Here is a 922,746-nt window from a genome sequence, read left to right as displayed (position 1 = left end):
CATCTGTTGATAGAAAGTATATACGCAGAAATGGGAAGCACAGTTCTTTACGATGTCTCATGAAGCCGATAAAAGCTCTGGATGAGATCGTGACGAATGCGCCTCCTAAGTACTTGATGAGCAACGTTGTGCTTATCTCGATTATGATAAATGAGCTTGTAGTCAATAAGTTGGTTGTTTATCGGGCAGGGCAATATTTTCAGCTTGAGGGCGTCTAGTAATCAACGCGTAAAGTCGTTCACGCTGCCGTTGTCACCACCACAAACCGCTCATCTTGTCCCCATCTTGGTTCCGCATTCATTAAATTGAGCTCCAACGCCGTTTGGTATGGGTCAACGTCAAAATGGTTGCTTACTAAACCCCAGAGCATCCAGTTGATTGCGGTTTCATTCTCGGTAAGCTCTTCGAGTGGCGCTCGGAGGAAAAAGTATTCATCCAAGCCATCGTCACCAAGCCTGTCATAGATAATGTTACGTAGCTCTCGATCCAAATCATGTTGGAGATTGATTGAGTCGTACAGTTGTTCTTCTGTTGGGCCATTCTCATGGCGATAAACATTGCGTTTTGACTCTTTGCATAAAGTACCAGAGCCTGCTTCAATACTTACGTTTTTTTGCGAGTGTTGTTCCAGTGCTTGGATAATTTCATTCTCTAATTGGGCGAGTTTACTCAGCAAAATTTGATCATCGGTGTTGTGCTCGTGAGTAGTCATTTTTTGAAAAGCCTTTACTCTCTCATAGACTGAATTCCCGTGAGTAAGCGCTGCAAAGCACTGCTCTCTGAGTGTTTCATTGGCTTGCCAAATGCCTGAGTAGAGCCCGTAGTCATATCGATACGGTGGAAGATCTTCAGTATCTTCGCCTAATATTTCTCTCCAGTGCCTTTGCCACTTTTCATTTTTTTCTTGTTTTACACTTGCGTATTGGCTAACCCAATGGTTACGAAGTGTTATGCCTACAATGGCAAGAGGCCATGGAGCGAGCAAGTAAAAATAATAGTGAGAAGAGTTATCCCAAAAGTAACCGTAAATATAAATACTAAATGCAATCACCCAAGTTCCCATAGTGCAAACAATAATCCCTGACATTATCGATGATTGGCGTTTTGTTTCTCTTAATGTATTACCTTCCGCACATAACCAAAAAATGCCGCCAAAAACAAAGGCAAACGTCATTAATAAGTAAGCAAACCCCGCTCCTAAAAATCCCCAAAGTGACATGGTTTCTGATCCTTTTAAGTCCCACTTCTTTCTGGTGTGATGGAAGGGGATATGTAGTCCTAGTTCAGTGCCGTGATTTGCTCGATGCAGGTTTTACTCTCATTGATATTACGTTTCGACAAAAAAGGATGATGTCATTATGCAATAGAGTATTAGGCACGACGTGTGGCGAGAATTTACCATCATCCATTGCTTTCAGATATGTGTTTTGATGCTTATTTGGTTCATGTCTCATAATGAAAACTCGTTTTCAATGGTTCTCAGTTGAGCTAATAACTAACTTTTTGGTCTGGTGCGATAAATTTCATTTTTTGAGTCACTTTTGACTCATATTGACTTATTTAGAAAAAGGTAAATTAATGTTTTTATTAATAATTATTGAATCTTCCTGTGTGGGATTGGTCCCATTAAATTAGAGTAATAAGTCTATTTTTGGGATCGGTTTCATAAATTTTATGATACTGATTTCACTGTTTGAGCTGTAAGGAATATAAACCCCACTCAATTTATTTTTATAATCAATGAGTGTTGTTATGTCTCATATCCGTTTTTTCCCGCGTCATCGTTTGGCGCTTGCTTGCATGCTAGCGAGTGTTTCTAGCTTCTCTTTTGCCCAAAATCAGTGTGCTGTTGCTGATTTACAACAATCGCGTGATTTGGCCGCTGCCGTTTCTGGCGCTGAATATGATTGCTACCACGCTTGGTTCTCTGCGCCTTCAGCAACGCTGAATGATATTTATAGCGAAGCAAGTTTAAGCCGTATTCAAGTCGCGTTGGATCAAGAAATTGCACGCTATCGTGGTGAAGCAGAACAAGCTCGCGTTCTGGAAAATCTAGGCGAATTTGTTCGTGCGGCGTATTACGTTCGTTACAACGCTGGCACTGGCACACCTGAGTTTTCAGAAGCATTGAGTCAGCGTTTTGCTCAGTCAACGAACCTGTTCCTTAACAACCCTCATGCTTTGGATCAAGGCCGCGAACAAGTTGGTGCGATGAAGAGCCTGACTTTGATGGTTGATAACGTGAAGCAGTTGCCGCTGACCATGGATAGCATGATGGCCGCGTTGATGCACTTTAACCGTGACACCGCGAAAGATACCCAATGGGTTGATGGCCTGAACAACTTGTTCCGCTCTATGGCAGGTCACGCGGCGAACGATGCGTTCTACCGCTACATGGCAAACAACACTCACCATATTGATACGTTAGCGCGATTCGCTTCTGACAATGCATGGGCGTTAGATACAGATGCAAACTTTATCGTTTTCAATGCATTACGTGAAACTGGTCGTCTACTTGCGAGCCCAGATCAAGAAACCAAACGTAAAGCATTGGCTGTTATGCAGCAAGTGATGCAGCGTTACCCATTGGGCAGTGAGCACGACAAACTGTGGCTTGCCGCCGTTGAGATGATGAGTTACTACGCGCCTGAGGGTTTGAATGGTCTAAACCTAGAGCAAGCGAAGCAAGATCTAGCAGCACGCGTGATGCCAAATCGTTTCGAATGTCAGGGACCTGCCATCATTCGCTCTGAAGATCTCACCGATGCTCAAGCTGCGAAAGCGTGTGAAGTGCTTGCTGCGAAAGAAGCAGACTTCCATCAAGTTGCGAATACTGGCAATCAACCAGTGGCGGATGACTTGAACGATCGTGTTGAAGTCGCGGTGTTTGCAAGCAACGACAGCTACGTTGATTACTCTTCATTCCTGTTTGGCAATACAACGGATAACGGTGGTCAGTACTTAGAGGGGACTCCGTCAAGAGCCGATAATACGGCGCGTTTCGTGGCTTATCGCTACGCGAATGGCGAAGATCTATCTATTTTGAACCTTGAGCACGAGTACACTCACTACTTGGATGCACGTTTCAACCAATACGGTTCATTCAGCGACAACTTAGCTCATGGTCATATCGTTTGGTGGCTGGAAGGCTTTGCGGAATACATGCATTACAAACAAGGTTACAAGGCCGCGATCGACCTGATCCCAAGTGGCAAACTGAGCCTTTCAACCGTGTTTGACACCACATACTCGCACGATAGCAACCGCATTTACCGTTGGGGCTACTTGGCGGTTCGCTTCATGCTAGAAAACCACCCTCAAGATGTAGAGAGCTTGTTGGCGTTGTCTCGTTCAGGTCAGTTTGCACAATGGGCGCAGCAGGTTACTGTGCTTGGTCAACAATACGATGCGGAATTTGAGCGTTGGTTGGATACGTTAGAAGCGGTAGTTGAACCGGAGCAACCAGGAACGGACCCAGAAGAGCCAAGCGAACCAACAGAACCTGAAGTGCAAGTGACGGAGCTGGCGGCGAACCAAAGCCTTCAACTGAGTGGCGAAGCATATAGCGAAAAACTGTTCTACGTTGACGTGCCTGCTAACACCGTTCGCTTTAGTGTCTCTATTGAAGGAGCGGGTGATGCCGACCTTTACATGAGCTACAACATAGTGGCGCATTACTACGACTTCGAAATGAGCCAATACGCGGACGGTAGCAATGAAGAGATTCAATTTGCGCCAGAGCAAAATGGTTACGTTAAAGCTGGCCGTTACTACATCAGTTTAACAGGGCGTGATAGCTACGACTCCGTAAACCTTGTGGCAGCGTTAGAAGTTGAAGCGCAAACGCCACCAACACAAGTGCAAGACGATTTAGCTCCTGTGGTTTTGGAATCAGGAGAAGCGAAAGTGCTAACGGTTCATCAGCAGCGTTATGCCGCTGTTTATGTGCCTGAAGGCGTGAAAGAAGTACGCGTTTGGATGTCGAGCCAATCAAATGCGAACGACCCTTACGGTGCAGGTAATGTGGACTTGTACGCAAGCCGCAAACACTGGCCGACAGCAGAGCAACATGAGTACGCATCAAACTATGCGGGCAGCAACGAATATCTTGCTATCCCAGTGACTGAAGCGGGCTATGTGCACTTTTCTCTTCAAGCCCTTCAACAAGGTGATGATGTAGAGGTGTTGGTTTATTTCTTCTAATCGACGTTAAGTTAGTTTCGTAACACAAAAAAACACGCCGCCATTTTTGGCGGCGTGTTCGTTTTTCCTGCTTTTGGTTGTATTCAAACAGTGTTAAATGCCAAACGTTTGCATGATTTCGAGATGTATCTGTCAATTTTTGTCGAAAGCGTCTCAATTTTGTGTTGGCATATCCTTCTCACATAATCTTTTTTAGCGCCGCGTTCTGTGACCTAGCTTCTGATTTGTGGTTTCTAAACGGATACAATATATATGCACCCCGTGCAATAAAATTAAAGGGAATGGCATGAAAACGCTTATTTATGACACGTTGATTAGCCTTGCAAGCCAAGAACCAGAACAACATGCACGTATCCGACAAAACCTATATGAACAGTTGGATCTGCCGTTCGATAAGCAACTGGCTTTGTACTCTTGTGCCCTTGGGCCTGCGAGTTCAGGTAAGCTTGAGAGTAGTCAAGGTATCAACAACGCTGTGGATTGCGCCGTTAAACTTCTGGAAACACCAGAACGCTAATCTACTTCGTTGTCTTTATCACGGCCCAATACCCCAAGGGCCGTTTTTGTTTTTTCGTTTCCTCAACACACTTTTCGACGCTAATTCCTTCTCACCAAACGTGATCTAGTTGCCAGTTTGCTTTTCTTAACTATTTGTTACGTCAACGCATTTTATAACCTACTCATTTACAGCGAGTGGGTTAGGGCGTACATAAGGTTTTGTTGCTTGGAATTTGTGTTTGGATTTTATATAAATAAAAACAATGACTTAGTTTTGTTTTGTTTGCGGATGGCAAGAGCTGTCATCGACTGGAGGTGATTCACAGACTCTCATTGTGCTAGGCAGGGCGTATCTACGCCTCGATTTTCAGCCTTGAGTTAAGCGCAAAAGGGTGAGGGCGTATCGCGAATAGCTTTTATAATTTCGACTATTGAGTTCATTCACACAAAACAACCAAACAAGTAATCGTGAGTGGAAACGAGTAGGAGAACAACATGAGTGGCTTACAGGAAACGCAATCAGCAGGTGCAAACGTGATTTTGCACGCCTTTGATTGGAAGTACGCTGACATTGCCCAACGAGCAAATGAAATCCACCAGCTAGGTTATGGCTCGGTGCTGGTTTCGCCACCAATGAAAAGCGCCCACGATGAACGTTGGTGGCAGCGCTATCAACCACAAGATTACCGTGTTATCGACAACGCGCTCGGTGACACCCAAGACTTCATCTATATGGTTCGTGAGCTCGAACGCGTAGGCGTTTTGGTATACGCCGATGTGGTGTTTAACCACATGGCTAACGAAGCACATTTACGCCGTGATCTGCAATATCCTCGTCAGGATGTGTTAGATCAATACCGACAAGACGAACAGAAATACCAGTCTCTGAAGCTTTTCGGCGATTTATCCAAACCGCTATTTAGTGAAGAAGATTTTGTTGAAGCGTTTGGCATCAAAGACTGGAAAGATAAATGGCAGGTCCAAAATGGCCGAATTACAGGTGGGCCAACCGATCCTGGTTTACCAACCCTTCGCGTTTGTGAACATGTTGTCGAGCAGCAGCGAGCTTACTTAAAAGCATTGAAAGCGATAGGTGTGAAAGGCTTACGTATTGATGCCGCGAAGCACATGACGCTTGAACACCTAAAACGCGTATGGACAGACGACATAACCCAAGATGTGCACATTTTTGGGGAAATCATTACCGATGGCGGTGCAACAGAAGAAGAGTATCAACTGTTTCTTGAGCCGTATTTACAAGAAACCCGTTTAGGTGCGTATGATTTCCCGCTGTTTTCGACCATCTTTAAAGCATTTTCAAAAAAAGGCAGTTTCAAGTCTCTGATTGACCCTTACTGTTTTGGCCAAGCGCTTTCAAACGGTCGAGCCATTACTTTTGTGGTGACGCATGATATTCCCAACAACGACGTCTTTCTCGACTTGATAATGGATGAAGAGGATGAGTGGATCGCTTATGCCTACATTCTTGGTCGCGATGGCGGCGTGCCTTTGGTTTATACCGATCTGGATACCAGCGGCATTAAGAACAAAAACGGAAAGCCAAGATGGAAAGACGCTTGGAATGATCCTCGTATGGCGAAGATGATCGCGTTCCACAATGTGACTCATGGCGAATCAATGACGGTACTGGAAGGGAATGACGATATGCTAGTGCTAAAACGCGGAGAGAAAGGCATTGTAGTGCTAAACAAATCCACGCGCGCACAATCGCTATCGCTAAAGACAGAGTGTGATTGGTTCGATTTGATGTCAGATCAAAGCGTTAACGCCGGGATAGAACTGAAGGTTCCGGCAAAGTCGTTCATGTTATTGGTGCAAAAATAAAAGCGGCGACAGAAGACAATAAAAATGAGCTCAATAGGAGCTCGTTTTTATTTGGATCGTCAAAGCCGTTATTGGCATTCATTCACGCAACATTCTGCACGAAGAAAGTCGATGACATCGTCCAAACATTCGTATTCAGCGACACAAAAAAGAATGCGGCCTTCACGGCGCTGAGTAATGAGTCCTGCAGAGGCTAAACTGGAAATATGATGAGAAAGTGTGGATGCAGGAATACCGAGTTTTTCTTGCACACCGCCTACCGCAATGCCTTTGTAGCCCGCTTTAACGACTTCTTTATAAATGCATAGACGGGTAGGGTGCCCTAATTCTTTTAATGCTTTAGCGACGGCTTCTAGCTCCATACTGACCTCTAAACTGACCAACGTTAAATGTGTTCCGATAATAGGGAAACTCGCCTTGAATGCCAACTTTTCTGGTTTGACTCTGTGTGATTTCAGGCGAGTTTCATACCGACTCATACTGTGATGACAAAAATTGTCTCCTCCAATGAGACAGATCAATCTTCATTATTATTTCACCCCACGTTCAAACTTCCTCTCCTACACTCTTTGATGAGTTGTTAGTTGGCAGAACAAGGAGGCGGCCATGATTGCAGTTCATCGAGATTATTGTTTGTCTAGCAGTTCAGAGTTACACGCGCACGTTAAAGTAAACCCTGTTGGAAGATTGGAAGTTGAAATTATCGAACTTGAAGAGCGTCATACGACCGAGTTTGATGATTTATCTTTTGAAAGTCGTGGGTGTGAAACTCGAATTTGTGGCAAAGAAGACGCAACCCCGTGGCAGTTCAATCTTGCAGTTACCGACGCGTTAGAGCTTTTTCATTTAGTTGAAGAAGCGAATGAAGAGTATGAGATTTTGATGAATGACCTCATGTAGCTTTCATTATGGATGAAAGTCACTGTGGTGATTTAGGGCGGCGTGCTGACGTACAACCGACAAAAAACCTCCCAATGGTGGGAGGTTTTTGTATTTCTGTTTTGGCGTTAAATCGCTTCTTCTTTTGGTGGCGTAATATCTTGCACGTTTTCACCGTCAAAGTTTTCAGCGTAACCTTTTGGCGGTGGCGTCCAGCCACGTTCAGAACGCGATAACTTATCGTGACGATCTTTGCGCATCTCTTCCGCCATTTTCTCTTCGAGCTGGATGAATAGCTCGCGGAAGTTGTTATCGAAGCGCTCACCTTCCGAATCGTCTTCCCACGCTTGATATAACATTTCAGATTTACGAGCTTCTACGCGCTTGTAAGTGTCTTTTTGCTGTTCAACAAAGAATGGGTGAATGCCCAACGCTTTCATAGCATGCCCACCCATTTCCAGTGCCGAGTGATAAGTTTCCGATTCGATCACATCTGCGCCAGCTTGACGCAGCAAGTAACCATGACCGCGGTCGAAAGCGCGTGCGATGATTTTCACTTTCGGGTACGTGTGCTTCACGTATTTCACCAGTTCCACACTCGATTCCTGGTTATCAATCGCGACGACCAACGCAGCCGCATGCTCGATACCTGCCGTGTGCAGCATATCTGGTCGGGTTGCGTCACCAAAATAGGCACGAGTGCCAATCTGGCGCATGTTATCGACTTGGTTGGCTTGATGGTCAAGCACTACAGTTGTCACGCCGTTCGATACTAATAGGCGATTCACAATCTGACCAAAGCGGCCAATACCAGCAATGATGACTGTGCCTGTTTCTTCAATCGTATCGCTTTCGCGTTCATTCGATTGGGTTTCAAAGCGAGGCAAAATCACCCGATCAAACAGAATGAACAAGCCTGGTGTCAGGAACATTGAAATCGCAACCACCAGTGCAAGAGTTTGCGAGAGTTCAAACGGAATGACGTGGTTTTGCACAGAGAAGCTTAGCAACACAAAACCAAATTCACCCGCTTGAGCCAAGCTTAGGGTAAACAGCCAGCGGTTGCTACCTTTCACTCTAAATATCAGCGCGAGAATAAACAGCACCAAGGCTTTCAATACCATCACGCCAATGGTCAGCGCCATGATCAGCCAGAAATCACCAAATAGAACCGAGAAGTTGATTCCCGCGCCAACGGTAATAAAGAACAGACCCAGCAATAAACCTTTAAATGGTTCGATGTTGGACTCTAACTCGTGGCGGAATTCACTGTTCGCCAATACAACGCCAGCCAAGAAGGTTCCAAGCGCAGGAGACAAGCCCACTAAACTCATCAGTGCAGCGATGCCAATCACCAGCATGAGCGCGGTCGCCGTAAAGATTTCGCGCAAACCAGAGCTCGCCACGTACTTAAGTAACGGGCGGCTTAAAAAGTGTCCGCCAACCACAACAATTGCAATCGATGCAGTGATGACAATTCCGTATGCCCAGCCCGGCAAATCGGCCACGAGGTTTAAATCGTCATGATGCTGCGCAGCAGTTTGAACGGCATTTTGTGCTTGTTCGACTAACTCCGGCAGGGCCAACAATGGAATAAAGGCCAACATCGGGATAACGGCGATATCTTGAAAGAGCAGAACAGAAAACGCGTTTTTACCACCTTCTGTTTTGGTTAGCCCTTTTTCGCTAAAGGTTTGCAGCACAATGGCGGTTGATGACAGCGCGAAAATTAGGCCAATCGCCAGAGCAATCGTCCAAGGCTGCTCAAAGTACAAGGCGATACCCATAATCGCGGCGACAGTGCCGCCAACTTGCAAGCCACCTAACCCCATCAAGCGATTACGCATCGCCCACAGCATTTTAGGTTCGAGTTCTAAACCAACAAGGAACAGCATCATTACAACGCCAAATTCCGCAAAATGTTGGATGGTTGTGGTCTCTTCGCCTACTAGGCCGATAATTGGGCCAATCACCACGCCGGCAATTAGGTAGCCCAGTACAGAGCCTAAACCTAAGCGTTTTGCTAACGGAACCGCGATAACGGCGGCTACAAGGTACACAAAGGCTTGTAAGAATATTCCTGTCATGACGCCTCCTTGATGAGCTCCGGCAATGCACTGTTAAGTTTAATGAGCGAAGCGGCGGCCTCGACATCCAATCGGTCTTCGACCAGCGCCGTTAAGAGCTTTTTATAGCGTTCAATATGGCGCGGGATACGACCTTCTTCGGCTGCGGTACGCGAACCAAACAAAGCAAGAGGCGCAATATAGTGCATGCCCGTGAGTGCGGACATTTGCTCGATAGGAGCGAGCAGTTCCCGAATCGTAAAATGGTTGTAGCCTTCGGCTTTGTAGGCTTCTTCTTTGCCGCCGGCAGAAAGCACGCACAGCATGGTTTTGCCTTGCAGTTCGGTTCCTTCGGTGCCGTATGCAAAGCCGTATTCCAACACCAAATCTTGCCATTCTTTCAAAATCGCTGGTGTTGAGTACCAGTAAAGCGGAAATTGGAAAATCACCACATCATGTTCACGAAGGCGTTGTTGTTCTCGGTCGATATTGATGTTGAAACGAGGGTACTCACCGTACAAGTCAACGCATGTCACGCCTTCGATTTTTTGAGCTTCTTTGAAAAGTGGAGTATTCACTTCTGAACGATGCTGGGAAGGATGAGCAAAGAGAATCAGTACTTTTTTATTTGTCATAGGGATCCTTGCTTTCAGCATGGCCTTATCCGAATGGAGAAGGTGGGTGAAGAGACTGACGCGCTATGTCCGTCTCGGTCAGTTACAAAATGTAACGCATAAACGTTAACCTATCTACCATGTAGGAATAGATAAACTGATGAAGTATTAATAAAAAACCACCAAACAAGTTGGTGGTTTTATAAAATGAGACAAGTTCTCTGAGCCCGTGGGGCTATTTCATGATCACGCCAATTTATTCGTGAATAGGCACCACTAAAATATCAACGGGTGATTTGTTGATTAGGTGTCTTGAGTAAGAAATGATCTTGCTCCAGAAATCTTGGTGGTGACCACAAATCAACAGATCCACTTCTTGCTCTTTAATGGTGACTTCCAATTTATCAGCCAAATCCCCCGTACCTACAAAGAAGTGTTTAAGTGGGTAGTCCATGTAATCACTGAATGTTCTTAAACATTCCATTGAATGCTCATTCAACGGCCTTTGATCCGGGTTCTCTTTAATGTCTACAAGCTCGCGATAGATTTCTCCGTGCGTACCATCAATATGGATAAAGGAGATATCGGAGTCGAGATAGTTTGCCATTGATACCGCTCTGTCGATAAGCACGGTGCTTTCATCTGACAGTTCGAGTGCAACAAGGATATGTTTGTATTTCATAACCACGCCCTTATGTGGATTATCTTTACCCTAAGCATAGTATGGCTTGGGCAAAAATTGTGTTGATAAGATCTCGAAATTGTTCAAAGTTTTGTTAAAAAGTTAATACGATATAACAACTTGCTGTGAAACTTTCTCTTTGTACTCATTTGGTTAGAAAGCTTGCTTTTTGAACAAAAAAGCCGCTACACTTTGCGCATCATTTCTCTAGGAGATTACGCCAACATGAAGAACTAAACCTGTTATCCATATTTTTACTTATTTTTTGGATCTGCAGGGTTAGTAGGCGTAGCTCACTTTCCGATATTTCTTTGCAACAAGACGACTTTTTGATTTGACGTTTATCGTCGAGCTTTACATAGAGCTTAATGCGTTTGTGCACGCGTTTTGTTGCAATCTCAAATCATAGCTACGGCTGTTGTCCCTGTCATACAGGAGGCAAATTATGCCAGTTTTACAAGCTTTTAATGTTAGCCATCAATTTGATAATGGCGAGACGCTATTTCAGTCTATTTCTTGTTACATGACTAAACGACGTGTTGGTTTGGTTGGGCGCAATGGCATCGGTAAGTCGCTTTTGGCTTCCATTTTGGCGGGCGAAACTCAGCCTGCCAGCGGTGTTGTGACTTCTCCCTCTTCTTTCATGATGTATCGCCAGCAGCCGTCTGATCTGCTTTCAGGTCAGCAATCGATCGCCCAGTTTCTGGGAACAGACTCGGTCTTACATGCTTTGAAGCAGATTGAACAAGGTGATGTTTCTGAGCATTGGTTCGAACTGGTTGGCGAACAGTGGGATATTGAACAGAAACTCAAACAGCAGCTTGCTGCGATGGGCTTGCCGCAAGACCCTGATTTCTCTTGTGCTCGGCTCAGTGGGGGGCAGTTGGCGCGTTTGCAGTTATGGCAATTGTTTGAAAACGAAGCGGAGCTTTTGATTCTCGATGAGCCATCCAATCACCTAGATACCGAGGCGAAACAATGGTTGATAGAGTCTATGAAGCATTTCGGTGGCGCGATTTTACTCATCAGTCACGATCGCGAGCTGCTTCGAGCAATGGAGGAAATTTGGGAACTCTCGGGCCTAGGCTTACAGGTTTTTGGTGGAAATTACGATGTGTATGCCGAGCAAAAACGCACTGAGTTACAAGCGGTCGAAAGGCAGTTAGCGCAGGTCGATAAACACAAAAAACGGTTAGCTGAGCAAGCCCAGAAAAATCGCGAAAAAGCAGACCAACGCGCCGCGCAAGGGAACAAACTGCGCAAAGACGGCAGTCAGCCCAAAATTTTGCTTGATGGCAAAAAGGATAGCGCGACCGCCAGCGCCTCAAATCGCAATAAGAATGAGCAACTCAGACAAGCGCATTTACAAGCCAAAGAGCGGGCGTTGCAATCGCGACATGAGCAGCTCAAAGCGCAAAAGTTTTATCTTGCAGATAATCCGAACCGTTCGAGAAAAGTGTTGTCGATACAAGAAGGTATATTGCCTTTTGGGGATTCTACTCCTATCACTTTGCAGATTTTTGCGAACGATAAAGTCCATCTCAAAGGGAAAAATGGCTGCGGAAAGTCAACCTTGTTAAAGACGTTGCTTGGCGAGTTGTCGTTGCTGAGTGGTGAGTTGCAAGTGAATACACCCTTGTATTATCTCGACCAACACTTTGGCGTAGTGAATCCAAATCTTTCGTTACTTGAGAACGTAATGGAGACCTGCCAAGAGATGACGGAAAGTGAAGCGAGAACCTTACTGGCGGGGATCGGTTTTCGTCGAGACGCTGTGTTTCGGTTGGGATGCGTACTAAGCGGTGGCGAGAAGATGAAGCTCGCAATGCTGATCGTCAGCCATCAACACTCCCAGCCTTTGCTGCTGCTTGATGAACCAGATAATCATCTCGATCTCGAGTCAAAAATAATGCTTAGTCAGGCGTTAAATGTATACAAAGGTGGATTTGTTCTGATTAGTCACGACCAAGATTTCGCTTCTGAGTCTGGGGGTTTGCGCCAAATCGAGCTGACTTAGACGAAAGAGAGTAAACGCCATCGTAGCTCTTCAGTGTTGTTCCCAAGTTCTACACTTCCACTTACTAGTTTGTAGAACTGGCAGGAAATGAGGGAGTTAGGATGGCTTTCACAACTCGTTTAATGAAATTAGATTCATTTTGTCGATATATAGTAGAGTTCTGATGTATTGCACAAAAAGACAACAGAAAAATAAAAAGGAATTTCATGAAAAAGAACACCCTAGCGTTCGCAACGGCTCTCGCACTCGGAAGTGTGTTGTCTGTGGCGCATGCAAATGAAGCGGCGCAATCGTCGGTTGAACAGGTAACCCCGAAAGCCATCACGTATCCAACCACACAAAAAGTGGATGTTGTCGATGACTACTTTGGTACAAAAGTGAGTGATCCTTATCGCTGGTTGGAAGACGATCTCAGCCCAGAAACCGCAGAATGGGTGAAGGCACAAAATGCAGTGACGTTTGATTATCTGTCGAAAATCCCTTACCGCGAGCAGATTGAAGAGCGCATCACTAAGCTCATGGACTACGAAAAGCAAAGCCAACCGTTCAAAGAGGGTAAGTTCACTTATTTCTACAAAAATGACGGGTTACAAAACCAAGATGTGCTTTATCGGCAGTTAGGTGATGGTGACGCAGAAATTTTCCTCGATCCAAATACTTTTAGTGAGGATGGCACCACATCGTTAGCGGGAGTGAGCTTTTCACGAGACGGTTCTTTGGTCGCATACAGTATTTCGGAAGGCGGTAGCGATTGGCGCAAAGTCATTGTGTTAGACACAGAAACCAAAAAGCCAGTCGGTGAAACGCTGGTGGATATTAAGTTCAGCGGCATCAGTTGGCTCGGCAATCAAGGTTTCTATTACTCGAGTTATGACAAGCCACAGGGGAGTGAACTCTCCGCGAAGACAGATCAACACAAGCTCTACTTTCATAAACTTGGAACGAAACAAAATGAAGACCAGCTGATTTTCGGCGGCTTTGAGGAAGAGAAATACCGTTATGTTGGCGGCTATACGTCAGATGATGAACGCTACTTGTTTATCTCAGCCAGCGTATCGACATCGGGTAACAAACTGTTCTTTAAAGATCTGAGTAAGCCAAACAGCCCACTTAAAACCATTTTAGATAACACCAGTTCTGATACTTGGGTAATAGACAACCAAGGCACGAAGCTGTACTTGGTTACGAACCTTAACGCGCCGAACAAACGCGTCGTGACGGTGGATGCGAGTCAGCCGCAGCCCAAAAACTGGAAAGATTTGATTCCTGAAACAAAGAATGTGTTACGCGTTTCTACCGCGGGTGGCAATTTGTTTGCGAGTTATATTGTTGATGCGATCTCGATGGTGAAGCAATACGACATGAACGGCAAACTCATCCGAGAAATCAAATTGCCTGATATTGGCAGCGCATACGGTTTCTCGGGTAAAAAAGATGAAACCGAAGTCTACTATTCTTTCACCAACTACAAGATGCCAAGCACTACGTATCGTCTGAACATCAAAGATGGTGATAGCGAGGTGTACTACAAATCTAAAGCGCCATTTGATCCAGCTTTGTATGACTCTCGCCAGGTGTTTTACACCTCAAAAGACGGAACAAAAGTGCCGATGATCATCACCTATAAAAAAGGGACACCGATGGACGGCAGTGCACCAACCATCCTATATGGTTATGGCGGTTTCAACATTAGCCTCACACCATCTTTTAGCCCGACACGTGCGGCTTGGTTGGAGCTTGGTGGTGTTTACGCGGTAGCGAACATTCGTGGCGGTGGGGAGTATGGTAAAGAGTGGCACAACGCTGGCATTCAAATGCAAAAGCAAAATGTGTTTGATGACTTTATTGCGGCGGCTGAATTCCTAATTGATGAAAAGGTAACGTCATCAAACAAGTTAGCCATTAACGGTGGATCGAATGGTGGCTTGTTAGTGGGGGCAGTTATGACGCAACGTCCAGATCTGTTTAAAGTGGCGCTGCCAGCAGTCGGCGTACTGGATATGCTGCGTTACCATACTTTTACCGCAGGTGCTGGTTGGGCGTATGACTACGGTACGGCTGAGCAAAGTAAAGAGATGTTCCAATATCTGAAAGGTTATTCGCCAGTGCACAATGTAAAAGCAGGGGTGGAATACCCAGCAACATTGATTACAACGGGTGATCATGATGATCGTGTTGTTCCTGCTCACTCTTACAAATTTGCTGCTGAGTTGCAGTCAAAACAGGCGGGTTCAAATCCGACCTTGATTCGCATCGAAACCAATGCAGGACATGGTGCTGGCACACCAACGCGTAAAATAATTGAGACAAATGCAGATATTTATAGCTTTGCACTGTTCAATATGGGGATAGAGAAACTGCAATAGTGCGAATCGTTTGCGTTTTTAGTTAACGAAATGCATTGGTGCTTTTGCACTCGATAATAAAAGGGAATCACAGAGTGTGATTTCCTTTCAATTTATTGTGGAGTAACTATTCTAAATTGACCGCAAGGCTAATTAAATTAAGGTATTTGCAATTTATTACAACTCTCTTCTTTACCTTAAGAGTAATATGCGATAAAAATAAAACTTGATCGCGATCACCTAACACCATTGCACTCCTTATTTATATGGTAAATTTAATTAATCATTTGTTCTAATGATAATTGAATTTTCATAAGTTTTAATATTCCCTTCTTTGTAAAGCTTACCAAATTTCAAGTTATATAAGATATAAGTAGCAGTGATTGAACTTTTACGACGCTTTATTTTATTTTAATTAAAACGTCTAATGTTTCGTCATTATTAAATTTGCTTTGATAATTTATATTATCCAAAGCGAGTTGTGTTGCTTGCTATTTATGATGACCTCATGACGTGAATAATTTTATAATCATTAAAATGGATACAGTTTTATGAATTTAGTGAAACCGTCTGTTGTTATCATGGCAGCAGCCCTTCAACTCGCGTCTTCTGCTTATGCTCAGACAAATAATGACGAAGAACTACAAGATATGTCTGACCCACTTGCGGTTTACACCCAAGCGGGCTTTGGTATTACTGACAAAGGCGCGAACATCAAAATCGGTCAAACTTACCAATCTAGCCAGCCTGGCACCATGGCGATGAACATCATCGAAATGAAAGGCATTGGTGGTGAGCTATTTGGCATTCGCGACAATGACGATCCAATGTATGCCAATGTTGATGACAGCATTGACTCTTTCCGACTACGTAATTTCCAAGTAGAAGTCGCAAAAGGTCTAGGCCGTCAATTGGATGTAAACTACGATGTTGATAACGATAAATTAGATGCATCTTACAGCTTTATTCAAGGCCTACCTAAGTTTGGTATGTTGCAGTTATTTCCTTTAGCTGGTGCGGGTGTCACTATTGCTAATGATTTTAGTGATGATGACAAAGGTTATGAAATTCCAGGTACTTTCACCGTTGTCGGTATGTACTCAAAAATTGAATTAACCGATAAAATCTGGATTAACTACAACCCAATGTATATGCATACATTGTCAGGGTCTAGTCAATATAAAGACACTTATTACGCGGGTGAAGATAATATCTTAACTCATGAGTTTGCGTTGTCTTATCAAATTAATCCTCGCGCTAATATTCGTTACTTTGCAAACTGGAATGAGCACGTTAATTTCGGTGATGGTGATCACCGTATCGAATTTAACTACCAATTCTAACTCCCTCGTTTATTTCCAGAATAGAAAGTGCGTTTATCCATATATTTAAATATTTAGGCTAGGGCACTTTCTACATAAAGTAGGTTTATCATGAAAGCCAAATATAAATTTGCGTTGGTATCTATTGCTATATCTTCTGCATTACTATCAGGATGCAAAACTGGCGATATCGCAACGAAAACTGCCCAAGCACCCTCTGTTGAAACCGTTACCCTAACCGAAACAAAAATCACTCCTTATCATACTTTTATCGGTCGAACTGAAGCGGTAAATGACGTTGATATTATGCCTCGAGTCGGTGGCGAATTAACCGCGATTCATTTTAAAGATGGCGATATGGTCGAAAAAGGCCAATTGCTGTTTGAAATCGACGACCGTCCTTACAAAGCGGCACTGGCGTATGCAAAAGCGTCGTTGCAAAAAGCAAAAGCACAACTCGTTCAAACTACGCGTGATGCAGAACGTGTGAAGAAACTCATCAAAGATAAAAGCATCAGTGAGCAGCAATACGATGACGCCATTGCTGCGCACGCCGCAGCGATTGCTTCGGTAGAAGAGGCGAAAGCGACGCTGGTTTCAGCAAGGCTCGATCTTGAATTTAGCTCTGTGCGTGCTCCTTTCTCTGGCCGCGTGGGGTTCAGCAACTTCCGAGTGGGTGACCGTATTTCGAAAATTCAACTCGTTCCTCTTGTTTCGATCACTCAAATCGACCCAATTCGCTTTGGCTTTGATGTGGATGAGAAGCTCTACCGCCGCGTAAGAAGCGCGATTGATGTGGCTCATCGTAACGATGACAAACTGGATGTTGATTTAACACTGACGCTTTCAGACGGTTCATTGTATCCGCTTGATGGCAAGATCTACGCCGTTGGCAACAAGATCGATTTAGAAACAGGCTCAATTCGAGCAGAAGCACAATTTGATAACCCAACTTACGCGCTTATGCCGGGTGAATATGGCAACTTGACCATCAAGCTGCGCAACAAAACCATTGATGGTTTGCTTATCCCATCGGCGGCTGTTCAGCAAGACCAAGCGGGTGACTACGTCATGGTGGTTGGTGATGATCACGTGGTGTCTCGTCGTAACGTTGAACTTGGTCAGACCTACGGTGTGAAACGTGCTGTGCTGACTGGCTTGGCGGCTAACGAAAAAGTCATCGTTAATGGTCTTCAAAAAGTGCGTCCGGGTGCAACGGTGAAAGACGTTGAACTACAGAGTGAACAAGGCTGAGTGAGTACTGATGTTAAGTAAATTTTTCATTCACCGGCCGAAGTTTGCTTTGGTGATCTCACTGGCGATGACATTGATGGGTATGATCGCCCTGAAAGTCTTGCCAATTTCTGAGTATCCTCAAATCTCTCCAACGGTAATTACGGTGAGCACCATGTATCCGGGTGCAAACGCGGACGTGGTTAAAAAGACGGTAGCACAACCGATAGAAGCCAAAGTCAATGGCGTTGAAGACATGATTTACATGTCTTCTGTGATTGGTAACGATGGCTCATACACATTGCGTATTTACTTCCGAGTGGGCGCAGATGGCGATATGGCGCAGGTTCGTGTGAACAACTTGGTGGCACAGGCGACGTCATCTCTACCACAAGAAGTAAACCAAATCGGTGTGACGGTTAAGAAGAAATCTTCCGACATGCTGGGCGTTATCACACTGCGTTCTCCGAAACAGTCTTACGACAGTATCTACCTTTCTAACTACGCGGATCTCAATATCGTTGAGCGTCTAAAACGTATCGAAGGTATGAGTGACATTACGCTGCTGGGTAAGAAAGACTACTCAATGCGTATTTGGTTGAACCCAAATAAACTGGCCACCTTGAAGCTATCTGCTAGCGATGTTATTGGCGCAATTAAAACGCAAAACATCCAAGTGGCGGCGGGTAAGATCGGTGGTATGCCAGCTCCGGGTGACCAGCAATATCAATATGTTTTGCAAACCAAAGGTCGCCTTACTTCTGCGGAAGAGTTCGAGAACATCATCATCCGTGCGAGCAAGAAAGGTTCTTTGATTCGCTTGAAAGATGTGGCTCGTGTCGAAGTTGGCGCACAAGGCTACGAAGCTGATGGTCGTATGAATAACGAACCAGCCGCCGTTCTGGCCTTGTACCAGTTGCCGACAGCGAACGCGCTAGACGTGATGGAACGCGTGAAAGAGGCCATGAAAGAGTACGAGAAATCGTTCCCAGATGATTTGGTCTACGACATCGCGTATGACTCTACCGAATACGTAGAGACATCGATTGATGAAGTGTACGAGACGCTGGTGATTGCGGTACTTCTTGTAACCTTCGTTGTGTACGTTTTCTTGCAGAACTGGCGAGCGACCATTATTCCAACCTTAGCGATTCCGGTTTCCATCATTGCGACGTTCGCAATCATGGGCGTGATGGGCATGACCATCAACACCATTTCGTTGTTTGGCTTGATCCTCGCCATCGGTATCGTGGTGGACGATGCTATCATCGTGGTGGAGAACGTGGAGCGGGTTATCCATGAAGAGCATTTAGACCCGATTCCTGCCACTATCCAAGCTATGAAAGAAGTGACGGGGCCAGTATTGGCAACAACGCTTATTTTGTTGGCGGTATTCGTACCGGTTGCGCTATTGCCGGGTATTTCTGGTCGAATGTTCAACCAGTTCGCGGTCACCATCTGTGTGTCGGTGCTGATCTCTGCGATCAACGCATTAACGTTAACGCCAGCGCTTTGTGCGTTGATGTTGAAATCTACTCACTCACAACCTATTGCGCCTTTGCGTGCGTTTAACCGAGGTTTTGAAGCAATAACGCGCAAATACCAAGGTTTAGTTGGCTTCTTGAGCCGCCGCATTGTGCTGAGTATCGGTGTTTATGGCGCGCTTATTGCGGTGCTGGCATTTGCGTTCATGACCGTACCTTCTTCTTTCGTTCCGAACGAAGATAAAGGCGTGTTCATGGTCGAAATGCGTTTGCCAGACGCAGCAGCATTGCAGCGTACTGCACCATTAATGAAGAAGTACGTTGATGAGCTAAAACAGATGGAAGGTGTGGAGAACGTGGTTTCGGTTGCGGGCTTCTCGGTAATTAACATGGCGTCGATTCCAAACTCGGGCATGTTGATCATCAAACTGGATAACTGGAGCAAACGTAAAGACCCTGAGTTACACCAACGCGCGTTGATGAACAAAGTTAACCAAATGCTGAACTCAACGCCAGATGCCGCTTCGTTCGTTTTCGCGACGCCGGCAATCAAAGGTATGGGTGCGGTGGATGGTTTCAACCTTGTGCTGCAAGACAACTTGGGCCGTTCTCCACAAGAGTTGGCAAAAACAACCGCTGATTTTGTTGCCCAAATCAACCAACTGCCTGAAGTGGCGCGTGCGTTCTCGATTTTCCGTGCGAACATTCCGCAACGTTACATCGATATTGACCGCGATAAAGCGATTTCGATGGGCGTACCGTTGAATGAAATCTTCAGCACACTGCAAGCACAGTTGGGCGGTGCATACATTTCTGACTTCAACTTGTTTGGTCGTTCGTACCAAGTGAAAGTGCAAGCAGAAGAGCAATACCGTGACAACATCGACGACATCGACCATCTGTTTGTTCGCTCAAGCTCTGGAAAAATGGTGTCACTGGCAACGCTAGTGAAAGTGAAGCCGATCTTCGGCCCTGATACCTTATCGAACTACAACATGTTCAGTTCTGCAACCGTGAACGGTGCGCCAGCGCCAGGTTACAGCTCGGGTGATGTTGTAAAAGCCATTGAAAAACTGGCTGCGGAATCTTTGCCAAGTGGTTACTCGTACGAGTGGTCAGGCATGACTTACCAAGAGATGAAAGCAGGCAACATGGCGCCAATCGCGTTCGCATTGTCTTTGCTGTTCACCTACTTGTTCTTGGTGGCTCAGTACGAAAGTTGGACTATTCCTGCTGCGGTAATGATGGCGGTTCCAGTCGCGATTCTCGGCGCAATGGGCACGCTACTGCTGGTGGGACAACCGTTCGATTTGTACGTGCAGATTGGTGTGGTCATCTTGATCGGTATGTCCGCCAAAGTGGCGATTCTTATCGTGGAATTTGCCAAAGTTCTGCGAGAAGAAAAGGGCTTATCCATCATTGATGCTGCCAAAGAAGCTGCTCGAATCCGTTTCCGTGCAGTACAGATGACTGCGTTCGCCTTCATCTGGGGGGTATTCCCGTTGGTGATTGCATCGGGTGCCGGTGCGGCATCTCGTCACTCACTAGGCTTTGCGGTATTCGGCGGCATGATTCTCTCTACGTTTGTAGGCACGTTGCTGACGCCGGTGTTCTTCGTGATGATGCAATCTCTGCGCGAGAAGTTTAAGCGAAAGAAACCCACTGAACTTGAGGTGAGCGAGCAATAACGCTGATTTCAACTGACTCCACAACACCCCCACGCTGTGTGCGATTGGCCAATGCCTTTCATTGATATACAACCACCGTCGCAGCGTGGGTTCCCCCAAACAATAATAGGTTTTAGCATGAAAAATCTTTCAAAAATCGTCGTAGCGAGCTCTCTACTGACGTGTGCTGCTGCGCAAGCGGGTGGGTTATACCTTTACGAAACTACAGCATCGGATATTGGTTTGGCATCCGCTGGTATGGCGGCTCGTGCGCAAGATGCCTCAGTAATGGCAGCAAACCCGGCTGGTCTGGCGAATGTTTCTGGTAAATCTTTCTCTGGTAACCTGATTGGCCTTTACGGTGACGCGCAACTAGACACGATGACTGGCGATGCGGGTAACGTGATTGGTTTTGTTCCTATGGCGTCGGCATTTTACAGCCAACAAGTAAACGACAAATGGACGCTGGGTATTGGTCTGTATGGCAACTACGGTCTTGGCCTCGAGTACGAAGGTCTTTTGAATAATCATTTAGATATTCCTACAGCAACGACGCAAGCCTTAACCATTCAACCTTCCGCTTCTTACCGCATCAATGATCACTGGTCTGTGGGTGCGGCGCTTGGCATTCAGTACGGTATGTATGAAGTGGAAACGAAGGGAGCCCTGAACTTCAATGACGAAGACCAAGATACTCAGCTCAACGGCCGAGTAGGTGTACTTTATGAGGCAACACCAGGCACGCGTCTTGGCCTGTCTTACTCTTCTGAAACCGAATTTGAATTCGACAATAGCAACTCCATTGCTCCGCAACAACTGATCTTCAGTGCTTACCACGAAGTGAATGATGACCTAGCAGTGATGTGGAACGTGAACTGGCAAGACTGGAGCGAATACACAACCACGCTGAACGTAGAGACACAAGACACTTACCAAATCGCATTGGGTACTCAGTACAAACTGAATGAAAAAATGATGTGGAATGCAGGTTTTGCATTCGATACCAGCATGTATGAAAGCCAATCAAACGGTGACATTACCGTTCCTACTGGCAAGGCATACCGCATTGGTACAGGCATTGATTACAAATTGGATTCAGAAAACTCAATTGGTTTCGCTTTTGAAGCGATCTTGATGGAATCGTCAGAAACGCCACGCTTACAAGCTGGTTTTGATGAGCCTGCTCTGTACTTCATGAGCATGAGCTACAACTGGAAAAACTAATCATTCCTAATCGCTAAAACGCCTTCCTTACAGGCCATTCTACCCTAACTACCTGCACTGGATGCTGTCATGCCATCTAAGGTAGTTAGGGCGCTTCTGTCACATCCAGTGAGTGATGATTCAAAAAGTATCTGCGCAGCTAAGTGCGGGTATTCAACATCTCAAAGGACTAAAAAATGAAAAATAAACTAGCGTTAGTGTGTACGACTTTGTTGGTCAGTACGCTGGCTCATGGTGCCGAGCACCGAGTAAAAGACAATAAAAACAAGTTGGCGGATGACCCAACAAAAGTCATCACGAAATTTGGCGCGTCGTACGCAAACAACTACGATTTTGATGATCAAAACATCTCATTCTCGGGCTCACTTGCGCTTGACCAAGCGCGCAAAATCAACCTGCGTATCAATGATGATGCGAGCGAGTGGCGTATTGGTGGCTCGTGGTTGTTTCCGGTCGGTATCGTTAACTTCAACTTCGGTAAAAATGAATACGTAAACGGCGCGGATCAAACCAACTACAGCGTTGGTACCTTTATGCCGCTAAGTTATTTCGGGATTGAGCCAGCAGGCTTCCAAATTTTCCCAATGGCAGGCTATACGTACAACACTGGTGATGTTCCTGTTTGTGACGGTGCAGAAAGTAGCCACTGTAGCGAGCCTAACTTTACGGGCACGCCAAGTGCAGAGAATGGCTTCAATATGATGAGCTCTTCAGGCAGCAGCGGTTACGTTGGTGCATTTGCGCTGAAATCGTTTACCAAAGAACTGACGTTAATCAGCTTCGCAGCGGGCACTTACGGCTCAGAAAACAGTGAAGGAGAGAACTACAAAGGCTTCTTTGGTGGTATCGGCCTTGGTTACCTTGTGAACAAACGCCACTCGTTTAACGTAATGACGTTTGTCATGGACAACAACACCTACCTGGATGAAGCAGACAAGCGTGTTGCGGTATCGTACCAATATCAATTTGAATAATGGAAACACAGCGCTAATGCGTTTGTGACGTCCAGTCCGTTAACACAAGCTAGCCTGTGATTCGAGCGTGTCACTGACATTATTTCAGCCCTTGCTCAGCGATGAATACTGAGGAAATTCTCAAGCAGCAATGCGAGAGATAGCACAGCATGAATTAACGCCAGTGATAACGTTCAATCGGCTTACGATTGTTCTTCAATACTCTTCTGGTATTGATGTTTCAAAACGTACATGCGCTTCACGTCACGATAGCTGCCATTAATGAAGTACTCTTCGATAAGATGGCCTTCCTCAATAAAGCCGCACTTTTTATACAGATGGATGGCAACTTCGTTCTCAACCGCAACCAATAGGTAGATTTTGCGTAAGTTAAGGATGGAGAAAGAGTAATCCAATGCGCGATGAATCATTTCCATCGCATAACCACGGCCTTGATGGTCTGGCGCGATGATGATTTGAAATTCCGCACTGCGGTGGATGTAGTTGATTTCAATCAGTTCCACCAAACCAATCAAAATGCCGTCAGCGTCTTCAACGACAAAGCGTCGTTCTGCGTCATCGTGAATGTGTTTGCGGTAAAGTTCTTCGAGCTCGTCATAGGACTCGTAAGGTTCTTCAAACCAGTAGGCCATGATATTGCGATTGTTGTTGAGTTCGTGGATAAAACGCAAATCAGAGCGTTCTAATGCACGCATTTTTAGGCCTTTTTTCATCCTGTTTCTCCAATGAGTGGGAGGGCAAATCCTCCCCGGTTGATGCTAGAAAATCTTAACGTATCTTAGGGAAAACACCTCGCATATTTTTATCAACTTTGTCATTTGTATCAACGGATATTTGACCTGTGTCAAACTTCGTAAGTTGCTAAAATTATTAATAATACTCGTTAATCCAGACGATAAAAAAGCTGATTAGTAAGGGAGGCTGATTTCATATTAAATACCGCGCAACGACTTCGTGTCTTAATCTAAACAAACAAGGTATTCAATATGTTTTCAATCGGTGACGTAGTGGTAGCGACTAAAGGTGTCGAGCAAGGCGAAATGGTTGTTACAGGTTTAAGCAGCGGCGGTTTTTACGCTCACGTTAAAGCTGGCGAAAAGACGCTAACTTACCCTGCTAAAGATCTTAAGAAAGCATAATTCAATTTGCTGACTTCTTAATCCCAAGTCAGCGCAAGGTGAATCACTCCTCATCTTGAATTTACTTGGGAATCGCAAAGGTAGCGCATCAGTCGCTACCTTTTTTATTGTTGATTCATCATCTCACTCATTGCTCATTCGATACGCCTTGATGCTCGCTGTGGTTGATTTCTACGCGATTTCTCCCGGTTTCTTTCGCTTTGTATAACGCTAAATCAGCACGTTTCACTAACGGCTCAAAAGAGTCATCCAAACCACACACTTGAGTTACCCCAATACTGGCGGTGAATGTCATATCACGCCCTGAATATCGAATCGTCGTGGTTTCTAAGGCATTTCGGATGGTTTCTAACGTATCCATTGCTTCTTGACAAGAGCGGCTTCTCAGGACGATAGCAAATTCTTCACCACCGACACGAGCAAGCAGGTCGCATTCTCGTAAATGCCCTTTAATGGTATTGGCAGCATGGATGAGAGATTTGTCGCCAGCGTCGTGCCCGAACTTGTCATTCAGTTTTTTAAAGTTATCTAAATCCAAAATCGCGACGTGGAATTTGATCCCTTGCGTGCGAAATTCAGAAAGACGATGCTCAATTTGACGCATGAACTCTCTGCGGTTTGGAATGCCAGTAAGATCGTCTGTGGTGGCGAGGTGCTCCATTTTCATGATCTGAATATGCAGCGCAATGTTTAACGCTATCCAGTTGGCAATGCATTGCAACTGTGCGGCTTGTTCCTTGGTATAAAAATGGGTTTGATGATGCGCGACGTTAAGCGTGCCCAAGCACATTTGACCATGCATCAGCGGCGCATCCATACACGTGCCCATACCGCTGGAGGTCAACATGACGCAATCTAGCTCGTCGGATTGAGAAACGTCGTCACAAATGATCAGTTGTTGGTTTTTGAACACACGCCCGACGAAGGCTTGATCAATCGGCACGAGAAAATCGGCAGGAATCGCTTTGTTGCCGGAAAAAGAGTAGACCTTGAGGTAGTCACTGTTTTCGTACAGCGTAATGCTGGTGCGGTCAGATTCAAAAATCCGATTGATCCATTCTGCGACAGTATCGAGCACCTGCTGTAACGTCTGTGATTGAGCTAAAAAGTGAACAAAGCCGATCGGTAAACATATTGGGCTTTCCATGTTTTGCGTCGACAAGTCATTTGGGTCAAAAGTTCTTTCAAGTCTCAATAGCCATCTCCCTAGACATTCCTCTAAATGTAAACAATAAGTAACACGCAGCTATTTTCAAGAAAAATACGTTCCTTTAACAGAGTATGGTTTATTTCTCGCCACTTGTGAGTGTCAGGTTGCTTAATGTGAGCTTGAACTCATGTCTAAACCGATAATTTTTATGCCTAATTAGCAAGAGGTGACCATTCGGTAAAGCGTAGCGAAGACAGCAAGAATAAGAGAGGTTTGTTAAGCATTTGAGAGAACAGGTAAGAAAAAGTAAGAAAAAGCCCCTCTGAATGAGAAGGGCTTGGTTGCTCGAGTTCGAGCTTAACTTTCTTTGTAGTGCTCTAAAATCAGTTGGCTGATTTGCGCGATCAGCTGATCGCGAGCTTGAAGCGAAAGGTCAGTGTCTGTGACGTAAATACTGATGTAAACCGGCTTGTAGTTGTCTTTCCAGATCATCGCGCTAATGCCGCGTGAACCGTAGTTACCTGCGCCAGAGCGGTCTGCAATCGACCAGCCTTTTGGCAGAACAGAGCGCATGAGAGAATCCGATACTTTGTTGTCTTGCATCCAGATTTTCAGCTGTGTGCGTGACTCGTAAGATAGGGCGTTATCTTCCATCAAGGTATGTAGGGTGTTTACCATGGCGTTAGGAGTTGTGGTGTCTCGCTTATCGCCCGGTTTTGCTTCATTCAAACGGGGTTCCAATCGGTCAAGTCGCGTTGCTTTGTCGCCAATAGATCGCAAAAACAGCGTGACCGCTTTAGGACCACCAATTTCATTTAGCACTAAGTTCGCGGCGGTGTTGTCGCTCATCAACATGGCGGCTTCACAAGCGTGTTCGATGCGTGTGCTTTGTCCAGCCAGTTTATCCATCACCGGAGACCAAACCACAATATTGCGTTCATCGATTTTCGCTGTGGCATTTTTGTTGAGTTTGCCGCTATCCATGTCGCTTAGCATGGTGGCACACGCTAACGTTTTGAATGTGCTCATTAATGGGAAACGTTCGTCTCCGCGATAATCCCAACGCTCGTCCGTTTGTGTATCCCAGACTGACACTCCAATTCGCCCAGATGTTTGTTTCTCAATGAGGGAGATGTCTTCGTTTAATTTGGAGGCGTAACTAACAGTTGAGCAAACCATCAGCCCAACCAACAGGAATAACTTTTTCATGCGTGGAGTTCTTCGTTCTTTTGGTTTTGATTCGCACTTTGGCGATGTTAAGCAAACTATAACGAGTGAATACTCTAACCACTGTTAAATCCCTGTCGATTTTCTGTAGGATTCTGCGCAATACCTCCAAGTTTGTTATTGACCTTAGGTATATTGTGGGTTTACTCAACTTTACGAATATTGACGTTGCATTACGCTAGAAAAACTAAACTAGAGTTGTCGTCAATTTGAGAGTGATGTTCATGAAAACTGTACGAAATTTTGTATGGATGATAATTGCCGCCGTGTCTGTGTTGTGGTGGATGAGTGAACCGCAACTGCTGTCCTCGACCCAATTCTTCCAATGGCGTTCCGCGCTTATTCAATATTCTGGTGTTTTGTCGTTAGCTTTGATGTCTATTGCGATGGTGCTTGCGCTGCGCTTACCTGTGATCGAGCAATGGGTTCACGGGATGGATAAGGCCTATCGTGTGCATAAATGGCTCGGCATTACGGGGGTTAGCCTCGGAGTCGTGCATTGGTTGACGTATAAAGTGCCAAAATGGCTAGTGTCGGCAGGAGTGCTCGAAAAACCAATTAAACACACCGGGGTTGGGCCTTCTGGGAACAACTTTGTCGGTTTAGAGCTCTGGGTCAAAGAGCTGCGCGATGTGGGGCTTGGTTTGGGGGAGTGGGGTTTTTACCTGCTCTTAGCATTGCTCGTGGTGTCACTGTGGACGGTTGTTAAATACAAGCCATTTAAGTTGTCGCATCGTTTAATGGCTGCTGTGTATTTGATGATTGCTGTTCACTCCGTTTTGCTGATCAAGCACGCGTACTGGGGTGAACCAATTCATTTCGTTGCTTTGGGCTTTGCCTTGATGGGCTCTGCAGCTGCCGTTTATAGCTTGCTTGGTTTTGTCGGACGAGCGAATCGTCATCCCGCTAAAGTGGTGTCGACTCGCTACTTCCCTCAAGCACGAGTGATGGAGTTGGTTTTGGCGCCAAGCAATAACGGCCAAGGAAAACCTTGGCAAGGACACAAAGCTGGGCAGTTTGCTTATGTTCGTTTTGGTAATGAAGATCCGCATCCGTTTACGATTGTTTCAGGTGAGCATGAACCAGAGGTACGCTTTTTGATCAAAGAGTTGGGTGATTTCACCACGGATTTGTACCACAGGGTTAAAATTGGTGAAGAAGTGATGGTTGAAGGCCCTTACGGACGCTTGGCGTTTGACGTCAATAAGCCGCAGATTTGGATTGCGGGTGGTGTTGGGGTCGCGTCGTTCTTTGCCATCTTAGCGTCACTCAAATCGCTAAAAACGCATCCTCCTGTGCATTTGTTTTACTGCACGCGAGGTTTGGACAGTCATTTAGTGGACGAGTTGTGGAAAATGGCACGTCTTGCGCAAGTGAAGCTGAACGTGATTGATACGGCGGTGTCTCCTCGACTTAACGTAGAGCGTATCGCGAGCGAATGTGGCGATTTAGCGCGTTATGAGTTCTATTTCTGCGGGCCTGAAGCTTTTTCGCAAACACTGAAAAAAGAGTTGAATGCTTATCGCGTCGATACCGAACGTCATTACCATGAAGAGCTGTTCGTCATGCGATAGTGACAAGGATGAACGAAACAAAAAGGAGCTGAGTGCAGCTCCTTTTGTCTTGTTGTATTCATGTCTAACGTATTGTCATCGTTAGATTATCTTGTTTAAGCCGAAGCCTACTTATAACCTTACAACTTCACTTTTTTGACCATGCCAGCTTCTGCGTGGCCTGGAATGTTACAAGCAAACTCTACGTTGTTGTCTCCGTGGAAGTGCCACAAAATCTGTTTTGCTTTACCCGGTTCTACGGTGACAGCATTGCCTGAGTCGTGCATGTGATTACCTGACATGTTTTTCATCATCTCACGGTGCTCAAGTTGCTCTGCTGCAGAACCGATGGTGAACTCATGATCGATTTTGCCCGTGTTCATCACCACGAACTGCACGACGTCGTTCGGTTCGATTTTTACGTCTTTCTTGAAGGTGATTTTCATGTCATCGCTCAAAATTACATGGACGACTTTATCCGGTTTCGCCCCATTCGCTGGCATACCCACTGCTGACATTCCTGCCATGCCTTGCATGTTGGAGTGATCCATTTTTGAATGATCCATCGGCATCTCGCCCATGTTCATGTTATCCATCGACATCGAACCATGGTCCATTTTGCCGTGATCCATGTTGTCGTGGTTCATGTTCGAGTTATCCATTTGCGCGAATGCGCCTGCTGATACCATAGTTAGAGCAAGAGTGATAAGGGTCTTTTTCATGTTGATTTCCTTTACTGTCAATGAGGTAGTGCGCCATTGCAGTTTGTACAATGGCGCTTGTTGTTTATTTCTCTGGGTTTTGAGTTTTGTTGACTTCTCGCTGCTTCCACAGTTTGAAGATTGCTGGTAACACCAGCAGAGTCAGTAGTAGGGCAGAGGCCATGCCGCCAATCATTGGTGCAGCAATACGCTGCATGACTTGAGAGCCAGTACCTGAGCCATACATGATAGGGATAAGGCCAATGATGACCGTGAGAACCGTCATCATGACCGGACGTACACGCAGCCCCGCACCTTCTCGAATGGCATCGGTTAAATCACCAATTTGCAGAGCTTGTTGGTTTTCTTCTGAGTGAAGTTTTTTGTGGTGCCACGCTTGGTTGAGATACACCAGCATGATGACGCCTATCTCCACCGCAACGCCGGCGAGAGCGATAAATCCGACCCCCACAGCGATGGAGAAGTTGTAGTTGAGGTAGTGCATCAACCACAAGCCACCAACCATCGCTAAAGGCAGAGTCAGCATAATGATCAGCACTTCACCCACACGGCGGAAGCTGAAGTAAAGCAACATCATGATGATCACCAAGGTTATCGGCACGACCACACTCAAGCGGTCTTTCGCGCGTTCCATGTATTCGTATTGACCAGACCAAGCGAGCGAATATCCAGCAGGGAGCACCAGTTGGTCAGCCACTGCTTGCTGCGCTTCCACCACGTAAGAACCAAGGTCGCGGCCATCAATGTCCACAAACACCCAGCCGTTAGGACGTGCGTTTTCAGTTTTGATCATCGGCGGACCGTCTTCGTAACGAATGTCAGCGACATCAGCGAGTGCAATACGCGCTCCATTTGGTGTCACTAGCGGTAAGTTTTGCAGCTTAACCACAGAGTCACGGTAGTCTTGCGGGTAGCGAACGTTAATCGGGTAGCGTTCCAAGCCTTCAATGGTTTCTCCAACATTCATACCACCGACAGCGGTTGAGATGACTTGCTGAACGTCTTTGATGCTCAATCCATATCTCGCGGCAGCGCGGCGTTTAATGTCGATTGTTACGTAACGGCCACCGGCTACACGCTCGGCATAAACCGATGAAGTGCCGCGAACGTTGTTCAAGATAGGTTCTAACTGTGCACCAATCTTTTCGATCTCTTTCAGGTCTGGGCCTGCGATTTTGATCCCGATTGGCGTCTTAATGCCCGTCGCAAGCATGTCGATACGCGTTTTTATCGGCATTACCCATGCGTTGGTTAGCCCCGGGAACTGCACGAGATTGTCGAACTCTTTGCGCAATGACTCTGTGGTCACGCCTTCACGCCATTGGTCATGAGGTTTGAGCTGAATTACCGTTTCAATCATGGTGAGTGGTGCAGGGTCGGTGGCGGTTTCTGCACGGCCAATCTTGCCCCAAACCGTTTTAACTTCCGGTACGGTTTTGATCAGCTTGTTGGTTTGCTGAACCAACTCACGTGCTTTACCGATGGAAATGCCCGGGTAGGTGGTCGGCATGTACATCAAATCGCCTTCATCCAATGGTGGGATGAATTCGCTGCCTAGTTGGCTAGTTGGGTAGTACGCCGATGCCAATAGGCCGAGCGCCAGTACGATCATCGCTTTCGGATATTTCAAGCTCAGATTAAGCAATGGACGATACAGCGCAACCAGACCACGGTTAACAGGGTTCTTATGTTCTGGCAGTATTTTACCGCGAATAAAGTAGCCCATTAGAACTGGCACGAGCGTGATCGCAAGTGCTGCCGCTGATGCCATGGCATACGTCTTGGTAAAGGCGAGAGGAGAGAACATCTTGCCTTCTTGACCTTCCAGTGCAAACACTGGAACAAAGCTTAACGTGATGATAAGCAGCGAGAAGAATAGGGGCGCACCCACTTCTTCAGCGGCTTTACCAATCACTTGCCAGCGGTTCTTATCCGTGAGTGGCGTTCGCTCAATGTGCTTGTGGACGTTTTCTATCATTACGATGGCACCATCCACCATTGCACCGATGGCGATGGCAATCCCCCCGAGCGACATGATGTTGGCATTAATGCCTTGAGAATGCATCACGATAAACGCTGCAAGGATGCCTACAGGCAAGCTCAGGGCGATAACCAATGAAGAGCGAATATGGAACAAGAACAGCGCACAGACGATGGCTACGACGATGAACTCTTCCGCTAATTTCTTCCAAAGGTTATCGACAGCTGCATTGATCAGCGTAGAACGGTCGTAAGTGGCGACGATTTCAACACCATCCGGCAAGCTACGCTGTAAATCTTCTAACTTGTCTTTAACTTTGCTGATCACTTCACTTGCGTTTTCGCCATAGCGCATCACGATCACGCCACCCACCGCTTCACCTTCGCCGTTAAGCTCAGAGATACCGCGACGCATTTGTGGACCTAAGTTGATGTCAGCAATGTCACCCAATAAGAGCGGTGTACCTTTGTCGGTCACTTTAAGCGGCAGCGATTTAATGTCTTCGATGCTGGTCAAGTAACCGGTGGTGCGAACCATGTGCTCAGCTTCAGCAACTTCAACTACGGATGCCCCCGTTTCTTGGTTGCCGTTTTGAATCGCCATGTTTACTTGTTGCAGCGTTAAGTTGTAAGCACGCAGCTTCGCCGGATCAATCTGGACTTGATACTGCTTAACCATACCGCCTACGGTTGCGACTTCAGAAACGCCATCGACGGTTTGCAGTTCGTACTTTAAGAACCAATCTTGCAAACTGCGCAGCTCGGCAAGGTCATGTTGACCCGTTTTGTCTTGCAATACATAGCTGTAGACCCAGCCCACACCCGTTGCATCTGGGCCTAAGGTTGGTTTTGCACTTGGTGGTAATTTAGGTGCAACTTGGCTTAGGTATTCCAAAACACGTGAACGTGCCCAGTACATGTCGGTATTGTCGTTGAAAATGATGTAAACGTACGAATCCCCGAAGAACGAATACCCACGAACGGTTTCTGCACCCGGTACGGCGAGCATCGCGGTGGTTAGCGGATAAGTCACTTGATCTTCCACCACTTGAGGTGCTTGACCCGGGTAGCTGGTTTTGATGATCACCTGAACATCAGAAAGATCCGGAATTGCGTCAACAGGCGTATTCTTTACACTGTAAAGTCCTGCTAAAACAAGCATTAAGGTCGCGATCAAAACCATAAAGCGGTTGTTGAGTGACCAGCGGATAATTGCTCCAATCATAGTTAGCCCTCGATCGCTTCAATTTGTTTCAAAACGTAGTCAGAACCTTGTTTTTCAACTAGAAATCGGACTTTCTGACCTTCCTTGAAACCGGATAAATCCACTTCATCACCCACAGAGAAGTTCATTTCACCGGCATCCCAGTTCCATTCTGAAACCGGAAGGTGATTGAGCGTGATCATGCCAAAATCCGCCATTAGCATGCTGATGTCTCCCGTTACCCAAACGTCAGTCGCGAGAACGGTGTCATCGGCTTTGTAGTCAACGATTTCGTATTGACCCGACGCGGCTTTTTGAATTTCGAACTCAATAGCTTGGCCCTTTTGCAGCGAGCCCATATCGACGCCGTCAGCGAGGGTAAAGTTCATAACCATCCCCGGCCAATCCCACTCTGGTACGGGCTGGTGGTTGATGGTCAACATGCGATGGTCTTTCATCACATCAGTGATTTCGCCCTTCGTCCAAGCCGTTTGCGAAGTGGCTTCGGTCGGTGATGAAATGCGCGATAGATCAGCCGTTTGGCTCGATTCTGAATCCAACATAAAGTGAGCTGAGGTTACGATGCGATCGTCTTGAGTCAGGCCTTGTAGTACCTCGATTTTGTCGTCAGCTTCACGCCCGACTTCGATGCGCGTTGAGCGGTATTTGCCGTCTCCTTCAGACAGCACGACGCGAGTCATACCCCCCGAGCGGATAACGGAAGACTTTGGAATGGTTAACACCGCGTTGTCGCTGACAGGTTGTAAGGCAATATTGGCGAACATGTTCGGTTTCAGCTCGCCATTGGGATTAGAGAATTTAAGACGAACACGAAGCGTGCGCGTTTTAGGATCCAAAATTGGATACACATAATCGACGCTGCCTTGCCACTCTTTACCCGGAATCGCATCCAACGTCATAGTGGCGTCGCTGCCTGCTTTCATCCAGTGAGCTTGGCGCTCAAACACTTCGGCATCCACCCATACGTTTTCAAGTGGGCCCGCGCTGATCACCGCTTGAGCAGGGGATAGGTAACCACCTTCACGAACGTTCAAACTCGCGATGACGCCATCTTCCGGAGCTTTAATTTCAATAGTTTGTGATGCTTTCCCACGTTGAGTGATGGCTCTGATTTGAGAACGATCAACACCCAGTGTCACCAAACGTTCTGTCGCGCCTTTCACTAGGCCACTACGCCCAGTTCGGTAGGCGTTCAGCAGCTCTTCTTGTGCTTTGACTAGCTCAGGCGAATACAGCGTGAACAGCACATCGCCTTTGTTGACCTTTTCACCCACGGCATTGATGTAAAGCTTTTCAACCCAGCCCGCCACGCGAACGTTGGTTTGCCACAAATGGCTTTCGTCAAACGCGATGTAGCCAACAGTTTCAATTCGAGGTGAAAGTTGCTCTAAAGAGACTTGAGCGGTTTTTACACCTAAGTTGTTTTCAACTGATGGGTCAATTTTCACCGTGCCGGGTTTGTCTTGTTCACCTGCGAGGTCTTCGGCGTACACTGGGATCAAGTCCATGCCCATTGGCGATTTGCCCGGTTTGTCGCGCTTATAATTTGGATCCATTGGCGCAACCCAATAGAGGGGCTCGTTTGAGCTGCTCGCCGTGCTACCGCCTGTGCCGCTCATGTCGTGGTTTGCACCAGATAGGTACTGATTAACGCCAAACCCTAGTGCCCCGCCAACAAGCAGAGCGATGGTTGCTATCTTGATTGAATTTGAATTCATTCCTAATTCCTTATTTTCCCCATGAGGCATGACAGCGATGTTGATTGTTTATTGGTGTGCATTCGCCATCGTCCCCAAACTTGGGTTCTTTTATGTTTTTGTTTTAGTTCGCGCTTGCTTCAGGCGTGATGTTGGGTGCGGATACTTGATATTCGAAACCACCCAATAAAGCCGCTAAGTTGCTGTTTACGATGTTTAAATCGGTAATAAGACGTTGCTGTTCGAGCTTTAGCGCCAGCTCGTCTGTGCTTGCCATGATCACGTCATTAAACTGTGCGGTGTTGTTTTGATAACCCCTTTCTACCGCGTGAATACGAGCTTGAACTTGGGGAAGTAAGGTGGATTGATAACGCTCTAAACGCTGACTCAAGTTGGCGCGATCAACCAGCAATGTGTTGACCTTCGCGTTCATCTGAGTCAGTAACGTATCTTTTTGTGAGCGAGCAGCACCCACTTGATACTGAGCGGCGGCTAAGTTGCGGTCTTGGCGATTGCCAGTGAACAGGGGAATGTCCATTGTTAGATACGCGCTCACCAAATCCGATGCAGGTTCGCCTTTCATATTGTTGGCTTGACGATAAGCGTACATCACTTCCACACCGAATTGAGGCGTGTAAGCTTGCTCTGCAATGTCCACTTGAGTTTCATTGGCAGAAATACTTACGTCTGCCATTTTCACCATCGGGTGATCACTCAACTGTTGGTAGTGCTTGGTCGTTTCGCTATTTGCAGACAACTTTTGGTTCAATGACGCCCAAGTCAGTGTGTTGCTGGCTTGAAGTGTTGAGCGTCCGTTTTGGGTATAGGTATTGAGCCAGTCAGAGCCCAACCATTCTGAGAGTTGCGAGACCAAACGGCGCTGCATTTGTGCGTTGGCTTGCAGCTTTTCATCCAACTTACTCACTTGAAGCTGTGCATTCAGTAAATCTTGCGCTTCGCTTTTGCCGATTGAGTAATTGGTTTGAATGAAGTTTTCCATTTCCGTCATGAGCCGACGGTTTTCTAGCAAAATTTGCTCTGCCTTCTGCTGATAGCCCAGCTCCAACCAAAGCTGAGTCATGCTGTTTGCCACTTCAAGCTCCCGTGCGTGAACTTGCAGAGACAAACCATCGGCTTGTTGATTGGCTTTCTTTTGTTGGAGATCGAGCGTCGAGCCACGTTCGAACTGTTGCATCAAACCGACGGAGATATTGGTCATCGGATCTTCGTCAAATTTGAAGCTATCGACAGGCAAACCACCAAAACCGACTTTCAGTTTCGGGTCCATCAAAGTTGCGCTGGCTACGCCTGTTTCGCGCATCGCTTCCGATTGAGCATAGAACTGCTTGCGGTTGCCATCGTTGCTCAATGCAACGCTAATGAGGTTTGCTAGCTCATTGGTTGATTGAGCTTGCGCTTCTTGTTGTGCTTTCGTATTGGTTGGCGATTGCGCCACCACATTGAAAGCCGGTAGGGCAACCAGAGCCAGTGAGCATACTGGTGCCACTAAGCGATTTGGGTTGAATTCCATAATTTACATCCAAATTGATACCAAGCTCTTTTGCGTTTCGGGAACGATTGAACCGAGCGGGAGAGCGTTGGTATTTGCCAAACGGATGACGCACTTTTTTATCGCTAAATAGCAGGTAACAAATGGAGTTACGAGCGAATAGCTGAGGTGAGCACGCTATCAGTTGGGCGCAAAGAAACTGCCTGCAAAGGGATGCAGGGTCGAATACTTTGTATGGATTAAACTATCGGAGGCCGATACAAATCATGGGTGACTTGTACCACTGGTGCGGTGATTTCTGAGGCAATGGATGCGCGATAAGCCAGTGGGGATAGCTGGCTGACAGGGGCTGGTAACGGGACGAAAACGAATGAACAAGATGCTGTGCAGCAATTGTGGATCATGCCGGAGCCATCAACACAGCTCATGGTCATTTCTGTAGAGTCGGAGCTCAACGATAAGGCCATCTCCATGCTCATGCTCTGGGAGCCGCAGTGATCGTTCGCGCTTGCCATTTCTGTCATGTGTTCAGGCATCATAGCGCCACTCGACATCATTTTGATACTCATTAAAGGCGCGCTATTAACCACGCTAGATACCAGCAGTATCAGCGTTGTACATAACGTTAGCCAAATTGTATGCAGTGATTTAAGGCGCATACGGAGTCCAGTCAAAATGAGTGTAAATAACGAGTAACCGCTTAATAATAAAGGTTACCCTAGGGGGAAAGTCAAGCATTCACCCCCAAGTAAGCGTGAGATATTTGGTACATCTTGGGAGAGGTTAGACATATTAATCGCCAATAAATATCTCTTTATTGAGTTTTTTGTCACACGAACTTTCCATGGTAGGGGTTATCCTTATAGAATGTAAGGTTTAACATGCCTGCTTCGGGGGTTGTATGATAGAAATTGTCATCGATGGAAAATATAGAATTGTAGAAGAGGGGCTAACCCTTCTGGAAGCAGCCAAAGTGTGTGGGGTCGAAATCCCTTCACTGTGCGGAATGAACAAAAGTAACGAGAAAATTCCGTGTGATTTGTGTGTTGTCGAAGTGGAAAGTGGCGGAACTAAGCGCGCCTGTGACCTCAAAGTGTACCGCGGTCTCAATGTCGTCACGCAATCAGAACAACTGAGTGAGCACCGCAGAAAAGCGCTCAACCGAATCATGACGGACCACTACGCCGACTGTGAAGCTCCATGCAAAACGGCGTGTCCTGCTGGGGTAGACATCCAATCTTACCTCTACCATATCTCGCAAAACGATCATCAAAAAGCGATTGAAGTTATTAAACGCACACTGCCAATGCCGTTGTCTATTGGGCGCGTGTGTCCGGCATTCTGCGAAAGTGAGTGTCGCCGTTCTTTGGTGGATGAGCCGATTGCCATTCGCCAACTCAAACGCCATGCCGCAGATGCAGATCTAGCGGCGCATGAAGCGTATGTCCCAGAGAAAAAAACAGCGAAGCATCGCAAGATCGCCGTTGTTGGTAGTGGCCCCGGTGGCTTAACGGCAGGTTATTACTTGTCGAATGAAGGTTATGACGTCACCGTATTTGAGTCCATGCCAAAAGCAGGCGGTTGGCTACGCTACGGCATTCCTGAATATCGCCTACCCAAAGACATTCTAGACAAAGAAATCGAACTGATGTGCCGCAACGGCATGCAAGTTGAAACCAACAAAAAGCTTGGGGTTGATTTTACGCTGTCTCAATTGAGTGAAGACTACGATGCTGTCTGTTTGGCAGTGGGGGCGTCTCAAGCGGTAGAAATGAATTATTCTGGTAGCGACTTGGACGGTTGTTATCTCGGTGTTGATTACCTGAAAGATTATGTTACAGAACAAAACTACGTTACGGGCAAAAAAGTTGCCGTGATTGGTGGTGGTAACACTGCGATCGACTGTGCGCGTACGGCGCGTCGTGCGGGTGCCGATACCACTTTGATCTATCGTCGAACTCGCGACGAAATGCCGGCCGAAGACTACGAAATCGTCGAAGCTGAACATGAGGGCGTGAAGTTCCATTTCTTGACGAATCCGGCGGAAAACATCGCGGATGAAAACGGCCGGGTGAAGGCAATTCGATTAGAGCGAATGGCGTTAGGTGAGCCAGATGCGTCTGGTCGTCGTAGCCCGAAACCAACGGGTGAGTTCTTTACTGAAGCATTTGATACCGTGATTGCAGCGGTATCGCAAAAGCCGGATCTCAGCTTCTTAGAAAACGATGATTTGTCTATTCCACTAACGCGTTGGAACACATCTGAGTCCGACTCGCAAACCATGCACACGGGTACGGGCAATATCTTCAGTATCGGTGATTTTCGTCGTGGTCCTGCGACAGCGGTTGAAGCAGTGGGAGACGGGCGAGTTGCGGCAAAAGCGATTGATCTGTTCCTCAATGGCGATATGGCGGATATGCCGAAACCTGCGTTCAACTCTCGTAAAGAGAAAAAACTGGCGCAGGTAGACCCACTTCATTTTGAAAATATCCAAAAAGTTGCTCGTTCAATCATGCCAGAGTTGACCCCAGCGCAGCGTGAGCAGAGTTTTGCTGAAGTGGAACTTGGCTTTGATAACAAAGAGGCCATGAAAGAAGCGGCGCGCTGCTTAGAGTGTGGTTGCCAAGCGAATACCGACTGTGCCTTGCGAGATTACTCGACGGAATATCATGCCGAGCAACATTTCGATGTTTCTGTGGACGTTTCCTCTGCTAGCGTGATTGGTCATCAAGATTGGCTCGATTTGCGAGCGAAAGATCTTCGTCACAAATACGAAGTAGACCGCAGTTCTGAGTTCATTGAATTTGATGCTAACCGCTGCATCAGTTGTGGTCAGTGTATTCAAGCATGCCGCGAGCAAGCGGTACATGGTGTGTTGAGTTTTGTGTCGGATAAAAATGGCCGACCAGCTTTACGACCAGATGATCGTCCACGATTCTGCTCCGATGAAAAAGGCGCAAGTTGCAGTGGTTTGACGCTCATGGGCGATTCAAAATGCGTGCAATGTGGTGCGTGTGTTCAGGCATGTCCAACGGGCGCGATGGTGGACAGCCGTGACCGCTCTCAAGGCAGAACCGAACAGTTAAAAGCCGTCGATACCATTTGTACCTACTGCGGTGTGGGTTGTAAGTTGACCATGTTTGTCGATGAGCGACAAAATAAAATCCGCTATGTAAAAGGGGCGGATTCGCCGGTTAACCAAGGTATGCTATGCGTGAAAGGCCGTTTTGGTTTTGATTTCATTAGCAGCGAAGAGCGTTTAACGACACCACTGATTCGTAAAGATGGTTGGTTGCAGCCAGCGAGTTGGGACGAAGCGATTCAGCTAGTGGCTTCGAAGCTTTCGACCATCAAGCAAGATTTTGGTAGCAACGCACTGGCCGGATTCTCTTCAGCGAAAACCACTAACGAAGATAACTACGCGTTTCAAAAATTCATCCGTCGTGAACTTGGTACGAACAACGTTGATCACTGCGCACGTTTGTGTCACGCATCAAGTGTGACAGGGCTTGAAGCATCGTTGGGGAGTGGTGCGATGACCAACGACATTCCAAGCATTAAGCATTCCGATGTGATCTTTATTATCGGTTCTGACACCACATCTGCGCACCCGATCATCGCTTCGCACATCAAACAGGCGATTCGTCATCACGGGGCACGCTTGATTGTGGCAGACCCGAAACGAGTGGACATGGCCGAACATGCAGAGCTGTACTTAGCGCATCGTCCGGGCACGGATGTTATGTTGCTCAACGGCGTGATGCAGCAAATCATCAAAAATGGTTGGTACGATCAAGAATACATCGAAGAGCGCGTCGACGGCTTTGATACCTTGCTTCAAGAGGTAATGTCGCCAGCGTACAACCTTGACAAAGTTGAGTTAGTGACGGGCATAAAAGCGGACGATATTTTCGCGATGGCGCGAATGATTGGTACGGCAAAACGCACGGCGGTGTATTACTCAATGGGTATTACCCAGCATACAACAGGGCACGACAACGTTCGTTCGATTGCAAACCTGCAATTGTTGTGTGGCAACATCGGTATTGAGGGTGGTGGTATTAACCCACTGCGCGGTCAATCAAACGTACAAGGTGCGTGTGATATGGGCGCTTTGCCGAACTGCTATCCGGGATATCAAAAAGTGTATAACCCGATTGTTCGTCAGAAATTCGCGATTGAGTGGGATGCGCCGAACTTACCTTCTGAGCAAGGGCTTACCCTAACGGAAATCATCGATGCGGCGTGCAAACGAGAAGTTCGCGGGATGTACATCATGGGCGAAAACCCAGTACTGAGTGATCCAAACCAAGCACACGTGATTGAAGGGTTGGAAGCACTCGACTTCTTGGTCGTGCAAGACATCTTCCTCACCGAGACGGCGCAGTACGCCGATGTGATATTGCCTTCTTGTTCATTTGCGGAAAAATCCGGTCACTTCACCAATACTGAGCGACGCGTGCAGCGCGTTAATGCGGCAGTGAAAGCGCCGGGTGAGGCGAAAGAAGATTGGTGGATCATTCAAGCGATCGCAAACGCGATGGGCAGCGATTGGCATTACCAGTGCGTTTCTGAAATCACTAGCGAGATCGCGCGTGTAACGCCGCAATATGCAGGGTTGCGTTGGGACGCGATCACGCCGAACGGTGTTCAATGGCCAAGTAACAAGAACAATCCAAACGGTACTCGTATTATGCACCAAACCCAATTTACCCGAGGGAAAGGGCAAATGGTGGGCGTGCCGTTCCGTTATGCAGCCGAGTTGCCTGATGAAGAGTACCCTTTGGTGCTTACAACAGGGCGTGTGCTAGAACAGTTCCACACCGGTACGATGACGCGCAAAACGAAAGGGTTGGATAACCTTGCTGGGCCAAGAGCGATGATCAGTGTTGAAGATGCCGAAGTAATTGGTATCCATAATGGTCAGCGCCTAAAAGTGTCGACTCGTCGTGGCAGCATCGAAATTGATGCGTTTGTGACCAAGCGAATGCAAAAAGGCGTCGTGTTTATTCCTTTTCATTTCGTTGAGTCGCCAGTCAACCGCTTGACGACTACGGCAACGGACCCGCATGCGAAAATTCCTGAATTCAAAGTCGCAGCGGTTAAGATTGAAATCAGTGAAACGGCCGCTCAACCAGAGCCTGTCGAGGAGGCGGTACACCACGTCTAACATCAACGCTTCACGCACTGGCGAGTTGAGAAATTGCATTTAAGCTTATGATATGTAATAGCGAAACGAGCAGTGCGTGTGTCGAGCGTTTTTAAGTGGATCATATTGCTTCTACCCGCTCTTATTTGGCTGGCGGTCAGGCAAATTGAACATATTTGGTGGGCGGAGAATCTTACCTCGATTCCCGCCCTCATTGTGTTCACTTACGTTATTTTAGCCTCGGCGTTTTTTATCGCTCGCATATGGTTGCAAAGTGCATTTTCTGCCTTTGTCGCTATTTTGTTTGTCTTGTTACTTGTTCCGCCGCAGCGCAGCCATGTGGCGTCTTGCTCGCAGTCTTTGAGCGTCATTCAATTCAATCTTTTTTACGAAAACTCAGACATCAATCAGTTCATCAACTATCTGTTGAGGCATCCTGCTGATTTGGTGGTGATGCAAGAGCTGACGCCGCGTGTTGGCAGCCTCTTGCACATGTTGGATGATGTCTATCCGCATTATTATGGTGGCCAACGTGACGTAGGGTACCCATCAAATTTGATGATTCTTAGCCGACACCCGATCACGGAGGTTTCGGTTTATCGTGCGCCAAATGGACAAGAAGTCATCAGAGCAGTTTGGCTGCCTAAAGGTCAAGCACCGATCACTTTGTTTGCGGCTCATCCGCCATCACCAAGAACCAGCGAGCTTTGGCATCAAAGAAATACGCTGGTGCGAACCATAGAAACGCTGACCGCGCTTTATCCCGAGCCAGAGGTGTTGGTTGTGGGGGATTTCAATCTCTCTTCGGTTAGCCCTCGTTTTTCTGCGCTGTTCCCGAGTTTTCAAACCGCGCCAGTGACGAGCTGGCCAACTAACATCAAAGGCATCAACGTGCCAGAGCCGATGATGATAGGCATTGATCATTTGTGGCTAAAATCTGAGCAAGGACAGCGAATCATCTGCTCTCGTGAATCCTCTGCTTTACCACAAGGCTCAGATCACCGCATGGTGACAACCCAGATCGGTGTGCATATTCCATAGTTCAAGCTCTTAGAATTTGTCATGTTTCATAAGTAAAACCTGTGCTGAGCTTGTCATAGAATTGACTGTCTCTGACGATCCTCTGTTATTTGAGCAAGTTCTATAACCTAAACTTTGCTCGCTTCCTATACTGAATTAACGAAGCAGAGTTTTTATAACAACAAGAGGCAGCTTGCATGACAAGAACAACCTCATTTGCACTCGTTCTATTACTGATGTGCGCATACTTTGGTTACAACCGTTATTACGTGTATCCGCAGCAGTTGGAAACACAGGCCAAATCCATGTTGATACAAATGGCAAATCGCGAAGAGTGGATGGATGTGTTTGAAATGATGAACCGCGTAGAGGCTCACAAAGGGCATTTAGAGCTTGCCGCGCATGTTAAATCCTCTGATGGCAAACGTGCTTACAGTGAAGGGTTCATCACCTATACCGACCGAGACGGGATGGTATGTAAAGAAGTGGTTTTTAACTTCAAAATTAACTCGTTGAAGAATTACAGCATTTCTGACTTACGCGATTGTTCTTTTGGTGAATATTACTAAACCGAATCGTGCCATTGAGCATTGTCAGTAAGGCATTCAAATTTCCAAACAAAAATAGCCTCATTGTCGAGGCTATTTTTGTTTCTACGGAAGATAAAAATGAGCAACTTTAATCGAGTGATTTCTTAAACCTTAGTGACGCGACGACCAATCCAAATACGGTAAACCCGAGCAACCAAAGGGTATCTCGCCATAAGTCCATCAGATCCGCTCCTCGCAACACTATGCCTCTAATCATGCGCATAAAGTGAGTGGCGGGCAGGGCTTCTGAAATCCACTGTGCTGCGACTGGCATGCCCTCGTAAGGGAACATAAATCCAGACAGTAGAATCGAAGGCAGAAGAATGAACACCGTCATTTGCATCGCTTGAAGCTGTGTTGTGGCGATGGTGGATATGACCAATCCTAAAGTTAAGCTGGCGGCGATAAACAACAAGGTTCCAAACAGAATTTGGCTGATTGCACCGTTAATCGGTACGCCGAAAATCCAATGTCCCAACCCTAGAATGATGAAAACCTGAATTAAGCCGACAAAGATATACGGCACGATTTTCGCCACCATTAGCTCTATAGAGTGGATGGGCGTGGTGATCAATAGCTCCAAATTTCCCCGTTCACGTTCTCGTACAATCGCGGCACTGGTGAACAAAATCATGGTCATGGTTAGAATCACACCGAGTAAGCCGGGTACGATGTTGACCGCAGAACGCCGACTTGGGTTGTAGTAGAGTGCGACTTCGAATGTTTTGCTTGGCGCTGGGCGAATCTCGAAATCAAAGTCGGTCAATGGCATGGTTTGCAACGACAATATTGCCGAGCTGATCATGGTATCTGACCCATCCACAATCCATTGCCCAAGCTCTCGACCTTGCATCATGCGTTGTGTGAGATCGCTTGGTAAAATCAGCACGGCGCGCACAATACCATCTTGAATCGCTTGTTCAGCCTCTTGCGCGGTGGCATAGGTTTCTTTGATATCCACCACTTGAGTGACTTTTACGGACTGGGTAATGATCCGCCCGGCGGTACTGCCACTTTGGTCGACAACACCTACCGGAATGTTGCGAATGTCCGTATTGATTGCGAAACCGAACAGCAAAAGCTGGATAAGTGGGATCATCACCACCATGCCAAATGTGATTCGGTCACGGGAAAGTTGGCGAATCTCTTTGATCATGACGGCTTTCATGCGAGCGATGGGTTTCATCATTGGCGGCCTTTCCCTGTCACGCTAACAAAAACATCTTCTAAGCTTGGGCGAGCGTGGTTCATTTCAGCGTTTTGAAGTTCGGGAAACGTCTGCTTTAGCCATTCAATCGGCTGCTCGACATGCTGGTGGATAAGGATGCGTAAACGAATCCCCAACTGCGCCGCAGAGCGAACTTCGTCACGTTGAATCAGCTTTTCTTTGAGTTCACGAAGTTTGTCGGCTTTCACCTCAATGATATTAACGCCCATCTGTTCCATTAACTGTTCGGGTTCGCCATCGGCACGAATTTCGCCAGATTCCATGATCGCCAGACGGTGGCAGCGTTCCGCTTCGTCCATGTAATGCGTGGTGACCAAAATCGTCGTACCTTGATCGCACAAGTCGAACAACTGCTCCCAAAAATCGCGTCGATTTTCGGGGTCAACGGCGGATGTCGGCTCATCCAAAAATAGCAGTTCGGGTTTGTGCATGGTCGCCGCGGCGAGTGAAAGGCGCTGCTTTTGACCGCCACTCATGCCGCTTACGCGCTGTTTTCGCAATTGATCCAACCCGTAAGTGGTGAGCTGCTCTTCTATCCGCTCTTTCAGCGACTTGCTGCTTAAACCAAAAATTTGCCCAATAAATTCGAGGTTTTCTTGAACGGATAGGTCATCGTACAACGAGAACTTTTGTGTCATGTAGCCAATTTTGAGCCGCAGTTGTTCGGATTGTTTTGGGATTTCTAATCCAAGCACATCCACACTGCCTTCGCTTGGGCTGAGAAGGCCGGTGAGCACACGAATGGTGGTCGACTTACCACAACCATTTGGCCCCAAAAATCCGTAAATGCTGCCTTTGGGCACGTTGAGTGTGATGTTATTGATAGCAGTAAAGTCGCCGAACTTTTTGACCACATTTTGAGCTTGAATTGCATACTCGGTCATTGGCTTACTCCACCAAATCTACTTGGGCAGGCACACCTGACGGCAAGGATTTTGCAGACTCAGGTAAATCAACTTCTGCTAGATACATCAATCGTGAACGTTCTTCTTCGGTTAGTGCGAAGTAGGGTGTGAATGAAGGCTCACTAGCCACCCAACGTACGGTGCCTTGTAATGGACTCTCAAGGCCATCGACATTTACCGTCACGGTTTTCCCAGGAATAAACCCGATTCGATAATCGGCAGGAACATACACTCGCGCATACGGTACGCGGTTGGCTTGAATCACGGCAACCACACCGTTCACTGGTACGCGTTCGCCAAGATTGTAAGGCAAATTATCGAGCGTACCGTCACGCGTGGCCGTGATGGTGAGTTCTGCCAGTTTTTGCTCTTGCAATGCTACTTCGGCTTTTGCCGCCATTAAAGCGGCTTTAGCTTGTTCGATGTCTTCGAGGCGAGAACCTGCGGTGAGCTTACTGAACTCTTCTTTTGCTGAGTCTAATTCGGCTCTCGCCGAGTCCCTTGCCGCAAGAGCGGAATCTTTTTCGGATTGGCTGATGAGTTTTTTACGCACCAGTTCTGCTTTGCGTTGATAGTTTTTCTGCGCTTCGGTGAGCTGCGCTTCCGCTCGGGCTACGCGTGCCGATGCGGCAGCAATGTCTTCTGGGCGTTCACCATTGGTCAATTTAAGCAAATACGCTCCCGCTTTGGCTTGCTCGGCAACGGCGTGTGCAAGAACTGCTTGTTGATTCTTAGTATCGAGCTGAACCAACACTTCCCCTTCACTGACCAAGCTGCCTTCTTTGACAGGAAGGGCTCTAATTATCTCATTAGATGTGGCGGTAAACGTTACGCGGTCACGCTCTAGGGTGCCAAGCGCTTGGTGCGTGTTATCTTTTGAACAGGCGCTTAAAAGGGCAATAACCAATGTGCCAAAAATGATTCGCTTCATAGTGCGGTGCTTCCTTTGAAGAAGTAATGCATGAATAGATAACTTGCGAACGGGAGCGTGTTGATTGAGCCCGCCAACCCGTCGCTAGCCGCCATCCATAACGATTTCTTTTTAGAGCTTAGCATTTTATCTACAAGCGATTCTTTTTAAATAGAGAGGCTTAGCGTTGGAAGAGGGCAATGAAGGCCTCAATTTAAAGAACCTTGACCAAGCTCCGGTTTTTATCGGCAAATGACATTAAAAAAGCCCAGCGATGAGCGCTGGGCTTGAATAGATAAGAATGACGTGAGTGACTATGCAGTTTTGAATTGACCGACGATCTCTTGTAGACCTACCGCCAGCTCACTTAAATCGCGACATGCAATTGCTGTTTGGCGTGAACCTGTGGCCACTTCACTAGAGAACTGGTTGATGTGTTCCACGTTACGATGCAGCTCTTCTGTTACCGAGCTTTGCTCGCTGCAAGCACTCGCAATTTGAATGCTCATTTCAGCAATGTTATCTGCGCCTTTTTCGATTTGTTCGATGGTTGCACCGGCTTTTTGTGCTTGCGCAACGCACTCTTGAATCAAATCGCTGCTGTTGTTCGTTGCTGAAACGGCACTCTTCGAACAATTTTGCAGTTTAGATATGATCGTGATGATCTCTTCGGTTGAAGCTTGAGTGCGGCTTGCTAGCGTTCTCACTTCATCCGCTACGACGGCAAAACCACGGCCTTGTTCGCCAGCGCGCGCAGCTTCAATGGCAGCGTTAAGCGCAAGCAAGTTGGTTTGTTCCGCGATGTCTTGGATAACGTCAACCACAACGCTAATGTTAGACGCATCTTGTTCCAGTTCTGTCACCATGTTGCCAACCGACTGAATCGCCAATGACGCTTCGTGGATTTGGTTAATACATTCTTGAACGACACCGCGGCCTTCTTTCGCATCGTGAGAAGCACTGTTTGCTGTTTCTGACGCGGCTTCGGTGTTGCTGGCGACTTCATTTACTGTCGCTTGCATCTCGTTCATTGCTGTTGCGATAAGGTTTAGCTGAACTTGTTGTTCATCCATGCCTGTTGAAGTCTGTTCGGAAATCGCGCTCACTTCTTCAATGGCGGTGCCTACTTGAGCTGTGGTTGACGAGATACTGTCGACCAAAGTAAGCAACTTCGCTTGCATATCAACGCAGGCATCTGCCAAGGTGCCAAGCTCATCATGGCCAATTTTGTTACGTGGAAGCTGGTAAGTTAGGTCGCCTGACGCGATTTTCGACGCCATGTTTACCACGTAATTTAGCGGTGTGCAGATCTGTTTGGTTAGGAATAGGCCTAGCGTAAAACTCAATGCCAATAGCGCGACGATAGCAATAATGCTGTAGGTGATTGCGCTGCGCACTGCTTCATGAGCGCTAGCAATATCTTCTTGTACGTAGGTTTGGTTTAGTTCCACTAAATCACGAATCGCATCGGATAATTGTGTGAATGTAGAAAATCCGTTTAACAATGTTTCATTTGCTTCGTCGATTTTATTATTCAATAGCAACTTCGCGTATTCATTGTTAAACGCACTGTATTTAACCCAGGCACTTTTTACTTTATTGAAAGCGTCTCGGTCGCGTTGATCCCATAGTCCTTTCTCATATTGGTCTAGATATTTATCAATTTTCTGTTCAGATTTTTCTAATCCGGCCACCCATTCCATGAATTGAGGGTGATTCACATTGGTTAATAAAGAGAATTCATCCTTTCTTAAAATTCCGAGTTCAATTTCGGTATTTTTTACGAGCAATACGCTAGGTACGGTGGTTTCAGAAAATACGGTAAGCTTTCCTTCTATCATCTTGATTTCAGATGTAAAGAAAACGGAGAGAGCGATAACAGATAACGAAATGATCAAAATCAGCGCACTGATTTTATACTTGATACTTAAATTAGAAAGTTTCATAGACTCACTGATAATGGGGGGTTGAAAGGCTCGGAGTCTATTACTGAGATTTGAAATATAGTGTGATTAATGTCTCAAATAAATTTATCGTGAATAAAATTAAGTCGTAATCTAAATGTTCATAATTAAAATAAATCCTTGTTATTTATAAAATTAATTATATTTTATAAATAAATGGAAATTAATAATGTGTTTCAATTTGGTGTTTATAGGAAAATTAACTGTTACATGATTATTATTTATTTTATCCCGATTTTTGTTTCTTATTATAGCGTTTGCTAATGAAACTTAGATCTTGAACATAAAATACATTCTTCGTCTTTAATATAACGCTTGAAAGTAACCGTAAGTCGAGGCTTTCATGCTCAAGGCTGACATACTGTTTAAAACGCCAAACCACTTTAACTGCAAATGGCGATGTCGTTGCGGTTTTAAATGAGCAATTGCTTCACATTTTAAGTGGCTGATTCGTAAAATGGATTGCGGTCTGCCATGACAATAGGCAAGGTGTTGAATAATACGAATCACTCATATAAGGCCATCCATGACAACAACTGGTCACGTGCATTTTTATATTGGCACTTACACCAACCCACCGAGTACGAGCACGGGCATTGCGCGTCTATCGTTGAACACTGAAACGGGTGAACTGACTCGGCTTGACGATGTTGTAGTTCAACGTAATCCGTCCTATCTCACGACTACCGAACACGGGCTGTATACGTTTAGCGAAATGGATAGAAATGAAGGTGCAGAGCTTGCGTTTTTTCGCGGTAGTGAATCCGTCTCTTTGCCGATTAATGGCGATTATCCGTGTCATTTGGATATCAAAGAACCGTTGTTGGCGGTTGCTAATTATGGCTCTGGAAATGTTAGTGTATTTCAATTGGATCGCGATGGTAAACCGCTTGGTTTATTGGCGGATTTATACGTTGATGGATGCGGGCCGAATTTAGAGCGCCAAACTTCTCCTCACGCTCATCAAGTCACGTTTTTAAAGCACAATCATCAATTGGTTGTCGTAGACTTAGGCAGTGATAGCGTCCTTATTTATGATTACGATGCCCAGCCGCCGGATTTTTCACTGTCGCAAGTGATTCATTTGCCCGCAGGTTCGGGACCGCGCCATGTGGTGTTTAACCAACAAGAGTCGACAGCGTATGTGGTTTGCGAACTGTCAGAAACCATGATTGTTCTGGTTAAGCACCAAGATAAGTGGCTTATCTCGAATCAAACTGAATTATTAGAAGGGGAAGAGAATCAGCAAGCGGCGGCGGCGATTCGTCTTTCGCAAGATGAAACGTTTTTGTATGTCTCTTGCCGAGCTCAGAACAAAATCAGTGTGTTTGATGTGTCTGGCGATACGCCAAAAAGGCGAGCAGCCATTCACTGTGAAGGGGTTTTTCCACGAGATTTTGTGTTGTCTCATGATCAAAAGTGGTTGCTGGTTGCCAATCAACATTCCAACAATGTGGTGAGCTTTCGTCGCCATCCTCAAACAGGGGAAATTACTGCAACGGGTTATGACTGTGAGATAGGCTCTCCAGTGTGTATTGTCGAACAACCTTTGTAACGATTAACGCTGAAACAACAGGAAATAGAAAAGCCTAGCGGGCGGCTAGGCTTTCAGGATAAAAGCAGTTAACGCCAATCTTCAACGTACAGTTAGACGTAAATTTTGCCTTTCATATACAACACACCATCACCAGATACTTTGACGCAATCCTCTTTGACTTCGCAGTACAGAACGCCACCACGTGCTGATGCTTGATTCGCCACTAAAGATGCTTTGCCGAGCTCTTGCGCCCAATATGGTGCTAAGCTTGCGTGGATTGATCCTGTGACAGGGTCTTCATCTCCGCCGTTCGCTGGCCAAAAGTAGCGAGATACAAAGTCGTATTGACTGCCTTTTGATGTGACGACGACATCGTAAGGGGCGAGTTGTTTCAGTTGGTTGGATCGATATTGAACACCGAAAACGGTTTGCTCATCTTCCACGATGACGAAGTAAGCTTGTGGGCTAAGCAGTACGTGTGTTATTTCGCAGTTTAATCCCTCAATCAATTGCGTAGGAATGGCGTTGACGGGGTGTGGCGCTCTTGTCGGAAATGTCATTTCAATCTTGCCAAGTGCGTTCTTAATTACGGTTAAGGTGCCCACTTTTAATGTGTGAAACTCAATACTTCCTGTAACGCCGAGTTGATCGAACAACACCATGGAAGCGGCGAGCGTTGCGTGTCCACAAAAGTCGATTTCTGTAAGTGGTGAAAACCAGCGTATTTCATATTGATTCGTCCCAATCGTTTTAACAAACGCGGTTTCAGAGAGGTTGTTTTCCGCTGCAATGTTTTGCATTAGCTCTGGTTCTAACCACTCTTGCAAGGGTACGACTGCGGCTGAGTTGCCTTTAAATTGCGTGTCTGTAAATGCGTCAACGACGTAGATATCCAGTTCCATTCTGTCTTCCTTGTTTTCTGAGCAATTAGTTAGCATAAACCAGATGCAACTCAGAGAATAAGAAATTTATGCTTGAATCTTAAAGTGTCAAAATAGACGATTATTTTATATTTTGTGATACTTATTGATGTGTCTTGGCTTGGGTTGATGAATAGACTTGATTTGAACTCATTGAAAGGAAGAAACACATGAAAGCGATTCACAAGTCTGTTTTGGCCCTTAGCGTTTTGGTTATCGGCTCTGCCCATGCTTTTGAACTAACGAGCAAAGATATTCAAGAAGGTCATCCAATGGCGAAGACATTTGAATATTCAGGTTGGGGATGTGATGGTGCGAACCAGTCTCCACAACTGATGTGGAAAGACGTTCCAAAGGGTACGAAAAGTTTTGCGATTACCGCGTACGATCCTGATGCACCAACAGGCAGTGGTTTTTGGCATTGGATAGCGTTTGATATTCCAGCCTCAGTTAACGAGTTGCCTCGTGGCGTTGATATCAGCAAGCTCGGCGGTAAGGAGTCTCGTATCGATTACGGTACTACTGGTTTTGGCGGCGCATGTCCTCCAGAAAAAGATGGTATGCACCGCTACCAGTTTACCGTTTGGGCCTTGCCAAGTGACAAGTTGAACTTGGATAAGAACACGCCAGCGGCGGTTGTGGGATTCACGTTGAATAGTGTCGCATTGGACAAAGCGAAGTTAACCGCCACTTACACACGATAATTGAATAAGAAAGGGGAGAAGATGAGCCACCAATATCAAGTCACGTTGTTTCGTGCGGAGCAGCAGCAAAAGCTGCGTAACGTCAGGATTCATTCCCCGAGTATTATCCAGATCATTAAAGGGAGTAAGCGTCTGTTTTGGAAAGACGAAGCGTTCGATATTCTTCATCCTAATATCATGCTTTGTGAAGCAAACGCTTCGCTGAATTTTGAAAACCTTCCTCAGCAAGGGCGCTTTCTCTCTCGAATGTTCAGTTTTCACTGTGTGCCGAGTGATGACATGCTGGAGCTGAGTATGATCAATGCGCTTGGCGAAAATGTACCTGCGGTGGAGACAGATAAAGCATTGCAAGCAACGCTGAATGCGCTGTTTTCTTTTGAGCAAGAGAGCTTGAGTGAAGCGACGCAACGTTATTGGGTGTTGGGGTTGTATCAGCAGTTAGCGGAAAGGGGATTGTTGCATCGACTTTTTACCAGCTCGAATACCTCATTTAGCGAAAAACTCAGCCGCTATTTGTCACGCTCTCCGGGCGATGACCATCCTTTGGAACGGGTGGCTGAGCGTTTTGCTATGAGCCGAGCAACGTTGATACGCAAACTCAAGCAAGAGGGTACTCAGTATCGCGAAGTGCTGGCAGAAGTGCGCTTAAATCACGCACTCTACCTGATGCAAAATGGTTCATACAACGTTGCGTTGCTCGCGCAGTTGTGTGGCTATCAATCGGAAGGGCGTTTTAGCCAACGCTTTAAAGGCAAGTTTGGTTTAACGCCCAGCGAGTACATCAAAACCGTTGCCAGTTAGTACCTAACACTGCTATTTGGCTCGGTCTCAATGTTTCTCATTTTAGCTTTGGTATTTGGTTTTCATCCGCAGTGCGACGTTAACCAAAGCAATCAGAACCGGAACCTCGATCAACGGGCCAATTACGCCAGCGAATGCTTGATCGGAATTCAGACCAAATACAGCAATGGAAACCGCAATGGCCAACTCAAAGTTGTTACCCGTTGCCGTAAATGCGATGGAGGCATTTTTATCGTAGGGGATGCCCATTCTCTTCCCGATAAAGAAGCTGGCAAAAAACATCAATACGAAGTAGATCGCTAGTGGGACTGCCACGCGGAACACATCCATTGGCAGTTGTAAAATCATCTCTCCTTTGAGGCTAAACATCAGCACGATGGTGGCGAGCAAAGCGATCAAAGTAATGGGTGAAATTCGAGGAATAAACACATCGTTGTACCACTTCTCACCCTTTGCAGCGACTAACCACTTGCGACTGAGAAAACCAGCAAGGAAAGGAATTCCTAAGTAAATCAATACGCTTTCTGCAATGTCACCCATGGAAATATCAACCACAAAGCCTTCATAGCCAAAGAACGGTGGAAGTACGGTGATAAAGAGCCAAGCCATAACGCTGTAAGTCAGAATTTGAAATGCGCTATTTAATGCCACTAAGGCCGCGCCATATTCTTTGTTGCCGCCGCCAATATCATTCCACACTAAAACCATAGCGATGCAGCGTGCAAGGCCAATCAAAATAATGCCAACCATGTAACCCGGATGATCACCAAGAAAGGTTAAGGCAAGAACGAACATCAGGATTGGACCGACGATCCAGTTCATAACCAGAGACAGCGTGATGGCCTTTTTATCTCTCGTTACCGTTCCCAATAGACCGTAGTTCACCTTGGCGAGTGGTGGGTACATCATCAAAATCAAACCAATGGCGAGCGGTACGTTCGTACTACCAACGGACATTGCTTCGTTCCATTCTGCTACTTGCGGGTAGACTGCGCCTATCCCCACGCCGATGGCCATTGCGACAAAAATCCAGACCGTTAAGTAGCGGTCAAGAAAGCTCATTTTTTCACTGGCACTATTTAAAACTTCAGTCGTCATAGTGGTCTCTATTCGTTTATCGTCGAAAGGCGATGTATTAAGTTATAGTTTATCTTTGCGCACGTGGAAAGCGCGCAACGTGTCTTAGCTAAATAAAACGGAAAACTGAGCGTTAAACGCGTTCAGTTTTTCACGTTGAATACGGTAACAAACCTTTGGCGGGTTGGGTTCTGCACTGATAAACCCGGCCTGTTTTAGAATGCGTAAGTGTTCTGATACAGTCGATTGCGCTAAACCTAACTCAGAGACTAAATCGCTATTTAAGCAGCCACCCATGGTGTCTAAAGTGTGAAGAATATGCAGAATGCGTAAGCGAGCAGGATGAGACAGCGCTTTCGCTTGAGCGGCGAGTGCTTGTTCTTTATCGAGTTGTTGTTGCGTGGTTTCAAAAGCAATTTGGCACGTTTCGTTGCATTTGTTGCTCATGAGCAGACCTTTATAGTTAATCGTCGAATTACGATTAAGTGTACGTGTGCTTTTTCTAAGGCGCAACTGTTGAAAGGAGAATTGAAGATAAGAGACGTCAAAAAATGGGAAGGGATGATGTCTCGCAAATATTTGGCGGACTAACAAAGAATTCGGTCAAATGGCAGCAAGTAAAAAAGCAGAACTTAAAGATACGACGAATTGGGGGTGTGGTATCAGGAGCTAAGTTCTGCTTGGGGGTTAGGTTGTGAGCAATTTTCTATATTTCCTGCTAGCCAAATCAGTATGGTGAAAAAAGGGGAGGCAAAAAAGAGAGTAGATTTCTTCGCTTTATTCCTGATAAGACCAAATAGGTGGGTTTTTCCTACAATATAGGGACGAAATGCTAGTAAAAGGGGAACAAAGTGTTTGGAAGTTTTCTTATTTTATTGCCGCCAAGTTCAGTAAAATACGCCTATTCAATGACCTCCTAGAGTTAAGGTACGTGCGGTGTCTGATCTCAACTTATTTCGTTATTACCAACGCTTGCTCTCTTTTGGTGTTGGTAATGAAGCAAAAACTACGCTGCAAGAAATCGCCGATTTGTTGTTTACTTCGCCTCGTCATGCGCGCAGTTTGCTGGCGCAGATGCAAGAGATAGCGTGGTTAAGTTGGCGACCAAAACCAGGACGGAACCAACGTTCAACATTGTTGTTAAACGTTGAACTCAGCGCGCTGAAAGAAAGCCTTGCACTAGAGCGGATCAAGCTTGGTAAGTACGAGAAAGCGCTGTCGATTCTGGATGAAGATGAAGCCGCATTTGGGCGACTCCTCAAAACAACGTCGGGCGCATCGGTAAAAGAGGGGCGGCTCAATATTCAGCTGACCTACAAACGCATGTTCGAGCGTGTTGTTCCTCATCAATTGCAGCGAAGCAGTGAGCGCTTTTTGCTACGCCAAATTTATTGCTGTTTGGTATCAAGTGATTATTACGGGCGCGTAAAACCAGAGCTGGCGCACCATTGGCGATACGATGAGCAAAAATTCGAATGGACGTTTTACCTCCGCCCCGGGCTTACCTTCCATAATGGCAACCCAATCGATGCCGACACGGTGGTGAGTTTGTTTGCCAAATTGAGCTCACTAGAATACTACGAGAAAGAACTCGCGCATGTGGCGAACGTGACTGCGCCAAACCCTCTCAAAGTGGTGTTTACACTTAACCGACCTGACTTGGGTTTTGCTGGGCTTATTTCTGGCGTGAAATATGGCATTCAGCCCGTGAGTCAGGTGAACGTTGCGAACAACAAGTTGGTGGTGGGGAGTGGGCCATTTTCCGTCGTTGAACACAGTGAAAACCGTTTGAAACTACAAGCGTTTGATGGCTATTACGCGTGTCGAGTACTAACGGATTTGGTGACGATCTGGATCGTCAACGATGAAAAGATGGAGAACCCATCGCTCGCTGCGAATACTCTGCAACCACAGCCAGTCCTTGTTGATGACATGTGCGGTCACTACATGTCGACACCGAACAGTGAAACCTCCCCAGCGAGTAAACGCAGTCGAACGGAAGACGGTTGTTTGTTCGCACTGTTTAACCATCATGCGAAGCACGCTTTGTCTCAGGCTCAGCGCCGATACATCAGTGATTTGATTCGACCGGAGCAGTTAGCCGAAGTGATGAAGAGCGAAAAGATAAATTTTGGTAGCGTCGCTGCTTATAACTTGTTGCCAAACTGGAAACCAGTGTTGCGCCCCTTTGGAGATGTGGTCAAGTTGCCAAAGCTGATCACCATCGCAGGGTACAATTACACGGCGCTACGCCGGTGCGCGCGAGCGATTTCTTCGCGTTTAGAGCGTGCGGGCAGCCGAGTGGAGATCGTTATGTACTCCTACCGAGAACTGAGCGAGAAAGCCAAAAACGGCACGCTAGATGAGACTCTGGTCGTCACCAATATCAACTTGGACGATAACCGTCATGCGTCTGCGTTTAGCAACTTCTTTAGCAATGCAGTGCTTTACCACACCTTAGGGGCGCAAAATGCGGCGTGGTTGGATGCTCAAATGGAAAATGTCCGTGCATTTTCACCGCTTGAAGATTACCTGAGCGCGTTAGAGCCGATTGCGTCCACTTTGATTAGCGAATATTGGATTGCACCGATGTTCCACCATACTCAGACGCTACGTTTTCAAGGGGTCTTGGAAGATGTCGCACTCACAAACTGGGGATGGCCAGACATACGATCCGTTTGGTCTGCGGACTGATCAAAACCGCCTGAGTGGCGGTTTTTTTGTGTCTGTAGTTTGGTGAAAGCCAGTGACGTTTTTATTTCTTCTAGCCAACAAATGTGATGTTTATCTACGTTTGAGCGTGAGCTATCAATAAATGGCCCGAAATGAACTTTGAAATTAATCACGAATTATATCGAGTCAATAGGTCTAATGTGATCTGATTTAAATAATGTAACTTTAAGAATATTGTCGAGAAAGTGATTGCATTCAAGATTCGTCTATTGACTTGTTGCTCAAATAAAATTTGTAGATTTTTTACGTGCGGGATTTTTGAGATCTGTCCATTTAAACAAATTGACAGGCTTTAAAGTGTGATTCGAAGCGCAAAAGTAGCTCGGTTGCGCGGTTGGGACTCTGTTATTGATAATTAACCCATCAGATGACGAACTGTTGATAGGGTTAAATATGCTGTACGAGTTAATCGACCACGAACTAGTAGATGTAATTAATGATCGCGCTTACCAATGGCAAGATGCGGTTAAAAAGACCACTCAATACCTAGAAAATAAAGGTTACGTCTCCCAGCACTATGCTGATGCGATCATCCGTTCAACGGAAGAAAACGGTCCTTACTATGTGTTATGCCCTGGATTGGCTATGCCTCATGCCCGACCTGAAACTGGCGTTTTAAAAACAGGTTTAGGCATCCATATTTTCCCATCACCTGTTGATTTTGGATCGGATCTCGGTCCGGCCAATATTCTTATTACCTTAGCTGCGAAAGACTCTGATACCCACATTGAGGTGATTCAAGCGTTGAGCGAGATGTTTGTGGATGAAGAGAACATTGCAAAACTGGCACAAGCCTCTTCCAAAGAACAAGTGCTAGACATAATAAAAGCATACTAAAAGGAACATAACGTGAAAGCAAACATGCGAGCCAATGTGCAAGCCTTCGGAGGTCATTTGACCGCCATGGTGCTGCCAAATATCGGAGCCTTTATCGCTTGGGGCTTTATTACTGCACTTTTTATTCCTACGGGCTGGATGCCAAACGAAGCCTTTGGCGAACTCGTGGGGCCAATGATCACTTACTTGCTGCCACTTTTGATTGGTTACACCGGTGGTCAGATTGTTGGTGAAAAACGCGGCGCGGTAGCGGGGGCTATCGGTACGATGGGCGTGATTGTCGGGGCTGACATACCGATGTTTGTTGGCGCAATGATCATGGGCCCACTGAGCGCTTGGGTTGTGGTGCAAGTGGATAAACGTATTCAACACCGCATACCTTCTGGTTTTGAGATGGTGGTCAACAACTTCTCGTTGGGTATCGTCGGTATGTTGTTGTGTTTGTTCGCCTACGAGATTGTTGGCCCTTCGGTCACCGCAGCAAACTTGTTTGTGAAATCAGGCATCGAAGCGTTGGTTGCAACGGGTTTCCTGCCTTTGTTAGCGATCATTAACGAACCAGCAAAAGTGTTGTTCCTGAACAACGCCATTGATCAAGGCATTTACTACCCACTAGGCCTGCAAGCGGCCGCAGAAACGGGCAAGTCCATCTTCTTTATGGTGGCGTCTAACCCAGGCCCTGGTCTTGGTATGCTGCTGGCCTACGCGAAGTTTGGCCAGGGTTTGTCTAAACGTTCTGCACCAAGTGCCATCATCATTCACTTCTTTGGTGGTATTCATGAGTTGTATTTCCCATACGTACTCATGAAACCAATCATGATTGTGGCAATGATTGCTGGTGCGGCGACAGGCATCGCAACCTTCAACCTAATAGATGCCGGTTTGGTCGCGGGTCCAAGTCCAGGCTCTATCTTCTCTTACCTTGCTCTTACTCCGAAAGGTAGCTTCATCGCGACCATCGCAGGTGTGACAAGTGCAACGATTGTCTCTTTCTTGGTAGCAAGTGCGATTCTGAAAGTAAGCAAATCAGAAGAAAAAGAAAGCGAGTTTGAGAAATCAGTTTCTGACATGAAAGAAATGAAAGCAGAAGGCGCAGTTAAGCCCGTTGCGGCAGCTGCGACGACGCAAGAGCCGAGCAAGCCAATTTCATTTGTCGCATTCGCATGTGATGCGGGTATGGGCTCTAGTGCAATGGGCGCATCGACCTTCAAACGCAAGCTGGTACAAGCTGGGATAGAGATTGAAGTGAAGAACTTTGCCATCGAGAAAGTCCCGAGTGAAGCCGATATCGTCGTGACACACGAGAGCTTAGAAAGCCGTGCGGTCAACGCGACAGGTTTACCAGTCGTAACGATCAAGAACTTCCTCAACGACCCAGCGCTTGACGAGCTGATGGATAAGATTAAGCAACAAACGGTCGCGACTGAGCAACCAGCCTAACAATGCAGTTTGGGGCGGCAGGTATCGCCCCAATTAGGAGAAAAATCATGGTAAAAACAACGGCAGCGGTTATCTGTGGTGAGAAAAACGTTCAATTAAGAACCTTTGATTTACCAAACATTTCAGCCGACGAACTTCTGGTTAAAAACATTTCAAACAGCATTTGTCTATCCACTTACAAAGCAGCATTGTTAGGTAGCAAACACAAACGCGTTCCTGAAAACATTGACGAAGTGCCCGTAATGACAGGTCATGAATACGCAGGTGTGATTGTTGAAGTCGGTGAGAATCTAAAAGATCAATTCAAAGCTGGTGACTACTTTGTTTTGCAACCTGCCATGGGCTTGCCTAGTGGTTATTCTGCGGGTTACAGCTACGAAACCTTTGGTGGCAATGCAACGTATTCCATTATTCCTAAAATCGCTATCGACTTAGGCTGTGTACTGCCTTACCACGGCGATTACTTTGCTGATGCGTCTCTGGCGGAGCCAATGTCTTGCATCATCGGTGCGTACCATGCGAGTTACCACACTCCCCAATACGTGTACGAACACGATATGGGCATTAAAGAAGGTGGTGCGTTAGCGCTACTCGCTTGTGCTGGCCCAATGGGCATTGGTGCGATTGACTATGCGATCAACGGCCCTGTAAAGCCAACGCTGGTGGTGGTTACTGACATCGACGCTGCGCGTTTAGACCGAGCTGAAAGCCTCATTCCGGTTGCAAAAGCTAAAGAGCAGGGCGTAGAACTGCACTATGTGAATACCGCTCAAATCGACGATCCGGTCGCGTATCTCAAAGCACTCAACGTTGGCAAAGGCTATGACGATGTAATGGTCTACGCGGCGGTTGCTCAAGTGCTAGAACAAGCCGATGAGCTACTTGGCAATGATGGCTGCCTCAACTTCTTTGCTGGCCCAACGGATAAGAATTTTAAAGTGCCGTTTAACTTCTACAACGTGCATTACGAATCAACCCATATTGTAGGGACGTCCGGTGGTTCAAAGGGTGACATGGTGGAATCTATAGAGCTTTCCTCGCAAGGCAAGATCAATCCATCGTTCATGATCACACATGTTGGTGGTTTACAAGCAGCGCCACATACGATTCTGAATCAGTTGGATATTCCGGGCGGTAAGAAGTTGATTTACCCACATATTGACCTGCCATTGACGGCGATTGATGACTTTTTATCGTTGGCAGACCAAGATCCGTTCTTTGCGGAACTCGATGCGATTTTGTGCGCGAACAACTATGTGTGGAACGCGTATGCAGAAAAAGCGTTACTTGAGTTTTATGACGTGAGCTTAACGGTTTAGTTGCAACGAACATGTGTGGTAGCCTTTGCGCTGCCACATAATGGAGAGGTCATAAGACGTTGTCACGTGAAGACGAGTTACTGGAGAAATTGGATGAGTGTGAAAATGCCACTGCGTTTCTTCAGGTTTCTAACAAAATAATTAACCTCAAGTTAAAAGCATTACTTCCGAGTGTGTTCGTCCAAGACGACTTAGTGAAGGAGTATGCTGTGGATCCGTTATTGAGAGAAGATGGGCCATTGGTCACGACCGATGTTGTCTCCAAGTTGATGTTTGCGATGGGAAAAATCTCATTACAAACTTATGCAGACATTGGCTTGTACGATCAGGTATTGGAGTATGTGGTTACTCAGCCTGAAAAGATCGCGTTTACAGATGATGTGATTTATGACTTCATCAAAAACCAAGCGGTACTCTCTTCTCAGCAAGACTGCTTTTATCTTGAGTCGATCAATCAGCTAAAGTTCTCTTCGTTTGAGTCCTTTTCGCAAATGAGATACGAATCTCTCATCAAAACAGTGCTCAAGCTGTCGTGTGAAATGTTGATAGAAAGAATCGAAGAGGAAATCAATCAGTAAGGGTTCACCATGAAAGTGAATTTAAACGTCAGTGGCTTTGAAACCGAAGCAACCTTTCCCGATGCCGACGTAAAACGAATCCATCAGCCTCTTATCGAAAAATTTACTCGCCTCTATCATGAGAAGCAGGAACGTATAGTAGTGTTCTTGTGCGCTCCTCCGGGCAGTGGCAAGTCGACACTCGCTGCGTTCTGGGAATACTTGTCGGAACAAGATGAAAGCCAAGAGCCTTTACAAGTGCTGCCGTTTGATGGTTTCCATTATCCAAATGAGATCCTCGACAACAATACGATTGAACGAGATGGCGAGCTCGTGTCTCTGCGCAGTATTAAGGGGGCCTATCAAACATTTAATCTGACGGAGCTTATCGACAAGCTCAAACAGCTCAAAGTGAAAGATCCGAAATGGCCTTACTACGACCGCAATTTGCATGATCCAGTCGACGACGCCATTTTAGTGAATCGCAATGTTGTTGTCGTTGAGGGGAATTGGTTACTGCTTAATGAACCGGTGTGGAATGAACTGCATCGTTTGGCAGATTTTACCGTCTTCGTCGATACACAGCCTGAGTTTCTGCAAAAACGCTTAGTAAACCGTAAGATTCGTGGTGGCACCGCACCAGAAGCCGCATTAGCGTTTTATTTAAACTCAGATGCCGTAAATGTAGATAAGGTTTTAAATCATTCAATTCCAGCGGATCTCACGCTGTTTCTCAATCAAAACGGTTCGTTCGAAATTCGATAATTTGTCCACAATTTAGGAGGTCACCATGGATATCGTCGTTGATAGCCACACCCATACTATTGCCAGTGGACATGCCTACAGCACCATTTTAGAGAACGCATTGGCAGCCAAGAATAAGGGGCTAAAACTTCTTTGTACCACCGATCATGCTCCCGAAATGCCAGGAGCCCCTCACTACTGGCACTTCAACAATCAAAGAATTTTGCCCCGCTTTTTGCATGAGGTCGGTATTCTCCGTGGCGTTGAAGCCAACACTTTAAACGTCAAAGGCGAGATCGATCTTCCGCTTTCCTCTGATCAACATCTTGATTGGGTAATTGCTAGCTTTCATGAGCCCGTTTTTAGACCCGCAACCGAAGCGGAGCACACTGCCGCGCTAATTAACGTCATTAAAAGTGGCAGAGTGGACGTGTTAGGGCACTTAGGTAATCCCAATTACCCATTTGATATGGAGCAAGTGTTGCGTTGTGCTAAATCCCACAATGTAGCGATTGAGGTGAACAATACGTCTCTCACAGGCAAGAGCCGAAAGGGCAGTGATGCGCGCTGTGGCCAAATTGTTGCCTTAGGAAAAGAGATTGGCGTGTATTTCAGTACCGGCTCTGATGCGCACTTTTGCGAAGAGATTTCAAAACTGGATCTCGCCATCGAATTGCTGGAAAAACATGGCGTGGAGAAGGACAAAATCCTAACGACTTCAACCTGTCGTTTCTTGAAGTTCTTACTACTCAGAGGTAAACCACGCATTCCTGAGTTCGACGCGTTTTACTGATGTATGTGCATGAATAATCAAAAGTAGACCCCGCCAATCGGCGGGGTTTGTATTAGTTATGTACAAACTTGATTACTTACAAAGGTGACTCAACGACTACATATTTACGATCTGCCCTAAGTGGCGCAAACCATGTGTCTTGGTATTTGAAATAGCTTTGCCCGTCTATCACTATCGTCTGCTTGGTGTGGGGAAGTGAGTCAACAATTTCGCCAAGCTTATAAGGGCTTGGGGTTTTCCTAGTGATGGTTTTGCTTGCCTCTGTTGTCGTAGTGCTCACTTGGTTAGGAGAGGCAGAATAAGAGTTGGGTGAGGTTGTCACAGTACTTAAGCTCGTTGTTGTTGACGCTGAGTTAGGTAAAACATCACTACCACTGATGACTGTGTAATTTCCGGCTGGTGGGTTTTGGACATACACGTAACGACTGCCGCGCTGTTGATAATAGGCGTCTTGCACAATGGCGTAGGTCACCCCAGCGAAAATCGCAAACGTAGCGATGCCAACCAGATCGTTATGGTAATAGTAATAACGACCACGATAAGGTGGATACCAATAACCAGGTCGCACATAAATGAAAGAGGAATGGTATCGCGGCGGTCTTATTACGACGGGTGGACGATGGTAGTAAGGCGGTCTGTAGTCGTGTGAAGGGCGATGCGGCGGCCGAATCGATCGCTCCGGACGATTTACAGGATGACTGTGGTGCTTATTGCCCGGTTGAGTAATGGGTTTTACCGAATGTTGCGGATGAGGTTTTGCCTGTAATGTTGTTGTGCCAAGTATCATGACAAACACACTGGTCGCAAGCCCTCTGAAAATTGATATGTAGTTCATAAAACGCCTCCCCTTGATATTGGAGAGTAGGGTGCTCAAAACATAAGTATAACAGAGCGAAACAATTAGGAAGCGTTAGGATCTGAGCGTTGTTCAAGCACTAGAGACAAGAGGCGCACCAGTAGGGACTGTGCTTCAGGTGATAGCATCCGAGCAACCGTCACCAAATCTTCTGCGGTCACGTGTTCTATCCCTCTAATATCGAGCGCGATATCGAGGTCAGTCAGATTTAGAGAGCGCAAAATAGAGCGGTATTGCGAAAGTTTGAGATCCGATTCGCCTCGCTCGATGCGTTGGTAGGTTTTGACGCTCATCCCCGCGATATTTGCCATTTGTTCACGCGACAAACCGTGCTCTTTTCGTCTAATAATGAGCGCTTCAACGATAGGGTCTACGTGCATGGCTTCTCCAGATAGGACAGTTTTGACCTAATCAACGCAAGAAGTGGACCACTTTAACCACCCTATCTTTACCCGATTTTAAAAAGGGTATAAGAATGGCGTTCTAATTAAATGTGCAATTATTTCAGTCAGTTCTTATAAAAATGGAAAAGCATCAGTCATATAAATCAATTACAGAAAAAGTCTCTATTCGCAAAATGCAACGCATTTTAGATCAGCTGCTGAATGAAATTGATGAGAAACACCGCGCTTCAAAAGAGAATGTTGTGACATTGACTCGGCAGTCACAGCATCGTCTGATGAGCTATAAAGAGCTTTACCTTCACCGTGAGGCTATAGCCGAAAGTGAACTGCTGTTGGCGTATGAAAGCATGAGTGATACCGAGAAACAGATAGCTGATATGGGGCTATCAGAACTAACTTATGCCATTGAAGCGCTAGATAGAGCGTGCTAACGCATTGCACAATATCGTCAACGATTGGATTGTGTTGAATAAAGGGAATAATAAACAAAGAAGGGATGCAAATGCTGGGGAACCACACCCAGCATTCGGACACTCATTTACCTAAATTTTCGAACCGTAAATCAGTGTTTAGAGGTATGTGAACCGAAGCGAGTCGGTACGCAGCGAATAATAGCGATATTGTCTGATCTAGGCTACGTCCTTGGAATCTAATACCTTAATCTAAACTGTAAATTAATTTGTACACACGCCAATAATTGAGCGCTCCAGCACGTTCTTTTTCTCATTAAGCGATAAAAGACTAACTAGCGATGAAAATAGCAACATATCTATTGCTCTAGCAAAGGGTTGTTAAAATATATCGCTGTAAGACTGACCTTTTGCTTTTCAATCGTCCTAGTTATGCCTTACAATCTTTTTCGAACCAAATCCATTCATAAAGAATGGGGTTGATGATTCCAGATGAACGATTTTGCTTCGAACCCAAAGTTGTCACATCTCATCAGCCATTAACATCGCCCAAAACGACTCCCGATTCATTCATGTGCAATTGAACTAACCACCTTTTGCTGCATGTTTCTTGTGACAGGGGTTCTTGTATCCATTTTCTGGCTAAGAGAGAAGTAGGGTCGTTTTGTGTCTGTGCTTTGGATGCTGCACAGCAGGCGAGAGATAAACGGATTGAATTTAGAGGTATTAACCGTGAACCTAAAACTTGTCGGCAGCTCCCTGATCGTTGCAGGTACTGCTCTTGGCGCTGGTATGCTTGCCATACCTATGGTGCTTGCTCAATTTGGCCTCCTTTGGGGCACTCTTCTTATGTTGTTCATCTGGGCTGGAACGACTTATGCCGCTTTGCTTCTACTTGAAGCGAGTTGCAAAGTCGGTGGTGGCGTAAGTATGAACGCAATCGCCCGCGAAACACTTGGTAAAGGCGGTCAGTTAGTGACTAATGGTCTGCTTTACGCGTTGCTTGTTTGTCTATTGATGGCTTACATCATTGGCGCTGGCGATCTAGTGCAAAAAATCACGGCATCAGTCGGCCTTTCTGTTTCCACTGTTTCTAGCCAAGTTGGCTTTACTATCTTAGTGGGTCTGATTGTTTCTGCTGGCACTGGTGTGGTCGACAAGCTGAACCGTGGTCTGTTTATCGGTATGATTGTTGCACTTGTTTTAACGCTGTTTGCCCTTGCTCCTAGTGTTTCATTCGAAGGCCTAAACGAAGTCGTTAGTAGCGACAAAATGGCACTGATCAAAACCAGTTCTGTGCTATTCACCAGTTTTGGCTTTATGGTCGTCATTCCTTCGTTGGTGACTTACAACAAAGAAGCGAGCAAAACTCAGCTGCGCAACATGATCGTTGTCGGCTCTACGATTCCTTTGGTTTGTTACCTATTGTGGTTGTTTGCGGTTGTGGGTAACTTGCCGCCACATGAGCTGGTACAGTACTCAAACGTCACTGAACTGATCTCGGTTCTTGGTCAACAGTACAATGGCTTGGAGTTTATTCTGTCCATGTTTACTGGTTTGGCGTTGCTAACTTCATTCTTGGGTGTGGCAATGGCGCTTTACGACCAAAACGCGGACTTGCTCAAAACCAGCAAGCCAGTGGTATTCGTCACCACATTTATTCTGCCGCTACTTGGTGCTGTATTTGCTCCGGAACATTTCTTAGCAATTTTAAGCTACGCAGGCATTATTCTTGTGTTCTTGGCGGTTTTTGTTCCATTGTCGATGACAATGAAAGTGCGCCGTGTTCCTGTCGAAGACAACAGCGTTTATGAAGCTGGTGGCGGTGTGATGGGCATGAGTATGATCTTCCTGTTTGGCTGCTTCCTACTATTTGCGCAAGCTGTCTAATACAAGCACATTGAATACATGAGCCGCCCGTTGAAAAACGAGCGGCTTTTTTAATGGCAATGACATAAGTTTTACGAGAGATGACGGCTTTGACGTCGTGCTGATAATTGTTCATAAGCTCTGACCGAGAGGTGATACTCCTTAGCAAACGACTGACATGTGGTAAGCAGATGCTGACTAATATGGTGATAGTTATATCGATAAGGGGAATCGTTGTGTCAAAGCAATTATCTGTTGCCATGGTTGGCGTTATGCTGTCTTTGGGTGTGTTCAGTGCGGAAGCGATGGCAGATCCAAAACACAGACACGGTCATAAACACGAGCATCATCATGACCATCACCACCATAAACGTAAGCACAAGCATAAACACCGACATCATGATGTGATTGTGGTGAACCCAAGGCCGCCAAGGCACCAATACTACTATTATGACCGCATTCCTCGTAATAGCACTTATATTCAAATTGGTAACTTTACGTATTTAAAAGTGGATGACCATTATTATCGTCGTTCAAGTGACCGATATATCCATGTAAAACTATAGATACAAAAACAGCGAGCTAGGCTCGCTGTTTTTGTTGATGAAAGACCTAAACCGTAAAGCGATTTAGGATTTCATCCTGCTTGCGTACATTGTCGTGTTGAGATTGCATCGCTTCGTTAGTGCGGTTTGCAGAATCAGCAACTTGAGTGGAGAGGTCTTTAATGTTGACCGTGTTGTTGTTGATTTCTTCCGCGACAAGGCTTTGTTCTTCTGCCGCAGAGGCGATTTGTAAGTTCATGTCTGAGATCCGTTGAATCGCATCACGAATGCGTTGTAGCGCATCATTCGCCAAATCGGCTTTTTCTACCGCTTCTACAGCACTGCCTTTGCTTTGATGCATCGCGCTTGCCACTGAAGACGCGCCAGATTGTAGCTGTTCAATCATGCTGCGAATTTCTGTTGTCGATTCCTGTGTACGTTGTGCCAGTGTGCGAACTTCATCGGCCACTACAGCAAAACCACGACCAGATTCACCTGCGCGTGCAGCCTCGATTGCAGCATTCAATGCAAGTAGGTTGGTTTGGTCTGCAATATCGTTGATAACTTTAAGAATCGTTTCGATGTTTGCTGTTGCTGACTCTAACACCTGAACTTCTTCAACCGCCAAATCAATGCTGTCTGAGAGCATATTAATGGTTTGTGTTGATTCGCTCACGACTGATGAGCCTTCAATGGTTGCTTGATCGGCTTCTTTCGCAGCGCTTGCGGCGCCTTGTGCGTTGTTCGCAACTTCTGTCGCGGTGACAGACATTTCGTGCATTGCGGTTGCCAGTTGCTCCAATTCTTGAAGCTGAGTTTGAATGGCACCAGCGGAGTCGCGTGCGCCTTCTGCCGTGATTTGAGTGCCAGTAAGAATCTGATCAGAGATCGATTTCGATTCAATGATCTGCTGCTGAAGATTTTCCATAAAGGTGTTGAAGTTTTTCGCTAGCTCAGAAAACTCCTGATCGGTGTCAGTTTCTAGGCGTTGCGTTAAATCACCTTTGCCAGATGCGACGTCTTTAATTGCCGTGTTTAGTGTATCTAGCGGGCGCATTAGGGTTCTGATCAGAAGTGTTAATGCGATAACTGAAGCAAGTACAGCGATGATTGAGTAAATGATCGCGCTATTACGTAGCTCTCCAACCACTGAGTAAGCTGCCGTTTCATCAATGATGGCGCCCACGTACCAGTTCTCACTTGGGATATGAGTAAGGCTAACCATGTAAGGATTGTTATCAACTTCGATGTGTTGAGTCGCCTTATTTAAGTCAACTTGCGGTAGGTAGCTATTGAGCTTTTCACCGTTGTACTTACTTTGCGGGTGCGCAATCGTCGTGCCATCGTCAGTGACTAAGAACAAGTAACCAGCATCAAATAGGTTCACTTGGTTAACTAGGTCGGAAAGGGTAGTTAGCTCTAGGTCGTAAAACATGCCAGCTAAGAACTGGCCGTTTTGTTTCACTGGCGTACCAACAGAGATGATCACATTCTTAGATGATGCATCAACATAAGGGTCGGTAACCACCAAATCGCCTTTGTTTTTGGCTGCGATAAACCAAGGGCGCTGGCGAGGATCATAATCAGGCCCTGCATCCCAACCGTCGTCGTTTTCAATCACGAAGCCATTACTTTCGTAACCAAAACCAATCGCTAGGAAGCTCGATTTCGGAGTTGGCTTCTCAAGAATGTCTTTTACGTATGTGCGGTCGTTTGGCGATAGTTCTATGATCTCTGTGATCGAGCGTGCGAGATCTTTCTTCGCGTTCATTTCGGATTGAACGGTGTTGCTCACACTGGTCAAAATCTCTTTAACGCTTGAATTGATGTGCTCCTGAGTTTGAGAACGAATCGTCATAACTTGTTGCGTCGATAGTAGCGACACAGTAATTAGCAGCAAAATTGAAGAGGCGGTGACAACCTTATGTCTGAATTTCATGAGTTTTCCTCTAAGTCTCCCGGATAGTTTTCTTCTGCTTCCACCTCTTTTTGGGTTCGGGTGAATTCGGCAGAAAAAGAAACCTGTTGTGTTTGATTACTTTCTTATCGACATCTTTATCAAAAACATGAATCCATTTGTTGTCTTTTTTAACCAAAATTAAACAAAATGGTGGTTTGAGTTAAAACTTGTGAGTTTGATCTGATTTGTGAGCCATCTTAATGAAAGCGTCATAATGAAAGGAATTGCTTAAAGAGTACTGCTGTTAACAGGTTTGATTGAGGAGTTTAGTAAAGTTTTATGTATTATAAATAAGCGTTTATAGAGGTTTTTTCTTTGTAAATTATAGAGTTTACGTTGGGAGGCGAAGTTAAGTGGGTAAGTAAGCCAAATTTTAGTTGTAAAAAAGGCCCCGACAGAGCGGAGCCTTTGTGTATGCTTTGATTTTAGAAAATCAGATGCGCAACACCAGCAATCACAGGAAGTGTAATCAGCGTACGCAGAATGAAGATAACAAACAGTTCTACGATGTTAACTGGAATCTTGCTACCTAGTAGTAGTGCACCAACTTCTGACATGTAAATCAACTGAGTAACAGACATTGCTGCGATAACAAAACGAGTCATTTCGTTGTCGATAGATGCCGCCAGAATCGCAGGGATAAACATATCTGCAAAGCCAACCACGATAGTTTGCGATGCTTGTACCGCTTCAGGAATTTGTAGCAACTCTAAGTAAGGAATGAATGGCTGACCAAGGATCTCAAACACTGACGTGTATTCAGCAATCACTAGTGCAACGGTACCCAAACCCATAACCACAGGCAGTACGCCAAACACCATATCGATAGCGTTGTGCACACCTTCTTTGAATACAGACTGAACAGATTTTACTTCTGCAGCGCGTTTTAGAGCTAAGTCCATGCCCCAAGAGAATGTCGTGTGACCTTCTGGCACTGCATCTACATCTTCTGCTGGCTTGCTGCCGTCAATGTAGCGGTCTTTTTTCAGGCTTAGAGGCGGCAAACGAGGAATGATAACCGCAGCCACGATACCTGCTAAACAGATAGCTCCGTAGAAAGGTAGGAACAGGTGTTCAAGTTGAACCTGAGCAATAACAACTAAGCTGAATGTGATCGATACCGCTGAGAACGTTGTACCAACAACTGCCGCTTCACGTTGAGTGTAGAACTTGTTTTCGTACTGCTTGCTTGTCAGTAGGATGCCCACACTGCCATCACCCAACCATGATGCCATACAGTCGATCGCACTACGGCCAGGTAGGTTAAATACTGGACGCATTACTTTACTTAATAGCGCGCCAAATAGCTCTAGAAGACCGAAGTTAAGTAGTAGAGGAAGCAGAAGGCCAGCAAAAATGAATACTGCGAATAGCGTTGGTAGAAGACCAGTTAAAACAAGGCCGCCGGTGTTTTCTTCCCAAATCGCTTTTGGACCTACTTGGAAGAACGTCATCAATACCGCAGCACCACCGATTAGGCGAACAACAAGCCAAAGTGGAGACGGGTTGAAAAGTCCGTTTAAGAAACCGTTACGAAGGATCGCTGCTGGCTTGAAAATTTTACAAAGAACAGAAGCGACAGCCATGAAAGCGATAATAGCGGTAACGATAGCAATAAGTGCATCGCCAAGTAAGGCAGGAATGACTTTTGCCATGACTGCAACAGGGATAGTGAGGTCGCCATTGTAAGAAATAGGCGCCATAAACAGCAGAAGACCGATTAGGGATGGAATGAAGAACATCCAAAAGTTGCCCTTAGGTGCTTCAGTAGCATTGGTGTTGTTATGCATAGTTTTCTCGTGTTACTACTAGTCAATACTCGCCATATTCCATGACATAAATATTCACTAAACATCCGTATTTAATCACAGTGATGCGGAGGGTACCCGCAAACTGCATCCATTGCAATACTATTCATTAAATACATGTAGTTATTCAGCCGATTTATCGGATAAATTGCCAAATAACGCCATTGTGTATATGAAAATGTTGCGTGTGTTAGAAAATTGTAGCACGAGAGGCGTGCTGTGCAGATTCTTATGGGGCGCAGTGTGACTGGAATAATAAAAAGACGGGCAAATGTGATTACGATCTCACGTAAATTACCTTGGTTTTTAGGCTTAACCTTAATAGTACTAAGGGCTATAGAAGGTTGTAGTGAGTGTTATATAAAGAAAGTTGAGACAGTCGAAGGTGGATTGGAATGAAGCAGAGTCGCAACGGATTCATGCATTGATGGCTGAATCCGTTGCTTGAAATTAAGCGTTTTGGTTGCGACTGATGGAGTAAAGGTAAGCCCAGTAAATTAGCGCGATACCAAAGGCTAAAATTGCAGGAAATACCAGAGCATACAAGCCATAAGCCATAAATAAGGCAGCGCCGACGCTCCCGCCTAGTAAAAAACCAAAGAAGATGAATAGAAACAACTTAGCTTTACGGCGGTCAAATTGACGTCCTCGTAAGCTCTCACCAATCATAATGCCAAGGTCGGTAATGATCCCCGTCATGTGTGTCGTTCGGACAACTGCGCCACTAAAAGTGGTGATCATCGCATTCTGCAAACCACATGCTGCTGACGCTAAGTATTGGCCGTAGGAGTCGCCCTCGACCAAGAAGCCTAAACTTAACAGTAACAAACTCCCTTCAATACAAAGTGCCACACCATAGCGTCGGCCAAGCTTTAAAGCGCTACTCTCAATAAAGAAGCCGCTAAACGCAGAGCCAATCAAAAAGCTGAATACGATAAAGAGCAGGTGAATGGAATTATCCATACCTGTTAATAGGCTATTCCCTAGCTGAGTTACGGTTCCGGAAAGATGCGTTATCGCTTGATGTTGAAAGCCGAGAAGACCAACGGCATTGACGCAGCCCGCGAGAAGGGCAAGTAGAAACGCGCCATATTCCACCCAACGAGGAAGTCTGGAAATCACAATAAAACCCCACCAAATGTTAGGAGCAGATTATAACGCTCACACTGAGTTACGAAACCTTTTCCTGTTCAACTCGGTTGATCATTCTCAAAAAAATCTCATTTATAGAGCTTTTGCTCAGATAATAACAAGCCAATAAAGGGGGATTCCCCTCTATTGAATGTGTTCCATTGTGCACTCGAAACTCACCCAGCCATGTTTCCTTTGCTCATAAATCGAAACTTTTGGCTCATGAAATTCGGTGTTATTGAAAATTCCAACGGGAACAACAACGATTTCAGGAGCTGCGGATAACAACAGTCGCATCGTCGTGCCACAAGCAGGGCAAAATTCGTATTTCACTTCATTACCATCGTCGCTGATTCTGGTGTAGTTGGTCGTGTCACCATCTAAAATGACCTGCTCCTTATCGAATTTGGCCTGGACACCAAAAACGCTGCCTGTTCGTTTCTGGCATTCAAAGCAGTGACAAATAGAGGTTCGCAGAGGTTCATCTTTACAGCGAAGTTGAACTAAGCCACAGGCGCACTCTCCGGTGTGAATTATGTTTGTCATCGTTATTACCTATCGATTGCCCACTAAACAGTTTATACCTAAATCCGCTCGAGTGATTTCACGATACTTGGTTCATCGAGATTTGAGTGTATGCGGTGATCCTATTGGAATTGGTATATACTCCGAACACAATTTTTAGAACAAAAACAAGGAAGTCGCCATGGCTCGCAGCAGAATTCTGCCAATTCCACTCATTCTTCTTATTCCTATCGTGCTATTAGCGATTGTTATCATTGCTGGTGTGTATCGCTTTAGCTTGTCTGATGATGAAATCATGGCCAAGTTTCCGCAAGCAGAGGTGCAATCTAATCCTATCGTTGCCGAAGTGTTGGGAGTGCAAGCGAAGAATCCGTGGACAATTCAAGTACCAGAGCAAAATGCCGTCTCTTTTTTAGAAGAGTGGGACAAGGAGAATGGCTACCTGATTGGTCAGTATGATGCAGGCGCGACAAAGGGGCAGGTTTTGGTACCGACCGCGTTTATCGCTCAACGTAAAACCAACAAAGAATTTTGGATTGCGGCGCCGATGATTGTTACGACTCAAGGCTCAGGGGCATTTTATTATGTTGGGTTGTTTAAGTTTGATCCGATCCCGAGCCGAGTGGTGTTGCTAGACAGCGTGTTTATTGGTGATCGAGTTAAATTTGCTCAAATCAATTGGCAAACGGATACCAAAATCGCTATTTCATTCCTAACGCATGGCGAAAGTCAATCCATGGCAGATGAGCCAAATCAATCAAATTCAGCCACTCTAACCCGTGTAGGTAATAACCTACATATGCAACAGTGATGAATTTTTTTTGACTTCTGTAAAAATTAAGTGTTTTCTGCGCTAGATCTCGAAATTTCATAGTGATTTCTTATACGGGAATGCATAAGCTATGAGCCTTGTTTGAAAGGAGATAGTAATTCCCGTGTCTACAAATGAAATTACAAAACGGTTGCCGAATCTGACAAGTCGTAGAGCGCTACTGTTATACTCCTTGCCAGTTTTAGTTGCGATAGGTGTTTCTCACTCTCTCAAAGAGTCATCTTTAACTAAAACCATCGCATTAAATCTGCCAGAATCGCAGGTTGTTGAACGAATTCTTGATGCGACGACTGCGGAAGTCGTCACTCCACCTAATTTTGAGTATCAAATCCAAGCTGGCGATAATTTAAGTACTATCTTTAGCCAACTCGGTTTCGGTTACAGTTCATTAATGAAAGTAATGGAAACGGATTTGAACTACCTTGCACTTGATACCTTAAAGCCTGGTAATACGCTGCGTTTTTGGCGCAATGATGCCACAGGCGAGCTAGAAAAAATGGAACTGCAATTTTCGATTGCAGATAAAGTGGTTTACCAGCTGAACAGCGATGGTGGCTATGACTTTACCGATATTTCCATTCCTGGTGTTTGGCGTCAGGAGCCGCTAGTTGGCGTAATTCAAGGCAGTTTCTCTTCTTCTGCGAATCGTTTAGGTCTGAGTTCTGCAGAAATCAGCCAAGTGGTGGGCTTGCTAAAAGAGCAGGTGAACTTTGGGCGTGATCTTCGTGCGGGTGACCGATTTGAAGTGGTTCGTCGTTCACAAACTATCAACGGTGTTTCAACTGGCAAGAATGAAATCGAAGCGATCAAAATCTACAATCGTGGTCGTGAGATAACCGCGTATCTTCATACGGATGGTCAGTTCTACAACGCGAAAGGTGAAAGCCTACAGCGTGCGTTCCAACGTTATCCTGTGAGCCGTAGTTGGCGTATCAGTTCTGGATTCAACCCAAATCGTTTACACCCAGTAACAGGCCGTGTTGCACCGCATAACGGTACTGACTTTGCTGTGCCAACTGGCACACCAGTAGTGTCGACGGGTGACGGTACTGTGATTATGACCCGTAAGCACCCATATGCGGGTAACTACGTTGTTGTTGAGCACGGTAACAAATACAAAACGCGTTACCTGCACCTAAGCAAGATCTTAGTGAAGAAAGGCCAAAAAGTTTCTCGCGGTCAGCGTATCGGTTTGTCTGGTAAAACAGGCCGAGTTACTGGCCCACACCTTCATTATGAATTGATCGAGTACGGACGCCCTGTCAACGCGATGCGCGCGAATATTCCGATGGCGAGCTCTGTTCCTAAGAAGGAGATGGCAACCTTCATCGCGAATCGAGATGAAATGGATAAGCTACTAAAAAACAAAGAGAAAGCGGTTTTATAGCTGTTTAGGCTCTTAATCGAAACAAAAAGACCAAGCAATTGCTTGGTCTTTTTTATGCGCGTTTGACTTGTCTATCGTTAATCATGTGTACCAATTCATCGACGTTGTGTGGGCGAGAATAGAAGTAGCCTTGAATATAATGGCAACCCATGTCGATAAGCTTATTTAACGCCCTGTCGTCTTCTACGCCTTCTGCAATTAAGTCGACATCCAACAGTTGAGCTAACTGGGCTATCAGATATACCACTTGCTCTGACGTTTTGTTCGAGAGCATATTGCGCACAAATGTGGCGTCAATTTTGATGCTGTCGATAGGGTAATTATGAATGTAATTTAAGCTCGAATAGCCAGTGCCGAAGTCATCCAGTGCGACTTTAAAACCAAGATAGCGAAGCGAGTTCAAAACCATCTGCTCGCGTCCACTTTGTGAAAGCAAAACGGTTTCGGTGAGCTCTATAACAAAGTCCGAAGCATCATGACCGTATCGCTCGAGCAAGGTTGTTAGGTGGTTGATGTAGCGGTTTGAATCGACCAATTCGTGTGCAGAGCAGTTGATGGATAGCTTCACGGTATAACCGAGGTGAGCCTCTAACTCTTGCTTCGCAATACATGCTAACTCTATGATTCGCTCACCTAATTCGATGATTAATCCCGATTGCTCTGCCGCTTCAATAAACTCCGCAGGGGAGATGTTGCCATACACACTGCTGTTCCAACGAGCGAGTATTTCAAAGTAATCCCAGCGATCATTGTTTACATCAACAATCGGTTGTAACACCACGTAAAGCTCATGACTTTCAGTAATGCTCGTGCTTAATTGAATGCGCATCGCTTCAATCAGTTGCGTTTGACGATGATAAAGCGCACTTAAGTGCGTGTCGTAATGTTGAACTCGTGTGTCACGGTGTTTTTTGCAATCTTTCAACGCTAAGCTGGCATTTAGGATCAGTTCATCACTGTTGAGCATGTGAACAGGCGCTCGTGCAATGCCAATGCTCACGGTAAACGAAATACGATTGGATTTGTCACTGTAACCAGCTTCAATTTTATCGAGCACTTCCTGACATACAGCCACGGGATCTTCATCGTAAGTAATAAAGGCAAACTCGTCGCCAGCAACGCGAAAAGCGTTATTCGGGGAAGACAAGCTCTGCTGAATCGCATTTGCAGTAAACTTGATGATCTGGTCACCAATGTAGTTCCCGTTGATGTCGTTTATCGATTTGAAGTTGTCGATATCCAGATACGCCAGATTAAAAGGGCGGGTGGCTTGCTGCGTTAATGTTTCTAGCGTATCTGCCAAACAGCTGCGGTTCAACAAACCGGTGAGGTTGTCATGAGAGACTTCGTAGCTAAGTTGGTTTAGGAGTTTGTCCGAACGCTCGCTGACCCATTTTTCACGAAGGCTATGGATAATCACATTGGCATAAAAGCGATGAAGTTCGAGCACATCTTGTGCTTCTTTCGCGTGAATACTTCGAGTAAAAGTAGACAGCAAAATCCCAAGCACTTCGCCACTTTGTGTTTTCAACGGTAGGCCAAGGTAAGCTTGAACGCCATCATCCTGAAACATCTGGTCTTCAGGAAAGCGTTTATAGACCTGATCTTGGTAAAAGATGTGCTCGCCAATGTCTTTCGCGACTTTTTCACATGGAGTGCCCGACAGGTGGTAACTGAGGTTATCTGAGATCTCTCCGCCACTTGCAAAGGAAATGGTGTGCGCAGCATGTTGAAGATGAGCCACTTCAACAACGCATGTACAATGACTCTTCAACTGTTGATGGATATCTAAAGTCACTCTGTTGAGCATAGCGCTCCCATTGAGCTTCAATATTTCATCAAGCTTTTGGACACTGATTTGTACATGATCCATTAAACACGTTACCTAGCCGTTATTAATTTCATATCGTGCTTTGATAGTTGTGCGACACGACGACTTATAATTTGATATGCATCAAGTAAACTATCGTTTACTTAAGGAGATTTTTCAAACTTTGAATCCCAACAGACAAGGAATTAACACTAATAGGTGAGTCTAGTAAGACTAGAGTGTTATCAAAGTTTGAGGCATTAATTTCAAAGTAGTCGCTTACTCACACATTTAACAAGAAAACTATCAAATTAGATGCGCTTTTCTTCTTCTAAACGGGATTTTAGATAGTCGAGGAACAATTGGGTGCGTGTGTGTTGGTAGTCCAGTTTTGGGTAGTACGCATACACCGTAGCCTCGTCGGCTGTAACATCCGGCAAAATAGGCACTAGCGCCCCGGATTTTAAATCGTCTTTGATCATTACGTTGTTGGTCATCAAGATACCCATTCCGCGTTTTGCGCCATGAAACAGAGCTTCTGGATTGGTCGTTGCGAAGTTGCCTGACAAGCTCACTCTTTTCCCACGGTTGGTCTTGATCTCTCTTGCCGGTTTTTCTCCCCAAATCAAAATATTGTGTTTTGTCAGCTCTTCAACATTTTGTGGCGTGCCGTATTTTTCTAAGTAACTCGGCGCTGCATAAAACTGAGCTTTGTGTTCGAACAGCGGGGTTGCTTTAAAGCTTAATGAATTGAGCTGTTCTAAATGACGACTGATGAAGAGATCCAAACTCAGTTCCGGCAGTTGACCGGGTAGCGTCGTGGTGAGTTGCAGAGTGATATCGGGGTATTTTTCTAGAAAATCATCAAGGTAGTGGACTAAAAACTTAGAACCTACCGCCAACGTTGCGCCAATCTTTAACAGACCGGCCGGAGACTGGTTTACTGAGCGAGTTTCATCTAACACGGACTGCCAAGAGTCAAGTTGCACTTTGGCTCGCTCGTAGAATAGGGCACCAGCTTCGGTTTGACTTATTGAACGAGTGGTACGCTTGAGTAACTGGACGCCAATTTTGTCCTCTAACCACTGGATACGCTTGCTGATGGCGGAGCTTGTCGTGTTGAGCTTCCGTGCGGCTGCATTGAAGCTGCCTTCTTCGATAACTCGAATGTAACTTTGTACACTTTGAATCCAATCCATTAAGTCCTCCGAGGAAATAATTCCTTTCCAATTTAGCTGATTATCATCGTTGAGTATCAAATATACACTGTTTGCAATAAGTCTGTAATACAAGTGGGAGGGGACTAGTGCGTAAAACACCGTTGTTACTTGCGATGATGATCATTGCTACTGGCCAGGTTGGCGTCAGTATCTATCTTCCTTCTTTACCGCTCATTGGCCATGACCTTAACTTGCCACAACCTTCGATTCAGAGTTTGGTGACATTATTTTTGGTTGGTTTCGGTGTGTCACAGCTATTTTACGGTCCGCTTTCTGATGCCATTGGACGACGACCGGTGTTTATTCTCGGACAAAGCATCTGTTTAATCGGTACCGTCATTTGTATCGTCTTTGGCGATAACATTTCTGCACTTGAGGCAGGGCGATTGCTGCAAGGATTAGGAGCCGGCAGTGCCTCTGTTTTAGGGCGCTCAGTGCTACGGGACAGTTATGACGGTATGCAGTTAACGAAAGCTTTGTCGTATATCTCTGTCACTGCTTCTGTCATGCCGATTGTCGCGCCTCTTTTTGGCGGATGGATTGCGTATCACTTTAGCTGGCAAGCGGTATTTGTCTTTGTGCTGCTTTATTTGTTGGCGATATTTATCCTTGGCTACTTGGTTCTGCCAGAAACGCTGCCGTATCCAAAACGCAAGTTCGAGGTAAGGCAAGTCATGGTGAATTACTACTACTTGCTAACGAACAAGCAAGTTATCGGGAGTGCCAGTTATAACTGGTTAAGCTACCTATCTGGCTTAGTGACACTGTCTTTATATCCATTTTTGATGCAGCAAGAATTGGGCTTAACCGCGGCTGATTATGGTTCTTTGATGATTATCCCATCAGCTGGTTTGTTGATGGGGAGCGTCGTCCTCAATTTGATCAATAACCGTTATAAAGCACAGCAAATACTGTTGATGAGCTTTGCGATTGTCGCGCTTTCTGGGTGTTTACTGTTGGTGACGCCGTTTACGGTTGCATCGTTACTGGTCGCATTCACGTGTTTGAGTTTTGCGCAAGGGATGTCTTTTCCGGTTTCGATAAGTTTGTTGTTGTCTCCGCATAAGCAGCAAGCCGGGGCAGTGTCTGCATTGTCTGGCTCAATTCAAATGTGTTTAGCGGGTTTGTTTGGTGGCTACTTGGTTGAAAAGTGGGTGACGGATCAGCATCAGCTAGGCATCTTTTATTTATTTATCGCTCTAATTTCTTGCATCGTACTGGTGGTTAGCCAATATCGAAGGGCACCTCGTCAGACTGCGCAGCCGGAAGCTTCCAGTTGAATGTTCTAGCGAAGGGAAATGTACTTGCAAGGTTAGTGGCTCCTTTCTAAAATGCGCAGCTAAATTAAGTCAGGCTTAGTGAATGACTTGAGTCAATCGCGCTGAACTTGTTTCAATCAAGGGAGCAAGGTTTGGCGCGGTACTTTGATTCAAGCTAGCGCAGTAGTTTCTGCAAACTGACAACTCGCTCTCCAATCGTTAGGTGAAAGAATGCAACAAAACGAATTTGAAACACTGGTAAAAGAAATTACCTTGCAAGAAAACATGCCAAAGGCGCTAGAACTACTTAAAGCGTGTGAGGAAGAAGAAGTTGCACAAGCGGCAGAATCCCTAACTGGTCAGTTTGGTCTTGCAGAAGTTGAAGGCGAAAAACGTATTTACCACATCACTCTACAAGAAGACGAGTCCGGGGTAGAGCAAGAATACGTTGAGCATGTCATGAATGAAGGCGACAACATGATTAAGTTTGCAGCTTGGTTTTTCGAAACTTTCTTTGAGATCAAGCAGAAAGACACCTACATGGCTGCAGGTAAAACTTACCAGCAACCGAAGCGATAAGCTGGCTTTCTAAAAAATCAAAAAGCACTTCCTGAAATAAAATTACAAAATAAATGTGACGGGCATCTTGTTTTTGCTTTATTGTGGTGTAAAATTACAACATAGTTAAGTCAATACATTCAGGAGAAGGTCATGGGTAACGAAATTGGTGGTGCTTACATTGGCCAGATGATTGCAAAAGATGCGATGCACAAAGCGCTTTACGGTAAAGCGAAGAAGAAAAAAGCTTCTATTTTTGCTCGTGTTATGAAAAAACTGGCGAATTAATGCAGAAAAGCCCTGATTGAAAAATCAGGGCTTTTTGTTTCTATCAACCAAATATTTATACGGTCTTTATTCTATCGCGATAACGACTATGCCGATTGGCTTGGTATTTCTACGACGTTATTCGGCACCTTGTCTAACCCCTTTGCGGCTAACCACTTTTCTAGGTTATCTGCGCCTCCGACGTATTTTCCCTCTAACCAAATTTGCGGCACGGTCACTGGTGTTTTCTCACCGATGATCGCTTTAACTTCTGGGATCATTCTATACAGGGCAGCGCTGTCTTTGACGACATCGTGATACTCGTACTTAATACCAGCATCGTCGAGTAACTGTTTAGCTTTGACGCAATACGGACAAGTGGCTTTTCCGTATACGATGTTGCCTTTCAGTTCATCACGTTTTACCCACTCCGAGATGACCGATTGCACGAGCACGCCTCGGTTTAGCGCTTCCCCTTGGCTCACGACTTTACCTTCAACCAGAAGAATAGGGGCGTGCCATGCACCGACTTTCAAAGGTTCCCACCAGTGAGATAACCAATCTTTCACTTCGAGTTCGACTGGTACATCCGCCAATTCGTTCGCGAAGGTGTCCACTAAAATATCTTTGGTTAGCGTACATTCGCCGCATGGGATGTTCACTTTGAACGGCCCCCAACTGCCAGCCCAGCGATAAAGTGTGATTTTGATTGGTTGTGTCATAGAATGTTCCTCATTTCCTTTCCTGAAAATATAGAACTTAAAAGCTAGATTTTTCTTTCAACTAACTTTGTCTTTTTTGCTTCCCAGTGCGTGATGAATGCAATCGACGCTACAATAATCGCAGCGCCTAGCCACAAACGACCAGGAGGCACCCATCCAAAGACCATCCATCCAGCCAGCACATTTAAAGGCAGTTTAGCGTGATCGAAGGGTTGAACGAAGGAAGCGTCCGCAACTGCGTAAGCTTTCACAATCGCCCATTGCGCTAATGCTGTTAGTGCACCAGCAAAAAGAAGGATCAGCCAAATAGTCCAGTCACTAGGCATGGTAAAGCTTGGTATCGCTAGCACAATATTGAAAGGCGTGATCAGTAACAACAAGTAAACCACCATGGTAGACGGTGGATCGTTTACCGACATCTTTTTTACCATCAAAGAATACGCCGCCCAAAAGAAGGCCGCCCCAACAGGCAGTAGAGTTGCCCAAGTGAAGGAGTCTGACCACGGTTCTAAGATGATCATGGCACCGATAAAGCCAGTTAGTGTGGCAAGCCAGCGTGCTGTGCCCACTTTCTCTTTCAAGATAAGCCCTGAGCCTACGGTCGCAAACAGAGGAGAAGTCATTAGCAGCGCAATGCCTTGCCAAATCGGAACAGGGTAAGCGAGCGCCCAAAGCCACAGTTGGATACCGATAACAGAGAGAAAAATACGAAAAGCGTGCCAGCCAAAATGTTGAGTTCTCAAAGAGCGTCGAATGCCTAGCGTTCTTAGATAAGGAAGAATAACGAACAACGCGATCGCGTATTGAAACAATGCAAAAGTGGTGGAAGACACACCAAAGTGGATGCTTGCGATTTGGGCAAAGCTATTCACGATGGCGAATGCCAATCCTGCAGTTAGCATCCAAGAAGCACCTTGAACAGGATGATGATTCAATTGAATATTTCCGGTTTGAAAGAGGTAGACGGATAATACGTCCTAAAGCTTTTTGCGCAAATAAAAAAATGCCTCCCAGAGGGAGGCGACATTACCAATTCAAAGGACGTGCCTGTCATTACAGGTACAAAGAACGAGAAGCACAAACGCTGCCATGCATTTGCATTTCTAGTATTGCAGAACACGTGCCAACTTTTATCTTTATGATTTATAAGTATTTTTATTTTATGGCGATGCCAAGGTTAGAAGGTATGCACTAAGTCAGTGATAAATTGCATTAAAAGAGGGCAGAAGTGGTGGCTCTGAGGCTCGTATTTTTTAGTGGAGCAGTGAAGGGGTAACAGAATAAAGATGAAAATTCATTGCTTTATCTGTGAGCACCACAAAAAATGGCCGACAAAAGTGCCGGCCAAGTGGACTCGCTCTTAGGACAAGAGTGAATTAGAAGTCGTAACGTACACCTAGGCGTAGCGTATCTTCGCCTTCAGTCACTAGACCAGATGTTGCGTCTTTCACTTCATCAAGTTGGTTGATGTAGTAAGAAAGGTAAGTACGGAAGTTACTGTTTAGTTTGTAGTAACCAACTAGCTCGATACCTTCAACTGAGTCGTATTTTGAGCCGTTGTCTGGATCGTTTTCTTGTGCCGTGTAAAGTGCTGCTAGCGTTACTTTGCTTGCTACTTTGTAGCTTGCAACCAACTCGTAAGCAGTAAAGTCTTCAGAATCTGTTAGTGAACCTTGAGAGTACGTACCCGCTAGGTATAAGTTATCTAGAGAGTAAGCGATACCACCTAGGATTTGGTCTTCAGAGTTGTTCTTATCTACGTCGCCGCCAGAGTAAGCCAGACCCAAATCTAGCCCCATTGGCAGAGAGTACATACCAGAGATGCCGTATTTGTCTTGGCTATCGCCAGAGTTTGCTTGGTAAGTCGCTTGAAGTTGTAGTGCATCAAACTCACCACGGTATGCGAATACGCTGTCTTGCTTATCAGAAGAAGAATCAATCACTTGCTGAATGCCAGAAAACTCAGTGATATCCGTCATGTCTGAGATGATCACGGCAGCCATGTCTTGACGGCCTACAGAGAATGCGCCAACGTCAGTATTTACACCAGCGTACATGTAACGGTTTTTGAACTCGCTTTTACCTGTCTTTTGTTCTGCTTCGTACACACCGAATGCAGACATGCCGTTGCCGATGTCAGTTTTACCTTTAAGGTTAAGACGAGCGCGGCTTTGGTCTTCCATTGAGCCTTCTACTTCCGCACCATCTGAACCGATGAAGTCGCCACGAAACTCAACGCGACCGCCAACTTTTAGCTCAGTGCCGTCGTTTTTGTAAACTGTTGCTGCGAAAGATGGTGCTGATACCAATGCTGTTAGAATTGCAGTAGTTAGTGCTGCCTTTTTCATTTTCTTATTACCCTAGTTGTAATCGATGGGCTTACTTGCCCGATGTGTTGATGACGCTAAGGTAAACCGCGAAAATGAAAGATAGATTGCTATTAAGTTATGATTTTATTGCATTTTTATTTCTGGCACGTTTAAGCGCCTCTTTAGAAAAGGTGCATAACTAGAAGGGTTTTAGCTTTTTTTAGCTTTTTCGTGCTTGATTACTGACCACAATTTTTCCAAAAAGTTCCTGAAGGTGTTTTAAATTCACAAATGTAAGCAAATATTTCTTAATCATCTGGCTCGATCATTTAAGTTTCAGAGGGTTATGAGATTTCGTGATCTTGCGCGTTACAAAACATTTCAATTTGTAAGGTTATCGACTGAATGAATGATAAGTTAGCAATCTAAACGTTTGCTTTCATTCGGTTTCTTATAATTTTTCACTCGGTTGCCGAAGAGTCTTCAAATAAAGTGGCGGCAGTTGTTGCGCAAAGGTAATTCAGTTTTGGCGGAAAAGATGCCCCAAAAAGCCTTTGTATACACCCGAAGCATTTGGCGTTTATTCGTACATAAATCCAAATGCTCAAGGTGCAAATCGACTAACCGACTAATAAATACATGGACTTAATAAATGAACAAAAAATTCCTAGCGGCAGCAATCGCAGCTGCAACATTCGGTACTCAAGCAGTAGCAGTGGAACTTTACAATAACGATGGCACTACGTTCTCTATTGGTGGCCATGTGTCTGTTAACCTGAACGGTTCAGAGCAAGGTGATACTGACGTAGGCACAAACTCTCCACGTATCAACTTCACAGCAACTCAGGATCTAGGTAATGGCTTTACTGCTGACGCTCGTGGTGAATGGGCACTTAACTACCTAGATGGCGGCGAAAACTCATTCAAAACTCGTCTTGGTTACTTAGGTCTGACTCACGATACATACGGTCGTGCAGTGGGTGGTACGCAATGGGCACCTTACTATGACGTAGCTGGCGTAGCAGATATGCCGATTGCATTTGCGAACGACTTTATCTATGACGACCACGGCAACCTAGGCACTGGCCGCGCAGAGAAAATGATCTCTTACCGCAACGCAATCGAACTTGGCGAAGCAGGCAAAATTAACGTTGGTCTAGGTTGGCAAGGTACGAACGAAGCGACGGCTACGCACAAATACGATGACCGCGTACAAGTTGCAATTTCTTACGCGATCATAGGCGCAAAAGTGGGTTACACGTACAACGGTGGCGACTTCCAAGATTCAGCGTACATCGGTAAGCATTCAGCTGAATCTCACTTAGTATCTGCGGCATACGGTTCTTACGGTCAAGGTTTGTACCTAGCAGCGGTTTACGGCTCGAACGAAAACATGAACTTCGACGGTAAAACTCGTCTAGCTGAAAGCGACGCGTACGAAGCGTTGATCGCTTATGCACTGCCTAATAGCCTAAACCTGAGCATCAACTACGAAATGGTTGAAGGCAAAGACGTGAAAGGCGCGAAGACAGAAACGGCTCGTGAAGAAATGGCGCTGCAAGCAGAATACAACTTCACACCTAAGTTTGTGGGTTATGTGGGTTACCAGTTTGACTTGAACGATGCTAACAGTCGCCAACCTGAATACAAAGCTGATGACAAATGGGCACTTGGTGCACGTTACTACCTATAATTGTCGTTACAGTTATCGATTCAAAAGCCAGCATGATGCTGGCTTTTTTTCGTTTTTTCGAAGAATCAACATGCGTTTCAAACTGATGACACAAAACATAAAACGGGCTGAATGTCTTATTTTCGATACTTCAGAGCGCGTTCTAGTGTTGTTCCATCAAAAGGTTAGATTATGATGATGTTTTTGTTTTGCAGGGAAGATCAATGAGCGTCATTCAAGTTGAAGAAAAGAAAGTAGAAGTTGGAAAAGTGCTGTGTGTTGGGCGTAATTACGTTGAGCACATCCATGAGTTGGATAATGCTATTCCAGAGCAAATGGTGGTGTTTAATAAACCTTCTACCTCTGTATCGACGATCTTACGCTCATTTCATCAAGAACCTTTGCATTATGAAGCGGAAATTTGCTTTCTAATCAAAGATGGTCAATACGCCGCCGTGGGTTTGGGGCTAGACCTGACGAAACGCGGTCTGCAATCTTCTCTCAAAAAGCAAGGCTTGCCTTGGGAGCGAGCAAAAGCATTTGATGGTTCTGCGGTTTTTAGCCGCTTTGTGCCTCTTGAGGGCATTGATATTCATGACCTTAACTTAGAACTATTGATTAACTGTGTTCGTGTGCAAAAAGGCCACGTACAACAGATGCTGTATCCGCCATTTGCGATTTTGGATGAGCTAAGTAGCTACACAACTTTGAAAGACGGTGATGTGGTAATGACGGGAACGCCGCAAGGGGTTGGCGAAGTCCATCAAGGCGACGTCTTCCTTGGACGCTTAAAATGTGGCGACGTCACCTTGTTAGAAATTGAGTGGGTGGCTGATTAAAGCCAAACGCGCAAAAGAAGAAACGCCACCATACTGACAACCGTCGTTAAGAGAACGTTTTTTGTCAAATAGGCGATCAACGCAGCTAATGTCGCAGCCAATAAAAACGGGTTTTGTACGCTGACACTGAGTTCCCCTTCGGGGATGAAGACAATCGGCGCCCAGATCGCGGTTAAAACGGCCGGGCTTGCGTAGTTGAGAATCTTTTGTGTGCGCGTGCCAAGCTTTAATGGCAACTTCGGTTCGAGAAACAAGTATCGGCTTGTGAACACCAACAGCGTCATGAGTAAAATTGACAGCATAATCATTAGTGTTTTTCCTGCACTTGTTCGACAAAATAGCCTGTTAACATGGCTAAAATGCTCGAAATCATCAAACTTCCTTCTACTTGGTAATAGGTCAACGCGACTGAGCCTACCAAAGCCACTACGACGCTAGAAAGTACCGCTGCATTTTTAATCGTGGGTACGACAATCGCGATAAAGGTTGCGGCTACTGCAAATTCCAACCCCATTTCATTCAGTTCTGGGATTAGGCTACCCGCCACGATGCCTGTCAGCGTCGCAAGGTTCCAGAACAAATAGAAGCTCAATCCGGCCCCAAGTGCGTACCAGCGATTAAATTGTTCGTCAGAATGATGGCCAGCAATGGCAAACAGCTCGTCGGTTAACAGAAAACCAAGCGATAGCCGCCATTTAAGCGGAAGTGGTGCAATTTTACTGCGCATGGATACGCTGTAGAGAAAATGTCGTGAGGTGATGAAAAACGTGGTGAGCAACATAGTGGTTAGCCCCGCGCCCGCTTTTATCATTCCCATCGCGACGAGCTGAGCGGAGCCCGCGAAAAGAATCGCGGATAACGCTTGACCTTCTAGCGGGTGAAGCCCTGTATCAATCGCGAACGAACCTGCTAAGAGTCCCCAAGGCAGTACGGCAATACTCAACGGCATCATTGCGAGTGTGCCTTGCCAAAATAAAGTGGTTTTTGATTCTTCTTGTAACGGCAAAGTGTTATCCATTGTTTGTTCTTAATTGTTTTGAAGTCAGGCTATCAACGTAACGTGGTTGAGGCATCTCGCCTTGTACGATATTGCGGATTTAGCTAAAGCGAAGATATTGGCCCGGCGTGACGCCCATGGCTTTCTTAAAGTGTCGATGCAGGTGGCTTTGATCATGAAAACCACATTCTTGTGCGACATCAGAGATTCTCTGCCCTTGTTTGAGCAGCTTTTTCGCCATACGTAAACGTTGCTGGATCTGGTAAGCATGAGGCGGAAAGCCAAATTGCTTTTGAAATTCGCGCAGCAAGTGAAAAGGGCTCAGCCCAGCCAGTTTCGCGAGTTCTTCCAGCGACACATCGGTTTGTGGAAAGTCTTCTAAAAACTCCTTTACAAGCTGTAACTGTCGTTGCGCTTTGGTGGATTCTTTCAGTGGTGCGCGGTGAGTGCTGTGTTTACTCGCCAATTTGATCAACGTGCCGTACACCAAGGTTTCTCGCAGCAGTCGATTGTCCGATTTTTCTAGAGTCTCAAACACCAAGCGCAATTGGCTTGCCAGTTCGGGATCATAAACCACAGGTTGAGGGAAATAAGGCAGCGCGACATTGGGTGAGCCAAGCTCTTGCCCCAAGGTTTGAAATTGTTCTGGCACAGGATACATTGCTTTGTATTCCCAGCCCCCCTCTGTTGCTGAATGGCCGTTATGCACTTCATCAGCGTTAACTAAGATAATGCTGTTTTGTGGTGCAATGTGGTTGCCGCCAGTGCGGAAAAATTGTTGAGCGCCTTTTTCGATCACACCAATGGTGTAGCCTTCGTGGCTGTGCCGAGAGAAGTTCTGCTTTTCATACTTAGCATCTAGCAGCTCCAAGCCACCAAGTTCTTGAGCAATTTTGAATGTCGCGATTTCCTTGTTCTTTTCTTTCATTGTTTCCAATCTGCTCGAGAAGTTCGTCATACGAGTGTAACGTATCCATCGTGCTTATTTTTGTACAAAATTGCTATTCAGTATCGTTAAAAAGGTTAATTGTTTTCATATGAGTGAATTGGTGATTTATCCTTTCTAAATATGGCTGCATTTAAAGGTATTTAATCTGGTCGAGTTTGATTTATTGGTATAAGATTCGCCGCCTTGTTGTAGAAAACCTGTTCCATCATGATCGATTTAGCTGTACTTCCTATTTATCTCACGGCGGTTATCGCCTTATTGCTTTTGCCTGGCCCTGATATGTTGCTGATTGCGAGCTCAAGTATGAGCTACGGCAAAAAGGTTGGCCTATTTGCCAGTCTGGGGAACGCGACGTCTGGCCTTATCCTTACTTTACTTGCTGCGATGGGGGTTTCAACCCTGATTGCGATGAGCCCTGTGGCACTCAAAGTACTTCACCTTTTAGGTGGTGCGTACCTACTTAAAATGGGTTGGGATTGCTTGAGAGCAGAAGCGTCATCTGCTCCAGAGCTTGATCAAAAAAATAAGATGGCATCGACCTACTATCAACGTGCATTAATGAGCAATTTGCTCAACCCTAAAGCGTTGGTCTTTTTTGTGATGTTTTTGCCTCAGTTCGTTTCGAGCAATATTACCGCTTCATCCGGCGAGCAGATGCTGGCGCTTGGTTTGTTGTTGAACGTTCTTGGCCTTTTGTTCAACCTGTTATTGGTAGCGTTGGCTGGTACATTAGGGAAAGGGTTGCTGGAGAATGAGAAGTTCCGCACTTACCAACACAAACTTATGGGGTTGGTGTTTGTGATCCTCGCTTTGTGGATGTTGAGCAGCTTCGTGCTATAAACCTATCAAATTCAATCGGAAAGCCAGCAATTGCTGGCTTTTTGTTTTAGGATAGAAACGTTTTCCAAGGAGAGGATGTATGAAACTTGAATTTTGTTTAAACCCAGACCAAGCCGATCTTGATTGCGTTCGTGATGGCATTCGATCATATAACCGCAAGCACTTACCTGAAGGAGAAGTGAATGCGGTGGGTTGCTTTGCAAAAGATGAAGACGGCAAAATCATTGGCGGCCTTACTGGGGAAATGTTTAAAAATACGGTTTTTGTGGAGTTCTTGTGGGTGGACGCAGAAAGCAGAACATCGGGCTTAGGCAGTAAACTGATGGCAATGTTAGAGCAGCATGTGAAGCCGTATGGCGTGACTCATATTTATTTAGATACTTACAGCTTCCAGGCGCTCGATTTCTACCTCAAATTGGGCTTTGAAAAAGTAGGGCAGTATTCCGGTTATCCGGCTGAGGGAATCCACAAATACTTCCTCCAAAAAGAAATCGCAGAATAGTCGCTACTGATGTTTAGCTTGTTAGGAATCCAGTAAAAGAGGCGCGAACAGCGCCTCTTTTAGTATGTAGTCATGAGCTTTTCATGACAACTTGTTGAGAGAGTTACAAGCTTTTTTGGTGTGCGTCGATCAGCGCGTTCATTTTGGCTTCGGCAGTTTGTTGCGCTTGCTCGTAGCTCATGTCAGCAGGGAAGTCACTGATGACTTCGTAGTAACATTTCAATTTTGGCTCAGTACCAGAAGGACGAACGATTACGCGAGATTTATCTTCAAGATGATAAATCAGCACATCACTTGCTGGTAAATCAATCGTCTCTTCTGAACCATCCTCAAATGTACGAACGGAAGTTTTCAAGTCCTCAGTAACCGATACTTTCTTGCCTGCAATTTCGCTCGATGGATTTGCACGTAACTTGTCACCAATTGGTGGTGAGTTTGGGTCCAACGCAATACTACGCTGAGCGTTAAAGTAAAAACCGTGTTGACGGTAAAGCGCTTCCAACTTGTCCCACAGTGTTTTGCCTTGTGCTTTGAGCTTTCCGGTTAATTGCGAAAACGCAACAATCGCGGACAAACCATCTTTATCCCACACCTTATTGCCAACGGTGTAGCCGAGCGCCTCTTCGTAAGCAAACAAGAACGGATATTGCTCGGTTTCTTGGCTCATCGCGACGTTGGTTAGCCATTTAAAGCCTGTTAGCGTTTGGTAATACTCTGCGCCATGCGCTTTTGCGATGCTGCTCAAGAGGCGAGATGACACGATGGTGTTACCGACCAGTGAGTTCGGCTGTTGCTCTAGCAAGTAATCACCAAACAATGAACCAACTTGGTCGCCAGTTAACATTTGGTATTCACCGTCTGGGCGTTTTACGGCGACGGCGAAACGGTCTGCATCTGGGTCGTTTGCACAGGCGATATCCGCATCTACGGATTTACCGAGCGCCATGACCATGTCCATTGCCCCTGCTTCTTCTGGATTTGGGAAGTTAACTGTAGGGAATGTGCCATCAGGTTCGCGCTGCTCCGCAACACTGGCCACTTTTTTAAAGCCAGCGTCAGCAAGTAACGTTTCTGCCATGTCTGCGCCAACACCGTGCATCGCAGTGTAAGCGATAGAAATATCGGTGTTGCTATCAGGAGTCAGCAGAGCATTTTCGTTCATGGTTTTACGGTAAGTTTGATAGTAGTCATCTTCCAACCAAACCAGTAAGCCTTGTTGTTTAGCATCGTCTAAAGACATCAACGGCAGAGGCTTTGTGGTCGCTTCATCAATTTTTGCCGCGATGCCCGAGTCGTGAGGTGGAATGATTTGCGCGCCATTTTCCCAATACACTTTGAAGCCGTTGTATTCGGGTGGATTGTGGCTAGCGGTTACAACAACGGCCGCTGCAGCATTCATTGTGCGTACACCAAAAGCAACAATAGGCGTTGCCGCGACTTGGTAGGTTAGGTAAACCTTGATACCGAGTGCTGTTAAGACAGAAGCAGTATCGTGCGCGAACTGTTTAGAATCTGGTCGGCCATCGTAACCAATAACAACGCCGCGACTCGCTGCATCTTGCACTTGTTCAAGCAAATAGTGGCCGAGACCTGTGGCAGTTTCTTGAATCACCAAACGGTTCATTCTGTTTGGACCTGCGCCAACTTTGCCACGTAGACCCGCTGTACCAAAGGCAAGGCGGGAGCCGAAGCGGTCAGAAAGTTCTTGTTCATTATTCGTATCAACGAGGTGCTGAAGCTCTTCACGAGTTTTAGGGTCAGGATCTCGCGCTAGCCATTGAGTAATTAGTGCTGTCATATCTTTCATTCCTTAGCAGGGGGAGCCTACTTGTTTGGACACTTTTTCTGAAAAAGTATCCAATGTTTTCTTTTACTTTAATGTAAATGGTTCTCAATTCCATTTCAAAGAGGGCAATCGATAAACCGAACTTATTTTTCCTGTCTGAACAAAATTTAATCACATTTAATTTCTTGAAGAACTTTGGAACTATAACTAGCCTTTTAACATAAATATAACAAACTGTGTCGAAATCGTATTTTTTGTGATTTTTCGTAAAGTTGTTCGATATTTGCAATGGGACGCAAGGAAGCTCGCGCAAGCGTAGCGGCTGAGCAGAGGAGAGATCTTTTGAAAAGATTAGCGACTACTCTAGCCATACCACTGAGTGTGATTTTAATCACATTCTCCTCCTACGGTTGGTCAAAGGACAATGAACTCAACATGACCAAAGGGGTCACGGCGATCAGCGAGCAAGTGTATGAATTACATATGCTCATTTTCTACATTTGTTGCGCGATAGCTCTGGTTGTTTTTGGTGTTATGTTCTATGCCATCATCCGTCATCGCAAATCAAAAGGTGCAGTTGCCGCACATTTCCACGAAAGCACCAAAGTGGAAATTATTTGGACTGTAATCCCTATCATCATTCTTGTCGCGATGGCGATTCCCGCAACGAAAACTTTAGTCGCAATGGAAGACACTAGCCAATCAGATATCACCATTCAAATCACAGGTTCGCAATGGAAGTGGCATTACAGCTACTTTGGTGAAGATGTGGAATTTTTCAGCTTGCTCGCAACCAGCCAAAAGCAGATTGACGGTATAGAGATGAAAGGCGCGCATTACTTGCTTGAAGTGGATAACCCGCTCGTGCTCCCTGTGAATCGCAAAGTGCGCTTTTTACTGACCTCAGACGATGTGATTCACTCTTGGTGGGTGCCTGATTTCGCCGTGAAAAAAGATACCATACCGGGTTTCATCAACGAGGCTTGGACGCGAATTGATGAGCCGGGCGTTTATCGTGGTCAGTGTGCAGAGCTTTGTGGACGCGCTCATGGCTTTATGCCAATTGTAGTCCATGCCATGCCGGAAGATGAATTCGATCAGTGGCTCTCGGGTAAGAAAGAAGAAATCGCGATGCAAAAAGCTGCGGCGCAAGAGGCGCTAACTCAAGACTTGTCGATGGATGAGCTCATGGTGCAAGGCGAAGCGATTTACTCGGCGCGTTGTGCTGTTTGTCACCAAGCCAATGGTGAGGGTATTCCGGGGGCGTTCCCTTCAATTAAAGGCAGTCCTGTCGCGACAGGTGATATCGCCGAACATATCGGCGTGGTTGTTGATGGCCGCGCAGGGACGGCGATGCAGTCTTTTGCTAACCAACTTAGTGATCAAGAAATTGCTGCGGTAATTACCTACCAACGCAATGCTTGGGGAAATGATACTGGCGATACGGTTCAAGCGGCCGACGTCAATGCCTTTAAGGCACAAAAAAGTGCCAAGGAGGAAATATGAGTAAGCCAGCAGACAAAGCCGTAAAATCGGCTCCCGTTGAAGCGCATACCGCAGCAAACGCAACAATTGCGCTAGACGACCACGATTCGCACGACGCGCCAAAAGGTATTGCTCGTTGGTTGTATTCCACCAACCATAAAGACATCGGCACGTTGTATCTTTGGTTTAGTTTCACCATGTTCCTAACGGGTGGTGCGATGGCAATGGTCATTCGTGCGGAGCTGTTTCAGCCGGGTTTGCAGCTTGTCGATCCGCAATTTTTTAATCAGATGACAACGGTTCACGGTTTGGTGATGGTGTTTGGTGCGGTCATGCCCGCGTTCACTGGATTAGCAAACTGGATGATCCCGATGATGATCGGCGCACCTGATATGGCGCTGCCACGTATGAATAACTTGAGCTTTTGGATTCTGCCTTTTGCGTTTCTCATTCTGTTGAGCTCGTTGTTCTTGCCGGGCGGTGCACCGAATTTCGGCTGGACGTTTTACGCGCCGCTATCGACTACGTATGGGCCAGACAGTACTGCGCTGTTTGTGTTCTCTGTGCATATCATGGGTATCAGCTCCATCATGGGGGCGATTAACGTTATCGTGACGATTGTCAACATGCGCGCACCGGGCATGACATGGTTTAAGTTGCCGATGTTCGTTTGGACTTGGTTGATCACTGCGTTCTTACTTATTGCCGTCATGCCAGTGTTGGCGGGTGCGGTAACGATGGTACTGACCGATAAGTACTTTGGTACCAGCTTCTTTGATGCTGCGGGCGGTGGCGATCCTGTGATGTTCCAACACATTTTCTGGTTCTTTGGTCACCCAGAAGTGTACATAATGATTTTGCCGTCGTTCGGGATCATCTCTGCCATTCTTCCAGCATTTAGTGGCAAAAAGCTGTTCGGCTATCACTCTATGGTGTACGCAACTTGCAGTATCGCGCTTCTTTCTTTCCTTGTGTGGGCACACCACATGTTCACGACAGGCATGCCCGTGTTTGCTGAACTGTTCTTTATGTACTGCACCATGTTGATTGCGGTACCGACCGGAGTAAAAGTGTTTAACTGGGTCGCAACCATGTGGCGTGGCGCACTGACCTTTGAAACGCCAATGTTGTTTGCGATTGCGTTTATTGTTTTGTTCACTATCGGCGGATTCTCGGGTTTGATGCTTGCTATTGTGCCGGCGGATTTCCAGTACCACGATACCTATTTTGTGGTTGCGCACTTCCATTATGTCTTGGTGTCTGGCGCGGTCTTCTCAATCATGGCAGCGTCGTATTATTGGTTGCCGAAATGGACGGGGAATATGTACGACCACAAGTTGAGTTTGTGGCATTTTTGGTGCTCAGTCATTTCCGTCAATGTCCTTTTCTTCCCGATGCACTTTTTAGGTTTGGCGGGCATGCCGCGAAGAATCCCTGATTACGCGATTCAATTTGCGGATGTGAACCAAATCGTATCCATCGGCGGCTTTGCCTTTGGTTTGTCGCAACTGATTTTCTTGTGGGTCGTGATCAAATGTATTCGTGGCGGAGAGAAAGCGTCGGCCAAGCCTTGGGAGCGTGCAGAAGGATTAGAGTGGACTGTGCCAAGCCCTGCGCCTCATCACACCTTTAGTACGCCGCCTAAAGTGGATTAACGGAACGAGAGGTGAAGGACATGGCAGACAAATCATCCCACAAAAAGCTCACGATAAAGTTAGTGCTGGCCACTTTTGTCATGTTCGGGTTCGGTTTTGCGCTCGTGCCGCTCTATGACGTGATGTGTGATGCGTTAGGTATCAACGGTAAAACCAGTGATGTTGCAGCGATTCAACCTACGGGGATGCAACCCGATTTGAGCCGGACGATTCGTGTGGAGTTTATGGCACACGTCAACCCAGATATGCCGTGGGAGTTTAAGCCGAAAGTCATTTCGATGAATGTTCATCCAGGTGAGGTCGTGCAAACTGAATACTTGGCATTTAACGAAAGTGGACAAAGGCTGGTGGGGCAGGCGGTGCCTTCCGTTTCTCCCGGCAACGGTGCAGCTTACTTCAACAAAATAGAGTGCTTTTGTTTTACGCAACAGCCGCTGGATGGAAAGCAGCACGCTCAGATGCCATTGATTTTCTATATTGAGCCCGATTTGCCGGACTCAATACATACATTAACGCTGTCTTATACACTCTACAAACTTCCTCCTCCCACAGGCAGTTAGCCTCTCAAGGAGTGAGATACAGGCCAAATAGTGTCTGTAAGGAGAGAACTGATGAGTAATAAACCTGGAACCTATTACGTTCCTGCTCAAAGTAGTTGGCCGATCATTGGCGCGTTTGCTCTGTTTTTAGTCGCCGTCGGTGCGGGCATGACGGTGCAAAGTACTCAAAGCGATGGTGCGGTCGGTGTTGTTGGTCGCATTGTGCTTGCCGTAGGCTTTTTGTTTCTGCTTTACATGTTGGCAGGGTGGTTTAGTAACGTCATCACCGAATCGTTGACGGGCAAATACAGCGCGCAGATCACTCGATCATTTCGTCAGGGGATGAGTTGGTTCATCTTTTCAGAAGTGATGTTCTTTGGCGCGTTTTTCGGAGCGCTGTTTTACGCCAGAATGGTGTCTGTCCCTTGGTTAGGAGGGGCTGATAATAACCTCATGACCAATGAAGTGCTGTGGCCAAGTTTTGAAGCAATGTGGCCGCTCACGACAACGCCAAGTGGGGAAAGCACCCAAGCGATGCCTTGGCAAGGTATTCCGCTCACTAACACCATTATTTTGCTTCTCTCTTCTATCACGTTACACATGGCACACATCAGTTTGGAGAAAAACCGACGCACAGCGTTAGTCGTGTGGCTTGAAATCACCATCGTGTTGGCGGGCTTTTTCTTGTTCTATCAAGCCAAAGAGTACATTCACGCTTATCAGGAAATGGGGCTCACGCTTCAATCGGGGGTTTATGGCAATACGTTCTTTATGCTTACTGGTTTTCATGGCATGCACGTTTGTCTTGGCACCATATTCTTAACCGTATTGCTGTTTAGAATCGCGAAGGACCACTTTTCTCCTACTAATCATTTCGCATTTCAAGCAGGCAGTTGGTACTGGCATTTTGTTGATGTGGTATGGCTATGCCTGTTTGTTTTTGTTTATGTGTTGTAGTGACAGAGTCAGTAAGGACGTGGATTGGGAGCAAGCCAACCCGAGCTTAAAGCAATCAAAAGAAGGATGACCACTAACGCAGAAAACATCACACGACGACCGAGATAGTGGCTCATGGGTTTTGTTGGCTTGTCCGGATTATCTGGGTCTTCTCGAACCATTTCGATAAGCGCTTTTGCGAGGTTGAAGATAATGAAAAGCAGCAAAAGGACCAGCGTTAATTTGAATAGGAATACGGTGGACATAGTACCTCCGGTTTCTTCGTCTTGGTTATCGCACAAGTTATGGCTATCGAAGCGGTTTGGTATTGCAGTTTGCTTAACTGTGGTTGTGTTTTCTCTGTTGGTCAAACTTGGATTTTGGCAACTAGAAAGAGGTCAGGAGAAACAAGCGCTTGAACAAGCGATACTCGCTCGGGCTGATGCCCCGTATCAATCTCTCACTTCTGTCCTTGATAACAATGACTGGCGAGAGGAGAGCGTGATTGGCGTGAAAGTGCAAGCGGAGGCAAAGCCAGAACCGTTGCCAGTAGTTTTGCTCGATAACCAAACCTTTCAAGGCAAAGTGGGTTATCTCGCATACCAAGTGGTTTCTGTCGGTCAGGATCCAATAACCTTAGCGCTTTTAGAATTGGGTTTCGTCGAAGGGCGGCGAACTCGTGATTCTTTACCAACCGTAACGATGTTGAAGAGCCCCACAAACGTAACCGGACGTTTGTATCGCAAATCAATGAATCCGTTAAGCTCAGATCTGATGCCAGAAATGGGAGAGGGGATTCGAGTCCAAAACCTCAATATTTCCGAGCTCAATGAGTTGTTGAATGTAGAGCTGATGCCGGCAGTGTTGCAGCCAGACAACCTAGAAAACTGGGCATATCCATTTCCTTGGAATCCACTTCCACTCACGAGCGCGAAACATTTTGGGTATGCCGTACAGTGGTTTGCGATGGCTGGTGTGTTCTTACTGCTCACAATGGTTGTGAGTATTCGATGGTTTAGAAAAGCGGCATCACAAGGAGGTGAGGCATGACATCTCAAGTTACAAAAGGGCGGTTTGTGCTGATCGCACTGATTTGCTTATTCGCCTTACCAGCGATTGTTGCAAAGTTGATTTTGGCGCAAGGCTGGTACGAAACGGGCGTGACAAACCGAGGAAAGCTCATCGAACCGTACACAACGTTAGCGCAGTTAGGCCAATCTGCTCCATCGGCGGTGCACGGTTGGCAACTGGCTTATGTGGTGCCTGATTCTTGCGACAGCCAATGTCAAAGACAGCTCTATTTACTCAAACAAAGCCATGTTGCTTTAGGCAAGTATCAAGAACGCGTTGTGCCAGTTTTGTGGACTTCTACAACATCAGACACGATAGAAATGCCGATGGAAACCATGGCGATGAATGAGAACGTGGCGGCAAAAGTGCAACAAGGGCAAGTGCTGATTGTGGATCCTCTGGGGCAGCTGGTGATGTCGTACACCGCAGAGCCAAACGAAGATTTGGTCAAACTCAGCAAAGATATGTTGGCGGATTTGCGTAAGTTGCTCAAATTGTCGCGAGTCGGATAGGGAGTGCATCATGACGTTAACAAAGTTGGTTAGATTAAGTTTGTGCCTGACGTTAGTCGTCATCATGTTGGGCGCCTATACCCGTTTGTCGGATGCGGGTTTGGGGTGTCCTGACTGGCCGGGGTGTTATGGTCACTTTTCTGTGCCACACCATGAAGACGATGTTCTGCGCGCCAACATCAATTTTCCAGAACGCGAGATTGAGCATGAAAAAGCGTGGCTAGAGATGATTCATCGCTATTTTGCTGGAACACTCGGCATGGTGATTTTTGCTATTACCGTTATTGCTATTCGAACTGAACGCGTGAACCCATCCATTCCTATTCTGCTCAGCTTTTTAGTTGTGGGGCAGGCGATGTTAGGTATGTGGACGGTGACTCTAAAACTGATGCCTGTCATTGTCATGCTTCATCTGCTTGGTGGGTTCACCTTGCTCGCGCTGCAAGCGGTGTTTTATTGCCAACTGAAAGCGAGAGACAATCTTTATTTTTCCCCCTCCTCTCGGTCGGTTAGGTTGTTTTCAGTGTTTTCCTTTTTGGTTGTGTTCTCCCAAGTGTTGCTCGGCGGTTGGACTTCATCAAACTACGCGGCTTTGATGTGTACAACGTTGCCCATTTGCGAAGGAGATTGGATGAACTACTTGGATTGGAAAGAGGCGTTCTCTTTCTGGCAAACGGGGCACGACAATTATGAATTTGGTGTGTTGGAATACCCCGCGAGGATGACAATCCATGTCTCTCATCGAATCGGCGCGATGGTCACCGCAGTGGTTGTCCTGACGTATTGTGTGGTGTTGATGAAACAAGACTCGCACCATTCTCAGAAAGTCGGCATGTGGCTTGGGATGGCGCTGGCTTGCCAGATTACGCTTGGTATTAGCAACGTGGTGTTTCAGTTACCGATTTACATCGCAGTGGCTCATAACCTGGGTGCTGCAATCATGTTGAGCCTGATTTGTGTCAGTCAGTTTTATTTGTGGCAAGGAAAAGCCGATTGGAATTATGCAGTGAAAGGAGTTCGCTATGAGTAAGGAAATTGCGTTAACACTCGATAGTCGAAAGCGTCTCGGCTCAACGTACTTAAAACTGACTAAACCTAAAGTTGTCGCGCTAATGTTAGTCACCGCCATTGTCGGCATGAGCTTGGCTCCGGTCACTGATTTCCCTTGGATTCAAGCATCCATCGGATTGATTGGAATAGGACTAATGGCTGGTTCTGCCGCGGCATTTAATCATCTTATTGACCGCAGAATTGATGCAAGAATGGCTCGTACTCATACGCGTCCTTTACCGTCGGGAGATACCAATCCCTTATCGGTTGCGATTTTTGCCGTGGCAATCGGCGTGGTTGGTTTTGTACTCCTATATGCTTGGGTAAACGCGCTCACAGCGTGGATGACGTTTTTGAGTTTACTGGGCTATGCGGTGGTTTACACCATGTATTTGAAGCGAGCAACGCCGCAAAATATTGTGATTGCTGGCATTGCCGGTGCGATGCCGCCACTCTTAGGTTGGACAGCGGTGACGGGTGAGCTGCATGGTAACGCTTGGCTATTGGTAATGATCATTTTCATCTGGACACCGCCGCATTTCTGGGCGCTTGCGATTCATCGAGTGGAAGATTACCGCAAGGTCGACATTCCCATGCTGCCGGTAACCCATGGCATTGAATACACCAAAACATCGATCTTACTTTACACGGTATTGCTCACATTGGTGTGCGTGATGCCTGTATTGGTGGGGATGGTCGGTTTTATCTATCTCTTTTCAGCATTGCTGCTAAATGCGGGTTTCATTTATCACGCGTGGAAACTCAAGTTTGCCCCCGAGCCTAATAGCGCAATAGAGACATTTAAGTTCTCCATTTATCATCTGTTGGCGCTGTTTGTTGCGCTCCTAGCCGATCACTATATTGGAATGGTGTTGCAGTAAGCGAATAACTTAATGGTATATCTGCTAATAAAAAACGCCGCGAAAAGTGCGGCGTTTTTTATTGTACGAGAGGAAAGATTACTGAATCTCTAACAACTCAACATCAAAAATCAAAACACTTGCAGGTGGAATTGGCCCCGTACCATTTTTGCCGTAGCCAAGTGTGCTCGGTACAAATAGACGGATTTTCTCGCCCACAACCATGTATTGAAGACCTTCTTGCCAGCCTTTAATTACTTGGTTCAAACCAAATGTAATTGGCTCGCCACGATTTACTGAACTATCGAAAACAGTGCCATCGATAAGCGTGCCGTGGTAGTGCACTTTCACTTTACTTGTTGCGGTTGGGTGAACGTCACCTGTACCTTTTTCTAGTACTAAGTATTGAAGCCCGCTCTCTGTCGTGATCACGCCTTCTTTTTTCGCATTTTCTAGTAGGAAAGCTTGGCCTTTTGCAAAGTTCTCATCTGCCACTTTGTGGTTTGTCCAAGTGCGGTAAATGAAAAATGCAGCTAAAACAAAAATAATGATAGGAAACAAAAATTTAGACACGTTGACTCCTTGTCTATTTAGGTTGCTTAAGCAAATAGTTAATAGTTTCTGCCATTGCCTCAACGCTGTCATGGCCGCCAGTAATCACTTGGTACTTACCGTTTACGATAAACGCTGGCACAGAATTGATTTGGCCACGAGTAGTGATGGATTCAGCTTTAGTGATGTATTCAAACAGTTTTTCCTGTTGAGCTTCATCAAGATGGTATGGGCTGATCAAGTTACGAGATTCAAAAGCTTTCTCTACCGCTTGTTGACGCTCTTCTGCTGTTGCATCTGCGCCCATTTGAACCGCTGCAAATAAATCAGCCATGAAGGCTTTATCTGGTGTTGCGTCGAGCTGCATAACAGCAGTGTAGAAGATAATTGCGCTGATCTGAGCACTTTCATTGAAAGTCACGTGCATCTTTTCAACTTTTTGCTCTGTTAGCGATTCAATTTGAGGGACAAACTCTTCCATTGAACGACAATGGCCGCAAGTTAGGGCAAAAGCTTCGGTTAGTGGCGCCAGATTGTATTCTTGAAGAGAAACAGGCAACACTTCGTATTGCTTACCTTGTTGTGGCTGACTATTGCCGCTGTCACATGCTGACAGAGCCGCAATAGCGGCAAATAAAGCGACGCCTTTTGAGATAGTTTTAAACATAACAACGCTCTGAATGAGAAATTTACGGTAGTTTATCGGTTAACGATAGCGACTAAAACCATTAAATAACAATAAAGTGAGACGATTAGTAACAGATTGGTGTGGATATAACCGAATAGTGACATGGTGTTAGCAAATTGGACGTTTACTGTTTTGCAGCATAGGCGACAAGCCCGAACTGAGAATGGCACGAACGGTGCATATAAAACAATCAAATAGCGAAAAACACTAAAGAATATGTGTTTTTCGTCGACATAGTGAACAAGAATTCTTTCTACGTTGGTAACGGTATGAAGCATTGGTTTTTCATTGTCTGTGGCATTCTTAGTGGGTGTAGCAGCCTTAATCCAGACATGGTTCCGGGTGGGAATATGTTGGATACAGCCCCAAAAACAAACACAGAGCTGAGACACCCTGAGTGGGGGTATGCGAGTGCATCTCACGTTTCGACGGCTCCACGTGTCAACCAGACGGCGAGGGCGGCCGAAAAAAAGTCTAACAACGTGACCTCACTAGAAATGTTCTTGGATAGACACAATATCCCGCATGAGACGATCGGTGGTGGTCACCTTATGATTCGCTTAAAAGAGCAAGTTCACTTTCAGACTGGGTCGGCGCAATTGTCGTCAAACTCACAAGATTGGTTACGAAAGCTGGGGCACTATTTAGCAGGTAGAACCGATGTGGATGTGGTGATTGATGGCCATGCCGATAGCACTGGTGCGGCGAGTTTCAATGATACGCTCTCCGAAAAACGAGCTCGTGAAGTAGAAAAACAAATGCTAGCGAGTAGCATTCCGCGTCAGCGCGTTTTCTCTCGCGGATTCGGCGAATATGTGCCGCAATGTAGCAATGCCACATCAAGCGGTAAAGCGTGTAACCGACGTGTTGAGTTGATGCTGATTGTCGATGAGTAGGCCGCCAGTCGGTTTCGAAACAAAAACATCAAAATAGAAAAGAGGCACCAAATGGTGCCTCTTTTACATCCGCCAATGTTCTTAGGGGGAACTAGGCAAATTCTTTTTCAAGATAAGCGACAATGTCTGATGACTCATAAAGCCATTGCGTTTCGCCATCTTTTTCAATACGAAGACAAGGCACTTTCACGCGACCGCCACCTTGTTCAAGTTCAGCGCGGTGAGTTGGGTCATTCTTCGCATCACGTAATTCGATATTAACGGATTGTCGTTTCATCGCACGTCGTACTTTGACGCAAAAAGGGCAAGCTTCAAACTGATATAACGCGTATTGCTTTGCTTTATCATCGACGTTGCTCTGTGCTTCGTTAGTGCGTTTGATGCCACGAGGAGAAAAGACAGCGTTCAGCAATAAAATGACTTTGCCTAAAATCCAACGGATAAACTTCATAATGATCCCTTGATGCTCAGTGGATGAATGTCCTTAACAATGCAAACATGATGCTTGTTGCATTGGAGACGCAGTCTATCAGTTGTTTCGGATTGATAAAACCATGTGTTTTATGAGGAAAAGAGTCGCTTCAACCAGCCGAAAAAGCCATTTGATGCTGTTGGGTTTGCCTCTTTACCTAAATAGAAGCTTTGCATTAGCTCTGTTCTGAACGCGTCAACATCAATACGTTTAATCACAAGTTCGTGCTGTAATGTGTTTTGTGTCTGCTCCGCGTGATCGTGCGCTAAGCTAAAATCCATGTTCAGATAGCCTTGAGTGAAGAGCCACAAATGGGTGATCAGAACAAGATCTTCTGCCGATTGATTGGTGAATTTGTCTGCTTGCTCATCCCCAAGTGTATCTGCCAAGACCTTTTGCATTTGCTGTGTCGAATGAGCGTGTTGTTCATACAACGCACTTGCTTCGATATGGGATTTCGTCAGGAGCCCGAGTAGGTGAAGCACTGGATTCGTTGCTGGCTTGTTTTCACATACGCGTGCAAACAACGGAGCTTGTTCTTTCAACCAACGCTTCTTGGCAGCTTTATGCTCATCAACGAAGGGAATCTTTTTGATTCCCATTTGTTTAATCAGTTCACTAAGGGGCGTCATGACTTTGCAGTTCCTTCACTGTTACTTCGACGTGTTGATCATTCACATCAACAAAAATAGAGGTGCCGGTAATCATAACAGAAAGGTTTGTACCACGGTCAAGGTGCTGACAAATCATATCGATAGCGTCGTAGTCAAAGCTTTCTACGCTTACTGGAAGCATTGAAAACTTACCTGACATTTTCTCCCACCACACCGGTGCTTTAGTATTGTACGTATAGACCTTGACCTGCTTGGCTAGGCGAGAGGCTTTTTTGATTCGATCTGGTTCGGGTTCGCCGATCTCAATCCAATGCGTGATGCTTTGGTCATCTGCAACATGCCATAAATCTGGCTCTTCCGTGGTTGAGAGGCCTTTGGTAAATTCCAAGTCTTTTTGGGCATTGAGGCAGAAAGCCAAGATACGAGCCAGCATGCGTTGAGGTTTTTCAGAGGGATGCAGAGCGATAGTAAGGTTCTTGGAATCGTAGTAATCGTTATTCATATCGGAAAGAGCGATACGAAACTTATAAATGGTTGGTTTTAGAGCCATGGGTTTATATCGTTTTTATGGGCGACAATTTGCTTTGGGCAAAAAAATAGCCAGCTTAAAAGCTGGCTATCATATCAAATTCTTTAAGAATTAAAGTACTTTGATTTGCTCTGCTTGAGGGCCTTTTTGACCTTGAGAGATAACAAATTCTACTTTCTGGCCTTCAACTAGAGTACGGAAGCCGTCACCAGTGATTGCAGAGAAGTGAGCAAATACGTCAGGACCGTTTTCTTGTTGGATGAAACCGAAGCCTTTAGTTTCGTTGAACCACTTAACTGTGCCAGTAGCTGTGTTAGACATGTCTATTTCCTAAATATCTAAATTTGTGTAATCTTTCGCCTCAACGGCGCTTATAGCGTGGAAAAATAAATTGCTATTGCGTACCACAGGACGACGGAGTTACAAGAAATCCAACGAAATGTGAAAACAAAGAACTTTCTTTCTAGCCGTGTTTGAGTCTAGGTTAAATCCTGTAGGAGTCAACATATATTAGTGCTTTATGGAGAAATATTTGTATTTAGTCACTATTTAACCGGCATGTTTTTGATTAAATTTCAAATAAATGACGTAGAAGTGAAGTTTTTAAGCATAAAATACGAGGAATTCTACAAATTTGACTTCTTTATATAATTATTGTCCAATCTGGTTCGACCATTAAGGAGGATTTATGGCAAAAGCAAAATGTAATCCTCAGCCGAATGAATTTAACAAAGACACCGAATTCGGCAGAGGCGAGATTAAAGACAATGCGCTAAAGGCAGTTGTTACCAGTCAGTTGTTCAGAACCCGAGTCGTCAAAGCGAAAAAAGGTAAAGGCAGCTTCAACCGTAAAATGAAGCACCGAGGCAAAGAGCCCTATTCAAAGTTCTCACCAATGTGGATTTTGAATAGGGCTTTTTCATGCTCAGAGTCAAAGAATTGTTTGACCGAAAAGTTTCTGTTCAGGCCTATTGCTCATAAGAATCAATACTTAGCTGTCAAATTTGCGCTAACCATTTGATGCTGAATTCAAATGGAGATGAGTATCCTGATTGACGATAGCTCTCAGCGCGCTGATCGACTCAACTGTTAGGTGTGAACCTTCATCGATTGATTTCATAAACTCGTCCACTTCCAATAGTTTCGACATCGAACTGAGAAAGCCTTGGTTGATGACCTCGATAAATGAGCGAGTTTCGGTCGTTAGGGATTGGTTGCTCAGAACTACGTGGTTGATTTCATCAATCGACGTGCTGGTTCGAGTTGCTAAAGTTCTCACTTCATCCGCAACCACTGCAAATCCTCGTCCATGTTCACCAGCTCTAGCTGCTTCAATCGCTGCGTTTAGAGCTAGGAGATTGGTTTGTGAGGCGATGCTGTCGATCACTTTGACGATTTCAGTGACTTGCTGAGAGGTTTTAAATAGCTCTTGAACTTTATCATCACAAGCGGTGACGGCACTCAGTACTTCTTCAATCATGGTGCGAAACTCATTCAGAGAATGTTCTGCGCCGCAGACGTTTGATGTGGCTTCTTCGCTGGCATTTCTCGCGATAAAAGAAGAGTCGGCTATCGCTTGAGAGATGTTTAAATCCCTTTGAACTTTATCAGTGATGTCAGATGCAAATTTGACGACTTTGATGACGTTGCCCATCGGCTCGAAGATGGGGTTGTAAGTGGCTTCAATGTACACTTTGTCACCTGAGGCTGAACGCCTTAAAAATTGTCCAGACTTAAACTGGCCGGCGGCGAGATCTTTCCAAAAGCCGGGATTTTCTTGGTAAAAATCGTCAAAGCAAAATAGTTTGTGATGTTTTCCTAGAACATCGCTCAACTCGTATCCCAAGGTTTTTAAGAAGTTTTGGTTGGCGGTCAGAATGTATCCTTCACGGTCGAACTCAATCGTGGCTAGAGACAGATCTAACGCGTTCAAAATGGCTTCTTTTTGCTCTGATTCTAGCCTCTGTTGTGTCACGTCTGACGCGATCTTGACTACTTTTTCAATTTGTCCGTGTTCAGATTCAATGGGAAAGTAACTGGCTTCAAGTACCAGTCTTTCACGTTGTGAGGTTAGACGCTCAAACGTACCTCGCTTATGCTTACCCATTTTTAAGTCATCCCAAAATTGTTGGTATCGAGGGGATTGAACATAGCCTCGGTCACAGAAAATCGAATGATGTTTTCCAACAATCGCTTCTCGTGTGTATCCGACACAAGAAAGAAATAAATCATTTGCATTGAGAATGATGCCTCTCGTATCAAACTCAATCATTGCCATACTATCGGATAAGCCTTTGATGAAGCGACGGTATTCACTTTCTGCTTCTTGGTTTCGAGTTCGCAAGCCAAACATTTTGAATTCCTTTTCTAAATGAGCTTTTCAAGAATTTAGTTTTCGCTATTTGTTCGATGTAAGTATTTGTAAATAAAGTTGTCAGTATGTAAATCTAGGCGTACATGTGCATAAAGCAAATGGCAGCAGAGTCAATTTTGTCGCGTTTTTGGCGAATGTTTGATGGCTTTGATTCGCGTTTGGGAAATAACTGTATGCAAAACAAAGGGGTGGAAGGTCACTTCTTCACAAGATGTATAGAAAATTTCTTTTTAAGAAATTGTTCAATTGAGCTTATTAATGAAGTGCATATAAACAAATTAGTGACTTTGTGTTCAAAGTAAAAATAACAAAAAAGTACCAAATTTGTATTAAAAAGTACTAATTTAGATTCATATCAATAAGCATCTCATTTCGTTATTGATAGGTCTGCTATATCTTTATTCGAATCAAACAGCAGACATTGTTTTCAAAAAAAGACTGGTGAGTAGTGGGTATGGCATCAACAAGTTTTAGTACTTATGGTTACAAGTGCACCAGGGCGTGTACTTCGTTGTTATTACTATGGCTTGCCATGTGTTCGTACAGTTTCGCTCACCAAACTAAAGTCGATACATTGATTGTCACCAATTCTAAGGCTTGGAAGCCGTTCTCATATGTCTCACAAGATGGTGAACCCAAAGGCATTCTGATTGACTTCTGGCGAGAGTATGCCGAAAGAAATCACGTTCGTGTTGAGTTCCTGCTGCTCGATTGGGAAGAGTCTTTGCGTGCAGTTAAGGAGGGGCGTGCGGATGTTCACGCTGGTCTGATTTACTCTGAGGCTCGCGATAAGTACCTTGATTTTGGTGCGGTTATCATGCCTATTCAAACCAAGTTGTACGTCAATAAAGATATGCTAGCCGTTGATATTAAGGGCGTTCTTACTGGAGAGGTAGAGCTTCCTATTGGCTTGGTAAAAGGCAGCTATGAAGCGGAATTTGTGCGTGCCAACTACCCAAGAGCATCGCTAGTGGAATATTTAAATAACGATGCGATGATCCGAGCTGCCGTCGAGAAAAATATCTTGTACTTTGTCGCCGATTTGCAAGTGGCTAACTTCCACATGGCGACAACACCAGATGCAGGCATGTTTGTGCCTACCCTCAATCTGTACAGCAAAGATCTGCGCATTGCGACAGGCGAGCACAGTTCTCTTCCAGTAACGAAAATCTCCCACGACTTTGAAAAAATCATCGACTCAGACAAAGAACGGATCCTCAATCGTTGGAGTTTAGTCAAAACGGTATATCCCATTTACCTGTTGCCAATTGCCATTTTCATCATGGTTATTGCCACGCTTTACCATATCTTCGCCCTTAAGCGAATGGTGACTCTACGAACAAAGCAGCTCACCTTAGCAAATCAGCAACTGCTTGAACTGACGCTGACGGATCCGCTCACCAAACTTTATAATCGCAGGCATTTGATCGAGCGATTGGCAACGCTGAGTTCATTGCAAAAAAACGTAACCGTGATGGTGTTTGATATTGATGACTTTAAATCGATAAACGACAAATACGGCCATTTAATCGGTGACCAAGCGATTGTCGCTGTTGCCGACACGGCAAAATCGCTGACTGACGAACGAATAACCTTAGCGCGAATCGGTGGTGAGGAATTTGCGTTGGTGACTGCCTCTCTATCTGAAAAAGAAGCTGAAACGCTTGCAAAGGCGATTTGCAGCTGTGTTTACGATCGACCTGTTTTACTCAATGGGCAAGCGATCCATGTCAGCGTGAGTTTGGGTTGCGCCTATTATCGCGAGTTCAAAGGCATCATAAACTTGCACGAAGCCGACCAACTCATGTACTGCGGCAAAATGAATGGTAAAAACTGCGCGATGTTCAAAGTGATCGATAAAAGTAAAGTTGAGCCTCTTCTTCGTCAGGTGCCTTAAGTTTTTGCGTAGTGAATCGCTATTTCGATTTTTCCTCTTGCTATACTCAATTGAATTTCAAGTTTTTATTGCCGCTTTTCGTTTCTGAGATTAGCTCAAAGACTTAGAGGAAAGTTATGCCAAAAATTGTCGCCGCTCTGTTTTTCCTGCTCTTCACTTCACTTTCGTATGCCGAAAGTGCTTTCGATATTGTCCAAAAATCAGACCAAGCAATGAGGGGGAAATCCAGTTATAGCGAGGCAACCATGGAGATCGTTCGTCCTGATTGGACACGCTCTATGACGATGAAAAGTTGGACAAAAGGCACGGAGTTGTCGCTCGTGTTGGTAACCGCGCCAGCCAAAGATAAAGGCAGCGCATCGCTAAAGCGTCATAGAGAAATGTGGAATTGGGTGCCGAGTATTGAGCGCGTAATTAAAATCGCGCCTTCTATGTTGAGCCAATCTTGGATGGGGTCAGATTTTACTAATGATGATCTGATCAACCAATCATCAATCGTTGTGGATTATCAACACGCTTTACTCGGCAATGACAGCTTTGAGGGGGATAAAGTCTGGGTCATTGAAGCGACGGCTAAACCTGATGCGCCTGTTGTTTGGAACAAAGTTACGTTATGGATTTCTCAGTCGACGTATTTGCAACGCAAAGTGGAATTTTATGATGAATTCGATGAACGAGTGAATGTGTTGACGACTTACGGCGTTAAAGATCTAGGCGGTAGAAAGATAGCGACGCGAATGGAGATGAAACCCGTCGATAAACCGGGGAATAAAACCATTTTTACCACGCATCAGGCACAGTTTGACTTCGATATAAATGATGACTTTTTCTCGCAGCAGCAAATGAAATCCCTGCGTGATTAACTTGCGGTAGAGACGAACAAAAGAGAGGGGTGAGAAGCGGATGCTCATCAAACTTGCATGGCGCAATTTATGGCGGCAAAAAAGGCGGACGTTACTGACGGCCGCTGCTCTCGCGCTAGTGCTTTTTCTTTCCTTACTCACCAGAGCCTTCCAAGAAGGTAGCTACAGTTCCAACATCAAAAACGCAGCAAAGTTTTATACTGGGCTTATTCAATTGCAAAACCCTGAGTTTGGCGACTCATCTAGTATTGATGATGTGCTTCCTCAAACCGATGCCTTTATTTCAGCATCTAAAGCAAACTCGAATATCGATGTCATTCTTCCGCGTGTTGAATCTTTTGCCTTAGCGGCGAAAGGGGAGCGTTCGAAAGGTGTCATGGTTCTAGGCGTTGATCCTGAATCGGAAAATGCGTACTCCCACATTAGTGACAAACTGGTTCGAGGTGAGTTTATCGCCTCTGGGCAAAATGCGGTTTTGGTCGGTGGCGGTTTAGCGCAGTATCTTCGCTTGAAGATTGGCGATGAGTTGGTGTTGTATGGGGCCGGGTATCGTGGTCAGACGGCTGCGGGGTTGTATCGTGTCGCTGGAATTTTGCATTTCCCGTTACAGCAGTTGGATTCCCAATTGGTTTATATGCCTCTCGATACTGCTCAGACATTGTATTCACTTGATAAACAGGTGACGGCATGGGTGCTCAATACTTCAAATTTACGCGTATTGCCCAGTGTGATTGAGCAATTAAAGCGAGATTACGGCAATAGCGTCGCCGTAAAAGGCTGGCAGGAGTTATCGCCGGAGCTTTCTCAACAAATCGCATTAGACAAAGCTGGCGGCATCTTCCTCATCTACATTCTGTATGGAATCGTTGGTTTTGGTCTATTCGCGACCATTTTGATGACGACGTTAGAACGCCAGCGTGAATTTGCCGTGATGTTGGCCACTGGGATGCTCAGGAGCAAGCTGATTGGTTTAATTTCAATTGAATCGCTTTTCATCGCCATTATTGGCATTGTTTTGGGTTTGATCGTCAGTGCACCTGTGCTTGGCTACTTCTATTTTAATCCCATTGAAATTACTGGCGAAGCTGCTCAAGTCATGTTGGAAAGTGGTTTTGAGCCCATTGTGCCTGTTTCTCTCGATCCTCACTTGCTGCTTAACCAAATTATCGTGGTTCTCATCATCTTATCCTTGTGCCTTGTCTACCCGATGATTCGTCTCCTTCGTTTACCTATCGCCAGTGGGCTGAAAGGGGGTGCGCATGTTGATTAAATTGGCTTGGCGTAATCTTTGGCGGAACAAACTAAGAACGTCCATCATGCTTGGCGCGATGGTGTTTGGTTTGATGGGTGTTGTCGCCATGATCGGATTTATGAATGGTTTAGTGGACAGCATGATCAAAAATGCGATTGCTTGGCAAACCAGCCATTTACAGATTCATCAAAGTGCTTATCTCGTTAATCCTGAACTGAAAGACACCATACCTGACTCGCAAAGCATCGTGACAACGTTAGACAAGCATCAAAGCGTGAAAGCCGTATCGGAGCGGTTTCTCGCCGATGGCATGATAGCTTCTGCTCGCAGTTTTCGCGGTATTCGTATTAATGGTATTTATCTTGAACAAGAGCAGAAGATAACGCCGCTTTCTGAGCATATCATCGATGGTTATTGGTTGGATGAAGAGGGCCGGAATCCCATTCTTGTATCGCAAAAGACGGCGAAAAGATTAAAGCTACGAGTTGGTTCAAAAGTCATTCTGACGCTTTCCGATATCAATGGGGATGTCTCTGGCGCTGCGTTTAGAGTGAAAGGCATCTTCAAAACACCGTCCACGACCTTTGATGACGGCAACGTGTACGTCCGTAAAGCTGACCTAGAGAAAATTGCAGGGATAGCAGGGGCGCATGAAATCGCCATTTTGCTCAACGCCAATGATGACGACGTGTTGCAAAATATCGTGTCGTTTACCCGAACCTTGACCGACGATGGTTCAGGAAAGCCGTTAACGGTAAGAACATGGCTAGAAATTCAACCCCTGCTTTCGACAATGATGAGCTCGATGGATATCTCCAACCAAGTCATGCTGGTGGTGTTCGTGTTGGCTATGACGCTTGGCATCGTCAATATCATGCTTATGTCGGTGTTTGAACGAACCAGAGAATTCGGCGTGCTGATGGCAGTGGGCATGCAGCAACACAAAATTCGTATTTTGATCACGTTAGAAACCATGTTCCTTGGTTTGACGGGATGTGCTTTAGGGTTATTTGGCAGCGCAGCCATGATAAAGCTTCTCAGTGTGACGGGATTGTCGCTTGGAGGGCTGGCCGATGGTTTAGGTGCATACGGTGTCGATACTCTGCTTTATCCTCGCGTTTCGTTTTACGAATATCAAATGATCATTGTAGCGATTTTTATGGCCAGTCTGTTTGCGGCTCTGTATCCCGCACGACAAATTCTCAAGCATCGACCGGCTGATGCCATGGGGGAGAAGACCTGATGACAATTAAACTTGAGCGACTGACGAAAACTTATAATCCAGACAGTGATTTCCCTGTGCATGCGGTACAACACGTTGATTTAGAAATAAAACAAGGAGAATTTGTCGCCATCATGGGGCCTTCTGGCTCAGGTAAAACGACATTGCTCAATATGCTTGGCGGTATTGATGCTCCAACTTCAGGCAGCGTTGAAATCGATGGGTGTTTAATTTCAGAGATGTCGGAGAAAGAGCTGATCGCCTATAGACGAGACAATATTGGTTTTATCTTCCAAGACTACAGCCTTCTTCCTGTTTTGACCGCGTTGGAAAACGTCGAGTTTGTGATGCAGTTACAAGGCAAAACGGAACGAGAATGCCGAGAGCGTGCCATGTCTCTCCTTGAGCAAGTTGGTTTAGCTCAGCAGATGCACAAGCGTCCGAGCAAAATGTCGGGTGGCCAGCAGCAAAGAGTCGCTGTTGCACGGGCACTTGCACCTAAGCCTCGCTTTGTCATGGCAGATGAACCGACCGCCAACTTAGACGCAAAGAGTACTTCGGAGTTACTCGACATCATGGAGCAACTGAGCGAACAAGAGGGCACGACATTTATTTTCTCGACTCACGACCCGAGGGTCATCAAACGAGCCCATCGTATTATTGTGTTTGAAGACGGACGCCTCGCGAGAGATTTCGCCAACATCGGTAGCACGGCAGAGAAGTTTCATGCGTAGCGGCTTACACATTCGTTTTTCTCCGCCATGGATGGTGGTGGTTAGTCAGGCGTTAAGCCTTTCCTTGCTTGGCTTTTTCAGCTTTTGTGCTGTTGCCAATATCCCTGGTTTACAACCTCAAAAATCTTGGGATTTTGATGGTTATATTAAGTATATGGCGACATACAGCATGCCAGATGATCAAAGTAACTCGTTCGATCATCTGCTGCACAATCGTCTGAATTTTGAATACCGTTTTTCTCCAAACTGGCGTGTTAATGTTGGCTTGCGAAACCGAGCTTTGTGGGGCGACGCGTTAGACATTCCTCAATATCCCGAACTTGTCGCGCTAGATAATGGCTACTTTGATTTGAGCAAAAACTGGCGCGAAGACGACGTTATTCTGAATTCTCAATTTGACCGATTGTATGTGAGCGGGAAGAGCGACGATTGGAGTGCCAGTGTCGGGCGTTTTCGTATTAACTGGTCCATGAATACCATCTGGAACCCTAATGACGTTTATAACGCGTACTCGATTTATGACTTTGATTATGAAGAGAGAGCGGGCACCGATGCCATTATGGTCAGCAAAAAACTTGGTTTTGCTGACGGTTTAGATTTGGTGTTTTCTCCTTCACAAGAATCTGGACAAAACAGCGCTTCGCTGCGTTATTTTTCAAATGTTTCTGGGTGGGATTATCAAATTATTGCAGGTCGAGCACGGACGGATTACATTCTTGGAGCTGGATTTGCGACCGATGTTTACGATGCAGGGCTGCGAGGTGAGTTAACTTGGTTTGATCCAATAGACGCTGAATATCAAGGTGAGCCAACGCAGAATAACACTGTAGCGAGCTTAGAAGCGGATTACAGTTTTGGTGGTGTTCGTAACTGGATGACAAGAGGGGCTTGGTTGTTTATCTCGAAACCTCAAGATGCCAACAGCGCGCTTGCCTATCTCAACTTGCCGCTGAACGCTAAAACCCTGAGCTTTACTAAAAATACCTTCTATGCCGATGTGAGTTTTGATTTAACCGCATTGAATCGTTTCACACTGTCAGCCAGCTACTATGACGATGGTTCTTACTTTGCTGGCTTATCAAGTAATTATTCTTTAGCTACCGACTGGCAACTGCTCACTGTATTACAACGTTTTTCAGGCAGTGGAGACAGTTTGTTTGGCGAAACACCAGCCACTTTGTTGTTTGCGAATATTCGATACAGCTTCTAGCTTTGCCATGTGACCAGTCGTTGTATCTGAATACGTTTATCAATGGCGAAGAATGCCTCGTTTTTAAATGCATTTTGATACATTGATTTAACATTTGCGCAAATGTCGTTATATTTAAGGCTCATCGTTGTCAGGAGTTTATGGATGAACCTTACAATATCAGGGAAGTTGCAGCTCAGTTTCGTGCTGTTAGCCGTCGTATTTATCGCATCTGCGATTTTCACTTATCGTAATATAAACATAGTTGAACTGCATGCATCATCATTATTGAGTTCCGATTTGCCGACTGTTGATACCAGTCGTGGAATTCAGCAATCGGTTCAAGCTTCGTTGTCTTCAATCCGAGCGTACATGTTATTGGGAAGTGATGAAGCCGAAGGTTTGCGTTTGAGTTAGGAAGTGCAAAGTATCATGGCATCAACGGACGATGCATTGCCAACCTTACAAGCTCTGATTTCGGAGTCAGATTTCCAGTCGATTCATCAGCAATGGGAAGCGATGAAAGTGTCACTTTCTCAGCTTATTGAGTTGAGCCACAGCGCGGAAAATCTGCCAGCGCATAATCTGTTTATTAACGAAGCTGCACCCATTGCTGAAGTCGCGCTCGACCAAATTCAAAGCCTAATTAATGAAGAGTCAGGCAATGAAATGGGCGGTGAGCGCAAGCGCTTATTTAAAGTCTACGCGGACAGTTACACTTCTCTAGCTAATGCTCTCTCGGCACTGCGTGATTTCCTGTTGTACGGACAGCAAACACATCTGGAGAAGTATCAAGACCTGATCAAATTCCACAACCAATCGGTCGCAGAAATCGACGCTAAACTGGATATGTTGTCAGACAACGACCAATCACTATGGTCATTGTTTAAAGAGATGCAACAGCTGTATTTCCCCTTGGCTGAACAAGTGATTACGCTGCGTCAATCAGATGAATGGAACAAAGCAAATTTGCTAATGGCAAATGAGTTGTTACCCGCGGCAAACGCGTTAAATCAAAGCCTAGAAACGATTGTGTTGGCTCAGCAAGCTAAAGCGGATCAAAGCGGTGTTGGCATCAGTCAATCAATCAAAAATGTGCTTACGTCGATGCTGGTGGCAGCATTACTGGTCGTGATTGCGGCGATTGCGATTTCAAAATACATGGGAAATACCATTGGGCGCAGAGTCCAGCGATTATCAGAACGAGCGAAGATTATAGCCTCTGGCGATATTTCTCAACCACCATTGAACGTTGTTGGCAAGGACGAGCTGGCTGACCTTACGAGCTCTATCAATCGCATGAACGAGTCACTGGCAGGCATTGTTGCAGGTGTAAATGGCAAAGCGAACCAAGTGGACACCAGCATGGGTGCGCTTCTCGAATCGGCACAAGTTACATCCAATAACGTTGAACAACAACAGTCCAATATCTCAGAAATGGGGCGTCAACTCGAAGAGATTGCCTTTGCCGCGAGCAATACGTTGGATCAAGCTAATCAATCGGTGCAAAAGTTGTCAGATTCAAAAGATGAGATAGAACAAGGTCGTGACGCACTTGAGCAAAATAAAGCGACCATGGAAAGTTTACACAACAGCATAGAAAGCGCCAGCACCCAAGTTACGCAGTTAAGCAAAGAGAGCGAAGCAATTGGCCGCGTGACGGAAGTGATTGAAGGGTTAGCAGAACAGACTAATTTGCTGGCACTCAATGCGGCAATTGAAGCGGCGAGAGCTGGTGAACAAGGGCGAGGTTTTGCTGTGGTTGCCGATGAAGTGCGCATGTTGGCGACAAGAACCACGCAGTCAACGACAGAAATCAACGGTATTATTAACGCAATTCAGCGTTCAACTCACACGGTGGTTCAGGAAATTGAACACAGCCAGTCGTTGGCAGAGCAAGGTGCTGAACACATCGATAATGCCGTAACGAGATTGGTTTCAACGACAGAGCAGATCGGTTCTCTAAACGAGCAAATGGCAGAATTGGCCGCTGCTGCCGAGCAGCAATCTCACGCAACGCAATCCATAAATGGGTTAATGGCAGGCATTACACAGTCGGTCGAAATGGTGGCGAGTAACAGTCAGCATGCTTCTGAGACGTCGTTGCAAGTGAAGCAACAAGTCACCGAGTTGAATCAACAAATGGCCATGTTTAAAACGGCTTAGACCCCCCAATGAATGCCCCTCGACCATGAAGAAATACAATGGTCGAGGGTTTCGACTATTCTACTACTCACATAACCTAATTGCTCATTGAGTTTAGTTATTAAAGCTATAGCTAAAACCAAATTTCCTTCCTCACCGCTCAGATCTAATATGACTCCATCGGCAGCAAACACTGCAAAAGAATTTTTAAACTTTACTCTCCAAGGAGCAAGATTATGAGCAAACAAGTAAGCTTAATTGGTCTAGATCGTCAACAATCAGAACAACTAGCACAACAACTGAATCAGCTACTTGCCCACTATCAAGTGCTGTACATGAACACACGTGGTTATCACTGGAACATCAAAGGCCACCAGTTCTTTGAATTGCACGTAAAATTTGAAGAGATCTACACAGATCTTCAAACCAAAATTGATGAACTTGCAGAACGTATTTTAACGTTGGGTTACACACCAGCACACGCGTTTAGCCATTACTTAGAATCAAGCGAAATCAAAGAGCATCAAAACGCGACAGCGGGTGAAGAGTGCGTGAAAGGCTTGGTTGATGGTTTTGGTGTTCTGCTTGTTAAACAGCGTGAGATTTTACAAAACGCTGGTGAAGCAGACGATGAAGGTACTGCGGCACTGATGGGTGATTACATCCGTGAGCAAGAAAAACTGATGTGGATGCTTAACGCTTACCTACAAGGCTAAGTTCAAACATTTACATACGATTCGGGAATAAGCCAAAGGAGCACATGAGTGCTCCTTTTTTTGTCTCTGAGAATTGGCAACCTAATTCGCTGAGCTTTTCGGACAAAGGGATCAGTGCGCTGATTCAAAGTACGCCAGCAAATCGGACAGTTCTCTCACCGTAAGTGACGCCGAATTTTTAAATTGTTCGGTGATGCCGTGATGCACCAAACAAGACGGCATTTGTGCATTGTACGCAGCTTGTAAATCGTAAAGGAAGTCACCGACATACAGCACTTCATTTGGCATCAAACGCCACTCCTTGGCGAGCACTTGTAGCGATAAAGGATCGGGTTTTGGTGGATAACATTCACGCGTGATCACTTGCTCAACGGTGATTTGGTTATGTTCCAATTTTCTTTGTGTCGCAATTAGGCAGTTTCGCGTCACGATGGCGGTTTTAATCGCTTTTTTCTCCAAGTAGTTCAGCAATTCATGACAGCCAATCATCGGGCTAGACTGTTCAGCATCGGAAATCTCGTGGTCAAAAATGACATTATGTGCATGCTCTTTGTGATGCGGGTGATCGATGCGCTCTACGAAATCCAATAAATCTTCTGTTTGAGGGCAACCGAGTTGCTGACGAAGATCTTGAAAGTTCATATCTGAACTGACGAGCGTGTTGTCTAAATCGAAAATGACGGCTTTTATTCTTTCAAGTTCTAGTGGGAAGGGAATCATAGTGGCCTCGTACAACTTAACCAAACTATCGTTATAAAAACAAAAGGTTATTGTTAAGTTTAGATTCTTCTGGCTAAGTTGTACGAAAATAAATCACTGATGCATCACAAATCGAAAAAGCGCTGCACAGTTCTTATTGCTCTGTTAAGCGGAAGATTTTGCCGCTGTCGGTCGAAAAGTAGATATAGCCATCGGGGCTTATCGTTATATCTCTGATTCGTTCTCCAAGCTTTTCCAGTAAGCGTTGCGATTCTGTGAGCTTGCCATCATTAATGCCGACGACATTGATATGAGTGAGCTTTAACGCTCCAACTAATATTTTGCCGTCAAGTTCTGAGTATTTATCCCCTCGATAGAGCACCATATTGCTTGGAGCGATAGAGGGAATGTAAACCAATTTGGGGTCTTCCATTCCTGGCAGTGATTTCGCTTCACCCACATCAAGTGGGCCCCAATATTCTTTCCCTTGTGAGACTCTTGCCCAACCGTAGTTCGCCCCTTTTTTAATTAGGTTAATTTCGTCACCTCCACGCGGCCCATGTTCAATCGACCAAAGTTGATCTGTCTCTTTGTCGTAGAACAAACCTTGTGGATTGCGATGCCCGAAACTCCAGATTTCAGGCTTTGCCTTAGAGGAAGTAAAAGGGTTATCTATTGGCACCGTCCCGTCTAGATTCAAGCGTAGTATTTTGCCCGCATGTGTTTGAGTATTTTGCCCGTTGTCTCGTTCACCGCGATCGCCAATCGTGAAGTAGATCTTGCCATCAATAAACGCGATTCGACTGCCAAAATGTCGGCCAGTATCGGTGATGGCATCGGCGATGAAGAGATCTTTCCAGCCAGTTAGTTGCTCGCCATTTAGCGTTGCGGTGGCAAGTGCGACGGTGTTTCCTTTCTGGGTTCGTTTGCTGTAGGTGAAATACAGCTGTGGATTTTTCTTATCGGTATTTGGGGCGAGTGCGACATCCAGTAAACCGGCTTGTCCACTGGTGTTAACGTTCTGAACAGTATGGATTTTCTGGCGTTGACCAGTCATCACATTGAGTAATGAAATGGTGCCATTTTTCTCGTTCACTACTACGCGTTGCGAATCGATAAATTCAATGCCCCAAGGGACTTGAAACCCATTGGCAACCTCATCAGCGTGGTATTGCGCAGCATGAAGTGAAAAAGATAAACAAGCGAGCAGGGCGATGGTTACAATTCTCATGGGTCCTTCCATGTTGAAGTGCGTGGATGCTTAAAAGCTAACACTAAATGGCGAGATCCCCAAATGATGACAAGCTACAACGAGCGGTGTATGAATATAAAAATCCCCGATACCAGATCGGGGATTGAGTTAAGGTGTTAGAGATGAATCTGTCTTTCTGCGATTACATTGCCGCTTCGAAGATTGCAGAAATCTCTTCGTGAGTTGCTTGTTTCGGGTTAGTGAAACCACACGCGTCTTTTAATGCGTTGTCTGCTAGTGTTGGGATGTCTTCTAGCTTCGCACCAAGCTCTTTAATACCAGCTGGAATACCAACGTCTTTTGCTAGCGCAACGATAGCGTCGATCGCTGCCGCAGCACCTTGCTCTGCCGACATACCTTCTACATCCACACCCATCGCTTTTGCGACATCACGTAGACGCTCTGGACATACTTGCGCGTTGTAGCGTTGTACGTGAGGAAGCAAGATTGCGTTACATACACCGTGTGGTAGGTCGTAGAAACCACCTAGCTGGTGCGCCATAGCGTGAACGTAACCTAGAGATGCGTTGTTAAACGCCATGCCAGCCATGAACTGCGCGTATGCCATTTGCTCACGAGCTTCTAGGTTTTCGCCGTTTTTCACTGCGGTGCGTAGGTGTGCTTGAATTAACTCGATCGCTTTGATTGCAACAGCGTCAGTAATTGGTGTTGCCGCGATAGATACGTACGCTTCAATCGCGTGAGTTAGCGCGTCCATACCTGTTGCCGCCGTCAAAGACGCTGGCTTAGCAAGCATTAATTCTGGATCGTTTACAGAGATAAGAGGCGTTGTGTGTTTATCAACGATTGCCATCTTAATGTGACGCTCTTCATCAGTGATGATGCAGAAACGGGTCATTTCAGATGCAGTACCTGCTGTGGTGTTGATTGCGATTAGTGGCAGCATTGGTTTTGCTGATTGATCTACGCCTTCGTAATCGCCGATTTTTCCGCCGTTAGATGCAACCAGTGCGATGCCTTTTGCACAATCGTGTGGTGAGCCACCACCAAGTGAAATTACGAAGTCACATTCGTTCTCTTTTAGAAGAGCTAAGCCATCATTAACGTTGGTGATTGTAGGGTTTGGTTGAGTGCCATCGAACACAACGGTTGCTACGCCGCGTTCAGTAAGAAGATCTTGAACCTGTTTTACTACGCCGATTTGGTTAAGGATCTTATCCGTAACGATCAAACCTTTCTTAAAGCCTTGAGATTGGATGCTGTTTGCTGCGTCTTTTAGGCAGCCAGCGCCCATTAGGTTTACCGTAGGGATAAAAAATGCACTTGTCATATTGGATTGCTCCGTTGTTATTATTAATAATCTTTCATAATTTGCCATTTAACTGTCGCACACCCCTTTCTAGAACGAAATTGATCCAGAGCAAGTTTACCCATTTAGGGGTACTTTAAAGGAGGAAACTGTGACAGCGATCTTGTTGCACAGTGTGGAGGTGCAACACAAATACAACGTAGCCCAAATATGCAACTATTGACGCAAACGATTGGTAAAAATTGAAATCTGATGATGATTTATATCTCAATTAGACTAAAGTATAAAAAATCCCCATTGATATTCGATCTATCAATGGGGATTTAAAATTGAGTTTTAAGTTATCTATCAGTAATTAGGCGATTTCGACCAATTTTGATACCAATTTATCGATTCCTGAAGCTGCTTGCGAGATATTCTGCGCTAACATGTAAGCTGGCGTAGAAAGCACATTGTGTTTCTCGTCAAACACATACTCATCTACGTTACATTCAACGTGCTCTCCACCCATTTGGTGAAACGCGGCTGCGGTTGCGTCATCATTACCTATTGTGCCTTTTACGCCATGTTCGTAAATCATAGGAATAATGACAGGGGCAATGCAGAGGTAACCGGCAGGCTTGTTAGCATTTGCGAACGCACGGCAAGCTTGTGCAACGTGTGTATTAATCGAGCATTCCGCACCAGAAACGGCAAAGTCAGTCAGATTTTTTGCTGCACCAAAGCCACCTGGTAACAATAGCGCATCAAAGTCTTCAACGTTCAGTCTAGCCACATCCTCAATGTTTCCACGCGCTATGCGTGCCGCTTCAACGAGCACGTTGCGTGGCTCATCCATTTCTTCGCCAGTAAGATGATTGATGACGTGTAATTGATCAATGTTTGGAGCGAAGCAATGCCAAGTAGCACCAGCTTTTTCGATGGCGTGCAGGGCTAGCACTGCTTCATGTAACTCTGAACCATCATAAACACCTGAGCCACTCAAAATAACTGCGACTTTTTTCATTTTAAGATTCCTTTAGTCTGATATTTCCGTTTGTTGCTCTTTTGTATTTGGGGATTGAGATTGAGCATTTGCCTTAATTTCGACGATTTCTTGATCGTCTTCTTCTTCATCATAGTAGCGGACCACAAAAGGTGTCAGCATGACGCTCGATGGTAGAAAGTGTTTCATATCGACTCCAAACGCATAACAGAATCATTTTTATACTGAAATTTATAAAACAGTACGTTGAAGCGGATCATTTTTGAGTTAAGCTGAAGTTTCCTTTGGCATTCATGAGTAGTAGGTCACATGAAATCCGTGCAATTTCGCTTCACACTTTATGGCTGCATTGCCATCCTCTCTTGGAGTTGCTTGCTGGGTATTGCAAGGCTCGTAACCGAAAGTTTAGGGCCAGTAGGTGGGGCGGCGATGTTGTATTCGCTAAGTTCAATCTTTTTATTGATTGTGGTGGGCATCCCAAAGTTATCTTACTTTTCTCCGAAGTATCTGATAGTTGGCGGCGCAATGTTTGTTTGCTATGAAATCTTTCTTGCGCTTGCTCTTGGGTATTCGAATTCGCGAGCTCAAGCGATTGAGGTATCTATCGTCAACTATTTATGGCCCGCACTGACGGTGTTGTTTGCCGTGTTGGGTAGCAACAAAAAGCCAAATTGGCTGTTGTATCCAGCAGTAACCCTCGCGTTTATTGGTGTGGCTTGGACGGTGAGCGGCGATAACGGTTTATCCCCGACGCAAATCATCTCGAACGTAAGCAGCAATCCGCTGGTGTACTTCATGGCGTTCACTGGCGCGGTGATTTGGGCGGTTTATTGTAATCTCACACAGCGACAGCAATCGAAGCACAATGCGATCACGTTGTTTTTTATCGCAACTGCGGTTTCGCTTTGGGTGAAGTACGCATTTGCGGATGAGCCTACAATGACGTTCTCATGGTCAGCTCTTGGGTATCTGTTTGCATCGGCAGCGTTGATGGCGGGTGGTTATGGCTTATGGAACATCGCCATTGTTGGCGGGAACATGGTCTTTTTGGCGACTTTGTCTTACTTCACGCCGATTTTCTCTGCGCTGTTTTCGTCGCTTATCCTTGGTGTGACGTTGAGCAATAGTTTCTGGCAAGGCGTTATTATGGTGACGGTTGGGTCACTCTTGTGTTGGTTGGTAACAAAAGAGAAGCGAGAAGCTGCTGGTTAAACCCTCATTATCTGAGTGATTAATGACTGGTTTGTGGCTTCTTCGGTTCTTGTCGGTGTTGATGAAGGCCTGCTTGAGCCGTCATCGTGTTATCGACAGGTCACCAATCATTTTCTTAGAGTAAGCATCAGTCACCAAGCTGAGATAGGTGTGGGAAGGTAAGTCGCATCATGAGATGCGATGTCTAACTTAAGCTTCGTTCCAGTTTGGTTCCTCTAACGCTGGCCAGAGCATCAAATCATCAATACCAACGTCCTTAAAGCCTATCTTTGAGTAATAGCTTTTAAGCGCTTCTACGCTTTCCTCTGAGCGATCTTCTAAAGGAAGCGACTTTAGACCAATGATGTCGTAAATCGATGTAAAGCGTTCAATAAAGTCCTCAATTAAGGCTTTGGAATACTTATTTCCTCGATGCTCTTTCTTTACCTTTAGTTCGTGAATCACAATGAGACGATCTGGTTCTGGACAGATTCCCCAACGCATTGTTTCGTTACGTTTTGCGATGCTTTCTTTTAGCAAGTAATCATCATCAAGAATTTGGATAAAGTGGGCAATGCTGGCATTAATGTTCAATAATTTATGACAGCTGATAGTACTCGAGGCTCTGGATAAATCTACGATGTAAAAGTCACACGTAGCGACTTCGGTCTCTTCTCCTTGGTTGACAAGAGCAAACATACTCGCTGTCATTACGTTGATACATGATTCAATATCATTTGAATAAGGAGCAGTTGTCAGGGCGTAGTTTATGATCATTGTTCTGTTCCTTTTCACTCGCTAGTAGCACAACGTCGTTTAATAAACGTGACGCGAACACTTAATTTGATGAGGTGTAACAAAGTGACCTCCCTCAGATACTTTAATTAATTCATCGGGCTGTGTTGGCGGAGTGTTGACTCCCGCAATCTTCATACTCACCCCTTTTAAACTTTTTTTAAAATGTTTACAGAGCCAGTATTACTTACAGATATTGGGAGTCAATTTCTTATTATGGTTAGCGTTAATCGGATGGGTGAGTATTCCGATAACGGCCAACTGACAGCGCAGGATTTTTCACGTTTTTCCTATCTAAAACAGTGATCTATTGCACATTTTTATTACCATTATTCCAGAAGTTTGGAATTTTAATGTCGAGTAAAAATGCAAATAAACTGCGTTCTCCACACGACCAAATTTTTCTATTATGTGCAAATTAAAAAAGTGACATATGTCAAAGTTTGCATATTAAGTCGCATTGATAATCGCCATCCCTTAAAGTTTTGACTTAACAACAAAAGGAGTAGATATGTTTGGCTTCTTTAAACGAAAAGCTTTAAAAAAAGAGCCTTTAATCTATACAAAGAACTGGTATTTGGCAGGCTATATGAAGGCAACCGTTTCGGGCTAAATGCAGAAGACTTATGCAAAACAACAGGGCTTAATCTATTCTCGACCCTCAATCTGATTCATAGACTTATAGCGACAGGATTGGTGGAGGAGTATGAGCTTGTTGATGTCGTTTGTTACCGAGCGGTGAACGTGCCAATTTATCTAGATGACACCTCTCCGCCAAGCGTTATTACCGATTATGTAAAACGTGCAATTGGCCGAGTTGATTTTAAAGGACTGGCTTAACCAACACTTTTTAAAACCGCCCCAAAAGGCGGTTTTGTCGTTTTGCACTGTCATTGCGTTTTCAACCATCAAGGCTGTATTGGATGTTTACTAAAAATTTGGAGTAATCCCGAGCGCCCGAGACAAGCTTGATTTGAGGGTTGAGAAGAAAACTGAATATGTGACATTTTGACGTAGCTAAGAAAAGGTTATGTATGCTTGGTTTATTAAATAGAAAGACTTTGAAAAGCATGGCTATGAATCTATATCACGAACTGGTACGAGGTCGTATATATGAGGGTAAGCACTTTGGGCTCAATGCAGATGATATTTCGCAGAGAACAGGGCTCAGTATACATGTGGCTATTGCTCTCATTCATCGGCTTATAGACAACGAATTGGTGGAAAAGTATGGCTTTAAGGACGATGTTAGCTATCGAGCAGCTAACATTCCGAGCCACCTAGACAAAACATCTGCTCCAATGAGCATTTTCCAGTACGTAAACCGCTCAATTGGCCGAGTAGACTTCAAAGATCTAGCTTGAACCACAAAGAAAAACCGCCGTTACTGGCGGTTTTTTCATTTTCGTAAAGACTGAACACTCAATTTACGTGCTTTATGATAGAAATACCTGACTTTTGTTTCGTGTTCTAACAATTCGCTACGTTTAAGTTCAGTTGCAGTTTGAATCTGTGCTTCGACAGACGCGTGGTTAGCTGTTTTCGAGTTTGTTCAAGAGTGTCGAGTTCAATCATGTCATCATCAACGTGTAGATCAATGTTCACGCGAAGCTCTTGACCAACCTTCGTTATACCAGCCAGTTTTAGCTGATGGTCAGATACTTTTTCAATTTCTAAAACGTCGTTACCAACAACCTGACAAAGCTCTTTGCTTGGTGTCATCATTAGTAACTCACGTAATGCGCCACACAACATATCAAATGGTACTTTTAGGAAGTAGAAGCCCATAAGTAGCATCATCATTGGGTCCGCGTAGACTGCGTAATGCGCGAATGGGGTAAGAGATACTAGCCATGCAGCGATAAAACCAACAGTAACTGCCACGCTTAATAGCGTATCCATTTGCCATTGTTTTTTCTCCGCATCGATCAGACCTGATGAGAAACGACGACTTTTTTTCGCCATAAACCACCAAGCGTAACCACAACCGATAACGTTCACGAGACCAAAGATAGTTGCAATTGAGGTATCAACCTCACGACCACCCGTCATCAATGCAGAGATCGCTGAGTAAAGCGAAAAACACACAACAACAAGAATCACGGCCGCTTTAATCGCAATAACGATAGGTTCGAGTACCGCTTTACCAAATGGAAATACAGATTTTGATGGCTTGCTGATGTAGGAAGATGCCGCCAGTGACAATAAAGTTAACAGTAAACTGACTAGCGAGTAAACACCGTCAAAAACGATGACAATCGACCCAACAAGCAAGCCAAGTACCATACCACCAGCTGCAAACCCAGAAGCTAAAAGGGCTGAAATGGTTAGAATACGGTTTTCGTTTTTGCTTGTCCTGTCACACATAAAAGATGCCTTTTGGTTTTAATACCTTACTATTCTTCTCTTCTGAGGCATTTTAGGCAACTACAAACTGAGTGGAAATTAAACGAGAAAGCGACCGTTTTATTATTTTTCTTTAAATACAATGGTTTAGTGTGATTTTGTGGTGTCAAATATATTGACGGTCACTGCCTTTTATTTAGAAGTCAAATAAATATTCGCTTAACTTATCTGCTAACCAAGTCATTGCTGGGTGTTCAATCTGACCGTTTGGGGCAAACATACAGTAGTCTTCTTGAGTCAAACCGTAAGTGTGTTTGATGACGGCAAGTTTTTGTTGGCGCAAGTAGTGGCGAATGAGCGGCTCTGGCAATACACCCCATGCGTCTTCTTCCAAAATGGTGTTGAGCATGTAATCGAAACTTGAGAAGCCAATGTATCGAGTTGAGAACGGCTGTAAGCCTGGGTTGTCTTTCTCGTTGAGGTAAACCATCAAAGCCTGCATTTGGCTGCGTAGATCTTCATCGGATACGCGACGCATCTTACTTAAGCGATGATCAACGCTACACACCGACATCATTCGGATTTTCCCCAGCGGTTTGTAAACAATGTGCGGGTCATCGATGCGTTCATAGTCGACACCGAATGCAAAATCGACTTGATGAGTACTGACTAAGTTAGCCAAGTCACCACTAGAGGCCAAGATGAGGTTAAACGTTGTAGAAGGGAATCGATTGTTGAGTCGGTGAGACAGTTCTTGCCACAAATCGTCTGGCAGTGAGTCATCACGCGCCACCCAGACTTCGGCGTTGAAGCCTTCGGATATTTGCGCGCATGTTTTTCTGATTCGTTGAGCTGTGACCAACAAATACTCGCAATCTTTGTAAATTGCTTTTCCCGCTTCCGAAAGCGTCAGTTGGTTTCCTGTTCTTGTGAACAACTCAACATCGAGCTCTTTTTCTAATGCCTTGATCGACATGCTGAGTTTGGTGCGGTTACAGTCTAACTGCCGCGCAGCTTCGGAGACTGAGCCACACTCTGCGATAGTGCAGAAAGCTTCTACCTGAGTTAAGTTCATGATTTGACACAACCAATTAAGAATTTGCAATAAAGTAGGGCACGATAGAGATGTGCTCCCAAAGCTGTGAAAGATTATCGAAAAAAATAGTAATTCGCCAGATAAGTCTATGGTCTTTTAGCGGTTTTGCGGTACCCTATAGCCTATTAATTTCAAAATGCGCCAACTGCATTTTGACGTCACATAGTGATATGTGGGCTATAAGAAGTGAACATGGAGGCCACGATGGCACAAGATTGGGACGGCTTAGCAAAGAACTGGGAATCGAACCCAGCAACAGAGCAATTTGCGCAGTCGGTGTTTGCACAGTTACAACAGCTAACTCAGCTTGATGGCATTAAAGTTTTAGATTTTGGATGCGGCACCGGACAATTAAGCCAATTGTTGTCACCCATTGTTAAGGATATTGTGGCGTTAGATGCGTCTGAAGCCATGATTGAAGAGCTCGACAAGAAAGAGTTACTCAACGTTGAGCCAGTCGTAGATGCATTATCACGAGGTTTAGTGGCGCAACATCCTGCTTTCCGCGGACAATTTGATCTTGTGGTTGCGTCTTCTGTCCTTGCTTTTGTCGATGATGTGGAATCATCGTTAGACATTGCTCATTCGTTGCTAAATGAAGGTGGTTACTTCGTTCATTTTGATTGGGTTGCAGAATCCGAGCAAGACGGTTTCACCTTAAGCCGCTCCGAGAATGCATTGAGCAACGCTGGTTTTGTCGATGTTGAAGCGAAAAAAGTGTTCGATATCACCTCTGATGGACAAACCATGTCGGTATTAATGGGCGTTGGTCGCCGTTAATTTACCAAAAAGATTAAAAAAAGCGAGCCAAGGTGCTCGCTTTTTTGTGGGTGGAATCTAAGCTGATATCGCGGTTTGAATCTCTTGAAGTATCTCTGGATTGGCAATTGCGCCTAAGTTTTCAACTTGTCGACCATTGACAACCTGCTTGACGGCAAGTTCTACCAGTTTGCCTGATCGCGTTTTCGGAATATCGCTGATGGCGAAAATGGCACTCGGCACATGGCGTGGTGAACAGGCCGATTTCAGCTGCGCTTTAATGCTACCGATTAACTCATCATCCAACTCATCTTGGCTTTCTAATTGAACAAAAAGCCAGATCTGTTCATTTCGATCCACTTCTTTCCCAACTGCGATGGAGTCAACAATGCCATCAATAGCATTCACCTGTTGGTAAATTTCTGCGGTACCAATTCTGACTCCGCCTGGATTAAGAGTGGTGTCACTGCGGCCATAAAAAACAAAACCGCCAACCTCACTTTTTTCTACATCGTCGCCATGATGCCAAACATTATCGAACTTATCCCAGTAGGCGCGATGGTAACGCTCGCCTGAATCACGCCAGAACCCAGAAGGAAAATTCGGCAGTGAATTGGTGCAAACCAACTCACCTCGTTCACCTACGACACTGTGGCCTTGTGGATTAAACACTTGCACATCAACGCCTAAGCCTGCGGATTGACACTCGCCTCGATAGACTGGTGATATCGGATTGCCTAATACAAAGCATCCGCAAATATCTGTGCCCCCAGCAATGGACGCTAAATGTACGTCTTCCTTTAGGTGCTCGTAAACGTAATTGAATTGCTCAGGATAAAGTACAGAGCCAGTTGAGCAAATCGTTTTGAGTGCGGGGAAAGCATCGGCTCTTTTCGGTGAGAATTGCGCTTTTTCAAGCGCTTCCAGATATTTAGCCGACGTACCAAACAAGGTCACGTCAGCATTTTGAGCAAGGTTCCACAGCACCTTGTGAGAAGGATAAACAGGGCTACCGTCAAAAATGACTAAGCACGCTCCGCTTGCAAGGGCGGAAACGTGCCAATTCCACATCATCCAACCACAGGTCGTGTAGTAAAAAACTCGATCGTTCGGTTGAATATCGCAGTGCAGTTGATGCTCTTTGACGTGATTCAGAATGGTGCCTCCGACCGAGTGCACGATGCATTTGGGTTTACCTGTCGTACCGGATGAATACAACACAAAGAGTGGGTCATTGAAGTTAACGCGAGTGTAGGTGAGGGGCTCAGGTGAGTATTGATTAAGCACGTTTTGCCAATCTTGGGTACAAACATCACATTCAAAGATGTGAGGCTTGAGATAGCTGATTTGGCATACTTGTTTGAGGCCATCGAGATGATCGGATATATGTTGGTTTTTCTCCGCCATGTCGAAAGTTTTGCCATTGAATGTGTAGCCATCACAAGTGAACAAAATTTTTGGTTTTACCTGTCCAAAACGTTCCAGCACACTTTCTACGCCAAAATCTGGCGAGGTAGACGTCCATGTCGCACCTAAGCTGGTGGTTGCCAACATCGCGATGACGGTTTGAGGAAGGTGCGGTAAGTAACCAGCAACAACATCGCCTTGTTTGATGCCACAATCCCTAAGCCACTGTTGAACACTCGAGACTTCATCACACAGCTGTTGCCACGTATAGGTCTGTCGTTCGTCGCGCTCATTTTCAAACCAGATGGCGAGCTCATGTGGTTTTTGATAAGCAAAACTCAATAAGTTTTCTGCGTAGTTAATATGAGCGTCAGGAAACCAACACAAATCGCGATTGAGTACTGGTTGTTGCCATTTGCTCTCGGCTTGGCTTTTTACCGTCTCACCTGCATTACCTATTACATCGCAAAACAGCCAGACCTCTTGCCAAAACTGCTTGTTATGATCCAAAGACCATTGGTGCAGGTCTGCGTAGTTTTTTAGGTCAAAACCTTGTCGATTAATATGTTCGATAAACTGAGTAATATTGGCTTCTGCGATACGACTTTCGCTCGGTTGCCATACTTTGTTGCTCTCGCGCATAGGTCCCTCTGTAACAAAGTGATAACAGTTTCAGTCTGAGGGGGAATGCCAATAAAGTCAAACTCCTGCTTCAAAGCTTGTTGTTTTATAAATCATGATGTTACGGTTTGATGTAAACAATATGTTACATCAAACTTTGATTGAGAAAATCGATCAGGGATTGGAAGCTCTTAAGACTCCAGATAGGCTTGATGTAAAGGATTTGTTAATGGAGATGAGTCATGACTCAATATCGTTCAAAACCCGTTAGCCAGGATGGAAGGGTAGAATGGAGCCACGAAGAAGATGCCATTTGGCGTGACCTTGTCACGAGACAAATGAGCGTGATCAAAGAGCGTGCGTGTGATGCTTATCTACGTGGTTTGGAACTGCTGAACTTACCTCAGGATCGTGTGCCTCAGTTGCCGGAAATCAATCGAGTCTTAATGGAAACAACAGGATGGCAGGTCGAGCCTGTGCCTGCTCTGATCGATTTCGACCGATTTTTTAATTTGTTGGGTAACAAACGTTTTCCAGTCGCGACTTTCCTAAGAACCCGAGAAGAGTTCGATTATTTACAAGAGCCGGATTTTTTCCACGAAATTTTCGGCCATTGTGCCATGCTCACGCATCCAGAATTTGCTGCGTTTACGGAACATTATGGTCAGCTCGGACAAGCGGCAACACCAAAACAGAGAGCTTACTTGGCTCGTCTTTACTGGTTTACCGTAGAATTTGGTTTAGTGAAAGAAGGCACGAAAACCAAAATCTATGGCGGCGGCATACTCTCTTCCCCAGGAGAAACCATCTACGCATTGGAAAGCGAAAGTGCAATTCGTGAGTCCTTTGACCTACAAACGGTATTAAGAACACCATATCGCATCGATATCATGCAGCCTAAATACTATGTGATTGATGATTTCTCCCAGCTTTTCCAAATTAGCCAACTGAATTTATTGAAACAAGCGGATCTAGCGATAGATGCTGGATTGCTTCCACCACTTTTTGAACCTAAGGAACCTGCTCATGCTGAATGAACAAAAATGCGAAGCTTGTAGCTTTGATGCCATTGCCCTGACGAAAGAAGAACAGCAATCTCTATTGCTGCAGCTGTCCGATTGGCATCTCATTGAAAGGGACGACATTCCGCAACTTGAGAAGGTCTATAAGTTTAAGAACTTTAAACAAGCGTGGGCGTTCAGCAATAAGATTGCGGAATTGGCAGAAGAAGAATTTCATCACCCGTCAATTTTGCTTGAGTGGGGCAAAGTCACCGTGACTTGGTGGAGCCATTCCATTAAAGGTTTGCATAAGAACGATTTCATCTGTGCGTCTAAGTGTGACGCGTTGGTGTTGAGCGAATAAACACGAATGGGCAGCCGTTGTTTGCTATTCATGCTCTGAAAAGCATTAACACACTTAACCATGAATAAAAAACGCCCGAACTGATATTCGGGCGTTTCCTATTTAGCTTTAGCACTTCTGTTTTATGGCCGCGGTTTTAGCGCCACAGTTGTAGACACTTTGAGATACTACTGTTTTTAGAGTTCGATACGAAAAACTGAGGTTGTGCCTGATACCTCGTTGCCAACGGCAATAAAATGTTGTCCGTTACGAGTAAAGTAGTTAATTGACTCGGGCGCTAGATCGCCCGCTTTAGGATTGTAAGTGTCATTTGCACACTCACCGTCTTCTACCAACGTACATACTGGTTGGGTGTAATCGCGGTGGTTTACATAATGCAAGAACTGCGCTTGTTTTGGTTCGGTGATGTCGTAAACCACAATACCGCCTTGGCGCTCTAAACCGATAAATGCGTAGTATCGCCCATTGATTTTCGCTACTTCGATGGCTTCTGGCTCGATGCCTTTATCATCACTTCTGTCATCACCGCTACTGTTGCTGTCGTTTGTGCTGTTGAAGTATTTGCCTTCGTTCAAGAGGGCAACCGTTGCGAAGTCGTCCCCACTATCAAAAACTAGCTCACCATTTTCATTCCAAATTGAGAATGAACGCGCGCCAAATGCTTGAACGTTTTCTTCTGCGTTTAATGTGTGGTTTGGTTTGATAACTTTGAGTCTAGCTAGCTGTTTGTTGTTTTTTAGAGCTTCAGCAAGAGGGTGGTCGGTCGTAACTTTGAGTTTTTTGCCACGGACTTCGTCGATATGGCTCAAACAGGTGCCTTTGACATTGGTGTAATCTGGCGTACCTTGATAGTCATCCTCGTCCCACATGAATCCTGCTTGATCACATTCAGCTTGAGTGGTTTTAAAACCATATTCGCGACCATCCCCTTCATTGGCCGAAACAATGTAGGTTTTGCCATTGACAGAGTAACTGTCTAGCGTGTCGGGCATGTACAAGCCAACCAGCTGCGGATAGCTTTTCAAATTGCCGATGATCTTATCTTTATTTGAGGCGTCCAGCTTTGAATTCGACCAAGACTTTTCCCCTAAATCGACAATTTTTTCTACCGAGTGGTTTTGCGGATCAATAATCGCCATTGCGTTATTTTCCTGCAAGGCGACATAAATTTTACCGTTGTCGGCAAACGTCAGGTATTCCGGTTCAAGGTCTTGAGCAATTGAGGCATTAGGGCCGGAAATACGCACCGCTTTTGGCAATTCATCTGAGCGCACTCCATCAAATTCGCCAAAGCCAATTTGCGTAACGTCAGCATTGTTAATACCTTTGCTCAAATCGACCAACGTCACGCTACCTTCGGGATCGATACTGTAATCGGAGTTCGGTTCGCCTTCGTTTGCGGTGGCAATGTAACGACCATCTTTAGAAAAACCAACCATATCTGGCAGCGCACCGGTTTTGAAAGTGGTGATTAGAGAAAGATCATCCGAGCGATACAGCGCGATCAAGCCATCTTCCTGCTTATTATTGTTTTCAATCGCGACGGCGACTAAACCATTAAATACAGCAACACTGTTGGCCGCGCCGATTTCAATACCTGCGGAAGTGCCCACATCGGTTAGGTCAATAAAATCGGTTTGTGAAGGCGCACTGCTTTCGTTGAGCGACAACACATCCACACGTTTGGCTTGAGCATTGACCACGTAGAGTTTGTCCGTGCACGCATCATAGTTCACGATTTCTGCGGCAGAAGTATCAAACGGCGCATCGGCGATAGATGACCCAACAAACGTCAAACCTTGGATTGAGGTTTCCCCAACAGCGGGTGAACTGATCGGCTTACATTGTGCACTGAAAGATGCGATAACATCGTTCTGTTGCGATGAACATGCGATGGCGAGCGTCGATAACGCCATTGCACCTATTGCCTTAATTGGGGTGGTCATGATATCTCCTTATCAATCCGATATACTGTCGCTCAATGCATGATTTTCAGATATCTATTCATTCACTGCAGTGGACGATAATAGAACATTGATTGACGTGTGATTTGGTAAGGCTCTGAATATATGTATGATTTATGAATCTTATATGGGCTTTTTATGAAACAAATGTGTCATTGGCGAGATTGCGATGGCATTAGGATTTGGAATGAAAATGGAACTACAACAATTTCTTGATGTGCTGGCATCATCACCTGAAAAGATTGAATTTGAAACGACGATGGCAGTGATTGAAGACAATTACTATTTTACGCCCGCTGCATTTACGAATGGCAATACGCAAAATGGCGCGAATGAAAACAACGGTTCGTGCAAAATTTTTGCATTCGGCTTATTGAACACTCTCGATAAAGAAGCGACGTTGGCGTGTTTTGGTCGTTTCTACCGCGAGGACGTACTGCTTCACCCAGAAAACAACGATCACCAAAATATCCGCAATTTCATGGTGACGGGGTGGGAAGGCATTCAATTTGAGACTTCTGCGCTTACCGCGAAATAGTTATCATTTTAGAATCGCGTTACATGAAGAAGCCAGTCGTATTATGCGACTGGCTTTTTTTCTAAACACTTGCGGCATAAACAAAGTTGATCGGGCTCCGGCTTAGGCAAGTCACGAGGCTCAATGCCAAAACACCAACACGTTTCTTTTCCTGCTGCAATATCGCAGTGAGCTTGCGAATCGCATTCAGGACAGCTGTGGGTGGAATCTTCGCCGGTGATTTGGTCGATAATGGTTTCACGTTGGAGTTCGGTTTTGTCTTTCCACTGGATGATTTCATCCATAGTTCGGTGACAGCCAGAACAAATTCCAGCGTTATTTTTACAGGCTGCTCTACACGGTGACTTCATTGCATTCTCGTTCTAATTTTTAATGTCGCGTACTCTAGCACAAAGCAACTCAAAGCCGTCAAAATAAACCGCCCTAACGATCGTTGAGTTTCTTGCCTTATTTGGTCCTTTAACTGGTGAGGGAGCACCGCTGGTGGTACTCTTGCGTGAGATGTCTTAACCGCGCTTCATTTATGTTAGAAAAAGAAAACCTGATTAAACTGGCAAGAATGCAAATGCCATTTGGCAAATATGCAGGCAGAGTACTTATTGATTTACCTGAGGAATATTTGCTGTGGTTTGATAAAAAAGGCTGGCCGAGCGGCGAGTTAGGTGACCTATTAAAGCTGTGTTTAGCGTTAAAAATTGAAGGGCTAGACAGCGTCGTGAAACCTTTGAAAAGGATGTAACCTGCCTCTGTAACCCTATTTCCCACGACACAGTGTGTTTTACTTCTAAAGAGTCAGACTGCCTGACTCTTTTTTCTTTAAAGTGAATTACCACTGGCCCCATAAATGGTTGTTTATCATGAGGGGATTCACGAATATTAGGCAAAGAGCATTCCTGACCTTTATAGCGCTGCTCCAAACCACCTCTGTTTCGCGCATTATCGCTAACATCCTCGTGCTAAATAGCATAAGATACTCGGCCTTTACCCAGTACTGAGCCTCTCATCGTAATGACAGACAAAACACAGCAAGCGACATTTGCCGATCTTGGCCTGATTCCAACCTTAGTCGAGCGACTAGAAGCGTTAGAATATAACCAACCAACACCTATTCAATCTCATGCTATCCCTCATGTGCTTGATGGCAGGGATATGATAGGCGGAGCCAATACGGGCTCAGGTAAAACCGCCGCTTTCTCGCTGCCAATTCTGCAGAAAATTCTTCAGCAAGGTGAATCAAATGATCGTCGTGGTAACTTCGTTTCTCATCTGATTTTGGTTCCTACTCGTGAGCTGGCGTCGCAGGTGGCTTACAACGTTAAATCTTACTCATACCATCTTAGAGATAAGATCAAAACGGTTGCCGTATTTGGTGGCGTATCCGTGAACCCGCAAATGCTGGCGCTACGTGGCGGCTGTGACATCATTGTTGCAACGCCGGGACGACTACTTGATCTGGTATCGAGTAATGCGATTAAGTTAGACCAAGTAAAAACGCTCGTGCTCGATGAAGCCGACCGTATGTTGAGTTTAGGATTTACCGAAGAGCTCAATAAGATTCTTGCCTTACTGCCAGAGAAGAAACAGACACTGCTATTTTCTGCTACTTTCCCTGAGAAAGTCACAGCGTTGGCTCAGCACTTACTTAACGATCCCGTTGAAGTTCAGTTACAGAGTGCAGAAGCCAGCACTTTGGTGCAGCGCGTGTTTAGTGTCAATAAAGGTGAAAAGACGGCGGTACTCGCACATCTAATCAAACAGCATCAATGGCGCCAGACTTTAATTTTTGTGAACGCTAAGAATGCCTGTAACCACCTAGCTCAGAAACTGTCAAAACGCGGCATCACTGCCGAAGTTTTTCATGGCGATAAAGGGCAAGGCGCTCGTACTCGCGTTCTTGATGGCTTTAAGTCTGGTGAGATTCAAGTACTGATTGCTACCGATATCGCAGCGCGCGGTCTCGATATTGAAAAATTGCCAGTGGTGATTAACTTCGATCTTCCGCGTAGTCCTGCCGATTATATGCATCGCATCGGACGCAGTGGCCGTGCAGGGGAAGTGGGTCTAGGTCTATCTCTTATCGATTACGATGACTACCACCACTTTAAAGTGATAGAAAAGAAAAATAAGTTCCAGCTTGAACGCGAGCAGGTAGAAGGCTTTGAAGTGGAAGATGACCAAAGTGAAGCCTACTTTTTACCGATGAAGCCGCGTGCAAAGCCAGCAGGAACGGGTAAAAAGAAGAAAAAGCGTAATCAGTAGAAGACGTAATCTACAAGTTAGTCGAATTACGAGAGTTTCTTGGGCGGAGATGAACCAGTTGGCCACTCGCTGCCCTTAATCCTTTTAAAGAACAATAGAGCCTTACTGGATCTGTCAGTAGGGCTCTATTGTTTTCCAAGGAAATATACTAGCGACGTGTCGGACGGCCACGAGATGAGCGTTTTTTAAATGAGGATGCTGCTTTCGCTTGTGAATTGAGAATAGAATCAACGGTTAGCGGCATTGGCTCTTTAGGCTCAAGACCGTGAGGGAAAGTACGGGCTCTTGGTGGCAAATTGTATTCTTCTTCACTCGCGCGTGGCATGCGCTTAAAGCGATAAAGATAAAAGTTTTCTAATTTTTCTCTCGCCCATTCAGTTTTCTTTAAATACTTCACGCTACTTGCAATCGAAGGCTTGGTATTAAAGCAATTAAAACGCATGGCTGTATCTAGAATGTCCCAGCCATAAAAATCTACCAACTCTTGCAACATAGTCTCTAGCTTTAACCCATGCAGTGGGTTGTTTTGTTGCAGTTCGATTCTTTCTTCGTCAGTCATCATTTTAGGGGCCTTACTCATCAAAGGGCGGAGTTTAGCAAAGTATACATTACAGAGATATCTATAGTTAGGCGGCGATGGTTTGAATAGAAACGCCAGAAGGCCTAGGCAGCGTAGTTAAGCCACTAAAGCAAAGGTAAATTGAGAGAAAACTACAAAGCCACCTTGTTTTAGGTGGCTTTGCTTTTGTCTGCGCATTGCGATTAAACGTAACTCAGCTCAGTGGTTGCCAGTTAGATAAGCGACTCAATGCCGTATTTTGCTCCGTAGTTTTCAACCACGAAATCGATGTCTTTGTCGCCTCGACCTGAAAGGTTGACAAGAATCGAACCTGATTCACCTTGTTGTGCCAGTTTGATTGCGTATGCGACTGCGTGGGAAGATTCGATAGCAGGAATAATCCCTTCTTCACGAGACAACTCAAAGAAGGCGTCTATCGCCTCGTCATCGTTGATTGACCCATAGTTCACGCGTCCGATGTCTTTTAAATAACTGTGCTGTGGGCCTACCGATGGGTAATCCAAGCCACTGGCGACGGAGTGTACCTCTTGTGGTTCGCCTTGCTCATCTTTAAGCATGTAAGACTTAAACCCGTGCATGATGCCTGGCTCGCCAAGCGTTAGGGTGGCTGCGTGTTCACCCACTTTGTCCAAAGATCGTCCAGCAGGCTCGACGCCGTGGATCGCGACGTTTTCATCTTCTAAAAATGCGCTAAACAACCCCATGGCATTTGAGCCGCCACCCACACACGCGACAAGATTGTTCGGCAATTTGCCCGTCATTTCTTTGAACTGAACTCGCGCTTCGTTCCCGATGATGGATTGGAAATCGCGAACCATTTTAGGGAATGGGTGAGGGCCAACCACGGAACCAATGGCATAAAGCTGAGTTTCTGGATCTTTGAGGTACGCTTCAAAGGCAGCATCAACGGCTTCTTTCAGCGTTTTACGTCCGTGCGTGGCAGGAATCACGTTAGCACCAAGGATCCTCATACGGACAACGTTCGGATGCTCTTTGGCGATATCGACTTCGCCCATGTAAATGTCACATTTTAAGCCAACCAAAGCGGCAGCAGTCGCCAATGCCACGCCATGCTGGCCTGCACCAGTTTCCGCAATCAGTTTCTTTTTGCCCATTTTCTTCGCAAGGATGGCTTCACCTAAACAATGGTTAATTTTGTGAGCGCCAGTATGGTTCAAGTCTTCTCGCTTTAGATAAATGTCGGCACCGTATTTCTTAGATAGATTCGCTGCATGAAAAATAGGGCTAGGTCGACCGACAAAGTGTTTATAAAGGCGAGCTAACTCGTCTTTGAACTCTGGATCTTGGCAACATTCTTCGTAAGCGGCGTTAATGTCTCGCATGATTTGCTCAAGCTCTGGCGGAACAAAGCTGCCACCATATTCGCCAAAATATCCTTCATTGTTGGGCATGTTGTGGTCGAAAGAATTTTTCATTAGTTACGTCCTAGTAAATGAGAGTATTGATACTTTTATACCCAAATTCACAAATAGGTTGTGTGATCAGTTGCTTAAATCGTGATGCTGCTATCATGAACTAGTTAAATAGTACGAGATTGATCTTGTCTGGAGGAAAATGTGAGTAAGAGGAACAAAAAAGGTCCCGAAAGACTCTAGGCTGTCACAAGGGTCTTTCGGGACAAACAGAGTACAAGGAAGTGTACTCTGCGATGGTGTCTGAAAACGAAAGTTAGATTCGCTTCCGTTGGCAGATGTTAGGGATTTCAAGCCATGTTATGTCAGCGAAATGTCACAACTCTTGAATTAACTCAAAAGCTTATTTTTTATTTTTGAACAATGGGTTACGGAGCTTTCTTGTTTTTGGGATTAAAGTTATTTAGAGGGTTTTAGTTATAAAAAAAGCTTGCTAAATAACAGCAAGCTTATCTCTTTTTAGCACACGTGGATGCGCAGAAATCAGTGTTTACGTCCTGAGCCGTTTCTAACGATGTCTTTACCGTTGTCGTAAACGTGTTGTGAGACCCAACGGCCCAACAAAAGTTGGTGTTTGTCGCCTAAAACTGCAACAAAAGGACGGCCGTCAGTGTTTGTTGTCGCTAGTGCAACGCCAGTTACCCCTTCCAAACCTAATGCACCGCTCTCGACTAAATGCAGAAAAGCTTCTAACTCTTCAAGACTTTCAATGACGTGGTTATCAATGTTCATGGTATTCGATCTCTTTGAACTGCCGATATTTTGTGGTCGCGTACTCTACATAAGTTAGGCACAGAAACCAAGTTCCCGCTGAGTTATGGTCGGTTTTGCGCTGATTCACTTATTGTTGGGGGGCACAGGTTAGAGTGGATTCACACAAAACAATGTGGCTTGGTTGCAAGCTGACTTTATGGTTGGAGAGTGAAAGAGGCGATGCAATAATCGGCGAAACAATTTCTCTTTGAAGGTTGCGATGAAAAAGGTTTTGATTACCGGTTTTGAACCGTTTGGTGGTGATGCAATAAATCCGGCGTTGGAGGCTGTGAAAAGGCTAGAAGAAACAAGTCTTGACGGAGGCATTATTGTTACTTGTCAGGTGCCTGTGACGCGTTTTGAGTCCATCAGTGCTGTGATTGATGCGATTGAAGCGCATCAACCAGATTGTGTTATTACCGTTGGTCAGGCCGCGGGTAGAGCGGCAATAACGCCCGAACGCGTTGCAATTAATGTGGATGACTTCCGAATTCCAGACAACGGTGGCAATCAGCCAATCGATGAGCCCATCATCGAACAAGGCCCGGATGCGTATTTTTCGTCTTTGCCAATCAAGCGTATTGCTCAAACTTTGCATGAGAGTGGCATCCCTTGTCAGGTTTCTAATAGCGCGGGGACTTTTGTGTGCAACCACCTGTTTTATGGTGTGCAGCATTATCTGAGGGACAAATCGATTCGGCATGGATTTGTGCATATTCCGTTGTTGCCTGAGCAAGCGACGGATGGCAATCACCCGTCAATGAGCCTCGATATGATCGTGGCTGGCCTAAAGTTGGTGGCACAAGTTGTCATTGATCACGAAAGCGATGTTGGGGTGAGTGGTGGACAAATTTGTTAGTAAGCTACTGAAATAACTAATAAGTTACTAAGCGTATGTTCTGCCAAATGTTAACTTGCTCAAATTTTGCTTGCTTCGAAAGGAGTAGCATTAGAGTGTCGGATTGAAGGTGTATGACTTTCGTTCGGTGCCCTTGTCACAGGAGGTGTCAGGGGCTTACTCTCAAAAAAGGCGAGTTATCATGAAAAGCAACAAAAGTAAGGCTATTGCACTTATCTCTGTCGTTGTTTTCGCTTTGGCTATCGCTGCGCTTAAATTCGAAAACACGCTCGGAATCCTTCCTATCTTAGTCGCGATTATCGCATTCTTTACCTGTGTCATTCACACCAGTATGTACCTGTCGAATGTGAAACGTGCAGAGGCGGTAAGTCATTCTGACTATTCTCAAAACTCAAACCGTCACACATTAAATCAAGACATAAGCGAGCGTGATAAAAAGCGTTGAAGCAAGTCACATTCTCCGTATACTTTGCCCCAGCACTAATGCACGACTGTGTCGGAGAAAAACATGTCAAATCGAGTACCTACCAACATACTGACCGGATTTTTGGGTGTCGGTAAAACGACCACGATTTTAAATCTTTTAAAGAACAAACCTGAAAGTGAAAATTGGGCGGTGTTGGTCAATGAGTTTGGTGAGATTGGCATCGATGGTGCATTAATGACCGACCAAGGTGCGTTGATTAAAGAAGTGCCGGGCGGTTGCATGTGCTGTACCGCAGGCGTTCCTATGTCTGTTGGTATTACGGCATTATTGCGCCAAAAGCCAGATCGTTTGTTGATTGAACCAACAGGCCTTGGTCATCCAAAACAAGTGATTGCGACGCTGACATCAGAGCAATATCTGCCATACGTTGATTTAAAGGCGACCATCGCGTTGGTCGACCCTCGTAACTTGAGCGATGAAAAATACACGTCTAATCAAAACTTTGTTGATCAGCTAGACAGTGCCGATGTGGTGATTGGCAGCAAAGTCGATCTTTGTTCAAGCCATGATATTGATGTGTTCAACGATTGGGTTACCGATCAAACGCCAGCTAAAGTGTTCAGTAAGTTGATTCACAACGGCGAGCTGCCGATTGAAGTTCTGGATATTGAACGCGTACACGGCAGTGCTTCTTCTCATATCGAAATGCATCACCATGAGCATGCACACCAAGAGCCTCAGTTTCAGTTACCGCCGGGTGAAGCATTCATCCGTAAAGAGAACAAAGGGCAAGGCTATTTCAGTTGTGGCTGGCTATTTGGCGCTGAATACAAGTTCGATTTTGATAAGCTGTTCTCGATGTTGTCTGACCTAACCGCCGAACGTGTGAAAGCGGTAGTCAACACCAATCAAGGGTGTTACGCATTTAACGTGGCAAATCGCGTGGTATCGGTCAACGAAATCAGCTTAGAAGGGTTTGAATCACGACTTGAAGTGATTGATTCTCAGCTTCTCCCTTGGGATGAACTAGAGCAAATATTACTGCAACTTGCGGGTGTTGAAGGATAGGGCATTCGGCATTCTTCGCGCAAATGTTGGAATGAAACGGTGAATCGACTGCATGGCAGGGGTCACCGTTTTTTCTTTTATCGAGTTTCAGTGAGAAAAGTGAGATAAATCACTCAAATTCGGGTATAGTGCACGGCTAAATTTTTAAAGCTATTTTAAGTGGTTTGTTTAAGGAATACGCTCAATGTCATTTTCATCTCAAGGTTTTGCGCCAGAAGTGGTTAAAGCACTGGCAGAATGCGGTTATGAAAAGTTAACGCCAATTCAACAGAAGGCGATTCCAATGGCTCGTAAAGGCCATGATATTTTCGCTACAGCACAAACAGGTACTGGTAAAACTGCAGCGTTTTCATTGCCTATGATTCAACAGCTGCTAGACAGCGGTCGTACTGCTTCTCGTAAAACCGCTCGTGCACTTATCCTGGCACCAACGCGTGAACTGGCAGAACAGATTGCTGACAACATTAAAGCGTACACTAAGTACACAGACCTATCGGTTGTGGCTGTATTTGGTGGTCGTAAAATGTCTTCACAAGTTTCTGCTTTAGAAAACGGCGTCGATATTCTGGTTGCAACGCCAGGCCGCTTGGAAGAGCACATCGAACAAGGCAACGTTTCTGTTGCGAACCTTGAGTTCCTTGTTTTTGATGAAGCTGACCGTATTCTGGATATGGGCTTTATTCACGCTGTTCGTAAGATCATGTTGGACGTAGATACTGATCCGCAAATCATGATGTTCTCGGCAACGACTTCAAGCCAGCTAAATCTGTTAGCGAAAGACATTTTGCGTAAACCAAAACGCATCGAAGTAGAGCGTGCAAATACTACCGCGCACACTGTTGCTCACGTACTTTACCCAGTCGATCAAGAACGTAAAACAGAACTGCTTTCTGAACTGATCGGTCGCAAAAACTGGCAACAAGTTTTGGTGTTTGTAAACTACAAAGAAACCGCAAATGATGTGGTGAAAGAGCTGAAACTTGACGGCATCAAAGCAGTAGTTTGTCACGGTGACCGTGCTCAGAGTGCTCGTCGTCGTGCGCTAGAAGAGTTCAAAACGGGCAAAGTTCGCGTCATGGTAGCAACGGACGTGGCGGCGCGTGGTTTGGATATTGAAGATCTACCTCACGTAGTGAACTACGATATGCCTTTCCTTGCTGAAGATTACGTTCACCGAATCGGCCGTACTGGTCGCGCGGGTAAGCAAGGTCATGCGGTTTCGTTCGTAAACCGAGATGAAGAGCTAACGGTTGTTCAAGTAGAAAACCTCATCCAGCAACGCATTCGTCGTATCGAACTTGCGGGTTATGAGCCAAAACAGCGTGAATCTTACATCGAGAAATTGAACTCGAAACCGGCGTTTAAGAACCGTCAAGGTCGTCGTAATAACCCTAACCAGTCTGCGACAGACCAAGGCTCAGCAGAGCGTCGTCTTGCAATGGTGAAGCGTTTGAAAGCGCGTCGTGGCACGAACTAAACACTGTTAGATAATTACATTCGTTTGTAACGAAAGAGCCCCTCAATTGAGGGGCTCTTTTTATTTGCCGTCTAGTGTTGGTTTAAGAGGCTAATTTAAACCGAGCATATTCGGCTCACCACGATAGATAATGCGATCGTTTCCACGGTGAATACCAAACGTGACTATTGTTGGCGGGTTTTCTTCTTCGGGAGTCGAAGTTTCCCAGTCATATTTGAGCCAAGGAAGTTGGTTGCCTGAGTGGTCTAGATTTAGGCTGAACTGAATTTGTTCTCTTGCCGCGTCAATTTGGCTTGCAATGATGTCGTTGGTTCTGCCAACACTCATCTTAGCAACACCAGATAACTGGGCGTTATTTACCGGTGCGTTCGACCAAATAGGCGTGCTGGTGTAGTACGCACCATTTGCGGTTGTCGAGTTGTCATCAAAGTTTGTAACAAATCTACCGTTTTGCCACACCTCTACGTCCAATGGCACTTTGATCTTCATGCCTTGATTTCCGCCAACATCCTTAAAGTTCAAACGACCAAAACGAATGTCTGGTTGTTTCGTCAGAATTTTACCGCCATCGAAGAAGTTCACCTCATCAACCACGTGAGTAGTCACTAAGCCAATTTTACTGCTCTTGCTGTTTGCATCGCGGTTGAACGGGCCATCAGGGTAATGGCCTTTAGTTTTATCTTTCTCCCAACACGGGCTGTTCTGACACGTTGCATTTGTAGATGCTTTTTCAATAACAAACTGACCGATACTGGCATCGCCGATGAGTTTCCATTCTGCCTTTTGTGGTGCTGGTGGCACAAAACGATCTTGGTATCCGCCAAGCTCTCCTAAGTAAAAATGCTGTTGTAGACTTGGTGCAAAATGGGCGTAGTTTTTTACGTCCTCTTTGTTTGCGTTTAGCGCAACCACATCGTAGGTAACTTTCTCAAACGGTTGATTCATGTATACAAAGCCTTGGTTTTTAGGGTAAGTCCAATCTTGACTTTGCACTTTGAAGTACTTCGGATAGAAACGTCCGATATGGCGATAACCTTCGTTAACCTTCATGCCAAAATACGTACTGCCGAGGTTTGCTTTCACTTTCAAGCTGCCGACTTCTGCCCAATACAATCCGCTAAAAACGAAGCGATGGTTCTTGGCGGATTGGTGTCCTTGAGTTAACGCATAATTACTTTTCAACAGCGTCGAGGTTTGGTTTGCCGTGTTTAAAGGCGAGTGTTGCTCGCTCGACAAAACAACCGATGCTGCTGGTGCGCCATCATGCATAAAGTTGGTCGTGACCAAAGCATCACAATAAGCTGATGAGTCGATAGGAGCACTGATAGAACCCCCTTTTTGCCAGATGACGGGTTTCACTGTTAACGAGAAATGTTCGCCAGCGGCAATGAACTTATCACCTTGTTCGGATGTGCCTGAAGGCAAGGTGTTTTGGTTCTCACAGATTGCCAAGGTCCATGGTCGCGAGTACACATTAAACTTGCCTGTTACTTCAACTGTGCCGTCGTCCGGACACTCTGAAAATCCTTTACATTCGAATTGGTCGGATAACGTCACCTCGAACAGTCCGGATTCGTTAGTAATTAAGCCATGTTCCGATAATCCGTCTTTGAACTCAGCAGAATAACTAAAATCACCTTCGCTTCCGCCGAGAGGTTTAATCAAAGGGTGAACTACTTTGGGTCTACCATTGTAATTGCTGGCAACGACGGGTTCTCCTGTGGAGGCACAAGCGAGCAGACGGGTATGAACATTTTCTGGTTTACCAGCGATGACGCGAATTTCACTCAGTGTCCGTCTTTCATTTGAATACGCTTCGAACATAAACGGCGTAAACATGAAGTTGACTGTTTGCTCCTTAGCGGAGTCTCCGACCATCGTGAAAGTCAGATAGTAATTGGCGTCTAATGCGATCTTATCGATGTCGTTTGGAATCACACGAACAACGAGCTCACCACTATCGTTAGATTGAAACTGGTTTTCAGTTGAGGTCGGTTTCCCTTTCACTACTTCTAGCGTGAACAAGTCGGGATCAGACAATATTGCCATCACGGGTGCGCTGACTACTTCATCGTTGTTGGTTGTGATCGCTGTGAATTGCGGGAGATCGTCACCGCACATCAACGCCATGTCATCAGATGGTGTCACCGTCAGGCCCAAGTCATCGTTACTTGGAGGCAACATGCTACACTCGGGCGGCGGAGTTGCGGTGCTCGGACAAATGGAGCTCGAGTAATCGCAACGTGATTGGCCAACACCGCAGAACTGAGAATACTTGCCAGTTACACTATGAGGGTGCGAACTTCCCGGCGTTTGTTGGATTTCGCCGCAAACCTGACTTCCAACACCTTGATTAAAGTTTAATGTCTGGAAGTACTTAATCGCAGTATCTTTCGCGTAGAACGAACCGTTCAGTGCGGCAGATGCACCTTTGGACTCCGTCGTGCCGTAAACCGCCATATCATCAATAAGCAGAGAACTGTGCGCCACAATATCACCGACGACGAAATGTTGTTGGAAAGGGTGATTCGTCTTGAGATGCAATTGATGGCCTTTTGATTCAATGGTGCCACAAACGTTAGTATTGAATATATCGGTCGTACTGTGAGTCAAAATTTTACCAATAATGGTGTTGTACTTACCGTCAATATGAAGCGTCGACCCCGTTAGCTCTATATCCCCATCGATGAGAACATTATGCAGTTTTGTTGGGTAGGCCGACAGAAGGTCACCATAAATAACAGTGTGTTTGTTTTGGTAATCTTCAATGCTAGAAGCTTGCTCATTGTTAACCTTCAACTCGACTGAAAGCGAGCGAAGTGAGATGCGTTTATTAGGTTCACCAATTCGGTTATTGCCCTCTAAAACAATGCCTTGATGAGCTTCTAGTATGACTTCGTTCTCAGGTGAAGAGGAGATGATGGAATCACCAGCGGGTAATACGATCTTGCCATGGCAAAAAAAGGTAGTGTCTGTTCTTTGAATATCAAAAGAACTATGAGTTGAGCATATTTGGTTTAGCTCAGATGGTTTCGCAACGTCATAAACCGTTGCTTGTGCTGTTAACGGCATCAACATGGCCGTAGCAATAACGCAGTAAAGACGCATCATTAAGTATCCTAAATCTCGTGGAACTGAATGACATCAAGCGAGAGAAAATAAGTGTCTCAGAGAAATAGCGGCTAAATATTATTAGAAGAACCGCTTAGTTATTGAACTATGGGGATTTTTATTTCGTATGTCATACCATAGTGGTGTAAGGATATTAGAACTTAGATGGGTTGTTTGTTCAATAGATAAATGTGACATAAGTCGCATTGATCGTGTAAGTATTTGTTAGTAAATGATAATAAAAGGTGAGACTCTGCCAGAATAAGGCTAAGTGATGGCCTTATTCTGTACAATTATTCGCTACGCCGCGTGGTCGAGTAGGGGAGCCATCTGATACAACTCCTCAAGAATGGCTTTGGTTTGTCGTGAATACACCAATCGGTCACGGTCGCCTACAAGTTGAATCGCTTTTACCTTACCAGATACCAAACACAGCCTTAATGTTCTCAGTACCATTTGAATATCCAGCGATGGCGTACCTTCAAGATTGTTTTTCGTTGATAGCGAACCCAAATCTATCGTCACAATGATTTGGTCACAGTGATCCAAATAATTGCTGATTTGCTGCTTTACGTGGTTGCGATGTCTGAACGTAAACTCACGATCCGTTACCCAATCACAGCCTTGATCTTCGGCGTATTCCAAGGTTTCTTGTTTCGTGTCTTGCTCGCTTACGCCAGCAAAAAATAGTCGCACATTTTGATAGCGAGAAAGGGCAAAGTGAAACGCTGAACCCATGCGAGGTTCAAGCGTCGGCTTTAGGCTCATCTTATGGCCGATATTCACAATGCCCACTTCATCGCGGTACGACACAACGACAGGAAGCATCGATAAAATGGCTTCCGTGCAGTTAGAAACCAACACTGGGATAGAGTGGCGAGAAAGCGATAGGCTCAATGCTTCCTGAAATTCACCACTCTCTAATTTTGAGTGAGAAAAATGACCGAAATTCGCTGCTGTCGCGTGATCATGTTGTTGATACAACCATTCGCTCGCGTTTTCCAAACTTTGGTCTGCTAATTCAAACGCACCTTTAGACATAGGGGCTAAGTGTTCGCAAACCGTCATAAAAGAAAAAGGATAATGATGCGGCTGCTTTGGTGTGTGATGAAACTTATAGCGTTTGAAAAAGCTTAACATGTTGAATTACCTTTCTGGTGGTAGTGCCCTTGCCGCCTGCAACACATGCAAAATAATGCGCTGCTTATCCTTTTCTACTCGGTGTGCCGGAGCCATAACCGAAACTGCGCCAACCAGCTTACTTCCTTTCATGACTGGCGCGCTGATACCAGAAACACCAGGGTCAATCTCGGAGGTACTTACGGCATAGCCGTTCTTTCGGATTGTGGCGAGCTCTTTTTCCCATTCGTCTAAGCGATGATCTTGGCTAAAGTAACGTAAGATCTTTTCGCAGCGACTTTGAGGCATAAAAGCCAGCATCACTTTAGATGAGGCGCCACGAAGCAGGGGTTGACTTTGACCCTGGACGAAGCTGCATCGTAGCGCCTGCATACTTTCTTTTTGTCTGACACAAAGCGCTCGATAACCCGATGGCACCATGTACGCCGCCATTTCCCCTGTTTGCTGCACCAAGCGCGCCAAGATGGTTTCAACCATATCAAGGCCGTGCTGAGCGGTTTCATAGCTGTGCATCAACAGTAAGGCTGCTGGTCCAACAACAAACGTCTTGTCATGCACACTTTCTTCAATCAAGTTCCATTCTTTCAGCAGTTTTAGATGTCGATACAAACTGCTTAATGGAACGTTCAATTGTTCGCTGAGTGTTTTCGCAGAGACTGGGAATTGGCTTACCGCAACTTGCATTAATAATTGCAGTGCCTTTTCGTTTACCTGATTAGCGTTGGCTTTGTTTAATGTCATGAGAGAGTTGTAACGTGTTAAAAGATATAGGACAAATATAATTCTTAATCACTGAGAAAAGAAAAATAATTTTTATGAGTAATTCTCACTTAATGAGAAAATGGCAGTGAGCGGTTAAACATTGAAGAAAACTTGGAAAGTGGATGTCTCACCTTTGAGTCTCGTGCCACTAAACTGGAACTTAAACAATTAAGATTTTGTTTTATTTGCGAGAGTAGGAGGTGTCTCGCATACTCAATAAATCTAATGAATAATATTGTAAACGTGAGTTGCTGGTGGGTATCGTTTTCTCGATACCATCTGAGTCAATCGGTTTATAAAAGGTCGCTTTTATATGCTGAATAAAATGCTTCTTAAGAAAGCTGCTATCTTTTTTCTGCCACTTCCTTTGGTATTTGCGGAGGTTTTGTATTTGGCACACGAGAGTGTGCAAAGTAACCTCGATCACTTGCTCGAAAAGAACATACAAATCGCGGATGAAATTCTCTTTCAAATTGAGACTGAAAACCGAACTGCGCTTATTCATCCAGAACGGTGTGAGCAGTTGCAGCAAAACCTGATGTTTGAGCGAGACATCGATGAGATGCTCATTGTCAAAGGCGATGAGATCATTTGCTCATCGAAGCTTGGACACTTATCCAAACCGCTTTCTGAATACTTAACCTTCAGGCCCAATCATGCCTTAACCTTCGGCCAGATAAACGGCTTAGATGAACCATTGCTGCTAGTGGTGACTCAAGGGCAGCAGACATATAAAGCCATCACCATCATTGATAGAGACTATTTTGGCGCGACAATTGGATTTAACAACGATTTACGCCTCAAGCGGTCAGCTTTGTTTATTCATGACGACGTGGTGCCCGCTGGCGCATCCAGAAAAGGTACAAACCCGATTGCTTTTAATGAATCTAAGGTGTTTGAATACCAAGCGCTCGCTGAAGCTAGCGATTTATTTGTCGAGCAAAAATTGATTTCTTACATCATCTATTCAGTGCCTATTATCGCGATGATTTATCTTTGCTTATACGCGTTAAACAAGTTTGTCGATCCACAAAGAAACCTTTTAGCAGAACTAAAAAAAGCACTGAAAAAAAACGAGTTAACCTTGTATTACCAACCTCAGATTGATGTTGAAAGCGGACGCGTGTTTGGTTACGAAGCGCTGATACGCTGGGAGCATCAACAAAAAGGTTTTATTGCTCCAGATGAATTTGTTCCTGCGGCAGAACAGAACGGGTTAGTATCGTTGCTGACCGACTACGTTTTAGAAAAAGCTGCGGACGATTTCTCCAAACTGACGTTTACTCATCCGGTGCATCTTGGTGTCAATGTGCCTCCTGGTTACCTTGTCGGTTCTCATGTAATAAGAAAACTGCAACTCATCCACAGAAAGCTAAGTGAGAACAATGTGTCGCTCGGCATCGAAATTACGGAGCGTCAGTTGATCAATGGGGAAGCAAGGAAGCATATTGCAGCGTTGCGTGTGCACGGAATTGATGTACTGATCGACGACTTTGGAACTGGGCAAACGTCGTTAGCATTTTTGCAGCACATGAAAATTGATTATTTGAAGATCGACAAGTGTTTTGTTGAAACAATAGGCATTCAAAGTGTGAGTGCATCCGTATTGAATGCCATCGTTCATTTTGCGGACGAGCTGCAAGTGAAGTTGATTGCCGAAGGCGTCGAAACGCCGGCGCAAGCAGAGCATTTGAAAAATATGGGAGTGCAATACCATCAAGGCTACCTGTATTCCAAACCTTTACCATATTCCCTGCTTGCGCAGCAGCCGATTTCCTAGCTCTTGTTACGCATTACCAGTGATGAATTTGAGCGCGATAACACTGCGCTTCGTCATCGAAGACAAACTCAAGATCGTTTTTGATGCTCTCAAGGCTGTCTTCTTGGTAATGGGAGACGTAAAGCAATTGGCTGAGATTTTCACGTGCAATCAGTTCCAACGTGTTTTTTACCAAGCGTCGTCCTAAAAAGTCGAGACCTTGATAAGGCTCATCCAAAATGAGTAGCGTTGGCTGCTTCACTATAGCGCGCGCGATCAACAGCAAACGTTGCTGACCGTATTCCAACTGTTTGAAAGACGTCTTTTCGTAGTGACGCATGTGTAAGATATCAAGCCACTCTTTAGCTACGTCAATCTCTTTACGCGAAGGCTGATTATACAAGCCAATCGAGTCGTAGAACCCAGACAGAATGACCTCTAACGCGCTGCAATTCACTCGGTATTGAAGATGCAGTGCAGAGGAGACCATGCCAATATGCTGTTTTATCTCCCAGATGCTTTCGCCAGAGCCTCGTTTCTTGCCGAAGATGTGGATGTCGTTACTGTAGCATTGTGGATGATCGCCAAATATCAGCCCCAATAACGTACTTTTACCACAGCCGTTTGGCCCTTTAACTTGCCAGTGTTGTCCTTTATCTATGCGCCAATTCAGGTCAGTGAAAATACGTTTTTCAGTGTATTCAACTTGGCCATTTTTTAGTTCGAAAATAGGATCATCGAAGTGCGTAGAGTGTTGGTGGCGTCGTATCAACCCCATCATCTCTTCGCTTTGTTTTTGGGATTGTGACTTGATTTGTTCGATTATCGGGTGGTTGTCCCAACTTTCTTTATTCATTGTGCTGTCAAGACTGCCGGCATTAAATAGCGCCACATGATCTATCCATTCTGGCATGTCGGACTCGCGAGAAAACGTAATCAACATCTGGACGGATTGCGAAAGCGAGTGCAAATAGGTTGCGAGTGAAGCGCGGTGGGCAACATCTAGACCGACAAAAGGATTATCCAGAAGCACAAGGTCAGGTTGGGTTGCCAACGCTCTAGCGAGCATGACTCGTCTGGTCTCGCCAGTCGATAAAACACGAAAACCGCTCTGTTTTAAATGGTGAAGGTCGAGCTCTTCAAGCAGTCTTTCCGTCGTTGCTGCATCTTGGCAGCACTCAAAAATCAAAGCATAAACGGTACTGCCTTGGTCGATACGATCGAGAAAATCGGTGTCGTCCTTTTCTAGCTCACGTTCAAGTAGTCGTTGTTGCTCTGAAAGCGATACTTGCGCGACTTTCAATTCACCAAGATCCAAAGTCCCTTGTGTGGGTTTCAGTTCGCCACAAAGCAGATCGCCTAGCAGGGAGCCGATGTCGCCTTCTGCACTGAAGATGCCCCAAGAGTCATTGTTATCGATTGTCCATTCATCAATGGAAAGTGTGGTGGTATGTCCTTGTACAGCAAGCTGACTAAAGCGAATAGCCATTGTGTTTGTCTTCCTTGTTATTGTTGTATTGGACTAGTTATAACAACTAACCAAGGGCCTAAGGAAGGGGATGTCAGTATTAATTTTAACCAAAGCAAAGATTGTTACGACCAGAAACGAAAGACTTATGTAACGAATCTGCTGTTCAATAAGTCGCGGTAATATTTCCATATAGTCATCATTATGCGTATGGATATTATGCTGCTACACTCATATGTGGCACTTATTTATTAAATGTAAGGATGCATGTATATGAGTGAAAAGGAATACGATTATCCTGCGAGCTACAGTCTCGTTTCCATAACCGACCCATCAAGTTACATCAAATATGCCAGTGCGCATTTTAATGAAGTTGCTGGCTTTGAAGAAGGAGAGTTGATAGGAAAACCACATAACGTTGTTCGCCATCCAGATATGCCTAAACAGGCGTTTAAAGACCTCTGGTCTCATCTCAAAGCTGGGAAACATTGGATGGGAATGGTGAAAAACAGACGAAAAAATGGAGGATATTACTGGGTGGATGCGTTTGCATCGCCAATCAAATACAACGGTGAAATTGTTGAATACCAATCTGTCCGTTTTAAACCAGAACGTATTTATGTCAAACGCGCAGAGAAAGCTTACGCGAAACTGCGAAATGATAAAAAACCGCTTCAACTTTACCTACCTCGTACACGTCTTTGGATGAGAGCTGCCTTTTTCCTTTTTATTTCGAACTTTTTGGGCTTGTTACTTCTAGAGATGAATCAATCACCAATGGTGGCTTTCAGCGCTGCAGCGTTACTTTCGGCATTATCCATCTACATGTTGACCAGACCAATTGAGAAGCTGGCTAAACAAGCAAGACAGGATTTCAATAACCCGTTGATGGAATATATATACTGCGGGAAAGTGAATGATCTTGCAGAAATCGAACTGGCTATGAAAATGAGGAAGCAGTTCGCGAACGCCTTGTTAGGCAGAGTAGGAGTTTCGGTAAAAGATTCCTGTGAAGAGACGAAAACGAATGCCGATAGCGCGGCGGACAACAGTGAGCGTGTTACTGAAAACCTAAGCGCGCAAAAAATCGAAATTGATTCTGTTGCAACCGCAGTGAATGAGATGCAAGCCTCGTCTTCAGAGATATCTCATAATGCTCAAGCAACCGCAGATGCAACGCTGAAAGCGCAAAACACCATGACCGATAGCCGCAATGTTATCGATAACGTTAACCATTCTGTTCTCGACCTTGTTGGCGAGTTGGGTGAGATTTCGAAAGTGGTGATGCGTTTGAATCAACAAACGGATCAAATAGGGACGGTTATTGAGGTGATTAATGGCATTGCCGAACAAACCAATCTTCTGGCATTGAATGCTGCGATAGAAGCGGCAAGGGCAGGCGAGCAAGGTCGTGGTTTTGCGGTAGTCGCGGATGAAGTGAGAACGCTTGCCAAACGAACTCAAGAGTCCACAACAGAGATCAAATCTGCGATTGAGAGCATTCAACATGGCAGTAAGTCTGCGGTTTCTGCGTTGGAGAAAGGCAACGAGATGTCTACAGGGACGGTCACTTTGCTTGGAACGGCGCTTGAGAGCATTCAGCAACTAGAGTCGTTGATCCAAGATGTTGTAGAAAGAAATCAACAGATAGCCGTCGCCATCGAAGAGCAGGTCTACGTCACGGATGAAATCAATGAGAACATCCAATCGCTCAATTTGAAATACAGCGAGTCGTATGATCTGATGACAGAAACCAACCAGATGAACAGCAGAGTGCAAAACTGTACGAATGAACTCTCTGACATGATAAAAAAATTCGCATAAGCAGCGGAAGTAAATGGCTTAGTGCTTCTCTAAATAAAGCATAGGGTAGGAGCAAATATGGTTACGCAAAATACCAACTTTTCCCCGGAGCAACCAAAACATGAAAAAGACGAGCAACAGAATGTAGCAATAGTTGAATTCAATAGCAGTGTGCTCAGCAGGCAATCGACGGATTTTTTGACTCATGAAGAGTTAAAAATGTTGGAAGCCGTGATAGGTATCGCTTTTTAAGCTTTTCTCATCAATCGGTTGTATTAAAGCAATGAAAGTGAAAAGAAAGCCGTTGATGAACAACGGCTTTTTTGTCAATAAAACCTGTTGAAAAGTAGGGAGGAATCAATTGATTAAATGATACGTTGTTGATCTTCTAATACTTTAGATTTTATCAACGCTCGCATCGCTCCATGCCTTTTACAGTTCACTTTTCGTTGGTGGTATGCGATTTGATATTGAATAAAGCAAGCGCTAGAAGGGGAAGTAAAATGCTTAATATTAAAGGTTTTCCCCCATTTCTTTGCCAAAGATAGCGGAATGACGCCGATGCAGTCGTTTTGAGCGACGTGGGTGAGAATACCCAAATAGTTAGATGCGATAGAATCGATATTGTTTGATTTGACGATTAAGCCCAAATGTTTTTCAAACTCAGTATCAAAACTCCATTTACTGGCAAGTACGCAATGTTTTTCGTCGCTTAACATCTCGGTGGAGATGTGCTCGTCAATCCTTGGGTGACCGTTTCGGCATATAACAACACAAGGCTCTCGACAAACATCTTCCACTATAATTGACGCTTCTCTGCTTTCAATATCCCCCAGTAGTAAATCCGCTTCATTACTGTAAAGCAGAGAGAATAAATGGTTTTCGCTTAATGTTGACTCATGAAAAAAGACATTTTCAAGCTTGGATTGCTGAGCCGGATAGATATTTGAACAGTAAACATTGTAGGGAGCAGGTTGGTTGATCACGCTATCGATTACACTCAGCGCTTGTTGTAGTTGAGGCTGCCATTTCTGGGCCGTGCTGGTTAGCTCAATATTTCGCCCTCGTTTCGTAAATAACGTTGTGTTTGTTGTGCGCTCTAGTCGTTTAATGGAAGCACTTATCGCTGGCTGAGTTACACCTAATTTATCCGCCGCTTTCGTATAAGAAAGGCACTCGGTCACCACAATAAATGTATTGATTAAGTTTAGGTCAATGGCTTTGGACATCTTGAACTCGAGTAATGAATTGTTGGGGAAATCAACGGGAGTGAGAAGTGACTCCTGAGCCACTATTAACATAATGACTCAGGAGATTTATCGCTATTGAACGATAGAGGTTGTGACTTGTTCAATTTTTTGATTGAACTCGAATGGTGCTTGGTAGTCTTTACTCACCGCGCCACCTTCATCTTCACCAATACCCACGCCATCGTCGAGCGAGAACAAGCGGCTGTTTGTGTTAGGGATAAGTTTCTTCTCAACAAGCTTATCGTTCACGTAGAGATAAACGTTACCGCCTTTACCTCTGCCAGCGGCGTTACCTTTACCACCTTGGCCGTTCTCGTCGTAACGGAATGCCACTTTAATCTCGTTCTTGCCTTCTTTTAGTTTAGAACCAGAGACTTTAGTGTACTCGTAGGTTAACCAGTTATATTCGAAGGTTGGGACGCCGTTTTTCACATATAGCGTCCAACCACCGAAGTTACCGCCTTGCGCGATAATCACACCGTTAGTCTTTGACGCATTGTCTGTTGAAATGTCCGCAACAATATCAAACGATTTATTTTTGATATTTAAGAAGGAGTTTTCAGGGATGCCTCTCGCACCTTCATAAAGCGTTAGGCTCTTCTTACCAAACAGAGCATCAGGTCGGCCCGCAATTTCTGCGTTCACACGTTCCATTGTGCGATCATCGATAGGGTAGACATGGTTTTTCTCTGCTTCTTTATCGAATAGCTTCTTCAGCTCCTCAAGCTTTTGAGGGTTAGATTTTGCTAAGTCGTTGGCTAAAGAGAAATCTTTCGTTGTGTCGTACAATTCCCATTTATCATCTTGTAGGTCTCTAAACTTAGTTGACCCCTCAGTTAAAGCCCAGTGAGTAACACGCGCTAGCCACCCTTCGTGATAGATGGCACGGTTACCTCCCAGTTCGAAATATTGAGGTTTGTGTCGTGTTTGTGCTTTTGTTTCCTTAAATGTATTAGTGAAGCTCACGCCTGCCATCGGGATTTGCTCAACACCATCGACTTCTTTTGGAACTGGTAAATTGGCGGCTTCTAGTACTGTCGGAGCAATATCTACAACATGAGACCATTGATCGCGTAAAGGCTGGCCTTTGTTATCGATTCCCGCAGGCCAACTCACGACCATACCATTTCGAGTGCCACCAAAGTCTGAAGACATTCCCTTCGTCCAAGTAAATGGAGAGTCACCCGCTACGGCCCAGCCTGAAGCGTAGTGTGGGAAGCTATCTGGCCCGCCAAGCTTATCGATGTTTTCTAGCACGCGGTTAGGATCTTCCGTGATGAGGTTATAGAACGCCAGTGAGTTGAAGCTTCCGTTACGGTTGCCTTCTGCGCTCGCACCGTTATCGCCGACAATGTAGAAGATTAAGGTATTATCGAATTCACCATTTTTCTTGAGTGTGTCGATGACTCGACCGATCTCATGGTCAGTGTGTGCTAAGAAGCCTGCATAAACTTCCATTTGGCGTTCGAAGACACGTTTTTCATCAGATGAGAGAGAGTCCCAACGAGGCACAAAGTCTGGCATTGGTGGCAAAACCGTATCTTGTGGAATAATGCCTAACTTCTTCTGACGTTCAAACGACTCTTGTCTTAGTTTGTCCCAGCCCATTGAGAACTTGCCTTTGAACTTATCAATCCATTCTCTTGGGGCCTGATGAGGGGCGTGTGCGGCACCCGGAGCGTAGTAAGCGAAGAACGGTTGGTCAGCATTGTAGCTGTGCTGCAGGTTCAACCATTCAATAGTTTGGTCGGTCATATCTGCTGTGAAGTGATAGTTCTTTTTACGTGGCGTTTTAATGCGCGTATTACCGTCAATCAACACGGGTTGGAACTGGTCGGTTTCACCACCGAAGAAGCCGTAGAATTTGTCGAAACCCACTTCAGAAGGCCAAAGCGTTTGGTTACCTGCGGGTCCTGTCTCCCAAGCTGGAATTTCGTGGTTTTTACCAAACATTGCCGTGCTGTAACCGTTATATTTCAAAATTTTTGGTAGGGCAGCGATGTAGTTTGGTCGAACGCTTGTATTGCCAGGGAAAGCCGTCGATGTTTCGGCAATTGAACCCATATTATTTTGGTGATGATTGCGGCCAGTAAGCAAGGCAGTTCGAGTTGCAGAGCTTACGCCGGTTGTATGGAATTGGTTATAGATAAGACCTTGTTTAGCCAACGCATCAAGTGTCGGCATATCAACAGCGCCCCCAAAAAGGGATGACTGACTAAAACCGACGTCATCTAACAAGATAACAAGCACGTTAGGTGCATCTTTTGGTGCCGCGATTCGGCGAGTGGGCTCGGGGCGCTGAACATCTCGCACGTCGAGTTGAGTGTAAGTTTGGGGCTCAATGTCAGGAATTGGGAGCTTTGTTCTGTCTACCGTTCCTGCCGCAACCAAACACGGAGCGAGCGCTCCGGTGATGGTCACCGTTGTTTTCAAAATATCCATTTATTGATTACCTTTTATTAGAGGGTGTTAGGATTAAAGGGCCGTCTAATGCTTGCATGACATAGCTTGCTGGATAGCCATGAGCTAAGAGCGTCGTCATTGCTTGCAAATACTTTTGTACTGAGCTGAAAAAATAGAAATAACCATCACAAAGGACGTTTTCATGCTCACCAGTGTCGGAGAGATAGCGATGTTTTGGGCAGCCGCCGTTGCAGAGAGACAAGTACTGGCATTGTTTACATCGCATAGATAAGCGGGATTCTTTGTTGAACTGAAGTTCGTGATTCAGTGACATCTCGTGCAACGATGTTTCGAATACATTGCCGAGTTTCGACTCCGGGTAGGCGACATGGTCACAGAAATAAACGTCGCCATTTGCTTCAACGGCATAAGACGAGCCGCATTTTTTTGCATGAATACAGTTTGGAGAGGGGTTGCCAAGGTATTGTGTTAATGCCTGTTCGAAGTTCGAAATGAAGACTTTTCCAACATCTTGAGAAACCCAAAGATGAAATACGTCGGTGAGAAAACGTCCGTATTCTTTGGCATCAACAGACCAAGCGATAGGTTCGTATTTCTGAGGATCTGTATGGCGTTTGTCTGTCGAGAAAATCAGATTGCTACCAAAGTGTTGGCCACGAGCTTGCTCTGTTTCTAACGGAGAAGATTCGACAAGAGGTGAGAACTGAATATGTTTCACCTTATTCTTTCGGAAAAATGAATAGATAGCCTCAGCATGTTTGCAATACTCTTTGGTCACACATGCCAAAACGTTGTATTCAACGTTCATTTTTTGTAGAAGCTTTAATGCAGAAAAGCTTTCTTTAAAAGCACTTTTTCCTTGTTTGGTTCGGTATTTTTCTTGAAGCCACTCAGGACCATCTAAACTTAATCCAACCAAGAAGTTATTTTCTCGAAAGAATCTGCACCAATCACTGTTTAATTTAGATCCATTGGTTTGAATTGTGTTCTTTATTAATTTTCCGTTAGCGTATTGCTTTTGAAACTCAACAGCCTTTTCAAAAAAATCAATGCCTATCAATGTAGGTTCTCCACCGTGCCATGCGAACTCGACAATAGGCGTATCTTGGCTAGAAATATAATTTTTAATATAAGTCTCTAGCGTTTCTATATTCATTGATTTTTTAGATTTTAAGAGCAGGTCCTTCTCTAAATAAAAACAATATTGACAATCATAGTTGCATTTTGAGCCAACAACTTTCACTGTAGTATGTAAACCAGCCATAAGGGATTCTTCTACTCCAACCAAGATGGAACTAGTTTAATTAATATGTTCTTGTCCACAATTGATAATAGTGATACTTGATACTTATCAAAATTGATATTATGTTTTTAGGGAGCGTTGTGAGAGAGTTTAGACATGATATTTAACTATAACTTACTGAAACCGTTGGCGTTACTTTTGGAAACAAAAAGTATCACAGCAACAGCAAACCAAATGTCGACAAGTGCTTCTGCGGTGAGCCGAACTCTAAGAAGCTTAAGGGAAATATTTCAGGATGAATTACTTACCAGAAAAAACGGCAGGATGGAGCTAACGCCAAAAGCAATCTCCATACGTGCCAAACTCAATAATATTATTCATGATATTGATGAATTAACTGAGGATATGTCTTTTGATCCATCGACATCAGATATAAAAATCAATATAGCGATGAATAGTTACATCGCATATTGGCTAGCCCCAGAAATAATTCAATATTTTTCAGAGAACGCGCCGAATATAGAATTAACCATTGAAGATTGGAATGAGTTAACGCCAGATCGAATTAATAATCAGCTCGTTCATTTTGGAATTCATTATTTTCCATTAAATTTAAATAAAAACTTAGTCCAAAGAAAAGTCGGAAAAGATATGTCGGTTATGGTCTGTAGAAAAGATCATCCAATTAATAACGAGTCAATATCCTTGGAGACAATCGCGTCTTATCCTCTGGCTATCCACTTGCAAAAGCATTGGAATGAGCGGCAAGATAAACTCTCAAGATTGCTGTTGAGTCACGGTATCGATTTCAAAGTAAAACTTAAAACGACGCATATCAATGTCATTATTAATGCCGTTGAGACGACAGACTTATTGTTTCCTTGTTCAATCTACATAGCAGAACAGTTGGGTGAAAAATTTAGCTACATTACTTCGAGCGATGAGGTGTTTCTGCCGCTGCAAGAAAAAGAGTTTGGCTTTATATACGACAAGGCCTACAAAAATGATCCTATGATTGTGTGGTTACACAGTACCATTTCTAAGCTGATGAATGACTTTCTAGATGTGTATAACAAGAAGTTTGACAGTAGATACGAAAAAAGCCGTTGATTATCAACGGCTTTTTTCTAAAAGTGGCGGAGAGATAGGGATTTGAACCCTAGATACGCTATTAACGTATGCCGGTTTTCAAGACCGGTGCTTTCAACCACTCAGCCATCTCTCCGTTGCGGGACGTATAATAGGGAGTGGAGTAGTCGTTGTAAAGCACTGAATTACAATTGAAGTGCCGTTTGATGATTTTCTAGACGCCGATGCAATAGTGAGCAACACTGAAAGTGAGTGAAAACAACGCGAAACGCACCTAAATGTAGAGTTTTTACTTTATCCTAGCGCTAATCAATAAAATGGTGTTTTATTGTTATCTTTATGAAAAATAACAAATTATAGGCTTTGAGGATACATGTGTTCGCCCGAAAGTGTTTGCAACAGTTTGTGAACTAATTCAAAATTAACTGGTATAGCCAGTTGTGCTTAATTTTTCTAAGGGTGTTTATGAAGGTCACAAATCTATTTAAAGACAAAGTTGATGCGATTTCTGCTCATCAATCCGAGTTTATGAATTGGATGTCTCCAACGCTACGCGATTACTGGAGTGACTTTTTGGGCAAGGCACAAAACAGCTTTTTGTTTTCTAATGTGCGCGACCATAATCAGCCTGCAGTAAATGAAGAAGTGGCTCCTCAACCTGCGCCGATTGTTCTTCAGCCAGAAGCTCAAAAACTGTATGACGAGTTAAGCGGTAAGATCGGTGAAGTGATCCATACGGGTGATTGGGTTCATGTATCTCAAGAGCGTATCAATCAATTTGGTGCGGTAACAGAAGATATGCAATGGATTCATACTGACCCAGAGCGTGCATCTGTTGAATCACCTTTTAAAACAACTATTGCGCATGGTTTCCTGACGTTGGCTCTACTGCCTAAACTGACGGACTCAGTTGATGCGGATAAGCCAATATTTCCGACAGCGAAATTGGTTGTGAATCTAGGCTTGAACCAAGTACGTTTTCCTTACCCAGTTAAAGCTGGTAACAACGTGCGTGCAGTAAGTACACTGACTAAAGTAACGCCTATCAAAAAAGGTTTAGAGATCGAGCGTGAAATCAAAGTGGAAATTGAAGGTGTAAGACGCCCAGGTGCGGTAGTGGTATCTGTGATTCAATTGCACTTCTAAAAACATATTCGAATCAATAAAAAAGAGAGCATTTCAATGCTCTCTTTTTTTGTTTTTACTGGTTAAAGTTTTTAACCGGTATGTACCCGTAGTCAGCAATGGTTTTTTGTCCCGCTTCCGATTTTAGGAACGCGACAAAGTCTTTGCCGGCTTGATCTAGCGAGTCGACTTTGTAAAGCACCAAGAATGGTCGAGCCAGTTTGTATTTGTGATTTGCGATGTTCGCTGCTGTTGGTTCAATCCCGTTAAACTGAATCGCCTTCACAGAAAGGTCTACAGACCCCACCGAAATAAAACCAATCGCACGTGTGTTATGGTTCACAATGGTTTTAACCATGCTGTTGCTGTTTACAACTAAGTTGTTTGGGCTGATATCAGAAACCAGACGGTCGTTAATGATTTTGGTGAGACCCAACAAACTTTCAAAGCTGTAGCGCGAGCCAGAAGATGCTTCTCGCGTGACAACTGCTATCGGTTGATCCGCGCCGCCGACTTCTTTCCAGTTTTTGATTTCGCCTTTGTAGATGTCAAACAGTTGTTGTGCTGAAAGGTTAGTCACAGAGTTTGTACGGTTCACAACAACGGCAAGGCCATCGTAAGCAATTGGAAACACATTCAAGTCTTCGCCTTTTTCGCTTTCTGTCAGATAGCGAGAGCTCATACCAAGTTTCACGACACCTTTGTTCACCATGGTGATCCCCGCACTAGAACCAATGCCCTGTACAGCGATGTAATTATCTGGATGTGTCTTGTTGTATTCTTCGGCGAGTACGTCCATCACGCGAGCAACGGAAGTTGAACCTGAAATGTTGACTTCTTTCGCCATAGCAGAAGGAAGGGAGACAGCCATGGCTAGTAAAGTTGCCACAGTAAAACGTAACATATTTAAACTCCATATACGGTATAAAGCAGCGGTTATGATATTGCGTTCAGGTTACACTTTTGTGAATCAGAAAAGATTGTTCGAATGTGAAACAGCAGCGTGTTTATCGCGTTATTTGAGCAAAGTGGTGATGTGCGTAGTGTTTCCTCGGAGAGTGAGATGGTAATCTCTGAGAAGTCTGTAAACGGAATGTTGGTGAAGTCAGCCTTAAATGGCGCTTGGGTGTATACTAAAAACTACCTATCAGGAGAACGTCATGTCTGTTTCTCAAATGGCAACCAGCCGCTTATATAAACTGGTTCAGATTCTTTGTTCGGCGCGCAATGCTAATTTGCCAGTAGAGCAAGGAAAATGCCTTTATGAGCCAATTGAAAACGGCGTTGAACTTCACCATGCGCATTTCTTGCTAGATTCACAACATAGTGAATACACCTCGCCAATTGCAAAAATTCTATTTGATTCTCAGACTCAGCTTTGGCGCTTTTATGTTCCCGCCTTTCGCTCAGAAGACATTCGATGGATTCCTTACAAAAAGTTGCCGCATAGTCACACGCTTGAAGATCTCCTTGCCGAACTTGAAAGCGATCCTCAAGCGTGTTTTTGGGAGTAGGGGATTAACCTCTTACTACCTGATTACGAAAGTCTTTAGGGGTGATGTTGTAAATGGATTTAAACGCGGTACTAAAGTGAGCAGCGCTCTTAAATCCAGATTCAAATGCGATTTCTGTTATCGATTTTTGTGAAACGCGCAGTTGTGTTGCCGCGTAGTTAATACGTTTCACTTTTAATATCTGAGAAAAAGAAAGGTTTTCGGCTGCAAGGCGGCGTTTTAACGTCGCAATAGACATGCTCATGTGCGCCGCTAGGCCTTCTAACGTTATATCCTTCTCAATGTTCTTTTCGATGTACTTAATGGCCTTTTGAGAGGCTGTTAGGCTGCTTGCATCGTCAATGATCGAAAGAATGTCGGGCTGAACTTCCACCATAAGAGAAAGTAGCGCCATTGCGATGTGGCTCTGAGTGTAATCAGGAGCATTGCGACTGGCTAAGGCCAATAACGTATTCTTAAGCTGTGTGATTTCTGAATTGGATTCTGGCGAGAAAGGGTAGAAGCGTCGATGTTCTGCTTCTGAATGCAATCCAGGGTGTGCTTTCTTAAACTCGCAAAATAGGCTGATGTCAAAGACTAGCGCGACAGCTTTAAAGCCATTCTCGCCTGATATGGCTTCTGCACTTCTTAAGTCATAAGAGTTGTATAGGGTAAAGTCGCCAGCTTGTAGTTCAAATTGTTCGCCATTTGGCTGGTGGACGACTAATGCGCCTTCTTCTACGACATATAAGCCGTTATGGGTGGCGGTGTAACGTTCACTTTTGCGAGCAGTGAAGTGGTTAAAGCGAATGATCTCAATGTTCGGCATATTCGTTCTTATCGTTTTCCATGACAAATAAAAAAGGCGCCCATTCGAGCGCCTTTAAACTTCATTCGGTATTATTCTTCACTTACAGTTTGTTCTGTTTGTGCTGCTGGTTGATCAGCAAATACCTGTGTTGGCTTTGCAACTAAACTACGGTTTTCTTGGTTAACGTCCGCAAGAACGATTTCCAATGTGTCACCCAGCTTGTACACCACCTCTTTATCGATAGAGATTGTGCCGTTGTCGCCATTGCACTCAATTCGTTCTTTATTATCAAGAATCAGGGCACCAGGAATAAAGGCTGCTGCACCATTTTCGAGAAGTCGAACACGTGCACCAGCACGATTAATATCGAAAATCTCACCTGTGAAACAAGTTTGCTTGCTTGGTTCATCCGCAAGAGTACGTGCGTATAGCCAATCGGACACGTTACGCTCTGCAATTTTGTGGTGCTTACGGTGCAGTGCCAGTTCTTCACCCACTTGATCGTCAGGTTTTTGTACTGGTTCTTTATCTAGAATCACCGCTTTTAGCATACGGTGGTTGATCATATCGCCATATTTACGAATTGGGGATGTCCAAGTCGCATAAATGTCTAGACCCATCGCGTAATGAGGAAGAGGTTGGTTACCCACTTCACTGTATGCTTGGAACTTACGAATGCGGTTGTCTAGGTAAGATGTCTCTTGAACCGCTAACCAACGACGCAGAGCAGCGAAGCCTTCAAGCGTTGCAATCGATTCTGCTGTGAATTCTAGCGTACCCTCAGGGTTAACGAGTTGCACAACTTCTTCGATTTTCTCTGGTTTCAAACCTGCGTGAGTGTTGAATACGCCAGTTTCGAATTTTTCACGCAGTGTACGGCCTGCACAAATGTTCGCCGTAATCATCGATTCTTCAACAAGACGGTTTGCACTGCGGCGCATGTCAGCGTGAATAGCGATAACGTCATTGTCTTCACTTAGCTCAAAACGGTAGTCAGGGCGGTCAGGGAATACGACTGCGTTTTTCTCACGCCATTCTGCGCGAGCTAGAGAAAACTCGTATAGATCGCGTACGATCGTTGCGATTTCTTCTGAAGGTTGCCATGCATCAGAGTTGCCGTTTTCTAGCCAATCAGAAACGTGATCGTATGCTAGGCGCGCGTGTGACTTGATGTTTGCAGCGAAGAATTTGATATCGTCACCAATCACACCGTCTTTGCTCACTGTTACGGTGCAGCAGATTGCTGGACGGATTTCGCCTTCAATTAGAGAACATAGGTTGTCCGCTAGATCGCGAGGTAACATCGGGATGTTACGGCCTGGTAGATAAATGGTGTAACCACGCTCACGCGCGACTTTATCCATTTCGTCTTCAGGTGTGATGTACGCAGTTGGGTCAGCAATCGCGATAGTTAACTCAAAATCACCAGATTCTGTTTTCTTCGCGTACAACGCGTCATCCATATCTTTAGTTGATTCACCATCGATTGTGACGAAAGGAACATGAGTCATGTCGATGCGCTCTAGATCGGCGTCATCTTTTAATTCCCAGTTCTCAATGCCAGCAGGTTCTGAGTTTGGTAGATCGTTTTGCGCTAGCGTTACCCACCACGGTGCGATTTTGTCATCAGCGTCAGTGATTTTCTCTGAAATTTCAACGAAGAACGTGTTGTCGCCTTTTAGCGGGTGACGAACAAGATGTGCTACAACCCAATCACCTTCTGCGAAGTTGTCAGGCTTTAAACCTTTCTTCAGTTTCGCTTTTAGAGACAATTTCTTTAGTTGAGGATGGTCAGGCACGACATTTAGCTTGCCTTTGAACATCTTTACTCGACCGATAAAGCGAGTAAGAGATTGTTCGATCAGCTCTTGTGGTTCTGCGACTTCACGTTCATTTTCAGTACGGATGATGGCCACGACTTTGTCGCCGTGAATGCACTTTTTCATGTACGCTGGTGGGATGAAGAAGCTGGTCTTGCTGTCCACTTCCAGGAAACCAAAGCCTTTATCTGTTGCTTTGATTGAACCTTCTTTTTTAGGCAGGTTTTCTTGGATTTGCTGCTTAAGCTGGGCTAATAGCGGGTTATCTTGAAACATCTTTTCTTAACTTACCAATGGAGTTGGCCACACTATAATCATTGCGGGCTATTATTACTACCTAAAGCACACAAATTCACTGTGAATTATTGAGGAATTAAACAGCTCAACGGTGCTTTTCTCTTCGGAGAAACGGGCGGTAGGTGGATTTTTATGCGGATATTACCATTAGTGAGAATAAATTGTGATGTAATTCAATTTTTTCTAGCTTTTTTTATGCATTTAAGGAATAATCCGCCTCCCTTAGTCGTCCCTAATGGCTTATCGCGGTTGTGTACTGTGCTAACTCCTGTCTGAATGGATTTAGTAACTGGATGAATCAGTATCGAATTGGAAGAGCATATGGGACTGTTTTTTTGTTTAATTAAGTAGGATCCCAATGCAAGATTCTGTTATTCAATTCAGCGATTTATCTCTGAATGATTCTATCCTTTCTGCTCTAGACGGAATGGGTTTCGTGTCACCAACTCCAATTCAGGCTGCGGCAATCCCACACCTATTGGAAGGTGCTGACGCGCTGGGTAAAGCACAGACGGGTACAGGTAAAACGGCAGCATTCTCTCTGCCTCTTCTAAACAAGCTAGATCTTGATCAACGTAAACCACAAGCAATCGTTCTTGCTCCAACTCGTGAGCTAGCGATCCAGGTTGCGGCTGAAATGAAAAACCTTGGTAAAAACATCAAGGGTCTTAAAGTTCTAGAAATCTACGGTGGTGCATCTATCGTAGATCAAATGCGTGCTCTTAAAAACGGTGCACACGTTGTTGTTGGTACTCCTGGCCGTGTTCAAGACCTTATCAACCGTGAACGTCTACATCTTGACGAAGTGAATACTTTCGTACTTGATGAAGCGGACGAAATGCTAAACATGGGTTTCGTGGACGACGTAACTGCAATCATGGAGCACGCTCCTGAATCAGCACAACGCGTTCTATTTTCTGCAACTATGCCACCAATGCTGAAAAACATTGTTGAGCGCTTCCTACGTGATCCTGTAACTGTTGACGTTGCTGGTAAAAACCACACTGTAGACAAAGTTCAACAGCAGTTCTGGGTAGTGAAAGGTGTAGAGAAAGATGAAGCTATGTCTCGTCTTCTTGAAACTGAAGAAACTGACGCGTCAATCGTATTCGTACGTACTCGTCAAGACACCGAGCGTCTAGCTGACTGGCTATCTGCACGTGGCTTCAAAGCTGCTGCACTGCACGGTGACATTCCTCAGTCTCTACGTGAGCGTACTGTTGACCACATCAAACAAGGTGTTATCGACATCCTAGTGGCAACTGACGTTGTTGCACGTGGTCTTGATGTTCCACGTATCACACACGTATTTAACTACGACATCCCATTCGATGTTGAGTCTTACATCCACCGTATCGGTCGTACTGGCCGTGCAGGACGTAAAGGTAAAGCGATCCTTCTAGTTCGCACTAACCAAATCCGCATGCTTCGCACTATCGAGCGCGTGACTAAGTCATCTATGGAAGAAATCCAACTTCCTCTACGTGACCAAGTTGCAGAAGCTCGTCTAAACAAGCTAGCGGCTGAACTGGAAGCTGAGAAAGAGCACAAAGCACTAGACAAGTTCGCAGAGCTAGTAGAGAAACTACAAACTTCTCTAGAAATCGATCCTGCGATGCTTGCTGCAATGCTTCTTAAGCGTCAACAAGGTAAACGTCCTCTTTTCTACATTGGCGAAGACCCAATGGTTGAAGCGATTGAGCGTGACAAGCAGCGTCGTAAAGAACGCCGTGAAGGCGGTCGTGAAGGCGGTCGTAGCTTCAACAACCAAGACTGGGATACTTACCAGCTTCAAGTTGGTCGCGAGCAAGGCGTTCAAGTTAAAGATATCGTTGGCGCTCTAGCAAACGAGCTAGGCCTAGGTAAAGGTTCTATCGGTGCGATCAAGCTAGCGCAAGGTCACACATTCGTTCAGCTACCAAAAGCAATGACTTCTGAAGCTGCGAGCAAACTAAGCAAACTGCGTATCCGTCAACAAGATGTTGGTGCTGTAGTATGTGACTTCGACGATTTCCGCGAGTCTCGTGGTGGTCGCCGTGACGGTGGTCGTCGCGATGGCGGTCGTCGTGAAGGTGGTTTCCGTGGTAACCGCGAAGGTGGCAACCGTGGTGGTGAGCGTCGTGAAGGCGGTCGTCGTGAAGGTGGCTTCCGTGGTAACCGTGACGGCAACCGCGAAGGTAACCGTGAAGGTGGCGAACGTCGTTTCGATCGTAACCGTGGTGGTGATCACCGTGGTAACTACCGTGGCGAACGTGGTCACGGCCGTGGCCGTCGCACTCAAGACGCATAATCAGCGCAGTACTACACAGTTATATAAATTGTTGTAGAGATTGATTTGAAAGCCGAGCATTAAGCTCGGCTTTTTTATGCGCGTCGGGTATGACTTTGTTTGTCGTCGTGCTCGTTAACCCAATTAATCACTTCATTCAGCGGTAGAGCAGGGCAAAATAGGTATCCTTGAATGATGTCGCAGCCTCTGCTTCTTAAAAAATACAGCGTGTCCATGTCCTGAACACCTTCTGCAACCACTGAGTAACCTAAACCATGTGCTAGAGCTATCGTGTTCTCTACGATGGAACGAGAGCCTTCTGTACGGTTTGCTGTGCACAAAAACGAACGGTCGATTTTAATTTGATCCACAGGTAGATCCCGCAATAAAGAAAGTGACGAGTACCCCGTACCGAAGTCATCCAAACTGATTTTAATACCCAACCCTTTAATTTGGTGAATGAGTGGGTTGAGTTCTACCACTCTATCTATTGCCATGGTTTCCGTGATTTCCAAACTGATCAGATCGGCAAATTGCGGATTGTTTTCAAGTAGTTTCTCAAGACGATGGAAAAGAAGGTTCGAAGAGAGGTCTTTGGCTGAAAGGTTCACGTGTACAGGCAACTTAATGCCTTTTTCGATAAAGGTTTTGAGATCTTTTTCTACCTGGCCCAATACCCACATGGTGATGTTGTGGACTTGGTTGCTGCGCTCCGCGATAGGGATGAAGTCGTTGGGTGAGATAGTTTTCCCGTTCTCATCGTGCCAACGGATCACTGCCTCGAATCCGACAGCTAAATTGGTGTTCGCATCAATCAAGGGTTGGTAGTACAACTGAAACTCTTCTTTCTCTAACGCGCATTGAATGCGAGAGGAAATTTCAAGTTGGTACTTGGCACCCACGTTCATATCATCATGATAAAATGCGAATAAATTGCCGTTACGTTTGGCGTGATACATGGCAATGTCGGCATGTTTAATCAAAAGATCATTTGAGATCGCGTCGTAAGGATAGGTGCTTATCCCAAATACGACACGTGAAGATACTTGGAACTCATCTAGGTGAAAGCGTGCAGAGAGGGCGCAATCTAGGCTTTCGATAAGTTCTGTGCCCGTTTTCTCACAGGCGGAAGAGGTGAGAATGACAAATTCATCGCCCCCCACACGGAAGATCTTGTCGCTCCCTTTGAGCTTGTCTTGCAATCGTTGACCAATCTGAATCAGTAACTGGTCTCCACAGAAGTGTCCCATCGCATCGTTCACTTGTTTAAAGTTCACTACGTCAAACAGAATGACAGAGAAAGGGTCGCCAGATTGTATTCTGTCATCAATCAGTTCGAAGCAATACTTGCGATTGGGAAGTCCTGTCAGGGAGTCATGAACCGCATTTCGTTTTTCTCGCTCCGCGACGCTGTGTAGCTCTAAGATGGAATCGTTGCTCCACTTGATGACTAAAACAACAAAAATACTGCCACCGAATAAGAGCAAAGAAACACCAGTTTCAAGCAGTGATGCCACTGGTTTTTTCATGATTGCGTGCAAGAAAGCAGCATAAGCAAAAATGAAGCAACTTATTAACATCAACAGCCATGTCCACCCGGGTACCTCTGTTTTCGAGCAAATATTTTTTGTCATCTGCCATCCCCAGCAGAGCAAAATCAAACCTAAGATCACTAATAAAAAGGCTATTGTGGGCACGCTATTACCCCGAATTATTGATGAGATTGTTATTTTTATACATCCAATAAACAACGTAGCTCATAGGTTTGAATTTGTACAAATTGACCAATTCATAAATTAGCTTTAACAAATCATATTTTTTAGACTTCAAATAAAATCAAAACTTGCTATAGATCAACAAAATTTGTTCAATCAAATCGCTTTCACTAAAAGATTGTTGAAAGATTAAAAAATTATTGAATAATAGGGGAGCAAACAAGAAGTACGCAGCGCGGAAGCGCAATTACAACCTCTGCTCCACAACAGGATAACTACATGTCTAATTCGTTTGTACTGGTGATCAACTCTGGTAGCTCTTCACTAAAATTTGCAGTCATCGATTCCGTATCGGGTGACGCGGTGCTAAGTGGTCTGGGCGAATGCTTTGGTCTATCAGACGCTCGTATGAGCTGGAAATTCAACGGTGAAAAAAAGGAAATCTCCATCGAAGGTGACGATAGCCATCACAAAATCGCTATCGGCAAACTAGTAGGTTTAACCGAAGAGTTAGGTCTAGCTCAAGACATTGTTGCTGTGGGCCATCGTATTGTTCACGGCGGTGAGAAATTCACTAAAACCGTTCGTATTACTGAAGAAGTTACACAAGAAATTGAGAAGCTTGCAGACCTTGCTCCACTTCACAACCCAGCTGGTGCTATCGGCATCCGTGCTGCTGTTGAAGCGTTTCCAAGTCTTCCACAGTTTGCAGTATTCGATACAGCGTTCCACCAAACAATGCCTCAACGTGCGTTCACTGGTGCAATCGCTAAAGAACTTTACACAGATTTCGGCATTCGTCGCTACGGGTTCCACGGCACAAGTCATTACTTTGTAAGTCGCGAAGCTGCGAAGATGATCAACAAGCCGATTGAAGAATCGAGCTTCATCTCTGTTCACTTAGGTAACGGTGCTTCTGTTTGTGCAATCAACAATGGTGAATCTGTAGATACGTCTATGGGCTTCACTCCGCTGTCTGGTCTAATGATGGGTACACGTTGTGGTGACCTTGACCCAGGCATCATTGAGTACCTTCTGAAGAAAGGTTGGTCTCAAGAGAAAGTGTTCAACTCACTGAACAAAGCTTCTGGCTTCTTAGGTGTTTCTGGCCTAACAAGCGACGCACGCGGTATTTTGGAAGCAATGGAAGAAGGCCACGAAGGCGCTGCCCTTGCATTCCAAGTATTCACATATCGTGTGTCTAAATACATCGCTTCTTACCTTGCTGCGCTTGATTCATTCGACGGCATCATCTTCACTGGCGGTATTGGCGAGAACTCTATGCCAATTCGTCGTGAAATTCTGAAAAACCTAAAACTGCTAGGTTTTGTTGAAGATGTGAAAGGTAACGAAGACGCTCGATTTGGTAACACAGGTGTGATTGCTACATCTGAGTTGCTAGGTGCGAAAGCACTGGTTATTCCTACCAACGAAGAGTGGGTAATCGCTCAACAGTCGGTGGAACTGCTGTAAAACGGCAAAAATTTTGGGAACTAAGTCAAAGCTCTTTCCGTAAGGAAAGAGCTTTTTTTGATCTATCACTTCACTTTCCTCATATAAGCGTCTTGCCCGAATCTGATTGCGATTTTGTCGTTCACATTGATTAACAAATGTCCTCTAGTGATATTAATGTAATTAATTGTGAGCCAAGTCTAAATTCCAGTATACTGCTACCTGAGTAATATCGAGCTGTATAGATATAAATAATAAACCTTTGATTAATCAATAGATTGGTCGAGTAAGGGAAAGTAATGTTTTTTAATAAGTCGCTTCAACAAGAAAACCAACGATTAAAACAAGAGCTCTACAGCTTACAACAGATCCAGCAAAGCCTAGACGAAGAAATGTTAAGGCTGACGTTGGATGCGAAAGGCAACGTCACATCGGCAAACCAAAAGTTTTTGCAGCAACTTTCACTGTCAGATAAGGACATCTTGGCGAAGCATATTTCTGACCTTGTACCATCAAACGTTAGAAATACTGACCACTTTTACCGCATGAAACAGTCGGTTCAAGCAAAAGCATTCTGGAATGGCGCGTTTCAAATCACCAAGGGGGATGGTGAAGAGGCGTGGTTAAGAGTGGTTATTCAGCCTGTGCGAAACACAAGTGACCAGGTTGAGAGCTTTTTTGTGTTTGCCTCTGAACTGACTCGAACGATCACGACATCGCGCGAGTACGAAGACATGCTGAATGCTCTGAGCCGCTCGATGGCAGTCATTGAATTTACGTTAGACGGTACAGTGCTTAAAGCAAATGATAACTTCCTCAGCACGATGGGTTACAAGCATGAACAAATCGTGGGTAAGCATCACCGAATTTTCTGTTTGCCTGAAGAGGCAAACTCTTCGGCGTATCACGATTTTTGGAAAAGGCTGGCAAGTGGGCAGTTTGTTACCGACCGATTCAAACGCGTAGACCAATATGGCTCAGTCGTGTGGCTGGAAGCTTCTTACAACCCGATCCATAACGACAGAGGCGAGCTGTACAAAGTGGTCAAGTTTGCGACCAACATTACTCAGCAAGTGCTTCAAGAGCAATCCATGGCGCAAGCGGCGCAGTTGGCAAATGAAGTATCTCAGGAAACGGGCACTCAAACCGTCCAAGGCCGTCAAGTAATCGGTTCTACCCTTGAGAAAATGCAGACCCTTTCAGAGCAAATGCAGCAAGCCAACGCCGCCATTGAAGATTTGAAAGCACACTCATCGAAAATTAGTGAACTGGTGAATAGCATTAGCGGAATTGCTGACCAAACGAACTTGTTGGCACTCAACGCGGCAATAGAAGCTGCTCGCGCCGGCGATCATGGACGCGGTTTCGCGGTAGTTGCCGATGAAGTACGCCAGCTTGCCATGCGCACGAATACCACGACAGATGAGATTGTCTCGATGGTGAAGGAAAATCTAGAGCGCACCAATAATGCTGTTGCACTGATTTCTCAGTGTCAAAAAGAGGCGCTTGATACTCTAGAGCTCTCTGAAAAGGCGGGCAATGTTATGAACGATATCCAAGACGGAGCAAGCCGAGTGGTTGAAGCTGTCGCACAGTTCAACCGCACCTTGTAATTAATCGCTTCAAAAACTCCCGCTTCAAAGAGCCCATTCTTGGTTCTAGTTTTCCTTCCTCGCTTCGCGAATACCGTTTATAGCGAGGAAGGCAACACGCTGTTATTTCTCGATGAAATCTCACCTGCAATGTATAATGCCGACGTTTCGCAAACGTTAACATCTTCCATTCTTACTACACACCTCGTCAGCATTTGCGATACGAATATAAATAACTTTCGTAGATTAAAATCGAATTAAATATCCCCACTGATGACGATTCATCAGGCCTTTTTGTGAGTAATTATGTTTAACTCAGAACGCAAAGCGACCGTGATTCTGGTGGCCACTACGATGATAGCGGCACTGGGCTGGATTTTTTCCAAAGAAACGATACAAGGGCTGCCTCCCTTTGGTTTTATTGGCTTGCGATTTACCATCGCCTCTCTCTGTTTACTGCCATTGTGTTACCGACCACTAAAAGCGGCACGGTTAAAAGACGTGTTGGCAGCCAGTGGTGTAGGTTTACTGCTTGGCGGCGCTGTGATGACGTGGATTTACGCCATTTCAATCAGCGATACGCTAGGCGAGGGCGCATTTATTATGAGCCTCTCGATGCTGTTCGTGCCAATCGTGGCTTGGGTAATGTTTCAACAACGCCCTCAGCGCATCTTTTGGATCTCATTACCTATTGCGGTGATTGGTTTAGCGTGCCTTTCATTGGCTGGAGGTTGGAAGCAGTCTGCGAGTCAACTCTGGTTTCTTGGAGCGGCGCTTATCTTGGCGCTACACTTTAATGTAAACAGCAAATATTCGCAGAAGTTGCCCGTATTACTACTGACTTGTGTGCAGCTGTTTTCAGCAGGCTGTCTAGGTCTGTTGGTGTCGTTCTTGATGGAATCACGACCAGAGCAGGTGGATTCATCCATTTGGTGGTGGTTTGCGCTCAGTACGTTGCTCGCGACGAGTTTGCGTTACGTTATGCAGACGATGGGGCAAAAGTTTGTCCAAGCAGGGAATGCGGCACTGATTATGATCTTAGAGCCGGTTTGGACGGTTGTTCTCAGCATTCTTTGGTATGGCGAAGTTCTGACGGCCAATAAATTTGTTGGTTGTCTGCTGATTCTCTTTTCTTTGGTGATTTACCGCACTGGCGGCAGATTCCGCTTCCCCAAGCGAGCGTAAATACACGCTCTAAAGATGAACGACGATGGCAAATACTGAACATCAAGAAACATTAGATTTTTTAGATAAGCTGAGCGTTTGCTTGTATCGCGCTGGCATCAGTGTGTTTGCCATCGCTCTGTTGGGGTTGGCTGCGTTGGAAAGTCAATGGCTCGACGGGATGGATGGTAGGTATAGAGCAGTATTTGCGGTATTCGCCATTGCTGGTGCAATGTCTGCGAGTAATATTCACGTTTACAGTAAGTCAGTTCGCACTATCATCAGTTGGTCTGGTTGGATAGGGGTGATCTTGATGGTCTGCGACCCAGAGTTAAATCGAGAGTGGCTCGCATTAGGCTTTATCTTTATCACCTTTTCTGGGATCGCGTTGAAAGAGTCGTTCTGTTTCAAAGTTCTTGGTTTGAAATTGGTACCTACGCTGTTGGTTGTGACGACATTTGCGTTGTGGTTCGAACAGTCAACCATTGTTGCAATCTCTGCGCTTCTTGCGGGTTTGATCATGTCCTACTTATCTATAGCAAAATGGCGAATGCCACTGCACTTTGATATCGGCATCAAAGCGAATTATGAAGTCTAACGGGCGGGTTAGTTGAGCCCGTCACGCAAAGTGCGTTATTCCATTCTATGACGTAATGCCTGTGAAACTTTCGATGTTGGTTGGCGTTGCAGTTCATCGCTTATCATCCATCCTGCTTTGGCTAACAGCTCTAAATCCACGCCAGTTTCAATGCCCAAGCCTTGGCATAAATACAACACGTCTTCTGTAGCAACATTGCCAGATGCACCATGTGCGTACGGACACCCTCCCAATCCTGCGACACTGCTGTCTACCGTGGTGATGCCCATACTTAAGGCTTGGTAGATATTTGCCAGCGCTTGCCCCCATGTATCATGAAAGTGTACGGCTAAACGTTGGTTTGGAATGCTCGCTAGCACCGATTCCAGCATTTCTTTTACACGATTAGGCGTACCGGTTCCGATCGTGTCGCCCAAGGACACCTCGTAGCATCCCAACTCGATCAACGCTTGCGATATGTTGGCTACTTGTGTTGGAGATGTCGCCCCATCGTAAGGGCAATCGACGACGCACGACAGATATCCACGAACTGGAACATGGTATTTATCGGCCTGAACCATTAATGGCTCGAAGCGTTTCAAGCTCTCTGCAATTGAACAGTTTATATTATGCTGGCAAATACCTTCTGAAGCCGAAGTGAAAATGGCGACCTGATTGGCGCCAGCATCTAAGGCTTGCTCTAACCCTTGGAGGTTGGGGGTGAGTGCCGAGTAAGTCACCGAGGCTCTTCGCGTGATATTTTGCATGACTTCTTTGGAATCTGCCATTTGCGGAACCCATTTGGGGGAGACAAATGAGCCTGCTTCGATGTGACTCAAACCCGTGTCAGAAAGCAAATCAATCAGCCGGATTTTAGTGCGAGTCGAAACTGGAGATTCATTTTGAAGCCCATCTCTAGGGCCAACTTCAACAATGTTTACGTTAGTAGGCAGTGTCATTCTTCCTCCGCATCAGGTTGATGGACCCAGCTCGGAGGCCGTTTTTCTAAGAAAGCTTGTAAACCGTCTTGCCCTTGAGGCGATACACGGATATCGGCGATCAATTGGCTGGTGTAGCGGATAAGCTGAGAATCAATGGGATTTTGGTGGCATTGTTCGCACAGTGCTTTCGCTTTTCTCATCGCATCTGGGCTATTGAGTAGCAAAGAAGCGACGACTTCGCTTACGCATGATTCAAGCTCGTCATCTTTTTTCACTTCATGCACGATGCCAAATTGTTGCGCTTTAACCGCAGGGATGACTTCACCACTGAGGATGTAACGACGTGCTTGTCGATTGCCCATCGCACGCATCACGTATGGGGCAATGGTGGCGGGCACCAATCCCAGTTTGACTTCACTCAAGCAAAACTGAGCGGAGTGGCTGGCGATAGCGATATCGCTGCAGCAAATTAGCCCCAATGCGCCACCAAAGGCTGAGCCTTGTACGACAGCGATGGTGGGTTGAGGGAAGGCATCCAACGTTTCCATTAAGCGAGCGAGGCTTTGTGCATCGACTAGGTTTTCTTTTCGGGTACTATTTGCCATCGATTGCATCCAAGCTAAATCCGCACCAGAGGAAAAGTGTTTGCCATTACTGCGCAGCACTAAGCAACGCACATCGGTTCTTAGTGCAAGATAATCTAAGCGATGGATGATCAAATCAATCATGCAGGCATCAAAGGCATTGTGTTTCTTTGTCCGATTCAGCGTCAGCGTTGCAACACCGAATTCGTCAACCTGCCAAAGCACATCATTGTGTCGTTGAGCGTTTGGAACAATGCTTGGTTGTCTTTCCTGCATAATGATTTCCTTGTGAACGTTTATTTCAATTGCACGGTTACATTCTAAAGATGCCAAATTCGCTATCAGGTATTGGCGCGTTGAGCGCGGCCATTAACGCATGTGCAAGCACGTTTCGCGTCTCTTTGGGGTCAATGATGCCGTCGTCCCATAATCTTGCACTGGCAAAGTACGGATGCCCTTGGGTCTCATACAAGTCTATGATCGATTCTTTGAAAGTGTGTTCTTCTTGCTCGGACCATTCTTCGCCGCGACGTTGGTTTATCTCTTTGCGCACCTGAGTCAACACGCCAGCGGCTTGCTCTCCGCCCATTACGGAGATGCGTGCGTTTGGCCACATCCACATCATGGTTGGGTCATACGCTCGCCCGCACATGCCGTAGTTTCCTGCGCCGTAAGATCCACCAATGATCACCGTGAATTTAGGCACATCAGCACACGCTACCGCCATCACCAGTTTGGCACCGTGTTTGGCTATGCCTTCTTCCTCGACCTTTTTGCCGACCATGAATCCGGTGATGTTTTGCAAAAAGAGTAGGGGCGTTTTGCGTTTGGCGCACAGTTCAATAAAGTGCGCGCCTTTTTGTGAGGAGTCAGAAAACAAAATGCCGTTGTTCGCGACAATGCCAATCAACTGACCATGAATGCGCGCAAAACCGCACACCAACGTGCGTCCGTAAAGGGCTTTAAACTCATCGAAATCTGAGTCATCGACGATACGCGCGATGATTTCACGTACATCAAACGACAAACGCAAATTGGCATTCACAATGCCGTACATCTCTTCGGCATCGTAACGTGGAGGTAAGATGGCACTGTCCGATTTCGGCGGCTTTGGACGGTTCGCGTTGGCAATCGCCTCGCGCGCCAAGTCTAAGGCGTGCTCATCGTTTTCGGCATAATAATCTGCCACCCCCGATTTTCGACAATGCACATCTGCGCCGCCGAGTTCTTCGCCAGTCACGATTTCGCCCGTTGCGGCTTTTACCAATGGGGGCCCGGCTAAAAAGATGGTGCCTTGTTCTTTCACCATTATCGACACGTCTGCCATTGCTGGGACATAAGCGCCGCCTGCGGTGCACAGCCCCATAACAACGGCGATTTGAGGAATGCCTTTGGCCGACATTCTGGCTTGGTTGAAGAAGATACGGCCGAAGTGATCTTTATCGGGAAAAACGTCTGATTGATGAGGGAGATTTGCGCCGCCAGAGTCGACAAGGTAGACACACGGTAGTTGGCAACGCTGAGCTATCTCTTGTGCTCGAAGGTGCTTTTTCACGGTGAGAGGATAATAGGTGCCGCCTTTGACCGAAGGATCGTTGGCAATCACCATGCATTGAACTCCTTCGATCATGCCGATGCCAGCCACGACACCCGCGCATGGGATGGACTCATCGTACACTTGCCAAGCGGCGAACTGACCGATTTCAAGGAAGTTGCTGCCATCATCGAGCAAATGTGAAATTCGTTCTCGAACCGGGAGTTTTCCTTTTTGTCGCTGATGAGCAATGGCACGTTCGCCGCCACCGAGTTTGATGGTGGCGATGTCTTTTTGCAGCTTTTCAACCAGCATTTCCATCGCGGCTTGGTTAGAAAGAAACAGCTCGTCAGTTGGCTTGGTTTTGCTTTTTATGATGGCCATGATGACTTCCTTTTCCTAGCGAGTGAATCAGGAGCTAGCGTGATTCCTCAAACAATTCGCGCCCGATGAGCATGCGGCGAATTTCGGAGGTTCCTGCCCCAATTTCATACAGTTTTGCATCACGCAGAAGACGTCCGGTTGCGTACTCATTGATGTAGCCATTACCGCCGAGTAGCTGAATGGCGTCGAGCGCCATTTGTGTTGCCAATTCTGCGCTGTACAAAATCACCCCAGCGGCATCTTTGCGTGTGCATTCACCACGATCACAAGCTGCTGCGACGGTGTAGACGTACGCTTTTGCAGCGTTCATACGTGAGTACATGTCGGCCAATTTGCCCTGCACAAGCTGAAACTCGCCGATGGATTTGCCGAACTGTTTGCGCTCATGCACGTAGGGGACGACGATATCCATACACGCTTGCATAATGCCGAGTGGGCCAGCAGCTAAAACAACGCGCTCGTAATCAAGCCCACTCATCAATACTTCGACGCCACAATTGAGTGCTCCGAGAATGTTTTCTTTAGGTACTTTGCAATTGTTGAAGACGAGCTCAGATGTGTTTGAGCCTCGCATTCCCAACTTATCGAGCTTTTGCGCGTCACTGAATCCGGTAAAACTGCGCTCGACGATAAACGCTGTGATCCCGCGCGATCCCGCATCAGCATCTGTTTTGGCGTACACAACGACCACGTCCGCATCGGGGCCGTTCGTGATCCACATTTTTGTGCCATTGAGTAAGAAGTGGTCGCCTTTGTCTTCGGCTTTTAACTGCATGCTGACGACATCCGAACCCGAATTGACTTCGCTCATCGCCAGAGCGCCTATGTGCGAACCATCAACTAATTTAGGCAGATACTTTTCTCGTTGCGTTGGGGTGCCGTTTCGAAAGATTTGATTTACGCAAAGATTAGAATGCGCGCCGTAGCTGAGTGCGACGGAGGCTGATGCTCGGCTTATCTCTTCCATTGCTACAACGTGGGCGAGGTAGCCCATTTCAGCACCACCATATTCTTCGCTGACGGTCACGCCAAGCAAGCCCATTTCGCCAAGAAGTGGCCATAAATGGCTCGGAAACTGATTGTAATGGTCAATATCGGCGGCAATAGGAGCTATATGCTCACTCGCGAACGCATTGACGTGATCTCGGAGCATATCAATGGTTTCACCGAGCCCGAAATTCAGCGGGATGTAGCTCGTTTTCATAACGTCTCCCTGTTGCAGGTGTGTGACTGTGAAAATCGTGCACTGCTTGAGTGAGGGAAATTTGAGTTAGTGGCGTTGTTACTTTTCGTTGTTTTTTAGTGTTTGAAGGCAGCGTTCTTTTGCTGCATTGAGCTCGCCCATGACGACACCAATGTCATTTAACTGCTGTTGCAACACGGCTTGCTTTTCTTCAATGATATTGAGCATTTTGAGCAGCTGTTCATCAGTTTGTTGCATGTCGTAAAGTTCGAACAGTTCACGTATTTCTGCCAGTGAGAAGCCGAGCCGTTTCCCTCTAAGAATCAGTTTAAGTCGGATTTTGTCCCTACGCTGATAAATGCGCATATTGCCTTTTCGCTCTGGCTCAATCAGGCCGACGTCTTCGTAAAATCGAATACTGCGCGTCGTGATGTCGAACTCTTTGGCGAGATCACTGATTTTGTATTTTTCCATAACACACTTACCTCGAATAAAAATCCAGCTTCTCAAAATCTGACCATGACTGAATAAAAATTAGGTTGTTATCAATGTGTTTCTTCACCTCACTGTAAAGGCTAGTGCTATGCTTACGTAAACGTCAAGAAATCACAGTGCGATAATTTCGTTGCCGGATAAGGGATAGAGCTTCATCGTTTGAGGTGAGAAAACCTGAATAGGCAATTGTGGTGGGTAGTTCGTACGCTGTGATACACCGTTAGGGAACGCGAATCATGGGAAACGACATTTGGATTGTCAGTGCGAAAAGAACGCCAATTGGGCGCTTTCAAGGGCTGTTGCAACCGTACTCCGCACCGCAGTTAGGCGCATTTGCCATAAAGGCCGCGATGAAATCGCTGGGTGAAAACGTACTTTCTGAGACCGTAATTGATGAAGTGTTGATGGGCTGCGTACTACCAGCCGGATGCGGACAAGCGCCGGCTAGACAGGCTGCGCTCGGTGCGGGTTTACCACCCAGTACAGGGTGCACAACCATCAATAAAGTTTGCGGTTCGGGAATGAAAAGCATCATGCTTGCTCATGACTTGATCAAAGCAGGCACCATTCGAACGGCTGTTGCTGGAGGTATGGAAAGCATGACGAACGCGCCCTATTTGTTGAAAGAGGCGCGCAATGGCATGCGATTAGGGCATCACTCCACTTACGATCACATGTTTCTCGATGGATTGCAGGATGCCTACGAAGGGCACTTGATGGGCGTCTATGCTCAGCAAATTGCAGATAGGCTCAAATTCAGCCGTGAGAAAATGGATGAGTGGGCAACCATGTCTGCAAAACGAGCGTTGGAAGCGCAAGAGCGTGGTTTGTTTGATGATGAACTTGCGCCAATTGACATCCGGACAAAAACTGCCACAACCCATCTCGATTATGATGAGCATCCTCGCTCCATCGATCTAGAAAAAATTCCTCAGCTCAAACCCGCTTTCGATAAAAAAGGCTCAGTGACTGCGGCGAACTCCAGTGCCATTTCCGATGGTGCAGCCGCGTTGATTTTGATGGATGAAGAGACGGCGCGCCACCAGAATCTTACCCCGCTTGCCATTATCAAATCGCACGCGACTCATGCGAGAAAGCCGGATGAGTTTACGTTGGCTCCGGTCTACGCCATTGAACAATTGTTGTCGCAAATGGATTGGTCGATTGACGAAATTGATCTTTGGGAAATCAACGAAGCCTTTGCGGTAGTGACACAAATTGCGGTTGCGGAATTAGGGCTTGATTCAAGCAAGGTCAATATTAAAGGCGGAGCTTGTGCGCTCGGGCATCCAATTGGTGCCAGTGGGGCTCGCATTTTGGTCACATTGATCCACAGTTTACGACAGCTACAAGCACTGGGGATTGATGGGGATGCAAGCAACAAGAAAGTGATGCGAGGCGTTGCGTCACTGTGTATTGGCGGTGGCGAGGCGACAGCGATAGGTATCGAGATCCCGCTGTAATTTCTGCACAGTTAACAAAGGAGTAAATGATGACTCGTTTGGTTCCCTTATTTATTGATGGTGAGTTTCGTGAGTCTCAAACCTCAGATTGGGTTGAAGTCACCAATCCCGCCACCAATGACGTAATCGCGTATGTGCCATGTTCGACAAATGCTGAGATGAAAGCGGCCATCGAAAGTGCGCAAACGGCTTTTCAATCTTGGAAAGAGGTGGCGGTATCAGAGCGAGCGCGTTTGATGCTTCGCTATCAGCATCTTTTGAAAGCACATCATGATGAAATCGCGACCTTGCTTTCGCACGAAACTGGCAAAATCTTTGCCGATGCCAAAGGCGATGTTTGGCGCGGCATAGAAGTGGTTGAGCAAGCGGCCAACATTGCCAGCAACCTGATGGGAGAAACGGTCGAAAATGTCGCGACTGAGATCGACAGCTACTCTCTCATCCAGCCTTTGGGTGTGTGCTGCGGCATTACTCCGTTCAACTTTCCTGCCATGATCCCGTTGTGGATGTTTCCCATCGCAATCGCGAGCGGTAACACTTTCGTTCTTAAGCCTTCCGAGCAAGTGCCTTTGACCTCGATTCGCTTAGCTGAGCTTTTTGAAGAGGCGGGAGCGCCAAAAGGTGTGTTGCAGATCGTTCATGGCCGCAAAGAGCAAGTCGATTTCTTGCTTGCTCATCCCGATATTCGCGCGGTGTCTTTCGTCGGCTCAGTGCCTGTCGCGCAGTACATTTACACCACGGGAACTCAATACTTTAAACGCGTACAAGCCTTTTCTGGCGCTAAAAATCACATGGTTGTCATGCCTGATGCTAACAAAGAACACGTCATCAACAACTTGGTTGGGTCGTCGGTTGGTGCTGCAGGGCAACGTTGCATGGCGATTTCAGTCGCGGTGTTTGTTGGCGAGTCAAAAGCCTGGATTGCCGATCTCAAACAAGAAATGGCGAAAATCCATCCCGGCGCTTGGGATGATGAGGATGCAGCGTATGGTCCGTTGATCAGTGAGCAAGCCAAGCAGCGAGTTTTGGGTTTGATTGAGCTAGGCAAACAACAAGGCGCGGTGTGTGAACTTGATGGCAGCCAATGTGAAGTTGAAGGGTTTCCCGATGGTAATTGGGTCGGGCCATCGCTGTTTAGCGGCGTAACGCCGAATATGTCGATTTACACCCAAGAGATTTTTGGCCCAGTTTTGGTCTGCATTGAAGTAGAGACGTTGCAAGAGGCGATCGAGCTCGTCAATCGCAATCCTTACGGTAATGGCACGTCGATATTCACCGCTAATGGCGCGGCTGCACGGAAATATCAGCACGAGATTCAAGTTGGTCAGGTCGGTATCAATGTTCCGATTCCGGTGCCTTTGCCATTCTTCTCCTTCACGGGGTGGAGGGGCAGTTTCTATGGCGATTTGCATGCGTATGGCAAGCAAGCTGTGCGTTTTTACACCGAGACTAAAACGGTAACGGCGAGATGGTTTGATGATGACATCCCAACAGGGCCGAATTTGACCATTCAACTGCGCTAAGTGAACAGCAAGGAGCTTTTATGGACTTTGAACTTAATGAAGATCAACGTGCATTTGCCGATACGGCTCAGCAGTTTTCGTTAGAGCGTTTAGCACCAATGGCCGCAGAGTGGGATGAAAAACAGAACTTTCCTAAAGACGTATTGAGAGAGGCGGGAGAACTGGGTTTTCTCAGCCTCTACACGCCAGAAGCACATGGTGGTTTGGGGTTAAGCCGTTTGGATGCGTCGATTGTTTTTGAGCAGCTCTCCATGGGGTGCACGTCGACGACTGCTTTCATGACCATCCACAATATGGTGAGTTGGATGGTGGCGAGTTTCGCGACCGAAGACGTGAGAGCCAAATATTGTCCTAAACTCGTCACTGGAGAATGGTTGGGTTCGTATTGCTTGACAGAGCCCAATGCGGGTTCGGATGCCGCTTCGTTGACCACAACCGCGAGCAAAAAAGGCAATACGTACGTGTTGAATGGCGGTAAAGCATTTATTTCCGGTGCAGGAGAGACGGATGTTTTGGTCGTGATGGCGCGAACGGGCGAAGCGGGTGCCAAAGGTGTGTCTGCATTTGTTGTTCCTGCTCAAGCTGACGGCATCAGTTATGGGCGAAAAGAGCCCAAAATGGGCTGGAACAGCCAACCAACACGCGCGGTTACGTTTGAAAATGTCATTATTCCCGCAAGTCATTTACTGGGCGAAGAAGGGCAAGGCTTCATATTTGCCATGAAAGGATTGGACGGTGGGCGCATTAATATCGCGACCTGTTCCGTTGGTACGGCGCAACAAGCTCTGAATCAAGCTACGCAATATATGCAGGAGCGAAAACAGTTCGGAAAATCGTTAGCGCAATTTCAGGCGCTGCAATTCAAGTTAGCGGACATGGCGACGGAGCTTGTCGCAGCACGGCAATTGGTGCGTTATGCCGCCAGCAAACTCGATCGAGGCGATCCCGATGCGACGACGTACTGCGCGATGGCGAAACGCTTTGCAACCGACATCGGTTTTCAAATTTGCGACCAAGCGTTGCAGATCTACGGCGGTTACGGGTACATAAAAGAGTACCCCATGGAGCGTTATTTCCGTGACGTTCGCGTACATCAAATTCTTGAGGGCACTAATGAAATCATGCGTCTGATCATTGCGCGTCGTCTGCTCTCAGAAACGTCAGCGTTGCTCTAACAAGCTATCGGGTCTACGCCATCAAAAGGGGAAGTCATATTATGCCATCAATGCCAAAAGCCATTGAGCACACCATTCAAAATCACGTCGCAATGATTACGATGAATAATCCCCCCGCGAACACGTGGACGGCAGATAGCCTTCACGCTTTAAAAGTGTTGGTGTGCACGCTTAACCAAAATAAAGACGTTTATGCCTTGGTCATTACTGGTAGTGGTGACAAGTTTTTCTCGGCAGGTGCGGATCTCAATTTGTTTGCTGATGGTGACAAAGCACGCGCGTTAGAGATGGCGCGCTGCTTTGGTGAAGCGTTTGAAACCCTCTCCGAGTTTCGAGGTGTATCTATTGCTGCCATTAGTGGTTATGCCATGGGGGGAGGGTTAGAAGTGGCGTTGGCGTGTGATATTCGAGTGGTCGAAGAGCAAGCCATACTCGCGCTGCCAGAAGCGAAAGTTGGGCTGCTTCCTTGCGCTGGTGGCACACAAAACCTCACCGCGCTTATTGGCGAAGGATGGGCCAAACGCATGATTCTTTGCGGCGAACAAATCAGCGCCTCTCTGGCAAAAGAGCTAGGCTTAGCGGAGGAGTTAGTGCCAAAAGGAGCAGCCTTAAGTAAAGCGATTGCGATGGCTGAGTCGGTTGCAAATCAATCGCCTTCTTCGGTCGCCGCGTGCAAAATTTTGATTCAAAACATGCGCTCTGCGCCACTCAAACACGGCTTAATGAAAGAGCGTGAATTATTCCTCGATTTATTTGATACAGAAGATCAAACCGAAGGCGTACGCGCCTTTCTTGAAAAGCGTCCACCTAACTGGAAGAACCAATAGGAGGCTTCATGGTAGGAACGGTCACCATTACAGAAATGGATTGTGTCGATGGCGTACATCGCATCGGCGTCGCGACGTTGGATAACACGCCATCACTGAACGCATTGACGTTCGATATGTTGCTTCAACTTCACGATCAATTGATCAAATGGCAACATGATCCGCACGTGGTTTGTGTGGTGTTAAGTGGTGCGGGAGAAAAAGCATTCTGTGCTGGCGGGGATGTGCGGGCGATGTATCGCGTCATGCACAATGAGAGTAAAGAAGCGACCGTAGAATTTTGCACAAAATACTTTGCGTTGGAATACGAGTGTGACTACTTAATCCATACCTACAATAAACCCATCATTGGATGGGGTGAAGGCATCGTGATGGGTGGTGGCATGGGGCTGTTTATGGGCACAAGCCACAAGGTTGTTACGCCAATATCGCGTTTAGCCATGCCAGAAATCAACATCGGTCTATATCCAGACGTAGGTGGTACTTGGTTCCTTAGTCAAATCGATCCCGAAGTGGGTTTATTTCTTGGCTTGACCGGTGCGCTCGTTAATTCGAGTGACGCTGTCACTACTGGTCTGGCGGATTGGCTGTTGCTGGAAGAGCAATATCCCACTTTGTTAAAAGAGCTACAAAAAGTGCCATGGGGGACTTCTGGTGCGAAGGAACTGGTTAGTGCGCTGTTGGCGTTGTTGGAAGAACAAATCATCGACAGCAAACCAACCACGCAAATCTGCCCTCATATCGAGCAAATCAAAGAAGCTTGCAAAGGCGTAGACCTAAACCTCATTGCTCAACGCATTATGGCGATGGAAGACAGCAACCCGTGGATTGCAGGTGCGAAAGAAACATTTTCGTCAGGCAGCCCGATTACTGCTCATATCTGCTTTCGACAAGTTAAAGAATATCACCGCTTACCGCTTGCAGACTGCTTCCGATTGGAGCTGAGCCTGTCGGTTCGTTGTGCGCTCTTAGGGGAATTTGAAGAGGGCGTTCGCGCTCGCCTTATCGACCGAGATGGTGAGCCAAACTGGATGTTTAAAACGGTCAGTGAAGTCGATGAAGATGTCATCGACTTATTGTTTACCTCGCTTTGGTCCGACGATGAACACCCGCTCGCCAAGCTCGGTGAACAGCCGCTAGGTTAGCCGTTAGGTCAATAAGGAGAATAATCATGAGTACCATCGCATTTATTGGGTTGGGTCGAATGGGGAATCCAATGGCGCAGAACTTGTTAGCGTCAGGGTTTAACGTGCAAATATTTGACGTAGATGTGGAAGCCGCAAAACAACTGGTGCCATTTGGGGCAGTGGTTGCGAGCTCGCTCGAAGAAGTGGTGGATGGTGCAAGCACTGTGATCACCATGCTTCCTGCGGGGTCTCACGTTCGGTCGGTGTATTTGGGGGACTTACACGGGGGCGTTGGCGTGATGAACCTTGTCGCACCGAATACGCTATTGATTGACTGTTCGACGATCGATCCCGATTCAGCAAGATTGGTTGCCAATGAAGCGGCAAACAAGCGTTTGTTGTTTGTCGACGCACCGGTTTCGGGTGGCGTCGCGGGAGCTAAAGCGGCAACGTTGACGTTCATTGTCGGTGGCTCGGATGAGGCATTCTCAAAAGCGAACGCCATTTTGCAGTACATGGGGAAAAACGTTTTTCATGCGGGTAAAGCTGGCGATGGGCAGATGGCTAAAATCTGTAATAACCTCATGCTGGGTATTTTGATGTCAGGCACGTGTGAGGCGCTGAACTTAGGCATTGATCATGGGCTCGATCCAAAAGTCTTGTCCAACATCATGCTGCAAAGCTCAGGACGAAACTGGGCGTTAGAGCTTTATAATCCATGCCCGGGCGTGATGGATAGCGCGCCAGCCAGCCATGATTATCAACCGGGCTTTATGAGTAAGCTGATGCTAAAGGATTTAGGTTTGGGATTAGATGCCGCATTGCAAACCCATTCCTCGGTGCCTATGGGGGCGTTGGCGCGTAACCTCTATGCATTCCATAACTCGAGCGGTCATGGCGAACTCGATTTCTCAAGTCTGTTTGAATTCTATAAGAACAACAAATGACCATGTGCTGGGAGCAATAAGCTCCCAGTTTCGATATTTCGTGTCTGAGCATCGACAAGTTTGGGAGAGCAAATATGGACATAAAAAATAGCGTTATTGCGATTACAGGTGCAGGGCAGGGGCTGGGCCAAATGATGGCGATTACCCTCGCTCAATCCGGAGCTGATTTGGCTTTGCTCGATGTGAATGAAACCGGTTTACGAGAGACACAATCACAATGTCAGATGTTAAGTGCGAAAGCGTTCACTTATCCGGTTGATGTGACAAATGAATCGGATGTGGAAGCGACATTTGACGCCATTCTTCAAGATTTCGGTCAGCTTAATGGACTCATCAACAATGCGGGAGTGCTGCGAGATGGTTTGCTTGTAAAAGCCAAAGATGGCGTTATCAACAAAATGTCTTTGGAGCAGTTTAATCTCGTCATGAATGTCAATGTCACGGGAACATTTCTGTGTGGGCGTGAGGCTGCTGTAAAAATGATTGAAAGTGGCTCACAAGGGGTCATCATCAATATCTCCAGCGTTGCGAGAGCCGGGAATATTGGTCAAACCAACTATTCCGCCTCCAAAGCGGCGGTCGCTACCATGGCAACAACGTGGGCACGCGAGCTTGCTAGGTATGGCATTCGAGCCGCTGCGATTGCGCCAGGGGTTGTACATACGGCGATGGCTGATCAAATGAAGCCAGAGGCGATCGAACGTCTAGAAAAGATGATTCCGGTAGGGAGAATGGGGGAAGCGAGTGAAATCGCTCATGCCGTCAAATACATTCTTGAGAGTGATTACTTCACCGGCCGCGTGCTTGAGGTAGATGGCGGAATCCGAATGTAAACGCTTTTTTCAGAGAATGACTCCCTCAGGGATGCATATTTGTCTGCTTAGTGACGAGTCGCATTGAGGGCAGGCTCTGTTTTCTTTTTTAATATCAACACACACATTCACGTAATAAATAAAATTCGTGCCATATTTAATTAAGAATAAATACCATTCAAATATTGCGTGAAATCATTAGTTTGATGTTGGTCACAATTCTTTGGTTTGATTTTTAATCATCTTATAACTATCACCGGATTTATGATCAATTCATCCGTCCGTTCTTTCCTGTCTATCTAACACCTTATTAAATATGGCTTTTACTCTGTGGTACGTCAATTTTGCGCAAGAGTTTTAGCTGGTGGTTTACATACCTAAATTTCATTATTGGAAGGTTAGTTTCCAGTTGTGACTAATGAGCTTTAACTTTTTACTCCTCATAATGCGCCAAATGTAACATTGTGTTTCAAAGTGTAACATTAAACTCACACTGTAAGTGTGGTTTTAACCACGCTGCAATCCCGTTTGATACTCGATGATCCCAATGTTGCACATGCTCAACACATAAACATTCTAATGACTATAACAACTGGTTCTTAGCTTGATACCGAACGTAATGGCATTTGCTTTGAAACCAGACAACCATCGAGAAAGTTAATGGAAGCCTCAAGATATAAACGCATCTTGTCGAGGGGGAGTTTGGCGTGCGTCATACTTTTGCTCTCAGGATGTAATTCTGCTTTGCTTGACCCGAAAGGTGCTATTGGTGTCCAAGAAAAAGAGCTGATCATCACCGCTCTTTTGCTGATGTTAATCGTCGTGATCCCTGTGATTCTGATGACGATTTACTTCGCTTATCGATACCGAGCAAGTAACACCGACGAAGAGTACGCACCCGAATGGTCGCACTCGACCAAAATCGAAGTGGTGGTATGGACAATTCCCATCATCATTATCGCCATTCTTGCCACCATCACTTGGCGTTCTACCCACGAACTAGAGCCATCCAAACCTCTGGTGAGTGATGTCAAACCGATGACGATTGAAGTGGTCTCGCTTGATTGGAAATGGCTGTTCATCTATCCGGAAGAAAACATCGCAACGGTAAACTACGTGGCGTTTCCGAAAGATGTGCCTGTGACCTTTAAGCTGACGTCAGACAACATCATGAACGCGTTTTTTATCCCGCGTTTGGGTACTCAGATTTACGCGATGCCAGGCATGGTGACTAAGTTGAATCTGATCGCTAACCACGAAGGGGACTACAAGGGCTTTGCGTCGAACTACAGTGGCGAAGGTTTTTCGCAGATGAAGTTCACCGCATCGGCAATGCCGGATCGCGCGGCATTCCTAAATTGGGTGCAAAAAGTGAAAGCAAGCCCTGATCGAATCGAAGATTGGGAGCAATACAGCTCGCTGGCTGAGCCAAGCGTTGCTGCGCCTGTCACTCTGTTCTCAAGTGTTCCTCCGTTTCTGTTCAGCAACGTCGTGACCCAACATCCGGGTTCCATGAACTGTTTGCCTGAAAACCAAGGATAATCACATGTTTGGAAGATTAACTCTGGATTCAATTCCATATCACGAGCCGATCATCATCATCACGCTGGCTATCGTCGCGTTGGTGGGATTAGCCGTGGTGGTTGCCGTAACCAAAGCTGGAAAATGGCAATACCTATGGAATGAATGGTTTACTTCGGTAGACCACAAAAAACTTGGCTTCATGTACATCGCTGTGGCGATGCTGATGCTTGTACGTGGCTTTGCGGACGCGGTGATGATGCGTAGCCAGCAGCTACTTTCCTCTGCGGGTGAAGCAGGCTATTTGCCGCCGCATCACTACGACCAAATTTTTACCGCGCACGGCGTAATCATGATTTTCTTCGTTGCGATGCCGCTCGTGATTGGTCTGATGAACATTATCGTACCGCTGCAAATCGGCGCGCGTGACGTGGCGTTCCCGTACCTGAATAACTTAAGCTTCTGGCTGTTTGTGGTTGGTGTAATCCTGACGAACATGTCGCTAGGTTTAGGTGAATTTGGCCGCACCGGTTGGTTGGCGTATCCGCCGCTGTCTGGCATTGAAGCAAGTCCGGGCGTCGGGGTCGACTATTGGATTTGGGCGTTGCAGATATCTGGTGTCGGCACCACGCTAACGGGTGTGAACTTCTTCGCCACCATTTTGCGTATGCGCACACCGTCAATGCCTATGATGAAGATGCCAGTTTTCACTTGGGCGTCGCTATGTGCCAACATTCTGATCATCATTTCGTTCCCAATTCTGACTGTCACCATCGCACTACTGACGCTCGACCGTTACTTGGGCATGCACTTCTTTACCAATGATCTTGGCGGCAACGTAATGATGTACGTCAACCTGATTTGGGCATGGGGCCACCCAGAAGTGTACATCTTGGTACTACCTATCTTTGGCGTGTTCTCAGAAGTGACGGCAACTTTCTCGCGTAAAAAGCTATTTGGTTACACCTCACTGGTGTGGGCGACGATTGTCATCACTGTTTTGGCGTTCGTGGTTTGGCTGCATCACTTCTTTACCATGGGTTCTGGCGCGAACGTGAATGCCTTCTTCGGCATCGCCACGATGATCATTTCTATCCCAACTGGGGTGAAGATCTTTAACTGGCTATTCACCATGTACAAAGGCCGCATTCGCTTTACCACACCGATGATGTGGACGGTAGGTTTCCTAATTACCTTCACCGTTGGTGGTATGACGGGCGTGCTGATGGCGGTGCCGGGTGCGGATTTCGTTCTGCATAACTCTGTATTCCTAATCGCACACTTTCATAACGTGATTATCGGTGGTGTGGTGTTCGGTTGTTTTGCGGCGATCACGTACTGGTTCCCGAAAGCGACCGGTTTCACCATGAATGAAACTTGGGGCAAACGCGCATTCTATCTGTGGATTGTCGGTTTCTTGATGGCGTTCCTGCCGCTTTACGCGCTGGGTTTTATGGGGATGACCCGTCGTCTGAGCCAAGACATCAACCCGGAATACTTCCCGCTATTGGCTGTTGCGGCGGCGGGCACGGTTGTGATCGCTCTGGGCGTATTGTCTCAGTTCATCCAAATCTACGTGAGTATTCGTGACCGCGAGCAAAACCGTGACCTAACGGGTGATCCGTGGGGCGGCCGTACATTGGAATGGGCAACGTCTTCACCTCCGCCGTTCTACAACTTTGCTCATCTGCCAAAAGGCGACGTACTGGACGCGTTCTGGTATCAAAAACAAAGTGGCGAGTTCGACCCAATGAAAGAAATGGAATACGAACGCATCCATATGCCGAAGAACACGGCAACGGGTATTTATGTGTCGGCTTGGGCGTTGGTCTTTGGCTTTGCGATGATCTGGTACATCTGGTGGCTAGCGGCAGCAAGTTTGGTGGGTATTGTTGTGACGTGTATTCAACACAGCTACAACGATGACGTGGACTACTACGTTGAAGTGGAAGAGATCAAGGCGATCGAAGCTGCTCGCCGAGCTCAGCTAGAAGAAGCGAAGAAAGGAACCGTGAAAGACAACGAAAACAGCGATGATCTGGAGGTGACCTATGCAAACTAATGTCGCAGCTCATCATGACCACGATCACCACCATGATACGAATGGCAACAAGCTGTTTGGTTTCTGGGTTTACCTGATGAGTGACTGCGTATTGTTTGCGACTTTGTTCGCGACATACGCTGTGCTGTCTAGCAACTCAATTGCTGGTCCTACTGGTAAAGAGATTTTCGAACTGCCGTTCGTGTTTGTCGAAACCATGCTGCTGCTATTTAGTAGTATCACTTTCGGTTTTGGCATTATCGCGATGAAACGCCACGACGTGGCGGGTCTCAAGCGTTGGATGTTAGTGACCTTTGCGCTAGGTCTTGGCTTTATCTGCATGGAAGTCTACGAGTTCCATCACCTGATTAAAGAAGGCTATGGCCCGCAGACCAGCGCGTTCCTATCGGCATTCTTTACGCTGGTTGGCACGCACGGCTTGCATGTGACCTTTGGTCTGATTTGGTTGGCAGTGGCTTATCACCAGCTTTCGACTAAAGGTCTGAACGACAACATGGCGATGCGTTTTAACTGCTTGAGCCTGTTCTGGCACTTCCTAGACATTATTTGGATTTGTGTCTTTACCATCGTTTACTTAATGGGGGTGATGTAATGGGCCAACATGTTGAAACCAGCTCGTCGGATTACGTAAAAGGCTTCGTTGCGTCGCTGATCTTAACGGTGATTCCGTTCTACTTCGTCTGGGCGCAAACCTTGCCAGCGAGCACCACCTACGTTGTGATGTTTACTTGTGCTTTGGTGCAGATCTTTGTGCACTTCAGGTACTTCCTACACATGGAAGCGAAAACGTCAGATGGGCGTTGGAACTTGGTGTCATTGATGTTTACCGCCATTGTTGTGCTGATCCTGATCGCTGGTTCAATCTGGATTATCTACAACATGAACGTCAACATGAAGTTGTAGGCACGGGTATGCTGAAAAGTTATTTGTCTATCACCAAACCGGGCATTATTTTCGGCAACCTGATCTCAGTTGCGGCGGGGTTCTTCCTCGCCGCTAAATCAGAACCGGCGAGCCTGACGTTGTTTTTAACAACCTTGGCTGGCGTGGGGCTGGTGATTGCTTCAGGTTGTGTGGTGAACAATATTTTTGACCGCGATATCGACCAAAAGATGGCGCGGACAAAAAATCGTGAGACCGTAAAAGGGAACATCAATATCGATGTCGCCTTTGTCTATGCTTTGGCGATGTTACTGGTGGGAACGGCGCTGCTGTTCCAATTAGTTAATCCGCTTTCTGCGGTCGTGGTGCTGCTCGGTTACGTCTACTACGTGTTCTTCTACACTATGTGGTACAAACGCAACTCAGTATACGGCACTCTTGTTGGCAGTATCTCTGGCGCCGTGCCACCATTAGTGGGCTACTTGGCGGTGACCAACTTCATCAGCTTAGAAGCGATTTTGCTGTTTACCATGTTCTGCTTATGGCAAATGCCGCACTCCTACGCGATTGCGATGTTCCGTATGCAAGACTATCGAGAAGCGGGGATTCCGGTTTTACCCGTTAAAGAGGGTATTCATAAAGCGCACCGACACATGAAAGCATATGTGGTGGCCTTTGGCGCAGTATCGTTGGGATTATTTTTACTTGGTGAAGCTGGGTATGAATACTTAGCGGTTGCGGCTGTCGTTTGCTTTATGTGGACGAAAGTAACCTTTCGCAGTATTGACGACAGTAATTACGTCGCGTGGTCAAAATCAGTATTTAAAGTCTCGCTGCTGGTGGTGATGGGAATAAGTGGTGTGCTTGGCGTCGAGTTGATACCTCTTGCTCTTTAGCTTCAGGCTAATCTCTTTAGATAAAATCAAAGCTTACCTCCCTGCAAATATAAGAATGGTCTTACTTTACAGTAAGGCCATTTTACTTTTATGAGTTTTTCGCGTTACAGACCTTTTGGAACCCCCTCCAGTTTTGCCATCACGTATTCATATCTAGCCATGATAGAAAAAGTAAAAACGACCAGTGTGTATAACATAGTGGAACGAACGACTTCATCAGACGTGTGATAATACCAGCACATAGCAACATTGAACTTTGCGACGAGAAGGTTTTATATGAATTACAGCTCAGTGAAATTTTAAAGTTGGGGGGGGGGACTAATAAGAGTCAGACAGATGTTTAATTTCATTGGGATGAGTTCCTTGAACATCATCCACTTTAGAAGCAGTAATCCCACCAAACCTTAACCCAGATTAAAGTTTTGTCCTCCCCAAAACAGTAAGGTGCGCCTTGTTGATGTTAAGTCTCAAGGATTCAGAGAAGGAACAGCCATGCATTATGTATCGCTGTTCCTTTTTCGTTCTTGTTGATTTACAAACGCGTCAAACAATAAAAACGAATTAAGAGGACTGGTTTTGAGTATTTTGTTTTCCGAAGCCCGCATTGGCAACATGACCCTAAAGAACCGCTTTGTGCGTAGTGCAACGTGGGAAAATATGGCGACTGAAGATGGCCACATGACGGCAAAGCTGTACGATATTTACGAAGAGCTTGCTAAAGGTGAAGTCGGGTTAATCGTCACAGGTTACGCCAATATCGTTGAAGAAGAAAAGCCCAACGCAGGGATGATGGGTATTTACAATGACTCTTTCATCGGAGAATACAAAAAACTCACAGAACTGGTTCATCAGTACGATTCTAAAATTGTGATGCAAATTGCTTATGGCGGTACTAAAACCACCTATAACGTCGGTGAGCGCGTGATCTTTGCTCCGAGTGATGTGCCTGAGCGCGGCACGAATACTCAAGGCAAAGCGATGACGAAGGATGAAATCGACTACATCGTAAAAGCATTTGCATTAGCGAGTAAACGAGCTCAAGAAGCCGGTTTTGACGGTGTCGAGATTCATGCCGCGCACACTTACTTAATCAACCAGTTTTTAAGCCCGTACTACAACCGACGCGAAGACGAATACGGAGGCAGCTTAGATAATCGTATGCGTTTGCTTTTGGAAATTTATTCTGAAACCAGAATGTTGGTGGGGGATGCGTTTCCAATTCTTGTGAAGCTGACCGCGACAGAATTTTTTGACGGCGGTTTAACATTCGATGAAACACGCATCGTATGTAAGAAACTCGAAGAAGTGGGCGTTGATGCGATCATCGTCTCCGGCAACATTCACGGCAAAGCAAACGAACTTGTCGGTGAAAGATTCGATGGTTACACACTGCAAGAAGAAGGCTATTTTCACGAATACGGGCAAGTGATCAGTCAAGATATTCATACCCCCGTGATTACGGTTGGCGGGTTACGCGATATTGATGCGATCGAGAACATTGCAGAGAATACCAACATCCAGTTTTTTGCTGTTTCACGTCCTCTACTCGCTGAGCCACAGTTGATTAAACGTTGGAAAGAAGGCAATCGCGCACCAGTAGATTGTGAGCGTTGCTCTAAATGCCGAACTAAGCGCGGTAACTTCTGTGTGGTATATAAGAACCGAAACCGCCGCAGTTAGTGAGTTTACATAACCAATGAAGAAGCCTCCTCGTATCTAAGGAGGCTTTGTTTTTATGGCCGTCTTACCGTAAACACTCGACAGCTGAGTTTGGTTTGGCTTTTCTCATCAACTAAGTCCTATCGATTTTTTAATTCCATCTCATTGATAAAAAATGGGAATAATATTAATCGTCAAAAATATCAATAATAAGACAGTGTTTCATAGATGAAACTCAATGGCGTTCTAAACTTTAAGCGTTTTTATTTCAAACTAGGCACGAGGGTAAGGTAAAGGATCTGCAATATTGAACGCTCAATGGATTGCCGATTCTGCACTTTAGGTTTCCAAGCTTGTGCCGGAAGTGAATGATGACGCTCGAATGCGGTTTGTGTTGATGCGTGTGTTGTTTACTAGAAAATGACTACTAAAACGTCACGTTTAACAGTGAGGAAGCTTGTACAAGCTCGTAGTTGCATCACTTTTTACAAGCGCTCATGTAAAACGTGAGAGGCAACTAATATGAAGAGTTTAGAAAACACAACCATTGAACATTTCAAAAGTCACTTTCAAGGTGACGTCGTTTTACCTACCGATTCTAATTACGATGAAGTTCGCCAAATCTGGAATGGCATGATTGATCGCAAGCCAAGTTTGATTGCTCGCTGTAAGTCGACAGATGACGTTGTGATGGCGGTTAACTTTGCGCGAGACAATGGTCAGCTACTTTCTGTACGAGGTGGGGGACACAATATTGCGGGCAACGCTGTCTGTGATAATGGGGTCATGATCGACCTGTCGCTCCTTACCCAAGTCCGAGTCGATGAAAATGCCAAGAGAGCGTTTGTTGAGCCGGGCTGTACCTTAGGCGACTTAGACGAAGCAACTCAAAAATACGGGTTAGCGACCCCGGTAGGAATTAACTCTACCACTGGTATTGCTGGTCTTACTTTAGGTGGTGGTTTTGGTTGGTTGAGCCGTAAATACGGTATGACGATAGATAACTTAGTCTCTGCTAACGTCGTTACTGCCGACGGACGCCAATTGCTTGCCAGTGAAACAGAAAATGAGGATCTTTTCTGGGCGCTGCGCGGAGGCGGCGGTAATTTTGGCATTGTTACGCAGTTTGAATTCCAATTGCATCCCGTTGGCCCTGAAGTACTGAGTGGTTTGATTGTCTTCCCGTTTGATCAAGCTAAATCGATCATCACGCAGTTTGCAAAATTCACCGAATCTGCACCAGAAGAGTTAAGTGTGTGGATGGTGAGTCGTAAAGCACCGCCACTCCCATTCTTACCTGAAAGCGTTCACGGTAAAGAAGTTGTCGTACTGGCGATATGTTATGCAGGCGACCCATCCGAGGGTGAAAAGCTTATTGCTCCACTCAGAGATTTTGGTGACGCACATGGTGAGCATGTTGGCGTACAACCATTTGCTGCATGGCAACAAGCGTTTGATCCCTTGCTTACTCCGGGCGCACGTAACTATTGGAAATCGCATAACTTTAACTCGCTAAGCGAAGGTGTCATTGATGCGGCGATAGAATACGCAGGGAAGTTGCCATCGCCTCAATGCGAGATTTTTATCGCCTCTCTTGGCTGCGCGGCATCTAGACCAGAACCTGAATCTATGGCTTATTCTAGCCGTGACGCTAATTACGTATTAAATGTGCACGGGAGATGGGACTCCGCAGAAGATGATCAAGCTTGTATCGCGTGGGCGAGAGACTTTTTTGCCAAAACCAAACCGTATGCCAGTGGCGGTGCGTACATTAATTTCTTAACGCAAGATGAAGCCGAACGTACTGAATCCGCCTATGGCCCAACGTATGCGCGCTTGCAAGAAGTGAAGAAGAAGTTTGATCCAAACAACTTGTTCAGAATGAATCAGAACATCAAGCCAGAGTGAGTTCAACGTTAGTCTACTTTCGTCAGTTTAGTCACTATGGCTCCATAATCTTATGGAGCCATTTCTAGTTAACTTATTGAATTTTATTGGGTGTTTATTGCTTTTTTAAGTGATGAGATAACAAGTTTGCTCAATTTGCCAGATGCTAATGTGTTTGAATAAAACAGACCCAACGTCATTGATGGCAGATGATTATTAATATCGAAGCTAGTTTTTAACTTTACATGTTCGTGCTCTTGAACTGCTTTCTGAGCAAACAAGTGGTTGACTGGCATCAATGCGTTTGAGTCTTTTAAAGTTGATAAACATAAGTTCGCATTATCGCTGCGAAGAACAATGTTTGATCTCAATTTTAACTTATGCAGCGTGTGCTCTATTTTACTATTTTTAGTCGTGAAATTTGGAATTACAGATACAACTAAAGGGAAGCGAGAAATATCTTCTAAACACACCAACTGTTGGCTTAGCGGGTGATCTTTTCTAGCTATAAAATTGAAGCTAACTGGTAACAAGGGTTCGCGAACAAGATCTTTAGAAACATCGATAGGATGGTAGTTGATACCGATATGAATTTTGGTGTTGAGTATTTGTTGTTCAGTAGATTCGGACCAATTCACGATGCGAATCGTTGCACTCGGGAAGTCATTTTTTAATTGTAGATATATCGTCTCTGACAGAGCGAAATACATCGCGGAGCTAATAGCGATGCTTAACTCTCCTGCATAGTCTTTAGTCAAGAGCTGACTTGAGTCCGAGTAGACATTCTCCAACTCTGTAAGTAGAGGACCTATTTTTGATACTAAATCTGAACATTTTTCAGTAGGTACAAATCCGTCTCGTGAGCGAACAAATAAAGGGTCATTTAACTGTTCTCGTAATTTTCTCAAACCTTTACTAATTGCAGATTGAGTAACAAAAAGCCTTTCTGCTGTTTTCGATGTGCTTTGTTCATCATACAAGGTAACGAGTAAGATAAGTAAATTTAAGTCTTTGTCTATAAATGATTTTTCGTTTAGCAACTGAATTCCCTTTTGGAATTGGTGTGTTGAAAATAAGTCCCTTATGGAATTCTATGATTTGAGCTAATGTAGGTCAACGAACATTAACGAAGTCATTTCTGTATGAGGATTAAAAGTTATGGGTAAATTTATAAAGAAAAAAGATATCTGGTCACTTTCACTATGTACGTTAGCCATTTTAGGTACAAGTCAAGTTCTTGCTGACACGTTAGTGCCCGTAACAGAGAAAAACTATGAGTTTGCAGAATCAGATCTAGCTTTTAAAAATATAACCAAGCTAGTTGGATCTAATCAATGGTTTCATTTTCCTGGCTTAACTCCTCTGGACAACCAAACCGTTGTTCGTATGAATCGTGACACAATTTACTCTGGTTATGTGGCTGATTTATCACAAGGAGGAAGTATCACTATTCCCGATGTAGGTAAACGTTATATTTCCATTATGGTCGTCCAAAACGATCATTATATAGACCAAGTGTTTTCCAAACCTGGGACGCATAAAATTGATAGTCAAACTGACTTTGCAATGATTGTTGCTAGAGTGCAAATTGACCCGAATGATCCAAAAGATTTAAAGCGTGTGAAGGATATCCAAAGCAAGCTTAAAGTCACGACGGGATCGAAAAAAGAACATGTGATGCCAAATTACGACATGCAGCAATTAGTAGCTCTTAGAGAGAAGTTGACTCAAGAGGGGGCTAAGTTAGGCAACCAGAAAAATATGCAAGGTGCTCACGGAAAAGTTAATCCAAGGATGCACATGTATGGCACAGCGATCGGTTGGGGAATGCTACCTGATTCAGAGGCTCAATATTTTTCTTACTACAGTAAGGGAGATGTTGCGAATCCTAAAAATTGCTCACAAGCAACTTATCAAGCGCCCGATATAAGAGGTAACGGTTTTTACTCGCTAACGGTTTATAACAAGCAAGGTTATATTGCTTTCGATAAGGCTGTGCTGAATAAAAATAATATTGAGTACAACGACGATGGATCTTTTACTGTGAATTACGGCAATTGCCCCAAAACAGCAAAGAATGTAATGCCTGTAGAGCAAGACTGGGATGTGATGATGCGCATTTATAAACCGAACCTTGTGAAAACTGCATCTTATGAGCTCCCTAAGCCCAAAGTAGTTTCTAAATAATTTGCTCTGACTATATTGAAGGATAGAAAATATGAAAAAGACGGCCCTTATGTTGTCCGCGATAGCCTTAACAATATCTAGTAGCATTCAAGCTCATGAAGCTACCTTGGAGAATGTCGCTCGTGACTTTGCAGACCAACCGACGAAAGAAACAGATTGGTATATGTCACGTTTGCAAAAGGAGATCCCAGTTAATACATTCAAACACAATCGGATTCCTTCAAATAAAGATCATCAATTCGTGATCCGTGAAAATGAAGATACCATGTATAGTCATGCAATTCTTGATGTGACCAAGTCTGCGACTATATCGATGCCTAAGTATGATGAATATGCCATCGTTCAAGTTATTGATGAGAATCACTATACAATAGCAGAAGTTTATCCAGGTCAAACACTGAATTTGACACCAGACATGTTGAGTTCTGGTACTCATGTTTTTCTAAATACACGAGTAGCTGCTTCTAATAGCCAAGACCTAAAGGCGCTTAAAAAAGCGAATGAGTATCAAGATTCTATAAAGATTAGTTCTGTGACATCAAATCCTTACATATCAAAAGGCTTCAGCGAAAAACAAGTACTAGCAGCGAGAGCTAAAGTGCAAAAGCTTCGTCCCAAGATACCTATGCCATTTGATATGTTTGGGAACAAAGGAACAGTTGATTTAACTTCGTTTGTTATAGCATCTTCTGCTGGTTGGGCTGGTTTACCATCAGATGCAGCTGTCTATTTACCGCAAATACCGGGTAATACCGGAAGTACTGAGTGCAGTTCTTTGACAATTAATCCGCCTCCTTTACAGTACAAACGACATGCATTCTTTAGTATGACTGTATATGACAAAGATGGTTGGATTGCTGATGACGATTTTGCTATTTCCAACAAACGGATGACTCCAAATCAAGATGGTACCTATACATTTCGCTTTAATTGTAAAGGACAGCCAAACAATTTGGACGTACGGAAGGGTTGGAGTGGATTACTGAGAATGTATCTTCCAGACTCTAAGCAAGCAATACAAAACTATGTTTTGAACGACTATTTGAAAAATGCTCGCTTGGTAAAAGGGCCAAGCATCAAGTAGTGCAAGCAAGAGTTACTTATACCAAATGATGAGTCATAGTATCAATCTGTGGCTCTTTTAACACTACATCAGGTCTTCAGTAATATTGATATTTCCTAGCTATTTTGTGGCACAGCGTTTTTATGCAAAAAACAATTGACTTAAACTTAATACATACATTCTTGGTTGTTACTGACACTCTTTCTTATACAAAAGCTGCCGCTCAACTAGGAGTAACACAGCCAGCGATTAGTGCTTCAATAAAAAGGCTGGAAGAAGCTTCCAAAAAAAAGTTATTTGTTAAAAATGGTAGAGGAATTGAGCTAACAAGTACTGGTCAGGAGTTACTGCCAAAATTTTATAATGCTATAAATATTATCAATGACGCTCTCTCTAAATCTGAGTCACTAAAAGTATTCTGCAATGATGTATCCCTACAACATCTAACATCAATGGACAATGTGGTTCTTAATGAGACAACATCGGATGAAAACGCACTTTGTGAGTTACTTCATAACAGAAAGGCAGATCTAATCGTTGGAAATGTTACCAATAACCAGACATCCGTGTTAGTGGAGGAAATCTACCGAGAGCCGTTAGTTGTTATTTGTAGAAAAGATCATCCTAGGATTGGGAATCGAATGGATATAGATACTTTCTACAATGAAAAGCATTGTGTTTTAGCAATGAATTGGGATTTAGATAAAGAAGTCGAGTCTTCACTAAATATCACGTTAAAAACTAGCCAAATAGAATTGATTACTTCTTCTTATTTTGGGGTGCTTTCAAATGTATCACATCGTTATTGCCTAGGAGTTGTCCCATTATCTTTAGTGATCAATTGTGGAAGTGCTTTTGATGTTAAATATTTTCATAGCCCTTTTCCAAATAGTACTTTTAAGTGTCAAATGGCATATCATAAAAGACAAGCTAATTGCCTAAGGCATAGAGAAATACGTGAAAGCGTTAAAAGAGATTTAGTTAATGCCAAATCAACATTTCTCGAAAAGAATTTAACCACTTTTAGATAATCGTGGTATTTCGCCACTAATGATATCTTATCGTAGATAAACGAGTAAAAAGGCCAGCAAGTAAGCTGGCTTTTTTGATCAACAAATTCTGTAAAAACCACACTCATCAAACCAGTCATATTATCTATCTCGCTGTTCATTTCTTATACAAAAAGTTAACAAATTAAATTTTTATACATTTTTATTGCATAAAAACTCCTTGTTGGTAAGATGAATGCCAAGTGACAATTAATGCGGTATTGCAGCATGAGTATTCAGGTAAGCGGAATCAACAAATCCTACGGTGACACACAAGTTCTTCACGATGTGAGTTTCAATTGTGAAAACGGTGAAACGCTAGTGTTACTGGGTCCAAGCGGCGCGGGGAAGAGTTCTTTATTACGTGTTCTAAACCTTTTGGAAGGGGCGGATAACGGCAAGTTAAACATCGCCAATGACGTCTTCGATTTCTCGGCTGAAATCAAAGAAAAGCAAGGTTTAGCGCTTCGCCGTAAAGTGGGCATGGTATTTCAGCAATACAACTTGTGGCCTCACATGACGGTCATGGAGAACTTGATTGAAGCGCCTATTAAAGTGTCTGGAATGGATAAAGAAGAAGCTAAGACCCAAGCGATGCAAATTTTGTCTAAGTTGCATTTGACTGATAAGGCTGACGCATGGCCGATGCAGCTATCTGGTGGTCAGCAACAACGTGTGGCGATTGCTCGTGCATTGATGATGAAACCGGAAGTCTTGCTTTTTGATGAACCGACCGCAGCTCTTGATCCGGAAATTACGAACCAAGTCGTTAAGATTATTAAAGATTTAAGCGAAACTGGCATCACCCAAGTCGTAGTGACGCATGAGGTCGATTTTGCTAAGAAGATTGCTAGCCACGTTCTGTACCTCGAGAAAGGACACATCGTAGAGCATGGTACGCACGACGCTTTTGCTAACCCGCAAACCACACAGTTTGCTGATTATCTAAAGCACTAAAAACAACACCAATAAGTTCAGTCAACTAACAGATAAGCTCGGCTGTCATTGCGAGTGTCAGCCCAAGACGTACACACGGAGTATTGCAATGAAAAAGATTCTACTAACTTCACTAATCGGCCTTATTTCTGCAAACGTGGCAGCAAACGCAGTGGCACAAGATGAAATCAAATTCGCGATGGAGGCGACGTACGCACCATTCGAATACATGGATGAAAACAATCAAATCCAAGGTTTCGATGTGGATCTGGCGAATGCTCTATGTAAAGAAATGGACGCAAAATGTAGCTTCCACAACCAATCTTTCGATAGCTTGATCCCTGCATTAAAATTCAAACGTTATGATGCGGCTATTTCTGCAATGGACATTACTGAAGCACGTCTTGAGCAAGTCAATTTCTCGAATGCTTACTACGACAACTCAGCAGCGTTTGTTTCTATCAAAGACAAAGTCGCTGACCAAAACGCGTTAGAAGGTAAGCGTGTAGGCGTTCAAAACGGTTCAACTCACCAAAGCTACCTTATCGAGCAAATGCCGGGTGTAACGTCGGTTCCTTACTCAAGCTACCAAGATGCTTTCATCGACATGAAGAATGGCCGTATTGATTCTGTATTTGGTGACACAGCGGTAGTGGCGGAGTGGTTCAAGAAGGAAGACAACCTTGCGTACGTTGGTGAGCGCGTTACGAATCCTAAATACTTCGGTAATGGTTTTGGTATCGCAGTAAACAAAGGCAACGATGAACTTGTGAACAAGCTAAACACAGCGCTAGAAGCCGTGAAAGCGAACGGCGAATACGACGCAATCTACAACAAGTACTTCGGTAAGTAATATGGCGTTAACGGGTTACTCTTTATCGCTTGTACAAGCTAGCTGGATGACGGTTCAGCTAGCCTTCACAAGCCTTTTCGTCGGTTTAATTCTGGCAGTGGTATTCGCCAGTGGTGAAATGTCTCGTCGCGTATTCGTGAAATGGCCTACAACGGCGTTTGTTACGGTGGTGCGTGGCTTGCCAGAAATCCTTGTCGTGTTGTTCATCTATTTTGGTTCGACTCAGGTTCTGTTTTTAATCACCGGAGACTTTATTGAGGTTAGCCCGTTTTTGTCTGGTGTGGTGGCGTTATCGTTGATCTTCGCTTCCTATGCTTCTCAAACTCTGCGCGGCGCATTAAAAGCCGTAGGCAGAGGACAGAGAGAAGCTGCAAGCGCACTCGGTATCAGTCAGTTTCACGCGTTTGTGCGCATTGTGTTGCCACAAGCCGTGCGACATGCGCTTCCTGGTTTAACCAACCAATGGTTGGTTTTGCTAAAAGACACGGCGCTGGTTTCTTTGATTGGCGTGACGGATCTGCTGAAACAAGCTCAGCTTACGTCGGCAGCAACGCACGAAGCGTTTACTTGGTATGCGACGGCAGCGGCGATTTACTTAGTGATCACGCTTATCACGCAGCGCGCGGTCAAAGTGATTGATAAGAAATTCTCAATCCAAGGCATGAGTATGGGGCAGGAGGCAAACGCATGAACGAACAACATGTATGGCAAATGCTGGATGGTTTAGGCACTAGCCTTCAATTAACGGCTGCGTCTTTGGCTGTCGGCTGTATTCTTGCACTATTGATGACCTTGACGTTGATTCTACGCACTCCGGGTTTGCACTGGGTAAGCCGTGGCATCATCACGCTGTTTACTGGGACACCGTTGCTGGTTCAGATTTTCTTGGTCTACTACGGTCCGGGTCAATTTGATGCAGTTAGAGAGAGTGTGCTGTGGACTTGGCTGAGCCAACCTTGGTTCTGTGCCATGTTAGCGTTGGCATTAAATACGGCTGCGTACAGTACTCAGCTTTTCAAAGGTGCGTTTAATGCGATTCCTTCAGGTCAATGGCAAGCGTGTCGTGCGCTGGGTATGAACAAAAGTGCCACGTTACGTGTGTTACTTCCTTATGCGATTCGCCGCGCGGTGCCTGCTTACTCAAACGAAGTGATTTTGGTGTTCAAAGGCACGTCTTTGGCAAGCACCATCACCATCATGGACTTGATGGGCTATGCTCAGCGCATTAATGCTCAAACCTACGATACATTAATGGTTTTCGGTGTAGCAGGCGCGTTTTATCTGAGCGTGAATGGGATTCTGACGCTTATCTTCCGCCAAGTTGAGAAGAAAGCTCTGGCTTTTGAAGCCGTATAAATACCAAACCATTGTTGATTTAAGTTCATCACATCTTCAATTTCACCATGCCTCTGCGACTGACTCTCTGGTAGGGGCATTTTTTCTTTCTCTTCTCTTGTTTTACCCGGAAGTGGAAAACTGCGCATCTTTCACCAAACTTAAGTGAGTAGATTTTTCTGGGTAGTAACATGGAACGACGACATTTTCTTGCGCTATGGACATTGATGTTTGCGCCATTTCTTAAAGCGGAAAGCTCGATGCGTCCGACGCCCTCTCAGACCGAAGGGCCATTTTATCCCGTGGTGAAGATTCCGCTTCGCCAAAACCTAATATTGAAACCGGATGCTTTGATTGGAAAGGCGATAACATTGCAAGGTAGGGTGTTGGACGTGTCTGGCAATCCTATTTCTGGTGTTAAAATAGAAATTTGGCAGTGTGATGGCCAAGGGATTTATGACCATCCGAATCAACCCAGCCAAAACAAGTTTGACCCAAGTTTTTCAGGTTTTGGCGCGACAGTAACTGAAGAAGATGGACGCTATTTTTTTCAAACGCTGTTTCCTGTCCCATACAGCTCAAGACCTCCTCACATTCACGTCAAACTGTGGCGTGGCGACCACGAATTGTTGACCACTCAGCTCTACTTGAAAGGACAAACAGGTAACGAATGGTGGGGTGGTAAAGCCCGCGACCATTTACAGTTTGAGCCGGTAAATATTGATCGGCGAATTGTCGGAACGTTCGATTTCGTGATTGCTTAATCTGTTTGATGTTCGCTAGTAAGGCATCAACTCAGCCAGCTGCGACAAGCATTCTGTGTCTAGTATGGGATGAGGTTCGACACCAGTCACCAAAACAATATCCACCGACGGTAGTGGAGGTAGATCTTCTAAGATCTTCAGATCATCTGTGACACTGATTCTTCCCATCGCACCCATCGCCATGCCAGAGCGAACAATGGCTCGCTGCGCAGAAGAGGTGTTACAACAAGCTAAGAGTTGATATGGCGTTCCTCTTTTGGTCAGCGCATTAATAGCGGCGGCGTGGTATTTACAATCGGTTTGAAATAGCGCGAGAGGGACTGGCTGTGATTCGTCGATAGCGAAATCGGGGTGACTGATCCACACGCCTCTATCACTTGCGAGCCAGTATCCTTCTTCGCTATCGGGTGCACGAGTCACGATGGCGGCGTCTAATTTGCCTTCATCTAGCCATTCGCGGAGCGTCACGCTTGGCTCACTGTACACCTGGATAGAGCAGGTCGGTTCGGTTTGCTGCAATACGCGGATGAGTTTCGGCAGCAGACTATCGTTATAGTCTTCTGGACATCCTAAACGCAGTGGGCGTTTGTTTTCGTAGCGTTTTACTTGCTTGACGGCTTGATTGTGCAAACTTACGAGTTGCTCTGCATGCGCACGAAGTGACATACCCGCTTCGCTCAGTACTAGGTTGCGACCTTCCTTTTCGAATAAGCTGACATGGAGTTCATCTTCAAGCTTTCGCATTTGAGCACTAAACGCGGATTGGGTGCGATTGATTTGTTTTGCAGCACGAGTGAAGCTACCTGTTTCAACAAACGCAAGAAAGCTGCGCAGCGCGTCAATATCCATATTCTTTTCTATCCATCGTTTTTGTTGAAGTGTCCCATCAAAACTATCCGTTAGTTTGAAATAAAACAATCAGATATTGTGATTTCACGCTTTAATTAATAACAACACCATTTGGCATGGAGGCAACAATGCAACTCTTTATCGGAAATCAAAACTACTCAAGTTGGTCATTGCGAGCGTGGCTCATTTTTTCTCAATACGATTTAAAAGTGGATGTGACTAAGCTAACGCTGTTTACTGAAGACTTCTACGACAAGCTGGCGAGCGTAACACCAACGGCCAAAGTGCCAACATTGGTTGATGGCGAAGTCACGGTTTGGGATTCCTTAGCGATTTTGGAATATGTGAACGAGCAGTACCTACAGGGAAAGGCGTGGCCGAGCCATGTAGTGGACAAAGCGAAAGCGCGCGCGATTTCGGCTGAAATGCATTCGGGCTTTTTTGATTTGAGAAACGAGTTACCGATGAACTGTCGCGCACGTCGAAAAGTAGATCTGAGCGATGGAGCACTGAAGGATATTGCACGCATAGACGCAATTTGGTCTGAGCAAATGGCAAAGTTCCCAGACGCTTTTTTGTTTGGAGAGTGGTCGATTGCCGATGCTATGTATGCACCGGTTGCGTTGCGCTTTGAAACTTATGGCATTGAATTGTCCCAAGGCGCTAAAGCTTACCAGCAAAAAGTGCTAGCAAGCCAAGCGGTACAAAAGTGGCTAGCGGAAGCAAGTCAAGAAACAGATATTGTGCAAGAAGATGAAGCAGGAGTAGAGGTTTAAGTCCTCGATTTTGCTTCACCCTTTAAGGAGAGAGCATGATAGACACGGTGCTATCATGCTCTATTGACTACATATTCTGATAATTAGGCCCGCCACCGCCTTCTGGCGTCTTCCACGTAATGTTTTGTGACGGATCTTTTATATCGCACGTTTTACAATGTATGCAGTTCGCAGCGTTGATTTGAAACTTCACTTTCCCATCAATTTCGACCACTTCGTAAACCCCGGCAGGGCAGTAACGCTGGCTTGGCTCATCAAACAACCCGAGGTGCACATCGATGGGGATATGAGGATAAGTCAAAACAAGATGGCACGGTTGGTTTTCTTCATGTTGTGTGCCGGATAAAAACACCGAAGATGGTTTATCAAAGCTGATTTCTCCATCCGGTTTTGGATACTCAATCGGCGGGCATTCATTTTTGGGTTTTAACTGTTCGTGATCGTGGGAATGGTCTTTCACTGTCCACGGTATTGGCTTTTTAATCAGAGGAAGCCACAAGTTGTGCTCGAAGGTAGAAAGAGCTCCGCCAAACAGGGTACCGAACTTATGCAGGTTCGCTCCAAAGTTACGCGTTTCGGCGAGTTCATCGTACAGCCAAGAGGCTTCAAATCGCGTTTGATAATCAGGTTCACGCCTTGAGTCTTGTAATGCCTGATGAATGGCTTCTGATGCTAGTAAGCCTGATTTCATCGCGGTGTGGCTGCCTTTTATCTTCGCAACGTTAAGTGTTCCTGCATCACAGCCAATTAATAAACCGCCGGGGAATTGTTGTTTCGGTAAAGAAGATAACCCACCTTTTGCGATGGCTCTTGCGCCATAAGCGATACGCTGCGCCCCTTTTAGGTATTGTTTGATTGCAGGGTGGTGTTTAAAGCGCTGAAACTCATCGAATGGGCTCAAGTGGGGATTGCGATAGTTAAGATCGACAATCAACCCGATTGCAATTTGGCTGTTTTCCATGTGATAGAGGAATCCACCACCAGTTGTGTTGGTTTCGCTCAATGGCCAACCGGCGGAGTGGATGACGTTGCCTGTAAAATCTTTCGCATCAGCCGGCAGCTCCCAAATCTCTTTCAAGCCTAATGCGTAATGCTGAGGTTGTTTGCCTGCATCCAAATCGAAATGACGAATGAGCTCTTTTCCTAAATGCCCATGGCACCCTTCAGCAAACAGCGTGTATTTGGCTTTAAGTTCAATGCCCGGTTCGAAATTGGCTTTCTCTTGTCCGTTTTTATCCAGCCCCATATCGCTGGTGGTGATTCCAGTAACGGCACCTGATTCATCGTAGTTAACGCTCGCAGCGGCAAAACCAGGAAATACTTCAACACCGAGCTGCTCAGCTTGAGTAGCAAGCCAGCGACAAAGATTAGCAAGGCTAATAACGTGATTGCTTTCGTCATTATGCATGGGTTTAGGCGTGAGGAAGTGGGGCACACGTATATGATTAAGCTCCGTTGTTAGATAGAGAAAATCATCATGTTGAACGGGGGTTGAAACGGGCGCTCCCATTTCCTTCCAATCTGGGAAAAGCTCGTCTAAGGCGCGAGTTTCAAACACCGCACCAGATAATATATGTGCGCCGACCTCAGAGCCTTTTTCTACCACACAAATTGACAGCGCTTCGCCTTCACGATCTTGGTTCAACTGTGCTAATCGACATGCTGCACTTAACCCCGCAGGGCCAGCTCCGACGATCACCACATCAAACTCCATGCATTCACGTTCCATTTTTGTGCTTCCTTTTTATTTTCGTCATCTGGGTGACATTTTTCGTTTATATAGAAAACTATAGCTCAGTTAACGTAAACGTGAATTCGATGAGAGGTGGTCAAGGTTTTGAAATATGAAAGAATGACATGAGTATGAAAATCAAACCATTAGTGATGATTGTATCTGTTCGGTTGGTGGGTTTGAATTAGCGCGTAAAGCAGAAAAAAGGCTTCCATTTAGGAAGCCTTATGTCGTTATGACTTAGTTACACTTGGCCTTTGCAGATGTTCTGCAAGCACCTTGGTAAAGCGCGCGGCTTCACCGCCGGTACAAGCTCTGTGGTCAAAGGTAATGGACAGCGGCATCGCTTTTACGGCCACGGCTTGACCGTTACGGATCACGACCCGGTCCACAATTCGTCCTGCACCGACAATCGCGACTTGCGGTGGCGAAACCACTGGTGTTGCGAAAATGCCGCCAATGGCCCCAAAGTTGGATAAAGTAATGGTTGCGTGTTGTAAGTCTTCTCGGCTGATCTTTCTGTCTCGGATGCCTTTGACGGTTTGATCGAGCCAGCGACGAACGTCTTGCGGTTCATACTCATCCGCGTGGCGAAGCACGGGGACATACAGTCCGTGACGGCTATCCACCGCTACACCAAGATTGACGGTAGGATGAACACAGCGCGTCATGGTTTCGGCATCGAACCAAGCGTTGAGAGCTGGCTCTTGTTGACAAGCGTAAACGATAGCTTGTACCAGACGAATGCTGATGTCCTCGTTTGGCAACCAATCTTCCAATAACGCTTCTTCGGTAATGGTCACCGCTGCGACGTTTTGATGCGATTCTGCCATGGTCGAGACCATCGTACGGCGCGCTCCTTTGAGCACTTCAGTGCCAGGAACTTGTTTGCCTGCTTCTTCGTAAACATCGGCATCGACGATCAAACCGCTTGGTCCGCTACCGACCATCGTTTTCAAATCTACGCCTAGCTTTTTCGCTAGCAAACGCGCGGAAGGTAAAGCGGTGATGAGTTTGTCTGCCGATTTGTTGTGGCTGCCGCCCACCCAAAAATCGTCAACATTTACATTATGAGATTGGTGAGATACGGTGCCAACAACGGTTGCGGCATCGGCGGTTTGTCGTTTTTCCGCAGAGACAGTGTTTTCTGCGCCACTTTCGTCGATTTCTAGAAGTAGGGCGCCAATATTAATCACGTCGCCTTCTTCACCATGGCGGCTGACAATTCTGCCTGTGTACGGAGCAGGAACGTCTACGGTTGCTTTCGCCGTCTCAACAGTGAGGATCACTTGGTCTAGTTTGACCATGTCACCCACATTGACATGCCATTTTACAATTTCTGACTCAGCGAGACCTTCGCCGAGATCGGGTAAGTTAAACGTCTTCATTTCCAATCCTCCACGAGCTCGCGCGCTGCGATCACAATGTCTTCTTCCTGAACCATGAAATAATCTTCGTTACGGTAATAAGGCATAATGGTATCCATACCTGTGACTCGTTTAGGTGGCGCTTTTAGCAAGCACATCGCGTGCTCGGCGGTTCGAGCCAGCAGCTCAGAACCCACACCACACGTTTTACTGGCTTCATGTACAACCAGCAGGCGTCCGGTTTTCTCTAGTGAACGGAAAATCGTCGCGGTATCAATCGGCTTAATACTTGCCAGATCAATGACTTCGACTTCGATCCCTTGGCTTGATAGGGTTTGCGCAGCTTGGAGAGATTCAACAACACATGCTCCCCATGTCACGAGCGTAATATCTCGACCTTTGCGCAGCGTAAAACAAGTGTCTAACGGCAATGCTTCCCCGTTATCAATCACTTCGGATTTAACGGTGCGATAGATGCGTTTGGGTTCAAAGAACATCACTGGATCGTTACTGCGAATGGCAGCAAGCAGCAAACCGTAAGCACGCTGAGGGGAAGATGGAATCACCACTTTAAAGCCTGCGGTATGTGCAAACAGTGCTTCAATGCTTTCTGAGTGGTGTTCCGGCGCGTGAATGCCGCCACCAAAAGGCGCGCGGAATACAGCCGGACAAGTGAGGCGTCCACGAGTACGGTTACGCATTCTGGCCGCGTGACACATTAGGTGCTCCATAGCCGGGAAGACGAAACCTTGGAACTGAAATTCTGCAACAGGGCGTAAACCTTGAGTTGCCATGCCCACTGCAACGCCGCCGATTAAGGCTTCTGCAAGCGGAGTATCGATGACGCGTTTTAGTCCATACTTTTGTTTGAGCCCGACGGTTGCGCGGAATACGCCGCCGTTATCGCCCACGTCTTCGCCAAGTACGACGACGTTTGGATCGTGTTCCATTTCATGATGCAGAGCGAGGTTTACTGCTTCAACTAACGTAAGTTCAGCCATGTTTACCTCCTTGCATTCGCATTGCTTTATTGATCAATTCATCGCGTTGAGCGTGAAGCTCTTGAGGAAGCGATTCGTAGAGGTAATCGAATCCGGTTTCAGGCGCTTGTTGAGGCAAGTTTAAGTAGCGTTCAACCGCGAGCTCGACTTGTTCCTTGCAGTCGCTTTGCCATTGTTGCTCTTGTTCATCGCTCCAAGCACCTTGATTGATCAAAAAGGTTTTTAGTCGGCTCACGGGCTCGAATTGCCATGCGGTTTGCACGTCATCTGCATTACGATAACGCGTCGCATCGTCGGCGGTGGTGTGGTCACTTAGGCGATAACTTACCGCTTCGATCAGTGTCGCCCCTTTGCCTTTTCGTGCTCGCTCTAATGCGTTCATGGTGGCGTCGTACATAGCAACAACGTCGTTGCCATCGACGGTAATCCCTGGAATGCCAGCACCTTTTGCTTTTTCAGAAAGAAACTCCGCCGCGCATTGCAAACTGCGTGGTACAGAAATCGCCCACTGGTTGTTATTCACCACAAAAACCAACGGAATGTTCCATGTTCCTGCGCAGTTGATGGATTCGAGAAAATCTCCTTTGGATGTCCCACCGTCGCCACACATGACCAGTGCCGCTTCGTGGTTGCCTTGAATTTTCAACGCAGAAGCAACGCCGACCGCATGTGTACATTGTGTTGCGATTGGGACACAAAATGGCAAGTCTCGGCTTGGGATAGGGCTGCCTTCTGGCGCGAAGTCACTGCCGCGCTCATCGCCGCCCCAATATTGAAGATTTTTTTCCATACCAATGCCACGACACCACATCGCAGGCATATCGCGATAATAAGGGACGAAGACGTCATCGGTTTTTAATGCCCGTCCTACCGCTATACCAATGGCTTCTGAGCCAAGGTGTGAAGGGTAGGTACCTAGCTTACCTGTTCGTTGCAACGCAACGGCTTTCTGATCGTAGGTGCGAGTTAATACCATGTCGCGGTAAAACCCGACCAAAGTTTCAATGTCAGCCCAGTTGGGTAGTTGGCCGACTAGGTTCCCATCATGGTCGATAAACCGATGCATGGGTAACGCCTGAACGTTCATCTCAAGCTCCTTTTGACGCTGCGGGTCTTTTGGACTGCAGCTGTTCATTATTAAACCAAAGTCTGTATGGGTACTCAGTCTTTGATATCAGCGCAAAAGGCCATACCTAGGGTTGCGAATGTCATCGAGCGTTTGAGGCATCTATTTGTCCCTTAAACGATTGGTCTCTCACACCGCTGCTTGTTTGAAAAACACATTGTTTTAAAACGCAAGACCTCGTGTTGACTGCTATTCACTTGGCCCAACCCTCTGATTCAATCTTGGTATAACCAGATACAGTAAGTGTAAACAAAATGTTAAATTGTGCTTTAATTCGACTTTAACCCATCAGTAAAGTTTTGCTTACACCCCATTTTTGCAGAGTAAAATACTGGTTTTTTATATTATTCATTTCAAAATCTGAATTTAACCACTTTCATTTGTTACAAAAATGCAACAAAATTGGGCTGTGAAATTTGACAAACAAAGCTAAAGTATTTGAGTGTCGTAGATTTATTTGTTGCAGAAAGATAACTTCTTCCCAATCAGACGGAATCAAGGTAGGGTGGCAGTCAATTGAAGAAGTTTGGATTCCAACGTGCCTAAGCGGCGTTAATTCGAACCTAGTGTGGCTAAGTGTTTAGATGGCTACACAGGCTTTGAACGACGGGGGAGTGCAACACTTAGAATTCAGATTGGAGAAGTTATGTACCACGTTCACGTTTACTTTCCTTTGCAACAATTGGAAAAAGCACAAGCTCTGAATGAGATCATCCGCCAAGAGCGTCAAGATGTGTTGCGCGTGTATCCATTGGTCGACAGATTAGTCGGCCCGCACAAGATGCCGATGTTTGAAATGCACCTTGAGTCGATCAGTGAAGAGTTTTTGGCTTGGTTAGATACCATTCGTGGGGATTTTTCTGTGCTTATACACCCGGTCAGCGAACGAGAACTGCGTGATCACACAGAGAGCGCGATTTGGTTAGGTCGCGAACTAGGTGTTTTCGAAGAAAAGCTAGAAAATTAACGATTTTTGCCCAAATGGCATAGACGTATGACGTCGATATCATTTGGGCGCGTTCCCTCTCTTCCTATTTCCTTCCCTGCAATCCGTCCCGTAGTGTGCTAGACCTAAAGGTGTGCCTTCGCACGTTTAAAACCGTTAGCGTGCTCGTTTTTAAAACGAACATTACTCGCTGAGTAAACATATAAGATAGAAAAATCATCGCAATTCTAATCGCTTAGAAAGGCTTAAATACGCGTTAAACGATGTGTGACGTTAGCGATGACGATGACAATTAGGGAAGTGCAGTTTACGACCTCAATAGCAACGGCAGTGGCACAGACATTTCTAAGGGGGGAGTATGTTGACGATACTGTTGATTGCATTGGCGCTGTATATTTTCTGGCTACTGTTTCGAAATGGCCCTGCATTTGCCGAGCGACTCCCAGACCACAAACGCAATTGGGTTGGCCCCACCGCTAATCAAGAAGAATGGCGGGGCTATTGTGCGGATGTATTTCAACCTTTTAGTTCCCGCACAACTTTCTATGCTATTGCCTATTTTGCCAATTATATTGCAGTGGCGAATGCGATCTCTTGGTCCATCGTCTACGAAGGCAATTATCCTGTTATGATGAGCCGTTTCGGCAGCTACTTTATTGTTAGTACGCACGACGCCATGCTGGTAGCTGGATTTGTTTCTCTGGCTTTTTTTATCATTAACTGGCAATTGGCGATGCACTGCGCGAGTTTACTCAGCCAATATTTAGTGCGAATCCTCATCATCAATCGCACGCGTTTTGTCGCCATGAGTTTAGTGTTCAGCAGCTATTTTGCTTACTTGTTAACGATAGGAATTTTTTGGCTGTTTCACGACACGTACTCAATTTGGCAAGGATTGAAACTCACGCCTGCTTTTCTTTTATTAGCGTTATTGTTAGCCGTCGTGTTACCTGCCATAAAAAAAGAAACGTCCGAAAGCGAATAAGCGAGAATCGCTCTACCGTTTAAGTAGTAATTCATGTGCCATTGAGTTAGCATTGCCGACCTTTTTTTCGTCAGTGGGAGGACTCATGTATATTGGCTTTGACTATGGCACTGCAAACTGTTCAGTGGCAAAAATGGAATCAGGCAAGCCTGTTTTGCTAAATCTTGAAGGGGATAGCCCGTTCATTCCTTCCACCCTAGCAGCTCCGACTCGTGAGTCTGTGTCTGAGCATTTGTTTCGTCACCGTGACATCAAACCGTTTGATCAAGTTGGAGAGCAGGTACTGCGCCGCGCAATCAACTTGAACCGAGAAGAGAGCATCGAGCTGGAGCCAGAAGACATCGCGTTTGGTCAGGCAGCGTTGAACCGCTATTTAGAAGACCCACGCGATATCTATTACGTGAAGTCACCAAAGTCGTTTCTTGGTGCATCTGGCTTGCGTGATGTTCAGCTGAGCTTCTTTGAAGATCTGGTTTGCGCCATGATGGACAACATCAAAGCTCAGGCAGAAAACCATGCTCAGCAAAGCATTACGGATGCGGTGATTGGTCGCCCAATCAACTTTCATGGTCGTGGTGGAGAAACGGCGAACATTCAAGCGGAGAATATTTTGCTTCGCGCTGCCAAACGTGCCGGTTTTCAAAATATCGAATTTCAGTTTGAGCCCGTCGCCGCTGGATTAGAATACGAGGCGACGCTTAGCGAAGACAAACTGATTTTGGTGGTGGATATCGGTGGTGGTACAACCGACTGTTCTTTGATTCAGATGGGGCCATCTTGGCGAGGAAAAGCAGACAGAACGGCAAGTTTGTTGGCTCACAGTGGTCAGCGTGTCGGCGGTAACGATCTGGATATCGCGTTGGCTTTCAAACAGTTGATGTTCCCGTTTGGGATGGAAAGCAAGATGGAGTCGGGCATTGTGATGCCGACGACTCAGTTTTGGAATCCGATTGCTATCAATAACGTTGAAGCGCAAAACGACTTCTACTCACGTGAGAATTTAGCGGCGTTAAAATTGTTGAAGAAACAGGCACAAGAGCCAGAAAAACTAGCGCGCTTGCTAGAGGTTTATCACGAATCATTAGGCTACAACATTGTCCGCCGTGCAGAAGAAGCGAAGGTGGCACTCTCTGATCAAACGGCTTACCGTACTGGCATCAACTTATTGTCGGAGCTGATTAAAGTGGACGTTCAGCGCGATGAGATGATTGAAGCGATTGAATCACCAAAGAATAAGATGACGGCGCTGGTAACAGAAGCTGTTGAGCAAGCAGGCGTAAAACCGGATGCGATCTTTATGACTGGTGGTTCCGCTCGTTCGCCGATTTTACGTGACGCGGTACAAACCGTGTTGCCAAATATTCCTGTCGTCAGCGGTAACTATTTTGGTTCGGTAACCGCAGGCTTGGCACGCTGGGCGGACGTTTGCTTTAAGTGATCTTTAGTTCTGAGCGAGTTACTGATGTCACGCGCTAAATAGAACCTTTTTCTAATAAAAGAGCCCGGCAGTATGACCGGGCTCTTTTGTATGGAATGAAAGGGACTTAGTGGTGCATGTGTTTTTCCATATGACCTTTCTTTTCCACCGCCATTTCAACATCGATTTTGCCTGCGTTTTTGAACGTCAGCGTCATTGGGAAGCGATCGCCTTCTTGCAATGTTTGCGTTGGGTTGAAGATCATTAAGTGGAAGCTGCCTGGCTTAAATACCACGGTTTCGTGTGCCGCTACACGCACTTCATCGATTTTTATCATCTTCATTACACCGTCTTCGTTCGCGTGAGTGTGGATCTCCACGCGGCCAGCGATTGGGCTTTCTGCTGCGATCAACGCGTCTTCCGTATCCCCATGGTTGGTCAGCTGAAAGAATCCGCCAATAACAGGAGCATTTGGCGGCGCTTCACGACTCCAAGGATGATCGATGTGAATTTTTCCGGTTTCGTAATCGTGAGCAAGGCTCATAGGGCTAGCAATGAGAGCGATAAGTGACAAAGTGGCGATTTTCATTTGTTTAAGCATGTGTATTTTCCTTTTAAATAGAATGACTTCCCGAGTAAATGCTCAATGGGATAGTTGTTATTATTGTTAGCCTGGGTTCTTAAAGAACCATTAGGCAGGAAAAACACAAGGAGGGGATTGCTTTGGTGCGATATGCTGGTAAACCAATCTGCCGCATTGAGCAAAATGGTAGGGCGTGAGCGCGTGTTTAACGCGGCGTAACCACTGAATGGTGGCAAGATAAAGCCCAACCGCGACAAGCAAGAAAAATTGCACGGCTTGCAGCAGTGGACATTCAAACTGGAAACCGTCGTGTAGCTTCAAGTTATCAATAAATTCGGAAGACGGTTGAGCGTTTGCAGCGATGAGTGTATTGATGTCGACCCACTTAAAACCTTCAGCGGTACAGAGCAACACCTTTTCATTCTGAACTTTGTTAAGCCAGCTTTTATTGTGCACTTGCGTGGGATTGAGCGCCGCAGTGGAGGCCAAATACAGCTGAAACAGTACCGCGAAAATAACCGCAAGAGCGGCGACGCGTTGTTTCCTAGGTTGTATTTGAGTGGTTTCCATACGATTTGGTATCTGGCTGATTCGGCGCAGGATACTAACAAATAACCCTAAAAATGTAACTGAAAGATTTCCAAAAAGTGATGCAAGTGTGTTTTGTTTGTGTGCATTACCCACCGCGCGAAAATGTGCAAAAGGAAAAACCAGGTGAGTCGTGAACCCAAGGCTATTAACGACGGGCGATAGCGAAAATTGACTGGCGAGTTAGTGTGCAAAATTTGAGGGATAAAGGATCAAACTGAACACTGATTCTGCACTTGTTTTACGTTAACGGAATTATGACAGTAATTTAATAAAGGATACGGTATTCTCTCGCTCCTTTGTGTATTCCTGAGCGTTTCTTGCTGTGGCAAGAGAGGCGTCATCTTAAGAAATTTCTCCAATGAAATACGAACAACAGATCGAATTTCGATACCCTAAAGGTCGATTCGCGATGGTGAGTGTTTATACATTCACAGGCGCCGCTATTTTAGCGTCGACGATTTTTTCTCTATTGCTATTTTTATCAATTGACGACAACCCAATGATGCAGGCGCTGTTTGGTGGTTTGGCCATCATCTTTGAAGCTGGCAAATTTTATGCGTGGTATGAATACGGCGAGCGTCGCGCCCACAGAAATTACGGTGGGGCAATTACGGCCTTGGTGTTTTACTCTGTGCTTGCCGCTATCTCTATTGGCGGTAGTATCGGCGGCATCAACAGCGCGACTAACAGCGCACAAAGCCATATTTCTGTCGAGCAAGCAAAAATCGAAGCGTTTAACCGCCAGATTGCGTCTATCGATAAACAGATCGAGCTGAACAACATAGCGGCGCAGAAGTACATCGAAATGGAGCGCATCGCAACGGGGGTGACGCGAATTCAAGAGCAAAACAAAACCCTGCGTGAAGAACAGCAGAGATTGGCGATGGAGCGAGACAGCCTGCCTCCGGTAACGCAAGGCTCGGTCATCGGTCTGATCGATAGCCTTGCAAATGCGTTCGGTACGACATCGCAACAAGCTCAGTTATGGCTGGTGGTGTTCTTATCCATCCTGCTCGATTTCTTTGCGGCGTTTTTTGTTGGTTTGATTGGTGAAGAGCAACGTTTCCGTCACTATTACCGTCGCTACGCAGGCATGACCGTGGCATCAATTCGCGATATTGACCCAGAGCCAGCGGGTTATCTACCACACATTAAGGATGAAGATGAACCCGCCATTGAGCAAAAAGTTGAAGAACCGGAAGAGCCAAAAACACTGCTAGAACAGGTGAGCGATGCCCTTAAAACTCATCAAATCACGTGTACGAAAAAAGCGGTAGCGAAGCAATTTAGACTTTCTGCGGAAGAGGTAGACAAAGTCTTCGAAGAGCTGGCAGAGCTTGGGCTGGTGGGTAAAAAAGCCAACCACCATTACCATTGGATTGGTCAAGCTGAAGCCGCTTAATGGTCTAGACTCAGTAAATATTTAAAGAGCGTCGATGGGCGCTCTTTTCTGTTTCCGCAATTTATCTTCCACGCTTAAACTTAATCGCTTAAGCCTTAATCTTTATTGAGCTTTTTGGTCACGTCTTTCACCGTTTTCTTCTCTTTTTCTGGTGTCATCGCATCAACTGCTTTGCCTGCCATCCCTTCATCCGGCAGTTTGTCTTTTCCTGCATCAACTGCGGTATCTTTCAATGCTTCTTTAGGCGTACAGCGACCGCCAACACCAACCACGGCTTTTGTTGCTGCGGCTTTGGCTGCTTTTTCTGCATCGCAGTCGGGGTCCATCACGCTAGCTAAGCTGGTGGTTGAACCAAAAAGCAAGATAAGCAGAGCGAGGTTACGTTTTTTCATGGTAGTCACCGATGTTGTGAAACATAGGTAAAGTGTAATTGAGGGAAAAGAGTTTGGCTGAGAATTTGCTGGTTTAATCTAGGGATGCAAAGTAAGAAAAAGTGCCACCGAAGTGACACTTTTATTGGGCTTTGTTTAAACGTGGTGGTAGACCTAGTTTAGTCGTCGTAGCCTTCTCGCTCGATTTCGCGAGCGACGTTTTGATTATTGATGATCACACCATCGACTTCGACACGAGCACCATTCAAGTTAAGTTCTTCAATGCCTTGGAATTGAGTTTGCGCATCGATAACCACTAATTTGTTATTTAGCCGTTGATCAGCATCATTCTCACAACGTTCGATTTCAAATGTTCTTGCATTCGCATCGTAATTTGACACATAACCTTCACATTCAAATTCTTTGCCTTGCCATTGATGGTTGTCATCAAAATCTGGCGCTTCAAACTCAACGACGGTGGCAATGCGTTTGCCATTTCTCAAGACAGAAGAAACGTCGACTTCTTGGCCTTGTTTTAAACTCATTTTGCTACCGTCTTCGAATCGAGTTGCGTTATCAACAAAGAACGCACCGCGGTAGTTTAGTGAAAACTCGCTGTAATCGTTCGCAACCCAAGTGACGATGCCTTCTACATCGCTGTCGTTTTCTAGGTTGTCATAGCCTTCTATTTCGACGTCAGAGGCGACAAAAATATCCCCCTCCATTTTGCCTTCCGCTTCTACCCATTGACCTACTTTTAGTTGGTCCACACTGTGGTAAGACACGGTGATGTTTGCGCCCAGTTTGAAGGTGCTTTGGTTTGCATCAATGCTTGCGATTCGGCCTTCAATTTCGTACATGTCGCCTATGCTTGGGTAGTGGTCAACGTCAATTTCCACCACAGATAAGACTTTGTAGCCAGCATCAGCAGTTGGAAGTGAAGACACCATCACCCAATCACCTAAATCGATCTCGTTACTTAAGCCATCAAACTGCAGTTCTACACCATTTACGGAGAAGGTTTTCTTTGCGTAATCAATGGCAGTCACTCGACCAGTAATGGTTGGTTCTAGTGACACAACGGCATGCGCATCTGTTGTTTTTTGGATGTTTTCATCCACTTTTACCATCATATTTGGTTGCACAACAGCTAACGCTAATGGAGTTGTACCGTAAACCACCTTTGAAACGCGGTAAGTATATCCATTGACGGTTAATGTGCTTTCTTTAGCATCTACAGATTCAACAGACCCAATAGCCGCACTTGGTTTTGCTGCTGGGAGTGTTGATGAGCTGTCGTTATTGTCGCTGCCAGAACCACCACAACCAGACAATGCCAAACCTACGACAGAAATAAGAGCCAGTTTTTTCATTGTATTAACCTCAATTTACGAGCTAGTTTAGGAATTTGGCGGTATCTTATGAGGCATACCGTGAAGAGATCGTGAAGAAATGTGAGTCGTATGAAAATTTTAATTGTTGATGATAACCACAATGTTTCCGAGACCATTGCTGACTACCTAGAACTCGAAGGTATGACGATAGATTGCGCGTATCACGGAGAGGCTGCGCTGGCGTTGTTGGAAGATAACCATTACGACGTGATCATTATGGATATCATGATGCCAAAACTCGATGGCATCAGTACCGTACAAAAGCTGCGTCAGGAACAGTTTTGCGGAACGCCCATTCTTTTTCTAACCGCAAAAGACACATTAGATGACAAAATAGCGGCATTTAAAGCGGGTGGGGATGACTACTTAATGAAGCCGTTTGCGATGCAAGAGCTCAGCTTACGCATTCATGCTTTAGCTAGTCGTGGTCCACGCCAAGACATTGGTACGCTGACGTTCGCTGATATCTGTTTAGATGCGCGCACTGGTAAAGTCACGCGCGATGGTAAAGAGATCAAGCTAAGTCGCATCCAAACCAAAATCTTAAAGTTGCTCTTGAAGTACGCGCCTGCGTCAGTATCACGAACGGAAGTGATCGAAAGTGTTTGGGGTGACGAACCACCTAGTAGTGATGCATTACGCAGTCATATTTATGGTTTGAGAACTGCGCTCGATAAAGGTTTTGAAGAATCACGATTAGAGACTATTCATGGACAAGGCTACCGACTTAAAGCATAACGAATACCCAAGTATTTATCGCAAGATTCGCTGGGGTTTTGGCGTGATGACGTTCGTCATGTTTACGCTGTTTTGGTCACTGATTTATGTCGCAGAAAACAAACTTGAGGTATTGAGCCTTCATCACTGGCTCGATACAGAAGCGGCGCTCTACACCGAAAATTTTCAAAAGCAGGGTTGGAAGGCCCCGTTACCAAACAAGTTGGAATTTAACTCCTATTGGAGTAAAGCACCGACGCCAAGTTGGTTGCTCGCGTTCAAATCTCCAGGCTTTTATGAATACTTGTTGGGCGAAGAGGATAAGCACTTTGTGGTGTTTGATCATCCTTCTGGCGAAGGTTTGATGTACATCGTCTTCCAAGATGACTCGGACGATTATCTGGATGAATATGAAAGCTCATTGCACCAGTTCACTCTGTTATTGGGCGGGTTGTTTTCCTTGATTATGCTTGGTTACGGTATTTATATGGTGAAAATTTTGTCTCGACCGCTCGCTAAAATCGAGTCAAAAATCAGCCAGATGCCACCCGACCAGCCTGCATTTGAAGTGGAAACGAAGTTCAGTGAAACGCGCCATATTGAGCAGACGTTGTTAGACAGTAAGAACGACATCGCGGGCTATTTCCGCCGCGAACAAGAGTTTAGTCGCTTTGCCTCCCATGAGCTTCGCACGCCTATTATGGTGATCGCAGGCTCAACAGACATTTTATCTCGAGTGCCTGACCAGCCAAGGGTGGCACAAAAAGCGATTGCGCGAATGCAAGCTGCGTGTGAAGACATGCGCGTTTTGACCGAGGCGTTTTTGTTGTTAGGCAAAGAGAAAATTGAGCCGCAGCACTTTGGCGAACAAACGCTTTTAGTTTGTTTACACCAGCAATTGGAAGAGCTTGCTCCGTTGTTTGCAAAGCAAGATGCGCATTATCAGCTTAACGAACAAAATAGCGGCGAAGTGTATGCGCCAGCAAGCTTCGTGACGATAGTCATCAACAATTTAATCAAAAATGCATTCAGTTATAGCGTTGGAGACATCGAGATCGATCTACAGCAAAACACGCTGATTATCACCAATCGTCATGACGGGAACGAAACGTATAATGCGGGTTATGGTTGCGGCTTAGTGATTGTGCAACGCATTTGTGAACGGATGGGGTGGCCGTTTGAATTAAACGATGATGGCGTCCGATTTAGCGCGAAAGTGACGTTTGTTTCTTAACGTCCAAATCTGCCAATGAAGCCAGAGTTAACGTTCTGGCTTTTTTGTCTCACTTTTTACCTCTAACTCATAGTGAAACAAGAAAAAACTGGGATTTGATTTAGAATAAGTAGAGCGAAACAGAAACTTAAGGAATGGCTATGCTTGCTTATCAGGTCAGCAAAAGTATTGAAATCAACAAATCTCAAAGTGAGATCATCGATTATCTAAAGGATTTTAAAAACTGGCCTGAGTGGTCTCCTTGGATCATTTTGGAGCCAAGCTGCGAGCTGACTTACAGTGACAATCAAGGCCACGTTGGTGCTGGTTACCAATGGAATGGGCAACGAATTGGAACGGGGGCGGTTGTTCTGGAAAGCACACAAGAACATCGTTTAGACATGGAGCTGCATTTTTTTCGCCCCATCAAAAGCCACGGCAAGGTGACGCTCATCGTGACGCCGTCACAAGATGGTTGTACCGTAGAGTGGCAAATGCAGTCTCGTGTTCCTTGGTATCTGTTTTTTCTGAAAACGATGTTCAAATCCATGGTTGAAATGGATTACGATCGTGGACTCAAGATGCTAAAAAGCCAGTTAGAAACTGGGCAAATATTGTCGCAGTTGAGCGAAATCGGCACTCGTCATCAAGATTTGATTCATTACGTTGGTTTGCAAGGTTCAGGCACAATTCCTGAGCTTGGTCCAATCATGAAAAAGCAAACTCAAAGTCTATACGAACTGATGCAGAAAGAAAGTCTGCCCGTCAACGGCGAACTGTTCTGCTATTACCTTTCAATGGACATGAAGCTCGGTCATTTTGAATTTGTAACCTGCTTGCCCGTGAGTGAAATGGTAGAGGTACCAAATGGTTTTGTGTTTGGCACGATTCCAGCGTGTGAAACTTTTGTGATTGAGCACAAAGGTGACTACCAGTTTTTGGGCAATGCGTGGTCGTTAGGGATGAATTTGACACGCCAAAACGGCATAAAAGTGAAGAGCAAGCCTTTGGGGATTGAGTGCTACTTGAATAACCCGAATGAGACACCTAAAGCTGGCCTACGTACAGAAGTGATCCTATTTAAGAAATGATTTGGGTTGCAAAACCATGATGTAACACGCGGTTTCATCCTAACTGAATGATAGTATTGATGAATACTTGTAAGCAAAACAGTAATTAAAGTGACGGCTTATACTCGCAGTCACTTTTTCATGGATGAAATATGACAATCAGATACTCTTTACTTGCGGCCAGTTTACTGGCCGGGTTTGTTCACGCCAATGAAACACCGAAAAATATTATTTATATGATCGGTGATGGAATGGGCCCTGCCTACACAACCGCCTACCGTTATTATCAAGATAACCCAGAAACTAAACAGATTGAGCCTACAGTCTTTGACTCGATACTGGTTGGCATGGCTCACACCTATCCCGATGATGATACTTATGTCACTGACAGTGCAGCAGGCGCGACGGCCTTAAGCAGTGGTATAAAGAGTTACAATGGCGCCGTCGCTGTCGATACCCATAAAAAGCCAGTTAAAACGATGTTGGAAGTAGCGAAAGAGCAGGGCATGACAACCGCTTTGGTGGCGACTTCGCAAATTAACCACGCGACGCCCGCAAGCTTTGCCGCGCACAACGAATCTCGTCGTAATTATGATCAGATAGCAGACGACTACTTGGATAACAAAGTAAATGGAAAGCTGCCCGTCGATCTGTTACTTGGTGGAGGTGTTCGATACTTTGAGCGTGAAGACAGAAACCTGATTGAAGAATTTAAAACGCAGGGTTATCAATACCTAACGGATTTTGATACCTTGCCTTCGTTGCAAACATTGCCTGCGATTGGGTTGTTTGCCGACAAAGCATTTCCGTTTGCTTTGGATGAGAATCCCAACCGACTCGAGAAGATGACGAACAAGGCGCTGTCGTTATTGTCGCGCTCAGAGCATGGCTTTTTCGTTATGATCGAAGGAAGCCAAATCGACTGGTGCGGTCATGCGAATGACATAGCATGCGCGATGGCAGAAATGGATGATTTTGCTAAGTCGATTGCTTTAGCCAAGGCGTATGTTGATGCTCATCCTGACACTTTGCTCGTTGTCACCGCCGATCACTCCACGGGAGGTTTAACTATCGGCGCAAATGGTCAATACGACTGGAAAACGGATGTGATCAAAGGCGTGCATCAAACGGCGTGGCCATTAGCAACGTCACTTGCAAAGGGTTCAGACATCAAACAAGTGTGGTCAGAATCAGTAGATTGGGTGCTATCAGATGTGCAATTTGAGCTCCTCATTGACGCGAAGAAGAGTGAAGAGCCCGCGAAAGCGCTTTATCAAGCCGTAAAGTCAATCATCAACGATCAAAGCCTTACAGGTTGGACGACAAAAGGACATACCGCGGTGGATGTTCAGGTGTTTGCTTATGGTAAGGGGTCACAAGCATTCGTTGGCTCTCAGAACAATACCGATATCGCAAACAAGTTGATTGGTTATCTTCAATAAGAGATGTTTTTTAGCCGAAGATAAGTTAGAAGTTACTCTGTAAACGAAAGAACAAAGAAAATGCCTCAGCAATTGCTGAGGCATTGTTTTAGAAGCCAACTTCTCTTGCTAGAGAATTATTGTGCACGGTATTTACCGCTGTTTAGTTCAATTTTAGACGCTTTGACGCGACTGTCAGCATTCAAGTAATCGCTGATGCTAAGCAAGTCTTGTCCTTCAGAAGCTTTTAGCACCGCAGATTCACCATTTGCAAACACAACGTCTAGCTTTAACTCTTTTGCTACTGCTTTGGCATCAGCGGCGTTGTTTACGGTGATGTAGATAAGTCCCGTCGCTTTAGACACATTGCCAAACGCGTTCTTAAACACCTCGTCACCGGCTTGCAGTTTAACCGCTTCAGAGAGATTGCTCACCGTGTTCGTTTGCACTTTACGATACGCTTCACCATTCACCTCAACCGCATCAGAAGGAACAAACAACTCGGGATTTGGTTGTTGCGACAACTGCGTTTCGGCATAGGCTGCGTTGGCTATTAGTGAAAGAGCCAAAATAGAAAATGTCTGATATTTCATGTGATTGACTCCTTAGTGGCCAAAGATACGCATAGACCAGTTTTTGATAACTCCTGGCTTTGCGTTGTTCGCCATCGGTACATCATAGATAGCGGATGAGTTGAAGTAAGCGATAAATGAGAAGACTTCATCACCGTTTGTATCGATAGCTCTCAGTGTCCATTCACCCTTGGCATTCTCGCCGTAGAATTGGTTAGACAACATCAGTTGGTTTTCGTAACCCGTAATGTTTGGATCAAGAGACTGCCCAATAAGGCCGTTACGTGGTGTTTGCAATACGGAGCGAGTGCCTGATGGGGAAACAAGCTCGATTGCCAAATCAGGTAGACGCGAGTGCTCTAGCGTCAGCTGCACCTGTACAGACTCAACGGTAATGTCGTCAGTAATTGCGATGTTTGACGAACCACCAGCAAGGCTTGCATCTGGCACACTGACTTCTGTTGCATTGTTTGCCCACGGTGTGATGATTTGCGCTGGCAGAACATTGTTTGTCATGCGAGCGCGTTTCATCGCTTCATCCAAATCAACGGCACCAAAACCATAGAAGGTATGGAAGTTCACGCCAGCCGCGTTTTTCTGCCAAGGTGAGATTGCTTCGTAGCTCACCAACTCGCCTTTATCATTGGTAAATTCAAGTTGAACACCCGGATGTTCGGCATCGGTAACGCGTGCGGTTTCTGCTAGCAACGCACGAACATCACGGGCAGATAAAGCGTGGTTGGTTGACATGATAGCGGCGATTGCACCAGAAGTGTTCGGCGCAGCCGATGATGTGCCGTTCATGGTGCTGGTGTAATTACAGTTTGGGTCAAGCTCTGTACCACCGTGTAGACCATTAATACCAAGGCCGTCACTGGTGTTTTGTCCTTCTTCACATCCCATCAGGTCAGTGGTGACCATCGCAGGGAAGTCTTGCCCGTATTCCCCTGCTGGCGCGGCAACCCACACGTTAGCGCCAACAGAAGAGTAACTTGCTCGGGTGCCATCTGCGCGTAGCGCGCTGGTGACAAGGTTGAAGTAGCTTGAGTTGTCGTAAGATTGCGCCGAGTTGTGCATCGGTAAACCTTGGTTTCCTCCTCCCGCGAAGAAATCGCTAGGAAGAACGAAGAATCGTCCAGTGTTGAAATAGCGGTAACCATTCCCCGCAGACTTGACAAACAGTGCACCGCGGCCCCAAGCGTTCGTTTCGCTGACGTTCTGCATGACATCCATTTCAAGCTTGAACTCTGGGTCATTCTCATCAAACGCGATTGGGTTGATCGGACTAAAGCCATAGCTTTGGTTAAATACGCGTACATCTCGCGTCGCTGGGTCCATACCGTGAGAAATTAACCAACCTTCTAATGTTTGGTTTGCAAGCCAGTTAAAACCAACAAGCGAAGAGCGAGAAGCAACGCCGCGTCCACCTTCACCATTGTTACCTACCGCACTAATCAAACCAGCAACGGCAGTACCGTGGCCGTTAGTGTCGACGGGATAACTGGATGGGAATAAAGAGTCTTCAACGAAGTTTCTGCTACCTGTGACTACGTTGCCTGCAAGGTCTGGGTGATCGATCTGCACACCAGAATCAATGACCGCAACTTTAACGCCAATACCGGCAATGCCCATGGCTTGCGTAAGTTTGGTGTTTAAGTCATTACCCGCAACAGCAGGGTTTGCTGCGAATGCAGTTTGGCCAGTGTTGTCGAGATGCCATTGTTCTGAATAGAGCGGATCAAACGCCGAGACGGCAGGTGCAAGGCCCACAGCCAACATAGCGGCAAATAGGCGAGTAAAGCGTGTTTCCATTTGTGACCTCATGTCTTTGTTTGGAATTTTTGTCCCTGTTCGATACTCCTTTAAACAGGAATGAATAAAACTAGCGGCAAAGAATGAGGACGCAAACTGTTTACAAATTGTTTACGTTGTTTTTTCGACGGACTGCGTAAATTGATGTTAACTCACTGAAGTAAAGGAAGGTTTTGGCTGATCTTGATCATTGTTAGCTGTAAAAAAGCAGAAAGTTGGTAAGGACTTTCTGCTTTCTATCTCATCTGTTAGCTGGAGAGAGGTGATAGCTACTACAGTTACTATTTGGTGGAGGCCGGCTGAATGGTTGCCATCGGTTTGCGCGGTGCTGGCTTTTTCTTTGGTAGCACGCTATCGACAAACTTCTCCAAATACCACTTATTCAATTCGTTATCGCACCATTTTTTATTGAGTCCACGGCGGTTGAATTCTGCACCAATCGCGACTTTGGTTTGGTTCGTTGAACGATTGTAATACAGCGTCTCACAAAGTTGAGTATTGCTCATTTGTTGAGCATACATGTTCACACTGCTGCTACGCATGCCCATTTGCGACGCTTGTTGATTACTACAAGCGGATAAAACAACAGGAGAAAGCAAGGCGAATATTAATTTTTTCTTCATGGAAGTATCTATTTACTCGTGGACGCCATTAAGACGTCGAGTGAATCTTAAATTGGTTTCTGCCCGCTTGTTTTGCGTCATATAACGCTTGGTCGGCCAAGAAGAACCATTGGTCCCACTCTTGTTTGATGGTTTGGGCTGATAACCGGTCGACCGCACCAAGCGAAATTGTGGCGTTTATTGGCTTAGAGTCAATGATTAATGGCGTATTTTCAATGACATGTCTCAAACGCTCTAGCGATTTCGCACAATCATTTGGATCGTTCACCTCCACCAGCAACACAAATTCTTCACCGCCCCAGCGAATCAGCAGGTCACCTGAACGAGTAGATTCGTTGAAGATAGAGGCAATGTGCATCAACATTTGGTCGCCGATGTCGTGACCATAAGTGTCGTTAAACGCTTTGAAATGGTCGACATCAAGAACCGCAAGCGCGAAGGTTCTATCTGGAGTGCGGCGGGCCATCTTCTCTAACCAGACTTCTAAATAGCGGCGATTGTGAAGGCCAGTCAAAAGATCTGTAGTACTTTCTTGCGTCAGTGCTTTATTGATCTTTTTGACTCGCAAAACATAACGGAAACCCACCACACCAATGGCTGCAATAGCGATAAAGTAGAACATTTCGCGATAACGTTGCGAGCGCAACTCAGAGGCTTGAAGTGCGTTTTTCGTCTCAAGCAAATTCAATTCTTTCTGAGCCAGTTTCGCTTCAAGATCAAACTTAATGTTGATCATTTCTTCGCCGTGAATGTGCTCAGAAAATTCTTCTTCAAGTGCTCTCAACTGAGACAAATAGCGGAAGGCGGCTTCATAATTTTGCAGCACTTGGTTGGCGTTGACCAAAACCGACAACATATCGATACGCTGTTTTAGCTCAAGCTCATTGGTTGATTTGGTTTGTTCTAGGACGAGGAGAGCGGTTCGAATCGCTTTGTCGTATTGCTTGTCGGCGAGATACGCTTCGGCAAACGCTTCATGGCATGGCATCTTAATGATTTCGATGCCGTCTGGGTTAGGTAACTCAACACAGCGTTGTGCGAGCAGTAGGGCATCGTCTGTTTTACCGATGCTACTTAGCATTTGAGAAAAGTTGGACAATGAATGATGTTTAATGACATCCGACCCTGTTTGCATTGAGCGTCGAATCGCCTCATGGAAGTAGTATTCGGCTTTCTCACTGTCTCCTAAGCCAAGATGAACAATGCTTAAGTTGGCATAGATTACGCCAATAAAGAAACTGTTGTCGTACTCATATTCGCTGCTCTCATATACATCGAGTGCTTGTTTTAGATAGTTGCTTGCGCGATTCCAATCGGAGGAGTCTAAATAGACAGTACCGATGTTGTTAAGCGTCATCGCAACTTGAATCTCAAACACTGTATTTTCAAGTAACTCGTAGGCGGTACGATAATGTTTTAATCCGTTGTGGATTTGGTTACGCGCAATTTCTAAATTTCCCATCCAGCGATAAGCGCGGCCTTGCAGCGCCAGATAGCCAATATCACGAGACTCCCCAATTACATCGTGGAGCAAAAGCTCTGCGTGCCAATCGTCATCCAACTCAATCATTCGAATCGCTTTGTTCAATTTTGCTTCTGCGACAACCCAAGGCATATTGTGTTTTCGACCAAACTCGATCAAATCTGGCATGTCGTCAGGTAGGGGAACACCTTCATAGCGTTCTAAATAAATACGAGCAAAATAGTAGAGGGCGAGCGTTTCGGGCGAAGCATCTTGCGGAACCGTGAGCACATTTTCTTTGATTGAGCGAGGCTTACCCATAGAACGGAAGTAGGTACTCAACATGGGTTGGCTTTCGGGCGAAATGTGTTCTTCGAGATAGATATGTTTATCTGTATTGGCGAAGACATAACCAGTCTGGAAGAAGAGTCCAATCACCGCTAATAGAGCGCAAGACAGCGTTTTAATCGGAAAGTGCATGAGCTTATTAATAAATTGTGATCTCGTTAAGTAGCAGTACTTGCTAAGTCTATCACTTCTTATCTATTAAGTGCTTATGGATTCCCCAAGAATAAGGGATTTTAAGGCGAGTATAATTGATTGATTTGATTTAATTTTTTGATTTATAAAGAAAAGTGCTTTTTATAAGTTGGGAAATAATTTTAATCGCAATATAAGGGAACCGGAGGTTTTGACTGAGAAATAGCGATAATCGATGAAGATATTTCCATGTGAATTATGTGTGATACTGCTCCCAAAAGTAATTCCGATCTCCAAAAGATGATTTTGGTGTCATAAATATTTAATGTTTGTATGGGTTGTTAAAAAAATGGATATTCGACATAGTGTTATTAAGCCAAAGTAAATTGGCTGTTCATAACAAACAGGAGATTATTTATGCATAACGAAATGATTCAACCGTCGCACTTCGGCATCATTGCTCGCACTTGTATCGCCTCAGTAGTAATGTTGGCGGGTGTTTTCGCTCTTATTTAGTGGAGTGACGTAAGCTAGATTACGTTTTAGAAAACAAAAGCAAAATTCAGGGAATTACCTTCAGTTGTAAACGGTATTCCCCTGAAAATCACTCAAAGTAACCCCTTCTTAGCTGAGTAAGCTAAAAACCAAAGCACTTACCGCAACAATACCTGTGATCAGAACAAAATAGGTAGAGAGCTTTCCACGATACTGCTTCATCGACTCAATCTTATGTACCGCCAACATCGGCATAATGAACAAGATCATTGCGATAACTGGCCCAGATAACGCTTCCATCATGCCTAAAATACTTGGGTTCATGATTGCTGCAGCCCAAATTGACAAGAAAAGAACCACTACGCTAATACGATCAACACGTGTTTCAGACAAATTTGAGTGCTTTGTGATTAAGCCGTTCAAGCTTTCACGTGCGCCTAAGAAATGACCAAGGAAAGAAGAAGTGATCGCGACAAACGCCACCAAAGGACCAAGTGTTGCGATGAACGGGTTATCCGTTGCGTTTGCAAGGTAAGAGAGTACGGATACGTTTTGCGCTTTTGCCTGTGCAAGTTGCTCTGGCGATAGTGCTAATACGCACGAGAAAACAAACAATAGCACGAATGCGATAAGCATGATGCTCGTGCGACGTAAAATCAGTTCGGCTTTTGCATCGGCATCATCGCCGTAGTGTCGGCGCTGAACATTGGCAAAGCTAGAGATCGCTGCTGCATGGCTAAACGAGAAAATCACAACAGGAACGGCTAACCACATTGTGCTCGCAAACGCACCCATGTCCGGTGTATCAAGCACGGGCATTGTCCAGTTCGGCATTAAGTAGAATGAGAGGAAAGCGAGAATCGCAACAAGTGGGTACACCATAACGGCAAACGCGCGCAGCATCACTTTTTCGCCCGCCATCATAATGGCAATCAAAGCGAACACTAATACGCCCGAAAGTAGCTCGCGTGGTAAGGCTTCCATTCCCGCTTGGTTCACCATAAAGCTGTCTACAGTATTGGTGATGCCCACGCCGTAAATTAACAGGATAGGAAAAATCGATAGGAAATAAAGCAGAGAGATTGAACGTCCCGCTTTTGCGCCAAAGTGTTCTTCAACCACATCGGTAAAGTCGGCATTTTTGATCTTAGAAGACAATACAAAGCGCGCTAAACCGCGATGGGCGAGGTAAGTCATTGGAAATGCCAAAAACGCCATTGCGACTAGTGGCCAAAACCCACCGATGCCCAAGTTGATTGGCAGAAACAAAATACCGGCACCAACGGCGGTCCCGAATAGGCTAAGTACCCAATGTGTGTCATGTTTTGACCAAGAGGTTGTTGTGTTTAATTCACTAGAATTTAACGTATTTCGAGATTCTTTCACTTAAGACTCGCCTTTATAAAAATAATAATGTGGCGGATGGTATCTGTTTTAGTGATTGTTATCACATCAACTATGTGGTGAATCGTGCTGATAAAAAGACAATTTTGTAAATTATCAAACTATGAATATTTTTAAAAACTAGATTTATATTCTGTACTTTGGTGTGTAAATTGAAGTTATTTACCAAATTTTCAATATTTTTTGGTTTTAGATTTTGTGGTTAAAATGTATCCATGGTGGTATTTGCTATGGATGAGGGCAAGGAAAGTGTTCCGCTCCAACTGTTTGAGTTGACAGCAAAAGTTGGGTTTAACGAAGGATTCCTCTATATTGCCGCAAACAAAGGAGTTTAGGAGTAGAGTTGAGATGGACATTTTGTCTGCGCGTAAAGAAGATTTAGCCGCTGTTTATGCTTTAGAAAACAAGTTGTTTGGAGAACATTCGTATCCTCAGTTTTTTATACGACAAGCGTACGATTGTTGGGGTGAAAGCTTGTTAGTTGCAAAGGAAGGAGAAGCAGTTGCTGGTTATGTGCTTTTAACCACCAGCAATGTCGCGAAGCACTATTGGATAATGTCGCTAGCCGTAAATTCCGAATTTCGCGGTCGAGGAATCGCGAGATCATTAGTTGAGCGGGTGATGGCACCTCTGGCCGAAGGTTCTAGTGTTAAACTGACGGTTGACCCTCTCAACCAACCTGCATTGTCTCTCTATCAATCTATGGGTTTTACCGTACTAGAAGAAGAAGCGAACTACTTCGGTGATGAAGAATCCCGTTTGGTGATGGAATTCGTAAAGTAGGCCTGCACAGAAATGAGTCCAATCTGCACTTAAAATGTGCGGATTTAAAAATGTGCCGTTCATCATTTTTCATAATGCCTTGTAATTAAAGCATTTTCATTATTGGCACTTTGTTTGCTATTTGTAGAATGTTCATCGTTAACTCGATGACCGCTCTCCAGAGCAGGCGGAGATGCGGGTTAGGGTATTACTTTTTAAAAATGTACTTACAGCGTTAAAGGCATTGCAGCCTCTCCAGTTTGGAGAGGCTTTTTTTTGCTCGCATGGTTGGGTTTGTAAGTCGTGTTGGTTAATAGCAGGAGGCGTAATGTCGCAAGGATGCAGAAAAACGACCTGTCCTTATTGCGGGGTAGGATGCGGGGTTGAAGTAAACTCAAAAGGAATTGTTGGGGACGATAACCATCCTGCGAACGCGGGAGCCTTATGTGTGAAAGGTGTTGCGTTGGCTGAAAGCTTAAACATGCCATCACGCCTTTTGTATCCGAAGCTTGTCACCAAGGAGCGGCCACAAGGTAAAGAAATTCACTGGTCGCAAGCCACAAACATGATTGCTGAAAAGATCCATCAAGCTAAAGCGGAGTTTGGGCCTGATTCCGTCGCGATGTATGTGTCAGGTCAGTTATTAACGGAAGACTATTACGTTGCTAACAAGCTGATGAAAGGGTACGTCGGCAGCGCTAATATCGATACGAACTCCCGTTTGTGTATGTCTTCGGCGGTTGCGGCTCATGTACGAGCATTTGGCGAAGATGTCGTTCCCGTCAATTACGACGACATTGATAGCACGGAATTACTGATTATTTGCGGAGCGAATACGGCATGGACGCACCCGGTGTTATTTCGTCGTATTCAACAAGCGAGAGAGAACAATCCAAGTCTCAAGTTAGTGGTGATCGATCCACGAGAAACTGTTACGGCGCAGCAAGCCGATTTACATTTAGCGATAAAAAACGACGGCGACGTTTCATTGTTTAACGGTCTACTTAAATTTCTTATCGATCAGCCATGTCTTGATTCTCAATACATTCAATCTCATACCGATGGCTTTGATGCGATAGCGAGAGAAGTAACTCAACAACGTTACGATGTCACTAATTTAGCAACTGATGTAGGCGTTTCACAAGACAAACTCACAACGTTTTTCCAATGGTTTGCCCACAGCCCGACTGCGATTACGCTTTTTTGCCAAGGGGTTAACCAAGCCGAAAATGGTGTCGATAAAGGCAATGCGATCATCAATGCGCATTTAGCAACGGGTAAAATTGGCAGGGTGGGCTGTGGCCCGTTTTCCATTACCGGGCAACCTAATGCAATGGGTGGGCGAGAAGTCGGTGGTTTGGCAAACCAGTTAGCGGTTCATCGCGCTTTTGACGCAGGGTCTATCAAGCAAGTGCAGGCGTTTTGGGAGTCACCAGAAATCGCTACAAAACCGGGGCTAAAAGCGGTTGAACTGTTTGAAGCGGTTGAGCGTGGTGAGATTAAAGTTCTGTGGATCATGGCGACCAACCCCGTTGTCTCTTTGCCAGACAATCAGTTTGTTAAGAGGGCGCTAGAACGCTGTCCGTTTGTGATTGTCTCGGATATTACCGCTGAGTCGGATGTTGCGCGTTACGCCGACTTGGTGCTTCCGGCGGCTGGATGGGGTGAAAAACAGGGGATGGTAACTAACTCTGAGCGTCGACTTTCTAGGCAGCGCCAGTTTCAAACACCTCCCGGTGAAGCAAAGTCAGATTGGTGGGCGATAAGTCAAGTCGGACAAGCTCTGTGTGCATTGGAAAAGACACAAAGTGGCTTTGCGTTTACTTCTGAGCTGGCGGTATTCAAGGAATATGCGGCGATGACAGGTATGAATGCAGATTCACCATTGAAGCTAGATCTTTTTCAATACGCGAACTTAACCGAGCAAGAATACGAAGAGTGGGTGCCAACACAATGGGGAGGAGAGCGTCCTTTTGCTGATGGTGTCTATTCGCACCCAGATGGTAAAGCGCGTTTTGTCGTGGCCAGTGAATCTCCAACGAGTTTAGCCAGAACGAAAGGCTGGTGGCTTAATACGGGTAGACAACGAGATCAATGGCACACCATGACACGTACAGGCCATATTGCACACCTTGCCGCCTCTGAGTTAGAACCAACCGTGTACATGAACACACTCTCTGCCACTCAAAATCGTTTAAAAGCAGGACAACTCACCAAGCTGTTCCAGCCTACTTCAAACACCAGTATTTATGCCAAAGTTGCCATTGATGAAGGTTTAGGTTTTCAGGAGCTGTTTATGTCAATGCACTGGGCGGGTCGATATGGCGGTGAAAGCAGTGTTAACGCGATAGTAAACAGCGCAAAAGACCCTATTTCTGGGCAACCTGCGTTTAAGTCGTCTTATGTTGAAGTGCAAGACGCAGCGGTAAAAACCTACGGTATGTTCATCGGGACACAGTTTGATTCCAGCAAGTTTCTCTACAGCGCATTTCAAGCAGAAAGTAATTTGGGCATCTGGCGCTTTGCGCACGATAAACGACCAAAAAAGCAGAGTTTTTGTCGAACGGAAAAGAGCCGCAGAATTGCGATAGATATTGCCCAAGGTTGGCTAGCGGTGGATTACGACCTTGTTGGAGACGTTCGTATCATTCGTTCGGTTTTGGTGGTGTCTAGCGAACCGATTCAAACCGACTACACCAACTTTACCGGCTTGATTGGCAAGCCGATGGAGCTATCGCAACTGCTTACCATCACTCAATCGCAAAGCAGCGCCAAACTGATCTGTAGTTGTTTCCGCGTCACTGATAAACAAATACATGACGAGATGGAGAAACAAGACTGCACGTCAGTGACCCAACTTCAAAACAAACTCAAATGCGGTACTAACTGTGGCTCGTGCGTTTCTCAAATCAAACAGATGGTCGACAGTCATCAGCATCAAAAGGGCAAACAGCAAGCGAGCCAGCAAAGTCTGGCGATTCAAATAAAGTAAGTCACAAAGAGGATAAGCACATGGAAGCGCCTTATCAAAAGTCTTGGTTTAAGAAAGGACAAGCGGATCAGAATCAAGTACGTTCGTCTCGCTTTTCTAGGCATGACCAAGCAAGCAAACTGAACCAACTTTTAGAAGACCAATCCGTAGATCTAGATGTGAACCACAAAGGTTTTGTGTCGATTGTCGGAGCAGGCCCGCACGATCCAGACTTGTTAACAATAAAGGCTGTAAAAGCGATTATGTCAGCAGAGGTGCTGTTGTACGACCGTCTGGTTAACAAAGATATTTTGGAGTTGGCTTCGCCACAAGCCGATTGGATTTACGTGGGCAAACGATGCGGACAACCTAGTATAGGTCAGGAAGAAATCTGTGACTTGATGGTATCGCTCGCTCAACAAGGAAAGCGAGTTGTGCGCTTAAAAGGGGGAGATCCTTTTGTATTTGGCCGTGGAGGCGAAGAGGCGTTTGCACTCGTCAAACACTCAATCGCTTATGAAGTCATTCCGGGAATTACTGCAGCGATTGGTTGTTCGGCCAACAGCTTGATTCCGCTGACTCATCGTGGTGTTGCTCGCAGCGTTACCTTTGTAACAGGGCAAGTGGTTACGGGCGCATTTGATGCTTGGAGCCAACTGATGCAAAGCGGCCAAACATTGGTGTTCTACATGGGATTAGAAAAGTCATCGCAAATACAAACGGGTTTAATTAGCTCTGGTATGAGAGAAAATTTCCCTGTCGCGGTCATCACTCATGGCTGCAGCCCTCAACAACAAGTTCATGTTACCCAACTCAATCAGCTCAATGAGTTATCGATTACACTCAAAGGCATCAGCCCAGCATTGATTGTGATGGGAGAAGTTGTCAAACTGCGCGAACAACTAATAGAAACCGTACAGTCGGTGACGGAATACGAGGGAATATGAGCAGCATTTTGGAATGTATCAGAACAGTCGGTCGTGGCGAGCGTGGTAGAAAACCACTGAACTTTGACCAAGCGTTTCGAGTTATGGATGAATACCTAAACGGTGAGTGCGGCGATGATCAGATGGCGATGTTATTGATGCTGATCCGCGTACAAAACGAGACTCAACAAGAAATCGCTGGCTTTGTGAAAGCATTCCAATCGCGCATGCCTGCCATTGGCGCAGACATTGACTGGCCATGTTACGCAGGCAAACGTGAGGCGGCAGGTCAGCCTTGGCACCTGTTGGCAGCGAAAATCCTTGCTGACAACGGTCATAAAGTATTGATGCACGGTTATCACGACCGCCAATCTGGTCGTTTACACGCCGAAGATTACCTTGATAAGTTTGCGATCAAGAAAGCGGAATCAGCAGAAGACGCAAAGCGTGTGTTAGAAACACAAAACATCGTGTATCTACCGCTGAGTGCGTTTGCGCCGCAAGCAGAAACCATGATTGGTTGGAAGAATCGTTATGGTCTTAGAACGCCGATTAATACCGTGGTTCGAGCACTGAACCCGGGGCAGGCGACAGTCGGTATTCGTGGTAGCTTCCATCCTGGTTTTCAGCAGCTCCATGCTGAAGTCGAGTACGAAATTGGCCAAACGGCGCATGCTGTGGTGTCGTTTAAAGGCCAGTCGGGTGAGTCAGAATACAACCCGAAAGTGAGCCAGACAGTATGGCTTAGTCAACCCAGTGGCGTGACATCTCACTACTGGACAGAGCAAATGCTGTCAGAGGTGCCAATGCCTACTGTTTGTCCATTTGGTACAGAAGAAACCGACATGAATCAAATGGCGAACACGGTGTTAGCTACCATGACGGTTGTCTTGTTTGCTGAAATGCATGACAGAGAACAAGCTTTTGAACGTGCATTTTCGTACTGGGCGTCGTATTGCGCAGCGAACTGATTGCATGACTGCCTAACGATACAAAGTTGTTGGATCGGAGTCCTTTATCTATTGTTTGTGTATGCTCGTCAGTGATGAATTTATCACCACAAGTCTCTCTTTGCTGGTTAGCATAAACATCACCATTGCGGTGATGGGTTTACTTTTCGATAAGAAATGAGGACATGGATAATGCTAAAGCACACGACGTCAAGTGAAAAGGTGGCTCACCCCATCCCGCAAGAAGCCTTCGATTGGTACGACGAATACGCGCACGGAAAGATCTCGCGCCGAGAATTTCTTAATCGGCTTGGTGGCCTTGCGGTGCTAGGGTTTAGCATGACCGCACTGGTTGACGCGCTGACACCAAATTACGTGCTTGCCGAGCAAGTCTCCTTCAATGATCCTGAAATCAAAGCCACGTACGAAACCTTTTCGTCGCCGAATGGGCATGGTGAAGGGCGTGGTTACTTGGTGATGCCTCAGAAAAAGACCATCAAATCACCAACGGTTTTGGTGATTCATGAAAACCGTGGCCTCAACCCTTACATTAAAGACGTCGCGAGACGACTAGCGAAAGATGGTTTTATCGCCTTTGCTCCCGATGCTCTCTATCCGTTAGGTGGGTATCCGGGAAATGATGATGAAGGGCGAGCAATGCAAAAAGAGATGGACAGAGCCAAGATTGAGCAAGACTTTATAGCGGCCGCTAAATTTATCAAACAGCACGAACATGGAAACGGCAAGCTTGGCGCGGTTGGTTTCTGTTTTGGTGGTTATGTCGTCAATATGCTGGCAGCAGTTATGCCAAATGAGCTCGATGCAGGCGTACCTTTTTATGGAACACCCGCTGCAGAAGAGATTCAAAAACAAGTGAAAGGCCCATTAATGTTGCATTTCGCAGGGTTGGATAAACGTGTGAATGACACTTGGCCTTCGTACGAGCAGCAGTTGATTGCTTCAGGTGCGAAGTACCAAGCTTTGATGTATGAAAACGTCAATCATGGTTTCCACAACGACTCAACGGCACGTTACGCACCCGAGGAAGCGGCTCTTGCTTGGGAACGTACCTTAGCTTTCTTCAAAGAACATCTCATCGCCAGTTAATCGGAGTTGGCACATTCCTTGTTTTATCTCCTTTAGTGAGTGAGATATTAACAAGGAATGTGCATGACTCAATCAACGTCAAAAACACCCATTATCGTCTGCTGTGACAGCCTTCAAGAGCAAGCTCGATTGTCCGGCTTATTGAGCAAAGATTACGACAACATCATCGGTAGCCAATTGGCACAGTTAGAAACGCTGATACGGAGAGAACCATCGGCAAGAGTTGTGGTTGGATGGCAGCAGCCAACCGCAGAGCTGCGTTTGATCGTCGATTTCTGCCGACAAAAATCGGTACCACTTCTTATCGTGCTAAAGCAACTATCTTCTAATGATATCAATCGGTTATCAAGCCAAATGGATTATGTGTTGATGCCTCATGATACTGAGTTTGCTCTTCAACCTTGGATTGACCACGCAACCTTGGTACGTGAGCGGTTCGAGAGAATGAATTCAGAAATTGAATCGCTGACGAACAAGATTGAAGAGCGAAAGCTGGTGGAAAAAGCCAAAGGCTTATTGATGAAAGTGCACAATGTAGATGAGGAACACGCGTACAAAGCAATGCGAAACTCTGCAATGCAATCGAGTCAAACGCTTACTCAAGTTGCGAAGAACCTGATTACGGCATTGCAGTTAATGGATTAACTTCCTCTACTACTTTGGAGTTATGGTGAAAATTCTACCGTGGTGCGTGTTGCACTAACAGTAAGCAAATACAATTGTTTGGTAACTAGGGTCAACTCTAATTTGCTGTATTTAAAGTGAAAAATTAGTTGGCACAGTAATTGGATTAGTTAGAACGGGTTTATTGTTGAATCGCTTATCTCAATTATCAATGGCGGTAATTGCAGACTTAGCAACGGCGCTACTGCTCTTCGGAGTAGTAGCGCTTTTTTTATGGGAGCAATCCAATGAAATGGAGTTCGATGCTGAAAGTGTCAGCAATTTCGTTATCGGTAATCACCACGGTTAGCGCAAAGGCAGAGTTGGGTGAGCCAGAAATTGAAGACCTGAAGTTTGGTTTTATTAAGTTAACCGATATGGCGCCGCTAGCGGTTGCCTATGAGCAAGGCTTTTTTGAAGACGAAGGGTTATACGTCACGCTCGAAGCGCAAGCAAACTGGAAAGTGCTGTTGGACCGCGTTATCGATGGTGAACTCGATGGCGCGCATATGCTGGCAGGGCAGCCGTTGGGCGCGACGATTGGTATCGGAACAAAAGCAGAAGTGATTACCGCGTTCAGCATGGATTTGAATGGCAACGCAATCACGGTTTCCAATGACACGTGGGAACAGATGAAGCCACACATACCAAAGCAGCCAGATGGCAAACCTGTACATCCAATCAAAGCGGATTCGTTGAAGCCCGTCGTTGACAGTTATCGCGACAAGGGCAAGTCATTCAATATGGGCATGGTGTTTCCTGTTTCTACTCACAATTACGAGTTGCGTTATTGGCTTGCGGCTGGTGGGATTCATCCAGGTTTTTATGCACCAGACTCAGGCGATAACAGTGGTCAATTGGATGCTGACGTTCTTTTGAGTGTTACACCGCCACCACAAATGCCAGCCACAATGGAAGCGGGCACAATCAAAGGGTACTGCGTCGGCGAACCATGGAACCAGCAAGCCGTATTCAAAGGCATTGGTACGCCAGTCGTGACCGATTACGAAATTTGGAAGAACAACCCAGAGAAAGTGTTTGGTGTGTCCAAAGCATGGGCAGAAAAGAACCCCAACACGCACATTCGTGTCGTGAAAGCCCTGATTCGAGCGGCACATTGGTTGGATGAAAACAACAATGCCAACCGCCAAGAAGCGGTGAAGATGTTGGCGAAGAGCGAGTATGTGGGAGCCGATGCCGATGTTATCGCCAACTCAATGACAGGCACGTTTGAATACGAGAAAGGCGACAAACGAGACGTACCAGACTTCAACGTGTTCTTCCGTCATAACGCCACGTACCCGTACTACAGCGATGCGATTTGGTATCTGACCCAAATGCGCCGCTGGGGACAAATCTCAAGCGAGAAATCCGATGATTGGTACATGGATGTGGCGAAAGAGGTTTACCGTCCAGATATCTACCAACAAGCAGCTCAAGCGTTAATTGAAGATGGTGTGTTGAGTAAAAAAGATTTCCCAGATTTCAGCGTTGAAGATGGGTTTCGTGCACCACAAACACACTTTATCGACAACATCGTTTATGACGGCCGTGAGCCAAATAAGTATCTAGAGAAGTTCTCTATCGGGCTTAAAGGAAAAGACAAGGTTTAGGATGAGCAATCCTACTAAAAATTCAGGGGGCAGGTGAGTCTGCCCGCAATAACAAGGATGTAGATTTCTTAGGAGTGAGTATGTCTAGTAATGTCATTTCCCTTTTTCCTGCTAAGCAGGTAGTGAACCGAAGTCGGCTGGTGCTTTTGCCCGTCATTGGCTTGCTGATCTTTTTGGCAATGTGGCACTTAGCAGCGAGAGAAGTGCAAACTTCATTAGGTACGCTGCCGGGACCTGTGCAAACTTTTCAGCAGTTCAGCAACCTTGTCGATGACCATTGGCAAGAGCGAGAAAAGGAACAAGCGTTTACCGAACGTCAGGAAAAACGCAATGCTGCGAAGTTAGCCAAGAATCCAGACACGGAAGTGAAGATTCGTCCTTACACAGGTAAGCCTACGTTCTTCGATCAAATCATAACAAGCTTAGTGACTGTGACTGCGGGCTTTCTGTTGGCGACAGTTATCGCGATTCCACTTGGCATCGTGCTTGGTCTTAATCAAGGGCTGTATCAAGCGTTCAACCCAATCATTCAATTGCTCAAGCCTGTATCACCTTTGGCGTGGCTGCCTATCGTAACCATGGTGGTGAGTGCCACTTATGTGAGTGATGACCCGATGTTTGCAAAGTCGTTCATTAACTCTCTGCTCACAGTGGCGCTGTGTAGCTTATGGCCGACGCTGATTAACACTGCTGTGGGCGTGACGAGCGTTGATAAAGACTTAATCAACGTGAGCAAAGTGCTTCAACTTTCGTGGTGGCAGCACATTCGCACCATCGTTTTACCTTCTGCCATTCCAATGATCTTCACCGGTTTACGTCTTTCTTTAGGTATCGCTTGGATGGTGTTGATTGCGGCAGAAATGCTCGCTCAGAACCCAGGGTTAGGCAAGTTCGTTTGGGATGAATTCCAGAACGGCAGCTCGGCATCATTGGGTCGCATCATGGTGGCGGTCATCACTATCGGCTTTATTGGTTTGATGCTCGATAGAGGCATGCTGCAACTTCAAAAGTGGTTGTCTTGGAATAAACAACAAGCGTTGAGATAAGGGAAAAGATCATGGAAAAAGCATTATTAGATCTAACGCGTTTAGGGATGCGATTCCCAACGCCAGATGGCGAATTCATCGCGCTTAAGAACGTCGATTTACAAATCAATAAAGGTGAGTTTGTATCCCTGATTGGTCACTCTGGCTGTGGTAAATCAACGGTTTTGAACTTAGTCGCAGGGCTGTACATGCCAACAGACGGCGGCGTGATAGTCGATGGGCGAGAGGTGGCAGGGCCGGGACCCGACCGCGCGGTGGTGTTCCAAAACCATTCATTATTGCCTTGGTTAACCGTGTATCAAAACGTTGAGCTCGCAGTAAAACAAATTGCCGGCAAAAAGGGCAAAGCGTGGATTCAGGAGCAAGTGAATCACTATTTGGAGTTGATTCAAATGCAGCATGCCGCGCACAAAAAACCGGATGAAATCTCGGGTGGTATGAAGCAGCGAGTCGGCATTGCGAGAGCACTGGCACTTCAACCAAAGGTTTTGCTGATGGATGAACCATTTGGTGCGTTGGATGCGCTAACACGCGCGCATTTGCAGGATGCACTGATGAAGATTCAAGCCGAGCTAAACAACACGGTCATCATGATTACCCACGACGTGGATGAAGCCGTGCTGCTATCCGACAAAATCGTGATGATGACTAACGGACCGGCGGCAACCATTGGTGAAGTGTTAGAAGTGAATCTATCGCGCCCTCGTGAGCGTGTCGCACTGGCGGATGATGCGCAGTATCAGAAGTGTCGACAAGCGGTGCTGAAGTTCCTTTACGAGAAGCAATCCAAAGTCGAGATTCCGGCTTCGAAAGAAGACAAACCCAAAACCGCAGCGCAAACGGCATAAGGAGGCAGCGATGAACAGTCCTTTAACGATTCCAGTAAAGAACGCATTGAGCCACATCGTTGTGGTAGGCAACGGTATGGTCGGGCAACACCTCGTCGAGCAATTAGTGCAGAAAAATGCGCATTTGGAGCACCGAATTACCGTGATTGGTGCAGAGCGTTTTATCGCGTATGACCGTGTACAGTTGTCCTCTTTGTTCGCGGGTAAGTCTCATGATGATTTAATGCTGAGTAACCAAGAATGGTACGACATGCATGGCATCCAACTGGTACTTGGCAGTCAAGTAACAGGCATCGACAGAGAGCAAAAGCGCATTCTGCTTGATGGTGAAGATGTGCTGGGTTACGACCAACTCGTGCTCGCGACCGGTTCGTACCCGTTTGTGCCTCCAATTGAAGGTAAAGACCGAGACAACGTGTTTGTCTACCGCACGCTTGATGACCTTTCACAAATCAAGAAGGCATGTGAAGGCGCAAGAACAGGCGCAGTGATTGGTGGTGGCTTGTTGGGTTTAGAAGCGGCAAACGCACTCAAACTATTGGGGTTAGAAACTCACGTTATTGAATTTGCACCCCGCCTGATGCCCGTACAGTTAGATGATGGTGCCGGCTTAGTGCTGAAAGACAAGATTGAAGCGCTAGGGCTAACCGTTCACACCTCAACGGGTACGGAACGAATCTGCGATGGTGAAACGGCTAAGCATCGCATGGTGTTTAAAGACAAAGATCCTCTCGAAGTGGATGTGATTGTCTTTTCCGCAGGGATTCGCCCCCAAGATGAGTTGGCAAGGCTGGCTGAGCTAGAAGTAGGCGAGCGAGGCGGTATTGTGATTAATAACCAATGCCAAACCAGCGATGAGAACATATACGCGATTGGCGAATGTGCCCTTTGGGAGCAGAAGATCTTTGGTTTGGTCGCTCCCGGTTACACCATGGCTAGAACCACCGCCGATGTCTTGACTGGAATGTCGAGCGAAGGTTTTAAAGGTGCAGACATGAGCACCAAACTCAAACTACTTGGGGTGGATGTGGCGTCTATCGGTGATGCACAAATGCAAACCGAAGGCGCACAGGAAATGGTCTTGCAAGATGCGGTCGCAGGCATCTACAAAAAGCTGGTGGTTGATGCGAGCGGCACCCAATTGCTTGGTGCGATTCTCGTCGGTGACAACAGCGACTACGACGCGCTCTTACAGTGTTATTTGAACAAAACGGTCCTGCCAGACCACTCGGCGAATCTGCTGTTTGATACCGGAATGCTGGATGGAGAGATGCCAGACAGCGCCATCATCTGTTCTTGTCACAACGTCACAAAAGGCGACTTAGTTGCCGAGATTCAAGCTGGCACTACCAACCTGACGGACCTTAAAGCCAACACCAAAGCCGGTACTGGCTGTGGTGGCTGTAGCAATATGGTCAAGTCGGTATTGGATACTCAATTGGCAGCTATGGGGGTAGAGGTTAACAACCACCTTTGTGAACACTTTGAGCTCAGTCGGCAAGAGATGTTCCATATTTGCCAAGTGGAACAGATCAAAGACTTCGACACTTTAATCACACTGCATGGCAAAGGGCATGGTTGTGATATTTGTAAGCCGACAGCGGCATCTGTGTTTGCTTCTTTGTGGAATGAACACATCATGGAGCCGCAGCATCAGTCTCTACAAGATTCTAACGATGCCTTTATGGCTAACCTGCAAAAAGATGGCTCCTACTCGATAGTGCCTCGTGTTCCGGGCGGCGAAATTACACCAGACAAACTCATTGTGCTCGGCGAAGTTGCTCAGCAATATGATCTGTACACCAAGATCACTGGTGGTCAGCGCGTGGATTTATTTGGTGCGCAGTTAGAGCAACTCCCAGAAATCTGGCAAACCTTAATTGATGCTGGTTTTGAAACAGGGCACGCCTACGGCAAATCGGTGCGCACTGTGAAATCTTGCGTCGGTTCTACTTGGTGTCGCTATGGTGTTGATGATTCGGTTGGTTTAGCCATTGAGTTAGAGAACCGTTACAAAGGATTGCGAGCGCCCCATAAGCTTAAGTTTGCCGTATCGGGCTGTACTCGCGAGTGTGCAGAAGCGCAAAGTAAAGACATTGGGGTGATCGCCACTGAAAACGGCTGGAATCTATACGTTTGCGGTAATGGCGGCATGAGACCAAGACACGCTGATTTGTTTGCATCCGACTTATCCAAATCAGAGTTGATCACCATGATTGACCGAGTTTTGATGTTCTACGTCAGCACCGCTGATCGCTTGCAGCGTACGTCGGTGTGGATGGAGAACATGGAAGGGGGCTTAGATTACCTTAAACAAGTGATTTTGGATGACTCTCTGAATCTATGTGATTCTTTGGACGAACAAATGGCGCGAGTCGTAGATACCTATCAATGTGAGTGGAAGAGTACGCTGGATAATCCTCAAAAACTGCAACGCTTCCGTCCTTTCTTGAACAGCACGGCGGGCAGTAAAGTCTTACCGTACCAGCGTGTACGCGGTCAGCGTATTCCGGTGAAACAGGAGGTGTAAATGGCAGCTTTAACCAAAGTGAAATTGTGTCAGCTTGATGATCTAATGCCGTTCATTGGTGCCACAGTGTTGATTGAAGGCGAGCATGTCGCGTTATTCTACATTCCTGATAACGGTGTTTACGCTGTTCAGGATTGGGACCCAATTGGTAAGGCTTATGTGATGAGTCGAGGGATTTTCGGTGATATCGATGGTGAGATGTGTGTTGCATCACCGCTATACAAACAACACTTCAGTTTAAAGAGTGGGCAGTGTTTGGAAGACGATGCGCACTGTCTAAAAACGTGGCAAGTAACGGTCGACGATAATCAGGTTTGTTATTTAGTCGAAGAATGATCCTCGAAATTAGCTTGCTCGATATGAGTAAATTCTTAGCGTAAGAGATAAGCGAATAAAGCTCCAGAGACACCACAGTATGGTTCTGGAGCTTTTTACTATTTGGAAGGATTCACTTGTAGTTCGGTATAGCCGGTCGAGTCGTCCATCGCTCTGGTAAACTCAAGTTTTGAGTAAGAATGGATGATCAATTCTGCGGTAGTATCAATCACTGTGCCTTCCATTAAGTGTCCGCCCCAGACTCGCCCTTCACGATCAGACACCGAGATATGAACGTGCTGATGTTCAGGCGTCAGGGTTCCCATCACAGAGACGATTTCAAATGGCTCTTGTTTGGTTAACGTGCTTTCTGCACCTGCCAAACGAAGGTTGAGGTCAGAGACACAACCAACACATGAAGCAATCGAGCCTGCTTTGACATCGTGCTCCGCGACCAATTTCGCTAGGCTCAGCTTTAAGTCCATGCCTTTGGTAAGACGTACCGCTATCACTTCAATCGACATGTCACTTCCTAATCAAAACCAGCAAGCAGGAAAGCGCCGTATCCAAGTCGGCATAACGTTTGGCTTTGCCAAGCACGCGCATGCCTTGCATGTTGTTGAGAACAAAACGAGCGAGTTCTTCTGGCTTGAGCGTTTTCGGCACTAATGTTTCTTTCTGTGCGTTTTTCAAAGCATCGGTAATGATGTCGATTAAATGATCAAATAAAAAATGCCCTTTTCTCAGTACATCATCGTCTTCGCCTGCATGCTCCACAAGCGCATTTTGGATAAAACAACCACAACTTCGCTTGCGTTGCAGCTCTGCAAAGGACTTAAGGAAAGACTCAAGTTCTGGCAGGGATGCGCCGTCTTTCTCTAAGTCGGTGAGTGAGGGCAACGAGACTTTTTTTAGATAAGCATCCAGTGCTTCGTAGTAAAGCTGCTGCTTATCACCATAGGTGTTGTAAAGGCTAAAGCGGTTGATATTCAACTCGTCAGTGAGATCAGAAATGGATGTATTAGCAAAACCTTTGCGCCAAAAAACGTCCATAGCGACTAAGAGTTTTTCTTCTCGATCGAAGTTGGCTTTTCTTGCCATATGCGTACCTACCTGAGCGGTTTTTCTCAAACCACTCCTAAACTTATTGAACAACTTTTTGGAAATGAAGTTCTTGACTGATCGTTTATAAACTGGCTACAGTATATCCTAACCAATTGGTTAGAAAAAGAAAAAGGATACAAAATGAAGCTCTATGAAACAGCAATGACTCCAAGTTGTAAGCGAGTTAGCATTTTTTTAAAGGAAATTGGTGGAGAGGTTGAGCGTGTCGCGTTGAACGTGCGTGAGGGCGATAATTTGTCTGAATCTTTCAAGCAAAAAAGCGTGAATGGCAAAGTGCCATTACTGGAGCTAGACGATGGCACAACGATCTGTGAAAGCGTGGCTATTTGCCGCTATCTCGATGAAGCGTTTGAAAATGACTTAGCTCTGTTTGGCGCAAATCAATTAGAACGAGCACAGGTGGAAATGTGGCACCGTGTCGTCGAGTTCCAAGGCCTTTATGCGGCATTCCAAGCGTTTCGCAACATTACGGCGATCTATCAAGATCGTGAAAACTGTGTGGCAGCGTGGGGTGAAGAATCCAAGTCTCGCGTCCTCGAGTTTTTGCCAACCTTAGATAAACGTTTGTCAGAGAGTGAATACATCGCGACAGACCAGTTTTCCGTTGTCGATATTACCGGTTATATTTTCATTGGTTTTGCGGTGAATGGTTTGAGTATTGAAGTCTTCGAGAAGTACCCAAGCATCGCTCGCTGGTTTGAACAAGTGTCTGCCCGAGACGCATTCCAAAGCTAATTTTTTCGCAGCGAGCGTTTTCTCTCTCGCTGCGTATTGAATGCCAATGACAAAAAGGTATTCAAATACTTCAAGTTTTCTCTTCTTTTTTTACTCATCTCCTATAATTATTTTTATATACAACAACCTCAATAGGCTTCAATGCGTTTTAGAGCAGAGTGCTCTTAGTCTGTAGACGTTCTTTTCATTTAGAGATGTCTGGCAAGAGACAAGGAGAGGTTATGAATCTTCAAATCAAAACCATCAACAACGTACTGTTTGCTTCGCTCGTTGTTTCTATTTTTGGTTTAGTTGCGATGTACCTGAACTATACGCAGCAAAGTGATCAAATAGAGCAATTGCGCGGACAGCTTATCGAAAAAGAAAATCAGATCGTCATTTCAAACGAAGCATTGTCTTACACCCGTTATCAACATCAACTTTTAGCCGAAGACTACAGTCGTTTTAGAGATGAGCAGTCAATAAATAGAGTACTTCATTAGTCGCTACCAGCGTTGAGGAGAGAGATGAAACCAATCTTATTGGTCGACGATAGCAAAACGGTATTGCTTTACATGACCTCCGCATTGCAAAAGCAAGGGTACGAAGTCATCGCTGTGGAGGACGGTGAGTCTGCACTTGAAGTCCTGACGCACCGAAAAGATATTCAGTTTGTTCTCAGTGACCTGATGATGCCTGGGCTCAGTGGTATTGATTTGTGTCGCGTACTCAAATCTGCGGCGTTTGAGCGGTATATCTTTTTTGTCCTACTTTCTTCACGCAATGATCAGGGCTCGATTGTCAAAGGCATTGACGCTGGCGCGGATGATTTCGTAGATAAAAAAACGTCGGTAGAAGAGCTTCAAGCACGCATACGAGCAGGGTTTCGTACTCTCGATTTGCACAATATGTTACTCGCGAGAAATCAAGAATTAGATATCGCTTACCAAACGATTCGTCAAGATCTAGAATCTGCTGGTGATCTCATGAGGCAGCTTTTACCGGTAGAGCTGCAAATCGGAGCGACAAAATTAAGTTATTCCTATCTTCCTTGTTCTCAGCTTGGTGGGGATATGCTCGGTTATGCTGTGCTTGATGAGCAGCATGTGGCGTTTTATGTATTCGATGTTTCTGGGCACGGTGTCTCTTCTGCTCTGATGTCGTTTTCCATTCAAAAAACGTTATCTCGAAGCTGTGGACCGGAGTCGGTAACGACAGATCTTGTCGAGGGCGAATATGTTGTTTCGGAGCCGAATGTGGTGGTGGAGAGGCTCAACCTTCGATATCAACAAACACCTGACAGCCAATTGTACTTCACAATCGTTTACGCAGTTTTGAATACTCAAACAGGCAAACTGAGGTACTGTACCGCCGGTCACCCTAAGTTCTTATGGCGACATCAATCAGAAGCAACCATTGATATGGTTGGTGATGAGAATTTTATAGTAGGCGCGTTAGCACCAATGCAATACAAGGGCGGGGAAATTACGTTAGAACCAAACGACTCGATTTGGTGTTTTTCTGATGGCGTGGTTGAAGCGCGGTACGAAAATGAGTTTTTCTCTGTAAATCGTTTGATCGCGAACGTACAGAGCGTTTCTGGACTTCCATTTGAAGCACAGGTTTCTTCTGTCGTCGAAAGCATTAAACGTTGGCAAGTGAAGGAAGAGCTAGACGACGATTTGACGCTTTTACAACTTCAATGGTCTGGTCCAAACACGTCGACATGTGAGGGTGAGGATGACTGATTACGAGTTTAAAAAAACGTTTCTTAGCTCACTAAAATCTTCCCGTGAGGCGAGTAAGCAGCTTGCCGAGTTTCTCTTTCAACATCAGGTATTGGTAAGTGATGTCCAACACCTCGAATTGTGCGTAGTTGAGGTGATGAACAATGCCTTTATACACTCCTACGATGAGCAGGAAGGCGAGCCGATTGAGCTCGAATGTGCAATCTTATCTGACTCTAAGTCTACTCACATCGAAATGCGTATTTCTGATTACGGTCGTCCTATTAAAAAATCGGTTTTCCAAGAGCACACGAATAAAGAAATAAAAGCACCAAGCTTGTTTGATGAAGACAGCTGGATGTCGTCAGGAAGAGGATTAATGTTAATCAGTAATCTAGTTGACAGTTTTCAGGTATTGAGAAGTGGTCGAAAAAACACGTTTGTATTGATTAAAAGGGAGGGACGCCTAACAACCAAGCAAAGTTCTGTCACTTTACCTGGTTCTTAGTTTTCGTCCATGACGAATTAGCTTTCTTTATTTGTGATCGGTGGTGGAAGCCGATGACAGAAGCGCTTCTAGTTCTTCTCTGGTCAACAAGTCTTGCGGATTTAGCATCCCGCTCTCGTCGTCCAAGGACATCTTGGTTCTGCTGATCAAATATCGTTTTTGAGTAGGAGTTAAGTCCTTGAGCGACTCAATCAACTCCTTGAAATGGTTGTTGTCCATGTTCATAATTTCCCCGTTCTAAGCCTTAAGGTGTTTTATTTTAAGTTTTCTAAGTAAGCGAAAATCTGCTTTTTAATTGTCACCAGCTCGTTATTAACTATAGTTATATCTTCGCATTCTGGTGCAGTATTGTTTCTTGTACTTGTTTCTATCTTCTCCAGCGCAACAACTGCGGTATCTTCTCCAAAGCCTTCTAGAATACCTTTCAAGCTGTGTGCCATCAGATACAGCTCTGGCCAATTTTTTTGTACGAACATTTCATTTAGTTGTTCTGTCGCATCAGAGTAATCCTCCAAGTACGTTGAAAAGACAGCAATGATGATGTCTACGTCATTGTCCATGTATTGATTGAGCAATTCGAAGTTGATCATTTTCACTCTCTATCGGTTACGTGATAGCTAAACGGTTCGGGTATCTGGCTAGAAAAAGAACCAGAGAGATAATCGCTTAACCATCGCGACCAATTTGGTGGTAATGCCCTTTGTTTTAGGAAGTTAACCACCGACTTTGAATTAGAATGGTATTGTTGGTCCGGAGCTGCCAGAGCGTTCAGTTTTGTCTCTACTGAAAATGGATAGTCGTATTCGTGTGGTACGATATTGCACTCTTGAAGTCGGACTGATGAACACGATTGATTGATGACTCCGAGCAAGCTGCGTCTGATAGAAAACTCACCAAAAAATGCTAATAGCGGAAGGGCTTGTTTCAATAATGCTATCGGCATTTGTGTTGGAATATCGTAAAAGTAACTCAATGACTCTAGCAATTTTAGGTGCGCTTCTGCCGCGCGAGACTCGACGAGAAGTAGCTTGCACTGCATGAGCTGCTTAAAAGCTAATAGACTGACTTGCTGCTCTTTACCCAACTGCTTTTGCGTGAGTAAACAGAGTTCATTCAGTTGAACAAGCACTTTCCTCTTGGTATGAATATGAGTAAGCGTTTTAAAATGGTCGCTGACTAAATCAACGTAAGAAGAAAGGACATTAAGCCATTGGGCATCGGTTTGTGATAAATGGGCTGCATAGGTACGGCCTAGCTCATAGAGATCTTCAAACAGGCCCAACTTGGCAGTAATTCGGGATGCTGAGAGAAAACGAGAACCATTACTTGGCGTGAGCGAAAAAGCTCTTTTTGCCAAACAGAGCGCATGTCGTTGTTGCCCCAAGCTTTCATAAAGACCGATCAAACTGTCAATGGCAGCCAAGCAGAGCGGATTCCGAGTTACATAATCAGCCAGAACTTTGACTGCTTCAGATATGTGGCCTTGATGATGCAACAAAAATGCGGTCGCACATACTTTACTTGCATGCTCTTTCTGACTGCAGAGAGGTAAATAATCCTCAAGTAGTGTGTAGTCACGCCTTTCAACTAAAGTATCGATAATCAGAGATTCAACACAAATACTGGACGCGTGGGTCTTGTGAAGCAAGATGACATCAGATAGTAAGAGAGGTTGTGAAGCCAGCAGTCTTTTTGTTACAGCGGCAATGTGCTGTTGTTCTTGCAGTGCTTGGAGCATTTTCGTGTAAAGTGCTTTTGTTTGAAGGGGTTTTGTTAGCAGGTGACGAACCCGCCCTGAGCTAGAAAGTGCTGTGAGAACTGTCTCTTTTGTGGCATCGCTAGAAATCATAAGCACAGCGGTTGTGTCTGAAATCAGTTGAGCTCTGCTCAGGAGGTGAACGAGATCCAAACCTGTATATTTTTCTGCAAGATGGTAATCAATCACTAAGAAGGAATAAAAGCGAGTTTTTGCGGCGAGCAAGGCCGCTTGCGTGTTAGTCACGCAAGTGATGTTAGAAGCTTTTGCGCCTAATGCAATGAGTTGGTGTTTCACTAGCAGTGATGATGTAGAACAGTCATCAACGACCAGGATATTGATATCACCAACGGCGACTCTTCCCTCGGCCAAAGTCTATCTTCCTTACTACAGCTACACTAATAAGCTAGTCATCTGAGTGCATAAAGGCAAGGCGTTTTTGAGGAAAGGGGCTTAGAAGCCCCTTAAATGAGACAAAATTCGTTAACTTTGCTTGGAATCTTGCTCAATTTGTTTCATCAAATCGTTCGCTTTCTTCATTGCTCGTCTAGCGCTGGTGGTCTTTCTTTTATTCAACAGAATGTCGGAGAATTGTAGATACTTGTCCGCTGTTTGGAAGCGTAGGTCATTGATATCTTGGAATCCAACAGGGAAGTTTTCAGAGAATTTATCGACGTCTTTAACTAACTTATCCAAATGTACAGTGGTTCTTGCTTGCTTTAGGCGATAGTACAGGCCATCAAACTCGTCTTGATACAAGATACGAGCGGCATCGATAGGGAAAGGTAACGGATTGCTCGAATCTATCGCCGTTTCATAGAGCTTCATTTCGAGCACCGCATCTTTCATCGCATTGCTTATCTCTAAGTTAGTTTTATGTTCATCGCTATTGGTGAAGAACGTGTTGCCAACCTTTATCAATGTTACTAATGCCGCTGCATCACGATCTTTCAACGCGTCACTTAAGTGTTTACCAAACACGTCACTAGAAAGTGAGGTCGGTACGAAAGGGTAGTCCTGATGGATCTGGCTTAGTTCTTCTTTTAGCTCATAGATAGACTTCGTATCTTCTTCCTTATCGTAACGTGATTTCTCCAAATGGCTGTTAATCTGACGAGCAATAGAAAGTAGAGTAGAGTGCTTGCTTGATTGAATGTCTAATGCAAGAACTTCGATTTTATGTGAGTCCGGGTAGTAGCCCTTGGCCTTTTGTAAAATAGCCTCAATCTCATCGTAATTCGGATAGCTAGTCGCATCGGAATTGAGTACATCGTCTATTTCTGATTCAAATTGACCGAGTAAATAGGGCTTATGTAGACGGAGCAACCCAGCTTTAATTAGAGGGTGAAGGGAAGCGTCACCATCGATTAAAGAGCGGCTATGCTCCGGCGAGGTACTTAATAGAAGCTCTGCATTTTGGATAACTTCGTTTTGTTGACTAAGCTTTGCTTCTAGATCGGAAATGGCAACTTGCTGTTGGTTGTAGACTAATCCAAGACCTGCCATAAACAACAAGCTGGCTGCGACACCAGTGGCCAAGGGCCAATATTGCTTGTTCAAACGACGCTTAACTGTCTTTGCATTAAAATCAGCGGGAATTGTACCAGTTGAAAAAATCTTCGAGAAAATCGGCCACTTCGCTATTGGCATATTTGCTGGTTTAGAGACCTTAATATTTTTCTTTAGTGCTTCATTAACTGGTGTTCTTGAATATGGATGCTTACAACTCAACAATTCATACGTAATACAACATAAGGCGAACATATCATCGCTTATGTTTGGTTCTTTTCCTGAGAGCAGGTTGAGTGAGGCGTAGTTAGGCGTGTAGCCCAGCGTTTCTAGATCTTCTGTTTTACGTTTTGCTGCATACTGATCATGTTTGATCTGGTGAGTTTTCGACACACCAAAATCCAAAAGCTTTACATGGCCTTCGGAGGTTAAAATTACGTTGGCTGGTTTTAAGTCGGCGTGTACAACACCGAGCGAATGAGCATAGGATAGTGCGTCGAGGATTTGGTTGAGGATAGAAAGCATTGCATGGTACTTCAAACCATTTGGACGAGATCGTTGGATTAAACTTTCCAACGTTTCGCCGTCAATATATTCCATCACTAAAAAGTAGATATCACCGTCGACTCCGAAATCAAAGACCCGGATTACGTTTGGATGACTAAGTCTTTGTGTTTGTTGCGCTTCTCGAATCAACATTCTTGCTGTCTCTGGCTGAGACGCAAACTCTTTCTGTAAAACTTTTAGAGCAACATAAGGGGACTCCGAGCCAGAAGACTCAAGAATTTTGTCTTTTGCTAAATAAACATCACAGAGTCCACCATGACCTAAAATAGACTCAATTTCGTAACGGTTTTTTACTGTTTGCCCAATTAAATTTGAGTTAATAACACTTTTGTTTTTTGTGTTCTTATTATCACTTTTGTTGATAGGTGGTATTGTGTTTTCTTTTTGAGACAGTTTTGTATCCGTTTCATTTATATTTTCAGCGGAGTCTTGTTTATTAACGTTTTTAGCGGGTTCAATTGCGTTTTCTCTTTTTTGAGTCTTTACAATTTTTGTTTTATCTCCGCTATCGCTGCTATTTATAGATTTGTCTTTATTTTTTTCTTCCATCACAAGGACTCCATATAAATGATGGGGTTAATATATATATTCCTGCTAAATGAAAAATACTTCGGTTAGATTTTCTCGGCCAAACTAACATCGGTTTTTTGACGGGTGAAAGTTTGAGTGTCAAAAATTTGAACCTGGTTGGATATTTAAAATTGTTCAACAATTCATGATTGCTTTGATAAAAAAATGATTCATTATGCCGTCAATAGTTTTTATAACAGCTATAAGAACTCTATTAATCTTAATGTTAATAATTAAAGCTTCAAATCTAATTATAAAAATCGATATATAAATATTTAGCAGGTCTTTGGCGAGGTTTTTCATGAAATTGGTATTGACCATAACGAGTTTCCACAAATTTACTCCGGAAATAGAGAGTGAGTTTGTGTTTGAATCAAGTGATGAGCATGCAAAGGTAACCTTCGGACGCTCAGAACAATGTGACTGGACGTTACCAGACCCTGAGAGAGTTATTTCTGGGACTCACGGCGAATTGATTAAATTTGGCGATAAATATCTAATTAAAGATTTATCAACAAATGGCACATTTGTTAATAATGCAGTTACTCCAATCGGCCAAGGGAATGAGCTTGCTTTGTCCCATGGTGACACTGTTGCTTTAGGCGATTATCAAATACAAATTAGTATTAGTGATATCTCTGAAGATAGGACAGAGCATCAATTTACATCTAACCCAGAGGTTAAGACGCCAGTTGGATTCGAACAGCACGTAGAATCGATTCCAGAGATGGAAGATTTTGGTTTAAGCGCTGCCGAGTTGATGGATGAAAGTGTCCCATCAGATTTTCAGTTAGACATTGGTCTAGTAGATGATTTTCTAGAAATTCCGAGTCACGAAACTGAAGTGCCACAACCTAAAGTTGCATCAATGCAGCCTGATACCAACGCTAAAAGCCAAAAACCTACAGTGCATCGAGGTGAACTGGAAGCCTTCATTTATGGCATGGGGATCGACCCCAATATGGTACCAAGCCAAAATCGAGAGCAGTGGTTTGAACAATTAGGTCAGTCGTTTTCTCTCATGCTTATTGGGCTAATGGAGACTCTTCACAATCGGGCTGTATTTAAACAAACCAATCGCGTCAACCATACTGCATTTAGAAAGTCTGAAAATAATCCACTTAAGTTTTCAGCAAATTTGGAAGATGCAATCCACAATTTGTATAACCGTCAAACGTCAAGTTTTTTAAAGCCTAATGCCGCAATAAAAGAAGCATTTAACGATATTGAAAATCATGAGCAGGCTTTAATGCAAGGAGTAGCGGGTACGGTATCGAGTGTCATGTCTCTCGTTGAACCTAATACTATTTATTCAGATGCATTGGCTAAAGACAATGTAATTAACAAGGTTATTCCAGCAAGAAAATATGCTCAGAGTTGGAAGCGCTTTGAAGGTATTCATAGCCAATTAACAGATGAACTTGTCAATAAAGAGTCTCCATTTTATTTAGAAGATTTTGCTAAGCACTACGAATTAGCGCTCAAGAATAAAGGTTAAGGTGGGATTGTGAAACAAATTTATAAATCATTTTTGTTATTTATATTTTTAGTATTAATGGGATGCTCCGCCGCTAATTTAGTGGTCGACCCATATGCGGATTTAGAAATAACGGCAAATCATAATATCAACCCTGACTCGAATGGAAGACCATCACCAGTTGTTGTATATGTATTTGAACTTACATCAAATACACTGTTTGAGAGCCAAGATTTTTTCTCTATTTATGAGGAGCATGAAAAAGTACTCGGTCCAGACTTGGTGAATAAATATGAAATATCTTTGACACCAGGCCAAAAAGAAATCTACCAAGCTAGTATGTCTCCTAAAACAGAATATTTGGGTATCGTAGCCGCGTTTCGCGATATTGAGAATTCAAATTGGCGACAAGTCATTAAAGTAGATAAGACGGGTTACAACACTTATCAAATCTCGTTAGAAGATCTGTCTTTGGTCGTACAATAACGTTTAGTTGGCTAATTATAAATGATGCAATACTCCAAGACGGCTTGGTGCGAGGGGATGTTTCTGCGTCCCCAGCATTTTCAACAGCACGAACGCGCAATATCTAATGAATATAAAGGCTTACACAGTTTAGGTGGCTCATATAACTGGGGCGTTTGGAATTGCCGTGTAAAAGAACATGCCTTAAAAACAGGCTTGATTGAACTTGATAATCTTCAAGCAATTCTTCCTGATATGACGCTGATAGACTTTTCAGCAACGACAAGTTTTCTGTCTCCTTTAAAGGTAAAAAAAGGGACGGAAAATACCTTAGTGAAGGTGATCGTTCCACTCTCAAAAGTCAGCAGTAAAATGATCGCGGATCCAAGTGAAACAACGGTTTCTCGGTATTTACTTCAAGATCTAGACGTTATTGATAACCTGACGGGCCAAGATGAAGAAACGATTCAAGTGGCCTCATTAAATATCGAGCTGAAATCAAGCAATGAGCAGTTAACAGGTTATATAGAGCTACCAATCCTTAAGATTAAAGAAGTTTCTACGGAAGGAGAGGTCATTCTTGATGATTCTTACGTACCACCACTTCTAAACTTGTTAAATGACAAGGTGATGACAGGGTATCTACGTAATGCAATGGCAATGACCAAGATACGCGCAGATGTTATCGCTCAACGACTTGTTAAAGGAAAAGCGGCTTCAGCATCTGCGGTAGATTTCATAATGCTGCAAATGTTGAATCGATATGAAGCCATATTGAAGCATTTTAGTGAGCTGGAGAAAGTACACCCCTTAGAGCTTGCGACAACCTTTAAAGGCTACATAGGCGAGTTGGCAACGTTTTCTCACACCACCAAGCGCTTACCTAATCTCAAAGCTTACGATCACCTTGAAGTTGCAAGTGTGTTTGCTGAACTTAATCAAGTCCTTAGTCAGTACTTGAGTGTCGTTCTTGATCAGACTGCAAGTAAGTTGCCACTAGAAGTACGCCAGTACGGTATCCAAGTGACACCACTTCCAGATAAGCGACTATTGGAATCATGTCAGTTTGTATTGGCGATTAAAGCGGACACAACAACGGATGAGATTAGACGCTTAGTCCCTGCGCAATTGAAGCTTGGTCCGGCAGAACAGATTAGAGATCTAATCAACAACCAGATTAATGGAATTAACGTAGCTCCTTTAAGTGTCGTGCCGCGACAGATTCCATATCAAACCGGGTATGTTTATTTTGAGGTCGTTAAGAAGGGGCCATTCTGGATGCGACTTAAAGACAGCGGTGGTATTGCACTGCATTTATCTGGTCATTTCCCAAATCCGGACATAGAGCTTTGGAGCATTAATCAATAAAAGTGGTAAGTATGGAACAGACGATAGTAAAACCTACTCCTGGCGGAAGAGCGGCTGTATCTAAAGCTCAGCCTCAAAGATCAGCAGACAGTACTGTTGTGATATCCAAAAGCCCTGAGTTGGTTAACAACGATTCAGTTGTTGCTTATGGAGATAATCCACTATTGGCAGAAGCTAATGGTCTACTTTCGATTATTGGACAAATCAGAGCAACAGCTACTCATTCCGATCCTTTATTTCTTAAAGAAACGCTCGCGCAAAAACTTAGGGATTATGAGAATCGTCTGCGTCAACATGATGTTGACCTGGAAACCATTGATACCGCACGTTATTGTCTGTGCTGTTCTTTAGACGAAGCAGTATTGAATACCAATTGGGGGAGTCAATCGTTTTGGACACATGATTCTCTGTTGAGCTCTTTTTACGCGAGCAGCCAAGGTGGAGAGGCTTTTTTTAAGCATCTAGATAGCTGTTTGGCTCATCCGGAATCCCACTTAGATTTACTAGAGCTAATGTACGTATGCTTATCTTTGGGTTTTATAGGCCAGTATCGTTTAGAAAAAAATGGGCTTGAAGCTCACCGTAAATTGAGAAAACAAGTTGTATCAGTGCTTAAGTCACATGGTCGCGGAGTACAGCAAGAGCTTAGTAACAAAGTAGAACAACATATATTGGCAGGTGCTCAGGTTTCGGAACGTGCACCTCTGTGGGTGGTTTGTTCGGTAACTTCCGCACTGCTTGTTTGTATTTTTATGTACTTCAGTTACGAGCTGAACAAAGCTTCCAACCAAACTTTTGCTCAATTGGTAAACCTGATTCAACCAACCCCAACTGTTAGTAATCCTATGGTTGAGTCAAAGTCAGCACCTATTGCCGAAAGAATATCTATGTATTTAGCAACGGAAATTGGCAAGGATCTTGTCACTGTGGAGGCGCTGCAAGATAGAGTTCGCATTTCTCTTAAAGCTCAAGACCTATTTGAATCTGGTAGTGCGAGCGTTGTGGCTTACATACAGCCAGTTATTTCTAAAGTTGCACGTACCTTAGAAGCGACACAAGGGAAGATCATAATTACCGGGCATACCGATGACCGTCCGATATTTACCAGCAAGTACCCATCCAATTGGCACTTGTCTTTAGCTCGCGCAACTTCTCTTTCCGAACAGTTAATCGCCAACAGTGCACTTAAAGGCAGAGTGATTCCTGAAGGGTTGGGTGATGCGAGACCTTTGGTGGAAAATGACAGTGAAGAGAACCGAGCAATGAATCGTCGAATTGAAATCGATCTTATTGTGGGCAACTAACGGTTGGGCAATGAAATGAGTATTAAAGAAATAGGCAGAGTATTTACCCAAAGATGGTTTCTTGGTTTAGTTGGTGTAGCCGCGTGCTCCATTTTTATTTGGGTTGTGGGTCCTCTGATCACGGTTGCAGGTTACGAGCCGCTTAAAAGTGATTTCCAACGTTTAGTTACGATCTTAGTGATTGTTTTTGCTTGGGCGCTTATCAACTTAACAAAGCAGCACAAACAGAAAGTTAGGGAAGACGAAAGTATTCAGACGTTGCTTGAAGTAGACAGTCAGTCAGACAAAGAAGCCGCCAGTGAAATTGACGTAATGCGCGATCGTATAGAGCAAGCGATCAAAGTTGTGACAAAAACGCATAAAGGAAAGCGTAGTTTGTACGATTTACCTTGGTACGTTCTGATTGGTCCTCCTGGAACAGGTAAAACCACGGTTCTAAAGCAATCTGGCTTGGAATTTCCGTTAGCTGAGAGCTTAGGGGCTGACTCTATAGCTGGTGTAGGTGGAACACGTCACTGTGATTGGTGGTTTGCTAATAAAGCAGTACTTATTGATACAGCAGGACGTTACACCACGCAAGATAGTCAAGAAAAGGTTGACTCTAAAGCTTGGCACGGTTTCTTAGGGTTGCTTAAGAAATACCGCACTCAAAGGCCTATCAATGGCGCTATCGTAACAATCAGCCTAGCAAGTATGATGTCTCAAACTCGTACAGAGCGTAGCTTACATGCCAGATCAATAAAATCTCGCCTTCAGGAACTCAAAAATCAGTTGGGTATGCAATTCCCAATCTATGTTCTGCTGACAAAAATGGATCTGGTTGCTGGCTTTAATGAATTTTTTGCTGATTTAAGTAAAGAAGAGCGTGAGGAACTTTTTGGATTTATGTTCCCACGAGAAGTTGATGACGAACGTGGTGTCATTTCTCTCTTTAATAAAGAGTTTCACGGCATGTTGGAGCGGCTCGATGCGCGCATGTTACGTATATTAGAAACTGAAGATGACTTAGAAAAGCGCACGCTAATATTCGAATTTCCAAAACAGCTGCGAGTTTTACAAGCAAACTTAGATGAGTTTTTGTCTGAGATATTTGCGCAGAACACGTTTGAAGAGCCAGCCCTTATTCGCGGTGTTTTCTTGCTTAGCTCTGTACAAGAAGGTATTCCTGTTGATCGACTGATGAGTGAATCAACTAATGGATTGGGACTAGGGAGGTTGCCTTTAGCGACAAACGTTAACAGTTCGCATAGCTATTTTGTTAAGAATCTTTTTGAGCGAGTCATCTTTAAAGAGCAATTACTAGGTACCGTTAACCGCCACTATCAAAAGCAATCTGGATGGATGCGTACGGGCATATACGTGGGTTGTGTTGGTGTTCTTGTTGGTGCTTCTGCTCTTTGGTTCCTGAGTTATCAATGGAATTCAAAGTTAATTGTCGATACCAATAGCCAAGCAAATCATATTGAAGCGATGATAGGTGCAGAGAGCCTTGATTTTGAATCGGACGTTATCAGTGCTGTAGACACGTTAGACAAGATCATGATGTTGCCACTAGGGAAAAATAGTGAATATGGTCATTCTGATGCAGTGAAAAAGTTTGGTCTGTATCAAGGTGACAAAGTTTCTCAAGCAGCAAATAACGCGTATTCAGATGCTCTTTCTCAACACTTTGCTACTCTGCTGTCAGAGAGTTTGGTCTCGGAAATGGAAGCGAATAAGCAGCATCGTGAATACTTATACGAGACGTTAAAGACGTATTTAATGTTGTTTAATCCGGAAAAGTATCAACAAGAAGAGGTAATTGCTTGGTTCAACTTCTACTTTGAACGTCAGTATCCAGGAGAGTTAAACAAAGAGCTACGTGAGCGTTTGCTAGTGCATACTAAAAACTTACTAGAGAACGACGAGAAAGGCTTCTCAATGGATGCGACTGCTATTAGTGCAGCACGAGAAGTTCTAACGCAAATGTCACTTCCAGAGCGTGCATATCAGCGTATGAAGATGCAGTTTGCTAAAAGTCACGTTCCGTCTTTCCGTTTAACAGACGTGTTAGGACCAAAAGGTTTAGAACAATTTGAGCGAGCAAGTGGAAAACCTCTATCGCAAGGTATTTCCGGTTTTTATACCTACAACGGTTTTCACAGCATTTTCCAAATTCAGATTAATCGCACCGTCAAAGGATTGATGGAAGAAAACTGGGTGTATGGGGATGATCTTAAAGCTCATGAAATTGATCATGATAGTGCTATTCAGGGGGTTCAAGCCCGCTATTATCAAGATTATGTCAATGAGTGGAAAACTCTGATAGAGGATATTCAGCTTAAACAAGCTCCAAGTTTGGCTTTAGCAACTGAGCAATCAAGAGTTTTATCCGGTGTAGAAAGACCAATTGAATCACTTCTGCGTGCAATACAAAAGGAAGTGGGGTTATCGAAAGTAACGTTATCGGAAAATCAAAAGGCAGCAACGGAAGTCGCAGGAAAGGTTGCAAAAGTGAAGTTTTCTAATACGGCAGACAAACTCGATATGTATTTGCCTGAAGAGAATGGATTTAATGTTGCTCTACCAGGTAAAGAAGTTGAATCCCATTTCACCGAAATCTTACGACTTAGTGAACAAGACTTTGATGATATTCAGCAAGCGATGGTGAATTTGCGTTCGTACTTATCTGATTTGTCTAGCTCTGGCAACAATCAAAAAATTGCTTACAAAAGCATATTGGATGGAACGGTGACTCAGGATGTTGCTGCCTCCTTTGCTAGAGCAAAAGATCTCTTACCAAAACCGTTTAATCAATGGTTGGGAGAGTTGTCACAGGAATCGGTTAAGTTTGCAGAAAGCGGCTCTAAAGATCATCTAAATCAGCTTTGGGTGACTAATGTAGTGCGTCCTTATCAGCGGACTATAGCAGGTAGATACCCATTTGAACCTAATGCAACGAAGGAAGTTCGTCTAAAGGACTTTCAACGATTCTTCGGGTACGGTGGTACGTTGGACTCGTTCTTCCAAGAATATCTGGAGCCGTTTGTTGATACGTCTAAGAGTCGTTGGAGACTAGAAAAAGAAATTGGTGTAAGGCCTGAGACGCTTGCGGTTTTTCAAAGGGCAAAACGCATTAGACAATCGTTCTTTGAATCAGATAACTCGCTACGAGTCGAGTTTGGTATGAAACCCGTATATCTAGATCAACACATTACTCGATTTGTGCTAGAGCTAGGTGACCAAGACTTGGTTTATAAGCACGGTCCTGCGAGATCGAAGGAACTTCGCTGGCCATCGGGTCAAGATCAGACACGTATTGTGTTTACACCGCCCGAATCAAAACGAGAAATTGCTCATACCTATGAAGGGGAATGGGGCATTTTCAAACTATTGGACCAATCACTCAAGGCTCGACCAGAGTCCCGCAACGACAACATTGTCATGATCGATTTGAAGGGGAACAAGGTTCAGCTTGAGTTGATTCCATCTAGTGCAATCAACCCATTTTGGTCTAATGAGATGGAGAGGTTCAGATGTCCGCAAACCTTGTAACGCCTGAGTGGGGCTACATCGGAAAAATGCCGGCTAAAGGTGACTTTGTTAAGGACGGTATTTCTCCTGAATTTGCAAACCGTTGGCACGACTGGCAGCAAGCTGTTATTGCAGTGAGTAAAGAGCAACTGGGTGACACTTGGAATGATTATTTTTTAACTGCACCAGTTTGGCATTTTGCACTGGATGTGAGTTACATGGACGATGCTACGTATATCGGCAGCATGATTCCAAGTGTAGATGCATGCGGTCGCTACTTCTTTTTTACTGTTGTTCGAGCGGTAAAAGGCAAAGCAGCACAGTATTGGGCACAAAGTGGCTGGACTGAAGATAGCCAGGCTCTAGCACTGTCAGTGTTAGATGATGAATTTGTATTTGATGCATGGCACCGAAGCATGCTGGAAAAGTGTGAGCTTGTTTCTGAAGTATCGATATGCAATGAAGAAATGGCGCTTTTGTACCAAAGCCCGATCTCAACAGTGTTTAGCTTTTCAACTGAAGCAAAGCAAAACACGTTGTTAAATCATCTAATTGAGAGTCAACAGAGAAAACCATGCTTCTGGTGGACAGAAGGCTCTACTCATATTGAATCATGTATGTTTGTTAGCACAGGACTGCCATCTATTGGTCAATTCTCTGCAATGTTAGATGGTCGTTGGCAAAAGTGGAGTTGGTAGGAAGCAAAGAATGAACTGGAATTATTTTACTTTTGCTAAAACTCATGCAGGTAAAGTTCGTCCTTATAATGAGGATGCGTTACTGGATATGACTGAACAGCATATTTGGGTTGTTGCTGACGGCATGGGCGGTCATAGCGCTGGCGATATCGCGAGTCAAATGCTGGTCGACAGAATTGCACGTCATATGCAAGATGTGCCAAACACCAATATAGATGATATTCGCGCAGCAGTGCAGCAAGCGAATTTTGAGATCTATCAATATGCTCAAATGAACTTAGATGGAAAGACAATGGGCACAACATTGGTGCTGTTGTTTATTCAGGATGGTTATTACCACTGCCTATGGGTTGGTGATAGCCGCATTTATCAACTAAGAAACGGTACTTTTGTACAAAAAACTCGTGACCATAGCCAAGTGATGGAGTTAGTTGAGCAAGGCTTGTTGGCATTTGAAGACGCAGAGTCCCATCCATTAGCCAATGTAATTACCCGAGCTGTTGGGGTTGATGAGATGGTGACGATAGACCAAGTATCGGGACAGCTTGCGGATGGTGACCAGTTCTTGTTGTGCAGTGATGGACTTTCCAAGGAACTAAGCTGTGATGAAATGCATAAAACTCTATGTGCAGATTCAGTTAACCAAGCTGGTTTGGCATTGATGCACTCTGCTCTGGTGCGTGGCGCTAGTGATAACGTGACGTGTGCGCTCATTAAAGTGCGTCAAGAACCTAGTGAGTTTGACTCCGCTAGGCGAGATGATGCGACTATTCCTGTGTTTTTGAGGGGGAGAGTATGAGTAACACGATGTTTGATTGGTATGAGCAAGTCCTTGCACCAATTTCGGAAGACAATCCGACTGGCATTGATCCAAGAGAGGATGTCTCTCCTCAGTCTGCTTATTATCGACTTAAAGATCAGCGAATGGTGGCAAGAAACGCAGAGCGAAACGCCATCATCGAAGAAGAGAGTATTCATACACATAACAACTTATGGCGCGTTTTTGTTGAAGAAGTACCAGAAGTTCTCGCTACACAATCAAAAGATTTTGAGTTTGTTGCCTGGCTAATAGAAGCATTAACTCGGCTTTATGGTTTTAGAGGCATGGGCGTAGGCTACAAAATTGCTAGCGCGTTTGTTGAGTCATATTGGGATGAGCTGCACCCAATGCCTGATGAAGACGGCATAGAAACGCGGATTTCTGCCATCACCGGACTTAATGGTATTGATAGTGAGGGAACGCTGATCTTTCCTCTTGCCTCGATTCCATTGACGGATATGGGTGTAGAGCAAGCTTATGCATATTGGGAATACCAACAAGCTATTGAACTCGAGCGCTTGGACGAAGACAAGCGAAGAGCACGAGTAGATCAAGGCGCAATTGAATTGTCGCGTATCACTGACACGGTGAAATCAACTTCTGATGAGTTTTACCAGTCTCTGATTGCAGATCTCGAGTTCGCTACAGGTGCTTTTAATGAGTTCAGTCAGCGACTTGATGACGCTGTAGGGGATGTAACGCCTAGCTCATATATTTCAAAAAGAATTGAATCAATACACGCGGCACTTAAGCACTTGTTGGGTAATCGTTTTAAGGATAAGGCTGAGGTCTCCATTTCTGACGAAAATGGTGATGAAGAGTTAGAAGAAGCAAGTCAACAAGCAGTTACTCACAACTCATCTGCGTTATTAGTTACAAACATGCAATCTCGAGAACAAGCTATTCAACAGTTGCAACATGTGGCGGACTTTTTTAGAGAAAGCGAGCCTCACTCACCAGTTTCTTACTCCATCGAACAAATTATTCGTTGGTGTGGAATGCCTCTGCCTGAATTACTGGCGGAACTAATCTCCGACGGAGACGCAAAACGAAGCTACTTCCGTTTGGTTGGCATAGCAGAACAAAATGAAAATTAATAAAGGGAGAATGGTATGACGAGTATCCACTCGAAACTTTCACGAGTACGGAAGCCTCGTGTTCACATTACCTACGATGTTGAAACCGAAGGAACAACTTTGAAAAAAGAGCTTCCTTTTGTGGTGGGTGTTATGGGCGACTTTGCAGGCCAAAATACCGAAGCATTGAAACCATTAAAGGATCGCCGTTTCATTCAAATCGATCGTGATAACTTCGATGATGTACTTAAAAAGATGAGTCCATCGGTTAAGTTCAAAGTCGCAAACAAGTTAGCAAATGACGATTCTGAATTTGCGGTTGAACTGAGCTTTAAATCGATGCAAGACTTTGAACCAGCAGCGATTGTCAATCAAGTAGAACCATTGCGTCAGCTGATGGAAACTCGTAACAAACTGCGAGACTTGATGACTAAAGTCGACCGTTCGGAAGAACTTGAAAACATCCTAGAAGAAGTTCTCAACAATACAGACAATTTGGCAAAACTAGCTGGTGAGCTAGATCTTGGCAAAAAAGCGCCATCAGAAAGTACTGAGGGAGCAGAATAATGACGACTCAAGTTGAAAAACAACTCGATCCTACAGTGGGTGAACAAACCACTTCATTTCTTGAACAGGCTATTGGTGCGACGAAACAAACAGAAGCATCGAGAGCAGAAGAGCTGATCAAGACACTGACTGAAGAAGCGATGAAGGGGACGGTTTCTTGGAATAAAAACCTAACCGTAACTTTCCGTGAAGCGATTAATTTGCTTGATAGACAGATTTCAGAGCAGCTTTCTGAAGTTATGCACCATCCTGAGCTGCAAAAGTTAGAAGGCTCATGGCGTGGGCTGAATTACTTAGTCATGAATTCTGAGACAAGTTCTACGCTGAAAATTCGCATGATCAGCATCACGAAGAAAGAGCTTCATAAAGACTTAAGTAAAGCGGTTGAATTCGATCAAAGTCAAATCTTTAAAAAAGTGTACGAATCTGAATTTGGTAGCGCTGGTGGTGAACCGTATGGTGCTTTAATTGGTGACTACGAGTTTACAAACCATCCAGAAGATATTGAGTCTTTGCGTTTAATGTCGAATGTTGCTGCTTCGGGTTTCTCACCATTCTTGTCTGCTGCTTCTCCTGCGCTATTTGGTTTTGATGAGTGGACAGAACTATCTAAACCGCGCGATTTAGATAAAGTCTTTGAGTCGTTGGAATATGCGCAATGGCGCTCTTTCCGTGAAAGTGCAGATTCTCGTTTTGTAAGCTTAACGATGCCTAAAGTATTAGCCCGCCTACCATACGGCCAAGCTACGTCTCCTGTAGAAGCGTTTGGCTTTGAAGAGTTTGATGTGGATCCTGTGTCGGGTATCGCCGTTAATGCTGATCACAATGATTATTGTTGGATGAACTCATCGTACGTGCTTGGCGTCAAACTGACGGATGCATTTTCTAAGTATGGTTTCTGTACTGCTATTCGTGGCGCAGAGGGTGGTGGTCGAGTTGATAACCTACCAACACACTTCTTCATGAGTGATGATGGTGACCCAGATATGAAGTGCCCAACGGAAATTGGCATTACAGACCGCCGTGAAGCGGAATTGGGTAAACTGGGTTTCTTACCATTGTGTCACTACAAAAATACGAACTATGCCGTGTTCTTTGGTGCTCAAACTTGTCAAAAACCAGCAAATCATGAATCTCCAGAAGTGGCAGCAAACGCGGCAATTTCAGCAAGACTTCCTTACATGATGGCAACCTCTCGTTTTGCACATTATTTGAAAGTAATGGCTCGAGATAAGATCGGTAGCTTTATGGAAGCAGAAGACGTTGAATCTTGGTTGAACCGTTGGATTCTTGGCTATGTGAACGCTTCTGAAGGTGGCGGTCAAGAAATTCGTGCGAAATACCCTCTTGCCGACGCTCGCGTACAAGTTAAGGAAATTCCAGGTTCGCCTGGTTCTTACAACGCGGTTGCTTGGCTCAAGCCATGGCTTCAAATGGAAGAGCTAACCACGTCTTTAAGACTCGTTGCTAAAATTCCTCAGTCGGGTGGCTAAATAGAGTTAATGGCTGGTCACTTCGACCAGCCATTAAGCCAAGCTTATGGTAGTTATGACGAAAATAGATGCATTGAACTTTCTAGACCCAGAGGAACTCACACACGAGTTTACACCGATGGGCCTGGCTGAGTTTGACAGTCATTGGTTGACTCAATTTGTTGAATGTTCAGATTCAATACTTGCGGCACGAATTTGGTTGGAAGGCACGCAATCTAAAGATTTTGCGAGTTTTCGCCATAGCATTGTGAGCACGATTAATACCATTGACACACTATTACAGAAGCAGCTCAATGAGATCATTCATCATCCAGATTTTCAGAAATTAGAGTGCAGTTGGGTAGGCGTTCGATATTTATGTGAACAAGTTGATAAACCATCGTCTGACTCAGTAAAAATTAAAGTTCTATCTGCAACATGGAATGAAGTAAGTAAAGATGCGCTCAAGGCTATCGAGTTCGATCAGTCTGCCTTGTTTAAATTACTCTATCAAAATGAATATGGAATGGCCGGAGGAGAACCCTTTGGTGTGGTTGTTGGTGATTATCAATTACGTTATGACCCGAGAACAAATTATTTTGATAGAGATATCTCTGTGCTAAGCAAGATATCTCAGTCTGCTGCTGCGGCATTTAGTCCATTTGTAATGTCAGCGTCTCCTGAAATATTCGGTGTGAACACATTTGCCGAACTTTCGTCGACTCGAGACGTTGCTGCGCAATTTGAACAAATTGATTATGTCAAATGGAGACAGTTGCGAGATAACGATGATACCAAGTTTATTGGCTTAACCGCTCCTAACGTGCTTTTTCGACAACCCTACAAAAGTGATGGTTCTCGAAACGATCAATTTGAATTTCAAGAGAATATTGACGATTCAAATAACGATTTATTGTGGGGAAGTGGAGCCTTCTGTTTTGCTGCTGTTTCGATTAGAGCATTCCAAGAGCACGGTTGGTTTACTCACATGCGAGGAATAAAACAGGGGGATTATAGTCAAGGCATTATTGTTGCTCCTACAAGAAACAAAACGCGCATTAATGGCAAAAATGACAGAGATAGATGCCCTTTAAATCTAAAAGTCTCTGAGCGTAAAGAGCAAGAACTGTCTGATTGTGGGTTCATTCCGATTTCACCAGTTCCTGAAACAGACATGGTCGGCATGACTTCCAATGTTTCGTTGTATAAGCCAAAACTGTACGAAGAGAAGCATGTTGCGACTAATGCAAAACTCACCTCAATGCTCCAATACACGATGTGTGTATCGCGTATAGCACACTACGTCAAAGTTATGGGGCGAGACAAGATAGGTGGCTATCAGGACGCGGCATCGCTCGAGAGGGAGTTTCAGACTTGGTTACATCAATATACAACGGCTTCAGACGAAGCTTCGGATGAACTCAGAGCTAAGTACCCATTGAACGAAGCGAAGATCAAAGTTAGAGAGAAACGCGATACGCCAGGGCACTTCTACTCGGTGATACATTTACGCCCTCATTTTCAGCTCGACCAAATGGTCTCAAGTATCAAATTAATTACGGAATTATCACCAGAACATTTGGTGTAAGGAAAGAAAGATGACTCAGTGGAAAAATGCCTTATCGGAAGGGCAGTTGCAACAAGCTTTAGAGCTACTAATCGAAGCAATAAAGGCATCTCCAAAGGATGCCAGTTTGAGAAGCTCTTTTATTGAATTGCTTTGTATTGATGGTGATTTTGAGCGAGCTGATGAGCAACTGATGCAGTCTATTAAACTGTTTCCTGAATATCTTCCAGGCGCTAGCCAGTTAAGACATCTGGTTAAAGCTGCTCAAGCGCGAAAGGATTTCGCTCAAGGTGCGGCAACCGCGAAGGTATTGGGTGAGAACGAAGAACTAACTAAGTCATTGGTTAGCTTCAACTTATCAATGGTGAGTCAAGATTATGAACAAGTTTCTGAACTTGCTCTTCAAATCGAAGAACTGAGACAAGAAAAAGGCTTTTTAGCTAATGATACTTCGTTCTCAGACGTGCGGGATATTGATGATCGTTTAGGTGGTTACATTGAGCTGTTTTCTACCGCAGGCAACTACTTCCTCGTCCCTATTGCTAGCATCAACACTTTAGAAATCAAATCTGCTACCTCTTTGCTAGAAAGTGTTTGGCGCCCCGTTGAGTTTGACATTGACGGTTTAGGTGAAGGTGAAGGCCATATGCCGATGACTTACGTGGATTCAGAAAGTGATGCTCAGAAACTAGGTCGTGAAACGGATTGGAAACAAATAGCTGACAAAGAAGTTTACTTAGGTTTAGGTCTGAAGTGTTGGCTTGTCGGTGAAATGGCGCTGCCGATTTCTGACTTACAAAATCTACAAGTAATAAAAGAGTTGGCGTAAGAGCAATTATGGCTTTAACGGTTTCACTGCTAGACAAGTTGATTGATAGCGACCCAACTACCAGAGAAGAAAAAGATTTTCCCGTCAGTCAGCAACACATGCTCAATGGTTTGTTAAGAGACTTAGAGTCGATGCTTAATAGTCGTATTGGTTGGAAAAATATTCACGAAGACTTTTTAGAAGTTAGATATTCAATTCTGAACTATGGGTTACCTGATTTTTCATCAATGCCTTATAGCAGCCAAGATGGACAAAGTCAGTTGTGTGACATCGTTTATGAAGCTATTCGGGAGTTTGAACCTCGGTTAAGAAATCCGCACGTTCAAATTTCTGATGAAAAAAATGCGATAGATCGAACCTTACGGTTAGAAATTAGCGCAACTTGTTTGATTGATAATGACATCCACGAGTTGAAATTCAATTCGGAAGTCGAGCCAGTGAACTTAGGAATGAAGTTGAGTCGAGCGAAATGAGTGAAGAGTTTCTAAAATACTACAATCGTGAATTGGCCTATCTGCGACACAAAGGGCAAGAGTTTGGCGAGCAATATCCTAAAATTGCGGCTAGGTTACGTATCAGCGAAGAACAAGTTGAAGACCCACATGTTGAACGTCTGTTGGAAGGTTGTGCTTTTTTAACTGCTCGGATAAGACAAAGTCTGGATAACAGTTACCCACAGTTTACGGAATCACTGATGGGACAGCTATATCCGGACTTTCATGCGCCAATTCCTTCGATGTCCGTGATCAAATTGAACTGTTCAGAGTCAACCACTAGTTCATTTGCTATTCCTGTGGGTGAAAGAGTCGAAGTTAGTGCCCCTGGATATCAAGATTGCCAGTTTCGAACCGGTTACCCGACAACAATGTATCCACTCGATATTATCTCTGGTTCATTTGAGAACGCGCCTTTCAAGCCTACTGGCTCTAAGTGGGAGCATAATGCGCACTCTGTACTAAGGTGTCAGCTGAGTGCTCATGATTCAGAGTCCTCTATCAATTCCATGGGTATCGATTGTTTGCGTTTGTACTTAAATGGACAGACGCAATTAACACTCAAGCTATATCAAATGTTATTCCAAAGTTTGATTGGTCTTTCAATCGTATTGGATGGTAAAGAAATCATGCCTCTAACTAAGAGGCATCTTCAATCGGTTGGTTTTGGGGACGAGGAACAAGTCGTCCCTTACAGTAAGAGAAGTTTTTCGGGATCTCGTTTATTGGTCGAGTACCTTCATTTCCCAGAAAAATTCATGTTCTTTGACTTGATCGAGCTCGGCTTAGATAAGTTAGAGATTCAAGGGCAGGTCGAGATTTGCTTTTACTTCGATACAAGCGATGACTGGCTACCAAAGCAAGTAGACGAGGAAAGTGTCATGGTTGGCTGTGTTCCCATTGTAAATCTGTTCAAATCAACCATGGAACCTAAACGTCTCCTTCCAACTGAGTACGAGTATCAATTATCTCCTCAGTACCAAGATGCAGAGAGTAATGAAGTTGTCTCGATTTCTGATGTTACCTTGAGAAACTGGAACAAAACTTACGAGCACTTACCCTGCTACCATTCAGGAGAGCACACGCACTACATGAGCGCGAGTGAAGTGTATTGGTTAATGAGACGAGAGGATAAAAACTGGGCCGGTGGCTACGATGAGCCTGGTCGAGAGACTTATGTTTCTTTTGTTGATAAGCAATACCAGTTGTTCAGCCCTGAAAGCAGAGATAATTGGCTGATGTATGTGGAAGCTGAGTGTTGCAATCGTAATTTGCCACAAAAAATTCCATTTGGTGGCGGGCTACCAAAGGTTCAGTTACCCAATGTTGATGATAATTTTAAATCAATTAGGTGCTTAACGTCTCTCTCCGAAACGCTTAGGCCAGAGATGGATGAAAGCACACGATGGCAGCTTACCAAGCTATTAACATTGAACCATTTTACTGAAGCTGACGGCTTAGCAACGTTAAAACAAACATTGAACTTGTATGCATTTGCAGGCACTGCCGAAACAAAAGCCGTTATAGATGCTCTAGTCAAGCTAGAGTTTGAACATACAACCGGTAGGGTTAGTCAGAAAGGAAAAGTTGGTTTTGCACATGGAGTAAAGCTGGTTCTAACAGTATCCGATCAGATACTGCCAAAAGAGCAGATCTTTTTATTGGGTAGCGTGTTATCTGTTTACTTTGCTCAATATGCGGAGATTAACGTGTTTACGCAGTTAGAGATAAAGTTGAAATCAACCAGCAGCTCCTTTCACGTATGGCCTGCGCTGACAGGTGATAAGGTGTTGTTATGAGCTCAGAGGACTTCTACCGCGAGCTAAAGCAACGTTCTTTGTTTGAAGCTATTCATCTTATTGAGCAAGAGCTTTTGAAAGTTGAATCGCAAATTGGAACAGATGCATTACCCAAAAACGAGAAACTCAACTTAAAGGTCAATGCGTCTTTAGGCTTTGAGAATGCGCAACTCGTTTCTACTAAACCATTAGGTAAAGATAAATTAGCGCTTGAGACAAATTTGATTGGCTTGACGGGGGAGCAGGGTGTACTGCCTCAGCATTACAGTGAGCTTGCATTACATCGACTGAAAGAAGGCGATCATGCGATGGTGGACTTCTATGACATTTTTAACCATCGGCTTTTATCCCTCTATTATCGAAGTTGGCAGTTGAGTCAGTTAACCATACAAGCGCGTGCGCATGCAAAAAATCAGCGCTCCCCATTAACTGATTGCATGTCGTCATTGACTGGCGGTGGGAATGATCTAGCACTGCATTATGGCGGCATGTATGCATCTCCAACACGAAGTAAAGGTGCATTGAAGAGCATTTTGGAATGTTTGTCTGGTTGCCAAATTCGTATTCACGAGTTTCAAGGTCAATGGATGCGACTGTCTAAATCTGAACAAACTCGTTTGGTATCGAAAAGTATGCCCGAAGGCCAGTTTGCACAACTCGGTGCTGGTGCGTCACTAGGGAAAAAAGCCTGGAATATCAATGCAAGTACAACAATTGAGTTTCTCCCAAAGGAAAGTAAGCAAGTCACAAATCTATTACCCAAGACCAATACATTGAAAACGATAAAACAGGTAGCAGGTGACTTCATTGGCAAACACAAGCACGTTAAATGGCAACTCACGACTAAACATAGTCTATTGCCTCAAGTTCAAATATCTAAGCAACAAGGTCAGTTAGGTGTCGGCTCTGTACTGAAAAAACATGAACGTACGGAAGATCGCAACATAACAATTACGGTTTAAAGGAAACATAATGGCTTCATTATCACTTTCAGCGTTGGTCGAAAGATTGTCTCCGCAAGCGAAGGAAACGCTAGAGCAAGCGGCTGCAATGGCAAGTTCGCGTACACATCATAGTATAGAGTTGACCCACTGGTTGTTGACGATAGTTCAACATCCATCCGGTATTTATTCAGAAGTGTTTGAAGCTTTTGATATTGATGAAAGAAAAGTCGAAGAACAACTGCAAGCTCAGCTTGAAAAATACAAAACGGGATGCCAAACCGTCCCAGGCCTTTCTGCTCATACTGTAACCATGATGCAGAATGCTTTGATGTGCGCAACGATAGAGTTTCATGAAGAACAAGTGAACTGTATCCACTTACTGTTTGCGTATCTTTCTGATGACACGCTAGTGAATATGATGAACGCTATTAGCGCGGAGCTAGACAAAGTCGAACCATCTCGCCTGGTCGAAATGAAAGAGCATGTGGGCGATGGTGGAAACAATACTTCTAAGGCGACGAGCAGCTCGAACTCTGCATTGAATCAGTTCACAACGGATCTTACTGAGCAAGCTAAAGCTGGAAAAATAGACCCTGTTATCGGTCGCGACAATGAAATCCGCTTGATGATCGATATCTTACTACGTCGCCGCCAAAACAATCCGATCTTAACGGGTGAGGCAGGCGTAGGTAAAACTGCGGTAATTGAGGGGCTGGCGCAAAAAATAGTGGATGGGGATGTTCCTCCTGCTTTGCGTGATGTTGCCATCAAATCACTCGATCTTGCTTTGCTTCAGGCGGGTGCGGGGATGAAAGGGGAGTTTGAAAATAGACTTAAAAATCTCATTCGAGAAGTTAACGAATCTTCGCAGCCAATCATTCTTTTTATCGATGAAGCTCATGGTCTAATCGGAGGTGGTGGTCAAGCGGGGCAAGGTGATGCTGCTAATATATTGAAACCAGCGTTGGCTCGAGGAGAGTTACGGACCATCGCTGCAACTACTTGGGCTGAGTACAAAAAATATTTTGAAAAAGATGCCGCGTTAACGAGGCGCTTCCAGGTTGTGAAAGTAGACGAGCCGACTCCTGAGTTAGCGGTAGATATGCTTAGAGGCTTGGTTAACATCATGGGGCAACATCATGATGTCTATATCACAAGCCAAGCACTGAATGCTGCGGTACAACTTTCTGCTCGCTACATTAACGGACGCCAACTGCCAGATAAAGCAGTATCGGTATTAGATACAGCGTGTTCGCGTGTTGCATTGAGCCAATCTGCCACGCCGGGCGCGTTGGATAGCAAAAAGAAAAAGCTAAACATCAAAGAAGCTGAGTTTCAACAACTTACCAAAGAGGCTCAATTGGGCGTAAGTCACGATGAACTGCTTAATAATATTCGGTATGAGATCGATGAGTTATCTAATCAAGTCATAGAATTAGAGGCAATTTGGGAACAAGAAAAGCAGTGGGTTCAAGAAGCTAAGTCGTTGAGAGCTAGGGTGATAGAAGAGAATGCCGACTGTGACAAAGAGCGATTACAGGAAATCGAATCGAACTTAGCTCTCAACGCCCAGCCTTTAGTCTTTTCTCATGTGAATGAATCTTTGATTGCTGAGGTGATTTCTGATTGGACAGGCATTCCACTTGGAAAATTGCAAGATGACGAAATTGAAGCGGTTCTTAACCTAAAAGATAGCTTGTGCGAGCGAGTGGTGGGGCAAGATCATGCTCTAGAAATCATGTCCGAAGTGATCAAAACAGCAAGTGCCCAATTGACGGATGAAACCAAACCTAATGGCGTGTTTTTATTAACTGGCCCTAGTGGTGTCGGAAAAACGGAATCCGCTCTTGCTATCGCAGAGAAAGTTTATGGGAGCGAAGACAACGTAACCACGATAAATATGTCGGAATTCAAAGAAGAGCATAAGGTTTCATTGTTGTTAGGCTCTCCACCTGGATATGTCGGATACGGTGAGGGGGGCGTTCTAACGGAAGCCGTAAGGCGTAAACCTTACAGTGTGATTCTGTTGGATGAAATGGAAAAAGCGCACCCCGGTGTGCAAGATATTTTCTATCAAGTGTTTGATAAAGGCTCCATTAAAGATGGTGAAGGTCGAGATATCGATTTTAAAAACACCATCATTATCATGACGGCGAATACCGGCACAGAAACCACAATGTCTCTCTATGCAGATCCAGACTTAGCGCCAGAACCGGAAGCTTTAAAAGAAGCGCTTAGAGATGACTTGCTAACAGATTTTAAACCTGCATTTTTGGGGCGGGTTAATGTATTACCTTACTTGCCTCTCGGAAAAGAAGTCCTAACGGAAATAACTAAGTTAAAACTCAACAAAGTATCTAACCGTATCCGAAAACATTATTCGGCAGGGTTATATTTTGATGAACAACTAATTAATGACATTGTAGACAATAGTAATGAGTCAGGAAGTGGTGCTCGTGTAGTTCAAACCACCATTGAAAATAATTTACTTCCTAAAATTTCTCATGAAATATTGAATGCAATTCTTAATGGTAAGACGTTCGATGAAATTAATGTTAGAGGTTCAATTAAAGAACTAGAAGTCTCACTTATTTAACAAGTTTAACTCTGTAAATAATAATTGAGAGTTGCTTCATAATAACTATTATTAGTTATAAATATCGCTTAATTTAAATCTAATTTAGAGATATAAAGGAGCGTATTTAAAATGAAGTTTTTGATACATCAATCATTAGTTATCATTATTCAGATAATTTAATTAATACGAAATATGTCAATTAATAATGCTCTAGGAGATTAGCATGCAGTCTAATACGTATCTTAAATACGCAGATATTAAAGGTGAAGCGACAGCGGAACAATATAAGGATTTAATTACACTACTATCTGTAGATTGGAGTGTTGGTCGTGAAATTTCTTCTTACACGGGTACAGCAATGGACCGTGAAGCAAGTGCAACACGCCTATATGATTTAACTATCACTAAACTTCAAGATCGTTCGTCTCCTGATCTATTCAAGGAAGCAACAATCGGTAAAGGTAAACCTGCAGTATTTCACATCACTAAGCAGGGTGAAAAAGTTGAAGAAATCATGAAAATCGAACTGACTGATGCGATGATTTCTAACTACTCAGTATCGATTCAAGATGATCGCCCAGTAGAAACTATCACAATTTCATACACTGAAATGATGATGACAGTGACACCTACTGATGACAAAAACAACACTTCTGCTCCGTTGGTTTACGGTTACAGCGGTGTTAAAGGTCAACAAATGTAATTTATTGTGCGGAGGGGTTATCTCCTCCGCCATTTCAAAAGGAAATATAAGTATCCAATGAAAAAAGCAAGTCAAGACAACAACTTTATCCGTATTTCTTCTCCGTTTGGAAAAGATGCTCTTATTCTCAATTCGTTCGAATATAGAGAAGGGATCTCGGAGCTTTTTTCATTGCGTGCTAAAGCTTATTTTAATGATCAAAAAAATGAGCTCAATGAAATCGTGGGTAAAGAAGTAACGATTTCAGTGGAAAATAGTAGTCGTGTTTCTAAAAGTCCGCGTTTTTTCCATGGCATTGTCTCTGCTGCAAAGCTCGAAGGCCAGAGAGTGATGAATTCTCATAATGGAGAAAACTACAAAAATATTGAAATTATTGTTGAACCGAAAGTTAAGTTCGCAGCGTACAGAAATAATTGTAAGATCTTTCAGAAGAAAAATATAAAAGACATTATTTCCGAAGTGCTTTCAGAGCATGGTGTTGCATTTAAATTTGAACTAAAAAATACGTATCCCCAATATTCCTACAAAGTTCAGTATGAAGAATCTGATCTTGCTTTTGTTCAGCGCCTTCTAGCCGAAGAAGGGCTCTCTTTTTGCTTTAGTCACTCTAAATCATCCCATGTCCTAGATATTTTTGATGATGTAAGCTTTTACAAACCCAGTCCTGAATTTATGGTCGATTTCGATACAGGCAGTTCAGAGTCGAGTCACATTTCTGCTTGGAACGAAACACAAGTTTTAACGACTAAATCAAGCCAGAAGTTTGGCTTCAATATGCTAAAACCAGCCTCACAACCCAAAAACGTAGCTGCTGGTGATACTGCACTGTTTACAGTACCTGCGAGTGAGTATTTTGAGTATCTGGGTGAAACAGAAAGTGACGATCAGTACTCGCTTCGAAACACTCACGCAATTCAATCCCTTCAACAGAACGTTTATCTATGTAGCGGAGAGGCGAGTTGTCGAACCTTTTCTGTGGGTAAATGTTTTAAGTTCAAAAAACACGAAGATAAATCGCGAGTAGGAAAAGAATATGTCTTGGCCTCTGTGACGATTTTTGCTTCTGTGTTTAATCAAACTGGTCTGGGTGGCACCGCTTCTCAAGGTGTTCGTGTTGCGTTTAGTTGTGTGGACTCTAAAACCATTTTAAGGCCGGCGGTTACTTACCCTAAACCGCAAATTAAAGGTCTTCAAACAGCCATTGTGACTGGTAATAAAGACGGTGAGGTATACGTTGATAAACATGGCAGAATAAAAGTACAGTTCCATTGGGATCGTTTGGGTAAGTACGATGTAAATAGTTCGTGTTGGATTCGAGTTGCTCAAAGCGTTGCCGGAAATGGATGGGGTGCGGTGTTTCATCCTCGGGTAGGGCAAGAGGTTATCGTAGAGTTTGTGAATGGCGACCCAGATCAACCTATTGTCACGGGTGCGCTGTATAACGGGAGCCAGTTGCCCCCGTATTCTCTTCCAGAGAAAAGTTCTCAAAGCGGTTTTAAGTCCCGCTCAGTTCAAAAAGGAAACGCCAATTTCAACGAGTTACGCTTTGAAGATAAACCTGGCGAAGAACACATTTACCTTCACGCAGAAAAGTTGTTCCAAATGTTAGTCGAAGACTGCGTGGATATTGTGGTTGAGAACAATAAAGTTGAGAAAGTAACCAACGATGTCACTCAAGACGTTGGAAAAAATGCGATGTTAAAGGTGGGAGAGAACTATACCTCTGACACTGGAAAAGTGTTGTCTCTCAATGCAGGGAAAAGTATTGAAATTAAAGTCGGTGGAGCCTCAATTCAAATGTCGAGTTCTGGCGAAATCAACATTAAGGGCAACAAGATTTCTATCAATGGCTCTGCAATCGCATTGAAAGCAGGACAAATCTCTTTGAATTAAGAGGGAACTGAGAATGGGTAAACCAGCTGCAGTGATTGGAAGTTTTCACCTTTGTCCAAAGAAAACAGGCAAGATCCCTCATGTTGGAGGTCCTGTTGTTATGGGTTCTCCAAATGTAAAAATAGGAGGCATCCCTGCCGCGAGAAAAGGTGACAAACTCGTTTGTATCGGGCCGCCTGACAGCATATCTGCGGGGTCTTCTAGCGTTAAGATTAATGGTAAACCGGCTGCTAGATCAGGGGACTCTACATCTCATGGTGGAAAAATTCTCGTCGGTGTACCGACCGTCCTCATCGGGGGATAGATGCGAATTGGTTTTAAGATGCCTTTATGTCTTATTGACGATGAGGAAGTACAAGTCAGCTCTATTCTCGATGCTTCATTTAGGTTTTCCGGTGAAAAAACACCAAACGTTAACAATGAAGTTTATGAAGAACGACTGTTTAAGCTGATTGCGTCACATGAGAGAAGCTTAAAACAAGCAGAAGTATCTGGTTGTGTTTGCGTATTGTTGCCCCAACTCAGCGACAAAACGCTACTGAAAAAAATCATGCTTGAGATATCCTCTGCCTTAGGTGGTCATCCAAGTACAAATATCTACTTGTATCCTTACGGGCAGGCATCCTTTTTGATGGCTCTTGGAAGAATAAAAAGAGAGTTGGTCTCAAGTCGACCTACCTGGGTTTTGGGATTTAATGCCAAAAATGATGACGTGATTGGTTCGCGTAGTTCGGTCGTGGCGGCGAAATGCGAGCCGAGCAAAGGTGGTTTATTCAGCAGAAACGTTTGTGTTGATTTAGATGCCACACAACAGTCAATCGCAGTAGAGAAGGTCATGCAGCAGTTAGGGCTTAACTGTAAATATCCGGTGAGTGACTTTACTGTATCTGTTGAAGGCGAAGAGCCTATTTGGATGCATCATATTCAGAGCTTCTCACCGTGGATTACCTCCGACACTAGATACCATTTTCTGAATGTGAAGTTAGGTTCGCTTGGAGCCTGTAGCGGTATTCTCAAAGCTGTCTGCCTGTATCAACAACAAATGAACGAGATGAGTGAACGCTTTCACGCTGTTCAGCTAGACATCGAGCCAAGTGGGTATGTTGTTGGAGCCTTATTTGGTCGAAATGAGAGCGAAAATTCTTAGATCAATCAACACAAACCACATGAAAAGCTTACGAAGTCACGATATCCTAACGGGATAATAAGATAACGCCATGTTTGTGGCAGAAAGTGAATTCGAATGAAGTTTATCCACACCTCAGATTGGCATCTTGGCCGACAGTTTCACAATGTCTCTTTGCTTGAAGATCAGCAGGCAGTTCTTGAGCAACTTATCCAATATATTGAAAACAATCCGGTTGATGCTGTAATCGTTGCCGGAGATGTCTATGATCGCTCCGTTCCACCAACGATTGCTATCGAGTTGCTTAATCGAGTCGTAAAGCGAATCTGTGGTGAGCGCAATACTCCTATGATATTGATTTCAGGCAATCACGATGGCGCAGAGCGTTTGGGTTTTGGTTCTGAGCAAATGAAACGTTCGGGATTGCATATCATCAGCAACTTTGAAGATATGTTAACGCCAGTTGTGATTGAAACGAAAGCCGCTGGTCATGTCGCTTTCTATGGAATGCCATACAATGATCCTGAACAAGTACGTTATGTGTATAAAGAGCCGGTGTCGACACACGATGAAGCTCATAAACTGCTTGCCGAAAAAATTACAGAGCAGTTCCAATCTGAGCATCGAAATATTCTAATCAGTCATTGCTTCGTAGATGGTGCTATTGAATCTGAATCAGAGCGACCACTCTCTATCGGTGGCTCTGATCGAGTTAGCCACGAGCATTTTTTAAACTTCGATTATGTCGCGTTAGGTCATTTGCACCAACCTCAAAAGAAAGGTGAGGAGTACATTCGTTATTCTGGTTCGTTGATGAAGTACAGCTTCGGTGAACAAAATCAAAAGAAAGGCTTCACATTAGTTGAAATCGGCAAAGATGGCTTTATTGGGGCGGAACATATTGAGTTAACTGCGCCTCATGAAATGCGTATCGTTGAAGGCGAATTGGAACAAATTCTAGAGTGGGGCAAAACGGACCCGAAAAATGAAGATTATTTACTGGTGAGATTAATGGATAAACACGCCATTTTGAATCCGATGGAGAAACTTCGTACGGTTTACCCGAATGTTTTGCACCTAGAGAAGCCAGGAATGCTAATTGGTGTCGAGCAAGAAATGGCGCAAGCTAAGCTCGCTCGCAGTGAAATTGACATGTTCAAAGATTTCTTTGCTGAAGCACAGGATAGTGAATTATCCAATGAGCAAGAGCAAGCAATCAGCGACATCATTAAGCAACTTTCACAGCAGTAAGGGCCAAATATGAAACCAATCAAACTCACGATGCAAGCCTTTGGTCCGTTTGCGAAAACAGAAACTATTGATTTTGAAAAGCTTGGAAGTAATGCTTTATTTTTAATTAATGGACCTACTGGCTCAGGTAAAACCTCGATCTTAGACGCGATTTGCTTTGCGCTATATGGCGAAACCACTAGCAATGAACGTCAAGGGATCCAAATGCGCTGTGATTTAGCATCGCCACAGCTGCTAACCGAAGTAATTCTAGATTTCTCTTTGCATGGCAAAGTTTACCGAGTGACTCGCGCGCCGGAGCAAGAAGCTCCGAAAGCCCGTGGTGAGGGATTGACCGTTCGCAAACACACGGCGTCATTGTATGAATTGGGTGAGACAGAAAAACTCATCACCAGCAAAACGATCCAAGTTAAAACTGAGATCACTAATATTATTGGTTTGAACGAAACTCAGTTCCGTCAGGTTATGGTATTGCCTCAAGGTAAATTTCGCGAGCTGTTATTAGCAACGTCTAAAGAGCGTGAAGAGATCTTTGGCCAGTTGTTCGAAACGGATATCTACAAAAAGATTGAATACGCCTTAAAAGACAAAGCAAGCTCGATAAGCAAAGCAAAAGATGAGTTTGATAACCAAATTCGTGGCGCGCTTCAAGTTGCGGGAGTGACATCAGAAGCGGAATTAACAGAACAACGTGAAACGCTGTCTGTCCAATTCGCGTCAGCGCAAAAGCGAGAGCAGGAATCGCTTGCTCAGTTAAATGCCGTGAAAACAGAAATTCAGAGAGCTGAAACGTTAAGTAATGAATTTAAAAAGCGTGAACAAGCAGAAGCCGCGCTCCATCTGCACTTGCAACAAACTGAAACCATTTCGGCTCGCCAACTGCAGTTAGATAATGCGAAAAAGGCGAGTAGGATTGAACTGCCTTATATCACGCTGCAAAATGCCGCCCAGCAAGTTCAAGATTTAAACCAAAAGGTTACCGTTCTTTCTCAAGATTTAAAAGCCGCTGACGACGTCTTAAAAACGAAGGAACAAGCCTTCCAACAGGCAAAAGAACAAGCTAATCGGGTTCCTACGCTGACAGAGCAGCAATACCAACTTGAAAGTATGAAAAGCAAGTTGGTCGAGAAGGTTAAACTGGATAGTGCCATCGCTGCAGGACTTCAGCAGAAATCAGAATTTGAAGAAACGCTAAAAAAATACATAGTGTTTAGGGAAAAACTGACGCAAGACGCCCTGCAAGAGCAAAAAGTGTTGGAGCAAGCTCGCATTGATGTCGCAAGTATTGGTAGTGTGGATGCAGAGATCAAACAGCAGCAGCGTTTGATGTCGGATCTTCAAAAGTTAGGTAATTTAAATCAAGAGCTTTCAAAGTTAGATGCATTGACGTCAAGTAAACAAGCCTCGGTAACTCAAGCCAAGTCTTATTATGAAAACCTTCAACGTGAAGCGGATGCGTTAGAGCTCAGTTGGCATAATGCGCAAGCGGCAGTTCTTGCTCTTCGTTTACAAACTGGAGAGAAGTGTCCCGTTTGTGGTAGTACCGAACATCCTCAGCCTGCTCAATTTGTTGGTGATGAAGTCACAAAAGAGCAAGTTCAACAGGCTCGTCATCAGGAGCGTGAGGCTCAAATCACGCTGAACCAATTGAGCAACCAGTTGGAACAACACAATATTGCGATTGCTCAATACACGCAGCAAACTGAGCAAATGGTTTCGGAGTTGGGGCAGAACGCGAACCTAGAGCTGCAAGCATTACAGGCATCAATTCATCAACTCAATGAACGATTACAGCATTTGAACGCAATTAATATTGCTCAGCTTGAGCAAAGCGTGAACGAGTTGAATCAACGTTGTGTGGTTGGCGAAGGTAAGATCAACGATTTGCAAAACCAGATGGCTGCAAATGAATCGACGATTAAAGCAAATCAGCAGCAGTTAGCGAAATTGAGTGCGTCATTAGGTGATAAATACACATCACTAGAGCAACTAGAAAACGACTTGACTCAGATACACAAGCAAATTGTTGAGCTGAATAACGGCCTAGAATCTGAGCAAGCGCAGTTACAACAAGCTGTGCTGGCGAAATCAAATGTCGATAGTCAGTTGACGACTCACCAACAGTGGCTGTTGGAAGCGAATAGTAAACTGGAAAATGCTAAAACCGAATGGGAAAGCGCACTAAAAGCGAGTGCGTTTGCTGATGAAGCGCACTTCTTACAGAGTAAAGTGAGTGAACAACAAACTCAAACTTGGCAACAAGAAATAGATAACTTTAAGCAGAAAAAAATTCAGTTAGAACAAACTCTTGCGGATTTAAATCAAGTTTTGAAGGAGGTCGAGAAGCCTAATTTAGAAGCGCTTAACGGGAGTTTAAGCACTGCTCAACATTCGTATCTAGAAATTAGAAATCAGCTGGATAGCACGCGTTCACTGTTTGAAGGCTTGGAAAAAGTTCGCAATGAAATTTCTAATCTGCACGATAAAAACCGTAAATTAGAGGAAGAGTACAAAGTTTTCGGTACGCTTTATGATGTCGCCAGTGGTAAAACGGGCAGCCGTATCAGTTTACACCGATTTGTGTTGGGGGTTTTATTGGATGATGTGTTGATTCAAGCTTCTCAACGACTGAGTTTGATGAGCAAGGGTCGATATATTCTAGCGCGTAAAACAGAGGGTTTTAAAGGTGCTGCAGGGCGAGGACTTGATCTCGTGGTGGAAGACGGTTACACCGGAAAAATGCGTGATGTTGCAACGTTGTCGGGGGGAGAATCCTTCATGGCAGCTTTAGCTTTGGCATTAGGCTTGTCTGATGTCGTGCAATCTTACAGCGGTGGAATTCGTTTAGATACGTTATTCATCGACGAAGGCTTTGGTAGCTTGGACCCTGAATCTCTCGATCTGGCGATTCAAACATTGGTCGACTTGCAGCAAACGGGCCGCATGATTGGCGTAATTTCACACGTGTCTGAACTCAAAGAGCAGATGGCGTTGCGAATCGATGTTGAACCGTCTAGGTTTGGTTCTACCGTTTCGGTTAAATCTCAGATGCTAATATCTAAATAAAAATCAAATAGTTAAATGAAAACAAAAAAGCCCCTTTATGGGGCTTTTTTATCGACTCTGACACTTATTGTTCGCAGAAGTGACCTTCTTTTGGCGATTGAGTAATCGCGTACTCTCCGTCGAGATTACGATACACAATAGTGTTCCAAATCGAGCCATCATCCATTTCAAATTCAATTGCGTAGTTCACACCGCTCACTATTTGTGCATGAACTGTCAGAATTTGTTTGAATGACGAAAGAGTATCCATTTGTTTCAGGACAAAGGCCATTGCCTTTTGTGCATCAGGGGTAGCATCAAATTCGTTCCACCCACCTGGCATGTTTCCCTGTGTATTACATACATCTGCCGAGGCTGTTACATGTGTCGTCTCTTCTTGGTTTTTTGGTTGGCAACCAACAAGCAACCCCAAAATTGCACAAGTCGACACTGTTTTTAACATCATAACCATCACCTCTATTCATATCGGATCGTATTATAGTGGTGATGAAATCACGCCATTGTCTATGTTGTGCAAACTTTTGATATGCACAAAGTTAATTCGATGAGTAATTGGAGCGAGTTTACATAGAAAATAAGCACGATAAATCAAACACTCTGTTCTTGATAAATCAGTTTACAGTGTAAAAACTCGTGATGTTGTTGCCTACGAAGACTCAATTTACTCGAGAGTTGGGGCAGCGTTAAGCGCAATAAATTAAATGTAATATGAGTCATAGTTCACATGTTTGGCGTTTGAATTTCTTATCAATCATACAAAACACTACTATCACCGACCTGTAAAAATAAGCCGTAGTTTGACTAATTGCAGCGTTCTTCGTCAATTTGTTGCCAGCGCCATGGAGGGCGTTATATGAAAAGGATAAATGTCATTGGTAGTAGCGGCAGTGGTAAGTCTACTTTCGCAAAAGCCTTAGCTCAGAAGCTCGACGTTACACATATCGAAATGGACAAATTGTTTTGGAAAGCGGGCTGGCAAGAAAGCACCGACCATGAGTTTTTCAGCAACTTAAAAACGGCCCTCACGCAAAGCGAATGGGTTTTGGATGGAAACTATTCTCGAACTGAAAGCATAAAGTGGCAAGACGTCGACACGATAATTTGGTTGGACTATTCAAGAACGGTGACGTTTTACCGAGCGATCAAACGTGCACTCACTCGTATTTACACAGAGCAAGAGCTGTGGGAAGGGACTGGTAACAGAGAAAGTCTGTATCGACTGTTCACAAAAGACTCCATCGTATTATGGTCTATTAAAAACTACGCAAAACGACGACGAAAATATCTTCAACTGAAACGTGAATTGAGCGGCTCACCCATTCAATTTGTTCATTTGACTAACCCGAAAAAAGCACAAGCTTATCTCGAAAAACTATAAAATAAGTAAAAGCTAAGAGAAAACAAATAGATGGAAATTATTTTTGTGCGACATGGCGTGCCAGATTTTTCATTAGCTGATGAAAGATGCATGACGCAGTTAGAGAAAGATTACGCTCCATTAGATCGAGCGTATTTATCGGAACTTCATCAAAAGCTTACCAACGCCGTATTCGATGATGCGCAGGCTATTATTTGTTCACCATATACGAGAGCGCTCCAAACAGCGGAGATCCTTAACCGTCGTCATGGATTTGAATTGTTTGTCGAACACGATCTGAGAGAGTGGCGGGCGGATACTTCTGGTGGTTATATTTCGTTGGCTGAGCGAGACCGGCGTTGGCACGAATATCGCGAGTTGCTAAAACTAAGACTGCCGATGAGCGACGAGCGCTATGAGCATGTGACGGCGTTAAAAGCACGAACGATGGCGGTTTTGGAAAGGTACAGACAATATGACAAAGTTATTGTCGTCAGTCATTTCAATGTTTTTGAAGCTTTGCAAGGTTATCAGGAACAAGGGTTGGCTTGCGGAGATTCTAAAATCTTTCGTCTGTGATCGATTTTCAATCTTATAGAGTAAAATCAATGAGTAATCGCTATTGGAGTTAAAAATGAAATCTATAAAAGCATGGATGTTGTTATGTTTGATCGCGATGTTTGGTTGTACGTCAAAACCAGATGATGTTGAGCCTGTAAACAACTTTGCACTCCAACCATACCTCGGTAAATGGTATGAAATAGCTCGACTGGATCATTCCTTTGAGCGCGGCCTCTCTAACGTTACGGCTGAATACGAATTGCGTGAAGACGGTGGTGTCACGGTTATCAACCGTGGTTATTCGCAAGAAAATAAAAAGTGGACACAAGCCGAAGGCCAAGCGTATTTCGTTGGAGATGAAAACATCGGCCATCTTAAAGTTTCATTTTTTGGCCCGTTCTATTCCTCGTACATTGTGTTCGAGCTAGGAGAAAACTATGAGTATGCCTTTATCTCAGGTTTTAACCATGATTACTTGTGGCTACTTTCTCGGAAACCAAATGTCGATAAGGCGACGGTGGAGCGATTTAAGCGAGTCGCCAAAGAGAAAGGCTTTGCGCTAGATGAGTTGATCCTGGTCGATCAAAAACAGTAAATTGTCCAACTGCTGACCTTACAGTAAGGTTCGATGCTTCATAAAGCTCAGTGGTGTTTGTCCCGTTTGTTTTTTAAAGAACGCAATGAATGCGCTGTCTGATGAAAACTCTAAGCAATGGGCAACATCACTGACTTGTCTCTCCTCACACAACAGCTCTATTGCCTTTAACAATCGCCATTGCTGGCGCCAATCTTGATAAGACATGCCTGTTTCGGACTTAAACAGTCTTGTAATTGTCTTACCGCTTGCCCCGATTGTTTTCGATAAATGGTTGAGATCAGGAGCAATGAATCCGTCTTTTGTCATCGCGTTTCGAAATGAAGCCAAACGACGATCCGATGGCAATGGTAAAGTGAGCTCGAATTGCTTCGCTTGATAAAACTCTTCCCAAAACAATATGGTTGTCGCATTTGTTTTGGTTTGTTCTATGTCCCACTCCCACAAAGCCATTTTATTGATCAGTGCTTTTAGGAGATCGTTAACTTCAATCATTACGATGCTTTTCGGGCAAGAAAACTTGTCACAATCGAAATAAACAGAACGATACGCCACAACATTCGTCATTACGGCGCGATGTGGAGTATGAGGTGGGATCCACACTGCTTTGGTTGGCGGCAAAATACAAATGGAATCATTTAGGGCAAACGTCATGCATCCTTGTGGCGCGTAAAGTAACTGACCTTTATGGTGCTGATGCATCCCTGAGTCGTGTTTACCAACATCTGCAGCAATGCCGACCACGTTGGCTGTGAGCTTGTCTGCATCAAACTGAGAGTTTTCTTCAATAAGTGCCATTTGTCCGAATTTTGATGTTTTTGGTCTTAATGGTGTTAATGGGTAGAGCATAACGCCTTCTATACTGCGCGCCAAGTTAAGTTTGTTACCCACTTAAGCTTCTGAATTCATCAGGTCGAAGTGGGATAGAGAGGCAAAAATGAAAACGAAACCTTCTATTGGATTAATGGTTGTGATGCTGATGTTTCCACAAATTGTAGAGACGATTTACAGCCCTGTACTTGGTGATATTGCACAGTCATTCTCAATCACCTATTCGCAAGCAGCGCAAACCCTATCGATCTACTTTACAGCATTTGCAATCGGAGTCGTGGTTTGGGGTCTATTAGCAGATAAATGGGGAAGACGTCCAACCATGCTAGTTGGCTTGCTCGTTTATGGGCTTTCTGCATTGGTTGCGATGCAAACTGACCGCTTTGATGTGGTCATGTTGGCTCGAGCGTTGAGCGCCTTTGGTATTGCGGTGGGTTCTGTGGTGACGCAAACCATGTTGCGGGACAGTTTTTCTGGCGAAGAATTGGGTAAAGTATTCGGCGTAATGGGAATAGGAATTTCTGTCAGTCCGGTGATTGGCATGTTGCTCGGCGGCCAATTAACCGCATTGGGCGGCCAATTAACCGCATTGGGCGGCTATCAAACCGTCTTTTTTACACTGTTTTTCATGGCATTAGGCTTGTTTGTTTACAACGCTTTCAAACTGCCAGAGACACAAATTCAGAAACAGCCTTTGAATATTGGTTCACTTCTGGGACGAATGCTGAGAGATGCGCAAATCTGGCAATCGACGTTATTAGTTGCGCTCTACAATATCGCATTGTTTTCTTACTACCAATTAGGTGCTTTCACATTTGAGGCGTTAGGTTTTAGCTCATCGGAGTTTGGATACAGTGGCGTTGTACTTGGCTTAGGTACATTTGTCGGCAGCTTGTTGAATAAATTTTTGTTGGGTAAAGGACGAACGCAAACATCTTTGTTGTGGATCGCATCGATACTGTTGTTGGCTGGTGGGTTTGGTGTCTTTTGGGCTCAAACATCTATTTGGTTTTTAGTTCCAATGTTATTGGTCGTGATGGCGTTTGGCATTGCGATACCTAATGTACTAAGCGCTGCTTTGGTGGATTATAAACAGCAAGCGGGCAGTGCTGGCGCAGTATTTGGGCTGATGTACTACTTACTGATTGGGTCGGGGCTTGGATTGGCAGGAATAATTCAAAACCTAGGTGTAGTACAGACAAGTTGTGCAGTAACCGTATTGTTAGTGACAATGTCACGAATGAAGAAATAGATTTTATTCGTAAAAAGCCCCGCTAAATGAGCGGGGCTTTTTGTTGCAAATTGACCTATCCGAAAAAGTGCTTTCAAATAGCGAACAACTAGGGCTATTTGATTAGGCGAACAACCAATGAACCAGGAGCCCTGATCGACTCAATGTTGTGACTTAATACCGTGCCACTAGTCGGTGCCATGTAGCGCTGAATTTCGTCACCAAAGCTATCGTATTGAATCGCAAGCAATTGACCTTGTTCAACGGTATCCATCATTTTCACTTGTGGTAGAACGAAGCCACCAAACTCGGCTCGAATACTGATGATCTCGTTACCTTCAAGGCAAGGGATGACTGGCGAAGCTTCACCAGAAATCACTTCGTGGCGTTTTAGCACGTTAAAAATCCCCGCAACCGTACGATCAATCAGCGCTTGCTCAGTGTAACGCCCCATGCCCACTTCGATAGTAATGCTTGGAATGCCGCTGTTGTTCCACACGGTTTCTAAAACACCTGCGTCCCCCGGATCGTTTAAGATAGCGTCTGGGTTAATTGAGCGAGCCATTTCTAACGATTGTTCGATACGGAAATCGGCAAACACATACAATGGGTAAGCGGCACCACTGGTTTGGGTGTGCAGATCAATCGCAAGCTCTGCATTTGGCTTAAGCAGATTGTTCCATAATGCAAACAGGTAGCGATTGGCCTCATTGCCGTTTGCGTCGCCTGGGAAAAAGCGGTTTAGGTTTGCTGGTGAGGCATCAGGATCAGCGGAGTAAAAATCGCGGCTGTGGTTCAACATACCCGTTAAGTTGATGGTTGGAACAACAGTGACAGTGCCCGCTAGTTCTTTGCCGATTAGCTCTCGAGCTGTTTTTTGCGCGGCAAGAACGCCGTTGTATTCATCGCCATGAACACCGGCAGTGATCATAATCTTCTTGCCCGGCTTGTCGCCTTTGAATACCAATACTGGTAGGTGTTGCCACTGAGATAGGGCATTGGTTGCAATGCGGAACCAGAATTTATGCTCGCCAGCAGGCAAGTCAGTTACGTCGAGAGATTGAATGACTTGATGACCTTGAATTACGTCATCCAGAAATTGTGTTGCCATTAAAGTTGTCACTCCAAAACATCGTTTTGATGCTTATTTGCCATTTGGCTTGAATCAAAAAAGGCGAGAACTTGTCTCGCCTTCTTATCTGTTAATCAGTTTACGCAAAACCCATCACGTGAGCTGCGACGACGACAATGCTCGATAGGGTAAAGAGTAATAGCATAAAGCGCCAGCAGAATTTCGCCCAGTCACCCCAGTCGATACGACACACGCCAAGCGTTGCCATTAGGGACGCAGAAGTAGGGACTATCACGTTAGTGAAACCATCACCCAGTTGGAATGCCAGAACCGCTACCTGACGAGTTACGCCAGCGATGTCTGCAAGAGGAGACAACAGAGGCATCGTAAGTGCTGCTTGGCCAGAACCCGAGGTCACGAAGAAGTTGAAGATGGATTGGAACACATACATCAACCAAGCTGCGGCAACATCAGGAAGGCCGCTGATCACGCCGCCTGCGCTGTTCAAAATCGAGTTCAGTACGCTTGCTTCATCGGTAGTACCACCACCTAGAATAAGCAATACACCTTTCGCACAGCCAACCAAAAGAGCAGGAGCTAGCATGATTGCTGCGCCTTCTTTGAATGCGTCCGCCGCACAGTTAAGGGTCATGCCGTTTAGGCGGAAGATCGTACCGATAATGGCAACCACAAAGCCCATTGTGAAGAACTGAGAAGCGATTTCTGGGATGTACCATGCTTTGGCTACTACGCCCCAAACCACCCAAATCGTTGTTGCGATAACCGTTAGAATAACGAGCGTGTCTCCGAAGTTCCAACGAGAGTCGTGGCTACCTAGTTCTTTCTGACGGAAGTATTTATCCGTACGGCGGCTGTAAGAGTACTCAGGATTTGCTTTGATGCGAGACGCATAAACCATCGTAAAGGCGATACCGATGAGTGTAAAACCAACCCAAAGTGCCATACGAACCGTCATGCCCGATAGTACAGGAATACCAGCAATACCTTGTGCAATCGCAACCGAGAATGGGTTCATCCAAGATGTCGCAAAACCAATCTGAGTCGCAACGTAAGTCACCATTACGGTCGTAATGCCGTCATAACCTAGGCGAACCATCAATGGAGCGATGATGATGGCGAACGCCACCGCCTCTTCACCCATCCCAAAGACAGCGCCGCCCAAAGAGAACAGCAAGAACAGAACAGGAATGAAGAGCGCTTCGTTACCTTTGGTTTTGTCGATCAGACGAAGGATACCGTTGTCGATAGTGCCCGTGCGCATCACGACACCAAAAGCGCCGCCGATCACAAGCATAAACATGATAACGCCGATTGCGCTGCCCCATTTTGAACCTGAAACCAGACCTTCAAATGGGAAGTTCATCAAGCCGATACCGCCGCCAGAAGCGAAGAGACCCACTTTGTTGTAAACCAGCTCGCCGTTTTCGTCGGTTGCGTACGAGAAAGAAGACGGATCAATAACAGTACGTGTTTTTTCCGCACCATCTACCACGTAAGACACCTGTTGGCTATCAAAGTGACCAGCAGGAATTAGATAGGTAAGAATCGCAGCAAAGATACCAACAAAAAAGATTAAAATGAGAGTGTCAGGCATCTGCCATGATTGCTTTGTTGCAGCCGATTCCGATGGCTGCGCATGTGTGTGAGACATAACTTACTTCACGTCGAATCAAACAAAGCATGAAATATCGATAAAGTAGAATAAAAAGTCAATATTAATGCCTGTAGTGAACTATAAATTCATCAAATATTTGATCTAAAGTGTGTTTGATTGATTTGTGTTCATTTGTTGGTGGAATGTGTTGTTGGTTTTATATTCAGGAAAATAAATAGGCTCGTACTGCTGACGAGCCTTTTCTCACTCATTAATGCATACCGTTTAGTCGCCTGATTGCTCGGAAAAAAATGCAGCAACATCGCGGAGATCTTCATCGTTCAGCATACGTAACTGCGCTTTCATCATCTCTGCCAGAGGCCCGGTTCGCAAGCCATCCTGATAGGCTTTCATCGAGTCATACAAGTATTTAGGGCTTTGACCTGCTAGGTTCGGATAGGCGTCATTACTGCTTAGTCCATTTGTGCCGTGGCAATATACGCAGCTTGGGGCTTTAACTTTGCCTTTCTCAGCATCGCCAAAAGGATTGGCATAGACGGTGGAAGTAAAAATGAGAGACGTTAAAAGGAGGGTTCTTAGCATTATGGATTCTCGATTTAGCGATAATTGACCGTAGAATAAAGCTTCCCCCAAGGGGAAGCTCAATGATCAAAATCAATCTAAAGCAGAGATTTAAGGCTCGATAGGAAGGTTTGAATATCTTCAGCAGAGATGTCTTTGTGAGTGACAAAGCGAATTGGGTTTCCTGGGCTGATGATGATGTTTTGTTGCTTTAGTTGCTCCGCGATGCTTTGGATATCGACTTTAGCATCCAACTTAGCAAACACAATGTTGGTTTGAACGAAGTCAGGATTTACCGAGAAACCCGGTAGTTCAGCTAAACCTTCCGCCAATGCTTTTGCATTGATGTGATCTTGCTTTAACTGCGCGACTTGTTCCGTGATCGCCAGTTTACCTGCTGCCGCTAGAATGCCTGCCTGACGCATTCCGCCACCGACCATCTTTCTTAAACGGCGAGCTTTCGCGATGTATTCCTTGCTGCCAAGCAGCAGTGAACCAACGGGTGCGGCAAGACCTTTAGATAAACAAATCGTCATGGAATCAAAGTACTGACCAATCTCCTTGACGGGAACATCAAGCGCAACGGCTGCGTTAAACACACGAGCACCGTCGAGATGCAGTTTCAGATTGTGTTTATTAACGAATTCACGAGCTTCCGCTAAGTAAGACAGTGGGATCACTTTACCGTTGATGGTGTTTTCTAAACTTAGCAGACGAGTACGAGCAAAGTGCGCGTCATCAGGTTTAATTGCCGCCTCTAATTTGTCAAATGGCAACGTGCCATCTGGATTGTTTTCTATTGGTTGAGGCTGGATAGAACCCAGTACCGCTGCGCCACCTGCTTCATATTTGTAATTGTGCGCTTGCTGGCCGCATAAATATTCATCGCCACGCTCACAGTGCGCCATTAATCCTAAAAGGTTTGCTTGTGTGCCAGAAGTGGTAAACAACGCTGCCTCAAATCCTGCTAATTCAGCCGCGAATTGCTCTAGCTCGTTTACGGTAGGATCGTCACCATAAACATCATCGCCAACAGGGGCGCTGAACATTACTTCGCGCATAGCTTGGGTGGGTTGAGTCACTGTGTCTGAACGAAAATCCATGAATATCTCCTTGGTCCAAATTCCTAAATGTATCCGCAAAGGCGAGCTTTGCTTAAGCAAGCGATAGTTTTGGCATCGGTAATGGTGCCATCAATAATTTTTTCTTCGAGCTGTTTCCGTGACAATGTCACGACTTCAATCACTTCATCGTCGTCACACTCGTAGCGATTGGTTTTGGCTAAGTGTTCGGCGACAAACAAATACTGAATTTCATCACAAAATCCAGCAAGCGGTGTCACTTGGCCGAGTGGGGTAAATTTATCTGCGCTGAAGCCGGTTTCTTCTTCCAACTCACGTTGCGCGCAGCAGAGCGGGTCTTCGTCGCCTTCGCGAGTCCCTGCTGGTAACTCCAGAAGCCATTTATTGAGAGAAGGTCGAAACTGATTCACTAAGACGATATCGCCATTGGCAGCGATTGGCAGTATTACAGCAGCGCCTGGATGGTGAATGGTGGTGTGTGAAATGACTTGACCAGTAGGAAGCTGAACGTCTTCTTCAACCAAAGAAATTTGCTTCCATTTATGAATTGTTTTGCTCATGCAGTTGTAAACCCTAGCAATGACCGCAATTTGACGTTTTTGAACATTAACCACAAACGCTGGGAAACAAAAGCAAAAACTGTTGCAAGGCCACGAAAGCGTTTGCACTTTCAGTGAGCTATATCTCATAAATGGAAACTTTGATTGCTCAGCAAAGAGAGAGATAAGCATCTGTTATAAGGGTGATTCGAACAAATTACACTTGTAACAAAGTGATAACAAATGTATAAAAATAAATACACAGCATCAGTTCAGCAGCCGGAGTACGTATGATCCAACCTTCTTTTGCATCCAATGCCGAAAAAGCACTACTTTCCGAGCGTATTAACAAGCTTGCAAAAGCGTTAACTGATGGCGTTTATGAACGCGAACACACCATCAAACTCTGTCTCCTTGCCGCTTTGGCTGGGGAGAGCGTCTTTCTTTTAGGTCCTCCAGGTATTGCAAAGAGTCTTATTGCAAAGCGTCTTATCCAAGCTTTTGATAACAGCAGTTACTTTGAATACTTGATGACTCGATTCTCGACACCAGAAGAAGTGTTTGGTCCTTTGAGTATTCAAGAGTTGAAGGACAACGGCCGTTATGTCCGACTCACCAAAGGTTACCTACCTACAGCGCAAGTCGTTTTCCTTGATGAGATTTGGAAAGCGGGCCCTGCGATTCTGAACACTCTGTTGACCGTCGTGAACGAAAAAACATTCAAAAATGGCAGTGACATTGAACGTGTTCCAATGCGTTTGCTGGTTTCTGCTTCCAACGAATTACCAGATGAAGACAGCGGCCTAGACGCACTGTACGACCGAATGCTCGTACGTGTGTTCGTAAACCGAATTCAGAATAAGCAAAACTTCAAATCCATGCTGACCGTTGGCACATCGCAAGAAGCGCAAATTCCGGAAGGTTTGGCGATTACCGATGAAGAGTATCACCAGTGGCAGCAACAACTCGACAAACTGACACTCACCGACAATGCATTTGAAAAGTTGTTCCAGCTAAAAACGATGTTGGAAACCAAAGTGGAAGCACAATTTGGCGACGCAGCACATACCGACATGTACGTGTCTGACCGTCGCTGGAAAAAGGCGGTGAAGTTACTGAAAGCGAGCGCTTTCTTTAATGGTCGTGATGAAATTAATCCTCTTGATCTGTTGTTATTGCAAGACTGTCTCTGGAATAGCCCTGAGTCGCGTGATGTCGTGCGTGAAGTGGTACAAGAATTCGCGCTCAAGCACGCTTTTGACCAACAAGACGCAGAGCAGGAAATCGAGTACTGCCGCGAGTCTTTGATTGATGTTCAGCATGAGCTAGAAGATACCTACCGTATGACGCTGACCTCTGAAGCAGCAACCGGTATTTTGCGCAAAGAAACCATGCGTTTCGATACTTCGAAGGCGAAAACCTACAAAGTGGGTGCGGCCGTTAACCTAGTGAAGTTGGTTATCTTGCAAAGCAACATGTCGGTATCGGAATCGGAAAAAGGCGATAGCCGTTGGGTTTATGTACCGAAAGATGAACTGGACCGTGTGATCAAAGATGGCCAAGGTGATGTGTACGGTTACGTAAACCAAAACACCAATATGTGTCGTCTGCGTTTTGATGTGGATGCGGCGAACAACTTGGTGATCCGCGATATTGCTAACCGCGGTATTTTGGTGAGCTTGGTAACGCAACAAGGTTTGGACATTGAGCTGTACCAAAAATGGTTGTCGCAAAGCGAAAAAGCCGTAAACCAACTGAGTGAAGCAGAGCACCACATGCGTAAAGTCAAAGCGAACTTTCATGATGCACTGCCACACAGTTTTGTGGATCCTGAATTACCACGTCTTATGGAGTCGAGTCTGCAACAGGTGAGCCAACGACTTGAGTCTATCCAAGGTGAAAGCGAGAAGATCATTCAACGCTTTAAAAACTTACATCAGTTTTTCTCTTAAGGAGACGACATGTTAGGTGCAGACGGACTCAACTTGGCGCTGATGGTGGCGGACTCAGGCATCATCGACAGTGCTGTAAACGATTTGATGGCTCGCTCTCAAGTCATGATGATGGCAGAAAACCGAGGTGTAAAATCGTCGGTGAAAAACCATTTGTTAAAATGGCGCGGCAACGTAAAGAAACGCATCACCAAAGTATGTGAGACGGAGCGTTTCCAACAAGAGCTCGCTTTATATCAAGAAGTGATTCACTGGGATGAAGACGAGTTTTTTGAGCGCATAGAGGATGTGATCAAAAAGCTTGAGTGGCACTCCGCGTTTTATATGCAAGCACGCCGCATGATGGAGAAAAACAAAGGGGTTAATAACCCGATGTTCCCGCATTACTTCTGTGACCAATGGTATCAAAGCCTTGCTGATGCGATTAAACAGGCGCAAGTAAGTGAGTTAGAAGCCAACAAAGAGAAAGTTCTTAACGATCTGTATCAACGTATGGAAACCATGCGCAATATGGATAAAGTGACGGAATCTGGCGACGCTGAAAGCGTAGGGCGCTTGTGGGATATGGCTTCGGCAAAACTCAGCAAAACCGATTTAACGGTGATGAAGCGCCATGCAGAGTTTTTGAAAAAGCACAAAGGCTTGCAAGAAATCGCAGAACAGCTTGGCCGTATGGCTGGGCAAGTGAATGATCCTGACTTAAACCGTGCACCAGCGGAAGAGCTGCAAATGGTTGAAGAAAAAAGCGACGAAGCGACTGATGATATCGTCGGTATCCATGAAAGTGATGATCTCAACAAGCTGCTGCCAAACGAGACCATGTTTTTGGCCTACCCAGAGCTAGAAGTCGTGTTCTACAAGCATCTGGTCGACAAGCGTTTGATGAACTATCGCACGCAAGGTAAATCTCGCACTTTACGTAAAGTCAAAGCGCATCGTCCAGACAACAAAGCTGTGGATATCGAAAAAGGGCCGTTCATCGTCTGTGTGGATGCCTCTGGCTCGATGAGTGGTTTCCCTGAGCAGTGCGCAAAAGCGATGGCGTATGCGTTAATGCAGATTGCACTGGCCGAACAGCGCGATTGTTACGTGATCATTTTCTCTACTGAACACATTACCTATGAGCTCACCAAACAAGATGGTTTGCGTGAGGCGGCGGATTTCTTAACGTACAGTTTCCATGGTGGTACAGATTTGGAGCCAACGCTTATCAAATCCATCGATTTGATGAGTGGAGATAAATACAAAAACGCCGACATGGTGGTAATTTCTGATTTTATTGCGCCAAAACAGCAAGATGAGTTGTTGGCAAAAGTGGATGCGCTTAAAGCGAAGAAAAACCGCTTCCATGCGATCAGTTTATCTAAGTACGGAAACCCTGCGTTAATGTCGATGTTTGATCATACTTGGTCTTACCATCCAAACGTTGTGGGACGTTTACTCAAGCGTGTAAGTAACGGTTGATGACCTAAAGCGGCGAATTCGCCGCTTTATTTTTAGTTCGTTTACCGGATGAAAGTGTTTGGGGCAGAATCAATAAATACGCAATTGGATCGAATTTTCATCTGATTGATTTAAAAAAAAGCAAACAAACAGAAAATGAAAGATTTTTGTTTGACTATCTTTTCTGAATCCGTAAAGTAGCAACCAACGCAACGGGGGAGACTTCTTAAAGCGTTAAAGAAAGGCGCGTTGGCAGAGTGGCTATGCAGCGGATTGCAAATCCGTGGACCTCGGTTCGACTCCGGGACGCGCCTCCATTTGCGACACTAGCTCAGTTGGTAGAGCGCAACCTTGCCAAGGTTGAGGTCACGAGTTCGAACCTCGTGTGTCGCTCCAAATTGTTCAGATATGGCAATTGCGGTATCTCGATGCTTAAAGCATTAACTTAAAACCAGCGGAAGCTGGTTTTTTTGTATCTGAATATCCGAAAACAGATCCTATTCTTATTTCTCTCTCGTGATTTGTAGGTCTCACCATTGGTAACTGTGACCCTACATTTAGCGCCTCGGCTGATATCGGTTTACAATATCGGCCTCTAAAGGATTTGACGAAGACGCATGAGAAACACCGACGATTACATCATTTTTTACCATTTGGTCGAACAAGGCTCCTTCAGCAGTGCGGCAAGGCACATGGAGCTCACTAAATCGGTGGTTAGTAAACGTATTGCGAAGTTGGAGCAAGAATTAGGTGTTCAGCTTCTTTATCGCACGACGAGAACGCTGACGTTGACAGAGGCGGGGCAATCCTTCTTTGTGCACGCTAAAGCGGTTTATCAAGCTGTTGCTACAGCCGAAGAATCGATCGTTGGATTGGGGAAGAACCTGTCTGGCAACATTAAGATCACGGTACCTACCATTTCTGGTGAGTTGATTCTTCCGGGTGTGATTTCGGAGTTCAATGACAAGTATCCTGACATCAATATCGATATGGAACTTGATAATCGATTTGTCGATATCGTCAATGAGCGTTTCGATCTAGCCATTCGTACTGGCATGTTGCCAGATTCTAGCCTTATTGCCAGAAAGCTGGTGGATGCAAACTGGGTGGTGTGTGCGTCTCCCAAGTATCTTGCCAAGCATGGCATTCCAAAGCTGCCGAGCGAACTTACTAAGCATAACTGTTTGGTTTACTCCTATCAGGAGACTGGCGCGCGTGAGTGGGCGTTTAAATCCGACGATAAGACGTACCAAGTTACCGTTGATGGCAACTTATGCACCAACAACTCTTCCGCGTTACGAAATGTCGCGCTGTTAGGGCAAGGTGTTATCTACGTACCTCGTGTATTGGTGTATGAAGATTTAAAGCAGGGCAGCTTGATCCAGTTGTTCAAAGAAGAAACGGCGAAATGCTTGGGTATCTACGCTGTCTACCCATACACAAGGCAGCAACCCGAGAAGATTAAGATCTTCATTGATCACCTATACAACAGCTTCCAAAGTCAAAATCATCGATTTTAAATCAAGTCTACAACGCCATTGGTTACTTTGGTGTTGTGGTTTTGTTTCCAGTTTTTCTCATAAATAATTCATCCAATTTAGCCACTTACACGGTGTTACTCCCTCATCACTTACTTTGATAACAAGATGTTGCGCACACCTGTTAAAGAATAGTTTTGTTATTGTTTCTTTTTGGAAACGATCTGTTTCTTTCGTTCTAACGTCGGTTTGTGAGCGCTAAGTTACAGAAAAACAACAGATTAATTACGCTATGTGAGTGCTGGTTAAGGTTTGTACGCTTGACCTTGATGGACGCAGGGAAATTGACTGCTTATAGTGAGCCAAACTCAAATCCACACCGTGTCTGGTTGGATGTGAGTGATGCAAAATAACTAGAGATACGGATATGAAACAAAAGCAGCTGATAGAAGAATTTAAAACGATAGTCGGGGAAGAGAATGTCCTGACCGATCAGGTTAAAACCAAATACTACCGCTCAGGTTTTCGCTCTGGTAGTGGTACAGCGCTTGCCGTCGTGTTTCCTAACACTTTGTTAGAACAATGGAAGATCATTAAACAGTGTGTCGAGGCGAATTGCATCATCATCATGCAGGCTGCGAAAACAGGTCTCACAGAAGGCTCTGCACCAAGTGGTAACGACTATGACCGCGATGTCGTGGTGATCAACATTACCAAAATCAAAAAAATTCACCTGCTGGATGGTGGCAAACAGGCGGTGTGCTTACCCGGTGCAAGTTTACACTCACTAGAAAAAGAACTCAGAGCCGTTAACCGCGCGCCGCATTCTATTATTGGATCTTCATCGCTAGGTGCGACAGTTGTCGGTGGCATTGCCAATAACTCAGGCGGTGCGTTAGTGAAACGCGGCCCGGCGTATACTGAGCTTGCCATCTACGCGCAGGTCGATAAGCAGGGCAACCTCCATCTGGTTAACCATCTTGGTATTGATGGCTTGGGTGAGACGCCGGAAGAAATTCTTCACAATCTGCAAGAAGGTAATTTCGACCCAAGCAAGATCGTTCACGATGATCGCATGGCATCAGACAAAGAATATGATGAACGAGTTCGTGACGTAACATCTGACATCCCTTCACGTTTTAATGCTGACGAGCGTCGCTTGTTTGAAGCGAGCGGCTGTGCGGGCAAATTGGGCGTGTTTGCAGTGCGTGTTGATAGCTACCCAGTGCCAAGCAAAGAGCAAGTGTTTTACTTGGGTACGAACGACGCAAACAAGTTAACCAAATTGAGAAAAGATTTTCTGACTCAATTCGATAACCTGCCAGAAATGGGAGAGTATCTGCATCGCGATATCTTCAATATGGCAGAGAAATACGGCAAAGACGTGTTTTTATCGATCGACTTATTGGGTACGGACAAACTGCCTAAGATGTTCGCATTGAAAGCAAAAGTAGAGAACTTTTTAGAGCGAGTGCCATTTGTCAGCAAATATTTGCCAGACACCATTTTGTACTACGCAAGCAAATTGTTCCCGCAGCATTTGCCTGAGCGAATGTTAGAATTCCGCGATAAATACGAGCACCACTTAGTGCTAAAAATGAGTGATAGCGGAATTGAAGAGGCACAAAAATACCTGAAAGAAGTATGGGCTGTTGAAGATGACTGCGATTTCTTCGAATGTACGCCAGATGAAGGTAAAAAAGCTTACTTACATCGTTTTGCGGCGGCTGGGGCTGCGATTCGCTACGAAACGATTCATCGCAACGAGGTTGAAGACATTGTTGCGCTCGATATCGCATTGCGTAGAAATGATGAAGAGTGGTTGGAAACTTTGCCTAAAGAGGTGAGCAAAAATCTGGTTCAGTCGCTCTATTACGGGCACTTCATGTGTTACGTCTTCCATCAGGATTACATCTTCAAAAAAGGTACAGATACCAAATTGATGAAGAAGCTGATGTTAGAGCACCTTAATAGTCGCGGTGCAAAATATCCAGCTGAGCACAATGTGGGTCATTTGTACGAAGCAGAAAACTCATTACAGAAGTTCTACCACGAGCTTGATCCAACCAATACCTTTAACCCGGGTATCGGTAAAATGGACAAATATAAGCGCAACTGTAACTGCTGTGCTTAAGCCCTTGTTTTGATCACTAGAGCCTTAGGCTTATATATCTGAGATTCATCAAACATGAAGAAAAAGCCCTGCTGACGACATTAGAGTCAGCAGGGCTTTGTTGTTTATGAATCGTGATTTTGATGAATATGGCTTTTTCTGAGTCTTTGACGCGATTTAAAACCCAGTTTTAGAAAGCGCGCACTGCGGCGGCAGCGATAATGCCAGCAGCAATAGCAGGAAGCGGTTTTTTAACGATAAACATCACCACAGCGGTTGAAAATAGCGCGGCTCTCGCACCGTTGTCACCTTCGACGGCGAGAGGCGCTAAGAGGGCAATCAGTACAGACCCTGACATAGCGGTGATAAAACGTTGCACGCGTTCGCTAATCGGAATGAATGACATCACATAAACGCCACCCCAGCGAGTTGCCAGAGTTACCAATCCCATTGCGATAATGATAAACAGCGTGCCGCCTAAGCTTGTTTCGATGTTCATGCTTTTTTCTCCTTCCAACAAGCCCCTAAAATACCGCCAGCGATTGCGCCGACAACGACATGGCTGTTTTCTGGCAAATACCAGTAAGCCATCAGTGATGAAGCTGCTGCCATACCCCAAATCGCGAAGATACGCAGATTTTTAGGGCCGCCTGCAACCATAGAAAGTAAAAAGCAACCCATGACCATATCAAGGCCAAGACTGACTGGATCTTTGATGGCGCCACCAAAGTAGATCCCCATCCACGTGCCGACAATCCAGAAGCCCCAAAGCGCAAGCCCTCCGCCGACCAACAAACCAAACCCAGGCTCTTTCTTGCCAAATGCGTTCATCGCCATTGCCCAGTTCGCATCGGAGGCAAGTAACATAATGCCATAGCGCTTATGTGGCGGTAGCTGTCTCAGCCAAGGGTAGAGCGTCGCACCCATCAGAAGGTGTCGAGCATTGATGGCAAACACAGTAATCAAAACCGGTACAAGTGGTACTTCAGCTCCCCACATTTCTAATGTGGCAAACTGAGACGCACCAGCAAAGACGAGCGTACTCATTAAAAGAGTCGGAAAGGCGTCTAAACCGGTTTGCACCGCAGCAACCCCAAAGGCGAGACCAAAGACCACCACAAAAAAGGAAAGCGGTAAAAGCTGAGTAAATCCACCCCAGACGTCGGCCCGAGTGAACTCATGTAGCTCCCCAGAAGATCGAGGAAAAGAGGATGTATTTTCTGTCATAAATGTACCTAGCCGGCAGCAAAGTCGGGATAAGCCCCAAATGGGTATTGTTGTGATTTTGTAAACTGCATGTTTAACATCAATTGGATGGGCTTTCAAACACAACCAAAATGTGGTTTTCGTCGCAGACAACAAGATGACATTAACGTTATCGGTGTTTCAGGGCTTTTTGAGCGAAAAAAGAAAGCGAGCACGAAGCTCGCTTTGAGTTAGGAAGTGTTTAAAAAGGAAGTCGTAAGATTACTTCACGTACACGCGAGGGTTTGATGTGCCCCAAATGGTGTAAAGTTCTGGGAAGATCACGTCGGCGTTCTTCTCGATTTCTGCGGCATTGATGGTTTGAGATTTTTGGTTGCCGAACAGAACGACCTCAGAACCCGGCTTCACGCCTTTGATATCTGAAACGTCGATCATTGTTGTATTCATTGACGTTACGCCAACCACTTTTGCACGTTGACCATTGATCAGCACGTCTGCCGTATTACCCATTTTTCTTGGGTAACCGTCAGAGTAACCGACAGGAAGGTTCGCCATTACGCTTTCTTTAGTGGTTGTAAAGCTGCTGTCGTAACCCACAGTGCTGTTTTTCGGTAGGTGGTGCAGTGATGCTACGCGTGTTTTGAAAGACACGATAGAAGGGTATTCAAGGTTAGTTGGTAGATCACCGTAAAGCACACCACCAGGACGAACCATATCAAGTTGAGCTTCTGGTACGTTGAGCGCTGTGTACGAGTTCGCAACGTGCAGAAGAATATCTTCACGTTTTAGATTCGCTTCTTTAATTAGCCATGCAGAGCTTTCTTTGAATGAACCAAGTTTCGCACGTACTTCTTCTGCGTTGTAATTCGGGAAGTGCGTCATGATACCGACAATCTCAACGCCAGATTGCTTAGCAATCGCAAGGGCTTCTTTTTTGCCGTTTTCTGTCGTCATGTCAATGCCGTTACGACCCATACCACCGTCATTAAGCGCAAGGTGAACTTTGACTGTCTTGTTTGCTTTTTTAGAGAGTGCAGCGATCGCCTTTGCTTGATCAAACGTGCCGATTAGCTCTTCAACATTAAGACCAAGTGCACCTTCAATTTCGCCAATCTCTGCTGAGCGAACACGCATTAATTGACCTTTAAAGCCGCTGTCGCGCACGACTTGTGCTTCTGCATTACTTGCGATCGCTACGCAAGGAATTTGCTGTTCTATGATAGTTGGCATTAAGCCTGCAATACCGTTGCCATAGGCGTCAGCTTTCATCACCGCACAGATTTTAGTCTGGTCACTCATGTGTGACTTAAACTGTTCGATGTTTTGCTTAAACTGACCTAAATCGATTTCTAGCCAAGTGTTGGATGATTGAATTTGACTCTCTTGGTCTAACGTCGTTTGAAGCTGGAGTGGAGCTGCGATTGAATGCATAGCAGGGGTGAACGTTGCTGCAGCAATGGCAATAGAAAGAAGAGTTTTCTTAAGGCGCATAAAACCTCCATACGCGTTTTTTTATTGTTAAAGGAAAGCGTACGAGGGAATGTACGCCAGAAAAACAAAACGCCCCAAACTGCGGAGTTTGGAGCGTTTTTGTTGAGTCGTTTTAGTTTAGCTTAAAGCGGCTCATTACATCTTGAAGAGATACGGATAGCTGGCTCAGTTCGCGGCAAGCTTGTGCAGTTTGCTCTGAACCTTGCGCGACCTCTTGAGACGCAAGATGGATGTTTTCGATGCTACGGCTTAGTTCCTCAGCAACTGAGTCTTGCTGGTTACATGCTGTTGCGATTTGACTGCCCATGTCTGAGATATCAGAAATCGCATGTTCGATGTCATTCATCAGTTGTTTTGACTGAATGCCTTGGTCAGCGCACTCGGCAATGCTTGTGCGAGAAAGCTCAGTCGCTGATTTCGCGTCTTTCGCTAGTGATTGTAGCTGCTCGATGATCGCTGTGATTTCACTTGTTGAATCTTGAGTACGGCCAGCAAGAGTACGAACTTCGTCCGCTACAACTGCAAAGCCACGGCCCGATTCACCAGCGCGCGCTGCTTCAATAGCGGCGTTAAGCGCAAGCAAGTTTGTTTGATCTGCGATATCACGGATAACATCAACCACAACGTTGATTTGGTTCGATTGCTGTTCAAGCTCTGAAACTGTATCACCAGCAGCGCCGATAACATTTGCTACTTCACCAATCGCATCAACCATGCTTTGTGTTTCACGCACACCAAGTTGTGTACGGTGGTTTGCATCGTTTGCTTGGCTCGCTGACTCTTCCGTGTTGCGTGCAACGTCGGCTACCGCAGCTTTCATTTCCGTCATTGCTGTTGCAACGTGCGTGATTTGTAGCTGTTGGTCTTTCATGCCAGAAGCAGAAAGCTCAGAGATTTGGTTCATCTCTTCTACTGCACTGCTCAATTGCGTTACAGCGGCAATAACGTTGTCGATAACTTGGCGTAGGTCGTTTTGCATCTTAGTCGTTGCATCTGCCAACTCGCCCAGTTCATCGTTACCAATCAATTTACGATCGATGTCTTTAGAAAGGTCACCTTTTGCAATCGAGTTTGCTTGTTCCACAACAAGTTGTAGTGGGCCACAAATCAAACGCGTTAGAACAAGCGTCATAACAATCATGATCACTAGAATGGTCACGTTGCTCGCGATGGATGAGTTGCTCAAACCGTTCACTGAAGAAAGGATGTGATTTTTGTTGCTGTCCATTGCGACTTTCAACAAGCGGATTAGCTCGTTTAGATCAGAATCGACGGCTTCGAAGTCGTTTAAAGAGTTAGATAGAACAGCGAGCGCTTCGGTTTTGTTGCCTGCTAACATCGACTCATTGTATTGGTCCATAGTAACCAAGTACTGTTTCCACTGACGCATTAGGCGTTGGAACGTTTGTTGTTCTTCACCTGGCCAAATGGTTGAGCCATAAGCTTCAAGTTCTTTGCTGATCTTTTCGCGTTCACGGATGTTACTTGCGATTTTGTTTCTGATCTTATCTGCGTCCTTATAGGTGTAAGTAGCAAATTGAGAGCGACGCCAGTGAGAAAGATCATCTCGGATCGCATCCACTCTTTCCATTGCTGGAAGAGTGTCATCAGTATAGTTTAAAAGCTCAGATTTGATTTCTTTGAGCTCTTTAGACAAAAACACGCCAAATACAATATTAATAAGCGCAATCAGTAAAAAAGAGAGCGAAATTTTCTTCGCAATAGATAGGTTTCTGATAGACATTGGTGATATACCTTGTTTTTTTTATGCAGTGTCGTCAAAGTAAACCACGTCCTTATATGTGATATTGATCCATTAAATTACTGCAACACATTTAAAGTATCATTAATCGAAACGATTTTCGATAACGCATTGAGCTTTTCAAAAAAATAAATTATGTCAATGGTTTTATAATGGTAAGACCAGGCGTTTTATGCATTTACGTGTAACAAATTGTTGAAAATGAAAGGACGCTTCCATTTTTACGGGGTGTTAACGATGTGCTTAATGCACAAAAGGTGAGGGAAGTACCGGAATTGTTGTGCATGGATATGATAAGAGCGCGATGCGACGCTTGCTGAATTTATTGTTTTACTCATTTGGTGACGAAAATGTGTGCTGATTGATCGTCAATTAAACTTGTTAGCGTGCTTTTTAATCGTTTGAATCAAAAAGGTAAAATTTATTGTTGACCAGATAAATTAATCCGTTAAAGTACGCCTCGTTCTCACGGCACAGGCCGCTGAGAGATGGTGTTACCATCGCAAAGATTTGCGTTGCCCTGGTGGTGGAATTGGTAGACACAAGGGATTTAAAATCCCTCGGCGTTCGCGCTGTGCCGGTTCAAGTCCGGCCCGGGGCACCATCAAAACGATGTATGGATTTCAAATTCAGTTTTAAAGCATCGTTCTCATGACAATGAGAAAACAATCAGGTAAGGCGCGTTGGCAGAGTGGCTATGCAGCGGATTGCAAATCCGTGGACCTCGGTTCGACTCCGGGACGCGCCTCCATTATTTCGAAAGCCAGTCTCTTATGACTGGCTTTTCTCGTTTCTAGTGCTCGCAAATCGCTTCTTCTCTTCTCTTCTCTTCTCTTCGCTTTGTTTCATTTGTATCCGTATCACCAAACTCATTTGATCGTCATTCAATATTTTACACACGCTAATTATTGATTTTATAAATGTTAATTAACTCAATAATTGTATGGGGTGATTGGTGTTAATTTCTCTTCGATTGTAATCCGAACTTTCTGTCTTACAGACAATACGTTAGCAAGTTTTATGTGTTGCTATCGCAGCTGCCTGGTAGGTCAGAAAGCGGGTTTTAGTCCTTTAACGTGAGAGAAAAATAATGAAAACATTCAAATTAAAACGCACTTTTTTACCGCTAACCTTGCTGCTCAGTGCTCCTGCCTTTGCCGGGCAAAATGGCACCATGATGCAGTACTTTCATTGGTACGTACCTAATGATGGCGCATTATGGACGCAGGTTGAAAGCAATGCTCCAGCACTCGCTGAAAACGGTTTTACAGCGCTCTGGCTACCGCCAGCTTACAAAGGCGCGGGCGGCAGTAATGATGTCGGTTATGGCGTCTACGATATGTACGATTTAGGTGAGTTTGATCAAAAAGGCTCAGTACGAACCAAATACGGCACCAAAGCTCAGTACATCTCTGCAATCAATGCCGCGCACAACAACAATATCCAAATCTACGGCGATGTTGTGTTTAACCACCGAGGTGGTGCTGATGGGAAGTCGTGGGTCGATACCAAGCGCGTTGATTGGGACAACCGCAATATTGAACTGGGCGACAAATGGATTGAAGCTTGGGTTGAGTTTAATTTTCCTGGCCGCAACGACAAATACTCGAACTTCCATTGGACTTGGTATCACTTTGACGGTGTTGACTGGGATGATGCCGGCAAAGAAAAAGCGATCTTTAAATTCAAAGGCGAAGGAAAAGCTTGGGATTGGGAAGTCAGCTCTGAAAAAGGCAATTACGACTACCTAATGTACGCCGATTTAGACATGGATCACCCAGAAGTTAAACAAGAGCTGAAAGATTGGGGTGAGTGGTACATCAACATGACCGGCGTTGATGGCTTTAGAATGGATGCCGTGAAGCACATTAAATATCAGTATCTACAAGAGTGGATTGATCATTTACGTTGGAAAACAGGCAAAGAGCTTTTCACCGTTGGTGAGTATTGGAATTACGACGTAAATCAACTGCATAACTTTATTACTAAGACCTCTGGCAGTATGTCGTTGTTCGATGCGCCGCTTCACATGAACTTCTACAACGCGTCAAAATCTGGCGGCAATTACGATATGCGCCAAATCATGAATGGCACGTTGATGAAGGACAACCCAGTCAAAGCTGTGACTCTCGTAGAAAACCACGATACACAGCCATTGCAGGCGTTAGAATCGACAGTAGATTGGTGGTTCAAGCCTCTTGCTTACGCATTCATTTTATTGCGTGAAGAAGGTTATCCATCGGTGTTCTACGCAGATTACTACGGCGCGCAGTACAGCGACAAAGGTTACAACATTAATATGGCCAAAGTGCCTTACATTGAAGAACTTGTAACACTGCGTAAAGAGTATGCGTATGGCAAACAGAATTCTTATCTCGACCATTGGGATGTGATTGGCTGGACCCGAGAGGGCGATGCTGAACATCCAAACTCAATGGCGGTGATCATGAGTGATGGACCGGGCGGCACAAAATGGATGTATACCGGCAAGCCAAGCACGCGCTATGTCGACAAGCTGGGTATCCGAACTGAAGAAGTTTGGACCGATGCCAATGGCTGGGCAGAATTTCCTGTCAATGGTGGTTCAGTCTCGGTTTGGGTGGGCGTTAAGTAACGTCGTCCTGTGATTTTGATACAGAACATGCAAATTTCAATGAAACATTACATTTAATCAAGGTGTTATTTGATATTCATGTAACAAATGCGTAACTTATATTTGAGCATTATCTAGAGGAATATAAAGAATGGAATCTATTGCTGATGTATTGGTTGTCGCCATTGTGTTTGGTGCCATTTTTGGAGGCGGGATCGTCAAGTTGATCTTAAATCATCGTAAAGAAGTTCGAGCGTTAGAGATTTCTGAGCGAAATACGATGAGCCAAGAAGAGCAAGAAAGCCTCAAAAAGCAAATTGGCGAGTTAAAACGACGCGTTGAAGTGCTAGAGAGAATCGTCACCGACAGCAAATATCAACTTGAGAAAGAAATTGCTTCGCTGTAATTCAAATCTTAGAAAAAGCCGGATCAGTCCGGCTTTTTTATGTCTATCGTTTGGTTTTTCAATCAACGTTCATCGAAAAAGTCTTTGTTTCGGATGTACTTACTCATTAAATGGTAAGAAAACGGACGAATCAACCAACTAAACAGTGAACGCCCGAGGCGAATGAGTGTCGGCGTGTTCTCATAAATTCTGCCATTGTACAGCCACAGCATTTTTCCGACGTGCCAGTAAAGAAAAGGCACTGGAGGCATGAACGTCACAATATCGATATCACAGCAAATTCGATAAGTTTTATGTGCCAGACGATAGCGGCGTTTGAACGTCCAGTCACCAATGGCGGGCTGCCCGAAAGTCACAACGCGCTTGATGCTTTTCGGATACTTCTTTTCTATGTAATCCGCAAACACGCTACCAATTGCACCACCAGAAGAGTGGCCTGTCACCGAAATGCGCTTGCCTTGCAGAATAAGCGGGACAACGGTTGCTTCTAGCCGTTCTATCACGCTCAAACCTAAGCGGTCTTCGTTTCTACTAGGTAAACTTTCTTGGAACAATAGGTGATAAAACCCTGCGTGAATACGGTAGTTGAGACCTAATCGACGGCAGCTTCGTGTCCACATTGCAAAGTTGAGCAACCAATCGGTAATGCTGTGAGAACCTTTAATAACGACCACGACTTCATCGCGGTTTTTGCTCCACAGTACGCGAATCATAATCTTGCCGTGTTCGTTTCGGATGATTCGCTGACCATTCGGATCGAAGCCATAACGTGTTTGTTTAAAGACTCTTGGATACGCGAGGTTGCACAGTACGGCGTAGCGTTCGTATTGGTATCGTTTTAGTGGTTTCACGTTGTCTTACTTAAAACTGTCCAACCTTATACTCTAGTGAACGAGTGTGAAGAACACGTGAACATCAGCAGAATGTTTATTGGTTCAATCCTCGCGGTTAACGGTAAATCTCTAACGTTGAAGCGTCATTGATAAATGAATCAAAACTTTTTAGACGAAGTAAGGTAGATTGCCGAGATTGCTCATGAGTCTGTTTTATTTCCTTAATCAAAGATTTGAGTACTTGGCGATCTGGTTTGTTGTAGCGTTTATCTTTGCGGAGCTGGGTGAAAAACGCAATTTGAGTCGAAGTGTCATTGAAGTCGCCGAGCTTGTCTTGAAGCAGCTTAAGTTGCTGCACATTTTCTTTGTGTTGTTGCGCGGGATAGAGAGCAGAGAAGCACTCCAGCAAGTAGCGCAGTGCTTTGCATTTAATGCGTAATGTGTGAATGACATCGTCTTTACTCGCGGGCGAGATTTTTCTTTGTGAGTTATTTACTTTTCTAAACTGGTCGGCAATCTTTTGATTTGCGAACGTCACTAATTCAATGTCGTTTTTTAGCAAGTCGTATTGTTTAGTTCGCTCAAGGCTGTTTCGAACCATAGCGCAATGCGTTTGGTAAGCAAGTGATGCCAACCAACTTGCTACGCGCACTTGTTCAGCATTCTTCATGGCATCAATATCCGCGAAAATGCGCGTTAATGATGAATGCTGTTCTGGCAACATCACAAGATACTGGTTGGTGTCTAAAGTGAACACGTCTAGGTCTCGCAATAAGTTCGTTTGTTTCATTAATGTCTTTAAATGAGGCTTGAGGATGGCTAACTCAAAACAGGGGATGACTTCGCTGAGTAAAATGCATAAAGAGCGCATGCGTCGTAACGTGACGCGATATTGATGTGTAAATTCAGGGTGAAGGTTATCCATGATCCCTTGCTCTAACGAACGAGCATACTCAAGCTCTCTCGTAAGAAAATCAGGCAATACAAAGCAGAGTTCGGAATCGAGATGCAGTGGCAATCGACTTGAAGATTTTGGTGGGGCGCTCATGGTTTTCCTCCAACATACTTAGTCTAAGTGTAGAGGTTGATATTGCATAGACATAAAAGTCGTTCAAATAAATCGAAATCTTACCAAGCAATAAATTAATTGTTTTAAATACATGTCGTTAGCCGATAGTCATTTTATATAAGCATAATATGACTATTTTTTATAACCATATTATTAACCGAATTGACTTATATCGACTCCTTTACAATACTTTTTACCAACTTGAAAGAAATTGCTGTCTTATCGTCAGTGTTAATAGCTATTCGGCATTTATTAATACTCAGATTAGATGGAAATCTGTAGCTTGTTGTTATTACTGATAGTTTAAATTTTCTCTAATCACTTAACAGGCATATTCTGTCAATGACATCTCAGCAAATCTTTTAATAGGGGTAAGTAAAGTGCGAATTTATATTCGTACTATTTCATAGTGAGGGCGTGAGATGTTTATACAAACAGTAAGAATCGTCATACCGTTAGTATTACTGCAGTTTTTAACGGGTTGTCAGTCGGATGATAACGATAAGCTAAAGTCAGAAATTGAGTCATTAAAACAAGAGATCAGTCAACTAACAAAAGAAGTAGGAAAAATAGAAAATGAAGTGAAAGAAATGAAAGGTTTGGCATTTAACCCACCCAAAAAAGAGCCACCGACTTTGCCAAATCAACCTAACTTTACCGAAGATGGCACACTGCCACTTCTTGGAAGTAAAGACGCAAAAATTGCTATTATTGAATTTTCTGATTTTCAATGTCCTTATTGTAAACGATTTACAGACAGTGCTTTTAAACAGATAAAAGAAAATTATATTGATACTGGTAAAGTGCAATATATTGCGCGCGATTTCCCGTTGAGTTTTCACGCGAAAGCCATGGGGGCTGCGATCGCAGCTACGTGTAGTCTTCACCAAAATTCCTACTGGCCAATGCGAGATATGCTGTTTAGCAATGTCAAAGACTTAGGAGATGAGCTCTATCAAAAAGCAGCCACAGATTTATCTTTGAACTTGGAAGAGTTCAATAAGTGCATGAAAGATAAATCTATTGCTAACAAAGTTGAACAAGATTTGACGTTAGGAAAATCCTTGGGCATTCGTGGTACGCCAAGTTTCTTAATTGGTCGCGTCGAAAACGATCAACTTGTAGAACCACAGATAGTAGTGGGCGCGCAGAGGTATGCAGTGTTTGAATCGCTATTAGAGCAGTTATCGAATAGCGATAAAGCAAAATAATATTTTTCATATTGAATAAAAGGCAACTAATGTTAGTTGCCTTTTATTTTATCTAAATTAACCAATTTATTAATTTAGAGCTTGTCTTTATATATTGATATTAGGTGTCGATATTTATAGTTGTTCTGGTGAATTGAAACCACACACATAGATCTTCTTAAATCATCGATGCTTAATAATTGTTTTGTTTGTGTTAATTTTTGGTTATTTAAGATAAATTTCTTATTTTTCATGTGGTAACTTTGAGCATATATTAAAATGGCAAAGTTATATTAAGCTGAATTCATATTGAGATTGGCATTTTACTTGTAATTTAAATCTTCTTATATATTCATGCTTTAAATAAGAATGTTTGATCTTGCGATAAAAATTAATTGTTTTTGGTTGAAATTTAATCACTGTGTTTGTAGGATTTTACCTTCAAAAACCAACCAGAGCTTAAAAAATAGGAAAGAGGGGTAAATTTATTGCATACAAATAAATAATTTGTCTTGTGTTACTAATGCAAGTTTAACCTAAATAATAAATGACTATTTTAGAGTTTTGCTTTTTAATTTTTGTTAAAAGGCACGGCATCTTATTGACTAACTATTAGATGTCTTTGGGGTTCTAATTCTAGCATCTATTGCTTACCTTTAACGTTTATAGCTTTTAGAAATGAATGGCAATTCATACGTTTAGGCTAGTTATTTGCGCTCCCTAACTGTCAAGCGATCGACATGATTGCGGACTTCTGCTGCGCAAAAATTAAGAACCAAAGATAAAAATACATAAGAAATTAAGTATGTTTAATACCCATTTTAATATTGTTACTTCCAATACATTTAAACTATCAACAACGGCTCTTATCGGCCTCTTATCTCTGACATTCAACGCGACGGCGCAGTCGCAAGACATCCCACATGGACATGTGATTCAACAAGAAAAACTGGTTTCACCTACTGCTAAGGGAAAACGCCAACAGGCTCAAGATAATACCAGCGCATTAAAGCAGGCGATGGCTGATTATCGCGGTGCATCGGCGAAAAACAAACATCACTATTTAGAGCAAATGATTTCTCTTGCTCACGGTCGTCAAGCATTGCTTTCCGAGTTGTTTCAGTCAGATCCTAGCGCGGTAGCGCAGGTTGCTCTGACTGCAAAAGCTCGCAAAGGTATGCCTGAAAAAGTACAAGCTTTGCTAGAGCAGGAGCAAACGCTAGAAGGCGAACTGGAAGTCTTCTACGAAGATTATGAAGATCACAGCAAGAGCCGTCTTCGACACGTACTAAACACCTCAGAGGGCTTTATTGAGGTTCACGGTTCTTCTCAATCACCAATCAACGCAATTCAGTCGGGTGCAAAAGTTCGTGCGCGTGGTTGGAAGTTTGATAATCAAAGCGCGCTAGTTCTGGAAGAATCACAACAAAGTCTACTTGTTTTGGCTGATGGCAGCACAGGTAGTGCATCGACGAGCACATCATCTTTCACTTTGTCCAATACTTTAGGTGAACAATCGACTCTCGTGATGCTGGTGAATTTTCAGGACGATGTACAAGAACCATGGACTGTTGAAGAAGTAACCGATCTAGTGTTTGGCTCGGTGAATGATTTCTATAAAGAAAATTCAAATAATCAGACGTGGTTTGCTGGAGATGTTCTAGGTTATTACACGTTGCCTATTAACTCAGTTTGCGATACTGCGCAGATTTACACTGCAAGTAAAGATGTTGCTGCAACTAAAAATGTAGATATCGATAGTTACAGCCGAGTCGTTTTTGTTTTTCCTAAGATTGCAGATTGTGGGTGGACAGGAAAAGGTACAGTGGGGGGGACACCATCGAGAACTTGGGTAAATGGTTCTTTGACACTAAGGACTGTCGCTCACGAACTTGGTCACAACCTCGGGTTACATCATGCTAAAAAGCTTGAATGTGGTGTCGATGTGATTAGTGGGGATTGTTACACGATTGAATACGGCGACAGCCTAGAGATCATGGGAGCGCCTGGTTTTACCGGACATTTCAATGCTTTCAATAAAGACAGTCTTGGGTGGTTTTCTACGGAGTCATCGTCAGTCGCAGGCAAAATTATTGAAGTCAGTTCCGATGGTAGCTACATATTAGAGCCTTATGAATTAGCTCCCGAAGGCGAAGCAAAGGCAATAAAAGTTCAGCGTGGCGTTGATTCGACTGGAAAAAAGCTATGGTACTACTTGGAGTATCGTCAGCCGACAGGTTTTGACAGCTACCTAGAGAGCTATCCATCTCTAACATCGGGTGTAACGATGCGCTTGGGTACTGAGTCTGATATGAATAGCAGCCAAATCATCGATTTAACACCAGCAAGCCAAGTTATGGACTGGAACGATTCTACATTGGCTGTCGGTTCAACCTATACAGATGCCGATGCTGGAATCACGATGACTACAGAATGGGCAGATAATACTGGAGCAAGTGTTCATATCAGCTTTACTCAGCCAGTATGCAACAAGAGTGATCCTGTTGTTACCGTTTCTCCTAGTCAAAATGTTGAAGCGGAATCGGGTAGCACACTTGGCTATAACGTTACGGTCACTAACAATGATGCGGCAGGTTGTGATGCGTCAGAATTTGAAGTTGACGCTTTGGTACCAAGTGGGTGGACTGCAACCTCGTCTACGCTAAATTTAGATCCTGGTGCTAGTGAAAGTGTGTTAATTGATGTGACTTCTGATGTTGCTGCGACGGATGGTAATTATTCAATACTATTTAATGTAACAAACAGCGCTGATACGAACTACTTCACGAAGGCGACAGAAAATTATGTTATCGAAACGCCAGTGGAAGCCTGCTTACGTGGAACGCCATTGTTGGTGTTATCGGCAAGTCAAACTGATGAGCTTGAAGCAGGCAGCACAGCGAGTTACACAGCGACACTGACTAACCAAGACAGTGCTACTTGTGACGCGAGTACATTTACCCTAGCGGCGAGTGTACCAAGTGGGTGGAGCGCCAATAGTGGGGCTATTACTTTGAACCCAAGTGAAACTCAATCGCTCACAATGAACATAACGTCAAGCACTGAAGCAACAGAGGGTACATATGATATTTCTATTACGGCTCAGCACTTGTCGGATTCAAGTCTAAGTGTTAGCAAAAGAGTGAGTTTCAGCATCTCAGCTCCAGTTCCAGTTCCGGTGAACACTGCGCCAACTGCTCAAACTGATCGAGTGGAAGTGACCTCAAAAGATTCAGTGAGCATTAATGTGCTTGCAAATGATAGCGATCCTGAAGGAGATAGATTGACGATAACATCTGTGACTCAAGGTTCGAAAGGTTCAGTACAAATTACGTCAAATGGCCAGTTAATATATACGCCAGCGAAAAGCTTTAAAGGTAGCGATAGCTTTAGTTACACCATCAGCGATGGTTACCTTACTTCGACAGCATCTGTGTATATTAGTATGGCGAGCTCTTCTGGCAACGATTCAAGTAAAGGAAAGGGCCGAAAATAGTTCTGTTGTAAGTAAAGTCCAATCAAATGAAAAGGGGCAGTGGGTGATACCATTGCCCCTTTTATACAAAGATAATTCAAGATCTTCGTGTGGCTACCTAAAGGTTAAGGTGCCAATATCGCTTGTGCGTTGACTGAAATCACTGGCTCTACAGCAGGTCCGCCATCTTCATCGGCTACTGAGATTAGCAATAAACCACCTGAACCGGCAGATCTAAACAAATTATCTACCGAAGCATCAGGTGTTAATAAATCAACACTAAATGTACAGTTCATGTTGCCATTCGCTGCAATAGAGAATGGGAACGCAACCGGACAGTCACTTGCGGTAATCATGTAATGTGTATTACCTTGACCAGCCGCAATAGGTGTACCCGCAACACTAAGCGCATTTAAGTTGACAGCCTCATAACTAGAAGCATTGGCAATGTTGAGGTTCAATGTTAGTGACAGAGCGAAGCTCAAGTTAATGTCAGCAGGTTCATTGATAAATGCTACTTTACCGTTATCGGTGTCTGTGACTATTTCAGGAACCGCGTCATCTGTTTCACCAGTTACTTGAGCGGTGTTCATATGCGGTGCATCTGGCTCACCCGATAGGAAGGAACTAACAGTACAGAATCGAGTATCTCCAGGGGCTAAGATATCACCATAGAAGTCACAATCGCCTTGATAGCTTACTGAGTCGAACAATACACCAAGTTTGTCATCCGTCATTTCTGTAAGAGTGATACTGTCCACTGGGGATGTATTGGTAATAGTAAACGTGAAGTTTACATTGTCACCAGACTCTGTTACCGAATATGGTGGCTCGTCTAAAGCATTAGGAGTTTTTACCAAATCAATAGCACCAGGGCTGTTACTAAAGGACACACTCGCTTGACCAGAGTCTTCATCGGAGTCGTTTTCGTTGTCATAAGCCTTTGCAGTTACCGTGTTTACAAATGCAGGATCACCCACATTACCAGTAACATTTCGTGTGTAGCTGAATTGACAAGATCCACCAGTTCCGAGTACTGCTCCCAGACATGTCGCCGCTTCAGCAGCAATATTGTACTGATCATCCGTTATAGAAGTGATCTCTACCGCGTCAACTGAAGAATTGTTGGTGATTACCACAGTGTATTCGACAGGTTCACCAGCAAGACTCTCTACAACAGTTGTTGGGTTAGCGGATTTAGTAACGGAAATTACCGGAGGTACATTTGTGAGTGTCACGATGACCTCATTACTACAGTTAGGATTTGGCGTACCAGCGGTACTCGCGACGGTACAAGTGTTATCCCCAACAGGTTCACCATATTCATCGACGATAGTAGAACGAACATAGTTTTCAAACGATTCCGCAGTAGGAATGTTTGGTAAGTCGTCATCACTAATCGCTATTTTGAATGTACATTCTAAACCAACGGCTTCTGGTGGGATCTCATAAGGTAGTACGAGATTTTCACAAGCATTCGCTAAGCCACTAGACATGAGAGTGTAGTGACCTTTTGTTATGCCAATTTCATTACCGCCACCAACACTATTTAGCAAGAAGGTTTGTGAATCAGAATCAGTACTAGAAGACACTTCATCTTCAATTTTTGTTACGAAGACACTATTGCCTGTACTGTCAGCTGGAACGATTTTAATCGTATAGATAAAATCGTCACCAGGTTCTGAGCCGGTTGTTTTATTAACAGACTTAGTTGATACCGGTGGATCTGGCTGAATAAAGATTGGGATGTTGTAATCATCATCACAATTACATTTTGATGGAGCGCCAGGGTAGGCGTCATTACCATCCTCACAAACTTCATTTTTACCAGGTTGTCGCCAGCTTACACAGTTTGGCAGGTTGAGTTGTCCGTCACCGTCAGAGTCCTGACAAAGTGTCGTGATAGTTGTTGAGTGAACAACTACTTCAGCTTGTTCTACGTCCCAACAAGAGTCGCCATCTGTGTTCGATGCGTTGGTTGAGTGCTCATCGCTTAACGTGTAGATATTACAACTTCCGTTAAGCGCGTCTGGAGCCCCATTTCTTTGGAAATATAAACCGATGTCGTAACGATCACTTGCGGTTGAGACGACATTAAAGTCAGCTTCAAAGGTAACATCCTTACCTGCGACACAGACTGTGGTGTCTGGATCAACTGGCTGACCATCGATTTCAATTATTTTGATGTTTGAAGCTTCAGCAATGTTTATGTCATTTGCTGTACAGTTCAAACTCTTTCCATATTGATCCTCCATACAAACGCTTTGTATGCCTGGATCTTGAGCTAAGGCTGTTGGCCCATAAAGCGCTGCTGCACCTAATAACATGGCGCTGAACAGCGTTTTATGTGGGTGAAATATTAAATGTTCCATCATCTACCTTCTTTTCTCATTGAAAGTTGATAAAAGGGCGATGTAAGTATCCAATGATGCCAACACTGGACTCCGGCATCATTGAACACACGAACTGCTGTGCCCCCTGTCCCATGACAATTGCTCCACAAAGTGTGTGTTCTGAAACTTGTATGGTGGAGCGCTTGTCGGTGCCCACTAGAGAGCAAAAAACAAACCAACACCTATTGCATTGATTTTTAAGTATTTTGTGTTTTCTAAAACTGTTTCAAAAACACTTTGTGTGAACAGAGTGTTAACTTGTTGGGAAACGGTCTAGGAGGCCATTCCTAGGAATTAAACGGGATATCAGTTGGTTATGGAGGGAAAGAAAAACGTGCCACTTGGGTAGTGTTCGAGTTAACAGGTGGACACTTTGTTGACAGCGAGTGAGAAAGTCATGTGTCTTGCTGTGGTTTTTTGTGCCTAACAAAGTCAATGTAGAGACTGGGGGAGGGGGATTCGAGCAAGATTGTGAGGAACCGATTTGAATGATAGTTGCACTAATTGTGCGTGATTTATGCTGTTGGGATTGCTTTTTAAGCATCTGAATCAAAAAGATAAAATTTATTGTTGACCAGATAAATTAATCCGTTAAAGTACGCCTCGTTCTCACGGCACAGGCCGCTGAGAGATGGTGTTACCATCGCAAAGATTTGCGTTGCCCTGGTGGTGGAATTGGTAGACACAAGGGATTTAAAATCCCTCGGCGTTCGCGCTGTGCCGGTTCAAGTCCGGCCCGGGGCACCATCAAAACGATGTATGGATTTCAGATTCAGTTTTAAAGCATCGTTCTCATGACAATGAGAAAACAATCAGGTAAGGCGCGTTGGCAGAGTGGCTATGCAGCGGATTGCAAATCCGTGGACCTCGGTTCGACTCCGGGACGCGCCTCCATTATTTCGAAAGCCAGTCTCTTATGACTGGCTTTTCTCGTTTATAGCGCCCGCAAATCATTTTCCCCTCTTGTTCTGGCTACAATTAATTATCACCATTCTGTTTGTCACATCATTATCATATTCAAAGTGTATTTCCATTTTTTCTACAGAATAAAACTATTTATCTTGTTCAATTTTTTATTCACAGGTAGGAATTGAATAGTAGAGTGAAGCTTCTATATTTCTTCGAGTGATTTTATTGTTGTCATCATTTTATATCTATTATGTTCATATAAAAGCCACTTTAACGATAAAGTTTACACTTGGTGTTCAATGTAATTAATGTTTTTATTTTGCTTGTTAATTGTTATTCTTTGTTGTTTTTAAAGGTAAGACTTTGAAATGTGGTCAGTAAAAAAACTAATAGCAGTTGAGTGAGAACAGTTTTGCGCTCATTTTCTATTTTTGATATGTATTTTATTGATTCATAGCGATTTTTCTTTTTAAGGGTGCAATCGGTTCATTATTGATGCGATTGAATATTCTCAATTTTGTAGCGAAAAAATGAACGATGTTTAACTGTTTGATGTGATTGAAACTCTTTGGAACTTACAAAGAATTAACGTAATTTGGTGATGTGGTTGGTTGAATTTTAACCTTTTGCTTTGTTATGATGCTGCCTCATTTATTGATGTTGGTGATGTTTTAGAAGAATAAATACATTATGTATAGAAAATTGAGATTATTCATGGAATAAGCTCTGGCTCTATTTTTTCTAAATTTTAACCTCTATCTAATCCTATATATTCTTATCGTTAACTCGGTGGGAAGGATAATTATTATAATTATTTCAGGTGAAGCAGTGATTGATAAACTCCGCATGAATAAGCACGCCCTAAATAAAGGGATCTTTTTCTTACTCGTCTTATTTCTATTTCTACAAAATATCCAGTACGCCAAAGCCGCAGGCAGTTCAATAGGCCAGCAAGATACGTTGGTAATGCTATTAAATTTCAAAGAGAATCCTAACGATCGACCGATCACGTCAGAAGAGGCGCACGCGTTAGTATTTGGTGAAGTTAACGATTTTTACCAAGAAAACTCCTACGGCAAGACATGGCTAAGTGGTCAAGTTGTAGGTTGGTACACATTGTCGGTCTCGAATCAGGTGTGTGATTATCCTTCGGTTCAAGCGGAAGCGGATAAAATGGCGCGTGCTGATGGCGTAGTGCTTGAGGATTATCAGCGCATCATTTACATCATGACGCAATCGGGTTGTGCTGGTGGTGGTTCTGCAACAACAGGGAAAACGTTCCCGAGTCGTGCATATATAGATGGCACGCTGTCAGCAAGAGTGATTGCGCATGAATTCGGGCACAACCTAGGTTTGAGCCACGCCAAGGCGTTGGATTGTGGCGATGCGTCGGTATCGAGTAACTGTAGCGTAATTGAATATGGCGACTCGTACGATGTTATGGGTACTCCTGATATGGGTTACATCAATACGTACTACAAAGAACGTATGGGATGGTTGAATGATGCGGAATCACCAAACATTCTTACGGCAACTCAAGATGGTTTGTATGAAATCGCAGAGTACGAAACCCAAGACATAACACAAAACATCGCGTTAAAAATACCTCGCGGTGTGAACCCTAATACTGGCTTGAAGGAGTGGTTCTATGTCGAATATCGTCAAGCGATGGGTTATGACCAGTTTTTAGATGACCGCTCTTATATGCTGTTTCGTGGCGATGTGACGGATGGTGTGATTGTTCGTTTAGTCGAAGAAGGCGCGGAAGAAAGTTACATTCTGCACATGAAGCCAAATTCGGATTACAGCCAAGTTTATGGCCGAAAGGATTGGAAAGACACCGCGTTACCAGTGGGTGACAGTTTCACCGATCCAGTTTTTGGTCTCACGATTAATCTTGCGAGTGCAGCCAATGGTTTTGCCGGTGTGAACGTATCGTTTGGTGGTTCGGTAACGCCAAGCGTTTGCGAGATGTCTGCGCCAAGTGTGTCTGTGAAAGCGACGTCTGATACACAAGTTAATGCTGGCGACACGGTTGAATATCAACTGACGGTAACAAATACGGCGAATGACGTTTGTGGCACGATTCGTTTTGATGTGTCTGCTCAACTAGAGAGTGGTTGGCAAGCGAGCTCTCAATCTATTTCCCTTGTGTCTGGCGAGTCTAGTGTAGCTACCATCGCGGTGACTTCTGCTCTAAGTGCAACCTCTGGTGACTACCCTGTGACGTTTAATGTGGTAAACACGAAAGATGAGGCTTACAACGTGGCAACACAAGCAACGTATGCCGTTGCTGAGCAGCAAATGGGCAGTGGTGATGTTGTGGCAGTTGACGATAACGTTCAGATGAGCAAAGTTTCAACGGTAACCATCAATGTGTTGGGTAATGACATCATTGCTGATGGTGTGTCTGTCGAGATCTCAGCAATGAGCGCACCGAGTAAAGGAACGGTGAAGCTACTTTCTGATGGGAGTATCCAATACACACCAGCGAAGCGATTCAAGAATCAAGACAGCTTTAGCTATACGATCACCAGCGGTAATGTTACGTCGACAGCAATGGTGACTGTGGCGCTGCAATCATCTCCTGATTCTGGCGGGTCTTCACCTGGCAAAGGTAAGAACAAATAACAAAGCAAAGCCACCTTATGTTTAAGGTGGCTTTTTCGTTATTGTTTACTGTGGATTGCTGCTATCGGGTTTGTCTTGCTTACGGTGCAGGACATAGTGGACAGCTTGCCTCTACAGGCATGCCTGTATCGACAGTGACACCTGTAATGGCGTTAACACCTTCTGCAACGACGGTGTCTTTGAAGGTTCTTACATCATGTGCAACAACCGGACCACCAGAAACGTCACTACCCGGAGCAGGGATGTAGGTACCATCGTAGTTCATACAGCTTTCAGGATTTAAAGTACCGACATCTTTAACGACTGTCATACCGTCATGCATTTCAGTAATTTTCACATCGTTAAGTTTCACTTTACTGTCGTTACATACTTTACCTTCGTAGTTCACTCTTAATCCGTACGCGCCAGATGCGTTTTCTTCAACGTAGGTTGTACAGTCTTTAGTGATACTCAATGCGCCCACTGGAGTAAGTGGAGGACAGCTATCTGTGTCAGACTTAGTAAGCACAGGTTCGCCACCATCTTTGATGGCTGCGCTCGCCGTAGCCTCATTTTCTACACCGTTGATGAGCGAAACAAAGGAACCAGTAAATGTTGCAGTTTCGCCAGCGGCAAGAACGTCAGCAGTGAATGAATCGCCAGCGGTAATATCTTCAACATAAAGATCGTAAAGTGCACCAAAGCCAGTATTGGTTACTTTGATCTCGTAGTTGTAGATGATTGAGTCACCACTTGGTGATAACGCACCAGTTGGACATGTTTTTACAAGTTCCATACCACATAACTGGAATTGACCTAAAACGAAGTCTTTCAAAGATGCGGTGAATGAAGCAGACGAACGGGTTTCAGCCATGAAGCTGCTGAAACAAGACGCTGTGCCGTCGATTCCGCCAAGCAGTTGAGTGAGGTTTACACCACCTTCATAGAAGCTTTCGTATGGGAAAGCGTTCATTGTGCCGTTTTTTGCAGTGTATGGCCAAGGTGATGGGATTGGTGTTTCACCTTTGTTGGTGGTTGCACAACCAAAGTCACCATCATTGACAGCAGAACAGTCAGCAGGGTTTGCACCACTGGTTTCCGCTTGTAGGCGTAAGTTTTTGGCTGCACAATCGCCAGGGGCAGGGTCATTACTGTCCGCTTTTGAACAGGTTGGATCCCAAGTTACCAATGCGGCGTAAGGTTCATCATTCGCACCTTGCGGATAATCAATCAATACCAAAACGTCGCCCACAACGTGTTGACCAGAGAACGAACCGTCATCAAGGGCTTGGACATCATCTTGGAAGAACCAGAAACCCATAAAGGCATCACCTACGTTCGCAAAACGGTCGGCACCAAAATAAATGACCAAATCCGAACCGCCACCGCCGTTATCGACGCCGTAGGCAGCAGCATAAGCATTGGTTAAGTCATCTTTATCTGGTACAGAACCATCTTTGTGAGACCATTCTGATATGTCTTGAATATCTTTTCGACCACCAGTAAATATGGAGACAGGTGACGGATCGGGAAGAATCCCAGTATCGACGTTGGCACTGTCGCTACCATCGTAAATATTTTCCCAATCATCCCCCGCAACGGCTTCGTCTGTTGCATTACCTTCCAGTTCGAAGGTGCCCAGATCATGAACCGCCCAAGTCGGCGAGGCGAACACACTCAATATCAGCCCCAAGCAAAATGCTCGAGCCAATATCACCAGTTTATTAAAGTCCATCTTACTTTCTCCTTTTCCAAACAGAAGATACGAGCCGATTGGTGCTCATAACGGCAAGGAGCGTCTCCAATTAACACGTCATCACCATTGACGCTGGGCTCGTTACGTACGGGAGGGGTTAAGCAAGAAGTAATCCGTTAGTTAACCAACTGAAAAGTTTGACAAAAATAATTTCAAACTGTCGAGGTGAACAGTTTAGATTGCGGTGCTTAGGTGATACGGAACGATAAGCGTATGAATTCGATTGAAAAGACAGAAATCTGTATCAGATGGACAATGTGTAACACACGTGAACAGGTTGGAGAGGCTGGCGAAGAGAGTAGCAAGGCTGCGCGAGGGAAGCCGAAAGTGAAAAGCGATAATGTAAGAAAAGATTCGAGGAGCTCTCCTGGTGCAAAGTCTTGCGATGTCCTTTGCACCGGGACTCCTGAGGGTTAGCGGTTTAGTGCACCACAACGCTCAGGTTGGTATGTGATATCGACAATTTCAATCGTCTTCACTTGTTTGTTTGGCATTGGCCAATCGAGCTTTTGGCCCACAGACAAACCGATTAGTGCGCTACCAACAGGAGCAAAAATCGAAATGTCATCGCTGCTTTTTAGCTCCGATGGGTAGACCAATGTTTTGGTCATGGTTCTTTCTTCGCCTGCAAATTTAAACTCAACGGTTGAGTTCATGGTGACCACATTCGACGGCATCTCTTCTGGTTCTAAAACCGTTGCGCGGTCAAGCTCTGCTTCTAGCTCAACAAGCTCTGCAGCGATGTTTGGCATCTTATCCAGCAGGGCGGTAATTCTGTTCATATCTAAGCTTGAGATATAGATAGAGTTGTTTTCTGACATTTTATGACTCCCAAATAAAATGCCGCCTCATAAACATGGGACGGCGCTCTATATGTCAATTACGGTATAAATCACATGGTTTTCATTCCATATGAACTGCTTTTGATTCTAGTCTTTATGCAATCTGTTAGCTAGTAAAAGATTTTTATTGTGGGGCTTGATTTTTTCTAAAACTATCAAACACTTCGAACGCTGTTCGGTACAAAATTCTTCCTTATAACCATAACTTATCATGGGCAGCTGATTGCTTATAAGAGTTCTTTGTAAAAACTACCAATATTCGTTAATAAATTACCTTATTTTATAGGTAAACAGAGCAAATAGAGCCGACTACCCCTTTAGGGTAGTTTGAATTTGTAATTGATTTACATCATGTATTAATTTTCTTTCACAATTAACAATGCGCTCAGTGATAAGAACCTAACCCTTAGGAAGTACAATGAGCAAGTTGAAGCTAGTAGTTATCGGTAACGGTATGGTAGGGCACCGTTACATCGAAGACTTAGTCGAGAAAACGGATGTCTCGCAAATGGATATCACCGTTTTCTGTGAAGAACCTCGTGTCGCATACGACCGTGTGCACCTTTCCTCTTACTTTTCTCACCACACAGCAGACGAACTGTCTCTAGTTAAAGAAGGCTTTTACGAGAAACACGGCATCAATATGTTGATCGGTGAACGCGCGATTAACATCAACCGTGAAAACCGAATCGTTTACTCAAGCACTGGTCGTGAAGTTCAATACGATAAGCTGATTCTTGCTACTGGCTCATTCCCATTTGTTCCGCCTATCAAAGGTCATGAAAGCAAAGACTGTTTTGTTTACCGCACAATCGAAGATCTTAAAGCGATCGAAGCGTGTGCGAAGAAGAGTAAATCAGGCGTGGTTATCGGTGGCGGTCTGCTAGGTCTTGAAGCTGCAGGCGCACTAAAGGCTCTCGGTGTAGAAACACACGTCGTTGAGTTCGCGCCAAAGCTAATGGCTGAGCAACTTGACCTTGCTGGTGGTAATCAACTTCGTCAAAAAATCGAGCGTATGGGCGTGAACGTTCATACCAGCAAAAACACGCTAGAGATTGCAGCAGAAGGTAAAAATGCTCGTAACGTCATGCTTTTTGCTGACGGCACTGAGTTAGAGACAGACTTCATCGTATTTTCTGCGGGTATTCGTCCACAAGACAAACTGGCTCGCCAAATGGAGCTAGAACTTGGCCCTCGTGGCGGTGTTGCCATCAACGACCACTGCCAGACTTCTGATGAGAACATCTACGCGATTGGTGAGTGTGCGTCTTGGAATGAAATGTTCTACGGCCTTGTTGCTCCGGGTTACAAGATGGCGACCGTTGCGGTTGATCACCTACTAGGTAACACAGAAAGCAAATTCGAAGGCGCTGATATGTCTGCGAAGCTAAAATTGCTTGGTGTGAAAGTCGGCTCTATCGGTGATGCGAATGGTCGCACCGAAGGTTGTAAGAGCTACGTTTATCAAAACGAAGAGCAAGAAGTTTACAAACGTCTTATCGTTTCTGAAGACAACAAGAAACTGCTCGGTGCGGTATTAGTGGGTGATACGTCTGACTACGGCGATCTGCTTCAACTGATGTTGAACGAAATCGACCTACCAGAGCATCCAGATGCCTTGATCCTTCCTGCACACGCAGGTGCTGAGAAACCAGCACTCGGTGCGGATGCCCTACCGGAAAGCGCGGTGATCTGTTCATGTTTCGATGTGACCAAAGGCAAGATCGCTCAAGCGGTTGCTGATGGTCACCACACATTGGGTGACATCAAAGCAGTGACTGGCGCAGGTACAGGCTGTGGTGGCTGTATTCCTCTAGTGACGTCTGTTCTAAATGCTGAGCTTGCTAAATCGGGTATCGAAGTGAAGAACGATGTGTGTGAGCACTTTGCTTACTCGCGCCAAGAGCTGTTCCACCTAATCCGTATTGAAGAGATCAAAACGTTTGATGAGCTTCTAGAGAAATACGGTAAAGGTTACGGCTGTGAAGTTTGTAAACCACTGGCTGGTTCTATCTTAGCTTCTTGCTGGGGTGAACACATCCTTAAGCCGCAACTGGTTAAGCTGCACGACACCAACGATAACTTCCTAGGTAACATCCAAAAAGACGGCACTTACTCTGTTATTCCACGTATGGCGGGTGGTGAAGTAACACCTCAAGCACTGGGTGCGCTAGCGAACGTTGCCGCAGAATACAACCTATACACCAAAGTCACTGGCGCTCAGCGTATTGGTCTGTTTGGTGCTCAAAAAGACGATCTTCCAGAGATCTGGCGCAAGCTTATCGACGCTGGTTTCGAAACAGGTCAAGCGTACGCAAAAGCACTTCGTATGGCGAAGACATGTGTTGGCTCAACTTGGTGTCGTTACGGCGTTCAAGACTCTGTTGGTCTAGGTTCTTACATCGAGAACCGTTACAAAGGCATCCGTACGCCTCATAAGATGAAGTTTGGGGTTTCTGGTTGTACTCGTGAGTGTGCGGAAGCACAAGGTAAAGACCTTGGTATCATCGCGACTGACGCAGGTTGGAATATGTACGTTTGTGGTAACGGCGGCATGAAACCTCGTCACGCAGACCTACTAGCCAGCGACCTAGATAAAGAAACGTTAATCAAGTACATCGACCGCTTCATGATGTTCTACATCCGTACTGCTGCGCCACTACAACGCACATCAGTTTGGATGGAAAACATGGAAGGTGGTGTTGACTACCTACGCGACGTGATCGTGAATGACAAACTTGGCATCAACGCTCAATTAGAAGCAGACGTAGCGAAGCTTGTAGACGAGTACGAGTGTGAGTGGACGGCAACTATCAATGACGAATCACAACTGACTCGTTTCGCACATTTCATCAACTCTGACAGGCGCGATGACAACGTTGTGTTTGTTCAAGAGCGCGAACAGCACCGCCCAGCGACCTTCACGGAGAAACATCCTGAAGCGAAAGGCGACATCCTACACGTAGCGATCACTGAAGCATAAGGGAAGGTTGAACATGTCATTTGAAAAGATTTGCCAAATCAGCGACATCGTACCGGGCACTGGCGTTTGTGCTTTGGTTAATGGTCAGCAAGTTGCGGTATTTCGCCCAACAGAAGCGGAAGAAGTGTTAGCTATCAGCAACACCGACCCGTTCTTCCAATCGAACGTGCTTTCTCGCGGTTTGATTTGTGAGCATCAAGGAGAGCTTTGGGTGGCGAGCCCGCTTAAGAAGCAACGCTTTAACCTGACAACAGGTGCTTGTATGGAAGACGAGCGTTTTAACGTGAAAGCGTACAAAGCGCGCGTGACAAACGGCGAAGTCGAGATTCAAGCGTAAGTTTAATCCCTCCTCTGTGGAGGAGGGATGTTTCTTCGCCTTTCGGTATCCGTTTCATAGATTCAATAGACAAAGGCTTTCCACGCATCATTTCCGGGGGACAGGGAAGCGAGATGATGTCGACAGCAGTGGATGTCAGCGGGAAGACTTTCTCTATTCAATCTTCAACTTTTAACTTTCAATTTTGAATAAGGACACATTCATGTCTACAGACTTTAAACCTGCTGAATTCGTGCAAACCATGATCAACGTTGGTGAAGCAAAAACCAATACAAGCACGCGCGACCTTCTGCTTCGTGGCACGATGGCCGGCATTATTTTGTCGTTAGCGGTAGTTGTCGCGATTACGGCGATGGTGCAAACGGGAATTGGCCTTGTGGGCGCACTTGTTTTCCCTGTTGGTTTTGTGATTCTTAGTGTGATGGGTTACGACCTAGTTACAGGTGTATTTGGTCTTGCGCCTTTGGCGAAGTTTGCAAACCGTCCGGGCATCACTTGGGGGCGTATTTTCCGTTGCTGGGGGCTGGTAGGTTTGGGTAACCTGATTGGTTCTCTGATTGTGGCTTACCTTGTGGCGATTTCTCTAACCGGTAACTTCTCTCTAGAACTCAACGCGGTAGCGAAGAAGTTTGTCGCTGTTTCTACCGCGCGTAGCCTTGGTTTTGAAAACATGGGTATGGACGGATGGATCACGTGTTTCGTACGCGGTATCTTCTGTAACCTAATGGTGTGTCTAGGCGTGATTGGCAACATGACTGCGCGTTCAGTATCCGGTCGCGTGGCGATGATGTGGTTCCCAATCTTCATCTTCTTCGCACTCGTATTTGAGCACACTGTGGTAAACATGTTCCTATTCCCACTAGGTATGATTTTAGGTGCGGACTTTGGTATCGCGACTTGGTTGAACTTCAACTTAATCCCAACCATTCTAGGTAACATCATCGGTGGTCTTGTCATGACTTGTCTACCACTGTACCTAACTCATGCGAAAACAGCGCCTTCTCTAAGTGTTGAAGAGGACGTTATTGCAGAACCTGCAATCGCAAAATAAACCGTTTTATTTGGCCCTACCTTTGGTGGGTAGGGCTATTCAACTCGTTTGACTTTCGATAGATATTGTATTGATTTCGCTATAAAAAGTAATAACTCCTTGGGGTAGTTTGAACCCTAAGCCAATCAAGTGAGTGTTACTCTTTATATCCAAATTTTCCGATAGGCGTTGATATGACTACTGCGAACTCATCTTTAAACAGCGGCTTTGTTTCTCTTGTTGGTGCTGGGCCTGGCGATCCGGATTTACTGACGGTCAAAGGTTTGAAAGCGATTCAAGCGGCTGAAGTTGTGGTGTATGACCGTTTGGTATCGAAAGAGATTCTAGAGTTAGCACAGGCATCCGCAGAGATGATTTATGTCGGGAAAAAGCTCGATTTTCACTGCGTACCGCAAGATCAGATCAACCAAATTTTGGTGGAAAAAGCGCAAGAAGGGAAACGCGTTGTGCGCCTAAAAGGTGGAGATTCATTTATCTTTGGACGCGGCGGTGAAGAGTTGGAAGAGCTTGCAGAATACGGTATTCAATACGAAGTGGTGCCGGGGATCACTGCTGCGGCTGGCGCGACGGCTTACGCAGGTATTCCATTAACGCACCGTGATCATGCGCAAAGCGTTCAATTCATCACGGGTCACGTGCAAAAAGACGGTCGCGAAATTGAATGGCACTCGTTAGCGCAGTCAAACAACACACTTGTGTTCTACATGGGTTTGAAGCAAAGCGGTCACATTATGGACAAGCTCATCACGCACGGCTTAGACCCAGAAATGTCATGCGCAATCATCGAAAATGGGACGCGACCAGAGCAACGTGTGTTCCAAGGTAAACTAGATGAACTGTCTAACATGGCAGAGCAAGCAGTAAGCCCTGCATTGATAGTGGTGGGGAGCGTTACGCAGCTGCATAATAAGTTGGCGTGGTTCGGAAAGTAACGAAGAATCCTGTTTCTTCACGAGTCTTCATTTCCTCAAGTGCTTCAGATTTCGCAGGGGCTACGTTGCCTCTGCATCTCTTGTTTTCGCATCGGCATTTGGTCAATCAAATCGTTAATGTATTGCCAGTCGGTTTCTGCCCCCCAGCGGTATTTTTCTAAGCCATCTTTACCGAGCAAAATCGCAGTGTGCTCGCCTTTTTTCACGCTGTAGATCTCTGCGAGTATCTTTAAATCAAACTCTTCTTTAAGCCAGCTTGGCACGGTGTAGCCGTCTTCTGTGATCACCAGCGTGACGACATCTCTATCAACTAACTCACACTCGTGCATCAATGCTTCAAGCAAGAACTGTTTTACGTAATCATCATTTTCAGGCGCGAAATACAGAACACTGCGATGCGGCCAGTATTGAGTGTGCGCAGGATAGCCGAGTGCCGTCGAGGCAAAGACGCACAAAAGCAGTATCACCAATAACTTTCCATCCATGACTCACTCCTAAAAACGCGATTTTCCGTTTATACGTTAAGTTTAGTGGAATTGGCTCATTGTGCTTTTGGGCGATCTGGCTTAGGGTAGGCGGCAAATTATCGGTATGAGATCACCATGCAATCAGACCACAAAGAAAAAATCGCCATTCTCGTTGACGTTCAAAACGTTTATTACACTTGTCGCGAAGCGTATCGCAGTAACTTTGACTACAACCAGTTTTGGTATGTCGCGACACAAGAAAAGGAAGTAGTAAGCGCAAAAGCTTATGCCATTGCCAGTAACGATCCGAAGCAACGCCAGTTTCATCACATTCTAAGAGGTGTGGGATTTGAGGTGATGTTGAAGCCTTACATTCAGCGTCGAGATGGCAGCGCCAAAGGGGATTGGGATGTCGGTATCACTCTCGATGCGATTGAGATTGCGCCTGATGTTGACCGCGTGATTTTGGTTTCTGGTGATGGCGACTTCAGTTTGCTGGTGGAACGTATTCAGCAGCGCTACAACAAGAAGGTCACCGTCTATGGTGTACCAAGGTTAACCTCGCAAACCTTGATTGATTGTGCTGATAATTTCGTCGCGATTGATGATGATTTCTTGTTGTAATCATTAGACTAGACAAAGAAAAGGCGAGTCATTCAGGCTGTACTTATGCGTACAATGACTCGCCTTCCAATCTTACTTTACAGGTTGTTTATGAAGGAATGATGATTTGTCCTAGTACGTAACCTAAGCAACACGCGCCGATCACACCAATCAAACCTACCGACATAAATGAGTGGTTGAAGTACCACTTACCAATCTTAGTTGTACCTGATGTATCGAAGTTCACTGTTGCGATATCAGAAGGGTAGTTTGGAATAAAGAAGTAACCGTACACCGCTGGCATTAGACCGATAAGCAGTGCAGGATCTAGACCCAAGCCAAGACCAACAGGCAGCATCATACGAGCCGTTGCTGCTTGAGAGTTCACCACAACCGATACAATGAACAACGCAAGCGCGAACGTCCAAGGGTAGTTCGTTACCATCTCTACAATGCCAGATTTGAATTGAGGCATTGCGTATTGGAAGTAAGTATCAGACATCCATGCGATACCGAAGATAGCAATTGCCGCCACCATACCCGATTTGAATACCACACCGTTTGGCACGTCACGCGGGTCAGTTTTGGTTGCAAGAAGAATGATACCGCCGAAGCAGAGCATCATCATTTGAATGACAACGGCCATGCTAATTGGCTTCGCGCCATCCACAATGGTACGAATGTCTGGCCACATCGCGATAACGACGATAACCAAGATAGAAGCGATGAACAGCAACACAGAGTTGCGAGCACTTGTTGGTAGCACTTCGTCAAGAGACGTTGCAGTTGTGTTGAGGATCTTTTCACGCCACACAGGATCTTTCAAACGCTCTTGGTATTCTTCATCGTCTTCCAGTTCTTTACCGCGTTTAATGCTGTAAAGTGACATTAGCAACGTACCGAATAGTGTTGCTGGAACCGTAACGAGCAAAATAGAAAGCAGAGTGATCTCGTGCTGAATATCAGAGAGTTGCGCTAAGTAGTAAACCACGGCCGCTGAAATTGGTGAGGCTGTGATTGCGATTTGAGAAGCGACAGAAGCCGCCGCCATTGGACGCTCAGGACGAATGCCGTTTTTCAATGCAACGTCGCCAATGATTGGCATAATGGAGTAAACCGCGTGACCTGTACCGAGCAAGAAAGTCATAAAGTAAGTCACAAAAGGAGCGATCAGGGTGACGCGTTTTGGGTTTTTACGAAGCACACGTTCGGCAACTTGAAGCATGTATTTCAAACCGCCTGCGGCTTCAAGAATCGATGCACATGTTACAACCGCTAGGATGATCAACATAACGGTGACAGGAGGGGAGGTTGGCGGCATCTTAAAGATAAAGACTTCAATCACCAAACCAATACCAGATACGACCCCGAGGCCGATACCACCATAGCGTGAGCCGATATACAGCATCACGAGCAAAAATAGAAACTCAAGATACAACATGTGGATTTCCTTATTCAAAACAGAGGGCTATATAGCCAAATTACCTAGTTATATTGTCCCGATATTCAGATGGAAAATACTTCATGTTGTTCACATTCCGCTGGATAAGAAACAGCAATATTCAATTATTGGCAATAACTCACGCTATCAGAGCGAACTGTTACAGACCTTTTACCAAGGTGTTTTTATGCTGTGGCATTTTTAAATCGAAATACCTCAAAACCTGCTGATGATTTAATCATTTGTTGAATTTTATAGTGTGTCGTTTTACTCAAGTGGTTGAGCAACGAAATGGATACTGACTTGTCGCGCCAGTCAACGGTATATAAAATGCTCAAATACAAAAGATAATAGTTTGCATTGCGATTCATGGTTAAGTATAAAGGGGGCAGATCTCAAACCGTAACCGCACGCAATCATGTCCGAGTCATTTTTCCCGCAACTCTTTCAAACATCGCAAACCATCACTCCTTATTTACATGGCGATATTGGTCGCATTGAGTCGGATGCCATTCATATCGATAATGATATCAATCCCATCGTCCAAGAGTTGTATCGTCAACTTTCTGAAACGTATCCAGAGGCTGGAAGGGCGTATTGGCTCACAAGAACATGGGATTTGCTCTGCTGGCAGCCAATCTACGTTGCGCTTGTCTCTATCTACGGTTTTCAATCGCTCCCGAATTTGGGAAATATTGCGCAGTACTTACAGCCCTGCTTTGTAAGAGGATTTCGCTTTGCGGATCAGGAATATATTCAAGGTAGTCACACAATATTGATTGCGCAGGCAGGGCGTCAAATTCGAGCTTTGTTCGATTTTTATCAAGAACAGATGAACGAGTGGATTCGCATTCGTCCGGGGTTTACTCATCAGTTGATGTCAGACGGTATTTTGGCGTGCTTGTTAAGGTTACAGCAACATTTCCCTCAACTGACCGATGCCATCATTAAAGAGCATGCTAGCTTGTGGCTTAGTGCTCTGGGGCTAGATGAGCGTCATATCGATGCTTTGCATGGTGTGCCTCACGAGCAACCGCTCAAACTGGTCAGAAAAAGCTGCTGCTTGGTGTACAAGTGTGAAGGAAGAAAGCTCTGCGAGGACTGCCCGAGAGCTGCAAAAAACCGTCAGTTAATCATGCAAAAGAGCAAGATTTAACAACTCGTTAACCTATGTAACAGTGCTCGATTTGTTATTGATAATAAGTATCATTGTCGATTCTTTGGCTACAACAAAAAGATAAATACAATGACAAATAGGAAGTTCTCTTTAAACCTCATCGTATTAGCGATGAGCAGTGGATATGCAGCGCACGCATTGGCTGCGGAACAAGCTCAGCAACTGGCGTCTCAAAACGCAGCAGATGAACAATTAGTCGTGGTTGGCAGCGTCATGCCAAAATCCATCTCTGATATTCCCGGTACGGTTTGGTTTGTTGGGCAAGAAGAAATTGCTCAACAATACCGAGCAGGTAAAACTCTGGGTGATATTCTTTCGGCGACGATCCCTTCTTTAGATGTTGGCACTGGCGGCCGGACAAACTACGGCCAAAATCTGCGTGGCAGAGCCATGCTGGTCATGATTGATGGCGTTTCTCTGCAATCTTCTCGTCCTATCAGTCGTCAATTGGATGCGATTGACCCGTTCAACATCGAACGAATTGAAGTGCTTTCAGGCGCGACCTCCATTTATGGGGCTGGTGCGACGGGTGGTGTCATTAACATCATCACTAAAAAAGCGTACTCAGATGAATTGGCGTTTGAATCTTTTGTCGGCGGTACGTCAGGCTTCAACAGCAGCGATGATTTTGACTACAAAGTCGCACAATCCGTTGCTGGTGGAAATGACATCGTAAAAGCACGTGGCTCAGTGGTGTATTCCGAGACACAAGGTGCATTTGACGGAAATGGTGACATTGTCACGCCAGACATTTCTCAAGGTTCTCTGCAATACAACTCAACGCTTGATGTTATGGGTTCGGCAGAGATCCAAATCTCCGATGCCAGCAAGCTAAACCTAGTCGCGCAATACTATGACAGCCAGCAAGATTCGCCATACGGCTTGTACATTGTTAATAGCAAATTTGTTGATGTGCGAAAAGGGTTCGATTCCGATCGTGAGCATGGTACAGAGCGTGTACTTTTAAGTGCAAACTACGCACACGACAACGTATTCGGTCATCAATTGATTGGTGAATTGTCTTACCGCAGCGAAGATCAAACCTTTACACCGTATTACCAGAGCTCTTCACAACAAGAAACCGAAGTGTTTGCGGGGCGTTTAGCGCTGGCGAAAAGTTGGGGTGCATTCAGTGCCGTTTACGGTGTGGATGCATACCTGGATCGATTCGATAGCAATCAAGCTTTGTTCGACAAAACCATCGCAGACAACTCAGGTAACCTAATTAACCGAACGTATGCGGAAGTGGGGCGCTATCCTGGTGTAGACGTAACCTCTTACGCGATGTTTGTGCAAGGTGATTATCAAATCAATCAAGATTGGTCTGTGCAGGCGGGATACCGTTATCAATATATGGACAACAAGATTGATGATTTTGTCGCATACAGCGTGCAGAAGAACATTGCTTCGGGCAAAGGTGTGTCTGCCGATGCAGTGCCGGGTGGCAGTACTGATTACTCGGTGAGTTTGTTTAATGTTGGGACAATTTATCAGTTGAATGATGAATCTCAATTGTGGGCGAACTTCTCACAAGGTTTTGAATTAGCAGACCCAGCGAAATACTACGGTCAAGGCAGCTACGAGGCCGTTGATGCCAACGGGCACTACGCACTCAAAGACAGCATCAACGTAGCCGATTCAAAAATGTCGGGCATTAAAACGGACAGCTACGAAATTGGTTATCGCTTAGATACCGATACCGTCGCACTGCAAGCGGCGGGTTACTACTCGGTGTCGGATAACTCCATCAAGTACGATAAAAAGACGCTTCTAATTACCAACGTCGATGACGAGCAGCGCGTTTACGGCGCAGAAGCAAACATCAATTATTGGGTAAGCAGTGACATCCTATTGGGTGCTTCTGGTCATTATGTCGTGTCTGAGCTAAAAACCAACGGGAAGTGGGAAGACTTAAGCGCAGGTAAAGCAAGCACATCAAAAGCGAACGCGTGGGCGGCTTACTATCAGGATGATTATTCAGTGCGTCTACAAAGCCAAACGATGTTTGATTACGAAGATGATGCTAACAACAAGCTTGATGGTTACACCACGTTTGATCTACTGGGCAATGTGAATTTGCCAGTTGGTCAGCTTGGCGTTGGTATTCAAAACCTGTTTGATGAAGATTACACCACGGCTTGGGGCCAACGTGCACAGATCTTGTACGCAGCTCACTACGATGCGGCGGCGTATGATTACAAAGGTCGAGGCCGCACGTTTACACTGAACTACAGCCTTGAATACTAAGTTCAATATTCTTTTCTAAAAGTAAAAAAGCCGCATTATGCGGCTTTTCTTTTTAAGCTTGGTCAGCAGTTGCTGTCTCTACAACGTTTTCAGAAGATTGCTGTTGTTCTTCGGCTTCCATTTTCGCGCGCTCAGCTTTAGAGATGTAGCGCGGTTTGTTGCTTTTATGCAGCTTCGCGTTGTGCTTCTTCTGCTTCGCTTTTAAGATCTGATTGATTTTCTTCTTGCGGTTCATGGTGTTGGTCCTTTAATTTAGCGGGGCAGGATAGTGATTTTTCATCCAAGTTACAACCATAATGGAGTTCGTATGAAAACTTTGACCACCGAACGATTGATACTGCGTCTAGTGAGTGTAGATGATGCGCCATTTATATTGGAGCTCTACAACCACCCTGACTTTTATCGCTTTGTTGGGGATAAGCAAATGCGAACCGATTACGAAGCGGCTCGTTACATCAAAGAGAACATGCTGCGTATGGAAGAAAAGAAAGGCGTGAGCTTACTGGTGGTTGAAGATAAGCAGACAAAACAGCCGCTAGGCATTTGTGGGTTAGTGAAGCGTGATACCTTGAACGCTTACGACATCGGCTATGGTTTTCTTCCTTCAGCTTACGGCCAAGGTTTTGCTATAGAAGCAGCAAAGGCAGTGATCGAGTACGCGAAACAAGCGATGCAACTTAGTCAACTGGTCGCGATTACGAATAATGATAATATTCGTAGTATAAGTTTGCTGAAAAAACTCGGTTTCGAATTTGAACGTGTTGAGCAGCAATATGATAATGGCCGAACTTTAGAACTCTACACTCTCCAGCTGTGATTTTGGGCAATACCATGAGCGATATTTTACTTGGCAAACTCGCCACCGAATTTAAAACCGTCAAAGCGATGGTGGAGGTGTATTGCCATGATCATCATGGAACCAAAGATGCGCTGTGCAGCGAATGCCGTGAACTGCTTGAGTACGCGGAAGTGCGATTGGACCGATGCCCATACGGAGAAGAAAAACCGACGTGTAACAAGTGCCCAATCCACTGCTATAAACCCGAACCTAAAGAACAGATGCGTTTAGTGATGCGCTATTCAGGCCCGAGAATGTTACTCAAACATCCGATTCTGGCAGTTCGGCACCTGCTGCACGAGAAACGTGAGGTTCCTGAAAAACCAGCAGCCAATGCATCGAACCGCCACAAAAGAATCAATGCAGAACGTGATACTAAGAAGTCGTAACGACGGTTAGATTCTTTATCCAATACTTTTGCGTGTATCGACGATAACACAACGCCAGCTTAACGACTTCCTCTGCAATCATCAGTGCATACACGTACTTAAACTCCCAACCAAGAACAAACGCAGCGATTGCACAAAGTGGTAAGCCGGTCATCCACATGGCGATAAAGTCCATGCGTAAGCAGAATACGTTGTCGCCACCAGCTCGAATAATCCCGTTAATGATGATCATGTTCAACATACGCAACCAAATCGCGCAGCACAAAATCATCACCGCAGGGGCTGCGAGTGGGTAAAGCTCAGGGTTGTCCAAATTCAATGCTGCAATGATCAACTCACGATTAAGAAGCAACAGTGCGCCGATGGAAATACCAAACACAAAGACTGCTTTGATAAAGAATTTTGCCATGTGCTCAGCTTGCTCAAAGGCATCACGCCCCAAGGATTGACCAATCATCACAGAGCACGCCACAGAAATCCCAAAGAAAATCGAGTAACAGAGTGATTCAAATGGGCCGAGCATGCTAAATACCGCCAATTCGGTTGTCCCCATGTGGCCAAAAATCATCTGATAAACCATAGTGCCGATTGCCCAAAGTAGCGCACCTAGCGTCATTGGCAGCGCAAGACGACGATAAGACAGCCACAGCGAAGGGCGTTCAGAGCCTTCTTTTACTTCCAACAACCAGTGCTTACGCCAACGCATGTAGGCAATCATGGCGAGTACTTGGAACAAACGAGAAATGGTCGTAGCGAATGCCGCACCAGCGACCCCCATTGCAGGGATGCCAAAGCCGCCTTTGATTAACCAGAAATTCAAACCAATATTAAGGACGATGGTCATTGCACCCATTAATAGCGGAGTGACGGTGTCACCCGAAGAGCGCATACTGGCTTCGAGCACGATGACGATATGCGTAAGTAACAGCACCGGAAACGCATACCACAAGTAAGTCGCACCCAACTCAATCACTCGTGTATCGCTGGTTTGTAAACGCATGATGAGTTCGCTACCAAGCGTGATGATCAACGTCACTGGGATAAGCACTTTTAAGCCAAATCGGATGGCGATACCAGTTACGGTTTTGGCACTGACGGCATCATTTCGCCCCCAATATTGAGCAACGAGCGTGCCGTTGGCAGAGGCTAGACCGGCCATGATCATGATCGCCACGAAATGCCATTTTGACGCAATTCCCACAGCCGCTGTCGCTTCTTTACCAAAGTCACTAACCATGAGAACATCAGCCAATGCCAATATCGCGACAAGCGCGCTTTGGATTGCAACAGGAAAGCCTAAGCGAATAATCTGACGTAACAAGTCGCCAGACATAGGATTTGTTTGGTTTTTGATGTCAGTGTTGTTCGTCATAGTCACTCCTCAGTTTGTGGGGGAATATAAAACCAACCGAGGCATAAATACATGTTCGAAAATCGACAAAACCTGTGCGAATCCGTCATCGGTCAATTCTCTCCTCAACATGAGTGGCACGATGACGTCTACCTTGCACCTGCGTGCAAAGAACGTTTTCTTACGCTAACGGAAATTCCAGAATGGCAACGTGCCGATATTTTTATGGCGGGATTGGCTGAGCTGCACGACGGTTATCACGTTGAGCGTGACAAGGTGGGCGTGCATACGTTGTTATTCACGTTGGAAGGCGGCGGTGTGTTGATTACGCCGAATTGCGTTAAGGAGATCGAACCGTATACGCTGACCATCTTGCCCGTAGACACTTGCTTTCGTTTCGAGATCAACCCGCGTTTGGGAAGTTGGAAAATGGTCTGGTTGCTGCCGCAAAATGCACCTGCATGGCATCATCTCAATGATCTTGGTCAGTGCGTGATTCCATTTCGTGGCTCAGAACAGATTTGGTCGTTGATGACCTTACTCTACAACGAAATCGGCGGACGCTCTGGTTTTCGTCAGTTATTGATCAGTGAAGTTCAACGGTTGGTGAAAAGTGTGGAAACGCCAATCAGTACGTCGCTTTCGCGTGTTCAGACCTTGTTTAATGAGATAGAAGGGCAACTGCATTTGCCTTGGACTGTCAGTGAAATGGCCAAGCGATGTTTTATTAGTGAAGAACAGCTAAACCGTTTGTCGAAACAGCTCTTCAATATGAGCCCGAGGAGCAAGTTGATCGAGCTGCGAATGCACAAAGCAGCTGACTTGTTGCAATACCGGGCGTGGTCAATTGCGATGATTGCCAATCGATTGGGATACCGAGACCCGTACAACTTTACGCATCGATTTAAGAAGTTTTACGGCATTTCACCAACACGTTATCGAAAGCAGTTAATGGAAAACGCATAAAAAAACGAGGGCAGATAGCCCTCGTTTTCAATGGTCATTTGGTTGTTTTAGCTTTATAGGCCCGCAGCCATTTGCTGTTTGGTTTTGCTCGCTGCAAGCAACATGTAAACGCATGTCGCTACCAAAGCCGCAAACAAGTAACCCAACAAGCCGTGTACTTGGCCCATAAATTTGTCTGCTACCACTGGGCCTGCCACTGAGCCTACGCTGTAGCTAAACAGCATGACTTGAGTTGCAGAGACAATAAAGCGTTCATCAAGTCCTTCACAGCCGAGGTTGATTGCCACTGGGTATAGAGCAAACGTGGCCATGCCCAATAGGAAAAGCGACGCCGCCAACACTGCGGTAGACGTAGAGATGAACGTCAAACCGATAGAGAAAATACCCAAAATACAGAAAAACGCCATTAAGACTGTTCGGCTCATGTATTTGTTTAATGTGGTCACCATAGGTTGAACCAACATGCCGCCAAGGATCACCAACGCCATAAGCGTACCAATGTCTTGGTGGGTAATTTTACGGTTCGCCAATTCAACAGGCATAAGGCCGTAAATCGCACCCAAGGTTAAACCAGATACGACGCAACCGATGATCGCTGCATGATTGAGTTTTGCAATCTGTTTGAATGACAATGAAGTCGATTCATGGCTATTCGGTTGTTCGCAATCAATAAACATCAGTACCAGCATCGCCATTAGGATCAATGTTGTAATCGCAACAAAGGGTACGCCGCCACTTACGCCAAGAACGCCAATACCAAATTGACCTAGAGCCGAACCGCCGTACAGAGAAAGCATGTATAGGCTTAGGCGTTTTGCGCGTGATGCTTCGTCGCCTGACATCAACCAGGATTCAACGATCACGAATACACCAGCAACCGCGACACCAGCAATAAAGCGCGCAACGAGCCAAACTAGGCCATTCGGGAATGCTGGTAGGGCAACGATGGTGAGCGAAAATGCAGCCAAACAGCCAATAAATGCTTTGCGGTGGCCAACATTGCGAACAATGCGTTCGATAAACATGGCACCAATCAACAAGCCGCCATAAAACACGCTCGCCAACCAACTCGCGTAATCAGCAGAGATGTTGTATTCGCCGAGCATGAGTGGGATCAAGCTCATCAAATAGCCTGAAGCAACCGCGTAAAGAGACAGTGCGACGACTGGAACTGTAACTCGTGGTGATGCTGCAGAAACGACTGTGTTTTCCAATGTTTTGCGCCTATAAATTAAGAGAAATCTGGGGGTTATTCGGCGCGAATATGAGGCTAATTAGTAGGCATGTAAAATGATAAATTTGTGTCGTATCGACAAATAAAATTTGTCGAAATTATATGGCAATTTGCTGCATAAAAAAGCCTGCCAGATTGGCAGGCTCAAGGCTAGAATTATTTTGTAAGTGCTTGATTTAACCATTGATCAAACTGCGATTTAGGCAACGCACCATTCAGCATATCAACGCGCTGACCGTTCTTAAATACCATGATGGTTGGAATGCTGCGAATACCAAATTGCGCCGCAAGCTGTTGTTGGGCTTCAGTATCAATCTTTACAAAACGAGCCGTTCCTGCTTGTTCTTGCGCGACATCCGAGAAAACAGGAGCAAAGCCGACGCACGGATTGCACCATGGAGCCCAAAAATCGACGACAACTGGCGTTGAGCTTTCTAATAGTGCAGAAAAGTTATCGAGTGTACCTTCAATAGGCGCGCCATCTAAAAGCGGGCTCTTACATTTACCGCACGTTGCAGATTCTGCAACACGCTCATTAGGGACACGATTTAAACCGCCACAAGATGGGCAACGAGTTTTAAACGATGACATGACTTCTTCCTTTATAACAACTTGATGAAAACATGACTTATCAGTCAGCTTCATAATGCGTATACTTTCTTTTTACTTGCAAATTTTATGGAATAGCAAGTTTTATAATAGAACCGGATCAGGTTCTTAGATATTTCATTAAAATACAACAATAAATAGGTCTGCGATGACAAATTACTACGCTGAAATTACAGGTTGGGGGAAATGTGTTCCGCCAACCGTGCTCTCTAACGATGATCTTAGCACTTTCCTTGATACTTCAGATGAGTGGATTCGCACCCGAACAGGTATCGAAAATCGCCGTATTAGCCATGTAAATACTTCAGATATGGCGACAGTAGCTGCTCAGCATGCGTTGGCAAGAGCAGGCGTTGAAGCAAGCGAAATCGACCTAATCATTGTTGCAACGTGCTCTCCTGATTCACTAATTCCAAACATTGCGTCTAAAGTGCAGCAAAATCTGGGCATTCGCTCAGCGGCGGCTTTCGACTTAAACGCAGCATGTACCGGTTTTGTATACGGCCTAGAAACGGGCACGCGTTTGATTCAGTCCGGTAACTACCGACACGCCATCATCATCGGTGCGGAACGCTTGTCTTTCTACATTGACTGGGCGATGCGTGATACCGCGGTTCTATTTGGTGACGGCGCGGGTGCGGTGGTTCTATCTCGCACAGAGAAAGAAACGGGCTTGCTGCAATCGCAAATTGGTTGTGATGCCAAAGGTCGCGATATTCTTTCTGTGCCGAAGTTTGGTACTTGTATGGACCGCTTTGCGGAAGATAACGGTTACTGGGATTTCAACTTTGTGGGTCAAGAGATCTTCAAACGCGCAGTGAAAGGCATGGGCCTAGCGGCGAAAACCGTACTGAAAGCATCTCAGTTGACGACGGAACAAATTGATGTGGTGATTCCGCATCAAGCGAACATCCGTATTATTCAAACGCTGTGCGACCTTTCCGGTATTCCTCAAGACAAAGCGTTTGTGAACATTCAAAACTACGGCAATACCTCTGCGGCAACGGTGCCAATTGCATTGTGTGAGGCGGTAGAGCAAGGCCGAGTAAATCCTGGCGATAACATGCTTCTGGCTGCGTTTGGTGCAGGTTTGACGTGGGGTGCAGCAGTGCTGAAGTGGGGTGACCGCGTAACGCCAATTGGTGAAAGTGATGCGGCTCTGCCTGAGTGTGAAAAATCCGCGCTAGAATTACTTGAGCGCGCTATCAAGCTTTGTAACGAACGTCGTCGTGACGAAGTTTAATGAACGTTCGTTAACATAGATGATATTGCAAAGGGAGCATTGCGCTCCCTTTTTGACAATTAAATAAACGAAACTAAGCCGCTTAGCTTAAGCCATAAAGCCAAGGTTAGATGTGGTGAAATTACGGATGTTCGGGAATACGTAGTCCAGTGCGGCATTGTCACTCACGCCCATCCACTGTGCGAGAGTTGAGCCAACTTGGTCTGCGGCAATAGCCGGAATCAACCGACCTTTTGAGTAATCATCTTGCCCTCCAAGTGTTAACTCTGGCCACGTACCGATCGGCGCACTGCCATTTACCGCACCACCTATCAATAACTGATGACCGCCCCAGCCGTGATCGGTACCGTTACCATTATTGGTCATTCGTCGACCAAAGTCAGACATCGTAAACGTGGTCACGTTTTTACTCATACCGAGCTTATCAACTGCGCGATACATGGCATTTAGGTTGGTGGCGAGATCTTCGAGTAACAATGGGTGTCGCGCGAGTTGCGAGTCATGTAAGTCGTATCCTGTATGTTTTACAAAGAACACTTGTCGCTGCTGACTAAGCGCACTCTGGCTGGCGATCAATTTGTACACGGTCTGCATTTGTTTGCCGAGCGTAGAAGAGGAGAATAAAGGCGCGTCGTCGATCAGTTTCAGTTGCTCCGCGAGGATGTTGCTCATCATCATGGATTCGTCGACCATCAAATTAAAATGCCCACTGAACGGGTTATCTGCGCTTTGTGAGAGCAGTTTTTGATAAATCTCTTCGTAAACTGGATTTCCAACCGCCGTTAATTGAACCGCTTTGTCTTTTTTGAGTACGGTCTGACGGTGCTCCATTGCCTTCAACCATAACGTATCGCCATGCACACTATACAGCGGTGTAATTTGAGCGTCTGACGTTAGCACATCGAGCATGCGTCCAGCCCAACCTAAATTCGTAGAAGCATCCATCCCACCGCGCAGCCAAGATGCGGTCTGTGAATTGTGAGAAAACAGCTGCTCTGGCATTGGAACATCACCTTGTTCGATGGCTTGTTTTGTCACAGGTTGGTTGAGAATGCCGCTATTGAGCACCAAATTAGCATCGCCTTGTTGGAATAGTGGAGCAAGTGCCGACAACTTAGGATGCAGCCCAAGCGGAACGGCGTTGTTGTTTGCGTCGTGGGCATTCAATCCGATGGGAATAATGGTATTTTTGGCAACAGAAAGAGATCCTCTCACATTGGCGTACTGGTTGTAGTGAAAATCAGATAGCGGCAATATGGTATTAATCGCGTCGTTTCCGCCAGCTAAGTACACACAGATCAGCGCTCGGAAATCATTTGAAGGCGCGGCAAGTGAATAACCCGGCAACCCGAGTGATGCGATCGCCCCAAACGATGCGGTGCTTTTTAAAAAGTTGCGTCTCGAAATGTCCATAATTCACCCCTAATCCTGAATGTAAAATTCATCGCCAGAAATCGCAGTAAAGATAACGAGTGCGAGTTTTGTTGTTGGTACGTAATCGGTTCGATACTCATCCGACACTTCTAGCAAAAGCGCTTTGAGTTCAGGCGAAGCCGTGCCCGCAAAGAATCGTTCATCGACACGCTCAACGAGAGCTTCGTGATCATCGAGTAGGGAATACAGTTCGCTAAAGTCCAGCGTATAAGTATCGCCACCACCCGAGCGAGTGCTACTGAGCATGAAATTGACCAGATCGGTATACACTGACCAATCGAGCAATTCATATTCGGGTGACACCATGCCTGACTGCACAAACTCATTCGAAGGTTGATAGTCTGGCGAGTAGAAATTAAATACTGAAGGAGAACGCAGTGCGCCTTGTTCTGCGGTGTTCATCACTGTTGTTGCTCCGTCATAGCGCGCAGCGGTAAGTGTAAAGCCTGCGGCTCGGTGGAAGTTAGTGAGCACCAAAATGGGCTCTTTCACTTTCATTGGCGGCGTGTTGGTTAACCCCATGGCTTCGTTATCAAGTAAAACCGCGCGGATCACTGCGCTTAAATCACCTTTAACCCCTTTTCCGTTGTTGTTGAATACGCGAGCAACTCGCGCAACGTACTCCGGGCTTGGGTTAGAAGAGACGAATCGTTGAATCAAAAACTTCGACACAAATGGCGCAATGTTAGGATGAGACATCAATATATCCAGCACTTGTGAGAGCTCTTCTTGGGCGGTCAAACCCGCAGGAATGGTTGTTCCCAACACGGTTTTTTCGTTGGTGTCATGTCGGCTGTTTATCACGCGCATGGGTTCAACAAATGCCGTGTCTGAATTTTTCCAACCAGTTAGCGCACGGGCCAGTTCTTGGATATCAGTTTGAGAGTAGGTCGGCAGCGGTTTTCCGGTTTTAGGATCACGTTTTACACTGCCATCGAGGTTTAGCTCGTAAAGTCCTAACGTAAAAAGCTGCATCAGTTCTCTGGCAAAGTTTTCATCCGGTAGCGCGCCTGTTGAAGTATTTTCCTTAGTGCTGCCCATCATTGATAGGTAGTTACCCATCGCTGGGTGGATAGCCACTTCGTGTAGAAGATCACGATAGTTGCCAAAAGCATGCTTCACCAACACATCGTAGTAGTCCACTAGGGCTGTTGGCTTGCTCGATAGTGCTCCGCCATAGCGCGAGACCACGAGTATTTGGCTTAACGCAAATGCCATTCGCTGACGAAGCTGGTCTTCTGATGTGAGAACAATTTGATACCAAGCATTTTCTCGATTTGCTTGTGCTCCTTTGCTAAAAGGAGTGTCGTAGAGAGGACGATGATAGGTCGCCGGAAGAAGTTGTTGTTGTTTGATCCAACTTTCAATGCCAACTTCTTCGACTTGATCAATCAATGCTGGCGTTGGTCCAAACGTACTTTGATAAAGAAAGCGCGCATTGATGAAGTTAGTGGAATCCTCTTCTGAGGAAACGGGCCCTGCATAGCAGAGCAACATGGCTAAGAATCCTAGCACCCAACAAGAAATTCCATTTTGTTTCTGACGTCTCATAGTTAACTCGCTTACCCAAAGGAACGACTTAAATCCATTTAACGGGAGTAGTGACGCTCGTGTGAGCTTTAAAATAAATTTAGAAAAATCAAGCAGCTGCAGAGGTGAGTATAGTCGCTATAAGTGACTAATAAAAAACACAATTACTGAAAATAGTACGATTTTGTAACGACAGGAATTGGTAATTTGAGATAACTTACTGAATTTTATGTATAGACAAAAAGAAAGAAAAACCGCGTAAGAAAGAGAATAATTGTGAACAGATACGCAGCTGACGGTCAATTTTGCCCAAGGTAAAGAGGCGGCTTTATCGATGAGAGCGAACTCGGTGTTTAAAACGAGTGAGCCATGAAAGAAAATTATCGAAGAGAAGGATCTGAATAAGTGCCCTGCAGAAGTTCAGCGCTCAGAGAAAAACAAAAGGTCTTCTCTGAGCGGCGAGTCAGTTATTTACGCGCTAATTTATGATGAGCTCGGGAGAAGTGATCGGCACAAAATGCGCCAACAATCGAGAGTTCGCCAGCCAGACAAAGCGCAGCTGCGACTTCGGCTAAGGCTTTCGCTTTGCCGTTGCCGTGCAAACCTAAAATATCCAAACATGCTTTTTGCGTAGGAAGGCCAGTGCCCCCGCCAACCGTTCCCACCATGATGTTTGGCAAGGTTACGCACGCGTACAAGTTGCCTTGAGCGTCCACATCCATACGAGTGATACCAATGGCAGACTCTGCAACACAAGCGGCATCTTGACCGCAAGCAATGTACAGCGCGGCAAGAGCGTTTGCGTAATGCGCGTTGACGCCAATTGTCCCGCTGAGTAAACCGCCCACCGTGGTCATTTTGCCAAATTGAACCATAGACTCTGGCGTTGTATGCAGATATTTTTCCACCAACTCAGCAGGAATGGTCACTTCGGCGGATACTTTCTTACCGCGTACCGAGCGCAGTGTGTGCGCGTTTGGTTTTTTGTCGCCTGATAAGTTGCCATCCAAGAATGCTTGAGTTGGTTTGATTGGGCTGGTCGCCAAAATATGATGGAACACTTCGTTTGTTGCGATGGTCACCATGTTTTGTCCAGAAGCGTCACCAGTCACGTATTCAAAGACCAAATAAACGTGGTTTCCTTCGATATTTACATTGATGTCTTTGAGTTTGCCATGTGAGGTGGTGGATTCCGCAATTTGACGAAATACTTCAAATTGGGTCACAACCCAACTGACGAACTGGCCGGCGTCGGCAAGGTTATTAAAGGCGAACACTGGTGTTCTGCTCACCCCTTCACTCAGTAACAATGCGCTCGCACCACCAGCGGCGGTAATAAGATTTGCGCCACGATTGTAGGAAGCGACTAACGCGGCTTCTGTCGTTGCGAGCGGAACCAAAAAGTCATCGTTCGCATACAAACCGTTGACGCGCAAAGGGCCTGCGATGCCGACCGGCACATTGACAGTACCAATGAAGTGCTCGATGTTGTTGGAGTAAGCGTCGCAATGTGACTGCGTGAAAGGATCAAGAAGATGATCTTTATTGGTCACTTGTTCCAATACTTGCCAACGGCGCGCCAAATGCTTATCCGATAGGCCAGGGCTTAAGCAGAGACGCTTCTCTGGCTTGTGAAACTTCGGTTCTAATGCCGATTGAATCTTACTGCTGGTTTCGATATCGGAAAGGGCGGAGCTTTGAACAGGGTTATCTTGGTTTAACTTCGGCATACAAACGTTAACTGAAAAATCGAACCAGAGATTGTAGTGATTGAGGCTTTGATTACAACGTTGATTATACGTTTTGCAACAAATACCACTGTGCAAGCGCCTTTATTATCCAAGTGATTTGATATTGGAGCGGCGAATTTACCGGAAATAAATGGGTTTTGACAATGAATGTTGCAGTGAATATAGGAATCTATGGTTCTCAGAGAACTTAGATGGTTTAGACCGCAGCGGCTTTGAGTCGATAAGGTGTAAGAATGAGTGTCTTAAAACCGGACAGGCTCAATCTATGAGAGGAATAAATTGTCTAACCCAGTCCCTTGGGTCAGACGCTAGCTTGAATCCGTTATTCAGAAGTTAGTTAAAGGCGCGAGCCACACGTCCCGCACTTTGAATACGGTAATGGCCAACGTAAGCAGGAACAAATACGGATTGTCCTTTCGCGGCGGTTAACGTCTCACCGTTATCACTGATGAGTGTCAGGTCGGCATCAATCGCCATCAAAATCTCTGCGCTGTTTGCCTCAACCACTTCATTATTCGGTTGGTTAAGAATGCTGAAACTAAAGTCTGCCACTGGAACGGGGTAAAGGCTTTGGCAACCATTGGCATTGGGTTCTAGTACAAGGCTGTTAAACGGCTTAGGCACAAAGTCTGTGCATTTAACCAGTTCTTCAACATCCATATGTTTCGGCGTGAGTCCTGCACGCAAAACGTTATCTGAGTTCGCCATGATCTCTAATCCCGTACCTTTAATGTAAGCGTGTGGCGTTCTTGCGCTCAGGAACATCGCTTCGCCAGGTTGCAGCGTGATGACATTCAACAGTAATGGCGCAAACAAACCCACATCGCCGGGGTATTGAGTGGATAGATCTAAGATGAGCTGGAAAACGTCGCTGTCAGTGCCTTGCTCCGATTGACGTGAAGCGTGGGCAAGAAGCTGTTTCAGTGCTCGCTCTTTTGTTTCTCCTTCCATGGTCAGAATGTGCACAAAGAAATCGCGTAAACCTTGTGAGTTGGCTTCGTGTTTGAACGCATCTAGCGGTGCGCGTAGCTCATCGATATCGCAAAGGCCAAATGCATCAATAATCTCGTCATACGAACGAAAACCGTTCATGGCTTGGTAACTTGTCAGCGCGTACACCAACTCAGGTTTATGGTTTGGATCCTTGTAGTTACGATGGCTCGCGTTTAGTGGGATGCCAGCATTTTGCTCTTTTTCGAAACCTATTTCGGCATCTTGTTTGCTTGGGTGAACTTGAATCGACAGTGCATGTTCGGCCGCTAAGATCTTAAACAGAAAGGGCAGGTCGCCAAATTTCGCTGCGGTTTCTGCTGATAAGTAAGCGGGTTGGTTTTGTTTGATCAGTTCAGACAAAGGCAGCGTGTTTTGCTCAATCTGAACTTCAGAGCAGCCGTTTGGGTGAGTACCCATCCATACTTCTGCTTGAGGCTCATTCGTTTCGTTAGAAAAGCCAAACAAATCGTGAATAGAAGAGGTGCTTCCCCAAGCGTAGTTTTGGATTTTGTTGTTCATTTGAAAGAAGCTATGCGATGAAATAGTGTTCAAATTCATGAATTTTTCCCATAGTTAACCCTCCGAACTGAATCGGAAGAAAAATTGAGCAGAGATACGTTAAATAAGGATGGCGAGCGCGGTTAGGTCACTCGCCAATTTGCCCGAAGGGCGATAAGTTGATTTACAACCGAGGTTTTGGGTCGAGTGGTTTTCGTGATGGTTGTGCTTGCAAAAATGGCAGCAACAAAAGGCCAATGACGGCTGCACAAACTGAAATGGTGATGAAGAAACCCGTCCAATGATACTCTTCAAGAATTAACGCCAATGGATAGCCAGACAATGCTGCGCCCATGTAGGCGAACAAGCCCACGAATCCTGTTGCCGCGCCGGCAGAATCTTTGTGAGAGCACTCCGCCGCCGCCATACCGATTAGCATTTGTGGCCCAAAGACAAAGAAGCCGATGGAGAACAATCCCGCCGCTTGGAATGCAAAGTTGGTCAGAGGCATCAGCCAAAGCGCAGAGACAGACAAGAAAATCCCAATCGCGAACAGCAAGTTCATTGGCCCACGGTTACCGCCAAAGAGTTTGTCTGAGCCCCAACCCGCAACCAATGAACCAACAAAACCACCGATTTCAAACATCGACAGAGCAGCGTTGGCGTTAATCAGGCTATAGTGATGCTGCTCGGTCAAGTACAGGTTTCCCCAGTCATTGATTGCGGTTCGGACGATGTAAACCAACACATAACTGAACGCGAGCAGCCAGATGTATTTGTTGTTAAATACGTACGATTTCAGAATTTCGCGGTAGGTGAGGCCACGTCCGTAATTTTCTTGCGCAAGTTCTAGTGCGTCGTTGCGCCATTGTCCGACACTTGGTAAGCCCATTGTTGTGGGTTTGTCGCGCAATCGCCAACAAACGAATAGACCGAGTAATACCCCGATGATGCCGGGTAGAATAAAGCCTTCACGCCAGCTGTAGTGCAACGTTAAATAGCCCACCAAAATAGGGATCAGAGCGCCACCAACGTTGTGTGCGGTGTTCCAAATCGCCCATAAGAAGCCACGCTCGGAGCGTGAATACCAAGTGGTTAACAGCTTGGAGCATGAAGGCCAGCCCCAGCCTTGGAACCACGCGTTTAAGATCCACAGAGTAATGAAAGCCGCGAGTGAGCTAGAAAAACCGAACGCGATATTGACCAGACCTGTCGCAATCAATCCTAATCCCATGAAATAACGAGGGTTAGAGCGATCTGAAATCGTACCGGAAATAAACTTCGAGCAGCCGTAAGTAATGTAGAAAAGCGTACCGATAAGACCCAAATCACCTTTATCTAAGCCAAGATCGGTAATCATCGCTGGTGCGGCGTAGTTAAAGGTCTTACGAGTAAAGTAGAAACCTGCGTAGCCGATGTACATCCCCAACATAATGTGCAAACGCCAATGGCGGTAACGCTGGTCGATTTGCTCGTTGCTCAGACACGGTTGAGTAAATTTAGGTGAACGTAAAAATCCAAACATCTTGAGTTACACCATAGGTAAAGTAATGCTGATTTGTGTGCCGATCACTTGATCGCTGGTGGAGTAGATAACCATTTTCCCACCCAATGCGTGCACACGCTCTTGCATGCCGCGAACGCCCATGCCTTTCATGCTGTCCTGAACTTTGAAGCCGACACCATCATCGTGAATCATCAGTGACACCGCAGCTTCTCCAATTGTCAGTTTAATATTGATCAACTGCGCTTCTGCGTACTTGGCTGCGTTATTTAATGACTCTTGACATAAACGGAATAGGGTGACTTTGAGTGTGTCACTCAGGCTGGTGTAATCGCCTTGCCAGTTCAGTTGAACAGTCGTTCCGTGATTGGCGAATTCCATCTCTCGCGTCAGTTGCTCGACGGATTCTTTTAAGTCCAAATCATCCAGCATTTTGGGTCTTAGCTTGCTTAACAGTCGCTTAGTGGTGTCGTACACGTTGAGAGAAAGCCCCTCAATGGTATCTGCGCAATGTGCGCTCATTTCCGCGTTATCGATGCGCTTGATGATGTTGGCTTGAGTACGGATAGCGGTAATGTTCTGGCCGATTTCGTCATGCAGTTCGCGGGCAATGTCGCGTCTCACTGATTCTTCCGCTTCGATAAGTTGACGAGACAGGTTTTGATTGCGGGATAGCTCGCCACGCAGTTTGTGGTTGAGATCTTTTTGCTTTTGAACCGCCAAACCCAGCATGATGCCAGTGATGGTTTGAGCTGAAAGAGACAACAACAAATCGGTGATTTCTAGATTTGATACGCCGCTGCGAGCCGCAATCAGCGCGATGCTGTTGAGCATGGTGGCGAGCAGAGCTCCTTGCCAGCCGTAACGCAGAGCAAGCACGATGATTGGAATCGCCATACAAAACGGCGCAAATCGTTTTAACTCTTCAGGCAAACTCGTTTGCACCAGAATGCTGCCTATAAGAAGTACGGCGTAAAATACTATGTGTCGAATGCTGAACACCACAGTGTTGTTCAAAAGATGCGACGTCAGAGGCGACCATCGGCTTTGAAAGAGGTAGTTCCACAGCAGGTAGCACATAGGAACCAGCATCAGCCCACCAGAAATACTGGCTAACCACACCATGTAAACAGAAGGCACGTGAAAGCCGACCGCCATTACGTTGATGAAGGCGGTAATGATGATCACAACGCCCATGACGGCTAAGTGGCGGTTTTGGTCACCGTAGTAGTATTTTTTCGCAATCAGTGTGACAGGGATGCTGGCAACACTGGCGATCAGCACAGTGAGCCATTGAGGTTGCTCTAATAGGGTCGCAAGTGCAATCGTCAGCGCCCATTCTGATACGTAGATTGTTGGCCAGTAAGCGGTGCGAGTGTGCAGCGCAATCCCCAATCGTAAGGCGAATGGGAAAAGCAGAATGGCGAGCTCTGGATCGTTGACAAAGTAGTAGGCGATCACCCACAAACAGAACCAAGCACAGGCCATAACAAACAGACCACAAATCGTTGTGACAGAATAGGCTCGCATTAAAAGGACTCTTGAGAGAATAGTTTGGCGAGCTCAACGTTGTTTTTCACACCGAGTTTGTCGATGGCATTCGCTCGATGAACGTGTACGGTCTTGTGGCTCAAGCCAAGCTCTGCCGCGACGGATTTTACATCCAGCCCTTTGGCTAAAAGCTGGCAAACTTCATTTTCGCGTCTTGTTAGTTGGCAAAGCGATGCAGCTTTGTCACTTGGTGTTGCCAGTTTGATGGCAATGTCGGAGGTAAGATAGCAGCCGCCAGACGCACTGGTTCTCACGGCTTGAATAAGTTCGTCTGGGCTACAGCGTTTGCTTAGATAGCCTTTTGCACCAAGTTTTAGTGATCTTTCCACCATTGCAGGGGAGTCGTGCACGCTTAGCATGACACAGGCAATGCCAGTTGGAATTTCGCTCAGTAAGTTTAATCCGCTCTCATCGGGCATGGAAATATCTAGGATGACGACGTGTGGGTGTACCGCAGGCAAGCCTGTGCGTGCTTCGGCGACAGAACCAAATTCACCAACAACGGTAATATCACTTTCTAAATTTAATAATTGTGCGAAACCAGAACGCACGATGACGTGATCATCAACTAGAGCAACATGAATCATCATTACAACCAAATAGAGCAGACAACAAACAACAATAAGCCCCAAAACGGAGCTAATAGAAAAACCTTTAATGATACTGAATTGATCAACTCATTTTAATGATCTTGCGCGCTTTACCGAAGTAAAGCGCGCAGAGAAGTTAGGCTTGGTTTTGTGCAAGTTGAAGCTTCTTCGCGTGTCGAATCTTCTTCTCTTCCGCGATAGCAACGAAAGCAAGCAAAACAATACAAATCATGGCGGAGGTATCTAGGGCTGCGAAGGTACCTTTCCAGCCTGTTAGACCGAAGATTGGTGTACCGTCTGCAATCATACCGAGACCAAGTTTCGCGAAGCTGTCACCGATTAGGTAAGCGAATGTACCTTTCACACCGTCAGCCACACTGATTGCTTTTTTAGGAACAAAACCAACCGCTGCAACACCGATAAGAAGTTGCGGACCAAACACCAAGAAACCAAGTACGAATAGAGATGACAAGTACATGAATTCATTTGTTGCGTGTTGGTAGAACTCAAGCGATACGATGATCAAACCAAGAGACACACAAGCAACCAATGCGCGGCGACCGTTTGCTAGGTCAGATAAGTAACCCCACATCAAAGTACCCACAAGCGCACCGACTTCGAACAGGGTAAAGCCAGAGATTGCCGTTTCTTTTGAAAGACCAAGCTCTTGGTATGCGTATACCGTTGACCATTGGTCGATACCGATACGCACGATGTAAAGGAAGATGTTGGCAAAGCAAAGTAGCCAGATAACTTTGTTTTTAAGAACGTATTCAACAAAGATTTCTTTTTTGGTCATCTGGTTTTCTTCAGCGGCGGTGTCTTCTTCACTCACTGCTTCATCGAAAAGTTCTTCTACTTTACCTAGACCGTAAGCTTCTGGAGAGTCGCTACCAAAGCGCATACCGATAAAGCCAACGATGATCGCGATGATAGAAGGGAACACGAACATGCCGATTACGTGGCCGTCGAATAGGTAGTTAGCACCGAAAAGAGCAACACCCGCTGCGCCTGCACCACCAACGTTGTGTGACATGTTCCACAAGCCTAGGTAAGAGCCGCGTTTGTTACGAGGTGTCCATTTTGTAATGGTTGAGTAACTAGAAGGGCCACCAGTACTTTGGAAGAAACCACTCAGAGCGTAGAAAGCCACCATCAAGAACAGGCTTGCACTACCACCGCCCATGCTGAAGCTGAAACCAAGCATTGCAAGACCAGAAAGGATCAGCATAAAAGGGAGGAATTGCTTGGTGTTCTTACCGTCAGCGTAGTAAGACACAACGGTTTTACCGATGCCGTATGTGATTGAGAAGCCAAGGCCAATAAGACCTAGGTCTGTCATGCTCAAACCGTAAGTTGAGATCATGTCGTTTTGCGCGACATTGAAGTTCTTACGAATCAAGTACATGGTTAGGTAGCCGATGAATACGACCAAGTAAGATTGGATGAACGGTTTAAACCACATCTTTCTTCTAACTTCGACAGGAAGATCGAGGGTCGGCTTCCGCACCTGTTCGAGGAATTTTAACATGATGAACTCTCTTGTAATTGTTTTAGAAACACAACGGAGACCGTTATGTGCTCTTGTTACCTTTGACTGAGCGGAATTCTAGAGAGTGGTTTTGTGAGGCACATGAGATGGTTGCCTAGATCGACTAGGAAAAATTCCTAGAAATGCCTAGGCAGGCGGAAAAGCGTGAAAAGAGTCACACAAAATCCTTACTAATTTATAGGTTTTTGACTGAGTTCTTGTCAATTGGAAAGCGTTCAAATGCAAACGGATTAATATGCGTAAGCGTAGTGCTGACAAGGGGTGAGTACGTTTGGTTGGAAGAATAGTGTCTCGTTGCTAGCTATTAATCGCGAACGAGAAGCAAACAACAGAGACCCAGAGGTCTCCGTTAGAAATATTAGGAATTCGGCTAGGTTGACGTGTTAAGGGGCAGGGCTGTATAGACGCGGCGAGCCGTGTTTTGGTAAGTGAATTAGGTTCAAATGGTTTCTTCTTGCCCATTCGACAGTTAACGCTGTAGGTGCAGATAAGCAAACCAGAGTGGGGATACGCGCGCGAACGGCTTTGTGGATCAACTCCAAGCTGCATCGGCTTGTCATGATAGCGAAGCCACTTTGAGGCTCGATGTGATTGTTGGCCAATGCGCCAATCAACTTATCTAGCGCGTTGTGGCGGCCGATGTCCTCTCGGCACAACTTGATGTTGCCTTGTAAATCTGCAAATAAAGCGGCGTGTAACGCGCCAGATTCACGTGCGGCTTCTTGATGCAGTGCGACTTTGTCTCGCAGCCCTTCAAACACATCGGAGCGCGGAGGAAGAGACGGTGTCAGCGGTGCTAAATCAGGCAAAGCTTGTTCAAGAGCCTCGACGCCACAAATGCCGCATCCGGTTGTGCCAGTAAGATTTCGGCGTTGTGTTTTTAACGCCCAGAAAGCGCGGTTGCTGATTTCCACTTCCGCATAGTGAGATTCGTGATCGCCGCCAATTTCAATGTCTTTGATCTCTTTGAAGTCGTGGACGATGCCTGTGCTTAGGCTAAATCCTTTCACGAAGTCTTCCAGATGGCCTGGCGTCACCATCATGACCGCTTGGCTAATGCCGTTGTAGCTGATAGCTAAGGCGGATTCACTCGCCAGCGACATTTGTTGCACTGGGCGGCCATCAATCAATTCTCGGTAATTGAACGCACTTGGTTGAGGTGGTGCTTGATTGAAATCGGACAGTTCAAAATAAGATTGAGTAGTACATCTCATGAAATCACCTCATAAGCCGTTATGTATGCCAAAAATTGACGTGTGGATTCTTGTTATCGATTGAATATGTTTTTTGCTTCTGCGAAGCACTGATCGGTTAGCGCGGAGAAGGGTTCTTGTTTTCGCTTTAACAAACCTAGCGGGGCGTGAACGGCGGCTTCTTCGATAGGGATAATGCGAAGCGTATCGTTCAACTCTTCCAATCCACAATTCAGCGGCATAATGGCGCAACAAAGGCCACTGGTTACTGCTTGGATCAAGTGAAAGGTGGAGTTACTTTCAATGACGGTTTGCGGAACCAGCCCTTTACTCACAAAGCTAAGATCAATGGAGTGGCGATAGTGCATACCCTTTGAAAGCAGCCCTAGCGGAATGTTATTGAGTGACTCCCACAACACTTCAGATTCGGCAAAATCAAAATGACGCTCATCGAATAAAACGCCAAGTTTGGTTGAATCTAGCTCGATAACATCAAAGTAAGCGGTGTTGACTTGATCGACATAACACATCCCCAAATCAAGTTGATTGCGATTGAGTTGGTCTATGATCTGTTCGGTCGTCATGGAGAGTATTTGAAAGCGTAACTCAGGGAACTGTTGAGCTAATGGTTTGAGCAATTGCATAGGGTTTTGGCTGGCGAGTGGCACCATTCCAAGCCGAAGAGAGCCGACCAATTGACCACGGCAGTTGGCGGCTTCGGCTTGCAATCCATCATGAGCTGCTAAGACGGTTTTTGCCCAAGCTAAAATGCGTTCTCCGGCTTCAGTAAATCCCTCAAATCGTTGACTTCTTTGGATTAATTCGAGATCGAGTTCTTCCTCTAAGCTTCGGATTCTCATGGACAAGGTAGGCTGCGTAATGTGGCACAATGCGGCGGCTTGACCAAAGTGTTTGGTCTGTTCAAGTGCGATGAGATATTTAAGTTGTTTGATATCCATAATGGCTTGTTAACCTTGCGTTGTGAGTCACATGTACGGGGGAACTCCCTAAAAAGGGCACAGCACTACCGTATTTTTTAAGCGCTGGAGCGTTTTAACTGGGAATGGAAAACCAAAACCAAGTCAAGAATAAAACCACACTCAAAATTGATCTGAATCAAGGCTATTCCTGATATTAATTAGGGTCAAATTTAAAGTATCTATAGTGTGATAGATATTATCTATTATCAAGAGTGCCGATTTTATTGAGTTCGTTAAGCGAACTAGGTGGAATCGAATAGGAAAACGATTAACCTCATAAATTGTATTGATTAAAAATGTGATAACCGTCAGTGGAAAAATTCGTCATAGATTTTGTTTATCACTCGGTCAGGATTATCAATTGGACGCATATTGAATATCGACTTAATCTTTGATTTAGATCAAGACGCAACAATGCAAATTGAATCTAACAGTCTTAGAAACAGTAGGCGGGTATCCGATATCAAGAATCTAGATAAGTAAACGCTCGGACAAGCGAGAGTATGTTGAGTGGTTACTTATTTGGATTAAAAAATACATGGATTAGAAACTAAGCCCTTCAATACTTCCGCATTATCTCAATAAATAACGCGCTTGTTTTCACGGGCACCCTGCTTGCTGGTATATCTGCGAGGAGTAAAGTCGTGAGCCAAAAAGAACAAATAAAAACATACAAAGGTCCAGCTGGTGGTTGGGGTGCACTGAAAGCCGTAACCAGAAGTTGGTGGGGCAGTGAAAATGCAGTTAAAAACATTCGCACTATGCTCAAAACCAACCAAAATGGCGGTTTCGACTGTCCGGGATGTGCATGGGGCGAGTCGCCAGATAGTGGTAAAGTCAATTTCTGTGAGAATGGCGCGAAAGCGGTAAACTGGGAGGCGACCAATCGTCTGGTTGATCCTGAGTTTTTTGCCAATCACAGCGTTTCATCTCTCTCAACGCAAACCGATTACTGGTTGGAATACCAAGGCCGTATCACGCACCCAATGCGATACGATGCCGAGTCCGACCACTATGTACCTGTCTCTTGGGATGAGGCTTTTTCTCTTGTGGCTAAACATCTCAACCAATTGGATTCACCACACCAAGCGGAGTTTTATACCTCTGGCCGTGCAAGCAACGAAGCGGCGTTTTTGTATCAGCTATTTGTGCGCGCATTCGGTACCAACAACTTCCCAGATTGTTCCAACATGTGTCACGAAGCCAGTGCAATAGGGATGAAAGACACCATTGGCGTTGGGAAAGGCACAGTGATCTTTGATGATTTTGAAGAAGCCGACGCGATTTTTGTGATTGGTCAAAACCCAGGCACGAATCACCCACGAATGCTTGAACCTCTGCGCGAAGCGGTAAAACGTGGTGCTCAGGTTATCTGTCTAAACCCGCTGAAAGAGCGCGGATTAGAGCGTTTCCAAAACCCACAAATGCCGATTGAGATGTTGAGTAACGGCTCAGAACCTACCAACACGGCGTACCTACGTCCTGCTTTGGGCGGAGACATGGCAGTGTTTCGTGGCATCGCGAAATTCTTGTTGCAATGGGAACGCGAGGCATTGCGAAACGGTGGCAAAGCGGTATTTGACCGTGAATTCATCAAGCAACACACGATAGGTATTGATGAGTATTTGGCTGAAGTGGACGCAACCTCTTGGGAACACATCGCGGAACAATCGGGTCTTGATTTAAGTGAAATCGAGATGGTGGCGAGCATGTATCGACGTGCAGAACGTGTGATCATGTGTTGGGCGATGGGGTTGACTCAGCATCGTCACTCTGTGCCAACCATTAAAGAAGTCGCAAACGTGCAAATGTTACGAGGTAACGTTGGTAAGCCGGGCGCGGGTCTTTCACCAGTGCGTGGTCACAGTAACGTTCAGGGCGACCGTACGATGGGCATTGATGAAAAACCTTCAGATCTGTTGTTGGATCGCATTGAAAGTCGATTTAACTTTGCCGTCCCGCGTGGTGAAGGCCACAACACTGTGCAAGCCATTAAAGCGATGGAAGAAGGGCAAGCGAAAGTATTTATCGGTTTGGGCGGTAACTTTGCACAAGCAACGCCAGACACAGAACGTACGCACAACGCGATGCGAAACTGTAATTTAACCGTACACATTTCGACGAAGTTAAATCGTTCTCACCTTGTCACAGGTAAAGATGCGCTTATTCTTCCGTGCTTAGGCCGTACCGAGATTGATCAGCAAGCGACGGGCCCACAAGGTGTGACGGTTGAAGATACTTTCAGCATGGTACATATCTCATTTGGTCAGCTAAAACCGCGTTCGGAGCATTTGCGTTCAGAACCAGCGATTATTGCCGGTATTGCCAATGCTACACTCGGGGCAAAACCAATTGATTGGTTGTGGGCGATTGAAGATTACGACCGTATTCGCGATTTGATTGCCGACACGATTCCGGGCTTTACCGACTTTAACCATAAGCTTAAACACCCGGGTGGATTCCACTTGGTAAACCCAGCTGCTGAGCGTCGATGGAACACACCAAGCGGCAAAGCGCAGTTCAGCTCTAGCGAGTTGCCGAAGCAGTTGATCAGCGAAGCGATACTCGAAAAAGGCCAAAAGCCAGATTTGATTTTGCAAACCATGCGCTCACATGACCAATACAATACGACACTTTACGGCTTGAATGACCGTTATCGTGGAGTATTTGGCATGCGCGAAGTGCTGTTCATCAATGAAGCGGATATTCGTAAACTCGGATTTGAACCGGGCGACAAAGTGGACATGGTGTCATTGTGGGAAGATGGCGTTGAGCGCCGTGTGAGCGGATTTACGCTTGTTGCCTATGATGTACCAGCAGGTCAGGCGGCGGCTTACTATCCAGAAACAAACCCATTAGTTCCTTTGGACAGTTATGGGGATAGAACATTTACGCCAACCTCCAAGTTTATTGCGATCAAATTGGAAAAATCGACATCCGATAAAATCGCTTTGGTGGAAACGGAATAGTTACTAAACTAGCGCTACAATATTCGGGATAAGAAAAAACGGCTGATATATGTATCAGCCGTTTCTATTTCTCAAATCAAACCGATGTAATGTTTGCGAAGATTACATTACGCTTTTGCAAACTTGTAAGTACGGTAACCACCAATCAAGTTACGAGCTTTGTAACCGTTGTTGACGAGTTGACGGTATGCCACGTTACCGCGCAAGCCTACTTGACAGTAAATCACAATCTCTTTGTCTTTTGGTAGTTCACCCATACGATGGCGCAGCTGATCAACCGGAATGTTGATTGCCCCTTCAAGATAACCAACAGACTCCAATTCACCCGGGTTACGGACGTCGAGGAGAATTTGATCTTCAGTCAGGTTGTCGATTTCATCGTAATGAATCGCCGTTGCGTCACCTTTGATGATGTTATTTGCCACAAATGCCGCTTGGTTGATCACATCTTTCGCACTGCCGTAAGGTGGCGCGTAAGTCAGTTCAAGATGCTGCAGTTGTTCAACCGTCATGCCAGCACGTTGTGCAACAGCCATAACGTCGATGCGTTTATCGATGCCATCTTTACCAACTGCTTGAGCACCTAAAATCTTGCCTGATTGTGGGTCGAACAACATTTTGAACGACACCACTTCAGCGCCAGGGTAGTAGCTCGCGTGGCTTGCTGTATGCACGTACACTTTGTCGTATGCGATACCAGCGCGTTTTAGTTGCTTCTCGTTTTTACCGGTAGAAGCCACTGCAAGGTCAAAGATCTTACAAATCGCTGTCCCTTGTGTGCCTTGGTAGGTTTCTTTGCGGCCGAGCATATTGTCCGCTGCCATACGGCCTTGACGGTTTGCCGGGCCTGCAAGTGGCACTAGAGTTTGCTCGCCAGTCACGAAGTCTTTCTCTTCTATCGCGTCGCCGACAGCGTAGATCGAAGGATCGCTGGTTTGCATGTATTCGTTCGTGTAAATACCGCCTAGCGCACCAATTTGAAGGCCAGCTTCTTGCGCCAGTTTTGTCTCAGGACGTACACCGATTGCCATGATCAGAATATCGGTAGTGAGTTTTTCACCGTTGTTCAGTGTTAACTCCAATTCACCTTCTAGGTGTTGGTGTTTCTCACTCTCACCAGAGTCGAAACTTGCAACGTGCTCGTTAGGTACGAATTTCACAGATTCAAGCGCGACGCCAAGTTTGAGGTCGACACCTTTGTTACGAATTTCTGCATGAGCAAAACCTGCCATTTCACGGTCTACTGGCGTCATGACTTGGTCTGCCATTTCGATCAGAGAGGTTTTAATGCCAAGTTGGTGGAAGGCTTCCATCATTTCTAAACCGATGAAACCGCCGCCAACAACCGTCGCATGTTCTGGTTTGTTCATTTGGATCGTTTCGATGATGCGATCCATATCTGGAATGTTACGTAGCGAGTGGGTGAGCGGGTTATCGAGGCCTGGGATTGGTGGAACAATAGGACCAGCACCTGGGCTAAGCAGTAGGAAGTCGTATGATTCTACGTATTCAGACTCATCCAACAGGTTTTTGATCGTAACGGTTTTGTCCTGTCGGTTAATAGAAACTACTTCATTCATCACGCGAACATCAACGTTAAAGCGTGCTAAAAAGCTTTCTGGCGTTTGCAGTAGTAACTTACTGCGTTCTTGGATATCGCCGCCGATGTGATAAGGCAAGCCACAGTTGGCAAATGAAACAAACGGGCCACGTTCAAACATGATGATTTCGGCATCTTCGCTTAGACGACGAGCACGCGCCGCCGCAGATGCACCACCTGCAACACCACCGACGATTAAGATCTTAGTCATTTTTAACTCCAAGTTTTAGGGCGAGCTGACCTTTCACGAATAGCCAGTGTGAAAGGTCACTGCGCTCTAGATTATCTAAAACCAAATTTCTTTAAAAAATAAGCAGCAGGGCAGATTCCCGTGTAAGCACTTTGAATAAGATTAACGCCGATAAACACGGTGAACCAAATGAAGTTACTGTGAACGAACACGGTTAGTATGACCGAGACCAATACCATCGTGCCTGCAAAAACTCGTACTGCATTTTCTAACGTCATAACTCTTCTCCTTCGTACTCTCAAACTGAGAACGCCATCCTTTGATGTTCATCACTATAATTAACTAAATTAGAAATGTCTAATGTTAATTTATCTAAATTCACAGTTGCTAATTTAGTGTTGACTAAATATGTTGTTTTAGTAATATCTAATTTAGTTTTTAATGTAGAGGTGAGTCATGAGCTATACAGATATGGATGTAGCAGCAATGAAAGGCAATGCCAATGAAGCTGCTGATCTCCTAAAAGTAATGGCACATCCGGAAAGGCTAATGGTGTTGTGCCAACTGACCCAAGGTGAAGTTGGTGTTGGGGAACTGCAAAAGAACTCGTTCCTTAGCCAATCCGCCTTTTCACAGCACTTAACGGTGCTTCGCAAGCACAAATTGATCACGGCTCGTAAGGCATCACAGCAAGTGTTTTATTCGTTGTCAGAACCGAGAGTTGAGTCATTAATTAAAGCGCTTCATGGCGTTTTCTGTAACTAATTCGTAGCTAAGATTTTAGAGGTAAATAATGTTAAACGTTATTCCATGGGAATCGTTGTTTGGTGGCATTTTGTTAGGGATCTCCGCCACTATATTGTTGTTGGTTAACGGTAAAATTGCCGGAATCAGTGGAATTATGAATGGCATTATGTCACCGAAAAAAGGTGATTATTCGTGGCGATTGCTTTTTGCGGTTGGAATGATAGCTGGTGGCTTGATTAGCGTTCTGATGTTGGGCGTTGCGGCTCCTAGTACCGCGAACCTTTCTTTAGGGATGGTGATTGCCGCGGGTTTATTGGTCGGAATCGGGACCAGACTGGGTAACGGATGTACTAGCGGACACGGCATTTGTGGCATGGGCCGTTTGTCTAAGCGCTCTATTGTGGCGACCTGTGTATTTATGGCCGTCGCTGGCCTAACGGTATTCGTTCGACTTCACCTAGTTTAAGAGAGATTCCATGAACAAGACTATTTTTCGTTTTTCTGCTCTTTTGAGCGGTGTGTTATTCGGTATGGGCATGGCGGTGTCCGGCATGATCGACCCAGCTAAAGTCATTGGATTTTTAGATATTTCTGGCAGTTGGGACCCAAGTTTGGCTTTTGTGATGGGCGGCGCACTCGCGGTATTCATGCCAAGCTATTTTTTAATCATCAAGCCGAGAAAACAATCAGTTAGCGGTGAAGCGTTTTGCACACCAACCAATAAGAACATCGACGGACGTTTGCTATCTGGTGCGGCGATCTTTGGTTTAGGTTGGGGTTTGGCAGGTATTTGCCCTGGCCCTGCAGTTGCGAGTCTGGCATTAGGCAACGTGAGCATTGTAGTGTTCTTCCTTGCGATGTTAGTTGGATCTCTGTTCGCGAAAGCGATCATTACTCACCGTAACGCGAAGAAGATGAAAACCGCGAACGCGTAAACAATCAATCTGATATGGAGGGGAAAGGATGCCCGACAAACTAAAGCGAAGTTTTGTTCAATCTGTGATGAACAGCTTTTTCCCTCCGATCATGATCTTACTCGCGCTTGTGGTCGGTGCCGCAGCCTTGTGGTTGACCCCGAAAGAGGAAGACCCGCAAATCGTTGTGCCGATGGCAGATGTATTGGTTTCGGCTCCCGGACTCAGCGCTTCTCAAGTCGAAAATCAAATCACTGAACCATTAGAAAAGCTTGTTAGCCAAATTGACGGTGTGGAATACGTTTATTCTTCGTCAATGGAAGGTGCTGCGCAGGTAATCGTTCGTTTCTATGTCGGCGAAAACCGGGAAGATGCTCTGGTCAAGCTGTATAACAAACTCTATTCCAACCAAGACAAAGTTCCTCCTTCTGTCACTAACTGGCTTGTAAAGCCTGTTGAAATCGATGATGTACCCATTGTTGTTGCCGCAATTTATTCCACCGATCCAGACATTCTCGATCGCCATCAGTTGAGACGTATTGCAGACCAAGCCACGTTAGGCATTAAATCATTGGATGCCACCAACAAGGTGGAAGTGATTGGCGGTGAGCCGAGAAAAATCCAGATAGAGCTTGATTCCGTTGCGATGGCAAACTTCAAAGTAACCATCGATGACCTCGAACAGGCCATTCAGCTCAGTAATAGCAAAACCCAAGGCAAGAACGTTCGCGTAAACGGGCAAAATTACACATTGGAGTCGGGACGGTTTCTGACCAACGCCGAAGAGGTTGGCGATCTTGTTATCGCGGTGCTCAATGGCAAACCCGTTTATTTGAAAGATGTCGCGCGTATTTACGACGGTGAAGGTGAGGCAACATCCGATACTTGGTATCGCGATAAAAACCACGATGAAGCATACCCAGCGGTGTTTATTTCTGTCGCTAAACAAAAAGGCTCGAACGCGGTTAACGTGGCTCAGTCTGTTCGGGATAAACTGGCGGAGCTTCAATCCGAGCAGTTTCCTCCACAAGTGCAAGTTGCAGTCATTCGCGACTATGGCGAAACGGCGAATGCGAAAGTAAACAACTTGGTATCAAGCCTTGGCATCTCTATTCTAACGGTCGTGGTGTTTGTCGGTTTGTTCTTGAACTGGCGAAGCGCATTGGTGGTTGGTATCGCGATTCCGATTAGCTATGGTGCCGCGCTCGGGATGGACTTGGCATTTGGCTATTCCATCAACCGAGTCACACTCTTTGCGTTGATTTTGGCACTAGGTTTGATCGTGGACGATCCGATCGCGAGTATCGACAACATTGAACGCTACCTCAAACGAAAAAATCTAACACGAACCAATGCGATTGTTCTCGCCATGGCAGAAATTCGTAGCGCCTTGTTAATGTCGACGGTCGCAATCGTGATCGTGTTTACGCCGATGTTTTTTATCACTGGGATGATGGGGCCTTACATGGCGCCACTGGCGTTCAACGTTCCGATCAGCGTTATCTTTAGTACCGTTGTCGCGTTTATGATCACGCCTTGGCTTGCCAAGAAGCTACTCAAAGGTGCTGAGGAAAACGGCCACTATGACATCCAATCGTCGCCGATGTATCGTTTGTATCGTGGTGTGTTGATTCCGCTACTTGAAAGCCGCAAGAAAGCATGGCTTTTCCTTGGTTTGGTTGCCTTGTTGTTCGTCTTGGCAGCATTGTTGCCAGCACTTCGCTTAGTTCCACTCAAGTTGCTGCCTTATGACAATAAAAATGAGTTCCAATTGGTATTAAACATGCCAGAGTCTTCAAGCTTTGTGGATACCTCCAACGCGCTGTCGAGCTTTACGGACTATTTAATGACGGTGCCGGAAGTGACAAGTGTGTCGGGCTTTGCAGGCACCGCTTCCCCAATGGATTTCAACGGCATGGTGCGCCACTACTTTATGCGTAGCGAACCATACCAAGGCGAGCTTCGAGTCGTTCTTGCAGAAAAGAATCGCCGCGCAATGCAATCACACGAACTGGTGACACGACTCAGGGCGGATTTAGAGCAAATTGCAGATAAGTTTGACGCTGACGTGCAGCTAGTCGAAGTGCCGCCAGGACCGCCTGTTATCGCCACCATTACGGCAGAAGTTTACGGTGATGAAGCGACATCTTATGAAGATCTGATGATTCAAGCAGAGAAAGTCGCGGATAGGCTTCGTAAAGAACAGTTGGTTTCTGAGGTGGATACCAGCGTCCAAGGTGATTTAGAAACATGGCAATTCATCGTTGATCAAGAAAAAGCGGCGCTGTCTGGTGTTTCTGTTGCTGATATCAATAACACGCTTATTACCGCCGCGAACGCCAAAGTGCTCGGTTATATCGCCGATCCAAGAGAAGTGGACCCACTACCTATCGAAGTGCAGCTCCGACGCGAAGACAGAGATAACCTGAATCAACTAGAGCAGCTTTATGTGCGAGGCCGTCCGGGCATTGCAAAAGTAGAATCCAATGGGGCGGTTGTGGATGCTCCTCAGCCTATCGTGCAGTTGTCTGAAGTCGGTCATTTTGTGAAACGCGCAGCGGACAAACCGATTTTCCATAAAAACCTCAAGCCTGTTGTGTATGTCTACGCCGAGGTAGTTGGGCGTGTTCCGGGTGAAGTGATTGCCGATGTGATGGCTGACCAAGATACAACTCACGCGGAAGATGTGCATCGTCACTGGCAAGATCGCACGTACTTGAGCAATGGCGCTGGTGTCACTTGGAGCGTGCCAGACAACATCGAAGTGGTTTGGAGTGGTGAGGGGGAATGGAAAATCACAGTGGACGTATTCCGCGATTTAGGCATTGCTTATGGTGCTGCGCTGCTTGGCGTATTTGTGGTGATGTTGATTCAAACTGGTTTACCTGCGGTATCGGGCATCATCATGCTGGCGATACCTCTGACTGTGATTGGGATTATGCCGGGGTTCTGGATTTTGAATGTGTTAAGCAGTGACATCGGTAATTACCCCAACCCAGCTCTGTTCACGGCGACTGCGATGATCGGCATGATTGCGCTAGCTGGGATTGTGGTGCGTAACTCACTCGTTTTGATTGAATTTGTTCAGCAATCGCTGGCTGAAGGTCGTAGCTTACATGATGCGTTGATTGAATCTGGCGTTGTTCGTATGCGGCCAATATTGCTGACTGCGGGTACAACGTTACTGGGTAATGTCGTGATTACGTTAGACCCAATTTTTAACGGTTTGGCTTGGGCAATCATATTCGGAATTACCGCCTCGACCATCTTTACGTTGCTTGTGGTTCCGGTGGTTTACAACCTTGCATACCAAAACACCAAAGGACATGGATTACCTCAGATGGAGGAAGAGCAATGAAATTAGATACCAAATGGTTAGGCGTGATTCTGTTTGCCATACTCGCGCTTCTTTTTCTCTATATGGCTGGATTTTTTACAGAAAAGTTGCCGACAGAACATGACGCGAAAACCAACCAGATTGATGTAAATAACGCAGAGACACATCAACTGATGTTAACCAGCGAACCGGTTGTTCGAGAATTTCCGGGCGTCGTCGTTGCAGAACAACACGCCGATATAGCTGCACGGTTAACGGCATCGGTGATGGAGGTGTTGGTGAAGGTTGGCGATAGAGTGAGGCAAGGAGACGTGTTGGCGCGGCTAGAAAGCGATGATCTCGACGCGCGAGTTCGTCAAAGTGAGCAGGCTTTATCCTCTGCACAAGCGCAGCTCAATGCGGCGAGAAAGGAGTTTTCTCGTGTCAGAGCGCTTTTAAACAAAAAACTGATCCCTCAATCGCAATTTGACCAAGCGGAAAGTGCCTTGCAAACCGCACAAGCCAACTTCAATAAAGCGCAAGCGGCGGTCTCCGAGGCGGAAACGACCTTTGGCTACAGCATCATTACTGCACCGTTTGATGGCTTGATCACGCAAAAGCCCATCAACAAGGGTGATACCGCGACACCGGGGGCTTTGCTTTTATCAATGTACAATCCAAACTCGTTGGAAATAGAGGTGAACTTTGCTGAGTCTGTCATGCCTTATGTGACTTATGATAAAGAAGTGGACGTTGTTTTTCCGTCTTACAACCTCAACGCGCAAGCGGCTGTAAAAGAAGTGACGCCGTCGGCAGATGCCAACTCGCGCAGTTATACCGTAAAGCTTCAATTTGAGCCGCCAACGGCTATCTATCCAGGTACATACGCCAAAGTCGCGTTGACCTTGACCGACGATGTTGTACTTCGCGTGCCAAAAGAGGCGGTTTACCAAGTTGGCCAATTGGACTACGTAAAAGTGGTGCAAGACAGCGGTGAGGTAGAAACTCGGCTTATTCAGCTTGGAGAGTTGGGGAGAGTGCGAACGGGGTTGAAGCAAGGTGACGTAGTGCTGCTGAATCCAAGAGCGCTTTGATAGAACGGTTTCTCTTGTTAACTAGTTAAACGTCTATCTAGCAAACAACATAAAATAGCCCAGCAACATGCTGGGCTATTTTGTTCGTTTAGTTAAGCGTTACCGTTGCGTTTACAGGGCAATGGTCACTCAGTTTGTAATCCAAAACATCTTGTGAGCTGAACAGCGTTTGATGCGCGTTTTTCGCTTTTATTTGCGGGCTCACAATAATGTGATCAATCAAAGAGCGGAATTGGTGTGTTTTGCTTGGGTTCTTATTTGAGCGAACCTTGCAATCGGCTTGAGTATCTCGCGTTACCAATTGTGCATCGTTACCGAGCGTCATGATCGCCCACAACCAATCACGTTGATACGACAAGTTGTGATTGAAATCGCCCATTACGGCATACTGCTCTTTTTTCTTTTCTCTCTCGCTCATCCATTTCGCAAGTGCTTCTCCTTGTTGACTCAGTGTCTGGCAATCACGACTGTTTTTGTACGCTCCGCTGCATCCTGCTTTTAGATGCACAGAGAGCAGGTGAAGCTCGTCCTTTTGGCTTGGGTTAACGACGATGTAACTGGCAAAGCGCAACTTGCTATGACCACGCGTGATTGAGAAGTCTGCTGGGTCAGACACTTCAATGTCTTTGCGCACAGCAAAACCGGTGTACTGATTGGTATCAGAAAACTGAAGGTGCTTATTGTTTGATTGAGCTCGATCAGAGAGATAAATCGCGTAGCCATCGTCTACAGCTTTTTGAACGGCGGCTTTGGAGTCGACTTCCTGAAAGGCGATGATGTCGGCTTGAGTTTTATCCACATATTGGTTGAGTTTGACGAAATCGTCACTGGTTCTCGAAACCTTACCTCCATTTATAGACAGCCATTCTATATTCCAACTGGTTAAGTTGATGGAGTTTTGAGCAAGTGACGTTGAACTAAAAATTAATAAGGTAGTAACAAATAGTGATCGCATATTGGCTTGTTTCACTCCTGGTTTTTAGCGTATTCCTTTCCAACCTTTATTCTATAAGACATCCCAAAAAAGCAAGTAGATTTAGTTCCAATTTTGCAATTTTCACGGTTTTCTTCGCAACTGAGATCAGTACCAATAAGATCGATTTGTTCTTGTCCGCTAGCCGATCTTTATTGATCAAAATCAATGTTTTCAAGTGGTGCTTTTCGTTAAATACGCCACAATATGTTGTGTTAGCAGAATAAAAAATAACCCCATATAGTGTGTTTGTGGATAACTCTGTGAGTATGCTGGGGTAAGGAGAAGAAAGTGAAACCAATCGTAATCAAGCGTGACGGCTCAAGAGCTCCGTTCAACAGGGATCGTATCCAAGCAGCAGTTGAAGCGGCAGCGGAAAACAAAGATAAAGATGTCGCCATTTATGCTCTTAATGTCGCTCTTGCTGTCGAGTTACAGCTAAAAGATCACGATGAAGTTCACATCCATGAGATTCAAGACTTAGTCGAGAATGAACTCATGCAAGGTCCTTACAAAGCCCTAGCACGTTCTTACATTGAATATCGCCATGACCGCGACATCGCGCGTGAAAAGCAAAGTGCACTAACTCGTGAAATCGAAGGCTTGATTGAAGAAAGTAACCTTGATTTGATCAACGAAAACGCGAACAAAGACGGCAAAGTTATCCCAACTCAGCGTGACCTTTTAGCGGGTATCGTGGCGAAGCACTACGCGAAAACGCACATCCTGCCTCGAGATGTGGTTCAAGCACACGAAGTGGGTGACATTCACTACCACGATCTGGATTACGCGCCATTCTTCCCGATGTTTAACTGTATGCTTATCGATTTGAAAGGCATGCTAACGCACGGCTTCAAAATGGGTAATGCAGAAATCGACACGCCTAAATCGATTTCAACTGCGACTGCCGTAACGGCGCAAATTATTGCTCAAGTAGCTAGCCATATTTATGGCGGTACGACAATCAACCGTATCGACGAAGTGCTTGCTCCGTACGTTATGACAAGCTACGAGAAACATCTAGAGATCGCGAAAGAGTGGAACATTGCCGAGCCAGAAGAGTTCGCTAAAGCGCGCACCGAGAAAGAGTGTTACGACGCATTCCAATCGCTAGAGTACGAAGTAAACACACTGCACACGGCAAATGGTCAAACGCCATTCGTTACGTTTGGTTTTGGTCTTGGTACAAGCTGGGCGTCTCGTCTTATTCAGCAATCGATTTTGAAAAACCGTATCGCTGGTCTTGGCAAAAACCGTAAAACCGCGGTATTCCCTAAATTGGTGTTCGGTATTAAAGACGGTCTAAACCACAAGGCAGAAGATCCAAACTACGACATTAAGAAACTTGCACTTGAGTGTGCTTCAAAACGTATGTACCCAGACATTCTTAACTACGACAAAGTCGTGGAAGTAACGGGTTCATTCAAAACACCTATGGGTTGTCGTAGCTTCCTAGGCACTTACGAAGAGGATGGCGAACTTATCCATGAAGGTCGTAACAACCTTGGTGTAGTTAGCTTGAACTTGCCACGTATCGCACTTCGCGCAAAAGGCAGCGAAGAGAAGTTCTATGAACTGCTTGATGATCGTCTACGTCTTGCTCGTAAAGCACTAGAAACGCGTATTTCTCGTCTAGAGAACGTAAAAGCGCGCGTTGCGCCCATTCTATATATGGAAGGTGCATGTGGTGTGCGCTTGAAAGCGGACGATTCGATTGCAGAAATTTTCAAAAACGGCCGTGCGTCAATTTCTCTAGGCTACATTGGCGTGCATGAAACTATCAACGCGTTGTTTGGTACTGAAGCGCACGTTTACGATGATGCCGTATTGCGTGAAAAAGCGGTCGCGATCATCAAACATCTAAAAGATGCGGTGAACCAATGGGCTGACGAAACTGGCTATGGCTTTAGCTTGTACGCAACACCAAGTGAAAACCTATGTAGTCGTTTCTGCCGCATCGACACCAAAGAGTTTGGTTTGATTGAAGGCGTAACAGACAAAGGTTACTACACCAACAGCTTCCACTTGGACGTTGAGAAGAAGGTAAACCCTTACGACAAGATCGACTTCGAGATGCCTTACCCAGAAATCTCAAGCGGTGGCTTCATCTGCTACGGTGAGTTCCCGAACATGCAACGTAACGTAGAAGCGTTAGAAAACGTGTGGGACTACAGTTACACCCGCGTTCCTTACTACGGAACCAACACTCCGATTGATGAGTGTTACGAATGTGGTTACACCGGTGAGTTTGAATGTACAAGCAAAGGCTTTACTTGCCCAAGTTGTGGCAACCACGATTCAACCAAAGTATCGGTGACACGTCGCGTATGTGGCTACTTGGGCAGCCCAGATGCACGTCCGTTTAACTTCGGCAAACAAGAAGAAGTTAAACGTCGAGTGAAACACCTATAAGGTTAATTACCACTCGATTCAACACTTTGAAAATCAACCTGCTTTAGGTTGATTTTCTTTTTCGCGATAACAAAGAGACGCATTATGAACTACCACCAATATTATCCAATTGACGTTGTTAACGGACCGGGTACGCGCTGCACATTGTTTGTGTCGGGCTGTGTGCATCAGTGTCGAGGCTGTTACAACCAGTCGACGCAACGCTTGGATTCGGGTGTGTTGTTCACGCAAGAAGCGGAAGACAAGATCATCAATGATTTGAATGACACGCGCATTAAACGTCGCGGTTTGTCGTTGTCGGGCGGAGATCCGCTTCATCCTGCTAATGTGCCTCATATTTTAAAGATCGTGAAAAGGGTGAGAGAAGAGTGTCCCGGTAAAGACATCTGGGTTTGGACAGGCTACACGCTGGCTGAACTGGATGACGCGCAAAGAGAAGTGGTGCAATACATCGACGTTTTGATTGATGGTAAGTTTGAACAAGACAAGAAAGACCTCAATCTCGAATGGCGTGGTAGTTCAAACCAAATCATTCATCGCTTTACAGACATCTAACTAAGTATTCTCCAAACATAAAAAGGGCTCACGCGTGCATAACGGGTGAGCCCTTTTGGTGTGAGTTCGTCAGTGCATTTTCAGTTATGCTGTCACCGTTTGGTCATCTTCGACCATATTGTTTATCCAACGTTTAGATTGGATACGATAAGTCGTCAGTACGCCTTTCACAAATTCTTCAGCTAGCAGAGACATTAAGACAAAATGCAAAGGCAACCCGAGTACCATGCCAGTGTAATAGGTAAGGGGAATACCAATAGCCCACTGACCGAACGTATCAATAAAAATGCTGTAGCGAATATCCGCACCACTCTTTAGTACGCCGCCAATCCCTACCATGTTAAACACTCTCAAAATCATACCCAGCGCCATGACTAAGCATGCGTTGAGTGCCATTTCTGCATCGGTTAATGGGCTAAGTACCAATAGATGATGAATCAAAGGCGAGCTCAACCACACTAGGAAAAACAGTAAGGTGGCTAAGATTGCGCTGGTTAACACATACCACCACGCCGTTTTCTCGACCCGATCATAATGTTTTGCGCCAATATCATTCCCAAGAAGGACGGATGCAGCGACCGCAAATCCCATAAAGGTTGAAATCAGTACACCTTCAATTGGCGACAAGAATGAGATGATCGCAAGTTCTGAAACGCCCAATTGACCATAGATGATGCTGTAAACGATCAGTCCACCAGTCCAGAGCGCATCGTGGATCAACATGGGTAGAGAAACCTTAAAGTATTTTTGACGATACTGCTTTAAACGGCCTTGTGCCCAATCGAATTTGGTCGGAATCAGGTGCGCATAACGTTTGCAGAAAAAGTAAATCAATACGGCAGTTTGGAAAAATCGAGAAACAAAAGTACCGACTGCTGCACCAAATACGCCCCATTGAGGAAATCCAAATAAACCGAAAATCAAAACGGAGTTCAGCACGACATTCACAACAATGGCGGAGATACTAACGTTGGTTGCCAGTTTGGTTTGGCCTACGGAGCGCAATACCGCTTCAATCGGTACCACTATCGCCGTTGCAATGAGACTAAAGCCCGTAACCACAAGATAGTCACGTGCATAAGTGACGTATTCAGGAGCGTCTGACATGAAAGAGACGATCTCTTCATCAAAAATCGCATAAAGAACAATAAATGGCAGCGTCACTAAAATGGAAATACACCAAGACTGCGCCAACGTTCTGCGAATTCCCGCCATATTCCCTGAGCCGTAATATTGAGAAGCCAGCACCGTTACCGCACCACACAGGCCAAAAACGACCGCAAGGTTGAAGAAAAAGATGCGGTTTCCGACACCGACCGCAGCTGTTGCGGATTCGCCGAGTAGACTCACCATGAAAATATCCACGACGCCGAGCAACGCAAAAAGCATGGATTGCAGTGAAACAGGGAGGCCAATCGCAATCAGCTTTTGCCAAAATGCTTTATCGATGTATTCGCGTGTTAAGAGCATCGCATTTCTCCTTAAAGATTGATGCGAGTAGTTTATCCCCATGATTTCGCGTTGTATTTTTCAAAGGCATCCAAAACTTTTGCAAAACTCTCAACTAACACCCGCAAATAAATTTTGTCATTGTAAAAACGCGATGACTCACAGTACGAGCCACCGACATGGAAGAAAAGCAAGAGCGTTACAGCATCTCAGAGAAAACCTATCAAGAGTTCATTGATCACACGCGAGTGCTTGCACTGGAAGAACGAGGCATTGTGCAGTGTGGGATCGCGACTTGCCGTGACTTCTTTTCCGTTTATCGCAAGAACCAGAAGAAACACATGCTGCTTTATACTGTGCGTGGTAAAGGTTGGTTAGAAAGTGGGGCGTGCCGTTATGAGCTTGAACCCGGATCGCTGGTGGTCGTGCCTGCGGGGATTGAAAATGGGTTTGGAATGGAAGATGAAACGTGGCAAATCGCTTGGGTATTTCTTTCCCAACATAAAGAGTGGTCGATGGTTGGAGAAAACATCAGCTATCAACTAACACCTGCACCGGAAGTGATGTATTCATGTATTCAGACATTGCTTCGTAGCATAAATCTGTCCATTGATTACGGTAGTGCGGTCGGTGCTCACAGCGTAGCGCAACTGGAATTGATGCTGAATATGCCGTCTTCGGAATCTGTTTCTCGCAATCAGCTTAAACTTCGCCGCGTATTTGACCTCGTTCAGCGTCAATTACATAAAGACTGGAGCGTTGAGCAGTTAGCGGCACTCTATCCATGTTCGGAGCCCCATTTACATCGTTTAACGCAGCAACAATTTGGTCGAAGCCCGATGGCACACTTGATGCGCATGCGAATGGAGTATGCCGCGCGTTTACTTCGTTCAACAGAGTGGCCGATTCAACATATTGGTGAGATTGTCGGGTACCCAACCAGCGCAAACTTTAGTACGCGCTTCAAAGCGTGGTCGAGCATGACGCCAAGAGAGTTCAGACAAAATGGAAGAATAGAGCGAGATCCTGAGAAGTGATTCGTACTTTTTGTGAACGATTGGGCGCACAGAACCTCTTGGCTCTCAGAATATTCTCCTCTAATTGATGAAATAAGTGAAAAATCATTTCGCCATTTTTAACGATAGTGTTAACGTGAGGTTCGATACTTGAATTTCAAAGGGTTATGACTTTCATGTTTTCTAATCTACCAACTCCCGTATTAGATCCAATTTTATCTTTATCCGTTGCATACCGTAACGATGAACGTCCAAACAAGGTTGACCTTGGTATTGGCGTATACAAAAACAGCGCAGGCGAAACGCCGATCATGAAAGCCATTCAAATGGCTCAAGATGTCGTTGTTGAAACTCAAAAAACCAAATCTTACGTTGGTCTTGCTGGTTGTGAAGAGTTCAACCAAAGCATGATTGATCTTCTACTGACGGGAACGTCAGCGATGGATCGTGTTGCTGCAATTCAAACGCCAGGAGCAAGTGGTGCACTGCGTATGCTGGGTGACCTAATGAAGGTCGCACAACCAGATACAACGGTTTGGATTTCGAATCCAAGCTATGTGAACCACAAGCCAGTAATGGAAGCTGCTGGGCTTAAAGTTAAGTTCTACCATTATTTCTCGCCAGAAACGAAACAAGTCGACACTGCAAAAATGCTGGATGATCTTGCTAAAGCAGGGCCGACAGATGTGGTTCTACTGCATGGTTGTTGTCACAACCCAACAGGCGCAGACATCGACTTTTCCGCATGGCAAGCTATTACAGAACTTTCTCAAAAGAACGGTTTTACGCCATTTGTTGATATCGCGTATCAAGGTTTTGGTGACGGCTTAGAAGCTGACGCAAAAGGTCTTCGTTACATGGCGGATAATGTCGAAGAGATGTTGATTACAACTTCTTGTTCTAAAAACTTTGGCTTGTACCGCGAACGTACTGGTGCTGCTATTGTTGTGGGTAAGAACACGCAAGACATCACTAACGCGAAAGGCAAATTGTTAACGTTGGCGCGCTCTACGTACACGATGCCACCCGATCACGGTGCAGCTTTAGTGAAAACCATTCTGCAAGATGCGAACCTGACTTCTGTGTGGAAGCAAGAGTTGAGCGAAATGCAACAACGTTTGGTCAGCCTTCGTCAAAGTTTGTGTAACGAATTGAGAAACAACCATAATACAGATCAATTTGACTTCATTGAGAGTCACAAAGGCATGTTTACTGTGCTAGGCTTTAGTGAAAACCAAATGGCGCAACTGCGTGAAGATTATGGCATTTATGGTGTTGGCGATGGTCGAATTAACATCGCTGGCTTAACCGAAACTCATATTCCATACGTAGCTGACGCAATTAAGAAAGTATCTCAACCTTAATTGGAGTGTGGATGAATAACTGGAAACTGATTCTGCCGCTTATGATGAGCGGCAGTTTAATTGCTTGTACGTCAACTCAAACGACCACAGAGCCTGTTGAGCCAGAAACGCCAAAAGTTGAACAACCGGCGACGGTTGAACCAGAAGTGAAGCCAGAGGTTGAACCTAAGCCTGAGGTGAAACCTAAACCGGAAACAAAGCCTGAAAAGAAACCAGAACCAAAACCAGAAAAACCTGTGAAGGTGCAAAAAACACCTGATGGTATGCTGATTTTGGGTTCAGAAGAGTGGGTTTATGTGCCCGCGATCGACCAGACGTTTAAAGCGAGAGTCGATACCGGTGCGACAACGTCTTCAATCAGTGCGACGGAAATCGTGCCTTTTGAGCGTGATGGTAAAGATTGGGTTCAGTTTAAAATCGACATCAATGGTAAGACGAGCAAAGAGTTCAAAGTGCCTGTTGAGCGTTGGGCTAAGGTGAAGCAGTCATCTTCTGATGAAGTAGATAAACGAGCTGTTGTTGTCGCTTATATCCAAGTTGGCGACTACAAAGAGAAGACGGAGTTTACTCTAGCTGACCGCGATCACATGAAGTTTCCAATTCTCTTAGGCCGAAGCTTCTTCAGAGATATCGCCGTTGTGGATGTGTCTAAAAAGTACATTCAAGACAAACCAACAAAGTCGACCAAAAAGTAAGAGTTTTAATACGACAAAGGCCTCCAAAACGGAGGCCTTTTTATCTTACAGAGAAATCAGGTTGGTCTGAATCAACATTAGAACGCGAAACGGGCAGACATTACGATCTGCTGACCATAAACACCGTTGTTTTTGAAATCTGCGCCTAAAGACAGCTGTTGTGTCGAGTGGAATCGAGCACCAACGTTGTAAATCGTATTGGCATTGTCGTTATCCATGATTTGACCAAGGCGAGCGTGAAGTTCTAAATTTTGCATAAACCAAATGCGAGTACCGATGTTGACCTCTGTGCGCCACTCATCGCCAACTTTATCGCTGCCGTGTTCTTTGATGTTATGTACCAACATCTGACCGTAAATATCAGCAAATTGACCAGCAGGGCCATTGAAACCAATACCACCAGCAACATCCCAGTCACCACTGAATTCACTGTCAGCGCGCGCAACAAAGTGGGTGTTTTCTGTAAAGTACGTAGTGAACTCGCCACCAAAAGTACCAGGGCTAGTGCCCATGCGAAATTCCATCATGTTGTAGTTGAAATTATTTGCATGTGCGGATAGTGGCAAAACAGCACACAAACCAATGGCTGCAACCTTTAGAGCTTTACCTAGCATGGCGTCTCCGGGCAAGATGATTAAAATGAACAAAAAAATGGTCTGCAAAAAGCAGACCAAGAATCGTAAAGCTATCATTTTAAGTGCTTGCCGTCATCTGTTAACAGACACAATTTCTTACATCATGCTGATATAAAGCGAAATTTGTGACTACCTTACATAATGACTAATTGCTCAACCTCGATTTCTGGCTTGTTGCCACCTTCGAACTCACCAAACAGGCGAACTTTGGTGGTTTGGTCAATCGGAGAATTTAGACGAATGTCATCGTCTAACTCGATCATAACTTCACCGGTTCCATCGCTAAAAATGAATGTATCAGCACGAACTTGGCGGAGTAAATTACCTTCTACTACTACGTCTTTCTCTGTGAACATATTGGAATCTTTCAATAGTGTATCTAACTTTTCGACGGTAACTGGGCCGCCAAATTGCACGTTAGATGGGGTTTGGCTGGGATCTTTTGCAAGTGCGATAGATGGGGCAATAGTCAATGCTGCAATTGTTGCGATAATTGTTTTTTTCATGATGTTTGATTCCTATGTGTGTTTGTTTTCGATGGTGCTATTAAAACAAACCGAGTTTGAACCAATGATGATTTCAACATTCATATTCCATTCATTTGCTTGAGTCAGGACTGACGATAACGTTATGATTGTTCATCTTCTTTTACTCCTTACAAATGTTCATGAAATCAGCAATTCCATCGTTAATGGTTCAAGGCACCACCTCAGATGCCGGAAAAAGTGTGCTTGTGGCAGGTTTATGCCGTGTATTAGCCAGAAAAGGGATAAATGTTGCCCCATTTAAGCCACAAAATATGGCGCTCAATAGTGCCGTAACCAAAGATGGCGGTGAAATTGGACGAGCTCAAGCGGTTCAAGCTCAGGCGTGTAATATTGAGCCAACTGTGCACATGAATCCGGTTTTGATTAAGCCAAATAGCGACACAGGTGCTCAGATAATTCTTCAAGGTAAAGCTTTGTCGAATATGGATGCCGCCAGTTTCCATGACTACAAAAAAGTGGCCATGAACACGGTGTTGGATTCGTTTTCTAAGCTGACTAAAGAGTTTGATTCGATCATGATCGAAGGTGCTGGTAGCCCAGCGGAAATCAACTTGAGAGAAGGCGATATCGCAAACATGGGGTTTGCGGAAGCAGCCGATGTGCCAGTGATTATTGTTGCGGATATTGATCGTGGCGGTGTGTTTGCGCATTTATACGGAACATTGGCGTTACTTTCTGAATCTGAACAGGCGAGAGTAAAAGGGTTTGTCATTAATCGCTTTCGTGGCGATATTCGTTTGCTGCAATCAGGTCTGGATTGGCTAGAAGAAAAAACGGGTAAGCCTGTTTTAGGCGTGTTGCCATATCTGCACGGCTTGAACCTAGAAGCCGAAGACGCCATTACTGCACAGCAGGAGTTGAACTCTGAAGTTAAGTTAAATGTGGTTGTTCCGGTGTTAACGCGCATTAGCAATCATACTGATTTTGATGTTTTACGCTTAAATCCCGACATTAATCTTCGCTATGTTGGGAAAGGTGAGAAGATCGATAAAGCCGATCTCATCATTTTACCGGGAACGAAATCAGTACGAGACGATTTGGCATATCTAAAAAGCCAAGGTTGGGATAAAGACATTCTGCGCCACATTCGTTTAGGTGGAAAAGTAATGGGCATTTGTGGTGGCTACCAGATGCTTGGTAAAACGATTGATGATCCAGACGGTGTAGAAGGTGAACCGGGTTCAAGCGAAGGTTTGGGACTATTGAATGTTCATACCGTGCTGACTGGTAGTAAACAGCTCACCAAGACTGAAGCTGTGCTCAATCTCAATAACCAAAAAGCGAAGGTGAAAGGTTATGAGATTCATGTTGGTAGAAGCCAAGTACTTGACGAACAACCGCTTGAACTCGACAACGGAGAATGTGACGGTGCCATTAGTGAATGTGGCCAAATTATGGGAACCTACTTGCACGGATGTTTTGATGAAGCGGAAGCGCTAAACCTCATTACTGAGTGGGTGAATGGCACTCAGGTCAAACAGCAAGATTTTGAAACATTGAAAGAACAAGGTATTAACCGTATTGCGGATGCGATAGAACAACACATGAACCTTGACTTTCTGTTTAAATAACTCGTTAACCAAACGCTATCTTTAACCAAATTTTCTCTCGGCTCCTTATTAGAAAAACGGATCGGGCTGGGAACGCATTCATTTGGCTAGATAGAGTTTTCGCTTGCCTTGTACGGAGTCACTTTATGAAAGCATGGAAAACGCATGCTTGCCTAGCGGCAATATTAAGCATTTCATTCTCAACAAATGCAGCAACGGATCTGAAAGTTTATGCTGCGTCTTCGATGACGAATGCGATTGACGAAATCGCTCAAGATTTTAAAGAAAAGTATGACGTAACAGTTACGCCTGTGTATGGCGGCTCGTCTTCGATCGCACGACAAATTATCAATGGTGCCCCAGCTGATGTGTTTATTTCTGCAAACACGAAATGGATGGACTACTTGGTTGATGAAGGTGTTATAGATGGTGACAATGTCACTAATTTAGTTCGCAATAGTCTCGTTCTTATTGCACCTCAAACGTCAAGCTTAGCCGTATTTAACTTCGCGGATGCAAAAGCTTGGGAAGCGGCGTTAAATGGCAGTCGCCTCGCATTGGGCAACCCTACGTCTGTGCCGGCAGGGATGTACGCGAAAGAATCACTGACTACACTGGGTGTATGGAAAGAGATTCAAACCAAAGTTGCACCAGCAAAAAATGTACGTCTTGCTTTGGCTTTAGTTGAGCGCGGAGAAGCTCCTGTAGGGGTGGTTTATAAGACCGATGCGCAGTTGACTAGCAAAGTGAAAATTGTTGGCGAGTTTGCGAGTGACATGCACGCGGCCATCGTTTATCCAGCGGCGGTAGTGAACGATTCAACGGAATCGAGACAATTCTTCCAGTATTTGAAATCGGAAGACGCGAAGCGAGTTTTTGCTCATTACGGTTTCCAACAATAATGCTGTTTTCAATAATAGGGACAAAGAGTGACAGAACTTGAATACCAAGCCCTAATGTTGAGCTTAAAAGTTGGCGCTTATGCGGTACTTTGGCTTATTCCTTTAGGTGTATTTCTTGCGTGGTTACTTTCTCGCAAAGAGTTCTTCGGCAAATCTATTTTAGATAGCTTGATTCATTTACCACTGGTGCTTCCACCAGTGGTGATTGGTTATTTGTTGTTAGTCTCGTTAGGGCGACAAAGCTTTTTAGGGCGTTGGCTCTATGAGCATTTAGGTTTGGTGTTTAGCTTCAATTGGAAAGGGGCAGTTGTCGCTTGTATTGTTGTCGCATTGCCTTTGATGGTTCGCTCTGTCCGGTTAAGTTTGGAGAGTGTGGACCCTAAACTGGAACACGCGGCATCCACGTTGGGCGCATCGCCTTTAAAAGTCTTTTTAACCATTACTTTGCCTCTGACGATTCCTGGGATCATCACGGGCACTATGCTGTCGTTTGCCCGCAGTCTGGGTGAGTTTGGCGCAACCATCAGTTTTGTGTCCAATATTCCCGGGGAGACACAAACCATTCCTCTCGCTATGTACAATTTTATTGAAACGCCGGGAGCGGAAATGGAAGCGGCACGCTTGTGTATCATTTCTATAGCTCTCGCTTTATCGACGTTGATGATTTCTGAGTGGTTGAATCGTAAAGCATCGAGTAGATTGGGTGCGAAGCGATGACACTTAAAATTCAATTCAAACAAACGCTTGGCGAAACTAACTTTGATATCGATCTTTCGTTACCACGTAACGAAATAAGTGCATTATTTGGACGTTCTGGAGCCGGTAAAACCACATTAATTAATGTGATTAGTGGGTTGGTGACGCCACAACAGGGCAGAATTGCAATTGGTGATCACGTCTTGTTTGACAGTGAACAAGGGATCAATTTACCAACGCATAAACGTAAAATCGGGTATGTATTTCAGGATTCGCGTTTATTTCCTCATTACTCTGTACAGGGCAATCTTTTGTATGGGGTGAAGGAAAAAGATGATGCATATTTTGATGCTGTTACGGACTTGCTCTCCATCAAACCTCTTTTAAAGCGTTTCCCAATCTCACTCTCTGGCGGTGAAAAGCAACGTGTCGCTATTGCTCGAGCACTGTTATCGAAGCCTGATTTGTTGTTGATGGATGAACCTCTCGCATCACTAGATATGCCCAGAAAGCGTGAAGTCATGCCATTTCTGGAAGAGTTGTCAGACAAGGTGAACATTCCCATTATCTATGTAACGCATAGTCTACAAGAGATTTTGAGGCTTGCTCAACATCTTGCGATTATCGATAAAGGACAAGTAACCACATCTGGCAAACTTGAAGAGGTTTGGGCTTCTCACGCAATGCGACCATGGCAATCATTCTCCGATCAAAGCAGTCTGTTTGAAGGAAAGATCGATGCACACCATTCGCAATATGCGCTGACTCGTGTGAAGCTGGCTCCAAACGCGTCACTCTGGGTTCAAAAGATTGATGGCGAGCCCGACACGCCAATTCGTTTACAGGTACGTGCAAATGATGTCTCCATCGCTTTAGAGCAGCCGAAAGCTACGTCAATCCGAAATGTATTGCCTGCCGAAGTTCATTCGATAGAAGCGTTTAACGCGGGAGATGATAAGCAAAGTATTAACGTCTCTTTGCAGTTAGATGATGGATGCTATTTGTGGGCGACTATTACGCCATGGGCGCTTGATGACTTGAACTTGAAAGTGGGTGACAAGGTTTATGCTCAGGTGAAAGGTGTGAGTGTCACGCAGAGAGACGTTGCGCTAGCACCGCATTAAACCTATAAAAGAATTGACTTATTACATGATCAAAAAAAGGCCGCGATGCGGCCTTAATTACTTGTATTCTAGCAATTATTTTGCAAATACTTCTTTGAATTCACGCTTAAGAATTGGGTCGCGACGTGCTTTCTTCAGTTGCTTAACCATGTCTTTAACACAGTTATGAAGAACGTTATCAAGCAGTTGCGAACGGTACTCTTCTTTATCTTCATCTGTCATGTTTTCTGGCAGATTCAGAGTTGGGAACTCTTCCATTACATTAATACCAGCAAACGCTTGGCCTACTGATACTAGAGCATGGAACTGCTCGAAGTTATCTAGAATGTTTTGTGCGCTTGCAGGCATTTCGTCCCAAGACGCACGTACAGCTTCTTCAGACACTTCATGGATAGAGGTAACCATTTCGAACATTTGCTCTGGAACTTCGTCAAATTCGATAACTTTACGTAGTTCTGGAGAAATGGTTTCTAGATCAATTTTTTTGCTTTCGTTGTTAGTTGCTTCTGACATGGTGTGTCTCTCGTTACAAAAGGCGGGAATAGTAATACCAAATGCATCAAATAGCTACCATAAGAACCATTTGAATTCGTGACAAATCGACAAAAAATATAGCACTTAATTCTTAGCGTAATGCAACAAGTCTATGAGTATGGTATATGTTTAATAAAGACAAATAAAAATGGAACGCGTTATGCAGCCTACAGGGACATCAATGCGTATTCTTCTGGTTGATGATGTTCAACTAGACAGAATGCAGTTGGCTATTCGTCTTAAACAGCTTGGACATATCGTCAAAGCCGTCGGTAGCGGTATAGAAGCTTTAAATACTTACGAGAGCTTTGACCCCGAACTGGTACTGCTTGATATTTCCATGCCTGAAATGAACGGTTTTGAAGTCTCCCTCCATGTTCGAGAAACTTTTCCAGACTGGATTCCTATTATTTTCTTAAGTAGTCATGAAGAACCTGAAATGATTGCGAAAGCGATCGATGCGGGCGGCGATGACTATTTGATTAAGCCAGTTGACAAACTCGTCCTGAACTCCAAACTCATAGCGATGCAGCGTATCGCGCATATGCGTCGAGAACTCAAACAAGCAACAGCCCAACTAGAGCAAGTCAACCAACTTCTCACTCAACAAGCCAACGAGGATGGCCTGACCAAGCTTTTCAACCGCCGTTACATTGATCAAAAGTTAGATTCAATGGTGGCGTGGCATGGAAGGCACCATATGCCGATGGCGATGATACTCTTGGATGTCGATTTCTTTAAGCCATTTAATGATAACTATGGACACATAGAAGGTGACCGCTGTTTACAAGCGATTGCCAACCAGCTTAAAGCAACATTCTGTCGTTCTGGTGAATATGTTGGTCGTTATGGTGGAGAAGAGTTTGTGGTTTTACTCAGTAGCACGGACGCGCAAACGGCAGAAAGGGAAGCAGAGCGCATTCAAGAAGCGATGTACTTCCTTGATTATCAGCATGAGTTCTCAAGCGTTGCAAATAGAGTGACGGTGTCACAGGGTGTGTTTGTGTTCCAACCCACTGGAAAAGAGAATCAAGCAGATTTGTATGCCACGGCAGATAGGGCACTTTATACTTCAAAATCGTTAGGTCGCAATACTTATACAATGGTAAACGCAAGTTGAAACAAGCTGTTATCAACAGTTACGCTATAGCTACACTGTCACTTTTGTCCGCGGCTTCACAAGCCGAAACGCTTAATGATTTAATAGTCAAAGAATTTGAGTACAACTTTGCATTGAGTGTGGTTTTAACTGACACCGATGTATTTACATTTGGGTTTCATGATTTCGACCCTAACCAATACTTCAACTTAAGTAACGAAGATATTGGGACGGCAGACTCTTTGGATCTGCGCAAAGAGATCAAAGAATTCACGTTACCTTACAGCTTTGACCTTGCCGAAAACGAAACTGAGAAACTAACGTATCGTTTTAATGGACGCTTTTATCTGCTGGGTATTGATCAAGATGTTTACTTCAATGAAGAACCTATTCCAGATCGAAGTAAAGAGCAGTTTATCGGTGGGTACAACGAGTTTGAAGTGGAAAAGCAACTCACAGAACACTTTAGCTTAAGTGGTGCGCTAGGGGCTCACCTCATACATTATAAAACGGACTATACCTACCGAAGTGATGCAATTACGGCACTCCAACCTATTTTGGATGGTGCATTGATAAATACCAGTGCTTGGGCTTTGCTCGGACAGCTTAACGCCAAGTTAAAATACCTTGAGCAAGAATCATGGGGTAAATGGTATCTCTGGACATCGCCACATTACTTCTATGGAACCGGATGGGGTGAGGCAAATAACGGGAATGTAGGAAAGCCGGAAGGTTGGTATTGGGTAAATGGTGTCAAAGTCTTCTACGACGTCGCTCATATTGGTACGACAGTTCAATCTTTCTATACCAGCTTTAGTCGAATCGATATTGGTGGCGATACGAGCGATCCGCTAAATACTACGAATTATTATGAAGGAAGTATTGGATGGTTGATGACTCCACCGTTTGAGTCCGATTGGATAGACAATATTGGTATCGGTTTAACCATCAATTATGGTAGTGATCTGAAAGGTGGCAGTTTGGTTCTGTTCTTTAATCAGGATTGACGATACTTGCCGTTGAACTGTCTAAACAAAACGACCGCACTTATTTGCGGTCGTTGTATTTCTTTATGTGATTAGTTCTGATTCACTCTGGTGCAATTTCGACCTGCTTTTTTAGCTTTATACAATGCCGCATCCGCCAGTTTGATGACTTCAGCAGGTTCTCTTCCGTTTCTACTGTCTGCAGCACCAAAGCTCGCCGTGACGAACACCGATTCTCTTTGCATGTCTTCGGTACCTCGGTTTTGCTGGCCTTGCTTGTGATCGTCAGGGCGAGAGGCTTTGTCACGGAGGATCATTTCATATTCAGCGATAGCTTTACGAGCTTCTTCTATGTATTGGCGACAATCTTCAACGTTTTTTCCCTTGAAGACCATGGTGAACTCTTCGCCGCCGAAGCGATAGACCTTTGCACCACCACGTGTTTTCATCAATCTTGAAGCCACCATTTTTAGCACATCATCGCCGATGTCATGCCCGTACGTGTCGTTAAATTTCTTGAAGTGGTCGACATCGAGCATTGCAATTGTGAATTTTCTGCCCATGTGTTTTAGATCTAAATCTAATGCTCTGCGGCTTGGAATCTGCGTTAGGCTGTCAGTAAAAGCAAGTTGGTGACTCGCCGAGGTCGAATAGATGATGATGAGCAGACCAGTAAGCGTAAACATGGTGCTGGAAATGTACTGCACATCAAAGAAGATGAATGTTGCGGAAGCCAAAGCCATTGCAGAATAGGTCATCGCATGGATGATTTTGTTGGTTTTCAGCAGCAGAATACCGAGAAAGCACACAATACCAACACAATACAAAACAAGAATAAATGGCAGCTTAGATACGCTAGGCACAATGAACAAAATGCCGCTGGTCCATTGCTCAAAGCCACCATCAACGTAATAAGCCAAGATGATGTAGGACCACAAGATGAACATCACCAGCATCAAAACATAGATGAACATGGCTTTTGAATCGAATCCATCTTTGTTGAACAGAAAGACCGTCAAAAAGGAGACAGGAAGCAGGGTAGCGAGAATAGTGAGTTCTAATAACGCGGTTCCGCTGTTTAGAGGGACTTGCAATCGATGCTGAATAACAAAGTATGCCACCAACATGGATAAGCAGACCATAGACTCTCTGCCTTGCTTAAAGGAGTAGCAAAGCACGAGCGCACAACCTAGCAAGATATAAGGTAGGTTTGCAGCAATACCCCAGTTGGATTGAGTCATCTGAATGATGTTGCCCATACCAACACTCACCATACCTAATAGTGCGATCGGGAATAAAAATCTAAAGCCTGATGACGTCATTAAAGATGAGGACATTTATTAAAAACTGCCTGCAAATAGTTGATTATATCTAGTATGTTACGTTAAGCATTCAATCAATACTGAGTAAGGTGAGTATTTGATTTTCCAGCTTTTTGATTTAAGAAGAATACGTGTATTTACGTATTTTCCCAAGTATTTTGGCTCGCATCGCAACAAAAAGAGAGAGATTGATTAAATTAAGAGCAATCAATGAGTTGTTCAAAACGACCGGCTGCTATACTTGTTCACAATGAACATAGGAGAATCATCAATGCAGATCAGTTCTGACGTACATAACTATATGGAAACCCTCGTTGGTCAAGTGCTCAGTTCAGACCAATACACTTCTCAATTCGATAACGAGCAGTTGGCAGATATTGCCTGTCTCGCGCTGATTCAGCTTAAACCTGTTTATATTCGTCATGATATTGATTTTCTCTCTGCACTACCGGAAAGAAAACTCACTCAGTTCAAGCAAAGCGTGGATGTCGCGGTACACAATGCTGCCGCTATGATTTTAGAAGACAGGCGTAAGAATCGCGATAATGATGTGCCTGTCATTTTCTCTCATACCAGTTATGATGATGACAAAGAGCTGGACTGGTTTGAGAAACCAATCTTAAACGTCAACATTAGGTGATTGGCGTTTGCGCAGAACCGAAACAATAGAGTAATCGTACCCAAGGAGGAATCGTGGGATTCTTTTCACGCTTGTTTGGTGGCAGTGAAAAAACTGCTGAAGTAAAAACGGTAGAGCCTGTCGAATACAAAGGCTTTCTGATCTATCAAGAGAGCATTTCAGAAGGCGGTCAATACAGAATCGCAGGGCGCATTGAAAAGTCCTACGATGGAGAAGTCAAAACGCATCGTTTCATTCGCTCTGATTTGCTCGCCTCTGAGGGAGATGCAAACGAGCTGATGTTGAAGAAATCTCAAATGTTTATCGATCAAATGGGCGACAAAATCTTCGATTAACAATTCGCTGCAACTTGATACGAATCATCATAACGAGGGCCATTAGTGTATATGCTGATGGCTCTTTCTTTTTTTAGCTTAAATGTCTGTTAACTAAGTAGTTACGACGATCTGGTTAGACCTCGGTCTTGTGTGACAAAGCGTTGTTATTTTTCATGGTCAAAGCGAGAATCTTTGATTACTTAGCGTTATATGTAATGAAATTTAGTATTTAAATTACAAAACACTTGAAGTCATAACCCACGTTCGATACAAACAGAATAATAACAGGGCTGTTAGTCAAGGTGTTATTGTGCAAATGGGTGGCCCCAAACACCATCTTTCGTTTGCAGTTGTCTTGCGTGGTAAACAGATAGAAATAAAAAAGAATTAGAGTAGAGCACAGCTCTGTTTTGGGACTAATTTATTGATATGTATACAAGGAGTATGCGTTTTGCAAATCGGTGTACCTAGAGAGATACTCGCGGGTGAATCGCGAGTGGCTGCATCGCCGAAGTCGGTTGAGCAGTTAATTAAATTGGGATTCGACGTCGTTATCGAATCTCAAGCGGGGGTGCTAGCAAGTTTCGATGATGCTGCTTATGAAGCTGCTGGAGCGAAAGTCGTTTCTAGTGACGAAGTATGGGCATCTGGTCTTATCTTAAAAGTGAATGCGCCAATCGTAGATGAAGAAAAAGGCATCGACGAAATCGCGTTACTACAAGATGGTGCAACACTTGTTAGCTTTATTTGGCCTGCTCAAAACGCAGAGTTGATGGAACAACTATCAAGTAAGAATATTAACGTTCTTGCTATGGATTCTGTTCCTCGAATCTCTCGTGCACAAGCCTTGGATGCACTTTCTTCAATGGCTAACATTGCCGGTTACCGCGCGGTAGTTGAAGCCGCGCATGAGTTTGGTCGCTTCTTTACTGGTCAAATTACGGCTGCAGGTAAAGTGCCACCAGCGAAAGTTTTGGTCGCTGGTGCTGGTGTAGCGGGTTTGGCTGCAATCGGTGCTGCTGGCAGTCTTGGCGCTATCGTTCGTGCGTTTGACGTTCGTCCAGAAGTAAAAGAACAAGTTGAGTCGATGGGTGCGGAGTTCCTGACCGTAGATTTCCAAGAAGACTCTGGTTCTGGTGACGGCTACGCAAAAGAAATGTCTGATGACTTCAATAAGAAAGCGGCAGAGCTATATGCAGAGCAAGCTAAAGACGTTGATATCATCATCACAACTGCATTAATCCCGGGCAGACCTGCTCCGAAGTTGATCACCAAAGAAATGGTCGATAGCATGAAAGCGGGTAGTGTGATTGTTGACTTGGCAGCCGCTAATGGTGGTAACTGTGAATACACAGTGAAAGACCAAGTTATCATGACAGACAACGGCGTAAAAATTGTTGGTTACACCGACATGGTCGGCCGTTTACCAACGCAATCTTCCCAGCTTTACGCAACCAACCTTGTAAACCTTCTTAAACTGCTTTGTAAAGAAAAAGACGGCAACATCAATATTGATTTCGAAGATGTGGTTCTTCGTGGTGTTACTGTTATTAAAGAAGGCGAAATCACTTGGCCTGCGCCACCAATTCAAGTATCGGCTCAGCCTCAAGCTAAGCAAGCTCAACCCGTTAAGAAAGAGCCAAAAGTTGAAGAACCAACTTCTCCGACTAAAAAGTTGATTGGTCTTGTTGCAGCCGTTGGCGCATTTGCTTGGATTGCATCGGTAGCACCTGCTGCGTTCCTTTCTCACTTTACCGTATTTGTTCTTGCGTGTGTGGTGGGTTACTACGTAGTTTGGAACGTAACACATGCTCTGCATACGCCACTAATGTCTGTAACGAATGCTATCTCGGGCATTATTGTGGTTGGAGCGTTGTTGCAAATCGGACAAGGAAACGGCGTTGTGTCATTCCTATCCTTTATTGCCGTATTGATTGCAAGTATCAATATATTTGGTGGTTTCACCGTAACCAAGCGCATGCTTGAAATGTTCCGAAAAGATAAATAAGGAGTCACAATGTCTGCAGGATTAGTACAAGCAGCTTACATTGTTGCTGCATTATTTTTCATCATGAGTTTGGCGGGGCTGTCTAAGCAAGAGTCCGCACGTAACGGTAACTACTACGGTATCGCGGGTATGGCGATCGCGTTGATCGCAACGATCTTTAGCCCAGATGCTCAAGGGTTTGGTTGGATCATTATCGCGATGGCGATCGGTGGTGCGATCGGTATTTTCTACGCCAAGAAAGTAGAGATGACCGAAATGCCAGAACTGGTTGCTATTCTACATAGCTTTGTAGGTTTGGCGGCGGTACTTGTTGGTTACAATAGCTACTTAGACGCACCAGAAGCTGCAACGCATGCAGAGCATGTTATCCACCTTGTCGAAGTTTTCCTTGGTGTATTCATTGGTGCTGTAACGTTCACTGGCTCTATTGTTGCGTTTGGTAAGTTACGTGGTGTGATTTCATCGTCTCCACTGAACCTTCCTCACAAGCACAAAATGAATCTGGCTGCGATCGTAGTTTCAACGCTTCTAATGATCTACTTCGTAAAAGCAGATGGCAGCATGTTCGCGCTTATCGTGATGACGTTAATTGCGTTCGCGTTTGGTTACCACCTAGTCGCATCCATTGGTGGTGCGGATATGCCAGTAGTCGTTTCAATGCTGAACTCTTACTCTGGTTGGGCAGCGGCGGCAGCAGGTTTCATGCTTGCAAACGACCTATTAATCGTAACAGGTGCTTTGGTTGGTTCTTCAGGTGCGATTCTGTCATACATCATGTGTAAAGCGATGAACCGCTCGTTTATCAGTGTTATTGCTGGTGGCTTTGGTCAAGAGATTATCATTTCAAGTGATGAAGAGCAGGGCGAACACCGTGAAACCACTGCTGAAGAAGTGGCTGAAATGCTGAAAAACTCGAAGTCAGTAATCATCACTCCGGGATACGGCATGGCAGTAGCGCAAGCGCAGTACCCGGTGCATGAAATTACTGATGCACTTCGTTCACAAGGTATTGAAGTTCGTTTTGGTATTCACCCTGTCGCGGGTCGTCTGCCTGGTCACATGAACGTGCTACTTGCAGAAGCGAAAGTACCATACGACATCGTTCTGGAAATGGACGAAATCAATGATGATTTCTCAGAAACAGATACGGTTCTGGTTATTGGTGCGAACGACACTGTAAACCCAGCTGCGCTAGAAGATCCGAACAGTCCGATTGCTGGCATGCCTGTATTGGAAGTGTGGAACGCGAAAAACGTCATCGTATTCAAGCGTTCAATGAATACTGGTTACGCGGGCGTTCAGAACCCACTGTTCTTTAAAGAAAACACTTCGATGCTGTTTGGCGACGCTAAAGAAAGCGTAGAGGCGATTTTTAAAGCGTTGTAATCGAAATTGTTTTAAAACTATACAGGGTCAGCACTTGCTGGCCCTTTTTTGTTCCGTTTCAATGTTATAGTAATGCAAATCCTTAAGTTAGCTAATGTCAATTGCTTGTAGATTGATGTATAGTTTTCGCTAATGAAACAAGTAACGGTAACAGTTTGATTAAACAGTTTTTGCTCGGTTTTGCATCAATATTGCCACTATTCTCGGCACCTGCATTATCCGATTCACTACCAGAACGCATAGATACGTTTACAGAGCTATTTAACTATGAAGTGGCTCTTAAATCGTATGATATACGCATTCTGCAATCAAATTACCCTACGAAGTTACTTTCACCTGATTCGTTGCTTCCTCAAACTTCTGACTATCCTTTGAAGGATATTCAGCAGCTCTACAGCTTGGCGAATACATGCCGAGGGAAATTACCTCTCAGCCCTCTAATTACTGAGCCTCTAGTATTTACTCGTGCTATTTGTAAGGGCACTCAGTTAACACCGCGTTGGTTCTCGCGTAGCGGATTGGTTCACCCTGGTGGCGGTACTTACGCGGCGCGCTATGTTGAAAAGTATCCCGAGTTGCGTCCTAAACTTGCTCAGTACATGCACATTAAAGAGCGTGACAACGAAGAAGGTGACGAGCTACTAGAAAGCTTGCAAAATATGGACGATGACGCCATTAATGCTCTAATTGCAGGAGCAAGTATGTTTATTGAAGGCAAGGAAATGTGGCTTCGTCGTGGAGACCGTTACTTCGTATTTTCCAAAGATGTTTGGCAAGAAAACGTCGCGAATGCAGGCCTTTCTTATACATTAGCGTCACAAAGCAAAAGCTGTTTCGTAAAACGAGGCAACATATGTTGGGATGTAGAAGATCACTCGCAAGTATTGCGGATCAGCATGATCATCCTTGTCATTGCAAACATCTTGCTTGTCATTGGCTGGGCGGTGTACCGTTGGAACAGTAAGCGTGAAGAACTTCGTAGCCGTATGCTGGTCTTACAGATCTTAACGCATGAGCTTCGAACGCCAATTGCTTCACTATCGCTAACCGTCGAAGGATTTAGACGAGAATTTGAGCACTTACCTGAAAGTGTGTATGACGAATTCCGAAGATTATGTGAAGATACTCGCCGATTGCGTCAATTGGCGGAGGCAAGTAAAGATTATTTGCAATCTGATAACCAAATGCTTGCAACAGATTGGGTTCCATCTGTAGCAGAATGGCTAGAATATAAGATTGAAGAAGAATTTGATAACGCTGTGCTTTTCAACATCAACGAAGATGTAGCGGCAAAAGTTAACGTTTACTGGCTTGGAACATGTATCGATAACTTATTGCGAAACGCACTTAAGTATGGCGTTCCACCGGTTGAACTGAATGTTCAAACCAGTGAAGAAAAAATCGTATTCCAAGTCCGAGATGCCGGTGATTTGACTTCTAAAGACTGGGCAAATTTGAGAAAACCGTTCGTAAGTAAGAGCGGGTTAGGACTTGGATTAACAATCGTTGAATCTATGGTAGGCCGCATGGGCGGAAAAATGTCCCTAATGGGACCACCTACAACCTTTATATTGGAGATACCTTGTGAAACAGACACTGCTTCTCGTTGAGGACGATAAAAACTTGGCTGATGGCCTGTTAGTAAGCCTGGAACAAGCAGGATATGAGTGTTTACATGTGGAGCGTATTGCCGACGTCGAACCTCAGTGGAAAAAAGCGGATCTTGTCATCCTAGATCGCCAGCTACCTGACGGTGACTCCGTACAACATCTCCCTGAATGGAAGAAAATTAAAGACGTTCCAGTTATCTTGTTAACGGCTCTTGTTACCGTTAAAGATAAGGTAGCTGGTTTAGACTCTGGTGCAAATGACTATCTTACAAAACCGTTTGCAGAAGCTGAATTGTTCGCGCGTATTCGTGCTCAATTGCGTGCGCCTGACTCTGCTGATCAAGCTAATGCAGATAAAGTTATGACGAAAGATCTGGAGATCGATCGCGCAACACGTGAAGTTATCTTCAAAGGTGATTTGATCACGTTAACTCGTACTGAGTTTGATTTGCTTCTGTTCTTGGCGTCAAACCTAGGCCGCGTTTTTACTCGTGATGAACTACTAGACCATGTATGGGGTTACAACCATTTCCCTACAACACGTACTGTAGATACCCACGTACTTCAACTTCGTCAGAAATTGCCAGGCCTTGAAATCGAAACGCTTCGTGGCGTAGGCTACAAGATGAAAGCATAATCGATAATGAAAACGCTACTCCCTGTAGTTCTCTCGTTAGCGTTAGTGAAACCAGTCCAAGCGATGGATTGGTTTCAAACCAATACGCCACTGACACAAGCTCATCAACACCTGCTTGAAGATGACCTCGCAGGGATGTTCAACTCGTTGGTTGAGTTATGGCAAACAGAGCCAAGCAAAGATCTAACTCCTCATCTCAATGACTTACTCGGTCAATCTCTTTCGAAAAATTGTGGAAAATCACTGACAGGTGTTACCTTGCCTGATTGGATCAGTGGCGTAAACGTGATTCGTCAAACTATCCAAAGTCCGGGGCGCGACACTTTCCGTTTGGTGATCAAACTTAGAGCGACAACAGATATTGAAGACATATCGTTTCGTCGTTGGGTTGATGAGTCTATATCTGGTGACAGCTCTTTCAGTTATGAAGAGCAAGCTGATGGGACAGAAATAGCAAACGAACGCAGTTTTCTCAAGCGATACAACCTCACAGGTAAACTGGAAGCCGGTTTGTATCACTTGTCCGTTGTATCTAAAGATAAACAAGTTTACCGAACTTGGGTGATACTCGGAGACTCAAACTCCTCCCAATATGTTCGCTGGACATCAAAAGAGAACTGGAAAGTAGAAAAGAGTGCACTTCGCAATCCTCATTGCCCATTACCTCAATTGGAAGTCGGTCTGTACGACTATGTGGATGGCCAGTATGAGCAGATGTGGAAGAAAACCTACGAATCTAATTACCCAAACTCACTTGAATTAGCTGGTGTACCAAACGATAGATATGTTTTAGCGGTAAGTATCAACAGTAGACGTTGGCAAGGGGACATAATTGTTGAGCAAGCTCAAACAATCAGCCGTACTTATGATCTTTCTCAGGAAGAATAATTAAAGAAATAACATTTGTGCCGATATAAGTTCAGGAAGAACTAAAAACACAAGTGTAGTATGAAAACCCAATTCAAAATTTTAGCCACCACCATTACAGCATCACTATTTGCGAATGTCGCTTCTGCTGCGACTTATGCTATTGAAGCACGTAGCGATGCAATGGGTGGTGTTGGTACCGTTTCTGCCTCTTATCTGACCGCTCCATTTTTCAACCCTGCGTTGACTGCAATTTACCGCCGCAATGACGACGCGGGTATGATCATTCCAAGTTTCGGTATAAGTTATGACGATCAATATGATCTTATTGACGAAATCGAGCGCATTAGTAAGCTGACCGATGTTGATGAGATCAAAAAATCCATGGATGCTATTGACGGCAAAAAAATGGATTTTGACTTAGGTGGTGTCGTTGCCGTTGGTATTCCAAATAAATTTTTATCAGCAACTGTTTACGGAAAACTCTACACAGAGTCATTTGTTCAACCTAATGTTGATACATCAGGTGTCGATCCACTGACAGACAGCTATGTTCAAGGTGTTTCGATTGGCGTAGCGGAGGCAGGGGTGTCTCTTGCCAAGTACACCAACTTTATGAATCAGCATCTTTCTTTTGGTATCACCCCAAAACTGCAGCGCATCTATACATATTCGTATGCGACCAGCTTTAAGAACTTTGATACCAAAGATCTCCGTGAACACGAAACTGCTGAAACTATGTTTAACTTAGATGCGGGTGCACTTTGGTTCTTCGGTCCATATCGTTTGGGTATCTCGGCTAAAAACTTGATTGGAAGAGACGTGAAAACCAAATCGTTCCAGTACAACACTGATACGATTCAGTCATACGAATACAGTATGAGACCTGTTTACACAGTAGGTGCGGGTATCGTTGCAGACTACTTTACCATGAGCGTCGACTACGACTTAAATGAAGAGAAACGCTTTTCCTCATTTGATGATAACACCCAAATGATTCGAGCTGGCTTCGAAATAGACATTTTGCGCCAAATGGCACTACGAGGTGGCTATATGAAAAACCTTGCGAGAAGTAATGATGAAGGGACGATTACGGCTGGTATAGGCTTATCGCCATTGAACCTGATTGAATTAGATATTGCTGCGAGATACACAAACGAAAATGCAATGGGCGCATCCATTAATTTCCTTGCGACCTATTAACTGAATCGTTATAGTCGGCTCCTCACATTGAGGAGCCTTTTTTTATGTTTGACGATTTACCACCTATATCGCACAAAGAGCAGCAAGAAGCTGTAGAACGAATTCAAGAACTGATGGCAAAGGGCACAAGTACAGCCGAAGCGATCAAAATCGTGGCAGAGCAGATTCGCGCAGAATACGCAGCCAAACAACAAGACAGTTAATAGAAGAAGCAGGGCACAGACCCTGCTTTTTTTTGCCCCTTTCTTAATCCATTTCCCATCAAACAATTTAAGTCATACCGTTACCGCGTAACACGACCTTCTTAACTACAGCAGTAAAAGAGCTAACCATTTAGACGAAAGCAACAGGTAAAATTTTACCAATTCATCTTTATCCATAAACATGCTTCAGTGGTGATTTTATGGTTGTTTAGGTCAATTTTGGTTAAATCTGATATTAATCAGTGAGTTATCGTAGAATTATTTGCTTTCTTAAGATTGATGAGTAATTTGCATGTAATTAAATTACACAGTGACCATTAAGAGGAATAATTAGCCAGTATAATGTGTTGAATTTTTCATTAAGACACAGTGTCACAAAATCAAATCAAAATTCGGTGCTTATATATACTTCCATATAAAGACAGTAAGTACTTGCAGACGGTGTGTCAGAACTGCTTCTCCAGGGACTACATTATTAAAATTGCGGCAGAGTTTTTGATGATCTTTAATCTAGATTTTCAGAGCGCTTAGAGGCAGGAGCCACTACGGACTTAGTTTTACAGCATCGCTTACAAGTCAACTTAAGTTACGGTGTAATGTTTAGTGAGAGGCTTTTGATGTTTTAGGGTATATGTTCGAACAGCTGAGCTCTTAGAGATGGGGATTTGGATGTTTTCATTTAGATATCGGCGGGTAAGCCGATGTTTAGTGTGTTCGATAAGCTAGACTAAAAGTAGTACCATTCAAAATAGGAGAGCGTAATGAGTTATGGACATATTTTGGTTGCGGTAGACCTTACTGATTCCAGCAAAAAAGTCATCAATAAAGCAGTTTCTTTAGCGAAAGATGAAAAAAGTAAGCTTTCCTTAGTCTATGTAGATGTCGATAAGATTATTCTAGAGTTGAAAGAAGAACGAAAGTTGCAGAATGCATTACAAAAGCTTGCTGACGAGTGTGATTATGAAGTCCATGACAGTAAGGTTGTGATTGGTGATCTTCACATCAAGCTCTCCGGAATTGCGAAGGAAGTAGGGATAGATCTCGTTGTATGTGGCCATCATCATAGCTTGTTGAGTCGTTTCTTTTCTTCTGTCCCCAAGCTTGCGAACGCCATAGAAGCTGATTTGCTAGTCGTGTACTTAGATGATTAAACAATGATGAGTAAAAGCCGAACCAAAGGCTAGTTCGGCTTATATCGTTTATCGAGTTAACGAGAATGGCTTTTTGGACAAAACAGAAACGGATTCAGCATTTGAAGCCATGTCAAAATGTACGTTAACTTGGACGCCTTCTCGCTCAAAAGTAACATCGTCAAAATCTGTCATGGCGATTTTGAACCCGTTCTTTGCAAAAAGGCCAGTAACCATGGTGCGCTGTTTAATTTCTAAAGCGGACGCCAGTAATTTATCCATAGCCAATATCCTTGTTTTTTATGGGGGTCACAAACACCATACCGCTCGCAGATTATGAAATCAATTGATTATTGGGCTGTACTAGATTTGTGTTTTAGTCAAAGTCAATTGATGCACTATTTAACGTGATATGCATTCATTAGAAGCATTTCCGAGGATATGTTTTACCACGATCTCTGTGACGCAAAGCATCATTCCTCTATTGAGATAATTGAATTGACAATATCGTTAACATAATTTGTTACAAATTAACTTTGTTTTTGAGTGTTATTTGTCATTTTTCGGCAGACCTCAAATTAGTAAGTCCAACTGGATGTGACACCGTAATTATAGTTACTTTTCCCCTAAGATCGCTGTGAGCTCTAACCTTATGAAAGATGAAATTTCGGCCAGCTTTCTCGGTAATGGATTTTGATAGGGGTAGGCGACATACATTGACTTTTCTGTGCTGTATGTATGGGTAACTTTTAAAAGTTCTTGATGACTATTGCCTTTTAACAGGTAGTTGGGTATTACGCCCAATCCCACACCTTGCTCAACAAAGTTCAATAAAATTGATGTATTATCGATCTCTATCACATCACAATAACTTTTTCTTATTTCTTCCTTATTCGAATGATTTTTATATATAAGAAGAGTGCTACTTTTTTCATTGCTGTTGTTAGAAATTAGAACATCATTATAATTCCCAACTTTATGCGCAATTAAATTATCATCAACAACATCATTTAGTCTTATTGCAATATCAACATTGCTTTCTAATAAATTCTCAACCTTATTACTAGACGAAATTTCAAAAATTACCGCAGGGTATCTCTCTTGTAATTTTCTCAAAATACTGCCGAAAATTGATGAAGCTATAGAGTTTGGCATTGTTATCTTGAATTTACCGCTAATACAGTCACTCAGTGATCTGGCTCTATAGTTTAGTTCTTGTAGCTTACTTAATGTTTCAAGAGCCAGAGGACTAATACTTTTCCCATGGTCAGTTAAGACGAGCTTTCGAGTCGTTCTATGCACCAATGTTACGCCTAAAGCAGTTTCAAGCATCGCGAGTTGACGACTGACTTGAGCCTTTGATTTTCCAAGTTCCTTAGCTGCTTCAGTTAAAGAGAGGTGTTTGCATATTGCCGCGAAGTTGATGAGTTCGCTATTGAGCCATTCCATGATTGTTACCTATCTGCAACTCTGAGTCACGTTGTCTTTTTGGAGGCTGAACAGTATAACTTGCATCAACGGAGGGGGAAAATGATATTTAAAAGTTACGAAGAAGTGGTTTCTGAATACCACTTGGAGCAGATTGTTAATAATATAAAAAATGGGATTATTAACGTTTCAGGCAGTGACGATATTAAATCTTTAGTCAACGATAGGAACTGTAAGGTTGAGAGTATATCAAAAATAACATCTTTGAATAAAAGTAAAGGTAGCATGTTAATTGAAGCGGCTTGCGTTATCCATAATGAAATTACTGTACCAAAAAATATAAATAAAATTATTTTAGTAATCGATGTTGCATTATCAAATTTAAGTACAAATTATGTTGAGGTTTATGAATATGAAAGTAATAAAACAAAATACGAAACAATTATCCTTGCCAGAAATAAGTTTTTCTAAGTTAGTTGTACAAACCATAAATTTTTATACTAGAGTATTTCGCGTGTTGTTTGGTGGTGAGTTAAGGCATCGTTACTCAAGAAAGCAAAACGTACGGGCATCCGAAGAGCTAAGCGACCATATGAAAAGAGACCTTGGTTTGTGAAGTCATAAATAAAACAACAGCTCAATAAGCCGAACCTTTGGTTATGAGGTTCGGTTTTTACACCTCAAATTTCCTTGAAAAAATAAATTATTACACTGACGTATACACGACATAGTTGATAAGGTTTGGTTTGGTATAGCCATTCCAAACATTTCTTCAACCTGAGGTACCATTGCTGGGTTGAAGCAGTGACAATCAGCAGATAAAAGCAGTATGGGAAGGAATTGCAAAAAAGTTTAATGGGCTGGGATTATCAGGAATCTCAATGGCTTGCACTGGATTAGCCGTCGTGATTGCAAGTCCACAGGAACCACTATTGCAGTGCGCATTATATGTGTTATGTTAAATGAAGTGTAACCATACGTCAGATTCTTTCTACTTTGCTCTCCTATCTCTTTCAGATTTTAAATTTGAGCTAACTTTAGATAGCTGATTAAACATAATCAGTATTTACCATAAAATAGCTAATATCGATCTATCAATCTGCGATTGCTTGTTCTTCAATTAGCAAGTTGTTTATTGCAAATAAAAATGGCGTCTAATCATATAGACGCCGTTTCTAGTTTATCTGAGATTTGAACGTCAGGAATTTAGCCACCGGCTAGTTTTACTGTCATGCCTTTCTTTTCAAGGTGTGTTTTGATCTTATCTCTTGCGTCACCTTGAATTTCGATGGTGCCATCTTTGACTGAACCGCCACAACCGCATACTTTTTTAAGCTCTGCAGCGAGCAGTTTCAAAGGCGCGTCGTCTAGGTCTAATCCTGAAACGATACAAACGCCTTTGCCTTTACGGCCTTTGGTTTGGCGATGAATACGAACAATACCATCGCCTTTAGGACGAGCTACTTTTTCTTCTTCCGGTTTAATGCGTCCGGTTTCTGTTGAATATACCAGGGTCATTCTGTTATTTCTTTTGTTGTTGTGCCTGTACTTGCATCGCTTTCTGCTTTGCAACTAAATAAGCTTCGATGTGTCGTTGAATAGCAGCCTTGCCGCCTTTAATGAGTTTTCCATTAAACATACAGTACCAACCGTTTGGTTCACCAGTGTCGTTTTTAATGGTATATCCGTTAAAAACTTCTGATTGAACACCACCAGTTGGGTGTGCTCTTTGTCCAAGAGACGCGAATTCTTTCGGGTCAATGATTGATGCTGTGTCACACCACCAATCAATGCTCTTTTTCACCGCCGTCAAACTGCCTTGTAAAACGTGGTTTTTGATTTTAACCTTCCAAATACTGCCATCGGGTCCGCCTGACTGCAGGTTAAAACCTCTATAATTTGAAATTGCCATACCACTGAATCATCTGTTTAATGCGTTAATACAATCATAATTGCTACTGAGCATTATTCAAATATCGCTTGAACAAACCGTGCTCTATTCAACTATTTCTAACACAAAACGTATCGCGTGAACGTTAATCACTTTGCACTATTAATACAATCTTCAAGAAACTCATGGAACTTGTGACCATTGTTTTGAAGCATTTTTGGGAACATTGAAATTGGCGTCATTCCTGGGAATGTATTCACTTCATTCAAGTAAATTTCGTTATCTTCCGTAAGGAAAAAGTCGATGCGAGACAAATGACGAAGGTTCATTTGTTTGAATACGGTTTCTGACGCATGACGAATCTTATCGATCTGTTCTTGAGTCAGGTTCTTCGCTTCTACTTCTGTTAATGAATGGCTTGAGCTGCTGTATTTTTCATCGTATGAGTAAAATGCACCATCGGGTGCGATCACTTCACCTGGCTTAGTGATGTGCAGTTCACCGTTCATTTCATAAGCTGCGACTTCTAACTCACGAGGTTTTACCGCTTTCTCTACAAGTACTTGATCTGAATAACCAAACGCATCGTTTACTGCTTTAGCGATAGCTTGTTTTTTAGTTACACTGTAACACCCAACAGACGAGCCCTGACGTGCAGCTTTAACAAACACTTTTCCCCACTTTTCAAAGGCTTGTTCAGCTTGTCTGTGAGCGTGTTCATCATTGCGAGTTAGGAATAAGTAAGGTGTATTTGGAATGTCTAAAGCGTCGTACCAAAGTTTTGATGTGATTTTATTGAAACTGTTGCTGCTTGCTTCTGGTCCACATCCTAAGTATGGGATACCGGCAATTTCGAATAGTGATTGAATGTCACCAGTCTCGCCGGGAAAGCCGTGAATACAAGGCACAATAAAGTCGATCGTTTGATTGGATTCATTCGAGCACAATTGTTTGGTGTTTAAATCAAGGTAAACCAATTCGCCTTGATCTGTAACCCAACCTTCATTTTTTATTTCTACGCGAGTGACTTTGACGTTCTGAATTAGGTTTAGTTGTTGTTCAACAAAGTTAGCCGACAACAGTGAAATTTCGTGTTCAGAAGAGCCGCCGCCGCATAATAGAAGAATATTTTTAATCATGAATCAATCTTTCCGTGACCTACAAAAGATACTAGTTAATATGATAAACCTTTGAGGTGTAACGTACAGTTATTTTAGTGTGAGGAATTCTGTTCGAATAGGATTTGACCAAAGAAATAAGGGAGCGTATTGCTCCCTTATTTTGGTTTGATTAGTTGAGTTTGTTAAGCGTTGGAAATGATGAGTTCTTAATTGCGTCAATGCTTTTAACAAAAGGCTTCAGCTGTTGGAATTGAGTTGGAAGCGTTGAAATCGCTTGTTGAGCTTCGGCGCTTGTTGCGTAGTCACCGTAAAGAACCGAGAACCACTTTGTGCCGTTGACAACTTTGTAATTCTCCCAAATCGGCTGACCGTTTTGAGGCAGTTTGTTTGCAAATTGATCAACTTTAGCTTGGCTACCTACGGCGACTACCTGGATGGTGTAACCGAATCGTTGAATACCTGCTTGCTTCTTGCTCGGAGGGACGATTTTAACGGGTTTTACCTGCTCTTTTGGTGTGAGTTTCACCACTTTTTTCTCTTCAGGCTTTGCCGTCATTTTCACGACTTCAGGCTTAACGTCTTGTTCTACAACTGCACTTTCAGACGCCATTATAGGCTTAGAGACTGCGTCTGATTTGTAGTCTTCTCGGTAGCTTTCGGAGGTGACATCTGTGATGTAAGTTTCCGAAACACAAGCTGAAAGAAGGACTGATAAGCCGATGATTGCGATTTTTTTCATGAAGTAACAAACGCTCTGGATAAATATTACGATAAATCATGCCGATAGCAGGCCCGTTTATCAAGCATCAAATACAATAATCTGCGAATTTGATGTGATGAGTAACACAAACTCTACAAGCACTGTATAGATTTGCTTCAATGTCCGGTTCGTTTATGTTTTCTGGCTTATTTATTCGTTTATGATTGTTGATATCAACGTAGCAGATTGTAAGTAAGTCGCGACAAGCCGCAGGAGTTCACATGAATAAACTACATAAGCTCTTTAAACCTAGTTCCGTAGCGGTAATTGGCGCCTCTCAAAAAGACCTCCGTGCAGGGCAAGTCGTTATGCGGAATCTTCTGCAAAGTGGGTTTGATGGTGCAATCATGCCAGTTACCCCAAGGTATAAAGCGGTATCGGGTGTCATTGCCTATCGCGATGTTGCTTCCCTGCCCTATACGCCGGATATCGCGATTCTCTGTACTAATGCTTCGCGAAATGAACAACTTCTCAAAGAGCTGGATGAGCGTGGCACACCATTCGCGATAGTAATTTCTGATGATGCACAAACGCTAGATTTGTCATCTCTTAATATTCGGGTTCTTGGACCAAACAGTCTTGGAATTATCTTACCTTGGCATAATTTCAATTGTACGTTTTCGCCTGTCGCAGCAAAGCCGGGAAAGATTGCTTTTATCTCTCAATCGGCTGCCGTTTGTACCACGGTTTTAGATTGGGCTAACGACAAAAATATCGGGTTTTCTTCATTTATCTCGATTGGTCGTGGGCAAGATATTGATTTTGCAGATTTGCTCGATTATTTGAGTATGGATGGCAATACCGAAGCAATATTGTTGTATGTCGACTCCATTCAAGATGCACGACGATTTATGTCCGCAGCCCGTGCCGCTTCTCGCAATCGTCGTATATTGGTGTTGAAAGCTGGCCGTTCAAAAGAAATGAATACGTTCGAGCAGCAAGATGGCGATACGCTCGATGTAATTTATGACTCTGCGATACGAAGAACTGGTATGCTGCGTGTTAGCAATACGCATGAGTTATTTGCTGCGGTAGAGACGCTGACGCACTCAGTTCCGTTGCGTGGAGAACGCTTAGCCATCATCACTAACGGTGGAGGCCCTGCCGTCATGGCGGTCGATACACTAGTTGAACGAGGTGGCAATTTAGCGACTCTGGACGAAGTAACAACCGATCAGCTCAGAGCCATTTTACCGTCTAACTGGCGGGGTGTTAATCCGATAGATCTTTCCGGAGATGCAACGAAAAAACGCTACGTAGATGCGATCAATGCGGTAATGAATAATGATTGTGCTGATGCGATTTTGATTATGCACAGTCCTTCTGCCGTGTCTGATTCTTATGAAACGGCTTTGGCGGTTATTGAAGCCATCAAGAATCACCCTCGACATAAACATTTTAATGTCCTAACTAACTGGTCTGGGGAACAAACATCTCGAGATGCTCGACTGGCATTCACTCAAGCGGGGATACCTACCTATCGTACGCCGGAAAGCGCGGTCGTTGCGTACATGCACCTCGTTGAATACAGGCGAAACCAGAAACAGTTGATGGAAACGCCAACAACAGCAGAGCCGCTGCACTCAGGTAGCGTAAATTCTGCAAAAGAATGGGTAGATGAACGACTACTGGATAAAAACACAGTCACACTGGATACACACCAAACTAGCCCATTATTTAAGCTCTTTGGCTTTAATGTTTTGCCTACTTGGATAGCATCGGATGAAATCGAAGCAGTTCACATGGCAGAAAATATTGGCTACCCTGTCGCCGTGAAGCTACGTTCTCCTGATATTCCTCACAAATCAGACGTACACGGCGTGGCGCTTAATTTGAGAAATAGTCGAGAAGTTTCTAACGCTGCACAATCGATTTTAGATACCGTCAAATTCAGTTACCCATCTGCAAACGTACACGGCCTGCTAGTTCAAGGCATGGCGAAGCTTGGCAGCGCGGAAGAGTTGCGAATCAGTATCGCGGTCGACAAGGTATTTGGGCCTGTCATTTTACTTGGTCAAGGTGGATCTGAATGGAACATCGCTCAAGACGCGGTGGCCGCCCTGCCTCCTTTGAATATGACGCTTGCACGCTATTTAGTCGTGGTTGCATTAAAGTCCGGGAAGATCCGTCTTCAGAAACATAAAGATGCGCTCGATATTACTGAGCTGTCAAAATTCTTAGTTCGTATTTCGCAAATGGCGGTTGAGTTACCTGAAATACAAAGACTGGATATCCATCCAGTATTGGTATCTGGAGATGACTTAACCATACTTGATGCTGATGTGACGCTTTGCAAATATGAAGGTGACGCTCAAAAACGACTGGCTATTCGCCCTTTCCCTGCTGAATTTGTTGAAACTGTGACACTGCGTGATGGTCAACCAATCCTTCTTCGTCCAATTCTTCCTGAAGATGAGCCACTCCACGCTCAGTTCATCAATAGTGTATCCAAAGAAGATCTCTATAAACGGTTCTTCTCAGAGGTTGGTGAGTTTAACCACGAAGCTTTAGCTAATTTTACTCAAATTGACTACGACCGAGAGATGGCCTTTGTCGCAGTAGCCTTTGATAAAAGTGGACCGTCGATCATTGGTGTCGCGCGTGCGCTGATCACGCCAGACAATAGTGATGCTGAATTTGCGATTTTGGTTCGCTCAGATTTGAAAGGAAAAGGATTAGGAAAAATCTTGATGGAGAAGATCATCAGCTATTGCAAAATTAAAGGCACGAAACAAATGTCAGGTATGACAATGCCTACCAATCGAGGGATGCTGATGCTTGCTCAACGTTTGGGGTTTGAAGTTGATGTCCAGTTTGCAGACGGAACGGCAGATATGGTGCTACCTTTAAATTAATGAGTGAGGAGCGTGCTCTCTTTCTACCGCTCAACTTCTTAGATTCATTAGACTCATCTGAATCTAAGAAGTAAAAAGTGACGCTGTTACTTTAGTTTCCAATTCTTCTTCAGATACTGAATGCACCAAGATTTCGCTTCACCCATGGTATTTCTTCTCCACGCTAGAATGATATCCATCGGCTGCTCTTCTGTGCCTTCAATTTGTTTAAGTACGCCTTTTTCTATTAACGGTAGCGCGATTTGTCTAGGTAAGGTACCAATCCCTAAGCCTGCGGTTAATGCTTCTACTTTTGCTGTAAAGTTAGTAACAGTGAGTCTAGGTTGCTTTTGAATGATGTTTATCGAAAGTGCTGGCTGTTCGCGTGCGGTGTCTGCAATGGCAATAATTCGGTATTTCTCTCTTGCTGAATCATCAAACTCGCCACTGCGTTTGTGAACGTAATGCTTGGTTGCCGCAACCCAAATCATGGACATCTTGCCAATTTTCTCTGCTTTCACTTCTTGCGGTAACGTATCCAACGAAGGGCACACAAGCAGATCAGCTCTTCCTGTATTCAGAGATTCCCAGCTTCCTGCAAGAATTTCTTCTTGCAACCTAATGCGTGTCGAGCTTACTTCCGCCAGCGCATCCACCATCTGAAAGAAGTTTGAAATTGGAATGATGCCATCAAACGCAACAGTAATATCCAACTCCCAACCGTTAGCAAGTAAAGTCGCATCATTCACTAACTTTTCACTCGCTTGCAGAATTGCACGCCCTCTTTCCAAAATGAGCTTACCCGCCTCCGTAAAGAGCGCTTTGTGTCCTGAACGGTCAAAAATATTGATGTCGAGATCTTGTTCGAGCTTTTGGATTTGGTAACTCAGTGAAGATGGTGCTCTATCGAGCTCATTTGCCGCTGCCGCAAAGCTGCCTCTGCGATCTATCGCATCCAAGATATGGAGCGCTTCTAAAGTGATAGGGCTCTGCACGATAACTCCCTTTGTGTGATGTGAATCACAGCTGTGATATTTGGATAGATTTGTCAGGAATCGTTTTCAACAATATAACACACTGATAAATAAAGACTAGAAATGCCAAGCATTCAAGAATAGACGGCATCAAAACTTGAATATTAAAATGATAATGATAGTAATTATTATTTAGACCCATTAACATTTGCGCGTTGTTATTGCCTATTATGGATTTAAGGTATTGAAACCAATGTATAATAAATCAATTTTATCAGCCTCTATTCTGATTGCACTATCCCAAGGTGCCTACGCTGAAGACCATTCAACCTTCAATGAAGTGGTCGTGACTGCGACTCGTACTAATAGCCAAATCGAAGACACTGCTGCTTCTGTTGCCGTCGTTACTGATAAGAACATCGAAGAAAGCATGGTCACTGGCTTAGATGATCTCTTTGAGTACACGCCAGGAGTCACAGTTAAGACAAACTCGCGCCAAGGTGTCCAGAGTATCAATATTCGAGGTATCGAAGGTAACCGAATTAAGGTTCTTGTGGACGGCGTATCTCAAGGTAACCAGTTCGAATCAGGGAATACGTTCATTAACTCTGCTCGCGTTAACGTGGATACCGACCTAATAAAAGCGGTTGAAATTGTAAAAGGTGCAGCATCGTCTCTGCATGGTTCTGACGCAATTGGTGGTATTGTCGCATTTGAAACCAAAGATCCGGCTGATTTCCTTAAGGGTCGTAACTTTGGGGGCCATGCGAAGTTCAACTACTCTTCCGAAGACAATACATTCAGTGAATTTGTTGCACTAGCGAACAAAACGGGCGATTTGGAATCTCTAGTTGCCTATACGCGTCGCGACGGCAATGAACTGGATAACTTTGGAGATCTAGCAGATGCAAGTACTGAAGCGAACAACTTACTGGTTAAACTTCAGTACCAAGTCAATGATGCACATCGTGTTGAGTTCAATGGGAATTATATTCGCAACAAAGGCAACGGAAAGCAGTCTTACAACGGTTATACGAATGCAACAAGTGAAGATGTAACAGAGCAATATCAAGTTGGTATAAAACATATTTGGGAGATGCAAACGGCCCTAGCGGACTCCCTTACCTGGCAACTAGATTGGCTTAACAAAGAAGAAAACGGCATTACTGATCGTGTTAAAGGTCAGAATATCCAACGTAAAGACTACATCTACGAGGATGAAGGCTACCAGTTTGACTCACAGTTTGACAAATATCTCTCGCTTGGTAGTACAGAGCATTACTTTGTGTACGGTGCATCCTTTAGTGATAAAGACATTAAGAACGTCAACAAGGAGTACAACAGTGCAAGCGCGAACAAAGAAATTTTCTATATTCCTTCTGCGAGCGAGCGTCGTTATGGGCTCTTTTTACAAGACGAGATTACGGTAGGTAACTTTACGATTACTCCGGGCGTACGGTGGGATGCATTTGAAACCGATCCAGGCGACACAAGCAGCAACCCAAGTGGTAACGCGGCTAGCGACTACAAAAAGTTCTCTGATTCTGCATTTACAGGCCGCTTAGGTTCTGTTTATAAGCTTAATGAGCAACATCGTTTATTCGCGCAAATCAGCCAAGGTTTCCGTGCTCCAGATTTCCAGGAGTTGTACTACTCTTTCGGTAACCCAATGCATGGCTACATTTTTAAGCCAAATCCTGATTTAAAAGCAGAAGACAGTATTTCGTACGAGTTTGGTTGGCGACATAACAATGACATTTCTAGCAGTGAAGTGTCAGTTTTCTACAGCGACTACGACAACTTCATCGAAAGTAAAACCGTCTCTGGCACTTGGACGCCAGTGACTGACCCTGCAATTCAGCAGTACGTGAATATAGGCAAAGCGACAATTAAAGGTATTGAGTTTTCAAACCAACTTTCGTGGAACAAGTTCATGCCAATCGAAGGCTTTAGCTCTCGTGTAGCAGCGGCGTATACGGAAGGTGAAGATGGAAACAATAATCCACTAAACAGTGTTAACCCTTGGAACCTTGTCGCTGGTTTTAATTACGATTCAGAACAAAACTGGGGAACCACGTTAACCATTAACTACACAGCTTCTAAAGACAAAAGCGACATAAATGACGATAAAGTGTTGCCTATCTCTGCTGCTACGGTTGTAGATATCACCGCGTACTACAAACCTATTAAAGATCTTACGTTGCGAGCAGGTCTGTTCAACGTGACAGATGAAGAGTACTACAATTGGAATGATGTGCGTGACCTTCAGACAGAGAACAAAGATCTGACTCAAGCTGGACGGAACTGGTCAATTACAGCAAAATACGAGTTCTAAAGCCTCCGAAAACACAAAAGCCAGCGTAATGCTGGCTTTTTTAATTGGCTTTCATTTCAAAAATGTTAAGAAAAGTATGAAAAATGAAAGCTTACTGTTTTGCCATCTCTTTCTTCACCATCACTGCTGCTGCAACGATGAATGCGATGATCAGACCAAGCTCCATGAACTACCCCAATAGCTACAAGAAAATTTACGACCTAAATTAAGAGTCATGGGTAGTTTAGCACTTATCTATTTGGTTGCTACCTTTTAACCAGTAATTTACGATTTTTCCGATTTAGATCAAAAAAGGCGCTGGAATGCGCCTTTTTGTTATTATTGTGTTAAAAGGCTATGCGTCTGGGTAACCTTGTGGGTTATTTGATTGCCAGCGCCATGTGTCTCCTGTCATCTCTTCAAGAGTACGTGATGCTTTCCAGCCTAGTTCATTCATTGCTTTTGAAGGATCTGCCCAACATTCTGCAATGTCACCAGGTCGACGTTCGACCAGCTGGTATGGCACATTTTTACCGCATGCGCTTTCAAATGCTTTTACCATTTCAAGAACGCTGTAACCATTACCGGTACCAAGGTTGTAGATGTGCAAACCAGCTTTACTGCCGACTTTTTCTAGCGCAGCAACGTGGCCATCTGATAGATCCATTACGTGAATGTAATCACGAACACCAGTACCATCTTTGGTTGGGTAATCACTACCGAATACAGATAGAAACTCGCGACGACCAACCGCTACTTGAGAAATAAATGGCATTAGGTTGTTCGGAATACCTTGTGGGTCTTCACCTAACTCACCAGTTGGGTGCGAACCAACAGGATTGAAGTAACGAAGAAGTGTGATGCTCCAGTCTGGGTTCGCTTTTTGGAAGTCAGTTAAGCACTCTTCTACCATTAACTTGCTACGACCGTATGGGTTAGTCGCACTAGTTGGGAAGTCCTCAGTAATTGGCACTGATGCTGGATCACCATAAACTGTCGCAGATGAGCTAAATACCAGTGATTTCACGCCTGCTTCGCGCATTGCATCCACAAGAACAAGTGTGCCATTTACGTTGTTATCGTAATACTCAAGCGGTTTTTCTACTGATTCTCCGACTGCTTTTAGGCCAGCAAAGTGAATAACGGCTTCAATATTGTGTGCTTTTAGTGCCTCAACAAGCGCAGCCTTATCGCGAATATCCGCTTCGATAAAAGTAGGCTTTACGCCACATACTTTTTCAATGCGCTCTAAGACTGTAGATTTGCTGTTGTATAGGTTATCGAGAATAACTGGTGTCATACCAGCTTCGATCATTTGAATACAAGTGTGGCTGCCAATGTAGCCCATACCACCCGTAACAAGTACTTTCATTTTATCAATCCTTCTGACGCGAATCCGGTTAGTGTAAAGCTTTAATGCGACAATTTAAACGGTCTCTTGCAATTCGCATCCCATTAATATTGCTTGCCCTTTTCCGGCTTTCTTCGCTTGGTACATTGCGGTATCCGCACTCTTTAAAATACGGGTTGCGTCTCGTTCGTTAACGCCAACCAATTTCACCCCAATGCTCACGCCGACTTTTAACTCATTACCTTTGTATTCAATAGGCGCGCAGATGCTCTCTAACAATTGCTCGGCGATTCGCGTTACGACTTTTTGATTGGCCGGGTTGACCAGCATAACAAACTCATCGCCAGACAGGCGTGCGATTAAGTCACTGTGCCTAGTCGCCGATGTCAAACGATCTGCTACACGTTTTAAAACTTCATCCCCAGCGTCATGGCCGTATGTGTCGTTGATTTCCTTAAAACCATCTAGATCAAGATACAGTACCGCAAATTCATCGCGCTGATAGCCTGATCTTTGGACTAAATCTTCCAGCTCTAAATGGAACTTAGAACGATTTGCTAATCCTGTAAGCGCGTCATGATGTGCGAGATACTCGAGGCGCTCCATCTCTTTTGCATTGGAGAGATCGGTAAGAATAATGACCAAGTCGTAGAAACCGTTATCCTCGCACTTCACGATGCGATTTACTCGAGCAAACATTGGCACAAGTAAGCCTAAGTGATTTTGCTCAATCACTTCTCCTTGCCACACGCCATAGTTTTCAATGGACTCAATGATACTCGGCATCATTTCTTGTAATTTTCGCCAACGAATAGTTTGAATGAAAGACTGACCAACTAACTGGTCGATTTCTAAACCCACAAGTTTGGTGACTGCTGGGTTAACCATGGTAATGACGCCTTTGTGATTAAGCACAATAAGGCCGTCTTGACTGGCTTCAAACACTCGACCAGCTACGCGCTGGCGATTCATCGCCTCTTCAATCTCTGTGATGTCTTGAATGGCGAAGAGAAGATAACCGTGGTTAGACAAACGACGAGTCGTTAGGCTTAGCTGCTGTTCGTTATCAATGTTTTGAAGGTGGATATCATCACACTCTAAGCATCGACTAAGAATTTGGCTAAGCTCGTTCGGCATTTTTGTTTTTATCAGATCGCGGATATTCGCATTTTCTAATGCTTCCGGTGTTTTCTGAAATATATGCTGAGTCGCAGCATTACTGTGGATAATGGTGCCAAGGTTGTCGGTAATAACCAACGCATACTGAATGGATTCAATGACTTCTTCTGAAAATGCTCTTTTTTGTTCGAGCGTAGCTAACGAATGCTGGCGTTGTTTTTCCCTTTTTCGGAGTTTGGTCATCATTCGGTTGAATGAGTGAATAACTTCGCCCAGTTCGTCTTTAGAATGATGACGAATTTGTACGTGAGAGGCATTACCAAAAGTAACATCTTGAATTGCACCGTTGAGATCGAGCAACGGTCTTAGAATGATACGATCAATGGTAATGTAGAAAATAATGCCACCAGCCGCCAATATCAGCAGAAGTATGCCGGCATCTTTCAAGAATGAATGTTGCGCATTTATAATTGGAATGTGTGACAACGTCACTCGAATTGAACCAATCACATGCCCTTCATGGATGATAGGCTCAAGTACGTACAAAAACTTGGCGGACAACGCATACCCTAATGCATCGAGCTTACTTCTTTCATTTTGATTAGGAACGGGAGCAGACTCCCCACTCCCTTCAAGCACAACAAAAGGTTCATTGGCCCTATCATACAATTTCACTCTAGAAACGTTGGGCTGTTCTAGAAGATCGGCCAGAATAGTTTGTGCTTTTCGCTTGTTCTTTGTTGTGAGCGCATCTTTAATTGAATAAGACACGTTATTGATTAACTTGCGAGTTTGCTCAACCAACTCATGTTTTGACGATTGGTATGCGGTGTACGAGGTATAACCTTTTGAAGCAACAAAGATCGCCGTAATAAAAACCAGAATCGGCCAGATAAGCTTTGCTCGTAATGACATATATATTCCTGTCGCACAACAACAACTAGAAGACAAAAGAGTTGTTATGCAAACTATCACCCAATAGAAGCCGTAAGACTAACATGACGGCAAAGCAAAATAACGTTAAATTCTCAAAAATTGGATTGAAAAGGACCGAATTACCTTAAAATTCGGATCAAATCAAAGAACGATAACGACGTGCTGGACTCTAATGATCTTTCTCAGCTCGAGTTCTAAGTAAAAATCTCATTCTGGTTGTTTGAAGAATGAACTGAGTCACTGAAGATAAAAGGTTTTTCCTGCATCGTGATGTGATTGCTAAGGTAACTATAAATATATGACATTGAATAAACAGCAACTGACATTAAATTGCGATATGGGCGAGAGCTTTGGTTCTTGGACGATGGGCGCTGACGATAGCGTGATGCCTCATGTCGATATGGCGAACATTGCTTGTGGCTTTCACGCTTCCGATCCGAACGTGATGCACGACACTATTACCTTAGCGAATCTTCACGATGTTGATATTGGTGCGCATCCCGGTTATCCCGACTTACAAGGTTTTGGTCGACGCAGCCTCAGTATGAGCAGCGATGAAATTACTAACATGGTGATCTATCAAGTCGGCGCGTTGCAGGCATTGTGCCGTGCGCAGTATACCGATATCGGTTATATCAAGCCTCATGGTGCCCTTTACAACGATATGATGAAAAGCGATGCGGTTTTTCGAGCGGTCGTTAAAGCAGCCGCACTGTTTAAAGTACCGTTGATGATCCTTGCATCGCAAGAGAACGAAAAATATTTAGAAATCGCGGACGATTATGATGTGCCATTGTTGTTTGAGGCGTTTGCCGATCGCCTGTATCAAGATGATGGGATGTTGACACCAAGAACGCACCCAAATGCCGTTTTGAAAGATGAGCTTGCGATTTTAGAACAAGTCAGAACATTGGCTGATTCAGGCCGAGTAAAAACCGCTTCAGGCAGTTATATCTTGTTAGAAGCGGACACAATATGCGTCCATGGAGACAATGAAGAGTCGATCGCTTTGATTCAAAAAATTCGTCAAAGCCTCTACTCCGGAGGAAATTAATGCATCAAACAAAGTTCTCGATTGATTTGGTTTCTGAATGCAGCATTTTGATTCGATTTGATGAAACCATTTCTGAAAACTCAATTGGACAGTTAGCGCGAGCAATGAACCAACATCTGTCTCATATTGTCATGAATATCGTTCCTTCCTATCGAACCGTGTTAATTGATTACTTACCGTTCAGAATCAGTGAATTTCAGTTAGTCGACATACTGCACAATATCTTAGTCGCTTTTGACCCAAATAAAGCCGACAAGGCTGAGCCTAACGAAATTTCGATACCCGTTTATTACTCGGAAAAAACTGCTTTAGATTTGAAGCGTTTTGAAGAACAAGGCATTGATCTCGGCGCACTTATTGATGCTCATACAAAGCCTGTATATACCGTTTCTGCGATTGGGTTCGCACCTGGCTTCGCCTTTCTTTCTGATGTGGAAGAGAGTATCGCCATGCCTAGGTTAAAAACGCCGAGAACGTTTGTGCCATCAGGAAGTGTCGGCATTGCCGATAGTAAGACCGCCGTTTACCCATCAGACAGTCCAGGTGGTTGGAATATCATAGGTCGCTCTCCACTCTCACTCTTTTCGGATACTCCTCCTTTTATTCCTTTTGAAGTTGGTGACAAGGTCACGTTTTATACGGTATCAAAACAGGAATTTCTTGAGTTAGGGGGAGCGTTATGAGCGCATCAGGATTATTAGTTGAAAAGTCAGGGCCTTCGTCACTGATTCAAGACTTTGGCCGTTTTGGTCTTGCTCACATCGGGATAACGCAAGGTGGCCCTGTTGATGATTACGCCTACAGTTGGGCTAATCATTTACTTGGAAATCGTGTGAATTGCTCAGCAATCGAGATTACGCTAGGCAATGCTTGTTTTGTCGCCTTACAAGACTGTCACCTGGCAATTTGTGGCGGCGATCTTAATGCATCAGTAGATGGTCACCCTATTGCTAATTGGTCGGATTTTTCGATAAAAAAAGGGCAAAAGCTTCAGTTCGGAATGGCGAGAAATGGCCTTCGCTCCTATCTCGCTGTAAAAGGTGGCTTCAATGTGCCTGAGCACCTTGGGAGCTCATCGACCGTGCTTCGTGAAGCATTAGGTGGACTAGAAGCCAATGGTAACGCTCTAAAAGCTGGAGATGTTCTCCCTTTTGACGCTCATTCATTACCTAACCATAAACCAAGAATCATGACATTTCGTTTCAAGCCAGATTACAACTTGCCAATTACACTACGCGTTATTGAAGGTTATCAATGTGATGATTTCAGTGTTGAAGCTAAAGAAAAATTCTATTCGGGAAGCTTTGCGATCTCGCCAGACTCTAATCGAATGGGCTATCGCCTTGAAGGAAATACGGTAAAGCCACCTTATGATGGCATCTTGTCTGAAGGGATCGCGCTAGGCGCCATTCAAATTCCCCATGATGGTAATCCGATTGTATTACTCAATGACCACCAAACTATTGGTGGGTATCCAAAGCTTGGTTGTGTTGCCAGAATAGATTTGCCTAGATTAGCGCAAGCGAAGCCGGGTCAGAAAGTGCGTTTCATCAAGGGTGATAGACAAGGTTTGCAGGATGTGTGGTGTCAGTGGGCTCAGTTCTTTGGCTACTGAGCCCTATTCAGTTTTTGGCTGTTTACATCCCGTAGCGTTCAGCTAGAGCTTGCGGATAGCCTCGTTCTTCGGTCAGTTTAATCGCGTATTGTTCGATTTCGTCTTCAGACCAATTAACGGTCACTGGATGTTGCGCTTCTACATTTTGTTGAGGCGTGATATCAAACCAATACTGAAGCATTTTTTGAGCAGCCAACAACGTAGAAGACGCTTTCACAACTTCAATTCGAGCGTAGTGATTTTGTTCGAATGAAACATCTGCCGCGCGAAGCACAGGATCTGTGCCTGGAATCTGTTGAGCACCAAACAATGCTTTGCCACCTTTTTCCGCTGTTTTGTAATCAGGGATAAATTGGGCCATGTGTTGTATTGCGTTATGCGTTCTTTCACCCAAAATTTCTTCACGCCACCCACTGCGAATTTTAGAGAGTAACGGTACAGGTAGCTCAGGTTGAGCAGAGAGTGCCGTGCTTTCAACTAAGCCATCTTCAAACAACGTGATCTCTTTCGTCATGCCGTGCAGCTGGAAATAGCCATCTCCATAAGGCGTTAACTGCGCCATTCCTTTATCTGTGCCACGGGGGCCGTGGAAAATGACTTCTGGCCATTGCTGGTTACATTCGTTCCATTTGGTCACGTAAGCGGCTTTGAATTCAACTAAACGGTCACGCTTAGCGCCAACTGCGTTATCAATAGTTCCCGTCTCGAAACCACATGCGTTGACTAAGTAATCACAAGTAAGCAAACAATTGACGTCATTGTGTTCGTAAGTCAATTGCCAATGATCACCAAGCCAATCTGCCTGATTCAGTGTCGCTTGAGTAATCACGTTTGAATTCGCCAGTTTTGCTAAGGTTAAGTTAGCAATAGCCGCTAAACGGAACACGCTCCAACCATACTCCTGAACGGCAACGACCGGATATTTTAATTGCTCTAAATCAGCGTGCTGAGCAAAAGGAATGCTCCATTCATCAAATGTGGATGGATGTTCTGGTTGGTTTTGTTTTGCCAGTTCCTGCAGTTCTTCTTTCGAATACAGTTTGAAATACTCTTCAGGCTCGCCAAGTACTTTGTTGTGTTCGTCTTTGTCGACCAATGCCTGGTAAGCACTTTTAATCACCTCTAAGCGAGGCAGCAGCGCGAATGGGTCACCCCCATCAGAGTGAGGTACGGCAATAATGGTAGGCCGAATATTCAGTGAGTGAGGATACAGTCTGATCGTATCTATAGATTGCGTAAGCAAATCCAAACATTGTTGTTCAGAAATTTCACGATACAAATTACCGCCCGCATGAAGGTGACAAATTGGTGGGCCGTTGACTAACGAGACGCCCTTTTCAATAACAGAGACTTTGAATCCCAACTCTGCAAAATGAATGGCGGCTGTGGCTCCGGCTACACCACCACCTACAACGGCGATGTGTTTATCTTTATGATTTAGAAACTCAGACTTCATTGCTTCACTAAAAATTTTATAAGGAGAAATCTTTACTAACCGTGATTCTACTCGGGTTTTGGCATGATTAAAATCACAAAAAGTTCATGGGTTTGCGATAACTTTAAAAGTTGCTTTACGGAATAAAAAAATTGCAAAAAAAGTGCTTGACGAAGTGGTTTGATGAGCGAATTTTTAGCCTGTTGTGTATAAGAATCCCACTCTAAGACCCATGGCGTAAAGCTTGCGGAAACACCCCTATTTTTGACCTCTCCAGTTATCCCAAAAGTTATCCACCGTTTTTGTGGATAACTAAAATAAAAATGTCATGGAGTGAGTCCGCGTTAGTTATATAAATGGGTATTAAGTGTTTACTGGCGTTAGCAATCTTTTCAACAAACTCATTACAACAAGTGCCAGTGTAACGAAAGTGGCTAACGGTAAAGCTATCCACAATTCAGGGTGAATTTGAGCATTGAGGTCAAACCCATACTTCATCACTGCTGCAACACAGGCTTCGGCTGCCATAACGGCGACAGAACTTGCGACAAGCGCCATAATTCCGTATTCCGCCCACAAGGTTGTATTAATCCGTTTTTTGCTTGAGCCAAGCGTACGATACAGACGGATTTCTTGCTGACGTTGAGACAAGCTCAAGCGTAATAATGTAAAAATGAGCAATAGCCCTGCAACTACGCCTAACAAAGCAAGAATGGTGATCGCAGAAACGATTTGTTGTATTAGCGCCTGTATTTTTTCTCCCATAGTTCGGATGTCTAACACAGAAACTGTTGGGTGCGCTCTCGACATTGATGTAAGCAGCGATTCGTTTCCTTCATTGATTCGGTAGCTAATCAAATATGAACCCGGAACATTTGCCATCACATCAGAAGAAAAGATGAAATAGAAGTTAGGCTTCATATCTCGCCACTCAACATGACGAATGGTATCCACCGTCGCATCAAAGTTTTGGCTGTTGATAACAAACCTTAATTTGTCTCCAAGTTGAATACCCAAATCGCGCGCGACATCGGCTTCAACAGATACACTGTTTGCGTTCATCCATTTTCCTGAAAGAACGTCATTGTATTCTGGTAACTGATCACCCCATGTTAAGTTGAGCTCTCGACGGATTGCGTCAGAGCCTTCCCCTTCATATTCAACGTCTTTAACGTTTTGGCCATTAATCTCTGTGAGTCGTCCTCGAATAATTGGAAATGCTTGTGACCGCGTCACTCCATTTTTATCCAGTGTTTCTAGGTAGTTAGCCAGTTCATAATCGGCAATGTTTAATGCAAATACATTAGGCGCATCCGTAGGCAAAGTCCGCTCCCAATCTGCGAGGATATCGCTACGGACAAGCCAAATAATGGAAAGGAGCATCAAAGAAAGCGACAGTGCTCCAAACTGCAGACCGCTGGTTATAGGCGTACGGTTGATTCGGCTCAGTGCCAACTTCATCGCTGGTTTGGTGGCAAAGCGGGAGAATAACTTCGTCAGTGCGATGCTTAATCCGGCCAACACGACAAATAGTGCTGCAATACCCGCCAGTACAATCCAGACCAAAGTGTTGTTTGCGTACAACGCGAGCAATGGAAGCACAGGGACAAGAACGAGCAGCAGTCGTTTCCAAGATCGTTGCGCTGTGCCCTGCTGTAAAACCTCAAGTGCTGGTGTCTTAATTAACCCAAGTAGCGGGATACCAAGCGCCGGAACGGTGATGAGAATGGCAGAAACCACAGCGACAATAAATGGAGTGACGCCGTAACTCGGTAGTGGGTTTGGCAAGAGATCTTTCAGAGGAATACGTAACAAATATTCCAAGCCGCTACCCAGAATGAGTCCGACAATGCTGGCGGTTACCAATAGAATGGCAACTTGAATCAATAACCACTTTTCTATCCAACGTCTGCTCGCGCCAAGGCTTTTCAACATTGCGATGGTTTGAGTTCGGCTATTCACGTAGTTTTGGCAAGTAAGAACCAACGTTGTCGCGGCCATAATTATGACGATAGCTACGGTCAATGATAAATACTGTGTAGTGCGATCAAAAACTTCATTGCTGCGACTCGCGGTATCTTGAGTACGCCAGCGATCACTTGGTGACAGCTCTGTCTTATCTTGGAGTTGCTTTAGCGCCGCATTGTCTGCTTTTAGAAACAGTCGATATTGCACTCGACTGCCGACTTGTATCGCGCCTGTTTTTTCTACGTCGCTTTGGTGAATATACGCCGCAGGCATTTGTTGGAATGGATTGAAACTTAAACCCGGCTCCATCAGCACTGCACCTGAAACGGTGAAATCTGCATCACCAATGGTGACGTTGTCACCGTTATTAACTTCTAATTGAGCCATAATACGTTCGTCTAACCAAAGCTGGTTAGGCTTCACGCGACCTGACTCATTCCCATCTAAAACCAACTCTCCCATTAAAGGATAACTTTCATCGACACCTCGTACAGAAATAAGCTGCATTCCGTTATCGCTAAAAGCCATGGTCGAAAATCGGGTCATAACGGAGCGCTCAAGTTGCTCTGTCGATTTTAATAGTGAGTCAGATAATGGGTTTGCGGAAACGAACACCGCATCCGCTGTTAATGCATCTTTCCCCTGCTTAACAATCACTTGCTCCATACGAGATGCAAGTGCAGACAATGCAAAAATACTCGCGATGACCAACACAAGAGCGACGCTGATCGGCCAAAGGTTTCCTTGCCTAATTTCGCCCAAACTCCAACGCACCAAACTTTTATTCGGAGAGTGTTGCTTCAATCCACGTTGATCTGAAGATGTTACTTCACTTGAAGATACTGCTGACATTACATCTCCTCCTTAAGCTCACCCGCCTCCATACGATAAATTCTGTCGCATCGGCTTGCTAAGTTCACATCATGAGTGACCAATATTAATGTCGTACCGTGCTGGCTATTGAGATCGAACAACAGCTCGATGACTTTATCCGCGGTTTGGTGATCAAGGTTCCCTGTCGGTTCATCAGCAAACAGCAATTCTGGCTGAGTCATAAATGCTCTAGCCAACGCGACGCGTTGTTGTTCACCACCAGAAAGTTGACTTGGTAAGTGGTCGAGTCGCTTTTCCAATCCTACGGCGCTTAATAATTCTGTCGCTCGTGCTTCATCTTCGGCTTCTCCGCGTAAAAGACACGGTAAGGTCACATTGCGAAGTGCACTCAAACTTGGGATAAGTAGAAAGCTTTGAAAGACAAATCCTAGAGAATCGGCTCGGATTTTTGCACGAGCTTCGTCATCTAGCTTCGAAAGTTCGTGTCCTAGAAGCGTGATTTCTCCGGAGGTTGGTGTGTCGAGCCCCGCCAACAATGTCATTAGAGTGGATTTGCCTGCACCAGATGTGCCGACAATTGCGATGGTCTCGCCCTTTCTGATGTCAACATTTACATCTTTAAGGATTGTTAATTGTTCTTGATTAGTAGAGACTTGTTTAGAAACCAAATTCGCTTGAACAATAGGTGCTTTGAGTACAGGTGTTTGCATGATTCGTTTACTTTCCTTAGTTCTCTTTTTTTGTCTTTCCGCCGCATCGCAAGCAAGCGAAAAACTTCTTGTTCTTGGTGATAGTTTGAGTGCGGGCTATCAAATGCCGATTGAGAAGAGTTGGCCTAGCTTACTCCCTGACGCGCTGCTCGAACACGGGCAAGATGTAACAGTTATTAATGGCAGCATCTCCGGAGACACTACTGGCAACGGTTTGGCTCGCCTCCCGCAACTGCTTGACCAACATACACCCGACTTAGTTCTTATCGAGTTGGGCGCCAATGATGGGTTGCGTGGCTTCCCTCCAAAAGTTATTACGTCGAATCTGTCGAAAATGATTAGCATGATCAAAGATTCTGGTGCCAATGTGGTCATGATGCAAATTCGTGTCCCCCCTAACTACGGCAAGCGCTACAGCGACATGTTTTACGACATCTATCCCAAATTGGCTGAACATCAACAAGTTCAGTTAATGCCGTTCTTCTTAGAGCATGTGATCACCAAACCAGAGTGGATGATGGATGATGGCTTACATCCGAAACCTGAAGCGCAACCTTGGATTGCGGAATTCGTTGCTCAAGAATTGGTTAAACATCTCTAATTTTGATGGTCTAGCTCAATAAGTTTTACCTAACTTTACGTTAATCTAACCAGAATTCCACTCACCGAGGTTAGATCACAACAATGCGAATAGAACCGTTAATTCAAGGTGTTGTTGCTCGCTCTGCGCATCCACACGGTTGCCATGCATCCATAAAAGAGCAAATTGAATACGTAAAAAAAGCCCCGCAGATCAAAAGCGGCCCTAAACGAGTTTTAATTATTGGAGCTTCCTCCGGTTTTGGGTTAGCAGCACGTATTGCCCTAACGTTTGGCGGCGCTGAAGCAGACACCATTGGCGTGTCGTTTGAACGAGGTCCATCTGAGAAAGGGGTTGGCAGCGCAGGCTGGTACAACAACATCTTTTTCAAACAAGAAGCAACACATGCAGGACGCACTGCAATCAATATTGTTGGTGATGCATTCTCTGACTCTGTCCGTAATGAAGTTATCGAAGCGATCGAAACCTACTTTGAAGGTGAAGTCGATTTGGTGATTTACAGCCTTGCAGCGGGCGTTCGTCCAAAACCTCATTCAGATACGTTCTGGCGCAGTGTGATTAAGCCTATTGGTGAGTCGGTTACTGGCGCTTCCATCTTACTTGAAAATGATCAATGGGTTGAAACCACGCTCGAGCCTGCCACCGAAGAGGAAGCAGAAGCGACCATTAAGGTCATGGGTGGAGAAGATTGGGAAAGTTGGATTGATACTCTCATCAACACGGAATCCGTCGCTCAAGGTTGCAAAACCATTGCATTCTCATACATGGGCCCAGAAGTTACTCACCCAATCTATCTCGATGGTACTTTAGGCCGAGCCAAAATTGACTTGCACCAAACCAGCCATGCATTGAATCTGAAACTGGCTAACTTCGACGGTGGTGCTTACGCCACGGTGTGTAAAGCGCTGGTAACCAAAGCCAGTGTTTTCATCCCTGCTCTGAGCCCTTATCTTTTAGCTCTGTACCGAGTAATGAAAGAGAAAGGCACGCATGAACGCTGCATCGAACAAATGCAACGTCTGTTCACGACGAAGCTTTACGATCAGCCTAAAGTTCCTGTTGATGGCGAGCGATTGATTCGAATTGATGACTTAGAACTGGATCCGCAAACGCAGGCTGAAGTGAGTCATTTGTTAGAACAAATGAATGCGGAGAACTTTAAAGAGTGTGGTGATTACCAAGGCTTTAAAGACGAGTTCATGAAACTAAACGGCTTTAACTTTGACGATGTAGACTACTTGCAAGACATTTCGTTAGAAACCTTGGCGTCACTTAAGCCATAAGTTCGTCAAATTTGTTTCATATTTGAGATGGCTTCCAACAATTTAGGGTCCTGAAAGGTTTTCAGGACTTTTTTTTGTTTCGTCTGTGGGCGACCCTATACTTAAGTAAAACGACTAATGTTATAACAATTACTACTGCATAAATCTTCGATTCACAGGATGTGAAACTACCGGAAAGGAAGGCCTCTATGGGGAGATTTCAAACACTAGATTATGAGATTCCTGAATCCATGCAGCGAAGCTGGCAGGATATCGTTAATCTCCTCGCACAGATTGCAGACGTGCCAACCACGCTTATCATGCGAGTGCATCAAAACCACATCGAAGTAAATACCTCAAGCGACACTCAAGGTAATCCATATAAAGCTGGCGACAAAGAAGATCTTGGACATGGTTTGTACTGTGAACATGTCATTGAAACCAAAAGCCAACTGGTTGTCCCAGATGCCCTTGCCGATGAAAAATGGTCGAATAACCCGGACATCAAACTTGGTATGCTCTCCTATTGTGGTTTGCCGTTGTTTTGGCCAAATGGTGAAACGTTTGGAACCATTTGTATGTTGGACTCCAAAGCCAATGAGTACAGCGAAACTTACCGGCAATTGCTCAACACGTTCAAGGACTCAATAGAAGCTCAACTTGCTGTTGTCTACCAACAATACAAACTGTTGAGACTTAACAGCGAACTTAAAAATCGCGTAGAAAACCGAACCACTGACCTCGCCCAACTCAGCTTTTCACTCACTCAAGAAATTGACCGCCGCAAAGCCGCTGAAAGACAAGTTAACTACCAGAAAACCCATGACCAAGGTACCGGATTTCTTAATCGCGCCGCACTGGAAGCGGTGGTTGAAGATACGCTTCAATCCCTAGAACACGGGCATCAGTCTTTAATTGTTATAAATGTGGGCTTTAGTAATGCGCGTAGTATACAAACTCGATACGGCTTTGAAGCGTTTGATGAGATCCTCAAAGAATTTCGTAAGCGCCTTGGAACGAACGATTCAAACTACTTCATTACTGGTCGCCCAAGTTCAAACGACTTAGTGCTTTTGTTATGGGGAGAAGATGCTGATTCGAAACTGCATAATCTGCTCGATAAAATCACTAATATCAGCGTGGGGAACTTCTACATCAACGACACAGAAGTGCACTTGCACTCCTACGTTGGCGTAGTTCAGGCTCATCGCTCGAGCAGTGCTAAACAGCTTCTACAAAATGCTTGTTACGCGATGTTGCTATGTAAAGAGTCGGGTGAAGCTTACAGTTACTTCTGTGAGAGCCACACGCATGAGTTGAACAACCATAATCAGCTCGAAAGTTATCTGCTCCAAGCGGTACGTAATGACGATTTGATGTTGTATTTCCAACCGAAGGTGAACCCTCATACGCACAAATGGATAGGTGCAGAAGCGCTATTACGCTGGCGTCACCCCGTTTTAGGGGATGTATCTAACGAAGCGCTGATCCACATGGCTGAGCAAAATGGGCTCATATTTGAAGTTGGCTCATTTGTTTTGCGTACTGCTATCGACAAAGCCAAACAGTGGTCTGAGTTATTCGATAATTTCAAAGTCGCGGTAAATGTCTCTCCTATTCAACTGCAAAACGTGAATTTTGCCGAGCAAGTTGAACACCTTCTCGAAGCGTTTCACCTTCCGGCACGTTTTCTTGAGTTAGAAGTGACAGAAAGTGCGTTAATTGCTGATGAAGTGGTCGCACGAACAACCCTTAAAAAATTGAATAAACTTGGCGTGACATTGTCACTTGATGATTTTGGTACGGGCTACGCCTCTTTCAGTTATTTGAAGAAGTACCCTTTTGATGCCATCAAAATCGACAAGAGTTTTGTTCAGCAAATGGAAAAATCCGACGATGACCGCGCAATCATTTGTTCCATCATCCATATTGCGAAAAAACTTGAGCTGCAAGTGGTCATTGAAGGAATTGAATCGCCACAACAAGAGCAGTTTTTGATTGGCGAAGGATGCGATATCGGACAAGGCTTTTTGTACGGAAAACCGATGCCTTGTAACGAGTTCGAACAAAGTTTGTTTAATCAGCGTCAAATTGGTGGCCAATACGCCTATTCTTCCTAAGCTCTCCTTTACTCTCCTTGCGGTGGTTTCTATAATCGCCGCCCGCTTCTAATTAAAAGGCCAATATCTTCATGGATCAGTTAACTGCCACGCTTAAGAAAATTGAAAAGCAGAACTACCGTGCTTACCAACAAATCAAAGGTCAGTATGACTTCACTGATTTCACGTTGTTTATCGATCATGTTCAAGGCGACCCGTATGCTTCTGCGTCACGTTTTCGTGCGACTCGTGCTTGGTCACTAACTGGTCTTGAGTGGCTAAAAGACGAGTCTCCGGCGTTCCAACGCGCGGCTCGCGACTTTATTGCTCGTAGCTTTGAGCAATTTGCTAAACAAGAAAATACCGTATCAATCGCTTTAAATGGTCAAACGGTTTTAGACAGCACAGCGGTGCTATTCACAGAAGAAGGGATTGAACTGCGTTTTCGTGTCAACCTCCCCGCTGAAGGCCGTTCTGTGCTTGGTAAAAAGGCGAACAACATCCTCACGTTCCATCTGCCTAAATTTATTCGACGCGCGACGCTTGAGCGTGAGTTGGATAAAGAAGCAATGGTGAAGCACTGTCAAGTCGTAGAAGATCAAAGCGCACTAAGAGAACAATTAGAAGCACACAATCTTGTTGCGTTTGTTGCGAATGGTAGCGTTCTACCACGTATTGCGGGTAACTGTGATTTGCCGATGAAAGAAGCTGTGGAGTTTACGGCTCCTGAGTCTTTGCAAGTGACTCTGCATGCACCAAACAAAGGTTACGTGACTGGACTTGGCATTCCCAAAGGCATCACTTTGATTGTCGGCGGTGGTTTTCACGGTAAGTCGACCTTACTGAACGCCATTGAACGTTCTATTTACGATCACATTCCTGGCGATGGTCGCGAGTACATCGTAACAGATCAGAAAGCGATGAAGATTCGTGCAGAAGATGGCCGTTGTGTGCATCACTTAAATCTGTCGAACTACATCAACCATTTGCCAATGGGTAAAGATACTGCAGATTTCTCAACGCAAGATGCATCAGGTTCAACATCGCAAGCGGCTTGGTTACAAGAATCTATCGAAGCCGGTGCGACATCACTGCTGATCGACGAAGACACATCTGCAACTAACTTTATGATTCGTGATGAGCGTATGCAGGCACTTGTGGCAAAAGGCGATGAGCCAATCACACCGCTGGTTGACCGTATCGGTCAATTACGTGATGAACTGGATATCTCTACTATCATCGTTATGGGTGGCTCTGGTGATTACCTAGATGTAGCGAATACCGTTATTCAGATGCATGACTACCAAGCGGTCGACGTGACTGAAAAAGCAAAACAAGTGATTGCGCAGCACCCTACTCAGCGCCATAACGAATCAGAAGAGAGCTTACAAACTTTCCGACCTCGCGCACTAAACCGTGTGGCTCTTATGAATATATTGACTGACGGCAAGTTCCGCGTAAGTGCAAAAGGCAAAGACTCACTGCGTTTTGGTAAAGAATTTACTGACCTTAGTGCGCTAGAGCAGATTGAGTCTGCTGACGAAGTGAACGCCATTGGTTGGTTGTGGTTCCAGCTTGCACAACTGCCTGGTTGGTGTAACAACCCAGCAAAAGAAATTGAAGAGATGTTATCGGGCGAATGGCACGCATCACTGCCTAAACAAGGTGACCTTGCTAAACCTCGTACTTTGGATGTGATGGCAGCACTTAACCGTATGCGTAAGTCACAGTTCAAACCTTCACACTAAGTATTTTGTATTTGACGTATCACGACTTATCCAAGTCTGGCTCGTCTAAAACACAAAGGCAGCGATTATCGCTGCCTTTTTTATTTTCAGTCCTAAACCACCTACTACAGTAGGTAGTTATTTACTATTTATCCATTTCGAAGTACGTTCCATGCTTCGCACAACACTCTGAATCTTTCGGCATCGCCATTTTCTCTATCAGGATGCCAGCGTAACGCCAGTTTTCGCCATTGTCGGCGGATTTCAGTACGAGATACGTCACCCGCTAGGTCAAAGAGTTTAAGCGCTTTCGCTTTATCAATGTTATGCTCCGAGGCGCCGCCTACAAAGCGTTGATAACGAGTCCAAAACTCATTAAGTAATCGACGAACTTCATCTTCGTTCGCTTCATAATGGCTCCAATCCAAATAGTATTGTCGCAAAGGATCGTTTGGATCGACGCTGTTTCTACTCGCTTCTAATGCTGACATCAACATGATATCCATCGCTTCTACTTGCAACCAACTGTCCGGAAAGAGCGTCTCTTGCAGTTGATACAGCGCATTCATTATCAGAAAGTTTCTTTTGAATAAGTCTTTATCTGGCGAGGGGTCAAGCTGGTTAATGTAACCGCGCTCACTGAGCTTGCTGGCCAAGGTGTGTACTTTCCAACCAGACGGTTGCCTTTTGAGAATCTCAAGCATTGGCCAAAGCAACGGGTTCTCTATTTCACTCTGACTGCTATCGCATACGCCATATTGATCTTCCATGCGCCCTCGTTTGATTTATAAGCGATTAAAATTGAGCAGGTTTCAAAGCTCAACGTCGTTACTTTTGTACCATAAACGAAAAAAGGCCGATAGCGAAAAACCATCGGCCTTTGGAATCAGGATCGCGTTTGATTAAATAACGCCTAGCTCACGTAAGCGTTCCATCAAGTAGCTGTGTGCTGTGTAACGCTCAGAAAGTACTGTATCTGGTTTTGGGTGCAAGAAAAGCGGTAATGAAATGCGCGATTTTTCTTGGCGAGCACCTGTTGGGTTGATAACTCGGTGCGTCGTTGACGGGAAGTAACCACCTGACGCTTCTTGTAGCATGTCACCAATGTTAATGATCAAGTTACCAAAATCACATGGAACATCGATCCACTCGCCATCTTTGCTCATAACTTGCAGACCAGGCTCGTTCGCCGCTGGCAGTACAGTCAGTAGGTTGATGTCTTCATGAGCGGCTGCGCGAATTGCACCTGGCTCTTCTTCGCCTGTCATTGGTGGGTAATGAAGAACGCGAAGCAACGTTTTGTCGCTGTTATTGATCATTTCTGACAGCGCGATAGAGAACTTCTCTTGTACGTCTTTTGGTGCGTACTCTTCTACCCAACCTAGCAGTTCTTGTGCAAAAGCGTTTGCGCGCTCGTAGTACTCAAGAATCTCTGCTTTCAACTGTTCTGGGATTTGTCCCCAAGGGTAAACATGAAAGTACTCTTTGATGTCTTTTACTTTGTGGCCTTTCGCAACTTCAGAAACCGAAGGTGGGAAATAACCATCTTGCGTTTCTACATTAAATTGGAAATCATTTTTTTCTTCTGAGCAGAAAAACTCGTGCCAGTTTTTGTAAATGGACTCAACCAACTCTTGAGGGATTGGGTGATTCTTTAATACGCCAAACCCTGTTTCGCGTAGTGATGCTACGAACTGTTGAGCAGCGTCGTCAGCAAGATAATCGACAGTTTCCAGTTTCATGACTTTACTTCTTTTTTATTAGACTGAGTCACGGATTCTATGGATGGGCATGTTGTAAATCAAACTTTAATGAAATGTGCACGCGCAAACGTTTTAATGTTGAGCAGTTCGCTAATAATTCAACATGTTTAGTTAATAATTGACCAATGAAAATAAACAATTACACACTGTTCAATTAAGTGTAATCATTGTTAACGCATTACAAACAGAGATATAAACGGTTTAACTCGATGCTTGTACGCTCTAAAAAATCAATTGAAGGATCAACTAACCCTATGAAAAGCACTTCTACACTATTGGGATTGACGATTTTTTACGCCATCGTTTTTTTATTTTCAGCATTAGAACCTAGCTCGCGTGCTGTCTGGTTTGCTGAAATCATTCCGGCGATTGGTATTCTCATTGCGATTTGGGCGATTTCGATTCGCTACCAGTTCAGCAACACTGCTTACCTTTTGATGTTTATTTGGTTGTGCCTACACACCATTGGCGCGAAATACACCTTCGCTGAAGTGCCGTTTGATTGGTTGGATCAGAGAGAAACAATTTTGATCGCGTAGCCCACTTTGCGATTGGTTTATATGCCTACCCGATCGCTGAGTATTTGATTCGCAACAAAAAATTCAACCCAACTTTTTCATGCTGGTTTGCGTTGTTTGCCATTATGTCTTTGGCTGCAGGCTACGAAATCATTGAGTGGTGGTATGCCGAACTGGCTGGTGGCGACGAAGGCATTGCCTTCCTAGGCTCCCAAGGAGACATTTGGGATGCCCAGAAAGACATGTTGTGTGATACGACGGGTGCCATACTGTCGTTGTTTTTAATGTCGGCTCAACGTCGATTCGCGAAGCCATTCTAAATACGGATTAAAACCATCCACGATAGGAACCTGTACGATTTGAGCAACCTCGTATTCGTGCAGGTTTTCAATTTTTTCTTCCACTAACTCGTAAAGTTCACGTCGTGTTTTGATGATGAGTAACCATTCGTGATCAGTACAAACTTCCCCTTTCCAAACATAATGGCTCTCAATTGGCATCGTCTGAATACACGCCGCTAATTGAGCTTCTAATAAACCTTTGATGATTTCATCGCGATTTTTTTCATTATTGGTGGTACTTAACACCATGCAGCAATCGTTTTGTTGGCTCATTATTTTTCCTACTTCATTGTCACTTTTCCGCCAATCATCTTAAACGCAGGCGTACCTCTGACTAACGTATCTCGTGCAAACTCTTGCCCGCAGCTCGGGCAAAAACAAGGGGTTTGAGTGTAATCTTCTACAATGCGTTCTTTAAAGCACTTCACCAAGGCCCCCTTTCCGCCCTTGCGATATTTATATAGCTGCGCTTTGCATTTCGCACAATAAATTTCGACAGTTTTACTCGGTTGCTTTTTATTCGGCTTGGCCATTATCTTCTATCTCTGGCTTGACCCACACATTGCTGAAATCGAACCACCCCAGCGCATTACATTTTGCGTTTTGAAGCGCTCCGCTGTGGTCTTTGTTTACACCAAGCCAGCAATGGAACATTGGAATAACCTGACAGCTTTTCACTAACTGCCTTCCTAATTCTCGAGCAGGAAAGTCGGCATGAATGCCTGCTCGCCATTGATCGACTAATGTCGCCCATTCTGAAAAATCGTAACCCGCGCTGAATTTTTCGATGTCGCTATAATCAAGTAGCCAGCCCGCTAAGGCATCGTTGCGATTGGTCGCAATACCCATTGCTTTTACCCAAACGTCGACTTCTTCTGGATTTGGCGGCTGCGTATCGTAGCGAATAAACTCGACATCGACACTGTGCGGTTTGAGCAAATGTTTAATTGCTTTGGCAATGACAGGAAACATCGGATGTTTTTTCTGATAAGCGACGGTAATCGATTTACCTTGTTGCGGGACTTCACCCACTGATGTCGGTCTTAAGTCAATCCACCCCGGTTTTAAACCAAATGCTTGCAGTACACCCAGTTCAATCACTTTATCTTGGGGAACGTGCGCGTAGATTTGATGGCTATTTAGTGTTTGGCTTAAAAATTCGGCCCAACGTGGGTCTTTTGCGATCCCTGTGTTTTTGTTAAGCAGCAAGAAGGTACAGCCCGGATCGAGTTCCACTTCATCGGTCGACGCTTGTTTGTTCATTTGTGGCTTGGACAGGCTTGGATACACCATTGATGAGTAGGCTTCATCAATCACCCACACTTCAACTTGGTCCAACAGTGGACGAAACCCAAAGTAACCATCGAAAGCAGTAAGGATAAGGCGTTTGTCGTCGTTCACTTTTACTTGGAACGGACCTGTGCCAATAGGCTTACGGTCAAAATCCTCAGAGCGAAGCGCTTGTGGCAATAAGACTTTGGCTTGAGACTCGCTCAATGCTAACGGTAAATAGCGATCTGGACGAACAAGCTTAATATCAACGGTCCAAGGCTGTGGTGACGAAACTTGCTGAATGTGAGAGAACAAATTCAATCCACTCAAGGCAAGAATGCTCTCTACAACACAATCTGTCGTGAGTGGTTCACCATTATGGAAGCGTACGCCACGACGCAAATAGAAACGCCAATGAGTGTCAGAAAGCGCCTCCCACGTATGTGCGAGATCCGGTTGAAGTTGTTCGTTTTCATCAAGACGCGTTAAACCGCTAAAAACTTGTCGCGCGATGTGTTGTTCCGAGCGACGCATCGGCTTTTGCGGATTCAGCATGGCTAACGGTCGGTAATAAGGCAATCTCACGACTTGCTCGCCTTGTCGATGCTGCAATCCCAAATAACCTTGAATCACCTGGGTTAAACGTGCGGCGTCATTGTCTAACGCATCGAGCGCCTGTCCAATCTTTCCTTCGTCTAGGTAGCGTCTCGCTAAGTTTTCGCTTACGTCACTACGATTGCGTTTAAAGATCAGTTTGGATAGTTTTCCTCGGCCAGCAGCCGGGTGCCATTCTATCCACCCTTCTTCTTCGAGCTTATTGAGAACGATACGCGCATTTCGTCGCGTACAAAACAGAGCGTCGGTAATGTCTTCTAGCTGAACTTCTGTGTCGTTACCGGCAAATTTTTCAAAGAGTGTTTCGAACTGAACACGTAAACGAGGGCTACTCATAAAGAGGAAATACTTGTCTTGATGTCAATAAGTCAAGTTTCCTCATTTTTATGAAAAAGTGCAAATATGAAGGGGTAAATTATTGAATATCGATACCAATTTCTTGTGCGAGTTGGATAAGTTGTTCCTCATTATCCAATTTTATTGACCATTTGCATTCGGCCCCATGGGCTAACACAACATTTGCGCTACGACCAAGAAGTTGAAGTGCATCGGTTTGTGCTTGCAATGTGACCATTGCCTCACCCGTTAGTTTGATGACGATTTCACGCTGCGTCGCGATAATTTTACCTAATGAAAACTCGATAACCATGTTCTGCCTTTGGGTGTATCTCTGCTGATTGATGAAGTCGAATTAAGCCAATTTTGCTTTTTGTTGTTTCACAGCAATCGTTAGACGACTAGTACACACCAAACGATCACGTTCGTCTGCAATTTCAATCTGCCAAACTTGAGTCGAAACACCAAGGTGAATAGGTTTTGCGGTACCGATAACATAACCACTGCGCATTGCTCGTACATGGTTTGCGTTGATATCTAAACCTACGCAGTAGTTACCTTCACTCACGCAAAAGTTTGCGGCAATGGAACCTAATGTTTCTGCTAGTACGACGGATGCACCACCATGCAACATACCCAGCGGTTGGTGAGTAAAACTGCACACTGGCATCGTTGCACTTAATGAGTCATCCGTGAAGTTGGTGTACTCGATTTGTAGGTGCTCCATCATGGTATTTCTTGATGTAGCGTTAAGGATGTCCAAACTGATCGGCTTTTTCCAAATACTCATTTTTCGCTCTTACTGTTTGCAGATTGAGACTGCTTATTCATATTTATGCCAAGCGCTTAGCATAGTCTCTATTGCTGAGACACTTCAAGACAAAACGCGCTAGCCCTCAACTCTACAATCACACTTACCTCGCCTATGCATCTTGTCATCATTTGGGTATATACTACTGGTTCAAAACAAGAATTAGTGAATATGGAGCCACTTATGAAGGTATGGATTAAAGCCTCTGCTCTCTTGACCTTAGCAGGCTTAACTGCGTGCAGCGCCTCACCAACTGGTCGAAATCAAATACTGATGTTTTCAGATCAAGAAATGTCATCACTTGGTGCAAAATCCTTTGATCAAATGAAGAAGGATATTCCAATCAGTAAAGATAAAAAGACCAACGCTTACGTACAATGCGTAGCTAAGCAGATCACCAATGCCATTCCACCTCAAGCTGGTTTCAAAGATTGGGAGGTCGTGGTGTTTGATAGTGACCAAGTCAATGCGTTTGCGTTGCCAGGCGGAAAAATTGGTGTTTACACTGGCCTTCTCAAGGTAGCGAAAAACCAAGATCAGTTAGCAACGGTTATCGGGCACGAAGTGGCGCACGTTTTAGCAGAACACAGTAACGAGCGGCTGTCTCAAAGCCAGTTGGCCAATGCTGGGCTGTCGTTAGCCAATGTGGCAATTGGCGCATCTGAATACAAACAATATCAACAGCTCACTATGGCCGCGTTAGGTGTTGGTGTGCAGTACGGCGTGATTCTCCCTTATGGAAGAACGCAAGAGTCTGAAGCGGATATCGTTGGCTTAGAGTACATGGCGAAAGCTGGATTCAATCCTAATCAAAGCGTCGATCTGTGGAAAAACATGAGTGCAGCATCAGGTGGAGCGCAGCCGCCGGAATTTTTCTCTACTCACCCTTCTCACAGTACGCGAATCAAAGACTTGCAGGCAACCATCAACAAGTTACCGAAGTACAATGTGAAAGCACCGAAATGTGGTTAGAAAGCGTATAACCCTACAAAAGTCTGATACAAAAAAGCTCCTACTTAAGGAGCTTTTTCGTTATCTGTGTGTTGAGAACTTTCGTTAAGCTCCAAGAATTTGCAAAGGTAAGCTGAGTAAGCTGTCACCCAGCCCCGCGAAATACCAAATAATCCCAACAAAACCACCAACGGATGCTAAATACCAAACCAATGAGAACAATTGAGCGTAGCGAGTGAGTGGCAACAAGTGGCTGTGATGTCTTGCTCGCCATTCCATGACCACTTCCAGCATCCCCATCATCAGTAAGAATCCGAGCAGCGTTAAACCAAATGAATAGCTGAGCGCAATACCAAGTAGTGCTGTAACAATGCTGCCCGCCAACCCAATCCAAGTATTCATCGAGAAAGTAATACTCTTTAGAACATGGCCACCATCTAACGGTAAGATCGGCAGCAAGTTAAAGAGGTTTAGCAGCGCGTTAAACACAGCAAGACCAGCGAATATCATTTCGCCTGTCATCCAATAAAGCAGAGTAAACACAATGCTTAAAACCAATCCAAAGAAAGGCCCCATGATTGAAATGACGACATCTTGCCAACGCGTGTTTATTTTCTCGTCACTTAAAGCCAAGCCTCCTAGAAACGGGATTAAGTAAATGCCCTTGGTTTTCATACCGAAATACTTCATCGCTTTGATATGCCCATATTCGTGGAACATAAGACAAGCGATAAGAGCCAGAGCAAACTCAATAGAAAACAACCATGAATAGGCAGCTAAACTTGCTGACGCCAGCGCAACTTTAATCACTTTCGCGCTTTTTAAGGCTTTCATACCTAAGGAAAAAATACCGATGACACTCAAGCGCTTTTCTGATGGTGGCGCGACCTGTGGCACCTGCCTTTCAATATCTTTTTCGTTTCTTGAACCTTCCGTAATTAGCTCACCGTTAACGGTGGCGCGATAGGTCAGATCAAAAGGTTGCCAATCCAATGTGCAGTCTAATTGGCAGAGCAAAACCTCTTCTCCAGCACTCAGCTTAAATTGATGCGTGTAAGTTTCTGTTTTCTTTTCGCTCGCATCAATTTGAGAAACTAGAGTGTTGTTCCAGTACAATTGCTGCCATCCCGTCATCGATCCTTCTAATCTTAACGGGCGACCTAAAAATTCAGTGTGTAGTAATTCCAACGCGATTCCTAATGCGATAACCACAAAGGTCGAATTATGCCTCTTATAACAAGTGACATCAAAGCATGTGAACTCAAGATTTGAAGGTTATTTAATCATAAGATTTGCAAAACAATTCTGGTCGTACCATTTCCACAAAAAATATAACGATAATACATGCCCTTACGAGCAGGCGTTTGACGTATGCATCAAATTTAAAACGCCAAATACGCTCAAACTTTGACAAGTTATTAAACATACAATTAACATTACGTTTACATCACAGCTGTGTTTCAACGCAATCACAACTGCTGTTTAGTACCACACAACAATTACAAGGACTTCGGTCCAGCATAATGACACCCTAGGAGGGTCAAGGATGAACAAGAAGCACTGCTCTCTGCTGACAATTTCAATATTGTTTGCGTGTAATGCCCATTCAGCGGGCTTTCAGGTTGCTGAACACTCGGCATCTGGTCTTGGTCGAGCATTCTCAGGTGAAGGGGCTGTAGCAGACAATGCCAGCGTCCTTGCACGTAACCCAGCAGCAATGACTCTTTTCAAAGAAGCTCAGTTTTCTGGCGCACTTTCTATCGTTGATCCTGAAGTCAACGTTTACGATACGCTTCATAAAGAGCAATCTGATGACGTAGCACCACTGCAAGTGGTTCCTGCGGGTTATTACATCAGCCCAATCAATGACAACTGGGCTTGGGGTATCGGTATGTTCACCACTTACGGTGTTGCAACAGATTATCCAGATGATATTTCTGCGGGTGATATGGCTGGCGACACCTCGCTACTTTCTGTCAATATCAATCCAAACATTGCTTACCGCATCAACGAAAAATTCAGTGTTGGTGGCGGCATCAACTTAGTTTATGCAGAAGCTGAACTGACACGTCATAAAGGTGCGTTGGCGCCGCTATTTGGTTCTGGTAGCAGTAAATCCGATAACCTAATTGGCATGGAAGGTGAGACTTTCGCATGGGGTTGGAACGTTGGTGCCCTATTTGAACTTAACGAAAACAACCGTTTTGGCTTTGGCTACCGTTCTAAAGTCGATCTAGATTTTGATGATGGTGAATTCAGCAGCTACGACTCTGGCATCGCAACCGCAGCAAAAGTTGATGGTCGCTTGAAGATTTCGCTTCCTTCTATTATCGAACTTTCTGCATTCCATCAACTTAATGACCAATGGGCGATTCATTACGGTTGGCAACAAACTGACTGGAGCACTTTTAAAGAGCTAAAGGCGACCAGTAATGAATGTAAAGGCGGCGTATGTTTCTTCAAACCAGAAAAGTATGAAGACAACAACCGTTACTCTGTAGGTGCAACTTACACGCTAAACACAGAGTGGACATTCCGCGCAGGCTTGGCTTATGACGAGCAAGCGGGTGAAGCAACATTGAGTATCCCTGATAGTGACCGTATGTGGTACAGCGCGGGTCTAACGTATGCAATGAATGAAAACCTATCGTTTGATGCTGGTTTTGCATTGGTACAAAGTGAGTCGGGCTCTTTCACTGAGACTAACGCAGCAGGTCAAGAAATTAAGTTTGATTCAGAAGGTACGGCATACATCAGTGCAGTACAGATGAACTACACCTTCAAATAATAGGATTCTCGGAGTAACCCAATGAAACATACGTTTAAACTATCACTGCTTTGTTCTGCGATCCTACTTGCAGGTTGTGGCGACAACACATCAAGCTCAGGCACAACAGATAAAGTAACGTTTGAATCGGAAGTTCAAGCATTGCTAGATCGTGGCACTTCAATTAGCTTTACTATCCAAGGTGCAAACGCAGACGTACCTGCCCCTTCTTACCTACTTATGGATACGTCAGATGGTACGCTTGGTCTGCCAACTAACGGTGATGATGCCCTTACTAATCCACGCGCATCAATGAACACAATGGACGGTTGGTCAACGTCTATGCCTATCGTTTTGAACTTTAACGGCGATGGCTTCGCTCCTGGCATGTTGGCTTCTGGCGTTAAAGTTATCAAAATCAACCAGCGTTTGACGGAATGGGACGGAAAAACTAACCCGATTTCAAAAGTCCTTGTTCAGAACCAAGATTACGTTGTTCAAGCCAATGGTAAATCTCTTTATGTTCAGTTTGCCGATTCTCTTGATGAATCCAGCGAATACATTTTCGCGGTCACGCAAGACGTAACCGACGTTAATGGCGAACCTATTGGCACCTCTTCAAGCTACGCGGTGGCAAAGAGCAAACAAGTTAAGTACGAATCAGGCGATCTTGCATCCGTACAAGCGGTAACAGAAGCTGTCGAAGGTATTTTTGGTCTAGCGCAAGTCAACCCAGCTGATATTGTCTACTCATCATGGTTCAGCACTCAATCTGTAGGTGACACGTTAGCGGCTGTTAAAGGTGTTACTGCGACAGGTTTTGCTACTGGCGCGAACACGCTAAATGCCATTTACAAAAATGATACTAACGAGAATGCTGTCGACCTTTCTACTGCGTACACAATGGTGCTTGGTGAGACACAAGACTTTATGACAGCGTTAGATTCGGACAGTGACTTTAATAAATACGTCAGTGACTTAGATGCAGCGAAAACCGCGATTAAAGGTCTTTACCTGCAATCTGGCGCGAGTGTGAATGTTACTCAGGGTCAAGTAAGACTGCCACACTACCTTGAAAAAGGCGCAAACTGGAACATGCAACCGATGGTGTCTGCTATGCCAAGCCTAGCGAAGCTAAACGCAGCACTTACCGATCCAGCAGAACAAGCGAACATGGTTCAGCAGCTTTCTTCTGGCGTTTTCGCAAGCTCTCCTGTAGACGTTAGCAAGCTGGCAACAGATCCAACTGAGCAGCTAAAACTGGTAGGCTCGAAACTGTACTTAAACGACGGTACACAGCTGGATAGTGAGCGAGTTATTACTCGTTACTCTCCTGTTCCTGAGGTTAAGTCTTTAGAAAATGTCGAGTTCTTACTGTTTACTCCTCAAAATGGTGTTGCAAAAGACGTGGTGATCTACCAACACGGTATCACTTCAGCGAAAGAAAACGCCTATGCATTTGCTTTTAATATGGTGCAGGCTGGCGTAGCTGTTATCGCTATCGATCTTCCAATCCACGGTACACGTAGCCTAGACGAACAACGATCGGCAAATGCGAACGTTCTTGCTTACTTGAACCTGTCTAACCTTGCTGTAGCGCGTGATAACCTTCGTCAAAGCGTGCTGGATGTATTGGGCTTACGTGCTAGTTTAGTAGTATCAGCGCAAGGCGGTCTATTGGCTGGCGGCCCTCTTCAAGGTTTTAACCCAATGACGGGCTCTCAAGTAAAAATGCTAGGTCACTCACTAGGCGGTATTGTTGGTACGTCTGCGGTTGCTGCTGCAAACAACACACTAGGCAGCCCTACTGCTGATGCACTGTATACATTTAGCGCGGCCTCTATTCAGAACTCTGGTGGTCAAATCGGTAATCTATTGTTGGGTTCTTCAGACTTTGGCCCACAAATCAAGCACAACCTTGCTTATGCAGCATCAACGGATTACAAGTCTTACGCTGACGCGCAGTGTGCTCAGTTAGATGACAAAGCATGTTACGAGGTCTTTGAAGGTTTAGCGACACCGGAACAGCTTGCAGCTCTGAGTGCTGGTTTCTCACAGTTCATCTACGCAGCGCAAACCACGCTTGATACTGTAGATCCATTTACTAATGCCGCAGACCTAGTTGCTTCAGGCACTCTAACTACACCATTCTTGATGACAGAAGTTGAAGGTGATAAGACGGTACCGAATAACGTTGCGAACGCGCCATTTGCAGGTACAGAGCCGTTAGCCAAGAAATTGGGCTTAACTGAGGTTAATAGCTTAAATACAGCGGTCGCTGCGACGTCAAGCTTTGTTCAATTCAACGCTATTGCTTCACACAGTACGTTTGCGTCGCCATCAGGCACACTTGCCGATATCAATCATCATGCTGAAATGCAAAAAGAAAACGCGGACTTCTTGATGGACAACGCATTGAGTGATGTTTCGGATACAACAGTACTGAAATAATCGACCATTCATCCATCGAAAAAACCCAGCTTAGGCTGGGTTTTTTATTTTTCGCACTCAAAAGAGTGTTGAATAATTCACACAACAATTCATAACCCAAGGTAATTGACCACTTCTTTTATATTCCAAATATTATTTATTTAGCGATTGTTTTACATCTTTCACCTAATCAGGTTGGAATATTGTAAAATCTCGGCTTTAATTCGCTAACACCCTTTTATTTCTCAGGATAAAGTGGATAATACCGCCACAAAATAACATTACTAAGGTGAGTCCTTATGTCTATCGAAGCTACTCTGCTTGCACGCTGCGAGTCAAAATGTGAACTGTGTTCATCTGAATCTCCATTAACTGCTTACGCTGTACCACCACACGGTAACGTAACAGTTGATACCGCTATCATGGTATGTGACAAATGCCACAGCGAGATCGAAGAACCTAAAGACATTAACCATTGGCGTTGTCTGAACGAAAGCATGTGGAGCCAGGTTCCTGCAGTACAAGTAACTGCATGGCGCCAACTAACTCGCCTAAACTCTGAAAGCTGGGCTCAAGACGCTCTTGACATGATGTACATGGAAGAAGAGCAAAAGAACTGGGCAATGACAGGTATGTCTGCTGATGACAAAACTGTTGACTGCAACGGCACTGAACTTAAGAAAGGTGACGATGTAACAGTAATCAAAGATCTACCAGTTAAAGGTACAAACCAAGTAATTAAGCAAGGTACTGTGATTCGCGGTATCAGCCTTGGTGATGACCCTAAACTGATTTCAGGTAAGGCAAACGGTGGTCAGTCAATGTACGTGATCGCAGAGTACTGCCGTAAGAAGTAATTTTAGTTACTTTTGTATAAAACGGGGTTCCAGTTGGAACCCCGTTTTTGTTTGTGCTTCGGAAGGCCCCCTAACCCATGCGTTTGAATCAGGTCCCTTTGAAACAGCAAATACAAAAATGCCAGCGGCTAAGCTGGCATTTTTTTCACAGTGTTCAGATTAACGGTACATACCGATATCTTTTTGAATGTGAGCTGACAAATCTTCTGCGTAGTAGCTGCGAGGAGCAGAGTTATCTACAAAAAGAATGTCGAGTAAGTGAGCAATCAATCCTTTGAAGTTAACCGCGTAGGTTTTCTTATCCATAGAGGTTGGTAAAGCTACATTTGTCATTTGCATTGCTTGTGCCATGATTGCCTCTCTTTAAAAGCAGTAATATGTTTTGTTGGTTGTATAGTAGTCACTTCCTCACTGTTTAAAAAATGACAAAATTTGACCAACCAAATTAGTTTTTCTAATAAAACAAATCATTCACATTGCTGCGAGCTAGAAATGCCCACTTTTCGCATAAAAATTCAACAACCGCGTACTTTTCTTGAATAACTTGGAGTTGCAGGGATAACTCCAAGCTTTTAAGTAACAAATATTTAACTAATCAATACTAAAAATATCTTTTCAAAAATCCGGTTATCAATATTTTTGATTAGTAATATTAACTCGAGAACGACTGTTTTCTTTGTTCTTATACACCGACGCAACTACCGCGGAAGTCATTACTAGAATCAAGAACGTCAACGACCAAATCGTTGGGATTTCGTATTCTGTTCCGACCAAAAGCATCTTCACACCGATAAACATCATGATCACAGAGAGCGCAGGTTTTAAGTAGACAAACTTGTCCAGCATCGCTTGCAGCACGAAGTACAGCGAGCGTAAGCCTAACAACGCGAATACGTTAGCCGCTAACACCAAGAATGGCTCGCGAGTGACCGCAAAAATAGCCGGAATTGAATCGAGTGCAAACATCACATCCATCACGGCGATCACGCCTACTACAATTAACATTGGCGTCGCAACCCACTTCCCTGCTTGCTTCAAGAACATATGATTACCTTGATACTCATCCGTCACTGGCAGCAATTTACGAATCACTTGCTCTGGGTATGGGTTCACTTCTTCCTCTTCACCTTTGTCGCGAGCAAGCTTAATGCCTGTCCAGATTAGGAACGCCGCAAATAGGTAGAGTACCCAATGGTATTGGGCGAGCAGCTGCGCGCCGACAGCAATCATAATTGCACGCAGAAGCAACGCGCCAATCACACCCCACAGCAACGCACGAGGACGAAGATGCTCTGGCACTTTGTATTGGGCAAATATGATGGCGAAGACAAATAAGTTATCAACGCTTAATGATTTTTCGAGCAAGTAACCAGTTAGGAATGAAACGGTCGCTTTCTCATTGCTGTAAGCACTATGAGGAGCGTAAACGTCCCAAAAGAAATAGATGGAACCTGCAAAAAGAAACGCGAGTAAGAACCAGAATATGCTCCAAACGATGGCTTTTTGCATCGTAATGGCACCGCCTCGGGTTTGATAGATATCAAGCGCAACCAAAACGAGTGTGAAAAGGCCGAATGCACCATACATTGTCAGTGATTCTTGAAATAGAACAGATTGGCTTAACTGGGTGGTATTTTCGATAAGAGACATGCTTCCTCCCACGCGGAAGGACAGCAGTGTTTGGTGACCTTCCGCAAACAATACAAACCAGCAGTCACATTACCCATGTGTCTGCTAATCAATGAATGCGTTGGTCTCGTTGAAGTGCCAAGATTGAATGTTCAATCAGACACCTTTACTTACCGGATAAGCGATCGCTTAACGAGATGACGATAAGTAAACTTGCGCTAACTACTCCCCAAACGCCGCCATCATACGCCTGATCATTCTGATTTCCAACAAAAATTCCCTATCAATAAAATCAATGCATTTAATCGCCAGCAGTCCATCAAATATATGAATATAAAAAAAGGAGCACTGACCAGTGCTCCCTCTTATTGCTCTTTGTTCTTTATAGCCCATTTAGCGGCACAAAATACACAAGCATGGACCAAGCGGCTACCCACGCAATGACCACTGCGGCGTCTGCCCAGTCTTTTTTCCACATACTTTCCACCCTCTCACTCGCATGTAGTGTGGAAAGTACAGCAAAATCAATACCAAGAATGATTAACGATTTTGTTGAGAGTAAAGTTTGTGACTTTCGTTCAAACAGTTAGGCTCATCTGTAAGTAGTTCAATAAAGCAATCCGCCATTGATAAGTTACTCACACAACCCTCGCCTTTCATATCAAGCAGGGCTTCATAGCCTTCTTTGCCTTTCATCGTGTAAGCCGAAGAGGTGCCACGATACCAAGTGTCATCATCAACCTTTACCCAGCGGTATCCATCAAATATTTCTAATCGTTGGACTCTCTCACCTTTTGGCGCATCGGCTTGATAGTCAAAGTTCAGATTGTACGTATATGGGTAACTGCCTGACCCAGTGCCTTCTACGCCGTTGTTTAGTGCATTATTGATTGCACCTTCTAGAGCTCGGCGAATAACCGCACCTTTCACATCGTAAAACCCGATCGGTACGGCAAAAGGCAATAATCGTCCGGCAACATCTGCCACTGTAATATCACCTGGATTGAGTGAAGTACGAACGCCACCTGCATTATGAATTGCAAATTGAACGTTGTGCCCGCGTTTATTTAAGCTATGAAGGAAAGAACGAGCGACCGCACCGGCAAGTTCACTTCCGCCCAACTCATCCGGAATACGGACATGACGCTTTTTGCTTTCCACATGAGCGATCACCTGCGATTGCAAGGCACGCACGCGAGGTATGTATTTATCTCTCAAAATAGCTTGAGTTTCTGGGTGTTTCTTACAGACTACAACATTTGGTTGGCCGTGAATAAAATCACAAGCGGTTTCAAATACGCCTTGGTCCAATTGTTGATTCAACGTTGAATCCCAGAAAATACGGCGCCCTAAAAGCAATTCATTTTGACCATTCAACATGGTTGCTTGGCCATTTTCGTCAAACTCAAGCACACAATGGCCCATGGTCAGAGCATGAAAACCGGCTTGCACAACGTAGGTTCCATTTACTTTGATACCATAAGGATCATCTGCACCCAAACCAATCGCAGTAAAATCACCTTGCAAACGGTGGCTATGACCACCCACGATGATCCCGATGCCTTCTACTTGCTCTGCAAGTTCTAAGTCGCCCTCGTAACCAAGGTGACTCAGTAAAATAATGTTTTTGATTCCATCATTGTGAATTTGTGCGACCGTCGCTTTCGCGGTTTCAATTGCAGTCATAAATGGCGTATCGGCGTCAGGGTTTGCTATATCGCTCATTTTATCGATGGACAAACCAAAAATAGCGACTTTTACACCGTTAAACTCTTTCACAAGGTATTGCGCACTGCGTGAATCCGGTTGATAGCTCAGTACGTTGTTACAGTCGCTTAGTCGATGCGCTTTGTTTTTTGACTCATTGGACAGATCCCAGTTGCCTGCGAGCAGCGGAAAATTTGTACGCTGACAAAATAGTGCAACTGGTTCATTCCCCATGTCGAGCTCGTGGTTTCCCAATGCCATGGCATCAATATTCAAGGCATTCAACAAATCGGCATTCGCTTTGCCTTTAAATAAGGAGAAATAGAGCGTGCCTTGGAAGCAGTCGCCAGCATGAAGGAACAACATTCCCTGCCCTTGACGCTGTGCATCATCACGTAGCTGTTCAACTCGAGTCGCGATTCGTGAGAATCCGCCCGCACTAACATAAGGTTCTAATATGAGGTCTTTGTCGATTTTGAGTTTTAGCTGTAATGACGTTGGCTCAAAGTAGGAATGAGTGTCATTGATGTGTGCCAGTTTGATTCTTACTGGCTTATGATTTTTATTCATTTTCATCTTCTCTCTTTTCATTCCTTATAATAATAAGAAGTGAATCATGACAGAATCATGAATTTTATGAAACTGTGAATTTTTGATTTCACGTTTACGTGATCACGATGCTGTCTGTCGTTCAATTGAAAGCAACTTACGCTTGTCGCGGTCTCTATTCAATAGGAGGCTCTCGTAATTTTGTGAACTGAGCTTAACTCAAAAATTTCGAATTCATATATGCTTAGGAGTAGCAAAATAACTCTCTATAATTCAAATAATTGCAAGGAGGATTGAGATGAGACTAGAACGCATCGAAATCTCCGGGTTTAGAGGCATCAAACGCCTTTCACTCTCTTTTGATGAACTCACTACCCTCATTGGTGAGAATACGTGGGGCAAATCTTCATTGCTCGACGCCCTATCTATCGCGTTACCAGCCAACGGAAGTCTGTATGAGTTCGAACTGAAAGATTTCCACGTCGACTACTCCATTTCTCACCCTCAGTCTCAACACATCCAAATTATTGTTTGCTTCAAAGCACAAGATAAACATGAAGCAAACGCTGGTCGTTATCGCCGCATCAAACCCGCTTGGTGTACAACAGAAGATGGCGAACATGTCATTTATTATCGAATCAGTGCCTCTCGCGTTGATCATGACATCACAACCAAATACGCGTTTCTGGACCGTGATGGCAAACCGAAACAGATTCACCATTCAGAGAAATTAGCGGTTGAGTTGATGACGTTGCACCCTGTCATTCGACTAAGGGATTCTCGTCGCTTTCCTCGTCCGTCACACATTAATGGTGACAGCAAAAACGCGCGTATCGAAAAACGCATCAACAATACCTGTCGACGTTTATTGGCGATGCCGGGTCATGTAAACAAAGGGGAAATACGAAGCAGTCTCGATGCCATGAAAACGTTGGTCGAGCACTATTTTGCGTTTCGTAGCATCAGTAAAGGCAATCCTAGAAAACCGAGAGACGGATTATTCTACACTAGCCCATCTTCTGATAAAGGATTGAGCCAATACCTGAAAGAGACCAACGATAAGCAAAGTCGCTTGCTCTTAATGGGGTTGCTTAATGCATATCTCCAAGCCAAAGGGCCGACGGATTTAAGACGTTGCGCGCGGCCTATTTTGATCATCGAAGATCCAGAAGGTCGTTTACACCCAACGCATTTAGCTCGAGCTTGGTCGTTGCTTCAACTTTTGCCAATGCAAAAAATCTTAACCACGAACAGTGGCAGTTTGCTTGGTTCCGTGCCGCTCTACTCCATCCGTAGGCTTATCCGTCTGTCCGATAAAACTATCGCGAAGAGTCTAAACACGTCTAAGTTTGGTGGTGACGAGCTAAGACGAATTGGTTTCCACATTCGTTTTCATCGCGCTGGCGCTTTGTTTGCGCGTTGCTGGCTATTAGTGGAAGGCGAAACTGAGGTTTGGTTGTTTAATGAATTAGCAAGGCAATGTGGATACGATCTCGCCGCTGAAGGGGTTCAGATTGTCGAATTTGCACAATCTGGCTTACGTTCATTAATAAAAGTAGCCAAAGAGTTCGGTATCGATTGGCATGTGGTTACCGATGGTGACCCTGCGGGTAAAAAATACGCCCACACCGTAAGAGCACAGCTTGGGCATGATCAAGAGCGCCATAGGCTCACTGAACTGCCCGATCGAGACATCGAGCATTTTCTTTATAATCATGGTTTCGAGCTTTTCTTTAAGGACATGATCAAAGTCCCTCATGACCATCCAATTCCGGCGAAGAAAGTGGTTAACCGCGTTTTGAAAAAACATGCGAAGCCAGATTTAGCTCTAGCCATTGTGTCTCACTGCGAAGAGAAAGGCATGGAATGTATCCCTGTGTTGTTGCGTTGGACTTTAAAACGCATCGTTACTATGGCGAGCGGGAATACTTAAGCCTTATATCTATTTACTCGTTTTCCACTTAAATAGTCTTTGGGGATAGCACTGCGCTATCCCCTTAAAATTTAGGCAAAAAAAAGCACACCAATTTAGTGTGCTTGTATCAAATATCATTAATTTTGATTAACTGTATTGAGAGGGATAAAGCTCAATACACAGCGGATACAAATTAGATCGGGGGTTCACTACTGTGCTTGCTCAGCGAGCGAAGAAGAAGTAGCGGTTGATTTCGCATGTAACCAAAGTCCTGTTGCTTTCATTAAGTAACCAAATACGCCACCTAATACAAGCGATGGAACAACAAGTTGCCAATTGCCATCTGCTGCGAATGTCGCGCAAGAACCAATGAAAGTACCAGGAATGTACGCTAGCCAAGCCTGTTTCGCTTGAATACACATGAAAAACGCTACAACAGCTGTGATCACATAACCCAAGATCTCTAAACCTGCGTAAGTGGAGCCATAAATAATTACCATTGCCCAGAATACACCGGTCAAGTTAGTAATTAAGCTTGTCGCTAAACCTTTTAATCCACTCGTTGGAGCTGCGAAGTAGCTTGTACAGCCTAAAAAGCCTGCCCAAGATAAAAGGCCAAGAGAAATGGCAATCCAACCCCAAACGCCGGACAGAATCCCAGTAGTAATAGAGATAGCTAAAAGTGTTGTCATGGTATTCGTACCTGCTTGGCAACTATCGCACCCCTTTGGTTTGATAACTGCCTTCATACATTGAAATCAAGAACCAATACTAGGCACATCGCGCCAGTTTATCGGTGATAATAATCACAACAATATCACCTTTTGTTTCATGTTTTACACAAATTATTTGACGCAACCGATAAATCAACAGATTTAGAAAATAATAAAAACAGAGATGGACGAATAAAAGAAATAAAAAAGGCCCTGCAATGCAGAGCCCATTAAAATTGATAGTACCTATAAGACGGATGGTTTGCCCTTCATCATGCGCAAACCTTCACGCTTGATGCAATCGACCAAGGGGTTTTCGGCCATATCCGCACGCCAAATAAAGGACAATGTGCGCTCCATTTTCAGATCTGGTACGTTTAGCGCGACTAAACGTCCTGCTTCAATGTAACGTTCAACATCCAAATATGGCAAACAAGTTAAGTATTGTCCGTTAGCCACCAAGCTGCGCAACACAGGAACGTGTTCATACTCACGCCATACATCCAAATCTTCAATCAAATGATGAATGGAGCTATCAAAGGTTTTACGAGTACCTGAGCCATGCTCCCGCAACACCCATTTCGCCTGCTCTAATTGAGCTAAACTGACCGAAGGGTTACGAGCAAAAGGATGATGAGAAGCTGCGACTACAGTAAGGTGGTCACGACACCAGATTTCTTGGTGTAAACGGTTATCGTCACAACGTCCTTCAATAATGCCTAAATCGTATTTGTAATCTAATACGCCATCGATAACCCCTTTCGTACTTTGTACGCCTAGCGAGATTCGCATCTCAGGAAAATCGTTATCAATGATACTGATAAGGTCAGGCACCAAGTGTTCTGCTGGTGTTTGGCTCGCACCAAGACGGATCTCTCCGCTCAACAAATGTTGCTCATAGAATCCCATTTCTATCTGCAAGGCATCTTGCAATAAACGCTTTGCTTTTGGCCTTAACCACATCCCCCAATGTGTTAGGGCCATTTGCTTTCCTTGCCTTTCAAATAAAGGCCTGCCAAGCATTTTTTCTAACTGCGCGAGCGACATACTTGTCGCCGATTGTGTCAGAGCCAGTTTGTCTGCGGCCTGGCTTACACTGCCGGTATCTGCAACTGCGTCGAAAACCGCTAATTGCTTAAGAGAGTAGCGCAAAGTGTCCTCCATCATGGGCGAGTATTCCCATACTCTCACAACCTCAAAAACATGCCCCAATAAGCAATAGGGTTCATTTTACTCCGCGCTAAAAACTTATCAAATAATTTGATGAGATTTCTAAATATTATCAATTTTACCTGTACCACTGCCCGCCCTATTCTGGATATGCGGTTCGGGAACACCGCAAAACAAAAACAACAATTCATTTTTGAGCTAATAAATCAAGGAGCTTTTTATGGAACCACAAACTAAGGAGTCATTATGGCGGTGACCAGTTCTCAAACTCACCAGGACTTTTCTCCTAAAGAGATGATGGCTGAGGCGGAGAAATTCGCATTAAGTAAAGCAAACAAAACCAGCAGCATGACACTTGGCCTAGCAATAATGGCTGGTGCGTTTATCGGTTTGGCATTTTTGTTTTACATCACAGTGACAACTGGCAGTGCGAATACAGGTTGGGGTTTAAGCCGCTTAGCCGGTGGTATCGCCTTCAGTATGGGGTTAATCCTTATCGTTATTTGCGGTGGTGAGCTGTTTACCAGTTCGGTGCTTTCGAGCATCTCATGGGCAAACAAACAAATCTCTTTCGGCAAAATGTTGTCGATTTGGGGCAAGGTTTACGTGGGTAACTTCATCGGCGCAATGTTTTTGCTTGCTCTTGTGACTGCGGCAGGTTTGTACCAAATGGATGCAGGCCAATGGGGTTTGAATGCTCTTAATATCGCACAACACAAACTGCACCATACATTGCTTCAAGCGTTTGCTTTGGGCGTTCTATGTAACCTACTGGTTTGTCTTGCAATTTGGTTGACGTTTAGTTCTGCAAACGCAATGACGAAAGCGCTTATGACCATTCTTCCAGTTGCGATGTTCGTCAGCAGTGGCTTTGAGCACTGTGTGGCAAACATGTTTATGGTCCCACTAGGCATCGTTATTGCCAATTTTGCCCCTGAATCATTTTGGGCATCTGTTGGTGTACCGGCCTCCCAATATGCGGATTTAAATGTCGCACACTTTATTAGTGCGAACTTAATTCCAGTGACGTTTGGCAACATCGTCGGTGGCGCGGTACTCGTTGGTTTGGTTAACTGGTGCATCTACCGCCGTCCAGAGTTAAAAGCAGCCAATGTTTCATCTATCACAAATACAACTCAGTTATCGTCAGTTAAGGAAATCACAATGAAAAACGCATCTTTCGTAAAGGACATCATGAATCCAAAACCGGTTACACTCAGCGTGGAAATGCCTGTAGCCGCAGCTCTTGATACTCTATTAGACAACAATCTAACAAGCGCACCAGTGGTGGATCTCCACAATCGTTTAGTTGGTTTCTTCTCTGCACACGACGTGATGGTTGAACTGTGGTGTCAAGATTACATCCCAGTGAAAGATCAAAAAGTGGTTGATTTGATGAGCCGTGATGTCGTTGCAATTGATGCTAGCGATCGTTTGGTGGATGTGGTCGAGTTCCTATGCATCGACAAAGAGCAACTATACCCTACAAGCAGCATGGGGATTGCAACTCGCCTAACTTCTCTATCTCTAGAAGAACGAGCGAAAAGCATGAAGGTTAGCAAACCGCAAGTATTGCCGGTTCTTGAAAATGGTCAAATGGTTGGTGTTGTTACTCGCCAAGAAGTCCTTAAAGCCCTACGTCCAGTATTCGGTGAGCGACTAAACCTTGTTGAAGATAAAGCACTAGAAACTGCTTAAACAATAAAGAACGAACAATAACAAAACGCTAGTTGTTAGAAACTAACAGCGTTACATGGCACCAATAAAAAAGCGCTCTTGAAACCAAGAGCGCTTTCATTTATTCAAAGCTTAATTACTTCTTCACGCCTTCGATATGCAGTTCCATATCAACGTAGCTTGATGAACCCATTACTGGGATATCGAAATCAGCAAGCTCTAGACGAGTTGTGCCAACAAAACCAGCACGCTCACCACCCCATGGGTCGTTACCTGCGCCAACAAACTCTGCTTCGATAGTAATAGGCTTAGTCACACCGTGTAGCGTTAGATCACCCGTTACGTCTAGCTTACCATTACCTTTATCAACCACTTTCGTGCTCTTAAAAGTCGCTTCGCTGTATTTGCCAGCATCAATAAAATCGCCGCTGCGGATGTGTTTATCACGCTCAGCGTGGTTTGAGTCTAAGCTTGTGGTGTCTACTACTACGTTTACTTTTGAGTCAGCAATGTTTTTTTCATCAAAAGAAAAGTCACCAGAAAAAGTATTAAAACGACCTTTGATGAAGCTGTAACCTAAGTGGCTAACTTTGAAGTTGATAGACGCGTGAGCACCTTTCGTATCGATAACGTAGTCTGCAGCCTGAGCACCTAAAGGCAGTGCCATAGCGATTGCTAGTCCTGTAGCGAAGAGTGACTTTTTCATTTTGAAGCTCCTAACATTTTTCTTAATGTGTTGTCTTTATCGATAAAGTGATGTTTGAGCGCAGCGACAGCGTGTAAACCTGCAATTAGGATCACAGCCCAAGCTGCATAGAAGTGAATTTCACCTGCGATATCTGATTGACCAGAAAATAATTCTCCTGCGCCGGGTACAGTAAACCAATTGAATACTTCAATACCGCGACCATCAGATGTAGAGATGAGGTAACCTGAAACAAAGATTGTGAGAAGTAATAAATACATCACACCGTGTGCCGCTTTAGCTGCGACGACTTCAAATCGACTGCCTTCTACTTTTGGTGACGCCGTAACATGCTTCCACACGATGCGACCCACAGTAAGAATGGCCAGAAGAATACCGACAGAGCGATGATAATGTGGCGCAGTTCGATACCATTCGCTGTAATAGCTAAGATCGACCATCCACAAACCCACAGCAAACAGACCAATAATGCAAAGCGCAGAAAGCCAGTGCATTACTCGAGCAGGCAGGTTATAGCTTTTTACCAGTGTTTCCATCTCACGTTCCTAGATATATTCCTAAGTTAATATTGAGCAAGAAACACAACATTAACCTATTTACCTTATATGAAACAGATTATTTACCATCCTTTACATCCAGCCAATCGCACCGTATCTATCAACTTGTTCGAAAATTTTGAAGGAACTTTGGCGTATTGAATGCGCAAAAGCTTAAATTGATACTTCTTGCTCTATCTCGTAAAGCTCATCAGACATTTCAAGCATTCGACGTTCTATCATGGCTTTCGCATCTTCAACGCCTTTGTTGTAATAGACTGCGCCTAGTTTATCGGTAATAAAATCTATCAGAAATTCGCTGTCAAACTGGCCAATCTCAATGCTGAGTTCATCCTGCATATAATCTTGAATTGCCGACGCTAATGTTTCTTTTTGGGCTCTTTCTAACTTAATCATGCGTGTTCCTTTTAGTGCGGCTTAATGGGGAATTCGCTAACCGTTACGAAATAATCGAGTTTCGTCTCGATTGTGTAGCCTTTAATCACCCCAAATTCGTATTGCTTCTAATTTTGGTGTTTAGATCAAGAAGTTGCTGATCTAAATTAGTCTATTCTGAAAAGACTATGCTAACCTTTTGCGGTTCGTTTTGTTAACCATTAAGGGATATTCTTTGCTACTCGACCTAGTGATCCAAAGTGTCAATGATTTTCAGGACGATTGTCTTAAACTGTGTGAGAAGCATTATCCTGCCGTACATAACCAAGGTATGAGTGAACACCATCTTGGTCTTGCATTTTCTCGCCGCATGGAACACACCTTCCGTCATTTTGGTTACAACAGCATCGTAAAACCGATTGAAGTACTCGACGCTCCAGACCTACCTCACCACTATCGCATTTCTTCTGAGATTGGAACGGTTTGGGTGTTAAGCCATCACATGGTCAGTGCCGGTAAATCGTGTCGCGAAAACTTGTTGTCTTCAATTACCGAATGGCAAAGCGAGTATGGCTACGCGCTGCAACCTAACGACCTACTCTTCCTTGTTTGCGATCATTGGATCAGTCGCAGTAAAACCAGCCGAGAACTGCTCCATTGGTGGATGGGCGAATTGCCGGATCAAATCAACGAATATACTGAGCAAGGCATCACTCTTTACACCAGTGAATCTCAGCTCACTCAATCCCTTGATACACGCTTCGGTATCAGCCCTTGTTACATCAAATTTGGCCACCCTTTGCGTCGTTCTAACAAACAACAACTGGTTCGAAAGTACTTGCAGTTGTACGCCGTATTACAGTGGTAGTATCAAATTGCAACAGGTAGATTATCAGTCTATTCATACATTTGTTTGATACGGCTCGATAAATCTAATCATCTCGTATTAACCCTCTTGCCTCATATGGCCTAGCCCAATTAGATTCTGACTACTGAAATCAAAGTTGGTGTCCATGTAACACCAATCAAAAACCATTGATCTAGGTTGTCGTAATAATGATGAGCATCTCGCAGCTTCTTGGCTGCATTTCTAAACAAGTAGATGGGCAGTACATCGCGCAATATGAGGAGTTGACACTTCGCAGTGTCTTCCAACCCATTTATAAAAAGGATCTTTCCATCATCGGCTTGGAAGCCTTAGTGCGAATTAGCACTGCGGATGGTTCTATGATACGTCCGGATCTCTTTTTCCAATCTCCTTCCATCTCTGAACATGTTCAACTTAATGTCGAGCGACTTAGTCGCCTTATTCACATCAAAAACTTTGGGCAATCTCGTTACCGCAACAAAAAGCTCTTTCTTAATGTGCTTCCCAGAGCTGCAGAAATGCTGGCGAAGGACCTTTCATACAGCCATTTACTAAAGCAAGTGATTTGTAAGGCGGATTTGCGTCGAGAACAAATCGTGATGGAGTTAGTTGAATTAAGCGCAGGCGATGAGTCCTTTCTGTACAAAGCGACGAAAGAACTGAGTGACGGAGGCTTTAAACTTGCTATTGACGACTACGGCATTAATGCCTCAACCATCGAGCGAGTGAAATGCGTTCGACCAGACATCATCAAGATGGATCGTTCATTGCTGTTGAAATACGAAGACGGGGATTTTTCTGCGTTAATAGAAGCGTTAGCGCTCGCGAAAGAACTGAGTTCAAAAACCGTTATCGAGGGAATTGAAACCGAGCATCAACTTAACTTAATGAAAAAACTCGGTTTCGATATGTACCAAGGCTACTTGCTTGCGATGCCTCAAACCCTAGAAATGTACCAGGAAGCCAAAACGGCCTAAGACCGTCTTGTTAAGCACCGCTGCCTTTGAATACCTAGATTACTTGCGGTGCTTGCCACGATTTTTATGAATCGCGAGTTTTGCTTTTAGTTTGCGCTTTTCTGACGAACGACTCTTACGACGACCGCCACCATCACGCTCAGGTTCTACCTCTTCGATTAGACTTGGTTCGAATCCTTCGAGCCATTCTTGAGGCAAACGCTGGTCTAACAACGTTTCGATCGCACGAAGCAGATATTCTTCATCTCGGCTCATTAACGAAACGGCCAAACCGGATTTACCCGCGCGGCCAGTACGACCAATACGATGTACGTAGTCTTCGGCTTTAAATGGCATATCAAAGTTCACCACTTGTTCAAGCTCTTGAATATCGAGACCGCGAGCCGCCACATCTGTCGCAATCAAGGCACGAACTTTACCTTGCTTGAATTCATCAAGTGCACGCTGGCGAGCACCTTGCGATTTATCACCATTAATCGAAACCGCTTTAATACCATCCAGTTTGAGCTCCTTTGCAAGCTCGTCGCTGCCTTGTTTGGTTTTAGTGAAAACAAGTACTTGTTGCCAGTTTCGTGAGCCAATTAAATACGCTAGCAACTCACGCTTACGCTTTTTATCAACTGGATACACCATCTGCTTAACCGTTTCTGCCGTTGTATTCGCTGGAGACACTTCCACCTCAACAGGAGAATCCATCAGTTTGTAAGCGATGGTTTTAATGCGTTTTTCAAACGTCGCCGAAAACAGCATGATTTGTTTGTCATTCGGTAGTCGACGAAGAATGCGTTGCAGATCAGGCCAAAAACCCATGTCCAACATTCGGTCAGCTTCATCAAGCACCAACACGCCAGTTTTAGAAATGTTTACGTTGCCGTTAAACAAGTGGTCTAACAATCGGCCCGGCGTAGCAATAAGAATATCCGCGCCCTCTTCCAACTTGTTCTTTTGCACGCCAATACTTGTACCGCCGTACACACAAACAATACGTAGATCCGTGTGTTCCGCATATTGCGTTAAATTGTCAAACACTTGCTGCGCCAATTCACGAGTTGGAACTAGGATGAGAGCGTGAGGTGTGCCATTACGTTTCTTTTGCTGTACCGCCTGAATAATCGGCAAACCAAATGCCGCCGTTTTACCGGTACCCGTTTGCGCAGCCGCAAGAAGATCTTTGCCTTCCAGTACGTGTGGAATCGATTTTTCTTGGACTGGCGTTGGCGTCACAATATTCATATTGTTCAACGTTTCGACTAACTGTTGTTCAATGCCAAGATCAGCAAAATTAACGGACATGGTAAACCTCATAATTTTTGGAGCGAAGAGTTTACCAGAGCCGCCATAGCCATACTACCTCTTCGCCAAAGGATTGAGTTATGAACTGCTTAGCTGTTGGTGAAATTCAAGTGATTGGCGCAGCACGTCTTGATAAAGCTCTGAGAAATTCGCCTCTAACGCTGCGTATTCACCATCTAACACCTCAAACGTTGTCGTCAAGTCGGCCATTCTCGGGCTTCGCTGAGACATCCGATGCAGTGCAAACTCGATGTTGGAGAGATCTTGATAAGATTGCAGCCAGCCGCCCCGCCACATGCGTTGATGCAATAACATAAAACGCGCAGGAAGCGGTTCGTGAACATCTTGGTCTACTTTTTGAAATGCAAACTCGACAAAGTCGTCTAACGACTCTTGATGAAAATCATTCCAATGCTTGGCTAAACAATGGTCCCAAAACATGTCTAGCGCAATTGGCGCGAAGCGTCTCGCTACGCCTTTAAAATGTGGCTTACATTCTTCGACAATAGGGTGATGATCGGTAATTCGGTCAACGAAGCGGTGGAGTTTGATGCCATTAGTAATGTCAGAATCGTATAGCTTGCTTGGATCTCCTTTGACGAAGTCTCCAAGCAAGTTTCCCATAAAATGGCTATTACAGTGATCTGCAATATGCAGGTGGGCTAAAAAGTTCATTTACCGTCTTTCGCCCTTCTTGGCTCGGTGTTTCATGAACTTAGTATAACGTCTAAAAGAACGTGAAGAGAGTACTAAACGGTACTATTCGTTTTCGTTGTCAGAGCCAACGTATTCCGACAAAATAATGCCAATTTCAAGCGCATCTAGCAGCTCTAGGCTTTCGTCGTTTTGGTATTGGTCGCTCATTGTGACCTCCTTTATGAAACTATGAAACATTGCGGTTTCAACTTACTGCCACCATTCCTATTTCTTTCGGTGACAGCAACTCCTTTTTATAGACTTTATATGACACATTCATGACAGCGAAAAGTAAAGATTTAAAAACCTATGAGCATAATCATAAGTAAACGATTGCAGCGTCGTTACTCTTCTCTGCCATCTTCACTTAGATAGCTGGAATTACATCGACATTTCTATCATTAAAAGACATAACATACTGTTATAGGCGACCTTAGATCTCATTTTGTAAAATAAACTCACCCTTCGTTACATATTTTGCTGATTCGCATCGCATATTTTGTTTCGATATACCCATAGATTTGTTCAATATCTTTTATCTCTAATGGAGTAATCAATGAGAGAAGTTGAGTTTAGAACGATAGACCGACTATTTATTAAGATGTCTATCAACGACAAAATGTGGGTTATTTTCCTCCTATTTCTGGTGGCACTCACTTCGGTAGCAGGAAGCCGATACCTAAATGATTTGCATCAGTTCGAGCAACAATCTATCGCCAACGTGCAAGCAAAACTAGATGGCATCATTGAAGCTAATCCCACAGATATCTATCAAATTACTGGTATCTCAAAAGCTAACCATCAACAAAAAAGCTTGTTTGCAGATGGTGTTACCACGGTTTATGGCACAACCTCTGCGGGTGAGCTTGTTCGATTGACCGAGCACGCTGGCAATCAATACAACGCCCTGCGCTCCGACGCCCTTACCTCTTTCCTTCTTAGTTTTCTATGGGTTTTGCCGTTTGCAGTATTTTGCTATTGGGTAGCGACATTCATCGGAGGTGCTTTGTGGGTGCTATACACCACAACAGAGAAAATAGGTGACGGTGACTTAACTTCTCGATTGGGCTTTCACCCTGGCCGTGACGAGTTTGGCACCATTGGCTGCGCACTAGATAAGTCGATGGATACATTAAGCGAACTGGTCAATAGCGTAAAAGAAAACGCCAATACGCTAAGTGAAACGTCATCTGCATTTGAACAAGACATGAAACTGAGCGAAACACAGATTACGCACCAGTACCAAACACTTGATTCTGTCGCAACCGCAATGGAAGAAATGACGGCGTCTGCCAAAGAGGTTTCGAGCATCTCTCAACAAGCGACCATGCAATCGGATCAAGATGCACAAAAAATAGAAACGAGCCGTAGCCGTGTACAGCACGTTATTGCTGAGATCGAAACCTTGTCGAGCTACATCGAGCAAGCTTCTTCATCAGTCACCAACTTAAATGAAAACACTACGCAGATTAATGATGTCATCACGACCATTAATGCGATTTCTGAGCAGACCAACCTGTTAGCTCTCAATGCCGCTATCGAAGCGGCTCGCGCAGGCGAACAAGGCCGCGGTTTTGCCGTTGTAGCCGATGAAGTCCGAACGCTGGCAAGTCGTACACAACAAGCCACGGTAGAAATCCAAGCCATGATTGAGAAGCTGCAATCGGAAAGCCAAAACATCGCTTCGATTACTGGCAGAACGGTCAAGCAAGCCCAAACAAGCAGCCAGTTGATCGATGAAATTGGTCAAGATGTCACAGCGATTGCGGACTCTGCTCGTTCATTGATGGACATGAGCGTTCAAATCTCCACTTCCGCGGAGGAACAAAGTGCGGTTGCGAATGATATCGCCTCTGAGCTTGCTGATATCCGTACTCAGTCCAGCACAATTCGAGAGGTGGCGGAGCAGTCTACTGTTGGTGTCGCGAACTTAACCAAAGCGTCGGTTTCACTCGGTGAAGTATTAAAGCGTTACCGCACTGCTTGATAACAAGGTAATAACAAATAAAGGCGCCTAATTGGGAGCCTTTATTTTCTACATTTGTATTCACTTATTTGTTTCGAGAATATAACTCGCATTCACTTTCTCTACGTACTTGTCTCGTACTCATTCTTTGGTGTAATAAAACCGAACTTATTGAATAATTTGAAGTCTATTTGAGGAGTGAAAGGAAAATAGCATTGATCAAATACCGATTGGGAAACGGTTTATTTTGAAGTGAATCTCAAGTTCTCCTTGTACCTGATGAAATAATGTTCAAGCGGACGGCGTTCCGCTATGCTTAACCTGCCAATTCCAATTTGCTGCTGGAAAACAATATGAATAATTACAACGATACAAAAGACAACGAAAACCTAAACTGCCCTATTTGCCAATGTGATGAATACTTAATCTCATCAAACGGTGAAAAATTCACGTGTGCTGCTTGTGGATTCCACACGAAAAATTTCTCATCCATTCAATGCCTTTACCAAGCGCCATATTTACAGTCAAAAATTAAACAAATTCATAACCTAAGTCATTCTCGTCATTAAACGGTTAAACAGAGCAGCCCATGAGCTGCTCTTTTAATTCATCCAAATGTTGAATGCGAATAACTCGGTCATCGTCGACTCGGTTAATGGCCTCACCATTAAATAGCTGAACCGTCTTAATTCCGGCATTCAACCCTGCTTCTACACCCTTGGGTGTATCATCGATATACAAACAATCACTAGGCAAAAAGCCCATGCTCATCGCGCTGTACATGATCAAATCAGGTTCAGGTTTCCAACTATTTGCTTCAAACGCAGAGAATACTTTTCCTTTGAATGCATCAAGCAGACCAGTTAACTCAAGTGCATATTCAATTTTATCTTTGGGTCCATTTGACGCGACGCAGTATTCTATATTGTGAGAGTCGAGGAATTGGATCAGCCTTTTAGCGCCATCCATTGGTTGTAAATGACGAACAAACAATTTTTGAACTTCTGCTCGGTATTGGGGTTCAAGAACATCAATTGGAACATTAATGTTCATCAACTCTTTGGTATCAAGAAGAATATCGGCCAGTTTTCCACCTTTAAAGTGAGAAACACATTCTTCCATCGTTAACTCTGCACCGTGTTGATTAAATACATTCACTAGTGCTTGGCAGCATAAACGCTCACTGTCGACCAACGTGCCATCACAATCAAAAATCACGCATTTAATATTGGTAATTGCCATAGCCTTCCCCTAGACGCATTTGTCGATGTCGCTGATCAAACTTATTTTTTAATACAAATGTATGGCTTAATCATATTTGAGTTTAGATTTGTTTAAACGACAGACTTGGCATTTCGTAGAAATGGGGAAAAGCAATTCCTGTTTTTCTAAGCAAGATCACCGAATGTAATCTTGCTCAGTTTGTTATGCATCAGGATACATGTATCGAACTTCGATGAAGTCATCTAAATTATCTAGCAACAGTTGGCATAATATTGGGTCAAAGTGTTTTCCTTGTTCCAACTTAAACCAATCGACGACTTCATTAATTGTCCAAGCCCGTTTGTAGCAACGCTCTGTTAATAATGCGTCAAATACATCAGCAATTGCGACAATGCGTGCGAAGAGATGAATGTCCTCACCTTTTAGATTATTTGGATAACCCGTACCGTCCCATTTTTCATGGTGTTCGTGGGCAACCACCGCTGCTAATTTGGTGATGTCACCCTCTTTCATGTTCAGCAACTCATAACCTTTAATGGTATGTTGCTTCATGATTTCACGCTCTGAACTTGTCAATGCGCCAGGCTTATCGAGAATCGATTCTGGCACGGAGATTTTACCGACATCGTGCATAGGGCTAATGATTTCAATCATTTCCACTTCACGATGCGTTAATCCGCAAAGTTGAGCCAAACGACGAGACAGTTTAGCGACACGTTTTACATGTTGGCCAGTTTCTCCAGAGCGACTTTCAATCGCCTCACCCAATACGTGAATCATCTCTTTTTGGACGTTTAGTGTTCGTTTTTGAAGCAACACAATTTTTCTATTTTTCTTATCAATCTCTTTGCGTTGGCGAATAGTCATAAACTGAATCACAACAACAAGAGAAAGCAGCACAATAATGCCGCACGTGAACAACAGTGTTTTGAGGTTTACTTTAAACAGTGGTGGTGGCGCATTAAGAATTTCAGCGTTTTTAGGGATGTCATAATGGCTGATTTCATATTTTGTAAGCGCCTTATAGTCCAAGACCGCTTCAGTGATAGCCAGCGCATGCGCCGCTGACGTCAGAGACATCCCCATCTTACTCGCCATTATCTCCGCAGCTTCATAACCAAATTGCTCAGAGCGGTTCACAAAGCCACCCAGTATTCCCGGCTCGCCTAAATAGAGTTCCCACATCACAAACACGGGGGCACGGCTTTTTGCACCAATAGCTCGAGCCACTTCTCTGTAGGTGTGATATTTACCTGAATCCCCTTCCGTATTGTAGTGAGTCAACAAAACCGCATCATTAGCACTGACTGTAGAAAGCTGATTTGCCGCCTCTTGTAGGCTCGCGTCTCTGATTTCAATCAAATTGATACGTGGAAACTTGTTCATCTCTGCTTTTACGCGTTGATATACCAGTTCTGAGGTCACACTGCGATCGGCAAGGTAATACAAATTTTTGATACGGGGACGCAAACGATTGATCAGCGAGATGTTTTCGACCACGCGATCTTCTTCGTAAATCACACTGCCATTTGTACTTACTGTATCGAGAGAAGAGTCTTTATCATTAATCCCAATCGCGACCATAGGAACATTGCGCTTGGGGTTCTGAAAATAATTTCTGACGAAACGCATGGCTGCGTCGTCAGAGATAATCACACCATCAAATTCATAAGCTCGATATTTAAACCGAAGATAACTCGCCATTTGTTGCAAATAGCCTTCGGAATGAACACGCTTCGCGTCCAAATATTCAATGGATAGTTTGACTTCGCCGTCAGTTTGCTTGAATCCCTTTTCGATTCCCGCCTGAATGTCATTAGTCCATTGATAAGACGGATCATAGGAGTGAAGCACGAGAACTCGTTTGAGCTCCCAATTTGTTTCCTCTGCTTGTACGGCAACCGTTCCTATGCACAACACAAGAGTGAGAAAACGCGCTAAACGCTTAACCATTTTTTACCCAGCCGAACCAATGCAATACTGCATATAGTAGCGCTTCATTTTTAAATGAAGCCGATATTGATCAACTTTCTATTATAATTGTGTCACATAATTTGTGATCACTATTAAGTCTTTTCGCAATATCCGCTGAAAACTGTTGTTTATCTAAAGATTGAGAAACGGCCACGTCAGAAATCAGCGTGTTACCTTCATAGCTACTTGCAATGGCGGCACCCACCGGGTTGCCATCTTTAAAACCAACGTACAACTCAAAATCCGGCGTTAAGATAATTTGGGTAAGGTATTCAACTATCATCTCTTGGTCATACTGTTCTTCCCAACGTTGAGACTGAAGAATCGAAAACATAATAGTCAGTCGATGAAAATCCACGAGGAAAATGTCATCTGCCTGCAAATTCGCTTCGCCTTCCAACAAGGAGTCTTTAGCGACGATTTGGTATTCTTGAGCATTTATTGCTTGGAAATAGGTTTCGCGACCTTTCAAGCTTTCAGGAGTGGGAAATTCAACTTCGACGAGATCGTGCAGCCACGCATTTTTGCGTTCGATGCTGGCTAACTGCTGTTCATTCATTTGAGTACCTTAAATATCTCAGGCTACAGAGTAGTAGCGAGTCAAAAACGAGGGCTGTATATGAGCCATCACACCAATATTTCGAAAACCTAACTGGATTTTCTATACCGCATTGACTCGACTCTTAAACATGAACTCGCTTTGAAGCGGTACATTAGCATGAAGCCCTTAACAAACCTAGCTAAAGTCCTGAGGTTGCGCCAAATTTTGTTTTAGATGCCAACGTCTGATAGATTGAATCTATATATTTTTCTAATTAAGGACGGAATAATGAAAAAACGTTTGCTTGCTTTAGGTTTGGTTACCATTCTTGCTGGCTGTGGCAACGATGAGGTTGGTGATGTGTCTTTGGGTATGTTTACTATGAAAGACATAAAACTGAATACGCTCGTAGACCCTGAAGTTCCAGGCGTTACTTGTCATGTAGCGAGCATCGAAGCGGACTTCAGTTTAGCGGACCCAAGCGACAGTTCAATTTCTTGCCGTCAAACTGGTGAAATTACACCGGAGATGATTACTAAAATTGATAAGAGCAAATCAGGTGAAGTGGTATTTAAAAAGTCCAAGAGCGTTTTCTTCAAATCGATGAAGATTCGCCGTATTTATGATCCAGAAAATCAAACCTTGATGTACCTTTCTTACTCAACTAAAGAGACATCAGGCAGCTTCAAACACAGTCTATCAACTGTACCTCTTTGGGGTACGAAAGCTTACATCCAACCGACTGAAGCTAAGATAAATTAAGCTCAATTCGATTACGAATTCGTCAGCCCGCTGCATTTTTCAGCGGGCAAATTTCTTTGCAATAAAACACCACGATTTTCATTTTTTTGTGATACAATCCCGCCTCTTTTTTTTCTCACTCAAGAACAAGCATGAAGTTTCCTGGTCAGCGTAAATCTAAACACTACTTCCCAACTCACGCTCGAGATCCATTAGTCAACCAAATTCGACAAGCGCCTAAGCTATACCGCCCAACCATTGTCGGTGTTGGTCAAACCATCGTAGATATCGAAGCTCGTGTGGATGATGCGTTTCTAGAAAAATACAACCTAAGTAAAGGACATTCTCTTGTTCTTGAAGAGAGCAAAGCAGATGCATTGTATGAAGAGTTAGTAGAGCAAGGGCTGATCACACACCAGTATCCTGGCGATACTATTGGTAACACGCTGCACAATTATTCTGTTCTAGCAGACAGCAAATCTGTATTGCTTGGCGTAATGTCAAAGAACATTCAAGTGGGTTCTTTCGCCTACCGCTACCTTTGCCGTACGTCTTCACGCATGAATTTAAACCACCTACAAACGGTAGATGGTCCGATTGGTCGTTGCTACACCCTTATCTCTCAAGATGGTGAACGTACATTCGCGATTAACGAAGGTCACATGAACCAACTTCTTCCAGAAAGCATTCCTGAAGAAGTATTTGAGAAAGCGTCTGCGCTTGTTGTTTCTTCGTACCTAATGCGCGGTAAAGAAGAAGACCCAATGCCTAAAGCCGTGCAGCGTGCGATTGATTTTGCCAAGAAGCACGATGTACCTGTTGTTCTTACTCTAGGTACAAAGTACGTGATTGAAGGCAATGCGAAATGGTGGCAAGAGTACATTCGTGAAAACGTATCTGTTGTGGCTATGAATGAAGAAGAAGGCGCGGCGCTTACAGGCGAAAGCGATCCACTCGCTGCTGCGGATAAAGCACTTGAGTGGGTAGATCTTGTTCTTTGTACTGCCGGGCCAAACGGTCTTTATATGGCAGGTTACACTGACGAAAAAGTGAAACGTGAAACTACACACGATATTCTTGAAAGCTCTATTGAGGAGTTCAATAAGTTTGAGTTCAGCCGCGCAATGCGCAAAGAAGATTGTGTGAATCCAATGAAAGTGTATTCACACATCGGTCCATACCTTGGTGGCCCTCTAGAAATTAAGAACACTAATGGCGCGGGTGATGCTGCACTATCTGCACTGCTGCATGACATGGCTGCAAACTCTTTCCATCAGAAAGAAGTGCCTACTTCAGAGAAACACGAAGTACGCTGTCTGACGTATTCATCACTTTCTCAAATTTGTAAATACGCGAACCGCGTGAGCTACGAAGTTCTAACTCAGCACTCTCCTCGCCTATCGCGAGCTCTGCCAGAACGCGAAGACAGCTTAGAAGAGACCTACTGGGATCGCTAAGAAGGTTAGCTTTAGAGCAAAAAATATACTTAGGTCACCGTTTGGTGGCCTTTTTGTTTTGATCTAGCGCAGTATTTAGTGGATTTTGTTACTATGTAGCACGCGAAGGCGCACGAACTTCTTTACACCTAATTTTTAACCAGTATTATTCTCGCGCAAACGTTTGCGCAACAACAATACAGTCTACATAGATTGCTTGATGTTGAACGCCGCGTGTTAGCCATATTTGGGAGTATCCATGCAGTCTGATATTGAAATTTGCCGAAACACACCGTTATCTTCCATCGATGTTATCGCTGAAAAAGCAGGTCTATTGCCTGAAGAATTTGATACACATGGAAAATACAAAGCCAAAGTACACCCTAAGTGTTTAGCCCGCCTGAATGACAACCAAAACGGCAAATTGGTTCTGGTCACCGCGATTACCCCAACTCCACTAGGTGAAGGCAAAACCGTGACAACCATTGGCCTTGCTCAAGGACTGGCGAAGCTAAAGCAATCCGTGATGGCATGTATTCGACAGCCATCAATGGGGCCTGTCTTTGGCATCAAAGGTGGTGCCGCAGGTGGCGGATATTCCCAAGTTGCGCCAATGGAAGAGCTCAATTTGCATTTGACGGGTGATATTCACGCCGTTACGGCTGCACACAACTTAGCGTCTGCAGCTTTAGATGCGCGCTTATTCCACGAGCAGCGCGAAGGATATGACGCCTTTGAAGCTCGAACTGGTTTAAAAGCATTAAAAATTGACGTTGAAAGCATTACTTGGAAACGCGTGATGGACCACAACGACCGTGCACTTCGCATGGTCAAAATTGGTTTGAACGAACATGGCAAAACCATTAACGGATTTGAGCGTAACGAAGGGTTCGATATTTCAGCCGCATCCGAGTTGATGGCCATTATTGCGTTGGCAAAAAATCTTAAAGACTTACGTCAGCGCATTGGCAAAATTGTTGTTGCTTATGATCTCGACGGTCAGCCTATCACCACAGAAGATTTACAAGTAGCAGGTGCGATGGCCGTAACGTTGAAAGAAGCCATTGCACCAACACTAATGCAAACGCTTGAGGGTGTCCCTACTCTGATCCACGCAGGCCCTTTTGCTAACATTGCGCATGGCAATTCGTCCATTATCGCTGATGAGATTGCGTTAAAACTTTCACGTTACACGGTAACTGAAGCAGGATTTGGCTCTGACATGGGATTTGAGAAAGCCTGCAATATAAAAGCAGCGGCTGCCAACAAAGCGCCTGACTGTGTGGTGATTGTTGCGACGTTAAGAGGCCTTAAAGCGAACTCCGGCCACTACGACTTGCGCCCTGGCATGGCAATTCCAGATTCGATTTTCTCGCCTGACCAAGCGGCATTGGTAGCCGGGTTTGAAAACTTAAAGTGGCACATCAAGAACGTCCATAAATATGGAATCCCAGCCGTTGTTGCGATTAACCAGTTCCCTCAAGATTGCGAACAAGAACTCATCGCGCTTCAAGATCTCATTCACGCATTCGATCCAAATGTTAAAGTCGCTATCAGCACTGCTTTTGCCCAAGGTGGTGAAGGTACGAGAGATCTAGCACAGCATGTCGTTGATGCTTGCGAAAAAACTACGAATTTCCGACCTCTATATCAGAAACATCAATCCCTTCAGGAGAAGCTGATGTCTGTGTGTGAAGCTGGATATGGTGCGACAAATGTTGAAATGAGTGAACTTGCAACTCAGCAATTGGCTCATTTTGAAAAACTAGGGTTTAACGAATTAGCTGTTTGTATTGCTAAAACGCCACTTTCTATCACCACCGATTCTTCAGTAAAAGGCGCGCCAGTTGGCTTTACTGTTCCAATTCGTGAACTGCGTTTATGTGCCGGTGCTGGCTTCGTGTACGCATTATCGGGTAGCGTTATGACCATGCCCGGTCTTCCTGACAAGCCAGCGTTTATGAATCTCGACCTTGATGAAGATGGTAATATCATCGGTTTGTCATAATGAGCTTCATTTAAATGAAATCAAACACAAAGGGAGCTAGACAGCTCCCTTTATCTTACTGTTTTAAATAGGTTTTACATTGTAAATCAATAATCTCTTTAAATCCCCAGATTCTATACCGCCCCAATATAATGCACTGTCTATTTTTTAATTCACTAATATAGTGCATCAACTCTCGGTCACAAAATTCATCATTTTGATTTTTAAAGAAATATTCAATGGCGCGATTCTTGTACTACAGTTTGCAGTAGCTAACAAACAAACCAGCACATGTCATTCTAAATTGTTGCGTTGTATAACACCTCCTCCGGTTAAGCACGGTTTAGACGCATGTAGAACAAGGGAAAGGGAATATTATGCAAGACGCACTCGCTGTAATTTTAGCAGGCGGGATGGGCTCACGACTTAGCCCACTCACTGATGATCGAGCCAAACCTGCGGTACCATTTGGCGGCAAATACAGAATCATCGATTTTACGCTAACCAATTGTCTTAATTCAGGTTTACGTAAAATTCTAGTGCTTACTCAATACAAATCTCACTCACTACAAAAGCACCTTCGTGACGGTTGGTCGATTTTTAATCCCGAACTTGGTGAGTACATTACGGCAGTTCCGCCTCAAATGCGCAAAGGTGGTGCATGGTATGAGGGTACCGCCGACGCCATCTACCACAACTTGTGGTTACTATCGCGGAACGACGCAAAATACGTTGTTGTGTTATCTGGTGACCATATCTATCGTATGGATTACGCAGCGATGCTTGAGGAGCATAAAGAGAAAGGGGCAAAGCTGACCGTCGCTTGTATGGATGTTCCAGTAAAGGACGCCTCTGCTTTCGGAGTTATGGGAATCGCTGAAAACGGACTGGTTAAGTCTTTTGTCGAGAAGCCCGAAAACCCACCTACTCTTCCAGACGATAAAACCAAGAGCCTTGCATCAATGGGGATCTACATCTTTGATATGGATGTGCTCAAAGAAGCGCTGACCGAAGATGCGAAACTGGAAACGTCTAGCCATGACTTTGGCAACGACATTATTCCAAAATTGATCGACACCGAATCGGTTTACGCTTACAAGTTTTGTGGCAGCAAAGGTCGTGTCGATAAAGATTGTTACTGGCGTGATGTCGGGACAATTGACTCCTTCTATGAAGCAAATATGGATTTATTGGAACCAGTACCGCCGATGAACCTTTACCAATCTAACTGGGCTATCCGCACTTACGAACCTCAATTTCCACCAGCGAGAACCGTCTCTTCTGCAACAGGAAACGAAGGTATTTTCATCAACTCGATCATAGCTACCGGTGTTATCAACTCAGGTGGCTCAGTCCAGCACTCGATCATTTCATCAAATGTGCGTATTCAAGACAGCGCGACCGTTGTAGATTCCATCATTTTTGATGATGTAGAAGTCGGTGAAGGCAGCCAACTGGTGAATTGCATCGTCGATAAACACGTTCGCATACCGCCGAATACACAAATCGGCATCAATAAGGTTGAAGACGCCAAACGCTTCAAAATCTCAGAAAAAGGCATTGTTGTTATACCGGAGAGCTACCAGTTCTGAAAGTCCTCAATTCAAACGACAACATGAACGAAAAAGCGCACGATAATTACCGTGCGCTTTTGTTTAAGTACCTATGAAAGTTAGGTAATAACAGTTAATCAATAATGATTAGATGTTACATACTGTAGCCCAGCTACCGTCGCTACCTGGTTCAGAAGCCGTCCACCAGTTTGCTTGGTAAACCACACCATTGTGGATGACTTTATCACCTTGATTTGCATGGCTTGGGTTACCTGCCCAGTCAGTTTGTGGCAGATTTGGGTATGTTACCAAACCAGCAGTATCACAAGAACCTGGTTCAGTTGTACCGCCACCGCCAGTACCCGCGTTTAGGTCACCGATTGGTAGATCTGGTTGCTCAAACTTGAACGCAAACTCTTTACCACCAGAAATCACTGAGTAGTTCGCAGGACCAGAGATTGGTAGGTAGTAAACCATATCAAGCTCGTAAGTACCGCCTGCTGGCAGATCTTTCCATGCTGGTAGAGAGAACGACACGCGGTGCATTACGCCATCCAAACCACCGATGTTGTTTGCACGAGTATGTCCAGAAGCAATCACTTTCAAACCGCCACCAGATTGGTCTTTCGCGTTGTCCGGCGCAGATACTGGGATATCGAATTGGAATTCAGTACCGCCAGGGATCGCTTGACCTGTGTTGTTCGTAAATGTGATCTTAGGGTTAATTGGGTAGTTTTGGTCGCCAACTTTGAAGCCGCCAACACTAACAGTAATATCTACAGCTTCAGTTGGTGTTGGACCAGTCGCTACTTTGTTACCGTAAGGCGTTGCAGACTTAAACTTGTCGTAGATAGCTTTGGTCATAGTGTTACCCATGTGGTATTCACCATTACCCGCAGCACACGCTTGCTCAGTTGCATCGATAGCAGTACGGTTGCCATTTGCATCTAGTACGTAACAGTTGTAGTCACCTGCTAGTTCCCAGAACATGATACCGCCGATTTCTTTATCGATAACGTAGTCCGCTTTCACTTCGATAGAAGCTTTATCTTCTGTAGATAGGAATACGCCCTTCTCTGCGTTCCACAACCAAGGAGCTACAGCAACACTGTCGTAATTACGAGTGTACGTACCAACCAATTTGTCAGAAGGATCGTTCACTGGATCTAGACCGTAAGCTTGAGCGTAAGAACCCCAAATGCCTTTCTCTAGGTTCTTCGCGTGCCACATAGGGTTCGAGCCTGCGCCCATTTCACGACCTTGTGGATCTAAATCGTGCCACATGTTGTCGATGCCGATAGCACCGTTACCACAGTTGTTCTTCTCACCTTCACCAGTGCCTGGTTGACACTCAGCTTGGTTAGGTAGCGCAGCTCGGCCCCAAAGACCATTGTCACCACCAGTTACGCCTTGCCAACCACGAGTGTAGTAAGGAACACCAATGTTGATACGGCCTGCTGGCATAGAACCACGGAAGTAATGGTAAGCCCAGTCAGTATTCAAGTAACCAATACCGCCATAAGCTGCTGTGCCGTATACGTTCCACTGTGCTAGCTCAGAGTCTTTGCCTGTATCGAATAATGCCGCGTTGTGGCCAACGTGATCGTTCCAAGCACCGTGCAAGTCGTAAGACATGATGTTTACGTAGTCTAAGTACTTAGTTACATCGAAGGTTTCCATACCGCGTAGCAGGTAACCAGATGATGGCGCTGCGATAGTCAGCATGTAATGCGTACCATCTTGAGCAGAAGCTGCATCTAGTTTTTCACGAAGTACTTTCATCAGCTCTTGGTAAGAAGCCCATAGGTACTGACGACGTGGTTCCATGAAGTCTTTATCGTAAGGGTTACCAGCACCAGCCATTGATGTTGGGTATTCGTAGTCGATATCCAGACCATCGAACTTGTACTTACGCATCATTTCAACTGCAGAAGCTGCGAACTTCTCAATGCCAGCATGGTTGATAGAACCATCAGCATTGGTCGTCATTGTGTAGAAGCCACCATCAGCAACACGATCGCCATTTGCATCGAAGTGACCGCCGGTTTCAGCCCAACCACCAATCGAGATTAGCGTCTTAACATCGTGTTTTTGCTTGTAAGTTGCTAGTGCACCAAAGTGACCTTTGAAACCAAGCGTAGGATCGACTTCAACACCTGGCCATGTCTTGCCAGTTGCTGCGTTGTTTGGATCATTAACATCGCCAACGTTCACTTTACCGTCAGAACCGATGCTCACAAACGCGTAGTTGATGTGAGTTAGCTGTTCCCAAGGAATGTCTTTAACAAGGTAAGTTGATTGCGGGTCATCACCTGCGCGCCAGCTCGTGAAGTAGCCGATTACACGACGTGGGTGATCCGCACCCATTTTCTCACGACCTTCTTCGTCGTAGATTGAACAGTAAGGTACGTCCACGCCTGTTGTTTGGTAAAGACCGTCAGGACGACAGTTAGACGCCACTGCGCCACCATTTACAGTTAACGTAGCAATTGCAGAGTCTGTGCTTGCACCTGCGTTATCTGTCGCTTTCGCGTATACCGCTAGAGCGCCCGCTTTTGAAGGCGTTACGTCTAGTGTGTAAGGGGCAGCGGTTGCTGTACCAGCTAATGCGCCAGCAACGTAGAAGTCAACTTTAGCAACGCTACCATCCGCGTCTGCCGCGTTAGCAGTAAGCGTAACAGTACCGCCTAGCTCGATTGAAGTGGCTGAAAGCGCAACATCCACTGTAGGCGCTTCATTACCTGGTTGAGCTGAAGCAATCGTAAGCGTTACTGAACTTGCAGTACTTACCGCACCAGCGTCATCATAAGATTTAGTTGAAAACTCGTGTACGCCTTCAGTTGCAGTCCAAGATGCAGTGAAAGGAGCCGAAGTAGACTGACCAACTAAAGCACCATCAACAAAGAATTCAACTTTGCTAATTGTGCCATCAGTGTCTGCAGCATCTGCGGCTAGGTTAACCACTTCACCAGCGGTGATAGATGCCGACGCAGAAGGAGCGGTTAGAGTCACCGTCGGGATTTCATTTTGTGGTGGATCAACAGGACCTGTTCCATCACAAGCACCAAGAGATTCCCACTCGCCCCACTGGCCAGCTTGTGCAGGGTTATTGTTTTGCGTCCAGTAACGCGCTTTGTATGCGTTACCTTCGTGCTGAACTTGGTCGCCGCCATTATAAACTTTTGACGAATCCCAAACTTCTAGAGGGGCACAATCAACCGCTGCGTAGCTGTTGAAGGCCAATAGACAAGATGCAGTCAGCGTACTTAGCGTAAAGACACTTTTCACTGCTTTCCCGTTTTTAAGGTGCATAATCGCTCTTCCTTAAGTTATTGTTAAAACAATATTAAACGTGTTTGAAACAACACGTTCTTACTTTTATTTCGACGTAAAATAACTTAAGTACAAGTTGGAAATTTCACACTATGTATTTGCGAGTTTTCAACACCACCTCTCAAGAATCCACTAAATGGTTGCAACAAAATACCTATTATTTGGCACCAGCAACTAATTTTATAATTCGAATAAATAAGTGACTCGCAAATTAATAAAAAAGGCGAAAAAAGTCGTCATTTTGAAATAAAGATCACTATGCCTTTGTTGACCTTGGTGTTTCATTGAAATGTCGCTTGTACTCGCGACTAAACTGTGATGGGCTGCTGTAGCCTACGAGTCGAGCAGCATCATTAACTCGTTTCCCTTCGAGTTGAATCAAATCTCTCGCTTTATTGAGACGCACTTTTTTGATGTATTGCAAAGGTGATTCTAAGGTTACGCTCCGAAACGCTTGATGAAATGCCGAGATACTCATGTTGGCCTCTTCCGCCAATGTTTGGACATTCAATTGCTCTTGGTATTCGGCATGAACTCGATTGAGTGCTTTTGCAACTCTCGCGTAGGAACCTTCTTGGTGAGCCAATTCAAACAACACGTGCCCTTCTTTGCTTACAAGCGTTCGATAGACAATTTCTTCTAGTAAGGACTCGCCCAATATCGCCACATCCAAATCGTTGCAAAGCGCCTTCATTAATCGCTTGCAAGCATCGAGCATGGCGTCGTTCATTCGAACCGATTTGAGGCCACAACGTTTAGAATCTTCGCAGATATTACTGAATTTCTGTGCTTCGAGCTTTTTCACAAGTTTGTGCAGCAGCGTGGGCGAGATGTCGATAGAAATACCGAGCAAAGGCTCATTGTTGGTGGCAAATGCTTCACACTCTAGAGGCATAGGTACGCCCACCACCAAATAGTCATCCGGACCATACTGAACTGGCGTTTGCCCTATATGGATGTTTTTATGCCCTTGGCCAAGCACAATGATCCCTGATTGATACACAAATGGTTGACGGTTATTGCCTTTGCTACTGCGATAAAACCAAACGCCTTCGATAGCAGTTTGCTTGATGCCTTCTAAATTGTGCAGATCATGCTTTTCAACATACTGCTGCATGGTTTCGGCTAATGTGTTCATGTAATGCTCCATAAACCGTCAATCGGTCTACGCTCTGTTGTCATTTTGCTCACTATACTTTCTCTTCTGTTTCCGATTCCAGCGCTATAACAACAATTTTGTAGAAATAGGCAAGTAATTTACAGAAATCGACCTACAACACGACAAAAAGTCGTACTAATATGCACGTATTCAATCTCCTCAACTGGAAACAAGAGGTCTGCAATGAACTTTTCTTATGTCAACCCAACCAAAATTTTCTTTGGCCAACAACAAATCGCATCAATCAAAGACGCGATCCCAGCGGATCAAAAGGTCTTGGTGATTTACGGTGGTGGCTCAATCAAAAAGAACGGCGTATACGACCAAGTAGCAGAAGCGCTCACTGGCCACAAATGGTCTGAGTTTTCTGGTGTAGAGCCAAACCCAACAAAAGAAACATTGGATAAAGCGGTCGCTATCGTAAAAGATCAAAACATCGACTTTATTCTTGCTGTTGGTGGTGGTTCGGTTATCGACGGTTCTAAATACGTTGCGGCAGCATCAAAGTACGATGGTGACGGCTGGGACATTATGATCGGTAAGCATCAAGTTACAGAAGCAACACCGCTTGCGGCTATCCTAACGCTACCTGCAACTGGTTCAGAATCCAACATGGGTGCAGTGATTACAAAAGCAGAAACTCAAGACAAACTGCCGTTCATGTCTCCTGCTGTACAGCCTAAGTTTGCAGTGTTAGATCCAGATGTAATGAAAACGCTGCCTGAACGTCAGCTTATTAACGGAATTGTGGATGCTTGGGTACACGTTTGTGAGCAATACATTACACTGCCTACTGGAGCGATGGTACAAGACGGTTACGCAGAAACCTTGCTAAAAACTCTAAAAACGCTTGGCGAACAGTTTGCAGAGCGCGATGACGACCAATGGCGCGCAAACCTCATGTGGTCTGCAAACCAAGCATTGAATGGTTTGATTGGTAGCGGCGTTCCTCACGATTGGGCAACGCACATGATCGGTCACGAGCTGACTGCTCTTTGGGGCGTTGATCACGCACGTTCTCTTGCCATCATCCAACCATCACTGCTGCGTAACCAGATGCAATTTAAGCGCGCAAAGCTTGAGCAAATGGGTCGTAATGTATTTGGTTTGGAGTCTGGTGATGATCTTGCAGAACGTACTATCGAAGCCATCGAAGCGTTCTACCACCAACTTGGTGTAGCAACTCAACTAGACAACTACGGTGAAAGCCGCGAGCAAGCGATCGATGCTATCATTGACCAACTCAACAAACACGGAATGACGGTTCTGGGTGAAAACCAAGCGATTACTCTTGAACGCAGCCGTGAAATTTTAGAATTAGCCGTCTCATAACAGCAACAACTGTTCACTGCCCTTTCTAGGGTTTAACGGTATTGTGACTTAACGGTCACAATACCGTTTTTTTATGCTATTTTGTAAGCTTCAACGCGTTCAAATATTGGGCATTCTAAAAACAACAATTAATGCACAAAATTAAGTGTTCGCGTTGGTCAGTAAAGTGGCGACCGTTTAGCTTTACATACACAAAAAATAAAATTGAAATCAAAGGTCTAACTTACGCATTTGTTAGATCTTTTTGTTTAGAGTAGCACTACGCTACTCACGTTTGTCTGTTCGAGAGTTCTTTATATATGTGGCTAGTTGTCGTTGTATTAGCATTCATACACATCATAAGTGTCCGTAAAGGGCCGAAATGGCTATTTTACGTATCAAAGCCATTGCCTGTACTTGTGATGATTGGCATTTTGCTTAATTCTCCCGCGAGTCAACTTCCTTACACTCAGTGGATATTAGTGGGTTTATCGTTGTCACTACTCGGTGATTTACTACTAATGTTACCGCGAGATAAGTTCATCATTGGTCTAAGCCTATTTTGCTCTGCTCATTTGTCCTACAGTTATGGCTTTAGCTTAATGTCGGCATGGCATTTCACTCCTTGGCTTCCTATTGCTTTGTTTGGGCTCGGCATTTGCTTTTACTGGCTGTTTCGACCTGACCTCGGCAAAGAAAGAATCCCTGTCGCGATCTACATTTGGGTTTTGATGACCATGTGTTGGATGGCCATTGAGTATTATCTAAGTGGGAAAACGCAGTCGTCTTCGTTTGCGGTGTTAGGAAGCTTTATCTTCATCATTTCCGGCACGGTGCTGGCTTTTGAGCGCTTTGGTGGTTACTCGGTATTTTCTCGGCAAGTGGTGATGGTCACGTACTATTCCGCGCAAACTTTAATGGCGATGTCCGTAATTGCCATCGTGATTCGTTATCCGTATCTCACGGTGATCAGTTAATTTTCTATACCGCAGATGGTTGTTCGCCACTCTGAATTTTGATGAAAAAAGCGTTTGAGCTTACTGATGTAGACCTCAAACGCTTTGTTGTTATCGCGACTTGTAATTGCCCTTTTCAATTCCGTGCTTTTTCATTCTCAAATACAGCTTTTTACGTGGTATTTGCAGATGGTTTGCCGCATCCGTAATTCGCCCGGAGTGCAAAAACAGCGCATCTTCTATGAGCTGCTTTTCAAAATCGTCCACCAAATCATCCAATGGAAGCTGAATCTCATTTTGTGAGTAGATGCGCTCTTTACCCGTTAACTTAACAATTCCGATTGCGTATAACTCAGCGATGTTTCTTAGCTCACGGATGTTGCCCGGCCACGGATAACCTCTCAGTAGCGCGAGATAGCTAGAGTCGACATTTGGCAATGTTTTGCCTAATTTCTTACAACTCAGTTTTAAGAAGTAATGAAATATCGTCACGATGTCGTCAGGGCGCTGACGCAATGGCGGTACGTGAACCACGCCTTGGTTGAGTAGATAGTACAGTTCCGGCAGCAATTGATTTTTGGTGATGTACTCTTCCGGTTCTGAGTCAAAAATCGTTACAACACGCAGATTCTTTTTCCCACAACGTTCTCGCGCCAGTAATAATTGAGCCAGATGCCGTTGTCCCTCTTCAGGTAGTTCAGGTAAGTTCTCCAACACAAGTAAACACGACTGCTGTTTGTCGATGGCCTCATCAATGCTATCCATTGTTGTGCTAGCACTGAGAGCAAAAGAGCCATACTCCGTTTCTTCACTCTTAGACATCATGTCTTTAATTAACCCCGCGACGCTGTGACGCCCAGTGCCCGACTCACCATAAACCACCACGTGTGTGTCCAGTAACGCGTATTGGGCGACAAGCTTGCGGATCTGCTCCATATGCGCAGACTTACCAATTAATGAGCGCGAAATAGATTTCTCCGCCTGTAGCTGCAATTCCACCTGGCTGCTTCGAGTTTCAAGCTGCTGTTTTACTAGTGTTAAGAGCTCCGCAGGATTGATCGGTTTTTCTAAAAACTCACATGCGCCCTGCTTTACTGCATCAACCGCCATTGGAATATCGCCGTGCCCAGTGATCACAATGACAGGGATTCGCTCATCGACGTTTTTGATCATCCGAAGCAGTTCTAATCCATGCATTTGCGGCATGTACATATCGAGAATAACAACGCCCGCCCACTCTGGAGAGACATATTGCAGCGCTTGTGTTGGGTCGTTAATGGCTTTTGACTTGATTGATGATATGTTCATCAAGTACGAATAAGAGTCCAAAACATCCTGATCATCATCGACCAATAATACTGAATATGGGTTATTGCTCATTAGGTAACTCCAACACAACCATCGCACCTTTTTCTAATGAGGAAGCGAGGTAGATACTTCCTTTATGCTTTTCTATTAATGACTTACAAATATTCATCCCCAGCCCTAGGCCAACTTCTTTTGTCGACACAAAAGGCTGAAAAATCCGCTGCACAATCTCTTCACCAAACCCAATGCCGTTGTCACTGATTGCAATCAGTGTGGTTTGGCTGGTTCGTTCCACCAGCGCCATTTGGATCCGTTTTTGTTCGTCCCTTGTGCTTTCCATCAACGCATCACAACTGTTTACTAAGACGTTAATGAAGACCTGTTCTAGCGCCAACATGTCGCCTTGCACTTTTACATCATCAGGTAACTGGTTTGCTATGATGATCTGTTGACGCTTCGCTCGCGTGTTCACAATGGTGGATGCTTGCTCCGCCACCTCATGAACACTTACAGACTTCACTTCTCTTTCACCTTCTGGCTTGCGAGCGAATTGGCGCAAACTGTTGATGATCTTACTCATCCGAGTTGCCAAACCTTCGATGTGGGTAATGGATTCACCAACCTTTTCTGGAGATTCCTGTTCGAGGAACATTCTCGCGCTGTATAAATACGTCGACATTGCGTTTAATGGCTGATTAAGCTCATGCGCTAAACTGGTCATGGTTTGCCCTACAACCGCCATTTTTGCAGCTTGAATCAACTCATCTTGCGTCTTTTTGAGATTGTCTTCGGTGCGAATACGCTCTTCGATTTCATTTTCTAGCTGTTGGTTTTTCAGTAGCAAATCTTGCGTTTTTTCTAGCACCCGACTTTCCAAGGTACGCGTGGTCATTTCTTGATGAGTGACATCCGTAATGGTCATGATCAGTTTGTATTCAGCACCATGAGCGAAAGGACGAATATCGAAACGCACATACTTTGGCTTCTCGTCTCCAAGTGACAATGTCACATGAATTTTGCCGAGTTCAATCCACAAGTGAGAACCATCGAATACCTTTTTTAGTTGATCTCGACAGCTCTCTGGGAAGTACTCCCAAATCGGATAACTTTCGTTAACCTCACCAAGTTTCAACAACTTACGCGCGCTTAAGTTTGCTGATTCCACTACGCCATTGAGGTCACTGGTAATCAAACTCGCCGTAGTGTTGTTGATTAGGCTCAAAGCGTTAGTCCGCTGAATTTCCTGTACCTTTTCACCGTACTCGATGAGCTTTTCACTCAAGCGTCCGATCTCATCATTGCCGTCCACCACAACCGGATGGCTCAGGTCGTTTTTGATGATGGCATCAATACTGTCACCTAACCCTATTAAACGTGCCACAATGCGGCGGTTGATGAAGTAATACGTCAAGAACATGCTCGTCATGATCGACAAACTAAAGCAGACGATCAAAACGTGGTTGCCATAAGACACACGCTCGGCGGTTTCACTCTTAACCTGTTTGAACGTTTGGTCCGCAGTAGAAACCAGTTCACCGATTTGTTCATGAATGGCTTCCATGCTGAGCGCGATTTGCTCTTGTATTTTCTGAATGTCGCCGTTCAGCGTCACTAATGACATCAATTGTTTATCGAACGCGCCTTCTGGACTCAACACAACCACAAGTTCTTGCAATAACTGTTTGTAAGCGATTGAGGTTGGCTGATTCATTAAGGTTGTGCTGCTTTCTTGCAGATCCATCAAGCGAAAGTGAATCACCTTCATCCCATTGTCGACCTGCTCCGGCATTGATGCGCCAGCAACATCAATCGCCATGTCGTACACCGCCGATTCAATATCGATGACCCGTTGCAAAGTACTCAATTGCACCAGCAAGTTTTGAATTTCTTTCGAGTCGTTTACCCGCTCAATCTGCCAGTGCACTTCTTGTCGAACCGGTTTGAGCTCAGAGCGAATATCTTGGTGAAGCCAGTTAATCTGCTCCATCAGTTGATCGACGCGGCGAGTTTGATCGATGCGAGTTGAAATCATATCCACGTACTTTTCCAGTAGCGAGGCAAGGCCAGCTTCCGATTCGAGCAATTGATAAAACTCCGAGCTCATCTTATTGCTTTTCAGAACTGTCGAAATCTCGGCCAATTGCTCGTTGACCTGCATGGCTTGTTCAGTCAGCTGTACTTTGTTGTCTACCGCTTGCAGCGCTTCTACGCGGCGGTTAATTTCACTGGTTTTACTTTCGAGAAAATAGCTGGCGTTATATTTAGGCACGCTATCTTCCAACAAAAGGCGCACCTGATTATCCAAGCTGTTCCATGTCGCCCAAGCGACCAAACACACCACGGTGAGCAAGAGCGTGCTGCAAGCAAAAGCGGCAATTAAGCGGGCACCAATGGTTTTGTATTTCGGGTATAACACTACTTCTCTTTCCCTCGCCATTGAGCCAATTGCTGATTTACGTTGTCCAGTTTTTCCGACATCGCACGCCCCAATTCATGGGAAAACTCTGCCAATAACGCTTGGTAGTGCGTCATGCCAACTTCGGAATCTTTATCCATGGTCGACAGCTTTTGCGCAATTTCGGTTACTTGCGCTTTGCTCAGTGGCAATTCAAACAGTTGTTTTTCAATGGCTTGTAGCGAACGTTGTTTCTCTGGTTTTCCGTCGGCAAGTCGATTCAATTTAATGAGCGAGAGCCAAGCATCTTGAAGCTCCGGTAAGCGCTTGGTGATCGCGGTATCAAAAATCAAGTTGATTAACGCTTCGCGTGGCATTACCTGTTCTAGGTCGAGAACGGGATTTTCTCCACCGTATCGAGCCGTATCGTCAAGCGCTGTTTTGGAGAAGGTGCTGCTTTCCATCTGCTCTTGTACTTCTTTCGAAAGCAAATGAGCAATAAAGGACTCTGCCAACTTATCACTCTTGCCCCGATTGATTTGCGCAATATAGGTAGGCATCAGCGTAAAGTCTTGGTCATAAGCAAAGCCAACGTAGTCGAACTTGCGTTGCGCAATCAGTGCGTAGCTGTCGATCGTCGGCCCAATACCAAACTTACCTTTGGCGATATAATCCGCCACTCCAAAACTGCGAGAAGAGATCGTCGCGAGGTTCGCTCCCACATTGAGTAAAATCCGCCAGCCCTCTTGCCAACCATATTGACTAAGCACACTCTCGACCATCAATTGCGTGGTTCCGGAGCGGCTTGGCGTGCTCATGGTAACGTGACCAAAGTACAGCGGATTAGTCAGATCTTGAAAACGCTTCGGTTCTGGTAAATGGTTCGCGGCCAAATAATCTTTGTTCCAAACAATCCCGGCGCCTGAGTATCCAAACGCCACGACTTGATCGTTATTGGGTAATAGATAAGGCGACAACCATTTCGGCACTTGCACACGCGCCGACATATCAGCCAAACGATGTTCATTAGACAGCTCTTGCATCAGAAACGGCGACGAGCTCAACACCAAGTCGATATCCTTCATGTAGCTTTTGCTGAGCAATTGCAGGCTTGATTGAGTGCGTCGGTGAACCACTCGGACTTCAGCATCAGGGTAGTGCTGCGTAAAGTCATCCACCAAAGCAGTGATTGGTGCTTGAGAGAAGGTCGTGAGTATCACCAACTCTTTTTCTGCTGCCATTGTGAGTGGTGCATAAAGCGCCGCACCAAGAAGTAAACGACGCCCAAATTGCTTGAAATCAGCCATCAAATTAACCAAAAACCTTAAATAGTGTGCGGTAACTCAAATCTATGAAAGATTGTCAAAAAATCTTACAGAGTATGTTTGAGTCACTATTGACGCACTTCAACCAGAACTAAGCATATTCTATCAGTAACAAGTGTCAGCCTAACGTTCTAAATTCCCGTTTTTGACTCAACCTAAATATCAATATGGGTCAATTCTGTCTCAAATTCATGCCTTTGTACTGTGCAATCTGTCACTTCAAGATAGCCCTGCAACAAAACATTTGTGATTAAAACTTGGAGTGCAAGATGTTTAATTTCTTTAAAACACGCCCTGACCTCCCTCTTTCAGATGGCTCGAAAGAGGAAATGCAAGCGCGTTTCAAACGCTACCAATGGCATGTATTTTTAGGCTTGGTTTTCGGTTACGCCGTCTTCTACGTAGTTCGTATGAGTTTAGGTGTTGTTAAAAAACCAATGCTGGATGCAGGCATCGTAACCATCGAAGAACTCGGTATCATGGGTTCGGCTTTCTTCTTCACTTACGCTTTTGGTAAGTTCTCGAACGGCTTCCTTTCTGACTATGCCAACATTGGCCGATTTATGTCGTTCTCTCTACTACTGTCTGGTATCACCGCAGTATTCATGGGTTTGAACACCACGGCATTCTTCTTTGTTCTGCTTTGGGGTCTAAACGGCTGGTTCCAATCTGTTGGTTCAGCACCGTCTTGTGTGTCTCTGTTCCAATGGTTCTCACCAAAACAACGTGGTAGCCGTTACTCTATCTGGGGTGGCTCACGTAACATCGGTGAAGGTATCACTTGGATCCTAACGGCGTCTCTAGTGAGCTACTTCGGTTGGCGCGCAGGTTTCATCGGTGCGGGTATTGCAGCGATTGCAGCAGCGATTTGTATGTTCTTCATCCTAAAAGACCGTCCACAAACTTACGGTTTGCCAGATTCAGCAACAGCATTCGACGAAGAACCTGAGATCAAGAAAAAGAACGATCCGCAAGCAACTCGTCGCGCTCAAATGTTCATCCTGAAGCAACCAACCGTTTGGCTAATTGCAGCAGCGTGTGCAGCGATGTACATCTCTCGCTACGCGATGTCTTCTTGGGCAGTGCTTTACCTACAAGAAGCAAAAGGTTACTCACTGATTGACGCTGGCTTCGCAATGTCTACATACCCTATCGCGGGTCTAGCAGGTGCAATCCTATCAGGCATCATCTCTGACAAGGTGTTCAACTCTAACCGCCATATCCCGACTCTACTTTACGGATTGGCGAACATCGGTGGCATGTGCTTGATGTTCTTCGGCCCAGATAACCGCATCGTTGACGCAGTAGCACTCGGTATGATCGGTTTCGCTATCGGTGGTCTGGTTGTGTTCCTTGCAGGTCTAACTGCTTGTGACTTGATGCCTAAGAACGCAGTTGGCGCAGTGAAAGGCTTCATCGGTCTGTTCTCTTACATCGCCGCTTCTGGTCAAGAGTTAGCGTCAGCTTCTCTAATCAAAATCACAGAGGTTGATGGCGTAACTAAATACGACTTCTCTCAAGCGCAATATTTCTGGCTGGCTGCTGGTGTGATTTCTCTACTTCTTGCTCTAACAGTTTGGAATGCGAAGAAAGTGGTTGATATCGACCCAGTTGAAGAAAAAGAGCTAGAAGCTCGCCCTAGTCACTAATCCTGACTAAAGCGGGAGGCAACTCCCGCTTACTCCCCCAATGTCTTAAGTTCTTTTGCAAAGAGTGCTTACGAGATTGATAGAAAATCCCCCCGATTTCTATTTTCCTTTTTAAGTGTCGATTGAGGTGACAAATGTGTAAAACCAAAATTGTGGCTACGCTAGGCCCAGCAAGTGAAAGCCGCGAAACACTAACTAAATTGATTCGAGCAGGCGCGAACGTAGTCAGACTCAATTTTTCTCACGGAACGGCGCAAGAACACATTGCCCGCGCGAATTTAGTTCGTGAAATTGCGGCCGAACTCGACACTTATGTTGGTGTGTTAGTCGATTTACAAGGCCCTAAGATTCGTATTTCTTGCTTCGAAAATGGCGCAGTTCTACTCAATCAAGGCGACGTATTCACGCTGAGCGGCACACTTGACGCACAATCGGGAACCCAAGAAATGGTTGGGCTTGATTACCCAGAGCTGATTCAAGACGTGAACGAAGGCGATATTTTGTTGCTAGATGATGGCCGCATTCAGCTAAAAGTAAGCCAAGTACAACGTGACGAACAGTGGATTAAAACCGCAGTATTGAACAGCGGTAAATTGTCTAACCGTAAAGGCATTAACTTGTTAGGTGGCGGTCTTTCCGCTCCGGCTCTTACCGCGAAAGACATTCAAGACATCGACACCGCAGCTAAACTTCGAGCCGACTTCCTTGCCATTTCTTTCCCACGCAATGCACAAGATATCGAATACGCTCGCAGCTTGGCGCAAAAAGCAGGTTGTCACGCCAAGATTGTCGCGAAGGTAGAACGCGCAGAAGTGGTTGAAACCAAAGAAGCCATGGATGATGTCATTAAAGCATCAGACATCATTATGGTTGCTCGCGGCGATTTGGGCGTAGAGATTGGCGACGCACGACTGCCAATGGTGCAAAAATCATTGATCAATCGTTCTAAACATTGGGGTAAGCCTGTCATTACCGCGACCCAGATGTTGGAATCGATGATCGAGAATCCTCTCCCAACTCGCGCTGAAGTGTTAGACGTGGCAAACGCGATTATCGACGGAACAGACGCCGTGATGCTGTCGGCGGAATCGGCGGCGGGTAAATACCCAATCGAAGCGGTCGAAGCCATGGTTCGCATCGCACAAGGTGCAGAGCACGAGCTGGAATGCAACCATGACTGCTGGGATACTCTGCAACACTTATGTTCTAACCCAGGCAAAAGTTTCGCGCTTTCATCAATGATTTCGGCTTCTCGCGTTCATCAAGACCTTGGCGTTGCGATTTTAACCCAACATGGTGAAACACCCCTGTTGATGTCTCGCTGCCAAAGTAAAACTAAGATTTGGGCTCTGAGCGACAACCCAGCTTTACTTGCACAAATGACCATTCTACGCGGTGTTGAACCTTTGTATTTCAAAGCAGCAGAAAGCCACGTCGATCTCGCGCCACAGTTAGTGGAATGCTTACGTCAAAAGGCCAACGAAGCACATATTTCCTCCATTTTGATGACCCAACTCGACTCCATCGAAGGCATGGGTGAAATCAACGCGTGTCGCTTGCTGAGCTTGAATGTGTCTTCTCACATGAAGCCAGCGGAAGAAATCGCAGCTTAGGTTTACCTCCCCCTTATTCAAGCTCGACCTTGAATTTCTCCCCCATAACTTGCTCCACAGGGACTTGACCTGCCAAATGGCAGGTCCTTTTTATTGCGCACGATATAACCAACCATTCGCTGACTCTTGGAATATGAGCGTTAACTTAATGAAATCGCATTCACAACTTGTTATTGTAGAGCGATTGTTATCCCTAAAAGCGTGCCCCTTTGAAAGAGAACACTCCCGTCGTCGAATTTAGCAACGTAAACAAGTGGTATGGCGATTACCACGCTCTAAAAGATATCAACTTCTCCGTACATTCTGGCGAGATCGTCGTTGTGTGTGGCCCTTCTGGTTCAGGAAAATCAACGCTCATTCGTTGCATCAACCATCTTGAATCGATTCAAGAAGGCCAACTTTACGTGTTCGACCAGCCTTCTCATGCAAAATCTCTCAAGCCCGGTAAAATCGGCATGGTGTTCCAGCACTTCCACCTTTTTCCTCATTTGACTGTACTGGAAAACCTTACCTTAGCGCCGATTCGCACACTCAAATTGTCAAAACAAGAAGCTGAAAAACGCGCACGACATTACCTCAAGCGCGTCAATATTGAAGAACAAGCGAGCAAATACCCCATCCAGCTTTCCGGCGGTCAGCAGCAGCGCGTCGCGATTGCCCGTTCCTTATGTATGGAACCGGACTTACTCCTTTTTGACGAACCGACTTCGGCGCTTGATCCGGAAATGATCAACGAAGTGTTGGATGTCATGGTTGAACTGGCACAAAGCGGAATGACGATGATTTGCGTCACGCACGAAATGGGATTTGCCAAAAAAGTAGCGAACCGCGTGGTATTTATGGATGAAGGCAAAATTGTGGAAATGAACTCACCGACCGCCTTATTTGAAACACCAAAGCATCCACGAACCCAAGCATTTTTGAACCAAATTTTAAGTTACTGATGATAGTTCGCGTAATCAAACCCATCCTTCAAGCTTTGCTGCAAATGATGCTCCTCTTCATCGCGATTGTGTGGGTGTTGGACTCTGGTGCCGATGCTATGGGCTATCAATGGCAATGGGAACGCGTACCTGATTACATCGCTTTTTATGAAGATGGCGAATGGTGGCCAGCAGAACTTATCGATGGGCTATTGGTCACGCTTAACATCTCGGCTATTAGTCTATTCTTCACCTTAGTGTTGGGGTTGGTCACCGCGTTACTAAGGCTTAGCGATTCGAAAGTCGGCAATGTTATTGGCACCACTTATGTCGAGGTAATACGTAACACGCCGTTGTTGGTGCAAATCTATTTACTCTACTTCGTGTTTGGCCCCGTGATTGGTTTGGACCGATTCAACACCGCCGTTTTGGCATTGTCCCTTTTCCAAGGTGCCTACACTGCGGAAATATTCCGCGCAGGTTTAAACAGTATTCCTAAAGGGCAATTCGAAGCAGCACAAACACTCGGGTTATCACCGTTTTACACTTACAAAGACGTGATTTTGCCTCAGGTTTTACAGCGCACATTACCGCCATTGACCAATGAAGTGGTTTCTTTGATCAAAAACTCTTCCATTGTAAGCGTGATGGCGATTTTTGATTTAACAACACAGGCACGCAACATCGTCTCTGAGACGGCGATGCCGTTTGAAATTTGGTTTACCGTGGCAGCAATTTATCTTGCTCTCACTCTATCACTTTCTGGCTTGTCTGCATGGCTAGAACACAAACTCGGAGCCAGTTGGCGCAAATTATAAGGAGATAACATGAAGTTATTCAAAGCGACCATTACTGCATTATTAGGGCTAGCCATCGCTATGCCTACAATCGCGAAAGAAGACGTTGCCACTCCCAATGTAGATCAAATCAAAGAACGAGGCACTTTGCGCGTTGGTATGTCAACATTTGTTCCTTGGGCAATGCGCAATAAGCAAGGTGAGTTAATCGGTTTTGAAATCGATGTGGCCAAACGCTTAGCACAAGATTCAGGTTTGAAAGTGGAATTTGTACCGACTGCATGGGATGGCATTATTCCCGCACTACTGGCGAAAAAGTTCGACGTGATCATCGGTGGCATGTCGGTCACGCCTGAGCGTTCCAAAAGCGTGTTGTTTACTGAGCCCTACTCGCACTCTGGAGTTCAAGTGGCAGCGAACAAAGAGCTTGCTTCAGGTTTTAGCGAATTCTCCGATTTTGACTCACGACGCGTAAAAATTGCGGCTCGTCGCGGTGCATTCACCGTTCAAGTAGCCAGAGAAACCTTCCCGAAAGCGAAGATTCTGCAATTTGATGACGACGCGCAAGCGTTCCAAGAGGTACTGAATGGTAACGCCCATGCGGTTATTGCTTCTAGCCCAAAACCAGAACATGAGACAGTGAAACACAGCGACAAGCTATTCCTTCCATTCTCTGAGCGACTATCAAAAGGTAACGAAGCCTTTGCGGTTCGCTTAGGGGAGGAAGATAAAAAAGCCTTTTTCAATAAATGGATTGAAGAAAGAACCCAAGATGGATGGTTAAAACAGCGTTATGAATACTGGTTCTCGACATTAGATTGGCAAGACCAAGTCGCGCAAGGCCAGTAATCTAAATGGCTCGTGGTCTTCGCGAGCCTATACTTTTGAATCATCTATTTTACTTTTCCATCATCTATCGGAGTTAAATTTTTGGGCGAACAAACCACCACTCGCACAGCACCCACCAAGGCCAACACAGGTTCCTTTCTAGTTCGGTTAAACACGCTCGATTGGGTACTGCTTATTATCTGTGGTATTTGTGGTGTTTGGCTGTACCATCGTTCCAGCGTTGGTGTGCATTATTTGTGGCAGTGGAAAGAGGCGTTTGAACTACTTTTTACACCAAGATCTGACGGTGGTTTGCCCTACTTCTTCCAAGGTTTGATTTCGACGTTAAGGCTCAGTATTTGGGGCATCAGCTTCGCATTAGTGCTTGGCACTTTGTTGGGCTTAGCGCGTTTCTCTCGCTCCGTCTGGTTGCGCACACCTGCCAACGCGTTTATTCAGTTGGTAAGAAACATCCCACCGTTGGTTTTTGTTTTTATTTTCTACTTTTTCATTTCTAACCAATTGATCCCGTTACTCGGTTTGGAAGATCTTCTACGAAACTACAACGGTGAACCAAATGCGCTACAAAGCTTTCTTTTTGGACCTTCTAACCTTTGGGAAAATCTTGCCTCTGGTGTGTTATGCGTCGGCTTACTTTCTTCTGCCTACATAGCAGAAGTTGTGCGCGCAGGTTTACAAAGCATCGACCAAGGTCAGTGGGAAGCGGCGGATTCATTGGGCTTGTCTCGATGGGTGAAGTACCGATTCGTTATCGCGCCACAGGTGCTTAAAGCAATAACACCTGCACTTGCCGGTCAAACCATCTCTTTGGTGAAAGACACCTCCATCGTTTCGCTAATTTCTATACAAGAAATGACTTTCGTTGGGACAGAGATGGCAAACTCATCAGGATATATCTTTGAAATTTGGCTGATTGTTGGCTTTTCTTACTTCTTGATTTGTTTCGGTCTGTCACTCATTTTTCGATATATTGAGAAAAAATCGGAATCTATTTCAAATTAACTCAATAGCACATGCAATTAGACACATTTGATTCTTCAAATTGGAACTGCATCCTGTTACATTGACTCAATGCTAAATTCTCGGCGTTTTTCATGGAGTTAAAGAAACAGTCTGACTACGAACAGTACATAAGACAGGACGGTCTTGGGGAATATTACGTAGTCATCAACCAATTCACTTTTCACAGTGTTTATCAGCCGATTTTTGATAAGCACCAACGCGTTATTGGAATGGAAGCCCTCCTTCGTATTCATGGCGCAGACGGCGTTCAAATTCGCCCAGACATTTTTCTCTCCAACGCAAGTATCGACCCTTACTTTCGCTTATGTGTTGAATTTTTATCCCGAGCCATGCACATCAGAAACTTCGCTCGTCACTTTGCCGGAACGCCGATTAAGCTCTTTCTCAATGTTATGCCTCAAACTCTACTCACGCTCACCAAAGACATGGGCTTTAAAGACAACGGCTTGCTTTACAAACGTCTTGCCGATTTGGGTATGACCCCGTCTGATGTGGTGTTTGAGGTTGTAGAAGAATCCTGTGGCGATACTGATTTACTGATCAAAGCCGTACAGTTAATGAGAGCGAATGGCTTTATCTTTGCCATCGATGATTTTGGCGCGCAACATTCCGACATTGCCCGAGTTCAGCAGCTTTGTCCTGACATAATTAAAATTGATCGCTCTTATCTACTCGATTATTGCGCTGGTGATACCTTTTCCATTCGAAGTGCGGTAGATCTAGCGGCAACCATGGGGGCCAAAGTAATTATCGAAGGGGTTGAAGAGAACAACCAGCTGCAAGCCATGCGTCAACTGGAACTCGATTATTATCAAGGATTTTATCTCGGTAAACCAAGTGCAATTCATCACTGGACAGAATACGCAACCTGCCAATGCACGGTGCATTAAGCTTATCTCGTCATGCCGTTCATGCCGCATAAGCCACACAAACTCTCCCAACAAAAAAGCGCCGAACACATGTCGGCGCTTTTGGTATGTTTGAGTTTGAACACTAAGATTCTATCGCTTAGAAGAAGTCGATAGAGTTACGTCCACTCTTCGGGTCACGCGTTGCTAGTGGTTTGTCTTCTTTCTTGCCTTTCTTAGCAGATTGAGACAACGCTTCTTTTTGTGCTTTGCGCTCTTTATGTGCCGCTTTACGCCCCGTTGATTTAGGTCCTGTGCCTTTTGCTTTAGGCGGCTTACTTTGGCGAGACTTCTCTTTACGAGTAGATTGCGCTTCTTTCTTCGCTTTCTTTTCCGCTTTTTGTTCTGCCGTTTCTGGTTCTGTCACTGGCGCGTCACAAACCACCACATAGTATTCTTGGTTAAACTCAAAAAAGTCACCATCGTACATTTTGCGGCGTTTACGTGTTTCTAGCTCGCCATTCACCGCAACATAACCTTCTTCGATGATATGTTTTGCTTCGCCACCACCACTGACCAAGTTTGCGATTTTAAAAAGCTTATACAGTTCGATAGGATGCGCATCAACATCAATGCCGATCGCTTCAATTTCAATCTCGTCGCCTTCTAAATACTCTTCGTGGTCGTAATCTTGGGTCATGTTATTTACTCTTCATATTTGATGCTCTGAAGTTTAAACGCAATGCCCCAAAATAGAAACCTCAGCCAATGCTCTATCGTAGGTTCTTTGTGGCTTTTGAGCACGTCTTGACCTATTTAACTGACCATTCGCAAGCTGTTACGTCAATGCCAACTTCAAACGAGGCTGCAATTCCATAATCCGAAGGTATATACTCTCCAGGTTATTGTTAAAAAGAGCGAATACTTTGTCTCAACCAAGCAGAATTACCTTTGTTACGGCTAACTTGTTTAATTTTGTCGCACCGCCGAACGCCTACTACGACTTCGAGAATATTTATTCCCAAGAGCAGTGGCGAGAGAAACTTGCTTGGACGCAAAACCAATTAGAAAAGCTCGAACCGGACATTATCGGTCTGCAAGAGGTGTTCAGTGTCGAAGAGACCCGCGCGTACTTTTTGTCACTTGGCTTTCCGTATTTCGCAACGGTCGATACCCCAAAAATAGAAGACGAGTATATTTATTCTCGCCCCGTCGTCGCGATTGCGTCTCGCTTTCCTATTGAGGATGTAAAACGCGTAGAGTTCGATTCAAACTCACTCACGCCATTTGGGGTAAATGAAGCACCCGATTTCAGTCGCAAGCCGATTTATGCGCAAGTCGTTCACCCAGTCCTTGGTCACATTGCCATATATGTCACTCACCTCAAATCTCAACGCCCTGCGGATACCGAAACGCCAGAACCATCAAGTCGCGTAATGGCTCGTTGGTTGTCTACACAGCAACGCGGTTGGGAAGCGGCCATGTTGCGAGATGCGATGCAGGCACAATATCGAGCACATCCGATACCGACCGTGTTAATGGGTGATATGAACCAGCCCATCTCAAAAGAAAGCGTTAATAACGTGCTTACCGAAACATTTAGTGACAGCGTCACTGAATTGCAACTAAAGGATGGCTGGCATCTGCAAACGGGCTCGTCTCTTGAAATTCGCCCTGCGACTCACTACCACTTTTCTACGGGGAACGTGCTGGATTACATCCTGCTTTCTCAAGAGTTTGATACACATTCGGATGTATCGGTAGCGGAAGTGATTGATTATCAAGTGTTAGAACAACACCTGATTAACCCATCCTATGAGAAAGACAAAAACGCCAGCGATCACGCGTTTGTGTCGCTGACGGTCGAAGTGAAATTGTAAGTGTTGACTATTGTCGTTTAACAATTTTGCGAGGAATAAGCTCCACACCTGGCTTGTAACGTTTGGCCGAGGCATTCAGTGCCAACTCCATCGCGCTATCAGCAATCAACTCAAATTGCTGAGGCAGAGAGTTGATTTTCACTGGTAAGAAGTCCAGCAGTCGATTATCACCAAATGTCGCCAGACGAACTTGACTCATGAGCTCTGGTTTTTCAAGCATCACGTCTAGGACGCCTTCAAGCAACGTGTAGGAAGTCGTCACGATCGCATCAGGTAAACTGTCTGCTTGAACCCATTTATCCAGTACCTTTTTTCCCTCCTCACGAGAGAAGTGCAAACCGTAACCGACGGTCATTGCCGTATCGTCTTTTTGGCAGGCAGACCGAAAACCCAGTTCGCGCTCTTTCGACACTTGCAGATCTTGCAACGCACCAATCAAACCAATGGTTTTGATCTCTGGAGACAGTACCGATTCTGTAAGCTCAAAAGCAGCATCAAAATCTTCACTGATAACGCAACAAAAATGCTCATCATCCATTGGACGGTCAAGTGCTATAACCGGAGTGCCCGAGTTTTGTAACTTGAGATAATACTCATTAGCCGATGGCATACCACTTGCGACAAATAGCGCGTCAATTCGGCGGCTGATTAGCGCTTCAGCAACCTTTTTCTCCGTTTCCGGATCATCATCTGAGCAGCCAATTAGAATTTGATAACCCGCCTTACGCGAGTTTTGTTCAATCAGTTTTGCAAGGCGTGCGTAACTGGTGTTCTCCAAGTCTGGGATGATAAGTCCAAACGAACGCGAGTTACCGGCACGCAACGAAGAAGCGGCATGATCCGGCTTGTAATTGTACTCGTCGACAACCGCCATCACTTTCTTTTGCGTCTTTTCGCTGATGCGGTATTTCTGCGCTTTTCCGTTAATTACATAGCTTGCAGTTGTCTTTGAAACCCCTGCCAATTTGGCTATTTCATCCAGTGTCATATTCTCAACCCTATTCTGTGCGCACGATCATATTAATACATCAACGATCTTACGATAAGTTGAATTATAAGCTGAACCGATTCAGTATAAAAGCTGAAAGGATTCAGCAAAATCTAAAAATTGACGAAAATCACCAAAATCCAGCAATGCAGTAAGTCTTCGTCTAGGCTTTAAGCAATACTGCTCAAGGGGTGTTTAGCGTCAGATTTTTAAAACATTTTGCTAAGTCTTTTAAAAAATTTGCCACTTAGCTGAATCGATTCAGTACCGAAAGAAGATTTAGCTAAGACACAACAAAACTAGAGCAAGACTGAATACATTTTTAATTTGATTGGTACGAATACCTTAAGGCTGGAGAAGCACCATGCTTAAGCTAAACAAGAACGACATTACCCTCTCGCAATCAGCGACAGATAAGTTTGCAGCAATCAAGAATATTGCGCAAAGCCTGACAGACAAAGGCCTTGTTGAACAAGGTTATGTGGAAGGCATGCTAAATCGTGAAAACCAAAACTCAACGTTTTTGGGTAACGGCATCGCGATCCCTCACGGTACAACCGACACTCGCTCGATGGTAAAAACCACTGGCGTCGCTGTTCACCACTTTCCTGAAGGTGTAGATTGGGGTGACGGAAACAAAGTCTTCGTTGCGATTGGTATCGCGGCAAAATCAGACGAGCACTTAGGCATTCTGAAGCAACTGACCAAAGTGCTAGGCGCTGACGGCGTGGAAGAGCGTCTTCGCGATGCAAAAAGCGAAGAAGACATCATTGCCCTACTTCATGGTGATGTTCAGCTTGAAGCGGACTTCGATGCGTCTCTTATCCAACTGCTTTTCCCTGCAAGCGATATGGTACAGATGAGCGCTGTGGCTGGTGGCCTCTTGAAAAACACTGGCTGTGCTGGCGCTGAATTTGTTGCTGATCTCGTGACAAAAGCACCGACTCATCTTGGCAACGGTTTATGGCTAGTTGGTAGCGATAAGCACGTTTCTCGCACCGGTGTGTCTTTTGTCTCGACGGCCAACGATTGCGAATACGAAGGCCAAAAAGTGCGTGCTTTGGTTGCGTTTGCTGCTTGTAACAACGCTCACCAATCAATTCTGAACAACTTGTCTAAAATCGTTTTCAACAACGAACAGAATAAACTGTTAGATGCCTCTGCAGAACAGATTCTCGCGCTATTCAAAGGCGAAGAAGTGGCAGCGCCAGCCGAAGATGGCAACGTAGCAGTCTTTAAGATCAAAAACGCACATGGCCTTCACGCTCGCCCGGGTGCGATGTTGGTTGCAGAAGCGAAGAAATTCGAATCAAACATTCGCGTGGCAAACCTAGATGGTGATGGTAAAGCAGTAAATGCGAAAAGCCTGATGAAAGTGATTGCCCTTGGTGTGAAACACGGTCACCAATTGCAGTTCTCTGCTGAAGGCCCAGACGCGGCTCAAGCGCTGGAGTCTATCGGCAACGCGATTGCTTCTGGCCTAGGTGAAGGTTAAGGGGCACGCAAATGACAGCATTAAAAACAAACAAAGTTGTGACCATCACGCTAAACCCTGCGCTTGATCTAACAGGCTCACTCGACGCGCTAAAGGTAGGTTCAGTCAGCCTTGTTGCACAAAGTAGCCTTCACGCGGCAGGCAAAGGCGTTAACGTTGCAAAAGTGCTAAGCGACCTTGGCGCCGACGTTACGGTGACCGGCTTTTTGGGTAAAGACAACCCAGAACTGTTCCATCAACTTTTCACCGAAATTGGCGTAAAAAACGAGTTTGTTGAAGTCGAAGGCGCAACACGCATCAACGTAAAACTGGTTGAAGCCGACGGCCAAGTGAGTGACATCAACTTTCCTGGCGTTCAAGTAACGGCAGAAGAAATTGCTCGTTTTGAAGAGACACTGTTCCGCCTTTCAGACACTCACGACTACTTCGTTCTAGCTGGCAGCCTACCGGGCGGTGTAACCGCTGAGCAATGCGCAGCGTGGATTGAAAAACTGCATCAACAAGGCAAAAAAGTATTGTTCGACAGCAGCAAAGCCGCTCTACGTGCAGGTATTGATGCTCATCCGTGGCTTATTAAACCAAATGATGAAGAGCTGAGTGACTTTGTCGGTAAGCACCTAGAAACGCCAGAACAGTGCCAAGTGGCAGCACAAACCCTCAGCAACAAAGGCATCGAGAACATTGTGGTGTCGATGGGTGCTGACGGTGTGATGTGGCTAAACCAAGGCGAGTGGCTACGCGCACAACCGCCACGCATGAATGTGGTGAGCACCGTAGGTGCGGGCGACACACTGGTGGCAGGCTTATGCTGGGGTCACATGCAAGTGATGCCGAAACACGATTTATTGCGCTTCGCGACAGCGCTTTCTGCTTTAGCAGTTAGCCAAGTTGGCGTGGGGCTAACCAGTCAAGAAGAACTGGAAAACATTAAGCTGCAAACACAAGTCAGCGAGCTTTACCCTAATACGAACTTAGACAAAAACTAAGGAACAGAAGGTTATCAGTATGAATATTGCCATTATTACTGCCTGCCCTAGTGGTGTTGCTAATAGCATCCTTGCGGCGGGTCTATTAGAACAAGCGGTCGCAAAACTAGGTTGGAACGCCAAGATTGAATGCCAATCCAGTGTTATTGCTCCAACGCTGCTGACAGACGCTGACATTGAACAAGCTGACGCGATCGTAATCGCGGCGAACACCACCGTTGATACTTCTCGTTTCGTAGGTAAAAAAGTCTACCAAGCAGAAATCAGCGCGGTGGCAAAAGACGCTACCGCATTCTTAACGACCGCAGTCGAAAGTGCAGCAACACTTGAACAAGCAACCACAGTTGAAGCGCCTGTCGAAAGTGCTTCTGCAACCAAGAAAATCGTCGCTATTACGGCATGCCCTACTGGTGTTGCACATACCTTCATGGCAGCAGAAGCGTTAGAAGAAGAAGGCAAACGCCGTGGTCACCAAATTAAGGTGGAAACTCGTGGCTCTGTTGGCGCGAAGAACCAACTAACTGACCAAGAAATCGCAGATGCGGACTTGGTTATCATTGCCGCGGACATCGAAGTGCCACTTGATCGCTTCAACGGCAAAAAAATGTACCGTACAAAGACTGGCCCAGCTCTGAAGAAAACCGCTGAAGAGATGGACAAAGCGTTCGAACAAGCCACGATTTACCAACATTCAGGCGCTGCAAGTTCTGCTTCGGCAGCAGACGAGAAGAAAGGCGCATACAAACACTTAATGACGGGTGTTTCGCACATGCTTCCTGTCGTCGTTGCAGGTGGTTTGATCATCGCCCTATCATTCGTATTCGGTATTGAAGCATTTAAAGAAGAAGGTACATTAGCCGCAGCACTAATGACCATCGGCGGCGGCTCTGCGTTTGCACTGATGATCCCTGTGCTTGCTGGTTACATTGCCTTCTCAATTGCTGACCGTCCGGGTCTGGCTCCGGGTCTTGTTGGTGGTATGTTGGCAAGCTCTACTGGCGCAGGTTTCCTTGGTGGTATCGCGGCTGGTTTCATCGCAGGTTACGCAGCGAAGTTCTTAGCAGATAAAGTAAAACTTCCTCAATCAATGGAAGCATTGAAACCGATTCTGATCATCCCGTTTGTTGCGACGCTATTTACGGGCCTTGTGATGATCTACATCGTTGGTGGTCCGGTTTCTGGCATCATGAATGGTCTGACTGACTTCCTAAACAACATGGGCTCAGACAGCGCCGTTCTACTTGGTATTATCCTTGGCGCAATGATGTGCTTCGACTTGGGTGGCCCGGTAAACAAAGCGGCTTACGCATTCGGTGTAGGTCTATTGGCTTCTCAAACTTACGCACCAATGGCTGCAATCATGGCGGCAGGTATGGTGCCGGCGCTAGGTATGGGTCTGGCCACTTTCCTAGCGAAGAACAAGTTTGAACCAAACGAGCGTGAAGCGGGCAAAGCATCATTCGTGCTAGGTCTGTGCTTTATCTCTGAAGGTGCAATCCCATTCGCAGCGAAAGACCCAATGCGTGTAATCCCATCTTGTATGGCTGGTGGCGCTCTAACAGGTGCTCTATCTATGCTATTCGGCGCGAAACTGATGGCACCTCACGGCGGTCTATTCGTACTGCTTATCCCTAACGCAATTTCTCCAGTCTTGATGTACTTGGTAGCAATTGCTGCAGGTACGGCGGTAACAGGCTTTACCTATGCATTCCTAAAAAACAAAGCGGATGCAAAACAAGAAGTTGCTGCATAAGCAAAACTTAAGCGATTAACACTTAAGCAATTAGCAATGCCACCCTCGATTTGGCATTCAGCACCTCCCTTAAATTCCGGTTAAGGGAGGTGTTTTTTATTTCCCCCCTTCTTCTGACAAAACCATACATTTCGATACTTAACCTTTATTTTTTGACTCGTTATGCTGCACGCATGAGAGGTGCGACTTATTTGCTTAACTAACGCTTCGGTGACTTGTGTTTTTCAAGTAGCCGATGAAAAATCCCAAAAGCAGATAAAGCCTCTTATATTTCACTTCGTTTTAATCAAAATAATAAAGTTAATTACACATGAAAAAAGCTGTCCTTTTGTTAGCTGCTGTTTCAGCATTCGCGCAAGCAAATCAAACTGATGTCGAGAAAAAAGACGTATCAGGCTTTTACCTTGGTGGTGGTATCGGGGTTACAACTGTCTATGACGACAGTGTTTGGCCGTATGCGGTTAATCTGGATTCTAACGACTCCACATACAAACTGTTTGGCGGTTACCAGTTCAACCGTATCGTCGCAATCGAAGCGCAATACACACGCTACGGTGATATTTTTGACAAGTTTGAAGATGCACCGCGCACAATGGTAAAACCTGAAAACATCGCTCTAATGGCGAACCTAGGTTACACCTTTGATAGTGGCTGGCGTCCGTTTGCGACGGTTGGCCTTGGTCGTACCGAACTTGATTTTGGCTCTTCGTCAAAAGCAGAAACGTCATTCCGTGCAGGTGTTGGTGGCGAATACTCACCTAAAGCGATCGAGAATCTGAATTTCCGCATCGCTTATGAAGTAGACACATTTGTAATTGACGAAACTTACGATGACTTAACCATCATGCTCGGCTCACTTTACGCTGGCGTCTCTTACAAGTTCTAAAACGAAAAAAGCCCTGAGGAAATCCCTCAGGGCTAGGCAGGAAGCTGACTTAGATAAGTCAGGAGTCCTTATGCAGTGGTCGGTTTAATCCTAAATAGAATCGCAAACATTACTGGTACAACAATCAATGTTAGTACCGTTGCAAAACCAAGACCTGCCATAATCGTAATCGCCATTGAGCCAAAGAAGGCGTCAAACACGAGTGGAATCATCCCTAGAATCGTTGTCAGCGCCGCCATGCTTACTGGACGCACGCGGCTGATCGCGCTATCTACAATCGCAAGATACGGATCTTTGCCAGACTCTAATTCCAAGTTAATTTGATCAAGTAACACAATGCCGTTTTTCAAAATCATCCCGCTCAGGCTTAGCAATCCAAGGAATGCAGTGAAGCTGAATGGCATGTTAGTTGTCAGTAGACCAAACGCCACACCAATAATGGAAAGCGGAACCGTAAACCAAATCACCAACGGTTTTTTGATTGAGTTAAACAGTAAAATGGTGATGATGAACATCAACAAGTAGCCCATCGGCAGAGAACCAAATAGCCCTTCTTGCGCATCTTTCGATGATTCGTATTCCCCACCCCAAGTAATTTCGTACCCTTCAGGGATGTGTAAAGCCATCACTTTTGGTTGTACACGAGCAAACAAACTTGCCGCCGTATCATCACTCAATACATCGTGGTCAGCCAACACAGTTAGTGTACGTTTTCTGTCTCGGCGTTGGATCAGAGGCTCACTCCAATCTAGTTCGACACCATCAATGATTTGATCGACAGGAATGTACGTTTGTAATGACGGGCTCCAAATCTTCACGTTTTGTAGCGATTCAAAGTCCACACGCTCCGCTTCAGGTAGACGCATCATAATAGGTAACGTATGAGTTCCGTCACGCAGAACACCAAACGTGCTGCCGCCAAACGCCATTTGCAGCGTACTTGATAGATCTTCTTTCGAAATACCAAGGCGACGCGCTTTAGATTCGTTGAAGACGGGCACAAGTTCTTTCGTTCTTTCACGCCAATCGTGGCGAATGTTTCTCGCACCTGGATCTGTGTGAAGAATATCTTCCACCTGAACCGCTAGTTCTCGCAACACTTTCGGATCTGGGCCAGTAATACGCGCTTCAATTTTAGACGCTGGAGACGGACCAAATTCCATCAGTTTGAACTGGAACGTAGGCTCATCGAACGTCTTCGCTAAATTGTCATCCAGCTTGTGAAGCAGCTTGAACATATTGTCACGGTCAGTTGTTCGCACTTGGAACTGAGCGTAAGCCTCGTAGCTTTTCTCCGGTTGGTACGTCAATGCAAAACGTTGTAGACCTTGGCCAATCGAAACCGAGACAAAATCGATGTCATCTTGCTGACGAATATAGCTTTCTACTTTTTCCGCTTGCTTAATGGTCTGACGAATATCCGTACCTTCTGGCATCCACATATCAACGTAGAACATCGGCGTATTCGAAGGTGGGAAGAATTGCTGCTTCACATTGCCAAACGCAATAACGGCACCCACTAACAACGCCACCATCGCAGCGACCGTCATCCAACGAAAACGTAACGAGAATTTAAGCAACGCGCCAAATACAACGAACAACCAGCCTTTGTAAGGGTCTTCGTCTTCACCGTTCGTGTCTTTCTCTTCTTCTTTTAGAAGCAGGTCTGCTAAGAAAGGCGTGAGTGTAATTGCCGTAACCCAGCTCAAGAACAATGAAAAACACAACACCCAGAAGAGTGAGCCCATGAATTCACCAGTTGCGTCTTGAGATAAACCGATTGGTGCAAACGCGGTAATTGCGATTACTGTCGCGCCAAGCAAAGGCCACTGTGTTTGTTTCACAATATCAACGGCAGCTTGAACCTTTGTGCGCCCTTTCTTCAGGCCAACCAGAATACCTTCAACCACAACAATCGCGTTGTCCACCAACATACCCAACGCGATGATCAACGCACCGAGCGAAATTCGATGAAGTTCTATGTTGTTGTAATTCATCAATATGAACGTACCAAACACCGTCAACAGAAGAACCACACCAATGATCACGCCACTACGTAAGCCCATAGTGAACAACAGCACAATAATTACGATGGCTACCGCCTCAGCTAAGCTGATCACAAACGCTTTTACAGAATCATCGACTTCTTGCGCTTGGTTGTAGAAATAGCTCATGTCCAAACCCGCAGGTTTGATGGACTCTAAACTGCTCAGCTCAGCGTTAAGGCGCTCGCCTACTTCCACTACGTTAACGCCAGACGCAAACGAAATACCGATGTTGATTGCTTTCTTGCCGTTAAACAAAATCATGTTGCCCGGCTTTTCTTGAATACCTCGGGTGATCGTCGCAACGTCTTTTAAGCGAATCAAATTACCCGTATCACGACCGTGAATGATCAGGTTTTCTAACGCTTGAACGGTATTCAGCGTACCGCTAGGACGAATGACGAGGCTTTCACCATTCACCATAACTTCGCCAGCCGAAACTACGTTGTTTTGTTGGTTAAGCAAGCCAGAAACAACGTTCATGTCGAGATTCAGAGACGCAAGGCGGTCAAGCGAGATTTCAACGAACAACATCTCTTGCTGGTCTCCCGCAATGTCTACTTTGCCCACGCCATCAACCAGTTCGATTTCACGTCGTAGGTGGTCGGCATAGCGTTTGAGCTCGACATAGTCGTAATCGTCGCCCGTCAGCATCAACATCACACCGTACACGTCACCGAAGTCATCAATAATCTGCAGAGATTGCACACCTTGCGGTAAAGTTGGTTGCAGATCGTTGATTTTACGGCGCATTTCGTCCCAAATCTGTGGCAGTTCGTCTGGGCCGTAATCCATCTTCATACTGACCATGATCTGCGACATACCATTCGAAGAAGTCGACGTGATTCGATCAATGTACGGCAGTTTACGAATCTCTTTCTCAAGCGGATACGTTAATTCTTCTTCCACTTCTTTGGAGGTCGCCCCAGGATAAGTCGCGACAATCATCGCGTCCTTAATCGTAAACGCAGGGTCTTCTAATCGACCTAGCTCTAGGAATGAAGTCACCCCACCGATAGCAAGAATAACAATGAACAACCAACTGATGACTTTGTTCTTAATGGAATACTCAGCAATGTTCATTATTGTTCCTTCTCCACAACATCCACTTGCTTACCTTCGCGTAATTTACGCAGGTTTGAATTAACCAACACATCACCTTGAGTGATTCCCGATGAGACAATCGCCCCTTCACCGTTAACTTGTGAAATCGCCACAGGCACTTTAGTGACAGCGTCACCGTTCATTTTCCAAACAAAGAACTCATTGTCATCGTTGCCTGCTTGAAGTGCCGTCATTGGGATGTTGTAACCATCGATAGAAGTGATACCGGCTTTGATCATGTCGACCATCACGCTCACACTGGTGCCCGGAAGAATCTCTTGCTCTGGTTGAGGCATGGTTAAGTACATCTCATAAGTCTGTGTTTCTGAGTTTGGCTCGCTAGTGTGCTCTAAATAGTCCAGCGCATACGTTGTTGGAATACCAGAGAACGTCGCACGCGGCTTATAACTCATGTTTTGTGCGGTTGGGTTCACCATCGCTAACACGTTGTCAGACAATTCGATACGCACATAAACCACATCGTTTTGATACAAGTTCAGTACAGGTTCGCCAATCGCCACGCGCTCAAAACGCTCTTTGAAAACGTCTGAGACTTTTCCTGCAAACGGGGCAAATAAACGCGTATAGTTCAACTGGTTGGTGGCGTTATAGAAGTTTGCCTCTGCCAGTTCCTTGTTTGCGGTCAGCTCATCCAGTTCTGCTTTGGATATCATTTGGCGACCGTGCAGTTCCTCACCTCGTTTAAGCTGGCGAATCGCAAGCGTGTATTGCGCTACAGCATCATTTACCGCTTGCTTTTCTTTGCTGTCATCCAGCTTGGCGATCATTTGCCCTTCTTTCACTACGTCACCAGCTTTCACTAGTACGTGTTGAATCTCACCGGCGCGACGAAATGCCATTGGTGTTTGTTCAGCAGGAACAACTAGCCCTTTAAACGCGCGATATTGGCTTTTCACTGGCGCGTCAACTGAAATGGTCGAAACATACAACGGTTGTTCGGCTACGTTTTGGCTATCACTTTGACAACCAGCAAGAACGGCCAAGGCGATGGCCGATACTGCGAATAGAGAATGCTTCATTAAATGCCTTCCTCACGAATCCAAGCTTTCACCACTTGCCCTTCGACTAATCGTTCTACGCCAGCAATAACCACATAGTCGTTGTTATCCAAACCTGACTCAATCGCACCACTTTCATTTAGTGACAATGTCACCTTATTCACTTGTTGCGTTGAGCTATCCATCACCCAAACTTCACCTTGGTTCTCTTGCTTGTTTACCCAAGCCGATGTCGGCAACATCATGGCGTTAGACTTGTTTTGCTTAGCAATGTGTACTTGTCCTGTCATCCCAGTGAGCAAGTTGCGATCGGTTGGCCGAGTGATCGTCACAATCGCTTCATAGCTGTTGGTATCGATGTTTGGCTGCGTTGAGATTTCTTTGAACTTACCCGGAATACGTTTGCTTGGTTCGCTGTCCATCGTTACCCACATCTCTGCGTTTTTTAGTGCAGACAGAGAGACAGACTCCGCGTAACTAACGGGCAAAGTGAAAGAAACATCCAGTGTGGTGTTATCAATCAAATTGAGGATTTCTTGCTTTTCACCTACCACTTGATAAGGCTTCACGTAGGTGTACGACACCACACCGTCAAATGGCGCTTGAATTTTGGTGTAGCTCAAATCGGTTTTCGCTTGTTCAAAACTTGCCAACGCTGCTTTGTATTGCGTTTCTTTTTGATCGTAGCTATCGGTGCTGATGAGTTTTTTGCTGTACAGACTTTTTGCTCTTTCCCACTGAGTTTTCGCCAGTGCATATTGGGCTTGCGCCGCGTCTAAAGCCAATTGCAGATCTTTCGGGTCTAGTGTGGCGAGCACTTCACCCTTTTCTACTCCTTGTCCCATTCTTACCAGTAGCTTTTCAACTTCCCCACCAACTTGAAAAGACAACTGCGCTCGATACGTTGCATCAATACGCGCAAGAAAAGCGTCAGAGTCGTCAACCGTAAGATCTTTAACAGCAAGTAATTTAACGGGTTTGATTAAAGGCTCTGCCGGTTCTGATATGGCTTTATTACACCCTGTCAGCAACGTAGAGAGACTTAACGTCACCACAGCGCCAATCAAAGTGTGCTTTATAGTTTGTTTTCGCACTGGCTTCTCCATAGACTTAAAATTTACTACACAGTCGTGCAGTATAGGCAGAATTGAATATTGATCAACATATTTTCCACATGGATAGCAAATTAATTAGTCAAAGCGTTCGGTTTCTGGTAAAAGTAGGCACGTTGATTAATATTCGGGAAAAATCGAACTATGAATGTAAGAAAGCAAGGCCGACGTAGCGCTGAAGCCGCAGAACAAACTAAGTGTCTGATCCTTAAGGTCGCTGCAGATATGTTTTGTGAGCTGGGTTACGAGCGAGTCTCGCTAAGAAACATCAGCGAAAAGGCGGGTGTATCACATAGTTTGATTCGTCATCACTTCGGCAGCAAAGAGAAAATCTGGCAAGCAGTGAGTGACGCGATGGATGAGTTCCTGCAAAATTATATGGCAGGCCTAATCAACGAAATGCCTGAGAACACCCCATCAAATCGCAAGATTTACCTGTTTATGGTTCGCATGTTGGCGTTTGCACTCGTGAACCCTCATCCAGTGCAAATGATTGCGGACTCAATCAGACAAGATGATAACGCGCTGTTTGACTACTTCTTAAAGTCAAAAGACGAGTTTGCCGAGATTTTCACGAGCATTTTCGCTCAGTACAACAGTGAGTTCCCAGAAGCACAATTCGATCAGTGGGAATCAAAATGGCAGATGTTGATCTTTGCACACGGCGCAGTCAGCCTTGCTCCAATGATGCAAGAAACATGGCCAGATATCGCAGACAATCGTGAACAACTGCTGATCAAACACTGGGAATTGTTTAATACGATCATGGCGACGCAATTCAGAATCGCGAAAGAAGATATGATCCACCCTAGCAAGCTTGAAGACATCGTTATCGACATGTGTTGTACCATCGATGAAGCGGTAAACTAAAAAGCCAATAAGCGAAAAGAAGACATAAAAATGCCGAGCTATTCAGCTCGGCATTTTTGTTTCATTCAGTTTTAACCGCGGTAGTAGCGTTGCGGTACAAACGGCATTTTTTCAACCGTCATTGGTAACATTTTGCCACGCACTTCTGCGAACAGCTCCGTACCAATCGCAGCAAGATCGGCGCGCACATAGCCCATTGATACTGGCTTACCTGCGTTTGGACCGGCTGTACCGCTGGTGACGATACCAATTTTCGCACCATCAACATCAAACAGCTCAACACCTTCACGAACTGGCGCTTTTGTTTGACCAACAAGGCCAACACGCTTACGTGCAACATCTTTGGTTTCAATCTGCTTTAGAATGATGTCAGCACCAGGGAAACCACCTTCACGTTCACCGCCAACACGGCGCACTTTTTGGACACCCCAAAGCAAGCTCGCTTCAACTGGTGTTGTAGTCGTGTCTAGGTCATGTCCGTATAGACACAAACCACACTCTAAACGAAGTGAATCACGTGCACCAAGGCCAATCCATTCTACTTCTTCTTCCGCAGTCAGTTTGCGTGCTAATTCTTCTGCCTTGTCAGCAGGAACCGAGATCTCGTAACCATCTTCGCCAGTGTAGCCACTACGAGAAACAATGCATTCGGCGCCTAAAATATCGACTTTACGAATATCCATGAACAGCATGTCTGTCACTTCTGGAGCAAAACGTGCTAACACCGTTGCCGCTTGAGGGCCTTGAATAGCAAGCAGAGCGCGATCCTCAATGACTTCTAGTTCAACACCCGATGGCAGATGCGCTTTTAGGTGAGCGATATCTTGTTCTTTACACGCTGCGTTCACAACCACAAAAAGATGATCGCCCAAGTTTGCAACCATTAGGTCATCCATAATGCCGCCTTCTTCATTAGTGAAGAACGCATAACGCTGTTTGCCAGACTCAAGATCCACAATATCAACAGGAACTAATGTTTCTAGAAATGTTGCCGCGCCTTCACCAATTAAGCGAAGCTGACCCATATGAGATACATCAAACAAACCTGCTGCATCACGAGTGTGTAAGTGTTCCTTCTTTACGCCTAGAGGGTATTGAACCGGCATATCGTAACCCGCGAACGGGACCATTTTTGCGCCAACTTCAACATGAAGTGCGTGCAGTGGTGTTTTCAGAAGTTCTTGAGTCATTTTCGTCTCCATTTAGATAGACCCGAGAATGCTATCGGCATTCGATGTGTTTCCAATAATAAACATGGCTCATTCTATTTTGCACGAACAAGACAGCGATCGGCTTTCAAAAGTGTGACTCTTAACATTTTAATCACAATAAAACGTATAAAAAAGGCGCTTCATTGACCGATATATCATCAACAGAGCGCCATCATAACGTATTTACACTTGCTAGCAATCGTTTGCTTTCACTATAGGAAATTTACAACTATTTATCACTACTTGGCGGTAACCCACAAAATTTGAGCATCTTCCTCACTTACGCTGGTCAACATGTGCCCCATGTTCGCGTCGTAATAGACACTGTCACCTTCGCTCAAAACCACCGGCTCGTAAAACTCAGAATAGAACATAACCTCCCCTGATAAGATGAGCAAAAACTCCTCGCCATCATGACGAACCCAATCTTTGTATTCGTCGAAACTGCGAGCACGGATCTGGCTCTTAAACGGCATCATTTTCTTATTGGAAAGTTGTGTCGCGAGCAGTTCATGCTCATAGGTCTGAGTTGGGTGTGGTTTTCCTTCACTTTTCTTAGTGATATCTCTACGCCCTGTTGCCACTTTTTTTCTTGGAGGTTCAAATAGTTGTGGCATATCAATCTGCAATCCAAGCGCCAATTTTTGCATGGCTTGGAATGTAGGAGAAATCTGTTCGTTTTCAATCTTACTTAGCGTAGAACGCGCAAGACCAGTACGCTGACTCGCCTCTTCTAACGTAATGCCCAACTTAGAACGGATATCCTTAATGCGCTGACCAAGCTTTAACGGCTCGATATTTTGATCATTTTGTTCTTTCGCCAACGTCATCGACGGGTATTCATCGTAAATACTTTCTGCCATAAATCCCTCTATAAATATCCTTATTTCTCTCCTACTAGCATTGTGCATGAACCCTATAATGGATAAAAGTGCACCACGTTAATTAAAGCGTGCTCTTGTTAACAAAACCAGAAATCTTGTTTCTTATAGGAAATTTTTGGTTGATTGTTCCCGCCTCAAGCGCTATGTTACCAACTTGTTAGATGTAGAGATGCAAATTTCCGTAAGAGATTGAAGAAGAAAAAGCGCAATCCGACGGAGTTTTCGCCCACTTTTAGGGCTGGATGTTCACTCTGTTCTGCTACGCAGTTCAGCTGTTTTGAGGACAAATGAACCACATCGCAACTCAATCAATCTTCTGCGGGTTCATTTTCAGATTTGGAAGGTCAACTACCATGAATAAGAGTTACCCTAACCACAGCTTGGAAAACTTTTTCTCTACCAACCTCTCTGCGACAGATGACGCTGTCTTTGCCGGAATTCAGGCGGAATTCACTCGCCAAAACGAACAAATCGAACTTATCGCTTCTGAGAACATCGTGTCTAAAGCGGTAATGCAAGCTCAAGGCACATGCCTAACAAACAAATACGCTGAAGGTTATCCAGGTCGCCGTTACTATGGTGGTTGTGAGCACGTAGATACAGTGGAAGCCATTGCTATCGAACGTGCGAAAAAACTTTTTAATTGCGAATACGCAAACGTTCAACCTCACTCAGGCGCTCAAGCAAACGGCGCAGTGAAACTGGCACTACTTCAACCTGGCGACACCATTCTTGGCATGTCTTTGGACGCAGGAGGCCACCTAACACACGGTGCACGCCCTGCACTCTCTGGCAAATGGTTTAATGCAGTTCAATACGGCGTTGATCGTGAAACACTAGAAATCAACTACGATGATGTTCGCGCTCTGGCACTAGAACACAAACCAAAGATGATCATCGCAGGCGGTAGCGCGATTCCACGTACTATCGATTTCGCAAAGTTCCGTGAAATCGCCGACGAAGTGAACGCAACCCTAATGGTCGATATGGCGCACATCGCAGGCCTTATCGCAACAGGCGCACACCCTAGCCCATTGCCACACGCACACGTTGTGACCACGACAACGCACAAAACACTGCGTGGTCCACGCGGGGGCATGATTCTGACTAACCACGAAGACATCATTAAGAAGATCAATTCGGCGGTATTCCCAGGCCTACAAGGCGGCCCATTAATGCACGTTATCGCCGCTAAAGCGGTCGCATTTGGTGAAGCACTTGGCCCTGAATTTAAAACTTATATTGATTCGGTGATCAATAACGCAAAAGTCCTAGCGGAAGTATTGCAAACTCGCGGTTGCGACATCGTAACCGGTGGTACAGACACGCACTTAATGCTGGTTGACCTTCGCCCTAAAGGCTTGAAAGGTAACAAAGCAGAAGAAGCTCTGGAGCGTGCTGGGATCACATGTAACAAAAATGGCATCCCATTCGATACAGAGAAGCCTATGATTACATCGGGCATACGTTTAGGAACGCCTGCGGGTACAAGCCGCGGCTTTGGCGCTGAAGAATTCAAACTCATCGGTAATTGGATTGGTGACGTACTGGACGGTTTGGTGAACAACCCAGAAGGTGACGCAATCGTTGAGAAACGCGTTCGCAAAGAAGTAAAAGAGCTTTGCAGTCGCTTCCCTCTTTACCAGTAAACGACTTTTTAAATCAGAATAATTCCTGACAAGTTATTTGGAGATTAAGCAATGGACAAAACACTGAAGTTTACAGATAGCCACGAGTGGGTACGTGACAACGGTGACGGCACAGTGACAATCGGTATTTCTGAGCATGCGCAAGAAATGTTGGGTGACGTAGTATTCGTTGACCTGCCAGACGTGGAAGACGAAGTAGAAGCTGGCGAAAGCTTCTCTTTGGTTGAGTCTGTAAAAGCGGCTTCAGACATCTACTCACCAGTAACCGGTGAAGTAGTTGAAATCAACGAAGAGCTAGAAGACAGCCCAGAGCTAATCAACGAAGAACCATACGAAGGTGGCTGGATCGTGAAAGTGAAACTTTCTGACCCATCTGAGTTGGATGACTTAAAAGATGCGGAAGAATACCTAAGCTCTATCGAAGAAGAGTAATTAGGATGTGACGAAAGCTGTTCCCTAGCCTGTTTAGAGAGCAGCTTTTTTTCTAGGTTCGGACGTATAATTAAATGAGTCAATTAAGACCATTTCCGATACTCGAGCCAAGGAGTAGGTAAAGGACAATGACTGAATTACTTCAAAGCCTCAGCACACAAAACGAGTTCGTTGGACGCCACAACGGACCAAAACTTTCTGACCAACAAAAAATGTTGGAAGCGATCAACGCAGTTAGCCTAGACGCACTGATCAGCGAAACCGTACCAGCAAACATCCGCCTTGAGCAGCCAATGACGTTGGCAGAAGCGAAAAGCGAAGCGGACATGTTGGCTACGATGAAACAATTCGCAAATCAAAACCAAGTCAAACGTACATTCATCGGTCAGGGTTACTACAACACGTTCACGCCAAATGTCATTCTGCGTAACGTACTAGAAAACCCAGGCTGGTACACCGCGTACACACCATACCAACCAGAAATTTCTCAAGGCCGTTTGGAATCACTACTGAACTTCCAACAAATGGTTATCGACCTAACCGGTATGGAAATCGCGAACGCGTCTTTGCTTGATGAAGCAACGGCAGCGGCAGAAGCGATGACACTTTGTAAGCGCGCAGGTAAGAGCAAGAGCAACGTATTCTTTGTGGCTGACGATGTGCATCCACAAACCATCGAAGTGGTAAAAACGCGTGCAAAATTCATCGGTTTTGAAGTGCTAGTTGGTTCTTTAGAATCTCTACCAGAGCAAGACGTATTCGGCGCGCTGGTTCAATACCCAAGCACAACGGGTGAAGTTCGTGATCTAACGGACATCATCGCGAAAGCGCAAGCAAACAAAACCCTCGTCACTGTTGCGACTGACCTACTTGCTTCTACCCTATTGAAGCCTGCTGGAGAAATGGGCGCAGACGTCGCAATCGGTTCAGCTCAGCGTTTCGGAGTGCCAATGGGTTACGGCGGTCCACACGCGGCATTTATGGCAACTCGTGACAAACACAAACGTACAATGCCAGGCCGTGTTATCGGTGTTTCTATCGATGCGAAAGGCAACCAAGCACTTCGTATGGCAATGCAAACTCGCGAGCAGCACATCCGCCGCGAAAAAGCGACATCAAACATCTGTACCGCTCAAGCGTTACTAGCAAACATGGCGTCTTTCTACGCGGTTTACCACGGTGCTGAAGGTCTACGCACCATTGCTCGTCGCACGCACCACATGACTGCAATTCTTGCTGCTGGCTTAACAAAAGGCGGCTTTGAACTTGCTCATAACAGCTTCTTCGACACTATCACCATCAACACTGGTGAGAAAACGCAAGATCTGTACACAAAAGCACTCGCAGCAGACATCAACCTACGCGTCCTACCTGGCAAACTAGGCATTAGCTTAGACGAAACAACAACCGTTGCAGACGTCGAAGCATTGTTCGCTGTCTTTGGCGTAAAAGAAGACGTTACCGCACTATCTACGGAAATCGCTGGTAACGAGTTTGCCGCCATTCCAGAAGCGCTACGTCGTACTTCAGAATACCTAACGCACCCAGTGTTCAACACTTACCACAGTGAAACACAAATGATGCGTTACCTAAAACAGCTTGAAAACAAAGACTTCTCGCTAACGCACGGCATGATCCCACTAGGCAGCTGTACGATGAAGCTAAACGCAGCTGCAGAGATGATCCCAATCACTTGGCCTGAGTTTGGTTCTATCCACCCATTTGCACCAGCAGAACAAGCGGCGGGCTATGCAGCGCTAGCGAAAGATCTAAAAGAGAAGCTTTGTGAAATTACAGGCTACGACGCATTCTCACTACAGCCAAACTCCGGCGCATCGGGTGAGTATGCAGGTCTTATCGCGATTCAACGCTACCACGAAAGCCGCGGCGAAGGTCACCGCAACGTATGTTTGATCCCAAGTTCTGCGCACGGTACTAACCCTGCAACCGCATCTATGGTGTCAATGAAAGTTGTGGTTGTTAAGTGTGATGACGAAGGCAACATAGACATCGACGATCTAGCAGCGAAAATCGAGAAGCACAAAGACAACCTATCAAGCATCATGATAACTTACCCTTCTACGCACGGCGTTTACGAAGAGAAAGTGAAAGAAGTGTGTGAAATGGTTCATGCAGCAGGCGGTCAAGTATACCTAGACGGCGCGAACATGAACGCACAGGTTGGTCTAACGTCCCCTGGCTTTATCGGCTCAGACGTTTCTCACCTAAACCTACACAAAACCTTCTGTATCCCTCACGGTGGCGGCGGTCCAGGTATGGGCCCTATCGGTGTTAAATCCCACCTAGCACCTTTCCTACCAGGTCACATCGAGAACGGTGTAGAAGGCGAAGACTTCGCAGTATCCGCTGCAGATTTTGGTAGTGCATCTATCCTACCTATCTCTTGGGCTTACATCGCAATGATGGGGGAAGCAGGCTTATCAAACGCAACCAAGGTCGCGATTCTAAACGCTAACTACGTGATGGAGCGTCTACGCCCTCACTACCCTGTTCTTTACCGTGGTAAAAACGGCCGTGTAGCGCACGAATGTATTATCGACATCCGTCCGCTGAAAGAAGAAACAGGCATTAGCGAAGAAGATATCGCCAAGCGTCTAATGGACTACGGTTTCCACGCGCCAACCATGTCGTTCCCAGTTGCTGGCACGCTAATGGTTGAACCAACGGAATCTGAAGACCTAGCAGAGCTAAACCGCTTCTGTGATGCGATGATTTCTATTCGTGAAGAAATGACGAAAGTGAAAAATGGTGAATGGCCACTAGAGAACAACCCTCTCGTTAATGCGCCACACACGCAAGTTGACCTATCTGCTGAAGAATGGGATCGCCCATACTCACGCGAACTTGGCTGCTTCCCATCAAAAGCAACCAAATCTTGGAAATACTGGCCTACAGTAAACCGCGTAGATAACGTATACGGCGACCGTAACCTAATCTGCTCGTGCCCAAGCATCGATAACTACGAAGACTAATTTTTGTAGAATCTAAATAGACAAAGGCGAACCGTTTGGTTCGCCTTTTTGTTTTTAACTCACTTCTGGACAGAAGTGAGTTAGAATTATTGCACTAGTTGGGGAAGTTAGGATTAGAAAAAGTATGGAAAGCCACGGATAGGCAAGATGCAAAACCTAGCGCCTTCAAATTTTTGCAGAAACCGAAATAAGTCAATTACGAGTATTTTCATACCTTTCACCAAAAACCTTGAACATTTCTCGAACTGAAATGAGATTGATCTCGTATCCCCCCAATTCAATATGGTTTAATCCATGTCTGCTAACTGCATGAGATTAAACATGAAAACCGAAGAAAGAATTCACTCTTTATTAGAAGACCGTAGTTTTCCAAGCATGATTTTACTTGATGGCCATTGGGGAGTTGGAAAGACTCACTTCGTTAAGTACTCCCTGAAACCTTACCTTGAAACTAAGTACTCAAAACCTTTCAAAACCATCTACCTATCACTTTACGGGGTCACTAGTCTCGAAGACTTCAAAGATCGCCTCCTTTCACTGGCTTATACCGGAAATAAGAAATCCAACTGGTTCGCCGAAAAGTACTCAAATCTAACTGGTTCTTCGGTTCAAATTTTCGAAGGGACTAGAGGTGTTGGCGCGGCATTAGGCAGTGTTGCTTCAATAGTTAAGTACCACTATTTCAGTAAGCTGAACAACCTTGTCTTGTTCCTTGACGATCTCGAACGAGTTTCTTCTGAATCTGTAAAGTCGGAGATTTTAGGTGAATGCTTGAACCTAGCCGAAAACAAAAACATCAAGATTCTCGTCGTTGCGAACCAGGACAAAATCGAGCGTGAGTTAAAGGACGATATTGAGAAAGTCTTTAGTGATATCGTTCACTTTAACCGTACTCCCTCAGACTTAGTGTCCGTTCTGGATAAGATCTACACTGGGTATAAGGCGCTGTCTGACTCGCAAAGACAATACATCAAACGCCTGTTAAAAGAACATAAACTCGACAATCTAAGGATCATTAGACGTTCCATAGATCGATACAATTCCGTTAACAACCTATTTGAGCGATATAGTGGACTAGACTATACGAGTGTTGATAATCGCCATTTCATAGCCTCGTTTTCTGTCTGTACTGCGATCTATCAGCATGGTTACTCTTTGGACGAAGTAATAAAAACTTTCAACGAGAATCCGTATATTCAGCATCAAACCGAAGGTGAAACAGAGGAAGATAAACGAACTGATTTACTAAGGAGTCTGATACACCCTATCCGCTACAATGCTACTGAAAACCTTATCAAATTCATTGCTACCTACGAGAACAACTTCAAAGATATAACTCAAGAGTTAAGTCTTCCTGTTGCCGTCAACCACATCCAAGAAATTCTTGATTACAAGTTCAGAAAGAACGACGATGAATGGCTAATAAAAAGGCTACCCGATTTCAAGACATATATTGAAAACCCAGAACCCACCGACTTAGTTAATTGGATGAGAGCATGTAATGTCTTTGCGTTCTTAATCAAAAATAACTACGTTAGCGATAATTTAGAGTCTTTTAAAGCACAGGTCCAAGACACTCTACCGAATTTCACTTTCACTACCTTAGAAGACATAGAGGAATTGCATAGAGACCTTCGTTTTCATGTTCATGACGAAAATTTCAAAGAACTGTTTTCAAGCTTCCTAAATAACGCCCGCGAGTCTAACAAGAACGAACGAATTGACTCATTCCGAATTGGTTTTTTAAAGTCTTGGAGCACAGTTACAGATATTGCTCGTAGTCAGTATCACATGACTCCATTTCTAAACTTCTTCAACCGTTCTGACTTCGAACAGGCTCTTAGTTCTTGGGCTAACGAAGATGTTGACGATTTCGATAGCTACGTGGGAAGCAGATACAACTTTAACAATATCGATGATTACTTCACGGCAGAGTTAGAAGCTTTGGGTGAATTCTTGAAAGCAATAAGTTCAATCAAAACTTCGTTACCTGTAGGAGCAAAACTAGGTGTTATATCAGAGTTAGAGAGAAAACTTAACTCTATATACAGCCGCCTTTCTGAAAAGGTCGAAGCTAACTCTCAAACTACAGAATAAAGAAATAGAGTGCTAAGTTTTTATTCTCGGGTTGGTATTATGGTTCGCCATTAGTTTTATTATGGCAAACTTTGATAAGGAGAGTTTGATATCATTTTTTGCTCAACATACTTTGGGGCAAAAACGAGTTAGCCAGCGTCGCAGTTTCTTCCTAGCAACCTTTTTAAACTCTGTGCCTAGATCAAAAAAGGCGAACCCATTGGCTCGCCTCTTTTGTCAGTAAGGATTTGTTAGCTCGCTTTTGATCCGGCGTGCTGCTCTACCATAAACGCAATGACTTCTTCGTTTAAGCAAGATTTGCTGATGTATTGGCGTTGTTTACCAAGATGAAGGATAAAACCTAGGTCTGTTTGTTCGAGTTGGTCGATTTCACTCCAAGCGAGGCTGCGATCGATTTTACCGCTTTTATAGCGCACGCCATCTGCATTCACTTCAAACACCACTTTGTTGCCACGGCTTGAACTGATTGTTTGACGCCATAGCCACCAGGTTCTTTTAAAGTAAACGCTACACGCTTCAATCACACTCAATACGATAAAGAACCAACCGACATAACCGTTAGGTAGCAGTTCAAACTCCAATAAAACCACACCAAAAATTAGAAAGAGGATCCCTTTCAAATACGCTTGCGGGAACTTAACTGGCTGGCTAGTTTGATCATAACACTCAGCAAAAAATGGCTTGTCGAGTGTGTATTCTGTAGTGAATTCGAAATCTTTAGACATGTATGGTTACTTCAAGGCTTCTGTAAATGAGTATTCTTGGTTGCACTCTTGCAACGCGAGCATTGTAGCGCTTCTCTGGCTTTATCTTTAGCCCTTTTGATGCTGTTTTGTAAATCAATGATAACGAAACATTAGAAGACCTCGGTGCCTTGCCAAGATCAAACAAGGCGAACCATCTGGCTCGCCTTGTTAATTAATGACCTATGCGACTTCTTGAGTTTTCTACTTTAGAGGGTCGTTGTCTGGCAACGCACTGTGTATCCATACTGCTAGTCGGTGTTTGATGCTTGCGCCATCTAGCTTGCTTTCCGGTAGTGGCGTGATCTGTTTGGCATCGACCAAGAATAGGTAAATCGCTTTTACTCTTAGAGGCTGTGGTGACTGAGGAAGGTCAAAACCTTGTAGCTTCGCCATCTTCCCACCAATCTCTAGTGCCTTCTTAACCAGTTTGTCTTCATTGTGAAGCTTGGAGCTTTTTGACATTGATAAATCCTCTTCTTCGCTTCAATTAAGAATACATGAAGTGTCACGTATGGCGTGTTAGTAAGCTCGCATATTGATAAGTTTATGTCTTACCACCGAGCAACTGGTTGAAAAATGACCTTAATTCTTCGTCACCAAGGTTGAGCAGGTAGTCACCGACATACCATTCAACGATGGATTGATGTGGATGTGCCGTGACTTGCGGATTACCAAACCAAATGCCCTTTTCTGTAGCGAAAGTATGTTGGAGTTCTTTCAACTTTTCACAGCTGAAAGGCAGGATAAGGTGCAACATGTTTGCTTGCGGTTGGGTTGGTCTTACCGCCAAAGATGGGAACTCATCAATGATCTTGTAGATTTGTTTTGTTCGCTCAAACAGATCCGGTAGCTGCGCCAACCTTTCATCGAACTGCATTGCCGCAGACACTACATAAGGTGTTCTGTGGTACAGGTTGCCACCTTGTCGCTTCATCCACATTGAAGCCAGTTCAATGAACGCCTTTGAACCAAGCAGCATAGATCCGCCCATGCCGTTAATGCCTTTATAGAGTGATACATACGTCGTATCAAAACCAGCGGCGATCTCGCGGTATTCTTTCTGATAATACGCTGCGGTTTCCCAAAGCCTTGCACCATCCATGTGGAGATGAATGTCTTTTTCGGCGCAGTAAGCTTTGATTTCTTCCAGTTCTTGCCATGAAGGTAACTGACCGCCAATTTCTCGCATCGGGAGTTCATACAAAACGGCTGCGATTTCATCCGGCCACGCAGTGAGATCCTCAAGCTTCCACGTTTGGTAAACGTTCCCTACTGGCAAAACACTAAAGCGATGTTGAAGCTGATAGCCTTGCTTTTCATGTTCAGGTATATGGCTAGATGCATGCATCGCAACAATAGGATTACGCTTTTGTCTTGTGACGATTTCTAGCACCGTTGGCTGTGTCATCGTCCCAGTGACAACAAAAAGGCCCGCCTCGTAACCCAGCAGATCGGCAACCTTTTGCTCGAACGCGTGAATCGTTTCTCCCTCGCCATAGACATCGTGATTCACTTTGTTCTCTTCACACCACTTTGCCATTTTTGCAAAGTGCTCGGCTGGAGAGTCTTCTTTATTACCTGGGAGGTGGGTATGACAAAGCTGTTTTAGGTGGGTACTCATTGTTCTGTCCTTTGAATCAAATCTTCAGCAATGTAACTTGTTAAAACGGAGGCGTAAACTGCATTTTCGAGGCGTGGTTTCTGAAAGGTCGAACGCATAGCAGTGAGTATCTCAAAGAACATATAAAGCATGAGCCAACCGCAATTACTTAACTTCTAGTCGGATGCTTGTATTAGTGAGTTTTGCTATCAACCCGCCTATCCTCTCGCGCATATCGTGCCTTTGCACAATCATATCTAAAGCGCCATGCTCAAGCAGAAACTCGCTTTGTTGAAAGCCATCCGGTAGCTTTTCTCGCACGGTTTGTTCAATCACACGACGCCCTGCAAACCCGATTCTTGCCTCAGGCTCACCAATATTGATGTCCCCCAGCATTGCCAAGCTTGCCGAGACGCCGCCAAAGGTTTGATCGGTCAATACCGAGATATAAGGCAAGCGCGCATTGGATAAACGCTCCAACGCAGCGCTGGTTTTGGCCATTTGCATTAAAGCCATCAGCGACTCTTGCATACGTGCGCCACCACACGCAGAAAAGCAAACTAACCCGCAATTTTCCTCTATCGCCGTATCCACGGCATCAACAAAACGAGCACCCACAACCGACCCCATCGAGCCAGCCATGAAAGAGAACTCGAACGCGCAAGCCACGATGGGTAAGCCCAACAGCTCGCCTTTCATTACGACCAACGCATCTTTCTCGCCAGTACTTTTTTGAGAGAGAGCAAGACGCTCTTTGTAGCGTTTCTTGTCCTTAAAATTGAGCAGATCTTTCGGCTCATATTCGCTAGCAAGCTCTATACGCTCACCTTTGTCCAAGAAGCTGTCTAAACGATGTCGCGCAGACATTCGCAAATGGTGTTGACACTTGGGGCAAACTTCCAAGTTTTCCTTGAGCGCGATGCGATACAGCACTTGGTCACAAGACGGACACTTAGTCCATACGCCCTCCGGAATCGACGCTTTACGCGTATTAATGATGTTCTTTTTATCTAATAGTTTTTCTAGCCAACTCATTGGAAAACCTTTATGCCCAAACAACAGTAACTCGCATTGTATAAACCTGTTTTAAGTAATAAAGTGCAACTTATTGGCTTTATAATCCAACCAAGTGGGATTAATGGAGATGCTTGAGAAAATTGATCAGCAATGGCTAAAAAGCTTCCATTGTGTCTACGAGAACAACAGCTTTAAAAGAGCCGCCGAGTTTTTATCTCTGCCGACATCAAATGTCAGTCGCCATATTGCGTTACTTGAAGAACAGCTTGATGTGCGTTTGTTCGACAGAACGACTCGACGAATCTGTGCAACAGACGCTGGAGAGCACCTTTATTTACGTACGCAGCCTTTGTTAGACAAACTGAATGATGCGCTTGAAGAAGTGACGCAACACTCTCGTGAGGTCATAGGGCAACTCAACGTTGTCATGCCAGATTCACCAGAACTAGCTAAAGCCGTCGTTTCTTTTTGTGCTCAGTACTCTGCTATTTCATTGAATTGTGAGACGAACCTAAACCCTAAAGAGGACTTACTCGATGGGTTTGACGTTATCGTAAGTTTTCACCGCGGCAAGCTTGATGACAGCAATTGGATCGCAAAAGAGATCAAGCGTTGGCCGAGTATTGTGGTCGCGTCACCTAAGCTACTGCACACACGTCAGAGACCTTTCAAAATTACCGATTTGAAGCACGTTCCTTGTATTAGCAGCTTTACCGCATTAAAAGGAACACCTTGGGTTTTCAAAAACTCAGAAGGAGAACAGATAACTCAAAGCGTGCAATCTGCATTTAAGGTAAACAGTGGACAGCTCGCCAAAGCTGGTGCGTTGACGGGAATCGGGTTTGCGATTCTACCTGTCGAGTTTTGCCATGAAGAAATCGAGTCAGGAGATCTGGAAGTGATCGAACTGGAATATGAACCAGAAGATTTGGTGTTGTATGCCTTTTACGCTTCCAGAAAACACGTAGCCAAGAAGATCCCGGCGTTTATCGAGCACTTAAAACGCCATGCGAATAACGAAACAAGCGGGTAAAGCCATAGACTTGCCTATTACTGCCCATACATTGTGAACCAGAAAGGCTGACTTTGTAGAATCCAAATAGATAAAGGAGCACCGTTGAATTCACCTTTCTTTTTCTGGCGCTTTCAATAATACTCTTGCGCAATATTACTCAGCTGGAAAACTTCATGCCTCAAGCAAACTCTGTGGTCGTACTCGACTTTGAAACCACTGGTCTCTCTCCTACTTTGGGTGACCGTGCAATAGAAATTGGTGCGGTAAAGTTAGTCGATGGTGAGGTTGTTGATAGTTTTCAGCAACTCATGAATCCCGGTTTCAGAGTGAGCTCCTTCATTGAGAACTACACCGGCATTACCAATAACATGTTACGAACGGCACCAAGCTGCGAAGAGGTCATGGCATCATTTAGTGAGTTCATTGCTGGCGAGAACCTTATCGCTCATAACGCTTCATTCGATAAACGATTTTTAGATGCAGAGCTTGAGCGAATCAACTGTGGTTATTCAGGTGAGTTTGCTTGCTCCTTACTGGTGGCAAGACGGCTCATTCAAGATGCTCCGTCACACAAGCTAGGTGAACTTGTTCGCTATAAAAATATCGACAACGACGGTGTTTTTCACCGCGCACTAGCCGATGCACAAATGACGGCCAAGCTTTGGCTCTTAATGGTCGAAGGATTAGAAAACTCAGGTATCGTTAAACCAAGTTTTCAGTTGATGCAAACGGTTAGTAAAACAGCAAAAGGAAAAGTCGACCTGCTACTCGCCAAAAGCCGAGCTTAACTCCCTCCCAACTAAAATCTGGTTCTAGTCTCTTAGGCATTTAAGCAATTTTCGATATACATAAGATATTGAGCATCCCAGTGAACTTCCTACTCCGAAAGCGGCAGTTCACTGGTCTCACCAACCAAACTCGCTTACTATGCCAGTTACCTAAAACGCTTTGTGAGTCACTCATGAGCCGAAAAAATAACAAAAATCTCAGCATTCTTCTTAAACTCAACACCTTTATTGCGCCTTATAAATGGCGGGTTGCAGCGGCCTTAGTTGCACTTGTCGCGACGGCAAGTTTAACGTTATCCGTTGGCTATGGGGTGCGTATTCTTATCGACCAAGGGTTTGCACAGCAATCATTGCAAGAACTTACCAATGCGATTCAGTTTATTGTCGGTGTCACACTGTGTATTGCCATTGGGACGTTCTTTCGCTTCTACCTTGTATCTTCGGTGGGTGAGCGCGTCAGTGCGGATATTCGCCTTGCGGTGTTTAACCATGTCATTACGCTGCATCCGAGCTATTTTGAGACCAACAGTAGCGGCGATATTATGTCGCGCCTGACTACCGATACCACGTTGCTGCAAAGCATTATTGGTTCATCGTTCTCGATGGCGATGCGTAGCGCTTTGATGTGCTTTGGTGCCATCATAATGTTGTTTGCCACCAACGTTAAGCTCACGCTGATTGTGCTAGCTTCTGTGCCTTTGGTTTTGGTTCCGATTTTGTTTTATGGACGACGCGTGCGTGCGCTCTCCCGCCAAAGTCAGGACTCAATGGCCGATGTCGGCAGCTACGCAGGTGAAGCGATAGAACATATTAAAACCGTGCAAAGTTTTAGCTCAGAGCCGTACGAACGAGCGGCTTTCGCTGTCGAGGTGGAAAAAGCGTATGAAGTGGGCAGACAGAGAGTAAAACAACGCGCGATCCTGATATCTGGCGTTATTGTGATTGTGTTTAGCGCAATTGCGGGCATGCTTTGGGTTGGCGGCAGCGATGTGATTCACGGAAAGATGTCTGCGGGTGACCTAGCAGCGTTTGTGTTTTATGCCATTATGGTAGCCTCATCGACTGCAACCATTTCTGAAGTCATGGGTGAACTGCAAAGGGCCGCTGGCGCTACCGAGCGACTGATTGAGATCCTTCAAGTAGAAAGCGATATTAAAGCACCAAGCAACCATTTGCCTGTCCGTTCAGACATGTCTGCTGAAGTTAGCTTTAAGTCGGTGAATTTCAACTACCCTTCTCGCCCAAATCAACCTGCTGTCAAAGGATTAAATTTAACCGCTGAACAAGGCAAAGTATTGGCGTTGGTTGGCCCTTCTGGTGCAGGTAAAACAACGCTATTCGAACTGCTGCAACGCTTTTATGACCCACAACAGGGGCAAGTGTTGTTTGGTGGCGAAGATATTCGGCAGTTCGACCCAAACGAGCTTCGACGCCAAATGGCACTCGTACCTCAACAACCAGCACTTTTTAGCCATGATGTGTTTCACAATATTCGTTACGGCAATCCAGAAGCTACAGATGAACAAGTCATCGAAGCCGCCAAAAAAGCCCATGCCCATGAGTTTATTGAGAAGCTTCCCGAAGGCTATCACAGCTTTTTAGGCGAGCGCGGCGTTAGGCTATCAGGCGGTCAAAAGCAGCGCATTGCGATTGCTCGCGCGATTCTAAAAGATCCAAAAATCTTACTGCTGGATGAAGCCACCAGCGCCCTTGATAGTGAAAGTGAACACCACGTTCAGCAAGCACTTGAAGCACTGATGAAAGGACGCACAACGCTTATCATTGCTCATCGCCTTTCTACTATCCAACATGCGGATAAAATTGCGGTGCTGGACAATGGTGAGTTAGTCGATGTTGGTAACCACCAATCATTAATGCAAAGCTGTGAGTTGTATCAGCGACTTGTGGCGTTGCAATTTAAGCACTTAGAGTAGCGCCTAGTTAAGCCCCTAAAACAAGCAAAGGCGAACCAAACGGTTCGCCTTTTTCTGTTCATTCACTTCCGTGAACTTTGTGCAATCCAAACATCCTTTCGCTCATCTAAAAAACCTCACTCCACTATTTCACTACTCCACCACTCCACTTAGAAGACGAATAATTTCATTCGTAACCAATCTGTTTTCAAAATAGGAAACCACCACTGTAAAAGTTCACCGCGTTTTGTCTTGCTGACTATGGTTACAATATATGTGAAATCAATGCCTTTAAACCAAATTACAAGAAAGTGGCACCGATATGAACAGCGAAGCGAAACAACTTTTTTATCATTTATGTCAGCAATACGATGCGCTCTCTCAAGATTTAGAGTCTCGCGCATTTCCTGAGTTTTCCGAGACCATCACTCATCCGCTTGGACACTGCTTTGTCCGTTGCCCTGTAGGCAGTCAGCGCTTTTCCATTGTTGCAGTCAACTTTTCGCCCTCCGTTCGCGGGCAAGGTGTGCTTACTGCATTTATCGACTACATTAAAAGCCATCCATATCATTACCAAGGCGTTGAAGTCGCTATCATTGAAAACAAAAGCTTAGCAAAACGACTGTTGTCTCTTGGATGGAAGTACAAATCTCTGTTTAGCAAGATCTTCTTTGCTAATAAGCCGACGCTGGTGAAGGACTTTCAATCGGCTTGATAGTCACTGAGTCACTCCCCATGTAACCCAAGTAAGCGCTCAATCAAAGTCCGTAAGCATATTGAGAAAAGTTTGACGGTCTTCCGCTGTACTACCTCGATGAGCAGTGTATTCGACGTGTTCATCCGCGCTGGCTTTTGGGGATAGATTGATGCCCCACAGCGCATTAATTTGGTTTGGCACGATGGAGTAACGCACATCAACAATTCGCATTTCGTCATCCGGGTCTTGCACTACAAAACCATTTGAGAACCAACGGAAACGTTCAATATCTTTCGCTTGCTGAGATTGTGGGTCGAGCCATGGAAATTGTGTTTTCACATTGAGCTTTGGTGTGGATTCGCCAGGATAGATTTTTATTGAGCGCCCCACTCTTACCGCATCCACATAGTAGTTATCTTCCGTTTCATAAATCACTTTCCAGACCAAAAGATTGCCGAAGGTTGGTTTTGCTTTTAGCAGCACAGCACTGTGCTGTCGCTCTTGGACGATTTTCCACCCGGCCGCTTCTGCTCTATCTCGTTGAATAACACCAAGTGTCAGATAAGCCAGAGACCATAGAAATGCGACACGCGCATAACTTCGATTTCGCTTCAGTGCGGCAAACAAAAGCAGGATCAAAATAGGAAGAGAGAAAGCGGGGTCGATAACCGAGATCGTGTTCCAGGCATAGCGTGTGTTGCTTATCGGCCAAAAAAGCTGAGTCCCATAGCTGGTGCAAGCATCTAACAGCGCATGGGTGCTATAACCAAGGGCACAATAAAACCAACTCTGTTGAAAGTTTAGCTCTCGTCTTTTTGCAAACAACGGATACAACACTAAAGCACAGAGAAAACTGCCAAAAGGGATAAACAACAATGAATGGGTAAAGTGTCGGTGATATTCCAAAAACAGTAATGGGTCACTTGATGAACGAATAAGTACGTCCAAATCCGGAGCCATCCCAGAGGCCACGCCTAACACGCCAGCAGCCACAATATGCCGCTTGTTACTTGCAGACTGCGGCAAAGCAGCGCCCAGTAAACCTTGCGTTAACGGGTCCATTATTTACGCCCACCACGATAACGTAGGCGAGAGAGAAGGCATGTGCGCTTCAAAATCGGTTCAAATTTAAAAACCAGAACGTTCTCCGACATAAATTATCCGTATTTAAGTGGATTGGAAAGCACGGCTTAATGATGCATTAAAGTGTTCGAAAACAAATGCTTTGATTTTAGTGTAAGAAGGAATCGCCCTATTCGCTAGTAAGAAGCGAACCTGAAGCAAGGATCGTGGTGTACGTCAGAAGTCCAAAACGGCGGATTTTTCAGACGCAAAATAAAACAAGGCGAACCAGATAGCTCGCCTTGTTTACTGAACGATTAACGACAAAAAACCTTAGTCTTGAGGGTTTTCTTTCGCGTTGATTTCAGCGTAAGTGTGCAGAAGCTCTGTCAGAGTTTTCACCCAAGCAAAAACATCCGAAGGTGTGTTTTCGAGTAGTTTTTCTACTAGTTCACAGTGTGTTTCTAGCGTGATTGCCTCTTCCAAATGGAATGAAATCGCATAGAAATGCCAAAGAACCAGTCGCGTCATTCGCTCGCTATTTTGCTTTGCATTGTCTGAGTCATCAAACGCTTGTTGAATTTCACTCAGTGCGATTGCTGTCATGCGTAGCATTGCATCAAGACGTGCAGACAACATACGGTCTTCGCTATCCACTTCTTCTTGATCAAAAGTAAACAGCTCATTCATCACGTCTTCTGGCACCATTTTACTGATCATGCGAGCACTAAACTCTTCCAGTTCATGGCGAGGCATGGTTACAAGACAATCGAAGGTGTAATCACGAAGCATAAAATCACTCTAGGTTGGAAATCAATTTCAGCCACGCATTCTAAATACTGAAATCTCAATTGCCAGCGTTTATTTCTATTGGGCTATCGAAAAACTACAGAACACCGTTGATCGCGATACCAACACCAATGCGCTGCTGATTATGGTCGTAGTCAATTAGGCTTTTGCCGTATCCAGTCGAGTATTGAGCATATCCCCTAACTTTTCCCCAAATTGGAAACAACAAACCTATCTCAGCATAGCCTTTATGCGTTTTAAAATTCTCGCGCCCCAAGAACGTCAACTCGTAATCGTCCCATTTGTAGGCGCTTGTTAGCTCAAAATGCCCCATGTAATCTTCGATATCTGGATTATCATCGCCTTTAGGATCATTCGGAAAGGTTTTTTCGTCCTCAGGTATGCGCCACCAAGGCTGGATAGAGGCGACAAAATTGTCTTTCGCAAAGGTTAAGTTGGTATAAACGCGGTTCCAACTGCGCGATAGCTCTTGTCTTTGGCCATTTGATTCATGCTCAATACCGAAACCCAGCCAAGTTGAGCCACCAAGCGGCTGCCAACTTGTAGGAGTGAAGTAAAACAGCTCAGGACGATAATTGGTTTCGCGAAACGGACGCGACGCATCCCCCGTGTATACCTGCCAGAACGATTTGAGCGTCATACCAAAAAACAGGCCATCGCCGTCAAACAACAAATCGTCGTAGTTCATTGGTACTTTAAAGCTGATTTGAAACTCAGCCTCTTCCTTACGCAGTTCATCGCCGTATTTGGTGTCGGCATACGCACGTTTGTTTACGCGGTCACTATAAGTAAACGGAAGAATGTAGTTAATTCGATGTGCAACCAAGCTAAAAGGCTCGAACGCGGTTTGCTTTTCTGATTCCAAACGTTTATCGATCAAGCTTTCTTGCGGTTCTTCTGATTCTTTCGTTGTTGATTCGACAGACGCAGTACTCGTGACGGTATCTAACTCACACTGCTTGCGAATGCTCTCGATCGTTTCTTCGCCATTGCTTTTTTTGATTGTTTCTAGCAAACATAAATCGTATGCGCTTGCGGTCTCTCCCATCGCCACCGGAGCTACTAATAAACTCAGTATCGATATCCCTGTCGCTTTTGAAGCCATCTGAAATCCTCAATAATCTTGATGTCAAACCAGACAATTCTAATTTTTATCGGTAAATCACTTGCCATAACGGAGTTAAGGTAATGTTAAATGTTGGCCGACTTTACGTCTTGGATTGATACGACAGATTTAAAAGATATCTGCTCACTATGAACAGAGCGCCAAAAAACAACCAAGAGTTGAGCATCATAAATCCAAACCGAAAACAGCACGTTTTTATGATGCTCATGCTCACTACATAAAATACTGACTCACACCTTTGATAGCGAATGCGGTAATGAATAAGCCCAATCCATAAGCCAAATGCGCCAATGTGCTAAGAAAACGAGCTTTCCAAGGTGTTGGGTTTTTACTGGCAGCAAAACCAAATCCTAAACAAGGTTGAATGACCAAAAATGGGAACACCAACGTTACCGCACCTGTAATTAAGCCAGGTGTTAGGCTAGGCTCTACCAACCAATGATGACCAAAAGCAGCAATGTGAGCCAAAGCGAAAACAACGCCAATGGCATAGTGCAAAAACCAACCGAGTCCTTTTTCTCCCGGCATCGGGTCTGTTGACATAATTGGCGCATGCACAAGCTTCCCTTTTGGCATGCACAAAACCCAGCGCGCAACCAATGCATAGTTTAATGAGGGAATACCAAACACTCTCCTTTGTAGCCAAGCCCATAAATCCATTATCAAAGTCGCACCAATCCCTATTAGCGCCGCTTGCAATCCCATTAAAAGCAGCATTTTTCTCTCCTCAAGTTTTTGATTTGTTAAGGTCTTAGTTGCATGCTACAACTTAAAGCCAACTTGAAGTCAATGAGGAATAGAATGGATATTGCAGAAGTGGTTAAAAAATCAGGATTGCCGACCTCAACACTCAGATACTACGAACAATTGGGGTTAATTCGCTCAATAGGAAGGAATGGATTGAGACGTCAATATTCGCCAGAGGTACTCAGTAAACTCAACTTAATTAGTTTAGGGCGTATCGCTGGAATATCACTTAACGAAATGGCGGAAATGTTGAATCACTCAGAAGGTTCAAAACCATACATTGATCGTGACTTACTGGCGAAAAAGGCGCTTGAGATTGATGAGCAAATAACACGTTTGAAAGCGGTGCGAGACAGCCTAAACCATGTTGCCTCCTGCCCTCATGAGTCACATATGGACTGTTCTTCATTTCAGAGGCTTATGAAGGTCGTAAAGCGTTATGTCCCCAAAAAACCGAGATAAACCACTCTACTTATTCTTGATTTAAAAGGAAGCAACTCGCGGTTGTGAGTTACTTCCTCCCATCTTACTTAGCTTGCGCTTTTACGTACTTCTTCACTTTTTTCATCGCCATTTTTTGCTTTAACGGTGAAAGGTAATCAATGAACAAGTTACCAGATAGGTGGTCAATTTCGTGCTGCATCACAATCGCTAAGAACTCATCGCTCTCGATTGTAATCGGGTTGCCATCACGGTCCAATGCAGACACAACAACTGATGTGTAACGCTCTACATCGGCATAGTATTCGGGAACAGATAGGCACCCTTCTTGACCAAGTGCTTTGTTTTCTCCGCTCACCACTTCTGGGTTGACTAAGATTAAAGGATCATTGCGTTCGTCAGAGATATCAATGACAACAACCGCCTCTTTTCTGCCCACTTGGGTTGAAGCTAAACCGATGCCATTGCCCGTTGCGTAAAGTGTTTCTAGCATATCGTCGATCAACGTTTGTACTGTCGATACATCAGTGACATTTTCTGCTTTTACTTTAAGTCTTGGGTCTGGAATGGAGAGAATTTCGAGGACTGCCATACTTACCTTTCGTTATCTGTAAATCGTAATTTCCGGCGAATTATACACACGTTTCGGCAGACATAAACATGTTGAGTTTTCGTGGAAAGACCCTTTCGTCTAAGACATTCGATTTTGCTAGAGACCAAAGAGGCACCAAGGAAGAGAAAACAATAACGCCAGAACCATTTGGCTCTGGCGGCTTTTGTTTTTATCGAAAACTCGATTACTGCTGTAGCTTCGCTTTGGCTTCTACTACTTTGGAGAAGTCTAGGCCTAGCTCTTCCACTGCTTCTTTAATCAGTACAGGATTTTGCATTACCTGCGCCATTAACGCTTGAAGCTGATCTTGTGGCAAACCTAGTTGGCTGATAGTTGCCATTGCAGCCAGAGGGTTTTGAGTTAACGCCTGAAATAGCTCGTTGATTTGCTCGTCGCTAATATTGTTTTCTTTCAACATCGCAAGAATCGGGTTCATCAAATTACCTTTAAATACTATGTAAAACAGACCCGCAGTTTACCACTGGGGTTTGTTAGTTTGCACGCAGACTTTAACCACCACACTACCATCGACCAAGTTATGGTCGAATATTGGTGAACGTTGCGGTAGTGACTCCATCACTTTGCGATGAAAGCGCTTTTATATCCGCGTTAAAGTAATATGGATTAAGTGGCATTTTACTCTCGGCTAGTCGCGCGTAGTAAAGCTTGGCGGGCTGTTTTGCCATTTGTTGCGCGTACAAATACCCGACCAACGCATGTTCAAACTGGTGGTAACCATTTCCCCAATGGAACGCTTTGGTTGATTTAGGATTCAGACCAACACCTCCGTACTGATGATCCACCCACACGTCCATAAAGGTGGGTAACGTGTATTGAAGCGTTTCTTTCATCGAACCATCGACAAGAGAAACCGTCATCGCCGCTTGATCGAGTTCTGCCCATTCCCAAGACGAGCTGTAATGCTTGTGCGGTCTTGATTGCCAAGCAAGAATGCTCTCTTGCGTCCATTTACCCTGCCATTCTGGAGAGAAGAGCGCCTTGACTTGCTCAAAGTTTTGCTGGTATTGCGCTTGTTTCAGCGTGTGTTTCATTCCTTTGAAACCAAACTCTGTCCAATTGGAATTTTCCAACAACTGACCAGTGAGATACGTCATCCAATACGCTTTGATGGTGTGTCCAAAATCATTGTGTTTCGCATCTGGCATCATTACCGCTTTGTGGTGTATCGCGCCATAAAAGCGCTGCTCTTTGTCGGAGTGGTAGTTATCCAGCATCACTTGCGTCAGCCATTGCAGATCTTGTTTCCACTTGGCTTGCGCTGCCTCTGGTAAAAGTGGCGCCGTTAACAACAAGTAGCCATTAATTTGGTCAAGTTGAGCGACTAACTCTTGCTGCTTCTCACTTTCTCCATCACCATCTTTCAAAACCCACGCCAGACCGCGATCATCGCTTCGTCGGTATTGTTTAAATATAAACGCTTGCTGGTCGATAAGTGCTTGTTCAACCTTTGGATCTTGCGTCAAGTAGTAGTACATCGCCAAGCCCACCAAGGCGTAAGCTTGGTCTTGAGAAGTTCGCTGTTGCCACTCCATCCCCGGTTTTCCACTACGTGTAAAGCTCACGAAGCCACCGTTTTTCTCATCTTGTAGATGATCAATCAGGTAATAAGCCCCTTTCTTGGCTAGCTCTAATGCTTGTTTGTCACCCGTAAGATGAAAAAGCACGCCATAAGCGTAAGTTTGACGCGATTTCATGCGTGTGTATTCGCGATCGAAGTGCGGGCTAATCCACCCTTTGTTTAATTCTTCACACGGCTTTTGTGGGTCGAGAATGACACCGTTATCACAACGAAATGTCGGAAAATTCCCCGCAGGTTGCCCATGCGCACTTTCCATCATCCAATATGGCGCTAGGCCATTTGTCACATGGTTTAACCAATCATCCCCCGAAGGCAGGTCCACATCAGCAAAGCTGTTCATGCTCGTCGTTGCGAGCAATAAGGTAAGATATTTAAAAGACATAATACTCAATTAAGTTATTGAATTTTATCCAGTATAAATAACTCCCTTTACGCATATTGTCGTCGTAGTCACAATCGCCTTAAGCATTTGTTTGCATTATTCATCTGTCTGCCTTATTCGATGACTGAGCCGAGAATAAACGCCACTCTGTCTTCGACTGACATTTTGGGCACTTCGATCAATTGATACCCAAACTTGTGATAAGCGTTGACCATCTGTTGATATGTGGCGACCGCTTCAGAAAAATCTTGTTTTCGCTCTTCATCGTTACTGAATATCGATACCCACGGTGGAAAAATGAATACTTGAGGATGATAACGAAGCGTCTGGCAATGCGTGATGAGCTCATGCGAGATTGGCAGTTGTTCCAACTTGCTGTAGCCATATACGTCCACAATACTGCGATCAAAAAATACGTCCCCTTGGCGGACATTGAAAGATCGGTAGTTGCTCACTTCTTCTTTTGTCATTTCATCTCGAAAGGCTTGTTTGTCATTCCAAGGTAATGCTGAACCGTGATTCGCAACCTGCGTTTGTATCACGTGACGACCAGTTTCTGGCGCGCAGATAAAGCCTTGTATTTTTAGTTGTTCGATAACCGAGGTTTTTCCTGCACCGGGACCACCAGTGAATACGATGAGTTTGTTCAAAATCTTTTCCTTATTTTTTGTTTGAGTGAAGTAATGCGTGTACGGCCAAGAAAATTGGCATGGCATTTGGCACACCAGCGTTAAGCGAGATCGGCAATGGAAAGTTTTGGGATAGAAATGAGCAGTGAAAAATATTGATGAAATGAAAGCTTAAACGGCGTGTTCAGCGTTTATGAAAACGGAGGAATTTTGAGCAAACCAAACTTGCCCAAAATATTGGGTTGGGAAATGGAGAGATTGGATCATTAGGTTAACGCGTCAATTGGCTTTCTATATCAAGAAGATTGCACCTAAGCCTAAGAACGCAAAGAAACCGACGACATCAGTAACGGTTGTTAATACTACCGAGCCAGCCACGGCGGGGTCAATGTTAAACTTCTTCAACGTGAATGGTATCAACGTCCCCGATGCCGCGGCCGCCAAACTATTGAGGAAAATTGCACAACAGATAATAAGCGCCAATGGCCAAGAGTCAAACACCATATAGACGACACCCGCGATGACTAATCCCATGATCAAGCCATTAATGGTGGCGATTTTTAATTCCTTATTCACCAATAGCTTCAAGTTACTTTGGTGCAAGTGGTTTAGTGCGATACCCCGAATGGCCACCGCTAAGGTTTGGCTACCTGCGATGCCGCCCATACTCGCCACAACGGGCATTAAGATAGCAAGCGCTACAACTTGCTCGACCACATTATCAAAAATACCAATGATGGCAGAGGCAACAAAAGCGGTCAGCAAGTTAATCACCAACCAAAGTGCTCTTAGCCTTGTCGCCACAGTTAATGGTGTGAACAAATCCTCTTCGCTTCGTACGTTTTCTGCCACTACAGCTTGTAGGCTGAGTTCACGCAAGGTAATCGCGATGGTCGCCATCGACAAAACGCCCATAATTTTGCCACCAGCCATGATAGGAAACCAATGCGCTCCACCATCAATCGAGACCTGTTTACTGACGCTTTGAATCGTTTGGGTATCTTCCAGAATTGGCGTGACTACGGTCAAGTCTGTGAGTTTGGTATGGTTCTCATGCAGCAACAGGGTTTGAGGTTCTATCGTCCCAATAACACCTCCGACATCACGCACGATGATCAATCGCACCGGGCTTTGTCCGCGTTTTAACAACTCGGTTTTGATGCCTCCTACGCTGTTTTTAGGATTTGCGACTAAAAAATGCGGCTCGGCATACCTCCCCACTTTGTTATCTTCATACGACAGCGCTTGTTGAATGTGCGCGACCGACTCTTCACTTTGGTCGATAAGGTACTCATCCACAAACTCGGTCGGTAGAAAGTCTGCAAAGATGATCAGTTCCGAATCCGTTATGTACGCTAAGCGTTCATGTTGCAGCTCTTTGTTGAGTGATTGATGAATGTGCTTGGCGGTGTCATATCGCAGCAAATTTAATACCGTCCAGTACTTCTCTGGCGGCACCGCTTCTATCACGCGTTTACGATAAGCAATGTTGACCGACTCCAAAATGTTCGCGATTTGCGCTTCCTGATAGTCTTTCAAAAAACCGAGGTCTTCGGTCGACTCTATCGCTTTAATGATCTCGGCAAGCAAATGAGGCACTTTGCGATTAATTTGTAATTGGCTGGAATCTATCATCATTGTCACCGATTTCCTTGGGCATCACGTTAGTGTCAACACGATGTCTATTACCTAAAGGCATGAGATCCTGATGTTAAAATTCTAGGCAATGGCACGCACAATTGCGGAATTTATATTTTGCTCGCAGAAACAGAACGTCTTTGCATAAGGGGATGGTATAAACTTTTAGTGTGCATTAGGCGCATTTGCCTCGTGTGATAATGGAGTAATCAATGGCACCAGTATTTTTTCTGACTCAGCAAGCCGCCTTACCAAGTCGTAAGGTGCTTCGTAAAGTGATTCAGTTTGCGACAGCGCTGGCTCAACCCATCGTGGTATTGGTGGAAGATCACCGCCGGAGTGAAGATCACGCGTTCGCGCATTTCCTTAGTTTCAACTCTGACCATATAGAAAAGAGACAAGCTGAGTTTGAAGCTTGGACATCAAAATTCAAAGACTTCGTTATCGAACTTTGTGAAGAAGAGGAAGTTGAAACGCCAACACTCTCTTACGAGCATTTCAAAGGGAGTCATTGGATTGCTCAAGTCGCGAAACGGCTTGTCGACGACACAGATTTACTGCTCGTGGGGCATTTTAACAAGCACGACATTCAAACCTTACTCACCGAGCTAGCAAAAAACGATTGTGATTTATTGCTATTAAGTGAGCGTTCATGGCCTTCTCACGCCAACATGCTTTGCGCGATAGATCCGCTTCATCGCGGAGATGCAAAATCGGTCGTAGATAAAGCCATCGTATCGCGAGGCTCAAAGCTAGAAAAAACCTTGAGCGGAAAAATGACGTTAGTTTACTGTCGCTACGTTGCGCCTTATCTGTCTCGTTATCGTGCAGAGATTTTGAGCAACCAAAAAGCAGGCATTACGGACTTTATTACTGCGCAAAAGTTAACACGAGTACCACTACTGCTGCCAGAAGGAAACCCTGAAACAGCGTTACCAAAAGCAGTTAAGCAATCACAAGCGGCAATTCTGATTATGGGCGCGTGTAAGCGAAGCATGTCATCCCAATTTTGGTCTGGCAGCACTGTAGACACGTTACTTGATCAACCTCCTTGTGACCTGCTGCTCGTCAATAGCACGAAGGATTGATCAGGCTTCCCCATCCCGCCGCATCTTAAATAATATCACGCGCAGTTATTGGCTCTTCATGGTCTCTAACTGCGCGGCTTCATGTTCCGCGTTCAAGGCTTGTTTCTGCTGCTGTTTAACCTTATCCCAACTGCGTCCCGATTCAATTGCAGATACACGCTGCTCGTATTTAGTGCAGGCTCTTTCGAGTACTTTCTCAGGATCTATGCCCTTTTCTCTTTCCAACGCTTTTAATACGTTAAGATAGTTCCACAACACATCGCCTAACTCGTCTTCCAAATGACAAAGGCGGTCCTCACGAATCTCTTCACGGACTTCATCGACTTCTTTGCCAATGGCCTCCAGATAAGTCTCTACGCCTTTAAACCAAGTGTTGGTTTGGTCATATTGAGATTTTCTCGTCGCAATTGCGTACAGCTCATCAAATTTCTTCATTATCTCTCCGTAGAACGAGTTTTTATTTACGCCTCTTTAGGACGAATAAACTTCCCTTTTGCCGTCACTCTAACTTCATTATTGACCAGTAATTGAGCCACCAGTTGATATATACCGCGGCGTTCACCTTCACAGTGTGCAGTAATCGAGACATGCTCATCTAGCTCAATAGGTGCATGGTAGCGCACATCCAACTGCGCGGTAAGGGCTTGAATGTCTCTAAATAACAAACAGTGCGTCATTGCACCATCGAGCAGCGAACTCGCAATACCACCATGCAACAGGTCGGTGTAACCTTGATGACGCGGTAAAAAGTGAAACTCTCCGACAACAGAACCATCGGCTAGGCACTGGTAGTTCACAGCCAAAGAGTTAGGATTTGCATCGATTGAAGAACAAACCGCACATTGATAATGAGATTCGTGAGTGGAATGAAAGTGACTGTTTGCGGACATGTTAAGTACTCAGCTTGTAAAAAGAGTAATTAGCATATGCCAATTATTAAAAAGAAACGGCGAGTAATCTTTGTTTGCACGTTGTAGGGCCAACAACCTCATTATCCATAACGTTAAATAATCATTTTCATAATTAACGATAATTTCCAGTTTATTTAGAGTGGCGATAAGGTTTGCATCGTGATTACGCAACGTTATGAAAGGCGACTTATGAAGTTTCTCCACACGATGATCCGTGTTGTTGACCTAGACAAATCTATCGAATTTTATACAAAAGTTCTGGGTATGAGCGTTTTGGATCGTTTTGAAAACCAAGAATACCGTTACTCACTGGTGTTTGTTGGTAGCCCTGATCAACCAGATGGCGCGACCATCGAGCTAACTTATAACTGGGATACCGGCAGTTACGACTTAGGTAACGCATTCGGACACATGGCGCTTGGGTGTGAAGACATTTACGCAGCTTGCGAAAAAATCAAAGCGCTTGGTGGCAACGTCACTCGCGAACCCGGCCCAATGAAAGGAGGAGAAACGCACATCGCCTTCATTAAAGATCCCGACGGCTACCCAATCGAACTGATTCAAACTAAACAATAACAAGGTTTCCTATGACAGATGCATTATTTCAACCGATTCAATTTGGCTCTCTCTCATTAAAAAACCGCATCGTTATGCCTCCGATGACGCGCTCTCGAGCCTCTCAACCGGGTAATGTTGCCAACGACATGATGGCCACCTACTACGCTCAACGCGCCGAAGCGGGATTAATCGTTGCTGAAGGCACACAAATTTCACCAATGGGTCAAGGCTACGCGTGGACACCGGGTATTTATAGCCCAGAGCAAATTGCTGGCTGGAAAAAAGTAACTGATGCAGTGCACGAGAAAGGCGGCGTTATCTTCGCGCAATTATGGCACGTTGGTCGTGTGACTCATCCTGACAACATCGGCGGCGAGCAACCTATTTCTTCTTCTGCGCTTAAAGCAGAAAACGTGAAAGTATTTATCGACAATGGCACAGACGAACCTGGCTTTATCGACGTGGTTGAGCCACGTGAAATGACCAAGCAAGACATCAAGAATGTTATTGAAGAATACCGCCAAGCCGCATTAAACGCGATAAAAGCTGGGTTTGATGGTGTCGAACTTCATGCAGCAAATGGCTACTTGGTTAACCAGTTTATCGATTCTGAAGCGAACAACCGCACTGATGAATACGGCGGCTCAATTGAAAACCGTCTGCGTTTTCTTGGTGAAGTGGTCGAAGCAATGACGCAAGCCATTGGCGCAGATCGTGTTGGTGTTCGCCTTGCACCATTCACTTCGTTAAACGGCACCGTTGATAGCACACCAGTCGACACCTACACCGCTGCTGCTGCGCTGCTTGATAAACTCAATGTGGTTTACATTCACATTGCAGAAGTGGATTGGGACGACGCGCCAGACACTCCGCACGACTTTAAAACCGCAGTTCGTGAGGCGTATAAAGGCACACTGATCTATGCCGGTCGTTACAACGCAGAAAAGGCGCAACACGCGATTGAAAGTGGCTTAGCCGACATGATCGGTTTTGGTCGTCCATTTGTTGCAAACCCAGACTTACCAAGCCGCATCAAGCATGGCTATCCACTGGCAGAACATGACCCTGCCACATTGTTCGGCGGCGGTGAAAAAGGCTTAGTGGACTACCCTGCATATCACGCGGGTTAATTCATCTGCGTAAAGCTGATTCGCAACTCGCGACAAACCAATAGCTAACCCAAAAGAACCTTGCTCTTCCCCCTGTGACGCCAAGATGCAGGGTTCTTTTTTAGGCAAACCACCAAGAATTAACGTCTTTGACAAGATGTACAACCTCGGCACGCAGAACGCGTCGTTTTACTTAGTAAACTGCGTTGTACTTTACAGTAGGCATTTTTCAGTGCGCGGCGGCCTGAAAACCAATCATCCGGTTTAGTGAGGATTAAGTAGCCGTTAAACCTCTTAACCAACTCGGTTCGATTGTTTTCGATAAATCGGCTATCAAACTCGATTTCGAAGTAATCCAACGCTTCTTCGATACAAGTAAAGCTGGCAATTTTTTCCTGAATCGTATTCTTTGTCATTGTTTCTTTAGCGTTATCATTTTCAATGAATTCTAAGAGCCTCGCGCTTTACGTTCTTTGATTTAGCGCTTCTTAACATCACTCTTTCTGGGATTTCCATATTGAAATTCAATTTGGGAATTCGTTATTTCTCCCAGCCTTTTCATTTTGACAATCAATTTAAGGTGCTGATTTAAAGCAATATTATTTCTGGTTCATATTTTGCTCTACTTCGTTAAACGGAATGTTGGAGGGACACAATATGACTTACAGAGCGGAAGTAGACGGATTAAGGGCGATTGCTGTCACGTTAGTGATTTTGTTTCATTCAGGAGTTGAGCAATTCGCTGGTGGCTTTATTGGCGTCGACGTGTTTTTTGTTATCAGCGGCTATTTGATCACCACCATCGTGATTAACGATTTGGAAAACCAGAAGTTTAGCCTCGGTGATTTTTATGAGCGACGCATTCGCCGCATACTTCCCCTGCTACTGGTGGTGATTACCGTCAGCTATGTGATGTCTTGGTGGCTATTTTTGCCACAAGCACACAAAGACGTTGGTCAGTTCGCAGTGTCTTCTATTCTTTCTTCATCCAACATTCTTCTGTATTTAAAAGGCCACAATTACTTCGGTTTAGAAGATCAAGCCAATCCGCTATTTCACACCTGGAGCTTGGGCGTTGAAGAACAATACTACATTGTCATTCCTTTGCTACTCATGCTACTCGCTCGTGGCAAAAACGCGTTTTACCTGACTTTTTTCATCGCGGTATTTGCGCTGAGTTTGATGACTATTGTTTATGCGAGCAACGATCCTGATTTCGCCTTCTACATGATCTTTTCTCGTGCTTGGGAGCTGGCAACCGGTTCATTACTCGCATTAGTAATGAGAAAAACCCAAGTTCAATCCAACGATACGCTGGCAACCATTGGCATCGTTTTGATATTGGCCTCTGCACTTTTGTTTGAAAAATCGCAAGATGGCGCGGGTATCACTTTGCTGGTGCCAGTCATCGGTAGCGCGTTAGTGATTTTGTTTGCCTCTAAAGACAATGTCTGCGGTAAATTGCTGAGCCTAAAATGGGTCGTGTTCGTCGGCTTAATCAGCTACAGCTTGTACTTGTGGCATATTCCGCTATTTGTGTTTTACCGCTACATGCTGGACTCAACTCAAGACGTCAATATCTCGCTTTACATTGCCGCTCTTTTTGTACTGTCTTACTTCACTTGGCGCTTTGTGGAAAAGCCGTTCCGCAGCCGAAAAGCCACGAGCATGCGCACTGTGTCTGCGGTTGTTGTAGTGTTGACGTTACCCTTGCTGACGTTCGGCGTTATTGGTCATCAAAACGGTGGTTTTCCAGAAAGAAGCGCATTTTTCGAGGCCATGCGCGTTAACAACGGTTACGGTTTAGATTGCAACGGCAACACCGACGTTAACGATGTGTGCTCGTCTGCGCCGCAGCCTACCATCGCTGTGTTAGGTAATAGTCACAGCATGGTTTACGTAAAGCGTCTGTCCGAAGTCACACCAACTGGCGTGGTGCAACTTACTCAAGATTCCTGTGCGGTCGGTTATGTCGACATCCTCGAAGCTGCTGGCTCAATTTCTTGCCGACAGTTCTTCAAACAGGCAGTCGATACCATTTTGCGTACCCCTTCTATTCGTCGCGTCGTTATCTCTTCCAACTTCAATAAAGAGCTTTCACAAGCTGATTATGAGGCATCATTAACTGGATTGTTGAATGAACTGGAAGGGAAAGAAGTGGTCGTTTTCGGCCCAACGCCTTCTGCACCGTTTGCGGTAGGAGAATGCCTTTGGAAAGCGCGTTTGTTTGGCGAGCAGGAAGAGTCTGTATGCGATTTCTCCCCCAAGCGACATCACCCTCAAAACGTGGCGAAGTTAGTGAACTACTTTGATCAATTTGAGCACGTTGAGTTTGTCGACTTGACCGATGCCATTTGCAGAAATGGTGTATGTCGAATGAAAGTTGGTGCGAACAACGCCATGTATACCGATGACAGCCATTTGTCTTACAAAGGTGCTGAGTTGGTGCTTGGGCATTACCACAGCAGTACGAATGAAACTCAACAGTTCACTTACGACCGACAATAACCAAGGAATTAGCTTTATGCTTCAGCGCTTATCTCAGGTAAGCGCTGAATATTTTAGAGCAAGAGAAAGCCAACGCCTCTATTTGAAAATGCGCGGGTCAAACGCGAAATCGAGCTTTTCAGCTTTCTTGATGATCTCTTTCATTTTGGGATGATTTGGATTCACCACGTAGTTTTTATCACGAGGTGAAATCGTTGAAGGCACTTGCAGCGCGGCAAACTCAGGATGAGGATCATTGAGAAACTGATCACCAATGTATTGCGTAGACTCGCTCGCCGGTATTGCTCGCCACGTCACTGGGAGATCTTCTTCATCTAAGGTGGCGATGAGATATTCTGGCATTTCAATACGATATAAATCGTACAACTTGGTGATAGCTGGATCGTTGTTTACGTGAACAAACACTTCCAACGAGCAAAGGGATTCCGATTCAGAGAAGTAGAGGGCTTCGGTTCCTTTTGAGTTCCATCGCCCTCCAAATAACTTTGCGCCAACGGGGCTGAATGGCGTGTCAGCAAATTTCTTTTGTGTGAGACGATAGAGCTTCATATTACGAGAACACCCCGTGCTCTAAACGGCCGATCAAATCTTTCACGATTTCAAAATCCACCGTGGTCGAGACCATGTCTAGCGGCCTTTTTCCACCTAAGCCGTAAACATTCTCTTTCATCCATTCAAGCGCGCGTTCTTCGTTGTCAAACAGCTCTGTCGCGAGTTTTAATAACATCGCTAATCGATAAATCGCATCACTTTCTTGCGTATTGAAGCGTTCATCGTTTTTTAGACGACGCTTGATCGTGCTGACAGGTATCAATGTGACGTTTTGAAACTCATTTTGAGATAGCTTCACACGCTCAACAATATTGCGATACACCTTAGGTTCAAAACCTTTGTGAACCGCATCAGTGCGGCCTGTCTCGGCGTCTTCAATACCCAACATAAACCAGAAATTGGCTTTATGAGGTTGTTTCGGTTTGAAGCTTTTTAATGCTGCAGTTGCCATATCAAGCTCCTTTGGTTCATATGGTCTGGTGATTATGGTTCAAATGAGCTTAATTTTCAAACAAAGTAAAAAGCCACGTAAAGAAAAAGGCGAGCATTGCGCCCGCCTCTCTTACTTATTCATCAACTTTGTTTACGCATCTATCGATGAACAGCGTTTCACTTATTGCAAGTCAAAACGATCCGCGTTCATGACTTTCGCCCATGCAGCGACGAAATCATGGATGAATTTTTCCTGATTATCATCTTGCGCATACACTTCCGCGTACGAACGTAGAATCGAGTTTGAACCAAAGACAAGATCCACTCGAGTCGCCGTCCATTTCACTTGGTCTGTTTTACGATCACGAATTTCGTATTGGTTCTCACCCGTTGGCTTCCATGTGTAAGCCATATCGGTGAGGTTTACGAAGAAATCGTTCGATAACGTACCCACACGGTCGGTAAAGACGCCATCTTTGCTGCCACCGTAGTTGCTACCCAGAACGCGTAAACCACCAATCAGTACCGTCATTTCTGGTGCTGTCAAACCCATAAGCTGAGCTCGGTCGAGCAACAACTCTTCCGGCTTCACCACATAGTCTTTCTTCAACCAATTTCGGAAACCGTCAGCCACAGGTTCAAGCACTTCGAACGATTCCACATCCGTCATATCTTGAGAAGCATCGCCTCGACCTGGTGCGAAAGGCACAGATACATCGTGGCCCGCCGCTCGCGCAGCAAGTTCAATACCTACGTTACCAGCAAGCACGATAGCATCAGCAACGCTACAGCCCTCTTTTGCTGCGATGCTTTCTAGCACAGCAAGAACACGACTTAGACGCTCAGGCTCGTTACCTTGCCAATCTTTTTGCGGAGCCAAACGAATTCTCGCGCCATTTGCGCCGCCACGTCGGTCAGAGCCACGATAAGTACGGGCACTGTCCCAAGCGGTGGCGACCAAATCAGCGATAGACAAGCCACTCGCTTCGATTTTGCCTTTCACAAGATCGACGTTGTAGTCCGTTTTGCCTGCTGGCGTTGGGTCTTGCCAAATCAGATCTTCGCTAGGTACATCTGGGCCTAGGTAGCACGATTTTGGTCCCATATCACGGTGAGTCAGTTTGAACCACGCACGGGCAAACATATCTTCAAAGTATGCAGGGTCTTGTTGGAAACGCTCTGAAATCTTGCGATATTCAGGGTCCATTTTGAGTGCCATATCGGCATCGGTCATGATTGGATTGTAGCGCTTAGAGCCATCTTCTACATCAACAGGCTTGTCTTGTTCTTCAATGTCGATAGGCTCCCATTGCCAAGCGCCGGCTGGGCTCTTCTTCAGTTCCCAATCGTATTTGAAGAGCAAATAGAAATAACCGTTATCCCATTGAGTCGGATGCGTTGTCCAAGCCCCTTCCAAACCGCTTGTTACCGTGTCACGACCAATACCACGAGTCTTGTGGTTCATCCAACCAAGGCCTTGTTCATGCACGTCAGCGCCTTCTGGATCTGGACCAAGGTTGGCAGCATCACCGTTACCGTGACATTTACCCACGGTATGACCACCAGCCGTTAGTGCAACAGTTTCCTCATCGTTCATTGCCATGCGCGCAAATGTCACTCGCATGTCTTGCGCCGTTTTCAGTGGATCTGGATTGCCATCCATCCCTTCTGGGTTCACATAGATCAAGCCCATCATTACTGCTGCAAGTGGGTTCTCTAAATCACGCTCTCCGGAGTAACGGCTGTTTTTCGCGCCACTTGGCGCAAGCCACTCTTGCTCAGAACCCCAATAGGTGTCTTTTTCTGGATGCCAAATATCTTCGCGACCAAAACCAAAGCCAAAGGTTTTAAAGCCCATCGATTCATAAGCCATGTTACCTGCGAGAATAATCAGGTCGGCCCAACTTAATTTGTTGCCGTACTTTCTCTTGATCGGCCAAAGAAGTCGGCGTGCTTTGTCTAGGTTGGCGTTATCTGGCCAAGAGTTGAGAGGGGCAAAGCGTTGGTTACCGGTTGCGGCACCACCACGTCCGTCTGCGATACGATAGCTACCAGCCGCGTGCCATGCCATACGAATCATCAAACCGCCGTAGTGTCCCCAGTCTGCTGGCCACCAATCTTGGCTGTTTGTCATTAGGTCTTTTAAGTCTTGCTTGAGTGCGTCGACGTCCAGTTTTTTAAGTTCTTCTTTGTAATTAAAATCTGGACCAAATGGATTCGTTTTGGAGTCGTGCTGATGCAGGATGTCTAAGTTTAAGGCATTCGGCCACCAATCCATCACCGACTTGTCTGTAGATGTTTGTCCACCATGCATAACTGGACATTTACCTACTGAACCGCCGTTTGTATTGCTCATATTGTACTCCTTTATTTTGTAGCCTCCTTGGCTACTCATTCTCTACTCAATGCGAAAAACATTGAATACCTGACCAAAACAGCGTAGTCCACTTGACGCAAGAAAGAAGTCTTTTTCTTCAAAATTTGCACGCTGTTTACAAGCTTTTACTGTTACCAAACATGTACATATATGCGTTTTATATGGATTCAGATCAGATTGGATTTACCCCTGAATACTTAACGCCCGACAATCTCGCCATGTTTTGATCCCACGTCGCTAAATCCCGAACATTGAATTGGCTGAGTGAATCATGACCGCACGCCCTTGCCATCACTTGCATGAGCTCAACCGATGATTCAAAGAAATTTTTCAGTTGTTGAGACGATTTTTCAATATCGAGACGCTGCCTCAAATCGGCATTTTGCGTCGCAATGCCTGCCGGACAGCTATTGGTGTTGCAGATGCGAGCTGCAACACAACCAATTGATTGCATCGCGCTATTCGCTATCGCCACGCCGTCTGCACCGAGCGCTAACGCTTTGACAAAATCCATAGGAACGCGAAGTCCACCAGTGATGACTAACGTGACACGGTCACTTGCGCCTTTTTCATCTAAGTATTTACGTGCACGAGCTAAGGCAGGAATGGTCGGTATGCTAATGTGATCACGGAACATGGTTGGTGCCGCGCCCGTGCCACCACCACGGCCATCGAGAATGATGTAATCGGCACTCGCATCGAGCGCAAACTGGATGTCTTGCTCAATATGGTTAGCACTTAATTTAAAGCCAATCGGAATACCGCCAGTAATGCCACGAACTCTGTCGGCAAACTTTCTGAAATCGTGAGTAGTATGAAGATCGGTAAAGGTTGGTGGCGATATTGCAGGTTGCCCTTCAGGAATGCCCCTCACCTGAGAGATCTTACCAACGTTTTTGTTGGCAGGAAGATGGCCTCCTGTCCCTGTTTTCGCACCTTGTCCACCTTTAAAGTGAAAGGCTTGAACCTTTAGGAGCTTGGATTCGTCGTAGCCAAACTTCGCACTGGCTAGCTCATAAAAATACCGCGAATTAGCAGCTTGCTCTTCTGGCAACATGCCGCCTTCCCCGGAGCAAATCCCAGTTCCGGCTAACTCCGCACCTTTTGCCAGCGCGATTTTCGCTTCTTCCGAAAGCGCACCAAAACTCATGTCCGACACCAATAAAGGAATAGCGAGCTTGAGCGGCTTACGTGCGTTTGGCCCCACAATCAACTCGGTAGACACGGGAACATCTTCCAACAGCGGTTGTGTCGCCATTTGCGCCACCATGATTTGTATTGCATCCCAATGTGGTAACAAGTGCCTAGGCACGCCCATTGCAGCCATCGGCCCATGATGACCGAGCTTAGAGAGCCCTTCTCTGGCAAGTTGGTGAATAAATTCTAGAGTTGGCTCCTCTTGAGTATTGGCAGCGGCGAGCTTTTCACTTTTCTCTCGTTTTTGATCGGGGCCTTCTTTGCCCACTTGCTCGGCGGTAAATCGTTTATGCGTACCGTCGCAAAAAGGCGCATTGGCGGTGTGCTTGCACTGGCAGAGATAAGCATCTTCATCTTTTTCCGCAGTAAAGCTCATTGGCTTCATCCCAGTTCCAGAATGCGAGCCGTCACAATAAGGTTGCTTTTTTGATCGCCCACAACGGCAAAAATAGTATTCTTGCCCGGCCTTCAATTCGACTTTGATCGGCTTGTTATCGGCGATGATTGGCTTGCTCATGTTGCCCCCTAGTTATTGTTTTTCACCATGCTTTGTCGCTGGCTTTCAAATAAGCGTAGAACAGGAGCCAAAGAGCGTCAGTGCAAGCGGAGTAAAATGCGCGATTGCGACCGTCCTCTCCTATACTCTTTATGGGTCTCATACACGTGGAGGCTATATGACGATTGCAACCCGATTAGATGAATATTTGACTGAGCATAACATTCACTTTCAAACCGTGAATCACAGCCACAGTCATAGCTCGCTACAAAGTGGTGTTGCCGCAGGTGTGCCTTTAATGAATATCGCAAAAGGTGTGATTCTTGAGGATCATGAAGGGCGTCATATGATGGCGGTCTTACCTGCCAACAACAAAATCAGTTTGTCGAGATTAAACGACGAATTTAACGCCACCTTCCACTTGGTGAAAGAGCGCATGGTTTATCGACTCTTCACCGATTGTGAACACGGCGCTATTCCGCCGATTGGTAGCCCTTACCACATGTCGACAGTTTGCGATGAAAGGTTAGCAAATTTGGAACATGTCTATCTCGAAGCCGGCGATCATGAAACTCTGATTAAGCTGGATAGAAAGGCATTTAAAGATTTGATGAACGACTGCAAATACTTAAGATTCAGCAGTGAAGTTCTGCATTAAACTTGCCAAAATATGTCGACATTTCGTGAAAAAGGCTCTTTCAACAAGAGCCTTTCTTTGTGCTTTATCTCAAACACTTAGCTTTCTGAAACTAACTTATTGCGATAAACCCGAGTCGGTCGCCCTACTTTCCCGTGTTCTAAAAAAGCCACCAACTCACCTTGCTCAACGGCTTTATCCAAATAACGACGCGCCGTGCTCTTACTGATGGTTAAACTTTCCGACACACTCAATGCGGTGTGCTCGACATGCACGTGCGTAAACAGGTCCACCACCTGACGGAACATAAAAGGATCTAAACCAGCCAAATCCGTTGGCGTGCCTTTTCCAAGATGGAACAAGTCATCAAGCTGCGACTGTCGAAAACTCTCTTGGCTACGCATATGGTTTTTGACCTTTGCGAAACGGAGCAAGCTTTCGGTTAGTCTTGAGTAATCAACGGGCTTGACGAGGTAATCAAATGCGCCGAAACGATGGGCTTTTTGAACCGTAGATGCGTCATTGGCCGCCGTGACCAAAATGCATTCTGGTTTCTGGTCGCTCTCTAACCATTGATAAACCAGCTCGACACCTTGCCCGTCTGGCAAGTAGTTGTCGACGATGACCAAATCCGGCTTAGTATGCGTCACTAGCTGCTGGGCAATGTGAATACTACCAGCAATACCGACGACTTGATATTGTTCCACTTGCTCAATGAAATGGTGATGAAGCTCTGCAATGTTGGGATCATCTTCCACTATGACTACTTTTATCATCCTAACTCCTTGGGGAAATAGATCGTAAACGCGGTTTCTTGCTCGTCACTGTCCAACTCCATATGCCCATTGCCTTGCTCAACGATGGAACGTACAAGGTACATGCCTACTCCATGATCGGCTTTGTTTTGCTTAGTGGTAAAGCCCAATTCGCACAACGCATCAAATTCACTCTCGATCAGCGGGCCATTGTTCGAAACCTGAATGGTGTACTCGCAGGCCGATTCTGAAATACCGATGTGTACATGACCGTTCTCTCGTCCTTTCACCGCTTCCAAAGCGTTTTGAGCTAAATTGCCAATCAACCCACACAATTGTTCTTCTGACAAACGGCGAGACAGCGCGCTCAAATCACTTTGGCAGTCAATGCTCAGTGCCACACCCAGTTCGTTGGCTTTGCTCGCCTTTGCCAAAATCAAGGCTGACAAGGCCGGTCTGCTATTCAGCGCATGTAGCGAATCCAGTTGTGATTGACTGGCTTTCGCTTGCGACAAACAAACTGAAAGCGCTTTATCGTAAGCCCCCATTTGTAAGAGGCCCGAGATAGTCGAAAGCTTATTTTGATACTCGTGACGCGCAACGCGCATGTTCTCCATGTACTGCGTCACCTGACTGATTTTCTCCGAGAGTACGTGCATCTCATTTTGGTCACGCAAGCTAAACACTGCGCCATAAGGCTCACCTGTCGACGTACGAAGCGTAACTCGGTTCATCACCAAGTTTTTGCCATTCACGCGAATCAATCCATTAATGTAATCGTCACCTTTCAGCGAAAAACTTTCTGGGTTATCTATCCCGTCGGTAAATACGTTGCCAAGCTCTTGATGATAGTTGAGCATAGCGCGAGCGGAATCATTAATAAGATACAAACTTCCCTCAGAGTTTATCGCGACCAATCCTTCATACGTCGCTTGCAGCACGCCTTGATGCGTTTTTAATGCCTGCTTAAGCTGCCAAGGTTCTAACTCTTGCATTTGAGTTCGAACATAGCGAGAAAACTTCCAAGACAACCAAATACAAATACCGACGGCAATGATTCCGAACGATATCAAGGGCAATAACCGTTCGCTTGTCCAGAGATCCAATGTATCAATCAAATAGCCAACTTTGATCATGCCAATCACATCGCCTTCATTGGAAAAAATGGGAGATATGTAACGAACCGATGGCCCTAAAGATCCCACGCCATAAGAAAGATAGGACTCGCCGTTTTCCAGCGCTCTTTCAATGTCACCTCCCAATACAGGCAGACCAACGCGTTCAGCGACAGGATGTGCCAGCCGAATTCCTGCGCGATCACTCACGGTGATAAAGTCCGCATCACTCACCGCCTGAACCGCATTGATGATTTCTGACGTTTTGCTTGCGCTACCAGACCCAACAGCGGCAATAAGGCTGGACAATTGCGAGAGTTGCTGCGACTGAACTTGAGCACGCAGGCTGATTTGATGAGTGAGGATGTCGTCCAACTGATGAGCACTGTAACTCCACCAACTCAACATGCCCAATAGCATTACACCACTAAGCAATACGGCCAGTTGTTTGGTAAAAGAAAAGGAAGCAAACGGCACGATAGGATTCCAAGAGATGACTTGCCCTAAGTTTACCGCAATTCCTTATTCGACTTAGGGGCTCTCACCATGAATTTTGACGCGGATCTCAGTGGTGATTTTTATGACTTTTATTAATTTAATGCGTTTATTCTCAATTATTTTTCAAACAGATTTTGTCGTGACATGCAAATTGATAAAGCACTCAAGTACGTCGTTGATGAAATTGATTTTTCTCAGTTTTTTGCCATTTCCAAACCCTATGATGAAGAAAAATAACTTGGAGATGGATGTATGAATAGTTCCCAAATGAAAATGCTCCTACTGGTCGCGATAGGCTGCATCTTATGGTTTATCCCAACCCCAGAAGGACTCACCGATCAAGCTTGGCAAATGATGGCGATATTCGTCACCACCGTACTAAGCTTAATTCTCGCCCCACTTCCTCTTGGCGCGATGGCGTTGATGGGTTTGACGCTCGCGACACTGCTTGGCGTACTACCAATCAAAACCGCACTGACTGGCTTCGCTCACCCAACGATTTGGATGATTGCAGCTGCGTTCTTTATCTCTCGCGGTTTTATTACCACCGGCTTTGGTCGACGCGTCGGATACTGGTTTATCTCTAAACTTGGTCACAACTCATTAGGCCTTGCTTACGGCTTAGTGTTGACTGATTTGCTGTTTGCACCTGCAACCCCAAGTACCACAGCACGTTGTGGTGGTATTATTTCTCCGCTATTTCGCTCGGTTGCGAGTGCTTATGATTCCGACCCAGAAAAAGGTACTGAGAACCGAATCGGCGCATTTTTGGTGCAATGTATCTTCCAATGTAACGCGATTACTTGTGCGATGTTCCTAACCTCTATGGCAGGTAACCCACTCGCCGCTAACTTCGCAAAAGAACAAGGCGTTGAAATCACATGGGCTGGCTGGGCAACCGCGGCGATCGTCCCTGGTTTGTTGTGTTTGTTCCTCATCCCACTCGTGATGTACATGGTGTTTCCACCAGAGCTGAAGAAGACGCCAGAAATGCGTGAAATTGCGCGTCAAAAGCTGGCTGAAATGGGCAAAATGACGCGTGACGAGCTGATGGTTTGTATCACTTTTATCGGTATGGTTTCACTTTGGGTATTGGGCCCAACATTAGGCATTCATGCAACGGTTACGGCTTTACTTGGGTTAGTTTTCTTGCTTCTCACTCACACAATCACATGGGACGCCGTTCTTGGCGAAAAAGAAGCATGGCACACCATAACTTGGTTCGCTGTATTGGTAATGATGGCTGCGCAACTTAACAAACTCGGATTCATCAGCTGGTTCAGCGAGTCTATGGCCGAGTCACTGTCCGGCTTTGGCTGGGTGACAACCATCGTCGTGCTTCTTTTGGTTTACTACTACAGCCACTATTTGATGGCGAGTGCAATGGCACACATCAGTGCGATGTACTCCGCGTTCTTGGCTATTGCGATCTCTGCTGGCGCACCTCCGATGCTTGCTGCGATTGTTCTTGGTATTTTCAGCAACTTGTATATGTCGACCACGCATTACTCGTCTGGCCCTGCGCCAATCTTGTTTGGTGCTGGTTTCCACACTCTGCAAAACTGGTGGAAAATCGGGTTTATCTTCTCACTCATCGTCATTCCAATCTTTGTTTTTGTTGGCGGTGCGTGGTGGAAGCTTCTCGGCCTTTGGTAATCCGCAATTTAGAACGCATAGAAACCAAAAAATCGCCCGTTTGGGCGGTTTTTGAACAATTCAATCACTATCGAACAAAAATCTTTTGAATCGCTTTTATCGCCATTGCTCTGCGACGCATTAATGCCCCCGTTCTTGGCAGCCATTTCGGCGTGTGGAGTACGGTTTTCGCATGGCTAAAGGTTCTGAATCCTTCCACTCCGTGATAATGACCAATGCCCGATTGACCAATGCCACCGAAAGGCGCATCTTCAGCGCCAACGTGTAATACCGTGTCGTTAATGCCGACGCCGCCACTGTGTGTGTTGCGCACGATCTGTTTGATGGTCGATTTGTCGTCCGACATAACATACAGCGCAAGCGGTCGCTGGTGCTGATTAATGTAGTCAATCGCTTCTTCTAAGCTTTTGTATGACTTGATGGGTAGAAGTGGCCCAAAGATTTCCTCTTGCATGATTCGCATATCTGCTGACACGTTTGTGACCAAATGAGGGTACAAAAGCCGTTCCTCTTGAGGTGACGCTTCAACAGTATGGATGCTTGCGCCCTGAGCTTTGGCATCCTCAAGTAGCGCAGTCAAACGCTCATACTGTCGTTGGTTGATAATATGGGTCAGCTTTTGATTCTTGTTGGATTTCAAATAGAGTTTTTCAAAACGTTTTAAGAACAGCGTGATGAACTCTTCGACGCGTTCTTGCGGTACAAACGCGTAATCAGGCGCCACACAAATCTGGCCCGCATTGATGCATTTACCAAACAAAATTGCATCAACGGCTTTCTTCATGTCTGCATCTTCTGCGATGATCACCGGAGATTTCCCACCCAGTTCTAACGTCACTGGAGTCAAATTTTCTGCCGCTGCTTTTGCCACAGCGCGGCCAACATTTGTCGAGCCAGTAAACAAGAGATGATCGAATGGCAGTTGGCTGAATGCTTGTGCAACGTCTGCTTCACCTTCAAATACTTCGACATATTCCGACAGCTCGCGACAAATATTGACGATGACTTTATTGGTTTTGGGCGTAAATTCGCTGAGCTTCATCATCACACGATTGCCTGCGGCCAAAGCAGTCACTAAAGGCGCAAGGCTCAAAATGACAGGAAAGTTCCACGGCGAAATGATCCCGACAACGCCAAGTGGCTGATATTGAACGGCCACTTTCGACGGAGCAAGCAACAAACCTGATTCACGCTTGCTAGGTTTACACCATTTTTTTAGCCGTTTGAGGGTGTAATTGATGTGCGAGACCGTCGGCAAAACGTCGGTCATTGCGGTATCAAATTCTGAACGATAACCAAAATCGTCACTCAGCGCTTCCACCAACGCTTGTTTGTTCGCGATAAGCGCTTGTTTTAGCATAATAAGGCGCTGCTTACGTTCATCCAAACTAGGATAAGGGTCGGCGGCATACGCCGTTTTTAAGCGGTCGAGGCTTTGCTGTAACGAGGTGTCCACGTCAACCTCTGCGATTGCGTTCATGATGCTTCTCCTAGCCTAGTTTCGATCAATGACGCTCCAAATTAACACGAGCGCAACAATGTTACTATTGTAGCGCTCGCGAAATTAGAGTTCGAACTCTGATTAAAATATCGGTGGGTTTGGAGCTAAGTCAGACGCAATTCATAAATGCCTAATCGTTGAGAGCGGTCAAGCGTCTCGAACTCGTGATCAACGTATTCTTTTAATGTGGCACCAGCACGCTCAGCAATATTGATACTGGCAATGTTATCTTCCATACAGTGGAACTGAATGAACTGCGCATGCCCTTTCTGCTTTAAAAAAGGAATCAGAACCGCAAGCACTTGGTCAATCACTCGGTGTCCTCGCCCATTGTTCGCCAACCAATAGCCAATCTCAGTAACGTGTGTGTGCGAATCCACACCCTTGATGCCAATAACACCCGTAAACTGCTCATCAAAATAAATCGCGCACCAGTGGGCATCTAACGCTTTGCTGTTCACGCGCTGAGAGATGTAGTTCACTGCTTCTCTGCGGTTGGTCACAAAGTCCGTCCAAGGTAAATAGCCAGATAGGCTGTTTCGATACGTGTTCACCACTTCCAGTAAAACCGTCGCATGCTTGGTGGTTAGAGGCTCAATTGAGACCCTTTCCGAGACGGAAAAGCGCGCTTGCGAGCCATTCCCTTGATAGTCGTGTGGATACATCGAATCTCCCATTCACATCATCCTTTAGCAAAGCGCTGCAATGCATCTCCCGCCAGTCGATAGATCTTCCATTCATCTTGAGGCTCTGCACCGATTGACTGGTAGAAATCAATCGCGGGTTGGTTCCAATCCAATACAGCCCATTCAAAACGGCCACAACCACGATCAACGGCAATATTCGCCAAATGCTTTAACAACGCTTTCCCAACACCAACATTTCGGTACTCAGAAGAAACATATAGATCTTCCAAGTAGAGTCCGTTCTTTCCAAGCCATGTTGAGTAGTTAAAAAAGTAGACGGCGAATCCTATCGGTTCTTCGTTCACATAACAAATCACTGCGTGTGTCGTCGAATCTTCGCCGAAAATCGCTCGATCAACGTCTTCGACGCTGGCTTTAACTTCATGTTCTAAATGCTCGTAACGAGCTAACTCTTTAACAAATCTTAAGATGGTTGCAGAATCCTGCTTTTGTGCCGCTCGCACAGAAATTTTATGAGTCACGTCCTTGTTGCCCTTTCCTAGCTGTTTTGCTCGATTAATGTATACGGTGTCAGCGACTCCACATCAACATAGTATTGCCAAACATGATCATAGAGATGATGTTGATTGGCAAACGGCGTAAGCTGCTTTGCTTCTTCCAGCGAACACCAGCGATACTCCGTGTGTTCTTCATTAAGCACCACAGGTTGGTTTGGCGGACAAAATAACACAAAGCATGGGATGACCAAGATTCGGTTCTCCTTCGCTTCGTAGAACTGTTCTAAAAAGTCCGCCTTATGTAACTCAACATCGTCAATCTGCGTCTCTTCTTTTAGCTCTCTCAGAATGGTTTGCCATCCTGTTTCACCAGCCTCTACACCACCAGCCACATGGCACCAATACCCGCCTTTAACGCGTTTGAGTAACAGAATTTTATCTACGCCATCAATTCGAGAGATGACAACGCCAGAGACATGCGTCGCTTGTATTGGGATCATGTATGCTCCTTAAATATCTAGATATTTCCTAGATGCGCTCCATGCGCGAAAGAAAGATAGGTTGATTGAGAACCCACAGTCTACCGCTTATTCTTTCTCTCGGCAGAGATGTTTGAATGCCGCCGATCATTTTGTCTGTTGAGTATGCTAAAGTGCGATCTGTCGCAACAAATGAGCAGTAAAATGTCTAATTCACTCAACGCTATGGTTCCCATTGGTGTGCGCTTTATGGTGCTCTCCGCTTTCGGGTTCGCGCTAATGTCGGCCACGGTAAAGCATGTCAGTCTTCATGGTATCCCTGTCTTTGAAATCGTTGCAGCAAGAGCACTCGTTTCTTTAGTGATCAGTTATTTAGATGTGAAACGAAAACGAATCTCTGTTTGGGGCAACAACAAACCACTACTCTTAGCGCGTGGCGCGGTGGGCACCTTCGCGCTGATGTGTGTTTACTATTCGGTGACCACGTTACCTTTGGCAGAAGCAACCATCTTCCAATACATTCATCCGGTATTTACGGCGCTGCTCGCTGTCATTTTTTTGAAAGAACGAATTCAGCCTACAACTTTCATTTGTATTGCGCTATGTTTGCTCGGCGTCTACGTCATGGTTCGGCCAGAAACCGGCGTAGAATCTGCACAAACACTCCCGATGTTCAGTGTAATGATTGCTATTTTAGGTGCTTTTGGTAGCTCTATTGCTTATGTCATTGTAAGAAAGCTTAGCCAAACCGAAGATAGCTCGGTGATCATTTTCTACTTCCCGCTTGTGGCGCTACCAACGTCCATCCTGTTTATGGGGGATAACTTTGTCATGCCAGATCTTTACCTGACGTGTATGTTGGTATTGGTCGGCGTGTTCACTCAAATTGGTCAACTTGGGCTGACTAAGGCGATGCAAACTCAACAAGCAGGTAAAGCATCAGCATACTCTTACGTGCAGATTGTCTTTTCGGTACTGTTAGGCATTGTGTTCTTTGGCGAGCTTCCATCACTATGGACATACATTGGCGGCGCGTTAATTGTAGCGGGCGCATTGATCAATGTGTTCGGCCATCATTTACGGTTGCCTTTTATTAAGCGCAGCGCTTAACGCCTCCATCCCAAACGGGCAAGATATTTAAATGCAACAAAGCCAGAGTCGACTCTGGCTTTTCTTTTATGTTTAACCCGGCGTTAAGCAGAGATTTTTAACCCTGCAATACCTGCCACAATCATCAATAAACTCAGTGCTTTAATTAGCGTTGCTGGCTCATTGAACAAGTAGATACTGACGATTGCCGTGCCTATTGCACCAATGCCAACCCAGACGCCATAAGCGATGCCTAAAGGTAAGGTTCTTAACGCGATACCAAGCAGCCAAAAGCTCAACAACATAAAAACGATGGTGAACGCCGAAGCGCCAAATTTGGTAAACCCTTGTGAATATTTAAGACCGACAGCCCATGCGATTTCACACAAGCCCGCAATGAAGAGAATTCCCCAAGCCATGTCATATTTCCCAACGAGATTGGGGTCGTCCCCGAGAAAAGATAGAGCGGTGAGGTCGTCCTCACTTCTGTGTGGCCCTCGAGTATAATCAAAAATTCGTAAGAGAAAAATAAGGCTCTGAGAATTTCAGAGCCTTAGGAAATATGCTTTGTCGCTATGGTTTGAGAATGACAAAAGTTTGCCCATCACTCAGCGTGAAGCTTACCGAACCAGTTTTTTTATCAATACCCGATTTGCTACACTCGCTATCATTGCCACATGAATCTCTAGGGTTGTTGTTCCACACGCCCCCAAGCAATCCTGAGCCCGTGACAATCGCCGTCCACGTTTTGCCATTGTTGATGGATTGTGTTGTCACACCGCCAGAAGGTGGTGGGGCTTCTTGTTCTGTATAACTCGCAGTTACACTCACGTTACTGATACCGCTATACGCGTAAACCCCAATATGCCACGTCCCTTCACTTGGCGTAGCAAAACTGCACACTTCGTTACTATTCGAGCTGATAGAGCGACAATCGTAGTTTGACAAACTTGGCGCACTGCCCAACTTAACGTAAAGGTCGGCATCCCCATTTGAACCTGCGGTCGTGATGGTTAAGTCTGAACCGTTTGCTGGCACATCAATAGTGAAGCAGTGCCACTGCCCTGTCGAAGCAGATTCGATATTGCTTGATGTCCCATTACTCAACGACACAGCATCACAAGCGCTTGAAGGTGGTTCAACGACACCACCATCCGTCGACACGCCAACTTGGGCAAAAGCCGCCGTCACATCACTCGCAGGTAAGCTTAAGTCTTGCGCCGCCGCCAATACACCAGCAGCAGCTGAATCAAACGTCGCACTTGGTGTCCAATAGTTTTGGTTCGCGTGGGCAAATGCCTTGAAGGTATTTTCAGTGCCCCAATCATAATCGACGGCTAACAGATAAAACGCCTTGTTAAACAAACCACTAGAGTAATGAACATCCATACCACTGACATATTGAGACGCGTGGTCAATCGAGCGTCCGTCTAACGGAGGGTTGTCCATGTAACGTAATGCGCCAGTTGGAAACTTACGAATATCAAATCCGACTTTCCAATCGTTTGAACCTCGGGAATAGAACTCTGCTGCTTCGCCAGCCATATCCGAAAACGCTTCATTAATACCGCCAGATTGACCTGAATAAATCAGGTTAGAATTTTGCTCTGTAAACCCGTGGCTGACCTCATGAGCGGAGACATCCAAACTCACTAACGGATAGAAGTAACTCGCTCCGTCGCCGAATGTCATACTCGATCCATTCCAGAAGGCATTTTCATATCGCTTGCGGTAATGGACTCGCATTTGCAGCTGAAACGTCAAGGGAGCAGTATTCAACCAATCTTTGTACATGTCGTATACCACTTTGCCAAAGTAGTGCGCATCGTTTAATGGGCTGTACGCGCCATTGATCTCTTTGACCGTATTCGTTGGACAAGTAAAGGTGTGAACACTACCTGAAGTTCGGCCATCTAAGTTGATGGTTTGGACGATATTAGGCGTATCCATGATACAAGTGCTCCCCGACTGCTGAACAAGTAGCGGGTCGTATTCCTTACCATACTCATAGAAACCAATCTTTTGATTGCCTCCCGGGCCATCTGCTTCTGCATGAGCTAATCCTTCATACTGCAACAGCACTTCACCGGATTTAGCATCCACGAGATAAGTTGGTCTAGTGGGGTTTACCGCTTGTTCAGAATCGGCAAAAAACTGGATCTCATAGGCTAAATGCGCAACGTCTTTGTCATCGATATAAATACGCAATCCCTGCTGTTGATCTTCGATGTGATAGCCAACATCCAAATACGGCTTTTGTACTTTGCTTCTTATTCTTTCAAGGCTGAGCTGAGGAGTCGTGTTAGAAATGTCTTGCCCGATATCATGAACTAACGTACCGCCAAAGCGTTTGATTTTCCCTTGTTTATCGCGGTGTAAAACGATCTGTTTCCCCCAGATCGGAATTCCTTTGTAGGTTTGTTGATACCGGACGTGGACATCACCATTTTTGTCTTGGTTGGCTTTAAGCTTTTGAACATTATTGCCCGGCTTTAATCCAAGCGCTTTGGCGACATTTTGGGTCGCGGCAAGGTTTTGCTTTTCGAGAGAAACCACACGTCCATGATTTGGCTCTAATCGCTCCAACTGAGCGGCAGAGAGAGAAGGTGAAACAAGAAGTGGTGACACCAACACAAAGCCAACTACGAGCTTGCGCTGATATTTTGATCCTAGATCCATCGGTAAGTCCCCTATTTTGCACAAATAGCAAAGCCAAACTGACAGATTTTATGCGCCGAATAATCCCTTAACAGGACGTTAGGCTTATTGATCTCATTCTGTTCATTGAGTCTAGCACAGGAATTTATAGACCTTATGGATGAGTTTATGGCGATTCAACGTTCTCGACACATGCCTTTAACAATTTGCATATAACCTTTTGATGTTGAAACTGTCGCATTTATTGCACAAATCACACAAAAATTAATTGTATATGTAATTATGCAAACGTTTGTGTGACTCATATCGCTTACAAATATTACTGATGTTATTAATATTTGCCCGAATCAATTATAAGGTATGACGTACCCATGAAAACAATTAAAACTTCTCTCGCTCTCCTTATCGGTGCCGCTTTACTGACTGGCTGCAATGACGACGACACGAAATACTTAAACGTTCAGCCAACTGAAGTAAAGATTGCCACCTACAACCTCTCTTTTGACCGCGCGACCTTCGAAGCTTTAGTAAATGAAATGCAAATTGAACCAGCGCAACAAGCTGCATTGGTTAAAGCCTATTTAGACGGATCCATCGCAGCTGAAGACAAAACCACTGCGGAAAAGGTCATTCAAATTCGCAACGTTGCTGCGATCATTCAAAAGAATCGCCCTGATGTACTGATGATGGCGGAATACAACAACGACGGAACAGGCGAAGACAAAGCAGCCCTTGAAGGCTTCCAAAAGAACTACCTGTCTGTTGCACAAAGCCTCGATGGCGCGGGCGGAGAAGCAAACCTCGAACCTATCGAATACCCTTATGCAGAGTCTTACTCTACCAACACAGGTTTGTTGAGCGATTTTGACCTCGACAACAACGGCACTGCCGGCCAAATGCCGGGGGATGCATGGGGCTTTGGCATGTACCATGGCCAATACGCCTTTGCCCTAATGTCTAAGTACAAAATTGATACGGCAAATACACGAACCTTCCAAGAGTTTAAATGGAAAGATTTAGAAGGCGCGAAAATCCCAACCATTACTATCTGTGACGGCTCACAAAAAATTCCAGACGGCATGAAGTGTGGCGATGAGTGGTACTCTGCAGAGGAATGGGCTCAAGTACGCCTCTCTTCTAAAAACCACGTAGATGCACCAATTATCATCCCGACCAGCAATGGTAATGAGGTTGTTCATCTTCTGATGTCGCACCCTACACCACCAGTTTTCGATCCAGGTAAAAACCAAGCGCAAAACGCAGCGGAAGTGGAATTTTGGCACCATTACATCCAAGGAAAAGAATTTTTCTACGACGATGCAGGTAAACAAGGTGGCTTGGCGAGCGGTGCTAAATTCGTCATGATGGGCGACCAAAACCTCGATCCAGTTGCTGGCGATGGTATTAGCTCTGTCATGCAAGATCTGCATAGTGATCCGCTGGTTAACCAAGACGTGATGAACGGCAACCTGTACCCAACAAGCTTTGGCGCAGCTGAACACGCCGTTGAAAAGAGCTCAACTCACCCATATCCGAACCGTATCACTTCAACATTTGGTTTAGGTGTAGACTACGCCTTGCCTTCTGCAAACTTAAACGTGGTTGATTCCGGCGTTTACTGGTCTGCATCTTATGAAGAAGGTCGTAAACTGTTTAACGATTCGCGCATCGGCAAATACGGTAATGGCAAAGATGTTTCATCTGACCACCGCATGATCTGGATTAAAGCGCAGTTCTAAGTAACTTCATAAACAACAAAGCCTCGGACATTTCCGAGGCTTTTTTCATTCGATTCAAATATCTAACTCATACCCTTACCAACGATAAGTGATGGAGATACCCGCATCCTCGCTGGTCACCCAAGGTACAAGCTGTACATTTTCGTCATACGCATCAGTAAAAATATAAGCACTCAACGTGCCTATAGCCGCGCCTGCTAACACGTCTCGCCAGTAGTGTTTCTTGGCTTCAACACGGCCGACGCCCACTAACGCTGCCATGCTGTATGCAGGAAGTCCGGCTTCCCATCCATAACGCAAGTAAAGGTTGGTCGCAGAAGCAAATGCGTTTGCAGTGTGGTTGGATGGAAAGCTGTCGTTGTCACTTTTATCTGGGCGTTCTGCATCGATGGTCTTTTTACCAATCAAACCAACACCAGAAGCAGTGCCAATGCTCAATCCTGCTTGCCAGAACCCTTCCCAATCGCCTTTATAAGCTGGCACAGCTGCAGCGGTTGCCACTAAACCGTAAGTGCCAATATCCGTTAGAACGTCCCAGTCTTTTTCGCTCATCGCATTAACCGACTGACAGCACAGTAAAGATGCCACACCTACTACACGTATTGTTTTCTTCATTAATACAACCAATTACATTTAAACCGCGCGCAAGTTATCACACTTGTTGGTTTTATTCGATAAGGCAAACACCCTAATAGCGTGCTGAGATAGGAAACCTGAAGATAAAAAAAAGCCAACCACAAGGTGTGTGATTGGCTGTATATACTTGTGAACAATTGGGTTCACTAACAACGTCAGTTGGCTAGGTGACCCTCGGCTTAGAAAGGGTCAGTAGTACTAAAGCATGAGGCGTGCCAACTTTAAAGCGCATAGAAACAGGCTGATATTTAATCAATTTCATTAAAACTTCATCAATAGCGACTGTTTGCTCACAGTTTCCATTGCAATTTGCAAACTCGATTTAGCAATTCGCAAACAGATTGGCACTATAGGAACTTATTTAGACTTACCACAATTTTCCGTAAGGGAAGTAAAACATATTCAAAACCACAAGAGACACAATCACGAGAAACGTCAGCTGCATGCCCTTCACTCTTCCTTTAAAACTCTCTTGTAGGATACCTCTGGCATGAATGATGCGGCCAATTACAAAGATAATACCGGTAAGATGAATCCAAATAGGTACTGCGCCGTTAAACTCTAACAACGCCATAAGAATTAACGTAATGGGTATGTATTCGCTTGCGTTACTTTGTGCGCTGCGGGCAATTTGCAGTGTTTCTACGCCGCCATCTGCGTACGCAACCTTGTTAAGGCGCCTTTGTTTGATGACTTGAAACGCTAACCAAACTAAAAGTAGAGCCAGAATACTGGCATAAAGTGCAGTGATCATGTTGAGTCCTTTCTATTCAGATACCTATCCACTATACCTAAGTAACTTCAAGATGCCGAATAATGAAAAACATCGCTATTCATAACTTGAATTTCAGTGATAAAAAAGCGCTCGACTGAGCGCTTTTATGTTTGGTTTTACTTGGATGCACGATGAATTAAAACGAACGTGGTTTGACCCAAACTTGGTTTAAACCGGATTCGACCTACACCGAATGATTAGCCAACCTTTTGCGCTTTATTCCTTTCGCAACGCCTTCGAAGATCGTGAGCAACAAACCCACCCAGATAAAGGCAAACGTAACCGCTTTAACGTCATCGAACAGCTCCCCAAAGAACACGACAGCAAGAATAAACTGCAAGCTCGGCTCTATGTATTGCATCAAACCAACCGTCGATAAGTTTGTAATACGAATCGCGATTGAGTAGAAGATCAAAGGAAGAATCGTGATTGGCGCGCTGCCGAAGTAAAGCAATAAGGTTGTCGTATCAACGGAAGAAGCAAGCTCGCCAGTCGTCCATTGTTTGAACAGCAAATATCCCAACGCAAACGGCGCAAGAACAAGTGCTTCAATAAACAATGTTGTGCTCCAATCGTAGTTGATTTTCTTTTTGTAGAGTCCATAAAGCGCAAAGAAAAGCCCCATTGTTAAGGCAACAAACGGTAGCTGCCCGTATTGAAACACTTGGTATAACACGCCACAAGTTGCGAGCAATATTGCAATTAATTGCCCCTTAGAAAGCTTGTCTCCCAAAACAAATACACCTAAAGCGACAGACACAAGTGGCCCGATGAAAAAGCCCAAGCTTGCATCAATCACTCGATGGTGAGTCAACGCCCACGTAAATGCACTCCAAGAAATACACATTAGGCTACTTGCCACAAAGGTATACCAAAGAGACTTTTTATCTCGCCACACCTGTGACCAATTTGGCCAATGGCGAGTCACCGCGTAGACGATAAGAATCCCTACGGGTACCGAGCCAATAATGCGCCATGCTAGCAACTCATCCATTGCAGCATTAGGAAGAAAACGGTAGTAAACCGGCAGTAATCCCCAAATAACGAAGGATAACGCAGCCATAAAATTGCCGTAGTGACGATGATTCATAGGCTATTGCTCATTGAGATGAAGAAAAAGTGACGCGATTTTATAGCGCAAAAGGCGTTTGTAAAGTGATTATCATCGCGCCTAATTGTTACAGGTTCAGCCCTTGTACGACTGCCGTAAAGCCACTAACAAAACACAGCAGTAACGCACCAAAACGAATCTTTTCTTTCGGCAGCGATTGCGTCGTTTTCATCGCAAGCCAATACCCAAGCCCGGCAGCTGGTAGCAACGGAATCGTAATCACAAGATGGTGCAACGTAAAGAAGCCCGCTGGGATTTGAACCACCAAAGAGATGATAGAACTGAATACGAAAAATGCCGATAAGTTACCGCGTAACTGATTCGCTTCTTGATGCTGCAATAGCAATGCCATCGGAGGGCCACCGATTGCCGAGCTGGTACCAAACAAACCGGAGAAAAATCCAGCTAACGTCATACGCTGAGGTGTAGGTTCAATACGAAACGGAAGCACACTGACGATAACCGCGAATAGAACGAGTAAACCGATCCACAACGTTAGTGCTTGAGTGGAGACAAAGAACAACATGAAGCCACCAGCAATAGAACCGGGAACTCGGCCAATCAATGCCATTTTTAAACCACCGATTTCGACGCTACTGCGGTGTTTCAGCGCATTCATGATCGAAATAAACAACGCGACCAAACAGATAGGTGCAGGCACATATTCGGGCGCCCATAGAATGAGCAACGGCGCGGCCACAATGGCTAAGCCAAAACCAATCGCAGTTTGGACAAAAGAACCGAGAAAAATCAGTCCCATCGCAAGCAAGTTAACCGAATCAAATTCCATCTAGATTGTTCTTATATTCAGATGATCAATAATGGCGCTAGACTTATCGCATTTCGAGATAGTTGCCTAACCCCGCCTTGCGTAGCATTCCTCAATGACCATGAAAAGACAATCTATTTGTCTGTTTTTAGACAACATTCATTTTCGCTAACCCCACTACCAACGTAAGGCTTTTCTTACAGAAAACTGAACGCACTGTACACCAAAACAACACATATGCCGTTGATAAAATCATCAAAATGATTGATGTCGAGCTCTAGCGCTTTATTTTGCATCGCTCTATAATGCTGACCCTTTTATCAATACTGTACTTATTTCCACAACAAAAAAGCGTACAGTTATTTACTTTTTTTACCTTTAACTTGCTGTGAAAATAATATGAAAAAACAGACTGGATTTACTCTAATTGAGTTAGTAGTGGTGATTGTGATACTCGGCATTCTTGCTGTCACCGCCGCACCACGTTTTTTAAACTTACAAAACGATGCTCGCGAAGCCCGCTTAGAAGGTATGAAAGGTGCCATTGAGTCGGCGTTGGGGATTGGTTACGGAAAAATGGCCATCGCCGGATTAGAGAGCAAGTCGTACGTTTCAAACTTCGTAGACAGTGGCTTGATGGCAGATTTGCCATTTGACGGCTGTAATATCGGTGGTTCAAAGCGTTGTGTGTTCTTATATGGTTACCCTGATTCAGATTCCGAATCACTAAAGCTGCTCGTACAAGGGTTAAATGAAGAAGGCTCAGACTGGAAAACATTTCATCACCCTGAGGGGTCAACAACACGAGAAATGGTTATCGCTGCTGCAGATGAAACCCGTGCGAGTCTGACCCAATGTGGCATCTTGTATGGGCCACCAATGTCACCAAACGAAAGCTATAAATTAGAAATTCTTCCTTGCCCATAACCAAATAAGGCTGCCAATCGGCAGCCTTATTACTTTTAACTCTGTGCTTGATGAGCGATACGCAAATTAAGCGAATACGTATTTATCCATCATATTCACCATACGACCAATTTCTGGCTTGGTAATGGTGTCATTAGCGCCAAGCGACAGCGCTTTTGCTCGGTTATCTTCACTCATTAGTGACGAGAACATGATAATTGGCATTTGGCGGAACGCTTCGGTTTCACGCAACCTTTTCACTAAGTGCATACCATCCATTCGAGGCATTTCTACGTCCGTCACAACCGCATCCAGCAGTTCTCGTACTGGTAGCTGTTCTTCTTTCGCAACTTCAATCAGGCTCATCAATTTCTCATGCGCTTCACCACCATCTTTACAGGTGATAACGTTGTAACCTGACGACGCCAAAGTATCTTGAATCAGAGAACGGATGAACGCGGAATCGTCCACAACCATGATGGTTTTCGCGTTACGCTTACCAACCATGCGCTGGTTCAAATCAACAGATTTATCCACTTTCACGTCGTATTTTTCCATACTCAGCTCAGGGTTAATGTCTGCAATGATCTTTTCAAAGTCGAGGATCATAATCAGGTTGCCATCTTTGCGAACGACCGCCACAACACAATCCTGCTCACCGGCTTCTAAAAACTGACTTGGCGATTCCACATCATTCCATGAAATACGGTGAATACGTGAAATGCTGTCGATTAGGAAGCCATTGGTCATCTTGTTGAAATCGGTAACGATAACAAACTTGCGCTCAAGGTCTTGTCGCGTAGGGACACCTAACCAACCAGCCAAATCGACTAAAGGCGTTAGGACATCGCGAGATGAGAACACACCAATCATATGAGGTTGCGCGTTCGGATAATCTGTCGTCTCAGGCACGCGAATCACTTCACGTACTTTGGCAACGTTAATACCGTAATAACAGGTTTTGGTGCTGCCGTCTGGCAATTGTTTTTCTAGGTGAAACTCAATAATTTCGAGCTCATTGGTACCACTTTCAGTCAAAATGGTGCTGGTTACGTTACTCATAGACCCAATATCCAAAAAACGCGTCAAGAAAAGGCTTGATGCAATACCGTAAAGAACTTCTTCCTACGGCAAAAAATCCAAGCGTCCTTTTTAGTCTTTACGACTGTGTTTGTAAACCTTCAAAAGGACGATTACTGCACACTTCCATCTCAAACAGTGAAAATATGTCTCAATTTTGAACAAGACTTCGGTAGAGATTACACTCTCCCGCCTTCGTTAGGTTCTATAGCGGCCATAACACTGAAAAGTTTAGGAATAATTTGAGCGAATGCTTTGTACCACAAGCAAAGTTACAACGTAGAAGATAGCAATAAAATGCCACTCATTTCTAACATGAAGAAATTTGAAACGCAGCTATCGAGTGTAGTGCAGCAACCTCTCCCTTATTGGCTTCCTATTTTGATGTAAGAAAAGCCTCACAACCACAACAAAACATTAGATATCAATAATTTAGAATTAGTTTAAAAACAGTCCTATACTTGACCCGTTTCTTAAAATTAATAACTATTTATCTGTTCTTAATCAATAACAAACGATGCTCCACTTATATGAATTCAGACTCTTCTCTACATACTCAATGGTTAACTCACTTTCCAGCCGATATGCAACACCACATGGCAAAGGTGTATCTGGAAACCATGACAGAAGATCTCGAAGCGTTAAAAGCGCATCTACACGAACCAAAACATTTACTCCAGACCGTGCACAAGATTAAAGGCGGGCTCGCACAAATAGGCTTAGAGCGTATTCATCAATCCGCTTTATTGACCGAACAATTGGGCCGATCTGATTCCCCCCTTTATCAAACGGCGTTAGAGAAACTCATCACCGATCTAGAGCTAAGCGTTAATGACGTCCATCATTGGGTTACTCAACATACATAAAGCGATTCTCTTCCCTCAAAAAAACCTCAAGAGAAGCATTTAAGCTTCCGCTGCATTGAATTTTATTACACGCTTTGACTGCACAAGGATTGACCCATGAGTTTTGACCGTAATCTGTGTAAAGTTCTGGTCGCTGACGATTCCAGACTGGTTACGAGTAGCGTGACCGCGATACTTCGACAACTCGATTTAAGTGACATCTATTACGCTTATAAACCTTTTGAGGTCATCAATCTTTGTAAGCAAATGCATTTTGATTTGGTGATTTGTGACTACAACTTTCAAACCCAGCTCAATGGCTTTCAGTTGTTAGAAGAGTTAAAGCACGCGCAAATTCTGCCTGCACATACAACTTTCGTTTTTTTGACCGGAGAAAATGATCACAAGATCGTACGTTCAATAGTGGACTGCGACCCTGATGACTACTTGCTAAAACCGTTTAATCACACCTTTTTTCGCAACCGACTGCTGTCAGCCATGAAACGCAGAAGCGTGCTACTACCGATTTACGAAAAACTGCGTGAGATGGACTTTGAAGGCGTGATTGAAGCCACTGATACCCTTCTTCCCTTTCATCCCGAATATTCAAAACTGATCAGACGTTACCGTGCGCATGCAATGGTGCAAAACAAACAGTTTTCTAGCGCCCGTAGCGAATACGAAAAGCTACTCAAAGAAGACAATTTTGACTGGATTAAAACTGCACTCGCCAACACGCTAATTGAGACCGATGACTTAGAAAAAGCACAAGAAGTTCTGGAAAGCTTGAGCAGTAAAAAAGAGAACCCCTACTATCACGATGAAATGTCAAACATGGCGGTACTGAGTGAAGACATTCCTAAAGCGATCAAACACCTTAAGCAATCGACCATGTTGCTAGATGCTGGTTCTGAGCGTGAACTGGTGATCACCAACCTCTCTTTAGCCAGCGAATCTTACGATGACGCGGTCACTTACATTAAGCGCTACTACGAAAAGAACGAAAATACCTTCCGAGGTGGCATCTTCACCAAACTGAATTTTGTGCGCTGCCACTTATACCGAGCGCTCAATGCACCTTCAAATCAATGCTTTGAAAACCTTCTGTTTGGATTAAACCCACTGATTGGTGAAATAGAGAAGAACTCGCAATTCAAAGCCCAATTTGCATTGATTGACGCGCACATCGCGCTGATTCGTGGTGATTTAAAAGCCGCTATTTCTCAAGTCAGAGCGGTACTAGCCAGCAATCAACTGTCGCACTTCTATGATCTTTACCATCTGTGCGTACTGCTCGAACGTTGTTCATTTTTAAGTGAAATGAAATCGATGTTGCCACGTGCTCGCCGAGCCATTGCCGAGGCGCAACATCCAAGTATTTTCCGAAGCCAAGTGCACATGCTCAAAAGCCTGGAAGTGCGCTTGCAAGAATCGCAGACCAAAATCGAGCAAATCCGAAGACAAATTACCGCTCAGAAGTCGATTTCAACCTCCTCAATCACGCCGCACTTTGATCGCTACTTTCAACTGCACGACCTTCTTCCTCACTCTAAGAAAATCTGTTTAGCGATTGTGAGGTTGGCCTCACTTCGCCCATTTGAGTATCGCGGCGAATACGCGATTTATCGTAAGCTCGAGCATTGTGACCGCGTAATACGAAACTTGTGTGATAACCGAGAATTACAATCCATTAAATACAACAACATGTATCAATATGCGAAACAGAACATCACGGTCAGCAATGGATGAATTAACGTTTTCTGTTTGTTAGTTTTCTGTCAGAGCGTGTTTTTACACAATTTTCTCATCGTTAAGCGTTTCAATGGCTGCCGCCAACATTCCAAAAAATAAGACACTGATTTTCATTTTTGGAAAGAGTCATTTTCCTTCCTCTCAGCAAGGTTTTTCCTACAATCCTACTCATCCAATCGAGCTGTTGCCTGACAGCGTACTAGTTGAAATATTAGATGAGGTTCACTTTGAATAACGTTCTTATTATCGACGACCAGCCATTGTACAGCGAAGCGCTTGCTTCTCTTGTTGAAAATGCAATCAACACAGCTGAAGTAATCCAAACCACTGACAGTGCGGAAGTAATGGAGCTCGTTCGAAGTCAAAGGATTGATTTGATTATATTAGACGTAGTGCTTGGCGACCGAGATGGTATGCGTTTAGCCAAAAACATTTTAGCGACGGGCTATCGAGGACGACTGTTGTTTGTCTCTTCACGAGACTACTCTAGCCTTTCTAAAGCCGCTTACGAAATGGGCGCTAACGGCTTCTTAAACAAGAATGAAGCAAGAGAAACTATCGCCGATGCGATTGTGAGTGTGTCTCGCGGTTACTCGATGTTTAAGTCGACTCACACGCCATCATCGGGTGATGTGACGCTATCAAACCGCGAAGCTATGGTGTTCCATTACTTAGCGCAAGGCTACTCAAATAAGAAGATTTCTGAGCAGCTTTCACTGAGCGCTAAAACGATCAGTACCTACAAAACACGTATCTTGAAGAAGTACCACGCAGACTCATTGATTGAGCTGCTGCATACTATCCCTCAGTCAGAAAACATTCAGTTTTGCCGCTAAGCACTGAGAATTAAGCACTCATGTATTTTGCAATGGCGCCAGTTAACAGCTGGTGCATTGCATCATGCCGGTGACTTTGCTTCATTTGCACCACAATCTTGGGCCAACCATTCGGGTAGTAAGATTCCGGTACTCGTATAAAGTTGTACCCTTCTATTGGCGCTTGATACTCAAGTAACACCGTTGCCGCACTCTTTTTCTTAATTAGCTTCAACACGCTGCTGACATTATCTAACGCTGCAATTCGGTTAATCACCATACCGTGACTCTCCATTGCGCGCTTGGCAAGCTGCTCTTTCTCTTTCCAGCCGATGATTTCTAACATGATGAATGGTAATTGTGCAGCTTCTTCAAGAGTTGTAATCCCCAACTCTTCCGGAACCACAACCACTGCGGGTGCATAACCAATGAATTTCTGATGGACAGATTTCGGTAAGTCATCGTTAAAGTAATGAAGCTGCGCATCCACCTTGCCTAGGATGATCTCTTCAACCGTGTACTCAGTAATGGTGGCCACTGAAATGTGCGCTTTAGGGAACAGCTCCATCAAATCCATTGCGAGCAAGTGACCAAATGAGTATTGAGCGGTTTGCGGTAAACAGACTGTGATGTCTTTTTCGTAGTTTTCTGGCTCAAACTCGCCACTAATTAAGCAGGTTTCAAGCTTTTCCAACGCGTCGGCAATTTTGGGCAGTTGACGCTTTAAATAGTCCGTCGGCTCCATGTGGTGAGGATGTCGGATAAACAGCTCATCGTTAAGCTGAAGTCGTAATCGGGCAAGGTATTTACTGATGGACGCTTCACTTTTCCCCATCGCTTTTGCAACGGGCTTGAGTTGGCGGTGCTTATCCAATAAGACAAGAATTTTGAGTAGGTTTAAGTCGAGATCTTTGTTCACACGCGACACCAGATGTAAGGTCAGAAAATAATTAGAGCAGCCATTGTTTGCTGGCTGCTCTAATATAAAAGACCACTCTTTCTGTTTGGTCAAATTAATCAAACAGTTATGTCATGGTTATGTCCAATCACTTGGCATTTTTATCAATAAAACTATTACTTACTGTGATTGTTGTCTGCGTTTTTTCATCTCATAGAGATCTTCATCTGCTCGAACGATAACATCTTGCAGTGATTCGTGTGATTCGTTTGCCGCAACGCCAGTGCTTACGCTGACTTCAATGTCTAAGGTTTTAAGTCGGTTGTCTTTGACAACGCTACGTAACTTTTTCGCCAACATCGAAGACTGACTGATGCTGCACCCCGGCAAGATTGCGATAAACTCATCGCCCCCAGTTCGGACGAGATAATCGCTGGTTCTGAACACTTTACGCATCGCATCGGCAATGATCTCGATAACCTCGTCCCCAACGTGATGACCATAGCGATCATTGATTCGCTTGATCCTGTCGCCATCAATGGCAATGACGGAATAAGGGGCCGTTTTCAAGCAGCGTTTGAATTCGCTATCTTTAAAGACTCTGCGGTTAAGTAACCCGGTTAAATCGTCTTTTGTCACATTCGTCAGTGCCGTCGCCAGACGAAGTTTGCTCTCTTTGGATTCATGCGCTTTGTTGTAATACGCCAAGGTTGCCAAAAAGAAAATAACAAACAGAAAGCTGTAATCCACCATCACTTTACTGAACGGGTACATGTAGACAATCAAGTTGTTGTTGTCTGCCACAAAAGATTGAGTGTACGCGAACGATGGCCACGGATAACCCGAAAAATAGATCACCATTTGCTTGTTGCCATTGGAGATCTGTACGTCGACGGCTTTCCCTTCGTTATAAAGTGATGAAAGATAGAGCTGTTCTGAAAACTCGCCGACTAACTCACCTTGGAAATAAACCGGGCTCATGATGCTTATTGCCATGTCATCCGAGTAGGTGGTTTTAAACGGCAGAGAAAACAACACGCGATCAGTCAGTTGTTCTTTCCACGCAGCCAGAACGCAAGAGTAGTTGCTCTTGCACCAATCGACATCGAATGTGGCCTTCACACCTTCTAACGCTTTGATTGGTCGCTCTAAAATCAACTTGCTCCCAGTATAAGAGCGAAAGTACATAATGGCATTTTGTCGATTAAACGCATTCGATAAATACGCTTCGGCTTGATGCAGCGATTTGCGCGCGACGGCTTCAACGTAATTCAGCTTTTCGTACGGTGACAGCGAGTAAATCGCGTCTTGGAAGCTGAACTCAGTTTGAGCTTCCACTTCATCCACGCTCAAGCCTTTGTATTGTTCAAGCTTCGCTTCCGTCAGCAGCCCCATTAAAATGACTTTTTGCTTTATTTTGGCTAGGTTATTTGCGTAGGTGTTGAACTGCTTTACTTCATAAGAAATCAACACAGCGCCTATCATCATTGTTGAAGTCGCAAACAGTAACGTCGCCACAAAGAAAGACAGCGCGATGCTTTTAAATGTCATGGTGTCTCCTTAGGTCCCCGCTACTCTTGTTAGCTCGACAATGTTCTTTACGTTAAATTTATCTAGCACGCGGCGTTTATAAGTGCTGACCGTTTTATCGCTAATCGACAACACAGATGCGATATCTCGATTGGACTTGCCTTGCAGCAAATACTTCATCACGGCACTTTCTCTGCTCGAAAGTTGCGGCATTTCTCTGACTTCGTTCGCGACTTGCTTAAATTTAAAGAAGGTATAGCCCTTCACCACCGCTTCGATAGCGTCTTTCAGAATGTCGTGATTTTCCGATTTGCACACATAGCCATCTGCGCCAGATCGAAACGCCATTTGACTGTACATTTGGCTGGTTTCCGCCGAGAAGAAAATGACCTTGCCTTCATAACCGTGGGATTTGATGCGTTTGTAGAAATCAAAGCCGTCGCAATCGGCCAAGTTCACATCCAAAATCAGCAGTTCAATGTTGCTTTCTTTTAATGTCTTAAATGCAGACTTAGCAGACGTTGCGGTAAACACTTCATTGGTCATCCCCAGCTCTTTCAGTAAGGATTTGATTGCAACGCAAACTAGAGGGTGATCATCAAAGATCAAACAATTCATTTTATTCATATCTTTCATTCAGTATGGTTATTGCTTCTAAAGGCATGGGTTTGTCGATGTAGAAACCTTGGCAAAGGTCAATTCCGTATTCACGCATCACTTGAAGCGTGACTTCATCTTCAATTCCTTCCGCGACGAGCCGTATGTTCAAACTTTTCGCCAGCGCACAGATGGCGACAACAATGTTGCGTTTTTTCATATCGCACTCGACGCCTTGCACAAACGAGCGATCTATTTTGAGCTCGTTGAACGGCAGTTGAGCCAGTTTTTCAAACGTCGATGAGCCGGTGCCAAAGTCATCAATTGAGACGGTGACGCCGTTCATTCTTAGCTTGAGTAAGTTCTTGTATAGAGATGCACTGGTTTGGAACGTGTCGCGCTCTGTAATTTCAATGGTGATTTGAGAGGGCTCAATCTCGTTCTCAAGGCATTGCTGCAAAAAGCGATGTGAAAACTCCGGATCTTCTAGGTTTTCATGATCAACATTGATGGATACTTTTTGCGTCAAACCACGATGCTTGATGTCATAAATCGCGTTATTCAAGACGGCTTGGAACAACTCGGCAGAGAGATGACAACGTTCAACAATCGGCAGAAAGTGGTAAGGTGACAACACGCCATAAATCGGATGACTCCAACGCGCGAGCGCTTCATACCCAAGAACCTCTCCACTTTGCGCATCCACTAGCGGTTGGTAATAGTTTTTCACTCGCCCTTCACCCAACGCGAATAAGAACTCTTGATCCTGCACTTCAATGGGTTGAATAAACGTCGCCTTTTTGGTTTTTTCACCTTTCATTAGGCTCAGCAGTTCAACCACTTGGTTTTCGTCATACGGCTTAGGCAGCTTTCCTAACACCTCAAAGCTAAACCCTTCGCACATGGCACGCACCGCAGAGATGATGGTCAGCTCCATCGCGCTGACTAACACAACTTGTCCTTGGTATTGAATCTGATCGAGCATTTCCATCATGTCGATGCCGTCTTTTCCTGGCATCTGGATATCGCAAAAAATTACATCAAAATGCTGACGTTGCGCACATTGAATCGCATCATCGACACCGTTGAAGGACGTTACTTGCGCGCAATAGCGATTCAATATCTGCGTGAGTATTGTGGTTTGTAGTGGATGGTCATCAATCACCATCACATTAAGCTGTGTATTCATTCATCTCTGCCCAATAGTCTATATTGTCGATCTCCTGCTCGATTCGTAAAATTAACTCCGCTGCTCGCCTGTCAAACTCCGCCGCGGTGACTCGCTCTGCCTCAATGCAAAGCTCAGTCAGCATGCTGATTCCAATTGCCCCAACTGCACCTTTGATGCCGTGGATAACCCGTTTTTTATCTCGCTCTGTCGGGGCGGCTTGTAGGTTTTCAATATCCATCGCCATAGATTGGCTAAACACACGCGCAATTTCTTTTGCGTCTTGCGTTTTAAAACGCTTAATCCAATCCGGTAATCGGGTCTTTTCTTTCTTGCCAATAAATGGCGCCAAAACGGTTTTCAATTTGTTGAGGTCGTAAGGCTTGTAAAGTACATCATCAATACCGATGTCTTGTGTTCGCTCATTGGCAAGGCGAGCATCCTCTGCCGTCACACCGATGATTGGCAGCGATTTGAAACCAGACGCCCTCACATGTTTGATCAGTTCATAGCCATCCATTTCTGGCATGTGAAAATCGGTCAGCAGCAACACGACGTTTTCATCTTGGTTGATGTACTCCCAAGCCTCACGGCCGTTGTTCACAATCACAGGTTCGATACCAAGCTCACGTAGCTGCATTGAAATCACGCTTTGGTTGATTGGGTTATCTTCTGCAACCAATACCGTTCCGAGAATCCACGAAACTTCTTCGGACTTAAGCTCGTCCAACTTGGTCTCTTGCTGCGTTTGACTAAGCAAATTGAACAGCGCGTCTGGGTATTGAAGCTCTCGCAGCGTGAGGCTACCGAGAATTTCTCGATCATCGCGCAGCATCACACCATCAAAGCCCGCTTCGTTGTCTTGTGCGGCGTAAAGGTTCGCCATACTTCTTGCCAGTGTTGCTGGCTGCATTTTCCATGCGTCACACCACTGACGAATGCTGAGTGGCAATGCCTCGCTGTAAGTCCAGTTCAAACACACTTCTGGTTCTGAATCACAACGCTCAATTGGCAATTTGACAGTTATCGTCGTACCCAAGCCGAATTGTGAATCGATGCAGAGCACGCCGCCCATACAGTCGATCAATCGGTCAACGATGCTCAACCCTAACCCCGTACCGCCATATTTGCGCGTAATGCTGTCATCCGCTTGAACAAACGGGTTGAGAATGCCTTCGAGTTGGCCATCCGTCATGCCAATGCCCGTATCTGCAACTTTCAAAATAAGCTGCTTTTCGTGCAGGATGACACTGATTCCGATCTCACCTTCTGCTGTGAATTTCACGGCATTTGAGAGCAGATTTGTGGTGATTTGCACTAATCTCAGTGCATCGATTTCAATGAACGCATCCGAAAACGGCTTGATCGTAACTTTGTAATCCAAACCTTTCGCAAGCGCTCTTGGCTCGAAGCTTCTAAACACATCGCACAAGGTTTTGAGTAAGTCGGTTTTAGCGGGAGCAACGGTTAACTGCCCTGCTTCCAGCTTTGAGTAATCCAACACTTCGTCTACTAACACATTCAAATGATTGAGTGATCGCATGGCCTGAGCGATCAACTCGCGATTTGAATCGGCCGTCACTTGGCGATTCAGCAAATCGAGGATGCCGTGCGCCGCCGATAATGGGGTTCTTAACTCGTGACTCATGGTCGCTAAAAAATTTTCACGGGCGCGCACTGCAGTTTGTGCTTCTTTTTGCGCATCAATTAACGCCTGCTCACGCTCTTTTTGCTGGGTAATGTCTTGAATCACAGTCAGCACAAACTTCTTCTTCCCGCTTGGAGACGCGATGGTTTTACGCTCTCGATACACATGTTTAATACCGAGTTCGCACCCCGCAGACGCGACCTCTTCCGAGATGCGTTGTCCGCCAATTACAGTGGCCAATTCATCCGAGTTGTTCACGAGAGGCGCATTAGTCGAGCAGCTTTTTAGCTTACATTCTTGGCATTGCTTGCTCTTGTAGTTGGCACAGTTGCTCATTTCCAACTGGTTATCTTCACCGTGAATAAACACCAAGCTGTTAATTTCTTGAATGATGCCCATCAGCCATTGTTTTTCCGCTTCTTCATTGTTGGCATTCAGCTCAGCTAATTTCACCTTTAGACGTAGGTGCGCAAGAATGAAATACGCGGCAGCAAACATCAGAGAAAAAGCGACCGCACCTGCCAAGAAAAATTTTGCCATTTGCTCGTCGTCGTAGCCATAAACTAGGTTGAAGCTTCGGTGCGAGCGCAGAAGTTTTTCTATCTCATTTGAGTCAATGGTTTCGATGATGCTGTTGAGCATGTGTTGGAGCTGCGTATTGTGTTTTGCAACTGCAAACGCATTCGAGAACGTCAGAACGTCTTGCTCATTGATCACCAAACCATCGACCTGATCTTGCGCTATCATGCTATGAACAACGTCATCAGGAATGTAAGCCACGTCCAAAACGCCCGATTTCAAATCCGCAAGCAACTGTTTTAAATCGTCATAACGGTCAAAACGGTCCTGTTGCCACACACCTAAGTGCACCAACCCTTGTTTCTTTAAACTCAGTAGAATGCCCGCTTTTTCTGGCAAAGACTTGTCGCGTTCGCTCTCTTCTGCTTGGATAGAAACGTAATTGCTGTGCATGAATGGTTTAGTGATCAGCCAGTCTGACTTAGGCACTGGGCCCACATAAGATACCGGGACAATATCGGCATCAAACGCCGTCAACCCATTAGAAAGACTCGACGTCGGTTTCACATAGCTAAAGGCTAAACCCGTACGCGACTGAATTAAGTCAATAAAGTCTGGGAAGAATCCGTCCAGCTTACCCGTGTGTGAATCTCGATAGAGAAATGGATACGCTTCATCACTGCTGCTGTACGTGATCGTCAAATTACTTTTATGATTACGACGGTACGCCACCAGCAACTTGTCGTTGATGTGATACGGGTTTTTTGATGCCACAGAGCGAATGTTTTTACCGCTCTGCTCCCATTCAAGAATTTTGTCGATGTTGTCGATCAGTTTCTGGTTGTCTAGTGAGGCGATAAAACTCACCTCTTCTTCTTGCAGCCAATTCGGAATATCGACAATTCCTTTCACAATATCATTAGCATCAAGGTATTCGGTAATGCCCACATAGGTGTAAATCAACGCGTTAGCTTTGCCGCGTCGAACGTCATCAAAGGCTTCTAAACGCGTTTTCACGTAGATAATGTTGTCGATACCCTGCGAGGTTAGATTGTCGCAGTACACGCTGCCTTCCACACACACCCATTTGATATCGCGAATATCACGATCTTTGTAGCTAGCATCACGATACCAAGCAGCGATGGTGCTCGAGAAAAAGGGTTTCGAGAACAGAAAACGCTTCTCTCTTTCTGGCGTTTTGCTAAAACCCACAGCGCCATCAATCACACCGTTTTCAACATCGTTAAGCAACGGCGGAATGTGTTGATAAGCGCGCAGTTCTAGGTTGAGCCCAAGAACCTTAGCGATGTTAGAGAGATAATCGAGGTTGATGCCGTAAAATGGACCGACACTGTCTACAACGGAATTTGAAGAGTCGTTTTGTGTGATAACGCCGACTACGATGCTGTCTTTTGTATTTTCTTTCGCAAGCGCATTAAAGGAAACCGCAAGACTGGTTACGGTTGCGGTAAGTATGATTATTTTTCTTAGAATGCTGAACATAAATGCTTCCTCTAATTGGAAAGCCAGACTAAATTGATCAGCAAAAAAGTCAAATTTCGAACTTTAGCAAAATGACAATTAACTATATGTTTTTAATTGATTAATTAAAAATAAGTAAGGACATTCTGACAAGATATTCCACCTTTGACTACACGATATTTGCGTTCAATATCTCAACAGTAAATGTTCTGTGTTTCAGCCAATAAACAACTGGAAAGTTGGAAAACGCGCCATCAGATTATTCTCAAGACTTAGCCAGTTGATAAGTCTTGTTTATTTAGTAAAAAGCTCAGCCACAGGTAAAACAGTCCTGTAGCCGAGCTTAATTTTACAACAGACAATCTCAGTTTTGAGGTGCCGTGTTATAACTCAGGGAGACGTGTGTTTCCCTATATTGATACCAATGTTCTTATTTGACGAGTTCGATATCACCCATCGTCCAGCTCTTATCGAACATTTTCTCTGTTGGGCCGTAGAAGCGGAAATACGTAAACCAACCTTCTCCTGGGTTCGTTTGTACCCAGTTGTTCTCATAACCTTTCACTGGCTTTGGACCGTAGTAAACGTCAATCGAACCGTCAGAGTTAACTTTTAAATTCTTACGAGAAGAAATGTCTGGTGAGCCTTCATCGTTTATGATCATCAGACGATTGTTTTCATCGTAAACCGTCGTCGACCAGAAGTTTGACGCAGGGACATTCGCTGGAACATGCAGTTTGTAGGTATGTTCACCTGACAGCCAGTTACCATCACTATCTTGATACGTCACTAAGTAACGCTGACCAAAGCCTGGAATCGTACTCTTCATACCGCGAGAAACCGTGATCGCTTCGTAGAACCAAGCCGCACGCTCATCAAGTTCATCGTAGTTTTCGCTTCGTTGATCAAGTGACACACTGATGGCATCTTTCCAATTCGTGCCTTTCCAGTACGGCTGTGTAAAACGCTTGGTGTAATCATTTGATTGCGCCATTGCTCGGCCAACTTTACTTGCTTCAAGCAGAATTTTCTTTTGCTCTTCTGTTGGGTTAAACGGTTTACCCTTCTCGATACCTAAGAACTTCAGCTGAGCCATAACAAAACGATCGCGTTCTTCCACTGGGTTTTCTTGGATGATTTGATGGATGGTCTTCCAGTATTCCAAGCCATCTTTTGGAATATGCGTCCAATCAATTTCCGGCACTTGAGCAACCGGGATTTTACGACCTAGTTTACCATCGGCGTATGGTTGCGTTGTGATGTTTGGCACCACTTGTTTCACTACGCGATCAACATCCGGTTCAAGAATACGGATGCCACCATATACAACATTGGTCTTCGGTCTAATGACGTAATAGCCTTTTGGATTTAGATCTTTGTATTTTTCACCCGGTGGCACAATCAAGTATTTGCCACCTTTACCTTTATCTGGGCCCAATAAGCTCAAATCAGACAGTACGCGCTGATGGACATCAAGCATCATGCCCGCCATCTTAGCTTCAGGAAGGTTAATAATTAGCGGGCCTGTCTTTTCTAGGTTCCACGTACCAATAACATAAGGCGTTGTGAAGTTGGCGGTAATAATGCCTTGTTTTTGCTTAAGGGTATTGAAGAAACCCATTTGACCTTCTTCAAATTTAAAATCATTACGGCTAACGTTCAGCCATTCCATAATACTTGAGGCAGGGATTCCCCAAAGATAAGCTTGGGTTGCACGCTGAAAATCCATTTCATTCAACATGTTTTTCATTGTTTCTTGTGTCGGAAAATCTGATTCAAATTTCAAATCACCCACGCGGCTTGGAACCACCGTTTCTTGTGCAAAGACAGAGGCAGACAGAAGCATACTCGTCACTGCTACTGCTAAAATGCGCTTTTTCATATGGAAGTAATCCTTATCTTATTAGATGGTGTTGCTCAAATTAGAACAAGTCTTTTCAAGTCTAGATTAATGTTGAACCGATTATTCTTTGTTCATATCTCAAACCCACCATCATCATAAGGTTCATAGATAAGGAGATAAATTGACCATTTATTATTGGTAATATACCAATTTTGGTATAAGTTAATTTATGCAAACACGGATACACCTTACACCACCAGAACGTAATCGAATGAAAAATAAAGATAAAAACAAAAAGCCGTTACATAATTTAGATTTGAATCTGCTAAAGATTTTTAGAGTAGTATCGGAAGAGAAGAAAACAGTCGCGGCAGCCAAGAGGCTCAACATCACTCAACCTGCTGTCAGCCGGGCGATGGCACGTCTACGTGAGCATTTTAACGACCCACTATTTGTGCGAACGAGGTATGGATTAAAGCCTACGGACAAAGGACAACTTTTATCCGATAGCTTACCTAAAATAATGGATGATTTATCGAATCTCATTTTAGAGCTTGATGAGTTTTCGCCAGAAAGCAGTTCCGCGAATATAAAAATCGCAATTAATGGATTTTTTGGCGTCTCCTTCCCTGCTAAATTGCATTTAAAGTTATTAGATATCGCTCCTAATATCACAATAGAAACAGAAAGTTGGAGCTCAAATACCATTAGTAAACTGATTAATGGTGAGTTAGATTTGGGAATCAACTACCCTCTAAACAATGTCCCAAAAGAACTACAAACCAAGCACCTTGCCACCGATGAATTTCAGATATTAGCGAGAGATGCACACCCTTTATCGGATCAAGCGATCGATTGTAATGACTTAAGTCTATATCCAATTGTCACTGCCATCGTCCCAGATTGGAATGAGAACAGAACGCTTATTGAGTCCTGGGCAGAGCGTGAAAACATTGAAACCGAAACCGCTTTCAGGTCCAGTTCCATTTTGTCTTTATTAGAAGTGATTTCGGAGACAGATGCTCTATTCCCCACATCTGCGTTTCTTTCAAGAAAGCATCTTTCCGGACTCAAAAGTTTGTCACTCTCTCCACAACTAAAAGCCTCCTTCAAAGGCGAGTCTCAAGATATTTACCTATACATGCACTATCGCCATCGCAATAGTCCTATTTATAAATGGCTGATTCCAATAATTGAAAGCACACTTTCATCTATTAACGATAATTAGTTGTTTTTTAAAGCCTTTCGATTCTCCTCAGTGGTAACGTTTCATTTATCGGTGAGATATTAATATTTGATATATTCTGTATAACATCAACGAAGTTAATTGATCTTTGTTTTAGAGGTATATTGATTAAGCAATCAATATTAAAATAACAACAGACCATAACTTTAATGACTAATAAAAAACTGGATTTAAACTTAATCCAAACATTTTTAATTGCTGCAGAATATCAATCATACACCAAAGCGGCTGAGCACCTTGGCGTGACGCAACCAGCAGTAAGTGCTTCCATTAGGCGCTTGGAAGCACTAATTGAATACCAACTCTTCACCAAGGTAGGACGTTCAATTTCCCTGACTTCTAGAGGGCAGAACTTGCTCCCCAAACTAAGGCAAGCACTGTGTATGGTAGAGAATGCATTGTCCATTTCGTCTCAATTTAAGGTTTACTGCTCAGAGGTATTTTCGGGTAGTTTATCGTCGATTAACAACGTTTCTGTTCACGAAGCTGTCGCGACAAAAAACCTGTTACTGGAACTGCTTCATCAGCAGAAAATTGCGTTAGTCATTGATTCAATCAAGTCTGATGATTCTACACTGGTCAATGAGGTGATTCACGAAGAGCCAAATGTCGTCGTATGCCGCAAAACACATCCGAGAATAAATGGACAAATCAATACCAAGCAGTTTTTTAAAGAGAAACACTGCGTGCTGACTGATGAATGGGCGGTGAGCCAAACGACCAATCACAACCAATACCTAAATAACGTACAAGTCGAAACCGTGGCATCTTCTCTTTCTGGCATTGTGTTAAACGTGATTGAGAGTGACAATATCGCGATAATCCCCCAGTCTTTTGCAATGAAATGGAAGGAACAACTAGACTTACAAGTGATTGACTTGCCCATTGAGTCAAACCTTGTCACCTACCATTTCATTTATCACAAAAGAGAAAAAAACAACCTGCACCACAAGCGTATTCGAAACAACATCAAAGAAACGCTAAAACCATTTTACAAATCTTAGCTCTTTGCTTGTTCCCGATGCCAAGAACCATACAGTTGTATCCGTAAGCTAGGCGAGGTTATCTAGCGGCTTTACCTCGTGTACTGATAATAATTGTATAGACAGAACAAAAGCGATGGTGGCTAAATTCGTTTTTAAATAACAGATCTTTTTAAATTGCAAAGATATCACGATTAAACTTGATGATATTTTTTGTTTTTACAATCATAGCTTAGCAACTCGTATGTATTTCTAATATCCAAGTACTTTTCATAATGTAGATAGGCAATGATTCTAGCATCTGTATTAAACATCAATACGTTTAATGCATTTATTGAATCATATAAATCTTTACCATCAACACCTGACTCTTTATAACAGCTATTTATATAATTGAGTTCTTTGTAGAGTTCGCTAGCAATCAGCGGATTTTCTAACCTATCTTTTGCGAAATCATAACTTAATATACTTGTCGCGTATTGGATATAACGTAACATAAACTCTTTATCAGCTTCTGTTACTTCTAGGTGGTTAACGACTTTATCGACATCATCTCTGATATTATTTTTATTTAAGTCGATGCCTAATAAAGTGTCAGAAACATCTTTGAGTATACGAGGGTTATATACATACTCCTCTAGTTGGGCGCTCATCGCTGGTTTTTCTACTTCAGCATAGGAATGGTAAGCGTTACCAAAAAACAAAAATATCGACACGAAAATATGTTTACATTTCATTGATTGAGACAACTAATTTATACATTACAGAAATAATATTCACAAAAATAAAAGCTTAGTAAAAACTAAGCTTTTAAATACCACATAAGATTGAGCACATGAATATTAAAATTACAACAGCAAATAGTGGATTGCTCATTACTCTATAGTTAATACAACTCGACGGTTACAGCCTGACAGCTTATTCTCGTTCACCTTACATATAGGCGCAGACTCCCCAAAGGCCTTTTCCACGATTCTGTTGCCAAGCCCCAGATCTTTCTTTAAATACTTTGAGGCAGTGCTTGCACGTCGAAGGGATAAACTTTTGTTGTAAGCCTGGCTTCCGACATCATCCGTGTGCCCTTCAACGAGAATACGTTTGTCTTCGTTAACCAGTTCTAAATACTTTGATATAGCTTGTTTATGTACGTTTGTTAGATAGTGCTCATTAGTATCATAGTGTAGAACTAACGACATTGAGTTCTTATCAAATGTGCAACTTTCCGTGGCGTTTGTAGCTTCAACCTTTTCAATTTTTTCATCTTGCACAATGGAAAGATCCTCATTAATTACTGATGCGAGTTTTCCATCCACCTGAGTAATTTTTGTATCAGAGCTTTTCAAAACTTTTGAAGTAACATAGTTTTCACTTTGGTTGATACAATTAGCGAGCGCGACATTTGAAGTAAAAATAATCGCAAATGGTATTAACTTTTTCATTTTAATCTTTTAATCGTCCTGTTTCTTCGTTAATCAGATTTAATATATATTTGTAAACGTCTTTACCATTTTTCGCATGATAAATGTTTTTCTCACCAACGCACTCACCGAAACCATCATCTTTTTGTACGTTGTAGTTAACACCTATTACGCCCATGGTGACCTTGGTTTTTTCACCCTCTAACTTCGCATGTTCACTTTGAAACTTATTTTCTTTACTAGATATTCTATTCTTAAGACTTTCACACAAACCATGCTCACCCACTAATGACTTTAAGAATTTGTCATAAACCTGATAATAATAAGTTCGCCCATCATACTGGTCTACGTAATATTTAGTCACGACGTCATACTTATCTCTATAAGATCTATTTCTATTCAGTCCCATCGGGAATTGCACATCTGTATCTGCACCATCAGAAAGAATAATAAACACTTGCTCTGGGTTTCGATCTTCCTTTTTAACTTTATCCGCTTCTTTCGCCGCAGCAATTAAACCGAGCCATGATTGAGTACCGCCACCTCTTGCTGGCATCACTTTGTTGGAGTTTAGAATATCAATAAATTCCTGATATTTATCAGTCAGAGGGATATCCTGCGACTTATTATAATCACTAGCATAGTGCGGCTTTTGCTCTACTACAGACTTATCAAACATCTTATCGACGATGCTTTCAAATGACGCTTCAGTGTGAGAAAACTCACTTGCATAATCGTATAACTTCACTCGACCAGCGCCTTTATCGAACTTTGCGTTGTAGGCGTTATAAGTTAAAAGCGCAACTCGACTTTTCTTATCCGGACCGGTTTTGAAGTTCTCCAACTCTTTAACGACTCTGGTAATCGTATCTTTTACGACCTGCATTTGAGTCTTGTTTCTTTCACCATACCATGGGTGACTCATCGATTGACTGGTATCCAATATGAAGTAGATATCAACGGGCTGAGGTAGGTATTTTCTCGTAATCGAGTCACCAGAGACCTTGAACTTGGGTTCTACACCAATTTCGTTGTGTGAGATCCACGAGTCATGCTCCGCAGTCGCGACAACGGTGAAGTCAGCAAATGGTGATAGCTCATTATTCCGTTGAACACAGCCATCTTTGTATTCACACTTTTTGGTGGATACGCTGATCTCGATATCGCTGATGTTGTCAGTAATGTATAAATCAACAATTCTCTGCGCATAGTCCTGGTCGTCTTTATTGTCTTTACCAGGGCTTGCGATCAAAGCAAGACTTGCTACTTCCGCCGCTTCTTCGATTTTTGAGTGCGCAAGTAAACGTTGTGTGTAACCGACAGAAAATGAGAACGTGATGATTAATATAGGGAGAAACGAAACAAATATGATTCCAGCCACTCCTTTCTGCTTAGTGAAGCCCTTCATATTAAATCCTTGCAAATGAGTATGAACTGGTCACAACCTTGATCGGCTCACCACGCATTACACCGATGATATTGAAAGGTGTTTTGTAGCATAGAGATACGTGATAAAGCGGAAGACGTCGGTTCTGTGTCGTCAGTGGTAATAGCTTCTTCGCTTCTGCCACCGTGATTTCCTTCAGATCTGGAAAATTACAATCTTCTGTTTTGCCTTTGAAGTTGGTAAACGTAACGAGCTTAGTGTCCTTTTCTTCTAACGAGAGCTCCGTGATTCTCATGCCTAATTCGCTGGCATCAAAATCTGGTAACGTACGTTTCAGCATGCCTTTCGCCATGTAAAACGCGTTATTTACTTGTGCCTCACAATGTCTACCGTTCTCACCACAAATATTAAGTTCGTTGGCGAACAACTGTCGACGCTCGCTTATGACGCTTACGATGGAATAAACCACTCTATCCAACTGCCCTTTCTTGTTTACTGCGATCGTGTAGTTGATATGCATGGCAATGATTGAACCAAAAAAGAGTAATACCAATGCGAGTTCAACGATAAAGGCTCCGGTTTGTTTCGACTTAGCCACCACAAGTGATCTCCTCACCTAATTTAAAAGTGCATCGTTCATATTCTTGAACTGCGACCATCTCTCGATTAATGCTCATGCTTGGCATAACAAAGTTAAACAAAGGGTGATAAGTGAAACTCAATTGATAGATGGCTATCGGCATATTGACTGAGTTCGCCACTGCATCGCCTTTTTTGACATTAGGGCAATCATCTAAGGCTTGGCCGCTACGGTTACACTGCACAAAATCAGACAAATTTTTAAAGTAATAGACCGATGCCGATACCGATGAATGGTCGACAACCTTCGACCATAAGGCACCACCGCTAGATTCTAGTTTGGTTTTGACCACATCTTGATAGTCCACTTTTTCCGAGTTGCTAGAGCTACCTTGTTTTTTACTACTCATCACAGCTGTCGTCAGCGCATGGTCGGTTACACCCATCGAATACGTAAGTACAGACAAGTCAAACCAGGTAAACAGCACCATGATCAAAACGGGTAAGCCCATCGCAACTTCGACCGTCAAACTTCCTTTTTGAAACTTGATCATAATTCAACGTACCTTTTCTTCGTGTAATCAACGACAAAAGCACCTTTGATATTCATGTTTTCAAGAAACTTCTTTGCATCATCTATATCGCTAAACTCACCAACGCAATAACGCTTCCATAAGCCGTGAGTGTAGGAATACACTTTGCCATAGTTGCCTTTCAGATAATTTAGGTAATCTGACGGAATGACTTTATAGGTTGCTAATACTTGAATTCGATAAATTGACGGCGCTTTAGGACGTAAGTTTTGCGGGTCTAATACTGAGCGCGCTACGTACTTTGGTTTCAAATCGACAGATTTCGTATCCATTTCCATATTTTTCTTTTCCTTTGACTTCGCGACCTGTTTGGGTGGAACTTTTGTATCTATTTTTTTATTCAGAGGTTTAACGCTCTTCATGAGCTTTTTCAGTTTGACTCGTGCGTCTTGCTCGCTACTGTCGTGTTTCAAAACCTCCAACGCCACATCCGGACGATTCGACCGAGTCGACGCCAAAAGGAGATTTGAACGTACCTTTTCATCATTTGGATTGGCAGCAAACAAGCCATAGAGCAGCTCCATCGCGGGCTCTGGTCTGCCTTGCAGCATCATCACTACCGCAATATTGTTGTTTGCCTCACGGTCTGATGCGCCATTCTTCTTACTGTCATTGAAGTGAGAAATTGCACCATCGTAGTCTTTTTTACGCGCAAGTATTTTGCCTTTTAGAAGGTAGTAATCACCCTCTGGACCGCCATTATCTAAATACTCTTCTAAGTAACGTTCACTCGCATCGTAATTGGATTTTAAATATTCAAGCTTAGCTAAGATATAAATAATATCTGGGTCTTTAAGATCCTTTTTCTCTAGAGTGTTTATGTATAACTCAGCGGATTTTTGGTCTTTATTATCCAAATATAAATTGATCAGTTTTATCTTATAACTCGGGATTTCGACTAAGTTCGCTTTATAAAATTCAATAAGCTGTTCAGTTTGACCAGAGTTAGTCAGTAATTTTTCTTTTGTTACTAATTCTTGATTGATAGTTGAACAACCACTTAAAAAAAGTAACACCAAAAGAGAGAAATAGTTTTTTATATTCATTATCCTAGCATCCTCATTATCCCTGGCGCTGCGATTAGAACAACAATAGGAATCATGATAAAAGCGATCATTGGGATCGACATTTTTGCCCCCATCTTGCCGATTTTCTCTTCCAGTTCGAGCATGTTTATTTCTCGAATATCAGAAGCAAGAGAGGCTAATACCGCCCCCACGGATGACCCGTACTTTAAGCTTTGAGTAAGCGTCATGACGAAGCTTTGTGCTTCCGTCGTTGGGACTAAGTCGTAGAACTCGGTGAGAGCTCGGTCTAACCCAACAATTTTGGCCCGTTCTGACGTTTTCTTAACGACATAAGCAAGGTTTTCATCGACCGTTTTTAGCTCGTTCGACAAGTAATCCAAGCTCGCTTCTAACGTCATCCCCGTGTGCACACAAACGTTCATCAAATCCAGTAAGAAAGGCAGCCGACTACTTACATGTCGTACGTTTGCATTCCCTCGCGATGAGATATACATATCCGGCGCGATCAAACAAACAAGCATAGAAAGCGAGAATGAAATAAACGCGGATGAAAACTCCATCTCTCCTTGAATGTAGGAGTAGCCAATAAACGCCAAACAAAAAACCAAGGGTATAATTTTCAATAGATAATAGGCTTGAGCAATAAACTCGCTATGAATACCTGCTCTAACCAAATTATTTTTTGTTTCTTCTTTATTAAAAGATAATCGAGAAAGATGTAACGATAATTTGTCAACAAAAGGCGTTTTTTCTTGGGTTGAGTCAATAATCTTTTTCGTTGAAATATTTGCTTTGGTTTTATCAAACACCTTTAACGAGTAATACGCGGCAGATAACGAGATAATTAAACCGAGCGCTAAGAAGATTAACTTAATATCAACCATTACCTAACTCCTCTTAATATCATGTAGATAAAGAAGAACCCAATAGCTTCACTAACCAAGACGTAATAAAAGATGGGTTTTCCCCCTTCTTCAAACATTACGAAGTTATAGTTTTCCGGGCTGGTCACTTTCAAAATCATGATAAAGATAACTGGCAACGCCGCGATGATTTTTGCTGATGCACGCGCTTCCGACGTCAACGCATTTTTCTTTTTCTCGATTGCCCTCGCTTCAAACATGATTCGGTTGATGCGGTTAATCACGTCTTTTAGCTGCCCACCTCGACTCAAGTTGATTCGAATTGTTGCGGCAAAGAAAAAGTACTCAACGTAAGGAAACGAAGCTGCACTTCGTGCCAATACATCGTCTGGGTCTTCACCAATCAGAAGTCGTTCTGACATCTTTTTGAACTCTTCGCCAACTTCATTATCAAGCTGAGTTCCAACGTATTCGAAGGCATGAACAATACTTTGTCCCGAAGAGAGTGCACCCGACAATATGTTTAGTGCATCTGGAAAGTTGTCCTTGAATCGCTGCGCTTGGATACCACTTAATTTGAGGATAAACATCACAAACAATATTGGTTCTAACGCCAGCAGCACTTTCCAGTACTCAAACATAAAAAACCAGTCATTAACGCAGTAAACCGCTATCGAAGACGCAGCGAAAAAGCCGATCAGTTTTAGTCCCGCATTTGGGCTCAGCAGCTTTTTCAGCTGCTTAAATTTGTCCTTTACTTTCTTTTTATAGCTAACATCAAAACTCTCCGAGTCGATAACCGCTCGGGAGCCAGTAACGCCCTCGAATGTATTGGACTGTTCAATGATAGACGTGATCTCTTTTTGTCTTTTCACATGACCAATAAACAGGAATAACGCGACAGCAACCCATAGTGAAATGACGATCAGCATCATGAGAACAACTCCTGAAGTGCCCCATCTAAGCCGAAGAACTTAGCTCTCTCATAAATCACAGAACGTTTAGAAAGACCTGGCGTTCGGAACTCACCTGAGATTTTTCCTTCATCACCTACGCCATTATTCTCAAAGCGGAAAATATCTTCCATCACCACGCTGTCCCCTTCGAGGCCAACAATCTCACTGATGAACAATATTTTACGACTACCATCATGCAGTCTTCGTACTTGGACGATCAGATCGACCGCACTCACGATAGTGCGACGAATCGCCTCAAGCGGTAGGCTTGCTGTAGCCATCATTACCATACTCTCGACACGCGCAATTGCATCACGAGGGGTGTTCGCGTGCAGTGTTGACATAGATCCATCGTGACCGGTGTTCATCGCTTGAAGCATTTCAAATGCCTCACCGCCACGACACTCACCGACGATGATTCTGTCTGGTCGCATACGAAGGGCGTTAATCACCAAATCTCGGGCGGTAATTTCACCAGTACCTTCGACGCTTGCTTGGCGCGTTTCCAAACGCACAATGTGCGGCTGCTGCAACTGAAGTTCGGCAGCATCTTCAATGGTGACAATACGTTCACCACTGCCGATAAAGCCTGACAAAGCGTTCAGTAGTGTCGTCTTACCAGAACCAGTACCACCTGAAATAAGAATGTTGCACTTGCAGTGGCTCGCAATGGAAAGTAGCTTCGCCATTTCAACGGACAGCGCGCCAAACTGAACCAAGTTTTCCAACTTGATTTTTTGCTCTTTAAACTTACGAATTGAGATTGAAGTACCATCAATCGCAAGAGGTGGTATTACGATGTTTACACGACTACCATCTTCTAAACGCGCATCACAGAGCGGTTTCGATTCATCAATTCGACGCCCTACATTGGATGCAATGCGCTTGGCGATAGTATTGAGCTGCTTTTCATTGACGAACTGGATTGGCGACTTCTCTACCTTGCCGTTGATTTCGATGAAAATATCTGACGGGCCATTGATCATAATGTCCGAGATATCATCGTTATCAACCAACGCTTGAAGCGGCCCTAAACCTTTAAGTTCATCCAGTAGTGCTTTGACGAGATCTAAACGCTTCAAACTGCTGATTTGCAGTTGCTTTTTCTCGATAAGAATATTGACGGAATCTTTTAGTTGGCTTTCAAGCTCCAATGGCTCGACATCGACTAAAGAAGCGGCATCAAGCGCGTCAAAGATTTCGTCTCTTATGTCAATATAAACTTCTTTTAGGTGATTCATTTCTTAAACCACGCGAACTTTTTCTGCACTTTGACTTTTTTACCAGTCAGCGAATTCACCATATTTGCAATAGCTGGGGTGAACTTAATTTTCGCCGTATTGTGAATGCCCTGTTGGATGATCAACTTTTCCAAATTGGCTTCATAAACGAAATCAATGGTGTCTTTCGCTTTAATTTTTTCTTTGGCGCCTTGGAGAGGCATCATGTAATCCTTCTGCGATCGAGTCATAGAAAAAATGATTCGATGCTCGGCCTTTCCTAATTTTTTCTTTATCGAGTGGTAAGCGCGTAACGAGGCAACAGAAGGTTCACAAACAACAAAAATGCGGTTGTATCTTTCATTGATGTCTTCTGAAGTCAGTTCGTTTATCGCATTTAAAGGCAATGAATCTATGATGAAGTTGTACTGATCCACCAGCTCATTAGAAATTCTAAATAGAGAGTCTGCATGGTCACTTATGCATGCAATGTTCTTTTCAAGGGCAAGGAAATCAAGCTTGTCTTTGATCGGGTGTACATAGCTCCCAGCAATTGCGGCATCGAGCTCAGATTGGTTTAAATCGATACTATTTTGTTGCGCCTTTAGTCCTTTTAAACCCAAGAAAATATCCGAATTTAATGCCAGCGTATCGTGTTCAACGAGCAACGTTTTCAAGCTCGCTTGCTGGCTTAAGCTGTGGGATAAAAAAGCACTGATGGTTGACACGCCAACACCGCCTTTACTACCAAGCATCAAGACTCTTTTAGCGATTCGCGACTTTTTCTTCACCGTTGGCGAAAATGTGTCTTTACCAGACTCTTTTAATGCGCCCAACAAGCCATCAAGTTCCGGATCCCAAAGAATGTAGTTCGCACCTAACGACAGCACTTTGTCACGCATCAAGATTGAGTCCGTGTTGCTCAACACAATCAGAGAGATGCTCACATCTAATCTTGAAGATATTTCCGCCACTTCCGAAACAAGCTCGCCACAATCTCGCAAATCAAGAACGACATGCTTTATTTCTGCACTTGTTTTGTGCCAACTCTCATCATCGATATCATCTACTTTAAGAGGTGATGCGAAACCTTCGATCGCATAGAGCTCATCGATCGCTTGCAGAAAAGCCATATCATCTGAAACAACCAGATCAATGGTGTTATTCTTTTTGTCTTTACTCGATGAAGTCGTTTTGAATAGGTTATCTAAATCCATTTTTTACTCCACGACAGGATTCGTCATACTCAAACGTCTGTTGTATTCCAAGCTGCATCCAAATGGATGATTTTTAAGAGTATTGAATGAAACAGCACCACAGGTTTGTTCTTGAATCTTGTGATACTTCGCGACGATTTTTACACCTTTGCCCTCACTGTTTGCGTTCAGTGTGTATCGCAGTTTATTTACGCCTTTGGCTTTGATTTCTTTTACAAAACCATCAACAAATTGACTCTCTTCGGTGTCGTAATTGATTGCAAACGTAGACTTTGGGTATTGGCTATTGATTTGATTAACAAAGTTAACCGACTTATCCATTGCCACGTCTTTGTTGGTGACTCGAAACTCAAAGGTTTCCACAATGGTGTCTACCGTCGTTTTATTTGGGGTTACCGATACCGAGCAACCGGTCAGTAAAACGGAAACGACCAATAATAGGTTTGCCTTCATTAGTTAAAGCCTCCCGCCTTTATCGTATTTTCCAACTCTTCGTCATCAACTTTCGAAAGATCGAGCTTCAGCAAGCGCTCAAGGTCACTCGTTCGCTCGAACTTCGGCAGCTTGATGTCAGTTTCTTTGACAGGGTCAACAAGATTAACTGTTGCGACGATGATCAACTCCGTCTTTCTTCTTTCGGTATTGGTCTTACTGAATAACGCACCAAGAATTGGGATGTCGCCTAGATAAGGAATTTTTGCCAATGACTCCTGCTCTTCCGACGTTAAAAGACCAGCTAACACGAAGCTTTGACCGTCTTTCAGTTGAACCGTTGTCTGAGCTTTTCGAGTTCGTAGCGAAGGGACACTAACTAGACCGGAGTTCACACCATTAGTTTTATCAATCGAGCTCACTTCTGGTAGCAGTGACAGGCGGATGTTTTCTGAATCGGTCACCTTAGCAACCATAGACAGCTTTACCCCGTATTCTTTATAAGTTACGGAAATACCATCGTTGTCTCGGACGGTAATTGGGATTTCACCACCGACAAGAAAGCTCGCCGATTCGCCAGAAATTACCGACAGGTTTGGCTCAGCCAGCACTTGGCCGATACTGTCGTTGCCACTCGCCGAGATAACCGCGACGATATCTTCTGCCGTAAAGTCCAGAATTTTGTTGACGAACTGACCAGCACCGCCAATCGACTTACCATTCGTCTCTGCGTATGACACGCCGAGTTCTGTTAAGAATGAGCTCGAAACCTCTGCAACCGTCAACTTCACATTGATTTGATCGGTAGTGAGCACTTTTAAGTTGTTGATGATATCTTCGAAAACGTAAGTAGCTGTATAGTCAAGCGGATCAACGGATTCTCCATTTGCGCCAGAAAGCTCAAAAGTATTTCTTTGCTTACTCTTTTTCAGCATCTCACCAACATGGCGGTAAACTTTGTCTTTGATCTCTTCGCTGCTAACAACACCATCAATGACTATTTGCTCACCAATATTGGTCAGCTTAATGTCTTCATCTGGATATCTCGCAATAATGGTTTGCTTTAAAAGTCTTAGACTCTTGTTGACTACCACTTCTGCGTTATAAATTTCGTTTCCGGCTCGGTCATAAGCAATGATCGACGTTGCACCACGACCGATACCGTAAATCACGAGCTTCCCATTTGCGATTACCTTGTAGTCCGCAATTTGAGTGTCTGCGACAAATACTGTGTCGATGTTGCGTTTTACGTTAATGGTTTTTGCTGCGCCTTTATCTAAGCTCAATAGCTCCCCTGCGGAGACTGAAGCTGGGAGTAATAGCGCCACTCCTAATGTGACTAATAGTATATTTTTATTGAACACCCTTAATTCCCTCTCAGCTGTCGAACGCCAAATCGATGCTCAATTAAATCGCTACTTTTCACAGATAAGTATTTATGAACCATCTTTGCAGGAACCAGCGTTATAGCTCCGATCTTTTGTGCCATTTCAAGCTTAAGTACTTGTTTAACGGTCAACGCGATGATCAAGCCATAGTCTTCGTTTGACGAATCATCTTCAGACACATTCATCGCCTGTAAAACTAAAGCACCATCAATAATGACGTTGCTTGTTAAACTATCGATATCGGAATAACCGCTTTCTAATAAATTCGATTGAGATGAGGTTGTAGCGACAAAGCTGACGCGGTCGCCAGGTTGTATTGGTAACGCCTCAACAATGCTACTGCCTTGAGAAAGGTAGTAATAAGGGACCTGATCTTTTTTAAGCGAAAGATACATGTAATCTTTTTCGCCGGGGTTAGAAACCAAGTTTGACGTTAGTTGAGTTCCTTCGGTGACATCTTTTGCCCATAGAGCGCCAGATTCAATCTTGATACTCGTATAAGGGGTATAAGAATGCTGTTTTGCTTCTGACTCTGAAAACTCACGAATATCAATTGCATCAATATTGACGGGATCAGCTTTGTTCACAGTTCGATTAACAAATGCGACTTGTACAAACACTTCATTTTCCACGACGGCCACAGGCTCTGGCTGGTCAAAGAAATCACTGACGTAAAAAAAGGCCAAAAACATAGTGATGGCAACAAATACAAAAATTAATGCTCTACTCATAGAATAAAAACCTTAAAAGAGAGGGTTTCCCCTCTCTCTAAATTTATAACGGGTTAACTTATCCTTGTTTACCGTCGGCAGTACCGCCTTTACTACCACTGCCACCGGCTGAATTAGCACTATCCATCGACGTAGAGATCTTACCCATTGCATCATTTAACGTTGTTTTCAAAGTGCCATCTTTGAATACAAATAGAATAATTGAAGACATTGCTACAGCGATGATTGCGTATTCCACAGCAGTGACACCACGTTTGTCAGACTTAAATTTGTTGCGGATATTACGAAGTTTAGAATTGATATTTAAAAGCATGTTTACCTCTATTTCCCTTGAATTAATCACTCATTTCGTGAACGAAGAAAATTTACATCAACAGAAACAATCACACCAATTAAGCTTTTTTATTTACATATAAGATGTTGTTATAAAAGTAATGAAATCCATTACATAATTTTTTATTATCCAAAATAATTTGAATTTAGAAGTAACACATTTAAAATAGTAAAATGAATTATATAAATTTTGCTTTATGGCTAACTTGCCTGGTTAATGTCTTACTCATATTCTATGGTGACATTCGCTATAGAATTGTGAAACATCGACTTCTTCTTATTATCTTCATTACTTCACTACTTAGCTTGTTCTTTACTCCAGAACCACTAACCCAGCTTGCAGTGAGTTCCTCTGTTTTTATTTGTTTTTTTATACTTTGGTTGATAAACATTGTAGGCGGAGGGGATGTAAAACTCATTGGTGCACTTTTCTTAGGAGTGAACGATGAATATATGTTAGCGGCAATAGTAGCGATAGGATTATTGGGTGGGATTCAAATATTGGTTATGTGGTTAATGTCTGTTTATCGCAAAAAAACACCTTTTGAGAATGGTATCCCTTACACAATACCAATTGGTATAAGTGGGCTCTTTTTCTTCTACCTGTCATTAATTTAATCATTATTAAAACAAACGCCATGTCTATTTATTCAATAGCCATGGCGTTTCTCTACATCACTTCACAACTGGTTAGCAAGCGACCCGTAGGTGGCCTACCAACCACGCCTTTAGAAGTAAGTCGGAATGTTTCGGTAATCAAACTTCTCAAACGTTCTTGGTCAATTTTCTTCGCAGCAGAATCATTACACCATACGTACATCTCGATATACTTGGATAGCGGATATTGGCTACACTTGTAATCACCTAATGTCCAACTTGGACAGATAACAAAAGTATTTGCCGCTTGCAGTTCATTGATCATCAATCGAGAGGAAGAAGTGGTAAGCCAATGTTTTACCTTAGAAATATCCACCCCAGAAGAATCAAGCAATACCTCAGCATCTCGCCTAGTCAAAGTATTACAAAAGACGATTCGCTCAGGGTAGCACTCCTCAGGTTTGACGGCACAGTCGCAAGCTAAAATGTATTGCTCTCTATTTAGGGGGAAAACGCGACCTTCCACGGAAGTGGTGTCACCAATAGCGAAGACTAAATCGTGGTTATCTTTATCAACACAATTCATGTCGCTATAACTTGTAATAGCCAACTCGACGTCGTTATACACTCTAAAAGAGCTAATTACCTTAGCGACCAATTCAGGGGCGAATGAATCAGATATCGCAATAGAGTACCGATCAAACATATCTACTTGAGCCAATTCGTCAAATAATTGGTCATATAAAGACATTGTTCTGTCTGTATAACTAAGCAATATTTGGCCATGTTTAGTCAGATTGAATCCATCTTTTCGATCGAAGACTTCAGCCCCTATAGTACATTCAAGTTTTTTAATATGTTGTGAAACGGCTGGTTGGGTTAAATATAGACTTTCTGCTGCCGCAGTAAAACTTCTATGCCTTGCAACATGTGAAAAAGTGCGCAAGTACTTTACATCGATGGTACGTTTATTAGCTTTCATTTAAATAACACCAAGACCCAATAATTTTCCGATAGTTATAATTTTTATAAATCCATAAAGCTACAGATGAAGCCAGTTAATAAATAGCTCCCCTCTATAACTCAGTGTCTTATTTTACGTCTAAGCATTAAACAGTTGTATAAGAAACCAATTGCTTACTCATTGAGTTTACCACTGATCCGACAAGATAAAAAACATTGTAAATATCTGTTTTAACTATTATTTCACGTTGCGAAATAATTAATTAAAAAAAGATAACTTTATAATATTGTGTCTTAATCACCCCCTTTATAAGGTCTAAATCCCCCTTTAATTTTAAGTAATTACTTAATAATATTCATATTGGTTTATTTCATAACAAACAATATACATTATATGAACGACAATATTATTAATAGAAATTAAGTAATTATAAGAATACGTATATATAAGTATAAGTTACCGTTATTAAAAATCAATTCAAGACTAACCCATTTATACTCGAACGAAAATAGCAAACGTTTGCCATTTTCGTTCGAACTATAATATGGATTTAAAACGAATGTAAATACGACTATTCAATTAATAATGTTGTATAGATCATGATTCTGGCCATGAGATATGCTTATCATTCAGCTTTAACTTGGTTTCTTTTACGATATTCAAGCGGAGAACAATCATTTTCTCGTTTGAATATCTGCCTGAAAAACTGTGTATCAACATAACCAGATCGACTTGCAACTTCATCAATTGACAACTTTGTTGACCTCAACAGTTCTTTTGCAAAAGATAAACGCCCTAACTGAATAAACTTTAGCGGACTGATGGATGTCGCCTCTTTAAATCGGCGTTTTAACTGCCGTTCTGATAAGCAAGCTTCATTCGCTAAATCACTGATAGAGACGATGTCTAGATCCGTGGTGAGAATCCATTTTTGGATTTTTAGAATCAGCTCATCTCTGTGTTGCATGTAACGGAAAACATCACAGTATGAATGAGAGTTTCCACTGCTCTCTATTGTACTTAAAAACTGGTTACCAAGGTTTCGAGTGTGCTTTCCAAAATACTCTTCTACTATTTCCAGCATCACACTTGAGTGAGAGTAAGGTCCAGACGAAAGATAGACGTTTCCGTCAATGAGTGCTTTCTGCTCAGTCATGAGCATTATCTCAGGGAACAGTTCGCCAAAGAGGTGGGCGAAGTAAGAATGCATTACAGCTTTGTTTTGCTGCAAAAGACCGGCTTTCGCGACGACAAAAATACCAGTGTCAATTGCAACTATTTTACTGCCTTTTAGGTGTAACTCTCTGATCCAATCGAACAATGCAGGATCGATATTATCTAACGATTCTAAAGGATCGCCAATTGAGCCAATGATTAATATGTTTGTAAAATCAAATGATTGCCATTGTGCGGTGGGTTGAACGCTGATCCCCCCTCGACCAATTAACGGCCGATTGTTTGGCGTAACGACGTGTGTCATGAAACCTTGGAACTCTGCAAATTCAGCTGCTGTTTCCAAGATCTCTAATGAGCTTATTATTGATGCAAAATACCTCCCTGTCGGAGCAAGCGCTACGACACGGAGGTTTTTCTTATTGGTTTCCTTCAATCTTCATTCATCCTGCGAATATAAGACGATGAATTATAATATTTTTCTACCAAATATCATTTCTTATTACGAATCTATACAAATTATTAACCTTTGTTCTCAGGCTAATCAGCATCATACACAGAGTGACCCACAGCCCCATAGAGCCGCCTTCTTCACCCTTGCCAGGATCATTTTCCACAACGACTTCTTGCTTAACGACCATAACAACGCTCTTAGTAATAATTGCACCATCGTTGTCGTTTACCGCCACTTCAAACGTCAGCTTTTCACTTTTCTCACTCACTTTTGGTAACGTCACTTCTACACTTGCCGTGTCCGTGGTGGCAAACTGAGCTTTAGTCCCAGAAACTTGACGCCATTTGAATGAGTGATCCGTTGAATCAACGTCTTTTAAGCCAAGTACAGATAGTGTGACTTTTTCGTTTGTTAGGCCTTCTTTACGGCTCGCTTCAACAGCAAAGATCGGCTCATCATTAACCGCTTCGACTGTAATTACAGCCATAGCTGTATTAGATTCACGTCCGTTTTCTTTCATAATAGAAAACTCAAACTGGTCATTCCCAAAGTAGTTTTCCTTGCTTTGGTAGGTATTCCCATCAATCTTGCCGTGCATCGGCGGCTTTTTAATGACGATGGTGTCCCCTTTCTCTAGTCCTTGTTGCTGACGTAAGTTAAGTTCCAGTGGCGTATCTTCTAGCGCTTTGTATTGAAGACTATTCGCGGTGATTACTGGAGAATTGATCGTGATGACCACCTCACCTTCTGCTGTCGTCCCAAAATCGTCAGACACTTGATACTTCATTACTGCTCGTTGTTCTGGAATGTCCGAAACAGGAACAGAATAGTGGATTTTTTGTCCTGAGATTTCAGCGCTACCAATCGAAGGCTTTGATGTGATCTTATCTAGCTTCAATGTGCTATTCGCATCCGATGAGTGGTCATTCGCCAGTACATCAATCGTAATACTTTCACCGCTTAATACGGTGACGGAATCCGTTTCAACCGTAATACTAGGTTTCGCCTGAGGTTTTTCTAACAAAGCAGCAAAAGGATAGTTACGGCCACGCCCTTCGCTTAATCCGCTCGTCTTGTACGAACTGGCATTTCCATAGAACTGCTTCTTTTTCTCTCCGTTAGACAAATAAGCGTCCAAGAATGAATAGCTGTATTCTGGCTTAGCGTTTTCTAGCTCAATGACCAACAACTGCTCACCTTCATCGATATCAAATGGCGATGCAAACATAACTCGACCACCAAACGTAGGAATCAACCCCGATGACACTTCAACTTGAGTGTCAACGTTAATAGACGCATTCCCCCAACGGTTTGTAGTCAGGTCATATTTAAACATGCGATAACGCATCTCGGAGTTTGGTAGGATTGGCTTAGCAAATAAGTAGAAACCAACCAAAGATTGGTAACCGTCGTCGTTTTCTAACCCAAACCCTATCGTATTGTTGCGGCTGTCTTCATACACGTACGTTCTTGAAAGTGACGTTATCCAAGCCGATTTATTCGTCGATGAAGGAATAGACGCTCGTAACGTGCCGCTTTGATCTGTACTGGCGATATCATTAATCGAGATATTGGTTTCCCGGCCACCGGTGATGAGTTTCAAAGAAGGAGTTGTATCGTCCGAAATAGTTACCACATTGCTTGAACCCGGGAACACATCACCTTGATCTGACCAGCCACGAGTTTGTAGTTCATCCAGACCGTCCGCTTGGAATACCTGAACTTGCATTGGCCCTGTGTCATTGAAACGGTTGTCGATACTTACGGCCGTGATCAAAAGACCTTCACCTGACAACGCACGGTCGTATTCCGTTTTTCTTCTGTTTTCGAAGTAAGCTCTTGGACCTTGCTGTTTCAAGTACGGATCGAGATACACCACACCCTCGCCTTGACGAGTCTCGATTGTGCTAGAACCCGACGCTTCAATCACTTTCGGCTTGATGAAACCAGCAGCTTCCTTACTCCATGCCAACATATTGACCGGCGTTTCCCCTGCATACGTATCACCTTGTTTACTTGCCCAGCTTCCGCCACCCATTAATCCCCATTGGCCAACAGAACCGGAATGTTTGTAGGAGTACAAATCAGGTAGACCAAGCATCAAGTGTCCAAGCTCATGGGCAATCACGCCCATCGTAGATTGATGGTCTCCTTGGAAGTCAGCAAACAAGCAGTAATCTCGGATGGTCTTTCCATCGATCTCAATCGCATTATGACTATAACGATGAGGCCAAATGTACGGCGTATTTACCGAACCGGCAGATTTGTCATACCCCGCAAATACAAACATCACAGACAATTCGTCAGGTGTGATTTTATCGTCGTTATTCAAATCGTAAGTAGACAAATCCACATAACGGTCTAACTTGTCGTAAGCGGCTTTAAAAGCCTCATTTAACTTACTGTCACAAGTCGCATCATTTTTTGAGTGGCAGTTCGGGTGAGCGATATCCAACGTAAGGTTGATGACACCATCGTTCGCCGTACCTTCCGTTTCTTTCGCAGGCTCTACAATGTAACGTCCGTAACTATTCTTACTGAAGTAGTCTTTTACACTTTGCTGATTATCACCAAAAATCACATTGGTGAAGTCATTCACAAAGTCTTGGTTGTTAAAGCTCACCTGAACAACGAGCAAAGGTTGGTGCGTGGGCTCATTTGTTGCGTTTAGTGCTCGAATGGGAGTTTGCTCAAGATATGGCTCATTCATTGGATAAACGTGCTCAAAAGGCAATAAAGAAGACGTCGGGGTGACGCGCTCTTTTAACAACTCTCTCACTGCTTGTGGCATTTCTAATTTGGCTTCAACCCCAAGAGAAGTGACGACAAAACGCCCATCAACAATTTCATGATTACCATAAAACCACCCTGTCTCTTCATCGTAGACATAAATAATGCCTTCTCTATCTTGATACCAGAAAGATTCTTGATCGCCATAAAGTTTTAATTCTTTCTTTGAACCATCATTTAACTGAAATTGATGCCAAGTTGGCGCAGGCAGCGTATTGGCATGAGCAAAGGAAACCATCAAAGTGCTGATGATTGGAAAATATATTTTTTTCATATACCCGTCGACTAAAATAAAAACCAAGCGTTATGTATATCAAAATCAAGTTTTCCGTCCCAATTAACATTTCTACTGAATTTATAAATAATAGTTATTTGTTCAATATCACATAAAAATAGGCGTGTTGAGCATAATACATTTTTATCTAGCCATTAAATTCTATTATTTAACTATGCATCAGTAAAAATATATATTTGACGCCCATTTCAAATACAATACTAATTCTATGAAAAATATTAAAACTGCATGTCTTCTATTATCCATGCTTGGTGTTTTAACTGGATGTGGTGGTGATGATTCTTCCGGTGGAGTCAAGACTGTTCCTGTCGCTGGCGTAGATTCTGGCGACAAAAACGATGACAACGCTGACGTAGATTCAACTGTGGATGACGATAAAGATACAGATACAGATACAGATGATGACAGTACCGTCGATGATGATTCCACGAAAGACGACGATACCACTGACGATGACACCGTGGTAGATGACGATACCGAGCTTTTCCCACACAAAGGAAAATGTACTGTTGAAGATTTTACGGTTGACCGAGTCAATATCGAATCAAGAGTCGCAAACAGTGACTACGAGTGCATGAGAACGTGGTTTTCTCCATCGTTAGCTCAAGCAGACGTCGTCTTCAGTACCATGAGCGTGAGTCGAATTACTGGCGGATTAAAAAAGGCAATTGAAGCTTATAAAGGAACAAAAGAGCAAGCTCAGCAAATATACTATTTAGGTGAGTTCATTAAGGCAGCTTACAAAAACCGACACGATACCTTTGCCAAAAAGTTACAACCTTTCCCATCCGAATTAAGCGTAAATATTGCCAATACCATTCAACAATTTTTGCGCTCGCCATACGCTCTAACTGACGGTCGCGAACAGCAAGAAGCGCTCGCATCCATGTTGATTGTTGTTGATAGTATTCGTCAACTCGCCATCGCCGCACCCGATGTTTTCGCTATTCTTGATAGCTTTTCAGCGGATAAAAGCGACAGCTATTACTACCGTAAAGCCATCAACAATATCTTTGTCGCTATGGCTGGACACTCACAAACCAAAGCGTTTTACGATGTGATTGAATCTGACTCAAGTTATATCCATCGTTTGAGTGGTTTTATTACCAACAACGAATGGGCGATAGGCACGGATTCTGAACAACTACTTGGCAATGCCGCGCGAGAGCTCGCTAGGCTGGTAAAAACTGAAGATGCAGAGACCAAAAAAGTCGTTGTCGACACTTTAGATTCTTTGTTAAAGCGCTACCCGCTAGGCGGTAAGTCAGACAGAATTTGGGTTGGCATCGCCGAAATGGTTGACGCTTATGCATCAGATTATCTTGAGCAGCTAGGGCTAAGTAACTCAAAATCTGTATTAAAGCAGCGAATAATGACATTCAGTTATGATTGTCGCGGACCCGCGAGAATTCTTGCTCAAGAGATGACAGAAGCTCAAGCAATAACAAGCTGCGAAACATTAAACCTCAAAGAAGATGACTTCCACCAAACTGTTAATACCGGATATCAGCCTGTCGCTGATGATCATAGCGATAGTGTCGATGTTATTGTTTTTAAAACCAAAAGTGACTACTCAACCTACTCCAGCTTCCTTTTTGATAACACAACCAACAACGGCGGACAGTTCCTTGAGCGAGACCCATCAAAACAAGGAAATGTACCTCGATTCGTCGCTTATCAAAACGGATGGGACGACGACTTTTCGATTCTAAACTTAGAGCACGAATATGTGCATTATTTAGATGGTCGATTCAACCAATACGGTGACTTCCACGACACAATGCGCGAAGGCAGTATCGTGTGGTGGTTGGAAGGTTTTGCTGAATACATGTATTACAAAGAGGGCTACAATGCTGCTCTAGTACTTGGCAAAGAAAAGACGCACACATTGGCAGACGTGTTCAGTACGAACTACAGCGACGGTTTAAACCGTGTGTACCGCTGGGGCTACTTAGCTGTGCGCTTCATGATAGAGAAACACCCTGAAGACGTTACTGAACTGTTAGGTTACTCGCGTACCGGCCAATACAAAGAGTGGGTGAAACTGCTTGAACGATTAGGGCCTGCTTACAATACCGAGTTTCATTCGTGGCTGGATGAGGTGACGAAAGACATTGACGATTCGGATATTTCTCAGCCAAAACCGAAAGAGAAGCCTAAGAAAATCGAACTCAATACCAGCATTCAAGTAAGTGGTAAAAAGTTCTCTGAAACGCTCTTCTTTGTCGATGTTTCAGAAAGTTATAATCAACTAGAAGTGTCTATCTCCGGCACTGGTGATGCCGATCTATACGCTTGTTACGACAAAGTATGCCACTACTTCGAGTACGAATGGTCGAACTACACCCATGGTAGTAACGAAACGATTTCAATCCCAAAAAATGAAGACGGGTCGATCAAAATGGGACAATACTATTTCAGCATCAGTGGTCGTGAAGAATTCGACGTAGAACTGTCTGTTGTTGCGAAATAAATTTCTATCGTCGTTCATTAGGCACCTGTTTTCTCGATGGTGCTTAATGAACATTAAATATTATTTATAGAGGTATTATAATTCTTAATTTCCTGACGTAATAACTTTAGATATAGAATATGAAACGATATTTAAGTGTGAGTCAAACATAGTAATAGTAAACGGATAAAGTGGATAATATGAAAAGGAATATGCCTTACCTACCTAGTTTCAAATTGACTGACTTTGATATAAAAACGTTAGTACAACCTATCCTCTGTCCTAGAAGCCAAGAAATTCAATATTACGAAACTTTGTCTAAGATAAGCACTTTTGATAAAAGCAACATAAACAACGACGTATTCTTTTCCATTATAGACAACACGTTTATTCAAACTCTCGCTTTACAACAAATTCGATTTTCTCTTGAAAAATACCCTCACCAACTACACTCTTTTAATATTAAACTCTCTTGTTTAGCTGACGAAGATTTTGTCCGTGAGCTTTTAAGCTTCAATGGTGCTAAGTTTGCTCTTGAGATAAGCGAGCTTGATTGTTATACCGAATCAAAAGAAATACGCGAAAACTTGTCAGTGTTACAAGCGAACAATATCGAGATTTGGCTGGATGACTATCACCGTAACAACAAGCTGGCTAACATGTCACTTGGCAAAATACTTTGGGATCGTATCAAGATTGACAAAAGCTTTCTAAAACACGCCGACCAAGAGTCTATACAAGCACTAGAGTACTTCTTAGCCCCTTTCTGCTTACACGGATTGATCTTCGAGGGTGCTGAGTACATCGAACATCATAAGATGTTAAAGACAAGCCACTCATTAACTCAAGGTTACTATTACTTTAGACCGTCCCCAATAAACTCTCTCGATTCAAAACCGCGCGTTGCCGACTCAATCAAACTCTCCTATGCAGGTTAAATAAAGCAAAGCAATTTGAACAGTTCCACTGTTGTTCATTTTTGTATTCCTTATTTAAGGCCATTATGTCGCAACTGAATGCCTTTGATATTGGTCCTAGATGGTGAGAGGAACACGTTGAAACTCTGTTTCTAAATGATAAGGGTTCCTGAACGTTTTCCGCTACAAGATAAAGTGTTAAGATCCTCACATCTATGCTGTCGTAGTTTCAGGTGACCGATATCGTACCTTTGATACCCCACCTCATACCTTCCACAGCTTAACCATAAATTTAAAGGCATATTTTCAAATGGTTAACAACTCAATCCAGTGGTTTCCTGGCCACATGCACAAAGCGCGTAAAGAGATCGAAGAAGCCATCCCGCAAGTGGATGTGATCATCGAAGTACTGGATGCTCGTATTCCTTTCAGTAGCGAAAATCCTATGATTTCAAAAATCCGCGGTGAAAAGCCTGTTGTAAAAGTGCTAAACAAGCGCGATTTGGCTGATCCAGAGCTGACGCAACTGTGGATTGACCATCTTGAGAAAGAACAAAACGTAAAAGCAATGGCAATTACGACTTCTGAGCCTCAAGAAGTACATAAAATTATGGAGCTTTGTCGTAAGCTTGCACCACACCGTGAAGAAGTTGGTAAAAACATTCGTACCATGATCATGGGCATCCCGAACGTGGGTAAATCAACCATCATCAACACACTGGCTGGTCGCACTATCGCAGTAACGGGTAACCAACCAGCGGTAACGCGTCGCCAACAACGCATTAATTTACAAAACGGCATTGTTCTGTCTGACACACCTGGGATTCTTTGGCCAAAAGTGGAAAACCCACATAGTGGTTTCCGTTTAGCGGCAACGGGTGCCGTAAAAGATACGGCAATGGAGTATGACGAAGTTGCGTTTTACACTGTTGAGTATCTAGCAGCGCATTACCCAGAACGTCTAAAAGAACGTTACCAAATCGAAGAGCTGCCAGAGTCTGACATTGAGATCATGGAAGAAATTGGCCGTCGTCGCGGTGCGCTACGAGCAGGTGGCCGAGTGGATCTTCATAAAGTATCTGAAATTCTACTTCACGAGCTTCGACAAGGTACACTAGGACAAATCACTCTTGAGCTTCCTGAGATGATTACTCAAGAACTGATCGAAGTCGAAATAGAAACGGCTCGCAAAGAAGAAGAGAAAGCGAAACGTAAGGAAGAACGTCGTAAACGTTACTTACGTAACAAACGCTAAGCTCTTTTTCTCACTCTATTCCTAGGCGCGATTTTCGCGCCTTTTTTGTCCGCCACTTTTACACCCAACTAGATAACCCCGCCTCATCAACGTAACCACTTTTTGTCGTATTTACGTGGAACTTTGTACTACATCTTTTACGGCGTACAAGCACAAAAAACCATGTTTATTTATTGAACACAAACTAGTTTAGACCCCCGTAGCCTAAGGAGTTACAGCCACCATCCAACCCTTAAATATCGAGTTTGCAAGCGCTAGCAAAGTTATGCAACTTGATTAGTGACACTCTCCCCAAAATCTTCAATATAAATAAGGTCAGCGCTGGCGTTTTTCCAAATCACAAAGAGATTTATTATGTGTACTAAAAACGAAACTAAACCACTGCCCTCTTTTATCGAGGAACGCCTTAATTTCCATATTCAAGATTTAATTAAATCTAACGAAAATCAAAAACACCTCGTTCTTGGCAAACGACCGTCCGAAAATGCCGTGGTAATGCAAAGCAATGATTACCTTTCGCTCTCTCACAATGAGCTCATTCAGAAAGCGCATCGAGATGCAATTTCTGAACGAGATGACAATGTCGTGATGTCGGCAATCTTCTTACAAGATGACCAATCAAAACCCGCCTTTGAGCACCAGCTGGCGACGTTTGTCGGCATGGAAAGTTGTTTGTTGTCACAATCAGGATGGGCAGCCAATATTGGTTTACTGCAAACCATCTGCGCGCCAAACGTTCCCGTATACATCGACTTTTTCGCTCATATGTCGTTGTGGGAAGGAGCACGCACCGCTGGAGCGCAGATTCATCCTTTCATGCATAACAACATGAATCATCTGCGCAAGCAGATCCAACGCCACGGTGCGGGAATCATCGTTGTCGATTCGGTGTATAGCACGATTGGCACAATCGCCCCGTTACGTGCCATCTACGAAATGGCGAAGGAGTTCGATTGTGGCTTAGTGGTAGATGAATCCCATTCATTCGGCACGCACGGACCAAAGGGTTCTGGATTATTACAAGAACTGGGACTAACACAGATGGTGGATTTCGTTACCGTAAGTTTGGCTAAAACGTTCGCCTACCGCGCTGGTGCGATATTAGGCCCGAACAAGCTAGCACAATCGCTGCCCTTCGTGGCCTATCCTGCGATTTTTAGCTCAACGGTTTTGCCGCAAGAAGTCGTGCGTCTAGAAAAAACACTTGAGGTAATTAAAGCGGCTGACGACAAACGTGAATGTTTGTTCAAGCGAGCCAAAGAACTCGCGATCGGATTAAAACGTATTGGGTTTAACATTCGCAGCGAATCGCAGATTATTGCTCTTGAATGTGGAAGTGAGAGAAACACTGAACGAGTACGAGACTTTCTTGAAGAAAGAGGCGTTTTCGGTGCGGTGTTTTGCCGACCTGCCACGGGCAGAAACAAGAACATCATTCGATTTTCTGTCAATGCCGACATGACAGCTCAACAAGTGGATCACGTCTTATCGGCTTGTCAGGAGGCATTTGACCATCCCGACTTAGAGTTTGTGTAAATTGATTCGTAGTGGACGCTGAGCCTACGCTTGGCTCCAGTGAAAGGTCAGAGCTCAGTTCAATCCTGAGCTCTGTTTTAAATCCAGTTAGCAATTTTATCGAAAAGGCGATTCTTATCAGCGGGTTTAACGATAAAGTCGGACATGCCGGATGAGCCTATTTTATCTAGCGTTACAGGAGAACTGTCTCCCGTATGCGCAATAATCGGCACCGATGCATACGGCTTTTCTGAGTTACGGATACGTCGCGACGCTTCTACTCCGTCCATGATTGGCATCTCAATATCCATTAAAATCAGATCGATATTTTCTTTTTCAAGAGTGTCCAATGCTTGCTGACCATCTTCCTTTTGTACCACTTCAAATCCCTGCTTCTCTAGTAACATCGCCGTAAACTTACGCAGAGACTCGTTATCATCCACAACCATGATGGTTCGCTTGATGGATTTATCTAAAGGCGCAGATGGCAAGGTTGACGAGATATAAGTGGAATCGTAAAGCAAACGTTCAATCGTAGCTTTGGTATTTAGCAGCCACGCTTGAGTCTCTACCCAAATCGGGTCATGGCCAGCTTTTTTAGCTCGTTGTGCAGGTTTGTGCTCAAAAAGATACACCACACGCGCTTCAGTAAATGAAAGTAACGATTCGATTCTGTCTAATTGGTTTTCTAAAACATCAAGGCTTTCCACATCGACGAATATCAGGTCAAATTCAAACTCGTATTCTTTCTTTTTAAAGACGCTTTTTACATCTAAAACGGTGACATCAAATCCCATGAAGCGACTAATATCAGCCATTTTTTGCACGATAATGTCTTGATTACTGACCAATAAAATCGATTTCATTTTGGTCAGCTCATCTTTAATTTCCGTTACCGTATCTGATGTGATAGGCGGAAAAGTCAACGTAAACTGTGACCACTCTCCCGGCTGGGAAATGCACTTAATATTACCGCCAAACGAACGCATGACTTTCTTGCAGAAAGGTAGTCCAAGGCCATAACTGCCCGATTTACCTGTGGTATAGAAGTCCTGAAAGATATGTCGAATCACATCTGGCGCGATACCTGAGCCGTTGTCCGTCACTACAATTTGGTTGGCCGTGTCATTACTTTGCATACTCACATGAATATGAAACTCGTCTGAACTGCGATGATGAAATGCGTTCTTAAACAAGTTATACATGACGTACTTTAACAATGTATCGCTACCCAAAAAGTCAAACTCACTTCTTGCATCGAATGAGATCGCGAACCTGTCTGTCGAACGTTTATAACTGAAACTCTCAATGGCTTTTTCAACCACCGATTGAGCAGAATATCTTTTGAAGGAAGAGCGAGATACACGGTTTTCATCAATCGATGTGAGCAATAAATCGATTGTCTCGTTGCCTGAATGAATAATGTTCATCGCATCTTCGCTCACTTCACGGAGCAAGGTTACGTCTTCACCACTCATCACATACTGATCTTTTTCACCTATCGCCTTTTTGTTAGGCAAGACAGACTGAATAACATCTATCGACGTACATAAGCCACTGAGTGGATTACGCATTTCATGAGCAATACCAGCGCCAAACGACTTAGCGAGCGATACTTTTGCTTCATGCTCGACCTGATTTCGGAAATAGAACATGTTGCCAAACACATAAATAAACAAAAATATCGGCACATGCGTCCAATCCATTGTGATATCGAGATGAAAGCCTTTCGCGATCCACGCAAAAAACGTCGCTAGACCAATACCAGCGAACGTCTGAGCAAACATGACCCTTGTGACATGAACCAACAAAATATGCAGGAAAATAGCCGACATGAATGACATCACCCAAACATTGGACCAATCATTCATGAGCAACATATAAAAAAAGAAGAAAGGTAAACAGGTCGTAATCGTTATTTGATAATAGACGTGCACGAACTTTCGCCATGATGACGACAAACGGTTACGAAAAATGATGCCAAAAAACAGTGCGGAACAGAACAAACGTAGCGGCAAGTTTTCATAGGATTGCGGGAACATGAAGTCCCAAACGAAGTAGTAGAGCGGGAAGCCAATAAATCCCATCCAACCAACTAATGTTAAATTGGGCTCTGCGTACTCATATACCTTACGTATCGAATCCATACTATCTAATTTGTCTACTCCGCCTGACGTTCAAAGTTGTGACTTGCTATCTTTTTTATAATCACGTTGTTTTGTAATTATATATTACTTGCCAAATATAAGCAGCGCGAAATCCGTCAATTTATTCGCGATGCTTGTCTTTAAATTCAGTCTTTTATCTAAGTTCAGCTTGATTTCACGAATTTTTTGGTAACGAGTTCAATTGCATATTATTTTATTGTGATTCAAGTAGAATCAACTTATGCGAGGGCAACGCGAATGTTGTTCTCACTCATCTTCGTTTGATTACTCTGCCCAACTCACAAATCAAAGGTGTTCTATGGAAAGCTCTCAAATTAAAAATGTTGTTTTCGATGTCGGCAACGTACTGGTTCGTTGGTCACCACCAGAGATTGTACGCTTAACATTTGGTCATTCCGTAGATGCAGAACAAATGGCGAAAAGACTGTTCTCAAACAAGATTTGGCTAGACCTCAACAAAGGTTTGATCGGCGAAGAAGAAGCAATACACCGTTATCAACAAGAACTCGACTTAACGGCTGAAGAATGTTGCTGTTTCTTCTACTACGTAAAACAGACTCAGATTCAACTGTTCGGCAGTGTTGAGCTTTTACAAAAGGTGAAGCAAGCGGGTTACGGTGTCTACGCACTAACTGATAATGTTGTAGAAATTGTCGAACACTTAAAATCAACGTACAATTTTTGGCCACTTTTTGATGGCGCGATTGTTTCTGCCGAAGTCGAACTTTTAAAACCTCAACCGGAAATTTATCAAGCGCTTCTCTCCCGCTACGACTTAAACCCATCAGAAACCGTTTTTCTGGATGACATGCCTTACAACGTCGAAGGGGCCAAACAGGTGGGCATGGCTGCTATTCAGTTTGAAAACGCGAGCCAATGTGAAAGTGAGTTAAAGGAAATGGGCCTGTCTTTTTGACTCGCCAGATTGTTAACTATCCCGCAAACAAAAAAGAGCAGCGTCAGTGCTGCTCTTATCGTCTCCGTTCTTTCGCTTAGAAAGCGTTATGAATAGATGACGTTTTCCTCAATGCCACTTACCAGCGCTTGCGCGTTAGACCAACGGAACACTTTCTCCATTACTTCTGTTCCGCCCGGAGCACGCCACGTACGCTCTTGGCATTCTTGTCCACCAATATGTTGATAGAACGAAATCGCTGGTGTGTTTTGCGAGACAACTTCTAGATACAATCCTGAATCTTTGAAGTATTGCTGTTGCCACTCTGCAACGGCAAGCAAGAGTTGTTTGCCGATACCACGACCACGATAGCTATCATCAACATGCAGAGCGTCAATGAATGTACCGCGCTCAAAGTCATGATTGCCGAAGACACAGACAAAGCCGAGTAACAAGCCCCCCTCTTCTGCAAGAACGATATGTTGGTTAAATGGAGGATTGGTTAAGCGAGTTTGCCAAATCAACAATTTGTCGTCGATTGCTTCGCTGTCCAAGTAAGTGTTCGTTAAAATGCCTCGGTAGTGACGTTTCCAACTGTCCGCATGCAATTGAGCAATGCGCTCATAGTCCTTATATTCCGCTAATCGTAATTCCATTACGTATTCCTATTTTCTTACATTTTTGCTTTTCCACAGAGCCTTGGCATATTCCACCTTTATAAAGCCAATTACTTGGCAGATTTCATACACCTCAAGCCATAGCTCATTTTTTAATACTACTCATTATTAAATTAAAAGCAAAATATCCCAGTTAGAATTCCGGCTCAGCTCAACAAGAATAGTCACATTTATCTAACTTTAATTTGACTTACACGTGTTCGCTGATATTCTAGCGAACAGTTGTTAGCTCAAAGTTAGGAATACCTCAGTGAATCAAAACAAACCACCATTTATCTGGTTGAATATATTGATTTTTTCAGCCAGTTTTGTTCTAACGTTTATTGTAATGCCTTGGTACGCATATCATTATGGACTGGGCTGGGAGCACTTGATTTGGGGTATACTTGCATTCAGTTTCACTAACCTGTCGATTACTGCGGGATATCATCGCCTTTGGAGCCATAAAACTTACGAAGCTCATCCTGTATTACGTGCAATTTTCGCGATTGGCGGCGCTTTTTCTCTCCAAAACAGTGCATTACACTGGTCTTCTGATCACCGAGTGCATCACAAACATGTCGATAACAATGACAAAGATCCCTACTCCGCCAAACGTGGCTTTTGGTATTCACATATTGGCTGGATGTTGCGCGACTACAATAAGTCTAAAGAAAATGAGTACACCAATTGCCGCGATCTAAAACGCGATAGCATTGTGATGTGGCAACACAAGTACTACGTGCCGTTAGCTTTGCTGACTAATATCGGTTTCCCTGTAGCTTTGGGTCTTATCTATGGGGATGTTTGGGGAATGCTGCTGGTTGTTGGCGCAGCTCGCCTGTTCTTGAGCCATCACACAACCTTCTTTATTAACTCTTTGGCGCATGTTTGGGGCAAGCAAACTTTTACGGACAAAAATACGGCCCGCGATAACGGTGTCTTAGCCTTCTTTACCTTTGGCGAGGGTTACCACAATTTTCACCACATCTTTGAAAATGACTACCGCAATGGTGTTTATTGGTGGCACTACGATCCAACTAAATGGCTGATCAAGTCTTGTTCTTGGTTGGGGCTGACGTCCAAGCTTCGCACTACATCAACTTTCCGAATTGAAAAAGCGCGAGCAACCCAGTTGTTGAAGAAAGCGAAAGAGAAACTGGAGTCCAAACCCAATGCGCAAACTGTTCTCGATCAACTTCAGCAAGAGTTTGATGCATTGGTTCACCACATGCAGGAATACTACGAAGCACGCAAAGAGTTGCTCGGTGAGAAAACTGCGAACGTAGTGAAGAAATACGAGTGCTCTGTATCGAAATTGAAGTATCAACAACTTAAAACTGAGTTTGAGCGTCAACAACGTAGTTGGAACTTGATGATCCGTCGTTACGCATAATGCATTAAGTTGCTGAATAAGCCCCGCTTAGTCGGGGCTTTTTGTTTATTTTAGCCGTTACAAATGTGATCTAACTCGAATAATGCTTTTCGATTACTTTTAATTATTTCATCTGCATTTCATTCACCAATCTGCTTATATTTTCTTTCCATTAAAACCCAAAAAACCAGCACATAACACCTACAAAACGAAATTGAAACAAGAGAATCTGTCGGATTTAATTATTAAATTATTATTTGTTTTAGATCATGCAAGTCCCAGATTAGCCTCGTGCCACAGTTAAGAATTCTGTAAATTCCTTGTCATAAATTGAAACAGAATCTTTCTTTTTTTCATAACATCTGGAGACCCCTATGCTAGAGCTCTTAATTGGCTTGGTAGTAACCATTGCGGTGGGCTATTTCATTGTCAAAGGTTACAAAGCAGCTGGCGTACTTTTGACCGCTGGTATCAGTTTGCTTCTTATGACTGGCTTTTTGGGCCATGACGTTCTGCCATCAAGCATCACCTCAACCGGTAACATGGTGACAGACTCGCTAGAATACGTGAAATACATGCTGCAATACCGTGGCGGCGGCCTTGGTATGCAAATCATGTTGCTATGTGGCTTCGCTTCTTACATGACTCACATCGGCGCGAACAACGTTGTCGTGAAACAGTTCTCTAAACCGCTTTCTGTTATCAAGTCTCCTTATGTCCTTTTGGTAGCGGCTTACATTGTGGCGTGTTTGATGTCTCTAGCGGTGAGCTCTGCAACAGGCCTTGGCGTTTTATTGATGGCAACCCTATTCCCAATGATGGTTGCGATGGGTATCTCTCGCCCTGCTGCTGTGGCAGTGTGTGCATCTCCTGCTGCTATTATTCTTTCTCCTACTTCAGGTGACGTCGTTATCGCTGCAGAAAAGTCTGGCTTGGCGCTAGATGTGTTTGCGGTACAAACTGTTCTTCCTGTTTCGATTTGTGCAATCGTCGTAATGGCGGCGGCAGCTTTCTTCTGGAACAAATACCTAGATAAGAAGGAAAATACGCCGATGGAAAAAATCGACGTATCAGAAATTAAAGCTGATGCACCAGCGTTTTACGCAGCACTACCATTCTTACCAATCATCGGTGTGTTCCTATTTAATGGCCGTACGATTCCTGGTCTTAGTCTCGATATCTACACCATCGTTGTGGGTTCTATTTTCCTTGGCGCACTTATCCATTATGTCGTGAACAAATTCGACGGCAAAAAAGCGCTTGAAGATTTAGACTCATGCTACGCAGGCATGGCCGATGCATTTAAAGGCGTTGTGATGTTGTTGGTTGCGGCAGGCGTATTTGCACAAGGTCTGATGTCTATTGGTGCTATCGATAACCTACTTCACCTTGCCGATAACGCAGGTGCGGGCGGCGTTGCACTAATGCTGATCCTAACAGGTCTAACCGTTGCAGCGGCTATTGCTACTGGTTCTGGTAACGCGCCTTTCTATGCGTTTGTAGAACTTGCGCCTTCTCTAGCGGCGAAAATGGGCATCAACCCAGCGTTCCTAATCATCCCAATGCTTCAAGCATCAAACCTAGGTCGTACCATCTCGCCAGTATCTGGCGTAATCGTTGCGACATCAGGTATGGCAAACATCAGCCCATTTGAAGTTGTAAAACGCACTTCAGTGCCTGTGCTTGCTGGCCTATTGACGGTAATCATCGGTACTATGGTACTTGTTCCGATGACAGCGTAATCACGGATTAGAATTTCTACACTCCACAAGGCTCGGCTTTCACGCCGGGCCTTTTTATTTTGCTCTCCTTGAGAATCCTTTCCCTTCGTTCTTATCCTAAATGGCTCTCATATTTCTTACGCAATACGTGCCATATTTAAAAATACCCCACATTATAAGTAAGTCTAATTTGCTTAATATCTCAACTACTTATATAAAACACTGATACATTCACAAAATGGAACTCACTATGACTGCACTGATTGTCTTTATTGTTATTGTTCTGCTGGTTGTGGTTTACGCAATCAGTATTTACAACAAGCTCGTTACTCTACGAAATCGCTTTAAAAACAGCTTCGCTCAAATCGAAGTTCAACTGAAACGTCGATACGACCTAATTCCGAATTTAGTAAACACCGCTAAAGGTTACATGGATCATGAGAAGGAAACGTTTGAACGCGTTATCCAAGCTCGTAACCAAGCGATAGCAGGTTTAAAAGCCGCCAGTGATGCACCAGATAGTGATGCTGCAATTAGCCAGCTTAGCCAAGCAGAAGGCATGTTACAAAACGCTCTAGGCAAACTGAACGTTGTGGTAGAAGCCTACCCTGAATTGAAAGCAAACGAGACGATGAGCCAACTCCAAGAAGAGCTAACCAGTACCGAAAACAAAGTCGCGTTTGCCCGCCAAGCATTTAATGATGCCGTGACCAGCTACAACACTTACAAGCAAACATTCCCACCCGTTATCTTCGCGAACACATTTGGTTTCCAAGACGGTAAGTTACTTGAGTTTGCAGACACAGAAGCAATCCAAGAAGCGCCGAAGGTTGCGTTCTAATGGACTTTTTTCATCATCAAGACACTGCGCGCCAGCGAACTGGACTTTTGGTGATGCTATTCACTTTGGCCGTTTTAGCCATCACAGGGCTAGTGAGTGTCATTTCGATTGGCATCTACTTCTATTTCACTGGCGAACCGTTCACCACTCAATCCATCATCAGTTATTGTTTGTTGAGCTTTGTGGGCGTGCTATTGGTTGTCAGCATCAGCTCATTCGTTCGTCTTAGTGAGCTAAACGCCAATGGTGGACGTGGCGTTGCAGAAAGTATCGGCGGCAAGTTGATTTCGACAGACACGTCAAATGCGAAACACCGCCAGTTACTCAACGTTGTGGAAGAAATGTCCATCGCGTCGGGAATTCCCGTGCCACCAGTTTATGTGCTGGCGGAAGAGCACGGCATCAACGCGTTTGCTGCAGGCATGAGCATTGATGATGCCGTCATCGGAGTAACGCAAGGAGCACTAGATGCGTTTAGCCGTGACGAACTTCAAGGTGTAATTGCCCATGAGTTCAGCCACATCTTAAATGGTGATATGCGGTTGAATACTCGTCTGATTGGTGCGTTATTTGGCATTACCTGCATTGCTCATTTTGGTCATCTGATCTTGGATAACTCGAACAGCACTCGTCACGTATCACGCAGTTCTTCTGATTCAAACAAAGGCTTCGCTGTCATCATACTGATTGCGATTGTCTGCTTGGTGCTGGGTTGGTTAGGAACCTTGTTCGGCAACATGATCAAAGCAGCGATTTCGCGCCAACGCGAGTTTTTAGCTGACGCCAGTGCCGTGCAGTTCACTCGCAACGATCAAGGGATTGCGGGAGCGTTAAAGAAGATTGGCAGCAACGTTCAAGGCTCTACCTTAAACACGAAAGCCAGTGATGAAATGAGCCACATGATGTTTGGACAGAGTAAATTGTCCGGATTCTCTGGTTTGTTCGCGACACACCCACCATTGGACGAAAGAATTCGAAGAATCGAACCCCATTGGGATGGAAGCTACGCTCAACATTCTCATGCTCAAAACACGGCGTTTGATAACGAACAAGTCAGTGGCTTTGCCGTAGGTGGCGGCTCTCCTGCTTCGCAATCTGCCTCACCATCGGAGCAATTGAGCGAGACAGGCCAACAGTTGATCAGTCAATTACCACCAGAGCTAGTTGATATCGCACGTGAACCATATAGCGCCCGATTTATTGCATTCGCCCTCATTTTTGATGGCAGCGATATTCAGCGCGAAATGATTAAGTCGTACGTTCCACTCGCATCGCAATCTACATTGCTTCCCTGGTTAGATTACGACTTACCACTTCATCTGCGTTTCCCGTTACTCGAACTCGCTCTGCCGGCACTTAAATCGCTGAGTGAAGCCCAGAAAATCAGCTTATGTAAAGTGCTACGTGAGCTCTCAGAGACGGATAATCAATACTCGCTAGCCGAATGGTGTGTCATCAACTTACTAGAAAAGCAGCTACTCGCCTCTTTTGGATTCATCAAACAACACAAGACGTTGAAGCAATTAGAGGAAAGTGTGTTTTGGCTATTGCGAGAACTGGCATGGGTCAGCCACTCTCAAGCAGACAAAGCTCAGCGCGCCTACCATTGTGCCCTCGCCCATTTAGGCTTTCCTGAAGTGAAGTTAGAACCAGCTAACAGCAATTGGCATTTAAGTCGCGCCGCATTAGAGTTGTTGCTACAACTGAAACCCAATGACAGACGAATGTTCGTCAAAGCTTGTCGACTCGCGATTGAATCAGATGGGGAAATTACCGTTGCTGAAGGAGAAATCTATCGCGTCATTGCTTGCTTCCTTGAAGTACCGGAACCACCACTTACAATCTCGGGTTAGCTCAGGCTTGCTTTTTAAGCCTTTCGCTCCAAACGAAGGTTATTTACTTCAACTTACGAAGAAACTTCACGCCAAATAGCGAAGTATCACCAAAACAAAAACGCCAGCGTTAATCGCTGGCGTTTTCATATTTGTCCTTATCAAAGCGCTAAATTAAGCTGCTTTAAATCGCTCTGGAATTTGCGTGATGCTTTCACGATAGCTGAACCACAAGTACGTAACAGCAAGTGAAAAGAAAAGATAAGACAACGCAAACACGATTGGTGAAGTAATCAATTGCGCAGACATACCCCACATAACACCTACAACCGTAATAGTCAGTTTAGATAACATGCCGCAAATCAATAGAAACAGCGCTAACTGCGGAAAACGCGAGCTACGGAAAGCAAAGAAATAACAGCTACCCACTGCCAGAGAAGCAATAGATAAACCTAACATAAATGAATGGATGTGATCTGCAGATGCTACACCAGCAGAAACAGAAGCCATGAGTAATAGGAACAATTTCATAAGTAACCTCACAACAAGTCTAAAAAAGCATCCCTTCATAAATGAAAACTCATTTTGCGCTCCATTTTGCTTATCTAGATCGCAATATCAAGCACATTTTTTATTCACTTTCGTCCTTGCTGACAACTCAGAGCGCGCACTTTACATACAGTTAACAAGCGGAATTTTATAAAGCCTTTAAATTCGGCACTTCGGCTGCTTAGCACTTATTTTGAGCACCTTTGTTACAAAAAATTAACTCAAAAACATTTTGAAACTATTTACAGGAAATGTGAGCTAAACGTCGAGTCGTTCTGAATTCACTCAGTTGCACTTAGCTTTACAGGATTGAAAACAAAGTACATTACGTTAGATCAACATTTTTCCTATATACAAAACCATCAATTAACAATTGATTTTATATTTTCAAATTATTTTTAGATCTGTAAGTAAAAAGAGATTCCAATCACATCTTTATTGGTTATAATCCGCGCTCATTGCGTTAAACGTTGAAAAACGCAAACTAATTTTGAGAAAAAACATCTTTAAACCAACGCCTCTTTGCGTTGTAGCAAGAGGTAAAACTGAGAATGAAAATGAGCAAGATTGATAAAGCTATGCGCATCCTGCTTGCAGGGTTCTGTATCAACCTTTGTCTTGGCATCCTGTATGCTTGGAGTGTATTCAACAAGGCATTGGTGACTGAATCAGGCTGGAGTGCTGCAGAAGCTTCTGCACCTTACGCAACTGCAACGATCACCTTCTCTATCTGTCTTCTTGTTGCAGGTATCCTTCAAGACCGTATGGGTCCGCGTATGATCCTTATCCTAGGTACTGTTCTTACAGGTCTAGGTATGATCGCATCTGGCTTTGTTGATTCTCCACTAATGCTGAACATTACGTTTGGTGTAATCACAGGTGCAGGTATCGGTTTTGGTTATGCATGTCTGTCACCTTCTGCGATGAAGTGGTTCCACGCTTCGAAGAAAGGTATGGTTAACGGCATTATTGCGGCAGGTTTTGGTCTAGCGGCTATCTACCTTGCGCCAGTAACGTCTGCGCTGATCGACAGCATGGGTATTCAAACCAGCTTTATGGTTCTTGGTGTTGGTATTCTAGCGATTGCGGTTCCTCTTGCAGCAACCATCAACAACCCACCAGCAGACTACACACCTGCTGAGCCGAAAGTAAAAGAAGGCCAAGCACCTAAAGCGGTGAAAAAGTCAGATGACCTGACTTGGAAAGCAATGTTGAAAACGCCACAGTTCTACTCTCTATGGATCATGTACGCGTTCGCAGCTTCTGTTGGTCTAATGATCATCGGTAACATCACGACAATCGCAAGCGTTCAAGCAAACTTGCCAAACGCGGTTTACCTAGCGTCCATTCTTGCTGTATTCAACTCTGGCGGTCGTGTTGCTGCGGGTATGCTTGCAGATAAAATCGGCGGTGTTCGTACGCTTCTACTCGCGTTCGTTCTACAAGGCGTAAACATGGTGTTGTTCGCAACGTTCGATTCTGAGTTTACTCTCATCATCGGTACAGCAATCGCAGCGGTAGGTTACGGTACGCTTCTTGCGGTGTTCCCTACTCTAACGGCTGAGTTCTACGGTCTGAAAAACTACGGTACTAACTACGGTGTGCTTTACACTGCATGGGGTATCGGTGGTGCAATCGGCGCAGCAGTTGTTGGTTTCTCGATGACAAATGGCGACGGCTACACCTTGGCTTACACTATTTCTTCAGCAATGATGGCTGTATGTATCGTACTTGCGTTCATCACTAAGCCACTGTCTGAAGCGAAAGTAGCACAGCTAAAAAACGCATAATTGCGAATTGATTTGATAGCGAAAAGGCTTAACCTATGGGTTAAGCCTTTTTTGTTATCGGTCGTTTATGGAAAGCCCAATCGAACTCGCGCCAGACTACTATCTAGAGAACTTCTTTAAGCTGACTCACCACGCACTAACGTGGTACAGCGATTTACTGACCGAGGAAGAACACGCCTGGCTTTGTTCGTTTGATTCCTTGAACAAACACGCCCAGTGCCTTTTGGTGCGTTTATACAGCCGAAAAGGATGTTGGTTTCGAAGCGATAAACTCAATTATCAAGAAATTCCATTAATCGATGCTGCGCTGGCGGAATTAGGCGGACAAGATTTCATCTCACTATCCCCACCACTTTCTCATCAAGAGTTGGCGGCTAACTTACTGACCAAACCAGAGATCTCCGCGCTTTATCCCGAACTGCCGAAATCCCTCAAGAAAGACGCCCTTGTCGAACGTTTGAGTAATACGGAATTTGATCGCGTAGAGCAACTTGAGTTTACGATCGTCAGACTCAATTCCGCCCACATGATCGACGTGTTGCTCACTCTGTTTTTTGCCAACACCCATCAAGACTTAAGTCAGTTTGTGCTTGATGACTTAGGTCTACATCAGTTCGAGCAATATCAATTGAGTAAAGTGCGCCGCTTCTTTAATTCACGAGAGCAAATAGACCGCTTAATTGAACTGAGCCAACTGGCCAACCTGTACTGGCAATTTGACCGAAAAGACAAAGCCAATCTCGACCTTCTTATTGAGGCTATGCCTCACCCTGTTCATCATCCTTATGTGGATCGTAAACGAGAGCACATGTTGAATGACATAGCGCGTGACTACGAACGGATTGATGAGCTAGAGACCGCCCTATCTCTATTTGGCCAAACTCAGCTTACGCCAAGCCGAGAACGACGCGCACGTATCTATGACAAACTGAACCATGATGATTTATTTAGTGACATTGTCACAGAGATGCTTCACTCACCGATCGATGTGTCTGAGCTCGAAGTCGCACAAAAACTTGAGCAGCGGCTGAAACGAAAACAAGGTGAGAAAGTGCCAAGAGTGACAAAGCCAACCTGTATGGAGTACCGAGTTGAACTGGATTTATCTCAACAGAGAGTCGAACTCGCCAGCAAAGCGCACTTTGAATCTTTAGGTTGGAGTGTATTTTACGCCGAAAATGCACTGCTGAATGCATTACTTGGGCTCACTTTTTGGGATGCGATTTTCGCTCCCATTGAAGGGGCATTCATCAATGCCTATCAACACCGTCCTCTGGATTTGTACCATTCCGATTTTGTAGCAAAGCGCCAAGCACTGATTGATGAAGCTTTCGCACAGTTAAAAATGGGTAATACACAAGCGATTTTAACGAAATACGATGAAAAGTTTGGTATCAGCAATCCGTTTGTTCAATGGAGCTTAATAGGCAAGGAATTGCTTGAACAGTCACTCAACACCATTCCTACCCGCACATTACTCGAACTATTTAAGGTTCAGTTAAGCGATCTTAAGCTTTACCGTAATGGGATGCCGGATCTGATTGCTTTTAGAGACAACGAGTTCGAGTGGATTGAAGTAAAAGGACCCGGCGATAAACTCCAAGATAACCAATGGCGTTGGATCAAAGAGTTTTCTCGCCTTAATGTGCCATTTGCAGTGTGTTACGTCACCGCGCGAAAAGAAGATGAAAAGCGGGTTGACTAGCTTTTAGGCTTTGCAGAAGTCAGCACTCTTTTCTGTTTTAGCTGGTCAATCACATAGCTTGGTGCGACTTTTTCTAGTTCCGTCAAGCATTCATCCGTTTTCGGATTCTCGTAACGAATATAGATATCACAAACCGCGTACAGCTGCTCTGGCGCGCCTGAAATCAAGTAAGCCTGTTCAAAAGATTTCACAGCCTTATCGACACTGAACTCTTCTTGTAGCACACCATTCAAATACCAAAAGTAGCTGTTGTTTTTCGCCATGTTGGCCGCTTTTTCGATTTCACTTGCGGCTTGCTCTTTGTCGTTTAAACGAACGAGCGTCAAAGATTTCGAATAATGCAGGGCGGCATTGTCTGGAAGGCGTTCGATCGCTTTATCCAATGTATCAATCGCTTCTTGCTCACGTTGCTGCGCGCGGTAATTGTCGGCTAAGTTCAGCCAAACATCTGGGTTTTCCGGCATTTTGGATAACAATCCTTGATAGATATCGTCCGCTTGTTTCCAGTTTTCATGCCAGCGATACACATCGGCTAACAGCAATTGGGTGTTGTTAGCCGTTCCGCTCTTTAAACTCGCTATAAGCTCGTCCACAGGCTTTTCTATCGCTGGTCTTTGCGCTTCTGTCAAAACAGAATAGTCACGCACTAAGTTCAGTGCCGCCGCAATACGCACGGAAGAGGATTCGTCTTTAAGTAGTGGTTCCACCATACGCCAGCGGTTTTCGATCGCGTAAGGTTGTGCGCCGACTATCGCAGCTTCACGAATTGCCGCATCTTTATCTTGTAAACCTCGAGCAACAGCCACCAGAGCACTCTGGTTTGGGTAATTACCCAGTTCGCGCAGCGCTTGAACACGTTGTTCGGTCGGCAACTTTTGGTCTTGGGCTTGATAAGCGAGCTTAGAAATCACTTGCTGCGGCGTTGGTTGTTGCACTTGCTCTGCCGCCGTCGGCTGAGCTTGCGTTTGTTCCGTCGGCGTTTGCGCCATAACAGAATGATTAATGACCGCGCCTAATGTGACCGCCAATAACGACTTAGAAAGCATCTTCACTTTGTTCGGTCGACGTTTGCGCGATGCCAAACACGGTGTCTTTAACAGGGGGGCTTCTGTAGACAATGACATACCAATTCCTCAAAATTTTGTTTCGAATACTGGGCGTTGTTCACTCTCTTGGCGCACGACTGAATCGCTGTATTTGCCATGAGCCACCACGTTACCCGTTGCGCGTAAAATGTATGCCATCGCTTTGTCAGCATGTGCAAAGAATTTCTTCCATCCTGCACATAAATAGTTAAGTCCCGGCTCACCATCACGAGTACGAATGAAACGGTTTTTCGGGCATTCACCGTAGCATGCAAACTGATACTCACAGTCTCGACATTGCTGCGTTAACAAGCGAGATTTTGCAAAACCGAACTTCTGTTGCTCTTTGCTGTAGGCCAGTTCATCCAGCTTGTCATGATGAATATTGCCAATTTTATACTCCGGATAAACGTAATGATCACACGCAAACACATCGCCATTTGGCTCCATCGCCAACCCCTTACCGCACACCTCACCCAGCGTACAAAGTGGATTAGCGCGCCCCATCCAGGCCTCTACACTGGCTTCAAAATATTGCACAAACACTTTGCCGATATCGTTCTTAATCCATTCATCAAAAACCGCAATCAGGAAGTTACCCCAAGCTTCATCAGCAACACACCAAGGTTCCATGACAGAATCTTTGTGACCCGGAATCAAACGCTTGTCTCCTTGTTTAAGCTGTTCTTGCGGTTGCCATTTTTGAGGCGCAGTGGTGCGGAACGTTTTCTGTTCAACAATAGGAATAAACTGCATTTGTGGCGAACGGACTTCATCTCGCAGAAAACGGTATACTTCCAGCGGATTTCGGCTCGTCAGGTTGTTCACACAAGTAAGCGTGGCAAAGTTCACCTGATATTTATGCAGCAACTCCACCGCATTCATGACTTGTTTGAATGTGCCCCGACCGGCTCGGTTGGTTCGATACGCGTTGTGCAGCATTTCAGGGCCATCAATACTCAAGCCCACCAAGAAATGGTTCTCGCTTAAAAATTCGCACCATTCGTCATTCAATAACGTGCCGTTTGTTTGCAGATCGTTTGAGATCTTCACGCCTTCGGGTTGGTACTTCGCTTGAAACTCGACAATTTTCTTGAAGTAATCCAAACCCAGCATCGTTGGCTCGCCGCCCTGCCAAGAGAAGACGATCTCAGGTGTATTTTGCCCTTCAATATACTGTTTGATGTAAGCCTCTAACGTGGCTTCATCCATCATTGGTGAACATCCTTTTTTATACTCAAGTAAGTCCTGTTTGCTGAGGTAGTAGCAGTAAGTACAGTCAATGTTACAGGCAGCACCAATGGGCTTTGCCATAACATGTAAACGCTTAGACGCTTTGCCGTTGAACTGAGGACTTTGAGTAATTTGCATGAGTCACCTTTGCTGTTGCGAATTTGAAGGCGTGATCCGGATATTTACCTGCGATTCACCTTGATGACCCAATCATAAATTTCATTAATACCGCAGGCTTGTTATACCGCTTATAACCTATTTTCATGGCGCTTGTTGCTACTCTACTTTGGGCAGTTTGAGATAACCCGTATGCGGCGTTTTGGAAGCATTACGTTATTCATTTCGTGCACAACCAAGGAATGCGACTACGCTTGCTTATGATGAAGGCGAATTTTCAACGCTAACGCGTGGGCGAGAAAATGACATGAGTACAACGTGTAAGTGGTCGTTTAAGGTTATCCGCCCTCATTGCCCTTTTTAGGGATCACAACCTAGTGAAATCAATCGAGGTAAATAATGAACAAAATCCATCTCTGTACTCTTGCCGTCTTAACTAGCTTATCTTTTTCCAGCCTCGCGAAAAATTGCGATGCCAACCTGCTCCCTTCTTGGAAAGACAGCGACAGCAAAACCGCCATTGTGAATTTTGTCGAGCAATCTACCGACAGTTCAAAGGCAACATTTATTCCCGTTTCTGACCGCATTGCCGTGTTCGACAACGACGGTACACTTTGGTCAGAAAAGCCGATTTATTTCCAAATTGCGTTCGCGTTAGATCAAGTCAAAGCCCTTGCGAAAACGCATCCAGAATGGAAAACGCAGGAACCTTTTAAATTCGTCATTGAAAACGACTTAGAGAAAGTCTTTGCTGGCGGTAAAGAATCGCTACTCCAAATCATGAAAGTCACCCACAGCGGCATGACCGTTGAAGAATATCAACAATCCGTCGAGCAATGGCTTGCGGCAGCGAAAGACAAGCGCTTTGGTAAAGCCTATAACGATCTCACCTTTAAGCCGATGCGCGAAATGCTTACGTACCTGCAAGAGAACAACTTCAAAACCTACATTGTTTCGGGTGGTGGCGTGGACTTTATGCGCGTGTGGGCTACAGAGGCGTACAACATTCCTGAAGAACAAATCATCGGCAGTGCGTTGAAATACGAATACAGCTTTAATGATGGTCAGCCTAAAGTGATGAAGTTGGGCGAACTGTTAACGCTCGATGATAAAGAAGTGAAAGTCGAAAACATCCAGTACATTATTGGTAAGAAGCCAGTGCTCGCCGTTGGTAACTCGGACGGAGACCAAGCGATGATGCAGTGGGCGACAAGCCAACCAAACTCTATGGCGATGATTGTGCATCACACTGACGAAGCGCGCGAGTGGAAATACGACCGTCAATCGGACGTAGGCCGCTTAGATAAAGCGTTAGACGAAGCCAATGAGCGTGACAACTGGCAGCTTATCGACATGAAAAACGATTGGTGCGCTGTTTATTAAACAGGAGTGCTGTTCGAAGCCCAATCAATTTACGAACCAAGACCGAAAAATTCCCCACGCTTTGGGGAATTTTTCTATTTGCACGCCAAATTCTTTTATTTCTTCACGATCATTTCACGCTTCATCACACAAAATGCGCTTCTACTCACTAAGTTGATTTGAAGAGGCAAAATTAGAATGAACAAAACACTTCTTGCGTTACTTGTTACCTGCTCAGTTTCGGTATCTGCGGCTCCTTATGTAGGTCTGGAATATGGATTAGGCACCACTGACCATGATTTGGAACCTCACTTTTCAGCTGACAACGTAACACTCAGCCCTGAACTTGAAGATGGTATTTTCTCAGGCTTTATCGGTTACGCATTTGATGACAACTGGGCATTGGAACTGGGTTACAGCCAGTTTGACCTTGATGATAGTCGTTCAAAAAACCTAGGGATCAAGCCAATCGATGGCAAAGATTACCATCATGAAATGGATTGGGATGCGTCAATCAAAGCCAAACAAGTGTCGTTGGCTCCAGTGTTTAGCTACGCATTAAGTGATAAATGGACAACCAAATTCAAAGCGGGTCTAACTTACACACAATACGACGCCAAGGTTTCTAAACATCAAGAATACGAGCTTGTAGCGAACGACGATATGGAAATGACCAACACGCTTTTCCATAGCGCAGAGAAAAATAACGAGTTCGGCGCAATGTTCTCTGTGGGTGCGGAATACCAAGTGTTCCCAAAGCTCACCATTGGCGCAAACGCAAAATACCAACTAGACAGCTACGCAAACACAGCATCCTTTAACGTAGGCACAACTTACTACTTTTAATTTAAGGAAACGATAATGAAAAAAATGATTTTGGCATCCATGTTTGCCCTACTTTCAAGCTCGGCTTTCGCCGCTTTTAATGGCCCAGAAGTAAGCGTAATCAACACAGTGAAAGATGCGCAAAACGCAACCGAAGACAGCGCCGTAATGCTCACTGGGCACATCATTCAATCACTAGGTAACGAGACTTACTTGTTCAAAGACAGCACTGGCGAAATCGAAGTAGAGATCGACAACGAAGAATGGATGGGCTTAGACGTGACACCAAACGACAAAGTGGCAATTCGTGGCGAAATCGATTCAGAATGGACCACCATGCAAATCGACGTAGATACCATCCAAAAGCTATAAACGAGCCCTAACAACGAAGAGCCCTAACAACGAAAGTCCTCTAGCCAAGGAGCTATTGTTGAAACAGTAAAAATAGTGATAAAACAAAGCCACCCATCGGTGGCTTTGTTTTTGCTCATCTCATAAGGTTAGACTTAGTGCGTCACGCACGGGCAATCTTTAGGTAGCACCAACTTCAAACTCTTTGGTTGCACTTCAAATCGAATTTTACGGGAATGATACGGTTCGCCATCCAAGTTAAGTGGTAGAGGATTCGGAAAATCGATCTCCAACCAACTGGCTCGGGTGTGTTTCACAAACTCGCCTTTCTCGGATGGGTTGTTAATCTCTTCAATGACTTTGGGCAATTCATGCGGTAAAAACGGACGAACCAGCGTTAAGTCCATCAAACCATCATCAATCATCGCATTGGGAGCGAGCTGTTGACCGCCACCAGCTAAGCGGCTGTTGCAAAATGCCCCTAACAACATTTCTCCATCGTAGCGCCCCCCTTCGATAATGATGCTGCCATCATAAGGTTTGAAGCCGAGCGCCTTCACAACGCCAGTCAGTGTGTAAGCCCCACCACCGAGAAAGTTTTTTAACTCAACAGGCGTTTCTGCCGTCACTTCTGCGCCAAAACCCGCCGCCGCGACATTGATAAAGCAACGATCGTTCGCCTTAACGCAATCAACAGACAGCGCTTGCCCTTCCACTGCCAACGTTAATGCATCAGTAATCGAATCTGGAATATGATTCGCGGTCGCAAAATCATTGGCCGTACCAAGCGGAATAATGGCAAGTTCAGGGCGACTTTCATGATCAATGTGGATAAGTGCCGAAGCAACCTCATTGACAGTGCCATCGCCACCCGCAACAACAATACGCTCAATACCATCCGTTACCGCTTCTTTCACGAGACGCGGCATATCTTGCGATTCCCAAGTGACGCGAACTTGCACATCTACGCCCCTGTCCCTGTCTCTCATTTTCATGATGGCGTCTCTTAGCTCAGGATTACCGGCTTTTTTGCCGTTTAGAATCGCTCGTATTGTCTTCATATGGACTTCCTATTTCTTGATGACTTTCCCTGCGTGTTTGATTTGCGCGCGCAACCACTGATGGGCACTTTCATTAGTGCGACTAGGGTGCCAAATGGTGCAAAGATCGTAAGTTGTTACATCAAATGGAAACGGCAGTGCTTTCACATGATAGGTATTACTGAACAACTTAATCATCGATTCTGGCATCAAACCAATGTATTCGCTACCGCAGATAACCGGCAACATTTCCAATGCTCCTGCGGCTCGATACATGATTTTGCGTTTGTCCAAATCAACAATATCTTCTGCACTCAGCATGCTTTTTCGGCTTTGCCACTGCGATACTGCAACGTGTTCTTCTTCAAAAAACTGCTCTTGAGAAATGCTCTCAGCGATACGAGGGTGATCTTTGTTACACACCACCATCAAACGCTCAGTGATCACGGGTTCAACTTTCAAGACCGTTCTCCCGCGCGGTGCTAAATCGATAATCAAATCATAACGTTGTAAGCGCAGATCACTTTCGTAATCCTCAGTAAACAGCGGGTGCACTTCCAAAGCGATATTCGGCGCTAACTCGTGAATCTGCTTCATCAACTGTGGCAGTAACTCGTAGCTTAAAATCGACACGCAAGCGATAGAGAAAATGCGATTGGAAACTTTAGGATCAAACTCAACCGATGCCGACAGCGTCGAGGTAAAGTTCTTTATCGCCGCAACCATGGCCGGATAAATATCGACAGCAAACGATGTTGGCTCAACACCAGAAGAACTGCGGTGAAACAATGGTTCGTCGTAGATATCGCGCAATCTTGCTAGCGCTTTACTCACCGCGGGTTGGGTGATGTCTAAACGTGCCGCCGCCCGAGACAAATTACGCTCTTCGTAGATGGCGATAAAAATGGGAATGAGATTAAGATCGGTCGGTTTCATGCTATTAAATTTTTCGAAAATCACTTTTTCTATTTTAATCTAACAGCATGATAGTTAACGTAGCTAAGTACAAGAAATGGGCGGTACGACCTGTTTTAATGAGTTTTAACTCAATTTTGACGTACTCCATTCACCGCATAAGTGAGTAGCTATCGTGCAAGCCAAAGCTTACATTAAGATTTGCCTAAATATGGGGTAAGAAACTCGCTGACTTCCTTGCCGCATAAACCAATTTCTACCTCAATACCGGATTGTTTTAGAATCTCGATACCTCGACCACTGTTGCGCGGATCTGGATCCAACATGGCTACGACGACTTTGCCAATACCGGATTTCACTAATGTCACCGCGCAAGCTGGCGTGCGACCTACAAACGAACACGGTTCGAGCGTAACGTATGCCGTCACCGATTCTAACGAGCCTTGATATGCATTCAGCGCTTCTACTTCCGCGTGGTTGCCACCAATAGCTTGAGTATGACCTTCTGAAACAATTTGGTTGTCTTTCACTAACACGCAGCCAACCGGCGGGTTTGGTTGACATTCAGGAAGCGCATTTTTGGACACTTCCAATGCGCGGCGCATAAACTCTTGGCTCATTTGAACTCTATTCTCTAATAAAAACGAGGCGCTATATTAGCGCCCCGTTTTATTCATTGCCATCTCTTCCAATGACTTTGTCCAGTTCTGGTAAAGCTCGCGGAATACGGAATTTAAAACGTTGTTGTTTGGTCTGGATCTTGCGCCACATCGACTTCATTAAATGAGCGCTATTTTCACCATTTTGCATTCGCGACGCACTTTTTTGCCACGATTCACTCGTATCGGCTTTGGTCATTTCCAGCTCTGCCGTATTTAAACGCAATTGTTTGTACAATACGGTCCTTGCTTCAGACCAACGTTTAGCCTTTAACAAACGGTGGAACGTCAACCATGCTGGTGTCGGTTTGTTGCGGTAGTAACGTTTAATGGCTACCAATGAAACAGTCACAAAACCCAGCAATACAAGCGTGGATACAATCCATGCAAAATACGTTTTGATGAAGGATTTCAACGTGTGCTTCGCAGCAAATGTTTTGCCCTCTAACACCACCGTTTCCACTTGTTGAGTCTTACTGTTCCACCAACGGAACTCATAATCTGGCAGGGTTAGTTCACCACCTTGTTGAATCACGTACACGCTCTCTTCTGTGCGTGTTGACTGGTAATCACCACGTGTTTGCGTATCTGTAAGACGGTGCGGTTGAGGATACGCTTGGTAACGGGTTGTTGATTCTCCTTTCAACAAGTCTGGTAGCAACACAGATAGCGAATCATGAGCCAAAATGGTGATTTTACGCGTGATTGCATCCCCAACTTTGAGTGACTCAGTGGAGGTTTCCCACTCTTGTTTTACGTCTACGTACGTTGCAGAAAACCAAGGCGTGTCACCGCTCAACAATCCCGATGGCAAGACAGTTTTGAACTTAATCGGCTGCGTGTAAAGTGTGCCTGACACCTTCTCGCCGTCCGGCGCCGACACCTGAACGCCCACAGCGACAGGTGGAATCACAAAATCACCAGATGCTTGTGGATACAAAGTCACTTCCCAGCGTTGACGCGACCAAGTTTGTCCGCCCTTGTGCTCCGTGAAGTTAGTGGCTAACTGATTACGCTGTTTGGCGATAACATTGGGCATTTCAATACTGCCAATTCGCGTCCCACCCGTAAACCAGCGCGGCGTTGCCACTTCGATGGTTAAAATGACTTGCTCGTTGACACTAAAACTTGGCGTTTTACGCTTTTCTCCAGCCGTTGGTTGTTGACCGACCCACGCTTGCAACTCAACACCATGATTGCGTTGAAGATCGTAAATATCCTGAGCGAAAACGTGACGACTTACGAACAGACTCAAACAAACCACTAACCATGCCACTATCCTTGCAGGAAGTGCAAAAGAGGTAACGCGATGGACATTCATCATCATTGGGCCGCCTCCTCTGTATTGTGTTCCGTTGTCGTAGTTGAGCTACCCGTTGTTGGCGAGCGTAATTGAATTTGAAATTTAGCGCGTAAGAAATACTTCGGATCCGCTTCGACTCGCTTTAGCCACTTATCGGCTAATTCTTGGCTACCTAAGATGTCGTCTGCACTTAACGTCTCTTTAATCATCAACTCTGCTGACGTTTGTTCATCCGCTCCTTCTGCGGTTTGAGGGTTGTCGCCTAGCTCGGTTGACGCCTCTTGCTCTGTTCCGGCTTGACTTTCACTCATCTGATTTATCTCATCGACGATGCCAGCAATCACTTTCAAGTTGTGCTCAACATCAGGTCTTAACGACTCGCTCAACGTTGGCTTGCTGGCTAGGGATTTTAACAAGTCACGAGCAGCCAAATATTCACGTTGGCGCGCCAATGCGCTCGCCGCATTGTAAAGACCGTAATCTCGAACCTCTTCAGACGGGTCGTTTTGCATTTCCAAAAACGCACTGTGCGCGAGCTCAAACTCGCTAGCGTAGTAGTACGCCGTGCCTTTGCGTAATGGATCGACAAAGTGTTTTGCAGCTTCTAAATACGCTTGTTGGTTGAACAAACGCTGTCCTTGTTGGTCTGGCGTCAGCCACAAATCCCACCACCATTGCGCCACCTTGTCGAAGGTCGTCACTTTTTGCACAACTTGTGGCTGCTCGGCTTTCACAGAAATGTTCTCCGCCATTGCACTGGTCGGCATCAACAGTGTACCGCTCACCATTACGATCACGCACCACTGCACTAACCACCCTTTTCTAAACCACAGCATCATGATCAACGCGATTGGGAACAGCAGTTGATAACCCATGTCTTTCCAAGGCATTGAAGATTCGCCATTAAGCTGCATATTGCGCTCAACGTATCGATTCAGTTGTTCAATATCACTGTTATCGACCGTCACTTCCACCAATCGACCGTTGGTCTGGCTGGCCAGTTTTTGCAGAGAATCCAAATCCATCGGGTTGTTACTCACGATGTCTGTATTCCCCGCAGCAAGAATTAACAGTTGATAAGGTTTGCCTGCAAAATACGCTTGGTATTGCTTAATCGTGGCCGGGTTCACGCCGTCGCTCACCAACAAAACGGTGGAGCCTGGTTGACCTTGCAATTGTTGGTCAATTAACGGTAGGGCTTTTTCAGCAAGCTTACCTTGCACGGGCATGATTTCTGGCGTAATAGCCGCCAAGAATGGGTCAAATACTTTGCTGTCTTGAGTCACAGGCATCGCCACATGAGCACTGCCCGCAAACACGACTAAACCCGTTTTTCCGCCTTTTCGCGCAACTAACAAATCGCGTATTTTCTGTTTGGAACGCTCAAGGCGGCTTGGTGGGAGATCTTTTTGCAGCATCGAGTCGCTATTATCAAGCACCACAAGCAGAGAGGCTTTATCTTCGCCAAAGGGAGAAGATTCACGTTGCCATGTTGGGCCTGCACAAATCACAATGGCGATTAGCACAATCAACATCAAGAGCTTAAGCGGCAGTTGCTTGCGCCAACCTCGCTCGCCTATCGTCAAAGCATTGCGTAAATGTTCGGGCAGAATATCCTTCCAGCTTGGTTTGCTTTCTTCTCGCCAGCGCAACCACACCAAGAAAAACATAGGGATCAAAGCCAGTAACCACAGCGGTCGAATAAAATGAAACTGCGTAAAGAATTGCGTCCAACTAAGAGAATCAAACATCGCTCTCTCCTAATGATGATCGTGTTGCAGCCCTTCTTTTGAGTGTCGCGACGCTGAACGCGAGTAAATGCATGATAACCACTAACGCCATCAAGTAATGGTGAAGACTTTGTTTCGGCCGGTATGTGGTGCTTTCGTAAAGTTGAGGTTCCAGCTTGCCAATCTCGTCGTAGGCAGCCGACAGTTCATCACGGTTGAGTGCTTCAAACGCTTCACCGCCGGATTCTTTCGCAATGCGATGAATCGTGTCCATATCCAACGCGGTTTCACCTATCGTTTCCGGATCACCCATCGCAATCACGTGCACTCGCACGCCTTTGGCTTTCGCAACTTTCGCCGCATCAATCGGTTCGACAAAGCTGCCCGTGTCATTACCATCGGTTAATACAATCGCGACTTTTTCACGGTTTTGCTCTTGTTCTAAAGCACCACGCGACTTATCGCTTTGCTCAAAAACTTTAATCGCTAAGCCAATTGCATCACCAAGATGGGTACTCTGCCCTGCCATTGCCACATCGGTTTGGTTAAGCAGTTCGAGCCACACTTTTTGGTCTGCGGTAAATGGCGTTTGTACAAAAGCGGCATCACCAAAAAGTACCAAGCCTAATCGGTCACCTTTACGAGACTGAACAAACTCCGTAAGCACTTCTTTTGCCGCATCAAGGCGAGAAATTTTTTCACCTGTACGAGACGTGAAATCAGGCTCAGCCATGGAACCCGAAAGATCCACCACCACCATAACATCGCGCCCTAAACTCTCGCGAACTTGAGGCTCGCCTAACACGGTGGGTTTTGCCATCGCACACACCACCAAAAGCCATGAGAGAATTAACGTTGCTCGTTGCCACCAGCTTGGGGTTAACTGGCTTGCACCTTCTGACGGCGTCTCGCCAATCGCTTCCACCAACTGACTAAAAAACGGCACTTTGATCGCCATTTGCTTAGTGCGATATGCAGGCACCAAGTAGTACACCACCAATGGCAGCGGCAAAATCAGAAACCACATTGGGTGAGCAAATTCAAAACCAGACAAACCAGTTAGCGATACAAGAAGATCATTCATGTTGACCTCCCTGATTTGCTTTGCGTTTCAATAGTGGTGATTTCTTTGCCGCGCTTTTTTTAACATCACAACGATGTTCACTCACCCAGTTTTTCGCACGAGCAATAAGCGTTACTCGCTCTTCGTTGGTTAGCGTAACGCTTGGGTCAACAATACTTTGTAGCCAGCGCTTTGAAAGCTCATCGTTAAAGACCACTTGCGAGTTTGCTTGAGAATCTCCGGTTTGCGGATATAGCGCATCGAGCTTGCGCAAAAAGGCGGTATCAAACAATTTCGCGTTACGGCTATCAACATGAATCAACACAATTTTAAGCACAGAGAACAATGCTTTAGGCATTCCTTTGTCGCTCGGTTTGATTTGCGAAATCGTCAACAGAGCTTCTTGTCGGTAGCGGTTACACCACCATTGTTGAGCCAAGCGATACGCGACATACACTAATGCAATGAGCGCAACCGCCGCTAAAATTTTCCAGCCAATAGTTTGCGGATACCAACTCACGCTTGGTGGCACGGCCACATCATGTAGCTCTCTGAGTATGTAGGTACTCGGAGGCGTAGGAAGACCACTCATTTAACGCCCTCCTACCAGTTTTTGAAATTGTTTAATGTGCTCGCCTGTCGTATCGAGTTCGATGTGCGGAAGGTGTTTCATCGCCATAAGTTGAGAGAGTGATTGACGCTGTAAGCTAGTTCGAGCCTCAAGCTTTGCGCTCGCGGCTTCTACCTTTGCTTTGCTGTCTAAATTGAGTTGATACTGCCCATCACCAACCACCCATTTCGATTTTGCCAAATCGTCTGGTAGCGCTTGTTCTAATGGGTCACTGACCATCACTGCGAGAACATCGTTGTGCTGTTGTAGCTGTTTAAGGTGGTCAAGATGGTGCTCCTCGCAGTCGCTCCAGTCGCTGATAAAAATCAAAGTGGATTGTTTGAGCTTCATGCGTTTAATGAGCTCAATCCATTGACTGAACGTCACTTTTTCGGAATTGCGGGAGTCCACATTGAGCGATTGATTGGCTTTAGCGAGACGCTTAAGTTGAGCCAGAAGATCGTTTTGCGAACGCTGCGCCTTGCTGTGAAACAACGCCTGTTGGGACGCGATGACAAAACCAACTCGGTCGCCATCTTTTAACACACGCCACCCGCACATGGCCGCGATTTCTGCCGCGACAACCGATTTCATTACTTGCGTCGAAGCAAAAAACATTGCGCTGCGCTGGTCGACACACACGATCACGTTGCGATCTTTTTCTTCGGTGTAGCTGCGCACGTGCGGCTTGCCTGTGCGCATCGTGACTTTCCAATCCAGGTTACGAATGTCGTCACCCAATTGATAATGGCGCAGCTCTTCGAAGTTCAATCCACGACCGCGAAACAGCGAATTGTGGCGGCCTGAGAGTACGCTACCCGCTTTTAGATGAGGAAGTAAACTGAATGATTCTGCTTGTGCTTGTGCTTGCAAACGTACTAAACGAGCGTAATCGCAGTACAAACGGGGATCCATCCCCTGTGATTTTGGCGCAAGAGTTGGCTTAGCCATAATGCCTCCCGCTTACCCAATTTCTACACAATCTAGCAGCTCTTGCACGACGCGTTGGTGATCGACTCCGTCTGCTAGTGCATCGTAGGTCAAAGAAAAACGGTGGCCCAGTACAGACGGAACCATGGCTCGCACATCGTCAGGAGTGACATGGTCACGTCCTTGCATCCACGCATACGCACGAGCGCATTTGTCTAGTGCGATGGAAGCACGGGGACTAGAGCCAATCTCAATCCATTTTGCTAAGTTTGAATCGGCATAACGCTCTGGCTTACGAGTCGCCATCACTAACGCGACAACGTAGTTTTCCACTAGGTCTGATACCACGATGTTTGGTAACTGACGGCGCGCTTCTAGCACCACGTCTGGCTCGATGTGTTTTGGCGTAATAATTTCGCTGCTGGTTTCCGCACCTAATTCTTCACTGCGCACCAAACGGATGATGTCACGTTCAGCGTCATCTTCTGGGTAATCGACGGTAACCTTCATGATAAAACGGTCCATTTGCGCTTCTGGCAGCGGGTACGTGCCCTCTTGTTCTACTGGGTTTTGCGTTGCAAGCACCATAAACAAGTCTGGCAATACGTGAGTTTTATCGCCTACCGTGATAGTGCCTTCTGCCATGGCTTCAAGCAGTGCGGCTTGTACTTTGGCTGGCGCACGGTTGACCTCATCGGCAAGCACTATGCTGTTAAAAATTGGCCCTGGCTGAAAATGGAGTTGCGGCTTGCCATCCAACTCTTGATAAACCTCGGTTCCCGTCACGTCCGATGGCAAAAGGTCCGGCGTAAACTGGATTCGACCAAAACTGGTGTTTAACAAGTTCGCTAACGATTTTACAGAACGTGTTTTTGCCGTTCCCGGCAAACCTTCTAGAAGAATGTGCCCGTTCGTTAATAACCCGATGACTAAAGCTCGAACCACGTGGCTTTGTCCAATGACGCTTTTTTCTGTTTGTTCGATGAGTTCTTTTATCGCTTGTTGTGCGTGGTTCATAGGGTACCTTTTCAGTGGTTTAAGCCGTCTTTTCAATAGTTAAGTATAAGAACAAATGAAATAACTTAAGGTTATATTCACTATGTTATCTTTGCGGTTCTTCAGATTGGAGAAGTTGTGCAAGACCAACCAACATCGGTAACGCGTAATCAAAGAACATTTTGATTCCCGAACACAGATAGTTTAGTCCAGCCTCGCCATTCGGCGTTTTGATCAGACGGTTTTTCGGACACTCGCCCCAGCAATAAGGCAAGTAGGGACACTGCTTACAATACGTCGGCAAAGATTCGCGTTTTGCCATGCCAAAGGTGTATTGTCGTGTAGAGAAGGCCATGTCATTCAATGAGTGTTCATGAATGTTGGCGAGTTTGTATTCTGGGTATACATAGTGGTCGCAACTGAACACGTCGCCATTGTGCTCAATCGCCAAGCCTTTGCCACAAAACTCAGCTGTCACGCAAAGTTGGGAAGGTTTCCCCATTACTTGCGCTACCGCGGTTTCAAACAGGTTAACCAGTACACGGCCAAGATCGTTATTCACCCATTCTTCAAAGGTCGCCATTAAAAAGCGTCCCCAGTCTTCAGGATCAACCGACCAATCCGTCACAACAGACATTGGATGACCCGGTTTCGCCAGATCACTGCCTTTGGTTGGGATCATCTGTTCGTTCCAAAACTGCGGTGCGGTTGTTTGGAAGTCGTTCGCTTCAACCACCGGTGCAAACTGAATGTATGTCACACCCAATTCTTGGGTTAAAAATCGATACACTTCGAGCGGGTATTTCGCATTGTGTCGATTCACCGTCACCAACGCGTTGAATTTCACGCCATGCGCTTGGAGCTTGTCTACCGCTTTCATCACCAGATCAAACGTCGGCTTACCGCTGCGGGTTTTGCGATATTTATCGTGCAGCTCTCGTGGCCCATCAATCGACAAGCCAACTAGGAAGTTGTGCTCTTTTAAAAACGCACACCACTCATCGTTTAGCAAAATGCCGTTGGTCTGAAGGTCGTTTTCAATGCGAACGCCTTTCGGCTGATGTTTCTTTTGCAGAGCTACGACATTGCGGAAATAGTCCAACCCAAGCAGCGTTGGCTCCCCACCCTGCCATGAGAATACAATTTCTTCGCCATCCTGACTTTCGATGTAGCTTTTCACGAACGCTTCCAATGTTGCGTCGTCCATTTTTGGCTGCTTTTCTTGGTGCAGTAGATTTTCTTTATGCAGATAAAAGCAGTACTGACAATCGATGTTGCATTTTGCTCCGCCCGGCTTTGCCATCACATGGAATCGACGGTCATACGCGCCCGAAACTGGTGCTTTAGAAGCCGTTTTAAGAGGAACAATAGGCATGGTAGTAGAATGGCGAGGGGAAATCTTACTCATACGTTTCTCACTATTAAATATACCCAAATAACCTCGTAAGCGTAGTGCAGTAAACGGGAAGCTATTTGGGTATATAGCGCTCCGAAGAGCGCTATGGATTATCGATGTTCTTTATTACTTAGAAGACTTAGGTACGAATGAACCTGCTTCCATGCGAGGTGGGAACTCTTTAAACGTACCCATTACCTCTTTCACTTTCTCTACCGCTGGCATCATTAGGAATGAACGCTCGTACATCCAACGAGAGTAACCCATACCTTGGTCACCACGTTCGAATGGGTCGATGCTCAAATCGAAGATCAATGGAACACGAAGTTTAGTGAATGGTTTACGCCATACATCCATACCCGTTTCATTTTCTTGGATCATGAAGTGGTATTTGTATTTACCGTAACGTAGTGCAACCAAGTCACCGTCATCACTCCAGTAAACGAACTCGTTACGAGCAGACTTGTCTGACTTACCTGTGATGTATGGCAATTGGTTGTAACCATCTAGGTGAACTTTGTAGTTCATCTTGCCAATTTTCTTGCCTTTCAGTAGCTCGTCTTTAACTTTAGTGTCACCTGCTGCGGCAACCAATGTTGGGAAGAAGTCTTCAAGAGACATCATGCCATTAAAGGTTTCGCCAGCTTTGATGTGACCAGGCCATTTGATGAGAGCAGGAACACGGAAGCTGCCTTCCCAACCTGTATTCTTCTCACTACGGAATGGCGTCATACCTGCGTCTGGCCATAGGTCAACCATCGGGCCGTTATCTGTGGTGTAAACGATGATAGTGTTGTCATCAACACCAAGATCTTTCACTTTTTTCAGTAGTTCGCCGATTTGGTCATCGTGCTGTTTCACACCGTCAGCGTAGAAACCAGCACCGGTTTTACCTTGGTACTCTTCAGGAACGTGCGTGAAGTTGTGCATGCGAGTGGTGTTAAACCAAACGAAGAATGGCTTGTCTGCCTTAACTTGCTTGTCGATAAACGTTTCAGCCGCTTCTAGGAACTCACCGTCTACTGTTTCCATACGTTTGCGAGTTAGAGGGCCGGTATCTTCAATTTTGCCATCAGCGTAAGAATGGATAACGCCGCGAGGGCCAAATTTTTTCTTGAACTCTGGATCTTTAGGGTAATCCACGTTCTCTGGCTCTTCTTCCGCGTTCAAGTGGTATAGGTTGCCGAAGAACTCATCAAAACCGTGGTTGGTAGGAAGGTGTTCGTCTCGGTCACCTAAATGGTTCTTACCAAATTGTCCGGTTGCGTAACCCATTTGCTTAAGCATGGTTGCAATCGTTGGATCTTTTTCCGAGATACCTTCCGGAGCGCCTGGTAAGCCCACTTTTGATAGACCAGTACGTTTTGGCATTTGACCAGTGATGAATGCAGAACGGCCTGCTGTCGAACTTTGCTGTGCGTAGAAGTTAGTGAACTTCGCACCTTCTTTAGCAATGCTATCGATGTTTGGCGTGTTGTACGCCATCATGCCTTGGTTGTAGGTACTAAGGTTCCAGTAACCAACATCATCACCAAAGATGACAAGAATGTTGGGTTTGTCCGCTGCGTGTGCAACTGCAGATGCAGCGCCTAATGCTAACGTACATGCGTTAAGTACGAGTTTTTTACTGCTCGTTTTGGTCGCATTTTTCATATTATCTCCAAGAGTTCGCTAGTGCGTAAAAAATGGTATTCGCTTTTCAATACCATTGTTGATATAAGATAAAGCACTAATTTCAGGCGATAAATGCAGTCAAAATTAGTTAACCTATAAATTAAATTTATGAGTAACGTTATGGACTTGAATTTGATCCAAACTTTTCTTGTTGTCGCGGAGTTCCAATCTTATACAAAAGCCGCGGAACAATTGGGGCTTACGCAACCTGCTGTGAGCGCTGCAATAAAGCGTTTAGAGCAAGTCGTAGATAAGCAATTATTTGTGAAAAAAGGACGGGGAATTACGCTGACATCCGCGGCGTATCAACTACTGCCTCAGTTTGAGCAAGCGGTGAGTATTATTGATAATGCTATCACGGAGAAGAAGCACTTTGAGGTGTGCTGTTCAGAGATTCTGCTGCACATTATGAGCCCGATAAAAAATGCCATTTTTTACGAGTCACCTCCCGAAAAATACATCTTGTTTGAGCTTTTAAGACAACAAAAAGTAGATCTTGTAATTGATACAGTGGTCACAAAAGATGCGGCGTTTGTTATGGAGGAGGCGTACGAAGAAAAGGCCGTCATTATTTGTCGAGAGCAACACCCTCGAATCCAAGGCACTTTGAGCAAAGAACAATTTTATGATGAAACTCACTGTTTGTTTTCAGGCAAATGGAACAACATGTCGGGTTTTGAGCAACTTGCTCAAGAAACCATTTTGGAAAGAAAAGTGGATCTCGTCACATCTTCGCTTGCTGGTATGGCGTTGTACGTCGCACAACGCGATTGTTTAGGTCTAGTGTCTCAATCTTTTGCGAACAAATGGAGCAAAGCCCTTAAGCTTCAAGTTCTGCCTTGCCCCATTTCTATATGCACTATCCCTTACAAGTTCGTCTACCATAAACGTGAGTTAAACAACCCTGCTCATATTGCATTGCGAGAGAGAATCAAAACGCACCTAGCAGCCGCGCATTACGAACCTATTTCTTTGTAGTCACGGTCGCTTTGAGCTGTTGAATAACTTCCTCAGGAGCATGTGCACCAAGCTGCTTGGTGCACTGTTCAAAGGCAAATGCAACGCCGCCTTGTCGATAGTTTCTCGCCAACACTTCGCACTGGGCATAAAGATGCCGTGGGTCGCCACCAACTTCAAACGCCTTGTTTAACGCCTTACTCGCTTCTAATACGTCGGATTTCTCCAACGCTAAACCGTACACATACCAATACTGAGCGTTATCTTTCGCGCTTTCTGCGGCCTGTTTTAAATACTGATTAGCTTGTTTGCTGTTGCCTTGTCTTAACAGCGCAAGCCCTGCACTGTAAGGCAGCGAACTTGATTTCGGTTGTGCTTTCATTCCCGCATTCAGAATTTGTACCGCTTTGGCTTCATCACCTTGTCGGCGATACATGTCCGCTAAATTGACGTAGCTATTTTCGAAATAAGGTTCGATGTCGATAGCTTGTTGATACAGTTCTATCGCTTTATTAGCCTCTCCCAAACTACGATATACATTGGCTAAGTTAGTTCGCCCAAATCCGCGATCGGCATTAAAGCGTTGAATGTCCATGTATTCATCTAACGGTTTTTGAATGCGCTCTCTTTGTAGCGGATTCATTTCCCCATAATGACTGACTAGCGCAGCTGCCGCTTCGGTTCGCACCGACAACACTGGATCACTCAGCAACGGCTGTAAAATCTGCCAACGGTCACTAAAGTCATACCCTGCCGAGCCAGCAACAGCACCCAGTCGAATCATCTCGTTCTCATGTTTCACGGCGCGCGCAAGCGCAACCAACGAATTCTGGCCAGTATTGCCTGCCATTCGCTCTAAAGCCGATGCGCGAATGATGTCACTGTTGGAAGAATCTTGAGCCGTATAAGCCAAGGCATCTGAACCACCTCTATGACCTATCGCGTCTGCATAAAATGCGACCGAAAAGTGCTGAGTGTTGCGATACTTTGATTTTGGGAACCATTGACCAATCTGCTCATCGGCCCACTTCGCATCTTTATCATCATGACAAGCAGTACAAACATTGGGCGTATTAATATGCTTGCTTAAATCTGGGCGCGGAACGTGCCAACTGTGGTCTCTACGCGGGTCTACCTGCATATAAGTCGTCTCCGGCATGTGGCACGTTGTGCATTTCGATGCTTCGGTGTTCGCTTGATGAAAGGTGTGGTTTTCTGGCAGATAATCTGACGCTACATGGCATTGCGCACATACTACTTCTTCTGGGATTTTAAGTTGGGCGGAATGTGGATCGTGACAATTTGTGCACGTTACGCCTTTCTCTGCCATAGCCGATTGCAAAAACGAGCCGTAAACATAGTCCTCATCGTAAATTTGGCCATCGTGATAATAGAGCTCAGGGGTAATTAAACTCAGGCGGTACTTATCAAGAAACGCACCTTTGACGTGATCCGCTTCTTCATTCAACTGGGTACGTCGACTGTGGCACTGAGCGCAAGTTTGAACTTGGTTGGTTGGCACAATGTCTTTTGGCTGAAGCGTACTGTGCCCTTCTTTATAGACCCACACTTTGACTGCGGCTGAAAGATCGCGAGAAAAACCATAATGATTCGCGGTGGCAATTGGCATTCCGTTTTGCTTGGCCTGTTCCGCCATTTCCACGTGCTGACTTGCCGGGCCATGACACGCTTCGCAGCTGACGTTGATTTCCGACCACGTTGTTTGATAAGTATTGCTTTGCGCGTCGTAGTTTTTCTTCAAGTTGGTTGAGTGGCAATCAGCGCACATGAAGTTCCAGTTTTGCCCTGTATTGGCCCAGTAAAACTCATCGGTTGTGGTCGTGTCTGGATATAAATGAAACCAACGTTGCCCGCCTTGTTCCACACTTCTCGAATCCCAAGCAAAAGGAATCAGTTGTATGCGTCCATCATCAAATTCCACCATGTACTGTTGTAATGGCACCCAACCAAACGTATAGCTGATTTTGTAATCATGCCACTGTCCATCTGGCCCTTGGATGTTGACCCAATATTCATCGCCTTTGCGATAAAAACGGTTTGCTTTGCCCTGATGCTCAACGGCTTGATTGTCGAAGTTACCCAGTACGGATTCTGAATCAGCATGGCGCATCGCCATATCATGATGCGAGCCTTGCCACGTTTCCACTTCGACTTGGTGACAATCGATGCACGTTTCGTTACCAATAAACTGAGCTTGAACAACTTCTGTTGGAGTTTGGGCGTTTTGCTGTCCAAACAGAGAAAAACTGACGAGTATAGCAAGGCTCACTATTGCCTGCTTCCAACTTGCCCACTGAGTCATAACGATCCTTGTTATTCTAATTTTCTTCTTCATCAACTGTAGGATGATTTTTTCTTTTTGGACAAGTAATTACATGAGTTTTAAGAAAAACTTAAACGGTGCGCAAAAAAAGAGGCTCCTCAGAGCCTCTCGATTTGGAGTTTTGATCGTGCAACAAACCTACTTATTCGGGTTCTCTTGCAGTTTCTCCATCACTTGATCAAGCGAGAAACTTGCGGCTTTTTGCCTTGGCGGGAACTCTTTGAAGGTTTCTAGGAATCGACCAACATACGTTTGTGCTGGTACCAACATGTAGGCACGATCAAGCATCCAATCGTAGTAAGTGTTGGAGGTAACATCCGCAACTTCATAAGGGTCCATGCGCAAGTTGAAGATCTTCGGCACACGTAATTTGGTGAATGGTTCAGCCCAAATACGCAACGTACCTTTTGCACGTTGTTCCATGAAGACCAATTTCCACTTGTTGTAACGAAGCGCAGTTAAATCGCCATCGTCCGAGAAGTAGAAAATCTCTTCACGCGGTGCTTTCTCTTCTTTACCAGTGAGGTATGGCAGGAAGTTATAACCATCTAGGTGAACTTTGAATTTCTTATCACCCGCGCTGTAACCTTTAAGCAGTTTCTCTTTGATGTTGTCATCACCAGCGGCGGCTACAAATGTAGGCATCCAGTCCATGTGGTGCATGATGTCATTCGAGACAGAACCCGCTTTAATTTTACCTGGCCAACGTACCATTGCAGGAACACGGTACGCACCTTCCCAGTTGGTATTTTTCTCGCCACGGAATGGCGTTGTACCCGCATCTGGCCACGAGTTCATGTGTGGGCCATTATCGGTTGAGTAGAAGACAATGGTGTTGTCTTTAATACCTAAGTCATCCACTTTTTTCAGTAGCTGACCAACATGGTTGTCGTGCTCTACCATACCATCAGCATAAGTACTGATGCCGGTTTTGCCTTGGTTATCTGGCTTCACGTGAGTACGGAAGTGCATGCGGGTTGCGTTCCACCAAACGAAGAATGGTTTTTTCGCTTTCACGGCACGATCCATGAAGTCGAGTGCCGCATCTAACGTCTCTTCATCCACCGTTTCCATACGCTTACGAGTCAGAGGTCCTGTATCTTCAATTTTGCCGTCAGCGTACGAACGAATCACACCGCGTGGGCCAAACTTCTTACGGAACTCAGGATCTTTAGGGTAATCAACGTTTTCCGGTTCTTCCTCAGCGTTCAGGTGGTAAAGGTTGCCAAAAAATTCATCGAAGCCGTGGTTAGTAGGAAGATGTTCGTCTTTGTCCCCTAAGTGGTTTTTACCAAACTGACCAGTCATGTAACCCATTGGTTTAAGCATTTCCGCAATAGTTGCGTCTTCCGCTTTCAAACCTAGGTCAGCACCAGGAAGTCCAACTTTACTTAGACCCGTTCTGAGCACAGTCTGGCCGGTAATAAAGGTGGAACGACCCGCAGTACAAGATTGTTCACCGTAGTAATCTGTGAACATCATGCCCTCTTTCGCGATGCTGTCGATGTTTGGTGTTTTGTATCCCATCAAGCCAAAGGTGTACGCACTGAGATTGGACTGGCCAATATCATCACCCCAGATGACGAGAATGTTAGGTTTTTCTGCCGCGATACTGCTGCTTGTCGCGCCAATTAAAGCCGCGGCAAGAATCGCTAATCGGCGTTTAACGCCATATTTCGCTGTCATATAAACCTCTGTGTGTATTAGAAAAGTGCTTCCTGCAACAGAATGTATAGTTCACAACCTCCGGATTTGCGAATATTCAAAATGAGAATAAAGGCAATGGGGTTTAATAATTTCCGCGAACATGTTCACACGGCAACAACAAAGATCTGAAGGCGTTTAGATAAGAGAAGATTCGCTAACGCAAGGAATGGCAGGAAGAGATAACAAACGATTAAAGGGTTGCGAAATAGATAAAATAAAAACGGTTCGCGCCGACAACCAAGATAGATCATCACTGCGAACCGTTGGGGGTTCAAATACGCTTAGGATTAACCTTTCGCTTGTTGAACTTTACTTAGGTTCTTCATTTGTTCCATCACTTTATCAACCGAGAAGCTTGGGATCTCTTGACGTGGTGGGAACTCTTTGAATGATTTCAGAACTTTCGCTACTTTCGCTTGAGCAGGAACAAGCAAGAATACGTGGTTGAACTGCCATGTTTCGTAACCGAAGCCTTGGTCGCCCTTCTCTAGTGGGTCAACTTTAAGGTCGAAGATCATTGGTATACGTAGGTTTGTGAACTCTTTCGTCCAAACATCCCAACCTTCATGCTCTTGGATCTTAAAGTGAAGCTTGAAGCGCTTGTCACGCATTGCCAACAAGTCGCCATCGTCTGACCAGTAGAAGAACTCATCACGAGCAGACTCTTTGTCTTTACCCATCAAGTAATTCATTTGGTTGTAACCATCTAAATGGTTTTTGTATGTGCGATCAGCAGACGATGATTTGTAGCCTTTCAGCAAGTCTTGCTTGATGGTGTTGTTACCCGCCGCAGAAAGCAGTGTTGGGAACCAGTCTTCACCCGCAAAGATGTCGTTTAACTTCGTATTTGGTGCAATGTGTCCAGGCCAACGAACCATTGCTGGTACGCGGAAGCCGCCTTCCCAACCTGTGTTTTTCTCACCACGGAAAGGACCAAATGCTGCATCAGGCCAGGTCGCGTTCATCGGGCCGTTATCGGTGGTGTAAATCACGATGGTGTTGTCGGCCACTTTCAGATCATCCAGTTTATCTAGCAACTCACCAACCATGTTGTCGTGCTCTACCATACCATCTGCGTATTCACCCAAACCTGTTGTACGGTTTTCTTCTTTCACATGCGTCCAAATGTGCATGCGCGTTGCGTTGTACCACAAGAAGAACGGCTTGTTCGCTTTAACCTGACGCTCCATGAAATTCATTGCCGCGTCTAGCGTTTCTTGGTCGACCGTTTCCATGCGCTTACGCGTCAAAGGACCTGTGTCTTCAATTTTGCCATCTGCATAAGAATGGATTACGCCACGCGGGCCAAAGTTTTTGCGGAACGCAGGATCTTTCGGGTAATCAGGGTTTTCAGGCTCTTCTTCCGCGTTCAAGTGGTAAAGGTTACCCATGAACTCATCAAAACCGTGGTTTGTTGGCAACATTTCATCTTTGTCACCAAGGTGGTTTTTACCAAATTGGCCTGTCGCGTAGCCCATATCTTTAAGTGCCGTCGCCATTGTAATGTCTTGCGGTTGAAGACCTTGTTCTGCACCCGGTAGGCCTACTTTCGTCAAACCGGTACGGATTGGCATTTGACCAGTAATGAAAGTACTACGGCCCGCAGTACAAGATTGTTGCGCGTAGTACGCAGTGAAAAGCGCACCTTCTTGCGCAATTCTGTCGATGTTTGGTGTGTTGTAGCCAAGCATGCCTTGGTTGTAAGCAGAGATGTTACCGTAGCCGATGTCATCACCCATGATAACCAGCATGTTGGGTTTAGAAGCTGCTTGTGCGGCAATCGGAGCTGCCGTTGCAAGCATCGTGAGTACTAGAGTATTTTTGCGAAAGTTCACGTTTTTTATTCCTTCACGTTAAAAACTTCCTTTATGGTATGCCTGCTGAAAAAACGATTGAAGTTATACAAGATATAACCAAATCTCATCTCAACTGGCATAGCGTTGCAATAACAGGCCGGACAATGAGCACATTTACCAACCACTTGTCATCATCGATTTGAATATCTTCTTTATATATTGCATTGATTTTTGATTAATCATTAATGATAATGGTTCGCAATTTCATTATTAATCTGGATATCAACGTGAGCGATCAAGCAACCTTGTCAGTTTTGCCAACCTTAACGTCTGATAGCCAAGATTGTGGTCACTCTTCTTCAGCAGATCATGTACTTACGCTCGATAAGTACACGCAGTCTGTTACGATTCAAAGCCAACCAAAAAAGACGGATATCCAACTCACGCCCATTCAGTTTGAACTGCTGCGCACGCTCATTCAACATCAAGATAAAGTACTGACCAAACCTTTCCTCTATCAAACCGTTTTGCAACGTCCGTTCACTGAGCATGACCGAGCGCTGGATATGCACATAAGTCGAATGCGAAAACGCTTGATTGCCGAAGGCATGCCACCAGATCAAATTCAGACAATTCACCGTAAGGGTTACCTATTTAAATCCATAAATAGGTAAAGAAAGCGCGGCTATTTGTCTCGATTTTTGGTATTTCGTCACTTATTTTGCTTTAATTAATGCAAATTCAATTTACTCAAAATAACTCAATGAATTTGCGTCTAATTTTTATACTCTGCATTGCCAGTCTGTTTGCTGGTTGTGCTACTTATGCTGGCCTGAACTTTGACCAACTGTTCGGCCCTCAGTTGGTTCGTGAGCGTACTGCCAGCGTTGAAACGCCGCAGGCAGATTTCTTCCAACGCGAGGTAAAACCTATCGTCGATAACCGCTGTGTGGTTTGCCACGCCTGCTACGATGCGCCATGTCAGCTAAAACTCTCATCGGTAGAAGGGATCGACCGCGGAGCATCGAAAGCGTTGGTTTATGAAGGCACTCGCCTGACAGCTGCTGCACCTACTCGCTTGTTTGAAGATGCAGAAACCACCCAAGAATGGCGCGACGCTGGCTTCCACCCTGTTTTGAATGAACGCGACCAAAGCATGGCGGCAAACCTTGAAGCTGGCCTTATCGCTCGTTTATTGCAACAGAAAGAGCGCCATCCCTTGCCAGACCAAGTGCAATTAGAAGGTTTTGATTTTTCGATTGATCGTGAGCAAACCTGCCCGACAATTGAAGAGTACGAACAGTACGAAAAAGACAACCCAAACTGGGGAATGCCATTTGGTATGCCGAATCTAACCAACAGCGAATACCACACGCTGATGACTTGGCTAGAAAACGGCGCGATCATGAATATGCACACGCCAATCAGTGACCAAGAGCAGGCGCAAATCAATCAATACGAAACACTGCTCAACCATTCAGACCTCAAGAACCAGTTGATGTCGCGTTACATTTACGAGCACTTGTTCCTGTCGCATCTGTACTTTTCTGAGTTGAGCGAAAAACCGCGCTTCTTTACCCTCGTGCGCTCCGCAACGCCACCAGGACAACCAGTAAAACGCATTTCCACTCGTCGCCCTTACGACGATCCGGGCGTTGAACGCGTTTACTACCGAATCATTCCAGAACAAGGCACTATTGTTGACAAAACGCACATGCCATTTGCGCTCAACAAACAGCGCATCAGTAACTGGGAAAAATGGTTTATTGAAGCGGATTACTCCGTTACTCAGCTACCTAGCTACGAGCCAGAAGTTGCAGCTAACCCGATGACGGCATTCATTGATATGCCAGTGAAGTCTCGCTTCAAATTCATGCTTGATAACGCGCAAAACACCATCATGGCGTATATCAAAGGCCCTGTTTGTCGTGGTCAGCTTGCACTTAACGTCATCAATGATCGCTTCTGGGTATTCTTCTTAGACCCAGACAAAGCTGACATTCCTGAGGTTAACGAGTTCTACCGTTCACAAGCAGATAACTTAAAACTGCCAGCCGAACAAGAAAGTAATACGCTTCCAGTCACAAACTGGGTTAAGTACGCACGCCAACAAGCGCGTTATCTTGAAGCAAAATCTGAGTTTACGAACAACTGGTTTAAGCATGGCGAAAACCTATCGACTGACGTCATTTGGGATGGTAACGGCACCAACCCAAATGCAGCATTAACAGTATTCCGTCATTTCGACAGTGCATCTGTAGTTCAAGGGTTGGTTGGCGAGCAGCCAAAAACAGTCTGGATCTTAGATTACGCTTTGCTGGAGCGTATTCACTACCTTTTGGTAGCAGGGTTTGATGTATACGGTAACTTTGGTCACCAGTTGATGACGCGTATGTTCATGGACTTCTTACGTCTTGAAGGCGAGAGTAACTTTGTTACCTTGCTGCCTGCGGATATGCGTCACCAGCTTCAATCGAGCTGGTATCAAGATCAAAGTCCTCAGCTTAGTGACTTTTTGCAACGTAACGTGAAGCCTTTTAATCAACCGACCAGCGTTGTTTACAAAACGGACGATCCAAAAACCGAGCTACTGAACATGATGCGCAAACGCTTATCGCCAGTGCTGCTGCCTCGTTATGAGATTACCGATACTGCGCTTTCAGATAAAACGGAAAAAGAGCTAAAACGTATCGGTCAAGTGCGTGGTGAAGGGCTACAAACCGTCCCACAAATCACGATGCTGATGGTGCGTAGTAAGTCAGGTAAGGACGAACTGTTCACCCTACTTCACAATAATGCGCACACCAATATTTCGAGTTTGTTTGATGAAGAAAGCAACCGAGACTTCGCCAACGACGATATGACCATCGTGCGCGGCGTTGTCGGTAGCTACCCAGCAGCATTTTTCTCCCTTAAAGAAAACCAAGTAAAAGAATTTGTCGATCAGTTTAGCGCGATTCAAAACGAAGCCGATTACGTTAAGTTGTTGGATAATTTTGCGATTCGCCGTAGCTCGGAAAAATTCTGGCCGTTTAGCGATCGTATCCACAATTGGTACCGTACAAATCAACCGATCGAATTTGGATTACTTGACTATAATCGTTTTGAGAATCGATGATGATTTAAGGGGGTTCTCATGGGTATCCGAGACAACATTGCCGCTCTGGAGCAACAAATTTACGTTGCTTGTTCAGAGGGAGACTACGAGACGGTCAACATGCTTGAGCATCAACTCGAATACTTGCGTGGCAAAGTGGAACATCCATTAGATGATGACCCTTATGCCTTAGACACTCGATTCGAGTGGGAAGATGACATGACCAAATAGAAAAAACCTCCGGCATTTACCGGAGGTTTTTGTTTTTAGGTTTGGCTTAAGGCTTGGGTTTAAAAAGCAGAGCTTTATTCTGCCATCAGCTCATCAAGCGCATTAACTGACGCAGCGACTTGCTCGTCCAAAAAACCTTGCTGAGCGTTGTATGTATCTAGCGGTTCAGCAGCAATCTCGATACTTTGGCAAGTGTTCATTAACGCAGTAAGACCTAAACTCCCCGCACTGCCTTTTAGTTTATGAGCGAGATTTTTCACTGCTAGGCTGTCATTTTTTTCTGCTGACTCAACCAACTGTCCAAGTACATCCGCACTGGTATTTCTGAACAAGTCGATGATATGCAGCATTTTTTCTCTGCCTAAAATCTTCATATCGGACTGGATCACGCTTGGATTAATGATGACCATTTCTGGTTCCTCTCGTTGTTGGTGGTCTTGTTCGACCTGATTTTCAATAGTTAGATTGGTATCGCTCGTTTCGCTCAGAGGTAAGCATTCTCCACTTTGCGGAAGCAGTAATTGTTTGCCATCCAGAACATCCTGAATCAACGTAGCAAGGGCTTCTTTCTCAACTGGTTTTGGCAAGTAACCATCAAAACCCGCAGCCAAGTAGCGTTCCACTTCTTCCGCAAAAACATGAGCAGACACCGCAATCATAGGTGTCGGTGACAGCGCTTTGTCACCAGGCTTGTTACGTTCGATGCGTTTTAAGCGTTGAATCAAATCCGTGCCGTCACAATCAGGTAAATTGATGTCAACAAGCGCGATATCAAAATCTTGTTTATCAATGATTCGTTCAGCTTGCAGACCATCTTCCGCCATCACAACTTGATGCCCCATGCTCTGGAGGAAACCTTCCGCCACCACGCGGTTTACTTCATTGTCTTCGACCAACAACACTTTGGCTTTCACCTTGCAGCGAGCGCTCGCCACGACACCGATTTCAACAGGTTCGCTTTCTTCAAGTGGGATGGAGAACCAGAAACGGCTGCCTTCGCCCTCTTCTGAGTCGACTTCGAGCACGCCGCCCATGGCTTCGACGATACGTTTGCTGATCGCCAAACCAAGCCCTGTACCACCGATTTGGTTCAGACCACCTTCTGCTTGCGTGAAGGCATCAAACAGAGTTTTCTGATCTTTTTTCGAAATGCCGATACCTGTGTCTGAGACTTCAAATAGCACTTGCGATTCGTCTTCTGGATTCAGGCTGACGTAAATATCAATTTCACCGTCTTCAGTGAATTTGATCGCGTTACCCACTAGATTGTTCAGCACTTGGCTAATGCGCGTTACATCCCCTTTCCTGTATCGGCTGACGTCACTTTCAATGTGGTAAGAGAACAGCAGTTGTTTCTCTTGCGCTCGGCTGTTCATCAGTTGGAACGTGTCTTCAACCATTTGATGTAGGTCGAAGCCCAAGCGGCGAATCTCAAGATGGCCGGCTTCAATTTTCGAGTAATCCAGAACGTCATTTAAGATGGCAAGCAAGGTTTTACCACTGCGGTTGATGATCTCCGCGTAACGCTTTTGAATTGGGTTTAAACCAGAATCCATTAACAAACGAGCAGTACCGAGCACGCCGTTCATTGGCGTTCGAATTTCATGGCTCATTGTCGCTAAGAAGGCTGATTTCGCGCGGCTCGCCTGCTCGGCTTCATTACGCGCCTGAGCGTGGTTCACGACCTCTTCATTCAAGCGCAGGTTTGCTTGTCTCAACTGCGAAGTACGCTGCTCAATCAATTCTTCAAGGTGTTCTTTGTGCTCTTCCAGTTCTCGTTTGGCTTTTGCTTCCCCTTCTGCCACCACTTTGAGCGCTTGGGCGGTATTGCGAGCGGTGATGATTGCTTGCCCCATGTGCGCAAGTTCGTCTTTACCTTTAACTTCTAGCTCAACAGCCAAGTTGCCTTGGGCAACAGAAAGCAGCGCAGCAGAGTATTCCGCCAGACGTTTCACTACCGACACGTACACCACACGCCAAAGGATAAGCACAACCACAATCAAACCGACAATCGAGATCACCGTTAGTGACCATTGGGCAAATTTCAGGGTATTGGTCAGCTGGTCAACGGCAAACGTGGTGGTTTTGTTGGAATCGTCCACCAGCTTGTTTACGGTGCTGTTCAGTTCAGAAAACAGCTCCAGCGTTTTTTGCATCAACTGTTGAGATTGCTCGTTGTTTTCGTATTGTTGCAGCAAAATGGTAAATACAACTTGGCGCTTACCGAGCTCGGTGAGCAATTGGCTCATCTGCTTTGAACGTGTTGGGTCTTCGACCGCTAAGACGCGGCGTTTCATGATCTTAAGATTGTTTTCAAATGCCGTCTGGATTTGTTGGATACGATCAACGTTGGTCAGAGTGCGTGCTTCTTCTATTTGATTAAGCATTTTAAAAGCGAGAAGATGCAGCTCGTGCAGACGCTCGGTTAGGTCAAGATCGACTTCAACCAAGGCATCGAGCGCTTGATAGACTTGGTCTTTTTTATTCGCTTCTAACAGGTCATAAATATGGGTTACGTTAGCAACCGCAATCGTGCTGGTGTTTTGCACTTGAGTACGAGTGAGCTGTTCTAATTCTTCACTCAGCAAGCGCATTTCTTCAACACGAGTATCAATTTCTTTCGCGAGCCACAACTTTCTTTCAACCGTGACACCAAGCTCCGCGAGGTTATTGATCACATTCTGAACGTTGCTTTCAAGTGCATCGAGCAGTTTTGAATCAAACGACTCACCGCCTAGCTCTTTAATGTGCGTCAACAGCGATTCAAGTTGTTCGAACAACACTCGCCCGGCTTCTTTCCTCTCTTGCTCATTTTGCGCATTAGAGAGCATTTGCACCGATGAAATGATTCGAGTACTCAATTCTGAGACTTGTCGCGCTTCTATCATGGCGGGGATCGCGGCATCTACCACGTTCCTTTCTGTTTTTGCCACCAGCGAAAAGCCGGATACGCCAATCAATGCTGATAACATGACCAGCATTGCCATCGCTATGAATGACAACAGAAGTTTACGACCGATGCTTGCGGTTGCTAGCAACATATTTTCATGACCTTAATGTTCGTGTTCGGCGACATATTACGTTATATTTTGCAGTGTTTACTTAATCTATGCCAACGAACTTCATTTCATGGTTATAAATCAACGCTCAATTCGTACAATTTTCAAGCATTCAGTCTTGGCAGCGTCACTTTGCGCTTCACTGCCTTCTGTGGCCGCTGAAAAGATCTGTGCGATCTACCCTCATTTAAAGGATTCTTACTGGTTATCAGTAAACTATGGAATGGTCTCTGAAGCAGAGAAACAAGGCGTCAACCTGCGCGTATTAGAAGCAGGTGGCTACCCAAATAAAAGTCGTCAAGAGCAGCAACTTGCGCTGTGTACCCAATGGGGTGCGGATGCCATTATTTTAGGCACGGTTGATCCTCACGCCTATGAACACAACTTAAAAAGTTGGGTCGGCAACACGCCCGTATTTGCAACAGTCAACCAACTCGATCTTGATGAAGAACAGAGCACACTGCTCAAAGGCGAAGTCGGTGTCGATTGGTATTGGATGGGTTACGAGGCCGGTAAGTACTTAGCCGAGCGCCATCCAAAAGGCTCAGGTAAAACCAATATTGCCCTACTGCTTGGCCCGCGTACTCGTGGTGGCACTAAGCCTGTCACAACAGGGTTTTATGAAGCTATCAAAAACAGCGACATCCACATCGTTGACTCCTTTTGGGCAGACAACGACAAAGAGTTACAGCGTAACCTGGTGCAGCGCGTGATTGATATGGGGAACATTGATTACATCGTCGGCAGTGCGGTCGCCATAGAAGCAGCCATCAGTGAATTGCGCAGCGCAGATAAAACCCATGATATTGGTTTGGTATCGGTGTATTTGAGTCACGGTGTGTATCGTGGTCTTCTGCGCAATAAAGTGCTTTTTGCTCCGACAGACAAAATGGTGCAGCAAGGCCGCCTGTCTGTCATGCAAGCGGCTCACTATTTACGCCATCAACCGTATGAAAAACAGGCATCGCCAATCATCAAACCACTGACGCCAAAGACGCTTCACGATGACACAATTGAAGAATCGTTATCTCCGTCAGAATATAGGCCGACATTCAGCATAAAGGCTGTTGATTGATGCGCTAAAAAAGTGTTTTATTGATAGATAACCAGTTCATAATCATAAAATCGGAATAACTTGATGCAAAAAACGACTCGTACCATGCCTGCGCATAAACACGTGGCATTGGTTGCCCACGACAATTGCAAACCTGAGCTCCTTCGCTGGGTAAAAGAGAATAAAGAAAAGCTGCAACGCCATTTCTTGTACGCTACAGGCACAACTGGCCACATGCTGAGCAAAGAAACTGGCTTAGCAATTAAGAGTATGATCAGCGGCCCGATGGGTGGCGACCAACAACTCGGAGCATTGATTTCGGAAGGTAAAATCGATGTGTTGGTCTTCTTCTGGGATCCACTAAACGCCGTACCTCACGACCCTGATGTGAAAGCCCTACTTCGTATCGCGAGTGTTTGGAACATCCCAGTTGCGACTAACCGTGCAACGGCAAAATTCCTCTTCGACTCTCCTCTTTTAGAACAAGAAGTCGACATCGAAGTGCCAGATTACGAAGCTTACCTTGCAGAACGCATGTAAATCGACGTAATCGAATAGATAAAACAAAGGCGATACTGAGTATCGCCTTTGTTGTTTTTAACGGTTGAAAAAGTGCGTTTAGCGTGAGGTAACGATTGGGTAGTCGCCACTTACGAGTTCTTGCACAAATGCAGAACCTGCCCCCGTATGCGTGATCCACACTTTCTCTTTTGCACGAGTAATTGCGACATAGAACAGTCGGCGCTCTTCGGCATACGGGAATTTGTCTTTGGACTCGGTCAACGCACCGTCGATGTGAATCTGCTTCTTCTTCGCTGGGAACTGCCCTTCATCCACAGCCAAAATAATCACAAAATCGGCTTCTCGACCTTTACTCGCATGACAAGTCATAAAACGAATATCGAGATTCGGGAATCGTCTTAACCAGTCATCATACAAATCGGGTTTATGGTAATGGTTACGGCCAAGCAGCAGTACAGACTTAGTTTGTTTCGCTTGTTGATTCAATTGATCGAGGATTTTCTCAACTTGGTTGCTTGGCGCTGTGTGCACGCTCTTTTGCTTGCGTTGTTTGTGGCTGTTGAGCGTCTTCGGTAATTGTGATGGGTTTTGCTGCACGAACGTATTCGCCACATCGCCAATTTGATTATTGAAACGATAAGTCGTGTCTAGGTGATGTACCGTAGAGTGAGCGAATCGCTCTTTAAACTCAGTAATCAAGTCCACATCTGCGCCCGCAAACTGGTAAATCGCTTGCCAGTCATCGCCTACGGCAAACAAGGTTGCGCCAGGCTGCTTCTCTGTTGATTCACATAACGCTTCGATCAACGCCAAACGATCTGGAGAGATATCTTGATACTCATCGACCATAACAAAACGCCAAGGCGATACGAACTTCCCTTTATTCACGTAATCCGTTGCTCGACTTATCATGGTTGGGAAATCGACTTGATTGCTCTCTTTGAGCATTTTTTGCCATGCAGAAAAGCACGGCCAACACAGTGCTAATTCGCTATTGAGGCGCGTATAGTCTTGGTGATCCACCAACTTCTCTTGCACTTGCTTTTTCGTTAAACCAACAGCAGCTAAATGCGACAATTGAGAATCCAACCAAGCAATTAGCTTCGGATTTTCCGAATGGCTACCCAGCTCATCATCACCTTTCAGGTAAGCAATAGGCCATTTATCTAAATGCTTTTGCCAACGTTTGAAATTTGTTGGTGTCATCCAGTGCTTTTTCAACCAGTCGACACACCAAGCCGTGCGTTGGTTATCGTCTAATGCAAGAGGGCTAATTTCGACAGGCTGCTGCTCGACTTGATTAAGAATGTACAAGCCGAGTTGATGAAAGGTATTGACTCTTACGCCTTCTGCCGCCAAACCGACTTTATCAACCAAACGCTCTTTCATTTCTTTCGCGGCATCTCGGCCAAACGCAAGCATCAAAAGTTCTTCCGCTTGAGCTTGATGGCTTTGAAGTAAGTAAGCCACTCTTGCAGTCAATACGCTGGTTTTACCCGAGCCTGCCCCAGCCAAAACAAGGTTGTGATCATCATTGAGCAACACTGCGTATTGTTGCGACAAGTTCAGCGGAGACGATTCAATGCGGTTGAACAAGACTTCCCAATTAGGACGTTCGTTTTCCAACCATTCGTGATTGCGCTCTCCCAGCGTATGAGAGGTGTCAACCAACCAAGGCTCAATTTCACCCATGCGATTAGGCATGCGCATTTTAGCTTCGTCTAGGCTGGTCTTGATTTCTGCTAGTTCTTGATTGAGTTTCTCTACCCACGCCATAACTTGAGAATGAGAAAGATAGGCAGGAAGGTGTTTGAGCTGGTACAACTCTTCTTCCCATTTAGGAAGGTACTCCGCCAGTTTTCGGCACTGAGTGTTGTGCCACTCTTGATATTGACGCACAGCTTCTAACGCAAACTTGCGACATTGAGGCCAAGGTAAACCTTGTACTAACCAACTTTGTTGCTTGCCATCTTGCTCGTGAGCAAAGAACTGAAGCGAGCTCCAAAACAGGCCGCGTTTCACGTTGACTTTACCGTTCCAGACGGTGAAAGGAATATGCTCTTCACTGCCAATTGAGCTTAATAAAACACTGTTCTCTTTTATTTCGACATGATAATACTCATTTTGAATAAAAAACTGTGCTTTGCTGGTGGCAGTAAGCTGCATGAAACGTGCGCCTTTTAAGTGAGAAGTTGTCGATTTATATCATTTTAGGGCTTCAAATTGTAGCAGCGACCGCCACCTAAATACGCATCTTCCTTGATTCTTTAATAAAATTCACATTACTGCTGATTTTGTGAACATAATTGTCATTACTTCAACGCTATAAACCCAAACTCTAGACGGTTTTCGCATCCGAAAACTGCTCTGCATTCTTAAGTCAATGACATTTCTGTCGATTTCATAACCAAGCGTGATTTTTTCTTAAATTAAATCATAAACACGCTATAGTGAGCTTGGTAACATATCCAAACAACTTCAAGATGATAGCGCCCGTGAAAGCCATTTGTTTTAAGGCTCAATTAGTGAGCGTTAACCGTGAGAACGTCAACTTTCTAACGCCGTCATCCTTGAGTGAAATTGGGAATTTTTCTCCGTTTTTATCGGAAATGTAAGGCGCATTGTGCAAGCAGCTTCTAAATTTCGCCTCTATTGGGCAAATAAAACCATTAACTACAGCATTCTTATATTGATCACCCTGTTGGGTGTCGTTATTCCTGCTTGGTACTTCGGACAAAACACCTTGATCACACCTCTCATACTAGGTGTGATTGCCGCTGCACTAGCGGAAAGTGATGACAGCTTTATGGGACGAATCAAAGCTCTGATTCTCACGTTTATCTGTTTCGCGGTTGCGGCCTTCTCTATTGAAATACTGTTTCACACCCCTTGGCTGTTTGCCACGGGTCTGTTTATTTCCACGTTTGGCTTTATCATGCTTGGCGCAATTGGGCCGAAATATGCCAGTATCGCATTTGGTTCGTTGCTGATCGCCATTTACACCATGCTCGGTGCGCACGAAAGCACGAATATTTGGTTCCAGCCGTTGTTACTGCTAACTGGTGCCGCTTGGTATTACTTTATGTCGATGATCTGGCAAATGTTCTGGCCGTTGCAGCCGGTACAATTAAGCCTCGCGAACGTGTTTCTTGCGCTTGCTAATTATCTCGATGCCAAAGCCAAGCTTTTCCACCCAGTCACGAACCTTGCACCGCAACCAATGCGTATTGAAGCGGCTCGCCTTAATGCTGCTACGGTCACCGCACTCAATGCGTGTAAAGCAACGCTACTCACCCGTTCCAAGCGTGGTCATGTAGACGGCCCAAGTGACCGATTCTTGAATATCTATTTTATTGCGCAAGACATTCACGAACGCGTGAGTTCGAGCCACTACCGCTACCAAGATTTGGCAACGGAGTTTGAGCGTTCAGACGTGCTGTTCCGCTTTAAATATCTTCTTGAGACACAAGCGCAAGCTTGCCGGGATATTGCTCAAGCCATTCAACTCGGCAACGAATACACTCACACCGATGAGTCGATTCTGGCTTTAGCAGAACTACAAAATTCACTGGCGTATTTGGAAGAGCAGCAACAAGGTCATTGGAAGCGTTTGTTAATGCAGCTGACTTACCTGTTCAATAACCTCGCTACGGTTGAAAAGCAGCTTAACAACATCAATAACCCAGATGCCGAACGCCTAGAAGAAGACACGCTTGCCGATACTAACCCACATACGTTGAAAGCGATGTGGCAACGCATTTCGGCTAACCTTCATAAAGATTCGATGCTGTTTCGACATGCGCTACGTATGTCAATTGCGCTTACTATTGGGTACGGCATCATTCAGCTGTTTGATATTGACCGCGGTTACTGGATTTTGCTTACAACGCTGTTTGTATGCCAGCCGAACTACAGTGCGACGCGCCAAAAACTTACAGCTCGTGTGATCGGTACTTTAGCGGGGTTATTGATTGGCGTACCGCTGCTAACGTTCTTCCCTTCTCAAGAAAGTCAGTTGGTGTTTATCGTTGTTTCGGGCGTGATGTTCTTTGCATTTAGGATGAACAATTATGGCTACGCGACCGGATTTATCACCTTGTTAGTCTTGTTCCTGTTCAACCAGTTAGGTGAAGGCTACGCAGTGGTGCTTCCTCGGCTTGCCGATACACTGATTGGCTGCGCGCTAGCCGTCGCGGCTGTGATGTTCATTTTACCTGACTGGCAATCGCGAAGACTGCATAAAGTGATGTCTGATGCGATAGATGCGAATAAACAGTATTTGGATCAGATCATCGGCCAATATCGTATCGGTAAGAAAGACAACCTGAGCTACCGCATTGCTCGTCGTCAGGCTCACAATAATGATGCGACATTGACGTCAGCAATCAGCACAATGCTTGCTGAACCAGGTAAGTATCGCGCAGCCGTCGATGAGAGCTTCCGCTTTCTGACGCTCAACCACGCCATGCTCAGCTACATCTCTGCTTTAGGTGCCCATCGTACTCGCATCGAAGATGAATCCATTCATAAACTGGTTCTGGATGCTCACCGTTGTATCCACCAGCATTTGGATGTGTTGCATCAACAATTACACCAACATTGCGAAGAGTGCGATTTATCCAACATTGACGATGCGGGACTTGAGCAGCGTTTGAACGAATGGCGCGATGAGGATGACAGCTCGGCGCGTATGGTGCTTCAACAACTCCACCTTATTTATCGCATGTTGCCTGAGCTTCACTCGCTGGCGAGCAAATTTGCCGTTCGTGTGAACTAACTCGACCTTAGAGAGACTAACTTAAAGGTGCATGTGACTTAACATGCGTTCTTTATGCAATTAGGGAAGCACTTTTGCTTCCCTTTTTTAATTTTAGATAACCCGAAGTAGGTAAAATTACCTTTCATAGGAAAAGTCTTACGTATCACTTAACGCACCTTGACAATACTCGGACAAAAAACCATCGATCAAATTCTAATCTAATTCTATTGAATAAGTATGTTGTGTGGCCACGGAGGCCGTTAAACAGGACATGAAGGATAAACCTGAGTACAGCGAGGATACAGAGATGAAAGCGCAACAATTTAAAGAGCTAAAAAAGAAGCTTGGAGACCTGACAGCAAGTCAGTTAAAAACATTGCAAGGCGAAATCAGCATGACGCTGAACAAAAAGGAAAAGCCATTGCTCTCCACTGAAGAGCGTGAAATGTTATCTAAACTGTTTGTTTGATTAAGTTATTGATATAAATCACTTGCACGTTTTATAAACACTTTCTATGCTAACAGCAGCATAATAAGTGGAATTATAATCATGCCAGTTTCAGGGATTCACTCCGGTCAACAAATCATGCAGTTGTCGCACAAGATGGCGGATAAAGCTGCAAACGAAATTCAACAAACCTTCGTAAAAGGCGGTGAAGACTTATCATTCAATAAAGTCGAACTCGCTAAAAACGTGGCTTTCGCCGCGAACCCTTCCCTAGCCGCACATGCCACTGTTATCGAACCTCTTATCGAAGTTACTCAAGCCGCAAGTTACAACCGTATTGGTGCGTCCGTTGTGGAAAAAAATAACGAGGTAATTGGCAGCCTTCTCGACATTCACGTCTAAAGAAACCAAGATAAAAAATAATACCTAACTCCCTTTCCAGATATTCAAGAGCACCGAACGCTAATAAGCGCAGCGGTCAAATCTAACCGCCGCACTTTTCATTTCTCAAGTCACTTTATCCGTTATCAATAACACCTCGATTAAGAAGCGATTCAACAATCTCGTTTGAGCTTAATCCATTAAAGTCTATTGCCTGACCTAAGTTCTCAACCACAATGGTCTGATGAACGTTCGCATCAGTAGTAATGCTCAAAGAGACATTATCTGTCGTGGCATCGTAGTCCGCTTGAATATGTGCAAGTAACTCATCAATTCCTGCCATTGGGTCATTTAAATCCGCAATCACGTCTTTAAGATCGATCGTGTCTTCATTAAGCGTAAAGTCGGTGATGGTATCCACTGCACCTTCGTCAACGGTATCTTGAGTCCATTTAAAGATATCGTTACCACCGCCACCCGTTAGGATGTCTGAACCCAGACCACCGATAAGAATATCATCGCCGTCACCACCAATAATGCGGTCATCACCCGCCCCGCCGATGAGGGAAATTCCGCGATCACTACCAAGTAACAGATTATCTTCCGTTTCAGAAGAAACATCGATGTCACGGTTGTTGGACGTAACATTGATGCTGATATCGATTGGGTCTGAGAACGCTTGATCGCCATTCGATTCCGTTGAAACCGCAGTCAGCGTGATATCGTGATCACCTTGGCGCACGTTATCGATGTGAAGCGTATCAATTTCATCAGCAGGCACTGTCCAAGTCGAAGTCGCGCTATCAAAACTGATGCTCGATGTGGTTGCATCACTCGTTAGCGTTGCGCCTCTTGGAACGCCTGTCACCTCTAACGCTAAGACTTCATCCAAATCCGTCAGTGCAGCAATAATGCCGACTAACGCTACGCCCTGAAAACTCGCACTTTGGCTAGCAGTAATGCGCTGGATGTAATTAAAGTTCGCGTCAAAGGCAAGCGTCGGTTTGTCTGCCACAGGTGTCACGTTGATATCAAACGTTTCGGTGGCTTGCAGCGACGTTCCTGTGGAATTCTCGTAGTAAATTCCATTATCGTCCGCTGTAACCGTCAATGAAATAGCTGAACTGTTCACGTCACTTGCATCGACAAAAACACCGACATTTTGATCTGTCGAAGTCAACACCGCATTAAGTTGGGACAACGTCCCCATCAACACGGTTTCACCCGCTAAACCAACACCTTGCGTCACACCACTGCCAGATGGCGCGATAACACTGACATCACCTTCACTCGTGCTGAGCGAAATCGTCATGATCTCGTTCTCATGGATACCAGTGAAATCCACATCCGCTATCGTAATGCCTGATATTTTTTGACCTGCCGATTCGAAGATCGTGCTGGTTACTAATGAGCCATCAATCTCTGGAGCATCATTAACCGCTTGAACGTTCATGACCGCAGAGCCACTGATTGTGATTGGATCCGGTGCTCCATTGGTTGTGCCATCATCAGTAATGTCATAGACAAAACTCACGTCGCCGTTGAAGTTTACTGATGGTTCAAAGCGCCATTCCGTCGCGCTAATCTGCGTGATCGTTCCCGCTGATGGATCCGCAAGCGTGACATTACTGACCGCCAAGTTATCGTTTTCCGGATCGGTCGCGTTTGCCAATAGCTCCGAGGCAGTAATACTCACAGCGCCGCTGTCTTCTTCTATCGAAGAAAGCGTCACTTCCGATGTTTGAGGCGCATCGTTTACATCGAACACTTCAAAAGATGCAGAACCCGATACCGTCTTAGGATCGGATACACCATTTGTTGTGCCATCGTCCGTAATATCGTAAGTCAGCTCGACAGGGCCGTTGTAACCTGGCGCTGGCGTAAATTCCCAATTCCCTGTGGCTGAGTTAAACGCCAAAGAGCCAGAACTAGGGTCCACAAGTTGAACGTTACTCACCGTCAAGTTGTCGTTTTCCACATCAGTGGCATTCACAAGCAAATCTGATGCAGAAATTGCAAATACACCACTGTCTTCACCAATACTGGTCAAGGTAACTGGCGACGTTTCAGGCGCATCGTTCACGGCTGTAACATCAATCACAAAACTGCTGCTGTTGGTGTTTAAAGTGTCATCAACACCACTAATAACAATGCCTTCGTTACCTTGGTCATCGACTGTAATGTTCACAGTAACATCGCCGAAGAAGTTGAGATCAGGGTTGAACTCAATCAATCCTTCTGCAATGGCGGCGTTGAGATCTGCGACTGAACCTTTTAGCTCAACTGCTCCTGTACCGTCACCCTGAACCGTCAAACCATATTTCGAGATAACGTTAGCGTTCAATGCGAGATACCCGCTATCTACCGCTACATTAAGAACATACTCTGCATTCGGATTATCAAGTACCGCATCGACATCAGAGATACCGAAGCTATTTAGCAATAAGGCGTTGTCTTCAGGTGTTTCCACATCGACAACATTAACGAAGTCAGGTCTGTCGTTTACCGCTGTAACATCGACAGACACATCAAACACTTCCGCATTACCCAAGCTTTGGCTGCCGTCTAGGCCGGTATCGACCGCTTGCACTTTAAAATGAAGCGAGCCAGCCCAAGAATTGTCGTTTCTATCACCAGAGTTAAAGACGATTTGATCTAGGTCTTGAGCATTGATTTCAAGGACAAAAACACCACTACCTTGATCAACAAATGTCGTTCCATCTGGAAGTGACAAGCTCGCACCATCTGGTACGTTTGAAATCTCAACCCTCAGTGTTTCTGGATCATTCTCTTGATAATTTGCACCGTCGCCAATCGACTCTTTGTTATCCACCACCAGCGCATTCACGTTGATGGTAATGTCTTCGCCTTCGTTGCCTGAGACTTGGGTATCAGGGTTAACATCCACGTCGTCGCCAATCGGGTTAACGACTAACGTAAAGTTGCTGTTTCGCTCGGTAGGCACTTTCAACAGTTCTTCTTGAATGAAGACAGAGATACCGATTTCAACCTCACCACTAAAGTGTTTTGGCGGCTTAATTTGAATATCACTCAAGTCGATGGAAGTTTGCGTCAAGTCTTTAACTTGAACGCTCCACTCGCCATTGCCTGCGTTTTTCACAATGTAATCGGATGAATTAGACTCAACAACAAAGTCATTCGGAATGCCTGTCAGCTTAAGTGAAACAAAGCTTTCAGAGCCATCATCGTCGGTCAGACTGATCGTAACGCCAGTACCTGACTGGTTGAGTGAAATCAACGTATCTTCATCACCCGTCACGACGATAGGCTGACTTGGATCGGTTCCCGTAATTACAATGTCATCCACGACAGGCGTGACTTCAAATGTCACGTCGTCGGTAAAGGTGCGTACATCTACGTTATCGCCCGGATTGATCAATGTCGATTGGTCAAACACGGCAACGTCTGTGATTTCGCCTTCGATGTTAATTTTCACCGTATTTTGACCACCACCAACCGGGTAGTTTTCACTCGGTTTGAACAGAACGTTATCCAACGCTCCCGCTAAAATATCGGCTTCATTAAATTCGATACTCGTGCCCAAACTATTGCCATTGCTATCGACAAACTCACCCTGTGTCGTGTCATCAAGCGTCAACTTGATGTTGGTTAACGTTTCTCTACCGCCTAATGTGTTGTTGAAGCCATCTGCAAAATCGACGTTCAAATTAAGCTGAATTAATCCATCTTCATAACCAACACCATCAGCGGTTGGAACATCGTTATTGAGATCATCAACAGGCTGCTTGTTCGCATCAAGACCAAGTGTTCCAGTAATATCGACTGTGACATCTGGCGTGATGTTGCGATCCAACGGCTGGTCGCCTGCCGAGCTTGGCACGTCAGCAACTGGCAGAATTTGCACCGGAATCAGTTCTGTGGACGATTTTTCATCTGCAGAGCCCGTATCTTTAGTCACAAATCTCACTGGCAAAACGAAGTCGCCAGCATAATCTTCAGCCACGCGCATCGTTAAGCCTTCAAGGCCAACAATGTTTCCGCTTGCGTCGATATCCGCTTGGAATACGTATTTGCCGTTAATGAAATCAACGTCCGTACCGGTAATGATTAGGTCCGGCGGAATACCAGGTGAAGATGGGTCAATGACGATGGTCAATACGTCTTCCACACCATCAGGATTGATCACATCAATCTTGGAAGTAAGCTGAGCACCAAGGTCGACAAAGTTGTCTTCTGAGCCTTCAATTTGTACGTCATCGGTCACGTCAATTTCGGCCGCGACACTGGTTTGCGGGGTAAGAACCGTTGGGAACTCCAACACCACGTCCGTTTGTCTTATTTCAGTTGCGTCTTTTTCAACCGAATCTTCACCTAAGTCATTCACACGCGCGTAAATCGTCAAACCAATTTGCGATAAACCGCCGTTATCACCATTGTCAGTATCGTCGTTAGGCGTCAAATCAAGGCCAGATGGCGCTTTGATGCAGAAATTCTCCTCATCAAGGATCGTCCAACGGCCGTCACCTTCATTCAGTGCTCCAATAATGACTAGCTGGTTAAGGATGGCAGGATCGGTCGTGTGTAACTGAACAACCAGTTCAGTCACCACCTCATCCGAAGAAGCATCAAACTCTTGGTATTTAATGATGTTTGCACCAGCTTGACCGCCCGCAGAGGTGTTGATTGTAAAGTCGATTGCACCTTGCGCATCCGATTTAACAACGTCTATCGCAGTACCATTACTTTCTGTGACCAACAAGCGCGTTTGATCGCCTATCGCACCAGAGGTATCTTCCGGCTCAACAACCGGATTCACTTGAACGTGAACCGAACCAGTAATCACCGCTTCTGCAATCCCTTGTCCTGGATTTGCCGCATCAACGTACTCATGGTCAATCTCTTTCACAGTCAACGTTGTGCTCAAATCAAAGTCGGTACTGGAATCTTGTTCCAACTCAACTTGAACATAACCACTCTGCGTAACGCGAGCAGAGAAGTCTTGCTCCGATTCATTGGCTTGCGGTGTTAATGTTAACGTACCAGCGACGAGCGTTTGCGCTACACCATCCACGAACACGGTACAACTCGGAGGGAAGCCAGAAATCGTCACTTCTGAGAAGAACTCATCGGCATCTGGACTTTGGCTGGTCGTTGGTTTCCAGTCGATGTTGAAGCGCGTATCTTCGTCACCTTCCGAAACCACTGTATAGTTATTTCTTGCGTCAATCACAGGGCCAACAATCACACGAATTTCCCCAGTTGAGGTACGCGTATGACCATCGTTTTCAGTAACGATCGTGGTGGCTGTGATGTGAATATTCTCGGTAGACGATGCTTCCGGTTTAATCACAATGCCCGAGTTGATGTTTGCTTGCGTAATATTCGCTTCATAGATTGGCTGGTTATTGCCATCGTACCCAACGAACGTTAAATCGACCGAGTTGCCATCATTATCAAATATCTCAACGCCATCAGGAATGTTGGAAAGTAGTACCGTTACCGTTTCAGAATGATCGTTCGGGTTGTCTTTGAACTCTCCAGAAAGAATGCTGAACGAAATATCAACTTGGCCATTTTCATCCACAAATGTTTGAACGCCACGTACGTTACCATCATCAAACTCTTGCCAAATACCTGACTTATCATTGAGTTCAACGATTGGAATATCCGCTACGCCTTTCACATCAACAATGACGGTTTTGTTCCCGAGTGAAAGTACATCTTGCGCAGAACCTGTTGAAAGCGATGCGTTGTCTTTTACGATGCCTTCTACGTTGAAGGTGAAATCGTCGTTACTGTGCAGTGGTGGTAGCACTTCTACATTCGTCAGCTGTGACTCAGGAATTTCGTAATACAGCACATTGCCGTTGCCATCCGTCACTTCAACAATCTGTGAAGGATTCGCGCCATCGAGCCAAACAAGCGTCACGCCGTCGATAGAGAAATTCGAGATGCGAACAAACAGCTCTTCTGAACCATCCATATCCGCGGATGGTTTCATTGAAATCACTTCGCTTAATTGAAGTGGATCGTGGTCAGTAACCGGATCGACCGTATCTTGAGTGCGAGCGTTATCCTCGAAAATATTGATGCGATTAACGGTAAAGCTGCCAGCATCAGCGACCGGAGTGACATCAATGACGATGGTTTCCGTTTCTGAGCGAGCCGTTTCTTTACCTGTCAGTGGATTCACGCTCTCCGTGGTGATCGCAGTGACATCAATTTTTATTTCACCCGAGAAGTTATCAATTGGATCGACTTGAACATCGCCAATTCGACTTGCATCAACAAGGTATACCCCACCCGTTTGCGCGATGGCACTGCCATCTGAGTAAACTAGCGTTGCGTTGCCCTCACCTTGGGTAAAGACAAGTTCGTACACGATGCTTTCTGGCTTACTGCTATCTTGTGTTTGCGCGCTGATGTTCAGAGAAACGTTGTTACCATCTTCATCAACCGTGTAGTTAAAGGTACTGTTTGCCGTCCAAGTCGCGATGTCTGCAACGCTTTCCACTTGAATGTTGAGCCTGCCATTGATGATGTGGTCAGACACACCGTTATTAAGGATCTCAACTCGGATGCGTGGATCTATGCCACTATCGCCTGTCGCAAAATGGCGGTCAGGCACAAAATAGAGGTTCTCAAGCGTAACGAACTCACCATTGAATGATTGAATGACATTCGAACCGTCCAACACAACAGAGCCATTGACTGGAGTAAGTTCAATGTACTCACCATTGGCATTTCGATAATAGAACGTGCCGTTGTGCGTGCTCGCATCGCGAATCGTGATGTCGCCTAGGCTTTCATTTCTATCGAGGTCGTGCAAGTTAATCACTAGATCGACTTTCGCTGGCGTAGTATCTAGACCAGATAAGTTATCTTGCGTATTGGCATTCTCAGTACCAAGGATAGAACCGTCACGGCCTTTATCTTCGAAAGACAACACCGATGAGGTATCGATTTGTGCATTTCTGTCTGTCACGGAGATGTCGAGATCGGCGGTACTCGTATCTCCGTCACCATCGGTAGCCGTAACATGAACCGTGAAATCGATTGAAGCCGCATCGGTATGATCAAGATCGTCATTTGGTCTAAAGCTAATAGAGCCATCAGTTCGAACAATCAAACGCCCAATTTCAGTGTCAACGCCGTTTAGGGTTTTATGTACAAAAACCGTTTGATTGCTGCCGTTAAGATCAACGGTTGTCATATCTATTCCATTCTGTTTGAAATAGATACCTGAATCGTCTGCGCTAAATGAGGTCAGCTCACTGCCATCTGCACCATAATTTAAGTCGCCTTCTACAGGGTCTTGGAACAGTTGAACGGTACGCGTTCCCTGCCCTTCAACACGAGTGATGGAACTATCGTAAATCGTTGGAACATCATCTGTGATCGTCACAGGAAGATTGATACCAGCGGTATCACCATCCACATCCGTCGCAAAAACAGGCAGATTGAGCGTCAGTAAATCTTCGCCCTGAACACCATGATCCAGTACGCCTTCTAGCGTGAATTTGTATGTTCCGTCAGCATTTAACACCAGAGTAAATACCGACTTTCCATCTGGCGTTTGACCTTGGTAAGTGTAGTTGTTGTTATTCACACCAGTTTGTACGAGCGTGACCGCTTGTCCGCCTGACGTTACCCCGCTGATTGGGTTACCAGACAAATCTAACTGGTAAGAAACTATCGTATCCGCACCTTCTACGCTATCAAAGCTGCCGCTTGCCTCTAGGCTGTCTTTGCTCAGCTCTGAGCCTGAAGGCAAGTCATCTTCATCTAAGAACAACGGCGTCGCCGTTTTGATTTCCGGCACGTCATCCACGATGGTGATTGGCAAGTTCACAGATGCAGATGTATCACCATCGAAGTCAGTAACAGAAATAGGAATATCTAACGTTAGACTGTTTTCGCCCGCGCCAGCAGGATGATCCACAGGGCCCACTAACTCAAATTGGTAGCTATTGTCTTTTGCATCCAACGTTAGGGTGAAAATCTGCGTGTTCGTGCCAACAATCACCGCTTCATAGGTGCTTACACCGTCGGCTTCAGATACCAGTCTTAGTTCCACATCTTGACCATTTGACTGCAAACCAGCAACCGCGCCAGCTAAGTCAGAAACGTGATAACTGACGATTTCATCAGCGCCAGCAACAACGTTAAAGTGTCCATCTAACACTCGTAAGCCAGAAGTATCAGAGCCAGCAGGTAAATCATCTTCGTCAATCGTCAACTGGCTACTGTTATCCACCTCAGTGATAGACGGCACATCATCAACAACGGTAATTGGCAAACTAATCGTGTTCGACACATCACCATCAAAATCCGTGGCATTCACAGGGAAATCAATCACTAGCTCGTTTTCACCATTGCCATTTGGATGGTCAAGCTGAGCAAGTAATTCAAATTGATACCTATCATCTCCAGCATTTAACGTAAGTTTAAACACGATATCGGTAGTGCCTTGCACGTACGCACGGTACTCAATCACGCCATTCGAGTTTGAGTATTCAACAAGCTCTAGTGGCTGACCTGCTGACGTTAACCCAGCAACAGGTGAGACAAGATCCTCCAATTGGAAACTAACGATAGAATCTGCACCGTCAACGACATCAAAATGTCCGCCGATAATATGATCACCTTGACCATCCGACCCTTTGTTCGGAATGTCATCTTCATCAATGGACAAGTGACTTCCTGGACGAATAGCTTCAATCGTCGGCTTATCATCCAAAATAGTGACTGGCAACGTCGCGTTAACGGAGTCGTTATCGCCGTCGGTAATCACAATTGGCAGATTGATGGTCAGGTCATCAGAATTCGTCGCATGATCGAGCGCGCCAGACAATTCAAAATCGTAGCGTCCGTCTTGATGCAATGTCAGCGTGAAAATGGTGTCGCCACCAGCGGTTTTTCCGACATAAACCAAAGCATCACTCGTTGACGCTGTAGCGTCTTGAGTAATCGCGATGCTCTCGCCGCCAGAAGTAAGTGCAGGCAGTAGATTGGAATTGAGATCCAGAACAAATGAGTCGATACCATCCGCGCTGGTCACTTCAAACTGACCAGAAACCGTTAGAGGCTCCTTGGTCTCGTCTGAGCCCAGCGGCAAATCATCTTCATGCACTTGTAAACTGTCTATATTCGTTACCACGGGTACATCGTCTACCACCGTAATCGGTAACGTGAACACTGGTGATACATCGCCATCACCGTCAGTCACGGTGATTGGCAGTTCGATTATAATATTGTTTTGCTGATTGCCATCAGGATGATCAAGTGGTTTTCTAAGATCAAACTCATAGGAGCTATTTGACGCATTCAGAGCTAACTCAAACACCACTTCTTGAGAATTAACCGTGATACCTTGATAAACATTCACCCCGCCAGTACTGGACGTTAAGACTAAGGTGATTGCCTCTCCGCCAGACATTAATGCACTAACTGGCGTCGTCAAATCACTCAGTTGAATCGAGGTGACTTGGTCTGCCCCTTCTGTTACATCGAAGGTACCACCGATGATGGTGTCTTGAGTACGGTCAGTACCCTGCGGTAGGTCGTCTTCATCGACGGTCTGTTCACTACCCTGAGCCAAACCGTCGATGGTTGGTACGTCATCCACAACAGTGATCGGCAACGTGAGAGTATTCGAAACATCACCATCAAAATCCGTCGCTGCGATAGGAAGGTTGATGACGATGTCGTTTTGACCATTCGCGGTTGGATGATCGAGTGGCTCAAGTAGTTCAAACTTGTAGCTGCCATCAGAAACATCCAACGTCACTCGAAAAGCAGGTGTTGTTGTTCCATCAATAACGGCTTCATAAACGGATACGCCACCCGAATTAGAAACTTCAACGAGAGTCAGTGATTGCCCACCAGACGTTAAGCCTTGAACTGGCGTGTTCAAGTCAACGATATGGTACTCGACGATATGGTCCGCACCTTCTGTCGCGACAAACTTACCAATAATACTCGTTGGTTCATTGCCATCAGAACCCACGGTTGGCAAATCATCTTCGTCTACTGTGAGTACGCTGTTTGCGTCGATACCATCGATTGTTGGTCGATCATCAACAATCGTGACTGGAATAGTCGCGCTCGTGGTGTCGCCATCAAAATCGGTCGCGATAATAGGGAAATTCAGCGTTAGCTCATCTGCACCGATTGGATGGTCAAGTGTCCTTTCAAGAGTAAAATTATAACTGCCATCCGGTTTTACAACGAGCGTAAACACAGCATTCGCACCCGCGGTGGCTGTGTAAGTAAAACTGCCATCTGAGTTTGCAGTTTCAGTCATGGTTACGGCAATGCCTTGCGAAGTAAGCCCATCAACAGGCATCGCACTCGTATCGAGCTGATAACTGACGACACTATCCGAGCCTTGAGTCGTAGTGAACTTACCGTCTATGGAAAGCGCTTCTTTTTGATCAGAACCAATGTTGATCAAGTCATCTTCATCGACCGTAATTGGCGCAACATTTGTGATCACTGGTTGGTCATCAACAATGGTCACAGGAATCGTGGCAGAAGTGGTGTCACCATCAAAATCCGTCGCGATGATTGGGAAGTTAAGCGTCTGTTCGTCACTGTTACTCGCATGGTCAATTGGGCCTTCGAGTGTAAAGTTGTAGCTGCCATCTGGATTCACAGTTAACGTAAAGACAGGATTGGTTCCTGCGGTTGCCGTATAAGTGAAACTACCATCTGGATTTGCCGTTTCACTCAATGTCACCGCAACACCTTGCGAAGTAAGCCCATCAACAGGCATCGCACTGGCATCCAATTGGTAACTCACTACACCATCAGAACCTTGATTGGTGGTGAAGTGCCCATCAATCGATACAGAACCGTCTTGAGCCGAGCCAATCTGCGCGAGGTCATCTTCATCAACGGTGATCGCTTGAACATTGTTAATTGTTGGCTGGTCATCAACAATGGTTACAGGGATGGTTGCCGATGACGTATCGCCATCAAAGTCGGTCGCGATGATTGGAAAATTCAGCGTCAGTTCATCACTACCAGTCGCGTGATCGATTGGGCCTTCCAACGTAAAGTTGTATGATCCATCGGTGTTCACCACCAACGTAAATACTGGGTTGCCGTTGGCGGTCGCAGTGTAAGTGAAGCTGCCATCGGCATTCGCTGTTTCAACCAAATCAACAACTTCGCCGTGCGACGTTAATCCTGCTACAGGGTTCGTCGAGCCGTCGAGTTGATAGCTCACCACTCGGTCAGAACCTTCCGTTGTGGTGAACTTGCCATCAATAGAAACTGCGTCGTTTTGGTCTGAGCCTGTGTTTGACAGATCGTCTTCATCCACTGTAATGGCATCGACGTTTGTGATGGTCGGTTGGTCATCGAAGATAGTCACTGGGAGCACCGCAGAGCTGGTGTCACCATCAAAGTCCGTTGCGATGATTGGGAAGTTCAGCGTTAGCTCGTCGCTATTAATAGCGTGATCGATTGGGCCTTCCAACGTGAAGTTGTAAGAGCCATCAGCGTTCACTATCAACGTAAATACTGGATTGCCATCTGCCGTCGCACTGTAAGTGAAACTGCCGTCAGCATTTGCCGTTTCTACGAGTACAACCGCTTGGCCATGTGAGGTAAGGCCAGCAACAGGATCCGTCGAGGAATCAAGTTGATAGCTCACCACTCGATCAGAGCCTTCTGTTGTGGTGAATTTACCGTCAATAGAAACGACACCATCTTGAGCAGAACCAACTCCCGATAAATCGTCTTCATCAACCGTAATAGAATCGACGTTTGTGATAGTTGGTTGGTCATCTACGATGGTCACTGGGATCACCGCGGAGCTGGTGTCACCATCAAAGTCCGTTGCAATGATTAGGAAGTTCAGCGTCAGTTCGTCACTACCATTGGCATGGTCGAGTGGGCCTTCTAGCGTAAAGTTATAAGAACCATCTACGTTAACAATCAAGGTAAAGACCGCGTTACCACCTGCGGTGGCTTGATAAGTAAAACTGCCGTCTGGGTTGGCCGTTTCAGTCATCGTTACCGCGACGCCTTGAGACGTCAGCCCTGCGACAGGGTCGGCAGAAGCATCCAATTGATAACTAACGACACCATCAGAACCTTGCGTTGTTGCAAATTGGCCGTTGATGGAAAGTGCATCATTTTGGTCTGAGCCAATCCCCGTCAAGTCATCTTCATCAACTTGGATTGCATCCACATTCGTGATGACTGGTTTATCGTCGACGATAGTCACTGGGATGGTGGCAGAAGTTGTATCGCCATCAAAGTCAGTCGCAATTATTGGGAAGTTCAGCGTTAGCTCATCGCTATTAATAGCGTGATCGATTGGGCCTTCCAGTGTGAAGTTATAACTGCCATCCGTTTTCACGACCAACGTAAAGACAGGGTTGCCATCTGCTGTCGCAACGTAGCTGAAGCTGCCATCAGGATTTGCAGTCTCTATCAACGTCACTGGATTGCCTTGTGAGGTGAGCCCTGCAACCACATCTACAGAGGTATCTAACTGGTAACTAACCACACGGTCAGAACCTTGCGTTGTCGTGAACTGACCATCAATCGTAAGTGAATCATTTTGGTCCGAACCGATGTTCGCCAAGTCGTCTTCATCAACACTGATGGCTTCAACATTTGTGATAGTCGGTTGGTCATCGGTAATAGTGACAGGAATAACGGCGGAAGTCGTGTCTCCATCAAAATCGGTCACTGTGATCGGGAAGTTGAGCGTTAAGCTGTCGCTGTTTGCTGCATGGTCAATCGCGCCTTCAAGGGTAAAGTTGTAGCTGCCGTCTGGATTGACGGTTAATGTGAAAACCGGATTTGTCCCTGCTGTTGCCGTATAGGTGAAGCTGCCATCAGAATTAGCCGTTTCCGTCATTGTGACGGCTACGCCTTGTGAGGTTAATCCATCAACAGGTGTCGCATTCGAGTCAAGCTGGTAACTCACGACTCTGTCTGCACCTTCAGTGGTCGTAAACTGGCCATCAATTGAAACTGGGTCGTTTTGGTCAGAACCGATACCAGCCAGATCGTCTTCATCAACACTGATCGCTTCAAAATCCGTTACAACAGGCAATGAGTCAACGATCGTGACTGGCAACGTAATTTTGCTCGTGTCGCCATCAAAATCCGTCGCAATGATGGAAAAGTCCAACGTTAAGGTGTCACTATTTGGAGCATGATCAACAGCCCCTTGTAGTTCAAACGAGTAACTACCGTCACTGTTTACCTGTAACGTAAATACCGGATTGCCGTTTGCCGTCGCCATGTAGGTAAAGCTGCCGTCGGCATTACTGACTTCGGCCAACGTGATAACTTGACCGTTGGAGGTCAAACCGTTGAGCGGGTCTGAACCTGTTTCAAGCTGGTACTGAACCACACCATCTGAGCCTTGCGTGGTCGTGAACTGCCCTTCAACCAACAGTGCGTTTGATTGTCCACCATTCGAAATTAGGTCATTTTCATCTACAGTGAGAGGCTCGACATTCTCAATCGTAGGAACGTCATCTTGAATTGTGACAGGCAAAACCATGGTGCTGGTATCGCCATCAAAATCCGTCGCTGTAATAGGGAAACTCAGTGTTAACGCATCACTGCCACTAGCGTGATCGATTGTGCCTTCTAACGTAAAGTTGTATGAACCATCAACATTCACCACTAGCGTAAATACTGAGTTGCCGTTTGCTGTCGCGGTGTAAGTGAAGCTGCCGTCGGCATTTGCGGTTTCTACCAGCTCAACGGCTTCACCATGTGAAGTCAAGCCATCAATTGGATTGGTCGATGCGTCGAGTTGATAACTCACCACTCGGTCGGAACCTTCTGTCGTGGTGAACTTGCCGTCAACCGAAACAGAATCATTTTGATCCGAGCCGATGCTCGCAAGGTCGTCTTCATCCACCGTTAAAGCTTCTACACCATCAATAGAAGGCGCATCATCTTTAACTTCTATAACGATTTCTGCGGCTTTGGCATCGTTCGAACCGAGCGTCAAAGAAGAGCGGTCTCCGTCGGCATCAACGGCATAAACTGGAATGGTGAACGTTAACGATTCGTCGTTTGCGCCAGTATGATCCAGCTGTTCATAGAGGTTGAACTGATATTCGCCTTGAGACGGAGAGTCGATACTGATGTCGAATACCGTAATGCGCACACCATCAAGCTCAATATAACCTTCGTAAGTACGAACGCCGTTGACATCAGAAGTGAGTTCAAGAAGTACATTTTGCCCTTGCGATTGCAACTCGCCAGAGACATTAAATTCCGTTGGTTCTACTTCGAAGTGATCAATAATATCGCTGCCTGCGGCTGCCGAAATCGATCCGGTACCGCTAGTAATCGCGATGCCCTGTAGAGAACCTTGCTCGACGCCAGACTCATCCAAAGACAAGCTTGTGACATTGTTAATGACTGGGTTATCGCCATCAGCAATTGTAATCACAAAGGTATTGCTGACCGTATCTTGGTCGAAATCCACGATCGTCGTTGGAAGAGAAAGCGCTATCGTATCGCTATCATTCGTCTGCTCAAGCGGTTTGAACTGTTCAAATTGGTACGTGCCGTCGGTGTTTAACGTGATGCTTAATACCACCTCTCCCGTACCAGCTACGGTTAACGTGATGTTACTGCCATCTTCAGACAAGGTCGCAACCGTCGCTTGGTTATCAGTTAACAAACCATCAAATTGCGACAAACTTTCCTGATTAAAAGTGACTGAAGCCAACTGGTCACTGCCAATTTCGACAAACGTCCCCGTAATTGGCGTCGATGAAGATTCTTCATTCTCAAACGAGATGTCTTGCGGCGCTGGATTATCACCATCGATAATCGTCGTGACAAAATCAATTGGCGTACGAATGCTGTTACCACCAATATCGGTACCCGTCATCTCAAACTCAATACTGATGCGGTCACCAACAATCGACACCAGCCCGTCATCTACAGACGCAACATGGTCAATGCCTTGGCTTATGGTGGTCGTCACCTCCAACTCGATATCACGACCTAGCGAAGTCGCTTCAATTTCAATACGTAGGACTTCATTGCCATCTTGAACACCAATGATGGCATTTTGCGCTTCGTCGTATGAGAACTCGACAGCTTTACCACCAGATTGAATATCGGTGTTCAATTCGGCCAGTAGCGACTCTAGTGAAGCAGCAGATGGGACAAATGAGCTAGGGTCAAGCGGGAGATCCCCCGCCTCAACGGAGATGCTGGTTGCAATAGATTGAGGATAAGTCGTAAGGGAAATCGAACCTTCGGTTACTTCCGATTCAAGAGATTGTCCACCATCAGCAAAAATGGTGACGTTAATGTCATCGGTTTCTTCGCGATCTTGCACGCCAGTGCGTGTTGCAGAGGTTTCGAAAAACGTCGAGGCAAGCATTTCTGGGTTGTTGTATTCAACCGTCACATAGCCAGCATTTGCCGAACCAGACGCATCGCCACCAGCGGCCGTTGCTTCAAGAATTGCCGTCGGGTCGGCACCTTCCAAAATCGCTTGTTGGATAGCAGCAACATCATTTGCGTCAAAATTAGCACTATCAATCGCCGTCGGGTCGAAAGCAATTTGGCCATCAACCGGGGTTTGAACCAAAGTTTCCGGTTGTTCTGATGAAGGCTCGGGAAGACACGCGACACAGTTTTGGTCGACAAGATAGAGCTCGTTATTGATTAGAACATCCAAAGACGCATTGTTTTCTGTGACAATGACATCCCCTGTATTTAACGCATCTCCGGCGCTTACCACTCGGATCTTACCTGTAAGATCCAATACCAAAACTTCCCCTTTGACAGCATTTACAATCGCATTTTGCGGCACGGTTTGCGTACTCATCTGACCTCCGCTAATGGCCAACGTTTCCCATTAACCTATTGCATAGTTTTTAGTTGAATATATGTGGTGTTTTGCACATCGTTGGTTGATTAAACTAACTATCAACTCATTAAACAATCGACTTATTGCGTTCCACATCCCAAAACAAGTGAAAGTTACTATCTGTCACAAAAATGGGACACATATCCTAGCGGCGCAATATCAATTAATTATATGAAATGCGTCACTTATTTCTAAACAAGTGTAGTCGGTCTGATAAAAAACGGAGTTATCAAAGTCACTTAACTAAAAGCGATACTGCCAGTTGCGATCAAAAGCGGTAAAAACGCAAACAAAATACTGTAGAGACTTGAGCGAGTTGATAACTTTATTAGTAAGGGAGAAGAAAAGAACGTCACAATTAGATACTGAACGAGATAAATAGGTTGGAAAAACAGGGCTAACATCATGTGTAAAGCCATGTGCAAACCTACACACCATGAATTAGGTTTTGTCCGAAGCGCAACAGCGCATAAAACAACTAAACTAACAGAAAAATACATCATAAAAACGACACAAATAAAAATAATTCTCATTTGCAATATTAGGATAATATGCCCATGTATTCAACTGCGTTTGAGCTATCAATCCCATCGTTATTATCAATCAACATAATAAGTAAAGTTATCAGTAATTTTCTCCCTAAACGTTTGCGTAATCGCTAACCTTCTCTTAACCTTGATTTGAGGCTTTCATCACGGTTTTTCCATTGATATAGTACGGCCAATACAAAAATAAAGACCATTCGAGGCATGGAGCTTCCTCGCTAATCTCAAGATGAGAAGAATTGGTACCGACAAATTCGGCAGATTTAAAGAGGGTCAAATAATGGAAATGAATATGGTTGAGATTTTAGGCTACGCAGCTTCAATCATGGTCGCAATTTCGCTAACTATGAAAGATATTGTTAAGCTTCGTATCCTTAACTTTATCGGCTGTGCACTGTTCACTGCTTACGGACTGATGATTGATTCGTGGCCAGTAGTGCTAACAAACGGCTTTATTGCATGTGTTAACGTGTACTTCCTAGCTAAAATGCAGCAGGAAAAAAAAAGCCTAGAGCCTGAAAAAGCCCAATAAAACTCGTATTTTGAAAGGCCCGCAAGTCATACACTGCGGGCTTTTTTATTGTCTAAAATTCGTTTTTATCGAATCCAATCAAGCTCGAGCGTCTCTCTACGTGAAAACATTTCGACATGCGATTCGATAATGCCCTTCACTTGCTCCAACTGCTTTTCAGAATCCGCTTCACACGCAATAATGAGGCAGAGCCCATTTAAACTGAATTCTGCCTTTCCAGCAGGGAATGTTACCAAGCCACTTTGTTCATCCCACGTTGCAGGCACTTTACGTGCAAAATGTCGGCATAGCGTCACTAAGTATTTGCTCGCGTGTTCACTTTCAATCTGGGTCGTTTCTTTGATCATAATGTCACTTTGCTTATTCGTGTAAAAAGGCCCTCTTTCGAGAGCCTTATGAATAGGTTTTAGAATTGGTAAGCCGCTGAAAGCTTGAAGTTGCGACCTGGTTCGTAATCATCTAGCGTGAAGCCGCGTACCGTGCCCGAACGTGATGCATGTGATGTGTAAACCTCATCGAAGACATTATCGATACCGAACGTTACCGATAAACCATCAACGTTTGACGGCACCCACTGAGCGTACAGATTATGCACATCGTAGCTATCTTTAGCAGGCTGACCATCAAACACATTGTCTTCTTCAAGTACAAACATGGATGTCCAACCAAAGATGGTTTCTAGCGAATCAGATTGGTAATCCAGCGTTAAAGCAATGCTGTCACCCATGTCGATACTGCGACCATTTCCACCTGCGACTGGGCCACCAGTGTTCTTGTTTTTGGTATCAGACTGCGAGTAAGAAAGCTTACTGTTGAATTTGTCATACCCGTAGGACGCACTGGCTTCAAAGCCTTTGATCTCAACGTCACCGATGTTGTAAATCAGGTAGGTTTGAGTCGCATCTTGGTATTTATCAGCAATGTAATCATCAATATTTGTTTGGAAAACCGTCACATTGGCTCCGAAGAAGTGTTTATCTAACGTCTTGTTGAAACGCAGACCACCTTGGGTGTTTTGGCCCGTTTCCGCCTTCATGCCTTCATCGAGGTACGCAACGTCTTGATACGCGATGAACGTTTCCATCAACTCTGGGCCCTTAAACAGGGAACGCGAGCTCGCAAACAGCGTCCAGTCTTGTGTCACCGCCCACTCTGCAGCCAATGCCCAAGTCACGTCATCAAAATTGCTTGTGCCTGTTTCCGCTTTACGTTTGTAATCATCAAAACGCAGACCCGCAGTAATAAAGAAGGCATCCGAAAAGAAGAACTGATCTTCAACAAACAGCGCCGTTGAAACAGCCGATTCATCCATAAACTTACTACTGCCGTAGTAACTAGATGACGTCTTATCCATGTAGTCAAAGCCATAAGTCACTCGGTTATCAAACTGAGCGAGAGCAAAATCCGATTGGAATTTCGCATTTAAGCCGAGGTTTTGGTTCTTAGCCGTGTTCTTTGACAAGCGGTTCGAAGGCCAACGCGGTGCCATAACCGTTTCATCACGTTTGATTTCGGTTTCGGTGTTGTAAAGCGTCACGTTACCTTGGTGCTGCTCCCCTCTTAGCTCGTAACTGAGCGTGACGGTATCGCGATCGTAATCCGTTGGGATCAGCAACTTGCTCGACAAGCCATTGTTTGCGCTACCTGCCATATCAGGACGCGGACTGTAATCGCCGCTGTCACGGTACATATCGTAGGAAAGTTCGAAACGGTGAATGTCATTAAACTCGTAACCAAGCTTCGCAAGAATGTTGTAAACGTCCCCTGCCGAGCCGAACGTCTTGTCGCCGTTTCCATCTTTGAAATCGTCACGCGTCACGTAGTGACCGTAAACCATTGCGTCTACGTTTTCTGACAGCAAACCGTATAACGTTAATGAGCCTTGTTGATTGTCGTTAGATGCAAAACCACCGTATACACGCGCGCCAAAAGTTTCATCGTAACGAAGCAAATCGCGTGCATCTTTGGTTTCAAAATACACCGAACCACCCAACCCATTTTGCGTCACTGAGTTGTTACCCACTTGGATATCTGCCGACTTTAGAATATCGGGGTTCAGCGTCAAGTTACCGATGTGGTGGAACATACTCGCGTGTTGTGACGCGCCATCCAGACGGATATCCAAGTCAGTCTCACCCAAGCCGCGAATCGTGATGCGCTGGTTGACTGAGTGAGTGCCACCCACATCAACGCCCGGAATATCACGCAGCAGATCCGACATATGATCGGCCTGCTTTAATGACATATCGTCCGCAAACATCGATTCGGTATTGCTGGAAACTTTCGTTCCCCATACCACGACTTCTTCGAAATGGGAGTCAGATTCTTGAGCTAAAACGGGATTTGCCAATGCCATTCCCACTGCAAGGCAAAGGCTTGAAAGCTTGATTGATGAGCAAGCTGGGCTTTCCATAAGTGCATTCCTAAATATTAATGATAATAATTCTCAGGTATAATAAGCAGGTGTTTTATAAATACAAAGGCGATTCAGTTATGCGAAATCGCACAAGTGTTATGAGGAAACGTCAAATGCAGGAAGTCACCGCCAAACGAACTAAACTTGGCAAAATAGCCATGACCCAAAAACTGGAAGCCACGGAAAAACAGTTTATTGTGACGCAAGGGCAACCATGCCAGACCCAACTGGCCGAAGGGAAATTTTTGTCTTATCAGTACAATGACCAGATTTATGTGCATGGTGGGCGCTGCATTGAATTGGTTGACTCCAATATCGTCTCTACCGCGCACGCTTCGTTGTTGATCACCATTCTTCTCGAAGGAAAACTCTCTTTCGGCTACGACGATCTACAGTTCGACCTCGATGCCAGTGATACGCCTCAAGGCGTGGTGGTAAATCTCATTCATCCAGCGAACTTTCGTCGTTCGCTTATTGAAAACAATCAGATCAACAAGATTAATATTCTTGTAAAGCCGCAATGGTTAGAGTCCCGTACGGAAGAATCGTGTTGCAGTACTGCCTTCTTTGAAACGCACCAAGCCTTTTACCACCTAGAGCTTAATCAGGCGTTAACTATTCTTGCCACCGAACTCACCAACCGGGATACACCACATCGTTTCCAAGACAAGCTCGAAATCGAAAGTTTGATTTATCAAATTCTGTTTCACGCAACACAACAAATGCCACAGGATTTTTGCCCTCAAAACACCAACAGTTACCGAGATAAAATCACCGAACGTCATAGTGATTCACGCGTGGAAAACATTGTCAGCTATATCGAAACGCACCTTGAACAAGAGTTGAGCCTCGAACACATTGCAGAGGTATTCTCGATGAGTGTGTCTAACCTACAACGCCGCTTTAAACAGTCACTCAATATGACGGTGAATGGTTATATCCGTTATCGTCGTCTTGAGATCGCAAGATTACATTTGGAGCGTGGTTTAGTGTCGATCACTGAAGCCGCGTACGAAGCGGGCTATCACCATCCTTCTAATTTCACTAATGCGTTTAAAAAAGTGTTCGGTGTGCCGCCCCATGAGATCGTAAAAGAGTGACGGGAACGCTCAACAATGCGTCTATCCAGCCTACTTAGGTTCTTTGGGGGTATATATCGTCAGCGACATGGGTATATACTCGCGTTAAACATCAAGCCAATGCCATCGGGTTGCAAATCAAACGCTGCGTAGAAACCAATATGTTTAACGCGCTGATACACAACGACAATTAACGGCATCGGCGTTATCTCGAATGTGGAGGTTAAACATGAATATTGGCGCTGTCGCGAAGCTAACTGGACTGTCATCAAAGTCGATTCGTTTGTATGAAGACAAAGGGATCATCTCTCCACCAGCACGCAGTGATTCTGGCTATCGCGAGTATTCAGATAATCATATTCAAGAACTTAACTTAGTTTCACGAGCAAAAAACGCAGGATTTTCACTTCAAGAATGTAAAGAGTTCGTCCAGCTTGCGCATAATCCAAACCGTAAAAGCAGCGAAGTGAAAGAAAGAACGATGGATAAACTGCGCGAAGTAGAAGAGAAAATTGCTCACCTGATGGAAATCAAAAAACAGTTGGAAGGTTGGGTATCGGCTTGTCCTGGCGATGCAAAAAGTCGCTGTCCAATCATAGACGAGCTCACTAAGTAAGCTCGCCTATCTATTGCAGTTCGTTAAAGGCAACAAGTTGGTTCAGATTAATGGTAAGTGCACATGCGCTTGCCATTTAACTCAATGATGTTAAATGGTGTTTCGTAGATGTCTTCCAATGTTGTTGCCTGAATCACCTCTTCAACCGCGCCACTTGCCACCACTTTACCTTGTTTAAGCGCCAGAATGACATCGGAATAACAGGCTGCAAAGTTGATATCGTGAATCACAACCACCATTGCTTTGTTCATGTCATGAGCAAGCCTTTGAATCACCTTCATGATCTGCAATGAATGCTTGATATCCAAGTTGTTCAGCGGTTCATCTAAGAAAACGTAGTCCGTATCCTGAGCAATCACCATGGCGATAAACGCCAACTGGCGCTGACCACCACTCAACTCATCCAAGTATTTATCTTGAATGTCTTGCAGGTCTAAGTAATCAATGGCTTGTGCAATGACCGCATGATCGTCTTTGGTAAGATTGCCTTTTGAATAAGGAAACCGACCAAAAGAGACCAGCTCTTTCACGGTAAATCGCATCGTGATTGAGTTCGCTTGGCGAAGCACAGCAAGCTTTTTCGCCAGCTCTTTGGTATCCCACTCAGCGATCTCTTTACAGTCGATGATGACGCTACCACCGTCTCGCTCTGTTAGGCGAGAAGCCATGGAGAGTAAGGTACTCTTGCCTGCTCCATTTGGGCCAATGATCGACGTGACTTTGCCTTTTTCGAACTGAGTATCCGCGCTATCAACGACTTTACTCGAACCAAATGCTTTGGTTAGTTTCTCTATGACTATCATGTTTATACGACTTTGTTTTTCAACAGCAGATACAAGAAATAAATGCCGCCAAGGAAGTTAATGACCACGCTTAGCGTTGTCTCAAAATTAAATACGTTTTCAATGATCCACTGCCCTGAAAGCAAGGAGCTAATGGCCAACAGCGAACAGCCTATCAACAATGTTTTATGTTGATAGGAATGAAACATCTCGCGGCTCAAGTTGGTCACAAGCAAACCAAAGAACATAATTGGGCCAACCAAAGCGGTAGAAATTGCAATCAAAACCGCAGAAAGGATGAAGACGTTGCGCGTCACTTTCGGCACATCAACACCCAAGCTTTTTGCGTTGTCTTGATCTAACCAGAACACATCCAATGTGCGATGCATACGAAACAATAACCAGCAAGCCAGTATCAACATCGGCGCACTGAAGTACACGAGATTAACCTTTACGTTGTTAAAGCTTGCATACAGTTTGGACTGCACGAAAGCGAACGTATTGGGATCCATCAATAGCGAGAAAAAAGACGCAACATTGGAAAATAGCTGACCAAATATCAAACCGACCAACAATAAGGTGATCAAATTTCGGCTGCCTTTGGAGAAATAGAAGCCAAACAAAAGCAGTGAAAACGCCACCATGATGCATGCCGCGATGGTGAAGTTGACGTAGATATTCAACACTAATGTGCTCAACCCACCAAACAACAATACGATCAACACTTGCGTGAGCACGTACAAAGCATCAAAGCCCATAATGCTTGGCGTCAATATTCGGTTATGCGTAATGGTTTGAAACACCATAGATGACTGAGCAATCGCCACGCCAGCTAATACAATCGCCAACACTTTGGGTACGCGTCGCGAAAGAAAGTACTGGTAGTTGTCTGCGTTCAAGCCAATGCCGATAAACAAAAAGGCAAACACCAGAGCGATAACACCAAGCAAAACGATTTTGGTTGAATCACGCATGCTGCTTACCTCTTAGCAACATCGCAATGAATACCATGCCACCTAAAATGCTGATCACAATGGAAATTGGCATTTCATGAGGGAAGATGATCAAACGACTCACCAAATCACAGCCTAGTACCAACATGGCACCATACATGGCAGTTAAAGGAATGTTTTTCTTCAGGTTATCACCGTAAAAATGACTGACGAGGTTCGGCACAATAAGGCCAAGAAACGGCAGCTGACCAACTATCATCACCACACTTGCGGACATGATGGACACCAACAGCACGCCAATAGTAACCACTTGCTGATAGTTCAAACCCAAGTTCACGGCAAAGTCTTTACCAATACCGACCGCAGAGATTCTTGCGGCAAACAAGTAACTGAGAATCACCATCGGAACCGCAATGTAGAGCAGTTCAAAATCCCCCCGCAAAATGTTGGCGAAGTTCGCGACCGACCAAGCACTCAAACTTTGGAGCGCATCGTACTTGTAGGCGATGAACGTGGTCATCGATTCAATAACGTTACCGAAAATGATCCCGACGAGCGGTACAAACACCACACTTTTGAATTGGATACGTTGGATGAAATGCACAAACGTAAGCGTTCCGAGCACGGAGATACCAAACACCAACCAAAGATGATCACCATCGCCAAAGAACACCACGCTCATTACGTAGCCCAACATGGCACACTCAATTGTTCCCGTTGTCGAAGGCGCGGCAAAACGGTTTTGGCTGATCTGCTGCATCACAAGACCAGCGATACTCAGCCCTGCCCCAGCAAGCAAAATCGCGAACAAACGAGGAATACGGCTAGTGAAAAAAAGCTCTAACGCTTTTGCATCGCCAGAAAACAATTGTTGGGGCGTCATATCTGCCACCCCAACAAACAACGAAACCGTGCTTAAAACCACAAGGGTTAGCAATAACTTTTTCAAAGTTAACCTCTGCTAGCCGGGCTTAAAGATCGACGGTGTTTTTGATCTCGTTGACCATTTTTTCTGTCGCAGTCACGCCTGACATAGCCAAGTACCAAGCATCAACATCCAAGAACGTAATTTTTTGGTTCTTGTATGCCGTCGTCGCTTTCACCAAATCATTGTCCATCGATTTACGAAGGTCTTGGCTTGGCTTCGCATGCAGCGAGTTACGGTCGATAACCAAAATGTTTTTCGGATCAGCTTCGCGGATAAACTCGTAAGAAATCACGTCACCGTGTGTACCAGTCTTGATGTTTTTTACCGTTTCAATGAAACCAAAGTCATTGTAAATCGCACCGAAGCGGGACTTCGCACCAAAGGCACTGATGTTGTCACCGATGCTCAAAATCGTTAGTGCATCGTTATTGTTCGTTTGGTTGTAGTCGCGAATCGCTTTAAATTGAGCATCCAATGTTTCAATCTTTTGCTCGACTTTGTCTTCAATGTTGAAGATTTTGCCAATGTTACGCCATTGAGCCTGCGTGCCTTCCCAGTAGCCTTCGCCTTCTTTAGCTGCAAACACAACCGTTGGGGCAATTTCACTTAGCTCTTCATATTTCGCGGAGCCACGCGGGCCAACCAAGATCAGATCTGGTTTTTGCATATAAATAGCTTCGAAGTCAGGCTCAAACAAACTGCCTGCTGATGTGTAATTCTCTTTGCTGTACTTAGAAAGATAGCTCGGAAGATGAGATGCGTTTGACACAGCTACAGGGTCAATCCCGAAGTTATCCAAAGTATCTAAAGGACCAAAACCAATCACAACCACGCGCTTAGGTGATTGTTCTAGCTCGGTTTTTCCCATGTAATGGTCAATAACAACGTTAGCAGCAAAAGATGGAGAAATGGTTAGCAGCGAGAAAACAGCCGCACTGACGAGTTTTTTCATTTTGTTGAGCCTTAATGAGATCTATTATCATGCGCGTTCGCAATATAGCGTTACTCTCAAAAGCATTCAACAAGATTTATACGACTTTACATTCATTACAGTGATTTTAGATTAAACCATTTCAAGCACTTATGAATGGCAATCATTGCAATCCCGAATTGAATTATTCGTGCGAATCAATGAACGCTTTTAACGCCATTTCATCAAGGATCACTAAGCCATTGTCGGTTTTTGCAATAAGACCTTTATCGATAAGATCTTTGACTGCACGTCGATAAACACGGCCTGACGTACCAAATCGTTCCGCCTCTTGGTTCACTTTGTCAAAGCCACCAAGCAGCGTATCCGTCTGATTACGGACGAGAAGATCATAAGCAATGTTGTAAGTGATGGGATGCAGCAAGCGGTTAGTATAGATATCCATTGAGTCCTGATAGTCTTCTGCCAGTGCAGAGGCAAAAAACACCATCATCTCAGGGTGCTGCTGTAGTGCTTCGGTCAGTTTTTGAATGCAAATGACATCGACTTGCATGTGCTCATCAGCCACCACATTCCACTGGCAAGGGGTTTGAGTAAAGTACTCCATTTCGCCATAAATGTGGTAATCGCAGTTCGCCTCCCCTAGTTGGAAACGTCGCCCATTGGCGGCCAAAATGCTCATAGAAACACGTCCAACAGGCACGATATACAGGTACTGAAGTTGCTCGCCTTGGCGCAAAATGGCTTCGCCTGCATCAAAATAACGAGTGTTTACTTGGCACTGATAGATGAGATCACGAAACGCGGCACTTTTCTGTTCTAGATAGTTTTTGAAGCGACCAGTCGGATAAGGGCTGATTTTCATGCGTTTTTCTCTATGCTAGGAAGGATGCTAATCCGGACAAATGAGCAACTCAAAGACTAAGCCAGTTTGCTTGTTCATCCAGACAATTACTATTGATAACAATCTCAGATGGATTGTACCCCTTCCATTAAGACGATGAAACCAAATAAAAAAAGCGACAACCATGTGCCGCTTTTGATATTAATCTTAGAAAGAGATGACGCTATGCTTGGGCAATCAACGCTTCTAAAGCCGTGAAAGATGCAAGCTTTTCACCTTCCATCATCACTTTAGCCTCATCTACGTACTGACCTACCCCTTCCTTCACATCTTGTTGGTAGAGTACGACATTGTTTAAAATCGAAGCCACATTAAGGCCTCGTAATCGACCGACCGTAAACAGCGCCGAAGTTTCCATGTCTGCACCTAGAATACCTTTCTTGTTCCAGTACTGACAAATGGCCTCTTCGTCATCGGTGTAGAAACTGTCGTGAGAACGTACTACGCCGAAATGATATGGCGTCGTTTGCGTTGACAAATAACGCTCGACTTCTTTCAGTAGAGTAAAGCTTGCGTACGCCGGATAAGCCGAATCGACGTACGATTTGGAACCACCTTCGTCTCTTACTGCACCTTCAGCAACAATCAATTCTCCAAGCTGAACCCCCGATTGCATTGCACCTGCAGATCCAACACGTACCACATGAGTTACGCCGCACTGTTTGAGCTCTTCTACCGCAATGATCATCGATGGCGCGCCGATGCCTGTGCTGCATACAGAAACAGCCTGACCTTTGTAGTTGCCGGTAAACACGCGGTACTCACGGTTTTCCGACACCATTTCTGCATCATCAAATAATGCCGCGATACGATTCGCTCGATCTGGCTCGCCACATACAATAACAAGAGGAGCGACTTGTGTTTCATCAACACCGATATGAGGTTGTTTAGCCATTTGCTTGTTCCTTACGCTGCTGCTTGAGCTAAGGTTTTATCGCCATTGCGCTTGGCACTACGAGCCCACTCACGCGTACCATTGGCAGCAATGAACATAAGAATCGCGTACTGAACAGACATTGCGTAAACACCTTGCGTCGCGTAGATACCCACACTGATGATGTTAATCACAACCCATAGAATCCAGTTTTCGACGTATTTACGTGTCATCAGAATTTGTGCAACAACAGAAAGTACCGTCATAGTTGCATCCCAGAACGGGAACGCATCAGGCTCAAGTACTGGCTCAGACAGGCCTGCACCGAAAATGTTTAGGCTATCAACAGCAATGTTTGCTAGCGCGAAGAAGAATGGGTCAATGTAGATGGTCAACAATGCAATCGAGACCACACAAACAACCGCAGTCGCCATCAGCTTTTGCTTGCTAAGCCAACGAACTTCCAACGTTTCACCTTGTGCATTTGGTCGAGTCCATGCGTACCAACCGTAAATGTTGGCGCAGAAGAAAAACAGTTGAAGAAGTAGCAATCCGTACAACTGAATTTGGAAAAATATAACAGCAAAAAGCGTGACATTCAGTAAGCCGAATACGTAGTTGATGCTCTTCTCTTGGCTCGCAAACCAAATGCAAAGCAGACCAAAGACGGTTCCGAATGCTTCGATCCAGCTCATTGCGTAGCCGTCTCCAATCGGAATGGTAACGAGGGTATTGTTGATATCGAGTAAGGCGAATAGGTCCATGGTGATGTCCTTTATTATTTTGTTTGGAATACGCCCATATTAGGGTGCAGCAACAAACAAAAAGGAGGACATTTGTCCTCCTCTTGATGCACTCGATCATAAATCAGATCATTACTTACTTGAAAGCGCCTATTTATATCAACCATTCATTCTAAATGAACTAGGACTCGAGTCCTAAGTAGCGCTTTTTGAAAGCGGAAGCTGACGCAAATAGCACCGATGCCAATAGCGTAACAACAAAGCCAATCACGTATTCAAAAGCTTCATTCACTAATAGCTGGTAACAGCTCACGAGAAAAGTGATCACTACTGCGAGAACATTCGCTCGGTGAAACCAAGGATGTTTGACCGAGAACTTCGCATAACCTTTTGATAACATTTAACTAATCCGCTAGACAACAATTAACATTTTTATTTATAAGCAACGATGATAATAAGCTTTTATCGTTTCAAGAGAAATGTCTTTTTTAATTTTCTAGCTCAATATCACACGTAATTTGTGGTTATGTGATATCCGTTTGCACAATGAGTTCAACAATTTAGCAATTTCACACTATTGCGTACAACCAATGTTGGTTCCAGTTGAACGACTTGAGCTTCGTTAGATTTGTCGTCCAGTCTTCGGACAAGAGTTTCGACGGCTGCTTGGCCGAGTCGATATTTGGGTTGGTGGATGGTCGTTAAGGAAGGCGACATAAATTTCGCGATATGAATGTCATCGTAGCCAATAATGGAAAGATCATCTGGCACTTTAATACCGAGCTCATTTGCGGCGTTAATCACACCCATCGCCATCATATCGTTAGAGACAAAAATCGAGCTGGGTAACGTACCTCGTTCAGCCATTTTCTTGAACGCTTGATACCCACCCTCACATTCGAAGTCCGACTCAATGATCCAATTGGCATTAAATTCCAAGCCTGCTTCGTTCATCGCTCGCTTGTAACCTTCGTATCGCATTTGCGCTTGGTGTTTAATCAAAGGGCCGGTGATACATCCGATTTCAGTGTGGCCGCAATCAATCAGGTATTTCGCCGCTAAGTAACCGCCACGAAGTGAGTTATCTTGAATTTTATCGCTTGTAAACAGCATCGGCCCCCAGTCCATCACCACGACAGGGATATCTGGATAACGCTCAAATACATCGATACGCTCCCCTTCTAACGACGAGCACATCAAGATCAAGCCATCGACACGCTTTTGTAAAAGCGTATTAATGGACTGGCGCATGCGTTCGTTGTCACCTTCGGTGTTACATAGAATGAGGCTATAACCTTTGTGGTAACAACTGCGTTCCACGCCTTTTACGACTTCGCCAAAGAATGGGTTGGTAGAGGTTGTCACTAGCATACCAATGGTTTTGGTACGATTGACTTTAAGGCTACGCGCCAAAGCAGATGGCGCGTAGTAGTTGAGTTCTTTTGCTGCATTGTTAACACGTTCAGAGATTTCTTCACTCACGAAACGCGTCTTGTTAATAACATGGCTCACTGTTGAAGTGGAAACCCCTGCCAGTTTTGCGATGTCTTTCATCGTAGCCATGTTATTACTCCTATTTTAAAAGGCGTTGTGCGCCTTATTGTTCAGCGAGAAACGCGTCCACCTCTTCGCGAGTTGGGATCGACGTTTGCGCGCCAAAGCGGGTCACAGAAATTGCAGCCGCCGCATGTGCAAACTTAATCGCTGATTCTAAAGGTAAATCTTCTAAGAGACCAGTGACGAATGCCCCATTAAACGTATCTCCGGCCGCGGTGGTATCGGTCGCTTCGACACGGAAACCGGGGATGATTTCACCTCGGCCATTTTGGCTCAACCAAACGCCTTTTGCACCGAGAGTGATCATGACAATTTCAATACCTTTACCATGTAACACATTCGCCGCTTCTTGCGCGCTTTCGTTGTCTGTTACAGTAACACCTGTCAGCACTTCAGCTTCCGTTTCATTTGGCGTGATCACGTCAATACAAGCAAGCAGTTCATCTGACAACTCACGAGCTGGGGCTGGGTTTAAAATTACGTTGGTTTTTGCATCTTTCGCCACACGCGCGGCTTTCTCAATGCCGCACATCGGCGTTTCCAATTGCATTAGCAAGTAATCCGCTTGGCGAATACGTTCTAAATCTGGCTCAATCGCTTCTGATGTGAGTTTGGCGTTTGCTTCTGCTGATATACAAATGCTGTTTTCACCACTGTCCGACACTTGAATCATCGCGATGCCTGTCGGGCAGTTTGGTTGCATCTTAACACCAGTGATATCGATGCCGTCCATTTTGAAGTTTTCACGAATGTTGATGCCGAAAGAGTCATCGCCTACACAAGCAATAAAACCAATGTCTGCATTTAATCGCGCCGCCGCGACGGCTTGGTTGGCACCTTTGCCACCTGGGATAACTTGATAGTTGCGACCATGCAGCGTCTCGCCAGGGCGAGGGAAAGAAGGCACTTGAAGAACATGGTCAGCGTTTACACTACCTAACACCACTAACTTATTCATACGGTTATCCTCGGTTCTGAATGAACCCTTTTTTGAAAAACTGTTTTTGGAAAATACTTAGATGACTTTAACTTCTCGTTTGAGTCGCTGTAAAAAGTCAAAGGCATCTATACCCAAGCAACCTCAAGATGCATGGCTGCTTAGGTAAACCTTGCCCTCTCCCCTTAAACGACAGATATAAACAGAGGAGAGAGCAAAGGAATTAGAACGCTTTATCGCACGTCAGGCTTACTTTGTTACCACTTTTAGAGGAACTGGGATGTACTCATCCACTTTCTCGCCTTTCAGTACTTTGTCAGCCGTTTCAACACCTAACGCGCCAATAAGATCAGGTTGTTGTGCGATGGTTGCTGCTAGCTTGCCACGGTTAACCGCTGCGATGCCGTCTTCTGTGCCGTCAAAACCAACGATCATGACGTTTTTACCCGACGCTTGAACCGCGCGTAGTGCACCTAGAGCCATCTCATCATTCTGCGCAAACACCGCTTGAACATCCGGGTTAGCAGCCAGTAGGTTTTCCATTACGTTTAGACCTTTCGTGCGGTCAAAGTCAGCCGGTTGGCTAGCCAGAAGCTCCATATCGCTACCCTTAACAGCGGTCATAAAGCCTTCACCACGCTCACGAGCCGCAGACGTACCAGCAATACCTTCCAGCTGAATCACTTTTGCTTTATCGCCAACTTTTTCCATGATGTAGTGGCCAGCCATCTCGCCGCCTACAACGTTGTCAGATGCGATGTGGCTCACTACTTCACCACGGCTTGCACCACGGTCTAGAGTTAACACAGGGATGTTAGAACGGTTTGCCATACGAATCGCGTTAGACACTGCGTCAGAATCCGTTGGGTTGATCAAAATCGCTTTTACACCGCGAATGGTTAGGTCTTCGATGTTTGACAGTTCTTTGCTCGGGTCATTTTGCGAGTCCAGTACAATCAAATCGTATCCCAGTTCTTTCGCTTTAGCTTCCGCACCATCTTTCATCGTTACGAAGAACGGGTTGTTTAGCGTCGAAACCACAATCGCCATCGTATCTTGGGCTTGCGCCGCTACTGATACAGTGGAAGAAAGAAGCGCAGCAGAGATAAGAGTTGCAAGTTTTTTCATCGTTCTAGTCCTTTGTGTAGGGTGAGCCAGCACACGCCTACTGGCTCGATTTGTATTCACATATTGATATGTAGATTGTTATGAATTACTTGTTTTTGTTGTCTACCAATACCGCCAGCAAGATAACCACTGCTTTTGCAATCATTTGGTAGTAAGAAGAAACGTCCAGTAGGTTAAGCGCATTGTTCAAGAAGCCGATGATCAGCGCACCAATCAATGTCCCCATGATACGGCCTTTACCGCCCATCAAGCTCGTACCGCCAAGTACCACAGCTGCAATCGCATCCAGTTCGTATCCCATACCCGCCGTTGGCTGAGCAGAAGACAGACGAGATGTCACGATGATGCCCGCAAGTGCAGCTAACATACCGCAGATGGCGTACACACCAATCTTCACTCGGTCTACGTTAATACCAGACAAGCGAGTCGCAGACTCATTGCCGCCTAGTGCGTAAACATAGCGACCAAAGCGAGTGTGATTAAGTAGGTACCAAGCCGCTGCGAATACAACAACCATCAACCAAACTGGCACTGGAATACCTAACGCGTAGCCTGTACCAAACCATGCGAATGCGTCTGCCGTGTCTGTGAAGCCAGTAGAAATTGGTCGACCGTCGGTGTAAACCATGGTCACACCGCGCAGTAATGTCATGGTGACCAGCGTCGCGATGAAGGCTTGTACCTTGCCTTTAGCGATGATGATGCCACTGATTGCGCCCAGTGCTGCACCAGCTAATAGAGCCGTTGGAACCGCAATTAAAACTGGCACTTCCATCGCGATTAGGCTCGCGGCAAATGCACCACAAAGCGCAAGGACAGAACCGACACTCAAGTCGATACCAGCAGTTAAGATAACCAGAGTCATACCTACGGCGATGATCGCGTTGACAGAGGTTTGACGAAGGATGTTAAGAATGTTGTCTACCGTAAAAAAATTCGGGTTTAAAAAAGACACCACAACAATCAAAAATAACAGTGCAATCAGTGATTTTTGTTCAATCAACCACTCTTTAGTAAACAGCTTTTTGCTGCTTGTTTCGGTCGGTTTGCTCATGGTATTGGTACTCATGCTGCTTCCTCATTGATCTTTTTGCCTACGGCACAGGCGAGTAATTTTTCTTGGTCGGCGTCTTTCGCATCAAATTCGCCAGTTATGCGACCTTCATGCATCACAAGAATGCGATCGCTCATGCCTAGCACTTCTGGCATCTCAGAAGAAACCAAGATGATGCTCATGCCGTCGGCTTTAAATTTGTTGATGAGTTGGTAGATTTCTTTCTTAGCACCAACGTCAACACCACGCGTTGGTTCATCCAAAATCAGAACTTTAGGTTTGGTCATTAACCCTTTCGCAATCGCCACTTTCTGTTGGTTACCACCAGAAAGGTTGCCAATGATTTGGTCGCGAGTTGGTGTTTTAATGTTGAATAACTTGATGAAATCTTCCACTGCGATGACTTCTTCGCCGTGCTGGATTTGTACGCCTTTGGTTAGCTTATCCAATGCACACAGAGACATGTTCTCTTTCACGGATAAGCCCAGCACCAGACCATCCCCTTTGCGGTCTTCCGAGATGTAAGCGATGCCATTTGCCAAGCCATCTTGCGGACTAACCGGATTAATGGTTTTGTTATCGAGATTGATAACGCCATGCTCGCTTGGTAGCGCGCCGTAAATCACTTTCATTAACTCGGTACGGCCTGCGCCCATCAAACCAGAGATACCCAAAATCTCACCGCGTTTAAGCGTGAAGCTCACATCGTGAACGCCAGAGCCCGTCAAGCCAACCACTTCAAGGCATGTCTCGCCGTGCTTTACATCAATACGCGGGTATTGCTCTTCTAATTTACGGCCAACCATCATTTCGATTAAGCCGTCTTCATCCGTGTCTGCTACTCGGCATTCACCGATAAATTTACCGTCACGAAGCACGGTAATGTCGTCACAGATTTCAAAGATTTCTTTCAGGCGGTGTGAGATATATACAATGCCGCAGCCTTGCTCACGAAGCTCATTAATCACTTTGAACAGAGATTCGGTTTCTGTATCAGTAAGCGCATCGGTAGGTTCATCCATGATGATGACTTTCGATTCAAACGAGAGCGCTTTGGCAATTTCTACCATTTGTTGCTCACCTAAACTTAGATCACCAAGCAAGGTTTTCGAGCTGTGTTTCACGTTCAAACGTTGTAGAAGTCTGTCCGCTTCCGCGTACATTTTGCTCCACTGAATGCGCCCCATAGAACCGGTAAATTCACGACCGAGAAAAATGTTCTCAGCGATTGTCAGTTCAGGGATTAAGTTCAACTCTTGGTGAATAATGCTGATACCCGCTTCTTGAGAATCTCGCGGACCTTTAAACGCAGCAGGTTGACCTTGATACTGAATGCTACCTGCATCCATATGGTAAATACCGGTCAGCACTTTCATCAATGTTGACTTGCCAGCCCCATTTTCGCCCATGAGCGCCATTACACGACCTGGGTATACATTCAGGCTCGCTTTATCTAGCGCCTTTACACCTGGGAACGCTTTTTCGATTTCGCTCAGTTGTAGAATGGCTTGAGTCATAATCTGTCCTCAATTCTCAGGCTTAAAAAACCACGCCCGCTTGGAAAATCACGTTCGCGTACGGTGTGCATTCACCGGTTCGAACCACTGCGCGACTTTGCTCGGTGCGTGCTTTAAAGGCCTCGTGCGAAACGTATTTGATTTCAATCGATTTGCCCGTTTCCTCACTCTCTTTGCTCAACTCTTTAAGCAGTGCTTCATGAAGAACAGGACTGACATCGGAAAATTCTTCTGCAATGATGACCCCTTCAATCTGTGACTCAGACAAAATCACGCGAACGGTATCAAGAAAACTTGGTACGCCATGCGTTAGCGCCAAATCGATGCGCTGTACATGATCAGGAATCGGCAGCCCCGCGTCACAAATCGTGATTTCATCGGTGTGGCCTAGCGTTGCCACTAAATAAGAAATATCTGAGTTAATAAGGGTACTTTTTTTCATCTCATCGACCTTTCGGTTACACGTTCATACAACAATGAGTGCCTGTTTTAGGAAATTTTCATTATTAACAGAAAACTCATCGAAACGTTTCGATGCAATAATAAGACGCTTGCGAGATTTCACCAGTCACCGATCGGTAAGGTGTGAGAATGATCCGTGATTTTTCCAACTAAGAGAAAGAAAAGGCCGACCAAGTCACACTTTACCCATCGAAACGTTTCGATGAGCATTTTTAAAGCCCACAAAAACTCTACGGTTTGTGCCCGCGAAAGCAGAAATACGTCCAATTACTGAGAAAGCCTCTAGTTAACGGGAAGGAAATCTGCCACATCATCACATTTCTAAAATGGTTGTCTGATTTTCGAGAACACCCACCTTACAATCTGGTTACAATTTGCAAAAAATATATCATCCGTTCAGTACCGTTTAGGTAAGCAACGTTTGTAGGGACACAAACGGAAGTCGAAGAACCATAATGAAATTAAGCAATCGAGTTATCTTGCTTGTCGCACCCGTGATCATTTTGAGTGCGCTGGTATCGAGTTACATCATCTATAGCATTCAAAAAGTAACACTCATCAAGCGCGAAGATAGCTACATACAACTTCAGATGGAAAAACTGGCGGGGCAATTTCGACAAGCCAATATTTTTCTTAACAGCTATGCGTACACGCTGAGTAAAAGTGATGTGCTGCAGGACTATTTTATCAATCACGACAATCCCTACCGTGAGCGAGTGCTTTTTAGCCGCTTGGATGAAACCGCTGATGTCCTGAGTCATGGCTATAAAGGGGATGCGAGCATGGCGATCCTCGACGGCAAGCAAAATCTGCTTTATTACACCGAAAACCAATATTATGAATCGTCCGGCGTTGTTGACCCAAAGGTGCTGGAGTACATAGCAACCAGCTTCGCGGCTCGTGGTGAATACAGCCACACAGGGTTCATTTATAACTCCAGTGGCCAAAGCATCTTGTTGCGATACGAACTCATTGATAAACGAACGGGCGCACCGCCAGTTAGCTTCGATCCTAGCAACGTGTTTTTTGTTGTCGTGTCCGTATCTTTAGAAGTGTTTAACGACATCAAACACGACGTCGAATTTGATACTCATAGTGTGATTACGTTTGCCGATAAACCCATTTATCTAGACATCCCTCTTGCGCAAACCATTGAACTTCTGCCCCACTTTTATGCGGTGCTCTCTCCAGCGGAGTATCTGATGTGGAACAAAGTGGACAAAGTATGGCTAGAGCTTGCACTTTCTTTTGGTATCGCGGCATTTTGTACCATCACGCTGATCGTCTTAGTGCTCTATCGTTACGTTTTGCATCCAGTCTCTCGCCTCGATAAACAACTCAGCGAGCTAGAATCGAATCAGCGAGACAACATCGAAAAGCTCGGAACCAATGATGAAATTGGCCGTCTTTCATCTCGCTTTTTTGATATGTACGAAGAGCTCAACGTCATTTACAAAAAGACCAAACGTCTCGCAGAAACTGATCACCTTACTCAGTTGGCTAACCGTCATCGATTCCACCAACTTGCCACGCGTGAACTAGCCTCGCCACCTTCTCATTTGTGGGTGATTTATGTCGATCTGGATAACTTCAAGTACGTGAACGATAAATATGGCCATGAACTTGGCGACAACCTGCTAAAGGTCTTCTCGACTCACATTAAAAACGCCTGTCAAAAGTTCTCTCAGCAGTACGACAGCCCTTGTTTTGGCGCGCGTTTATCTGGTGATGAGTTCGCCATCCTACTTAGTTCCAACCATGACGTGGGCAGCATCCCAGATTTACTTGCCAAAGAACTATTAAAACCAATTAGCAACCTCAGCCAAACTTGGGCGAACGCCTTCCCGGTGACCGCCAGTGTTGGCATCGCTCAGTACCCGCAAGATGGGCAAGACATCGCGAAACTGTTGTCCAATGCAGACGCAGCAATGTACCAAGCCAAACGTGCTGGAAAAAATCAGTACGCGTACTATTCAGCAGAGCTAAATTTGGAATCTCAGCGACGCAGTCAGATCGAACGTGCACTGCGTAAAAGCAACGTTGAAGATGAGTTTAGGCTTGTGTTTCAGCCTTACATGAATAACAAAGACAACGAAATTGAAGGCTTGGAAGTGCTTCTACGTTGGGACGCAGAAGGCTTGGGGCCAGTGCCACCAACCGAATTTATTCCAATCGCCGAGCAAGCTGGGTTGTTTGACAGAATAGACCGTTGGGTGTTTGCCAATGCAACCGAGGAATACCATCATTTAAGAAGCATTTTTGGCAAAGACATTGTCCTGTCCATCAACCTTTCATCGGCCGAATTAAACTCGTTAGAAATGGCGCAATTTATTCATAAACACGTAACGAGAAATGGCATCAAACCAGAATGTATCGAACTAGAAATTACCGAGACGTTTGCCGCGGAACAGCAAGGTACTGCATTGCTTGATGAGCTTTCGAAACTGGGTTATCGACTTGCTATTGATGATTTCGGCTCTGGCTACACGTCGCTCACTCAACTTGTTCAATACCCAGTACAAAAGATTAAGTTTGACCGAGAGTTTCTACTGACGTTGATGAATACCAATAATGGACACGTGATCAAACCGATCATTGAGCTGTGCCATGCCCAAAACAAAACCGTGACCGCCGAAGGCATTGAACACGACGTTATGCACAAATGGTTGTCCGCTTATCGATGTGATTTCATGCAAGGATACTTGTTCGGAAAGCCAATGGACAAAGAGCAACTTAGCTTGTGGTGGAAATCGGCCAACGATGACAATCGATTCTCTCAGCCGCTTACAACCAAACTCGCGGCTGAGGGTGGAATTTGAAGGTAAAGAATCGATAATGTTTACTTTGACGAACTCATAAAAAAGCAGCACTTAATGTGCTGCTTTTCGTATTCTCACCCTATTGCATGCGCTTAAGCATGTTGAGCGTAATGGTTGCTGAGTTATCTGCCGTCGCTTTTTTCAGCTCAGAATAAACCACATCAGCGGAACCATCCGCTTTGTCGGAAATCGTGCGGATGACAACATACGGAACCTTAAAGGCGGTTGCAACTTGTCCCAATGCTGCACCTTCCATTTCAACGGCCATCGCGTTGAACTCTTGGTAGATGCCCGTAACTTTTACTTTACTGGCGATAAATTGGTCACCAGAAGCAATGATGCCTCGGAACACACTCTCTTTGCCTAACGTCTCCACCGCTGCTTCATACGCGTAATTTTGTAGCGCTTTGTCAGCATAAAAGTAGCGCTCTTGATAGTCCGGTAATAACCCTTTCGGTTTGTTGAATGCGGTTAAATCAACGTCATGATGTACAGTACGAGTAGAAATAACCACGTCCAATGGATCAAGTTTCGGGTCACTTGCTCCTGCTATACCAGTAAAAATCAGTTGGTTCACACCAAAAGATTCAATCAGCAAAGTGGTCGTCATCGCAGCATTGACTTTGCCAACACCAGATTGCGTTACCACGACGGATTTGCCCTCAAGCTCACCGATATAAAAAGTGTGGTTCGCAACTTTTTTGATTTGTTGATTCTGAATTTTTGGCAGCAGAGCTTCAACCTCTACATCCATCGCGCCAACAATACCTATCGTTGATGCAGCAAAAGTAGGAAGTGAAAACGCGGCAAGAATGAAAACAAGAGATTTCTTAAACATACGAGTCCTGAAGTGTAGCAATGCGCCGCCCTTTTGCGACGCGCTACACATTATATACCCTTGAGATTTAAAGGGGGAATATTCCGTACGCTATCAGTCAAAACAATCAGCAATGAGGCAATGAGAGCTTCTCTACAACCTCAGTTTTTGGGTTCTTGACTTGTCGGGACACGCAGTTTCGCTGAAATAGTAGGCATAAAAAATTCGCAAGCTATCCTAGTTGCGCAGGTAGGGTGTCCCCAAGCGCCACATATATCCTGATCGCTTGATTTCACTCTCGTGAATTGTCGGCATTGACCACATTTATTCGTCATTAATTCTTCTCCCTGAAAATGATCTTATTGATAAGCAAGCGGTCGTTAAGCGTAATTCTATAACGCGATAACGACCTCAACTAGCCAAATTAGTGTTTAGAAACTAACACAATGTTCTGAGTGAAGATTTGACTTATAACCGTACTTTGCTCAAAAAACTTAAGAAACAAATTCAGAGAAGACAAAATAATATTTTATCCAGACCACAATTTTTATTTATCGAATAAAAATAATTTTAAAAAATGAAACTAATTCCGTTTCAACTTGTCTTAACCGAACATTAATTCATTTATAATAAAAGTCTAATTGCTTATTCAGTTCATAAAAAGAAAACATAAAAATAATGGCTACCCATCACTTTCGTTTTTCCTTATATAGAATTGCCTGATTTAGAGTTTCCATTCGTTCCATCCCCGTATCTTATAAAACTCATCATCACATTTTTTTCACTTTTTTCAGTTGGAGTGAAACGCTCAGATGAAGAGCTCTTTATCTATCTTTCCGTTCTACATCCTTTATTCTATTTATAAAACCGTAATCACAACGATCAGAGACAGCCCCTTAAGTAACGCGGCGTTTCGAGCTGGATCACAGAGTAAACTTTTTGTCCTTCGCTCATGGTTCTAATAAATACTTTGAAATTAAAAGATATTTTCCACATCCATTTAATTAAACATTGTTTTTTAACTTTACTCTATCAAAAATATTGCTAAACACAGTTTTATTAATTAGCGAAATCGGCTAGTATTTACGTCGAAGTTTTTCAAAAGCAACGATTAACTTATTAATATTAAGCAGTTTCAATTGGTTAGACAGAACCCTTGAAACTTAATGGAATCCCAACATTACGTGCTTTTATGCATAATAAGAAACATTGGGAATATAATTATATTGATGTGCAAGTTGTTTTAACGAGTGCATGAAGCAATCGATAAATTTGTAACACCAAAGAGTTTTTATTTAGTCAAAATGAAAAAGTTATTTTTATTGTTGATATGGACATGTTTGTCGGTTTCTCCTTTTGCAATGGCGCAACACCCAAATAGCAAGACAGAGAACCGCGTATCCCAACAAGTTATTGAAAAAACATATAAAGAAGCCAAACTCAATGGCGTCATCGACTTTAAACTGTTTCGCGATGCCTTCATCGCCTACCAAAAAACACCAGATAGAAAGAAGTCGATACTAACCATTATTGATTACAGCAAACCATCGACCGAAAAACGTTTTTATGTTGTGGACGTAAACAAAAAGAAGCTGATCTACAACACTTACGTGGCTCATGGTGTGAATAGCGGAAAGAAAACAGCAACGCAGTTTTCGAACGTCGTGAATTCTCGCAAAACATCACTTGGCACGTTTTTGACAGACACAACATACTACGGTTCTAACGGCTATTCACTGCGACTAGATGGTCTTAGCTCTGGCCTTAATGACAAAGCTCGCGAGCGCTACATCGTTGTACACGGCGCAGACTATGCGAATCCTTCTTTCATTAAAAAGAACGGTTACTTGGGACGCAGTTGGGGTTGCCCAGCGTTACCTCAAAAGCTGTCACGCGAAATCATTGACACGATTAAAGGTGGCAGCGTGATCTACGCCAGCGCGTAAACCACGCAGCACACCAATACTAAGGGAGCCTAGCTCCCTTTTTTGTCGCCTGATGTTCTCACAAGTCGCAAATAAAATCGCATGTCGAGCAGAACAACGCCAATATTTGTGTGCTCTTTGAGAGTCAATCACGTCATGAATCTATTAGCGCTTTTTCAGGTGTTGGTTAGATTCGCTTAAAACACTGTTCATTCCTGTTTCGTCTCGTTAGTATACGCACAATTGGTCATTTACCGACTGATGTATTGCCCAAATCTATACCCACTGATGTTTAGGATTGTTTTTTGCGTTATCTTCTTCGTATTTTATTTGTGCTGACACTTTCCATGCTCTCTGGGCATTTACATGCAGCGCACCACAATACAAATCTCGTGACGTCAGAACGCCTCGACAAACTCGTGCAATCTGATTTTCAATCCGTAGTCAACGCCCCACATTCAGAAGCGCAGCAACACTATTGGGGTTCTGACGGGTTTGAACGCCACATCAAGCGAGACTTGTTCGCTCTGGTGAGTTACCGCCGAACATCTACTGATGACGGATCGCTCTCCCTCAGCTTTGAATCTGAATACCATCTACTTGTCGCGTTTTTGCCTCCTCCATTAAAAGAGTTAGCGTGGCAAACTATTCCGTTGCCTACTGATAGCTATGGCATGTTAAAAAACCAACGTTCTCTCTATCGTTTATCAGGGCGGAAAGAGGCGAATTTACTGTACGTGTTTAAACACGGCCGCGAATCGATCATCACAGTTTGATACCACAAAGAAAAACAAGGAAGCATGCCACACCAGGCATGGATGTCCTCAAATTTATCTGATCTGATTCGAGGTCTATTTATGAAAAAATTCACAGCAGCAGCGTTAACGACCCTACTTTTCACTGCAGTACCAACATTTGCAAATACAGACACAAACGCGGAAAAAATGACAAACGAAACGCTATTGGAATGCGCAAATGCGTCCAATGCTCGTAACGCGATACCAGAGCACCGAGCCGTTTTTCGTCATTACTTGATGTCTGAACGTGGTTACAGCTTTAGCCAACTCTCTTCCACCGAAACCGAGTTTAAAGCACAAGACAACAACGATTCTGAGATAGAACAGTTCTATCAAACACAGTGTAAAGAAGTTGGTGAGCAGCTCTACCGCGTGGGCTACTGACACCAGCGAGAATGAAGAACTCGGTAAAGGGTCAACAGTTCCAAAAACAAAAGGCGCATTCTCTGCGCCTTTTGCTTACATCAATATCCTAGTTACACATGAGTGAACCATTGTTAAGAAAGCTGAGACGCCGCCTTAGATTTAAATCGCGCTTTGCGCACCTTGAGGATCACAAAACTCATCACAGCAATAGTAAGAGTAATCACTGGCGCAGCCATTAACCCCATCGTCACCATCTTGCTGATATTCTCCGGAAGTAAAGGCAGGAGCATGCCAAAGCCGCACAGTAACAACGTCCACAATATGGCGCTCAGCCATGCAAAGTAATGGAACTTTGACACGCGTTTCACACGTAATCCCATCATCAATGGCAAAAGCGAACGCACCACAGGAATAAAACGCGCGCAAAACAATGCAACTAAGCCATGTTTACCCAAAAGAACATCGACTTGTTCGAGTCTTTTCTGTGGGACAGCATTCACCCAGCCTTGAACTTTAGGTAGGCGGTTTAGCCATTTTCCTTGCAAGTATGCCGCCCAACTTCCTAAGCCCGCACTCACAATAATCACCAACATGATGGCAATAGGATCAAGCACGCCTACCGCCGCAAGTGTGCCAGACAACACCACTACGCTATCGCACGGAAATGGCGCAGCAGGAATAAAACCACTTTCCAAAAAGATTAATGTCGCCACGACAATATAAATAATCCCTGCACTTCCTGGCGCCATAAGTGCAGAAAAGTCTTGATGCCAAAAGGCAAGCAAGACGCCCATCATTGAATCAAACATAAAAAAGCTCCTAAACATCACTAAATAACAACAAGGTAGATGCTTAGGACTATCGAGCGTGAATAAACCGATAGATAAGATTAGAGCCTAACCCATCTCCAATTTGGTATTTTGAATGAGAGAAGTCTTTCGCAAGCCCAAGAAAAACAGTCAGACCCACGTTCAAAGATGGCGTTTCTGATAAAGCGCGGTTCCAGTGAGGAGCCAACGTTTCGAACCAACCGATATCGAGCTCATCAAGCTCTGATTTTGAATCATGAACTCGCAGTGCATTCCGATTTAACAGGCTAGCAAACGAATGAAAAGGTGGTGCTAGTGGCGTTTCGGAAACTTGTGCGTCTTCATCATAAAACGCACTGCCGACGGTGTAGTGGTGAGTAGTTTCAGGCGACGTTGATTCTTGGCCGACAGAAACCGCCAATAAGCTCAGAAATAGCCCGAAAAAGCTAATAAGAAGAGCACGCACAACGTTCACCTACATCACAGTAATACGTACTTTTAACTCTGAGGGCGAGAATTTGCAATCGAAATTCTCGCCTCGTGGTTTTAGCCACTCAGTTTGATATAACTGAGGACTTAATTCTTACCGTATGGGTAGTTTTCGAACATTTTCGCCACTTCTTCTGTGATCAAATTTTCCCTTTTCTCAGTACTCATTGATTCGGTTAACTTGCGGCTTGAAACGCCTTTCCACACAACTTGGTTCGCTTTACTATCCACCAGCTCTACCACTAACTTCCCGTATTTGCGTTCTTTATATCGTTCAGGGCTTGATGTAATCACACCAAAGCTGTTCCATCCATAACCGACGCTAAAAGAAGAACCAGACGATACCAACTCCGACTCCTCAACGATATCGTGATGAACGTATAAATCACCACCACTTGCAACTCGAGAAAGCCCCTTCGATTCCAGTTGAGCAGCCAAACCTTGTTCTATACGGCGTCCATCAATACTTGCTGGAGCATCATTTTGAGTACCAAAATCAAACGTTTTGTAAGAAGCGAAGTCCGCTTGTTTATCCACGTCTGTTGTTACTGTCGTACAAGCGGCCATCAAAAGCGCCATTGTCCCAATTGTTACTGTTTTCCACATACGCGCTCTCCTCGTTTTTTTACTTATACGGCTGACAATAAAGTTGTGTCATTTCAATATTGAGTCTTGACCATGAATGATAAGTGTTCAATGTCAGGTGATTATTAAACCATCAAATGGATTGACGATTAATGAGCCAGCTCTGTCACATAACGGTGTCATTTTCGTCGAGCATCATCAGGAAGCCATTTACGTCCATCAAAAGCGTGTTTTTTCACCAAGAAGACAGTTTTTTATACAACTGACAAGCGACTGATGAAAAAAGACTTTTCTTTTGAAATCAATGTGGCATATTAGCTGAGTCCTATCGATGCGCGGGCATCGTATAATGGCTATTACCTCAGCCTTCCAAGCTGATGATGCGGGTTCGATTCCCGCTGCCCGCTCCAATATCTATCTACTCCCAAAAAATTCTTTTCTAAGTTACTCAGTTGAATCCGAAGGCGGAGCAAACAAACAGCGCCAACGTTGTTGCCACGTTAAATTTGGTCGACGTACCTCGTTGAACATATCTTTCCATTCTGCAAACGTCACCTTAATTGGGTTGAAGCTGTTTACCGGTTTAGAAATGCCATAACGAACCGTTTCTATTTCTGGTTCAAAAGTGCCAAACATTCGATCCCAGATAATCAAAACACCTGCGTAATTTTTATCAATATATTGACGATTGATCCCGTGATGCACTCTGTGGTGAGACGGCGTGTTGAATACCCACTCCAGTGGGCCAAGTGACCGAATCGACTGCGTGTGCACAAAGAACTGCAAACCTAGATTCAACAACACCACGAATACAACCCATTTAGGGTCAAAACCAATAATGACCAAAGGTAGCCAGAACAGCCACATCCCCGCCAATGGGTACATCAAGCTTTGGCGAAACGCCGTACTAAAATTCATTCTTTCTGAACTGTGATGCACCACATGTGCCGCCCACATCCAACGAATACGATGGCTAGCACGGTGGAACCAGTAATAGAAAAAGTCTTGCAGCAACATAAGAAGCAAGAAGGCCGATACACTCATTTCGATATCAAATAATCGCCAATCAAACATCCACAAGTAGAAGTGCGCAATCAGCAGCCCCGTTAAAATATCAGCAGCTTGATGTAATCCCGCCAACACAAAGTTACACGCCACTTCCGGCAAATAATATTGTGCGCTGTCAGGCAGTTTACCTCGACGCTGTCCCAAACCGTATTCCGCGGCGATGCAGAGAAAAAAGATGGGAGCCAAAGCCATAAGCAAGAGCTCCGGTCGTTCCATGATTTGTGACCAATCCATTGTCTTATCTACCATTTTGCGTAGTGATCTTCCGTTAAACCCACAACACCGTCGAGTTCGTGCTTACTGCCATTGCCATCCACAACAAACCCTGAAAAGTGGCCGATATATTGACGAAAGTTACTTTTCAAAAACCAGAAGTTCTTTTTCTCAGAACGTTGATTGATAGGCTCAAACACTAAGTCTACGCAACCATCTTCGGAGGTGATGCGCCAATCAGTACGCGGGTTCTGACGTGAAAATTGAAACTGCACCGGATTAAGCAAATGCCTTTCACCATCCACCCACAGTACATTTTCACAAAACCCGGTTTCGTTTACGCCAGCGGCGAGGTTGAGACCCAAGCTTTTGTCGCCGTCTTTATGGTTGACACTCGCCCAGCGCCAGCTCGTTTCCCTTCGCATGTAACCCGCCGAGAAATCATAACCCGCAGCAACCTGTGACAGATCTTGCTCTTCACCCAGAATAAATAGATTCCCTGTTACCGTCAGCGCGTTGTGTTTTTGCGTATACGTCCATCCGGAGTAACCCGTTGGCGTAGAGAGCATAAGAGGCAAACTTTGTGGCTGTGGATGCAGTGTAATGTTGGCGTTAACGGAAGGCGTCACAAACTGAACATGCCACTGCCCTTCCTCAATAGAGAACTGAATCGTATTGTTCGCGAGATGCGCTTTGCTCAGCCAGCTCGATGGTTGAGTCTGATAGCCAAGCTGACAAGGTTTAAGCCATTGCTGCTCGGTGAGTGCATTGCGCTTAATATCGAACAAATAACAAAATCCGGAGGCCAAATAGCGAATATCGGCAATAGCAATCCCGACGACATAGTCAGGGGTCACGAGAGACACGAACTGGAACTGCTTGTAGTCGAAATGTTTTCGCCACTTCGATACAGGATTGTCCATCTCATTGAGATATTGAAATGACTCTAAATCGAGTGATCTTGGAATCGCCGACAAGTGCCCAAAAACCGGCATACCATCTTGCTGAATAAATGAGTCCAAAGGCTTAATTACGTCCATGATTCTGACTTTACTAATCACACATGGCACAAGATTAACATTAATTTAACAACAAACGAGTTGCGCGACTGCACAACAATCACGCATTTAAGGCAGGCAACGAAGCAATAGTGTGAAACAGGTCACTCATATCTCATCACTATCACTGCGATTTAGAGTTTTAGCTTGGCTGTAGAGCATTAATCAGAATGAAGAATATTGGTTACGATCTCCGTTTTCACCGAATTCGCGATAAAACAGTTTTCATGCGCCATGTGATGCATTTTTTCCAATTGCTCATAGCTTGGCTGCTTATCACCAGAAAATACAACTGTCGGATTTAGCACCACTCTCGAAACCCACTCTTTCCCATTTTCACCAACGGTCAACTCCCCTTCAGCTGCATCAACATAAGAGTCGATCACATAACGACGCTTTGCTGCAATCGAAAGGAAAACCAACATATGGCAACTAGAAAGTGCCGCAACAAACGCCTCTTCGGGATCGACGTTTTCTTCTACCGACAGCGGCAACGGAACAACATAAGGAGATGGCGAAGCAGGAACTAACAAACCGCCATCAAAGCGCCAAGTGTGCGCTCTACTGTATTGATTATCGCTAAAGATTTCATTGGCCTGGCGTTGCCACGCTATTAATGCCGTGTGCTTACTCATACTCATTCCCTGATTGTTGAGTGGTGTAGTAAATCACAGCTCAATACGGAAAGAAAACAGACACTGAGTGAAATGAGCGAACAGCCACTTCAAAGCACCTGTTCTGAGTTTTGTTGCGCTTTTACTAACTCATCTCTCAAACGGTGTCCTTGATGAATATTCACTTGGAGGCGATTGATCAACATCTGTAGCTGTTCAATCGCTGGCACTTGGTTCATTTTTAACTGTGTTTCGAGTTCCAGCGCTTGGCTAGCCAGTATCTTCAGCCCTAAATTCAACGCCATTCCCTTGGTCGTATGCATCGTCAATTTGAGAGAGTCGAAATCGCTCTGCATAAAGTTTTCAATCAGGTCATCAACCGCCAGTTCAAAATCGGTGATAATGCTGTTGAGCAGAGCAAGTAACTCATTCGGATGTTCTTTGAGGGACGCCAACATTTCGGAGTTCGACAGTTCCTCTTCCGTCAGCCTCAAGTTTTCAATCGGCTTACGTTGCAGTTGCAATACATTGCTCGCTGGCGATACCTCTTCGGTTTGTTTCACTTTGAGCCTCGCACTGAATTGCTTCAAAGCGTCAGCAAAACTTTCCCGCTGTAGAGGCTTGGTTAGGACATGATCGGCACCTGCCGCGATAAAGTGGTCATGGGCCTCACGAAAGACATCCGCAGTATAGGCAAACAGCAACGTCTTTACCCCTAGCTTTTCGCGAATAAAACGGGTCGCTTCGACACCATTCATCTCTGGCATGTGATTATCCATCAAGATAAGGTCATAGTCGTTGTCGCGTGCCTTTTCTACAGCAACTAGCCCGTTTTCTGCGACATCTACTGTGTGCCCTAACTTTTCGCAAAAGCCTTTCGCTACCAAAGCATTTACGCGGTTATCTTCTGCCAACAAAATGCGCAAGTTCTGAGTGCTTCGGGTTTGAACTGGCGTATGCTGCGGGCTCGGTTTTTCGCTCTCATTCCATGGTATCGGCAAAGTGACAATAAACTGCGTGCCGACCCCCTCTACGCTCTTTAAGGTAATAGAACCACCCATAAGTTCAGTGAGCTTTTTAACGATGGCCAACCCTAAACCCGTTCCTCCAAACCTTCTTGTAGTTGAAGAATCTGCTTGCTCGAAGGAGTTAAATACTCGCCCTTGTTTATCGGGCGCGATACCGATCCCCGTATCACTAACGATGATCAACAGCTGTTGGTCTTCACCATTTAACTCTGTACGAATCAGTACGTGCCCTTCATTGGTAAACTTCACGGCGTTACCCGCCAAATTAAACAAAATTTGGCGAAGTCGAGCACAATCGCCTGTAAACTCGGTGTTGTTCGGAACGTCGTTCTCAACAATCAGCTCAATGCTTTTTTCATCAATTAACGGTTGTATGGCGCTGCAAACCGGAGTTAAGACTTGCTCAAGATGAAACGGGGCCTCTTCCAGTTCTAGCTTATTTTCCTCAACTTTAGAAAAGTCCAAGATGTCGTTGAGGATAGTCATTAAATGCTGCCCTGAATCCAGAATCACCTTAATGTGCTCTTTGGTGACGGGCTCTTTGGTTTCCTCTGCAATCAACTGAGAAATCCCGAGCACACCATTCATTGGCGTTCTTAATTCGTGACTCATTGCAGCAAGAAAGCTGGATTTAGCCTTCGCCGCTCGCTCTGCTTTGTCCGTCTCGGCTTCCAACTCCGAGTTAAGCTGCTTCAAGTTGTGCATTCGGTATTGCAGTTGATACAAGAACGACCCGACTAACAACATCACTGCGACAAACACAAACAGCCAAGTGAAGCGCGCCTCATTTTGGGCGAGATCAAGAAGTGAGTGCTCGGCCTCTTCCACAAACACAAAGTAATTGTGATCCAGTAGCTCATTGGTCAACAGCTCGATTTTTTTATCGCTTTCATGTAAGCGCCCCAAAAAGTTCGCGCCACTTTCGCTTTGCTCCCCACTTTGATTCACTAAGTCGCGGCTAAAAAACTCGACGTAATGTTTATCTAATTGCGTTTCACCAATGTGCGTCGAAAACTCCTCTTCATAGATGTCCAACAGCATCAGCAAGGCATATTGATTTTCGACTTGTACCCCAATCAACATGTCTAATTGCGAAGTGGTTTGAATAACCCGTTGCTCAAACTTGGCTAACGTCTGTTGTATTTTCTGGCGGTTGGGTGAGATGGGAAACCAAACGGCATTATCGAAGGTATCAGCCAATTTTTCCGCTTCAACTTCAATATCAACCAACGATTTAGTGAGCTCGAAGTTCTTTCGCTCCTTGATGGCATACTGATTCACGATCACATCGCGTTCTTCAATCAGCTGATGGCCGACCTCAGAAAGCGCGCTATGAAGTTGTTGCGTACTCTTGGAATTAATGTGAGCCATGTAGGCAAAGGTGCACGCCACCAGCATCGCAATAAATAAGCATGAATTGACCAACCTAAACTTATTCATTTTCCAGCACCTCTAATATTACTGGCCTTGGGGCGCTGAGTGACGTCAAGAACGCTTCGATGTCTTCGATGTTGTTATCACTCATCGTAATACCAAGCTGCGTTTGCGCCATGATTTGAATGGCCTCAGCAAGGGTGGTCACTTGCCCGTTATGAAAATACGGCCCCGTTAATGCGACGTTTCTTAAACTGGCAACACGGAAATAATACCCCTCATCCCCTTCCGTTGTTAGTAAATGGCGACCTGTGTCTTTCTGCACGGGTTTATGCTCAAAGTAAGCGAAGCGTTGAATCATCGCGCCGCCAACATTTTTCCCTTGATGACATTGTACGCACCCAGCTTTCTGGAAGGTTTTCCAACCGCGTTTCGCTTTCTCATTCAAAACATGCGTGTAACCCAATAAGTAGGCATCAAACGGCGCGCCTGGAGTTTCAAGCCCTTTCACAAACTCAACAATGGACGCTTGGATGTTGTCGATAGAAATTGGCAGGTTTCCAGCGCGTTTAAACAGCGCTTGATATTGCTCGTTGTTTTGAACGTAGCTTTCAATCTTCGGCCAGTTGGAATCCATTTCTAACGGGTCGTGAATTGGGCCATCCATTTGAGAGACTAACGTATTCGACGAGCCATCCCATAACAGTCGGTAATTCAGTGACGCATTAAAAACCGTGATCGCGTTTCGTATTCCTGCCCCTTTTACACCTGCTGCTACGGCTGTGTTTTGCGCGCCATTCGTTTGTAGATTGTGGCAACTTTCACAACTGACTTTACCATTCGATGACAAGTTGGGATCTCTAAATAAATGCCAACCAATCCGCGCTAACTTAACGTCGACGACCGGATCGCCCTCGATAGGCAAAACAAGTTCGACTTCTGCTTTTGCAACACTGACGGATGATGCGGTACAAACGAATAGCACGGCGGCACCCCATTTGATAGCTGTACTCAGCCTCATAACTTGAACTTCCTAGAACGCCCTAATTATGAACCTAGTTGCAAATGCGATTTTTTGCCATTTTCAGGCGAGAGTAAAAGGTATGATTTTGTTTTGTATAAAGCTCAAAAGGAAGAGAGGTAAAAACAGACAGAGCGAGTCCAATAGAATTCGAACTCGCGTCAGGAAGGCAATAGAGCGTGGCTAGTTGATGAAGGCAAGCAGGCGATAAAACCAAGTGACTTCACCGTAAGCAATCAAATCAAAGATGGTGAAGAAGATGACACAGATGATGGCCAATTTGACCAAGCGTTGAACTATAAACATCACAATTTCCTGTTGTTTTTTCGCAGTTTACTACGTCAACAGACGAATGAAAAACGGATGCTTGTATCAAGGCGTGTTAAACAATCAACAAAATTTTTTGCAAAAAATGACGTGCTAGAAGCGCTGTTATCTAAGCGATTGTACTATCTACTTTTTTATTAATTTACTGCTCGTTTTGCTTAAAAAGCAATCGGTTAACTCACTGTATAACCTAGATAAGCGAGCGAAAATGGATGTCGACAAGTTGGACGAGCATCAACTATTTCAAATATGATATGTCGTACACTTTTTTAAAACTAATACTTATAACTATTTTTTAATGCAAACACCTCGCTTGTTTAACTTAAATCTTCGCTACAAGACTGCCTTGTATTTCTCGCTCGGTCTGCTCGGGATGATAATTAGTTTTCTTTTTATCAGCCGTTACTTTTTCCTGTACAGCTTAGATGAGTTGGAAAACATGGAAATTGACCACTCAAGTCAGCAAGCTATAGCCGTAATTGACATGATGGTGACTCAGCAAGAAGGAAGTTCCTATGATTGGGCTTACTGGGATGAGACCTATGACCTTTTCGCACACCGTGACATCGCAGGTTACAGCGAACGCAACTTATATGTCGAAACCCTTGATGCGCTGAACCTCGATTTGATGTCGTTTATCACACTGGATGGTCAATCCTTAGTGTCATTGAGTCGTGAAAACACACCAGAGTCTTCATCCTCACTAAACAATAAAGTCGTGTCCGTGCCACTCCTCCAACAGCATATTTTGGCGATGAACAGTAAGCTTGATGTTCACCGCGAAAGTTTGGCGGGCATATTTAAGATCAATGACAACATTTGGGGGTTGAGCTTAGCTCCAGTTCGCAACAGCGAAGGAGATCGTCCTTCGAACGGCTGGATGCTTTGGGGACGCAATCTGTCTGAGCGTTTCCCTGGCGACTTTAAAGCGATGATGTCTGCCAGCAATACGCTCGTGACCAAGTCGTTTAATCCTGTCGATCATGCCAAAACTAAAAGCATCGATAAAACCTCAGAGTCCATCATCAAATGGACCCCAATCAGCGATCTCGCGGGTGAGCCGATTGCATGGTTGAAAACACAAACCAAACGTGAACACTATTCAAAAGGTAATACGCTCTTTATTTACCTCTTTGCGACGGTTGGGGTGGTAGCGTCAGTCATTGCTACCAGCACGTTTTTCATCTTCAAAAGAAAGGTGGCAACACGCTTTAGCCATTTTGCAGAAGGCATTAACGAAATCGCCTCCCAATATCAGCTTGAAGGTTTGCAGTCCGTAAAGTTCGATGAGTTAGAACTCGCGACAAAGCTTGTGCAAAAGCTCTCTGAAAACACGTCTATGACTCAGTTACAACTGAAAGACTCCATGGAGAAATTCGGCGCACTTTACCACAGCTCATCGTTAGGCATGCTGATCGTTATTGAACGTGAAATCGTCGACGCCAACCATCGAGCGCTTGAACTACTGAGTTATAAAAAATCCGACCTTCTTGAGCAGCCATTAGACACGCTCTGCCCTACGACTGCTGATGAGTGTCGTGTTGATGCAATGTATCGAGAGCTTCAACATGGCCGCAATCAGTTTGAAGCACAGATGCTAGACAGCCATGGCGAAACCATCGATTGTTTAATAGAAGCAACACTGATTCAGCACAACGGGCACACCGCCTTGATGCTGCTGTTGCAAGATTTGAGTGAAAACAAACAACAAGCTGAGATGATTCAAAAACTGACCGATTTTGATCCTGTGTCCGGCTTTTGTAATCGCCCAGTGATCTTAGGTGCACTTGAAGAGTTGGTGAAACACCAGCCGAATCACTTCTCGTTCATCTACATCACAAGTAAGAGCCTCAAGCAAATCGCTGAAGTGTACGGACACCTGATTTTTGATGAGGCGATCCAGTACATCTCGACTTTGTTGCGTGACCATTTGGGCACTCACCAAATTGGTCGGATTAGTGAGCATGAGTTCATCGTCATTCTTCCCAACGCAAGCGGTCACAGCGACGCGTTGGAGGCGGCGAACCGACTGTTAAATCAGCTCTCTTACAAAATCGAACTCTCTGGGATTATGTTGTCGCTCGACAGCAAAGCCGTGATGGTTGACCCTAAAATCACCCACCAATCCCTTGAGCACCTATTGCTTGTTGCTCGTTACTCAGCGCAGTCAATGAGCGGTCGTCACATGCATGAAGTGTTGGTCGCTGATGGTGAATTATCTGAGCAGGCAGAAACGTCGATGATCATCCATCGCGACTTAGAAGTAGCGATTCGACAAGACAACATCATTCCTTATTTTCAACCAATCGTGAACGCGAAATCAGGTGAAATCATTGGCTTTGAAGCATTGGCTCGATGGCCGCATCCAACGCTTGGCATTATCTCGCCGTTGATCTTTATTCCGCTTGCAGAGCAAGGGAAACTGATTGTGGAGCTTGGAGAGTCCATCCTCAATCAGTCTTGCGATTTTATCGGCAAACTGAACACAAAGAGACACAGCCAAGGCTTGCCGCCACTGACGGTGCACGTCAACCTGAGTGCGCAGCATTTCTACCATTCACGGCTGATTTCATTCCTGCAATCCATGATTGAAGAGCACAACATCTCTGCAGGACATTTGGTGCTAGAAATCACCGAAAGTATGCTGATGGGCGGCGAAACGGAATCCATCCACTGCATCAACGAAATCAAACAACTGGGCGTACAACTGGCGTTGGACGATTTTGGTACGGGCTACGCATCATTCAGCAGCGTGTGCAACTTCCCGCTAGACATCGTCAAACTCGACAAATCGTACGTGGATGAAATTGAAACCAACGACCGAGCCAAAACGCTCGTGCGAAACATTGCCAATATGTCGCAAGAGTTGGGATTAACCATCGTCGCAGAAGGCGTCGAGACGGCCAGCCAAGTCCGCAAACTAAAAGTGTGGAATATAGATGAGTTACAAGGTTTCTACTTCTATAAACCGATGACTCGAGAAGACGCATTCGCTCAGTTTTCTGGCTTGCCCCACTGTTAATCTAGCTCCCCCTCCCAAGGCAAAGCGGCCTCTGTCGCTTTGCCTTTTTTGTTCCCCAATCTCTCTGCTTCTTGCCAAGTAAGACTCAGTATTGCATCGCACTGATGATCGAACACGGTTTCAACCCGATATAAATGTCTGCGTATATACTTTAAACAAGGTTTTCAATAAGTCCCTGTCACCGGACAAGGAGGACTGCATGAAACGGACATGGATATGGCTGCTACCGCTGCTTCTATTTGCTGGCCAAACACTGGCAAATACGGTTTGGATTGTGCCCGTAAAAGGGGCAATTGGCCCAGCCAACAGTGACTACCTCACTAGGGAAATTGAACAAGCTCAAATCAACGGCGTGAGCCTAGTGATTCTCAAAATGGATACCCCTGGCGGGCTAGATAGCGCGATGAGAGACATTATTCACGCCATCACAACCTCGACCACACCGATTGCGACTTGGGTTGGGCCTTCAGGCTCAAGAGCCGCGAGCGCGGGCACTTACATTCTGCTTGCCAGCCACGTTGCGGCAATGGCAGAAGCGACCAACCTAGGCGCAGCAACACCTGTCGCCATAGGTGGTGCACCACAAGCGCCCTCTTCTGATGACGGCAAAGACAAAGAAGCCTCGGATGAAAACAAACCCAATGCAGAAAAGAGCGGCGATCAAGTTCCGGCTAAAACCGCCATGGAGAAAAAGGTCATCAATGACGCAAAAGCCTACATTAAAGGGCTCGCAAAATTACATGACCGCAATGCACAATGGGCAGAAAAAGCCGTCAGTGAAGCCGCCAGTTTAGACGCGGAAGAAGCCTTAGAACTCAATGTCATTGATGTCATCGCCAACTCGCCAGAAGAGTTGGTCACCGCAATAAACGGTAAATCCGTCAAGGTGAACAATCTCCCCGTGACATTGTCACTCGACAATCCCATTTGGGTTGAAAGAACACCGGACTGGCGCGCAGAAATGCTTGCGGTGATCACCAATCCTAACGTCGCCTACATTCTAATGCTCATCGGCATTTACGGCCTATTACTCGAGTTTTATAACCCCGGAGTGGGTTTACCCGGTGTGCTTGGCGGCATCTGCTTACTGCTTGCGATGTACGCACTGCAAATGATGCCCGTCAACTACGCAGGTTTAGGACTGCTGCTACTCGGTATCGCGCTCATGATTGCCGAAGCCTTTAGCCCGAGCTTTGGCATTTTAGGCTTGGGCGGCGTAGTAGCATTTGTGCTTGGTTCAATATTCCTGATGGACAGCGAGCTCCCGGGCTTCCAAATTGCCCTACCGTTGATTTTTGGTATCGCTATTTTCTCGATCGCGTTGATTCTTCTCACTATTGGTTTCTTACTCAGGATTCGAGGAAAAGGCGTCACCACAGGTTTAGAGACCTACCCCGGTAAACATGCCATTGTGAGTGACGACTTCATCGACGGACAAGGCCGCGTGCAGTTTGAAGGTGCTTTTTGGCAAGCGAAAACCGAACAAGATCAAGAACTCAAACAAGGTGAATCGGTCACCATTGTTCATGTTAAAGGGCTAACCTTAACGGTGAAGCCCAATGACCGCCCTAAAGAATAGGAGGCGTTTATGATGCTCTACACTGTTGCTGTGATCGTGGTGCTGCTGTTCGCATTAGCGACACAAATGTTTAAGGTTCTGCGCGAGTACGAACGAGGCGTAGTGTTCTTTCTGGGGCGATTTCAAGAAGTAAAAGGCCCGGGCTTGATCATTTTGATTCCTTTCATCCAACAAATGGTTCGTGTTGATTTACGAACCATTGTGCTGGATGTACCAACACAAGATTTGATCACCAAAGATAACGTCTCTGTGCGCGTTAACGCGGTGGTGTATTTTCGTGTGGTTGACCCACAAATGGCAATCAACAATATTGAAAGTTACAGCGATGCCACCAGCCAGTTAGCACAAACAACGCTGCGATCAGTGCTGGGCCAACACGAATTGGATGAACTGCTGTCCGAACGAGAACGACTCAACAAGGATTTACAGTCCATCCTCGATCAACAAACCGACGATTGGGGCATTAAAATCTCCACCGTCGAAGTCAAACACGTCGATTTGAACGACAGCATGGTTCGCGCGCTGGCTCGCCAAGCCGAAGCTGAACGTAACCGCCGAGCGAAAGTGATTCACGCAACGGGTGAATTAGAAGCGTCGAACAAGCTGAAAGAAGCCGCAGAAATGCTAAACGAAGCGCCAAACGCGCTGCAATTACGCTATATGCAAACCTTAACCGAAATTACGACGGACAAAACCTCAACCATCATCTTCCCAATGCCAATTAATTTGGTCGAAGCGGTGTCGGACATTGCCGATGCCGTTAAAAAGAATCAGGGGCAGGATAAAGAAGAATAGCCACATCAATTTTCAAGTAAGGGCGGAAGCGGCTTTGGTTTAACTTGAGCGGACTTAGTTTGGTCTCGTTGAGTTTGGTGTAAACAGTAAGGCCGCTTCTTCATATTAGATATCACAAACCTTTCGATCACTGACCCGTGTCGGATTTACTTGGCGGCGTACCACATTCGCGTTTCATGATTTCCAGACCCGATTTAAAACAAGCGCGCCATGCCTTTTCAACGTCGGAGTTGTACTCATAATCACACTCTTGTACTGTTTCCAATAAGCTTTCAAACCAAATATCAATGTCTTCGGGTTTGACACCAATGTTACCGATACCGTGCTTTTTGCCATACTTTTCCATCATTTTCCGCGCATCAGAAGACGTGTCTGTCATCATAAAAAAGACGATCGAGCCTTTGAGCATACGAACTTGCTTTTGCATATCTACGCCTTCAAATTTCTGCCGAAAGCTCTCTCCTTTCGACCAAAACTTGGCATAAAACCGCTCGAAAAAGTGCTCACTGAGAACACAACGCTCGTAACTGTCGTTGAAAACCTCAATCACATTCATGACCACTCCAAACGAAAACCAGAGTACAACTCATATTTTATGAGTGTAATTTAATATCTCAAACAAGGGGCAAGCGAATATCTCAAAGCTTGTAATTTTGGCCAAGAAACAGCAAAGACCACGTTCTCTACGCAGAGTTTGAAACATCACTCCCAAGTTCTCTGTTCGATTTTCAACAAAAAGTTAAAAGTGATTTAAATAAAAGCCATCTTATCAATTGCTGGTTATTCGGTACTATGAACTCACTTTCGAGGTACGCGTGGTTGTCGAAGCTAAAAGCGGCCGATATAAAACTGAATAACGAGGATAAAAACGTGTCTCATCAAATCATTAAAGATCTAAACAGCCGCTACACAGCGAAAAAATACGACGCAGAAAAACGCATTTCTCAAGAAGATATGGCCATCATCAAAGAAGCCATTCGTCTGTCTGCATCGTCAATTAACTCGCAACCATGGAAATTCATCGTGATTGAAAGTGATGAAGCGAAACAACGTTTCCACAGCACGTTCACGAACAAACACCAATTTAACCAACCACACGCAACCACGGCGTCGCACACGATCCTTCTTGCTTACGATCCTAAGTTCACAAAAGAGAAGTTAGCAAAACGTGTGGATGCCGAAGTCACCTCAGGTCACCTACCTGCAGAGATGTACAACACCTTTATGGGCGCATACGCATTTGCCGAAGCGAACACCGATGAAAATGGCTTCAACGGTCATTGGACTAAGGCGCAAGTTTACATCGCACTGGGTAACCTACTGCACACATTAGCGCGCCTTGGTATTGACTCAACTCCAATGGAAGGCGTTGATCCTGAGCTGATTGGCGAAGAATTTAAAGACGAGTTGGAAGGCCACGTTTGTGAAGTTGCGCTGGCGATTGGTTACCACAAAGATGGTGAAGACTACAATCACGGTCTACCTAAAGCGCGTATGGCATTGGATGATGTTATCACCACGCTTTAAAAGCTGATTGAAATCATCATTGTTGAATGAAAAAGCCGCACATTGATGTGCGGCTTGTTTGTTTTGAGTGTAATTTGAGTTGAGTATCGCTTTCAGTTCAGACGTTTATCTCAACTAAGCCACTTGCTCGGATTTAAAATTACCAAGCAGCGCGTCATACAACTCGTGATCACTCAACACACCAACCAACTTGTCATCTTCCACCAGCCACAGAGGCTGGTTACTGCGCTGCTTAAGCTCTATCGCTTCGCGCATGCTGATGTTCGGGCTAACCTGAACCACAGAGTTAGATTCGACATCATCGAGGTTCGATGATTCGCTCACCCACTGAATCAGTGACTGTTCAGAGTCCGACAAACTCAGGCCTTTAGGCTCTTGCGTCACCCAAATTTCTTTATCAGGGCAAATAAGTACACGCTCTTCTTCACGTACCAGAGCATCACTCGACTTCATTAGAGAACGTCCTTTAAGCACATTCAGAGGATTCGTGTGGGCAACAAAGTCCGCCACATAATCGGTTTCTGGTGCCAGAATGATCTGCTCTGGCTTACCATGCTGAATGAGTTTACCCGACTCCATAATGGCAATGTTGTTACCAATTTTAAGTGCTTCATCTAAGTCATGACTGACGAACAAAATGGTTTTATTGAGCTTTTCTTGCAGCAGAATCAGTTCATCTTGCAGCTGCGCTCTGATCAGTGGGTCAAGTGCTGAAAACGGTTCATCCATGAGAAGAATATCTGTGTCCATCGCAAACGCACGAGCCAAGCCCACACGCTGCTGCATACCACCAGATAGCTCATGCGGGAGCTTACTCTCCCATTCTGACAAGCCTACCATTTCTAACTGTTCACGTGCTTTTGCACGGCGCTCTGCTTTACCGATGCCTTGCATTTCCAGACCAAAGGCAACGTTATCTAGTACCGTTAGCCAAGGCATCAGAGCAAACTTCTGGAACACCATCGACACTCGATGAGTACGTAAATGACGAAGCGTTTGCTCATTACAGTTAGCGAGCTCCACCATATCATCGCCGTCTTGGATTTTCAGAGAGCCACGAGAAATATCGTTGAGTCCGTTTACTGTACGAAGCAAGCTGGATTTGCCAGAACCCGACAAACCCATCAATACACAGATTTCTCCACGCTTGACCGTCAGAGATACATTATCAACACCAACTACTTGACCAGTTTCGTCGATGATCTCCTGGCGAGACTTACCCTGGTCCAGCAAAGCCAAAGCTTGTGATTGCTGCTGACCAAACACCACATCAAGATTTTCAATAGTAATTGCGTCCATGATTAAGCCTCCTTCTGGTTTGGCGCTTTGCATAAGCGATCAAGAATGATGGCAACAAGAACAATCGCTAAACCAGCTTCAAAACCTTGTGAGATATTTACCGTGTTCAGTGCGCGTACAACTGGCTTACCTAAACCATCTGCACCTACTAGTGCGGCAATGACCACCATCGAAAGAGATAGCATAATACATTGGGTAACCCCCGCCATGATGCTAGGTAATGCCGCAGGTAACTCCACCTTAAACAGTAACTTCATACGGCTTGCACCAAATGCTTTACCCGCTTCCAGTAGTTCTTCTGGCACTTTGATGATGCCCAAATACGTCAATCGAATTGGTGCGGCAATGGCAAAAATGATGGTTGAAATCAGTCCCGGTACAATGCCTAAACCAAACAAAACTAATGTCGGGATCAAGTACACAAATGTCGGTACGGTTTGCATCAGGTCCAGAATAGGTCTGAGCAAGGTGTATAACCAAGGACGATGCGCTGCCATGATCCCAAGTGGCACGCCAATTAATACGGAAATCGTTGTCGCTGCAAACACGAGAACAAAGGTTTCCAGCATTTCTTGCCAGTAGCCAAGGTTAAGAATTGCCAACAGAGCCAATACAATAAATACGACCAACGGGAGACTGCGGTGCAAAAACCACGCTAACGCAGCAGTCATAATGATAGGAGCGGCTGGCGGCATCCATTTAAAGATATCCACCACAAACATAATAATGGTTTCAAGAGTAATAGAGATTGCATCAAAAAAACCTGATGCATTGATGGTTAACCAATCGACGCCCGTTTCCATCCATTGGCCCAACGGTAGTTTGTTGTCCGTAATAAAATTCACAATAAAACCTTTGTGTTGATGATGTGGGCATTGCTGCCCACTAAGAAAAATCAATTAAGCGTTGTCTTTAAGGTAACGAGCAATTGCCGACTGTGCGTCTTGACCATCGACGGTTTTCACGTCTTTCAGCCACGCTTCGATTTTGTCTGCGTTCGCGTTTAACCAAGCTTGTGCGGCTTTAGATGGTTTTTGCTTCTGGTTAAGAATCGCTTCCATCAGCTCGTTTTCCATTTCTAGGCTGAACTCTAGGTTTTTCACCAATTGGCCCACATTTGGGCACTCAGCAAGGTAGTTTTTACGTACGTTCGTATAAACGTTCGCACCGCCGTAATTTGGGCCGAAGAAATCATCGCCACCCGATAGGTATTCCATTTCAACATTACTGTTCATTGGGTGCGGCGCCCAACCCAGGTAAACGATCCACTGATTGCGACGTACCGCACGTGATACTTGTGACACCATGCCCGCTTCGCTTGATTCAACCAGACTGAAGTCTTTTAAACCAAACGCATTGCTGTCGATCATGGATTGGATTAAGCGGTTACCATCGTTACCTGGTTCAATGCCGTAAATGCGGTCTTTAAATTTGTCAGCATGTTTTTCCAGGTCAGCAAAGCTCTTCACACCTGCGTCATAAACGTATTTTGGTACTGCCAGAGTGTATTTCGCGCCGACAAGGTTCGCTTTTACTGTTTCGACAGTGCCAGCATCTCGGTACTTAGCAATGTCACCTTCCATCGTTGGCATCCAGTTACCAAGGAAGATATCAATGTCGCCATTCGCCATAGAAGAATAAGTTACTGGTACAGACAGCAGATCCGTCTTGGTTTTGTAACCCAAGCCTTTCAGTAGCTCTGTGGTTACAGCCGTGGTTGCGGTAATGTCTGTCCAGCCTACATCGGCAAACCGAACGGTTTCACATTGGTTTGCGTAAGCGCCGGTAGCTAAAGAGCTTAACGCGATAGTCGATAGTATTTTCGTCATCTTAGACATGTTGAATTCCTTTTAATAATTTCTGACTTTATTCTCAGTTTTTAAAGATTAAGAGATCGATTCCAAGTCTCTTTTCGGTGGATGCATTCGCTGCATCTCTTGCCAGTTCGGTGCAATCCAAACAGGAGTGTTATTTGCTTTTTCTAGTGCGTTACCCAAGATCATGTCCGCAGCCCGTTCTGCAACCATGATGGTTGGCGCGTTCAAGTTACCATTTGGAATGGTTGGGAAAATCGACGAGTCCACAACACGCAAACCCTGGATGCCGCGTACCTGACACTGCTCATCCAGTACGGCTAGCGGATCATCGTCTGCACCCATTTTGCAACTGCACGATGGGTGATAAGCGCTCTCAACATTCTGTTTAACCCATTCGTCAATTTGTTCGTCGGTAGTGATGTGAAGACCTGGTTGAATCTCGTCACCACGGAATTCATCCATCGCAGGTTGATTGAGAATTTCGCGCGTCAGACGAATACAGTCACGCCAGTCCTGTTTATCTTGCTCGGTCGAGATGTAGTTAAACTCAATCTTTGGCTTATCATTCGGGTTAGAAGAAACCACCTCTACAGTGCCTCGGCTCTCTGGTTTGTTAGGACCGACGTGAACCTGGAAACCATGGCCCTCGAATGCTGCTTGCCCGTCATAACGCATAGCTGCAGGTAGGAAGTGATATTGAATATTTGGCCACTTCAGCCCTTCACGCGAGCGAATAAACGCACACGATTCAAAATGGTTGGTTGCGCCAAGACCTTTTCGAGTCAGAATCCACTCGGTACCGATTAGCCCTTTGCTCACCAAGCCTAGTTTACTGTTCAGTGTGATTGGCAGCTTACAGTGGTATTGGAAGTACACTTCCAGATGGTCTTGCAGGTTTTTACCTACCCCTTCCAACTGGTGTTTCAACTCGATGCCCGCTTTTTCCAGTACATCTTTAGGACCAATACCGGAAAGTTGAAGTAGCTGTACCGAACCGATTGAGCCTGCACTAGAAATGACTTCATTTTTCGCAAAACACTGCTGAATTGAACCCGCTTTCTCAAATTCAACGCCGACCGCTTTTTTCCCTTCCGGCCCTTTATCTCCAAGCCTTGTTTCTTCAAGTAATACACGACGCACAGTTACTCGCTTCATGAGCGTGAAGTTCTTGCGCTTTTTGGCACGGCTTAAGTATGCATTAGAGGTTGAAGCGCGTACGCCTTTATCAACGGTCATGTGCATCGGACCGAAGCCTTCCTGCTGGAAACCGTTGTAATCGTCAGTTTCTGGATAGCCCGCCTCTTTACCAGCCTCAATAAAGGCTTCATACAACGGGTTCAGCTTCATGTCATTGCCGCTACATGTACCTAGCGGACCACTGTCACCGCGGTACTCATCAGCACCACCGACCCAGGATTCAGCTTTGCGGAAGTACGGTAAGCACGCTTGGTAATTCCAACCTTTTGCTCCCTCTTCTTCCCACTGGTCGAAATCACAAGCATGGCCACGTACGTAAACCATACCGTTGATAGAAGAGCTACCACCGAGAACTTTACCGCGAGGACAGTGCAACTGGCGTCCATCAAGACCATCTTCTTGTACGGTCTCAAACTGCCAAGCGTATTTTTCAGTGTTCATCGGGTACGAAAGTGCTGTTGGCATTTGGATGAAAATACTTTTATCCGTACCACCCGCTTCCAGTAATAATACTGAGTGCTGACCACTCTCACTCAAGCGATCCGCTAACACACAGCCGGCCGAACCCGCACCGACGATAATATAATCGTAGTGTTGTTTCATTTTGATTCTCCTAGGTGTGTTTAGGCGTAAGGGCTTTCGAAGTCGCTAAGCTGAACCAGTACGCTCTTAGTTTGCGTGTAATGCTTCAGTGTTTCGACACCGTTTTCGCGGCCAATGCCGGATTGCTTGTAGCCACCAACTGGCATTTCTGCCGGAGAGTCACCCCAAGCATTAACCCAGCAGATACCTGCCTGAATTTTGTGAATAACGCGATGAGCGCGAGAGAGATTCTGAGTGAAGACACCAGCAGCTAGGCCATAATCCGTATCATTAGCGCGTTCGATAACTTCAGCTTCGTCGCTGAATTTAAGAACGGACATTACAGGACCAAAGATCTCTTGCTGTACGTGGCTCATGCTGTCGTCACAGTCGATAAATACGGTTGGAGCAACGAAGTTACCATTTTGCAGACCATTATCTGTTACTTTGTAACCGCCGGTCAGCAGAGTGGCACCGCTCGCTTTTGCGCTCTCAATCGCTGACAGCACTTTGCTTTCATGTTCTTTTGAAATTAAGGCACCGATTTGTGTATTTTCATCAAGTGGGTCGCCAACAACCAATTTCTCAGTACGAGTTTTAAGCTGTGCAACAAAGTCGTCGTAGATAGATTCATGAACAAATACCCGGGTACCGTTGGTACATACCTCACCCTGAGTGTAGAAGTTAGCGACCATGGCGGCCGATACCGCATCATTCAACTTCGCATCATCAAAAACGATCAGTGGTGACTTGCCACCTAACTCCATTGTGACTTGCTTAAGCGTTTTTGCACTGTCACCCATAACAACTTTACCAGTGCCTGATTCGCCAGTGAACGATACTTTAGCAATATCTGGATGCGCCGTTAGCATCTGCCCTACGCGATAGTCACCCTGCACGACGTTAAACACACCATCAGGAAGACCCGCTTCAGAATAAATTTCCGCAAGCTTTAGCGCTGTAAGCGGTGTTTCTTCCGACGGCTTAAAGATCATTGCATTACCGGCAGCCAGTGCTGGTGCAGATTTCCACATTGCAATTTGAATAGGATAGTTCCAGGCGCCAATACCTGCGCAAATTCCCAAAGGTTCACGGCGGGTATAGAAAAACTGGTTTTCATTAAGTGGTTGTTGCTCACCCTGCAAACTTGGTGCAAGACCAGCGTAATATTCGATAACATCTGCGCCTGTCGTAATATCAACAGCGATCGCTTCTTGAATTGGCTTACCCGTGTCCGCCACTTCTAAAGCGGCTAACTCGTCATTGCGTTCACGCAGAATCGCTACCGCTTTGTTGAGAATTCGGCTACGTTCTATGGCTGTCATTGCAGACCAAACCTCAAAGCCGCGCTTTGCAGATTCAATAGCGGCTTCCATATCGCTCTGGTTTGCTTGTTTAATATTGGCCAATGGCTCACCATTTGCCGGATTGTAAGTGGTGAAATGCTCTTCAGAACATCCGATATACATTGCACCATCGATGTAATGTGTTTTCATTTCCATAGTGAAGACCTGTGACTTTTATATTTTATGAGAGTAAAACGTTAGCTGCTTTTCGAGATAATCGTTGATGATGATCCTCGCTTTATCAGCATCGATGCCTTGCGGGTTGAGCGTGCCGCGTAGCCATATACCGTCAATCAGTGATGCTATCCCGTGAGCAACCAACTCTGCTTGCTCCGCACTTAATAGCGCTTTTAATTCTCTTCTTAGATGGGACAACAGACGTCGTTCATTCACTCGTTGCAAACGCTTAAGTTGCTCGTCATGCATTGAGTAAGACCAGAAAGCCAGCCACGTTTTAGCCACTTTGTTTTCTGCCTGATAACCAACAAAGTTGCCGTCAATAATGGCGTTGATACGCTGATGATGAGCATCTGCTGGCAACGCACGAAGCTTCCCTGTGATTGTTGAAGAAAGCTGACGAAGGATCTCGCGCATGGTTTCTTCTAACAACCCATGCTTACCACCGAAATAGTGATTAATTATCCCCGTTGATACTCCAGCCTCTTTACTGATCAACGAGATGCTCGCAGCATGTAAACCGACTCTGTCAATCACAGACATGGTCGCTTTTACAAGCTGCGGTTTTCTGATTTCAGGCATCCCCACCTTTGGCATTTTGCGTCCTTGTTATTTTTAATTGAACGGTTAGTTAAATATAAAATGCCAAAAAATTAGTTCGAACTCAAACTATTTATTGTTAAAAGTAGTGATAATGAGATTTAAATACACACTATACCAAGACAAACCCAACCCCATTATCTATTCAAAGAACCACCCAAAAACAACAAACAAAACAAGTTAATACATTTATTTTCAATAGTTTAATTAAGATTCTTAATTAAACTCAACTTAAGCATCAACGCAGCGAATAAAGCAATGTAGAATCCTTATAAAAAATTTACATCGAACACTAATTATTTGTGTTGTGTTATTTCTGGATGATGGGCAGGCAATTCCAATTGACTGCCCAGTCCCGTGTATTGCTGATTTGTTACCAACCACAACTACGTAAATTGGAAGATTTAAATGAAAGGTGGGAGCACCTGGCAAAATGGACGCATATCCAAGTGCTGCACTTGCAGGAAGCATATTGATAAGATTCAGGTAGATAAGTAAGTCGAGTTCTGCCAGAACTTAAGAAGGGAGTGGTGAGCACATAAAACTGGCAAAAAAAGAGCCGCGTTGCGCGACTCTTATTGTGCCATGCTCAGCTAAACGACAGTGCTTTCACACAGTTTCGTCCACTGGATTTGGCTTCGTACAACAACTTATCTGCTTGGCTACAAAGCGCTTCAAATGCAACGTCGACGTCATCCGAAGTGATCACACCAAAACTACAAGTGACATTCACGGCTTGATTGTTCTCCGTTACAAAGCCACGTTGAGAAAGCGCAATACGCAGTCGTTCAGCCAGCGCAGTTGCTTCTTCAAGATCGGTATTAGGAAGAACGATAACGAACTCTTCCCCACCAAGACGAGCCACAATATCACTCTCACGCACTGACGAATCGAGCACTTTGGCTACGCCAGTTAATACGACATCACCAAACACATGACCATAGGTATCGTTGACTTGTTTGAAATGGTCGACATCCATCATAACCAGCGTGATAGGCCCTGTTTCCGGCTTTTTCGCTACCATTTTCTGCTTATCAAGCTTTCTTTCAACCCAATGATTGAGCGCCAAATAGCCGTATTGAACACACATGACTTGCTTATTTAACTTGTGAACCAACTGACCTTTCTTCGTTTCTGGAATTGGCTTTTCAATCAGCTTAGGCTTTTGCTCTGCAGGTTTCGCAAACCATTCTTCCAAGAATCGGCGGTTAAACAGGCCCGTTAACATGTCGGTTTTCGCCAAACGACGCATACGTAAACGCGAACGGTTCACGTACAAAAATACCAACGCCATAAGCAATAAAATACCAATCATTACCAATAACACTTCACCCAACAGGTAGAACGTTCGGCGATTATTCTCCAATTCTAGACGCTGTAATACATTGTTCCAGTTGAGGTTTTCGTTCTCGTACTCTAATCGCTCTAGCTCAAACAAGGTTTGTTGTCGCTCTAAGTTCTCGACTTCACGCTGATTACTAAATTGAATGAATTTTTCATGATATTGACCGTAGGTTTGATAGGCCAATTCGAAGTTTTGATCTCCGGCGTAAGCCATAGCAGCGACTTTTAACAGCTCCATTTGCTGCTGTTTGATGTAGCGACTCTCGATGATCTCAGGAAGTAAAGGCGTAATCATCGTTAACAAAGCTTGATACTGCTTACGCTCTAGCATGTACTCAGCTTGCAACAACTTAAATGTTGCCAAGTACGCATTCGAGGTTTCACGATACTGCAAGTTTTCGGCAAGCTTGAGATGACGCAGCATGTTTTTTTCGTTGTTGGTTTCGCGATACAGAGACGCAAGCTCCAAGTTCACCCGAAAGCGAAAACGTCCGTCACCAATAATCTGCGCAAGCTTTAAAGCTGCTTGATAAGATTTGATGGCTTCATCGTATTGGAACTGAGCTTTGTGTAGCTTTGCAATAGTTAGGACGCTAAGCAACTCATTAAACGACATGCGGCGGTCTTTAAAATAACGATACGCCTGCTTCAGCACGACTTCAGAGCGGTCATAGCCTTGAATTTTTACCAATACATCACCGAGCTCTAGCGCTGCTCGTTCGACTAAGCCCTGCGCACCCGATGACTCCGCCGCTTCCATCGAAGACATCAACGCCGCGTACGATTTCTTATAGTCCCCTTGCTCATCGTAGTAACGACCTTTGAGCAACAGAACTTCCGATTCCAATTTCTTGTCACCTTTTTCTCGTGATGTTTCAAGCAAAGCATCCAACGACGAGAGCGCGGTATCGATATCTCGATTGCCCATCATGGCTCGAATTTGGATCAGCTTGAACAGCAAGTGCTCTTGGCTTTGTTCTGGTGTCAAACTCAGCCCTTTATCTACCACTGCTAAGCTCTCTTTATCGCGCCCTAACAACTCAAGAACGGTCGACTTCGCCAGCCAATAACGAATCAACAGATCCTTGGGCTGGTTTTGCAGTAGAGAGTCTTCTTCTAATGATTCGATTTGTGCTAGTGAACTTTGTGGCAGCGCGTAAATTTGGCTCTCAATCCCTTCAAGAGATTGCAGAAACTTATCTTTTGGCTCAGTACTTTGCGCGTAGACTTTGGTCGTCAAAAACACGAACCAAAACACAAGCGACAACGCTCTGAGCTTATAAAATTGCGACATTATTATTATTCCCTGATGGGTAGTTGCTTCAGTGTGGTGGGAAGTTTTGATTATTATTTTGCACGTGAATGACAATGGTCACACCGCGCATGCTTTCCCATGCATTCTGTAGTGAATAATAAATCACCAACTTTCGATGTAGAAACGATTTCGTCCCACAAAAAAGACAAAGAGAATAATTTTCAACCATAAAAGGGGATTTCTCATTTAAGAGACAAATGAATAATTTCAGTTTTGACGCAACAATAGATTTTGTGGTTATTTTGCTCGAAAACATCACAATTTTGGATAAAAAAGAAATTGCGTCGTGTCACTGAGCATGGTGTGTTATGAAAACTAGCGTATAAACGCTGTTGGAAGAGGACATTACGTGAAACTAAAGTGGCGCTTTAATGATCACTAGAATAATACGGAAGAACCAGCAACACTGTTATCGCTGGTCCTCTTATTAAGATTACATTCGCATTCCACCATCGACTTCTAGTACCCTCCCGGTGACGAACTCGTTGGTTAACACATATTTGATGGTCGATGAAATTTCGTCCGCAAGCCCTAAGCGTCCCACTGGAATCATATTAACTAAGCGTTCCATTGCTGCGGGTTTTATTTGATCGGTCATTGCAGTTTTGATGACACCCGGTGCAATCGCCACTGAGCGGATGCCAAAACGCCCTAACTCTTTCGCCCACACCGTCGCCATGGTGGCTACGGCCGCTTTGGATGCGGAGTAGTTGGTTTGACCAATATTCCCGGCACGCGCAACGCTGGATATGTTGATCAGCACACCTTTACTGTCGGTGTTCAGCATTACCTTGCTCGCTTCACGACCGCACAGAAAAGTGCCTGTCACATTCACATCCAGAACGGACTGAAACTGCTCTAGCGACATCGCGTTAACCTGGCCATCTTTTACTTTGACAAACATGCCATCGCGCATAATGCCTGCGTTATTGATCACGCCATTGAGCTGTTTGAAATCCGCTTCAATTTGCGCAAATGCAGTGCACACCTGCTGCTCGTCAGTCACGTTCGTCACGTAAAAACGAGCGGTAACGCCGAGAGATTCACACTCCGCTTTCGTTTCAGCCAGTTGGTCTGGGTTGAGGTCGATAAGCGCAAGATGAACGCCACTTTGCGCCAAAGACAGTGCCATTTGTTTACCCAGCCCCTGCCCTGCCCCCGTGATCGCAATGACCTTATTTGCTAACTCCATAAGCGCTCCTTAGGCCTGATTTTGCTTTTGGTAGAACTCGAACAAGCTTGAGAAATCTTTTTGCCCGTTGCCCTGACCGTTGTGAAAATTAAACAGATTACGAGCCAAGCTGCCCATTGGTGTTGATGTTTGACTGGCAACCGCCGCTTCCATCGCAAGACCGAGATCTTTCGCCATTAACTGGCTCATAAAGCCGCCCTGATAACCATTGCTTGCAGGTGTGTTTTCCATCACGCCCGGACAAGGGTTATAAAGCTCTAGCGCCCAGTTTCGACCCGAACTTTGCAGCATAATGTCGGACAACACTTTAGGATCGAGTCCATTTTCCATACCCAAATTGAGTGCTTCACAAGTGCCACTCATCAAAATGCCCAACATCATGTTGTTACAGATTTTCGCCACCTGACCGGCTCCGGCATCGCCTGCATGGAAAATGTTTTTGCCCATATGGCTAAGCACCGCTTTGGCTTGAACAAAGTTCTCTTGTGAGCCGCCAACAATGAAAGTCAACGTACCTGCCGCTGCGCCCGCAACCCCACCAGACACCGGAGCATCAACAAAGCTAATGCCACGCTGCTCTGCTTGTTCTCCGACTGATCGTGCTGTCGCTGGATCAATCGTCGATGAATCAATCAGTAACGTTCCAGCGTCAACGCTATCTAAGATACCGCCTTGACCAAGATAAACGCTTTGAACGTGTTGGCTAGCAGGTAGCATGGTGACTACCACGTCCGCACCTTGTACTGCCTGCTGAACCGAATCGGCACTTGAAGCGCCTAGTGCGGTAAGTTCTGCCACAGCGTTTGGATTCAAATCAAACACTTCGACGTTCAAGCCCGCTGTGAGTAGGTTCTTAGCCATAGGCCCGCCCATGTTACCAAGGCCAATAAATGCAATTTTGTCCATGTCGTATTTCTTCCTTGTCTAAAGTACCGCAGTGGCAACCGACGATGCGGTCAGTGGGTATTCTGCTGAGTCAATTGGCGCGAAGAAGCGTTCCAAAGCTTGTGGCGTTACGTCAGAAACCGTGCGATGTTGCCAAGTCGGTTGATTGGTTTTATCGATAATCAGCGCACGAACCCCTTCTCTAAAATCACCTTCTAAGCCGCAACGTAGGGTTAGGTTAAATTCCATATCAAAACACGCTTTCAAAGAGAGGTTTTGATACTGCGTTAACTGCTGATAGGTAATATTGATCGACAACGGACTGCCATAGTTCAATGCTTTTTGTGCATTGACGAACCACTTGTCATCAACATCAGCACTGTTGATTGCGCGAACAATCGAATCTAAATCACCCGAACAAAGCTGCTCAATCAATCCCGCATAAGGCATCAACATCCCTTCGCTTGGCTCGTCCATTTGTACCGAACGCAGCACAGTGGCGATTTTTTCGTTGATGTTCGCTTCACCTTTCCAACTTACCGATGCGAGCAGATCCAACAGTGCTTGTTTGCTTTCTGGCTTTGCAATCCATTGGCTTAATCCCAACGCTTTCATGTCTGTCGCGTTAATTTGACAAGCCGTCAAACTTAAGAACAGTGCCAAATGTTTTGGCAACTGATTTAGGAAGTAGGTCGCGCCTACGTCTGGGTAAAGGCCAATTTTAATCTCTGGCATTGCAAAGCGTGTGGTAGTTTCTGCAACGCGATGGCTAGCGCCCATAAACAAACCCACACCGCCGCCCATCAAATAACCATGTCCCCACGCAATGATCGGTTTTGGATAAGTGTGAATAAGATGGTCACAGCGATATTCGAGGTCAAAGAAGGTTTCCACGGCTGAAAACGCAGAATCAAAATCTTGCTCTTTGTTTTCAAGTGCACGGTAGATCGCTTGAATATCGCCGCCAGCACAAAACGCTTTTTCACCCTTGGCATGCAAAAAGACCGCGACGATACTGTCGTCCATTTGCCATTCATTAAGCTGTTTGTACAACTGCTCAATCATCACGTAACTCAGCGCGTTGAGGGCGGCTGGATTATCAAGCTCCAACACACCAATAACAGAGCCATCCGCGCACTCCAGTTTTGAAACATTTACTGTACCTGTCATTTGGCCTCCACTAGCTGTTTGTCCATTGTGGCTTACGCTTTTGCAAGAAGGCGTTCACACCCTCAGTCTGATCTTGTGTATTAAACAGCTGTAAGAACAGTTCACGCTCCAAGACCAATCCGGCCGCGTGAGTTTGGCTGCGTCGACCTTGAATAAGCGTTTTGCATGCAGACACGGATTTCGGCGATTGACCTGCGACGCACTGTGCAAGTTCCATAGCCGCTTCCAGTGCTTTGCCTTTTGCCACCACTTCTTCGACTAAACCAATTTTTTCCGCTCGCTCGGCCGTCACACGCTCACCACACAGGATCATGCGCTTCGCCCAACCTTCGCCTACCAACGCGGTCAGGTTTTGCGTCCCGCCCGCACACGGCAACAAACCTACCGATGCTTCAGGAAGTGCCATTTGTACTTGTTCTTCTGCGATGCGAATGTCACACGCCATCGCCACTTCCAAACCGCCACCCATCGCGTAACCATTAATTGCCGCGATGGAAACGCCATCGAACGCAGACAGCGCTTCAAAGGCTTCACCAAATGCGAATGCCATATCTGCTGCTTGCGATTTATCGCCGGATGCAAAGTTGTTGAGATCCGCGCCAGCGGAGAAGAACTTTTCCCCTTCGCCCGTCAGTACCAACGCATAAATGGAGCGATCATTACTGAGTTCAATCGCCAACTCTTTTAGCTGATTCAAAGATTCAAGCGTCCAAGTGTTTGCTGGCGGGTTACTAATCGTGAGCTTGGCAATGTGCGCTTCACGCTCTAATTTGATTTGTGCCGTCATAATCTTTCAGTCCTTTTTAATCCTTTAAGTAAGGCTGTGTCTCGCTGACTAAAGCAGCTCTACGCCTTCCGTGAGTAAACGTCTTGAAATGATCAGACGCATGATTTCGTTGGTACCTTCAAGAATTTGGTGAACACGAACGTCTCGGAAATGGCGCTCAACTGGGTATTCTTTGATGTAGCCATAGCCACCGTGAATTTGCAGCGCCTGATCGCAGACTTTAAAGCCCACATCAGTAGCAAAGCGTTTTGCCATGGCACAGTACGCGCTTTTTTCTGCGTGTTGGGCATCAAGTTTGGCGGCAGCGAGTCGCACCATTTGACGTGCGGCAACCAGCTCAGTCGCCATATCGGCCAACTTGAATTGCAGGGCTTGGAATTGCGCCAGTGAACGTCCGAACTGTTTGCGTTCAGTCATGTATTGCTTGGCTTCGTTCAGTGCCTGTTGTGCCGTGCCGACTGAACAAGTAGCGATGTTGATTCGACCGCCATCCAGACCAAGCATAGCGAACTTAAAGCCTTCGCCCTCTTCACCCAACAGATAGTCGGCTGGAATACGGACATTTTCAAAGGTGATCATGCGCGTTGGCTGGCAGTTCCAACCCATTTTCGCTTCTTTCTTGCCGTAGCCAATGCCTTCGATGTCAGCAGGAACGACGAACGCAGAAACGCCACCCGCCCCTTCACCGCACGAACGCGCCATCACGACGAGAACATCTGTATCACCCGCGCCAGAGATAAACACTTTTGCGCCATTCAACACAAACTCGTCACCTTCACGTACCGCACTTGTCGTCAGCGAAGCGGCATCAGAGCCTGCGTTTGGCTCTGTTAAACAGTAGGAAGCGAGCTTTTCACCCGAAATTAAATCCGCGCTAAATTGCTGCGCCACTTCGGTTTTGGCAAAGCTGGTGATCATCCACGTCGCCATGTTATGGATTGTCATAAACGCCGTAGTCGCGGTACAACCCATGGCCAACTGCTCAAAAATGATCGCTGCATCCAAACGAGATAACCCCAAGCCACCGTGCTCTGGCGGCGTGTAGATGCTCAAAAAGCCAAGCTCGCCTGCCTGACGAAGCACATCTTTAGGGAAGTGATGGTTTTCATCCCACTCGGCCGCGTGCGGCGCTAACATTTGGTCTGCAAACTGCTTTGCTACTTCGGCAAACGCGAGTTGATCTTCGTTTAATTCAAAATCCATCTTGAAGTCCTAAGGTCTAATTCGTTGCACTTGACGCCAAGCCCACTCAAACGGAGGGGCTTGGCTAGAGGTATCGCCAATCCAGTAATTAGCTAAGTTGAATAGTCATGTTTGGACCGCTTGGAATGTCATCTTCAAACCAACGCGCAGTGACAGTTTTCGTCTCGGTGTAAAAGCGAACCGCTTGTTTTCCATAAGCATGCAAATCGCCATAGAAGCTGCCTTTCCAGCCAGTAAACGAGAAGAACGGCAATGGCACCGGAATCGGTACGTTGATACCCACGTTACCCACTTCGATGTTGTGCTGATACTTTCTCGCAGCTGCGCCGTTCGCCGTGAAAATAGACGTACCGTTACCGAAACGGTTTGCATTGATTAGCTCAATTGCCTCATCTAAATTGTCGACTTCCATTGTCAGCAACACTGGGCCAAAAATCTCTTCCTGATAAATCGACATGTCAGTGGTCACATTGGTAAACAGTGTTGGACCCACCCAGTTTCCGTTCGGGAAGCCAGGTACTTGGCAATCTGTTCCATCCAGAACACAGTTCGCGCCTGACGCTTTGCCTTCATTAATCAGATTAACCACTCGCTGCTTCGCTTGCGGGCTAATCAATGGGCCATATCCTGCGGTTTCATCATCCCACGCGCCAGGCTGTACTTGAGCTAACGCCTCTTTAAGCTCTGGAATCCATTCTTTAGTTTCGCCGACAAATACTGCCACCGAAATCGCCATACAGCGCTGACCTGCGGCACCGACTGACGCACCAACTAGGTTATTGATCACTTGCTGCTTGTTTGCATCTGGCATGATTACCATGTGGTTCTTCGCACCCGCAAAGGATTGAACGCGTTTTAAGTTGTCCGTACCCGTTTTGTAGATGTACTCACCAACTGGCACAGAGCCGACAAAAGAGATCGCACGAACGACTGGATCAGTCAGAATGCGGTCGACTTGCTCTTTGGTGCCGTGAACAACTTGCAATACGCCTTTTGGTGCGCCAGCTTGTTCAAACAGCTCCGTCAGTTTCATTGCCGTTAGTGGCACTTGCTCTGACGGTTTCAAAATAAAGGTGTTGCCGCAAGCGATCGCCATTGGGAACATCCACAATGGAATCATCGCAGGGAAGTTAAACGGTGTGATGCCAGCACAAACACCGAGCGGTTGAATGTAAGAGTAACCATCAATATTGGTCGCGACGTTTTCAACCGTTTCGCCCATCATTGAGCTACAAATATTCGCTGCTTGTTCAACAACCTCAATCCCGCGCCAAACATCACCTTTTGCATCCGCTAGAGTTTTGCCTGTCTCACTTGAAAGCAATATCGCCAACTCATCGTGTTGCTCTTTTAGCAGGTGTTGGTAACGCAGCATCAATCTCGCACGCTCCGGCGCTGCAACTTCTTTCCAACGCTTGAATGTTTCTGTTGCGCTGGCGATCGCCGCATTCATTTCCGATTCCGTGGCACAAGGCACTTGCGCAATCACTTCATTGGTTGCCGGGTTGGTTACATCTAGCCATTGTTTTGAGTCGGAGATGGCGAATTCACCACCGATATACTGCTTTACTTGTTCTGTCATGATGACATCCTTGTATTTTTCAGCTTGTTACTGACCACTGTTATGTAAGTGAAACTTCGTTGAGAATGATTTAGCAGATTTCAATCGCGATTGCGGTAGCCTCGCCGCCACCAATACAAAGCGATGCAACGCCACGTTTACCGCCTGTTTGTTTAAGAGCGTGAATCAAAGTCACGAGGATTCGGTTACCACTTGCACCAATGGGGTGGCCTAAAGCACATGCACCGCCGCGAGAGTTCACTTTGCTCGCGTCCAGTTCGAGTGTCTTCACCGCGTATTGAGTGACAACAGCAAAGGCTTCATTGATTTCCCAAAGGTCCACGTCTGATTTGTCCCAGCCCGTTTTTTCCAACAGCGTTTCAATCGCGAATACGGGTGCGATGGTGAACTCATCCGGCTGTCTTGCATGCGTGCTGTACGCGACAATTTTGGCTAGAGGTTGAAGGTTTTCCTGACGGCCAAATTCACTATCAACCAATACCATTGCTGATGCACCATCAGAAATAGAACTTGAGTTGGCTGCCGTTACGCCGCCATCTTTAGCAAACGCAGGGCGTAAGGTAGGAATTTTAGTGACGTCGAGTTTACTCGGTTGCTCGTCGTCTACAACCAAGGTGTCACCACGTCGACTTTTTACGTTAACAGGCACGATCTCTTCTTTGAACAAACCTTGCTCAATCGCTTGCTGCGCACGAGTCACCGATTGTTGTGCCCATGCATCCATACTTTCACGGCTGAATTGGTATTTTTGCGCGGTTTGTTCGGCAAAGACACCCATCAATTCGCCTTGATAGGCATCCTGCAAACCGTCATAAAACATGTGATCAAGCACTTGCTCGTGACCTAAACGGAAACCATCACGCGCTTTCTTTAATAGATAAGGAGAAGACGACATGTTTTCCATACCACCAGCGATAACCGCATGCGCATTACCAGATTGAATAAGATCATGCGCCAGCATCACGGTTTTCATACCCGAGCCACAGACTTTGTTCAGTGTCGTACAACCAATCGATTGTGGCATTTCTGCTTTAAGACTTGCTTGTCTTGCTGGCGCTTGCCCCACGCCGGCGGGTAAAACGCATCCCATCAACACTTCGTCTATTTTTTGCACATCGAGTTGGCTTTCGGCTAGTGCCCCTTGGATGGCTTTCGCACCGAGTTCCGTGACATCTGATGAAGCTAATGCACCTTGAAAAGAGCCGATAGGCGTTCGCTTAGCGGCAACAATCCATGTTTCATTTTTCATTCCATTAACCTTTTGTTGACGTTTACGTCATAACTATACTAACATTTACGTTAACGTCAAGTTTGAGGTTATTGTTTGTTCGAGTGATTCTTTTATTTCGAGTAAATGCGAGTGATATCAAGGCTCAAGAGTGGATGTTGTTTGTTTACTTTAACGTTAACGAATTGTATATTCGTATGAATGTTATACGAAAGTCGTAAGGTTAAGGAATGAACACATTTAAGATCAGTGAGCTCGCGAAAGAGTTCGACATTACTACCCGAAGTATTCGCTTCTACGAAGATTTAGGTCTCCTAACTCCAGAACGTAAAGGCAACACTCGAATCTACAATGGTCGCGACCGAATTCGACTAAAACTGATTTTGCGAGGTAAGCGATTGGGCTTTTCTCTTGCAGATATCAAAGAGTTATTTGAACTCTACGATACCGATCAAAGTACTGAGCAGTTGAACTATATGATTCGGTTGATCGAAGAGAAGAAGGCAGCATTGCAACAGCAAGCAAACGACATTCAAGCGGTAATGATGGAGTTAAACGCGGCACAGTTGCGATGCCAAAACACACTGAGATCCATGAAAGGCGAAAAAGTCACCTAACACCTCAACTCTGGGATGTAGGTGACGTAAAGGCAAGGACACGCAATGAAATCTACCTACTCTTCCCTGAACTTTGTTTATGACGAAAATACCGATTTGCTTCGCGAGCAAATCAATAGTTTTGCTGCAAGAGAAATTGCGCCTTTAGCGCAATCTATCGACCAATCTAACGACTTTCCAAACCATCTTTGGTCCAAATTAGGTGAAATGGGGCTTTTAGGTGTGACCACCAGCGAAGAGTTTGGCGGTGCAAACATGGGCTACCTCGCCCACGTTATTGCCATGGAAGAAATCAGCCGAGCTTCCGCCTCGGTCGCATTAAGTTACGGCGCTCACTCCAATCTTTGTGTCAATCAAATCCACCGCAACGGCACACAAGCGCAAAAAGAGAAATACCTACCTAAACTCATCTCCGGTGAACATATTGGTGCGCTTGCAATGAGCGAGCCTGGCGCAGGTTCCGATGTAGTATCTATGCAGCTTAAAGCCGAACGTAAAGGTGATATCTTCCTGCTAAATGGCAACAAAATGTGGATCACTAACGGTCCGGATGCACACACCTATGTTGTCTACGCCAAAACAGACCCAAACCAGCACTCCAAAGGCATCACGGCATTTATTGTAGAACGCGACTTTCCTGGATTCACTCAAGCACAAAAACTCGACAAGTTGGGTATGCGCGGCTCGAATACGTGTGAGTTGGTCTTCCAAAACTGCGAAGTCCCTGCGGAAAATATTCTCGGCGAAGAAAACCAAGGTGTGAAAGTGTTGATGAGCGGTTTGGACTACGAGCGAGTGGTGCTTGCCGGTGGCCCGCTTGGCATTATGCAAGCATGTATGGACATCGTTGTGCCTTATATCCATGACCGCAAACAATTTGGCAAATCCATCGGTGAATTCCAGCTTGTTCAAGCAAAAATCGCCGATATGTACACGCAAATGAATGCCGCAAAAGCCTACGTTTACGCCGTCGCTGCTGCTTGTGATCGCGGTGAAACCACACGTAAAGATTCTGCTGGTGCGATCCTCTACAGCGCAGAGCTGGCAACCAAAATGGCATTAGATGCCATTCAGCTACTCGGTGGTAACGGTTATATCAATGAGTTTGATACCGGTCGTTTGCTACGTGATGCCAAACTATATGAAATTGGGGCCGGCACTTCAGAAATTCGCCGCATGCTTATTGGTCGCGAATTGTTTAACGAAAGCGCCTAATCAACATACCTAGGCGTTCTGAATCTAAATAAATTCCTTATTCAACCTAAATCTTATTCAACATAGATAAAGGCGGGTGGTGTCACCCGTCTACCGAATGGAGATCGGCTATTTATGGCTTGTTTGACGACCAATATTAATACCCATTCAGAGCAGTATCAGGAAAACTACCGCTCTATGGCGTCGCTCGTGGATCAACTCTATACCGTGACTGCGCAAATCGAAGATGGTGGTGGCGAGAAAGCACGTGAGCATCAGCAGAAGAAAGGCAAACTTCCGGTACGTGAGCGCATTCTTGCCCTCCTCGATCCCGGTTCATCCTTCTTAGAAATTGGCCAGTTCGCGGGTTGGGATGTGTATCCAGATTACGTTCCATGCGCGGGCGTAGTAGCGGGTGTTGGCGTAATTGACGGCACCGAGTGCATGATCGTCGCCAACGACGTGACGGTAAAAGGCGGCAGTTACTACCCACTTACGGTGAAAAAACACTTACGCGCACAAGAAATTGCAGAAAAATGCCAACTGCCGTGTGTTTACTTAGTCGATTCTGGCGGCGCTAACCTACCCCGCCAAGATGAAGTCTTCCCAGATAAAGAACACTTCGGTCGTATTTTCTATAATCAAGCCCGAATGTCGGCCAAGGGCATCCCGCAAATTGCAGTGGTCATGGGGCTATGTACCGCTGGCGGTGCTTACGTGCCTGCCATGTGCGACGTATCCATCATCGTAAAAGAACAAGGCACGATTTTCTTGGCAGGCCCTCCTCTTGTAAAAGCAGCAACAGGTGAAGAGGTCAGCGCGGAAGATCTTGGCGGTGCAGACGTTCACTGTCGCACCTCTGGCGTGGCGGACTATTACGCAGAAAATGATCACCACGCGTTAGAGTTGGCAAGACAAGCGGTTTCACAAATCAACCACTTGAAACCCGTTCAACTCAAGCAAAAAGCACCACAGGAACCACGCTTTCCTGCGCAAGAGCTGTACGGCATCGTCGGTACCGACCTTAAAAAGCCGTTTGATGTTAAAGAGGTCATTGCCCGAATTGTTGATGATTCACAATTTGATGAATTTAAAGCCTTGTTCGGAGAAACCTTGGTTTGTGGCTTTGCTCATATCCACGGTATGCCGATTGGTATCGTCGCCAACAACGGGATTCTATTCTCTGAGTCGGCACAGAAAGGCGCGCATTTTATTGAGCTGTGCGCACAACGCAAAATTCCTCTGCTTTTCTTGCAAAACATCACGGGCTTTATGGTCGGCCAGAAGTACGAAGCCGAAGGCATCGCCAAACATGGCGCGAAAATGGTAACCGCTGTAGCGTGTGCAGACGTACCGAAGTTTACCGTAGTGATTGGTGGCTCGTATGGCGCAGGTAACTACGGTATGTGTGGCCGCGCCTATGATCCAACCATGATGTGGATGTGGCCAAACGCACGCATCTCCGTCATGGGTGGTGAACAAGCGGCTGGCGTGATGGCACAAGTGACCCGCGATATCAAAACTCGCAAAGGTGAAAGCTGGAGCGTAGAGGAAGAAGAAGCGTTCAAACGTCCAATTGCGGAGCAATATCAGACGCAAAGCCACGCTTATTACGCCAGTGCTCGTCTGTGGGACGACGGGATTATTGATCCCGCGAAAACCCGAGATGTTGTCGGCATTGCTCTGTCTGCTGCGCTTAATGCGCCAATACCAGACAGCAAATTTGGCATTTTCCGCATGTAGCCAGATACAAGGCAAACCTTAACTCCTCGCTATCCACCGATGTTTATCCGAGTTCTGGTTAGCGAGCAATGGAATATCAGACTGAAATGTCAGACAAAGGAAGTCACATGACCGGACTACTGCTTGAAAAAGACAGCAATGGCGTTGCCTGGTTGAGCCTCAATCGACCAGAAAAACACAACGCGTTTGATGATGAATTAATTGCTTCACTTATCGAAACTTTGGAACAACTTGAGCGAGACGATTCTTTACGTGCAGTGGTACTCACCGCGCAAGGGAAACACTTTTCTGCAGGTGCGGATCTTGGCTGGATGCAGTCAATGGCCACCAAAACCGAGAGTGAAAACCTGCAAGACGCACAGCAACTAGCGAAGCTCCTGCACAAACTGGATACCTTTAGCAAACCAACCATTGCTATGGTGCACGGCGCAGCATTTGGTGGTGCACTGGGGCTTATCTGCTGCTGCGATATCGCCATCGGTACGCCTGAAAGCCGCTTCTGTTTGAGTGAAGTGAAACTCGGTTTATTACCCGCCACCATCGGCCCCTACGTAATCCGAGCGATTGGACAAAGACAGAGCCGACGCTACTTTTTGACTGCGGAACTGATTGATGCCGAGACCGCACTGACGATGAACATTCTTCATCAGATCGACTCTCAACCACGAGAAGCCGTCAACCGCATCATTGATCAGCTGCTTAATAATGGTCCGCAAGCCATGCAGGCAGCAAAAGCACTCTGTTTACGTTGTGATAGCCAAGCTATCGATCACTCATTAATTGAATACACCAGCCAAGCCATTGCAACCGCCCGCGTGTCCAGTGAAGGACAAGAAGGACTGAGTGCATTTTTTGAAAAGCGCGCCGCCAATTGGAGGAATCATGTTTAAAAGAATACTGATCGCAAACCGCGGTGAAATTGCCTGCCGAATCATTAAAACCGCAAAAAGCATGGCTATAGAGACGGTTGCCGTCTATTCCGAAGCGGATCGCAGCAGCTTACATGTTAAACAAGCGGATTTCGCCGAGTTTATCGGCCCTGCTCCGGCGAGTGAGTCGTATCTTGATATCGATGCGATTATCGGCGCAGCGAAAAAATGGCAAGCCGATGCAATCCACCCTGGGTATGGTTTTCTCTCTGAGAACCCAAAACTGGCTAAAGCGTGCAGTGAAAATGGCATCGTCTTTATTGGTCCCTCTACCAGCGCAATCGAGGCTATGGGGTCGAAGTCTCAAGCCAAAGCCATCATGTCAGAGGCGAACGTGCCTTTGGTTCCCGGCTATCACGGCACAGACAACAGCGTTGAGCACTTATTAGCGGAAGCGGAAAAGATTGGCTACCCAGTGATGCTTAAAGCAACCCAAGGGGGCGGCGGTAAAGGCATGCGAGTGGTCAACAGTGCAGCCGAAATGCCGTTGGCCATCGACGGTGCGCAGCGTGAAGCGCTTTCAAGCTTTGGCGATAAGCAGCTTCTAATCGAAAAATGCATATTGCAGCCTCGCCACGTTGAAGTTCAGGTCTTTGCAGACCAACATGGCAACTGTGTTTATCTGTCTGATCGCGATTGCTCTATTCAACGTCGTCACCAAAAGGTGGTCGAAGAAGCACCTGCACCCGGTCTTGGGGATGAACTGCGTAAACAAATGGGTGAAGCCGCAGTTCATGCCGCTCAAGCGATCGATTATGTTGGCGCTGGTACGGTTGAATTCTTGCTCGATAGCCGCGGTGAGTTTTACTTCATGGAAATGAATACCCGTCTGCAAGTTGAGCACCCTGTCACTGAATTGATCACCGGTGTTGATTTGGTTGCATGGCAATTCAAAGTTGCGGCTGGTGAGCATTTACCGATCTCGCAATCTGAAATCACCCATAACGGACACTCAATCGAGCTGCGAATTTACGCCGAAGATGCCGACAACGACTTTATGCCGTCGACTGGACGCATTGATTATTTACAAGAACCCATCTCAGACAGCAATGTTCGACTAGCTTGTGTGCGTGTTGATAGCGGTGTTACCCAAGGCGATACAATTAGCGAATACTACGATCCGATGATCAGCAAACTGATCGTCTGGGGTCAAACTCGTGACATCGCCCTCAAACAGCTTAAGCAGGCGTTAACTCAATATCACGTGCGTGGAGTAACGACAAACATCGGTTATCTACATAGCATTGTTTCGCAGCCAGCCTTTGCCAACATTGAGCTCGATACTGGTTTCCTCGTCACACATCAACAAGGCATAAATGAGCAGCAAAGTGTGGCGGATTCTATCTGGCTAACGTTGGCAGCGGTTGCTCGCTGGAATGCTCTCATTTCAAAATCAGACAGCTCAACGTTACCCGCGCCAACCACACAAGGTTTTAGGCTGTCAGTTTACAACGTTTATCGATTTAACTTCACGGATGCCAATGCCAACCATCAAGTACGCTTGCAACAATCATCGCAAGATACAGGGGCTCAGCATCTTAACCACTTCACTGTCCAATGCGGCGAGGAATTACATCAAGTCACCCCACTTGAAAGTGGAAACCAGTTCGTCGTCGATATCGATAATGTTCGTTACACCTTTAACGCGCTCAACGACAAACAAAAGACAACCGTGTTTTATCTTGGTCAGCAACGTACGTTCGCTCATCAACCAAGTTTTGAATCACCAAAAGACAAAGACGACGAACTTAGTCCAACCGCACCACTGAACGGCGTGATCTCGGCGGTCATGGTAAATAAGGGAGACAAAGTAGCGGCTGGCGATCCGCTGTTAGTACTCGAAGCGATGAAGATGGAATACACCATTACCGCTCCGGTAGCAGCGACCGTTGATGAAGTGTTTTATCAACATGGAGACCAAGTACAGCACGGTTCCATCCTGCTGCATTTAATTTCTGCACCCGATAATGTCTGTGAAGATAAGGAGCACGAATATGCTACCAGCGAAGGTTAATATCGTCGAAGTCGGCGCGCGTGATGGCTTGCAGAATGAAACGGCAGTGACGCTGGTTGATAAAATCCGTTTGATCAATCTGCTAAGCAACAGTGGCTTAGAGCACATTGAAGCAGGCTCTTTCGTCTCGCCGAAATGGGTACCTCAAATGGCCGATTCCGATCAGGTGTTTGCGGGGATCACACAAAAGCCTAACGTGGTTTATAGCGCACTCACACCAAATCTCGCAGGGTTAGAACGTGCACTGGAAAGCGGCGTAAAGCAAATCGCGGTATTTGGCTCCGCTTCAGAAGCGTTCAGCCAGAAGAACATCAACTGCAGCATTGCCGAAAGCCTCTCTCGCTTTGAGCCCGTTATCGAGCTCGCAAAGCAACACAACATACCTGTGCGCGGGTACTTGTCTTGCACCATGGTGTGTCCATATGAGGGGGACATCATGCCAGAGCAAACTACCAAGGTCGCAAATACGCTGTTTGATATGGGGTGTTATGAGATTTCTCTGGGCGATACAGTTGGGAAAGCGACGCCTAATCGAGTTATCGCTATGCTGGATTCGCTGTTAACGCAACTGCCAAAAGACGCGCTCGCGGTACATTTTCATGACACTTATGGACAAGCGTTAGCCAATATCTACCAAGCCTTACTGATGGGGATCAATACCATTGATAGTGCTGTTGCAGGCTTGGGCGGCTGCCCTTACGCGAAAGGAGCCAGTGGCAATGTCGCAACGGAAGATGTGCTTTATCTGTGTGAACAGCTTGGTATTGAAACGGGAGTTGATCTCAACATCATCAATGAAGCGGGTTGGCAAATTTGCCATGCATTAGGTAAACGTCCGTCTTCCAAAGTAGCACTCGCTTTGGGTGATCCGCACAGCTTGTAAAAGACTCCATCCGCGATAAGCAACCAATAAATACAAACGGGCATGCGTAACAACATGCCCGTTTTATTAGGGCAAAGTACGATTCACAAAAGCACTAACCAGAGGCGTGCTTTTCAGCCATTTGAGTATGGCGTCCCCACTTCGCAATCATATCGAGTAAATCGCTTTTCTGAACTGGTTTCGTCAGGTAATCATTCATCCCTAATGCAATACTCTTTTGCTGCTCTTCTTGCATCGCGTGAGCAGAAAACGCCACGATTGGACACCAAGGAAACTCACCGTTTTCCTGCAACTCACGAATGTCTTTTGTCACACCAAAACCATCTTTGTTTGGCATAGAAATATCGGTAATCACCAAATCAGGGGAAAGCTGCTTGTAGAGTTCAACGGCCTCGACACCATCTTCCGCCAACGTCAGTTTCACACCGGTGTCTTGCAACATTTTTTCAATCAAGATTCGGTTGATATGGCTGTCTTCTGCAACCAAAAGGTGCAAATTAGAAAAATCCGGATTGTCTTGTGAGGAAAGCGCTCGACGCTTTTGTATTTTGCTAGAAAGCAGAGTTTGCAGTTTATGCTGCGTGACAGGTTGCGGCAGTAAACGATCCCGTTCGCACGACCATGCCTGTCCTTCCTCCATCACGCAAGGGGCGAGAAACAGTACCCGTTTGGCGGCTGATTCTGTCGCATCAAGATCATAGAGCGCATCTCTATCCTGAGCATTATTCACGCTCGCGATGATGCGGTCAAAATCGTCCAAATCTCTGCCCAAAGACTGCGCCGCAGACCAATCGTTGCGATGAGTCACCTCGATGCCAATCTCTTTAGCTAAGCGCATCAAGTGTTCCACGCGCGGTAGATAATCATCAATCAACAATAGTCGATTTGCATTCAGTTCCACCGGCTCAGAATGAGGCTGACTTCGTTTAGGCAACTGCAAACTAAAGCTAAAACACGATCCGTTGCCAAAATCCGAGCGCACACAAAGCTCACCGTTGTACATGCTGATCAAACGTTTTGAGATTGCTAACCCTAAGCCCGTTCCTTCATGTCGCCTTGTCGCGGAGGTATCGACCTGCTCAAATTTATCCATAATATGAGTTAGCCTGTCTTCAGGAATTCCAATGCCTGTATCGGTCACTGAAAAATCAAAACCGAGCTCACTTTCTCTTACTTTCAGCTGCACATGACCTTCATCCGTGAATTTCACTGCATTACCGAGCAAGTTAAGTAAGATTTGATTAATCCGACCTTTATCACCGACCACGACCGTATTCATGGCTAATGGCATATCAACCAATAACTTAAGGTTCTTTTTATCCGCTTGATACGCACACAATGCCGTGCAACTCTCTACTAACGAGCGCAAATCAAACTCCTCTTCAACAAGCGTCAACTTGCCTGCTTCGACTTTGCTGTAATCGAGGATATCGTTAATGATGGTCACAAGGTTATTGGCAGATTTGTGCAGCAGGAGCAATAACTCCCTTGGCTCTCGGCGGTTTTCGTTCTCAAGCAATATCTCACTGATCCCCATGATCGCGTTCATTGGAGTGCGAATCTCATGGCTCATGTTTGCCAGAAATTCCGACTTGGCTTGCGTGGCTTTTTTCGATTTATCCAATGCAGACGACAAACGCTTCTCCATCTCGCGTCTATCGGTGATATCACGTTCTACCGCGATAAAACGCAGTAGCTCGCCATTTTCATCAAACACCGGAGACAGCTCCAACTCGACCCAATATGGGCGCTGCGACTTGGTGTAATTGAGTATCTCAACCCTAACCGGGGAATGGCTGCGAACACTTTGTGAGAGCAGCGCGACAGTATTTGCGTCGGTGTCTTCACCTTGCAGCAGTTCGCCCGGTGATTTGCCAACCACTTCCTCTAACGAATATTCGGTTAACTGCTCAAACGCAGAGTTTACCCAAGCAATCGTGCCGTCAGGATGCGTAATGATGATGGTATCGCGAGCGTGTTCCGCCACCTCGGCAAGCTGCGATATTTTGGCGGATAACTGCTGTTGGGTTTGATGTTCTTGCTGAAGTTTGTTTTGCGCTTGCGCTAAAGAGCGCGACATTTGGTTAAACGCCTCTCCAACGCGCGTGACTTCATCATTGCCTGAAATAGAAATTTGCGAACCCGGCCCTTGCTGTGAAACCTTGATTACCCCAGTGCGGAGAAGATCCAAACGCTTCATTAAATAGCTGCCTAGCGCAAATGAAAACAGCGCCACCAGCGACATTTCGACAAAGGCAATCACCAAACTCGCATGAGTCGCAAACGAAAGCATTTGATGAACATGCTCGACGTGAACACCCATTTCTACCACGCCAAAAGTCTGATCGCCTAAAGTGATTGCCTTCGCCACGTCATAAACACCGTCGCTTGCATCGAAAGGACGAACATTGGTGTCAACGCCTGTGTAATCACCTTGAAGCGTAAGTTCGATGCCATCTTGATTGACGATACGGATGTAAGCCAACTTGTGCTCACTTACGACAGAGCGTGCAAAGCTGTCTAAGTACGCCAGATCCGTTGCGATTACCGCGTCTCTCGAAGCTTGAGCAAATACACTCACCAAATTCTGGCTACCAACTTCGAGACTGGTCTCGTTTGAGCTTTTAAACCAGTTGAGGCCGCTGATGATAAGTACACCGAGCGCGAGTGCTTCGATGAGTGCAATGCCGATTATCGTTTTTGAACGCAGCGTCATAAAGCGCCCACTTATCTCGAAATGCCCAATTGGACGACGTCTTGCCAATCTTGGTCTTGCGCCAATTGCAATCCATCAATATTGAGTAAAGCGAAGCTCTCCTGTGCTTTGGGATCCTCATTGAGTTGTGAGATCGCCGCTCGCAATGCCAAAGCCATCTCTTCATCTACCTCATTCGAGACTGCAATGGCATGAGGGGTATAACCTGCGGTTGTATAAATCACGCTCAGTTGTTCTTTGGTTTCACTCGGCAAGCTCTCAAAGGTACGCTTCACGCCACCACCAGCGATATACAAGCCTTTCTGAACACCTAAATAGACCGAATCGTGCGAGCCCACATATTTGGGCGTAAATTTGATGCCTTTCTGTTCTAGTTCAGATTGCGTGATGATGGAAGCTGCAAACGCGCGCGGAGCCGGAAAAGCAATCGTCTCTTCTTGCAGATCATCAAGAGTAACTGACTGCCCTTTTCTCGCCACAATAATCCCTGTAATACGCTTATTCTTCGCTCTTGCTAACGCCGTATAACCCGGAGTTTGATTCACCAACGTAAAGTGATAAGGATTCATGTACGCGATGTCATATTCTCCAGCCATTAAACGGGCTTCAAAAGTAGGAATATCACGCGCAGTAGCAAATTTGATTTCAACTCCGGCAAGCTCGCCCCAACGTTGCAGTAAGGGTTGCCATTGTTGAACTAATTTGGTGGCCGATTGTTGTGGCACCACACCAAAAACAAGAGAGGGCTGAGCGAAGATGGAAGGCGACAATATGCATAACGTCATAAGCAACGTAAAAATTCGCCTTTTAAACAGCCAAGTCAGCTTCTGCAATTGAGAATTCAACAAAATCACCTCCTTGTGTTTGTCTTCCGTTAAAGATAGATAGCTATTTGAAAGATTGCGAATTAACGCGTTAAATTGCCTCATGTCTCGGATAGGATTTATACTCAAACGAACACCTAAAAATAGGAGCAGTACATGCTTATTACATTTCGTTGTCGTAGCTACGCAAATGTCACGATGTTTGGCGACATTGCATTAGAGATGATCAAAATGATGGGTCACAGCGGCACAGTGCCGGGGTCAATTTCCGCTCAAGATGTTCCTGACGCGCTATCAAAGTTAACTTCTGCTCTATCTGCGAAAAATGCGGCTGAGGAAAACCTCCCTACTGATGTAGATGTAGACGAAGAGGAAGAACAAGTAGAGCCTGCGGTAAGCTTAGGGCGCAGAGCGTTTCCACTGATTGAGTTGCTAAAATCAGCAATCAAAGAAGAATGCGAAGTCATGTGGGACAACCAATAACGCCTTCAAACTGGTTTCTAGCGAGGTGAATCCATATTGTGACCGCCTCGCTATCACTACTCGAAGCCAAGATAAGGGCACCAACGCCGCTTATCGCCCTACCCGTTTCTCTCCCTAGACAACTTGATTTCCCCATCAATGTGCACATCTCGTTGTGGAAACGCGATTTCAATACCGTGCTTTTCGAAAGCTTCATAGATTTCAAAACGTATGGCACTTGCGACCGATCGAATCCCGCCCTCAACCGTTGAGTTGATCCAAAAATAAGATTCGAAGATCAAAGCATTGTCACCAAAGTCTTGAAAAAACACGTCTGGAGCTGGCGAACTCAGAACTTGCGCTTGCTGCGAAGTCACTTCCGCCATTAAGGCAGCAACCTGTTTGACATCGCTCCCATACGCGACGCCGACGACGACCGAGCCACGAACTAATCTGTCGCATAACGTCCAGTTGATCACCACGTTCTCAATCAATTGACTGTTGGGAATGAGCATGTGAACGCCATCGGTTCGCCTGATTCGCGTTGAACGTGTATTTATTTGCTCGACAATGCCTTTGGCGCCCTCGACCTCTAAAAAGTCCCCTATTCGGATTGGCTTCTCACCAATCAAAATCCAGCCACTTATGAAGTTGTTAATGATGTTTTGTGCACCAAAACCGAAGCCGATAGCGATGGCACCAGACAGAAAGGCGAACGCGGTGATTGGCACATTGATCATCGAAAGTGTGGTCATAAAAATAATGGCGAGAGCGATGACAAATAATATCCGTTTAACCAAATGAATGACGTTTGGATCTTTCCCCGATGAGGACATTCTTGACGTAACGGTTTTGATTAAAATTTTGGACAACCATAAAGCGACAATCACCCATGTCGGTACCATCAATATCGCCCACAACGTGATAGGTTGTTCGTTAAAGGTAAACAGTGTTGTTTCTAAAAATGAAATGACCCGTTCGAACATAAAGTGCTCACTCTTGATTCATCGTTGCCAGCAAGCCAGAGCGCATAAGTCTTATATTTTTAGGTCAATCGATAGCGCAAGCGGCTCAATTAAGTTCTTCTTATTAACTATATTGTAATCTACGCAAAACGCTTCGAGTGGTTTCCCGCTTTGGCTTCAACACGATTAAGCCATTTAAGGAGCGCGTCTTTGTGTACTCAACGAGCCAATCAACCGACTGAATACGCAAGGCAAATCAGTGATAACTTTCTGATTTTTAAGCATCAAATTTTCACTTCGAATCACCTTCATTTATTATTATGCACCTTATTGCAAACAACATTGATGGAATGATTGTTATGTCAGAACTGACTCGGATGCGCTCTGGAGAAACCTATAATTGTCTGGATGAAGAACTAAAGCTAATGCGCGCCAAAACCGCGCAGCTTGTCTTCCAATTTAACCACGAGCCAAACCCAGATATCCGTAGACAACTATTGGCGGAAATGGGCGTCCAATTAGAAAACAGCGCCTGTATAGAGCCACCGCTTCAACTTACCTACGGTTGCCACTTGTCCATCGGGGAAAACACCTACATCAACTGGGATGCCATTATTCTGGACAATGGACAAGTTGAGATTGGCGCGAACGTCATGATTGGGCCTAGAGTGCAAATTTACACAGCCGCTCATTCACTCGATACACAAAGACGCTTAGCCGGAGATGAGATCGCCAAACCGGTAAAAATCGGCAATAACGTTTGGATTGGTGGGGGCGCTATCATACTGCCAGGCGTGACCATTGGCGATGAGGCCGTCGTCGGCGCTGGCTCTGTCGTAACCAAAGACGTTGCGCCGGGCGATCGAGTTGCTGGAAATCCGGCGCGCTCCATTAAACCAAAAAACTGAAGAAAGTCGCTATTTTGCCAAATGATCGCGAATAATGTTGGCAAGCAGATTGAGAGCATGGACGTATTTGTCATTGAGCTCAAAAGAAGCGTTAAGACGAATACAGTGATCGTATTGTTCTGTCAGGCTGAACATCTTTCCCGGTGCGATGCTGATATTATCTTTTAGCGCTTCTCGATATATCTGCAAGGCGTCGATATGCTTGGGAAGCTCTAACCAAATAAAGTACCCGCCGCTTTGGCTTAACACTTTGACTTCTTCAGGTAACAGCTCATTAAGCCGATCCGTCATCTTACTTTTACGTTCAAACAGCTTTTTCCGTAACTGCTTCAAATGCGATTCATAATTGCGGCTTGTTAAATAATGCACCAATGTCATTTGCACTGGTGCACTCGTCGCTAATGTACTCATTAGCTGTAACTTTTGTACCTCTAGCGCCCGCTTTCCCGCCGCAACCCAACCAATACGTAGCCCTGCGATTAGTGATTTTGAAAACGAGGAGCACAACATGGTATTGCCCGTGTCATCAAACATTCTTAGTGGGTAAACCGAGTCATTCTCGGCATGCAGTTCGCTGTACACATCATCTTCAATCACTGGCACGTTATATCGCTGTGTCAGCTCAATCAGCTTTTGTTTTTTCTCGTTGGAGAGCGTAAAACCCTGAGGATTTTGGAAGTTCGACATCAGCCAACATGCTTTCACATCGTGTGTTTGCAGCGCTCGTTCCAATGAATCTAGGTCAATGCCCGTGACCGGGTCTGTTCTTACTGAGAGCGCTTTCAAACCTAACCGCTCTAAGGATTGCAAAGCGCCATAGAATGCAGGCGACTCCACAACCACCCAATCTCCCGGTCTTGTGCAGGCTTGCAAACTGAGCGTTAACGCCTCCAGCGCGCCCGCCGTAATGACAATTTCATCGGGTGAAATTCCAATGCCTTTCGCAGCATAACGCTTCGCGATGATGGTACGTAATTGTTCGTTTCCCGGCGGTAAGTTATCAAAGGCGGTGGAAATCGGCATATTGCGAGCGGCTGCGCTCATCGCCCGATTCACGTGATAGCGTGGATACAAGCTTGGATCTGGATAGGCAAAGCCAAAATTGATCATGGATGGATTTTTACTCGCCTGCAGAACATCAAAGATAAACTCATTGATGTCTACCTGCTCTGTCCACGAAACCGCGGCTGGCGCTTGGGGTTCATTTGAACTCTTAATATTGGGAGCGACTCGATAACCAGAGCGCGGCTGCGACGTCACCCAGCCTTGAGATTCCAGAATTTGATAGGCATGCAACACCGTCATCAAGCTTAAACCCGAGTGTTCAGATTGGCGACGCAGAGAAGGCAGCTTGTCACCCGGATGCCATATCCCCGATTTTATCTGCCTTTTAAGCTGTTCCACTAACTCTTGATACTTCGCCAAACGCAAATCCCCTTCCCTAAAGCCGAATTCAAAATAATAACACTTCAATATTTAATCTGTTATAGGTTTATAGTCACTGTCTGTACCTACTTCCCTCATTCCGCTCCTTTTAAAATAGCTCTCTCATAAAACTTAAAAGATCAAAGGAAGTTTAATGTTTGGCCTCGACGCATTTATGCTTGCGCGGATACAGTTCGCCTTTACGGTATCCTTTCATATTATTTTCCCCGCTATCACCATAGGTTTGGCCACCTATCTCGCCGTGCTGGAAGGCTTATGGCTAAAAACACGTAATCCCGATTACCAAAAGCTCTATCACTTCTGGTCGAAAATTTTTGCGGTTAACTTTGGGATGGGCGTTGTATCTGGCCTTGTCATGGCCTATCAATTCGGCACCAACTGGAGTGGTTTCTCCGACTTCGCTGGTTCTATCACTGGCCCATTACTGACTTATGAAGTGTTAACGGCATTCTTTCTCGAAGCCGGATTTCTTGGCGTGATGCTGTTTGGTTGGCGTCGCGTCGGCGAAAAGCTGCACTTTTTTGCAACCTCGATGGTGGCGTTAGGCACGATCATTTCGACGTTCTGGATTCTCGCCTCCAACAGTTGGATGCAAACGCCACAAGGCTATGAAATTGTTGATGGACGCGTGGTGCCAACCGACTGGTTTGCTATCGTTTTCAATCCTTCATTTCCTTATCGTTTGGCGCACATGAGCGTCGCGGCTTTCGTCAGTTCGGCACTCTTTGTAGGCGCGTCAGCCGCTTGGCATTTATTGAGAGGCAATCAAACGACTGCGGTAAAAACCATGTTTTCGATGTCGCTCGGGATCTTAGTGTTCCTTGCGCCACTCCAAGCCGTGATTGGCGATGTGCACGGGCTAAACACCTTGGAACACCAGCCCGCCAAAATCGCCGCCATCGAAGGACATTGGGATAACAGCGATGGCAAACCAACCCCATTGATTTTGTTCGGCATGCCAAACATGGAACAAGAACGCACAGACTATGCCTTAGAAATTCCTGTTCTAGGAAGTTTGATCCTACGCCACAGTTTAACTGAGCCAATCCCGGCGCTGAAAGACTTCCCGAAAGAGGAACGACCGAACTCACCTATCGTCTTTTGGTCATTTCGAATCATGGTCGGGCTAGGACTTCTGATGATTTTTCAAAGCTTCTACAGCATGTGGTTACGAAAAAAGAACACGCTTTATACCTCGCGTTGGTTCCTCAAATTTTCATTATTTATGGGGCCATCTGGTCTTATCGCAATACTCGCGGGCTGGTTTACGACAGAGGTTGGTCGGCAACCTTGGGTGGTGTATGGCGTACAAAAAACGCGTGACGCGGTTTCTGCACACGGAGACCTACAAATGAGCATCAGCCTGCTGTGTTTCCTTGTTGTGTACAGCTTGGTGTTTGGTTTTGGGTATTACTACATGATCCACCAAATCAAGAAAGGCCCCGATGCTATCGAACACGATGAGCACGACATGACGACCGTTTCAGGTCGTATTTAGAATTTGTCACAAAGTGAAGGTAGAGAATATGCATTTTGATTTATCCGTGATTTGGTTCGCGATCATCGTTTTTGCCACTTTGATGTACATCATCATGGATGGCTTCGATTTGGGTATTGGAATACTGATGCCCTTCATCAAGGATGACAAACAAAAAGACGTCATGGTCAACAGTGTCGCGCCAGTTTGGGACGGTAACGAAACTTGGATTGTGCTTGGAGGCGCATCTCTATTTGGCGCTTTTCCCATGGCTTACGCGGTGATTATTGAAGCGCTAACCATCCCTTTAACGTTGATGTTGATTGCTTTGATCTTTCGTGGCGTAGCGTTTGAGTTTCGCTTTAAGGCATTAGAAAACCATCTAAAGTTTTGGGACCGTTCTTTTATGGTTGGCTCAATTTTAGCTACGTTTTTCCAAGGCATCGTTGTTGGCGCGGTAATTCAGGGCCTTACGGTGGAAAATCGCGTTTTCGTGGGTAGCCAACTAGACTGGCTCACCCCTTTTCCCATCTTTTGCGGTTTGGGTTTAGTCGCAACGTACGCGCTGCTCGGTAGCACATGGCTCATCATGAAAACGGAAGATGCACTGCAAAACACGATGTATCGCTTCACTAACAAAACACTACTGGCGATGATCTCCGCATTAATCATTGTGAGCGCTTGGACCCCACTTGCTTACCCTGCCATTGCGGAAAGATGGTTTTCTCTGCCCAATTTGTTCTACTTACTGCCCGTACCTGTCATCACTGGGCTGGTCTGTTTGAAGATTGCCGACTCCGTAAAAAAGCGAAAAGAGCGCAGCCCTTTCGTGATGGCATTGGTGATCGTGATTCTCGGGTTCGCTGGGCTTGGCATAAGTATCTGGCCAAATATCATTCCTCCTAGCATATCGATATGGGAAGCAGCGGCTCCTGCAAGCAGTCAGCGCTTTATGCTCGTTGGAGCGGTGCTCATCATCCCGATCATTCTGGCTTACACCTTTTGGAGTTACTACGTCTTCTCTGGAAAAGTGAAAGAAGGCGAAGCATACCATTAACAAATTGATAAGGAGTGAGTATGAAAATCAAAAATTGGTGCCGCCAGTGGGCTTGGATGGTTGGGATCTGGGCGGCCAGTGTGCTAGCTCTGGGGTTCGTATCAATGCTGTTTCGCGTCATGATGACCGCTGCAGGGTTAAAATCTTAGCTCGGCACTTTTAAGTCAATAAAAAAATGGATGCCTCTAGAGCTTGTGTAAGAGCTAGAGGCGTTTATATTCAAGTCCGACTTTTTACGTGTGCAGACAATACGATAGTAGATTCTGAACCACGAGCCACTTCAAAATAACCACCAGAACGTGATAGCTGACGAGCCGTCAATTTTTCTTTGCCCAGCTTTTCAAACCAATAAGGCGCTAATGAGCACTGAGCCGAACCTGTGGCAAGATCTTCTGAAATACCGATTTTAGGTGCAAAGTAACGCAACACATAGCCACTATCAGAACTTTGAGCCGTCACGATGACAGCATGAAACTCATCAATTTTAATCAGCTCATCAAAGTTAGGTTGATAGCGAACAACATCATCTTCGGATTCGAGAACAACAACCAAATCACGCGTTGTAAAAGCACCTATGGGGCGATTGGAGAAGCCTGAAATATCCAAGGGGATGGCATGAGGCTTGGCTTGCCAACTTGGCATCACAATCCTGTACATTCCATCCAGTTCAGAAACAGTAATATGACCATGCGAACTTTGAAGAATGACCTCTTTCCGATGATATTTAGAAATGAGCGCGGCTCCTGCGCCTAAACTCCCATGTCCGCATAAGTTGATTTCCCCTGCTAGAGTAAACCAACGAATGTGGTAGTCACTGCCAGACTTAACCGCAAATGATGTGACAGGTTGAGCGACCTGATGAGTGATTTGAAGTAACTCAGAATCACTCAGCCAGTGATTTAGTTCGACAACGCCACAAGGGTTACCTTGAGCCAACTCATCACAAAATACATCATATATTTGCGCTTTAATCATCCACCATCCTTGCGGTTTAATAACGCGTTAAAAAATATAAAAATAAAAGCGTTAGAGACACCTAACGCTCACTTTCAATGTTGCTTGCAGGCAGCTAAACCTGCCTTTCCAAGAGTACTTCTTTAAAGGCAAACATGCCATTTAATGCAGCTGGAAATCCTGCGTAAACAGACATTTGTATGATCACTTCTTTGATCTCTTCTTCCGTGCAACCAACATTTAGCGCAGCGTGTAAATGCACTTTAAGCTGTGGAGTACAGTTCCCTATCGCCGTCAATGCGGACACCGTAGCAATCTCTCGCGATTTTAGATCTAGCCCTTCACGGGTGTAGATGTCGCCAAACGGGTACTCAATCGTGAACTTAGCTAAATCAGGGCAAATGTCGTTCAGGCTTTCGATAACTTTTTGACCAGCCTCTCCATCGATTTTTGATAACTGCTCTAACCCTGTTTGAAATCGCGTATTTTCCATTTTGTGTGCTCCTTTGAGTGAATACCCGCACACCTTACAAGTTAGAGTGAACTCTAAGTCAACGTACTTTTCCGCTTTTATACAGATTTATTTTTTCTTCTAATCGTTTCAGATGCTCATTTTGTTGTCGGATATGTTCGATTAAATTATCTCGATGAACTTCCAAAAGCTTTTGTCTGTCAGCAGTCGTTTGCGAGCCTAGCTCCCTCAAGGAGGCATATTCTTGAATCTCTTCTAACAGGATTCCCGTCTCTTTCAGCCGCTTGATGAAGTTGACCCAATCAATATCTCGATGGGTGTAGACACGGTGCCCACTGCTATTTCGGTGGACATGTTTCAGTAAGCCAATTTTTTCATAGTATCGAAGCGTGTAAGACGACAACCCAACTGCGCTAGAAAACTCTTTCATATTCATTATTTTTACCTAGGATTGTCCCTTCCTGTGACCACAAGCAATGTAACCACACTATGGATAACCTTTGCAAAGCAAGCAGTCTAGTTTCTTACCGATGTTGTTAAGACTATAAATAGTCGTCTACTTTTATTGATGTAACCCTTTAGTAAGGCAACTGTAGAGATCGGCGATACGAACTAAGGGACGAGAATGACGTAGCAGTTCTTGGGCGTGTGCCGACAAAGGAACACATCATGAGTGAGAACGAGAAAAACAAACCGCAAGGGATCTATAAATATTATGAAAACAATCCCAAATCTGCGGATGAGAAAGTCTTTGGACGAGTTAGCTACCCAGACAGGCGCGGTTTTCTAAAAGGCGCGGGTTTAGCGACCATGGCCGCCGCGCTTGGTGGATTTATCCCATTCCATCGTAATATGCCGGCTGGCATCATCCCCGCAGCTTTTGCTGAAGGTCTTGATGACGTCATGATCGAAGGCAAAGACGGTTTAACGGTCCTCAACGACAGACCGATGAATGCAGAAACCCCACCCCATTTGTTGAATGACGACGTAACTCCAACTCGACGCCATTTCATTCGCAACAACGGTATTCCACCAGCAGACGTAAACCCTGAAACTTGGATGTTGACCATTGATGGATTGGTCGACAAACCAATGTCGCTGTCGATTGCCGATCTCAAAAAGAACTTCGATGTCGTAGAACAACAACTGGTCGTTGAATGTGGCGGTAACGGCCGTGCTTTCTTTGATCCCAAAGCATCCGGTAATCAATGGACTTACGGCGCTGTGGCTTGCTCCAGTTGGACAGGCGTTCGCTTGGCCGACGTGCTCAAAGCCGCAGGCGTAAAAGACGGAGCCATTTACACCGCGCACTATGGTGCCGACAAGCATCTTTCAGGCAAAGAAGGCAAGTTACCAATTTCTCGTGGCGTACCCATCGCTAAAGCCATGAGCAGTGAAAATCTCATCGCCTTTGCCCAAAACGGCGAAGCGCTTCACCCTATGAATGGCGCGCCATTGCGTTTAGTGGTTCCAGGTTGGCCGGGTTCTTGTTCGCAAAAATGGCTCACTCGCATTCAAATTCGCGATCAAATACACGATGGACCAAAGATGACAGGCACTTCCTATCGAGTCCCTAACCGACCTGTCGCCCCGGGAGAAAACGTGGCGAAAGAGGATTTCGAGATCATAGAGCGCATGCCAGTAAAATCACTCATCACATCTCCGCAAACCAACACAGAAGTCAATGGCAATGAAATCGCCATTCGCGGACATGCTTGGTCTGGCGACCGAAAAGTGACCAAAGTGCAGATTTCGATTGATTTTGGCGCAACATGGATGGATGCCGACCTCGCAGCTCCTGCCAATGACGGTGCTTGGCAAACGTTCAATGCTAAGGTGAAGTTCCCTCAAGCGGGTTACTACGAAGTGTGGGCGAAAGCGACTGACGATCAAGGCGTCAGCCAGCCTTTTGCCATCGCATGGAATCCGAAAGGTTACCTCAACAACACTTTCCACCGCATCGCATTGATTGTACGAAGTTAAAGGGTCAGTAGCAGAATGGTGAGCACTTAGGGGACATGACACGGTGAGAACAAAACAACCATCAGAGCGGGTACTCCCGCTCGCTTTCACCCTTTTGGCTTTGTTGAGCGCCCCTGTCCTGGCGAGCAATGAAGAGTTGATTGCAGCAGGCGAGAAGCAAGCCATGGTTTGTAAAGCCTGCCATCAATTTGAGTCGAATGGCGTAACGCTGGTTGGCCCGCCCTTATGGGGGCTAGCGGAGCGCAATATCGCCAGTTTTGAGGGCTTCAATTACAGCGACGGAATTAGACAACATCAAGGAAAGTGGGACGCTGAAAAGTTGGACGCATTTTTATCCGCTCCGAATGACTTCGCGCCAGGAACCAACATGGTCTTCCCTGGCGTAACAGATCCCGGTGCGCGCGCGGCTATCATTGCATGGCTTGCAACGAAAAACCCGACACCACCCAATTGGAATATGACGTCATCAGGATTGGAGGTTAAATCGCCAGGTGATGGGATATTAACGCCGGGAGAGAATATGGATCTCGTCGCTGCAGTCTGCTCAGCCTGTCATTCGTTACACATGGTCACACAACAAGGACTAAGCCGCCAAAGATGGGATGAAATCCTCGACTGGATGATTGAAGAGCAAGGTATGGAAGATTTATCAGGCGACGACCGAGAAGCCATTCTGGAATACCTTTCTACCTATTATGGGGGGTAACCAAACGTCAGCTGCTATCGCTATTTGACCATACGAGACTCAGCCTGTCTTTGGGCAAAGTGAAGTTCCGCGCGACCGCCAGTTATAGTAAACGACTGCTGCCCATTCCATACATCTACGTCGTTTTGCGAAATACTAAATGTATGGAAAGCACATCGACTCGCAATCACAATACTCCACCGCTACTTGGGGGTTAAACTCTCAAGTCCGCTTGTATCGACTCCTTCTAATGCATGTTTTTCAAGAAGATATGTCTCTGAGCGCTCATTGGCTTTGCGTTGTTCAATTAGTTTTTGCTGCTCTATTGTTATTCGGGTTTGACGCTCAATTGCTTCCTGTTCACTCTCACACTGTCTGAATCCATCAGACCAACCTTGAGCATACTTTTTATCAGAGTTAAATCGGGAAATGTCTTTCTTAAATTCATCAAACAAGCTTCCAGCCGCTTTGTATCCACTGTGACACCCGTCATCAAAACCCTCTGCATATTGAACAGGAAACCCTTTGGCCACCATATTGTCTTTCGTGCTTGCGCAGCCTAAAAGCCCCAAAGTGAATAAAGAGATAACGAACACATTACATTTAGACATTATTTTCATGAAGAATACCTTCGTTTAGCATGGGTAATCAGATTAAAGTCTAGGCAATGGAGTTCGAGGATAGCAAGGTGTCTGTTCGGTATAATCTTTGTCTCCATATCTAATCCAAAAATGAGTCAACTGCTAAACTACTAATAGGTAATTGGACAACTAAAGATCACCAACAATGTCAGATTGAATCGCCATGACCTCATTTCTTCTGCCACACCATCCACTGTTCTTTACCTTTAAAGACATCAACGCTGTCGGTAACGGGTGCGCTTTCGATTAGGTTGAAGTTGGCCTCTAGCCTTTGTTCAAGCTCTCCGCTACGCAAACAAAAAGGAGGAAAACGCGATCGGTAGTCGTCGCTGATAACAAAATACCCCACCAGCAAGCCATTACTTGGTAGCAAACGCTCAATCATCGCAAAGTAATCATCCCACATCTTTCTCGGCAGTGCGGCTAAAAATGCGCGCTCATAAATCACATCAAACGGCTTTGAGAATTCAGCACTGAACACATCACCCAACATCACTTTATCTTGATATTGACCAAGCCGAGATTTCGCAAGATTGACGGCTTCTGCGCTGTAATCCATCGCGATAACGTCATGTCCGCAATCGACAAAATGCGATACTTCATAAGCTGCGCCGCAGCCGGGGATAAACACCGAGTGAGCCTTGTCAGCAATGCGTTTTAAGTAGTGCTTCAGCTCGTTTGGCGTTTGGTTACGATCCCAAGGCATCGTGCCGTTGAAAAACAGCGCATCCCAAAATTGTTCATTGATGATTGGTGAATCTTTGCTTTTCATCGTTCTTGTTCTCGCTTACATGCACACATTCAACAAAAGCATGCACTCAAAAAAAGAAAGGGATACGCGATGAATCTCGGTATCCCTTTTTCGTTGATAGCCTAGTGTTGATGTTTAACGTTGTTAATGACGTGACTGTTCTTATTATTCATCTAACTGCGCAAATCATTGATCAAGGGCTGATCCGCATCGTTTGCGACAAACTGAACATTGCCTTTCAGTTTGGTGACGGATTGAAGTGTCGCTTGAATGTCCTCTGCTGATACATGTACATCATGACAACAGAATGTGATGGTATCGCTGAAGCCGTCACGCTCAATCTTCAAGGAGCCTTTAATATCGTGGCGACGACAGACTTCTTGAATCTGATGCGGATACACAAACAGACCTTTGACTTTCACCGCTGAGTCCGCACGACCCATCCAACCCTTTATTCGCGCATTTGTGCGTGGCGAATCGGAGTCTGAGTCTAAATAAGCCGATAAATCTCCCGTTGCGTAGCGAATCAGCGGAAATTTCTCATCAAGCGAGGTAACCACCACTTCACCAACTTCTCCCGGTAGGACTGGGATACCGTCGGGATCAACGATTTCGACAATAATATCTTCAGCAATCACTAAGCCTTGCTCGCCTGCAACTTGATACGCAATCAAACCAAGTTCGGCGCTCGCATACGCTTGAGACACTGCAATGCCCATGTCTGAAAACGCTTTTTGCATGTCTGCCGTGACCGCTTCTCCAGAAACCAGAGCCTTAGTAATGCTCGGCTTCTCACCATATTGCTCTTGATACTTGGTTAGCAACGTAATTAGGTAAGATGGTGTCCCGGTGTAGCCAGTTGGCTGAAGCTGTTTGATCGCTTCAATCTGCGCTTCGGTATTGCCGACGCCTGCCGGAAATACCGCGCAGCCACACGCTCTAGCACCGCCATCCATAATGAATCCACCCGGAGAGAAATGATAAGAAAGCGTGTTATGGACTAAATCTCCACGGCGAAACCCAGCCGCATGAAACGCACGTCCCATACGCCAGAAGTCAGCTTCATCCGTTTGTGCCTCATACAATGGGCCTGGAGATTGAAATACGCGCGCCATCTGACCAATCGCAATGCTGTTTAAGCCACCAAATGGCGGCTTGAGTTGCTGCTGGCTTGGGACATTGAATTTGCGAGTGATCGGAAACTGGGCGAGCCCTTCACGATTACTTGCGATTGAGGCGTCGATATCAGCAAAAATGTTGCCGTAGTGCTCGCTGTTCGCTTTTGCGTTTTCAATCAGTGTCGGCAAGGGTTGAAACAACGAATCTTCTCTCTCAGCAGGAGACAAAGACTCTTTTGCATCGAATAATTCGTTCATCACCACTCCTTACAACCAGCGCTTACGACGTTTGTAAGACTTAAGATTCTTGAAGCTCTTGCGCTCTTCATCGCCGCCACCCAGATAGAACTCTTTCACGTCTTCGTTATTAAGCAGCTCATGTTTAGTACCATCGAGCACAATCTTGCCTGACTCCATGATGTAGCCATAATCAGCAGCATGCAGCGCAAAGTTCGCGTTCTGTTCCACCAACAACATGGTAATGCCTTGGTCTTTGTTGATCTTTTCGATGATGCTGAACACTTCCTTCACCAACAGTGGTGAAAGCCCCATCGACGGCTCATCAAGTAAGACCATTTTCGGGCGCGCCATCAATGCGCGGCCAATAGCCAACATCTGCTGCTCACCGCCCGACAAATAGCCCGCGAGACCAGTACGTTCTTTGAGTCGAGGGAAGTAGTCAAACACCATTTCGATGTCTTTCTCGACCTCGTTGTCGTTGCGGGTAAACGCACCTAAACGAAGGTTCTCGATAACCGTCATGTCTTCGACGATTCTACGCCCTTCCATCACTTGGAAAATGCCCGAACGGACAATCTCTTCTGGGCTTTTGTTATCGATACGCTCGCCCATGAAGTTAATTTCACCGCGAGTCACTTCACCATCTTCGGTTTTTAACAAACCCGAAATGGCTTTTAGTGTGGTCGATTTACCTGCCCCGTTCGCGCCTAACAGCGTCACGATTTGACCTTTAGGTACTTCAAGGCTCACGCCACGCAGAACCAAAATAACTTCGTCGTAGACCACTTCGATGTTGTTTACCGAGAGTAAGATCTCCGCTGGTTCTATATCCCTTGCCAATTCACTCATCAAGCCACTCCTTGTTCAGGAGAAGGGATGATGTATATCGCATCCCCTCACCTGTTCTTGTTTTGTTGTTAGTAACCTAGCCAATCGTCACGGCGAGACAATGTCACCTGAGACACTTTCTTGATGTCTACTGCACCGCCTTGGTTATTACCCATAAACACGTTTACGGTGGTTGTGCCGCGGTGATCTTCTGGTTGCCAGTTAGCAGGAATACACACGCCCTCTAGACCTTTTGGAACCCAGTTTTTGTGAACGTACATGCCTTTCTTGATGTTTTCACCCGTAATGCCGCCATTGTCCTTCGCCCATTCCATCGCTTCTTTCATGTAGAACGCTGAGCAAACGCCGCGAATGTAATGGTGAGTTCGGAACTCGCCCGGCTCAGATTCGGACAGTTTGGAGATTTGCTGAACCAGCTTCATGCCTTCGCTATCGTCGCCCCAGAATGCCGTCATACCTGGGAACACGTAATCTTTCAGACCGTCACCTGCCGCTTCAATTACGGGTTTATCACCACCCCAGATATTCGCCATGTACTGGAATTCCGTGCCAACCGTGTTACACGACTTCACTAGTGAAATGACTGAGCCACCTAAGTTGGCGATGTAACCGTAGTTGGTGCCGGATTCTTTTAACGACAGACATTGCGCTTTGAAATCACCCGGTTTGAGCGACACAACCACAGGATTTTGCACTTCAAAACCCAGCTCTTTGGCGTATTCCGCACACGCGTCTTTTGGTGCATTCGGGAACGGATGGTTATCACCAATGTGAGTAAATTTAGGTGCCGTGGTATTGCCTTTTGATTCCCAATCCTCTTTCGCCCATTTCACCAATGCACGACAGGCATCTGAATAAGACGCGCCATAGAAAAAGTTATAGGGAGCGGGCTTGGCTGTTTTCGGGTTTTTACCAGTAGGGTCCGTTAGGTGGCCTGAGTAAGATGCCGAAAATACCGGCACTTTGTCTTTGGTTACGAATGAGATCAGCGCTTCGGTATCTGCTGTGCCCCACCCTTGCATCGCGACCATGTTTTTACGCGCAACCCAACGTTTGTAGTTAGAAATCGCCACTGGCACTTTGTACGCCATATCCACCGTTTCAAATTCCAGCTCAGTACCGTTGATGCCACCATTTTGGTTGATCCACTGCAAAGCATCTCGCACGCCAGAGCCATAAGGCTTACTCACATAAGCAGTAGGACCAGAGAAATCCACCAGATGCCCGACAAATACGGAATCTTTTGCCCAAGATGCGGTAGTAAACAGCGCCGAAGATAGCACCAACGTTGTCGCTAAATGTCCTTTGTTCATAACTCGTTGTCCTTGTTATTTAGGTATATTCCACTTAAGTACACGTTAATAAGAAAACGGATAGTGTTTCCAATATGCTCGAATTTGTTGCCAGCGATGCGACAATCCTTGAGGTTCAAAAATCAGGAACAGCATGATGACCAGACCAATCGCCATTTCTTTGAAGTAAGCAAGTCCATCAATGAACGACGTGTTATCGCTAAACGCTGCCAGCCCCGTCACACCAAACTCTAAAACCTCCGGTAGCAATACGATGAAGATCGTGCCCATCAATGTACCTTTCACCGATCCCAGACCACCGATGATGATCATCGCGAGGAACTGAATAGACATCATGATGGTGAAGCCTTCGGCAGAAACGAACCCTAAGTAATGCCCGTAGAGCGCGCCGCCGATGCCTGCATAAAACGCACACACTCCAAAAGAGAGCAGACGATATTTAGTCAGGTTGATACCCATGATTTCAGCCGATAGGTAATGATCGCGTACCGAAACAAACGCACGACCATCACGAGAACGGATGAGGTTGGAAGCCCATAGATACATAAAGATCAGCGCAAACAGTGCAACATAGAAAAAGCTTTCATCGGTCGAGAACTCGAAGCCAAACAGGTTGATTGGGCTGGCACTCGCACCGTATGAACCACCACTGAACCATTCTGCGCGGGCAAAGAAATCTTCCAGAATAAATTGTGCCGCTAAAGTTGCGATAGCAAGGTAAAGCCCTTTGATGCGTGCCGCTGGCAGGCCAAATATCATCCCGACAATCATCGTCAGGTAACCCGCTAGCGGAATCGCAAGCACGACCGGAATGTTGTACTGGTTGTTCAGCCAGGCCGATGCAAATGCACCAAAACCAAAGAACGCACCGTGACCTAATGATATTTGCCCGGTAAAACCGACCAGAATGTTCAGACCAAGCGCCGCGATACCGAGATACGCAATCTGAATGAACAGATTGAGGAAGTAAATATCCAGTACCAGAGGCGCGGCCAGCATGGCAATCACACCGGCGATTGCTAAGCGTCGTATGGTTTTGGTTTCAAAAATTGGCGTATCGCTTTTATATGTGGTTCGAAAATCCCCACATGGGCGCATGCTAAGTTGAGCCATGTTATTTCTCCTTAAATACGCTCAATATCTTTGGTACCAAACAGGCCGTATGGCTTGAAGGCAAGAATGATTAACAGCACATAGAAAGGTGCGATGTTGTAAAGGTTGCCGACTTGCAAGTATTGGCTATCAAAGAACTCAGCCAAGTTCTCCAGCACCCCGATGGTGATGCCACCGACGATTGCGCCAACCACGGAATCCAAGCCACCCAAAATAACCGCTGGGAACACTTTGATGCCGATGATAGATAGCGCGTCTGATACGCCATTTACGATCCCAATAACAATCCCTGCTGTCGCGGATACCATCGCCGAAATAGCCCAACTGATGGCGAACACTTTCTTGATGGAAATGCCGAGACTCTGGGCGACCTGCTGGTTAAATGCCGTCGCACGCATCGCCAAACCCATTTTGCTGAATTTGAAGAACCAGTAGAACGCACCCATGATGATCATCGAGAAGATCAAACTGAGGATGTAAGCAAATTCCACGTTCAAACCACCAATATTGACGACGTTAGTTTCGAATACCTGTGGGTACGACACCGCCGATACACCAAACATCCACTTCATCAACGCTTGGAAGAACATCGACAAACCAATCGTCACCATAATCACCGAGATGATCGGCTCACCAATCAACGGCCTGAGCACAATGGTTTGCACGGCGATACCAAACACCATCATAAAGGCAAGCGTGAGTAAGAAGCCGACGAAAAATGGCAGTTGTAGATGAACCAATGCAGCCCAACACACCCACGCGCCGATTAGTAGAAACTCACCCTGAGCAAAGTTCACCACCTGAGTTGATTTGTAAATCAGTACAAAGCACATGGCGACCACGCCATACAACATGCCGACGATCACGCCATTAATGACGAGTTGCAGTAATAAATCCGTATTCACTATGCGATCCTCCGTTGTTCGCTATCCACCAGTGTCAGCTCATGTTGAATAAGCGTTTCTATCACCAGCGACGTTTGAATGCGTGTCTTGGTTCCATCCTGATAAGTGATCACCGTATCGACGTCCACAGTCGGCGCTGCGCTGTAAATGGTTTCGATGATGTCACCGTATTTCTCCGCAACCACACCACGACGCACTTTACGTGTACGAGTCAACTCGCCGTCATCCGCGTCCAGCTCTTTATAAAGCAGAATGAATTTGCTGATCTTCTGCGCATCTGGCAGCGATTCATTCACTTTCAGCACTTCTTCGCGAATCGCTTGATAGACTTCAGGCTGCGAAGAAAGGTTGGTGTAGTTGGTGAATGCAATGCCCTTTTGCTCCGCCCACTTGGCGACAATCGCGTAACGGATACAGATAATTGCAGAGAGCCAAGGTCGGCCTTTGCCCACCACCACCGCTTCTGCGATAAATGGCGAGAACTTGAGTTTGTTTTCAATGAACTGCGGAGAGTAACGGTCGCCATGGCTGGTTTCCGACATGTCTTTCAGACGGTCAATCACCACTAAGTGACCAGTATCTTTAAAGTAGCCCGCATCGCCGGTATGCATCCAACCATCTTGAACATCTTCATCGTACGCCGCTTGGTTATTGAGATAGCCGGTAAACATGCCGGTACTTTTCGCGATGATCTCACCCACCCCATTACTGTCTGGGTTGATGACTTTCACGTCGGCATTGTCAAATGCGACACCGACTGAATCGTAATCCACGTCATCGGCTTGGTGTACGGTGTACGCACCACACATTTCGGTCTGGCCATAAAGCTGTTTGAGTGGCACACCGATAGCTTGCAGGTAACGGAAAGTATCTGGCCCCATTGCCGCACCACCGGTAGCCGCAGAAGACAGATTCGAGAAACCTAAACGGTCACGCAGGGCACGCAGTAAAATCCATTCCGCCAGCTTAGAGCATTTGCCTTGATCCAGCGCTTTGTTCGCTAAGCTCATACCGAGTTTGTACATCTTCTGCTTGAACGGTGTGGAATCCATCATGCGTGCAGAGACGTCCGCCACAATGTTTTCCCATACTCGCGGTGCAAGCAGCACAAAGTTCGGGCCAATCTCGCGTAAGTCCGACATCATGGTTTCTTGTTCTTCCACGAAGTTGACGATTTGACGTGAAATCAACGCCTGACCAACCACATACACCTGCTCCATGATCCAAGGCAGAGGCAGTACAGAAACGTAGTTATCACCTGGAGAACGTGGATCGGCACGAAGATAAGCCGCACAGTGATCCAAAAACGTGCCGCTGTGAAGCTGTGCGAGCTTTGGTTTAGAAGTCGTACCCGAAGTGGTACAAAGAATCGAAAGATCGCTGCCTTTGGTTGCCGCAACCATATTCAGATATTTGTCAGGGTCAGCTTTGTCGATTAACTGACCTTTTTTATACGCTTTCTCGACATCGATAAGCCTTGGATCATCGTACTTGCGCATTCCGCGTGGATCACAATAAATGATGAACTCAACGCTCGGGATCTCATCGCCCAACTCAAGCAACTTGTCACATTGCTCTTCATCTTCTGCAATCACTACTTTCGCTTTGGCATAGTTGATTAAATACGCCACTTCCTCGTGCATCGAGTCTTGATAGATGCCCAGTGAATAACCTTTGATTGCATGCGCGGCCAGTTCGCCCCACACCCATTCAGGTCGGTTGTCGCCTAAAAGCCCCACAACGTCTTGCTCACCAACACCTAAATCTTGTAGTGCAAGCGCCATCCACTTGACTCGGTCTTCATAATCCTGCCAAGTAAATTCTCGCCAAATACCAAATTCCTTCTCGCGCATTGCGACCTGATCTGGCCAGTGCTTGGCGTTGTGCTGCAACACTTTTGGAAAGGTATCTAAGCTGGTTATATCTGCCCAATCATTATGTTGCTGTGCCATTATGCACTCTCCTCTAATGTCGGAAGTTCTTCACCCAAATAAGCTTGTTTCACGTGTGGATTCGCCATGACTTCTTCTGGCTCCCCCATCGCAATGTGTTTACCAAAGTCCAAAACGAGCACCCGATTGGAGATATCCATGACTACGCCCATGTCGTGTTCGATCATGATGATGGTGATGTCGAGTTCTTCGTTCAGATCCATGATGTAACGTGCCATGTCTTCCTTTTCTTCAAGGTTCATACCGGCCATCGGCTCATCGAGTAAAAGAAGTTTTGGTCTTAACGCTATTGCGCGTGCAAGCTCGACACGTTTACGTAAACCGTAAGAAAGCGTGCCAGCGGTGGCTTTGCGGATGTGTTGGATTTCAAGAAAATCGATGACATCTTCCACGTATTTGCGGTGTGCCATCTCTTCTTTTTGCGCGTTAGAGAACCAGTAAAGCGGGCCTGTCACGAAGTTGTTTTTCAACAGGTGGTGTCGGCCAACCATGATGTTGTCGAGCACTGACATATGTGAGAAAAGTGCTAAGTTCTGGAAGGTTCTGCCCAGACCTAACTCAGCGCGTTGGCTCGGGGTACGTTTGGTTACGTCGTTTCCAGCAAAGATGACCGACCCTTTGTTCGGAGTGTATCGGCCAGAGATGCAGTTGAGCATCGAAGTTTTACCTGCACCATTGGGACCGATGATTGAGAAAATTTCCTTCTCGTTCACATGGAAGCTCACGTCGGTTAACGCTTTCACCCCACCAAAGGCCAATGAAATATCGTTTACCTGCAAAAGAGGTGTTTCCGATACCATAGTTGATCTCCCTTTCATTTTGAGTGCGTTTCCTTGAGCACTATTTCGATATCAAACTTCACTTTGATACTGGTAACCGCTTCTACACCTATGCATCAACTTTTAATTCAGTTTACGTAAACGTCAATTTAAAATCAGAATAGTGCCTTGAAGATTAAGTTGCAATCGAGTTCACCGATAAAGATTTGAACTGACGCAAACTTTAAGTAAATAAGTTGTTAATAAAAACTATTCTCAGACCACTACATATTTGGGTAGTTGGGACCACCACCACCTTCAGGAGGAGTCCAGGTGATGTTTTGACTTGGGTCTTTGATATCGCAGGTTTTACAGTGAATACAGTTCGCCGCATTAATCTGTAATTCGGCTTGCTCTGCACCTTCTACAATTTCATACACCCCAGCAGGACAGTAGCGTTGAGCGGGCTCGGCATAGAGCGCCAAGTTCTGTTCGATAGGAATGCGCTGGCTGGCAAGCTGCAAATGACACGGTTGGTCTTCTTCATGGAAAATATTGGATAAATAGACGGAAGAAAGACGGTCGAAACTCAACACGCCATCAGGCTTCGGATAGAGGATCTCATTGCTGTTTTCCGCCAGAATCAAAGACTGATGATCGGGATGTTCACAACGTACATTCCACTTTGCTTTGCCTTTTAACACGTTGTGTTCCAACATCGCTAAACCACCACCTAACCAAGAGCCAAAACGGTGTATTCCGCTAGAGAAATTGCGTGCTTGATAAAGCTCTTCATATAGCCATGACTGTTTGAAATGGCTTTGGTAGTCGGCAATAACCGATTGATTTGAAATCGCTTCAAAAACGGCTTCAGCGGCGAGTACCCCCGACTTCATCGCGGTATGCGTGCCTTTGATTTTCGCGCTATTGAGCGTGCCAGCATCACAGCCAATCAATAGTCCACCCGCAAATTGTTGGGTCGGAAGGGAATGAAAGCCGCCTTTGGCAATCGCCCTAGCCCCATAGCTGATGCGCTTACCGTTTTGAAGATACTGCTCAATCATCGGGTGATGTTTAAAACGCTGAAATTCGTCAAACGGACTCAGGTGGGGATTTTCGTAATTAAGGTCAACAATCAGACCAACTGCGACTTGGTTGCCCTCAAGATGATAAAGATAACTGCCACCACTGGCTTCGTTTGCCAACGGCCAACCTAATCCATGAACAACCAATCCTTGCTGATGTTGCTCTGCAGGTATTTCCCACAGCTCTTTAAAGCCAATCGCATAGTGCTGTGGCGTTTTATCTTCAGCGAGATTAAATTTGTTAATCAATTGCTTACCAATATGGCCACGAGCCCCTTCAGCAAACAGAGTAAACTTAGCTCGAAGTTCGATACCCGGCTCGAAATTGGCTTTTTGCTCGCCGTTTTTGTCGAGCCCCATATCTCCTGTGATCACGCCACAAACACGGTTTTGATCATCAAATATTGCCTCACTGGCACTAAAACCTGGATAGATTTCTACCCCTAAATTTTCTGCTTGGGTTGCCATCCAACGGCACAAACTACCTAAACTGATGATGTAATTACCATCGTTATGCAGCGTATTAGGCACTGCCCACGTTGGCAGTTCATGACCGTTAAGTTCGTTACTTAAATAGTAGGTTTTATCTTGATTGACTTTGGTATTGAGCGGCGCGTCCTTTTCTTTCCAATCCGGAAACAACTCATCCAAACTGCGCGTTTCAAACACCGCGCCAGAGAGAATGTGCGCCCCCACTTCCGAACCTTTCTCTACAACACAAACTGAGATTTCTTGGTCTTTTTCCATTGCCAACTGTTTGATACGGCAAGCAGCAGACAAGCCTGCCGGGCCCGCACCAACAATCAGAACATCAAACTCCATGCAGTCTCTTTCCATGGTTGTATTCCCTTCTTCTTTTGCATGTTGCCAACTTGTTAATCAACAATATATTTAAAGTTGACGCAAACGTAAAGGTAAATTAACATCATTTTAAAGACGTCAACACATAGTCTTCACTGTAAAAAGGAATCTAACGTGAAAATACTAGTGCCAATTAAAAGGGTCATTGATCCCTACATTAAGGTCCGTGTTAAACCGGACAACAGCGATGTTGAAACCAATAACGTCAAGATGACTATCAACCCGTTTTGCGAAATCGCCGTTGAAGAAGCGGTGCGACTAAAAGAGCAAGGGATTGCAGAAGAAGTCATCGTTGTGAGTGCTGGCGGCACACAATGTCAGGAACAATTGCGCACGGCCCTAGCACTAGGAGCAGATCGCGCGATTCATATCGACACGGCGGACAAGATTGAGCCGCTCGTGGTGTCCAAGTTGCTCAAAGCGATTGTTGAACAAGAGCAAGCCCAACTGGTGATCACCGGCAAACAATCGATCGATACGGACAACAACCAAGTCGCGCAGATGCTGGCCGCTTTGCTTGACTGGCCTCAGGCTACTTTTGCATCAGATGTAAAAATTGAAGACCAAAAAGTGCAGGTGGTGCGAGAAGTCGATGGTGGATTGATGACGGTAGCAATGAACTTGCCAGCGGTGATCAGCACTGATTTGCGTTTAAACGAGCCTCGCTTCGCTTCCCTACCTAATATCATGAAGGCCAAACGTAAGCCCCTCGACACGATCACACCAGAGAGCTTGGGCGTTGAAGTTGTGTTTAGCCAAACCATCACGGAAGTTACCCCACCAGCGCAAAGAAAAGCCGGTATCAAAGTGGAGTCTGTTTCAGAACTTCTCGATAAGCTACGTAACGAAGCGAAGGTGATTTCATGAAAAATCTAATTATTGCAGAACATGACAACAACCAACTGCACGCCGATACGTTGAAAGTCGTGAATGCCGCTAGTCAAGCGGGCCAAGATAACACATTGCTCGTGGTTGGTTATCAGTGTGAAGACGTTGCCCAACAAGCAAGCCAAGTTGATGGCATTGCTAAAGTGATTTGCATTGACGACGAATCGCTGGTGCACCAATTCGCCGAAAATATTGCTCCTGTTGTGTCAGGGCTAGCCGACGGATTTGACGGCATCTGGGCAAACTCTTCATCAAAAGGGAAAGATCTTGCGCCACGTATCGCCGCTAAATGTGGTGTTGGGCAAATCTCTGACATCGTTCAAGTGGTGGATGACAAAACGTTTATACGCCCAATTTATGCGGGCAACGCTTTCGCTAAAGTGATTTCAAATGACAGTTTACGTGTGGTCACCGTGCGCGCATCTGCTTTTGATCCTGTTGCTTGCAACAGCCAAGTCGATATTGAGCATCAGCAAACCTCGGCTCAATCCCCTGTCGTGGAGCTAGTTTCTATCGACAAAACGGTATCTGAACGGCCTGAACTGACGGCTGCTGAAATCGTAATTTCTGGCGGTCGTGGCGTGGGCAGCAAAGAGAACTTCGAACTTATCGAAAAAGTCGCCGACAAACTCGGCGCGGCGATTGGCGCGTCTCGCGCTGCCGTCGATGCAGGTTTTGTCGCTAACGACTTACAAGTCGGTCAAACCGGCAAAATCGTCGCGCCTAAGCTTTACATTGCCGTCGGAATCTCTGGTGCAATCCAACACCTCGCCGGCATGAAAGAGTCGAAAGTGATTGTTGCGATCAACAAAGATCCAGACTCCCCAATCTTCGAAGTGGCAGATTATGGGTTAGTCGGCGATCTGTTTGAGATATTGCCTCAGCTCGCTGAACAGCTATAAATAAACCGACTAAGGGCGAGCATGATGATGCTCGCCCTTTTTGATCAACGTAAGTTAACAATGGATTGAATATAGAGGGAACTATGCCAAGCCAAACTCCTATTTGGTCGCCATCTGCTGAGCGAGTCAGAGACAGTAACCTGCTTCGATTTATCGAGAGCACTAATGTACGAAGCAGCACAAGTAATGAGATTAGAGATTATGCGTCATTACACCGCTGGTCTATTGAACACAATGACGCATTTTGGCAGCACACTTGGCAATTTTGTAAAGTCGTTGGCAAGTTAGGTTCACAAGTCAAAAGTTTAGGCGAGCCAAAATGGAGCGATTCAAACTCACCAAATATCAACAGAGATACGGTTTGGTTCTACGATACAACCCTTAACTACGCTCAGAATTTACTTGTACACGCTGAGCAATCACCAGAGCGACAATTGATTGTTTTCAGCAATGAAAGTGGCGAGCAAAAACAGCTCTCTGGTCAACAGTTGATTGAGCAAGTGTCCATCGTCCAACAATGGTTGATTGCAAATGGTGTCGGCAAAGGAGATGTCGTGGCGGCCTACTTGCCCTACCTTCCTGAGACCGTAATCGCGATGCTTGCGACCACCAGCCTCGGTGCTATTTGGACATCGACCTCTCCAGATTTTGGCGTCGACAGCGTGTTAGAGCGTTTCGGCCAAGTGGCCCCCAAAGTATTGTTTTGTTGTAATGGCTACCAATTTGGCGGCAACATCTTCGATATGACGCAAAAAAACCGAGCGATTAGCAGCAAACTCGGAAACACCATCAGCGTTTGCCAAATTGACTATTTAACGCCAAGCAACGAATTAAAACCAAGAGACGAACGATCCGACTCCGACTTCGTCACATGGAACGAGTTGTCTGAACACATTGCTCCACAAGCCATTCGCTACCAACCAGTACTGTTTAATGACCCGTTATTCATTTTATATTCGTCAGGAACCACAGGGCAGCCTAAGTGCATTGTCCATTCCGTAGGTGGAACCTTACTCAATCATTTGAAAGAACATCAGCTGCACTGCGATGTTAAACCTCTCGACAAGGTTTTCTACTACACCACTTGTGGTTGGATGATGTGGAACTGGCATGTTTCCGCACTCGCGAGCGGTGCCACGTTGGTGATTTACGACGGTAGCCCCGTGTCCCCCGACCATTCTGTGCTTTGGCGCTTGGCGGAAGAACAGTCGGTGTCACTGTTTGGCACCTCTGCAAAGTATCTCGAAGCGCTTGAGCAAGCCAATTATTCGCCTCGGTCAGAGCATAATTTGGATTCGCTGAAGACCTTATGCTCTACAGGTTCCGTGCTCTATCCAGAGCAGTTCAGTTACGTTTATCAACATATCAAACAGGATTTACACTTAGCTTCCATCGCAGGCGGAACCGACATTTGTGGCTGCTTTGTTCTCGGTAACCCGATCTCTCCCGTCTACAAAGGGGAATGCCAAGGTGCGGGGCTCGGCAACAAGGTAAAAGTACTTGATGACGCAGGGAGCGAAGTAGTTTCACAACGCGGAGAACTGACATGTAACAACTCGCTGCCAAACTTTCCTATCGGCTTTTGGCATGACAATGGCGAACGTTATCACGATGCTTACTGGAGCAAATTTGCGGATACTTGGCACCACGGTGATGACGTCATGCAAACCGCAAACGGCGGCTTTATCTTCTACGGCCGAAGTGACGCAACGCTCAATCCCGGCGGAGTACGTATTGGCACAGCAGAAATCTATCAACAAGTGAACGCGCTATCGGGTATCGAAGATTCGATTGCCGTCGGTAAGTTGAGCCAGCAATCTGAAGAGATCTGGTTATTCGTCAAATTAAGCCAAAGTGTTGAGTTAACGCCACAACTGACTGACTTGATCCGCCAAACGTTGAAAACGAAGTGCTCACCGCGACATGTCCCGCGCAAGATCTTCGCACTCAGTGATATTCCACGAACGCGTTCCGGCAAAACGGTTGAACTGGCAGTAAAGCAGGTCGTGAATGGTCAGACAGTTAAAAATATCGGCGCAATTGCGAATCCAGAGGTTTTGGAAGAGATAGCGGCAATTGCCGTTGAAACACAGCCCGCACTGACCAATGCGCTATAAAAAAGAGCCGCTATTGCGGCTCTTACTATTTCAATTTATTCGAAGTTTTAAATTACTTCTCTTTACCGAATACGTTGTTCTCTTGCTCTTGTACGCGGATGAAAGTCGTACGCTTCGTTAGTTCTTTAAGCTTCGCTGCGCCTACGTAGGTACAGGTTGAACGCACACCACCAAGGATATCTGAGATCGTACCATGAACACTGCCACGGAATGGCAGTAGTACGGTTTTACCTTCAGCGGCACGGTACTTAGCCACACCACCAGAGTGCTTGTCCATCGCCGACTGAGAAGACATGCCGTAGAACTTCATGAAAGTCTCACCATCTTTCTCGATGATCTCGCCGCCTGACTCTTCGTGACCCGCTAACATACCGCCAAGCATCACGAAGTCTGCACCGCCGCCAAACGCTTTTGATACGTCACCCGCGCATGAACAACCACCGTCACCGATGATCATACCACCCAGGCCGTGCGCCGCATCACCACACTCAATGATTGCAGAAAGCTGAGGATAACCCACACCCGTTTTGACACGAGTAGTACATACTGAACCTGGGCCAATGCCCACTTTTACGATGTCTGCGCCAGCAAGAATAAGCTCTTCACACATATCACCAGTAACCACGTTACCCGCAGAAATCACTTTGTCTGGAAACTCTGCACGTACACGCTCTACGTACTCAACTAAATGCTCTGAGTAGCCGTTCGCGATATCAACACAGATAAAGATGAGCTCGTCAGAAAGTGCCATGATGTCTTTTGTTTTTTGGAAATCTGCGTCAGAAGTTCCCGTAGACACCATCACGTTTTTTAGCGTTGCGTTGTCAGCAGATTTTACGAAGTCTGCCCAGTCGTTCACTGTGTAGTGTTTGTGAACGGCTGTCATTACACCATGCTCAGCCAGTGCTTTAGCCATTTCAAAGCTACCAACTGAATCCATGTTCGCTGCGATTACAGGCACACCAGACCATTGACGACCACTATGCTTGAATGTAAAATCGCGGGTTAAATTTACTTGAGAACGGCTTTTCAGGGTAGAACGTTTCGGGCGAAACAGTACATCTTTAAAACCTAACTTAAGTTCTTGTTCGATACGCATTGTGTAATTCCTTGATTCATATGTATATGTGTCATCTCAGAGTGCGTAGTGAAACCGTTGGCAGACGGGTTCACTGTTCTTCGGACACAAAAAAACCGGAGCGTTGGCAGACGCTCCGGTTTTCAGCATTATAGGCTGTGATTTCTTTCCTACAAGTCTGATATTTGCATTTTTTTTGTGTTACCATCTTGAAAATCGCATATCAAAAATCCCTTTCAAGACACTCTTTTTTCTTCTTAATTAACAAATTCAACAACTTAAGAAAACCTAAAAGCTAATCCATTGCGCAAACCTTTGCGTCATTCACTTTTATCTTGACCGATATACCTCTCAAACCTGATTAAAACTCAACCAGTTAACCTTCAATCTCGCGTATACATCTCGAAGATCATTAAAGAAATTTCACTTTTAAAGTCACATTTTCGCCCGAGATTCAGTTTTTCGCTCGCTTAATATGAGTCGCAGCGCGAAGAGTCTCCACGACATCTGTGGCTAATAATCCCACTTCTCCATGTTTTTCTGCATTGAGATCGGCAGCGTGGCTATGAATCATGACTCCTAATCGCGCTGCGATAGAGATCGGTAAACCTTTGGCAAGCAGTGCGCCAATCACACCAGAAAGTACGTCACCCATTCCGCCCGTCGCCATGCCCGGATTACCTGCAAGACACACATACATTCTGACACCATCAAAAACCAGCGTTCCTGCACCTTTTAACACCACTACGCCACCATAGCGTTCTTGCAGTTGGCGTGCTGCGGAATATCGATCACTTTCAATCTGTTGAGTGGTCACATTTAACAAACGAGCGGCTTCTCCCGGATGAGGAGTGATGACACGTTGGTTGTCACACACCAATGTGCCATCACATCGTTGACTTAACATTGCCAGAATATTTAGACCATCCGCATCCACAACTTTCGGTTTTTGTTCTTGAGATAGGTATTGATAAGCTTGATACGCCCACTCATCGTCGCCAAAACCGGGGCCAAACACCAAAACATCCGCCCAGCGAATACGCTTAGTGAGCGCGTTTTCCGTGTCTCTGAGTAAATCCGTGGTTATGCTTTGACTCATCACTTCTGGGCAACTGACCTGCAGAGGGATGAAACTATCTGGGTGCGTAATACTTGCTGTTAACCCTGCCCCGCTTCGAACCGCCGCAGACGCGCACAAACGGATTGCACCAGACATACCTTGATTCCCGCCGACGCAAAGTAATTTACCGTTATCACCTTTGTGAGCGGTCGCTTTTGGTTTTGGAAGCAAACGAGGGATGACTTTATGGTCAATACCCAGTGCGCTTTCTTCTTCTATGGAATCGAATTCCACGTTGACGCCCAAACCACAAAAGTGCAGCTCGCCAATTCGGTCTCTCGCTTGAGCGGTACATAACCCTTGCTTAACGCCGATGAAGGTAACTGTATGGTCCGCTTGGATTGCGTCACCTAAAACTGAGCCAGTGTTAGCGCACAAGCCGGACGGGATATCGACCGCAATAACAGGGCACTGAATTTGGTTGATCTGCTCTATGTAGCGACGATATTCAGTTCGGACTTCACCCTTTAGCCCCGTGCCTAACATAGCGTCGATGATCACTTCCGCTTCAAGTAACGCAGTATTCCAATCATCCCAACTGCTGTTTTTACCATCAACGGTTTGCCAGTCTTGATACGCACGCAAAGCATCGCCCTGAAGCTGCGTTACATCACCGATTTGAAAAACTTGAACATTCAGCTGAGCTTGTTTTGCAAGGGATGCAAACACGTAGCCATCGCCGCCGTTGTTGCCTTTGCCACAAACGACAAGAACGTTTTTCGCTCTTGGGTATAAATGAAGAAATCGTTCGTAAACAGCCATGCCAGCTCGCTGCATTAGGCTATACATAGAAACGCCTGCCATGTGGGCGGCAACCACTTCTCCGTTTTTGACTTGCTCGGCGGTGTAGAGTTTTAAGGCGAGATTAAAGTCCATATTTACGTTCTGCGCATTGGGGAAACACAATTATAAGTATACAAAAAAGCCAAGGTTCCCCTTGGCTTTTAACGAATAAATTTCAATCGCTATTTATGTTGTGACATCAAGGCTTCTGCTGTCGCGTCTTGGATAGACAAAAACAGTGAGTTGATTTTTCCAGTTGGCGTTCGCATTGGGTTGAGCGTTACGTTCTGGTACATAAACTCCGCCTGTTGCGTAACAGGGCGTACGTTGCGACAGCGGAACAAATACGGACGTTGACGCCACGTAATAAAGCTTCTGCAACCCAAGTCGTACACGGGTTTCGTCTTCAACTTAAACCATTCCGGCGGGATTTCTGGGAAGATATCGAAGATCGAACGGCCAATTGCCTCATGCGATTGCAAACCGCTGTGGTGCGTCATAAAACCGTTCCAGACTTGAACATTGTAATCTCGATCAATCACCACCAACCCCATATCGACGTTCTGTACCATGTCGACCATCCAATGGAATTGTTCAAACTCTGCTGGCATATTCAACATTAGAACTCCTCCATTAGGTATGCGAGTTTGTTGTCAAGCAATGGCAGCGATTCATCAACAAACATAAACAGCAAATCACAGCGAATCGATGTGCCTTCGATGTTGTAGCTCACTTCAAACGTCATTGTGCGTTTGAATGCGCCCGTTGTGGACTCAATAATAGAATCAATCGAAATGTGCTGACCAAGTAATACCGGCGGACTTTGGAAGAAACGCACTTCTGATTGCTCGCCTAAACCATTTAGGAACGAGCCAACCAAGATGTTAGAGATATCCATCAACAGCTCGAGTTCTTCAAGCTCTTCACTGTCGGCTGGTACTTTCATCAGCTTTTTCAGATCCGATACGCTAGAGTCACTCAAAATGACCAATGCTTCCCCGGCAATGCCTTCGCCACAAAAGCCCTGACAAACGCCTGAGACGTTATCGTGCGATGCCAAGTCACGCAGCGCCATGTGAAGCTCACTCACTTCAAAGATATTCACGTTTGGTAAAGGCAGTTGAACAAATACATCAAAATGGCGAGCTAACGCGTCGGCAGCTCGGCCGATAGAAACGTTCGCCACTTCCATGTAAATATCGCGTCGGCGGAGAATTGGCAGCTCAATCACGCTTGGTGTGATGATAAGCGGTCGAGGCTCTGGCTCAATCAGCTCTTTGAGGGCGTTTTTTAGCTCATCCTTTGCGATGGGCTTTTGAATAAATGCTTTGGCACCTAACGCGAAAACGCGCTCTTTGGCTTTGGGTTGAATGTCCCCCGACACAACCACAACTGGCGTTTTATTTCCTAAACGCTGCATGTTTTCTAAGGTTTCAAAACCGTCCATTTCTGGCATGGTGAGGTCAAGAAACATCAGTTTAAATTCTTTTTGCGCTAATTCTTCAAGCGCATTTTTTCCATGGATAGCAAACGTAATATCCGGATTCAATGTTGCTGGCAGTGATCTAGCCATCTGCTTGCGTGCTAACGCTGAATCATCACAGATGAGTACAGGAAAAGACATTCAATCACCTTTTTATATTCAACAATCTGCGCTGGAGTCTACCAGATTGTTACCGCATATAGTACGAGAAAACTGACGAGGAATTTGTATTTTTTGTTTATGCAGTAAGCATACGCAAGATCAATAGATGAGTGAACCTAGCCAACAAGAAACAACGCATTTCACTGTCGATTTAGTGACATCGAACAAAGCCTACTGACCATTCTCAGCCCTTGACACGCATAGGGTTGCGTTTATCTAAGCTCCAGAAAACCGAGAAAAAGTTCGTTACTTGCTAAAGTGAAGAAAGGAAGATGAAACATCAAAAAAGGCATCTAATAAGATGCCTTAAGTAAAATCGCGATGCTAATGCGCTTTCTATGGCACACCGTGACCTTTCGAAGCAACCCAAACTCGATACCATTGCTCGCGAGTCAATTCGATATTCAGTGCATTCACGGCCGTTTGCACACGCTCAATTTTCCCTGAACCAATGATTGGAATTGGCTTAGATGGCAAGCGACGTACCCAAGCGTAAATAACTTGGTCAATGCTGGTCGCACCCACTTCTTCACGAATCGCTTCTAGCTCGTTACGAACGCGAATCGCTTGCTCGCTTTCCCCACTGAAGATTGAGCCGCCACCTAAACAAGACCAAGCCATTGGACGCGTGCGCAACATTTGCATTTGGTCTAGCGTTCCATCGTGCGCAACCTCAAAATTAAGCGGGTTGATTTCCACTTGGTTAGTCACAAGAGGTTTACCAAGGCGCGATTGCAGCAATTCGAACTGACGTGGCGTAAAATTGGACACACCAAAGTGCTTCACTTTACCGACTTTGTGCAGCTCCGTGAATGCTTCCGCAACTTCATCAGCATCCATCAATACATCTGGACGATGGATCAATAGCACATCGATTTCATCCACATTTAAGCGCTCAAGTGAGTTGTTCACTGATTGGTAAATGTGTGCAGAACTTGTGTCGTAGTGATTAATTTTGCGTTCAGGTGTTTTGTCACCACACAAATTAATGTCACATTTGGTCACGATCTGGATTTGGTCGCGTACGCTTTTATCCAAGGCTAACGCTTCACCAAACAACGCTTCACATTCGTAGTTACCGTAAATGTCTGCGTGATCGACCGTAGTGATCCCTAACTCAATATGTTGCTTAAGAAATGACAAACGCTCTTGAGCCGTCATTCCCCAATCTGCCGCACGCCAATATCCTTGAACTAGCTCTGAAAATTCAGGGCCATTTGGTGCAGTCACAACTTTTGCAACCATGGGTTTTCTCCTTCAATTGAACTGCATTCATCCTAGTCTTGTTTTCACGTCGTCTCAACGGGTAAACTTTCGCAATTCGAACTGGAGTACGAAATATGTCTTTTGCCCAACGTTTAGCCACTTTGATTGGCGAAGAAAGCATCAGCGGATTTGCACGACGAGTTGATGTGTCGGAAGCGCTCATCCGAAAGTACCTAAAAGGCAGCGAACCTAGCCTAACCAAAGCCAATCAGATTGCGATGCGGGCTAACTGCTCTCTTGAATGGTTAGCGACGGGTTGCGGTTATCTCTACCGCCGAGCTGAAGTAGTGGATATGGATGCCTATAAATTGGCTTTCCAACACGTGATGAATGAAGAGCTGACAGAAGATAAAGAAGAGCTTCATCGAAAGCTCATTGCAGGGTACCAATACCTGCGCGCACATAAAAAGGCAGACGGATTTTTAGATGAATCCGCCATGGCGACATTTCTTGCTTTGCATAAAGAGACTAAAGCCGAGTAAGTCGCAACTCGATCATTTCGCCATCACTGCGTAAAGTAATGACTACGTGCGGTGATGGCTCTGTAAACTCATCTGCTTTTACCCAAACCATCGACCTCTCAATCTCTGGCGGGTAGCGATTTATCAGCAACACCACTTCTTTGTCGACCTCTCCTGCAGATTTGTTTTTCAGCGACGCTGCGATATCGTATCGATCGTTGCCGATTGCTAAGCTTCGCATCACCAAACCATCTTTTCTTAGATTAAGAATGAGCTCACTCAGCGTTTGTCTCTGATACTCGGTTAAAAAGGAGAATTGCGCTTTCTTTTCTTCGAATACCGCCTCGCCGTATAGCGTCTGCTGATAGTAGGAAAACTCATCTAAACAGAAAGAACGGCCGAGATTTTCTGTCTCACCAATCTGCGCATCACACGGATACCAGTTCCCATCATGTTGAATCTGTTCACTCAGTTTCTGGTACGGCGTAGAAGACAAGACTTCTTGCCACCAGCGTTGCGAAGCCCATGAAGAAAAGGATGCCGCGACACAGCAGGAAAATAGCAAAGTTCGAGAAGCAAATCGCATGGTATGTTCAAAGTTAAAACGTAAAACAACGACCTTAACGCTAGGCTTGGATTTATCAAAGAGAATAATTTAGAGGCGAGTACGGAAATGTTATCTAGCAGACATTAAGAAGGCGCACTCTTGCGTGCGCCTCTACCTCGTTACTCAATCGTGAGTTTGCGAATCGATGATGTCTATTGATGCATCCCGAACATAAAACGAGGACTTACTGTAGGGTTTGAATCCATCCAAATTGTGTGTAAAACCTCACATCCCTCCTTCTGAAGCAGTCATGTTGCTTTACACTTAAAGCATGGTTCATTTTGCTCAGAAAACAAGTTTTTTTATATCAAAAAACCGCCAAATATGAGAGCAATAGCACAATCCTAAATAATGGTTGTCGTCGAGATTCTTCGAACACTCAATAGTGGAAAGCTAAATTGCATCTTTACTGATTAGGTCTAGACTCTCCGAAGCGTATACTTTCGTTCTTCCTTTCCACAAGCTTCAGGAGAATTTGTTAATGACCAAACGAGAGAGAATTGTGAAATCTGTGTTAGCGCACGTACCGAAAGATGCGATTAACCAGTTTGTCTCTCGAGGGTCCACACCATTTTCTGTCCTGATTATGGCCGCCATCGTCGGCACGTTAGCTGGTTTCGTCGGTACTTACTTCGAACTTGCGGTTCATTTTGTTTCTGAAACCCGTACCGAATGGCTGAGAAGCGAAATCGGTAGCGTACTTCCTCTTTGGCTTGCTGCGGTGCTGATCAGCGCGTTGCTTGCTTTTGTTGGCTACTTTCTTGTTCATCGCTTTGCCCCAGAGGCGGCGGGCTCAGGTATCCCTGAAATTGAAGGCGCGATGGACAACATTCGTCCTGTGCGTTGGTGGCGAGTCCTGCCAGTAAAATTCTTCGGCGGCATGGGCGCACTTGGCTCTGGTATGGTGCTCGGCCGTGAAGGCCCAACGGTGCAAATGGGCGGTGCTGTAGGTCGAATGGTGACCGATATTTTCCGCGTTAAAGATGACGATACTCGCCATTCCCTACTCGCTTCTGGTGCTGCTGGCGGTTTGGCTGCGGCTTTTAATGCACCGCTTGCGGGGATCATGTTCGTAGTTGAGGAAATGCGACCTCAGTTTCGCTACTCGCTCATCTCGATTCGTGCCGTGATCATTTCTGCCATTATGGCGAACATTGTGTTCCGCGCCATCAATGGTCAAGACGCCGTAATCACCATGCCGCAATATCAATCCCCAGCGCTACAAACGTTGTGGTTGTTCCTATTACTTGGCGCACTGTTTGGCGTGTTTGGCGTGATTTTCAACAAACTGATTACAGTGGCGCAAGACAGCTTTGTTGCTATTCATAAAAACGACCGTAAACGTTACCTGATCACGGGCTCTATTTTGGGCGGCGTATTTGGCCTGCTGTTGCTTTACGTACCTCAATTAACGGGCGGGGGTATTGCACTTATTCCCGATGTCACAACAGGTAACTACTCAATCTCTATTTTAGTGCTGCTGTTTATTGGTCGCGTGGTCACAACTTTGCTTTGCTTTGGCTCTGGCGCACCAGGCGGTATTTTCGCGCCAATGCTCGCGCTGGGCACACTATTTGGATACGCATTTGGCGCAAGCGCAGATGTTCTATTGCCAACGCTTGATATAGAACCTGGCGTCTTTGCGATTGCAGGAATGGGAGCTCTGTTCGCTGCGACAGTTCGCGCGCCTATCACTGGTATTTTGTTGGTGATCGAAATGACCAACAACTACTATCTGATTCTTCCGCTAATCATTACCTGTCTAGGGGCGGTGATTGTCGCACAGTTGCTTGGTGGACAACCTATTTACAGCCAGTTGCTGCATCGTACGCTTAAAAATGACAAGCTACGTCAACAAGATCTCCCTGAAAATCAGGCCTCCTAGGCAACTTAAAGCACTCCGGCTCCAAACCTACTTGTAAGTATCACGAATGTTTGGAGCCTGCATTTCTATAATTTTGCAACGGTTCGCAAATATTCGATACCAAACTCACAAAATTCTCATTCTCTGATATTTACCCATCATGTTTAGGCGTCATCGCCTGTTAAACTTGTTAATATTCGCGCCATAAAATAGAGCAATTGTTCCACTCAAATCCGCCCACTACAGGCCAAAATGAGTCAACAATTGCGCAAAACATGCGTTGAAAATTCGCGTTTCGCAATGCAAGGCAGCAGCAGGCTAAGATGAAGAGAAGCAACGATCTGATTCCGCGCCGTTCGCGATTTTCACACGCAAAGCAGCCAAAGATAATTTGGTTTTAAAGATCACTTTTCGTTTCATTCGGGCAAAATCAATTCGGAGTAGATTTGAACTGGAAAAGACTTGTGCAGTTTTATAGTGTCCCACCTTCTCAAGCGGCGCTGGCACTGGGTATGATCGGGCTTGGCCAAGCGTGGGCGCTCTATGTTCCCGATATTGGTACGCCAATTCGTCCTTTTCTGGCTTCATTTGGCGCGTTATTGCTCGCTCCCGTTCTGATTAAGTACGCCACCAATCCTCGCCTATTTATGGCGGATATTAAGCACCCGTTAAGTGGTAGTTTAATGGCACCAATGAGTATGGCATTATTGATCCTGACCGATTATCTCGCGTCGGTTGCACCACTCATTGCCTATCCCCTTTGGTGTTTAGCTGTACTGCTTCATTTTACAATGATGGTGCTGTTTTTTGGCTTCCAGCTCATGAACTTCAAAATGTCGAACATCGTCCCGAGCTGGTTTCTCTACCCTGTTGGATTAATCAGTAGCTCGTTGGCTGGTTCGCAATTCGGTCATAATCTGTTTTCCGAAACCCTCGCGATCATGTGTATCGGCATTTACTTCTTTATGCTGCCACTGGTGTTGTATCGCTTGGTGTTTTTTGGCTCACTGCCAAGACGAGCAAGACCAACGCTCGCGATTATGGCCGCGCCCGTTAACTTGTCACTGGCAGCTTATTTAGTGAATTTTCCCCAACCCGACCCTATTCTGACGGGCGCGTTGGCGGGAATCGCGATCACAATGACGCTACTGATCTACTTATGTTATTTCCGCTTACTTCGATTGAAGTTCCAACCCTCGATTGCAGCGGTGACTTTTCCTTCAGTCATCAGCGCCATTGCGATGCACCGATTAACCTCTTTTTTCGCACAATCTCATCCTCAATGGCATTGGTTACACGATTTCGGCTTTTTAGAACTCAGTATCGCGACCGTATTGGTCGTTTGGGTATCGGCAGGTTATGTGAAAATGTACTGGCCAGAAATTGTAAGAACCCCGACCAAACAAGCATAAAAAACGGCCTCATTAAGAGGCCGCTTTTTATCACTATCAACAAAGTGTTAACCCGTAAACTTCGCCATGAAGTTACCGATGTTAGTCAAACTCGATGCAGCCATCACGATAACAATCGCTGCTCCAGTTAGCGTTAAGTACATTGGGTGTTGGTAGTCACCGACGATATCTTTGCGTTTTGTCGCAACTAAGACGGTACCCAAAACGATAGGAAGGATAATGCTGTTCACTAAACCCGCTAACATAAGCAGAAGAATTGGCATATCCATGGTAACCGTGCCCAACGAGGTTAGGATAATGAAACCGACACACCACGCTTTTTCATTTCGCGCTACAACGGGGAAAAGCGTCTTAATTAATGAGATAGCCATGTAAGAGTTACCCACCACCGACGTGATGGAAGCCACAAACAGTACTAAGCCAAAGATGAAGTAACCAAGCTGGCCAGCACCTTGACGGAAAGCGTCGGCTGCCGGGTTAGCTGAATCCAACGTTGCGCCTGTCGCGATAACACCAAACACCGCTAAAAACAGTAGTACGCGAATAACCACCGCAATAGAGATACCAGCCCACGCCGTTGAAGTGATGGAAGGTACGTTCTCTTTACCTTTCAAGCCGATGTCCACTAGACGTTGTGCACCCGTGTAGTAACCGCCAACTGCGCCGCCAACGATAGTCAATGTAGGCAGAAGCAAGCTTCCAACATCCATAGGCATCACCGCTGCACTTAGTGTCTCTCCCATCGGAGGTAAGCTCGTCATTGCCACATATGCAATCAGAACAATCATGAACAAGCCAAGGTAGCGAGCCATTTGGTCCATTCGTTTGGAGGCGTTATGAACCACAAACAGCAAACAGCCGACCACACCAGTAAACAGCGCACCCCAAGTCGTGTCCACGCCCGTTAACACATTAATGCCTAACGCCGCGCCACTTACGTTGCCAAAGTTAAACGCCACAGCTCCAAGCGCAAGGAGAATACCGACACCATAACCCATACCCGGTGCCACTTTGTTCGCAATGTCTTGGATTCGCATGCCAGAAACGCCCACAATGCGCCACAAGTTCATCACGATACCAAACGTGATAAAGATCGAAGCCAATACTGGAAACGCCATGTCGACTTTGTAGATGTTCGTGAAAACAGCAGTTTGAGTCAAAAAGCCTGGGCCAACAGAGGTCGTCGCCATCAAAAACGCGACACTTAGCATGGCTTTCTTTTGCCAACTGGTTTCTGTTACAGGAGCGGAAATGGAAGAGGTGCTGATAGTGCTTTGTGTAGTCATGCCAAGTCTCAAATTTGTTGTCTTTCTATTATTAGAAAAAAAGAAAGACAACTGACCGAGATCAGCTGAACTTAGAGAGATATCTCTTTTTAAAACAAACGATTACACGTTGTAGCCGTTCATTGGGCGCATATACTAAGAGCAACGAATGTGACTGTCAACACACTATTGCATAAATATTATTTATTGCGACTCACTTACCCATGATTCAGGTATAAAAAAGGATGGCACGTTGCCATCCTCTCTCAAATCTATACTTCGCTTTGACTAGCGTAAACCATGCAGAAACTCAGCGCGAGTGGCTGGGTTGCTCTTAAAAATACCACCTAAAGCTGTGGTTGTCGTTTCGCTGGTTGCATCCATAACACCACGTGATTTCACGCAGTAATGCGTCGCGTCGATAGTCACGGCCACATCGTCAGACTCAAGCAATGTTTGCAACGCAACTAGGATTTGCTGTGTCATACGCTCTTGAACTTGAGGACGTTGCGCGAAGAAACGGACAATGCGGTTGATCTTAGAGAGACCAATAATTTTACCACGAGGGATATACGCAACGGCCGCTTTGCCGTCGATCGTGACAAGATGGTGTTCGCACGTGCTGGTTACGGTGATGTCTTTCACGCGAACCATTTCACTTACGTTCATCTTGTTTTCAATAACCGTGATTTTTGGGAAGTTGGAGTAATCCAAACCAGAGAAAATCTCGTCCACGTACATTTTTGCAATGCGATGTGGCGTCTCTTCTAGGCTGTCATCCGTAAGGTCGAGTTGAAGCAGGGTTAGGATCTCACGCATGTGGTGCTCGATCTTTTCTTTCTTCTCTTCACGGCTCACGGCATTAGGACGCATTGGTGTTTCTAAACCGCGTTGCTCTAGCGCTTCTTTTACTAACTTCGCTGACTCGCTAAGACCTGACATTCCACTTCCTCTTTTGTAACTACCACTCTCGGTGTGAAATACAATTGCAGTGTTTTCATCCCGTTAGCGTCTAAGTTGCTCAGTTAGATGTTCATATCGCCAAGGCACATAACAAGAATACACTGAGCCGTTTTCTTTAGTTCCGATAGGCGTTTACCCCTTTCGGATGGGTGACAAGGATACTCGGATTTTTGAATAATTACACCCATATTTTATAGGTGGACATTCTTACCAAGTCCGATTTTATGGTAGAGTTGCCACAAAACAAAAGAACATAGGATTATCTCAATGGGCTGCTGCGACGCACCTGGCTTGATGCCAATTGAAGAAGCGATGGACAAAATGTTATCGCGCATCAAACCTATCCAAACGACACTTTCTCTTCCTCTTGCTGATGCTCTGGGTTTTGTACTAGCCGAAGACGTTTTATCGCCAATTCACGTACCGCCTTTTGACAACTCAGCAATGGACGGTTATGCAATCCGTATTCAAGATTTAGAAGCGTCGACTGTATTGCCGATGGTGGGCAAATCCTTTGCGGGCCAACCTTTTGAAGGTGAATGGCCAACAGGCACTTGTGTTCGAATCATGACTGGCGCGAAAATTCCGGAAGGTTGCGATGCCGTTATCATGCAAGAAAACACGACCGTGACCGAAGCGGGTATCCAGTTCAACCAAACGGATGTGAAACCTCAAAATAACATCCGCCCAACTGGTGACGACATCAAGCAAGGCGATATCGTATTAGCAAAAGGCGCGCGCCTAACACCACGCGATATTCCAATGATTGCTTCTCTTGGCGTAAGCCATGTCACGGTTGTACGTAAACCGAAAGTGGCATTTTTCTCGACAGGTGATGAACTTAAACCATTAGGTGAGCCACTCGAAGCAGGTCAAATCTACGACAGCAACCGTTACGGCATTAAACCGCTTATCGAAAACTTTGGCTGTGAAGCGATTGATCTTGGCATTATCCCTGACTGCCCAGAAACATTAAAAGCAACGTTTGAAAAAGCACAAACGCTCGCGGATGTGGTTGTCACCTCTGGCGGCGTCAGTGTGGGCGAAGCAGACTACACCAAGGACATTCTTGAACAACTTGGGGAAATCGGTTTTTGGAAACTGGCAATCAAGCCGGGTAAACCTTTCGCATTTGGTAAGTTAAGTACAGCTTGGTTCTGTGGTCTACCAGGTAACCCTGTATCTGCTGTGCTAACCATGTACGTACTTGTTCAGCCAATGTTGGCGAAATTGGCTGGCCATACTGAATGGAAAGCACCTGAGTCTATCCCTGCTACGACAAAAACTGCATTTAAGAAAGCGCCGGGCCGCACGGACTACCAACGTGGCATCTACACGCTAGAAGATGGCAAATTTGTCGTTGAAACCACTGGCAATCAAAGTTCTGGTGCCTTCCGCTCAATGAGTTTGGCAAACTGCTTTGTGGTCTTGGAGCGTGAGCGTGGCCGCGTGGAAGTTGGCGAAACGGTTCAAATCCAACTGTTTAACTCAACGTTATACTAGGAACGTGCCGTGGATATTCTTTCCGATCAGGAGATGCTGCGCTATAACCGCCAGATCATTCTTCGCCAGTTCGATTTCGAAGGGCAAGAAGCGCTCAAACAAAGCTCCGTGCTTATTTTGGGTGCGGGCGGTTTAGGCTGTGCTTCTAGCCAATACCTCGCCACAGCAGGTGTCGGCCGTATTACGCTCATCGATGACGACATTGTAGAGCTCTCTAATTTGCAGCGCCAAGTATTACACCACGACACAGATATCGGCCGCAAAAAAGTGGATTCTGCCGCCGATGCGCTACGAGAACTTAACCCTTACATCGAGGTAAACACCGTTGCCAAACGTCTCGATGATGCTCAACTTCAAGCTTTGATTGAACAACACACTGTGGTAGTTGATGCGTCTGATAACGTTGATACTCGTAACCAACTGAACCGTCTCTGTTTTGCAACGAAAACCCCGCTTATCTCTGGGGCGGCAATTCGTATGGAAGGTCAAGTGAGCGTGTTTACGTACGACGATCCAACTCAACCTTGTTACCAGTGCTTGAGTGCACTATTTGGTAGCGGTGCACTAAGCTGCGTTGAAGCGGGTGTAATGGCACCAGTGGTCGGGATTGTGGGCGCTGTACAAGCGATGGAAACCATCAAGGTGATCGCAAATTACGGGCAGCCAAAGAAAGGGAAAATCCTTATTCTCGATGCACTCAGCATGTCGTGGAGAGAAATGAACTTGATGAAAATGCCCACCTGCCCTGTTTGTGGGTAAGTAACGCATTCGCTCCCGTGTCAATCGGTTCTCAAAAAGCTCAACGCAACGTTGGGCTTTTTTCTTATTCTGAGATTCAAAATTAAAACCTCGAACTTTTAGTTGTCAATATCCTTCAAAAACAGCCACTTAAGAATTGGCACGCTCCTTTCATTGCATATAAAACAAATCAATGAGAGGGCGAATCATGAAAAGAACATCACTAATACTCGGATCACTGTTCGTAAGCGCTTATGCGAATGCGGCGCCTTTCGACACTTGTCCGAGCAAAGCGTATTTATTCCAATCGACCCCCGTTCAAGTTTATGGCGTCAATCTGGTTACGGGTTCCACCACTTTATTAGCTGATGATGTGGGTTTGGCATCAGGGATCAATGCCGTCGGGTTCGACTTCACCGACAGATACATTTATGGCTACGATACCAACAACTTGAAAATCGTCCGTTTAGGGAAAGACTTTCAAGCAGAAACACTGAATGTCGCTGGTTTGCCTAGCCATACGTTTTTTGTTGGCGATGTTTATAATCACGTTTACTACTTATATCGCAAAGGAAAAGGATTATTTTCCATTGATTTATCACCGTTAGATACCGATCCAAATGCGACGCTAACACTTACGCAAATTACCGCAACCGCAAACGTCAACTTGACGGATTTTGCCTTTCATCCTGGCGACGGTTCGCTTTACGGAATCGACAACAACTCCGGCATTCTCTACAAATTCAATACTGCAAACGGCCAAGCCACTATGATTGGAGATACGGGCGAAACCGGTACCTTTGGTGCGGGCTATTTTGACGTCAACGGCAATTACTACGTTTCCCGCAATCAAGACGGAAAAATCTACCGTATTAATTTGTCAGCGGACAACGCTTCAAACATCAACGCGGGCATTGTCCCAGCGGTTGAGTTTGTCTCGAACGGCCCGAGTTCAAGCCAAAATGACGGTGCACGCTGCGCCAACGCGCCAGTTATTGATGAAGATGACCCAATAGATTTTGGCGATGCTCCAGACAGTTACCACACGCTTCTTTCCTCAAACGGTCCACGACACGAAATCGATGGTGTGACATGGCTTGGTGTCATTGCGCCTGATGGCGATTCAGATGGACAAATCGCACCTTCTGGCGACAACAAAGTTGGTACCGCAGACGAAGATGGTGTTGGCTTTGTTGCCGCACTCGATCCAGGTTTGAGTTCACTGGTGAATGTGACAGCGTCTACTTCTGGCTACTTATCCGCTTGGTTTGACTGGAACCGCGACGGTGATTTCGCAGATGAAGGTGAACAAGTATTTACAGACCAGTTACTCGCAGCAGGAAACAACGCACTTCCATTTATCGTCTCTGAATTGGCAACCGCAGGACCAAGTTGGAGCCGATTCCGCTTTAGTCAACAAACGGGGCTCAAATACGATGGAGGCTCAACCTCCGGCGAAGTAGAAGATCATCCAATCACTATCACCGAAAATGGCGTATCTGTTCAGCATTTCCCAAGTGCAGGAGGCTACGCAACGGTAGCGTTTGAGGACAACTGGCCATACACCGCAGACTACGACATGAACGACGTCGTCATTCAGTTCCGAATCACAGAAACGCGTACAGAAGGTGTGGTCGAGAACATTCAAATCACCGGTGACCTCGCCGCTTACGGTGCAGGATACAAAAATGGCTTTGCTATTCGTTTACCGGGCGCAGCAAAAGCTAGCATTGAGAATGGCTTAACTACCCTGTCGTTTAACGGCGTTCAACAAGCAAGCAATGGATTGGAAGCTATCTCGGAAGAGGCCATTTTCATCATCAGCGATGATCTCAGCCAATACACGCAAAGCAATTGTACCTACTTCCGAACTCAATCAGGATGTGATGACAACGTTGCTTTCTCTTTTACGTTGACGGTTTATTTTAAGGAAGGCTCCGACCGCTCTGGCTTACAAGCCATGCCTTACGACCCATTTATCTTTGCAACACCAAATACGTACCACGGTGACGGTATCACCTTCCAGCCAGGCCGAAAATGGGAAGTACACCTACCGGATCAAGCGCCAACCGAGCAGTTTGATGATACCAACTTATATGGACTCGGGGTTGATGCAAGTGATCCTGTACAAGGTACTTACTTCAAAACCAGCAACAACCTACCTTGGGCTCTGTTGATTGTTGAGGACTGGGAGTGGCCATTGGAAAACGTAGACTTGGTTGACGCGTATCCACAATTTGCCACTTACGCTGAATCAGTCGGCAGTCAAAATGCTAACTGGCATGCCTCACCAAAAGCAAACAAATGCTACATTCCATAGGAGACCACATTATGAAAAATTTAATCACAATCATCATGGGATTAGCGTTAACAGCCTGCGGCGGTGGAGGTGGCGGCGGTGATAAAAGCGGTGACAGTTCAACGCCTCCCCCAACTCAGACCACCATCGTGGTCGAAGAACCAAGCATGCAAACGCTGAACGTACCAGATGGCTACGACTACGCTCCGATCGTCACTCGTGCTCTATCTGTTGACATTAGTGGCTACTCTTCACAACGCGCGCACCTTAGTGTCTATAAAGAGTATCAAGAGATGACTTCAGGTACCTACCAAGCGAAATACGCAAGCAAAGTAGCTTCTGAAGCACTCATCAACGGAAAAGCCGAAATGAATTTTCCGGTCTCCGATAGCCAAGGAAATCTATTAGTCGAAGTTTGGTTTTATGACGGTTCAGACCCCGTGCAGCACGTGATATCAGCAGAAGATTCATCTTGGCGCCTGTAAGCATTAATGTCATGAATAGCAAACAAACCTAAACCTCTTAGAGATGTTAAATATCAGCAAAAATCGCATCGTTCTTTGAACATGCGATTTTTTTATTGTAAAACAATAGGCTTACGCTAGCCTAAACGGGTGGAACTCAACTTGGATAACCCCAAAACTTACATTTTGGTCTTCATCGGTTCGATTGCTCTGCTCCTTTTACCTTTGTGGGGCTCACCCACCAGCGAAAAAACCTTATCAGCGACCGTCATCAGCAACACTTTGACTCAGTCTTTAGACGGGCAACGACGTTACCTGACGATAGACGCTCCTGATATCGAACAACAACGCGTCGCCGTTCCGATAACAACTGACTGTGCGATCGGTTCGACAGCCACATTTAGGCAAGCGACAAGCTCAACTTTTGAACCATCACTTTCATTCGTCAGCTGTAACTAGAATAGTGGTCACTCCCACGACAAGAAGGATTTAGCAATGCAAGCATTGATCAGTGCAAAAGAACTCCATGCCCTACTTGACCAACAAAATGTAAAGCTTTTAGACGCAAGCATTAGCTTTCAAATTCCTTCGGAAAGCAAAAAAATCACCGATAAATGGATTCCAAACACTTACCGTTTTGATTACGACAATGATTTTTGTCTGCCTGATACCTCTTTGCCGCACATGATGCCAACCGAAGCAGGATTTAATGTAAGCGCACAAAAGCTTGGGCTAAATAACGAAGACTTGATCATCGTTTATGACAACTCAGGTACGCTTGCTTCACCACGCGCATGGTGGATGCTCAAAGCGATGGGACACGAGAACGTCAAAGTACTTAATGGTGGACTTCCAGCTTGGATAGAAGCGGGATTGCCCGTCGTAGATTCGCTCGCAAAACCTGAACAATTAGGAAATTTTTCGGGAAAATTAAATAAAAATGCATTTTTGGACGCAAATGCAGTATTAGAGTACTCAAACAATTGCAGTGCACATATTGTTGATGCTCGCTCACGAGCGCGCTTTTTTGGTGAAGTGCCTGAGCCAAGAGAAGGATTGCGCAGTGGCCATATTCCAAACTCGTTGTGCCTGCCTTTTCAAGAACTGCTGGATAACGGTTACATCAAACCGAACTCAGAATTGAAACAAGCATTTAGCGAACTGTCGCTATATAATGACAATTCAATCATTTTCAGCTGTGGCTCAGGTGTGACTGCCTGTATTTTATTGTTGGCAGCTCATCAACTAGGCTTACGCAACTTATCTGTTTATGACGGTTCATGGACAGAATGGGGTGCAGACTGCTCACTGCCAATTACGCGTTAAGCTAGGGGTTATCAAAACAACATGGTCGGATTAAAGAAGAACATTTGGACTCTTTACATGATGCTGCTCACCGTCAGTATCGTGACATTTTCGCTATTCGGCTATTACCACTACCAAGCAACGTTAGACAAATACAAAGACAAACAGCTCCTACAATTGGAGCTGTTTGCTTCCTCCGTTGAGTCACTTTTAAAAGGGCAAGAATCGCTGCTAGAAGTCGTTGGTCATCAACTGGTGGAGCAAAATAGCTTCACTCGTACCGCGGCCATTCAAACTCGCCCAATGTTAGATAAACTTCTCAACATTCATCCGGCGATCATCGGTTTTGGCTTGACCAATCCCAACGGCGACTACATCTCCGTTAGCTCGAACTTGATTTTGGAAAAGCTACACAATCTCAAGCAAGATCCGCTGACCAGAGAGACCTTCCTTGAAGCGTTGAACTCCGATCGCATGGTGATCGGCAGAACCTACTTTATGGAAGCGCAAGATTCGTTAGTTATTCCCATTCGTAAAGCGATTCCAGATAAAAATGGCGTAGTACAAGCGGTAATGACGGCTGGCTTTAACATGAATACATCGTCAGTGTTTCGTAACGACATTCATGCTAATGAACACAATCGCGTGTCCCTAATTAGAAACGACGGCTACCTTACGTTTAGCTCATCTGAAGACACCACGATCAAGGACTATCAAAAGCCCGCCGATGATTTAAATAAACAAGCCTTATTGGATCAAATCCAGCAAGACTACGGCTGGGATACCGACCAAGTAAAACAGCTAACCCGAGCAATCAATGTCGTCGTCGATACCCAACGTTTGAATGAATTAATCACACTCAAATACCTCCCTGATTATGGCTTATGGGCGGCGTCGTCGACCGATTTGGGCTTCATTAAGCGCGGCTTTTACAGCCAATTTGCGTTTTACTGCATCGTCTTTCTGATCGTTCAAGCAGCGTTTTATGCGCTGTTTCGCTCAATCGCTAACAATGAACACGAAACCAAAGAGCGTTTGCTTTACCAAGCTTGTCATGATCATCTAACTCGCCTACCTAATCGTGAGTATTTACGTTCCAACATTCAACGTTGGATGTGTGGCAGCAGTAGCCCGTTCACCTTAATGTTCATTGATATCGATAACTTCAAATCGGTCAATGACACACACGGCCACGAATTTGGTGACGAAGTTCTAAAACAGATCTCGACTCGCCTTAACCACTTTTCGGGCGAAGGTCGTTTGATCGTCCGTGAGGCAAGCGACGAGTTCATCTTTATCGTTAATCGAACTGATGAAGAGACCATCAAAGATCTAGCAAGCGAGCTGATTCAAACGCTTTCCAAACCATATAACGTTAACGATAATCAGTTCCTGCTCAGTTGCAGCATTGGGATTGCGTTCTACCCAATGCACGGCGACAACTTAGACGCGCTGCTGCTTTCTGCAGATATCGCCATGTATCAAGCGAAAAAACAGCGTAATGCGTACAGTCTGTTTAATCAGGAGATGCAAGCAAGTCATCTGCACAAGATGAAAGTCGAGCAACGTCTGAGGCTTGCGATTGAGAAGCAAACGCTGTTTATGGCCTATCAACCGCAGTTAAACATCAATGGCAAGATTTATGGTGTTGAGGCGCTTGTTCGTTGGGAAGACGAGGAACTGGGCAAAGTGCCACCTAACGAATTTGTTCCTGTCGCTGAAAGCTCTGGTTTGATGGTGCGATTGGGTGAGTTGATCATCGAAAAGAGCCTTGAAGATATGGGCTTACTGACAACCCATCTTGCCACTCCAATTCAGATGTCGATCAATATTTCCGTCAAGCAGTTCCTGCACGCCAAATTTATAGAGCGCTTGATGGCGGCGATGGACAAATACCATCTTGATTGCAATAGAATCACGTTAGAAATTACCGAGAACTTGTTTATCGAAGATCTAGAAAAGTTCTCTCCGACTTGCGAGCGCTTGCACGCTTTGGGCTTTAAGATTTCATTGGATGATTTCGGAACGGGCTATTCGTCACTAAGCATGTTGAGAACATTGCCGATTGATGAAGTTAAAATTGACAAGAGCTTTGTCGACAATATTGAGCACGATAAAAAAGCGCTGAATATGGTGAAAAACATCATCGCTATTGGCAAAAACTTCGAAATGAAAGTCTTAGCTGAAGGGGTCGAAACGCAACGACAACGCGACCAATTAGAAGCGTGTGGCTGTGATTTGATTCAAGGTTATTTCTACTCCAAGCCACTCTCTTTTGACCAACTTGTTAGCTTTGTGAAAGACAATAAAGAAGAAAAAGCCATCATAGATTAACGATGGCTTTAGTGATGTCGGTTTTAAACCACGATTTCCGTTTATTTCTGCATTTCTTGGTACATCACCTCAACAAGCTCGCCTTTCGGGTCGCCCGACAATTCCCAAGTAAAAATGCCACCTAAGTTCGCTTGTTTCGCCCAATTTGCTTTGGCTTTGATCGAGCGTTGATCTTCGTAAGAGATAAAAACTTTCTTTTCAGGATTCCACAAGTACGGCGCTTGGGATTGCTCATCATAGTTGTACTCGTAGCCCTGCTTCGCTCCATAGTTCTTCACTAAATCCCAGAACATGAAATAGCCGTTCTCACCCGTACCAAACTGCGCTCCTTGCTCGGATACGAGATCTTGCGTTGGTAAGCCACCCGAAAAATCTTTAGTACCTTGCCAGCCACGCCCATAAAATGCAGCGCCAATCACCAGTTTTTCACTTGGAATACCCAGCTCGATCATCTGGTTGATGAACACGTCTGCGCCCATGCCCCACCAGCTTCGCTCTGTCGCGTGCAAGTTGGTAGTATGGCCAGTTTGTTGCCCCCACCCACCAAGAAAGTCATACGTCATCGCAAACATGTTGGTTAGGTACGGTTCTGCTGCTTTCCAATCGATACCTGCCGCTTTGGGGCCAACGCCTACCGCCGTAGAAAGCTCGTATTCACGTTTGGTTTGATTTGTGAGTTCATCTAACTCTGCACGCATGGTTTTCACCAAGTAGGTAAACGCCTCACGCTCAGACGCTTTTTGTTCATCAGAAAGCTTGGTATCTGGGTTCCAAGGCGACGTTGTTAAACCGCCACCGCCTGGGTATTCCCAATCCAAATCAATGCCATCAAAGAAATCATATTGAGCAATCAACTCAACGGCACTTTTTGAGAATTGATCCATCGCTTGTTTGTTTTTCGCCATAGCATGGAACGGTTCGGACATTGTCCAACCACCAAAAGAAGGAAGAATTTTGAGATCAGGATGTTGTTTCTTCATTTCGGCAAGTTGAGCGAAGTGACCTTTGTATGGCACCTTAACTGAGACAGCGCCAAAGTTCTTTTCCAGTGCCGCTTCGGTATCGACAATGATCGCCGTATAGGGATCTTTTCCTTCGCATTGTTTAGCTACTAGATTTTGCACCGTTTCAGAGGCACCGGTATGAGGACCGCACATACTGAGAAACGCGTAAATAACATGCGTCAGTTTATCGGCGGGAATATCTTTCACCGTGTATGGGTTTTCTGCATTCGCGTACTGCCAATCCGCAAAGTAACCCGCTACGACTTTTTGCTCGGCGTGCGCCGCACCAGTTATCCCCATAATTAGTGCAGCAAGAAGTGTCTTTTTCATTGTTTTCTCCAGAGTAGGTGTACAAATTTAAAGCTACTCCTAGAGAATATTTTTAACTTGAAAACGAAATCAGGCTGCGAGTCATTTATAAATCCTCGCAGCCTGATTACATAAGTTGCATATTATTTGTGCTAACTCTCAGATGCCGCGTTACCGTGCATCTGCTCATCCAAGTTCAATACTGTCAAAGCGTTGCTTACACTGGTAGCAATCACGTCGATTGCACCGGTACGTAACGCGCCAAGTAATGCAAGCGGTTTACTGTTTTCAGCAGCGATAGCAATCACTTCTGCGATTGGCCGAAACTCTTCAATTCCAAGGCCAATGACACGGTCACTCATTACGGTGTTGGCAACGTTACCGTGAATATCAAAGAAGTCATAACCTGCAAAGTCCCCTACTACACCTTGTTTTAGTCGGGATTGAACCACTTCATCTGGTGTAAACCACCCTAAATCGACCATGTAGCTGTTTTCGCTCATATCACCAATACCGACTAAAGCGACATCGGCTTTACGTGCCAAATCGAGCGTTTGTTTGACGGTCGCATTCTGCATGAACGCCATTTTTTGCTCGCGGTTTTCTGCATAAGCCGGCGCGTAAAGCGTTTCGGACGTTCCGCCGTACTTTTTAGCTAACTGACGACAAATGTGGTCAGCATTGTACATACCACCACGCGGGTGAATACCGCCGATACCACACACAAATTTGCAGTCTCGTGGGGTGATCACCCCAATATGATGAGCAACAGAAGAGACGTTACGCCCTTGTCCAACGGTCACCACCATGCCGTTTTTAAGCGTACTGGTGAGATAATTGGATACTAATCCCGATACCTGCAGTCGCTGCGCTTCTTCATTCGGTTGGTCAAGAGCGACAAGCGCGCGCTTTACGCCAAATCGCTCGATCAAACGTTGCTCAATCTTGGCGCTGAATACCGGGTGATATTTAACGGTGATTTCAACGATGCCTTCATCACGCGCTTGTTTGAGCATTCGCCCTACCTTCGCGCGTGAAATGGCAAATTTTCTCGATATCTCTTCCTGAGTCGCACCGTCCTGATAGTAGGCAACGGAGATCTCTGTCAACAAATCCGTGTTTTCAATGGAAATATCTTGGTTAGAACTGCTCATGTTTACTCTCGTCGTTTAAGAGGCCCGACATTGTATGCAATAAGTGAGCATCTGCTCATTGACTTAGCATATGTTCTCCATCAATTTAAACGCAACATTTGCTCACTGCAATAACATTTTCTCAGTGCAGCTTTTTGCTATTTCTAACAACGCTCAAGCATTGAGCAACAAGGGCAAACGTTTATTTGGGTTAACCGCTAAACACACAGTAAAAAAACGTTGATGAAGTTCACTATAAGTCGATTTCACCGATTGACTTTCGGCATAGATAGGATAAATATGAACACATCATTTACTCAGCTATCGATCAAATGTTCATAGCATTTGTTCGGTAACGAAATTTTCCGTAGTTGGCTGAGCAGATGTCTCATTAAACACGATGAGACGATTAGCTAACTCGCTTGCAAATGCACAAGCTGTGGCAACAAAAACCACGCTTAAGCCCATTTATATAGGATGATCGATTATGAGCAACAAGTTAGAGCAACTTCGTAAACTAACGACTGTAGTAGCAGACACTGGTGAAATTGATGCAATCAAAAAGTACCAGCCAGAAGACGCAACAACTAACCCTTCTCTTATCCTAAAAGCAGCTCAAATCGCAGAGTACGCACCTCTAATCGATGCTTCAATCGAATACGCTAAAGCACAGAGCAACGATAAAGCTCAACAAGTTCAAGACACTTGTGACATGCTTGCAGTAAACATCGGTAAAGAAATCCTAAAAACTATCCCAGGTCGTATCTCTACAGAAGTTGATGCTCGCCTATCTTACGATATGGAAGGCAGCGTAGCGAAAGCACGCCAACTAGTGAAAATGTACAACGATGCTGGCATCACTAACGACCGCATCCTTATCAAACTGGCGTCTACTTGGGAAGGTATCCGCGCAGCTGAAATCCTAGAGAAAGAAGGCATCAACTGTAACCTGACTCTTCTATTCTCATTCGCTCAAGCGCGTGCTTGTGCAGAAGCGGGCGTATTCCTAATCTCTCCATTCGTTGGCCGTATTATGGACTGGTACAAAGCGAAAGAAGGCCGCGACTTTGAAGCATCAGAAGATCCAGGCGTACTGTCTGTTACTAAGATCTACAACTACTACAAAGAGTACGGCTACAAAACGGTTGTTATGGGCGCAAGCTTCCGTAACATCGGTGAGATCCTAGAACTTGCTGGTTGTGACCGTCTAACTATCGCTCCTGCTCTACTTGCAGAACTAGAAGCTGCAGAAGGTGAAGTGGTTGAGAAGCTAGTTGATTCTAAAGGCGCAGCTGAGCGTCCAGCACCAATGACTCACGCTGAGTTCCTATGGGAACACAACCAAGACCCAATGGCTGTTGAGAAACTGGCAGAAGGCATCCGCAACTTCGCAGTTGACCAAGGCAAACTAGAAGCGATGATCGAAGCTAAGCTTTAATTGCTTACCAAGAGCGAGTAGCCCGTCTACTCGCTTTTAGCATCAACGCTCATTCAAGATTTTCTATTTGAACTTGTTTATACGAGTTCCCTCTATTTAAACACTTATCGAGAAGTAATCACTATGGATCGTAAATACCTAGCAAATGCAATCCGTGCGCTAAGCATGGACGGTGTTCAACAAGCTAACTCTGGCCACCCAGGCGCACCTATGGGTATGGCTGATATCGCTGAAGTTCTTTGGCGTTCTCACCTAAACCACAACCCATCAAACCCTGAATGGGCAGACCGCGACCGTTTTGTACTGTCTAACGGCCACGGCTCAATGCTAATTTACTCTCTACTGCACTTGAGCGGTTACGAGCTATCTATCGATGATCTGAAAAACTTCCGTCAGCTTCACTCTAAGACTCCAGGTCACCCAGAGTACGGCTACGCTCCTGGTATCGAGACAACAACGGGCCCTCTAGGCCAAGGCATCACCAACGCTGTTGGTATGGCAATGGCTGAGAAAGCGCTAGCAGCGCAATTCAACAAAGAAGGCCACGACATCGTTGACCACTTCACTTACGTGTTCATGGGCGACGGCTGTCTAATGGAAGGTATCTCGCACGAGGCATGTTCTCTTGCTGGTACGCTAGGCCTAGGCAAACTGATCGCATTCTGGGATGACAACGGCATCTCTATCGACGGTCACGTTGAAGGTTGGTTCTCTGACGATACACCTAAGCGTTTCGAAGCGTACGGTTGGCACGTAATCCCAGCAGTAGACGGTCACGATGCTGACGCAATCAACGCAGCGATTGAAGCTGCAAAAGCGGATCCTCGCCCTACTCTAATCTGTACTAAGACTATCATCGGTTTTGGTTCACCAAACAAATCAGGTTCACACGACTGTCACGGTGCACCACTAGGCGCTGAAGAAATTGCAGCGACACGTAAAGAACTAGGTTGGGAGCACGGTCCTTTTGAAATTCCGCAGGAAGTCTACGCAGAATGGTCAGCGAAAGAAACAGGCGCAGCTAAGGAAGCAGCGTGGAACGAGAAATTTGCAGCTTATGAAGCAGCGTACCCTGAGCTGGCAGCTGAATTTAAACGCCGCGTAAACGGTGAACTTCCAGCTGAGTGGGAAGAGAAAGCAAGCCAAATCATTGCAGATCTTCAAGCAAACCCAGCAAACATTGCGTCACGTAAAGCATCTCAAAACGCTCTAGAGGCATTTGGTGCTCTACTACCTGAATTCATGGGTGGCTCTGCTGACCTAGCGCCTTCTAACCTAACCATGTGGTCTGGTTCTAAGTCTCTAGAAGCGAACGACTTCTCTGGTAACTACATCCACTACGGTGTACGTGAATTTGGTATGACTGCTATTATGAACGGTATCGCACTACACGGCGGTTTCGTTCCTTACGGCGCAACATTCCTAATGTTCATGGAATACGCTCGCAACGCAATGCGTATGGCTGCTCTGATGAAAATTCAGAACATTCAAGTGTACACACACGATTCTATCGGTCTTGGCGAAGATGGCCCAACTCACCAACCAGTTGAGCAAATGGCGTCTCTACGTTTGACTCCAAACATGAACACATGGCGTCCATGTGACCAAGTTGAGTCTGCTGTAGCATGGAAACTAGCGATTGAACGTAAAGATGCACCAACAGCACTTATCTTCTCTCGTCAAAACCTAGCGCAACAACCACGTAGCGCTGAGCAAGTTGCAGACATCGCGAAAGGTGGTTACATCCTGAAAGACAGTGAAGGTAAGCCTGAGCTAATCCTAATCGCAACAGGTTCTGAAGTTGAGTTAGCAGTGAAAGCCGCTGAACAACTAACAGCAGAAGGTAAGAAAGTACGCGTGGTTTCAATGCCATCAACAGATGCATTCGACAAACAAGACGCAGCTTACCGTGAAGCAGTTCTACCATCAGACGTAACAGCACGTATCGCTATTGAAGCGGGCATCGCAGATTTCTGGTACAAGTACGTTGGTTTCGACGGTCGCATCATCGGTATGACAACGTTTGGTGAATCTGCGCCAGCTGACCAGTTGTTCGAAATGTTTGGTTTCACTGTAGAAAACGTAGTGAACACAGCAAAAGAACTGCTAGCGTAATTGCGTTAAAAGATAATCAGTTTTCTCTATTGCGAATTTGAAAACTGAAAAGCCCCGCCAGAAATGGCGGGGCTTTATTTTATCTCGAATTTGTTTGAGATGTTTGGCGTCGCTGAAAAGCAGCTTTACGACTGCTTATCTTCAAATCGAATCGCAAGCTGATAGAAATCCTGTACTTGTTCTTTCAACTGACGGCTGTTTTGCTCAACAGAATGCGTAGCTGCTAAGTTTTGCTCTGCGGTCGACGCAATAGAATGAATGTGCTGGTTTACATCGCTAGATAGCTTTAACTGGTTATTCGCCGCTTCTGCCACATCAACCATCAAACCACTCATGCTTTGCATCATCTGTTCAACTTCAGACAAACGCAGCGCGCTTTGCTCAGCAACTTGAGAACAGGCATCGGTTTGCTCTTTGTTTGCCAAAATATCTTTCTGCCAACCTTCTATCGTCGAAAGCATGGCGGAGATAGACGCTTGAATTTGCTCCGTCGCATTCGACGTACGTCCAGACAGTGCGCGAACTTCATCAGCAACAACAGCAAAACCACGACCTTGCTCACCTGCCCTTGCTGCTTCGATCGCCGCGTTCAGCGCCAGCAAGTTGGTCTGCTCTGCGATGCCACCGATTTCAACCATCAAATGATTCACTTTCTGTGCCTGATCGCTCAGTTGATACGTCGTTTCCGTTGCTTTTTCAGCTTGAAGACTCAATTGCGCTAGGTTGGTATGCGTTTGATCGATCGTCACTTTGGCCATCATGCATGACTTCAAGGTGTCATCAATCAGCATATGCGCATCGTTAGTGCTTGAAGATACCGAATTCGCTGAAGATTCCACTTCTTGCGTCGCATCTCGCACGCGTCGAATATCACTGTTTTGTTGGTTCAACGCGGCTGAAACCTCGGCCGTTGTTTGACTGAGTTCTTCAGCGCAATTTTGCAGTGGTAGCGCCGAATCGGTCATTCTTCCCAATACGGTTCGAATCCTTGCAGACAACATTTTGATATGGAAATCAGCAATCGAAAATGCGCTATTGCCTGAATAGATCAAACGGCTCACGCTGTCATACTGCTTTTGCAGCTTTTTGAGCTGTTGCGGCGTATCAATCAACTCTTGGCGGAACAATAACGCTAAAACGCTCGCTGGTAATGCACTTGCAAGCCAAGCAAGCGGACCTTCAACAGATAGTGCGTACGCTGCGGCAGGTGCAGTTAATGCACCCAGTAGAATCGCATAGCGAACCGTTTCGTTAATTTTTAACGACCAGGTTCTACCCGCTTTCTCGGCGGCTAGCATCCCCTTGTAAGCTTTTGCAGCAATATCCACCCATTCACGCTTAGGCTTAACGCGCACAGATTGATAACCGACAACTTGGTTTTTTTCATAGATAGGCGTTACGTAGGCATCTACCCAGTAATAACCGCCAGATTTGGTGCTGTTTTTAACCATACCTCGCCACGCTTTGCCTTCTTTAAGGCGTGCCCACATATCACCAAAAGCGGCTTTAGGCATGTCACTATGACGGACGATATTATGATTCTGACCGACTAACTCCTCGTGCGTGTATTCTGCAACGCGACAAAACGCGTCATTGCAATAAGTAATAACGCCTTTTAAGTTAGTGGTCGAAACGAGTTCTTCAAGTTCTCCGACGAGGGTTTCTTGAGCTTTATGAGAAAAATTGGCTGACATAGACGATACTTCTATAATTTTTATTAGTTTTCGGCGAGATGTATACAGGATTATTGTTTTTATTACAAAATGTTAGATAAAAAGTATTATCAATACGACATTTTTAGTGTGGGAATTATCATCACTGGCAGAAATTTGCGCGTTACCAGTCAAAATTTGAGCTAATAAACAAAAAACTCAGCGTTCATATGCTGAGTTTTTCTGTGACAGGTTGAAAGTTAGGCTATTTGGGATTCTGTTTTGTTATCCGTTTTCATCGCAAAGATCACAATCACGAGCAATACGAACGGAAGAACATACAAGTTCAGGTTTTGCCAACCGACTGTCGATTCAAGCCAGCCAGAAAGTAAGGCAGTAATGGTGACACAGCTGAACACGAAGAACTCATTAAACGCCTGTGCTTTGCTGCGGTTTTTCGCTTCGTAACTTTGGCTAAACAGCCCCGTTGCAGCGATAAACATGAAGTTCCAACCTACGCCCAACAAAACTAAGGCAAGGCTAAAGTGCCAAATGGACACACCATGAATGTTAATCCCTATACAAGCAATAAACAGCACACCTCCCGCTAGGATCATTTTCTTTGCGCCGAACTGCTCAATTAATCGACCAGTAATAAAGGCCGGAGCGAACATGCCGAGCACGTGCCACTCAATCACACCTGCGGCTTTGTCGAAATCGAAACCACAACCAATCATCGCCAAAGGCGTAGCTGTCATTAGAATATTCATCACCGCATAAGCCACCATTGCCGCTAACACAGCAATCATAAAGTTCGGGCGTCTTATGATGTCACTAATAGTATCTGCTTTAACATGCGACAGCTGAGTATGCGTTGGCGGGAACCGAATCGTTTGAAGCAATACAAGCGCGGTGATGTAGAGAACAATCAGGACAGAAAAAGCACTCGTATATAAACCATCGTCTGACCATTGTTGCGAATACACCGCTAAGTTCGGACCGAGAATAGCCGCTAATACCCCACCCGCCATAGATATTGAAATTGCTCTGTGTCTTGCCGATTCTTCACACACTTCTATTGCAGCAAAACGATAGAGCGTGCCAAAGCCGATTCCGACACCGAGCAAAAACGTAGAAAAACAGAATAGATAAAAGGTTTGTTGGCTTAACGCGTACGTCGCCAAACTTGCGCCCACGATGCCGATGAGGTTACCTAGGCTAAAGCCCAAACGACGACCGAGTTTCCCCATAATCAATGATGCAGGTATCGTTGCCGCCATTAAACCGAGAAACTGCAGTGCGACAGGCAAAGTAATAAAGCTCGGTGACGGGGCAAGTGTTTTGCCAATGAGCGCGATCACCGAGATCAAGAGAATGTTTCCTGTCATCAAGAGTGCTTGGCACAACGATAACAACCATACGTTACGATTCAAATCCATTTCCTTTGGTTAAAATTCCTTCAAACAACATATAGGAAAGACCGCGTAATAGAAAGAGATGCGATTAATTCTCAATAAAAAGAGCCAGAGACATAGTGCCTCTGGCTCTTTAAGTACTCGCTTGTTAAAAATGTTCTTGCTGCTGAGCTTATTTGCTACGGCGCGCCTTTACTGCTTCAGAAAGCTGACGAAGTACCGTTTCTGTATCGTCCCAGCCGATACATGCATCAGTAATCGACTGACCGTAAGTTGCCGCTTTACCATCCACTAAATCTTGGCGGCCTTCAACCAAATGAGACTCGATCATCACGCCAAAGATTGCATCTTCACCACCAGCGATTTGCTCTGATACATCATCAGACACAAGCATTTGACGTTTGAACTGCTTAGAGCTGTTCGCGTGGCTAAAATCGATCATCACTTTCTTCGGTAGACCTGCCGCGTCCAACTCGTCTTTGATTTGAGCAACGTGTGCTGCACTGTAGTTTGGTTCTTTACCACCACGTAAAATGATGTGGCAGTCTGGGTTACCTGCGGTTTCAACAATCGCTGAATGACCGTACTTCGTTACCGATAGGAAATGGTGAGAAGCGCTTGCAGAACGAATAGCATCACTCGCGATTTTAATGTTACCGTCAGTACCGTTTTTGAAACCAACCGGGCAAGAAAGACCAGAAGCAAGTTCGCGGTGAACTTGCGATTCCGTCGTGCGTGCACCAATCGCGCCCCAGCTGATCAAATCCGCAACGTATTGAGGCGTAATCATGTCTAGGAATTCACTCGCTGTTGGTAGGCCCATGTCAGTGAGATCCAAAAGCAGCTTACGTCCAATACGAAGACCGTCATTTAGCTTAAATGTGTCGTTCAGGTATGGGTCGTTGATCAAACCTTTCCAGCCTACTGTCGTGCGTGGTTTTTCAAAGTAAACACGCATCACAACTTCCAGTTGCTCACCAAGTTCATCACGCAACACTTTCAGCTTTTTGCCGTATTCAACTGCAGCTGCAGGGTCATGGATAGAGCAAGGACCAACGATCACAAGTAAACGATCATCTTTTCCTTCAAGAATATTGTGAATGGCATTACGGCAATCAAAAGTGGTCGAAGAAGCGGTTTCGGTCGCTGGGAACTTCTCTAGAACTGCAACAGGGGGCAATAACTCTTTTACTCTATTAATTCTTACATCATCAGTTTGAAACATTACTTCTACTTCCTGGTTGTTATTTCCGACCCAATTTTTGCCAACTGTACTCATTGCAACATTGTTCACAAAGTGAGCAGCAACAAGGGCTCCGGTGATTATCTGTCTATCGTTCCAATTAACTTATCGGCTTCCCCATAGACTTGCAATCACTTTTTGCAAATAAATGCAAACAAATTACAACCGTTAACTATCTCGCACATCGTAAAATAATGTTTACACGAAAAAGTTCAAAATAATCATCAATTTTCTTATGACACTAAAAATCTTTACTACAATGTAAGAAATATCAGAAGTTTGTGAGGTGTTATTGGGTAATAAATGTTGATCAAGTTCAAAGATATTGTTGCTTGATGTGAAATCATTAGAATATTGAACTAATTTCTTATAAACGCTGGTTTTTTCTAAATTTTTGATAAAACAAAGTAGAAGTTAATATGCAATCAATACAAGGAAACATTATGAACAAAGTAGCAATTGCAGTAGCAGCAGTGGTAGCTGGTAGTAGCGCGCTTTTAAACTCTGCTCAAGCTGAAATGTATATCGGGGGCAAAGTGGGCATGACTACACTTGACGATGCTTGCTATCTAAATAGCCCTTGTGATGATGAAGCTTTTGGTGCCGGACTACATATCGGTTATGACTTTACCGATTTCATCGGTCTAGAGTACGGTGTCGATTTCTTAGGCGACTACAAAGCGAACTTTAAGTCAGGAGCTAGTACAGTTGATACGATCGACGGCAATTTAACGGCTTTAACACTTGCACCTAAATTCAACTGGCATCTAAACGATTCTTGGAACTTATTCGCTAAGATCGGTGGTGCGTACATGATGTCTGAAGACGAAAAAGATTTCGTTGCAACAGGCTCACTAGGTGCTGAATATTCGATTGATAGAAACTGGAGTGTTCGCGCTGAGTACCAACGTTACCAAGATATGTCGGATGACGTTTGGGACGATATGGACGCAAACTTCTTCGGTATCGGCGTTAACTACAAATTCGCGGCTGCGCCAGTGGTTGCTGCTGTTGTAACAGAAGAAGTAGTTGAGCCAGATCCAGAACCAGTACTAATGAGCAAAGTTCACAAAGAAGAGTACGGTACAGGCACGTTTGAGTTCGACAGTGCGAAACTTACTGAGTCTGTTTCTGAACGTCTAGACAACTTTGTTTCATTCCTAAACGAATACCCACAAGCTCAAGTTGAAATCACAGGTTACACTGATAGCTCAGGTCCTGCGGCTTACAACCAAAAACTGTCTGAGCGTCGTGCTCAAGCTGTGGCAGATTACATCACTGGCGCTGGTATCGATGCTGATCGCCTGACAGTGAAAGGTATGGGTGAAGAGAATCCAGTAGCTGACAACAGCACTCGTGAAGGTCGTGAGAAAAACCGTCGCGTAGAAGTTGTGGTTCCTTCGTTCGAATACCAAGAGATGGTTCAACCATAATCTGAATGTTCACACATTCTCATCAAAAGGGGTGCGCTTGCACCCCTTTTCACTTTCAGGATTTTTGGACTTTTATGATGGAAATAAAATCAAGAAATGAAGATTCAAGCATCATCCATCGATAGTAAGCACTTATCTCTTCGGATAAAAAACGAGATTATTTCCTTCGACCATGACACAGTCCATCCCAGCAGAATGAGCTGCACGTTTACCCAATTCTGTATCTTCAAAAACCAGACAGTTTTGCGCGTCAATCCCTAATCTATCTGCGGCTAATAGAAAAGTATCCGGACATGGTTTGTGATTTTCGACATCACTAGCCGTCACAACGGCATCAAGCTTGTCGATCAACCCTGCATGACTGAGCAGACGCATCGCACTTTCTCGCTGACTTCCCGTTCCGACCGCAATTTTCTTTTGGCCTAAATATTCGTCAAGAACAATGCCTGTGCACTGGATGACCTCGCCCTGCAATTCCATCTCGGCAAACGTCTCCATTTTGAATTTTGAAACCGTTTGAGGATCTAGAGATAACCCATAATGACGATTCAACTCAGCAACAATTTTAAAACTCGGCATTCCGCCTAAGCTGTGTAACCACTCCTGACAAAAGGGAAAATCAAATCGGTCAGCCGTTGCTTGCCAAGCCGCAAGGTGGGCAGGCATGGTATCAATCAAGGTACCATCCATATCGAAGATGAATCCTTCGTATGGCCTAAAATCAATCGTGCTCATGTCTTTTCTTCTATTTGTACATCTGTAGTGTTAATTTATCAGCTCTTTCAATCGTCCTTATCGGCATTTGCTTATCATGCTCAAAATTTCGAACTCCGTCACACTTCAAGAATGGGAAATACAATTAACGCCCATTAGAGCTCAAGGAAATGGCGGACAGAACGTTAACAAGGTAGCGACTGCCATACATCTGCGCTTCGATATACACCATTCAAGTTTACCGGAATTCTACAAAGAGCGATTACTTGCACTTTCTGATAGCCGTATCACTAAAGATGGTGTGGTGATCATTAAAGCGCAACAGTTTCGCACACAAGAAAAAAACAAAGAGGATGCGCTAAATCGCCTACAAGAGTTGATTAAAGCTGCCGCCTTACAAGATAAGAAGCGCATTAAAACAAAACCAACCCGCGCTTCACAACGCCGCCGACTTGATAGTAAGAACAAGCAGGGGGCAAAATAACAGCAACGTAAAAAGGTGCTGTATTAAGGCATGTCACTTTCACGACATGTTAGTTGAACAACGTTTGCTAGCCCTTGGAAATCTGATTGGATTTCTCTTTTTTAGTCACTTATTCAGGAAACAACAATATGACTATTAGGCAAAAACTCTACTTCCTCGGAGTTATCGCCATTTTAGGCATTGTGACCCTTTTGGGTACCTCATCTCATTTCGCAAATCAGAGCAATGAACTCAACCACGCAGTAAAACTTGTCGGTGATTTAGAAATACGCTTACTCAACTTGCGACGTAATGAGAAAGACTTTTTACTTCGCAGCAATGTCAAATACTTAGATAAATTTGATAGCAATGTTGATAAGTTTTTAAGCACCGAGAAAGAGCTCGCTCAAATCCTAAACCGATACGACCTACCCTCAAGTCAGCGTTTCAAACAGGATTTACTCGCTTATCAAAAAGGTTTCCAAGCATTAGTTTCCGCTTCTCAAAAGTATGGCCTAGACAAAGAAAGTGGCATTCTTGCGCGTTACGAAAACCTGCTACTTGAAGCAAAGAAAAGCGCCGACCATCAGCAAATCCTTTCTCTTATCCAGTTTGATAATGCGGTGAAAATGGGCGAATTTGACGCAAGCAAACTGTCTGACCTATACGTTCCAGAACTGTTAGAGTCAGCGAAACAACTTGCAGCTCAAAAACAAGTCATTGGTGTGGCGTACAACAAAGGTTTACTGGGCGAAACTCGCGCGCTATCTCACGCCGTGGAAGAGCAGTTTGAAGCTTTCTCATCATCGATTGATTCTGCCGCAACCCAACGCGATGAAAAAATGGCAAGCATCAAGCAAGCCATTACGGCGTTCATCTTAGTAGTGATTTTTGCGCTGATTTGGCAAATTTCTCGCTCTATCAACGTTCGAGTTGGCAGCTTGCTAGCAACGATTAAAAACATCAGCGAAAGCAATAACATGGGCTTGCGCTCTGATCTTGCTGGTAAGGATGAACTATTTGATATCAGCCACCACCTCAACGATCTGCTCGAAAAGCTAGAGCGTTTGATCCACAACACACAAGAAAAATCGATGCAGTTAACAGCGAGCACGGACAACATGCATCGTGAGCTTGAAGGTGTTATGGAACAGTTCCACGCACAGACTGATCACACCGCCTCTATGGCGACGGCCGTGCAGCAGATGGTTGCCACTATCGGTGAAATTTCTGAAAGTACATCGGTTGCGGTTGAAGGTGTTCACCAAGCCGCGACTAACGCCGAACAAGGTCGCTCTGTCGTAGAAATGACCGTGACGAATGTTGGCCAGCTGACGGGTATTCTATCGAACAGCCAACAGTCTATCGGCTCATTGAACCAACACGTCGATAAAATTGGCGGTGCGGTGAACATCATTCAAGACATTGCTGAACAAACGAACTTGCTTGCACTTAACGCGGCTATCGAAGCGGCTCGAGCGGGTGAGCAAGGACGTGGATTTGCCGTGGTTGCAGATGAAGTTCGCGCTCTTGCGAGCCGTACACATCAATCAACGGAAGAGATCACGCGAGTGGTGATGGACATCCAAGCGCAGATGTCGATGGTGGTTTCCGATATTGATCAATGTAACGAACAAGGTCAGCAAACCCTGAGTGCATCTGAACAATTAGACGCAAGCCTCCAGCAAATCATCACGGACATGCACGCGATTCAAGGCAACTCAGAGCGCATTGCTTCTGCGATTGAAGAGCAAGGCATTGTGATGAACCAAGTTAGCGACTCAATCACTGAGCTGAACGTCATCTCTGAAAACAACATGCACTCCGCGCAAGAATGTTTGCATGAAGTGAACTCAGTGTCGGCTCAAGCACACGATATGGATGAAGCGGTAGCCGAGTTTAAGACTCGCTTAAAGTAATCTACTAGTAGATTCGTTAATCCAATAAGAAAGCCCGAAGCGAATGAATGCTTCGGGCTTTTTGTTTTCTATTTAGGCTCAGTATCAGCTCAGCCCAAATCGTGTCGGTAGTTATTCATCATCAAGCGGCACAAGCTTTGTATTGCCGCCATGAATCTTCTCACGTTGTCTCTGTACCAGAGCGTAGAAGCCCGGAATCAAGAACGTACCCGCAAGAAGCACACATAATAGACCACCAATCAGAGACACTCCGAGCGAGTTTTGACTCACATGACCCGCGCCAGCGGCGAAGATCAACGGGAAAATCCCCAAGATAAACGACCAAGACGTCATGTTCACCGCACGAAAACGTAGCGTACCGCCTTTTACGGCTGCGTCATCGATGGCAACGTCTTTCTCTTCACGCTCTTGCTTCGCGAACTCCACAATCAAAATGGCGTTCTTCGCAGCCAAGGCTATAAGGAGAACGAGACCAATCTGAGCGTACAAGTTTAATGGTGTGCCCGTTAAGTTCAGCGCAAGGAAGGAGCCTAGCGTTGCAACAGGTACCACCAAAATGATCGCCAAAGGAATACTCCAACTTTCGTACTGCGCCACCATGAACAAGTAAATGAAGATCAACGCCAACGCAAATGCGTAAATGGCTTGGTTCCCGGCAAGCACTTCTTGGTACGCCATGCCTGTCCATTCGTAGGTATAGCCCTGTGGTAGAACTTCAGCAGCAACGCGTTCCATCGCTGCAATTGCATCACCACTTGAGTAACCCGGAGCTGGTTGGCCTTGAATGATGGCACTACGGTACATGTTGTATCGCCATGCCACATCAGGTTCGAATACTTGCTCGTAGCTGACTAGCGTGCTTAATGGCACCATTTCCCCCATCGAAGAGCGAACATGGAAACGTTCCAAATCTTGCATGCCACTACGGTGTTGACTGTCCGCTTGCATGGTTACGCGGAAGTTCTTACCAAACATGGTGAAGTCATTCACGTAAAGCGAACCTAAGTTGCCTTGCAAAGTTTGGAAGATAGACGACAGCGAAATGCCAAGTTGTTGCGCTTTCTCGCGGTCAATATCCACATAGTAATGCGGTACGTTCGCGCGGAATGTACTAAAGGTGTACGCGATCTCAGGAGCTTGGTTTGCTGCCTGAATCATCTCCCCCATCACCATCGACAAGTCAGTGCGACTACGACCTAACGTATCTTCCAATACAAATTCAAAACCGGAAGCAGCGCCCATCCCCGGAACGGCAGGCGGCCCCATCGCAAACACGACAGCTTGAGGTAATTCCATTGCAGCTCGACCATTGATGCGAGCTGCTATCGCATTGGCAGAATGTTCACCACCTAGCGAGTTACGCGTTTCCCAATCATGCAACTTGATGAACAGCGAAGCACCGTTTGACGCCGCAGCTCCAGTCATAAACGAAAAGCCGTTTGCAACCGTTACGCCATCTACACCGGGTTCTTCCTCGATCATTTTCATCAAGTCGCTCGTCACCTCTTCTGTACGAGACAGAGAAGCAGAATCAGGCAACTGAACGTTGACCAGCAAAATACCTTTATCTTCTTGAGGAACGAATGCCGTTGACGTCGTCTTCGCGAAGAAAGACACCGCAGCAACCGCAACGATGAAGAACGTAACCAATAACAGAGATTTCTTAACAAGGAAGCCTGCAACTTGGCCGTAACGCGTAGTAACACGCTCTAGACCACGGTTGAATGCTTGGAACCAGTTAGCCGTGTTGCCGCCACCTTGTTTTAATACCAATGAACAAAGAGCCGGTGACAGCGTTAGCGCGTTGATTGACGAAATCACAACCGAAATACAGATCGTCAATGCGAACTGACGATACATGATGCCAGTAATACCCGGAAGCATCGCGACAGGTAGGAATACCGCCAACAGAACCAACGTTGAGGTAATGATTGGCCCAGTCACCTCTTTCATCGCTAGCAACGTTGCTTTACGAGGTGAAATGGTTGGATCTTTCGCCATCGTGGTATCAACGTTTTCGATAACCAGAATCGCGTCATCCACCACGATACCAATCGCGAGAATCAAACCGAACAAGGTTACCGTGTTGATGGTGAATCCTGTCGCTTGCATGATGGCAAACGTACCAATCAACGAAACTGGAATCGCGACCACTGGAATTAACGTTGCTCGCGCACTGCCCAAGAATAGGTAGGTTACGGCAATAACCAGTAGAATCGCTTCGACAAGTGTTTTTACCACGCCTTTGATCGACTCAGCGACGAACACAGTCGTGTCGTAGCTGGTTTCGTAAGTCATACCTTCAGGGAAGTTTTCGCTCAAGCGTTCAAGCAGTTCCATTACCGCTTTACCACTTTCTAATGCGTTTGCATCAGACTGAAGTGACAGAGCGACAATCGAAGCATCTTGTCCACGGAACTTACCGTTACCATCGTAGAACTTCTTACCCAGTTCAACACGTGCAACATCTTTTAGATAAACCGTAGAGCCATTTGGATTGGCACGAAGAACAACGTTTTCAAACTCGCTCACACTTTCTAAGCGACCTTTCGTCACTAGGTTAAACTGCACTTCTTGCGGGTTATTGTACGGCGCGGCACCAACACGGCCAGCAGCAACCTGGACGTTTTGCTCCGCTAAAGCAGCATATACATCCGATGTCGTTAGCTTGAGGTTGGCCATTTTTTCTGGGTCCAACCACACACGCATCGCGTATTCACCACCACCAATTACATTTACTTCGCTGATGCCTTTCGCACGCGCCAACTGATCTTTTACGTTCAAGTTGATGTAGTTAATTAAGAATTGGTCATCGTACTTGCCGTCTGGTGAATAGAAGTTCAGAACCATCAATAGGTCAGGAGAACGCTTTTTCACCGTCACGCCGACCATGCGCACTTCCTGAGGCAGTTTTGACTCAATCTGTGACACTCGGTTTTGCACGTTCACCTGCGCCATATCTGGGTCGGTACCAACATCAAACGTAACGTTTAAGCTGTACGAACCATCGTTAGCACTTTTCGAAGACATGTAAATCATGTTTTCTACGCCGTTCACCGATGTCTCTATCGGATCGGCGATGGCCTGTTCAACCACTTCGGCACTTGCGCCAGTGTAGTACGCCGTTACGCTAACCGACGGTGGACTAATTTGCGGATATTCAGCCACTGGCAAAATCGCTAGCGAAATGGCACCAGCCAACGTCAGGATGATCGAAATGACCAGCGCGAACTTAGGTCTTTGTATAAAGAAACGACTTAACATGCGACCTCCTACTGTTTGTCTTCAGTTGGAGTTTGAACACGCACTTCTACGCCATTACGAACACGCTGTAGACCTTGTGTGATAACAGCTTCACCTTTCTCAAGACCTTCGCGAATGATAATGCCCTGCTCGACTTGCGGGCCAAGTTCTACATTGCGACGTTCAGCGACGTTGCCTTCCGTTGTCACCATCACGAAGTCACCTTCTAGGTCAGTTTGCACCGCACGACGAGGCACGACGATGACATCTCGCGTATTCTTATCACGTAAGTTGACTTTGATGTGCTGGCCCGGAAGCAGTTTGTGTTCTGGGTTTGGCACCAACGCACGCATAGCAATCGTGCCTGTTTTGGTATCAATACGGTTGCCCAAGAAATCAAGCTGACCTAGGTGTTCGAAAAACCGGCCGTTTTCTAGCTCTAGTTGCACTTCCACACCGTTCGACTCGGCCGAACCATCGCCTTTAATTCGATCCATGCCCATCGCTAAACGCTCACGTTCACTGACGCTAAACGAAGTGTGCACAGGGTCTAGGCTCACGAGCGTCGTCAGCACACCTGAAGATGGAGAAACCAGATCACCAGTACTCACTTTAGTGTCGCTAATACGACCACTAAACGGCGCTCGGATTTGCGTGTACGAAAGGTTGACTTCTGCAAGTTTAAGCTGTGCATTCGCGGCTTCTAGTTCTGCACGCGCGCCTAGCAATGTTGCTGTCAACGCATCAAATTCCGATTGGGAGATGCTTCCACGAGGAAGCAGGTTTTTACCACGTTGGTGATCAAGCTCTGCCTTTTTAAGCGAAGCTTTTGCTTGTGCTAACGCTGCTTTCGCACTTGCCACTTGTGCTTCAAAAGAAGAAGGTTCAATAGAATAAAGAAGCTGACCTTTTTCTACCATTTGTCCTTCTTCAAAATGACGAGCTTGTAAATAGCCTGAAATCTGTGCTGTGATATTGGTATCTTCTACCGCCTCAATGCGACCGATATATGATTTACTCGGTTGGTAGTCGATTACCGTGACATCCTGAGTTACGACAAGAGGCGCTTGGCTCTCTCTTTGGGCATTATTCGCTTCTCCGCATCCTGCAAGGATAGCTGTAGCCGCCATTAATGCGACAAGTGGTTTCTTTTGCATGTATTTACCGTCTTTATAGAACAGGATATTGTTGAAAACACACTAACCTTACAGACAGTAGATTCCGAATTCTCCTACATAAATTGTGTAAAATGTTTCTAAATGTAATTAATTGAAACGAGCCGAAATAAAGTTGATGCATTTGAAATCATTTTCAGATCTTCATTCACCCCACAATATAAGCAACCTCTAATCATCAATGTGATGTATGACTCATTCGTTTGCAATTTTGACCAATAAACTCATCAATAAAGGCGGAATTGTTGCTTAGAGCTGAACAAACTCTCCCCGATTAACCATGAAAACGAATCGCTTTCACTGTAATGCTCGTATTTCGACTATTTTTTTAAAAAAAATGGGTTATCATTCAGATAATTCAAAGCCTTCGACCGAGAGGATGAGCATGATTTCTAAATGGGCGAAACGTTTTTACCAAATGGCTGAACTGGTGGCGTCTTGGAGTAAAGACCCTTCAACGCAGGTAGGTGCGGTGATCACTAAACAGAACCGCATTGTTTCTGTTGGCTTTAACGGTTATCCACACGGTGTTTCGGACAGTGTAGACACCGACGAACGTGAACTGAAATACTTAAAAACTCTGCATGCAGAAGAGAACGCAATTCTCTTTTCAAAACGCGATTTGGATGGTTGTGACATTTGGGTAACGCACTTCCCGTGCCCAAACTGCGCTGCAAAGATCATTCAAACAGGTATTTCGCGCGTTCACTGCCCAGAACAGTCTGAAGACTTTCTATCTCGCTGGGGAGATAAAATCCAAGTGAGCCAAGATATGTTTGATCAGGCGGGTGTTGAGGTAGATTGGCTACCGCTAGACGACATCAATTTCGAGGATAAAGACGTTCGTTAGTCCTTCCCAAAACTACAAAGCCCAGACACACAAATTGTCTGGGCTTTTTTGTATCGATGTCACCCATTCAATTGAATTGAGTGGGTGAACGTTCCATCAACCGTGTTTTTTAGCGGTAAGTTCAGCGATTTTTACAATCACAAGGACAGATTTTTCCATCATCTCTACAGAGATAAATTCATGGATACCATGAAAGTTGAAACCACCGGTGAAGATGTTAGGGCAAGGCAATCCCATAAAGGATAACCGCGCGCCATCCGTACCACCACGAATCGGTTTGATCAACGGTTCAACATCACAAGCTTCCATTGCCTGTTTCGCTAATTCGATAATGTGAGGGTACGGCTCAACCATTTCGCGCATGTTGTAGTAACTGTCGGTAATGTTAAGTTCGACAGAACCGTGTTTCAGACCTGCGTTCATTTCATCGACAAGTTTTTGCATTAGCGCCTTACGCTCTTCTAACCCTTCACGGTCAAAATCGCGAATGATGTAACCAAGCTCACTGCGGGCGATACCCAGTTCTCCCGATTTCAGATGGAAGAAACCCTCATACCCATCGGTAGTTTCAGGGGTTTGGTCTGCTGGCATTTTAACTTGGAATTGCGCCGCTAAATTCATCGCATTGACCATTTTGCCTTTAGCCGTACCTGGATGAACGCTTACGCCATGGAAAATCACATCGGCGCTTGCCGCATTGAAGTTCTCATATTCAAGTTCGCCTTGTGGCCCACCATCGATAGTGTAAGCCCATTTCGCGCCAAACTTCTCAACATCAAACAAATCTGCACCACGACCGATTTCTTCATCCGGCGTAAAACCGATACAAATGTCACCATGAGGAATGTCTGGATTCTCAATCAACATCGCGATCGCAGACAAAATTTCTGCGATGCCCGCTTTGTTGTCCGCGCCAAGCAACGTTGTGCCATCGGTGGTAATCAAATTGTGGCCGTGTAGGTTGTGCAAGTCCGGGTACTGAACCGGAGACAACACTTCGTCTCCCAACCCAAGAGCAATATCGCCACCTTGATAGTCTTCAACAAATTGCGGATTTACATTCTTACCAGACGCATCTGGTGCAGTATCCATGTGGGCGATAAAGCCGATTGGTGGAACATCGTAATCAACATTCGACGGCAGTTTTGCCATCAAGTAACCGTGTTCATCTAAAGTCACATCGCTCAAACCAAGATCTAGCATCTCTTGTTTCAACAACTCTGCAAAAACGAGTTGGCCAGGTGAGCTTGGGCATTGGGCAGCATGGGGATTTGATTGGGTGTCAAACGTGACGTAGCGAAGGAATCTTTCGACTAAATGCTTCATATTTATTCTCATTGTTCTAAGCGATAAACACCAGACTACGCATCGCACTCAAACAAACCGGCAATACTAAGGTTTGCCTAACATAGGTAGCTCAGACGAATGAACTCCAATTACTCTGAATGAGTTCGGCTACCTAATGTTATTTAAATGCGAGGCCGCCTAGTGCCCGTAATAAACCTCACTCCATGTTACGCTCTTAGCTCAATAAGAATTTGCTTTGAATCATTTTTTCATCAGAAAGTCTCGGCTCAGCCTGGTATACATAACAATAACCATTTGTTTTCAATATGTTTAATCTTGAAGTTCTTCTGCTAACACTCGCCATTCTTTGACTTTATTGCGGAAGTGGAACCACTGTTTATCGGTCATGGACTTCGCTACGTTTAACATCAATTGATCCACTAACCCAAGGTTGTGATCGATATTCTCGGATAGTTGCTCGCTATAATAGCTTTCCGGCTCGAACAATAGCTGCATAAATACTTGTTGATAGACAACACTGTTGGACTGATTTTCGAAAAGGTATTCCAACTCTTGATATATTGAAGCGCGATAATTTCGCCAAAGTGGACTATTCAAAATCGTTTGCTGGGAAATTTGTTTTGCGTACCGTTTTTGATCGCTATTCAATTCCCCAATCCATTCTTCCATCCACTCCTCTGTATTCTCTAAAATAATCTCTCTGATCTCTGCTTCGGTTTTATCCGCATATTTTGCGTTTCTTTCTTGATAGTCCTTTCGCACGTTTTGCAAAAATTCTTGTTGTTGCTTTGGCGTCAGTTGTAAGCTCAAAGAGAACAAATCTGGCGCCGATCTCGACACTATACGGTCATAGTGCGCTTTCATTTTTTCTCGGTTTTGCTGCAAAAACGCAAGAGTAATATTGTTTGCATTAATATTCTCAAGCTCTTTTAAGTGATCGATATATAACGGTAATTCTTCTTTCTTATGCCAATCTGCTAATAGCAATAGTCGCTCTTCTAACAATGTTTCTTGTTCATCGTTAAGCGATACGTAGTCATCTAAATATTCAATAACAAACCAATCGATGTTGCTATATAGAAACTTTTTCGTACATCCGGCCAGTAAAATAACCAACAAGAACACGAATCCGTATTGAAGAACTTTATTGAATAAACTCGATAATTTAATCACTTATTCGTATTCCCTTTTCTATTGATTAAGTTCTATACTCAACTTGTATCACTTAATATTGCGGCAAACTTACGCCAGTGTGACAATTGCTCATTGCCACCCTCATAGTATATAGAGTTTGAAATTAACTTTTTGATCACAACTATCCGCAAAAAAGTGAGTTAAAGCGCATTTATCGGTCAATTTTTGTACCGAACAGCGCTCCCTATAACGGCATATTATTTGCATGGATGATTTTAGGATAGGTTATGGAGGCGAAGTATGGCAGCCGCTGAGCAACTTGATACCAGTGTAGAATATGAAATTCGATATTTCGAACAGGGGAAAATGCACAGTATGATCGTCGTCGCCGAAAATAAAAAGGTGGCGCATCAGTATTATCTGGAGTGCGGCAAGCACAACAGTGACTTGTATTCTATTCGCCCAGACAAATGAAAAAACCGCCTTTAATGGCGGTTTTTTCATTTCTGCTTTACTAAAAATTATTTAATAATCAAAAGATAAGGTCGCAACACAGCGATGACAGCATGATTATTTGATATCTCCGAAGCGTTCTAAGTAAAGTACCGTTGCCGCCGTGCGAGAAGGTACTTGAAGCTTCTTAAGTAGGCTCTTCATGTGTACTTTTACCGTCGATTCAGAAATAAACAAACGATCGGCAATCTGCTTATTACGGAAGCCTCTTGCCACCTCTCGCAGTATTTGCGTTTCGCGATCCGTTAGCGAATCAAAAACATCTTCATGATCAGAGCGTTCACTCAAATACTTGGCAACCTCTTGACTGTATGCCTTGTCACCCTGATGGGCCTGTTTGAGTAGCTCAACAAGCTCATCCGGCTCTGTATCTTTTAACAAGTAGCCATCCGCGCCACTGCGTACAATCGCTTCAATATCCGCAGGGCTGTCTGAAACGGTCAGAATAACAATCCTCGCCTCACAACCATCTGCTCGCAGCGCTTTTAACGTATCCAGCCCAGACATACCTTTCATGTTGAGATCTAGCAGTACCAAATCGAGCTCAAGCTCATGCGCTTTTGCGACTGCATCTGCGCCATTGCTTGCTTCTGCAACGACTTCAAACTCTGGCTCAAAGCTCAGGAGTTGATGGATACCACGTCGCATCAGTGGATGATCATCCACCAGCATTACTTTACACACTGTCAAAGTTTACTTCCTTACTGTGTTGGAATTCGAGTTTTACGGTGCACCCTTTGTTTATTGATGCTTCAATCTGTAGATCGGCGTGCAGTCTCGCTGCTCGCTCTTGCATGATCGTCATACCGTAATGATTAATTTTTTCGTCCTGATGTTCAAAGCCTACCCCGTCATCGGAGACGGTTACTGTGACTTTCCCATCACAATCAAGACATTGAATATGTATATGGTCAGCTTGCGCATGCTTAATCGCATTCAGTGCCGCCTCTCTGATCAACTGTAGTAAATGGACTTGTTGATGCGCATCTAATTCCGTCGATGAAAGTCTATTTTTCAACGTAATTTCTGCCGTTGTTTGCTCATTAAGCGTTTCAACCATATCTTGCAGTGCTTGGCCAAAACTGCCTTCTTTGATCGTCAGACGGAATGTTGTTAACAGCTCACGTAACTGGGTATAAGCAGCCGACAAGCCCGTATCCAGCTCTGCAATCACTTGATTGGCTTGAGCGATAGCCTTTTCGTCAGGAAGATTTTTCACGCTTCTCTTTAATAAAGCGACCTGAATTTTCAAATAGGATAACGCTTGAGCCAAAGAGTCGTGAAGTTCGCGAGCAATGGTCGCGCGCTCTTCCATCAACAAAATTTGCTCTGCTTGACGCTGTGCGCGATTGTAATACACCGCTCGCGAGAGAATTTGTACAAAGTTGTCAATTAGCGTCTCGTTCGGGCACGGTAAGCCTGCTTTCCAATATAGAGAACCGAGATGTTCGCCATCTAACGTTAAAGGTTCTGCATGACATTCATCATCACAATCATGGCAGCACTCTTCCCCTTCCGTAAGGATCCAATTAGGCTCTCCCAACTGTTCGATTTCAAGCTTCACCGCTTTAATGCCTTCTAAGCTCGCAATGTGCTTCAAAATCGCCTGGAAATTATCCTGATTAATGCGCGATGCCGTGAGCTCTTTTGAGGAATCATAAAGCACTTCTAAAGACTGATTCGCATGTTGTAACTTGCGAGTTTTCTCGTCTACCGCCTGTTCCAATCCACGATAGAGCTTACCGAGGTCTGTCGCCATCCGATTAAAGGTGCGCGTGAGTATGCCCATTTCGTTGTCACTTGACACCGCTAAATTGATATCAAAAGAGCGATTTTTAATTCGTTCACTTGCAAATACTAGTGCACGCAGCGGCCTCACGACTTCCAAACGGATAAAGTGGACAACAAACATACTGGCGCAAAGAATGCCGCCCAGCCCTAACCCGCCAATCCAAGCTAAGTTGATGAGCTTCTGCTCAGAAAAGTTTTGCAGCTTAAACACAAAGTCGTCGATCTGCTGAACAAAGCCCGCGACCAAGAGTTGATATTGGCTTGGGTCCTCCCCTCTCAACACCGATTTTAACTCGTGCCATCGCATGATTAAGCGATAGTAATCGTGAGTGATGTCTTCCGGCACAGACCAATGCTGAAGTGCTTTCATCGAAGGCGAGTAAATCGAGTGCTCAAATGCGTCAATATGTGAAGAATAATCAACAGATCGAATCTGAATGTCGTGTGCTAAACGATAACTTTGCATGCGCATCGACCCCGCCACGTTGACGGCTTCTGCGTCATTTAGGCTTGACGCAAGGGTAAAAATAGCAAAGCCAGTCGTTGCTACTGATAACAACAAAATCAGAAGCATCGCGGACGCAATCGTGCGCGTTACTGACTTTTTCACATTTTTAAACAATCAGAGTTCCTCGCCTATTAATTGTCCAACTTGTACACGCAATGAACCCATTGACTTTCAACTTTATCAATATGTGATCACCTGCGATGGAATTTATTGATCCAAAACAATATTGCATCTCAATTACCTCCTAAGAGGTATTTATACAAATATGTCAAAAACTACAATTTCGTTAGCTTTAATGACAGTTTATTAATGAAAATTGTGGACTATGCTTAGTTTGGGTTCCAAGTTTCGAGGTGACTAAGTGGTAGACCTTTCCAGAAGAAGACTCTTTGCAAGAAAAACGCATACCGATAACGCCGTTCGCCTACCTTGGTTAGCCCGACCAGAACAGTTCACGGATGGTTGTACTCGTTGCGGAAAGTGCATTGACGCCTGCGAAACGAAAATTATAACCAAAAGTGACGGCGGATTCCCTTCAGTCGATTTTTCTATTGATGAATGTACGTTTTGCTATCAATGCGCAGATGTTTGTCCAGAGCCGCTCTTTTTAGCAGAAACCGAGCAACCTTGGCACGCAAAAGCAGTAATTAGTGATGACTGTTTAGCAAAGCAAAATGTCGAATGCAGAAGCTGTGGGGACATGTGCGACCCAATAGCAATCCAGTTCAAGTTAGAACTGGGAAAAGTAGCACAACCCAATTTAAACCTTGATGAATGCAACGGCTGCGGCGCATGTGTTTCTGTGTGCCCGACTTCATCCATCAATGTGAGCAATATAACAGCCTAAGCCGTATATACGGTAAACGGCAATAAATGAGAGAGCTATATGTCACTAAATGAAGTGCATATTTCAAGTTTAGTAGTGCACGTGCTGCCTGAGCATCTGGATGAAATTAAGACGCAAATTGAAACGTATGAAAACGCGGAAATTTACGGAGACAGTCCAGAAGGCAAAATCGTTGTGGTGCTTGAAACCGAAAACCAAGGTTTCATCACAGACACTATTGATGCCATTAACAATTTACCGAATGTTTTGAGCACAGTGTTGGTTTATCACCAAATCGAAACTGCGCTTGAAGAAACGGATGAAGAAGACACTGGAACACAACATTCCCAAATCGAGGGTGAAGTATGAAAATGACAAGACGTGCGTTTGTGAAAGCAAACGCGGCTGCATCAGCTGCTGCTGTCGCAGGTATTACACTACCAGCATCTGCAGCGAACCTGATTGCAAGCTCTGATCAAACCAAAATCACATGGGACAAAGCGCCTTGTCGTTTTTGTGGTACAGGCTGTTCTGTTCTTGTTGGTACTCAAAACGGCAAAGTCGTTGCTACTCAGGGTGACCCAGAAGCACCAGTAAACAAAGGCCTAAACTGTATCAAAGGCTACTTCCTTTCTAAGATCATGTACGGTCAAGACCGTCTGACTCAACCTCTTCTTCGTATGAAAGACGGCAAATACCACAAAGATGGCGAATTTACGCCAGTTTCGTGGGACGTTGCATTCGATATGATGGCAGAAAAATGGAAAGCATCTCTAGAGAAAAAAGGCCCGACTAGCGTTGGTATGTTTGGCTCTGGCCAATGGACTGTAATGGAAGGTTACGCGGCGGCGAAAATGATGAAAGCCGGTTTCCGTTCTAACAACATTGACCCTAACGCGCGTCACTGTATGGCGTCTGCGGTAGTAGGTTTCATGCGTGCTTTCGGTATCGATGAACCTATGGGCTGTTACGATGACTTCGAGAACGCTGATGCATTCGTGCTTTGGGGTTCGAACATGGCAGAAATGCACCCTGTACTATGGACTCGTATTACTGACCGTCGCCTGAGCCACCCTCATGTTCGCGTAAACGTACTTTCAACTTACTACCACCGTTCATTCGAGTTGGCAGATCACGGCTACATTTTTAACCCACAGTCTGACCTTGCGATTGCTAACTTTATCGCGAACTACATCATCGAAAACGATGCAGTCAACTGGGATTTCGTGAACAAGCACACGAACTTTACTCAAGCAGACACCGACATCGGTTACGGTCTGCGTGACGACGACCCGCTACAAAAAGCTGCGAAAAACCCTAACTCAGGAAAACTGACGTCAATCTCTTTCGAAGAGTACAAGAAGTCTGTAGCGCCATACACGGTTGAGAAAGCGTCTGAGATCTCGGGTGTTGAGAAAGAAAAACTGATTGAGCTTGCGAAACAATACGCCGATCCAAACACGAAAGTAATGTCACTTTGGACAATGGGTATGAACCAACATACTCGCGGCGTGTGGATGAACAACTTGGTTTACAACATCCACCTTCTAACCGGTAAAATCGCCACTCCGGGTAATAGCCCATTCTCACTAACTGGTCAGCCATCGGCGTGTGGTACAGCTCGTGAAGTTGGTACGTTTGCTCACCGTCTACCTGCGGACATGGTGGTTGCTAACCCTAAACACCGCCAAATCGCAGAAAAAATCTGGAAACTGCCTGAAGGCACGATTCCACCAAAACCAGGTTTCCACGCGGTACTTCAAGACCGTATGCTGAACGATGGCGTACTGAACTGTTACTGGGTTCAATGTAACAACAACATGCAAGCTGGTCCGAACATTAACACTGAACGTCTGCCAGGCTACCGTAACCCAGAAAACTTCATCGTTGTTTCTGACCCATACCCAACGGCTACCGCTCAAGCGGCTGACCTTATCCTTCCAACAGCAATGTGGATTGAAAAAGAAGGCGCTTACGGTAACGCAGAACGTCGTACTCAAGCTTGGTACCAACAAGTAGGCACGGTAGGCGACGCTAAGTCTGACCTATGGCAGGTAATGGAGTTCTCTAAACGCTTCAAGATGGAAGAAGTATGGCCAGAAGAACTTCTAGCGAAAGCGCCTCAGTACCGTGGCAAAACCATGTACGACATGCTGTTCAAAAACGGCCAAGTTGACAAGTTCCCGCTTGAAGAGGCACGTGAACTGAACGACGATTCGCACCACTTCGGTTTCTACGTTCAAAAAGGTCTGTTTGAAGAATACGCAACGTTCGGCCGCGGCCATGGTCACGACTTAGCACCATACGATGTGTACCACACCGTACGCGGTCTACGTTGGCCAGTCGTTGATGGTAAAGAAACACAGTGGCGCTTTAAAGAAGGCTCGGACCCATACGCGAAAGCGGGTTCTGGTTGGGATTTCTACGGCAATGCCGACGGTAAAGCGAAGATCATCTCTGCACCGTACGAAGCGCCACCAGAAGTGCCAGATTCAGAATTCGACCTATGGCTATGTACAGGCCGTGTTCTTGAGCACTGGCACACTGGTACCATGACTCGTCGTGTACCTGAGCTGTACAAAGCAGTACCGGATGCGGTTTGTTACATGCACCCAGAAGATGCGAAAGCGCGCAACGTACGTCGCGGTGAAGAAGTGGTTATCGCGAACAAACGTGGCGAAGTACGCGTTCGTGTTGAAACGCGCGGTCGTAACCGTCCGCCAAAAGGCTTGGTATTCGTACCGTTCTTTGATGCTCGTATTTTGATCAACAAGCTAATCCTTGATGCGACTGATCCTCTGTCTAAACAGACAGACTTTAAGAAGTGTCCAGTCAAAATCACTAAGGTTGCTTAACCGTCAAATCACGAACGTAAAGGCCGTCATAGCTGCGGCCTCATAAAGAATTTAAGCCATATAGGCGGAGATGAAATGATGAAAAAATTACTTGTCGCACTTTTATCTGTAGGTGCATTAGTAACAGGCATTGCGCAAGCAGAGTTGGACAATCCAGGAGGCACAGGTGGCCTTGAGTCGCTACGTGGAATGACTCAGCTGGAAGACACTCGCCCTGCAGACGAATTTAAAGATTTTCCGAAAGACCAAATCGTTGAAGACAGCTTTGTTTATCAGCCACCGTTGATTCCACATAGCATTCGTAGCTACGAAGTGTCACTGAACGCAAACAAGTGTCTTGCATGTCATAGCTGGAAAAACGCGAAAGAGTCTGGCGCAACAAAAATCAGTGTAACGCACTATGTAAACCGCCAAGATGCAGTACTTGCTGATGTCTCTCCTCGTCGTTACTTCTGTCTGCAATGTCACGTTCCACAAACCAATGCGAAACCGCTAGTGGAAAATGAATTCCAGTCAGTTGATTCACTTCAGTAGTTGAAACGCAAGTACTAAGAGGTCATTTATGAAAATACTTAAAGCGTTTTGGAAGAGGCTGAAGAACCCAAGTAAAGCTGCCGCTGGTGTGGTTTTATTCTTAGGCTTTGCCGGTGGTCTTCTGTTTTGGGGCGCATTCAACACGGGTATGGAAGCAACGAACACGGAAGAATTCTGTTCTGGGTGTCACGCACCTATCGTGAAAGAAATCCAAGAGACGATCCACTACTCTAACCGTTCAGGCGTTCGTGCAATCTGTTCTGACTGTCACGTACCACATGAATGGACAGATAAGATCGTACGTAAAGTTCAAGCGTCAAAAGAACTGTTTGCACACTACGTTCTTGGCACCATTGATACACCAGAGAAGTTCCAAGCTCGTCGTGGCCATCTAGCCGAGCGCGAATGGGCTCGTATGAAGAAGAATGACTCTCTAGAGTGTCGTAACTGTCACGAGTTTGATTACATGGACTACTCACAGCAGGGCTCGCGTGCTGCGGCTCAACACTCAACAGCATTAGCTTCTGGCGACAAGACCTGTGTAGATTGTCACAAAGGTATTGCTCACAAGCTGCCTGACATGAGTGGCGTTGAAGGCTGGCAATAAGGAGACAAACCATGAGTACTTTAGAATCTGTGATTTGGCATATCCTTGGATACAGCGCAATGCCAGTGATTATTCTTTCCGGCTTTGTAGGAGTAGCAGCAGTCTCTTTATGGCTACTCTCACTAGGTAAGGATAAAGAGGTTTAACCGCAAGGTTAGTTCATCTCTACCCCGTCAACTTTTTATTGCCTATTTTGTTGACACTAAGCGCCGAGCAAATGCTCGGCGCTTTTTTTTTGATAGCGTAATGATCGCTTATCCAACCATAAAAAAAGCGACCATGTAGGCCGCTAAAGATTACTGCTATAGGGAGTTTTAAGACTCTTTCACTGGCAGAACTTGCTTAACGTATTGTCCTGGCGCTTCATCAATCACTGGGTAATTTTCTGAGCCCACAGGGAATGGTTCAACCTGCTCTTGCGGGTTGTATTGCAATAACCATTCGTTCCAATGCGTCCACCAAGAACCCTCTTTGTGTTCTGCATTGCTCAACCACTCATCAGCTGAGTCATCAAGAGTGTCATTTAACCAGTAGCCATATTTGTTTTTAGCAGGATGGTTAACAATACCAGCAATATGGCCCGATTCGCCTAATACGAAGGTCTTATTGCCGCCAGTGTGCAATGCACCTCGGTATGTGCCTTGCCAAAGCGCGATGTGATCTTCTTTCGTCGACACAAAATAACTAGGAATTTTGATCTTGTTGAGATCAATCCACACTCCGCCAATTTTAACGCCTTTGTCTTGCACGAGTTTGTTCTCTAGATAGAGCTCACGAAGCAAGAAATTATGAGACGCGGCACTGACGTTGGTGCTATCGCTGTTCCAGTACAACAAGTCGAAATCAACCGGACTGTTACCTTTCAAGTAATTGTCGACGTAGTAGTTCCAGTACAAGCTGTTTTCACGCAACAAGCTGAATGTTACGCTCAGTGAACGACCATCCATGTAACCTTTTGCGTTGTTCTGTGTCTCGATAGCGCTAATGATTGTGTCGTTAATGTACGCGCCGACTTCGCCCGGTTGAGAGAAATCCAAAAGCGTGGTGAAGAACGTCGCCGATTTGATGCGCTTCTTCATACGTTTTGCGGCATAGTATGCAACAGTGCTCGCTAAAACCGTACCACCAATGCAGTAACCTGCCGCGTTGATTTGCTCTTGCCCTGTGATTTCTTCAATCGCGGAAACCGCTTTCACAACGCCTTCAGTAACGTAATCACCAAATTCAACATGCGCTTGCGCTTTACCTGGATTACGCCAAGAAATCATGAACACACTGTGGCCTTGTTCAAGCAACCAGCGAACCATCGAGTTCTTCGCAGTGAGGTCAAGAATGTAGTATTTGTTGATGAAAGGCGGAACGATTAGCAGTGGTGTCGCGTTGACTTTTTCTGTTAACGGACGATATTGAATAAGCTCAAACAACTCATTCTGAAAGACCACATCACCAGCGGTTGTCGCAACGTCATCACCCACTCGGAAAGCGTTGTTGTTCGTCATGCGCACTTTTAAAATGTCTGCGCTCGACTCAACGTCTTCTTTCAACTGCTCTAAGCCAGCCAGTAGATTTTGGCCGTTTTGCTCAAGTGTCAGCTTCAAAAGCTCTGGGTTAGTTGCGATGAAGTTGGAAGGAGAAAGGGCGTTAATGGCTTGGCGAGAGAAGAAAATAATACGTTCTTTCGTCTTTTCGTCTAAGCCTTCCAAAGACTCGATGGTATCAAGATAGGTCTTACTGAATAAAAGGTAGGATTGTTTGATGAAGCTATACATGGCTTCATTTTGCCACGCTTCGTTTGAGAAACGCTTATCCCCTTTTTCAGCTTCAATGATTTGTGCTTGATTCCCCGCCAATGCAACATTCTGCCAAATTTGCAGTTGCTGTTCCCACCACTGTGCTTGCAGCTTTAAAATCGCAGCAGGCTGATTCGCAGCTTGTTCGAACAGTTTGGCAGTATCCTCAAAGTTCACTTCTTGCATGGCCTTGTTTAAAGGAGAGTTCACGACTGCCTTGTTCACTTCGAAATCATGCCACCACTGATGATTGGTTTCCTGAAGCTTCACAAGATAGTCCGAAAAGAAGTGTTGAAACATAGTCTTACTCCTATATTCGGAAAAAACAACGCCGCCCAAATCTAGGGGCGGCGAGAATCGGACAAATTACGCAGGAGTAACTGTCTTTAGATTTTCCGAAGTCATCTTCTCAACGTCTTCTTTGAACTCTTTTGCAATGGCTTGAAGCTTGTTGCTGTCATCCATCATTTGCTGAGAAAGCTTAGTAAGCACGCTTAGTTGTTGGCTGTTGAAAGCAGTTAGTGATGTCACGTCTTTGATTTCTGACGCTGCTTTCATCTGGTTTAGACCCACTTCGCTGTAAGTGCGAATTGCGTTCAGTTGAAGCTCAGTCAACACTTCTACGTTTTTTGTCACTAGCTTGTTGAACTTCAAGTAAGGTTCTAGATTTTTTTCAGTTTGATCGCTAAATGTTTTGAAAAAATCAGTGTACATGGTTTATCTCCTAGAGAAAGAATTAAAAATGTCCGTTTAAATAATTACTTAACTGCTTTTACAACCACAGCCGTGCCCATGCCGCCGCCCACACAAAGTGAAGCAACACCATATTGACCATTTTGCTTATGAAGCTCGTGAACAAGCGTCACTAAAATTCGGTTGCCCGATGCACCAAGCGGGTGGCCTAGCGCGATAGCACCGCCGTTAAAGTTCGCTTTATCTTGAATCGCATTAACTGGAACTTGGTTGGTTTCCGCCAACTGATGAATCACGCCAAGTGCTTGCGCTGCAAATGCTTCGTTTAACTCGTAAACGTCGATGTCGTTTACTGTGAGTTCCGCTTTTGCGAGTGCTTTATTGACCGATTCAACTGGACCTAAGCCCATGATTTTCGGATCAAGACCCGATTGCGCGTAGCTTACAATCTCAGCAAGCGGCGTTAATCCGTGCGCTTTAACTGCGCTTTCAGACGCAACGATAATCGCACTCGCGCCATCGTTAATGCCCGACGCATTACCCGCAGTCACTGTGCCTTCGCGGTCAAAAGCAGGACGCAGCTTGCTTAAAGCTTCCATTGTTGCGTTCGCTTTTGGGTATTCATCGGAATCGAATAGTACGGTTTCTCGACGCTGTTGCACTTCCACTGGCACAATTTCGTCTTTGAATTTACCTGCTTCAATAGCGGCAACCGCTTTCTGTTGGCTCGACAACGCATATTCGTCTTGCTGTTGACGAGTTAGGCCGATTTCTTTTGCTACGTTTTCTGCCGTCACACCCATGTGATATTGGTTGTAAACGTCGGTTAAACCGTCCGCTACGAGCAGATCTTTCAGCTCCAGATTGCCCATTTTGTTGCCATCACGAATGCTGCTTGGTGCGGCAAACGGAATCTGAGACATGACCTCAACACCCGCCGCAACAACGATCTCTGCATCGCCACTACGGATATGAGAAACTGCGTCCATGACCGTTTTCATACCGCTACCGCAAACCATGTTTACGCCGTATGCAGGAACAGATTCGGGAATCCCAGCAAACAATGCCGCTTGGCGGCCAACACCCATGCCTTGACCTGCACCAACAACGTTACCGACAATCACTTCGTCAACCTTGTCGCCAGCCAACTTTGCTGCTTCTAACGCGCCCTTAATCGCTACTGCTGCCAGATCGCCAGCTGAGGTATTTTTCAGGCTGCCACCAAAAGCGCCAATTGGGGTACGCTTCGCCGCTACGATAAATACTTTTTCCATCATCTTATCTCCTTAGTGCATGTATAGGCCGCCGTTCACCGACAAAGTCTCACCGGTGATATAGGCGCCGGCATCGCTGACCAAGAAGCTCACTGATGCTGCAATTTCTTCTGGTGTCGCAAGGCGTTTCATTGGGATTTGGTTCGTGATGGATTCCAACACTTCTGGCTTCATTTGCTCAACCATTGGCGTACCTGTGTACCCCGGAGCGATAACATTGACCGTCACACCCGAGCGAGCGCCTTCGTATGCCAAGGCTTTAGAGAAACCGATCATCCCAGCTTTCGCCGCCGAGTAGTTTGCTTGACCAAACTGCCCTTTTAGACCATTGACTGAAGAGATATTGATGACACGACCACCACCTTTTTCGCACATTGCTGCGAATAGGGGTTGCGTAACGTTGAATAGACTATTGAGGTTGGTATTGATGACATCATTCCAAGCTTGCGCAGTCATCTTTTTAAACACGCCATCGCGTGTGATACCTGCGTTGTTGACAACAACATCAATGGTTCCTTCTTCCTCAAGCAATTGCGCTAACTTCTCCGCACACTCAGCGGTGTTTGTTACGTCCAACTCAAAAAGGCGAACCTGATCTTTGGTAAACCCTTTACTGTTGAACCACTCCAGCGCACATTCGTAGTTACCTGTGAAATAAGTAGCGATTACACGGTAACCGTCATTGACTAATTGAGAGGAAATAGCAGAACCAATTCCGCCTTTTGATCCAGTGATCAAAGCGACTTTCTTCATTGAAGACTCCATTCTTAACGGCATTTAAAAAGCAAACTTAATACACTGATGAAATAGTTCACCAACTGACGTGTTTATTTATTCTTTTGACAACCAATCCTGTGCTGTCTTTTATTTTAAGTTAACCTAGAAATATTACATTTCAAATAAAAAACTAATCCATTTGCATAAGATTGATTTAGATCTCATTACACATGAAATGTTATAAAATAGTTAACTCTTCATAACTCATTGTTTTTAATAGTACTTACCTGAAACGCAAGCCTACCAATACAGCAAAATAATCCTTATATATCATATGATTACATACAGAACGGTAGACATTACATTATGTCATGATTTAAGATCTGAATTTTAAGTCTAAATGATTATGGCAAAAACAAGATTAGAATAATAATTCAAATATCAGTAAAGACAATTATCAAACATATCATTTAATTACTGCATTTAATGATAATTTAGTTATCAACATGGCTATTTAGAACAATGAAAATAAACAACGAAAAAATATAAACAATTAAATATATTTAATCGAAGATCGATATAAGAGTTTGTTTCATACTGGTGCAATACGCACTATTATGACGCAGAGATTAAAATATAATTTCATTTTAATTTTAAATATCCGAATAACATCAGCTAACTAACACAAAAAGCAACCGTTCGCTTTGTAGTAGCATCCTCTCCCGCTTTGCACTATCTTTGTGGCTTCTCTTTAATCACTAAGTCATCAACAGATATGAATCTTGCATTGCTCAGTATGTTCATCCCTACTTTCTTTTTCGTCTCGATTACTCCAGGAATGTGCATGACGTTGGCACTCACATTGGGAATGAGTGTCGGCTATCGCCGGACACTGTGGATGATGATTGGAGAGTTAGCCGGGGTAGCTCTGGTTTCCGTCTCTGCGGTACTCGGCATCGCCGCAGTTATGCTCAATTATCCGTGGCTATTTACCGTCCTCAAATTTGCCGGCGGTGCGTATTTGCTCTATTTAGGTATCGAAATGTGGCGATCTCGAGGCAAACTCGCGATCAATTTGGAGAACTCAACTTCACCACCTAAAGGTAACTGGAATTTGGTTCTGCAGGGCTTCGTTACCGCCATCGCGAACCCTAAAGGTTGGGCATTTATGATCTCACTTTTGCCTCCATTCATCGACCAGAGCAAAGCCCTAGCGCCACAGCTCATGGTTTTAGTCTCGATCATTCTGCTGTTCGAGTTCATCTGTATGTCACTGTATGCGACAGGCGGTAAAGGGCTTAAACGTGTTTTAGGCCAATCAAAAAATGTTCGTTTGATGAACCGTTTCGCAGGCACGTTGATGATGGGCGTTGGTGTTTGGCTGTTTGTGAGTTAGAACGGAACTAAAAGTAATGAAAAACCTCTTTCAAAAGTTCACGCAAGTGATGAGTGAAGTACTAGATTTTCAGGCCCGAGTGTGGGTTGTGAACGTCTATGCAGGAGAGCATAAAGGCGAGTCTTATGTCGTTAATGAAGATGCTTTCTCTGAACCTCTTCAGTGGATGAAGAAAAAAGGCTACCAAGAGTCGATGTTGAATAAAGTCGAAGCAATGAAGCGCTCACAGATCTTAGAGTTCGATTTGGGACGGGTAAAACATCGTCTGATGCGCGTGAAATAAGCACAAAAAAAGCGCCACTCAAAATGAGTGGCGCAAGCACTTTTACCTTAAAAGAACGATGCTATGGCGCAGCGTCGATCTCAACAGGCAGATAATGTTTCGGCTCCAGTTTCAACCACTCTGGCAGCACGGTACCAATCGAAATCGATGACCATGTACCAGACAGAACGCCAATAAACATCGCGGTTGAGAAACCAGCCAAAGGCGCTCCTCCCATAATCCACAATGCTCCAACGGTGATCAGTGTTGTACCAGATGTCACCATGGTGCGTGAAAACGTCGCGATAACAGCTTGGTCATTGATGTCTTCTGTTTTCCAACTCTGCTTCGCAATCAACAGCTCACGGATTCGGTCTGCAATGATGATCGAGTCATTCAATGAGTAACCTAAAATCGCCAGCACAGCAGCAAAAACGGTTAAGTTGAACTCCATTTGAGTAATTGCAAAGAAGCCAAGCACTAAGATCACATCATGGGCCAAAGCAAACAGTGAACCGCTTGCCAAACGCCACTCAAAACGGAAACACAAGTAACCGAGAATACTCAACACACAAATCAACAGTGCTAAGCCACCTTGTTCAAACAAGTCTTGGCCAACTTGAGCACCAACAATACTGTTGCTGACAACATCAACTTGGTGAGAGATTGGCTTAAGTACATCTGCCACGCTCGGTAATGTCTGCCCTTCTTCCGGCGCAGAGTAACGGATCACCCAACGGCCATCTTCACCAGAACGTGTTACTGATGTTGACTCACCAAGTTTTGGTTGCAGTACGTCAAGCAGATCATGGTTAGTTAGCTGCTTATCTACCTTTACTTCTGTCACCATACCACCAGTGAAATCCAAGCCAAGGTTCAACCCTTTAAAGCCTAGAGCGACTAACGCGATCACCGTCAAAATGATGGAAACTAGCGTAGTAAAGTAGCGAATTTTACGAATATTTTGTTTTAGCATTTCGACCATGATTAAACCCTCACATCACGACGGGCATCGCGGCCCCAAATTAAATTGATCATTGCTCGAGAGGCAAATACGCCTGTAAACATACTGGTTAACAAACCTAATCCGAGTGTTAAGGCAAAGCCTTGGATTGGGCCGTTACCGATGGCGTACAAAATCACGGCGGTGATCATAGTAGTAATGTTGGCATCAAGGATGGTCGAGAACGCGCTGTCAAAGCCTAGATCAATCGCTTGAGCGAAGCTGCGACCTTCACGCATTTTGTCCTTAATACGTTCGAAAATAATAACGTTGGTGTCCACTGCCATACCGACGGTTAACACTAAACCTGCAATGCCAGGAAGCGTTAGCACCGCACCTGGTAACAAGGCAATTAGGCCAAGCAGACAAAGCATGTTGGCACAAAGCGCCACGTTTGCTACCCAACCTAAGCGGCGGTACCAAAGTGCCATAAAGGTCAGTGTTAAACCCATACCTAAAGCCAGTGCTGCAAAACCGTTTTCAATGTTTTCTGCACCCAGAGAAGCACCGATAGTACGCTCTTCCACAATAGTAACCGGCGCAGTTAGTGAACCCGCACGAAGTAATAGCGCTAACTGCTGAGCATCGTCCATGCTACCTGCTCCGGTAATACGGAACTGGCTACCAAGTTGAGATTGAATAGTCGCGACGCTGATAACGCGCTCACTACGCTCGGTTACACCGCGATCGTTTGTCTTGTACTCTCGGTAAACGGTCGCCATTGGCTTGCCGATGTGAGTTGCTGAGAAGTCGCTCATTTTCTTACCACCAGCGTGGTCAAGAGAAATATTTACTTCTGACATACCCATTTTGTCGACACCAGCACGAGCGTTTACGATGTGCTCACCCGTTAGGACTGGTCGTTTTGCCAAAATCACCGTACGGCCGTCATTGTCTTGAAGAACAAGATCTTGGCTGCTGTGTGCTTGGCTCGCATCTTTCACTTCATAAAACGCCAAGCTTGCTGTTGCACCAATAACGTTTTTCGCTTGAGCAGGATCTTGTACACCAGGGAGTTCAATTCGAATGCTCTCTTTACCTTGGCGTTGCACTAGTGCTTCTGTGATACCAAGTTCTTCAATACGGCCACGCATGATCTTCAGGTTTTGTTGAAGAGTCGAGGATTGAAATTCTTGGATATTTTGTTCACTCGGTTCAAGCACAAAGCCACGAGATGAACTTTTTGAAATCCAGCCAGGGTAATTTTGACGCAAGAACTTGTTCACTTCCGACAATGCTTGCTCGCTGTCACTGTTTACCGTAATTCGGTTGCCGCTTTCTGCTCGAACTTGCACACCACGGACACGTTGATCACGTAAATTCGCTTTGATTTCATCAATCAACGCATCACGTTGCTCTTCAAACGCTTTATTCACATCAACATTCAACAAGAACTGAACGCCACCACGAAGGTCAAGACCGAGTTTAATTGGGCTAAAGCCCATCTCATTCAACCATTCTGGCGCAACCGATACGTATGAGAAAGTGATGCTGTCGTCTTTATTTAGCTCTTTGTTTAACAACGCACGAGCTTTACTTTGCGCATCTTCACCATCGAATACAATGGTTGTTTTGCCGTCTTTTTCAATGATTTTGTCGGCTGAAATATGGTTGGTTTTTAGCAGTTGATTCAGATGAACAACCGACATTTCACTGTTGTTTTGATCCGCAAACGTCAACTGGATAGAAGGCTGTTCGCCAAACCAAGTTGGGATCGCACTTAAGGTTAAGATAATGACCGTCGTGATTAATACGACATATTTCCAAGCTGAGTAGTGATTCATCAGCTTTCTGTTCTTTTGCTGCTTTGGTGTTTTTTTCATGTAAACATCATCCCTTCACGATGAGGTGAAGCTTTTAATAACAAGGCTTAACACACGACAGATGCTCCCAGAATAAATTCAGGGTATGAAATGCTCAGAACGCTCGCGCCCTGTCGAATACAATCGTCGTGTTAAGAGTGCACAATGGTGCAAATAGATGGTGTTTAGGCAGAGAACTGACTATTGAGTGCGACGTACATGGCATTGGTCTCTTTCCAACCAGAAATGCGATGATCGCTTGTGAAATGATAAAACGTGGACTGGTTGTGACGCCAGTTAATGTCCATCAAGCTGTATGCGTAACCCGCATCAGCGTAAAACGGAGTCGTGAGATCGCCGACAAAATCTACGTGCTCGTCATCAAGCCCTTCTCGTAAGTAAGACGTCCAGCGTTGAGAGTTAAACAAAGCAACGGAATCAAGACTTGCATGGCCTTCAGATACTGGAGATTGAGAACTTTCTTCTGAAACTTCAGAGAAATCGACGGAAGAGTTTGGCGATACACTTGCAGCTACAAAAGGTTGTAGCTTAGAAAAGTGCGGTACGTGAGCCTTGTGATCGATTTGCGCAGCAGATACATGCACTGGTAGCAATACCATTGCAAATAGCAGCAAAATCAATTTTTTAAGGTAAATCCAAGGCATAGGAACTCACTAAAAACACAAAGAGCCAAGTTAGGTCACTTGGCTCAATGATAGTATTCCTATTGATTATGGTTCACAACTAAAAAGTTATAAATCTCTGATTTCAGGTTTGTATCGTCATTGCTTTTATCAAAACGTCTTTAGAGAACCAATGTAATCGGTTGTAAGTTACCGATAAAAAAGCTCACCCTTATCAACATCTAAGTAGATCTTGTTCTCTTGCTCCAAACCGCCGCAATAGATGAAGTAAACATTGCGCTTTTTGAACGTCACAGAACGAACCCAACCACCGAGCTCTTCAAAATCACTAGGATCACACGTTTCATCTTTCAGCAATTGCTGGGTTTTGTTTCGGAACATATCTAAATGCTCCTTCAAGTCGTCTGACTTTTGCAGATAACCATCCAAGATCTCTAATCGCTCTTGCTCTTTGATGACTGGCTCAGCGTCAGAGAGACCTTTCGAGTTGACCCATTCCGCAGTCTCTTCTCCACCATCTTCGTAAACGATGTAGTCAGATAGACGAAACCAACCCTCGACCTTTTCCAGCACAGACACTTTTTCGCCTTTGTAAAGCGCATCAACTATCAAAGACTTATCATCAGGCTTGTTGTAAACGTTAACGCGACGCTCGATAACGTAATATTCCGTGATTTCAGGAGCTGGCGCTTCTAAATCCATGATGGGTTTGGAGGCATCCCCTTTATCTACAGGCGCCTTTTCCGTTTTAGCCGCAACAGGCTTTTCAGGTTCGTCTTTTTGCATGAAAAAGAAATAGTAACCAGCACCCGCGCCACCCAACAGAAGAAGAATCAACACTGCGATGAGAACTTTTTTCATGTTCTTTTCCTTTTTATTCTTTGTGCTTATCTCGCCATCTATACTGTTTAGAGACGGTTAACTTACGTGAGCAATCATGATCAACAAACACTATTGGATGCTGATACTTATCTTGTTCCCTTTGCTAGGGTTCGCCAATGTTCAATGTAATCCATCTTCTTGGAATGACAATCTTACCCAATTCAACCGTTTAGAGTCCAACTACAATCAGCATGTTAAGGTGTTCAACACCTTGTTAAGTGAACACAAGCAGCGCCAACTGCTTTCGCAAACTTTTTCCACAGATGAACTCAGTTTGTTATGGCGCGCTAAGTACAATCAAAACCTGTTCCAAAATCAGCTAAAAGCCTCGGTTCAGTACAAAGAAGAGTTAACGCAAAAAGCAAATGAGCTTATCAAGCTTAGTACCGAGTCGCAGTGGGCAGCCAATGGCTGGGAAAAGCTCGCTCAAAGTTGCAGACATAATAATGAAACAGCGAACCAAATCAGTGCGGAATGGTATCGAGAAAACGCTCAACAACTGGCTAAAGACTATACGACCCTCTCCTCACAATTTCTGGGATTAGCCCACCTTTATGACAAAGAAGCGAGTGCATTAAAATACGCCCAAGGCTCTCGCCATTAAACTGTTACAAAATGGGACTGTTCCCCTTAATAAAATTGATTAACCAATAACCAAACCAGCCATTTTATAGAGACATACGTCACAATAATGCTTTACTTACGCGCGTTTTTTGGTTAATTTACCCATTAACAAAATTTAATAAAAAGTCACATTTGGCTGGAGATGATGCTACAAAAATGGTTATCAATCGATTAAGTAACAGGGATTGTCCTAATGCTACCAAAGCCAAGTTTTTGTCAGTAGTTAGGCACGTAAAAGAGTTCGGTTCAATTAGCGATTTGGACCTATGTAAAATCTTCGGAGAAACAATTTGGAGTGATGGAAGGGAATACCATTCAGCCGCGTTCTCATTTAAGGTTGATAGACAAACTGGTGACTGTAAGATCTCACAGTACAAACACCAATAAGGCTTAAAAGTTTATGAAGCGGAGTTAGGAAACTGGCTCCGCTTTTTTGATCATGACAATCGTGAAGTCGTGGTCGGAGTACCCCTCGATTAATTGCGCATCTGGGCATAGCCATCGGCAATAGCGCAACACCCCCACTTTGTTATGCGATTCTAGCATTCTCATACTCGGCAGCTTTTCTTCATCGAGTAAGTTAAACACACAGCCTATTCGAGCCGCTCGATACATCTTCTCAATCATTTCAATCGTATGATTTGCATTGCTCGATTTGTAGTTTAATGAACCTGACGCAAACACATAATCACTTTGAGGAAGAACAAGCTTAGAAAAGTCGCCACAAATGAAATTAACAGGCGTTTTAAAGGCTCTCTTTCTGGCCTTTGTGATGAACTGCTTCTGCTGATCAATGCCGACATAGCGCGCTGGATATTGATTCTGGCTCTCAATATATTCAAGCAGATCACCAAAGCCACAGCCAATATCGAGAATACTAACTGCCTCTAAACAAAGGCTACGAGTCAACGCTTCAAATCGGCTGATTTGGCTATATTCGTCCTGCCAACCCAGCGTACGCGCTTTATCATTACCGAATTGTTTATAACGCTTGCGGTGGTAGTTGGCAATCTTCAATCTATCGAGCCACTTCATTTATCTCCCCTCTTGCTCACTACAGGCACAATGATCAAATTAAATGGGTAAACAGCCATTTCCTTTTACCTGCCGAATAGCAAGGTGTGTGTGGATGTCTTTGACGTTTTCTAACCTTTGCAACTTTCTCGTGAAGCTTTCGTATCCGGGAAGATCTTTACTGACCACTTCCAATAAATAATCGTAAGCGCCAGATACGACGTGACAAGAAATCACCTCATCCATATCGACGATTGCGGTTTCAAACTCATCGATTGACGACGCTTGGTGGTTATTCAAACTCACTTCAACGAACACCGTCATCGCAATGCCTACTGCGCCACGTGAGATCATTGCTCGATATCCGCTGATAACCCCTTCTTGTTCAAGACGTTTTAAGCGCCTCGCACATGGTGAAGCAGAGAGCCCTACTTGGTCAGCGAGCTCCGCTGTCGTTAATGTAGCGTCTTTCTGTATGAGATGAAGTAACTGCCTATCAATTTTGTCCATGCCAACTCCAATTGCCAAAAATAACTAAATTTAATTAATTAAACGTAGTTTAACACCAATACTGAAACAAAGTACGTCACATTTTGCCAACATGATGCGTCAGTTTCGTTCAATAATTACAGCGAACTTTACACATGGACGCGACAACGATGATTTTGGGATACGCTGCAATTTTAGTGACCGTACTGCTTTGGTCTGGCTTTTTCATTTCGCTCAAAGGTGGGGCAATTTCGGCACTGCAAGCTGCTGATATTGCTTTGGTGCGCTTTCTCGTTCCTAGCCTAATCTTGTTGCCTTTTGTAATGAAACATAAAGCCGCCCTAAAAGCCGTTCCCAACAAATACCTTACTGGTATTGTCTTGGGTAGCGGTTTACCTTATTTACTTGTAGCGGGCACTGCCATGCATTTCGCTCCCGTCGCGCATGGTAGCGCCTTAATACCTGGCACGTTGCCTTTGTTTGTTTCTGCCATTGCAGTCTTGTTCTATCAACAATCGCTGAGTCATCACCGCATTATTGGTCTTTCCACCGTACTGCTGGGTATTTTTGTGTTTCTGCTATCTAATATCGGGGAGGAATACAACTGGTCTCAACTTCAAGGGCACGCGATGTTTTTAGTTGGCAGCTTGATGTGGGCGGTTTTTACTATCAGCGCACGCGTAGCTAACCTCAACGCTTATGTATGCGCGGGTTTTGTCGCCATTGTCTCGTTACTTATGCTTATCATCGCAGTCGGGTTCGGTTGGATAGACAGCTATTTAGCGGTAACGCCTATCTCGAGTTGGCCTTGGGAGGAGCTGTTTAGCCATGCAATGCTACAAGGTGTCGGCGCAGGGCTTATCGCATCGTTTACGTTTATCTATGCCATAAAAATCATTGGCGCCGAAGCCAGCGCCGCATTTGGGTCTCTCACTCCCGTTGTCGCAACGTTGCTTGCCGTTCCAATCTTTGGCGAACAACCGGATTCGCTAACTTGGAGCGCGTTAATTCTGGTCACTTGCGGTAGCGTAGTCGCCAGCCAAATCTTTATGAAGCATGAACTTACTCAAACTTATCGCCCACCACTTCACAGATAGCGATTAATTGACAAAAACTTTTATAAACCACACTTGATGAGTAAAACGGCGTTTTGGTAGCCTCTTTTCAATCAGAAATTGGAACCTCAGATCTTATGCCAGCAACTCATACGAAAGATGTACTGCATAAATTCCTCAAACCAGGGATGAAACTCTCGATTAACTTCGAATTTGGGCCAAAAGATAAATTCAGCTACTCAACCGTTTATTTAGGAATAAAAGAAAATTCTTATTTGATCCTCGATATTCCGATGCGATTGCTCGAAGATCAAGTGATGAGAAAACTGCATAACGCCGATGTGATTGTACGCGGCGTTTCCGACACTGAGCTTGGTCACGTGTTGGCTTTTAAATCCAGTGTACTAATGACAGCCGTTCGCCCTTCCCCTCTGCTCTTTATTCGCATACCCGGTACGTTTGCAACTAAGCCTGTTAGAGAGCACGAGCGTTACAAGCTACAAATGGACTGTACCATCGATCACAGCGGCAATATTTATGACGGCAGTTTGGTTGATTTTTCACTGGCAGGCGTCGGTGTTCAAACCTTTATTGAACCTGAGTTTAAGGTTGGAGACCGAGTTTCGGTGGTATCACCTCTTAGCGTTCATATAGGAGAGGAAAATCCTTGCTTGATCGCCAACATAAAGAAGCAACCCAAAGGCTGGGTGATAGGCATTCGATTCGAGCAACCCATTACTATGACTGAAGATTTGAAAACCAAGTTGCTGGAACAGTCCTTTCTGACCAGCAACGTATGATTTAGTGAACTGAGGCGCATCAAGGCTATGATTGGCTAAAGCGCGTTGCGGCAAAGCTGTTGAGTAACCGATGCACGGCATAAGTAACAAGCAAAGTGACCACGATGGCAAACAGTATGCTGCTGACTCGATACAAAGCACTAAAAATCAGGTCACCATCGGGCGTGAGATACTGTCCGAATAAGATCCCTAAAGTAGTGAGGCCGCCAAAGCCAGCACCTGAACCACTGGATTCTTTCACATGCATGTAACTGAATATCATCGCGCCAATCCAAAGTAACGGCACAATAAACAGCAAAGTATCTGACCAATCATACAAAATGAGCTGCCCGACGATACCAAAGGTCACGCCTAGCAATGTGCCCATCGCCCGTTTACGAGCGTAACCTAAGGCGCCATTCCAATGCATTGGAAACAGGAGCAACAAGGTTGTCGCCTGCGCTGACATGGAATCGTTCAAATCAAAGATCTGAAACACCAAAAAGGACATGGTTGCAATACTCGCCCCCATAAGAGCCTCATGTCGCATCCGATGGCTTTGTTTGGCTTGTGAAGGCTTTGGCGGCGGTTGACGAGGTTCCGCATTAGGAATCAAAAACGTCACCAAATACGCTACAATGATGGACAAAACGTTCGCCTGTAAGTTACTAAAAATAAGATCATTCAGATCCGTTGTCGGGTAACTAGCAAAGTGCAGCATGATACTCAAACTAAGCACACTGTTCGCGCCAAATAAAAACAAACTCCCTTTTGACATACAAGCAAACTTGTAAAGAAACAAGCAGAATGCAATCAAGGTCATCAACACCGGATGACTACCAAACAAGCCCCCCAAAATGCCAACCTCTAGCCCACAAACAACAGCGGAGAAGATTAACTGTCTTGATGCATGCAAGTTCACTACTGGTACCATACCGAGCAAAAGCATGGGTGTTACGGTGAAAAACACACCGTAGTTCCAGCCAAACAGCTTACACAGTGTAAAGCCGATGGTTGCGCCAGTTGCTATGCGTAGGCATTGTCTGAAATCGTTCTCAGACATGGGGTGGTCCCATAATTTCATACCACCTCCCAATTAATAGATGTAATGCAAAGTGCTCAAAAAACGAATTTGCAGACGAGCCAGCCAACCTGAAATCGTGCTATCAGGCAATAGTTGTACCGTCGCACGAGCACCCGCCGGGAAAGCTTGTGGCTGTTCGTTGATAGACAAATGCAATCTCAAACGCTGAGCATCCCTCACCCAGCGGTTGGAATCTGTTGGTGTCGCGAGGCGGCCGTCTGCATCAAATTGACCCGAGCTTACCCCGGCATCCAAGCTGGTAATGCGGGCTTCAAAAACCTCTCCTGGCAAACTATCAAAGGCCACCAGTGCTCGACTATCACGGTTAAAATGACGCAAACTTTTCTCGCGAAAGTCCGCAATAATATCAACTTGATCCGAAACCAGTGCGATAAGTGGCGTCCCCGCAGCGGCGTAAGCACCTGTCTCTAACTGCAAATTCGTGATAACACCATCGTGCTCGGCACTCACTTGAGTGTAAGAAAGGTTAAGCTCAGCTTGTTTTAGCTGGTTCTGAGCAACACGCACGTTGACGTTAGCTTCGCCGAGCTCGCCGCGGCTTACTTCTAGCTCTTCCAGGCGGGCTTTTGCTGCTAGCAAATTCGCTTTTGCAGCTGTTGCACTACTCTGCGCATCATCTCGTTGTTGTTGAGACGTACCGTTTCGGCTGAACAATGTATTCAGTCGATTAGCTTCACGGATTTTTTGCTCAGCGACGATTTTACTCGCTTCCACATCCGCTTTGGCGGCCGTGATAGAGGCATCCAACTGCTCATTGTTTTGGATCACTTGTTGTAAGTTTAATTGCGCTTTTTCTACCGCTAACTTGTATGGCTGCGGATCGATTTGGAACAACAAGTCGCCTTTTTGAATTTCTTGGTTATTTGCCACATAAAGATGAGTGATTTGCCCATTAACACGGGGGGCAACCTTGGTTACCACTCGGGTAGCCATCGCCTGAGGAGTTAACGGCATTGCTAAATCTGCAACAAGAAAATAGGCGAAGACAAGGACAAACGCGACGCAAGAATATTTGATCCAACGCGCGAACTTTTGGTCTGGAGTCATAGGCGTTTACTTCTCTTTTTTTATTAGGATTTCTGACTTTATTCGCCAAGTGAATCGAGCGCATTGTGAGCAATTTGCTCTAGGATCAAGCCCAATTTCTTTAGCTCTTGATCATTGATTTCTGAGAGCAGTTTTCGACGAACCTGCAAGATGCGTTCTTCCATTTGTATCAACAGCTCTTTGCCTTCGTCCGTTAAGCTGACAATTCGTGCTCGCTTGTCATGCTCACAACAACGTCGCGTAACGAGCGATTGCTCTTCGAGTAGTTTTAGCGTGCGCATCAACGAGGCAAGCTCAATCTCAAGCGCTTCCGCAAGTTGCTTTTGACTGATGTTGTCGCCCATTCGATACAGCTTCCAAAGCGCGGTCCAGCGCGGGTAAGTTAGGTTTAGCGGTTCGAGCTCACGGTCGGCAACCATCTTCCATAAACGAGCGACACGAGACAGTTTTTCGGCAAGGGACAGATCTCTCAAAATGTTGATGTCTTGAATCATAAGATGCACTCTATTACTTAGCGTGCTAAGTAATATAATTTAGTTAGCACGCTAAGTAAATATTTTTGTGATTTAAATCACAATGAACTTTTGCGCATTTAAAAGGTTGTGAAGAATTAAGATCTTCAGATTGCAGGAAAGAAAAAGCCCAACTCAGAAAAGCTAAGTTGGGCTAGGTAAACAAAGAAACTATCGTAAATGTGGCAGCAAACTATGTCCGTTCAATCAAGAAGCGCTGCTTGAAGTCAACAAAAGCCTCGTGGAGTGCATTTTCTTTAATGGGTTTCAGCAAAACATAGTTCGCGCCTGCTTCCATAAATGCATCACTGGTTTCTTGCGCAGTGTCGGCGGTGCAGGCGTAAATTGGCGTCCCCAATTTCAAGTTTTGACGAATCTCTTTCGTGGTTTCGATACCACCAAGATGCGGAAGTTGGTTATCCATCAAAATCAAATCATAAGAGTGATCTTTTAAGAACTCCATGGCTTCTAGCCCATCCTTCGCCCAATCAACCTGCATCTTGTATTTGGTACAAAACGCTTTAAGAATAAAGGCGTTAGTATGGTTATCTTCCACCAGCAACACTTTCAGACTTTCATCAAACAACTCTGCTGGTTTTACACGTTGGCTCGAATCCAACGGAGCCAGAACTCGCTCACGATCTTTTACTGGCAGCGTAACAACAAATGTGGTTCCCTGCCCTTTTTGACTGCGAACTTGTACATCCCCGTCGAGCATATCGACCAAGTTTTTCACGATGGTCAAACCAAGGCCACTGCCACCGTATTCGCGAGTTGTGGTCGCTTCTTCTTGAACAAAAGGTTCGAACATTTCATCCAACTTGTCGGACTCAATACCGATACCCGTATCGCTGATTTCAACCACTAGCACACTATTGTCTGCGCCATAAAACTGCTCTAACTCGGCATGTAAACGCACGCAGCCCGATGGCGTGAACTTCACCGCGTTACTGACTAAATTAAACAGAATTTGATTCAGACGAACTTGGTCGGTGAAAATCTCTACATTGCCATCAAGCCGGTTTTCAATGACAAGTTCAACCCCTTTGTTTTCGCAAATAGGGCGATAGATGTTTTCTAGCGTTCGCATGGTATCAGCGAAGGAGAAAGGATGTTTTTGGATATTGAATTTGCCTTGTTCAATCTTTGAGAAGTCCAAAATATCATTCAATACAGCAAGTAAGTGCTCACCACTGTGGCGAAGAACATCGATTTGATTCTTCTGCTCTTCCGCTTCCACGGAGTCTTTGAGTAGCTGCGCAACACCCAAAATACCATTAATTGGTGTGCGAATTTCATGGCTCATTTTAGCCAAGAAGTCAGCTCGCGCTTGCGCGGATTTTTCGGCTTCTCTGCGTGCTAAGTTACTTTGCTTTTCAGCTTCGATCAGCGTTGTAATATCTTGCCCTTGGACAATGATGCCGCTGATATCACCATCGACACGAATTGGCGATAAGTTCCAACGAAAGACTTTATCACCAATAGGCACGTTCACTCCCGTCAGTGTCGCGCCCTGCGCTGCCATTCTTAAATGTGGTACCAGTTTGTCTTTGAATCCTTTAAATACAGGATGCATGGTTTCGATGTCATTTTCGATAACCAGTTCTTTGCGAGCTGCGGGGTTGATTTGGATCAGCACGCCCGCTTCTGACCACACCATGATTGGCGATAACGCGAAGTTAAACAGGTCTCGAAACGATCGCTTCTGAGCTTCTAATTCTTCAAACGTGCTTTCCAGCGTCGAACCAATGTGGTCAAACTCTTCAATATCCGACCCACCAAAACGCTCAAAGCCTTTTTCTTCGCGAGCAGAACGCGTGTAAGACATGAGCGAGCCCAGCTCTTCCACAACTCGGTTTTCAATCCACTCTTTGGTCATCAGCGCAATCATGATCATGCCGATAACAGAGGCTAACATCGCCAAAAAGTGTTGAATTTGCAGCGTAACAACACTCTGGTTGTCTTGCACGGTAAGTAACTTCAAGTTGGTGATGGCCGCGTTCACTTCAATCGGTGTTTGGATGATCAACAACTGATCTAACTTCTTCTGGGTCTCTTTGCGTTTCAACACATCGAAGATTTTGTATGACTCATCCCCTGCTAGTGAACTTGCTACAGGAATGTCGTTCGCCACCAGCACAACATTGTCGACGTTGCCTTCGTTTTTTAACTTCTCCATCAAGGCGAAGTTATTATCCAAGACGACCGCATTGTACGAATACCCCATCACTTCGCCCGTTTTCGGCTCTAACACAGGAACACGGCGTAGCAACAAGTGACGAGCACCCATTGACGTGATTGATGTGACGTAATACCAATTATTACTGAACGTAACTTTGCTAGTCAGGCCGTCCAGCATTGAATCGTTGATACCATAAAAATGCGCGTTCCCATCGTCCCAAATAATACCTTGATGGTCGGTGAGAAAACGAAATTCAGGCGTGTGCGAAGGATCACTCTGATCAATGCTGAGAAAGAAGTAATTTAAGGCTTCTTCATTTCGCTCCGAGTAAAAATCCAAAATCACATCACTTTTCGAATTGCTGTCGTGATGGATCTGAATCGCTGCAAAATGACTTTCAAAAATGTTCAGAATCAACGCAGACGTTTGCTGCTTGGTTCGGTCGACCTCCTGCCAAATGATCTGTTTGGAGAAGTAATAACTCTGAACGAAAATGCCTAAAATGATCGGAGCAAGAACGAGAATAATAATTTTAGTTATAAGCGTCGACAGCGAGCGACGCTTTTTTAGCTTTGATGTAATTGTCATCAATTGTCTGAGTATCTAAATGCACGTTTTCTGAGAGCTTCAATTCGCTCAGGGGAATCTGATTTGGTCACAACTTCGAAGTCCCCAGAGTACACCGTTGGTACAGGTTTACCTTCCAAATCCCATTTAATCGCCTCTGCCATAGCAATGCCAGTATCATCATTCATACGCATGACGGTGATATCTAACTCCCCTTTTAAGATAGCGTCTAGCTCAGCAGAACCACCGCCCCAGCCATTAATCATAACGTCTTCACGGCCAAGTTCAGACAGTGCTTCGACGGCACCTAACGCAACGTCGGTAGAACAAGCATAAATGAACTCGACATCTGGGTACTTTTTCAAGCTCGCTTTTGCAGCTTCATACCCGGACTGTTTTGTCGCTTTTGTATAGTAAGCAGATTGTAGTTCAAACTGACTGTCTTGGTTCACTTGGTGAATGAATGTGTTACCACGGATATCGCTAATGTAGCCTTCAGAGAAGTACAAAACACTGTAATGGGTATTTTTTGGGAACTGCTTGCCAAACTCTACAGCGAGTTCGCGACTGCCTTCAGCGTGATCGAAACCGACGTACATAAAAGGCTGTCGAGTTTCCCATTCACGAACTGGCGTCGTGATATTTTGCAGGATAAGTTTGGTTTTGGTGGAATCTAAAACATGTTCGACAAACTTACGATGTCTGGTCGTATCGAGTGTAAAAATTAAGTAGTCGGAATTGCTTTTTAGTGCTTCCATCAAAGAAAGGCTTTGTTGTTTGATATCGGCGTTCGGGCGCGTAAACACTTGATTGATTTGGTAATCAATATTGAGTTTATCTAAGCGCTTCTCAAACGCGTCGATGTTTCTTATCCAGTAATCAGAAATCTGCTGCCCTGGATAAACAACGGAGATTTTTAATGGGTGTCTTTTTTCAGGGGCAATAGGTACAGGATCGTCTCTCACGGCCGCAGCCAGAGCATCCGTTAAGTGTTTCTGTTCTGGGAATTCATTTAAGAATTCTTGATACGCCCAGTAGCCGTTAAGAACCTGAGAGGCTTGTGAAGCCGGAGACATGCCGGCAATTGAAATCAGGGACAATACTAACGCTTTATTCATTTATTGCTCTTTTAGCTTTTTTATTGAGCCTACTTCAGCTCTGTTTGTGACCTAGCCGAGTCATCCTTTACTCTTGTAATCTACCTTCCACTGAATGTTTGTTTCAATAGTAAATTTGTCTACTTGGAACAGAACATCGGGCCATTATGCGTCAGAATAGCCATACATGATATACCCAAAGTCCATATGGTATTCTGCTTTTATCTCAAGAAGCACGGATGTATCGGGCTCGGCCGTATTAGTCGGCTGTATCAATAAATATAAATAAGCCGCCAATGTTGGCGGCTTATAAAAGACAATTGAAATTTAAGAATCCGAAAAACAGGCACTCAAACGGTCACGATGAACCGTTAACTTTGAGAGCAAGACTCAAACATCACTTGCTTATTGTCATCCACGGCAATCAAAGCTTTGAGCTCAACCAACTGCTCTTTCTTGCTCTTGGGTAGTTGTTTGATGAAATACTCAGCGCGCATTGCTGTTACTTTTGAGTCGAAACTAGTCGACCACTCTAAAACAAGAGGCCCTTTACCCTTGAGCGCTTTTGCGCCTTTGCCAAGTTGGTGCTGTTTAAATCGCCTTTCGATGTCATTGGTAACACCGCAATACAGTGCATTACGGTTATTGCGGATCAGATAAACGCTCCAGTGCTGCTCAACGCTTTCACTCATGAAAGTAGAGATTCTACCTGCGCTTTCAATGCATCGAGTTCTTCTCTTAACTCGGCAACTTCTTGCTCTAACTGAGCGACACGTTCTGAGCTTGACGAAGTAGCCGGAACTGCCGCAGCCATTGCTGACACATCGACTTCACCACAGAACAAGTGCATGTAACGAGATTCACGTTTACCCGCTTCACGAGGTAACTTCACCACAAGCGGGCCTTTCTCTTCGCTGGCAAGATGCTCAAGTACAGCTTCTACTTCTTTTACATCGTGGAAAGTGGCAAGGCGGTTGGTTCGAGTGCGGATCTCGCCTGGCGTTTGCGCTCCGCGCAGTAACATGCAACAGATGATGCCCTTCTCTTGCTCCGACAATTTAAGATCGCCAAACTCGGTGTTGCAAAAACGATGTTGGTACTTGCTAACACGGCTATTGAAAGCGCTCTCATCGCTGACAAGTCGACGCTCAATCAACGCATCAACAGCATCAAGGACGTCAGATTCTGACAATGCCATCACTGGCTCACGGTTGCTTTTTTGGTTACATGCGTTGGTCAACGCGTTCAAACTGAGGGGATATTGGTCGGGGGTGGTCACTTCTTTTTCAATCAAGCAACCAATTACTCGTGCTTCAATTGCCGTTAGCTCAACTTTCATAATGCATTTCCTTATTATTTTTGCATTTGAATTTATACCTAAACCGCATCTAAGTCTTTTATATCTACTTTGCACAGTCGATTCAAAACGCTGCACGACTTGAAGCTGTTTAGGTATAGGTGTCAGGCTAAAGCATAGCGCAAAGACCTGGCACCCATCGCGAATCGGGGTCGGTCTCAATGCTCCGAGAGAATCGGCACTTTTCTCATATTGCCGTCTTCATCAATCATCATGATTTTCGAACGATTCAGTTCGACTTCCGTGATTTCAAGTTGGCTTCTCTCTTCAATGTACGCCGCTTTTAACTTTTCAGCCAAAGAGCTGGTGACTTTCTCATTCTCTTGACTGTCGGCTTGCTCCGCAGTGTTACCAGAGTCCATATCAAGTTTCATCATTTTTCATTTAATGACGCTGATGATATAGCGAAGGTCTCGCCATGACAACGTATCGATTTGTTCATAAATGCAAAATGCTATCCACTTATCGGCAATAACCGTCGCAGAAAGACGCATCCGTACCCCATCAATAACCCGTTCATGGTGCAAATTTTTCATCTTCGCTCCCCTCTAGTGCTCCCACCAAAGGGCAGTTTGTCAGCGAGATATGAGAATTGGTTGAGATTTGGTCAACTCTGCATTGTGATTGATCTAAAGACTGTTATGCCACGGGATGTTGTGCTTTAATCGAGGCAGATATTCACAAATTAGGAAAGGGAACCATGAGTAGCGTATTTGAAATCGTTAACCAAGCTCGTCGTAAAAACAAACTAAAACGTGAGCTACTTGATAACGAAAAGAAAGTTCGTGATAACCGTAAACGTGTAGACCTTCTAGAAAACCTACTAGACTACATCAAACCAGAAATGTCTCACGATGAAATCGTCGCTATCATCAAAAACATGAAAGCTGACTACGAAGACCGCGTTGATGATCACATCATCAAAAGTGCAGAGATTTCTAAAGCACGTCGTGACATCAGCCGTCGCATTCGCGAACTGACTGAAGAAGACAAGCAAACTAGCGGCAAAAAATAAGTCCGATTAGTTCAAGTTTCAAACCCCGAGTGAGCATTCCTTACTCGGGGTTTCTTTTTGTCACTTTGTAGTCCAGTGTGTACAATAAAACCATTCTCGAATCCCAACACACTCTAATTTCTATGCCTTCAACTTCTACTAACGCACAACCTACGTTAGCAAAACAACTGTTTACGATGACATGGCCAATGCTGTTTGGTGTGTTGTCTTTAATGAGTTTTCAACTTGTCGACAGTGCATTTATCGGTCAGCTTGGCGTTTTACCGCTTGCCGCTCAAGGTTTCACCCTACCGCTTCAAATGGTCATTATCGGCATTCAAGTAGGCTTAGGCATCGCGACTACCGCAGTGATCTCTAAAGCCTTGGGCGCGAATGATGCTCGCTATGCCAAACAACTTGGCGGATTGGTTTTAATGATTGGTTCAATCGGTGTTGCGGTATTCGGCCTCTTAATATGGCTGCTGCGTTACCCGATTTTATCTCTGCTCAGCGCGCCAGAAACTGTTATGCCTATCATAGATAGTTACTGGCCTTGGTGGCTGCTGAGCTCATGGGCTGGTGCAGTCCTTTATTTTTACTACAGTATTTGTCGTGCCAATGGCAACACTATGCTTCCGGGCACGATGATGATGGTGACAAGTGGTGTGAACTTGGTATTAGACCCGCTGTTCATTTTCACGCTCGATCTCGGCATTAATGGTGCAGCGTTGGCAACCTTAGTTGCATTTGGGTTTGGTATCCTTGTCGTTGCGCCAAGAGTGAAGCGCAACCACTGGGCTACAACGCAATGGCAAGATCTGAATGTGATGAAAAGCGTCTCTTCGATAGGTAACATCATGGGGCCAGCCATGGTCAGTCAATTGCTACCGCCGCTCTCTTCAATGTTAGCGACCAAGTTGCTTGCCAGCTTTGGAACTGCCGCAGTCGCTGCTTGGGCGCTAGGTTCGCGTTACGAGTTTTTTGCCATTGTGTCTGTATTGGCACTGACCATGTCGATGCCCCCAATGGTGGGGCGCTTGTTAGGCGCAAAGAACTATCGAGACATTCAATCTCTGGTTGGAATAGCGGTTAAGTTCATTCTTGGCTTCCAGCTTTTGATTGCGGCGATTACCTTCTTGCTTGCAAACCCGCTCGCGTTGTTAATGACAAGTGATACCCAAGTAGAACAAGTGCTCCACATGCATCTAATGATTGTGCCAATAAGTTTGGGCTCTCTTGGCGTTTGTATGCTGATGGTGTCGATTTGCAATGCGCTAGGGAAATCGTACACAGCATTAACCATTTCGGCATTACGCTTGTTTGTTTTCTTCCTACCTTGCCTATGGCTGGGTGCGCAACTGGGCGGTATCAGAGGTCTACTGTTTGGTGCGTGTGTGGGTAATATTATGGCGGGTATTTCTGCTTACCTTACTTACCGTAAAACCATACACAAACTTGCGATAAAGCAAGCTACAGCCTAAGTTTTAGTATTAACAAAGAAGCCCTCAACTGAGGGCTTCTTACTATCAACTTTTGGCTATACCATGCACAAGTTTACTGGTCAGCAGGGAATACTACGCCAGTCTGTTTGCGTACTTCAGTCAATACTTTTGCAACGGTCAACGAACGTTGTTTCATTTGTTCATCAATCACACCAAGCTTTAACTGCTTCGCAAATGCTTCTGCTTCGTAGAACATATGATTCTCGGTTTGAGGCAAAGTTAGAGTCTCTTTTTCTTCACCACGAAGAATACGCTCTACACCACGGCCTGTGGCGATCATATCGACCAACACACTGCCTTGCTCACCTTGAAACTCGCTTGGGATAAGAGAATCACTGACTTTCGAATGCAGAAGATTTACGTTAAAGCCATCATACGCCAGCGTTACGCTGCCGCATCCGTCAACGCCTGATGGAAGCACATGTGCACTGGCTTGAACAGAGTTCGGCTCACCAAACAACTCTATCGCAGAACCCACGCAGTAATAACCGATGTCCATGATGGAGCCATTGGAAAACGCAGGATTGAATGTGTTTGGATTTTCTCCATTTAGATATTTTTGGTATCTCGATGAATACTGGCAATAGCTAATCGTCGCATGTCGTAACGGAGCGATAGACGGTAAGCTCTCTTTCAATACTTGGAAGTTTGGTGTGTAAGGCGACATAAACGCTTCAAACAACACAACGTTGTTTTCCTCAGCACAGGCAAACATCTGTTGTGCCAATGCATAGTTCGAAGCCATTGGCTTTTCACAAATGACGTGCTTGCCCGCTTTTAACATTTGAATAGCTTGAGGAGCATGAAGCGAATTTGGACTGGCGATGTACACCGCATCAATGTCTGCATCCTGACCTAATGTTTCTAGGGTGTCGTAATAAGTATCTGCATCGTAAGGCGTGCCAAACAAACGCGCTTTTTCTATATCTCTCGAATACACAGCTTTAAGGCAAAACTGCTTGGTTTGGATTGCCGCTTCAACAAATTGTTGCGAAATCCAGTTAGTCCCGATAACAGCGAGTTTAAACATGTCACTTCCTTTATATTCGTTCTAAAAAGCCGTAATGAATTCGGCTTATCAGTGCGATTTAAGCAAGCTTTAGTTCATTAAACAACTCAAATAACTGGTTAGATTTATACGGTTTTGGCAAATACGCATCCATACCCGCAGCAAAACAATTGTGAATGTCCTCTTCCAACACACTCGCGGTCAAAGCAATGATGGTTGTTTTCTTGCAGCCCACTTTCTTTTCCCAACGGCGAATCTCTTTTGTCGCGGTGAGGCCATCCATCACCGGCATCATACAATCCATCAAAATGGCGTCAAACTGCTCACCTTTGGTGATGGCATCCAGCGCTTCTTGTCCGTTACTCGTAATTAAGTAGTCGTACCCTGCTTTATCTAAGAAAAAGCTCGCGATTTTTTGGTTCATCAGATTGTCTTCGGCAATCAGTATTCTTCGATGAGTTCGAGATATTTTAGATTCAGCGCGAGATGCAATATTTGTGACATTGTCACGCAATGTATTCTTCTCGAGCTTAGCTAGCTCTTCGATGGCATGTTTGAATCGATTACCCAAGAATGGTTGAGTCAACACGGCATGCACGTTTTCCGCGTTTGTATAAGAGCTCGTCAAATGGTGCTGGCACACTACTACTCGACGAACATCATAAACTTCAGCCAGTTCACTCAAACAGCTATCAATATCCATCTGACCGTCATTACATAAGAAAATGACATCGAAATCTTCATCTAGCGCTTTTGCTTCCGAAAGTGAGTTAACGCCTACCAGCTCAATTTGAGCCAAACGACACTCTTGGACAATTTGCTCTGCATAAGCATAGTTATCACATATAAAGAGCCCTCTTTTGACCACATCGGAATGCCAACCAAAGAGAGGTAACGCTTCTACTTCTATTGAAAAACCAAAGCATGTGCCCCCCCCCTTGGTCGAGGTTGCCACTAGCTTGCCTCCCATCATTGACACTAATTGGCGACAAATCGCAAGCCCTAGCCCTGTTCCGCCAAACTGTCTCGAAACACCCTCGTCTTCTTGAGTAAACGGTTCAAAAATGGTCGCCAGTTTGTCCCTTTCAATGCCGATGCCCGAATCCTTGATAAGGAATGTGAGCGAACCTCGCCCTTGCTCTAACGCTTCTTCGTAACTCACTTCGACTGAGATATAGCCTTGTTCAGTAAACTTAACGGCATTGGAAACCAGATTAGTAATGATCTGTTTGATGCGATGATCATCGACCATCACGCGAGCCGGAATGTTTTCATCCAATGAAATATCGAGTTCAAGCTGTTTGGACGTGGCTTTAGATTGAAACAAAATCACCGATTGATAAACGACTTCGCGAATGTCAGCTTCAACCAACGACAATTCGAGGCGCCCCGACTCGATCTTAGACAGATCTAGAATATCGTTTAGCAGTGCAAGCAACGTGTGGGAAGAGGTATCAATGTCATCCACGACTTCTTGTTGATGAGGAGATAGCTCACTTTGCGACAAAATTTCAGTCATCCCCATGATGCCATTCAACGGCGTTCGAATCTCATGGGACATATTGGCCAGAAATACAGATTTTGCTCTATTGGCTGCCACTGCCGACTCTTTGGCGTGCAGTATTTCGTGAGTTTGTCTCTGCTTTTCTTCCACCACACGATTGACTTGCTGCGCAAAGAGAGTGAACTCGTCACTACCATCGACTGCGACTTTTTTCTCTTTTTCTTCCTCATTAACTAGGGCATTAAGAGCATGAATGATCGCGCCAATCTTGCTGTTAACACGATACCAAGTGGCAACCCCCAGCCAGCCAAGCAAGAGAAAAACTACCGCAACACCACAGGTAATGAGCAATACATTTCGTTTTTGCTCATTGACTTGAGTAAGTAGGGATTGCTCAGCTTGACGAGTAAATCCTTCAATCATCATTTGCAATCGCTGAACCCGAAAATCGAGTTCGTCAAGGTAAGCCGCATAATCGCTGCGTGGCATGTCGCCATTCATCAGCCTCGCTCTTGATTCCAAATTACGTTGATAGCGGGGGGAGCTGAAAAGGCCAAGCAGTTTATCGACATGCGCATAAGATGCCCCCAAATGCAAAAATGCATCTAGATTTTGCTGCTGACGATCAATGGTTTGAAAAAAAACGCTTTGGTTCAGCTTCGCATCTGGATCCATCACTAAACGGTAGGTCAGCCAAGCCTCTTTTTGCGTCCAATAAGATAATTGAGCAAGGTAAGCAATAAAGTTCTGCATGGCGTGCCCATCGCTATTTCCATACAGCTGATAGTTTTGTAGCAAGGAAAGCGACATTTCTTGCAACAACTGAAACGCCCAATCACCCACTTCATCTGTGTTGGTAAGATCCCCAGACACCATACCAAGCATCGCCTCTTTTAAATCATCGGCGTACTCGGAAGTGTGTGGATTAGTGGAAAATTTATGATGCATGGAGAGCACCACATTATTTTGGACATCCACTTCGATGCTTAAAGGCGTTTCCTGACCGTATTGGCGTCTGTCTTTTTCCATGCTGTAGATAAAGTGCGAAGCCTGAGATATCAGCTGGAATCCCTGTATGTTGCTTACGGTTTGATTGAGGTGATCGACTCGCACCGAATTGGCATAAAACTGGTGGATCGCAAAAGCAACGATCACCACTGCGGGTAATAACGCTAACAACGCTAAACGTGTTTTGATTGATAATCTCAGCATCCATCTTTCCATGTGTTACGAACGCCTACTGATTTAATACTAGACTAGTTTCACACATTAATAATGGATATTGATGAGTTAAAAAACACTCTCATTTCACCTAGTAATACTAGGGATATAGGGTTACGGCGGGTTTAGGTGCCTGTTTTAAACTGTGATTCAAAGCAAGTTTTTTGATCATCAAAAAATGACCTAAACGCTCAAATCCAAGTCATACCTAAGCAGCAAAATGTAAAACAGACATTTATCATTTGAATGTTTACCACTCCCGTTGTCTTATCGAGTGAGATCACATTAATCTAGAAAAGAATCGAGGCTATTTACATTTAGATTTTGAAGCTATTCGTTATCGTTACAAAAAAAGTCAGCAAGTTATTAAAAGTCAATAGTACAAACACCCCGCTTTAGTCACATTAATCAACCAGAAATAATGCCCTACTTAGCAGTTTTAACTGGTATTAATTTTCCTAGCAGAATAAGAACTCTCACCTTAGAATTCGCACACATAATTATTACAACCCGATTACATAACCCACCAAACTCCACACTCTACCGTTGAGGTAACAGTAGTGAGTATGGTTAGCCCTCAAAACGTGAAAGGTCCAATACAACAATGAGTCCAGAGAAATATCTCCAAGACTGGCAAACGAGCCAAACGATTGCTGAATCTATCTCCCCTCTTATTGGTAAGCTATATCGTCAAAAAGGAATCGAAGTGGTTCTGTTTGGTAAGACGCTTATCAACGCCACTACTATCGACATTCTCAAAACTCACCGCGTAGCAAGACGATACACTGGAAGCCCTCTTTCTCTAGAGCACACAATGCCGATCATCCAAGCATTGTGCGAAATGAGCATTTCTTCATGTCGCGTTGATGTTGGTCAACTGGCAACTAAGTATTGGAATGAGCACGAAGATACAGCAGCACTAAACGATTTCCTACAAACTGCACTTCAAGGCGCGCGTGATGCCGACTCTTCTCTAGCCGCTCGCGATGTTGTGCTTTACGGTTTCGGTCGTATTGGTCGCCTACTGACTCGTCTTCTTATTGAAAAGAGTGGCCCAGGTTACCCACTTCGACTGCGCGCAATTGTTGTTCGTGGCGGTAAGAAAGGTGATTTAGAAAAACGAGCTAGCCTACTTCGTCGTGATTCTGTACACGGTCAATTTAACGGCAGCATCGTGATTGATGAAGAGCGCAAAGCGCTTATCGTTAACGGAAACTACATTCAAATCATCTACGCAAACAATCCTAGTGATGTAGATTACTCTGTGTACGGCATCAACAATGCACTTGTTGTTGATAACACAGGTGTGTGGCGTGATTCTGAAGGTCTGAGCCAACACTTAGCATGTAAAGGCGCAGAGAAAGTACTACTAACGGCTCCGGGTAAAGGCGACATCAAGAACGTTGTATTCGGCGTTAACGAATCTGTGATTCAAGAAGATGACACCATCATCTCTGCAGCGAGCTGTACCACCAACGCAATCACACCAGTTCTAAAAGCATTGAACGACAAATACGGCGTACTTTCGGGCCATATTGAAACCGTTCACTCTTACACGAATGACCAAAACCTGATCGATAACTTCCACTCAGGTGACCGTCGCGGTCGCAGTGCATCTTTGAATATGGTTCTAACTTCAACTGGCGCAGCTAAAGCAGTAGCAAAAGCACTGCCAGAGCTAGCTGGTAAGCTAACAGGTAACGCAATTCGTGTACCTACGCCAAACGTATCAATGGCGGTTGCAAACCTTAACCTAGGAACAGATGTTGATCGCGACTCTCTGAACGATTACCTACGCGAAATGGCTCTCAACTCTGAGCTTTCAGCGCAGATTGATTACACAGATTCAACTGAAATCGTTTCTACAGACTTAGTGGGCTCTCGCCATGCTGGCGTTGTAGATGGTCAAGCGACTATCGCACAAGACAAGCGTTGCGTACTGTACATTTGGTACGACAACGAATTCGGATACAGCTGCCAAGTTGTGCACTGTATGGAACAAATGATGGGCGTCCGTTACCAAACATTCCCTCGATAGGTGAACTTTGCTCCACAACGTTAACCACAATGGGTAACGAGCAATAACCCAACATTTGTTCTGATAATAAGCGCTTTGCGCAGTACTAATATTGATTCCCCGTTTATGCGCCTGATGACCCTCAGGCGCTTTTTCGTTCGTATCATTTGACAATCTCCGGACAAAGCAAACAGAACCATTCATGTTTTGTTCATGTTCGCAGCGTTAATCTGAACACATAGATTGAAAAGAGGTCATGATTATGAATCGAATTATTGTTACTGCACTGGCACTGATTACTGGCTTTTTCGCATTAGTATTTAGCCTAATCATGGCGATTCCATTGACCATCGCAGCCCTGATCACAGGCAAACGAATTGAAAAACGCGTACGGAAAATGCAAAAAGAAATGCATGAAGAGTATGAGTTTAATACTGGCAAAGCCGATGCCATCGAAGGTGAATTTAAAGAGGTTCGCCGATAACGAAATTACTGTGTTTCTCTTCCCCCTAATGTTCCTGAGAAACTTCTTGCGTACACCCAGACTTGCCCCACAAGCTGGGTGTTTTTTTATTTTCAGACGTATTTCCCCGGTACACAGTTAATTAGATTTTTTCTCGCCAGAAGCACGTCTACTCATCTCATCATAGCCAGTATCCCAAAGCTCTCTATCGACTCCAGCGTACGGGTTGGACTCTTTAGAGCGTCCTTCTAAAAAAGCGTCTCTACCTTCATTTTTAATCTCGCTTACTTTATCTAGAACGAAATTGAAGTGCTTAGGATCCACTCTCAGCAAAACCATAGCCAGAAGCCCTATACCAGCTAATATAAATGCGAGAAGAGTGAAGAACTCAAATGCACTTTTTCCAGTTAAAAATATCCACCCAGCACTAAATAGGCCAAGTAAAACAACGATCGGAATCAAGCTAGTTACTTTTTGCACTTTTCTCTCACTTTCTTCAACAATTGTAAAATATCTATCCCAAGTAGGGATAAGTAAGAGGAAAATCCGTTTACTTAAACAAGTTTTCTCACCTTAATAAGCGACTGATTCGCAATAAGTGTTAAGTGAGCTCTTGCTTTGATTATAACTTATGACTTCCAAGTCATAACTGCAATTGACGTTTTGTTTACTTTAAAATGAACCAAAGTAACATTTATTGATAAAAATAATTTTTAATTATAAGCCACATTTACTATAAGTAAATGTCTCATAAACAACACTTGAGATAACAAAAAGGCAGCTTATTGGCTGCCTTTGGGTTTGTTATATCGAGTGTCTTGAAAGTCCTAAACCGTAACCACCACTCTTAGTGCTAAGAGCATAAGCACAACGCCAGATAGTCGGTCAATGAGAACCGCTTTGGAGCGAATTTTATCGACCACTCTGGAGCTTGATAACACCAAAGTAATAAAGGTGTACCACAAGCCATCGACAACAAAAGGGGTCGCAACAATGATCATTTGGTTACTCAGATCATTTCCAAGCGCGACAAACTGGCTAAACAAAGCAATAAAGAACAGTGCAATTTTAGGACTTAGAATAGAGATAAGGAAACCTTCTCTAGCAGATTGAAGTACGGTCGTTTCCTCACCAGATTCCAACTTGGCGGCCACTCCACCTTTGGATCGCAGCGCGTTAAAACCTAAGTAAGCCAAATAAGCTGCGCCCGCTAAACTGATGGTTTTGAACAGCATTGGGCTCTGCTGCAGCACAACCGCAAGACCGATCAACGTGATAAACGCATAAATCCCGATCCCAAAAGCATGCGCCCATGCCGTTGCCAAACCATTCATTCGTCCACCAGCCAAAGCATGTTTAGCAACGATCGCTAAGCTAGGCCCTGGCGACATAGCCCCTAATAAACAGACTGTAAAAAGTGATAACCAAACTGTTAGTGTCATAAAAATCTCCCCTCTTTGACGTTAATTTATCAATAGAGGTGATATAAACTGAAATCAAAGTTAATCATGAAAGTCATGATTGAAACTCATAGTCTAGTGAATAGAGTATTCTGATTGCTGCATAACGCTTTGCATCGTTTCCCGTATCCAACGATGCGCAGGATCGTTATCGTACTTTGGATGCCACATCAGCCAGTATTGATGGATTTGAGTATCAAATGGCAGAGGTTTATGTGCCAAACTCCAATGCTTAGCGAGGTTCACCGCGATATGCTCAGGGACGACCATCAAATGTTCACTTGAGACTAGGCGATTAACCGCCGCCGAGAAAAATGGGACTTTAAATGTGATATGTCGCGCCAACCCCATCTCTTTTAAAACCGTGTCGGTGCTTGAATCTTTATCGCCACCACCCGTGACTTTTATGTGCGAATAGCTGAGTAAAGCATCCACCGTTAGCTCTTTACAACTCGCTAGCGGGTGTGACGCTTTCATCAAACACACCGAGGTATCAGAACCAATGTTCACGCTTGAAACGCCTTCTGGTTTTGAAGGGTACATGGACGATGCGATGTGGATACCCAGTTCATGCAACTTATCGAGAAAATCTGGTTGCCATAAGCGATAAGCCATATCCAGTTGCGGCGCGAGTTGACTGAAATGAGAAGCGATATCTGGAAGGACGTACTGAGCAACATAGTCACTAGACGCGACAACTAACTCACCTTGCCAATCTGCCGGTTCGAACGGTTTATCATCAAGCAGATGATCAAACTCAGACAGCAAATCATCAAGTTTAGCTTTTAACGCTAACGCTCGAGGTGTGGGTATGAGCAAGTTCCCCTGACGGACAAGTAATGGATCGCCACAAAGCTCTCTCAGCTGGGCTAATTGACGGCTGACCGCAGATTGAGTTACGTGCAAGCGCTCGGCAGTGCGACTTACATGACACTCCTCAAGCAGCACATGCAATGATCTCAGCAGATTTAAATTGATGTTGTTTAACATTCTCGATCCACTTGATGCTTCACTTTACGAACTTGTTTCCGGTCGTATTAAAAAACTCGGTCAGAACCGTATGCGTCATCAAATGACGCAGTTCAGGAAAGCGTTGAATTTGATCTCGGATTTCATTGAGCCGATTCATGTTAGGGACTTCCACAAATACCATCATGTCAGTTTCGCCGCTGATTGCATGGCACCATTTCACACCATCAATTTTATACAACTCATCAGCATAGGATTCACAGTAGTAAGATGATATGGATGTGTCGAATTTCAATGCGAAGTAGGCACAGATCGAATCCCCCTCTGGAGGCGCAATTTCAGCGTGATAACCTAAGATGACTTTGTCATTTTCTAACTTGCGAATGCGAGCCGTGACGGCTGAGCGAGATAAATTGACCTTCTCCGCAATCTCGGTGACCGACAACCGCGCGTTATGCCGGAGGATATCAATGATCTTGTGATCAAATTTGTCCATAAATATACCAAGCTTCCCTTAATTTTCTTATTCTATACCGATTCTAAATGCATAAGAAACCAACATTTTGTTGGATTTATTTAAAACAACCGTCATATTGACGGTGAACAAGCGCATTTTGTTTTTTGGAGTTCAGATATTCTATCTTCAACCCAAAGTCCAATTAAGGCGCAGCATGGAACGCGCACTTAAATAAAACCTCCGAGAAACGCATGGAACAGCTAAAAAAAGACATCTCTCTTATCTCCGGTATCGCCCAGTTGTCCACAACCTTGATGGGAACAGGCTTGTTTATGATTCCCGCTATCGCGGCAGGAATCGCTGGCCATTTTTCTTTGTGGGCTTGGGTCCTTTTATTCATCGCGATTTGTCCAATTGCGCTGACTTTTGCCCAACTTGGTAAGCGCTACCCGAATGCTGGCGGCACGGCATTCTTTGTGCGTCAAGCTTTTAACTCGAGATTGGAAAGCAGCGTCGCTTGGCTATTTGTCAGTGTGATTCCCGTTGGCGTACCTGCCGCGATTGCTCTTGCAGCAGGTTTTCTTCAACAACTGCTTCCTACTCCAATCAACAACCACTTATTTGCGCAAGTATTGACGGTTTTTCTGCTCATCTTGGTCAACCTATTGGGCACCAAATCATCAGGGCGCTTGCAAACCATCATCGCATTGAGTGTTTTTGCTTTGGTTGGTGCATTTTTGTTTAAAGGCGAAATCAATAGCGCAGATCTTTCAATGCCTACTCTCACAACAGAGTCCATTTGGCCTATCACCGCGGCACTTGGCGTGATGTTCTGGTGCTTTGTTGGCATCGAAGCCTTCGCTCACATGGGCGAAGAATTTAAGAATCCGCAACGGGACTTCCCAATCGCGATTATCGTCGGCTGTTTTGTTGCTGGTGCAACTTACTGGGCTTGTTCTGTTGTCATCTTAAAGTTTGGTGCTTATGGCAGCGCACAATTCGATAATGCTTCCATCCCTTGGTTAAGCGCCCATTTATTGGGAGATAGCGCAAAGTGGCTCATCAGTATCATCGGATTTTCTGCGTGCTTTGCCAGCGTTAACTTATATACCCAAAGCCTATCAAGAATGGTTTGGGCTCAAGCGCGCGAACATCGTCCAAACAGTCCACTGGCTAAAATTTCGCGTAGAGGCGTACCTTCATCAGCAACGGTTTTAGTCGGTGCGGTGCTACTTGCGTCTTGTGTGATTGGGTCGTTATCCAAACTCGATTTAGAGTTTTTCCTAAAGCTGGCCAACAGTATTTTTGTTTTGGTTTATCTATTGGCAATGCTAGCTGCATACAAATTGCTGCACGGACTAGGAAAAGCCCTCGCGGCGATTTCTTTAGTGTTATGTACAGGCGTGTTCATCTGTTTAGGTTGGTCTATGCTTTACGCTCTTGGCATTTTTGCGCTGCTCTCTCTGCCGTGGAAACAATGGCGACAAAAACGACACTCGAGCATTGTCGAATAACTTCAGACGTCAAATAGCTCAAAGAGGCGTTTAATCAACGGGTCAATGTTATCCAGACGAACATTCCCATATCCGATCACGACGCCCTGCCAATCTCGTGCTTTAAAATCGGGATGCTCATAAAAACTAACAGGGCGCATCATGATGCCCGCCTTTTTGGCTCGTTGCGTCCACGTGTTTTCATCAATCCCTTGTTGCCAGCTCAACGTAACGTGCAGCCCCGCCGCTTGACTGATAACTCGAACTTTGTCACCAAAATAATGCTGAATAGAGAAACAGACTTGTTCGTGCTTCGACTTGTACACTCGCCTCATTTTACGAATATGTCGCAGCAAGCTTCCTTCTGAGATAAAGTCCGCCATCGCGGCTTGAATATGACTTGGTGTATCACCACTAAGTGCGTCTTTCACCATCAAACATTTATCTACCAGCGATTCAGGCACAACGAGATAGCCAAGCCTCAAACCATTAAACATGACTTTACTAAAAGAGCCGATGTATAACACTCGCTCGTCTCGGCCCATTTGTGCGGCTAACCCTTGCAAACTGGTGTATGGACGATGTGCAAATTGGAATTCACTGTCGTAGTCATCTTCAAGAATCCAAGCCTCTTGGTTCGATGCCCACTCAATGATTTGTGCTCGCTGCTCAGTGTTTAAAGTCGTCCCCATCGGATATTGGTTACTTGGCGTGATATAGAGTGCATCTGCAGTACTTTTCGTGACGGAATCAATATCAAAACCCATTTTTTGTCTTACGAATAACGGTTCAAATTGATATTGCTGAAACAGGATCAACTTGCGCATCTGCGCATAACCTGGCTGTTCCATTAGCACTCTACTTCCTGACGTTAATGTTGCCATGGTGGCGATACACAACGCTTGCTGCGCGCCTGACGTGATGATGATTCGACTAGGCGTGCAGTTCACTGAACGGCTCGACGCCAAGTAATCCGACAAAGCGCATCGAAGCTCCCAGCTACCTTGAATGTCTTGATTGCCTAGCAGACACGTACGGGATAAGTGACGATTGAGATATTTTTGCCACAAAGCGGTTGTAAAAAGCGATAAATCGGGTACACCAGGCGCGAAACTCGCATTCACATCCAACGCCGCTGGCGGAAGGTTGGCAGCTTGAGTTGGCAACTTTTCAGGCAAGTATTGTTCTGGCAACTCAACAGCAACAAAAAAACCAGAGCCACGCTGGCTGACCAAGTACCCTTCAGCAACTAACTGTTCGTAGGCAGAAATCACCGTGTTGCGGCTAAGGTTCAACTCTTGTGCCAGTTTACGAGTCGACGGTAGCTTGCCGTTCTTGGGCCAAAGCCCTCGAACAATCTTATCCCTTATTGCAAAAAATACAGACTGCTGGCGCGTACCGCGGCCTGTTTTTACGCACAAATCACCCACATCGATTAACGACAAATTGGATCCATCCATAGTTTAAAAGTGGCTCTCTCTAAGCTACCAGTTAAACGCTACATTGCAACGACACGCTTAGGAAAAAAATGACTATTTCTCATTACTGTGAGTTGGTTAGGGAGACCACCATGCTATCGAATACAAAAAGAACAGAAATAAAAAAAGGCGCTCATAAAGCGGTGACTGAAGTTGAAAAGCTGCACACGATTATTGATGAAAGCCTAATTGCCCATATTGCAATCACCAACGAGTCAGGGCCAGTGGTTATCCCTATGTTAGCTTGGCGCGTCGATGATTTTGTATACATCCACGGCGCAAATAACAGCCGACTGTTACGCTCCCTCAAACAAGGCCAACCGACATGTCTCACCTTCACCTTGTTTGATGGTTGGGTATTGGCGCGTTCCGCATTTCACCACAGCGCGCATTATCGCAGTGCGGTTGTGTTTGGTCAGTTTGAAACTGTTGAAAACAATCAGGAAAAAGATCGTTTACTGAACCACTTTCTCGAACAAATCGCGCCGGGAAGAACAGAACATGTCCGTTTGAGTAACGAGAAAGAGCTCAGCGCCACCATGCTTCTGCGTATTTCTTTAGAGGAAGCATCGGTAAAAATCAGTCGTTTTGGTGTCAACGACGACGCTCAAGATATGGATATTCCGGTTTGGGCGGGGGTACTGCCATATCGAACCGTCGTGGGGCCTCTTGAACCATGTTCGGATTTGTATGAAGGCATCGAAGAACCCGATTACAGCAGCGCCTATCCTAACCGCTGGTACGCTTCGGAGAAACTCAGCTAAGAGCTCCTGTTGTTAACCCTCTCACTTTTGCTAACGCTCTCAATAGCAACTTTCACCCACTCTCGTAAATCACCGCTGGTCCTGCCCGCGGTGCTCGTAACTTTGTATCCAAAGGCTTCAATTTCCCGTATAACAAACCATGAGCAATAGGAGAGAGTTATGTCGGGAAAGGAAAGAAACCTACCAACACACCGTATTTCTAGATTCAGCAAATTTGCCTCGCTTGCAACAAGAGTTGCGGGCAATGTTATTGCTGAAGGCACCAAGCAAATCGCCAAAGGCAACCGACCGAAAGCAAAAGACCTTTTGCTCACCCCTCAAAATATTGCACGACTGACCGATCAACTGGCGCACTTACGCGGCGCAGCCATGAAACTTGGTCAAATGCTGTCGATGGATGCCGGAGATATTCTTGAACCGGAGTTGGCCGAGATTTTAGCCAGATTGCGTTCAAACGCCGATCCAATGCCATCAAAGCAGCTCAACAGCGTGATGGTAAATGCACTTGGTGAACAGTGGAAATCCGCGTTTCTTGCTTTCAACTTCAAACCTATTGCGAGTGCATCCATAGGGCAAGTTCACCAAGCCTACAGCGATGCTGGCGATAATTTGGCAGTAAAAGTGCAATATCCCGGTATCAGAAAGAGCATCGACAGCGACGTCGATAATGTCGGTACGCTTTTGAAAATTGTTGGCCTTATCCCTGAGTCAGTTGACTATAAAGGACTGTTGGAAGAGGCGAAAAAACAGCTGCACGACGAAGCCAATTATGAGCGAGAAGCTCAGTTTGCCTGTAGATATCATGCTGCTCTACAAGACCATCCGCATTTTGTGGTACCAAAAATCTACCCGGAAATTTCATCCCAATCCGTTCTGGCTATGTCGTTCATTCAAGGGACGCCCATAGAGAAAATCGCAAACTACGATCAAGAAACTCGCGACTTTGTAATGCACAATTTGTTGGAACTGCTGTTTAAAGAACTGTTCGAATTCAAAATGGTGCAAACCGATCCAAACTTCGCAAACTACCTCTATCTTGAACAAAGTAAACAAATCGGGCTGTTAGATTTTGGCGCAACTCGCGAATACAGTGAACGTTTTAGTTCCGGTTATCGCCAAGCCTTTTCATCTGTCGTGAACGATGACGAACAAGGGCTCAACGATGCTTTAGAGCAAATAGGCTTTTTCGCCCAAAGCATCAAACCAGAACAGAGAATGGCGATTTTAGATTTGGTCAAAATGGCATGCGAACCCATGCTAATTGATGAAGCTTATGACTTTAAAGCCAGCGGACTGGCGCAAAAACTGCGAGAAGCTGGAACAATTCTGAGTATGGAGCAAGATTATTGGCATACCCCACCAGCCGATGCCATATTCTTGCACCGAAAAATTGGTGGCATGTATTTGCTCGCCGCTCGAATCGGTGCAAAAGTAAACATTCGTCGATTAGTGCAACCATATCTCAAGATCAATAGTGGATAGCCTATTGTTTTTCTGTCACTTTCAAGTACCTTGAGCAGTTATTCTGCGTCATCAACAGCCCACTTTATTGAGATTTATTGACTATGGTTAATGAACATAAGGTCAATAAGCAAAGTTAGCTGGCTGATTTGTCACGTATGACGCCACAACTTTATCCATGAAAACGAATTAACTATCGGGGGCTCGGTGAGCAAGTTTCAAGATCTCTCCACTCTAATCCAACAAATTGGCCAAGCCGAAGAATCGGATCAAGTCGCAACGCTCAATGAATCTATCGAAGCGGGTCTCGAACCCGGCGCGGTTGCGCTGATCCTCGAAGCTTTCCCTATCGAAGACCGTGTTCGGTTATGGAGAGCATTGCCGTTAGAACTTCATATCGACGTTTTGACAGAGATGCGTGCCGATGTACGTTTCTCTATCATCAATGCGTTATCTGAAGTCGAACTGAAACTCACCCTCGCTAAACTCGACAACTTATCGTTGATCGAATGGGCAGACTCGTTACCAGAGGCCATCATCAATGAAGCGCTCGCTTTAATTGAAAAAGACGAGCTTGAACTGTACGACCAAGCGAATGAATATGAAGACGATGAGCTAGGTCGCTGGGCGGAGCGTAAAATCATTACGCTGCCGTTCAATATAACGGTTGGAACCGCAAAGCAGTTGATGGAACGCTACAGCTACGATACGCCGCAGCAAGTGTACCTGATTAACCGAAACAAACAGTTCCGTGGCGCAGTAAACTATTACGAGATCTTAAGAAGTGATTCAGGCGTGCGTTTGAAAACACTTGAGATTGAAACCGTTACCGTGTTGGACAGCAAAATGACACTGCCAGAAGCGGTAGAGGCGTTAGAGCATAGCGCCCTACCCGCGCTCCCCGTAACAGATGCTGACCAAACTCTCATTGGTGAGGTCGATTGGCAATTTGCATTAAGTACTCAACGAGAAATCTACGAAGCGCGCTTAATGGCCGGTACTGGTATGGATGAAGGCGATGACTTATTTGCGCCAGTACTAAAAAGCTCACAAAAACGTGGCGTGTGGTTGGGAATCAATTTGCTGACTGCAATTTTAGCCTCTGTCACTATCGGACTGTTTGAAGATGTGATTGCTCAAGTGGTGGCTTTGGCCGTGCTCATGCCAATCGTTGCATCGATGGGTGGCATCGCGGGCAGCCAAACGCTCACTCTGATGGTTCGTGCGATGGCGCTTAATCAGATCACTCCAGGTAACCGTTTCAAGCTATTGAAAAATGAACTGGGTATTGGCTCTCTGAACGGCATTGCTTGGGCACTGATTATCGGCGGGTTAGCCGGATTGTGGTTCCAATCGCCAGTTTTAGGCGGAACCATCGCACTGGCCATTATCGTCAACATTATTACCGCAGCTTTGTTTGGCGTGTTGATACCCATTATTCTGGATAAGTTCAAATTGGATCCAGCCTTAGCAGGCTCGGTTATTCTAACGACAGTGACAGATGTGGTTGGTTTTTTCGCCTTTTTGGGAACGGCGAGTTTAGTCATGCTCTAAAAAGCCCACTGTTTATTAATCAATCATTAGCATAATAGAGACAAATTGCATAACGCACTTGCAAATTGCAAAAACATTCAAAGTTTAAGCAACATATGTCACAGAAACCACGATTTTCGGGCATATAAAAGTTGGCACAGTAACTGCATTATATAAATTGACCCTTCTTAAGCCGAGGGTCACCTAGCCAACTGACGTTGTTAGTGAACTTGATTTTGTTCACATGTATATAAGCCAATCGCACTCTTTGCGGTTGGCTATTTTTTTATGCGGCTACTGCTCTCCTTTATCCTCCGACCGATCTCTATTGTACTTATCTTGCCCTCAACCGACTGTTTACTGTTTACTGTTTATAAAATTCAAAATTTCCTTCAATAAACCATCAGAAATACCGACTTCAACAAAAACAAACTACCTAACATAAATAAAACCAAGAAAACACACCAAAAAAAGAACAAATAACGCCCAAACCAAAACACTCATCATGAAATCGTTTTCTTTTCATAGAAATCGACTGAACAATCTAGAGTTATAGATAAATTTTATCCATAAGCACAAATAGTAGTAAAAAACATTCATTTCACGCAGAAAACTCGTCAAGAAATCATAAAAACACACGTAAAAATACATTTTTCATTTTTAGAACAACTCATTCAACTTATTGTTATTTAACAATAAAAAATACAAACGAAACCAAGTAAACGTTTAAATTTCAATTTTATCATTGACTATCGAATTTACATCACGATAATACGCGCCGTTTACCTGAAAATCAGGTGCTATAATTTAATCTTTTACTTTGCGGAGGTAATAATGGCTGGAGACAATAACTACAGTCTTGGACCAGTTCCCAACACGGCCAGAAAAGGCGTGGCGTCACTAACCATGGTGATGTTAGGACTCACTTTTTTCTCCGCAAGTATGTGGACAGGTGGTTCTCTCGGTACTGGGCTCTCCTTTAATGATTTTTTCCTCGCTGTTCTCATCGGTAACCTAATCCTCGGTATTTACACTTCTTTCCTCGGTTACATCGGCGCTTCTACTGGTCTCTCTACTCACCTTCTTGCTCGTTTCTCTTTTGGTTCTAAAGGCTCTTGGCTTCCTTCTGCTCTTCTTGGCGGCACTCAAGTTGGGTGGTTTGGAGTTGGTGTCGCGATGTTTGCGATTCCGGTGCATAAAGCAACGGGCATCGATACCAATACTTTGATCCTTGTCTCCGGTTTGCTCATGACCGCGACCGTTTACTTTGGAATCTCAGCACTGATGGTGCTGTCAGCAATCGCCGTTCCTGCTATTGCGCTACTTGGCGGTTACTCTGTCGTAGAAGCAGTAAATAGCGTTGGCGGTATTAGCGAACTACAACAAGTTCAACCAACCGAACCACTCGACTTTTCAATGGCTCTCGCGATGGTTGTAGGCTCTTTTGTTAGTGCAGGCACATTAACGGCAGATTTCGTACGCTTTGGCAAAAAGCCGCGCAGCGCCGTGATGATCACCATGGTGGCATTTTTCATCGGTAACTCGTTAATGTTTATCTTTGGCGCGGCAGGTGCGTCGGTGACTGGTCAATCAGACATCTCTGAAGTGATGATTGCGCAAGGTTTATTGATTCCTGCCATCATCGTACTTGGGTTAAACATTTGGACGACCAACGACAACGCGCTCTACGCATCAGGTCTTGGATTTTCCAACATCACAGGCTTACCAAGTAAATACATCTCGATGGCGAACGGTCTTGTTGGCACACTTTGCGCTCTCTGGCTCTACAATAACTTTGTTGGCTGGCTGACCTTCTTATCGTTGGCAATTCCACCGATTGGCGGCGTGATCATCGCTGACTTCTTCACGAACCGTAAACGCTACGCAAACTTTGAAGCCGCCCAGTTCCAAAGCGTAAACTGGGCTGGCATTATCGCTGTAGCGATTGGCGTTGGTGCGGGACACTTCCTTCCTGGCGTAGTACCGATTAACGCTGTACTTGGCGGCGCAATTAGCTTCCTAATTCTTAATCCTATTCTCAACAAAAAAGCACTGGCTACACAGCCAGCGTAAGGAACCATCATGACAACACTACTGATCAAAAACGTAACGCTAAAAGGACAAGAAGGTCTGCAGCAAATTTTGATTGAAGATGGTCAATTCAAGCGCATTGAAAGCAACGATGTGGAGCTTAATCACAACGGTGACACCATAGATGCTGAAGGCGGCATGGCGGTTGCACCTTTCTGCGAGCCACACATTCACCTAGATACAACGCAAACCGCCGGCGAGCCAAGCTGGAACATATCTGGCACATTGTTTGAGGGTATTGAACGTTGGGCTGAGCGCAAAGAAATGCTGTCGATTGAAGACGTGAAAGCGCGCGCAAAACAAACCTTAAAATGGCAGATCGCAAACGGCGTACAACACGTTCGTACTCACGTCGATGTTTCTGATCCAACACTTATTGCTCTCAAAGCGATGCTAGAAGTACGTGAAGAGATGAAAGAATGGGTAGACATCCAAATCGTCGCCTTCCCGCAGGAAGGTATTCTCTCTTACCCAAATGGCAAAGAGCTGCTAGAAGAAGCCGTCAAATTTGGGGCGGACGTGATTGGCGCGATTCCACACTTTGAATTCACACGCGAATATGGCATTGAATCGCTGCACTACGTGTTCGAATTAGCGCAAAAATACGACCGTCTGATCGACGTACATTGTGATGAAATCGATGACGAGCAATCTCGCTTCGCTGAAACACTGGCAGCATTAGCGCACAAGTTTGATATGGGGAATAAAGTCACGGCAAGCCACACAACGGCAATGGGTTCCTACAACGGTGCGTATGCATCTCGCCTGTTCCGTTTATTACGCATGTCCGGTATCAACTTCGTGGCAAACCCATTGGTGAACATTCACTTACAAGGCCGCTTTGATGATTACCCAAAACGTCGCGGCGTAACACGAGTGAAAGAGATGCTAAATGCAAACATCAACGTTTGCTTTGGACACGATGACGTATTCGACCCATGGTATCCACTTGGTACAGCAAACATGCTGCAAGTGCTGCACATGGGCCTGCATGTATGTCAGGTCATGGGTTACGAGCAAATTAATCACTCACTCGATCTCATCAGCACCAACTCAGCGCGTACATTGAACATTCAAGACAAGTACGGAATTGAAGAAGGCAAACCAGGTAGCCTACTGATTCTTCCTGCTGAAAATGGCTTTGATGCAGTACGTCGCCAAGTACCTGTTCGTTACTCGGTTCGTCACGGTAAAGTCATTGCAGAAACACAACCTGCGACAACTCGTATTCATCTTGAACAACCAGAACAAGTGACGTTCAAGCGCTAAAGTTCTTAAAAAGACTGACCGAAACGAAAAGGGCCTGACTATTTAGTCAGACCCTTTTACTATTTTTTAGTACGTTGCGTTAATTGTCTTCGACAACTAATGATGTTTCTGATCATGGATGGACTATTACCCAGATAAACAACATGCCCTTCTTCATCAACGACCGCGGGTACCACTTTTAAGCCTTTCATATCTGCGCCATTTTCGACCAGTTTACGCTCTAGCTCATATAAATCCTGCATATCATCGACTCAGTTAACTCACCATTTGCGCGGAATCCTATCGCTCTGAAAGTAAAAATATCATGATCAAGATTACAAAAACCACACTAAACAACTATAAAAATGGAATTGAGATCACTCAAAAATGCAATCTATAGACCCAAGTTTTCTGTGCTACTGAGTCACATTTATAAAATTAATGACTCATAGAAACACTGATAAAAATGTCTGTTTGAAATAGTCTTGTCTGGAGAGAAACCTTCGGAAAGTTCAGTCATTTCACTGCTTATTAACCTTTCAAATGGAATCAGTGACAGCGCTCTTAATCCCACTTCTTGACATCACTCAGATATTCAACAATCTGGTGGCTAATTCTCAATTACACCATCGCACTTGGAAATTCTTCTTAGCGTTGGGCATACTTCTGGCTTCATTTTAGTTGTAGATATTAACCATGACGTCATTAAGCCAGTTTGAGCCGCTGTTTTTGGAATTTATGCAGCAAGAGATGCAAGTTGATACGGCCCATGATATTGAACACGTAAAACGCGTGGTCAAAACAGCGAAACAGCTCTGCGACGAGGAAAATGCAGACATAGCCATTGTGTTACCAGCAGCTTATTTGCATGACTGTTTCACCTACCCGAAAGATCATCCAAATCGCAAGCAGAGCTCTGCAATTGCAGCCAAAAAAGCCATCGCGTATTTAGAGAGTATTCAATACCCTCAGCACTACCATGATGCCATCGCTCATGCGATAGAGGCGCACAGCTTTAGCGCCAACATCAGGCCAAACACGTTGGAAGCACAAATCGTCCAAGATGCTGATCGTCTGGACGCTTTAGGCGCAATTGGCGTTACGCGATGCATTCAAGTCAGCACTCATTTCAACGCTCAGCTTTACAACGATAACGACATGTTTGCTAAAGAGCGCGAACTCAACGACAAGCAATTCACCGTAGATCATTTCCAAACCAAGTTGTTTAAAATTGTCGACACCATGAACACGGAGTCTGCAAAACTTGAAGCCAATAAACGGAAAGCCTTTATGCAAACGTACCTGAAGCAGTTGCACGATGAGGTGACCGCATAAATGTCTGAAAGCTATACGTTAATTAAAGAGCTTAAACGCCAGCTAAAGTCAGCAGGGCTGCATTATGTCGATGTTGCACAACACCTTGATTTAAGTGAAGGAAGCGTCAAACGTTTACTCGCTGAAGGTCAACACATTAGCCTTGAGCGCTTAGAACGAATTTGCCAATTGATTGGTTTAGAAATGGCGGAACTGTTTAAGCTCGCGGCTGCGCACAATAAAGGTCTAGAGTCGCTAACGTTAGAGCAAGAAAAGCAGCTGGTTGACGATAAAGCCCTGCTGCTCGTGGCGATCTGTGTTGTAAATGGCTATCAGTTTGAACAAATAGTTCAGCAATATACCTTCAATGAGTTGGAACTGGTACAAAAGCTTGCTCATTTGGATCGCCTGAACATCATCGACTTACAGCCAAATAACAAAATTCGTTTGCGTATATCTCCGACATTTAAGTGGCAGATGGGCGGCCCTATTCAACGGTTCTTCCAACAGCAAGTTCAAGACGCCTTTTTCCAAAGCTACTTTTCGGGTGAAGATGAACAGTTGTCCATGGCAACAGGATTGATGAGCGTACCAACCAACAAGAAGCTGCAACAGAAACTGCAAAAGGTCATCGATGAGTTTTATCAGGCTTGCCAAAGTGATAGCTCTCTCGATATGGACGAAAAGCACGGCACCTCTCTGATTATTGCGATGCGTCGCTGGACGTTCCCTCTGTTTGAACCATGGGAAAGAAAACCTACACAGAAGTCTCGAAATTAGTAACTCAATAAACAAATGGAAATGAAAGTAACGCATTTAGTTACTTTTGGTGGCATACAACGTCACTTGAAAGAGAAAGCTGGTTTAATCGTTCATTGAGCATAAAGTGCTCCCATCTCATTCGACTTTGTTTAATCGGAGCCAGCATGTTTTTCTCAAAACGCTTTTTTCCTTACTTTGTGACGCAGTGTCTTGGCGCACTCAATGACAACATCTACAAAAACGTTCTGTTATTGATGGTGACATACAGCCAAATTGATAACTTACCAATATCCGTTAATCTATTTGTTAATTTGGCGGCAGGCTTATTCATCCTACCTTTCTTTCTATTCTCTGCGCATGCTGGTACCGTCGCTGACAGCATGGACAAAGCCAAATTAATCCGACGTCTAAAGCTCATCGAACTGGCTATCATGTCTTGCGCAGCAACCGCTATTGCTACCCAAAGTGCTATGCTGATGCTGGTTCTGCTGTTTATGACAGGCACTCAATCGGCCTATTTTGGTCCCGTAAAATACGCCTTGCTACCACAAGCGCTCAAACCAAATGAGCTTGTTAAAGGAAATGCTTGGGTTGAAATGGGCACGTTCCTTTCGATTCTTATAGGTACGCTTAGCGCAGGCCTGCTGTTAGCCATTCCTAATGGTACCTTGATTGCTTCTTGTGTCGTGATTGCCTTGTCTTTGCTTGGTTTTATGAGCAGTGTGAATATTCCAACGATGCCTAGCCAATCAAATGACAAAGCGAAATTTGAACCGATTTCTGGTTTAAAGAACACGTTAAAAGTGGCAAAAAAACAGAGAGGCATTTGGATGTCTGTTCTAGCCATCAGTTGGTTTTGGTTCATGGGTGCGACTTACCTGACTCAATTCCCTAACTTTGCGCGTGAACATTTGTTTGCAGACAGCACTGTCGTTTCTTTACTGTTGGCATTATTTTCCATTGGTATCGCGACAGGCTCTTGGTTGTGTGAAAAGCTCTCTTTCAACCACGTTGAGCTTGGTATTTTGCCATTCGGTATCCTTGGTCTGACAGTCTTTGGCGTCGACTTGCTATGGGCAGTCCCAAGTTATCCATCACTTCCGGTGCACTTTTATGATGTGCAAAGCTTCGTTGCTGAATCCAAACATCTGCGCGTCATGATTGACCTGTTCCTTGTTGGTGTCAGTGGAGGTGTCTTTATTGTTCCTCTTTATGCGTTCATCCAATCGCGTTCAAACAAAGGGGAATGTGCACGTGCCATTGCTGCTAATAACATCATGAATGCGTTGTTTATGGTGGTGTCTGCTTTGGTTTCGATCGTTGTACTCAGCGTACTAGAGCTTTCTATTGTGGAACTGTTTGCCATGATGGCAATAGGTAACTTCTTCGTGGCAATCTATGTCTATCGTCAAGTACCGGAATTTACACAACGCTTTATCAGTTATTTACTCAGCCATTGTATGTATCGTGTGTCAGTAAAGGGGCGCCAACATATTCCTGAACAAGGTGCTGCGTTAATCGTGGCTAACCATGTTAGCTATGTCGATGCGTTGATTTTGATGGGAACCTCTACGCGCCCGGTTCGTTTTGTGATGGACAAATCCATCAGCGAGCTGCCTGTTCTTAAATATGTTTTCCGTCATGCCGGTGTTATCCCTATCTGCTCTCCACGTAAGTGTGCCGATACTTACCGACGAGCATTTGAACAGATTGAACAAGCGCTTAACGACGGTGAGGTTGTCTGTATCTTCCCTGAGGGTCGTTTAACGTCTAACGGTGAATTGGGTGAGTTTCGCCCTGGAGTGGAAAAAATCCTTGAACGTAACCCTGTTCCTGTCATCCCTATGGCACTAAAAGGGCTTTGGGGTTCTTTTTTCAGCCACAAAGACGGACATGCTCTCACAAAACGACCGACTCGTTTTTGGTCAAAAGTGGATGTTGTTATCGGTGACGTGTTAAGCCCAGCGTCTTTAAATCGTCATCAATTGCAACAACAAGTACAGGATTTACTGGGCTGATACGCTTGCTATACCGATCAAACTTTGCAGCAAAACGTAAATATGCACCACAAAGCACAAGTAGTTCTTTGTTAATTAGAGTAGGATATCTACGACGTCATAAATCTAGGAGGTATTATGAAAATCATCATCTTACATGGTCTTTATATGCATGGTCTGGTCATGCAGCCTCTTAGCCAAAAGCTGCGAAAGCTCGGATACGAAACGCAAGTGCTCAGCTATAACACTGTTGCTATCGATGAGTCTTCACTGTTTGATTCTATTGACCATTCGCTTAATCCACTGACCGCAAACGTGCTCGTGGGGCACAGCTTGGGAGGTTTAATGATTAAGCGCTATCTCGCCAACAGAAAACCAACCACTAGCTTAATCTCTCATGTTGTCGCTATCGGTTCACCTCTTAAAGGCGCGTCCATAGTAGGTCGGATTCAAGATCTCGGATTGGGTGCAATTTTAGGAAACTCACCACATCACGGATTAAACAAACATGATGATGCGTGGGCTTTTCCGCAAAAACTCGGCAGTATCGCAGGAACAGTGCCGATTGGTGCCCGCCCATTGTTGATCCGTAATGACAACACCATGTCGGACGGTACGGTTACCGTAGAAGAGACAAGACTGGACGGTATGCAAGATCATATCGAAGTGAAGCAAACGCATACGAGTCTGATTTACAACACCTTCGTGCCGCAGCAGATTGATCACTTTATTCGCACAGATTATTTCCGTCGATAGCACACTTTTCCATCATACAGATGGAATCGACTTTCCAAGCTATTCAGTTCGCAGTACTATCCTAGCTCCACTTCCTCACAACTTGAATGAAGTGGCACATTTTTAATTGTTCTCAGGGCGGGGCGAAATTCCCCACCGGCGGTATACTTTTTCAAGTGAGCCCGCGAGCGCTCGATTCGTCGAGGTCAGCAGATCTGGTGAGATGCCAGAGCCGACGGTTATAGTCCGGATGAAAGAGAATAAGAATACACCAGTATCGCGAGTAAGATCGCGTTGAATGCTGGTGCGCTTCTTTTTGATCGTATTTTACGACGATCTCTCATACCGCCCTGATTCTGGTGATATTTAGGAGTTAACCATGAATCAGTCATCACTACTTGCCGAATTCGGCGACCCAATTACTCGCGTTGAAAACGCACTTATCGCTCTAAAAGAAGGCCGTGGCGTACTTCTTCTTGATGATGAAGATCGCGAAAACGAAGGCGATATCATTTATTCAGTCGAGCACCTCACCAACGAGCAAATGGCGTTGATGATCCGCGAATGTAGCGGCATCGTTTGTTTATGTTTAACAGACGCTCAAGCAGACAAACTGGAACTGCCTCCAATGGTGGTAAACAACAACAGCGCGAACCAAACTGCATTTACGGTTTCTATTGAAGCGAAAGTTGGCGTAACAACGGGGGTTTCAGCAGCAGATCGCGTGACGACCATTAAAACGGCGGCAAACCCGCATGCGAAACCTGAAGATCTTGCTCGCCCGGGTCACGTATTCCCTCTTCGTGCACGTCCAGGTGGTGTAATGACTCGCCGTGGTCATACTGAAGGTACGATTGATCTGATGCAAATGGCAGGGCTTCAACCTGCTGGCGTACTGTGTGAAGTGACCAATCCAGATGGTACGATGGCAAAAGCACCAGAGATCGTTGCATTTGGTCGCCTGCACAACATGCCAGTACTGACTATCGAAGACATGGTCGCGTACCGTAATCAGTTCGATTTGAAGCTGGCATAAAAATTCAAAGCATATTAAAAAGCCGCGCATTTGTGCGGCTTTTTTGATCGATTCCCTTTACGTTTGAGTAGTTATACTTACTTCAAAACAAAAGGAACGACATCATGAAAGGATTACTGAAACTCGCCGCACTCCTTGGCTTTATCTCCATGAGTTCGTTTGCTCTTGCGTCTGAGTGCCCCGACATTCTGCAAGGCAAACAGCGCATGTTAAATTCAACAGAAGAAATTGAGCTTTGTGAAGTATTCAAAGGGAAAACATTGCTCGTCGTAAACACTGCCAGCCAATGCGGTTTTACACCTCAATATGAGCAACTAGAAACGCTATACCAAACTTACAAAGATAAAAACTTCGCAGTCATCGGTTTTCCCAGTAACGATTTTCGACAAGACAAAGGAAGCGAAGAAAATACCGCAAAGATCTGCTATCTCGACTACGGCGTGACGTTCCCTATGATGGCTCGAAGCTCTGTATTGGGCAACGATGCCAACCCTGTCTTTTATGAAATCAGCACTCAAGCCGGTGTGACTCCGAAGTGGAACTTTTACAAGTTTCTCATCAGTAAAGAAGGCAAAGTCATCGCCACATTTCCAAGCTCAACCTCTCCGACGAGTACTACGCTTACTAATATGATTGAGCAACAACTGTAGGAGCGCTGTTATGGTCACGACACGTTTAACCATGTTACGCCTTGGGTACTTGGGCTTAGTGCCTTTTCTGTTCAGCTTGCTGCTTATCGTGTCTGACACCACCTTATTTAACCTAAGCGGCCAACAATTTTTTATTGCCTACAGCGCCGTTATCTTGAGTTTTCTATCGGGAGTGCTCTGGGGAAATGGTATCGACCATTACTACCACCGCTTGAGCCGTAATATCCTAGTTCTCAGTAATTTGTTTGTTTTGCTTGCGTGGGGTGCCTTGTTACAAGGGAATACACATTACATCGCGGCAATATTGTTGCTCGCAACCGGATACGCTGCCGTTTGGTATGCAGAAAAGCTGATACGGAATGTCGAACTGGAAGTTGATCCCAAAGGCTATCAAGGCATGAGGAATAAGCTCACCTGCGGCGTCATTTTGATGCATGGATTGGTTTTGGTTGCATAATCTGGTCTGTCCAGTACTCAGATCACAAAACCAATCAACCCATATAAAACATTGTTCATTTCGTGAATACACATACATTTTGAACACCGTTTTGTTTTAAAGTAGCGCAAACCTACATATATATGTCCGTAAACATTCACAAAGGATATGAATATGTTTTTCCGCAAACTACTGTTTAGCACTGCAATTATCAATGCGACTTCTGGCTGCGTTTCTTACCAAGCGCAACAAGCTGCCACTCAAACAGTAAACAACACGGGTATTGTTCTCACCAATGTGGTGAAAAACACCATAGCACAACCGTGCAATGTCGCTATCACCGTTGCTAGCTTGTTTTATCCGCACGCGATATTCATGACTAGCGTACCAACTCAAGCTTGTACAACCGTACTGAGATAACGAATTCAAAAAAATGGCGACCACTTGGCCGCCATTTTTCATTTCTTTTAATTTATAGCGTTAGCAGATAGTTCACCAATTCGCTGTACTCGGCATAGCTACGGACTTCATTAGGAATAACGATGTACTTGTTATTCACAACGACGCCAGGAACGCCGGTCAGAGTGCTCTCTTTGAACTGCTTATCGAAACGCTTTTGCATCGAACTAACCGCAAAGCTGTTGTACGCCGCGTCAAATTTGTTGCCATCGACACCGTTGTCCGTGAAGACTTTCTTTAACTCGTCTTCGTTTTTCGGTGCTTGGCGCTTTTGATGAATTTGCGCGAACATCGCAGGCACCATTTTATCTTCAACACCTAGCGATACCATGGTTGCGTAAGATTTTGCCATTGGCACTGCCATGTCTGCGCCCATAAACGCCACGTGCACTTTTTCAAAGCGTGCTTCTTTTGGCAAAGCCGGTTTTAAGTTTTCAATCACAGATTCAAACTTATAACAGTGTGGGCAGTAAAACGAAAAAAACTCTGTAACGGTTGGTTTAGTCGCTTTCTCAACGTCCAACACTTTGTAGTGTTTACCTTCTTCAAATTGAGCAGCGTGAGCGCTGAAAGCCAGTAAAAGTGTGCTGCATAGTGCAAGTAATTTCTTCATTGTTTGTTTTCCTTCGGGCACAACAGTGCCGTTTTAAATATAGCTAAGAGCCAGCTAGTGCTGGAGATAAATAAAGAAGAAATCAAACAATCGGAGGTCGGTAAGGTTTATAAATCACAACCACGGCTTTTTCAGTAGGAAGCTTATCAATAAGCGCCAAGCTATAAGGCAGTAGCATCAAGCCATTTTGCGACAAAGTCGTGGGAATTTTCACAATGCAAGAAGAGCTGCAACTGGTGTGCGACTTTTGCCCTTTTTCCATCATGTGTTCTTTGTGGTGCGGCTCAACACAATCTGTATTTACGCCGAGTTTTTCTTGAAGTGCAGTTTGCTGCATGGGAAAGCTTTGTGCTTCTATTGATGCTGTCGATGCTTGAACGCTCGATGAAACACTGGTTAGCAGCATAGCCACCAAACAAACCAGAGTAGTCATCAATGTACGATTCAACTTCAACATATCAATTTCTTCACAACACACTGATTTTCATCATACAGAAAGATCATATTCATACAAGTTTGAAGCACGAACAGTTCACGGTTATTTCACGAGCTATACCAGCATGAATCCGATAACGCTTGAAATACTTATGAAACACGAGTAATAGTTAGAGCAGTTTTTGTACTAACAAGGAAAGATTCATGCTTAAAAAGAGATTTTTCAAAACTAAAGATGAAGTTGAAGTCACTTTTGAACTCGATAAAAACCAATGGGAATCCATTAAAATCGCTGGAGATTTTAATGACTGGCAACCAGAGCCAATGAAACTGGTGAAAAAAAGCGGCCAATTTAAGTTCAAAACACGTCTACCCAAAGAGCAACACATCCAATTTCGTTATCTCCTCGATGAAGTTGAATGGGAGAACGATCCTCAAGCAGATGCTTACGTTCCAAATGGCTTTGGTAGCGACAACAGCGTTGTTTGCACCGTTGAATAAGTGGTAACTTTGATGGGTTGATTAGTACGGATTTCACCGTAGTAACAGCGCATTCTTCTCACTTAAGGCGCACGAGTTGCGCCTTTTTCCTACCAATAAGACAAACTCAAGCAGCAATTATTGTTGCTAATGAACAACAGTGTTTTACCTAAAGTGATATATATCAACAAAAGTTATTTCCTTAGTATGAGTTCATCGCAGCAGACCGCTGCTTTCAACGAAAACTGAGGAAGTAACAAATGAAAAAACTGGTTGTTATTACTGGTGCAAGTTCAGGTATTGGTGAAGCTATCGCACGTCGTTTTAGTGAAGAAGGCCACCCTCTCCTTCTTGTGGCTCGTCGCGTAGAACGTTTAGAAGCACTCAATTTACCAAACACCTTATGTGAAAAAGTCGATGTCACTGACCAAGCGAGTTTGATAACAGCGATTGAAAAAGCAGAAGCTCAATTTGGTCCAGCTGACGTGCTAGTCAACAATGCGGGTGTAATGTTGCTTGGTCAGATCGACACGCAGGATGCCGCTGAATGGAAGCGTATGTTCGACGTTAACGTGCTTGGTTTGCTTAATGGTATTCACTCCGTACTTACATCAATGAAAGCGCGCAATAGTGGCACAATAATCAACATCAGCTCTATTGCAGGTAAAAAGACGTTCCCTGACCACGCGGCATATTGTGGTACGAAGTTCGCAGTTCATGCAATTTCAGAAAATGTGCGCGAAGAAGTGGCCGCATCAAATGTGCGTGTTACGACTATTGCACCGGGCGCAGTAGAGACGGAACTGCTTTCTCACACCACTTCACAAGACATTAAAGATGGATACCATGCTTGGAAAGTGGATATGGGTGGTGTACTCGCCGCAGACGATGTCGCGCGTGCAGTAATGTTCGCTTACCAACAACCACAAAATGTCTGTATCCGAGAAATTGCGCTCGCGCCGACCAAGCAGCAACCATAATCTGGTGACAACTTAATTTCCCATATACTAAGCAAACGATTTGTTCTATATCAAAACGTTTGCTTTTTTTATATTATTAACTCATCGGATAACCTTATTCTTTACAAGCTTTATTTGAAATAACTCGCAAATTTGTTTAACTTTCAGTGATATCAAATACAGCACACATCACTTACATGAACGAACAAGAAATCAAGCCATCCCTTATCATTGTCGAAGACGATCCAAAACTACAAGATATGCTCGGTGAGTACTTTGTAGAACAAGGCTTCGACGTCCGCTGTATTGATAACGGCACCGACGCGCCGAACGCCATTTTAGACACTCAACCCGATTTGGTTTTGTTAGATTTGATGCTGCCGGGCCAAGACGGTTTGAGCGTTTGTCGTCAAATCCGCGAATGTTACAAAGGCAAAGTTCTGATGCTTACCGCAAGCGATGACGATTTTGATCACGTCGCTGCGCTTGAAATTGGCGCCGATGACTTTGTCACGAAACCTATTAAACCGCGCGTGTTACTTGCTCGTATCCGTATGTTATTGCGCAGGAAAGAAAGCGCCGCTCCAGCGCCAGAAAACGGCTTACAAATTGGCGTGTTGTGTTTAAACCGACTACGTAAATCCTGCACTATGAACCAACAGCCTGTCGCATTAACCGACGGTGAGTTTGACTTGCTGTGGGTACTCGCCACTCATGCCGAGAAAACCTTGTCGCGTGAATGGCTCACCAAAACGTTACGCGGGATTGAGTACGACGGTACAGATAGAACCATTGACAACCGCATCGTAACACTTAGAAAGAAATTGGGTGACGCGTCTTGCTCACCTCAAAAAATCATTACGGTACGCGGCAAAGGCTACCTACTAATGCCGGATGCATGGAACGCATAAATGAGAAGGATATATCTAGAGAGCTTTTTAGGTCTGATCATTCTTTTTCTCGCCAGTCTGAAAGGTTATGAGCTCATCGTGTATGAGCTCAATACTGATTATGACTACCTACTTCAAGAACACAGTTCGCAAGCTTTCTACGATTTACTCTCTCCTATCTATGAAGAAAAAGGGCTTGAATACACCAAAAGCGAGCTAGAAAAGTTTGCCACGGCAAGCCATCGATTGTTGCAACCTCACACCATGGATGAGCTCCCTCCTGAGGTGAAGGAAGTGTTCGATGAAGATCCTACTGCTAACATCGCCTTTGATGATGAACGGGATTTTTGGTTTCGCTTCGACGAGAGCACTCCCTTTTTCAAAATTAGCGACAACCCGAATAGTCCTATCATTCAAGCCGTCAATTTCGACGACAACATGGTGTGGATATTCTTCATCGCTGGTTTCGCGCTTTACTGTGTTTTGCTGATCTGGTTTTTAAGCCGCAGAATTCGTGAACTAGAAAGAGTCACCGTCGAATTTGCGTCTGGTAATTTCAAAGCCCGCGCAAGCACGGCCAGCGCCAAATCGGTTGGCACATTGAACAAAAGCTTCAATAACATGGCCGATAAAGTCTCTCGACTCATTACCAGCAATAAAATGCTCACCAATGCGGTTGCTCACGAGCTACGCACACCAATTTTTCGCTTGCAATGGCAGGCTGATTTACTCGCCGACTCCTCTCTAAATGAACAACAGACAAAGTACGTAAATAGCATCGTTGAAGACATTGATGAGATGGAAGAAATGGTCGAAGAACTCCTTTACTACGCGAAAATGGAACGCCCAGAAACAGAGCTTCGGACCGAAAGTCTTGAGCTTAACTCCCTGCTTTTTGACCTAAAAGACAAATGGCAGCAAGAGACGCCATTGCCAATCACCGTTAAAGATACGGATTGCAAAGAAGCCCAAATTAAGACCGACCCCAAACTGCTCAAGCGCGCGTTAGACAACCTACTTCGCAATGCCATGCGTTATGCCGATAGCCAAATCATGTTAGAAGTGACCGAAGATGAAGAACACTGCATGATAAGTATTCATGACGATGGAAACGGTATTGATGAAAAAGACTGGCCTCACCTGTTTGAGGCATTTTACAGCGCCGACAAATCTCGTAATAAAAGCACCAGCGGCTTTGGTTTAGGACTTGCCATCGTAAGACAAATTATGGAATTGCAACGCGGCGATGTTTCTATTTCACACAGTCCTCTTGGTGGCGCCTGCTTCACCGTATCTCTGCCTAAATAACGGGCGAACAACGATAAAAGTTAAAGCGCAGTTCGCTTAGTTTCTGCGCTATCTTCTTCCTCATCCGCTCTTATTACATAAGACGACATTTCGATACAATCCATAGACAGAGACAAGTAATAAAACAGTGTACATTTAATCCATAAATTCACAGAGATAATGGATTCACCCCATGTATAAACCACTTTTACTCGTTGTCCTTTCTTCCTCACTTGCAGCATGTGCATACAACCAAAAGCCTGTTGTAGACATGACGAATGTTGACCAAGCGCAATACGAACAAGATTTTGCCTACTGCCAAGGTTACGCAGAAAAAGTCGACAAAACAGAGGCCGCTAAATCTGACGCAACCAATGGTGCAATGACTGGCGCATTAATCGGTGCCGCGGCAGGTGCTCTTGAAGATGGCATTGGCGGTGCAGCAGTTGGCGCAGTAGCTGGCAGTGCAGTCGGTGCTGGTGCAGGCGCTTTAGGTGGCGCGAATGATTCCACCAAAACACAAGCTCTCGTGCTACGCAAATGCCTACAAAATAAAGGTTACACCGTTTACGACCTTGATTAAGCATTAGTTTAAACCACACAACCAAAGTACTTACTCATCAAATCAAACGTGACGTTTTTTGCTTGCACCCATATTCACAAATGTTTCACGTCTAACCGATTAGTCTCAGATCGCAATTTGGTGCATTTCGGTACTAACACACATCAATCAACCAATAATAAGAATTAAGGCCCAATTTTGAAGCCAGGTAAAACAGGAATTCGCCGAGTCATGGATGCGACCGGTTACTCAATTAAAGGACTAAAAGCCGCGTGGACTCATGAAGCCGCTTTCAGACAAGAACTCGTACTGACTTTGGTTCTTTCTATCAGCGCATTTTTTCTGCCAGTTACCACGCTTGAACGTGTATTGATGATCAGCAGCCTATTGCTGATTTTAATCGTCGAACTTATTAATTCCGCCGTAGAAGCGGTTGTCGACCGTGTCAGCGATGACTGGCATGAACTCAGTGGTCGAGCCAAAGACATTGGCTCTGCAGCAGTATTTGTTGCGCTATTTCTTGCCCTATTTGTTTGGGCGTCGTTCTTGCTTTAGTTTTATTCAAGAAAGTAACTTATGAAGACTGTTGATTCTCCAAAGAAAGGTATCCCATACGTTGCCTTTACTGTTCTACTCGCGCTGTATTTCGCTCTCGTGGTGAACATCCCAATCTATAAAGAACTCATTGGGATTTTCTCTAAGTTAGACGAAGTCAAAATCGGTTTCATTATCACTATTCCGATTTTCTTTTTTGCCGCGCTTAATTTCTTATTCAACCTATTTAGCTGGCCATGGGTTGGAAAGCCGTTCTTTATCTTGCTGCTAGTGGTCTCTAGCTTAGTAAGCTACGCAGGCTATAACTACGGAACGCTGTTTGACTCTGGGATGATCGCCAACATCGTCGAGACCGACTCGAGTGAAGCAAGCTCTTATCTCAGCACGTATTCGGTCGTTTGGACGACGTTAATGGGTGTGATTCCTGCCCTGATTGTGTTCAAAGTAAAGCTGCAACCACAACGCGGACAATGGCTACGCTTTGTGCTTACAAAACTGGTCGCGATGCTCGCTTCGTTAGCAGTTATTGCCGTGATTGCGGGGTTGTACTATCAAGATTACGCATCTGTGGGTCGCAATAACAGCTACCTGAAAAAAATGATCATCCCAACGCAATATGTCTACAGCGCGACAAGTTACGTAAAAGAAAATTACTTAACTACGCCACAGCCATATCGTGAAATCGGTACTGATGCACAGCAATCTTCGACCGCTTTACAGCAAGCGCAGGACAAACCGACGTTACTCGTTTTTGTGGTAGGTGAAACCGCACGTACTCAAAACTATCAACTGAATGGTTACGAGCGTGAAACTAACCCCTACACCAGCCAATTAGATGTTATTTCTTTTAAAGATGTGGCGTCATGCGGCACTGCGACAGCAGTATCTGTACCATGCATGTTTTCTCAGTTAACGCGCAATCAATTTGACCGTAAACAAGCTGACAACCAAGACAACGCGTTAGATATCATGCAACGTGCAGGTATCGACCTACTGTGGAAAGAAAACGATGGTGGCGATAAAGAAGTCGCGCATAAGATCAAAAAAATCGAAGTAGACAGAAAGCAACAAAACGCACTGTGCAACGGTCAAACTTGTTACGACATGGCACTACTGAGTGACTTTGACCAAGAAGTGTCGAACATGAACGGTAACCGAGTGGTAGCCATGCACCTTATTGGCAGCCATGGCCCAACTTACTTCCAACGTTACCCGAAAGAGAAAGCGTTTTTCCAACCAGATTGCCCACGTGCAGACATTGAAAACTGTAGCGTCGAAGAGATCGTAAATACCTACGACAATACCATTCGTTACACAGACTTTGTCTTGGAACAAACCATCAACAAACTTAAGACGTTAGAAGACAAATACAACACTGCGTTGATTTATGTTTCTGACCACGGTGAATCGCTTGGTGAAAGCGGCATGTTCTTGCATGGTATGCCTTACGGACTTGCTCCGGATTTCCAAAAACGAGTACCGCTTATCATGTGGATGTCGCCAAGCTTTAAGCAAGCAAAACACATCAACACGGATTGCTTGTCCAAAGAAGCACAAAATGCAGGTAAGTACTCGCATGACAATGTGTTCCACTCTTTGCTTGGTATTATGGATGTAAAAACCCAAGCCTACGACGGCCAGTTAGATATCTTCAAAACGTGTCGAACCGTATCCTAAGTAGTTAGAAAAAGCCTGATTCAAAATGTGAGTCAGGCTTTTTTATGACAAGCCGTTTCTGCCAACCTCTTTTACGCTCGTTATAATCAACGCCTAATGAAATCGAAACAGAGCGAACAACATGAAAATCGGTATTATTGGCTTAGGCGATATTGCGCAAAAGGCTTACCTTCCTGTCATTACTCAACTTCCTAATGTTGAGCTGGTCTTTTGTACCCGAGACGCCAAAACCCTCTCTTCACTAGCTCAGCAATATCGCATTAAGGAAAACTGTCAGGACTACCGACAGCTTACTGCGTTTGGTGTAGATGCGGTGATGATCCATGCCGCAACCAATGTTCACTTTCAAATCGCTGAATATTTTCTAAAACAAAGCATTCCTACTTTTGTCGACAAACCTCTGGCGGACAGTTCCCAACAGGTAGAGCAACTCTATGAGATTGCAGCTATCGCCAATCAACCACTTTATGTTGGCTTTAATCGCCGACACATTCCGCTCTACAACGACTATTTGCCAAACGTACAAAAAGGCGATGTCGCTAATTTGAAGTCACTGCGTTGGGAGAAAAATCGCCACAATCTGCCAGGAGAACTCCGTACGTTCATCTTTGACGATTTTATTCACCCGCTAGACAGCGTAAATGTTGTAGCAAAAGCCGATTTGCAAGACGTCTACATCACTCACCAATTTGACGGCCAACAACTCGCACGTCTGGATGTGCAATGGCAACACGGTGATACCCTACTACACGCTTCAATGAATCGTCATTTTGGCATCACAAACGAACGCGTTCAGGCATGTTATGCCAACCAAGCATTTGAGTTTGAATCGTTCGTGGAAGGTAAATTGTGGCAGGACAATCAAGAACGTAAGTTGAACTTAAAAGATTGGACACCAATGCTCACGAGTAAAGGTTTTCACGCTATGCTATTCGATTGGTTTAAGGTTGTTGAATCAGGCAAGCTAGCTACAAGCACAGTGCAACGCAACATAGCGAGCCACCAGCTTGCAGAGCAGATCTATCAACGCATAGAACAAGCCGTGCATTGCAATTAATCCCTAGAACCAATCTATGCATGAAACGCATACATTAGTTCACTTTTTGTCATTTGTTTCATTGACTAATCGTCACTAAACTTCGCGCTCATTTTTCTACATGAGCGCACAATGCATGCTTTTTTCTCAATCCATTTTCGCTCAGGTGTTGAGAATGTCCATCATGTTGGGGCTATCTCTAATCATCGTCCATAACTCTCCGAAGTTGCTGGAAATATTAGCAGAACAAGCCATCAACAACGGTTGTCACCAAACAACGGGAGACAACGAACACCATGATCATTCTCATCACCACCATCATTAATAAGAGCAAACTATGAGTATTTTCCGATTTCCAGTTCTTGTTTGGCTTGGAATAGGGATTTTGATTATTTGTCTAGGGATCAGACAATCTTTCGGTATTTTTATGATGCCAATTTCAGACTACTTTCAGACCGGGCGCGAGTTCTTTAGCTTTGCTATTGCCTTGCAAAACTTGTTGTTTGGCGTATTCCAACCTTTTGTCGGCATGGCATCAGACCGTTGGGGCGCGAAGCGTATTATCATTTTAGGTGCCTTTTCTTACGCTTTAGGTCTCTACCTTACTTCTATCGCCATTGAGCCAAACATGATGTATCTATCGCTTGGCGTTTTGGTCGGTTTTGGTTTGAGCGCAACCAGCTACGTCATTGTGTTAGGGGCGGTAGCAAAGGTAGTCCCTGCACAACATGCAGCAAAAGCATTTGGTTTAACTACCGCTGCGGGATCGTTCGGTATGTTCGCCATGATCCCTGGAGCACAAGCGCTTTTGAGTGATTTTGGCTGGCAAGGCGCACTTCAAGCATTCGCTGTACTGTGTAGCTTTATGGTGATGTTTGCTCTGTTCATGAGAACTGCGAAGCCACAAGCCGGTACCTCTGCAAATGTTCAGGAAGACACACAAACCCTAAAAGAAGCATTAAAAGAAGCTTTCTCTCACAGAGGTTATTGGCTGATTCATGCAGGTTTCTTTGTGTGCGGCTTTCACGTGATGTTCATTGCAACTCACTTACCAAGTTATCTGGCAGATAAAGATTTACCAGCCTCAACCGCCGCAATGGCACTGGCGTATGTTGGCATCTTCAACATTTTTGGTTCGTACTTCTGGGGTGTTATGGCGGACCGCTTCAATAAACGCCATGTTATGTCTGCGCTGTATTTAATCCGCACGGTAGTGATTGGTGCTTTTGTGACTCTACCTGTCACCGAGCACACCGCAGTCATCTTTGGTGGTGCAATCGGCTTCTGTTGGTTAGGCACCGTGCCTCTCACATCTGGATTAGTCCGCCAGATTTTTGGGGCTCGTTACCTATCAACACTTTATGGCTTGGTATTTTTTACTCACCAAGTAGGAAGCTTCTTGGGGGCTTGGGTCGGTGGTCGCATCTACGATTACTACGGTTCATACGATCCAATCTGGTGGTCAACCGTCGTTCTGGCACTCCTCGCCGCTTTGATTCACTTACCGATCAATGACAAGCCAGTATCGCGCTTGAATTTGGCAACCGCCTAACCAGAAAGGCTCTTAACGTCTAACGTTGAGAGCCTTTTTGTCAACAGCTCAATGATCTCCGCTTTCCTTTATCAAATGAGTATTCTCATCAATGATTTCTTATTTAAGATAAAGCGCACCCATTCATCCTCTGTTAAGATTTGTGTGACATACTTTGTAGAAAGTTATAAATCAAAAAGGGTTTTAGATGAGAACACTTGGCAACATCATCTGGTTTTTATTCGGTGGCGTATTCATGGGATTGCTGTGGTGGCTATTCGGTATTCTTGCGTTCATCAGCATCATCGGGATTCCGTGGGGGCGAGCTTGTTTCGTCATGGGTAACTTTTCGTTTTTCCCATTCGGCAAAGAAGCCATTTCGCGTGATGAACTAACCAATGAAATGGATATTGGCACGAGTCCGCTAGGCGTCATCGGCAACGTACTCTGGTTTGTATTTGCAGGTTTGTGGCTGGCAATCGGTCATATCCTATCCGCCGCAGCGTGTTTCGTTACCATTATTGGTATTCCGTTTGCACTTCAGCACCTGAAACTGGCCGTAATTTCCCTCGCGCCTATCGGTAAAACTGTTGTAACGTCAGAAGAAGCGGCAATCGCTCGTTACAACATTAATCGTTAAGGTTATGTATCCTCTGAGCTTTCGGGCTCAGAGGGCAACGCCTGTTAAAAGTAAGCCTATTATTGCTACAGCGTATTCGATAATGGTTGATTGTATGCTCATACCGTCACCTTTAGGTTTATATCTTACCTAGCTCTGCACTGCTTCCAATTTATCCTTTATAATCAATTACCTTTGTTGCCCATCACTTGAGTTATTCAACGCTTCAACTACAAACATCTCAACTCAACTTCCCTCTTACAAATTTTTAAAGCCGAACTATAAGCGTAGCCAAAAGTAATCGACTTTGAGGAGAGATCTACGCGGTAAACGGAAGAATATTGGTCAGGAATCTTACTTTTTCAGGCCCAAGAACAACTTATGGTCATATCTTTTTTTAACTACAAAATGTGCACATCAAAAGGCAAAGAACACTAAGGATTGAATAAATCAACAAACATTGATTGTGACGTAGACTAATTTATTTTGTTTGTCCTCTTCCCCTACCACCCCATATCATCCCCACCACAAACGCTCTTTGATATTTTTATTTGTAGTTCTGCCACCGACGTAAAAGTACGCCTTTTCATCCCACAATTTTGCTTTTACAACCGACCAGAACGTTCTGAGTCATTCAATGACTCAGCATCTATTCATGCAGGAATATATCGTGGATAAATATCAAGCGGCTTACGCAAAGCGTCTCTCAAAACTAAAAAGTGATAACAATTCACCTAAGGCAATAGCTCGCCTTTGCGCTTGGGATTCGTTTTTTAACCAAGAGTTTGAACTTCAAGATCTTGAATATCAGATGGCCGATGCTGCGCGTCAGCGTTACGAGCAATCCAATGTAAAAAACGACATTTCGTTTAAAGCCTTCAAACGCGCCTTCTACAACGAATCCATCGAGATCTATAACTTGACCGATGGCGCAGCCATTCAAAAAGTCTTTACGCCATTAATTATGCTTGCCACCGCTTGGATTGTGTTTGTGTGCTCTGTTTCGAACTAAGCACGCAAATACACTCCAAGAGGGATGAGAATCATCATGCCTAGGATAACGTTACTTCTGCTGGCCACTACAATTGGTATTGGCATTACCGGCGCTGCATTTTGTGTTGGTGTGACTTACGCATTCACTCAGTTACCGTTAGAAAGCTGGTTTCTAAACCCATAAATACAAAAAAGCAGAACTCGATGTGAGTTCTGCTTTTCATTGTTTATTTGGCCGTAACTCGGATGAAACCTAGAATTCCCGGTTCATTTTTTCCAAACACGATAGAAAGGTTGATTGCTGCTCTGGCTCAATATGACGAGTAAGATCACGCACAAGGTCAAGGTGCAACTGGTTATGATGGCGATGAATTTTCTCACCTTCTGGTGTGAGCCTCACAACGATAGCACGGCGATCTTCCGGATGAGGGCAACGTTCTATCAAGTTCGCGTTCACTAACTTTTCGATTTGTACCGTTAACGTTCCGGTCGTGATGCCTAACTTTTCCGCCAGTTCTTTCATGCGCAGCGCACCATGGCCGCCCAGCACTTCAATGGTATGGACTTGGGCCAAAGAGTAGCCGGTTTCTTTTACGACTGACTGTTCCCAAGAAGACATCTTGTCATAGAACTCGGTCAGCATTTGATTCAACTTTTCTAGTTCGCTCATCGTCAGCTATTTTGTAACTCTAGAGTAAGGTGATGAATCTTATCAAACTTACTCAGTAATTGCTTAAATTCACTCAACGTTTTATCACTGCGATTATGTAACACAATCGCAGCCGAGTAATGATGTCCGCTCACCTTCCAAACATGCAGATCTAGCACGTCTGCGTATGGCTGAAGCGTCTCTCTGATTGCCTGTAGGTACTCGTGATTAATATTCTCATCTAATAAGACTGGTGCGGTTTGCTTCATCAAACCGAGAGTCCACTTACCAATCACCAAAGCCCCAACGATCCCCATAATGGCATCTAACCAAATCCATCCGTAAAACTTACCAATAATAAGTGCAACGATCGCTAACAGTGACGTTAAGGTATCTGCCAAGACATGAAAATACGCGGCGGCAAGATTGTGGTCGTGGTGCTCGTGCGAGTGTCCATGCGAATGGTTATGATCATGTGGGTGGTCGTGATCATGATGATGGTGATCATGCAGCAGCAACATACTTGCTAAGTTAACCACCAAACCAATCACTGCGACCATAATCGCTTCGTTGAATTGAATACTCTCAGGGTTAAACAAACGGTGAACGGATTCCACCATCATCATTAGCGCCACCATGCCCAAAGCAATCGCGCTCGTAAAACCACCTAAAACACTGACCTTCCCGGTACCAAACGAAAAACGCTCATTGTTCGCATTTTGCTTAGCATAGCGATAAGCGAACAAGGTGATGCAAAATGCCGCAGCATGAGTGCCCATGTGCCATCCATCGGCGAGTAAGGCCATAGAGCCAAAAAGCGTGCCCGCAGCAATCTCAACCACCATAGTGACAAGCGTCAGAATGAGAACATAAAAAGTTCGCTTTTCACCTTTATGGTTATGAGAAACAAAATCGTGCGTGTGTTGTGCTATTGCCATAGATAAATCATATCCCTATTGCTCAGTTTGTTTGATAATCAAAATATTTGATTTAAATTTAGTTTGACCATCAAACAAAGTCAACATGGAAAACTAAGAAAGGCGTTCATCACTGCACTCAAGATTGGCCAATCTGATGCCTCCCCGCATGAACATATGCGGCCTTGTTTGGGAATCAGCCGCTTATACGTTAAGCTGCCGTTACTCAACTAAAAGATAGAAAGCGGATAAGCAGATGGAACATGTAGGTTCTCGTGCACTGATTGTTGAAGGCGGCGCAATGCGAGGGGTATTTTCTTGCGGAATACTCGACCATTTTTTAGCTGCGGACTTTTCTCCCTTCGACAGCTTTTGGGGCGTATCGGCTGGCGCAAGTAATCTTGCCGCCTATTTGGCAAAAATGCCGGGCAGAAACCTAAAAATCTATCTCGATTACAGCCTAAGAAATGAGTTCATCACCCCCAGCCAGCTCATACGCGGTGGTGATGTCATGGATTTGGATTGGATGTGGCAAGTGACACTTGAAGAGTTAGGCATTGATAAAGAAGTGCTCGCTGCTGATCCGCGTCCTTTTTTCCTTGTCGTCACTCGTCAAGATACTGGACAAGCAGAATACCTCACTCCGGACGTCGATATGTTAGCGGAGACCATGAAGGCCAGCAGCGCCCTGCCCGTACTCTATCGTAATGGCGTGCTCCTTAATGGCACTCGATATGTGGATGGCGGCGTTGCAGATGCCCTGCCAATTGCCGAAGCCATCAAGAGAGGAGCGACGAAAATCATGGTCCTGCGCAGCCAGATCGCCAGTTACCGGAAACCAAGATCAAAGTTCAGTGCCATCACAAAACGTATGCTGAAGGAAACGCCAGCTCTGATTGAGCCTATGCTGACACGTGACGTTCGTTACAACCAAACATTGGAACTGATAAACAACCCGCCACCAGGCGTTGAGATAATCCAAGTGTGCCCACCAGAAACGTTTAAGTTAAAACGCTTAAGCCGCTCACCAGAACCTTTGCGAGAAGCATATGAACTGGGAATTGAGGCTGGCAAACAAGCCATAGAACGTTGGAATTCAATGTAAAGAAAAAAGCCACCTCGATTAAACGCAAGTTAATCTAGGTGGCTAATGCAAACTCGATGGCAGTGGATTATCGATTTGCTTCGCTACGAGCCCAATAAGTAGGCTCAAATACATTCAGCGTAATACTAAGACATCGGTCAAAATTGGCTGTTCGCTGTCGTTCGCTTTAATAGGTTTCGAACAGCCCTGAGTTGTAGTCTTGAATCGCTTGTTCAATTTCTTCGATACTGTTCATGACAAATGGGCCATAGTGAACCACCGGCTCATTGATTGGTTCACCTATAAAGAGCAGGACCCCACTGTTGTCTGCCGCAGTAAACTTTGCTGCCTCTCCTTTTGATAACAGCGCCATCTCACCTTGCTTTACAGTGCGTTGATTTATCTCGACACTGCCTTGGTACGCATAAATCATCATGTTATGGTCAGCGTCCAAAGCTAGCTCAAGCGTGGCTCCTCTATGAGGCCGCCAATCAGCAACAGTTGCCACAACACCAGTTTGAGTCAACGGCCCAACAATTCGTTCTCCCGCCATCATCAATTCACCAGCAATGACACGAACAAGCCCTGTCTTTGCAGTGTCAAATTCCGTGATCGTCTCTGGTTGAAAATCGTGGTATTGAGCGGGTTTCATTTTGTCTTTTGCTGGTTGATTAATCCATATCTGAAAACCATGCAGCTCACCGTCTTGCATAATTGGCATTTCACTGTGTATTACTCCGCGACCTGCCGCCATCCATTGTGCGCCACCAGAGCGCAATTCGCCGACATTGTTCATGTGATCACGATGTTGAAAATGACCTTTCAGCATATAAGTCAGCGTTTCAATCCCACGATGAGGATGAGGAGGAAAGCCACCAATGTAGTCAGAACGTTGATCGGATTTCAGCTCATCCATCATTAAAAATGGTGAAAAGCTCGTGTTGTTAAAACCTGCAACTCGACGAATTTTAACACCATCACCGTCAGCGGTAGGTTGCGATGGAATCAACTGACGAATTTCTCTGAATGTGCTCATACTTCTTCTCCTCGTTCGCCTTGATGGCTGTCTGCAAATCGCGTTTCAGCTCAGGCTATCGACATGGTTTTATTTTAGTTTGGAGAAAAATAATCATGAGCAGAGCGATTCGAGCTACTTATTCAAGTTTTTCGAACAATAGGAAATCAAAACCAAGCATAATTGGTCATTTTTCATCCAGACCAAATCCCCGGCGATTGATGATAAGTTCTCTCTTATCACATAAACGTTTTTGAATTTATTTGAAAATAAATGTAGCTATTTCTTAAACAAGGTGTATAGTAGCGCTTGGCTCTTCGAAGAGAGCTGTTAATGCTACATTTAGTTTAAGTTCCTTCTCAGTAAAATCTTGAATCCCCATTCAGACACCTGCGTACAACTTCCTCTTGATTGACATTCAATAGCTTAAAAAAAGATCCACCAATAATTTATCATTAATGTTTTTAATTCAGAGGTTTTTATGTCTGCTAAAGTAACTGGTTCAGTAAAATGGTTCAACGAAACTAAAGGTTTTGGTTTCCTATCTCAAGACAACGGCGGCCAAGATGTATTCGTACACTTCAACGCTATCGTTGCTGACGGTTTCAAAACACTGACTGAAGGTCAGAAAGTAAGCTTCAACGTAGAGCAAGGTAAAAAAGGTCCTCAAGCGACTGAAGTTACTCCTCTATAAGACTGCTTTTCTTGGTGCAGCATGTCCATGCTGCACCAAATCTCTCTCCTTCAAAAAATATCCTCTCAACATAAACTCAGCCTAATTTCAGGCATGGCTTAGTGCTACCCAAAATAAATGGGTCAGTACCGCTTAACTTATTATTTAAAGGAAAAATCATGTCCTCAAGAAGAACAGGCCGTCAAAGGCATTGGTATCAATTACTTAACAAAGAAAAAATTGTCAAAAAACAGGAGAATAAATGTTAGAAATTGAATTTAATTTACATCAACCTAAAACCACTTGGAGAGCTAAAATATATCAATTGAATAGCGATATACTGAAGCGACATATATTGCCAAAACTTAAATATCGTAGTCATCTGATTGACTTCCAATATTGTGAAAAAACCTGCTCAGGTACTATTCTGTGTGACTCAGGTTCAAAGTTAGGAAGTTTTATTATCAAATAATGCTTTTTTAAGGCATTAATAATTCTCATCAATATTTTGGAAGATATCCAATGGCTAGAAAAAGTAAAAAGCAAATTGATAAGGAAAAGAAAGAATCTGAGGAAAATGCTGCCGCTGTAAAACAACGAACGCGCCGCCGTATCGAAGATATTATGGAGCAAAGAGCGTTTGATAAAATGTTTGATCTTTAACTCTGATTCCTACCTCTTCAAGCTTATTGTGCAAAGGTAACCGCCACCTACCTTTCCACTACGCTTTCCAATCAGTTTGCTATCTCTTAGCCAAAAAATACACTTCTTAAAATAACCTTCTCCACACCCATATTTTTCTTCATCTTAAGCTTCACACTTTGCTTCATCACTGTAAGCCAACTTTAGTGTGCGCTGAAAAACAATCCAAGTTCAAACATCCACTCGATATCTATCAAACTCTAAAACGTATCGCACTCTCATTTTCTGACGGGTCTAGATATATTGATAAATTTACGTATAATCGCAAGCGTTTGCTTCGTATAACCCCAATGATATGGTTTGGGGGTCTCTACCAGTTCCCGCAAAGTGCTGATTACGAAGAGTTGAGATCACTGTGGATCTTACTCTTTGTGATAGCGTTCGATTTATTCCTATCTATACCTATTCTTAGAGTAACTGCATCCACAATACACATAAGGTGGAATATGAACGCATTTATTCAAGGTCTTCCAAAAGTAGAGCTGCACTTACATATCGAAGGTTCACTCGAACCAGAACTCATGTTTAAACTTGCCAAGCGCAACGGCATAGATATTCCTTATTCGTCACCAAGCGAATTGAGAGAGGCATACCAATTTGAAGATCTGCAATCTTTTCTCGACCTCTATTATCAAGGCGCAAATGTTTTACGCACAGAGCAAGATTTTTATGACCTAACGTGGGAATACTTGGAGCATTGCAAAGCAGACAATGTGATTCATACCGAGATATTCTTCGACCCGCAAACTCACACTGAACGTGGCATTGACTTCGACACCGTACTCAACGGCATTTCTAGAGCGCTGACAGATGGCCGCGAAAAATTAGGCATCACATCGCAGATCATCGCTTGTTTCCTTCGTCATTTGTCAGAAGAAAGCGCGATGGATACACTGCAATCTGTTTTAAAGCATCGCGATAAAATCATTGGAGTGGGGCTAGATTCATCAGAAAAAGGCCATCCACCAGCTAAGTTTTTACGTGTCTTCCAGAAAGCGAAAGAGGCAGGCTTGCTTACCGTGGCACATGCCGGAGAAGAAGGACCTGCGCAAAATATTACCGACGCGATTGAAATGTTGGAAGTGAGCCGCGTTGATCACGGCGTTCGCTGCGTAGAAGATGAAGCTCTAGTGGAGTCTCTGATTGAAACCAAAATGCCACTGACTGTTTGCCCACTGTCTAACATCAAACTTTGCGTGTTTGATGAAATGGGACAGCACAACATCGTAGAGCTTCTGCGTAAAGGCGTGGCGGTAACCATTAACTCTGATGACCCCGTTTACTTTGGTGGCTACATGACCGATAACTTCCTTGCAGTGAATCAAGCACATCCAATGAGCAAAGAAGAACTGGCGAAATTCACGCTCAACGCTATCGATGCAAGCTTCATCGACAACGAGTTGAAGGCTCAATATCGTCATCAAGTCGAACAATATGTTGCACAACATTCATCGATGTAATGCGGTATACCCTTACAAACCCTCTGTGGTTAAAACGGGACTTAAGCGCTAGACTGAAAAAGCTCAACAAAGCACTTAATAAAGGAAGAAAATCATGATTCAACAAGGCCAAGCACTACCTTCTGCAACCGTAAGTGAACTGACTGCCGATGGCATGGTCAACCACGATGTGACCGAACTGTTCGCGAACAAGAAAGTGGTGTTATTCGCGGTTCCTGGCGCATTCACTCCAACTTGCTCAGAAGCTCACCTACCAGGCTACGTAGTACTCGCAGATCAATTAAAAGCCAAAGGCGTTGATTTAATTGCTTGTGTGGCGGTGAACGATGCATTCGTAATGAACGCATGGGGTGAAGCTCAAAACGCTTCTGAGATTTTGATGCTAGGTGACGGTGATGCTAGCTTTACTAAAGCGCTAGGCTTGGAAATGGATACTGGCGGCTTTGGCGGCGTTCGCTCACAACGTTACGCGATGATCATTGAAAACGGCGTAGTAACAACACTTAACGTTGAAAAGCCAGGTGAATTTGAAGTAAGTAATGCAGAAACTATTCTTGCAGCACTTTAAGAAAACACAAAACGGAAGCTCAAGCTTCCGTTTTTTTCAGGCGATTAGCGCATTCTCACGACACTAGTTTGTTGCTTACGTTGCATCTCTGCAAAAGTCAGTACAAACGGAGATGACTGCTTCACGTGGCTTGGCAGCGACGAAAGCGCATTGTAGGCTTCTTGCTTCGATTTAAAATCACCAGCTGTCACCGTATACCAACGTGTACCTCGGCTATTTTTCCAGTTAACCCATACAGGGTGTTTAGGGTCGATATAGCGAATGTATTCTTTCACATCTTTTTCTTTCTTCAGCGCTAGTACCTGCATGGTGTAGTGGTTGGGATTCAGGTAGCCGTATGCATCTTGAGACGACATCACACCCACACACTGCCCATTATCGATAGGTTGATGAGGCATAGCGCAGCCCATGAGCGAAAAAATCAATGTCAAAGATAAAATCTTGTGCACGTGTCACTCCATTTTTTGTTCTGGTTTGTTTTCTCTCATACCCATCACGCACAAATGGTTGTGCAAAAACATCACTGAAGGCTTGGACTAACAACGATTTGTGAGGATTGGGATCACATCCAATATCGAAAGCTACGGCATCGTTATTCTTTGACGTCGTTTTTAATAAAAAGCGATGGGAGAGCAAGAATAACAACACGTTTTAGCTTCTTTGGACATTACGAGTTGTTCAAAAAACTAAGGCGACCATTTAGGCCGCCTTAGTAAATTGATTTTATAAAAAACCTTTAAAACCAGCTTGCTACCAGTCGCTTAAACCAATCCATAATACGTTTAAAAATCCCGCCTTCTTCCACTGGTTCGAGTGCAACTAGCTCGGTCTCTTTCACGACCTTTCCATCCACTTTGTATAGCAAAGTACCAACTACCTGATCTTGAGCAATTGGCGCAAGTAAATCACCGTTGTATTCCACTTCCGCTTTAAGTTTGTTTACGTCACCTTTAGGCAGAGTGAGATAAACATCGCGGTTCACACCAACTTTTAACTCATCCTTTTGCCCCATCCAAACGCGAGCGTTTGCGATATCAGTTCCTGCGGCCGTTGGCATCAAGGTATCGTAGAATCGAAAACCATAACTAAGAAGTTGCTTACTTTCTGATTCACGCACACTTTGGCTCTTCGCCCCCATAACAACTGCGATAAGGCGCATGTCGCCATTGGTGGCTGACGTCGCCAAACTGTAACCTGCACCACTGGTATAGCCCGTTTTCATCCCGTCAACGTTCATGCTACGATCACGAAGTAAACCATTCCGGTTATATTGAGTAATACCGTTGTACGTAAAAGACGTTTCGCTGTACATCGGATAAATATCTGGCAGATCACGAATGATTGCTTGACCCAACTTAGCTATATCATGCGGTGTTGAATACAAACCATCGCTATCTAAACCATGAGGGTTAGTAAATGAGGAATTCGTCAAACCAAGTTGACTCGCCCAACTATTCATTAAGCTAACAAAGCCTGCTTCGCTACCAGCGACGTACTCTGCAATGGCAACACTAGCATCGTTTCCTGACTGAACCACCAATCCTCGATATAAATCAGACAGAGACACAGATGTGTTTACTTCGATGAACATTTTGGAAGAATCTGGGAAGTTTTTCGCCCAAGCGTTGCGACTAATGACAACTTGATCACCGAGACTGATATTGCCAGCGTTTACTTCTTGTCCTGCAACATAAGCAGTCATCAACTTAGTTAAGCTCGCTGGGTTTAATCGTTTGTCTGCATCGCGCTCTACCAACACTTTACCTGTGTGATAGTCCATCAGTACATAACCGCGAGAGCTTAATTCAGGTGCATTAGGGACAACTGTTGGTGCAGCAAAGGCAAAGTGAGAGAAGGTAACAAGGCCGGTAAGGAAAGTCATGTTGAATAAGGTAATTTTTCTCATAGTGACATCTAATCTTATTAGCAATCTGTGGCTTACAAACTAAGTCGAGTATATTGAAACGCCATTCAGTTACAGCAGCAATGTTACGATTCGTTACCTTTACTCAATGTTTGTCGAGAAGAATGAGAGATGAGTAGAAATTTTCCGCCCATACATGTGATGCCCAAACGAGATCACGAAAGAACGGCCTCACGTCAATGACAGCGAGAATCCACATTTTTAGATAAGCAGATCTCTAAAACAAATCGTTCAAAATATGAAAAAGCACCCGCACAAACGGTGATGTCAGGGAGAGTACCTGTGCGGGCTTAAAAGGACAATTCAACCCAATAATTACAGAGCTGAAAAACTAGGGGTAATGAAAATCGGATAATCCAAGATCTTCAGTTACGCTTATATTACTCACCTTACGTTTTATCTTGTTAGCTTCGCGTCAATACCAGAGTAATAGAGACGTGATACACAAAAATTGGGATTGATTTTATTGACGACGAATAAAATAAAAAATATCGAAGAGAAAACTCGGCACTGGTTAATTATATTTATAATAACCCTAAATCAAATTTATGACTTCGGATGTTTTTACCTTAAATAAACATCGTTAAATTTTTAATTTTCATTTTCTTTCATTCAGTCAGAAAGCGAAGAAAAGTACAACTTTCCTTTCTTAAAACTCAATGATGTCTTACGTGTTTTTTTGGAACTTTTACTTTCTGGATCAATAAATTGAGTATAGCAATGAGGGACTAAACACCCACTTTTCGCTCTAAACGATAAACCACTGTTGTTTAGATTGACACGCTGTTTCTTTACCACTAGGGATTCCAAACAATGGTTATCCTTAATTTGGGTGGCAATTCGATCGCGTACTCCTACCCAATACGCCTTAAACGACGACATCATAAATATCCTCTTTAATGACATGAATAACATACACTTGAGCTTATTCCGTCACGACGAAGCAGGTCATTATTCCATATAAAAATTAATGGAAGGAATTAATAGCCCCCACTTAGATATGGTTTGGCTCTTTTTCATTTAAGAAATACGCTTTCATCTCATAATGTATTGAGATGCATATAGTTAACACTTTATGACTATTAATTAGAAAAGCGTAAGACGAAATTGTGCATATTCCATACAAAAACAAAGGATATGTCAAAGGTTAATTAGCAATTAATCAGTTATAAAACTCAAAACTAAAATTCATAACTGGCTATTATCAATAAAGACAAAAATAAATAATATCGACTTTACCATTTATAGATTTAGATGATATCAACATACGCAGTTTACTATTATTGAAAAATACATAATCAATAAACATACGAGCTATCTATTAATGATATTTAGGTCTTAGTAGAGAATATTGAGGAACAAAAAAGCGCACCTTTAATGGTGCGCTTAACATCTTTTCGTTTAAGGTTTCAGCTTCAAAACATTATCAATGTCTGTAGCACTGTGGCGCTCAGCTAGTTGCTCCCAATCTTCCCCCCAAGAGCGGTTAACAATACGACCACGTTTAACACCTTCTCGCTCATCAATCGCTTTCGCCCAACGCACAACGTTTTTGTAGCTCTCCACATCTAAAAACTCGGCTGCATCGTATGCGCGACCCAGCACCAAGTTACCGTACCAAGGCCAAGTTGCGATATCGGCAATGCTGTACTCATCACCACCTAAAAAGGCGTTGTTTGCCAGACGTTTGTCCAGTACATCCAGTTGACGCTTAACTTCCATCGTAAAGCGGTTGATTGGGTACTCGAATTTCTCAGGCGCGTACGCGTAGAAGTGACCAAAACCGCCTCCTAGGTATGGTGCAGAACCTTGCAGCCAAAATAGCCAGTTCATTACCTCGGCACGCTTCGCGCCTTCTGTTGGTAAGAAGTGACCAAACTTTTCTGCCAAGTAGAAAAGAATGTTACCCGATTCAAACACGTTGATAGGTTCATCACCTGAGCGATCAACCAGCGCCGGAATTTTAGAGTTTGGGTTTACAGCTACAAAGCCAGAACCAAATTGGTCACCATCGCCAATCTTGATCAAATACGCGTCGTATTCGGCTTCCTTTACGCCTGCCGCCAAAAGCTCCTCAAACATGATCGTCACTTTCTGACCATTAGGAGTCCCCATTGAATAAAGCTGGAATGGGTGCTCTCCAACTGGCAACTCTTGCTCGTGACGTGCGCCAGAATCGGGACGATTAATGCTCGCCCATTGGCCGCCATTTTCACTGTCGTTAGTCCAAACTCTTGGTGGTGTGTATTCGTTAGCCATTGTTATTCCTTATCGTGTTTGAATGCACCTGTAAGCTGGTTCAAATCGTTACCAGCAGCAATGCTTAAAAATCCCCACCTTAAATTGGCTGGGCATAATCAAGATATTAGGTCGGAATCTTCAAATAAAAGCCCTTCCCTCTCGATTAATTAGAACCTTTGGTTATGGGAATTTCTTTCACGATATAAGCAAAAACGTCGCGGTAATGTGAACTAGGTTCGAGATGCCAACAATGAGGAACAGATAAGGTTTAGAGGCCCATCCAACATATCAGTCTTAATTAAGCTTGCATCGTGGCAACAGCTAATCGACAGCGCAAAACCGTGTAGGTAATCTGCCAATAGATCCAAACTGTCTTGCTCTACTTGCTGGGATAAACCCAAAGGTTGAACAATCAATTGATAGCGCTCAGTAAACACTTGAGCAGGTCCGTGGGATGTCATGCTCAACATAGTTTGCAACAGCTCGTTATACTCACGTAGCAGCTCAATATAACTAGCGCACAGGTGTTTGAGTTCGTTTTGCCAATCTTCATTCGCTTGCGGTTGATAAATGTCTTCCACCAGTGATGTCGTTAACGCTTCAAGCAAAGCATTTTTGTTTTTGAAGTAGTAATAGATCGCCATAGGATCCACATCCAATTGGGTCGCTAGCAGACGAACACTTGGTATCTTTCCGTCCTTTTTCATCAATAATTTAGCCGACTCTAGGATGCTTTCTGCACTCAGTTGTGACTGCTTTGCGGTCGGTCTTCCGCGTTTCTTTTCGTTGACAGACATTTGATCTTCTCGATAAACTCAGAATTATTCTACACTGTAGAATTAATTTTAAACCAACCTTTAACTTGGCTCAAGCATCATTACTTTGATGAGGTACTCATGGCAAATATCATATTTATTGCAACCAGTCTGGACGGTTACATCGCAGATAAACAAGGCAAACTCGACTGGCTACAATCCGTACCAAATCCAGACAACATTGATACTGGCTTCGTCCCACTAATGGAGCGTATAGATGGCTTGGTAATGGGTCGTAATACATTAGATGTCGTACTGAGTTTTGGTTGCGATTGGCCGTACAGCAAGCCCGTGTTCGTACTCAGCAATACCATGACAGAAGTTCCACAAGGCTACGAAGACAAAGTTTTTTTAGTAAAAGGCGAGCTAAAAGATGTACTTGCTGACCTAAATACAAAAGGCTTTAACGAGCTTTACATCGACGGCGGCGTGACGATTCAAAACTTCCTCAAAGAAGATCTTATCGATGAAATGGTGATCACTCGCTTCCCTATCCTACTTGGCGGCGGCGCACCTTTGTTTGGTGATTTGGAACAACCACTCAATTTTAAAGTGATCAAGAGCGAAGTGGTGCTAGGCACCTTAGTTCAAACGACTTACGTGCGTGAAAGGTAATCTACCTAGATAATTTAAACAAAAGAAAAACGCCCTTCCTAGAGATAGAATGGGCATTTTTAAACGTTCTAACTTGGCGGAGCTCATTTTTGGACAAAAGCGTTTCAGTGATTTTACTAATTTAGAATAATGCGGATAACCTCAGGTATTGCGGTGTATCTTACTTGCTCCGTTCACTTCTCATTTGTGACATCCTTTTTTGGAGTTCTTTCTTTAAGATGTTCAAAGCATAAGGTTTCAGTGTTTTCCATTTCTGACATTCATCACGAGTTCTGGCACAACCCAAGCACCAACCTTTAGGATTCGAGAAATCACACAGATCGACGCAAGGACTCTTTTGTTTTTTCATACCTTTAACCTCAAATTCGCTGTGTTCAAGTAACCTTATTTATAAGCGAATCATATTAAATAGCCCCTACGAAAGTCATCTTCGTAGAGGCTAGACTTAGCTTAATTACAGAACACGCTTCATTTCTGCGTAATCACCATTCGTTTTCAGGATAACCATCACTGTTTTGTCATTACGGTTACGGAAAAACCAGCCGTGATTACCCGTGAAAGCAGCCTCTAACTCACCTTGATCGTCAGGCACGCCGCGGCCTTTTTCATAGCTAATCGAATTTCCATTGCCATCACCATGAGTATCGTAGTTGACAGGGCCACCTTTCGAGACCCATTCAAATTGAGCAACTTGGCCTTTTTCCATGACCAATTTAACTTCCGCACCTTGGCCAGGTTTCAGTGAAAGCATAATTTTGTCTTTCCAAACAGGCTCAACTGCAATAGCCACTTCAGCTTTTGGAGAAGTTACCCCTGGTTGTTGAGGTGCTACTTCGGGTTCTGGTTTAACAGGCTCATTTTGAACCGCTTTTGTGGCGACTACGACTGCGCTGTTAGCTTGGTCTTCTTCTGCTTCTTGGGCTAATTGAGCCTTAATCTCACCCATTTCAGTTAATCCCAGCGCTCTGCCCACTCCTGTTGGGTCAAGAGCGTACTCAGCAGGTAGAATGACTGTGATGAGCAGTACAATAGCGGTTCCTAGAGCAATAAAGGTTGAGCGAACAAGCTGTTTGGTTGTCGATAGCTTGGCACGATTTGGCATATCTGTGTTGTACATGATTGATTCCTTTTTCTTTTTACTGAGCAACAACGTAGCCCGTTAGTTGATAACCGATAAGCATGAAACCCAAGCTCATCATAACGACATTGACTGAGTAGGCTTGACGATAAAAACTGGTATGTCGCCTCCAAAAGCCCATCACAATCAAAATGGTGCCTAGGGCAATCAATTGCCCAATTTCTACACCAATGTTGAACGCCAGTAGATTAGGAATTAATCCATCAGGAGAAATATCATATTCGATGATCTTCGACGACAACCCAAAACCATGACAGAACCCGAACAACAAGGTTGCAAGTTTGGTATTGGGCTGTACGCCAAACCATCGCTTAAACGCGCCTAAGTTATCCATTGCCTTGTAGACCACAGATAACCCGATGATGGCATCGATAATGTAGCTGTTTATGCCAATATTGAAGTAAACACCAAGCAGCATGGTAGACGAATGTCCAAGCGCAAAAAGGCTTACATACAACGCAATGTGTTTCATTTTGTAGAGGAAGAAAATCACGCCAAATAGAAACAAGATATGATCGTATCCTGTCACCATGTGCTTCGCACCTAGATACATAAACGCAACGATATTGGTGCCAGTGATTTCTTGGATATAACCTTTGTCACCCTGTGCCACAGCATGAGCAAAAACATCAGTGCTCATCATCATGAGTAAGGCGAGAATGAGATAAAGCATCCCCTTACGAAGCGACGTCGCCATACCGATAGGCAACGTACTCACTTCGCGTAAAGAGAGTAAGTTCATAGTAACTCCATTGTTTGTTGAATCTTCTTTAGCCGCTGATTGCGGCAGTTATCAAGTAAACAACAACTCTCTTGGAGGACGCTCTATTTTGAAGGGTTTATGGATAGGCGTTCCGCTGATCTGCCTGCCATAGGTTGACACCATCACTCTCGTAAAGACGGAATGACTCAGCGCTTTTAATGTTGCACTGTCATACGTGTGATTATGATTACTCGCATCATGTTGAAATGAATACTCATCATCGACATCATGTGAATGACTGGAGGAATGGGAGTGTGCATGGTCACTATTGATAACCGATATCGCCGACAAGCTATGAGAACGAAACTCACCTATCGCAGACGTGGTCGTCCCCAATGCGACGATAAGTAGCATCAGCAAGCTAATACATTGTGTGAGTGCTATAGAAACCATACACCATCGCCGACATTGAGATAAGTCATTGAGAATGACAAAAACTCGAAATGTTATATTATAACAAAAACAAGAATTCAACCGTCATTTGTTAATTTATGTAAGTTCTATGCCAAACTCTTTAACCACAATTGCCACGATAAAAAAGCAGACGATTGAAATAATGGCACAAATACCTAACGAGAACCAAAAGGAGTATCGACTCAATAGAAACGGGAAGATCAGAAACATTGGCAACGTAGGCAGCACATACCAGAAGGTGTAGTAGGCATGATTGGCGAGCTTTTCCTGACCTTGCCCTTCGATATACATCCAAATCAAAGCCAAAATAGTCACTGTAGGCAGTGCGGCTATTAGCGCTCCCGCTTTATCACTTCTTTTCGCTACTTCAGATATCAAAACCACAATCCCAGCGGTTAATGCGTACTTAGTAATAATCCACAACATGAAATCGTTACCTTTATAAAACTGTAAGCAAAGTCATCATTACCACAGAGCTTAGCTCATCAACGACGCAACCCGTTGTATGACCAATTGAAAACTTCACACTACCTCATCGTGAAGTTCATTATTACTCTCTGTTAGTATTTCAAGTTGCGTAGAATATACTCCCCCCCTAGTATTAAATACTACCCCCCAGTATAAATTGAGTGCTACATTATCAGTTAGAATCGCTCAGCCCGTAACATAAAGAAGATAAGCCATGTCGCATACAACCAGAGATCAGAAGAAGCTCAACACCCGAGTCAGTAAAATACAGGGTCAGGTCAATGGACTTAAAAAAATGTTGGAAGAAGAGCATGAGTGCCAAGATGTGTTGCAGCAGATTGCTGCTATTCGAGGCGCGGTAAATGGCTTAATGCGAGAAGTGATCAAAGGTCACTTGCTTGAGCACGTTGTACTTGAGGAAGACAAAGATCAACGTGAAGCAGATATGGAAATAGTGCTGAAAGTTCTCGATTCTTACATCAAATAACGCGGTGGTTACAATCAGTGACCATACTCTGGTTCGAGCTGGAATGTATTAGTTTTTGTTGTTCAAAATTCAGCTCTCGTGGCACAGAAAGGGGCAATTATGAGTCAATTAGTACAGCGGTTTTTCTATTGCTCATAATTCGTATATAGCCACCACTTATGCAACTTGTTGCTTTAAATCGGCATGAGTCATGTTCGTTCAAATAGGTGTGCTAAGAAATGTTATGGGTAACCACTCTAGGTAAAATAGAACATAATGGCATGCTAACGACTCGACGAACTGCTCCAATAAAAAACGCCCTTCCTAGAGATAGGAGGGGCGTTTGTTGTGTTAAGTACCTGTGTTCAGCATCGCTCATTTTTGGACGAGGTCAGCGCAACAAATTTATGTCGTGCAATGAGCCTAATGGCTATTCATGATGCCGTTGGTAGTAGAATAGAATTAGAGTGAAGCTCATACCTAGTCTCTAGATTTTGTTTTTCTATGAAACTCTTTTCTTTCTGTGAGTAAGGATTTTTCGCTTTCAAATCAAGGAATATACCTTGATAACGCCACCCCTTACGGCGAAGTTCACTCACCGATTGCTCTCCACTTAGTAGCTTTCTTCCATACCTATCTCTGACTGTCACAATAACTTTGGTATTGTCCGGTTGCTCATCATATCCGTACCATATTAATGCCTCGGATTTTTCACCCAATATAAATGGGTCATCGTTTGGGATATTTGAGCATTGAACAACGGTAAACGTTTGGTTCTCTCTGTCTTTTTTGTCGCGTTGGTGAGATAAGTATTTTAAGCCAGCAACAGGTTTGAGTTTGTATTTGTAAGCGGCAGAATCATATTCAAAGTACGAGTCATCGTAATGTGGATACATGGCTTTTTCAAACCAATCCCCGCTTGGGTTATCGACAAATTTAATCTCTGGTTCAGCATGACTTTCAACAAAAGAAGGCGTGTATTGATAGGTCACTTCAAAGAGGTGCTCTTCCATGTCCGGCTTGGTAAGTGAATCAAAAGCTCGCCCCACAGATTTCTTGATTTTGTTAATCGAGTCAGGATGAGTTAAATAGATTTCAATTAAACCATGCCCTGCAATGTCTGCTGTGCTTGGCGCTATAGCGGTATTCGGTACAGGGACAGAGCCAATTCCCGTTAGTTGCAGGCCATTAATAACAAGGTCAGAGGTTGATAAAATATAGTCACTATCAGGGGTTAATGTTGGCGAGGCCGGCGCAATATGAACCACGTGAATATTATCAGCGTCGTATCCTAATTGAGAAACAACATACTTGTAAGATTGGTTCACCCATAAGTTTCCTTGCGAGTGAGCAATATAAATTAGCTTTTTGCCTTTCCATGTATTGGAATCATTGATGAGTTTATGCTGCATCTGAGTTTTTTCAGTATCAGGTGAATCAATCGAAGTACTCAAGAGCTGCAAAAACTCACGAATCATCGTATTCATACCTTGGCTGAGAAGGTCAGAAACAAACCCTTTAAACCATGAAAAAGTCGCACTAATTTTTTGGATGATGGAACTGTCCTGACGTCCGCTAACGATTTCCCAAAACGCTTCCCATCGGTCAAATTGCTTTTGCCCCAACTCTTGTGTTCTTTGATCAAAAGTTTCAGCAAAATCAGCTAAGACATTCAACCCGTTACTTTCAATGTAAGAGTCATTATAGAACAGTTGATATTCAACTGGCTCACCGTTGAATTGCTTGATACCAAGGGTTGATTCTATTTTCTTCCTTCCCTCGACCGCAGCGTCTTTCGACGTAGCAACGCCATTAAAAAAACTTATTGTGTAGCCTTCAATATCACAGGAGTTAGCACTGACATGCGAAGGGAATATCGTAAGAAACAAAAGTGCACTCGTTAGCTTATTCACAATACTGCTCCTCAGCTGGGAGCGATGTGCTTACTGAACCATCTTGCAAATGATTATAAGCCAAATAAGCAATGGTTCTGGCTTTAGTGTTATAGGTAAGTGCTCTTATCGTTTTTGACGTATCGATTGAATCATCTACTGGGATACCGACAAAATCCTTGCAAGCAATGACTTTTTCATACTCGAAACCAATTTTCATTGCTTTATAGATATTAGCTTCGGTCTTTTCACTCCAGTCGTAATATAGATTTTTTTGAGAGTAACGAGCGTTTTGCTTCAATGCATCGCGCACTGGCTCTGACACTTCTAACGCATTGATGAATGCCTCGATATCGTCGCGTATTCCGTCTTTATTTTCATCACGACCTGTCAGGGAATCACTTCTATCTAGTGTGTAATCAAATTTTCGATATAGCAGAGCAAATTGGTCATCAATTGTAGGTTGAGCTTTTAGCTCTTTAGCAATCTCCGGCGTTTTTTTAAAACTTTGGTGTGGTTGATTGTGATTTGGGTCTGGAGTCGGAGTGTTTTGCTGGTTACAGCCAAAGAGAATAAGCAGGCCAAGTAGCGATAATTTTTTCATATGAATAATCCATGTTTTTTATGGATATTACATGTGCGCTTTGCGGATAGACCAATTGCGTTTTGTTATACCGAGTAAATAACTGGCAATTTAACTCTCCATGTTTGTATGCATTTATCTTGAGACAAAAACGCCCTTCACCTGAGCAAAGAGCATTTTTTACTTGAGGTTATGGTTCGAACATTAAAGCACCAAACCGCCATCAATCTTGAGCACTTGTCCGGTTATAAACGCACTTTTATCAGAGACCAGAAACGCAACGCCATTGGCGATATCTTGCACCGAGCCCATACGTCCTAGGGGCGTTTTACTTTCCATCATTTGAATGACTTTTTCTGGCAGGTTCTTGGTCATGTCGGTGGTGATAAAACCAGGGGCAACACAGTTCACTCGGATTTGAGCGCCTTTTCTCGATAGCTCTTTCGCCCAGCCTTTGCTCATTGAGATGACGCCGCCTTTACTTGCACCGTAGTTACTTTGCCCAATATTGCCATCCGTACCCACGATAGAAGAAATGCTGACAATGCTACCTGCGCCCTGCTCTAGCATTACTGGCGCGACGCGTTGAGTAAGTAAGAACACAGCCTTTAAGTTCACATCGATTACGCTGTCCCAATCTTGTTCTAGCATGTCTGGCAGCAATGCATCGCGAGTAATACCCGCATTATTAACCAGCGCATCGATTCTTCCATGCTGCTCTACAATACTGTCTACCACTTCGCTAACAGCAGCGGCATCGCACAAGTTAACTTGATAACTGCTTAGCTGCGCCGACTGGCTCCATTCCACAGGCGAGATATCCAGCCCAACGACGTGGAATCCATCTTCGAGTAATTGTTCGCAAATGGCCTGCCCTATACCGCGAGCAGCCCCTGTAACTACGGCGACTTTGTCGTGTTTCATCTTGGTCTTCCTTAAATGTTGAGATTACAAACTTGCTTGATCCTAGGCGCTTATCGTTATGTGGGTTTGTGCTTCTCATACGCAAAGGATTTTATTTCGTTAATGAAACTATAGGAATATTCTGGAAGTCTGATGTGAACGAATCAAGACAACTTGATGATGTTTCTGGCGGTTCTCAAGTTGAATGCTGAAACATAGAAATGGGGCAAGACACTAACCCATTGAATACAAGCAAAAAAAGCACCATTACCGCCAATGGTGCTCTGTATTAACTCTTCATCTGTAACAACACGATTTTTCTCAGCGGTGAGAAGATATTAAAAACTAAACCCATCATAAACAGCGTAATAACAATCGTTGCACCACTAGGCAAATCATACTTTGCAGAAGCTGCTATCCCCAACAAAATACCAATTGTTCCGATACCTAAACTGGCGGTTAAAAAACGTCTACCTTTAAGGCTCGCAGCGCATAAAGCGGGAATCACCAATAAAGCAAACTCTAGGTAAATTCCCGTCAGTTTGACGGTGATCGGCATCAAAATAGCGAAGATGAGATAAAAACCGCTACCACGCATAAATTCGGGCCTTGTACGTACTAGCAACAACATCGCACCAGTGATTACCGTCAACGGCCAAACATCTTGCCATGTCGACCACAGTAGCTGACCATTCAAAATCCCTTGAATGAAATCAGCACCATGTGGGTCTTTGCTAACAAGTAACACCGCCAAAGAGGCAGATACCACAAACAAGCTGCCAATCATCGGCTCAAGATGCGGATGATTTCGCTTTTCTAATGCAGCAATCAATCCGCATAACAATAACGACATTATCCAAGGGCCAAGCATTGCACCAAGCCAAGATTCCGATAACCAAGGAATCCTCACGTACAAAGTAGATGAGTTTAGCCAATAATGACTAAGCGCCGCACCCAATGCTGCGACTTGAGCCACCGCAAGGTCGATGAAAATGATCTGCCGCTTTAATACTTGCTGGCCCAGTACGACGTTACCAATTAGCGCAATCACGCCGCACAAAATAGCCGGCGCTAACCATGCGTATTCAGTCATGATCAAAACTTCACAGCGCTAGGAGAAACAAACACATCGAGTAACTCGGCAATCACTTCATCGTACAGCTCATCTAAGTTCTGCTCTTTTGAGACCGTCAAAGGCAATTGGACGACAGGTTTGTTTGTTCGTTGTTGCAACCACATTGCGGGGCGTTGATCTTGGTGAGACGAATACACAATCGCATCAAACGAACTTGCGTCCAACTTTGTCAGTGATTGCAGATGCGAGGTCGTCGGCGATACCCCTGGTTTCGGTTCAAGATCCGCGACTTGAACCATGCCCAGCCAATCGAACAAATATCGGTAAGTGGAGTGATATCCAACGATCCGTTTCCCCTGTAATGGTTGAGCTTTTGCTTCCCATTCGTTGAGTTTTTTTCGCCAATGCGCACGAAACTTCATCCCATTGAGCTGGTAGGTTGGCGCATTTTCAGGATCAACCGCTTGCAAACGCTGAGTCACAACGCGCGAAAGCGTAATCATGTCATTCGCCGCAAACTGCACGTGCGGATTACCATGCGCATGAATGTCACCCATACTGCGATCCACATGTTGATGTGTATCCAGCATACGTACAAAACTGGCAGCGTAAATCATGCTTTTTGCCCCATTTTGCACCGCAGCATTTGAGCTTCGTGCCTGTAGCATAGGCAACCACCCTACTTCTAGCTCTGCTCCAGAACACATAGCCAAATCGGCTTGACGCATTTTCGCAATCAACGAAGGGCGAGCTTGCACGTAATGTGGATCTTGTTTATCGGTAGTAGCAGAATAGATATTTGCTTCCGGAGCGTGGCGTTGCAATAAAGCTTTCCATTCCGGCTCACAAACAAAAATATCCAAAGCCCATGTTGGAGAAGAAACAATGGCAGCAATCGCTGCCATTGTGCCTAAACCTTTAGAGATAAAGGTTAATGACTTAGAACGCATGAGCACCGTGCGCCCCAAAAGTCATGACGTATTGCAATGTAAAGACGTTCTCTTTTTCTTTGTCTTGGTTTTCTGCACGCGTGTACTGCGCACGAACAGTACCAAAGTGCGAGGAATCCCACGCAATCATCGCATCGACTTCTTTATCATTTAGCGCAGTGAAATGCATGTGGTCACCATGAGCATGACCATCGTAGCTTTCCGCTTCGCCGTAACGAACGCCAGCAGACCAGCTAGGGTTAAATCGGTATACACCCGAAACGTAATATGCTGTTAAGTTATCAGGGGATTCAGCTTCATCTTTAAATTTGCTGTCGACCACACCATCCAACAACATGTACTCGGCAGAAAACGTAAAGTTGCGGTACTTGTAGTTACCATCCGGGGCCCATTTCCAAACAAAATCAGCACCATAAAGATTCGCGCCAGTAATCGCAGCAGTGTGGCTATGTTCATGGTCATGACCGGTATCAGCATGATGATCATGGTCAGCAAATTCTTCCACCTTGCCGTTTTTGTTTCGCAGGTAACTCAAGCCAAATTGCCAACTAGAAGAATCTGAAATGTCGCTACCTAGTTTTAATGTTGAGGTAAATACACCAACGTCAGAACCCTCATCCACGGCCGACATCTTGCTGCCACTTAGCGCCTCAACACCAAATTTCACAAACAGATCTGTCGGAAGAACAAGGCCCGCTCTCACGCCATCATCATAGTAATGCGAACCAAGAAACGTTCGGTACGCTAATGGACGCTCAACAAAACTATCGGTATGCATGTGTTGGTTGTTCAAGTAACCAAAATCGGAAAGAAAACGCCCCGCTCGGACATTAAAGCCGTAAGGCAAAGCCAAGGTTTCGATAAACGCTTCTTCCAACATCAGTTCGGTGTCGTCAGCATGGCTTTCCAGCACTGTCGTCAAAGCGCCATGGAATTTATCGTCAATGTTTGCAGACAAACTAAGCTCGGTATGACCCAAGCCAAACCCTTCCTCTCGCTCTGAGTTATGACGTTGTCCATCTTGGTAATATCCGTCCAAAACGACACCAATTTGTGGATTCGACAACGTATCGGCAAAAACAGGGGATGCAAAAATGCTACCGATGACTAGAGAAACCAATTTTTTATTCACTACTTTTTCCTTATTGTTATGTTATAACATATGATTTTTGAGTTGTTATAATATAACAATTATCATTACACAAGGAATAATTGGAAATAGAACCCATTTGTATTCAGAAAACCGTTGAACATTGCTTAACCAACCATTGCATCAAATTACGTTTTTAAACATATAATTGGATCAAGAACCGACAAAATAAGTAACGGTATTTCAGTATGTTGAATATGGATTTTTCTCAAAGGGTCGTCATCGAAACAGGCAGACAAAATTGGGTTGCTAGCCCCTCTCAAGGAGTGTGGCGTAAGCCATTGGAGCGAGAGGCAAAAGAATCTGGTCACGTAACCAGTGTAGTGAAGTACGAAGCAGGATCGCGTTTTTCTCCTCACCTTCACCCTTACGGAGAAGAAATTTTTGTGCTCGATGGTGTCTTCTCTGACGAAAATGGCGACTATCCCGCGGGTTCTTATCTTCGTAACCCACCCGGCAGTCTGCACGCGCCGTTTAGCGAGAAAGGTTGTGTCATTTTGGTCAAGCTCAATCAATTTGATCCGAACGATCTTAAAACTGTTCGAATCAATACTCGAGAAACAGAATGGTTGCCTGGCATTGGCGGACTACAAGTGATGCCTTTACATGATTTTAAGCACGAGCACGTTGCGTTGGTGAAGTGGCCCAAAGGCGAAAAGTTTCAACCTCACAGACACTTTGGTGGAGAAGAAATTTTTGTGTTATCTGGCGAGTTTAGGGATGAGCTAGGTATATACCCAACACATACTTGGTTGCGATCACCCCACATGAGTGAGCACTTCCCTTTTGTAGAGGAAGAAACGGTAATTTGGGTGAAAACAGGACATTTGCCGCTCGGAAGTTGAATGGAAATGCGAAACTCTAAGAACATAACAAACAAGTAAAATCGGCTCGTTAATACGAGCCGATACTCATTGCTTGGTTAAGAACCCATAATTCGGGAGTGCAGCCAGTCTTTTAGCTCCGCTCGATTATGCTTGAGCACATTCATGGAGTGGTCGTCTATCGGGCTGCCTTGCAGCTCTAATACACGAATCTCCTTATCGAGTGCGTTGTAGTTTTTAACGTTTTCAGCAAATGATGCATCGTTTTGGCTAAGCTGAGTGATGGTATCCAAATGTTCTGGGAATTCATGGGTTAATGAGTGATTTTCACCTAACATAGAGACCTCTTGAGTGGCGTTATTGATGTTTGTCTTGCTTATTTTTTAAGCAATTCAATATTAACCATAGCACTTCATTCGGGGTGATATCGTCGAGTTGACCACACTTTTACGCAACGTATTTAATTTACAATATCTTAACTACTTGGTATTCAAAAGCTCCCGTCTCCTGCGCAAAATCTCATCATTTTCTACTACATTTAATAGACTTCCCACTAAGAAGGTAACCCCAATGAACACCATAAAATTCAGCCTAGTTGGTGCAGCGGTGGTAGTAGCGCTCTTTGGCTGTAACTCTGACAGTAATACCATCACCACGACAACCCCTGTCACTCTATCCGTCTCTGATGCGCCTATAGACGACGTTTCCGAAGTGGTCATCACTTACAGCAAAGTCGCTTTCCTTCCTCTTGATGGCGGATCACCACAAATTTTTGAGGTGTATAAAACCGATGAAGAAGGCAATTACGTGGATGAAAACGGCGATCCGATTCCTGATGGTGAAGATCCTCTGCCGTTAAGTGTTAACTTGCTCAACTATCAAGGCAGTGATGTTCAAGAGCTGGTTGAAGATGAAGTGATTCCTTCTGGCAACTACAAGTTGTGTGTGTTTGCCAATGATGGCGATCACCCCGACTACCCATCGTATGTGATTGACGAAGCGACAGGAAATCAAATCCCACTGACCGTCAAAGGCGATGGTGCTTGTCCTCAAGGCGTGGGTAAAGAGCCTAACTCTGGGGTATTGTTCTTTAATAACACCTTTGCGGTTAATCCTGATAACAATGAATTCGTGGTCGAGTTTGATCTGCGTCGAGGCTTAAAAGACGGAACGGGTCAAAACGAAGGGTACAGTATTCAGCGCACTTCGGTGACTTTGATCAACACCGTTACAACAGGTGAAATTCAGGGCGATGTCGCCGCACAAACCTATGCAGATTGCGAAATTGATACGTCCAGTACAAACGAATATGCGCACGCCGTTTACTTATATAAAGGCAGCGTCGCCAAAGAGGACATGGGGCCATTTGCTGGCGAAGACGGGAAAGCCACACCAATTGCAGCAGCTAACGTGGTTCCTGATATGGAGCAAGTCAATTACGAATACGAGTTTGGTTTTGTAGAACCCGGCACCTACTCGGTTGGCTATACCTGTACTGCAAATGATGACTCTGAAGAAGGTATTGTCGCCGGAGAAACCTTCAGTATTTATCAAGCAACAAGTGGGTTAACAGTATCGGCTGGTGCTGATACGGATGCCAATTTCTAACCACCTATCAAGAGATTCTAAAAATAAGGCAGCGCTTGTTTTGGGCTCTGCCTTTTCGTTCCATGCGACTGCATTCTTTTCGCCAAGCCGCGTGTTTCTGATGCTTAGAAAAAACTGATGGGTAGATAGAAATCCAGCTCAAACGCCTCATCATGGCTGAGGAAATGGTTTTTATGATAATGAACATAAGCGGGCGTGGAACGTTGCTTAAAGCCTGAGTTAGGCAACCACTTCTCTAATACCATACTCAGTTGAGGAAGAAGCTCACCATATACTCCCGTTAAGCGAAAAACGGCATGTAAACCACCCGGAATCGTCATTTGATTCACGACACCGCGTACTTTGAGCGGCCTATCAATCGCCATACAAGCCACATAACGACACTTGTCGAGCTCAACCCAAGCAGGGTTGGAGTGATGCAAACCATATTGAACCGAAAAGTCCCGATTCTCAGAACTTGCCCACGCTTTCAAAATCAGCCACGCATTGCGAATGGAACGGTTATAGCCCTCATGTCGAACATACGCCGCAAAGCGTTGTGGGACCTCTATAATTTTTGGTTCTGGCAACTCGCGTTTCGCAACCCGATGATAACCCGCTGCTACTTCCGGATCCTTCAAATACGGTTTTTCCGCGACTTGTAAATCATGCTTTCGCCACGCACCAGGTGACATAGCGAACGTCGCTTTAAACGCTCGGCTAAAAGAAGATACCGAGTTAAAGCCGCACTTGTTAGCAATGTCTAGCACCGATGAGCCGGTATCAAACATCAGTTGATTGGCGGCGTATTCCATTCTGGTACGGCGGATATATTGATGGATGGACTCCCCCACGACATCTTTAAAAATACGATGGAAGTGTTGTTCAGAATAGGCTGCTACATCTGCTAGCTCTTTAGCTGATAAATCTCTGCTAATGTCCTGGTGAATGTAAAACAGCACGTCATTGATTCTGGAAACTTGTTGATGGCTCACGGAGTAAACTTTCGCTCAAATAGCATAAATGGACATGTTTAACAGCATAAATGGACACACCAAGCTTGGCAATTTACCTATACTATTTCTGACATAAAAAAAGACAATTACGAGAAGCACAGCACATGGAAATCGCACAGTCATTACAACAAACTAAGTCATCCTACATTCGAGAGATCCTCGCAGCAGCGAGCGATAAGAATGTCATTTCTCTTGCGGGTGGCTTACCGGACGAAAAAACCTTCCCGATCGACTTGATGAAACCGACGCTCGAAAACCTCGCGAACATGCCAGAGGTGTTTCAATACGGCGCAACAGCAGGCTACGCACCGCTACTTAACTTTTTGACCGATTATTACCAACTGCCAGAATCTCATTTGGCGATGATCACAACGGGTTCTCAGCAAGGGCTAGATTTGATTGCGCGTGCGTACGTGAATCCGGGCGATAAAGTGGTGATGGAAGCACCAAGCTACCTTGGTGCTATGCAAGTATTCGGTTTAGTGCAAGCCAATATCGTGACCGTTTCGCAAACTGAGTGTGGCCCAAACCTTGAAGAACTCGAGCAATGCTTTTCCACACAGCAACCAAAAATGTTCTACGCCGTACCCGATTTTCACAACCCAACGGGCGTATGCTGGGCGCTAGAGACTCGCCAAAAAGTTGCCGAGCTTTGTATCCAATACGACGTTGTATTCATTGAAGACGCACCATACCGCGAGCTGCGTTTTTCTGGTGAAGCACTGCCGCTGGTTTCGGATTTCTGCCCGCAGCACTCGATCGTGTTGCGTTCATTCTCCAAAATCGCCTCACCAGGCTTGCGTATTGGTGTGGTTACCGGCAAACGCAGTTACCTTGAGCCACTCATCAAAATCAAACAAGGTGCAGATCTGCACTCTAGTATTCCTATGCAAGCATTGCTGCATGGTCTACTTCAGCATGACAATTTCGAAACACACATTTCAACCATCTGTGCGCTTTACAAATCGCGTTACGATGTCATGTTTGCTGAGCTGCAAAAGCAGCTGCCAGAAAGTTGCGTACTCAAACCTGTCGATGGTGGCATGTTTGTCTGGGTCGAAATTCCAGAATGCGACACGTTCGAACTGGCGAAAACTCTACTCGCAAACTGGGTTGCTGTGGTGCCAAGCCCGGTATTCTATCCGGAAGGTTCCAAGGTAAAAGCCGCTCTGCGTCTTAACTTTACCAATGCCACACCAGAAGAGCTGACGACGGCTGTCACTCGACTTGCGGATGTACTTAACGCTTTGTAATTGAGTACCGCGCGTTAGAACCTGCCTTTGAGATTCGAAAAAAGTCTCAAAGGCAGCATCAAAAAAGTTCCCCAAAAAAATTTATATTTTTCCTTCAAATCAACTCTCTACAGTAAGTGCCTGTTTTCTCTTGATCCTATCACTCATATAAAAATGAGAACCTAATCACGTATTTGATGGTTAGAAAAGTTACGTCTATCTTTCAGACAAAAGACATCAACTTCGCAGCATTAATGCTCTCAATTTCAGACACTTTACTCAGTCGTGGCTTAGCGATTGAGAAAACGACTAGAAAGCATCTGCGGGCATGCCCACTACGAAGGATTGACCAAAACCATTCTGAATGTCGCGAGCCAGTCGCTTGATTGGCAATTACGTCAGTGAATCGCACCAAATGACAGAGGGGTTATCAGGATGAACACTCGAACCACGACAGGACTCGTCACCACTGGCTGGTCCGTTATCTTTTCACTTTTTACCGCATTCGCCGCGTATGCGAGTACGTCTCCAAACTGTAGTGACGTATTAGCGGGCAACACAACCGCCGTATCGCAAAAAATGATGGTCTTACTGGGCGAAGACATCACCAAATCCAACCGCATCACCACGGTGATTCCAGCCCAAAACAATCCATTTGTAACCGAAGAATTGGTCTCGGTTTCCAATGATGTATCGCCCAATGGACGTTTGCCACAAAAGACATTGGAAGAGATCAGAAAAGTACGCTCAGATTTAGAAAAAGCCGCACAGGAAGTAAGCCGATTACAGGGCACTTATGAAGTCGCGTTCGTTAGCTTGATTGATGGCTACTGCCAGTTCTCGAATCACGAACTTACTCAGCATGCCAAAATCGACTTTGACCATTTGGAAGGTCTAACGCTGTATTCAATCCCAGCGCTGTTGGCAATGGTAGATCAATCGTACGCGATGGCTGAAAACCGCCTAGCAAACGAGCAAAACCAATTGAGCAACATTGAAAAAGAAAAACAGAGGCAGAAACAGCAAGCAAGTGCTGCGGCAGCCGCTCGTTACCAAGACGGTAACGTGTTGGTGAAAGTCGAGAATTTTGATGGTTCTAACGTGATGTTCTCCGTCACAAACGTAGGTTCTCAAGGTTCATTACAGCCAAACTTCAACACATTTAGTGCATATCGCACCGAAAGTGGAGAGTTGGTCTATAAGTCAGAATCTTTGCTGCATCTGGCTGATACGGCAGGCAACACGCTGCAAACGATGGGCATTGCCGAGCTTTCATCCAAAGGTGGAAACAGCTTGTCGATCTCTCCAGGAGAAACTCGAAAATTCGTCACCAGTATTGCTTCGGAAGTCGCGCCGCACGCGCAATTAAGCTTAGAGTTTCCGGCCAAAGTGCTCAATACAGAGCAAGATTTCACGCTGTCGTTTTCCGACTCTATCGCGGTAGCAACAGCCAATGTGAATTAACGGCGAGAGAGAAAGACAGGCGAGCGACGCCTGTCTTTCAGTTATGAGCAAGCAAATCGCTACTGTTTGCACTTGTAAGCGTTTGCAAACATCGTCACTGACGTAGAAAAGCTTAACGGTTGGTATAAATACAAGGTATCTGCGCCTAAATCTGCTGCCTTGATGCGCATTTGGTTTAGTGTACCCCAAACCATGTCTTTATCTGCGTGAAGCCAGTAGTCGTAAAAGTGCCCTTCTGAGCCAATCACGGTACCCATTAGTTCACAGTTTTCAATCGCATTCACATTATCCCAAAGCACCTGTACTTGCTCAGATTCTTGAGTTGGGAACGTCACACACCCCGTTAATGATGCCGCTAACGCGAGACACATCACTCGCTTTTTCATATTCATATCGCCAAAAAATTTTATAGATGGCGGATTTTATGAGTTGCTTATGCGATGACCAACAAAATATTTCTATCGCGCGTTCAAGTAGAACTAATGGACAACGGAAAAACCCAAAAAGTGGCCACGCATCTAACGAGTAAAAACCTCGCAATCACAGACCTAGCAATAAAACTGTATCTGAGATAAAACAGTAACGATTAAATACACACGAGGGATAGAGTTTTGGTTGCTAAGAATAAGCTAATTCGCTTCACAGCTACGGAAGTCGCTGATGCATTTGAAAAAGAAGATGAGCTAATTAAACAAGTTCAATCCAACCAACTCTCGCAAGTGCTATTACTTTGGCAAGTAAAAAGCCCGACGCTCGTGCTTCCCGCGGGCAAGAAATGGCCAGTGTCTAATGAATTGGAACATGCGTTAAATACGTCTGGCTGGAAGCTCTTTTCTCGTAAAACCGGTGGTGCACCAGTCCCTCAGGTACCGGGTATTATTAATCTATCCCACATCTATCACTGGCCAGAAGGTGAGCCTTACAACATCAAGAAAGCGTATCTCGATTTATGTGCGATATTAAAGGTTTTCTTTAAACAGCTCGGCGTGAAAGTGGATGTTCATGCTACGCCTTATTCCTACTGCGATGGCGAGTACAACCTCAACATTGGCGGGCAAAAAGTCGTGGGAACCGCGCAGCGTGTTTTACTTAAAAAAGGCGGCGGACAAGTGGTATTGTCACAAGCATGCATTCTGATTGATGCCGACGTCGAGAAGATTGTCGAACCAGTACGATTATGTAATCAGCTTTGTGGTCATGACGATGATATTCGTGGTGATGTCCACACACCGCTCTTCCATCATATATCCGACCGCCCATCGGTAGATTCACTCTTTCAGCAATTGACGAGTGCGTTTTTAACGCATGCAAAAGCTAAGTAATGAAAGGAGCAAGCCTCACCCTTGCTCCGAACAGCTTCTAGCTATTGGATATAGTCATTTCGTTCGCTGCCTTTCTCCGAGAAGTACTCGATAAACTCAAACAGCATACCGTGGTCTTCTAGATAGTAGACGTTCTTTCTAAATGGGTGTTCGTCGCCTCGGTGGTCGAGCTCATAACCTGCTTTGCTTAGCCTTTCGATGAGGGCTTCTACATCCGGCACCACAATCCCTATGTGTTTAAAACCTGTGAAGTGTGACGTCCAATGAGTAGCGTCGCCTTTTCCTCCTGACGAGATGGCAATATAAGAATGATCATCACCTACGTGAAACCATTCAATTGGTCGGCCAAACCAATTATCTATTTCTCCGCCGCCGCGTACTTTCCATTCAGGGATAGCGGCGGTCAAAAATTGGATCATCTTTTGTGCGTCAACGACTGAGATATTGGCGTGTTCTACATAACTGTTCATGTATGTTTTCCTTTGGGTTCTTGTTTTTTGTTCTTAATTCAACTCTAGAACCTCAAGCTAAGTTTAGGTAAAGCACCTATTTTTGCCTGCCAAAAATAAATGAGATCCAGTTCAAATATTTATCCATGACGGAATTAGTTGAAGCCTGCGCGTAAAAGCCTCAGAATGTCGCACTTTTCGCACCGATTTGTTTTCGGCGCGTTGTTATCTAACTCTACAATTGAGAATCATACATATGGGTTTTACCTCGTTAGGTCTATCTGCTCCAATCCTTAAAGCTATTCAAGAGAAAGGCTACGACACCCCTTCGCCAATTCAGGCAAAAGCAATTCCTGCTATTTTGGAAGGGAAAGACGTAATGGCAGCAGCGCAGACTGGTACAGGTAAAACTGCAGGCTTTACGCTACCGATTCTTGAGCGTTTATCGAACGGCCCTCGCGTTCGTGCTAACCAAGTTCGTGCACTTATCCTGACGCCAACGCGTGAACTTGCGGCTCAGGTGCAAGAAAACGTGTTTATGTACGGCCGTCACCTCCCACTAAGCAGTGCGGTTGTTTTTGGTGGTGTGAAGATCAACCCGCAAATGCTGCGTCTTCGCAAAGGTGCGGATGTGTTGGTTGCGACGCCAGGCCGCCTGATGGATTTGTACAACCAAAATGCGGTGAAGTTCGACCAACTAGAAGTTCTGGTACTGGATGAAGCAGACCGTATGTTGGATATGGGCTTTATCCGTGACATTCGTAAGATCCTAGCTCTGCTACCAAAACAACGTCAGAACCTACTTTTCTCGGCGACTTTCTCGGATGAAATCCGCGACCTTGCGAAAGGCTTGGTGAACAACCCGGTTGAGATTTCAGTGAACCCGGCAAACTCGACGGCGAGAACGGTTGAGCAAAGCATCTACCCAGCAGACGTGAAGAAGAAAGCACCGATGTTGGTTAAATTGATCAAAGACGGCGATTGGAAGCAAGTGCTGGTGTTTACGAAAACGAAACACGGCGCAAACCGTCTGGCGAAGTTCCTGATCGAACAAAATCTACCTGCTGCTGCCATCCACGGTAACAAGAGCCAAGGCGCGCGTACCAAAGCACTGGCGGATTTTAAATCGGGTGAAATTCGTGTGTTGGTCGCGACGGACATTGCTGCACGCGGTATCGATATTCCTCAATTACCGCAAGTGGTGAACTTTGAGCTACCTAAAGTGGCAGAAGACTACGTTCACCGCATTGGTCGTACTGGCCGCGCGGGCGAAGTAGGTAAAGCGATTTCACTGGTGTGTGCGCTAGAAGCATCTGAGCTGTTTGCGATTGAACGTTTGATTAAAGAAGTGCTACCACGTAAAGAGTTGGAAGGTTTTGCACCAACCAATGTGGTGCCAGAATCCAAACTGGATACGCGCCCAATCAAACCGAAAAAACCTAAGAAGCCGAAAAAACCAAAAGCGCCAAATGCTGAGGGCGAAAACGCTCCGGCAACCGAAAAGAAAGCGGGCAATGACGCAAACAAACCTAAACGTCGCTTCAACGGTGGTAACAACGGCAACAAAAACAGCACCAACCAAGGCGGTGCGGGCAAGCCTAAAGGCAACCGTGAAGGCCAAGGTCGTGCAAACAGTAAACCAGATGACCGCAAACCTAACGGCAACAAGCCGAATGGCAATAAACCGAGTGGAAATAGACCAAACGGTAATAAGAGTGGCAACGCTGGTAAACCGTCTGGTAACCGCAAGCCAAACAATGCTAAGCCTGCAGGAAACAAACCATCAGGCCAGCGTCGTAAGCCTCGTCCGCAGGCGGCAAACTAATCTGTAAACGGCCCCCGATAGCAAATACAACAAAGCCGCTGATAATCTCAGCGGCTTTGTTTTTCTTAGAACACAGTTTTTAGAACGCAGCTTTGTTAAAACAGCCTACATTAAAGGTGTGATTCGAATATCTGCGATTTGCGCTTCGTTCTTTTCACCCTCAATACCACCAGCGTAGATGTAGGTTTCATTCGATGTGAGGTAACTCATATTGAAGTGGTCCTTCAGCGCGATCTGATAGGTTTTCCCCTGCTCCAACGCTACTTCAATTGGCGTCGAGTAACGCATACCTTGGTTTTCACCAATATGGCCCATCTGCAAGTAACCTTGGCCAACCACTTTACCTGCATCATCCAATACCTCTAACAATTTCACGGTGTTCGTGATACCAGTATTAAGTTGCCCTAGGTTATTGTTGTACCAAGCATCGAACTGGTAAGTGCCCGTTACAGGAGCTGTAAACGACTCTGCACCTTTTACGACGCCGCTGTCTTTGCTCACCGTAACCACTGAGACATTGTCTTTGAGTGGCTGATATTCGCCATCAAGTTTGATGCGGATCTCTTCACCGACACAAACTGGTTGGCTTGGGTTAGAACGGAAGCCTTTATCGTTAATGCTTTCAGCCAAATAACAAGCAAAACCTGTTGGCGTGTCGGAATAAGATTGAGCAATCACGTTCTTTTGAATCAGCTCGCCATTGCGATACAAGTTCACGTTGTACTTGCTCGTCACGTCAATCGAAACCGAATTCTCAACGCTTTTTACCACCAATGTTGGCTCTTGCGGAGAATAAACGCGACTGTCTTCACTCACATACGGTTTCACCCCAGAAACTAAAGTAATGCTGCTATCTACATTCACAAGCGCGCCCAGTGTCACGTGGAAATGCCCCTTTTCGTCCATCGTGACATTTTCAACTGGGTAGTAACCTGTTTCATCTTTGCTTACTTCAGGCAAGTCAATCGTTATCGAGTAGTTCTTTCCTTTGAAGGCAAAATTTTCCAACGTGATTTGTTCAGACTGAGCCAACAAGTTATTGCGCACCCAACTTGTGATAAACGGCTTCACTTCCAACTTACCCGTTTCGGTATGGATGCCGAATAGGGTCTCTACCACCATGTTCAAGTAGCCACCCACAGACCAAAGCTGACGCTGAGAGTTAATCACTGGGCCATCCAAGCTCGGATCTTCTCCATGATCACTATGGATGATGAATGACTTACCAGAAAGCCACTCTAAGTTCTCCATGTTGGATAAGTTGGTTGCCGTACCACGAACCAACGATTGAATGGCATTGTTCGCTGCTGCCACGTTTTGTGTTTGATGCGCGGCGCGCAAGCTGTACGCGGTAACAAATGGCCAAATTGCGCGGTTATGGTACACAGGCACGTCTGGTTGTTGAGGGAAATAAACCGGCACGCCAAACTCACTGTGTGGGTAATTGGCCATGATTTGTTTCGCCTGCGCATCACTTGCCACACCACTGATGATCGCAAGTGCTTCGCCCAACATGTCATATTTGTCGACCGCGATGTCTTTGCCATTATCAAACAAATAACTTACGTACATACCGCGTTCGGCATTCCAAAACTGCTCGTTGATAGCGGTTTTTAGCTGTGCAGCCCACTCGGTGTATTTGACCGCGTTGGTTGAATCGTACTTCTCTGCCAACTTAGCCGCGAGCTGAATCGCGCGGTAGTGAACCACGTTTGTCGATAACGCTTTGCTGCTACCAATCGCATTGACATCGTTTGGCGTCCACGTTGAATACGTTTGCTCACGCCAATCAAGGAATGATTGCTCACCAGTGTATAAACCAGATTTCGCATCAAAAGCCGCCAGGCGATCGGCTTCAAGTGTATTACTGATCGCTTTGTAAGCGCGCTCGGCAAATTGGTTGTACTCTTCTCCATCCAATGCCGAAAGTAAGCGTTCTGCACCAAGCGCCCAAGTCGTGCGGTCGGTACTAATTGGCCAGCTGCCGCCAGTGCCCGTATCTTGCACAATCTGCTCGCCATCGTATTGCTGATCGGTCGTGTCGCGGAAAGCGGACAATTTGAAATTCAAACCATTTTGCACGCGAGTTGGATTCATCAATGCAAGCGAAAGGTCTGCTGCGTACGCCAAATCACGCGTCCACACGTAATGCCACTTCGCGCCCGTCTCAAAAACTTCCGCTTTGATTGGGTTGTTGTAGTTGTAATTGCCGTCTTTGATTTCAGAAACAGCAAGCTGGTCTAGCTCTTTCATCGTCAACGCAAACAACGCGTCAAACGCGACATCACCCGACACCACTCGCGGCCCTGTTTGCTCATTAATCACTAAGCCTTGGTCGAGCGCATCACGCAATTCTGTCGTCGTTGAAATACCAAATTCACGCAGCTCAGCTTTAGGATCTTTCACCGAAAAAATCACGGTATCACTCGAGTCATCGTAATTGGCGAACAGTTTCACTTCTTTATTCTGATGCCCTTCATGCACCATTGCAGGGTCGAGAATCGCATCAGAGTAGTATTTTTCCGCTTCTTCTTGCGTTGCTTTCGTCACAGTCATTGTCGCACGACTTTCATCGGCAAAGCTCACAGAAAACTTGTAATACCCTTTGTCTTCAAACGTGATCTCAGAGTTGCAATCATCGTTCATACACGCTTCATTCGTGTCTGGTTTTGGCAGGTACTCTTGAGCTTTATCGAACGCCGCGGGCTCCTCAAAATAGGTGTATTGGATCTGCCAACCCGGATCAGCAATCTTGAACTGATTGCTACCTCGAGCGACGCGCAGTACGGTTTCGTACTCGTTATTACCCAAATAGTTTAGCTTGGCATGCTCTGCCGTCCCCCAATCCCCATTTAAACCGCGTAAATATAAGTCGGCTGAAATAATTGGTTTGTCGACCGGCACAGGCGCATCAGAGGAATCTGACCCACACCCAGCAAGACCAATACAAGACGCGACAGCAAGCGCAATAAAACTCGGTTTCATGTTCATCCCTTAGATTGTTGTTTTGGCGACAGTCTAAAGAACACCCTTTTGAGGGGAAAATAGGAAGTCAGGAGCGAGCTATAGATAACATCTATACGTCAAACCCCAACAGTGATGTAGATCTATGAAATGCGCATAATTTCAATCAAATGAGATTACAGATTTGTGATTTATAAATGAAATTGTGCAAAATACCCCTCGTTCTTAGAGGGGAAAGAAAATGGACAAATCTCTGCAGCAATTTTTACTGGTTGCACGCTGCCAAAGCATCAGCGCTGCGGCAAGAATGGCAGGGTTAAGCCAGCCAACGGTAACAAGCAATTTAAAGAAGCTGGAAGAGAATCTCGGCGTGACGCTGTTTGAACGTCATCCTAATGGCATGGTGTTGACCGAATACGGACGCATCCTCTATCGCCATAGCAACGCGATGCAGCATGAATACAACCAAATGATGCAAAGCATTGATGAACGGAAACAGTACCAAGTCGGAAAAATTAAAATGGGTACTGGCGATGCGTGGTGGCCGCTGTTCGTCAAACAAGCACTCAATGAACATCTGACCAAGCAACCATCGGCATCTACGCACGTCGAATTTGGCAACCACTTAGGCTTGATGGATTCATTACTCAACGAACAGATTGAATTCTTCATCGGCCACGAGATTGTCGGCTTGTCGTCTAAATGCGATGTTACGTTTATTCCGTTATTTCAAACGGTTGATGCCTATTTTGTTTCCCCAAACCATCCACTGCTAGGTAAAACCGTCACCGAAGAGATGCTGCACGAATACCCCGCTCTTTCGGTCACTTATGACGCTAAGAAATTCGCTCACGTCATCGATAACCCAATCCCGAAACAAAATGAACGCGAAAGGCAGCAACTGGATGACCGACCGACTTACGAAGTGGATTCTCTGCTCGCCAGTATTGATGTACTGAAAGAAAGCGTCGCGGTGATGTCTTATACCCGCCATCTGCAACCGTATTTGGAATCCTTTGGCTTACGATGCTTAACCATGAAAAACGAACCAAACCCTGGCACCGTCGGGATTTATCGCCACCGCCGAGAAACCTCGGAATCGCATCTAGATCTGATTGCGGGCATCACTCAGCGCGCTAAATTGCTCAACTAGAAAGTCCAAAAACAGGCGAACTCTTTTCGGTTGATATTGGCGGCTCTGATAAATGACATGCAGATCCGCTTCAGCGCCTTGCGAAAAGGCGCTGAAGTTTTTCATATACCCATCCAAAACCGTTACTAAACGTTGTTGTTTTAGGTCTTGCTGAATATCTAAAATCGATTTCAACGCAATCCCCGCACCGTCCAACGCCCATTGTCGAATCACTTCACCATCATCAGAAAAGCGCTTTGGCGTGACCGTGATCGTTTGGTGAGACTCTTCATCTTTAAAGTGCCACGTTTTTAATTCTTCATTGCTGCGCACCATGGCTAAGCAGCGATGAACCGCGAGATCTTGTGGGCAGTTTGGGACACCTTGCTTCGACAAATAATCAGGTGACGCACACAGCACACGTTGACTCGATGCCAGCTTGCGCGAAATGAGATTACTGTCCGCTAACTCGCCGTAACGAATCACTAAATCGAGCCCCGATTCAGCCAAGTTCGATAAATTGTCATTAAGATAAAGATAAGGCGTCACATCCGGATATTGCTCAGAAAAAGCCGACACCATCGGCGAAATAATTTGTTTGCCAATATCTCGTGGAGCTGAAATTTTCAACGTTCCGCGCACTTCCGAAATACCCGTTTGAAGTAAGTTTTCCGTCTCTTTCACGCTATCAATGATGTTCAGACAAGCTTGATGGTACATTGCCCCTGCGTCCGTGAGTGATACATGGCGTGTGCTTCGGTTGAGCAGCTTTACGCCATAGCGTTCTTCTATCGCTTGCAGCCTTGCCGTTACCGTCGCCGGAGACAAACCTAACTCCCTTCCCGCCGCTGCCAGACCTTGATGTTTAACGATGCTGACAAACAACGTCATATCCGAAAACTTATCCATCTTCGCGCCCTTATTATTTGAAAAAACTGAATAATCAATTCAGATATTACCCAATTATCAAATTAAATCGAATCCATATACTGACCCTATCGACATTGTTTAGACCCAGAACGTTATGTGACAGGGCAAAGTTAAACGCCGTAACGCTGTTCAACGCACAACAACACGCCCTGCCCAGCCAAGAGATAGGAAACAAAAATGAAACTGTACATTTATGAACATTGCCCCTTTAGCGCCCGCGTCCGTTTTGTTGCAGGCATGCTGAATATTCAGCTCGACGTCATCAACATTGCTTATGACGACGAGATCACCACCACAAACCTCATCGGCGCAAAACAAGTTCCTCTTTTGATCAAAGACGATGGTGAAGCCATGGCGGAAAGCTTAGACATCATCAACTACTTCCTTGAATTGGCATCTTCCAGCGAAAAAAGCCAACCCTCAACACCGGTTTTAGACTGGCAAAAACAAGCGTTTTTACCGCTACAAAAAGTCGGGTATCCGCGTTGGTCAAACATGACGTTACCGGAATTTGCAACAGAAACCGCTAAACAAGCATGGCGTGAAAAAAAAGAAACCGAAGGGTTAAATTTTGAAGCTTTGATTAACGATACACCTGCGATTGCGAAAGAAGTCGCCGCTTTGATAGAACAAACCAAACCCTTGCTCAACCTAAGTTCAGAAAAGCAAACGTCACTGGTTGATCAGGCCATTATGTTCTCCATTCTACGCGGTTTTTTCAGTGCGCCCGAAGTGCAATGGGATCCAGCCGTACTTCACTGGATGGCAACCGCTCGTAAAGCGACCAACGTGCCAGTACTTATCTGAGGAGCGCAACATGAAACAAAGAACAAATAAGCTGTTTGAACCAGCTCAACTAAAAGCGTTGTCACTACAAAACCGTATTGTCATGGCACCAATGACTCGCGCACGCACCACTCAGCCGGGCAACATCCCGAATGAGATGATGGCAACGTATTATCAACAGCGCGCTTCTGCCGGGCTGATCATTTCCGAAGCCACACAAATTTCGGACGATTCTCAAGGCTATTCGTTCACACCTGGCGTTTACACCGATGCGCAAGTGGCGGGCTGGCAAGGTGTGACCCAAGCGGTCAAATCACAAGGCGCAGCGATGTTTTGTCAGCTATGGCATGTGGGCAGAGTGTCTCACCCAACATTCCAAAATGGTGAACAGCCTATCGCGCCATCTGCGCTCGCTCCTGTAGAGACGCAAGTTTGGATTGCGGATGAACAAGGCAACGGCAATATGGTCGATTGTGTTGAGCCACGCGCCATGACACAAGCGGACATCAACCGAGTTGTCGGTGATTTCGCGAACGCAGCCAAACGCGCTATTGAATCGGGTTTTGATGGTGTAGAAATCCACGGCGGGAATGGGTATCTGATAGACCAGTTCTTAAGAACCAATTCAAACCATCGAACAGACAATTACGGCGGTTCACGAGAAAATCGTATCCGTTTTCTTATCGAAGTAGTGGATGCAGTTATCGCCGCTGTTGGTGCGCATCGAGTTGGAGTGAGATTGGCACCATTCATTACGTTTAAAGATATGGACTGCCCAGATATCGTGCCAACGATCTTAGAGGCATCAAAACAGCTACAGGAGCGCGACATTGCCTACTTGCACTTGTCCGAGGCCGATTGGGCCGATGCACCAACGATTCCCGAGACGTTTCGAATCGAACTTAGAAAGCGCTTTCGCAACGCTATCATTGTCGCAGGTCGCTACAATCCTCAGCGAGCAAACGAAGTGTTAGAGAAAGGCTACGCGGATCTTGTCGCATTCGGACGACCATTCGTAGCAAACCCAGACTTAGTCTCTCGCTTGCAACATCACCATCCGTTGGCAGAACTCGATGGCTCAACGTTGTTTGGCGGAAACGGACGAGGCTACACCGATTACCCTGCTCTGCAACAGGAATGCGCAGAACAGGCCTAACAAAAAAGCCCCAACCTAGCTGCTACGGTTGGGGCTGTCACCAAACTAAAATTAGTTTTGGCTGGCTTAAGCTGGCTAAGAGTTAAATCACTTCTAACGCGCCGCTGCGCCAAGGTTCGATCACCACTTTGATGTGATCATTTGGCGTCATTAACTGTGTAAATGCGTCTTCGACACCGTCGATTCCCACTTTGGCGGTGAGCATTTTCTGCCAAGGCAACGTGTGTTCGGCAATCGCTTGTAGGCATTGCTCAAACTCGTGCGGTTGGTAGTAGTAAGAGAATCTCAAATCGAGCTCTTTTACCGTCGCGTACGCGTAGTTAATGGTCGCTGGAGCCGTATGAATGCCTGATACAACGATTCGAGATCGGGCAGGAGCACGGCGCATGAAGTCATCAATTAAAGTATGTTTGCCCACACATTCATAAATGACCAGACGTGAGTTCATCGCGTACTGCTCACCAACGGCGAACTCGTCTTCCTTGGTCGGGTTGATCAATCGATTTGCGCCAAACTCACTAGCAAGTAGCAGCTTCTCTTCCTGAAGATCGACCGCAAGAATATTGCTCACACCGCGTTGTTTCAGTGCAGCAATCACCGCCAGCCCTATAGGGCCGCAACCGACAACCAGCGCTGTTTCTTCCGTTTCGATTTCACTGCGATTGACCGCGTGCAAACCGACCGCCAGTGGTTCAGTCAATGCCGCCGCCTCAGACGGCATTCCGTCTGGGACAGGTAGCAATAACGCTTCATCAAGCAGGAAGTACTCAGAGTAAGCACCATAAGTACCCGGAGTGACACCAACGCCCGCGCCATTTTGACTGAGCAACATCGGCACTGAGGTGACTCGGCTACCAACGGGTAACGTTTGTTGTGTATCAGATCCGTATTCGACAATTTCCGCGCAGAACTCATGCCCCAACATCACTTGAGCGTGCTCACCAGCTTCATCAGGCATCAACCCGAGCTGATGGAATACATCAAATACCTCATCCGCGTGTCGAGTAATGTGAAGGTCGGAGCCACAAATGCCACAAGCTAGACTACGAACCAACACTTGTCCCGCAGCGGGTTTGGGGATTTCGACTTGCTTCAAGCGGACACTACCATCTTGCATTACGATACTGTTCATCTGTTGCATGGGGTTACTCCGCTAGCTCATCGCTAAGACCAGCAATCGCACCCGGTTTGATGTAGCGCGCGGTAAAGCCTTGTGCTTTCGCTGTTGCAATAACAACTTGCTCAATCCAACCTGCATCCATAATGTTGATGAAGTTACCTTCTTCGTCAAAGTTAATGTTTGCACCTTGGATCACCATAAATCCGTCGGCACCGCCTGAGCTTTCAGGGCAGTGGAAGGTATGAATCGAACCGCCCGGCTCATATAAGTAGCTGCCAGCGGTTTGGACTTGGTCTGGATACTCGATGTAGTGCCAAGCGCCGCTCAGGGTATAGAAGTGCACCACACCAGTGTGGTAGTGCTTAGGCAGAGTGATACCCGGTTTGAATTTGGCGCGAACCACCCAAGTACCGTTTTCTGGGTCTAGAAACAACGGGTAAACATCAACACCCGGTAGCGCGTCTTTTATGATCGACTCTTCATTAGTATTAAGAGTTAATAGGAAATCTTGATGCTGAATAACTTCTGGTAATGACATAACTTACATCCTCGCTATTGCTGTAATGTGGCGTGCTCGCCTATCCCATGAGTGGGTACTTAAAATTCTCGAAACCGTCAGATGCACTGATGGTGCAGCCGTTGATACAGTTGGCTTTCTCGCTGACCAAAAACGTCACCACGTTGGCGATCTCTTCTGGTTGAGTGAAGGTTTGGCGCATTTGCTCTTTACGGATGTGATTCCACAGGCCAATTTCGTCGTATTGTCTTAACATCGCGGTATCAACGCGTCCCGGTGCGATAGCGCAGACACGGATGCCGAGCGGCGCCAGCTCTAACGCCGCACATTTAGTCATCATGTCGACCGCTGCTTTGCTGACGTTGTAGGTAAAAGTCATCTCAGACGCCATTTGTGCATAAACAGACGATGTATTAAGAATTACGCCCGGCGTTCCTTGTGCTTGGAATTGTCGCCCAGCAGCGAGAATGCCGTAGTAGACACCATTTTGGTTGACCTTTGAGATCGGCTCAAAATCGGCGATTGGGTCGTGCTCAAGCAGAGGTTTCGGGGCGCCGATGCCCGCGTTGTTGATCATGATATCGAGCGAGCCAAACTGTTCGGCTGCATGCTTGACCATGGCTTCCACTTCTTGGTATTCGGTGACGTCTGCAACAAATGTTCGTAGCTGCTCTGCATCGAAGTCTTGATACACATTCAGTGATTGAGGGGAAATGTCGACAGCAAGTACTTTCGCGCCTTGTTCCAGCAGTTTGTGAATAATGGCTTGGCCAATTCCACCCGCAGCGCCAGTGACAATCGCGGTTTTATTGATAAGTTCCATACGGCTTCTCGTCCATGTGTTGTTGTTATCAAAATGTAACTTAGATCAACTCATTGACACTCACTTGACCTTTTGCGAAGTAAATTTGATATATTGCGATTTACAAGTTGTTAACATTTGAAAATCGAGACATGCATATTGTAAGAAGTGGCGCCGCCGATAAATTTGATAGCTTGGTTTCCGAACTAGGGCAGAATCCGGTTGAGATTATGGCTGCCGTCGGGCTGTCTGCGGCGCAATTTCGCGACCCCGATACCTATCTCGCTTATCCAAGGTTGGCTGAATTGCTGGAGGAAGCGGCTGCTCGTTGTAAGCAACCGTTGTTTGGCGCGTTGCTCGCCAAGCGCCAAAACCTGCAAAGTTTGGGCGATTTGCCGATGCTGGTTTCTCGCGCAGAAACGGTCGGTGAAGCCTTGGTGCGGGTGAATGATTTTCTCTATCTACATTCGTCAGGAGTCACTCTCAACATGACGCCACAAGATGATTGGGTACGGTTGTCGCTCAATATTGATGTGCACAGCGCACGCGGTATCGCGCAGTTGATGCAGTTGAGTGTGTCGCATCTGGCGATGTTTATTGCCAGTTTGCTTGATATTGAAGCGAGCCACTTCTCTTTACACCTCACCCAACACGCAAGCTTCGAGGCAGAACAGAGCGAATTTGCCCAGCAGAACAAACTGCGTTTCGGTGATAAGTTTGACGGTATCCTACTTAAAGCGAGTCTACTTAACGCTAAGAACCACCAAGATGAAGACGCACTAGAGCGCCATTTTCAACAGCACCTCAAAGAGCTGCAAACCCGTTACCCCAACAATCTCAGTGACCAAGCGGCAAACATGATTGGTCGTTTGCTATCGACTGGAGAATGCAGCGTGGAGCGTGTCGCCAGAGCATTGGATTTACACCCGAGAATGCTGCAAAGCAAGCTAAAACAGCAGGGCACGAGTTATCGACAGCTACTGCAGCAAGTGCGTCAGGATTTCGCCGAACAGCGTTTGCATGAGAATGTTCAGAGTATTACCGATATCGCGTTGCAACTGGGCTATGCAGAAACTGCGGTCTTCAGCCGCCACTTTCGTCGCTGGACGGGAAAATCGCCAAGGCAATGGCGGTTAGATAAAATAGCGGCTAGATAAGCAGAGTTAAACGGGTGAGCAGACCATGTTTTGTTGGCAATTCTTGAGGCTTTTGTCGCTTAAAAAGCCACTCCCCTTTCTTTGCAGAGAATGACTGGTTAAAATGCAGAAAATTGCGCACCAACTGGATTAAACATGGCGAAACTTACCCTTCAAGAACAAATGCTAAAAGCGGGCTTAGTTAACGAGAAAAAACTAAAGAAAGCGAAAAAAGGCTCAAAGAAATCACGCGTTCAAGCACGCGAAGTTAAAGCGGCGGTTGAGGAGAGTAAACGCCAGCAGGTAGAGCGAGACAAACAGCTAAGCCAACAACAAAACGCAGAGCGTCTAAGCAAAGAGATCAAAGCGCAAATCAATCAACTGATTGAGATGAACAAGATCGAGCTAAAAGATGGCGACATCAAATACAACTTCACGCACGGTACACTAGTGAAATCACTTTATGTAGATTCACTTATCCGCGAACAGTTGATCAAAGGCATTTTGACTATTGCTATTGTCGGTGAAAGCTACGTTGTCATTCCGCGCGGAGTAGCGAATAAAATTGCTCAACGTGATGAATCCGTCATCATCGAACAGAAAGAAGCAGAATCTGAGATTCCGGCAGAAGACGATCCATACGCAGATTTCGTCGTTCCAGATGATTTGATGTGGTAAACAACCAGCAACACATAAACTAAAGAAAAGAGCCGCTGATTTAACATCAAGCGGCTCTTTTTTATAGAATGAGTGACAGAACAATGTACGTCGTTATTGCTTACTTATCAGCAAGTTCACACCAGAGACAGTCAAAAAGAGTGAACACCCGCGATTGAAACGTTTCGCCATTTTCGGGTTTGAAAACCAGTGTCTTAAATACAAACCAAAGATTGCGTAGATTGAAATGGCGACCATTTCTAAAATCAAAAACGTTGAGCCAAGTGCAAAGAACTGCTCTTGAACGTTGGCATTAGCATCAACAAATTGCGGCAAGAAAGCAGTAAAGATAAGAATCGCTTTCGGGTTGCCAGCAGCAAGCGTAAATTCTTGCTTCGCAAGCCCTGCGTAGTTGCGCGAGTTGTCCAAATCAGAGATCGGACTAGACTCTGAACGCCAAAGGTTAAATGCAATCCAAAGTAGATACAGCGCCCCTACCAGCTTTATTGCCAAAAATAACATTTCTGACGTATACAAAATCACGGCCAAGCCAGATGCCGACAACGCAATCATTGCTGAAAAAGCGGCAATTCTGCCTAAACTAGCTACAAATGCGGCCCTAAATCCGTAGCAGCGGGCGTTGTTCATTGCCAATAAATTGTTTGGGCCTGGAGCCATATTGAGAGCGAAGCAAGCAGGAATAAAAAGGAGAAGCTTCCAAATATCCATAATAAAATGGTCTTAGTGAGTTATTTTGGTTAGTACCCTAACATCTGCCATTAAAGTGAGTAAACCACAAACCAATCTTAAAGCAACTCGGCGTCAAATCGTGCCGTGCGAGCTTGAACCAACGTGCAGTTCGTTTCTGCCATCAACTCAGCTAAGGTGATGTTTGGGTTTTGTCTCACCAAACGTATCAACTTCACGTCCAAAGGTTCCAACTTGTCTTGGTGAGCGAGTAGAGCTTGCTCGATCTTGTTGATCGCAAAGCGCATCACCTCTGCCTCTTCGCTTTTAAGATGATCTAAAAACGCTTTTACATCCAAAGCCTCGCCTGAAATCTGCCAGTTACGAGATCGCCTAATTCGCTTAAGATCGCACTGTTTTTCTGCTGCGAGTGTTTTCGCTCGCTTGGCATGGTCGCCACCAATACGGTGAATCAAGGATGGGAGCGAAATCGTAATCTTCGTCTCTTTCACCGCCTTTTCTTTCATCGTCTTAGCCCTCAACCACCGACACATTCTCGCCAACCCAAGCCAACAAGTGTTTTGCCGCTTTGGATAACACCTGATTTTGACGCACGATGTAGCCGAAATCAGTGTTTGGAAAACTTGGCAAAGGCGTAACTTCTCGGGAAAGCTTTAATCTCGGATCGAGCGAGAAATCCGGCACAATAGCAGTCCCAAACCCCGCTTCAGCCCAGTCAATTTGAGCTTCCACACTGCCCACTTCCATCACGCGATGCTTAGGCAGATTTAACTCAGGTAAAGACGCATCAATCAGCTCTCGGGTTCGAGTATCGTGCCCTAGCAGAATCAGCGTCTGGCTCTCTTTTCGATTGTCCTGCCACTCAAAAATGTTATCGCCAAACGCACACCAGTGAATCTGCGTGAGAGGCGTAAAATGCAGCGGTTGACTCTCTTTTTGTGCGATAACAAAGCCGATATCGGCACGCGCACTTTTCACCAAATCCACCGCTTGAGAAGACGTGGTATTGAACAATGCCAAATCGATACCCGGGTATTCACTTTTGAATTGCTGAAATGGTTTGATAAGCAGTAAACGTGAAACAATATCGCTCGCCGCAATAGAAAGCGTCCCCTGCGTAAGATCGTTGATGGCATTGAGATCCGACTGACAAATTTGCAGCTCATTAAGCATCCGCTGCGCCGTAGCTAACAAACGCTTCCCCGCCTGCGTCAGCTGTACAGGGTTTCGCTCAATCAATTTAGTACGCGTGGCCTGCTCCAACTGCTTGATATGCAAACTTACGTTCGGCTGTGTCATGTGCAGTTCCGTCGCTGTTTTGCCGAAATGTTTTACCTCTGCAAGAGTTACGAAGGTTCGCAGCCAGTTCAAATCTAACATTGCTAATTCCGATATGAGATTCTTATCAAGTTAATGAGTATAATTAATTTCTCTTATTATGGCGAACACCTTAAGATTTTTGCATCTGTTTTTGGAGATTAAATTATGTCGTCTATCGTTGTTGTGGGTGCAAACTGGGGTGATGAAGGCAAAGGCCGCATCGTTGACTTTTTGGCAGAGCAAGCTTCTGCGAGCATTCGTTTTCAAGGTGGTAACAACGCGGGTCACACCGTGGTTAACGACCTAGGTACGTTTAAGCTGCACCAGCTACCAAGTGGCGTATTCAACCCAGACTGTTTGGCAGTGTTAGGTCCGGGTATGGTTATCAGCCCTGCGTTGCTGTCTCAGGAGATTGCGGAAGTTGAAGAAGCGGGCGTAAAAGTGAATATGTGCATCTCTGATCGCGCAACACTGTGTCTACCTCTACATGCACTAGAAGATACGCTAGAAGAACAGCGTTTAGGCGACAAAGCATACGGCTCAACTCGTCAAGGTATTGCACCTGCGTACGGTGACCGCGTAATGAAGAAAGGCATCCTAGTTGGTTGGTTGAAGCAACCAGAAGTATTAGTTGAACGCCTTCAATTCATGATGGATTGGAAACTGCCGCAACTGCGTGCGCTTTACCCGACGTTCGAGTTCGAACAAACCGCTGAAGAAATGGCGAACTGGTTGCTAGAAGTGTCTGCACCTTGGCGCGATTCAATTTGCAACGTAACGCTTCCTCTAAAAGAGCTACAAGCAAAAGACAAAACACTGTTGTTCGAAGCGCAGCTTGGCGCGGGTCGTGACCTTGTTTACGGTGAGTACCCTTGGACAACATCTTCTAACGTTGTATCAATGTACGCGGGTATCGGCAGTGGTCTTCCGGCACTTCGTCCTGAACGCGTTATTGCGGTTGCAAAAGCATTCAGCTCATCAGTAGGTACTGGTACGTTGATCACTGCAATGGAAGAGCAAGATGCTTTCCGCGAACTTGCAGGCGAGTTCGGTGCAACTACAGGTCGTCCACGCGATATGGGCTACTTCGACGCAGTCGCTACGAAGAACGGCGTTGAACTGCAAGCAGCAACTGAAATTGCACTAACGAAAGTAGACTGTTTGACAGGCCTTAACGATCTAAAAATCTGTGTTGGCTACGAAGGCGACCACAGCGAAAACCCAATCTGGCCTCAAACTGCAGCACTAGCACCAATCTACGAGAAAATGGAAAGCTGGAGCGAAGACATCACAGGTTGTCGTAAGTTTGAAGAGCTACCAGTAGCAGCACAGAAATACGTTCTACGCATTGAGGAACTGATGGGCGTACCAGTAAAAATGGTCTCTGTTGGTCCAGGTCGAGAACAAATGATTATGCGATAAGATGTGAAACGATACCAACTCTGACTGGTATCGCACATCATTGGCAAGCGGCTTATCTGTTCCGGGGTAAAGCCGCTTTTTTTTGCGCTATGATTGCAGGCCATTTAATCTTCTAAAAGCTTAGCTCCTATCCCCCTTCCCTTTACATCTCTTAGCAAAACACGCCCTCACTTCTTACTTACAGATCCATCACTGGTATTTCGTTCAATGTTGAACAGGTTGCTGGTACATCTCACTTGTTAAAGAAGCACGTTAATTAGGTTAACTGGTTGATTTGATATTCTTTAAGTGATTGGTTGATCACGATTTTCATCTGCAATTTGTTGAGCCTGTACTCAAAAATTCTCCCGTTCTGTTTTTAGGATAGAGGTTGTTCCCCAACCAACATCTAACCTAAAAGCAGGTGATTCCCATGACAAAAAATCTTTTCCGCCTCAGTACGATTACCCTTGGTTTGTGCCTCAGTTCTTTGTCGTTCGCCCAGTCCGATCTTCCTAATATCAAAATCCTCGCGACTGGCGGCACCATCGCTGGCGCAGGTCAATCTGCCACTGAGTCGAACTACACCGCAGGTAAAGTTGGCGTCGAATCATTAATTTCTGCTGTGCCGAGCATGACCAACATTGCGGATATTTCTGGTGAGCAAGTCGTCAGCATCGGCTCTCAAGACATGAACGATGAGGTATGGCTGAAGTTAGCGAAAAGGGTTAACGAGCTGCTCGCTCAAGATGATGTTGACGGTATCGTCATCACCCACGGTACGGATACATTGGAAGAAACCGCATACTTCCTTGATTTAACGGTGAAGAGCGACAAGCCCGTTGTGATCGTGGGCGCGATGCGACCATCCACCGCCATGAGTGCCGATGGCCCGGTCAATTTATACAATGCTGTTGTTACTGCAACCGATGAGGACTCAAAAGGCCGCGGCGTGCTAGTGGCAATGAATGACACTATTTTCGATGCGCGAGATGTAACGAAGACCAACACCACCTCGGTAAGTACGTTCCAATCTCCAAACTTCGGCCCTCTTGGCTACATTCACAACAGCGATGCAAAGTACCAAAGAAGCCCTGAACGTAAACACACCACAGAAACCCCATTCGATGTATCAAAACTCAACACACTACCTAAAGTAGGCATTGTTTATAACTATGCGAATGCGTCGAGCTTGCCAGTCAAAGCCTTGGTTGATGCCAAGTTTGACGGTATTGTGAGTGCTGGTGTGGGTAATGGTAACTTGTACCACACGGTCTTTGATGAGCTAGAAAAAGCGAGCAAAGATGGCATTGTTGTCGTCAGAAGCTCTCGCACGCCAACTGGCTCAACGACTTTGGACGCAGAAATTGATGATGATAAATACGGCTTTGTTGCATCAGGCACGCTAAACCCACAAAAAGCACGTATTTTGCTGATGTTGTCACTCACGCAAACGAAGAGCTATCAAGACGTTCAGAAGATGTTCCAGTACTACTAAGGAACAATTATATAAGCTGATAATTGATAACCAGTAATACGTAAAGAGGAGGTTGATAGTAACCTCCTCTCATCCAAGTGACTAGCCGAACAAACGGCGTTTCATTCCGGCTCTCTCAAGAATGCGCGTTGAAATTTCTTCTACCGACAATGACGACGTGTTGATGTAAGGAATCGCTTCTCTTCTGAATAAAGCTTCAACCGTGTCCAACTCCAACTTGCATTGCTCTTCACTGGCATAGTCGCTGCCCGACAGGCGATTCTCACGAATCTCATTCAAACGTTCAGGCGTAATGGTTAAGCCAAACAGTTTGTGGCGATGCACCTCGAACTCTGGCAACAAACGCATCATCTTGACGTCTTCGGCAATAAACGGGTAGTTCACCACGCGCAAGCCAAACTGCATCGCCATGTACAAACTGGTTGGTGTTTTGCCGCTGCGCGATACACCAAGCAGAATGATATCAGCCTGTTCCAAGCCTTTCAGTGTAATGCCATCGTCGTGAGCCAAGGTGTATTCGATCGCCGCAATACGGTCAAAATAGGTATCGGAATCTTTCCCTACACTGCGAGAGCGCTGCAACTTCGGGGCAGGTGCCATCTGAATGTCGTCTTGCACCTTTTGTACAATGCTTTCAAGCACATCGTAGCTGTATGCCGGAGCTTCTAGCAGCATTTCGCGTACACCAGGCACCACAATCGAGAAAAACACCAACGGTTTAACGCCGTTACGTTGGTAGGATGTTTCAATTTCTTTAACAACATCCGCAACTTTGTCTTGGCTTTCCACAAAAGGAAAGGTTTTTTCATTAGGAATGAAAGGAAATTGACCAAGAACAACATGGCCCAATGTCTCACATGTTATCGCCGTACCGTCAGAAACATAGAACACATCACGACTTTGGTTATTTATTTGCATTTCTGTTTAATTTTTCAAAATCTTTTGAGTAGGATGGTAAACATAATATTAATAAACCAGTTTGGCTTTCAGTTAGGTTCCCCACAGCTTTTAAAATTCGTCAGAATTTTTTTGAGCCAGAACGTAATCGTTTGCCTTTGACATCAATTGAGACAAATACTTTGTTTGGATTGATTTAAGTCCCCCTACTAAGCTGCAATGTTTCTGGAGAAAGACATGCAAAAGAACACCCTCTGGTTCAATGGCCTATCCATGGATGATGTCGACAAAGTCGGCGGTAAAAATGCTTCACTTGGCGAAATGGTTTCTAACCTTGCTAATGTTGGCGTATCAGTACCAAATGGCTTTGCGACAACCTCATACGCGTTTAACCAATTCCTTGACCACGAAGGTTTGGATGAGCGTATTCACCAATTACTTGATGAACTGGACGTTGACGATGTTGAAGCTCTGCGTAAGACAGGCGCTACCATCCGTCAATGGGTATTACAAGCCCCTTTCCCTGCGGATCTTGAACAAGAAATTCGCAATAATTATGAAGAACTTATCGAAGGCAACACTGAGCTTTCGGTAGCGGTTCGCTCTTCTGCAACAGCGGAAGACCTACCAGACGCCTCTTTTGCTGGTCAGCAAGAAACGTTCTTGAACGTGAAAGGCATCGACGCAGTACTAGAAGCCACAAAGCACGTTTACGCTTCTCTATTTAACGACCGTGCGATCTCTTACCGTGTTCACCAAGGTTTCGACCACCGTGGCATCTCGCTATCTGCGGGTATCCAACGCATGGTTCGTTCAGACAAAGCCTCTTCTGGTGTTATGTTTACGCTAGACACTGAATCTGGCTTTGACCAAGTCGTGTTCATTACATCGTCTTGGGGTCTAGGTGAAATGGTCGTTCAAGGCGCGGTAAACCCTGACGAGTTCTACGTTCACAAGCCAATGCTTGAAGCGGGTGAGCACCCGATCGTTAAGAAAACTTTTGGTTCGAAGTTGATCAAAATGATCTACTCAAACAACCAAGAGATCGGCAAGCAAGTTGATATCATCGATACGTCAGAAGAAGAGCGCAACACCTTCTCTCTAAACGAAGAAGAGATCAAAGAGCTGGCTAAACAAGCGATGATCATCGAAAAGCACTACCAACGTCCAATGGACATTGAGTGGGCAAAAGATGGTATCGACGGCAAGTTGTACATCGTTCAAGCACGTCCAGAAACCGTATGTTCTCAAACAGAACAAAACATGATTGAACGTTACGAACTGAACAATAAAGCCGATGTGCTTGTCGAAGGCCGTGCTATCGGCCAACGCATCGGTAAAGGCCCAGTACGTTTGGTTGACTCTCTGGACCAAATGTCACTGGTTCAAGAAGGCGATGTGCTTGTCACAGACATGACTGACCCAGACTGGGAACCAGTGATGAAGAAAGCATCGGCAATCGTAACTAACCGTGGTGGACGTACGTGTCACGCAGCAATCATCGCTCGTGAACTGGGTATTCCTGCTATCGTTGGTTGTGGCGACGCGACGAGCAAACTGACCGATGGCGCAACCGTAACCGTCTCCTGTTCAGAAGGTGAAACAGGTTACGTTTACCAAGGCGACTTGGATTTTGAAGTAAAACGCTCTTCTGTTGATGAACTGCCACTGTTGCCAACAAAAGTGATGATGAACGTGGGTAACCCTGATCGCGCGTTCGACTTCGCACAAATTCCAAACGAAGGCGTTGGTCTTGCTCGTCTTGAATTCATCATCAACAAGATGATCGGCATTCACCCTAAAGCACTGTTGAACTTTGACGCTCAAAGCGATGAGCTGAAAGCAGAAATCAAACAGCGCATTCGTGGTTACAAAGATCCTATCGATTTCTACGTAAGTAAACTGACGGAAGGCATTGCGACCATCGCTTCTGCTTTCTGGCCAAAACGCGTCATTGTTCGTATGTCTGACTTTAAGTCGAACGAATACAGCAACTTGGTTGGTGGTAAAGCGTACGAACCGCACGAAGAAAACCCAATGCTAGGCTTCCGTGGCGCGTCTCGTTACATTTCTCCAGTGTTTGAAGACTGTTTCGAGCTAGAAACGCAAGCCATCAAACGCGTTCGTAACGAAATGGGCCTGAAGAACGTTGAAATCATGATCCCATTTGTGCGTACGCCAAGCGAAGCCGCATCGGTTATCGATTTGCTAGCGAAGTTTGATCTACGCCGTGGTGACCAAGGTCTGAAAGTCATCATGATGTGTGAGCTGCCATCAAACGCAGTGCTTGCCGATGAGTTCTTGAAGTACTTCGACGGCTTCTCTATCGGTTCAAACGACATGACTCAGCTGACGCTTGGTCTAGACCGTGACTCTGGCGATGTGGCTCACCTATTTGATGAGCGTAACGCAGCGGTGAAAATCATGCTGAAAATGGCAATTGATGCCGCAACCAAAGCAGGCAAGTACGTAGGTATTTGTGGTCAAGGCCCATCAGATCATGAAGATTTGGCGGAATGGTTGATGGAGCAAGGCATTAGCTCAGTTTCACTCAACCCAGACACCGTTATCGACACTTGGTTACAGCTAGGTAAAGTTAGCAAGTAATTTGCCGAAAGGAAGCCACTTAACACAAGCGCTCCTAAACCAATGAGACAAAGCCCTCAAGCTGCGGTTTGAGGGCTTTTTTGTTGGGCTTCTATCACGCCCTTGTCAAGGGTACGTGAGTTCGTGACGTCAATCCCAACCTAGAATCATCGTCAATTTTCCCTATCCCAAATTTCACCTAAAATGAAATAAAACCGACCACGTTTAGGACGAGCTCTAATGAAAAAGCCGATCGTTATCTTAACCACACTTATGTTACTCACCTCTCCTGCTCATGCAGATTGGGACGAAATATCCAACAAAATGTCTGAGCTAGGCGAAGCGGTTTCGGATACCGCTCAAGATGTTTGGGACGACACTAAAGCCTTTTCAAAACAAGCGTGGCAAGATTTCACGAATTGGTCCGAAGAAGCAATCAATACGGCTGGCGAGTGGACAGATGCCAGTATCGAAAAAAGCAAAGAATGGATAGATGCCGCAGACAAAAAAATTGATGAGTTGATGGAAGGCGACACGCCAGAAGAAGCGCGTCAAGCGATTGATTTGATGGCCGATAGCACCTTACTCAAACTCTTTAATGAAAAGCCAGAAGCGAAAGCGATTTACGATAAAGCTTACGGCTACGCCGTTTTTGATTCTCGTAAACTCTCTTTGCTTTTCCACACTAATTCAGGCTCTGGTGTGGCGGTAGATAAGACCACCGAAAAACGCACCTACATGAACATGTTTGGTATGGGGGTTGCGCTCGGCCTCGGCGGCAAGTTTTATCAGCAAGTGGTTTTGTTTGAAAGCAAGCAGGACTTCGATACGTTCGTCAACGAAGGCTGGGAAGCCACCAGCGAAGCTTCAGCAGTTGCAGGCGAAGATGCCGAAGAGTTCTCTGCACAGTTCAACAGCGGCGTTGCCGTTTATCAGCTCAACTCAAAAGGCTTACTTATCGATGCGAATGTATCTGGTTCAAAATACTGGGTAAATGAAGAGCTCACCAACGCCCAGTAATTTACCTGCTCTGGTTGAAAACACTTCACAACAACGAATGGTTTCACAAGAATTGATAAAAATCTGAGCATTAAAAATCATAGAATTAACAATCGAGAACGCAAAACTGAGTACCTGAGCAACTTTTTAGGGGGAAGTCACGAGAAGATGGTGACTTCCCTTTCTCGTTGGATTGCTTTTGGTTATGCTTGCGCAAAATTAAATCATGTCAACTCGATGATCGCATGCCTAACCAAAACTTTAACGCGCAACTCGCAGAAGCAATTTCTGCTTTAAACACGCCTAACTTCACCCCAAAATTGATGAGCGTGATTCACTCAATTTTCGATTTTGATTGCGCGATCATTCTTGGTTACCGAGAAGGCAAACACCCGATCTATCTATATGACTCGATTGAAAATGAACGTGAGTTGCTATTTCAACGTTACCTGACCAACTCATTTCAAAACGATCCGTTTTTCCAAAACCTCAACCAGCACAAGCAACAAGGCATCTTCACCCTAAAAGATGTGGCGAAAAAAGGCATCGAATATCAAACGTATCGAAAGCAGTTTTACGATCAAACAGGTTGGAAAGATGAACTCAGCATGCTGGTAGAAATCGAATCCGGTCGTTGGGTAATTCTCTATTTTGGCTGCTTGCGTGAAGGTAAACGCTTCTCTGCCGCGCAAATCAACAGCTTGCGATCGCATTTTTCTGTTCTTCAATCGCTGTGCCAACAGCATTGGAAACAAGCCGAGTTTAACTTATCAGAGCCCGTAGTTCGCCCAGACGCCTACACAGGCAATATGAAGGTTGCCATTGAGCAGGCGTTAAGCTCATTTGGCATAGAGTCACTGACTCGACGGGAGCAGGAAGTCGCCTCCCTCCTTGCTCAAGGGTTTGATACTAAAGAAATTTCTGCGCATCTTCATCTTGTTCAAGGCACAGTAAAAAACCATCGAAAGCGCATCTATTCTCAGCTTAATGTTTCATCGTTGAGTGAGCTGTTTCAATTGTTCCTCAACCACCTGATCATGCACTCAAAATAGAAAACCATCCCTTTAGGGATATATCGACAAAAGGTGTCGCGTTTTAGTCTGAATACAACAACCACTAAAACAGACAAAAAGAATGACGACACCATTACTGCAAGATTTACAAGATCGTGGTTTGATTGCACAAGCCAGCGATTTGGAAGAAATTCAGACACTTCTCTCACAGCCTCAAACCGTTTACTGCGGCTTCGATCCTACTGCAGGCAGCTTGCACATCGGCCACCTCGTGCCTTTGATTATGCTTAAGCGCTTTCAAGATGCCGGACACCAAGCCGTTGCTCTGATCGGTGGTGCAACGGGCATGATTGGCGACCCAAGCTTTAAAGCGACTGAGCGCAGTCTTAACTCAGCGGAAATCGTCTCAGGCTGGGTTAACGATCTCTCAAACCAAATTCAACAGTTGATGAATCACCAACTGAGCAAGCCAATGATCATGGTGAACAACGCTGACTGGATGAAAGCAATCAATGTGATCGACTTCTTCCGCGATGTGGGTAAGCACTTCTCGATCAATACTATGATCAACCGAGAATCGGTAAAACAACGCCTACAACGCCCTGACCAAGGTATCTCCTTCACCGAATTCAGCTACGCTCTGCTGCAATCGTACGATTTTGCCGAGCTAAACCGTCAATATGGTTGCCGTTTGCAAATCGGTGGCAATGACCAATGGGGGAACATTGTTAGCGGGATCGATTTAACTCGTCGTCAAAATGGTGAGCAAGTATTTGGCTTAACTCTGCCGCTGATCACCAAATCCGATGGCACCAAATTTGGCAAAACTGAAGGTGGTGCAATATGGCTAGATCCTAGCAAGACCTCTCCTTACGCGTTCTACCAGTTCTGGCTTGGCGCAGAAGACGCCGACGTTTACCACTTCTTGCGTTACTACACATTCTTGAGCTGCGAAGAAATTGCCAGCATTGAAGCGCAAGACCAAGCAAGCCAAGGTAAGCCACAAGCACAACGTATTCTCGCTGAGGAAATGACGCGGTTTGTTCATGGCGAAGAAGGCCTAGCTAGCGCCGAACGCATCACTCAAGCTTTATTCAGCGGTAATGTGCGACAACTGAGTTTGGGTGAATTAAAACAATTGGAGTTGGATGGTTTACCAAGCATTGAGAGCGCACAACAAGATTTGGTTGAGCTGTTGATTGAGTCGGGGTTAGCAAGTTCGAAGCGTGTTGCACGCGAACACATCAGCAACAACGCCATCAGTGTAAACGGAGAAAAAGTGTCGGCTGATAACCCGAGTTTGAGCTTCCCACTGTTCGATCAATACTGGTTATTGCAACGCGGTAAAAAGCACTTTTGCCTCGTAAAGCGTGCCGCGTAGCAACACTCGCAGTACAAAGCCTATAAAAAATTCCCCTCACCACTTTCGTGATGGGGGGAATCCAAATTTGAACGATTTTAAGCCTGACAATAGGCAAAGACGTTGCTTATTGCGTTCTTAAACGTTGCCAGTACTTTTCGTAAATCGCTAACGTTTCTGCGCCAACATCATTAATAAACTCGCCTTTTTTCATGTCTTCTGATGAAGGGAAAATAGTACGGTTGTTTTTCAACTCTTCTGGCAATTTGTCACGCCCAGCGTTTGTTGCCGACGCATAACCCAAACTGGTCACGATTTCCGCTTGGTTCTCTGATTGGTACATAAAGTTAATAAATTTATGCGCCAATGCTTTGTTTTTACTGCCAGACGGAATAGTGAAGTTGTCCATCCACAATACCGCGCCCTCTTCCGGCATCACGAACTTCAGCTCAGGCATTTCAACCTGCCCTTGGAATGCGTTGCCGTTCCATTGCATGCCGACCGATGTTTCACCGGACACGTAAGGGACTTGAGGTGCATCTGAGTTGTACAGCAATACGTTATTTTTCAGCGCCACTAAGGAATCGAAAGCCTGTTTGATTTCTGCTTCGTCTTTTGTGTTCACGCTATGGCCATTTTTCTTCAGCGCCATACCGAACACATCGCGAACGTCATCAATCAGCATGACTTGTTGTTCGTATTGCGACTCCCATAAGTCAGCCCATTTTGTCACTGGTTGCTCAACCATGGATTCGTTGTAGCTGATCCCGGTAATGCCCCAAATATAAGGCAATGAGTAATCATTTTTCGGATCGTGCGCTTGGCCGAGTAACCCGTCCATTGTGTCTTGCATGTTTGGCACTTGAGCGTGATCTATTTTCGAAAGCAGTCCTTCTCGACCCATTTTTTCAATGAAGTACGCAGAAGCAAAAACCACATCGTAACCAGAACCTTTTAGCAATTTTAGCTTGGTGTACATTGATTCATTATTCTCAAAGGTCGAATAATTAATCGTAACGCCTTCTTGTTTTTCGAACGCTTTTAACGATGCTTCCGGCAAATAGCCACCCCATGCATAAACGTTCAACGTTTTGCTATCTGCATGAGCAAACATGCTGAGCACAAGAGCACTCAGCCCCAATCCTTTGATGATTAATTTCATGGTATGCGATCCAACCAGTCCAGCGACGCGCTGGGATTCGGGTGCATAATTAGGTAATTGTTACCCAATTGAAAGAAAATTTAATTAATCTTTAACAACAAAAATATTTATCGAATTTATAAAATTAATGCGCGTTTTTAATAGCGACTGTGCATACCAAAATGATGAGACATTCCATCTTCCATTCGGCCGCCTTTCCAGCCACCAGCACCGAATAAATGAAGCACATCTTGAGCGGTATAATCGACACCAGCAAAGAAGTCATGCGCTACATCAGAGCGGATGGCTTGCAACTCTGGTTGATTTTCCAAATCAAGATCTTGCGGATTCGCATACAACGCCAACGCAATTTTTTGTTGGCACGCGCTTAACTCGCTGGTGCTCGTCTTTACCTGACCGACGGAAAAGTACTCACGACTGCCGTATCCCACTATCAATCTGGTACTCATTAGCTTAATCACTTTCTTAATGCGGCGACGTTGTATAAATCTCAACATGTTGAAGTCCTTATTTATATTTCGATAATTAATAATAAGTTTTGTATACCACACATCAATACTCTAGAGTGTCAGGGTTTAGCACGGCACTCAAAGAGTATGGAGTTCAAGAGTGAAAATTGACGATCTAAAACTGTTCACCAAAGTCGTCCAACTTGGCAGCTTTACAGCGGCAGCCAATGCTTTGGACTTGCCACGAGCAAATGTTAGTCGACGCATTGGAGAACTGGAACGTTACCTCGGAACGCAACTTTTTCACCGCACCACTCGCAGCCTTTCGCTGACAAACAAAGGCGATGCCTACTACCAAGATCTACAAAAAGTACTCACCTTGCTTGATTCGGCAAACCAGCAAGCCAGTAACGAAAGCATCGAGGTCAGAGGCAAAATCAAACTTGGCCTTCTGCCAGAAACCTATGAACATCTTCAACCCATTTTGTTTGAATTTCAGGATCAATACCCGCAGGTCGAACTCGACATTCGCAATATCAACAATGGCTTTATTGATATGTTTCAGCAGGGGTTGGACATCGCGCTGCACGGCGGCATGCTGTTTGATTCAGACATTGTCGCGAGAAAGATCTTAACGCTAGACCGATGTGTCGTTGCCTCACCGAACTATCTTCAAACTCACGGCACGCCCGCCACATTAGAAGAGTTGAGCGATCATCAGTGCATTTGTTTTCGTTGGCCAAATGGCAATGTCGACAACCTTTGGCATTTTCAGGAACAAAACGTAGCACTCAAACCAAAACTCATTTCCAACAACATCGGCTTTATTAAAAGCTCCACAGTGCTTGACCGCGGCATCAGTTATATCCCAAAACTGTTGGTAAAAAATGAGCTCGAATCCAGTGCATTGGTGCAAGTATTGTCTCAATATGCTGTCACGGAAGAAACGGGGTGGTTACTCTATCCTCAACCGAAAACGCTGAACCAAGCTAGCCGGTTACTTATTGAACATTTGTGCAATAAAATCCCAAAACTTTTGTAGTTTGCATTTATTGTCATAAAATTTGTGACATTGAATCATGCGCACGCATGATTATCTGAACATCTGTGAATTATAAGATGGCGCCGAAATTATGGAGCCATCTTATGAATCATCAAATCAAAACCGCTGCGCTGAGCACTATCGCGCTCTCTCTACTCGGCTGTAATCAAGCTCAACCTCAGGTTGAGGAGCCAAGCGCATCCAGACCCGTTCAAGTGATTGAAGTCAACGAAAGGAATGAAGAACTCAATAAATCATTCAGCGGGATCGTAAAAGCAAAAGAAACCGCCTCACTCTCTTTTCGTGTACCCGGCACCGTGGAAAGCGTGTTCGTAAATAAAGGCAGCGTGGTAGAAAAAGGCCAAGTCATTGCCACGCTAGACAAGCACGACTACCAAGTCTCACTAGAAGAATTACAAGCGCGCATGTTAGAAGCGCAATCAGCCCACAAACTCGCGAAAGCCGAGTTAAAGCGCGTAAAACAAGCGACTTCTGATGATGCCATTGCCAGCGTAAACTTAGACCGAGCCATCAGCAGCTACGAACGTAGCCTCTCTGCCGTCAAAGTGGTTGAGAAAAACATCCAACGTGCAAAAGATGCCCTGCGTTACACCACTCTACGTGCACCATTCACTGGCATTGTTGCCGACGTTTCTGTTGATCCACATGAACAAACCTTGCCGGGCGGCAGTGTTGTGTCAATTCAGCAAGAAGGCAGCTGGGAAGTGGACATCGACGTGCCGGAAAATATGATTGCGCAATTCGCACTAGGTCAGCCAGCATCGTTGACTTGGTATGATTCGGAGCAATCCTACCGAGCAACCGTGGCAGAAATCGCGCCGAAGAAGCACCTGCTCAAACAAACCTATACCGTCACGCTAGACATCGATTCGATTTCCAGTGCGCTATTCAACGGTAAAGCCGTCACAGTAAATACCGCGCTCAACACCAGTCACTCAAGCCATTGCTTTCCTTACTCTGCAATTTTGGGTGAGAAACAAACTCTGCACGTGAAGGTGGTTCGTGATGCGGTTATTCATTCAGAGCCGGTCAACCTTGACTCTATCGACGCATACCAAGCGTGTGTGACCGGAAGTTTTGAGCAAGGCGATTATGTGGTGATCAGCGGTAGCCATTATCTGAGCGAGGGCGATGCCGCCCCAAACCTGACCATCAAGACGTTGTAGGTGCGAATCCATGATCAATTTAGCTGAATTCGCGATTCGCCAACGTAAGTTCGTTCTGTTCTTTATCGTATTGAGCGTGATCGCTGGCATCTATTCTTACTTCGACTTAGGCAAGTTGGAAGACCCGAGCTTTACAGTAAAAACTGCGGTAGTCGTGACCCTTTATCCGGGTGCGTCTGCCGAAGAAGTCGAGCACCAAGTCACCGATACCGTGGAAACCAAATTGCAGGAAATGGCGGAGTTGGATCGCTTGCGTTCATTGTCTCGCCCAGGTTTGTCTATGGTCTTTGTTGACCTCAAAGAGAGCCTTAATTCCAAAGCACTTCCGCAGGAATGGGACTTATTGAGACGCAAAGTGGACGATGTAAAACTGCAGCTGCCTTCCAGCGCGCAGATCAGCGTAGTACAAGACGAGTTCTCTGAAGTCTACGGCATGCTTTTCTCTATCCACAGCACAGATGCTGCGCCAGAAGAGTTGCGTCGCTACGCCGAAGAGCTGCAACGCCAAATCAAAGCCGTCGACGGCATCAAAAAGATCGAGCTACACGGCATTCAACCTCGCGTTGTACATATCGATATGCCAGACGAGCGCTTGGCTCAATATGGTTTGTCGATCGCACAAGTTTGGAACCAACTGAGCACACAAAACAGCACGTTCGAAGCGGGAAAATTCGATGCGGGTACAGAGCGTATTCGTATTGCGCAAACCAGTGAGTTTCAGTCTCTAGAAGACATTCGCAATTTAATCATCAATGGTGGCACCGGCGAGTTTGGCTCGGGGTTGATTCGTCTTGGTGACATCGCCGACATCACCATGGGTTATCAAACACCAGCATTGGCAGAAAACCGCTACAACGGAGAGCCCGCTGTGACTTTGGCGGTGAGCCCAGTTCAAGGCATTAACGTGGTGTCACTTGGCGATACGATTCAAGACATCATCGCTAACTACCAGGCAACGCTGCCGCTGGGTGTCGACATCTCGACCGTTGCTTATCAACCTGAAGAAGTACAAAAGTCTATCGACGACTTTGTTGGCAACCTGCTTGAAAGTGTCGCGATTGTTTTTGTGGTGTTGTTGGTCTTCATGGGTTTTAAGAGTGCGACCATCGTTGGCGCAAGCTTGCTCCTGACGATTTTGCTCACGCTTGTATACATGAACATCGCCAGCATCGATTTGCACCGCGTCTCGCTAGGTACGTTTATTCTCGCACTGGGCATGTTGGTGGATAACGCCATTGTGATCACCGATATGATGATCGCCAAGCTCAACAAAGGTATCGAGCGAACTCGCGCCGCGATTGATTCCGTCAAAGAGACCTCCGTGCCACTTTTAGGTGCAACTGTCATCGCGATTATGGGCGCAAGCCCAGTGTTGTTCTCCAAAACCGACTCCGCCGAGTTTGCGAGCTCTGTGTTCTACATTGTGGCGTCGTCACTGTTGCTTTCATGGATCGTCGCGATGACGTTTACGGTATTAATGGCGTGGATGTTCATCAAGTCAAAAGCTAACAACGAAGAGACTAAACCGAGCCGTTATAAACAGTTGGTATTCTGGACGGTGGACAACCCGCGTAAAGCATTAGCCGCTTTGGTTCCGTTGATTTTAGTCACCGCCGTGGCAATCCCGTATGTGGCCGTGAACTTTATTCCTCAGTCGGATCGCTCAATTGTGTTTCTCGATTACTGGCTACCCAATGGTGCCAAGATTGAACAAACCTCGGCAGACATGCGCAAAGTTGAAGAATGGTTGGTCGCACAACCAGAAGTGGAAAGTATCTCTAGCTATGTCGGCACCAGTGCACCTCGCTTCTCGGTAACGGTAGAGCCTGAGCCGCTCGACCCTGCCTACGGGCAGATTCTGATCAACACCAAAGACTACGAGAGCATCAGTCACTTGGTAACGCGTGGCGATGATTGGCTGAAAGAGGCGTTTCCGGATGCCGAACCTCGCTTCCGAGCGCTGAAGCTGGCAACCAAAGATAAGTTCGCGGTTGAGGTGCGTTTTTCTGGTCCGGATGAAACCGTATTACATCAACTAGCGGCGGAAGCGAAAACGATTTTTGCTTCAAACCCTGATGCAAAATACATTCGCGATGATTGGCGCCAAGAAAGCAAAGTGCTCAAGCCGATTCTAAACCAAGACAAAATGCGTCAAGCAGGAATTAACCGCGCCGATTTCGCTTTCGCGCTAAAACGCGCATCAGACGGCATGCCGCTCGGACAAATGAACCTGAATGATGAGCTGATTCCAATTCAGTTACGTGGCACATCGCAAAACATGGCGTCACTAGAAACGCTACCTGTGCGCTCTCTACTTGGCTTTAACAGCGTTCCGCTTGGTCAAGTGGTGGATGGATTCGAACTGGTCACCGAAGAGAGCATGATTTGGCGACGAGACCGCGTGAAAACCATCACGGTTCAAGCGGGTGTGAGCCGAGACTCCACACCAGCGAATGTAAGAAATGCCATTAAAGATCAGGTTGAAGCTATCCAACTTCCGGCGGGTTACAGCATGGAATGGGGAGGCGAATATTACGATGAAGACAAAGCGGTCACCGACATCATGAAGCAGCAACCAAAAGCAATGCTGATCATGGTGATCATTTTAGTCGCGATGTTCAACGGCTTTAAGCAGCCAATCATCATCCTCGCAACGCTACCACTGGCAGCATCAGGGGCTGTGTTTGCTCTGCTTGGATTCGATAAACCATTTGGCTTTATGGCGCTGATCGGAGCTATCACACTAACCGGGATGATCATCAAAAATGGCATCGTACTAATGGATCAAATTGAGCTCGAACGCACAAATGGCAAGAGCTTGTCTGACGCGATCAAAGAAGCCACGGTCAACCGTACTATGGCCATTTCTATGGGTGCGTTAACGACCGCGCTCGGCATGATCCCGCTGCTGTCAGATCTGCTGTTTGACCAAATGGCGGCAACCATCATCGGAGGCTTGGCAGCCGCAACCATATTGTCACTGTTTGTCATGCCTGCGCTGTATCGCCTTGCTTACAAAGAAAAAGCACCATCCACACAAACCAACGCTGAGCTAGAGGAGGCGTCATCGTGAAAAAATTCATTCTAACGCCTGTCGTTCTAGCCCTAAGTTTAGCGGGCTGTGCAGTGGGGCCAGACTACCAAGCACCGACCACCAGCATGGCAGAAACCTACTTGAACGCCGAAAATGCAGGGTTGAGTACCGATTCACAACACGTTGAGTTTTGGTGGACTAAGTTTCACGATCCGGTGTTGAATCAAATGGTTCAAGACATGCAGAGCCAAAACATTCCGCTGAAAGTGGCGGCCGAGCGGGTGAAAATGGCCAACAACTATAAAACCATGGTGGAGTCATTCAAGGTACCGACAATTAATCTCGGTGCGGGTTACATGAACTATCAGTTCAGTAAAAATGACTCTTCACTCGGTCCGATATTGAATCCACTCAGTGATTCCGTGTCGGGTCTGCCACCTCAAATTGGTAACGTCACCCTAATGGATAATCAGCACGATGGCGTATTTGCAGGCGCGAGTATAGCTTGGGAGGCTGATCTGTTTGGGCGCATCGACCGCCAAGCGAACGCGGCGCAAATTCGTCTCGAACAAGCTCAGATCTATCAAAGCGGCTTGAACACGGTGATCACAGCGGATTTGATTCACAACTACTTGCAATACCAAGGCGCGAGTGAGCGCCTTGAATTGGCAAAGTCGAACTTAGAAGATCAACGACGCACACTCGACCTCGTCGGAAAATTCGTGCGCAGCGGCTACGGTTCTGATCTCGATTTAGCCCAAGCAAAGGCCACGCTTGCGGCGATGGAATCGCTCGTTCCGCAGTTAGAAATTGCACAACAAGCGCACAAACATCGTTTAGCAGTATTGCTTGGTGAGCCGCTAACGCAAGTCGAAATCCGCCTATCTAAGCAGCATAGTGTACCTGTCATGCAGGACATGGTGCCGGTCGGTTTACCTTCCGATCTGTTGAAACGTCGTACCGATATCCGCTTAGCAGAGCGCGAAATGGCCGCGCTCAATGAAGAGTTAGCAGCAAGCGTTGCTGATCAATATCCGAAGTTCTTTTTGACAGGCGCTCCGGGGTTGTCGGCGTCAAGCTTTGACGATCTTTTCAGTAGCGATTCTTTCGGTTGGATGGGCGCGGCAGGCGTAAGCTGGAACTTGTTCGATGGGGGTCGTGGCGAGGCAATTGAAGCCATTAACCAAGCGCGTTTTGATTCGGCGACATTGTCTTATCAACATACGGTAGAGGCGGCTTTGGCAGAAACAGAATCCTCGCTGTTTACTTATGGCCGCAGCCAAGAAAATCAGCGCCGAATCGATGATGCATTGAAAGCCACCAATAACGCCGTCAACAAAGCCAAGTCACTGTACCGAGCAGGCTTGATTGATCACTTATCGGTTTTAGATGCGCAACGTCAGCAACGCATGATGCAAGATCAGCAAGTCGCGGCAAAGTTGCAAACCGCACAAGCTACGATTGCGCTCTACAAATCACTTGGTGGTGATTGGACGCTACAACCAGAAGCACAACCCGAAACGAATGCCAAAGGTTAGGTTTCTTACAAGCCTCACACCTTTGCATCATAACGGATGCCGTTAAATCGGTTAAAAAGAGGCCACTTAGATGGCCTCTTAGTTTGTGAGGCAAATATTTCTACCACCTATACCCTCTCTCGGTTGTATAATGCCGGCTCTGAAATATTTTGTTACGTTACTTCGGTAACCCCTGGATTACAACATGAACAATAGCAGATGGGTCGGCTTGCTCGGCGGCACGATCGTTTTACTTTGCACATTTCTCCTCTTCGGATCTTCCGTTCATGCTGATTGGTACATGATGCCTGCAGAAGCAGTGAACGGCATCGCATTTACACTGGCTTTCGGGCTAGGGCTGAATAGCATTTTTGCCTACGTCACAGCATTCATTACGCTCGCTGCGTTATTCTACATTGGCTATGTTGTTGGCTACCGCGTTCATCAAAAGCTTAGGTAGAAATCTTAACTTTAAGACCATTTATCTCAACCTACCTAACACTTAAGTTTTAGCTTTTATTCAATAAATTGGCTTTTAACCTACTTTTTATGCGGACATATTGAGATCGGAGCATTTTCCCGAAAACCGTATAGTTTTATGCCATGCTGCCTCATAGAATAGTTTATAAAAACGGCAGTAGGTATCGAGCAACTTTATGAAATGCAGTGTCGCATGCAGACGAGAACAACGCCCGAGAAAGCATATGCGCCCAGCATTTCCCAACCTAAGCGGCGCACTTTCTGTGTTTCTCCCGTCCTCCATTCACACTCAGCCCATACAGACTTCTCTCCCTGACTGCCCATTATTTGCTGTTCCTAAGAGACATAACGATGGACAGAACGCAGTTCACCAAAATTTTTACGCGCTACTACATGCGCTCTACAAGTTTGGGGATTATTTTTACCCTATTCGCTTGTGCAATCAGAGGGGTTAATCTTGTTGTATACCTTCCTTACGTATTATCCGCGAGCACTTGTTTTACTTACCTTTGGGCAAGTCGAACTTTCACGCTCGAGCAAAAACATCAATCTGTCGTCATTGCCCTAATCCTCGGTTACACCCTCACTTTTTACCTGTACTTTTTCTTAGGCGGACATTTTCTTTTTTCGTCGTTGGTGACGATCAACCTACTCTTGACTATGGTTGAGTTCGGTGTTTTTTGGTCGTTCTTTACGTACGCCTTATCAATGACTTTTTGCTTTTACATTGATTTGATAACGGCAGGGAATGACCCTTTTAAACTCCACGCTTTAAAAGAATTTTTCATTCAAAGTACGTTTTTATTTTTGTTCAACCTGTTTATTTACAAAGGACTACGCTCTATCGAGTGTTATTGGCATGGCATTTGGCAAAAACAATATGAACAGGTGGAAAAGCTTGAACGATTGCTCGAAATCGACGAGCTCACTGGGTGCTATTCCCGCTTTAAAGGCAATCAACTGATCGAACAACAGATTCAACGTGCCCAACCGTTTACTCTGTTGTACATCGATCTTGATGGCTTTAAAGCCGTGAATGATGAATTTGGTCACGACGCCGGAGATAAGGTGTTGCAGATCACTGCCCAACGTATTTTGCATCTGTTAGACGACGGCCAGTTCGCGACACGCATCGGAGGCGATGAGTTTATTCTGTGCCTGCCAAACATCGAAGACACCAAGGAGTTAGAACAATTTCAGTCTTTGCTGCATCACGCATGCAGTGCACCCATTTTTATCCATTTTCAAAACGTTCACATCGGTTTAAGTGTTGGTATGGCTCGCTTTCCTCATGAAGGAAGCTGTAGCGATTCCTTAATTCAACATGCTGACCAAATGATGTACCTCACTAAAAGATCAAGAACATAAAGTTTTGGCTCGGTCCGAGCCGCTGAGAAGCACTCAAAAATATAATAATTTCAGGACGTAGATATATGGTTAGTAAGTTAGAATTTTCGCATGCAGTGGCTGCTATTCGAAAGGAAAGGGGGTTAACTCAAGGCCAATTAGCGGATGAGCTAGCCCGAAGTTACAGCGCTTTTGAAAGCTTAAATCAACCCACATTAAGCCAGTGGGAAAGCGGTAAAGTAACGCCCAGTTTGCTCAAGCGGCTTGCTTTCGCTCACTACATCGGCAAGCAGTATCAATACACCTCCAGCGAATACAAACGGGTCAAAGCTTCACAAAGCAAAAGCATCTATTTGAGCTTTAAAGACATTGTTTACGAATACCGTGTAACCGATGTGAAAAATTGCGCCCTTAGCCAAATCAGTTTGACGGAATATGAGCAAATTAACGCCGTACACAAACAACTGATCACGCCCGGCGGAATAGAAGATACGCTCAATCAATTCAATGAATCCCCCAGCAAGGCCCGCCTCTACTACTGTGAAGGCATGTTGGTTGGCCATTTGATTTATCAAGAGCTGAGGTCTGAATTTAGGATTCTCAGCTTTTGGCATTTAGGGCGCTCGATACTGAAGTACTTAGTCACCGACATTCTCCAAGTCATGGGAAATACGATCATCCATTTCCCGGTTCATGAGCCCGTGATTAAACAACTTCTCTTCGACATTTTTATTCGGGACTTCTATCAACATCGGCGAGTTACGTTCTTTAGAGCCCCCGCCACACAAATCTTCGGAAACCCCATGGTGAAATATTGCTTTGATGGGCTGTTAGACCTGGTGCTCTATCGCTTTCATCAAGTAGGAAATGAGTTTATGCAGTCTCGACAGGAGGTTCATTGATGATGAATACCAACACAACCTACAACACCGTCTTATTGTTCACCTTCAACAACATTCAAGGTCGCGGCTTGCAAACCGCTATTGAACAGAACCTAGAAAAACCCGTACTTTTAACCCAAGGCGCTGACGTCAATTTCCCTAGCACCCGCGATGAA

General features: G+C 45.1%; 800 protein-coding genes, 8 tRNA genes, 3 pseudogenes and 2 riboswitches (1 of these 813 running past the window's edge). Of the genes and pseudogenes, 415 read left to right on the top strand and 396 right to left on the bottom strand.

The window, feature by feature from the left end:
• Window positions 1-59: 59 nt before the first annotated feature.
• Entirely contained in the window at window positions 60-218 is a 159-nt protein-coding gene (locus ACF8OV_RS22910; protein ID WP_005498265.1) for a hypothetical protein, read from the top strand.
• A 20-nt stretch (window positions 219-238) separates the two neighbouring features.
• On the opposite strand, the gene ACF8OV_RS22905 is transcribed toward ACF8OV_RS22910, so the two are convergent.
• Window positions 239-1,219 carry a hypothetical protein gene (locus ACF8OV_RS22905; protein ID WP_317676245.1) on the bottom strand — a complete coding sequence of 327 codons (981 nt, stop codon included), beginning with the start codon at window positions 1,217-1,219 and terminating at the stop codon, window positions 239-241.
• A 533-nt stretch (window positions 1,220-1,752) separates the two neighbouring features.
• Between ACF8OV_RS22905 and ACF8OV_RS22900 the strand changes: the two genes are divergently transcribed.
• The 3 genes from ACF8OV_RS22900 (at window position 1,753) to ACF8OV_RS22890 (ending at window position 6,546) form a co-directional block, all read left to right on the top strand.
• Window positions 1,753-4,203, top strand: coding sequence for a M9 family metallopeptidase (locus ACF8OV_RS22900; protein ID WP_317676246.1), 2,451 nt, complete (start codon window positions 1,753-1,755; stop codon window positions 4,201-4,203).
• A 286-nt stretch (window positions 4,204-4,489) separates the two neighbouring features.
• Window positions 4,490-4,720, top strand: coding sequence for a PAS factor family protein (locus tag ACF8OV_RS22895; RefSeq protein WP_005479230.1), 231 nt, complete (start codon window positions 4,490-4,492; stop codon window positions 4,718-4,720).
• Between the two features lie 476 nt (window positions 4,721-5,196).
• Window positions 5,197-6,546: an alpha-amylase family protein gene (locus ACF8OV_RS22890; RefSeq protein ID WP_203504168.1), complete on the top strand. Its 1,350-nt coding sequence runs from the start codon at window positions 5,197-5,199 to the stop codon at window positions 6,544-6,546.
• 68 nt (window positions 6,547-6,614) lie between these two features.
• Here the strand turns inward: ACF8OV_RS22890 and ACF8OV_RS22885 are convergent, their stop codons facing one another.
• Window positions 6,615-6,908: a helix-turn-helix transcriptional regulator gene (locus tag ACF8OV_RS22885; protein WP_005459687.1), complete on the bottom strand. Its 294-nt coding sequence runs from the start codon at window positions 6,906-6,908 to the stop codon at window positions 6,615-6,617.
• Window positions 6,909-7,152: 244 nt separating this feature from the next.
• Between ACF8OV_RS22885 and ACF8OV_RS22880 the strand changes: the two genes are divergently transcribed.
• On the top strand, window positions 7,153-7,446 hold the full coding sequence (locus ACF8OV_RS22880; protein WP_203504166.1) for a hypothetical protein: 294 nt from the start codon (window positions 7,153-7,155) through the stop codon (window positions 7,444-7,446).
• Between the two features lie 107 nt (window positions 7,447-7,553).
• Here the strand turns inward: ACF8OV_RS22880 and ACF8OV_RS22875 are convergent, their stop codons facing one another.
• The 3 genes from ACF8OV_RS22875 to ACF8OV_RS22865 all read right to left on the bottom strand — a co-directional run bounded on the left by ACF8OV_RS22875 (window position 7,554) and on the right by ACF8OV_RS22865 (window position 10,787).
• Entirely contained in the window at window positions 7,554-9,512 is a 1,959-nt protein-coding gene (locus tag ACF8OV_RS22875) for a monovalent cation:proton antiporter-2 (CPA2) family protein (protein WP_005479240.1), read from the bottom strand.
• A complete protein-coding gene (locus tag ACF8OV_RS22870; protein WP_005459699.1) occupies window positions 9,509-10,126 on the bottom strand; it encodes an NAD(P)H-dependent oxidoreductase in 618 nt (205 codons plus the stop codon). The genes ACF8OV_RS22875 and ACF8OV_RS22870 overlap by 4 nt, the downstream gene beginning before the upstream one ends.
• A 235-nt stretch (window positions 10,127-10,361) precedes the next feature.
• Entirely contained in the window at window positions 10,362-10,787 is a 426-nt protein-coding gene (locus tag ACF8OV_RS22865; RefSeq protein WP_005459700.1) for a universal stress protein, read from the bottom strand.
• A gap of 445 nt (window positions 10,788-11,232) precedes the next feature.
• Here ACF8OV_RS22865 and ACF8OV_RS22860 point away from each other — a divergent pair, with 445 nt between their 5' ends.
• The 7 genes from ACF8OV_RS22860 (at window position 11,233) to ACF8OV_RS22830 (ending at window position 23,053) form a co-directional block, all read left to right on the top strand.
• Window positions 11,233-12,804, top strand: coding sequence for an ATP-binding cassette domain-containing protein (locus ACF8OV_RS22860; RefSeq protein WP_005459701.1), 1,572 nt, complete (start codon window positions 11,233-11,235; stop codon window positions 12,802-12,804).
• A 206-nt stretch (window positions 12,805-13,010) separates the two neighbouring features.
• Window positions 13,011-15,170: a prolyl oligopeptidase family protein gene (locus ACF8OV_RS22855; RefSeq protein ID WP_203504164.1), complete on the top strand. Its 2,160-nt coding sequence runs from the start codon at window positions 13,011-13,013 to the stop codon at window positions 15,168-15,170.
• 530 nt (window positions 15,171-15,700) lie between these two features.
• Window positions 15,701-16,492, top strand: a complete 792-nt coding sequence (locus ACF8OV_RS22850; RefSeq protein WP_005488175.1) for a hypothetical protein — start codon at window positions 15,701-15,703, stop codon at window positions 16,490-16,492.
• 90 nt (window positions 16,493-16,582) lie between these two features.
• Window positions 16,583-17,725: an efflux RND transporter periplasmic adaptor subunit VmeP gene (gene vmeP, locus ACF8OV_RS22845; RefSeq protein WP_005391278.1), complete on the top strand. Its 1,143-nt coding sequence runs from the start codon at window positions 16,583-16,585 to the stop codon at window positions 17,723-17,725.
• A 10-nt stretch (window positions 17,726-17,735) separates the two neighbouring features.
• Window positions 17,736-20,876 carry an efflux RND transporter permease subunit VmeQ gene (vmeQ, locus tag ACF8OV_RS22840; protein WP_005459706.1) on the top strand — a complete coding sequence of 1,047 codons (3,141 nt, stop codon included), beginning with the start codon at window positions 17,736-17,738 and terminating at the stop codon, window positions 20,874-20,876.
• 117 nt (window positions 20,877-20,993) lie between these two features.
• On the top strand, window positions 20,994-22,079 hold the full coding sequence (locus ACF8OV_RS22835) for an OmpP1/FadL family transporter (protein ID WP_017447888.1): 1,086 nt from the start codon (window positions 20,994-20,996) through the stop codon (window positions 22,077-22,079).
• Between the two features lie 176 nt (window positions 22,080-22,255).
• Window positions 22,256-23,053 (top strand): hypothetical protein, encoded by a 798-nt coding sequence (locus tag ACF8OV_RS22830; RefSeq protein WP_005459709.1) that lies wholly within the window; start codon window positions 22,256-22,258, stop codon window positions 23,051-23,053.
• Between the two features lie 182 nt (window positions 23,054-23,235).
• Here ACF8OV_RS22830 and speG read toward each other — a convergent pair whose 3' ends face one another.
• Complete coding sequence (speG, locus tag ACF8OV_RS22825; protein ID WP_005488166.1) at window positions 23,236-23,766, bottom strand: spermidine N1-acetyltransferase; 531 nt, start codon at window positions 23,764-23,766, stop codon at window positions 23,236-23,238.
• 273 nt (window positions 23,767-24,039) lie between these two features.
• Here speG and ACF8OV_RS22820 point away from each other — a divergent pair, with 273 nt between their 5' ends.
• Window positions 24,040-24,192: a hypothetical protein gene (locus ACF8OV_RS22820; RefSeq protein WP_005459713.1), complete on the top strand. Its 153-nt coding sequence runs from the start codon at window positions 24,040-24,042 to the stop codon at window positions 24,190-24,192.
• A 127-nt stretch (window positions 24,193-24,319) separates the two neighbouring features.
• Here the strand turns inward: ACF8OV_RS22820 and ACF8OV_RS22815 are convergent, their stop codons facing one another.
• Together ACF8OV_RS22815 and ACF8OV_RS22810 are read right to left on the bottom strand one after the other, a co-directional pair.
• Entirely contained in the window at window positions 24,320-25,387 is a 1,068-nt protein-coding gene (locus ACF8OV_RS22815; RefSeq protein WP_047725670.1) for a sensor domain-containing diguanylate cyclase, read from the bottom strand.
• Window positions 25,388-25,699: 312 nt separating this feature from the next.
• Window positions 25,700-26,551, bottom strand: a complete 852-nt coding sequence (locus ACF8OV_RS22810) for a carbenicillin-hydrolyzing class A beta-lactamase CARB-18 (RefSeq protein ID WP_005459715.1) — start codon at window positions 26,549-26,551, stop codon at window positions 25,700-25,702.
• A gap of 242 nt (window positions 26,552-26,793) precedes the next feature.
• Here ACF8OV_RS22810 and ACF8OV_RS22805 point away from each other — a divergent pair, with 242 nt between their 5' ends.
• Window positions 26,794-28,143 (top strand): ferric reductase-like transmembrane domain-containing protein, encoded by a 1,350-nt coding sequence (locus ACF8OV_RS22805; protein WP_180761037.1) that lies wholly within the window; start codon window positions 26,794-26,796, stop codon window positions 28,141-28,143.
• Window positions 28,144-28,262: 119 nt separating this feature from the next.
• Here the strand turns inward: ACF8OV_RS22805 and ACF8OV_RS22800 are convergent, their stop codons facing one another.
• From ACF8OV_RS22800 to ACF8OV_RS22780, 5 genes are all read right to left on the bottom strand, one after another.
• A complete protein-coding gene (locus ACF8OV_RS22800; RefSeq protein ID WP_021450693.1) occupies window positions 28,263-28,844 on the bottom strand; it encodes a cupredoxin family protein in 582 nt (193 codons plus the stop codon).
• Between the two features lie 64 nt (window positions 28,845-28,908).
• Entirely contained in the window at window positions 28,909-32,049 is a 3,141-nt protein-coding gene (locus ACF8OV_RS22795) for an efflux RND transporter permease subunit (RefSeq protein ID WP_203504162.1), read from the bottom strand.
• 2 nt (window positions 32,050-32,051) lie between these two features.
• Entirely contained in the window at window positions 32,052-33,767 is a 1,716-nt protein-coding gene (locus ACF8OV_RS22790; RefSeq protein WP_025625313.1) for an efflux RND transporter periplasmic adaptor subunit, read from the bottom strand.
• Window positions 33,768-33,870: 103 nt separating this feature from the next.
• Entirely contained in the window at window positions 33,871-35,277 is a 1,407-nt protein-coding gene (locus ACF8OV_RS22785) for a TolC family protein (RefSeq protein ID WP_025625312.1), read from the bottom strand.
• A gap of 218 nt (window positions 35,278-35,495) precedes the next feature.
• Window positions 35,496-35,915 (bottom strand): hypothetical protein, encoded by a 420-nt coding sequence (locus ACF8OV_RS22780; protein ID WP_024703333.1) that lies wholly within the window; start codon window positions 35,913-35,915, stop codon window positions 35,496-35,498.
• Between the two features lie 242 nt (window positions 35,916-36,157).
• Here ACF8OV_RS22780 and fdhF point away from each other — a divergent pair, with 242 nt between their 5' ends.
• The 3 genes from fdhF to ACF8OV_RS22765 all read left to right on the top strand — a co-directional run bounded on the left by fdhF (window position 36,158) and on the right by ACF8OV_RS22765 (window position 41,994).
• Entirely contained in the window at window positions 36,158-40,426 is a 4,269-nt protein-coding gene (gene fdhF / locus ACF8OV_RS22775) for a formate dehydrogenase subunit alpha (RefSeq protein WP_203504160.1), read from the top strand.
• 72 nt (window positions 40,427-40,498) lie between these two features.
• Window positions 40,499-41,446 carry an endonuclease/exonuclease/phosphatase family protein gene (locus ACF8OV_RS22770; RefSeq protein ID WP_031859140.1) on the top strand — a complete coding sequence of 316 codons (948 nt, stop codon included), beginning with the start codon at window positions 40,499-40,501 and terminating at the stop codon, window positions 41,444-41,446.
• Window positions 41,447-41,622: 176 nt separating this feature from the next.
• Window positions 41,623-41,994 (top strand): hypothetical protein, encoded by a 372-nt coding sequence (locus ACF8OV_RS22765; protein WP_005487881.1) that lies wholly within the window; start codon window positions 41,623-41,625, stop codon window positions 41,992-41,994.
• Window positions 41,995-42,103: 109 nt separating this feature from the next.
• Here the strand turns inward: ACF8OV_RS22765 and ACF8OV_RS22760 are convergent, their stop codons facing one another.
• The 4 genes from ACF8OV_RS22760 to ACF8OV_RS22745 all read right to left on the bottom strand — a co-directional run bounded on the left by ACF8OV_RS22760 (window position 42,104) and on the right by ACF8OV_RS22745 (window position 47,004).
• Window positions 42,104-43,201 (bottom strand): ABC transporter permease, encoded by a 1,098-nt coding sequence (locus ACF8OV_RS22760; RefSeq protein ID WP_005498311.1) that lies wholly within the window; start codon window positions 43,199-43,201, stop codon window positions 42,104-42,106.
• On the bottom strand, window positions 43,201-44,127 hold the full coding sequence (locus tag ACF8OV_RS22755) for an ABC transporter ATP-binding protein (protein WP_005487744.1): 927 nt from the start codon (window positions 44,125-44,127) through the stop codon (window positions 43,201-43,203). The genes ACF8OV_RS22760 and ACF8OV_RS22755 overlap by 1 nt, the downstream gene beginning before the upstream one ends.
• Window positions 44,128-44,131: 4 nt before the next feature.
• Window positions 44,132-45,079, bottom strand: coding sequence for an HlyD family secretion protein (locus ACF8OV_RS22750; RefSeq protein ID WP_060658976.1), 948 nt, complete (start codon window positions 45,077-45,079; stop codon window positions 44,132-44,134).
• A gap of 293 nt (window positions 45,080-45,372) precedes the next feature.
• Window positions 45,373-47,004, bottom strand: a complete 1,632-nt coding sequence (locus ACF8OV_RS22745; protein WP_203504159.1) for a methyl-accepting chemotaxis protein — start codon at window positions 47,002-47,004, stop codon at window positions 45,373-45,375.
• A gap of 544 nt (window positions 47,005-47,548) precedes the next feature.
• Here ACF8OV_RS22745 and ACF8OV_RS22740 point away from each other — a divergent pair.
• Window positions 47,549-48,577, top strand: a complete 1,029-nt coding sequence (locus tag ACF8OV_RS22740; RefSeq protein WP_203504158.1) for a lactonase family protein — start codon at window positions 47,549-47,551, stop codon at window positions 48,575-48,577.
• A gap of 92 nt (window positions 48,578-48,669) precedes the next feature.
• Here ACF8OV_RS22740 and ACF8OV_RS22735 read toward each other — a convergent pair whose 3' ends face one another.
• Window positions 48,670-49,461 carry a PhzF family phenazine biosynthesis protein gene (locus tag ACF8OV_RS22735; protein WP_317676247.1) on the bottom strand — a complete coding sequence of 264 codons (792 nt, stop codon included), beginning with the start codon at window positions 49,459-49,461 and terminating at the stop codon, window positions 48,670-48,672.
• 188 nt (window positions 49,462-49,649) lie between these two features.
• Between ACF8OV_RS22735 and ACF8OV_RS22730 the strand changes: the two genes are divergently transcribed.
• The gene (locus tag ACF8OV_RS22730; protein ID WP_025636052.1) at window positions 49,650-50,183 is read left to right on the top strand and encodes a YbhB/YbcL family Raf kinase inhibitor-like protein; all 534 of its coding nucleotides are present in this window, start codon (window positions 49,650-49,652) and stop codon (window positions 50,181-50,183) included.
• 21 nt (window positions 50,184-50,204) lie between these two features.
• Complete coding sequence (locus ACF8OV_RS22725) at window positions 50,205-50,984, top strand: helix-turn-helix transcriptional regulator (protein WP_025791401.1); 780 nt, start codon at window positions 50,205-50,207, stop codon at window positions 50,982-50,984.
• Between the two features lie 42 nt (window positions 50,985-51,026).
• On the opposite strand, the gene arsB is transcribed toward ACF8OV_RS22725, so the two are convergent.
• Both arsB and ACF8OV_RS22715 read right to left on the bottom strand, forming a co-directional pair.
• On the bottom strand, window positions 51,027-52,082 hold the full coding sequence (arsB, locus tag ACF8OV_RS22720; protein ID WP_005462079.1) for an ACR3 family arsenite efflux transporter: 1,056 nt from the start codon (window positions 52,080-52,082) through the stop codon (window positions 51,027-51,029).
• Between the two features lie 84 nt (window positions 52,083-52,166).
• The gene (locus ACF8OV_RS22715; protein ID WP_021450705.1) at window positions 52,167-52,508 is read right to left on the bottom strand and encodes a helix-turn-helix transcriptional regulator; all 342 of its coding nucleotides are present in this window, start codon (window positions 52,506-52,508) and stop codon (window positions 52,167-52,169) included.
• A gap of 489 nt (window positions 52,509-52,997) precedes the next feature.
• On the opposite strand from ACF8OV_RS22715, the gene ACF8OV_RS22710 reads away from it, so the two are divergent.
• The 7 genes from ACF8OV_RS22710 (at window position 52,998) to ACF8OV_RS22680 (ending at window position 60,484) form a co-directional block, all read left to right on the top strand.
• Window positions 52,998-54,755 carry an SgrR family transcriptional regulator gene (locus ACF8OV_RS22710; protein ID WP_005482583.1) on the top strand — a complete coding sequence of 586 codons (1,758 nt, stop codon included), beginning with the start codon at window positions 52,998-53,000 and terminating at the stop codon, window positions 54,753-54,755.
• Window positions 54,756-55,187: 432 nt separating this feature from the next.
• A complete protein-coding gene (locus ACF8OV_RS22705; protein WP_005391226.1) occupies window positions 55,188-55,631 on the top strand; it encodes a PTS sugar transporter subunit IIA in 444 nt (147 codons plus the stop codon).
• A 12-nt stretch (window positions 55,632-55,643) separates the two neighbouring features.
• The gene (locus ACF8OV_RS22700) at window positions 55,644-57,071 is read left to right on the top strand and encodes a PTS mannitol transporter subunit IICB (protein WP_274055836.1); all 1,428 of its coding nucleotides are present in this window, start codon (window positions 55,644-55,646) and stop codon (window positions 57,069-57,071) included.
• Window positions 57,072-57,118: 47 nt separating this feature from the next.
• Window positions 57,119-58,390: a zinc-binding dehydrogenase gene (locus ACF8OV_RS22695; RefSeq protein ID WP_203504156.1), complete on the top strand. Its 1,272-nt coding sequence runs from the start codon at window positions 57,119-57,121 to the stop codon at window positions 58,388-58,390.
• 59 nt (window positions 58,391-58,449) lie between these two features.
• Window positions 58,450-58,968: an MltR family transcriptional regulator gene (locus tag ACF8OV_RS22690; RefSeq protein ID WP_005462031.1), complete on the top strand. Its 519-nt coding sequence runs from the start codon at window positions 58,450-58,452 to the stop codon at window positions 58,966-58,968.
• 9 nt (window positions 58,969-58,977) lie between these two features.
• Window positions 58,978-59,712: a nucleoside/nucleotide kinase family protein gene (locus ACF8OV_RS22685; protein ID WP_062905395.1), complete on the top strand. Its 735-nt coding sequence runs from the start codon at window positions 58,978-58,980 to the stop codon at window positions 59,710-59,712.
• Window positions 59,713-59,737: 25 nt separating this feature from the next.
• Window positions 59,738-60,484 (top strand): phosphatase, encoded by a 747-nt coding sequence (locus ACF8OV_RS22680; protein ID WP_203504154.1) that lies wholly within the window; start codon window positions 59,738-59,740, stop codon window positions 60,482-60,484.
• 76 nt (window positions 60,485-60,560) lie between these two features.
• Here ACF8OV_RS22680 and ACF8OV_RS22675 read toward each other — a convergent pair whose 3' ends face one another.
• Together ACF8OV_RS22675 and ACF8OV_RS22670 are read right to left on the bottom strand one after the other, a co-directional pair.
• On the bottom strand, window positions 60,561-61,319 hold the full coding sequence (locus tag ACF8OV_RS22675; protein ID WP_203504153.1) for a hypothetical protein: 759 nt from the start codon (window positions 61,317-61,319) through the stop codon (window positions 60,561-60,563).
• 65 nt (window positions 61,320-61,384) lie between these two features.
• Window positions 61,385-61,720 carry a helix-turn-helix transcriptional regulator gene (locus tag ACF8OV_RS22670; RefSeq protein WP_024703317.1) on the bottom strand — a complete coding sequence of 112 codons (336 nt, stop codon included), beginning with the start codon at window positions 61,718-61,720 and terminating at the stop codon, window positions 61,385-61,387.
• Window positions 61,721-61,863: 143 nt separating this feature from the next.
• On the opposite strand from ACF8OV_RS22670, the gene ACF8OV_RS22665 reads away from it, so the two are divergent.
• The 3 genes from ACF8OV_RS22665 (at window position 61,864) to ACF8OV_RS22655 (ending at window position 64,589) form a co-directional block, all read left to right on the top strand.
• On the top strand, window positions 61,864-62,175 hold the full coding sequence (locus ACF8OV_RS22665) for a hypothetical protein (RefSeq protein ID WP_071652697.1): 312 nt from the start codon (window positions 61,864-61,866) through the stop codon (window positions 62,173-62,175).
• A 711-nt stretch (window positions 62,176-62,886) separates the two neighbouring features.
• Window positions 62,887-64,044: an amino acid permease gene (locus ACF8OV_RS22660; RefSeq protein ID WP_005462067.1), complete on the top strand. Its 1,158-nt coding sequence runs from the start codon at window positions 62,887-62,889 to the stop codon at window positions 64,042-64,044.
• A 215-nt stretch (window positions 64,045-64,259) separates the two neighbouring features.
• A complete protein-coding gene (locus ACF8OV_RS22655; protein WP_020835034.1) occupies window positions 64,260-64,589 on the top strand; it encodes a hypothetical protein in 330 nt (109 codons plus the stop codon).
• Window positions 64,590-64,635: 46 nt separating this feature from the next.
• Here ACF8OV_RS22655 and ACF8OV_RS22650 read toward each other — a convergent pair whose 3' ends face one another.
• The 4 genes from ACF8OV_RS22650 to ACF8OV_RS22635 form a co-directional block, all read right to left on the bottom strand.
• On the bottom strand, window positions 64,636-66,507 hold the full coding sequence (locus tag ACF8OV_RS22650; RefSeq protein ID WP_020842326.1) for a methyl-accepting chemotaxis protein: 1,872 nt from the start codon (window positions 66,505-66,507) through the stop codon (window positions 64,636-64,638).
• Between the two features lie 446 nt (window positions 66,508-66,953).
• Window positions 66,954-68,318 (bottom strand): YjiH family protein, encoded by a 1,365-nt coding sequence (locus ACF8OV_RS22645; RefSeq protein ID WP_005462024.1) that lies wholly within the window; start codon window positions 68,316-68,318, stop codon window positions 66,954-66,956.
• 468 nt (window positions 68,319-68,786) lie between these two features.
• Window positions 68,787-69,458, bottom strand: a complete 672-nt coding sequence (locus ACF8OV_RS22640; protein ID WP_015313010.1) for a YoaK family protein — start codon at window positions 69,456-69,458, stop codon at window positions 68,787-68,789.
• A 153-nt stretch (window positions 69,459-69,611) separates the two neighbouring features.
• A complete protein-coding gene (locus ACF8OV_RS22635; RefSeq protein ID WP_005487761.1) occupies window positions 69,612-70,013 on the bottom strand; it encodes a GFA family protein in 402 nt (133 codons plus the stop codon).
• Between the two features lie 160 nt (window positions 70,014-70,173).
• Between ACF8OV_RS22635 and ACF8OV_RS22630 the strand changes: the two genes are divergently transcribed.
• Window positions 70,174-70,803, top strand: a complete 630-nt coding sequence (locus ACF8OV_RS22630; RefSeq protein ID WP_110177925.1) for a hypothetical protein — start codon at window positions 70,174-70,176, stop codon at window positions 70,801-70,803.
• A 124-nt stretch (window positions 70,804-70,927) separates the two neighbouring features.
• Window positions 70,928-72,211, top strand: coding sequence for a peptidoglycan DD-metalloendopeptidase family protein (locus ACF8OV_RS22625; RefSeq protein WP_005498353.1), 1,284 nt, complete (start codon window positions 70,928-70,930; stop codon window positions 72,209-72,211).
• A gap of 52 nt (window positions 72,212-72,263) precedes the next feature.
• Here ACF8OV_RS22625 and ACF8OV_RS22620 read toward each other — a convergent pair whose 3' ends face one another.
• Both ACF8OV_RS22620 and ACF8OV_RS22615 read right to left on the bottom strand, forming a co-directional pair.
• Window positions 72,264-74,084 carry a bifunctional diguanylate cyclase/phosphodiesterase gene (locus tag ACF8OV_RS22620; protein ID WP_203504151.1) on the bottom strand — a complete coding sequence of 607 codons (1,821 nt, stop codon included), beginning with the start codon at window positions 74,082-74,084 and terminating at the stop codon, window positions 72,264-72,266.
• 248 nt (window positions 74,085-74,332) lie between these two features.
• Complete coding sequence (locus ACF8OV_RS22615; RefSeq protein WP_005498358.1) at window positions 74,333-75,220, bottom strand: LysR family transcriptional regulator; 888 nt, start codon at window positions 75,218-75,220, stop codon at window positions 74,333-74,335.
• A gap of 107 nt (window positions 75,221-75,327) precedes the next feature.
• Here ACF8OV_RS22615 and ACF8OV_RS22610 point away from each other — a divergent pair, with 107 nt between their 5' ends.
• The 3 genes from ACF8OV_RS22610 (at window position 75,328) to ACF8OV_RS22600 (ending at window position 77,346) form a co-directional block, all read left to right on the top strand.
• On the top strand, window positions 75,328-76,521 hold the full coding sequence (locus tag ACF8OV_RS22610; RefSeq protein ID WP_025546017.1) for a multidrug effflux MFS transporter: 1,194 nt from the start codon (window positions 75,328-75,330) through the stop codon (window positions 76,519-76,521).
• Window positions 76,522-76,731: 210 nt separating this feature from the next.
• Window positions 76,732-77,079 carry a hypothetical protein gene (locus ACF8OV_RS22605; protein ID WP_015313012.1) on the top strand — a complete coding sequence of 116 codons (348 nt, stop codon included), beginning with the start codon at window positions 76,732-76,734 and terminating at the stop codon, window positions 77,077-77,079.
• Window positions 77,080-77,211: 132 nt separating this feature from the next.
• Window positions 77,212-77,346 carry a hypothetical protein gene (locus ACF8OV_RS22600; protein WP_005461920.1) on the top strand — a complete coding sequence of 45 codons (135 nt, stop codon included), beginning with the start codon at window positions 77,212-77,214 and terminating at the stop codon, window positions 77,344-77,346.
• A gap of 86 nt (window positions 77,347-77,432) precedes the next feature.
• Here the strand turns inward: ACF8OV_RS22600 and ACF8OV_RS22595 are convergent, their stop codons facing one another.
• The 3 genes from ACF8OV_RS22595 to ACF8OV_RS22585 all read right to left on the bottom strand — a co-directional run bounded on the left by ACF8OV_RS22595 (window position 77,433) and on the right by ACF8OV_RS22585 (window position 80,395).
• A complete protein-coding gene (locus ACF8OV_RS22595) occupies window positions 77,433-78,047 on the bottom strand; it encodes a glutaredoxin domain-containing protein (protein WP_025507078.1) in 615 nt (204 codons plus the stop codon).
• 44 nt (window positions 78,048-78,091) lie between these two features.
• Window positions 78,092-78,949 carry a DMT family transporter gene (locus tag ACF8OV_RS22590; RefSeq protein WP_005491704.1) on the bottom strand — a complete coding sequence of 286 codons (858 nt, stop codon included), beginning with the start codon at window positions 78,947-78,949 and terminating at the stop codon, window positions 78,092-78,094.
• Between the two features lie 474 nt (window positions 78,950-79,423).
• Window positions 79,424-80,395: a porin gene (locus tag ACF8OV_RS22585; RefSeq protein WP_025541435.1), complete on the bottom strand. Its 972-nt coding sequence runs from the start codon at window positions 80,393-80,395 to the stop codon at window positions 79,424-79,426.
• Between the two features lie 613 nt (window positions 80,396-81,008).
• On the opposite strand from ACF8OV_RS22585, the gene ACF8OV_RS22580 reads away from it, so the two are divergent.
• Together ACF8OV_RS22580 and ACF8OV_RS22575 are read left to right on the top strand one after the other, a co-directional pair.
• Entirely contained in the window at window positions 81,009-82,049 is a 1,041-nt protein-coding gene (locus ACF8OV_RS22580; protein ID WP_140183771.1) for a porin, read from the top strand.
• Window positions 82,050-82,252: 203 nt separating this feature from the next.
• Window positions 82,253-82,867, top strand: a complete 615-nt coding sequence (locus ACF8OV_RS22575) for a fumarylacetoacetate hydrolase family protein (protein WP_203504150.1) — start codon at window positions 82,253-82,255, stop codon at window positions 82,865-82,867.
• Here the strand turns inward: ACF8OV_RS22575 and ACF8OV_RS22570 are convergent.
• The 3 genes from ACF8OV_RS22570 to ACF8OV_RS22560 all read right to left on the bottom strand — a co-directional run bounded on the left by ACF8OV_RS22570 (window position 82,864) and on the right by ACF8OV_RS22560 (window position 84,792).
• Window positions 82,864-83,175, bottom strand: coding sequence for an AzlD domain-containing protein (locus tag ACF8OV_RS22570; protein ID WP_015313014.1), 312 nt, complete (start codon window positions 83,173-83,175; stop codon window positions 82,864-82,866). The genes ACF8OV_RS22575 and ACF8OV_RS22570 overlap by 4 nt on opposite strands.
• Entirely contained in the window at window positions 83,175-83,885 is a 711-nt protein-coding gene (locus ACF8OV_RS22565; protein WP_045606955.1) for an AzlC family ABC transporter permease, read from the bottom strand. Before ACF8OV_RS22565 ends, ACF8OV_RS22570 begins: the two co-directional genes overlap by 1 nt.
• Window positions 83,886-83,964: 79 nt before the next feature.
• On the bottom strand, window positions 83,965-84,792 hold the full coding sequence (locus ACF8OV_RS22560; RefSeq protein WP_203504149.1) for an AraC family transcriptional regulator: 828 nt from the start codon (window positions 84,790-84,792) through the stop codon (window positions 83,965-83,967).
• A 228-nt stretch (window positions 84,793-85,020) separates the two neighbouring features.
• On the opposite strand from ACF8OV_RS22560, the gene ACF8OV_RS22555 reads away from it, so the two are divergent.
• Window positions 85,021-85,653 (top strand): LysE family translocator, encoded by a 633-nt coding sequence (locus ACF8OV_RS22555; protein WP_005498379.1) that lies wholly within the window; start codon window positions 85,021-85,023, stop codon window positions 85,651-85,653.
• 79 nt (window positions 85,654-85,732) lie between these two features.
• A complete protein-coding gene (locus ACF8OV_RS22550) occupies window positions 85,733-86,155 on the top strand; it encodes a GNAT family N-acetyltransferase (protein ID WP_023624709.1) in 423 nt (140 codons plus the stop codon).
• A 103-nt stretch (window positions 86,156-86,258) separates the two neighbouring features.
• Here ACF8OV_RS22550 and ACF8OV_RS22545 read toward each other — a convergent pair whose 3' ends face one another.
• Window positions 86,259-87,953: a phospho-sugar mutase gene (locus ACF8OV_RS22545; protein WP_203504148.1), complete on the bottom strand. Its 1,695-nt coding sequence runs from the start codon at window positions 87,951-87,953 to the stop codon at window positions 86,259-86,261.
• 330 nt (window positions 87,954-88,283) lie between these two features.
• On the opposite strand from ACF8OV_RS22545, the gene coxB reads away from it, so the two are divergent.
• The 4 genes from coxB to ACF8OV_RS22525 are packed head-to-tail and all read left to right on the top strand — an operon-like array spanning window position 88,284 to window position 92,577.
• Entirely contained in the window at window positions 88,284-89,447 is a 1,164-nt protein-coding gene (coxB, locus tag ACF8OV_RS22540) for a cytochrome c oxidase subunit II (RefSeq protein WP_020842314.1), read from the top strand.
• Window positions 89,444-91,081, top strand: a complete 1,638-nt coding sequence (gene ctaD / locus ACF8OV_RS22535; RefSeq protein WP_021450720.1) for a cytochrome c oxidase subunit I — start codon at window positions 89,444-89,446, stop codon at window positions 91,079-91,081. The genes coxB and ctaD overlap by 4 nt, the downstream gene beginning before the upstream one ends.
• Before the next feature lie 20 nt (window positions 91,082-91,101).
• Window positions 91,102-91,641, top strand: a complete 540-nt coding sequence (locus ACF8OV_RS22530) for a cytochrome c oxidase assembly protein (RefSeq protein ID WP_025605402.1) — start codon at window positions 91,102-91,104, stop codon at window positions 91,639-91,641.
• Between the two features lie 51 nt (window positions 91,642-91,692).
• Window positions 91,693-92,577 carry a cytochrome c oxidase subunit 3 gene (locus ACF8OV_RS22525; RefSeq protein ID WP_203504147.1) on the top strand — a complete coding sequence of 295 codons (885 nt, stop codon included), beginning with the start codon at window positions 91,693-91,695 and terminating at the stop codon, window positions 92,575-92,577.
• An 8-nt stretch (window positions 92,578-92,585) separates the two neighbouring features.
• Here ACF8OV_RS22525 and ACF8OV_RS22520 read toward each other — a convergent pair whose 3' ends face one another.
• Window positions 92,586-92,822 (bottom strand): DUF2909 family protein, encoded by a 237-nt coding sequence (locus ACF8OV_RS22520; RefSeq protein WP_005482739.1) that lies wholly within the window; start codon window positions 92,820-92,822, stop codon window positions 92,586-92,588.
• Here ACF8OV_RS22520 and ACF8OV_RS22515 point away from each other — a divergent pair.
• From ACF8OV_RS22515 to cyoE (ACF8OV_RS22500), 4 genes are read left to right on the top strand one after another with little or no spacing between them, the layout of a single operon-like run.
• A complete protein-coding gene (locus tag ACF8OV_RS22515) occupies window positions 92,770-93,606 on the top strand; it encodes an SURF1 family protein (RefSeq protein ID WP_180787558.1) in 837 nt (278 codons plus the stop codon). The two genes, ACF8OV_RS22520 and ACF8OV_RS22515, sit on opposite strands and share 53 nt — an antisense overlap.
• Window positions 93,603-94,139, top strand: coding sequence for a hypothetical protein (locus ACF8OV_RS22510; protein WP_005482681.1), 537 nt, complete (start codon window positions 93,603-93,605; stop codon window positions 94,137-94,139). The genes ACF8OV_RS22515 and ACF8OV_RS22510 overlap by 4 nt, the downstream gene beginning before the upstream one ends.
• A 10-nt stretch (window positions 94,140-94,149) precedes the next feature.
• The gene (locus tag ACF8OV_RS22505) at window positions 94,150-95,169 is read left to right on the top strand and encodes a heme A synthase (RefSeq protein ID WP_005462008.1); all 1,020 of its coding nucleotides are present in this window, start codon (window positions 94,150-94,152) and stop codon (window positions 95,167-95,169) included.
• Window positions 95,162-96,070, top strand: coding sequence for a heme o synthase (cyoE, locus tag ACF8OV_RS22500; RefSeq protein ID WP_005461901.1), 909 nt, complete (start codon window positions 95,162-95,164; stop codon window positions 96,068-96,070). The genes ACF8OV_RS22505 and cyoE (ACF8OV_RS22500) overlap by 8 nt, the downstream gene beginning before the upstream one ends.
• 78 nt (window positions 96,071-96,148) lie before the next feature.
• Here cyoE (ACF8OV_RS22500) and ACF8OV_RS22495 read toward each other — a convergent pair whose 3' ends face one another.
• Both ACF8OV_RS22495 and ACF8OV_RS22490 read right to left on the bottom strand, forming a co-directional pair.
• Window positions 96,149-96,622, bottom strand: coding sequence for an FKBP-type peptidyl-prolyl cis-trans isomerase (locus ACF8OV_RS22495; protein WP_005461979.1), 474 nt, complete (start codon window positions 96,620-96,622; stop codon window positions 96,149-96,151).
• A 13-nt stretch (window positions 96,623-96,635) separates the two neighbouring features.
• Window positions 96,636-97,268 carry a thiol:disulfide interchange protein DsbA/DsbL gene (locus ACF8OV_RS22490; RefSeq protein ID WP_005482658.1) on the bottom strand — a complete coding sequence of 211 codons (633 nt, stop codon included), beginning with the start codon at window positions 97,266-97,268 and terminating at the stop codon, window positions 96,636-96,638.
• A 290-nt stretch (window positions 97,269-97,558) separates the two neighbouring features.
• Between ACF8OV_RS22490 and ACF8OV_RS22485 the strand changes: the two genes are divergently transcribed.
• On the top strand, window positions 97,559-98,185 hold the full coding sequence (locus ACF8OV_RS22485; RefSeq protein WP_005482692.1) for an OmpA family protein: 627 nt from the start codon (window positions 97,559-97,561) through the stop codon (window positions 98,183-98,185).
• A 91-nt stretch (window positions 98,186-98,276) separates the two neighbouring features.
• Here the strand turns inward: ACF8OV_RS22485 and ACF8OV_RS22480 are convergent, their stop codons facing one another.
• The 4 genes from ACF8OV_RS22480 to ACF8OV_RS22465 form a co-directional block, all read right to left on the bottom strand.
• The gene (locus ACF8OV_RS22480) at window positions 98,277-98,636 is read right to left on the bottom strand and encodes a glutaredoxin (RefSeq protein WP_005482613.1); all 360 of its coding nucleotides are present in this window, start codon (window positions 98,634-98,636) and stop codon (window positions 98,277-98,279) included.
• Window positions 98,637-98,746: 110 nt separating this feature from the next.
• A complete protein-coding gene (locus ACF8OV_RS22475) occupies window positions 98,747-99,289 on the bottom strand; it encodes a hypothetical protein (protein ID WP_005482688.1) in 543 nt (180 codons plus the stop codon).
• Complete coding sequence (locus ACF8OV_RS22470) at window positions 99,276-99,821, bottom strand: YaeQ family protein (RefSeq protein ID WP_005482675.1); 546 nt, start codon at window positions 99,819-99,821, stop codon at window positions 99,276-99,278. The genes ACF8OV_RS22475 and ACF8OV_RS22470 overlap by 14 nt, the downstream gene beginning before the upstream one ends.
• A 90-nt stretch (window positions 99,822-99,911) precedes the next feature.
• Window positions 99,912-100,121, bottom strand: a complete 210-nt coding sequence (locus ACF8OV_RS22465) for a cold-shock protein (protein ID WP_005375625.1) — start codon at window positions 100,119-100,121, stop codon at window positions 99,912-99,914.
• 367 nt (window positions 100,122-100,488) lie between these two features.
• On the opposite strand from ACF8OV_RS22465, the gene ACF8OV_RS22460 reads away from it, so the two are divergent.
• Window positions 100,489-100,821, top strand: a complete 333-nt coding sequence (locus ACF8OV_RS22460; RefSeq protein WP_025442914.1) for an alternative ribosome-rescue factor A — start codon at window positions 100,489-100,491, stop codon at window positions 100,819-100,821.
• On the opposite strand, the gene ACF8OV_RS22455 is transcribed toward ACF8OV_RS22460, so the two are convergent.
• Window positions 100,810-102,153 carry a PAS domain-containing methyl-accepting chemotaxis protein gene (locus ACF8OV_RS22455; protein ID WP_203504145.1) on the bottom strand — a complete coding sequence of 448 codons (1,344 nt, stop codon included), beginning with the start codon at window positions 102,151-102,153 and terminating at the stop codon, window positions 100,810-100,812. The genes ACF8OV_RS22460 and ACF8OV_RS22455 overlap by 12 nt on opposite strands.
• Window positions 102,154-102,628: 475 nt before the next feature.
• Between ACF8OV_RS22455 and ACF8OV_RS22450 the strand changes: the two genes are divergently transcribed.
• The 8 genes and pseudogenes from ACF8OV_RS22450 to ACF8OV_RS22415 all read left to right on the top strand — a co-directional run bounded on the left by ACF8OV_RS22450 (window position 102,629) and on the right by ACF8OV_RS22415 (window position 112,192).
• Window positions 102,629-104,071, top strand: coding sequence for a diguanylate cyclase domain-containing protein (locus ACF8OV_RS22450; protein ID WP_069492981.1), 1,443 nt, complete (start codon window positions 102,629-102,631; stop codon window positions 104,069-104,071).
• A gap of 116 nt (window positions 104,072-104,187) precedes the next feature.
• Window positions 104,188-104,934: an outer membrane lipoprotein-sorting protein gene (locus ACF8OV_RS22445; protein WP_317676250.1), complete on the top strand. Its 747-nt coding sequence runs from the start codon at window positions 104,188-104,190 to the stop codon at window positions 104,932-104,934.
• A gap of 40 nt (window positions 104,935-104,974) precedes the next feature.
• The gene (locus ACF8OV_RS22440; protein WP_047731799.1) at window positions 104,975-106,204 is read left to right on the top strand and encodes an ABC transporter permease; all 1,230 of its coding nucleotides are present in this window, start codon (window positions 104,975-104,977) and stop codon (window positions 106,202-106,204) included.
• Window positions 106,194-107,429 carry an FtsX-like permease family protein gene (locus tag ACF8OV_RS22435; RefSeq protein ID WP_317676251.1) on the top strand — a complete coding sequence of 412 codons (1,236 nt, stop codon included), beginning with the start codon at window positions 106,194-106,196 and terminating at the stop codon, window positions 107,427-107,429. The genes ACF8OV_RS22440 and ACF8OV_RS22435 overlap by 11 nt, the downstream gene beginning before the upstream one ends.
• Window positions 107,429-108,142 carry an ABC transporter ATP-binding protein gene (locus ACF8OV_RS22430; protein WP_005482754.1) on the top strand — a complete coding sequence of 238 codons (714 nt, stop codon included), beginning with the start codon at window positions 107,429-107,431 and terminating at the stop codon, window positions 108,140-108,142. The genes ACF8OV_RS22435 and ACF8OV_RS22430 overlap by 1 nt, the downstream gene beginning before the upstream one ends.
• Complete coding sequence (locus tag ACF8OV_RS22425; RefSeq protein ID WP_102600149.1) at window positions 108,135-109,352, top strand: hypothetical protein; 1,218 nt, start codon at window positions 108,135-108,137, stop codon at window positions 109,350-109,352. The genes ACF8OV_RS22430 and ACF8OV_RS22425 overlap by 8 nt, the downstream gene beginning before the upstream one ends.
• A 144-nt stretch (window positions 109,353-109,496) precedes the next feature.
• Window positions 109,497-111,497: pseudogene (locus ACF8OV_RS22420) on the top strand (methyl-accepting chemotaxis protein).
• A 215-nt stretch (window positions 111,498-111,712) separates the two neighbouring features.
• Window positions 111,713-112,192 carry a Dps family protein gene (locus ACF8OV_RS22415; protein ID WP_005461991.1) on the top strand — a complete coding sequence of 160 codons (480 nt, stop codon included), beginning with the start codon at window positions 111,713-111,715 and terminating at the stop codon, window positions 112,190-112,192.
• 111 nt (window positions 112,193-112,303) lie between these two features.
• On the opposite strand, the gene ACF8OV_RS22410 is transcribed toward ACF8OV_RS22415, so the two are convergent.
• The 5 genes from ACF8OV_RS22410 to ACF8OV_RS22390 form a co-directional block, all read right to left on the bottom strand.
• Window positions 112,304-112,912, bottom strand: coding sequence for an HAD family hydrolase (locus ACF8OV_RS22410; protein WP_203504141.1), 609 nt, complete (start codon window positions 112,910-112,912; stop codon window positions 112,304-112,306).
• A 133-nt stretch (window positions 112,913-113,045) separates the two neighbouring features.
• Window positions 113,046-114,122: a PQQ-dependent sugar dehydrogenase gene (locus ACF8OV_RS22405; protein ID WP_203504140.1), complete on the bottom strand. Its 1,077-nt coding sequence runs from the start codon at window positions 114,120-114,122 to the stop codon at window positions 113,046-113,048.
• Window positions 114,123-114,285: 163 nt separating this feature from the next.
• Window positions 114,286-115,434 (bottom strand): L-threonine dehydrogenase, encoded by a 1,149-nt coding sequence (gene yiaY / locus ACF8OV_RS22400; protein ID WP_005461954.1) that lies wholly within the window; start codon window positions 115,432-115,434, stop codon window positions 114,286-114,288.
• 334 nt (window positions 115,435-115,768) lie between these two features.
• The gene (elbB, locus tag ACF8OV_RS22395; RefSeq protein WP_005482741.1) at window positions 115,769-116,419 is read right to left on the bottom strand and encodes an isoprenoid biosynthesis glyoxalase ElbB; all 651 of its coding nucleotides are present in this window, start codon (window positions 116,417-116,419) and stop codon (window positions 115,769-115,771) included.
• A 12-nt stretch (window positions 116,420-116,431) separates the two neighbouring features.
• Window positions 116,432-116,587, bottom strand: a complete 156-nt coding sequence (locus ACF8OV_RS22390) for a hypothetical protein (RefSeq protein WP_203504139.1) — start codon at window positions 116,585-116,587, stop codon at window positions 116,432-116,434.
• A gap of 120 nt (window positions 116,588-116,707) precedes the next feature.
• Here ACF8OV_RS22390 and yddG point away from each other — a divergent pair, with 120 nt between their 5' ends.
• Window positions 116,708-117,610 (top strand): aromatic amino acid DMT transporter YddG, encoded by a 903-nt coding sequence (gene yddG, locus ACF8OV_RS22385; RefSeq protein WP_062888760.1) that lies wholly within the window; start codon window positions 116,708-116,710, stop codon window positions 117,608-117,610.
• 189 nt (window positions 117,611-117,799) lie between these two features.
• Here yddG and ACF8OV_RS22380 read toward each other — a convergent pair whose 3' ends face one another.
• The gene (locus tag ACF8OV_RS22380; RefSeq protein ID WP_203504138.1) at window positions 117,800-118,366 is read right to left on the bottom strand and encodes a hypothetical protein; all 567 of its coding nucleotides are present in this window, start codon (window positions 118,364-118,366) and stop codon (window positions 117,800-117,802) included.
• Window positions 118,367-119,454: 1,088 nt separating this feature from the next.
• On the opposite strand from ACF8OV_RS22380, the gene ACF8OV_RS22375 reads away from it, so the two are divergent.
• Window positions 119,455-119,748 carry a hypothetical protein gene (locus tag ACF8OV_RS22375; protein ID WP_050551424.1) on the top strand — a complete coding sequence of 98 codons (294 nt, stop codon included), beginning with the start codon at window positions 119,455-119,457 and terminating at the stop codon, window positions 119,746-119,748.
• Between the two features lie 106 nt (window positions 119,749-119,854).
• Here the strand turns inward: ACF8OV_RS22375 and ACF8OV_RS22370 are convergent, their stop codons facing one another.
• A complete protein-coding gene (locus ACF8OV_RS22370) occupies window positions 119,855-120,751 on the bottom strand; it encodes a cation diffusion facilitator family transporter (RefSeq protein ID WP_005462012.1) in 897 nt (298 codons plus the stop codon).
• A 175-nt stretch (window positions 120,752-120,926) separates the two neighbouring features.
• On the bottom strand, window positions 120,927-121,805 hold the full coding sequence (locus tag ACF8OV_RS22365; protein ID WP_005461877.1) for a LysR family transcriptional regulator: 879 nt from the start codon (window positions 121,803-121,805) through the stop codon (window positions 120,927-120,929).
• 225 nt (window positions 121,806-122,030) lie between these two features.
• Here ACF8OV_RS22365 and ACF8OV_RS22360 point away from each other — a divergent pair, with 225 nt between their 5' ends.
• Entirely contained in the window at window positions 122,031-122,606 is a 576-nt protein-coding gene (locus tag ACF8OV_RS22360) for a class I SAM-dependent methyltransferase (protein WP_015313043.1), read from the top strand.
• 57 nt (window positions 122,607-122,663) lie between these two features.
• Here ACF8OV_RS22360 and ACF8OV_RS22355 read toward each other — a convergent pair whose 3' ends face one another.
• Entirely contained in the window at window positions 122,664-124,634 is a 1,971-nt protein-coding gene (locus ACF8OV_RS22355; protein WP_203504137.1) for an acetoacetate--CoA ligase, read from the bottom strand.
• A 221-nt stretch (window positions 124,635-124,855) separates the two neighbouring features.
• On the opposite strand from ACF8OV_RS22355, the gene phhA reads away from it, so the two are divergent.
• Entirely contained in the window at window positions 124,856-125,650 is a 795-nt protein-coding gene (phhA, locus tag ACF8OV_RS22350) for a phenylalanine 4-monooxygenase (protein ID WP_025637317.1), read from the top strand.
• Entirely contained in the window at window positions 125,640-125,978 is a 339-nt protein-coding gene (locus ACF8OV_RS22345; RefSeq protein WP_005482617.1) for a 4a-hydroxytetrahydrobiopterin dehydratase, read from the top strand. The genes phhA and ACF8OV_RS22345 overlap by 11 nt, the downstream gene beginning before the upstream one ends.
• Window positions 125,979-126,154: 176 nt before the next feature.
• Here the strand turns inward: ACF8OV_RS22345 and ACF8OV_RS22340 are convergent, their stop codons facing one another.
• Window positions 126,155-127,924, bottom strand: a complete 1,770-nt coding sequence (locus tag ACF8OV_RS22340) for a choice-of-anchor I family protein (RefSeq protein ID WP_203504136.1) — start codon at window positions 127,922-127,924, stop codon at window positions 126,155-126,157.
• Window positions 127,925-128,135: 211 nt separating this feature from the next.
• Here ACF8OV_RS22340 and ACF8OV_RS22335 point away from each other — a divergent pair, with 211 nt between their 5' ends.
• Window positions 128,136-128,480 carry a HopJ type III effector protein gene (locus tag ACF8OV_RS22335; RefSeq protein WP_025501187.1) on the top strand — a complete coding sequence of 115 codons (345 nt, stop codon included), beginning with the start codon at window positions 128,136-128,138 and terminating at the stop codon, window positions 128,478-128,480.
• A gap of 41 nt (window positions 128,481-128,521) precedes the next feature.
• Here the strand turns inward: ACF8OV_RS22335 and ACF8OV_RS22330 are convergent, their stop codons facing one another.
• Window positions 128,522-128,830, bottom strand: coding sequence for a cysteine-rich CWC family protein (locus tag ACF8OV_RS22330; protein WP_079853489.1), 309 nt, complete (start codon window positions 128,828-128,830; stop codon window positions 128,522-128,524).
• A gap of 173 nt (window positions 128,831-129,003) precedes the next feature.
• Between ACF8OV_RS22330 and ACF8OV_RS22325 the strand changes: the two genes are divergently transcribed.
• Both ACF8OV_RS22325 and ACF8OV_RS22320 read left to right on the top strand, forming a co-directional pair.
• A complete protein-coding gene (locus tag ACF8OV_RS22325) occupies window positions 129,004-129,219 on the top strand; it encodes a DUF3820 family protein (protein WP_005375557.1) in 216 nt (71 codons plus the stop codon).
• A 269-nt stretch (window positions 129,220-129,488) separates the two neighbouring features.
• On the top strand, window positions 129,489-130,739 hold the full coding sequence (locus ACF8OV_RS22320) for a DEAD/DEAH box helicase (protein ID WP_005462089.1): 1,251 nt from the start codon (window positions 129,489-129,491) through the stop codon (window positions 130,737-130,739).
• A gap of 148 nt (window positions 130,740-130,887) precedes the next feature.
• Here ACF8OV_RS22320 and ACF8OV_RS22315 read toward each other — a convergent pair whose 3' ends face one another.
• The 3 genes from ACF8OV_RS22315 to ACF8OV_RS22305 all read right to left on the bottom strand — a co-directional run bounded on the left by ACF8OV_RS22315 (window position 130,888) and on the right by ACF8OV_RS22305 (window position 133,484).
• On the bottom strand, window positions 130,888-131,301 hold the full coding sequence (locus ACF8OV_RS22315) for a VF530 family DNA-binding protein (RefSeq protein ID WP_005462112.1): 414 nt from the start codon (window positions 131,299-131,301) through the stop codon (window positions 130,888-130,890).
• A gap of 230 nt (window positions 131,302-131,531) precedes the next feature.
• A complete protein-coding gene (trpB, locus tag ACF8OV_RS22310) occupies window positions 131,532-132,755 on the bottom strand; it encodes a tryptophan synthase subunit beta (protein ID WP_114868123.1) in 1,224 nt (407 codons plus the stop codon).
• A gap of 480 nt (window positions 132,756-133,235) precedes the next feature.
• Window positions 133,236-133,484, bottom strand: coding sequence for a hypothetical protein (locus ACF8OV_RS22305; RefSeq protein WP_025588695.1), 249 nt, complete (start codon window positions 133,482-133,484; stop codon window positions 133,236-133,238).
• Between the two features lie 241 nt (window positions 133,485-133,725).
• Between ACF8OV_RS22305 and pcp the strand changes: the two genes are divergently transcribed.
• From pcp to ACF8OV_RS22285, 4 genes are all read left to right on the top strand, one after another.
• Window positions 133,726-134,364, top strand: coding sequence for a pyroglutamyl-peptidase I (gene pcp, locus ACF8OV_RS22300; protein WP_203504135.1), 639 nt, complete (start codon window positions 133,726-133,728; stop codon window positions 134,362-134,364).
• A gap of 181 nt (window positions 134,365-134,545) precedes the next feature.
• The gene (locus ACF8OV_RS22295; protein ID WP_005462091.1) at window positions 134,546-134,809 is read left to right on the top strand and encodes a hypothetical protein; all 264 of its coding nucleotides are present in this window, start codon (window positions 134,546-134,548) and stop codon (window positions 134,807-134,809) included.
• 63 nt (window positions 134,810-134,872) lie between these two features.
• Window positions 134,873-135,859 (top strand): GTP-binding protein, encoded by a 987-nt coding sequence (locus ACF8OV_RS22290; RefSeq protein ID WP_053300616.1) that lies wholly within the window; start codon window positions 134,873-134,875, stop codon window positions 135,857-135,859.
• Window positions 135,860-136,043: 184 nt separating this feature from the next.
• Entirely contained in the window at window positions 136,044-137,336 is a 1,293-nt protein-coding gene (locus ACF8OV_RS22285) for a DEAD/DEAH box helicase (protein WP_005482719.1), read from the top strand.
• A 90-nt stretch (window positions 137,337-137,426) separates the two neighbouring features.
• Here ACF8OV_RS22285 and ACF8OV_RS22280 read toward each other — a convergent pair whose 3' ends face one another.
• The 3 genes from ACF8OV_RS22280 to ACF8OV_RS22270 all read right to left on the bottom strand — a co-directional run bounded on the left by ACF8OV_RS22280 (window position 137,427) and on the right by ACF8OV_RS22270 (window position 142,328).
• Window positions 137,427-140,447, bottom strand: coding sequence for a DUF6701 domain-containing protein (locus ACF8OV_RS22280; protein WP_203504126.1), 3,021 nt, complete (start codon window positions 140,445-140,447; stop codon window positions 137,427-137,429).
• 300 nt (window positions 140,448-140,747) lie between these two features.
• On the bottom strand, window positions 140,748-141,587 hold the full coding sequence (locus ACF8OV_RS22275; RefSeq protein WP_005482584.1) for an arginase family protein: 840 nt from the start codon (window positions 141,585-141,587) through the stop codon (window positions 140,748-140,750).
• 6 nt (window positions 141,588-141,593) lie between these two features.
• Complete coding sequence (locus ACF8OV_RS22270) at window positions 141,594-142,328, bottom strand: IclR family transcriptional regulator (protein WP_005462094.1); 735 nt, start codon at window positions 142,326-142,328, stop codon at window positions 141,594-141,596.
• Window positions 142,329-142,662: 334 nt separating this feature from the next.
• On the opposite strand from ACF8OV_RS22270, the gene ACF8OV_RS22265 reads away from it, so the two are divergent.
• Window positions 142,663-144,129 (top strand): EAL domain-containing protein, encoded by a 1,467-nt coding sequence (locus ACF8OV_RS22265; RefSeq protein ID WP_025507907.1) that lies wholly within the window; start codon window positions 142,663-142,665, stop codon window positions 144,127-144,129.
• Between the two features lie 13 nt (window positions 144,130-144,142).
• Here the strand turns inward: ACF8OV_RS22265 and modF are convergent, their stop codons facing one another.
• On the bottom strand, window positions 144,143-145,597 hold the full coding sequence (gene modF, locus ACF8OV_RS22260) for a molybdate ABC transporter ATP-binding protein ModF (RefSeq protein ID WP_005498459.1): 1,455 nt from the start codon (window positions 145,595-145,597) through the stop codon (window positions 144,143-144,145).
• A 252-nt stretch (window positions 145,598-145,849) separates the two neighbouring features.
• On the opposite strand from modF, the gene ACF8OV_RS22255 reads away from it, so the two are divergent.
• Together ACF8OV_RS22255 and ACF8OV_RS22250 are read left to right on the top strand one after the other, a co-directional pair.
• The gene (locus tag ACF8OV_RS22255; protein WP_005487868.1) at window positions 145,850-147,400 is read left to right on the top strand and encodes a PAS domain-containing methyl-accepting chemotaxis protein; all 1,551 of its coding nucleotides are present in this window, start codon (window positions 145,850-145,852) and stop codon (window positions 147,398-147,400) included.
• Window positions 147,401-147,457: 57 nt separating this feature from the next.
• Window positions 147,458-147,631: a hypothetical protein gene (locus tag ACF8OV_RS22250; RefSeq protein ID WP_005482667.1), complete on the top strand. Its 174-nt coding sequence runs from the start codon at window positions 147,458-147,460 to the stop codon at window positions 147,629-147,631.
• A 113-nt stretch (window positions 147,632-147,744) separates the two neighbouring features.
• On the opposite strand, the gene ACF8OV_RS22245 is transcribed toward ACF8OV_RS22250, so the two are convergent.
• The 3 genes from ACF8OV_RS22245 to ACF8OV_RS22235 are packed head-to-tail and all read right to left on the bottom strand — an operon-like array spanning window position 147,745 to window position 152,317.
• Window positions 147,745-148,680 carry a LysR family transcriptional regulator gene (locus ACF8OV_RS22245; RefSeq protein WP_203504124.1) on the bottom strand — a complete coding sequence of 312 codons (936 nt, stop codon included), beginning with the start codon at window positions 148,678-148,680 and terminating at the stop codon, window positions 147,745-147,747.
• A 21-nt stretch (window positions 148,681-148,701) separates the two neighbouring features.
• Window positions 148,702-151,071, bottom strand: coding sequence for an arylsulfatase (locus tag ACF8OV_RS22240; RefSeq protein ID WP_017448084.1), 2,370 nt, complete (start codon window positions 151,069-151,071; stop codon window positions 148,702-148,704).
• Between the two features lie 7 nt (window positions 151,072-151,078).
• Window positions 151,079-152,317 carry an anaerobic sulfatase maturase gene (locus ACF8OV_RS22235; protein ID WP_180804600.1) on the bottom strand — a complete coding sequence of 413 codons (1,239 nt, stop codon included), beginning with the start codon at window positions 152,315-152,317 and terminating at the stop codon, window positions 151,079-151,081.
• Between the two features lie 135 nt (window positions 152,318-152,452).
• Between ACF8OV_RS22235 and ACF8OV_RS22230 the strand changes: the two genes are divergently transcribed.
• Window positions 152,453-153,406: a LysR family transcriptional regulator gene (locus tag ACF8OV_RS22230; RefSeq protein WP_021452586.1), complete on the top strand. Its 954-nt coding sequence runs from the start codon at window positions 152,453-152,455 to the stop codon at window positions 153,404-153,406.
• 24 nt (window positions 153,407-153,430) lie between these two features.
• Here the strand turns inward: ACF8OV_RS22230 and ACF8OV_RS22225 are convergent.
• Window positions 153,431-153,521, bottom strand: a tRNA-Ser gene (locus tag ACF8OV_RS22225).
• A 329-nt stretch (window positions 153,522-153,850) separates the two neighbouring features.
• Between ACF8OV_RS22225 and ACF8OV_RS22220 the strand changes: the two genes are divergently transcribed.
• On the top strand, window positions 153,851-154,531 hold the full coding sequence (locus tag ACF8OV_RS22220; protein ID WP_203504122.1) for a MaoC family dehydratase: 681 nt from the start codon (window positions 153,851-153,853) through the stop codon (window positions 154,529-154,531).
• Between the two features lie 55 nt (window positions 154,532-154,586).
• Here ACF8OV_RS22220 and ACF8OV_RS22215 read toward each other — a convergent pair whose 3' ends face one another.
• Window positions 154,587-155,414 carry a phosphate ABC transporter substrate-binding protein gene (locus ACF8OV_RS22215; RefSeq protein WP_005462121.1) on the bottom strand — a complete coding sequence of 276 codons (828 nt, stop codon included), beginning with the start codon at window positions 155,412-155,414 and terminating at the stop codon, window positions 154,587-154,589.
• Window positions 155,415-155,670: 256 nt separating this feature from the next.
• Between ACF8OV_RS22215 and ACF8OV_RS22210 the strand changes: the two genes are divergently transcribed.
• Window positions 155,671-156,024, top strand: a complete 354-nt coding sequence (locus ACF8OV_RS22210; protein WP_203504119.1) for a DUF3024 domain-containing protein — start codon at window positions 155,671-155,673, stop codon at window positions 156,022-156,024.
• A 4-nt stretch (window positions 156,025-156,028) separates the two neighbouring features.
• Here the strand turns inward: ACF8OV_RS22210 and ACF8OV_RS22205 are convergent, their stop codons facing one another.
• Both ACF8OV_RS22205 and rnb read right to left on the bottom strand, forming a co-directional pair.
• Window positions 156,029-156,832 (bottom strand): AraC family transcriptional regulator, encoded by an 804-nt coding sequence (locus ACF8OV_RS22205; RefSeq protein ID WP_203504115.1) that lies wholly within the window; start codon window positions 156,830-156,832, stop codon window positions 156,029-156,031.
• Between the two features lie 71 nt (window positions 156,833-156,903).
• Window positions 156,904-158,910: an exoribonuclease II gene (gene rnb, locus ACF8OV_RS22200; protein ID WP_017448089.1), complete on the bottom strand. Its 2,007-nt coding sequence runs from the start codon at window positions 158,908-158,910 to the stop codon at window positions 156,904-156,906.
• Window positions 158,911-159,289: 379 nt separating this feature from the next.
• On the opposite strand from rnb, the gene ACF8OV_RS22195 reads away from it, so the two are divergent.
• Window positions 159,290-161,221 (top strand): DEAD/DEAH box helicase, encoded by a 1,932-nt coding sequence (locus tag ACF8OV_RS22195; protein WP_005483383.1) that lies wholly within the window; start codon window positions 159,290-159,292, stop codon window positions 161,219-161,221.
• A gap of 74 nt (window positions 161,222-161,295) precedes the next feature.
• Here the strand turns inward: ACF8OV_RS22195 and ACF8OV_RS22190 are convergent, their stop codons facing one another.
• On the bottom strand, window positions 161,296-162,834 hold the full coding sequence (locus tag ACF8OV_RS22190; protein WP_021821499.1) for a bifunctional diguanylate cyclase/phosphodiesterase: 1,539 nt from the start codon (window positions 162,832-162,834) through the stop codon (window positions 161,296-161,298).
• A 360-nt stretch (window positions 162,835-163,194) separates the two neighbouring features.
• Between ACF8OV_RS22190 and ACF8OV_RS22185 the strand changes: the two genes are divergently transcribed.
• The 4 genes from ACF8OV_RS22185 to ACF8OV_RS22170 all read left to right on the top strand — a co-directional run bounded on the left by ACF8OV_RS22185 (window position 163,195) and on the right by ACF8OV_RS22170 (window position 167,721).
• Entirely contained in the window at window positions 163,195-164,388 is a 1,194-nt protein-coding gene (locus ACF8OV_RS22185; RefSeq protein WP_203504112.1) for an acetate/propionate family kinase, read from the top strand.
• A gap of 278 nt (window positions 164,389-164,666) precedes the next feature.
• A complete protein-coding gene (locus ACF8OV_RS22180; RefSeq protein WP_203504110.1) occupies window positions 164,667-165,980 on the top strand; it encodes a methyl-accepting chemotaxis protein in 1,314 nt (437 codons plus the stop codon).
• A gap of 285 nt (window positions 165,981-166,265) precedes the next feature.
• A complete protein-coding gene (locus ACF8OV_RS22175; protein WP_203504108.1) occupies window positions 166,266-167,144 on the top strand; it encodes a DMT family transporter in 879 nt (292 codons plus the stop codon).
• Between the two features lie 25 nt (window positions 167,145-167,169).
• A complete protein-coding gene (locus tag ACF8OV_RS22170; protein WP_140332941.1) occupies window positions 167,170-167,721 on the top strand; it encodes a DUF2301 domain-containing membrane protein in 552 nt (183 codons plus the stop codon).
• Window positions 167,722-167,756: 35 nt separating this feature from the next.
• Here the strand turns inward: ACF8OV_RS22170 and ACF8OV_RS22165 are convergent, their stop codons facing one another.
• The 5 genes from ACF8OV_RS22165 to ACF8OV_RS22145 form a co-directional block, all read right to left on the bottom strand.
• Complete coding sequence (locus tag ACF8OV_RS22165; protein WP_203504106.1) at window positions 167,757-168,659, bottom strand: hydroxymethylglutaryl-CoA lyase; 903 nt, start codon at window positions 168,657-168,659, stop codon at window positions 167,757-167,759.
• Window positions 168,656-169,501: an enoyl-CoA hydratase-related protein gene (locus tag ACF8OV_RS22160; protein ID WP_020835089.1), complete on the bottom strand. Its 846-nt coding sequence runs from the start codon at window positions 169,499-169,501 to the stop codon at window positions 168,656-168,658. The genes ACF8OV_RS22165 and ACF8OV_RS22160 overlap by 4 nt, the downstream gene beginning before the upstream one ends.
• 37 nt (window positions 169,502-169,538) lie before the next feature.
• Window positions 169,539-171,143, bottom strand: a complete 1,605-nt coding sequence (locus ACF8OV_RS22155) for a carboxyl transferase domain-containing protein (RefSeq protein ID WP_317676253.1) — start codon at window positions 171,141-171,143, stop codon at window positions 169,539-169,541.
• Window positions 171,144-171,177: 34 nt separating this feature from the next.
• Window positions 171,178-172,347, bottom strand: coding sequence for an isovaleryl-CoA dehydrogenase (locus tag ACF8OV_RS22150; protein WP_005485970.1), 1,170 nt, complete (start codon window positions 172,345-172,347; stop codon window positions 171,178-171,180).
• 78 nt (window positions 172,348-172,425) lie between these two features.
• The gene (locus tag ACF8OV_RS22145; RefSeq protein WP_025502706.1) at window positions 172,426-172,800 is read right to left on the bottom strand and encodes a MerR family DNA-binding transcriptional regulator; all 375 of its coding nucleotides are present in this window, start codon (window positions 172,798-172,800) and stop codon (window positions 172,426-172,428) included.
• Window positions 172,801-173,057: 257 nt separating this feature from the next.
• On the opposite strand from ACF8OV_RS22145, the gene ACF8OV_RS22140 reads away from it, so the two are divergent.
• The 14 genes from ACF8OV_RS22140 (at window position 173,058) to ACF8OV_RS22075 (ending at window position 189,623) form a co-directional block, all read left to right on the top strand.
• The gene (locus ACF8OV_RS22140) at window positions 173,058-174,284 is read left to right on the top strand and encodes a thiolase family protein (protein WP_203504104.1); all 1,227 of its coding nucleotides are present in this window, start codon (window positions 173,058-173,060) and stop codon (window positions 174,282-174,284) included.
• Window positions 174,285-174,313: 29 nt separating this feature from the next.
• On the top strand, window positions 174,314-175,807 hold the full coding sequence (locus ACF8OV_RS22135; RefSeq protein ID WP_203504278.1) for a CoA-acylating methylmalonate-semialdehyde dehydrogenase: 1,494 nt from the start codon (window positions 174,314-174,316) through the stop codon (window positions 175,805-175,807).
• A 20-nt stretch (window positions 175,808-175,827) separates the two neighbouring features.
• The gene (locus tag ACF8OV_RS22130) at window positions 175,828-176,982 is read left to right on the top strand and encodes an acyl-CoA dehydrogenase family protein (protein WP_203504102.1); all 1,155 of its coding nucleotides are present in this window, start codon (window positions 175,828-175,830) and stop codon (window positions 176,980-176,982) included.
• 41 nt (window positions 176,983-177,023) lie between these two features.
• Entirely contained in the window at window positions 177,024-177,809 is a 786-nt protein-coding gene (locus tag ACF8OV_RS22125; protein WP_203504097.1) for an enoyl-CoA hydratase, read from the top strand.
• An 8-nt stretch (window positions 177,810-177,817) separates the two neighbouring features.
• Entirely contained in the window at window positions 177,818-178,954 is a 1,137-nt protein-coding gene (locus tag ACF8OV_RS22120; RefSeq protein WP_203504094.1) for an enoyl-CoA hydratase/isomerase family protein, read from the top strand.
• A 26-nt stretch (window positions 178,955-178,980) separates the two neighbouring features.
• The gene (gene mmsB / locus ACF8OV_RS22115) at window positions 178,981-179,883 is read left to right on the top strand and encodes a 3-hydroxyisobutyrate dehydrogenase (protein WP_015313074.1); all 903 of its coding nucleotides are present in this window, start codon (window positions 178,981-178,983) and stop codon (window positions 179,881-179,883) included.
• Window positions 179,884-179,957: 74 nt separating this feature from the next.
• A complete protein-coding gene (locus ACF8OV_RS22110) occupies window positions 179,958-180,716 on the top strand; it encodes an SDR family oxidoreductase (RefSeq protein WP_005483376.1) in 759 nt (252 codons plus the stop codon).
• A 639-nt stretch (window positions 180,717-181,355) separates the two neighbouring features.
• Window positions 181,356-182,237: a ubiquinol oxidase subunit II gene (gene cyoA, locus ACF8OV_RS22105; RefSeq protein ID WP_005455699.1), complete on the top strand. Its 882-nt coding sequence runs from the start codon at window positions 181,356-181,358 to the stop codon at window positions 182,235-182,237.
• Window positions 182,238-182,241: 4 nt separating this feature from the next.
• Entirely contained in the window at window positions 182,242-184,278 is a 2,037-nt protein-coding gene (cyoB, locus tag ACF8OV_RS22100) for a cytochrome o ubiquinol oxidase subunit I (protein ID WP_025499184.1), read from the top strand.
• Window positions 184,268-184,870: a cytochrome o ubiquinol oxidase subunit III gene (cyoC, locus tag ACF8OV_RS22095; protein WP_203504091.1), complete on the top strand. Its 603-nt coding sequence runs from the start codon at window positions 184,268-184,270 to the stop codon at window positions 184,868-184,870. The genes cyoB and cyoC overlap by 11 nt, the downstream gene beginning before the upstream one ends.
• Window positions 184,870-185,181: a cytochrome o ubiquinol oxidase subunit IV gene (gene cyoD / locus ACF8OV_RS22090; RefSeq protein WP_025532617.1), complete on the top strand. Its 312-nt coding sequence runs from the start codon at window positions 184,870-184,872 to the stop codon at window positions 185,179-185,181. The genes cyoC and cyoD overlap by 1 nt, the downstream gene beginning before the upstream one ends.
• Window positions 185,142-186,056 carry a heme o synthase gene (gene cyoE / locus ACF8OV_RS22085; RefSeq protein ID WP_195744461.1) on the top strand — a complete coding sequence of 305 codons (915 nt, stop codon included), beginning with the start codon at window positions 185,142-185,144 and terminating at the stop codon, window positions 186,054-186,056. The genes cyoD and cyoE (ACF8OV_RS22085) overlap by 40 nt, the downstream gene beginning before the upstream one ends.
• A gap of 576 nt (window positions 186,057-186,632) precedes the next feature.
• Complete coding sequence (locus ACF8OV_RS22080) at window positions 186,633-187,736, top strand: NADH:flavin oxidoreductase (protein ID WP_021450780.1); 1,104 nt, start codon at window positions 186,633-186,635, stop codon at window positions 187,734-187,736.
• A gap of 501 nt (window positions 187,737-188,237) precedes the next feature.
• Complete coding sequence (locus tag ACF8OV_RS22075) at window positions 188,238-189,623, top strand: FAD-binding oxidoreductase (RefSeq protein ID WP_025520302.1); 1,386 nt, start codon at window positions 188,238-188,240, stop codon at window positions 189,621-189,623.
• A gap of 83 nt (window positions 189,624-189,706) precedes the next feature.
• Here the strand turns inward: ACF8OV_RS22075 and ACF8OV_RS22070 are convergent, their stop codons facing one another.
• Entirely contained in the window at window positions 189,707-190,642 is a 936-nt protein-coding gene (locus ACF8OV_RS22070) for a LysR family transcriptional regulator (RefSeq protein ID WP_025520300.1), read from the bottom strand.
• A 118-nt stretch (window positions 190,643-190,760) separates the two neighbouring features.
• Between ACF8OV_RS22070 and ACF8OV_RS22065 the strand changes: the two genes are divergently transcribed.
• The 8 genes from ACF8OV_RS22065 (at window position 190,761) to ACF8OV_RS22030 (ending at window position 197,789) form a co-directional block, all read left to right on the top strand.
• Window positions 190,761-191,789, top strand: a complete 1,029-nt coding sequence (locus ACF8OV_RS22065) for a DUF1254 domain-containing protein (RefSeq protein ID WP_025520297.1) — start codon at window positions 190,761-190,763, stop codon at window positions 191,787-191,789.
• 31 nt (window positions 191,790-191,820) lie between these two features.
• On the top strand, window positions 191,821-192,873 hold the full coding sequence (locus tag ACF8OV_RS22060; protein WP_042762690.1) for a DUF1254 domain-containing protein: 1,053 nt from the start codon (window positions 191,821-191,823) through the stop codon (window positions 192,871-192,873).
• A gap of 122 nt (window positions 192,874-192,995) precedes the next feature.
• Window positions 192,996-193,883, top strand: coding sequence for a LysR family transcriptional regulator (locus ACF8OV_RS22055; protein ID WP_025630265.1), 888 nt, complete (start codon window positions 192,996-192,998; stop codon window positions 193,881-193,883).
• 246 nt (window positions 193,884-194,129) lie between these two features.
• On the top strand, window positions 194,130-194,858 hold the full coding sequence (artP, locus tag ACF8OV_RS22050; protein WP_309303819.1) for an arginine ABC transporter ATP-binding protein ArtP: 729 nt from the start codon (window positions 194,130-194,132) through the stop codon (window positions 194,856-194,858).
• Between the two features lie 88 nt (window positions 194,859-194,946).
• Complete coding sequence (locus ACF8OV_RS22045; RefSeq protein WP_005483358.1) at window positions 194,947-195,690, top strand: arginine ABC transporter substrate-binding protein; 744 nt, start codon at window positions 194,947-194,949, stop codon at window positions 195,688-195,690.
• 1 nt (window position 195,691) lies between these two features.
• A complete protein-coding gene (artQ, locus tag ACF8OV_RS22040) occupies window positions 195,692-196,381 on the top strand; it encodes an arginine ABC transporter permease ArtQ (protein ID WP_203504084.1) in 690 nt (229 codons plus the stop codon).
• On the top strand, window positions 196,378-197,046 hold the full coding sequence (artM, locus tag ACF8OV_RS22035; protein ID WP_020842245.1) for an arginine ABC transporter permease ArtM: 669 nt from the start codon (window positions 196,378-196,380) through the stop codon (window positions 197,044-197,046). The genes artQ and artM overlap by 4 nt, the downstream gene beginning before the upstream one ends.
• Window positions 197,047-197,216: 170 nt before the next feature.
• Window positions 197,217-197,789: a protocatechuate 3,4-dioxygenase gene (locus tag ACF8OV_RS22030; RefSeq protein WP_025623500.1), complete on the top strand. Its 573-nt coding sequence runs from the start codon at window positions 197,217-197,219 to the stop codon at window positions 197,787-197,789.
• A gap of 15 nt (window positions 197,790-197,804) precedes the next feature.
• Here ACF8OV_RS22030 and ACF8OV_RS22025 read toward each other — a convergent pair whose 3' ends face one another.
• The gene (locus tag ACF8OV_RS22025) at window positions 197,805-198,638 is read right to left on the bottom strand and encodes a LysR family transcriptional regulator (protein WP_140279290.1); all 834 of its coding nucleotides are present in this window, start codon (window positions 198,636-198,638) and stop codon (window positions 197,805-197,807) included.
• Between the two features lie 128 nt (window positions 198,639-198,766).
• Here ACF8OV_RS22025 and ACF8OV_RS22020 point away from each other — a divergent pair, with 128 nt between their 5' ends.
• A complete protein-coding gene (locus ACF8OV_RS22020) occupies window positions 198,767-199,414 on the top strand; it encodes a glutathione S-transferase family protein (protein ID WP_077672827.1) in 648 nt (215 codons plus the stop codon).
• Window positions 199,415-199,481: 67 nt separating this feature from the next.
• Here the strand turns inward: ACF8OV_RS22020 and ACF8OV_RS22015 are convergent, their stop codons facing one another.
• From ACF8OV_RS22015 to pdhA, 4 genes are all read right to left on the bottom strand, one after another.
• Window positions 199,482-201,143 (bottom strand): electron transfer flavoprotein-ubiquinone oxidoreductase, encoded by a 1,662-nt coding sequence (locus tag ACF8OV_RS22015; RefSeq protein WP_203504081.1) that lies wholly within the window; start codon window positions 201,141-201,143, stop codon window positions 199,482-199,484.
• Between the two features lie 236 nt (window positions 201,144-201,379).
• On the bottom strand, window positions 201,380-202,534 hold the full coding sequence (locus ACF8OV_RS22010) for a dihydrolipoamide acetyltransferase family protein (RefSeq protein ID WP_025539751.1): 1,155 nt from the start codon (window positions 202,532-202,534) through the stop codon (window positions 201,380-201,382).
• On the bottom strand, window positions 202,531-203,514 hold the full coding sequence (locus ACF8OV_RS22005) for an alpha-ketoacid dehydrogenase subunit beta (protein WP_005455773.1): 984 nt from the start codon (window positions 203,512-203,514) through the stop codon (window positions 202,531-202,533). Before ACF8OV_RS22005 ends, ACF8OV_RS22010 begins: the two co-directional genes overlap by 4 nt.
• On the bottom strand, window positions 203,507-204,601 hold the full coding sequence (pdhA, locus tag ACF8OV_RS22000; protein ID WP_015313094.1) for a pyruvate dehydrogenase (acetyl-transferring) E1 component subunit alpha: 1,095 nt from the start codon (window positions 204,599-204,601) through the stop codon (window positions 203,507-203,509). Before pdhA ends, ACF8OV_RS22005 begins: the two co-directional genes overlap by 8 nt.
• A gap of 685 nt (window positions 204,602-205,286) precedes the next feature.
• On the opposite strand from pdhA, the gene ACF8OV_RS21995 reads away from it, so the two are divergent.
• From ACF8OV_RS21995 to yegD, 3 genes are all read left to right on the top strand, one after another.
• Window positions 205,287-205,607 (top strand): DOPA 4,5-dioxygenase family protein, encoded by a 321-nt coding sequence (locus tag ACF8OV_RS21995; RefSeq protein WP_005455725.1) that lies wholly within the window; start codon window positions 205,287-205,289, stop codon window positions 205,605-205,607.
• A 337-nt stretch (window positions 205,608-205,944) separates the two neighbouring features.
• Window positions 205,945-206,571 (top strand): hypothetical protein, encoded by a 627-nt coding sequence (locus tag ACF8OV_RS21990; protein ID WP_005455765.1) that lies wholly within the window; start codon window positions 205,945-205,947, stop codon window positions 206,569-206,571.
• A gap of 85 nt (window positions 206,572-206,656) precedes the next feature.
• Entirely contained in the window at window positions 206,657-208,009 is a 1,353-nt protein-coding gene (gene yegD, locus ACF8OV_RS21985) for a molecular chaperone (protein ID WP_203504078.1), read from the top strand.
• A gap of 106 nt (window positions 208,010-208,115) precedes the next feature.
• Here the strand turns inward: yegD and ACF8OV_RS21980 are convergent, their stop codons facing one another.
• Window positions 208,116-208,589: a copper chaperone PCu(A)C gene (locus tag ACF8OV_RS21980; RefSeq protein WP_005455763.1), complete on the bottom strand. Its 474-nt coding sequence runs from the start codon at window positions 208,587-208,589 to the stop codon at window positions 208,116-208,118.
• A 90-nt stretch (window positions 208,590-208,679) separates the two neighbouring features.
• On the bottom strand, window positions 208,680-209,141 hold the full coding sequence (locus ACF8OV_RS21975) for a hypothetical protein (protein WP_029817003.1): 462 nt from the start codon (window positions 209,139-209,141) through the stop codon (window positions 208,680-208,682).
• 379 nt (window positions 209,142-209,520) lie between these two features.
• Between ACF8OV_RS21975 and ACF8OV_RS21970 the strand changes: the two genes are divergently transcribed.
• Window positions 209,521-210,564, top strand: a complete 1,044-nt coding sequence (locus ACF8OV_RS21970; protein WP_029823395.1) for a hypothetical protein — start codon at window positions 209,521-209,523, stop codon at window positions 210,562-210,564.
• 95 nt (window positions 210,565-210,659) lie between these two features.
• Here the strand turns inward: ACF8OV_RS21970 and ACF8OV_RS21965 are convergent, their stop codons facing one another.
• Together ACF8OV_RS21965 and ACF8OV_RS21960 are read right to left on the bottom strand one after the other, a co-directional pair.
• Window positions 210,660-210,956 (bottom strand): hypothetical protein, encoded by a 297-nt coding sequence (locus ACF8OV_RS21965; protein WP_020842237.1) that lies wholly within the window; start codon window positions 210,954-210,956, stop codon window positions 210,660-210,662.
• Between the two features lie 158 nt (window positions 210,957-211,114).
• Window positions 211,115-212,308, bottom strand: coding sequence for a DUF5666 domain-containing protein (locus ACF8OV_RS21960; RefSeq protein WP_193271648.1), 1,194 nt, complete (start codon window positions 212,306-212,308; stop codon window positions 211,115-211,117).
• A 90-nt stretch (window positions 212,309-212,398) separates the two neighbouring features.
• Between ACF8OV_RS21960 and ACF8OV_RS21955 the strand changes: the two genes are divergently transcribed.
• From ACF8OV_RS21955 to ACF8OV_RS21940, 4 genes are all read left to right on the top strand, one after another.
• The gene (locus ACF8OV_RS21955; RefSeq protein ID WP_005463721.1) at window positions 212,399-213,067 is read left to right on the top strand and encodes a response regulator transcription factor; all 669 of its coding nucleotides are present in this window, start codon (window positions 212,399-212,401) and stop codon (window positions 213,065-213,067) included.
• Window positions 213,039-214,280, top strand: a complete 1,242-nt coding sequence (locus ACF8OV_RS21950) for a HAMP domain-containing sensor histidine kinase (protein ID WP_025546859.1) — start codon at window positions 213,039-213,041, stop codon at window positions 214,278-214,280. Before ACF8OV_RS21955 ends, ACF8OV_RS21950 begins: the two co-directional genes overlap by 29 nt.
• Before the next feature lie 140 nt (window positions 214,281-214,420).
• On the top strand, window positions 214,421-215,350 hold the full coding sequence (locus tag ACF8OV_RS21945; protein ID WP_025556604.1) for an SRPBCC family protein: 930 nt from the start codon (window positions 214,421-214,423) through the stop codon (window positions 215,348-215,350).
• Between the two features lie 131 nt (window positions 215,351-215,481).
• Complete coding sequence (locus ACF8OV_RS21940; protein WP_025556602.1) at window positions 215,482-216,771, top strand: alkaline phosphatase; 1,290 nt, start codon at window positions 215,482-215,484, stop codon at window positions 216,769-216,771.
• Window positions 216,772-216,887: 116 nt separating this feature from the next.
• On the opposite strand, the gene ACF8OV_RS21935 is transcribed toward ACF8OV_RS21940, so the two are convergent.
• The 5 genes from ACF8OV_RS21935 to ACF8OV_RS21915 form a co-directional block, all read right to left on the bottom strand.
• Window positions 216,888-217,343 (bottom strand): hypothetical protein, encoded by a 456-nt coding sequence (locus ACF8OV_RS21935; RefSeq protein ID WP_021452271.1) that lies wholly within the window; start codon window positions 217,341-217,343, stop codon window positions 216,888-216,890.
• 12 nt (window positions 217,344-217,355) lie between these two features.
• Complete coding sequence (locus ACF8OV_RS21930) at window positions 217,356-219,134, bottom strand: S8 family peptidase (protein ID WP_025520271.1); 1,779 nt, start codon at window positions 219,132-219,134, stop codon at window positions 217,356-217,358.
• A 281-nt stretch (window positions 219,135-219,415) separates the two neighbouring features.
• Complete coding sequence (locus tag ACF8OV_RS21925) at window positions 219,416-219,757, bottom strand: hypothetical protein (RefSeq protein ID WP_005463744.1); 342 nt, start codon at window positions 219,755-219,757, stop codon at window positions 219,416-219,418.
• A gap of 28 nt (window positions 219,758-219,785) precedes the next feature.
• The gene (locus ACF8OV_RS21920) at window positions 219,786-221,699 is read right to left on the bottom strand and encodes a diguanylate cyclase (protein WP_020837968.1); all 1,914 of its coding nucleotides are present in this window, start codon (window positions 221,697-221,699) and stop codon (window positions 219,786-219,788) included.
• Window positions 221,700-222,323: 624 nt separating this feature from the next.
• Window positions 222,324-223,580, bottom strand: coding sequence for an aromatic amino acid transport family protein (locus ACF8OV_RS21915; protein ID WP_005499076.1), 1,257 nt, complete (start codon window positions 223,578-223,580; stop codon window positions 222,324-222,326).
• Window positions 223,581-223,946: 366 nt separating this feature from the next.
• Here ACF8OV_RS21915 and ACF8OV_RS21910 point away from each other — a divergent pair, with 366 nt between their 5' ends.
• The 11 genes from ACF8OV_RS21910 (at window position 223,947) to nirD (ACF8OV_RS21860) (ending at window position 237,350) form a co-directional block, all read left to right on the top strand.
• Window positions 223,947-224,381 carry a GNAT family N-acetyltransferase gene (locus ACF8OV_RS21910; RefSeq protein ID WP_005499071.1) on the top strand — a complete coding sequence of 145 codons (435 nt, stop codon included), beginning with the start codon at window positions 223,947-223,949 and terminating at the stop codon, window positions 224,379-224,381.
• A gap of 307 nt (window positions 224,382-224,688) precedes the next feature.
• Window positions 224,689-227,352 carry a nitrate reductase gene (locus ACF8OV_RS21905; RefSeq protein ID WP_203504075.1) on the top strand — a complete coding sequence of 888 codons (2,664 nt, stop codon included), beginning with the start codon at window positions 224,689-224,691 and terminating at the stop codon, window positions 227,350-227,352.
• 20 nt (window positions 227,353-227,372) lie between these two features.
• Window positions 227,373-228,278: a uroporphyrinogen-III C-methyltransferase gene (gene cobA, locus ACF8OV_RS21900; protein ID WP_203504072.1), complete on the top strand. Its 906-nt coding sequence runs from the start codon at window positions 227,373-227,375 to the stop codon at window positions 228,276-228,278.
• Complete coding sequence (locus ACF8OV_RS21895; protein ID WP_047725604.1) at window positions 228,275-229,228, top strand: glycosyl transferase family protein; 954 nt, start codon at window positions 228,275-228,277, stop codon at window positions 229,226-229,228. Before cobA (ACF8OV_RS21900) ends, ACF8OV_RS21895 begins: the two co-directional genes overlap by 4 nt.
• Window positions 229,229-229,396: 168 nt before the next feature.
• Window positions 229,397-230,314 carry a dienelactone hydrolase family protein gene (locus tag ACF8OV_RS21890; protein WP_203504276.1) on the top strand — a complete coding sequence of 306 codons (918 nt, stop codon included), beginning with the start codon at window positions 229,397-229,399 and terminating at the stop codon, window positions 230,312-230,314.
• 63 nt (window positions 230,315-230,377) lie between these two features.
• Window positions 230,378-230,959, top strand: coding sequence for an ANTAR domain-containing response regulator (locus ACF8OV_RS21885; protein WP_025500874.1), 582 nt, complete (start codon window positions 230,378-230,380; stop codon window positions 230,957-230,959).
• Window positions 230,960-231,225: 266 nt separating this feature from the next.
• Window positions 231,226-232,590: a CmpA/NrtA family ABC transporter substrate-binding protein gene (locus tag ACF8OV_RS21880; RefSeq protein WP_023623628.1), complete on the top strand. Its 1,365-nt coding sequence runs from the start codon at window positions 231,226-231,228 to the stop codon at window positions 232,588-232,590.
• 80 nt (window positions 232,591-232,670) lie between these two features.
• Window positions 232,671-233,636, top strand: coding sequence for an ABC transporter permease (locus ACF8OV_RS21875; RefSeq protein WP_071652909.1), 966 nt, complete (start codon window positions 232,671-232,673; stop codon window positions 233,634-233,636).
• An 11-nt stretch (window positions 233,637-233,647) separates the two neighbouring features.
• On the top strand, window positions 233,648-234,484 hold the full coding sequence (locus ACF8OV_RS21870; RefSeq protein WP_203504070.1) for an ABC transporter ATP-binding protein: 837 nt from the start codon (window positions 233,648-233,650) through the stop codon (window positions 234,482-234,484).
• 10 nt (window positions 234,485-234,494) lie between these two features.
• Window positions 234,495-237,014 (top strand): nitrite reductase large subunit NirB, encoded by a 2,520-nt coding sequence (gene nirB, locus ACF8OV_RS21865; protein ID WP_203504067.1) that lies wholly within the window; start codon window positions 234,495-234,497, stop codon window positions 237,012-237,014.
• Window positions 237,015-237,350: a nitrite reductase small subunit NirD gene (gene nirD / locus ACF8OV_RS21860; protein WP_025520257.1), complete on the top strand. Its 336-nt coding sequence runs from the start codon at window positions 237,015-237,017 to the stop codon at window positions 237,348-237,350.
• Window positions 237,351-237,448: 98 nt separating this feature from the next.
• Here the strand turns inward: nirD (ACF8OV_RS21860) and ACF8OV_RS21855 are convergent, their stop codons facing one another.
• Together ACF8OV_RS21855 and ACF8OV_RS21850 are read right to left on the bottom strand one after the other, a co-directional pair.
• Window positions 237,449-237,853 carry a PPC domain-containing DNA-binding protein gene (locus ACF8OV_RS21855; protein WP_015313323.1) on the bottom strand — a complete coding sequence of 135 codons (405 nt, stop codon included), beginning with the start codon at window positions 237,851-237,853 and terminating at the stop codon, window positions 237,449-237,451.
• 1 nt (window position 237,854) lies between these two features.
• A complete protein-coding gene (locus ACF8OV_RS21850) occupies window positions 237,855-238,430 on the bottom strand; it encodes a TetR/AcrR family transcriptional regulator (protein ID WP_015313322.1) in 576 nt (191 codons plus the stop codon).
• Between the two features lie 144 nt (window positions 238,431-238,574).
• Here ACF8OV_RS21850 and ACF8OV_RS21845 point away from each other — a divergent pair, with 144 nt between their 5' ends.
• The 4 genes from ACF8OV_RS21845 (at window position 238,575) to ACF8OV_RS21830 (ending at window position 241,403) form a co-directional block, all read left to right on the top strand.
• Complete coding sequence (locus tag ACF8OV_RS21845; protein ID WP_025520255.1) at window positions 238,575-239,189, top strand: glutathione S-transferase; 615 nt, start codon at window positions 238,575-238,577, stop codon at window positions 239,187-239,189.
• A 221-nt stretch (window positions 239,190-239,410) separates the two neighbouring features.
• Window positions 239,411-239,671: a hypothetical protein gene (locus ACF8OV_RS21840; RefSeq protein ID WP_021452285.1), complete on the top strand. Its 261-nt coding sequence runs from the start codon at window positions 239,411-239,413 to the stop codon at window positions 239,669-239,671.
• Between the two features lie 24 nt (window positions 239,672-239,695).
• Entirely contained in the window at window positions 239,696-240,916 is a 1,221-nt protein-coding gene (locus ACF8OV_RS21835) for a PP2C family protein-serine/threonine phosphatase (RefSeq protein WP_025500882.1), read from the top strand.
• Window positions 240,909-241,403 carry an ATP-binding protein gene (locus ACF8OV_RS21830; protein WP_005499055.1) on the top strand — a complete coding sequence of 165 codons (495 nt, stop codon included), beginning with the start codon at window positions 240,909-240,911 and terminating at the stop codon, window positions 241,401-241,403. Before ACF8OV_RS21835 ends, ACF8OV_RS21830 begins: the two co-directional genes overlap by 8 nt.
• Window positions 241,404-241,430: 27 nt before the next feature.
• Here the strand turns inward: ACF8OV_RS21830 and ACF8OV_RS21825 are convergent, their stop codons facing one another.
• The 4 genes from ACF8OV_RS21825 to ACF8OV_RS21810 form a co-directional block, all read right to left on the bottom strand.
• Entirely contained in the window at window positions 241,431-241,622 is a 192-nt protein-coding gene (locus ACF8OV_RS21825; RefSeq protein WP_005499054.1) for a hypothetical protein, read from the bottom strand.
• Between the two features lie 35 nt (window positions 241,623-241,657).
• Window positions 241,658-241,993, bottom strand: a complete 336-nt coding sequence (locus ACF8OV_RS21820; protein ID WP_180765611.1) for an Hpt domain-containing protein — start codon at window positions 241,991-241,993, stop codon at window positions 241,658-241,660.
• A gap of 2 nt (window positions 241,994-241,995) precedes the next feature.
• Window positions 241,996-243,531 carry a response regulator gene (locus tag ACF8OV_RS21815; RefSeq protein ID WP_203504048.1) on the bottom strand — a complete coding sequence of 512 codons (1,536 nt, stop codon included), beginning with the start codon at window positions 243,529-243,531 and terminating at the stop codon, window positions 241,996-241,998.
• 111 nt (window positions 243,532-243,642) lie between these two features.
• Window positions 243,643-245,784: a serine/threonine-protein kinase gene (locus tag ACF8OV_RS21810; protein ID WP_203504274.1), complete on the bottom strand. Its 2,142-nt coding sequence runs from the start codon at window positions 245,782-245,784 to the stop codon at window positions 243,643-243,645.
• 322 nt (window positions 245,785-246,106) lie between these two features.
• Here ACF8OV_RS21810 and tagH point away from each other — a divergent pair, with 322 nt between their 5' ends.
• The 22 genes from tagH to ACF8OV_RS21700 all read left to right on the top strand — a co-directional run bounded on the left by tagH (window position 246,107) and on the right by ACF8OV_RS21700 (window position 274,815).
• Window positions 246,107-247,303 (top strand): type VI secretion system-associated FHA domain protein TagH, encoded by a 1,197-nt coding sequence (gene tagH, locus ACF8OV_RS21805; protein WP_005463793.1) that lies wholly within the window; start codon window positions 246,107-246,109, stop codon window positions 247,301-247,303.
• Window positions 247,304-247,312: 9 nt separating this feature from the next.
• Window positions 247,313-247,768 carry a type VI secretion system lipoprotein TssJ gene (tssJ, locus tag ACF8OV_RS21800; protein WP_005463795.1) on the top strand — a complete coding sequence of 152 codons (456 nt, stop codon included), beginning with the start codon at window positions 247,313-247,315 and terminating at the stop codon, window positions 247,766-247,768.
• 21 nt (window positions 247,769-247,789) lie between these two features.
• Window positions 247,790-249,115, top strand: coding sequence for a type VI secretion system baseplate subunit TssK (tssK, locus tag ACF8OV_RS21795; protein WP_017447471.1), 1,326 nt, complete (start codon window positions 247,790-247,792; stop codon window positions 249,113-249,115).
• 11 nt (window positions 249,116-249,126) lie between these two features.
• Complete coding sequence (gene tssL / locus ACF8OV_RS21790; RefSeq protein ID WP_025500153.1) at window positions 249,127-250,419, top strand: type VI secretion system protein TssL, long form; 1,293 nt, start codon at window positions 249,127-249,129, stop codon at window positions 250,417-250,419.
• Between the two features lie 15 nt (window positions 250,420-250,434).
• On the top strand, window positions 250,435-253,953 hold the full coding sequence (gene tssM, locus ACF8OV_RS21785) for a type VI secretion system membrane subunit TssM (protein WP_029842814.1): 3,519 nt from the start codon (window positions 250,435-250,437) through the stop codon (window positions 253,951-253,953).
• Window positions 253,935-254,630: a type VI secretion system-associated protein TagF gene (gene tagF / locus ACF8OV_RS21780; RefSeq protein WP_203504046.1), complete on the top strand. Its 696-nt coding sequence runs from the start codon at window positions 253,935-253,937 to the stop codon at window positions 254,628-254,630. The genes tssM and tagF overlap by 19 nt, the downstream gene beginning before the upstream one ends.
• A gap of 10 nt (window positions 254,631-254,640) precedes the next feature.
• A complete protein-coding gene (locus tag ACF8OV_RS21775; RefSeq protein ID WP_005463805.1) occupies window positions 254,641-255,429 on the top strand; it encodes a PP2C family serine/threonine-protein phosphatase in 789 nt (262 codons plus the stop codon).
• On the top strand, window positions 255,426-256,547 hold the full coding sequence (gene tssA / locus ACF8OV_RS21770) for a type VI secretion system protein TssA (RefSeq protein ID WP_005480330.1): 1,122 nt from the start codon (window positions 255,426-255,428) through the stop codon (window positions 256,545-256,547). Before ACF8OV_RS21775 ends, tssA begins: the two co-directional genes overlap by 4 nt.
• Before the next feature lie 15 nt (window positions 256,548-256,562).
• Complete coding sequence (gene tssB / locus ACF8OV_RS21765) at window positions 256,563-257,093, top strand: type VI secretion system contractile sheath small subunit (RefSeq protein ID WP_005463809.1); 531 nt, start codon at window positions 256,563-256,565, stop codon at window positions 257,091-257,093.
• Entirely contained in the window at window positions 257,093-258,586 is a 1,494-nt protein-coding gene (gene tssC, locus ACF8OV_RS21760; protein WP_005463811.1) for a type VI secretion system contractile sheath large subunit, read from the top strand. Before tssB ends, tssC (ACF8OV_RS21760) begins: the two co-directional genes overlap by 1 nt.
• Window positions 258,587-258,641: 55 nt before the next feature.
• Window positions 258,642-260,153 carry a type VI secretion system contractile sheath large subunit gene (gene tssC, locus ACF8OV_RS21755; protein ID WP_005480259.1) on the top strand — a complete coding sequence of 504 codons (1,512 nt, stop codon included), beginning with the start codon at window positions 258,642-258,644 and terminating at the stop codon, window positions 260,151-260,153.
• Window positions 260,154-260,163: 10 nt separating this feature from the next.
• Window positions 260,164-260,961, top strand: coding sequence for a type VI secretion system accessory protein TagJ (locus ACF8OV_RS21750; protein WP_005463815.1), 798 nt, complete (start codon window positions 260,164-260,166; stop codon window positions 260,959-260,961).
• 8 nt (window positions 260,962-260,969) lie between these two features.
• Complete coding sequence (gene tssE, locus ACF8OV_RS21745; protein ID WP_015313304.1) at window positions 260,970-261,434, top strand: type VI secretion system baseplate subunit TssE; 465 nt, start codon at window positions 260,970-260,972, stop codon at window positions 261,432-261,434.
• Window positions 261,431-263,254 (top strand): type VI secretion system baseplate subunit TssF, encoded by a 1,824-nt coding sequence (gene tssF / locus ACF8OV_RS21740; RefSeq protein ID WP_005463819.1) that lies wholly within the window; start codon window positions 261,431-261,433, stop codon window positions 263,252-263,254. The genes tssE and tssF overlap by 4 nt, the downstream gene beginning before the upstream one ends.
• On the top strand, window positions 263,251-264,216 hold the full coding sequence (tssG, locus tag ACF8OV_RS21735; RefSeq protein WP_005480294.1) for a type VI secretion system baseplate subunit TssG: 966 nt from the start codon (window positions 263,251-263,253) through the stop codon (window positions 264,214-264,216). Before tssF ends, tssG begins: the two co-directional genes overlap by 4 nt.
• A 10-nt stretch (window positions 264,217-264,226) precedes the next feature.
• Complete coding sequence (gene tssH, locus ACF8OV_RS21730) at window positions 264,227-266,794, top strand: type VI secretion system ATPase TssH (RefSeq protein WP_193285528.1); 2,568 nt, start codon at window positions 264,227-264,229, stop codon at window positions 266,792-266,794.
• A gap of 205 nt (window positions 266,795-266,999) precedes the next feature.
• The gene (locus ACF8OV_RS21725; RefSeq protein ID WP_005375967.1) at window positions 267,000-267,479 is read left to right on the top strand and encodes a type VI secretion system tube protein Hcp; all 480 of its coding nucleotides are present in this window, start codon (window positions 267,000-267,002) and stop codon (window positions 267,477-267,479) included.
• A gap of 57 nt (window positions 267,480-267,536) precedes the next feature.
• Window positions 267,537-269,372 carry a type VI secretion system tip protein TssI/VgrG gene (gene tssI, locus ACF8OV_RS21720; RefSeq protein WP_203504027.1) on the top strand — a complete coding sequence of 612 codons (1,836 nt, stop codon included), beginning with the start codon at window positions 267,537-267,539 and terminating at the stop codon, window positions 269,370-269,372.
• Window positions 269,373-269,385: 13 nt separating this feature from the next.
• Window positions 269,386-269,676 (top strand): PAAR domain-containing protein, encoded by a 291-nt coding sequence (locus ACF8OV_RS21715; RefSeq protein WP_005499010.1) that lies wholly within the window; start codon window positions 269,386-269,388, stop codon window positions 269,674-269,676.
• The gene (locus ACF8OV_RS21710; protein WP_203504018.1) at window positions 269,677-270,519 is read left to right on the top strand and encodes a transhydrogenase beta subunit; all 843 of its coding nucleotides are present in this window, start codon (window positions 269,677-269,679) and stop codon (window positions 270,517-270,519) included.
• 96 nt (window positions 270,520-270,615) lie between these two features.
• Window positions 270,616-271,749, top strand: coding sequence for an exonuclease SbcCD subunit D (locus ACF8OV_RS21705; protein ID WP_203504016.1), 1,134 nt, complete (start codon window positions 270,616-270,618; stop codon window positions 271,747-271,749).
• 9 nt (window positions 271,750-271,758) lie between these two features.
• Complete coding sequence (locus ACF8OV_RS21700; protein WP_203504014.1) at window positions 271,759-274,815, top strand: AAA family ATPase; 3,057 nt, start codon at window positions 271,759-271,761, stop codon at window positions 274,813-274,815.
• A 64-nt stretch (window positions 274,816-274,879) separates the two neighbouring features.
• Here ACF8OV_RS21700 and ACF8OV_RS21695 read toward each other — a convergent pair whose 3' ends face one another.
• Complete coding sequence (locus ACF8OV_RS21695; RefSeq protein WP_005480328.1) at window positions 274,880-275,260, bottom strand: cystatin domain-containing protein; 381 nt, start codon at window positions 275,258-275,260, stop codon at window positions 274,880-274,882.
• 408 nt (window positions 275,261-275,668) lie between these two features.
• Here ACF8OV_RS21695 and ACF8OV_RS21690 point away from each other — a divergent pair, with 408 nt between their 5' ends.
• From ACF8OV_RS21690 to ACF8OV_RS21680, 3 genes are read left to right on the top strand one after another with little or no spacing between them, the layout of a single operon-like run.
• Window positions 275,669-276,193 carry a shikimate kinase gene (locus tag ACF8OV_RS21690; RefSeq protein ID WP_005480324.1) on the top strand — a complete coding sequence of 175 codons (525 nt, stop codon included), beginning with the start codon at window positions 275,669-275,671 and terminating at the stop codon, window positions 276,191-276,193.
• A gap of 30 nt (window positions 276,194-276,223) precedes the next feature.
• Window positions 276,224-276,751, top strand: coding sequence for a histidine phosphatase family protein (locus ACF8OV_RS21685; protein WP_025540494.1), 528 nt, complete (start codon window positions 276,224-276,226; stop codon window positions 276,749-276,751).
• Window positions 276,752-276,806: 55 nt separating this feature from the next.
• Window positions 276,807-277,328, top strand: coding sequence for a lipocalin family protein (locus ACF8OV_RS21680; protein ID WP_024700673.1), 522 nt, complete (start codon window positions 276,807-276,809; stop codon window positions 277,326-277,328).
• Between the two features lie 18 nt (window positions 277,329-277,346).
• On the opposite strand, the gene ACF8OV_RS21675 is transcribed toward ACF8OV_RS21680, so the two are convergent.
• A complete protein-coding gene (locus ACF8OV_RS21675) occupies window positions 277,347-278,126 on the bottom strand; it encodes a helix-turn-helix domain-containing protein (RefSeq protein ID WP_025509441.1) in 780 nt (259 codons plus the stop codon).
• A 139-nt stretch (window positions 278,127-278,265) separates the two neighbouring features.
• Between ACF8OV_RS21675 and ACF8OV_RS21670 the strand changes: the two genes are divergently transcribed.
• Window positions 278,266-279,411: a multidrug effflux MFS transporter gene (locus ACF8OV_RS21670; protein WP_317676256.1), complete on the top strand. Its 1,146-nt coding sequence runs from the start codon at window positions 278,266-278,268 to the stop codon at window positions 279,409-279,411.
• Window positions 279,412-279,505: 94 nt separating this feature from the next.
• On the opposite strand, the gene ACF8OV_RS21665 is transcribed toward ACF8OV_RS21670, so the two are convergent.
• From ACF8OV_RS21665 to ACF8OV_RS21645, 5 genes are all read right to left on the bottom strand, one after another.
• The gene (locus tag ACF8OV_RS21665; RefSeq protein WP_005498994.1) at window positions 279,506-280,501 is read right to left on the bottom strand and encodes a succinylglutamate desuccinylase/aspartoacylase family protein; all 996 of its coding nucleotides are present in this window, start codon (window positions 280,499-280,501) and stop codon (window positions 279,506-279,508) included.
• 100 nt (window positions 280,502-280,601) lie between these two features.
• A complete protein-coding gene (gene yfcC / locus ACF8OV_RS21660) occupies window positions 280,602-282,134 on the bottom strand; it encodes a putative basic amino acid antiporter YfcC (RefSeq protein ID WP_203504009.1) in 1,533 nt (510 codons plus the stop codon).
• 228 nt (window positions 282,135-282,362) lie between these two features.
• Entirely contained in the window at window positions 282,363-282,680 is a 318-nt protein-coding gene (locus ACF8OV_RS21655) for a cytochrome c (protein ID WP_025509443.1), read from the bottom strand.
• Between the two features lie 77 nt (window positions 282,681-282,757).
• Window positions 282,758-283,762 carry a low-specificity L-threonine aldolase gene (ltaE, locus tag ACF8OV_RS21650; protein WP_025551796.1) on the bottom strand — a complete coding sequence of 335 codons (1,005 nt, stop codon included), beginning with the start codon at window positions 283,760-283,762 and terminating at the stop codon, window positions 282,758-282,760.
• Window positions 283,763-283,785: 23 nt separating this feature from the next.
• Window positions 283,786-284,301 (bottom strand): NUDIX hydrolase, encoded by a 516-nt coding sequence (locus tag ACF8OV_RS21645; protein WP_025521723.1) that lies wholly within the window; start codon window positions 284,299-284,301, stop codon window positions 283,786-283,788.
• Window positions 284,302-284,570: 269 nt separating this feature from the next.
• Here ACF8OV_RS21645 and ACF8OV_RS21640 point away from each other — a divergent pair, with 269 nt between their 5' ends.
• The 6 genes from ACF8OV_RS21640 (at window position 284,571) to dld (ending at window position 291,287) form a co-directional block, all read left to right on the top strand.
• A complete protein-coding gene (locus tag ACF8OV_RS21640) occupies window positions 284,571-286,232 on the top strand; it encodes an ATPase RavA domain-containing protein (protein ID WP_005480265.1) in 1,662 nt (553 codons plus the stop codon).
• A gap of 9 nt (window positions 286,233-286,241) precedes the next feature.
• Complete coding sequence (viaA, locus tag ACF8OV_RS21635) at window positions 286,242-287,696, top strand: ATPase RavA stimulator ViaA (protein WP_005463855.1); 1,455 nt, start codon at window positions 286,242-286,244, stop codon at window positions 287,694-287,696.
• Window positions 287,697-287,918: 222 nt separating this feature from the next.
• Window positions 287,919-287,992 (top strand) — tRNA-Cys (locus tag ACF8OV_RS21630).
• 3 nt (window positions 287,993-287,995) lie between these two features.
• Window positions 287,996-288,071 (top strand) — tRNA-Gly (locus tag ACF8OV_RS21625).
• Window positions 288,072-288,292: 221 nt separating this feature from the next.
• Window positions 288,293-289,195: a LysR family transcriptional regulator gene (locus ACF8OV_RS21620; RefSeq protein WP_021486986.1), complete on the top strand. Its 903-nt coding sequence runs from the start codon at window positions 288,293-288,295 to the stop codon at window positions 289,193-289,195.
• A gap of 385 nt (window positions 289,196-289,580) precedes the next feature.
• On the top strand, window positions 289,581-291,287 hold the full coding sequence (gene dld / locus ACF8OV_RS21615; RefSeq protein ID WP_029826764.1) for a D-lactate dehydrogenase: 1,707 nt from the start codon (window positions 289,581-289,583) through the stop codon (window positions 291,285-291,287).
• A 169-nt stretch (window positions 291,288-291,456) separates the two neighbouring features.
• On the opposite strand, the gene ACF8OV_RS21610 is transcribed toward dld, so the two are convergent.
• The 4 genes from ACF8OV_RS21610 to ACF8OV_RS21595 form a co-directional block, all read right to left on the bottom strand.
• A complete protein-coding gene (locus ACF8OV_RS21610) occupies window positions 291,457-291,765 on the bottom strand; it encodes an AzlD family protein (protein WP_005460963.1) in 309 nt (102 codons plus the stop codon).
• On the bottom strand, window positions 291,762-292,493 hold the full coding sequence (locus ACF8OV_RS21605) for an AzlC family ABC transporter permease (protein WP_005480275.1): 732 nt from the start codon (window positions 292,491-292,493) through the stop codon (window positions 291,762-291,764). The genes ACF8OV_RS21610 and ACF8OV_RS21605 overlap by 4 nt, the downstream gene beginning before the upstream one ends.
• Before the next feature lie 240 nt (window positions 292,494-292,733).
• Entirely contained in the window at window positions 292,734-293,963 is a 1,230-nt protein-coding gene (gene alr, locus ACF8OV_RS21600; RefSeq protein WP_025788153.1) for an alanine racemase, read from the bottom strand.
• Between the two features lie 112 nt (window positions 293,964-294,075).
• On the bottom strand, window positions 294,076-295,707 hold the full coding sequence (locus tag ACF8OV_RS21595; protein ID WP_021452312.1) for a methyl-accepting chemotaxis protein: 1,632 nt from the start codon (window positions 295,705-295,707) through the stop codon (window positions 294,076-294,078).
• A 535-nt stretch (window positions 295,708-296,242) separates the two neighbouring features.
• Here ACF8OV_RS21595 and ACF8OV_RS21590 point away from each other — a divergent pair.
• The 4 genes from ACF8OV_RS21590 to ACF8OV_RS21575 all read left to right on the top strand — a co-directional run bounded on the left by ACF8OV_RS21590 (window position 296,243) and on the right by ACF8OV_RS21575 (window position 298,724).
• A tRNA-Leu gene (locus ACF8OV_RS21590) sits at window positions 296,243-296,329 on the top strand.
• Window positions 296,330-296,402: 73 nt separating this feature from the next.
• Window positions 296,403-296,476, top strand: a tRNA-Cys gene (locus tag ACF8OV_RS21585).
• Between the two features lie 339 nt (window positions 296,477-296,815).
• Window positions 296,816-298,339, top strand: a complete 1,524-nt coding sequence (gene amyS / locus ACF8OV_RS21580) for an alpha-amylase (protein ID WP_005480254.1) — start codon at window positions 296,816-296,818, stop codon at window positions 298,337-298,339.
• Between the two features lie 130 nt (window positions 298,340-298,469).
• Entirely contained in the window at window positions 298,470-298,724 is a 255-nt protein-coding gene (locus ACF8OV_RS21575) for a hypothetical protein (RefSeq protein ID WP_005460888.1), read from the top strand.
• 62 nt (window positions 298,725-298,786) lie between these two features.
• On the opposite strand, the gene ACF8OV_RS21570 is transcribed toward ACF8OV_RS21575, so the two are convergent.
• Together ACF8OV_RS21570 and ACF8OV_RS21565 are read right to left on the bottom strand one after the other, a co-directional pair.
• A complete protein-coding gene (locus ACF8OV_RS21570) occupies window positions 298,787-299,575 on the bottom strand; it encodes a lipase (RefSeq protein ID WP_005460910.1) in 789 nt (262 codons plus the stop codon).
• A gap of 97 nt (window positions 299,576-299,672) precedes the next feature.
• A complete protein-coding gene (locus tag ACF8OV_RS21565; RefSeq protein ID WP_203505301.1) occupies window positions 299,673-300,605 on the bottom strand; it encodes a CHAD domain-containing protein in 933 nt (310 codons plus the stop codon).
• A gap of 443 nt (window positions 300,606-301,048) precedes the next feature.
• Between ACF8OV_RS21565 and ACF8OV_RS21560 the strand changes: the two genes are divergently transcribed.
• The gene (locus ACF8OV_RS21560) at window positions 301,049-301,837 is read left to right on the top strand and encodes a thioredoxin domain-containing protein (RefSeq protein WP_025537126.1); all 789 of its coding nucleotides are present in this window, start codon (window positions 301,049-301,051) and stop codon (window positions 301,835-301,837) included.
• Between the two features lie 784 nt (window positions 301,838-302,621).
• Window positions 302,622-305,312 (top strand): Ig-like domain-containing protein, encoded by a 2,691-nt coding sequence (locus tag ACF8OV_RS21555; protein ID WP_203505302.1) that lies wholly within the window; start codon window positions 302,622-302,624, stop codon window positions 305,310-305,312.
• 104 nt (window positions 305,313-305,416) lie between these two features.
• Here the strand turns inward: ACF8OV_RS21555 and ACF8OV_RS21550 are convergent, their stop codons facing one another.
• Window positions 305,417-307,666 carry a hypothetical protein gene (locus tag ACF8OV_RS21550; RefSeq protein WP_180700548.1) on the bottom strand — a complete coding sequence of 750 codons (2,250 nt, stop codon included), beginning with the start codon at window positions 307,664-307,666 and terminating at the stop codon, window positions 305,417-305,419.
• Window positions 307,667-308,344: 678 nt separating this feature from the next.
• Here ACF8OV_RS21550 and ACF8OV_RS21545 point away from each other — a divergent pair.
• From ACF8OV_RS21545 to ACF8OV_RS21535, 3 genes are all read left to right on the top strand, one after another.
• Window positions 308,345-308,431 (top strand) — tRNA-Leu (locus ACF8OV_RS21545).
• 73 nt (window positions 308,432-308,504) lie between these two features.
• Window positions 308,505-308,578 (top strand) — tRNA-Cys (locus ACF8OV_RS21540).
• Window positions 308,579-309,421: 843 nt separating this feature from the next.
• Entirely contained in the window at window positions 309,422-311,224 is a 1,803-nt protein-coding gene (locus ACF8OV_RS21535; protein WP_203502964.1) for an Ig-like domain-containing protein, read from the top strand.
• Between the two features lie 79 nt (window positions 311,225-311,303).
• On the opposite strand, the gene ACF8OV_RS21530 is transcribed toward ACF8OV_RS21535, so the two are convergent.
• Window positions 311,304-312,938, bottom strand: coding sequence for a hypothetical protein (locus ACF8OV_RS21530; protein WP_021450850.1), 1,635 nt, complete (start codon window positions 312,936-312,938; stop codon window positions 311,304-311,306).
• 434 nt (window positions 312,939-313,372) lie between these two features.
• Window positions 313,373-313,780, bottom strand: coding sequence for a nucleoside diphosphate kinase regulator (gene rnk / locus ACF8OV_RS21525; RefSeq protein WP_005480352.1), 408 nt, complete (start codon window positions 313,778-313,780; stop codon window positions 313,373-313,375).
• Window positions 313,781-314,219: 439 nt separating this feature from the next.
• On the opposite strand from rnk, the gene nirB (ACF8OV_RS21520) reads away from it, so the two are divergent.
• From nirB (ACF8OV_RS21520) to cobA (ACF8OV_RS21505), 4 genes are all read left to right on the top strand, one after another.
• Entirely contained in the window at window positions 314,220-316,784 is a 2,565-nt protein-coding gene (gene nirB / locus ACF8OV_RS21520; protein WP_203502966.1) for a nitrite reductase large subunit NirB, read from the top strand.
• Between the two features lie 13 nt (window positions 316,785-316,797).
• Complete coding sequence (nirD, locus tag ACF8OV_RS21515; RefSeq protein ID WP_005460996.1) at window positions 316,798-317,121, top strand: nitrite reductase small subunit NirD; 324 nt, start codon at window positions 316,798-316,800, stop codon at window positions 317,119-317,121.
• Between the two features lie 202 nt (window positions 317,122-317,323).
• The gene (locus ACF8OV_RS21510; RefSeq protein WP_015313275.1) at window positions 317,324-318,172 is read left to right on the top strand and encodes a formate/nitrite transporter family protein; all 849 of its coding nucleotides are present in this window, start codon (window positions 317,324-317,326) and stop codon (window positions 318,170-318,172) included.
• A 173-nt stretch (window positions 318,173-318,345) separates the two neighbouring features.
• On the top strand, window positions 318,346-319,104 hold the full coding sequence (gene cobA / locus ACF8OV_RS21505) for a uroporphyrinogen-III C-methyltransferase (protein WP_086458340.1): 759 nt from the start codon (window positions 318,346-318,348) through the stop codon (window positions 319,102-319,104).
• Between the two features lie 44 nt (window positions 319,105-319,148).
• Here cobA (ACF8OV_RS21505) and ACF8OV_RS21500 read toward each other — a convergent pair whose 3' ends face one another.
• Window positions 319,149-319,589 (bottom strand): DUF4174 domain-containing protein, encoded by a 441-nt coding sequence (locus ACF8OV_RS21500; protein WP_005460915.1) that lies wholly within the window; start codon window positions 319,587-319,589, stop codon window positions 319,149-319,151.
• A gap of 117 nt (window positions 319,590-319,706) precedes the next feature.
• Between ACF8OV_RS21500 and ACF8OV_RS21495 the strand changes: the two genes are divergently transcribed.
• Complete coding sequence (locus ACF8OV_RS21495; protein ID WP_005480252.1) at window positions 319,707-320,195, top strand: NYN domain-containing protein; 489 nt, start codon at window positions 319,707-319,709, stop codon at window positions 320,193-320,195.
• A gap of 88 nt (window positions 320,196-320,283) precedes the next feature.
• Here the strand turns inward: ACF8OV_RS21495 and ACF8OV_RS21490 are convergent, their stop codons facing one another.
• Complete coding sequence (locus ACF8OV_RS21490; protein WP_005460955.1) at window positions 320,284-321,615, bottom strand: anaerobic C4-dicarboxylate transporter; 1,332 nt, start codon at window positions 321,613-321,615, stop codon at window positions 320,284-320,286.
• A 418-nt stretch (window positions 321,616-322,033) separates the two neighbouring features.
• Here ACF8OV_RS21490 and ACF8OV_RS21485 point away from each other — a divergent pair, with 418 nt between their 5' ends.
• Entirely contained in the window at window positions 322,034-322,771 is a 738-nt protein-coding gene (locus ACF8OV_RS21485) for a siderophore ferric iron reductase (RefSeq protein ID WP_042779999.1), read from the top strand.
• Between the two features lie 90 nt (window positions 322,772-322,861).
• Window positions 322,862-325,039: a TonB-dependent receptor gene (locus ACF8OV_RS21480; RefSeq protein WP_258495413.1), complete on the top strand. Its 2,178-nt coding sequence runs from the start codon at window positions 322,862-322,864 to the stop codon at window positions 325,037-325,039.
• Window positions 325,040-325,091: 52 nt separating this feature from the next.
• Here the strand turns inward: ACF8OV_RS21480 and ACF8OV_RS21475 are convergent, their stop codons facing one another.
• Window positions 325,092-325,274: a DUF2986 domain-containing protein gene (locus ACF8OV_RS21475; protein ID WP_005480281.1), complete on the bottom strand. Its 183-nt coding sequence runs from the start codon at window positions 325,272-325,274 to the stop codon at window positions 325,092-325,094.
• Between the two features lie 72 nt (window positions 325,275-325,346).
• Between ACF8OV_RS21475 and ACF8OV_RS21470 the strand changes: the two genes are divergently transcribed.
• Together ACF8OV_RS21470 and ACF8OV_RS21465 are read left to right on the top strand one after the other, a co-directional pair.
• Window positions 325,347-325,856, top strand: coding sequence for a GNAT family N-acetyltransferase (locus ACF8OV_RS21470; protein WP_023585107.1), 510 nt, complete (start codon window positions 325,347-325,349; stop codon window positions 325,854-325,856).
• 14 nt (window positions 325,857-325,870) lie between these two features.
• On the top strand, window positions 325,871-326,266 hold the full coding sequence (locus ACF8OV_RS21465; RefSeq protein ID WP_005461033.1) for a nitrous oxide-stimulated promoter family protein: 396 nt from the start codon (window positions 325,871-325,873) through the stop codon (window positions 326,264-326,266).
• Here the strand turns inward: ACF8OV_RS21465 and ACF8OV_RS21460 are convergent.
• Window positions 326,253-327,599, bottom strand: a complete 1,347-nt coding sequence (locus tag ACF8OV_RS21460; protein WP_021454656.1) for an MATE family efflux transporter — start codon at window positions 327,597-327,599, stop codon at window positions 326,253-326,255. The genes ACF8OV_RS21465 and ACF8OV_RS21460 overlap by 14 nt on opposite strands.
• A 90-nt stretch (window positions 327,600-327,689) precedes the next feature.
• On the opposite strand from ACF8OV_RS21460, the gene ACF8OV_RS21455 reads away from it, so the two are divergent.
• The gene (locus ACF8OV_RS21455) at window positions 327,690-328,583 is read left to right on the top strand and encodes a helix-turn-helix transcriptional regulator (RefSeq protein ID WP_025536183.1); all 894 of its coding nucleotides are present in this window, start codon (window positions 327,690-327,692) and stop codon (window positions 328,581-328,583) included.
• Window positions 328,584-328,636: 53 nt separating this feature from the next.
• Here the strand turns inward: ACF8OV_RS21455 and ACF8OV_RS21450 are convergent, their stop codons facing one another.
• Both ACF8OV_RS21450 and trxC read right to left on the bottom strand, forming a co-directional pair.
• Window positions 328,637-329,797, bottom strand: coding sequence for an MFS transporter (locus ACF8OV_RS21450; RefSeq protein ID WP_005460918.1), 1,161 nt, complete (start codon window positions 329,795-329,797; stop codon window positions 328,637-328,639).
• 176 nt (window positions 329,798-329,973) lie between these two features.
• The gene (gene trxC, locus ACF8OV_RS21445) at window positions 329,974-330,408 is read right to left on the bottom strand and encodes a thioredoxin TrxC (RefSeq protein WP_005486290.1); all 435 of its coding nucleotides are present in this window, start codon (window positions 330,406-330,408) and stop codon (window positions 329,974-329,976) included.
• A 166-nt stretch (window positions 330,409-330,574) separates the two neighbouring features.
• Between trxC and ACF8OV_RS21440 the strand changes: the two genes are divergently transcribed.
• Complete coding sequence (locus ACF8OV_RS21440) at window positions 330,575-331,669, top strand: ketoacyl-ACP synthase III (RefSeq protein ID WP_021450860.1); 1,095 nt, start codon at window positions 330,575-330,577, stop codon at window positions 331,667-331,669.
• Window positions 331,670-331,756: 87 nt separating this feature from the next.
• Here ACF8OV_RS21440 and ACF8OV_RS21435 read toward each other — a convergent pair whose 3' ends face one another.
• The 10 genes from ACF8OV_RS21435 to ACF8OV_RS21390 form a co-directional block, all read right to left on the bottom strand.
• The gene (locus ACF8OV_RS21435; protein ID WP_140261110.1) at window positions 331,757-333,082 is read right to left on the bottom strand and encodes a DUF1501 domain-containing protein; all 1,326 of its coding nucleotides are present in this window, start codon (window positions 333,080-333,082) and stop codon (window positions 331,757-331,759) included.
• A gap of 9 nt (window positions 333,083-333,091) precedes the next feature.
• Window positions 333,092-334,654 carry a DUF1800 family protein gene (locus tag ACF8OV_RS21430; protein WP_140261109.1) on the bottom strand — a complete coding sequence of 521 codons (1,563 nt, stop codon included), beginning with the start codon at window positions 334,652-334,654 and terminating at the stop codon, window positions 333,092-333,094.
• A gap of 446 nt (window positions 334,655-335,100) precedes the next feature.
• Window positions 335,101-336,363 carry a hydroxymethylglutaryl-CoA reductase gene (locus tag ACF8OV_RS21425; protein WP_025505086.1) on the bottom strand — a complete coding sequence of 421 codons (1,263 nt, stop codon included), beginning with the start codon at window positions 336,361-336,363 and terminating at the stop codon, window positions 335,101-335,103.
• Between the two features lie 354 nt (window positions 336,364-336,717).
• Entirely contained in the window at window positions 336,718-337,935 is a 1,218-nt protein-coding gene (gene manA / locus ACF8OV_RS21420) for a mannose-6-phosphate isomerase, class I (protein WP_203502970.1), read from the bottom strand.
• 124 nt (window positions 337,936-338,059) lie between these two features.
• A complete protein-coding gene (locus ACF8OV_RS21415; RefSeq protein ID WP_203502973.1) occupies window positions 338,060-339,400 on the bottom strand; it encodes an MFS transporter in 1,341 nt (446 codons plus the stop codon).
• Between the two features lie 6 nt (window positions 339,401-339,406).
• Window positions 339,407-340,909 carry a signal transduction histidine-protein kinase/phosphatase UhpB gene (gene uhpB, locus ACF8OV_RS21410; RefSeq protein ID WP_203502977.1) on the bottom strand — a complete coding sequence of 501 codons (1,503 nt, stop codon included), beginning with the start codon at window positions 340,907-340,909 and terminating at the stop codon, window positions 339,407-339,409.
• Window positions 340,909-341,517, bottom strand: a complete 609-nt coding sequence (uhpA, locus tag ACF8OV_RS21405) for a transcriptional regulator UhpA (RefSeq protein WP_140058408.1) — start codon at window positions 341,515-341,517, stop codon at window positions 340,909-340,911. The genes uhpB and uhpA overlap by 1 nt, the downstream gene beginning before the upstream one ends.
• 139 nt (window positions 341,518-341,656) lie before the next feature.
• A complete protein-coding gene (uhpT, locus tag ACF8OV_RS21400; protein WP_005479317.1) occupies window positions 341,657-343,051 on the bottom strand; it encodes a hexose-6-phosphate:phosphate antiporter in 1,395 nt (464 codons plus the stop codon).
• A gap of 404 nt (window positions 343,052-343,455) precedes the next feature.
• Window positions 343,456-344,286 carry a formate dehydrogenase accessory sulfurtransferase FdhD gene (gene fdhD, locus ACF8OV_RS21395; RefSeq protein WP_140058387.1) on the bottom strand — a complete coding sequence of 277 codons (831 nt, stop codon included), beginning with the start codon at window positions 344,284-344,286 and terminating at the stop codon, window positions 343,456-343,458.
• Window positions 344,287-344,339: 53 nt separating this feature from the next.
• Entirely contained in the window at window positions 344,340-345,224 is an 885-nt protein-coding gene (locus ACF8OV_RS21390) for a LysR family transcriptional regulator (RefSeq protein ID WP_005460961.1), read from the bottom strand.
• A 665-nt stretch (window positions 345,225-345,889) separates the two neighbouring features.
• Between ACF8OV_RS21390 and ACF8OV_RS21385 the strand changes: the two genes are divergently transcribed.
• Window positions 345,890-348,214: an FdhF/YdeP family oxidoreductase gene (locus ACF8OV_RS21385; protein WP_025610325.1), complete on the top strand. Its 2,325-nt coding sequence runs from the start codon at window positions 345,890-345,892 to the stop codon at window positions 348,212-348,214.
• Between the two features lie 107 nt (window positions 348,215-348,321).
• Here the strand turns inward: ACF8OV_RS21385 and ACF8OV_RS21380 are convergent, their stop codons facing one another.
• Both ACF8OV_RS21380 and ACF8OV_RS21375 read right to left on the bottom strand, forming a co-directional pair.
• On the bottom strand, window positions 348,322-350,025 hold the full coding sequence (locus tag ACF8OV_RS21380; RefSeq protein WP_243191445.1) for an FAD-dependent oxidoreductase: 1,704 nt from the start codon (window positions 350,023-350,025) through the stop codon (window positions 348,322-348,324).
• 71 nt (window positions 350,026-350,096) lie between these two features.
• Window positions 350,097-350,282, bottom strand: coding sequence for a DUF2892 domain-containing protein (locus tag ACF8OV_RS21375; RefSeq protein WP_005460908.1), 186 nt, complete (start codon window positions 350,280-350,282; stop codon window positions 350,097-350,099).
• A gap of 178 nt (window positions 350,283-350,460) precedes the next feature.
• Here ACF8OV_RS21375 and ACF8OV_RS21370 point away from each other — a divergent pair, with 178 nt between their 5' ends.
• Genes ACF8OV_RS21370 through ACF8OV_RS21350 form a run of 5 tightly spaced genes read left to right on the top strand, consistent with a single transcriptional unit; the run spans window position 350,461 to window position 356,075 of the window.
• Entirely contained in the window at window positions 350,461-350,769 is a 309-nt protein-coding gene (locus ACF8OV_RS21370) for a metalloregulator ArsR/SmtB family transcription factor (protein ID WP_005460911.1), read from the top strand.
• Window positions 350,770-350,797: 28 nt separating this feature from the next.
• Window positions 350,798-351,217: a YeeE/YedE family protein gene (locus ACF8OV_RS21365; protein WP_005479368.1), complete on the top strand. Its 420-nt coding sequence runs from the start codon at window positions 350,798-350,800 to the stop codon at window positions 351,215-351,217.
• Window positions 351,218-351,227: 10 nt separating this feature from the next.
• Entirely contained in the window at window positions 351,228-351,686 is a 459-nt protein-coding gene (locus ACF8OV_RS21360) for a YeeE/YedE family protein (protein WP_005479357.1), read from the top strand.
• 28 nt (window positions 351,687-351,714) lie between these two features.
• Window positions 351,715-355,023 carry an efflux RND transporter permease subunit gene (locus ACF8OV_RS21355; protein ID WP_203502980.1) on the top strand — a complete coding sequence of 1,103 codons (3,309 nt, stop codon included), beginning with the start codon at window positions 351,715-351,717 and terminating at the stop codon, window positions 355,021-355,023.
• Window positions 355,020-356,075, top strand: a complete 1,056-nt coding sequence (locus ACF8OV_RS21350) for an efflux RND transporter periplasmic adaptor subunit (protein ID WP_021454455.1) — start codon at window positions 355,020-355,022, stop codon at window positions 356,073-356,075. The genes ACF8OV_RS21355 and ACF8OV_RS21350 overlap by 4 nt, the downstream gene beginning before the upstream one ends.
• 88 nt (window positions 356,076-356,163) lie before the next feature.
• Here ACF8OV_RS21350 and ACF8OV_RS21345 read toward each other — a convergent pair whose 3' ends face one another.
• Window positions 356,164-357,030, bottom strand: coding sequence for an endonuclease/exonuclease/phosphatase family protein (locus ACF8OV_RS21345; protein WP_317676194.1), 867 nt, complete (start codon window positions 357,028-357,030; stop codon window positions 356,164-356,166).
• Window positions 357,031-357,339: 309 nt separating this feature from the next.
• On the opposite strand from ACF8OV_RS21345, the gene nrdD reads away from it, so the two are divergent.
• Both nrdD and nrdG read left to right on the top strand, forming a co-directional pair.
• On the top strand, window positions 357,340-359,460 hold the full coding sequence (gene nrdD, locus ACF8OV_RS21340) for an anaerobic ribonucleoside-triphosphate reductase (RefSeq protein ID WP_015313257.1): 2,121 nt from the start codon (window positions 357,340-357,342) through the stop codon (window positions 359,458-359,460).
• An 84-nt stretch (window positions 359,461-359,544) separates the two neighbouring features.
• A complete protein-coding gene (gene nrdG / locus ACF8OV_RS21335; RefSeq protein ID WP_005394529.1) occupies window positions 359,545-360,015 on the top strand; it encodes an anaerobic ribonucleoside-triphosphate reductase-activating protein in 471 nt (156 codons plus the stop codon).
• Window positions 360,016-360,099: 84 nt separating this feature from the next.
• On the opposite strand, the gene ACF8OV_RS21330 is transcribed toward nrdG, so the two are convergent.
• Window positions 360,100-361,485, bottom strand: a complete 1,386-nt coding sequence (locus ACF8OV_RS21330) for an MATE family efflux transporter (protein WP_203502993.1) — start codon at window positions 361,483-361,485, stop codon at window positions 360,100-360,102.
• Window positions 361,486-361,643: 158 nt separating this feature from the next.
• Here ACF8OV_RS21330 and ACF8OV_RS21325 point away from each other — a divergent pair, with 158 nt between their 5' ends.
• The 3 genes from ACF8OV_RS21325 (at window position 361,644) to ACF8OV_RS21315 (ending at window position 364,539) form a co-directional block, all read left to right on the top strand.
• On the top strand, window positions 361,644-362,501 hold the full coding sequence (locus ACF8OV_RS21325; RefSeq protein WP_005479361.1) for an AraC family transcriptional regulator: 858 nt from the start codon (window positions 361,644-361,646) through the stop codon (window positions 362,499-362,501).
• A 155-nt stretch (window positions 362,502-362,656) separates the two neighbouring features.
• Window positions 362,657-363,844, top strand: a complete 1,188-nt coding sequence (locus tag ACF8OV_RS21320) for an amino acid aminotransferase (protein ID WP_020842158.1) — start codon at window positions 362,657-362,659, stop codon at window positions 363,842-363,844.
• A gap of 11 nt (window positions 363,845-363,855) precedes the next feature.
• The gene (locus ACF8OV_RS21315; RefSeq protein ID WP_025558626.1) at window positions 363,856-364,539 is read left to right on the top strand and encodes a RimK/LysX family protein; all 684 of its coding nucleotides are present in this window, start codon (window positions 363,856-363,858) and stop codon (window positions 364,537-364,539) included.
• A gap of 77 nt (window positions 364,540-364,616) precedes the next feature.
• Here the strand turns inward: ACF8OV_RS21315 and ACF8OV_RS21310 are convergent, their stop codons facing one another.
• Window positions 364,617-365,153 (bottom strand): hypothetical protein, encoded by a 537-nt coding sequence (locus ACF8OV_RS21310; protein WP_005460944.1) that lies wholly within the window; start codon window positions 365,151-365,153, stop codon window positions 364,617-364,619.
• 155 nt (window positions 365,154-365,308) lie between these two features.
• Window positions 365,309-365,680: a YgiW/YdeI family stress tolerance OB fold protein gene (locus tag ACF8OV_RS21305; RefSeq protein WP_021484658.1), complete on the bottom strand. Its 372-nt coding sequence runs from the start codon at window positions 365,678-365,680 to the stop codon at window positions 365,309-365,311.
• 161 nt (window positions 365,681-365,841) lie between these two features.
• Here ACF8OV_RS21305 and ACF8OV_RS21300 point away from each other — a divergent pair, with 161 nt between their 5' ends.
• The 4 genes from ACF8OV_RS21300 (at window position 365,842) to modC (ending at window position 369,994) form a co-directional block, all read left to right on the top strand.
• On the top strand, window positions 365,842-367,293 hold the full coding sequence (locus ACF8OV_RS21300) for a cobyric acid synthase (protein WP_203502995.1): 1,452 nt from the start codon (window positions 365,842-365,844) through the stop codon (window positions 367,291-367,293).
• 125 nt (window positions 367,294-367,418) lie between these two features.
• The gene (gene modA, locus ACF8OV_RS21295; protein ID WP_203502997.1) at window positions 367,419-368,174 is read left to right on the top strand and encodes a molybdate ABC transporter substrate-binding protein; all 756 of its coding nucleotides are present in this window, start codon (window positions 367,419-367,421) and stop codon (window positions 368,172-368,174) included.
• Window positions 368,175-368,201: 27 nt separating this feature from the next.
• A complete protein-coding gene (modB, locus tag ACF8OV_RS21290; protein WP_203503012.1) occupies window positions 368,202-368,891 on the top strand; it encodes a molybdate ABC transporter permease subunit in 690 nt (229 codons plus the stop codon).
• Window positions 368,888-369,994 carry a molybdenum ABC transporter ATP-binding protein ModC gene (gene modC, locus ACF8OV_RS21285; RefSeq protein ID WP_024701955.1) on the top strand — a complete coding sequence of 369 codons (1,107 nt, stop codon included), beginning with the start codon at window positions 368,888-368,890 and terminating at the stop codon, window positions 369,992-369,994. Before modB ends, modC begins: the two co-directional genes overlap by 4 nt.
• A 75-nt stretch (window positions 369,995-370,069) precedes the next feature.
• On the opposite strand, the gene ACF8OV_RS21280 is transcribed toward modC, so the two are convergent.
• Window positions 370,070-370,507 carry a DUF3069 domain-containing protein gene (locus tag ACF8OV_RS21280; protein WP_005461031.1) on the bottom strand — a complete coding sequence of 146 codons (438 nt, stop codon included), beginning with the start codon at window positions 370,505-370,507 and terminating at the stop codon, window positions 370,070-370,072.
• A gap of 181 nt (window positions 370,508-370,688) precedes the next feature.
• Here ACF8OV_RS21280 and ACF8OV_RS21275 point away from each other — a divergent pair, with 181 nt between their 5' ends.
• Together ACF8OV_RS21275 and ACF8OV_RS21270 are read left to right on the top strand one after the other, a co-directional pair.
• Window positions 370,689-371,648 carry a diguanylate cyclase gene (locus ACF8OV_RS21275; RefSeq protein WP_005479359.1) on the top strand — a complete coding sequence of 320 codons (960 nt, stop codon included), beginning with the start codon at window positions 370,689-370,691 and terminating at the stop codon, window positions 371,646-371,648.
• Window positions 371,645-372,634 carry a Solitary outer membrane autotransporter beta-barrel domain gene (locus ACF8OV_RS21270; RefSeq protein WP_005498888.1) on the top strand — a complete coding sequence of 330 codons (990 nt, stop codon included), beginning with the start codon at window positions 371,645-371,647 and terminating at the stop codon, window positions 372,632-372,634. The genes ACF8OV_RS21275 and ACF8OV_RS21270 overlap by 4 nt, the downstream gene beginning before the upstream one ends.
• Before the next feature lie 71 nt (window positions 372,635-372,705).
• Here ACF8OV_RS21270 and ACF8OV_RS21265 read toward each other — a convergent pair whose 3' ends face one another.
• Complete coding sequence (locus ACF8OV_RS21265) at window positions 372,706-373,950, bottom strand: GGDEF domain-containing protein (protein ID WP_011106381.1); 1,245 nt, start codon at window positions 373,948-373,950, stop codon at window positions 372,706-372,708.
• Between the two features lie 256 nt (window positions 373,951-374,206).
• Here ACF8OV_RS21265 and ACF8OV_RS21260 point away from each other — a divergent pair, with 256 nt between their 5' ends.
• The 10 genes from ACF8OV_RS21260 to ACF8OV_RS21215 all read left to right on the top strand — a co-directional run bounded on the left by ACF8OV_RS21260 (window position 374,207) and on the right by ACF8OV_RS21215 (window position 383,957).
• On the top strand, window positions 374,207-374,575 hold the full coding sequence (locus ACF8OV_RS21260) for a late competence development ComFB family protein (protein WP_005479403.1): 369 nt from the start codon (window positions 374,207-374,209) through the stop codon (window positions 374,573-374,575).
• 53 nt (window positions 374,576-374,628) lie between these two features.
• Complete coding sequence (locus ACF8OV_RS21255) at window positions 374,629-374,910, top strand: HlyU family transcriptional regulator (RefSeq protein WP_005498884.1); 282 nt, start codon at window positions 374,629-374,631, stop codon at window positions 374,908-374,910.
• 433 nt (window positions 374,911-375,343) lie between these two features.
• The gene (locus ACF8OV_RS21250) at window positions 375,344-376,900 is read left to right on the top strand and encodes a Re/Si-specific NAD(P)(+) transhydrogenase subunit alpha (RefSeq protein WP_005461001.1); all 1,557 of its coding nucleotides are present in this window, start codon (window positions 375,344-375,346) and stop codon (window positions 376,898-376,900) included.
• Between the two features lie 9 nt (window positions 376,901-376,909).
• The gene (pntB, locus tag ACF8OV_RS21245; protein ID WP_005461042.1) at window positions 376,910-378,286 is read left to right on the top strand and encodes a Re/Si-specific NAD(P)(+) transhydrogenase subunit beta; all 1,377 of its coding nucleotides are present in this window, start codon (window positions 376,910-376,912) and stop codon (window positions 378,284-378,286) included.
• A 155-nt stretch (window positions 378,287-378,441) separates the two neighbouring features.
• Window positions 378,442-379,896, top strand: coding sequence for a sensor histidine kinase VxrA (gene vxrA / locus ACF8OV_RS21240; RefSeq protein WP_203503028.1), 1,455 nt, complete (start codon window positions 378,442-378,444; stop codon window positions 379,894-379,896).
• Window positions 379,871-380,533 (top strand): response regulator transcription factor VxrB, encoded by a 663-nt coding sequence (vxrB, locus tag ACF8OV_RS21235; RefSeq protein WP_005479407.1) that lies wholly within the window; start codon window positions 379,871-379,873, stop codon window positions 380,531-380,533. The genes vxrA and vxrB overlap by 26 nt, the downstream gene beginning before the upstream one ends.
• A gap of 6 nt (window positions 380,534-380,539) precedes the next feature.
• Window positions 380,540-381,421: a DUF2861 family protein gene (locus tag ACF8OV_RS21230; protein ID WP_005455351.1), complete on the top strand. Its 882-nt coding sequence runs from the start codon at window positions 380,540-380,542 to the stop codon at window positions 381,419-381,421.
• 60 nt (window positions 381,422-381,481) lie between these two features.
• Window positions 381,482-382,603 carry a conjugal transfer protein TraF gene (locus ACF8OV_RS21225; RefSeq protein WP_005455289.1) on the top strand — a complete coding sequence of 374 codons (1,122 nt, stop codon included), beginning with the start codon at window positions 381,482-381,484 and terminating at the stop codon, window positions 382,601-382,603.
• Between the two features lie 44 nt (window positions 382,604-382,647).
• Entirely contained in the window at window positions 382,648-382,806 is a 159-nt protein-coding gene (locus tag ACF8OV_RS21220) for a YoaH family protein (RefSeq protein ID WP_005455352.1), read from the top strand.
• A gap of 761 nt (window positions 382,807-383,567) precedes the next feature.
• Window positions 383,568-383,957: a universal stress protein gene (locus ACF8OV_RS21215; RefSeq protein ID WP_140261101.1), complete on the top strand. Its 390-nt coding sequence runs from the start codon at window positions 383,568-383,570 to the stop codon at window positions 383,955-383,957.
• Window positions 383,958-384,005: 48 nt separating this feature from the next.
• Here ACF8OV_RS21215 and ACF8OV_RS21210 read toward each other — a convergent pair whose 3' ends face one another.
• Window positions 384,006-384,218, bottom strand: a complete 213-nt coding sequence (locus ACF8OV_RS21210; RefSeq protein WP_005479370.1) for a hypothetical protein — start codon at window positions 384,216-384,218, stop codon at window positions 384,006-384,008.
• Window positions 384,219-384,551: 333 nt separating this feature from the next.
• Window positions 384,552-385,385, bottom strand: coding sequence for a LysR family transcriptional regulator (locus ACF8OV_RS21205; RefSeq protein ID WP_203503031.1), 834 nt, complete (start codon window positions 385,383-385,385; stop codon window positions 384,552-384,554).
• Window positions 385,386-385,466: 81 nt separating this feature from the next.
• On the opposite strand from ACF8OV_RS21205, the gene ACF8OV_RS21200 reads away from it, so the two are divergent.
• Both ACF8OV_RS21200 and ACF8OV_RS21195 read left to right on the top strand, forming a co-directional pair.
• Window positions 385,467-385,835: a hypothetical protein gene (locus tag ACF8OV_RS21200; RefSeq protein WP_258518488.1), complete on the top strand. Its 369-nt coding sequence runs from the start codon at window positions 385,467-385,469 to the stop codon at window positions 385,833-385,835.
• A 332-nt stretch (window positions 385,836-386,167) separates the two neighbouring features.
• A pseudogene (locus ACF8OV_RS21195) lies at window positions 386,168-386,326 on the top strand (DUF3693 domain-containing protein); the annotation flags it as partial.
• A gap of 244 nt (window positions 386,327-386,570) precedes the next feature.
• Here ACF8OV_RS21195 and yciH read toward each other — a convergent pair.
• The 4 genes from yciH to ACF8OV_RS21175 form a co-directional block, all read right to left on the bottom strand.
• On the bottom strand, window positions 386,571-386,882 hold the full coding sequence (gene yciH / locus ACF8OV_RS21190) for a stress response translation initiation inhibitor YciH (protein ID WP_203503042.1): 312 nt from the start codon (window positions 386,880-386,882) through the stop codon (window positions 386,571-386,573).
• A 4-nt stretch (window positions 386,883-386,886) separates the two neighbouring features.
• A complete protein-coding gene (locus ACF8OV_RS21185) occupies window positions 386,887-387,276 on the bottom strand; it encodes a DUF3319 domain-containing protein (protein WP_024702970.1) in 390 nt (129 codons plus the stop codon).
• Window positions 387,277-387,404: 128 nt separating this feature from the next.
• Window positions 387,405-388,394: a D-alanine--D-alanine ligase gene (locus ACF8OV_RS21180; protein WP_024702969.1), complete on the bottom strand. Its 990-nt coding sequence runs from the start codon at window positions 388,392-388,394 to the stop codon at window positions 387,405-387,407.
• Between the two features lie 151 nt (window positions 388,395-388,545).
• Complete coding sequence (locus ACF8OV_RS21175; protein ID WP_005455347.1) at window positions 388,546-389,115, bottom strand: SPOR domain-containing protein; 570 nt, start codon at window positions 389,113-389,115, stop codon at window positions 388,546-388,548.
• A 242-nt stretch (window positions 389,116-389,357) separates the two neighbouring features.
• On the opposite strand from ACF8OV_RS21175, the gene ACF8OV_RS21170 reads away from it, so the two are divergent.
• On the top strand, window positions 389,358-391,991 hold the full coding sequence (locus ACF8OV_RS21170; protein ID WP_005479339.1) for a bifunctional acetate--CoA ligase family protein/GNAT family N-acetyltransferase: 2,634 nt from the start codon (window positions 389,358-389,360) through the stop codon (window positions 391,989-391,991).
• Between the two features lie 86 nt (window positions 391,992-392,077).
• Here the strand turns inward: ACF8OV_RS21170 and ACF8OV_RS21165 are convergent, their stop codons facing one another.
• Complete coding sequence (locus ACF8OV_RS21165) at window positions 392,078-392,965, bottom strand: LysR family transcriptional regulator (protein ID WP_029840920.1); 888 nt, start codon at window positions 392,963-392,965, stop codon at window positions 392,078-392,080.
• 232 nt (window positions 392,966-393,197) lie between these two features.
• On the opposite strand from ACF8OV_RS21165, the gene ACF8OV_RS21160 reads away from it, so the two are divergent.
• Together ACF8OV_RS21160 and ACF8OV_RS21155 are read left to right on the top strand one after the other, a co-directional pair.
• Window positions 393,198-395,279 carry a TonB-dependent hemoglobin/transferrin/lactoferrin family receptor gene (locus ACF8OV_RS21160; RefSeq protein ID WP_203503055.1) on the top strand — a complete coding sequence of 694 codons (2,082 nt, stop codon included), beginning with the start codon at window positions 393,198-393,200 and terminating at the stop codon, window positions 395,277-395,279.
• A gap of 83 nt (window positions 395,280-395,362) precedes the next feature.
• Window positions 395,363-395,488: a hypothetical protein gene (locus ACF8OV_RS21155; protein WP_005480852.1), complete on the top strand. Its 126-nt coding sequence runs from the start codon at window positions 395,363-395,365 to the stop codon at window positions 395,486-395,488.
• 125 nt (window positions 395,489-395,613) lie between these two features.
• Here ACF8OV_RS21155 and galE read toward each other — a convergent pair whose 3' ends face one another.
• On the bottom strand, window positions 395,614-396,630 hold the full coding sequence (gene galE, locus ACF8OV_RS21150; protein WP_005498859.1) for a UDP-glucose 4-epimerase GalE: 1,017 nt from the start codon (window positions 396,628-396,630) through the stop codon (window positions 395,614-395,616).
• A 54-nt stretch (window positions 396,631-396,684) separates the two neighbouring features.
• Window positions 396,685-398,643 (bottom strand): diguanylate cyclase domain-containing protein, encoded by a 1,959-nt coding sequence (locus ACF8OV_RS21145; RefSeq protein ID WP_015313238.1) that lies wholly within the window; start codon window positions 398,641-398,643, stop codon window positions 396,685-396,687.
• Between the two features lie 319 nt (window positions 398,644-398,962).
• Here ACF8OV_RS21145 and ACF8OV_RS21140 point away from each other — a divergent pair, with 319 nt between their 5' ends.
• From ACF8OV_RS21140 to ACF8OV_RS21130, 3 genes are read left to right on the top strand one after another with little or no spacing between them, the layout of a single operon-like run.
• Window positions 398,963-399,718 (top strand): 5-oxoprolinase subunit PxpA, encoded by a 756-nt coding sequence (locus ACF8OV_RS21140; RefSeq protein ID WP_020835288.1) that lies wholly within the window; start codon window positions 398,963-398,965, stop codon window positions 399,716-399,718.
• Window positions 399,718-400,401, top strand: coding sequence for an allophanate hydrolase subunit 1 (locus ACF8OV_RS21135; RefSeq protein WP_203503057.1), 684 nt, complete (start codon window positions 399,718-399,720; stop codon window positions 400,399-400,401). The genes ACF8OV_RS21140 and ACF8OV_RS21135 overlap by 1 nt, the downstream gene beginning before the upstream one ends.
• On the top strand, window positions 400,398-401,333 hold the full coding sequence (locus ACF8OV_RS21130) for a biotin-dependent carboxyltransferase family protein (protein WP_203503060.1): 936 nt from the start codon (window positions 400,398-400,400) through the stop codon (window positions 401,331-401,333). The genes ACF8OV_RS21135 and ACF8OV_RS21130 overlap by 4 nt, the downstream gene beginning before the upstream one ends.
• 22 nt (window positions 401,334-401,355) lie before the next feature.
• Here ACF8OV_RS21130 and ACF8OV_RS21125 read toward each other — a convergent pair whose 3' ends face one another.
• The 3 genes from ACF8OV_RS21125 to ACF8OV_RS21115 all read right to left on the bottom strand — a co-directional run bounded on the left by ACF8OV_RS21125 (window position 401,356) and on the right by ACF8OV_RS21115 (window position 406,280).
• The gene (locus tag ACF8OV_RS21125) at window positions 401,356-402,789 is read right to left on the bottom strand and encodes an FAD-dependent oxidoreductase (RefSeq protein ID WP_203503073.1); all 1,434 of its coding nucleotides are present in this window, start codon (window positions 402,787-402,789) and stop codon (window positions 401,356-401,358) included.
• 342 nt (window positions 402,790-403,131) lie between these two features.
• A complete protein-coding gene (locus tag ACF8OV_RS21120) occupies window positions 403,132-405,588 on the bottom strand; it encodes an ABC transporter permease (RefSeq protein WP_203503075.1) in 2,457 nt (818 codons plus the stop codon).
• Window positions 405,588-406,280: an ABC transporter ATP-binding protein gene (locus tag ACF8OV_RS21115; RefSeq protein ID WP_005455354.1), complete on the bottom strand. Its 693-nt coding sequence runs from the start codon at window positions 406,278-406,280 to the stop codon at window positions 405,588-405,590. Before ACF8OV_RS21115 ends, ACF8OV_RS21120 begins: the two co-directional genes overlap by 1 nt.
• On the opposite strand from ACF8OV_RS21115, the gene ACF8OV_RS21110 reads away from it, so the two are divergent.
• From ACF8OV_RS21110 to ACF8OV_RS21095, 4 genes are all read left to right on the top strand, one after another.
• A complete protein-coding gene (locus tag ACF8OV_RS21110; protein WP_005455373.1) occupies window positions 406,279-406,881 on the top strand; it encodes an arylesterase in 603 nt (200 codons plus the stop codon). The genes ACF8OV_RS21115 and ACF8OV_RS21110 overlap by 2 nt on opposite strands.
• Window positions 406,882-406,964: 83 nt before the next feature.
• Window positions 406,965-408,164: an enoyl-ACP reductase FabV gene (fabV, locus tag ACF8OV_RS21105; protein ID WP_053340727.1), complete on the top strand. Its 1,200-nt coding sequence runs from the start codon at window positions 406,965-406,967 to the stop codon at window positions 408,162-408,164.
• Between the two features lie 188 nt (window positions 408,165-408,352).
• Entirely contained in the window at window positions 408,353-410,263 is a 1,911-nt protein-coding gene (locus tag ACF8OV_RS21100) for a GGDEF and EAL domain-containing protein (RefSeq protein ID WP_005498840.1), read from the top strand.
• A gap of 71 nt (window positions 410,264-410,334) precedes the next feature.
• Complete coding sequence (locus ACF8OV_RS21095; protein WP_005479764.1) at window positions 410,335-411,990, top strand: ABC-ATPase domain-containing protein; 1,656 nt, start codon at window positions 410,335-410,337, stop codon at window positions 411,988-411,990.
• A gap of 128 nt (window positions 411,991-412,118) precedes the next feature.
• Here the strand turns inward: ACF8OV_RS21095 and ACF8OV_RS21090 are convergent, their stop codons facing one another.
• Both ACF8OV_RS21090 and ACF8OV_RS21085 read right to left on the bottom strand, forming a co-directional pair.
• Window positions 412,119-412,739, bottom strand: coding sequence for a DNA-J related domain-containing protein (locus ACF8OV_RS21090; RefSeq protein ID WP_005455380.1), 621 nt, complete (start codon window positions 412,737-412,739; stop codon window positions 412,119-412,121).
• Window positions 412,740-412,871: 132 nt separating this feature from the next.
• A complete protein-coding gene (locus ACF8OV_RS21085; protein WP_005455357.1) occupies window positions 412,872-413,711 on the bottom strand; it encodes an isopenicillin N synthase family oxygenase in 840 nt (279 codons plus the stop codon).
• Window positions 413,712-413,986: 275 nt separating this feature from the next.
• Between ACF8OV_RS21085 and ACF8OV_RS21080 the strand changes: the two are divergent.
• A pseudogene (locus ACF8OV_RS21080) lies at window positions 413,987-414,570 on the top strand (DUF2238 domain-containing protein).
• Here the strand turns inward: ACF8OV_RS21080 and cutA are convergent.
• The 5 genes from cutA to ACF8OV_RS21055 all read right to left on the bottom strand — a co-directional run bounded on the left by cutA (window position 414,532) and on the right by ACF8OV_RS21055 (window position 417,604).
• On the bottom strand, window positions 414,532-414,864 hold the full coding sequence (gene cutA, locus ACF8OV_RS21075) for a divalent-cation tolerance protein CutA (RefSeq protein WP_005455382.1): 333 nt from the start codon (window positions 414,862-414,864) through the stop codon (window positions 414,532-414,534). The pseudogene ACF8OV_RS21080 and the gene cutA sit on opposite strands and share 39 nt — an antisense overlap.
• Window positions 414,865-414,872: 8 nt before the next feature.
• Window positions 414,873-415,124 (bottom strand): hypothetical protein, encoded by a 252-nt coding sequence (locus ACF8OV_RS21070; RefSeq protein ID WP_005479768.1) that lies wholly within the window; start codon window positions 415,122-415,124, stop codon window positions 414,873-414,875.
• Window positions 415,108-416,814 (bottom strand): SgrR family transcriptional regulator, encoded by a 1,707-nt coding sequence (locus tag ACF8OV_RS21065; RefSeq protein ID WP_020835280.1) that lies wholly within the window; start codon window positions 416,812-416,814, stop codon window positions 415,108-415,110. Before ACF8OV_RS21065 ends, ACF8OV_RS21070 begins: the two co-directional genes overlap by 17 nt.
• A 79-nt stretch (window positions 416,815-416,893) precedes the next feature.
• Window positions 416,894-417,127 carry a DUF3389 domain-containing protein gene (locus tag ACF8OV_RS21060; RefSeq protein ID WP_020835279.1) on the bottom strand — a complete coding sequence of 78 codons (234 nt, stop codon included), beginning with the start codon at window positions 417,125-417,127 and terminating at the stop codon, window positions 416,894-416,896.
• Between the two features lie 42 nt (window positions 417,128-417,169).
• On the bottom strand, window positions 417,170-417,604 hold the full coding sequence (locus ACF8OV_RS21055; RefSeq protein ID WP_025610778.1) for a hotdog fold thioesterase: 435 nt from the start codon (window positions 417,602-417,604) through the stop codon (window positions 417,170-417,172).
• 204 nt (window positions 417,605-417,808) lie between these two features.
• Between ACF8OV_RS21055 and ACF8OV_RS21050 the strand changes: the two genes are divergently transcribed.
• The gene (locus tag ACF8OV_RS21050) at window positions 417,809-418,597 is read left to right on the top strand and encodes a M48 family metallopeptidase (protein WP_005455384.1); all 789 of its coding nucleotides are present in this window, start codon (window positions 417,809-417,811) and stop codon (window positions 418,595-418,597) included.
• Between the two features lie 84 nt (window positions 418,598-418,681).
• On the opposite strand, the gene ACF8OV_RS21045 is transcribed toward ACF8OV_RS21050, so the two are convergent.
• Window positions 418,682-419,764, bottom strand: coding sequence for a site-2 protease family protein (locus tag ACF8OV_RS21045; protein ID WP_317676201.1), 1,083 nt, complete (start codon window positions 419,762-419,764; stop codon window positions 418,682-418,684).
• Between the two features lie 358 nt (window positions 419,765-420,122).
• Here ACF8OV_RS21045 and ACF8OV_RS21040 point away from each other — a divergent pair, with 358 nt between their 5' ends.
• The 3 genes from ACF8OV_RS21040 (at window position 420,123) to ACF8OV_RS21030 (ending at window position 424,630) form a co-directional block, all read left to right on the top strand.
• On the top strand, window positions 420,123-421,364 hold the full coding sequence (locus tag ACF8OV_RS21040) for an outer membrane protein transport protein (RefSeq protein WP_005455385.1): 1,242 nt from the start codon (window positions 420,123-420,125) through the stop codon (window positions 421,362-421,364).
• A gap of 21 nt (window positions 421,365-421,385) precedes the next feature.
• On the top strand, window positions 421,386-423,794 hold the full coding sequence (locus ACF8OV_RS21035; RefSeq protein WP_203503080.1) for a VolA/Pla-1 family phospholipase: 2,409 nt from the start codon (window positions 421,386-421,388) through the stop codon (window positions 423,792-423,794).
• A 278-nt stretch (window positions 423,795-424,072) separates the two neighbouring features.
• Window positions 424,073-424,630, top strand: a complete 558-nt coding sequence (locus ACF8OV_RS21030) for a PhnA domain-containing protein (RefSeq protein WP_005455388.1) — start codon at window positions 424,073-424,075, stop codon at window positions 424,628-424,630.
• Window positions 424,631-424,789: 159 nt separating this feature from the next.
• Here ACF8OV_RS21030 and ACF8OV_RS21025 read toward each other — a convergent pair whose 3' ends face one another.
• The 3 genes from ACF8OV_RS21025 to ACF8OV_RS21015 all read right to left on the bottom strand — a co-directional run bounded on the left by ACF8OV_RS21025 (window position 424,790) and on the right by ACF8OV_RS21015 (window position 428,542).
• Window positions 424,790-424,981 (bottom strand): hypothetical protein, encoded by a 192-nt coding sequence (locus tag ACF8OV_RS21025; RefSeq protein ID WP_005451745.1) that lies wholly within the window; start codon window positions 424,979-424,981, stop codon window positions 424,790-424,792.
• Between the two features lie 279 nt (window positions 424,982-425,260).
• A complete protein-coding gene (locus tag ACF8OV_RS21020) occupies window positions 425,261-426,280 on the bottom strand; it encodes a TerC/Alx family metal homeostasis membrane protein (protein WP_023622961.1) in 1,020 nt (339 codons plus the stop codon).
• Window positions 426,281-426,799: 519 nt separating this feature from the next.
• Entirely contained in the window at window positions 426,800-428,542 is a 1,743-nt protein-coding gene (locus ACF8OV_RS21015) for a bifunctional UDP-sugar hydrolase/5'-nucleotidase (protein WP_203503083.1), read from the bottom strand.
• Window positions 428,543-428,813: 271 nt separating this feature from the next.
• Between ACF8OV_RS21015 and ACF8OV_RS21010 the strand changes: the two genes are divergently transcribed.
• Window positions 428,814-430,448 (top strand): ATP-dependent endonuclease, encoded by a 1,635-nt coding sequence (locus tag ACF8OV_RS21010; RefSeq protein WP_015313222.1) that lies wholly within the window; start codon window positions 428,814-428,816, stop codon window positions 430,446-430,448.
• 191 nt (window positions 430,449-430,639) lie between these two features.
• Here the strand turns inward: ACF8OV_RS21010 and ACF8OV_RS21005 are convergent, their stop codons facing one another.
• Together ACF8OV_RS21005 and ACF8OV_RS21000 are read right to left on the bottom strand one after the other, a co-directional pair.
• Entirely contained in the window at window positions 430,640-431,122 is a 483-nt protein-coding gene (locus tag ACF8OV_RS21005) for a DUF1097 domain-containing protein (RefSeq protein WP_005483841.1), read from the bottom strand.
• A 267-nt stretch (window positions 431,123-431,389) separates the two neighbouring features.
• Complete coding sequence (locus ACF8OV_RS21000; protein ID WP_005498809.1) at window positions 431,390-432,295, bottom strand: LysR substrate-binding domain-containing protein; 906 nt, start codon at window positions 432,293-432,295, stop codon at window positions 431,390-431,392.
• Window positions 432,296-432,559: 264 nt separating this feature from the next.
• On the opposite strand from ACF8OV_RS21000, the gene focA reads away from it, so the two are divergent.
• Window positions 432,560-434,011, top strand: a complete 1,452-nt coding sequence (gene focA / locus ACF8OV_RS20995; RefSeq protein ID WP_317676202.1) for a formate transporter FocA — start codon at window positions 432,560-432,562, stop codon at window positions 434,009-434,011.
• Between the two features lie 115 nt (window positions 434,012-434,126).
• Here focA and ACF8OV_RS20990 read toward each other — a convergent pair whose 3' ends face one another.
• From ACF8OV_RS20990 to ACF8OV_RS20980, 3 genes are all read right to left on the bottom strand, one after another.
• Entirely contained in the window at window positions 434,127-434,696 is a 570-nt protein-coding gene (locus tag ACF8OV_RS20990; RefSeq protein WP_005477055.1) for a YceI family protein, read from the bottom strand.
• A complete protein-coding gene (locus tag ACF8OV_RS20985) occupies window positions 434,693-435,232 on the bottom strand; it encodes a cytochrome b (protein WP_005498803.1) in 540 nt (179 codons plus the stop codon). Before ACF8OV_RS20985 ends, ACF8OV_RS20990 begins: the two co-directional genes overlap by 4 nt.
• A 174-nt stretch (window positions 435,233-435,406) precedes the next feature.
• Window positions 435,407-435,649 carry a DUF2164 domain-containing protein gene (locus ACF8OV_RS20980; protein ID WP_203503085.1) on the bottom strand — a complete coding sequence of 81 codons (243 nt, stop codon included), beginning with the start codon at window positions 435,647-435,649 and terminating at the stop codon, window positions 435,407-435,409.
• A gap of 214 nt (window positions 435,650-435,863) precedes the next feature.
• Here ACF8OV_RS20980 and ACF8OV_RS20975 point away from each other — a divergent pair, with 214 nt between their 5' ends.
• Window positions 435,864-436,496, top strand: coding sequence for a hypothetical protein (locus ACF8OV_RS20975; protein ID WP_005454376.1), 633 nt, complete (start codon window positions 435,864-435,866; stop codon window positions 436,494-436,496).
• A gap of 188 nt (window positions 436,497-436,684) precedes the next feature.
• The gene (locus ACF8OV_RS20970; protein WP_258496400.1) at window positions 436,685-437,473 is read left to right on the top strand and encodes an EAL domain-containing protein; all 789 of its coding nucleotides are present in this window, start codon (window positions 436,685-436,687) and stop codon (window positions 437,471-437,473) included.
• A 39-nt stretch (window positions 437,474-437,512) separates the two neighbouring features.
• On the opposite strand, the gene ACF8OV_RS20965 is transcribed toward ACF8OV_RS20970, so the two are convergent.
• Both ACF8OV_RS20965 and ACF8OV_RS20960 read right to left on the bottom strand, forming a co-directional pair.
• A complete protein-coding gene (locus tag ACF8OV_RS20965) occupies window positions 437,513-438,766 on the bottom strand; it encodes a DEAD/DEAH box helicase (RefSeq protein WP_005479127.1) in 1,254 nt (417 codons plus the stop codon).
• Window positions 438,767-438,844: 78 nt separating this feature from the next.
• Window positions 438,845-439,441, bottom strand: a complete 597-nt coding sequence (locus tag ACF8OV_RS20960; RefSeq protein WP_024702947.1) for an ACP phosphodiesterase — start codon at window positions 439,439-439,441, stop codon at window positions 438,845-438,847.
• 577 nt (window positions 439,442-440,018) lie between these two features.
• On the opposite strand from ACF8OV_RS20960, the gene ACF8OV_RS20955 reads away from it, so the two are divergent.
• Entirely contained in the window at window positions 440,019-441,449 is a 1,431-nt protein-coding gene (locus ACF8OV_RS20955) for a methyl-accepting chemotaxis protein (RefSeq protein ID WP_203503092.1), read from the top strand.
• A 552-nt stretch (window positions 441,450-442,001) separates the two neighbouring features.
• On the opposite strand, the gene ACF8OV_RS20950 is transcribed toward ACF8OV_RS20955, so the two are convergent.
• The 3 genes from ACF8OV_RS20950 to ACF8OV_RS20940 form a co-directional block, all read right to left on the bottom strand.
• Complete coding sequence (locus tag ACF8OV_RS20950; RefSeq protein WP_025525976.1) at window positions 442,002-442,670, bottom strand: HAD-IA family hydrolase; 669 nt, start codon at window positions 442,668-442,670, stop codon at window positions 442,002-442,004.
• Window positions 442,671-442,853: 183 nt separating this feature from the next.
• Window positions 442,854-444,605 (bottom strand): HD domain-containing phosphohydrolase, encoded by a 1,752-nt coding sequence (locus ACF8OV_RS20945; protein WP_023585203.1) that lies wholly within the window; start codon window positions 444,603-444,605, stop codon window positions 442,854-442,856.
• 70 nt (window positions 444,606-444,675) lie between these two features.
• Window positions 444,676-445,185 carry a hypothetical protein gene (locus ACF8OV_RS20940; protein ID WP_020842098.1) on the bottom strand — a complete coding sequence of 170 codons (510 nt, stop codon included), beginning with the start codon at window positions 445,183-445,185 and terminating at the stop codon, window positions 444,676-444,678.
• Window positions 445,186-445,455: 270 nt separating this feature from the next.
• On the opposite strand from ACF8OV_RS20940, the gene ACF8OV_RS20935 reads away from it, so the two are divergent.
• The 4 genes from ACF8OV_RS20935 (at window position 445,456) to glgC (ending at window position 450,923) form a co-directional block, all read left to right on the top strand.
• Entirely contained in the window at window positions 445,456-445,929 is a 474-nt protein-coding gene (locus tag ACF8OV_RS20935; RefSeq protein WP_005454218.1) for a CreA family protein, read from the top strand.
• A 131-nt stretch (window positions 445,930-446,060) separates the two neighbouring features.
• On the top strand, window positions 446,061-447,365 hold the full coding sequence (locus tag ACF8OV_RS20930; protein WP_025510456.1) for an inosine/guanosine kinase: 1,305 nt from the start codon (window positions 446,061-446,063) through the stop codon (window positions 447,363-447,365).
• A gap of 238 nt (window positions 447,366-447,603) precedes the next feature.
• The gene (locus ACF8OV_RS20925) at window positions 447,604-449,352 is read left to right on the top strand and encodes a formate--tetrahydrofolate ligase (protein ID WP_020842096.1); all 1,749 of its coding nucleotides are present in this window, start codon (window positions 447,604-447,606) and stop codon (window positions 449,350-449,352) included.
• A gap of 356 nt (window positions 449,353-449,708) precedes the next feature.
• Entirely contained in the window at window positions 449,709-450,923 is a 1,215-nt protein-coding gene (gene glgC / locus ACF8OV_RS20920) for a glucose-1-phosphate adenylyltransferase (RefSeq protein WP_005498778.1), read from the top strand.
• A gap of 108 nt (window positions 450,924-451,031) precedes the next feature.
• On the opposite strand, the gene ACF8OV_RS20915 is transcribed toward glgC, so the two are convergent.
• Together ACF8OV_RS20915 and ACF8OV_RS20910 are read right to left on the bottom strand one after the other, a co-directional pair.
• Window positions 451,032-454,196, bottom strand: coding sequence for a chitinase C-terminal domain-containing protein (locus tag ACF8OV_RS20915; RefSeq protein WP_017447584.1), 3,165 nt, complete (start codon window positions 454,194-454,196; stop codon window positions 451,032-451,034).
• A 277-nt stretch (window positions 454,197-454,473) separates the two neighbouring features.
• Window positions 454,474-455,355: an AraC family transcriptional regulator gene (locus tag ACF8OV_RS20910; protein ID WP_180768620.1), complete on the bottom strand. Its 882-nt coding sequence runs from the start codon at window positions 455,353-455,355 to the stop codon at window positions 454,474-454,476.
• Window positions 455,356-455,559: 204 nt separating this feature from the next.
• Between ACF8OV_RS20910 and ACF8OV_RS20905 the strand changes: the two genes are divergently transcribed.
• Window positions 455,560-456,708, top strand: coding sequence for an iron-containing alcohol dehydrogenase (locus tag ACF8OV_RS20905; RefSeq protein WP_203503096.1), 1,149 nt, complete (start codon window positions 455,560-455,562; stop codon window positions 456,706-456,708).
• Window positions 456,709-457,007: 299 nt separating this feature from the next.
• On the top strand, window positions 457,008-457,664 hold the full coding sequence (locus ACF8OV_RS20900) for a lysoplasmalogenase (RefSeq protein ID WP_005454274.1): 657 nt from the start codon (window positions 457,008-457,010) through the stop codon (window positions 457,662-457,664).
• Window positions 457,665-457,754: 90 nt separating this feature from the next.
• Here the strand turns inward: ACF8OV_RS20900 and ACF8OV_RS20895 are convergent, their stop codons facing one another.
• Genes ACF8OV_RS20895 through ACF8OV_RS20885 form a run of 3 tightly spaced genes read right to left on the bottom strand, consistent with a single transcriptional unit; the run spans window position 457,755 to window position 462,653 of the window.
• Complete coding sequence (locus tag ACF8OV_RS20895) at window positions 457,755-459,023, bottom strand: sigma-54 dependent transcriptional regulator (protein ID WP_029861938.1); 1,269 nt, start codon at window positions 459,021-459,023, stop codon at window positions 457,755-457,757.
• Window positions 459,013-461,367, bottom strand: coding sequence for an ATP-binding protein (locus ACF8OV_RS20890; RefSeq protein WP_203503099.1), 2,355 nt, complete (start codon window positions 461,365-461,367; stop codon window positions 459,013-459,015). Before ACF8OV_RS20890 ends, ACF8OV_RS20895 begins: the two co-directional genes overlap by 11 nt.
• The gene (locus ACF8OV_RS20885) at window positions 461,367-462,653 is read right to left on the bottom strand and encodes an ABC transporter substrate-binding protein (protein WP_029802462.1); all 1,287 of its coding nucleotides are present in this window, start codon (window positions 462,651-462,653) and stop codon (window positions 461,367-461,369) included. The genes ACF8OV_RS20890 and ACF8OV_RS20885 overlap by 1 nt, the downstream gene beginning before the upstream one ends.
• Before the next feature lie 287 nt (window positions 462,654-462,940).
• Here ACF8OV_RS20885 and ACF8OV_RS20880 point away from each other — a divergent pair, with 287 nt between their 5' ends.
• The 7 genes from ACF8OV_RS20880 (at window position 462,941) to ACF8OV_RS20850 (ending at window position 470,415) form a co-directional block, all read left to right on the top strand.
• Window positions 462,941-464,320 (top strand): MFS transporter, encoded by a 1,380-nt coding sequence (locus ACF8OV_RS20880; protein ID WP_005397635.1) that lies wholly within the window; start codon window positions 462,941-462,943, stop codon window positions 464,318-464,320.
• A 134-nt stretch (window positions 464,321-464,454) separates the two neighbouring features.
• A complete protein-coding gene (pyk, locus tag ACF8OV_RS20875; protein ID WP_203503102.1) occupies window positions 464,455-465,933 on the top strand; it encodes a pyruvate kinase in 1,479 nt (492 codons plus the stop codon).
• Window positions 465,934-466,142: 209 nt separating this feature from the next.
• On the top strand, window positions 466,143-466,877 hold the full coding sequence (locus ACF8OV_RS20870; RefSeq protein ID WP_065766179.1) for an amino acid ABC transporter ATP-binding protein: 735 nt from the start codon (window positions 466,143-466,145) through the stop codon (window positions 466,875-466,877).
• Window positions 466,877-467,674 carry an amino acid ABC transporter permease gene (locus ACF8OV_RS20865; RefSeq protein WP_203503106.1) on the top strand — a complete coding sequence of 266 codons (798 nt, stop codon included), beginning with the start codon at window positions 466,877-466,879 and terminating at the stop codon, window positions 467,672-467,674. The genes ACF8OV_RS20870 and ACF8OV_RS20865 overlap by 1 nt, the downstream gene beginning before the upstream one ends.
• Before the next feature lie 9 nt (window positions 467,675-467,683).
• Window positions 467,684-468,502, top strand: a complete 819-nt coding sequence (locus ACF8OV_RS20860) for a transporter substrate-binding domain-containing protein (protein WP_021454505.1) — start codon at window positions 467,684-467,686, stop codon at window positions 468,500-468,502.
• Window positions 468,503-468,583: 81 nt separating this feature from the next.
• Entirely contained in the window at window positions 468,584-469,504 is a 921-nt protein-coding gene (locus tag ACF8OV_RS20855; RefSeq protein WP_025522757.1) for an amino acid ABC transporter permease, read from the top strand.
• A 92-nt stretch (window positions 469,505-469,596) separates the two neighbouring features.
• Complete coding sequence (locus ACF8OV_RS20850) at window positions 469,597-470,415, top strand: EAL domain-containing protein (protein ID WP_005479128.1); 819 nt, start codon at window positions 469,597-469,599, stop codon at window positions 470,413-470,415.
• Between the two features lie 118 nt (window positions 470,416-470,533).
• Here ACF8OV_RS20850 and ACF8OV_RS20845 read toward each other — a convergent pair whose 3' ends face one another.
• Window positions 470,534-471,073: an RNA-binding S4 domain-containing protein gene (locus tag ACF8OV_RS20845; RefSeq protein ID WP_021448490.1), complete on the bottom strand. Its 540-nt coding sequence runs from the start codon at window positions 471,071-471,073 to the stop codon at window positions 470,534-470,536.
• Window positions 471,074-471,299: 226 nt separating this feature from the next.
• Between ACF8OV_RS20845 and ACF8OV_RS20840 the strand changes: the two genes are divergently transcribed.
• Window positions 471,300-472,253 (top strand): endonuclease/exonuclease/phosphatase family protein, encoded by a 954-nt coding sequence (locus ACF8OV_RS20840; RefSeq protein ID WP_029810395.1) that lies wholly within the window; start codon window positions 471,300-471,302, stop codon window positions 472,251-472,253.
• A gap of 7 nt (window positions 472,254-472,260) precedes the next feature.
• Here the strand turns inward: ACF8OV_RS20840 and cra are convergent, their stop codons facing one another.
• Complete coding sequence (gene cra / locus ACF8OV_RS20835; protein WP_005454171.1) at window positions 472,261-473,241, bottom strand: catabolite repressor/activator; 981 nt, start codon at window positions 473,239-473,241, stop codon at window positions 472,261-472,263.
• A 364-nt stretch (window positions 473,242-473,605) separates the two neighbouring features.
• Between cra and fruB the strand changes: the two genes are divergently transcribed.
• The 4 genes from fruB to ACF8OV_RS20815 all read left to right on the top strand — a co-directional run bounded on the left by fruB (window position 473,606) and on the right by ACF8OV_RS20815 (window position 478,361).
• Window positions 473,606-474,736 (top strand): fused PTS fructose transporter subunit IIA/HPr protein, encoded by a 1,131-nt coding sequence (gene fruB / locus ACF8OV_RS20830; RefSeq protein ID WP_005498743.1) that lies wholly within the window; start codon window positions 473,606-473,608, stop codon window positions 474,734-474,736.
• Between the two features lie 11 nt (window positions 474,737-474,747).
• Complete coding sequence (gene pfkB, locus ACF8OV_RS20825) at window positions 474,748-475,722, top strand: 1-phosphofructokinase (RefSeq protein ID WP_020842080.1); 975 nt, start codon at window positions 474,748-474,750, stop codon at window positions 475,720-475,722.
• A 19-nt stretch (window positions 475,723-475,741) separates the two neighbouring features.
• Window positions 475,742-477,475: a PTS fructose transporter subunit IIBC gene (gene fruA / locus ACF8OV_RS20820; RefSeq protein WP_025630052.1), complete on the top strand. Its 1,734-nt coding sequence runs from the start codon at window positions 475,742-475,744 to the stop codon at window positions 477,473-477,475.
• A 310-nt stretch (window positions 477,476-477,785) separates the two neighbouring features.
• Entirely contained in the window at window positions 477,786-478,361 is a 576-nt protein-coding gene (locus tag ACF8OV_RS20815; RefSeq protein ID WP_005454197.1) for a porin family protein, read from the top strand.
• A 68-nt stretch (window positions 478,362-478,429) separates the two neighbouring features.
• Here the strand turns inward: ACF8OV_RS20815 and vmeV are convergent, their stop codons facing one another.
• The 3 genes from vmeV to vmeT are packed head-to-tail and all read right to left on the bottom strand — an operon-like array spanning window position 478,430 to window position 483,635.
• On the bottom strand, window positions 478,430-481,489 hold the full coding sequence (gene vmeV, locus ACF8OV_RS20810; RefSeq protein ID WP_025545773.1) for a multidrug efflux RND transporter permease subunit VmeV: 3,060 nt from the start codon (window positions 481,487-481,489) through the stop codon (window positions 478,430-478,432).
• A complete protein-coding gene (vmeU, locus tag ACF8OV_RS20805) occupies window positions 481,489-482,550 on the bottom strand; it encodes a multidrug efflux RND transporter periplasmic adaptor subunit VmeU (protein WP_025630051.1) in 1,062 nt (353 codons plus the stop codon). Before vmeU ends, vmeV begins: the two co-directional genes overlap by 1 nt.
• Complete coding sequence (gene vmeT, locus ACF8OV_RS20800) at window positions 482,550-483,635, bottom strand: multidrug efflux RND transporter periplasmic adaptor subunit VmeT (protein ID WP_020835249.1); 1,086 nt, start codon at window positions 483,633-483,635, stop codon at window positions 482,550-482,552. The genes vmeU and vmeT overlap by 1 nt, the downstream gene beginning before the upstream one ends.
• 150 nt (window positions 483,636-483,785) lie before the next feature.
• Between vmeT and vdeR the strand changes: the two genes are divergently transcribed.
• Complete coding sequence (gene vdeR / locus ACF8OV_RS20795) at window positions 483,786-484,511, top strand: efflux transporter transcriptional repressor VdeR (RefSeq protein ID WP_005478460.1); 726 nt, start codon at window positions 483,786-483,788, stop codon at window positions 484,509-484,511.
• Window positions 484,512-484,582: 71 nt separating this feature from the next.
• On the opposite strand, the gene gcvT is transcribed toward vdeR, so the two are convergent.
• Together gcvT and ACF8OV_RS20785 are read right to left on the bottom strand one after the other, a co-directional pair.
• Window positions 484,583-485,701, bottom strand: a complete 1,119-nt coding sequence (gcvT, locus tag ACF8OV_RS20790) for a glycine cleavage system aminomethyltransferase GcvT (RefSeq protein ID WP_203503110.1) — start codon at window positions 485,699-485,701, stop codon at window positions 484,583-484,585.
• Between the two features lie 260 nt (window positions 485,702-485,961).
• The gene (locus tag ACF8OV_RS20785; RefSeq protein ID WP_005454180.1) at window positions 485,962-486,585 is read right to left on the bottom strand and encodes a helix-turn-helix domain-containing protein; all 624 of its coding nucleotides are present in this window, start codon (window positions 486,583-486,585) and stop codon (window positions 485,962-485,964) included.
• Window positions 486,586-486,959: 374 nt separating this feature from the next.
• Here ACF8OV_RS20785 and ACF8OV_RS20780 point away from each other — a divergent pair, with 374 nt between their 5' ends.
• The 4 genes from ACF8OV_RS20780 (at window position 486,960) to ACF8OV_RS20765 (ending at window position 493,777) form a co-directional block, all read left to right on the top strand.
• A complete protein-coding gene (locus ACF8OV_RS20780) occupies window positions 486,960-488,255 on the top strand; it encodes a serine hydroxymethyltransferase (protein WP_005498726.1) in 1,296 nt (431 codons plus the stop codon).
• Between the two features lie 51 nt (window positions 488,256-488,306).
• Window positions 488,307-488,687 (top strand): glycine cleavage system protein GcvH, encoded by a 381-nt coding sequence (gene gcvH, locus ACF8OV_RS20775; RefSeq protein WP_005454126.1) that lies wholly within the window; start codon window positions 488,307-488,309, stop codon window positions 488,685-488,687.
• 128 nt (window positions 488,688-488,815) lie between these two features.
• Window positions 488,816-491,680, top strand: a complete 2,865-nt coding sequence (gene gcvP / locus ACF8OV_RS20770; RefSeq protein ID WP_025630124.1) for an aminomethyl-transferring glycine dehydrogenase — start codon at window positions 488,816-488,818, stop codon at window positions 491,678-491,680.
• Between the two features lie 321 nt (window positions 491,681-492,001).
• Complete coding sequence (locus ACF8OV_RS20765; RefSeq protein WP_025629779.1) at window positions 492,002-493,777, top strand: P-loop NTPase fold protein; 1,776 nt, start codon at window positions 492,002-492,004, stop codon at window positions 493,775-493,777.
• A gap of 230 nt (window positions 493,778-494,007) precedes the next feature.
• Here ACF8OV_RS20765 and ACF8OV_RS20760 read toward each other — a convergent pair whose 3' ends face one another.
• The 4 genes from ACF8OV_RS20760 to accD all read right to left on the bottom strand — a co-directional run bounded on the left by ACF8OV_RS20760 (window position 494,008) and on the right by accD (window position 497,158).
• Window positions 494,008-494,502 (bottom strand): YcxB family protein, encoded by a 495-nt coding sequence (locus ACF8OV_RS20760; RefSeq protein WP_005454168.1) that lies wholly within the window; start codon window positions 494,500-494,502, stop codon window positions 494,008-494,010.
• 222 nt (window positions 494,503-494,724) lie between these two features.
• The gene (locus ACF8OV_RS20755) at window positions 494,725-494,985 is read right to left on the bottom strand and encodes a DUF5062 family protein (RefSeq protein WP_005376453.1); all 261 of its coding nucleotides are present in this window, start codon (window positions 494,983-494,985) and stop codon (window positions 494,725-494,727) included.
• Window positions 494,986-495,067: 82 nt separating this feature from the next.
• On the bottom strand, window positions 495,068-496,144 hold the full coding sequence (locus ACF8OV_RS20750; RefSeq protein WP_025629778.1) for a low specificity L-threonine aldolase: 1,077 nt from the start codon (window positions 496,142-496,144) through the stop codon (window positions 495,068-495,070).
• 144 nt (window positions 496,145-496,288) lie between these two features.
• The gene (gene accD, locus ACF8OV_RS20745; protein WP_025629777.1) at window positions 496,289-497,158 is read right to left on the bottom strand and encodes an acetyl-CoA carboxylase, carboxyltransferase subunit beta; all 870 of its coding nucleotides are present in this window, start codon (window positions 497,156-497,158) and stop codon (window positions 496,289-496,291) included.
• 103 nt (window positions 497,159-497,261) lie between these two features.
• On the opposite strand from accD, the gene ACF8OV_RS20740 reads away from it, so the two are divergent.
• The 4 genes from ACF8OV_RS20740 (at window position 497,262) to ACF8OV_RS20725 (ending at window position 501,571) form a co-directional block, all read left to right on the top strand.
• A complete protein-coding gene (locus ACF8OV_RS20740; RefSeq protein ID WP_258496000.1) occupies window positions 497,262-498,173 on the top strand; it encodes a LysR family transcriptional regulator in 912 nt (303 codons plus the stop codon).
• 155 nt (window positions 498,174-498,328) lie between these two features.
• Complete coding sequence (locus ACF8OV_RS20735) at window positions 498,329-498,943, top strand: PolC-type DNA polymerase III (RefSeq protein ID WP_024701294.1); 615 nt, start codon at window positions 498,329-498,331, stop codon at window positions 498,941-498,943.
• A 173-nt stretch (window positions 498,944-499,116) separates the two neighbouring features.
• Window positions 499,117-500,877: an ABC transporter ATP-binding protein/permease gene (locus ACF8OV_RS20730; RefSeq protein ID WP_025557557.1), complete on the top strand. Its 1,761-nt coding sequence runs from the start codon at window positions 499,117-499,119 to the stop codon at window positions 500,875-500,877.
• Window positions 500,878-501,178: 301 nt separating this feature from the next.
• Window positions 501,179-501,571, top strand: a complete 393-nt coding sequence (locus tag ACF8OV_RS20725; RefSeq protein WP_005478422.1) for a hypothetical protein — start codon at window positions 501,179-501,181, stop codon at window positions 501,569-501,571.
• Window positions 501,572-501,610: 39 nt separating this feature from the next.
• Here the strand turns inward: ACF8OV_RS20725 and ACF8OV_RS20720 are convergent, their stop codons facing one another.
• The 4 genes from ACF8OV_RS20720 to ACF8OV_RS20705 form a co-directional block, all read right to left on the bottom strand.
• Window positions 501,611-502,615, bottom strand: coding sequence for a metal-dependent hydrolase (locus ACF8OV_RS20720; RefSeq protein WP_258495998.1), 1,005 nt, complete (start codon window positions 502,613-502,615; stop codon window positions 501,611-501,613).
• A 333-nt stretch (window positions 502,616-502,948) separates the two neighbouring features.
• Window positions 502,949-503,407 (bottom strand): hypothetical protein, encoded by a 459-nt coding sequence (locus ACF8OV_RS20715; RefSeq protein WP_005454292.1) that lies wholly within the window; start codon window positions 503,405-503,407, stop codon window positions 502,949-502,951.
• A 94-nt stretch (window positions 503,408-503,501) separates the two neighbouring features.
• The gene (locus tag ACF8OV_RS20710; RefSeq protein WP_005478421.1) at window positions 503,502-504,530 is read right to left on the bottom strand and encodes a phospholipase A; all 1,029 of its coding nucleotides are present in this window, start codon (window positions 504,528-504,530) and stop codon (window positions 503,502-503,504) included.
• Window positions 504,531-504,764: 234 nt separating this feature from the next.
• Window positions 504,765-505,268, bottom strand: a complete 504-nt coding sequence (locus tag ACF8OV_RS20705; protein ID WP_025442705.1) for a DUF2938 domain-containing protein — start codon at window positions 505,266-505,268, stop codon at window positions 504,765-504,767.
• 84 nt (window positions 505,269-505,352) lie between these two features.
• Between ACF8OV_RS20705 and ACF8OV_RS20700 the strand changes: the two genes are divergently transcribed.
• Window positions 505,353-505,760, top strand: coding sequence for a helix-turn-helix domain-containing protein (locus ACF8OV_RS20700; RefSeq protein ID WP_020842055.1), 408 nt, complete (start codon window positions 505,353-505,355; stop codon window positions 505,758-505,760).
• 64 nt (window positions 505,761-505,824) lie between these two features.
• Here the strand turns inward: ACF8OV_RS20700 and def are convergent, their stop codons facing one another.
• From def to ACF8OV_RS20675, 5 genes are all read right to left on the bottom strand, one after another.
• The gene (gene def / locus ACF8OV_RS20695; RefSeq protein ID WP_025518181.1) at window positions 505,825-506,331 is read right to left on the bottom strand and encodes a peptide deformylase; all 507 of its coding nucleotides are present in this window, start codon (window positions 506,329-506,331) and stop codon (window positions 505,825-505,827) included.
• 205 nt (window positions 506,332-506,536) lie between these two features.
• Window positions 506,537-506,788, bottom strand: a complete 252-nt coding sequence (locus ACF8OV_RS20690) for a DUF2999 family protein (RefSeq protein ID WP_005395194.1) — start codon at window positions 506,786-506,788, stop codon at window positions 506,537-506,539.
• 100 nt (window positions 506,789-506,888) lie between these two features.
• On the bottom strand, window positions 506,889-508,334 hold the full coding sequence (locus ACF8OV_RS20685; protein WP_180801091.1) for an N-acylglucosamine 2-epimerase: 1,446 nt from the start codon (window positions 508,332-508,334) through the stop codon (window positions 506,889-506,891).
• 113 nt (window positions 508,335-508,447) lie between these two features.
• The gene (locus ACF8OV_RS20680; protein ID WP_203500656.1) at window positions 508,448-508,984 is read right to left on the bottom strand and encodes an AAA family ATPase; all 537 of its coding nucleotides are present in this window, start codon (window positions 508,982-508,984) and stop codon (window positions 508,448-508,450) included.
• Between the two features lie 270 nt (window positions 508,985-509,254).
• Entirely contained in the window at window positions 509,255-510,601 is a 1,347-nt protein-coding gene (locus tag ACF8OV_RS20675) for a magnesium transporter (RefSeq protein ID WP_274055807.1), read from the bottom strand.
• A gap of 212 nt (window positions 510,602-510,813) precedes the next feature.
• On the opposite strand from ACF8OV_RS20675, the gene ACF8OV_RS20670 reads away from it, so the two are divergent.
• Window positions 510,814-511,689: a universal stress protein gene (locus tag ACF8OV_RS20670; RefSeq protein WP_025509935.1), complete on the top strand. Its 876-nt coding sequence runs from the start codon at window positions 510,814-510,816 to the stop codon at window positions 511,687-511,689.
• Window positions 511,690-511,734: 45 nt separating this feature from the next.
• Here ACF8OV_RS20670 and ACF8OV_RS20665 read toward each other — a convergent pair whose 3' ends face one another.
• Both ACF8OV_RS20665 and ACF8OV_RS20660 read right to left on the bottom strand, forming a co-directional pair.
• Window positions 511,735-512,124, bottom strand: coding sequence for a MazG nucleotide pyrophosphohydrolase domain-containing protein (locus ACF8OV_RS20665; protein WP_025535246.1), 390 nt, complete (start codon window positions 512,122-512,124; stop codon window positions 511,735-511,737).
• Window positions 512,125-512,150: 26 nt separating this feature from the next.
• A complete protein-coding gene (locus ACF8OV_RS20660; RefSeq protein WP_274055806.1) occupies window positions 512,151-512,579 on the bottom strand; it encodes a PaaI family thioesterase in 429 nt (142 codons plus the stop codon).
• 210 nt (window positions 512,580-512,789) lie between these two features.
• Here ACF8OV_RS20660 and gloA point away from each other — a divergent pair, with 210 nt between their 5' ends.
• Both gloA and ACF8OV_RS20650 read left to right on the top strand, forming a co-directional pair.
• Complete coding sequence (gloA, locus tag ACF8OV_RS20655) at window positions 512,790-513,176, top strand: lactoylglutathione lyase (RefSeq protein ID WP_005481322.1); 387 nt, start codon at window positions 512,790-512,792, stop codon at window positions 513,174-513,176.
• A gap of 11 nt (window positions 513,177-513,187) precedes the next feature.
• Complete coding sequence (locus tag ACF8OV_RS20650; RefSeq protein WP_069541018.1) at window positions 513,188-514,288, top strand: alkene reductase; 1,101 nt, start codon at window positions 513,188-513,190, stop codon at window positions 514,286-514,288.
• A 119-nt stretch (window positions 514,289-514,407) separates the two neighbouring features.
• Here the strand turns inward: ACF8OV_RS20650 and ACF8OV_RS20645 are convergent, their stop codons facing one another.
• On the bottom strand, window positions 514,408-514,683 hold the full coding sequence (locus ACF8OV_RS20645) for a nitrogenase-stabilizing/protective protein NifW (protein WP_021448454.1): 276 nt from the start codon (window positions 514,681-514,683) through the stop codon (window positions 514,408-514,410).
• Between the two features lie 241 nt (window positions 514,684-514,924).
• Here ACF8OV_RS20645 and ACF8OV_RS20640 point away from each other — a divergent pair, with 241 nt between their 5' ends.
• The gene (locus tag ACF8OV_RS20640; protein WP_274055804.1) at window positions 514,925-516,775 is read left to right on the top strand and encodes an acyltransferase family protein; all 1,851 of its coding nucleotides are present in this window, start codon (window positions 514,925-514,927) and stop codon (window positions 516,773-516,775) included.
• 78 nt (window positions 516,776-516,853) lie between these two features.
• On the opposite strand, the gene ACF8OV_RS20635 is transcribed toward ACF8OV_RS20640, so the two are convergent.
• The 4 genes from ACF8OV_RS20635 to ACF8OV_RS20620 form a co-directional block, all read right to left on the bottom strand.
• Entirely contained in the window at window positions 516,854-517,324 is a 471-nt protein-coding gene (locus ACF8OV_RS20635; RefSeq protein ID WP_005376497.1) for an RES family NAD+ phosphorylase, read from the bottom strand.
• A 1-nt stretch (window position 517,325) separates the two neighbouring features.
• Window positions 517,326-517,778 carry an antitoxin Xre/MbcA/ParS toxin-binding domain-containing protein gene (locus tag ACF8OV_RS20630; protein WP_005454082.1) on the bottom strand — a complete coding sequence of 151 codons (453 nt, stop codon included), beginning with the start codon at window positions 517,776-517,778 and terminating at the stop codon, window positions 517,326-517,328.
• A gap of 162 nt (window positions 517,779-517,940) precedes the next feature.
• Entirely contained in the window at window positions 517,941-520,115 is a 2,175-nt protein-coding gene (gene katG, locus ACF8OV_RS20625; RefSeq protein ID WP_274055803.1) for a catalase/peroxidase HPI, read from the bottom strand.
• Between the two features lie 193 nt (window positions 520,116-520,308).
• Window positions 520,309-521,850 carry a glutamate synthase-related protein gene (locus tag ACF8OV_RS20620; RefSeq protein WP_203503144.1) on the bottom strand — a complete coding sequence of 514 codons (1,542 nt, stop codon included), beginning with the start codon at window positions 521,848-521,850 and terminating at the stop codon, window positions 520,309-520,311.
• A 157-nt stretch (window positions 521,851-522,007) separates the two neighbouring features.
• Here ACF8OV_RS20620 and ACF8OV_RS20615 point away from each other — a divergent pair, with 157 nt between their 5' ends.
• The gene (locus ACF8OV_RS20615; RefSeq protein WP_005486498.1) at window positions 522,008-522,487 is read left to right on the top strand and encodes an aminoacyl-tRNA deacylase; all 480 of its coding nucleotides are present in this window, start codon (window positions 522,008-522,010) and stop codon (window positions 522,485-522,487) included.
• A gap of 77 nt (window positions 522,488-522,564) precedes the next feature.
• Here ACF8OV_RS20615 and ACF8OV_RS20610 read toward each other — a convergent pair whose 3' ends face one another.
• Both ACF8OV_RS20610 and ACF8OV_RS20605 read right to left on the bottom strand, forming a co-directional pair.
• Entirely contained in the window at window positions 522,565-523,242 is a 678-nt protein-coding gene (locus ACF8OV_RS20610; RefSeq protein ID WP_005395226.1) for a response regulator, read from the bottom strand.
• Window positions 523,239-524,813: a sensor histidine kinase gene (locus ACF8OV_RS20605; protein ID WP_025500689.1), complete on the bottom strand. Its 1,575-nt coding sequence runs from the start codon at window positions 524,811-524,813 to the stop codon at window positions 523,239-523,241. The genes ACF8OV_RS20610 and ACF8OV_RS20605 overlap by 4 nt, the downstream gene beginning before the upstream one ends.
• 273 nt (window positions 524,814-525,086) lie before the next feature.
• Between ACF8OV_RS20605 and ACF8OV_RS20600 the strand changes: the two genes are divergently transcribed.
• Complete coding sequence (locus tag ACF8OV_RS20600) at window positions 525,087-526,490, top strand: anion permease (RefSeq protein ID WP_017447632.1); 1,404 nt, start codon at window positions 525,087-525,089, stop codon at window positions 526,488-526,490.
• 67 nt (window positions 526,491-526,557) lie between these two features.
• On the opposite strand, the gene ACF8OV_RS20595 is transcribed toward ACF8OV_RS20600, so the two are convergent.
• The 4 genes from ACF8OV_RS20595 to ACF8OV_RS20580 form a co-directional block, all read right to left on the bottom strand.
• Window positions 526,558-527,970 (bottom strand): coniferyl aldehyde dehydrogenase, encoded by a 1,413-nt coding sequence (locus ACF8OV_RS20595; protein WP_203503147.1) that lies wholly within the window; start codon window positions 527,968-527,970, stop codon window positions 526,558-526,560.
• 125 nt (window positions 527,971-528,095) lie between these two features.
• Entirely contained in the window at window positions 528,096-528,668 is a 573-nt protein-coding gene (locus ACF8OV_RS20590; protein ID WP_005454340.1) for a GNAT family N-acetyltransferase, read from the bottom strand.
• Window positions 528,669-528,673: 5 nt separating this feature from the next.
• Window positions 528,674-529,159, bottom strand: coding sequence for a GNAT family N-acetyltransferase (locus ACF8OV_RS20585; protein WP_140082419.1), 486 nt, complete (start codon window positions 529,157-529,159; stop codon window positions 528,674-528,676).
• A gap of 17 nt (window positions 529,160-529,176) precedes the next feature.
• The gene (locus tag ACF8OV_RS20580) at window positions 529,177-529,635 is read right to left on the bottom strand and encodes an NUDIX pyrophosphatase (protein ID WP_015313152.1); all 459 of its coding nucleotides are present in this window, start codon (window positions 529,633-529,635) and stop codon (window positions 529,177-529,179) included.
• Between the two features lie 183 nt (window positions 529,636-529,818).
• Between ACF8OV_RS20580 and ACF8OV_RS20575 the strand changes: the two genes are divergently transcribed.
• On the top strand, window positions 529,819-530,724 hold the full coding sequence (locus ACF8OV_RS20575) for a DMT family transporter (RefSeq protein WP_025535266.1): 906 nt from the start codon (window positions 529,819-529,821) through the stop codon (window positions 530,722-530,724).
• Window positions 530,725-530,807: 83 nt separating this feature from the next.
• On the opposite strand, the gene ACF8OV_RS20570 is transcribed toward ACF8OV_RS20575, so the two are convergent.
• Together ACF8OV_RS20570 and ACF8OV_RS20565 are read right to left on the bottom strand one after the other, a co-directional pair.
• Entirely contained in the window at window positions 530,808-531,122 is a 315-nt protein-coding gene (locus ACF8OV_RS20570; RefSeq protein ID WP_005498670.1) for a multidrug efflux SMR transporter, read from the bottom strand.
• 154 nt (window positions 531,123-531,276) lie between these two features.
• Window positions 531,277-533,382 carry a M4 family metallopeptidase gene (locus ACF8OV_RS20565; protein WP_193238919.1) on the bottom strand — a complete coding sequence of 702 codons (2,106 nt, stop codon included), beginning with the start codon at window positions 533,380-533,382 and terminating at the stop codon, window positions 531,277-531,279.
• 350 nt (window positions 533,383-533,732) lie between these two features.
• On the opposite strand from ACF8OV_RS20565, the gene ACF8OV_RS20560 reads away from it, so the two are divergent.
• On the top strand, window positions 533,733-535,100 hold the full coding sequence (locus ACF8OV_RS20560) for an endonuclease/exonuclease/phosphatase family protein (protein WP_025637563.1): 1,368 nt from the start codon (window positions 533,733-533,735) through the stop codon (window positions 535,098-535,100).
• Between the two features lie 75 nt (window positions 535,101-535,175).
• On the opposite strand, the gene ACF8OV_RS20555 is transcribed toward ACF8OV_RS20560, so the two are convergent.
• From ACF8OV_RS20555 to ACF8OV_RS20540, 4 genes are all read right to left on the bottom strand, one after another.
• Complete coding sequence (locus ACF8OV_RS20555; protein ID WP_020842034.1) at window positions 535,176-535,715, bottom strand: phosphatase PAP2 family protein; 540 nt, start codon at window positions 535,713-535,715, stop codon at window positions 535,176-535,178.
• Window positions 535,716-536,103: 388 nt separating this feature from the next.
• Window positions 536,104-536,490 (bottom strand): MAPEG family protein, encoded by a 387-nt coding sequence (locus ACF8OV_RS20550; protein WP_020842033.1) that lies wholly within the window; start codon window positions 536,488-536,490, stop codon window positions 536,104-536,106.
• Window positions 536,491-536,695: 205 nt separating this feature from the next.
• Window positions 536,696-537,601 (bottom strand): EamA family transporter RarD, encoded by a 906-nt coding sequence (rarD, locus tag ACF8OV_RS20545; protein ID WP_017447640.1) that lies wholly within the window; start codon window positions 537,599-537,601, stop codon window positions 536,696-536,698.
• A gap of 88 nt (window positions 537,602-537,689) precedes the next feature.
• Entirely contained in the window at window positions 537,690-538,412 is a 723-nt protein-coding gene (locus ACF8OV_RS20540) for a sulfite exporter TauE/SafE family protein (protein WP_005486597.1), read from the bottom strand.
• A gap of 378 nt (window positions 538,413-538,790) precedes the next feature.
• Here ACF8OV_RS20540 and ACF8OV_RS20535 point away from each other — a divergent pair, with 378 nt between their 5' ends.
• A complete protein-coding gene (locus ACF8OV_RS20535) occupies window positions 538,791-539,318 on the top strand; it encodes a type II secretion system protein (protein WP_005498659.1) in 528 nt (175 codons plus the stop codon).
• Window positions 539,319-539,384: 66 nt separating this feature from the next.
• Here ACF8OV_RS20535 and ACF8OV_RS20530 read toward each other — a convergent pair whose 3' ends face one another.
• Window positions 539,385-540,359, bottom strand: a complete 975-nt coding sequence (locus ACF8OV_RS20530; protein WP_005481272.1) for a chemotaxis protein CheV — start codon at window positions 540,357-540,359, stop codon at window positions 539,385-539,387.
• A gap of 548 nt (window positions 540,360-540,907) precedes the next feature.
• On the opposite strand from ACF8OV_RS20530, the gene ACF8OV_RS20525 reads away from it, so the two are divergent.
• The 4 genes from ACF8OV_RS20525 to ACF8OV_RS20510 all read left to right on the top strand — a co-directional run bounded on the left by ACF8OV_RS20525 (window position 540,908) and on the right by ACF8OV_RS20510 (window position 543,810).
• Window positions 540,908-541,243: an Hpt domain-containing protein gene (locus tag ACF8OV_RS20525; protein WP_228067791.1), complete on the top strand. Its 336-nt coding sequence runs from the start codon at window positions 540,908-540,910 to the stop codon at window positions 541,241-541,243.
• A gap of 96 nt (window positions 541,244-541,339) precedes the next feature.
• On the top strand, window positions 541,340-542,971 hold the full coding sequence (locus ACF8OV_RS20520; protein WP_005486537.1) for a response regulator: 1,632 nt from the start codon (window positions 541,340-541,342) through the stop codon (window positions 542,969-542,971).
• A 73-nt stretch (window positions 542,972-543,044) separates the two neighbouring features.
• Window positions 543,045-543,209, top strand: a complete 165-nt coding sequence (locus ACF8OV_RS20515; RefSeq protein WP_005454149.1) for a hypothetical protein — start codon at window positions 543,045-543,047, stop codon at window positions 543,207-543,209.
• Window positions 543,202-543,810 (top strand): response regulator transcription factor, encoded by a 609-nt coding sequence (locus ACF8OV_RS20510; protein ID WP_005454317.1) that lies wholly within the window; start codon window positions 543,202-543,204, stop codon window positions 543,808-543,810. The genes ACF8OV_RS20515 and ACF8OV_RS20510 overlap by 8 nt, the downstream gene beginning before the upstream one ends.
• A gap of 10 nt (window positions 543,811-543,820) precedes the next feature.
• On the opposite strand, the gene ACF8OV_RS20505 is transcribed toward ACF8OV_RS20510, so the two are convergent.
• From ACF8OV_RS20505 to ACF8OV_RS20480, 6 genes are all read right to left on the bottom strand, one after another.
• Window positions 543,821-544,708 (bottom strand): LysR family transcriptional regulator, encoded by an 888-nt coding sequence (locus tag ACF8OV_RS20505; RefSeq protein WP_005489294.1) that lies wholly within the window; start codon window positions 544,706-544,708, stop codon window positions 543,821-543,823.
• A 159-nt stretch (window positions 544,709-544,867) separates the two neighbouring features.
• Window positions 544,868-546,238: a GGDEF domain-containing protein gene (locus ACF8OV_RS20500; RefSeq protein ID WP_062854790.1), complete on the bottom strand. Its 1,371-nt coding sequence runs from the start codon at window positions 546,236-546,238 to the stop codon at window positions 544,868-544,870.
• Window positions 546,239-546,247: 9 nt separating this feature from the next.
• A complete protein-coding gene (locus ACF8OV_RS20495) occupies window positions 546,248-546,844 on the bottom strand; it encodes a response regulator transcription factor (RefSeq protein WP_005481323.1) in 597 nt (198 codons plus the stop codon).
• Complete coding sequence (locus tag ACF8OV_RS20490; protein ID WP_005454249.1) at window positions 546,837-548,003, bottom strand: EAL domain-containing protein; 1,167 nt, start codon at window positions 548,001-548,003, stop codon at window positions 546,837-546,839. The genes ACF8OV_RS20495 and ACF8OV_RS20490 overlap by 8 nt, the downstream gene beginning before the upstream one ends.
• Window positions 547,987-551,652, bottom strand: coding sequence for an ATP-binding protein (locus ACF8OV_RS20485; protein WP_015313141.1), 3,666 nt, complete (start codon window positions 551,650-551,652; stop codon window positions 547,987-547,989). Before ACF8OV_RS20485 ends, ACF8OV_RS20490 begins: the two co-directional genes overlap by 17 nt.
• A 409-nt stretch (window positions 551,653-552,061) precedes the next feature.
• Entirely contained in the window at window positions 552,062-553,513 is a 1,452-nt protein-coding gene (locus tag ACF8OV_RS20480; protein WP_021485261.1) for a DUF1254 domain-containing protein, read from the bottom strand.
• A gap of 190 nt (window positions 553,514-553,703) precedes the next feature.
• On the opposite strand from ACF8OV_RS20480, the gene ACF8OV_RS20475 reads away from it, so the two are divergent.
• Together ACF8OV_RS20475 and ACF8OV_RS20470 are read left to right on the top strand one after the other, a co-directional pair.
• Window positions 553,704-554,702 carry a LysR family transcriptional regulator gene (locus ACF8OV_RS20475; RefSeq protein ID WP_025520408.1) on the top strand — a complete coding sequence of 333 codons (999 nt, stop codon included), beginning with the start codon at window positions 553,704-553,706 and terminating at the stop codon, window positions 554,700-554,702.
• Window positions 554,703-554,869: 167 nt separating this feature from the next.
• Entirely contained in the window at window positions 554,870-555,724 is an 855-nt protein-coding gene (locus ACF8OV_RS20470) for a LysR family transcriptional regulator (protein WP_203503150.1), read from the top strand.
• A 173-nt stretch (window positions 555,725-555,897) separates the two neighbouring features.
• Here the strand turns inward: ACF8OV_RS20470 and ACF8OV_RS20465 are convergent, their stop codons facing one another.
• The 14 genes from ACF8OV_RS20465 to ACF8OV_RS20400 all read right to left on the bottom strand — a co-directional run bounded on the left by ACF8OV_RS20465 (window position 555,898) and on the right by ACF8OV_RS20400 (window position 567,828).
• The gene (locus ACF8OV_RS20465; protein WP_015313138.1) at window positions 555,898-556,356 is read right to left on the bottom strand and encodes a hypothetical protein; all 459 of its coding nucleotides are present in this window, start codon (window positions 556,354-556,356) and stop codon (window positions 555,898-555,900) included.
• Window positions 556,357-556,578: 222 nt separating this feature from the next.
• Complete coding sequence (locus ACF8OV_RS20460) at window positions 556,579-557,142, bottom strand: OmpA family protein (RefSeq protein ID WP_005459729.1); 564 nt, start codon at window positions 557,140-557,142, stop codon at window positions 556,579-556,581.
• A gap of 1 nt (window position 557,143) precedes the next feature.
• Window positions 557,144-558,529: a VWA domain-containing protein gene (locus ACF8OV_RS20455; protein WP_021485273.1), complete on the bottom strand. Its 1,386-nt coding sequence runs from the start codon at window positions 558,527-558,529 to the stop codon at window positions 557,144-557,146.
• A gap of 1 nt (window position 558,530) precedes the next feature.
• Entirely contained in the window at window positions 558,531-559,109 is a 579-nt protein-coding gene (gene tadF, locus ACF8OV_RS20450; protein ID WP_005498630.1) for a tight adherence pilus pseudopilin TadF, read from the bottom strand.
• Entirely contained in the window at window positions 559,099-559,641 is a 543-nt protein-coding gene (locus ACF8OV_RS20445; protein WP_005454147.1) for a TadE family protein, read from the bottom strand. The genes tadF and ACF8OV_RS20445 overlap by 11 nt, the downstream gene beginning before the upstream one ends.
• A complete protein-coding gene (locus ACF8OV_RS20440) occupies window positions 559,638-560,726 on the bottom strand; it encodes a lipopolysaccharide assembly protein LapB (RefSeq protein WP_203503153.1) in 1,089 nt (362 codons plus the stop codon). The genes ACF8OV_RS20445 and ACF8OV_RS20440 overlap by 4 nt, the downstream gene beginning before the upstream one ends.
• A complete protein-coding gene (locus ACF8OV_RS20435) occupies window positions 560,726-561,592 on the bottom strand; it encodes a type II secretion system F family protein (RefSeq protein WP_005481282.1) in 867 nt (288 codons plus the stop codon). The genes ACF8OV_RS20440 and ACF8OV_RS20435 overlap by 1 nt, the downstream gene beginning before the upstream one ends.
• Window positions 561,592-562,506, bottom strand: coding sequence for a type II secretion system F family protein (locus tag ACF8OV_RS20430; RefSeq protein ID WP_015313136.1), 915 nt, complete (start codon window positions 562,504-562,506; stop codon window positions 561,592-561,594). The genes ACF8OV_RS20435 and ACF8OV_RS20430 overlap by 1 nt, the downstream gene beginning before the upstream one ends.
• The gene (locus ACF8OV_RS20425; protein ID WP_005454188.1) at window positions 562,503-563,768 is read right to left on the bottom strand and encodes a CpaF family protein; all 1,266 of its coding nucleotides are present in this window, start codon (window positions 563,766-563,768) and stop codon (window positions 562,503-562,505) included. Before ACF8OV_RS20425 ends, ACF8OV_RS20430 begins: the two co-directional genes overlap by 4 nt.
• Entirely contained in the window at window positions 563,765-564,964 is a 1,200-nt protein-coding gene (locus tag ACF8OV_RS20420) for an AAA family ATPase (RefSeq protein WP_005454059.1), read from the bottom strand. Before ACF8OV_RS20420 ends, ACF8OV_RS20425 begins: the two co-directional genes overlap by 4 nt.
• Window positions 564,965-564,967: 3 nt before the next feature.
• A complete protein-coding gene (locus tag ACF8OV_RS20415) occupies window positions 564,968-565,417 on the bottom strand; it encodes a hypothetical protein (RefSeq protein WP_005498619.1) in 450 nt (149 codons plus the stop codon).
• Window positions 565,417-566,760, bottom strand: a complete 1,344-nt coding sequence (locus ACF8OV_RS20410; RefSeq protein WP_005454128.1) for a type II and III secretion system protein family protein — start codon at window positions 566,758-566,760, stop codon at window positions 565,417-565,419. Before ACF8OV_RS20410 ends, ACF8OV_RS20415 begins: the two co-directional genes overlap by 1 nt.
• Before the next feature lie 2 nt (window positions 566,761-566,762).
• Window positions 566,763-567,515, bottom strand: a complete 753-nt coding sequence (locus ACF8OV_RS20405) for a hypothetical protein (RefSeq protein ID WP_005481305.1) — start codon at window positions 567,513-567,515, stop codon at window positions 566,763-566,765.
• Window positions 567,516-567,573: 58 nt separating this feature from the next.
• Window positions 567,574-567,828, bottom strand: coding sequence for a Flp family type IVb pilin (locus ACF8OV_RS20400; RefSeq protein WP_005481274.1), 255 nt, complete (start codon window positions 567,826-567,828; stop codon window positions 567,574-567,576).
• 194 nt (window positions 567,829-568,022) lie between these two features.
• Between ACF8OV_RS20400 and ACF8OV_RS20395 the strand changes: the two genes are divergently transcribed.
• On the top strand, window positions 568,023-568,466 hold the full coding sequence (locus ACF8OV_RS20395) for a prepilin peptidase (protein WP_203503155.1): 444 nt from the start codon (window positions 568,023-568,025) through the stop codon (window positions 568,464-568,466).
• A 52-nt stretch (window positions 568,467-568,518) separates the two neighbouring features.
• Here ACF8OV_RS20395 and ACF8OV_RS20390 read toward each other — a convergent pair whose 3' ends face one another.
• The 3 genes from ACF8OV_RS20390 to ACF8OV_RS20380 form a co-directional block, all read right to left on the bottom strand.
• Entirely contained in the window at window positions 568,519-569,427 is a 909-nt protein-coding gene (locus ACF8OV_RS20390) for a LysR family transcriptional regulator (protein ID WP_005454057.1), read from the bottom strand.
• Between the two features lie 607 nt (window positions 569,428-570,034).
• Window positions 570,035-571,018, bottom strand: coding sequence for a GlxA family transcriptional regulator (locus ACF8OV_RS20385; RefSeq protein ID WP_005454316.1), 984 nt, complete (start codon window positions 571,016-571,018; stop codon window positions 570,035-570,037).
• A 46-nt stretch (window positions 571,019-571,064) separates the two neighbouring features.
• The gene (locus ACF8OV_RS20380; RefSeq protein ID WP_392404391.1) at window positions 571,065-574,100 is read right to left on the bottom strand and encodes a M6 family metalloprotease domain-containing protein; all 3,036 of its coding nucleotides are present in this window, start codon (window positions 574,098-574,100) and stop codon (window positions 571,065-571,067) included.
• A gap of 265 nt (window positions 574,101-574,365) precedes the next feature.
• Here ACF8OV_RS20380 and ACF8OV_RS20375 point away from each other — a divergent pair, with 265 nt between their 5' ends.
• The 4 genes from ACF8OV_RS20375 (at window position 574,366) to cqsA (ending at window position 580,281) form a co-directional block, all read left to right on the top strand.
• Complete coding sequence (locus ACF8OV_RS20375; protein WP_203503380.1) at window positions 574,366-576,594, top strand: M9 family metallopeptidase; 2,229 nt, start codon at window positions 574,366-574,368, stop codon at window positions 576,592-576,594.
• Window positions 576,595-576,773: 179 nt separating this feature from the next.
• The gene (locus tag ACF8OV_RS20370) at window positions 576,774-577,511 is read left to right on the top strand and encodes an EAL domain-containing protein (RefSeq protein ID WP_025520389.1); all 738 of its coding nucleotides are present in this window, start codon (window positions 576,774-576,776) and stop codon (window positions 577,509-577,511) included.
• A gap of 289 nt (window positions 577,512-577,800) precedes the next feature.
• Window positions 577,801-578,745, top strand: coding sequence for a ribosome biogenesis GTPase YlqF (ylqF, locus tag ACF8OV_RS20365; protein ID WP_005454328.1), 945 nt, complete (start codon window positions 577,801-577,803; stop codon window positions 578,743-578,745).
• Window positions 578,746-579,099: 354 nt separating this feature from the next.
• Window positions 579,100-580,281 carry an alpha-hydroxyketone-type quorum-sensing autoinducer synthase gene (gene cqsA / locus ACF8OV_RS20360; RefSeq protein ID WP_203503167.1) on the top strand — a complete coding sequence of 394 codons (1,182 nt, stop codon included), beginning with the start codon at window positions 579,100-579,102 and terminating at the stop codon, window positions 580,279-580,281.
• Between the two features lie 77 nt (window positions 580,282-580,358).
• Here the strand turns inward: cqsA and ACF8OV_RS20355 are convergent, their stop codons facing one another.
• Window positions 580,359-582,407, bottom strand: a complete 2,049-nt coding sequence (locus tag ACF8OV_RS20355; protein WP_086482789.1) for a response regulator — start codon at window positions 582,405-582,407, stop codon at window positions 580,359-580,361.
• Between the two features lie 319 nt (window positions 582,408-582,726).
• On the opposite strand from ACF8OV_RS20355, the gene ACF8OV_RS20350 reads away from it, so the two are divergent.
• Window positions 582,727-583,344 (top strand): HAD family phosphatase, encoded by a 618-nt coding sequence (locus tag ACF8OV_RS20350; protein WP_047725151.1) that lies wholly within the window; start codon window positions 582,727-582,729, stop codon window positions 583,342-583,344.
• 86 nt (window positions 583,345-583,430) lie between these two features.
• Here ACF8OV_RS20350 and ACF8OV_RS20345 read toward each other — a convergent pair whose 3' ends face one another.
• A complete protein-coding gene (locus ACF8OV_RS20345; RefSeq protein ID WP_031827588.1) occupies window positions 583,431-583,979 on the bottom strand; it encodes a GNAT family N-acetyltransferase in 549 nt (182 codons plus the stop codon).
• A 271-nt stretch (window positions 583,980-584,250) separates the two neighbouring features.
• Here ACF8OV_RS20345 and ACF8OV_RS20340 point away from each other — a divergent pair, with 271 nt between their 5' ends.
• The 4 genes from ACF8OV_RS20340 (at window position 584,251) to ACF8OV_RS20325 (ending at window position 589,769) form a co-directional block, all read left to right on the top strand.
• Window positions 584,251-585,375 carry a fatty acid desaturase gene (locus tag ACF8OV_RS20340; protein ID WP_025540548.1) on the top strand — a complete coding sequence of 375 codons (1,125 nt, stop codon included), beginning with the start codon at window positions 584,251-584,253 and terminating at the stop codon, window positions 585,373-585,375.
• Between the two features lie 353 nt (window positions 585,376-585,728).
• The gene (gene dcuC, locus ACF8OV_RS20335; protein WP_005454288.1) at window positions 585,729-587,096 is read left to right on the top strand and encodes an anaerobic C4-dicarboxylate transporter DcuC; all 1,368 of its coding nucleotides are present in this window, start codon (window positions 585,729-585,731) and stop codon (window positions 587,094-587,096) included.
• A 229-nt stretch (window positions 587,097-587,325) separates the two neighbouring features.
• Complete coding sequence (locus ACF8OV_RS20330) at window positions 587,326-587,916, top strand: LemA family protein (protein ID WP_005486526.1); 591 nt, start codon at window positions 587,326-587,328, stop codon at window positions 587,914-587,916.
• Complete coding sequence (locus ACF8OV_RS20325; protein WP_203503170.1) at window positions 587,916-589,769, top strand: M48 family metallopeptidase; 1,854 nt, start codon at window positions 587,916-587,918, stop codon at window positions 589,767-589,769. The genes ACF8OV_RS20330 and ACF8OV_RS20325 overlap by 1 nt, the downstream gene beginning before the upstream one ends.
• 153 nt (window positions 589,770-589,922) lie before the next feature.
• On the opposite strand, the gene ACF8OV_RS20320 is transcribed toward ACF8OV_RS20325, so the two are convergent.
• Complete coding sequence (locus tag ACF8OV_RS20320; protein ID WP_005454342.1) at window positions 589,923-590,279, bottom strand: hypothetical protein; 357 nt, start codon at window positions 590,277-590,279, stop codon at window positions 589,923-589,925.
• A 575-nt stretch (window positions 590,280-590,854) separates the two neighbouring features.
• On the opposite strand from ACF8OV_RS20320, the gene ACF8OV_RS20315 reads away from it, so the two are divergent.
• Window positions 590,855-592,087, top strand: coding sequence for an OFA family MFS transporter (locus tag ACF8OV_RS20315; protein ID WP_005486542.1), 1,233 nt, complete (start codon window positions 590,855-590,857; stop codon window positions 592,085-592,087).
• A gap of 67 nt (window positions 592,088-592,154) precedes the next feature.
• The gene (locus ACF8OV_RS20310; protein WP_203503173.1) at window positions 592,155-593,792 is read left to right on the top strand and encodes a VRR-NUC domain-containing protein; all 1,638 of its coding nucleotides are present in this window, start codon (window positions 592,155-592,157) and stop codon (window positions 593,790-593,792) included.
• On the opposite strand, the gene ACF8OV_RS20305 is transcribed toward ACF8OV_RS20310, so the two are convergent.
• Both ACF8OV_RS20305 and ACF8OV_RS20300 read right to left on the bottom strand, forming a co-directional pair.
• A complete protein-coding gene (locus tag ACF8OV_RS20305; protein ID WP_203503176.1) occupies window positions 593,789-594,916 on the bottom strand; it encodes a tetratricopeptide repeat protein in 1,128 nt (375 codons plus the stop codon). The two genes, ACF8OV_RS20310 and ACF8OV_RS20305, sit on opposite strands and share 4 nt — an antisense overlap.
• A gap of 9 nt (window positions 594,917-594,925) precedes the next feature.
• Complete coding sequence (locus tag ACF8OV_RS20300; protein WP_025624896.1) at window positions 594,926-596,248, bottom strand: anaerobic sulfatase maturase; 1,323 nt, start codon at window positions 596,246-596,248, stop codon at window positions 594,926-594,928.
• A gap of 378 nt (window positions 596,249-596,626) precedes the next feature.
• On the opposite strand from ACF8OV_RS20300, the gene ACF8OV_RS20295 reads away from it, so the two are divergent.
• The 3 genes from ACF8OV_RS20295 to ACF8OV_RS20285 all read left to right on the top strand — a co-directional run bounded on the left by ACF8OV_RS20295 (window position 596,627) and on the right by ACF8OV_RS20285 (window position 598,786).
• Window positions 596,627-597,610: an HAD family phosphatase gene (locus tag ACF8OV_RS20295; protein ID WP_203503179.1), complete on the top strand. Its 984-nt coding sequence runs from the start codon at window positions 596,627-596,629 to the stop codon at window positions 597,608-597,610.
• Window positions 597,611-597,787: 177 nt separating this feature from the next.
• On the top strand, window positions 597,788-598,435 hold the full coding sequence (locus ACF8OV_RS20290) for an AcfA family outer membrane beta-barrel protein (RefSeq protein ID WP_203503182.1): 648 nt from the start codon (window positions 597,788-597,790) through the stop codon (window positions 598,433-598,435).
• Window positions 598,436-598,450: 15 nt separating this feature from the next.
• A complete protein-coding gene (locus tag ACF8OV_RS20285) occupies window positions 598,451-598,786 on the top strand; it encodes a YgiW/YdeI family stress tolerance OB fold protein (RefSeq protein ID WP_005454158.1) in 336 nt (111 codons plus the stop codon).
• A gap of 134 nt (window positions 598,787-598,920) precedes the next feature.
• Here ACF8OV_RS20285 and yegS read toward each other — a convergent pair whose 3' ends face one another.
• From yegS to ACF8OV_RS20230, 11 genes are all read right to left on the bottom strand, one after another.
• Window positions 598,921-599,826, bottom strand: coding sequence for a lipid kinase YegS (yegS, locus tag ACF8OV_RS20280; protein ID WP_317676208.1), 906 nt, complete (start codon window positions 599,824-599,826; stop codon window positions 598,921-598,923).
• Window positions 599,827-599,835: 9 nt separating this feature from the next.
• Window positions 599,836-600,741: a LysR family transcriptional regulator gene (locus ACF8OV_RS20275; RefSeq protein WP_005454286.1), complete on the bottom strand. Its 906-nt coding sequence runs from the start codon at window positions 600,739-600,741 to the stop codon at window positions 599,836-599,838.
• 173 nt (window positions 600,742-600,914) lie between these two features.
• Window positions 600,915-601,340, bottom strand: coding sequence for a bifunctional diaminohydroxyphosphoribosylaminopyrimidine deaminase/5-amino-6-(5-phosphoribosylamino)uracil reductase RibD (locus ACF8OV_RS20270; protein ID WP_029826037.1), 426 nt, complete (start codon window positions 601,338-601,340; stop codon window positions 600,915-600,917).
• Between the two features lie 49 nt (window positions 601,341-601,389).
• On the bottom strand, window positions 601,390-602,706 hold the full coding sequence (locus ACF8OV_RS20265; RefSeq protein WP_203503189.1) for a BatD family protein: 1,317 nt from the start codon (window positions 602,704-602,706) through the stop codon (window positions 601,390-601,392).
• Window positions 602,703-604,433, bottom strand: coding sequence for a VWA domain-containing protein (locus ACF8OV_RS20260; RefSeq protein ID WP_062858744.1), 1,731 nt, complete (start codon window positions 604,431-604,433; stop codon window positions 602,703-602,705). Before ACF8OV_RS20260 ends, ACF8OV_RS20265 begins: the two co-directional genes overlap by 4 nt.
• Window positions 604,426-605,496, bottom strand: coding sequence for a VWA domain-containing protein (locus ACF8OV_RS20255; RefSeq protein WP_029802266.1), 1,071 nt, complete (start codon window positions 605,494-605,496; stop codon window positions 604,426-604,428). Before ACF8OV_RS20255 ends, ACF8OV_RS20260 begins: the two co-directional genes overlap by 8 nt.
• Window positions 605,489-606,067 carry a DUF4381 domain-containing protein gene (locus ACF8OV_RS20250; protein ID WP_203503191.1) on the bottom strand — a complete coding sequence of 193 codons (579 nt, stop codon included), beginning with the start codon at window positions 606,065-606,067 and terminating at the stop codon, window positions 605,489-605,491. Before ACF8OV_RS20250 ends, ACF8OV_RS20255 begins: the two co-directional genes overlap by 8 nt.
• Window positions 606,068-607,036 (bottom strand): DUF58 domain-containing protein, encoded by a 969-nt coding sequence (locus ACF8OV_RS20245; RefSeq protein ID WP_203503193.1) that lies wholly within the window; start codon window positions 607,034-607,036, stop codon window positions 606,068-606,070.
• A 12-nt stretch (window positions 607,037-607,048) separates the two neighbouring features.
• Window positions 607,049-608,032, bottom strand: coding sequence for a MoxR family ATPase (locus tag ACF8OV_RS20240; protein WP_203503195.1), 984 nt, complete (start codon window positions 608,030-608,032; stop codon window positions 607,049-607,051).
• Between the two features lie 85 nt (window positions 608,033-608,117).
• Window positions 608,118-609,419, bottom strand: coding sequence for an anaerobic sulfatase maturase (locus tag ACF8OV_RS20235; RefSeq protein ID WP_025499466.1), 1,302 nt, complete (start codon window positions 609,417-609,419; stop codon window positions 608,118-608,120).
• A gap of 114 nt (window positions 609,420-609,533) precedes the next feature.
• Window positions 609,534-611,060 carry an arylsulfatase gene (locus ACF8OV_RS20230; RefSeq protein WP_203503197.1) on the bottom strand — a complete coding sequence of 509 codons (1,527 nt, stop codon included), beginning with the start codon at window positions 611,058-611,060 and terminating at the stop codon, window positions 609,534-609,536.
• A gap of 141 nt (window positions 611,061-611,201) precedes the next feature.
• Here ACF8OV_RS20230 and ACF8OV_RS20225 point away from each other — a divergent pair, with 141 nt between their 5' ends.
• Window positions 611,202-612,059 (top strand): LysR family transcriptional regulator, encoded by an 858-nt coding sequence (locus ACF8OV_RS20225; RefSeq protein WP_005454101.1) that lies wholly within the window; start codon window positions 611,202-611,204, stop codon window positions 612,057-612,059.
• On the opposite strand, the gene ACF8OV_RS20220 is transcribed toward ACF8OV_RS20225, so the two are convergent.
• From ACF8OV_RS20220 to ACF8OV_RS20210, 3 genes are all read right to left on the bottom strand, one after another.
• The gene (locus ACF8OV_RS20220) at window positions 612,046-614,361 is read right to left on the bottom strand and encodes a tetratricopeptide repeat protein (RefSeq protein ID WP_203503199.1); all 2,316 of its coding nucleotides are present in this window, start codon (window positions 614,359-614,361) and stop codon (window positions 612,046-612,048) included. The two genes, ACF8OV_RS20225 and ACF8OV_RS20220, sit on opposite strands and share 14 nt — an antisense overlap.
• A 159-nt stretch (window positions 614,362-614,520) precedes the next feature.
• Complete coding sequence (locus ACF8OV_RS20215; protein WP_005454162.1) at window positions 614,521-616,068, bottom strand: arylsulfatase; 1,548 nt, start codon at window positions 616,066-616,068, stop codon at window positions 614,521-614,523.
• Window positions 616,069-616,376: 308 nt separating this feature from the next.
• The gene (locus tag ACF8OV_RS20210; protein ID WP_021451831.1) at window positions 616,377-617,891 is read right to left on the bottom strand and encodes an arylsulfatase; all 1,515 of its coding nucleotides are present in this window, start codon (window positions 617,889-617,891) and stop codon (window positions 616,377-616,379) included.
• Between the two features lie 281 nt (window positions 617,892-618,172).
• On the opposite strand from ACF8OV_RS20210, the gene ACF8OV_RS20205 reads away from it, so the two are divergent.
• From ACF8OV_RS20205 to ACF8OV_RS20195, 3 genes are all read left to right on the top strand, one after another.
• Window positions 618,173-618,559 carry a winged helix-turn-helix domain-containing protein gene (locus ACF8OV_RS20205; RefSeq protein WP_076664447.1) on the top strand — a complete coding sequence of 129 codons (387 nt, stop codon included), beginning with the start codon at window positions 618,173-618,175 and terminating at the stop codon, window positions 618,557-618,559.
• An 89-nt stretch (window positions 618,560-618,648) separates the two neighbouring features.
• Window positions 618,649-621,003 (top strand): fatty acid cis/trans isomerase, encoded by a 2,355-nt coding sequence (locus ACF8OV_RS20200; protein WP_203503201.1) that lies wholly within the window; start codon window positions 618,649-618,651, stop codon window positions 621,001-621,003.
• Window positions 621,004-621,021: 18 nt separating this feature from the next.
• On the top strand, window positions 621,022-621,213 hold the full coding sequence (locus ACF8OV_RS20195) for a hypothetical protein (protein ID WP_005454225.1): 192 nt from the start codon (window positions 621,022-621,024) through the stop codon (window positions 621,211-621,213).
• A 74-nt stretch (window positions 621,214-621,287) separates the two neighbouring features.
• Here the strand turns inward: ACF8OV_RS20195 and torS are convergent, their stop codons facing one another.
• The gene (gene torS, locus ACF8OV_RS20190) at window positions 621,288-624,254 is read right to left on the bottom strand and encodes a TMAO reductase system sensor histidine kinase/response regulator TorS (RefSeq protein WP_203503204.1); all 2,967 of its coding nucleotides are present in this window, start codon (window positions 624,252-624,254) and stop codon (window positions 621,288-621,290) included.
• Window positions 624,255-624,297: 43 nt separating this feature from the next.
• Between torS and torT the strand changes: the two genes are divergently transcribed.
• Together torT and ACF8OV_RS20180 are read left to right on the top strand one after the other, a co-directional pair.
• Window positions 624,298-625,347: a TMAO reductase system periplasmic protein TorT gene (gene torT, locus ACF8OV_RS20185; RefSeq protein ID WP_228750870.1), complete on the top strand. Its 1,050-nt coding sequence runs from the start codon at window positions 624,298-624,300 to the stop codon at window positions 625,345-625,347.
• Between the two features lie 63 nt (window positions 625,348-625,410).
• Entirely contained in the window at window positions 625,411-625,866 is a 456-nt protein-coding gene (locus tag ACF8OV_RS20180) for a methylglyoxal synthase (RefSeq protein WP_005454351.1), read from the top strand.
• Between the two features lie 78 nt (window positions 625,867-625,944).
• Here ACF8OV_RS20180 and helD read toward each other — a convergent pair whose 3' ends face one another.
• Window positions 625,945-628,014 (bottom strand): DNA helicase IV, encoded by a 2,070-nt coding sequence (gene helD, locus ACF8OV_RS20175; protein WP_029846008.1) that lies wholly within the window; start codon window positions 628,012-628,014, stop codon window positions 625,945-625,947.
• Between the two features lie 457 nt (window positions 628,015-628,471).
• Here helD and yccS point away from each other — a divergent pair, with 457 nt between their 5' ends.
• The 3 genes from yccS (at window position 628,472) to ACF8OV_RS20160 (ending at window position 631,457) form a co-directional block, all read left to right on the top strand.
• Window positions 628,472-630,625 (top strand): YccS family putative transporter, encoded by a 2,154-nt coding sequence (gene yccS / locus ACF8OV_RS20170; protein WP_005454352.1) that lies wholly within the window; start codon window positions 628,472-628,474, stop codon window positions 630,623-630,625.
• A 289-nt stretch (window positions 630,626-630,914) separates the two neighbouring features.
• Window positions 630,915-631,076 (top strand): hypothetical protein, encoded by a 162-nt coding sequence (locus ACF8OV_RS20165; RefSeq protein WP_005454364.1) that lies wholly within the window; start codon window positions 630,915-630,917, stop codon window positions 631,074-631,076.
• Between the two features lie 81 nt (window positions 631,077-631,157).
• A complete protein-coding gene (locus tag ACF8OV_RS20160; protein WP_020841972.1) occupies window positions 631,158-631,457 on the top strand; it encodes a hypothetical protein in 300 nt (99 codons plus the stop codon).
• 115 nt (window positions 631,458-631,572) lie between these two features.
• Here the strand turns inward: ACF8OV_RS20160 and ACF8OV_RS20155 are convergent, their stop codons facing one another.
• Window positions 631,573-647,256, bottom strand: coding sequence for a retention module-containing protein (locus ACF8OV_RS20155; protein ID WP_317676211.1), 15,684 nt, complete (start codon window positions 647,254-647,256; stop codon window positions 631,573-631,575).
• Between the two features lie 867 nt (window positions 647,257-648,123).
• Between ACF8OV_RS20155 and ACF8OV_RS20150 the strand changes: the two genes are divergently transcribed.
• Window positions 648,124-648,375: a YgjV family protein gene (locus ACF8OV_RS20150; RefSeq protein ID WP_005454365.1), complete on the top strand. Its 252-nt coding sequence runs from the start codon at window positions 648,124-648,126 to the stop codon at window positions 648,373-648,375.
• Window positions 648,376-648,440: 65 nt separating this feature from the next.
• On the opposite strand, the gene ACF8OV_RS20145 is transcribed toward ACF8OV_RS20150, so the two are convergent.
• On the bottom strand, window positions 648,441-648,722 hold the full coding sequence (locus ACF8OV_RS20145; protein WP_005482124.1) for a DUF2218 domain-containing protein: 282 nt from the start codon (window positions 648,720-648,722) through the stop codon (window positions 648,441-648,443).
• 59 nt (window positions 648,723-648,781) lie between these two features.
• Window positions 648,782-650,788: a TonB-dependent siderophore receptor gene (locus ACF8OV_RS20140; RefSeq protein ID WP_203503225.1), complete on the bottom strand. Its 2,007-nt coding sequence runs from the start codon at window positions 650,786-650,788 to the stop codon at window positions 648,782-648,784.
• A gap of 116 nt (window positions 650,789-650,904) precedes the next feature.
• Between ACF8OV_RS20140 and ACF8OV_RS20135 the strand changes: the two genes are divergently transcribed.
• Both ACF8OV_RS20135 and cueR read left to right on the top strand, forming a co-directional pair.
• Window positions 650,905-651,891 carry a helix-turn-helix domain-containing protein gene (locus tag ACF8OV_RS20135; protein ID WP_203503228.1) on the top strand — a complete coding sequence of 329 codons (987 nt, stop codon included), beginning with the start codon at window positions 650,905-650,907 and terminating at the stop codon, window positions 651,889-651,891.
• Window positions 651,892-652,099: 208 nt separating this feature from the next.
• Window positions 652,100-652,486, top strand: coding sequence for a Cu(I)-responsive transcriptional regulator (cueR, locus tag ACF8OV_RS20130; protein ID WP_005486235.1), 387 nt, complete (start codon window positions 652,100-652,102; stop codon window positions 652,484-652,486).
• A 47-nt stretch (window positions 652,487-652,533) separates the two neighbouring features.
• Here the strand turns inward: cueR and vctC are convergent, their stop codons facing one another.
• The 14 genes from vctC to rbsD form a co-directional block, all read right to left on the bottom strand.
• The gene (gene vctC / locus ACF8OV_RS20125) at window positions 652,534-653,289 is read right to left on the bottom strand and encodes an iron chelate ABC transporter ATP-binding protein VctC (protein WP_015313103.1); all 756 of its coding nucleotides are present in this window, start codon (window positions 653,287-653,289) and stop codon (window positions 652,534-652,536) included.
• Between the two features lie 2 nt (window positions 653,290-653,291).
• The gene (gene vctG / locus ACF8OV_RS20120; protein WP_005482136.1) at window positions 653,292-654,242 is read right to left on the bottom strand and encodes an iron chelate uptake ABC transporter permease subunit VctG; all 951 of its coding nucleotides are present in this window, start codon (window positions 654,240-654,242) and stop codon (window positions 653,292-653,294) included.
• On the bottom strand, window positions 654,235-655,170 hold the full coding sequence (vctD, locus tag ACF8OV_RS20115) for an iron chelate uptake ABC transporter permease subunit VctD (protein WP_029833924.1): 936 nt from the start codon (window positions 655,168-655,170) through the stop codon (window positions 654,235-654,237). The genes vctG and vctD overlap by 8 nt, the downstream gene beginning before the upstream one ends.
• A gap of 22 nt (window positions 655,171-655,192) precedes the next feature.
• Window positions 655,193-656,101 (bottom strand): siderophore ABC transporter substrate-binding protein, encoded by a 909-nt coding sequence (locus ACF8OV_RS20110; protein WP_021485291.1) that lies wholly within the window; start codon window positions 656,099-656,101, stop codon window positions 655,193-655,195.
• A gap of 163 nt (window positions 656,102-656,264) precedes the next feature.
• On the bottom strand, window positions 656,265-656,945 hold the full coding sequence (locus ACF8OV_RS20105; protein WP_005489362.1) for a Crp/Fnr family transcriptional regulator: 681 nt from the start codon (window positions 656,943-656,945) through the stop codon (window positions 656,265-656,267).
• Between the two features lie 202 nt (window positions 656,946-657,147).
• Window positions 657,148-657,879, bottom strand: coding sequence for a nucleoside phosphorylase (locus ACF8OV_RS20100; RefSeq protein WP_203503231.1), 732 nt, complete (start codon window positions 657,877-657,879; stop codon window positions 657,148-657,150).
• A gap of 11 nt (window positions 657,880-657,890) precedes the next feature.
• Complete coding sequence (gene pnuC / locus ACF8OV_RS20095) at window positions 657,891-658,622, bottom strand: nicotinamide riboside transporter PnuC (protein WP_203503234.1); 732 nt, start codon at window positions 658,620-658,622, stop codon at window positions 657,891-657,893.
• A 160-nt stretch (window positions 658,623-658,782) separates the two neighbouring features.
• Complete coding sequence (locus ACF8OV_RS20090; RefSeq protein WP_021485268.1) at window positions 658,783-659,001, bottom strand: hypothetical protein; 219 nt, start codon at window positions 658,999-659,001, stop codon at window positions 658,783-658,785.
• Between the two features lie 152 nt (window positions 659,002-659,153).
• Entirely contained in the window at window positions 659,154-660,164 is a 1,011-nt protein-coding gene (locus ACF8OV_RS20085; RefSeq protein ID WP_021485288.1) for a substrate-binding domain-containing protein, read from the bottom strand.
• Between the two features lie 34 nt (window positions 660,165-660,198).
• The gene (gene rbsK, locus ACF8OV_RS20080; protein WP_017447445.1) at window positions 660,199-661,116 is read right to left on the bottom strand and encodes a ribokinase; all 918 of its coding nucleotides are present in this window, start codon (window positions 661,114-661,116) and stop codon (window positions 660,199-660,201) included.
• A gap of 228 nt (window positions 661,117-661,344) precedes the next feature.
• Window positions 661,345-662,223: a ribose ABC transporter substrate-binding protein RbsB gene (gene rbsB, locus ACF8OV_RS20075; RefSeq protein ID WP_203503236.1), complete on the bottom strand. Its 879-nt coding sequence runs from the start codon at window positions 662,221-662,223 to the stop codon at window positions 661,345-661,347.
• 85 nt (window positions 662,224-662,308) lie between these two features.
• Entirely contained in the window at window positions 662,309-663,292 is a 984-nt protein-coding gene (gene rbsC, locus ACF8OV_RS20070) for a ribose ABC transporter permease (RefSeq protein ID WP_005463702.1), read from the bottom strand.
• Window positions 663,289-664,794, bottom strand: a complete 1,506-nt coding sequence (rbsA, locus tag ACF8OV_RS20065) for a ribose ABC transporter ATP-binding protein RbsA (RefSeq protein ID WP_005463701.1) — start codon at window positions 664,792-664,794, stop codon at window positions 663,289-663,291. The genes rbsC and rbsA overlap by 4 nt, the downstream gene beginning before the upstream one ends.
• Window positions 664,795-664,816: 22 nt before the next feature.
• Entirely contained in the window at window positions 664,817-665,236 is a 420-nt protein-coding gene (rbsD, locus tag ACF8OV_RS20060) for a D-ribose pyranase (protein ID WP_015313345.1), read from the bottom strand.
• A gap of 475 nt (window positions 665,237-665,711) precedes the next feature.
• Here rbsD and ACF8OV_RS20055 point away from each other — a divergent pair, with 475 nt between their 5' ends.
• On the top strand, window positions 665,712-668,075 hold the full coding sequence (locus tag ACF8OV_RS20055) for an EAL domain-containing protein (RefSeq protein ID WP_025623013.1): 2,364 nt from the start codon (window positions 665,712-665,714) through the stop codon (window positions 668,073-668,075).
• Window positions 668,076-668,154: 79 nt separating this feature from the next.
• Here ACF8OV_RS20055 and ACF8OV_RS20050 read toward each other — a convergent pair whose 3' ends face one another.
• Entirely contained in the window at window positions 668,155-668,913 is a 759-nt protein-coding gene (locus ACF8OV_RS20050; protein WP_005463697.1) for a 5'-methylthioadenosine/adenosylhomocysteine nucleosidase, read from the bottom strand.
• 1,283 nt (window positions 668,914-670,196) lie between these two features.
• Here ACF8OV_RS20050 and ACF8OV_RS20045 point away from each other — a divergent pair.
• The 3 genes from ACF8OV_RS20045 (at window position 670,197) to ACF8OV_RS20035 (ending at window position 671,998) form a co-directional block, all read left to right on the top strand.
• Window positions 670,197-670,838, top strand: a complete 642-nt coding sequence (locus ACF8OV_RS20045) for a murein L,D-transpeptidase catalytic domain family protein (protein WP_025552862.1) — start codon at window positions 670,197-670,199, stop codon at window positions 670,836-670,838.
• A 284-nt stretch (window positions 670,839-671,122) separates the two neighbouring features.
• Window positions 671,123-671,593, top strand: coding sequence for a hypothetical protein (locus ACF8OV_RS20040; protein WP_203503242.1), 471 nt, complete (start codon window positions 671,123-671,125; stop codon window positions 671,591-671,593).
• 81 nt (window positions 671,594-671,674) lie between these two features.
• Window positions 671,675-671,998 carry a hypothetical protein gene (locus ACF8OV_RS20035; protein ID WP_203503247.1) on the top strand — a complete coding sequence of 108 codons (324 nt, stop codon included), beginning with the start codon at window positions 671,675-671,677 and terminating at the stop codon, window positions 671,996-671,998.
• Between the two features lie 113 nt (window positions 671,999-672,111).
• On the opposite strand, the gene ACF8OV_RS20030 is transcribed toward ACF8OV_RS20035, so the two are convergent.
• The 3 genes from ACF8OV_RS20030 to ACF8OV_RS20020 form a co-directional block, all read right to left on the bottom strand.
• Window positions 672,112-672,789: a DedA family protein gene (locus ACF8OV_RS20030; protein ID WP_020837984.1), complete on the bottom strand. Its 678-nt coding sequence runs from the start codon at window positions 672,787-672,789 to the stop codon at window positions 672,112-672,114.
• A 49-nt stretch (window positions 672,790-672,838) separates the two neighbouring features.
• The gene (locus ACF8OV_RS20025) at window positions 672,839-673,255 is read right to left on the bottom strand and encodes a hypothetical protein (protein WP_031412605.1); all 417 of its coding nucleotides are present in this window, start codon (window positions 673,253-673,255) and stop codon (window positions 672,839-672,841) included.
• 110 nt (window positions 673,256-673,365) lie between these two features.
• Complete coding sequence (locus tag ACF8OV_RS20020; protein ID WP_140121214.1) at window positions 673,366-673,884, bottom strand: DUF4136 domain-containing protein; 519 nt, start codon at window positions 673,882-673,884, stop codon at window positions 673,366-673,368.
• A gap of 314 nt (window positions 673,885-674,198) precedes the next feature.
• Between ACF8OV_RS20020 and ACF8OV_RS20015 the strand changes: the two genes are divergently transcribed.
• Window positions 674,199-674,273: transfer RNA gene (locus ACF8OV_RS20015), tRNA-Gly, on the top strand.
• Between the two features lie 34 nt (window positions 674,274-674,307).
• On the opposite strand, the gene ACF8OV_RS20010 is transcribed toward ACF8OV_RS20015, so the two are convergent.
• The 6 genes from ACF8OV_RS20010 to ACF8OV_RS19985 all read right to left on the bottom strand — a co-directional run bounded on the left by ACF8OV_RS20010 (window position 674,308) and on the right by ACF8OV_RS19985 (window position 680,545).
• The gene (locus tag ACF8OV_RS20010) at window positions 674,308-675,165 is read right to left on the bottom strand and encodes a sterol desaturase family protein (protein ID WP_021821779.1); all 858 of its coding nucleotides are present in this window, start codon (window positions 675,163-675,165) and stop codon (window positions 674,308-674,310) included.
• Between the two features lie 8 nt (window positions 675,166-675,173).
• Window positions 675,174-676,184 carry a DUF2804 domain-containing protein gene (locus tag ACF8OV_RS20005; RefSeq protein WP_025502028.1) on the bottom strand — a complete coding sequence of 337 codons (1,011 nt, stop codon included), beginning with the start codon at window positions 676,182-676,184 and terminating at the stop codon, window positions 675,174-675,176.
• A gap of 179 nt (window positions 676,185-676,363) precedes the next feature.
• On the bottom strand, window positions 676,364-676,837 hold the full coding sequence (locus tag ACF8OV_RS20000) for an OsmC family protein (protein ID WP_005488054.1): 474 nt from the start codon (window positions 676,835-676,837) through the stop codon (window positions 676,364-676,366).
• Window positions 676,838-676,926: 89 nt separating this feature from the next.
• Window positions 676,927-679,284, bottom strand: a complete 2,358-nt coding sequence (locus ACF8OV_RS19995) for an ATP-binding protein (protein ID WP_188010426.1) — start codon at window positions 679,282-679,284, stop codon at window positions 676,927-676,929.
• Complete coding sequence (locus tag ACF8OV_RS19990) at window positions 679,277-680,239, bottom strand: cytochrome-c peroxidase (RefSeq protein WP_203503250.1); 963 nt, start codon at window positions 680,237-680,239, stop codon at window positions 679,277-679,279. The genes ACF8OV_RS19995 and ACF8OV_RS19990 overlap by 8 nt, the downstream gene beginning before the upstream one ends.
• 183 nt (window positions 680,240-680,422) lie before the next feature.
• Complete coding sequence (locus tag ACF8OV_RS19985) at window positions 680,423-680,545, bottom strand: hypothetical protein (RefSeq protein WP_017447435.1); 123 nt, start codon at window positions 680,543-680,545, stop codon at window positions 680,423-680,425.
• Between the two features lie 319 nt (window positions 680,546-680,864).
• Here ACF8OV_RS19985 and ACF8OV_RS19980 point away from each other — a divergent pair, with 319 nt between their 5' ends.
• The 3 genes from ACF8OV_RS19980 to ACF8OV_RS19970 all read left to right on the top strand — a co-directional run bounded on the left by ACF8OV_RS19980 (window position 680,865) and on the right by ACF8OV_RS19970 (window position 685,962).
• Entirely contained in the window at window positions 680,865-683,588 is a 2,724-nt protein-coding gene (locus ACF8OV_RS19980; protein ID WP_069501980.1) for an EAL domain-containing protein, read from the top strand.
• 199 nt (window positions 683,589-683,787) lie between these two features.
• Window positions 683,788-685,167, top strand: a complete 1,380-nt coding sequence (locus ACF8OV_RS19975) for a nodulation protein NfeD (protein ID WP_021449505.1) — start codon at window positions 683,788-683,790, stop codon at window positions 685,165-685,167.
• 9 nt (window positions 685,168-685,176) lie between these two features.
• Window positions 685,177-685,962: a slipin family protein gene (locus tag ACF8OV_RS19970; RefSeq protein WP_042765493.1), complete on the top strand. Its 786-nt coding sequence runs from the start codon at window positions 685,177-685,179 to the stop codon at window positions 685,960-685,962.
• A 127-nt stretch (window positions 685,963-686,089) separates the two neighbouring features.
• Here ACF8OV_RS19970 and ACF8OV_RS19965 read toward each other — a convergent pair whose 3' ends face one another.
• Window positions 686,090-686,518 (bottom strand): globin, encoded by a 429-nt coding sequence (locus ACF8OV_RS19965; RefSeq protein ID WP_005488076.1) that lies wholly within the window; start codon window positions 686,516-686,518, stop codon window positions 686,090-686,092.
• A 314-nt stretch (window positions 686,519-686,832) separates the two neighbouring features.
• On the opposite strand from ACF8OV_RS19965, the gene ACF8OV_RS19960 reads away from it, so the two are divergent.
• Window positions 686,833-687,489 (top strand): NAD(P)H-dependent oxidoreductase, encoded by a 657-nt coding sequence (locus ACF8OV_RS19960; RefSeq protein ID WP_317676212.1) that lies wholly within the window; start codon window positions 686,833-686,835, stop codon window positions 687,487-687,489.
• A gap of 114 nt (window positions 687,490-687,603) precedes the next feature.
• Here the strand turns inward: ACF8OV_RS19960 and choV are convergent, their stop codons facing one another.
• The 14 genes from choV to ACF8OV_RS19890 form a co-directional block, all read right to left on the bottom strand.
• Window positions 687,604-688,788 (bottom strand): choline ABC transporter ATP-binding protein, encoded by a 1,185-nt coding sequence (choV, locus tag ACF8OV_RS19955; protein WP_317676213.1) that lies wholly within the window; start codon window positions 688,786-688,788, stop codon window positions 687,604-687,606.
• Between the two features lie 2 nt (window positions 688,789-688,790).
• Window positions 688,791-689,633 (bottom strand): choline ABC transporter permease subunit, encoded by an 843-nt coding sequence (gene choW, locus ACF8OV_RS19950; RefSeq protein WP_005487988.1) that lies wholly within the window; start codon window positions 689,631-689,633, stop codon window positions 688,791-688,793.
• A 54-nt stretch (window positions 689,634-689,687) separates the two neighbouring features.
• Window positions 689,688-690,626 (bottom strand): choline ABC transporter substrate-binding protein, encoded by a 939-nt coding sequence (locus ACF8OV_RS19945; protein WP_017447429.1) that lies wholly within the window; start codon window positions 690,624-690,626, stop codon window positions 689,688-689,690.
• 48 nt (window positions 690,627-690,674) lie between these two features.
• On the bottom strand, window positions 690,675-692,405 hold the full coding sequence (betA, locus tag ACF8OV_RS19940; RefSeq protein ID WP_258495437.1) for a choline dehydrogenase: 1,731 nt from the start codon (window positions 692,403-692,405) through the stop codon (window positions 690,675-690,677).
• A gap of 20 nt (window positions 692,406-692,425) precedes the next feature.
• Window positions 692,426-693,886 carry a betaine-aldehyde dehydrogenase gene (gene betB / locus ACF8OV_RS19935; protein ID WP_015313365.1) on the bottom strand — a complete coding sequence of 487 codons (1,461 nt, stop codon included), beginning with the start codon at window positions 693,884-693,886 and terminating at the stop codon, window positions 692,426-692,428.
• Between the two features lie 18 nt (window positions 693,887-693,904).
• The gene (gene betI / locus ACF8OV_RS19930; protein ID WP_005463648.1) at window positions 693,905-694,504 is read right to left on the bottom strand and encodes a transcriptional regulator BetI; all 600 of its coding nucleotides are present in this window, start codon (window positions 694,502-694,504) and stop codon (window positions 693,905-693,907) included.
• 592 nt (window positions 694,505-695,096) lie between these two features.
• On the bottom strand, window positions 695,097-697,145 hold the full coding sequence (locus ACF8OV_RS19925) for a GGDEF domain-containing protein (RefSeq protein WP_258495438.1): 2,049 nt from the start codon (window positions 697,143-697,145) through the stop codon (window positions 695,097-695,099).
• A gap of 454 nt (window positions 697,146-697,599) precedes the next feature.
• Window positions 697,600-698,358: an SDR family oxidoreductase gene (locus ACF8OV_RS19920; RefSeq protein WP_062907098.1), complete on the bottom strand. Its 759-nt coding sequence runs from the start codon at window positions 698,356-698,358 to the stop codon at window positions 697,600-697,602.
• Between the two features lie 9 nt (window positions 698,359-698,367).
• Window positions 698,368-699,264 carry a 3-hydroxyisobutyrate dehydrogenase gene (gene mmsB / locus ACF8OV_RS19915; RefSeq protein WP_140250992.1) on the bottom strand — a complete coding sequence of 299 codons (897 nt, stop codon included), beginning with the start codon at window positions 699,262-699,264 and terminating at the stop codon, window positions 698,368-698,370.
• A gap of 18 nt (window positions 699,265-699,282) precedes the next feature.
• Window positions 699,283-700,413, bottom strand: a complete 1,131-nt coding sequence (locus ACF8OV_RS19910) for an enoyl-CoA hydratase/isomerase family protein (RefSeq protein WP_140250993.1) — start codon at window positions 700,411-700,413, stop codon at window positions 699,283-699,285.
• Window positions 700,414-700,423: 10 nt separating this feature from the next.
• Complete coding sequence (locus tag ACF8OV_RS19905; protein WP_069534332.1) at window positions 700,424-701,200, bottom strand: enoyl-CoA hydratase; 777 nt, start codon at window positions 701,198-701,200, stop codon at window positions 700,424-700,426.
• A gap of 48 nt (window positions 701,201-701,248) precedes the next feature.
• Window positions 701,249-702,403 (bottom strand): acyl-CoA dehydrogenase family protein, encoded by a 1,155-nt coding sequence (locus tag ACF8OV_RS19900; RefSeq protein WP_025626410.1) that lies wholly within the window; start codon window positions 702,401-702,403, stop codon window positions 701,249-701,251.
• Between the two features lie 88 nt (window positions 702,404-702,491).
• Window positions 702,492-703,985 carry a CoA-acylating methylmalonate-semialdehyde dehydrogenase gene (locus tag ACF8OV_RS19895; RefSeq protein WP_029844157.1) on the bottom strand — a complete coding sequence of 498 codons (1,494 nt, stop codon included), beginning with the start codon at window positions 703,983-703,985 and terminating at the stop codon, window positions 702,492-702,494.
• 70 nt (window positions 703,986-704,055) lie between these two features.
• Complete coding sequence (locus ACF8OV_RS19890) at window positions 704,056-705,234, bottom strand: thiolase family protein (RefSeq protein WP_089203348.1); 1,179 nt, start codon at window positions 705,232-705,234, stop codon at window positions 704,056-704,058.
• 209 nt (window positions 705,235-705,443) lie between these two features.
• On the opposite strand from ACF8OV_RS19890, the gene ACF8OV_RS19885 reads away from it, so the two are divergent.
• The 6 genes from ACF8OV_RS19885 (at window position 705,444) to ACF8OV_RS19860 (ending at window position 712,593) form a co-directional block, all read left to right on the top strand.
• The gene (locus ACF8OV_RS19885) at window positions 705,444-705,830 is read left to right on the top strand and encodes a MerR family DNA-binding transcriptional regulator (protein WP_005373242.1); all 387 of its coding nucleotides are present in this window, start codon (window positions 705,444-705,446) and stop codon (window positions 705,828-705,830) included.
• A gap of 45 nt (window positions 705,831-705,875) precedes the next feature.
• Entirely contained in the window at window positions 705,876-707,045 is a 1,170-nt protein-coding gene (locus ACF8OV_RS19880) for an isovaleryl-CoA dehydrogenase (RefSeq protein ID WP_065764375.1), read from the top strand.
• Window positions 707,046-707,159: 114 nt separating this feature from the next.
• Entirely contained in the window at window positions 707,160-708,767 is a 1,608-nt protein-coding gene (locus ACF8OV_RS19875) for a carboxyl transferase domain-containing protein (RefSeq protein WP_069528861.1), read from the top strand.
• A 107-nt stretch (window positions 708,768-708,874) separates the two neighbouring features.
• On the top strand, window positions 708,875-709,657 hold the full coding sequence (locus ACF8OV_RS19870) for an enoyl-CoA hydratase-related protein (protein WP_180759631.1): 783 nt from the start codon (window positions 708,875-708,877) through the stop codon (window positions 709,655-709,657).
• Entirely contained in the window at window positions 709,650-711,710 is a 2,061-nt protein-coding gene (locus ACF8OV_RS19865; RefSeq protein WP_203503281.1) for an acetyl/propionyl/methylcrotonyl-CoA carboxylase subunit alpha, read from the top strand. The genes ACF8OV_RS19870 and ACF8OV_RS19865 overlap by 8 nt, the downstream gene beginning before the upstream one ends.
• A complete protein-coding gene (locus ACF8OV_RS19860) occupies window positions 711,691-712,593 on the top strand; it encodes a hydroxymethylglutaryl-CoA lyase (RefSeq protein WP_203503283.1) in 903 nt (300 codons plus the stop codon). The genes ACF8OV_RS19865 and ACF8OV_RS19860 overlap by 20 nt, the downstream gene beginning before the upstream one ends.
• 94 nt (window positions 712,594-712,687) lie before the next feature.
• Here the strand turns inward: ACF8OV_RS19860 and ACF8OV_RS19855 are convergent, their stop codons facing one another.
• Window positions 712,688-715,309, bottom strand: a complete 2,622-nt coding sequence (locus ACF8OV_RS19855; protein WP_203503286.1) for an ATP-binding protein — start codon at window positions 715,307-715,309, stop codon at window positions 712,688-712,690.
• Window positions 715,310-715,320: 11 nt separating this feature from the next.
• The gene (locus ACF8OV_RS19850) at window positions 715,321-716,157 is read right to left on the bottom strand and encodes a phosphate/phosphite/phosphonate ABC transporter substrate-binding protein (protein WP_203503291.1); all 837 of its coding nucleotides are present in this window, start codon (window positions 716,155-716,157) and stop codon (window positions 715,321-715,323) included.
• 132 nt (window positions 716,158-716,289) lie between these two features.
• On the opposite strand from ACF8OV_RS19850, the gene ACF8OV_RS19845 reads away from it, so the two are divergent.
• Window positions 716,290-716,616, top strand: a complete 327-nt coding sequence (locus ACF8OV_RS19845) for a DUF1840 domain-containing protein (protein WP_005499185.1) — start codon at window positions 716,290-716,292, stop codon at window positions 716,614-716,616.
• A gap of 98 nt (window positions 716,617-716,714) precedes the next feature.
• Here ACF8OV_RS19845 and ACF8OV_RS19840 read toward each other — a convergent pair whose 3' ends face one another.
• Window positions 716,715-717,581, bottom strand: coding sequence for a mechanosensitive ion channel family protein (locus ACF8OV_RS19840; RefSeq protein ID WP_005463614.1), 867 nt, complete (start codon window positions 717,579-717,581; stop codon window positions 716,715-716,717).
• A 338-nt stretch (window positions 717,582-717,919) separates the two neighbouring features.
• Here ACF8OV_RS19840 and ACF8OV_RS19835 point away from each other — a divergent pair, with 338 nt between their 5' ends.
• On the top strand, window positions 717,920-718,468 hold the full coding sequence (locus ACF8OV_RS19835) for a sugar O-acetyltransferase (RefSeq protein ID WP_021821808.1): 549 nt from the start codon (window positions 717,920-717,922) through the stop codon (window positions 718,466-718,468).
• A gap of 9 nt (window positions 718,469-718,477) precedes the next feature.
• Here ACF8OV_RS19835 and ACF8OV_RS19830 read toward each other — a convergent pair whose 3' ends face one another.
• Window positions 718,478-719,893 (bottom strand): PLP-dependent aminotransferase family protein, encoded by a 1,416-nt coding sequence (locus ACF8OV_RS19830; RefSeq protein WP_203503295.1) that lies wholly within the window; start codon window positions 719,891-719,893, stop codon window positions 718,478-718,480.
• Window positions 719,894-720,047: 154 nt separating this feature from the next.
• On the opposite strand from ACF8OV_RS19830, the gene ACF8OV_RS19825 reads away from it, so the two are divergent.
• Genes ACF8OV_RS19825 through ACF8OV_RS19815 form a run of 3 tightly spaced genes read left to right on the top strand, consistent with a single transcriptional unit; the run spans window position 720,048 to window position 722,597 of the window.
• Complete coding sequence (locus tag ACF8OV_RS19825; protein WP_029798091.1) at window positions 720,048-721,412, top strand: cytochrome ubiquinol oxidase subunit I; 1,365 nt, start codon at window positions 720,048-720,050, stop codon at window positions 721,410-721,412.
• Window positions 721,413-721,440: 28 nt separating this feature from the next.
• Window positions 721,441-722,448, top strand: coding sequence for a cytochrome d ubiquinol oxidase subunit II (cydB, locus tag ACF8OV_RS19820; protein WP_203503299.1), 1,008 nt, complete (start codon window positions 721,441-721,443; stop codon window positions 722,446-722,448).
• A 20-nt stretch (window positions 722,449-722,468) separates the two neighbouring features.
• Window positions 722,469-722,597 (top strand): DUF2474 domain-containing protein, encoded by a 129-nt coding sequence (locus tag ACF8OV_RS19815; RefSeq protein WP_015313385.1) that lies wholly within the window; start codon window positions 722,469-722,471, stop codon window positions 722,595-722,597.
• 70 nt (window positions 722,598-722,667) lie between these two features.
• Here the strand turns inward: ACF8OV_RS19815 and ACF8OV_RS19810 are convergent, their stop codons facing one another.
• The 3 genes from ACF8OV_RS19810 to ACF8OV_RS19800 form a co-directional block, all read right to left on the bottom strand.
• Window positions 722,668-723,423 carry a PhzF family phenazine biosynthesis protein gene (locus ACF8OV_RS19810; RefSeq protein ID WP_203503302.1) on the bottom strand — a complete coding sequence of 252 codons (756 nt, stop codon included), beginning with the start codon at window positions 723,421-723,423 and terminating at the stop codon, window positions 722,668-722,670.
• A gap of 94 nt (window positions 723,424-723,517) precedes the next feature.
• On the bottom strand, window positions 723,518-723,895 hold the full coding sequence (locus ACF8OV_RS19805; RefSeq protein ID WP_203503305.1) for a carboxymuconolactone decarboxylase family protein: 378 nt from the start codon (window positions 723,893-723,895) through the stop codon (window positions 723,518-723,520).
• Window positions 723,896-723,953: 58 nt separating this feature from the next.
• Window positions 723,954-724,310 (bottom strand): MerR family transcriptional regulator, encoded by a 357-nt coding sequence (locus ACF8OV_RS19800; RefSeq protein WP_203503308.1) that lies wholly within the window; start codon window positions 724,308-724,310, stop codon window positions 723,954-723,956.
• A gap of 233 nt (window positions 724,311-724,543) precedes the next feature.
• On the opposite strand from ACF8OV_RS19800, the gene ACF8OV_RS19795 reads away from it, so the two are divergent.
• Together ACF8OV_RS19795 and ACF8OV_RS19790 are read left to right on the top strand one after the other, a co-directional pair.
• On the top strand, window positions 724,544-725,857 hold the full coding sequence (locus ACF8OV_RS19795; protein WP_203503322.1) for a molybdopterin-dependent oxidoreductase: 1,314 nt from the start codon (window positions 724,544-724,546) through the stop codon (window positions 725,855-725,857).
• Window positions 725,858-725,900: 43 nt separating this feature from the next.
• The gene (locus ACF8OV_RS19790) at window positions 725,901-726,563 is read left to right on the top strand and encodes a cytochrome c family protein (RefSeq protein WP_203503325.1); all 663 of its coding nucleotides are present in this window, start codon (window positions 725,901-725,903) and stop codon (window positions 726,561-726,563) included.
• Between the two features lie 182 nt (window positions 726,564-726,745).
• On the opposite strand, the gene ACF8OV_RS19785 is transcribed toward ACF8OV_RS19790, so the two are convergent.
• From ACF8OV_RS19785 to ACF8OV_RS19740, 10 genes are all read right to left on the bottom strand, one after another.
• A complete protein-coding gene (locus ACF8OV_RS19785) occupies window positions 726,746-727,162 on the bottom strand; it encodes a hypothetical protein (protein WP_020838025.1) in 417 nt (138 codons plus the stop codon).
• Window positions 727,163-727,352: 190 nt separating this feature from the next.
• Window positions 727,353-727,955: a methyltransferase domain-containing protein gene (locus ACF8OV_RS19780; RefSeq protein WP_203503333.1), complete on the bottom strand. Its 603-nt coding sequence runs from the start codon at window positions 727,953-727,955 to the stop codon at window positions 727,353-727,355.
• A gap of 152 nt (window positions 727,956-728,107) precedes the next feature.
• On the bottom strand, window positions 728,108-729,310 hold the full coding sequence (locus ACF8OV_RS19775) for a phenylacetate--CoA ligase family protein (protein WP_025499751.1): 1,203 nt from the start codon (window positions 729,308-729,310) through the stop codon (window positions 728,108-728,110).
• A gap of 9 nt (window positions 729,311-729,319) precedes the next feature.
• Complete coding sequence (locus tag ACF8OV_RS19770; RefSeq protein WP_203503335.1) at window positions 729,320-730,141, bottom strand: ABC transporter ATP-binding protein; 822 nt, start codon at window positions 730,139-730,141, stop codon at window positions 729,320-729,322.
• A 68-nt stretch (window positions 730,142-730,209) separates the two neighbouring features.
• Window positions 730,210-731,454, bottom strand: a complete 1,245-nt coding sequence (locus ACF8OV_RS19765; RefSeq protein WP_005499215.1) for an ABC transporter substrate-binding protein — start codon at window positions 731,452-731,454, stop codon at window positions 730,210-730,212.
• Window positions 731,455-731,499: 45 nt separating this feature from the next.
• Window positions 731,500-732,567 carry a branched-chain amino acid ABC transporter permease gene (locus ACF8OV_RS19760; protein WP_203503337.1) on the bottom strand — a complete coding sequence of 356 codons (1,068 nt, stop codon included), beginning with the start codon at window positions 732,565-732,567 and terminating at the stop codon, window positions 731,500-731,502.
• Between the two features lie 11 nt (window positions 732,568-732,578).
• On the bottom strand, window positions 732,579-733,472 hold the full coding sequence (locus ACF8OV_RS19755; protein WP_005463595.1) for a branched-chain amino acid ABC transporter permease: 894 nt from the start codon (window positions 733,470-733,472) through the stop codon (window positions 732,579-732,581).
• Window positions 733,472-735,424 (bottom strand): long-chain fatty acid--CoA ligase, encoded by a 1,953-nt coding sequence (locus ACF8OV_RS19750; RefSeq protein ID WP_203503339.1) that lies wholly within the window; start codon window positions 735,422-735,424, stop codon window positions 733,472-733,474. Before ACF8OV_RS19750 ends, ACF8OV_RS19755 begins: the two co-directional genes overlap by 1 nt.
• A complete protein-coding gene (locus ACF8OV_RS19745; RefSeq protein WP_005463591.1) occupies window positions 735,424-736,224 on the bottom strand; it encodes an ABC transporter ATP-binding protein in 801 nt (266 codons plus the stop codon). Before ACF8OV_RS19745 ends, ACF8OV_RS19750 begins: the two co-directional genes overlap by 1 nt.
• A gap of 242 nt (window positions 736,225-736,466) precedes the next feature.
• Window positions 736,467-738,104 (bottom strand): electron transfer flavoprotein-ubiquinone oxidoreductase, encoded by a 1,638-nt coding sequence (locus ACF8OV_RS19740; protein WP_203503341.1) that lies wholly within the window; start codon window positions 738,102-738,104, stop codon window positions 736,467-736,469.
• A gap of 138 nt (window positions 738,105-738,242) precedes the next feature.
• Between ACF8OV_RS19740 and ACF8OV_RS19735 the strand changes: the two genes are divergently transcribed.
• From ACF8OV_RS19735 to ACF8OV_RS19725, 3 genes are all read left to right on the top strand, one after another.
• A complete protein-coding gene (locus ACF8OV_RS19735) occupies window positions 738,243-738,995 on the top strand; it encodes an electron transfer flavoprotein subunit beta/FixA family protein (protein WP_017447395.1) in 753 nt (250 codons plus the stop codon).
• On the top strand, window positions 738,992-739,918 hold the full coding sequence (locus ACF8OV_RS19730) for an electron transfer flavoprotein subunit alpha/FixB family protein (protein ID WP_029851901.1): 927 nt from the start codon (window positions 738,992-738,994) through the stop codon (window positions 739,916-739,918). The genes ACF8OV_RS19735 and ACF8OV_RS19730 overlap by 4 nt, the downstream gene beginning before the upstream one ends.
• A gap of 83 nt (window positions 739,919-740,001) precedes the next feature.
• Window positions 740,002-742,035, top strand: coding sequence for an acetoacetate--CoA ligase (locus ACF8OV_RS19725; protein WP_203503344.1), 2,034 nt, complete (start codon window positions 740,002-740,004; stop codon window positions 742,033-742,035).
• 52 nt (window positions 742,036-742,087) lie between these two features.
• Here the strand turns inward: ACF8OV_RS19725 and ACF8OV_RS19720 are convergent, their stop codons facing one another.
• The 5 genes from ACF8OV_RS19720 to ACF8OV_RS19700 all read right to left on the bottom strand — a co-directional run bounded on the left by ACF8OV_RS19720 (window position 742,088) and on the right by ACF8OV_RS19700 (window position 747,906).
• Window positions 742,088-743,134, bottom strand: coding sequence for a GMP reductase (locus tag ACF8OV_RS19720; protein WP_005463577.1), 1,047 nt, complete (start codon window positions 743,132-743,134; stop codon window positions 742,088-742,090).
• A gap of 433 nt (window positions 743,135-743,567) precedes the next feature.
• Window positions 743,568-745,109, bottom strand: a complete 1,542-nt coding sequence (locus tag ACF8OV_RS19715; protein WP_029852473.1) for a bifunctional ADP-dependent NAD(P)H-hydrate dehydratase/NAD(P)H-hydrate epimerase — start codon at window positions 745,107-745,109, stop codon at window positions 743,568-743,570.
• An 89-nt stretch (window positions 745,110-745,198) separates the two neighbouring features.
• Window positions 745,199-745,636, bottom strand: a complete 438-nt coding sequence (locus ACF8OV_RS19710) for a PAS domain-containing protein (protein ID WP_005463573.1) — start codon at window positions 745,634-745,636, stop codon at window positions 745,199-745,201.
• A complete protein-coding gene (locus ACF8OV_RS19705) occupies window positions 745,636-746,640 on the bottom strand; it encodes a response regulator (protein ID WP_005463571.1) in 1,005 nt (334 codons plus the stop codon). The genes ACF8OV_RS19710 and ACF8OV_RS19705 overlap by 1 nt, the downstream gene beginning before the upstream one ends.
• Window positions 746,641-746,997: 357 nt before the next feature.
• Entirely contained in the window at window positions 746,998-747,906 is a 909-nt protein-coding gene (locus ACF8OV_RS19700; protein WP_005487989.1) for an aldo/keto reductase family oxidoreductase, read from the bottom strand.
• A gap of 95 nt (window positions 747,907-748,001) precedes the next feature.
• On the opposite strand from ACF8OV_RS19700, the gene ACF8OV_RS19695 reads away from it, so the two are divergent.
• Window positions 748,002-748,409: a transcriptional regulator gene (locus tag ACF8OV_RS19695; RefSeq protein WP_005499247.1), complete on the top strand. Its 408-nt coding sequence runs from the start codon at window positions 748,002-748,004 to the stop codon at window positions 748,407-748,409.
• On the opposite strand, the gene ACF8OV_RS19690 is transcribed toward ACF8OV_RS19695, so the two are convergent.
• Window positions 748,396-748,974, bottom strand: a complete 579-nt coding sequence (locus ACF8OV_RS19690; RefSeq protein WP_317676214.1) for a hypothetical protein — start codon at window positions 748,972-748,974, stop codon at window positions 748,396-748,398. The two genes, ACF8OV_RS19695 and ACF8OV_RS19690, sit on opposite strands and share 14 nt — an antisense overlap.
• Before the next feature lie 502 nt (window positions 748,975-749,476).
• Between ACF8OV_RS19690 and clcA the strand changes: the two genes are divergently transcribed.
• Both clcA and ACF8OV_RS19680 read left to right on the top strand, forming a co-directional pair.
• Window positions 749,477-750,880 (top strand): H(+)/Cl(-) exchange transporter ClcA, encoded by a 1,404-nt coding sequence (clcA, locus tag ACF8OV_RS19685; protein WP_020838037.1) that lies wholly within the window; start codon window positions 749,477-749,479, stop codon window positions 750,878-750,880.
• Window positions 750,881-751,323: 443 nt separating this feature from the next.
• Window positions 751,324-752,271 (top strand): TDT family transporter, encoded by a 948-nt coding sequence (locus ACF8OV_RS19680; protein WP_005477193.1) that lies wholly within the window; start codon window positions 751,324-751,326, stop codon window positions 752,269-752,271.
• Window positions 752,272-752,318: 47 nt separating this feature from the next.
• On the opposite strand, the gene ACF8OV_RS19675 is transcribed toward ACF8OV_RS19680, so the two are convergent.
• Both ACF8OV_RS19675 and folE read right to left on the bottom strand, forming a co-directional pair.
• Window positions 752,319-753,557, bottom strand: a complete 1,239-nt coding sequence (locus ACF8OV_RS19675; protein WP_021452208.1) for an NRAMP family divalent metal transporter — start codon at window positions 753,555-753,557, stop codon at window positions 752,319-752,321.
• Between the two features lie 267 nt (window positions 753,558-753,824).
• Window positions 753,825-754,478 (bottom strand): GTP cyclohydrolase I FolE, encoded by a 654-nt coding sequence (gene folE / locus ACF8OV_RS19670; protein ID WP_005477356.1) that lies wholly within the window; start codon window positions 754,476-754,478, stop codon window positions 753,825-753,827.
• A gap of 288 nt (window positions 754,479-754,766) precedes the next feature.
• Between folE and moeA the strand changes: the two genes are divergently transcribed.
• From moeA to ACF8OV_RS19635, 7 genes are all read left to right on the top strand, one after another.
• Entirely contained in the window at window positions 754,767-756,002 is a 1,236-nt protein-coding gene (gene moeA, locus ACF8OV_RS19665; protein ID WP_020838039.1) for a molybdopterin molybdotransferase MoeA, read from the top strand.
• Between the two features lie 9 nt (window positions 756,003-756,011).
• The gene (moeB, locus tag ACF8OV_RS19660; RefSeq protein ID WP_025624688.1) at window positions 756,012-756,761 is read left to right on the top strand and encodes a molybdopterin-synthase adenylyltransferase MoeB; all 750 of its coding nucleotides are present in this window, start codon (window positions 756,012-756,014) and stop codon (window positions 756,759-756,761) included.
• A 187-nt stretch (window positions 756,762-756,948) separates the two neighbouring features.
• Window positions 756,949-759,060 carry an LruC domain-containing protein gene (locus ACF8OV_RS19655; RefSeq protein WP_274055799.1) on the top strand — a complete coding sequence of 704 codons (2,112 nt, stop codon included), beginning with the start codon at window positions 756,949-756,951 and terminating at the stop codon, window positions 759,058-759,060.
• Window positions 759,061-759,071: 11 nt separating this feature from the next.
• Window positions 759,072-759,524: a hypothetical protein gene (locus ACF8OV_RS19650; RefSeq protein WP_274055798.1), complete on the top strand. Its 453-nt coding sequence runs from the start codon at window positions 759,072-759,074 to the stop codon at window positions 759,522-759,524.
• 141 nt (window positions 759,525-759,665) lie between these two features.
• Window positions 759,666-759,962, top strand: coding sequence for a hypothetical protein (locus ACF8OV_RS19645; protein WP_274055797.1), 297 nt, complete (start codon window positions 759,666-759,668; stop codon window positions 759,960-759,962).
• Window positions 759,963-759,998: 36 nt separating this feature from the next.
• A complete protein-coding gene (locus tag ACF8OV_RS19640) occupies window positions 759,999-760,829 on the top strand; it encodes a sulfurtransferase (protein WP_021452203.1) in 831 nt (276 codons plus the stop codon).
• Between the two features lie 21 nt (window positions 760,830-760,850).
• Entirely contained in the window at window positions 760,851-763,142 is a 2,292-nt protein-coding gene (locus ACF8OV_RS19635; RefSeq protein ID WP_317676215.1) for an EAL domain-containing protein, read from the top strand.
• Window positions 763,143-763,183: 41 nt separating this feature from the next.
• Here the strand turns inward: ACF8OV_RS19635 and ACF8OV_RS19630 are convergent, their stop codons facing one another.
• A complete protein-coding gene (locus tag ACF8OV_RS19630) occupies window positions 763,184-764,476 on the bottom strand; it encodes a glycoside hydrolase family 18 protein (protein WP_025523089.1) in 1,293 nt (430 codons plus the stop codon).
• A gap of 131 nt (window positions 764,477-764,607) precedes the next feature.
• Window positions 764,608-765,609: a sugar-binding transcriptional regulator gene (locus ACF8OV_RS19625; protein ID WP_005463541.1), complete on the bottom strand. Its 1,002-nt coding sequence runs from the start codon at window positions 765,607-765,609 to the stop codon at window positions 764,608-764,610.
• A gap of 466 nt (window positions 765,610-766,075) precedes the next feature.
• Here ACF8OV_RS19625 and tal point away from each other — a divergent pair, with 466 nt between their 5' ends.
• Window positions 766,076-767,026, top strand: coding sequence for a transaldolase (gene tal, locus ACF8OV_RS19620; RefSeq protein ID WP_005463537.1), 951 nt, complete (start codon window positions 766,076-766,078; stop codon window positions 767,024-767,026).
• 123 nt (window positions 767,027-767,149) lie between these two features.
• Window positions 767,150-769,141, top strand: coding sequence for a transketolase (tkt, locus tag ACF8OV_RS19615; protein WP_071161587.1), 1,992 nt, complete (start codon window positions 767,150-767,152; stop codon window positions 769,139-769,141).
• Window positions 769,142-769,266: 125 nt separating this feature from the next.
• Here tkt and ACF8OV_RS19610 read toward each other — a convergent pair whose 3' ends face one another.
• The 3 genes from ACF8OV_RS19610 to aroG form a co-directional block, all read right to left on the bottom strand.
• On the bottom strand, window positions 769,267-770,835 hold the full coding sequence (locus ACF8OV_RS19610) for a PAS domain-containing methyl-accepting chemotaxis protein (RefSeq protein ID WP_203504484.1): 1,569 nt from the start codon (window positions 770,833-770,835) through the stop codon (window positions 769,267-769,269).
• A gap of 218 nt (window positions 770,836-771,053) precedes the next feature.
• Complete coding sequence (locus ACF8OV_RS19605; protein WP_203504482.1) at window positions 771,054-772,226, bottom strand: MFS transporter; 1,173 nt, start codon at window positions 772,224-772,226, stop codon at window positions 771,054-771,056.
• 154 nt (window positions 772,227-772,380) lie between these two features.
• A complete protein-coding gene (aroG, locus tag ACF8OV_RS19600) occupies window positions 772,381-773,433 on the bottom strand; it encodes a 3-deoxy-7-phosphoheptulonate synthase AroG (RefSeq protein ID WP_005499266.1) in 1,053 nt (350 codons plus the stop codon).
• Window positions 773,434-773,894: 461 nt separating this feature from the next.
• Between aroG and ACF8OV_RS19595 the strand changes: the two genes are divergently transcribed.
• A complete protein-coding gene (locus ACF8OV_RS19595) occupies window positions 773,895-774,884 on the top strand; it encodes an OmpA family protein (protein ID WP_005463527.1) in 990 nt (329 codons plus the stop codon).
• Window positions 774,885-775,016: 132 nt separating this feature from the next.
• On the opposite strand, the gene ACF8OV_RS19590 is transcribed toward ACF8OV_RS19595, so the two are convergent.
• Window positions 775,017-775,619: a beta-phosphoglucomutase family hydrolase gene (locus ACF8OV_RS19590; RefSeq protein ID WP_203504480.1), complete on the bottom strand. Its 603-nt coding sequence runs from the start codon at window positions 775,617-775,619 to the stop codon at window positions 775,017-775,019.
• Between the two features lie 76 nt (window positions 775,620-775,695).
• On the opposite strand from ACF8OV_RS19590, the gene arfB reads away from it, so the two are divergent.
• Both arfB and ACF8OV_RS19580 read left to right on the top strand, forming a co-directional pair.
• Window positions 775,696-776,082: an alternative ribosome rescue aminoacyl-tRNA hydrolase ArfB gene (gene arfB / locus ACF8OV_RS19585; protein ID WP_392404390.1), complete on the top strand. Its 387-nt coding sequence runs from the start codon at window positions 775,696-775,698 to the stop codon at window positions 776,080-776,082.
• Between the two features lie 128 nt (window positions 776,083-776,210).
• On the top strand, window positions 776,211-777,980 hold the full coding sequence (locus ACF8OV_RS19580) for a methyl-accepting chemotaxis protein (RefSeq protein ID WP_005485152.1): 1,770 nt from the start codon (window positions 776,211-776,213) through the stop codon (window positions 777,978-777,980).
• A 111-nt stretch (window positions 777,981-778,091) separates the two neighbouring features.
• On the opposite strand, the gene vmeZ is transcribed toward ACF8OV_RS19580, so the two are convergent.
• On the bottom strand, window positions 778,092-781,244 hold the full coding sequence (gene vmeZ, locus ACF8OV_RS19575) for a multidrug efflux RND transporter permease subunit VmeZ (protein WP_005463515.1): 3,153 nt from the start codon (window positions 781,242-781,244) through the stop codon (window positions 778,092-778,094).
• Between the two features lie 8 nt (window positions 781,245-781,252).
• Window positions 781,253-782,380, bottom strand: a complete 1,128-nt coding sequence (gene vmeY, locus ACF8OV_RS19570) for a multidrug efflux RND transporter periplasmic adaptor subunit VmeY (RefSeq protein WP_005477351.1) — start codon at window positions 782,378-782,380, stop codon at window positions 781,253-781,255.
• A gap of 403 nt (window positions 782,381-782,783) precedes the next feature.
• On the opposite strand from vmeY, the gene ACF8OV_RS19565 reads away from it, so the two are divergent.
• Window positions 782,784-783,248, top strand: a complete 465-nt coding sequence (locus tag ACF8OV_RS19565; RefSeq protein WP_005485131.1) for a dCMP deaminase family protein — start codon at window positions 782,784-782,786, stop codon at window positions 783,246-783,248.
• 96 nt (window positions 783,249-783,344) lie between these two features.
• On the opposite strand, the gene pepT is transcribed toward ACF8OV_RS19565, so the two are convergent.
• Entirely contained in the window at window positions 783,345-784,574 is a 1,230-nt protein-coding gene (gene pepT / locus ACF8OV_RS19560) for a peptidase T (RefSeq protein ID WP_025442605.1), read from the bottom strand.
• A gap of 291 nt (window positions 784,575-784,865) precedes the next feature.
• Window positions 784,866-785,729, bottom strand: coding sequence for a DUF6279 family lipoprotein (locus ACF8OV_RS19555; protein ID WP_025442604.1), 864 nt, complete (start codon window positions 785,727-785,729; stop codon window positions 784,866-784,868).
• A gap of 261 nt (window positions 785,730-785,990) precedes the next feature.
• On the opposite strand from ACF8OV_RS19555, the gene ACF8OV_RS19550 reads away from it, so the two are divergent.
• Window positions 785,991-786,164 (top strand): hypothetical protein, encoded by a 174-nt coding sequence (locus tag ACF8OV_RS19550; protein WP_005463506.1) that lies wholly within the window; start codon window positions 785,991-785,993, stop codon window positions 786,162-786,164.
• Between the two features lie 96 nt (window positions 786,165-786,260).
• On the opposite strand, the gene ACF8OV_RS19545 is transcribed toward ACF8OV_RS19550, so the two are convergent.
• Together ACF8OV_RS19545 and narQ are read right to left on the bottom strand one after the other, a co-directional pair.
• Window positions 786,261-786,893 (bottom strand): response regulator, encoded by a 633-nt coding sequence (locus ACF8OV_RS19545; RefSeq protein ID WP_005485085.1) that lies wholly within the window; start codon window positions 786,891-786,893, stop codon window positions 786,261-786,263.
• A complete protein-coding gene (narQ, locus tag ACF8OV_RS19540) occupies window positions 786,880-788,616 on the bottom strand; it encodes a nitrate/nitrite two-component system sensor histidine kinase NarQ (protein ID WP_005463502.1) in 1,737 nt (578 codons plus the stop codon). The genes ACF8OV_RS19545 and narQ overlap by 14 nt, the downstream gene beginning before the upstream one ends.
• A 247-nt stretch (window positions 788,617-788,863) precedes the next feature.
• Here narQ and napF point away from each other — a divergent pair, with 247 nt between their 5' ends.
• The 6 genes from napF (at window position 788,864) to ACF8OV_RS19510 (ending at window position 793,470) form a co-directional block, all read left to right on the top strand.
• Window positions 788,864-789,349: a ferredoxin-type protein NapF gene (napF, locus tag ACF8OV_RS19535; RefSeq protein ID WP_080260420.1), complete on the top strand. Its 486-nt coding sequence runs from the start codon at window positions 788,864-788,866 to the stop codon at window positions 789,347-789,349.
• 39 nt (window positions 789,350-789,388) lie between these two features.
• Entirely contained in the window at window positions 789,389-789,697 is a 309-nt protein-coding gene (locus ACF8OV_RS19530) for a chaperone NapD (RefSeq protein ID WP_005463501.1), read from the top strand.
• On the top strand, window positions 789,694-792,183 hold the full coding sequence (gene napA / locus ACF8OV_RS19525; protein ID WP_392404389.1) for a periplasmic nitrate reductase subunit alpha: 2,490 nt from the start codon (window positions 789,694-789,696) through the stop codon (window positions 792,181-792,183). Before ACF8OV_RS19530 ends, napA begins: the two co-directional genes overlap by 4 nt.
• A 78-nt stretch (window positions 792,184-792,261) precedes the next feature.
• Window positions 792,262-792,717 carry a nitrate reductase cytochrome c-type subunit gene (locus ACF8OV_RS19520; RefSeq protein ID WP_011106440.1) on the top strand — a complete coding sequence of 152 codons (456 nt, stop codon included), beginning with the start codon at window positions 792,262-792,264 and terminating at the stop codon, window positions 792,715-792,717.
• A gap of 28 nt (window positions 792,718-792,745) precedes the next feature.
• The gene (locus ACF8OV_RS19515; RefSeq protein WP_005463498.1) at window positions 792,746-793,324 is read left to right on the top strand and encodes a NapC/NirT family cytochrome c; all 579 of its coding nucleotides are present in this window, start codon (window positions 792,746-792,748) and stop codon (window positions 793,322-793,324) included.
• An 11-nt stretch (window positions 793,325-793,335) separates the two neighbouring features.
• Window positions 793,336-793,470, top strand: a complete 135-nt coding sequence (locus ACF8OV_RS19510; protein WP_005463497.1) for a TIGR02808 family protein — start codon at window positions 793,336-793,338, stop codon at window positions 793,468-793,470.
• Between the two features lie 168 nt (window positions 793,471-793,638).
• Here ACF8OV_RS19510 and phaC read toward each other — a convergent pair whose 3' ends face one another.
• From phaC to ACF8OV_RS19490, 4 genes are all read right to left on the bottom strand, one after another.
• On the bottom strand, window positions 793,639-795,414 hold the full coding sequence (gene phaC, locus ACF8OV_RS19505; protein WP_005463495.1) for a class I poly(R)-hydroxyalkanoic acid synthase: 1,776 nt from the start codon (window positions 795,412-795,414) through the stop codon (window positions 793,639-793,641).
• Window positions 795,415-795,480: 66 nt separating this feature from the next.
• On the bottom strand, window positions 795,481-795,828 hold the full coding sequence (locus ACF8OV_RS19500) for a phasin family protein (protein ID WP_005398278.1): 348 nt from the start codon (window positions 795,826-795,828) through the stop codon (window positions 795,481-795,483).
• A gap of 44 nt (window positions 795,829-795,872) precedes the next feature.
• Window positions 795,873-797,081: an acetyl-CoA C-acetyltransferase gene (locus ACF8OV_RS19495; protein ID WP_203504488.1), complete on the bottom strand. Its 1,209-nt coding sequence runs from the start codon at window positions 797,079-797,081 to the stop codon at window positions 795,873-795,875.
• Between the two features lie 12 nt (window positions 797,082-797,093).
• Complete coding sequence (locus ACF8OV_RS19490) at window positions 797,094-797,834, bottom strand: SDR family oxidoreductase (protein WP_005477336.1); 741 nt, start codon at window positions 797,832-797,834, stop codon at window positions 797,094-797,096.
• Window positions 797,835-798,573: 739 nt separating this feature from the next.
• Between ACF8OV_RS19490 and ACF8OV_RS19485 the strand changes: the two genes are divergently transcribed.
• Window positions 798,574-799,194, top strand: a complete 621-nt coding sequence (locus tag ACF8OV_RS19485; protein WP_025556810.1) for a LysE family translocator — start codon at window positions 798,574-798,576, stop codon at window positions 799,192-799,194.
• Window positions 799,195-799,210: 16 nt separating this feature from the next.
• Window positions 799,211-799,477 (top strand): hypothetical protein, encoded by a 267-nt coding sequence (locus ACF8OV_RS19480; protein WP_005485023.1) that lies wholly within the window; start codon window positions 799,211-799,213, stop codon window positions 799,475-799,477.
• Between the two features lie 61 nt (window positions 799,478-799,538).
• On the opposite strand, the gene secF is transcribed toward ACF8OV_RS19480, so the two are convergent.
• From secF to ACF8OV_RS19460, 4 genes are all read right to left on the bottom strand, one after another.
• Window positions 799,539-800,441 (bottom strand): protein translocase subunit SecF, encoded by a 903-nt coding sequence (secF, locus tag ACF8OV_RS19475; protein ID WP_005463489.1) that lies wholly within the window; start codon window positions 800,439-800,441, stop codon window positions 799,539-799,541.
• Between the two features lie 2 nt (window positions 800,442-800,443).
• The gene (gene secD, locus ACF8OV_RS19470; protein WP_005373570.1) at window positions 800,444-802,282 is read right to left on the bottom strand and encodes a protein translocase subunit SecD; all 1,839 of its coding nucleotides are present in this window, start codon (window positions 802,280-802,282) and stop codon (window positions 800,444-800,446) included.
• A gap of 164 nt (window positions 802,283-802,446) precedes the next feature.
• Complete coding sequence (locus ACF8OV_RS19465; protein WP_140196260.1) at window positions 802,447-802,926, bottom strand: hypothetical protein; 480 nt, start codon at window positions 802,924-802,926, stop codon at window positions 802,447-802,449.
• A 168-nt stretch (window positions 802,927-803,094) separates the two neighbouring features.
• Window positions 803,095-803,766 carry an SH3 domain-containing protein gene (locus ACF8OV_RS19460; protein ID WP_005477076.1) on the bottom strand — a complete coding sequence of 224 codons (672 nt, stop codon included), beginning with the start codon at window positions 803,764-803,766 and terminating at the stop codon, window positions 803,095-803,097.
• 76 nt (window positions 803,767-803,842) lie between these two features.
• Between ACF8OV_RS19460 and ACF8OV_RS19455 the strand changes: the two genes are divergently transcribed.
• Window positions 803,843-804,391, top strand: a complete 549-nt coding sequence (locus tag ACF8OV_RS19455; RefSeq protein ID WP_020841884.1) for a hypothetical protein — start codon at window positions 803,843-803,845, stop codon at window positions 804,389-804,391.
• A 176-nt stretch (window positions 804,392-804,567) separates the two neighbouring features.
• Complete coding sequence (locus tag ACF8OV_RS19450) at window positions 804,568-804,798, top strand: hypothetical protein (RefSeq protein ID WP_025621960.1); 231 nt, start codon at window positions 804,568-804,570, stop codon at window positions 804,796-804,798.
• A 24-nt stretch (window positions 804,799-804,822) separates the two neighbouring features.
• Here the strand turns inward: ACF8OV_RS19450 and ACF8OV_RS19445 are convergent, their stop codons facing one another.
• Both ACF8OV_RS19445 and ACF8OV_RS19440 read right to left on the bottom strand, forming a co-directional pair.
• Window positions 804,823-805,446 carry a bifunctional 2-polyprenyl-6-hydroxyphenol methylase/3-demethylubiquinol 3-O-methyltransferase UbiG gene (locus tag ACF8OV_RS19445; protein ID WP_005485201.1) on the bottom strand — a complete coding sequence of 208 codons (624 nt, stop codon included), beginning with the start codon at window positions 805,444-805,446 and terminating at the stop codon, window positions 804,823-804,825.
• Between the two features lie 39 nt (window positions 805,447-805,485).
• Window positions 805,486-805,935: an Lrp/AsnC family transcriptional regulator gene (locus ACF8OV_RS19440; RefSeq protein WP_005485150.1), complete on the bottom strand. Its 450-nt coding sequence runs from the start codon at window positions 805,933-805,935 to the stop codon at window positions 805,486-805,488.
• A 149-nt stretch (window positions 805,936-806,084) separates the two neighbouring features.
• Between ACF8OV_RS19440 and ACF8OV_RS19435 the strand changes: the two genes are divergently transcribed.
• Both ACF8OV_RS19435 and ACF8OV_RS19430 read left to right on the top strand, forming a co-directional pair.
• Window positions 806,085-807,011, top strand: a complete 927-nt coding sequence (locus ACF8OV_RS19435; protein WP_203510335.1) for a DMT family transporter — start codon at window positions 806,085-806,087, stop codon at window positions 807,009-807,011.
• A 95-nt stretch (window positions 807,012-807,106) separates the two neighbouring features.
• Window positions 807,107-807,769 (top strand): flagellar brake protein, encoded by a 663-nt coding sequence (locus tag ACF8OV_RS19430; protein WP_024700029.1) that lies wholly within the window; start codon window positions 807,107-807,109, stop codon window positions 807,767-807,769.
• 25 nt (window positions 807,770-807,794) lie between these two features.
• Here the strand turns inward: ACF8OV_RS19430 and ACF8OV_RS19425 are convergent, their stop codons facing one another.
• The 8 genes from ACF8OV_RS19425 to ACF8OV_RS19390 form a co-directional block, all read right to left on the bottom strand.
• Window positions 807,795-808,832: a DUF2955 domain-containing protein gene (locus ACF8OV_RS19425; RefSeq protein ID WP_274055985.1), complete on the bottom strand. Its 1,038-nt coding sequence runs from the start codon at window positions 808,830-808,832 to the stop codon at window positions 807,795-807,797.
• Window positions 808,833-808,844: 12 nt separating this feature from the next.
• Window positions 808,845-809,900 carry an HlyD family secretion protein gene (locus ACF8OV_RS19420; protein ID WP_274055986.1) on the bottom strand — a complete coding sequence of 352 codons (1,056 nt, stop codon included), beginning with the start codon at window positions 809,898-809,900 and terminating at the stop codon, window positions 808,845-808,847.
• Between the two features lie 38 nt (window positions 809,901-809,938).
• A complete protein-coding gene (locus tag ACF8OV_RS19415) occupies window positions 809,939-810,394 on the bottom strand; it encodes a MarR family transcriptional regulator (protein WP_005477342.1) in 456 nt (151 codons plus the stop codon).
• Between the two features lie 211 nt (window positions 810,395-810,605).
• Window positions 810,606-813,182, bottom strand: coding sequence for a quorum-sensing autoinducer 2 sensor kinase/phosphatase LuxQ (luxQ, locus tag ACF8OV_RS19410; protein WP_005463469.1), 2,577 nt, complete (start codon window positions 813,180-813,182; stop codon window positions 810,606-810,608).
• Window positions 813,182-814,279, bottom strand: a complete 1,098-nt coding sequence (locus tag ACF8OV_RS19405) for an autoinducer 2-binding periplasmic protein LuxP (RefSeq protein WP_005463467.1) — start codon at window positions 814,277-814,279, stop codon at window positions 813,182-813,184. Before ACF8OV_RS19405 ends, luxQ begins: the two co-directional genes overlap by 1 nt.
• Window positions 814,280-814,629: 350 nt before the next feature.
• A complete protein-coding gene (locus tag ACF8OV_RS19400) occupies window positions 814,630-814,950 on the bottom strand; it encodes a GIY-YIG nuclease family protein (RefSeq protein ID WP_229619491.1) in 321 nt (106 codons plus the stop codon).
• On the bottom strand, window positions 814,947-815,597 hold the full coding sequence (locus tag ACF8OV_RS19395; RefSeq protein WP_017447360.1) for a YceH family protein: 651 nt from the start codon (window positions 815,595-815,597) through the stop codon (window positions 814,947-814,949). The genes ACF8OV_RS19400 and ACF8OV_RS19395 overlap by 4 nt, the downstream gene beginning before the upstream one ends.
• Before the next feature lie 176 nt (window positions 815,598-815,773).
• Window positions 815,774-815,989, bottom strand: coding sequence for a hypothetical protein (locus ACF8OV_RS19390; RefSeq protein ID WP_005477197.1), 216 nt, complete (start codon window positions 815,987-815,989; stop codon window positions 815,774-815,776).
• 326 nt (window positions 815,990-816,315) lie between these two features.
• Here ACF8OV_RS19390 and ACF8OV_RS19385 point away from each other — a divergent pair, with 326 nt between their 5' ends.
• Together ACF8OV_RS19385 and ACF8OV_RS19380 are read left to right on the top strand one after the other, a co-directional pair.
• Window positions 816,316-816,630 (top strand): DUF496 family protein, encoded by a 315-nt coding sequence (locus ACF8OV_RS19385; RefSeq protein ID WP_005453573.1) that lies wholly within the window; start codon window positions 816,316-816,318, stop codon window positions 816,628-816,630.
• A 122-nt stretch (window positions 816,631-816,752) separates the two neighbouring features.
• Entirely contained in the window at window positions 816,753-818,090 is a 1,338-nt protein-coding gene (locus ACF8OV_RS19380; protein ID WP_025521024.1) for an MATE family efflux transporter, read from the top strand.
• Between the two features lie 73 nt (window positions 818,091-818,163).
• Here the strand turns inward: ACF8OV_RS19380 and ACF8OV_RS19375 are convergent, their stop codons facing one another.
• Entirely contained in the window at window positions 818,164-819,141 is a 978-nt protein-coding gene (locus tag ACF8OV_RS19375; protein ID WP_025794228.1) for a Gfo/Idh/MocA family protein, read from the bottom strand.
• Between the two features lie 58 nt (window positions 819,142-819,199).
• Entirely contained in the window at window positions 819,200-821,836 is a 2,637-nt protein-coding gene (locus ACF8OV_RS19370; protein WP_274055988.1) for an ATP-binding protein, read from the bottom strand.
• 613 nt (window positions 821,837-822,449) lie between these two features.
• Here ACF8OV_RS19370 and ACF8OV_RS19365 point away from each other — a divergent pair.
• Window positions 822,450-823,883, top strand: a complete 1,434-nt coding sequence (locus ACF8OV_RS19365; protein ID WP_005499319.1) for a glyceraldehyde-3-phosphate dehydrogenase — start codon at window positions 822,450-822,452, stop codon at window positions 823,881-823,883.
• A 235-nt stretch (window positions 823,884-824,118) separates the two neighbouring features.
• Window positions 824,119-824,346 (top strand): hypothetical protein, encoded by a 228-nt coding sequence (locus ACF8OV_RS19360; RefSeq protein ID WP_392404388.1) that lies wholly within the window; start codon window positions 824,119-824,121, stop codon window positions 824,344-824,346.
• Window positions 824,347-824,463: 117 nt separating this feature from the next.
• Here the strand turns inward: ACF8OV_RS19360 and ACF8OV_RS19355 are convergent, their stop codons facing one another.
• From ACF8OV_RS19355 to ACF8OV_RS19340, 4 genes are all read right to left on the bottom strand, one after another.
• A complete protein-coding gene (locus ACF8OV_RS19355; protein ID WP_049877971.1) occupies window positions 824,464-824,805 on the bottom strand; it encodes a hypothetical protein in 342 nt (113 codons plus the stop codon).
• A 347-nt stretch (window positions 824,806-825,152) separates the two neighbouring features.
• Window positions 825,153-825,767, bottom strand: coding sequence for a LysE family translocator (locus ACF8OV_RS19350; protein WP_005463452.1), 615 nt, complete (start codon window positions 825,765-825,767; stop codon window positions 825,153-825,155).
• Between the two features lie 93 nt (window positions 825,768-825,860).
• Window positions 825,861-826,775 carry a LysR family transcriptional regulator gene (locus ACF8OV_RS19345; protein WP_017447356.1) on the bottom strand — a complete coding sequence of 305 codons (915 nt, stop codon included), beginning with the start codon at window positions 826,773-826,775 and terminating at the stop codon, window positions 825,861-825,863.
• Between the two features lie 19 nt (window positions 826,776-826,794).
• Window positions 826,795-827,250, bottom strand: coding sequence for an Lrp/AsnC family transcriptional regulator (locus tag ACF8OV_RS19340; RefSeq protein WP_005463448.1), 456 nt, complete (start codon window positions 827,248-827,250; stop codon window positions 826,795-826,797).
• 212 nt (window positions 827,251-827,462) lie between these two features.
• Between ACF8OV_RS19340 and yjeH the strand changes: the two genes are divergently transcribed.
• Window positions 827,463-828,725: an L-methionine/branched-chain amino acid transporter gene (gene yjeH / locus ACF8OV_RS19335; RefSeq protein ID WP_020838064.1), complete on the top strand. Its 1,263-nt coding sequence runs from the start codon at window positions 827,463-827,465 to the stop codon at window positions 828,723-828,725.
• A gap of 2 nt (window positions 828,726-828,727) precedes the next feature.
• Here yjeH and ACF8OV_RS19330 read toward each other — a convergent pair whose 3' ends face one another.
• Complete coding sequence (locus ACF8OV_RS19330; RefSeq protein WP_274055990.1) at window positions 828,728-830,164, bottom strand: PLP-dependent aminotransferase family protein; 1,437 nt, start codon at window positions 830,162-830,164, stop codon at window positions 828,728-828,730.
• Window positions 830,165-830,274: 110 nt separating this feature from the next.
• Between ACF8OV_RS19330 and ACF8OV_RS19325 the strand changes: the two genes are divergently transcribed.
• The 5 genes from ACF8OV_RS19325 (at window position 830,275) to ACF8OV_RS19305 (ending at window position 837,300) form a co-directional block, all read left to right on the top strand.
• Window positions 830,275-830,946 carry a pyridoxamine 5'-phosphate oxidase family protein gene (locus ACF8OV_RS19325; RefSeq protein ID WP_025625853.1) on the top strand — a complete coding sequence of 224 codons (672 nt, stop codon included), beginning with the start codon at window positions 830,275-830,277 and terminating at the stop codon, window positions 830,944-830,946.
• Window positions 830,947-831,105: 159 nt separating this feature from the next.
• Window positions 831,106-832,428, top strand: coding sequence for an AarF/ABC1/UbiB kinase family protein (locus ACF8OV_RS19320; protein ID WP_060658769.1), 1,323 nt, complete (start codon window positions 831,106-831,108; stop codon window positions 832,426-832,428).
• A 186-nt stretch (window positions 832,429-832,614) separates the two neighbouring features.
• Complete coding sequence (locus tag ACF8OV_RS19315) at window positions 832,615-833,961, top strand: magnesium transporter (RefSeq protein WP_020838068.1); 1,347 nt, start codon at window positions 832,615-832,617, stop codon at window positions 833,959-833,961.
• 813 nt (window positions 833,962-834,774) lie between these two features.
• Window positions 834,775-836,013: a cytosine permease gene (gene codB / locus ACF8OV_RS19310; RefSeq protein WP_020838069.1), complete on the top strand. Its 1,239-nt coding sequence runs from the start codon at window positions 834,775-834,777 to the stop codon at window positions 836,011-836,013.
• A gap of 9 nt (window positions 836,014-836,022) precedes the next feature.
• Window positions 836,023-837,300, top strand: a complete 1,278-nt coding sequence (locus tag ACF8OV_RS19305; protein ID WP_140097627.1) for a cytosine deaminase — start codon at window positions 836,023-836,025, stop codon at window positions 837,298-837,300.
• A 59-nt stretch (window positions 837,301-837,359) separates the two neighbouring features.
• On the opposite strand, the gene ACF8OV_RS19300 is transcribed toward ACF8OV_RS19305, so the two are convergent.
• Complete coding sequence (locus ACF8OV_RS19300; protein ID WP_005463425.1) at window positions 837,360-837,542, bottom strand: hypothetical protein; 183 nt, start codon at window positions 837,540-837,542, stop codon at window positions 837,360-837,362.
• 433 nt (window positions 837,543-837,975) lie between these two features.
• Here ACF8OV_RS19300 and ACF8OV_RS19295 point away from each other — a divergent pair, with 433 nt between their 5' ends.
• The 8 genes from ACF8OV_RS19295 to ACF8OV_RS19260 all read left to right on the top strand — a co-directional run bounded on the left by ACF8OV_RS19295 (window position 837,976) and on the right by ACF8OV_RS19260 (window position 844,629).
• A complete protein-coding gene (locus tag ACF8OV_RS19295; protein WP_203504474.1) occupies window positions 837,976-838,614 on the top strand; it encodes an HD domain-containing protein in 639 nt (212 codons plus the stop codon).
• Complete coding sequence (locus tag ACF8OV_RS19290) at window positions 838,615-839,373, top strand: helix-turn-helix transcriptional regulator (protein ID WP_005463422.1); 759 nt, start codon at window positions 838,615-838,617, stop codon at window positions 839,371-839,373.
• A gap of 146 nt (window positions 839,374-839,519) precedes the next feature.
• Window positions 839,520-841,373, top strand: coding sequence for an MFS transporter (locus ACF8OV_RS19285; protein ID WP_274055992.1), 1,854 nt, complete (start codon window positions 839,520-839,522; stop codon window positions 841,371-841,373).
• 117 nt (window positions 841,374-841,490) lie between these two features.
• On the top strand, window positions 841,491-842,108 hold the full coding sequence (locus tag ACF8OV_RS19280) for a hypothetical protein (protein ID WP_015313450.1): 618 nt from the start codon (window positions 841,491-841,493) through the stop codon (window positions 842,106-842,108).
• A 104-nt stretch (window positions 842,109-842,212) separates the two neighbouring features.
• A riboswitch (FMN riboswitch) is annotated at window positions 842,213-842,353 on the top strand.
• A 113-nt stretch (window positions 842,354-842,466) separates the two neighbouring features.
• Window positions 842,467-843,123, top strand: coding sequence for a 3,4-dihydroxy-2-butanone-4-phosphate synthase (gene ribB, locus ACF8OV_RS19275; protein WP_005463409.1), 657 nt, complete (start codon window positions 842,467-842,469; stop codon window positions 843,121-843,123).
• Between the two features lie 104 nt (window positions 843,124-843,227).
• The gene (locus ACF8OV_RS19270; protein ID WP_069509405.1) at window positions 843,228-843,773 is read left to right on the top strand and encodes a glutathione peroxidase; all 546 of its coding nucleotides are present in this window, start codon (window positions 843,228-843,230) and stop codon (window positions 843,771-843,773) included.
• Between the two features lie 10 nt (window positions 843,774-843,783).
• Window positions 843,784-844,230, top strand: a complete 447-nt coding sequence (locus tag ACF8OV_RS19265) for a DUF3429 domain-containing protein (protein WP_017447346.1) — start codon at window positions 843,784-843,786, stop codon at window positions 844,228-844,230.
• A 153-nt stretch (window positions 844,231-844,383) separates the two neighbouring features.
• Window positions 844,384-844,629, top strand: coding sequence for a hypothetical protein (locus ACF8OV_RS19260; RefSeq protein WP_005463406.1), 246 nt, complete (start codon window positions 844,384-844,386; stop codon window positions 844,627-844,629).
• Between the two features lie 52 nt (window positions 844,630-844,681).
• Here the strand turns inward: ACF8OV_RS19260 and ACF8OV_RS19255 are convergent, their stop codons facing one another.
• Both ACF8OV_RS19255 and ACF8OV_RS19250 read right to left on the bottom strand, forming a co-directional pair.
• A complete protein-coding gene (locus ACF8OV_RS19255) occupies window positions 844,682-845,281 on the bottom strand; it encodes a thiol:disulfide interchange protein DsbA/DsbL (RefSeq protein ID WP_020841867.1) in 600 nt (199 codons plus the stop codon).
• Between the two features lie 82 nt (window positions 845,282-845,363).
• On the bottom strand, window positions 845,364-845,738 hold the full coding sequence (locus ACF8OV_RS19250) for a hypothetical protein (RefSeq protein WP_015313451.1): 375 nt from the start codon (window positions 845,736-845,738) through the stop codon (window positions 845,364-845,366).
• 182 nt (window positions 845,739-845,920) lie between these two features.
• Here ACF8OV_RS19250 and ACF8OV_RS19245 point away from each other — a divergent pair, with 182 nt between their 5' ends.
• The 13 genes from ACF8OV_RS19245 to ACF8OV_RS19185 all read left to right on the top strand — a co-directional run bounded on the left by ACF8OV_RS19245 (window position 845,921) and on the right by ACF8OV_RS19185 (window position 856,489).
• Complete coding sequence (locus ACF8OV_RS19245) at window positions 845,921-846,217, top strand: isoamylase early set domain-containing protein (protein ID WP_005477072.1); 297 nt, start codon at window positions 845,921-845,923, stop codon at window positions 846,215-846,217.
• A gap of 239 nt (window positions 846,218-846,456) precedes the next feature.
• Window positions 846,457-847,176: an SDR family oxidoreductase gene (locus tag ACF8OV_RS19240; RefSeq protein WP_110176596.1), complete on the top strand. Its 720-nt coding sequence runs from the start codon at window positions 846,457-846,459 to the stop codon at window positions 847,174-847,176.
• Between the two features lie 176 nt (window positions 847,177-847,352).
• Complete coding sequence (locus tag ACF8OV_RS19235; protein ID WP_005463399.1) at window positions 847,353-848,066, top strand: response regulator; 714 nt, start codon at window positions 847,353-847,355, stop codon at window positions 848,064-848,066.
• Window positions 848,067-849,353: an ATP-binding protein gene (locus ACF8OV_RS19230; RefSeq protein WP_025500860.1), complete on the top strand. Its 1,287-nt coding sequence runs from the start codon at window positions 848,067-848,069 to the stop codon at window positions 849,351-849,353.
• 172 nt (window positions 849,354-849,525) lie between these two features.
• The gene (locus ACF8OV_RS19225; RefSeq protein WP_005463395.1) at window positions 849,526-849,915 is read left to right on the top strand and encodes a hypothetical protein; all 390 of its coding nucleotides are present in this window, start codon (window positions 849,526-849,528) and stop codon (window positions 849,913-849,915) included.
• Window positions 849,916-850,092: 177 nt separating this feature from the next.
• Window positions 850,093-850,449: a diacylglycerol kinase gene (locus ACF8OV_RS19220; protein ID WP_005463392.1), complete on the top strand. Its 357-nt coding sequence runs from the start codon at window positions 850,093-850,095 to the stop codon at window positions 850,447-850,449.
• Window positions 850,450-850,470: 21 nt separating this feature from the next.
• Entirely contained in the window at window positions 850,471-852,126 is a 1,656-nt protein-coding gene (locus ACF8OV_RS19215) for a phosphoethanolamine transferase (RefSeq protein ID WP_005463391.1), read from the top strand.
• Between the two features lie 121 nt (window positions 852,127-852,247).
• Entirely contained in the window at window positions 852,248-853,183 is a 936-nt protein-coding gene (locus tag ACF8OV_RS19210) for a Gfo/Idh/MocA family protein (protein ID WP_203504468.1), read from the top strand.
• Window positions 853,184-853,337: 154 nt separating this feature from the next.
• Entirely contained in the window at window positions 853,338-853,487 is a 150-nt protein-coding gene (locus tag ACF8OV_RS19205) for a hypothetical protein (RefSeq protein WP_005485089.1), read from the top strand.
• 12 nt (window positions 853,488-853,499) lie between these two features.
• The gene (locus ACF8OV_RS19200; RefSeq protein ID WP_029809707.1) at window positions 853,500-854,714 is read left to right on the top strand and encodes an MFS transporter; all 1,215 of its coding nucleotides are present in this window, start codon (window positions 853,500-853,502) and stop codon (window positions 854,712-854,714) included.
• A 187-nt stretch (window positions 854,715-854,901) separates the two neighbouring features.
• The gene (locus ACF8OV_RS19195) at window positions 854,902-855,333 is read left to right on the top strand and encodes a YccF domain-containing protein (protein ID WP_005463381.1); all 432 of its coding nucleotides are present in this window, start codon (window positions 854,902-854,904) and stop codon (window positions 855,331-855,333) included.
• Between the two features lie 649 nt (window positions 855,334-855,982).
• On the top strand, window positions 855,983-856,324 hold the full coding sequence (locus ACF8OV_RS19190; protein ID WP_015313457.1) for a hypothetical protein: 342 nt from the start codon (window positions 855,983-855,985) through the stop codon (window positions 856,322-856,324).
• 36 nt (window positions 856,325-856,360) lie between these two features.
• Window positions 856,361-856,489, top strand: coding sequence for a hypothetical protein (locus ACF8OV_RS19185; RefSeq protein WP_257390960.1), 129 nt, complete (start codon window positions 856,361-856,363; stop codon window positions 856,487-856,489).
• Between the two features lie 69 nt (window positions 856,490-856,558).
• Here the strand turns inward: ACF8OV_RS19185 and ACF8OV_RS19180 are convergent, their stop codons facing one another.
• A complete protein-coding gene (locus ACF8OV_RS19180) occupies window positions 856,559-856,975 on the bottom strand; it encodes a MarR family winged helix-turn-helix transcriptional regulator (protein ID WP_005463375.1) in 417 nt (138 codons plus the stop codon).
• 2 nt (window positions 856,976-856,977) lie between these two features.
• On the bottom strand, window positions 856,978-857,892 hold the full coding sequence (gene dmeF, locus ACF8OV_RS19175) for a CDF family Co(II)/Ni(II) efflux transporter DmeF (protein WP_005485091.1): 915 nt from the start codon (window positions 857,890-857,892) through the stop codon (window positions 856,978-856,980).
• Window positions 857,893-858,127: 235 nt separating this feature from the next.
• On the opposite strand from dmeF, the gene ACF8OV_RS19170 reads away from it, so the two are divergent.
• Complete coding sequence (locus tag ACF8OV_RS19170; RefSeq protein ID WP_029816776.1) at window positions 858,128-858,976, top strand: patatin family protein; 849 nt, start codon at window positions 858,128-858,130, stop codon at window positions 858,974-858,976.
• Window positions 858,977-859,142: 166 nt separating this feature from the next.
• Here the strand turns inward: ACF8OV_RS19170 and ACF8OV_RS19165 are convergent, their stop codons facing one another.
• The gene (locus ACF8OV_RS19165) at window positions 859,143-859,991 is read right to left on the bottom strand and encodes a pirin family protein (protein ID WP_140307351.1); all 849 of its coding nucleotides are present in this window, start codon (window positions 859,989-859,991) and stop codon (window positions 859,143-859,145) included.
• Window positions 859,992-860,451: 460 nt separating this feature from the next.
• On the opposite strand from ACF8OV_RS19165, the gene ACF8OV_RS19160 reads away from it, so the two are divergent.
• The 5 genes from ACF8OV_RS19160 (at window position 860,452) to ACF8OV_RS19140 (ending at window position 863,373) form a co-directional block, all read left to right on the top strand.
• Window positions 860,452-860,664, top strand: a complete 213-nt coding sequence (locus ACF8OV_RS19160; RefSeq protein ID WP_005463371.1) for a cold-shock protein — start codon at window positions 860,452-860,454, stop codon at window positions 860,662-860,664.
• 241 nt (window positions 860,665-860,905) lie between these two features.
• Window positions 860,906-861,115, top strand: a complete 210-nt coding sequence (locus tag ACF8OV_RS19155) for a hypothetical protein (protein ID WP_071652977.1) — start codon at window positions 860,906-860,908, stop codon at window positions 861,113-861,115.
• Window positions 861,116-861,165: 50 nt separating this feature from the next.
• Window positions 861,166-861,306, top strand: a complete 141-nt coding sequence (locus tag ACF8OV_RS19150; protein ID WP_005463370.1) for a PA3496 family putative envelope integrity protein — start codon at window positions 861,166-861,168, stop codon at window positions 861,304-861,306.
• Window positions 861,307-861,602: 296 nt separating this feature from the next.
• A riboswitch (purine riboswitch) is annotated at window positions 861,603-861,702 on the top strand.
• 89 nt (window positions 861,703-861,791) lie between these two features.
• On the top strand, window positions 861,792-862,805 hold the full coding sequence (locus tag ACF8OV_RS19145) for an adenosine deaminase (protein ID WP_065871190.1): 1,014 nt from the start codon (window positions 861,792-861,794) through the stop codon (window positions 862,803-862,805).
• Between the two features lie 94 nt (window positions 862,806-862,899).
• Window positions 862,900-863,373 carry a peroxiredoxin gene (locus ACF8OV_RS19140; protein ID WP_141179590.1) on the top strand — a complete coding sequence of 158 codons (474 nt, stop codon included), beginning with the start codon at window positions 862,900-862,902 and terminating at the stop codon, window positions 863,371-863,373.
• A 44-nt stretch (window positions 863,374-863,417) separates the two neighbouring features.
• Here the strand turns inward: ACF8OV_RS19140 and ACF8OV_RS19135 are convergent, their stop codons facing one another.
• The 4 genes from ACF8OV_RS19135 to ACF8OV_RS19120 all read right to left on the bottom strand — a co-directional run bounded on the left by ACF8OV_RS19135 (window position 863,418) and on the right by ACF8OV_RS19120 (window position 868,335).
• A complete protein-coding gene (locus ACF8OV_RS19135) occupies window positions 863,418-863,822 on the bottom strand; it encodes an SPOR domain-containing protein (RefSeq protein ID WP_005499396.1) in 405 nt (134 codons plus the stop codon).
• A gap of 287 nt (window positions 863,823-864,109) precedes the next feature.
• Entirely contained in the window at window positions 864,110-865,279 is a 1,170-nt protein-coding gene (locus ACF8OV_RS19130; protein ID WP_141179591.1) for a D-alanyl-D-alanine carboxypeptidase family protein, read from the bottom strand.
• A 1,419-nt stretch (window positions 865,280-866,698) separates the two neighbouring features.
• On the bottom strand, window positions 866,699-867,556 hold the full coding sequence (gene yghU, locus ACF8OV_RS19125) for a glutathione-dependent disulfide-bond oxidoreductase (RefSeq protein ID WP_025500625.1): 858 nt from the start codon (window positions 867,554-867,556) through the stop codon (window positions 866,699-866,701).
• 212 nt (window positions 867,557-867,768) lie between these two features.
• The gene (locus tag ACF8OV_RS19120; protein ID WP_140279193.1) at window positions 867,769-868,335 is read right to left on the bottom strand and encodes a TetR/AcrR family transcriptional regulator; all 567 of its coding nucleotides are present in this window, start codon (window positions 868,333-868,335) and stop codon (window positions 867,769-867,771) included.
• Between the two features lie 99 nt (window positions 868,336-868,434).
• On the opposite strand from ACF8OV_RS19120, the gene ACF8OV_RS19115 reads away from it, so the two are divergent.
• Window positions 868,435-868,968: a dihydrofolate reductase family protein gene (locus ACF8OV_RS19115; protein ID WP_075984727.1), complete on the top strand. Its 534-nt coding sequence runs from the start codon at window positions 868,435-868,437 to the stop codon at window positions 868,966-868,968.
• Between the two features lie 160 nt (window positions 868,969-869,128).
• Here the strand turns inward: ACF8OV_RS19115 and ACF8OV_RS19110 are convergent, their stop codons facing one another.
• From ACF8OV_RS19110 to ACF8OV_RS19095, 4 genes are all read right to left on the bottom strand, one after another.
• A complete protein-coding gene (locus ACF8OV_RS19110; protein WP_071652982.1) occupies window positions 869,129-869,317 on the bottom strand; it encodes a DUF1289 domain-containing protein in 189 nt (62 codons plus the stop codon).
• A gap of 105 nt (window positions 869,318-869,422) precedes the next feature.
• The gene (locus tag ACF8OV_RS19105) at window positions 869,423-870,085 is read right to left on the bottom strand and encodes a transmembrane anchor protein (protein WP_203504466.1); all 663 of its coding nucleotides are present in this window, start codon (window positions 870,083-870,085) and stop codon (window positions 869,423-869,425) included.
• A 19-nt stretch (window positions 870,086-870,104) separates the two neighbouring features.
• The gene (locus ACF8OV_RS19100; RefSeq protein WP_203504464.1) at window positions 870,105-870,848 is read right to left on the bottom strand and encodes a HupE/UreJ family protein; all 744 of its coding nucleotides are present in this window, start codon (window positions 870,846-870,848) and stop codon (window positions 870,105-870,107) included.
• A gap of 510 nt (window positions 870,849-871,358) precedes the next feature.
• Window positions 871,359-871,709, bottom strand: coding sequence for a DUF3147 family protein (locus tag ACF8OV_RS19095; protein WP_005463347.1), 351 nt, complete (start codon window positions 871,707-871,709; stop codon window positions 871,359-871,361).
• Between the two features lie 256 nt (window positions 871,710-871,965).
• Between ACF8OV_RS19095 and rcnR the strand changes: the two genes are divergently transcribed.
• Window positions 871,966-872,238 carry a Ni(II)/Co(II)-binding transcriptional repressor RcnR gene (gene rcnR, locus ACF8OV_RS19090; RefSeq protein WP_025522639.1) on the top strand — a complete coding sequence of 91 codons (273 nt, stop codon included), beginning with the start codon at window positions 871,966-871,968 and terminating at the stop codon, window positions 872,236-872,238.
• 413 nt (window positions 872,239-872,651) lie between these two features.
• Here the strand turns inward: rcnR and ACF8OV_RS19085 are convergent, their stop codons facing one another.
• The 6 genes from ACF8OV_RS19085 to ACF8OV_RS19060 form a co-directional block, all read right to left on the bottom strand.
• The gene (locus ACF8OV_RS19085) at window positions 872,652-874,130 is read right to left on the bottom strand and encodes a hypothetical protein (protein ID WP_203504462.1); all 1,479 of its coding nucleotides are present in this window, start codon (window positions 874,128-874,130) and stop codon (window positions 872,652-872,654) included.
• Window positions 874,123-874,713, bottom strand: coding sequence for a hypothetical protein (locus ACF8OV_RS19080; RefSeq protein WP_020838097.1), 591 nt, complete (start codon window positions 874,711-874,713; stop codon window positions 874,123-874,125). The genes ACF8OV_RS19085 and ACF8OV_RS19080 overlap by 8 nt, the downstream gene beginning before the upstream one ends.
• A 183-nt stretch (window positions 874,714-874,896) precedes the next feature.
• A complete protein-coding gene (locus tag ACF8OV_RS19075; protein WP_025505730.1) occupies window positions 874,897-875,616 on the bottom strand; it encodes a beta-ketoacyl-ACP reductase in 720 nt (239 codons plus the stop codon).
• 268 nt (window positions 875,617-875,884) lie between these two features.
• A complete protein-coding gene (locus ACF8OV_RS19070; protein WP_025794202.1) occupies window positions 875,885-876,688 on the bottom strand; it encodes a metal ABC transporter permease in 804 nt (267 codons plus the stop codon).
• A 2-nt stretch (window positions 876,689-876,690) separates the two neighbouring features.
• The gene (locus ACF8OV_RS19065) at window positions 876,691-877,620 is read right to left on the bottom strand and encodes a metal ABC transporter solute-binding protein, Zn/Mn family (RefSeq protein WP_317676217.1); all 930 of its coding nucleotides are present in this window, start codon (window positions 877,618-877,620) and stop codon (window positions 876,691-876,693) included.
• Entirely contained in the window at window positions 877,610-878,752 is a 1,143-nt protein-coding gene (locus tag ACF8OV_RS19060; RefSeq protein WP_203504460.1) for a hypothetical protein, read from the bottom strand. Before ACF8OV_RS19060 ends, ACF8OV_RS19065 begins: the two co-directional genes overlap by 11 nt.
• A gap of 206 nt (window positions 878,753-878,958) precedes the next feature.
• Between ACF8OV_RS19060 and ACF8OV_RS19055 the strand changes: the two genes are divergently transcribed.
• Window positions 878,959-879,615, top strand: coding sequence for a cupin domain-containing protein (locus ACF8OV_RS19055; RefSeq protein WP_180709098.1), 657 nt, complete (start codon window positions 878,959-878,961; stop codon window positions 879,613-879,615).
• Window positions 879,616-879,692: 77 nt separating this feature from the next.
• On the opposite strand, the gene ACF8OV_RS19050 is transcribed toward ACF8OV_RS19055, so the two are convergent.
• A complete protein-coding gene (locus ACF8OV_RS19050) occupies window positions 879,693-879,932 on the bottom strand; it encodes a YdcH family protein (RefSeq protein WP_005464139.1) in 240 nt (79 codons plus the stop codon).
• Between the two features lie 232 nt (window positions 879,933-880,164).
• Here ACF8OV_RS19050 and ACF8OV_RS19045 point away from each other — a divergent pair, with 232 nt between their 5' ends.
• On the top strand, window positions 880,165-881,202 hold the full coding sequence (locus ACF8OV_RS19045; RefSeq protein ID WP_025526689.1) for a DUF4382 domain-containing protein: 1,038 nt from the start codon (window positions 880,165-880,167) through the stop codon (window positions 881,200-881,202).
• A gap of 104 nt (window positions 881,203-881,306) precedes the next feature.
• Here ACF8OV_RS19045 and ACF8OV_RS19040 read toward each other — a convergent pair whose 3' ends face one another.
• On the bottom strand, window positions 881,307-882,176 hold the full coding sequence (locus tag ACF8OV_RS19040) for a GyrI-like domain-containing protein (RefSeq protein WP_025547104.1): 870 nt from the start codon (window positions 882,174-882,176) through the stop codon (window positions 881,307-881,309).
• 125 nt (window positions 882,177-882,301) lie between these two features.
• On the opposite strand from ACF8OV_RS19040, the gene ACF8OV_RS19035 reads away from it, so the two are divergent.
• Together ACF8OV_RS19035 and ACF8OV_RS19030 are read left to right on the top strand one after the other, a co-directional pair.
• Window positions 882,302-883,450, top strand: a complete 1,149-nt coding sequence (locus ACF8OV_RS19035) for a PLP-dependent aminotransferase family protein (protein ID WP_025526687.1) — start codon at window positions 882,302-882,304, stop codon at window positions 883,448-883,450.
• Window positions 883,451-883,864: 414 nt separating this feature from the next.
• Window positions 883,865-884,893, top strand: a complete 1,029-nt coding sequence (locus tag ACF8OV_RS19030) for a hypothetical protein (protein ID WP_023585592.1) — start codon at window positions 883,865-883,867, stop codon at window positions 884,891-884,893.
• A gap of 59 nt (window positions 884,894-884,952) precedes the next feature.
• On the opposite strand, the gene ACF8OV_RS19025 is transcribed toward ACF8OV_RS19030, so the two are convergent.
• Complete coding sequence (locus ACF8OV_RS19025) at window positions 884,953-885,279, bottom strand: DUF4156 domain-containing protein (protein ID WP_020834976.1); 327 nt, start codon at window positions 885,277-885,279, stop codon at window positions 884,953-884,955.
• 225 nt (window positions 885,280-885,504) lie between these two features.
• Between ACF8OV_RS19025 and ACF8OV_RS19020 the strand changes: the two genes are divergently transcribed.
• Window positions 885,505-886,215 carry a lipoate--protein ligase gene (locus ACF8OV_RS19020; protein ID WP_203504458.1) on the top strand — a complete coding sequence of 237 codons (711 nt, stop codon included), beginning with the start codon at window positions 885,505-885,507 and terminating at the stop codon, window positions 886,213-886,215.
• 41 nt (window positions 886,216-886,256) lie between these two features.
• Here ACF8OV_RS19020 and ACF8OV_RS19015 read toward each other — a convergent pair whose 3' ends face one another.
• Window positions 886,257-886,685, bottom strand: coding sequence for a VOC family protein (locus ACF8OV_RS19015; RefSeq protein WP_021452477.1), 429 nt, complete (start codon window positions 886,683-886,685; stop codon window positions 886,257-886,259).
• A 235-nt stretch (window positions 886,686-886,920) separates the two neighbouring features.
• Between ACF8OV_RS19015 and ACF8OV_RS19010 the strand changes: the two genes are divergently transcribed.
• Window positions 886,921-888,489: a DEAD/DEAH box helicase gene (locus ACF8OV_RS19010; RefSeq protein ID WP_203504457.1), complete on the top strand. Its 1,569-nt coding sequence runs from the start codon at window positions 886,921-886,923 to the stop codon at window positions 888,487-888,489.
• Between the two features lie 105 nt (window positions 888,490-888,594).
• Here ACF8OV_RS19010 and ACF8OV_RS19005 read toward each other — a convergent pair whose 3' ends face one another.
• The gene (locus ACF8OV_RS19005; protein WP_274055998.1) at window positions 888,595-891,474 is read right to left on the bottom strand and encodes a Six-hairpin glycosidase-like protein; all 2,880 of its coding nucleotides are present in this window, start codon (window positions 891,472-891,474) and stop codon (window positions 888,595-888,597) included.
• Window positions 891,475-891,694: 220 nt separating this feature from the next.
• Here ACF8OV_RS19005 and ACF8OV_RS19000 point away from each other — a divergent pair, with 220 nt between their 5' ends.
• The gene (locus ACF8OV_RS19000) at window positions 891,695-892,606 is read left to right on the top strand and encodes a LysR family transcriptional regulator (RefSeq protein ID WP_203504453.1); all 912 of its coding nucleotides are present in this window, start codon (window positions 891,695-891,697) and stop codon (window positions 892,604-892,606) included.
• On the opposite strand, the gene ACF8OV_RS18995 is transcribed toward ACF8OV_RS19000, so the two are convergent.
• Entirely contained in the window at window positions 892,559-893,494 is a 936-nt protein-coding gene (locus tag ACF8OV_RS18995) for a LysR family transcriptional regulator (protein ID WP_025509955.1), read from the bottom strand. The genes ACF8OV_RS19000 and ACF8OV_RS18995 overlap by 48 nt on opposite strands.
• Before the next feature lie 198 nt (window positions 893,495-893,692).
• Between ACF8OV_RS18995 and grxB the strand changes: the two genes are divergently transcribed.
• Window positions 893,693-894,322 carry a glutaredoxin 2 gene (gene grxB / locus ACF8OV_RS18990; RefSeq protein WP_203504451.1) on the top strand — a complete coding sequence of 210 codons (630 nt, stop codon included), beginning with the start codon at window positions 893,693-893,695 and terminating at the stop codon, window positions 894,320-894,322.
• 10 nt (window positions 894,323-894,332) lie between these two features.
• Window positions 894,333-895,457, top strand: a complete 1,125-nt coding sequence (locus tag ACF8OV_RS18985; RefSeq protein ID WP_203504449.1) for an alkene reductase — start codon at window positions 894,333-894,335, stop codon at window positions 895,455-895,457.
• An 82-nt stretch (window positions 895,458-895,539) separates the two neighbouring features.
• Here ACF8OV_RS18985 and ACF8OV_RS18980 read toward each other — a convergent pair whose 3' ends face one another.
• Genes ACF8OV_RS18980 through ACF8OV_RS18970 form a run of 3 tightly spaced genes read right to left on the bottom strand, consistent with a single transcriptional unit; the run spans window position 895,540 to window position 897,917 of the window.
• A complete protein-coding gene (locus ACF8OV_RS18980; protein ID WP_203504447.1) occupies window positions 895,540-896,598 on the bottom strand; it encodes a zinc-binding dehydrogenase in 1,059 nt (352 codons plus the stop codon).
• 4 nt (window positions 896,599-896,602) lie between these two features.
• On the bottom strand, window positions 896,603-897,115 hold the full coding sequence (locus ACF8OV_RS18975; RefSeq protein WP_005479856.1) for a 2,4'-dihydroxyacetophenone dioxygenase family protein: 513 nt from the start codon (window positions 897,113-897,115) through the stop codon (window positions 896,603-896,605).
• A 40-nt stretch (window positions 897,116-897,155) separates the two neighbouring features.
• Window positions 897,156-897,917, bottom strand: a complete 762-nt coding sequence (locus ACF8OV_RS18970) for an SDR family NAD(P)-dependent oxidoreductase (RefSeq protein WP_203504433.1) — start codon at window positions 897,915-897,917, stop codon at window positions 897,156-897,158.
• A 131-nt stretch (window positions 897,918-898,048) separates the two neighbouring features.
• On the opposite strand from ACF8OV_RS18970, the gene ACF8OV_RS18965 reads away from it, so the two are divergent.
• Together ACF8OV_RS18965 and ACF8OV_RS18960 are read left to right on the top strand one after the other, a co-directional pair.
• The gene (locus ACF8OV_RS18965) at window positions 898,049-899,053 is read left to right on the top strand and encodes an AraC family transcriptional regulator (protein ID WP_203504431.1); all 1,005 of its coding nucleotides are present in this window, start codon (window positions 898,049-898,051) and stop codon (window positions 899,051-899,053) included.
• Window positions 899,054-899,188: 135 nt separating this feature from the next.
• Complete coding sequence (locus ACF8OV_RS18960; RefSeq protein ID WP_203504423.1) at window positions 899,189-899,710, top strand: DUF2058 domain-containing protein; 522 nt, start codon at window positions 899,189-899,191, stop codon at window positions 899,708-899,710.
• A 93-nt stretch (window positions 899,711-899,803) separates the two neighbouring features.
• Here ACF8OV_RS18960 and ACF8OV_RS18955 read toward each other — a convergent pair whose 3' ends face one another.
• From ACF8OV_RS18955 to ACF8OV_RS18945, 3 genes are all read right to left on the bottom strand, one after another.
• Window positions 899,804-900,418, bottom strand: coding sequence for a LysE family translocator (locus ACF8OV_RS18955; protein WP_005464091.1), 615 nt, complete (start codon window positions 900,416-900,418; stop codon window positions 899,804-899,806).
• A 77-nt stretch (window positions 900,419-900,495) separates the two neighbouring features.
• Complete coding sequence (locus ACF8OV_RS18950; RefSeq protein WP_020834961.1) at window positions 900,496-900,903, bottom strand: ribosome recycling factor family protein; 408 nt, start codon at window positions 900,901-900,903, stop codon at window positions 900,496-900,498.
• Between the two features lie 4 nt (window positions 900,904-900,907).
• Window positions 900,908-901,777: a LysR family transcriptional regulator gene (locus tag ACF8OV_RS18945; protein ID WP_020841833.1), complete on the bottom strand. Its 870-nt coding sequence runs from the start codon at window positions 901,775-901,777 to the stop codon at window positions 900,908-900,910.
• 105 nt (window positions 901,778-901,882) lie between these two features.
• On the opposite strand from ACF8OV_RS18945, the gene ACF8OV_RS18940 reads away from it, so the two are divergent.
• Both ACF8OV_RS18940 and ansB read left to right on the top strand, forming a co-directional pair.
• Window positions 901,883-903,139: an adenylosuccinate synthase gene (locus ACF8OV_RS18940; protein ID WP_005464135.1), complete on the top strand. Its 1,257-nt coding sequence runs from the start codon at window positions 901,883-901,885 to the stop codon at window positions 903,137-903,139.
• A gap of 412 nt (window positions 903,140-903,551) precedes the next feature.
• Window positions 903,552-904,616 (top strand): L-asparaginase 2, encoded by a 1,065-nt coding sequence (gene ansB / locus ACF8OV_RS18935; RefSeq protein WP_077281394.1) that lies wholly within the window; start codon window positions 903,552-903,554, stop codon window positions 904,614-904,616.
• Between the two features lie 81 nt (window positions 904,617-904,697).
• Here ansB and ACF8OV_RS18930 read toward each other — a convergent pair whose 3' ends face one another.
• Window positions 904,698-905,534 carry a pyruvate, water dikinase regulatory protein gene (locus tag ACF8OV_RS18930; RefSeq protein WP_005464081.1) on the bottom strand — a complete coding sequence of 279 codons (837 nt, stop codon included), beginning with the start codon at window positions 905,532-905,534 and terminating at the stop codon, window positions 904,698-904,700.
• A 216-nt stretch (window positions 905,535-905,750) separates the two neighbouring features.
• Here ACF8OV_RS18930 and ppsA point away from each other — a divergent pair, with 216 nt between their 5' ends.
• The 4 genes from ppsA (at window position 905,751) to tyrS (ending at window position 911,492) form a co-directional block, all read left to right on the top strand.
• Window positions 905,751-908,120 carry a phosphoenolpyruvate synthase gene (ppsA, locus tag ACF8OV_RS18925; RefSeq protein ID WP_203504421.1) on the top strand — a complete coding sequence of 790 codons (2,370 nt, stop codon included), beginning with the start codon at window positions 905,751-905,753 and terminating at the stop codon, window positions 908,118-908,120.
• Window positions 908,121-908,339: 219 nt separating this feature from the next.
• On the top strand, window positions 908,340-909,119 hold the full coding sequence (locus ACF8OV_RS18920; RefSeq protein WP_005464130.1) for a hypothetical protein: 780 nt from the start codon (window positions 908,340-908,342) through the stop codon (window positions 909,117-909,119).
• Window positions 909,120-909,343: 224 nt separating this feature from the next.
• Window positions 909,344-910,150 (top strand): helix-turn-helix transcriptional regulator, encoded by an 807-nt coding sequence (locus ACF8OV_RS18915; RefSeq protein WP_005498115.1) that lies wholly within the window; start codon window positions 909,344-909,346, stop codon window positions 910,148-910,150.
• An 82-nt stretch (window positions 910,151-910,232) separates the two neighbouring features.
• The gene (tyrS, locus tag ACF8OV_RS18910) at window positions 910,233-911,492 is read left to right on the top strand and encodes a tyrosine--tRNA ligase (RefSeq protein ID WP_203504419.1); all 1,260 of its coding nucleotides are present in this window, start codon (window positions 910,233-910,235) and stop codon (window positions 911,490-911,492) included.
• A gap of 106 nt (window positions 911,493-911,598) precedes the next feature.
• Here the strand turns inward: tyrS and ACF8OV_RS18905 are convergent, their stop codons facing one another.
• Together ACF8OV_RS18905 and ACF8OV_RS18900 are read right to left on the bottom strand one after the other, a co-directional pair.
• Window positions 911,599-912,633, bottom strand: coding sequence for a PotD/PotF family extracellular solute-binding protein (locus ACF8OV_RS18905; protein ID WP_005373831.1), 1,035 nt, complete (start codon window positions 912,631-912,633; stop codon window positions 911,599-911,601).
• Between the two features lie 137 nt (window positions 912,634-912,770).
• Entirely contained in the window at window positions 912,771-913,130 is a 360-nt protein-coding gene (locus tag ACF8OV_RS18900; protein ID WP_005479810.1) for a DUF6559 family protein, read from the bottom strand.
• A 112-nt stretch (window positions 913,131-913,242) separates the two neighbouring features.
• On the opposite strand from ACF8OV_RS18900, the gene ACF8OV_RS18895 reads away from it, so the two are divergent.
• From ACF8OV_RS18895 to ACF8OV_RS18860, 8 genes are all read left to right on the top strand, one after another.
• Window positions 913,243-914,124, top strand: a complete 882-nt coding sequence (locus tag ACF8OV_RS18895; protein ID WP_203504417.1) for a LysR family transcriptional regulator — start codon at window positions 913,243-913,245, stop codon at window positions 914,122-914,124.
• A gap of 104 nt (window positions 914,125-914,228) precedes the next feature.
• Entirely contained in the window at window positions 914,229-915,311 is a 1,083-nt protein-coding gene (locus ACF8OV_RS18890; protein ID WP_203504415.1) for an efflux RND transporter periplasmic adaptor subunit, read from the top strand.
• Window positions 915,312-915,321: 10 nt separating this feature from the next.
• Window positions 915,322-918,384 (top strand): efflux RND transporter permease subunit, encoded by a 3,063-nt coding sequence (locus tag ACF8OV_RS18885; RefSeq protein WP_203504413.1) that lies wholly within the window; start codon window positions 915,322-915,324, stop codon window positions 918,382-918,384.
• Window positions 918,381-919,883, top strand: a complete 1,503-nt coding sequence (locus tag ACF8OV_RS18880; protein ID WP_203504411.1) for an efflux transporter outer membrane subunit — start codon at window positions 918,381-918,383, stop codon at window positions 919,881-919,883. Before ACF8OV_RS18885 ends, ACF8OV_RS18880 begins: the two co-directional genes overlap by 4 nt.
• 184 nt (window positions 919,884-920,067) lie before the next feature.
• Window positions 920,068-920,322 (top strand): hypothetical protein, encoded by a 255-nt coding sequence (locus ACF8OV_RS18875; RefSeq protein ID WP_011106259.1) that lies wholly within the window; start codon window positions 920,068-920,070, stop codon window positions 920,320-920,322.
• Between the two features lie 371 nt (window positions 920,323-920,693).
• On the top strand, window positions 920,694-921,710 hold the full coding sequence (locus ACF8OV_RS18870) for a GGDEF domain-containing protein (protein ID WP_005479826.1): 1,017 nt from the start codon (window positions 920,694-920,696) through the stop codon (window positions 921,708-921,710).
• A gap of 65 nt (window positions 921,711-921,775) precedes the next feature.
• Window positions 921,776-922,591 carry a helix-turn-helix domain-containing protein gene (locus ACF8OV_RS18865; RefSeq protein WP_005479824.1) on the top strand — a complete coding sequence of 272 codons (816 nt, stop codon included), beginning with the start codon at window positions 921,776-921,778 and terminating at the stop codon, window positions 922,589-922,591.
• A protein-coding gene (locus tag ACF8OV_RS18860) for a LuxR C-terminal-related transcriptional regulator (protein ID WP_025508663.1) crosses the window boundary here: on the top strand, window positions 922,591-922,746 show its 5' portion. It continues 498 nt past the right edge of the window; 156 of the gene's 654 nt are visible here — the first part of the coding sequence; its start codon is at window positions 922,591-922,593; its stop codon lies off the right edge, out of view. Before ACF8OV_RS18865 ends, ACF8OV_RS18860 begins: the two co-directional genes overlap by 1 nt.

Source organism: Vibrio sp. GLN_1 (genome assembly GCF_043106015.1).
Classification (GTDB): domain Bacteria; phylum Pseudomonadota; class Gammaproteobacteria; order Enterobacterales; family Vibrionaceae; genus Vibrio; species Vibrio parahaemolyticus.
The sequence above is the reverse complement of the archived record's forward strand: the minus strand, read 5'-3'. Positions and strand labels throughout refer to the sequence as shown.

Excerpts from the sequence above, each read along its gene's own strand:
- ACF8OV_RS22910 (WP_005498265.1), top strand. The coding sequence starts at position 60 with ATGAAGCCGATAAAAGCTCTGGATGAGATCGTGACGAATGCGCCTCCT.
- ACF8OV_RS22905 (WP_317676245.1), bottom strand. The coding sequence starts at position 1,219 with ATGTCACTTTGGGGATTTTTAGGAGCGGGGTTTGCTTACTTATTAATG.
- ACF8OV_RS22900 (WP_317676246.1), top strand. The coding sequence starts at position 1,753 with ATGTCTCATATCCGTTTTTTCCCGCGTCATCGTTTGGCGCTTGCTTGC.
- ACF8OV_RS22895 (WP_005479230.1), top strand. The coding sequence starts at position 4,490 with ATGAAAACGCTTATTTATGACACGTTGATTAGCCTTGCAAGCCAAGAA.
- ACF8OV_RS22890 (WP_203504168.1), top strand. The coding sequence starts at position 5,197 with ATGAGTGGCTTACAGGAAACGCAATCAGCAGGTGCAAACGTGATTTTG.
- ACF8OV_RS22885 (WP_005459687.1), bottom strand. The coding sequence starts at position 6,908 with ATGGAGCTAGAAGCCGTCGCTAAAGCATTAAAAGAATTAGGGCACCCT.
- ACF8OV_RS22880 (WP_203504166.1), top strand. The coding sequence starts at position 7,153 with ATGATTGCAGTTCATCGAGATTATTGTTTGTCTAGCAGTTCAGAGTTA.
- ACF8OV_RS22875 (WP_005479240.1), bottom strand. The coding sequence starts at position 9,512 with ATGACAGGAATATTCTTACAAGCCTTTGTGTACCTTGTAGCCGCCGTT.
- ACF8OV_RS22870 (WP_005459699.1), bottom strand. The coding sequence starts at position 10,126 with ATGACAAATAAAAAAGTACTGATTCTCTTTGCTCATCCTTCCCAGCAT.
- ACF8OV_RS22865 (WP_005459700.1), bottom strand. The coding sequence starts at position 10,787 with ATGAAATACAAACATATCCTTGTTGCACTCGAACTGTCAGATGAAAGC.
- ACF8OV_RS22860 (WP_005459701.1), top strand. The coding sequence starts at position 11,233 with ATGCCAGTTTTACAAGCTTTTAATGTTAGCCATCAATTTGATAATGGC.
- ACF8OV_RS22855 (WP_203504164.1), top strand. The coding sequence starts at position 13,011 with ATGAAAAAGAACACCCTAGCGTTCGCAACGGCTCTCGCACTCGGAAGT.
- ACF8OV_RS22850 (WP_005488175.1), top strand. The coding sequence starts at position 15,701 with ATGAATTTAGTGAAACCGTCTGTTGTTATCATGGCAGCAGCCCTTCAA.
- vmeP (WP_005391278.1), top strand. The coding sequence starts at position 16,583 with ATGAAAGCCAAATATAAATTTGCGTTGGTATCTATTGCTATATCTTCT.
- vmeQ (WP_005459706.1), top strand. The coding sequence starts at position 17,736 with ATGTTAAGTAAATTTTTCATTCACCGGCCGAAGTTTGCTTTGGTGATC.
- ACF8OV_RS22835 (WP_017447888.1), top strand. The coding sequence starts at position 20,994 with ATGAAAAATCTTTCAAAAATCGTCGTAGCGAGCTCTCTACTGACGTGT.
- ACF8OV_RS22830 (WP_005459709.1), top strand. The coding sequence starts at position 22,256 with ATGAAAAATAAACTAGCGTTAGTGTGTACGACTTTGTTGGTCAGTACG.
- speG (WP_005488166.1), bottom strand. The coding sequence starts at position 23,766 with ATGAAAAAAGGCCTAAAAATGCGTGCATTAGAACGCTCTGATTTGCGT.
- ACF8OV_RS22820 (WP_005459713.1), top strand. The coding sequence starts at position 24,040 with ATGTTTTCAATCGGTGACGTAGTGGTAGCGACTAAAGGTGTCGAGCAA.
- ACF8OV_RS22810 (WP_005459715.1), bottom strand. The coding sequence starts at position 26,551 with ATGAAAAAGTTATTCCTGTTGGTTGGGCTGATGGTTTGCTCAACTGTT.
- ACF8OV_RS22805 (WP_180761037.1), top strand. The coding sequence starts at position 26,794 with ATGAAAACTGTACGAAATTTTGTATGGATGATAATTGCCGCCGTGTCT.
- ACF8OV_RS22800 (WP_021450693.1), bottom strand. The coding sequence starts at position 28,844 with ATGAAAAAGACCCTTATCACTCTTGCTCTAACTATGGTATCAGCAGGC.
- ACF8OV_RS22795 (WP_203504162.1), bottom strand. The coding sequence starts at position 32,049 with ATGATTGGAGCAATTATCCGCTGGTCACTCAACAACCGCTTTATGGTT.
- ACF8OV_RS22790 (WP_025625313.1), bottom strand. The coding sequence starts at position 33,767 with ATGAATTCAAATTCAATCAAGATAGCAACCATCGCTCTGCTTGTTGGC.
- ACF8OV_RS22785 (WP_025625312.1), bottom strand. The coding sequence starts at position 35,277 with ATGGAATTCAACCCAAATCGCTTAGTGGCACCAGTATGCTCACTGGCT.
- ACF8OV_RS22780 (WP_024703333.1), bottom strand. The coding sequence starts at position 35,915 with ATGCGCCTTAAATCACTGCATACAATTTGGCTAACGTTATGTACAACG.
- fdhF (WP_203504160.1), top strand. The coding sequence starts at position 36,158 with ATGATAGAAATTGTCATCGATGGAAAATATAGAATTGTAGAAGAGGGG.
- ACF8OV_RS22765 (WP_005487881.1), top strand. The coding sequence starts at position 41,623 with ATGACAAGAACAACCTCATTTGCACTCGTTCTATTACTGATGTGCGCA.
- ACF8OV_RS22760 (WP_005498311.1), bottom strand. The coding sequence starts at position 43,201 with ATGAAACCCATCGCTCGCATGAAAGCCGTCATGATCAAAGAGATTCGC.
- ACF8OV_RS22755 (WP_005487744.1), bottom strand. The coding sequence starts at position 44,127 with ATGACCGAGTATGCAATTCAAGCTCAAAATGTGGTCAAAAAGTTCGGC.
- ACF8OV_RS22750 (WP_060658976.1), bottom strand. The coding sequence starts at position 45,079 with ATGAAGCGAATCATTTTTGGCACATTGGTTATTGCCCTTTTAAGCGCC.
- ACF8OV_RS22745 (WP_203504159.1), bottom strand. The coding sequence starts at position 47,004 with ATGAAACTTTCTAATTTAAGTATCAAGTATAAAATCAGTGCGCTGATT.
- ACF8OV_RS22740 (WP_203504158.1), top strand. The coding sequence starts at position 47,549 with ATGACAACAACTGGTCACGTGCATTTTTATATTGGCACTTACACCAAC.
- ACF8OV_RS22735 (WP_317676247.1), bottom strand. The coding sequence starts at position 49,461 with ATGGAACTGGATATCTACGTCGTTGACGCATTTACAGACACGCAATTT.
- ACF8OV_RS22730 (WP_025636052.1), top strand. The coding sequence starts at position 49,650 with ATGAAAGCGATTCACAAGTCTGTTTTGGCCCTTAGCGTTTTGGTTATC.
- ACF8OV_RS22725 (WP_025791401.1), top strand. The coding sequence starts at position 50,205 with ATGAGCCACCAATATCAAGTCACGTTGTTTCGTGCGGAGCAGCAGCAA.
- arsB (WP_005462079.1), bottom strand. The coding sequence starts at position 52,082 with ATGACGACTGAAGTTTTAAATAGTGCCAGTGAAAAAATGAGCTTTCTT.
- ACF8OV_RS22715 (WP_021450705.1), bottom strand. The coding sequence starts at position 52,508 with ATGAGCAACAAATGCAACGAAACGTGCCAAATTGCTTTTGAAACCACG.
- ACF8OV_RS22705 (WP_005391226.1), top strand. The coding sequence starts at position 55,188 with ATGCTGTACGAGTTAATCGACCACGAACTAGTAGATGTAATTAATGAT.
- ACF8OV_RS22695 (WP_203504156.1), top strand. The coding sequence starts at position 57,119 with ATGGTAAAAACAACGGCAGCGGTTATCTGTGGTGAGAAAAACGTTCAA.
- ACF8OV_RS22685 (WP_062905395.1), top strand. The coding sequence starts at position 58,978 with ATGAAAGTGAATTTAAACGTCAGTGGCTTTGAAACCGAAGCAACCTTT.
- ACF8OV_RS22680 (WP_203504154.1), top strand. The coding sequence starts at position 59,738 with ATGGATATCGTCGTTGATAGCCACACCCATACTATTGCCAGTGGACAT.
- ACF8OV_RS22675 (WP_203504153.1), bottom strand. The coding sequence starts at position 61,319 with ATGAACTACATATCAATTTTCAGAGGGCTTGCGACCAGTGTGTTTGTC.
- ACF8OV_RS22670 (WP_024703317.1), bottom strand. The coding sequence starts at position 61,720 with ATGCACGTAGACCCTATCGTTGAAGCGCTCATTATTAGACGAAAAGAG.
- ACF8OV_RS22665 (WP_071652697.1), top strand. The coding sequence starts at position 61,864 with ATGGAAAAGCATCAGTCATATAAATCAATTACAGAAAAAGTCTCTATT.
- ACF8OV_RS22650 (WP_020842326.1), bottom strand. The coding sequence starts at position 66,507 with ATGAAATTCAGACATAAGGTTGTCACCGCCTCTTCAATTTTGCTGCTA.
- ACF8OV_RS22645 (WP_005462024.1), bottom strand. The coding sequence starts at position 68,318 with ATGCATAACAACACCAATGCTACTGAAGCACCTAAGGGCAACTTTTGG.
- ACF8OV_RS22635 (WP_005487761.1), bottom strand. The coding sequence starts at position 70,013 with ATGACAAACATAATTCACACCGGAGAGTGCGCCTGTGGCTTAGTTCAA.
- ACF8OV_RS22630 (WP_110177925.1), top strand. The coding sequence starts at position 70,174 with ATGGCTCGCAGCAGAATTCTGCCAATTCCACTCATTCTTCTTATTCCT.
- ACF8OV_RS22620 (WP_203504151.1), bottom strand. The coding sequence starts at position 74,084 with ATGGATCATGTACAAATCAGTGTCCAAAAGCTTGATGAAATATTGAAG.
- ACF8OV_RS22615 (WP_005498358.1), bottom strand. The coding sequence starts at position 75,220 with ATGGATTGGATTCAAAGTGTACAAAGTTACATTCGAGTTATCGAAGAA.
- ACF8OV_RS22605 (WP_015313012.1), top strand. The coding sequence starts at position 76,732 with ATGCAACAAAACGAATTTGAAACACTGGTAAAAGAAATTACCTTGCAA.
- ACF8OV_RS22600 (WP_005461920.1), top strand. The coding sequence starts at position 77,212 with ATGGGTAACGAAATTGGTGGTGCTTACATTGGCCAGATGATTGCAAAA.
- ACF8OV_RS22595 (WP_025507078.1), bottom strand. The coding sequence starts at position 78,047 with ATGACACAACCAATCAAAATCACACTTTATCGCTGGGCTGGCAGTTGG.
- ACF8OV_RS22590 (WP_005491704.1), bottom strand. The coding sequence starts at position 78,949 with ATGCTAACTGCAGGATTGGCATTCGCCATCGTGAATAGCTTTGCCCAA.
- ACF8OV_RS22585 (WP_025541435.1), bottom strand. The coding sequence starts at position 80,395 with ATGAAAAAGGCAGCACTAACTACTGCAATTCTAACAGCATTGGTATCA.
- ACF8OV_RS22580 (WP_140183771.1), top strand. The coding sequence starts at position 81,009 with ATGAACAAAAAATTCCTAGCGGCAGCAATCGCAGCTGCAACATTCGGT.
- ACF8OV_RS22575 (WP_203504150.1), top strand. The coding sequence starts at position 82,253 with ATGAGCGTCATTCAAGTTGAAGAAAAGAAAGTAGAAGTTGGAAAAGTG.
- ACF8OV_RS22570 (WP_015313014.1), bottom strand. The coding sequence starts at position 83,175 with ATGATTATGCTGTCAATTTTACTCATGACGCTGTTGGTGTTCACAAGC.
- ACF8OV_RS22565 (WP_045606955.1), bottom strand. The coding sequence starts at position 83,885 with ATGGATAACACTTTGCCGTTACAAGAAGAATCAAAAACCACTTTATTT.
- ACF8OV_RS22560 (WP_203504149.1), bottom strand. The coding sequence starts at position 84,792 with ATGAAAGAAAAGAACAAGGAAATCGCGACATTCAAAATTGCTCAAGAA.
- ACF8OV_RS22555 (WP_005498379.1), top strand. The coding sequence starts at position 85,021 with ATGATCGATTTAGCTGTACTTCCTATTTATCTCACGGCGGTTATCGCC.
- ACF8OV_RS22550 (WP_023624709.1), top strand. The coding sequence starts at position 85,733 with ATGAAACTTGAATTTTGTTTAAACCCAGACCAAGCCGATCTTGATTGC.
- ACF8OV_RS22545 (WP_203504148.1), bottom strand. The coding sequence starts at position 87,953 with ATGACAGCACTAATTACTCAATGGCTAGCGCGAGATCCTGACCCTAAA.
- ctaD (WP_021450720.1), top strand. The coding sequence starts at position 89,444 with ATGAGTAAGCCAGCAGACAAAGCCGTAAAATCGGCTCCCGTTGAAGCG.
- ACF8OV_RS22530 (WP_025605402.1), top strand. The coding sequence starts at position 91,102 with ATGGCAGACAAATCATCCCACAAAAAGCTCACGATAAAGTTAGTGCTG.
- ACF8OV_RS22525 (WP_203504147.1), top strand. The coding sequence starts at position 91,693 with ATGAGTAATAAACCTGGAACCTATTACGTTCCTGCTCAAAGTAGTTGG.
- ACF8OV_RS22515 (WP_180787558.1), top strand. The coding sequence starts at position 92,770 with ATGAAAAGCAGCAAAAGGACCAGCGTTAATTTGAATAGGAATACGGTG.
- ACF8OV_RS22520 (WP_005482739.1), bottom strand. The coding sequence starts at position 92,822 with ATGTCCACCGTATTCCTATTCAAATTAACGCTGGTCCTTTTGCTGCTT.
- ACF8OV_RS22510 (WP_005482681.1), top strand. The coding sequence starts at position 93,603 with ATGACATCTCAAGTTACAAAAGGGCGGTTTGTGCTGATCGCACTGATT.
- ACF8OV_RS22505 (WP_005462008.1), top strand. The coding sequence starts at position 94,150 with ATGACGTTAACAAAGTTGGTTAGATTAAGTTTGTGCCTGACGTTAGTC.
- cyoE (WP_005461901.1), top strand. The coding sequence starts at position 95,162 with ATGAGTAAGGAAATTGCGTTAACACTCGATAGTCGAAAGCGTCTCGGC.
- ACF8OV_RS22490 (WP_005482658.1), bottom strand. The coding sequence starts at position 97,268 with ATGTTTAAAACTATCTCAAAAGGCGTCGCTTTATTTGCCGCTATTGCG.
- ACF8OV_RS22485 (WP_005482692.1), top strand. The coding sequence starts at position 97,559 with ATGAAGCATTGGTTTTTCATTGTCTGTGGCATTCTTAGTGGGTGTAGC.
- ACF8OV_RS22480 (WP_005482613.1), bottom strand. The coding sequence starts at position 98,636 with ATGAAGTTTATCCGTTGGATTTTAGGCAAAGTCATTTTATTGCTGAAC.
- ACF8OV_RS22475 (WP_005482688.1), bottom strand. The coding sequence starts at position 99,289 with ATGACGCCCCTTAGTGAACTGATTAAACAAATGGGAATCAAAAAGATT.
- ACF8OV_RS22470 (WP_005482675.1), bottom strand. The coding sequence starts at position 99,821 with ATGGCTCTAAAACCAACCATTTATAAGTTTCGTATCGCTCTTTCCGAT.
- ACF8OV_RS22465 (WP_005375625.1), bottom strand. The coding sequence starts at position 100,121 with ATGTCTAACACAGCTACTGGCACAGTTAAGTGGTTCAACGAAACTAAA.
- ACF8OV_RS22460 (WP_025442914.1), top strand. The coding sequence starts at position 100,489 with ATGGCAAAAGCAAAATGTAATCCTCAGCCGAATGAATTTAACAAAGAC.
- ACF8OV_RS22455 (WP_203504145.1), bottom strand. The coding sequence starts at position 102,153 with ATGTTTGGCTTGCGAACTCGAAACCAAGAAGCAGAAAGTGAATACCGT.
- ACF8OV_RS22450 (WP_069492981.1), top strand. The coding sequence starts at position 102,629 with ATGGCATCAACAAGTTTTAGTACTTATGGTTACAAGTGCACCAGGGCG.
- ACF8OV_RS22445 (WP_317676250.1), top strand. The coding sequence starts at position 104,188 with ATGCCAAAAATTGTCGCCGCTCTGTTTTTCCTGCTCTTCACTTCACTT.
- ACF8OV_RS22440 (WP_047731799.1), top strand. The coding sequence starts at position 104,975 with ATGCTCATCAAACTTGCATGGCGCAATTTATGGCGGCAAAAAAGGCGG.
- ACF8OV_RS22435 (WP_317676251.1), top strand. The coding sequence starts at position 106,194 with ATGTTGATTAAATTGGCTTGGCGTAATCTTTGGCGGAACAAACTAAGA.
- ACF8OV_RS22430 (WP_005482754.1), top strand. The coding sequence starts at position 107,429 with ATGACAATTAAACTTGAGCGACTGACGAAAACTTATAATCCAGACAGT.
- ACF8OV_RS22425 (WP_102600149.1), top strand. The coding sequence starts at position 108,135 with ATGCGTAGCGGCTTACACATTCGTTTTTCTCCGCCATGGATGGTGGTG.
- ACF8OV_RS22415 (WP_005461991.1), top strand. The coding sequence starts at position 111,713 with ATGAGCAAACAAGTAAGCTTAATTGGTCTAGATCGTCAACAATCAGAA.
- ACF8OV_RS22410 (WP_203504141.1), bottom strand. The coding sequence starts at position 112,912 with ATGATTCCCTTCCCACTAGAACTTGAAAGAATAAAAGCCGTCATTTTC.
- ACF8OV_RS22405 (WP_203504140.1), bottom strand. The coding sequence starts at position 114,122 with ATGAGAATTGTAACCATCGCCCTGCTCGCTTGTTTATCTTTTTCACTT.
- yiaY (WP_005461954.1), bottom strand. The coding sequence starts at position 115,434 with ATGACAAGTGCATTTTTTATCCCTACGGTAAACCTAATGGGCGCTGGC.
- elbB (WP_005482741.1), bottom strand. The coding sequence starts at position 116,419 with ATGAAAAAAGTCGCAGTTATTTTGAGTGGCTCAGGTGTTTATGATGGT.
- ACF8OV_RS22390 (WP_203504139.1), bottom strand. The coding sequence starts at position 116,587 with ATGAAACACTTTCTACCATCGAGCGTCATGCTGACACCTTTTGTGGTC.
- yddG (WP_062888760.1), top strand. The coding sequence starts at position 116,708 with ATGAAATCCGTGCAATTTCGCTTCACACTTTATGGCTGCATTGCCATC.
- ACF8OV_RS22380 (WP_203504138.1), bottom strand. The coding sequence starts at position 118,366 with ATGATCATAAACTACGCCCTGACAACTGCTCCTTATTCAAATGATATT.
- ACF8OV_RS22375 (WP_050551424.1), top strand. The coding sequence starts at position 119,455 with ATGGCTATGAATCTATATCACGAACTGGTACGAGGTCGTATATATGAG.
- ACF8OV_RS22370 (WP_005462012.1), bottom strand. The coding sequence starts at position 120,751 with ATGTGTGACAGGACAAGCAAAAACGAAAACCGTATTCTAACCATTTCA.
- ACF8OV_RS22365 (WP_005461877.1), bottom strand. The coding sequence starts at position 121,805 with ATGAACTTAACTCAGGTAGAAGCTTTCTGCACTATCGCAGAGTGTGGC.
- ACF8OV_RS22360 (WP_015313043.1), top strand. The coding sequence starts at position 122,031 with ATGGCACAAGATTGGGACGGCTTAGCAAAGAACTGGGAATCGAACCCA.
- ACF8OV_RS22355 (WP_203504137.1), bottom strand. The coding sequence starts at position 124,634 with ATGCGCGAGAGCAACAAAGTATGGCAACCGAGCGAAAGTCGTATCGCA.
- phhA (WP_025637317.1), top strand. The coding sequence starts at position 124,856 with ATGACTCAATATCGTTCAAAACCCGTTAGCCAGGATGGAAGGGTAGAA.
- ACF8OV_RS22345 (WP_005482617.1), top strand. The coding sequence starts at position 125,640 with ATGCTGAATGAACAAAAATGCGAAGCTTGTAGCTTTGATGCCATTGCC.
- ACF8OV_RS22340 (WP_203504136.1), bottom strand. The coding sequence starts at position 127,924 with ATGACCACCCCAATTAAGGCAATAGGTGCAATGGCGTTATCGACGCTC.
- ACF8OV_RS22335 (WP_025501187.1), top strand. The coding sequence starts at position 128,136 with ATGGAACTACAACAATTTCTTGATGTGCTGGCATCATCACCTGAAAAG.
- ACF8OV_RS22330 (WP_079853489.1), bottom strand. The coding sequence starts at position 128,830 with ATGAAGTCACCGTGTAGAGCAGCCTGTAAAAATAACGCTGGAATTTGT.
- ACF8OV_RS22325 (WP_005375557.1), top strand. The coding sequence starts at position 129,004 with ATGTTAGAAAAAGAAAACCTGATTAAACTGGCAAGAATGCAAATGCCA.
- ACF8OV_RS22320 (WP_005462089.1), top strand. The coding sequence starts at position 129,489 with ATGACAGACAAAACACAGCAAGCGACATTTGCCGATCTTGGCCTGATT.
- ACF8OV_RS22315 (WP_005462112.1), bottom strand. The coding sequence starts at position 131,301 with ATGATGACTGACGAAGAAAGAATCGAACTGCAACAAAACAACCCACTG.
- trpB (WP_114868123.1), bottom strand. The coding sequence starts at position 132,755 with ATGAAAAATTCTTTCGACCACAACATGCCCAACAATGAAGGATATTTT.
- ACF8OV_RS22305 (WP_025588695.1), bottom strand. The coding sequence starts at position 133,484 with ATGAACATTGATAACCACGTCATTGAAAGTCTTGAAGAGTTAGAAGCT.
- pcp (WP_203504135.1), top strand. The coding sequence starts at position 133,726 with ATGAAAAAGGTTTTGATTACCGGTTTTGAACCGTTTGGTGGTGATGCA.
- ACF8OV_RS22295 (WP_005462091.1), top strand. The coding sequence starts at position 134,546 with ATGAAAAGCAACAAAAGTAAGGCTATTGCACTTATCTCTGTCGTTGTT.
- ACF8OV_RS22290 (WP_053300616.1), top strand. The coding sequence starts at position 134,873 with ATGTCAAATCGAGTACCTACCAACATACTGACCGGATTTTTGGGTGTC.
- ACF8OV_RS22285 (WP_005482719.1), top strand. The coding sequence starts at position 136,044 with ATGTCATTTTCATCTCAAGGTTTTGCGCCAGAAGTGGTTAAAGCACTG.
- ACF8OV_RS22280 (WP_203504126.1), bottom strand. The coding sequence starts at position 140,447 with ATGATGCGTCTTTACTGCGTTATTGCTACGGCCATGTTGATGCCGTTA.
- ACF8OV_RS22275 (WP_005482584.1), bottom strand. The coding sequence starts at position 141,587 with ATGTTAAGCTTTTTCAAACGCTATAAGTTTCATCACACACCAAAGCAG.
- ACF8OV_RS22270 (WP_005462094.1), bottom strand. The coding sequence starts at position 142,328 with ATGACATTAAACAAAGCCAACGCTAATCAGGTAAACGAAAAGGCACTG.
- ACF8OV_RS22265 (WP_025507907.1), top strand. The coding sequence starts at position 142,663 with ATGCTGAATAAAATGCTTCTTAAGAAAGCTGCTATCTTTTTTCTGCCA.
- modF (WP_005498459.1), bottom strand. The coding sequence starts at position 145,597 with ATGGCTATTCGCTTTAGTCAGCTTGCTGTACAAGGACATACCACCACA.
- ACF8OV_RS22255 (WP_005487868.1), top strand. The coding sequence starts at position 145,850 with ATGAGTGAAAAGGAATACGATTATCCTGCGAGCTACAGTCTCGTTTCC.
- ACF8OV_RS22250 (WP_005482667.1), top strand. The coding sequence starts at position 147,458 with ATGGTTACGCAAAATACCAACTTTTCCCCGGAGCAACCAAAACATGAA.
- ACF8OV_RS22245 (WP_203504124.1), bottom strand. The coding sequence starts at position 148,680 with ATGTTAATAGTGGCTCAGGAGTCACTTCTCACTCCCGTTGATTTCCCC.
- ACF8OV_RS22240 (WP_017448084.1), bottom strand. The coding sequence starts at position 151,071 with ATGGATATTTTGAAAACAACGGTGACCATCACCGGAGCGCTCGCTCCG.
- ACF8OV_RS22235 (WP_180804600.1), bottom strand. The coding sequence starts at position 152,317 with ATGGCTGGTTTACATACTACAGTGAAAGTTGTTGGCTCAAAATGCAAC.
- ACF8OV_RS22230 (WP_021452586.1), top strand. The coding sequence starts at position 152,453 with ATGATATTTAACTATAACTTACTGAAACCGTTGGCGTTACTTTTGGAA.
- ACF8OV_RS22220 (WP_203504122.1), top strand. The coding sequence starts at position 153,851 with ATGAAGGTCACAAATCTATTTAAAGACAAAGTTGATGCGATTTCTGCT.
- ACF8OV_RS22215 (WP_005462121.1), bottom strand. The coding sequence starts at position 155,414 with ATGTTACGTTTTACTGTGGCAACTTTACTAGCCATGGCTGTCTCCCTT.
- ACF8OV_RS22210 (WP_203504119.1), top strand. The coding sequence starts at position 155,671 with ATGTCTGTTTCTCAAATGGCAACCAGCCGCTTATATAAACTGGTTCAG.
- ACF8OV_RS22205 (WP_203504115.1), bottom strand. The coding sequence starts at position 156,832 with ATGCCGAACATTGAGATCATTCGCTTTAACCACTTCACTGCTCGCAAA.
- rnb (WP_017448089.1), bottom strand. The coding sequence starts at position 158,910 with ATGTTTCAAGATAACCCGCTATTAGCCCAGCTTAAGCAGCAAATCCAA.
- ACF8OV_RS22195 (WP_005483383.1), top strand. The coding sequence starts at position 159,290 with ATGCAAGATTCTGTTATTCAATTCAGCGATTTATCTCTGAATGATTCT.
- ACF8OV_RS22190 (WP_021821499.1), bottom strand. The coding sequence starts at position 162,834 with ATGACAAAAAATATTTGCTCGAAAACAGAGGTACCCGGGTGGACATGG.
- ACF8OV_RS22185 (WP_203504112.1), top strand. The coding sequence starts at position 163,195 with ATGTCTAATTCGTTTGTACTGGTGATCAACTCTGGTAGCTCTTCACTA.
- ACF8OV_RS22180 (WP_203504110.1), top strand. The coding sequence starts at position 164,667 with ATGTTTTTTAATAAGTCGCTTCAACAAGAAAACCAACGATTAAAACAA.
- ACF8OV_RS22175 (WP_203504108.1), top strand. The coding sequence starts at position 166,266 with ATGTTTAACTCAGAACGCAAAGCGACCGTGATTCTGGTGGCCACTACG.
- ACF8OV_RS22170 (WP_140332941.1), top strand. The coding sequence starts at position 167,170 with ATGGCAAATACTGAACATCAAGAAACATTAGATTTTTTAGATAAGCTG.
- ACF8OV_RS22165 (WP_203504106.1), bottom strand. The coding sequence starts at position 168,659 with ATGACACTGCCTACTAACGTAAACATTGTTGAAGTTGGCCCTAGAGAT.
- ACF8OV_RS22160 (WP_020835089.1), bottom strand. The coding sequence starts at position 169,501 with ATGCAGGAAAGACAACCAAGCATTGTTCCAAACGCTCAACGACACAAT.
- ACF8OV_RS22155 (WP_317676253.1), bottom strand. The coding sequence starts at position 171,143 with ATGGCCATCATAAAAAGCAAAACCAAGCCAACTGACGAGCTGTTTCTT.
- ACF8OV_RS22150 (WP_005485970.1), bottom strand. The coding sequence starts at position 172,347 with ATGAAAACGAGCTACATCCCGCTGAATTTCGGGCTCGGTGAAACCATT.
- ACF8OV_RS22145 (WP_025502706.1), bottom strand. The coding sequence starts at position 172,800 with ATGGAAAAATACAAAATCAGTGATCTCGCCAAAGAGTTCGACATCACG.
- ACF8OV_RS22140 (WP_203504104.1), top strand. The coding sequence starts at position 173,058 with ATGGGAAACGACATTTGGATTGTCAGTGCGAAAAGAACGCCAATTGGG.
- ACF8OV_RS22135 (WP_203504278.1), top strand. The coding sequence starts at position 174,314 with ATGACTCGTTTGGTTCCCTTATTTATTGATGGTGAGTTTCGTGAGTCT.
- ACF8OV_RS22130 (WP_203504102.1), top strand. The coding sequence starts at position 175,828 with ATGGACTTTGAACTTAATGAAGATCAACGTGCATTTGCCGATACGGCT.
- ACF8OV_RS22125 (WP_203504097.1), top strand. The coding sequence starts at position 177,024 with ATGCCATCAATGCCAAAAGCCATTGAGCACACCATTCAAAATCACGTC.
- ACF8OV_RS22120 (WP_203504094.1), top strand. The coding sequence starts at position 177,818 with ATGGTAGGAACGGTCACCATTACAGAAATGGATTGTGTCGATGGCGTA.
- mmsB (WP_015313074.1), top strand. The coding sequence starts at position 178,981 with ATGAGTACCATCGCATTTATTGGGTTGGGTCGAATGGGGAATCCAATG.
- ACF8OV_RS22110 (WP_005483376.1), top strand. The coding sequence starts at position 179,958 with ATGGACATAAAAAATAGCGTTATTGCGATTACAGGTGCAGGGCAGGGG.
- cyoA (WP_005455699.1), top strand. The coding sequence starts at position 181,356 with ATGGAAGCCTCAAGATATAAACGCATCTTGTCGAGGGGGAGTTTGGCG.
- cyoB (WP_025499184.1), top strand. The coding sequence starts at position 182,242 with ATGTTTGGAAGATTAACTCTGGATTCAATTCCATATCACGAGCCGATC.
- cyoC (WP_203504091.1), top strand. The coding sequence starts at position 184,268 with ATGCAAACTAATGTCGCAGCTCATCATGACCACGATCACCACCATGAT.
- cyoD (WP_025532617.1), top strand. The coding sequence starts at position 184,870 with ATGGGCCAACATGTTGAAACCAGCTCGTCGGATTACGTAAAAGGCTTC.
- ACF8OV_RS22075 (WP_025520302.1), top strand. The coding sequence starts at position 188,238 with ATGAAGAGTTTAGAAAACACAACCATTGAACATTTCAAAAGTCACTTT.
- ACF8OV_RS22065 (WP_025520297.1), top strand. The coding sequence starts at position 190,761 with ATGGGTAAATTTATAAAGAAAAAAGATATCTGGTCACTTTCACTATGT.
- ACF8OV_RS22060 (WP_042762690.1), top strand. The coding sequence starts at position 191,821 with ATGAAAAAGACGGCCCTTATGTTGTCCGCGATAGCCTTAACAATATCT.
- ACF8OV_RS22055 (WP_025630265.1), top strand. The coding sequence starts at position 192,996 with ATGCAAAAAACAATTGACTTAAACTTAATACATACATTCTTGGTTGTT.
- artP (WP_309303819.1), top strand. The coding sequence starts at position 194,130 with ATGAGTATTCAGGTAAGCGGAATCAACAAATCCTACGGTGACACACAA.
- ACF8OV_RS22045 (WP_005483358.1), top strand. The coding sequence starts at position 194,947 with ATGAAAAAGATTCTACTAACTTCACTAATCGGCCTTATTTCTGCAAAC.
- artQ (WP_203504084.1), top strand. The coding sequence starts at position 195,692 with ATGGCGTTAACGGGTTACTCTTTATCGCTTGTACAAGCTAGCTGGATG.
- artM (WP_020842245.1), top strand. The coding sequence starts at position 196,378 with ATGAACGAACAACATGTATGGCAAATGCTGGATGGTTTAGGCACTAGC.
- ACF8OV_RS22030 (WP_025623500.1), top strand. The coding sequence starts at position 197,217 with ATGGAACGACGACATTTTCTTGCGCTATGGACATTGATGTTTGCGCCA.
- ACF8OV_RS22025 (WP_140279290.1), bottom strand. The coding sequence starts at position 198,638 with ATGGATATTGACGCGCTGCGCAGCTTTCTTGCGTTTGTTGAAACAGGT.
- ACF8OV_RS22020 (WP_077672827.1), top strand. The coding sequence starts at position 198,767 with ATGCAACTCTTTATCGGAAATCAAAACTACTCAAGTTGGTCATTGCGA.
- ACF8OV_RS22015 (WP_203504081.1), bottom strand. The coding sequence starts at position 201,143 with ATGGAACGTGAATGCATGGAGTTTGATGTGGTGATCGTCGGAGCTGGC.
- ACF8OV_RS22010 (WP_025539751.1), bottom strand. The coding sequence starts at position 202,534 with ATGAAGACGTTTAACTTACCCGATCTCGGCGAAGGTCTCGCTGAGTCA.
- ACF8OV_RS22005 (WP_005455773.1), bottom strand. The coding sequence starts at position 203,514 with ATGGCTGAACTTACGTTAGTTGAAGCAGTAAACCTCGCTCTGCATCAT.
- pdhA (WP_015313094.1), bottom strand. The coding sequence starts at position 204,601 with ATGAACGTTCAGGCGTTACCCATGCATCGGTTTATCGACCATGATGGG.
- ACF8OV_RS21995 (WP_005455725.1), top strand. The coding sequence starts at position 205,287 with ATGTACCACGTTCACGTTTACTTTCCTTTGCAACAATTGGAAAAAGCA.
- ACF8OV_RS21990 (WP_005455765.1), top strand. The coding sequence starts at position 205,945 with ATGTTGACGATACTGTTGATTGCATTGGCGCTGTATATTTTCTGGCTA.
- yegD (WP_203504078.1), top strand. The coding sequence starts at position 206,657 with ATGTATATTGGCTTTGACTATGGCACTGCAAACTGTTCAGTGGCAAAA.
- ACF8OV_RS21980 (WP_005455763.1), bottom strand. The coding sequence starts at position 208,589 with ATGCTTAAACAAATGAAAATCGCCACTTTGTCACTTATCGCTCTCATT.
- ACF8OV_RS21975 (WP_029817003.1), bottom strand. The coding sequence starts at position 209,141 with ATGGAAACCACTCAAATACAACCTAGGAAACAACGCGTCGCCGCTCTT.
- ACF8OV_RS21970 (WP_029823395.1), top strand. The coding sequence starts at position 209,521 with ATGAAATACGAACAACAGATCGAATTTCGATACCCTAAAGGTCGATTC.
- ACF8OV_RS21965 (WP_020842237.1), bottom strand. The coding sequence starts at position 210,956 with ATGAAAAAACGTAACCTCGCTCTGCTTATCTTGCTTTTTGGTTCAACC.
- ACF8OV_RS21960 (WP_193271648.1), bottom strand. The coding sequence starts at position 212,308 with ATGAAAAAACTGGCTCTTATTTCTGTCGTAGGTTTGGCATTGTCTGGT.
- ACF8OV_RS21955 (WP_005463721.1), top strand. The coding sequence starts at position 212,399 with ATGAAAATTTTAATTGTTGATGATAACCACAATGTTTCCGAGACCATT.
- ACF8OV_RS21950 (WP_025546859.1), top strand. The coding sequence starts at position 213,039 with ATGGACAAGGCTACCGACTTAAAGCATAACGAATACCCAAGTATTTAT.
- ACF8OV_RS21945 (WP_025556604.1), top strand. The coding sequence starts at position 214,421 with ATGCTTGCTTATCAGGTCAGCAAAAGTATTGAAATCAACAAATCTCAA.
- ACF8OV_RS21940 (WP_025556602.1), top strand. The coding sequence starts at position 215,482 with ATGACAATCAGATACTCTTTACTTGCGGCCAGTTTACTGGCCGGGTTT.
- ACF8OV_RS21935 (WP_021452271.1), bottom strand. The coding sequence starts at position 217,343 with ATGAAATATCAGACATTTTCTATTTTGGCTCTTTCACTAATAGCCAAC.
- ACF8OV_RS21930 (WP_025520271.1), bottom strand. The coding sequence starts at position 219,134 with ATGGAAACACGCTTTACTCGCCTATTTGCCGCTATGTTGGCTGTGGGC.
- ACF8OV_RS21925 (WP_005463744.1), bottom strand. The coding sequence starts at position 219,757 with ATGAAGAAAAAATTAATATTCGCCTTGCTTTCTCCTGTTGTTTTATCC.
- ACF8OV_RS21920 (WP_020837968.1), bottom strand. The coding sequence starts at position 221,699 with ATGCACTTTCCGATTAAAACGCTGTCTTGCGCTCTATTAGCGGTGATT.
- ACF8OV_RS21910 (WP_005499071.1), top strand. The coding sequence starts at position 223,947 with ATGGACATTTTGTCTGCGCGTAAAGAAGATTTAGCCGCTGTTTATGCT.
- ACF8OV_RS21905 (WP_203504075.1), top strand. The coding sequence starts at position 224,689 with ATGTCGCAAGGATGCAGAAAAACGACCTGTCCTTATTGCGGGGTAGGA.
- cobA (WP_203504072.1), top strand. The coding sequence starts at position 227,373 with ATGGAAGCGCCTTATCAAAAGTCTTGGTTTAAGAAAGGACAAGCGGAT.
- ACF8OV_RS21895 (WP_047725604.1), top strand. The coding sequence starts at position 228,275 with ATGAGCAGCATTTTGGAATGTATCAGAACAGTCGGTCGTGGCGAGCGT.
- ACF8OV_RS21885 (WP_025500874.1), top strand. The coding sequence starts at position 230,378 with ATGACTCAATCAACGTCAAAAACACCCATTATCGTCTGCTGTGACAGC.
- ACF8OV_RS21880 (WP_023623628.1), top strand. The coding sequence starts at position 231,226 with ATGAAATGGAGTTCGATGCTGAAAGTGTCAGCAATTTCGTTATCGGTA.
- ACF8OV_RS21875 (WP_071652909.1), top strand. The coding sequence starts at position 232,671 with ATGTCTAGTAATGTCATTTCCCTTTTTCCTGCTAAGCAGGTAGTGAAC.
- ACF8OV_RS21870 (WP_203504070.1), top strand. The coding sequence starts at position 233,648 with ATGGAAAAAGCATTATTAGATCTAACGCGTTTAGGGATGCGATTCCCA.
- nirB (WP_203504067.1), top strand. The coding sequence starts at position 234,495 with ATGAACAGTCCTTTAACGATTCCAGTAAAGAACGCATTGAGCCACATC.
- nirD (WP_025520257.1), top strand. The coding sequence starts at position 237,015 with ATGGCAGCTTTAACCAAAGTGAAATTGTGTCAGCTTGATGATCTAATG.
- ACF8OV_RS21855 (WP_015313323.1), bottom strand. The coding sequence starts at position 237,853 with ATGTCGATTGAAGTGATAGCGGTACGTCTTACCAAAGGCATGGACTTA.
- ACF8OV_RS21850 (WP_015313322.1), bottom strand. The coding sequence starts at position 238,430 with ATGGCAAGAAAAGCCAACTTCGATCGAGAAGAAAAACTCTTAGTCGCT.
- ACF8OV_RS21845 (WP_025520255.1), top strand. The coding sequence starts at position 238,575 with ATGAAGCTCTATGAAACAGCAATGACTCCAAGTTGTAAGCGAGTTAGC.
- ACF8OV_RS21840 (WP_021452285.1), top strand. The coding sequence starts at position 239,411 with ATGAATCTTCAAATCAAAACCATCAACAACGTACTGTTTGCTTCGCTC.
- ACF8OV_RS21835 (WP_025500882.1), top strand. The coding sequence starts at position 239,696 with ATGAAACCAATCTTATTGGTCGACGATAGCAAAACGGTATTGCTTTAC.
- ACF8OV_RS21830 (WP_005499055.1), top strand. The coding sequence starts at position 240,909 with ATGACTGATTACGAGTTTAAAAAAACGTTTCTTAGCTCACTAAAATCT.
- ACF8OV_RS21825 (WP_005499054.1), bottom strand. The coding sequence starts at position 241,622 with ATGGACAACAACCATTTCAAGGAGTTGATTGAGTCGCTCAAGGACTTA.
- ACF8OV_RS21820 (WP_180765611.1), bottom strand. The coding sequence starts at position 241,993 with ATGATCAACTTCGAATTGCTCAATCAATACATGGACAATGACGTAGAC.
- ACF8OV_RS21810 (WP_203504274.1), bottom strand. The coding sequence starts at position 245,784 with ATGGAAGAAAAAAATAAAGACAAATCTATAAATAGCAGCGATAGCGGA.
- tagH (WP_005463793.1), top strand. The coding sequence starts at position 246,107 with ATGAAATTGGTATTGACCATAACGAGTTTCCACAAATTTACTCCGGAA.
- tssK (WP_017447471.1), top strand. The coding sequence starts at position 247,790 with ATGATGCAATACTCCAAGACGGCTTGGTGCGAGGGGATGTTTCTGCGT.
- tssL (WP_025500153.1), top strand. The coding sequence starts at position 249,127 with ATGGAACAGACGATAGTAAAACCTACTCCTGGCGGAAGAGCGGCTGTA.
- tssM (WP_029842814.1), top strand. The coding sequence starts at position 250,435 with ATGAGTATTAAAGAAATAGGCAGAGTATTTACCCAAAGATGGTTTCTT.
- tagF (WP_203504046.1), top strand. The coding sequence starts at position 253,935 with ATGTCCGCAAACCTTGTAACGCCTGAGTGGGGCTACATCGGAAAAATG.
- ACF8OV_RS21775 (WP_005463805.1), top strand. The coding sequence starts at position 254,641 with ATGAACTGGAATTATTTTACTTTTGCTAAAACTCATGCAGGTAAAGTT.
- tssA (WP_005480330.1), top strand. The coding sequence starts at position 255,426 with ATGAGTAACACGATGTTTGATTGGTATGAGCAAGTCCTTGCACCAATT.
- tssB (WP_005463809.1), top strand. The coding sequence starts at position 256,563 with ATGACGAGTATCCACTCGAAACTTTCACGAGTACGGAAGCCTCGTGTT.
- tssC (WP_005463811.1), top strand. The coding sequence starts at position 257,093 with ATGACGACTCAAGTTGAAAAACAACTCGATCCTACAGTGGGTGAACAA.
- tssC (WP_005480259.1), top strand. The coding sequence starts at position 258,642 with ATGACGAAAATAGATGCATTGAACTTTCTAGACCCAGAGGAACTCACA.
- ACF8OV_RS21750 (WP_005463815.1), top strand. The coding sequence starts at position 260,164 with ATGACTCAGTGGAAAAATGCCTTATCGGAAGGGCAGTTGCAACAAGCT.
- tssE (WP_015313304.1), top strand. The coding sequence starts at position 260,970 with ATGGCTTTAACGGTTTCACTGCTAGACAAGTTGATTGATAGCGACCCA.
- tssF (WP_005463819.1), top strand. The coding sequence starts at position 261,431 with ATGAGTGAAGAGTTTCTAAAATACTACAATCGTGAATTGGCCTATCTG.
- tssG (WP_005480294.1), top strand. The coding sequence starts at position 263,251 with ATGAGCTCAGAGGACTTCTACCGCGAGCTAAAGCAACGTTCTTTGTTT.
- tssH (WP_193285528.1), top strand. The coding sequence starts at position 264,227 with ATGGCTTCATTATCACTTTCAGCGTTGGTCGAAAGATTGTCTCCGCAA.
- ACF8OV_RS21725 (WP_005375967.1), top strand. The coding sequence starts at position 267,000 with ATGCAGTCTAATACGTATCTTAAATACGCAGATATTAAAGGTGAAGCG.
- tssI (WP_203504027.1), top strand. The coding sequence starts at position 267,537 with ATGAAAAAAGCAAGTCAAGACAACAACTTTATCCGTATTTCTTCTCCG.
- ACF8OV_RS21715 (WP_005499010.1), top strand. The coding sequence starts at position 269,386 with ATGGGTAAACCAGCTGCAGTGATTGGAAGTTTTCACCTTTGTCCAAAG.
- ACF8OV_RS21710 (WP_203504018.1), top strand. The coding sequence starts at position 269,677 with ATGCGAATTGGTTTTAAGATGCCTTTATGTCTTATTGACGATGAGGAA.
- ACF8OV_RS21705 (WP_203504016.1), top strand. The coding sequence starts at position 270,616 with ATGAAGTTTATCCACACCTCAGATTGGCATCTTGGCCGACAGTTTCAC.
- ACF8OV_RS21700 (WP_203504014.1), top strand. The coding sequence starts at position 271,759 with ATGAAACCAATCAAACTCACGATGCAAGCCTTTGGTCCGTTTGCGAAA.
- ACF8OV_RS21695 (WP_005480328.1), bottom strand. The coding sequence starts at position 275,260 with ATGATGTTAAAAACAGTGTCGACTTGTGCAATTTTGGGGTTGCTTGTT.
- ACF8OV_RS21690 (WP_005480324.1), top strand. The coding sequence starts at position 275,669 with ATGAAAAGGATAAATGTCATTGGTAGTAGCGGCAGTGGTAAGTCTACT.
- ACF8OV_RS21685 (WP_025540494.1), top strand. The coding sequence starts at position 276,224 with ATGGAAATTATTTTTGTGCGACATGGCGTGCCAGATTTTTCATTAGCT.
- ACF8OV_RS21680 (WP_024700673.1), top strand. The coding sequence starts at position 276,807 with ATGAAATCTATAAAAGCATGGATGTTGTTATGTTTGATCGCGATGTTT.
- ACF8OV_RS21675 (WP_025509441.1), bottom strand. The coding sequence starts at position 278,126 with ATGGCACTTATTGAAGAAAACTCTCAGTTTGATGCAGACAAGCTCACA.
- ACF8OV_RS21670 (WP_317676256.1), top strand. The coding sequence starts at position 278,266 with ATGAAAACGAAACCTTCTATTGGATTAATGGTTGTGATGCTGATGTTT.
- ACF8OV_RS21665 (WP_005498994.1), bottom strand. The coding sequence starts at position 280,501 with ATGGCAACACAATTTCTGGATGACGTAATTCAAGGTCATCAAGTCATT.
- yfcC (WP_203504009.1), bottom strand. The coding sequence starts at position 282,134 with ATGTCTCACACACATGCGCAGCCATCGGAATCGGCTGCAACAAAGCAA.
- ACF8OV_RS21655 (WP_025509443.1), bottom strand. The coding sequence starts at position 282,680 with ATGCTAAGAACCCTCCTTTTAACGTCTCTCATTTTTACTTCCACCGTC.
- ltaE (WP_025551796.1), bottom strand. The coding sequence starts at position 283,762 with ATGGATTTTCGTTCAGACACAGTGACTCAACCCACCCAAGCTATGCGC.
- ACF8OV_RS21645 (WP_025521723.1), bottom strand. The coding sequence starts at position 284,301 with ATGAGCAAAACAATTCATAAATGGAAGCAAATTTCTTTGGTTGAAGAA.
- ACF8OV_RS21640 (WP_005480265.1), top strand. The coding sequence starts at position 284,571 with ATGATCCAACCTTCTTTTGCATCCAATGCCGAAAAAGCACTACTTTCC.
- viaA (WP_005463855.1), top strand. The coding sequence starts at position 286,242 with ATGTTAGGTGCAGACGGACTCAACTTGGCGCTGATGGTGGCGGACTCA.
- ACF8OV_RS21620 (WP_021486986.1), top strand. The coding sequence starts at position 288,293 with ATGAGAAACACCGACGATTACATCATTTTTTACCATTTGGTCGAACAA.
- dld (WP_029826764.1), top strand. The coding sequence starts at position 289,581 with ATGAAACAAAAGCAGCTGATAGAAGAATTTAAAACGATAGTCGGGGAA.
- ACF8OV_RS21610 (WP_005460963.1), bottom strand. The coding sequence starts at position 291,765 with ATGAACATCGAAACAAGCTTAGGCGGCACGCTGTTTATCATTATCGCA.
- ACF8OV_RS21605 (WP_005480275.1), bottom strand. The coding sequence starts at position 292,493 with ATGACAGAAAATACATCCTCTTTTCCTCGATCTTCTGGGGAGCTACAT.
- alr (WP_025788153.1), bottom strand. The coding sequence starts at position 293,963 with ATGCGCCTTAAGAAAACTCTTCTTTCTATTGCCATTGCTGCAGCAACG.
- ACF8OV_RS21595 (WP_021452312.1), bottom strand. The coding sequence starts at position 295,707 with ATGTCTATCAGAAACCTATCTATTGCGAAGAAAATTTCGCTCTCTTTT.
- amyS (WP_005480254.1), top strand. The coding sequence starts at position 296,816 with ATGAAAACATTCAAATTAAAACGCACTTTTTTACCGCTAACCTTGCTG.
- ACF8OV_RS21575 (WP_005460888.1), top strand. The coding sequence starts at position 298,470 with ATGGAATCTATTGCTGATGTATTGGTTGTCGCCATTGTGTTTGGTGCC.
- ACF8OV_RS21565 (WP_203505301.1), bottom strand. The coding sequence starts at position 300,605 with ATGAGCGCCCCACCAAAATCTTCAAGTCGATTGCCACTGCATCTCGAT.
- ACF8OV_RS21560 (WP_025537126.1), top strand. The coding sequence starts at position 301,049 with ATGTTTATACAAACAGTAAGAATCGTCATACCGTTAGTATTACTGCAG.
- ACF8OV_RS21555 (WP_203505302.1), top strand. The coding sequence starts at position 302,622 with ATGTTTAATACCCATTTTAATATTGTTACTTCCAATACATTTAAACTA.
- ACF8OV_RS21550 (WP_180700548.1), bottom strand. The coding sequence starts at position 307,666 with ATGATGGAACATTTAATATTTCACCCACATAAAACGCTGTTCAGCGCC.
- ACF8OV_RS21530 (WP_021450850.1), bottom strand. The coding sequence starts at position 312,938 with ATGGACTTTAATAAACTGGTGATATTGGCTCGAGCATTTTGCTTGGGG.
- rnk (WP_005480352.1), bottom strand. The coding sequence starts at position 313,780 with ATGTCAGAAAACAACTCTATCTATATCTCAAGCTTAGATATGAACAGA.
- nirB (WP_203502966.1), top strand. The coding sequence starts at position 314,220 with ATGAGCAAGTTGAAGCTAGTAGTTATCGGTAACGGTATGGTAGGGCAC.
- nirD (WP_005460996.1), top strand. The coding sequence starts at position 316,798 with ATGTCATTTGAAAAGATTTGCCAAATCAGCGACATCGTACCGGGCACT.
- ACF8OV_RS21510 (WP_015313275.1), top strand. The coding sequence starts at position 317,324 with ATGTCTACAGACTTTAAACCTGCTGAATTCGTGCAAACCATGATCAAC.
- cobA (WP_086458340.1), top strand. The coding sequence starts at position 318,346 with ATGACTACTGCGAACTCATCTTTAAACAGCGGCTTTGTTTCTCTTGTT.
- ACF8OV_RS21500 (WP_005460915.1), bottom strand. The coding sequence starts at position 319,589 with ATGGATGGAAAGTTATTGGTGATACTGCTTTTGTGCGTCTTTGCCTCG.
- ACF8OV_RS21495 (WP_005480252.1), top strand. The coding sequence starts at position 319,707 with ATGCAATCAGACCACAAAGAAAAAATCGCCATTCTCGTTGACGTTCAA.
- ACF8OV_RS21490 (WP_005460955.1), bottom strand. The coding sequence starts at position 321,615 with ATGTTGTATCTTGAGTTTCTATTTTTGCTCGTGATGCTGTATATCGGC.
- ACF8OV_RS21485 (WP_042779999.1), top strand. The coding sequence starts at position 322,034 with ATGTCCGAGTCATTTTTCCCGCAACTCTTTCAAACATCGCAAACCATC.
- ACF8OV_RS21480 (WP_258495413.1), top strand. The coding sequence starts at position 322,862 with ATGACAAATAGGAAGTTCTCTTTAAACCTCATCGTATTAGCGATGAGC.
- ACF8OV_RS21475 (WP_005480281.1), bottom strand. The coding sequence starts at position 325,274 with ATGAACCGCAAGAAGAAAATCAATCAGATCTTAAAAGCGAAGCAGAAG.
- ACF8OV_RS21470 (WP_023585107.1), top strand. The coding sequence starts at position 325,347 with ATGAAAACTTTGACCACCGAACGATTGATACTGCGTCTAGTGAGTGTA.
- ACF8OV_RS21465 (WP_005461033.1), top strand. The coding sequence starts at position 325,871 with ATGAGCGATATTTTACTTGGCAAACTCGCCACCGAATTTAAAACCGTC.
- ACF8OV_RS21460 (WP_021454656.1), bottom strand. The coding sequence starts at position 327,599 with ATGTCTGGCGACTTGTTACGTCAGATTATTCGCTTAGGCTTTCCTGTT.
- ACF8OV_RS21455 (WP_025536183.1), top strand. The coding sequence starts at position 327,690 with ATGTTCGAAAATCGACAAAACCTGTGCGAATCCGTCATCGGTCAATTC.
- trxC (WP_005486290.1), bottom strand. The coding sequence starts at position 330,408 with ATGTCATCGTTTAAAACTCGTTGCCCATCTTGTGGCGGTTTAAATCGT.
- ACF8OV_RS21440 (WP_021450860.1), top strand. The coding sequence starts at position 330,575 with ATGACAAATTACTACGCTGAAATTACAGGTTGGGGGAAATGTGTTCCG.
- ACF8OV_RS21435 (WP_140261110.1), bottom strand. The coding sequence starts at position 333,082 with ATGGACATTTCGAGACGCAACTTTTTAAAAAGCACCGCATCGTTTGGG.
- ACF8OV_RS21430 (WP_140261109.1), bottom strand. The coding sequence starts at position 334,654 with ATGAGACGTCAGAAACAAAATGGAATTTCTTGTTGGGTGCTAGGATTC.
- ACF8OV_RS21425 (WP_025505086.1), bottom strand. The coding sequence starts at position 336,363 with ATGCCGAAGTTAAACCAAGATAACCCTGTTCAAAGCTCCGCCCTTTCC.
- manA (WP_203502970.1), bottom strand. The coding sequence starts at position 337,935 with ATGAATTTGAACACTATTTCATCGCATAGCTTCTTTCAAATGAACAAC.
- ACF8OV_RS21415 (WP_203502973.1), bottom strand. The coding sequence starts at position 339,400 with ATGTTTGGATTTTTACGTTCACCTAAATTTACTCAACCGTGTCTGAGC.
- uhpB (WP_203502977.1), bottom strand. The coding sequence starts at position 340,909 with ATGCGAGCCTATTCTGTCACAACGATTTGTGGTCTGTTTGTTATGGCC.
- uhpA (WP_140058408.1), bottom strand. The coding sequence starts at position 341,517 with ATGATTCATGTTGCTCTAGTTGATGATCACGTCATCGTGCGTTCTGGT.
- uhpT (WP_005479317.1), bottom strand. The coding sequence starts at position 343,051 with ATGTTAAAATTCCTCGAACAGGTGCGGAAGCCGACCCTCGATCTTCCT.
- fdhD (WP_140058387.1), bottom strand. The coding sequence starts at position 344,286 with ATGAGATGTACTACTCAATCTTATTTTGAACTGTCCGATTTCAATCAA.
- ACF8OV_RS21390 (WP_005460961.1), bottom strand. The coding sequence starts at position 345,224 with ATGGATATCAAACAACTTAAATATCTCATCGCACTTGAACAGACCAAA.
- ACF8OV_RS21380 (WP_243191445.1), bottom strand. The coding sequence starts at position 350,025 with ATGACTAAGATCTTAATCGTCGGTGGTGTTGCAGGTGGTGCATCTGCG.
- ACF8OV_RS21375 (WP_005460908.1), bottom strand. The coding sequence starts at position 350,282 with ATGACGTTAGAAAATGCAGTACGAGTTTTTGCAGGCACGATGGTATTG.
- ACF8OV_RS21370 (WP_005460911.1), top strand. The coding sequence starts at position 350,461 with ATGAGCTATACAGATATGGATGTAGCAGCAATGAAAGGCAATGCCAAT.
- ACF8OV_RS21365 (WP_005479368.1), top strand. The coding sequence starts at position 350,798 with ATGTTAAACGTTATTCCATGGGAATCGTTGTTTGGTGGCATTTTGTTA.
- ACF8OV_RS21360 (WP_005479357.1), top strand. The coding sequence starts at position 351,228 with ATGAACAAGACTATTTTTCGTTTTTCTGCTCTTTTGAGCGGTGTGTTA.
- ACF8OV_RS21355 (WP_203502980.1), top strand. The coding sequence starts at position 351,715 with ATGCCCGACAAACTAAAGCGAAGTTTTGTTCAATCTGTGATGAACAGC.
- ACF8OV_RS21350 (WP_021454455.1), top strand. The coding sequence starts at position 355,020 with ATGAAATTAGATACCAAATGGTTAGGCGTGATTCTGTTTGCCATACTC.
- ACF8OV_RS21345 (WP_317676194.1), bottom strand. The coding sequence starts at position 357,030 with ATGCGATCACTATTTGTTACTACCTTATTAATTTTTAGTTCAACGTCA.
- nrdG (WP_005394529.1), top strand. The coding sequence starts at position 359,545 with ATGAACTACCACCAATATTATCCAATTGACGTTGTTAACGGACCGGGT.
- ACF8OV_RS21330 (WP_203502993.1), bottom strand. The coding sequence starts at position 361,485 with ATGCTCTTAACACGCGAATACATCGATAAAGCATTTTGGCAAAAGCTG.
- ACF8OV_RS21325 (WP_005479361.1), top strand. The coding sequence starts at position 361,644 with ATGGAAGAAAAGCAAGAGCGTTACAGCATCTCAGAGAAAACCTATCAA.
- ACF8OV_RS21320 (WP_020842158.1), top strand. The coding sequence starts at position 362,657 with ATGTTTTCTAATCTACCAACTCCCGTATTAGATCCAATTTTATCTTTA.
- ACF8OV_RS21315 (WP_025558626.1), top strand. The coding sequence starts at position 363,856 with ATGAATAACTGGAAACTGATTCTGCCGCTTATGATGAGCGGCAGTTTA.
- ACF8OV_RS21310 (WP_005460944.1), bottom strand. The coding sequence starts at position 365,153 with ATGCTAGGTAAAGCTCTAAAGGTTGCAGCCATTGGTTTGTGTGCTGTT.
- ACF8OV_RS21305 (WP_021484658.1), bottom strand. The coding sequence starts at position 365,680 with ATGAAAAAAACAATTATCGCAACAATTGCAGCATTGACTATTGCCCCA.
- ACF8OV_RS21300 (WP_203502995.1), top strand. The coding sequence starts at position 365,842 with ATGAAATCAGCAATTCCATCGTTAATGGTTCAAGGCACCACCTCAGAT.
- modA (WP_203502997.1), top strand. The coding sequence starts at position 367,419 with ATGAAAGCATGGAAAACGCATGCTTGCCTAGCGGCAATATTAAGCATT.
- modC (WP_024701955.1), top strand. The coding sequence starts at position 368,888 with ATGACACTTAAAATTCAATTCAAACAAACGCTTGGCGAAACTAACTTT.
- ACF8OV_RS21280 (WP_005461031.1), bottom strand. The coding sequence starts at position 370,507 with ATGTCAGAAGCAACTAACAACGAAAGCAAAAAAATTGATCTAGAAACC.
- ACF8OV_RS21275 (WP_005479359.1), top strand. The coding sequence starts at position 370,689 with ATGCAGCCTACAGGGACATCAATGCGTATTCTTCTGGTTGATGATGTT.
- ACF8OV_RS21265 (WP_011106381.1), bottom strand. The coding sequence starts at position 373,950 with ATGTCCTCATCTTTAATGACGTCATCAGGCTTTAGATTTTTATTCCCG.
- ACF8OV_RS21260 (WP_005479403.1), top strand. The coding sequence starts at position 374,207 with ATGCAGATCAGTTCTGACGTACATAACTATATGGAAACCCTCGTTGGT.
- pntB (WP_005461042.1), top strand. The coding sequence starts at position 376,910 with ATGTCTGCAGGATTAGTACAAGCAGCTTACATTGTTGCTGCATTATTT.
- ACF8OV_RS21230 (WP_005455351.1), top strand. The coding sequence starts at position 380,540 with ATGAAAACGCTACTCCCTGTAGTTCTCTCGTTAGCGTTAGTGAAACCA.
- ACF8OV_RS21225 (WP_005455289.1), top strand. The coding sequence starts at position 381,482 with ATGAAAACCCAATTCAAAATTTTAGCCACCACCATTACAGCATCACTA.
- ACF8OV_RS21220 (WP_005455352.1), top strand. The coding sequence starts at position 382,648 with ATGTTTGACGATTTACCACCTATATCGCACAAAGAGCAGCAAGAAGCT.
- ACF8OV_RS21215 (WP_140261101.1), top strand. The coding sequence starts at position 383,568 with ATGAGTTATGGACATATTTTGGTTGCGGTAGACCTTACTGATTCCAGC.
- ACF8OV_RS21210 (WP_005479370.1), bottom strand. The coding sequence starts at position 384,218 with ATGGATAAATTACTGGCGTCCGCTTTAGAAATTAAACAGCGCACCATG.
- ACF8OV_RS21205 (WP_203503031.1), bottom strand. The coding sequence starts at position 385,385 with ATGGAATGGCTCAATAGCGAACTCATCAACTTCGCGGCAATATGCAAA.
- ACF8OV_RS21200 (WP_258518488.1), top strand. The coding sequence starts at position 385,467 with ATGATATTTAAAAGTTACGAAGAAGTGGTTTCTGAATACCACTTGGAG.
- yciH (WP_203503042.1), bottom strand. The coding sequence starts at position 386,882 with ATGACCCTGGTATATTCAACAGAAACCGGACGCATTAAACCGGAAGAA.
- ACF8OV_RS21185 (WP_024702970.1), bottom strand. The coding sequence starts at position 387,276 with ATGGCAATTTCAAATTATAGAGGTTTTAACCTGCAGTCAGGCGGACCC.
- ACF8OV_RS21180 (WP_024702969.1), bottom strand. The coding sequence starts at position 388,394 with ATGATTAAAAATATTCTTCTATTATGCGGCGGCGGCTCTTCTGAACAC.
- ACF8OV_RS21175 (WP_005455347.1), bottom strand. The coding sequence starts at position 389,115 with ATGAAAAAAATCGCAATCATCGGCTTATCAGTCCTTCTTTCAGCTTGT.
- ACF8OV_RS21170 (WP_005479339.1), top strand. The coding sequence starts at position 389,358 with ATGAATAAACTACATAAGCTCTTTAAACCTAGTTCCGTAGCGGTAATT.
- ACF8OV_RS21160 (WP_203503055.1), top strand. The coding sequence starts at position 393,198 with ATGTATAATAAATCAATTTTATCAGCCTCTATTCTGATTGCACTATCC.
- ACF8OV_RS21155 (WP_005480852.1), top strand. The coding sequence starts at position 395,363 with ATGAAAGCTTACTGTTTTGCCATCTCTTTCTTCACCATCACTGCTGCT.
- galE (WP_005498859.1), bottom strand. The coding sequence starts at position 396,630 with ATGAAAGTACTTGTTACGGGTGGTATGGGCTACATTGGCAGCCACACT.
- ACF8OV_RS21145 (WP_015313238.1), bottom strand. The coding sequence starts at position 398,643 with ATGTCATTACGAGCAAAGCTTATCTGGCCGATTCTGGTTTTTATTACG.
- ACF8OV_RS21140 (WP_020835288.1), top strand. The coding sequence starts at position 398,963 with ATGACATTGAATAAACAGCAACTGACATTAAATTGCGATATGGGCGAG.
- ACF8OV_RS21135 (WP_203503057.1), top strand. The coding sequence starts at position 399,718 with ATGCATCAAACAAAGTTCTCGATTGATTTGGTTTCTGAATGCAGCATT.
- ACF8OV_RS21130 (WP_203503060.1), top strand. The coding sequence starts at position 400,398 with ATGAGCGCATCAGGATTATTAGTTGAAAAGTCAGGGCCTTCGTCACTG.
- ACF8OV_RS21125 (WP_203503073.1), bottom strand. The coding sequence starts at position 402,789 with ATGAAGTCTGAGTTTCTAAATCATAAAGATAAACACATCGCCGTTGTA.
- ACF8OV_RS21120 (WP_203503075.1), bottom strand. The coding sequence starts at position 405,588 with ATGTCAGCAGTATCTTCAAGTGAAGTAACATCTTCAGATCAACGTGGA.
- ACF8OV_RS21110 (WP_005455373.1), top strand. The coding sequence starts at position 406,279 with ATGATTCGTTTACTTTCCTTAGTTCTCTTTTTTTGTCTTTCCGCCGCA.
- ACF8OV_RS21115 (WP_005455354.1), bottom strand. The coding sequence starts at position 406,280 with ATGCAAACACCTGTACTCAAAGCACCTATTGTTCAAGCGAATTTGGTT.
- fabV (WP_053340727.1), top strand. The coding sequence starts at position 406,965 with ATGCGAATAGAACCGTTAATTCAAGGTGTTGTTGCTCGCTCTGCGCAT.
- ACF8OV_RS21100 (WP_005498840.1), top strand. The coding sequence starts at position 408,353 with ATGGGGAGATTTCAAACACTAGATTATGAGATTCCTGAATCCATGCAG.
- ACF8OV_RS21095 (WP_005479764.1), top strand. The coding sequence starts at position 410,335 with ATGGATCAGTTAACTGCCACGCTTAAGAAAATTGAAAAGCAGAACTAC.
- ACF8OV_RS21090 (WP_005455380.1), bottom strand. The coding sequence starts at position 412,739 with ATGGAAGATCAATATGGCGTATGCGATAGCAGTCAGAGTGAAATAGAG.
- ACF8OV_RS21085 (WP_005455357.1), bottom strand. The coding sequence starts at position 413,711 with ATGAAACTGGAAACTGTCGATTATCTTGCTGACGACGCTGCTCAACAG.
- cutA (WP_005455382.1), bottom strand. The coding sequence starts at position 414,864 with ATGAGCCAACAAAACGATTGCTGCATGGTGTTAAGTACCACCAATAAT.
- ACF8OV_RS21070 (WP_005479768.1), bottom strand. The coding sequence starts at position 415,124 with ATGGCCAAGCCGAATAAAAAGCAACCGAGTAAAACTGTCGAAATTTAT.
- ACF8OV_RS21065 (WP_020835280.1), bottom strand. The coding sequence starts at position 416,814 with ATGAGTAGCCCTCGTTTACGTGTTCAGTTCGAAACACTCTTTGAAAAA.
- ACF8OV_RS21060 (WP_020835279.1), bottom strand. The coding sequence starts at position 417,127 with ATGGTTATCGAGTTTTCATTAGGTAAAATTATCGCGACGCAGCGTGAA.
- ACF8OV_RS21055 (WP_025610778.1), bottom strand. The coding sequence starts at position 417,604 with ATGAGTATTTGGAAAAAGCCGATCAGTTTGGACATCCTTAACGCTACA.
- ACF8OV_RS21050 (WP_005455384.1), top strand. The coding sequence starts at position 417,809 with ATGAAGGTATGGATTAAAGCCTCTGCTCTCTTGACCTTAGCAGGCTTA.
- ACF8OV_RS21040 (WP_005455385.1), top strand. The coding sequence starts at position 420,123 with ATGAACAAGAAGCACTGCTCTCTGCTGACAATTTCAATATTGTTTGCG.
- ACF8OV_RS21035 (WP_203503080.1), top strand. The coding sequence starts at position 421,386 with ATGAAACATACGTTTAAACTATCACTGCTTTGTTCTGCGATCCTACTT.
- ACF8OV_RS21030 (WP_005455388.1), top strand. The coding sequence starts at position 424,073 with ATGTCTATCGAAGCTACTCTGCTTGCACGCTGCGAGTCAAAATGTGAA.
- ACF8OV_RS21025 (WP_005451745.1), bottom strand. The coding sequence starts at position 424,981 with ATGGCACAAGCAATGCAAATGACAAATGTAGCTTTACCAACCTCTATG.
- ACF8OV_RS21020 (WP_023622961.1), bottom strand. The coding sequence starts at position 426,280 with ATGTCTCTTATCGAAAATACCACCCAGTTAAGCCAATCTGTTCTATTT.
- ACF8OV_RS21015 (WP_203503083.1), bottom strand. The coding sequence starts at position 428,542 with ATGAAAATGAATAAAAATCATAAGCCAGTAAGAATCAAACTGGCACAC.
- ACF8OV_RS21010 (WP_015313222.1), top strand. The coding sequence starts at position 428,814 with ATGAGACTAGAACGCATCGAAATCTCCGGGTTTAGAGGCATCAAACGC.
- ACF8OV_RS21005 (WP_005483841.1), bottom strand. The coding sequence starts at position 431,122 with ATGACAACACTTTTAGCTATCTCTATTACTACTGGGATTCTGTCCGGC.
- focA (WP_317676202.1), top strand. The coding sequence starts at position 432,560 with ATGGCGGTGACCAGTTCTCAAACTCACCAGGACTTTTCTCCTAAAGAG.
- ACF8OV_RS20990 (WP_005477055.1), bottom strand. The coding sequence starts at position 434,696 with ATGAAAAAGTCACTCTTCGCTACAGGACTAGCAATCGCTATGGCACTG.
- ACF8OV_RS20985 (WP_005498803.1), bottom strand. The coding sequence starts at position 435,232 with ATGGAAACACTGGTAAAAAGCTATAACCTGCCTGCTCGAGTAATGCAC.
- ACF8OV_RS20980 (WP_203503085.1), bottom strand. The coding sequence starts at position 435,649 with ATGATTAAGTTAGAAAGAGCCCAAAAAGAAACATTAGCGTCGGCAATT.
- ACF8OV_RS20970 (WP_258496400.1), top strand. The coding sequence starts at position 436,685 with ATGATGAGCATCTCGCAGCTTCTTGGCTGCATTTCTAAACAAGTAGAT.
- ACF8OV_RS20965 (WP_005479127.1), bottom strand. The coding sequence starts at position 438,766 with ATGTCCGTTAATTTTGCTGATCTTGGCATTGAACAACAGTTAGTCGAA.
- ACF8OV_RS20960 (WP_024702947.1), bottom strand. The coding sequence starts at position 439,441 with ATGAACTTTTTAGCCCACCTGCATATTGCAGATCACTGTAATAGCCAT.
- ACF8OV_RS20955 (WP_203503092.1), top strand. The coding sequence starts at position 440,019 with ATGAGAGAAGTTGAGTTTAGAACGATAGACCGACTATTTATTAAGATG.
- ACF8OV_RS20950 (WP_025525976.1), bottom strand. The coding sequence starts at position 442,670 with ATGGCAATTACCAATATTAAATGCGTGATTTTTGATTGTGATGGCACG.
- ACF8OV_RS20945 (WP_023585203.1), bottom strand. The coding sequence starts at position 444,605 with ATGGTTAAGCGTTTAGCGCGTTTTCTCACTCTTGTGTTGTGCATAGGA.
- ACF8OV_RS20940 (WP_020842098.1), bottom strand. The coding sequence starts at position 445,185 with ATGAATGAACAGCAGTTAGCCAGCATCGAACGCAAAAATGCGTGGCTG.
- ACF8OV_RS20935 (WP_005454218.1), top strand. The coding sequence starts at position 445,456 with ATGAAAAAACGTTTGCTTGCTTTAGGTTTGGTTACCATTCTTGCTGGC.
- ACF8OV_RS20930 (WP_025510456.1), top strand. The coding sequence starts at position 446,061 with ATGAAGTTTCCTGGTCAGCGTAAATCTAAACACTACTTCCCAACTCAC.
- ACF8OV_RS20925 (WP_020842096.1), top strand. The coding sequence starts at position 447,604 with ATGCAGTCTGATATTGAAATTTGCCGAAACACACCGTTATCTTCCATC.
- glgC (WP_005498778.1), top strand. The coding sequence starts at position 449,709 with ATGCAAGACGCACTCGCTGTAATTTTAGCAGGCGGGATGGGCTCACGA.
- ACF8OV_RS20915 (WP_017447584.1), bottom strand. The coding sequence starts at position 454,196 with ATGCACCTTAAAAACGGGAAAGCAGTGAAAAGTGTCTTTACGCTAAGT.
- ACF8OV_RS20910 (WP_180768620.1), bottom strand. The coding sequence starts at position 455,355 with ATGAACACATTAGCCGAAACCATGCAGCAGTATGTTGAAAAGCATGAT.
- ACF8OV_RS20905 (WP_203503096.1), top strand. The coding sequence starts at position 455,560 with ATGAACTTTTCTTATGTCAACCCAACCAAAATTTTCTTTGGCCAACAA.
- ACF8OV_RS20900 (WP_005454274.1), top strand. The coding sequence starts at position 457,008 with ATGTGGCTAGTTGTCGTTGTATTAGCATTCATACACATCATAAGTGTC.
- ACF8OV_RS20895 (WP_029861938.1), bottom strand. The coding sequence starts at position 459,023 with ATGAGCAATAACCCATATTCAGTATTATTGGTCGATGATGATCAGGAT.
- ACF8OV_RS20885 (WP_029802462.1), bottom strand. The coding sequence starts at position 462,653 with ATGGCTGATTTCAAGCAATTTGGGCGTCGTTTACTTCTTGGTGCGGCG.
- ACF8OV_RS20880 (WP_005397635.1), top strand. The coding sequence starts at position 462,941 with ATGTTTAATTTCTTTAAAACACGCCCTGACCTCCCTCTTTCAGATGGC.
- pyk (WP_203503102.1), top strand. The coding sequence starts at position 464,455 with ATGTGTAAAACCAAAATTGTGGCTACGCTAGGCCCAGCAAGTGAAAGC.
- ACF8OV_RS20865 (WP_203503106.1), top strand. The coding sequence starts at position 466,877 with ATGATAGTTCGCGTAATCAAACCCATCCTTCAAGCTTTGCTGCAAATG.
- ACF8OV_RS20860 (WP_021454505.1), top strand. The coding sequence starts at position 467,684 with ATGAAGTTATTCAAAGCGACCATTACTGCATTATTAGGGCTAGCCATC.
- ACF8OV_RS20850 (WP_005479128.1), top strand. The coding sequence starts at position 469,597 with ATGGAGTTAAAGAAACAGTCTGACTACGAACAGTACATAAGACAGGAC.
- ACF8OV_RS20845 (WP_021448490.1), bottom strand. The coding sequence starts at position 471,073 with ATGACCCAAGATTACGACCACGAAGAGTATTTAGAAGGCGACGAGATT.
- cra (WP_005454171.1), bottom strand. The coding sequence starts at position 473,241 with ATGACACTGGATGAAATAGCCAAATTGGCAGGGGTTTCAAAGACAACT.
- fruB (WP_005498743.1), top strand. The coding sequence starts at position 473,606 with ATGCTTAAGCTAAACAAGAACGACATTACCCTCTCGCAATCAGCGACA.
- pfkB (WP_020842080.1), top strand. The coding sequence starts at position 474,748 with ATGACAGCATTAAAAACAAACAAAGTTGTGACCATCACGCTAAACCCT.
- fruA (WP_025630052.1), top strand. The coding sequence starts at position 475,742 with ATGAATATTGCCATTATTACTGCCTGCCCTAGTGGTGTTGCTAATAGC.
- ACF8OV_RS20815 (WP_005454197.1), top strand. The coding sequence starts at position 477,786 with ATGAAAAAAGCTGTCCTTTTGTTAGCTGCTGTTTCAGCATTCGCGCAA.
- vmeV (WP_025545773.1), bottom strand. The coding sequence starts at position 481,489 with ATGAACATTGCTGAGTATTCCATTAAGAACAAAGTCATCAGTTGGTTG.
- vmeU (WP_025630051.1), bottom strand. The coding sequence starts at position 482,550 with ATGAAGCATTCTCTATTCGCAGTATCGGCCATCGCCTTGGCCGTTCTT.
- vmeT (WP_020835249.1), bottom strand. The coding sequence starts at position 483,635 with ATGGAGAAGCCAGTGCGAAAACAAACTATAAAGCACACTTTGATTGGC.
- vdeR (WP_005478460.1), top strand. The coding sequence starts at position 483,786 with ATGAATGTAAGAAAGCAAGGCCGACGTAGCGCTGAAGCCGCAGAACAA.
- gcvT (WP_203503110.1), bottom strand. The coding sequence starts at position 485,701 with ATGACTCAAGAACTTCTGAAAACACCACTGCACGCACTTCATGTTGAA.
- ACF8OV_RS20785 (WP_005454180.1), bottom strand. The coding sequence starts at position 486,585 with ATGGCAGAAAGTATTTACGATGAATACCCGTCGATGACGTTGGCGAAA.
- ACF8OV_RS20780 (WP_005498726.1), top strand. The coding sequence starts at position 486,960 with ATGAATAAGAGTTACCCTAACCACAGCTTGGAAAACTTTTTCTCTACC.
- gcvH (WP_005454126.1), top strand. The coding sequence starts at position 488,307 with ATGGACAAAACACTGAAGTTTACAGATAGCCACGAGTGGGTACGTGAC.
- gcvP (WP_025630124.1), top strand. The coding sequence starts at position 488,816 with ATGACTGAATTACTTCAAAGCCTCAGCACACAAAACGAGTTCGTTGGA.
- ACF8OV_RS20765 (WP_025629779.1), top strand. The coding sequence starts at position 492,002 with ATGAAAACCGAAGAAAGAATTCACTCTTTATTAGAAGACCGTAGTTTT.
- ACF8OV_RS20760 (WP_005454168.1), bottom strand. The coding sequence starts at position 494,502 with ATGTCTAAAGATTTCGAATTCACTACAGAATACACACTCGACAAGCCA.
- ACF8OV_RS20755 (WP_005376453.1), bottom strand. The coding sequence starts at position 494,985 with ATGTCAAAAAGCTCCAAGCTTCACAATGAAGACAAACTGGTTAAGAAG.
- ACF8OV_RS20750 (WP_025629778.1), bottom strand. The coding sequence starts at position 496,144 with ATGAGTACCCACCTAAAACAGCTTTGTCATACCCACCTCCCAGGTAAT.
- accD (WP_025629777.1), bottom strand. The coding sequence starts at position 497,158 with ATGAGTTGGCTAGAAAAACTATTAGATAAAAAGAACATCATTAATACG.
- ACF8OV_RS20740 (WP_258496000.1), top strand. The coding sequence starts at position 497,262 with ATGGAGATGCTTGAGAAAATTGATCAGCAATGGCTAAAAAGCTTCCAT.
- ACF8OV_RS20735 (WP_024701294.1), top strand. The coding sequence starts at position 498,329 with ATGCCTCAAGCAAACTCTGTGGTCGTACTCGACTTTGAAACCACTGGT.
- ACF8OV_RS20730 (WP_025557557.1), top strand. The coding sequence starts at position 499,117 with ATGAGCCGAAAAAATAACAAAAATCTCAGCATTCTTCTTAAACTCAAC.
- ACF8OV_RS20725 (WP_005478422.1), top strand. The coding sequence starts at position 501,179 with ATGAACAGCGAAGCGAAACAACTTTTTTATCATTTATGTCAGCAATAC.
- ACF8OV_RS20720 (WP_258495998.1), bottom strand. The coding sequence starts at position 502,615 with ATGGACCCGTTAACGCAAGGTTTACTGGGCGCTGCTTTGCCGCAGTCT.
- ACF8OV_RS20715 (WP_005454292.1), bottom strand. The coding sequence starts at position 503,407 with ATGCTTCGTGATTACACCTTCGATTGTCTTGTAACCATGCCTCGCCAT.
- ACF8OV_RS20710 (WP_005478421.1), bottom strand. The coding sequence starts at position 504,530 with ATGGCTTCAAAAGCGACAGGGATATCGATACTGAGTTTATTAGTAGCT.
- ACF8OV_RS20705 (WP_025442705.1), bottom strand. The coding sequence starts at position 505,268 with ATGCTGCTTTTAATGGGATTGCAAGCGGCGCTAATAGGGATTGGTGCG.
- ACF8OV_RS20700 (WP_020842055.1), top strand. The coding sequence starts at position 505,353 with ATGGATATTGCAGAAGTGGTTAAAAAATCAGGATTGCCGACCTCAACA.
- def (WP_025518181.1), bottom strand. The coding sequence starts at position 506,331 with ATGGCAGTCCTCGAAATTCTCTCCATTCCAGACCCAAGACTTAAAGTA.
- ACF8OV_RS20690 (WP_005395194.1), bottom strand. The coding sequence starts at position 506,788 with ATGAACCCGATTCTTGCGATGTTGAAAGAAAACAATATTAGCGACGAG.
- ACF8OV_RS20685 (WP_180801091.1), bottom strand. The coding sequence starts at position 508,334 with ATGTCTTTTAAATATCTTACCTTATTGCTCGCAACGACGAGCATGAAC.
- ACF8OV_RS20675 (WP_274055807.1), bottom strand. The coding sequence starts at position 510,601 with ATGATGATAGATTCCAGCCAATTACAAATTAATCGCAAAGTGCCTCAT.
- ACF8OV_RS20670 (WP_025509935.1), top strand. The coding sequence starts at position 510,814 with ATGGCACCAGTATTTTTTCTGACTCAGCAAGCCGCCTTACCAAGTCGT.
- ACF8OV_RS20665 (WP_025535246.1), bottom strand. The coding sequence starts at position 512,124 with ATGAAGAAATTTGATGAGCTGTACGCAATTGCGACGAGAAAATCTCAA.
- ACF8OV_RS20660 (WP_274055806.1), bottom strand. The coding sequence starts at position 512,579 with ATGTCCGCAAACAGTCACTTTCATTCCACTCACGAATCTCATTATCAA.
- gloA (WP_005481322.1), top strand. The coding sequence starts at position 512,790 with ATGAAGTTTCTCCACACGATGATCCGTGTTGTTGACCTAGACAAATCT.
- ACF8OV_RS20650 (WP_069541018.1), top strand. The coding sequence starts at position 513,188 with ATGACAGATGCATTATTTCAACCGATTCAATTTGGCTCTCTCTCATTA.
- ACF8OV_RS20645 (WP_021448454.1), bottom strand. The coding sequence starts at position 514,683 with ATGACAAAGAATACGATTCAGGAAAAAATTGCCAGCTTTACTTGTATC.
- ACF8OV_RS20640 (WP_274055804.1), top strand. The coding sequence starts at position 514,925 with ATGACTTACAGAGCGGAAGTAGACGGATTAAGGGCGATTGCTGTCACG.
- ACF8OV_RS20635 (WP_005376497.1), bottom strand. The coding sequence starts at position 517,324 with ATGAAGCTCTATCGTCTCACACAAAAGAAATTTGCTGACACGCCATTC.
- ACF8OV_RS20630 (WP_005454082.1), bottom strand. The coding sequence starts at position 517,778 with ATGGCAACTGCAGCATTAAAAAGCTTCAAACCGAAACAACCTCATAAA.
- katG (WP_274055803.1), bottom strand. The coding sequence starts at position 520,115 with ATGAGCAATACAAACGGCGGTTCAGTAGGTAAATGTCCAGTTATGCAT.
- ACF8OV_RS20620 (WP_203503144.1), bottom strand. The coding sequence starts at position 521,850 with ATGAGCAAGCCAATCATCGCCGATAACAAGCCGATCAAAGTCGAATTG.
- ACF8OV_RS20615 (WP_005486498.1), top strand. The coding sequence starts at position 522,008 with ATGACGATTGCAACCCGATTAGATGAATATTTGACTGAGCATAACATT.
- ACF8OV_RS20610 (WP_005395226.1), bottom strand. The coding sequence starts at position 523,242 with ATGATAAAAGTAGTCATAGTGGAAGATGATCCCAACATTGCAGAGCTT.
- ACF8OV_RS20600 (WP_017447632.1), top strand. The coding sequence starts at position 525,087 with ATGAATAGTTCCCAAATGAAAATGCTCCTACTGGTCGCGATAGGCTGC.
- ACF8OV_RS20595 (WP_203503147.1), bottom strand. The coding sequence starts at position 527,970 with ATGAACGCAATCGCAGAGGTTGACGTGGACACCTCGTTACAGCAAAGC.
- ACF8OV_RS20590 (WP_005454340.1), bottom strand. The coding sequence starts at position 528,668 with ATGGGAGATTCGATGTATCCACACGACTATCAAGGGAATGGCTCGCAA.
- ACF8OV_RS20580 (WP_015313152.1), bottom strand. The coding sequence starts at position 529,635 with ATGATCCCAATACAAGCGACGCATGTCTCTGGCGTTGTCATCTCTCGA.
- ACF8OV_RS20575 (WP_025535266.1), top strand. The coding sequence starts at position 529,819 with ATGTCTAATTCACTCAACGCTATGGTTCCCATTGGTGTGCGCTTTATG.
- ACF8OV_RS20570 (WP_005498670.1), bottom strand. The coding sequence starts at position 531,122 with ATGGCTTGGGGAATTCTCTTCATTGCGGGCTTGTGTGAAATCGCATGG.
- ACF8OV_RS20565 (WP_193238919.1), bottom strand. The coding sequence starts at position 533,382 with ATGGATCTAGGATCAAAATATCAGCGCAAGCTCGTAGTTGGCTTTGTG.
- ACF8OV_RS20560 (WP_025637563.1), top strand. The coding sequence starts at position 533,733 with ATGAAAACAATTAAAACTTCTCTCGCTCTCCTTATCGGTGCCGCTTTA.
- ACF8OV_RS20555 (WP_020842034.1), bottom strand. The coding sequence starts at position 535,715 with ATGAAGAAAACAATACGTGTAGTAGGTGTGGCATCTTTACTGTGCTGT.
- ACF8OV_RS20550 (WP_020842033.1), bottom strand. The coding sequence starts at position 536,490 with ATGATCACTGCACTTTATGCCAGTATTCTGGCTCTACTTTTAGTTTGG.
- rarD (WP_017447640.1), bottom strand. The coding sequence starts at position 537,601 with ATGAATCATCGTCACTACGGCAATTTTATGGCTGCGTTATCCTTCGTT.
- ACF8OV_RS20540 (WP_005486597.1), bottom strand. The coding sequence starts at position 538,412 with ATGGAATTTGATTCGGTTAACTTGCTTGCGATGGGACTGATTTTTCTC.
- ACF8OV_RS20535 (WP_005498659.1), top strand. The coding sequence starts at position 538,791 with ATGAAAAAACAGACTGGATTTACTCTAATTGAGTTAGTAGTGGTGATT.
- ACF8OV_RS20530 (WP_005481272.1), bottom strand. The coding sequence starts at position 540,359 with ATGAGTAACGTAACCAGCACCATTTTGACTGAAAGTGGTACCAATGAG.
- ACF8OV_RS20525 (WP_228067791.1), top strand. The coding sequence starts at position 540,908 with ATGAATTCAGACTCTTCTCTACATACTCAATGGTTAACTCACTTTCCA.
- ACF8OV_RS20520 (WP_005486537.1), top strand. The coding sequence starts at position 541,340 with ATGAGTTTTGACCGTAATCTGTGTAAAGTTCTGGTCGCTGACGATTCC.
- ACF8OV_RS20515 (WP_005454149.1), top strand. The coding sequence starts at position 543,045 with ATGGCTGCCGCCAACATTCCAAAAAATAAGACACTGATTTTCATTTTT.
- ACF8OV_RS20500 (WP_062854790.1), bottom strand. The coding sequence starts at position 546,238 with ATGACATTTAAAAGCATCGCGCTGTCTTTCTTTGTGGCGACGTTACTG.
- ACF8OV_RS20495 (WP_005481323.1), bottom strand. The coding sequence starts at position 546,844 with ATGAATAAAATGAATTGTTTGATCTTTGATGATCACCCTCTAGTTTGC.
- ACF8OV_RS20490 (WP_005454249.1), bottom strand. The coding sequence starts at position 548,003 with ATGAATACACAGCTTAATGTGATGGTGATTGATGACCATCCACTACAA.
- ACF8OV_RS20485 (WP_015313141.1), bottom strand. The coding sequence starts at position 551,652 with ATGTTCAGCATTCTAAGAAAAATAATCATACTTACCGCAACCGTAACC.
- ACF8OV_RS20480 (WP_021485261.1), bottom strand. The coding sequence starts at position 553,513 with ATGAAAAAGCGCATTTTAGCAGTAGCAGTGACGAGTATGCTTCTGTCT.
- ACF8OV_RS20475 (WP_025520408.1), top strand. The coding sequence starts at position 553,704 with ATGCAAACACGGATACACCTTACACCACCAGAACGTAATCGAATGAAA.
- ACF8OV_RS20470 (WP_203503150.1), top strand. The coding sequence starts at position 554,870 with ATGACTAATAAAAAACTGGATTTAAACTTAATCCAAACATTTTTAATT.
- ACF8OV_RS20465 (WP_015313138.1), bottom strand. The coding sequence starts at position 556,356 with ATGAGCGCCCAACTAGAGGAGTATGTATATAACCCTCGTATACTCAAA.
- ACF8OV_RS20460 (WP_005459729.1), bottom strand. The coding sequence starts at position 557,142 with ATGAAAAAGTTAATACCATTTGCGATTATTTTTACTTCAAATGTCGCG.
- ACF8OV_RS20455 (WP_021485273.1), bottom strand. The coding sequence starts at position 558,529 with ATGAAGGGCTTCACTAAGCAGAAAGGAGTGGCTGGAATCATATTTGTT.
- ACF8OV_RS20445 (WP_005454147.1), bottom strand. The coding sequence starts at position 559,641 with ATGATCAAGTTTCAAAAAGGAAGTTTGACGGTCGAAGTTGCGATGGGC.
- ACF8OV_RS20440 (WP_203503153.1), bottom strand. The coding sequence starts at position 560,726 with ATGAATATAAAAAACTATTTCTCTCTTTTGGTGTTACTTTTTTTAAGT.
- ACF8OV_RS20435 (WP_005481282.1), bottom strand. The coding sequence starts at position 561,592 with ATGGTTGATATTAAGTTAATCTTCTTAGCGCTCGGTTTAATTATCTCG.
- ACF8OV_RS20430 (WP_015313136.1), bottom strand. The coding sequence starts at position 562,506 with ATGATGCTGATCGTCATTTCACTATGGGTTGCTGTCGCGTTATTCCTG.
- ACF8OV_RS20425 (WP_005454188.1), bottom strand. The coding sequence starts at position 563,768 with ATGAATCACCTAAAAGAAGTTTATATTGACATAAGAGACGAAATCTTT.
- ACF8OV_RS20420 (WP_005454059.1), bottom strand. The coding sequence starts at position 564,964 with ATGGATTTAGATAACCTATTCAAAACGACTTCATCGAGTAAAGACAAA.
- ACF8OV_RS20415 (WP_005498619.1), bottom strand. The coding sequence starts at position 565,417 with ATGAAGGCAAACCTATTATTGGTCGTTTCCGTTTTACTGACCGGTTGC.
- ACF8OV_RS20405 (WP_005481305.1), bottom strand. The coding sequence starts at position 567,515 with ATGAGTAGAGCATTAATTTTTGTATTTGTTGCCATCACTATGTTTTTG.
- ACF8OV_RS20400 (WP_005481274.1), bottom strand. The coding sequence starts at position 567,828 with ATGCTTTTAAATATCAATTCTAAACTTCGTAATATCCGCAACAAATTT.
- ACF8OV_RS20395 (WP_203503155.1), top strand. The coding sequence starts at position 568,023 with ATGAATTATATAAATTTTGCTTTATGGCTAACTTGCCTGGTTAATGTC.
- ACF8OV_RS20390 (WP_005454057.1), bottom strand. The coding sequence starts at position 569,427 with ATGAAAGCTAATAAACGTACCATCGATGTAAAGTACTTGCGCACTTTT.
- ACF8OV_RS20380 (WP_392404391.1), bottom strand. The coding sequence starts at position 574,100 with ATGAAAAAAATATATTTTCCAATCATCAGCACTTTGATGGTTTCCTTT.
- ACF8OV_RS20375 (WP_203503380.1), top strand. The coding sequence starts at position 574,366 with ATGCTTGGTGTTTTAACTGGATGTGGTGGTGATGATTCTTCCGGTGGA.
- ACF8OV_RS20370 (WP_025520389.1), top strand. The coding sequence starts at position 576,774 with ATGAAAAGGAATATGCCTTACCTACCTAGTTTCAAATTGACTGACTTT.
- ylqF (WP_005454328.1), top strand. The coding sequence starts at position 577,801 with ATGGTTAACAACTCAATCCAGTGGTTTCCTGGCCACATGCACAAAGCG.
- cqsA (WP_203503167.1), top strand. The coding sequence starts at position 579,100 with ATGTGTACTAAAAACGAAACTAAACCACTGCCCTCTTTTATCGAGGAA.
- ACF8OV_RS20355 (WP_086482789.1), bottom strand. The coding sequence starts at position 582,407 with ATGGATTCGATACGTAAGGTATATGAGTACGCAGAGCCCAATTTAACA.
- ACF8OV_RS20350 (WP_047725151.1), top strand. The coding sequence starts at position 582,727 with ATGGAAAGCTCTCAAATTAAAAATGTTGTTTTCGATGTCGGCAACGTA.
- ACF8OV_RS20345 (WP_031827588.1), bottom strand. The coding sequence starts at position 583,979 with ATGGAATTACGATTAGCGGAATATAAGGACTATGAGCGCATTGCTCAA.
- dcuC (WP_005454288.1), top strand. The coding sequence starts at position 585,729 with ATGCTAGAGCTCTTAATTGGCTTGGTAGTAACCATTGCGGTGGGCTAT.
- ACF8OV_RS20330 (WP_005486526.1), top strand. The coding sequence starts at position 587,326 with ATGACTGCACTGATTGTCTTTATTGTTATTGTTCTGCTGGTTGTGGTT.
- ACF8OV_RS20325 (WP_203503170.1), top strand. The coding sequence starts at position 587,916 with ATGGACTTTTTTCATCATCAAGACACTGCGCGCCAGCGAACTGGACTT.
- ACF8OV_RS20320 (WP_005454342.1), bottom strand. The coding sequence starts at position 590,279 with ATGAAATTGTTCCTATTACTCATGGCTTCTGTTTCTGCTGGTGTAGCA.
- ACF8OV_RS20315 (WP_005486542.1), top strand. The coding sequence starts at position 590,855 with ATGAGCAAGATTGATAAAGCTATGCGCATCCTGCTTGCAGGGTTCTGT.
- ACF8OV_RS20310 (WP_203503173.1), top strand. The coding sequence starts at position 592,155 with ATGGAAAGCCCAATCGAACTCGCGCCAGACTACTATCTAGAGAACTTC.
- ACF8OV_RS20305 (WP_203503176.1), bottom strand. The coding sequence starts at position 594,916 with ATGTCATTGTCTACAGAAGCCCCCCTGTTAAAGACACCGTGTTTGGCA.
- ACF8OV_RS20300 (WP_025624896.1), bottom strand. The coding sequence starts at position 596,248 with ATGCAAATTACTCAAAGTCCTCAGTTCAACGGCAAAGCGTCTAAGCGT.
- ACF8OV_RS20295 (WP_203503179.1), top strand. The coding sequence starts at position 596,627 with ATGAACAAAATCCATCTCTGTACTCTTGCCGTCTTAACTAGCTTATCT.
- ACF8OV_RS20290 (WP_203503182.1), top strand. The coding sequence starts at position 597,788 with ATGAACAAAACACTTCTTGCGTTACTTGTTACCTGCTCAGTTTCGGTA.
- ACF8OV_RS20285 (WP_005454158.1), top strand. The coding sequence starts at position 598,451 with ATGAAAAAAATGATTTTGGCATCCATGTTTGCCCTACTTTCAAGCTCG.
- yegS (WP_317676208.1), bottom strand. The coding sequence starts at position 599,826 with ATGAAGACAATACGAGCGATTCTAAACGGCAAAAAAGCCGGTAATCCT.
- ACF8OV_RS20275 (WP_005454286.1), bottom strand. The coding sequence starts at position 600,741 with ATGAAACCGACCGATCTTAATCTCATTCCCATTTTTATCGCCATCTAC.
- ACF8OV_RS20270 (WP_029826037.1), bottom strand. The coding sequence starts at position 601,340 with ATGAGCCAAGAGTTTATGCGCCGCGCATTGGAAGTGTCCAAAAATGCG.
- ACF8OV_RS20265 (WP_203503189.1), bottom strand. The coding sequence starts at position 602,706 with ATGATGATGAATGTCCATCGCGTTACCTCTTTTGCACTTCCTGCAAGG.
- ACF8OV_RS20260 (WP_062858744.1), bottom strand. The coding sequence starts at position 604,433 with ATGTTTGATTCTCTTAGTTGGACGCAATTCTTTACGCAGTTTCATTTT.
- ACF8OV_RS20255 (WP_029802266.1), bottom strand. The coding sequence starts at position 605,496 with ATGAATGATCTTCTTGTATCGCTAACTGGTTTGTCTGGTTTTGAATTT.
- ACF8OV_RS20250 (WP_203503191.1), bottom strand. The coding sequence starts at position 606,067 with ATGAGTGGTCTTCCTACGCCTCCGAGTACCTACATACTCAGAGAGCTA.
- ACF8OV_RS20245 (WP_203503193.1), bottom strand. The coding sequence starts at position 607,036 with ATGGCTAAGCCAACTCTTGCGCCAAAATCACAGGGGATGGATCCCCGT.
- ACF8OV_RS20240 (WP_203503195.1), bottom strand. The coding sequence starts at position 608,032 with ATGAACCACGCACAACAAGCGATAAAAGAACTCATCGAACAAACAGAA.
- ACF8OV_RS20235 (WP_025499466.1), bottom strand. The coding sequence starts at position 609,419 with ATGAGTAAGATTTCCCCTCGCCATTCTACTACCATGCCTATTGTTCCT.
- ACF8OV_RS20230 (WP_203503197.1), bottom strand. The coding sequence starts at position 611,060 with ATGAAAAATGCGACCAAAACGAGCAGTAAAAAACTCGTACTTAACGCA.
- ACF8OV_RS20225 (WP_005454101.1), top strand. The coding sequence starts at position 611,202 with ATGGACTTGAATTTGATCCAAACTTTTCTTGTTGTCGCGGAGTTCCAA.
- ACF8OV_RS20220 (WP_203503199.1), bottom strand. The coding sequence starts at position 614,361 with ATGACTCAGTGGGCAAGTTGGAAGCAGGCAATAGTGAGCCTTGCTATA.
- ACF8OV_RS20215 (WP_005454162.1), bottom strand. The coding sequence starts at position 616,068 with ATGACAGCGAAATATGGCGTTAAACGCCGATTAGCGATTCTTGCCGCG.
- ACF8OV_RS20210 (WP_021451831.1), bottom strand. The coding sequence starts at position 617,891 with ATGCTTGCAACGGCAGCTCCGATTGCCGCACAAGCAGCTTCTAAACCC.
- ACF8OV_RS20200 (WP_203503201.1), top strand. The coding sequence starts at position 618,649 with ATGAATTTGCGTCTAATTTTTATACTCTGCATTGCCAGTCTGTTTGCT.
- ACF8OV_RS20195 (WP_005454225.1), top strand. The coding sequence starts at position 621,022 with ATGGGTATCCGAGACAACATTGCCGCTCTGGAGCAACAAATTTACGTT.
- torS (WP_203503204.1), bottom strand. The coding sequence starts at position 624,254 with ATGTTGCTAGCAACCGCAAGCATCGGTCGTAAACTTCTGTTGTCATTC.
- ACF8OV_RS20180 (WP_005454351.1), top strand. The coding sequence starts at position 625,411 with ATGCAAAAAACGACTCGTACCATGCCTGCGCATAAACACGTGGCATTG.
- helD (WP_029846008.1), bottom strand. The coding sequence starts at position 628,014 with ATGCAGCTTACTGCCACCAGCAAAGCACAGTTTTTTATTCAAAATGAG.
- ACF8OV_RS20165 (WP_005454364.1), top strand. The coding sequence starts at position 630,915 with ATGAAAGCGCAACAATTTAAAGAGCTAAAAAAGAAGCTTGGAGACCTG.
- ACF8OV_RS20160 (WP_020841972.1), top strand. The coding sequence starts at position 631,158 with ATGCCAGTTTCAGGGATTCACTCCGGTCAACAAATCATGCAGTTGTCG.
- ACF8OV_RS20155 (WP_317676211.1), bottom strand. The coding sequence starts at position 647,256 with ATGAGTACGCAAACCGTGCCGCAAAATGCGATTGTAAATGCTGTCAAA.
- ACF8OV_RS20150 (WP_005454365.1), top strand. The coding sequence starts at position 648,124 with ATGGAAATGAATATGGTTGAGATTTTAGGCTACGCAGCTTCAATCATG.
- ACF8OV_RS20145 (WP_005482124.1), bottom strand. The coding sequence starts at position 648,722 with ATGATCAAAGAAACGACCCAGATTGAAAGTGAACACGCGAGCAAATAC.
- ACF8OV_RS20140 (WP_203503225.1), bottom strand. The coding sequence starts at position 650,788 with ATGGAAAGCCCAGCTTGCTCATCAATCAAGCTTTCAAGCCTTTGCCTT.
- ACF8OV_RS20135 (WP_203503228.1), top strand. The coding sequence starts at position 650,905 with ATGCAGGAAGTCACCGCCAAACGAACTAAACTTGGCAAAATAGCCATG.
- cueR (WP_005486235.1), top strand. The coding sequence starts at position 652,100 with ATGAATATTGGCGCTGTCGCGAAGCTAACTGGACTGTCATCAAAGTCG.
- vctC (WP_015313103.1), bottom strand. The coding sequence starts at position 653,289 with ATGATAGTCATAGAGAAACTAACCAAAGCATTTGGTTCGAGTAAAGTC.
- vctG (WP_005482136.1), bottom strand. The coding sequence starts at position 654,242 with ATGCGTGATTCAACCAAAATCGTTTTGCTTGGTGTTATCGCTCTGGTG.
- ACF8OV_RS20110 (WP_021485291.1), bottom strand. The coding sequence starts at position 656,101 with ATGAAAAAACTCGTCAGTGCGGCTGTTTTCTCGCTGCTAACCATTTCT.
- ACF8OV_RS20105 (WP_005489362.1), bottom strand. The coding sequence starts at position 656,945 with ATGAAAATCAGCCCTTATCCGACTGGTCGCTTCAAAAACTATCTAGAA.
- ACF8OV_RS20100 (WP_203503231.1), bottom strand. The coding sequence starts at position 657,879 with ATGGCTAAACAACCTCATATCGGTGTTGATGAAACACAAGTCGCTCCT.
- pnuC (WP_203503234.1), bottom strand. The coding sequence starts at position 658,622 with ATGGACCTATTCGCCTTACTCGATATCAACAATACCCTCGTTACCATT.
- ACF8OV_RS20090 (WP_021485268.1), bottom strand. The coding sequence starts at position 659,001 with ATGTTATCAAAAGGTTATGCGAAGTTCTCGGTCAAACATCCTTGGTTT.
- ACF8OV_RS20085 (WP_021485288.1), bottom strand. The coding sequence starts at position 660,164 with ATGGCTACGATGAAAGACATCGCAAAACTGGCAGGGGTTTCCACTTCA.
- rbsK (WP_017447445.1), bottom strand. The coding sequence starts at position 661,116 with ATGAATAAGTTAGTGGTGTTAGGTAGTGTAAACGCTGACCATGTTCTT.
- rbsB (WP_203503236.1), bottom strand. The coding sequence starts at position 662,223 with ATGAAAAAACTTGCAACTCTTATCTCTGCTGCGCTTCTTTCTTCCACT.
- rbsC (WP_005463702.1), bottom strand. The coding sequence starts at position 663,292 with ATGAGTACCAATACCATGAGCAAACCGACCGAAACAAGCAGCAAAAAG.
- rbsA (WP_005463701.1), bottom strand. The coding sequence starts at position 664,794 with ATGACTCAAGCCATTCTACAACTGAGCGAAATCGAAAAAGCGTTCCCA.
- rbsD (WP_015313345.1), bottom strand. The coding sequence starts at position 665,236 with ATGAAAAAAAGTACCCTTATTAACTCAGATATTTCTTATTTAGTGGCA.
- ACF8OV_RS20055 (WP_025623013.1), top strand. The coding sequence starts at position 665,712 with ATGAAATTAAGCAATCGAGTTATCTTGCTTGTCGCACCCGTGATCATT.
- ACF8OV_RS20050 (WP_005463697.1), bottom strand. The coding sequence starts at position 668,913 with ATGTTTAAGAAATCTCTTGTTTTCATTCTTGCCGCGTTTTCACTTCCT.
- ACF8OV_RS20045 (WP_025552862.1), top strand. The coding sequence starts at position 670,197 with ATGAAAAAGTTATTTTTATTGTTGATATGGACATGTTTGTCGGTTTCT.
- ACF8OV_RS20035 (WP_203503247.1), top strand. The coding sequence starts at position 671,675 with ATGAAAAAATTCACAGCAGCAGCGTTAACGACCCTACTTTTCACTGCA.
- ACF8OV_RS20030 (WP_020837984.1), bottom strand. The coding sequence starts at position 672,789 with ATGTTTGATTCAATGATGGGCGTCTTGCTTGCCTTTTGGCATCAAGAC.
- ACF8OV_RS20020 (WP_140121214.1), bottom strand. The coding sequence starts at position 673,884 with ATGTGGAAAACAGTAACAATTGGGACAATGGCGCTTTTGATGGCCGCT.
- ACF8OV_RS20010 (WP_021821779.1), bottom strand. The coding sequence starts at position 675,165 with ATGGATTGGTCACAAATCATGGAACGACCGGAGCTCTTGCTTATGGCT.
- ACF8OV_RS20005 (WP_025502028.1), bottom strand. The coding sequence starts at position 676,184 with ATGGACGTAATTAAGCCTTTGGACTCATTTATTCAGCAAGATGGTATG.
- ACF8OV_RS20000 (WP_005488054.1), bottom strand. The coding sequence starts at position 676,837 with ATGAGTAAGCACACGGCATTAATAGCGTGGCAACGCCAGGCCAATGAA.
- ACF8OV_RS19995 (WP_188010426.1), bottom strand. The coding sequence starts at position 679,284 with ATGAATAAGTTTAGGTTGGTCAATTCATGCTTATTTATTGCGATGCTG.
- ACF8OV_RS19990 (WP_203503250.1), bottom strand. The coding sequence starts at position 680,239 with ATGAGGCTGAGTACAGCTATCAAATGGGGTGCCGCCGTGCTATTCGTT.
- ACF8OV_RS19985 (WP_017447435.1), bottom strand. The coding sequence starts at position 680,545 with ATGTTTATAGTTCAACGCTTGGTCAAATTGGCCATCATCTGTGTCATC.
- ACF8OV_RS19980 (WP_069501980.1), top strand. The coding sequence starts at position 680,865 with ATGCAAACACCTCGCTTGTTTAACTTAAATCTTCGCTACAAGACTGCC.
- ACF8OV_RS19975 (WP_021449505.1), top strand. The coding sequence starts at position 683,788 with ATGAAACGGACATGGATATGGCTGCTACCGCTGCTTCTATTTGCTGGC.
- ACF8OV_RS19970 (WP_042765493.1), top strand. The coding sequence starts at position 685,177 with ATGATGCTCTACACTGTTGCTGTGATCGTGGTGCTGCTGTTCGCATTA.
- ACF8OV_RS19965 (WP_005488076.1), bottom strand. The coding sequence starts at position 686,518 with ATGAATGTGATTGAGGTTTTCAACGACAGTTACGAGCGTTGTGTTCTC.
- choV (WP_317676213.1), bottom strand. The coding sequence starts at position 688,788 with ATGGACGCAATTACTATTGAAAATCTTGATGTGGTGTTTGGTCAGCAG.
- ACF8OV_RS19945 (WP_017447429.1), bottom strand. The coding sequence starts at position 690,626 with ATGTCTAAGATGACGAAAATACTATCGACTATCGCGTTAAGCTCTTTA.
- betA (WP_258495437.1), bottom strand. The coding sequence starts at position 692,405 with ATGAAACAACACTACGATTATATTATCGTCGGTGCGGGTTCGGCCGGC.
- betB (WP_015313365.1), bottom strand. The coding sequence starts at position 693,886 with ATGGAAATGAAAACACATTACATCGATGGTGCAATGTATATCGGATGT.
- betI (WP_005463648.1), bottom strand. The coding sequence starts at position 694,504 with ATGCCAAAGGTGGGGATGCCTGAAATCAGAAAACCGCAGCTTGTAAAA.
- ACF8OV_RS19925 (WP_258495438.1), bottom strand. The coding sequence starts at position 697,145 with ATGTCGCAATTTTATAAGCTCAGAGCGTTGTCGCTTGTGTTTTGGTTC.
- ACF8OV_RS19920 (WP_062907098.1), bottom strand. The coding sequence starts at position 698,358 with ATGGAGTTAGCAAATAAGGTCATTGCGATCACGGGGGCAGGGCAGGGG.
- mmsB (WP_140250992.1), bottom strand. The coding sequence starts at position 699,264 with ATGGACAAAATTGCATTTATTGGCCTTGGTAACATGGGCGGGCCTATG.
- ACF8OV_RS19910 (WP_140250993.1), bottom strand. The coding sequence starts at position 700,413 with ATGACAGGTACAGTAAATGTTTCAAAACTGGAGTGCGCGGATGGCTCT.
- ACF8OV_RS19905 (WP_069534332.1), bottom strand. The coding sequence starts at position 701,200 with ATGACGGCACAAATCAAATTAGAGCGTGAAGCGCACATTGCCAAGCTC.
- ACF8OV_RS19900 (WP_025626410.1), bottom strand. The coding sequence starts at position 702,403 with ATGGATTTTGAATTAAACGAAGATCAACTCGCGTTTGCCGAAGTAGCA.
- ACF8OV_RS19895 (WP_029844157.1), bottom strand. The coding sequence starts at position 703,985 with ATGACAGAACAAGTAAAGCAGTATATCGGTGGTGAATTCGCCATCTCC.
- ACF8OV_RS19890 (WP_089203348.1), bottom strand. The coding sequence starts at position 705,234 with ATGAAAAATGAAACATGGATTGTTGCCGCTAAGCGAACGCCTATCGGC.
- ACF8OV_RS19885 (WP_005373242.1), top strand. The coding sequence starts at position 705,444 with ATGAACACATTTAAGATCAGTGAGCTCGCGAAAGAGTTCGACATTACT.
- ACF8OV_RS19880 (WP_065764375.1), top strand. The coding sequence starts at position 705,876 with ATGAAATCTACCTACTCTTCCCTGAACTTTGTTTATGACGAAAATACC.
- ACF8OV_RS19875 (WP_069528861.1), top strand. The coding sequence starts at position 707,160 with ATGGCTTGTTTGACGACCAATATTAATACCCATTCAGAGCAGTATCAG.
- ACF8OV_RS19870 (WP_180759631.1), top strand. The coding sequence starts at position 708,875 with ATGACCGGACTACTGCTTGAAAAAGACAGCAATGGCGTTGCCTGGTTG.
- ACF8OV_RS19865 (WP_203503281.1), top strand. The coding sequence starts at position 709,650 with ATGTTTAAAAGAATACTGATCGCAAACCGCGGTGAAATTGCCTGCCGA.
- ACF8OV_RS19860 (WP_203503283.1), top strand. The coding sequence starts at position 711,691 with ATGCTACCAGCGAAGGTTAATATCGTCGAAGTCGGCGCGCGTGATGGC.
- ACF8OV_RS19855 (WP_203503286.1), bottom strand. The coding sequence starts at position 715,309 with ATGACGCTGCGTTCAAAAACGATAATCGGCATTGCACTCATCGAAGCA.
- ACF8OV_RS19845 (WP_005499185.1), top strand. The coding sequence starts at position 716,290 with ATGCTTATTACATTTCGTTGTCGTAGCTACGCAAATGTCACGATGTTT.
- ACF8OV_RS19840 (WP_005463614.1), bottom strand. The coding sequence starts at position 717,581 with ATGTTCGAACGGGTCATTTCATTTTTAGAAACAACACTGTTTACCTTT.
- ACF8OV_RS19835 (WP_021821808.1), top strand. The coding sequence starts at position 717,920 with ATGTCAGAACTGACTCGGATGCGCTCTGGAGAAACCTATAATTGTCTG.
- ACF8OV_RS19825 (WP_029798091.1), top strand. The coding sequence starts at position 720,048 with ATGTTTGGCCTCGACGCATTTATGCTTGCGCGGATACAGTTCGCCTTT.
- cydB (WP_203503299.1), top strand. The coding sequence starts at position 721,441 with ATGCATTTTGATTTATCCGTGATTTGGTTCGCGATCATCGTTTTTGCC.
- ACF8OV_RS19815 (WP_015313385.1), top strand. The coding sequence starts at position 722,469 with ATGAAAATCAAAAATTGGTGCCGCCAGTGGGCTTGGATGGTTGGGATC.
- ACF8OV_RS19810 (WP_203503302.1), bottom strand. The coding sequence starts at position 723,423 with ATGATTAAAGCGCAAATATATGATGTATTTTGTGATGAGTTGGCTCAA.
- ACF8OV_RS19805 (WP_203503305.1), bottom strand. The coding sequence starts at position 723,895 with ATGGAAAATACGCGATTTCAAACAGGGTTAGAGCAGTTATCAAAAATC.
- ACF8OV_RS19800 (WP_203503308.1), bottom strand. The coding sequence starts at position 724,310 with ATGAATATGAAAGAGTTTTCTAGCGCAGTTGGGTTGTCGTCTTACACG.
- ACF8OV_RS19795 (WP_203503322.1), top strand. The coding sequence starts at position 724,544 with ATGAGTGAGAACGAGAAAAACAAACCGCAAGGGATCTATAAATATTAT.
- ACF8OV_RS19785 (WP_020838025.1), bottom strand. The coding sequence starts at position 727,162 with ATGAAAATAATGTCTAAATGTAATGTGTTCGTTATCTCTTTATTCACT.
- ACF8OV_RS19780 (WP_203503333.1), bottom strand. The coding sequence starts at position 727,955 with ATGAAAAGCAAAGATTCACCAATCATCAATGAACAATTTTGGGATGCG.
- ACF8OV_RS19775 (WP_025499751.1), bottom strand. The coding sequence starts at position 729,310 with ATGAACGAATTATTCGATGCAAAAGAGTCTTTGTCTCCTGCTGAGAGA.
- ACF8OV_RS19770 (WP_203503335.1), bottom strand. The coding sequence starts at position 730,141 with ATGAGTGAATTGGCAAGGGATATAGAACCAGCGGAGATCTTACTCTCG.
- ACF8OV_RS19765 (WP_005499215.1), bottom strand. The coding sequence starts at position 731,454 with ATGAACAAAGGACATTTAGCGACAACGTTGGTGCTATCTTCGGCGCTG.
- ACF8OV_RS19760 (WP_203503337.1), bottom strand. The coding sequence starts at position 732,567 with ATGGCTCAACTTAGCATGCGCCCATGTGGGGATTTTCGAACCACATAT.
- ACF8OV_RS19750 (WP_203503339.1), bottom strand. The coding sequence starts at position 735,424 with ATGGCACAGCAACATAATGATTGGGCAGATATAACCAGCTTAGATACC.
- ACF8OV_RS19745 (WP_005463591.1), bottom strand. The coding sequence starts at position 736,224 with ATGGTATCGGAAACACCTCTTTTGCAGGTAAACGATATTTCATTGGCC.
- ACF8OV_RS19740 (WP_203503341.1), bottom strand. The coding sequence starts at position 738,104 with ATGGAAAGAGACTGCATGGAGTTTGATGTTCTGATTGTTGGTGCGGGC.
- ACF8OV_RS19730 (WP_029851901.1), top strand. The coding sequence starts at position 738,992 with ATGAAAAATCTAATTATTGCAGAACATGACAACAACCAACTGCACGCC.
- ACF8OV_RS19725 (WP_203503344.1), top strand. The coding sequence starts at position 740,002 with ATGCCAAGCCAAACTCCTATTTGGTCGCCATCTGCTGAGCGAGTCAGA.
- ACF8OV_RS19720 (WP_005463577.1), bottom strand. The coding sequence starts at position 743,134 with ATGCGTATCGAACAAGAACTTAAGTTAGGTTTTAAAGATGTACTGTTT.
- ACF8OV_RS19715 (WP_029852473.1), bottom strand. The coding sequence starts at position 745,109 with ATGGACTTTAATCTCGCCTTAAAACTCTACACCGCCGAGCAAGTCAAA.
- ACF8OV_RS19710 (WP_005463573.1), bottom strand. The coding sequence starts at position 745,636 with ATGTTGAATATGCCAGCAGAGTTTGAACAATTCCATTGGATGGTCGAC.
- ACF8OV_RS19705 (WP_005463571.1), bottom strand. The coding sequence starts at position 746,640 with ATGTCTTTTCCTGTACTCATCTGTGATGATTCAGCGTTAGCACGCAAG.
- ACF8OV_RS19700 (WP_005487989.1), bottom strand. The coding sequence starts at position 747,906 with ATGGTTGCAAAAGTTGTGACTGCACCAAATGGCCCTGAATTTTCAGAG.
- ACF8OV_RS19695 (WP_005499247.1), top strand. The coding sequence starts at position 748,002 with ATGTCTTTTGCCCAACGTTTAGCCACTTTGATTGGCGAAGAAAGCATC.
- ACF8OV_RS19690 (WP_317676214.1), bottom strand. The coding sequence starts at position 748,974 with ATGCGATTTGCTTCTCGAACTTTGCTATTTTCCTGCTGTGTCGCGGCA.
- clcA (WP_020838037.1), top strand. The coding sequence starts at position 749,477 with ATGACCAAACGAGAGAGAATTGTGAAATCTGTGTTAGCGCACGTACCG.
- ACF8OV_RS19675 (WP_021452208.1), bottom strand. The coding sequence starts at position 753,557 with ATGACTACACAAAGCACTATCAGCACCTCTTCCATTTCCGCTCCTGTA.
- folE (WP_005477356.1), bottom strand. The coding sequence starts at position 754,478 with ATGTCAGGTCTTAGCGAGTCAGCGAAGTTAGTAAAAGAAGCGCTAGAG.
- moeA (WP_020838039.1), top strand. The coding sequence starts at position 754,767 with ATGGGCTGCTGCGACGCACCTGGCTTGATGCCAATTGAAGAAGCGATG.
- ACF8OV_RS19655 (WP_274055799.1), top strand. The coding sequence starts at position 756,949 with ATGAAAAGAACATCACTAATACTCGGATCACTGTTCGTAAGCGCTTAT.
- ACF8OV_RS19650 (WP_274055798.1), top strand. The coding sequence starts at position 759,072 with ATGAAAAATTTAATCACAATCATCATGGGATTAGCGTTAACAGCCTGC.
- ACF8OV_RS19640 (WP_021452203.1), top strand. The coding sequence starts at position 759,999 with ATGCAAGCATTGATCAGTGCAAAAGAACTCCATGCCCTACTTGACCAA.
- ACF8OV_RS19635 (WP_317676215.1), top strand. The coding sequence starts at position 760,851 with ATGGTCGGATTAAAGAAGAACATTTGGACTCTTTACATGATGCTGCTC.
- ACF8OV_RS19630 (WP_025523089.1), bottom strand. The coding sequence starts at position 764,476 with ATGAAAAAGACACTTCTTGCTGCACTAATTATGGGGATAACTGGTGCG.
- ACF8OV_RS19625 (WP_005463541.1), bottom strand. The coding sequence starts at position 765,609 with ATGAGCAGTTCTAACCAAGATATTTCCATTGAAAACACGGATTTGTTG.
- tal (WP_005463537.1), top strand. The coding sequence starts at position 766,076 with ATGAGCAACAAGTTAGAGCAACTTCGTAAACTAACGACTGTAGTAGCA.
- tkt (WP_071161587.1), top strand. The coding sequence starts at position 767,150 with ATGGATCGTAAATACCTAGCAAATGCAATCCGTGCGCTAAGCATGGAC.
- ACF8OV_RS19610 (WP_203504484.1), bottom strand. The coding sequence starts at position 770,835 with ATGTCAGCCAATTTTTCTCATAAAGCTCAAGAAACCCTCGTCGGAGAA.
- aroG (WP_005499266.1), bottom strand. The coding sequence starts at position 773,433 with ATGTTTCAAACTGATGATGTAAGAATTAATAGAGTAAAAGAGTTATTG.
- ACF8OV_RS19595 (WP_005463527.1), top strand. The coding sequence starts at position 773,895 with ATGAACAAAGTAGCAATTGCAGTAGCAGCAGTGGTAGCTGGTAGTAGC.
- ACF8OV_RS19590 (WP_203504480.1), bottom strand. The coding sequence starts at position 775,619 with ATGAGCACGATTGATTTTAGGCCATACGAAGGATTCATCTTCGATATG.
- arfB (WP_392404390.1), top strand. The coding sequence starts at position 775,696 with ATGCTCAAAATTTCGAACTCCGTCACACTTCAAGAATGGGAAATACAA.
- ACF8OV_RS19580 (WP_005485152.1), top strand. The coding sequence starts at position 776,211 with ATGACTATTAGGCAAAAACTCTACTTCCTCGGAGTTATCGCCATTTTA.
- vmeZ (WP_005463515.1), bottom strand. The coding sequence starts at position 781,244 with ATGTTAAGTCGTTTCTTTATACAAAGACCTAAGTTCGCGCTGGTCATT.
- vmeY (WP_005477351.1), bottom strand. The coding sequence starts at position 782,380 with ATGCAAAAGAAACCACTTGTCGCATTAATGGCGGCTACAGCTATCCTT.
- ACF8OV_RS19565 (WP_005485131.1), top strand. The coding sequence starts at position 782,784 with ATGATTTCTAAATGGGCGAAACGTTTTTACCAAATGGCTGAACTGGTG.
- pepT (WP_025442605.1), bottom strand. The coding sequence starts at position 784,574 with ATGAAGCATTTAGTCGAAAGATTCCTTCGCTACGTCACGTTTGACACC.
- ACF8OV_RS19550 (WP_005463506.1), top strand. The coding sequence starts at position 785,991 with ATGGCAGCCGCTGAGCAACTTGATACCAGTGTAGAATATGAAATTCGA.
- ACF8OV_RS19530 (WP_005463501.1), top strand. The coding sequence starts at position 789,389 with ATGTCACTAAATGAAGTGCATATTTCAAGTTTAGTAGTGCACGTGCTG.
- napA (WP_392404389.1), top strand. The coding sequence starts at position 789,694 with ATGAAAATGACAAGACGTGCGTTTGTGAAAGCAAACGCGGCTGCATCA.
- ACF8OV_RS19520 (WP_011106440.1), top strand. The coding sequence starts at position 792,262 with ATGAAAAAATTACTTGTCGCACTTTTATCTGTAGGTGCATTAGTAACA.
- ACF8OV_RS19515 (WP_005463498.1), top strand. The coding sequence starts at position 792,746 with ATGAAAATACTTAAAGCGTTTTGGAAGAGGCTGAAGAACCCAAGTAAA.
- ACF8OV_RS19510 (WP_005463497.1), top strand. The coding sequence starts at position 793,336 with ATGAGTACTTTAGAATCTGTGATTTGGCATATCCTTGGATACAGCGCA.
- phaC (WP_005463495.1), bottom strand. The coding sequence starts at position 795,414 with ATGTTTCAACACTTCTTTTCGGACTATCTTGTGAAGCTTCAGGAAACC.
- ACF8OV_RS19500 (WP_005398278.1), bottom strand. The coding sequence starts at position 795,828 with ATGTACACTGATTTTTTCAAAACATTTAGCGATCAAACTGAAAAAAAT.
- ACF8OV_RS19495 (WP_203504488.1), bottom strand. The coding sequence starts at position 797,081 with ATGGAAAAAGTATTTATCGTAGCGGCGAAGCGTACCCCAATTGGCGCT.
- ACF8OV_RS19490 (WP_005477336.1), bottom strand. The coding sequence starts at position 797,834 with ATGAAGAAAGTCGCTTTGATCACTGGATCAAAAGGCGGAATTGGTTCT.
- ACF8OV_RS19485 (WP_025556810.1), top strand. The coding sequence starts at position 798,574 with ATGAATCTTGCATTGCTCAGTATGTTCATCCCTACTTTCTTTTTCGTC.
- ACF8OV_RS19480 (WP_005485023.1), top strand. The coding sequence starts at position 799,211 with ATGAAAAACCTCTTTCAAAAGTTCACGCAAGTGATGAGTGAAGTACTA.
- secF (WP_005463489.1), bottom strand. The coding sequence starts at position 800,441 with ATGGTCGAAATGCTAAAACAAAATATTCGTAAAATTCGCTACTTTACT.
- secD (WP_005373570.1), bottom strand. The coding sequence starts at position 802,282 with ATGAAAAAAACACCAAAGCAGCAAAAGAACAGAAAGCTGATGAATCAC.
- ACF8OV_RS19465 (WP_140196260.1), bottom strand. The coding sequence starts at position 802,926 with ATGCCTTGGATTTACCTTAAAAAATTGATTTTGCTGCTATTTGCAATG.
- ACF8OV_RS19460 (WP_005477076.1), bottom strand. The coding sequence starts at position 803,766 with ATGAAAAAAGTTCTCATCGCAGTGTTGATTCTTCTTCTGTTGGGTGGC.
- ACF8OV_RS19455 (WP_020841884.1), top strand. The coding sequence starts at position 803,843 with ATGATCAACAAACACTATTGGATGCTGATACTTATCTTGTTCCCTTTG.
- ACF8OV_RS19450 (WP_025621960.1), top strand. The coding sequence starts at position 804,568 with ATGGTTATCAATCGATTAAGTAACAGGGATTGTCCTAATGCTACCAAA.
- ACF8OV_RS19445 (WP_005485201.1), bottom strand. The coding sequence starts at position 805,446 with ATGAAGTGGCTCGATAGATTGAAGATTGCCAACTACCACCGCAAGCGT.
- ACF8OV_RS19440 (WP_005485150.1), bottom strand. The coding sequence starts at position 805,935 with ATGGACAAAATTGATAGGCAGTTACTTCATCTCATACAGAAAGACGCT.
- ACF8OV_RS19435 (WP_203510335.1), top strand. The coding sequence starts at position 806,085 with ATGATTTTGGGATACGCTGCAATTTTAGTGACCGTACTGCTTTGGTCT.
- ACF8OV_RS19430 (WP_024700029.1), top strand. The coding sequence starts at position 807,107 with ATGCCAGCAACTCATACGAAAGATGTACTGCATAAATTCCTCAAACCA.
- ACF8OV_RS19425 (WP_274055985.1), bottom strand. The coding sequence starts at position 808,832 with ATGAAATTATGGGACCACCCCATGTCTGAGAACGATTTCAGACAATGC.
- ACF8OV_RS19420 (WP_274055986.1), bottom strand. The coding sequence starts at position 809,900 with ATGACTCCAGACCAAAAGTTCGCGCGTTGGATCAAATATTCTTGCGTC.
- ACF8OV_RS19415 (WP_005477342.1), bottom strand. The coding sequence starts at position 810,394 with ATGATTCAAGACATCAACATTTTGAGAGATCTGTCCCTTGCCGAAAAA.
- luxQ (WP_005463469.1), bottom strand. The coding sequence starts at position 813,182 with ATGACAATTACATCAAAGCTAAAAAAGCGTCGCTCGCTGTCGACGCTT.
- ACF8OV_RS19405 (WP_005463467.1), bottom strand. The coding sequence starts at position 814,279 with ATGAATAAAGCGTTAGTATTGTCCCTGATTTCAATTGCCGGCATGTCT.
- ACF8OV_RS19400 (WP_229619491.1), bottom strand. The coding sequence starts at position 814,950 with ATGAGTGAAAGCGTTGAGCAGCACTGGAGCGTTTATCTGATCCGCAAT.
- ACF8OV_RS19395 (WP_017447360.1), bottom strand. The coding sequence starts at position 815,597 with ATGAAAGTTGAGCTAACGGCAATTGAAGCACGAGTAATTGGTTGCTTG.
- ACF8OV_RS19390 (WP_005477197.1), bottom strand. The coding sequence starts at position 815,989 with ATGAAACTTGATATGGACTCTGGTAACACTGCGGAGCAAGCCGACAGT.
- ACF8OV_RS19385 (WP_005453573.1), top strand. The coding sequence starts at position 816,316 with ATGAGTAGCGTATTTGAAATCGTTAACCAAGCTCGTCGTAAAAACAAA.
- ACF8OV_RS19380 (WP_025521024.1), top strand. The coding sequence starts at position 816,753 with ATGCCTTCAACTTCTACTAACGCACAACCTACGTTAGCAAAACAACTG.
- ACF8OV_RS19375 (WP_025794228.1), bottom strand. The coding sequence starts at position 819,141 with ATGTTTAAACTCGCTGTTATCGGGACTAACTGGATTTCGCAACAATTT.
- ACF8OV_RS19370 (WP_274055988.1), bottom strand. The coding sequence starts at position 821,836 with ATGCTGAGATTATCAATCAAAACACGTTTAGCGTTGTTAGCGTTATTA.
- ACF8OV_RS19365 (WP_005499319.1), top strand. The coding sequence starts at position 822,450 with ATGAGTCCAGAGAAATATCTCCAAGACTGGCAAACGAGCCAAACGATT.
- ACF8OV_RS19360 (WP_392404388.1), top strand. The coding sequence starts at position 824,119 with ATGATTATGAATCGAATTATTGTTACTGCACTGGCACTGATTACTGGC.
- ACF8OV_RS19350 (WP_005463452.1), bottom strand. The coding sequence starts at position 825,767 with ATGACACTAACAGTTTGGTTATCACTTTTTACAGTCTGTTTATTAGGG.
- ACF8OV_RS19345 (WP_017447356.1), bottom strand. The coding sequence starts at position 826,775 with ATGTTAAACAACATCAATTTAAATCTGCTGAGATCATTGCATGTGCTG.
- ACF8OV_RS19340 (WP_005463448.1), bottom strand. The coding sequence starts at position 827,250 with ATGGACAAATTTGATCACAAGATCATTGATATCCTCCGGCATAACGCG.
- yjeH (WP_020838064.1), top strand. The coding sequence starts at position 827,463 with ATGGAACAGCTAAAAAAAGACATCTCTCTTATCTCCGGTATCGCCCAG.
- ACF8OV_RS19330 (WP_274055990.1), bottom strand. The coding sequence starts at position 830,164 with ATGGATGGATCCAATTTGTCGTTAATCGATGTGGGTGATTTGTGCGTA.
- ACF8OV_RS19325 (WP_025625853.1), top strand. The coding sequence starts at position 830,275 with ATGCTATCGAATACAAAAAGAACAGAAATAAAAAAAGGCGCTCATAAA.
- ACF8OV_RS19320 (WP_060658769.1), top strand. The coding sequence starts at position 831,106 with ATGTCGGGAAAGGAAAGAAACCTACCAACACACCGTATTTCTAGATTC.
- codB (WP_020838069.1), top strand. The coding sequence starts at position 834,775 with ATGGCTGGAGACAATAACTACAGTCTTGGACCAGTTCCCAACACGGCC.
- ACF8OV_RS19305 (WP_140097627.1), top strand. The coding sequence starts at position 836,023 with ATGACAACACTACTGATCAAAAACGTAACGCTAAAAGGACAAGAAGGT.
- ACF8OV_RS19300 (WP_005463425.1), bottom strand. The coding sequence starts at position 837,542 with ATGCAGGATTTATATGAGCTAGAGCGTAAACTGGTCGAAAATGGCGCA.
- ACF8OV_RS19295 (WP_203504474.1), top strand. The coding sequence starts at position 837,976 with ATGACGTCATTAAGCCAGTTTGAGCCGCTGTTTTTGGAATTTATGCAG.
- ACF8OV_RS19290 (WP_005463422.1), top strand. The coding sequence starts at position 838,615 with ATGTCTGAAAGCTATACGTTAATTAAAGAGCTTAAACGCCAGCTAAAG.
- ACF8OV_RS19285 (WP_274055992.1), top strand. The coding sequence starts at position 839,520 with ATGTTTTTCTCAAAACGCTTTTTTCCTTACTTTGTGACGCAGTGTCTT.
- ACF8OV_RS19280 (WP_015313450.1), top strand. The coding sequence starts at position 841,491 with ATGAAAATCATCATCTTACATGGTCTTTATATGCATGGTCTGGTCATG.
- ribB (WP_005463409.1), top strand. The coding sequence starts at position 842,467 with ATGAATCAGTCATCACTACTTGCCGAATTCGGCGACCCAATTACTCGC.
- ACF8OV_RS19270 (WP_069509405.1), top strand. The coding sequence starts at position 843,228 with ATGAAAGGATTACTGAAACTCGCCGCACTCCTTGGCTTTATCTCCATG.
- ACF8OV_RS19265 (WP_017447346.1), top strand. The coding sequence starts at position 843,784 with ATGGTCACGACACGTTTAACCATGTTACGCCTTGGGTACTTGGGCTTA.
- ACF8OV_RS19260 (WP_005463406.1), top strand. The coding sequence starts at position 844,384 with ATGTTTTTCCGCAAACTACTGTTTAGCACTGCAATTATCAATGCGACT.
- ACF8OV_RS19255 (WP_020841867.1), bottom strand. The coding sequence starts at position 845,281 with ATGAAGAAATTACTTGCACTATGCAGCACACTTTTACTGGCTTTCAGC.
- ACF8OV_RS19250 (WP_015313451.1), bottom strand. The coding sequence starts at position 845,738 with ATGTTGAAGTTGAATCGTACATTGATGACTACTCTGGTTTGTTTGGTG.
- ACF8OV_RS19245 (WP_005477072.1), top strand. The coding sequence starts at position 845,921 with ATGCTTAAAAAGAGATTTTTCAAAACTAAAGATGAAGTTGAAGTCACT.
- ACF8OV_RS19240 (WP_110176596.1), top strand. The coding sequence starts at position 846,457 with ATGAAAAAACTGGTTGTTATTACTGGTGCAAGTTCAGGTATTGGTGAA.
- ACF8OV_RS19235 (WP_005463399.1), top strand. The coding sequence starts at position 847,353 with ATGAACGAACAAGAAATCAAGCCATCCCTTATCATTGTCGAAGACGAT.
- ACF8OV_RS19230 (WP_025500860.1), top strand. The coding sequence starts at position 848,067 with ATGAGAAGGATATATCTAGAGAGCTTTTTAGGTCTGATCATTCTTTTT.
- ACF8OV_RS19225 (WP_005463395.1), top strand. The coding sequence starts at position 849,526 with ATGTATAAACCACTTTTACTCGTTGTCCTTTCTTCCTCACTTGCAGCA.
- ACF8OV_RS19215 (WP_005463391.1), top strand. The coding sequence starts at position 850,471 with ATGAAGACTGTTGATTCTCCAAAGAAAGGTATCCCATACGTTGCCTTT.
- ACF8OV_RS19210 (WP_203504468.1), top strand. The coding sequence starts at position 852,248 with ATGAAAATCGGTATTATTGGCTTAGGCGATATTGCGCAAAAGGCTTAC.
- ACF8OV_RS19205 (WP_005485089.1), top strand. The coding sequence starts at position 853,338 with ATGTCCATCATGTTGGGGCTATCTCTAATCATCGTCCATAACTCTCCG.
- ACF8OV_RS19200 (WP_029809707.1), top strand. The coding sequence starts at position 853,500 with ATGAGTATTTTCCGATTTCCAGTTCTTGTTTGGCTTGGAATAGGGATT.
- ACF8OV_RS19195 (WP_005463381.1), top strand. The coding sequence starts at position 854,902 with ATGAGAACACTTGGCAACATCATCTGGTTTTTATTCGGTGGCGTATTC.
- ACF8OV_RS19185 (WP_257390960.1), top strand. The coding sequence starts at position 856,361 with ATGCCTAGGATAACGTTACTTCTGCTGGCCACTACAATTGGTATTGGC.
- ACF8OV_RS19180 (WP_005463375.1), bottom strand. The coding sequence starts at position 856,975 with ATGAGCGAACTAGAAAAGTTGAATCAAATGCTGACCGAGTTCTATGAC.
- dmeF (WP_005485091.1), bottom strand. The coding sequence starts at position 857,892 with ATGGCAATAGCACAACACACGCACGATTTTGTTTCTCATAACCATAAA.
- ACF8OV_RS19170 (WP_029816776.1), top strand. The coding sequence starts at position 858,128 with ATGGAACATGTAGGTTCTCGTGCACTGATTGTTGAAGGCGGCGCAATG.
- ACF8OV_RS19165 (WP_140307351.1), bottom strand. The coding sequence starts at position 859,991 with ATGAGCACATTCAGAGAAATTCGTCAGTTGATTCCATCGCAACCTACC.
- ACF8OV_RS19160 (WP_005463371.1), top strand. The coding sequence starts at position 860,452 with ATGTCTGCTAAAGTAACTGGTTCAGTAAAATGGTTCAACGAAACTAAA.
- ACF8OV_RS19155 (WP_071652977.1), top strand. The coding sequence starts at position 860,906 with ATGTTAGAAATTGAATTTAATTTACATCAACCTAAAACCACTTGGAGA.
- ACF8OV_RS19150 (WP_005463370.1), top strand. The coding sequence starts at position 861,166 with ATGGCTAGAAAAAGTAAAAAGCAAATTGATAAGGAAAAGAAAGAATCT.
- ACF8OV_RS19145 (WP_065871190.1), top strand. The coding sequence starts at position 861,792 with ATGAACGCATTTATTCAAGGTCTTCCAAAAGTAGAGCTGCACTTACAT.
- ACF8OV_RS19140 (WP_141179590.1), top strand. The coding sequence starts at position 862,900 with ATGATTCAACAAGGCCAAGCACTACCTTCTGCAACCGTAAGTGAACTG.
- ACF8OV_RS19130 (WP_141179591.1), bottom strand. The coding sequence starts at position 865,279 with ATGAGAAAAATTACCTTATTCAACATGACTTTCCTTACCGGCCTTGTT.
- yghU (WP_025500625.1), bottom strand. The coding sequence starts at position 867,556 with ATGGCTAACGAATACACACCACCAAGAGTTTGGACTAACGACAGTGAA.
- ACF8OV_RS19120 (WP_140279193.1), bottom strand. The coding sequence starts at position 868,335 with ATGTCTGTCAACGAAAAGAAACGCGGAAGACCGACCGCAAAGCAGTCA.
- ACF8OV_RS19115 (WP_075984727.1), top strand. The coding sequence starts at position 868,435 with ATGGCAAATATCATATTTATTGCAACCAGTCTGGACGGTTACATCGCA.
- ACF8OV_RS19110 (WP_071652982.1), bottom strand. The coding sequence starts at position 869,317 with ATGAAAAAACAAAAGAGTCCTTGCGTCGATCTGTGTGATTTCTCGAAT.
- ACF8OV_RS19105 (WP_203504466.1), bottom strand. The coding sequence starts at position 870,085 with ATGTACAACACAGATATGCCAAATCGTGCCAAGCTATCGACAACCAAA.
- ACF8OV_RS19100 (WP_203504464.1), bottom strand. The coding sequence starts at position 870,848 with ATGAACTTACTCTCTTTACGCGAAGTGAGTACGTTGCCTATCGGTATG.
- ACF8OV_RS19095 (WP_005463347.1), bottom strand. The coding sequence starts at position 871,709 with ATGTTGTGGATTATTACTAAGTACGCATTAACCGCTGGGATTGTGGTT.
- rcnR (WP_025522639.1), top strand. The coding sequence starts at position 871,966 with ATGTCGCATACAACCAGAGATCAGAAGAAGCTCAACACCCGAGTCAGT.
- ACF8OV_RS19080 (WP_020838097.1), bottom strand. The coding sequence starts at position 874,713 with ATGAAAAAATTATCGCTACTTGGCCTGCTTATTCTCTTTGGCTGTAAC.
- ACF8OV_RS19075 (WP_025505730.1), bottom strand. The coding sequence starts at position 875,616 with ATGAAACACGACAAAGTCGCCGTAGTTACAGGGGCTGCTCGCGGTATA.
- ACF8OV_RS19070 (WP_025794202.1), bottom strand. The coding sequence starts at position 876,688 with ATGACTGAATACGCATGGTTAGCGCCGGCTATTTTGTGCGGCGTGATT.
- ACF8OV_RS19065 (WP_317676217.1), bottom strand. The coding sequence starts at position 877,620 with ATGCGTTCTAAGTCATTAACCTTTATCTCTAAAGGTTTAGGCACAATG.
- ACF8OV_RS19055 (WP_180709098.1), top strand. The coding sequence starts at position 878,959 with ATGTTGAATATGGATTTTTCTCAAAGGGTCGTCATCGAAACAGGCAGA.
- ACF8OV_RS19050 (WP_005464139.1), bottom strand. The coding sequence starts at position 879,932 with ATGTTAGGTGAAAATCACTCATTAACCCATGAATTCCCAGAACATTTG.
- ACF8OV_RS19045 (WP_025526689.1), top strand. The coding sequence starts at position 880,165 with ATGAACACCATAAAATTCAGCCTAGTTGGTGCAGCGGTGGTAGTAGCG.
- ACF8OV_RS19035 (WP_025526687.1), top strand. The coding sequence starts at position 882,302 with ATGGAAATCGCACAGTCATTACAACAAACTAAGTCATCCTACATTCGA.
- ACF8OV_RS19030 (WP_023585592.1), top strand. The coding sequence starts at position 883,865 with ATGAACACTCGAACCACGACAGGACTCGTCACCACTGGCTGGTCCGTT.
- ACF8OV_RS19025 (WP_020834976.1), bottom strand. The coding sequence starts at position 885,279 with ATGAAAAAGCGAGTGATGTGTCTCGCGTTAGCGGCATCATTAACGGGG.
- ACF8OV_RS19015 (WP_021452477.1), bottom strand. The coding sequence starts at position 886,685 with ATGAACAGTTATGTAGAACACGCCAATATCTCAGTCGTTGACGCACAA.
- ACF8OV_RS19010 (WP_203504457.1), top strand. The coding sequence starts at position 886,921 with ATGGGTTTTACCTCGTTAGGTCTATCTGCTCCAATCCTTAAAGCTATT.
- ACF8OV_RS19005 (WP_274055998.1), bottom strand. The coding sequence starts at position 891,474 with ATGAAACCGAGTTTTATTGCGCTTGCTGTCGCGTCTTGTATTGGTCTT.
- ACF8OV_RS19000 (WP_203504453.1), top strand. The coding sequence starts at position 891,695 with ATGGACAAATCTCTGCAGCAATTTTTACTGGTTGCACGCTGCCAAAGC.
- ACF8OV_RS18995 (WP_025509955.1), bottom strand. The coding sequence starts at position 893,494 with ATGGATAAGTTTTCGGATATGACGTTGTTTGTCAGCATCGTTAAACAT.
- grxB (WP_203504451.1), top strand. The coding sequence starts at position 893,693 with ATGAAACTGTACATTTATGAACATTGCCCCTTTAGCGCCCGCGTCCGT.
- ACF8OV_RS18985 (WP_203504449.1), top strand. The coding sequence starts at position 894,333 with ATGAAACAAAGAACAAATAAGCTGTTTGAACCAGCTCAACTAAAAGCG.
- ACF8OV_RS18980 (WP_203504447.1), bottom strand. The coding sequence starts at position 896,598 with ATGCAACAGATGAACAGTATCGTAATGCAAGATGGTAGTGTCCGCTTG.
- ACF8OV_RS18975 (WP_005479856.1), bottom strand. The coding sequence starts at position 897,115 with ATGTCATTACCAGAAGTTATTCAGCATCAAGATTTCCTATTAACTCTT.
- ACF8OV_RS18970 (WP_203504433.1), bottom strand. The coding sequence starts at position 897,917 with ATGGAACTTATCAATAAAACCGCGATTGTCACTGGCGCTGCGGGTGGA.
- ACF8OV_RS18965 (WP_203504431.1), top strand. The coding sequence starts at position 898,049 with ATGCATATTGTAAGAAGTGGCGCCGCCGATAAATTTGATAGCTTGGTT.
- ACF8OV_RS18960 (WP_203504423.1), top strand. The coding sequence starts at position 899,189 with ATGGCGAAACTTACCCTTCAAGAACAAATGCTAAAAGCGGGCTTAGTT.
- ACF8OV_RS18955 (WP_005464091.1), bottom strand. The coding sequence starts at position 900,418 with ATGGATATTTGGAAGCTTCTCCTTTTTATTCCTGCTTGCTTCGCTCTC.
- ACF8OV_RS18950 (WP_020834961.1), bottom strand. The coding sequence starts at position 900,903 with ATGAAAGAAAAGGCGGTGAAAGAGACGAAGATTACGATTTCGCTCCCA.
- ACF8OV_RS18945 (WP_020841833.1), bottom strand. The coding sequence starts at position 901,777 with ATGTTAGATTTGAACTGGCTGCGAACCTTCGTAACTCTTGCAGAGGTA.
- ACF8OV_RS18940 (WP_005464135.1), top strand. The coding sequence starts at position 901,883 with ATGTCGTCTATCGTTGTTGTGGGTGCAAACTGGGGTGATGAAGGCAAA.
- ansB (WP_077281394.1), top strand. The coding sequence starts at position 903,552 with ATGACAAAAAATCTTTTCCGCCTCAGTACGATTACCCTTGGTTTGTGC.
- ACF8OV_RS18930 (WP_005464081.1), bottom strand. The coding sequence starts at position 905,534 with ATGCAAATAAATAACCAAAGTCGTGATGTGTTCTATGTTTCTGACGGT.
- ppsA (WP_203504421.1), top strand. The coding sequence starts at position 905,751 with ATGCAAAAGAACACCCTCTGGTTCAATGGCCTATCCATGGATGATGTC.
- ACF8OV_RS18920 (WP_005464130.1), top strand. The coding sequence starts at position 908,340 with ATGAAAAAGCCGATCGTTATCTTAACCACACTTATGTTACTCACCTCT.
- ACF8OV_RS18915 (WP_005498115.1), top strand. The coding sequence starts at position 909,344 with ATGCCTAACCAAAACTTTAACGCGCAACTCGCAGAAGCAATTTCTGCT.
- tyrS (WP_203504419.1), top strand. The coding sequence starts at position 910,233 with ATGACGACACCATTACTGCAAGATTTACAAGATCGTGGTTTGATTGCA.
- ACF8OV_RS18905 (WP_005373831.1), bottom strand. The coding sequence starts at position 912,633 with ATGAAATTAATCATCAAAGGATTGGGGCTGAGTGCTCTTGTGCTCAGC.
- ACF8OV_RS18900 (WP_005479810.1), bottom strand. The coding sequence starts at position 913,130 with ATGTTGAGATTTATACAACGTCGCCGCATTAAGAAAGTGATTAAGCTA.
- ACF8OV_RS18890 (WP_203504415.1), top strand. The coding sequence starts at position 914,229 with ATGAATCATCAAATCAAAACCGCTGCGCTGAGCACTATCGCGCTCTCT.
- ACF8OV_RS18885 (WP_203504413.1), top strand. The coding sequence starts at position 915,322 with ATGATCAATTTAGCTGAATTCGCGATTCGCCAACGTAAGTTCGTTCTG.
- ACF8OV_RS18875 (WP_011106259.1), top strand. The coding sequence starts at position 920,068 with ATGAACAATAGCAGATGGGTCGGCTTGCTCGGCGGCACGATCGTTTTA.
- ACF8OV_RS18870 (WP_005479826.1), top strand. The coding sequence starts at position 920,694 with ATGGACAGAACGCAGTTCACCAAAATTTTTACGCGCTACTACATGCGC.
- ACF8OV_RS18865 (WP_005479824.1), top strand. The coding sequence starts at position 921,776 with ATGGTTAGTAAGTTAGAATTTTCGCATGCAGTGGCTGCTATTCGAAAG.